Origin of the sequence: Flavobacterium sp. MAHUQ-57 (genome assembly GCF_051908335.1) — a bacterium.
Classification (GTDB): Bacteria; Bacteroidota; Bacteroidia; order Flavobacteriales; family Flavobacteriaceae; genus Flavobacterium.
The window spans coordinates 117,094-770,884 of record NZ_JBPZTE010000007.1 but is presented as its reverse complement, the minus strand read 5'-3'; the positions used below and the strand labels follow the sequence as shown (position 1 = coordinate 770,884).

The window sequence follows — 653,791 nt, the reverse complement described above, 5'->3', positions numbered from 1 at the left end:
TATTAGAGGATTTGACTTCTTAGCTATTGAAGTGCTCAGGTTAAAAAACTTTTAAGATTTCAGGAGGAGAAACTTACAAATGAAAACACAAGTGAACGTCAAGCACAATCAAAAAAAACCGCAGTACCACAGAACCTCAATGCCTTCAAATAATTAACTTAAAGAGCAACTTATAACTCATAATTTATAATTCATAACTCAAAAAAAACCGTATTTTTGAAAACTTGATATTTTAATAACGGCTATTGCCTTTTGTCCTAATAATTAGATAGATGTACTTAATTTTCGATACAGAAACCACCGGTTTACCCCGCAGTTGGTCGGCTCCTATTACCGATACCGATAACTGGCCTCGTTGTATTCAGATTGCTTGGCAACTCCACGACGAAATGGGAAATCTAATCGAACATCAGGATTATCTGGTCAAACCGGAAGGGTTCAATATCCCTTACGATGCCGAGCGTATTCACGGTATTTCAACCGAACTCGCTATGGAAAAAGGTATCGCCCTAGGTGAAGTACTCGAAAAATTCAATATCGCTTTATCCAAAGCCAAATATATCGTCGGCCAAAACGTAGGCTTCGATGTCAATATCATGGGGTGTGAATTCCATCGAATGAATGTAGGTTCCGATATGGTCAAAATGCCGGTATTGGATACTTGTACCGAAACGACTGCCGATTTATTAAAATTACCCGGTGGGCGTGGAGGTCGCTACAAATTGCCTACACTAACCGAATTGCACCAATTCCTTTTTGGACAACCCTTCGCAGAAGCGCACAACGCAACTGCCGACGTGGAGGCTACCACCCGATGTTTCTTGGAATTGATCAAACGTGAGGTCTTCACCAAAGAAGAACTGGACGTTAAGGAAGATTATTACGATAAGTTCCGTGAAAGTAATCCACAGGAAATTCAGCTTATCGGATTGAAACACATCAATCTGAAAGCCGCTTCCGATGAGATTAGAAAACGACTGAAACAGACTCAACAAGAAGTAGTCGATACACCGGTATCCCAAGAGAGTATAAAGGATTTGGAGCATGCGCGCTTTGCACATCTCCACAATCATACACAGTTTTCTGTCTTGCAATCCACTATCGCTATACCGAATCTAGTGGCAGCAACGGTCAAGAATAAAATGACGGCCGTAGCCATGACCGATACCGGAAATATGATGGGAGCATTCCACTTTGTAAGTGCGGTGCTCAATCATAACAAGGCAGCCAAAGCAAAGAATGATGAAGCAATAGCCAATGGAGAAGAACCTACTGAAGTGGAGGTAAAACCTATCGTGGGTTGCGAATTCAATATCTGTCTGAATCATAAAGACAAAACACAAAAAGACAACGGATACCAAGTGGTGTTCCTGGCTAAGAATAAAAAGGGTTACCACAACTTGGCTAAAATGTCTTCCATCGCTTATACCGAGGGTTTCTATTACGTACCAAGGATCGACCGTTCCGTTATCGAAAAGTACAAGGAAGATATCATCGTCTTGTCAGGAAATCTCTACGGAGAAATTCCATCTAAGATTTTAAATATAGGGGAAAACCAAGCGGAAGAAGCTTTGGTGTGGTGGAAGGAGCAGTTCGGTGCCGATTTCTATATCGAACTCATGCGCCATAACCAAGAAGACGAAAACAGGGTGAACCAAACCTTGATTAGTTTCGCAAGAAAGCATGATGTCAAACTGATTGCTACCAACAATACGTACTATGTGGCTAAGGAAGATGCCAACGCGCACGATATCTTGTTGTGTGTGAAGGATGGAGAGAAGCAAGCTACTCCAATCGGTCGTGGTCGTGGCTATCGCTATGGCTTACCCAATCAGGAGTACTATTTCAAGTCGGAAGCGGAAATGAAAAAGCTTTTCGCTGATTTACCCGAAGCGATTATCAATATTCAGGAAATTATCGATAAAACCGAAGCCTACTCGCTCTACCGCGATGTATTGCTTCCTAAATTCGGTATCCCGGAAGAATTCATGGTGCCTGAAGATGCTGAAGATGGAGGTGTACGAGGTGAGAATGCTTACTTACGTCACTTGACCATGAAAGGTGCCGAAAGAAGATACGGTGAAATCACACCCGAAATTCAGGAACGTCTAGACTTCGAGCTATTGACGATTTCGAATTCAGGGTATCCAGGGTACTTCTTGATTGTACAGGATTTCATTGCCGAAGCTCGTAATATGGATGTTTCGGTGGGTCCTGGTCGTGGATCGGCTGCAGGTTCTGCAGTAGCCTACTGTCTCGGAATTACGAATATCGACCCCATCAAGTACGATCTCCTTTTTGAGCGTTTCTTAAATCCTGACCGTGTATCCATGCCCGATATCGATATCGACTTCGATGACGAAGGACGTGGTCGTGTAATGGAGTATGTAATCAATAAATACGGAGCCAATCAGGTAGCGCAGATTATTACGTATGGTAAAATGGCTACCAAATCAGCTATCCGTGATACCGCTCGTGTATTGGACTTGCCATTATTCGAAGCGGATAGAATCGCTAAGCTAATTCCGGGAATGATGCCCTCCAAATGGAATCTGGCGCGTTTCCTTTCTGAAAAAGAAGAAGATGTCAAAAAAGCACTTCGATCAGATGAATTCGATAGGGTAAAGGAGTTAATCGCCATCGCAAATGAAGGGGAACTTTCAGGAGAAACCATTCAACAGGCCAAAGTGTTGGAAGGGTCTTTGCGTAATACCGGTATCCATGCCTGTGGGGTAATTATTACTCCTGATGATATTACCAATTTCGTTCCGGTAACGACCGCTAAAGACTCGGATTTGTATGTAACACAATTCGATAACTCGGTGGCAGAAAGCGCCGGATTACTTAAAATGGACTTCTTGGGTCTGAAGACCCTGACATTAATAAAAGATACGGTCAAATTGGTAAAGTACCGTCTCGGAATCGAATTGGATCCGGACACATTCCCTATTGATGATCAAAAAACCTATGAGTTGTTCCAGCGAGGTGAAACCGTAGGTATTTTCCAATACGAATCACCCGGAATGCAAAAATATATGAAGGAACTGAAGCCTACGGTCTTCGGTGACTTAATTGCCATGAATGCTCTCTATCGTCCTGGGCCATTGGAGTATATTCCTTCCTTTGTCCGCCGTAAAAATGGGGAAGAGGAGATTACTTACGATTTGGATGCTTGTGAAGAGTATTTATCAGAAACCTATGGAATTACAGTATACCAGGAGCAGGTAATGCTTTTGTCCCAAAAACTAGCGAATTTCTCGAAAGGAGATGCCGACGTACTTCGTAAAGCAATGGGTAAGAAGCAGAAGGATGTCCTGGATAAGATGAAGTCGAAGTTCATCGATCAAGCGGTGGCCAATGGTCATGATGAAAAGAAGTTGGATAAGATTTGGACCGACTGGGAAGCCTTCGCGAGTTATGCCTTCAATAAGTCGCACTCGACTTGTTACGCCTGGATTGCCTACCAAACAGCCTATTTGAAAGCGCATTATCCCGCCGAATATATGGCAGCGGTTCTTTCCAATAACATGAACGATATCAAACAAGTGTCGTTCTTTATGGAGGAATGTAAACGTATGGGACTGGAAGTATTAGGCCCGGATGTCAATGAATCGTTTTATAAGTTCACCGTAAATGAGAACTATGCAGTGCGCTTCGGAATGGGAGCAATCAAGGGAGTTGGTGAAGGAGCGGTAAATACTATCGTAGAATGCCGTAAAGATGGGAAATACAAATCCATTTTTGATCTAGCTAAGCGTATTGATCTTAGGGCAGCTAATAAAAAAGCGTTTGAAAACTTAGCCTTGGCAGGCGGCTTCGATGGGTTTACCAATACGCACCGCGCACAGTATTTCCACCACGATGGGGATAATATTACGTTCTTGGAAAAGGCCATTCGCTATGGGTCTAAATCTCAGGAGAATGAAAACTCTTCTCAGGTAAGTTTGTTTGGTGAAGCTTCTGACGTACAGATTCCGGAACCCACAGTGCCACCTTGTGAAGAATGGCATACCATGGAAAAACTGGCTCGTGAAAAAGAAGTAGTTGGGATTTACATCTCAGGACACCCTCTTGATGATTACCGCTTCGAAATGAAGTATTTCTGTAACGTGAAGTTGGATCAGCTGAAAAATCTAGAACCGTTTGTAACAAAAAACCTGACCTTTGGAGGTATTGTTAGTAATGTACAACACCGAACCGCTAAAAACGGAAAAGGTTGGGCCACATTCAATCTGGAAGGATATGATGAAAGTTTTGAATTCAGAATATTCGATGAAGAATACTTGAAATTTCGTCACTTTTTACTCCAAAATCAATTCGTTTTCTTCAAGATCAATGTCAAAGAAGGATGGGTGAATAGAGAAACAGGAAAAAAATCAGACCCAAGAATACAGTTTTTGGAAGCAAAAATGCTAGCCGATGTTTTACCTACCTATGCCAAGAAGATGATCATACAGTTCTCTATTCATGAGTTAAGGGAAACATTGGTGAAGGAGCTTCACGAATTGTTTATCATGAACCCTGGAGATCACCAAATTACTTTCGAAGTCATCGAATTGGAAAGAATTAAAAAAGAAATGCAATTGGTCTCTATGCCGGAAACTGTCGAAGCGAATGACGATGTCTCTACCGAAGACACCGAAGTAGAAATCGATATTCCGGAAGAAAAAGAAGAAATTGTAATTAAAAATATGCTCTCAATGCCCAGCCGTAAGATAAAAGTGAAGATTACTTCCGAGCTTTTACAGGCTTTAGAAAAAATGCAAATAAATTTTAAAATAAATTAGTTTTTTAATTATTAATGTTTATATGAGCGCATAATAAATTTGTGGAATGGCTTGATATTATTAATTTTGCGGGCTTACAAAAACAAAAACCCCAAATTAAGTAATCATGTTTAAAAAAGTAGTTTTTGCCATATTTATGGCTTCCACTGTTACTGCGGTAGCACAAACAACAGATACAACAGTGTCTGCAAATGACAAAAAAGGATTGTATTTCAAAGTAGGAGGTTCTTACTTTATGCAAACAGCCGCAACAGAATTCCCAATCGTTTCTGGACAATTACCAAACACAGATATTTATGCTGCTGATGGTACAACTTTAATTTCAAGAGAAACTAACCATGGATCTTTCGGAGAAGGTTTCCGTGCTAGTGCAACTACAGGATATCGTTTTACAGAGCGTTTAGGTGTTGAAATGGGAATTAATTATTTCCGCGGAAACAACAAAACAATGGTACACACTATCCATAGATTAGTAGCAGCAGGACCAACTTTTGTAGACGGTACAGCTGTAGGTAGAATTAAAGCATTGGATTTTTCTCCCGCTTTGGTTTTATTCTTAGGTGAATCAAGTGGTTTTGAATCGTACACAAAAGTAGGTGTAATCGTTCCAGTTTATGGTGATTTGACTATCGAAACTAATCGTACCTACACAAACAACTCTGGTGCTGTATTGACTAAGACTTATACAAAAGATGTTGTAAAACCAAATCCAACTGTTGGATTCATGTCGGCTATTGGTACATCGTACAAATTGACTAGCAAATTAGCTGCATTTGCTGAAGTAGAATACCGTAACTTCACAGTTAGTGGTAAATCAAAAGAAACTGAAGTGTACACAGAAAATGGTGTTGACAGATTAAACACTTCAACAACCTTCAGACCGGATGCTTCTTACTCTGCAAAGCATGTAAACTATGTTGAGAAATTAACATCTACGTCAAATAGTAAAGTAACAAATGCTTCTGGTTTTGATAGCAACAAAGCAACTGACGATATCAGTTCTTATGTTGGAATCAGTGGGTTAGGATTGACTTTAGGTTTAAAATACACTCTATAATTCGAAATTTAGAATAGTATAAAAGGAGCTCATTGAGCTCCTTTTTTATAATGTAATAGTGATGATTGTTCCAGATTCAGGATGCGTGGTTACTTTTAATTCTGCATGAATAGTTTTGGCCAAATCTCGGATAAGATGCAATCCCAAACCAGATGAAATTCCAGAAATGGTTGTTTCGTCATATAACGCTCTAAATTGATCTTTGCTGCTTCCCGGGCCATTGTCCTTTATGGTCAAGACAGTTTTGTTTTTCTCAGAATACGCACTCCATTCAATGATTGGATTTTCGGTTTTTTCTAACGCTTTTATTGCGTTTCCGGTGAGATTACGAAGGATAGTTTTTAAATAATTCTCATCCGTAAATAATTCGATCTTCTCCGGATTTTTATAAACAATAGTAATTGAGTCAAAATTAGAGAAGTGCTTTTCTGTATCTGAAAACAAAGAATCCACGCTTATTTTTTGAGGTTGAGGTTCGAAATTTTCCATCTGACTCTTACTCCATAATAATAAATCTTCCATAGATGATAACAGATTTTCGGCTCCTTCTGTGGTTTTTTGCTTTAGTCTCTTTTCACTTTCCTCATCCAATAGTTCCGGATGGTTTTCCTGTAAATACAAAAAATGGATTAAATTGGCTACCGGACCTCTCAAGTCGTGGTTGATTATGCTAAAAAAACGAGCCTTAGTTTTATTGGCTTGGTCCAATTCTGTATTTAAGATTTGTAATTTTTTATTGGTGTGTTTTCGGATTAAATTTTGACGGTACAATAAACCAGCAATGGTTAAGAGAAGAACAATGCCTAATCCTAAATAAATTTGATTTTTTCGTGTGGTTTGTATTTGCAGGTTTTTCACTTGGTTTTCGGCAGAAAGTAAATTTATTTTTTCCTGCTTGGTTCTGTTTTGAAATTGTGCTTCGGCATTCGCTATAGTTTGCTTTGCAGATTCATTCAGCATTCTTTCAGAAGTCTCTGCATAAATCTTGTGGTAAAGTAAAGCCTTTCTCCAGTCGCCAAATTGTGCATAACTTTCCGATAATAATTGGTTAATGATAATAAAAGAATTTTTGTCAAACTCATATGCGTGTGTGGATGCAAGTTGTAAAATCGCAATGGCTTTTTCATATTGTTTTTCCTTGAAAAGCAACTTACCTTGCGTGATTTGTGATTCCATTAGAATTTCAGCATCATTGGATTTTTTGGCAAAGAGAATGGCTTTTTTAGCAAATGGAACAGCTATTGTGTAATTGTTTTTGCTTATGAAATATTCTGCCATATATCGATTTGCCGAACTTACACTAATATGAAGGGAATCTTCTTTTGAAACAAGTTGGTAAATGGCGTTGTAATACTTAGTAATACTGTCTTGGTTCTGTTTTCCAGTATAACACTTAATATAATCATTATATAAAAATGCCAATGCATTTGGTGATCCTTTCATATAAGGTCTGGCATAGTTGGAATATTCTATACCCTTATCGTATTGTTTCATTTTGATATACGCCTGACCAATCTGTGAATATGAAATGCCAATGTTTACGGTGTTGCTGGCGTCTTCTTTTGGGAATTTCTTTCGGTATTCGATGGCTTTGAGTTTGTATCCGATAAAAGGCTCAATTTCGGACTTGTCAAGATAATACTCTCCTAAACTTCCATTAAGAATGCCTTGTGTATACACGCTTTTAGTGGTGTCTAATACGTTTTTGATGTATTCTATTAGCCGTTCTCTTTTTTGAAACTGTTTGGTAGAATAATACAAGTAATTCAAGCGCATAATTGCTAGGGTTTCCTCTTTAAGATGCTGATTTTTTTGAGCATAACGCCATGAAGCTTCAAAATACGGAATCGCTTTTTCGTACTGGTTATTATCATATTCATAACCGTAGGCCTTGTAAAAGTTAAAACGTGCAAGTAAGTAGGTATCATTGTTAGACAACTGAATCCCTTTATTAGCTATAGTAATAAGGTTCTTATAATTGTTGTCATTCTTGACTTTTTCGCATTCGGTAAGTAAACCTATAGCTATAGTGTTTCGGGATTGACCGAAAAATAGTAACGGATATAGGAGTAAAATCAAACCGATTTTTCTCATGCAATCAAACTTAAATTGTCTTTAAAACTCCTGCCTACTGGTATGGAAATATTATTGTTCAATTCAATTTCCTGAGTGCCAATCTTTTTAACATATTGTTTTTGTACGGCAAAACTTCGATGAATTCTAACAAACGACTGAAAATGATTTTCTTTCAATAAAGTTCCAATACTTGAAAGCACACAGTGTTTTTTTTGGCTGGTTACTACCAAAGTGTAATCTTTAAGAGCTTCTAAATACAATATGTCATGGAGCTTCACTTTGGTTTGCTCATGTCCTTCCTTTATATAAATGGTATCACCACCAATGCTGGATTCAAATAATTCAGCTTTTTGTTTGATTTCTAAAAATTCCTCAATTCTCGTAACAGTATTTTTAAAACGTTCGGTTTTTAATGGCTTAATAATAAAATCCAATGTTTCATAATCAAAACTTTCCAAAGCATGTTCCGGATGTGCCGTAATAAATACACAAACAGGAATCTGAGCAGCTTTTTGTCTGATTTCAAATCCGCTGGTTTCTGGCATGTCAATATCCAAGAACAAAACCTCAATTTTTTCTTTTTCGATTACTTTCAGTGCCTTTTCTGCATTGTCAAACGCCCCAATTAAATTGAATTGAGGAAATTTCTTGACGTTTGAAATGGTCATCAGTCTGTCAATCTCATCGTCATCAACAATGATGCAGTTTATTTGCTTCATAATGATAGTTCTTGCCTAAATATAAAAAAAACGAAGTTGCAAAATGTCGTTCGTCTATTTTTAATGTCGTTCGTATATCGGTGTTTTTTTTGATAGAAATACCGACGCAAATTTGGCTTAAAATTTTGTTAAAAACAATTGGTAAGTCTTTTAAACACTGATAATTATAAAATTTGTATTTCATCGACTTTATTTGCTTTTTATCGATTTTTCAGCATAAAAACAAACGAACAAACTATGAAAAGGATAAGATGGATAATGGTTATGGTTTTGCTTTTAACCAGTGGAATAATACCAAAATTATTTTCACAGGATCTGGAAACAATATCGGATGAAAAACCAGTAGAAATTTCTGGAACATTATCTGCTTTTGGTTCCTATTATAATGTTAATGGTATTGATCCGCGGCGTAAAGATTTTTCCTGGTATTTTACGGGAAACCCAATTTTGAAATTGTATGGGATTGAAATTCCATTTTCATTAACCGTTAGCGAGCAAGAACGTTCTTTTCGTCAGCCATTCAACCAATTTTGCATTAGTCCAAGTTACAAATGGGCCAAAATGCATCTAGGATATACGAATTTGACTTGGTCCCCTTTTTCCTGGGCAGGGCAGACAACTATGGGAGTAGGTGTCGAGCTTAACCCAGGAAAATTCCGTTTTGGAGCGTTGTATGGAAGACTCAATAGAGCCGTTGAAGAGGATTTGACTTCTCCTGAAGCAATTACACCTGCCTACAAAAGAATGGGGTATGCAATGAGAGTGGGCTATGGTACGGAAACCAGTCATGTGGATGTGATAGTGCTAAAAGGGAAAGACGATGAAAATTCACTAAATACAGTTCCAACACAAACCGAGGTTCTAGCGGGTGAAAATGTTGTAGCGGCGGTTTCTTCTAAAATGAAATTTACAGATCATTTATTTTGGGATATTGACGTCGCTTCGAGTGTATATACAAGAGATGTTAATGCGGCAAGTTTTACTATGGATGAAAATTCAGTGGTAGAGAAATTCAAATCACTGATGACTATAAATACCTCTTCTCAATGGTATAATGCTTATCAAACAGAAGTACGATATGAAGAAAAGACGTATAAAATTAAAGCGAAATACCGTCGTGTTGAGCCTGATTTCCAAAGCATGGGTGCCTATTATTTTCAAACAGATATTGAGAACATTACATTGGAACCTTCAGTTTATCTCTTGAAAAATAAATTAAAAATTGCAAGTAGTGTGGGTCAGCAGAGAGATAATTTAATGGATAAAAAATCGTATACCACAAAAAGGTTTATTGGTAATATAGGCGTAGACTGGACTATTTCACAAAAATTCGGGTTCAATGCCATGTATGCCAATTATTCCGGAGAACAAGGTAAAGGATTAAAAATCCCCAATCAAGCTACTCAACAATCGTATGTTTCCCAAAATATGGTGCTAATGCCGAGATTGACTTTCGTTAAAGAAAAACTGACACACTTTCATACTTTAATGCTAAACAAGCAATGGATGACAGATAGAAATCCGAATACGGCTTCATTAACAGAATATCAGGTGGATAATTTGAATTATAACAGCAATTTTATTTTTAACAAGTCTGGATTTATGATTGGAGTTAATTACTTGCTTTCCGTCTTTACTTCGGATTTGAATACCAATCGTTTGAATGGAGTGGGATTGAATTTTGCCAAACCTTTTTTGCAAAATAAAATGAATTTGAGCTTTACCGCGAATGGTTCGCAACAAAAATTAAACGGAGAGAACTTTGCAGATATCTTAAATGTAACGTTACAGAATACGTATAATTTTAACCAACACCACGGACTCACTTTAAGAGGGACATATCTTGAGAATAAAGCGAAAAGCGGAACCGGAGTTTCGTTCAATGAATACAATATAGATTTAGGGTATACCTATACATTTTAATACTTGGGGATTATGAGAAATACATTTAAATTTTTAAACTTCATTTTGTTGTTTCTGACGCATTTGGCTTGGTCACAAACACCAACTGTAAATGTTACGGTTCAGGTTCTGCCTCCGTATTCTACGTATTTACCAGATTACATAAACAGTTCGAACAAGGTAATGCTTACATTGATGTCTTACACTAATGCGAATGTGAAATTAAAAGCAACTATAACTGGTGATAATGGTATTACTGTGGCAACTTCGGATAGTTACAGGCCTTCAACACCATTGCAATTAACAGCTTATCAGTCAAAAATGCTGACTGGCTTGGATTTGCGGAATTACCTCGAATTCAATTCGGTGACTGTAAGTGGAATTAGTAAAAGTGAATTGTTTCGAGGGACAGGCATACCCGAAGGTAATTATACTTTGTGTATCCAAGTTTTAGATTACAATACCGGCGCTGCATTAAGTAGTCCGGAACCATTAGGCTGTAGTAATTCGTTTAATATTGAACAAATTACGCCACCGCAATTGATTACGCCTAGATGTGACGAACCAATTATAGCGGGTACTATCCAAAATGTTATTTTTTCGTGGCTACCCTCGGCAGGCGCACCAGCTGGAAGTCAGTACAAACTAAAAATAGTAGAATTAATTCCTGCTACTCGTAATCCGAATGAAGCCATGAATAGTGCAACGACTCCGGCTTTTTTTGAAACGACTACAAGTGCGTATTCATTTGTTTATGGGCCATCTCATCCACAAATGCGTAAAGGGAGAAAATATGCATGGCGTGTTACTTTATTGCCAGCTGGCGTAAGAGGAGGAACTCCATTGAATACGCAGAATAAAGGAAATAGCGAGGTGTGCAGTTTTGAGTACAAAGGGAATGAGGCAGTTGTAGTTGCGCAAAACCAAAATACCAACTTCGGATTAAAACCAGTGTATCCAATCAACCATCAAGCGGTGAGTAGTGGTCATGGTTTTGATTTTTCGTGGACGCCTTCAAAAAACCCAAATGTAAAATCGTACCAGGTGCAAACCACAGATCAGATCAATGATAAGAAAACCATCAAGGAATGGAGTGACGTGTCAGAAGATTTATTTGCCGATCAATACAATTATTATCCACTAGATGCGCAAATGAATCTTAGTGTAAAAATGGAAGGTAAATGGGCAGCTAAAAAAGGGAAAAATGCGTGGCGTGTTGTGGGCTTAGATGCAAATAAAAAAGTAATTGAAAAAAGTGTGATTGAAACCTTTGAAATTACGGATGCGCCTTTAGCAGATCGAATTAAATTAATCTCACCAATCAACGGTAAACAAATCTCCGGAGGCGAGAATATGACGTATGCTTGGACAGCATCCAAAAACAAAACCGTACAACATTATATTATACAATGGAAATACATCAAAAATAAAAATGAGGTTAGCGAGAAACTGTTCTCGAATACAGATTTTAATGGTTCAATCGGTCCTTTCAAAGAAACAAGTTTCAGTTTTAAAACACAGGTAGATCAGCAAAAGAATTTAATGGCTTGGCGTGTTTTAGGAATTATGAATGGAATGATGGTAGATAGTAGTCTTCCTGATTATGTAGAATTTGTTGAAGACAATTCAGAACTAGCAAATTTGAAAAGTTTGATGATGAATGGCTATGGTATTCAAATCACTAAAATAAATGATAAAAAGCAGGACTCGTTTGCCGGTCAAGGAAAAATACTGCTTTGGGAAGGTGGAAAAGAAGTTACCTGTTGGTTCAAAGATTTAAAGATTCGTCCGATTGCTTATTTCCCGAAATTGAAAACCTATCAATGGGCAGTAGTTGAAGGAACTATTGAAATGAACACGAAAGGAATGTTCCCCAATAATCGTATCGAATTAAGTACCAATAAAGACTGTGAAGGTGCTTTTCAATTGGCTTTGAATAGTATTAAAATGACGGCTAAGTTGGAAGGAGCAATGGATGCCGAAAATAAACTGTTTAAAGTAACTAACGATTCTGGAAAAACCGAAGGAAAAGTCTCTATGAAATGGTTTTCCAACTGGTTTATCTGGCAACAAGGATCATCAAGTACCAATGAACAGTATGAGTTTGAAACAAATGCCGACGGAACTTTAGCAATGAGCTTTGCCAATAAGTTTGATGGTACAGTGGTGCTAAAAAGCAAAAGCATGCAAAATCTTGAGAATTCAGGAATTGGTGTTGATTTTGATCCGGCGGACGGAATTAAAGTGAATGTTAAAAAGTTAGAAGCATCCACGCTATTAAGCGGAAAAGTTAAAGTGCCAAAAGCGTTTCCTACCAGTATGATTGATAACAATTTTGCAGTTTTGAATATTCCTTTTAAAGAACAGAAAAATTTGAACTTCCGTTACGAATTTGATACTCCGTTAAAGTGGAAAATCAACCAAGATGGTTCCGTTAATGCGAAAGTAACTGAAACATATGTTCATCTTTCCGATGATGGTCGTATCGAATCTAAATTTGAATCCTACAGTAACGGTTTGAACTTTGATAAGTTTGGTGTGGAAGTGAATCTGCCCAAAAAACAAGGAGCAACTAAACAATCGGTTTTGAACCTTTCATTTGATAAAGTACATAATAAAGGGAAAGGTTACACGACAAATACCAAACCTGGAGTTGAAACCAAAAACACAGTAGATATCGCCGGGTTTACGTCAAAATTGAATAAGTCTTCATTTATGATCAATAATAATAAATTAATCTATCTGAACGTAGAAGGAAAATTGTTTGCTCCGTTTGTTAATGACTGGGCTGGTTTGATGATTAATGTAGATGATAAAAAAATTCAGGAAATTAATTTAAGTTTTGATTACAATAAAAAATATTATCTGTCTAAAACGGATTCCGGGAGCTACGCCTATATAACCCTCTGGTCAGGAAGACTTGAAAGTGATGCTATTGTGGTTTCTCCTAATTTGACCATTAAAAACTCAGAAAATAAAGGTTTAGAAACCAATAATATGTCAATGTGTGATTTGTTTATCGATGCATCGGGTGCGGTTTCTTACAATAGTAATTTTGCCGATAATTCTGAATCGATGTGCGAAGGAACTAAAAAATGGGCAAACTACTATCGCTTTAGTTTTGGAATCGATAAAATGAAAATAAAACGAAATAGCGTTAAAACCGATGCTCAATTTTTGTTTTCTGGTGATTTGATTTTGGGTGAAAAAATAGGAACAACAAGTAAAAAAGAAATGGGTTTTGTATACCATGGAACACAAGTTTCACCACAAATGATTGATGTTACGGCCGAATACAATGCCAATCCAAATTATTCTAGTCCGGTTAGTCCGAGCTTTAATGGTGATACAGTGCCTAAAGGAATTTTGAAAGGCCCAAGCGCAGAGAATGATCATTATGTATCTACTTTGGAAAATACAATTGAAATTGCTGACGATGGAAAAGCAGTAAATGGCGGTTATGAAGACGGTGCGCAGAAATTTGGTGGTGGATTTAAAATCAAAACGAATGATCCAGTTTGGGGGAATTATTTTGAATTAGGGGGCTATTATGAAGCCAAACAACCAGATGCAAAACAGTTGGAAGCAAAGATGGTTTTAGGTAAAACATTGGCGAGTGAAGGAAAATATACGTATTGGTTCTTCGAATTCAAACAAAAAGGATTTGTTCAAATACCAATTGTCCCTGGTATTTTAGAAGCACATGGTTTTGGCGGTAAAACCTACTACCATATTCAACCTACATATAATAATATGGGCCAAATTACGAAGATGGTGCCTAATAAGCAGTATTCCTTAGGGATTGCCGCCGAAGCCGATGTCCGTACTGCCTATGATCAAGGGGCTACATTGCATGGTCATGTTCAAATTGTGACACAGTTTAAAGGATGGAGCATTGATGGAATCGATTATTTTGTAAAAGGGGATGCCATTGCTCAAAATAGTAATAATGCCGGATTGCTTCAGGCTCGATTGAATGGTAAACTGAATTGGATTGATAAATACCTAGATGGTAAAGGGCAAATTTGGGGAGGTATTAAAGATATAGTGTGTATTAATGAAGGAGCTGCAAATGAGGATGCTATTAGTTTTCATTTCGGAGCGGATGATTTTTATCTTAATGTAGGAAGTCAGGAAGCTCCAATTACTGCCGAAGTATTGTGTGGAAGTGGGTTTTCTACAGGTGTATGGTTGAATTTCGATACAAAACGGGTGGCTTTAGGATTCAATAACCATTATGATTCGGGTTGGAAAGGGTTGGATTTAGGTATCGCTTCAGCTCAAGGACGTTTAATTTCCGATTTGGGTGCATCTTTAAATGTAGCTTATTCTCCATTCCAAGCAACGGGTTCGGCTTGGTTTAGCGGTAGCGCCCACGGAAAAGGTTGTGTCGATTTTTGGGCATTTGATGGTTGTATTAGTGGAGGCTGTAGCGTTTCAGCGAATTTGACAGTCTCGATGCCTAATCCGGTAGTTTTTGACGGTAGTGTGGTTTGTGACGTTCACCGATGGATACCTAACTTTACGTTACACGCTAGATGGTCATCCAACGGAGGATTTAGCATTAGTCTATAATAGATTTTAATATTTAAGAAAATGAAAAAGAGATATATATTCAGCGTTGTATTTTTGTTGTCTTGCGTAATGAATGCGCAGGAATACAAATTGTTTGGTGCGCCCGAAAATAATGCAGTAAAGTTGAAATGGATGACCAAAAACCTGAAAGGGAATACGGGGTTTGATATTTTCAGAAGTGAATCTAATAGCACGTGGCAAAAACTGAACAATAACCCAATCGTGTCTTCGGTAATCATTACGGAAGCAGAATTGAAATCGTCTAAAAATCAGTTTCCCAACGATAAATCGTACGAGTTTTACATCAAATCGAAAAACTCTAAAGAAACGAATCCGAACAAAAAGGCTTATGAAGCTTACCAATTGTCTTTGGCTGCCATTTTTGACAGTCAGGTGGCCAAACATCTCGGTTTGTTTTTTGAGGATAATTCTGCAGTTGCTCAAAAAAAATACAATTACAAGATAGTTGAGAGTTCAACCGGTAAAGAAATCGCGGTTTTAAACGGATTGGTAGCAGGTGAAATCCCATCGGCACCTGAGAATTTCAAAGGTTTACAAGAGAAACAAAATGTAAAATTAACTTGGAAAAACAATGAGGATTTTATGGGTTGTAACGTATATCGGAACGGTGTTAAAATCAATTCGGAACCTGTAATGGCGAACTTGGAAAAATCAGGATATCAAATTGGTTATGTTGACGCCAACTTGAAAGAAGGAAGTTATACTTACGCAGTAAAAGGGATTACATTTTTGAATACCGAAAGTAAAGCTTCAGCTGAAATTAAAATCGAAGTGAAAGATGCTACACCACCTTCAGTAGTGAAAGGTTTTAAAGCGGAACGTAAAAATGATGAGGTGCTTTTAACTTGGTTGGCTTCTCCAGCAAAAGAGGTTATTGGTTATAATGTTTTAAAAAGTACCGACAAAGGGAAAACTTTTGCTAAAATCAATGCGTCATTAATTTCTGATGCCAAGTATATCGAAAAATTGGAAAAAGAAGCATTCGGAACTTTTTACTATAAAATTGAAGCGGTTGATCCATCGAATAATGCTAGCAGGTCGATGCCGGCAAGTGTTTTTGTACCGGATCATTCCGCACCAGAAACACCCAAGGAAGTAATGTCAAAATCAGATCCGGGTAAAATAACATTGTCTTGGCGTGCCAATGATGAAAAAGATTTAGCAGGTTATCGTATTTATCGCGGATTAAAAGATGATGATGAAAATGAAATGTTACTTCTGAATGTTACACCTCAAAGTGAAACAAATTTTGTGGATACATTCAATGAAAAAGCAGGAACTAAATTTATTTACAAGGTTACAGCAATCGACAAATCATTCAACGAAAGTCCACAAGCAGCTATTTGGGTGCAGTTACCTGATGTGGTCCCGCCTCAAGCACCTTTTTTAAGAGACGCAAATTTGGAAAACGGTCAAGTGATTTTAAAATGGGATGAGGTTCGTACGGATGCTATTTTAGGATACGATGTGTATCAGATACATGAAGGAAGAGAGACAAAATTAAACGATCAGCCAGTACGTGCAGTGTCATTTAGTAGTGAGTTAAAAGTAAAAGGTCAGCTGGAATATTATATTAAAGCGGTAGATTCTGCTAAATTGGCTTCAAAACCTTCTAATAAAATGGCCATTGCAACAGCTGAAAGACGTGCGGAAACAATTCGTCTGACAGCTTCACAAGAAATGACTTCTAAAAAGGTGCAATTGAAAGTAGACGGTATTGATCCGAAGGATGTTCAGGAAGCCAAATTGTTCAAGCGTTCTGGAGAATCCGGATTTGTGAGAGTTCCATTTGTAGTTTCGGAACGTGCCTTCACGGATGAAAAAACAGAGCAAGGTGTTATCTATGAATATTTTGTAGAAATCATTACGGTAGATGACATCCGTATTAAATCGGAAAAAATCAGCTTCAATAATTCATAATGTTTTAATTTATAGAACTATCAATAAAACTGATTTTCAATTGGCTTGGATTTAGAAATAAAATTCTATTTTTGTCCTACAATTAATAAAAAAAATAAGATGGCACAAGCAATAACAGATGCTACTTTTGATGAAGTAGTATTACAATCAAGTAAACCGGTATTAGTAGATTTTTGGGCAGCATGGTGTGGTCCTTGTCGTATGTTAGGTCCAATCATTGAAGAAATTTCTTCTGAGTATGATGGTAAAGCTGTGGTTGGTAAAGTAGATGTAGATGCAAACCAAGAATTTGCAGCTAAATATGGTGTAAGAAACATCCCTACGGTATTGATTTTTCAAAATGGTGAAGTAGTTGGTCGTCAAGTTGGGGTTGCTCAAAAAGACACTTACACGAAAGCTATTGATGCATTGTTATAATCTAACATTAAATGTAATATAAAAAAGCCTGACATAGTCAGGCTTTTTTATTATCCATGATAGACTCTCGATGCTATGATTTTTCCATCGCGAACTTCTAATACTTCGGCAACAAGCATGTCTTCTTCTCCTTCCACTTGGCGTACATATTCCATAAAAATTCGATCTGTATTGGCGGTCAAAGAAGTTACTTTATAGTTTAAACTTGGTAGTCTGTCAAAGGCATCTTGCCACCAAACTCGCATCGCTTCTTTTCCAATAATTAATCCTTGGGTTTCCGGTTGGCGTATTTTTAATTTCGGACTGAAATGCTGCGCTTCATCATCATAAAGTGCTAATAGTTTTTCAAGCTGTTTGGCGTTAAAAGCATCAAACCACTTATAGGCAATCGACTGTAAATTTTCTGAGTTCATTAATTTTAATTTGTTTTTCAAAGATAAGGAATGCTCCAAAAAATAATGATTTTATCTAATTTATAAGTTGATGGTCGGTATTTTTAGTGAAATAATTTGATATTAAATAAATTAGGATGCTAATTAAAATTTGAACAGTGAGAAAAATAATGTATCTGTGGTTTTTACTGCATTTGGTTGAGGCTTTTTCACAAGAATCTGTGAATGCTTCTGGAAGAGATATTTCAGGATCCAATGGTAATGTGAGTTATTCTGTCGGTCAGGTCACTTATTCTTCTTATACCGGTTCTGGTGCGGTTAATGAAGGAATACAACTTCCTTTTGAGATTATCACGTTGAATGTTAATGATGCTTCGGTAAATAAAGAAGTTGAGTTGTTTCCTAATCCGACAGCTTATGGTGTCAATCTTAGAATCAATTCGGTGTTAACTGAAGAATTGCAGTTTGTTCTTTATGATATGAATGGAAGAATGTTGAAAGAAGGTACGGTCGCTCAACGGGAGATTTATTTTCCAATGGAACATCTGTCAGCATCTATTTATTTTCTGAAAGTGAAAAACTCGAATAAAGAATTGAAAACGTTTAAAATTATTAAGAATCAATAAATTAATAGGTATGGGGAAATTTAAACTTTTACTTGTGCTTTTTTTGTTATTCCTGAATACAATAGCTAGTGCTCAGGTTCCTAAAAAAATTAGCTATCAGGCTGTTATCCGAAACAGTAGTAATGCCTTGGTAGTCAACAGTGCAGTAGTAATGCAAATCAGTATTCTTCAAACATCAATTGCTGGAACGGTTGTGTATTCAGAAACACATTCGCTGATGACCAATACGAATGGAGTGGTTTCCTTAGAGATTGGAAGCGGATCACCGGTACTAGGAAGTTTTTCGGCAATTAATTGGGCAAACGGACCTTATTTTGTTAAAACTGAAACCGACCCAACTGGCGGTACGAACTATACTATAACCGGAGCAAGTCAATTGTTGTCGGTGCCTTATGCGCAATTGGCCGAAAATGTTATTAATCCTAAATTTTCGGCTTCCGCATCGGATTATAGTACCACTTTCTTGTCTAGAACCGCTAGAAATTTATGGCAAGATGATCCGGATATTGCTGTTGTAGTACCTGAATCGGGTAAATATTTCTTGTCTTTTTATGGGAATGCGTCGAATTCGAATGAAACTATCAGTGGAGTTGAGCCTGGATATGACAGTAATTGTTCTGTTCGAGTGTATAATAGTACTTCAGCAACTGAATTGGCTAATGCAGTAGCGATTGAGATCTATTTTGACATGTATGGATCACCACCTACATTGACATCGGCTAGAAAGTTTAATTATTTGCGCCCTTCAAAATCGGTAATTGTAAATTTGACGTCAGGAGATGTGTTGAAACTTCAATACAATCAGTTGTCTATTGGTAGTCCTATGCCTACGGGACAATGGTTTATTGGTAATGGTGGAATTTCGATTATGAAAATTGGAAATTAATAAACGTTTTATTCCATTGATCTTTTCAATATATTTGAAGTATGAAGATCGATACGCAAATACAGAAGATTTCGAGTTTCCAACATTTGGAGTTGTTGGCTAACCAAATCGTTGAAGGGTTTATTTCGGGAATGCACAAATCTCCTTTTCACGGGTTTTCTGCCGAGTTTGCTGAGCATAAAATTTATAATACAGGTGAAAGTACAAAGCATATCGATTGGAAATTGTTTGCTAAAACCGATAGGCTGTACACCAAGCGTTTTGAGGAAGAAACAAATTTACGGTGTCATCTGATTATTGATAATTCCTCTTCAATGCACTATCCAAAATTAGGCGATAATCAATTTTTTTATGAAAATAAAATAGGGTTTTCAGTGCTGGCTTCTGCTGTTTTAATGAATTTGTTGAAGAAACAAAGAGATGCGGTTGGGTTAAGTATCTATTCCGACTCGTACGAATATTATGCGCAGGAAAAAGGGAGTGACCGCCATCATCGAATGCTTCTAAATCAATTGGAGCAAATTTTACAGTCTCCAAAAGAGCCAAAAAAAACAGATACAATTACGTATTTGCATCAGATTGCTGAAAAAATGCACAGACGCTCTATGATTATATTGTTCACAGATATGTTTCAGGGAGAAGATGATGAAAGGTTGTTTAAAGCATTGCAGCATCTAAAACATAACAAGCATAAAGTGGTTTTGTTTCATGTAATTGATAAAAAAACAGAGTTCGGTTTTAATTTTGACAATACACCACGCAAATTTATCGATCTTGAAACAGGTGAACAAGTGAATCTTTTTGCCGAAAATGTCAAAACAGAATATGAAAAGGTAGTTAAAAAGTATTTCGATCAAGTGGCTAATACCTGTGCAATGTATAAAATTAAGTATGTTCCGGTCTCAGTTGATGAGAAATTTGAAAAAATTTTAACGACTTATTTGGCTGAAAAACAAAAGTTTGGATAGTTGAATTAAAAATATTTTTATTTTTTTTTAAAAAATTCTTGCGAAAATGAAAAACGGTTGTATATTTGCAACCGCAATAAAGCACTGGTTTGGTAGTTCAGTTGGTTAGAATACATGCCTGTCACGCATGGGGTCGCGGGTTCGAGTCCCGTCCAGACCGCCAGTAAAGAGGAAGCTCCGTTAAAAACGGAGCTTTTTTGCCCTCTTAAGATATTTAAGATTAGTTGTGTTGTTTAGTTCCGAGTAAAATCGGAATGGTTTAGTAGTTAGACCAATGAAAAGCTTTCCATTTGATTGGAGGGCTTTTTTATTTTTATGTCGGTTCATGTTTTACGTTTATAGTATTTATTCTGTATCGAAAGATGTTTATTATAAGGGTTTTACCTCAGACTTAGAGGCTAGACTTATTAAACATAATCTAGGGGAGAGCAATTATACATCATCCACAAATGATTGGGAACTTGTTTATTCTATGACTTTTGAAACTAAAACAGAAGCTTTGAAAGAGGAAAAAAGATTGAAGAAACTTAACCGTTTATCAATTGATAGACTTGTAAAGAGATAAATCAATCGGAATGGTTTAGTAGTCTCGTCATCAGACGAGATGAAAAGCTTTCCATTTGATTGGAGGGCTTTTTTATTTTTATGTCAGTTCCTTGCTTAATTTGTGTTTTTTTTCTTGAATCCAAACGTATTTACTATGAGCGGTTTATGAAATTAATAGAAGAAAAACTGAAGTTCAAAGCATAAAAGACTTGCGAAAATGAAAAACGGTTGTATATTTGCAACCGCAATAAAGCACTGGTTTGGTAGTTCAGTTGGTTAGAATACATGCCTGTCACGCATGGGGTCGCGGGTTCGAGTCCCGTCCAGACCGCCAGTAAAAAAGAAGCTCCGTTTTACGGGGCTTTTTTATTGTATAAAATTCACCCAAAACGGGTGAGTCGAGTATGAGACAGTTTTTTTAGTTTTGAAACATAAACAATAAAAAACCAAAGCATATGAATTTATCAGATTTTAAAAATAGAACCAAAGATTCGCATCTTGCCGAGAAAGAATTGCAATCAGTTGTAGGAGGGGATACCGGAATAATTGCACTAATAGGGGCATCTACAGGTTGGAACTTGTTGGCTGCAAGTGTTAATCAACAAACGACCACAAATCCATTAGGTGCTGCAGCAATGTTAAGTGATAGTCAAGTATATTTTACTGTTACTGGTACTTCAAATGGGCTAGGTGTTCACGAGAGTGCTCACTTAGTGAGTATTAAAGACGGATCAAAACCATAAATAAAAAGCCCTTCAGGATGAAGGGCTTTTTATTTGAACAATAATTCTCTATAATCCCAAGCGACATAAATAAAGGTGCCAAGAAAGGCAATACAAACTACAAATTTGATAAATGTGGTTGCTAGAAATCCTATGAAAGAACCTGTGGCGGCTTTTAGTGCTTGACTTCGTTCTTGTTTGCCGTAGTAATATTCACCAACAAATGCGCCAACAAACGGACCTATGATGAATCCAAACGGGATTGGGGAAAGTATCCCTACAATGAGACCAATATTGGTACCCCAAACGCCATATTTGCTTCCTCCAAATTTCTTAGTTCCTTTTGCCGGAATCACATAGTCTAAAATGGTAATGACAACGGTAATGAAAAGTGTGATTCCGAGTATCCAATAATTATCCGGAATTATATCGGTCATGTAAAGAAGCAATAATCCAATCCAGCTTAAACCCGGCCCGGGCAATGCTGGTAAAAAGCTCCCGATTATACCTCCAATAACACAAACGAAACCGATAAGCAACAATATTGTATCCATATCACTATTTTTAGTACTTTTGACCCTAAATATAAACAATTATCAAAATACCTGATTCGTTATCTCCAATGAAAAAAATTAGCTTGCTTGTCATTTTGTTCTTTTTGGTTCTAAGCTGCCAGTATTTTGAAAAAAATGTTCCGAATAAGGAAGAATTACTGCAAAAGGAATTGAATAAAATCAATTGGGATGAAGTAGATGAATTCCCTTCAACAGTAGAATGTGATTCCATAACCGATAAATTGCAGCGCAAACAATGTTTTTTCGATTTTGTAGCTTCTCAGTTGCAACTGCAATTGAATAATGATACGATTAAATCTCTTTATCCGAAACAAGATACATTGAATGTTAAAGTAACGGTTATGCCAGATGCTCAGGTTCTGTTTCAATCTCATTTTGCAGTTGACAGTCTTTCGTTTGACAAAGTTAAAGCAGACAGTGTACTTCAGTCAAAATTGATCGATTTCCCAGTAATGGAACCTGCAATTAAAAGAGGTGTAAAAGTGAAATCCGAATTCATCGTTCCGGTTGTTTTTAAGTAAAACACGTTATTTTTTAAATGTCCTGCCTTTCCAGGAATAATTCCCAAAAAAAGAATAAATCACAACAGTTGTGCTAAAAAAGGGGTAAATCAAATTACTTAGTGCAAAATGACGAATTTGGGTCTTAAAAAAACAATTTGTTTTGACAAGCAGTAAGGCATCTACACTCAATTTAGCAACAACCATAAGCAGGAAGTAGGGATATTCTATAAGTCCTAAACACACTAAAATTAGGCTCAAAATCCAAAAAAGATTCATCATAAATACCGAAAGTCCTAATTGCTTGCTGTAGTTTCCAGAATAATTAGCTGTTTTACTGGCCCATCGTACTCTCTGATAAAATAATCCTCGCCATGAAGTTTCGGGCTGAGTTTGTATTTGTGTTGCTTCCGATTTTAAAAAATGTACGTCTTTGGCATCTTTTGCAATGGCTTTCTGTAATAAGAAGACATCGTCTCCACTGGCAATAGTATCGTTACCATCAAAACCGTTGAGTGCTTCAAAAAAGGATTTGTGATAGCAAAAATTGGCGCCATTACACATAAATGCTTGTTGATTGCCAAAACTGCCGATCGTAGTTCCTTGCAAACTCAATAAATCCAATTGTTGAAAGGAATCAAGGATAGAGTTGCTGGCTTTGAAATATACGCCCGATGCTATCATTTTGGGTTCGTAATTCTGAATAAAAGAATCAAAACTTTTCAGCCAATCTTCACCTACTTCGCAATCGGCATCGGTTGTAATAATCCAATTATGGTTTGCTTTTTGTATTGCCGTGTTGATAGCGTCCTTCTTTGGCGAAGGAGTGGTTCGAATGGTGTCTAATACCAAGATTTGCAAGGGAAGATTTGGAATTTGAAATTGATCTTCTGAGGCGTCATTCACCAAAATAACTTCAAATAAATCTTTAGGATAATTTAAATTGGAAAGTGAGTTCAAAAGTTGGGGTAGGTTTTCTGCTTCATTTCGGAAAGGAACTATAATCGAAAAGCGATGCAATGGAGATGTCGTTTTCGTAACAAATGATTTTACCTTAGCAAATCCATAGACGAGCCAGAGGATGTTCAGTACATACCAAAAAACTATAATGAGGATTCCGATTTCCATTGTGACTTAAAAGTAAAAACAAAATAACTGCCTACAATAACCGGTAAAACGGTGTTCAAAAACCACATCAGCGTACTGATGAATACAACAATCCACTCGTTTACGCCTAATTTTCCAAAGAAAAACACAGCGACACTTCCTTTTACTGCAAAATCTAAAAATTGAAAACTAGGTAATGAGGAAGCTAAGAAATAAACGCTTGTAATGGCAGCCATCAATATTGGATAAGGTAATTGTACTCCTAATAATACAAATAAAAAATAGTACTGGTGTGAAAAAATAAGATAACGGATAACACCTAGAATACTATTTTTTTGGTGAATGTTTTTTGGAATCTTATTGATTTTGTGAATGAGTTTTTCTAACGAATAGCCTCGAATTGTAATCTTTTTTAAGAAAAACAAAACAGCCAAGGTTAAAAGAAAAATTCCGGAAATAAGTAAAACAGCTTTCGGAGTGATGATAGTGTAATTGGCATTGAAATACAATAGTCCAAAAGTTCCGAATACTACGGTCAATACCATCTGTACACCATTACAGATTAGGTTTAGAAAAATGATTTTTTTGGTATTTTCTTTTTCAAAAAATAAGGCTTTACCAGCGTATTCTCCTATTCCGTTAGGCGTAAAAAGGGCTAAGGTTAAAGCACCTAAAACTTGTTTTGTAGATTCTCCTACTGATATTGGCCGAATCACACCTGCCAGATTTTGCCATTTCAGAATTTCAACATAGCGATTGAAAAAACTGAAGAGTAAAACAATAAATATGGAAGTGAATGATGCTTTCTCTGCTACTATTCCTTGGAATTGATTCCAAGTAAATTGCTCTTCTGATGCCAAACGGTCATATATGAAATAAAAAGCACCTCCGACAATCAAAAGTTTGAGGAGAAGTATAAGGAATTGCTTAGTTTTGTGGTTCATGGATATCATTAAAGCAAAGTAACGAAACTTTGTACTGTAAACCGTATATCACCAACTAAAATTGTCAAACGAACGTATTATATTAGGAATCGACCCGGGTACCACAATTATGGGATTCGGAATTATTCGTGTGGTAAATAAAAAGATGGAATTTATTCAGTTGAATGAATTACAGTTGAACAAAATGGACGATCATTATATGCGTCTCGCACGTATTTTTGAACGTACCATCGAATTAATTGATACCTACCATCCGGATGAGATTGCCATTGAAGCTCCTTTCTTTGGTAAAAATGTTCAGTCCATGTTAAAGTTGGGGCGTGCACAAGGTGTGGCGATGGCTGCCGGGTTATCACGTCAGATTCCAATAACCGAATACGAACCCAAGAAAATTAAGATGGCCATCACCGGAAACGGTAACGCCAGTAAAGAACAAGTCGCCAAAATGCTACAACAGTTGTTAGGGTTAAAGGAACTACCTAAAAATCTGGATTCAACGGATGGTTTGGCAGCAGCGGTATGTCATTTTTTCAATTCAGGAAGGGTAACCGTTGGGAAAAGTTATTCCGGTTGGGATGCTTTTGTGAAACAGAATGAAGAGAGGGTAAAAAAGTAGAGTGTAAACGCCTTAAGTCGAATAACTTGGGACGATGACTAAACATATAAAATGAGCGGTATTTATATACATATTCCTTTCTGTAAGCAGGCATGCCATTACTGTGATTTCCATTTTTCAACATCCATGAAGAAAAAGGAGGAAATGGTTTCGGCATTGGCCAAAGAAATCGACTTGCGTAAAGAGGAATTCAAAAACGAAGTTGTAGAAACCATTTATTTTGGTGGTGGAACACCTTCGATATTGCCAATTGAAGATATCAAGTTTTTAATTGATACAATCTATCTACATTACAGTGTTGCCGAAAATCCGGAAATTACTATCGAAGCCAATCCAGACGATTTATCGGAAGACCGAATCATTGAATTGTCCAAAAATCAGGTAAACAGATTGAGTATTGGTGTACAGTCGTTTTACGAGGAAGATTTACTGCTAATGAATCGCGCCCACAATGCTGTTGAGGCCAAAAAATGTCTGGAATTGGCAACTCAGTATTTTGATAACATTTCGGTGGATTTAATTTACGGAATTCCTGGACTTTCCAATGAAAAGTGGCTGCAAAATATTCAGACTTTATTGGATTTGAATATTCCCCATATTTCAAGTTATGCATTGACTGTTGAGCCCAAAACCGCTTTGGCTACGTTAATCAAAAAGGGTAAAATTCCCACGCCAGATGACGGGGTTGCTCATGAACAGTTTTTATTACTGGTCAACACACTCGAAAAAAACGGATTTGTACACTATGAATTGTCTAATTTTGGGAAGCCGGATTATTTTTCAAGAAATAACTCGGCCTATTGGTTAGGGAAAAAATATATCGGTATTGGCCCTTCTGCGCATAGTTATGATGGTCAAAACAGAAGTTGGAATAGTGCCAATAATTCATTGTATTTAAAGGCGATGGGCGAAAATAAATTGCCCAACGAAATCGAAACCTTAACCAAAGAAGATCGTTACAATGAATATGTAATGACGGGATTACGAACAATTTGGGGTGTTTCATTGGAACGAATTCAAAACGAGTTCGGGAACGACTATATGAATTACCTACTCCAAAATGCGCAACGTTTCCTGGAGGATGAAAAGCTAATCATGACTAACGGTATACTGAAAACAACAAACAAAGGAAAATTCTTTTGCGACGGAATTGCATCCGACCTTTTTTGGTTAAATTTGGAATAAATAATTTCAAAGTGATTGCAGAAATTCAACACCACAACCAGAACTTTACAATCGATTTATCCCAACCACTGGATATTTCAATAACATTAACCAATACCGATCAAAACCCAATAGCCTGGTATATTGAGAAACCGGTAATCGAACCAGTGCGTTTCGGAGATTGGGTTGGAAAAGTTTCCGAAGGTAGCTCTTCGACCAATTTCAATAACATTCTTTTCAATCCGCATGGTCATGGTACGCATACAGAATGTTTAGGACATATTACACGCGATTTTTACAGCGTTAATCAATGTCTGAAACAGTTCTTTTTTACAGCAGAAGTAATTTCGGTAACCCCAGAATCTCTAGAAGAAGATCAGATAATTACTAAAAATCAGATTGAAAAAGCCTTAAATGGAAAATCTCCCGAAGCGATTGTGATTCGGACTTTGCCCAACGAAAAAACAAAACTTTCAAAAAAATATTCGAATTCCAATCCGCCGTATCTTTCAGAAGAAGCTGCTGTTTTTATTCGGGAATGCGGAATCCAACACTTGTTAATTGATTTGCCTAGTGTGGATAGGGAACATGATGAAGGGAAACTATTGGCACATAAAGCATTTTGGAACATAAAGGATGTGAATAATCTGAATACTGATGCCAGAATGAATTGCACTATCACGGAAATGATTTTTGTGAAAGATGAAATCGCTGACGGAAGTTACATACTAAACCTGCAAATCGCTTCGTTTGAGAATGATGCCAGTCCGAGTAAACCAATTTTATATAAAATATGATCAGAGTCTCAACCGATAAAAATGAATTAAATGTTCCCTTCATTCAAAATTTTTTGAAAGATACCTATTGGGCAAAAAACAGAACAATAGAGATGCTACAGACTTCTATTGACAATTCATTGTGTTTTGGAATTTACCTTAATAATGATCAAATAGGATTTGCAAGAGTAATTACAGATTTGGTTTCATTTGCTTATCCTATGGATGTTTTTATTGTTGAAGAACACAGAGGGAAGGGATATTCTAAAATTCTTTTAAATGCTGTAATGACTGAGCCACAATTACAACAAATTAAAATATGGGGATTAGCAACCTTGGATGCTCATTTCTTGTACGAGAAATTTGGTTTTACTTCAGTTCAAAATCCTGAAAAATTAATGGAAAAAATAATAATTTAAAAGTAAGAAATGACAATAGATATTTACTACGAATATTGTTTATCCAAAAAAGGAGTAACCGAACATTTTCCATTTGATGAAGATACTCTAGTATTTAAAGTAGGCGGCAAAATGTTTGCCTTGTCTTCATTGAAAGAATGGGAAATTAACAATCCTTCAATCAATTTAAAATGTGATCCGGAAAGAGCATTGGAACTGCGTGGGCAATTTGATGATATTCAGCCGGGTTACCACATGAGTAAAGTACATTGGAATACGGTAAAAGTTAATGGTTCGGTTTCCGATGTTTTCTTAAAAGAACTGATTGATCATTCGTATGATTTAGTATTCAAAAGTTTAACAAAGAAGTTGCAGATAGAAGTTAGTAATAGTTAAATGAAAATATCCAAAGGAGAATGGCTGGAAATTGTTGAAAATGCGATCAGTTGGATAGTAGTATTTGCTATGATGGCTTATGGTTTGGGAAAATTTGTGCAGTTTGGAAATGCACATCAGATAGATAAACCAGTTTCACAATTAAATGGTGGGCAACTTATGTGGGCTTTTTACGCTTATTCCAAACCCTATGCTTTGATTATCGGTGGTATGGAAGTAATTGGAGGAATATTGCTTTTATTCAGGAAAACGAGAATTTTGGGTTGTTTTCTAATTACAACCATTCTATTCAATGTGATACTCCAGGATGTTTTCTACGGAGTTCCCCTAGGTGCATTGAGAGCGGCAGTTTTGTATCAAAGCTGTTTGTTGGTTATTTTGTGGCTCAATAAGGAAAGGGTGAAATCGATAATAAAGTCTTTTATGGTTGTAAAACCATCTATCAAACCAGTTAAGCACAAGCTCATTCTTTTGTTTTTGACTTTTGTACTTTTTATTATATTCAGAATTACAGAATATTATTTGACGGTTTATTAAAAACTTATAAATTAGGCATTACTTTTGATGCATTGCAAATACAAAAATTAACGAACAAATAGTTATGATTGATAATTTAAAGAAAATACTAAACGAAGACCAGGATCCAAAGGCCATCGAGAAAATCACGGCAAAATTGGAAAACCTATTAATGACTAACGAAGAAGTAGGCTATATCGCTGTACAAAAGAAACCAGCGATTACCGTTTTTCCGGATAGTATTGTGGTAACAAACAAACGTATCATCTTATGTAAACCTAAAAATTTAGGATTGTCAATGGAGTTCATTGACTTCAACTGGGATGAAGTGGCAGGAACTTTTGTAAAAGAAGGAATCCTTGGTTCTGATTTTTCATTTTCTACCAAAACGGAATTGACACACACTGTCGATTATTTGCCCAAAAACCAAGCACGTAAATTATATACCTACGCAAAAGAGCAATTGGATGCTTTGAAAAATCCGGTAGCTCCGGCTGCTGCCCCTGAAGTGGTAGTTCCTGTTGCGGAGACTGTAGTTGAAAGTGTTGTGGAAGAAGTGGAAGTAGAAGAAGTAACTTCTTTTGCCGAAATCATGCCGTCAACTCCTGCGGTTCAGGAAACGGTAACCGAAATGATTTCTACTTCAACTCCTGGTGAAAAGAAACTAAACGAAATGAGTAGCGATGAACTTTTCGCTAAACTTCAGAATTATAAAAAGTTATTGGATAACGGGTTGATTCTTCAAGGAGAATACGACCGTCTAAAAGCGGAAGTTTTGCAGTACTTATAAAAGAAGTATAAAAAATAAATTAAAAGGGATAAGTTCAACTTATCCCTTTTTTATTGCTTCTTATTTTTAAATTTTTCTAGTATTGGAATTTTGAGATTGGAATTTGTTAATTCACAAACTACATCACACTTTTTTGTTTCTCCAAATAACTATCCGATTGCATTCGGAGAATATCCGTGGCAGTCTTTTTCTTGTAATCATACAATCCCTGATCCGTTCGAATGTCCTCATAGATTTTGTTGTAAATCAATGCATCGGTATCTTTTTGTAACATTCGTTGGAAGTTGTTCTGTTCAATATGTGTTTTTAAAGCCGTCTCGTTGTCTTCGAGTTTGAAATCATATTCCCCTTTTGGAGAAAGCATTTTGGCTATAATAGGAGAGGTTTCTATGGCTAAAAATAACAACATGATGAAGAACGAAGGCAACCAAGGAAGTTTTCCTAAAGCATTGATTCTTGCCATCAATCCGTCAAAATTATCAATGATTGGTTTTGAGTCGGTCACTTTTTTGTCCAAATCAGCTTGTAAGGTTTTGGCTCTGGCCTCCTTATCGGCTATAGCTTTAGCCGAATTCGCTTTTAAAGAATCCAACTGACGTTGCGCTACATCATGGGCATCTCTTTTTTCTTTGTAAATCGGACCTTTACCCATTTTCTTTGTGCCCGCAGATCCTTCCGCTTCCGTAATATACGATTGGTACAAATCAGCTACTTCTTTCTCTTTGGCTTTGATTCCTGATTTGATACTGTCAATTTCGGCTTGGTTTTTAGTAACATCGCCTTTGAAATAATCGGTCACTTGCTTTTTATTGGCCATCGCCATCGCATTCCTCTCTTTCAATAAGACGGTATTGATTTCTTTTTCAAATATTTTGATTTCTAATGGTTTGGAAATTACAATGGCAATAATCATCGCCAAAATAATTCGGGGTGTAGCTTGGAGGAATTCCGCTTTTAAATTATCCCTCTTACGAATAGTGGATACAATAAAACGATCCAGATTGAAAATAAGCAATGCCCAAACAGTTCCAAACGCCAAAGCATAATAAACATTGTCGAATACCGTAAATAAGGCATAGGCACTGGCCAAAAAAGCCATAACGGCAGTAAAAAAAACAGTGGCGCCAATTCCAACGTACTTGGTTTGTTCCCCTTCACTGCAAGAGTCGAGTAACTCTCTATCTGCACCGGAGCACAGAATAAAAAAACGTTTTAACATGATTAATTTCGATTTGATTGATGATACAGCAAATTTAAAGCCAAAAAATGAATAATGAGCTAACTGGTTGATTTATTTTGACTTATAGATCTTCTTTTTTTGGGAATACAAAGCTAATCAATTATATTTTACTGGTAATCAGTATTTTAAGTTAAAATTATTGTAAATTTGTGTATATCTAATTAAGTTCTCAAAAAATCCACGTGCTTCAGATTTCAAAAACAAATTCCAGTTTTTTTTAATTTAAATTTTGAAATTATGAAAGCAATTCATTACAAGTTTTTGGGGTTCTTTTTGGTCTTTTTCGGTTTTGGCCTTTCTTCAATAGCGCAAGAATCAAAACCTCGCTATTTAACCGTTACGACATTGCACAGAAATACTTCGAATCCTGATTTGACCAAAGAAGATTGGTTGAAAGTGGAAAAGGAATATTTTGATAAAGTGGTCATGAAAAATCCATTGGTGCTCAAACACAATATCCTGACGCATTTTTTTACAGAAGATAATACTGAAATTCTTCTCGTTCAGCTCTACGAAAATTGGGAAGCTATTGGGAAAGCATGGGATAAAGAGAATGAGTTGATCAAAGCTGCCTGGCCGGATGAAAAGGCTAGAGATGCTTTTTTTGAAAAAAGAGGTGCGTTTTATGCCGATGGTCATTCGGATGAAATCTATACGGTATTGCCGTATCGTAAAGAATTGAGTAAACTACCCGACAAACAATTGGTGTATTATGTTCGGAAAACAGCCACAATTGAACCGAAAGACGGTACGCAAAAAGAATTTGACAGTTTATTTAAAGAAGTGCAAGATAATTTAGCAGCAAAAAATGATATCCTTAAAGCGTATTATACCTATGCGCATGCTTGGGGATCTAAAGGAAGTGAATTTGTAGAAGTATTTGTGTACGATAGTTTAGGTGATATCGAAAAAGGATGGAATAAAGATGACGAATTGGCCAAAGCCTATTGGAAAGACGAAGCAAAAATGAAGGAGTTTGATAAAAAATTGAACAAATATTTTTCTCCTATCCACGGTGATTATCTTTATCGCAATGAAGTAGGGCTTCAGAAATAAAAAGAAACCACAAAGTGAATGGATCGCTTTGTGGTTGAATTTTTTACTGGAAATCGATAACCATCTTTTTACCGGTGATTTCTTCAAGTGCCCAATCCGAAGAATTGATCGCACCTTCAATAAATCCGGTGTAGTCTGAATAGGCTTCGCCAATAATATGGATGTTTTTAACCTCCGAATTCTCTAAAGCAAAAGCTTTGAATTGCTGTTGTATTTCCCAAGATTTTACTCCGGGTCTCCAACAATGATTCCCCGCGCCGTAAGGTGCACATGACCAATCGCGAATACCATAGGATACAATCGATTTCTCAATGTCGGCTTTGATTTCGTTCAAACTCATGTTGGCATATTTCAACAAGGCTTCTTTGGTAAGCTGTAAACCTGTGGTTGACATCGCTTCATTGCCCTGAAGTGATCGGTAAACGTCTTTCGACATGAAGTTGGCAAACTGTTGTTTGATCTCGTCGTTGTTATTTACTTCGGCAAATTCATGTTGGTTACGATCCTCAATATAGTAATTCCAAAACTCGGTAGCGGGTTTGTCAGTATACAGCAAAATCATACCGTATCCATCTAAATCATTCGTTTTAGAACGTCGGAAATAATGAATTTCACGCGTAGGCATTCGATTGGCTCTAGCCTGTGGCGATTGATTGTATTCCCACCAAGGTTGATCAAGTATAAAGAATACTTTAGTCATTGCAAAACCGTTCACACTATCCAATTGTTCCCTTATTTTTTCCGGTAATGAATGTGTTAGTTTTTTTAACGGATACTGTGGCATCGCCAACAACAAATGATCAGCGGTAATTTTTAGTTTTTCACCGTTCTTGCTGTAGGTGGCTTCGACTTGATTGTTTGTGTTATTTTGGAAAGAAACCAGTCGGGCTCCGTTAATAAGGGTGACATTCGATTTTTCTTTCAACTTTAATAGGAGTTGTTTGGTAATCTCATCAGTCCCTTTTTTGATGGTAACCAAAATTTGTCCGTCTGTTTTAAAAGCACGCAACCACCAAATTACCCATTCAATGGCATTCAGGTTGTCCGGAATCATATGGTAAAATGTTCCGGTATCTCGAATTTTCATTAAAGCTTGATGCGATAGAATTCCGTCTTCACTCAAGGCGTTCCAAAATCCCATTTTCCACATGTATTTACCATTTAAGGTAGCCTCTTTGCGCATGGTTCTGAAATCGTCTTCTGTCAAGCTGTCAATCCAGTTCTGGCACCCGAAGTCAAGCGGATTGTTCGGGTTTTTCCCCATCATCAATAAAATTCCTTTTCGCAATAAATCCAAGGCATTCAGGTTCTGTTCCTGTAATGGTAAATCGTATTGCGGAAATTGCGACGGATTCGCCTGTGGACCATTGAAAGGAACAAGGTCAATCTTTAAATCATCGATCAATTTACCAAACTTAGGCTGCAATTTCGTTTCAAATCGCATCGGACCCCATTCGGTCACAAAGTTTTCCAATACAGTGGTTTCTATCCTTCCGCCCCAGTGGTTTTCCGAAGCTTCAAGTAGTACAACATTGTAGTCGTAACCACTAAGTTGGAGTGCGCTGTATAGTCCGGAAATTCCTCCTCCGGCAATACAAATTGTCTTTTTCATTTTGTTGTTTTGTTTGTTGGGCAAACTTAAAAAAAATGGAAGAAAGACACGAACTACTTTGGTTTTATTTTGAACAGCTGTAAATAAAGGCCGGTGGTAGATTTAAAAAGGTGAAATTGATGCTGACTTCCGAAAAATAGGATTCCAGTTTCTTCTTGGCATTCAAAGAATACTGAAATTGAATATATTTCCCATTTTCCGATAAAGCATTATCGGAATTGGTCAGAATGTTATGTACAACCGCATCCGGAATCATAGCAAACGGCAGCGACGAAATAATGTAGTCGGCCGAAGCAAAATGATGTTGCTCTAAATAGTCCTGAATTTTTTCGGCACTGTCATTAATTAAAATCAATCGGGGATCCTCTATTTTCTGCAATTCTTCAATGAAGGACGGGTTGATTTCAAAAGACAATAACTTCGCATCGGGTTTCATTCTTTCCAAAAGCTTGTGTGTGAATACACCTGTTCCGGGACCAAACTCCACAATACAGTCGGCTGAAGCAAAGTCAATCGGCTCCAGCATTTTTTTAGCTAAAAAAGAGGAACTAGGCGACAATGCGCCTATAGTTCCTGTAGATTTTAAAACTTCGGATATAAATTTTTTCTTGCTCACCGATGGTTATTTATTCATTTCGGCGAAATATTTGTAAAACAATGGAATGGTTTCAATTCCTTTCAGATAATTGAAAACTCCAAAATGCTCGTTAGGAGAGTGTATCGCATCACTATCTAACCCAAAGCCCATCATAATGGTTTTTGATTTTAATTCTTTTTCAAACAAAGCCACAATAGGAATACTTCCTCCAGAACGTACCGGAATCGGTTCAACACCAAATGTATCAGCATACGCTTTGGCAGCTGCCTGATAACCAATACTGTCAATTGGAGTTACATAACCTTGTCCACCGTGGTGTGGTGTTACTTTTACTGTAACGGCCTTCGGTGCAATGCTTTCAAAGTGTTTTTGGAACAATTCGGTAATTTCTTCCCAGTCTTGATTCGGAACCAATCGCATCGAAATTTTAGCAAACGCTTTGCTGGCAATTACCGTTTTGGCGCCTTCTCCGGTATATCCACCCCAAATTCCGTTCACATCCAATGTAGGTCGGATCGAATTTCTTTCGTTAGTAGTGTAACCAGCTTCGCCAAATTCTTCTGCAATGGCCAAAGCATTGTTGTAGGCTTCCTGGCTGAACGGGCGCTTAGCCATTTGTGCTCTTTCTTCAGCAGATAATTCTGCTACTTTATCATAAAATCCTGGAATGGTGATATGGTTGTTTTCATCATGCAATGAGGCAATCATTTTAGTCAATACGTTGATTGGATTCGCAACAGCACCACCATACAATCCAGAGTGTAAATCACGATTCGGACCGGTTACTTCTACTTCAACATAACTCAATCCTCTCAATCCTGTAGTAATCGAAGGTTGTTGGTTGGAAATCATTCCGGTATCGGAAATCAAAATCACGTCATTCGCTAACTTCGCTTGGTTTCTTTCTACGAACCAACCTAAACTTTTCGAGCCCACTTCTTCCTCGCCTTCAATCATGAATTTCACGTTGCAAGGCAAGCAGTTATTCTGGATCATATATTCAAAAGCCTTCACGTGCATGTACATCTGACCTTTGTCATCACAAGCACCGCGGGCAAAAATCGCTCCTTCAGGATGTAACTCGGTAGTTTTGATCACCGGTTCAAAAGGAGGTGACGTCCACAATTCCATAGGATCAGCAGGTTGCACGTCATAATGACCATACACCAATACCGTAGGAAGGGCTTTGTCAATTATTTTTTCTCCGTAAACAATAGGGTAACCAGGTGTTTCACATAATTCTACAAAATCGCATCCTGCATTTTCCAAACTGGCTTTTACAGCATTAGCGGTATCAATTACATCTTGTGCATAAGCGCTGTCGGCACTTACAGAAGGGATTTTCAATAAATCGATTAATTCATTCAAAAAACGTTCCTTGTTATTCTGAACGTATTGCTTTATGTTTTCCATTGTTGTTTAAAAATAGTAGAAGCCAAATATACGAATTGAAATTCCAATTCCTGAATTCCGAAATCCAAAATAACACATATTTAATTTTTTCTTTGATTTTTGATTTTAGAATTTGGAATTTAAAAATAATGTGTATATTTGCACCCACAAACGCCAGTACAGAGAGTGTTTCACAAAAATACTTGGTACTACAAACCCTGCGGGTGTGGCGAAATTGGTAGACGTGCCAGACTTAGGATCTGGTGCCGCAAGGCGTGTAGGTTCGAGTCCTATCACCCGCACAAAAAGCCCTTCAGCAATGAAGGGCTTTTTTTATGGTTTGACCGAGTGAATAATATATTGGTTTTCTTTTTTTTATTGATTGCGGTGTGCATTTGTTATGGATTGTTCTTTTCGTACTCTTTCTCTAATTTATTTTTCTTTATAAAAGCAGTAATGCCAAGAAAGGAAAAGAGTAATGAACCCAAAAAAACGAATAGTCTTTCGGCATAATTAGTTATCTCTTCTATTTCAAATGTATATCTGATATTGTTATTGACTATCTCAACTATTTTAGAATTGGCTTTTTTTTCAATGATTGCGTTTTTTGTAATTTTATCACTATTGTTCTCCTTGACTAAATTGATTCGGTAACTTAGATCATTTGTTAATTTAATTACCTTATAACTTTTGAAATAAGTTTGGGTAATTGGAAGTGAAACAGTATCAATAATTACCTGTCTTTTAATTTCGTCTGTAATGAATCTTTCGTTTTCTCTTTTTTCAGATTGGTAAGGATCAGAATTACAGACAATAATTTGGCCAATTGTCATAATGACCAAAATAATTGAGATATAGTAGACTAGGTATTTAAAATTGATCTTGCCGTTCTCTTTGGATCGTAAAAACTCAAACAAATCAGTATAGTATTTTTGAGGTTTGATATCGTACATTTTTTAAAGAATAACTGTTAACTTCAATAGGGCATATCTTGCTTAATTTCATGGATGTAATTTTGACATCCATTTTTTACTTAAGTTCAAAACTATCCATGATAGCTTCAATTTCTGCCTTTCTTTCGGCAAATACTTGGGTTTGTGACACACTTCGTAGGGTGTAAATAATGTTGCCCTGTACAAAAAAGTATTCATAAGTGGTAATGCCATCGGTTTCAGAGGTGGCCTCAGTAAAATTCCTCTGGTGTATCTTGGTTTTTCTTTTTTTTAATTTCTTGCCTCTTTCATTGAATTCAATCATGCCGTCAACTCCCATTCCAAATAGTGAACAATCGAATACGCTCAGTGATAGGATAGGGAAATTGAATTCTTTTTGCTCTCCAAAATTACTGATGACAAATACAATATGCCCTAATGATCCTTTTTTCTCTCCTTTTTTTAAGCTTAAATCAGAAGGATACATAATAAAACAGTCTTCATCTTCGTATCGGGTAAGTTGGGTTGCTTCCTGTGAATTGGCAGGAACTGATAAGCCAATTAGAAGAAGTAGAAACCGTATAATTTTCATTTTTTGATAATGTGCTTTGTTGTATTCCATTTAGGGTGGTGTTATAATAGCAAGTACTTCATTCTTTTCTGGTTTTTTAATTCCTTCGAGTTGATAGTGGTATATTCTTTTCTTTTGTCTTTCGATAGTGTTGTTTTCTGCTTGTTTTCGTTTTTCCAGCGTTGAAAAATGAAGGTAGGAATTCAAAACAGTTTCGTTGTCAAACGGATTTTCGAGATTCGGAAATTCAATAATTCTGTTGGTAACAATCCAAACGGCATTGCTTTTTTGGGATTGTAATAGGGTACCGGTAGCCAAACCTTCATTGGGATTTTCTAAAAAAACGACAATTCCAAAATGTGCAATGTGAAAGGATTCGCAAACTTTTACGGCTACTATTTTTTTCATGAAATACTACTAGTTTATCTAGCGATCAATTTTGTGTTAGTGTCTCAGATATCAAATATAGAAAAATTACGCCGTTCAATTTTCAACCTTACTATTATTGAATAGGGAGCTAGGGAGTCGACTTTTGGAGTAACTTTTTAAAAAGTAAGTCAATGCCAAAAGAAGTGAGAATTGTCAGTAAAAGTATTTCGTTATAATGAATAGCATTAGAATGATAGAGTAAAAAACCATTTTTATACATCGGATTGGTAACGGTTAGTCGGATATATTCGCTTTCCAAATAGCAAAAGAAACAATAGGTGGCCATCATGCTTATGCAATGCAGAAGGGCGAATTGAAGAAGTGTTACAGTGGATAGCTTTCTAAAAAACAGAAAAAAACCAATCGGAATCAACGTGGAAATGAAGGCCACGTCGGTCGGAAAGATCCAAAACTCTTTCCCGCCATAATAATCAATTTTAAATCGTGAAAAATACAGAATTGTTTTTCGGGTTAAGAAGCGATAATCGGGCTCTAATAGTACTCCAATTGTGAAAATGGATAGTGTCAATGCAATTAGAGCCAAGGAACGAATAGTTGTTTTCTTCATTTTTTTAATATAATTCGATAGTGCAAAGCTGTTTTTGGTAAGATGTCATTACTAGTACAGCTGTTATTGCTTTATGGTATTGATGTAGTTCAAATACACTCTTTTTATGGCATTAAAATCTTTGGTTTTTCCTTCTTCGAATAGGATATGTTTTAGTTCCTCTATTTTGATTTTATCAACATATTTATTTTGGATAATTGGTTTTCCTTTTTTGGTAAAAAGATGATCAATAAGATATAAGGTGCCTTTTTTATTCGGGGTAACATCAATTTCATGGAGTGCCGAGGAGCAAGGATTCCGGGTCTCTATCCAATTATTGTATTCGTTTGTTACTTCTCTTTTATTTAGTAAAAATCGAATGAATGGCAATTCCTGCACGTACAAACGATCTAGTCCTTTACTGTAATCTAAGGAGTCTTTTTTGAAAGTAGCTTTGTCCACTTTCCAGCATGTTGATGTAAATTGGTTATAAGGCTCCTGATTGACATAGTTTTTGGTGAGTAAAGCTAATAGCGCATTAAATTCTTTTTCATTCTCATTTTTGTACCTGCAGGATGTTAAAAATAGAAGGTATAATGAGAAGTAAAATGGGAATGCTTTTTTCATTAATGGAATAACTTATTTTAATTATTTTCTTTGCTATACGCTATATAAAGTAACGCGCTGCACAAAATCTGACTTTGTCGAATCTTTGATTTTCCGACTTTGAACTACATGCCAAAGTAAAAAGCTTATGGTCTCTTTTTATTAGCCATCCCGCTTTCACAAATGTCATACAATTCTTGTAGTCTTTTTTGATCATCAACCATCCCGTTTCCACATTCTTGCTCTACATGGTATTTTTTTGACTTATTCAGATAGAGTGTAGCCGATGCATAATTCTCTTCTTTTATGAATATTCGGGCCAGATTTAAACAGATAGCATTTCGTTCCGAAGTCTCCAGGCTTTTCGTATAAGGGAAAATAGGATCCGGGCTATCCAGAACTTTTAAAAAATAGGTTTTCGCGAATCCAAAATCATTATGTCGGAAATAAAATCGGGCAATGTTTAAATTGATGCTGTTTAAAAGTTTTGTCCGGGAAAAATCAGGAAACAATTCATCATAGATTGCATGAATGGTATCAACCAGTTTTTGATGCGCTTCTTCCGGATGATTGCTTTTTAATCCTTCTTCAAATGGAGTGTAGTCTAAATTGTCAACAACAACGAATGCATTATAGCCTTGTTCCTGTAGAGAAAGTGCTTCTAAATCCTGAGCACTCACTAATTGTGAAAAACAAAAAATAAATACAGTGAGAAATGGTAATTGCATAAGTTACTTTTTGGATAGTGCCGATTAATACTAACGGTTACAAATGTACTGAAGTTTGATAATGAAACATAGTTTTATCATATACTAAGGTTTGTTTAAGTAATCGCGCTGTTAACAATTCAACTATCGGATAATCCAACAGTCTTTTCCCTCCCGCACAACAAAGCATCCCGTTTCAGGTTGGCCCTTAATTGCTGTACCGTGCTGAGGGCCTCGAAGTCAAGTATCCTATAAGTTATACTTCATCAATATAAGTCCAGGGAATCCCAAATTACAATCTCAAAATCCCGACTTTGAATCACATACCAAAGCAAACTGACGAATAATTAGTGCTTATTCTATAGGATCACTTTTAATACTTTACCCCAAAAAATCAGGCGCATACGTTCGAACACCGTATTTCAGATCCATTGCTTTCAAAAAGGCTTTCCGTTCTTCCGTTAATTCCGGAATGGGTAAAACGGTACCGGGCGCAACAGGAGTGCCTATTTCCTCAAATAAATTTTCCAGACCAGCCGGAACAACAGTACAAAGTAATCGGGCATATGTTTCTGAAGTATTCTTAAAACAATGTACTCCGCCACCCAATGGAATATTCACAAAACCATTTTGACTCACAACCTGCATACCGGCTTCCGTTTTGAAAGTGACTTCTCCTTCCAGGATATAAAACATTTCCTGAATCGCCGGATGTTCATGAGGTGGTGGCCCTCCACCGGGAGGAACCCTCATTTCAATAACCGCATAGTTGCCATTGGTAGCCGCTCCTGATATAACAACTCGGTAGTTACCACCGGCAATGGCGAATAACGGACCTTCATTCTGATTGACAATACTAATAGTGGAATCCATAAAGTAATGCGTTAGTGGGTTACTGTAAATATACGATAGTTGATCTAATGCTCATCACCATAAAAGAAACCGAGCTCCTTAGCCAATTCCTTGATCTTTTTCTTTCCGGTTTTGGTAAAACCTACGGCATAATAGAAACCGCCGTTATCAAAGGTGATTTTTTTATGGTTCATAGCCGGAATGTCCTCTGATGGAATCAGATAATTGCAGCCGAAACAAATGTCAGCTTTGAAAACCACTTTTTTGCCATCATAAAAAACCACAGCCATGTGCGGATTAAAACAGGCTGCCGTTCCTTCTCCATACGTTTTCTTGTCGGTCAAAAAACCAATTACCTGGGCTACCTGCTTCTGATTCAGACTTTTTTGTTTCAATACAACCGGTGTAAAATGACCGTCTTGTGTCGTAATACTTCCAAATGGCTCTTCATTCCCTTCATAATCATACGCAATCACTTTGTTGTATTTCAAATTCTTGAAAGGAAGTGCTGTGGTACTGCATTTTGTAACTGAGGGAGCACTGTCAACATAGTCCGATAATTGTTTGGGTTGTAAATATTTTCTCCAGTCTCTTTTGTATTGAGCCAATTCGTTTTCTTGGGCGTGTAAGCTAAAACATGCCAGTAGGCTGAATGTCAAACAGCGTAAAACGGCTTTGGTATAAATTTTCATCTTTGTGTGTTATTTGAGGTAGGGGAATTTTGTTTCCAGCCATTTTTTTTGGACGGATATCAAATATAGGAAATTGCCACCAAAATATGATAGAGCGGATTTACTTCGTGTATTCGTTTCGCTCGGGTGTAACTCGATAGCGCGGATTTGTAATCCGTGCTTATTCAACTCCAGACGCATACCGTTTTTCTTTTCCATTTCCCGTTTGTATTCTTGTAAAGAATAGAGCGACCACCATTTATTGTGTTTACGTCAATCAGGAAGGTTTTCTTGTCTTTCGAAAATACTGGCAAACTAAAGGAATGATAATAGGTATCACCATAGTGTTGTAGGTAATTTTTTAAAAAGCTCTCTCTGGGATTTGTACTGTTTTTATCAATAAATGAGTCGATGGTTTTTCTGGACAATAGTCTTTTTGAGGGTATGGAGTCTTGATGTAATGTAAAATGCTCACGAGCTGAAATTTGCTCCTTGATGGCAGCAATATCTTCTGTGGTAAAGTACCGCTCAAGTTCAAAACCAGGATTTTCATATACAAAACTGGGAGTTTGTAAAACATCAATGATGTAATAATCCTCGGTTCCTTCGAGTTTTTCTGTAGCGCTCATATCTTCCAGTTGCATGTTGACTACCCGGTAAATATCCTGATCAGTCACTTCTTCAGTCACTCTTTTTTCGGTAGGGGTACAGCTCATCAAAAGCAAACAGCAGAAAATAGAGATAAGAAGTGGTTTCATGGTGATAGAATTAAGTAAAATACACAAAAAAGCATTTTTTATCGAGTTGGATTAGCCTTTTTCATTAATTAATTTTAGAAATTTTTTAAGTAATGGTAATGACCAAGAATTTAAATCAGACTCAATGCATTTTGATGATAGTTCATATTCCTTGCCATTCCGCGTAAAATTAACAATAATTAAGTTGGAATGGAAACAAACATATTCTTCTTCTTTAGGCTTTAATCGGAAAGCTTTGTCTAGTTCGTCAATTAATGAGTTGTATTCTTTGCCGCTGATTTTGAAACGGGTGTTTTCCTTTAATCGGGTTATTTTATCATTATCGTGGGGATCAACTCTTTCAACATTTTTGTAGACCAATGTAGAATCATTATCAACTTCAAATCGCACATCGATGCGGTCGGCCTTTATTCCTCCCGCTGTGAAGTAAAGAAACGTGACCTTTTTATTGTCAATTTGTGCAGTACTAAGGCAGCTAAAAAGAAGGATTAAATAAGATATGTTTTTCATGTGGTTACTTTTTTTGTTATTCGGGGTGGATTGTATAAATGATGATTGAACCGAATTACACCCAAACGCAGCGAAGTTAAGAAGTAGTTCTTAAATACAACTAATTTTATCTCCTAACAATCAACCCTGTCAGCGGTTTCAAACCCTGACTGGGTTAATCACCAACAGGATGTGTTCCAACAATCTCAAAACCCTAACTTTGAACCACAAATAATCAACAGTAACGTTTAATGGATTCCCGCCTGCGCGGGAAAGACAGTTTCCAAAAAACATTTTTAACATTTTTTGGAATTTTGAGCTTGGAATTTTGAGCTTGGAATTTGGAATTTGGAATTTGGAATTTTCTTCAGTTAAAGTAGTATCAAAGTAGTATCAAAGTAGTATCAAAGTAGTATCAAAGTAGTATCAAAGTAGTATCAAAGTAGTATCAAAGTAGTATCAAAGTAGTATCAAAGTAGTATTGGATCATTAGACAATTGGATTTTTAGACTTCTTAGATTTTGGAATTTGGTGCGAACCCTGTCAGCGGTTCCTAACCCTGACAGCAGTTAATAAGTAATCCTTCAATGGCTCAGTTTTATAACCTCTTTCAATCTTTCCGTCAAAACGTACTCATAACTCATAACTTATAATTCATAATTCCAAACAAAACCTTAAATTTGCATTCAAATTTTACAAAAATGTACAGAAGTCATAACTGTGGAGAATTAACCGCTTCACATATCAATACAGAAGTTACCCTTGCTGGTTGGGTACAAAAATCACGTGATAAAGGATTTATGGTGTGGGTCGATCTACGCGACCGTTACGGTATCACTCAATTGATTTTTGATGAAAACCGTACCGATAAAGCCGTTTTCGAATTGGCTAAAACACTTGGTCGTGAATTCGTAATCCAAGTGAAGGGAACCGTGATCGAACGAGAATCCAAAAACCCGAATATGCCTACCGGTGACATCGAAATATTGGTGTCTGAACTTGTAGTGCTCAATTCGGCAATCACACCACCATTCACTATCGAAGATGAAACCGACGGTGGGGAAGATATCCGTATGAAATACCGTTACTTGGATATCCGTAGAAATCCAGTAAAAAACAGTTTATTGTTCCGTCATAAAGTGGCTATGGAGGTGCGTAACTTCCTTTCAAATCAAGGCTTCTGTGAAGTGGAAACACCTTATTTGATCAAATCCACTCCGGAAGGAGCACGCGATTTCGTCGTGCCTTCTCGTATGAATCCGGGACAGTTTTATGCATTGCCACAATCGCCACAAACCTTCAAACAGTTATTGATGGTGGGAGGAATGGACAAATACTTCCAAATCGTGAAGTGTTTCCGTGATGAAGATTTGCGTGCCGACCGCCAGCCGGAATTCACTCAAATCGACTGTGAAATGGCTTTCGTAGAACAAGAAGATATTTTGAATGTTTTCGAAAGTTTAACACGTCACTTATTAAAAGAAATCAAAGGAATCGAAGTCGATAAATTCCCAAGAATGACGTACGATCATGCCATGAAAACCTATGGTAACGATAAACCGGATATCCGCTTTGGTATGGAGTTCGGTGAGTTGAACGCCGTAGCGCAACATAAAGATTTCGGTGTATTCAATTCAGCCGAATTGGTTGTGGGTATCGCTGTTCCAGGCGGTGCTGCATACACCCGTAAAGAAATAGATGCTTTAATTGACTGGGTAAAACGCCCTCAAGTGGGTGCATCCGGAATGGTGTACTGTAAATTGGAAGCAGATGGTAGTTTGAAATCGTCTGTCGATAAATTCTACGATCAAGAGGATCTAAAGAAATGGGCGGAAGTAACCGGAGCAAAACAAGGAGATATTATCTTCGTATTGTCAGGGCCTGCGCACAAAACCAGAACGCAATTAAGTGCGTTACGTATGGAAGTAGCTACGCGTTTAGGATTGAGAAAACCAGACGAATTCGCACCGCTATGGGTAGTCGATTTCCCATTGTTGGAGTTCGACGAAGAAAGCGGACGCTATCACGCAATGCACCACCCGTTCACTTCTCCTAAACCGGAAGATTTACATTTAATCACAACCGATCCAGGAAATATCAGAGCCAATGCCTACGATATGGTATTAAACGGTAACGAAATCGGTGGAGGTTCCATCCGTATCCACGATAAAGATTTACAAGCTAGAATGTTCGAATTGTTAGGGTTCTCTCAAGAAGAAGCCGAAAACCAATTCGGATTCCTAATGAATGCCTTCCAATTCGGAGCACCACCACACGGAGGTTTGGCATTCGGGTTAGACCGTTTGGTGGCTATCTTAGGTGGTCAGGAAACGATCCGCGACTTCATCGCATTCCCTAAAAACAACTCCGGACGCGACGTTATGATCGATGCGCCTTCGGTAATTGATAACAAACAATTAGATGAATTGGCTATCAAGCTAAACGTACAATAGATAGAGTGGGCTTCGGCCCACTTTTTTGTTTTACTGAGAGTTAAAAAAATTACAACAGTGCTTGAAAAAAAATAAAGAAAACTTTTTTGTCTCAATAAAAAGTATATCTTTGATTTATTATTAATTTATTTTTTTCAAAAAATGCGCACAGGCAAAGTTAAATTTTTCGTTGAGTCTAAAGGTTTTGGATTCATCACTGATGATGAAACAGGTTCAGACATCTTCGTTCACGTTACTGGTACAAACGGTAAAGAATTAAAAGAAGGTGACAAAGTTTCTTACACAGAAGAAGACGGTAGAAAAGGTAAAGTAGCTACTAACGTAGTAGTAGTTGGCTAAATATATATAGTATTTTTAGATTACCAGAATGAAGGTTACACCGCTCCCAAAAGGAGCGGTTTTTTATTTTATTCTGATTTGATTTTGGTTTTTAGGAGCTTTTCCTGCTGTACACTCTATCTTTTTTGCCATTTAGCAAAGCAAAAAAAGGATGCCGTTCCCATCAGGGCTAGGGCCTTCTCTTTTTAAAGAAGTCTTTCATCAATGCCGAACACTCGTTTTCCATGACTCCGGTCACCACCTCGGTCTTGGGATGCAATTTGCCTCCCATAGCACGGTAGCCTCTGTGATCATCGGCAGCACCATACACAATTTTGCTTATCTGACTCCAGTACAAAGCACCGGCACACATCTGACAAGGTTCTAGGGTAACATACAACGTACAGCCTTTCAGGTATTTTCCTCCCAAAAAGTTCGCCGATGCCGTTATCGCCTGCATCTCAGCATGGGCCGTCACATCATTCAGCACTTCGGTTAAATTATGACTGCGGGCAATTACTCGGTTATCTACCACAATTACCGCTCCCACAGGGATTTCTCCACGCTCAAATGCCGCTTCAGCCTCCTGCAAGGCTTTCTTCATGAAATACTCGTCCGTAAAAATGTTTTCCATAACAGCAAATGTACAATATTGGAACAATTATTGCTTACTTTTAAACCAATTGACCACACTATGAAAGACACCATCAAATTCTCCGTACCCAAACCCTGCCACGAAGACTGGAATGCAATGACTCCCGACCAGAAAGGACGCTTCTGCGCCGCCTGCTCCAAAACTGTTGTGGATTTTACCAGCCTGGATTATTCTCAGGTACAGGAATATTTATCGGAGAACAAAGGATCTAGAATTTGTGGTCGCTTCACGAATGAACAGTTAAGTCCCGAGTTTAAACTTACCGTGCCGCAATCGGTATTGTACCAAAAAAGAAGTTTTCACAAAGCTTTTTTACTGGCACTCTTTGTTACAATGGGTACTACGTTGTTCAGTTGTAAAAACTTCAATAATCAAACCTTAGGGGAGGTTTCTGTTATAGAGGACAGTATTTCTGTTCAAAAGGATACTGGTGAACAAGCCTATGAAGTTGGTGAAGTTGCTCCTGATTCATCTGTAAAAGGCAAGGTGCTTCCTGAGCCTCCCAAAGCTAAAATAGATGAAGTAAAGTTCGTTAAACCGGCTCCGGAAAATGGACATGGTTTCCGCAGTGGGGTAGTGGGTATAGTTGTCGCTGAGCCATTAACACCAGAAATTGACACCACTTCTGCCGGTACTTTAAAGCAGGATAATTAATTTAAAAGAACTAAATTTGCTTTCAATGAAAGGCAAATTATTACATTCCATAAATTCTCCCTCTGATTTAAAACAAGTAGAACAATCGCAACTGCCTGTATTAGCTCAGGAGCTACGTGACTTTATCATTGATGTGATTTCTCAAAAGGAAGGACATCTAGGTGCTAGTCTCGGTGTAATCGAACTGACTATAGCACTGCATTATGTGTTCAATACACCCATTGATCAACTGGTCTGGGATGTCGGGCACCAGGCGTATGGGCATAAGATTCTCACCGGTAGGAGGGATGTATTTCATACCAACAGGGATTTGGACGGTATTTCAGGCTTCCCTAAACGTTCAGAGAGTGAATATGATACTTTTGGAGTTGGGCATTCGTCTACATCCATTTCTGCAGTATTGGGAATGGCATTGGCTTCTAATTTGAAAGGGGAGAAAGAAAAACAACATATAGCCGTTATCGGTGATGCTTCTATCGCCTCAGGAATGGCTTTCGAAGCATTGAATCATGCCGGTGTAACCAATGCCAATATGCTGATTATTTTAAACGATAACGCTATCGGTATTGATCCTAGTGTTGGTGCTTTAAAAGAATACCTGACGTCCTTCAAGGAAGGAGAACTCCACGAAGAGAATAATATTTTCAAAGCGTTAAACTTTAATTATACCGGTCCAATTGACGGCCATGATTTAGAGGCTTTAATCGCAGAACTTAACCGACTGAAAACTATCAAAGGACCAAAGTTCCTACATATCATCACTACCAAAGGGAAAGGACTCCAACTGGCGGAAGAGAATCAGGTGAAATACCACGCTCCCGGTAAGTTTGACCCGGAAACCGGTAAGATATACCCTAAAGAAGAAGAAGGCCTGCCTCCTAAGTTTCAGGATGTCTTCGGACATACACTAGTAGAATTGGCAAAACAAAACGATAAGATTATTGGGGTTACTCCAGCAATGCCTTCTGGTTCTTCCATGAAGTTCATGATGGAAGCTTTTCCCGAAAGAGCCATAGATGTGGGTATCGCCGAACAACACGCCGTAACTCTGGCTGCCGGAATGGCAACACAGGGAATGACGGTGTTCTGTAATGTGTATTCTACTTTTTTACAGCGCGCCTACGATCAGGTAATTCATGATGTAGCACTGCAGAAGTTACCAGTAGTCTTCTGTCTCGACAGGGCAGGATTTGTTGGGGAAGATGGCGCTACACATCACGGATTGTTTGACTTGGCGTATTTGAGCTGCATCCCTAACATGATAATTTTCGCCCCACTGAATGAATTGGAATTGCGAAACATAATGTATACCGCCCAATTAGGATTGGAACTTCCTATAGCAATACGTTATCCTAGAGGGCGCGGCTTCCTTGAAAACTGGCAACTGTCTATGGAAGAAATTGCGATAGGAAAGGGATATTGTTTGAAAGAAGGAGATGAGGTGGCTGTTTTATCAACGGGTACTATCGGTAATAATGTAATCAACGCTTTAAATAATGTGGAGAACCCATCTCAATTTTCGCACTATCATTTTCCTTTTGTGAAACCGTTGGATATTGCATTGCTGCATACTATCGGTAAAAAATACAAATACATTGTAACTGTGGAAGAAGGAACGGTAAATGGTGGCTTCGGTTGCTTGGTGTCGTCCTTTTATTTGGAGAATAACTATGCCATCCCAATCAAGAAACTAGGTGCTCCCGATGAATTTATCGAACAAGGTACTGTGTCTCAATTGCATAAAATATCAGGTATTGATAGTCAAAGTTTGATGCACTATTTTAATAGTATAGTATAAAAAAACTCCGCCGATTGGCGGAGTTTTTTTATCTAGTAAGAATGAATTACTGAATTATAATTCTTTTAGTTCCTTCAAATCCATTTCCGGATAATTTCAAGATATAATTGCCTGTAGCCAAACTACCAAAGTTCAATCTCTGTTCCGTATTATCGATAAGAATGGAATTGGAATATACTTTTTTACCGTTAAGGTCAAATAACTCCAATAATGTTTTTCCGAAGTATTTACTTGAAGCGATAGTTACATTACCATCATTTATAGTTGGATATACTGTAAATGTGCTTCCTACAATTTCAACGTCATCTGTAGATAGTGAATTACCAGTAAAGGCTCCTGAAAACACTCCTCTTCCATAAGTCGCAGCAAATACCGTATTGTCATTACGTAATTGTAAATCCAATACTTTAACATCGCTCATTCCGTTGTAAGATTGGCTCCAAACTAAATTCTGAGTGGTATTCAATGCAGGATTAAATGTGTTGGTATACCATACACCTAAATCAGTTCCAATAATAATCTCTGAGGTATTTAAAGGGTTGTGTAAAATACATTTCACAGGAATGTTAGGAAGGTTACCTTCAATACTTGCCCATGTAACTCCTCTGTCCATAGAGTACCATACACTCGTAACACCGTAGTTGTGGAATGTAACGAATATCTGATTTTCATTCTGTCCAAACTCAACATCAGAAACACTTCCTACAAATCCAGGTCCACTAATGTTTGTCCATGTTGGTGTAGCTGTATCCGCATTAGTAATTAATAAAACTGTACTTCTATCTGTTCCAACTAATAGAGTGGTACTGTTTGTAGTATATTTTGAGACTCTTAGCGTTGTTGGCTGACTGGTAAGTAAAGCATTTGTCAATAGGGTTTGTGTAACTGATATGGTTTTAATATCGCTGTACTTCATGATTCGGAAAGTACCTCCAGTAGTGTAATCCGCATACAATAAGTCTAAATTGGAATCCAAAGCCATTGGGCAAATAAAGTCACCATTGCTAGAATCTTCATCATTGATAGTAAACGTAGTATCCGATAAATAATCATAAAGGTTGATACTTGAGTTGTAAACATAATTCGAAATTCTGTAAGGATCTGATGGATCCTGACTAAAGAAACTATACGCTCCGTCACCTCCTTGAATTCGAGTTGTTGACGATGGAGATGCATTGGTTACACCATTGAAATACTGAGTGCCGTTATCTTGGGCACCTGCTAAAAAATGGTCGTTGGCAAGTCCGTTTGTTGTTGGAGAAACACCAACGCTGTAAAATTGAGTAACGTTGTAGTTGGTAACTCTTGCAGGTATTACATTTGTATTAGCTGCTGAGGATAAACTGGATGCATAATATACACCGCCGTCATTACCAAAAATTGCTTGGTTATTGTTCGTTGGTCTAAAAACCATTACATGTTGATCAGCGTGTACGTTAGAACAATTTAAAGTAGATAAATTGTTGTTGTTAGACCATTTAGAAATTTGTGACCAGTTTGCACCACCATTAATAGATCGAAATAAATCAATACCGCCAATATAGACAATGTTGTCATTGGTTGGGTCACATTCAATTACTAAGTCATAACTAGCTTGTCCTCGTGTAAAGTCAGTCGGGGGAATATTAATATCCGCATCATCAGGTTGTGTTATTGCGGTAGGAGTTGTTGCAAAAGCATCAGTAGTTACTCCAATAGCCGGGGGATTTCCAGATGCTGTTGTTTGATAAAGAACGTAAAATTTATTCGCATTAGTAGAAGACGGTTCTATTTCCGTTCTTCTTGCGTTAGCAATGGTTGTTACTAGTGTCCAGCTCGTTCCATTCGTTGTTCTGTAAATTCTTCCACCACCATTTCCAAATGCATTTCGTGTACAGGCAAGCCATAAGTTGTTATTGATGTCTAATTCAAAATCATTTGGAGTAACATAGTAGGTTTTTCCTCCTGAAGTATTACTTTCTAATACTGTATCCGTAAAACGTGTCCAAGTAGCTCCTCCATTTGTGGTTTTGTAAATTCCTGCTTGCTCAACACCATTGTAATTTGTAGGATTCACTGCAGAGCTATAAACTGATGAACCTACTCCAATATACACTTCAGTTGTACCTCCATTGTTTCTTGCAATGATATCTGTAATGTAATTGATGCCAGCTACAAAAGATATTGTTGCTGAATAGTTAAAAGTACTTCCTGTGTAAGCCACTGGTACATTTACCCATGTTGTTCCACCATCAGTACTTTTGTAAACACCATTACCAACACAATCACCGCTTGTGTACAATTCTCCGGTTCCTAAATATAAAATATTAGAGTTGTTAGGGTCTGCAGTAATACATGAAACATTTAAATTTCCAGGTACGCCAGTCACTCTTGTCCATGCAGTAGCTGAAGTTATATCGTTATTTACCCAAAGTCCACCACTGGCAGCACCTGCAAATACTCTTCGTTTAGTAGCATCATTTGGATCAAAAAGTAAAGCTCTTGTTCTTCCTCCAACATTGGTAGGTCCTCTTTCGATCCAAGCGTTGTTAGAAGCGTCACCAGGTGTCCTCATAGCGACTCTTTCTTCTTTTAACCTAGATTGGGTTTCAAAGATATTTGCTGGTTCTGGTTTACCTGTCGATGGATCAATGGTTAATTCCCATTGACGTTCGTAAAATTTATTAGGTGGAATTGATGCTGCTTTGCGATCTTTTTTTGATAATTTTAAAGTCTCTTTAAATGGACTTTGTGCTAAAAATTTAGCATGTTTTTTTCGGAGCTTTTTAGCTTGACGATTACTTAATACTTTTCCTGCATTTTCATCCTTTTTGCTTTCGGTACTCTGTGAGTAAGATAGAGTGTAAAGGAAAAAAATGGGAAGTAAGAATAATAACTTGGTTCTCATTTTGGGTTTTAATTTGTATTGGCTGCAAAAGTAAACCGTATTAATGGATTACAAAAATTATAGTTTCATTTTATTTTTATAAAAAAGAACCCCGCAATTAATTGCGGGGTTCTTTTTTCTTTGTCTTGTATCTACTTATTCGATAATCAATTTTTTAGTACCAATGAATCCTTCTCCTGTTAATTTTAAAATATAATTTCCAGATCCTAAATTTCCGAAATTTATTTTTTGTTCAACAGTTCCAACATTGATTTTGTCTGTGTAAACCTTTTTACCTGTCAAATCAAATAATTCTAATTGGGTTTGACCAAAGTATTTGTTTGAAGTAAGGGTTACGCTTCCGTTGCTTATTGTTGGGTAAACATTGAATGATTTTCCGACCATTTCAAATTCGTCATTTGATAACGAAACAGCAGTTAATGGTCCTGAAAACACACCTCTTCCATAAGTTGCTGCATAAACATTATAAGCAGATGGTGATGTTGGTGAATTTGCTTGTAAGTCTAAGTCTGTAACTTTTACATTGCTCATTCCGTTGAATGATGACACCCATACCAATGATTGATTAGCTGTAGCAGTTGGGTTGAACTGTTTTGTATGCCAAACTCCTAGTTCAGTTCCGATCATAAGTTCTGCAGAATTTAACGGATTTTGTAAAATTGCTTTTACAGGTAAATCAGGTAAGTTTCCTTCGATATTGTACCAGTTAACACCAGCATTAGGTGTATACCAAATATTGTTTACACCATAGTTATGCATTGTTACGAAAATTTGACTGTCATTAGCGCCGAATTCGATATCAGAAATACTTCCCACAAAACCAGAACCTGTTATATCTGTCCAAGTACCAGCAGTAGTAGCGGCATTAACTACACGTAATAATTTTCCATTCATTACACCTACATAAAGCGTAGAAGGGGTAACTTTACCTACAGCTAGTGCGGTAGGATAAGATGTCAATAAGGCATTCGTTAAGTTAGTTCTACCAACTGATCCACTTTTGATATTGGTATATCTTCTAACTTGGTAAGTTGTTGTTGAGGCTCCACCAGTGTAATCTGAATACACAATGTCATTTGCTGAATCCAATGTCATCGCAGGATAAAACAATCCAAAATTTGAAGTTCCATCACTTAAAGTTCTTGAAGTGTTAGTCAATGTTCTGTAATTCATGTTATCATTATACACATAATTGGTGATGTAGTATTTGTCAGAATCTTGAGCAAATAATGGTTTTCCTCCATCTCCTCCTTGGATTTCATAACTTGAGTTTACACCTGCAGTTGCACCCACAGACGCACTTCTAGTTTGTGGGAAATAATTGGAACCATTATCCTGTGCTCCGGCTACAAAATAGTCTCCTGTTACACCAGTAACGCCATTCGGCATTACAGCCATTCCTACGAATTGAGTTGTATTGTAATTGTTATTACGAGCAGTGATATCAGTACTTGATGCAGCATCAGCAGTTGATAAACTTCCTGCATAATAAACACCACCATCATTACCGAATACTGCTATATTTGAATTTCCTGGTTTGAAAGTCATAGCATGTTGATCTGAATGTACATCTACAGTCCAATTCGATATAGTTGTCCATGCAGTTCCTCCATTATTTGATCTGTATAAATCAATACCACCAACGAAAATAATTTGATCATTTGTTGGGTCAGACTCTATCATTAAATTATAGAAAGCTTGTTGTCCAGTGAAGCCATAAGTAATTTCTCTTGTTTCATTTCCAGCTGGTAAAGCCGTAACAGTAGGTGCTGTTGCGAAAGCATCAGTTGTTCTTAGTAGTTGAACTTCAGTAGTTGGATTAGTCCCATCTGCTTGTTTTAATTGTGATAAAACATAAAGTTTGTTCGCGTTAGTTCCTGATGTTTCAATTTCTACTCTGGCTCCGCCACCATTTCCTACAACTGTATGTTTTAATTGAAATGAAGCACCATTGTCTGCAGAACAAAATACTTTGCCTCCGCCGTCATCAAAAGTAGAACTGTCAGTTGATGAAACCCATATTTTTCCATCTATAGCAATTTCGATGTCGTTAGGGCATGTTTTATTGTTGCTAGGGGATAACGGAAGAGTTAATAAAGACCAAGAAGTACCTCCATTTACTGATTTATACAAGCCATAAGTAGTTGGGCTAAATAAACTGTTGTTTCTAGCATCTGCATAAACACCGTCACCTAATGCAACATAAATTTCAGATGTACCACCGTTGTTTTTGATGGCAATGTCATTAATGTTTTGTACACCAGAGACAACATTTCCTGTAAAATCTCCCGGTTGAGTTGGTACAAAAGAACCAGTAAGACTAGTAAGATTTGCTACCAAAAGATCTCCGTCTTCTTTGGAAATCATCATGGTAGGAATTGTTGCGTCAAATAAATCGTCTTGAGCCATCCCTACAGGACCAGCTCCTGCAACATTGTTCATAATGATTACTCCTATAGCTCCGGCATCTTGAGCCATTGAAGCTTTGGATTCAAATGAACAAGTTCCTCTTCGAATTAAGGCAAATTTACCAGTTAAAGAACCAGCAGGTAATGCTGAACACGCGTCATCTGTAGGAGCGGCTCCATCATTTACCAATTGAATTTGCGCGTTAATAGTTGAATTGATTGGCGCACCAAAAGTAGTGGCAACTGTTGTTACATATCCTCTTATTACACCAGCGTTTGAAGGTGATGTGATTTGTAAATTATATACAGCACTTTGTGTAGTTGCTACAGTACCTCCACCAAAAACACGTGTCCAAGATGTTCCGGCATTAGTTGTTTTCCAAATACCATTACCGTTTACATCACCACCAACATAAGATTCACCTGTTCCTACATACCAAGTGCTGGAATTGTTAGGGTCAACCGCTATAGTTTGAACATTCAAATGTTCAGGTAATGTAGTAATTCTTGTCCAAGTTGATGCAGCACTACTAATATTGGTGTTTTTCCACAAACCACCACTAACTCCACCTGCTATAACTGTATTGAAAGTAGCGTCTGTTGGATCAAAAATAATGGCTCTGGTTCTTCCGCCCACATTGTTAGGTCCTCTTTCCACCCAGTTGTTGTCAGTTCCGTCACCTGGAATACGACCATTAGCCATTGCGTTTTGTCTTTCTTGTGCTAAATTTTCTCTAATTGTAGATAAATTTTCAGGTGTAGGTTTACCCAGTGAAGGGTTCATCGATAGCACCCATTCTTGTTCGTAATATTTGTTGGGTGGTAAACAAGCATCTTTTCTTTCCGATTTTGTCATTGCTAACGTTTTTTGGAAAGGGTTTTTTTTGATATGCAATGCATGTAGTTTGCGTAGCTTTTTAGTAGCTTTATCGACTTTTTGCTTTTTAGGCTTAGAAGAATTCACTTCTTCTGTTGTAGTGTTGCTGTTGCCGTCTGTTTTAGCAACCGATTGTGAATAACCGGATGTAAAAACCGCTAATGCACAGCTAAGTGACAAAAGTAGATTTCTTTTCATAATATAGTTGTTGAAAATTGGTATTGCGCGCTAATATATGGTTTTTTTAAAGTTAGTTTTCAATTTTTATGAAATTATCTTTTTTTTTGTTAAAAAACCTTTGTTAAAATCAAAAGTAGTAAAAATATTCTTACAATAGATTCATTGTTATTATAACTTTTTCTTAAAACAAAAAAGACCATTAAAAAATGGTCTTTCTATATTGCATACATTCCGTTATTGTTAAAATACAGATTGCTTTTTTATTTTTTGGCTCTACCTTTATAAGGCATTTGAAATTATTTTGTTAAATTTTAATGCATTGCCATCAGTGAGCATAGAAACAAAATGACAGATGTGAAGCAAACGTTCATACAGTGTTTCTTTTTCGATGTTTTGCTTCTCAGGAAGAATTTTCAAAAGTAAATAATCAAAATTAGTGGCTTTTCCTTCGTGTTTGTTGTTGTACGCCGTGATGAATTTATCCAACAGGTTGTTGATAATTTGATAACCGTTGATTTCTTTTTCAATGACTTCTCGGCTCTGATAAATGTTTTTAACACTCAACTTGATAATGTCATTCATTTGTGCATTGTACCTGCTTTTTTCAGTCAATGCGAAAGGAAATTTCCCTTGTAAGATCGCTTCCTCATTTTCGATAAACACTTTTACTGCATCATTGATTAGGCTTCCAATTGCTAATGCACGTAAATAACTAATGCGATCTTCTTTAGTAGTCAATGCATTGTATTTAGAGGAGTCGATTGAGTCTTTAACCAAGTTGATCAAATATTCCAGAGCAAAATCCTCGGAAACCAACCCTAAATTGATTCCGTCTTCAAAGTCAATTATGGTATAACAAATGTCATCGGCCGCTTCTACTAGATAGGCTAGTGGATGTCTTTCATAACCGATGTTATCATCCGATTTATTAGGAATCAAACCTAATTCATGGGCCACTTCTTTGAAAAAGCTTTTGTCTTGTTGGAAAAAGCCATACTTTTTATCAGCTATGTTTTGTGTGGGTTTTTTCGGAAGGCTTTCTTTTGGATACTTCATGAACGCTCCCAAAGTGGCGTAGGTTAGTCGCAATCCGCCTTCTACACCGGGACGTGAGCCGGTTACAACCGAAAACCCATTGGCATTGCCTTCAAAATCAATTAAATCTTGCCATTCTTTATCAGTTAACTGACTTTTATACTGTTGTCCTTTTCCAATAGAAAAATATTCGCCTATGGCTTTCTCTCCTGAATGACCAAACGGTGGATTTCCAATGTCGTGGGCTAGTGCGGCGGCAGCTACAATCGCTCCAAAATCATTCATGTGGTAACCATGTACTTCCTGTAGATAAGGGTATTTTTCTAATATTTTTTTACCAACAAGTCGTCCCAATGAGCGTCCTACTACCGATACTTCTAAACTATGGGTAAGTCGGGTATGAACGAAATCCGTTTTGGATAGTGGAATAACTTGTGTTTTATCTTGTAGGCTTCTAAAAGCGGCAGAGAAAATAATACGGTCATAATCGACTTCAAAACCCAAACGGGTGTCATCTTGTTCTTTACGTAATCGTTTACTGGTATCGCCTTGGCGTTTTAAAGATAAAAGTTGTTCCCAGTTCATCATTGGTTTTTAATTTTTTAGAATGCAGATTTTGTAATTGTTTTATGTTGGATTTTGGCTTTCTTTCTTCATGCAGATGCTGTTTTCCACACCAATATATTGTCCGTAATTCGGGATAAGATGATAGCCGGTTTTTTCATACAATACAATGGCACTTTCGAGTTTAGGGGAAGTTTCAAGAATGAAGTTAGGGTAGCCGGTTTCAGTTGCCCAGTTTTCCAACTCGCTTAAAATGAAACGGGCAATACCTTTGCCTCTGTGATCCGGATGCACAAACATGCGCTTGATTTCAGCTGTGGTGTCGTCAAATTTTTTGAAAGCACCACAACCCACCGCAGTTTCATTTTCATAAACAACTAAAACATGATCCATTTGAACATTGTTGTAGAAAGCAAAAAAATCTCTTTCTTCTCCATCAATATCAACAAGGTATTCATCAAAAAGTGCTGATAACTTTTTGAAATCAGGATTGTCTGAATTGGTGCGAAGTAAATCCATTAGTCTTTATCGTTTGCCAGAAAAAACACACGTGATTTTTTAGGATACAAATTGTAGCTTTTATCACTCGGATTTTCAATCACCGTTTTGATGTTGATGCGGTCACCCAATTTAAAATTCTTCTCAGTATATTGGTAATCCAATAAGTATTCACCACAGAAATAGTTCCCGTGTTCGTCCTTTTCGATGATTCCTGTATAGATTCCTTTTTTATCTTTTGACATTGTATGAGGTGTAATATAATAGTAATTCAAACTAGTTTCAACCTGCAAAGTTATGAAGACTAATCCTTATTTGTTGGTTGCTACGGTATTATTCCTGATTTTCAATATCAGAACCTATTTGGTCTATAGCGTAAAACGATTCCATTGCTTTTTCAAAATCTTCTTTCCTTACAACGTAAGTGTCTGTAATGCTATCGTGCCAACCTCTGGAGGGAGTTCCGAAAAAAGAGAAAGCTTCAAAAGGAATTATTCGGCAAAAAGCTCTTTTGAAGAAAGTGGCATTGTCTGGTATAGAACCGTCTTCAAAAACAACTATGGTTTTAGTGATGAATTTTGCAATACTTCTTTTGAATAGTATTCCGGTCAAGCCGTAATAAAAAATTAAGATGACTAAACCCACTACGTATTCCATTAGTTTGCCCATGTTTGCAAGAGGTTCTAGCAATTCGGGTTTGTCGATTAAGACGCAAAATATACCAAATACCGAGCCTATTATTATTGCAAGAATGATTCTGATAATGTAATCTAAAATAAAATTGGCTAAACGTTGTCCGTGACTAGCTAATAAATCATCGGTAACTTCAAATGTTCTGTTCATGGTTAAATTGAATTAGGGCGTTAAATATATAAAAAACAGCTATCCTAAGACAGCTGTTTCATAAATTTTAATAATGTAAATATTAAGATCCACACATTTCGCAATCTTCCGGACCAGCATTTTTAGCCAATTCGATCATTGCTCTGTATTCTTCAACACTCATAGAAGCCGGTTCTTCCACAACTTCAATGGTTACAGCTTGTGTTTCTTCTTTTACTTCTACAGGTTCTGCTTTTTTATCGTTATTCAATGTAAATTTAATCGCGTCAACCGCAGCTTTGGTTCGCAAATAGTACATTCCTGTTTTTAAACCCGATTGCCAAGCGTAGAAATGCATCGAAGTCAGTTTCGCATACGTAGCGCCTTCCATGAACAAGTTCAACGATTGTGATTGGTCAATGAAATAACCACGCTGACGTGACATATCGATGATGTCTTTCATCGACATTTCCCAAACGGTTTTGTATAGTTCTTTCAAATCTTGCGGAATGGCATCAATGTTTTGAACCGAACCATTATGACGCATGATTTGTTGTTTCAATTCTTCGTTCCACAATCCGCGTTTTACCAAGTCTTCTAATAAGTGCTTGTTTACTACGATAAACTCTCCTGAAAGTACACGACGAGTATAAATGTTGGAAGTGTACGGTTCAAATGCTTCGTTGTTTCCTAAGATTTGGGAAGTCGAAGCTGTTGGCATTGGTGCCATTAATAAGGAGTTACGTACTCCATGTTCCATTACTTCTTTACGTAAAGAAGCCCAATCCCATCTTCCTGATAAATCGGAATCCTGTAATCCCCAAAGGTTGTATTGGAATTCTCCTTGTGAAATTGGTGATCCAGCAAAAGTAGAGTACGGTCCTTCTTCCTTCGCCATTTCCATGGAAGCGGTTACCGCAGCAAAGTACATGGTTTCGAAGATTTCCTGGTTCAATTGTTTTGCTTCATCACTGGTAAAAGGCATTCTCAATAAAATGAAAGCATCAGCTAATCCTTGTACTCCCAATCCTACCGGACGGTGACGCATATTAGAGTTTTCAGCTTCTTTTACAGGATAGTAATTTCTGTCAATTACTTTATTTAAGTTTCTCGTTACACGTTTGGTAACCGAGAATAATAATTCATGGTTGAATTTTCCGTTTTCTACAAACATCGGTAACGAAATCGAAGCCAAGTTACAAACTGCAATTTCATCTGCAGAAGTATACTCCATAATTTCGGTACACAAGTTCGAAGAACGAATGGTTCCTAAGTTCTTTTGGTTGGATTTACGGTTAGCCGCATCCTTATACAACATATAAGGTGTACCGGTCTCAATTTGTGATTCTAAGATTTTCTCCCATAATTCACGTGCTTTGATGGTTTTTCTTCCTTTGCCTTGTGCTTCATAAGCAGTGTACATAGCTTCAAATTCATCTCCGTATACATCGTATAATCCCGGACATTCGTTTGGACACATTAATGTCCATTGGGCATCTTCCTGTACACGTTTCATGAATAAATCCGAAGTCCACATTGCATAAAACAAATCACGCGCACGCATTTCTTCTTTACCTGTATTCTTCTTAAGATCTAAGAAATCAAAGATGTCAGCATGCCATGTCTCAATGTAAACAGCAAAACTTCCTTTTCTTTTTCCTCCACCTTGATCTACGTAACGTGCGGTGTCATTGTAAACACGTAGCATCGGTACGATACCGTTTGAGGTTCCGTTTGTACCACGGATGTACGATCCCGTTGCACGTACGTTGTGGATAGATAAACCAATTCCTCCCGCTGATTGCGAGATTTTAGCCGTTTGTTTTAACGTATCATAAATTCCATCAATACTGTCGTCTTGCATTGCTAACAAGAAGCAAGAAGACATTTGTGGTTTTGGCGTTCCTGCGTTGAATAATGTTGGCGTAGCGTGTGTGAAGAATTTCTTCGACATTAAGTCGTACGTTTCAATCACTGCATCTAAATCATTAAGGTGAATACCTACAGAAACACGCATTAACATATGTTGAGGGCGTTCTACAATCTTACCATTGATTTTCAATAGGTACGAACGCTCTAAAGTTTTGAATCCAAAATAGTCGTAGTTGAAATCACGGTTGTAAATAATGTGTGAGTTTAAAAACTCCGCATTGTCCATGATTACCTTGTGTACTTCTTCTGATAAAAGAGGTGCCTCTTGATTGGTTCTAGGGTTTACATAATGGAACATTTCATTCATCGTTTCTGAGAACGATTTGTTGGTGTTCTTGTGTAAGTTAGAAATTGCAATACGAGCCGCTAATTGTGCATAATCTGGGTGAGATACCGTCATCGAAGCCGCTGTTTCTGCAGCTAAATTGTCTAATTCCGAAGTGGTTACTCCGTCGTACAATCCTTCAATAACACGCATGGCTACTTTTACAGCGTCCACCATGTCATTCAATCCATAGCATAATTTTTTAATTCTGTCTGTGATTTTGTCGAACATCACTGGCTCTTTATGGCCGTCTCTTTTTACTACGTACATAGTTTTAGTTTTGTGAAAGTAAACAATCCCTTCTTTACTTTCTGGTTATTTATTTGATTTAACGTAACGCAAGTCTCCCGACTTTTTAAACGCGCTTTTATTGTGTTCCGAATTTAGTTGGAGCTTTATCCTATCTCGTCCTGAAGACGAGACCTGTATCTTTTTAATCGCGCTGCGCTCTTTAAAAAGGATGCCGGCTCTATAAGGGCTAGGGCTTCAAGGTAACCCGGAAGGGTAATCGTTGAATGACTATTTTCTTGGCTGTGACTTAAAAATCGGCGTCGAAACTAATTTTGTTGGCATCGGTGTCATTGTTCATTACACCTGCCTTTTGGTATTCCGCTACACGTTTTTCAAAGAAATTCGTTTTCCCCTGTAGCGAAATCATATCCATGAAGTCGAATGGGTTAGAAGAGTTGTACTCTCTTTCGCATCCTAATTCTACTAATAATCTGTCGGCAACAAATTCTAAATATTGGGTCATTAAAGTCGCATTCATTCCAATCAAACTTACTGGTAAAGATTCAGTAATGAATTCGCGCTCAATGTTCAAAGCATCTACGATAATTTCTCTAATTCTTGCTTTTGGTACTTTATTTACCAAGTGATGGTTGTGTAAGTGCACCGCAAAATCACAATGTACTCCTTCATCACGAGAAATTAACTCGTTCGAGAAAGTCAATCCTGGCATTAAACCTCTTTTCTTCAACCAGTAAATCGAACAGAATGCTCCTGAAAAGAAAATTCCTTCTACTGCTGCAAAAGCGATCAAACGTTCTGCAAACGAATCCGATTCAATCCATTTTAATGCCCATTCTCCTTTTTTGCGGATAGCTGGGAAAATTTCCAATGCATTGAACAATTCCGCTTTTTCAGCTTCGTCTTTTACATAAGTGTCAATCAATAACGAATACGTTTCGCTATGAATGTTCTCCATCATGATCTGAAATCCATAAAAGAATTTTGCCTCAGCATATTGTACTTCGTTCACAAAGTTTTCCGCTAAATTCTCGTTCACAATACCATCTGAAGCAGCGAAAAAAGCTAAAATATGTTTGATGAAGTATTTCTCGTCATCCGATAATTTGTTGTTCCAATCGGATAAATCTTGATGTAAATCAATTTCTTCAGCAGTCCAAAAACTGGCCTCCATTTTCTTGTACCACTCCCAAATGTCGTGGTGTTTGATAGGAAAAATAACAAATCGATCTTTGTTTTCTTGTAAAATGGGTTCCATAGTAGCCATAGCTATTTGAAAATTAGTGATTTAAAAAAAATGATTTTGTGTCTTGATTGGGTCTACAAAGATTTGAATTTGAAACCAAAAATGAAAGACATAGTTATTCACAATTGCCTTGAGTTTTTAACAACCCAGCAAAATAAGGGCTTGACAGTTGATTAATTCTAATCAATTGAAAATCAAACAAATAAAAATTGAATTTTTAATGAACAGTTGTAAAATAAGGAGTTAAGAACGGCGGCTCACAACTTGAAAAAAAGTTTATTTTTTCAATTCTTCCGCTACTTTTTCAAGTTCTTCGTACCATTCTATTCCGAATCGTCTTACTAAAGCTTCTTTTACGAATTTGTAAACAGGAACTTCTAATTCTTTGCCTAAGGCACAAGCTGGTGAACAAATGTCCCAACGGTCATAATTTACCGCCTGAAAACTGCTGAATTCTTTAACTCGAATTGGATATAAATGACAAGAGACTGGTTTTTTCCAGTCAATTAATCCTTGATTGTAGGCTTGTTCTATACCACAAAGTGCCGTAGCGCCATCAAAAATGACATAGGCACAGTCCTTATCGTCAATAAGTGGTGTGCCTATTTCATTGTCTTTATCGGTTACCCAAGTGCCTTGCGCTTCTATAGCTGCAATGCCTTCTTTGCGTAAAAAAGGTTTTACTATCGGGTAGATCTTTTCTAAAATTGCAGTCTCTTCTTGTAGCAATGGTGCTCCAGAATCACCATCAACACAGCAGGCTCCTTTGCAGGCTGTAAGGTTGCAAACGAACTCTTTTTCTAAAATATCTTCTGATACGATGGTCTTGCCTAACTGAAACATGATGGTCTAATTTTGAGCGGCAAAAGTACAAAGATTAATTACATAACCTTACATGAATTGGTATTCTGATTTGTTAAATGTAAAGGACTCTTTGCTTAAGGCCGTGCATTGCATTTTCATACTTCTTTTTTTGTCTTTTAAATCGGTGTAATCCATAGACATTAACAGTGGTTTTTCACCGGGTTTGAAAATGTCATTGAATACATTAGGGATGCCTTGGGATTGTTGTGATTTGAACAACTCCGAAAAACTAACTTTGGCTTCGTTCGTATAATACATAATCATGTTGGTATTGGCACTTGTAGCTTGAACTCCTTTGCAGTTGTATCCTAAAATAACTTTGTTGGGTAATTTTTTATAGGTGTATTTTTCTGCCTTGGGTTTTGCGTTATTGTAATCTGCAATTTTGGAAACCATCGCTATTTTCTTTCCTTTTTTATTGAAGCCGGTAATGGTGGTTTTGGATTTGGTATCCATTATCATCAACATGTCGTTGCCGGACTGATTCATCTTTGCACCATAATACGTCGCATTGGGTTGTAGGTAATACTGAAAATCGATCGTTTTTCCGGATTGCGAAGTCATGTGCATATTGTACTTCCAGCTAAAGGTATACTTGTCGGGTAGGGTAGATGGATCTACTTTGTTTCGTCCCATTTTCATCGCATCCATCATCGCTTTTTTTTGTGCTTCGGTGGGTGCTTGCGCCGATAGGTTGTGACCAAAGGATAAGGTAATTAGTAAAACGATAAGCAATCTTGTTTTTTTCATAGTTTGTTTTTTGTTTTAATTGTTTAATGTTGACTTAATATGATTTGTAGTTGAGTTCTTGTTATCTCTTGCATAGCCTCCTTCGTCTATTGCAGAACGAATACTGCCTCTTGCATAGCCTTCTTCATCTATTGCAGAACGAATACTGCCTCTTGCATAGCCTCCTTCATCTATTGCAGAACGAATACTACCTCTTGCATAGCCTCCTTCATCTATTACAGAATGAATACTGCCTCTTGCATAGCCTCGTTCATCTATTGCAGAACGAATACTACCTCTTGCATAGCCTCGATCATCTATTGCAGAATGAATAGTAACTATTGTTGTGCCAATATTTTTTATTGTTGAAGCTTTATTTTAAATGTAAAATCTACTATTCACTGAATACTAAACACTAAGTACCAATACCAAGGACTAAGGACTAAATACTAAGTGCTAAGTGCTAAGTGCTAAGTGCTAAGTGCTTCTAAATAAGTAAAATTAAGAATAAAAATACTTTGTTTTGAAATCGAACCGATTTAAAATACCTTTGTAGGATAAAATTGATACAGTATGGCATTTGACTGGAAAGAAGTTTTTACGGTAGGTATGGTCTTATTCGCGGTAATTGATATTGTGGGAACCATTCCAATTATTGTGGATTTGCGCAATAAAATTGGTCACATTCATTCGGAAAGAGCGAGTTTGGTTTCAGGATTGATTATGATTGTTTTCCTTTTCGTGGGAGAAGAAATTTTAAAATTTATAGGTGTTGATGTCAAGTCATTCGCCGTTGCAGGATCTATTGTGCTCTTTTTTCTGGCTCTGGAAATGATTTTAGGAATAAGTATTTATAAGGACGAGGAGCCAAAAACAGCCAGTATTGTTCCGATAGCGTTCCCTTTAATTGCCGGTGCTGGTACCATGACTACATTGCTTTCTCTCCGTGCCGAATACCAGTCGATAAATATAGTGGTGGCAATCCTGATTAACATCATTATTGTGTATGCTGTGTTGAAACTTTCTGGCAAAATTGAACAAATGCTGGGTAAAACCGGATTAGGGGTTATCCGAAAAGTATTTGGAGTGATTTTGTTGGCAATAGCTGTTAAATTATTTGCGGCTAATGTTAAAGGATTGTTTGTTTAAAAAAGAATACCCTAAATTTGTCCCAATAATAAATACGTGATGAAAATTTTTACTTACATAATTTTAGCTTTTGCAGCAGTACTTATAGGTATCAATGTAATGAAGTTGGATTTTAATAACTTGTTTGAAGGAGATAGCTTGGTAGGACTAATCGGTATCCTTGCTATTTTGTGTGCAGTGGTTATTTTATTGATCTTCAGAGTGTCGAAAGCTATCGACGAAAAATTAAAAAAACAATCATAAATGTTGGATGTTCTTATTATTGGCGGTGGTGTTTCCAGTGTTTCCTGTGCTTTGATTTTAGGTTCGGCACACAAGAAACCTTTCGCTCAGGATAAGAAGATTGCCATTCTTACCCATCAAAAAGCATCTTCACTTCAAGATGCTATTTTTTTTAATGCCTACGGTATTCCTGCTGGAAAATTAGGTGCCGATATCTTGCTTGAAACTACGCAACATTTGCATGAAACTTATCCTCATATCCAACAGATTGAAGGGGAAAAAGTGCTGAAAGTGTCGCCAATTGCCGAAGGCTATGAAATAGTGACCAATCATCATTCGTATACTTCTAAAATTGTGGTAGTAGGTATTGGTTCTTCTAATTTATTTGCCATCGAAGGATTGATGGATTATGTAGAGCCTCACTCGAAATCATTACCCGAAAAACAACGTATCCAACTCAAAAATACGGATCATAAAGTAGCTGAAGGTCTGTATGTTTGTGGTACATTAGCTGGACATAGAAGTCAATTGGCTATTGCTTCCGGAAGCGGAGCTGCTGTCGCTACAGATATATTAGTGCTTTGGAATAACGGGATAGAAACCCACAGTCACGATAGTGTGCGAGTGAAATAAGCTTAGTTTTTTAACGCTGCTTTAATCATTGGGTCATCTTTTAAAACAACCTTGAAATATTCGTTTTCTCCCAATAACTGACGGCAAAATTCAGCAGTAAGGTATCGTTTGATGAATGCTTTGCTTTTCTCTAATTCGATATATCCATCCGTTTGGGTTACGAACTCTTTGAACTGATTGAAATAGATATCGGTTGCGTTGATTTTCTCTTTGATTTGATCCGAAGTAAGTTTCTCAAACGATTTTCGGTCTTTGTCGATGGCTTTGAATACAAAATTAGTCACCACGCCCGATTGCATTAACATTGGGATTACTTCATTGCCTTTTATGGCTTCTATGGGTACAAAAACATCAGGAACAATTCCACCACCGCCATAAACAATTCGTCCTTTAGGGGTTTTGAATTTTAAAGTATCGGCTATTTTGATACTGTCTTTGGCATACAATTCGCCATTGTGGTAACGATTCATGAAATCATTAAAATATTCATTGCTTCCGTGATCGTAAGGCTTTTGAATAGAACGTCCGGTAGGTGTGTAGTAGCGTGCAACGGTCAAACGTACACTTGAACCATCTTTAAATGGCATTTCGCGTTGTACTAAACCTTTTCCAAACGAACGACGGCCAACAATTAATCCTCTGTCGTTGTCTTGAATTGCACCGGCAATGATTTCGCTTGCTGATGCCGAGTTTTCATTGATTAAAATGATGATTTTTCCATTTTCGAATGTGCCTTCCGTTGTGGCAAATGTTTTGTCGATACGTCCTTTTTTGTTCTTAGTAAATACGATCAGCTTTTTTTCTTTTAAAAACTCATCAACAATCTCAACTGCTTCTTCAAGATAGCCTCCTCCATTATCTCTTAAATCCAATACCAAAGTGGTTCCCTTGCTATTAATGATTTGAGTCAAGCCTTTTTTGAATTCTTCAAATGTAGTCTCTGCAAAACGATTGATTTTGATGTAGCCTGTTGTTTTGTTTAGCATTATGGCAATGTCAACGCTTTTAACTGGTATAACATTACGGGTAATGGTAACATATAACTTTTTCTTTTCGGATTTCCGATAAATAGTGAGCATAACCTTGGAGTCAATTTCTCCTTTTAAGACATTGTACAATTTATCAGTATTGATTTTTTTGCCATAAAGTTGTTTCTTGTCGGCCATCAAAATACGATCTCCGGCTTTGATTCCTGCTTTGTAAGCAGGACCGTCTTTAATTGGATTAATAATGGTAACAGTGTCGTTTTCAATGAAAAAATTCACGCCAATACCTACAAAATCGCCACGCATGTTTTGTGCTTCGGCTTCGGCATCATTTTTAGCAATATAGACCGAATGGGGATCTAATTTTTCTAAAATCCCAGTTACGGTCTGATCTACTATTGAATCGGTGTTGACATTGTCAACATATTCCGAATCAATAAAATCAATGAGTTTATTGAGTTTTTGTTTGGTTTCGTTTTGAGTGATTTGTTGGGTGGAAACCGGTGCTTTGATAAAGATACCGCCTAGCAGAAATCCTACGGCAACTGCCGAAAAAACGAGTAAGGGTAAGTATACTTTATCTATTTTCATTATTCTAAATCTTCTATGTGTTGTACTTCAACGCCAGCTTTTAAAAGAAATTGTAATCCCGAGTCGTCTTTGTAACCTTCATAGTAGACTACTCGTTTTATTCCAGACTGGTGAATTAGTTTACTGCACTCTTTACATGGGGAAAGTGTGATATATAAGGTTGCATCTTTACACGATTGTGTCGAATTGGCAACTTTCAATATTGCATTGGCTTCTGCATGTAAAACATACCAATGGGTAAGGTTGTTTTCGTCTTCACAACAGTTTTCAAACCCGGAAGGTGTTCCATTATAACCATCGGAAATGATCATTCTATTATGCACAATAATCGCGCCGACTTGTTTTCTTTTGCAATAGGAAAGCTTGCTCCATTCTTTTGCCAAACGAAGATAGGCTTTGTCGTATTTGTTTAATTTTTTTTCTTTCATGTTATCGGTTCCAAATCGGACTGTGAATAATCATTGGTACAACCACTCCTAATATAAATGCCGACATCACTAGTGTCCAGTCTCTTTTGTTGAATCTGAAAACCGTTTGAACGATATAGGATAAAATCAATACAATGAAAACTACTATAATTTGAGCAGCTTCAATACCTAAGGCAAATTCCCCCAACGGTAAAAGTTTGTCTGTTGTATCGCCAGGTAAAATGGCTTTAAAATAATTAGAAAACCCAAGGCCGTGAATTATTCCAAAGAAAAGCGTAACAATTGCGATTAAACTGATGTTTTCGGTTTTGTTGTTTTTTCCGGCGGTAAATAGGTTGTATAGTGCAACAATTAAAATGGTTATGGGAATTACAAATTCCACAATGTTTTCGCGAATGTAAAGTATGTTGAATACAGAAAGTACTAATGCAACACTATGGCCAATGGTGAAAAGGCTGACCAATACAAATAATTTTTTCCATTCGTTGAACGAGTATGGAACCGTTAGTCCAATCAGGAATAAAACATGGTCATAAGCATTAATGTCTAGGACGTGTCTTAATCCCATTTCAAAATATAACCAAAACTCTTGCATATGTGATAGATTTTAGGAGAACCAAACTTACAAAAATTATTTGTTTCCATATTTTATTGATAGTGCTAAATTTTTGAAAACATTTTTTAAATGAGTACATTTGTAAGAAATTAATAAAAACAAACATATGTCAATCTCTGATTTATTTGATAGCGAATTTAAGGCAAGAAATAAAGGACATTTCTCGGCTATTGTACGTGTTGCCATTGCTGATGGTGATTTAAGCGAAGAGGAAAAGCTTTTTTTAGATAAATTAAAAAATCGTCTTGAAATTTCTGATGCAGAATATGAAGAAATTCTTGAAAATCCAACGAAATACCCTATTAACCCGCCATCTTTACACGTGCAACGTTTAGAGCGTTTGTATGATTTGTCAAGAATGGTATATGTAGATCATGTGTTAGGGCCAAAACAGAAAGAGATATTAACCAAATTCGCTTTGGCGCTTGGTTTTACTCCTGGAAACGTTGCTTATATTGTTGATAAAGCTTTTTCATTGCTGATGTTGAATGTTGATTTGGATACATTTGTATATGAAATGCAACATATGAATAAGTAATACTAGTGAAATTAAATATAAAAAGAGCCATGCAATTGCATGGCTCTTTTTATTAGTAGTATTGTAATGAATCAGATTTTAAAAGTAATTACAGGTTTGTGGGCATGATTGACCAAACTTTCGCTAACACTTCCGTTTAAGAAATGTGCCAAGCCTTTTCTTCCATGAGTGCACATGCCTACTAAATCGGCTTTGACTTGATTGGCAAAGTTCAAAACACCAGCTTCGATATTGGCATCATTATAAATATGAGTTTCGTAATTTTGAATATTGAATTCTTTGGCGAAATTATCAATTATAGATTGAGCGGTGTGTGTCGATTTGAAGTTGTTTGGAGTGTTGATATTTAGTAAGTGTAACTTTGCTCCAAAATCATTCGCTAATTCTACAACTCTTGCAAAAGGTTTTTTGATTTCATCGGAGAAATCAGAGGCAAAAACAAAGTTATCTACATTGAATGTGCCTTTGTCGTCTTTTATGATAAGTACAGGAATATCAGAATTCCGAACTACTTTTTCTGCATTAGATCCTACAAACATTTCTTTCATGCCGTTGGCTCCGTGAGAACCCATGATAATTAAATCAATATCGTAATTTTTGCCAATTTTCATTATGCCTTGATGGGCAACATCCAGTTGGACGATTTCCGAAACTCTAACATCTTCAAGATAGTCTTTGTCGAGGAGTTCTTCCATTTTTCTTAGGACAGCATTTTTGAAAAACATTACTTCAGGGATTTCTAGGCCATGTGTGATTGCGTCGTTTTCTTGGTGAGGCAATTCAAGCATGTGAACTAAAATGATTTCTCCATCGTTTTTTTTGGCAATTTGAGCGGCTACTTTCAGTGCGTACTCTGCATGTTCAGAAAAATCAGTAGGGACTAATATTCGTTTCATAATTTTGATGTTTAGAGATTAAAATTAATTTTCTTAGCCAAAGAGTACTTTAAAGGTAAGAAAAATTTTAACATAATACAATAATTTCATTATTATAAAAAAAGTAGTATATTTGCACCATTATTTAGTAGTTTTTTAAATAATGAGGCACGCAAAGCGTGCCTCTTTTTATACAATATGGGATTTAAAGAAAAAGTAAAGCAATTATTAGACGAAGGTTTGGCGGAATATCCAGATCTGTTTTTGATTGATTTAACCATTACCGATGCTAACAAAATTATTGTAACTTTAGATGGTGATAATGGGGTGCAGTTGCAAGACTGTATCAATATCAGTCGTGCTATTGAGCATAATTTGGATAGAGAAGAGCAGGATTTCGCATTGGAGGTGGCTTCAGCAGGAGTGTCGGCTTCTCTAAAGCAGGTTCGTCAATTCAGAAAGAACATTGGTAGAACTTTGACTGTAAAGACAAAAACGCAAACCATTGAAGCAAAATTGGTAGATGTATCGGATGAAGCGATTACGTTGGAATGGAGTTCGAGAGAACCTAAAAAAATAGGAAAAGGAAAAGAAACAGTGCTGCATAACGAGAAAATAGTGTATGATGATATCGTGGATGCAGTGGTTACTATAATATTTTAAATTAAAGAGTTGGCATGGAGAATTTAGCATTAATCGATTCGTTCTCAGAATTCAAAGATGATAAACTGATAGATCGTGTAACGCTTATGGCGATTTTGGAAGATGTGTTCCGTAACGCATTGAAGAAAAAATACGGTTCAGATGATAATTTTGATATCATTATCAATCCTGATAAAGGTGATATGGAGATATGGAGACGCAGAGTTATTGTTGCAGATGAGGATTTGGATTTTGAAAATGAAGAAATTTCTCTTTCAGAAGCGCGTAAAATAGAGCCGGATTTTGAAATCGGAGAGGAAGTTTCAGAGGAAGTAAAATTAATTGATTTAGGAAGAAGAGCTATTTTGGCGTTGCGTCAGAACTTGATTTCTAAAATCCATGAGCATGATAATACAAATCTTTACAAACAATTTAAAGATTTAATTGGTGATATTTATACGGCAGAAGTGCATCACGTACGTCCAAAAGCCGTAATTTTGGTAGATGATGAAGGAAACGAAATTGTATTGCCAAAAGAAAAGCAAATACCTTCTGACTTTTTCCGTAAAGGAGATAACGTTCGTGGGATTATTGAAAATGTAGAGCTTAAAGGAAACAAGCCTCAAATTATCATGTCTAGAACTTCAGAAAAATTCTTGGAGAAATTATTTGAACAAGAAATTCCAGAGGTTTTTGACGGGTTGATTACCATTAAAAAAGTGGTCCGCATACCAGGTGAGAAAGCGAAAGTAGCTGTTGATTCATATGATGATCGTATTGATCCGGTTGGTGCATGTGTGGGAATGAAAGGTTCTCGTATTCACGGTATCGTTCGTGAGTTAGGTAACGAAAATATTGATGTGATTAACTACACAAATAATTTACAGTTGTTTATCACAAGAGCATTAAGCCCTGCTAAAGTTTCTTCAATCAAAATTGACGAAGAAAAGAAATCTGCAGAGGTGTATTTGAAATTAGAAGAAGTATCCAAAGCAATTGGTCGTGGAGGTCATAATATCAAATTGGCTGGACAATTGACAGGGTACGAATTGGATGTAATCAGAGAAGGAAATGTGGCGGAAGATGATGATGTTGAATTGTCTGAGTTCTCTGATGAAATTGATGGCTGGATTATCGACGAATTTGCAAAAATCGGATTGGATACAGCAAAAAGCATTTTAAGTCAGGATGTGAATGATTTAGTTCGTCGTACAGATTTAGAAGAAGAAACCATTCTTGAGGTTATCAAGATTTTAAAAGAAGAATTTGAAGATTAACCACCTTAATCCAACAAATAAAAATAAATCATAAATAAAATTTATGTCTGAAGGAACAATTAGAATAAACAAAGTTTTAAGGGAATTTAATATTTCGTTAGAAAGAGCTGTCGATTTTTTAAAGGACAAGGGATTTACTATTGAATCCAATCCTAATACGAAAATCAACGACGAAATATACAATGTCCTGTCAAATCAATTTGCTGGAGACAAAGGCAACAAAGACGCATCCAAAGAGGTTGGTGAAGAAAAGCGTAAAGAAAAAGAAGCGCTTCGTTTAGAGCGTGAACACGAATTAGAAGAAAAACGCAAACAGGAAGAAGAACGCGCACGCCAGGAAGTTATTAAAGCGAAGGCAAGTGTTATTGCTCCAAAACAGGTAGGTAAAATTGATTTGAACCCTAAACCTGCTGAAGTGAAACCTGTAGAAGAAGCGCCAAAAGAAGAGGTGAAACCTGTAGTGGTGGAAACCCCTAAAGTGGAACCAGTAATAGTGAAAAAGGAAGAGCCGAAAATTAAAGTGGAGGCGAAACCTGAGCCTAAAGCGCCAGTAATTGAGAAAAAAGTAGAGAAACCAACTTCAAATCCTTCAGTTGAAGCGTCTCCTGCCGAAGAAACTCATGCTACACAGTATACTAAGCTTACAGGTGCCACTTTTACCGGACAAACTATCGATTTGTCACAATTCAACAAACCGAAAAAGAAACCGGAAGATAGAAATCAAAATAAACCAGGAGGCAATAATAATAATGCTGCTGGTGCAGATAAAAAGAAACGTAATCGTATACCTTCTAAACCGGGTCAACCGGGTCAAGGTGGCGGTCAACCGGGTCAAGGTGGTCAAAACAGACCTCAAGGACAAGGTGGTTTCAATAAGCCAGGAGGTAGCCGACCTTTCGGTAAAGGAAATAATCAACAGCGCCCAGCTATTGTAAAAGTAGAGCCTACCGAAGAAGAAGTAAAAAATCAAATCAAAGAAACTCTTGAGAGACTTCAAGGGAAAGGAAATAAATCAAAAGCAGCAAAATACCGTCGTGACAAACGTGATACTCACCGTCAACGTACTGAGGATGAATTGCAGGCGCAAGAAGAAGGAAGTAAAGTCCTAAATGTAACAGAATTTGTTACTGTTGGAGATTTTGCTACTATGATGGATGTGCCAATTACAAAGGTTATCGGTACTTGTATGTCATTAGGTATCATGGTAACCATGAATCAGCGTTTGGATGCGGAAATCTTGAAAATTGTCGCAGATGAATTTGGTTATGAAGTAAAAATTATCACTACTGATATTGAAGAAAATACCGAAGTTATTGAGGACAGACCGGAAGATTTAAAACCGCGTGCTCCAATTGTAACGGTAATGGGTCACGTTGACCATGGTAAAACATCATTATTGGATTATATTCGTAAAACGAATGTAATTGCTGGTGAGTCTGGTGGTATTACACAGCATATTGGTGCATACGGAGTTGAGTTGGATAACGGTCAGGAAATTGCTTTCCTAGATACGCCAGGTCACGAGGCGTTTACCGCGATGCGTGCACGTGGAGCTCAAGTTACAGATATCGCTATTATTGTGGTAGCAGCGGACGATGATATCATGCCGCAAACCAAAGAAGCAATTAGCCATGCGCAAGCGGCAGGTGTTCCTATCGTTTTTGCTATCAATAAAGTGGATAAACCAACGGCTAATCCAGAAAAAATTAAAGAAAAATTAGCTGCCATGAATTTCTTGGTGGAAGATTGGGGTGGTAAGTACCAATCGCATGATATTTCTGCAAAAACAGGATTAGGTGTTAAAGATTTATTGGAAAAAGTATTGTTAGAAGCTGAAGTTCTTGAACTTAAAGCAAATCCAAACAAGCCAGGTGTTGGTACGGTAGTTGAAGCTTTCTTGGATAAAGGACGTGGATATGTTTCTACTGTATTGGTTCAGGCAGGAACAGTTAGAGTTGGAGATTATATTTTAGCAGGTAAAAACCATGGTAAGATTAAGGCAATGCAAGATGAACGTGGTAAAAACGTTAAAGAAGCAGGTCCATCTACTCCAATTTCAATCTTAGGTTTAGATGGTGCGCCAACCGCAGGTGATAAATTCACGGTTTATGAAGATGAGCGTGAAGCAAAACAAATTGCTGCAAAACGTACGCAATTAATGCGTGAACAATCGGTTCGTGTTCAACGTCATATTACATTGGATGAAATTGGTCGTCGTATCGCATTAGGACAATTTAAAGAATTGAACATTATCCTTAAAGGTGACGTGGATGGTTCGGTTGAAGCATTATCCGATTCATTCTCTAAATTATCAACTGAAGAAATTCAAATCAATATTATTCATAAAGGAGTAGGTGCAATTACAGAATCAGACGTAATGTTAGCTTCTGCTTCAGATGCAATCATTATCGGATTTAACGTTCGTCCAGCTGGAAATGCAAAACAGCTTGCAGAAAAAGAAGAAATCGATATCCGTCACTATTCAATCATTTACGCGGCAATCGACGATTTACGTGATGCAATGGAAGGAATGCTTTCTCCTGAAATGAAAGAAGAAATTACGGGTACTGCAGAAATTAGAGAATTATTCAAAATTTCTAAAGTGGGTACTATTGCAGGATGTATGGTTACTGATGGTAAGATTCTACGTGCGAATAAAATCCGCTTGATCCGTGAAGGTGTGGTAATTTACACAGGTGAATTAATTGCATTAAAACGTTTCAAAGACGATGTGAAAGAAGTGTCTAAAGGATACGATTGTGGTATGCAGATTAAAGGCTACAACGATATTCAGGAATACGACATTATTGAAGGATTTACAGAAGTTGCTGTGAAGAAAAAATTGAAATAATAGTAGAATTGCTATATAAAAAAGCTCCGATTTTTTCGGAGTTTTTTTGTTTTTCGGAAATAGTTGTCAATAAATATTTTACAATTTAATTGATTAAGTGAGTTACCTTTGGTTCACTTTTTTTATAGATATGAAATACCTTATATTTTTACTATTGTTTGCATTTGGATTTTGTCAAAATGAAAAATCGACTTCAAGTGCCAATTACAAATTGCCTAATTATGACTCGATATCCAAACAGGCATTGCACTATTGTGTTAAAAATAAACTGCAGAAAAATTATTATTTATTGGTTGATCTGAATATTCATTCCGGTAAAAAGCGTTTTTTTATTTACGATTTTAATAAAAAAGCGATTATCAAATCATACATGGTGAGTCATGGTTGTGGAGATAATAAATGGAATAATACTTTTTCAAAAGATAATCCTAAAATCAGTAATGAATTTGATTCTCACTGTTCTTCTATAGGTAAATATATAATTGGTAAAAGAGGAACTAGTCAATGGGGTATTCGTGTTAAATATTTGTTGAAAGGAAAAGACAAAACGAATTCCAATGCTTTGGAAAGAGCGATTGTTTTGCATTCTTGGGAGGAAATTCCTAATGACGAAGTATATCCAGAAGGAACACCTGAGGGATGGGGTTGTCCAGCGGTTTCAAATGATGCAATGAAAGAAATTGATGCGAAATTGAAAAAGTCGGTAAAACCGGTTTTGTTATGGGTTATAAAAAGTTAAGGCTTCCAGATGGAAGCCTTTTTCTTTACTGTTTATTTTGCGTTAAATAATAGACGGGTATTCCTGCAAGCATAATCAATACGCCCCATCCGCAAGTATGGGTTCTATCAATTAATAACATTACACAGATGGCTGTAGCCACCAATATATATAGAGCAGGTAAAAAAGGATAAGCAAATGCTTTGTAAGGTCTTTCTACATCGGGCATTTTTCTGCGTAAGATGAAAATTCCGTAAATGGTAAGAATATAAAAAATGATTACAATTATCATTACGAAGTCTAATAAGTCACCGTATTTTCCAGTCAAACATAGAGCGGATGCCCAAATACATTGTATCCATAAACCCCATCCAGGTACGCTTGCTTTGTTTAAATTGGCTGCTTTTTTGAAGAATAAGCCATCTTTGGCCATAGTGTAATATACACGTGAACCAGCCATAATCAAACCGTTGTTGCAACCAAATGTTGAAATCATAATCATTACAGCTATGATGATTGTGCCCGTAGCCCCGAAAATATGTTCTGAGGCAACCACAGCAACTCTATCGGAAGGAGCAAAAGCAATTTCGTTCAGAGGCATAACGGCCAAATACATCACATTGGCTAAAACATAAATAACACTCACGATTAATGTTCCCAAGAAAAGGCTTAATCCTACATTGCGTTCCGGATTTTTAATTTCTCCCGAAATAAAAGTTACTCCATTCCAGGCATCACTCGAAAACAATGAGCCTACCATAGATGCTGCAATGGCAGATAATAATGTGAATCCTCCGATTTCAGTCCAAAGATTGGTGTCTTTACTAAAAGACTTTGCAGTCCATGCATTCGTCCAATTCGCATCCCAAATGTCACTTTTTGCAGCTAATACTAATCCGAAGATAATTAGTCCGAACAATGATGCAATTTTTGTAATAGTAAATATTTTTTGAATGATTTTTCCATTTTTAACCCCTCTACTGTTTATGTAGGTTAATAATATTATGGTAACTATGGAAACGAGTTGAGCGGCACTGAGTTTGAAGGATTCAGTGTCTATTAAGAAATTATTTTCACTAAACGATGGAATTAAATAGGCGGCAAATTTTGAAAAGGCAACGCCTACAGCTGCGATAGTTCCTGTTTGAATCACAGCAAAAAAACTCCATCCGTATAAGAAGGCAATTAATTTGTTATAGGCTTCTTTCAGATAGACGTATTGTCCACCAGCTTGTGGGAACATCGCACTCAATTCCCCGTAGCTTACTGCTGCAGTCATGGTAATCAATGCGGAAACAATCCAAATGAGTACCAACCATCCAGCACTTCCAATGTTTCTAATGATGTCTGCACTTACAATAAAGATACCCGAGCCAATCATTGATCCTACAACTAATAAAGTAGCATCCAATAAACCTAACTCGCGTTTAAAATGTTGTTTTTCGTCTTGCATAATTTTTGGGTTAGTTTGGATAAAGATATAAAAACTAATGTTTACAAGTGGTTTTTTTGTAACTTTAAGGATTAATCGATGTTGTCATGGAAACGAATAAAGAATACACAAACGGTGAAGTTACAATTGTTTGGAAGCCGCAGCTTTGTAGTCATTCTGCAAATTGTGCAAAGGGTCTAGCGAGTGTTTTTAGACCTAAAGAGAAGCCTTGGATTCATCCGCATGGTGCCACTTCCGAAGAAATAATGAATCAACTAGCAAAATGCCCTTCGGGAGCATTGTCTGGATACTATAACAACGAAAAAGAGGACAAGTAAATATGATTGAAAATGAATTGATTCTTAATCAAGAAAAAAAACGATTTGAATTAGAAGTTGAAGGTAAAGTTGCTTTTATTGAATTTATTCTGAGCAATGAAAATATTATTTTTTTAACGCATACTGAAGTGCCGAGAGAATTGGAAGGAAAGGGTGTCGGTTCTGCTATTGTTTCAAAGACGTTGGATTATATAAAGGAGAATGGCTATACTCTTGCCCCACTTTGTCCTTTTGTTGCTTCTTATATTAAACGCCATCCGGAACGAAAAGAGATTCTAGCTCATGGGTATAATGTGTAGTAAAACTCTTTACTAACAACTGTGACTGAATACTAAATTTCTATCTTTGTCAGATGAATGAAAATTTGAATCCGAATAAAGACCGTTTTACTCCTGAAGAAGTTGATATTGAAAAGGCATTGCGTCCTCTTTCTTTCGATGATTTTACAGGTCAGGATCAGGTACTGGAAAACTTAAAAATCTTTGTGCAGGCTGCTAATTTAAGAGGAGAAGCATTAGATCATACTTTGTTTCATGGCCCTCCCGGATTAGGAAAAACCACATTGGCGAATATTTTGGCGAATGAATTGGGGGTAAGTATCAAAATTACCTCTGGTCCTGTATTGGATAAACCGGGTGATTTAGCAGGATTGTTAACCAATCTTGATGAAAGGGATGTGTTGTTTATTGACGAAATTCATCGTTTAAGTCCAATCGTGGAAGAATATTTGTATTCGGCGATGGAGGATTTCAAAATCGATATCATGATTGAATCCGGACCTAATGCCCGAACAGTTCAAATCAACCTCAATCCGTTTACATTGGTTGGGGCAACAACACGTTCCGGATTATTGACTGCTCCCATGCGTGCCCGTTTCGGGATCCAATCAAGATTACAATATTATAATACCGAATTGTTGACTACCATTGTTCAACGAAGTTCTTCTATTTTAAGAATGCCAATTTCTATGGAAGCGGCTATTGAAATTGCTGGGCGCAGTCGAGGAACACCCAGAATTGCGAACGCATTGTTACGTCGTGTACGTGATTTTGCCCAGATCAAAGGGAACGGAAAAATTGATATTGAAATCGCCCGTTTTGCATTAAAGGCATTGCATGTTGATGCGCACGGATTGGATGAAATGGATAATAAAATCTTGACTACAATTATCGATAAGTTTAAAGGTGGGCCTGTTGGTTTGACTACTTTGGCAACCGCTGTTTCTGATAGTGGTGAAACTATAGAGGAGGTTTATGAGCCTTTTCTGATTCAGGAAGGTTTCATTATCCGAACGCCACGTGGTCGCGAAGTTACCGAGAAAGCATACAAGCATTTAGGAAGGGTAAGAGGTGCCAATCAAGGTGAATTATTTTAGGGCATTTCCCGCCTCCATGCTTCCGTTGGGTCGGGTCTTCCTCTTTATCTTTTTTCTCCCGATTGTTATCGGGTTTCAAAAAGGATGCCGCTTCAACCCCTAATGCAAATGAACACTAAAGAGAAATATTCGCATTTAATTAAAACCGAAGCCTTACGCCTCGGGTTTCTTTCTTGTGGTATATCCAAAGCAGGTTTTCTAGAGGAGGAAGCACCTCGTTTGGAAAATTGGCTGAACAAAAATAGACATGGCCAAATGTCGTATATGGAAAACCATTTCGATAAACGGCTTGATCCAAAATTGTTGGTTGACGATGCAAAAAGTGTTGTCTCCTTATTGTTGAGTTATTATCCTTCTGAAATACAAAATCTGGATTCCTATAAAATTTCAAAGTACGCTTACGGTCAGGATTATCATTTTGTAATCAAAGACAAACTCAAGGATTTACTGCGTTTTATTCAAACCGAAATCGGAGAGGTAAGTGGTAGGGTTTTTGTGGATTCGGCGCCGGTCTTAGATAAAGCTTGGGCGGCTAAATCAGGTTTGGGTTGGATAGGAAAAAATAGTAATCTTATTACAAAACAAGTTGGTTCTTTTTATTTTATCGCCGAATTGATTATAGATTTGGAATTGGAGTATGATCATGCGACGACCGATCATTGTGGCTCTTGCACAGCTTGCCTCGATGCCTGTCCTACGCAGGCTATTATTGCGCCGTATGTCGTTGATGGAAGTAAGTGTATTTCGTATTTCACAATTGAATTGAAGGATAATATTCCCAATGAAATGAAAGGTAAGTTCGACGATTGGATGTTTGGATGCGACGTCTGTCAGGATGTTTGTCCATGGAACCGGTTTTCACAACCACACAATGAGCCACTTTTTAATCCAAATCCAGAAATTTTATCTTTTTCCAAAAAGGATTGGCAGGAAATCACCGAAGAAACTTTTAGGGCGGTTTTCAAAAATTCGGCAGTAAAAAGAACAAAACTGGATGGTTTACAGAGAAATATAAGGTTTTTACAGATGGAGTGATTTTTAATAATGTTACATATCATTCCAAAAAATAACAAAAGAGTTTAAATGTGATATAAAGTTTGTTCTTAAAACTTTCCTACTTCGATTACATCTCATAACTTTGCAAGTTCCAATTATTCTAAATAAATATGGCAGACGATAAAAAACGCAGAGAAGCTTTACTATATCATGCAAAACCGCAACCCGGTAAAATAAAGGTAGTTCCTACTAAAAAATACGCCACACAGAGAGATTTGTCATTGGCGTATTCGCCAGGGGTGGCAGAACCGTGTATTGAAATCGCAAAAGATGTCAATAAAGTTTATAAATATACCGCTAAAGGAAATTTGGTGGCTGTAATTTCTAATGGTACTGCTGTTTTGGGATTGGGAGATATTGGTCCTGAGGCATCAAAACCAGTAATGGAAGGGAAAGCATTGTTGTTTAAAATTTTCTCGGATATTGATGTGTTTGACATTGAAGTGGATGCAACTGATATCGATAAATTTGTAGATACAGTTAAGGCGATTGCGCCAACTTTTGGAGGAATCAATTTAGAAGATATCAAGGCGCCTGAATCTTTCGAAATAGAGAAAAGACTGGTTGAAGAATTGGATATACCTGTAATGCATGATGACCAACATGGTACGGCAATCATTTCCTCGGCAGCATTATTAAATGCATTGGAATTAGCCGAAAAGAATGTCGATGAAATCAAGTTGGTAGTTTCTGGAGCTGGATCTGCTGCATTGGCGTGTGCCAACTTATATGTTTTGTTGGGGGTAAAACCGGAAAACGTCATGATGTTTGACGTAGATGGAATGTTGACCACAAGTAGATCTGATTTGTCAAATCTACAGAAAAGATATGCCAAAGAAGGAAATGCAAAAACTTTAGCAGAAGCACTCGTAGGTGCAGATATGTTTTTAGGACTTTCTGCGGGGAATATTTTAAAGCCGGAAATGTTATTGACAATGGCCAAAAACCCTATTGTTTTTGCTATGGCTAACCCGGTGCCAGAAATTGATTATAATTTAGCTGTGGCCACTCGTGATGATATCATCATGGCTACTGGCCGTTCCGATTATCCTAATCAGGTGAATAATGTTTTAGGATTTCCTTATATTTTCCGTGGTGCTTTGGATGTAAGAGCAACTAAAATTAACGAAGCAATGAAAATGGCTGCCGTGAAAGCTTTAGCTTCTCTTGCAAAACAATCAGTTCCGGAGCAAGTGAATATTGCTTATGGAGAAACCAAATTGAATTTCGGACGTGACTATATTATCCCTAAACCTTTTGATCCAAGATTAATTTCCGAAGTTGCCCCTGCAGTTGCAAAAGCAGCAATGGAAAGTGGTGTGGCATTAAACCCAATCACCGACTGGGAGCGATACAAAGATGAGTTGTTGGAACGTTTGGGTTCGGATAATAAAATGGTTCGTTTGTTAGCTAATCGTGCTAAAACAGCACCTAAGCGAGTGGTTTTTGCAGAAGCAGATCATTTGGATGTGCTAAAAGCAGCTCAGATTGTTCATGAAGAAGGTATTGGAATACCAGTCTTGTTGGGAAATCGAGAAATTATATTGGAATTAAAAGAAGAATTAGGTTTTGATGCCGAGGTTGAAATTTTAGACCCAAAAACCAAAGAAGAAGATGAACGTAGACTTCGTTTTGCGGAAACTTATTGGCAAGCACGTCGTCGTCGCGGAATTACACTTTTAGATGCACAGAAATGGATGCGTGAACGTAACTATTTTGCAGCTATGATGGTAAATGAAGGAGAAGCGGATGCTTTGGTAACAGGTTATTCACGCAGTTATCCTTCAGTGGTAAAACCAATGATGGAGTTGATTGGCAAGGCTCCTGGGGTAACCCGTATGGCTGCTGCTAATATGATGATGACACCACGTGGTCCCATGTTTCTTTCTGATACGGCAATCAATCCCAATCCATCTGCCGATGATCTAGCAAAAATTGCGTTGATGACCGCTAAGACAGCTAAATTGTTTGGTATTGAGCCGGTTATTGCTATGGTGTCTTTTTCCAATTTTGGATCTTCAAAAGACGAAAGTGCTGCCAAAGTTCGAGAAGCAGTTGCATATTTGCATAACTATTATCCTGATTTGATTGTTGATGGTGAGATTCAAACGGATTTTGCTTTGAACGCAGAAATGTTGAAAAGTAAATTCCCATTCTCTAAATTAGCTGGACATAAAGTAAATACCTTGGTTTTCCCTAACTTGGAATCAGCTAACATTACTTATAAAATGTTGAAAGAATTATACAAAGTAGATTCTATTGGTCCGATTATGTTGGGGATGGATAAGCCGGTGCATATTTTTCAATTGGGAGCGAGTGTAGAAGAAATGGTAAATATGGCGGCAGTGGCAGTTGTTGATGCTCAAGAAAAAGAAAAAAGACATAAAAACGCCAGAAAATAACCAGCAGATTCTTTATCGAGAAATCAAGTAGTTGAACTGAAAAATTGATGCTAATTAAAGAAAATTAGTATATTTGGAAGTTAACCAAACTAACTATGATTGCGCATATTCAAGGGAAATTAGTAGAGAAATCACCTACAGAAGTTGTAATTGACTGTAATGGAGTGGGTTACCTTGTTAATATTTCCTTACATACTTTCGGATTGTTGCCAAGTTCAGACTTTGTAAAGCTGTTTACCTGTCTTCTTGTGAAGGAAGATAGTCACACTCTGTATGGCTTTGTTGAAAAATCGGAAAGAGAAATTTTCAAATTGTTACTTTCTGTTTCTGGTATAGGTGCTAATACTGCCCGAACCATGCTCTCGTCATTGGAACCCAAGCAAATTATGAATGCAATCGCTTCGGGGGATGTTGCAACAATTCAATCGATTAAAGGAATTGGAGCCAAAACTGCACAAAGAGCCATTCTTGATTTAAAGGATAAAGTGTTAAAATTGTATGATATTCAGGAAGTTTCGTTACTTCCAAGCAATACAAATCGTGATGAAGCGTTATCTGCTTTGGAGGTTTTAGGTTTTGTTCGAAAAGCTTCCGAAAAAGTTGTAGATAAGATTATTGCAAACTCCCCAGATGCCAGCGTTGAAACTATAATAAAACAAGCCTTAAAAAATTTATAATCCTTGAAAAAGTATATTATTCACCCGGCCAAATTGTTTCATAAATTCAGTAGTTTTATACTGCTTTTCTTTGTTTCGTTTTCCGCTCTTGCTCAGGAAGAGCAGGATACCGTGAAAGGATATAATAAAGGAAAACTGGAAATGCCTAATCCCACAAGTATCCTAGAGGCTTATACTTATGATCCTACTACTGACCGTTATATTTATACCAAAACTTTTGAAGGTTTTAATATTGATTATCCTATTGTTTTAACCCCTGAAGAATACCAAAAATTAATTAGGAGAGAAGCCATCAGGGATTATTTTAAGAAGAAACAAGATGCAGTTGATGGTAAAAAGGAGGCGAGTAAAGATGCTAAGAAAGATTTGTTACCTAGATATTATGTAAATTCTAGTTTTTTTGAATCTATTTTTGGAGGAAACACTATAGATATCAAACCTACAGGTACTGTTGAAGTCGATCTAGGCGTTCGTTATTCAAAACAGGATAATCCTTCTTTTTCGCCAAGAAACCGAAGTACTTTTACATTCGATTTTGACCAACGTATCAGTTTAAGTATGCTGGGTCAAGTCGGGACAAAATTGAAAGTAAACACGAACTATGACACGGAGTCCACTTTTGCTTTTCAGAACTTAGTCAAGTTAGAATATACACCAACCGAAGATGATATTTTAAGAAAAATCGAAGTCGGTAATGTAAGTATGCCATTAAACAGTACATTGATTAGAGGTGCACAAAGTTTATTTGGTGTAAAAACTCAATTGCAATTTGGTAAAACTACTGTGACTGGGGTTTTTTCGGAACAAAAATCGCAAACTCGTACTGTTACTTCACAAGGCGGAGGATTGGTTCAAGAATTTGATTTGTTTGGTTTAGAATACGATTCAGATCGTCATTTTTTCCTTTCACAGTACTTCAGAAACCGATATGATGATGCACTTAAACAATATCCTATTATTGATTCCCGTGTTCAAATTACGAGAATAGAAGTTTGGATTACAAATAGACAAAACAGGATTACGACTAGTAATGATGGTAATAACATAAGAAATATTGTTGCACTTCAGGATTTAGGAGAGTCACAATTGAACGGAATTCCCGATTCTCAAGTTATTAGTACTGATACACAGTATTATCCTGATTTTTTTGTTAAACCATTTGACAGTCCTCCAAGCAATGAGAATAACTTAATGGACCCTGCAAAAATATCGCCTGAAGTAGTTACTTTTCCTAATACTTTACCTTCCGGAGAAAGTATATTAAATTTTAAAATTAGAGAGGTTTCAACAGCGAGTGGAGGTTTTAATGTTCCGACAAATACAAATCCTCCAAATCAAACTGTGTTCGCTGAGGGTGTTGACTATTCGAAATTAGAAAATGCTAGAAAATTAACGCCTAATGAATATACTTATCACCCTCAATTGGGTTATATTTCATTAAACCAGCGCTTAACTAACGATGAAGTATTGGCAGTTGCATACCAGTACACTATTGGGGGGGAAGATTATCAAGTTGGAGAGTTCGGTACCGATGGTATAGCTGCAACACAGGTTGATAATAATAACATACCATCGTCCAAAGCATTGATTTTGAAAATGCTAAAAGGAAATTTGACTAATGTGAATAAGCCAATTTGGAACTTAATGATGAAAAATGTTTATCAGATTCCTGGAGCTTACCAACTGGATCCTACTGATTTTAAATTTAACATCTTATATACAGATCCATCTCCATTAAATTACATTACACCAGTTGTTGGGTCAACTTTTCCGGCAGGTCCAACTGTTGAAAATGAAGTTGCAAATACTCCTTTGCTGAGAGTGTTTAATTTGGATAGATTGAATCCGACTAATGATCCTCAATTAAGAGGTGACGGTTTTTTTGATTTTATTCCTGGATTGACAGTTGATTCCCAAAATGCACGAATTATTTTTACTACCGTTGAGCCATTTGGTAAGCTGCTTTATGATAAACTATATGACCCCAGTTTTCCTTCAACGTATGGTGATGAAAATTCGTACAATCCGAATCAGAAAAAATATGTCTTTACAAGTTTGTATAAATCAACACAAGCAATTGCATTACAAGATAGTAATAAAAACAAGTTTCAGTTAAAAGGTAAATTTAAATCATCCGGAGGACAAGGAATTTCTCTTGGAGCGGCGAATGTACCGAGAGGTTCTGTAGTAGTTACGGCCGGAGGACGTGTCTTGCAGGAAGGTATTGATTACACTGTGAATTATCAGGCCGGTAGGGTTGAGATTCTTGATCCTTCACTACAGGCTTCAGGGATACCTATTAATGTTTCAGTTGAAAACAATGCAGTGTTCGGTCAGCAAACTAGAAGATTTGTTGGTTTGAATGTCGAACATAAATTCTCTGATAAGTTTCAAGTGGGCGCTACTGTTTTGAATTTATCGGAAAGGCCGTTTACTCAAAAAACGAATTACGGGCAGGAATCTGTGAACAATACTATTTTTGGTGCTAATGTAAATTTTTCAACTGAAGTGCCGTTTTTTACCAGATTGGTGAATAAATTACCTAATATTGATACCGATGTCCCTTCAAATTTTTCATTCCGTGGTGAAGTAGCGGTTTTGAAACCAAGCACGCCGAAAGCGGACCGTTTCGAAGGAGAATCTACGGTTTATGTAGATGATTTTGAAGGTTCTCAGTCAACAATTGATATGAAATCGCCTTTGGCGTGGTCTTTGTCGAGTGTGCCAACAGGATTTGGTGGGGAATATATTGAAGATGAATTAAGATACGGTTATAAACGTGCAAAATTTTCATGGTATACTATTGACCCCATATTTTATACAGCACAACGCCCCGCAGGGTTGAGTGATAATGATATTTCAAGATATGACACCAGAAGAATTTACAGCCGAGAATTATATCCTGTAACCGATATTGCAGCAGGTGAAACAACAGTGATCAACACGCTTGATTTGACCTATTATCCAACAGAGCGTGGGCCGTATAATTATGAGACATCTTCTATTAATAATACATTATCAAATCCTCAGGATAATTTCGGAGGGATAATGCGTCCAATCACTTCCACCAACTTTGAACAGTCAAATGTGGAGTATATTCAATTCTGGGTTCAGGATCCTTATTTTGAAATCGGTAGCGCCATTAGCAATACCAATACAGGGAAATTGACCTTCCATTTAGGCGAAATTTCGGAGGATGTGTTAAAAGATAGTAAAAAATTATATGAAAACGGATTGCCTGTTCCCGGTTCTAGTCAGGCAGTTTATGATACGAACTGGGGTAAAGTTCCCGCTTCTCAATCTTTGATATATGCATTTGATTCCGATGCTGCAAATAGAAATCGTCAAGACGTTGGTCTAAATGGTTTGAATGATTCAGAAGAAGCTTTGAAACATCCCGAATTCGCAAGTGATCCAGATCCGTCTCAAGATAATTATGAGTACTTTTTAAGTGCTTCTGGTTCAATTACTGATAGATACAAACGCTATAATGGAAATGAGGGCAACTCTCCTGTTGAAGTGACCGATACTAACCGTGGTTCGGTAACCACTCCAGATGTTGAAGATATCAACAGAGATAATACCATGAATACGATTGAGGCATACTATAAATTTACGGTTGATATCAAACCGGATATGAAAGTAGGTGATTTGTATGTTACTGATGTTAGGGAAGGAACTGAAACCATGGCAAATGGTACTACTGTTCCAACAAGATGGGTTCAGTTTAAAATACCGATTGATGTGAATGGTCCGAAAGAAGGTGGGATTTCTGATTTACGTTCCATTCGCTTCATGCGAATGTTGATGCATGGTTTTACAGATAAAGTTACCTTGCGTTTTGGTTCTTTAGACCTTGTAAGAGGTGAATTCAGAAAGTATTTATCATCATTACAGCCAGATGTCGACGATGCACCGGATAATGATTCAACGGGATTTGATGTAATTGGGGTAAATTTAGAAGAGAATACCGAAAGACATCCTATTCGCTATGTTACTCCGCCTGGTGTTCAGCGTGAACAAATGAATAATAATAATACCGTTATAAATCAAAATGAACAGTCTTTGTCTGTGCGTATTTACGATAAAGATAATCCGTTAATGGGAATAAAAGGATTAGAAGGAGGTGACTTAAGAGGCGCTTTTAAAAATGTGAACGTGGATATGCGTCAGTATAAAAAACTGAAAATGTTTATACATGCAGAGGCACTTTCTAGCGACGTTGTTAATAATGATGTTGCTGTTTTAAACCGATTGGCAGATAAGAAAATGTATGGTTTTTTACGTTTTGGTAATGACTTTACTAATAATTTCTACCAAGTGGAAATTCCGTTGAAAATAACCGAGTTCACAGCTTTACAAGTTGAAGGAGATAATCCGGTTGAAAACCCATCTTTAATTTGGCCAGAAGAAAATGAAATTGATCTGAAATTGAATTTACTTTCAAAAATTAAGGCAGCTAGTTTGAAAGCTAGTCCAACTGATCCAAACTTTGATGAAAACGGAATTTATTACATAGAGGAAGATGGATTACGTATCGGTATCAAAGGAAATCCTAATATTGGTTTGGTAAGAACAATGATGTTAGGTGTAAAGAACGGCAATCCAAATGAAGACCAATATATAAGAGGTGAGGTTTGGTTTAACGAGTTGCGTTTGGCTGATATGGATAGTGAAGGAGGTATGGCAGCTATTGCAAGTATGGATACTAATTTTGCCGATTTTATGACAGTTTCAGCAACAGGACGTATGAGTACAATAGGCTTTGGAGGAATTGAACAAAGTCCGAATGAAAGAAGTCGTGAAGATGCCCTAGTGTATGATATTGTTACTAATGTCAATCTAGGTAAATTATTGCCCAAAAAATGGGGAATTAATTTGCCTTTTAACTATGCGGTAGGTGAACAAATTATAACACCTGAATATGATCCTTTATACCAGGATTTGAAGTTGAAAGATGTTTTAAATGCGGCTGATACTGAGGCAGAAAAAGAAGCTATCAAGAAAAGATCTCAAGATTTTACTAAACGAAAAAGTATCAATTTTATAGGTGTTAAAAAGGAAAGAGGATCTGAACAAAAGCAACATTTCTACGATCCTGAAAACCTTACTTTGTCTTATTCTTTTAACGAAGTAGAGCATAGGGATTTTGAAATTGAGGGTATGTTGGATCAACAGGTTAGAACTTCTGTTGATTATGCATATACTTTTAAATCAAAACCTATAGAGCCTTTTAAGAATTCTAAATTCATGAAAAAAAGCAGTTATTGGAAAATGTTGAGCGATTTCAATTTTAATTATCTTCCTTCAAGTGTTAATTTTAGTTCATCTATTTTGCGTCAGTTTAATAAGCAAGAATTTAGAGATGTTGATGTCGTCGGAATTGGATTAGATCCTTTGTATAAACGTAATTTTCTTTTTAATTACAATTACGGATTTAATTACAGCCTTACGAAATCATTGCGCTTAAATTATACAGCAACTACAGGTAATATTGTGCGTAATTATTTAGACGAATTCAATCAGCAAGATCCAGATTTTACAATTTGGGACGACTATTGGAATATTGGTACACCAAATCAACATAATCAACAATTAACCGTTAATTATGAATTACCTATCAACAAACTTCCTTTTTTAGCGTTTGTAAAGTCGGATTATACCTATACTGGAGATTATTCTTGGACACGTGCTTCCATTCAAGCTCAGAATTTTAACGGCTTTAATCTTGGAAATACGATACAAAATGCCAGTTCGCATAAATTGAATTCAGCGTTCAATATGACTACTTTTTATAAATATATCGGATTGATAAAAAGAGCAGAAAAGGCTAAAAATCCAAAGCCGGTTCCGCCAGTCCCAGCACCAAAACCTGGAGAGAAAGTAGTAGCAAAACCTAAAGCTAAGGAAATTAAGCCTAATATTTGGATGGATGGTTTAATCGGTGTGGCGACAAGTATTAAAAATATTCAGATTAATTATACCGAAACGAACGGTACCCAGTTGCCTGGTTATTTACCATCTATTGGTTTTCTTGGATCTTCGAGACCTTCACTCGGATTTGTTTTCGGACTACAGGATGATGTACGCTACGAAGCGGCCAAAAGAGGGTGGTTGACGAATTATCCAGAATTCAATCAAAACTTTACACAAATCAATAATAAACAAATAACAGGAACGGCCAATTTAGAACCATTCCCGGATTTGAAAATTGATTTGACAGCCGATCGTACCATAGCAGAAAATTTCTCTGAACAATACGATGCAGTTGGAGGAGTATACAATGCACGTTCGCCATACAATTATGGTAACTTTTCTATTACAACGAATTTAATCAGTACATCTTTTTCACAAAGTGATGAGTTGTATTCTGAAGCTTTCCAGGAATTTAGAGATAACCGAATTAAAATTGCAAATCGTTTGGCAGAACAGCATTATGGAAATAATATCCCTAGATATGGAGATGTAAATAATCCAATTCCTTCATCAACAGATCCAAATTATGCTTTTTATTTGGCTAATGAAGGATATCCGATTGGATATGGGAAAAATAATCAAGCGGTTTTGCTTCCAGCTTTTATGGCTGCATATACTGGGGGAAGTGCCTCAGGGGTTTCTTTGGATGCTTTCAGAAATTTCCCGATACCAAACTGGACAGTGAAATACACAGGACTTATGCGTTATAAGTTCTTTAAAGATAAATTCAAACGCTTCTCAATTCAACATGGATACAAAGCTGCGTATACTTTGAATTCTTTCCGTTCCAATTTTGAATACGACAAAAATCCGACCGGACAGGATAATAATGGAGTGGGTAATTTCTACAATAAAACCATTATTGCTAATGTGAATTTAACTGAACAATTCAGTCCCTTAGTTCGTTTGGATTTTGAAATGAAAAATTCGGTTAAGATTTTGGCCGAGATGAAAAAAGACCGAACTCTATCTTTAAGTTTTGATAATAATTTGTTGACAGAAATGAGAGGAACAGAATACGTTATCGGTTTGGGGTATCGTATCAAGGATGTGAAAATTAAATCTAGTTTAGCAGATAATCCAACAGGTGTCGTTAAAAGTGATATTAATTTGAGAGCCGATTTGTCGTATAGAAATAATAAAACGATTGTACGTAATATCGATTATAATAACAATCAGTTAGGAGGAGGACAGAATTTAATCTCTGCAAAACTTACAGGAGATTATAATTTCAGTAAAAACCTGACAGCCTTGTTCTATTTTGATTATTCGTTCTCAAGAGCGGTAATTTCTACGTCATTCCCTTTAACTAATATACGTTCAGGGTTTACGTTACGATATAATTTTGGTAACTAATGAAAGATTAACAATAAAAATAAACTTGTGAAATAGTAGCAATTTTAATCTATTAATTTTACATTTGTTCGAAATTTAATACACTAAAAAAATGAACATACCAACTAACTTAAAGTACACAAAAGATCACGAATGGGTAAGCATTGAAGGCGATATTGCTACTGTCGGAATTACCGATTTTGCCCAAAAAGAATTAGGAGATATTGTTTATGTTGAAGTAGATACTTTGGATCAAACTTTAAGTAAAGACGAAGTTTTCGGAACAGTTGAAGCCGTTAAGACCGTTTCAGATTTGTTTTTGCCGTTATCTGGTGAAATAGTAGAATTCAATGACGAATTGGAATCGAATCCGGAAACTGTAAACACAGATCCGTACGGAGCAGCTTGGATGATTAAAGTGAAAATTTCTGATGCTTCAGAAATTGACTCATTACTTTCAAGTGATGATTATAAAGCGCTTATTGGCGCCTAGTCAAAAATCGTTTTGGATTGCCCTTTTTTGGACTCTTTTGATTTTTTATCTGAGTTTTAAAAGTCCTTCGGCAATTTCAAAAATTGATTTTTTCCTGGCTGATAAATTGGTTCATTTTAGCTTTTATTTTGGTTTTGTCTTTTTGTGGTATCATTATTTTTATTACAAAAACAAAACTAAGTTGATTGATAAAATAGTATTGGTTGTATTGGCAATTGCCATGGGAATTATCATAGAGTTCATGCAAGGTCATTTTACCACTACAAGACAAGCGGATGTTTTTGACGCGCTTGCAAATTCATTAGGAGCTTTTTTCGGTATTTTGACAGCCGGTATGCTTTTAAAAAAAATAGATACAGAATAAAATTCTTGAAAAAGGATCCTGCTTCGGCAGGATTTTTTTATTTTTATACTCAATAAATTCTTCAAAAAATGGATATCAAGCAATATTTGGATTCGACATATTTAAAAACGGCTGATCAGGCTAATCTGAGCGAAAGTGAAAATCGGGAAGTAGTTCGTAAAGCTATTCAAGAAGCTATAGATGAAGAGTTTAAATTGATTATGATTCGTCCTGATATGGTAAAAATGGCCAAAGAGATGATTCTTAATGCAAATTCTAAATTAGTCATTGGAACAGTTATAGATTTTCCAGAAGGGAAATCAACGTTGGAAGAAAAATTGAATGAAGCCCAAAGAGCCATTGATGATAAAGCCGATGAGTTGGATTATGTGATCAATTATGAGGCTTTTAAAAGAGGAGAAGTGCATCAAATAAAAGAGGAAATACTGTCTTGTACTCGGTTAGGATTGTTGAATCACAAGGTAGTTAAATTTATTATTGAGGTAGCAGCTTTAACCGATGATCAGATTATTCAATTGTCTTCTCTAATTAAAAATACAATTGTTGGGAATTTTTCCGAAAAGGACTATCATAACGTGTTTGTGAAATCGTCGACTGGTTTTTATAAAACAAAAGATGGGATGCCAAATGGGGCTACTATACCTACAATCACTTTGATGCTTGAAAACTCGCATCCGCTTCCGGTTAAAGCGGCTGGAGGCGTGCGTACGTTAGAAGAAGCATTGGAAATGATTAGTTTGGGTGTCAAAAGAATTGGAACATCATCAGCAAAAAACATTGCAGATGGCGATGTAGCTAACGAAAACTATTAATCGATGAAGTATTTCTTCTATTTGATACTTCTTGTATCGCAGTGTGGTCTTTCGCAAATCAATAATTCTGAAAAATTTCCTGTTTTTCCAGGCTGTCAAAACTCCTTGAATCAAGATCTTGAAAATTGTTTTTACAATCAAATCCAAGATTTTGTCTATACAAACTTTCAAATTCCTGAAGTTGTAAAGCAAAAAGAGTTTAAAGGTAAAGTGATCACGCTCTTTGAAGTGGATTCGACAGGTGTCTTTAAAGTACAATATGTAGATGCTATGTATGTGGAATTGGCCGATGAAACGAAAAGAGTTTTTTCATTGTTGCCTAAAATTGAACCTGCTACCTACAATGGAAAACCTACGTATGCGAAATACAGTATGCAGATTGCAATTCCGTTACAAAGCGCAGCGGATTTGGAGCAACAAAAAAGACAAAATTCGATATTGAATTCAACGGATGCTGGATTGAAAGGGGAAAATGCTGAATTCGAAAATGTTACAAAAGAGTATGTCGAATTTATCAATCCTCACTTAGCCAGTAATCTTAATGTCCCTTTTTCACATAGCTTTTATTCTCAGTTTGATGATGAGATGAATCAGGTGGGAACGAATAGTCATACAGGTTCTAAGCCTTTTACTTATGCGGAGGTTTCTAAGTATTATAATTTGAATGAAGCGTATAAAAAAATAGAATTGAGTAAATCAAGTTGGTTGGGAAGGAAATTATTCAATGAAAACTTAGTAGCAATTCAAGGTAAAGACTATTGGTTTACCATGAATCCTATCTTAGATTTACGCTTAGGGAAAGCGGATCCCAGTGCCGAAAGTTATACGTTTGTGAATACACGTGCTATACAGATTCAAGGAGGTTTGGGTAGTCAGTTTAATTTTACTGCTAGTGTTTTTGAAAGCCAAGGTGTTTTTGCGGATTATTACAATCGGTATGCAACTTCTATTAGACCGGCAGGAGGAAATCCAGCAATTATTCCGGGTATTGGTATTGCAAAAGGATTTAAGGATACTAATTTTGATTTTCCGTCAGCTGATGCTAATATCACTTATGCACCTAGTAAGTTTTTTAATCTTCAATTAGGGTATAGTCGGAATTTTATTGGAGATGGCTATCGCTCACTTTTACAAGGAGATGGAGCTAGTCCGTATCCTTTCTTTAAAATCAATACGACTTTTTGGAAAATTAAATACACCAACACGTATATGTGGTTGAAGGATGTTCGAGATGATGTTACTGTTGAGCGTACTTATGCGACAAAATTTATGGCAAACCACTATTTGAGTTGGAATGTCAGCAAGAAATGGAATTTAGGTTTCTTTGAGTCGGTAGTTTGGGCAAATACAAACGATAGAGGTTTTGATTTGAGCTTTGTGAATCCCGTTATTTTCTTTAGATCGGTTGAGTTTACTTCTTCTTCCAGAAGCGGTAATGCTGTTTTGGGTCTGACTTCTAAATTTAAGTGGAACAACTCGATTAATTTATATGGACAATTCCTGTTGGATGAATTCTCTTTGGGCGATATTAAAGCAGGAGAAAAAAGTTGGCGAAATAAATACGGTTACCAATTGGGAGCAAAATATTATAATGCATTTGGTGTGCCCAATCTTTTTCTTCAAGCCGAGTATAATAGGGTAAGGCCTTACACTTATGCGCATAGTAATCCTTTAACGAATTATGGGCATAATAACCAGAGTATGGGACACAATTGGGGTTCTAACTTTAATGAGTTGACAGGTATTGCGCGTTATACTAAAGGGAGATTGTTTGCTAACTTGCAGTTGAGTGTTGGTGTACGTGGTTTGGATTTTGATTCGGTTTCAGATGATTTGAATTATGGGTCAAATATTTACAAGGATTATGATGATGACAGGGCTTTTGAAAAAGGCGTGGAAGTAGGGCAAGGGAATAATACAAAGGTGTTTCTTGCGGATTTTCAGGCAGGTTATTTGGTTAATCCTCAAACCAATTTGAAGGTTTTTGGAAATGTATTATATAGAAGTTTATCGCCAGAGGTTGATACAGCATCAGTTTTTAAAGAAAATACAACATGGTTCAGTGTTGGATTGAGAGCTGATGTGTTCAACTGGTATTTTGATTATTAAAATAGATGAAAGTACTATTGATGTCATTGCTGATATTGTTTACTAATTACGATCAGCTTAAAAACGAGTTGAAACAATTTAAAGAAAGTAGCAAAAAGGAATATGTTGTAAGTGCAAACAAAGCAGAGGTGTTAAAAAAAACTGGAAAAAGGTTTACGAAAGATTTCACCGATAAAATACTGCCGGAATGGTACTCTACTCCATGGACATTTACGGGTCATACTGAAAAACCGAAAGTTGGAAGTGTTGCTTGTGGGTATTTTGTTTCGACAACGTTGAGAGATGCAGGGTTTAATCTAAATCGGTTCAAATTAGCACAGATGGCGCCTTATGATGAGGCGAAGACAATTGCTTGCGGTGATTCGGTTAAGGTGTTTGCGAATTTTAATAAGACCAAATTTATTGCAGAGATGCAAAATTATGAAGACGGGTTGTATTTTGTAGGCTTGGATTTTCATGTTGGATTTATACTAAAATCTTCAGACCAAATTTATTTTATTCATTCGAATTATATCGGTAAAGTTGGGGTAATGAAAGAAGCTGTTGCAGATTCTAAAGCGATTGAAAGTGAATCGTACTATATTTGTTCGATTTCTAACAATAAGAAATTGATGCGAAAATGGCTTTTGAGTGAAAAAATCAACTACTAATTAATTTTGAGTAAGCAGTTGAGTTGATTAATTGATCTTAGAATTTGCCTTCTTTGTTTGTTATTTTTAATTAATGGTGTCTAAATTTGATTTTTACCATCGCTTCTTCCTATCTTTGCACCGATTTTTAAACTAATTGCCTTGAGCACTTCACAACCGTCATTTACACTAAAATCTGTATTTGTTGATTTCAAAGAAATTACCAAAGCAGGTCTTGCCATTAGCGTGGTTTTTTCTTCAATTGCTGGGTACTTATTGGGTGTGGATGAATTTGGTTCTCATGAAATCAAGATTTTAATCATGTTGGCCTTAGGAGGTTATTGTATGGTTGGTGCTTCCAATGCTTATAATCAAATCATAGAACGTGATTTGGATAAGTTAATGGACAGAACCAAAAACAGGCCAATTCCTTCAGGTAGAATGTCAGTGAGAGCAGCATTTGTCATTGCAACATTGCTTACTTTGGCAGGAATCGTAATTCTTTATAATATCAACGAGAAATCAGCCATGTTTGGCGCGATTTCAATTTTTTTATACACAAGTGTATATACGCCTTTAAAAACTAAAACGCCATTGGCGGTTTTTGTTGGAGCATTTCCTGGAGCTATTCCATTTATGTTGGGGTGGGTTGCTGCTACTGGTGAATTCGGAATCGAAGCAGGTACTTTGTTTTTAATTCAGTTTTTTTGGCAATTCCCTCATTTTTGGGCCATAGGTTGGTTTTTGTTTGAAGACTATAAAAAAGGTGGTTTTTTTATGTTGCCTACCGGAAATAGGGATAAAGCAACTGCGATGCAAGTGATGTTGTATACATTGTGGTTGGTGGTGGCTTCAATCTTGCCATCATTTGGGTATACCGGACAGATATATTTAACAAAGGTTTCGACTGTAATTGTTTTGTTGCTCGGTATTTGGATGTTGTACTATGCTATGAGGTTGTATAAGTTTCAAAGTGATAAATCGGCTAAAAGTCTGATGTTAGTGAGTGTTTCATACATATCATTGCTTCAGTTAGTATATATATTGGATAAATTTTTGAGATAATATGGAAATGACCATTCAGGAGGAAAAGATAAGAAAAGAACGTTCGGCGAAATTATTATTGTACTTCGCAATTGTGAGTATGTTTATGATGTTTGCTGGACTTACAAGTGCTTATTTGGTGAGTGCTTCCCGTAAAGACTGGAATCATGAAATGCATTTACCACCAGCATTTACGATTAGTACCTTGTTGATTTTTGTAAGTAGTTTTACGATTCATTTTGCACTGCGCGCAATGAAATTTGACGACAGGAATAAAACAACGATGTTATTGTGGGTAACAATGGTGCTGGGTATAGCTTTTGTTTTCTTTCAATTTAAGGGTTTTGGCGAGTTGGTAGCGCAAGGGTTTTTCTTTACAGGAAGCGGTAGTTCTATTACGGCAACTTTTTTATATATTTTGACCGTTTTGCATCTAGCGCACCTATTTGCGGGATTAATTTCGCTTTTAATCATAATTTATAATCATTATAAACAAAAATATAATGCTTCGCAAACCCTTGGTATAGAGCTTGGTGCAATATTTTGGCATTTTCTCGATATTTTGTGGATATTATTGTTTTTGTTTTTATATTTCGTGTAAAAATAAAAAAACGTAAATTTGACAACTTTTTAATATTATTTCTATGGCAACGACAGTTACTACAAGTACTGAAGGTAAAGTTTGGGGCGGCGGAAACGAACCAATGGGAGTAAGCTACGGTAAAATGATGATGTGGTTTTTCATCGTATCGGATGCTTTAACTTTTTCGGGATTCCTTGCTGCTTACGGTTTTTCAAGATTTAAATTTATTGAAACTTGGCCTTTGGCCGATGAAGTTTTCACGCACTTCCCTTTTATGCATGGTGTTGCTGCACCTATGTATTATGTAGCGTTGATGACGTTTATTCTGATTTTCTCTTCTGTAACTATGGTATTAGCTGTGGATGCAGGACATCAAATGGATAAAAAGAAAGTTACGTTATACATGTTTCTGACTATTATCGGAGGTTTAATCTTCGTTGGTTCACAAGCATGGGAGTGGAAAAACTTTATTAAAGGTGAACATGGTGCAATTGAAACGCATGGTGGTTCATTGTTACAGTTTGTTAAAGAAGATAAAGCCCATCCTGGAAAATATGTTAGAGTAAGTTTGGGAGAATTTGCTTCTACTACAGCTGAAGAAAGAGTTCAACACAAACGTAGTAACGGATTATGGTTTACAGATGAAGCTTCTTTGACTTCGGTATCTGTTAATCAGGTTGTAGAAGGTTTCAAGGCAAATGAAGCTATTTTAGTGCGTTCAGAAAAAATTGACGCTAAGAATAAATCAAAAGTAGTTTTGTCAAGAGAAGAGTCTTTGGAATTAGTTGAAAACGCTAAATATGTTGTAGAGGGAGCTAACTTAAAACGTAATGAATACGGAAACAGATTGTTTGCAGATTTCTTCTTCTTCATTACAGGATTCCACGGTTTCCACGTATTTTCTGGTGTAGTAATTAATATTATCATTTTCTTAAATGTTTTATTGGGTACTTATGAGAGAAGAGGAAGCTATGAAATGGTTGAAAAAGTTGGTTTATACTGGCACTTTGTCGATTTAGTGTGGGTATTCGTATTTACATTCTTCTATTTAGTGTAATTTAAAAGTTTAAAGTATTATGGGACACGCACACGAATCAAACGTAGGTAGAATCTGGAAAGTTTTTGGAATTTTATCTGTTATCACAATAGTAGAGGTTGCTTTGGGTATCTACAAGCCACACAGTTTACACTTTACAAACTTCTTAGGAATGAATTTGTTGAACTGGATTTTCATCATTTTAACAATTGCGAAAGCATACGGAATTATGTGGGCTTTCATGCACCTTGAAGGTGAAGCAGCAACGCTTCGTTGGTCTATTGTTGGGCCGCTAGTATTTTTGATTATCTATTTGGTTTTCATTTTATTGGTTGAAGCAGACTATATTTATGAGATTTTTAAAAATTCAACGATTAAGTGGAATTTTTAACAACATATTAATTCAATTTAAATCCCGATTCGTCGGGATTTTTTTATTTTTGTACTCTCTAATACACTCTTTTCTGATGCAGAAAAAAATAATCTTACTTGTCCTTTTAGCTTTGCCCATTATAATCTATATGATTTTTGCCTCGGCAACGCACAATCAGCTTTTTTTACCTACGATTTCTAAAAATAATTTAGAATTACCACAATGGAAAAGTATTGATGGAAAACCAGTAGTGCTGAAAAATAAAATTACAGTATTAGGTTTTTTGGGAGACAATGTCAAAAAAAATCAAGGCAATGTCTTTAATCTAAACCAAAAAATTTATGATAAATATGTTGGATTTAAAGATTTTCAAGTAGTTTTTGTGGCTCAGGAAGGAACAGAGGCGCAAGTGGAAGAATTGCTTGATAAATTGGCTGCATTCACTGATAATATGTCGGGATACAAAATTGTTTTTGCTAAGCCAATTGAAATTCAAACGTTTTATGATTCTTTTGATTTGGTAAATAAATTAGATGGCAATTTGAGTACATCACAAGTGATTATTTTAGACAAAGACAAAAACCACAGAGGTAGAAAAGGAAAAAATAAAGCCGGAAAAGAGGAATACAGAGAAGGGTACAATACAACTTCTGCGGCCGATTTACATAATGAAATGACCGATGATGTAAAAATCTTATTAAGAGAATACCGATTGGCGCTAAAACGTAATAAATCCAAACAAGATTTTCGTCTTCACGAAAAAAAATAGACATGAAAAATAAATCATACATAGGAATGTCATTTGTGATTCTGGTTTTCGGAATCATTTTTATACCAAAAATTGTATCTCGTATTAAAAACAATGACGTGGTTAAAGGAGATCGATTGAACAGAGTTGAAGCCGATGGCTCTATTAAAAGTGATTTGTATACCATTGGTAAAGCGCCAAAATTCAATCTTACAAATCAGAAAGGGGAATCTGTAACCAACGATTTTTATAGCGGAAAAGTATATGTGGTCGAGTTTTTCTTTTCCACTTGTCCAACGATTTGTCCGATTATGAATAAAAACATGAAATTTGTGCAAGAAAGCTTTGCTTCTAATGCCAATTTCGGAATTGCCTCAATTACAATCAATCCTGAAACGGATACACCAGCAACCTTAAAAGCTCATGCGGAAACTATTGGAGCTAAAGGTATGAATTGGAATTTCTTGACAGGCGATCAAAAAGCTATTTATGAAATTGCTCAAAAAGGTTTCAATATGTATGTAGGACAAAACAAAAAAGTAGCTGGTGGTTTCGAACATTCCGGCCTATTTGCACTTGTTGATAAAGAAGGAAATATTCGCTGCCGTAAAGACGATTTTGGTAATCCGATCGTTTACTATGACGGGTTGAAAGAAGAAGGAGTTAAACAAATAAAACAAGATATCTCAAAATTATTAGCTGAATAATGGAAAATTCTACAGAAAAAAAATACAACGTTTGGATTACAATTTTATCAATTGCCATTCCATTGGTAGTGGCTATATTGTTTAAAGTGAAATTAAAGGATTTCGGTGTTGATGTGAAACCATTGTCTTTTTTGCCGCCTATTTATGCAACAATTAATGGAATTACGGCTGTTGTGTTGGTTTGGGCTGTAGTGGCTATAAAAAACGGCAATAGAAATTTACATGAGACTTTAATGAAGACTGCAATTGGTTTGTCAGTTGCTTTTCTTGGAATGTATGTGGCTTATCATATGACGGCAGAGGCGACAAAATATGGAGGAGAAGGAGTTATGAAAGCAATTTATTTCTTCATTTTAATTACCCATATTACATTGTCAATTGTGATTATCCCAATGGTGTTAGTAACTTACGTTCGTGCACTTGCAGAGCGTTTCGATAAACATAAAAAATTAGCTAAAATTACTTTTCCAATTTGGTTGTATGTGGCTGTTACTGGAGTTGTTGTGTATTTAATGATTTCGCCGTATTATGCTCACTAAAAGTAAAAATGTTTCTTTATGTATTGCTTTTTTGCTGATTTCTGTTGTGTCCAATGCGCAATGCGCCATGTGCAGAGCTTCATTGGAAAGTTCTGGCGATACAAGTCAAGGAGAAGCAGTAAATGACGGCATAGTCTATTTAATGGCCATTCCGTATATATTGGTCGCAATTATGGCGTACGTTATCTATAGAATGTACACCAAGAAAAAGGAAGAGTAATAAATTACATTCCGTTAATGTTTACTCTTACATTACCGGTAATGTTTAAAAAAGCAACGATTCCTGTATTGGTTAATTGGACTTTTTCGAATACGATATCATTCATTTTTCCATTCACAAAAACACCAGGCATAGGCGAATAATTATTCAAATATTTGTGAATATTCTTCTTGCCTTCCTCTAAATTGGGTTGAATGGAATATCGACAATTTTCCTTGAGTTTTAATAAAATCATGCTCTGAAAAAGCCAATTGGCTGATTTCATCAATCGGCTTTTTGTTTCTAAGGCATAATCCAAGTCGTCAAAAAACAACTCTTTAGTATCTGGATTGTACTGTGGGAATCCAGCCAAATAAATTCTTCCGTTTATGCTGCCAATCATATCCAGAGCAATAATCATCTTGCCTTTTTTGTGCCATATCTCCACATTCTGAATGGTTATTTTTCGTTTTCCAGAAGCAAATACTTTTCCTTTGAAATTTTCATTCATGATACGGGAAGCATCTTGATAGCTGGACACCGCAACAATATTAGCCACAACTTTATCGGGTAAATTTCCAATAGGTTTTAGTGTCATCTTGCTTTTGTCATAGGCAGGTTTGGGCTTTTGACCAATGAATGATTCCATCAAACACTTTAGTCCGACATTCATGTTTACAGCTTTTTTTTCCAATTTGGCTTCAGTAGCATATAATTCTTGTGGGGTAACTTTTAGCCAAGTTTTGTAGGTTGGACTCATTTCTACAGGTTCTGCCACCTTTTGCATCATTTCCAATATATTCGATTTGAAGTCCAATGTTTTTCCCATCGAATCGTCAATCATTCGCTCTATTTTGGATTTGAAAATGCGTATGGTCGGATTGATCAAATAGGTGATTTTCATATCTTTGCCGGCAATGGAAATGGTCGGACTTTCGTTCCAATGGATGTCTTGTAATTCGGTTTGAGTTGTCACTTTCCAATTGTTCATTTGGATATCACTTAAAAGTGTAACCGTTCCATTCAAATTGAATTCTCTTGTGTCAAATAAGTTTAACCCTAAAGCCGAAGTACCATATTTTACTTTGGCCCATATTTTAAGTGGTACGATGGTTTTTAGTTTGTGATTGTCTTCCGAAATCAAAATGGGTGCATTTTTCCAAATCTTTATTTCCGTATTGTCATCATCTAAGATTGTGTCATTATAAATTAAACCGTTAAGCGCATTGTTGGTTTGTTTTTCAATGTCTTTAATGGTAAGGTTTATAGGGAAACTGATATAAGAAGATGTAATGGGATATTTGATTGGAGGAGCTTCGTCGGGTTCCGGTTTCATCAGTTCAATTTTCTGTGTTGTTGAACAACTGTTGAATAATAATTCCATCATAATGAAGCTTATAGCGAATAAAAATCTTTTCATACTTTCTAGTTGGTCAACAAATGTATAATTATTTTAAAAAAATATCCGTGTGATTTGTAACAAAATGAATTTGTGATAGTCTTATGGTAAATAATTAAATTTGTAAGAGTTGTCGTTAAACTTTCAAAAATAAAATGATACAAAATCCAAAAATTATAATTGCCTTTACATTACTGTTAAGTTCTTTTGCAGGTCAAAGCCAATCCAAAAAATGGACATTAGATGAATGTGTGAATCATGCTGTAAAGAACAATATTTCTATTAAACAATCCGAATTAGATAAAAAATCTTCGGAGATTAGTAAAAAAGATGCCTATGGTAAGTTTTTACCAACAATTAATGGGCAAGCTTCGCATTCATGGAATATTGGATTGAATCAAAATATCACTACAGGTTTACTTGAAAATCAAACAACTCAGTTTACTTCTGCTGGAGTAAGTGTTGGTATAGATATTTACGGAGGATTGCAGAATCAAAATCAATTGAGAAAGGCAAATCTTTCAATCATTGCGTCACAATATCAATTGACTAAAATGCAAGAAGATATTTCATTGAACGTAGTAAATGCTTATTTGCAAATTCTTTTCAATAAGGAAAATTTAAAGGTACAGCAACAGCAATTACAGTACGATACCAAACAAATGGAACGTACAAAAGAGTTGGTTGACGCAGGTGTTATAGCCAAAGGGGATTTGTTAGATGTAAATGCTACTGTTGCTACAGATAATCAGCGATTAATTGCTGCAGAAAATGCCTTGTTGATTTCAAAATTGAGTTTGGCCCAATTACTTCAGCTTGAAGATTTCCGTGAGTTTGATATAGTAGATTCAGATATTGAAGCAGTATTGAGTAATGTATTGCTTGAAGATCCAAAGGCTATCTTGAATAAAGCAAAAGAAACTAGAACTGAATTGAAATTAGCACAAACCAATGTTTCTATTGCGGAAAAAGATGTGCGAATTGCCAAAGGAGCTTATGAGCCATCGTTGTCAGGTTTTTATAGCTTTACAACACGTGCGGCTTATTCTGATCAGGTAATTGGAACAACTTTGGATACTTCAAATCCAACTACTGTTATTGGTTTTGTTGAAGGAACTGGACAAAATGTAGTGACGAGTAATTTAAAGCCTGTTTTAGGTAAGCCAGATCCTGTTTTTGATCAATTTAGAGATAATAAAGGGCATAGTTTTGGTATTCAATTGAATGTTCCTATTTTAAATGGTTTTGCTGCACGTAATAATGTTTCGCGTACTAAACTTGCTTTAGAACGTTCCAAAATTGCACTAGAGCAATCGGAGTTGGATTTAGAAAGAACTGTATATACAGCGTATACAGATACTAAAGGGGCACAAAAGTCATATGAAGCTGCTGTGACCACTTTGGAAGCACGTGAAAATTCGATGACTTATGCGAAAGAACGATATGAAGTGGGATTGATGAATATTTTTGATTATAATCAGGCACAAACACTATATGTGAATGCAAAATCGGAAGTGTTGCGTACTAAGTACGATTACATATTCAGAACTAAAATTCTTGAATTCTATTTCGGAATTCCGATTATTAAAAACTAACAATCATGACTAAGAAAACGAAATATTTTTTATTTGGTGGAGTGGGACTTATTATTCTTGGTGCTGTAGCAATTGGGAAGACGGGTGCATTTGGCAAAAGTAAAGAAGGGAAAGTGGTAGAGATTGCTAAAGTAGCACAACGAAATGTAATTGAGACAGTTTCCGCTACTGGAAAAATCCAACCAGAAATTGAAGTTAAAATTTCGTCTGAGGTTTCAGGAGAAATTATTGCTTTACCAGTGAAAGAAGGGCAGATCGTAAAAAAAGGAGAGCTATTGGTTCGTGTGAACCCTGAATTGTATGTGTCGGGATTAAACAGGTCGGTTTCTGGTCTATCCAATACTAAAGCGGGTTTAAGCCAGGCTGATGCACAATTCAAAGAAGCAAAAGCAAGCTATGAACGTACTAAAAAGTTGTTTGAAAAAGGGATTGTTTCACGTTCAGAATGGGAAAAAGCAGTAGCGGCCTTTGAGGGAGCTCAAGCGGCTAAAGATGCGGCGTACTATAATGTGCAAAGTGCATCGGCAACCGTAAATGAATCGAAAGAAAATTTGGGGAAAACTTCTATTTATGCTCCGGTTGACGGAACTATCTCGAAATTGGATGTCGAATTGGGTGAGCGTGTTTTAGGAACACAGCAAATGGCAGGTACCGAAATGATGCGTGTAGCCAATTTGAACAATATGGAGGTAGAGGTAGATGTCAATGAGAATGATATTGTTAAGGTCGAGATTGGTGATGAAGCGAAAGTAGAAGTTGATGCCTATCTAAAAAAAGAATTCAAAGGAATCGTAACCAGTATTTCGAATTCAGCTAGTACTGCCTTATCTGCCGATCAGGTGACTAATTTTAAAGTGAAAGTTAGAATTGTTAAAGAATCGTACGCGTATTTAATGAAAGGGAAACCGGCTAATTTTTCTCCTTTCCGTCCCGGGATGACGGCTACTGTGGATATTATTACTACAACAAGAGAAAATGTTATTGCTGTGCCTATTAGTTCGGTAGTGATGCGAACAGATACCACTGCTAACCGTAAAACAGATAAGGATGAAAGTGCCAATGGAAATGAGGATGGAGAAGTGGTGGAAGAAGTAAAATCCAAAAATGAAAAGCGTTACGAATGTGTATTTGTTAAATCGGGCGACAAAGTCAATCTACGAATTGTAGAAACGGGTATTCAAGATGATACGTACATAGAAATTTTGTCAGGACTGAAGAAAGGGGAGACAATTGTTGTTGGTCCATATACAGTTGTCTCCAAGGAATTAAATCCTGGTGATAAAGTACGGGTGAAATCAAAAGCAGAACTTGAAGCCGAACGTGAAAAGGCTAAGAAAAATAAAGAAAGCTAAAAAATTAATTGATTAATTCTTGGAAAAGCTCGTTCCTAATATAGGTTCGAGCTTTTCTTTTTTAATTATATTTGTCGCTTTAAAAAGGAATAATGAGTTATATTTTATCAATAGAAACGGCTACAAAAAACTGCTCTGTTGGATTGTCATTAAACGGTGTTACTGTTTTGTGCAGGGAAATTTCGGAAAATGGCTATTCCCATGCTGAAAAATTGCATGTTTTTATTGCAGAAATTTTAAAAGAAACTCAAATCGGTTTTTCAGATTTGAAAGCTGTTGCAGTGAGTCAAGGCCCTGGGTCTTACACAGGGTTGCGCATTGGTGTTTCAACGGCAAAAGGACTATGCTATTCTTTGGGTATTCCATTGATAGCGATCGATACTTTGGAATCTTTAGCGAAACAGTTGCAATTGGAAAGCGGAGTCGTTGTACCAATGATTGACGCCCGAAGAATGGAATGTTATACTGCTATTTTCGATAAGAAGCACACGTTGAAAAGAGCAATTGAATCAGAAATTATCACAGAAAATACCTATTCTGATATTTCGGATGCAATTCATTTGATTGGTGATGGTGCTCCAAAATGCAAATCAGTTTTGACTGATGCTAAATTTGTTTTTCATGATGATATTGTTTATCCTTCTGCCAATGAAATGGGAAGTATAGCATTTGAAAAATACAAAAAAAACGACACTGTAGATGTCGCTTATTTTGAACCTTTTTATTTAAAGGATTTTATACTAAACCGATAATTTACAAGGTAAGGTATTGTCTGGATTTTTCTAAAATATCCGATTTAGCCTCAGCAGCATCGCTATTATTAGTCCATATCTTTACTATAAAATTAACCGATGTGTCTGTAAAGTGGGAAATATAAATTTCCGGCTTCGGATCTTTTAATACCAAAGGTTGGTTGATTACTAGATTAGACAGCTTATTTTTCAATTCACTAACATCAGCGGTATGATTAGAAATAATTTCGAAATCTGTTCTTTGCGTTGACAGTTGTGAAAAATTCTTTATTTTTCCGTTGGATAAAAGTCCGTTAGGGATATATACCGTTTGATTGTTTCCGGTGGTGATTTTTGTCGAAAAAATTTGGATTTCTTCTACCTTGCCTGTTTCTCCCTGTACTTCAATTTTGTCGCCTAATTTGAAAGGCTTGAATAAAATAATCAGAATCCCGCCTGCAAAATTAGCTAAGGAACCTTGTAAGGATAAACCAACAGCCAATCCAGCGGCTCCTAGTATCGCGACAAAAGATGAAGTTTCTACTCCTAGTTTTGACACTACTGCGATGAAAACAATAACACGTAAACTCCAAAATATTAAGTTGCCAAGGAAATTGGTTAAAGTAACTTCAATATTACGGCCTAACATGATTTTTTTGAATGCTTTAGTGATAATGCTGGTCACCCACAAACCGACAAATAAGATAATTAAAGCCGTAATGATTTTTGGAGAAATGTCAAATAATAATTTTCTGAGAGCTTCTAAATAGATATTCATTTTTCAAATTTTGATAATAGAAAAAGAGGTTAGAAAACCAACCTCTTTACTTGTATTTTACTTTTTTTATTTTGTTTCTTCCGAGGTTTCTTCGGTTGCGGTGTCTACTGTGTTTTCAACTTTTGCTTCTGTGTTATCCATAAAGCCTTCTGCTTTTTCTTTGGCAGTATCTACTGCTCCATGAGCCAGCTCTTCCACTTTATCGATTGCTATTTCCGCTTTTTCTTTTACAGTGTCTACAATGTTGTCAATAGTCTCTGCTGCCTGAGGAACAAATTCTTTTACTTTTTCTCCCGCTTTCTCAGCAAATTCTTCTACTTTGTCTACAAGTGGCGCTGCACTTTCTTTAGCTTTTGCGATGGCGTCATCGGCAAAGTTTTCCACTTTTTCCGAGATTTCTTCCACATTTACTTTAGAACCAAATAAATTCTTAAAAAAACTTCCAATTCCCATTTTTTACAAATTTTTGATTATTAATAAGTGTAATATTACGATTTTTTTCGAACAAAATGGGCTATGCGTTCCGATTTTGAAACGCATAACTTTTTTTGTGAATGATTTTATTCGATTTCGAAAGTTAATTTTAAATTGACACGGTATTCGGTTACTTTGCCATCAACAACAGAGGCACTTTGTTCCTGAACATACGCAGAACGTATGTGCTTTACCGATTTGGATGCTTTTTCTACCGCTTTAGCTGTGGCATCTTCCCAGCTGATGTTCGAGTTGGATAACACCTCGATGACTTTTAATACAGACATAATTTTTCAGTTTTAAAGTTATTTGACTACTAAAGTTAGGTATTTAAAACTGTAAAACCAAATGCTATCCGTTCAATGCCTCTACTTTAATTTCTTGATCTTGAAGCATTTCCTTTAGCATATTTTCGATTCCGTTTTTTAAAGTAAAAGTTGAAGAAGGACATCCGCTACAAGCACCTTGTAAGATTACCTTAACTTTTTTGTCGGATTCCGAAAAAGAGTCAAATAAGATATTACCGCCATCTGCAGCGACTGCTGGTTTGATGTATTCTTCAATAATATTGATGATTTTTTGTGAAGTCACATCTAAATTATCGAAGTCCTTAATTTGCTGTTTGTCTAGTTTCTCTGATGTCACTACTTTGGTTTCATCTACGGCAATATTGCCACTTTCGATGAATTCACGAATGAAAGTACGTACTTCATTGGTCACTTCTTGCCATTCGTTAACTGCATATTTGGTAACCGATACATAATTTTCATCAATGAAAACTTCTTTAACATATGGGAATTTAAATAATGCACGAGCTAGTGGAGAGGCTTCCGTTTCGTCGATGTTTTTGCACTCAACAATAGTTTTGGTTAATATTCTGCTTGAAACAAATTTCATTACCGATGGATTGGGTGTGCTTTCCGCATAAACAGTAACAGCTATTTTTTTGTTTTCCTCTTTAGCTTTTACTACTTCGCCACCTGCATTAACATAGTTTTCTAATTGTTCGGCAACTTCAAATTTCACATCATCCCATTCAACAATGCTGAACTTTTCGATAGCGATAAAATTCCCCGAAATATAAACCGTTTTTACAAATGGTAGGTAAAACAATTGTTGGGCAAGTACAGAGTCAGCGCATTCGTCAATGTTTTTGAATTCAAAACTTTGATTAGGGCAGATGAAGTACGAAAATTCGAATTTTAGAATACTCGGATTGTTAGTTTCTTTTATAGTGATAAGTTTCATCTTAATTTTTTTTGCAAAGGTACTAAACATAATTTTACTTCATAGATTGGAATTCTTTTTATCGTTTAATTAACTATTTTAAAGATCAAAAAAAAACGTTTGCATAATCATCATATAACAAAAAGTTATATCTTTGAGCGTTTTCAATAAAACGATTAGTATTAATTAATTTTTATCAGATTTGTCTTGAGTCTGAAAAAGTGTAAAAACATGATTTTAAAGAATATAAAACTACTTATCTTACTTTTAATTTGTCAATTTTCGTTCGCCCAAGAAGGTATTGCGGTCTATTCCGATTATCTGACTGATAACTATTATTTATTACATCCATCTATGGCCGGAGCTTCGAATTGTTCTAAAATTAGATTGACAGCAAGAAATCAGTGGTTTGGTAACGATGATGCACCCGCTTTGCAAACGTTAAGTTTTAATAGTAAATTAGGAGAAAGAGGTTCGGCAATTGGTGCTATTTTATTCAATGATAAAAATGGTTACCATTCACAAAAGGGTGCAAAGATTACCTATGCGCATCATTTGATGTTTTCAAGAAGTACAGTTGATTTGAATCAACTTTCGTTTGGTTTAAGTGCTGGCTTGGTACAAAATCAATTGGATGAATCAAGTTTTGACATGACTGATTTTGATCCTATTATTGCTGGAATTATCCAACGTTCTAGTTATTTTAATATTGATTTTGGAGCATCATATAACTATTTGGATATGTATGTTCATGCAACAGTTAAAAATGCATTGTTCAGAAGTAGAGATTTGTATTCGGATTATGAATCGGATAATTTGAGAAAATATATTCTTAGTGGAGGTTATGTATTTGGTAACCCGAGAAAATTATTATGGGAGCCTTCTGTGATGTTTCAATTAACAGAGAGAACCAAAGAAAAGTCGATTGATGCTAACCTAAAGGCTTATAAAACGGTTGATTTTGGAAGAATTTGGGCTGGATTGTCTTATAGAAGAAGTTTTGATGGAGCGCAATATTTGGATGGTAATCAATTGAAAGATCAAAAATTACAATATATTACGCCGCTAGTAGGAGTTAATTATAAGAAGTTTATGTTTGCCTATACTTATTCTAATGTTATGGGAGATATTAAATTTGAAACAGGTGGATTCCATCAAATCACTTTAGGTTTTGATTTTGGTTGTAAGAGAGAACGTTACGACTGTAACTGTCCAGCGATCAATTAACAATATAATGTCCCGATTAATCGGGACATGTTTTTTATATAGTATATGGTAATTAAAGAAGTAAACGGTAAGTATCCGCAAATACCTGAAGATTGTTATGTAGCTGAAAATGCCACTATAGTTGGTGACGTTTCATTAGGTGAGCAATGTAGTATTTGGTTTAATGCGGTGGTTCGCGGAGATGTTCATTTTATAAAAGTTGGCAATAAAGTCAATATACAAGATGGTGCGGTAATTCATTGTACTTACCAAAAGCATCCCACAATTATTGGGAATAATGTCTCTATTGGTCATAATGCTATTGTACACGGTTGTACCGTGCATGACAATGTTTTAATTGGAATGGGATCGATTGTTATGGATGGTTGTGTTATTGAAAGTAATTCAATTGTTGCAGCAGGAAGTGTAGTAACTCAAAATACAGTAGTTGAATCGGGAACTATTTATGCTGGTATTCCAGCCAAAAAAGTCAAGGATATCAATCAAAGTGATTTTGCTGGTGAAATTGAACGTATTTCCAATAATTACATTATGTACTCCAGTTGGTTTAAATAAGTTTAAAAATCCTTTTCAAATACGTTTTCGTCGAAGCCAAGTATAGTCTTCAATACTTGTGCATCACTATTTGTGTAAAACGTAGCATTTCCCTCTTGGATTCTAACTGTGTTAAGCATTTGATTTTGTTCTAAGATAGCTTTTGTTTGTCTAGCTACAGCCTGCCCGGAATCGATAATTTTTATATGCGGAGGAATTATTTTTTTGATCTCCGGAATAAGGTAAGGGTAGTGACTGCATCCTAGAACAAGATAGTCTATGTTTTCGGCAATCATAGGGCGCAAATAAATTTTGAGCAAATTTCTCATTTCCTCGGTTTCTATTTTACCACCTTCTATTAATTCGACTAAACCATATCCAACCTGTTCTAATATGCGGATATTGGTATAGCTTTCAACGCGTTTGTTGAATAAATCACTATTTAGAGTGCCCTTAGTTGCTAATATTCCGATGGTTTGTGTCTCGGATTGGTTTGCGGCAGGTTTAATGGCAGGTTCAATTCCAATAAAAGGGACGTCGTATTTTTCACGAAGTTCTTTTATGGCATTTGTAGTTGCAGTATTACAGGCAACAACAATCATTTTACAGTTTTGTTCTAATAAAAAATCAACGTTTTTAAAGCACAAAGAGACAATTTCTTCCTTCGACTTTTTACCATATGGAGCATTTTTGCTGTCAGCCAGATATACAGTATTTTCGTTTGGGAGTAATTGATGAATTTCTTTCCAGATGGATGTTCCACCAATACCGGAGTCAAATAAGCCAATAGGATTTGAGTTGTTCATAGAAACAAATGTAAAAAAAAACTGCGCTAAAAAGTAACGCAGTTTTTTAAAAATATTTTAGAGAATTAGAATTTTAATTCTTTTTTAACGTCTTCGTATAAGTTAGGACCATCAGCAACGATGAAAGCAGAAGCATCCAATACATATTGATAACCTTTAGCTTTAGCAACCTTTACAATAGCAGCTTTCACTTTGTCATAAATAGGTTTTTCAATTTCCATTCTTTTCTCATCGATTTGTTTTTGAGCATTGTCTCTGTATTGTTGGATACGTTGCCCCATATCTTGCATTTCTTTAGCACGAGTTTCGTTGATCTCTCTTGTGGTAGTTTCAGCTTCACTTTCGTACTTTGTCATTTTAGTTTTGTATTCAGTTACCATAGTTGAATATTCTGTATCGAAAGTTTTACTTAATTTTTCCAATTGTGCTTTCGCAGAAGTCATTTCCGGCATTTTAGATAAAAGCTCTTGAACGTCGATGTGAGCTGTTTTTACTTGAGCAGTCATAGTACTTGCTCCTAACATCATTACTGCTGCAATAAGTAAAGTTTTAATCTGTTTCATCTTTTTAGTATTTATTAGTGTAATATTAATTTTGGTTATTTTTCTTTTTCAATTCTTCCTCTTTTGCTTTGCGTGCTGCTTCTCTTTCTTCAAGGATTTTCTTTCTTTTCTCTTCTAATGCTTTTCTTCGTTCCTCCAAAACTTTTTTATTGTTTTCAATTGCTTTGAGGCGTTCAGCTTCTTTAGCTGTTTTTAGCGAATCCTGTACTGCTTTTTTGTCTTCAGCTTTGTTGAAATTTTCCGTTTGTTTGTCGGCGGTTTTTGTTTCGGCTGGTTTTACATCTGTTTTAGAAGAATCAATTGTTGTGCCAGAAATTTGTTTGTTGCGTTCTTCTATAAGTTTTTTTCTGTTCTCCTCGAATATTTTGCGCTTCTCTTCTGCTGTTTTTCGACGGTCTTCCAAAATTTTATCCCTCTTGGCTTTTTTCTCGTCTAGCAGTCGTTGTCTTTCTGCAAGTGCTGAATTATCGGAAACTTCATCTTGCTTTTCTTGTTTTTCTTCAAGTGCTTTTTGTTGTTTTTTAGATAATTCTTCTCTCTTTTCTGTGCGTGTAATAACTCGGACTACTTGGTCACTAATGTTGTGCTTTTTCGCAGAAAATAAAATTGTCATATCCGAAGACTTGTCGAAAATGAAATCGTATTGTTTTGCTTCGGCAATATCCTGAATGGTATTGAATACTTGATCTTGAACCGGTTTGATGATGGTTTCTTTCTGAATAGCTAAATCACCACGAGGACCAAATCTTTTCTGTTGATAGTCAATTAAGTCAGTTTCAAGGAATTTTATTTCCTCTTCTTTTTCCTCAATAAGTTCTTTGGTATAAAGTGCTCTTTCATTTTTTAAAGATTCCTTTAATTTTTGAATTGCATTTTTTCTTTCTTCAATGTCTTGCTTCCACTTTTGTGCTTTTTGTTCTAGTTGACTTGATGCTTCTTTATAATCCGGAACATTTTCCAGAATATAATCCATATCAATATATCCTATTTTAATTCCTGTTTTGGTTTGTCCGAAAACAAATCCAGAAACAGCAAAGAACATTAATAACAAAAATAGTTTTTTCATAGTTTGTGTTTTATGTTGATTGTTGTATCAAATATAACTAAAATTGCTGACCTATGATAAAGTGTGTTTCCCATCCGTTTTTAACACCGCCTGGATAAATAGAATCGAATCCATGAGCAAAATCTATTCCTAGTAATCCGAAAGCTGGCATGAATACTCTTAAACCAACACCTGCTGATCGTTTTAAATTAAACGGATTGTATCCTTTAAAATTGCTAAAGGCAGCACCACCTTCAACAAAAGATAGGGCATAAATAGATGCAGCCTGTTTTAGTGTTATAGGGTAACGTAATTCTAGGGAGAATTTATTGTATATCGTTGCGCCAATTTGTTCTCTATTTGCATCTGTAGGAGTTAATGAGTTGTTCGGATAACCTCTTAATTGAATGGTTTCACGGCCATCCATCGAATAATTGGCCATACCATCACCACCTAAATAGAAACGTTCAAATGGAACTAATCCTCTGTCTTGGTTGTAGGCTCCCATGAATCCGAACTCGGCTAAAGAACGCAAAGTAAGTTTTTCATAGACTTTATTATACCATTCTGCTTTAAATTTAACTTTATAGAATTCTAACCAGTTGAATTTTTTCTGGTCAACACGTGCTTGGTCAGTTGCAGCTTCTTGGTATGTAGCTACAGGGTTTCCGTTGGCGTCCAAATAGGTGTTGGCAGGAACGTTGACGTTATTAATAATAGTTTCTCTTCTAGTCTTAATTTTGTATTCTTCCATGTTCTCCAAGTTAGCGTAATCCACATTGTTGAATAGTGAATAAGGTGGGGTAAACTTGGCCGTGAAATTGAAATCAGAACCATATGTTGGGAAAATTGGATTTATCCCTTTGTTGTTGCGTGATAATCCGAATGTATAGGATATGTTTCTAGATATACCGTTTCCGAATTTGAACAAACCAACATTGTAATTGTTTAAGTCGTAGTGCTGGTAACTGATTGAATTCGATAGTACGAAGAAATCGTCAGGAGCCTTTAATCTTTTTGCTAAACCTAGGGATACCGAAAAGATGTTAAAGCTTTTCGAACGATCTACGTCGTTTGAAACGAAGTTGTTTGCATATTGTTTACTGTATGAAATTGATCCCGAAAACTGTACTGGTTTTTTTCCACCGAACCATGGCTCAGAGAAAGAAAAACTGTAGGTTTGGAAATAAGTACTTCCTTGTAAACGTAATGATAATTTCTGACCATCACCCATTGGTAAAGGTTTGTATGCGTGTTTTTTGAAAATATTTCCAATGGAGAAATTATTGAATGATAATCCAAGTGTTCCGATGAAACCACCTCCGCCGTAACCTCCTTGAAGCTCAATCTGACTAGCTCCTTTTTCAACTACATTGTACTTGATGTCTACGGTTCCCGCTCCCGGGTCAACATTTTCGAAATCAGGTTTGATGGCTTCAGGGTCAAAGAAACCTAACTGACCGATTTCGCGGATTGTTCGAATCAATTGATCTTTACTGTATACGTCTCCTGGTTTTGTTCTAATTTCTCTGTAGATAACTTTATCGTTGGTTTTGTCATTTCCAACAACACTAATTTTGTTGAAATGGGCTAATGGACCTTCTACAATTCTGATTTCCATATCAATGGTGTCATTGGCCGTTTTAACCTCTACAGGATTGATATTGGAAAATAAATAACCGTTGTTTTGGTATAAATTGGTTAAATCATCACCATCCGGTTTTGTTTTGTCAGCAATTTGTTTGTCTAGTAATACACCGTTGTAAACATCTCCTTTTTTAATGCCTAATTGGCGCGCCAATACATTATCGCTATAAACGGTATTTCCAACAAAATTTATATCTCCAAAGTAATATTTGTTACCTTCTTCTAAGTTTAAATTGATTGATATTTCGTTATTCTCTTTGTCGTAAATAACAGAATCCGATATAATACGTGCATCGCGATATCCTTTTTCTTTATATTTCTCTACAATTGAATTTAAGTCTTCTTTGTATTTATCACGAATGAATTTTGAGCCTTTGAAAAGTTTTAAAGGGTTTAGTGGACTTTTCTCCTTTGTGTTTTTCATGGCTTTAAGTACCTTTTTGTCAGTTAGTTGCTTATTTCCATTGATGTTAATCTCCTTGATTTTGACCTTGTCGCCTTTGTCAACATTAACTACCATGTTCACATGATTGATCGATGTAGTGTCATCTACAGTAGAAATGTTTACTTTGGTATTGTAAAAGCCTTCTTTTTTGTATTTGTTTTCGATATAGTATTTTGTAGTAGTAAGTAAGTTCTCGTTTACAATCTTTTCAGGAGTTAACGAATTGTCTTTGATTAAACCTTCGATAGCTCCTTTTTTTACACCAACAAATTTAACTTCTTTAAGTTTAGGTAATTCGTTTAAGTTCAATTCAAGTGAAATGCTGTCGCCTTCTATTTTGTCAACATAATAATTTACGTTGTTATAGAAACCTAATTTCCATAGTTTTTTGATCGAATTACTGATTTCCTCACCGGGAACAGTTAGCGATTGTCCTTTTTGTAAGCCTGCAAAAGTTACAATGGTTTGCTCATTGTAAGATACTTTTCCGGTTACAGTTACTTTTTTTAATATGTATGTTTTTCCTTGATCAAATGCTAATCTGTCCTGAGCTTTTACAGCTGTAGATGCGCTTAATAATAAAAAGAACAGCACTAATTTAATGCTGTTGGTAATACTTAAAAAGTTATTTAATTTGTTCACTTGTTTTTCCAAATCTACGTTCTCTTTTTTGATAGCTAATAATGGCTTCATATAAATGTTCATCTGTGAAATCTGGCCATAAAACATCCGTAAAATAAAACTCGGCATAAGCAATTTGCCAAAGTAAAAAATTACTGATGCGGTGTTCGCCACTGGTTCTTATCACTAAATCTACGTCAGGTAGATTGTGCGTGTAAAGATGATTATTTAATATGGATTCATCAATAGAATCAATTGAAATTATGTTATTTTTAACTTTATCTGATATTTTTTTAACAGCATTTAAGATTTCTTCTCTAGAGCCATAACTAAGGGCAAGAGTAAGAGTCATCCGGGTGTTATTTTTGGTTTTTTCAATCACTTCCTGAAGTTCTTTCTGAACTCCTTTTGGTAGGTTTTCGAGGTTGCCAATAGAATTTAATCGAATGTTGTTTTTTTCAAGAGTTGCTAGCTCTTTTTTTAAGGAAGAGATGAGAAGTTTCATCAAGGTGTCTACCTCAAGTTTTGGGCGATTCCAATTTTCGGTAGAAAAAGCATACAAAGTAAGGTTTTCAATGCCTAAACGAGCACAAGCTTCCACAGTAGTACGCACGCTTTTTGTTCCATTTTCATGGCCAAATGCGCGTAACATTCCTTTTTGTTTTGCCCAACGGCCATTACCGTCCATAATGATGGCTAAGTGGTTGGGTAAATTATCTGTGTTAATTTTGTTTAATAAGCTCATTTTTATTCTCTACAATAGCAGGGTTTTTCACCAAACGTATAGGTTAGTGTCAGCCCTGTGAATACATACCAATCTTTACTGTTTACGTTTCCGAATTTATAGCCTTCTAAACTACTTTTTTTAGGGAAACTCCCATCAATGTCATCTGTAAATGTATATCTTGCGCCGCTTTCCAATCCAAGGATTAAATTGCGTGAAATTTTCATTTTTACTCCGGCAACAATAGGTAAAGCAAAATCACCAGATCTTTCATCGGTTTGGTATTCATTACCTACCACATATAAATTATCATGTAAAAAATAATTTACACCTGAAGCAAGATATGGTGACATGAAGAAACCTGACTGATGTTGGTCGAAGTCAAAAAAATTGAACTCAAAACCAGCAGAAAATTCAGTAATTGAATTTTCAAATTGTAATCCTCTGTCTTTTCTTCCTTCCACATCGGAATCCAAATCATTACCGGAAATTTTAGAACGCATTGCCGAAAACCTCCAAGCAAACCTAGGACTTTTATTCCACTTGTATAAAATACCTATCGCTGGCTCGTTGGGATGGATGTAATTGGTCCTTCCAACATCGCCAATGAAATTGCTTCCTCCCGCGAATACACCTATTTCGTGTATCTGAGCCTGAGCAAATTGTACTGCTAACAAGAGCACTATGATGTGATAAATGTTCTTCATTTTTATAATAGCTTGCAAATATACTAATTATGACCACTTGACAAAGTGAAAACTTATAATCTAAGAGAATTGTTGGTAATTTTATTTTACTTAAAACGGAAAAGTCTTAAATGTAGTATTTGTCTATGGTTTAATTGCGCTTGTCTTCGCCGAAAAGTAATTTGTTGCGCAGTGTTTTTAGAAAGGTTTCTTCTGGGATTTCAACCAAATTGATTTTAAATGGCGTTTTTTTGATGGTTAGTACCGATTCGTTTCTAACTGATGCCATTCTTGAATCAAGTGATACCAAATAATTTTCTTCCCTTCCGGAAACTTTCAATTTTATGGTTGTATTGTCTGGAATTACGATTGGGCGTGCGTTTAAATTATGTGGCGCAATCGGGGTAAGAACTAAACTGTTGGCATTTGGAGTTAAAATTGGTCCTCCGCAACTCATCGAATATCCTGTAGATCCGGTTGGTGTGGAAATGATTAACCCGTCTGCCCAATACGAAGTGAGGTATTCTCCATTCAGATAGGTTTCAATGGTAATCATTGATGTGGTGTCTTTTCGACTTACCGTTACTTCGTTCATGGCGAAGTTTAAATCGGTTATACTGTCGACTTTAGGAGAACATTTCAAGCTCAATAAAGTTCGTTTTGAAATGGTATATTTTTTATCTAAGACGACTTGTAAAAAACGTTCTAAGTTTTCTTGTTGTACGGTTGCTAAAAAACCCAATCGACCAGCATTGATTCCTAAGATGGGAATTCCTGAATTTCTGACCATTGTTGCGGCGCGTAAAAAAGTTCCGTCGCCACCTACACTAATAAGCATGTCGTAACTCTTGTCTAGATCGGTGTGGGAGTGAAAAACCGGATGCGCTTCACGAATTGCCTTGTTGTCGGTTAACATTTTGAAGAAATTCTCTTCTATGACAAACTGCACTTGGTTGTTTTGTAGAAATGCCAATACGCGCTCAATTATAGGCGAAGTGGCATTTTGATAAAATTGACCGTAAATGGCGACTTTCATAATTATATATTAAGGTATCGGTCCAAATAATCAGAACGTTCTTTTAATGTTTTTAAGTAATCGTCTTCTTGGTGCTCGGAGATGATTTCATACTCATAGCGTCTGAATGTTTGAATGATTTCATTTAGTCCGCCTTCTCCAATTTTGATGGTGATTTGTACTTTTTCTTCGTCAATGTTTGAAATGAAGGAACCTAATATTTTTCCATTGTTGCCTTCAATGATTTGGGCGATTTGGCTAAAAGAATAATCGTTGATGCCTTTTTCGATGATAATTATTGCGCCAATTTCTTTAAGGAAAGGAGTTTCGTTAAATACACTGATGATGTCTTCTAATTCATAATAACCAATGTATTTGTTATGTTCGTCCAAAACGGGAATGACATTCGATTCGTTTTTGGCAAAATCATCCAAAACGTCCAATAGAACTGAATTTTTCCTTGTGAAAAAACCTTCAAAAGTATATTTATAGTCGCCTAGAGCCTTGCTAAAATCCAAACCGTCTGCATCTTCGCTTGAAATGTTGCCAACAAAAACGCCCTCCTCAGTTACAGGGAAATGTGAAAAATTAACATCAGTAAAAAAGTCTTGCACACGCGCAATGCTTTCCTTGATGTCAAAAGGTTCGAAATCGTGATTAATATAGTCTGAAAGTATATTCATGGTGTTGTAATAATCTTCTGCAAAATAATTAAAAAATAAGAGAATGACCTTGTATAAGTTCGTATTTTTGTCGAATCCTATAAAAATGACGTCAAAATGACACAGAACAATTGTAAATTAAGCGTAAATATTAATAAAATTGCTACGTTGAGGAATTCTCGTGGTGGCAATACTCCAAGTGTGACGGAAGCAGCAAAACGTATTCAGGGATTTGGAGCTCATGGTATTACGATTCACCCGAGACCAGACGAAAGGCATATTCGTTATCAAGATGCTCGTGACTTAAAAAATGTGGTATATACCGAGTATAATATCGAAGGAAATCCCCAACATAATTTTATTGATTTGGTTTTGGAATGCAAACCGACGCAAGTAACTTTAGTTCCAGATGCGATTGGAGCTTTAACGTCCAATGCAGGTTGGGATACCATTAAAAATCAAGCGTATTTGAAAGAGGTCATTGCCGAATTTCAACGCAATGGTATTCGAACTTCAATTTTTGTGGATCCAGTGTTGGAAATGGTTGAAGGTGCCAAAGCGACCGGAACCGATAGAATCGAATTGTATACCGAAGCATTCGCGCATCAATACGGTTTAGGAAATAAAGATGGTATTTTGCCTTATGTTGAAGCGGCTAAACTAGCCAATGAATTAGGATTGGGGATAAATGCAGGCCATGATTTAAGTTTGGATAACATTCAGTTTTTCAATCAGAATATTCCGGGTTTACTTGAAGTTTCCATTGGTCATGCGTTAATTTCCGAATCATTGTACTTGGGATTGGAAAATGTAGTGAATATGTATCTTCAAAAATTGAAATAAGATGTTGCTTAATTCAAATATAATTGGTGAAGGAAAGCCGTTGCTTATTATTCATGGTTTTCTCGGAATGTCGGACAATTGGAAGACTCTTGCTTCGCAATATGCAGAGCAAGGATTTCAAGTGCATGCTTTAGATTTACGAAATCACGGTAAAAGTTTCCATTCAAATGATTGGGGTTACGATTTTATGGTACAGGATGTGGTGGAATATTGTAAATTCTATCAATTGGAAAAAGTGGATGTGATTGGTCATTCAATGGGAGGAAAGGTTGTTATGTTGTTAGCAACAAATTATCCTGAATTGGTTGGTAAATTGATTGTGGCGGATATTGGACCGAAATTTTATGCGCCACATCATCAGACAATTTTAACGGCTTTGAATGCTGTTGATTTTTCTAAAAAACCCTCGCGTGCTGAAGCAGAAGAAATCGTATCAGATTATATTCATGATTTTGGAACAAGACAGTTTTTGCTGAAAAACTTGTATTGGGTTGAACCGGGACAACTTGATTTCAGATTCAATTTAAAAGTGTTTACCGAAAATACTTCGGTAATTGGTGATGCTTTGCCTTTTGAAAGTCATTTCGATAAAAAAACTTTATTTTTGCGAGGAGATAAATCGGATTATATTTTAGATTCGGATTTTGAAACGATTTACCATCATTTTCCTAACGCAGAGATTAAAACAGTATCCAATGCTGGGCATTGGCTTCATGCTGAAAATCCAAAGGAATTTTTTGAAAAAACGGTATACTTTTTGACAAACTAACCCAAAAATAAAATTATAATGAGCATATTGAAAAAATTATTGATCTCGACAATTGTAGTATTGCTGTTGTCTTATTTTTTAAAGCCTGGTGTGCAGGTGGATGGATTTGTTACAGCTTTAATTGTGGCTGTGGTCTTGGCGTTGTTAAACACTTTTGTGAAACCTATTTTGGTTTTCTTTACATTGCCGATTACCTTTTTTACCCTAGGTTTGTTCCTTTTGGTGATTAACACTATTATGGTATATGCTTGCGATTATCTTGTTGATGGATTTGAGGTAAACAGTTTCCTTACAGCCATGCTTTTTAGTATTCTTTTGTCTGTTTCGCAATGGATACTTTACAAGTTTATAAAAGACTAACAATTAGCGGGTTAAATTTCAGTTAAATAAAATTTGTTGGGTGGTATAAATTATGTAATTTTGCCACCCAAATTTAGTATGTAAAAAACGTATATAATGAATATTACAAAAACCAATATCGATGCGTTAAACGCAGTGGTAACTGTAGAAGTTGCAAAAAACGATTATGCTGACAATGTAGAGAAAGTTTTGCAAAACTACCGTAAAAGTGCTAACATTCCTGGCTTCAGAAAAGGAGCAGTGCCAATGTCATTAGTAAAAAAACAATATGGTAAAGCAGTTTTAGCTGAGGAAGTTAATAAAGTATTACAAGAAAACTTAAACAAATACTTAGTTGACGAAAAATTGGATATTTTAGGAAATCCTCTTCCTAAGTTTACATCTGATTTCAACTGGGATGCTGATGATTTCAAATTTGAATTCGAATTAGGTTTAGCACCTCAATTTGATGTAAAATTAGACGGAAAGAATAACTTAACGTATTTCAAAATCGTTGCTGATGATAAATTGTTGGATGAGCAAGTAGCTAGAATCCAAAAGCAATTCGGTAAAATGATTGCAAAGTCAGAAGTTGCTGAAGGTGACGATATCAGAGGAACTTTCATCAACGAAGAAAAAGGAATCAATGCTCCGGCTCAAATTACTTTGGATATTTTCAAAAGCAAAACAGCTGTTAAAGCTTTTATTGGTAAAAAAGCGGGTGATGTAGTAACTGTTGGAACCAAAGGTTTGTTTGATGATGATCACAAATTGATGGATTATATGGGAGTTGGTCACGATGATGTGCACGGTTTGGATATCAATGTTGATTTCAAAATCGAAGAAGTTACTACAAGTGAGCCTGCAGAATTAAACCAAGAATTATTTGATAAATTATTTGGTGCTGGAAATGTTTCTTCAGTAGAAGAAGTGAAAGCTAAAATTAAAGAAGATGCTGAAAAGCAATTTGCGCAACAAGCGGATCAAAAATTCTATAACGATGCTTCGGCTTTCTTATTGGAAAACCACCAAGTAGAATTGCCTGCTGAATTCTTGAAAAAATGGATTCAAGTTGCTGGAGAAAACCCACTTTCTGCTGAGCAAGCAGAAGAGGAATATGCTAAATCAGAGAATGGTTTGCGTTACCAATTAATTGAAGGTAAAATCATTGCAGAGAACAACTTGCAAATCACTTTTGATGAGTTAAAAGCATATGCTGGTGATATTATCAAAAAACAAATGGCGCAATTTGGTCAAATGAACCCAACTGACGAAGATGTAAACGGAATCGTTGCTCGTGTTTTATCCAACCAAGATGAAGTGCGTCGCTTGTCTGAACAAGTAATGAGCGAAAAAATGTTGAACTTATTCAAAGATAAAATCAACGCTAAAACAAAAGAAGTTTCTTACGATCAGTTTGTAAAAGAAATGTACGGAGAATAATCTTCAAAAAATCATTATATTTGAGCGTCAGATTGTATAATTTGACGCTTTTTTTATAGACAAAATGGCAGACCTTAAAAAGGGTATGAATTTTGACGGAATGAGCAATAGCAGAATAATAAAATATACAAACTCATAAATACTTTATAATGAACTACGGTAAAGAATTTAAAAAATTTGCGACTAAGCATCACGGAGTAAACAGTATGTACTATGACAAAATTGTAGGTAGTATGACTCCGTATATTATTGAAGAACGTCAATTGAATATTTCACAATTGGACGTGTTTTCGCGTTTGATGATGGATAGAATTATCTTCTTGGGAACAGGAGTAGATGATTATATGGCCAATATCATTCAAGCGCAGTTATTGTTTTTAGAAAGTGTTGATGCTTCTAAAGACATCCAGATTTATATCAACTCTCCAGGAGGAAGTGTATACGCAGGTTTAGGGATTTATGATACGATGCAGTACATTAAGCCTGATGTTGCTACTATTTGTACAGGTATGGCCGCTTCAATGGGAGCTGTTTTGTTGTGTGCTGGAGCCGAAGGGAAACGTTCTGCTTTACCGCATTCTAGAGTGATGATTCATCAGCCTTCAGGTGGTGCACAAGGTGTGGCAACAGACATGGAAATCAACTTGAAAGAGATGTTGAAATTAAAAGACGAATTGTACCAAATCATCGCAAAACATTCGAATCAGTCTTTTGATAAAGTTTACAAAGACAGTGAGCGTGATTATTGGATGATTGCGGATGAAGCGAAGGAGTACGGAATGATTGATGAAGTGTTAAGAAGATAAATTGGTCCAAAGAAAAGTGAAAGTGAAAATCTTTAAAACTTTGGATATTGACAAAAAGTAATGGCAAAAGAAATATTAGAATGCTCTTTCTGCGGAAGAAAGAAACCTGAAACAAATCTATTGATAGCCGGTATTAACTCGCACATTTGTGACCGTTGTATCGAGCAAGCACATGGTATTGTTCTCGAGGAAATGAAAACGAGTGGTATCGCAAGAAATAGCGCTGATTTAGTGTTGAAAAAACCAAAGGAAATCAGAGCCTTTTTGGATAAATACGTGATTGGTCAAGACCAAACCAAAAAAGTAATGTCGGTTGCGGTTTACAATCATTATAAAAGGTTAATGCAACAAGATCACGGTGATGATGTAGAAATCGAAAAAAGTAATATCATCATGGCAGGTCAAACAGGAACGGGGAAAACATTGGTAGCAAAGACTATTGCAAAGATGTTGGATGTTCCTTTGGCCATTGTGGACGCGACTGTTTTGACCGAGGCCGGATATGTTGGTGAAGATGTTGAGAGTATTTTGACACGTTTGCTACAAGCTGCCGATTATGACGTAGCAAAAGCTGAAAGAGGTATTGTATTCATTGATGAAATTGATAAAATTGCCCGTAAAAGCGATAATCCTTCAATTACCCGTGATGTATCAGGTGAAGGTGTGCAACAGGCACTTTTGAAACTATTAGAAGGAACCGTTGTAAATGTACCGCCAAAAGGAGGAAGAAAGCACCCGGATCAGAAATTCGTGGAAGTCAATACCCAGGATATTTTATTTATAGCCGGTGGTGCTTTTGATGGTATCGAAAGAATTATTTCAAAACGTTTGAACCGTCAAGCAATGGGGTATAGTGCTTCAAAAGAGACGGACAAAATTGATGAAACCAATTTGTTGCAATATGTTATTCCAAAAGATATTAAAGAATTTGGATTAATACCGGAAATTATCGGACGTTTACCAGTTTTAACGCATATGGATCCATTGGATAAAGCAACACTTCGTGCCATTTTAACTGAGCCCAAAAATGCATTAATCAAACAGTACAAAAAACTGTTTGCCATGGATGAAACTGAATTCTCGATTACAGATGAAGCTTTGGATTATATTGTAGATAAAGCTTTGGAATACAAATTGGGAGCGAGAGGATTGCGTTCGCTTTGTGAAGCGATTCTAACAGATGCCATGTATGAAATTCCAAGTTCTGACGAAAAAGAATTGCATATCGACAAAAATTATGTTGAAGAAGCATTGACCAAAAACTTGCTGAAACGATTAGAAATTGCGTCTTAATCGTATGCTAAAATAAAAAAAGCCTGAAGTATTACTTCAGGCTTTTTTTTGGATAACGTATAATAAATTTATTCAATAATCAGGAATTCAATTCGTCTGTCAGCATTGAATTCTTGCTCGGTACATTTGTCTTTGCAATTGGACAATGGTAATGATTCACCGTAGCCTTTCGATGTGATTCGGCTACTGTCAATTCCTTTCTTTATTAAATATTGTAATGCTGTTGTAGCTCTTTTTTCGGATAAAATCAAATTGTACTTTTCTGAACCACGCGTATCGGTATGTGCGTTGATAGTAATTTTCATCTCAGGGTTCGCAATAAGGACATCATAAATCTTATTTAAAGATAAAGTTGACTCCTTTTTAAGGGTACTTTGATTATAGTCAAAATAAACTTTTTCAACAATGATAGCGTTTTTGGTTACTTCTGCCTTTTTTTGATGTAGAGCAACATTGGCAAATGAATTTCCAGCAGAGGTAATAATTGGTAATTCAAAATTATTGTATCCTTCTTTCTTGGCTACAATGGAATATACTTCCAATGGTTCTACATTGAATTGGTAATTTCCTTGTTCGTCAGTTATCTGTTTTTCTATTTCCTTCCCGTTTTCGTCTATCAATACTAGTTCAGTGTTAGGCAAGGCAATTTTGGAAAGATTTTCATGCGCCACTCCTTGTAATGAAATAGGGGTTTTTTGCAAATCAAAGCGGTAAATATCATAAGAACCCAGGCCGCCGTTTCTATCAGAAGTAAAATACCCTTTTGTTTTGTTGGCTAAAATGAACGCTACTTCATCTGCCGAAGAATTAATGGTTTTGCCTAGATTTACGGGTGATGAAAATTCATTTTTTCTGATTTTGGCAACAAAAACATCTTGATTTCCATAGCCTTGATGTCCATTGGAAGAAAAAAACAACTCTTTGTTGCTTGCTGCCACATAGGGGAATTTTTCATCTTGAGCGGTATTGATGTTTCGGCCTAAATTAACAGGATTGATAGGGAATCCTTGTTCGTCGATATCGGCAACATAAATATCATAACCACCAAAACCTCCAGGCATGTTAGATGAAAAATATAATTTTTTACCATCAGGTGATACCGAAGGATTCTCTATAGAATAATTGTCACTGTTAAAAGCAACTGGACTTTCCTGGATCCAGGTACAACGACATTCTTCATCAAAAACTCTTTTGAATAATTTGTAATTCTTCGAATTCTCTTCGTTACTCTTGGTATAATATAAAGTTTTTTCATTTGGAGAAAAAGCCAGTCCGCCTTCATTTCCTTTAGAATCTAGTACAGATGCGAAAAAATAAGGATGAGATAAATTTCCGTTTTTGTCAATGTTCATACAATACAAAGTGTTGTATGGATTGTTGGTGTTTTCATCTCGTCCAGCTCCGATTGCTCCCGTTTTTCTAGAAGAATACATGATGTATTTGTTCATGAAAAAAGTAGAACCAATTTCAGATAGTTTAGAGTTGATGCCTGTTGGGGCAATGGTATATTTATCGTTTAATTCGATGATTTCATTTGAAACACTTGCATCGTTAGTTTCGTATGACACAAACGAATCTTGCGAAGTCATGGTAGTGGATATACCGACTAGTAAAAATGAAAAAATAATTTTTTTCATGAGAAAAATAGGATTTTTTGGAAAATTTGGTGCAAATGTATGATTTACAGTCGGTATGACTCTAATTTATAGATTATAAGGCAAAATAATCGATGAAATGCACTTTTAGGACTGTAGACTATTTAAAACGAGGTGTTGTTTGTCGGTAAATGTTGCTTTTTTCGCATGAAATCAAAGAAAAAGCTGTGTTTTATTAATCTTGAATGGAAAGCAATTGTTCCAAATAATCTCTCTGATTGGATAATCGGGGTATTTTATGTTGACCACCTAATTTGTCTTGATTTTTTAACCAATCGTAAAACAAATTGGTTCTGGCTATATTCACAACTAAAGGATTTAATGTCATGTTATTGTAACGTTTTGCTTCGTAATCAGAATTTACCGATTGAATATTCTGATCCAATAACTGTGTAAACTTAGAAATATCTTCTGGTTTTTTTCTGAATTCGATAATCCATTCATGCGCTCCTTTTTCTTTTCCATTCATGAAAATAGGGGCTACCGTATAATCAATTACTTCAGAATTGGTTTCCTGGCAGGTTTTTGCAATCGCTTGATCGGTGTTTTCAACCATAAGTTCTTCTCCGAAAACATTAATATGATGTTTGGTTCGACCAGTAACACGGATGCGATATGGTTTTAATGAAGTAAAGCGAACTGTGTCACCAATCATATAACGCCATAAACCGGAATTGGTTGTTATCACAATAGCATAATTTTTATTGAGTTCAACTTCAGCCAACCGAATAACTTTTTGGTTTGGTGAGCCAAAAGTATCCATAGGAATGAATTCGTAGAAGATGCCATAATCCAACATCAGTAATAAATCATTGGAGTTGTTTAAATCCTGAATCGCGAAAAATCCCTCGGAAGCATTGTAAATTTCGTAGTATTTGAATTCTGGCTTTGGTAGAATGTTTTTGTATTGCTCTCGATAGGGATCAAAACTTACACCTCCATGGAAATACACTTCCAAATTAGGCCAAACTTCAAATAAGTTGGTTTTTCTAGTTTCTTCCAAAACTTTATTCATTAATACCATCATCCATGAAGGAACACCAGCAAAACTAGTTACATTTTCTCCTTTGGTTTCATTTACGATAGCCAATAGTTTGGTTTCCCATTCACTCATTAACGAGGTTTTGTTACTCGGCGTACTACTGAATTCTGCCCAAAATGGCATGTTGTCAATCAGGATGGCAGACAAATCACCAAAAAAAGTATTGTTGTCTTCGTACAACTGCTTACTACCGCCCAATCGAAGGCTTTTTCCCGTAAATAATTGAGAGTCTTCATTGTTGTTGAGGTAAAGACACAATAAATCTTTTCCGGCCTTATAATGACAATCTTCCAATGCTTGGCTGCTTACCGGGATGAATTTGCTTTTTGCATTGGTTGTTCCGCTTGATTTTGCAAACCATTTGATGGGTTCATTCCAGAAAACATTTTGCTCGCCTCGGCGAGTTCGTTCTATATAAGGTTCTAAATCTTCATAGGTCGAAATAGGAATGCGTTCCTGAAACGCATGGTAGGTTTTAATCGAATTAAAATCGTATTGTTTTCCTAAAACCGTATTTTCTGATGACTTTATTAAATTCATCAGCAACTCTTCCTGAACTTCGTTTGGGTACTTTAAAAATAACTCAATCTGATGAATGCGTTGTTTTAAAACCCAGGAAGCAATTGAATTGATAATCGGTAGAGGCATTTTTTAATTTAGTATTTACGAATTTTAATTCAGTATTTTTAACTTTACCAAAAATAACATATTTTTTCAAGATTCCTAATCCTTAACCCTATTTCCAATTATGATTTACGAAGGTGTACTAACCAAAATGCAAACCGAATTTTCGAATCCGATTCAATATTATTTGGTGTTCGAGAACAGCTTTCTGAGCCTGAATCAGTTACTAGGAAAAGAGATGGAAATTGTTCACCAAGGTTATCAATGTTTAGAATGTGGAAAAAAGAAAAAGATCTTTCGACAAGGTTTTTGTTACGATTGTTTTATGGGTAGTGCCGCTGCCGGAGATTGGATTATGCGACCTGAATTGAGTACTGCACATTTGGATATCGAAGACAGAGATTTGGAATATGAAAAGAGAGTTCAATTACAACCTCATATTGTTTACTTGGCTTTATCCAGTGAAGTGAAAGTAGGGGTTACCAGAAAAACACAAGTGCCTACGCGTTGGATTGATCAAGGTGCAGTGCAAGCGATTCCGATTGTTGAAGTTCCCAATCGTTATTTGGCCGGAATTACGGAGGTAGCCTTGAAAAGTTTGTATGCCGATAAAACGAATTGGCAAAAAATGCTAAAAGGAGATATTCCAGAGGTTGATATTGTTAAAGAGCGCAAAGGATTGCAGTATGTGATTCCTAATGAAGTGAAAGAGTATTATGATGTGGATAAAAATGATTTATACGAGCTACATTACCCTGTACTTCAGTTTCCGAAAAAAGTAAGCAGTTTGAATTTGGAGAAGAGTTCTTCTTTTGTAGGAAAGCTTACTGGTGTCAAAGGACAATATCTTTTATTTGAAGACGGTACCGTTTTCAACGTCAGAACATTTGAAGGATATGTGGTAAAGATTTCATTATAAAAAAAGAGCTCCAATTTGGAGCTCTTTTTATTTTTATGGGGTAGTTTGTTGTGGTTTTTTCTTTTTACCGAAAATTCCATCGATTAACTGACCGGCCGTATTTTTAACCGCATCTTTTTTAGGATCAGTTGTTTTAGCGGTATCTGTTTTTTTCTTGCCACCTAATAAATCACCCAATGCATCTTTTCCTTTGTTTAGGTATTTTTCCTTTTGCAAATTAGCTACCTGCATGGCAAGATTTGCAGTGGCTTCTTTCATGTCGGTTGTAACTTTCGGGTTGTTGAAATTTCCTGTCATTTTTGCTGTGATAGGAACGTTTTGAATTTTTTCTGCTTCAGAAGGAGTTAATTTCGCTAATATTTTATTTGCATCATTTCCAAGATATTTGGCCGGTACATCAAATTTTAGATTGTAACTCATACTTTGATCAAAACCATGTGCACCACCAATTTCAGCAGTAATATCTTGATATTTTACTTTAAATGGTTTTACCACTACTTTGCCATTGTCAAAAGAAACGGCAGCTTTAATATCATTCAGATTGACTTTTTTCATGTCAATAAATTTCAATTGTGAACCTAAAGAAGTTAACATTTGAGAATTATTGGTGTTGAGAGTTGAGGAAAGTAATTGTCCTAGCAAATCTCCGGTTAACGAAGTTAGTACAGGTGTCATTTCAATGGCGTCAAGGTTTCCGTTTAATTTGATATTGGAGTTCAATCGACCGCTAACTGCTCCGGCAATTGGAGCGATGCTTCGCAACATGTCTAATTGTGTGAATGATTTTGAAATATCGACTTTGTCCAAATTTAGATTCATATTGAATTTTGGTGTATTTCCTTTAGTAGAAACTACACCGTTTAAGCCGATTTGTCCGTCAAAAATATTGGTTTTCAAGTTCTGAAGCGTAACGGCTTCATCGCGAATAATCATTTTACCCGAAACTGCTTTTAAAGTTAGGTTGTCGTATATTACTGTATTGGCATTGGCTGCAATTGTACAATCTAAGAAAGCAGGAATTTTGACCGCCTCTTTCGATTTTGAACTAGCCGATCCCTTGTCTTCTGCTGCTGGGGCTGATTTTCCTGAACTTGTTGCAGAAGCCGGCTCCATAAAATCAGCTACCAAAAACTGATTGGAATTCAAATTGAAATTCCCTTTCAATATTTGTTTTCTAAATAAAAATCCGTAGAAATTATCTAAAGTTCCATTCATTCGAATGTCAGAACCGCCAGTTCTAAGATCCAAACTATTCAATCGGATTTGATTGGTGTTAAAAGCAACAACCGCTTGTTTTATAACTACAGGTTTGGCCATTTCAGGGCCAGTGTAATTGAAACCTGTTAGTGAAATGTTACCAGAGTTTTGGATATTTTGGTATTGACTTTTTTCTACCGATTGCATGTCAAATTTTGTTTTGACATCGGCTTTTAAAATCCCTGATAATGGTTTGTCTAATTTTACTGGATACGCTTTGGTTACGTTGCCAAGATTAATTGTTCCTTTCATTGCAGCATCCACTAATGCATTAGTCATCGCATTTTTGATGCTTGCTTTAATGCTAAAAACATCTTGGTCGATTTTGAATGAAAGTTGATTCAAATTAACATAGGTGTCTGTAACAGCTCCTGTTTCATTAATTATTTTAGTGTCAATTACAATGTTTTGTACTGATTTTGGAAGATCAGGATATTGGAAGGAAGCATTGTTGGATGCGATACCAATATTGAATTTCGGAACCGTTGTATCGGTCAAGGTTCCTTTTACTTTTCCATCAACGGCAAAATTTCCGGTAGTTTTAACAGAGCTGATATTTCCGGAGTAAGCAGCAGGAATTAATCCTAAAAAGTTCTTGAAATCAGAAGTTGGCGTTTTGAAACTCAAATCGTATTCTTGTCCGTTTTCTAATAATTGAATGAAACCGGTGAATTCCAATGGTAATTCATTAATCTTAGCTTTATTGTCTTTGAAAGTGTATTTGCTTTTTTCCAAATCGATACCCAAAATGGCGTCTAACGATAAATTGACATTGTTCATGTAATTCATCTTGTCCATGTCGATGGATATTTTTGCAGTGGATTTAGTATCGAGGTCTAATTTCTGAGTTCCGAAGTTTCCTTTTCCACTGTGATTCAAACTATCAATAACCAATTTGATTCTAGATCGTTCATCATAATATTTAAAGCGAAAGTTTTCTACTTCATAATTCTGAATATTCATAGAAAAAGGTTTGCTTTCCTCTTTCGTTTCTTCTTTTTTGTCGTCTTTTATGGCAATGTCAAAATTTCCAACTCCATCTTTATTGAAAAGGATATTAGCCAATCCGTTTTCAACAGATATGGCTTTCAATGTCATCGGTTCCTTTTCGCCTTTGAATAATTCGGTAACCGACATTTGTAAATTTAATTCGTCAAAAGCAACTAGAGTATCCCCTTCAAAAGGCGCTTTATTGATTACTACCAATTTTTCGATTGAAACATTGGCATTTGGGAAATTTTTGAACAAGCTCAAACCTGCATCTTCAAAAGAAACCTTGGCATTCAAGTTTTCATTAATGGATTGCTGAATCTTTGCCTTAATCTGGTCTTTAAAAAATACGGGAATAGCGGCCAAAGCGGCAACAGTTACCAGTAAAAAAACACCAACACCAATAAATATTTTCTTTTTCATTGTTCAATTGATTTGGATTGAGTAAATAACATTTCTTACAAAAATACGCGATATATTGAAATCCTGATGTAAAGTTTTCATAAAAAAATCCGCTCTAAAGAGAACGGATTTTTTGGTGTTATTAGTATATTTTTATTGGATTTCTATTTCAAATGGGAGTGAAGCTTGAATCCCCTTTTTAGAGTTCAACGTTTTGATGCGCTGTATCATTTGGTAATTTTCTTCACCTAATTCTTCTTTCAGTAAAGCATCACGAGTTTTTAAGAAACTGAAAAATCCGCTTCCGCCAAATAACTCTTCAAAGTCTTTCTCAAATTCCGGGTATTCTACAGTGGCGTAATCTTCCATTTTGGCCAAACTTGCAGCATACGCAATAGCATCATCCATTCCGCCGATTTTATCTACTAAACCAAGTTTCAATGCATCTGAACCACTCCAAACGCGTCCTTGAGCAATGGCATCTACTTGAGCGTACGTCATTTTACGCCCAGCAGCAACACGACTTACGAATGTTTTGTACACTTGCTCAACACCTTCTTGTGTGAAGTTTCTGAAATCATTGTCCAGTGGTTCAAACGGAGTATAACCAGATGCGTTTTTATGTGTTTCAACTAATTCGGTATTAATACCATATTTGTTGCTGATTTGTGAAAAGTTTGGAAGCATTCCGAATACACCAATTGAGCCTGTAATTGTGCTATTTTCTGCAAAAATTCTATTCGCATTACAAGCAATGTAATATCCTCCCGATGCTGCTAAATTACCCATGGATACCACTACTGGTTTTACTTTTTTTGTAATTTCGATTTCTCTCCAGATTAAATCGGATGTTAAAGCACTTCCTCCCGGGCTGTCTATGCGTAATACAATTGCTTTCACATCTTCATCTTCACGTGCTTCTTTCAATGAACGACGCATGGAACCTTCTCCTACAACATTCAAATCACCTTCTCCTGAACCAATTTCTCCTTGCGCATAAATAATGGCAATTTTATCTTTCGTCGAAAATTCATTGTCTAAAGCAACATCTTTGGCGTAGTCTAAAATGTCAACTGTATTATAGTCTTCATCTGTCTCTACTTTTAAGCGCTTTTTGATGTCATTGTGGTACACATCTTCATACGCAACAAAGTCAACTAAATTATTGCTTTTAGCCATTTCTGGAGTTCTTGCCAATAAGTCGTTAGCAATTGTATTTAATTTTTCTGCTGGAATGTTTCTGGATTTAGAAATATCAGTTATCATGGAGTTCCAAATGGAAGTAAGGAAAGCCGTAATTTGTTCGCGGTTTTCAGGACTCATTTCGCTAGCTAAAAACGGTTCAACGGCACTTTTGTACTTACCGTGACGAATCACTTCCATTTTTAAACCGGTTTTATCTTGAAAATCTTTGAAATACATAATTTCTGTTGATAAACCTTTGAAGTCCATTTCTCCTACAGGATTTAAGTATACCTTATCTGCAACCGAGTTCAGGTAGTATTCTTTTTGTGATAGTACGTTACCGTAAGCCACAACGAATTTTCCTGATTTTTTAAATTTTTCCAACTCATCGCGTAATGTTTTTGTTTGAGCTATACCCAAATGAATTTCGTTATTCAAAATTGAAATCCCTTTGATTTTTTCGTCTTCAGAGGCTGCTTCAATACCGCGTAAAACATCGGTTAAACCATCTTTTGTTCCCTTGTCATTAAGAAAAGGCATATCCTTATAATTGAATTTTCCTCCATAATCATTAGTAACTTTGGCTAAATCGAGCTCGATTACCGAATTATCTTTGACTACAGTTCTTTCTTCTCCGCCAAATAAAGCACCCAAAATGATGATTCCGAAGAAAAATAGAAAACAAAAAACAAAAAGCCCTATTACAGTGGCTAATACATTACCTAAAAATTTCATGTTTCAAATATTTATACCTAATAAGTAGTCGAAACTTAATTTTTGTTACAAGAAAATAGTTATTAACAGTTACAGGAATATGCTGTTATACTACAATTCTTTTTAGTTATTTTGTGGCAGTTATGAGTTTGCAGCAAAAAGTAGTCCTTTCCTTAGGCAGTAATATAGGGAACAGAAGAGAAAATCTAGCACAATGCATCCAATTGATCCACCAGGAAATTGGAACTGTTTTGCGTGTTTCAAAATTATATGAAACACCATCATGGGGTTTTGAAAGTGATGCTTTTTATAATTGTGCATTGGTTTTACATTCTTCTTTTTCTCCTGAAAAAATTCTGCGAAAAATAACCAGTATAGAGAAAGAAATGGGTCGTTTTCGCAAGCAAAATAGCGGATATGAAGCTCGAATTATTGATATAGATATTGTTGCTGTTGAAAATTTGGTAGTGATAACTGATCACCTTCATGTGCCACATGCTCAAATGCAATACCGAAAGTTTGTATTGTTACCTGTAGCCGATTTGAAATTGGATTGGCAACATCCTGTTTTTGGGAAGTCAATTGAGGAGTTGTTATTGCAATGTAACGACGATAGTCAATGTGAAGTGGTGGGTGAATTAAATGCGCCTGCGATGGATTATAAAATTAATACCGTTAATTATATTGCTATTGAAGGAAATATTGGTGCTGGAAAAACGACATTGGCTACCAGAATTTCCGAAGACTTCAATGCTAAATTGGTTTTGGAGCGTTTTGCAGACAATCCTTTTCTGCCGAAATTTTATAAAGACCAAAATCGCTATGCTTTTCCTTTGGAAATGTCTTTTTTGGCCGATCGATACCAGCAATTGGCAGATGATTTGTCGCAATTTGATTTATTTGCCGATTTTGTAGTGGCCGATTATCATATTTTCAAATCGCTGATTTTTGCCAAAGTAACTCTACAGGAAGATGAATTCCGTTTGTATAAAACATTATTCGATATTATTTACAAAGAAATGCCTAAGCCGGACTTGTATGTCTATTTGTATCAAAATACAGAAAGGCTTTTGAAAAATATCAAAAAGCGAGGTCGTAGTTACGAACAAGAAATTCCGGCTGAATATTTGGATAAAATCAATCAAGGATATTTAGACTATATCAAAACGCAAACCGATTTGAATGTCTTGGTAATTGATGTTTCTGATTTCGATTTTGTCAAACGTCAAGAGGATTATGTGACTATTTTACAGGCAATACATAATAAATTAAATAGCTAGTTTTATTCGATTTGTATCGATTAGGATTGCTTTAATTTACAAAACAAATCCCAAATTACAATCCCGGTGGATACTGAAACATTTAAAGAATGTTTGGTTCCTAATTGCGGGATTTCAATTGCGCCATCACATAATTTAACGGCATCCTGATTTACTCCGAATACTTCATTTCCAAAAACCAATGCGTATTTTTTGTTACTTTTCACCGTAAAATTATCAAGAAAGATTGCGCCTTCAACTTGTTCAATGGCATATACTGAAACGTCTTGCGATTTAAGTTCTTCTATTACTTCCAGAACATTTTTTTTGTATTCCCAGGCAACGGTTTCGGTAGCCCCCAATGCCGTTTTGTTGATTTCTTTGTTGGGTGGGGTAGCTGTGATTCCGCATAAATAGACTTTTTCAATCAAAAAAGCATCGCCTGTTCTAAAAACGGATCCTATATTGTGTAAGCTTCTGATGTCGTCCAAAACTACTATGATGGGTGTTTTGTCTGCTTGCTTGAATTCTTCAACCGATTTTCGTTCTAATTCGCTGTTTTCAATTTTTCTCATGGTGCAAAATTACATAAAAACTAAAAAGTACCAGTATTCTTTATCGCTTTAAAAGGGATAAAATAGAGAGAGGGCTGGGCTCTGGAAAGAAGTTTGAAAAAGCGTTCTCCTGAAATGTAAATGCCATCTTGGTTTACCGCAATTCCTTCTATTTGTCCAATGGACAAAGTTGAGCCCAGTTTGTATTTTTTATAATCGTTGCTGAATAAAATGTCATTGTTTGGGCTATTGAAAATCAATAAGAAGCATCGACCTTTTTTGGTGTAACCAATCAAATATAACTTTTGATTGTAGTAAGCGGCATCTGTAACAAGGAATTGTGTTGGGAAACTTTCTGTTTTACTGATTATCTGCTTTTCCGAAGAATTTGGATCAATGATATAGTGTGAGGTAGCTTTGTTTTTCCACTCTTTAGTGAATAAATGAATTTTGTTATTCCTGTAAAACATTGCCTCTGCATCAAAATTATGCCGAATGTTTTTTGGGGTGAAATCGGTTTGTTCTTTATATTCAAAATCAATTTTTGAAACTAAGGAAAGATTGGAATCGTTTTCAATTTTGGTTTTATAAATAGTTAAATCTTTTCTAGTATTTGAATTATTGCCAAAGTCTCCTAGGTAGATATAACTACTGTCGGTGGTTATGGCTTCCCAATCGGTATTGATGAGATTAGTTTTAAGGGAATTGACTATTTTTCCGGATTTTGAATCAATGTGATAGACAGTTGCAGGATTGCCACCATCGTTGTGAGTAATAAACTTTTTACCAAAGAAGCTTATACCGGATGTTTCTCTTAAAGTATCGCTTAAATAATTGACGCGGTAATTGCGAAGAGAAATCCGTTCGGTTTTCTGTGCTGTGATAAAGCAAGAAGTGAAAAGCAAAAAAAAAGATATACAGATTTTCAAAGCGATTTTTTTTCAAAGGTCAAAAATAAAAAAGCTCCCAAATAGAGAGCTTTCGTATTGTAATGTTTTTCGTAATTAGCTTTTAGGAGTTTCTCCTGGTTTAGCATTAATGGTTCCTTTGATTGTAAGAACTTTAGAAGCTCCAGCAGTAGCATTAGAAGTAATTGTTACTGTTTTTGTGAAAGGACCAACTCTGTTCGTGTCATATTTCACCCCGATTACAGCTGATTTTCCAGGTAAAATAGGCTCTTTTGGAAAAGTTGGAACGGTACAACCGCAAGATCCTTGAGCGTTACTAATGATTAATGGTTGATTCCCGTTGTTTGTTAAAACAAATTCGCGTTTTCCGTCAGCTCCTTGTTCAATTGTTCCGTAGTCTATTGTTTCGTTTTCGAAAACCAATCCTACACCATCTACCTTAGGTAGTTTTGTTTTTTTTGCTTTCTTTTCAGTTTTTGCTTTTGCTTTTGCAGGTGCTTCCTGAGCGGTAGCTGTATAGGTTCCTAAAAAGGCAACTGCAGCAAACATTAGTATAATTTTTTTCATAACACTTTTTTTGTTGATGTAACAAATGTATAAATAATTTTAATTTACAATTCGGAAATCTCCTGAAAATTGTTGTTAAATATTTTAAGCAAATATTAGGCCAAAAATAAGTAAATTCGTCGCCTGTATTTTTAAATTATAATATTTTGTCAGCAAAAGAAAAAGCCCCGAAAGAGACGCCGTTAATGAAGCAATATAATGAAATAAAAGCAAAGTATCCGGATGCTTGTTTATTGTTTCGTGTTGGGGATTTTTACGAAACCTTTGGAGATGATGCTATCCGAGCTTCTAAAATTTTAGGTATCACTTTGACAAAACGCGGAGCCGGAAGCGATTCTGAAACGGCTTTGGCTGGATTTCCACATCATTCATTAAATACGTATTTGCCGAAATTAGTGAAGGCAGGTTTACGTGTAGCGATTTGTGATCAATTGGAAGATCCTAAAATGACGAAAACCATTGTAAAAAGAGGTGTAACGGAGTTGGTTACTCCTGGAGTTTCTATGAACGATGAGGTTTTAGTGTCTAAATCCAATAATTTCCTGGCTTCGGTTTATTTTGGAAAAAAACAGCTGGGTGTCGCTTTTTTGGATGTTTCAACAGGTGAATTCCTAACTTCGGAAGGAAATGAAGAGTATGTAGATAAGTTGCTACAAAACTTCGGGCCAAGTGAGATTTTGGTTCCTAAACAAAATAAAAACGATTTCAAAACAGCGTTTGGAGAGAATTTTCATGCTTTTTACTTAGAAGATTGGGTGTACAAAGAAGATTATGCTGTTGAAACACTAACCAATCATTTTCAAACGAATTCATTGAAAGGTTTTGGAATTGAGGAGTTAGCTCACGGAATCATAGCGTCGGGTGCAATTTTATATTATTTGTCGGAAACACAACATAAAAAAATACAACATATTACCTCAATCCACCGCATTGCGGAAGATGCTTATGTGTGGATGGATCGTTTTACTATTCGTAATTTGGAATTGTACCATAGTTATAATCCAAATGCAGTAACGCTTTTGGATGTAATTGATAAAACGTTGTCGCCAATGGGCGGAAGGTTGTTGAAGCGTTGGTTGGCACTTCCTTTAAAGGATAGTAATAAAATTAAAGGCCGTCACGAAGTGGTTGGTTATTTGAAAGAGCATCAGGATATTTTACAGCAAATACAATATCAGATTAAACAAATTTCCGATTTAGAACGACTTATTTCTAAAGTGGCTGCCGGAAGAATTTCACCTCGTGAAGTGATTTACCTGAAAGAATCTCTGGATGCAATTATTCCAGTGAAAGAATTGGCGTTGAAAAGTCCACAAGAAGCGGTTAAAGTTATTGGTGACAGTTTACATTCTTGTGATTTGTTGCGCGAAAAAATCCAAAACACCTTGAATCAGGAAGCGCCTGTGGCTATTAATAAAGGAAATGCCATAGCTTTTGGTGTGAATGCTGAATTAGACGAGTTGCGCAATATTTCCAATACGGGTAAAGGATTTTTGGACGCTATTGAAAAAAGAGAATCGGAAGCGACTGGAATACCTTCGCTGAAAATTTCGTTCAATAATGTATTCGGCTATTATATTGAAGTTCGTAACACGCACAAAGACAAAGTACCGTCAGAATGGATCCGTAAACAAACTTTAGTTAATGCTGAACGTTATATCACTGAAGAATTAAAGGAATACGAAACCAAGATTTTAGGTGCCGAAGAAAAAATACAGCAATTGGAAAACCAGCTGTTCGAACAATTGGTGAGTTGGATTGCGACTTACATAAAGCCCGTACAGCTGAATGCGAATTTGATTGCACAATTGGATTGTTTGGCGTCATTTGCACAGCAAGCAATCGATAATAATTATGTGCGACCTGAGATTAACGAATCTTTTGAGCTGGATATTAAAAACGGTCGTCATCCGGTAATCGAAAAGCAACTGCCAATTGGTGTTCCTTATATTGCCAATGATGTGTATTTGGATAGAGATTCACAACAAATCATTATGATTACCGGACCGAATATGTCGGGTAAATCGGCTATTCTACGTCAAACGGCTTTGATTGTGTTGTTGGCACAGATGGGAAGTTTTGTGCCTGCCGAATCGGTTACTATGGGTATGGTGGATAAAATATTTACCAGAGTAGGAGCCAGTGATAATATTTCAATGGGTGAATCTACCTTTATGGTGGAAATGAATGAAACAGCTTCAATTTTGAATAATATTTCGGATAGAAGCTTGGTGTTGTTGGATGAAATCGGACGAGGAACTAGTACGTATGATGGAGTGTCAATTGCTTGGTCAATTGCTGAGTTTTTACATGAAAATCCGGCTCAACCGAAAACATTGTTTGCAACGCATTACCATGAGCTGAACGAAATGACTGAAAGTTTGCCTCGAATTCAGAATTATAACGTATCTGTTAAAGAATTGAAGGATACCGTTCTTTTTATTCGTAAATTGGAAAAAGGAGGAAGCGCGCACAGTTTTGGTATTCACGTGGCTAAAATGGCTGGAATGCCACAAATTGTAATTCAAAAGGCAGGAAAGATTTTAAAGAAACTGGAAAAGAACCATTCTGCGGAAGCATTGAGTGGAATTCAATCGGATAAAGACGAAATGCAGTTGAGTATTTTTAATTTAGACGATCCGCTTTTGGAGGAAATCAAAGAGGAAATCTTAAATTTAGACATCAATACCCTGACTCCTGTTGAAGCTTTGATGAAATTGAATGAAATTAAGCGAATGATTTCAAAAAAATAATTTTTGTAAAATATTACTATTCAATAGCTTAAAAAATTGATGTAATTTTTTTTCAAAAAGTTCTTGCAGAAGTAAATTCTTGTTGTATATTTGCACTCGCAATACGGAACAAGTATGGCGAAGTTCTTAAAAAGACGCAATGCGAAAATAGCTCAGTTGGTAGAGCGCAACCTTGCCAAGGTTGAGGTCGCGGGTTCGAACCCCGTTTTTCGCTCTACTACCTAGAAAATATATTTGCTCGAGTGGTGGAATTGGTAGACACGCTGGACTTAAAATCCAGTGAACATTTCGTTCGTGCGGGTTCAAGTCCCGCCTTGAGTACAAAAGCTCCTTACATTAAGTTTGGAGCTTTTTTGTTTTTATACTCTTCCATAAATTATAAACAGTTTGGGTTTTCATTTTGTGAAAACATTCTTTTAGAAATTAAAAAAGACTTCAGGAATATGCTTAAATTGCCTCGCTTGTAAAATGATAGGGAAGTGGTTTTATCTGATTCATTTTCAATTATACTTATTAATCTACGCAAACTAAAAAAGTAAAATGGGGGTTTTTGTTATTACTAAACGAAGTAATAACGATTACAAGTTTGAATTCGTTTCTCGTAAAGGGAAGACGATTCTGACGAGTGATAGTTATGAATTGCGTTTCGAATGTGAGGAAGATGTGGAGTTGATCAAAACTTCTCTTCCTGAGGCTATTTTTATGCGATTTAAGACTTCTAGTGGAAAATTCTACTTTAGGCTAATTATCAATAAAAAAGAAATGGCTACAAGTCGTAAATATACTACGCAACTTTTGATGCAAAGAGGTATTGATGAAATTGTTCGTTCTGGATCTATGGCTGAGATGTTGGATTTTTCTACCAATGATTTTGTTTTTCCAGAAATTGAGGCTTTCGAAGAAAATGTATAAGTGGTCTATTGTTAATAGATAAAAAAAAGCTCCGCAATGCGGAGCTTTTTAAAAACACTAGATTGTATCTAATTATTTTTTTACTTCTTCAGTAGCAGTAGCAGCAGCTTCAGTAGCAGCAGAATCAGCAACAACAGCAGCAGAGTCAGCAACAACAGCAGCAGAATCAGCAACAACAGCCTCTTCCATTACTGGAGCTTCAGCTGGAGCTTCAGCAGCTTGATCTTTACAAGAAACGAATACAGCAGCAACGAATGCTAAGCTTAAAACAACTTTTTTCATCTTACTTAAATTATAAAAGGTTAATTATTAATTCGGGGCAAAGATATAAAATTTTTGATAGGAAAAACTTTTTTTGATTTTTTTTTTAAAAATTCCGCCCTTTACCCGTGCTGATTAATTTACAAATTGCGTGCCAAAAAATAATGCGGACTCCAAATTATGAAATCCGCATTAAAATATTGATATTGAGTTGATTATTTCTTTTTAGGAAGAATCAGTTTCATTTCTTCGACCAAATTTTTTGCGCCAGCAAATTTATCGACGATAAATAAAATATAGCGAGCATCTACCATGATGTTTCTGCAAATTTCAGGACTATAATAAATATCACTCATTGTGCCTTCCCAAACACGGTCAAAATTCAATCCGATAAGATTTCCGTTCGCATCCAAAGCAGGACTTCCGGAGTTTCCTCCTGTGGTGTGATTTGTAGCGATAAAAGCTACAGGCATTTTACCGTTTTTGTCAGCATATCTTCCGTAATCTTTTGCGTTGTATAAGTCGATTAGTTTCTTTGGAACATCAAATTCGTAATCGCCAGGGATGTATTTCTCTACAACACCATCCAAATAACTTACTGGTGTATATGTTACCGCGTCCGCCGGCTTGTAGCCTTTTACTTTTCCATAAGTCACACGCAATGTGCTATTGGCGTCTGGGAAAATACGAGCTGATTTTGGATTCAATTCTAAAATCGCTTTCATGTAAGTACGTTGCAAAGCGATATTTTTCAAGTTCATTTCATCAAATTTTGGAGCTACATTTTTATTGTAAGCTTCTGCAATCGATTTTACTAAAGCATATCCTTTGTCTTGATTCAATTTTTCAATTACCGATTTTGCATCTCCACTCAATAAATCTTTCAATCCGTTGTAAGACGTTAATTTTGAGTTTTTGAAAATATCGGTTGCTAATTCTGATGCGTTGATGTTTTGTAAAGTTGAAGGTAAAAATTGTTTTGGTGATTTTGTAGCATAAATGTTGATCAATTGTTCAAAAACTTTTTCATCTACATTGGCATTGAAATCTTTGTATAATCCTTCGAATGCAGCTATTGCATTGTTTTTTCTGTCATTAAATGCTTGTTCTCCTTTAGCATTATATACTTGTTCTAATTGAAACAAACGTGAACCGAAAGAAAGAATCTCAGTGTTGCGTAAAACGACTTCGGTATAGTAATCTCTCGCCAAAGCATATTCTCTGATATTGGCATAATTGGTTTTGAATTCGTTCAATACATTGCCGTATTCCGATTGTTTGCCTGCTTTTTCGATTTTAGTTTGTAAGTCGGCTTCAAATTTTTGCTTCACGTTTACTACGTTGGTTTTTTTCAAACCTTTAGTTTCTCCAATCCATTTTTTCCAATAATTCGCTACTGAAGCATATTTTGAAGCATATTGAATTTTGATAGCGTTGTCTTTACGCATAAACCCGTCCTGAACTTTTAAAGCCGCATCACGAACTTCAATTTTCGCTGGATTCAATTCATTCATGATTTGTTCAACGGCGAATGAAGGTAAGTATTCCTGAGTTCTTCCAGGATACCCCATAACCATGGTGAAATCATTTTCTTGAATACCTTTTAAAGAGATAGGGAAGAAGTGTTTCGGAGTATATGGTACGTTGTCTTTCGAATATTCTGCAGGGCGATTGTTTTTGTCAGCATAAATACGGAACAATGAAAAGTCGCCAGTGTGTCTAGGCCAAACCCAGTTGTCTGTGTCGGAACCGAATTTTCCAATAGAACTTGGCGGAGCACCTACTAAACGCACATCTCTAAAGGTTTCTGTAACAAATAATAGGTATTGATTACCGTCAAAAAAAGTTTTAATCATGTTGTCTTGCCATGATTCTTTTGGTAATGTTTTGTTTAATGTAGCGATGTTTTCCTGAATTTTCTTTTGCTTTTCGGCTTCTGTCGGAAGATTGCTAACGCCTTCCAATACTTTAGTAGTTACATCTTCAATGCGAACAATAAAGGTTACGAATAAATCTTTGTTGGGTAATTCTTCTTCCATTTTGTATGCCCAAAAACCGTTAGTCAAATAATCGTGTTCAACGGTTGAGTGGCTTTGGATGTTGTCGTATCCACAGTGGTGATTGGTAAGTATCAAACCTTTTGGGGAAATAACTTCGGCAGTACAGCCTCCATCAAAATGAGGAACAGCGTCTTTTAAGCTTGATTTATTTACCGAATAAATGTCTTCGGCAGTGATTTTCATTCCCAGGTTTTTCATTTCGGCTTCGTTCATTCCTTTCAATAATGAAGGAATCCACATTCCACCTTGTTGGGCAAAAACTGGCGCAACGAATAAAATAAAGAGTAGTCGTAAAAATTTCATAATGTCAATTTAATAGTGGTGCAATTTACAATTTTACAGTTGTTTGTGTTTTATTTTAAGTTTTTGTTAAGATATGGAATTCAGAATTTTATCGGTAGCTCCTTTGTTCATTTGGACAAAAGTGCTACAAATGTGTCCTTTTTCGTGACGTTCGTCAGGATTTTGTACTAATACATCCAAAGCGTAATTCATTTCTTTCTGATTGGTGATAGAAGTGCAGCCTTCTTGTTTTACCAAAGCTGTAGCCTCTGCGAAATGGCTGTAATTGGGGCCGATTACTATGGGGATGCCAAAAGTTGCCGGTTCTAGAATATTGTGTACTCCTGGATTACCGAAACCGCCTCCTACGTATGCAATGTCAGCATAACTGTAAATTTTGGTCAATAGTCCTATGGTGTCAACAATCAAAACATCGTAGTCAGAGAGTTTTTGGTCTTTCATTTCTGAAAATAGGATTGTTTTTTTGGCAATCTCCGATTTTAGATTGGCAATTTGCTCGGGTTTGATGTTGTGAGGAGCGATAATGAACTTAAGTCGGTGAGAAGTTCTATTGATATAATTGACTAATAGTTCTTCGTCTTTCGGCCAAGAGCTTCCAATAACAATGGTAGTCATTTTAAAATCATGGGATGGATTTTTGCAAAATTCTTCTACAAAATCCAATTGGTTGTTTTTGTTTAGAATTGCGGCTACACGATCAAAACGAGAATCGCCACTAATGGTTACATTGTTGAATCCAATACTTTGAAGTAGATTTTTAGAAGAATTGTTTTGTACAAAAAAATGAGTAAAGCTAAATAATGCTTTTCGGTAAAAACCACCGTACCATTTGAAAAAAGTTTGTTTTTTTCTGAAAATCCCAGAAATTAAATAGGTCGGAATTTTATCGTTTCGCAATACGTTGAGGTAATTCGGCCAATATTCGTATTTGATGAAAAATACTTTTTCAGGATGAACCAATGAAAGGAATTTTTTTGCATTGGATTGGGTGTCTAATGGTAAGTATACCGTGAGATCTGCAATCGGATTATTCTTTCGTACTTCATAGCCAGAAGGAGAAAAGAATGTGAGAATGATTTTGTGGTTGGGGTATTTTTCTTTGATGGCTTCCATTACCGGTAAACCCTGTTCGTATTCTCCTAAAGAAGCAGCGTGAAACCAAATTGTTTGGTCTTTTTTGTCGATTTTTGAGGATAATGTGGTAAAAACATTCTTTCGTCCATCAACGAATAGCTTGAGTTTTGGACTAAATTTGGCGATAATTTTTACTAAAAGTTCAGCGATATGAACAATAAGATTGTATATAAGAAACATACTTTTATTTTTGTGAGGCTAAAATACAGTTTATAGATTTATTTTCGTTGGCAACCGCCATTAAATTGTTATTTTTGTGTTCACAATTTTGCATTATGAAAAAATTACAAATGGTTGACTTGAAAAGTCAATATGATAAAATAAAAGAAGAAGTAAATGCTTCGATTCAGGAGGTTTTAGATACGACTACTTATATTAATGGTCCATTAGTGCATCAGTTTCAGGCCGATTTAGAAAAGTATTTGGGAGTAAAACATGTTATTCCTTGTGCTAATGGTACTGATGCTTTACAAATTGCCATGATGGGATTGGATTTGAAACCAGGCGATGAGGTGATAACTGCCGATTTTACCTTTGCTGCAACGGTAGAAGTTATTGCTTTGTTGCAATTGACTCCCGTTTTAGTAGATGTGGAAATGGATTCTATGAATATTTCTGTCGAAGCGCTTAAAAAGGCAATTACACCAAAAACCAAAGCAATTGTTCCAGTTCATTTATTTGGACGTGCAGCAAATATGGATGCGATTATGGAAATTGCCCGTGAACATAATTTATATGTTATTGAAGATAATGCCCAAGCGATTGGTGCAGATTATACTTCGAAAAATGGAACTAAAGTAAAAGTGGGAGCTATCGGCCATGTGGCAGCAACTTCGTTTTTTCCTTCTAAAAATTTAGGATGCTATGGTGATGGTGGTGCTATTTTTACCAATGATGATGATCTGGCTCATAAGCTAAGAGGAATTGTTAACCACGGGATGTATGTCCGCTATCATCATGATGTGGTTGGAGTGAATTCTCGTTTGGATAGTATTCAAGCTGGGGTTTTGAAAGCGAAATTGCCTCATTTGGATGCGTATAATACAGCGCGCAGGGAAGCGGCTAATAAATACAATACAGCGCTTGCTGTAAATCCGAATATTGTAGTGCCCCAATTTGATTTGAATGGAGACGATCATGTTTTTCATCAATATGTAATTCGTGTTACGAATGGAAAAAGAGATGGTCTCTTAGCGCATTTACAAGCTAAGGGAATTCCTTGTGCAATTTATTATCCAATTCCGTTGCATAGTCAGAAAGCGTATGCCGACTCTCGTTACAATGAAGCAGATTTTCCAGTAACCAATCAATTGGTGAATGAAGTAGCAGCTTTGCCAATGCATACTGAATTAGATGACGAACAAATCAAGTTTATCACAGATTCAATTTTAGAATTTGTTTAATATACAAGAAGAGAAAAGAAAGAAGAGAACGTCCGACAGGTAATTTTTCAAAATTCTTTTCTCTTTTTCTTTTCTCTTTTCTTCAAATGAAAATATTAGTAACAGGAGGTTTAGGTTTTATTGGTTCGCATACTGTTGTTGAATTGCAACAGGAAGGTTTTGAAGTTGTGATTATTGATAATCTATCCAATTCATCAGAAGAGGTGATTGGTGGTATTGAAAAAATAACGGGGATTAGACCATGGTTTGAAAATATAGATTTACGCGACAAAGCTTCGGTTCAGGATTTTTTTAGGAAATATTCAGATGTCGAAGGAGTAATTCATTTTGCAGCTAGTAAAGCGGTTGGTGAGAGTGTGGAGAATCCGTTATTGTATTATGAAAATAATATCAATTCATTAGTGTATTTGTTGCAGGAATTGCAGAAAAAAGAACATGCGAAATTTATTTTTAGTTCTTCTTGTACCGTATACGGACAAGCGGAAAAAATGCCAATAACTGAAGAGGCGCCTGTGCTATCAGCAATGTCGCCATATGGGAATACAAAGCAAATTGGAGAAGAAATTATTCAGGATGTTGCTAAAGTGTCTTCAATTACAGCTGTTTTATTGCGTTATTTTAATCCTATAGGTGCGCATTCTTCTTCTGAAATTGGAGAATTGCCTTTAGGTGTACCACAGAATTTAGTGCCTTTTATTACCCAAACTGCAATAGGTTTGCGACCAAAATTGTCGGTATTTGGAGATGATTATCCAACTCCGGATGGTACAGCAATTCGTGATTATATTCATGTAGTGGATTTGGCAAAATCGCATGTTGTAGCTTTGAAGCGATTAATAGCAAAGAAAAATCTCGAAAAAGTCGAGGTTTTTAATATCGGAACAGGTAAGGGCTCTTCTGTTTTGGAAGTGATACAGACTTTTGAAGAGGTTACGAATCAAAAACTACCTTATACGATTGTTGGTCGAAGAGAAGGAGATATTGCTGAAGCTTATGCGAATACAGATAAAGCAAGAGAGGTTTTGGGTTGGAAAGCAGAACTTTCTCTGAAAGACGCCTTGGAAAGTGCTTGGAACTGGGAGCAGAAAATTAGGAAGTAAGAAAACGATATAAACTAAAAAAACCGAGCTTGCTCGGTTTTTTTATTGTAAGATCAGTTAAAATTATTTTTTAACTTCTTCTTTAACTTCTTCAGTAGCTGGAGTAGCAGCAGAATCAGCAACAACAGCAGCAGAATCAGCAACAACAGCAGCAGAATCAGCAACTACAGCAGTAGAGTCAGCAGTTTCAACAGCTGGTTCAGTTGTAGCAGCGTCATTGTTTTTGCAAGATGTCATTAAAGCAGCTACGAAAGCTAAGCTTAAAATTGTGTTTTTCATTTTCTTGTGTTTTTAGAATTAATAATATTGAATTTCGGGCGCAAAAATATGAAAATATATTTCAAAAAAAAATTTTTTGGAGCTAAAAATAAAAAAACCGGGGAATGCCCGGTTTTTCTATTGTTCGTAGTGCTTTAAACTACTTCTTAACTTCTTCTTTTGCTTCTTTTGCAACTTCTTCTACTTTACCAGCAGCAGCTTCTGTTGCACCAGCAGCTTTAGAAACTGCAGAATCTACTACTTCTCCAGCGTTAGCTGCTGTAGAATCCACAGCGTCAGACACTTCTGTTGCAACTGCGTCAGCAGCTTGAGCAGCTTCTTCTTGAGTTTTTTCTTTGCAAGATGTCATTAAAGCAGCTACAAAAGCTAAGCTTAAAATTGTTTTTTTCATTTCTTTAAGATTTTAAGAATTAATAATGCGGTTATTTTATGCAAAATATAAAAAAAATAGTATTAATTCCAAAAAAATAATGAGAATTATGCAGAAATAGTTTCAATTTCTTTGTTGATCTTGTTTACTAAGCCAACCAAAACTTTTCCAGGCCCCACTTCGGTGAAGGATGTTGCGCCGTCAGCAATCATTTGTTGGACAGATTGGGTCCATTTTACAGGGGCTGTCAATTGAATGATTAAGTTTTTCTTTATTTCAGTTGCGTCGCTTACAGCACTCGCTGTTACATTTTGGTAGACCGGACAGCTTGGTGTATTAAAAGTAGTACCTTCAATTGCAGATGCCAATTCTTCTCTTGCTGGTTCCATCATTGGTGAATGGAAAGCGCCGCCTACAGGTAAAATTAATGCACGTTTTGCACCCGCTTCTTTCATTTTTTCGCAAGCTTCTTCCACGGCTTTTAATTCTCCCGAAATCACCAACTGCCCCGGGCAGTTATAATTGGCAGCAACTACAACTCCGTCTATAGAAGCACAGATATCTTCAACAATTTTATCGTCTAAATTCAAAACAGCAGCCATGGTTGAAGGTGTGATTTCACATGCTTTTTGCATAGCCAATGCACGTTGTGCAACCAATTTCAAGCCGTCTTCGAAAGATAACGTTCCATTGGCAACCAATGCGGAGAATTCTCCCAAAGAGTGACCAGCTACCATATCAGGTTTAATATCCAAAGTTTTTGCTAAAATTACCGAATGCAAAAAAACAGCCGGTTGAGTTACTTTGGTTTCTTTTAATTCTTCAGCAGTACCTTCAAACATAATGTCGGTAATACGGAAGCCTAATATTTCGTTCGCTTTTTCGAATAATTCTTTAGCAATAGCTGAATTTTCGTATAAATCTTTACCCATTCCAGTGAATTGAGCACCTTGACCAGGGAATACATATGCTTTCATTTCGAATCAATTTAGTTTAGTCCGACAAAAATACACAATTTTTACAGAATGGTTTTTCTGTTTTAATTTCCGCCGATTCGCTTTACCTGTTTTTTTGTTGCGACTTTAAAACAGGTAGTTTTACGGGCTTGCATTAAGGGGAATAGTTTGAAATTTGAGAGCAATAACAAACGAAACTATTATGCAAAAAAACGAAAACGAATTTGAAATTGTGGTAGTAGGGGGCGGCGCTATGGGGCTGGCTACCGCATATCATTTAAGTAAAAGAAAAGTGAAAACGCTGGTCTTAGAGCAGTTCACTTTTAAAAACCAATTGGGAAGTTCTGCAGGAGTATCCAGACAATTTAGAATTCCGTACCCTGAAACCTATATGGTGCAAATGGCCTTGGATTCAGAACCCTATTGGGACGAACTGCAATCGCATACTCAAAAAAAATTGAGAGATAAAGTGGGAACTTTGTGGTTTGGTGATCCAACAGTGCAATCGACCGAAGGAAACATTGCGGAAGCCGAAAAAGCCTTGCAGGAATTGGGAGTTCCTTATGAATCTCTAACAGCTACCGAAATTGAAGAGCGCTTCCATTTTAAAAATTTACCGGAAAATTATACCGGATTGTTTCAGAAAGATGGAGCGAGTATTGACTTTAAAGCAACGATTCAAACCTTGTATGATTTGTGTGTGAAAAGTGAATATGTGACGCTGGAAGAAGAAGCACCGGTAACCCATGTCGAAACGATAGGTGAGCTATTCAAAGTAACAACACCCAACGGAGTAAGTGTGGGTAAAAAAATGGTGCTTGTTCCTGGTCCCTATATGAACAGTGTAACAAATCTATTGGGTTTTGATGTGGCTGCCACTTATTGGAATATGTCTTCAGCGTATTTTAAAAAAACCGATCCGAATATTCAGTATCCCACTTGGTTTGTCTTCCAAAATGCTGACGGTCAAAACGGGAATCAGTTTTATGGTTTTCCTGAAGTCGATTGGGATCATCCGGGATTTATTCGCACGGCACCTGATTTTGTAATCAATCCTTTGGATGAGCCAAACGAGAGAACACTGATTCCTAACGAACAGGAATTGGCTTATACTTCTCAATGGGTTGAAAATCACATGACCGGAATGGATCCGAAACCCTATTATACCTCAACTTGTCTTGTTGCGTTAAGTACACTTCCGAATAAAGAATTGATTATCGATTTTGCACCGGATTATGTGCCAAATCATGAAAATATCGTGATTTATGCTACGGGTTGGGCCGCTAAATTTACTCCGTATTTAGGTAAAATATTAGCAGATTTGGCAATGTACGGTTCAACCGATTTCGATATCACCCCGTTCCAAATGGGACAAAATTATTTCAGAGAATTCAAACAAGAAACAAAAGTATATGAACAATAAAAACATACCATTGAACAACGGGATGGCTCCCGATTTGAAAATTGAAGTAGCTGTTATTGGGGCTGGAACATCGGGTTTGTATAGTGCTTACCGATTGACTACCGATAAAAAGTATTCCGGAAGTGAACTGCAAATTTTTGATTTGAATAAAAAAATTGCCGGTCGTTTGGAGTCGGTGATTATGCCGGGAATGAATTTTTGGGGAGAATTGGGCGGAATGCGCTACTTAACGTCTCAAGAAATTGTTACAACCTTAATTGAAGGCTATCCGTTGACGGAACCAGATTTAGATAAAAGAACAAAAGTCTTGGATTATCCAATGGATCCGATTCTGTTTCCTATGGGAAATCCTTCTGATTTGTTGATGTATCTCAGAAAAGAAAGAACCAAACAAGATGCTTGGAATGTTGCACAAAGTAATGGTGAAAAATTCATTACTCGTTATTATTTGAACGATGACGATTTGGGCTTTAGTTCGGATCAGTTGTTTAATAAAATCATTTACGATGTATTAATGGCCGATCCTTGGTTTGTACAGAATTATGGAACAAAAGTGAAGCAAACCTCTCAATATGATTACACTTTTATGTTGACGAGCTGGGATTGGGATCAGGTGAAACCAGTGTTGCGCTATTGTTTTGAAGGTTCTCCGTATGAAGGTAGAAAAGTCAATGATATCGGTTTCTGGAATTTAATTAAAGACCGGGTATCACAGGAAGGATATGATTTCTTAGCCAACGCAGGAGGTTATTACTCGAATACTATCAACTGGAATTCGGCGGAAGCGTTCCCGTATATGGTGGGTGATTTTTCGGCAAATCCAACTTATAAGACGATTAAGGAAGGATACGATAGTATTGCCTATGCTCTGGCAAATCAATATTTGGCCGAAGAGGGTGCGACAATCTGGACCGAAAACAAATTATTAACTTTCAACAAAGATCATGTAAATAGTGCTACGCATAAATACGAATTGGTTTTTCTGAATCTGCCAACCAATACGCAATGGAAAGTATATGCTAATACCATTATTTTGGGTATGCCGAGACAATCTTTGGAGTTGTTGGATCAAAATAATTTCTTTTTTGATAGTAATGAAAGAACAGTGCTCAATGAAAATATTCGTTCTGTGATTAAAGAGCCGGCATTTAAAATACTGATGGGATTTGAATACCCATGGTGGAAAGATTTGGGTATCGAATCCGGACATTCAATTACGGATTTGCCAATGCGTCAATGCTACTATTTTGGAACAGACGAGACCAATAATAACTCAATGCTACTTGGAAGTTACGGAGATATGTCGACCGAGACATTCTGGAAAGCATTATCAGATGATAAATTATTGTTTGAAGTAAAAGCAAACAAATCGGCTTCCTTATTAGAACTTCAGGAATTGAATGACGTTCAAGCCACTCAGATGATGGTCAACGAACTGATGAATCAATTGCGCGAATTGCATGGCGAAACGGTAAAAATTCCAGATCCGTATGTGACTTGGTTTAAAGATTGGACCGATGCTCCTTTTGGTGCGGGTTATCATGCTTGGAAAGCTGGTTTTGAAGTGAAAGAAGTAATGCCCTATATGCGCAAACCTTTAGCTTCCGAAACGATTCACATTGTTGGTGAAGCGTATTCTGATCAACAAGGTTGGGTGGAAGGAGCTTTTTGTGTAGCCGAGAAAATGCTCCAGGAATATTTTGGATTGTCAAGACCGTATTGGTTAGACAAGGATTATTATTTAGGATGGTAATACAAACAGAAACGGGGCAATTGCCCCGTTTTTTTATAATTTGATGTTTTTGTTTCGATTGTATTATTCCCGTAAAATTTTCTCCATTTTTCTTCCTTTGGCCAATTCATCCACCAATTTGTCGAGGTAGCGGACTTTCTTTAGAATCGGGTCTTCGATTTCTTCTACACGATAGCCACAAATCACACCGGTAATTTTGGTAATATTCGGATGCATTTTGGGTGCTTGCAAGAAAAAAGTTTCAAAATCACTTTTCTGATCAATTTGCTCCTGGAGGGTTTGTGCATTGTAGCCGGTAAGCCAAAAAATTACCGTATCTACTTCTTCCTTGGTGCGTCCTTTTTTTTCGGCTTTTTGGATGTATAAAGGATACACGCTTGAAAACAACATTCGGTATACTCTGGTGTGGTCCATGTTCTGTGCTAAGTTTAATTGGAGGCAATATACGGAAGAAATCCATTATTTTAAACGTTCCAAAACTCCTTTTCTCTTGACGATGTTTTTGTAATCCCATTGGATATTTCGGCTTTTTTCCAGCCAACGTTGTATGTCTTCAGTGTTAATCTGTTCGACATCTGTATACAATATAGAGGCATCTTTAAATTTTCCTGTCCCTGGTTTTAATCGTGCTTCATCAAAACTATCACCGCTCCAAAACATCAGTCGAATACCTGCTTTAAGTTTGCTATACCCTACAACGGGATTGTCGTCTAAAAACCATACGGGATGCGCATGCCAAATTCTGTTTTCGGCCTCAGGTAGTCCTTTGTTGATTTCCTTTGCTAGTGTTTCACAAATGAATTGTTCTTCAGGATCTAGTTGGTTGTTGTAGAGTTTTGTGTCTAAATTCATGATACTATTTTTGTAAGTATAAATTTACAAAAAACTTGTAATATGCAATGGTTGTAGGATTTAATTTTTTTCAATTTGCTATTTTTTAGCAACGAGTAGCTGTTCAATTCGACAAGTAAAGATAAGTAGTGAATGAGTTATTTTTCAAAAAAAGGAACTCTCTTAATAGGGAAAAATTAAAAAGGTAATGTAGGCAATTCACTTTTTGGAGTAAGATTTCATTAGTTCAGGTGAAGAAAAAATCACTAAAATTGGTGATTGTACAGGAGCACTTTTTGTAATACTTTGGTCGAATCAAAAGTGATTCAAAATGATCCAGGAGAAAAAGGAACTGTTCGCCGAAATTTTATACAAAGAGATCCAAAATATGGATGCTAATGCTGTGAAATCATTTAGTATAGAATTGATGGATAAAAACCAGGAATCCGAAGACTCCATGCTGTTCAATTCGTTACAAGAAGCGATTGAAATCATCTCCGAATTTGCCGGTAAAAACAAAAAAGCAGAAATCAAAGAAGATATTCTGACGTATATCTCGCTCGAAGAGTTGGAGAAAGAACCATCGTTCCGACTTAAGATTACAGTGGGTGAAGTTGAGGTGTGATTTTATCGCAAGTGGCAATTGTATTTCGTTTTTGAAAAAGCAAAAAAGTAGGCACAGATTGTTTTCATAATTTAATCTATGCCAAAGGAATGAAAGAAATCTATTGCGTCAGTAATTTGTAAAATTCGGAATTGGTTAGTATGCTAGTAGCAACCTTTTTTAAATCATCTTCTGATGAAATGACATCAAGACTCCAAGGCTCTAATTGTATTTTTCGATTCTGGAATTTGATATAATAATTAGTGTACTCGTATTTGCCACTGATTTCTTTTTCGGTGATGATGTTTTTAAAAGCATTTTCGAATTCAATTTTCAGATCCTCTTTTCTGTGTTTTTTTAACAAGGCTTCATAAGCGGTTTTTATTAGATAGGAATTATCTGCCAAACCATTTTCAAGAATATTGGGTAATAATACATCATAAGCTTTTTCATGGTCATTCAGTGCTAGGTAACAGTTTGAATACATGGTTGCCATATAGATGGCATCAGCAGCATATTCATTGCCGCAAAAATGCCTGTATGGGTATTTATTAGTTTGGTCAAGATAGCGTAATGCTTCGCTGTAATTTTTAGTATCTATTTCAATTTTAGCGAGCACTTTACATGCTCTGTTTTTGTAATTGGCATAAGGTTCTGCCATAATGCCTGAGCCAATTCCTCCTTTTTCCTGATCATTTGCTTGACTGTTCATTATTTTTAAGTAGGTTTCTTTGGCTTTATCTGTCATGTTAGCTTGAAGTTCGGCATATCCCTTGTTGTTCAGAGCTCTAAAGATAAGTTTCGATTTAGGGAATTTTTCAATCAATTCATTATAACCAGAAATTATTTTGTGCAAAATGTCTTCTTTGATTTCTTTAGCAAATTCCTTTTTTATTTTTTCTTCTTTTGTCAAGATGGTATCATCAACATTTTGTAAATCAATCAATTCGTAATCAACTAATTCCTGAAGGGCAAGTGTTCTTTCAAAAAGAATTAAGTCTTCATTGTTTTTTGTTTTCTGGCTAAAGGCAGATAATGAAAGTAAAATGCAAAGAGTTTTTATAAGTTTTTTCATAGTAAATAGTTTTGTTGTATTTAAGGGATGCAATGGCGATACTGCCATATAGATAATGATGCTAATAATGTAACAAAGGTTGGGAGTCGCGTTGTTTCGTTTAAAGTTTAAAAAATAATTTCAAAAAAGCAGCTTTCAAATAAAGTAAGAGAATTTTAAAATCCCAAAGGATTACACTACATCTACAAACACTAAAAAAGGGGCAATACATTAAGCATTGCCCCTTTTTTATAAAAAGAATTGTATTAGAAATTATATCTCACAGCAAAATTCCAAGTTCTTCCAAATCCGAAATAAGCATTGTTGGCTTTGGCTACACCTTTGTAACCACCAAACACTTGACCATAAGTTGAAGTTGTGTTTGGAATTTGTTGGTCATAACCAAAACTTGTGTTTGATTCCATTAAATACGTTCTGTCTAACACATTATCCATGTTGAAACAAAGATTAAGTTGGTGTCCGTTTTGTAAAGCCAAATCGTATTTTAAGAATGAGTCAACTACAAGGTAGTTAGGCAATTCAATAACCGAGTTGAAAAAGTACGTATACGTTACCGGGTCAAATTTCTCAATTGGAGCATTTGAATACAAACGATCGTTGAATCTTGCTTTTGTACCCAATTGGAATCCTTTAAATAAGAAAGTTGAGGCTCCTAAATTAATCATTGTTTGAGGCATACCTCCAATGTAATTATCTTTCACATATAAAATATCTTCTCTGTTGGAACCGTAATACGTGAATTTAGCATCGGATGTATATTTCCATTCACCATAGGATACTGCACCGAAAATACTAATGTTTTTAGTAGGCTTAACAGTGAATTCTGCTTCAACACCATAGTTCTTTTTGTTGATTCCAGTTGTTGCTCCAAAAAATCCAGAAGTATTATTAGCGTAAGGAACTGTTGAATCTTCGTGGAAAGCTAAATAACCATTTAATTTAAAGTTGATCTTAGATGTTGAAAATCCATAACCTGCTTCAGCGGATTTAAAATCTTCGTTTTTGTATGATTTATTAGGAATATCAGAGAAACTTGAGAAAATGTTCGTGTAAATTGGAGCTCTAGAAACGATACCACCATTTGCCCAAAGGTTGTGGTTTTCATTGATGTTGTAATTGATACCTAATTTCGCATTATAACCGTCAATATTAACAGATGCTGAATTATTCGTAGTATTCGTTAAAAGATTGTTCATTGTGCGGCTTAAAAACTGTCTGTTAAAACCACCTTGCGCTAAAATGTTTACTTTATTAAAGTTGGCTTCAACTTGCATATAGGCTCCCAAATAGTCAATCTTTGAAGTAAAGTCATAATTTACTTTTGATGCATTGTCCGTTTTGTTAAAGATCTTCCAGTTATTGTCTTGCGATGAAATGGTAGTGTTTACAATTTGGTTATACGCATTTATTGTAGTGGTTAGGTCATTGTAATTATTCGATACAGCATAACCATCAGCTCCAAATAAATTTTCTAAGGTTCTGTAGTTGTTATAGTCTGTTTTTCTATAGTCAAGACCTGTGTTTACTTTAAGTATTTTTCCAATTTTTTTATCTAAGTTGATAATAGCACCGTACGAATTGATTTCTTTATTGTTGGCAATTTGAGAAATACCTGTGTAAATTCTATCTTCCACAATTGAGTTTAAGTATTGTCCGTTTAATGCAGCTCTATAGATAGTAGGCGTGTTGCTGTATCTATCGTAAGGCAGTTGTCCTTGATTATAACCTGAGATATAATCAAAATCAATTTGTGCAGTATTGTTAAACTGACCAAATTCTGAAGTTAAATAGGGAGTGTCGTTGGTAAAAATGGTATTACCATTCATTCTTACATCCGATGATTTCCCTTTTGATCCATACACTTTTGCAGATAACTGATCATTTTCATTGAATTTATAATCCCACTGTAAAGTAGCAATTGGTTTGTGGCTGTTGTTGCTTTCAGCGGTATAAGGATTGTTTTGATAATATCCCCAATCTCTATTGTATTTTGTGTTAAGATTGGCGTCATTTTGATCAAAATATTGGTTCAATGCAATTGATGTATTTCTTTGGTTATGCCATTGTGGTGTTCCAAATAATTTGAATTGTAAATTATGTTTTTGATTTTCATAACCAAAAGCGATGAAGTATCCAGTGGCATTAAAATCGGTGTTTTTAATATAACCATCTCCAGAAATATTGGTAAGCATAAAATTAAGACCGAAGCCATTTTTTAATTTTCCTGTTCCATAAGAGGCACCAAATTTTTTGTATCCATTGTTACCTGTTGCGGTAAATAGACTTCCTCCTCTAGCGCTAAAAGCATCTTTTAGAATTAAGTTTACTGTTCCAGCAACTGAAGAGTTTACTAATTTAGAAGCTCCAAGTCCTTTTTGCAACTGAATTGAACTAATAGCATCATTGATAGCCATAAATCCACTCCAATCTACATTTCCATTTTCTAAATCATACAATGAGATACCATCAACCATTGGAGTTAGGTTGTTTTGTTCAAAACCTCTAACACGTAATTGAGAATCACCAAATCCACCACCCATTCTAGATACAAACGCTCCAGACATATCATTGGTTACTTCGATGAAATCCTTGTTTGAGCTTTGTGTTTGAATGTCAGAGTTTAAAAGTGTAGAAGAAGCAATAGGTGATTTTCTGTTTTCAACAACATCGACAATTGACGAAGTGTTTTCAATTTGTTTTTCAATATCGCTTTCTAAAAATATAGTTTGTAAATCTAACGTGTTGTTTACTACAGAAACTTCATTGATTTTAATGTAAGTCGTTTTGTAATTTAGAAAACTGATCTTAATTCTGTTTTCAGAAATTCTAGATTTTAAAATGAAATTTCCCGTAAAATCACTGTACGTAGAGTTGATTTCATTTTCTTCCGTCATGGGTACTATAGCTATTTTAACACCATAAATGTTTTGATGGGTGTTAGCGTCTTGTATTGTGCCGGTAATTTTTATATTATTTTGAGCATTTGAGGTAAAAAAGGCGAAAAATGATAAAATTAGGCTGAAAAGAAAGAGTTTTTTCTTCATTTGTATAAAATTTAATTTTGGGGCGCAAAACTAAGGATTGTTTGATGAGAGGAAAAATTACAATTCATTTTCAAGGCGTATTCCATTTGCTTTATCGTTTTTTTTAGTGGTAATAATTTTTGATATGCTAAAAAAAGTGATTTTTTATTATCTAATCGTTGCCTTAAGTGTTAAAGATTTTTTGTGTTCTGAATTCGCGTTTGAATTTTATTATTGTAAGAATTAGATTAAAAAACAGTCCTATTTTGTTATAAAAACAACAATTAAGCCTGATAAATGTTATTTTTTATCTCTAAAATGGGTGTTAGAAACCTAAACCATTTTGAAGACTTTTTTGAGATTTTATTGCAATTCAATAGTCAATTTAATCTCCTTTCATAAGATTGGTGAAAGTATCTCGCTAGTTGCTAAAAGTAGTGCGGTTTAGAAAACTTGTGATATTTTTTCAGTGAGAAAATATATTATCACAAAAAAATTATCACAAAGCTGTGATGAAAATTCTGTGATAAAATAAATTATCACAAAAAAATTATCACAAAAAAAAATAACCCTGTACAACTCGTTCGTACAGGGTTACTCATGAAAAAAACAAACTAAAACTAATTATTATTATGAAAATTATTGTTTGATCAACTGCAATTCGATATCCAGTTTTACTTCTTCACCTACTAACACACCACCGGCTTCTAGCGCAGAGTTCCAGTTCAATCCCCAGTCTTTACGGTTTACTTTGCCTGAAATGTTCAAACCTGCTTTGGTATTACCCCAAGGATCGGTCATTAATCCGCTGAATTCTGCCGGAAGCGTAACAAACTTTGTTACACCACGCATGGTCAAATCACCAGCAACTTCATACTCTCCACCGCTTACTTTAGATAGGGAAGAGGCTTTGAAGGTTAACTTCGGATGGTTTTCCGCATCGAAGAAATCGGCGCTTTTTAAATGATTGTCACGATCGGCGTTGCTTGTGTCAATAGAGTTGATATCGGCAGAGAATTCAATAGAAGCTGATGTAAAATCATCACCATCGGTTAAGATAGCTGCTTCATAATTTTCAAATTTTCCGGATACGTTGGTAAACATCATGTGTTTTACTTTAAATCCTATTGCTGAATGTGTTGGGTCTATTGCCCATTTTGTTGTTGTTGACATAATTTTATTTTTAAATTTTTTATTCTAATTTGATAAGACAAAGTTAAGTTGGTGTTGGCTGTCAGATACTTAATCTAGATTAAGAAATGACACTTACTTGATTTCCATTGGAACCTCCATCAATAAAACTTCTGCGGCCGAATTTGCTTTGATGCTAACGTTGTCTACATCCCAGATTCCGAAGCCGTCTCGGGTATTCAATGCATGTCCGTTTACGGTTACGTCACCGTTCAATACGAATACATATAAACCGTTTCCTTCTTTCTTGAATGTATAGTCGGTTTCAAAATTCGAGTCTAATTTTCCTAAATGAAACCATGCATCTTGATGGATCCATACACCGGCATCGTCGGCATTGGGTGATAGGATTTGTTGCAAGGTATTGTGACGGTCTTCTTGTTGAAGCGTAATCTGATCGTATCGAGGTTGTACCCCTCTTTTATTTGGGATAACCCAGATTTGCAAAAATTTCACTGCTTCATCCTGATTCTTATTGTATTCGCTATGCTGTACACCGGTTCCTGCACTCATCACCTGAATGTCTCCATTTCGGATTACGGTTTTGTTTCCCATACTGTCTTGGTGTTCTAAATCGCCTTCCAAAGGAATGCTGATGATTTCCATGTCCTGATGTGGATGTTTTCCAAATCCCATACCGCCTGAAACGGTATCGTCATTCAGCACGCGAAGAACTCCGAAGTTCATGCGCTCCGGATTGAAATAATTAGCAAAACTAAAGGTGTGAAAACTTTGTAACCAACCGTGATTGGCGTTTCCTCTTGTATTGGCTTTGTGTACTACGATGTTGTCCATGATTTTTGAGTTTGTGTTTTGAATATGATTGAATCCGATAGGGGTCACTTCGGATTCGGTAGCTTTTTTGGCTAAGGCCGCTCCTGTAAGAAGTGCTCCACTGCCTAAGGCTACTTTTCGGATAAAATCTTTTCGGTTCATAACTTGTTCATTTTGATAGGACAAAGTTAAGACAGGGGTATGGGTGAATCGCTTAATCTAGATTAAGAAATGTTTTTTTGGAGGTACGAAGGTTATGAAGAGCAAAGGGTATAAAATTTTTTGAGAACCTTAGTGGATTAGAGCCTTAGTGTCTATTTCTTCAGCATTCGTGCTTTCATTTTGCTGAAGAATTCTGGAGTGACACCCAAATACGAAGCAATTTGTTTTTGGGGTATGGAATGCAGTAATTCCGAATATTTTTTGGAGAATTTGTCGTAACGGGCTTCGGCAGTGAAGCTCATGTTGTCGATAAGACGTTGTTGGTTGGCTACCAATGAATTTTCAATAAGGATACGGAAGAAGCGTTCCATTTTAGGAATTTCCTTGTACATTTTGTCCTGATCTTCTTTGGAGATGGCCAGAACTTCTGCTTCTTCGTTAACTTCAATGTACAAATGACCGGGACGTTGGGATAGAAAACTGTACATGTCGGCAATCCACCAGCCGGTGCAGGCAAAACTCACCACATGCTCCACGCCGTTTTCGTCCATGTTGTAACTGCGCAGTATTCCTTTGGTTACAAAAAAAGAATGCGTACACACTTCACCTGCTTTAAGAAGAAGCGTTTTGGCTTTGTAATGGCGCTGTTCGGTAAAAGACAAAACACGTTCCTGCTCATCGGGTGTGAGTGCAACGTGTTTGGCGATATTTTCAAGGAGTAAATGCAAAAATTAGTGGTTAGTTTTTCTATTGGGAAAATAAGAAGCTTTTGTTCTAATAGTTTGCTCTAGTTAGAAGGTGTTGACCTTTGTCCATGAGAAAGCATTCTTTTTTGATTTCGAAAACGAGTTCATCAGGGCTTTTCAAATAACCATAGCCGATTGTCTTATCTATATTTTCGTAAGTGTCTTCAAAATTAATCCGGCAATCGGTTCCATTGTAAACCATTTCAAAACGGGTGTCGTTAATCAGTTTTATTGTATAACTACTTTGGCAAGGTCCGCCGAAAGAAGACAAATTGTTGCCTTCTATGTTTACAGTTCGGCCATCGTCATCTTCACTAGTTGTATTCCAATACCCCTGAAGACTTTCTGAACTAAAATTGACAGTAATATTTTCAACTGTATTAGTTGGGTTAATGCTGTCGTTTTTTGCAATTTTTTCGGTTGAATCCGATTTTATTTCTGGCTTTACAGTTTCGATTGACTCTTTGTCTGTTGTTTTCTGAATGGTTTTGTCTTCTTTTTCTTTGCCGCAAGAAAGTAGTAGTATGCTAGTGGCAAAAATTAAGATTGTTTTTCTCATAAAAGCAATTTATTTTTTCTTGTCATCAATCAATACAAAACTAGTGGCAACAAATTTATCGTTTTTAATTTCTCCACTTACTTTTGCTTTTCGAATGGCGTTGCATAAACCATTGTGGGCGTGTGCATCTCCGTAGTCGTCAATTTTCATGCCTTCAACATAGTAGGCTCTGCCATCAATTTTTACGGCAAGATCACAGCTTTTGCCATCCATTTCAAATTGGCATTCTCCACATGAAGCTTCTACAACACGATCTTTTAATTCTGTTTTTTCTTGCGCGTTGGCACTAACTCCAAATGCCAGTAACGCTGTAAGGATTAACTTTTTCATTAATTGGGGTTTTTGGGGATTCGATTTCACATCGCCTGTTCGGACCGCAACGTAAGCGGCGTGGACCACAGGAGAGTAATGTAAAGGTAATAAATAAGATGAAAACTAGTTTATTCATGTTATCGATTTGGTCTTACTAAAGTACGTTATTTTCGGAATTAAATACGATTTAATTAAAAAAACCGATGTTCTTGGGAAACATCGGTTTGTATATTAATGTAGGTGATCTTCTTCAATTTCGAATTCGGCATCTTTTTCCCAAATTTCCATTTCACAAGGTTTGCAGTTGAATTTTAATTTGTATTCCAATTCGCCTTGTTTTAATACTAGAGGTTCTTTGAGTTTTTGATCCATATTTTCACGGTGGTATTTTGGACAACGTTCTAATTCGTATTTGATGCAATACTTAGTTGTCATTACGCGTGATTTTCCTGGGTCCCATTGCAATTCGAAAGCCTTTTCGATTTCGGTAACGCCATGGCGTTCGTAAAATTTACGAGCGGTTTTATTCGCAACATTGTAGGTGAAATCCAACTTGGTTTCAGGATACGGATGCGAAGTTTTTTCTAATTGGTGTTCATGACGAACATAGTTTAGTAAACGAATTTCAGAAAGTTGCTCGTACACATTTCTACGCATTTCATTGATTTTTGAAATAGGAAGAAACCAGTTTTGCGAGAATTCAATGGTGATTTCGTCTGCCGTGTAGGGAGTAAAACCAGTTTTAGCCAAATTCACTTTAAAAGTATCTTCTAAAGATTGATTGTTTTTGGTTTGTTCTTTAGGATGAACTAATTGTACAGTGCTTACATTTCCATCCTCATCTGTAGCAATCAATTCAAAACCATTGTCGTTTTCTTTCAATAGTAACGAAGTACTTATTTTACGAACGGCACTATCTTCTCTTTCAACTAATCGGATGAAGGCAGCATCATTGTTACGGTAAATTTCAGTTCCGTTGGCAATTTCCTTTAAAACGTTAGGATATACAATGCCGTTTTCAACTTTATTAACGTAAATTCCCTCTGCTACATTTTCACTGTTGATGAAGCAAAGACCGTCACCATTGTTTAATAATTCCCCATTTTCAATATGGTATGAATTCCCTACGGTTTTTACTAATTTACCAATGTATTGTCCTTTGGACTTTGGGCTTTCCCATGATCCAATCGATTGATGTCTTTCGTTGACAAAATAGTCGGTATAACCACGGTTGAATGTGCGTGTCAATTCTGAGTCAAAAGTATAGGTGCAACTTCCTGAAGAAGATTTGATGTATTTGTCACTGTTTTCAGCCAAGAAAGCATCAAGTTTTTTACGCAAGAAAGAAACATTGTTTTTGACATAAACAACATCTTTTAAGCGACCTTCAATTTTGAAAGAGCAAATACCCGCTTCCACTAAATTTGGAATTTGGTCAGAAACATCAAAATCTTTGATAGAAAGCAAGTGACTGTTTTTTATTAAAGTATCTCCGTTTCCGTCAATCAAGTTGTAGGGCAAACGGCAGTTTTGGGCACAAGAGCCTCTGTTGGCTGAACGTTCTCCATTAGCAACACTCATATAACAGTTACCGCTGAAGGATACACATAATGCACCCGTAACGAAGAATTCTAATTCGACATCGGTTGCTTCGCTGATTTCTTTGATTTGATGTAAATTCAATTCACGAGCTAATACGACACGTTGGATTCCAGCATCGGCTAAGAATTTGATCTTTTTAGGGTCGCGATTGTTTGACTGTGTGCTGGCGTGAAGTGCAATGGGTGGTAAATCCAATTCCAAAAGTCCCATGTCTTGAATGATAAGTGCGTCGACACCAATTTCGTACAACTTCCAAATAAGCTGACGACACGTTTCTAGTTCGTTATCATAAATAATGGTATTGATAACAACAAAAACTTGCACATTGTATAAGTGAGCGTATTTTACTAACTCAGCTACATCTTCAATAGGATTGTTCGCGTTGGAACGTGCACCAAATTGCGGAGCACCTATATACACTGCATCGGCACCTGCGTTAATTGCCGCAATACCCGTAATTAAATCTTTTGCCGGAGCTAAAATTTCAATCTTCTTCTTCATTTCTTTAAAAACTTATTTTCGAAGGTTACCGAAAAAATGAGTGCAAATTTCCGAAAAAAAAATAAGGTTTTGAATTTTCAGTCCATTTTTTGATAAAAAGACTTTGGATTTAAGGAAATTACCTCTTTTTAATACATAATTTCAAAGCTATTATGGATTTACTTTTAGTAAAGATGCTGTCTTTTTTGCTTTTTCAACAATTTCGAGAATGGGTGTGTCCAAAGCATCATTAACCAATACGACACCCATTCTTCGGTAGGGTCTTGAGGTTGGTTTACCAAAAAGGCGAAAATCGGTTTTGGAAAGACTAGCCACTTTTTCGATGCCGTCGAAAGTTGGGTTGTCTGAATTTTCCGTTGCCAAGATAACAGCACTTGCACCAATTTTTTCCTGAATGATTTCGGGAATCGGAATGCTTAAAATGGCACGTAAATGCAATTCGAACTCGTTGAAATTTTGTGTTTTAGCTAAAGTTACCATTCCGGTGTCGTGTGGGCGAGGTGATAGTTCGGAGAAATAGACGCCTTCATCGGTTAAGAAGAATTCTACACCAAATAATCCGGCTCCACCTAAGGCTTCGGTTACTTTTCTGGCCATGTCCTGAGCTTCCTCAATGTCTTTGGTTGAAACGTGTGCAGGTTGCCAGCTCTCCTGGTAATCGCCGCGTTCCTGACGATGCCCAATTGGAGCGCAGAATAATGTTGGGTGATTGTTTTGTGTAACGGTTAATAAGGTAATCTCAGAATGGAAATTGACAAATGCTTCGACAATGACTTCCACTACGTCACCTCGTGAACCTTCCACGGCATAGTTCCATGCTTTCTCAATATCGGCTTCCGCTTTGATGGTCGATTGTCCTTTTCCCGAGGAAGACATCAATGGCTTTACCACACAAGGAATGCCTACTTCAGCAACGGCTTTCTGCAATTCTTCTGCTGAGGTAGCATAACGGTAATTGGCCGTGCGCAATCCCAACTCTTTGGCGGCTAAATCACGAATGGCTTTGCGGTTCATAGTGAAGTTGGCGGCTTTCGCTGATGGCACTACTGTAATACCCTGTTTCTCGTAATCGTAAAAACGCTCGGTACGGATGGCTTCGATTTCAGGAACGATAAAATCAGGTTGGTGTTTGGCTACGATACGGTCGAGTTCGGTACCATCAAGCATGTTGATGACTTCAAATCCGTGGGCTACCTGCATGGCTGGTGCATTTTCATAACTGTCGACAGCAATTACTTTTTGTCCGATGCGTTGTGCGGCTATAACGAATTCTTTTCCTAATTCTCCTGATCCTAATAGTAGTATTTTCTTTTGCATTGTTTATAAGTGGTTCGTTGTTTTTTTTGTTTATGGTTTGTTGTTGCGGCCGCGTGAGGGGTTGAAGTGGAAATCCTTTTTTATGGCTGAGCGGAGCAGCAGTATAAAAAAGATTGCAACGAAAAACCCGACCCTTGTGGTCACGCCCTAAAATTAAGAACAAAAAAAGCCCCAAGTTTCCTCGGGGCGTATCTAATTTAAGCTAAAGCTTCTTTGATTCTTCTGATGGCTTCGGTAAGTTGCGCTTCACTGGCAGCGTAGGACAAACGAAGGCAGTTAGGGTTTCCGAAAGCGTCGCCGGTTACTGTAGCAACATTGGCTTCTGCTAAAAGATACATTGAGAAATCTTCTGCATTGTTAATAGTGGTGCCTCTTAACGTTTTTCCGAAGAACGAAGAAACATCAGGGAATACATAGAACGCGCCTTCAGGAACATTCAATTTGATGCCTGGGATTTCTTTCATCAAGCCAACCACTAAGTCTCTTCTGTTTTTGAATGCAGAAACCATAGCGTTTAATACGCTTGGGTCAGCTTCAACAGCAGCAATGGTAGCGCGTTGTGCTATGGAGTTAGCACCGCTGGTTACTTGTCCTTGGATTTTAGTACAGGCTTTTGCAATAGCTTCCGGCGCTCCGATATAACCGATTCTCCAACCAGTCATAGCAAATGCTTTGGCTACTCCGTTTACTGTGATGGTTCTGTCGAACATTCCCGGTATACTTGCTATACTGCAGAATGTTCCTGAGAAGTTGATGTGTTCGTAGATTTCATCAGAAACGATGAAAATGTTTGGGTATTTTTCCAATACCTTAGCTATCGCTGTTAATTCTTCTTTGTTGTAAACCGAACCAGATGGATTACAAGGAGAACTGAACCACATCATTTTGGTCTTAGGTGTGATGGCAGCTTCCAATTGTTCGGGAGTAATTTTGAAGTCGCTTTCAACCGAAGTTGGCACTTCTACAGGAACTCCTCCTGATAATTTGATGATTTCGAAATAACTAACCCAGTAAGGTGCCGGAAGAATTACTTCATCACCGTCATTTAACATTACTTGAGCAATGTTGTATAGCGATTGTTTTGCGCCGGTTGAAACAACAATATTTGCCGGAGCGTATGTTAAATTATTATCGCGTTTGAATTTTTTACAAATCGCTTCTTTCAATTCCAAATAACCGTCAACCGGGGTATACGTGCTGTAGTTTTCATCGATGGCTTTTTTAGCCGCTTCTTTGATGAAGTCAGGAGTGTTGAAATCCGGTTCTCCTAAACTTAAGCTGATAATGTCGATTCCTTGGGCTTTTAATTCTCTTGCTTTAGCAGCCATTGCCAAAGTTTGAGAGGTAGATAGATTGTTAATTCTGTCTGATAAAAATGTGCTCATTAGTTGTGTTGATTCTAGTAATTTATTTTGATTAACTTATACATTTCAGCGTTATTGCCTTTAATTTCGTTTCCATCACTATCAAGTTGAAGTATGAAATTTTCACCAATTTTATATTGGTTAGGAATATCAGATATGTCTAAAATTATAACATTTGATTCAATCGTATAACTACCTTCTTGGGTGTTCACTTCATTGTTGTTTTTTCCAATGTATGTAGTTTGTAAACCGAAAGTATTGTCATTGTTTAAAGTAAGTAATGTGGCAATGCCATCACAATCAGTACAAGGAAGCATTCCTGAATAACTTGCTGATATTGATTTTGAATTCACTTTATCAGCCATATCAGCGATGATGTTGTAACGATCTTCAGCAGTTTGTGGTTTGTCTTCTTCTTTTTTGCAAGAAAAAAAACTAATACAGCCGATTAAAATAACTACTATTTTTCTCATTTTCAAAACTACCTTTTCAACCTATGCTAATTGTGGTTTTTGTCCTAGTTCTTTTAAATGGCGGAAATGAGAAATCACTGCCGCTGTCATGGTTTTGTACTCATGGTACGGTAAGTTACATTCTTTGGCTGTTTGTTTCACGATTTCAGCAATTTTACCATAATGGACATGACTGATGTTCGGGAAAATGTGGTGTTCAATTTGATGGTTCAATCCACCAGTGTACCAATTTACCAACCAGTTTTTAGGAGCAAAGTTTACCGTCGTGAACAATTGGTGGATGGCCCAAGTGTTTTCCAATTCATTTTCTTCATTCGGTTCAGGAGTAACGGTATCTTCAATTACGTGCGCCAATTGGAAAATGATACTTAAAATCAATCCAGCAGTATAGTGCATGATTACGAATCCAATTAAAACTTCCCACCAAACAATACCTAATACCATAGGTATCACTAACCAGATCGAAAAATAGATGACTTTGGTGATTACTAAAGTAGTCCATTGGATAGCGGGGCTTTTGAATTCACCATACGATAACTTACGTTTTAAATAACGTTTCATCTGCATGAAATCGGTTGTAATAGCCCAGTTGAAAGTCAATAAACCATATAGGAACACAGAATAATAGTGTTGGAATTTGTGGAAACGATGCCATTGCGCTGTTTTACTGAATCGCATGATTCTTCCTGCTTCTAAATCTTCATCATGTCCTGGGACATTGGTATAAGTGTGGTGTAAAACATTGTGTTGTACCTGCCAGTTGTAAACATTTCCGGCAAGAATATAAATACTTCCTCCCATTAATTTGTTCAACCATTGTTTCGAAGAATACGAACCATGATTTCCATCATGCATCACATTCATTCCTACTCCTGCCATACCAATTCCGATTACAATCGAAAGTAATGCATGTGCCCAAAAGGGTAAGTTCAATGTTAGAATTAAGAAATATGGAGTTAAGAATAACGCAAACATGATTACAGTTTTTAAATGTAATTTCCAGTTTCCGGTTCTTTGTAAGTTGTTCTCTTTGAAATAGTTATTTACTCGAGTGTTCAATGTTCTAAAGAACTTCATCGAGTCGGTTCTTGAAAAAGTTGGAATTGTTGTATTCATAATTTCTACAATAAGTGCCAAAGGTAGTATTTAATAAATTGAATTGATACTCATTAACACAAATTTTAACCTCCAAATTGTGTAATTTTGTGAAAAATTTCAACTATGGAAGAAATACTAAAGTATTTTCCTAATTTGTCAGAAGAGCAAATTGCACAGTTTACAAAACTGGAAGAATTATACAAAGACTGGAACGCTAAAATTAATGTGATTTCCAGAAAAGATATTGATGAACTGTATGTAAAACATGTTTTGCATTCGTTGGCGATTGCCAAAGTACAACCTTTTGAACCGGGAGCCTATGTGCTTGATGTAGGTACAGGAGGCGGATTTCCAGGGATTCCGTTGGCTATTTTGTTTCCCGAAACCCGTTTTTATCTAGTGGATGTGATTGCCAAAAAAATTAAAGTGGTTCAGGCGGTGGCTGAAGGAGTTGGTCTTAAGAATGTTAAAGCAGAACAAATGCGTGCCGGAAATGTGAAAGGTGATTTCGATTTTATCGTGAGTCGTGCCGTGACCAATATGCCGGATTTTGTTTCTTGGATTAAAGATAAAATCAAGAAGCAACAAAAGCATGAATTAAAAAACGGTATTCTTTACCTGAAAGGTGGTGATCTGACAGAAGAATTGAAAGATTTTCCAAAAGCTACTGAATATAATATTTCAGATTTCTTTGCCCCCGATTTTTTTGAAACCAAAAAGGTGGTGCATCTTCCTTTAAAATTTAAAGCCTAAAAAATAAGCTCCATTGTGGAGCTTATTTTTTTACTATTCTTTTGCTAATTGTGCCTTTTTCTGTGCTTAAAACAACAAGGTATATTCCACTGTTCAAGTTACTAATAGTGATGTTTTGATCTTCCTTTGTTTTTAGTACCTCTTTTCCATACATATCAAAAAGACGAATCGACTCAATGGATAATTGAAGTGGATTGCTGATTTTGAATTCAGATGAGGTTGGGTTAGGGTAGGTTACAATTGATTTGCTAAATTCATTCTCATCTCTACTCAATAGAACGGTTTGGAACTTTTCTATTGAAGTCGATGTCTGATTGATGGCAAGCAAAGGAACATTGATGTTGAGTAGCGCATATCGAAAAATCAAATAGCCATTGGACGAACTGTAATAGTTGTAATTGGTTAAAGTAGCCGTCCCAACATTGGTTAGAATCCCAGAGCTTAAGTTTAAATTTTGTACTGTTTTTAACCGCGTTACATTGCCTATGAAATCTCTGGCTCCTGCGTTTGTAACTTGTAACGTTCCATACGCATCGACGCTTGAATTGAATGTGCCTTGAAAGGTTCCGCTATTAGTGCCATAGACAAAAGTTCCCGAAACGGGATCGTTGTTGATGTATCCGTAGCTTAGGGGGAATGTTCCAATAAGGGCGTTGTCCGATATGTAATTCAATTCGAAATCTGGACCGTTAAAAGCAGTGAATGTAATTTGATTGCCACTATTTTTGGTGTAAAACCGATTGTTGCTGACTTCAGAATTAACGGTGCTTGTCACTAATAGTACGTTTGTAGTGCCAGGATAAGATGTTGATTCAGCAGAGGTAGGTATGGAGTAGCTGTCGATTGATTCGCCTACTTTTACCAGATCGGTAAAGTCCCACGTTTGATTCGGACCAGCGGTTTGATTGAGAACTGTGGCCGGATCAATAATGTCGAAGATAGAACCCGGAACGCTGTAGTAACTGTTAATTGGGCTCTGTGGCAGTGCTGTTATGGTGAAACCAATAAACAGTAGAGTAATTATTTGTTTCATAACTGTTTGTTTTAAATGGTTCAAATACTACCTTAAATTTAGTAAATTTTTGCCATAAAAAAGCCCCTTTCGGGGCTTGATTTATAACTTGATAATTGGTTTTATACTTCTATTGGTTTCATTTTCAATAACTAAAAAATACGAGCCGGCAGCTAACTGTGAGATGTCAATTTGAATATGGTTGGCATCTATATAATTGGGTTTGCTGTTCAGGATACTACTTCCTCTTGGGTCGACAATTTTTGTTTTGAGGATACCAAATGGGATGTTTGATGTAATATTGATTATGCCTTCAGAAGGATTCGGATAAACTTTGAATTCTTGAAGTTGATTCACGTCGTTACTTAATGATTGTTCCACAATAACCGTAATCGGAACTAGGGTTGGTGCCATTCGACCACAATCATTGGTAAATGTTACTTTGGCATTCCATGTACCTTCATCAATACTTCCATCTTGAATGTTCATGATTACCGGATTGGTACTGCCTCTGGAATAGCCACTTGGATCAAACCATTCTATGGAACCGTTATATAAATTGGATGGAATTCGTAATTCTAATTTCGAACCTTGTTGTACAGTAACATTTGACGCTGTTGTGAATGTAGCATTGTCATTAATGCTGTATTGTGTAGCTCCATTTAAATCAGGGTTCGCTGGATTCACAGTTAGTGTCACAGGTATCGCTTTTGAGGGATAATTTACCGGAGTTACCATGATGTTGTAAGTTCCAGGAGTTGCATTTGAAACGGTCATTGTGATTGTCCCGTTAGCAGAAATACTGTTGGGACTAAACGATACTGTACTACCCGCAGGTGTTCCTGTGGCAGTAAAAGTTACGGGAGTCGCAAGGCATCCATGAATATTGTTGAAATTGAATGAATAGGTTGCATTGGTTCCCTGACAGGTTCTAAGTGCTCCAGTTGTGTTCACTGCAAAATCGAAATCGGGCTTAACAATCTCACACCAGGCAAAATCAACATTGCCTTGCGTAATGGTAACATGGCCTTCATTAGTTGGAGGCATATACCAATTTTTGAATGGAGTTGTATTTGATGTTGTAGTGGTTACTCCATCCCATGGAATGTCTTTTGTTCCTAAATTTATATTGAAATAATAATTTGGTTGAGGGTTGTTGATATCACCTCCAACATTCAGTCCCATGGCGCTTACTGCAGGAATGAAACTAAATTTATCAGCTTTCATTGCATTAAGGAAGTTCATCAGTACGTCATTTCCGGGAGGTAAAGATGCAGCAAGTCCGCCCATATCAAATAAACCGCCAGGTGACGAATCGACGCCATTAGTGTTGGCACTTTGTTTTGCAGTTGCTATAAATGAATCTTGAGTTATCCAGAAAAAGACTTGGGCTTGAATATCTACATCGACAATAGTTTCCTGTACATTGGCATTAGGCATGTATTCGCAAAATGTAAGTGCTCTGGTATTGATGAATGCAAAAACGTCTCCGGTATCAATATTGGCAGGAGTAGTAGCGGTACCGATAAAATCGAAGCCAGGGTTGATGTCGTTGCCCAATTTGTCTTGGAATTTTGCGCGGTTACCACTTCCGTTGATCATTGAAATATTTCGTGTAGACTGTGGAAAACCTAAAGCGTTCATTCTGTTTTGGAAATTATCTCTAATATTCGGATAGCCGGTTGGAGTTAAAGGTAAACCTGCAGATGGAATAATGGGATCGTCACCTAAAGGAGATTGTGGTCCTGCTAACACATGTGCCTGAAAATGGTCTACCAGCATTTGTTTTGCAGCTGGTGAGCGTAACATACCGTCAATTAAAGGTTTTACACCGTCAGAATCGCCATATCCGTATGCGAAATAATTGAATAAATGTTGTAAGCCAATAGGTACATTAGCACCATAATGGGGTGAATCAAATGAGATCCATAAACGAGTTTGAGGATTAAGATTGTTTTGTTCCATGAAGCGTAAAGCATATCTGGAAATTAGCCCACCCATGCTCGGACCGATTACAATGTTTTGTTCGGTTCCTACTTTTTGCGCATTCAAAGTTTCCATAACCGTAACCAATGAAAGTGCATTTCGTTCAATGTAATCGGCTCCGCCATCAATAGTTTTTGCTGCCGAATTGATATAGGTTGGGAAATTGACTACTACGATATCATATCCTTCTTCGTTGCGGATACGGTCACCTAAATTTCGAGTAACTCCACCAGCGTCGGTGTACGTCAATAAATTGTAAACGGCTGTTGTATTTCTGGCATCCGATGGGTCAAATCCGTCCACCACATAAATTGGTTTGTCAAAAATCCCATCAGTACTTGTAAAAATCTCATATTCACACTTACCTGCCGATAGGTCGGTTTCTCCGTAAATAGCTAAATCAGGCGTTCTCGTAGCAGTAATTAATGTTGGTGCTCTGCGGAATAATCGCGCTACATCATCATTGGAATAAGAAACGGTTAAATAAGATTTGCGTAGTAATTTTGTTCCGTTGTCAAACGTGATTTCGAATTGGAGTTCTTTTTGTCCTTCTGAAGGATAAGTTACGGCTATACCTTTGTCTAATGCGACTGTTCTAAAGCCTTTCCCATCTCCGAAATCGGTGCTGATATTTGAGATTTTATTTTTGGTTGTATTGACAAAGTAATTGCTGTCGAAAAGGAAAATTGTGTTGACTCCTTTTTTTCGTACTGTAAGTGGACTGACAATCGTATTGGTGTGTTTGTCAAAAATGTATGCAGAAGAGTTTCTTTTTGCTTTATTGTTTTCAATGGTAAACCATCCTTTTTGGTAAGCTTCTTTACTTGGGACTTCGAATTCGGTATGGATGAGTCCAATTTTTAGAATTTTTCCCGAATTCTCTATTTTCATTTCTGATGCCATGGCATTGGCATTTTGGAACCTCTTTTGAGTGTCTGATTTGCCTAATTCTTCATAGGATTCGAATAGATTGTACATGTTATAGGTGTTCCCCTTTTGACCTAAAACTGTAAATGGTTTAACTTCAGTTAACAGTAAGGAAGTTTCCATTCCTTTTCTGTCAAAATTGTTGAAGTCGACTTTCTTTTTGTTTTGCGCATAAATGTGTGACGCGACAAACAAAAAGTAAACCCACAGGTACTTTTGTTTCATGATGTGTTTTTTGTTGGTTAGTTTGTTTTTGTAAGAAATTTATATGCATGCATAATAAATTCTCATTACAAATTACAAATAATTTCCAAATACACAAATTTTTAACAAAATTAGAGTCTAATTTACAATGTAAAGCTTATTGGTGAGTGTGCTTTTGGTTTTATTGCTCTTTAGAAGCGTATAGTAACTACTTTTTGGATCAGTTGAAATTTGAGGATGTTTAACAATAGCATTCTGATTTTTCAATCGAATTGAAGTTTTCTTTACGTATGATTATTTCACACTTTCAACTGTCCAATGAAAACTGTTTTTTAATGCATTGTAATTAGGTTTGATTTTAATGCACTTTATTGTTTTGTTTTCATTGTTGAGGTATAAATTGTTTTGTATCGTTTTATAATGGAAAGTTTCAGTAGAAAATGAATAATCAGTGAGTGTGATTTTCTTTTCTTTTTCGTTGACGGAATATTTAAAATCAATTAAAGAATCATTTTGCAATTGAAAAATGAGGTAGTCATCTTTATGGAAAAATAATTTTTTTATACTATTCGAATTTTGAATGACATAAACACCTTCGAACGGCTTCTTTTGATCTTTTACAGAGAACGAAGGATAAACGCATTCGAAAAAAAGTAGTAGTACTAAAAAGAAACCAAAGAACAATGATTTGGGTGTAAGGTTTATTCTATCTTTAAATATATTGGATATATCTTTTTTGAAAATTGGATACAAAAGATACAGGCATAGTAATGTGAGAAAAGCTGAAAATAATTTAACAGAGATGTCAAATGTGAGATTAACTGCAACAATATTGATTAATACACTCAAGGTTAGGTATAAACCCACTTTTTGAGTTCTTTTTGAGAGTAAAAGTAGTCCACTAAGTACTTCGATTAGGCCAAGAAATAATTGGTAGTTTGGGGTTGTTCCAATCACAGACCAATATAAAATGTCAGTATCTAAATTTCCCATCGGTGTGGCCAAAATATTAGGTTCCGGTGTATAAAACTGTTTCAGAAAAATTTTACTGAATCCATATTTTACTAGATGAAGCGAAAGGTAAAAAGTAAGGAGCCAGTCAAAATATTTGGATTGGAGTATTTTGGTAACTTGGTTTTTAAATGTAAAACCGATGAAAAGGCTTGAAAACAATAATGTAATAAATAGCGCATACATTAGTATGGAATCCGATTGAATTTCAGGAATTACATATTCGAAATAATGAGTGGCATTTACAGCTTTGTAAAGTAGTTTGCCTAAGGTATTTTGGATAAAAACATAATGAAAATAGAATGCCTCATAAGGAAAAGGAATGAATAGAATTCCTAATCCTAAAAAAAGCCCAATAACGGATTTTAAAAAGGAATTATTTGTCAATTTGATCAATAATTATTGCTCTTGAGGTAGTATTGTTTGACCAAAGTTGGTATTCACTGCCTAAAACTTTAACGGTTATGTAAATTGGGATACTGCCTTCGCTTTTGTTGTTTTTCTTTTCAGTATTGTCAAATACAAGATAGTTGCGTTTCCCTTTTTCAAGGGTAACTTTTAAAGGTGTTGACGCTGAATATTTTTTTTGGGTAGTGATAAGTTTTTGATTAAGATAAATTTTGAAATTGCTCTTTGGTATATTGGTTAAAATAATTTCTATGGTTTGTTCAGAAGTTTCTTTTTCAGTTTCATAAGAAACATTGATTGTTTTATCCGCTACATCTTTTGAAATCGATTTTTTTTCATCATTCGTCAATGTTTTTTTGGTGGGAATTCCAAAATTGGAGTTGGGTGAATTGAACAATTCCGATTGTAAACTTTTCACAAATTTCTTAGTGTTGCCACTATGACTTTTGAATGCAACCAACTTGGTTTGTGAGAAAGTTGTTGTACTTAAAAATAGACTTAAAAGAAGTATTAATTTGTTCATTGTAATTGACTAAGAAGTATAAATGTAAAAAAAATCCATCCTGTTTGGGATGGATTTTTTGTTAAAGTTTTTATTGTTTTAAAAACGGATATCTATAATCTACTGGAGTCACAAAAGTTTCTTTAATAGTTCTAGGAGAAACCCAACGTAATAAATTTTGTGCAGAACCTGCTTTATCGTTCGTTCCTGATGCTCTTGCACCACCAAAAGGTTGTTGACCTACAACAGCTCCCGTTGGTTTGTCATTGATATAGAAGTTTCCTGCACTGTTTTGTAAAGCTACAGTAGCTTCTTCAATAGCATAACGATCCTGGCTAAAAATTGCACCAGTTAAAGCGTATTCGGAAGTTGAATCTACTAATTGTAGTGTTTCACTGAATTTTTCATCTTCGTAAATATAAACAGTTAAAACTGGTCCGAAAAGCTCCGTTTCCATAGTAGTGTACTTTGGATTTGTCGTTAAGATCACTGTTGGTTGAATGAAATATCCTTTCGATTTGTCATAACCACCTCCGAAAATTACTTCAGCATCTGCATCATTTTTTGCTTGGTCGATATATTTTGCTAATTTATCAAATGAACCTTCGTGAATCACTGCAGTTACAAAGTTTGAAAAATCTTGAGGTGAACCTTGTTTGATTGTCGACAATTCTGCTGCCATTTCTTCTTTGATTGCTGGCCATAAGCTTTTTGGATAATAAGCTCTAGAGGCAGCTGAACATTTTTGTCCTTGGAATTCGAAAGCACCACGAATACTGTTGGCAACGACTTGTTTTACATTGGCTGATGGGTGAACCATAATGAAATCTTTTCCTCCGGTCTCACCTACAATTCTTGGGTAGGTTTTGTAGGTGTGAATATTTTCGCCAATTTTTTTCCAAATTTCTTTGAACACGAAAGTTGATCCAGTATAGTGGATTCCTGAGAAATCAGGTGATGCTAAAACTGTATCAGTAATCATGACAGGATCTCCGAAAACTACATTGATTACGCCGTCTGGGACACCTGCTTCTTTGAATACATCGATAATTACTTTAGCAGAGAAAACCTGGCTATCTGAAGGCTTCCAGATAACTACATTACCCATCATTGCGGCACTTGCAGGCAAGTTAGCAGCAATAGCGGTAAAGTTAAATGGAGTGATGGCATATACAAAACCTTCTAATGGACGGTATTCTACACGATTCCACATGTCTGAATTTGATGTAGGTTGGTCCTGATAAATTTGTGTCATGAATTCTACGTTGAAACGTAAGAAGTCAATCAATTCACATGCAGCATCAATTTCTGCCTGATGAATTGTTTTGGATTGCGCAATCATGGTTGCCGCGTTGATTTTTGCACGGTACGGACCAGCAATCAATTCAGCTGCTTTTAAGAAAATAGCAGCTCTTTGTTCCCAAGCCATGTTAGCCCATTTAGTACGGCTTTCCAACGCATTAGCAATTGCTTTTTCTACGTGTGTTTTTTCAGCTAAATGATAGGTTCCCACAATATGTTGGTGGTCGTGTGGTGCCGACATGGTTCTGGTATTTCCGGTGCGAATTTCTTCGCTGCCAATGTACAATGGAACATCAATAGGTGAGTTCCATAATGCAGCGTAAGCTTCGTGCACCGCATCTCTTTCAGGAGAATCCGGAGCATATGATTTTACAGGTTCGTTAACCGCTTTCGGTACGTTAAAAAATCCTTTTAGCATTTTTATGATTGTTAAATAGTTAGACTAATTGAAATTAAATCGTCACAAAAGTACAAAGGAAAAACAGATTAATTTATAAAGTAATCACAAATTAATTCAATGCAAAAGGAGCGCTAAGTTTAAAAGGAGGAATAATAACCTGAAACGATTTTGTAGAGGTAAAATTTATCATACTGAAATATCCTTGCATGGTTCCAAATGGTGCACAAAGTAAGCATCCGGAACTGTAAGTGTGTACTTCTCCGGGTTTTAATACCGGTTTTTTGCCTACCACTCCTTCGCCGTCAACGGTCTCCATATGATTAAGTGCATCGAATATTTCCCAATGACGGGCCATCAGTTGTACCGAATCTTTACTGTGATTCTCAATGGAAATATGATAACTGAAAGCAAAGTGCATCTTATGATTTTTGAAGTATGTGCCTTCAAAAGTCGTCATAACCGAAATTTTAATACCTTGTGTAATTTGCGTTACCATACCTAATTTCCTGAGGGATATACAAATTTAGAAATTTTATAAAAATAATTGTTTGCAATTCCTGTTAATTTTTTAGTTGGTAATGTTAATAGAAGAAGCTTCACCTTTTCCAATGACTCTGTCGTATCTTTCGCCATTGGCTCTATAGTAGATGAAGGCATTGTAAATGTTTTCTGTTTCGTAAAAATTACCATCAATTGCGTTTTTTTCGTCAATTGAATTGTTTTTGAATAGGGTGTAGCTGTAGTTGTTGAAACCTTGTTTGATTAAAATGGCTTTTTCGAAAATCCCTTTCTCTACATTATAATCCATTTTGTATTCGTTTGTCAAAGCATAATTATTGAACATTCCGGTTACATAAATGTTGGAATTGGCTTGGTATTCTGGAGCAAAAAGCGAAAAATACATCCAGGCATAGTCCGACTGTACATCGCTGTTTTCGGCAATAAGATTTCGGTTTAAAAAACCACCATTGATGTCAGGGAAGAAGGTGTAACCTTTGTTCTTTCTTGCGGAATCAGTATACAAATAAGCGCTGTACAAACCGCTGTTGGAATCTACTTTTTGAATAGTATTAGTGGGAACTCGTACTTCTTTGTTGTCGAAATTCAAATATTCGTTTCCTGCATAAAACTGAGTTTCGGTATTGTATCGGAATATCAGATCGTTTCCTATTGTATATTGAGGTTTAATATTGACAATCGTATTGTTCCATTTGCCGTTTTGGAATAAAATGATTTTTACATTTTGATTGGGCGATTGGAATAGGATATTTTGTGATTTTACTGTGAATTCCACATTGTGTTTTTCTTTAATATCAACAATGTTTCTCGAGCGTTTGATTTGCATTGGAACGTCTACTAATTCTTCGTAAATGATGAACTTTTTCGAAAACACCAATTCGCGATTATTGTTAAATATGGAAACGAGATAATTCCCGCTTCGGGTTAATTGAAAGAAATTATTGGGAAAATTCAAACGATAATGTGAGTACAGTTGCAAGGTGTTGAACGAATTTTCATAATCCTGAACGCGTTGATTATCTGTTCCGGTAAGGTATTCGGCTTTGGCTAATTCAGAAGGTGTCCAATTGTAATTGTGATGAGTTATTGTAAAGTAATAATCTTCCTCATTGCCATACAAATCATCAAAAGTCAGCTGGAAAGAATCGCCCAATCGGAAAAAGGGAAAAACATTACCAACTCCTTGATTGAAACTAATAGTTTTTATGTGAAAAGGCGGTTGGGTTTCTTCAACTGACTGCGCACGCAAATTGATGCTAAAAGCACCTATTAAATATAATACTATGGTAATTTTGCGAATCATATTTTAAAATCAGTGGAAGTAAAGATATGATTTTACAACGAATATTGTGCCAAGATATTATTTGAAACAAACCGGAATGATCTCACCTTGTGCTAAACAATACTTTTCTACCAATTCAGGGGAAAGTTTAGCCGTATAATCTATTTCAGATACTTTGAAACCAATACTTCTTAGCTTGTCAAAATAATCCAAACCATATACGCGAACATGATCGTATTGGCCGAAAATTTTAGCCCGTTCTTTAGGATCGATAATCGAATCGTCTGCGAATGTAGATGCTCTAGATAAATCCTGAGGAATCTGAAAAATACCCATGCCGCCCGGTTTTAAGACACGGTATAGTTCCTGCATAGCTTTGGTGTCATCAGGGATGTGCTCTAAAACATGATTGCAGAAAATAATATCATACGAATTCTCTTCAAAAGGCAAATTGCATATATCTGCTTTTACATCGGCTAAGGGTGAAAACAAATCGGTCGTCGTATAATCGATATTTTGTTGTTTTTTGAATCTTTTATAAAATTCCTGTTCCGGGGCAAAATGCAATACCTTTTTCTTTTCCTTTGAAGTAAAAAAATCGGTTTCATTCTGTAAATACAACCAAAGCAAACGATGTCTTTCCAATGAAAGAGTACTCGGTGATAATACATTATTGCGTTGGTTTCCGTATCCATAAGGTAAAAACATTCGAAAGCTTTTGCCGTCAATAGGATCTGTAAAGCGGTTTCCTTTTAAAAGAAAAGCTAAAATTGGACGAACCACAATACTTAAACGGATAAGTAATGGACGCGGGATGGTATTCAGTATGAATTTAAAAAGTTTCTTCATTAGAGTACGATGGGCTGTTTTCTAAATTCATCTTCTTCGTTGGAAGTGATTCCCAAAGCTTTATAGATATAAGCAAAAGTGGACAACAGTTCAGGTTTTCCATCAATAATTGCTACGTCATGTTCAAAGTGAGCTGAAGGCTTTCCGTCAGCCGTTGTTATTGTCCAGCCGTCTTTGTGTTGCTTGATGTTTTTTGTTCCTTGATTGATCATGGGTTCAATGGCAACTACTAAACCTTCTTGCATTAGTTTTCCACGACCTTTTTTACCGTAATTTGGCATTTCGGGTGCTTCGTGCATCGTACGTCCTAATCCGTGTCCTACTAATTCACGAACCACACCATAACCATGACTTTCGCAATATTTTTGAATGGCATATCCAACATCCTCAGTTCGATTGCCGGCTTTTAATTCACGAATACCAACGTATAATGATTCTTTAGTAGTTTTTAATAGCATTTTTGTAGCTGTTGCAACTTCACCTACTTCAAAAGTATAGGCATGATCTCCGTAAAATCCATTTTTTAACGCACCACAATCTACAGATATGATATCGCCGTCTTCTAATGGTTTTTCGTTTGGTATACCATGAACAACTTGAGAGTTAGGACTCATGCACAACGAATTCGGGAAGCCATACATACCTAAAAAAGCAGGAGTGGCACCGTGGTCACGAATAAACGTTTCGGCAAGTTTATCTAAATAGAGAGTACTTACTCCAGGTTTTATTTCTGAAGCTAACATTCCTAATGTTTTGGAAACAATCAAAGCACTTTCGCGCATTAATTCTATTTCTTCTCTTGTTTTTAAAATTATAGAACTCATAAATCTAAATAAGGCAGCAAAAGTACAAAATTCTGAGAATTAATAATTAAAATGTGAAGGATATGAGTAGTATCCTTTTTTGACTGGTTTTAGATCAGTTAAGTCGATACAAAATCATTTTTTTATTCTTGAAATGAAGAGTTTACTTTCTGGCTTATTCAGAATAATTAATTCTCTTCAATGGTAAACGTTAGAACTTTTGTCTTAGATAAGTTATAATCCTACATTTCCAATCGAATGAAACAGCCCAATAAGTGCATTATATAATCTATTTTCTGCTGCAATAGTGTTTATTTGAGCACTCACCAATGCGTTTTCACGTGTGTTGATTACAAACAAAGAGCTTTCGCCAATTTCAAACAAACGATCTTCGGCTTTTAGCATTTTGTCAAAATCATTAACGAGGCCATTGGCTAACTCTAATTGTTTTTTTAAAGATGTAATTTCTTTTACTTGAGCCTTCACTTTATTCTGCAGTTGTAAACTTTCAAACTGAATACTGTATTTTGAATCGTCAATTTTAAGTTGAGCAAGTTTCACACTTGCACGTTCCTTCCTTAAAAATAAAGGCATACTAAAATTAAGCCCGATTTTGTAATCTTCAAACCTGTAGTTGGAAAAATAATTGGGTTCTGATAAATAGTTATAACTAACATCTAATTTAGGCAATAAAGTATTGGCTTTTAGTTTTCGTTCGATTTCCAACATGTCAATTTTAGTGTTCCAGGCTTTGATCTTGGGGTGGTTTTCTACTTGAAAAGAATGTAAGCCATTTTGGGTTAATGTCGACTCAATAGTATTTTTAAGAGTATTGTCTGGGATTAGGCTTTCGTCTATTTCCAAAGGAATATTATCGATTGTCCATAAAAAATTAGACAATACCAATCGGGCTTTGATTAATTTCAAATTAGAATCTTCTAGGTTGAGTTTTCTGTTTTTCACAGTGATTCCGGCCTCAATACTATCTATAGCTGGTTTGTCACCTAGCTCGATGAGTTTTTTTACACCAACAAAACGAAGCTCGGCATTTTTTAAATAGTTCTCGTACAATTTTACTTCCTCATAATTTCGTTTCCATTCAAAATAGCGAAGTGAAGCTTCGTGAATGATTTCTAAAGCCTGTAAATCTCTTTCTGCTGTATTTAGAACTTGTGCTAATTTTGCTTTGCGGATATCAGCCATTCGTTGATTGATGAATAAACCTTGTCCTACTGGAATCGCAATTCCGACAGAAGTTAATCCATTTGCAGGAGTTAGGTTTTCTGGGTTGACATATATTCCTTCATTGTTGTCGAAGGCAGCTTTTAATTCTATACCATACCAAGTGGGAATTTTAAAACCGCCATTAAATAATGAATAATAGTCTTTATCCTTGAATTTTTTTTTGTCAAAATCAACTTCAATTTTAGGATCAAATGCACCTCTAGCTTGCATTAACTGAGCTTGTGCTTCCGATATATTTAAGTTGGCTTGTTTAACTAATGGATGGTATTTTTTTACATAGCCTAAAAATTCATTGTATGTAAGTTCTTTTGTCTGTGAAAAACCATTGACAACAACGAACATGAGAACAATAAGGTAATTACTTTTTCTTTTCATCTTTCTTGCTATTTTCACCTTTATAGAAATTAGGAGGGAATCCATTTAAAGTTCGCCATATTTCAAACCACATGGGTACATCGTTAAGTAGGGCTAAAGTTTGTGCTCCAGCACCAATGCTTAATAATTCTGGCCATTTTTTTTCTTTCGGATCGGGTGCTATTAATACACGGTATTTTCCATTGTCGCTAATAAAATTCTCTTTTGCAACAATCACTCCTCCAAAAGTTCCATAGGAAGCACCTGGCCATCCACTGAACACAATAGTAGGCCAACCATCAAACCAAACACGGATTTTTTCACCTTTATTGACTAGTGGAAAATCAATTGGATCAATGTAGGTTTCAACTGCAATTTCAAAATTAGCCGGCATAATAGTAACGACAGCTGTACCTTCTTTCATTGTTTCTCCGATTCCTGATCGAATGGCACGGTTTACAAAGCCATCTTGAGGAGCAGTGATATAATAAAGGCCATTACGGATTTGATAATTTTTGTATTGATTTTTTAATTTATTGACTTGCGCCTCTGTATCATATTGAGAACTAATGGCAGATTGTTTATCGCTACTCGCTTTGGCGCTTTTTTCAGAATATTCAGCGGTGATTCGGCTTAATTCCATTGTTGCGTTTAATACTTCGTTTTTACTAGCAATGTATTTGTTTTCGGAAGTGATGATTTTAGCTTCTGTATCTTGTAACTTCATTCTTTTTTCTTCCACATCGGAAACAGGTTTTAATCCTTCTTTGTTTAGTGTAACTGAACGGTTAAATTGTGTTCGCGCAATTTTTAACTGTGTTTTGGCTGCTTCAAATTCAATACTGTCGCTTTTTACTTTAAGATGTGCTTGGCGTAATTTATTTTGCGCCTGTTTTAATTTCAAATTCTTTTCGTTTTGAATTGCACTTATTTGACTATCAAGTGCTTTTGCTTTTTCTGCGTAGGATTGTACAGCTCCTTCTTTTGCTCTAACTTGATTGCCTGTGTTTTCTACTAAGTTTGGATCGAGATAATCTTCTTTTATTTCTGAAATGAATAAAATGGTATCCCCTTTTTTTACAAAATCTCCTTCTTGAACAAACCATTTTTCAATTCTTCCAGCTATAGCGGTTTGAACTTCTTGTGGTCTCTGATTTGGTTTTAGAGTAGTAACATAACCATTGCCTTTAATGTTTTGTGTCCAAGGTAAAAACATGAATAAAAGGGTTACTAAGGCTGTTCCGCCTAGAATTTTTTTTATGATTGTATATTGCCTGTTGTCAGCAAACACTTTTGTCGATTGGTATTTGGACATATCGACAAACTTTTCGATTCTGTTATTAGTGATGTTTAACATACTTTATTTTTTACACAGTTGTTGATTCGTCTAATGATATTGTTCTATTGCATTTTTCTTCCCAATAAGAATCTTTTGCAATGACAATTAAAGTCCATTGGTTATTCGGACTGGTCAGAAAATCGATGATTTCTTTCGCAGTTGTGTTGTCGGATTTATCGACTGGTTCTTCTAGAAATAATACTTTCGGTTTGTTGATAATGCAACGTGCTAGAATGATTTTTTGAATTACCGAAGAATTAATTTGTTTGCCTTGAGGAAAAAGATGAGTGTCCAAACCTTTTGGTAAACTTTTAATATTTTCTGTTAGCTTTACTTGTTCTAAAACTTGATGTACATCTTCAAGGCTGATATTTGGATTGTTATTGGTAATATTCTCAAAAATGGTACCGTCAAAAGGGGTTTCGTTTAAGGTAATCATTCCTATTTTTGATCGATAATCCTCAATCGAAAGTTGTTTTATATTGGTGTCGTTTATGAAAATTGTCCCGGAATCAGGTTCGAATAATCCTGATAATAAACGGAGTAATGTGGTTTTTCCGGAACCGTTTTCACCTTTTAATAGCACTTTTTCTCCGGCTTTTATTTTAATGTTCACATTGGATAGAGTAGGAAGATTACTTTCGGGATAGGTGTAGATAATCTCCTTCGCTTCTATTGTGATTTGATTGTGATCTGTAAATAAGTATTTTGATTTTTTGTTGTCTTCTTCTAATTCGAGATCGGCTACTTGTCCAATTTTTTCTAAAGATGTCAATACGTCATAAAATAATTCCAAACCGGAAAACAGTTTTTCTACCGCTCCAATTATAGATAATATAACGATCTCTGCGGCTACAAACTGACCTATATTCATTTGTTGATTAAGAACCAAAAAACCTCCGACAATTAATAGGCCTGCGGTTAGCAATACTTTAAAACCAATGAGTTGTATGAATTGCTTTTTTAAAACCTTAAAGTGTTTTTCTCTATAAGTAAGGTATTCATTAACAAGTTCATCATTTTTTGAAAGTGAATATTCAAATGCATTTTTATTTTTAAAACTTATGTGGTTTCTTGCGATTTCCTGAAGCCAATGTGCTACTTTGTATTTGTACTTGGACTCCTTTAGTGAAGTATTTAATCCGACGTCAAAATTTACTTTGTAAATAAAATACAAGAGAAAAAGAAGTGTAAGACCAAAAAATATAAAAAAGGAGTGGTAAAGTGAAAGTAAAATAATACCAAAGAATATCTGCAGCAATGCAGTTGAACTATCTAGTAATAATTTTGAAACTCCTTTTTGAATATTTAAAGTGTCAAAAAAGCGATTGGCTAATTCAGGTGGATATTGATTATAGTATTCTTTTTGTTTGATTTTTGGAAATCTGTAAGCTAATTCAAATGAGGAACGCACAAATATCTTTTGTTGGAGATTTTCTGAAATTCGAAACTGCATTACTTTTAATAAACCTACCAATGATACGCCTAATACAACGATGATTACAAGCATAATCCAAGAAGTACTAATCTTACCTGCTTGAATAAAATTAATGATGGATTGAATGCCAAGAGGTAGTGAAAGGCTTATAATTCCGGCAAAAATGGCATACCAAAAAATTTGATAAATATCTTTTTTGTCAATTTCAATTAATCGTTTGAATCGGGTTAATGGTCTCATGATAAAGTTTTTTTAACTAATTCGATGTAAAATTGAGTTACATTATCAGTTTCGTTAAAATTGGTAATCGTCTTAAAATGTTTTTTTATGTATTGTTGATGTAAGGCACCTTCAACTACCGAAGATGCTAAACTTTTCGGAAATTTGTAGTTTGGATTTACTTCGGTAATAAACTCAATGATTCGGTTGACTACTTGTTTGTATACCAAGAAGAATCCTTCTTTGTTTTCTTCGTCTACTTCCTTTGTTAGAAAAGTTTTGGTAAACTCTGAAATTATGATACGGTTTAAAACTTCTTCGTTGATATGAGGAGTTTCTAAATCGTCAGTGATGTTTTGTGTTACGATTTTAATGGCTTTTTCTAATTTCTCACTTGGATTTGTAATATTAGCAGTTGAAAATACCAAGTTGTAATCGATCCAAGTCCAATACCATGATGATAGATATAGCATTAGCTTGTGCTTGTTTTCAAAATAGCGATAAATTGAACTTTCATTGGATTGTATTTTTTCTCCTAATTTTTTAAAAGTAAAAAGTTCGAAGCCAATTTCGTCTATAAGAAGTATGCTGTTCTGAATTATTTTCTTGCCTAAATCTGACGTTTCAGGATCTTTTACGTATAATTTGTTGTTTACAGCAATTTTTATATTTGAAATTAGATTTTTCATATCTCGAGTTTATTTTTAACAAACATACAAACATTATTAATAGTATTACTATTAAAAAAGTAAGTTTAACTTTTGTTTAATAAAAAAGCCACTTTAAAAGTGGCTTGATGGTACGTTTTGAAAAGATTGAATGATTCCCTTTTTGACAGAAAGCATTTTTAATTATTTTAATTTTCGTAGGTATGTTTGTAAGGCTGTTCCGAAATGATTTTCAGCATATCGGCTTCTAATGTTTCAACTGGAGATTCAACGATACGGTGTACTTCTTTTCCGTTTTTGAAAAAAATGAAAGTGGGTACATTACTGATGCTAAAACCTTCTTCTAGTTTTTCCGGAGTACTCTTCTCACGATCCATTGTGATTAATTTTACTTTGGATAAATCAAAACCAATTTCATTTAGTATTTTGTAAAAATGAGGCACTTGAGTTTTACTATCACTACACCATGTACCCATGAAGATAGTGATCTCGTAATTCTGAGGTGCATTTTTTAGTAAAGTGATTGTTGCAGGATGGGCTTTGTAACCTTCTTCACCGGTTGTGAACCAAGAATTGTAGGGTTCTGTTTGTAAATCAGCTTTGGTTTTTACTCCTGTTAATACAGGTTCTGCTGATTTTTCATGATTTTCTGATACTGTTTTTTCTTCCATAACTATGGGGGCAGCTTTTTCAATAACCGTTTGATTTGTTTTGCAACTGATTACAGCAAAAGAAGCCAAAAGGATTGTTGTTATTTTTTTCATAATCATATTATAGTAGGGAATGTCCTGTCATGGCTTCTGGTTTTTGAATGCCCATTAAGTCTAAAACTGTCGGTGCAATATCACCCAACACTCCATTTTTGATAGATTTTATTGCAGGATCTACCAAAATTATGGGAACAGGGTTCGTGGTGTGGGCAGTATTTGGCGTTCCATCCGGATTGATCATAGTTTCGCAGTTGCCGTGGTCAGCTATAACAATAGTAGTGTAATCATTTTTCAAAGCAGTTTCGATAACTTCTTTTACGCAGATATCTACTGCTTCACAGGCTTTAATTGCAGCTTCCATTACGCCGGTATGTCCTACCATGTCGCCATTGGCAAAATTCAAACAAACGAAATCCACTTCGCCTTTTTGTAATTCAGGAAGCAGCGCGTCTTTTAATTCAAAGGCACTCATTTCCGGTTTTAAATCGTAAGTGGCTACTTTTGGCGATGGACAAAGAATACGACTTTCCCCTTTGAAAGGTTCTTCACGACCACCCGAAAAGAAAAAGGTAACATGTGGGTATTTTTCAGTTTCGGCGATGCGAATTTGTTTCTTGTTGTTTCTCTCTAAGACTTCACCTAATGTTTCGGTAATATTGTCTTTATCGTAAATGACATGTACGTTTTTGTAAGTGTCATCATAATTGGTCATGGTGACATAATACAAATTCAATTTGTGCATGTTTTGTTCGTGCAAATCATATTGAGAAAGTACTTCGGTTAATTCACGTCCACGATCAGTTCTAAAGTTGAAGAAAATAACTACATCGTCTTCTTTGATTGTTGCCAAAGGTTGGTTGTTGTCATCCACCATTACTATAGGTTCTATAAATTCATCAGTAATGTGATTATGGTAGCTTTCTAGTATGCTTAAAACTGCATTTTTCGAATGGTTTCCTACACCATTAACTACGACATCATAGGCTTTTTTAACACGTTCCCATCTTTTGTCTCGGTCCATAGCGAAATAACGACCTACGATTGAGGCAATTTTGGCTGAAGATTTTTTAGTATACTCATTTAAGTCTTCAATATGTTTCGCACCCGATTTCGGATCAACATCACGGCCATCGGTAAACGCGTGTATGAACACTTTTTGCAAACCGAAATCCTGAGCGGCATCTAATAATCCTTTCAGGTGATCAGTGTGGGAATGTACGCCACCATCTGATACCAAGCCTAAAAAATGAACTGGTTTGTTGTTTCCTTTAGCATAAGCAAATGCATCGCTTAGCACTTGTTCTTCATTCAATGTTTTGTGTTCTACAGCTAGATTGATTTTAGCTAAATCTTGATACACAATACGGCCAGCTCCCAAATTCATGTGGCCTACTTCGCTATTACCCATTTGACCTTCGGGAAGTCCTACATTTAGGCCGTCGGTCCGAAGTTGTGCATTGGGATATTTAGTGTAAAGACTGTTTATAAATGGGACATTAGCATTGTCTATAGCGGAAACTTTTGGATCTGGAGATTTTCCCCATCCATCCAATATCATCAAGATTACTTTTTTGTTCATTTTCAAATTCTAAAGAAATAGCTTCAAAATTAGAAAATTAAATCCAGTTTTTAACGCGGTTGAAATCTAAAAAGTAACGTAAACTTATTGAAAAAGTATGATTTAGTTTGTCTCCGAATAAATTTTGAAAATTTCGAGATACATTTTTATCTACTCGGCTCAGTCCGTCTTCGTAATTGTCAGAAGTGTTTCTGTACAAAACGTTGAGTTGACTTCCTGGAGCAATCCACCATGAATACGAACAGTCCAAGTTCCAAGAACTGAAATCTTGACTAGAGTCCTCGGGCAAATAAATAGTGTCAAGAGAACCGTCATTTTGAAGTGCTTTGAATCCCTTTCCGTTAACATAACTCCAATAGTAACGAGTGTTCACATTAATAGTCATTTTGTTGTTTAAGGCAAACTTGCTTCTCAAGTAGATTGTTGAAGTATTGATATTTCTTTTTTCAAAGATGATGTCACTACTTTCTAACTGATCATAATACCCAACCGTGTTGTTTTCTTTGCTGTAATCGTAGCCCAAAATGACCATAAGTTTATTACTGATGCGATATCTTGGACTGAAACTGAATCCATAACTGTTTCGATCAACCTCGGAAGTTGTACCTATCCACGGATTGAAATCAAAGGCAAATTTTCGATTGTAATTGGATGAGTAATATGTCCACGTTTCATAGTATTTAGGAAAAGTAACGTATCTGCCTTCGGATTGCGGAGCGTAAAAATCATTTACTTCAAAAGGTCTGATGAATAATCCGGCTCCGAAACCATCATTGTTTTTGAATGTAGAATTCAGGTTGAAATTAATATTTCCTGCCTGTAGTTTCCCAGTCTGATTTTCAAACTCACTATTAATGTTCATGTTGGCCGTGAGCGAGTTGAAGGTTTTAGTTGGTTTTAAGATACGGTAATGTAAATTTCCGTAAGTGCCAAGGTAATTGGTTTTAAAAGTGATGCCTAAGTCATTGTTGTCAAATTCCTTGGTGATATAATTAGTTGTTACGCTGAATCTTACTTTTCCGCTGGTTTCTGCAAAACTTAGCGAAGTATTGTATCCGTTTTTATTTTCTTCTTTCTGATATTCGTTAACAGTGCTGTATTTGAAATCTCCTGAAAGGTTGAATGTATTCTTTTTAGTGTTTAGATCAAATACCAAAGCCGATACGTTAGCGTCTCTGAATTCAGTGTTTCTGATTACACTCGTGTTGATGAAAGATACGGATGAATTTTTATTAAAGCGCTGATCAAGTGTGAGTATGTTATAGTTTGTTAATGGTTCGACAATCTGATGTCTTCTCACCCCAGTTATGGTGTCTTTAATTGTGGCTTCTGTTTTTTCGGTTACAGCATTAAGAAAACCAATTCCTAAACCTTTTTTGGTACGTCCAGAAATTTTCAAAGCATTTAGTAAATTGATTTTTTCGGGATAGTCTTCTATGATTTCATTTTCATCTAAAGTATTGCTCAGTTTTCCTTTTCTTAATGATGGGCGTCCTCCGATTCTTCGAGAGTAAAATAAATTACCTTTATTGAATAAGTCAGTTCCTTCTGTAAAAAAAGGCCTGTTTTCATTGAATTGTTGTTCAAAAGGACCGAGGTTTAGAATTTGGTTGTCGAATGCAGTCTGGCCAAAATCAGGTACTAAAATGGCATCCAATGTGAAGGCGTCGTTGATGCCGTATTTGATATCCATTCCACCTTTGAACTCAGTTTGTGTGCCATCGCTTTTGTTGCTACTAACGTAGGTAGATGCATAAGGGAAAAGAAATAATCGGGTAGGGGTTTTGATGTTTTCAATTCCCAAAAGTTCTCCAGATTGCTGTTCTAGAGAGCCTTTGTTGTTGTTTACATAATTCCAAGTGTATAGTTGGCGATATCTACGTAATTGCCTAAAAAACTGCATTCCCCAAGTTTGTTTTTGCTCTTTTGAGAAGCGAAGTGCAGAGTAAGGTAGTTTAATTTCGACAGTCCAGCCTTTTTCATGTACAATAACTTCACTTTCCCAAATAGCATCCCATGAAGCGTCTTCCCCAGTTGTAGAACTGGCATTGGCATCCCACTGAACGCCGGCTGCAGTTACTATAAAACGAAATTCTTGCTGACCGTCATTATATCCATTTACACTTAAACCAAAAAAATCAGTCGCTCCATCATCATCTCTTTGGGTAATTTCACGCATAATTTTTTCCGGTTCATTGTCGTTTAAAACAGCCCCGATGTAAATTGCTTCATCATCAAAAAGTATTTTTACTTCGGTTTTTTTAGATGGATCGATAGCTTTGCCGTTATCAGGTTCAAGCATAATAAAGTCTGTAGCAACTTCTGCAGATTGCCATTCCACTTCATCGAGTTTTCCATCGATGTTGACGTGCTGATTAACTCTTTTGGCAGTTAATTGTTTCTTTTCAGAGATGCCTGTTTTTGAGTCGGTTGCTTGCGAAAAAGCAAAAAGAGAATGAAAAATCGCAAGAACTATTAATTTTTTTTTGCTCATTATTTTTTTGATTGATGATGTCTCAAAATTAGCGAAAACCCCTTTATTTTAAAGTGTTTTATGATATGTTTAACTATTTGTTAAATAATAAAAATATCGACGAAGTGCATAAAAATATCGATAAAATGCAAAAAAAATTTGGATGGTATTTTTTTTTTGCTAATATTTGCCATGTACAAATAACAACACAATTAAAAGAATATCAATGATTTACAGATTTTTGCCCCTATTATTGTTATTTTTCATGTCTTTTGCCCCAAAGTCTACAAATAACACAGATCCGAAGCTATTGGCCAACACAAGTGCTGTAAGTTTAGCTGCGAAAATTGAGATGGTTTACAATTCGTTAGATGCAAATAATTTTGCTTTGCCTCAAATGGAATGTTTCAAACGTGCGATGACTGGTTTTTATTCTTTAAAACAGAGAGGTGTTGTTGAAAAAGATATCTTAACGGTAATCGATTTCAGCATGTCATCTACAAAGAAGAGAATGTGGGTTATTGATTTGGCTTCAAATAAAATCTTATTTAATACAGTGGTTTCTCACGGTATGAAGTCAGGTGTGGAATATGCTACCAGTTTTTCTAATGAAAACAATTCTAACAAAAGCAGTTTAGGATTTTATACAACCGGTGAAACGTATTTCGGAAAACACGGATTGTCTTTGAAATTAGATGGACAAGAAAGAGGTATCAATCACAATGCACGTGCTAGAGCGGTAGTTGTTCATGGTGCAGATTATGCAAATCCTGCAGTATTGAGAAATCAAGGTTATTTAGGAAGAAGCCAAGGTTGTCCTGCTATTCCTGAAGCTTTAAAAGAGCAAATCATCAATACAATCAAAGGGAAATCTTGTTTATTTATCTATCACCCTACTAGAAGTTACGACATCGCCAGTAAACTGGTTGCTTAATCTTAAATACAAATCTGGATCATAATTATAGATATCTTGTCTAAATTGTAATTCCGTTTTATCATACCAAGCTGTAAAGTATAAGAAATGGACCCCAAAGTTCTGATCTAACTTTACAGTTTTTGTTTTTTTGGTCTTAACGATTGTATCAATTTCACTTAAACTATAAATCGGTTTTTCGATTAATTTTTTATTTTTCTGTCTTTCTTTGTAGGTTTTGTTTTTTAATAAATACTCGACTAGTGGGAGTGGTTTTTCAATTCGAACACAACCAGAGCTTAGTGCGCGGTAATTGTATACAAAATAATCCCTATGGTTTGTGTCGTGCATATAAACCAAATGGTTGTTCGGGAAATTGATTTTTACAACACCTAAGGAATTGTTATAGCCAGGTTCTTGGACATATTTGTATTTTTTGGCATCGGCTGGTTTCCATTCGCTAACAGGAATTTCGGTTCCTTTGTGATTGAAAATCTTAATTCTGGTTTTAGAGAAATAACTCCTGCTTTTTGTTGCATCCGGAATCAAATCTTCTTTAATGATTGTTGGAGGAACAGTCCAAGTTGGATTAAATACAATGTTGTCTGCTCTTGATGAAAGTATGGGTGTTTTTCTTTTGGGTTGACCAACTACCACTTTGTGATTCGAAATAGTGTCGTTATTTTCTACTACATAAAGCAGAAAGTTAGGAATGTTAACGCCAAGGAAATTTGTTCCTAAATCCTCTGGAAACCATCGCCATCTCTCAAGATTGGCAATAAGCTGTTCTCTTCTGTTTTTTTTGCTGAAATTTAATGCTTTCAATGTTCCTGGACCTATCATCCCATCAGCCGCTAGGCCGTGACGACTTTGGAATTTTGTAACCGCTATTTTTAGTTCTTTATTGTAAAGATCTTCAGTTAAAGAATCTTTTGTGTTTAAATCGCCCCAATAACGAAGTCTTTCTTTTATTTTGGCAACGGTTTTGCTTTTGAGACCAAGTTTGAATTTCTCTTTAGTTTTAATCGAGTCGAAGTTTTCTTCAGGCATGGCATCAATTTTGGCCAATGCTTTTTTAAGATTCAAATAGATTGTGTGTTTTGGTTTATGGCTTTCGATTGTGCTGTCAATTTTGTTTTTTCGTAAAGCAATAGATAAGATGGTGTCTGGTTGAATCTCTTTTGGTTTGATTTCCCAGTCAGTATAAATTTCCAATGGATTTACTTTTCCGTTGGTCAGATGTGAGATGTATTTGATATAAGCGGCTGTTAATAATTCGAAGTACTTTTCTTTTGAGTCCGGATTGGAGTCAATCATTTCTTCGTGTTGTAATAATTCAGCATATTGATAATCTTCTGGAAGTAGTCCTTCTTTATCTGCATTTTTTATAGCTTCAATTAATTGCAGGCGATTTTCTTTAACGTCCCAGCCTTCTTGAATTTTTTTATTTTCTATAGCGTTTGAGATGTGTTCATCTGTGGTGATGATATGAGGTGTCGAGTTGTTGCCACAACCTATATATAAAAAAATACTAAATACTATAGTAGTAATGGTGTATTTCATAAAGTTAAATTTGTTTCCACATTATGTAATGTGTTCCTATTCCTACAACATCAAAAGCCGTACCGAAAATCTGATAATCTAATTTTTTGTAGAAATTTACAGCGCTTTCTCTTGCATTAAACCAAATTATTTTGACTTTATTGTTCTTGGCAAGTTTTTCTACTTCGGCCATAAGAAAATTGCCATATCCTTTTTGTTGTTCGCTATCTAAAATGGCCATGCCGCGAACTTGGTATTGTGTTTCACTTTCAAAATGATTGTTTTTTGCTTCAAAAACAGATACGACACCTACTAGTACACTGTCTTTGTAGAGTCCGAAATGGATTGTTGTGTGTAAATCGTCACCTTCAAAATGACAACTTTCGATAGGTTTTCCGGGTCTTAGCACGGGCTGACGTACAATGTAGGTTAATTCTGACGGTATTGTTTTTGTTTCAATCATAGTTTACAAATTTAAAATTAATTCTAAGACTTTAATTATGAAGTGCTTGTAATTGCTCGAGTATTTTAATGTGTTTGTCGGAAATATTTTTTTTAAAAAAAGTTTGCAGAAAAGAAAACTAATTCTTTATATTTGCAACCTCAAAAGCGGAAGTAGCTCAGTTGGTAGAGCTCCAGCCTTCCAAGCTGGTTGTCGCGAGTTCGAGCCTCGTCTTCCGCTCCAAAAACAAGAAAAGTTTTAAAAATTACACCCTGCGGAAGTAGCTCAGTTGGTAGAGCTCCAGCCTTCCAAGCTGGTTGTCGCGAGTTCGAGCCTCGTCTTCCGCTCTGCTAAACCTCAAGTTGAAACTTGGGGTTTTTTTATTTTAGGCCAATTGGTTTCGATTGAAAAAAAACCTTAGCGGTAATTGCTAAGGTTTTTCTTTTATAAAAAGTTTAAATTTTCTCCGGGAGCCATTTCGACTGCAAATTCTCCTGCTCTAAATAAGCGTGCGGTCAGTTCTCCTTTAAGTGTTACGTTACCGGCATAAGCTTCAAGCCAACTGCCCTCGCGCAATCCTAAAACAGGAATCTGACTTACTTTGTGGAATTCGTTTATTCGTGTTTCTCTTGTTTCTCCCATATGGGTTGAACCTTCAATTGGATCTAGATAATGAGGGTTGAGGTTGAAGTTAATCAATCCCAAGGTGTCAAAACTTTGAGGTAGGACTATAGGCATGTCATTTGTGGTATTCATCGTAAGTCCACCAATATTACTTCCGGCACTAGTTCCTAAATATGGGATTCCATTTTCAATCGTTTTCTTTAGTACAGTCATTAAGTTGTGATTGTACAATTGTGAAACAAGTAAAAAGGTGTTCCCACCTCCTGTGAAAATAGCTTCTGCATTTTGAATTGCTTCTGCCGGATGCTCAAACTCGTGCAGTCCTTTTACATTGATACCAATCTTTTGAAAGGTATCACTTACTTTTTGTGTATATTCTTCGTGACTGATTCCACCGGGTCTTGCATAGGGTATGAATAACAGCTGGTTAACGTTTTCAAAATGTTTTTCCAATGTTGGTAACAAATAATCCAAATAGGCTCCATTATAGAGTGTTGAAGTACTGGCAAGGATGACTTTTTTATTCATGCGGTTTGGTTTGATTTTGATGTTTCAAAGATATTTAGAATTAACAAATTTTTACCAAGTCCTTAATAATAAATTGGGAGGGCTCACGACTATTTTTACAACGTAATCTGACGAGTATGAGAATAGTTTTGCTTTTTTTGATGGTTAGTTCAATGGCTTTTTCGCAGCAATTGTTGAAAGGAAAGGTGGTTTTGGATGTTCCAACTATGAATAAGGTTTATATTGTGAATTATTCCAACAAAAAAGAAACCGTTGCCAATGAACAAGGTTATTTTAAGATCTTGGCTCAGCCAAAAGATACACTTATTGTGTCTGGAATCAATATTAAAGGCAGGCAAATTATTTTGAAGTCCAATGATTTTTCCGAGGATTTATTTTTTGTAAAATTGAAACAACTTCCTTACGTTTTGGATGAAGTTATTGTTCAAAACTATCCGCGTATAAATGCTGTAGATTTGGGTATAATTTCCAGTTCTACAAAAACGTATACACCTGCAGAGCGAAAACTTAAAGCGGCTAGTGGATTGGCATTGACTGGAAATACGGATGGTACAACCGGAGGGTCATTTGGTTTAGATCCTTTGTTTAATGTACTTTCTGGGCGAACAGCTATGCTGGAAAAAGAATTGGAGGTTGAAATTAAAGAAAAGCTACAGCGAAAATTGGAGCAGCTGTTTTCGGAAAAATTTTATACAGAAACATTGAAACTTCCCGAGGAATATATTAAAGGATTTGTGATTTATGTTCTAGATGATCAAAATTTAATGAGATTGTTACAAGCAAAAAAGAGTAAATTAGTCGAAAATTTGCTCAAAGAAAAAGTGATGCAATATTTACAAATAATCAATGCCAGTGAATAACTATACAATACTTTTTTTGTTTTTGGTTCAAAGTTTATTTTCGCAATCTGTTTTGAAAGGGAAAGTGATTTCTGAAGTTAATCCGGATGGGATAACAGTAGTTAACTTTATGACAAAGTCCACTGTAGTGACAGCAAATGGTGGTTTTTTCTCTATCGAAGCCTCTTCGGGTGATATTTTAATTGTAACATCAAAAAATATCGAGGGAATGCAAATTCGATTGGATGCGAATTCTTTCAAAAAGGAGATTTTGAATATTCTGGTGAAGGCCAAAGCGAATGAGTTGGACGAAATTCAAATCAAATCGATTTCAGCAAAATCTTTAGGCGTGGTATCTAAAAATGTTAAAGAATATACTCCTGCAGAACGAAAACTAAAAGCGGCAGGGAAATTGAAGTGGTATAGTCCATTGTTAATCCCTTTAGGCGGAATGAGTGTTGATGGATTGATCAATCAAGTAAGTGGAAGGACAAATCAGTTAAAAAAGGAGTTGGCTGTTGAGAGAAAAGAGTTGCTTTTGCTTAAATTGGACGAAATGTATGACGAACATTTCTATGGTGAAACGCTTCAAATTCCACAGGAGTATATCAAAGGATTTCAAATTTACGCATTGGATAATGTAAAAATGGTAGAGGCTGTAAAGGCAAAAAATAAAACTTTGGTAACATTTTTGATTGGAGATATTGCAAACGAATATAAAAAATTGATATCAAACGATAATAAATAGTCGGGTATGAAGAAGAAAGGGTTTAAAATAGGAGTAATCTGTATTTTGTTTGTCGTATTGTCTTCATTTGCAATGCATAAATTTTACGTGTCAATATATCAGATAAATTATGCTCAAGATAAAAAGATGCTTCAAATCACTTCTAGAATTTTTGTAGACGATTTGAATTCAATTTTGAAAATAAAATACAATCAAAAGACGAATTTGGGCGAGCCAAATGAATCGGAGAATGATATCGAGTTGATGAAAAAATATATTTCCCAAAATTTTATAATTAAAATAAACGGAAAGCCAAAAGCAGTTGCTTTGGTCAATAAAGAAATGGAAGGGAATGTGCTTATTTGCTATTACAGCATAAAAGATATTTCAAAAATTAAATCGTTGGAAATCTATAATGCTGTGCTGCATGATTATGTTGAAGATCAGCAAAATATCATCCAGACAACGCTCTATGGGAAGAAACAAAGTTTCCTTTTTACACCCGGAAATGCCAAAGGTTTGTTAAAACCATAGTCAAAAAGTAGTGTGGTTTGAAAAAATAATTATTTTTAGCTCCCAAATTGTATTTCGGTCATGAAGAATTTTAAATTTTTAGCAGTAATCCTATCCTTTTCAGGTTTGGTAACGGCTCAGGAACAAGGTCAGTCAAAGCCTAAGCAAGAAGGGCATACTGATACAAGTAAATTCCGTCAAATGTATGATTTGATGGCAACGCCAAACATGTATCGCACAGCTTCTGGGGCTCCTGGTTCTGAATATTATCAGCAAAGAGCTGATTATAAGATAGATATCGAGTTGGATGATAAAAATGCTCGTTTGTCTGGGGTCGAGACGATTACGTATACCAATAATGCCAAAGAGTCTTTGGATTATCTATGGGTGCAATTAGATCAAAACTTGTTTGCTAAAACATCAAAAACGCCATTGGTTCGCAGTGAACGTATTGAGCCGGCACTTAGCGCAGCTGCTTTCTCGAGAACTTATATGGAAGAGAAGTTCGATGGCGGATTTAAAATTGATTATGTTAAAGATGCATTAGGACAACCGGTTTCGTATGCGGTTAATGAAACCATGATGCGCATCAATTTGAAAACTCCTTTGGCGAAAGGTCAGAAGTTTGTGTTTTCAATCAAATGGTGGTACAATATTGGGAATTACATGGTTGATGGAGGGCGTTCAGGATATGAGCAGTTCAAGGATGGCAACCGTTTGTATATCTTAGCCCAGTTTTTTCCAAGAATGGCTGTCTACAACGATGTGGAAGGTTGGCAAAACATGCAATTCTGGGGACAAGGTGAATTCGCTTTGCCATTTGGAAACTACGAAGTAAATATTACTGTTCCAGCTGACCATATTATGGAAGCTACCGGGACTTTGCAAAATAGAGCAGAGGTAATTTCACCTGCTCAATACCAACGTTATTTATTGGCAGAAAAAACATTCGATAAGCCAGTAATTATTGCAACTCAGGCGGAAGCCGTTGAAAGAGAAAAAGCATGGTCTGATAAAAAGAAAACATGGAGATTCAAAGCGGAAAATGTACGTGATTTTGGAATTTCTACTTCAAGAAAATTCATTTGGGATGCTATGGCTGTGAAACTGGGTGAAAAAACGGTAATGGCTACTTCTGTTTATCCGAAAGAAGGTAATCCTCTGTGGGAACAATATTCAACACGAGCTGTTGCGCATACGTTAAAAAGTTATTCTAGTCGTACATTTGACTATCCTTACCCTAAAGCAGTTTCTGTAAATGCGCAGGATCAAGGGATGGAATATCCAATGATTTGTTGGAATTTCGGTCGTCCAGATGAAAATGGTGTGGTTTCTGACCGTGTGAAATACGGGATGTTGGGTGTGATTATCCATGAAGTAGGCCACAATTTCTTCCCAATGATTGTAAACTCTGATGAACGTCAATGGACTTGGATGGACGAAGGTCTGAATACCTTCTTGGAATATTTGGCTGAAATTGAATTCGATCCTAATTTCCCTATAGACAGAGGTCCGGCTAAATTGATTGTGCCTTATATGAGTGGTGATCAGAATTTTATTGAGCCGATTATGTCAAACTCAGAAGTAATCAAACAATTTGGAAACAATGCGTATGGTAAGCCTGCCACAGGATTGAATATTTTACGCGAAACTATTATGGGACGTGAATTGTTTGATCATGCATTCAAAACGTACGCTAATCGTTGGAAATTCAAACATCCAACTCCTGAAGATTTCTTTAGAACAATGGAAGATGCATCAGGTGTAGATTTGGATTGGTTCTGGAGAGGTTGGTTCTATACTACAGATTATAATGATATCGGGATTAAAGAAGTGAAGCAGTTCTATGTGTCGAATGACGCTCCTGCTAATTTTCAGGCACAACAAACTAACAGACGTAACCGATTTAGAAATTCGGGGCCGTTAGTGTATATGGTGGACAGTGCAAGCTCAGATATGAAGCCAGAAAATAAAAAGGAATTGGATGTAAAAGAAGTTAAAACATTAGATGATTACTTGGTGTCTAACTTTAGTGAAACGGAAAGAGCAAAATTGCAATCTCCAAAGTATTTTTATCAGGTGACTTTTGATAAGCCAGGAGGTTTAGTGATGCCTTTGATTGTTGAAATTACGTATGAAGATGGTACCAAAGAAAATCATAAGTTCCCAGTGCAAATTTGGTTGAAAAACGATAAAGAAGTATCTAGAATTTTTGCTACCAATAAAGTGATTAAAAAAATCATGGTAGATCCAAAAGAAGAAACAGCTGATATTGATGTGACTAACAATAGTTGGCCAAAAGAAGAAGTGAAATCAAAATTTGAATAAATTTCATCACAATGCATAACTTGTCATTAGGGAATAGGAAAGTTCTTAATGACAAGTTTTTTTATTATATTTTTACATTTAGGAGTTAAATTCTGTTTAACTTTGTAACACAAAACTTTGTAAGTCTAAAGAAATGTTTGGAATAGGAGGAGGCGAATTAATCTTAATTATATTCATCGCATTGATGTTGTTTGGATCTGAAAAGATTCCTGATATTGCACGTGCCTTAGGTAAAGGTATGGCACAACTTAAAAATGCCACTAACGAAATTAAATCGGAAATTCAACGCAGTGCTGATAACAATGAGTTGGCTTCGTTAACACGTGATTTTAATCGCGAAGTAGAACAGGTTAAAGGAGGATTTGATAAAATTGTTGATGAAGAAACGAAGAAGTTAACGGGTGATAATAATCCCCTTGATATTACTTCTGAAATCAATGAAGTAAAAGAGAATTTTGACGATTTGACCGGACCTATTAAACGCCAAATGTAATCTTGGAAAAAATCATTCATTTAGATAAAGAACTTCTTGTTTTTCTTAACGGATTAGGTTCAGAGCCCTTTGATGGTTTCTGGCTGTTAATTACCAAACAGTTGCATTGGTCACCTATATTTTTGTTGGTATTCTATTTTCTGCAAAAAAAAATCGGTTGGAAAAATTTCGGTATTGTGATTTTGGTACTAACACTCTTAATTGTCTTTACCGACCAGGTAACGAATTTGGTTAAAAATTCAGTACAAAGGCTACGTCCCTGTAATGATCTTGAGATCAATTCAATAATTAGAATTGTAAAAAGTAGTAGTACCTATAGTTATTTCTCTGGGCACGCGGCTAATTCGATGGCAAGCACCGTTTTCATGTTTGCATTGATGAGAAAATACTACCGTTACGCGTTTCTGTTGTTTTTATTTCCGTTAATTTTTGCTTACAGTAGAATTTATTTGGGGTTGCATTTTCCTGGCGATATTCTTTCGGGCTATCTTTTCGGAATATTTTCCGGTTATACTTTCTATCGTTTGTATTTGATTATTTTACAAAAATATTTTCCTGAATTATAATACACGGCTAACGGTTAACCCATCTCTAATAGGTAATAAAACCGTTTCAACTCTTGGGTCGGTTTTTAATAGTTCGTTGTATTCCAGTAAGATTTTGGTGCTTTTATCATTGGCTTTAATCTCGCCAAGAATTTTTCCGCTCCAAAGAACGTTGTCAGACAAAATCACGCCGCCTTTATTCATCATCGGAACAATCATCTCAAAATAATTGATGTAATTTTCTTTGTCGGCATCAATGAAAACCAAATCGAATTTTTTGTTCAAATCGGGAATGATATCCAAGGCATTGCCTAAGTGTTGGTGAATTTGATTTGACCATGCGGATTGATCGAAATACTTCTTTTGAAAATCGAATAGTTCTTCGTTGTTGTCTATAGTATCTAAAGTGCCGTGTTCAGGTAATCCTTCAGCTAAACACAAAGCAGCGTATCCGGTGTAAGTTCCAATTTCCAGAATCGTTGTTGGTCGTATTAATTTGGAAAGCATGCTCAAAACTCTTCCCTGAAAATGACCACTCAACATACGCGGTTGTAAAATTTTCTGATGGGTTTCTTTGTTCAAGCGGACTAATAATTCCGGTTCGTTTTCACTATGATTGGCTACATAGTTTTCTAATTCTTCAGAAATGAAATGCATAGGATATATATTACTACTGCGAAATTACGAATTCCGAATGGACTATATAAAAAAAGAGCAGAATCTTTGTAATTCTGCTCTCTCTATTTATTTAACCAAAGTATCAATTATTTTGTGAACTGGTAATATTGCTTTTGAATATTCAATTGTAGGTCCGGCAACCCACACCGTTTTGTAAGTTGCTTCTGTTGCAGCTTTGGTTACAGCATTATTGCCTATCATAAAACGGATCAATTTGGCCCATTTTTTTAATCGTTTGTTGGTGTTTAAAAAGCGTTCCAACCAGTTTAATTTGGTGCCGATTTTTTGTACATAAGGAGTATTAATAACTGTACATGGTGTGCCGGATATTTTTTCGGTCATAACAATGTCTTTGGCGCCATAATCAACACATGCTTGTTTGTATTCCTGTGAAACTTTGGCTTCTTCGGATGGAATGAATAAACTGCCAATAGAAACTCCTACAGCACCCGCATTCAGCATTTTATCTACGTCGGCTTTGCAACCAACACCTCCAGCTGAAATAACCGGTAAAGTAGTTTGTTCGTCCAATAATCGGATTAAATCCTCAGGTGCTATATTACCCCTGTGACCACCCGCCAGATTATTGACTGCGATAAGTGCATCGGCTTTCAAACTTTCTACTTTTTTAGCAAAACTTAAATCGGTTACATCACAAAATACTTTAACACCTGCTTTATGTGCTTCTTTGATGGTTTCTTCGGGACTTCCAAGAGAAGTAATTATGAAATCGACTTTCTCTTCGCACAATACGCGTAGCTGTTCTTTGTATTTGATGTTCGATTTGTTTACAATCAGATTAAAACCAAAACTACCACCCGCTGGTTTGGCGTCTTTTAATTCGGTTATTGCGGCTTTCAATTCGTCGAGTGTTCTATAGTTTAAAGCGGGAATACAACCTGCTACGCCAGCTTTCATGCCTTCGATTACCATGGCGGTATTGGATACCAAAAACATGGGAGCCATTATGATAGGATGCTTTATTTGTAATAATTCAGTTAATGTTGGTTTCATAGGGTAACTTTTTTCAAATATACTAAAAAAATAGTATGCGCGCATATAAATTTATTATTGCGGAAATACTTTTATCTTTGCAGCATGCAAACGGAGAAGAAAGATATTAGAGCGCTTACAAAAGAGCAATTACGTGAATTTTTTACATCGAACGGAGACAAGGCGTTTCGTGGAAATCAGGTGTACGAATGGTTATGGCAAAAACACGCCCATACTTTTGAAGATATGACCAATATTTCGAAAGAAACACGAGCTATGCTTGAGGCTAATTTTGTAATCAATCACATCAAAGTAGATACGATGCAACGCAGTAGTGACGGTACTGTGAAAAATGCAGTTCGTTTGCATGACGATTTAGTGGTAGAGTCTGTTTTGATTCCAACCGAAACCAGAACAACAGCCTGTGTTTCTAGTCAGGTGGGATGTAGCTTGGATTGTAATTTTTGTGCTACAGCTCGATTGAAACGAATGCGTAATCTGAATCCGGATGAAATTTATGATCAGGTGGCTGCTATTGATGCGGAAAGTCGTTTGTATTACAATCGTCCCCTTTCCAATATTGTTTTCATGGGAATGGGTGAGCCGTTGATGAATTATCCGAATGTGATGAAAGCCATAGATAAGATTACTTCACCCGAAGGATTAGGAATGTCGCCTAAGCGTATTACCGTATCGACTTCCGGAGTTTCGAAGATGATAAAAAAAATGGCTGATGACGAAGTGAAATTCAAACTGGCGGTTTCTTTGCATTCGGCAATTGAAGAAACCAGAAATCAGATTATGCCTTTCACCAAAAGTTTTCCTTTGCCAGAATTGAGAGAAGCTTTGGAGTATTGGTATAGAAAAACCAAAAGTAAAGTTACTTACGAATATGTGGTATGGAAAGGAATCAATGATGATAAAAAGTCAATTGATGCTTTAGTGAAATTTTGCAAATATGTACCTTGTAAAGTGAATTTGATTGAATACAACCCAATTGATGATGGTGAATTCCAACAAGCTGCACCAGAAGTAATCGATGCGTATATCAAAGCGCTAGAATCAAGTGGAATTGTCGCTAAAGTGCGTCGAAGCCGTGGAAAGGATATTGACGCAGCCTGCGGTCAGTTAGCGAATAAAGAAACATAAAAAAATCCCACCAATGTGGGATTTTTTATTTTTAAATAGTTTTGGTTTTATTAATTGCCAATAACAATTGTGTAGGCTACACCGTCTATGGTTAAAACGGCGGTATTGTCACATTCTCCAGCGCCATAATCTAAAGTAGCTGTGTGGTTATTTCTTGTAAATGTAATTACTCCTTCAACTAGTAGTGGTTTGTGTAATGCTGCACAACTCATTTTGATAATTAACGGATGCTGATTGCTGATCGTTGCCGTTTGAACACTTGTGTTAGGGAAAGTTGTAGTCCAACTTCCGGTTATTTTATACACATTGTTGGTCCAATCATTATCTCCATATCCTGAAACAAATTCTCTTACTCTTTGACCAACTCTTCTGAAAGTACGATTGTCAGGGAATGTAGCAGTCATGTCCATGTTCATGGTGATTACTGGAAGGCTAGGAGTGTTTGTTGTAGCGGCAGTCATTGTTCTTGTGAATGACTTGTTTCCATTAAATTTGATTTGATTGTGATAGAAGTTTACAAATTCGTAATTGATTGTGTGTGTTGTTGCATTCGGTTGGTAAATGAAAGTGATGATGATTTTTCCTTTTAGTACGTTTCCGTTCGCTAAAGTACATCCATCACCGAAATCGATTGTTTTTGTAACCGTTGTGCCAGGTGTAATCGCGGTTCCAAAAGCAGGAACTCTGGTAATGGTAGCGCAAGTTGAAAGGGCGGAACCTGGAGAGTCAATAGAACGTCCATCTGTGCTGTTGGCGTAGGTTTTTGCTTCTTGTTCTGCAACAATATCTGCAATATCATCATTAGCAAAATCAATTTTTGCATTAACAGCTACTTCATCGGCTGTGATCGGTGTGTTTTGATTTTCTGTGCTTTCTTCTTTTGTACAGCTAAAAAAAGCGAGAGACAAAAGAGTGGTCAAGATTAAAATTTTAGCTTTCATAATTTAAGAATTTTTTAAGATTTGAGAATAAGACAATTATAATGCCAAAAGGTTTAATCAAATATAAAAAAATAGTTGGATTTTGAAAGTTTTGAACTTAAATACTATCTTTGGCTTTCGATGGATATTACTTCGCAAATAAAAAAACCAATACTTGAAGAAATGGAACTTTTTGAAAAAAAGTTTCATAATTCGATGTCTTCCAAAGTAGCGCTTTTAAATAGAATCACTTACTATATAGTTAACCGGAAAGGAAAGCAAATGCGTCCAATGTTTGTTTTCTTGACAGCCAAGATGATTTCTGGTGGTGAAGTATTGGAAAGAACCTATCGTGGCGCGTTGGTTATCGAACTGATTCATACGGCAACCTTAGTACATGATGATGTGGTTGATGATAGTAACCGTCGTCGCGGATTTTTCTCCATCAATGCGCTTTGGAAAAATAAAATTGCAGTTTTGGTTGGTGATTATCTTTTATCCAAAGGTTTGCTGCTTTCTATTGACAACGGAGATTTTGATTTACTGCGTATTATTTCAGTAGCGGTTCGCGAAATGAGTGAAGGAGAATTGCTTCAGATTGAAAAGGCACGCCGTCTGGATATTACCGAAGAAGTGTATTATGAAATCATTCGTCAGAAAACAGCAACATTGATCGCCGCTTGTTGTTCATTAGCTGCCTGCTCTGTTAAACCAGACGATACAGAACTGACCGAACGCATGCGGAAATTCGGAGAACTTATTGGTATGGCTTTTCAAATCAAAGATGATTTATTCGATTATTCAGATGAAGCAATCGGTAAGCCTACAGGAATTGATATCAAAGAACAGAAAATGACGTTGCCTTTAATCCATGTTCTAAATAATTGTTCTGAAAAGGATAAGAAATGGTTGATCAATTCAATTAAAAACCATAATAAGGATAAAAAGCGTGTCAAAGAGGTTATCGCTTTCGTAAAAAACAACAACGGTTTGGCATATGCCGAACAAAAAATGATTCAATTTCAGAAAGAAGCACTACAATTGATTGAATCTTTTCCAAATTCTTCTTACAAAGAAGCCTTGATTTTAATGGTGAATTACGTGATTGAAAGAAAAAAATAAACTTTTTTTTCAACCCCATGCAACCATTTTGAATCGAGATTCGTCTATGCTAATAGAACCGCTAATTAATGCATGTTATTTTTTTCGGTTGCTAAAAGTAAACAAACTAAAAAACAATTTTGAAAGTAATTGATTTACATCAGGAAGAAAAACGAATAATCGATTTGGCTGTCGAAAATAATCGACAGGCTCAACATCAGATTTATTCCAAGTATTCGCCGAAAATGCTGAGTGTTTGCAGGCAGTATGTAAAAGATTTGCACGAAGCGGAAGATGTAATGATTACCGCATTTATGAAAGTCTTTACTAATCTGAAGCATTTTGAACACAAAGGAAGCTTTGAAGGTTGGATCCGAAGAATAATTATTAACGAATGCATTTCGTACATACGGGTTCAAAAACAAATGAAGTTCATTGATGATGAGTCGTATTTTGATGAGGTGGTCAACGATATCGAAAACCAACTTTCTCTGGATGAAATACAGTACTTGATTGATAGTTTGCCTGATGGCTATAAAATGGTTTTCAATTTGAATGTCATTGAAGGATATAAGCATCATGAAATTGCTCAAATGTTGGGAATTAATGAAGGAACTTCAAAATCACAATTGTCTCACGCTAGAAAAATGCTGACGGAACAAATCAACAAATTAAATAAGTACAGCAATGGAACCGAATAAATTAGAAAATCAAATTAGAGAAAAGCTGGAAGAAAGAGAAATCATGCCTTCAGCGCAATCTTGGGACAGATTGGATGCGATGCTTTCAGTTCAGGAAGAGAAAAAAGGCAGAAAAGGGTTGCCATGGTTGTCTTTAGCGGCTAGCTTTTTAGTGTTGTCAGGTTTGGGTTATTTTTTCGTGAATCCTACACAAAAAAATGAGATGGATTTGCAAGGCGAGCCTGTAGTGTTTGAAACATTTCAGAATGCATCGGATACAGAAACAAAAAAGGAGAATGTTCAGTCTAATAGCAGTTTGACTAACAAAACGGAGAAAAGTTATGTTGAAGTAGTTCAGGAAGTGAATTCTATCTCCCAAAAATCAAATATAGATAGACATTTAAATAAAAATAATCCCGAGAAAGTAGAACAGTCAATAGCAAGTTCTGAACCAACACCGAAAGAAGCCAAGAATTCAGTAGAGCAGGAAAAGCTACAAATTATTCAAAAACAAGAGGCGAATCCTGAATCTTTGTTGGCACAAGTAGAAAAACCAAATATTGACACCAAATCAAGAGTGAAAGTGAGTGCAAGAAGCCTGCTTTCACAAGTTGACGGGGAAATTGAATTGACTTTCCGTCAGAAAGTATTACGTACCATAAAAAAGAATTACGAAGAAACAAAAGAAGCCATCGCTAACAGAAATCTAGAAGAATCATCAAATCATTAATTATAAAAACGAACAGTCATTATGAAAAATTGTATTATCTATTTGGCAATCTTTGCCGTAACTACTATTGCCAAAACGTATGGGCAGGAAACATTTGAACAAAAGGCGAAAGCTATTGCTAATCGTATCGAGAAAATTACAAAAGATGAAAAAGCCTTTTTGAAAGATCAAGTAGAATTGGTTAATCGTGAATTTGAAAAGGGAACTATTACATGGGAGCAGGCCGATGAGAAAAAAATCAAATTAGCAGAAACTGTGGCAGCACGAATTGAGGAAAGAGTGGCTGTTGAAGAACAAATGTTGGCTGATTTAGTACAACAAAAAGTAGAAGGAAGAATCACTTCTTTGGATACGGTAAAAAGATCCGGGAAGACTTATGGAAAAGGAATTAAATTAGTGGTTGGCGGAAAAGATACAATCCAATATTTGCAAAAAAGAACTACGTCGCAACTGGTTTTCGCAACGGGAGTGAATAATTTGGTAACCGATGGAGCTGTTGCGCATTCCGATTTCAGGTATTGGGGTTCTCATTTTTATGAGTTGGGTTGGACGTACAACACCCGAATTTTTAAAAACAATAATTTATTGCATTTCAAATACGGTTTGTCTTTACAATATAACAATCTTCGTCCAACAGACAACAGGTATTTTGTTGAAAATGGAAATCAAACCAATCTGCAAGCGGCTTCAATTAATTTAAAAGATTCCAGATTACGTAATGTGAATTTAGTACTACCATTGTATTTGGAGTTTGATGCCTCTCCGAAAACTATGGATAAGGATAAGGCGGTTTATAAAATTCATCAAAGTTTCCGATTTGGTTTGGGTGGTTTTGTAGGAGCGAATTTGAAAACCAAACAAATTGTAAAATATGATGACGAGTTTGGAAATTCTGTAACTTCAAAGACCAAAGGTGATTTTAATGTGAACGATTTTGTTTATGGTTTGGGAGCCTATATCGGTCACAAGGGCACAAGTTTGTACGTAAAATACGACATGAATCCATTGTTCAATAAAAATTTAGTAGATCAGAATAATATTTCTTTAGGGGTTCGATTCGATATGAATTAATTTTATTTGTCAGTTATTTCGTAAGTGTTCTCAATATGAGAGCACTTATTTGTTTTTTAAAATAATTTATTGGCACAATATTTGGTTGGTTATCAAAGTGTAAAATTAACTTGTGCTATTTTGTGTATTCAAATTGGAATATTACATTTGTAGTTCGCTAAAAAAATAAATAACCTAAAAAAGGCCCTAAATGAGAACTAAATTATTACTTATTTTGTTGACTGCTTTTTCAGCGGTGAATGCGCAAAATGCGCGAGGTATCTATGGAGAACCTAACTGGTTTAACGGATGGACTAACTTCAAGCCCAAGCAAGCTGAATACAATCAGCCGTCTCAAATTTTAACGGGTGTCATTTCTCAAAATACAACTCTTAAGAAAACAACCTATTTAATCATGGGAACTGTTTATGTTGCAAATAATGTGACTTTAACAATTGAGCCAGGTGCCGTTTTAAGAGGAGATCATGATACAAATGGTACTCTAGTAATAACTAAAGGAGGAAGAATGGTTGCAGAAGGAACTGTTACAGATCCAATTGTTTTTACTTCAAGCAAAGGAACAGCTGACAGAAAACCAGGTGACTGGGGTGGTGTGATTCTATACGGTGATGCTCCATTGAATAGATTAGGAGGAGTTATTTCATCGATTTATGATCCTAATCCATTGTACAATGTTTTCGGAGGTAATAATGAAAATAATGATGCAGGTAGTTTAAAATACGTGCGTATCGAGTTTGCTGGAAAAAAACTGAATGAAAAAACCATGTTAAACGGTTTGACTCTAGGTGCAGTTGGTAAAAAGACTAAAATTGAATACGTTCAAATTAGCTATGCTAAAGATGATGCATTAGAAATCATTGGAGGTAGTATCGATATGAATAATATTATTTCTTTTAGAAATGCGGATGACGATTTCGACTACTCAATGGGAACACAAAGTATAGTGACTAATTCAGTTATTATCAGAAACCCATTCATCTCTGATAATACACGTTCAAGATGTTTCGAAATTGATTCTTACGATAAAGTAGAGAACTTTGATCCTTCAAAAAAGAAAACGATTGTAAAATTGCAAAACGTAACTATGGTCAATAATGAGGAAAATTCAATGGGCTTAGTGAAAGAAGCAATTTCATTAAAATCGGAATCGTTCTTAGAAATGGACAAATGTGTGGTAGTTGGATTTGAAAGTTTCTTGGCTTTAGATGATAAATACTTAGATCCTAAAGAATTCGTGAAAATTAAAATAACAAACTCATCAATTGATAGTTGTAATTCAATTGTTTCTAACGAAGCGTTGTTCAAAGCAGAAGTGCCTTCTAATTGGTTTTCGCAAACAGATAAAATGAACTTGATTTCAAACAGTGGAATTTTAAATTTATTTTATAGTAACAACGTAAATAAAAAGCCGGATTTTCGTTTGAAATAAAAAATACGGGTTTAAAAAATATAAAAGTGCTTCATGAGGAAGCACTTTTTCTTTTTATGATAAATCCTCTTTTTTTAGTTCGTATATTTGAACCCTATTTTGCATATACAATGATTTCCAAGAGTACCATAGATGCTGTGTTTGAAACCGCCCGTGTTGAGGAGGTTATTGGTGATTTCGTACAACTCAAAAGAGCGGGAAGTAATTTTAAAGGTTTGAGTCCTTTTTCCGATGAAAAGTCGCCATCGTTTATGGTTTCACCTGTAAAACAAATTTGGAAAGATTTCAGTTCTGGTAAAGGAGGGAATGCAGTTACTTTTGTAATGGAACACGAGCATTTTTCTTTTCCTGAAGCCATTCGGTACCTAGCCAAAAAATACAACATTGAAATTGAAGAAACGGTTCAAACTGCCGAAGATGTGGCGGAGGCCAATGAAAAGGAAAGTATGTATCTGGTTTCTGAATTCGCTCAGAAATATTTTCAAAATTCAATGCTGAGCTCCGATGAAGGTCAGGCTATTGGATTGTCCTATTTTAAAGAAAGAGGTTTTTCTTCAGAGACTATTAAGAAATTTGGATTAGGTTATTCTTCTGAAAATTGGGATGCTTTTACCAAAGAGGCATTAGGACAAGGGTATAAGTTGGAATACTTAGAAAAAGTAGGTTTGACTATTTTGAGAGAAGATGGTAGGCATTTTGATCGTTTCAAAGGACGAGTGATGTTTCCTATTCAAAGTATGTCTGGACGAGTTTTAGGATTTGGAGGTCGAATTTTGACCAACGATAAAAAAGCTGCAAAATACTTGAATTCTCCCGAAAGTGAGATTTATCATAAAAGCAAAGTGTTGTATGGTATTTACCATGCCAAACAAGCGATTGCAAAATTAGATAATTGTTATTTGTGTGAAGGATATACTGATGTGATTCAAATGCATCAGGCAGGTATTGAAAATGTTGTTTCTTCTTCCGGTACAGCTTTGACACCTGATCAGATTCGTTTGATAAACAGATTGACCAAAAATATCACGGTGCTTTTTGATGGTGATGCGGCGGGTTTAAGAGCTTCTATTCGAGGAATCGATTTGATTTTGGAAGAAGGAATGAATGTCAAAGTATGTACGTTTCCTGACGGCGATGACCCGGATAGTTTTGCCAAAAAAACGCCACACGATGAGTTGATGCGCTATTTGGATGAAAATGCAATGGATTTCATTCAGTTCAAGGCTTCTTTGTTAATGAAAGATGCGAAGAATGATCCCATTAAAAAAGCAGAGTTGATTCGTGATATGGTCATTAGTATTTCTAAAATTCCGGACCGAATTAAACGGGAAGTGTATATTCAGGAATGTGCCCGAATTATGGATATTTCCGAAGAAGTTCTTTTCAATACGTTGGCGCAATTGGTGCAAAAAGATATTTCCGAAGTCAATAAGAAATTCAAACAGGAACAAAAAGCTTTTGAAGTACATAAAACCGAAAATATTGCTGTTAATGCTAAAGTTGATGTGCAGTACATTTTGGAAAGAAAAATTATTGAGTTGTTGCTGCGATATGGTGGTGTTGAAGAGGAATTTAAGGATTCGTATTGGAAGGCAGATGAAGAAGGCGAGTTGAAAAGGGTTGAGGAAAAAACCAAATGTAAAGTATACCAAAGAATTTTTCTTAGTTTGCAAGATGATGAGGTAGAGTTTGTTAACCAAGATTTTAAAGAGATTTATGATAACCTCATGGATTTTTTTAATCAAAACGAGGAATTTAATCTCGAAAAGTATTTAATGGATTTGCCGCCACATATGGCTAGGGAAATTACAAGTATCATTATGGAAGATGAGAAGAATCCATTGAATAACTGGGAGGCGAAAGAAATCTATGTTAAAATGAAAGAGACGACTATCAGTCAAAATGTTACGGAAACGGTGTTGACTTTTAGAAGGTTTCTAATTGATAAGGTTATCAAGGAGATAATGTATAATTTGCCAAAGGAAAGTAATGCAGACAATTCTGAAGTTCTTTCCCTAATTACGGATTATAATAAGCTTTCGAAGGATATTGCTGAAATTTTAGGAAGAGTTGTGATTCCTTATGGTTTCTAGATTTTGAATTGCACTGTGTATCTTGAATGATTGCGTATTATGTTTACTGAGTGTCTAAAAAAAAAGCATCCATTTCCAAAGAAACGGATGCTGATAATGTTGAAAATCTTCCTATGGTGATGGACTACTCTATGCTTAGCGGAAACTTTTCCGACAAGTTGGGCAGTTTTGTGTCAAAAAAAGTTAAACAATCTCTAGTGTTTTTGCTTTGTTGACTAAATCCACCAAGTTAGTAACGTTAAGTTTAGCTAGCAATCTCAGTTTGTAAGTACTGATGGTTTTTTCATTTAAATGGAGTGCCTCGGCAACTTCTTTGTTTTTCTTACCATTCGACAAGTAGCGTAAGACTTCTACTTCTCTGGTAGATAATTTTCGGTACAAACGCTCTGATTTGGCTTGCTTTGAAATAAGCGCCATGTTGCGTTTAACGGCATCGCTAAAAATAATAGCGCCACGATTCACTTTAATAATGGTCGATGCCAAAATGTCAAGTTTCTCGGATTTTTGTAGAAAGGACGACACACCTGCCTTGATGGCGTTGGGTGCATAGACCTGTTCATTCAAATTGGAAAAAAGAACGATTTTAAGTTTTGGATGATCTTTTAGTAAAGCCTTAATCAAATTGATACTTGAAAGACCGTCTAATTCCAAATCCATAACTAGAACGTCAATTTCCTTTCTTTTAAGCATTTCTTCAACCATTTCGAAATTGTCTACAATTCCTACTAAAGTAATGTCAGAATGCTCCTTGAAATACGATTTAATGCCATAATGAACAACCGGATGGTTGTCGGCAAGTCCTATCTTCACCATACTCCTAAAATTTTTTTAATTGAACAAAAGCGGGTTGTAAAGATACGAAAATTTTTATAAAAAGCTGGAAATCAGGATTATTTTTACTTCAATTCTGTAGGAATTATACATACAGGAATTGGGGTCATTTTGTGCTGGTTGATAGTGTTCAAACGCTTGTAAATAGTGAAGACTTCGCGTTCTCTGCCTTCAAAATTTTCGGCAGTTTTGCCTTTTTCAAGTTGTTCCATAGCCCATTCTAACTCCGGATAACTCGCTCCTAATTGATCTTCATCGCTTCGATCGTCTCCAAATAATCCGTCGGTTGGTGCCGCATTCAAAATGGAATCCGGAACATTCAAGTATTTTGCCAAAGCTCTCACGTCGCTTTTTAATAAATCGGCAATCGGACTTAAGTCAACACCGCCATCACCATATTTAGTAAAAAAACCAACGCCAAAATCTTCTACTTTATTACCGGTTCCGGCTACTAAAAGTCCGTGAATGCCAGCTAAATAATATAAAGTAGTCATTCGTAAACGCGCTCTGGTATTGGCTAATGAAAGGTTTAATTTAGCTTCGTTGTTGCTGCCCGGTATTTCGGCTTTCATACTTTCAAATACAGGTGTTAAATCAACTCGGGTATCTGTTACGTTGGGAAAGCGTTCTTTTAATTGTGCAATATGTTCTTGGGCACGGTTTACATGGCTTTGGGCTTGATGTATGGGCATTTCAACGCATAATGTTTGTAAGCCTGTTTGAGCACAAAGTGTTGAGGTTAATGCGGAGTCAATCCCTCCTGAAATTCCGACTACAAAGCCATTTACTTTGGCGCTTTCGGCATACGATTTTAGCCAATTTACAATATGACTGTTTACTTTTTCAGAATTGATAGTGCTAATTTTTTGCATAGTGACTCTTTCTATTAAAAACCAATGTATATTTGCAAAAATAATAATTTTATGTTCATCTCGTTTGAGATACTAAACACTAATTTGATGAAGAAATTCCTGTATTTTTTATCGCTTTCTCTTCTTTTTGTTTCTTGTAAAAAGAATGAAATGGTTAAAGAAGAAGCTGAAGAAATCCCTTTGACTGTTGAAGTAGATCGTTATGATAAAGCTTTTTACGAATCCAAACCTCAAGATTTGCCAAAACTAAAAGCGCAATATCCTGATTTTTTTCCACAAGGGATAGATGAAAAATACCTTACGGAGAAAATGACGCACCCAATGTGGCGAGAGTTGTACAAAGAAGTGGAAAAGCGTTACGAAAATTTCGATGCGCAAAAAGTTGAAATTGAAAAGCTTTTCAAATACATTACATTTTATTACCCTAAAACTCAAGTTCCAAAAGTAATTACTGTAATTCAAGATATGGATCCGGATTATAAAGTAATTTATGCAGAAAAGAAAAATGTACTTATTATTTCTTTGGAGCTTTATCTTGGAAAAGGGCATAAGTTTTATGAATTCCCAGAGTATGAAAAGAAAACGTTTGAACCTAATCAGATGATGCCTGATATTGTGCAGAGTTTTTCATTGGGCAAAGTAAAACCGCCAACAGAACGTGATTTCTTGTCGCAAATTATTTATGCAGGTAAACAAATGTATCTGAAAGACGTGTTGCTTCCGGATGTGTCTGATGAGGATAAGATTTGTTATACGGCAGAAGAATTGAAATGGTGTGAAGATAACGATGTTGAGGTTTGGAAATACTTTGTAGAAGAGAACTTGTTGTACAGTACAAATCCAAAGTTGGTTCAGAATTTTATTGTTCCTGGACCATTTTCTAAATTCGGAAGAGATAATGACAGTGAGACGCCTTCTCGTATAGGTGTTTGGTTGGGGTGGCAAATTGTTCGTTCCTATATGGATAATAACGATGTGCCAATTCAGAAACTAATGATTATGGATGCTAAAGAAATATTTCAAAAATCTAAATATAAACCCGCTAAATAATGGCAATTACAAAAACTTCAGATATACAATTTAAAATTTCGCTTGACGAAAATCATGTTCCCGAAAAATTACACTGGACCGCAAAAGATGGTGGAGTGGAAAACGAAGAAGCTAAAGCTGTGATGTTGAATATTTGGGATAGCAATGCAAAAGAAACTATGCGTATCGATTTATGGACGAAAGATATGCCTGTAGATGAGATGAAGGTTTTCTTTCATCAGACATTAGTCGCTATGGCTGATACATTTGAACGCGCAACCGCCGATGAGAAAATGAGTGCTACTATGCGTGATTTCTGTGACTACTTTGCTGAAAAATTGGAATTAAAACAAGAATAAAAAAAAGGGTTCGTTTAGCGAACCCTTTTTTGTGTTTTATACAAAGTCATTGTTTTTGAAAATTTCCTGATTGACTGCGTCAATGTACTCTAGAACATTCTCTTTACCTATAACATCTAAAGAAGAAGTAACAAAGTATTGAGGCATTTCTTCCCAATTATTGGCTAATAAAGCTTTACGGTACGCCGCTACTTGCTGTTCTATTTTTCCTTTGGAAATTTTATCGGCCTTAGTAAATATTATACAGAAAGGAATCTCTATTTCGCCTAAGTAGGTGATAAATTCCAAATCTATTTTTTGTGCTTCATGGCGAATGTCAATCAACACAAAAGCACACACCAATTGTTCTCTTTTTTCAAAATAATCGGTGATGAATTTCTGAAAAACTTCTTTTGTTTTTTTGGATACTCGGGCATAACCATAACCCGGTAAATCTACTAAAAACCAATTGTTGTTGATTTTAAAGTGATTGATTAATTGTGTTTTTCCCGGTCTAGCCGATGTTTTTGCTAAGTTTTTGTGGTTGGTCAACATGTTGATTAAGGATGATTTTCCTACGTTTGACCTTCCGATAAATGCATACTCAGGTATTCGATCTTGTGGGCATTTGCTCACAATCGAATTACTGATAATAAACTCGGCAGTATTTATTTTCATTGTTGGTATTTTTCTTGTAATTTCCTAAAAAGGAGTATTAATGGATATGTTCGGCTTTGTTTTCAAGCCATTCTTCTAAAATTCTATTGAATTCGTCCGGATGTTCCATCATAGCTGCGTGACCACATTTGTCAATCCAGTATAAAGTTGAATTGGGTAATAATTTGTGGAATTCTTCCGCTACATCTGGTGGTGTAACCTTGTCTTGTTTGCCCCAAATAATGCCTGTTGGTACGTGCATTTTGGGCAAATCTTTGGCCATGTTATGACGGATAGCACTTTTGGCAATGGTTAAAGTTTTGATTAATTTAACTCTGTCATTAACTGTATTGTAAACATCATCGATGATTTCTTTCGTAGCAATTTCTGGATTGTAAAATACATCCTCGGCTTTTTTCTTGATGTACTCATAGTCACCTCGCTTCGGATAGCTGTCTCCCATGGCGCTTTCGTAAAGTCCTGAACTACCGGTTATTACTAATCCGCAAACTCTTTCGGGATACATTTTTGTAAAGTAAAGGGAGATGTGTCCTCCAAGTGAATTGCCTAATAGAATGGCTCTGTCTAATTTTTTATAATCCATGAAATTCTTCACATATACAGCAAAGGACTTCACATTCGTTTTTAAAATATTCTGAGTATACAATGGTAGGTGAGGAATGATAACTTTGTATCCTTTTTGAGGGAAATAATTGGCGACACCATCAAAATTGCTCAATCCGCCCATTAATCCATGCAGTATAATAATTGGAGTTCCTTCTCCAGCTTCGAAGTATTCGTATTTACCTTCTTTTATTAAATTCTCCACAATCTCTCTTCTGTTTGGTTTGTCTATTAACTCACAAATATAGAATATTTTACAAGAAGTAAGAGTGGGGAAAACATAGAATAGAGATCTTAAACGATTAATTGTTTCATTGTTAGTATTTTAAGGGTTTGTTTTTCGTTTTTATTTTTAACAAAATACTTGTAAATGTTAATAATCTGAAAACGGATTAAACATCCTCCCACTTTGAAAAGGTCAATAAAATCAATTTATTCCGTAAAATGATGGATTAAAAACGGTAAAACTTATTAACAAAGTGGTAATTTGTGGTAAAATGTGGTAAATTATTTTTTACATTTGTACATTATCATACAAAAAGTGTAACTCATTGAATACCATTATTGGAACATATGAATGTAAGGCTGATGCAAAGGGCAGGTTGATGTTACCTGTGGCTTTGAAGAATCAGTTGGCTTCTTCGTTGCAGGACGGTTTCGTATTAAAGCGATCTGTTTTTCAGCAATGTTTGGAGTTGTATCCTATGGCAGAATGGAATTTAATGATGCAAAAAATCAACAAACTTAATCGATTCAATAAAAAACACAATGATTTCATTCGACGATTTACAGTGGGTGTGCGTATGTTGGAAATTGATTCGACAGGAAGGTTGTTGATACCTAAAGATTTGGCATTGTTTGCTTCGATTACCAGTAATGTGGTGTTGTCATCGGCGGTTAATATTGTTGAGATTTGGGATAAGGATTTGTATGAAAAAGCTATTGATGATGCAGATGTAGATTTTGCAGATTTGGCAGAGGAAGTAATGGGTAACATAAACGATGAGTTAGATGGAATATCATAATCCGGTATTGTTAAAGGAAACGGTGGAAGGCTTGAATATTAAGCCTGATGGGGTTTATGTTGATGTGACATTTGGAGGAGGTGGTCACTCTAGAGAGATATTGTCTCAATTAGGACCGAATGGAAAATTGTTTGCCTTTGATCAAGATGAAGACGCTTGGGTAAATGAAATTCAAGACGAACGTTTTACGCTGATTAAAGAAAACTTCAGATTTATCAAAAGATTTCTTCGTTTCTACGGAATTAAAAAGGTAGACGGAATTTTAGGAGATCTTGGGGTTTCGTCACATCAGTTTGATGTTCCGGAACGAGGTTTTTCAACGCGATTCGATGCTGAACTGGACATGCGCATGAGTAAGAAAAATGAATTGAGTGCATACAGGGTGGTTAACGAATACGACGATAAAAATTTACGTCGTATTTTTTTAGAGTATGGTGAGCTTAAAAATGCAGCGGCGTTAGCGAGAACAATCGTTGAGGCTAGGGAAAAGGAGCGAATCGTAAATACGGAAGATCTGAAACAGGTGTTGGCTCGTTTTTTACCAGCGCACAAAGCGAATAAAATTTTGGCGCAAATCTATCAAGCTATTCGTATTGAAGTGAATCAGGAAATGGAAGTTTTGAAAGAATTCTTGGAACAAACATTAGAAGTTTTGGATACCGGTGGACGCTTGAGTGTGATTTCCTATCATTCATTGGAAGATCGATTGGTAAAACGCTTTGTTAAAAACGGAATGTTTGAAGGTGAACCTGAAAGGGATATGTTTGGTCGTTTTGAGGTTCCATTTAAAGCAATTGGGAAATTGATTGTGCCAACAGATGCTGAGATTAAAATCAATAACAGAGCAAGAAGTGCTAAACTGAGAATAGCTGAGAAATTATAATGAAAGGGAAGTTGTATAGCTTGTTGAAAGCCAAGTTCTTGGTGAACGAGGATGCGATCAAAAATTGGCAGTTTATTGTCTATTTGATTTTCTTGGCCATAATCATGATTGCGAATACACATAGTTATGAAAAGAAAATTTTCGAAATAGCGGAGTTGACCAATGAAGTAAAAGAATTACGATCAGAATTTGTAGATCGTCGTTCGGAGTTGATGAAGATTAAAATGGAATCGTCTGTAGCTGAAAAAATGGAAAAAAAAGAAATTTTCCCCTCTTCGGTTCCGCCCAAAAAAATAAAAGTTATAAAAGAAAAAACAGCTTGGGATAACCTATGGCAGTAGAAAACAGAAACATATTGAATCGTATTTATGTAGTGGCTTTAATCATTTTGATTATGGTGACAGCTGTTGGCGTTAAGCTAACGAACATTCAGTGGGTGGAAGGTGATTATTACCGTCAATTGGCAAAAGAACGCACGGTTAAAAACTTTGTAATTCCTGCAAATAGAGGGAATGTGTATTCTTCTGACGGAAGTTTACTTGCAACATCTATTCCGGAATATACGATTCGTTTTGATGCAGTGGCTCCGTCAAAAGAGACTTTTGATAAATATGTAAAGCCTTTGTCTGATTCATTAGGAAAGTTTTTAGGGAAGTCCAGTTCGGTGTATTTGAATGAATTCCGTAAAGCGAAAGCAAATAAAAATCGCTACTTTTTAGTTGCACGCGACTTGAGTTATACGCAGTATATGACGATTAAAGGTTTTCCATTATTCAATTTGGGAGCTTACAAAGGAGGGATGATAACCGAGCAAGAAACTGTGCGTGAGCATCCAATCGGTAAAATTGCGAAAAGGACTATCGGTTACGAGCGATATGATGAAAAAGGTAGGTTGCTTCCTGTGGGTATAGAAGGTGCTTTTAGTAAATACTTAAACGGTAAAGATGGTAAGATTTTAAAGCAAAAAATCGCAAAAGGCCAATGGAAACCCATTCACGATAATAATGAAGTGGAACCACGTGATGGATACGATATTGTTTCTACTATAGATGTTTACGTTCAGGATATTGCGCATCACGCTTTATTAAAACAATTGGAAGAGTATGAGGCGGATCATGGTTGTGTTGTTGTTATGGAAACCAAAACGGGTGCTGTAAAAGCAATTTCCAATTTGGGTAGAGGTAAAGATGGTACTTACTATGAAACTGTGAATTATGCTATCGGCGAATCACACGAACCCGGGTCAACGTTTAAGTTAGTGGATTTAATCGCACTTCTGGATGACGAAAAAATTGATACTAGTAAAGTGTATGATTCGAAAGGTGGAGATATAGTTTATAAAGGAAGACATGTTCGTGATTCTCATAAAGGTGGTTACGGAAAAATTTCATTAGCCCGTGGTTTCGAAGTTTCTTCGAATACAGTTTTGGTTCAAGCAGTTTATGAAAATTATAAAACCAACCCAAAACAGTTTGTTGACCGAATAAATAATTTGGGGCTTAACAAACCTCTTGGTTTACCATTTAAAGGAGAGGGTATTCCTCGAATACCACAACCCGGCGAGAATGGCTGGAGCGGAATCTCTCTTCCTTGGATGGCATTTGGTTACGGAGTATCTGTTACTCCGCTACAAACATTGACGTTGTACAATGCCGTTGCGAACAATGGCGAAATGGTAAAGCCGATGTTTGTTCAAGAGGTGAAAGAATGGAACAAAACCATCAAAAAGTTTGACAAGCAGGTGATTAATCCTAAAATATGTTCTGACCCAACATTGAAAAAAGTAAATGCTGTTTTGAAAAACGTAGTAAAACAAGGAACGGGTTCGAAATTGTATTCTAAAGATTTTTCAATGGCAGGTAAAACAGGGACGGTTCAGATGGCTTATCATAAAGGAGATACAGAAATGTATTATGCATCTTCGTTTGTTGGTTATTTTCCAGCAGATAATCCAAAATATTCTTGCATTGTAGTTGTTCATAAACCGAATACTTCGAAAAATAATTATTATGGTGCAGATGTAGCTGGCCCGGTTTTTAAACGTATCGCTCAAAAAGTGTTTACTGATGTGCCATCTACCAATAAAATAAAAGATTTAAAAAGAAAATTCAAAAATCAAGAGACTAGTTATCTAGCCTACAACGAAAAGGTAAATAAAAAACCATCCGTTGTGCCTAATTTGAAAGGTATGCCAGGTATGGATGCGGTAGCGCTGCTGGAAAACCTAAATATGAAAGTTAAGGTAATTGGCATCGGAAAAGTAAAGAAACAATCAATTCTTCCAGGTCAGCCTATTTTGAAAAATAACACAATAATTCTGGAGTTGTCATAATGCAAAACTTAAAAGACATAGTATACAAAGTTGGTATTGAATCTGTTCATGGTACAACAGATATTCAAGTGAGTGCCATTCATTTTGACTCGCGTAATGTGAGTAATAATGATGTGTTTGTAGCAATCAAAGGGACTATTTCCGATGGTCATCAATTTATTGATAAGGCGATTTCTCTTGGAGCTGCTGTTATTGTATGCGAAGATTTGCCAGCTAATTTATTGTCTCAAATAACTTATATTCAAGTCAAAGATACCAATGAGGCTCTAGCTTGTTTAGCGGCTAATTTTTATGACAATCCGTCACAAAAATTGCAATTAATAGGTATAACTGGAACCAATGGTAAGACAACTATTGCGTCGCTATTGTACCAAATGTTTAAAAAGGCAGGTTATAAAGTTGGTTTGCTTTCAACAGTGAAAATTCTAGTTGACGATACCGAATATAAAGCAACTCATACAACTCCCGATTCATTAACCATCAATCATTATATGAATGAAATGGTTGAAGAAGGTTGTGAGTATTGTTTCATGGAAGTGAGTTCTCATGGGATTCATCAAAAACGCACTGAAGGATTACACTTCAAGGGCGGAGTTTTTACCAATTTGTCTCACGACCATTTGGATTATCATCCAACATTCGCCGAATACCGTGATGTAAAAAAATCATTTTTTGATTCCTTGCCGAAATCTGCTTTTGCAATTACCAATATAGATGATAAAAACGGAAGCGTAATGCTTCAAAATACGCAGGCGAGAAAATTGACCTATGCTCTGAAAACTTATGCCGATTATAAGGCCGTTATTTTGGAAAATCAATTATCTGGCTTGCAATTAAAAGTGAATGAGCAAGAAGTTTGGACTCGTTTAATCGGAAATTTTAATGCCTATAATTTACTGGCGATTTATGCAGTTGCTGTGGAATTAGGGATTGAGAAAATTGAAGCTTTGCGATTGTTATCGGAATTGGAAAGTGTTTCAGGAAGATTTCAATACATCGTTTCAAATCAAAAAATTACAGCGGTGGTAGATTATGCACACACGCCTGATGCGTTGGAAAATGTATTGAATACAATAAATGATATCCGTACTAAAAATGAAAAATTAATCACAGTAGTGGGTTGTGGAGGCGACAGAGATAAAACAAAGCGACCAATAATGGCCAAAATTGCTGCCGAATTGAGCGATAATGTGATACTAACATCGGATAACCCACGAACTGAAGATCCACAAATGATTTTGAATGAAATGGAGGCTGGTATTTCGGCCGAAAATTTTAAAAAATATGTGTCGATTTTAGATAGAAAGCAAGCGATTAAAACGGCTTGTCAAATGGCGGAAAGCAAAGATATTATTGTAATTGCGGGCAAAGGACACGAAACCTATCAGGAAATAAATGGAGTACGTCATGATTTTGACGATATGAAAATTGTACAAGAAATATTAGAACAACTTAACAAATAACCACAAGGTATGTTATACTACTTATTTGAATATTTAGATAAATCTTTAGATGTTCCGGGAACGGGAGTTTTCCAGTATATCACGTTTAGATCGGCATTGGCTATTATTATGTCTTTGTTGTTGTCTACTATTTACGGTAAACGTGTTATTGGCTTTTTGCGCCGTCAACAAATTGGAGAAACAGTTCGTGAATTAGGTTTGGATGGACAAACTCAAAAAGCGGGAACGCCTACGATGGGAGGAATTATTATTATTTTCTCTACCTTGATTCCGGTATTTCTTTTGGCAAAACTGAACAATATCTATATCATTCTTTTAATCGTTTCCATGTTGTGGATGGGACTTATCGGGTTTCTTGACGATTATATTAAAGTATTCAAAAAAGATAAAGCAGGTTTAAAAGGTATATTTAAAGTAATAGGTCAAATCGGTCTTGGAATAATTGTAGGTGCTACTTTGTATTTCCATCCTGCAGTAACAGTTAGACAAGATGCTCAACCTACAAAGATTGTAGTGAATTCAGTTCAAAATACAATCAATCCGGTTTCTTTGGAAGAAAAATCGACCGCAACTACGATTCCTTTTTTTAAAAATAATGAATTCGACTACGCTGAATTATTAGCATGGACTGGTGATGGTTACGAAAATTGGGCATGGTTGGTGTTTATTCCAATTGTGATTTTTATTATCACTGCAGTTTCCAATGGTGCTAATTTAACGGATGGTATTGATGGATTGGCTGCGGGAACTTCAGCAATTTCTGTGGTCGCTTTAGGTGTATTTACTTTTGTTTCAGGAAATATCATTTTTTCGAATTATCTGAATATCATGTTTATCCCGAATTCTGGTGAAATGACTGTTTTTATAGCTGCTTTTGTTGGTGCATTAGTTGGCTTTTTATGGTACAACAGTTATCCGGCGGCTGTATTTATGGGGGATACCGGAAGTTTAACCATCGGTGGTGTAATCGCTGTGTTGGCAATTGCTGTTCGTAAAGAAATGTTGATCCCAGTAATTTGTGGAATCTTCTTGGCCGAAAATTTATCGGTGGTACTACAGGTTGCTTATTTCAAATATACCAAAAAGAAATACGGTGAAGGTCGACGTATATTCTTGATGTCACCGCTACATCATCACTATCAGAAAAAAGGTTATCACGAAAGTAAAATTGTAACCCGTTTTTGGATTGTTGGAATTTTATTGGCTATTGTGTCAATTGTAACCCTAAAATTAAGATAATATGCGATTAGTAGTTTTAGGTGGAGGAGAGAGTGGTGTAGGTACTGCTATCTTAGGAAAGAAAAAGGGATATGAAGTTTTTGTGTCTGATTTTGGACAGATAAAAAACAATTATAAAGAAGTGTTGTCACTTCATAAAATCAAATTTGAAGACGAAAAACATACAGAAGAGTTAATTCTTAATGCGGATGTGGTGATGAAAAGTCCAGGTATTCCGGACAAAGCACCAATAGTTAAAAAACTAATTGAGGCCAATATTCCAATTTTATCGGAGATAGAATTTACCAATCAGTTTTCAGATGCCGTAACAATTGGGATTACTGGAAGCAACGGAAAAACTACCACCACGATGTTAACCTATCATTTATTAAAACAAGCAGGTTTAAATGTTGGTTTGGCCGGAAATATTGGAAAGAGTTATGCATGGCAGGTCGCTGAAGGAAAATACGATACGTATGTTTTGGAGTTGAGTAGTTTTCAGTTGGATGGGATTGAAACGTATAAACCGCATATCGCCATCATTACAAATATAAGTCCGGATCATTTAGACCGATACGAATACAAATTCGAAAATTATATCGCTGCTAAATTCAGAATTACCATGAATCAAACGGAAGAGGATTATCTGATTTATGATGCAGACGACGAAGCAATAAAAAATTGGTTGGAAAACAATACCACCAAAGCAAAACTGGTTCCTTTTTCATTGACAAAACCTTTGGATTTTGGAGCTTTTTTAGAAGAAAATAATATTAATATCAATACCACAAAAGAAACTTTTGTTATGCCAACAAATCAATTATCATTAGAAGGGAAACACAATGTTAAAAACGCCATGGCAGCCGCTACAGTTGCACAACTATTGAAAATCAGAAAAGAAACGATTCGTGAGAGTCTATCTGATTTCCAAGGTGTGGAACATCGTCTGGAAAAAGTGCTTAAGATTCAAAATGTACAATACATAAACGATTCTAAAGCTACTAATGTGAATGCAACGTTTTTCGCTTTGGATAGCATGACTACCCCAACAGTTTGGATTGTTGGTGGTGTGGATAAAGGCAATGATTATACTGAGTTGATGCCGTTGGTAAATGAAAAAGTGAAGGCAATTGTGTGTTTGGGTATTGATAATAAAAAAATTATTGAAGCTTTCGCTGGCGTAGTAGATACTTTGGTAGAAGCATCAAGTATGGTTGAAGCCGTGAGACAAGCGTATAAAATTGCTGAAAAAGGTGATTCTGTATTGTTGTCGCCAGCATGTGCTAGTTTTGATTTGTTTGAAAACTACGAAGATCGTGGTCGCCAGTTCAAACAAGCAGTACAAAATTTATAATTGCAATAAAGTCATAAGCAGCTTTACTGCTTAAAAAGGAACTATGAAGACGTTAATACATAATTTGAAAGGAGATAAAGTGATTTGGGCAATGGTAGCACTGTTGGCTCTCATCTCTTTTATACCTGTGTATAGCGCAAGTAGTAATTTGGCTTATCAAAAACACGGAACAGGAAATACCTTAGTCTATTTGATTAAACATTTAATTCACTTGGCTGCGGGTATTTGGATTATGTTCCAAGTACAAAAAATTCCATACCATTACTTTAGGAGTATATCAAGAATATTGTTGCCAATTGCGTGGATATTGTTGGCTTATACCATGCTCAAAGGAACAATGATTGAAGGTGCGAATGCCAGTCGTTGGATTTCGGTTCCCTTTGTAGGTATTACATTCCAACCTTCAGCATTTGCAGGAATTGTGTTGTTTTTGTTTGTTGCTCGCTATTTATCTAAAACAGAAATAGAAGAAATGACTTTTCAAAAGTCATTTGTAGAACTTTGGATTCCGGTATTCATCACTTTAGCATTGATTTTACCAGCGAATTTTTCAACAACTGCCTTGATTTTTTCAATGGTGTTAATGTTGACATTTGTTGGAAGGTATCCAATCAAAAATAGTGCTGTAATTGTAGGGATGGGAATTTTAGCTTTTGCATTTTTTGTGCTTTTAGTTAAGGCTTTTCCAGATGCTTTTCCAAACCGTGTGGATACATGGATTAGCCGTATAGAAAATTTTACGTCAGACGTGCCTGATGAAGATGATTACCAAATCGAAAAAGCAAAAACAGCCATTGCATCCGGTGGAGTTTATGGTTTAGGTCCGGGTAAAAGCATTCAAAAAAACTTTTTGCCGCAATCTTCTTCCGATTTCATTTTTGCCATTATTGTGGAAGAGTTAGGACTTGCGGGTGCTTTTTTTATTATTCTGATCTATTTGATTTTGTTTATTCGATTTGTAATCGCTTCGTACAAAGCGCCAACAGTCTTCGGAAAGTTGGTGGTGGCAGGATTGGGCTTTCCAATTATTTTCCAAGCATTTATTAATATGGGAGTGGCAGTCGAATTATTGCCTACAACAGGACAAACATTGCCTTTGATCAGTAGTGGTGGTACTTCCATTTGGATGACGTGTGCTGCTTTGGGAATCATTTTGAATGTAACCAAAAAAGAAGAAGAAATTGCGCAAGAAACGTTAGATAAACAAAAGAGAGAGGAAGCTTTACAACGTATTATTGATAGGGAATTGGCAGATGAAGAAAAGCAAGAAGAAATTTTTGAAGAAGGTTATTCAATTGAAGATGTTGCTAATCCAATGAATGCGGTTTTAAATAAATAATGATGAAAGAAAATCCAAAATTTATAATAAGCGGTGGAGGAACAGGTGGGCATATCTATCCTGCAATCGCTATTGCTAACGAGTTAAAAGCTCGTTTCCCAAAAGCGGATATTCTTTTTGTGGGCGCGAGTGATAAAATGGAAATGCAAAAAGTGCCTCAAGCGGGATATTCAATCAAAGGATTGTGGATAGCCGGTATTCAACGAAAATTGACACTTCAAAATGCAATGTTTCCTTTGAAGTTGATGTCTAGCTTGGCTAAGTCTTTCGGTATTATTAAAAATTTTAAACCAGATGTGGTAATTGGGACTGGAGGTTTCGCCAGTGGAGCAGTATTAAAAGTGGCTTCGATGTTAGGAATACCTACGGTAATTCAGGAACAGAATTCTTATCCAGGAATAACCAATAAATTATTAAGTAAAAAAGCAAACAAAATTTGTGTTGCTTATGAAAATTTGGAACGATTTTTTCCAATAGAAAATATGAGACTTACTGGTAATCCAGTCCGTCAGGATTTGATTGCTGTTGAAGATAAAAGAGAGGAAGCATTGACTTATTTTAAGTTGGATGCGGGAAAAAAAACACTATTGATTTTAGGTGGGAGTTTAGGAGCGAGAAGAATTAATCAGTTGATTGCTAAAGAATTGGATTGGTTGTTGTCTCAAAATGTACAAATTATCTGGCAATGCGGGAAATTGTATTTGGAGGAATACCAACAATTTTCTCAAAAAGAAGGCGTTCAGGTACTTGCTTTTATAGATCGAATGGATCTGGTTTATGCTGCTGCGGATATTGTGATATCAAGGTCTGGCGCATCATCAGTTTCTGAATTAGCGATTGTAGGTAAGCCGGTTGTTTTTATTCCGTCACCTAATGTGGCAGAAGATCATCAAACTAAAAATGCTCAGGCTATTGTGGATAAACACGGGGCAATTCTGATGAAAGAGAATGAATTGGATACGCAATTCGAAACTGTTTTTGAAGCATTGTTGAAAGATAAAGGGAAACAGCAAAGTTTAAGTGAGAATATTAAAAAATTGGCTTTGCCTGATGCAACGAAGCAAATAGTTGATGAAATAGTAAAATTAGTGAAATAAGGAAATGAATTTAAATCAAATACATAACGTTTATTTTATCGGAATCGGAGGTATCGGAATGAGTGCCTTGGCCCGTTACTTTAAATTCATTGGAAAAAAAGTGACAGGATATGATAAAACGCCAACCATGCTTACGGAGGAATTGGTTGCTAGTGGAATAACGATTCATTTTGAAGATGATATTCAACAAATTCCTGCGGATTTCACAAAAGAAAATACTTTGGTAATTATTACCCCGGCTGTACCAAAATCGCATACGGAGTGGAATTACTTTTTGGATAATGACTACGTGGTAAAAAAACGTGCTGAAGTTTTGGGAATTATTACTAAAGATACCTACTGTTTTGCAGTGGCGGGTACGCATGGTAAAACAACGACTTCCAGTATTTTAGGTCATGTTTTATATGAAAGTGGTGCTGATGTAACAGCTTTTTTGGGTGGGATAGTCGAAAACTATAATTCCAATTTAATAGGTACCGGTAAAACAATTACTGTTGTGGAAGCGGATGAATTTGATAGATCTTTTTTACATTTGCACCCCAATTTAGCCTGCATCACTTCGATGGATGCAGATCATTTGGATATTTATGGCGATGATGCTTCTATCAAAGCTTCCTTTCAGGAATTTGCAGATAAAGTAACGGATAAAACTAACCTGTTTGTAATCAATGGCTTGCCTTTGGAGGGGGTTACTGTTGGTGTAAACGACGGGTCAAAGTTTGTAGCGCATAATGTTAGAATAGTCGACGGTTGGTATGTGTTTGATGTGACAACACCAACAGAAGAGATTAAAGATATAAAATTTGGATTACCAGGAAAGCATAACTTAACCAATGCGTTGCTGGCTTTGGCAATGGCTAGTACGTTCGGAACCCCAACCGACGCTATTGCTAAAGCGTTAGCAACATTTAAAGGAGTAAAACGTCGTTTTTCATTCCAAATCAGAAAACCGGATTTTGTGTATATCGATGATTATGCGCACCATCCCACTGAGATTAACGCGGTACATCAAGCAGTTCGTGAGTTGTATCCCGGTAAAAAAGTATTGGCTGTGTTTCAGCCGCATTTGTTCAGCAGAACTCGTGATTTTGCAGATGATTTTGCTACAAGTTTGTCACAGTTTGACGAAGTTTTGTTGATGGAAATTTACCCAGCGCGTGAGTTACCGATGGAAGGTGTAACTTCGCAATGGTTGTTAGATAAGATAGAAAATCCAAATAAAAAATTAGTTCAAAAAAATGAATTGATTGGATTGTTGCAAGCATCTGATGCGCCTGTTATTGTTACAATAGGAGCAGGTGATGTGGGAGAAATGGTTCCAGAAATTAAAAAAGCATTAGATGCGTAAAAATTGGGTGTTAAATATTCAGTTGATTGCCATTTTTGGATTGGTTATTTTTTTGTATTCATTTACTTCAAAAAGGAATGAACAACGAAAAATTTCCAAACCTCAGATTGAATTTTTAAATGCTGAGAGTCCGTTTGTAACCCACGAAATGGTTAATAACTTGTTGATAGAAAAATTTGGAGGTATATCTACGATTAAAAAAGAAGATATAGATTTGAAGAGTATTGAGCAAACCCTTAATAAACACAGCCTAATAGAAGATTCTGAGGTATATGTGAGTGTTGATGGTAAGCTAAAAACGGTCGTTAAGCAGAAGTCCCCAATCGCACGTGTTTTTAGTAACAATACCTCTTTTTATATTGATTATGAGGGAGGTAAGATGCCGCTTTCAAAAAATTTTAGTGCCAGAGTGCCGCTTGTTTATGGTAAAATTAACACTGCCAAAGACAAGAATTTCGTGTCTCTGTTACAGATGATTTATAACGATGATTTTTTGAAAAAAAATATCATCGGTATGCAGGTTTTGGAGGATGGAAGTGTGATCATGAAGAATAGAAATTATGGTTATGATATTGTTTTTGGACGAACCATTAACATGGAGAGAAAATTTAATAACTATAAAGCGTTTTTTCAAAAAGCTGTACAGGACACTTTAATTGATTCGTATAAGAGTATCAATTTGAAGTTTACAAAACAGGTGGTTTGTACAAAAGAATAAGGTATGGAAAGAGAGAGAATAGCAGTAGGACTTGATATAGGTACGACTAAAATCGTAGCTATGATTGGTAAAAAAAATGAGTACGGTAAACTTGAAATTTTAGGCGTTGGTAAGTCTAAAAGTTTGGGTGTTGCTCGTGGCGTGGTAAATAATATTACACAAACTATTCAATCAATTCAAGAAGCAATTGCTTTGGCAGAGGAGGATTCTGGTTTTAAAATCAAAGATGTGGTGGTGGGCATTGCTGGCCAGCACATTCGTAGTATACAGCATAGCGATTATATTTCAAGACCTAATGCGGAAGAAGTAATCAGTGAAAAGGATATTGATCTTTTGATTAATCAAGTGCAAAAACTGGCTATGTTGCCTGGTGAAGAAATTATTCATGTATTACCACAGGAGTTCAAAATCGATGGGCAATCTGAAATCAAAGAGCCAATCGGAATGTATGGTGGAAGATTAGAAGCTAGTTTTCATGTCGTAGTGGGTCAGGCTTCTTCAATACGCAATGTGGGGAGATGTATTAAAAGCGCAGGTCTGGATTTGTCAGGTTTGACATTGGAACCATTGGCTTCGGCAGACGCAGTATTAAGTCAGGAAGAAAAAGAAGCCGGTGTGGCTTTGATAGATATAGGTGGTGGAACAACGGATTTGGCCATTTTTAAAGACGGAATTATTCGCCACACAGCGGTGGTTCCTTTTGGGGGAAATGTAATCACGGAAGACATCAAGGAAGGTTGTTCGATTATCGAAAAACAAGCCGAATTGTTAAAAACAAAATTTGGTTCCGCTTGGCCAGGAGAAAATAAAGACAATGAAATTGTATCTATTCCTGGTTTGCGTGGTCGTGATCCTAAAGAGATTTCATTGAAAAATCTGTCTAAAATTATCCATGCGCGTGTTGTGGAAATAATAGAGCAGGTTTACACGGAAATCAAAGCGTATGGTCACGAAGATCCAAGAAAAAAACTAATTGCTGGAATTGTATTAACAGGTGGTGGGTCACAGTTGAAACACATCAAGCAATTGGTAGAATATATTACAGGTATGGATACTCGTATTGGTTATCCAAATGAGCATTTGGCAGGAAATTCTGGGGAAGAAATTTCAAGTCCTTTGTATGCAACAGCAGTCGGATTGGTTATGAACAGTGTTCGTAACAATACGGTGAGTGCGGTGCCACAAGAAAATTATGTACCTGAGCCGGTATTAGTTCAACAGCCGACAATTGAAGAAAAGCAGTTGTTGCAACAAGAGGCTGAAAAAGTTTTGGAAGAGGCAAAAATGGCGGATACCAAAACAACTGAAAAAACAATCAGAAAGTCGTTTTTCGACAAATACATAGACAAAATAAAAGATTTTTTAGACAACGCAGAGTAATCGGTATTGTCGCAAGTAACACAAAGTAAAAAAAACCAAATAGTATGGAAAGCAACTCAGAATTTGGAAGCATCGCTTTCGATTTGCCTAAAAATCAATCGAATGTGATAAAAGTAATTGGAGTAGGTGGTGGAGGTAGTAATGCTATCAATCACATGTTCAAGCAAGGTATCAAAGGAGTAGACTTTATTGTTTGTAATACTGATTCACAGGCATTGCAAAACAGTCCTGTACCTAATAAAATTCAGTTGGGGGTTAATTTAACTGAAGGTTTAGGTGCTGGAGCTAATCCTGATGTTGGACAACAATCTGCATTGGAAAGTATTGAGGATATCGAGAAAATGCTTGATGTGAATACTAAAATGGTTTTCATTACTGCTGGTATGGGTGGCGGAACCGGAACTGGAGCTGCACCTGTAATCGCTCAATTGGCTAAAGAAAGAGATATTCTTACTGTAGGAATCGTTACTATTCCTTTCCAGTTTGAAGGAAAAATTCGTTCTGAACAAGCTTTACTTGGTGTTGAAAAATTAAGAAGACAAGTTGATTCCTTGATTGTAATCAATAATAATAAATTAAGAGAAGTGTATGGAAATCTTGGCTTCAAAGCAGGATTCTCCAAAGCGGATGAAGTTTTAGCTACAGCTTCTCGTGGAATTGCGGAAGTAATTACGCATCACTATACTCAGAATATCGACTTGAAAGATGCTAAAACTGTTTTGGCTAATTCAGGTACTGCGATTATGGGTTCTGCTATGGCTGATGGTGAAAACCGTGCCAAAGAAGCCATTGTTTCTGCGTTGGATTCTCCGCTTTTGAATGATAATAAAATCACTGGTGCTAAAAACGTATTGTTGCTTATCGTTTCTGGAACCAACGAAATTACTATTGACGAAATTGGCGAAATCAATGATCACATTCAAACCGAAGCTGGATTCAATGCAAACATCATCATGGGTGTCGGTGAAGATGAAACTTTAGGTGATAAAATTGCAGTGACGATTATTGCAACTGGATTTTGTGTAGAACAACAAGCTGAAATCGTAAATACAGAGCCTAAAAAAATCATTCATTCGTTGGAAGATGAACAAAGGTTAGTGCACAATTTGACGCAGACTTTTGAGGCAAAAGGATTTGATTTTTCATCTCCAATTACACAAGCAGTTCCTGTAGCGCCGGTTGTAAACGAAACGCCTGCACCGGTTGTTGAAGAGAAAATTGTATTTTCATTAGAAGAAGAAATAACTACTCCAGATTTGGTGGAGCCTTATTTTACAATGGATTTGGTGCCAACTACTGAATTCATTAAAAATCTAGATGTAACATTCGAAATCGTTTCGCCGAATCAGGTGAACGAGAGTGAGTTCTATTTTACATCTCCGGAAGTAAAAGAAATTGAAGTGGTTGAACCTCAGTTCGTGGTTGCAGAACCAGAACAAATTGCGTTCACATTTGACCTTCCAATCGCGAAAGTGGAAGAGCCAAAAGTAAATACCGATCGATTGATTTTTGATCTAACGAATGAAATCAAAGATATTAAAGTGAACGATGCTGTTGAGTTTGTTCCTGTGACGGAAGTAACTCAAAATGGTGTAATTCGTCATTCTTTGGAAGAGTATATGGAAGTGGAAAGTCAGTTCGTTCAAGCTAAAAAAGAAGAGCCAGTTGTTGAAGTGACTCCAGCGGAATTGAATATTACGGTGAAGCAGGTAGAACCTCAAAATCCAGTAGCACAACCATCATTCATGAATGATGCATTCGCACCAACTGAAATGTCGATTGAAGAATCATTGAAATTAAGAGCAGAAGAACGTCGTCGTAAGATGAAGGAATTCAATTATAAATTCCATAATAACGCTGCTCGTGTTGATGAATTTGAAAAAGTACCGGCTTACAAGCGTATGGGAATAGATGTTACCAATAACAATCCTGCCGATAATAATCGTTCTAGATTGTCATTAGGATTAGACAGTAACGATGATGTACAATTGCGTTCTAATAATTCTTTTTTACATGACAATGTAGATTAACAGACATACATCAAATAGTGGTAACCCGAAATTTCTATCGATTTTTCGGGTTATTTTTTTAACTTCGCGTCGCATTCCTAAACATAGGAATTTTAGTAAAAATAAATAAGTATAACGGTGATTTTTTGGTTTGTTCAAATCCAATTACGTCATTTTAAAATTGAAATAGTATGAGTTTATCAGCACAAATCATGGACGAAATGAAAAACGCAATGAGAGCTAAAGATACTGTAGCTTTAGAGGCGTTAAGAGCAATTAAATCTGCTATTTTGTTAGCACAAACAGAAAGTGGAGCAAAGGAAGAATTGTCGACTGATGATGAAATTAAATTATTGCAACGTTTGGTAAAACAGCGCAAAGACAGCGCAGCTATTTATACGGAACAAAATCGTCCCGATTTGGCTGAGCCTGAAATTGCACAAGTTGCGGTAATTGAGAAATTTTTACCTGCGCAAATGTCAGAAGCGGAAGTTGAGGCTGCAGTTGCAAAGATTATTGCTGATGGTGGTTTTTCTGGAATGGCAGCAATGGGACAAGTTATGGGTGCTGCTTCAAAAGCATTGGCAGGTCAAACGGATGGTAAGACCATTTCGAATATCGTTAAAAAACTTTTAGCATAAATCGGATTATTAAACTGTTGGATTTTTAGATACTCCAAAAGATTAATAATCAAGTATGGCCCCATAGTTCAATTGGATAGAATATCAGATTCCGGTTCTGACGATTTGGGTTCGAATCCCGATGGGGTCACGAATGAATACAAAGAAGGGTAAAAAAACATCAAGCTCGCTTGAAATGTTTTTTTACCCTTCTTTGTATTCTCAAAGCGGAGCTTTGTGGGATCAGTGGAGCTGAATCCCTATGGTGAAGCGGAGCTTTGTGGGATCAGTGGAGCTGAATCCCTATGGTGAAGCGGAGCTTTGTGGGATCAGTGGAGCTGAATCCCTATGGCGAAGCGGAGCTTTGTGGGATAGGAAGAGCTGATGCCCGATTCTAAAATAAGATTGCGAAATTCTTTTTGCATTTAGAAGAGCTCTCATTGCAGTAACGAGAACTCTTTCAGTAGTAGCGATATATCTTCTTGCAGTTAGAAGAACTCTCATCGCAGTAACGAGAACTCTTTCTGCAGTAGCGATATATCTTCTCGCATTTAGAAGAACTCTCATCGCAGTAAAGAAAACTCTTTCTGCAGTAGCAATATATCTTCTCGCAGTGAGGATATCTCTTTCTGCAGTAAGGTGAAACCTCTTCGCAGTAGCAAAAAACCTTTCTACAGTAGCAATAACTCCATCTGTAGTGATAAAAACACTCTTCGCAGAAGCAATAACTCTCTTTTTCAATGGGTATATTTCTCTTTTACTAAAGGGTTATTTCTGTTAAGGATAGATTGTTCTAAATTAATGTTAAATAAAATTTAATCATTTAGAGAAGTAAATAATAACAAGTAGTTTTGTTAATAAATCCCAACATTGACATAAAATTACACACGTATTATGAAATTTAAACATATTGTATATTTACTGTTAGCAGTAGTTTTAGGCGGAATGATATTTTACAGAGTATCAGCTAATAACGCTAAGAATGAGGAAAATGGTAAAGGGAAAGGTAAAGAAGGCGATAAAAAACCTTCAAAAGTTTCCGGAATTGTGCTAAAGTCTCAAATTTTCTCCGATAATTTATCACTTTCCGGTTCAATTGAAGCCAATGAGCAGATTGAAGTGCGTAGTGAAGTTTCCGGTGTAGTGGAAAGTATCAATTTTCAAGAAGGAAGTTATGTTTCTAAAGGGCAACAATTATTTAAAATTAATGATTTGGAACTTCGGGCACAACTTTCGCAAGCCAGAACTAAGCAGACATTGGCCTCAGAAAACGAAAGAAGAGCAAAGTTGTTATTACAAAAAGAAGCAATCAGCCAAGAAGAGTATGATATTGCTAGTGCTGATTTCCGTTCGGCCCAAGCACAAACTCAATTAATTCAAGCGCAAATTGCGAAGACTTCGGTCAAAGCACCTTTTTCAGGAAAGATAGGATTGCGTTATATATCCAAAGGAACCTATGTTACCCCAACAACTGTTGTCGCTAATTTAGTCAATACCAGTCAGGTTAAAATCACTTTTTCTATTCCTGAAAAATATGCGACACAGATGAAGGTAAATACTTCGCTTTCGTTTACTACATCAGGTTCAAAAGATACATACACGGCTAAAATTTATGCTATCGAACCAGAGATTGAAGAAACCACCAGAACATTGAAAATGCGTGCAATAGCACAAAACCCAAATGGGAAGCTAATTCCTGGTACTTTTGCCAATGTTTCTTTGCCATTGGATAATATCAATGATGCCTTATTGGTGCCAACAGAAGCGCTTATTCCGGTACAAAACGGTAAGAAAGTGTTCGTGTCTGTTAACGGTAAAGCCAAAGAAATTATGGTTGAAACAGGAGCCAGAACCGATAAAGACGTTCTAGTCTTAACTGGTTTAAAACCCGGAGATACGGTTTTGACTACAGGTGTGATGACATTGAAAGACGATACTCCTGTAAAAGTTAACATAAAGTAAGATAGCTATGAGTTTATCCACTTTAAGTATCAAAAGACCCGTTTTAACGATTGTACTCAACTTGATGTTGATTCTTTTCGGTATCATTGGGTATACGTTTTTGGGAGTAAGAGAGTTCCCATCAATTGATCCGGCACAAATTTCAGTGCAAACGAATTATTCGGGTGCCAATGCTGATATCATCGAATCCCAGATTACCGAACCTTTAGAAAAAGCAGTCAATTCGATTGATGGAATTCGAAATATATCTTCATCGAGTAGTCAGGGAAGAAGTAATATTGCGATAGAATTCAATTTGGATAAGAATTTGGAAGAAGCCGCGAACGATGTTCGTGATAAAGTATCACAGGCAGTTCGCAGTTTGCCTCAAGATATTGATGCACCACCTGTAGTGTCCAAAGCAGATGCCGATTCGGAACCTATTATTACGATGACCGTTCAGAGTGATAATAAAAATGTATTGGAGTTAACCGATTATGCGGATAACGTACTTTCTCAGCGTTTGCAGACTATTCCGGGAGTGAGTAGTGTGCAAATTTGGGGAATGCGTAAATATGCCATGCGTTTATGGATTGATCCGAATAAATTGGCTTCGTACGGATGTACAGTAGCCGATGTACGTTCGGCATTGAACAAACAAAATGTAGAATTGCCTTCGGGAAAATTGACAGGTGCCAATACCGAATTGACGGTTAAAACTATTGGAAATATTTCAACCGAAGAAGGTTTCAATAATATCATCATTAAAGCGGAAGGAGATAAAATTGTCCGTTTTAGTGATATTGGTAAAGCGGCTTTAGAAGCTGAAAATTTAGAAACAAAATTGTCCGATTCGGGACAACCGATGATTGGTATGGCTATTATTCCGCAACCGGGAACCAATTATTTGGATATTGCAGAGAAGTTTTATGAGCAATACGATCAGTTGCAAAAAGATTTACCAAAAGATTTCAAACTGAATATTGCCATCGATAATACAGTATTCGTTAAAAAAGCGGTATTGGAGGTGGCTGAAACATTATTGCTTTCGGTTATCCTTGTAGTATTGATCATCTATTTGTTCTTTAGAGATTGGGCTATTGCATTCCGACCGTTAATTGACATTCCTGTTTCGTTGATTGCTACATTCTTCATTATGTATTTATGTGGATTCTCCGTAAACGTATTGACATTGTTAGCAATCGTTTTGGCGACAGGATTAGTAGTAGATGATGGAATTGTAGTTACCGAAAATATATTCAAAAAAGTAGAGGAAGGCATGTCGCCTATTGAAGCCGCTATCAAAGGTTCTAATGAGATTTTCTTCGCTGTAATTTCAATTTCAATCACCTTGGCAGCTGTTTTCTTACCGGTGATTTTCTTAGAAGGATTCGTGGGTAGATTGTTCCGCGAATTTGGTGTGGTAATTGGTGCGGCCGTATTGATTTCAGCATTTGTATCGTTAACGCTTACGCCAATGTTGAATGCTTACTTAATGAAAGGTGGCGAACAGAAAAAATCAAAATTCTATACTTTAACTGAGCCTATTTTTGAGAAAATGAATTCCGGTTATGCCGAAGCATTGACTGGCTTTATGAAAAAGAAATGGTTGAGTTTTCCTATTTTGATTCTTTGTTTCGGATTAATTTATCTGTTCTTTAATGTATTGCAAAAAGAAACCGCGCCATACGACGACCGAAGCTTCCTGAGCGCACGTGTAACGGCTCCAGAAGGTGCTTCGTATGATTATATGGATCGTTTCATGAACGATTTGACAGAATTGATCAATGATTCGATTCCGGAGAAAAAAGTGAGTTTGATTGTTACCTCACCAGGTTTTGGATCTTCTTCTGTGAATAGTGGTATGGCTAGAATTGCATTGGTACAACCAGATGAAAGGGAAAAAACCCAAAAAGATATCGCTGAAAAGCTTACCAAATGGACAAAACAATATGCTGAAGCGAAAGTTTCGGTCTCGGAATCGCCAACTATCGCGGTGAATAGAAGAGGAGGTTTGCCTGTACAATTTGTAATTCAAGCGCCTAATTTCAAAAAGTTAGAAGAAAAGATTCCACAATTTATGGATGAAGTTTCGAATGATCCAACTTTCTCGAATTCGGATGTGAATTTAAAATTCAATAAACCGGAAGTATATGTAACAATAGATAGGGAAAAAGCACAGAGTTTAGGGGTGTCGGTGATTGATGTGGCCCAAACCTTACAGCTTTCTTTAAGTGGTCAGCGTTTCGGATACTTCATGATGAATGGGAAACAGTATCAGGTTATGGGTCAGTTTGATAAAAAAGACCGAAATGCACCTATGGATTTGACTTCTATTTTTGTGAAAAATGATAAAGGACAATTGATACAGTTGGATAATTTGGTTCATGTTGATGAACAAAGTAGTCCGCCTCAATTGTACCATAACAACCGATACATGTCGGCAACGGTTTCCGCAGGTTTGGCTCCAGGTAAAAGTATCGGTGACGGTATTGAAGCCATGGAACGAATTAAAGAAAAAGTATTGGATGACACTTTTACTACCGATTTAAGTGGTGAATCGCGTGACTTCGTAGAAAGTAGCTCGAACACATCCTTTGCTTTCGGTTTGGCTTTATTGTTAATTTTCTTGATACTTGCTGCCCAATTTGAAAGTTTTATCGATCCATTTATAATTATTCTAACTGTACCAATGGCAGTTGCTGGAGCATTATTTTCATTGTGGTTGTTCGGTCAAACCTGGAATATCTTTAGTCAGATCGGAACCGTTATGTTGATTGGTTTAGTGACCAAGAATGGTATTTTAATTGTTGAATTTGCGAATCAGTTAAGAGAACAAGGTAAATCAAAATACGAAGCCATTATGGAAGCTTCAGAATCGCGTTTGCGTCCAATTTTAATGACCAGTTTAGCGATTGCCTTAGGAGCTTTACCTATTGCATTGTCACTAGGGGCGGCTTCTACCAGTAGAATAGGTATGGGTGTAGTTATTGTTGGAGGAACGTTGTTTTCTTTGGCATTGACATTGTTTGTAATTCCAGCTATTTATTTGATGTGGTCAAGAGAAAGAAAACACCGACCTGAATTTGATACTATTGAACAATATGAAAAGGCTTAATGTGATGCGTAAATTTTTATTTCAAATAGCAGTATTGGTTTTTGTGCCGAAAGTAATGGCACAGGAGATTTTGACTGTCGATCAAGCGGTTCAAATTGCTCTGAAAAACAATTATGATATTAAAATTGCTACCAACGAGCTCAATGTTGATAAAGAAAATAATGCTATTGGGAATGCGGGAATGCTTCCTGAACTCAACGCAAGCTTGACAAAAAATAATAGCATTCAAAATTCCAAACAAACACAATCCAATGGAGATGTGAGAGAATTGGATAATGCGAAAAACAATCGATTGGAGTATGGTGTGAATTTAGGATGGACTGTTTTTGATGGTCTCAAAATGTTTGCCCGTTACGATCAGTTAAAAGAGTTGGAAAAGCAAGGCGATGTTCAATTGAAATTAACGATACTGACCAAAGTGAGTGATGTGATGACAACGTACTATGATTTGGTACAACAACAGCAACTGATTAAAGCTTTGGATACTACGATTGTAATTTCGAAACAACGTTTGAAAACTGCTGAAAACCGTTTTTTAATCGGTAAAGCAGCTAAGTTGGAAGTGTTGAATGCTCAGGTCGATTTGAATACGGATTCTTCTACTTTACTGAAGCAGAAAGAATTGTATGAAATTACTAAAATTCGATTGAATGAAATTCTGGCAAGAGATTTAGCTACAAATTTTCAAGTGGTTGAAGAGGTTGTGGTAGATGATAAACTGCAATTGACAGAATTAAAAGCATTAACCGAAAAGCAAAACTTACAACTGCAGCTGGCTTTGATCAATAAACGTGTGGCAGAGTTGGAATTAAAACAAACCAAAGCCAATCGATACCCGACTGTACGATTGAATACGGGATATACATTTGTAGAAACCGAAAGTAGTTTAGGGTTTACAACAGCAACTTCGAGTCGAGGATTAAATTACGGACTTACAGCCACGATGCCCATTTTTAATGGTTTTTCTCAAAACAGAAATGAAAAAATTGCCAAGCTTCAAGTGGAAAATTCGAGCTTATTGGCAGAACAACAAAAACAAACGATAAATGCGCAACTGTCTTCGGCGTATCAAACGTATTTGACCAATGTGGAGTTGGCAAAACTGGAAGAAAGTAATGAAGCGATTGCGAAGAAAAATATGGAGATTACTTTGGATAAATTCAAAATTGGAACTGTTCCAACGATAGAATTCAGAAATGCACAAGAAAACTACATCAATGCAATTGCAAGAAACAGTAGTGCGAAATTTCAAGCGAAGATATCCGAGATTGTGCTGCAACAAATAGCAGGAAATATAAAGTTTTAAATGAAAAAAGCGCTGAAATTAAGCGCTTTTTTATTGTTTTATATCGAAGTGATTTTCTTTAAATCAGCGATGGTTTGTGTAGGGTTTTCTGCGTTGAAAACAAAACTTCCGGCTACCAAAACATCAGCGCCAGCATCTACTAATTGTTGTGCGTTTTTACTGGTTACACCGCCATCAATTTCAATTAAAGTGGATGCGTTGTTTCTAGTGATGATTTCTTTGAGTTGCTTTACTTTTTTATATGTGTTTTCAATAAATGATTGTCCACCAAATCCGGGGTTCACACTCATGATGCAAACCAAATCAATATCCTTAATTACATCTTCCAGTAAAGAAACATTAGTGTGAGGATTTAAAGCTACTCCTGCTTTCATACCTTCTGCTTTTATAGCTTGTAATGTTCTGTGTAAATGAGTGGATGCTTCGTAATGTACCGTTAATACATCTGCTCCTAATTTTTTAAAAGTGGAAATGTAACGATCAGGATCAACAATCATCAAATGCACATCAATGGTTTTTTTGGCATGTTTGCTGATAGCATCCAAAACCGGCATCCCGAAAGAAATATTGGGTACAAAAACACCATCCATAATATCAATGTGGAACCAATCGGCTTCACTGGCATTAATCATTTCGATGTCGCGTTGTAAATTGGCAAAATCCGCTGCAAGTACAGACGGAGCAATAAGTGTGTTCTTCATTTTTTAGAAAAGTATTGTTGTGTTGTGGGGCAAAGATAACTCGAAGTTTACGAGTTTTAAAATTTACTTGCACAATTGTGGTTCTGCTTTTGCTCTTTTTCTTTTGGGCTATTGATAAGTTTTCCATGCTGTATTACGGTACAGAATGAAATAAATTGAATTGAGAATTCTACCTAAATTGATTTTTGGGACGTTTGAAAGGATAATTCAATGTAGTTGTGTAATTGTCAGATTATCTGTTGATTGTGTTAAATTTTTTTATAAATTGTTTTTTTGCCTAACTTTGTTTTGTAAAAAATAACCTACTTATGAAAAAAATTTATGTAGGGGTGTTGGTCGTTCTGACTCTTCCGATGTTTGCCCAAATCGGAGTCGGAACAACAACACCCAACACTTCTTCTATTTTGGATGTAAGTTCTTCCAACCGTGGTTTTTTATTGCCAAGAGTAGCACTTACTTCGCTTACTGATGTAGTAACCGTTCCAAATCCAGCCAAAGGATTGTTGGTGTATAATAAAGGAACTGGCGGTTTAACCCAAGAAGGAATTTTTGTATGGAATGAACTTAGTTGGAAACCTTTTGTTTATGATTCGGTCAATGAATTCAATGGAGATGTTAGTGGTAATGTTGCTGTGAATAAGGTAGTTGGAATTCAAAGAAAACCAATCTTATTCTCTTACCCAACCATATCACAATTGCTACGTTATAATGGGACTGCATGGGTAAACTCAAATGATGTATCCAGTCAAAACTGGTTGATGAGGGGAAATAATACTACTCAGTCGAGTTGTTTTTTAGGAACTACAGATGATAGTAAAATGACTTTGTCGTCTTATAATCAACCCTTTTTTGAATTTGGTAGAAGACAGACTTTGGGTCTCACTCAAGGATATACTGATTATACTGATGATAGTCAGTTAGTAACACATTTACGAAGTGCAATCCAGTTTGAAGCAATAGGTTCGGTTGCGTACAAGCCAATTTTTTTCGTGAATAATGATGGTAATTTCAGGTTTAAAGGAAGTATGGCTGGTGATGATTATTTCGAAATAGGTGCGGCCGGCTCAATGTCAAATGATGGTTCGGTTGAATTTATTGTTGGAGATGAAGGGAATGAGCCCATCGTTTTTGAGAAGTTTAATAATGCGACGAGTGTTGAAATGTTAAGGCTACAAGGGACAGGTTCCAATACTGATGTTAGAATAGGGATGAATACTAATGCTGTTGTAGCGAATTCTGTTTTACAAGTGAATGGATCAATATCAAAAAGTATAGTCAGTACTTCAACAAATTTGACTCTAACAGATGCGCATTATACAGTTGTTCTTACTGGCGGTGCTACGACAGTCGGAATAACACTTCCGTTGGCTTCTTCAGCAACTGGTAGAGTATATATTATCAGAAATACCTCTGGTAGCACAAAGACAATAAGTAATTATACCAACGAATCTGGAACTTCTGTATCTGTACTTAATAATAATTCTGTTGTTTGGTTACAGTCGGATGGAACCAATTGGCTCTCAATGTAAAGTTTACCCCAAAAGAAAAACTACTTAACTTCAAATTTACTGCTTATGAAATTAAAAAATACTCTCTTTTTTGTTGGTTTCGTCCTATTTTCCAATGCATTTTTTGCTCAGGTTGGTATTGGGACAACGTCTCCACATCCTTCGTCGATTTTGCATTTGGAATCGGACTCAAAAGGGTTTTTGTTGCCAAGAATTGCGCTTACCTCAAGAGCAGATGTAACTACAATTGCTTCTCCAATAGCTGGTTTGTTAATCTACAATACAGGTTTGGGCGGATTGACACCTGAAGGGATTTATCAGTGGAAAAGTGGAGGCTGGAATTTGATTCTTGACTCTACGACCCCTCTAGGAGGTGATGTAATTGGAGGTATTGATGCGAGTGTTGTATCTAAACTTCAAAATCTTCCAGTTTCGTCTACACTACCAACTATTAATCAGGTTTTGCGTTATAATGGTTCGCAGTGGGAGCCTTCAGATGATGTTTCGGCTCAAAACTGGTTATTGGTAGGGAATTCAGGAACAAATCCTACAACCAATTTTTTAGGAACGATTGACAATGTAAAAATGCAATTGCGATCAAATAACCAAAATGTTTTGGAGTTTGGCTTACGAAATACACTCGGTTTATTAGATACAACTGCGGATTATAATAGTCCAAATCAAAAAGTAACCTACCTGAGAAGTGCATTACAATTCGAAGCTCCAGGAGCATCATTTTATAAACCTATGTTTTTTGTTGATACTAATGGCAATTTTCGACTAAAAGGGAGTGCAGCAGGTACTGATTTTTTTAGTTTGGGTGCGGCAGGAACATCAGGGAATGGTGCTTTAGAGTTTCAGGTGGGCGATGATGGAAATGAGCCTATTGTATTCAAAAAGTATAATTACACCACTGGCGCATATATAGAAATGATACGAATGCAAGGTACAGGTTTAGATAATACAGTAAGGGTAGGGGTTAATACTTCTGGTACGGTTGCGAATTCGACTTTGCAAGTGGTCGGTTCTCAATCAAATAGTATTACAATGTTCTCTACTGCAAATCCAACGTTAAATGATACTCATTACAGTGTTGTTCTTAGAAATGGAGTTTCTGGGACTTTAAGTTTACCGGCAGCTTCAACTTGTCTTGGAAGAATTTACTGTATACGCAATAACTCAGGAGGTGCTGTGACTACTTCTTCTTATAGGAATATAGCCAATACTGCGGTCACTTCAATTGCCAATTCTACAGTGATTCAATTACAATCCGATGGGACAAACTGGTTGCAAATACGTTAAATGAGTACTTAAAAACCTTGATGAATCAAGGTTTTTTTATTTGTAGTAAAAGCAAAAAAACTCCGGACCCAAGTCTGAAAGACGAAATGAGCAAAGCTAAACCCGAGGCGGAGCCGAACTGACTGGAGGATTGCTTGAAAAAGCAAAACTCCGGTAATCAGCCGGAGTTTCAATCATCAATCAAAAAACGAACAGTCATAGACTGTTGTTGTCGTAATAGGATTAACCTAAATAAGTTTTCAAGATTTTACTTCTTGATGTATGTTTTAATCTGCGGATTGCTTTTTCTTTAATCTGACGAACACGTTCGCGAGTCAAATCGAAAGTTTCACCGATTTCTTCTAAAGTCATTGGGTGTTGGTCACCTAAACCAAAGTACAAACGAACTACGTCAGCTTCACGAGGCGTCAATGTTTCCAAAGAACGCTCAATTTCGGTACGCAACGATTCGTGAATCAACTCTCTGTCTGGGTTTGGAGATTCACCTGAACGTAATACGTCATATAAGTTAGAATCTTCACCTTCAACTAATGGAGCATCCATGGATAAGTGACGTCCAGAATTTTTCATTGATTCCTTCACATCGTTCACAGTCATATCCAATTCTGCAGCAATTTCTTCGGCAGATGGTGCGCGCTCGTTAGATTGCTCTAACAAAGCATACATTTTATTGATTTTATTGATTGAACCAATTTTATTCAAAGGTAAACGTACGATACGTGATTGTTCTGCTAATGCTTGAAGGATAGATTGACGAATCCACCAAACTGCATAAGAGATGAATTTAAATCCGCGGGTTTCATCAAAACGTTGAGCCGCCTTAATTAGTCCAAGATTACCTTCATTAATCAAATCGGGAAGTGTCAATCCTTGGTTTTGATATTGCTTAGCTACCGATACCACGAAACGCAAGTTGGCTTTAGTCAGTTTTTCAAGCGCACGCTGATCACCAGCCTTGATGCGTTGTGCTAACTCTACCTCTTCATCAGCAGTAATAAGGTCAACTTTACCAATTTCTTGTAGGTATTTGTCTAAGGAAGCAGTTTCACGGTTAGTTACCTGCTTAGTGATTTTGAGCTGTCTCATCTAAAATTCTCCTTACTTTTTATAAGTTCTTATAGTTATACGTAGCGAGTTATAAAAAAGTTACAAAAAGTTTAAATTATTTTAATCTACCCAAAAAGGAGGTCTTATATTGGATGAAAAAGAGGTGCAATCACCGCACTGAATATTGACTAATTGCACTTCGGTTAAGCCATATCGATATACAGATTTAATCCGATCTCGAATAGACCCTAGTATAAAATCGCCGGAACAACTTGGATTGGTAGGGCAAAGTGCTCCAGGGGGGCAAAAACAATATAAAAACTTAAAATCATTTTCATTAAGTGTTGTTATTTGAGGGCAATAATATGGATAGTCAGGTTTTTGTTGGTTAGGAAATACGTCTTCATAATTGAAAAAAATTCGTTGTTTGGATACATGCACAACATCAAAAAAACCGATAACTTTTTCTGTCGGAGTCGTTGCGTTTTTAATGTTACCGCTAAAAAAACCAGGTTGGTTTTGCGATAATAAATTGCCATTGGATGCACTCATTTTTAGTGCTTCAAAATAGTTATTGGCAGCCAAACTTTCATTGTACATTGTTACTTCTATCGAATATCTATTGCCAATTTTATAGTCATTGTTTTTAATAAACTGAACTAAGTTAACCGATGAATTGCTACTATTTAAAGAAGTGTTGGATATGTTAATTTCATTCGATTTTTCAGTTGTATAACAAATTTTAGCTTCATAAGGCCATGGTTCCATGTAAAAATAACCGGGTGGATCACCAGGATTTGGAGGAGGCGGGTCGTAATAAACGGCTACACCTCTTTCGGCGATCCAATGAGGCGCTATGATTTTATGGGTTTCTTCGTATTCGAACCTGTAGTATTCGGTGTTTTCAGAAGTCTTGGTACTCTTAGCCATGATTTGTACACCCGTTTCTCCATTTTGGTTAGTGCCAACAATCGGTTTAAGTTCATTGATATCGGTTAATGAACTCATTTTTTCGGTAGTTGAAGTATAGGTCTTTCCATCTGCAGTAATAATATGCAATTGATAATTCACATTGGGTACGGCTGCAAATGCTTGTTGAGAAACATATTTATCTCCGCTTGCGGTAAAATTGTATTGGTTGCCATTACTGTCGGTAACATACACTACAGCTCCCACTTCGGTGTCAGGACCGTCTTCTTCTAATCGGTAGGTACGGGAAAGTTTGATTTCCTGAAGTTTGTACTCGTCTGTGATCGTAGCTTCAATAACTAACGCACTTTCAAAAGTTTCAGTCTGAAGTGCATAAGGTTCTGTACAGCTAACTATAAGCAATGAGAATAGTAAGAGGACTATGTGGAATGTTTTTTTTATATTCATTCGTAATGACAATTAATTTTTAATCTACCCAAAAAGAAGGTTTTACATTGGAAGAGAATAATGTACAATCACCACATTGTGAATTGACAAGGGTGATACCGTCTAGACCTGCACTAAAAACAGTTTTTTCTCTGAATTCTATAGATCTTAAAATAAATTCCCCATGACATTCAGAATTTACGCCAATTGAAGCGAAACACAAATTGAATTTAAAGTCTTTTTCATTGAAAAACGTGATTTCTGGGCAATAATAGGGGTAAGGGGGTTTCGGTTCATTAGGGAAAATATCTTCAAAATTAAAGAAGATTCTCTTGCTTGATACATGGGCAATGTCGAAGAAACCTATTACCTTTTCTTTTGGATTGTTACTGTTTTTTATATTGCCACTAAAAAATCCAGGTTGGTTTTGTGAAAGTAAACTGCCACTTGAAGATGTTTTCTTTAACGCATCATAAAAATTATTAGCTTCAAAACTTTCATTGTGCATAGTAACTTTTATAGAATAGCGGTTGGCTATTTTATAGTCGTCGATTTTTAAGAAACGAATTAAGTCGATTACGTTGTTTGTGGAGTTTAGCGATGTATTGCTAATCAATATTTCTTTTGAATTCTCATGAGAATAACAGGTTTTTGATTCATAAGGCCACGGTTCCAATAACAGATATCCAATGTTCTGACTGTTGGGTAGTGGAGGGTTATAATAAACGGCAACTCCTCTTTGAGTGATCCATTGAGGGGCAATTACTTTATTGGTTTCTTCATACGTGTATCTGTAATATTCAGTACTGTCAGTTGTTTTTGTTCCATTGAGGAGAATTTGGACCCCGTCTTCACCTACACTATTTAGTCCTCTTACTGCAACAATATCATCGATATCTGTAAGGGAACTCATTTTTTCAGTAGTTGAAGTATAGGTCTTTCCATCCGAAGTTACTATATGCAATTGATAATTCACATTGGGTACAGCTGCAAATGCTTGTTGAGAAACATATCTATCTCCGCTTCCGATAAAATTGTATTGGTTGCCATTACTGTCGGTAACATACACTACTGCTCCCACTTCGGTGTCAGGACCGTCTTCTTCTAATCGGTAAGTGCGCGATAGTTTTATCTCCTGATGTTTGTATTCATCAGTGATAGTTGCTTCAATTACTACCGCACTTTCAAAGGTTTCAGTTTGAAGACCATAAGGCTCTGTACAGCTAATTGTAAGTAGTAGTAATAGTGAGAGGACTATGTGGAATGGGTTTTTTATGTTCATTTGAAATGATGATTAATTTTAATCAACCCAGAAAGTAGGTCTTACATTAGAGGAGAATATTGTGCAGTCTCCGCATTGTGAATTGACCAGCATGATTTTATCTCTTCCGAATTTGTAAAGCGTTTTTATTCTCAAGTCGAGTGTGTTTAAAATAAATTCGCCTTGGCAATCGCTTGAAGTGCCAGGAAAACTAAAACACATGTTGAATGTATATTCGAGTTCATTAAATGCATTTATTGGAGGACAATCATAAGGGTATGGCGGTTTTGGATCGTTTGGAAAAATAGTTTCAAAATTGAAAAAAATACGTTGTGTGGAAATATGTGCCACATCAAAAAAACCGATTACCTTTTCGGTTGGATTAGCTTGGTTCTTAATATTGCCACTAAAAAATCCGGGTTGGTTTTGAGATAGCAAACTACCTGTCGAAGAAATCTTTTTTAATGCATCATAAAAGTTATAGGATTCCTGACTTTCATTATACATTGTTACTTTTATGGAATATCGATTGGCGATTTTATAATCATCAACTTTAATAAAACGGATTAGGTCAACGGTATTATTCGTACTGTTTAGAGCCGTATTGCTTATTAAGATTTCCTGAGATTTTGCTGTCGAGTAACAGGTTTTGGCTTCGTATGGCCAAGGTTCAACATGTACCTCTCCAATTATAGGGCTAAAAGCTGGTGGCGGATCGTAATAAAATGCTACACCTCTTTCTGGTATCCATTGAGGGGCAATTACTTTATGTGTTTCTTCATAATAATAACGATAATACTCATTGTTAGTCGTGGTTTTAGTACTGTTAACAAGAATTTGTACACCTCTTTCACCATTATTGTTCAAGCCTTCAGTAACTGTAACATCGTCAATGTTCGTTAATGAATTGATTTTTTCATTACTTGAAGTGTAGGTTTTACCATCAGCTGTAATAATATGCAATTGGTAATTCACATCGGGTACAGCTGCAAATGCTTGTTGCGAAACATATTTATCTCCGCTTCCGGTAAAATTGTATTGGTTGCCATTACTGTCGGTTACATAGACAACTGCTCCTACTTCGATGTCAGGACCATCTTCTTCTAATCTGTAAGTGCGCGATAGTTTTATCTCCTGATGTTTGTATTCATCGGTTAAGGTAGCTTCAACTACTATTGCACTTTCAAAGGTCTCTGTCTGAAGTCCATAAGGCTCCGTGCAACCATAAATTAGTAGTAGCAGGAGAGATAGGATTAGGTTGATTGTTTTTTTCATATTCACTATTATAATGAAGATTAATTTTAATCGATCCAGAAAGAAGGTCTTATATTAGATGAAAAGGAGGTGCAATCTCCGCATTGTATATTCGTTAAATGGATAAATTCGTTTCCGAAAATATAAACGGCTTTTTCTCTATTCTTCACGGTTGTCAATACATAAAATCCACCACAAATAGGGTTGTTCGGACAGTTAGGCTGTCCATAGCAAAAACAATATCTGTATTTGAATTCATGCTCATTGTCTAAAGTCATTTTTGGGCAATAATAAGGGTAATCGGGTTTTTCCTGATTGGGGTAATACTCTTCAAAATTAAAGAATATCCTTTTGCTGCTGACATGGGCAACGTCAAAAAAACCAATAACTTTCTCTATCGGATTCGTGGCGTTTTTAATATTGCCATTATAAAATCCCGGTTGATTTTGTGATAACAAACTTCCGCCAGCTGCTGTTTTTTTTAACGCATCATAATAATTGTATGCAGCAAGACTCTCATTGTATACTGTAACTTTAATGGTATACCTGTTGGCTATCTTGTAATCAGTGTCTTTTAAAAATCGAATAGGAAAATTATTGGAAGTGCTTGTATTCGTAGATGTTGTTCCGAGCAGAATTTCTTTCGAATCTTCTGTAGAGTAACAAATTTTTGCTTCATAGGGCCAAGGCTCCATAACAACATATTCTGTAGGATCCTCAGGAGGAGTTGGTAAGATTGGCAAAACGATTCCTCGTTGCGAAATCCAATGCGGTGAAATTACTTTATTTGTTTCTTCATAAACATAACGATAGTATTCTGTTGCGCCTGAAGATGGTGTGCTTCTAGCAAAAATTTGAAGACCATTTTCTTCATGACTATTTGTTCCTTTTACAACTTCCAAATCCTCAATGTTTGTTGTTGAATTTAATTTTTCTGCAGTTGAATTATAAATCTTACCATCAGAAGTAGCAATATGTAACTGGTAATTTATACCGGCACTAGCGGCAAATTCTTGTTGCGAAATATACTTGTCTCCATTTTCTGTAAAATCGTACCGATTGCCATTGCTGTCTGTTACATACACTACTGCGCCCACTTCAGATTCGGGACCATCTTCTTCTAATCGGTAAGTACGCGATAGTTTGATTTCCTGGAATTTATATTCGTCCGTGATTGTAGCTTCTATGACCAATGCACTTTCAAAAGTTTCTGTCTGAAGTGCGTAGGGCTCCGTACAGCCTAGTAGGAGTAGCGAAAGAAGAGAAACAAGCTGGTTAATTGTTTTTTTCATATTCATTTTTTAAACGAAGATTAATTTTTAATCAATCCAAAACGGAGGTTTTATATTGGATGAGAAAGAAGTGCAATCACCACATTGAATATTTCTTAGTGCAACAGAAGTCAAGTGTAGGCCAATTTGATAGTTAGGGCGGAAACTATAAACTGATTTAACTCGATGATATACAGTTGCTAGTACGTATTCTCCATCGCATCCTTGTCTTGGATTTTGAGGTGAACAAAATTCAACCGGATGAGAAAAATTTCCAGCATTTGGGTCTTCACTATCGGGACAATAGAAAGGATATTCCGGTTTCTTGTGACCTGGAAAAAGAGAGTCGAAATTGAAAAAAATCCTTTTCTTAGACATATGACAAACATCAAAGAAACCCACTACCTTCTCTGTAGGGTTCGAAATATTTCTTATATTTCCATTGTAAAAGCCATTTTGTGTTTGAGACAATAAACTTCCATTTGTTGAGGCCCTTCTCAAGGCGTCATAATAATTGTTGGCTGCTTGGCTTTGAGTATACATCGTGACTTCTATCGAGTATCTGTGAGCAATTTTATAATCACTAACTTTTAAAAATCGAACAAGATTTGAAGATGTAGCTGTATTGTTTAAGGAAGTATTACCAATAAGTATATCCTTTGAATTTTCAGTCGTATAACATACTTTGGCTTCATATGGCCATGGCTCCATATAGATGTAACCCAAATCAGGACTTGTAGTAGGTGGAGGATTATAATATACTGCCACACCTCTGTAAGGTATCCATCGAGGTGCAATTATTTTATTGGTTTCTTCATAGGTATATCTGTAATATTCATTGTCGCTTGTTGTTTTAGTGCTTTTTGCAACGATCTGTACCCCTTTGCCCTCTTCATTACTGTTTTCCACTTCCACAACCAGATCATCAATGCTAGAAAGTGATGCAATTGATTCTTGAGTCGAAGTGTAGGTCTTTCCATCTGCTGTAGTAACATGCAGTTGGTAAGTTACATTCGGAATGGCACTGAATTCTTCTTGTGAAACATACTTCCCATTAGATTCTGAAAACGCAAAGTGGTTCCCGTTACTGTCTGTAATAAATACAGTGGCTTGCGATACTGTTTCGGGTTCGTTATCTGCTAATTTTAAGCTTCTGGTTATTCTTACCTCTTGGTATTTGTATTCATCAGTCAACGTAGCTTCAATAACGATAACGTCTTCAAAATCTTCTGTCTGAAGGGCATAGGGCTCCGTACAGCTCCAAATTAAAATGAAACTGAATAAAAGTAGTAGATGTTGTCCTCTTTTTACCATCGTGTTGTTGTTTATTCTACTACAAATGAATCGGATTGTAGTATTTTATTTCCTTTAGAATCTATACCTTCCAAAACAATCTCAAATGTTCCTGAAATATCAGAAGTATAAAAATGAATTTCGTTTTCTTCTTGTTTTACATCGGGTTTCCAAAGCAATTGGTATCTATAATCTGGAATTCTGGTATAGTCATTTGTTGAATAATCAATACTGAAATAATTTTTATCTTGTATTGGTCTCAGTAATTCAGGTTCAATTAAATAAATGTTTTTGTTGGTATTCTCGTAATCATTGTTTTTGCTTTTAATAAAGATGACTCCATTAAAGATCTTGGTGCCATAATAGTAACCTCCTCTAATCAAGCTTATAGACTTTACATTGTCAACATTGTATTTGAATAATTCATTAACATCCTGAATATAGAATCCGTCGATTAACACAAGTGCCGGATGTGATAATTCGTATTCTTTAATGTTGTCAACGATGTGAATTTCATTTCTCTTTCCAACGGTTTTGTAAAACGCACCAAAAATAACCTCGGTTAATGTTTCTTTAAGTGTCTGAAAACGGGTGTAGTCGTCCAACTTGAATTCAAGGTCAAACTTAAGGTAATCAATTTTGGGTGTACTCATAACAGCCAAAGAATCTTTTTTAGAAGCGAGATAGGCGTTTTCAATTTGACTGGCAACGGATCTGTTTTCCAAAGCTTTTTTCATCGTTGGCGAAATGGTAACAGGATTAAAAGTAAGTTGAGAATAATCCAAGGCATCTTGATTTGCCATTTCGATTGTATACTCGTCATTCTCTTTGTCTAAAATCTGTAACTGTAGCTTGTCCGTTTTATAAGATGACTCAATTGTAAAGGCAAATTCACCTTGAGAGTTTGTTTTTACGATTTTGAAAAAGGAATTGTCACCTACTATAGATAAGGCGATATTAATATTTTTGATCTCTGCTCCAACTTCTTTTTTGGGCTTTATTTTTCCAGCGATAACTTCTCCTCTAAATTCAGGAATAAGAATAGTTCCGCTCTTTTTAGTGATTGTTTGTAGGCTTGTGTTTTGTGGTGTAAGGTTAGAAAGGCTATCTTTTTTGAACACTCTCAATGTATACGATCCTGCTTTGTCGATTAATGGGGTTTCCTTCAAACGAAGCATCAACTTTTCTCTTTTACCATAGGTTTTCTTTTCAAAGTTAAAAGCTGAATTTGCATCATTATTGGTCATGGGCTGACTTACCACTTCATTTTTTACGACAACGTTTTTAGGGTCTAGCGGTTGGTAAGGATTAATGATGGTGATGTCCAAAATGCTACTGTCAATGATGTTTTCATTCAACATCCAATTGGTGTAGGCAATCAATTTGTAAGTACCTGTCTTTAGTGTACCTGGAATAAAGTATTCGCCATTGCTTTTACTGTTGTTTAAAAATAATTTGTTTTTAAAAACAACTTGTTTCTCGTCATTAATAAGCTCAATGTAGGCTATTTTACTGAATTCAGAAATTGTGTTTTTAGTTGTATTCAAACAAGTAACAGCAAAATAGAGTTTCTCACCCGTCAAAAAGGTGTTGGAATTGGTGGTGATGTACACCTTTTCTTTTACTACTGTGTTGTTGCCATTTACTTCGTTACCTTGAGAAAAAGCGAACTGAAATAATGAAATGGCTATAAGGCTGAATGTTAATTTTAATCTATCCAAAATATAGGTTTTAAGTTTGACGAAAAAGAGGTGCAATCACCACATTGAATGTTACGTAGAGAAACCGAAGTTAATTTAATACCAATCTCATAGGACGGATCGAATTCATAAACGGTTTTAGATCGATTGGATACAGAACTTAAAACATAATCTCCATCACAATCACTACTAGGATCGTTTTGCCCACAAAATTTAACCTGAAAACTCATGTTTGCTGCATTTGGGTCATTGCTGTCTGGACAATAGTACGGATATTCCGGTCTCTTGTGACCTGGAAAAAGAGTGTCGAAATTGAAAAAAATCCTTTTCTTAGACATGTGAGAAACATCAAAGAAACCCACTACTTTCTCCTTTGGGTTCGACTGATTTCTAATGTTTCCATTGTAAAAGCCGTTTTGTGTCTGTGACAGTAAACTTCCCGATGAGGAGGCTCTTTTCATGGCATCATAATAGTTGTTGGCCGCCTGACTTTGGGTATACATCGTGACTTCTATCGAGTATCTGTGTGCAATTTTATAATCATCAACTTTGATAAACCGCACAAGATTGGCCGATATATCTGTGTTGTTTAATGAAGTATTGCCAATCAGAATATCCTTTGATTTTTCAGTCGCATAACAGATTTTGGCTTCATAAGGCCATGGTTCCATATAAATATAACCTAAATCTGGACTTGAAATGGGTGGTGGGCTATAATACTCAACTACACCTCGGTAAGGTATCCATTTTGGGGCAATTATTTTATTGGTTTCTTCATAGGTATATCTGTAATATTCATTGCCACTAGTTGTTTTGGTGCTTTTCGAAATGATTTGAACTCCTTTGCCTTCTTCATTGCTGTTTTGGACTTCTGCAACCAGATCATCAATATTGGAAAGTGATGCAATTGATTCTTGAGTCGAAGTGTAGGTCTTTCCATCTGCTGTAGTAACATGTAGTTGGTAAGTTACATTCGGAATGGCTCTGAATTCTTGTTGTGAAACATACTTCCCATTAGATTCTGTAAATGCAAAGTGGTTGCCGTTACTGTCTGTAATAAATACAGTGGCTTGCGATACTGTTTCGGGTTCGTCTTCTGCTAATTTTAAGCTTCTGGTTATTCTTACCTCTTGGTATTTGTATTCATCAGTCAACGTAGCTTCAATTACAATAATGTCTTCAAAATCTTCTGTTTGCAAGGCATAAGGCTCCGTACAACTTTGTAAAAAGAGTACGGTTAATAGTAAAAGTTTGTATAATCTTGCCATTGGTTTAGAATTTGAAATTGTACGTAATCGTTGGGATTGGAACACTGAAAATCGTAGTTTTATATCCTTTGACTTCGCCGTTTTTGGTTACGAAAAATACCGAATACGGGTTGTTTCTTCCTAATACATTGTATATTGAAAAGTTCCAGAAACTGTGCGCTAACTTTTTGATTTTATGATTTCCTTCAAAGTTGACTCCTATATCCAATCGGTAATAATCCGGGATTCTAAATTTATTACGATCACTGTAAAGTGTGTATTCAACGCCATTGTACTCGTATTTACCAACTGGATACGTTACAGGTCTACCTGTTTGGTATATGAAATTGGCAGAGAAACTGTAACGTTTGGTTAATCTATAATTCATAACAGCACTGAAATCATGCGGCTTGTCAAAATTGGCTGAAAAATACTCTCCGTTATTTACTTTTTCCTCTTCAAATTTACCATCTAATTTAATGAAAGATCTTGAATAAGTGTAACTTACCCATCCGTTAAGTCTTCCTTCGGTTTTCTTTAGTAATAATTCCGCTCCGTACGATTTACCTTCTCCCTGTAATAATTCTGTTTCCAAATCGTCATTTAAAATCAGATTAGCGCCTACTTTATAATCTAAAATATTTTTAGATTTTTTATAATAACCTTCCAAACTTACCTCTAAGTCTTCATAGTTAAGATTTTTGAAAATTCCAACCGATAGTTGTTCTCCACTTTGCGGTCGTACATTCAAATCGGATAATTTCCAAGTGTCTGTTGGTGACATTGTAGTGTTGGTTGACAATAAATGAATGTATTGATAGGTTTTGTCGTACCCAGCTTTAATTGATAAATCGTCGTTAATGGAATAGCGTAAAGCAACACGCGGTTCAAAGCCTTGGTAGGTTTTGAAAATCTCATTGTTGTTGTATTTCTCTTCACCCACTTGAGTGGCTTCACTTTTGGGTTGCCCTTCTTCATAAATCTTTTGGGTTGATGGACCCATAGCATTAAATACAGAATAGCGAATTCCAAAATCTAATAATAATTTATCCGAGAATTTATAACTGTCCGATATAAATAATGCACTTTCTAATCCTTTCTCTAAATCGATAGTTTTGGATTGTATGTTGGAATTGTCATTGTTTGGATTAATATATCCCGGATTGATGGTATACAGTTTGGTCGATAATCCATAGGTTAATTTGTTTTTTGGATTGATCACTGTGCTTGCTTTCAAAATCATCTGCGATTCGCCATTATCATAGCCAAATCGATACGAGTTCTCAGGTAAGCCATTGTAATCAATTTGAAACTTATATTTACTATTGGTGAAGGTGACTTCTGCATTGTTTTTGGAATTGAAATTGTGCTTCCATGTTAATGTGGCCAATCTGTTGCTGTACTTGAACAACGAATCGGCTGTAATGCTGAATTTATCATTACTGTAGTATAAAGTGGATTCTATCGTGTTGTTCTTGTTAATTTTATGGTTGTATTTGGCTACGAAATCATAAAAAGAAGCTTCGCTTTCTTTTAATTTCTCCTCTTTTAAACTTCTTAAAATCCATCCAGAATAGGTACCTCGTGCACCAACAAGTAAACTGGCTTTGTTTTTTACCACTGGGATAGAAAGCGCAACGTTACTGGTAACAGGTCCAATACCAGCTTCGCCTTGGAATTTTTCATTGTTACCATTCTTTGATGTAATATCGAAAACGGAAGACAATCGACCTCCAAATTCTGTCGGAATACTTCCTTTGTAAATGTCTACTTTTTTGGTTACATAAGGATTCAAAGCCGAAAAGAAACCAAAGAAATGTGAAGGGTTGTAAATGGTACCTTTGTCCAGTAAAAATAAATTCTGATCTTCTTTACCTCCTCGAACATTGAAACCCGAAGAACCTTCTCCAGCAGTTTTTACTCCAGGAATAGTCGTTGCTATTTTAAGTACGTCTCTTTCTCCAAAAACCAAAGGAACATTCTTGATACCTTCAGCCTCAATAGTAGTCACTCCCGTAACCGCGGTTCTTAATTTTTGTTTGCTTCTGCGTTTGATCACTACTTCGTTCAACTGATTTACTTTTTCAGTCAATGTCAGGTTGAGCTTTCCATTACTGTAAATCATTACCTTTTTAGCCGTAGGTTTGAAATTCCCGATGTCTGTTGTTATCGTGTAAATACCTGAAGGTAATTTAAGTTCGTAAAATCCTTCTTGATTCGTAGTTACTACTATTTCTGTATTCTTTACGCGTATGTTAACATCGCTAATAGGTTCGTTGTTTTTTTTGTTTCGTACAAAACCCGAAAATGTAAACAATGCATTTTGTGTACTGTTCTGACTTTCTTTTCCAATTAATGAAATAGATTCGTTATCTTCTTTGTTAGAATCGAACTCTTGAAAAAATACTGGTGATGCTGTTTTCTTTTGCTCTGCACTTGCATCCTTTAGAAAGAAATCTTTCGGTAATTTAGAGTATACTAGACTTTTGTGTGTTAAAATGATTTTGTTATTGTCTATGAAATAATTGATTTCAGTATCCTCGAAAAGTTTATCTAAAACACTAGTGAGTGTTTTGTTTTTAAATTCCCCAGATAGTAAGACAGAGTCATCCATCCACTTGTCTTGATAGTAAAACTTATAGGTTGTTATTCCTTCAATTTTTAAGAGAATTGCTTTTAAATTAATGTTAGAGTACTCGAAAGAAAGTGTGTTTTCTTGTTGTACAGCTGCATTGTTGTCTTGTGAGTAAGACAAGTTGAAAAATATAAATGATAGAAGTAAAACTATTTTATTCATGGAGCTACAATTTAATTTTTGAATGATTTATTAATGGTTAACATTAAATTCTCCATGAATTTTATGTTGTTTTCCTTTTCGAGTTTTCTGTAATTCGTATAATAGGTGTTGATTTCCGATTTGCACTGTGGGAATAAATTTTGAATACTTTTCTTGGATTTTACTTCGGTAATCGTGTTGTTGATTTTTATAAAGTAGCTGTTGTCTTGTATATAGGATGTAAGTAAGCTGTTTTCTTGAATTATTTCCTTATCTGTTTTTTTGTATTTTATATAAAAAGTAAAGGCATTCGAGCGAAGATTTTCTTCAACATATTCGAACGGCTTTTCTTTTTGTAGTTGTATAGGTACAAACTTTCTATTTTGTATAGTGAAATAGGCAATCTTCGATTTGTTGAGTACCACCAATACTTTCTCCGATTGATTTTCTGGATTCAATAATAGATCATCCTTGAAGATGTCGTACTTTATTTTGTTATTATAATAAACCTGGTTGTTGAATTTTATTTCTTCTGTATAGAGTATGTTTTCCTGAAAATAACGGTGTTCGTTATTATAGGTGTCCTCATTGTTAATATGTAATTTTCCGTTATTGATGAGTTCATTGCCTGAACTTAAATCTTGGTCAAGTACAATATACATTTCTTTTTCTCTGTTGTTTTGAGAAATAGCGGTAGTGGTTTTAAGGCTTAAAAAAACCAAAAAAGATAAAAATCCAATTTTAAGCATGATGGTTGAGTTTGTTGCAATTTTATGTAAAAATAACAGAATAAAAGAAATTTCTTACGTATGATTATGGTAAAACCGTAAAAAATCTTAAAATAATACAAATGAATGCTTTCAATTGTTTGGTTTTTAAGGATTTATGATTTTTATTTTTTTAACAAAAACGTTAAGAATTGTGATACATTTTATAAATTGTAGCAGGTATTTTGCAATATATTTCCAAAAAATAACCCCTAAAAGATTGCTCCTTTAGGGGTTTTCACGAATTAAATAATCTTAATTAACCTTGTGAATTATCTTTTTTGTCATCCTTTTTCTCTTCACGAGGAGGACGGGGTAATAATTGTTTTCTTGACACTTTCTCTTTACGTGTCTTAGGATCGATACCTAAATATTTAACTTGGAATACATCACCCATGTTGACTACGTCAGATGGTTTTTCTGTACGCTCCCAAGCTAACTCAGATACGTGTAGTAAAACCTCATTTCCAGGTGCTGCTGTATATTCAACAACGGCTCCGAAATCTAACATCTTAACTACTTTTACCTCATACGTTTCTCCAACCGCCGGTTTGAAGATGATCGAGTCAATTTTAGCTAATACTGCAGCGATTCCGTCTGGATCTGTACCTAAAATTTCTACTACACCTTGCTCGTCAACTTCGTTGATAACGATAGTCGTACCTGTAGCTTTCTGTAATTCTTGAATTACTTTTCCACCAGGACCAATTAAAGCACCAATGTAGTTTCCAGGAATAGTGCGTGTAATAATTTTTGGTGCATGTTTCTTAACATCTTCTCTCGGTGTAGCGATTGTTTCAGTCAATTTACCCAAAATGTGTAAACGTCCATCACGTGCCTGACCTAAAGCTTGCTCCATGATGTCATAACGTAAACCATCAATTTTGATGTCCATTTGACATGCAGTAATACCATCAGCGGTTCCGGTTACTTTAAAGTCCATATCTCCTAAGTGATCTTCATCTCCTAAAATGTCAGACAATACAGCAAATTTTTCACCATCTGTGATTAGTCCCATAGCAATACCAGAAACTGGTTTTACCATTTGAACTCCAGCATCCATTAAGGCCATTGTTCCAGCACATACTGTAGCCATTGAAGACGAACCATTCGATTCTAATACTTCAGATACAATACGGATAGTGTAAGGACAATCTGCAGGGATCATATTTTTTAACGCTCTTTGCGCTAAGTTTCCGTGTCCTACCTCACGACGTGAAGTTCCTCTTAATGGTTTTGCTTCACCAGTTGAGAAAGGAGGGAAGTTATAGTGCAAGTAGAATCTTTCTTCACCTTGTTCTGATGGAGAATCAATTACGTTCGCTTCTCTTGATGTTCCAAGGGTAACTGTCGCTAAAGCTTGAGTTTCTCCTCTAGTAAATAATGAAGATCCGTGTACCGATGGTAAATAATCAGTTTCACACCAAATTGGTCTGATCTCAGTTGTTTTTCTACCGTCTAAACGTAATCCTTTTTCTAGGATAACATTACGTACAGCTTCTTTGTTGGTTTTGTAAAAATACTTTCCTACTAAACCAGCTAAATCTGCATTTTCAGCATATTCTTCTTCTGTGAATAAAGCTTTAGCTTCTTCTTTAACCGCAGCGAATTTCTCACCACGCTCACTTTTTCCAGAAGCTTCTTGTGCAATAGCATAACATTTGTCATAGGCAGCAGCTTTCACTTTTGCATAAACTGCTTCGTCTTCCACTTCGCCTTCGTACTCTCTGTAAGCTGGTGATCCAACTGCAACTCTCAATCTTTCTTGAGCAGCAATTTGAACTTTAATAGCCTCGTGTGCAAATTTGATAGCTTCTACCATCTCAGCTTCTGAAATTTCTTTCATCTCACCTTCCACCATCGCAACCGAATCTTTAGATGCTCCAATCATCATATCGATGTCAGATAATGCTAATTCTTCTCTGCTTGGATTGATTACTAATTTTCCATCAATACGTGCAACACGTACTTCGGAAATTAAATTGTAAAATGGAATGTCTGAAACAGCTAAACACGCCGATGCAGCTAATCCAGCCAAAGCATCAGGCATTACATTGTCGTCATGTGACATTAATTGGATCATTACCTGCGTTTCTGCATGGTAATCATCCGGGAATAGCGGACGCAATACGCGGTCTACTAAACGCATAGTTAATACTTCGCTGTCACTTGGGCGTGCTTCTCTCTTGAAGAAACCGCCAGGAAAACGACCTGCCGCAGCAAATTTTTCACGATAATCTACTGTTAACGGTAAAAAATCCACACCAGGATTTGATGTTCTTGCAGATACAGCAGTTGCTAGTAACATGGCATCGCCCATACGAACAACTACTGATCCGTCAGCTTGTTTGGCTAATTTCCCAGTCTCGATCGTGATACTTCTTCCGTCACCTAAATCGATAACTTCTTGGAATGTTTTTGGAATCATAAAATGTAATTCTAAATTAAACAAAGGGTCTTAGTCGTGTTGTTGTGTGTTGTTGTGTAGTTGTCTGAAACCCAATGAAAAACCAAACTTTTCTTTGTATAAATATATAAAACAAAAAGAGGCGCGCGGGCACCTCTTTTCATCTTGATTATTTTCTGATGTTTAATTCTTTGATAATCGCACGGTATCTGTTGATCTCCGTATTCTTTAAGTAGTCAAGAAGACTTCTTCTTTTACCTACTAATTTCACTAACGAACGCTCAGTGTTGTAATCGTGACGATTTCTTTTTAAGTGCTCAGTTAAGTGGTTGATTCTGAATGTGAATAAAGCGATTTGCCCTTCAGCAGAACCAGTGTTCTCAGCTTTACCTCCGTGTTTAGCGAAAATTTCAGCCTTTGTTTCTTTTGATAAATACATGCTAATATTATTTAAATGATTATTATGTAGATTGGATAATTCCAATACGGGTGCAAAGGTAAAACTATTTTTGAATATCACAAGTTTTATTTTGAACTTGATGCTAAAGTTTTGATTTAGAGATGGAAGGTAATGTCGAGTGTAATGCTATTGCTTTTTGAATACGAAATAGAAAGGTCAAGGGTTGTTTCAAATAGTTGTAAGTGAGTGAGTAGGGTAAGTAACATTATTGTCTTCTATATATATAGCGTATATATAGCGTATATATAGCGTATATATAGCGTATATATAGCGTATATATGTCGTATATATGATATGTTAAAGTCTACTTAAAGACTGAGTTGTTTTTGCGTTTCGTTCTGTTTCAATTGTATAAAAATGTTATGGAAGTAGTAGGTGGCTAATGTAGTACTTGTTAATAAGTGCCATAAATGAAGTATTGAAGTATAGTGTAGTGTAGTGGTTGAGTTATGGATATGGTGCCTGTTAAAATATCGAAGTCAAGTTGTATTGGGTTATTGGATTGCTAAACCATTGGAAGACTTAGATTGTATGATTTCTCCGTTGTCGTAATGACAAAGCACGAAAATTAGTAAATCCATCAATCGGTTAATTGGTTAATCAAAAATAAGATTGGCTTCGATCAAGGGCTTTGTCTCAAAAGATAAGCTACCACTTTGTTCTCAATATCTTGTGCAGCAGTCGATGTAATTTGAAGATTTCTGATTGGTTTCAGTTCCGTTTCGGTATGTGCTTTTTGGTTGTACCAGTCTCCCAAACCGTCATTTTTTTGATTTCTCCATTCCGGAATACGGTTGGCTGGAATACTTTCTAATTCCATCTTGTCAAAAGTATTGTCGATGGTGACTTTAAAAAAGTTTGTGGAGTTTTGGTTGTTTCGTAACGGAACAATAAATTCGGACCAACTGTGATTGCCTCTGGTGATAACCTTGCCCTCGTAACCCATCGTGCTTAATAATGAAACAAAAGCCATTTCGCGTTCGCTACACCACCCGAAAGTATTGAAATTACTACATTCTGGAGTGTTGTATTTTGGTTTTTCACTTACTAAATCACTCAGGAATAAATAGGGCGTACGGTCGATATCTGCAAAGGATTTGTACTTTGAAAACTCCTTAGGAGGTGTCTTTTCAATTAATTTTCGGTTAGTTTCCAAATCAATTATCCCATACCTCGGATTTGGAGTGGTCCAATGCCAGAAATACGGGATATTTAATAGGTCGCCTCTAGAATAATTAGAGGCAGAATGGCTCGTGAAAAGCTTATGTAGTATATGGAATGTGTAAAATGTGGTAACGTTTACCGAATCTGCTTCTTTAATAGAGTGTTTCCTTGCAGCATCTTTAAAGGATGATGAATCAACCGCCTGAAAGTCGTTCCTGTGGTTTTGAATGAGTTCTTTGAAAAATAAAGGTACTGCTGTCCGATTGTATCCAAAGGTTTTGGGATGAAAATCGGTTTCGTTTTGACCAATCTGATTTTTGCAGAATACCAATAAAAGAATACAACCCAAAAAAGGCAGGAATGCTTTTTTCATTTAGTATAACTTCGCTACTTCACTGTTTACAAATTCCAAGAAACGCTCATCGGCTTCTGTGAAGGGATCAATCACATGGCTGTCAATGTCAATCTGTCCAATGTTTACTCCATCAACAAATAACGGAACAACAATCTCAGATTTAACCGTAAAACTGCAGGCAATATAATTGTCTTGTGCCGATACATCAGGTACCACAAAGTTGGCATTCGACTCGGCTACTTGTCCACAAATCCCTTTCCCAAAAGGAATCACAGTATGGTCGGTCTCTGCACCCACATAAGGCCCAAGGTGCAATGTCTTGGCTTCATGATTCGCAAAATAAAAACCTACCCAATTGTAATAGCTAATGTTGTCTTGTAATAATTGGCAAATTTGTAGTAGTTTTTCGTCTCTACTTGCTGATGAATTCGTTATTTCGGTAACCTTGGGTTGTAATTCGTCAAATGTCATTTTATTTCGTTTTTATGCAAAAGTAACGAACGCCAATTTTAATTTTTATATAAATTTGTTAAAAAATCATTTTGACTAACTATTTCCAACAGTACAAACCTTTCTTGTTATTTCTTGGCAAATTCTTTTTGTCATACTTGCTGTTGACTGTTGTGTATTGGTTGTATTTGGCATCTGTCGATGAGGTGAAAATGGATGGGGTAACCAAGTTGGTAGCTCGCCAAACCGAATGGGTGTTAAAAGGAATTGATGCTGAAGCTTCGGTTGTTGAAGATAAACCCCATAACTATGCTCAAATCATATACCAAGGGAAATATGTCGCCCGGATCGTCGAAGGTTGTAATGCCATTAGTGTCATTATTCTATTCGTGGCCTTCATAATCGCTTTTTCCGGTAGACTAAAACCTACCGTTTTGTTTTTACTAGGGGGGAGTCTTTTGGTGTACTTTCTCAATATTTTCAGAATCGTCCTCTTGACGGTATTGGTGTACCATTTTCCAGAACAGGAACATTTTCTGCATGGGGTTATTTTTCCATTGATTATCTATGGTGTGGTTTTTTTATTATGGCTTTTTTGGGTGAATAATTATTCTGCGTATGCTTCAGGGAAATCAAAATAGAAGATGGCAAATCGCCTTGAGTTTTTTCTTGGTCGGACTATTGGTAGCTGTTAGGGCTTTTGAAAATGTTTTGTTTTATGATCCTTTCATCGCTTATTTCAAATCGGAATACAACGCCTTGCCTTATCCCGATTACAAAGTTGGACAGCTTTTCCTGCACTGGGTTTTCAGATATGTACTCAATGCGGGTATTTCATTAGCCATTCTTTATGTGCTGTTTAAAGATACTTCCATAGTAAGATTTTCCTCGATTCTTTTTATGCTGTTCCTCGTATTACTTCTTGTTGGGATGTTTTTTCTATTGTTTTACGGAAGTGAAAACCATAAAATGACTTTGTTTTACGTGAGGCGCTTCCTTATTCAGCCTCTTTTTTTAGTAGTATTTATCCCTGCCTTCTTTTATCAGAAAAAAACTTCATAAATATTGCGTAACTTTATTGTAATTAGTTGGTTACAAAATGAAAGTGGTAAAGCATTCCGGAGAAGTTGTCGATTTTGAGAAAGTAAAACTCGAAAGGTCTTTGTTGAAAGCAGGTGTCGATCAACCTACCATTCAAAGTATATTGAAAAATCTAGCTACTCATCTCTACGATGGAATGACGACTCAACAAATTTACAAACTGGCTTTTGACAGATTGAAAGAGGAATCAAGTGCCAAAGCGGCCCGTTACAATTTGAGAGCTTCTTTGGAGCTTCTGGGACCTGCAGGTTTTTATTTTGAAAAGTATATCTCCCATCTTTTTAGAGCATTAGGGTATGACACTAGAATGAATCTGAATCTGCATGGGAAATGTATAGAGCATGAAGTTGATCTAGTAATCAAGAAAGACAACAAGCTAACGATGGTAGAATGTAAATTTCATGCCAACCGGGATATTGTTTCCGATGTCAAAGTGCCAATGTACACCCTTTCTCGGTTTAACGATCTCAAAGAGCGGTCGCATTCCATTTTTGAGCAAGAGGAACACATCAATGTCTGCTTAATCGCTACCAATAACCGGTTTTCTGAAGATGCCATTCAGTTTGCCGAATGCGCTGGACTCCAATTGTTGAGTTGGAGTTATCCTAGTGGGAATAATTTGCATGCTCTGATTGATAAGACGGGGCTGTATCCTATTACTTGCCTGACGACTATGTCACGTAACGAAAAGGAACAGTTACTTTCACTGGATGTGATAGTGGCCAACCAATTGAAAACAACAAGTGATGATTTAAATCACATCGGACTGAGTGCCAAACGAATTAAGAATATTCTACAAGAGGTTTCTGAATTATGTACATAAAAGTAGTGCTATGAAAATACAATTTTTTGGAGGTGTAGGAACCGTAACGGGTTCTAAAACACTAATCGAATCCAATGGGATACGGATTTTAGTCGACTGTGGCTTGTTTCAAGGAGTAAGAGAAATTCGTAATCTCAATTGGCAACCGCTTGAAGTATTGCCCTCATCCATCGATTATGTGCTACTCACACACGGTCATTTGGATCATTGTGGTTGGTTGCCCAGATTGATTCATCAGGGTTTTGAAGGTAAGATTTATTGTACCGGTCCCACAAAAGCGATTTCAAGAATTATTTTATTAGACTCAGCAAAAATCCAAGAAGAAGAAGCAGAAAAAGCCAATCAGGAACATTATTCCAAGCACAATCCTGCTGAACCGCTCTATACTGTTGAACAGGCAGAACGCGTTGTGCCTTTCTTTAGGGTTATTCCATTGGATAAAGAATTTGATCTCGATGCCGAAATTTCCGCTAGGTATTTTTATGCAGGACATATATTGGGCGCTTGCTCCATCGCATTGAAACTGGAAGGTAAAACCTTGGTTTTTTCTGGAGATGTTGGCAGAGATAACGATGATTTACTTTTTGCACCCGTCAAACCCCAAAAAGCCGATTATGTTTTTCTGGAAAGTACTTACGGCGATCGCCTGCATCCGGATAACAATCCAATGGAAGATTTGGAATTGTGTATTAACGAAACATTTGCCATGGGCGGAAATGTCATTATTCCAAGTTTTGCTGTTGAAAGAGCACAGACCATTATGTATCTTATTTGGAAATTAAAGCAACAGGGTAGAATACCCGAAATGCCCTATATTATTGATACGCCAATGGGAATAAAGGTGATTGACTTGTTTACGGAAAACAAAACATGGCACAAGTTGAAACTGGAGGATTGTGAAGCCATGTGTGATATGTTTCAAATGATTACCAATTATGAAGAAACCATCGAAACTATTTATGATGATCAACCCAAAGTGATTATTGCTGCCAGCGGAATGGTAACGGGTGGTAGAGTTTTAAGTTATTTGGAGCGGTATATCGTGGATAGTAAAAATACGGTTGTCATTGTGGGCTACCAAGCCGAAGGAACTCGAGGTCGTCAGTTGATTGAAGGAGCGAAAGAAATAAAAATATATGGTAATTACTACGCTGTCCGAGCTAGAATAACTGAAATTGAAGGGTTGTCGGCCCATTGCGATCAGGAAGATTTATTGCAATGGCTTTCTGAAATTGAACCCAAACCAGAAAAAATATTCTTGGTTCATGGTGAAACAAATGCATTACTAGCTCTAAAAACAAAAGTGGAAGAGAAGTACGATGTCTTTTGTGAAATACCTTATATCGGACAAGTTTTTGAAATCAATTGACAAGATTTTTTCATTCAAATTAAATCACTTTTACTTCATATAGGCTTGCGGTTGTTGTACAACTTCATGCTGTGGTTTGTAATGTTTCTCCCTACATTGTATGGTACGGTAAATGTCTATTCTTGTTCAGTGAATGGCATTTTCTTATCCAATATTTCCTTGAACGGTTATTCGTTTCGATTAGTTATTGCCCAATCATTAGTTTATGTTTTAATTATTTGTAACCACTTTTTATGTTGGTAATAGCATGTTGGCTCTTTCTTGTAATGTAAATTGCTTTTATACGTTTTTTTATTTTTATTATTGATAATTAATGAGTTGCGATTTTTCTTGTGTGCATTTTTTTATAAAATCATGTTTTTGTGATTTTCAAATGACAATTTAAAAAATGAATTTTGACTCACTGTTCTCACTTGTTCAGCTTCTGAAGAATTTTGAAAGAAAACAAAAAGACAGTAGTCAGAAATTCCATTGACTTAAAATGTTGGAAAAGTAATAAGTTAAAACTTTTTAATAATGAAATCAATCGAAAACTTCAAAAACAATGAATTAAGCAAAATTGCAAAGGCTATGGTTAAAGGTGCTGGTGAAACAAGAACTGCTTGCAGACCTATTTATGGAACGTTTTATGTACGTGTTTATACTTACAATGATGTCAATGGTGATGGAAAATTAGGTGCTGGTGATCAAATATTATCAGAGGAAGTTTCATTAACCTGTGTTGCTACTCAATTGGAATAAAAGATATTCAAAAACCAATTTGATCATCGCAGTAGAATGAATGTCAAAAACCCAATTGACTTAAAAATATTTGGGAATCCTAATTTTAATTGTAATACATATGAAAGCTATTGAAAATTTTAAATCACAAAGCTTAAAACAATCAGAAATGACTTGTGTAAGAGGCGGAGAAACTAGAAGGCATTATCAAGAATACCGCCCCGGAGACGGGTATGCTTATGTAACGGTTATTTATTACACCGATGTGGATGGAGACGGGACTTTAAGCTCGGGTGACAAGATTACAACTACCATGCAGTTTAGAAGACAAATCCAAATCAGTAATGAAGCTGTTTAATAATTAATGCAAGTAAGATGAAAAGGATAACTGATTTAAAAAATCACGGGTTAAACGATAAGGAGTTGACCTCAATTTGTGGTGGCGCAGTACGAAATGTACAAGTAACTACATCAAGATTTGGTAATACGATTACAGCCGTTTTTTATGACGATGCGAACGGTAATGGTAGGCTAGATAATAACGAAGCTGTTCTTGATATTCAACGATATGAAGTACATGCCAAATAGAGTTTGAACAAAAAAATAAAAAGGAGGTTGCTGAAAAGGCAACCTTTTTTGTGTAGTTTCTACTTGACTGTGGTAAGATGTTAGAAACCTTTAGCAGTTTTGGTAAAAAGTGATTAAGGATTATACGTTGCCAATACGGAGCAAATCAATTAACAAGATTTTATAATTGATTTTCTAAAAAATGCCTACTTTTGGTCCCAGTTAGCAACATGAAAATAAAAAAACACATAGTATTTCTATTGTCATTTCTGATATTGGTTTCCAATGTTGGAATGGCTTTCAGTGTGCATTATTGTGAAGGAAAGATTTCTGGCGTTTCTTTTAGTTATAAAACCGAAGAACTTTGTGTAGAACAGAAAGTTGAAGTTAATAAAGCATGTTGCGGACAAGAAAATAGCCATAAGGCATGTTGTAAAAACAGTAAAGTTGAAATCGAAAAAACAACTACTGAAAATGTTTTAGTCAAAACCTTTCATTTGGATTTGGCAACTTTTGTAGGTTTCGATTTCTGGAATTCTTCTCCCTATTTTTCTACTGATGAAGTCGTAGAGAAAAGTGAAAACCCTTCGTTTTACTGTGATACGAACGCTCCTCCTTTATACCAATTATACTCCCAGTACATTTTCTACGCGTGATTGATGTTTTTTAATCGGATTTGATTTTATAAACATTTAATTACTAATACAATGAAAAATATATTTATGTTTTTTGTTGTTTTTCTATCTCTACATGCTTCTGCACAAACGCAGGATACTTTACAGACTGTAAAGGTTGAAGCCAAAAGAGCGAAAACACAAAAATCATTACTAAAAGCAACAAATACTACTGTCTTATCCAGTAAAGAATTATTAAAAGCAGCTTGCTGTAACTTGGCAGAAAGTTTCGAAACCAATCCGTCTATTGATGTCAATTTCTCGGATGCTTTAACGGGAACGAAGCAAATTAAAATGCTGGGACTAACTAGTCCGTATTTATTGATAGCGGAAGAAAATATCCCATCAGTACGTGGTGCTTCACAAGCTTTCGGATTGTCTTTTACACCCGGAACATGGGTGGAAAGCATTCAGATTACCAAAGGTGCGGGTAGTGTTATTAATGGTTTTGAGAGTATTTCCGGTCAAATCAACACCGAATTGCTTAAGCCAGCTAAAGAAATCCCTTTCTTCTTGAATGCCTACGGTTCTACCGATTCGCGTTTCGAATTGAATACGCACCTTACACAAAAAATAGATAGTTTGTGGTCTACGAGTTTGTTGGTTCACGGCAATATGCGTGTGGCTAAAAACGATATGAATGATGATGGATTTCTTGATAATCCATTGGGAAATCAAATAAATGTTATGAATCGCTGGCAGTACGCTAATCCAGAAAAAGGATGGGTGAGCTTTTTAAATTTCAGATATATGAACGATGAAAAGCAAACTGGTCAGATAGATTTTGATCCGAATGTGCATAAATTGACTACAACCTATTGGGGTTCTGAAATCAATACCGAGCGTTTCGATTTTTCTTCTAAATTAGGCTATGTATGGAAGGATATGCCCTACCAAAGTATCGGATTTCAAAATGCCTATACTTCACATAGCCAACAATCGTATTTTGGTTTACGAACGTATGATATAAAGCAAAAAAGCTGGTATTCTAATCTGATTTTCAATTCGATTATCAATAATACCATGCATAAATTTGCAACTGGATTGAATTTTGCTTTTGATGACTATCAGGAGTTTGTAAACACTGATGATGTGAGCCGAAGAGACAACTCTTTAGGTGCGTTTTTTGAATATACATATGATGATGGGGATAAATTCAGTATGATTTTAGGCGGCCGAATGGACTATCATAATCGATTGGGAGTATTTGCAACACCAAGATTGCATACGCGTTACAATCCGTGGGAAGGTGCTGTTATTCGTTTTTCGGCAGGTAGAGGAAAGCGTTCGGCTAATATCTTTGCTGAAAATCAACAATTGTTCGGTAGCTCTAGAAGTTTTAATGTACTAGATAATGGAGGTAAAATTTACGGATTGGATCCCGAAATTGCCTGGAATTATGGATTTGGTTTCTTTCAGAAATTTGACTTGTTCGGAATGAAATCGGATGCTTCGGTGGATTTTTACCGTACCGACTTCCAAAATCAAGTGGTTGTAGATTTGTTTCAAGGAAGCGGTCAAGTAGATTTCTACAATCTGAAAGGCAAATCTTTCGCAAATAGTTTGCAGGTTGAATTCAATACTGAAATTATCAAACACTTGAATTTCCGTTCGGCGTATAAATACTATGATATCAAAACGGATTACAATTCGGGTAGTTTTCAGAGACCATTACAGGCAAAGCATCGTTTTTTTACTAATCTAGAGTTTGAAACGCATATCAAAGAAAAAGGGCAGCAATGGAGGTTTGATTATACGCTGAACTGGCTTGGAAAACAACAATTGCCAAATACAGAAGGTCAGTTGCCGTCAGTTTCTCCTTCTTTTATAGTGATGAATTCACAAATAACCCGTACTTTTTCATCCACTTTTGAAATGTATGTTGGTGCTGAGAATTTAGGAAATTATAAGCAAGGAAAAGCAATTGTAGGTGCAGATGCTCCTTTTGGAACAAATTTTGATACGTCTGTTATATATGCGCCGGTTTTTGGAAAAATGTTCTATGCCGGACTGCGTTTTAAAGTAAAATAATAAAAAAAGAAACATATGAAGAATCTAGTTTTGATGGTGATGCTTATGATTGGATTAACAACATTGGCTCAGGAAAAAAAGAATAAAAATGCCAAGTATAATGTTGAGGTCAATGGTAATTGTGAAATGTGTAAGAAACGTATCGAAAAAGCTGCATTTTCGGTTAGTGGCGTGAAAAGCGCAGTTTGGCATGCTGATGACACAACTTTGCATTTAATTCTGAATGAGGAAAAGTGCAATATGAAAGAGGTGGAAAAAGCCATTGCAAAAGCAGGTCACGATACCAAAAATGTAAAAGCCACAGATGCTGATTATGAAAAACTTCACGCCTGCTGTCAATACGAAAGAGTGAAATAATACAATGAAGCCTTGATCTTGAATCAAGGCTTTTTTCTTGATAAGAAAATGTTAAGTCTTTTGATATTTGATATTAAAGTGATATTTTCGCCTCATGAAATTTTTTACCAAAATAGTATTAGTGGTTTTTATACTGTTTCAGTTTTCTTCGATTGTCGTTTGTATAATCAATGAGAAAAATGATGCGGCTTTTACTTTTAATATTACGGAGGAAGAAGAACAACATAAAAACACCAAAGAAGTGAAAGCCGAAGTTGTGTTTGAAAAGAATGTTTTTCAAGATTTCATTTTTAAAGAGACTACTCAAAACAATTTTGAAGAATATTTATTGAAAGATTATTCTTCTGATTCACTATCATTCTTTCCTCCTCCCGAACAAGTTTAAACTAATAGTTCTTCGGAAAAGTTCCGGAGCAAAATATTGTTTTAAAAATTGTTAAGGGTTATGACAAAAAAAGTAAATATTTTTGGAAGCCTTAGTTCAGACATTCCTGCTGGATTAGTGGTTTTTTTAGTAGCGTTGCCTTTGTGTTTAGGTATCGCTTTGGCATCGGGTGCTCCGTTGTTTTCTGGGATTATTTCCGGAGTTGTAGGTGGAATTGTTGTTGGTTCATTGAGTAAATCACATATTTCCGTTTCAGGTCCCGCAGCGGGATTAACCGCAATTGTGTTGACAGCAATTACCTCATTAGGAAGTTTTGAAGCTTTCTTGTTGGCGGTCTTGATTGCTGGTATCTTTCAAATTGTTTTGGGTTTTATTAAAGCCGGCACAATTTCCAACTATTTTCCTAATAATGTAATTGAAGGGATGTTGGCAGGTATCGGTATCATTATTTTCTTGAAACAAATTCCACATGCAGTAGGGTATGATAAGGATTACGAAGGAGATTTTTCTTTTTTGCAGCCCGATGGTGAAAATACATTTTCAGAACTGTTTTCTGTAGTTGGGAACATTCATCCTGGAGCTGTAATTGTTGCTTTGGTGTCGTTATGTATCTTAATCGGATGGACAAAAGTTCCTTTTCTTCGCGATTTAAAATTAGTTCCGGCAGCTCTAGTTGCTGTTGTGGCTGGTGTTACGATTAATCAGATTTTTATCAGTTCGGGAAGTTCTTTAGCCATTTCCGGTGATCATTTGGTAAGTTTGCCTGTTCCAAAAACATTTGATGAATTCAAACAAAGTTTCCTTTTCCCTGATTTTTCGCATATTGGTAATAAAGAAGTGTGGATTGTTGCGATAACGATTGCTGTTGTGGCATCTATTGAAACGCTTTTGTGTATTGAGGCAGCAGACCGCATGGATGTGCATAAACGATATACCGATACCAATATCGAATTGAAAGCGCAAGGAGTTGGAAATATTATTAGCTCTCTTTTAGGAGGTTTACCGATGACTTCAGTAGTGGTTAGAACTTCTGCCAATGCCAATGCCGGTGCGCAAACAAAAATGGCGGCAATTACACATGGTATTTTGCTCCTTGTGAGTGCGGTTTCTATACCATTCCTTTTGAATAAAATTCCATTGGCTACATTAGCTGCTGTATTACTTTTAGTAGGTTATAAATTGGCTGTGCCTAATATCAAGCATTTTGCTAAATTTATGCCAACAAGTATCAATGTCTTAATCTTATCCCTAATTGGTTTGAAAGTAGCTTATGATAATACTGAGTTCACGTCGATTACTTGGGGTATTGTTGCTTTACTTTTAGTGTTACAAATAGGAAATATAGTAAATCGCTGGATGAATAATCCGGATTTCAAGAAAACAATTTTAAGAAATCAATATTTGTATTTTCCTTTTTTTGCCACAACCATTGCAGTTGTATTTACTGATTTGTTAAAAGGAGTTGCCTTGGGTTTAATCATCAGTGTGATTTTTATTCTGAAAGGGAATATGCAACGAGCGTATAATTTCAGAAAGCAAGAATATCAGGATGGAGATGTAATTCATATCGATTTGGCTCAAGAGGTTTCCTTTCTAAATAAAGCGGCAATCAAGGCTACTTTGTCTTCAATTCCTGAAAATTCAAAAGTTGTAATCAATGCTTCGGATACAGTATATATTGCACACGATGTGTTGGATTTGATTAAAGAATTCAAAAAAATTAGAGCAAAAGAAGAAAATATCAAGGTGAAACTGGTAGGTTTTAAGAAAGCCTATGAGTTAGAAAATACCGGAGAAGAAGAAAAACACATTTACGTAGAACACACAACAAAATAATAATTATGAGAACTTTAAATAAAGAATTACAATCACAAATAACACCAAAAAAAGCATTAGAATTATTAAAAGAAGGGAACAGCCGATTTGTTAATAATCTGAAATTGCACCGTGATTTATTGGAGCAAGTAAATGATACAAGCGAAGGACAGTGGCCTTTCGCGACGATTTTGAGCTGTATCGACAGCCGTACATCTGCAGAATTGATTTTTGACCAGGGATTAGGAGATGTTTTCTCTATTCGTATTGCAGGTAATGTTGTCAATACGGATATTCTAGGAAGTATGGAATTTGCGTGTAAAGTAGCTGGATCAAAACTGATTGTAGTTTTAGGTCATACAAAATGTGGTGCAGTAAAAGGGGCGTGTGATCATGTTGAAATGGGTAACTTGACAGAACTTTTATCAAAATTGCAACCAGCAGTTTACGAAGAGCAAACTACAAAAGAGGAAAGAACTTCAAAAAATGCAGAATTCGTTGAAAACGTTGCAGAGATCAATGTGAAAAGAATGGTAAAATCAGTTTTGCAACGTAGCCATATTTTAGCTGAAATGATTGAAAATGGAGAGATTGGAATTATCGGAGCGATGTATAACGTTGAAACCGGAGAAGTTCAATTCTATAATGATAGCGAATTCGTAAAAGCTTAATCAATATTGATTAACTTTCACCTTAGTAATGGAATAATTACTAATTTAATTTTGTTTAAAAACATAACATGAGCGATTTTTATAAAAGGATACTGGACAATAATAAAAAGTGGGTAGAAGAGAAGTTAGGGCAAGATCCTAACTTTTTCGAAGATTTGTCTAAAGGACAAAATCCTCCACTTCTATGGATAGGCTGCTCAGACAGTCGGGTTCCAGCGAACGAAATCACCGGGACGAAATCAGGTGAGGTTTTTGTTCACCGTAATATCGCTAACATGGTTATTCATAGCGATATGAATATGTTGAGTGTGTTGGACTATGCCGTAAACGTGTTAAAAGTAAAACATGTAATTGTATGTGGTCACTATGGTTGTGGTGGAGTAAAGGCAGCCATGGGAAACAGTTCGTATGGTATAATTGATAACTGGATCAGACATATTAAAGATATTTATCGATTGAATAAAGACAAGCTGGTGGTGATTGAAGATGAAGAAGAGCGTTTTAATAGATTTGTTGAACTCAATACAAAGGAACAAGTACTCAATTTGGCCAAAACATCTATCGTTCAAAATGCTTGGAAAAACGGTCAAGAATTGTTTTTGCACGGGTGGGTTTATGGACTAAATTCGGGTTATGTTACCGATTTGGATGTGAACTTTTCAAGTAATGAAGATTTACACGAATTGTATCAGTTAGATATTTAAGATTAATTTAATAACTAAAAATTTAGGCGATTGTGCTATTTGTAGTACCTTCGCCTTTTTTATAAATATTTATTTTTACCGAATGGAAGATTTCAATTGGTTGCAGTTACTAAATCCAGAATTCTATATTTTATTGGAATTTGGAGGAATTAAAATAGGTTTGCTTGTTGTATTGTTTATTGTTTTTGCTGAAACAGGATTGTTGGCAGGTTTCTTCCTTCCTGGAGATAGTTTGTTGTTTCTTGCAGGAATTTATAGTGAAACATTAATGCAGCAAATTTCATTAGGGAATGATTTTCTTAATGTTACTGTTTTTGCATCTTTGGTATCGCTAATGGGAATCTTAGGAAATATGACTGGTTATTGGTTTGGAGCCAAAAGCGGTAGCTACCTATACAATCAAAAAGATACTTTTTTCTTCAAAAAGAAATACCTATACCAAGCCAAAGACTTTTTTGAAAAATACGGAAACAGAGCGATTGTTTTTGCACGTTTCTTGCCTATCGTACGAACTTTTGCTCCGATAGTGGCTGGAATTGTTTCTATGGACAAAAAGAAATTTATGTATTACAATATTCTTGGTTCTTTTTTGTGGTCTTTTTCTATGATTTTTGCCGGTCATTATCTACACGCTTTCTTTTTGAATGCTTATGGAATCGATTTAAAACATTATATCGAATTTATTGTTATAGGAATTGTAGCCTTTACAACGCTTCCGGTTCTTTGGAAGCTTTTTAAGAAAAGAGTGCATATTGAGTAATTCATAAGAAATATTTTTTTAGTTTTGTTGCCTCAAAATAAAGATGTTGTATACCAGTAAATATAGAGCCTTGAATTGTTCGAAGAGATTATTCTCTTTGATGGCTGCATTGTTGTTGGTTTTCAACATGTCGGGAAAAGGTTTCATAGGTGATACCCAACCCGAAAAAGGTAAACCATTCTCTTTTGTTCATAAAGTTTCTGTAGGAACTAAGGTTTATCAAATCAATTCAATACCTGATGAAGTTCAGGAAGATTTATCCGAAATCGAATTAGACGATTTCGAGTTTTTGACCTTTGAAAACTTTTCAATACAAGGTCTAGCTCTTGATATGGAAGAAACGGAGCTCTCCGTAGTACATCAATTCCATAAAATCACCAAACTTCCATTGTATGCGCTGTTCTGCAAGTGGAAATTCCATCTTATTTAATGCATTCTTGGCTGTCAATCAGTCCTGAAAGTGCTTACTAAACTGAATTTATTTTGTAGTAAATTGTTTGCATGTTGGACAAAATGTAGTTTTTGCTGAATTACTGCATTATTGGTCTGGATGTTTGCTATTTTTTGCTTTTTCGAAAGTGATGGGTTCGTCTGAGAATACATCTTCAGTTGCTAAGCCTTATTTGTATCCGTTTTTCTACTACAGAAAATGGGCTACTTTTTTTACCTAAAATTATTTTAATCTATTTATTATTACCTAGTTATGGCAAGAAAGTTTTTATTGCTTGCTGGTTTGTTGACATTGTTGTTGAATGCAAGCTGCGAATCTAAAAAAGAAGAAAAAGAAGAGAAAACACACTTTTTAGTTACTACACCAGTAAAAAAAGATACTATTATTACAAAAGATTATGTGTGTCAGATACATGCTTCCAATCATATTGAATTGAGAGCACAAGAAAGAGGTTATTTACAAAAGATATTTGTTGATGAAGGGCAGTTTGTACGCAAAGGACAACTGTTATTCCAAATCATGCCGAATTTATATCAGGCAGAGGTGCAAAAGGCTCAAGCGGAAGCCAATTTTGTTAAAATTGAATACCAAAATACCAAAAAATTAGCGGACAAAAATGTTGTTTCTCCTAATGAATTAGCTATGGCTAAGGCAAAATTAGATAAGGCTAATGCTGAATTGGCTTTAATGAAAGTGCATTTGCAATTCACAGAAATAAGAGCGCCTTTTGATGGTATCGTGGATAAGTTTCACGTCCGATTGGGAAGTTTGCTGGAAGAAGGTGATCTTCTAACCAATTTATCGGATAACAGTAAAATGTGGGTGTATTTCAATGTCCCAGAATCTGAATATTTGGACTATAAATCGAAAGCGAGCTACGGTAAATCGAAAGTGAATTTAATCATGGCCAATAATGAGCCGTTTGCTTATCACGGAATTGTTGAGACTATTGAAGCTGATTTTAACAATGAAACCGGAAACATCGCTTTCAGAGCTACATTTCCCAATCCGAAGGGGTTGTTACGACATGGTGAAACCGGTAATATTCAAACCACCATTCCTCTAAAAAACGCCCTGTTGATTCCACAGAAAGCCACTTTTGAAGTATTGGAAAAGAAATACGTTTATGTGATTGATAAAAACAATGAAGTAAAATCGAGAGCAATTACCATTGCAGCCGAATTGCCACATATTTTTGCTATTAATAGTGGTTTGACTCTAGGAGATAAAATTCTTTTAGAAGGCTTACGCCAAGTGAAAGAAAACGAAAAAATAGAGTATAAAATAGAGAATGCGACTCATGTACTTTCTCATTTGGAATTGTATGCTGAATAATTTAAAAGAATAGAAAAAATGTTTAGCAAATTTATACAGAGACCCGTATTCGCGATTGTAATTTCAATCATGATACTTTTTGTGGGAACTTTGGCTATCAAACAAATGCCAATATCTCAATTCCCTCAAATTGCCCCAACAACAGTAAACATATTTATTGCCTATCCAGGAGCTAGTGCCGATGTATTGGTCAAATCTACCTTGATTACCCTAGAAAACTCAATTAATGGGGTAGAAGGGATGCGTTACATTGCTACAGATGCTACTAGCGCCGGAGAGGCTACTCTACGTATTATTTTTGAACCCGGAACCGATCCGAATCAGGCGGTTGTTCGTGTTAAAACCAGGGTAGACCAAGTGATGCCATTATTGCCTGAATTGGTGCAGCGTGAAGGCGTTGTAATTACGCCTATTCAACCAAGTATGTTGATGTACGTGAATCTTTACTCCAAAGATAAAGGAATGGATGAAAAATTCTTGTATAACTACGCAAGTGTAAAGATGATTCCGGAGATAAACCGTCTAAAAGGGGTGGCACGTTCACAAATATTAGGAAGTAGAACCTATGCGATGCGTGTTTGGTTGAACCCTGAACGTATGCGAGCTTATAATATTTCTGTTGATGAGGTAATGGAAGCTTTGGGCGAACAAAGTATTATCGGTCGTCCGGGACGAATCGGACAAAGCTCGGGTATCGCCGCACAATCTCTAGAATATGTTCTGACCTATAAAGGCCGTTATAGCGAACCTAAAGAATATGAAAATGTAATTATCCGAGCCAATTCAGATGGAGAAAGTATCCATTTGAAAGATATTGGTAAAGTAGAGCTGGGTAGTGAATTCTTTGATATTTACTCCAATTTGGATGGTCATCCTTCAGCTGCTATCGTATTAAAACAAAATTATGGAAGTAATGCTAGTGAAGTGATTGACGAAATCAAAGGTAAACTGGAAGAAATGAAAGCGTCGTTCCCTCCAGGAATGGATTACAAAATTAGCTATGATGTTTCTCAATTCTTAGATGCCTCAATAGACCAAGTTATCGATACTTTGCGAGATGCTTTTATTCTGGTGGCGCTAGTGGTGTTTGTCTTTTTAGGAGACTGGCGTTCCACATTGATTCCAATTTTGGCTGTTCCGGTTTCGCTTATTGGTGCTTTCTTTGTAATACAGTTTTTTGGTCTTTCCATCAACTTGGTAACGCTTTTTGCGCTAGTTCTCGCTATTGGAATTGTTGTCGATGATGCGATCGTCGTCGTTGAGGCAGTGCATGCCAAGTTTGAAGAATTTCCAAATATCACTCCATACCAAGCGGTTAAAAAAGTGTTAGGTGAAATTGCCGGTGCTGTTATTGCTATTACTGCGGTTATGGTTTCGGTTTTCTTACCAATATCGTTCATGTCTGGTCCAGTTGGAACTTTTTACCGTCAGTTCTCTATTACAATGGCAAGTTCCATAGTAATTTCAGCACTGATAGCACTTACCTTAACTCCGGTTTTGTGTGCCATGATGCTGAAAAATCATCACGGGCATCCTAAAAAACAGAATTTATTAACGAAATCTTTAGATCGTTTTAATCAAGCTTTTGATAAGCTTACTGGGAAATACGTGACTTTGTTAAAAGCTATTGTAAACAGAAGGGTACTTACTTTTGGTATCTTGGCGGTTTTCTGTGCCGGTATATTTGTTGAAAATCAAATTCTTCCTTCGGGATTTATACCAATCGAAGATCAAGGAACCATTTATGCAATCATTCAAACGCCCCCGGGTTCTACTTTGGAAACAACGAATCATGTTTCTCAGAAATTACAGAAAATCTGTGAAAAAGTGGACGGTGTAGAGTCAGTTTCGTCTTTAGCGGGCTATGAAATCATGACCGAAGGTCGTGGTTCGAATGCAGGTACATGTTTGATCAACTTAAAACCTTGGGACGAACGCAAGCATACGGTTAAAGAAATTATGGAAGAGTTGGAGGAGAAATCTCATGGACTGGGAGCTATTGTGGAATACTTCGAACCACCTGCAATTCCTGGATTCGGGGCATCTGGAGGTTTTTCAATGCGTTTGTTGGATAAAAATACCACTACCGATTATCAGGATTTCGATAAAGTGAATAAAAAATTCATGGAAGATCTAGGTAAGCGCAAGGAATTAACGGGATTGTTTACTTTCTTCGCCGCAAATTATCCGCAATACGAACTTGAAATTAATAATGAACTCGCAATGCAGAAAGGGGTTTCCATCGGGAAAGCCATGGAAAACTTGAATATTCTAATTGGTAGTACTTACGAACAAGGCTTTATTAAATACGGACGTTTCTTCAAGGTATATGTTCAATCCGATCCAAAATACCGAAGATTGCCAACGGATATTCTGAATCTTTATGTGAAAAATGATAAAGGGGAAATGGTGCCTTATTCTGCTTTTATGACACTTAAAAAAGGGCAGGGGCCAAATGAAATTACTCGCTACAATATGTATAATTCATCTGCTATTCAGGGATTGCCGGCTGAGGGTTATACTACTGCCGATGCGATTAAAGCTATTCGGGAAGTTGCAGAAGTTTCTTTGCCGAAAGGATACGATATAGCATGGGAAGGACTTTCCTATGATGAATCGAATAAAGGGAATGAGTCAATTTATATTTTCGGAATCGTTCTGTTGTTCGTGTATTTTGTTCTCGCAGCACAGTATGAAAGTTTTATTATCCCGTTATCCGTAATTTTTTCACTACCTGTGGGTGTTTTCGGTTCGTTCTTCTTGCTTCAAGCCATGGGACTGGAGAATAATATTTATGCCCAAATTGGACTCATTATGCTCGTCGGTTTGCTCGGTAAAAATGCTGTGCTTATTGTAGAGTTTGCTATACAGAAGCGGAATGAAGGGTTTTCTATTCTAGATGCGGCAATTGAAGGAGCTAAAGTTCGTTTTAGACCAATTTTGATGACATCGTTCGCTTTTATTGCTGGATTGATTCCGTTGATAATTGCTACAGGCGCAGGTGCTATTGGTAATAAAACCATTGGTGCAGCAGCTTTGGGCGGAATGCTTTTCGGAACAATTTTCGGTGTGGTCATTGTTCCAGGATTGTACTATATTTTTGGTTCTTTGGCCGATGGAAGAAAATTAATTAAAGATGAAGACGAAAGCTCTTTGTCGGATGAATTGGTTCATCTTATGGATGGTTTTAATACACATAATCAAACAACGGAAAAGAATGATGAAGTTAAATAAAAATCGCAGTTACAGATTTATTGTTGGAACCATTCTTTTTATAAGTATGGTAGGTTGTAAAACATTTTCAACTGTAGAACGAAAAGAAAATAAATCGGTTCCTGAAATGTTTGCCGGAACAACTAAAGACACAATGAATTCAGGCCGAATTTCTTGGAAAACGTTTTTCAAAGATCCTTATTTGCAAGCTTTAATAGATATAGCATTGAAAAACAATCAAGAGTTGAATATTACGATGCAGGAAATCGAAATCGCTAAAAATGAAATTAGAGCCCGAAAAGGAGAATACCTTCCAACTGTTGGATTAAGAGGCGGTGCTTCGGTAGACAAAGTAGCGCGTTTTACTAATATTGGTGCGATGGAAGCAACAACAGAAATTAAACCTGGTAAAGAAATGCCTGAGCCCTTGAAAGATTTTAATCTCGGAATATACACCAATTGGGAAATCGATATCTGGAAAAAATTACGCAATGGAAAAAAAGCGGCTGTCAACCGTTATCTTTCTTCTGTAGAAGGTAAAAATTTCATGGTGACCAATATGGTGGCTGAAATTGCCAATTCGTATTATGAATTATTGGCTTTGGATAACCAATTGCAAATTATTTATCAGAATATCGAAATTCAAAGCAATGTGTTGGAGATTGTTAAAATTCAAAAAGATGCAGCACGTGTTACTGAATTAGCTGTCCGAAAGTTTGAAGCTGAGGTATTAAAAACAAAAAGTCTGCAGTTTGAAGTGCAACAGAAAATCGTTGAAGCGGAAAACCGAATTAATTTCCTAATTGGCCGCTATCCACAGCACGTAGACAGAAGTTCGATGGTATTTACTGATATTATACCGGAAATGATTTATACTGGTATTCCTTCACAGTTGTTGGGTAACCGACCTGATATCAGACAGGCTGAATTTGAATTAGAAGCAAGCAAATTGGATGTGAAATCTGCTAAAGCGCGTTTTTATCCATCCTTAGGGATTTCAGCTGGAATTGGATATAAAGCTTTTGATCCTAATTATCTTTTCAAACCGGAATCGTTATTGTATTCTCTCGCAGGAGATTTAATGGCGCCTTTGATCAATAGGAATGCTATAAAAGCCAGTTATAATACTGCTAATGCGAAACAAATTCAAGCGGTTTATAAGTACGAACAAACTATTTTGAATGGGTATGTAGAAGTGGCGAATCAGGTTTCTAAAATTGACAATTTGAAGAAAAGCTATGATTTAAGATTCAAACAAGTGGAAGCATTGACGGCCTCGGTTGCAATCTCAAATGAGTTGTTCCGTTCTGCTAGGGCAGATTATATGGAAGTATTGTTAACTCAACGCGATGCATTGGAATCTAAATTTGATTTAGTGGAAACCAAGATGCAACAGTTGAATGCAATGGTTAGCATCTACAAAGCATTAGGTGGCGGTTGGAATTGATATAGTAGTTGGTTATTTACTTAGAAAGTTATTGTGCTTCGGCATAATAGCTTTCTTTTTCCAAAGTGAAAATGGTTTTGGGATGAGGTTTTTGTTGGTATGGTATTGATAAAAATTAGTAAAGGAAGTATATTTACAAACTTCTTGGAAATAGAATCAACTTTGGCATAATAAACGAGATTTAAATGTCATTGATTTGGATTGTCTGTGACTATCGAATGAATCCTTTTTTCAATTAATCAAATACCTTAATAGAATAAGAATATGCTAAAATTGAATCGCATCAAATCGATTTTCCTAATGGGAATACTAATTTTTGGATCAATCCAAAATAGTAATGGACAAATAAAAAATAGCAATACGAATATTTGGACGCATTATGTTGGGAAAAATAATTTAACCAAGAAATTGTCTTTCACTTTTGAAGGCACATTGCGTTTTGCAAATGGATTTGAAGAAAAGCAGCAATGGTTTGTAAGACCATCGGTAGATTATCAATTTAGCAAATGGTTTACCGCAAGTATTGGGTACAGTCATTATAATACATACTCCTATGGTGATCCGGCAATGAATAAAATCAGTATTCCTGAAGATCATGTATGGTTTCAGGGTACGGTTGTTCATAATTCAGGTGATTTTAAATTTACCCATCGTTTGCGTGATGAATTACGCTATGTAGGTGTGACTGTACAAGATCCTGTAACGGAAGAGTTTAGTGTTGATCGTTATGACTATCGTAACCGAATGCGTTATATGTTTTTGGTCAATTATCCAATAACAAAAGTAGATGGAAATACAAAGTTGTTTGCTATTTTAGGTGATGAGGTTTTTGTGAATCTAGGCTCGAATGCGGGGAAAACATTTTTGAATCAAAATAGAATTATTGGGGGATTTGGTTATTCAATCAATAAACAAAATCAGTTGCAATTGTCTTACATTCATCAGAATATATGGAATTACCCAAACACATTTCAGGAAAGTAATCCAACAGTAAGATTGTCCTACATTACTAATTTTGATTGGTATAAAAAACAAGAATAAAAATATCGTAAATTCAACTCTAAGTGAGTATTTTATTAAAAAGTTTAAAAAAGTAATGAAGTTAATAATTAAGTTGTCATTTGTATTTTTATTTGTACAATTTGCACAATCACAAAGTGTTATATCAGGTAATCTTAGAGATGGGAGTGACGGAAATTCATTGTCAGATGTATATGTTTTTATTCCGGAATTGAATAAAGCCGTCGTAACAGATGACTCTGGTAATTATTCGATTCAAGTCAAAGCAAAAGGAGAGTTTACACTCCAATTTTCTCTTTTAGGTTATCAATCTATACTTAAAGTAGTTCAGCTAAATACAGAAAATCTAACTTTGGATGTGCTTTTAAAACGAAATACTATCGAATTAAACCCAGTGGTAATTTCCAATTCTTTTTTGAATGAATTCAATCAAAATACGTATAAAGTGGATGTAGTTACCAAAGATGATATTCAAAAAGTTGGAGGTTTCTCTGTTATGGATGTTTTGAATAAGATTCCAGGAGTTGATGCGATTACAACTGGTACTCAGGTAACTCGCCCCGTAATTAGAGGTTTGTCAAGCAATCGTGTTTTGACTTTACTTAATGGTGTTCGTTTTGAAACCCAGCAATGGGATGACGAACATGGTATCGGCTTAAATGAGAATGGTATCGAAAGAATTGAAGTTATTAAAGGGCCTGAAAGTTTATTGTATGGGCCCGAAGCGATGGGAGGAATTGTTAATTTTATTAAAACCAAACCCGCACCTGTCGGTAGTACAAGAGGATCGGCGTTGACAGTTATGTCTACAAATAATTTAGGATGGAGAGCTTTAGCAAATGTAGATGGAGCAAAAGAGAAATACAATTGGGGTTTTAGTGCTTTAGGAAAATTGTTTTCGGATTATTTTATCGAGAATCAATCTTTTCGAGTACCAAATACCCGTTTATTGGAATACGGCGCTAAAGGATATATTGGTGTCGACCGTAAATGGGGTTCGACGAATTTGGAATATACATTCAACCAAGCTTTTTTTGGCATTTTGGATGGCAAAGACATAGTCTTTACTCCTGATGGCGATATTATCAATACCGATATAGAAAAGGAAAAATACCCATTTGAAATTGAAGCACCTTTTCATACGGTTGTAGATAATCGAGTAGTATCTACCTCTACTTTTTTAACTGGGAAATCAAAATTTGAAGTTTTATTGAGTTATCAAAACAATCATAGAACTGAAAATGAGGAATTATCGGGTGTGAAAAAAGGGTATAAATATGTAGATATGACACTGCAAAGTCTAACTTATAGCGCCAAATGGTTTGGTCCGAAATGGGGAAGATTCTCCTCTGTTTTTGGTATGCAAGGTATGCATCAGAATAATAAAAATGGTGCTAATGCCGCTACAGTTTTAATTCCGGATGCTGCCATCAATGACTTAGGTTTTTTCGCTCTTAGTAAATACGACTATGGTAAGTTGAATTTTACATTGGGTGCACGTTATGATTCGAGAAAATTAAATACGGATGAAACCAACGGGTTGAATTATTCTATTCCTGAACTATCAAAGTCATATGATAATGTTAGTACTTCTATTGGTGTGGCATATAACGTAGTATCAAATCTAACTTTAAGAACGAGTTTTGCTACGGGTTATCGTTCACCTAATTTGAATGAATTAACCTCTAACGGCTATAAATTGGAATCACGTCGATTCGAAGTGGGTAACCCGAATTTTGAAAAGGAACACAATAATCAATTTGATTTTAGTTCGGTCTATGATACGAAATCTATAACATTTGAAACTTCGTTTTTTGTCAACCGTGTGAATAATTTCATCTATATCGCTCCCACAGGGAATATGGTTCCAAACAATACTAATCCTTCTGAAAATGTGCCAGAATACAAATTTCATCAAGCCAATGCTGAGTTGCTAGGAGGTGAAGCTCGACTGGATATTCATCCTGCAAAATTGAAATGGTTCCGTATCGAAACAAAATACGCTGTACTAAACGGTAAGAATACGGATAATGATTCCTACTTACCAATGATGACACCCACGAAATTATCCAATACTGTATATTTCAATTTCAATGATTTTGGGAAATTTACAAAAAGTTATTTTAGTATTAATTTGGCATCTACTTTTGATCAAAATCAAGTTGATGCGAATGAGTTGAAAACAAAAGGGTATAATTTGATAAACCTAGGCTTATTTACAACACATAAAACAACAGATTTTACATTGACTGCTAATAATCTTTTGGATAAACAATATGTGAATCATATGTCTCGATTCAGACAATTTAATATTTCTGAACCTGGATTGAACATCGCTATAAGTGTTAAAAAGAAATTCTAAAGTCTTTATATAGAACAAAAACCCCGATTGTGAAATCGGGGTTTTTATTTTAAATTATATGTATGGGAAGATTTACATCATTCCCGGCATTCCGCCACCCATTGGCATTCCGCCTCCGGCATTCTCTTCTTTGATGTCGATTAAAGCACACTCTGTGGTTAAAATCATTCCAGAAACCGAAGCAGCGTTTTCTAAAGCCACACGTGTTACTTTCTTAGGGTCAATGATTCCAGCTTCCAACATGTCAACATACTCGTCTGTTTTTGCATTATAACCAAAGTTGTCTTTACCTTCAGTAACTTTAGCAACTACTACAGAGCCTTCCAAACCAGCATTTTCTACAATAGTTCTTAAAGGCGCTTCAATAGCACGAGCTACGATTTGAACTCCTGTTGCTTCATCAGCATTTTGTGTGTTAATGTTGGCTAAAGCTGTTTTTGCTCTTAATAAAGCAACACCACCACCAGCAACAATTCCTTCTTCTACCGCTGCGCGAGTCGCATGTAATGCGTCGTCCACACGGTCTTTTTTCTCCTTCATTTCCACTTCAGAAGCAGCGCCAACATATAATACGGCTACACCACCAGCTAATTTTGCTAAACGTTCTTGTAGTTTTTCACGGTCGTATTCTGAAGTTGTTGACTCCATTTGTGCTTTGATTTGGTTCACACGATTTTTAATCATTTCGTTATCACCAGCACCGTTTACAAGTGTAGTATTGTCTTTGTCAATAGAAACTTTTTCAGCAGTTCCAAGCATTTCTAACGTTGCATTTTCCAAGTTGTATCCGCTTTCTTCAGAAATTACAGTACCGCCGGTTAAAATAGCAATATCTTCTAGCATTGCTTTTCTTCTGTCTCCAAAACCTGGAGCTTTCACAGCTGCAATTTTCAATGCACCGCGTAATTTGTTTACCACCAATGTAGATAATGCTTCACCATCAACGTCTTCAGCGATAATTAATAAAGGTTTTGATGATTGTGCAACGGGTTCAAGAATAGGTAGTAATTCTTTTAATGAAGATACTTTTTTGTCGTATAATAGAATGTAAGGTCTTTCTAATTCAACCTCCATTTTTTCTGTATTCGTTACAAAGTAAGGAGATAAATAACCTCTGTCGAATTGCATTCCTTCTACTACATCAACATAGGTATCTGTACCTTTTGCTTCTTCAACTGTTATAACGCCTTCTTTTCCTACTTTACCAAAAGCAGTTGCAATTAAATCTCCGATAACATCATCGTTGTTTGCAGAAATCGAAGCTACTTGTTTGATTTTGTCTGTAGAAGAACCAACTTCTTTTGCTTGTTTTCCTAAATCGGTTACAATTGCTTCCACCGCTTTGTCTATGCCTCGTTTTAAATCCATTGGATTGGCTCCGGCAGCAACGTTTTTTAAACCTTCTTTTACGATAGCTTGTGCTAAAACAGTTGCAGTAGTTGTACCATCACCTGCCAAATCATTGGTTTTAGAAGCTACTTCTTTCACCATTTGTGCTCCCATGTTTTCAAGAGCATCTTTCAATTCCACTTCTTTTGCAACAGAAACACCGTCTTTGGTTACTGTGGGTGCTCCAAAAGATTTAGAGATGATCACGTTACGTCCTTTTGGACCTAAAGTTACTTTTACCGCATTGGCTAATGCGTCTACACCACGTTTTAAACCATCACGTGCTTCAATATCAAATTTTATATCTTTTGCCATTATTCTTGTTTTAATAATTAAAGTTTAAAAAGTTAAGAGTTCCAAATAATCAAGTTTAGATAATCGCAAGAATATCTTCTTCACGCATGATTAAATAATCTTTCCCTTCAAATTTCAGATCAGTTCCGGCATATTTTCCGTATAAAACAGTATCGCCAATTGCCACTGTCATTGGTTGGTCTTTTTTACCATTACCTACAGCAACCACTGTTCCTTTTTGAGGTTTTTCTTTTGCAGTATCCGGGATGATAATTCCAGAAGCTGTTTGCGTTTCAGCCGCAGCAGGTTCTACAATAACACGGTCTGAAAGTGGTCTAATATTTAATGCCATAATTATATGTATTTATGATTTATTATTTTCTATTTTTCGTTTTAGCCTCACTCAGTTGGCTATTGCCTTTAGACAGAAATTATGCCAAGGCTTAAAATCTGACAAATTTTCTAAATAAAAATGCCAGCACTGACAGGCTGGCATTTAAGTTTTCGTTATGTCGAAAATTATTTTTTTGCTTCTTCAGTAGCTGGAGTTTCGGTAGCAGCAGGTGTAGTTGCTTTACCATCTTGAGCTGGAGCGGCAGTCGGAGCAGTTGGAAGAGCAGCCGGAGCAGCCGATTCATCAATAATTTTAGAACCTGTCTCACTGTTAGAACCTGTGAAGCTTAAGCTTGATAATAAAATCAAAACGATTAAAGTTCCAGCTAAATACCAAGTACTTTTATCCAAGAAGTCAGTTGTTTTTTGAACTCCTCCCATTGTTTGAGAACTTCCGAAAGTTGAAGACAAGCCTCCTCCTTTAGGGTTTTGTACCATAACTACTACGATTAGTAAAAAACAAACTATAGTGATTAAAACTAAAAAAATTGAAAATGTACTCATTGTTACTTATTGTTATTTTGTTGTAAATCTTTTATTTCTAAAATTCGGTCTGCAAATAAACTACTTTTTTCTGGATATTTCAAAATTAATATTTCATATGCTTGTATTGCTTTGCTATATTTTTTTTGTTCCAGATAAACTTTTGCTAACGTCTCTGTCATTAAGTAAGATGTGTCCTCGTTTTTTTGGGTAAATACCGGGGGTGTAGCGTCTTCTTTCGGGGGTGAAATTTTAGGGTTGGTTTCGATGAATTTGTCGATCAATTCAAGTTTGGCTTCTAAACTTTTAACTTCAGGTTTAGTGTCTGTATTCTCTTCGTTTCTCTCAATGGGTTTTATCTTTGACAACTGTAACCATTCCTGAAAGGAATGTGTTTCGTTAGTATTGAAAGAAATGGGTTTTTCTACATCCGATTTTATTTCTATGATGTTGTCTTTTTGATCTTCTTGTTCTAAAGTTTCCTTACTAAGTGGTTCGGATACAGATTCTAAATCTTGGGTAGCTTCTTTGATGGAAGATAGGATCGATTTTTCTAGCGTATTTTCCACTATTGGTTCCTGAGGAACAACTGGTACAAATTCGATTTCTGAAATTTCTACCTTTTCAATACTATCACTAGTAGGTATCACCTTTTCGTTGGCTTCAAAGTTTGTTTTCTGAATCGTTTGAAAATGTTCCGAAGTTATGAAGTCAAATAACACAGTTCGGTCTGTTGTGTAAGCTGCGGTTGTTTTTAATGCTTGGTTGTATTTAAAACTGTCTTGGGCATACAAACCTTTCAGTACAATACTTCTTGCGCTTTGGAAATAGGGGAATTCTGCCAAAATTCTGTCCAATTCATTAATATGATTGTAGTTGATGGCTCCGGGATTGTTTAGTACATTGGTAAACTCTGAGATATTCATAAAATTACCATTTGGCTAAAGTGTCATTAAAAATGTCTTGTGTGATTCTTTCAAAAATCTCGTCCAATGCGGTACGGAGCTGTGTTCCTGTTAATTGTTGGTCGCCAGCATAATCGAAAAAGAAAGAGAATCTTTTTTCAAAGTTTTCTTCCGGTTTGTTTTTATTGCTAAAACGCACGTTTACAGAAATAGTCAGTCGGTTTTGTGCCGCAGTTAAATCAGCTGTTGCTGTCATTGGTGAAATTCGATAATCTACAATTTCACCTTCATAGACTAAGTCACCGTCGGTCGTCGTTAAATTTAAATTGGTCTGATTTTGTATTAAATCCTGCAGACGTAATGTGAAATCACGATCGATACCCGGTTCAACTAATTCCGATACATTCTGAAAGTAGTTGACTTGAAATGTTTTGGCATCAATTTTACTGGTTCCCGTAAAGTTGTAAACAGAACAACTGTTCAGCAGGAAGAAAAGCGATGCTACTACTATGTAATATGTTTTTTTCATTTTAGTTTTCCAAAGATATGAAATTGGAATTTTACAAATCGAATTGTTTAATTTTTCTATACAATGTTCTTTCAGAGATTCCTAATTCATCCGCAGCCGCTTTTCGCTTTCCTTTATTGCGTTCCAATGCTTTTTTGATGAGTTCAATTTCTTTTTGGTCCAAACGTAGAGAATCTTCTTCTTCCACGGTATCGGCAAAAATATAATTACCTTCTTCATCTTCATCGATGAATTCTTCTTGAATGGTGGCGCTGTCTGTAGGGATTACAGATATTCTTGGTTCTTCTTCGAAAAGAATTTCACTTTCGTTCTCTTTTGAAGTTCCATATACTTTCTGAATCAGACTCGGATTAATATCTTGTACTTTGGCTCCGTTTTTCATGAGTTCCAAAGTGAGTTTTTTTAGATCATTCAAATCACTTTTCATGTCAAAAAGTACCTTGTAAAGGATATCTCTTTCGGTTGAAAAATCACTTTCGGATTTTTTGTTGATGACAGAAGGTAAATTCGAACCTTCAGAAGGTAAATACGAAACAAGCGTTTGTAATGAAATGTCTCTGTTGGTTTCCAAAACCGAAATTTGTTCTGCAGCATTGCGAAGTTGACGGATATTTCCGTTCCATCGGTACTTTAGTAAATACTGTACTGCAGGTTCCTCTAATTTAATTGGAGGCATTTTGTATTTGTGAGCAAAGTCGGATGCGAATTTACGAAACAGTAAATGGATGTCTTCTTTACGATCGCGTAATGGCGGCAATCCTATTTCTACTGTGCTTAAACGATAATATAAATCCTCGCGGAATTTGCCTTTTTCAATGGCTTCAACCATATTTACATTGGTAGCAGCAACTATTCGAACATTGGTTTTTTGTACTTGGGAAGAACCGACTTTGATGAATTCGCCGTTTTCTAAAACACGCAACAAACGCACTTGAGTCGTTAAAGGCAATTCACCCACTTCATCTAAAAAAATGGTTCCTCCATCTGCTACTTCGAAATACCCTTCTCTAGTTGAAGTTGCGCCGGTAAATGATCCTTTTTCATGACCGAATAATTCACTGTCAATCGTTCCTTCCGGGATTGCACCGCAGTTCACGGCAATGTATTTTCCATGCTTGCGGTGTGAAAGGGAATGGATTATTTTTGGAATACTTTCTTTACCAACGCCACTTTCTCCGGTTACCAATACCGAAATATCCGTAGGAGCGACTTGAATGGCTTTTTCAATCGCACGGTTCAATTTTGGATCATTTCCGATAATCTCGAATCGTTGTTTTATGGCTTGGACGTTTTCCATTTGTTTTTAGTTGTTTAAAGTTTCGTTGCTTAAAGTGTAATCCTTAAACTAATTGGTTTGCATCGCACTATATCCAACTGCTTCTCCAATCAAAGTTGCAGTTGTGCAGTCGGAAATTTTTACCAATACGAAATCTCCTGGCTTGTAATTTTCTTTAGGAAAAACAGTCACTACATTTTCTGAATTTCTTCCTGACCAATGTTTATCGGATTTCTTCGACTCTTTTTCTATTAAGATTTCAACGGTTTGGTTCAAGAAACGTGCGGTACGTTTTGCGCTTAATTCTTGTTGCAAGTCAACCACTTCCTGTAAACGACGCATTTTGTCTGCTTCCGGAACATCGTCTTCCATTTTACGCGCGGCTAATGTACCTGGTCTTTCGGAATAAGCAAACATATAACCGAAGTCATACTCCACATATTCCATTAAACTTAAAGTGTCTTTGTGATCTTCTTCGGTTTCGGTAGGGAAACCGGTAATCATATCTTGTGAAATCGAACAACCCGGAATGATACGTTTGATTTTATCTACCAAAGCCATATATTCTTCACGAGTGTGTTGACGGTTCATTTCTTTTAATATTCTTGTGCTTCCAGATTGAACTGGTAAGTGAATGTAATTACAAATGTTGTCGTATTTAGCAATCACATGCAATACTTCTTCGTGCATATCCTGTGGATTCGAAGTGGAAAAACGGAAACGCATTTTAGGGAACTGTACGGCACACATTTCTAACAATTGTGCAAAGTCAACAGCAGTGGCTTTCTGCATTTCGCTGGCTTTTTCAAAATCTTTTTTCAATCCGCCACCATACCATAAATAACTATCCACGTTTTGTCCTAACAAACAAATTTCTTTGAAACCTCTGTCCCATAAATCTTTGATTTCTTCAATAATAGATTGTGGTTCACGGCTTCTTTCACGTCCGCGAGTAAATGGAACGACGCAAAACGTACACATATTGTCACAACCTCTAGTAATAGATACAAAGGCATTGATTCCGTTGGAATTCAAACGAACCGGTGAAATATCACCATAAGTTTCGTCTTTCGATAAAATCACATTGATTGCATCTCGACCTTCTTCTACTTCTTTTAAAAGATTAGGCAAATCTTTATAGGCGTCTGGCCCGACAACCATATCGACAATTTTTTCTTCTTCCAGAAACTGACTTTTCAAACGTTCGGCCATACATCCTAAAACGCCAACTTTCATTCCTGGATTGATACTGCGTTTTACTGCGTTGTATTTTTCCAAGCGTTTACGAACCGTTTGTTCTGCTTTGTCTCGTATAGAACAGGTATTCACCAATACAAGATCAGCTTCTTCTAATTTTTGAGTCGTATTATAACCTTGTTCGGTTAAAATAGAGGCTACGATTTCGCTATCCGAAAAATTCATAGCACAACCATAACTCTCTATAAAAAGTTTTTTAGTATTTCCTTCTTTTTCTTGTAAAACTAGGCTGGTACCTTGTTTCTTTTCATCAATTTCCTTTTCCATAAATTGCCTTTGCGTAAAAATGTGCGTGCAAAGATAGTACTAAAATTTGATTTTATGACAAGATGTCAGATGCTCGGTGTTAAATATTTTGTTAATCTTGCAAAAAAAATAATTTATGAACGAATTCTACGATTTAGAACAAAAAATTGCAACCAATCCTCGATTGGATTTTGGGAACGTATTTGGACAGTCTTTTGACTTATTCAAGATAGTGTGGGCTAAAGGTGCCTTATTTATGCTTTTTTATGGTATAGGATCTTTTGCACTTATGATGCTATTTCTTATGCCGGCCTCCCTTTTAGGCGCTTCTCTTGAAAATGGTAATTGGTTAGATTCTGGACTTGGTGTACCAGCCATTATTGCCTTTTTTGTTTTTATGATGTTGCTTTTTGTAGTGTTGATGACTTTGGTGACAGGTTTAATGGCAGGTTTTTATCTTGGTTGTAAACAAGCCGATGAAGGTCATGGTTTTTCTACCGAAAATTATTTTGTCTTTTTTAAAGGCAGGGCTATTAAGCGTACAGTGGGTATCGGTCTAGCTACATTTGGTGTCTCTTTGCTTTCTGCAATTTTGTGCTATTTTCCTTTGATTTATACTTCTGTACCTATAAGTTATTTTGTGGTTATTTATGCTTTTAACCCTCATCTTTCTACAGCAGATATTGTAAAATTGGCATTTAAAATTGGTACCAATAAATGGGGGATAACCTTGGCGTTAACTTTAGTGTTGATGTTATTGGCATATATTGGTGGAGTTGTTACGTGTGGTATTGGTTTCATTTTTACGTTTTCTATAATTCTAATTCCTAAATACTTTATATATAAAAGTGTCATCGGTTTCGAAACGGAAAACGTGTTGGATGAAATTGGACAGGATTCTGAATTTGATTCTTTATAATATATTAAGGTATAGAATTAAAATCCCTCAACTGTAATACGGTTGAGGGATTTTTTATTTACTTAATAAGCAGCTTCAATAGCGTGGGGGTGTTTGGCCGATCGCATTCTGCTTACAACTCGCCTTACGCTGTATTCTTCTTTTTTTATGCTGTCTTCAAAAACGAGTCTTCCGGCATTCACAATCTTCGAAATATAGCCATACAGTGCATTGTAGTGCGTCATGTTGGCTTCGGTCAGTTCTTTTCGTTGGTTCATGAAAACATTTTGATTGGCATTCTTTTCGGATAAACTAATTCGGTGTGCTTCAAGTGTTCCGGCAAAAGTGGGTACCATTCCTTCATCTACCAAGGCTTCTAAATTTTCCATCACAAACTGACGAAGACTTTCTATCTTGACTATGGCGCCTCCAATATTGTTGCGAGCCAAATCGTTTTTTAGTGTAATGATACTATCCGTGTTCAAATGCGCACTATCGGTATAACTCTTTAAAAAATTGAGCTCTTTGTTAAGTTCTGCAGCTTCTGCATATAAACTAAAGGTGGTGTCTTTTTGTTTTTCTGTCAAAACCAACCCGCTTTCCAATGTTTTGACTTCTTCTAGTTTGGCCGTGAATTCAGCCAGAAATGAAGCGTTTAGTTTTGGATACCGTGTCATAATAATTTCCTGATCCCTAACAAAGCTCTTGCGTACAAAGTCCCCCAAACTTGTGTACTCTTCTTTTCTGATTCTACTCATAATACTGTTTTGTTTTTATAGTGTGTTTTTTTCCAAATGTAAAGAGGAGATTAGTAAATAACAATAAAATTCTTACAAAAATTTAAGATAATTTAACTGGGTTTTATCCGGAAAAAGATAAGTGTTTAATAGTCAGTATTGTTGCTAGCTATGATTTTAGCATTACGAATCACTCTACAGTTGGTACTATGAACTATGCTACTGGTACTAATGATTATTGAGGTGGTACCGATGATTGTTTAGTTGGTACTGATTATTGTTGAAGTGGTACCGATGATTATTGAGGTGGTACTGAAGACTTTTTAGGTGGTACTAATGATTATTGAGGTGGTACCGATGATTGTTTAGGTGGTACAGAAGACTTTTTAGGTGGTACTAATGATTATTGAGGTGGTACCGATGATTGTTTAGGTGGTACAGAAGACTTTTTATGTGGTACCGAAGAATTTTTATGTGGTACTGATGATTGTTTATGTGGTACCGATGACTTTTTAGGTGGTACGAATGATTATTTATATGGTACAAAGACTTTTTTATTGTTCTAGAATAGTATGAACCAAGTACTGCCTGCTTTTTGAAAAGGGTCTAAGAACTAAGTGCTATGGACGAATTACGAATAGTCACTAATTCGCCGTTCATCGCTAAAAAATACTTTTAAAAAGGGCAAAAACACAATATTTAAAAAAAACCTATACTTTTGCCGAAGAAATAAAACTGCAAATGGCAAAGAATTTAGTGATTGTTGAGTCGCCTGCAAAGGCAAAAACTATTGAAAAGTTTCTTGGGAAAGAGTTCCAGGTTGAATCAAGTTACGGACACATCGCTGATTTACCTTCCAAGGAAATCGGTGTAGATGTTGATAATGACTTCAAACCGAAATACGAAGTTTCCCCGGATAAAAAAGCATTGGTTAAAAAACTCAAAGACTTGTCTAAAAATGCCGAAACGGTTTGGTTAGCATCCGATGAGGACCGCGAGGGAGAGGCTATTTCATGGCACTTGGCGGAAGAGTTGAAATTGGATCCTAAAAAGACCAAACGTATTGTTTTTCACGAAATTACTAAATCAGCTATTCAAAAAGCAATTGAAAACCCACGTGGTATCAATTACGATTTGGTTAATGCACAACAAGCGCGTCGTGTTTTAGATCGTTTAGTTGGGTATGAATTGTCGCCTGTACTTTGGAAGAAAGTCAAAGGTGGATTGTCTGCCGGTCGTGTGCAATCAGTTTCCGTACGTTTAATTGTGGAACGCGAACGTGAAATTCAAAATTTTAAAGCAGAAGCTTCGTATAGCGTTACTGCCGAGTTTACAAACGAAGCAGGAAAAAGTTTCAAAGCGAAATTGCCTAAAAACTTCGCAACGAAAAAAGAAGCGGAACAATTTTTACAACAAAATATAGGTTCTTTATATAAGGTAGCGGATTTAGAAACAAAGCCAACCAAAAAATCACCTGCTGCACCATTTACAACGTCTACATTGCAACAGGAAGCGGCTCGTAAATTGTATTTGCCGGTAGGTATTACGATGCAAATCGCGCAACGCTTGTATGAAGCGGGATTGATTACCTATATGAGAACGGATAGTGTGAATCTTTCACAAGAAGCTATGGCAGCAGCTCAAGCTGAAATCACAAGCTACTACGGTGCAGAATATAGCAAACCAAGAAATTTCAATACCAAATCTAAAGGAGCACAGGAAGCGCACGAAGCTATCCGTCCTACAGATATGTCGCGTCATGCTATTGATATCGACAGAGATCAGGCGCGTTTGTATGATTTGATTTGGAAAAGAACAGTGGCTTCGCAAATGAGTGATGCGCAGTTGGAACGTACGAATGTGAAAATCGAAGCGAATAATCATAAAGAAATATTCAGCGCTACCGGAGAAGTAATCAAATTTGAAGGTTTCCTTAAAGTGTATCTTGAAGGAAATGATGAAGATGAAGAACAAGAAGAAGGTATGTTGCCTGCATTAAAAGTCAATGAGGCGCTAAAAAATAATTACATTACGGCTACCGAGCGTTTCTCTCGCGCAGCTGCAAGATATACGGAAGCTTCTTTGGTGAAAAAACTGGAAGAGCTTGGAATCGGTCGTCCGTCAACTTATGCGCCAACGATTTCAACAATTATCAACAGAAATTATGTTGAAAAAGGAAATTTCGAAGGTCAAGAACGTCAATACAATCAGATTACCTTGAAGAATGCCGAAATCAATGCGCAGGTTTTAAAAGAAAACGTAGGCTCTGATAAAGGGAAATTGGTACCAACCGATATTGGAATCATTGTAAATGACTTCCTGGTTAAGAATTTTGAAACGATCTTGGATTACAATTTTACAGCTAAAGTTGAGCAGGATTTTGACGAAATCGCTGAAGGAAATATTGAATGGGCGAAAATGATGAAGGATTTCTACAATCATTTCCATCCAAATGTTCAAAATGTTGAAAAGAATGCGGAGAGAGAAAGTGGCGAGCGTATTCTAGGTGTCGATCCTAAATCTGGAAAACAAGTATCTGTTCGACTAGGTAAATTTGGTCCAATGGTGCAAATCGGTGAGGCTGATGATGAAAACAAACAATTTGCAAGTTTACGAGCAGAACAAAATATCAGTACAGTTACTTTAGAAGATGCTTTGAATTTGTTTTTATTGCCTAAAAATTTAGGTGTATATAAAGGGGAAGAAGTAGAAGTGAATAATGGGCGTTTCGGACCGTATGTCCGTTTCGGTAAAACTTTTATTTCATTGCCTAAAGGTGAAGAGCCATTAGACGTGACTTTGGAAAGAGCACAGGAATTGATTGATGAAAAGAATCAGGCTGATGCTCCTATCGGACAATACAAAAATATGGATGTCCAAAAAGGGGTGGGTCGTTTTGGTCCGTTTATCAAGTGGAATGGAATTTTTATTAACGTAAGTAAAAAATACAATTTCGATAATTTATCCGCATCTGATATTGCTGAGTTGATTGAAGACAAATTACAAAAAGATATCGATAAGGTAATACATAACTGGGAAGAAGAAGGAATTCGCGTGGAAAAAGCACGTTGGGGACGTTCGGTAATTCTGAAGGGGAAAATCAAAATCGAATTGAATAAAGATGTTGACGCTGCAGCATTAACTTTGGATAAAGTAAAGGAGATGATTGAAGCTAAGGCTCCGGCTAAGAAACCGGCAGCTAAAAAAACAGCAACTAAAAAAACGACTGCTAAAAAGAAATAAGAATGGTGTTTGATTTCTTTCAGCCTTTAAACTCTGAGTTTGTGGAGTTTGTCCAAGGTTTGTCATCACAAGCTTTGGGTTCAAAAGTAGTGTTTCATACCGAAACTGATTTTCCAATTATAGGATCGGCAAAAATTGCTATCATAGGTGTTTTGGATAATAGAGGTTTGGGACATGATAATGATACAGTTGATTTAATGCCTATTCGTAAGGAGTTGTATTCATTATTTCCGGGTAATTGGTCTGCTCAAATTGTTGATTTGGGAGATTTGCTTGCGGGTAATGAAATTGAGGATACGTATTATGTGTTAAAGAATGCGGTCGCGCATTTGATTAAAAATAATGTATTGCCAATTGTTATTGGTGGTTCGCAGGATTTGACGTATGCTATGTATCGTGCATATGATCAGCTAGAGCAAATGGTGAATTTGGTTTCGGTAGACAGTAAATTCGATTTTGCAAAGGAAAATGTGAGCAGATCTGAATCTTATTTAACCAAGTTAATTGTTGATGAGCCCAATAATTTGTTTAATTATAGTAATATAGGTTATCAAACCTATTTTAATTCGCAAGAAGAGATTGATTTGATTGAAAAACTTTACTTTGATGCCTATCGATTGGGTGAAGTTTGTAATAATCCAGCTATTGCTGAACCTGTTTTTCGTGATGCAGATCTGGTTTCGATAGATTTACTTTCGGTAAAGTCTTCAGATTCAGGAAATTTCACTAAATTTGCACCTAATGGTTTTAATGGTAAAGAAATTTGTGCACTATCCAGATATGCGGGCATAAGCGATAAAACAAGTTCTTTTGGAATTTTCAATCATTTTAATACCCAGGGAGAATCCGTTTTAATGGCTCAAATTATCTGGTATTTTATTGAAGGTTTTCATTACAGATCCAATGAATATCCTTTTGGTACCAAGGAAAATTACATCAAATACATAGTGACTCTTGATGAAGAAGTAGTCTTTTATAAGAGTAATAAAACAGAGAGATGGTGGATAGAAATTCCATTCATTGCAGGGCAGAACAATAAATTAAAAAAAGCTACGTTATTCCCCTGCACGCACAATGATTATTTGTCTGCTTGCAATGGTGATGTTCCCGAAAGATGGTGGAAAGCACAAAGGAAAAATTTAATATAAATCCTGTTTGTTAGGATAGAATAAAAAATTTTAAGGTTTTTTTAATAAAAAAATTGTTTTTTAGAAAATAAATAAATAGGTTTACGGCCTTAAAACTATATGAATACATACATAACCCCAATTTATATGAAGAAGTTCATTTTATTAGCAGTACTGGTTTCATTTTTATACAGCTGCGGATCAAAAGACAATGGTCAACTGGTAGGTGTTAAAGGTAAATCTTGGCACCCTGAGAAACCGTTCGGTATGACCTTGATTCCTGGAGGTGCTTTCATTATGGGTAAATCCGATGATGATTTAGCAAACGTACAGGATGCGCCTACAAAAACAGTAACGGTACGTTCATTTTACATGGATGAAACTGAAATTACTAACAGTGAGTACAGACAGTATGTGAACTGGGTAAGAGATTCAATTGTTAGAACAAGATTGGCAATTTCTGCTGATGAATTAGGTCAGAAAAACGACCCGGATTCAAAATCAAAAGGTGGTAGTATTGCTGATTATGCATTCTTGGATGCAGATACTACTAATATGAGTGTTTATGACAAGTATATGTATGACAATTATTACAGCATGGGAACGGCAGATGATCCTTATGCAGGTAGAAAATTGAATAAAAAAATTCCATTAAAGTGGAAAACAGGAGAATATCCTGATGCTTACTATACTGAAGTTATGGATTCTATGTATATCCCTGCTGAAGAAGCTTACAATGGTTTGAGAACTTTAAGAGTAGAGAATTTAAAATTCCGTTACTCTTGGATGGATATTCAAGCTGCTGCTAAAGCTAAAGTAGGAAAGAGAAAAGAATTTATCCGTCAAGAAGAAGTAATGGTTTATCCTGATACTACAGTTTGGATTAAAGACTTTGCTTATTCATACAACGAACCTATGCATAATGATTATTTTTGGCATCAAGCATACGGTGAGTATCCAGTAGTTGGGGTAAGCTGGAAGCAAGCTAAAGCGTTTTGTGCATGGAGAACTTTATATCACAATGCGGCGAGAAAAGACCGTCATCAAGAATTTGTAAATCAATATAGACTTCCAACCGAAGCAGAATGGGAATATGCTGCTCGTGGTGGATTAGAGTCAGGAACTTTCCCATGGGGTGGGCCTTATGCTAAAAACGATAGAGGTTGTTATTTAGCAAACTTTAAACCAGTGCGTGGAGATTATGCAGCAGATCAAGCGTTGTATACAGTTGAAGCTGATGCTTACGAACCAAATGATTATGGTTTGTATAATATGGCTGGTAACGTTGCTGAGTGGACAGATTCTTCATATGATCCTACTGCATATGAGTTTGTTTCAACAATGAATCCAAATGTATCTGATCAAAAAAATATGCGTAAAGTAACTCGTGGTGGTTCTTGGAAAGATGTGGCTTACTACCTACAAGTAAGTACTCGTGATTTCGAATACGCAGATTCAGCAAGAAGTTATATCGGTTTCCGTACAATCCAAGATTATATGGGTACAGACGTAACAGGAAATGCTTCTAAATAAGAAAAAAACCAAACACAAATATTTATATTAACTTAACTAAATTTATTATTATGGCGATTTTAAGCAAAAAAACAATGAACTTCGCTTACGGTATGGGAGCGGCAGTAGTAATTATTGGAGCATTATTCAAAATTACTCACTTCGAAATTGGTCCTCTAACAGGTACATTGATGTTATCAATCGGTCTTGTTACTGAAGCGTTAATCTTCGCATTATCTGCGTTCGAACCAGTAGAAAAAGATTTAGACTGGTCTTTGGTTTATCCAGAATTGGCAGGTGGTGAGCCTACAGCAAAAAAAGGAAAAAAAGAAGATGCAACTGAAGCTCAAGGTTTGTTATCTCAAAAATTAGATGCAATGCTTAAAGAAGCTAAAATTGATGGCGAATTAATGTCTAGCTTAGGAAATAGCATCAAAAATTTCGAAGGAGCTGCAAAAAGTATTTCTCCAACTGTTGATGCTATCGCTTCTCAAAAGAAATATGCTGAAGAAATGACTACTGCTGCTGCGTCTATGGAATCATTAAACAGCTTATATAAATTGCAATTGGATAGCGCTGCTCGTAATGCAGAAGCGAACAAAGAAATTGCTGAAAACGCTGCAAAATTAAAAGAACAAATGCAATCTATGACTTCTAACATTGCTACATTGAACAATGTTTACGGAGGTATGCTTTCTGCAATGAGTAATAGAGGTTAATTAGTTTTAACTAAATCATAATCGTATTTATTAACAAAACTAATTAAAAAGAAATGGCAGGAGGAAAATTAACCCCTAGACAGAAGATGATTAACCTAATGTATTTGGTTTTCATCGCGATGTTGGCAATGAACATGTCAAAAGAAGTTTTATCTGCTTTCGGATTAATGAACGAAAAATTCGAAGGTGCTAATGCGGCTTCTACAGAAAGTAACGCTGGCATGTTAGCTGCTTTGGATGCTAAAGCATCAGAGGCAAAAGGAGAATTTATTGGTGCTGCGGCAACTGCTCACAAAGTAGAAGCGGCTACAAAGAAATTCTATGACTTTGTTGGAACTTTAAAAGCTGAAGTTTTAACTGGAGTTGAAAAAGAAGAAAATGGAAAGTTACCTTATGAAGCAATGGATAAAGCTGATAACCTAGATAACAGCTGGTTCACTGGTGAAGGTTATTCAAAGAGAGGTAACGAAGTAGTTGCAGCAATTGAAGCTTATAAAGCAGATATTAAAGCGGCACTTGGTAACGAGAAAAAATACTCTGCTATCCTTAATGAGGTAAACAAAAAATTTGATTTATCTGATGTGGCTAATAAAGAAGGTTTAAAAGATAAATATTTAAACTATCACTTTAAAGGATTTCCTGCAATCGCTTCTTTGGCGAAGTTGACTGCTTGGCAGAATGATGCAAAAAAAGCAGAATCTGATGTAATTAGTGCGGCTTTAGGTAAAGCAGCAGTGCAAACTGCTTCTTACAGTAACTATCAAGCTATTGTAGTTTTAGAAAAGAATGCTTATTTCCAAGGTGAGAATGTAAAAGGTAAAGTAGTATTGGGTCGTTATGATGAGTCTACAGTTCCTACATCTTTCCAAGGTCCTGGTAAATTAGAAAATGGTCAGGCTGTTATTTCATTAACTGCTGGTAGCGTTGGTGAGCAAACAATCAATGGTCAATTCAGTTTCTTAGAAGATGGGAAAAACATTCCATTGAAATTCGAAGGGAAGTATGTAGTTGTTCCTCGTCCAAATTCAGCAACAATCTCTGCTGATAAAATGAATGTAGTTTACCGTGGTGTACCTAACCCTATGACTATCTCTTTCGCTGGTGTTGGTTCTGATAAAGTTAGAGCTACTGCTCCAGGAATGTCTCCTGCAGGTGGTGCTGGTAAATATGTTATCAAACCGGGACCTGGTGCTTCAGTGATGGTGAATGTTAGTGCTACATTACCTGACGGTAAAGTGGTTTCTGATAAAAAAGAATTTAGAATTAAAGGTTTACCTGCTCCAACTGGAAAAATCCGTGGTGAGGTTGCTGCTAAAGGTTCTAAATCAAACTTAGAAGTGTGTTCAATCTCTGCTGTAATGGAAGATTTCGATTTCCCAGTAACAGTTAACGTAACACAATTCAACGTTAAAGTACCCGGACAACCTACAATCGTTGTGTCTGGTAGCAAAATGGATGGAAGAGCTAAAGCGGCTATCCAAAAAGCACAAAGAGGTGATGTAGTTGTAATTTCTGAGATCAAAGCTAGCTTTTCAGGAATCGACCAAGTTGCTAAGAGAGTATCTTCTTGTACTTATGAAGTACAATAATAAAATGTAAATTTCGTTTAATTTATTTAAACGCCTCAAATAATAAAAATTATGAATTGGAGAAATTTATTATTAGTTGTTTTTCTTGCTGGTAGTGCAACAACTGTTGCGCAATCTAACTTGTTGAACGCAAAGACGCCGGCTGAAATCGGTTTAAAGTCTGCTGCGCAACAGTTAAAAGATAATGACAAACCTTTAGATTATGGTTATATTGATGACCGTGATATCTTAATGTCAAAGAAAGTTTGGGAAATCATTGACCTTGATGAAAGAATCAACTTCCCATTATATTACCCAATTGATACTGTAAGTATTGGTGCTGATCGTCGTTCTTTGTATGATATCTTAGTTAAAGGAATTAAATCTGGAAAAATTACTGAAGTGTATTCAGATAGTTATTTCAGAGAAAAGAAAACTTTAAAAGATATTAATGCTTCTTTGACTAAAATCGATACAACAGATGCTGGTAGAGAGGAAATGAATACTGATATTGATGCTTACCGCACAAGAACAGTAGAAGTGCCTATCTATGAAGGAAAAGGTAAGAAAAGAAAAAAAGTTGGTGTTGAAACTAAAACAATCCCAGCTTCTAAATTTATCTCTCCTGAGTATATCAATAAAACTGATTTAGCTTCGATTGACGTATCTGACTATAAAATTGTTGGATTATGGTATTTCGATAAAAGACAATCGGATTTACGTTACAGAATTTTAGGAATTTGTCCTGTTATTCCAGACGTTTATACAATGGGTAAAACAGAAGAAGAAAAAGATTATATCGAGTTATTCTGGGTATTTTATCCAGGTGCACGTGAAGTATTGCATGAGTGGAAAGCATTCAATGACAAAAACTCTTCAATGCCAATCTCTTATGATCATTTGTTAAACTCACGTCGTTTCAATGCGTTGACTTACAAAGAAGAAAACGTATATAATGATAGAGAGATTTCTGAATACATGAAAGATAACTCTTTGATGCAGTTAATTGAATCAGAAAGAGTTAAAGACAAGATTCGTAATTTTGAGCAAGATATGTGGAATTACTAATTGTTAATTTCTCCAATTACATAAAAAACTCTCACTTATTGTGAGAGTTTTTTATTTTTGTACCATGTTAGATTATATCATTGTTGGTTCGGGTATTGCCGGAATTTCTTTTGCAGAATTGTGTTTGCAACATCAAAAGTCTTTTCTCGTTTTTGATGATTATTCAACTTCCTCTTCAAAAATAGCAGGAGGATTGTATAATCCTGTTATCTTAAAACGATTCAGTCAGGTTTGGATGGCGAAGGAACAATTGGATTTCGGATTGCCATTTTATGCGAGAATAGCTGAACGGATTAACACTGAGTTTGATTATAAAATTCCTATTTATAGAAAGTTTGCTTCTGTTGAAGAGCAGAACAATTGGTTTCAGGCGGCTGATAAACCCTCTTTAGCTCCCTTTTTGTCAACTTCCATTGTGCATAAGCAGTACCAGTCGATTCGTTCTGAATTTGGCTTTGGAGAAGTCTTGTATACCGGTTATGTGGACACTTCGGTATTGTTGGACTTTTACATCAAGTACTTGTCTTCGGAAGGTGTGTTTCGAAATGAATCGTTTGATCATGATGCAATTGATTTTGTAGACAACCATATTCGATATAAAGGTGTTGAAGCAAAGCATGTTGTTTTTGCTGAAGGTTTCGGTATGCAAAATAATCCTTTCTTTTCTAATTTTCCACTCGATGGAACGAAAGGTGAGTTGCTTATTATAAAAGCGCCTGATTTGAATCTTGATGTGGTCTTAAAATCAAGTATTTTTATACTGCCCATAGGTAATGATTTATTTAAAGTTGGTGCCACTTATAATTGGGAAGATAAAACCAATACACCAACGGAGGAAGGTAAGCAAGAGTTAATCGAAAATTTAAAGGAACTTATTGACTGTGACTTTGAGGTTGTAGAGCATTTTGCGGGTGTACGCCCCACAGTGAAAGACCGTAGACCTTTAGTTGGTACTCATAAAGAACATTCGTGTTTGCATTTATTAAATGGACTTGGGACGCGAGGCGTTATGCTCGGGCCTTGGTTGGCGAAAGCTTTATTCGAAAATTGCGAAGAAGGGTTGCCTTTAGATCCTCAAATCGATATTCAGCGTTTTGATAAAAAGAAGAAAGCTTAGATTATTATTTTGTTGACTGTTGGGTTTTATCCTTTGTAATTCGTTTAGTAATAGTGTAAGGGAACTTTTCCAACCGATGCTGTTGGCTTTGCAATAAATGTTATTCCTTTTGCAATAGTTTATAGAGGCTTTGCAAGCTATTCTTTTGGCTTTGCAATAAGTGTTATTCCTTCTGCAATAGTTTGTAGAGGCTTTGCAAGCTATTCCGTTGGCTTTGCAATAAATGTTATTCCTTATGCAATAGATTGTTGAGGCTTTGCAAGCTATTCTGTTGGGTTTGCAATAAGTGTTATTCCTTCTGCAATAGTTTATAGAGGCTTTGCAATACTTGCTATTTACTTTTTCAATAGTTGAGGGTGCAATTTATTTGTTATCCTTCCAATTTTTATCGTAGCTAATAAAGAAATTAATCCAAATATTTCGAGAGATACGCATAATAAAAGGCATTAATAGTACTAAAGTAGCGGTTATACCAATAAACGCGGTTTTTAGGTTGGTTTTCAATAGAAAAAAGAAGATCACAAAAGCAGCTACACCTAGGGCGACACCCAATGCGTAACTAACATACATCGAGCCATAGAAGAAAGAAGGTTCGATTTTGTAGCGGGTGCCACAATGACCACAAACCTCATTCATTTTGATGGTGTATTCTGGATTGTACAGGTTTTTTCCTTTGTACATGCTTTCTTCCTGGCATTTAGGACAACTTCCTGTTAAAATACTATTTAGTTTGGATCCTTTTTTTAACATTTGCAAAAAATTTATCCAAAGGTACTCAAATTCTAAAACTACCTTTGTAATCCAAGTCACAAATTATGCTGAATATTCACAATTTATCGGTTTCCTTTGGCGGAACGTATCTGTTTGAAGAAGTAACTTTTCGTTTAGGATCTGGCGACAGAGTAGGTCTTGTTGGAAAAAATGGAGCTGGAAAATCGACAATGCTAAAAATATTGGCAGGCGATGTGAAACCGGATTCTGGAAGTATTGCTACCGAGAAAGAAGTTAAAATCGGATTTCTTCGTCAGGATATTGATTTTGTTAAAGGGCGAACAGTCTTGGAAGAAGCTTATCAGGCCTTTGAGGAAATCAAAAGAGCAGAATTGAAAATGGATGACATCAACCATCAATTGGCGACAAGAATCGATTATGAAAGTGAAGCCTATTCTGAGTTGATTGAACAATTGAGTGATGTACAGCATCATTATGAGATATTGGGTGGCTACAATTATGTGGGTGACACCGAAAAAATTCTTACCGGACTTGGATTTAAACGTGAAGATTTCAATAACCAAACCGATACTTTTTCGGGTGGATGGCGTATGCGTATCGAATTGGCTAAGCTATTGTTACAGTCTAACGATATCTTGCTTCTGGATGAGCCAACCAATCACTTGGATATTGAGAGTATCATTTGGTTGGAAAGTTTCTTAAAATCGTTTCCTGGCGTCGTGGTGATAGTTTCACACGACAAAATGTTTTTGGATAATGTAACGAATAGAACGATTGAAATCTCTTTGGGTAAAGCTTATGACTTCAATAAACCGTATTCACAGTATTTGGTTTTGCGTGAAGAAATACGTGAAAAGCAATTGGCTACCCAAAAGAATCAACAGAAAAAAATTGAAGAAACCGAAAAGTTAATTGAAAAATTCCGTGCGAAAGCTTCAAAAGCATCGATGGCGCAGTCCTTGATTAAAAAGTTGGACAAAGTAGAACGCATTGAAGTGGATGAGGACGATAATTCGGTGATGAGTATCACGTTTCCGGTTTCGGTTACTCCGGGAAGAGTAGTTGTAGAAGCGGAGCATGTGACCAAAGCCTATGATGAGAAAGTAATTCTGAAAGACATTTCACTTTTAGTGGAACGCGGTAGTAAAATTGCTTTCGTAGGTCAGAACGGACAAGGGAAATCTACTTTTATCAAAGCGATTGTCAATGAATTTCAATACGACGGAAGTATTAAGTTAGGACATAATGTACAGTTGGGTTATTTTGCCCAAAATCAAGCCGAATATTTAGACGGAGAGAAAACATTGCTCGATACTATGTTAGAAGCAGCAACCGATACGAATCGTTCGAAAGTACGTGATATGTTGGGAGCTTTCTTGTTTAGAGGTGATGATGTGGAGAAGAAAGTGAAAGTGTTATCCGGAGGAGAAAGAAATCGTTTGGCTTTGTGTAAACTATTGTTGCAACCGATTAACGTGTTGTTGATGGATGAGCCTACCAATCACTTGGATATTAAATCGAAAAATGTGTTGAAAGCGGCTTTGCAGAAGTTTGAAGGAACATTGCTTTTAGTGTCGCACGATCGTGACTTCTTGCAAGGTATGGCCAATACCGTGTATGAGTTCAAGGATCAGAAAATCAAAGAGTATTTGGGAGATATCAACTTCTTCTTGGAACAACGCAATGTGGATAATTTCCGCGAAGTGGAGAAGAAAGATGTTGTGGTTAAAGAAGAACCAAAACAAGTGAAGAATTTATCGTACGAAGAGCAAAAAGCACAAAAATCATTGCAAAACAGATTGTCTAAAATAGAAAGTCAGATTCAACAGTTGGAAAAAGACATTCAACACGATGATAAAGAGTTGGCATCCAATTATGATAAACATGTTGAAAATGCCAGTTTTTTTGCAGCGTATGAAAAGAAAAAGTTGGAGTTGGAAAAATTGTTGGAAGATTGGGAAGCAGTTCAGTTGGAAATTGATAACTTGTAGTTCTTAAATTTAAGCTATGAAAAGAAGCGATGCGATACGAAATACCCATTTGATTATCTCTTCTTTCGTAGTGTTTCCCATTTCATTGATTTATGGTTTTGCACCGGAAGTTTTCTTTAAGCTTACCGTAAATACAGTCGATGAACAAAACATCTTGAAAGCAATAATGGGAATTTATATTGCTTTTGCTATCCTTTGGGTAATGGGTATTAGTAAGCGAAAGTTTTGGAAAATCGCAACGGTTTCCAATTTTATATTCATGTTCGGATTGGCATTTGGCAGGATTGTAAGTATGCTTTTCGACGGAATTCCATCGGCACTGCTTCTGCTTGGGGTGTTTGGAGAGTTGATTTTAGGTTTTTATGGAGTGTATATTTATCAGTACCATCAAAACAAAGAAATTACTTAAACGGGTGTCTTTGTTGCCATTCAACGCTTGGTTCTAGCCTTTTGAATATTTTGTCAATATGTTTGTTGATGAGTTTGTTGGTGTGGAATATAAATCCGGACATCAGTACCGGTTTCGCTCCGATGGAACTTTTGATTTCCAATGCCGTTCTTCCGAAAATAATTTCTTTACATCTGTTTTCGATACCGAATTTAGTCATGTGGTACAACATGTTTAAGTATAGCATTTTTTCTTTTTGGACGTGTTCATCATAACCTAGAAAATAGGTTTCCAATGTTTCGCCGTTTAAGAGAATAGTGTGAAAACCCACTAATTTACCATCCAGGAAATGTCCGCACAAGCGTAATTGTTCCTGGAGTTGTTTTTTGAATGTTGAGAAATGATTCTTAGCTAAAAAGAAGGTATTGAATGGAGCGTTTTTGGCTACATAATGATAGAGCTCGTATATGCGATCTTCGTGTGCTACAATTTCATCATAGCTCAATTCACGGGTTTCTATGCCTTCGTATTTCTTATGCGAACGTTTGAATTGGTCTCTGTATTTTTTAGAGAAGGCCGCAACGTAATCGGCTTCTGTTTTCCATTCCGGATTCAATTCAAAAACCATATTGGGTTGTACGTTAAAGTCGTACATTTTTCCGAAACCGTATCTTTTCAATTCATCCGAACAATGTTCGTAGAAATCTTTGAACGAAACTATATGGATAGTGATTTTTTTCTTTTTGAAGTAGGAGATAATGTCTTCCGAGCATTGCAATAAAACTTCGCTGATGTGTTTGAACTCCATAGGTTTGTTGAATGCATAGCCATTTTGGCCAGTAATCATGTTGTTGCCTAGGAATAAAACATGGGAGGCGAAATTTTTGAATACAAAGTTACGTATGGCCGTTTTGATGCATTTGTCTCTTTCTCCAAAGGATTCTAATTTGTGTACATTAAGATATTGCGCTAGAGCAACACCGATGAGTTCTTTTTCCTCGAAAATACCGATGTAAAAGCACTGCATGTTAGTTGGTGCCGATTCTTCCAAAACCTTTAGATACGGAGTTTGTAAAAAGGCATTGCTTTCTGCTACTTGATCCCAAGAAGCAGGCAAATCCTTAATGGCGGTATAGATGGTAAAAGATATTGAATTCAAAATCAAAAAAATCGCTCCACAAATGTAGAGCGATGTTATTATAAATAAATGTTAAGAAAAATATTATTTCCAGCCACACACAATTGCACCGATAATGGTTAAAGAAACGATCCAGAAACCTGCGTTGATTAGGATGTATTTCCATGATTTTTGTTCAAAAAGTGCGTTAATTGCTGTAATGGGCAATGCTAAAAATAAGCCAGACATAAAACCATGTAATGCTCCGTGTTTGAAAGTTCGGAATTTATCGCCATAATCAGCTAGAAATGCTGCATATGAAGGTTTGGCAATCGATGGGTCGCCACCAATCATTCCTAATGCGCCCATTTGATGCACGGTAAGTGCAGGCATTATAAACGCTATTAACAAAGAGTAAAAAATGGTTAATCCGAAGATTTTCGCCATATTTCCTTGTTGTGCTTTTTCTTCGGTCATTCCAGTTTCTTTCATCCAGGCAGTTCCGAAAACTTTAGGGTTGTACCATAGGAATCCAACTAGTAAAGTGACTAATGAAGATACTAAAACGGCATAAATGTTGAAAGGCATAGTTTTTAGTTTTTTAAAGTTAGTTACTCAAATATAAGGAAATATTTAAATAAAAAAGGCTTTCATTTACTGAAAGCCTTTGGTTATTTTTTGTTGGAAAAGGTTATGCTTCAACCATTTCTCCCGATTTTCTATAGATGTAATTACCGTAAATATGACGTTTTGCAAAACGGTTAGGCGATTCTGCATTGATCATTTTTATGTAAACATTTTTAGGAACACCAATGTATTCGTATGATACTCCGTTTAAATAGGTAACATGTAAAGTCTGTTTTTCCAAGTAGAAATCCAAGATTGTTGAACCATTGATGGTTTCTTGGTATTCCGGTAGGTTTTTTTCAAGAGTTTCAGGAGCAATACTCACTAAGAAATGGTAAGCACTAATAATGGCTTTACTTTTTTCCTCAGCAGCATGTTTTCCTTCTTCGTCGTTTACAAACTTATCAGGATGAGTTTCTTTCATACTGTTTCTGTAAATCGTTTTCAGCTCTTTTAACGTAACATTTTTGTCAACCTCAAGTAATTTTCTGTACTCAACAACTCTTTTCATAAATTTAAAATAGTAATAAGCCTGATTTAGAGGATTATTTTTTCGCGGTGCAAAAGTATAGAAATCAATTAGATAATTGCGTACTATTTTGTTTTTATATGAAAAATAGTTGTTTTTTATATGGTGTTTACTTTTAACAGTCTACTTTTCTTTACCTTTTTTAGCGTTTTTCATTTTGTCTTTACTCATTTTTTCAGCCAAAGTCATTGCGGTAAATCCGTTTACAATTTTTCCGGATTTTGAAAGAGAATTAAATGGGCGGATGTCTTTCGCATCGCCTCCAACCACTACATCTTCCGAAATTGTTGTTCCACTATTGATAATGATACCTTTGATTTCTTTTGCAGACAAATTTGGATAGTACGAACGAATCATTGCTGCTACTCCTGCAACATTTGGCGATGCCATCGACGTACCTTGTAAATATTGGTATTCGCTGTTGGGTGTAGTGGCATATATTTTTACGCCTGGAGCATAAACATCAACATTTAGTTTTCCATAATTAGAAAAGTTGGCAACGATTTTTTTGCCGTTTTCAAAATTTAAAGCACCTACGGTGATTACATTATCAGCAAATTCCGTTTTCTTGTCATCAGAATCATTAGGGAAATTCGGTTCTATGTCGATATCTTTCGAATCGTTACCAGCAGCATGGATGATCAATACATCTTTGCTTTCGGCATATTTGATGGCGTCGTAAACCCATTGTTTATTAGGTGAGTAGTCTTTTCCAAAACTGGCGTTGATTACTTTAGCACCATTATCTACTGCATATTTAATTGCCAAAGCAACATCTTTATCGTATTCGTCTCCATGAGGTACTGCTCGAACTGACATGATTTCTACGTTATCCGCTACGCCATCACCGCCTAAGTTATTGTTGCGCGATTGTGCTATAATTCCAGCGACGTGAGTTCCGTGTATTGCGCCTTCTTTGGTAGGTCCGTACACAATATTGTTTCCGTAGGTTTTATCGTTAATGTCGTTCGGATTGTCGCCAACCAATTTACGTGCATCGTACTCCAGATTGTAATTGAAGTTTAATTGATTGTAAACTTGTGTTTTGAATTTATTTACGTTTGTCATGAATGCCGGTCCGGCTTTGCCAATTTTTGTAAGGACTTCGATACTTTTCTTTAATTCGGCATCTTCGGTTACTATTGCTTTTACTTCATCGATAGTAAAATCTTCCTTTTTAAGATAGGTACTTATGGCTTTATTGGCATCAAAAATGGCATCCACTTGTTTTTTATTGGCTAAAAGTGTTTCCATTTTTTTGTCGTATACCGTTTTTGCCTCTTTATAAGCTTGTGAGCCATCATCGCCTTTTTTTAGAAGACGTGTTAATTCAAGGTTTTCATTTTCAATGTTTCCTAAAAAATTCCAACCGTGAATATCATCTACGTATCCGTTTTTATCATCATCAATGCCGTTACCTGGAATTTCCTTTTTATTTGTCCAGATGACAGATTTTAGATCTTCGTGGTCAATATCAACACCAGAATCTACCACACCTACAATAATTTTATTCCCTTTTTTTCCATTCAGTAATTCGCTATATACGCGATCTACACTCATTCCGGGAATACTGTCTTTTTCCAAATCCAAATGGCTCCAACGTTTTAATTGGTTTTCAGTTAACTTTTGTTTTTTTGGAACATTTGGATTTGGTCCTTGAGCGAATACTGTTGTTGACAATGCTAAAGCAACATACAGACACATTAAATTTCTGTTCTTCATTTTTTCAAATTAGATTTTGTAATTGATCGATTGATTGAAACTTGATATATCAAATAAATATCTAAAGATAAGTATTTGCTTGTGTTGTATTGTTACTGTTTTAGAGTATTTTAGCAAAAAATTAACGTTTAATTTAGGTTAAGAACAGTTTTTGATAATTTTTTGTAAGACTATATCCATAGTGTTCAATTCGTCTTTAGAAATACCTTCAAGTGCTTCTTTTCTGTTTTCAAGAATGATACTTTGAACTTTCTCGATGATGTCTTTTCCTTCATTTGTTACGGATAGTATCGATTTTCTTCTGTCGTTTGCATCAACTTTACGGTTTAAATAATTTGATTTTACCATAAGTTCGATAATACGTGTTACTGAAGCATTGTCTTTAAAAACATTCTTTGCCAGTTCTTGTTGGGTTATTTTTGGGTTCTCCAATATAGATTTAATAATAAGCCATTGATCGGTGGTGATTTTGTATCCACTTTCACGAATTTTCTTCATGGCAAACATTCTGTAGGTTTTTATCGCCTTATCTATGTTGTAAAATATAATATCGTTAAGTTTTTCCATTGTAATTTTTCCTATTTTTCAAATGTATAAAACCTGAAAATAAGATGCTTAAAAAATAAAATTATTATTTTTTTAAAATTAGCTTGTATTTGTGAATAATGGTTGTATATTTGCACTCGAAACAACGCGGGATAGAGCAGTAGGCAGCTCGTCGGGCTCATAACCCGAAGGTCACAGGTTCGAGTCCTGTTCCCGCTACTAAAACCAAATAAACCGAAAACACCAAAACAGGAGTTTTCGGTTTTTTTATTCGACAATATATGACACACAAAGCAGGTTTTGTAAACATTATCGGAAATCCTAACGTTGGTAAATCGACATTGATGAATGCCTTAGTAGGGGAACGTCTTTCGATTATCACCTCAAAAGCACAAACGACACGTCACCGAATTTTGGGGATTGTGAATGGCGATGATTTTCAGGTTTTGTTTTCAGATACGCCCGGAATTATCAAGCCGGCTTATGAATTACAAAGTTCTATGATGGATTTTGTGAAATCGGCGTTTGAAGATGCGGATGTGTTGATTTATATGGTTGAAATTGGTGAGAAAGAATTGAAAGATGAAGCCTTCTTCAACAAAATCATTCATTCCAAAATTCCTGTTTTATTGTTGTTGAATAAGATTGATAAGTCAAATCAGGAGCAATTGGAAGAACAGGTTGCACTTTGGAAAGAAAAAGTTCCGAATGCGGAAATTTTCCCAATTTCGGCGTTAGAAAATTTTAATGTGCAGACCGTTTTTGATCGTATTTTAGAATTGTTACCAGAATCTCCTGCTTTTTATCCTAAAGATGCTTTGACAGATAAGCCGGAACGTTTCTTTGTGAATGAAACCATTCGTGAGAAAATCTTATTACATTATGAAAAAGAAATTCCGTATGCAGTGGAAATAGAAACGGAAGAGTTTATCGAGGATGAAGATATTATTCGAATCCGTGCCGTTATCATGGTAGAGCGTGAAACTCAAAAAGGAATTATCATCGGTCATAAAGGATCGGCAATTAAAAGAGTAGGAATTGAAGCGCGCCAGGATTTAGAGAAATTCTTCGGAAAACAAATTCATATTGAAATGTATGTGAAAGTGAATAAGGATTGGAGAAACAATGCGTACCAATTAAAACGATTCGGATACAATCAGAAATAAAACGTACTTTTGCAAAAAAAAATAACAGAAATTAAGGATGAACAATATCGTAGCCATTGTAGGAAGACCTAATGTTGGAAAGTCGACATTTTTTAATCGATTGATTCAACGTCGTGAAGCTATCGTAGATTCTGTTTCGGGGGTAACCCGTGACCGTAACTATGGTAAGAGCGAGTGGAATGGAAAAGAATTTTCAGTAATTGATACTGGTGGATATATTAAAGGTTCTGACGATATTTTCGAAGGAGAAATCCGTAAGCAGGTTGAATTGGCAATTGATGAGGCCGATGCAATCATCTTTGTAGTGGATGTAGAAGAAGGTGTTACTCCAATGGATGAAGAAGTGGCGAAGTTGCTTCGTAAAGTGACCAAACCGGTACTTCTTGCAGTGAACAAAGTAGATAACGGAAAGCGTGAACAAGATGCTATCGAATTTTATAATTTAGGATTAGGAGAATATTTTACAATTGCCGGTATGAGCGGAAGCGGTACTGGAGAATTGTTGGATAAATTAGTGGAAGTTTTGCCGGAAATGCCTGATGCAGTTGAAGAGGAAAATCCGTTGCCTCGCTTTTGTGTTGTAGGACGTCCAAATGCCGGAAAATCATCTTTCATTAATGCTTTGATTGGTGAAGATCGTTTTGTGGTAACCGATATTGCTGGTACAACTCGTGATGCTATTGATACGAAATACAATCGTTTCGGTTTTGAATTCAACTTAGTCGATACGGCGGGTATTCGTCGTAAAGCAAAGGTGAAGGAAGATTTAGAATTTTACTCGGTAATGCGTTCTGTTCGTGCTATTGAACATAGTGATGTGTGTATCTTAATGATTGATGCTACCCGCGGATTTGAAGGTCAGGATCAGAGTATTTTCTGGTTGGCTGAAAAAAACCGAAAAGGAATCGTAATCTTAGTGAACAAGTGGGACTTGGTAGAAAAAGATACTATGTCTACTAGAGATTATGAATTGAAAATCCGTAAAGAGATTGAGCCTTTTACAGATGTGCCAATTTTGTTTGTTTCGGCATTAACAAAACAACGTTTGCTTAAAGCATTAGAAACGGCAGTTAAAGTTTATGAAAATCGTAGTCAACGTATTTCAACTTCAAAATTCAATGAGCACATGTTAAATATCATCGAACATATGCCGCCACCAGCTTTGAAAGGAAAATACATCAAGATTAAGTATTGTATGCAGTTACCAACGCCGGTTCCGCAGTTTGTGTTCTTTGCTAATTTACCTCAGTATGTTAAAGATCCGTATAAGCGATTTATAGAAAATAAAATCCGTGAAAATTGGGATTTTGAAGGCGTTCCTATGGACGTTTACTTCAGACAGAAATAATAAAAAAAAGCAGCTGTATAGCTGCTTTTTCATTATAATGAAGACAAACTGATTTGTTTATCTGCAATGGACTTAATGCTTATTTTGTCTACTTCCATTTCTATTCTGGCGCCTCCGTTGTCATTCGCTTTTGCAACCATTAAAGGGTAAAACCACAATTGCATATTATTGTATTCGGGCGTGAAATAGATTTTTTTCTGTTGCCACTCATTGAATTTTTCATTCGCTTTCTGTGTCCAAACCACTTCGCTGAATTCAGTGAAGTTAGGTAACGTATAATCAAGATTGTTGAAGGTTGTGTTTGTTGCCGTTCTTAAGGTGATGGATGATTGTAAAACCTTTTTGTTGGGTTTGCTAATGTTGGATGCTGTTTTTACCCAAAATGTAATTTCATACGTTTTGTCTTTTTCAAAAAAATAATCCACGTTGATGCCACTTCCCAAATTGGAATGTGACCACATCCATTGCTTTGTTTCTTCTTTTTTGTTGGTTTCTTTTGGATCTGAATACGTTTGTGCACATACTAATTCCCCAATTAGTAAAAGCATTGTCGTTAATAGAATTTTTTTCATTGTATTTTAGTTTGTTTGTGTTTCTAATTGTCTGATGCAAAGATGGTTTACGTAAGAAAAATAGTATCGGGGAATTAAGCGCTTTTTATTAGGGTGTTTTTCCCTTTTTTGTTCTACTTGTTTTTGGTGATATGGTTCTAATTGTTTTATTTTTAAAGAAAAAATGAATACACTGAACGGTAAAATTGTATGGATAACAGGTGCGTCCTCAGGAATAGGGGAAGGCTTGGCTTATGGATTGTCTGCTAGAAACTGCAAGTTGATTTTATCAGCCCGGAATAGTGAAGCTTTGGAGAAAGTTAAATCTGTTTGTCATAGCAGTGTTGAAATTTTACCTTTTGATTTGGCCGATTTCGATAACGCTAAACTGCATGTTGAAAAAGCTATTGCTATTTTTGAGAAAATTGACGTGCTTATTTTGAATGGCGGTGTGAGTCAACGTTCTTTAATTGTTGAAACCGACTTTAGTGTAGATAAAAAATTGATCGAAATCGATTATCTAGGAAACGTAGCTTTAGCAAAAGCTATACTTCCTCATTTTTTAGAGAATAAGTATGGTCATTTTGCGGTAGTAACCAGTTTGATGGGGAAATTTGGTTCGCCTTACCGGTCAGGCTATTGCGGGGCGAAGCATGCTTTACACGGTTTTTTTGATGTGATGCGGATGGAACATCAGAAGGATGGAGTGAATGTGACCATGATTTGTCCGGGTTTCATTCAAACCAATGTGGCTAAAAATGCTTTAACGGCTGATGGTTCAAAACAAATTACGGATGATGAGGCAACAAAAAACGGAATGCCTGTTTATGTTTTTGTCAAAAAAATGATCCATGCTATTGAAAAAGGTAAATTCGAAGCGTATATAGGAGGAAAAGAAACACTTGGTGTACTAATGAAGCGATTCTTTCCGACCTTATTGCATTATTTTGTAATTCGAAGTAAGGTGCGATAGATTAAAAAAAATGCAGATTTTTCGGGAATGAATTATCTGCATTTTTGTTTTTATAAAGTTGATTTCTACCAGTCGCCACTAGCACCACCACCACCGAAGCTTCCTCCGCCACCGAAACCACCCCAGTCGCTTCCGCCTGATGATCCGCCCCAGCTGCTTCCTCCACTTCCGCGTCCAAGACTGCTTAAGATGATGATGTCTCCTAAATCCAAGCCGCCACCATGGCCGCCATTACGATTGCCTTTGTTTTTGGATACAATTATCAATACCAAAATAACGATGAAGATGAAAAAGAAGATGCCGGAAATATTTCCGCCTTTGCTTTTGGGCTCTCCTTTGTATTCACCCTTCATTACTTTGAAAATGGCCGTTGTTCCCTGATCTATTCCATTGTAATAATCCCCGTTTTTGAAATTGGGTTTGAATTCTTGTTCAATAATTCTTCGTGAAAGTGCATCGGTTAATAAATGTTCAATGCCATAACCGGTTTGAATGGTCATTTTTCGATCGTCTTTCGCAATTAAGATTACAATACCATTGTCTTTTCCTTTCTGACCAATTTGCCATTTTTGTCCCAAATCGGTTGCATAACGAGCCACATCTTCTCCTTGGGTTGTGGGAACCATCATCACTAATACTTCAGTAGAAGTACTATCAGAATAGATTTTTAGTTTTTGGTAGAGTTGACTTTTTTGTGATTCATCCAGAGTTCGTGTACTATCAATTATCGGTGGGATAAATGAAGGCTTTTCAGGAATTTTAAGTTGTGCCTGTGCTGCAATTCCAATAAACAGAACTGCAAATAAAAGAAGCTTTTTCATTATCCTCTTGAAATTTCGTTGGGTAATTCGTTAGTGTCTCCTTCTTCAAATGGGAAATATTTTTTCAAACGTTCGCCGGCACGGTTAATTCCTGCCACTAAGCCATCTTTGTATTTGCCATCTTTGAAATTGGAAATAATCAGGTCTTTTGTACAGTCCCAAAAATCATTTTCTACAGCTTCGTTTATACCTTTGTCTCCGATGACAGCCAATGATCTACTTTGCATGCAGATATAGATTAAAACGCCATTTCGCAACTCGGTATTGTCCATTTTTAACTGATGAAAAACCTCCTGAGCTCTTTCGAGAGGAGGTTTTTGGCTGTTTTCTTCTATGTGTACACGAATTTCCCCTGAAGTGTTTTTCTCGGCTAGAACAATAGTATTTACTATTTCCTGTTCTTCAGCTTTGGTTAAGAAATCTTCGGTTTTAGACATTGTACTGTTTATTTTTTGTTGTCAAAGTTGAATTCAATATCTGGTGCTTTTTCTGCGCCTTTTTCTGCCTCAAATCTTGCCATTTCACCAAATCCGAATAATTTAGCAAAAAGCACAGAAGGGAAAGTTTTGATTTTTTTGTCGTATATGTTTACTGAGTCATTGTAACGATCTCTTTCAACATTGATTCTGTTCTCGGTACCTTCTAATTGCGATTGGAGTTCTTTGAAGTTTTGAGTCGCTGTTAATTGAGGATATTGTTCAACAGTAACTAATAATTTAGATAAAGAACCTTTTAATCCGTCTTGTACTTGTTGGAATTGTGCTAATTGTTCTGGAGTTACATTGGTTGGATCTATAGTTACTGAGGTTGCTTTAGCTCGCGCCTCAATCACAGCAGTTAATGTTCCTTTTTCAAAATCGGCTGCACCTTGAACGGTTTTAACTAAGTTTCCAATTAAATCATTTCTTCTTTGGTATGCACTTTCTACTTTCGACCAAGCGGTTTTGGCATCTGCTTGAACACCTACTAATCCGTTATAAGATGAAACCGCCCAAAATAGTACTACTACTACGATACCTCCGATAATTAACCATTTTCTCATGATGTATTTAGTTTTTAAGTTTTTAATTTATGATTGTACGAAACAATTGCAAAAAAGTTACAACTCATTTTTAATATTGAGAAGTTGTGTCTTGATGGTTTCTAATTTGCGAATGATTTCAAATTTGTCCAATGTTTTCTTTTGCCCTTCTTTTAAATGTACTTTGGCACCTTCCAAAGTAAAGCCTCTTTCTTTAACTAGATGGTAAATTAATTGTAAGTTTTTAACGTCTTCCGGCGTAAACATACGATTGCCTTTGGCATTTTTTTTTGGTTTTAGTATGTCGAATTCTTTATCCCAAAAACGGATTAACGATTGATTTACGTTAAACGCTTTGGCAATTTCGCCCATACTGTAATATAATTTTTCAGGTAAATCGATGTGCATTAGTCGAAAGATTGATTTTCTTGTGTTGCCATTTTGGCAATGGCCGTATATTCAACGGCAGAAATGTCGCCGTAATAAAAATTGATGGGGTTTACTACTTTTCCACCTTTGTGAACTTCATAATGTAAATGTGGTGCCTGGCTTCGTCCTGTGCTTCCAACAAAACCAATAATATCGCCTCTTTTAACTCTTTTTCCAGGGCGACAATTGTAGCGACTTAAGTGGGCATAAACGGTTTCATATCCAAAACCATGACTTACCACAATATGATTCCCAAAACCAGAAGCGCCAGCATCGGCTCTACGAACCACACCATCGCCAGTTGCATAAACCGGTGTGCCAGTTGGTGAAGTGAAGTCCATTCCTTTGTGCATTTTACGTGCTTTGGTAAAAGGATCGCTTCGGTAGCCAAAACCAGATGCCATGTGTCTTAATTGCTCGTTTTTAACCGGTTGGATGGCTGGTATTGAAGATAAAAATTTTTGCTTGTTTTTAGCCAGTTTCAAGATGTCATCCAATGACTTGGACTGGGTAGCTAATTCTTCGGAAATAGTCTTAACCCTACTATTGGTGAAACTGATTATTTTTTCGTTATCGTAGTTGATTAATTGCTTGAATGTAGCTTTTGCATTGATGCTGTCTTTCACATTTTCATCAAAACCAGCAGAGTTAAAATATACCTTGTAGATATTGTTGTCTCTTTCCTGTATGGCAAGGATAACTTCGTCTAGTTCGTCTAATTTTTCATTTAAAAGAGCATAGTTAATTTTCATGTTTTTCAGCTGACGCGCATGAATTTTGTCTTTTGGAGTTTCAAAATAACTAGAGTTGGATGCAATGAAAAAAGATAAGAATCCGAACAACGCGGAAGCTAATAAAAACAAGGTGATAAAACCTATATTTCTGCCTTTTTTGGGTTTGATTTTTCGGTAGGCTAAATTTTCGGTATCGAAATAATATTTTACTTTCCCCATTCTTTAAAAATGTACTATTTTTGCACACATTATTACAAAGTAACGAAATATTAGTCAAAAAGATAAATTTTTTTGAAAACTGATATTTCCTTTTTTTTAATACAGAAGCAATCAATTTGTTAATTACACTATTCGTTTCTAAACGAGTAATCAGATTAAATATAACCGAATAAAGTTAAATAATGAAATCACAAGACATTCGTAGAAAGTATTTGCAATTCTTTGAAAACCGTGGTCACTTGATTGTGCCTTCGGCGCCAATTGTTTTAAAAGATGATCCGACCCTGATGTTTAATAATTCAGGTATGGCCCAATTCAAAGAATTCTTTTTAGGTAACGGAACTCCTAAAAGTCCGCGTATTGCCGATACTCAAAAATGTCTTCGTGTTTCAGGAAAACATAACGATTTAGAAGATGTAGGTTTTGATACCTATCATCATACAATGTTTGAAATGTTAGGAAACTGGTCATTTGGAGATTACTTCAAAAAGGAAGCGCTGGCTTGGGCTTGGGAATTTTTAACAGAAGAATTAAAAATCGATAAAGATCGTTTGTATGTTTCAGTTTTTGAAGGGAATCCTGCTGAGAATGTTCCGTTCGATCAGGAAGCGTTCGATATTTGGAAACAATATGTTTCTGAAGATAGAATCATACTGGGAAACAAAAAAGATAATTTCTGGGAAATGGGAGATCAAGGACCGTGTGGGCCATGTTCTGAAATTCATGTGGATATCCGTTCTGATGAAGAAAGAGCACAAGTCTCTGGTCGTGATTTAGTGAATGCTGATCATCCACAGGTAGTGGAAATCTGGAATAATGTATTCATGGAATTCAACCGTAAGGCTGATGGCTCATTGGAAAAATTACCGGCACAACACGTAGATACCGGAATGGGATTTGAACGTTTATGTATGGCAATGCAAGATGTGACTTCTAACTACGATACCGATGTGTTTACACCATTGATTGAAAAAGTGGAGCAAATTACCGGATTGAAGTATACCAGTAACGAAGTTAAAAATATTTCAGAAGAGCAAAATAAAATCAATATTGCTATTCGTGTAGTTGTAGATCACGTGCGTGCGGTAGCATTTGCTATTGCTGACGGTCAATTGCCTTCCAATACAGGAGCTGGATATGTAATCCGTCGTATTTTACGTCGTGCAATTCGCTACGGATTTACATTCTTAAATAAAAAAGAACCTTTTATTAATGAGTTGGTTGCGGTTTTAGCAGTACAGATGGGTGAGTTTTTTCCGGAAATCAAAGCACAGCAAAATTTGGTTACCAATGTGATTAAAGAAGAAGAAGCGTCGTTCCTAAGAACGTTAGATCAAGGCTTGCAATTATTGGAGAATGTTATTACAGAAACTCAAGGAAAAGAAGTTTCAGGAGCCAAAGCATTCGAATTGTATGATACTTTCGGTTTTCCTAAAGATTTAACAGCGTTAATTCTGAAAGAAAAAGGAATGACTTACAACGAAGCTGAATTTGACTCTGAATTAGAGAAACAAAAGGCACGTTCTCGCGCTGCTTCTGAAATGACAACAGACGATTGGACGGTTTTAATTGATGGGAATGTTGAAACTTTCGTTGGATATGATCAAGCTGAAAATGATGTGAAGATTACCCGTTTCCGTAAAATTGATTCTAAAAAAGACGGCGTTTTATACCAAATCGTTTTAGATAATACACCTTTCTACCCTGAAGGAGGAGGTCAAGTAGGAGATAAGGGAGTTTTGGTTTCTGCAAATGAAACGATTGAAATTATCGACACGAAAAAAGAAAATAACTTAATCTTGCATTTTGCAAAGCGTTTGCCTGAAAATGTGAATGCTAGTTTTACAGCTAAAGTAAATACGGATTTATTGAATGCAACTTCTAAAAACCACTCGGCTACGCATTTAATGCATTTGGCGTTGAGAACGATTTTAGGAACACACGTAGAACAAAAAGGTTCACTGGTAAATACTAATTATTTACGTTTCGATTTCTCTCATTTTTCTAAAGTTACTGATGAAGAATTACGTCAGGTTGAAGCTTTTGTAAATGAAAGAATTGCTCAACAAATTCCTTTAATTGAAAGAAGAAATATTCCAATTCAACAAGCTTTAGACGAAGGTGCAATGGCGTTGTTTGGTGAAAAATATGGTGATACAGTTCGAGCGATTAAATTTGGCGATAGTATGGAATTATGTGGAGGAATTCATGTGAAAAACACTGCGGATATATGGCAATTCAAAATTGTTTCTGAAGGTGCTGTTGCAGCTGGAATTCGAAGAATAGAAGCTATTACTGGTGATGCTGTAAAAGATTTTTATTCGAATCAAGAAAATTTAATTGCTGAGGTTAAAGAAATTTTGAAAAATCCACAAGATGTAATCAAGTCTGTTGTTTCATTGCAAGAGGATAATGCTAAGTTGAAGAAACAAGTAGAGCAATTGTTAAAAGAAAAAGCGAAAAACCTTAAAGGGGAATTGGCTTCTCAAATACAAAATGTAAACGGAGTTGATTTCTTAGCCGTACAAGTTGACCTAGATGCTAACGGTGCTAAAGATTTGGCGTATGAATTAGGTAATAACAAAAATAATTTATTTGCTGTTTTAGCTACGGTAACCGAAGATAAACCAATGTTAACGTGCTATGTTTCGAAAGAATTAGTAGATTCGAAAGGCTTGAACGCTGGTCAAGTAGTACGTGAATTGGGAAAATACATCCAAGGTGGTGGTGGTGGTCAGCCTTTCTTTGCTACGGCAGGAGGGAAGAACCCGGCAGGTGTGAAAGAAGCATTGGAAAAGGCAGTTGAGTTTGTGAAATAATTAAATTTATTTACAATTTCGATAAAGAATAAAAACCTCTAAGTAATTATAGCTTAGAGGTTTTTTCTTGTTTTTTACTTAGTACAGCAGTTGCTTCAATTTCAATCAACCAATCCCGGTTACCTAAAACAGTAACTCCGACTAGGGTGCTTGCCGGATAGTTTTTGTCACCTAAAAAGGAAGCTCGAACTTTTCTAAAAATGGGTAAGTCAATTTCAGGGTTAAAATTTACAATATAAGTAGTCATTTTAACCACGTCTTTAAAAGTAGCATTGCATTGATGTAATAGCTTTTCTAAGTTTTGAAATGTAGCTATACTTTGTGCTTCTAAATTTGTTCCCTCACCAATTTGCCCTGAAATATGAAGCGTTATTGTTTCATTGGTTTCGATGGAAACTACTTGAGAAAATCCAGCGTTGGGTTCAATATATTCTTTTTTAAACATCTTATTTTCGTTCTCCAATTTGTTGTCTCCACATGGCATAATACAAGCCTTTTTCATTCAATAACTCGTCATGTTTTCCTTGTTCGATTATTTTTCCTTGTTCGAGTACAAAAATCTTATCGGCATGCATGATAGTGGATAAACGATGAGCAATAAGGATCGTGATTCTACTTTGATCGGAAATACTTCGTATCGTCGTGTTGATTTCTTCTTCTGTTATTGAATCCAATGCTGAAGTAGCCTCATCAAAAATCAATAAATTCGGGTGACGTAATATTGCGCGGGCAATTGATAATCGTTGTTTTTCACCTCCTGACACTTTGATTCCGCCTTCGCCAATAGTTGTGTTCAAACCATTTTCAGCACGATTTAAAAGTTTTTGACAACTTGCCTTTTGCAATGCGTCTAATAATTCCTGATCGGTAGCATCGGGTTTTACGAATAACAAATTTTCCCGAATGGTTCCTGAAAATAATTGTGCATCTTGAGTAACAAATCCTAATTGCTTACGGAGCTCAAGAATATCAATGGATTTGGAATCTACACCATTATACAAAACCTGACCTTCTGCAGGAGGATAAAGTCCTACTAATAACTTTACCAAAGTGGTTTTTCCAGCTCCGGAAGGACCGACAAAGGCTATGGTTTCTCCTTGTTTAATATTGAAATTAATGTTTTCAACGGCCGATTGATTGGCTGATTTGTGTTTGAAACTCACATTGGAAAAAACCAATGATTGAATAGTTCCTATTGTTTCTGGTTGATCAGGACGAGGTTCAGAAGTTGCATTCAAAAGTTTTTCAAAGTTTTCCATCGAAACTTTCGTTTCATTTTTAGCGATAATGAAAGTACTTAATTCTTGAAGCGGATTGAATAAGAAAAAGGTGAAGAAGACCATAGTTAATAAGTCACCCACTTGAATTTTTCCATCGAATACAAAGTAGTATAAAGTAAAAACGACACAGGTTCGCATAAAATGAACTGTGGTTCCCTGGATAAAACTCAAACTTCGGATGAAACGAATTTTTTGTAATTCCAATTGTAGAATTTTTAAGGTATTCGAATTCAAACGTCCTTCTTCTTGTTGTGTAAGCCCCAAACTTTTTACGAGTTCTATATTACGTAAACTTTCTGTAGTGGATCCGGCTAAAGAGTTCGTTTGTTGAACTATTCTACGAGAAATTACCTTTATTTTTTTTCCTAGTAATGAACTAACAAAAGCAATAATTGGCGCTGTGAATAGAAAAATAAAAGCAATTCTATATTCGATATTAGAAATGTAAGCAAGTACAAATATGAAACTGATTGCTGTTTGAAAAACTAATAAAATTGATGAGGTAATCAATTTTTCTGAATCCGTTCGAACTTTCTGTAGCATACTGAGTGTTTTGCCGCTTTGTTGGTCTTCGAATTCCATGTAAGGCAAATCCAAAGATTTTTTGATACCATCGGTATACATTTCAGCGCCAGTGCGTTGTATCACAATATTGGTAAAGTAATCTTGAAAGTTTTTGGTAATTCTTGAAATCATTGCTGCTCCTAGTGATAGGCCAAGCCAAAAGCTAACGGCTTTAATGAAACCTATTTCGTTTCCTTTATATTTGGCAATGCCTACACCACAATCCTGCATCAGCTTACCAGTAATAATAGAATCTGAAAGACTAAAACAAGTATTGATGGCGGCCATCAGTAAAGCAAAAAATAATAAAGTTTTGTGTTTTTTGAGGTAACTGTAGAGTAATTTCATAGTGTTTTTGTATCCTCTGTGTTATTTGGACGAACAAAATTAAGGAATTAAAGAGTGAAGAAATCGTTAAAATTGCAAGAAAGTATACTATTGATAATGAGTGGTTTCTCTTTTAGCATCCAATAAATTTTAGTTTTTTGGCAAAGTCACTTGGAAAAGTTAAAATTAATAATAACTTTGTAATTCAAAGTACTTTTAATTTTAAAAATAAAAACAACTATGGAATATCTTAAGAAGAAGGGGGTTGACACAAGCATCGCCGTTACAATACTTAGCATTTTTATTTTAATAGTCTCATTGGTAGGTGTAAGGCAGGAAATTAGAGGTATGGAGATGTTGTGCTTTTTTGCCATGGTAATCGAAGTTACTTATGGCGTAACTTTTACTTTTAAGGTGATAAAGAATAAAGAAAGTTATAATCATATTGTTCCTTTTTTATTTTTAAACTGGTTTATAGGGTGCTTTTCAACGAATATTTTAATCTGTATTTTCGAAAATCTGCCAGTTTGGGTGTATGTTACCACGTTTGTTTTTTGTTTGACTAATTTCTTTATATATAGTGAGTACAGACATAAGATAATAACTCCTGTTACTTATTTTATAAACGGGATTTCCTTTTTGATGATTCTGTATTTTATGACCTATCTTATCCCATTTATGCCAATTTCATTTATTGGTATTCTGGGGTTAGGTTTAGGATTTTACGGATTGGTTCCTTTAATTGTAAGTGTTTGGCATGCACTGAAATTGATTGGAAAATTTAAAACGGAAAAGTATAATTTGATCTTGTTCGGTTCAGGTGTCATTATTGGAATGTTAGGTATTGTTGTGTTTGTTTCTTTATTGTATGTGGAATATGAAAAAATTAAAGGTCAATTGATTACAAAAACTTTTGATACGGATAATGATTTACCTAGTTATATAAAAGTTTCTCAAAATTTGACACCCAATTTTTTTAATGAGATACTGCTCAAAAAAGATATTGTGTATTTGCACTCAGAAGATTTTTTTGAATTCAGAGGTCTTGGTGGGATCAACCAACAGTACAATGAAAGGAAAACGCACAATCCAATTGTAAATGTTGCTTATATGTTCATGGAAGATCTATCGTTGAGTGGTGATGATAGGATTAACATTCTGAAATCCAATTTTGACAAACGTTTAGAAACCGAAGAACAATTGTGGAGTGGTGAAGATTTGGTAACTAAAAATATTAAGGAAGATGTCAAGCTCTTTGCCAATGAAAGATTAGCCTACACTGAAATAACAATGGATGTGGCTTGTACCAAAGATTCTTGGGGTGATAAAGAAGCAATTTATTCTTTCCAACTTCCTGAAGGTTCTGTTGCAACTTCGCTTTCTTTGTGGGTGAATGGAATAGAACGTAAAGGCGTTTTGACGACTAAAGAAAAAGCCAAAGCGGCTTATAAGCAAATTGTTGGAGTAGAAGCTAGAGATCCTTCATTAATGCAATGGAAAGAGGGAAATCGAGTTGTTGTACGTGTTTTTCCTATTCGTGAAAATCTGCCTAGAACGTTTAAATGTGGATTTACCACACCGTTAAAAGTAGATAATGGAAAGATGTATTATTCGAGTTTGAATATTAAAGGGCCCAATATTTCAAATGCAGCAACTTTATCGAGAATTCAGATAGTAGGGAATAGCGAATTTAAATCCAGCAAAGAATTCAAATTGAAAAACAATTTTTACATCAATGAATCCAAAGGATTAGATAATTGGGAAGTTGTTTTACCTTTAAACGATGCTGCTTTTAAAAGTGCTTTTGTTTGGGAGAATAAAGTGTACAATGTAAAAAAGATAGAAAAAGAAGTGGTTGCATTTGTGCCAAGTGAGATTGTTTTGGATTTGAATGCTACTTGGGAAAAGAATGAGTTGGAAACTATTCTGAATAATTCCAATCATAAGTATTATGTTTTTTTGAATAAGGAAAGAATGGCAATTGATAAAACTAATTTCAATTCTCTTTTTGAACAATTTCAGTCGCAACAGTATTCATTATTGCCTTTTTACAAACTCGAGAAAAATGCTTTGGTTGTAACAAAAAGCGGATCATTTTCGGCCAATTTTGAAGAGTTGGAAGGATCCGAATATCTTAAAAAAGTTAAAGCGAAAACAAAACAAAAGAATATAAAAGTTATCGGGATTTCTAAAGTTATGAATCCGTTTTGGCAAACAATTAAAGAACAAAAATATGTCGATTACTTACAAACGGATCTTAAGAAATGTGGTGATTTACTCTCAAAAAATCAATTTGAAGTTACCCGAAAAAATGAGAATTTGGTAAATCTGGAGATGGCCGATGTTGCTATCGAAGAAAATATGAACACAAATAATTATAAAAGCAATGGATCCAATCATATTTTTAGAATGTATGCTTTTGGAAAAGTTTTAGAGGAACAGGTTAAAATTCAAGAGGATTCTCTTGCTAACAATAAATACGTTGATTTGGCGAAGGAGGCAAATGTTGTAACTCCGATCTCTTCGTTAATCGTACTAGAAACAGATGAAGACTATGAAAACAACGGAATTGAGAAAAATGTAAATACTCTTGGAAATGCATCTGTAAATAACGATGGTGCGGTTCCTGAACCACATGAATGGGCTATGATCGTATTACTTGGATTAAGTTTGTTCTATTATTACAAACAAAAAAAGAACAAAGTTGCTTAATGCGATTCCTTCTGCAACATAAAAAAACACTTGTAATTCTAATCTTGACAACGTTACTGATTATGAATTATGAAGTGTTGTTTTTTGCTCTGGAAAATGATTTTCTCGGGGTTGCTCTTTCTATGGTTTTGTTTTTTGTTGGTGGACGAATTACCAATTTAAAAATGCATTATCCACTTTTGACACTCTTGGTTTTATTTGAATTTGTAAGCTATCAGCTTCATACCAAGTCGTTGCATTTGATTTCTTTGTGTATAATCATTTGTTTGATTTATTTTAGTTTTACGAAGAAATTCTCGTTCATTGCATTTATATGTCTCTTGCTGTTCTCATCGCTATTTAATAAGGTTTTTGAACATTTATCGGCTGAGATTAAACAGTTTTTGTGTCAAGGTGTTTATCTTGTTTTAAAAGGGTTTGTATCCATTGACAAGATTGAAGGCGTGAACTTTTATAGTAATGGTGCTAAGATAACTGTAGATACTGCATGTATGGGGTTATCTATGTTTAAGACCGGATTACTAGCTGCTGCAGTGTTGCTTACAATCGAAGAGAAAAAAAGCAACGGCTATTTTAGTAATACGCAAATTCTTTTCTTCAGTTTGATAGTAGTAATGTTAAACATCATCTCTAATTTTTTTAGAATTATTACCTTGATTTTATTGAATTGTACTCAAGAAAACGTTTTACATCATAGTGTCGGATTGGCTTGTTTTCTGCTGTATCAAATTGTTCCAATGCTTTTTTTAATACGATGGATAAAGCCTCATCAACATGGAAAAAATGAGGTGGTACAATCAATTAATCTGATTCCAGCTTTGGTAGCAAGCGTAATAGTTTTTGTTACGACAATCGAAATGAAAAAAGGACAGCAGTGGAATCTGTTGCATCAAATTGATCCGAAATACTCGGTAGAAAAGGGAGAGTGGGTTAATGAAGAAGTTTTCAAAATTGCCGATGCACATAAGCTCATTTATATTAAAACACCATCACATAAGCCATTAATCTGCTGGATAGGTGATGGATATCAAATATCGGAATCAAAAATTATTGATCGATATCATTCCAAAGTTTGGTTTAACAAGATGGAAAAAAACAATCGTCATTATAAATCGTATTGGTGGTATGAATGTGGCAATGAAAAGTATACTTCATTTATAGAAGTGATGTTGCAAAAACTAATTTATAATAAATCGATACGGTTGATTAATGAAGTGGAAGTAGAATAAAGGAAGATCTAATTTCGTATTTTTGATAAAATTATAAACTGTATGCAATTCCGGACGCAAATACCAATTTCGAATACCGATTTTCCAATCGATTACCAATCGGAGATACTATCCTTGGGATCTTGTTTTGCAGAGAACATAGGTGCGAAGTTTGAGTATTTCAAATTCAAATCAAAAGTAAATCCATTTGGCATTATTTTTAATTCGGTTTCTTTGGAAAAACTCATTCGAAGAAGTGTTCTGAAAACGTATTTTACAGATAAAGATGTTTTTTTTCATAACGAAGCCTGGCATTGTTTCGAAGTGCATTCGGAACTCTCCAATTTTGATAAGGAAGCGTTTCTGAATTATCTTAACCATATAGTAGATGAGACACATCAATACATTACTAAGTCAACGCATTTCATTTTAACATTAGGAACTGCTTGGGTTTACAGAAATATTGAGTCGCACGAGATAGTTGCCAATTGTCATAAAGTAATGCAAAAGCATTTTACAAAAGAATTACTATCTGTCGAGATTATAGAGGAAAGTCTGCATAATATTATGACCTTGATACAAAGTATCAATAAGGATGCAAAATTCATTTTTACGGTTTCTCCCGTTCGTCATAGTAAAGATGGTTTTGTTGAGAACAATGTGAGTAAATCACACTTGATAACAGCGGTTTATAAAGTAGTTTCAGTAACTTCTTCTTCAAATTACTTTCCGAGTTACGAAATCATGATGGATGAACTTCGGGATTATCGTTTTTATGCTGAAGATATGTTGCATCCCAATACAGTAGCCATCGATTATATTTGGAGCCGTTTTTTGGAACACAACATAGCTGGAAAAATTGTCCCCGTAATGCAACAAGTTTCCGAAATTCAAAAAGGATTCAATCATCGTCCTTTCAATCCGGATAGTGCAAGTCATCAGAAATTTTTACAGCATCTGAATCAAAAAATCAATACATTAGCTTTAGATTATCCTTTTATGACGTTTTAATAATTGTTTTTATGATGAATTTGTACAAGAAATTGTTTTATGGTTTGCTGATAATTGTATTGGGCTTTTTTACGTTCCAATTTTTCACATCCGATGACGATGGTAGCACGACCGAATACAATTCGAATTTGATTCAGGAACAAATAAAAAATGTCGGGAAATTAGTGGTAACGGAAGGTCATTATTCACAAGTATTGACATTTAGAGATCAAGATAAATACTTAGGCGGATTGTTGTCTTTTGATAAAAAAGCATTGGTTGTAGTCAATTCTGATGTGACGGTAGCGTATGATTTGCGTCAAATGCAGTATAAGATTAATGAAGCGGATAAAACCATTGTGATTTTGAGTATACCTAAAGAAGAAATTAAAATTAGTCCCAATATTCAGTATTATGATATTGAACAGAGTAAGTTTAATGAATTTACCGGTGACGACTTTAACAATATCAATAAAAAGGTTAGAAAAGATTTGGCGGCTAAAATTGAAAAATCAACTTTAAAAACCAATGCGCAAAACCGATTGATCAGTGAATTGTCCAAAATACTTTTAGTTACTCATTCCGTAGGATGGAAAGTAGAATATAAAGGAGAAGAAGTGACATCGGAAAAACAATTTAAATCGTAATAGAGTAAGTAAAGGCTTTCAACTGAAAGCCTTTTTTGATTACATTTTCCGACGTAATTCTTCCCAACCGCCACCATTGATGATTTCAATGCCATGAGGTTTTAATAATGATGTCGCTTGGCTGCTGCGCATTCCGCTTCTGCAACAAACTATGACTGGTTTGTTGAGGTTTTTAATCGCATTGATTTTATTCGTAATTTGATCTAATGGAATGTTTTTTGAATCTTGAATGTGACCGGAATTAAATTCGTTTACAGTCCGTACATCAATTATTACAGCTCCTTTAGCTATATAGCTCTTAATCGTTTTGGTTTTAGAACCAAAACCTAATAAATCTAAAATGCCCATACTTTTTTTGAGTTTAAAAGTAAGGGCATTCTATAAGTATAATGGTGACTAATGTTACATTAAGCAGAAACCTTATCAAAAATCAAATCCAATCCGCCAGAAATTAAATGCGCAACTTCTGGACGTTTTTGTTTTACGTTTTCAAGATGGTTGACCACTTTGTCAAGTAAGTCGTTATTTTGCTCTTTAAAGGCCAATTCAGCAATCTCTACAGAAAGTAACCAGTCATTGGAATGATTGGATGATACTGCTCCGAAAGCTTCTTTTAACGTAATCTCTGAAGTATTATTTTCACGAATTGCTCTAACGTTTTTGTATAAGTTTTCAAGTTCTTCTCTGGCTGCCGATTTTTTCTGTTTGATCGTTTTTGAAGAAGGAACGTGGCTAATCATGTCAAAACTGTTAACATCGGCTGGGCCTGAAAAAGCAGAGATGACTTCTTTACCAACCGCCATATCATAAATTCCCCAATCCGGACTAAATAAAAGCGTGTCACCTTGTGTAACCGTGCAATTTTTGAATTTAATCAATAAAATTTTTCCTTGAATATTTCGGGTTCCGGTAATTATCTCTCCAGAAACTTTAATGTCGCCTTCAAATTCCAACGTGATATGTTTTCCTTCGTAAATATCATAGGCTTTTAAATCACGAGGACTCATGTCTTCAATGGTTAGATTGATGCCTTTTAATTTGCCAATAGGAGAACCAAATCCTTCGGAATGGTATTCAGTTCCGTGACTAACTAATTCTTTTTCTCTGTAAGATAACGCAGTTTTTCCGGTTGTTTGAACATAAACGGGCTTGTTGTCATGTTCAATAACATTCGTAAATACACCCGAAATTTGTAAACCAGTACTTAATTCAATTGTTCCTAATGCTTTGGAATAGATTAGTTTTTGGATTCCAGATAAGCCTCCGGTACGTAAAGCCATAGTATTAGCATATTCTTCCAAAACTTGACTTAATTGTGCGAAATCTGGTGTTACATAGAGTTGAGGTTGTGGTTTGGTAATGTCAAAACTTTGATCCGCAGCCGAAATATCATATGGAATTTTCTTTACGTTATCGGTCATACACCAAGCGCTTTCTCCAATCGATGATAGTAAACCAGCACCATAAATTTTAGGATCTTCAATAGTACCAATTAAACCATATTCAACAGTCCACCAATGAAGGTTTCTGATCTTAGACATTTCGGACAATTCGCCCATATTGTTTTGCAGAAAATCAACATGTTCTTCTGCTTTTTTAATTTCCGCTTCGGGTGTATCTTCTGCTTCTTTTAGAATAGAAAGTAAACGAATAGCTTCATACATTTCATAATCACGAGCAGATGAAATGGCTTTGCATCCGATTTCTCCAAAGCGTCTTAAGTATTCTGCATATTCTGGATTGGCAATAATGGGTGCGTGTCCAGCGCCTTCGTGAATAATATCGGGTGCTGGTGTGTATTCAATATGTTCTAACTGACGAATATCACTTGCGATAACTAATACATTGTAGGCCTGGAATTCCATAAATGCACTTGGAGGAATAAAACCATCAACTGCTACAGCTGCCCAACCAATTTCTTGAAGAATTCGGTTCATACCATACATGTTGGGAATATTCTCGATGTCGATTCCGGTCTGACGCAATCCATCCAGATACGATTCATGAGCTACTTTTCCTAAATAATCCACGTTTTTGCGCATCACATAGCGCCACACGGCTTGATTTATAGGTGTGTAATCATTGTAATCCTGCGGTTTGATAAATTGCTTCAAATGTTTTGGAAGTCGGTCTATCAATGGGTTGCTTTCGTATGCTGTATTCATTGTTTTAATAGTTGCGGTAGGTTACAAAGTTAATAAATCTTAGGAGCTTATTCCTGCTGTCCGCTATATCTTTTTTTGAGAACAATTTCGCAGGCTTCAATTTTTCTCTAAAAAAGGATGCCGCTTCCATCAGGGCTAGTGAAATACTTGTTGGGAAGTTTTTGTGCGCTTGAAGACTTACCTAGGGATTTTGCTTGTTTTGGAGAAGTAGTGAATATCGATAAAATAGTGAAAAAAGCTGATTTTTCACTGTGTTTTTTAGGTTTTTTTAACAGAATTTTTTTTACGTTTTTTTTCTCAAAAATTGACAATTGAAAGTTGTTGATTTTTAAGGAGTAAGACTTTTTTTTTGAATCTAAAACCAATGCCTATTTTTATAAATTTAAGGTATAAAATCAAGATTCTAGTAGGGTTTGGATTTTTTGAGGATAGAATTAAAAGTAACTTAGCTCAGTCGAATATTTGCAAATAAACAGACAAGTAAACAAATTTTTTAAAAAAATTAAATTTTAAAATCATGAAAAAAAATGAATTAAAAAAGCCGTTTTTCGCGAGCTTTTTAGAAAACCAAATGTCAAAAGAAGAAGCTAATGCAGTTCAAGGTGGAGCAATCACTTCAATCTTAAAAGATACTGTTCAAACTATGAAATATCCATCAGACGGTGAAGAAGGACCTGGGGGAAGTACTAAGCCATCTGCAGATGTTTATGAAACTATGAAATATCCTTCTGACAGTGATGAGTCAGGAACTGAAATCTAATAAATAATTAGAAGAATGAGAGTGGCAACTTTGTTGTCGCTCTTATTTTTATCGCGTATGATTTTATGTATTAGTCATTCTGATGATTTTTATACGATTGATATTGTCGTAAAAAAATTGAAAGAATTAGGAAAAGAAGTTGTAAGACTTAATTCGGATAAGTTTTCTGAATATTTGTCCTTTGAATATAAGATTCATTCAGGGGAGTCAGTAATTGAAGTTACTTACGACGGTAAAAAATTTACGTCCAAAGACGTGGAAGCAGTTTGGTATCGAAAATTATGGGGAATACCAACTCCTGAAGAATTGGATGGGTCATTTCATGGGATTTATCGTCAGGAATACACTACCATGCGAAACTTGTTCTTTGAGTCCATTAGCCATGTGCCGTGGATGAATTGTATGGATATTGATCACAAAATAGGAGAAAATAAATTCAAACAATTGAACGAGGCCGAAAAAGCTGGCCTTGTAATACCTGAGAGTTTGTTTACGAATAATCAGGAAAAAGTGAAATCATTTTTTTATTCGGTCTGTAATAAACAAATGATAGCAAAACTTCACGGTGCTTTGTCGAGAAGCATGTCAGGAAATACACCAATGTTTCCAACTACTTTAATCGAGGAAGATGATTTGGAAAGTTTGGATACATTACACTATTGTCCAATGATTTTTCAAGAGGCAATTGATAAATCTTACGAATTGCGCATCGCTTATGTTGATGGAACCTTTTTTGCCGGGAAAATCAATGCGACGCAATCGGAAAATGGCAAAACAGATTGGAGAATTGCGAATGACCTTCAATCAACTTGGGAAGAATACAATCTGCCTGAAAAAATTTGTGTTTCTCTTTCGACTATGATGGAAAGTATGGGATTGCTTTTTGGAGTAATCGATATGATTCGAGACACAAAAGGAGATTATGTGTTTCTTGAAGTGAACCCGCAAGGGGAATGGGGGATGATTCAAAGAGATTTAGGCTACCCAATTGGGGAAACAATAGCTGAAAAGCTGGTGGCCAGAATCTGTTAATAAAGTTGAAATTCAGTTTATCAAATAAATAAATTATGGAAAAAGTATTAATAATTACTCACACTGGGGATAATCAAAGTGTAGAGGTAGTTGCACAAAAAATTAGAGAAAATAATGGTGTTCCCATTCGTTTTAATGTGGACGAGTATCCTTTGAAATATGGTTTGAGTACTTGTTATGAAGGAGGTGAATGGAAAATGTATTTGGATTATGAAGGAACACGAACTTCTATTCATGATTGTACAGCAATGTGGTACAGAAGAAGTCACAATTTAGGAAGCGGATTGAATGGTTTAGTAGAAGGCGAGTTTCTAAGCAGTATTCACGGTGAAGTACGTACAACTTTGAACGGTATGTTAGAAGGTATGAACTGTTTTCAGTTAGGAAAATACAGTATGTACAGAAGATTGGATAGCAAGGAAGAACAAATGAAAATTGCTTCCGGATTAGGCTTGAAAGTGCCTGAAACTTGCATTACTAATAGTCCAGATGAAGCAAAACGTTTTGTGAGAAGTCATACCAGTGTTATTGCCAAAATGCAAAGCTCTTTCGCTATTTATAAAGATGGTGTGGAAAATGTTGTTTTTACCAATGAAATAAAAGAAGATAATTTGGAGAGTATTGAATCGTTACAATACTGCCCAATGCAATTTCAGCAAAAATTAGAGAAAAAATTAGAATTGAGAATAACAATTGTTGGTGAAGAAGTTTACGCTTTTGCTATCGATTCTCAAAAATTGGATAATGCCAAATTGGATTGGAGAAGAGAAGGAGTTAAGCTTTTAAAGGACTGGGTTCCTTATGACTTACCTATTGACATCAAAGAGAAGTTATTGCAAATGATGGATGTTTATGGGATTAATTATGGTGCTGCCGATATTATCGTAACACCGGAAGACGAATATTTCTTCCTTGAAATTAATTCTGCTGGAGAATTCTATTGGTTGGATATGCTAATCGATGGTGAAATATCAACTCAAATTGCCAAGGTGCTTTTAGGTAAGGCCAACAGAAGATATAAGCCACTATTGCTAGAAGCAAAAGAATTGGTTTAAGGAGAAATAAAAAAGACTGCATTTGCAGTCTTTTTTATTTATTTAGATTGTGGAGGAAATTGCGTTAAGATTCGGGTGACAAATTCATTCGCTCTTTCGTCTTTTTTGTTGGTGTCATGAGTCAAATAACCTGTTCCCATTCCCTGCCATATCAATTCTTTGTTTTTTGCATCAATCAAATCGATATACAGTGTGCCTTCAGTAGAAGTTGAAACATAGGTTCTGCCTCCCCATAAATAAGGGTTCCATCCGTAACCCCATCCATAACCCCATCCTGTAGAAAAATTATTTACATCTACTTTTTCTCTTTCTTTAGTGAAAATATTCACCAATAAATCAGGAGTTTCGCTTTTTGTAAAACCTTTTGCCACCATTTGAGCGTCAATTGCCCTAAGAATCCTTTTTTTGTCCAAATCGGAAATCTCTGCTTTGTCAATTCCGCTCTTGTGAAACGCATAGGTTTTATACTGACCAAAATTAACGTTTTTGTCATAATCGGCATTAACTCTTACTGAACAGCAAGAAGATAGAATGAAAAACCCGATGAGCGACAGTAATTTGAATAGTTTCATTTTTTAATAATTTTAGTTTAAATAATTTGCACAAAATCTATACCGAAATTTATTAAAAAACTGAAATTCAATATTATAATAAATTTTCGTCTACTATATTAGGGATGGTTATTTTTAATAAAGGTTGCGTCTCCATTGCTCTTTTTATTGCAAAAATGGCGCCTTCATTACGAGCCCAGCTTCTTCTTGAGATACCATTGTTCACATCCCAAAACAGCATCGATTTCAAACGTCGGTCAGCATCAGCAGTACCGTCTAATAACATTCCGAAACCACCATTGATTACCTCTCCCCAGCCAACACCACCGCCATTATGGATAGAAACCCAAGTAGCACCACGGAAACTGTCTCCAATTACGTTGTGGATCGCCATATCGGCAGTAAAACGAGAGCCGTCATAAATATTTGAAGTCTCTCTGTAAGGCGAATCGGTTCCTGATACATCATGATGGTCGCGACCTAAAACTACTGGTCCAATTTCATTGTTTGCTATTGCATTGTTGAATGCTTCAGCTATTTTCATTCTTCCTTCTGCGTCAGCATATAAAATACGAGCCTGTGAACCAACTACCAATTTATTTTCCTGTGCACCCTTAATCCATTGGATGTTATCCGCCATTTGTTGTTGGATTTCCTCTGGTGAGTTTTTCATCATTTCTTCCAATACAGCACTAGCGATAGCATCGGTTTTAGCTAAATCTTCCGGTTTTCCCGAAGTACATACCCAACGGAATGGTCCGAAGCCATAATCGAAGCACATTGGTCCCATAATATCTTGTACATACGAAGGGTATTTGAATTCTCTTCCTAATGTTGGATTCTCTGCCATAACATCTGCTCCAGCTCTTGATGCCTCTAGTAAGAAGGCATTTCCATAATCGAAGAAATAAGTGCCTTTGGCGGTATGTTTGTTAATTGCAGCAGCATGACGTCGTAATGTTCTTTGGACTTCTTCTTTGAATTGCTCTGGATTGTTGGCCATCAATTCATTGGAGGCTTCAAAAGTAATATCAACTGGATAATAACCACCAGCCCATGGATTGTGTAAGGAAGTTTGATCCGATCCTAAATCAATGTGCAGGTTTTCTTGGTCGAATTTTTCCCAAACATCAACCACATTTCCTAAGTAGGCAATTGAAACTACTTCTTTGTTATCCAAAGCTTTTCTTACTCTACTAACCAAAAGATCAAGATCTTCAACGATCTCGTGAATCCAACCTTGCTCATGACGGATTTTGGTGATTTTGGGGTTTACTTCTGCACAAACGGTAACACAGCCTGCAATGGTTCCTGCTTTGGGCTGAGCACCGCTCATTCCGCCTAAACCTGAAGTTACAAACAATCCACCGGATGGACTTTTTTTGATTTTACGGAAACCGTTCAATACCGTGATAGTTGTACCATGTACAATTCCTTGCGGTCCGATGTACATATAACTTCCGGCAGTCATTTGTCCGTATTGGGTTACGCCTAAAGCATTGAATTTTTCCCAATCGTCCTGTTTGGAATAGTTAGGAATCATCATTCCGTTAGTGACCACCACACGTGGTGCGTCTTTGTGAGAAGGGAATAATCCCATTGGATGACCGGAATACATGACTAAGGTTTGCTCGTCAGTCATTTCAGCTAAGTATTTCATTGTTATGCGGTATTGTGCCCAGTTGCTGAAAACAGCTCCGTTTCCACCATAGGTAATCAATTCATGAGGATGTTGCGCTACAGCATAATCCAGATTGTTTTGAATCATTAACATAATGGCTTTTGCCTGTTCGCTTTTGCCTGGATAATCTGAGATTGGGCGTGCTTTCATTTCGTAATCCGGACGAAGTCGGTACATGTAAATACGACCGTATTTTTCCAATTCTTCTTTGAATTCAGGAATTAATTCTGCGTGGTGGTTTGCTTCAAAATAACGTAAAGCATTTTGAAGAGCTAATTTTACTTCTTCACGGTTAAGTATTTCTTTGCGTTTAGGTGCGTGATTTATAGCTGTTTCGTAGGGTTTTAGCTGTGGTAAAACAGAAGGGATTCCTTCGAGTATTTGTTCTTGAAAAGTCATGTTGTAATTTTTACTATTCTTTAGATTTATTATTTCGTCATTTCATAGTGGATTGACCGCTAGGGGTAACGAATATCTGACCTGTGATAGGACTTGTTGATTTTGACTCTGTATTTTTGTAAATGGTGGTCCATTTTATGATGTTGTTTCTTTTGCGTGAGGGATGGGAGCGAAGTACCGCGTACTGCGTACAGCCCGACCCGCAGGGTCACGCCCTATTTTTTAATTATGGTTCCAGTTCTTTTATCATAACCATATGGGCAATGTCGACATCCGCTTTTACAACAATACCCTCTTTTTAAATGGTATTTTTCGGTAAAGCATTTATATCCCTCCGGTGTATAATAAAAATCTTCACCTTCTTGTAAATTATTTGGATTCAAGGCATTGTTCATGTGCGCAAATTTATCAATTTTGTAGCATATGATTTTGATTGTTTTTAAATATTTGACTCCAAAAGGGTTTCGAGGGATTACTTTTTTTCCATTTGTGGTTATGGCAGATAAAAAGGATAAGGAAAATCCTGTATTTGTGAACCATGAAAGGATACACATTCGCCAGCAATTAGAGTTGTTAATCCTACCCTTTTTTTTATGGTATGGTATTGAATTTGTTTTTCGATGGATTCAGTACAAAGACCGTTATGAGGGATATTGTAATATTTCTTTTGAACGTGAAGCTTATGCAAACGAAAAAGACCTTGATTATTTAAAATCAAGGCCTTTTTGGGGGTTTAGTAGGTTTGTTTTTAGTAGACTACTTTCTTAGTTACCACTGTTCCGTCTTCCAATGCTACTTTTACTAAAATAACATTTGTTGTTGGTTTCAATTGACTGATAGTGATTTGTTTTTGTTTAATATTGTTTAATTCCAGTAATTTTTTTCCGATTACATCATAAACAGTAACAGAAGTGATATCAATGTTAGAAGATTCTACATTTAGATTCGACATTGCAAATATTTTAATGTCATTGATAAATGTATCATCACCGTTTGATATTTTTCCATCAATGTATTTTATCACAAAACGATTGTCAGTTCTACCTTGATTGGCGGTAAAGGTATATGGACTTTCTTTTAGATTGTGTGTTACATTCAGGTATTTGTCCTCTAATAAAACAACTTGTGATTTTTTAGTAAACAAGCCGTCTAAAGCACCAATTCCAATTTTGTATTCTCCCGATTGCGCAATATTAATTCCCAAAGTTACTTTGTCATTGCTGTCAAAAGGCAATGCTCTACCTTGAATTAGTTGCATTTCGTTGTCCACTATTGAGTAAAAGTTGAAGTTCAACTTTTCGCTACCTACTGCGTCATAGATGCGATCTTTTTCATTAGTAGCACCTTCGACATAGGCTAATAATGTACGACGATTTGTGTTGTCGGCAGTTTTAATAAGATCCAGCCAAATTCTATTATTTTCTGGTTCTATTTGAGTGTCATTGTTACTAGAATTTCTATAGAATTGTGCATTACTGTAAGTCGCACTTCTCATACTATTGTTAAACGTCAGGTTTTCTGTTGTAGCAGCTGATGAATGATTCATCAATACATAAAAACCTTGTCCAGATCCAATATATCCATTAAATGCACCGGGACCTGATGAAGCGCCTGAGGCATTGTAAGTAATGTAGTCAGAAGTTGTGTAATTATAGTTATAGTTTGCATAGAATGGATCCACAGAAGAAACCGGTAAAGTTCCGTGTGTCCATACATTGATGAATCCTGAAATGTTTGTGTTCGCATTCAAGAAATCAATAGCTCTAATCGAAGAAGGGTATGGATTACCGACTAAATTCCAGTTGTCATCATTTGCGGTAACCAATGTTGAAGTTGGACCGGTATAACTTAGTCCATTATAATTACTTCTCGATATTGGAATAGTGATAATACCATTGTTGGGAACACCTGTGAAAGTAGCCGTGAAGTTTGTTATAGCTGTTGTTGAATAGGCATTCGGTCCACGTACTATGTATCCTTTTCCGATAACCATGTTTTCAGTTGTAGCTGCCCAGTTACCAAAATTGCTCGCGTATCCAGTTGTAGTGGTTGGTAACCATTTGTAGATATATCCACCTGTTGTTCCTGGTGATACAGAAGTTACTGGGAAATTAGCTACAGGAGACGACCAATAGACATAATCTTGTCTTCTGATATTTGCATTCCTTATAGATTGGATATTTCCAGAATTGGCCACATTGTTAATTTGGATCAAATTGGCTCCATTATTCAAGATTAAATTTCCTGTTCCTTGAACTGTAACTGCATTAGTTACCGTGATGTTGTTATTGGTAGCAACTGTTAATTGTGAACCTGTTTGAATTGTTAATGAACATGCTTGAGCAGCTGCTCCTCCATTAATTACCGGCTTATTGGTTACATTCGCAATGGTTACAGGTTGCGTATTGTTTGGTACGCCTGATGGAGTCCAGTTGCCTGCAGTATTCCAATCTGTATTTACAGATCCGTTCCAAACTTTATTACCAGATACGGTTACTGTAGTTTGATCTGTAACTTTGACAGTAGATCCGTTACACATTGAATACGTTACCTCTGCAGTGTACGTTGTAGTTGTTGAAGGACATACATTGATTACATCTGTTGTTCCCACTACAGGGCCGGTAGTACCTGCTCCCTGATACCATTTAATTGAAGTGATGGCTGTTCCACTTGGAACAAATCGCCATGCTTCATTTGTAGTTGTCCAGTTTGTGTCTAAACCATTTCGGTTTGGTGCTGCGGTTCCAGTAGTTCCTGCAGCATTTTGAACACCAACAATGGCGTTTCCTGCATTCCATGAGCCACATACATTTTTTTCTTTGATGTAGACTTCAATGATGTTTGTGTTTTCGTAGAGTACCATCATACCTGTATACAACATCGAATTACAACTAGAAGAGAACATTGGAATGTCTTTCCAAGAAGCTACTAATGCTCTACATCCTGTTGATAATGTTACTAATTCCCAACCTACTGTTCCTCCTTTGCTTGGGTCGATATCTTGATATACACCGAAGATAGTATTTCTGAAAAGAGAAGTGTTCGGTAAGTTTGAAGCAAATTCCCATGCTGATGTGCCTCCTGCAGTATTGTTAGTAGTGTCAAAAGTTAATACGCCGTTTGAGCCAATTAAACATTGATTGTAATTGGTTCCGTAAAAGCAAAAGTTGAATGGCAAGTTAATTGTTGGTGACCAAACATCATCGGTGTTAACACTCACAGAATTGGCCAAACAACCAAATTGATAAGGTGGATTATACGGGATTGCTTGAGCGGTGTAGCTTGAGGTTTGTCCTAATTGTAAATACGTTGCTTCTAAATCGACACAGCCGGTAGTAGAGCAAGTAATTGCAGCTGGATCAGAACCATTTAAACCTAAACCACCTGATACCACAGATGGACATCCTAAAGTGGTTGTTCCAGTACCGGCTCCTGAGGCACATGGTGTTTTAAAAGAGATTGGACCAATCCAGTACCCTTGAGTAGCTCCGCAATTCGCTCTAACATAGACATAGTATGTGGTTTCTGCTGTCAATCCTGTTAAGCCAATTGTGGTAACTCCGGCTGCAGCTGTATTGGTAGAACTTGGAGCTCCGTTAGTTGTTGATACACTAATTTGATATCCACTAATTGGTGCTGGAGACGCAGCAGTCCAAGAGATTGTTGCTGTTGTTCCGGTAATTGCACTAGCTGTTATGTTGGAAGGATTTCCAGGACATGTAGCTATTGGCGTAACAACAGTCATTTTAAAATCTAGAGCTTCACTATAAGAAAGTCCAGTTGCACATGGGTCAACAGTATTGTTATTCCAGTAAGCTCTAATTCTCATGCGATAGTTTCCTGCTGCTTGTAAAGCTGGAATGTTAAACGTTCCCGCATGACCTGTTGCGATTGCACCTGAGGTATAAACGCTTTCGGAAGCATCTGCAAAATCACCATCGTTATTCCAATCTACCCAAATTCTGAAACCGTGAGAACCACCTACATAAGTTTCGGAAAAATCAATCGACCCTCCTGCAGTACCAGATACTGTTCTTGTGTTGAAGTAGTCACCATATCCACCAGTATTCATTGCTGTACTTGTGTAACTAATATTGTTAATTCCTCCTGTTGTTGTAAATCCAGAAATATAATCAGAGCCCGAAGTTGTAGTAGGGGTACAGTATGATAAACCGGTCAATGCACTGCCAGTTAATGGGCCAGCAGTCGGTGATTCCAGGTATAATGGACCACCAGTACATCCAGTGGTGTTGTACGCAAAAATAAAGAAATAATATGTCGTGTTGGAAGATAACCCTGAAACACTAAAAGAAGTGTTTGAATCGTTATCAGCAACAGTTCCTCCAGGAACAGCTCCTCCTATGGTATAAGAAGTGCCATTTGCTGGATTGGGTACAGTATTGGTTGTGTTGTATACAACAAGATAATTTGTTGGTGCAGAACTAGAGGCTGTAAAGCTTCCGTTGATGCTGCCACCCGAAGGTGTTAATGTTAATGCTGTAGGTTGAGTAGCGGGTGTTGTACATACTACCGGAGCTGTTGCACATATACCGAATGTTCCTTGATTGTCATTACCGTATTCCCAAACTCGTATATATATTGTTGAGCCAGGAGTTAGGCCAGTTCTCGTTATAGACGACATCATTCCATTAGTACTGCTATCGTCGTCACATTGTAACAAAGTTAATGAACCACATGAGCCTGTATACCATGCCATTCCTGAGTCTGTCATTCCGCCTTCTACAAGATCTACTGTCACTTGACCACCAGCAGGAACAGTAACACTAAACCATACGTCTCCACCAGAATAACTAGCGCAACCCGGCGCTGGAATGCCAGTTGAGTTTGTTGCACTAACTGTAGTATAAGAAGAATAAGAACACGTTGTGTTTACCGTTAAAGCAATTGCTGTTGAACATTCATCATTTGATGGTCCTGGTAATGCATAAGTGATTATAACTCTTCCATTTGCACCTGCTCCTCCTGATCTGTTTCCGCCTCCACGTTCACCGCCTCCGCCACCACCTCCGGGTGCGCCACCAGCTGTTCCATCGGCGTTAGTTTGACCAGCGCCACCTGTACCTGTAGTATTTCCGCCATCACCTCCATTACCTCCTGAAGCTCCGCCAGCGCCACCATTAGATCCACTCGTGTTAGTTGAACCTCCACTCGCCGTTCCTCCAGCACCACCAGTAGCCGAATTTAATAATCCAGCACCTCCTCCGTTGGCAGTTAAACTGGTAGTAGATGCTGCATGAGTTAATGTAGATTGGTTTCCTGAGTTTCCGTTGGCAACTGTTGTTGCAGTTGCTCCAGCTCCTACTGTATAAGAGATGGTTTGACCTGCAGCTACTGTAAATGTTTTTGTAGAGTATCCACCTCCACCTCCACCGGACCCTCCGGCGCCGTTACTGTTTGATCCTCCTCCTGAACCGCCAGATCCCCAAATCTGTACGGTTACTGAGGTAACTCCCGCAGGAACTACCCAAGATTCTGTGCCATTAGGCGTGTTGTCGGTAAAAGTTTGTGAGTGCCCTGTGGTGATTGCAAAAAATGCAAAGAGTAGCCACAAAAAAAGTGCTTTGCATAATGGATATGCAACAAACTTGTAGTTTTGCTTCATTTAATTTCGTTTTTAGGTTGTTTTTGTTGGAAATTCTATATAGAATTGTTAAAAACAAACATAAAAAAAATATTTACACACGCAATGGTTTTCCCGTATATTATGTTAAGAAAAACTTTTTTTTTAAAAAAAATGTTAAACTTTCCTTTATTTGTGGGGTGTTTCTAAAATGGTTTTTTTATCAAAAGTTATTAACATTCAGGTGTTTAAATTGAAAATAAGATTAACAGAAGTAGAGTTTTGGGTGTGTAAATAAAAAAAATCACAAAAAAACCTTCAAATACTTGAAGGTTTTTTTGATTAAAGTAAGTAATTCGATTTTAGTAAATTACTTTTTTCGTAATTACGTTTCCGTTTTCCAAGGTAACTTTAACTAAAAGTATATTTGTGGTCGGTTTTAATTGAGAGATGGTGATTTGCTTTTGTTGAATAGCATCAATCTCTAATAATTTTTTACCTACTACATCGTAAACGGTTACATTGTTAATAATGTGTTTGTACGAATCTATATTCAAAGTGTTTGTTGCAAATATTTTGATGTCATTTGCATATACATTATCATCGTCAGATAAAGTCTGATTGACAAATTTTAAAACAAATCGAGAATTGTCTCTTCCTTGATTTGCACTGAAAGTATATGGACTTGTTTTTAAATTATGAGTTACATTCAGTAATTTATCTTCTAGGAGAATGTCTTGAGCTTCATTATTGAATAAGCCATCCAAAGCTCCAATTGCTATTTTATATTCACCTGTTTGCGGAGCGTTGATTCCAATCTCAATTTTGTCATTATTATCAAATGGTAATGCTTTTCCTTGTATAAGTTGCATTTCATTGTTTAAAAGTGAGTAGATGTTGAAATTGAGTTTTTCACTTCCGATAGCGTCATACAAACGATCTTTCTCATTAGTAGCGCCTTCAATATATCCAACTAAAGTACGTCTGTTGCTATTGTCAGCTGTTTTGATAATGTCTAACCAAATTCTGTTGTGTTCTGGTTCAGGAGAATTGGCATTATTGTCAGCAGTTCTGTAAAATTGCGAATTGCTATAGGTTGCGCTTCTCATACTATTGTTGAAAGTAACAGTTTCGGTTGTGGCAGCTGAAGTATGATTCATCAATACAAAGAAACCTTGTCCAGATCCAATAAATCCATTAAATACTCCTGGCCCTGAAGAGGCGCCTGATGCATTGTAAGTGATGTAATCAGCAACAGTATAGTTGTATGTGTAATTAGCATAGAAAGGATCTACAGATGATACAGGTAATGTTCCATGTGTCCATAAATTAACAAATCCGGCAATATTTGTATTTGCATTTAAGAAATCAATCGCTCTGATTGATGATGGATATGGATTTCCAACCAAGTTCCAGTTATCATCATTAGCGGTTACCAAAGTTGTTGTTGGGCCTGGATAGCTGGCGCCATTGTATGTGCTTCTTGATATAGGTGTTGTTATTGTACCGTTATTTGGAACACCTGTAAAAGTTGCAGTATAATTAGCGGCAGCGGAAGTTGAGTAGGCATTAGGTCCTCTAACTATGTATCCTTTGCCGGTTACCATGTTTTCAGCTGTACCTGACCAATTTCCAAAATTACTTGTGTAGCTTGTACTGGTTGTGGGTAGCCATTTGTAAATATAACTACTACTAGTACCTGGAGAGATAGAACCTACAGGGAAATTCGCTACTGGAGCCGACCAATATACATAATCCTGTTGTCTTACATTAGCGCTTCTTTGTGCGTTTACGCTACCTACATTAGCAACATTGCTCGTTTGTACTAAGCTGGCATTGTTTCTAATGTTGAAAACTCCAGAAGCGTTAACAGTGACTTCATCAGTAACTGTTAAGTTATTCGATGACTGTAATTCTAAGTTACCAGTAGATTTGATGGTAAGGTTTTTTGCAAATGCATTGTAACCTGTACCTGTAATCTGTGTTGTATTTGGAATTACAACACAATTTGATGAAGTTGGTACTCCACTTGGTGCCCAGTTGCTCGCATCATTCCATAATTGTGAACTAGCTCCTGTCCAAGTTTTTGTATTATTCGTTACATTGATGTTTTTAACTGCAGTACAACCATTCGATAGAGTAGCGGTTGCAGTAAATGACCATGATGCACTGTTTAATTGGGTTGCGTTTGGTTTCACATAAATTGTTGACACACTTTGAGCAACATAAGGGATTGTGCATGATACGTCTGTATAGGCATCAACACCTCCGCTCCATGTAAAAGCTGTATTCAAAGGTTTTATACCTGTAAGTTTGATATTGTCAATTGCCCATCCATCATCAAATTGCGCAGTGTAAACAAAACGGAACTGTAAACTTGTATTTGCAGGAAGTGCATAAGCATTAAGGTTTACCGTTTGTGTCACGAAATTAGAAGGTGTTCCTAGATCTGAATTGTAAACTGCAGCAGTGGGAGTTACCGATGTAAATGCGCCACCATTGATTGAAACCTGTACTTCACCACTATCTGCTGAAAAATAAGAATAATATTGATCAAATGTTAGTGTTAAACTTGTGTATGTAGACGGATTGATAGTTGGTGATGTAATAATGGACACCATGTTTGAGCCGTTGTAATCGGACGAAGATAAAGCAAATTTATTACCAATTGTTGCAATCGATCCCGAATTTATTGCCGGTTTCCAAACAGAAGTCCCAGATGGTTGGTACGGACTTGTTTTTACCGACCATGGAGAATCTGCTCCAGTACTAGTGTTTGTTGGTATTGTTGCTGTAAAAGGTGCCATGCCACTTTCAAAATCCTGAACTAAAATATCTTCTTCGGTAGTATCCCCGGATGCTGTTATAGTAATAGGATTATTGTCTCCACATAATACAGGTGCTGAAGGTGTGATTGTGATGTTGGTAGTTGTTAATATGGTTGCTTTAACTGGAGTTCTGTAAAGTGATTCACAAGTTCCGTTATAGGCAGTTACATAGTAAGTTGTTGTTGCAGCTATTGAAGGTGTTGTCCAACTTCCTGTTGCTGTTGTAGCTAATAAACTTCCTCCTGTTTCTGCACTGTACCATCTGAATCCAGTTGCACCTGCAGATGTTGCAGCAAGAGTTACAGTATTAGGACTACCGCATGCCGAACCATTGGTAACATTAGTGATTTTTTGCAAACAATCCGCTACAATGTTAATAGTGTAATCCTCTGCTTCTCCCGACGGGTGAGATACGCAAGGGTCTATCGGAGTAACAGATCTTGTTCTAATTCTCATTCTGTAATTGCCTGGTGCTTGACCAGATGGAACTAGGAAGCCATACGTTGTTGGGCCGCTCAATGTTGTTGCTCCTGTAGTATATACTTCTTCAGCAGGATCAGCAAAAGTACCATCGTTATTCCAGTCTACGAAAGTTCTAATATGTTGACCACCCACTAAGTTAATGTTGATATTGATACCTCCTCCGGGTATTTGACTCGCAATTGTTATTCCTGAAAAATTGCCATATCCACCAACTGAATAACCAGTTGGAGTGTTGGATCCATTTACTAAGGTGCCTTCTGAGCTAACTCCTGCTATGTAAGCTGTGCCTGAAGTTGATGCAGGTGTACAGTAAGCAACACAAGGAGCACTAGTTGTTGTAAAGCTCCAGTTTACAGCTGTTCCGGTCGTTACACCGCATCCGTTTCTTGGAACTATTTTCCAGTAGTAGGTTGTGTTGGCTGCCAATACTGGACTAATAGTCCAAGTTGTTGCAGCTTGATTCGAACTTACTAATGCAGGTGTTGTTGTGGTTCCGAAATAAACATCATAACCAGTGGCACCTGTGGCAGCACCCCAGCTTAATTGTGTTATAGCACCTGAACCAGAATAACAAACAGCAGTTGCACCATCTGTTGGTGAAGTAGCTGTTGCTAAAGTGTTAATGGTTGGGTTAATTGTGATTGAGGTTGTAGAAGTACAAGTGCCAAGGGAATATACCACAGTTGCTGTTCCGGCACTAATACCAGTAACGATACCTCCTGCAGTAATTGAAGCACTTCCGGTTCCGTTCGTGATTGACCAAGTTCCTCCAGCTGTAGCATTCGTAAATGCCGGAGTAGTTGCTCCAGCACAAACACTGGCGCTTCCTCCACCAATTGCTGCCGGGGCAGGATTTACTGTGAATGAACTGGCGCTTGTTGCTGTTCCTCCAGCTGTTGTAACTTGCACTGTACCTGTTGTTCCAGATCCGATAACGGCAACTATTTGTGTTGCTGTATTGGAGGTAATTGATGAAACAGGTGTGCTGCCTATAGTAACGGCAGTTGCGTTTGATAAATTTGTACCGTTTATGGTTATATTTCCCCCTGCGCAGGCTGGTGATCCTACTAAACTTGTAATAGATGGTCTAGGAGTCCATGTGTACGTAAGTCCGTTAGTTGGTAGTTCGCCAGTGCCATCTCCAGTATTACATGTAGCAGCATTTGTACCTCCAGCAGTTGAAGCAGGCCAGTTATTGGTTGTTGTTCTGTTGTTAAAGTCAGCATTTGTGGCTCCTCTCAATCCCACTTGTGCGCTTAGATCTATTGCATATGCAGAAGAGCAGGCTCCGTAAACTACTTGTATAACATTTGTGGTTTCATGAAGTATTATTTGGAAATTAAAATCGCCATTCCTTGCGGATCCCAAAGAAAATCTTCTTGCATTTGTCCATTGTACGGTAAATGTTCTATTGGGCGCTGTTCCAGTAGTTACTGTTCTAACTCTTGTTCCGTTATGAAACAAGTCTCGGCCCAAAGCGCTTATTGCTCCTGCGTAACCTGTGTTTGAAGAAATGGGATTATAGTTATTGGTTGCGGGTAACGTGGCCCCGAAAGTAATATAGCCATTGGTGTTAACATTACAAGTAGTGTAATCGGTTCCGTTGAAATTAAAAGTAAAACCAATTGTTCCTGGATTGTTTTCATCGTCCCAGTTGTTGCCGCTATTGTTTGATAAGCCTCCAGGTGTGGTAAATGTTCCTGTTGTCTGACTGAAGCCGTAATTGGAGACTTGTCCAATTGTTATGCTGTTGTATAATAATGCAATAGCGAATAACATGAAGGTTTTAAAAGATAATTTACTATTCGAGTTAAATACTTGGAATTGTTTTTCTTTTTTGGCTACTTCTGAACTAGTGTTGGGGTAATTCCTTTTCATAAGCATTCTTAATTTTTTAATAAATCATTGATGTATGGTTAGATCTGCATCACTTCATGAGTTTACTGCTCATTTGCTAATCTGATTAGTTGTTAAGATGCTGTTCTAGAAGGGGTTTAAGGAAAAGTAGTTTTTTGTCATAAGCTTTTTTTAAGGTTATTTTTTATTTTTTTAACAATTTTTACGGAAAAACCGTAAAGGACAATTAATAGGTTTTTTTAGTTTTGTCTCATAATCATTAAGAGTTTAAGCGCCGAATGATTTAGAGAGGTTAAAACGAAATTTGTCTGACAAATCTCTATTTGTTATTTATTGTAATTGGCAAAATATTGAACAAAAGCGTAATGCCAATTATTTTAAATAATTAGTAATGATTTGCATTCATTGTATTAATTTTTTGTGATGAATAATTGTTGTTCTTCCGAATAATAATTTTTCAGCTTTAAATATGTGTATAGTAGGTTCATAAAAATCAAATGTTGATTTTTATGAAATCTGCTATTTTGTAAAGTTATATTTTTGTTGTAATAAAACAAACAATTTCAGTACAACTTCTGTTAAAAAAGATGTACTTAATCGTAATAGTGGGGTATTTCATCGAAAAAAAAAAATTTTTAGTAAGAAAAAAGCTGTAAAAAATAATTTATAGTTTGTTTTTTTGCTCATTTAATGCTGTTTTTTTGAGTTTAATTGATTTAAAATCAGAGTTTTTAGAGTCAATTTTTATGTTTTTACTTTTTTCTTATGAAATTTTTAAAACTTTGAATGTAGTATAGTAAGCATAATTTTTTAGTCAATGTTTTGGTTGAAAAAAAGAGAGCCTTGCACTGGTGCAAGGCTCTCTTTTTTTATGTGTGAATATTTAGTTCGGATTCACATCGTCATTGTTTTTGATTTCAGAATCAGTGTCTGCTTTTATCTGTTGTAATTTTTTGGATTCAGAAGCAGTAGGTTTGATGGCTTTTGGTGCTTCTGGAAAACGAAGTGATTGATAGATGGTTTTCTCACCGTTTGCTTCTGTTTCATCAGCTCTATTTCCAACAATGTGCCATGAAAAAGAAACGTTTGATTTTCCTCCGGCTAATTCTTTAACGGTAAAACCTTCTTTCGATTTGTTGGTTACATAAACACCGTTACAATCTCCTTCGAGTTGAATGAATACTTTTAGAGGATGCTTTTTATCAACATAGATATTTCTGGTAAATATTGGGTCAATTTTAATTGTAGCTTCACCATCAACGAGTTCTCCGGTGCCATAGTCTTCAAAAAGAACTTCAGGTGCTTCTGGAGCAAACATTATTTTTTTGGTGTCGTTGACTTTATCGCTAGCTACAATAGTTGAAACTGTTCCTGGGCCAATAATTTTAAAATTTGAGTTTCCGGTTATTGCTGCACCTAATCTTACACCAACATAGGCATAAGCACTTGCATTCCCTCCGTAAAAATAGCCACCGTACTTTAGGCTTCGTGTATTGGTGCCGTCAACATTGACATTGTTTCCATATCCGGCTAGGTAGGCTATCGGGTCATTTGCATCAGAATCTGTAGCAACTCCAGTATCGTTAGTTCTGAATTCGGCTGCTCTTCTGTTAGTGTCAGTTGTGCCTTCGGTTATACCGTAAAAAGCTATATTTGTAGCGTTACTGGCTACCCCTATGTTAGTGTTGCCTGTAGGGGCTACAAAGGAAGCATTTCCTGATGCGGCTCTAATTGCAATATTAGGAGATCCTAATGTTGGAACAGAAGGTGTTGAGCTTGTTATTGAAGTGGCGTAGTTAGCAGCTGTGTTTTCAAATCTACCAGTTGAAATAAGTGAAGTACTATTCGAACCGGTTCCCGTTGCGTATAATGCTGTGTCTGTGGTTGCGATTGGTGTGATTCCAACTCTAACTGTGGATAAAGAAGATTGACCTATTCCGATGTTTCCATTTGTTGTTATTCTCATGCGAGGTTGACCCACTGTAGAAATATGCAACGCAGTATTATCGGTTGTGCCAATGTAGTCAGTCCCGGGAGCCACAAAGCTTCCTGGTGATGTCGACGAATTTCCAGTTAAAGACCAGTCTAAACCTCCGGAAGATCCTGCGAAAGCATACCATCTTGTGCCGTTCCAAAAATAGAGCCCTGGAGAAACATTGTTAGGTGCTGTTCCGGCTGTTGCGGTGTTGTAAACTACTGTTCCTGCTGGTATAACTCCTGTTTGAGGGTTGATTACTGGGGATTGAGAATTGGAAGCTGTTAAGGCAACTCTAGGAAAAACAAATCCTCTATCGGAGGCATCAATATCTAGTAATCCTTTGGGTAATGATTGACCTATTCCAACATTGCCATTAGCGTCTATTCTTAATTTTTCAGTTGCATTTGTAGAAAAGGCTAAATTGTTTGCTGTAGGGCTCCATAAGCCAGTGTCGGAATCGGTACTAAACGAATAAAAAGGTAGGGCTGCGGTTCCTAACGACAAGGCATGAACTTGATTTGTTGCTGGTATTCTAAAATGAGCAGTTCCATTGGTTGTAAAATCAATTTGATCTGCTCCGGAACTAAAGATACCTGTGTTGGTGTCATTTTGCCAAGAATAGGTGGGAGTTGAGGCTGTACCTAATGAGTAGGATTGTAATTGGCCGCTATTGGCGTTTGAAATGTTCCAGCGATCGGTAGCCTGTGTTTTGATTCGTAAGTCCACTGCATCGGTAGTTCCGATGTAATTAGTTCCAGCAGTAGTTCCAGTATTTCCTGTGATTCTCCAATCGTCATTTGCTCCTGTAAGAATCCTCACCCAGTTGGTTCCGTTCCAATAATAAAATCCGGGTGTAACATCATTAATAGTAGCAGTGTTGTATACGATTTCTGATGTTGTTGGGGTTACAACAGTGGCTGTAGTTGTGTTTACCAATGCTATTCTCGGTACAAGTATTCCATCATCAGTACTGGTTATGTCTAATGCGGCATTTGGTGTAATGGTTCCTACTCCTACCTGACTAAACATGGTTGAGCAGGAAATTAAAAATGAAAAGAATAAGAATTTAGTCATAATTGTTGTTGATTTTATTTGACAAAAAAATGTAACTAATTAATATACCGTTAAAAATACAAAAAAAAACGTTGAAAAGTAAAAAGTTAGGAAATTATTTATAAAAAATAAATAAATGCTATTTTTTATTTGTAGGAATTTCAATTTAATGCTAAATTTGGTTTTAAATCGTTAAAAATTAGCGGTCTAAATTGGTTCTTCTGTAAGAATTATCTACATTTGAACTCAAGTATTAACTACTGTTTCTAAAAACGTATGCTATGAGAAAAATCTACTTAATGATGTCGGTTCTTTGTGGTTTTTTGGTAAATGCACAAATGTATCTAAGTCCAAATACTTACATGTATGTTAACGATCAGCATGTCTTTGTAAAAGGAGATGTTGAACTAAATGCTGCAAGTAGCTTCGTTTATTTGAGGAATGGTTCTCAGTTATTACAAGGAACAACTACAGCAGGTACAAATAGAGGTTTAGGAAAATTATCGGTTTTTCAAGAAGGTACCGTAAATAATTATCAATACAACTATTGGTGTTCTCCAGTTGGGAATGTGAATTCAAGTACATTGGTTAATAATCCTTTTGGGGTTCAGCAGTTAGGTGTGCCAACGACTGCAACGTCAACTAATGCTGCTACAGTTCTGCCGGCAGGAAGTTATGATGGTGTTTCGAGCGCTGGAAATTTGTCTATTTCACAAAGATGGATTAATGCTTTTAGAGCGTCTAATGCTTATTCTCAATGGGTTTACATAGGGTCTTCATATGGGATTAACCCTGGTGAAGGTTTTTCAATGAAGGGAACAAGTGGTAGTGATACTACAGTGCCACATACTGGGGCTGGTCAAAATAATCCAGGAAGTAAACAACGATACGATTTTAGAGGAAAACCAAATGATGGTACAATTACAAATGCGGTTCTTGCAGGTAATTTTACTTTAATCGGAAATCCCTATCCAAGTGCAATCGATTTGAATGCTTTTTTAAATGATCCGGCAAATTCAGCAGTGATTGATGGTAGAGCTTTGTTTTGGGAGCAAGTTCCAGTAAATAGTCACATGCTAAACCAATACCAAGGAGGGTATGGAATCTATACTGCCGGTACAGGATATACACCTGCAGATTTTTGGAGTTATAATGGGAATGGAACTTATAATACAGATACTGGTGCTAATGGAGCAGTTTATCAAAGACGATTTACGCCTGTAGGTCAAGGTTTCATGGTAAAAGGAACTGCGGCAGGAGTGGTATCAATGAAAAATGCGTACCGTGTTTTTGTCAAAGAAGCACCAGCGAATTTTTCTGAATTTGCCCGTCAAGGCAATAATGCAATAAATTCGGATCCAGTTTACAATACCGAAATGGAATATTTTCCTAACATACCGAATGTAGCTGGAAAAGATTATACAATTGAAAGAAAAGGATATGCACCTCAATTAAGAATAAATGCGATGTTTAATAGAGGTGGAGTAACGCCTACAACATTGGCATTTGATGATAAAGCAACGGATGGGTTTGATTATGGATTTGACGGTGCTTCTGCATCAATGTCCAATCCGGCACGTTTTTTCTACATCGCTGAAAACGATACAAAAGAGTTTACAGTTGGAGCATATAAATTTGCAGTCAATAAAAAAATCCCTGTTGGATTGGTTTGTAATGCAGAAACTAATTTTATGATTAAAGTGATGGATAATTTGTGGGGATTCGATCCAAAACAAGCGGTTTATATGCACGACAAAGAAACAGATGTGTATCATGACATACGTGAAGATTTCTTCTCAATAACACTGCCGGCAGGTTCATATAAAACAAGATTTGAAATTACGTTCCAAGATGGAAATAGTTTGGAAACAGATGATGAATTTTTTAATACTCTAACTGTATTCCAAAATAATTCTTCGGGAATGTTGACACTAAGAAATCCGAATGCAGTAACTATCAAAAAAGTGATTTTGTATGACGTGTCCGGAAAATTAATTTTTAGCAAAGAAAACTTAGGTAGTAATGCCAGTTACGAATTTACAACAACTGGATTAAGTGATGGTGTGTATATTGTCAAAGTGACTAATCTCGAAGGTAAGGAAGTTGCGAAAAAAGTGGCCATTTCAAAAAAATAACAGTCTAAAGCTGTAAAATGATAAGCTCCGTTTTGCGGGGCTTTTTTTATTGCACTACTTTTGCTGCAATGGGAATCATCAAAAATCAAATTGTTTATGAAAATGTAAATGGAATCTCTTTGACCATAAAGAGAGAAGATTTGATTCATCCCTTTGTTTCTGGGAATAAATTTAGAAAGCTATTTTATAATCTTCTTGAATTCAAACAAAAAGGATACGATTCTTTAGTGACTTTCGGTGGAGCATTCTCAAATCATATTGCAGCAACAGCTTATGCATGTAAAGAAGAAGGTATTAATTGCGTTGGGGTTATAAGAGGTGAAGAACTTCCTTCAAAAATAAATGAAAACCCTACTCTTAAATTTGCTCAAAAAAACGGAATGAAATTTGAGTTCATTACTAGAAGTTTGTACCAAGAAAAAGAGTCTGAAAATTTTAGGAACTACCTGCAATCAAAATACGGAAATTGTTACATTTTGCCGGAGGGTGGAACCAATTTATTGGCTGTGAAAGGTTGTGAGGAAATTATACAAGATATAGATTCTGAATATGATTTTATATGTTGCCCTGTCGGTACCGGTGGGACTATCTCTGGATTAATCAATTCGGCGTTGTCGCATCAAAAGGTTCTTGGATTTCCTGCGTTAAAAGGTGATTTTTTACAAAGTGAAATTCGTAAGTTTGCACAGAATAACAATTGGGAATTGATATTGGATTATCATTTCGGTGGGTATGGAAAGATTACGGAAGAGTTAATCGATTTTTTAAATCAATTCTACAAGGAAACTAAAATACCTCTAGATCCAGTTTATACTGGAAAAATGACTTTTGGTGTGATGGATTTGATTGAAAAAAAACATTTCCCTCTCAATTCAAAAGTACTAATGATTCATACTGGTGGCTTACAAGGAATAGAAGGTATGAATAGTTATTTGGAAAAAAAGAAAATGAAAAAGATACATTTCGATGAATAAGATTTTATACATAATTATTACTCTAGCTTTAGTAGCATGTGGCTCTTCAAAGTCGAAAGTCCAAACAGCGAAAAAGAAACCAATTGTTCATAAAACAGCACAAGTTAACCCCGCTAAAAAAGTCATCAAGCCTGAAGAAAAAATTGTAATTGATGAGACACAAAAAAAATCGGAAGAGTTAGTTGCAACATCTAAAGTTAAGGTTACTACTGAAATAGTTAATGCGTACATCAATCAATTTAAAGATGCGGCCAAAGATAATATGGTAAAACATGGTATTCCGGCTAGTATTACTCTAGCTCAGGGAATTTTAGAGTCGGGAGCGGGTACTGGTATGTTGTGTCAGATAGCCAATAATCATTTCGGAATTAAATGTCATAAGGAATGGACGGGTGAATATGTTCGCTATGACGATGATGAAGCTCAGGAATGTTTCCGTAAATACGATAATCCTCGTGATTCCTACCGTGATCATTGTTTGTTTTTAACCAGTCGTCCATGGTATGCACCTTTATTCAAATTACAGAAAAATGATTACAAGGGATGGTCATATGGATTAAAAAAGTCGGGTTATGCTACAGATCCTAAATATCCGAACAAATTGATCAGTTTGATTGAACGCTATCAGTTGCAAAAGTATGATGCCGAAGTGTTGGGGATTGAATTCAATGCAGAAGTTAAAGAAGTAGAAAAAATTGCGGAAAAGGCTGTGGAAAGAGCAGTGCCAACAGCATCAGGAGAAAATACACATACAGTTTCTCAAGGAGAAACACTGTACTCCATTTCTAGAAAATATAATGTATCTGTAGATACTTTGAAGGCTAAAAATAATTTAGCTGATAATGCCATTTCTATTGGTCAAATTCTTATAATTCGTTAATTTATGATTTATCAACGTAGCAGTCAGCTTTTTGCTGAAGCAGAAAAAGTAATACCCGGCGGAGTGAATTCACCGGTTAGGGCGTTTAAATATGTAGGAGGAACTCCAATTTTTGTAAAAAGTGCAAAAGGCGCTTATTTGTTCGACGAAGATGGCAACCGCCTTGTTGATTATATTAATTCTTGGGGACCAATGATTTTGGGTCATGCTCACGAACCAGTGGTAAATGCAGTTATTGAAAAAGCAAAATTGGGAACTTCTTTTGGTATGCCTACTGAAATAGAAACTGAAATCGCTCAATTGGCTGTAGCAATGGTGCCTAATATTGATAAGATCCGATTTGTAAACTCAGGTACAGAAGCATGCATGAGCGCAGTAAGATTGGCACGTGGTTTTACCGAAAGAGATAAAATTATCAAATTCGCAGGTTGTTACCATGGGCATTCGGATTCTTTCTTAATTCAAGCAGGAAGTGGTGCTATAACTTTTGGTTCTCCCAATAGTCCGGGAGTAACACAAGGTACAGCAAAAGATACTTTATTGGCAAATTATAACGATTTGCAGAATGTAAAGGAATTGCTTGAAGCGAATAAAAATGAAATTGCAGCTATAATTATCGAACCGGTTGCAGGAAATATGGGATGTGTGCCTCCAAAAAATGGGTTTTTAGAGGATTTGAGAAGGCTTTGTGATGAACATGGGACTTTGTTGATTTTCGATGAAGTAATGACTGGATTTCGCCTTGCAAAAGGTGGAGCGCAAGAATTGTTCAATGTAAAAGCAGATATTGTTTGTTTTGGTAAAGTGATAGGTGGTGGCTTGCCAGTAGGTGCCTTTGCGGCTCGCAATGAAATCATGAATTATTTAGCGCCTCTTGGACCAGTTTATCAAGCTGGTACTTTGTCTGGTAATCCTCTCGCTATGGCCGCTGGATTGGCAATGCTTCAGGAATTGAATAACGATAAGACTATTTTTTCAAGATTGGAGGAAAAAACGGCATACCTTGAAAAAGGAATTCGCAAGGTGCTTACTCAAAATAACATCGATTATACAATCAATAGAGTAGGCTCAATGATTTCAGTACATTTTGATAAGAATGAGGTATATGACTTTGCTACTGCTAAAAATGGCGATAATCAACGCTTCAAAGATTTCTTCCATGGTTTAGTGAAAGAAGGGGTTTATATTGCACCATCGGCTTATGAGACCTGGTTTATTACCGATGCGTTGACTTATGAAGATTTAGATTTTACAATCAATGCTATAGATAAGGTTTCGAAAAGTATATAAATAAAAAAACTCCGCTAAAAGCGGAGTTTTTTATTTTATTATTTAGTTGACAATCATGTTGTAAACACCCATTTGTCTCATTTTTGTAATCTGTTCCTCAGTAAATGAACCAATTAATTTTCCACTTACCATATCTGAAACTGCTTTTCTTTCACTTTCAGTAATTCCTTCTCTACTGAAACTAGTGTGCTTTTCAACTAGTAGATTGAACAGCCCTCTGAAAAGCTCATCATTTCCGCTTAAATCTACTACTTGTGTAATAGCTTGTAAATCTTTTTTGGCTTTAGCTCTTATTTCACCTTCAAGTTTAGAATTGTCAGTTTGAGCATTTGAACTAAGGGAAAAAGCGAAAAGGAATAAAAAGATAGATAATATTTTTTTCATTTTTAGTTGTTTTTTAACATGTTAGCTGGCCAAATCTAAATAAAAAAAGTGAAACATCAAAAATTATTCAGATTTAACCTCTTTTTTTGATTTGTGTCCTTTCATAGTTCTGTGCATTTTAGCGTGTCGTTTTTCCTGATTGGCTTCCCATTTCTCAAATTGTTTTTCGTTCAGTATTTTTTTCATCTTGGCTTTATGCGCAATTTGTTCGTCTAACATTTGATTTTTTATTGCAAACTTTTCATCGGCAGTTAATTCTTTAGGTGTTTCTTTTTGCTTTTTGAATTCTGCTTTTTTGGTTTCTCTTTTGGCTGCTTGTTCTGCAATAAGAGTTGCCATTTCTTTTTGTTGATTCGATGTTAAATCCAACTCCAACGTCATTCTCTTTAACTGTAATTGATTGCGTTGCTCTGCTGTTAAGGCTGATTTCTCCATTTTTGGTTCTTCGTTCTCCTGTGAAAATCCATTCAACGAAACGATTATAATCATTGCAAAGGTGGTTACAAACTTTTTCATGTCTTTTAAATTTTATGTTTGTCTTTAAGACTTGGAAAAGTTAGGAAGGTTTAATTGCTTGTGTTTTTTTTTAGGATTGCATTGTTTATAGAATTACTTTTGTAAGGTGAAAAATGCACTCTTACTAATTGGTTTATTGATGCTTTTGAAGCCTGTTTTCCCGTTTGTGGATTACGTGGTAAATTATGATTATATAACCAAAGTATTATGTGAGAATAAAGCAAAGCCGGAGTTGAAATGTAATGGTAAATGTCATTTAATGAAGGAATTGGCTAAAGCTTCTGAAGAAGAAAAACCAATTTCGAGCGACAAAAAAACTTATCATTTCGAAATGGAAATTTTATTCCTTCAACAACTTCCTGAATTTGAATACAACTATGTTGCACTCTTTGTAGAAAACCATATCAATTCTTCGTATTCCGATTTGTATTCTTATGTCAATACTACTGCTATATTTCATCCTCCAACGGTTTAATTTTTTGAGTATACTTTTTTAATCCTACATGATATGTAGGCTGGTTTTCCGTGGTTACTACTCACGGAATAAATACACATTTATTAGACTTTAACAATGAAAAAAATAGTTTTTGCCTTATTTGTAATAGGGCAAATGTCCTATGGACAAAACACTGAAAAGAACGACTCTTTACATATAAAATCACTGGAAGATGTTGTGATTACTGCAAATAGAGGTTCGTCTTCCAAAAAAGAGGTGCCGGTTGCTATTTCAAAAATTTCACAAAAGACAATTTTAGAAACCAAAGCTTCTGCGGTGTATGAAATCATCAATAAAACACCGGGGGTTTTAATGGTTAATCTTGGAAATGAACAACATGCGATGGCTATCCGGCAACCAATGAATACCAATGCCTATTACTTGTATCTTGAGGATGGTTTGCCTATCCGTCCGATGGGGGTTTTTAATCACAATGCATTATTGGAAATCAATCAGTTTAATCTGCAGAGTATCGAGGTGGTGAAAGGTCCGGTGTCGTCTCTTTATGGTTCTGAAGCAGTAGGTGGCGTGGTTAATTTGCTCTCTCTAAAACCGAATGTAAAACCGGAAGTAAAGATTGGCTTGCAAGGCGATCAGTTCGGTTACAGAAGGTTGCAGGCTGCTGGCGGCGCAACTGTAGGTAAAATTGGTTTTCATATTGCCGGATTATCAAGTCAGCAAAAAGATTCATGGATGACTTTCTCCGACTACAATAAAGAGAATATCAACGGTCGCGTCGATTACGCTATTAATGATAAAACACGGTGGTTTGGAACTGCTTTTTACGGTGAATATTATTCGGATATGAGTGGCACTGTCAATGAAACTGATTTTAATCAAAGAAGTTATAAGAGTACAACCGATTTTACCTATAGAAAGTCAAAAGCATTTCGTGGAAAAATGGTTCTTGAACACGATTGGTCAGCAAAAAACCGCTCATCATTAACGGTTTTTACACGAAACAATTCATTAGGACAAAACCCATCGTACGGAATCCGTTGGACGCAAGGTCAAACAACAGCAAAAGGGGAAATTAACTCGAATAATTTTAAAAGTTACGGAGCGGTTTTACAAAATAATCAATCCATATATTTTCTGGATGCTTCATTTGTTTGGGGCGGGTATTTGGATTATTCTCCAGTAGATTATAACGCGTATCAAATCGATTTGAAAGCCAATTTAAATCCAGACGGCCAAACGGTAAATACCTACGAAATTGTCGCCGAACGTCCCGATGTTAAATTGGCAGATTATGAAGCAAAAATCTTCAATTCAGCTGGTTTCTTCCAAGTAACAATGAAGCCGGTTAAAAAAGTGATCATTACTACTGGTCTTCGTTATGATGACATGAGTCTTAAGTATACGAATCGCATCGATAATACTATGGGAACTAAAAAGTACGATCAGTTCACTTTTAAATCGGGGATAAACTACAATCCAATAATTTGGGCTGGTTTCTATGGGAATTATTCACAAGGATTTTCACCTCCAGGTGTAACTTCAATTTTCAGAACGAAACCGGGAACGGGTGGTAATACAGGTACGGATGCTGAATTTTACTATAATCTGAAACCGGCTGAATTCAATAACTACGAGATAGGTGGATGGTTACAACTGATGAAAAAGAAAATAAGTATCGAATATTCTCTGTACTACATGGAAGGTAAAAATGAATTGCTGAACATCCGCCAGCCGGATAATTCTACCGATTATCAATCGGCTGGAAGAACTCGACACAAAGGAATTGAATTCGCTTTGAATTATTCGCCCAATCCACAATGGAAAATCAGAGCAGGAGGAACAACGGCACAACATACGTTTATTGATTTTAAAGTGTCCGATAAATCTTCTGATCCAGTGCAAAATTTGAATGGATTCGAGATGCCTTCGGCTCCAAAATGGAGCGGAAATTCGGAAGTAAGTTATTACCCGAACTGGTTGCCTGGCTTCCGAACTGCTATTGAGTGGCAAATGGTTTCGAGTTGGTTTCAAAATCAAGTTAATACAGTTAAATACGACGGCTATAATGTCTTCAATGCTCGTTTGGGTTACAAATGGAAAGAGTTGGAGTGGTATGTAAATGCTATTAATGTGACTGATAAATTGTATGCCTACAATGTGGCTAGGGGAAATGCAGCGAATGCGCAGCCAAGCTATACCGCAGCTGCACCGCGCACATTTGTTTTCGGAATGCAGTACCATCTTTCACTTTAATTTCGTGTTGTTATGGAGAAAAATTCAATAAAGAAAAGCTTCGGAAAAAAGCTGAAGAAAAGACTTAAACAAAAAGTCTATAAATGGCATAAAGTATTGGCTTTTATTACGATGGTGCCAATGTTGTTCTGGTGTTTATCTGGAATCATGCATCCGTTGATGGCGCATTTTTTCAAACCGACTATCGCTAATGAAGTGTTGGTGAAATCCAAAATTGATTCGGCAAAAATAGATGTCGGATTACAGGAAGCCTTGCTTCAAAACAAATTGGAAGAAATCAAGAATTTTAGGTTGGTTTCGTTTGATGACAACCAATATTATCAGATCAAAACGAAATCGGATAGCATTGTATATCTGAATACTTCGGATGGGAAAATGTTGGAAAATGGGGATGACAAATATGCTCTTTGGCTATCACGTTATTTCTTGGATGATGCCAAAAGTGGTATTGAGAAACAGGAAGTGATTACTCAATTCAATTCGGAATACAAATATGTCAACCGTTACCTTCCGGTGCATAAAATTTGTTTTGACAGAGACGATGAAATGCAGGTTTATGTAGAAACGACTACGGATAAATTGGCGACGTTCAACCCCAAGTCAAGACAATGGTTTATCTGGTTCTTCGATACGTTTCATAACTGGTCGTTTATTGATGCGATAAGTAATAACGGAGTTCGGATTGTTTTGATGTTACTGTTGCTGACAGTCATTGGTTTGTCTGCCATTTCAGGTATGGTGATTTATGGTTTGTTCTGGAAACAGTTCAAAAAGGTGAGGGTGGAAAACCAGCATTCCAAATGGCGGAAATACCACCGTCAAACAGGCTTGGCTTTGGCTTTGTTTACGGTGTTGTTTGCGTTTAGCGGAGGCTATCATGCCACTAAAAAATGGAACCCGATTGCTTTTGAAAAGATGATTTATGAACCGGTCTTTAAGGCGGCCGATTTAGACTCAAAGGAAATCAAACAATTAGTGTCGCTGCCGAATTTTGACAACGTAAGCCTGATTCGTTTTAATGAAGTACTTTATTATCGTTGTGAGTTGGTCAATGAGGAGGAAAAAACAGTGAAATATTTCAATGCAGTTACTGGAAAAGAAGAACCTTCGATCGATGTTGACTATGCTGCTTTTCTGGCGGATTATTTTAATACAAAAATCGCCAAAACAAAAGGAAGTTGCTGTAGTATGGCCGAATTTTCCGGTGTGGCTTTGAAAAAACAAAAGGTAAAGGAAATCGAACGCATAACCGATTTTAAAAACAAAGAATACGGATTTGTAAACAAACGCTTACCGGTCATAAAAGTGGCATATGATACTCCCGAAAATAAAACATTGTTTATCGAAACGGCTACATCTCGTTTAGCAGCTTATGTAACCAATAGCGATAGAGTGGAAGGTTACTCGTTCGCCATTTTTCATAAGTTCCTGTTCATGGAGTGGGCGGGTAAAGATATTCGCGACTTAACAATGGTATTAGCGGCTTTAGGTGTTGTCGTTGTTGGTGTTTTAGGATTGCTGTTGCTTTTCAAAAGAAAATAAAACAATCATGCTGTAAACAAAAAAGGAACTCAATTGAGTTCCTTTTTATAGTTCTATTAAATTCGCTTCAAAATAATCAGCGTTATAAGTTTCTTTGAAAAGTGCCTTCCTTGCTTGGTCTCCTGATTTAATAATCTTAGCTTTTGATTTAAAACATATCAATGCATGTAAATTTAGAGTTGTTAAATCGATTTTTGAGCCATAGAATTCAATTGTTGAAATTAGCTGTTTTGTAGCATCTTTTCTTTCTTTACTTCTATTCCTTGGTTTAACATCCTTAGATTCAATAAAAAAAAGATTATCTGCTTCAAATAAAGCCCAATCACATTTTTTAGAATTCTCGTTTTTCATCACACAGAATTCATTTTCAAGTAATATTATTTTTTTTGAGTTTTTATTTTCTATACAAAGATTCCAATAATCATCTTGTTCAACAAAATTTGTTTCATTGTCTTTAACATCTTCTAAATAATATACTTCTTCATTTAGAATTTTGTGGCAGTTGTCGTCAAAAGAATTTAAAAATTGCTCAGATGTCATATTGTATCCAATAATTTGTCAAATTCATCTGAAAAAGCGTCTGTGACACTATCAATCATGTTTTCTTTTATTAAGCCTAATTTATCATCCATAATTTTCTTTGCTTTTCCATTTTTTAACTCATAAGCAATGAAGTTTTTAGGATTCAACCAAGATTCTTTTTTTATTATTTTGCTTACTTCTTTTGGTTTTGCTATACCTTTTTCATGGGCTAATAATAAATTGTTTAATGAAGCAAGAACAAAAGGACTATGAGTAGTTATAATTAAATTCTTCCTATCAAATAGACAGTTTCCAACTAAATATTTAATTAATTCGTGTTGAGCTTTCGGGTATAAATTCAATTCAGGTTCTTCAACTACAAAATTAAAATTGTATTTGTCTTTTTGTGACTTAGCGTATTCAACCAAAAGTAAAATTGGAATGATGGACTGTAATCCAGATGCAGACTCTAATAAGTCAACTTTTTCTACTTCGTTATGATAGATATATGATGTTTTTCCTTCTCGCTTGTATTTGATTTTTTTGTCAATAATAGTTAGCGGAAGTTCTTTGATTGTGTGTAAAGCCTTTTCGTAATCTTGTCCACTTTCTAATAGATGTTTCGGAATTTGAACATTGTTGTTGATTAATCCTAGTGTGTTTTCAGCTATTAAATGTAAAAAAATCCTTTCTGTAGGAATGTACAATGAGTCAAATAAAAATACCCGAGGAAAAAGTGTTATCACGGTTTCGTAGAGTTCGATTAAATTGTCCACATTTTTTTCCTTATTTAAGAAATTTAATATTGTGTTTATATCGCTTTCTTCAATTGCAGGACGTTGTTTTGTTTTCCGTTGATTGACTATCTTTTGCAGTAAGTCGATCTTTTCTTGACTGTTAGAAAATAAATCAAAAAATATTTTTGGGTTATGACTTAGTGAATAATCTATATTCCAACATAGAGCATTTATAATTACTGGAAAAAGGATGTCTTTGTTTTTATCTCTGTCTTCTTTTGAAATAGTTTTTAAATGTGAAAGAATTTCTAAAGGAGTTCCCTTTTCAAATTGCCCATTTGTATATTCAAACTTAAAAGGGAAATTTATTGAAGAGCTTAAGTTGTCGTAGCTTATAAAAGTATCTTTTCTTAAGTAACTGAAAATATTATATTTTTTTAATTCGCCTTCAAAAGTTATTTTATGGTCTCTCCTGAAATTCTCATCCTCTAAAATGGAAAGTAACTTTGCTAATGTACTTTTACCCGAAGCTTGTGCTCCTATAAAAGTAACCATTTCCCTTACTTCGATAGCTATATCCTTTAGAGGTCCAAAATTTTTAACAATAAGTCTAGCTTTTTCCATTCTTCAAATGTAGGAAAATAAATATTATATAGGAAGCAGTGGTTTTAATTCAAAACCACTGTTTTATTCTCACCATCAATCACTACTTTAGTCAAACCATGTTTTGCTAATCCTTTCATGGCAGCATCCCATTTCTTACCGCTCAAAGCCGATTTTTCTTTCAACGTGCCTATAGGCTGATTGTTTTCTGATTTTAACAATTCGATGATCAATTTCTCTTCTTCCGTTAATTCCGGACCTTTTTTCTCCGGACGCATTTGCGGGAAGAACAATACTTCCTGAATCGATGCATTGTTGGTCAAGAACATGATCAAACGGTCCATACCAATTCCTAATCCGGATGTTGGTGGCATACCATATTCCAACGCTCTCAAGAAGTCTTCGTCGATAATACCGTTCGCTTCGTCATCACCTTTGGCAGCTAATGCCATCTGTGCTTCGAAACGCTCTCTTTGGTCAATTGGATCATTCAATTCAGAATACGCATTTGCAATCTCTTTACCACATACCATTAACTCGAAACGCTCAGTCAATTCAGGGTTGTCACGGTGTGATTTACACAATGGCGACATCTCTTTCGGATAATCGGTAATGAATGTCGGTTGGATGAAGTTACCTTCACATTTCTCACCAAAAATTTCATCAATCAATTTTCCTTTACCCATGGTTTCGTTCACATCGATACCCATGCCTTTAGCAGCTTCAAATAATTCAGCCTCGGTTTTTCCTGTAATGTCAAAACCGGTAAATTGTTTGATGGCATCGGTCATGGTAACACGTGCATATGGTGCTTTGAAATTCACTTTGTGCTCACCAAAAGTCGCTTCGGTAGTACCGTTAACTTGTTGTGCACAATATTCCAATAGGTTTTCAGTGAATTCCATCATCCAGTTGTAGTCTTTGTAAGCTACATAAATTTCCATTGCAGTAAATTCCGGATTGTGGGTTCTGTCCATTCCTTCGTTACGGAAGTTTTTCGAAAACTCATATACTCCGTCAAAACCACCCACGATTAATCTTTTCAGATACAATTCGTTGGCAATTCTCATGTATAAAGGAATGTCTAAACTGTTATGATGTGTGATGAACGGACGCGCCGCTGCACCACCTGGAATCGATTGCAATACAGGAGTTTCCACTTCCATATAACCGGCTTGGTTGAAGAACGTACGCATCGCAGTGAATAACTTGGTTCTCTTCATAAAAACGTCTTTCACCTGTGGGTTAACCACTAAATCCACGTAACGCATACGGTAACGCAATTCCGGATCCACAAAAGCATCAAATACTTTTCCTTCTTCGTCGGTTTTAGGCATCGGTAACGGGCGTAATGTTTTGCTCAAGAAAGCAAAATTAGTCACACGGATACATTGTGCGCCTACTTGCGTAGTGAACAATTCTCCTTCCACACCAATAAAGTCACCCAAGTCGGTCAATTTCTTGAATACTTGGTTGTATAAGGTTTTGTCTTCATCCGGACAAATCACGTCGCGGTTAAGATAAAGTTGAATTCTTCCTTCGCTGTCCTGCAATTCGGCAAAACAAGCTTTTCCCTGATCACGGTTACTCATCAAACGCCCAGCCACGATAACCTTCTTACCTTCCTCAAAGCTTTCCTTGATTTGCTTCGAAGTGTGGTTTACAGGATATAAATTAGCCGGATACGGATTGATGTTCAATTCACGTAACGCATTCAGTTTCTCTCTTCTAATGATTTCTTGTTCCGAAAGTTGCATAACATTATTTTTAAGCGTGCAAAGATAGGTATTAGTTATAAAGTTTCAAAGTCGAAAGTGATTAGTCCTTAGTCCGTAGATCTAAGTGGTCTAACAATCCAACAATCTAAGAAATCTAAGAAGTCTAAGAAGTCTAATCATGGCGTGACCACAAGGGTCGCGTGTTCCGCTCACTCGAGCGAAGCGAACAGGCGAAGCAATCTTTTATTCCGCTGCGCTACATAAAAGGATGCCGCTGCACCCGCTCACGCAAACAAAATTATCGTTTTTTGTGAAATTTAAAACTACAAAAAGACTTTTTGCTCCTGTCAAGAGAATTTTTGTTACTGACAAAAGATTTTTTGCTCCTGTCAAAAGACTTTTTATTCCTGTCAGAAGACTTTTTATTCCTGTCAAAAGATTTCTTCTTCCTGTCATGTGACTTTTCGTTCCTGTCAACTGACTTTTCGTTCCTGACAAAAGAATTTTTCTTCCTGTCAATAGAATTCTTACTCCTGACAAAATGAATCCAACAATCGAACAATCGAATAATCGAACCATCCAATGAAAACTTCTTCCTGCCAAGTGACTTTTAACTTCCGTTCTTGTGATTTTATTTTTGGAATTTTGTTTTTGGAATTTGGAATTTGGAATTTGGAATTTCGCTTTCGACTATCTTATTTGTATCTTTGGCAAAACTAAATTTGAAATGAAAAGATTATTTATAGTATTTGCTTTTGCCTTCAGTTTGGCGAGTTGTACATTTACAGAAGAAATAACCATCAACCCCGACGGAACTGGAAAGTATAATTTAGGTATGGATGGATCAGCATTGATGGCTATGATGCCTAAAGATTCTGCTGCAACTACTAAAAACATGGATTCAACATTTACGTTCAAAGAATTGTTCGATGCAAAAAAAGACAGCATTGCAAAGATGTCTCCAGAAAAACAAGCTAAAATTAAAAACCTGGAAAATTTCATTGTAAAAATGAAAATGAATTATGACACCAAAGAATTTTTGTTTTCATTGAATTCCAGTTTTAAATCGGTAGCCGATTTGCAAAACGTTTTGAACGATTTATCAGAAGTGCAAAACATGGCAAAAGGGAGCCAAGGTAATAGTCCGGTAGGAGCAATGGATACGTTTAGTGGAAATGGTGCCAATATCAAATACGCTTACGACGGAAAAAAATTCAGTCGAAAAGCAATGATTGATAAATCGCTTATGAAAAAAATCAACAAAGATTCTTTGGAGGCTTATAAAGCTATTTTTGAATCTTCTAAATATGTAATCAAATATCATTTTCCTAAACCGGTTAAAAAAGTGTCCAATAAAACGGCCTTGTTTTCTGAAGATAAAAAAACAATCACCATCGAGTATGCTTTTAATGAGTATATGAACGAACCGGAGAAATTAAACTTCGAAGTGGAATTTGTAAAATAACAACCATGAATAAAAAAGTCCAGCTTCAAGATCTCGGTAATAAAGACTATAAAGATACTTGGGATTATCAGGAAAAGGTTTTTGCCGATATTGTTGCTCAAAAAATAGAAAAAAGAAACAACCCGGATATTGAAACACCCAATCACTTTCTTTTTGTAGAACATCCGCATGTGTATACTCTGGGAAAAAGTGGAGACATGAGTAATTTGCTGTTGTCCGAAAAACAACTCGAAGAAAAAGGAGCTACATTTTATAAGATTAACAGAGGTGGTGATATTACGTATCATGGACCGGGTCAAATTGTGGGGTATCCTATTTTGGATTTGGAAAACTTCTTTACCGATATCCATAAATACTTACGTTTATTGGAAGAAGCTATCATATTAACTTTAGCGGATTATGGTCTGCAATCGGAACGAAGTGAAGGAGAGACCGGAGTGTGGCTTGGAGTGGGAACGCCATTTGCAAGAAAAATATGCGCGATGGGAGTGAGAGCTTCCCGTTGGGTAACCATGCATGGTTTTGCTTTGAATGTAAATGCTAACTTAGGTTACTTTGATAATATCATTCCTTGTGGTATAAAAGGGAAAGCGGTTACATCGCTCCATGTGGAATTGGGTAGAGAAGTGGATGAAGAAGAAGTAAAGAAAAAAATAGTACAGCATTTTGCTCATTTGTTTGAAGCAGAAATGGTATAAATCAAAAGAGACTCAAAGAGTCTCTTTTTTTATAATTCTAATTTCAGTTGTTCCGGTAATAAACGGAAAGACATTCTATGGTATTTTGTCGGACCGTATTTGGCAATTGCGGCTCTGTGGTCTTTGGTTGGATAGCCTTTGTTTTTGTTCCATCCGTACATTGGGAATTCTTCATGAATGCGATTCATATATTCGTCTCGGTACGTTTTGGCTAAAACCGATGCGGCTGCAATGCTTAGGTATTTACTGTCGCCTTTTACGATGGTGTTGTAAGGAATTCCGTTAACGGGTTTAAAACGGTTACCGTCCACAATAATATGTAATGGGGTGGGTGTTAGTTTTAAAATGCATTCTTGCATCGCTTTAATGGAGGCATTTAGGATATTGATCTCGTCAATAATTTTGGGCTCTAAATGGGTTACTGCAAAAGAAATCGCTTTTTCTTCAATTAAAGGCTTAAGATTTTCTCTGATTTTCTCCGATAATTGTTTGGAATCATTCAGTTTTGGTACTGAAAATCCCTCGGGGAGTAGAATTGCAGCTGCGGTTACTGGTCCGGCCAAACAACCACGTCCGGCTTCGTCTGTGCCACATTCTAATGCATTATTTGTAAAACTTTGGAGTAACATGAACTTAATTTTAGCAAAAATATACTTTTTAACGCAACCTTTTGAAAATATTGGTATCATAATACTAAAATCATTGTACAAATGATTGCGGTTCGGCAAATTTTTTAACTTAAATAAATAGTAATATTCCGAAGTATTATTTGGTAGTTTAAGAAATAATTAAGAAGTTTGCGGAATAACTAACTCAAATAAAAATAATATGAGATCAAAGTTCAAATGGATTTTTACGCTGTTATTGGCGTTTACAATGCAGTTTTCTTTTGCTCAAGAGAAAACTATTACGGGAGTGGTATCTGATGCTTCAGGTCCGATTCCGGGTGCTAACGTTGTTGTTCAGGGAACAAATCGTGGAGTACAAACCAATTTTGATGGAAGTTATTCTATCAAAGCGAAAGAGGGTGAAAAATTAGTTTACTCTTTTATGGGTATGAATGACGTTGTGAAGACAGTAGGTGCTTCTAGTGTTATTAATACAACATTGCAAGATGATACAACTCAATTGAAAGAGGTTGTAATTACAACTGCTGTGGGTATTAAGAGAAAGAAAGCGGCTATTACGTCTACTTACTCAACTGTTAACAATGATGAGTTGAAAGCAGCAAATAACCCAGACGCAGTTAGAGCTTTAGTTGGTAAAGTATCGGGTGTAACTATCAATGCTACAGCTAATGGTGTAGGTGGTGGTAACTCTATCCGTGTACGTTCAATGTTGTCTTTAACAGGTAATACTGAGGCTTTAGTGGTAATTGATAACGTTATTTCAACTGCTGATGTTTTAGCTTCATTGCCAGCTGATGCAATCCAAAACGTTACTGTATTAAAAGGAGCTCAAGGAGCTGCATTATACGGTTCGCAAGGTAAGCAAGGGGTTGTGGTTGTTACAACTAAAAAAGGTGCTCAAAATGATAAGTTTACTGTTGGTATCAACACTTCTGTTGATTTTGAAGAAATCAACTTCGTTCCTGAAAGACAGCAAAGATATGGTCAAGGATGGTACGGAGCTTGGGATCCACAAGAAAATGGTGGATGGGGTGAATTATTTGATGGTTCAATCAGACAAGTAGGTTTGCCTGATGCAAATGGAGATATAATTGAAGCTCCTTACAAGTCTCTTGGAAATGATGAGATTAAAAAATTCTATCAACAAGGTCAAATCTATCAAAACAACATCAACGTAAGTGCTGGTGGTGCTGATGGTTTCGTAAACTTGAACTTAGGTAACTTAAGAAGAGATTTCATCTTAGAAGGTGATAATTTAAATCGTAATACTGTTGTATTAAATGCTGGTAAAAAAGCTGGTAAATTAACATTAGGTGGTACATTTACTTTGACTAACCAAAAAGTAAACCAAGCTGACGTTAATGCTGCTACAAGCCGTGCGGATTATACTTTATTGACTAACTTATTACAGACAGCTTCAAACGTTCCTATCGAATTGTTTAAAAACAGAGGTATCTATGGTTGGAATGGTTACTACCAAAATCCATGGTTAGCTAAAAAAGTTAATAGATTAGAGAATGTTGATAACTTCGTAAATACAGGTATCAATGCTTCATATGAAATTAACAAAAACTGGTCAGTTTCTTATGCTGGTTCATACCAAATGAGAAATAACGTTCAAGAGACGCATGCAGATGATTTCGCTTCTCCTGATACTGCTGATGGTGGATTTGCGAGTGGTTCAAACTACTTCCAATCAACTTTGAACTCTAATTACTACTATGGTGACTTATTATTGAACTTCAACTATGACTTAACTGACAAAATTGGATTCAAAGGTAATTTAGGTCACAACATGCAGTATAACATGAATGAAAGAAGATCTCAGGGTGGTTTCAACTTAGCTATTCCTGGTTTCTACCATATCACAAGTGTACTTGATCCAGAAAACCCTTCAAGATTGGTTAACAGAAAAATCATTACTAAAACTGTTGCAGGTTTTGCTAACTTTGATTTTAACTATGAGGATTATTTATTCTTAAATGCTACTGCACGTTATGAAGGTAATAGTGTTGCTGCAAGAGGAAATCAATTTTACTTCTATCCATCTGTTGGAGCTTCATTTGTTCCTACAAAAGCATTTGATGGTTTAAAAGATAGTAAAATTAGTAACATTAAATTGTTTGCTAACTACACTAAAATCGGTTCGTTAGATCCAGTAGCTGCTTATGATGTATTATCATTAGCTGCGGTATCTACTAACTTCCCTTATCCTGCTACAGGAACTTCTTATAACAACTTAACTGCTATTGTAGATCCAGCTATCAAACCTGAGATTTATACAACTTTAGAAGCTGGTGTTAATTTAGGTTTCTTAAAAGATAGAATTACTTTAGATGTATCTGCTTACAAAACAAATACTACTGATTTGATTACTGATACTAGTGTTAGTTCAACAACAGGTTTAACTACTAAGAAAACTAACAATGGTGAATTAGAGGCTAAAGGTATTGAGGTTGATTTAGGATTTATGCCTTTCAACAGCGAGAAATTCAAATGGAACACAAGATTATCTTACACTGCGAATGATACTAAAGTAATTGATTCTGGTGATTCTGATAAAATTGTATTATTTGACGGTGGTAACTCTCCAGTAGATTTCGATATCTCTGCAGTTCAAGGTCAATCTTTCCCTTACATCACTGGTACTGATTGGATTAGAGATGATCAAGGAAGAGTAATCTTAAATTCAGAAGGTCGTCCAACTGTTGATGCTACTTTCAAAAACTTAGGTAGAGCTACTCCTAAATATATCTTAGGTTTAACTAATAGTTTTGATTACAAAGGAATTGGTTTATCATTCACTATGGATTACAGAACAGGTCACTACTTTATTTCTCAAACGAAATATAACTTAACTTGGAATGGTCACTTGGTTGATACAGCAGAATTCGACAGAAACGTTGGTTTCTTAATGCCGAACTCTTCAATTCCAGATCCATCTAGTCCTGGTAATTATATTGATAATACGGCAGTGTTAACTGGAGGTTTCTCTACTTCAACAGGTGTTGCTAACCGTACTCAAGATTACTTCGGTAAAGCTGCAGGTTTAGGTTCATTCAACATTACAGATGCAACTGCTTTCAAAATTAGAGAGATTGCATTAAGCTATACTTTACCTAACAAAATGATTGAAAAAACTGGTTTAACTTCTTTCAAAGTAAGTGTTAATGCTAGAAATCCTTTCATTTGGTTAGCTGATGACAACAAAGGATACGCAGATCCTGAGGCTACTAGCCAGGTTAATGCTAATACTTCTGTAGCTGCTAGAACAGCAAATGGTACTTTAACTAATACTTCAAGAAATGGTTTAGGATTTATTGGTGACGGTCAATATCCTTCAACTAGAACTGTTGGTTTCTCAATTAACGCGTCATTTTAATTTTTAAAATTAAATTTATGAAAAAAATACTTTTAACGGCTTTAACTGCATTTACGCTTTTCTCTTGTGAGGATTACTTGAGCGTAAATGAAGATCAGTCTAATAGACCAGACTTTAACTTAATTGCTCCTAACCAAATGTTAGCGGGTGCCTTGGTAGGATACGGAAATCACCAAAATGTTACTTTAAATGATTTTGGTAATAGAATGTCTTATTTCTGGGGATTAAATACTGGTTTTACAAGTACTGACCCTGCTTATGATTACAACTTTGATAGTAGTAGTTATAATGGATTGTTTAACAACTCTTATTTAGTTGCTGATAACTTTCAAGATATTATAGATAAACAATCTACATATCCTAACTTTGAATACCATGTAGGTATTGCTAAGATATTCAAGGTAATGTGTATGGATTATGTTACTGCTTTGTATGGTGACGTTCCTTACTCTCAAGCATTGAATGATAATATTTCTTATCCAGCTTACGATGATGATAAGGCTATTATTCCTGCTTTATTTGCAGAATTGGATGAAGCTCGTGCTTTATTGAATACTACAAATCCTAATGTACACGTTTTAGGTGATGAGGATGTTGTTTTCCATGGAGATATGGATCAATGGAATAGATTTTTAAATACTGTAGAGTTGAAATTAGCTTTGCGTTTGTCTAATACAACAGATGCTGCTTTAGTTACTTTGAGAAATACAAGATTTGCAGGTTTAAATGCTAATCCTAATTTCATCAATGCTGATGTAGCTTACAATCCTGGATTTAACATTGCAGTAGGTCAAAGAAACCCTGTGTTTGCACAATGGGGATTAGATGCTGCTTTAGGTGCTTGGACATCTCCAAATAGAGCTATGGCTGCTGGTGATTTTGCTGCTCGTTTAGTAAACGGAACTATGAATGATGCTAACATTACTACAGGTATTGTTGATCCTCGTAGAGGTAGAATGTTTACACTTAGCCCAGTTGTTGGTAATGTTCAAGGTAATTTCCCAACATCTGAAATCTCAAGATTTGGTTCTTTCTACTTTGGTAGAACTGGAGCTAATGCTGACGATGCTAACAATAATGCTGCTATTAGAGATGCATATATCATGCAAGTTGCTGAGGCAAGATTCCTAGAGGCTGAAGCTATTCAACGTGGTTTCTTAACTTCTGGAACTGCTCAAGCTAAATTCTATGAAGGTATCAATGCTTCTTTCGCTTTCTACAGCAGAAGTTGGGGATCTTTAGCGCTTGCTGCTTTAAATCCTGCTACTTACATTGCTAATACTGAAGCTAATAATGGTTTAGGATGGACTGGTTCTACTAACAAAATCAGTGCAATCATGACCCAAAAATACTTGGCTTTAGGTAACTGGCACGGTATTGAATTATATTTAGATCATTTAAGAACTGGATTCCCTGTATTACCTTTACCTGTTTCAGTTATTGGTAGAACTCACAGACCTTACAGATTAGTTTACCCTTCAAGAGAGTATTCTACAAACAGTTCTAATGTTCCTTCTGTAAGTTTAGATGAGTGTTTTTCTAACAATCCTAAAACACCTTACTTCTTACAAAACTAATTTTGTAATATATAGTTTGAAAACTCCCGCTAATGCGGGAGTTTTTTTATGCTTTTATTTTAAGTTCATTTGTGTATTTTTGCATTGATGAAGAAACTTCTTATACTTTTACTACTTTTCACTTCATTTTGTGTATTCGCACAAGATGGAGAACTACCGATTCAAAAGGATACTCTTAGAAAATCACTCAGAGGGAAAGTGAGTAACTTGCCCAAAGCCTCGCACAATATGTATAAAATCTATACTATTGAAAAAGATAGTGTTTATGTAGATACATCCCTTACTGTGGGTTCAGATTATAAATTCAATTATCTGAGGAAAGATAATTTTGGATTGTTGCCGTTTAATAATGATGGGCAAACATATAATACCCTTCATTTTGGATTGGATCGTTTTGATGTAAAACCAAAATTTGGATATAAAGCAAAGTATTTTAATTATTACGATTCTGAGGACATAAAGTATTATTCTGTTGCAACTCCATTAACTGAGCTTTATTTTAAAACTACACTCGAGCAAGGACAAAGTGTCGATGCCTTCATTACATTGAATACTTCTAGGAATCTTAATATGTCCATCGGTTATAAAGGTTTGCGTTCCCTAGGGAAATATGTCAACTCTTTAGCTAGTAATGGTAATTTTGTGTTTACAACCAGTTATCATACGAGGAACAATAGATACAATGCCAATATACATTTTGCTGGGCAGGATTTTCTGAATAATGAAAATGGAGGTTTGTTAAATAAAGCTGATTTCGAATCCGAAGACCCCGAATTTCAACAACGCTCTAGATTAGAAGTTAATTTTGAAGACGCCTCATCCGTTTTGAAAGCCAAACGCTATTTTGTTGATCATACTTTTAGAGTGAATAGAAAAGATACTACGAATACTATATTGTTTGATCATCAATTCAGCTATGAAACTAAGTTCGCAGAATTTAAAAAAACTACCACCACAGAAAAATTTGGCGACGCATATGTAGCTAATAACTATAGTGATTTTGTAAAGTCAAATGATATGTACAATAGAGTTGGAGCAACTTTTTCCAATTCTTTGGTAGGTAAATTCAATGTGTTTGTTGAAAATTACCAATACAATTATTTCTACGATCGATATACTCTTTCCGGGAATCAGGTTGTAATCCCTAATGCGATCCATAACCAACTGAATGCAATTGGAGGGAAATATTTTTACGAGAAAAATAAGATTAAAGGATACGGATTGTTTTCTAAGGCAATTTCAGAGCAAACTTTTTCGAAGTTGGAATTGTTTGCACGTTATCGTTTTAATGAAAAAAATTCATTTACTGCGCTATACCAAAACCTTAGTAAAGTGCCAAATTTGAATTTTACGTTATTACAAAGTGATTTTATTCATTACAATTGGTACAATAGCTTCAACAATGAGAAAATAAATAATTTCAAGTTCAATGCTACTACGCTATGGGGAATTGCTGAGGCCCAATTAACGACACTGAATGACTATCTGTATTTTAGTAATGATGATTTTACAGGAGAAAAAATATTGGTAACACCTAAGCAATACGGTAAAACAATTGGTTATTTGTCTGTGAAAGCTCAGAAAGAATTTAAATTTGGAAAGTTCGGTTTAGATAATACGGTTTTATTTCAGCAAGTGACTCAGGAAGATCCGATTTTGAATGTTCCTAAATTTGTTACTCGAAATACATTCTATTTCTCAGACCATGTGTTTAAAAAAGCGATGTTATTGCAAACAGGAATTACTTTTCAATATTTTACTGCCTATCATGCTAATTCCTACAATCCGTTATTGTCTGAATTTTATGTTCAAAACACTGAAAAAATTGGCACCTTTCCGTTAATGGATTTCTTTGTAAATGCGCGCGTACGTCAAACACGTATCTTCTTAAAAGCCGAGCATTTTAATTCAAGTTTTACGGGGAATAAATTTTATTCAGCTCCTAATTACCCTTATAAGGATTTCGTGATTCGTTTCGGATTGGTTTGGAACTTTTTCCAATAAGTTTTTTGAATAGTTATGGCGTGACCACAAGGGTCGGGCTGTTCTCTGTATCTTTAGTTGCGGATTTGCTTAGGCAAATCCGCAACTAAAGGATGCCGTTTCCATCCCTCACGCATTTTCAGGTTAATTTCAAAAATCGATTTCAATTTTCTACCTTTGTACCAACAAAAAACAATAAAAAATGCAATACGCAAAAAACATATTGGAAACTATTGGGAACACGCCATTAGTAAAATTAAATAAAGTAACCGCCGAAGTAGATGCGCTTGTGTTGGCAAAAGTGGAAACCTTCAATCCGGGAAATTCAGTTAAAGACCGTATGGCTGTAAAAATGATCGAAGATGCTGAAGCGGATGGTCGTTTGAAACCAGGAGGTACAATTATCGAAGGAACATCTGGAAATACAGGAATGGGATTGGCATTAGGTGCTATCGTAAAAGGCTATAAATTGATTTGTGTAATTTCAGATAAACAATCAAAGGAAAAATGTGATATACTACGTGCAGTTGGCGCTAAAGTTGTTGTGTGTCCTACCGATGTCGAGCCAACAGATCCTCGTTCGTACTATTCGGTTTCTAAGCGACTAGCGGAAGAAACGCCTAATTCTTGGTATGTGAATCAATACGATAACCCTAGTAACGCAATTGCGCATTATGAACAAACCGGACCAGAAATCTGGGAACAAACGGAAGGGAAAATAACGCACTTTGTTGTGGGAGTTGGAACAGGCGGTACTATTTCAGGTGTGGCTAAATATTTGAAAGAGAAAAATCCAAATATCAAAATATGGGGAATTGATACCTATGGTTCTGTTTTTAAAAAATACCACGAAACGGGAATTTTTGATGAAAACGAAATTTATACTTATATTACAGAAGGTATTGGAGAAGATATTTTACCTAAAAATGTTGACTTCTCATTAATTGATGGATTTACAAAGGTAACGGATAAAGATGCGGCAGTTTATACACGTAAAATCGCTTTGGAAGAAGGAATTTTTGTAGGTAACTCTGCTGGAGCTGCAGTAAAAGGATTGCTACAACTTAAAGAACATTTTACGAAAGACGATGTCGTAGTAGTTTTGTTTCACGATTCTGGAAGTCGTTATGTGGGTAAAATGTTTAATGATGATTGGATGCGTGAAAGAGGATTCTTGGAAGAAGATATTACTAAGGCGGAAGATTTAATCAAAGAACATATCGACAAACCATTAATTACTGTAAGAACAGAGGAATTGGTTTCACATGCTATCGAACGCATGCGTAAATATAAAATTTCTCAAATTCCGGTTATCGATGTGAACGGTTTTGTTGGTTCTGTTGATGAATCGGATTTATTCCAAAGTTTTATTGCAGATAAAAATACGGCCGATAAACCTATTCGTGAGGTGATGGGAGCGCCATTTCCAATAGTTAAGTTAGGTGCTCCGGTTGAAGAAGTGTCTAAGTTGATTAATAAAGACAATCAAGCAGTTTTGGTTGAATTGGGAAATAACAAATTCCATATCATTACCAAACATGATATTATTAATTCGATAAAGTAATGGTAGATACATAATCAGGAAAACCTTCAAGCAGTAAAATGTTTGGAGGTTTTTCTTTTTTGTGTTACATTTGAATTGATTATAAGCCTTTTAGTTTTTTATACGCCACATTATGAAAGAAGATTTTTTGCACTACGTATGGCAACACAAGAAGTTTGCCCTCTCCGGATTGAAAACTGCACAAGGAGATTTCCTTCAGATTTTAAACACTGGTTATTCACTTCAACAAGCTGGTCCCGATTTTTTCAACGCTCAAATTGTGATTGGAAATCAAAAATGGGCTGGAAATGTCGAAATTCATCTAAGTTCCTCCAACTGGTATTCACATCGGCATGAAAGTGATCTAAATTATGATAATGTGATTCTTCATGTTGTCTGGAATCATGATGCTGAAGTTTTTAGAAAAGACAATTCGGAAATTCCGGTTTTAGAGTTACGAAATTATGTTTCTTTGGAGCTGATGAATCAATACCAGCAATTAAGATCCAAAAAATCATGGATTAATTGTGAGAATAGTATTCGTACAATTCCGCAGTTTGTGATGTTGAATTGGGAAGAACGATTGTTTTTTGAACGTTTAGAACGTAAAATGCAGCCCATTACTGCTTTACTTCGAGGAAATCAAAACAATTGGGAAGCTACACTTTTTTGTTTGTTGGCTAAAAATTTCGGATTGAACGTAAATGGAGAGGCATTTATAGCAATTGCTAAAGCAATCCCTTTTTCGGTAATTCGCAAAGAAGCATTTGATGTTCAGTATTTAGAAGCGTTGTTTTTTGGACTTGTTGGTATATTACCTCAAAATTCACAAGATAATTATGTGAAAGAACTGAAGGATTTGTTTGATTATTTGACCATAAAATACCAGTTGGAAACAATAAATTTTCAACCGGTAACTTTCTTTAGGTTGCGACCCGATAATTTTCCCACTATTCGATTGGCACAATTGGCAATGCTATACCATCAACAACGAAATCTATTTGCAAAAGTGATTCAAGCGAAATCTCCAAATGATTTTTATGCCATTTTTGATGTTTCAGTTTCCGATTATTGGCTTGTGCATTATAATTTTGAAAAGAGATCCAAGCAAAAGGGAAAGGTGCTTTCAAAAGCATTTATTGATCTTTTAGTGATTAATGCAATTGTGCCTTTGCAGTTTGCTTATGGGAAAAGTATAGGAAAAGATGTTTTAGAAGATCCAATCAGTATCTTAGAACGAATAGAGCCGGAGGAAAATTCCATTATTTTAAAGTTTAGAGAATTTGGTCTTGAACCACGCAACGCTCTTGAATCGCAAGCATTGTTGCAGCTAAAGAATGAATATTGTGATACCAACAGGTGTTTGCAATGTGCTGTAGGTATTGAACTTTTAAAAAATTAAAAATTTGTGTAGTTTTACACATCACTAAACAAAAAAATTATGTCATTTGTTCTAAAATTAAAATACTACTTCGAAGAACAAGGTTTTCATATCGCTTCACGTTTAGCTGAAAAGTTAGGAATGAGAACGAATAGTGTTCGCCTTTTCTTTATTTATATATCTTTTGTAACTGCGGGTTTGTGGTTTGGAGTATATCTGACAATTGGATTTATTATTAAGCTGAAGGATTTAATCCGAGCCAAAAGAAGTTCTGTATTCGATTTGTAATCATGCCTTTTACCTATTATTTTAAATTTAACAGAGAGCAACGCATCGGTTTGTTTTTTCTGGTAGGATTGATTATTGTATTGTATTCGGTCCTGTATTTTGTTGATTTTTCACCGGAATCCAATATTTCAAAAGAAGAACAACAATGGGTTTCATTGCAATCAGAAACGGATTCCCTTAAGGCGCTTCCAAAGGACGACGGCTATAAAATTTATCCTTTTAATCCTAATTTTATAACTGACTTTAAAGGTTATAAATTGGGTATGAATGTTAACGAAATAGATCGATTACTGACTTTTCGTAAAGCAGGTAAATTCGTGAATTCTCCCGAAGAATTTCAGGCAGTGACTAAAGTGTCGGATTCGCTATTGGCTGTAATTGCTCCCTATTTTAAATTCCCTGAATGGGTTAAAAACAAGCGTAGTTATGTAGAAGGGTATTCGAAAACGAATTATAGTTCTTTTGAGAGAAAGGAAAGGAATAGTGTAGTCTTGGATATTAATCAAGCAACAAAAGAAGATTTGATGAAGATTTATGGGATTGGAGATGCTATATCGGATAGAATTCTGAAGCAAAAAGAAGTATTTGGAGGTTTTGTAGATATGAATCAAATGGACGATGTCTGGGGATTGTCTCCAGAGGTAATTGCCGAACTTCATAAGAATTTTAAAATTACGACAGTTCCTTCAGTTCCTAAAATTGACATCAATAATGAATCGGTTAAAAACCTTGCGAAATTCCCTTATTTCAGATATGCATTGGCGCGTGAAATAGTGACGTTCAGAAGTATGAACAATGGTATTCATTCTGTTGAGGATTTGATAAAAATTAAAGGCTTTCCAGTTGAAAAAGTCAAAATTATTGCGCTATATTTGGACTTCAAATAAAATAACACGACAATTTTAAAAATAACCAGTTTTTATCTATCATGAATTCAATATACTTTACAGAAGAACATCAATTATTTAGAGAGAGTTTACGCGATTTTTTACATAAAGAAGTAGTGCCACACATTGAGAAATGGGAAAAAACTGGTACTATAGAACGTTTCATTTGGAAGAAATTCGGTGAAATGGGCTTTTTTGGATTGCGCTATTCTGAAAAGTACGGAGGTTTAAACTTGGATTTGTTTTATACTGTTGTTTTTTTAGAAGAACTTCAAAAAATAAAATCCTCAGGTTTTGCTGCGGCAATGTGGGCACATGCTTATTTGGCAATGACGCATCTGAATGCAGAAGGTAGTGAGCAAATCAAACAAGATTATTTAGTGCCAAGTATCAATGGAGATAAAATAGGTGCATTGTGTATTACAGAACCTTTCGGAGGGAGTGATGTAGCAGGAATGCGAACCACAGCTGTGAAAAAAGGGGATAAATATGTAATCAACGGATCGAAAACATTTATTACAAATGGTGTTTATGCTGATTATTACGTAGTTGCAGCGAAAACAAGCCCAGAGCTTGGAAATAAAGGAATCAGTATGTTTTTGGTAGATACCAGTCTTTCTGGAATAACAGCAACCAAACTAGATAAATTAGGATGGAGAGCATCAGATACTGCTGAAATCTCATTTGATAATGTTGAAATTCCTGAAGAATATTTGATGGGAGAAGAAGGAAAAGGTTTTCCATACATTATGCAACATTTTGCTTTTGAGCGATTGATTATGGCAATTAATGCACATGCAAGAGCAGAATATGCTATTGACTATACAATCGATTATATGAATCAACGTGAAGCATTTGGAACAAAGATTAATAAGTTTCAAGCTTTACGACATACAATGGTTGAGCACGCTACCGATGTAGAACATTGTAAAGTATTTAATTATGCCGCTGTTGCTAGATTGGATAAAGGGGAATATGTGGTTAAAGAAGCTACTATGGCTAAATTGAAATCTACAAAAGTGGCTGATGAAACAATTTATAGTTGTCTTCAAATGCTTGGAGGTTATGGTTATATGGAAGAGTATCCGCTGGCTCGTCTTTTAAGAGATAGTCGTTTAGGTCCAATCGGAGGGGGTACTTCAGAGATTCTTAAAGAAATTTTGTCCAAAATGATTATTGACAATCAAACGTATAAACCTGCCGTTGAATAATTGCTTCATGACTGAAAATCGAAAAAAGTTTACAAAAGCCAGGAATTTCCCTGGCTTTTTTTATTCTTCAATAACCATACTTTCAGGATTAGCACCCAGTTCTATTAACAGAGTGGTAATGTTTTTTACAAAATCGGATGGGCCGCAAACGTAAAAATGTTGATTGAAATTGGTGATGTAATCTATAAGAAAATTGCGATCAATTCTTCTTTCTTTGAAGCCGACAATATTTTCTCGGGTATAGACTTTTAAATACTCATTCCTGAACATTTTTTTTAATTCTTCATCTGCAATGACATCTTTTGATGTCTTATTGGTGTAAATTAGTTTGTTGCCGAAAAGTTTATTTTGTTTGTAAAGAGCTCTAAATATGGCTAGGAAAGGGGTGATGCCTGTGCCTGCGGCTATAAAAGTCCCTTTGCCTTGGTATTGTAATGTGCCGAATGGTTCTTGGATGATTAACTCATGTCCAATGTTGGTTTTTTCTAATGTTTTGGTAACACCTTCATGATCTCTGTAAATTTTGACCATAAACTGGAGGTATTTGTCTTCTGCCAAGCTTGTAAAGGTAAATGGTCTGAATTCTTTTTCCCAATTGTCCAATTTGATGGCTACATCTGTGGCTTGTCCGGGAATATAGTTGTAGTTTTCTGGCTTTTCCACAATGAAACTCTTTACGTCGTGAGTAATGTAGAAGGTCTGTAAAACTTTTACGATATGATTGCTCATGGGGTTAGGAATTGATATTCATAAAGTTAAAGAATTTTATTGTGATTTACGGTATTGTTGTGCGTGCTTTGAAATATTTCGAAATATATATTTTGTAATCCAAAATAAAGTTATAAGTTTGCACCCGTAAATGAGAGGAGGTGTCTAGATTATGTTAATTATACCAATTAAAGACGGAGAAAATATCGACAGAGCGCTTAAGCGTTACAAACGTAAATTCGATAAAACTGGAGTTGTAAGACAGTTGAGAAGTCGTCAGGCTTTCACTAAACCTTCTGTTACAAGAAGAGCACAAATCCAAAAAGCTCAGTATATCCAAGGATTAAGAGATAGCTTAGAAAGTTAGTAGTTAATTTTCTGGTAATATAAATCGTTAGTTGTAGAAGTTTTGTACTTTTATGCTAACGATTTTTTTATGCATAATAATCTCCAAAAATTCCAGGATTACTTACTTAAAGAAAAGAACTATTCTGTTCATACCTCATTGGCTTATGGGAAGGATTTAGAATTTTTCCAGCAATTTCTTAAAGCAAATTTTGATGGAACACAGTTGGAAGAAGTTTCTTATTCACTTGTAAGAAGCTGGATAGTGTCAATGGTTGATGAAGGGATTTCTAACTCGTCAATTAATCGTAAGATGGCATCTCTTAAGTCATTTTACAAATTTTTGTTGAAGACCAAGCAGATAGAGAATAGTCCTTTGTCTAAGCATAAGGCTTTGAAAACACCAAAAAAAATACAGATTCCATTTTCGGAAGATGAATTGGATAAAGTTTTGACTCATGTGGTGTATAAAGAGGGTTTTGAAGGGATTCGAGATAAATTGATTATTGATATGTTTTATTCGACTGGGATTCGTCGTTCCGAATTGATTGGATTGCAGATGAAAAATATTGATTTAGCAGCAAATCAAATTAAGGTTTTAGGAAAACGACAAAAAGAACGTATTATTCCCTTGCTTCCGTTGATGATAACTCAGCTTAATTTGTATTTAAGTGAAAGAAAAGTTGTAAAAACGATACATGATGAGGATTATTTATTTTTATTATCGAATGGAAATAAATTGAATGAAACGTTTGTGTATCGATTAATAAATCATTACTTTAGTAATGTATCTGAGAAAGTAAAAAGGAGTCCTCATATGTTGCGACATACGTTTGCTACCCACATGCTTAATCATGGTGCCGATTTGAATTCGATTAAAGAATTGTTAGGGCATTCAAGTCTTGCGTCAACCCAAGTTTACACCCATTCAAGTTTAGCTGAACTTAAAAATGTTTACCAAAATGCGCATCCGCGAAACCTGAAATGATTCTTTATAATGTTTAACCAAAATTTTAATATTATGAAGGTAAATGTTCATGCAGTTAATTTCAACATTGATAAAAAATTAATCGATTTTATTGATGAGCGAGTGAATAAATTAGAAAAATTTTATGACAGAATTGTTTCGGCTGACGCTTTTTTGAAGGTTGAACAGACTAGTGAGAAAGAAAATAAAATTGTAGAGTTGAAAGTAATTGTACCAGGTGACGAGTTTATCGTGAAGAAGACCTGTAAAACTTTTGAAGAGGGGGTGGATTTGTCAATTGAAGCGCAAGAAAGATTGCTTGTTAAGCGAAAAGAAAAGTTGAGAGCACATGCCTAAATAAATTTTTCAGAAAAAAGTTTTGATTAATAAAAATAATACATACATTTGCAGTCCGTTAGAAATAGCGGACTTTTTTAATGAGTCGCCGGTGTAGCTCAGCTGGCTAGAGCAGCTGATTTGTAATCAGCAGGTCGTGGGTTCGAGTCCCTCCATCGGCTCAATTTTCTCACTTTTAATCGGTTACGATTAAAATGAGTTTTTGAAATATTGTTTTAAGGTTAGGGGAGATACTCAAGCGGCCAACGAGGACGGACTGTAAATCCGTTGGGAAACCTTCGCAGGTTCGAATCCTGCTCTCCCCACAAAGTTTTTGAGTGAAAATTTTATCAAGCTTGCTTGAATAAAATTTTGAAAAAAAAACTTTGAGTGCCGATTTATCGGTACAGGATCACAAAGTTTGCTTTGTAGTCCTTTAAAAAAGGAAGAGGGAATTCAGATTTCTGGATTCTAACTTCTGAACTCACAAAAGCCGGTGTAGCTCAGGGGTAGAGTGCTTCCTTGGTAAGGAAGAGGTCACGGGTTCAAATCCCGTCATTGGCTCAAATTAGTTTAAATTTTTGAACACTAATATATAACTAAGATTAAAAATTAAGTAAAATGGCAAAAGAAAGTTTTAATCGTTCGAAACCGCACTTAAATATCGGTACTATCGGACACGTAGATCACGGAAAAACTACTTTGACTGCTGCAATCACTAAAGTATTATCTGATGCAGGTTACTGTCAAGCAAAATCGTTTGATCAAATCGATAACGCTCCTGAGGAGAAAGAAAGAGGTATTACAATTAATACATCTCACGTAGAGTATGAAACAGCTAACCGTCACTACGCTCACGTTGACTGTCCAGGTCACGCGGATTACGTTAAGAACATGGTTACTGGTGCTGCTCAAATGGACGGTGCTATCTTAGTAGTTGCTGCTACAGATGGTCCAATGCCACAAACTCGTGAGCACATCCTTTTAGGACGTCAGGTAGGTATTCCTCGTATCGTTGTATTCATGAACAAAGTGGATATGGTTGACGATGCTGAGTTATTAGAATTAGTAGAGATGGAAATCAGAGATTTGTTATCTTTCTATGAATATGATGGAGATAATGGTCCTGTTGTTCAAGGTTCTGCTTTAGGAGGATTAAACAACGATCCAAACTGGGTACCAAAAATCATCGAATTAATGGAAGCTGTTGACAACTGGATTGAAGAGCCAGTTCGTGATAACGAAAAACCATTCTTGATGCCAGTTGAGGACGTATTTACAATTACAGGTCGTGGTACAGTTGCTACAGGTCGTATCGAAACAGGTGTTGCTAACACTGGAGATCCAGTTGAAATCATCGGTATGGGTGCTGACAAGTTAACTTCTACTATTACTGGGGTTGAAATGTTCCGTAAAATCTTAGATAGAGGTGAAGCTGGAGATAACGTAGGTTTATTATTGAGAGGTATTGATAAAGCTGATATCCGTCGTGGTATGGTTATTTGTAAACCAGGATCTGTTAAGCCACACGCTAAATTCAAAGCTGAGGTTTATATCTTGAAAAAAGAAGAAGGTGGTCGTCACACTCCATTCCATAACAACTACCGTCCGCAGTTCTACGTTCGTACAACTGACGTAACAGGTACAATTTCTTTACCTGCAGGTGTAGAGATGGTAATGCCAGGTGATAACTTAACTATTGATGTAACTTTATTGAACCCAATTGCATTAAACGTAGGTTTACGTTTCGCTATCCGTGAAGGTGGTAGAACAGTTGGTGCTGGTCAGGTTACTGAAATTGTAGAATAATTACAATTCACTAAATAAGAATTAGCGTCGTTGCACGACGGCGCTAATTTTATAACATACGGGCGTAGTTCAAGGGTAGAATAGCGGTCTCCAAAACCGTTGATGGGGGTTCGAATCCCTCCGCCCGTGCAAAAATAAAATAGGATGAATAAAGTTACTAATTACATATCAGAAGCTTTCGAAGAGTTAAAGTCAAATGTAACTTGGCCAACATGGGAAGAAGTGCAAAAACTTACAGTGGTAGTTGCAGTTTTTTCTGTGATTTTTGCTTTAGCTACATGGGGTGTGGATACAGTTTTCGCAAAAGCAATTGCTGGTTTTTTTAACTGGATAAAAGGATAATTTTTGTTATGGCAGAAGCTGGTGTTAAGAAATGGTATGTTGTAAGAGCTGTAAGCGGACAGGAAAACAAGGTTAAAGCTTATATTGAGCAGGAAATTAATCGTGTTGGAATGGCTGACTACATTTCTCAGGTATTGGTTCCAACTGAAAAGGTGGTTACTGTACGTGATGGAAAGAAAATCAGCAAGGATAAGGTTTATTTTCCTGGTTATGTAATGATAGAAGCTAATTTAACAGGTGAAATTCCTCACATCATCAAATCGATTACTGGTGTAATTGGTTTTCTAGGTGAAGTTAAGGGAGGGGATCCTGTGCCTTTGCGTTTGTCTGAAGTGAATCGTATGTTAGGTAAGGTAGATGAGTTGGCGACAACTGTTGATCATGGAGCTATACCTTATACATTAGGGGAAACTGTAAAAGTTACTGACGGTCCTTTCAATGGTTTCAATGGAACGGTTGAAAAAATCAATGAAGAAAAGCGTAAACTTGAAGTGATGGTGAAAATTTTTGGAAGAAAAACACCATTGGAGTTAAGTTTTATGCAAGTAGAAAAAGTATAAATTTTTGTTACATATAACTCACATCAATCGCTTCCAATTGATAGATGTGCTAAATTTTTAAACAATGGCTAAAGAAGTTAGTAAAGTAGTTAAACTACAAGTAAAGGGAGGTGCTGCGAACCCATCGCCACCGGTTGGACCTGCTTTGGGAGCTGCTGGGGTTAACATCATGGAGTTCTGTAAGCAGTTCAATGCTAGAACACAAGATAAACCTGGCAAAGTATTACCAGTACAAATTACTGTGTATAAAGACAAATCGTTTGATTTTGTTGTTAAAACTCCACCTGCTGCAATTCAATTATTAGAAGCTGCAAAATTAAAATCAGGTTCAGGAGAGCCTAATCGTAAAAAAGTTGCAAGTGTATCTTGGGACCAGATTAAGACTATCGCTGAAGATAAAATGCCTGATTTAAATGCGTTCACAATTGAAAAAGCAATGAGCATGATTGCTGGAACAGCTAGATCTATGGGTATAACTGTAACTGGAGAATCTCCTTTAAATTAAGAAGAAATGGCAAAATTGACGAAAAAGCAAAAAGTTGCTGCTTCAAAGATTGAAAAGAATAAATTGTATTCTTTAAAAGATGCTTCTGCATTAATCAAAGAAGTTGCTGCTGCAAAATTTGATGAATCAGTTGATATCGCTGTTAAATTAGGAGTAGATCCTCGTAAAGCGAATCAAATGGTTAGAGGTGTGGTTTCATTACCTCACGGAACTGGTAAAGACATGAGAGTATTAGCATTAGTAACGCCGGATAAAGAGGCTGAAGCTAAAGCTGCTGGTGCTGATCACGTTGGATTAGATGACTATTTACAAAAAATCAAAGACGGTTGGACAGATGTTGACGTTATCGTTACTATGCCTGCAGTTATGGGTAAATTAGGTCCATTAGGTCGTATTTTAGGACCACGTGGTTTAATGCCAAACCCTAAAACTGGTACTGTTACTATGGAAATTGGTAAAGCAGTAGAAGAGGTGAAATCTGGAAAAATCGACTTTAAAGTTGATAAAACTGGTATCGTTCACGCTGGAATTGGAAGAATATCTTTCGATGCTCAAAAAATCCAAGAGAACGCGCACGAAATTATTCAAACATTAATTAAATTAAAACCAACTGCTGCAAAAGGTACTTATATTAAGTCTATTCACTTATCAAGTACAATGAGTCCGGCTATCGCTTTAGATCCTAAAGCAGTATAATTGGTAGTTAAAAATTTTTGATATGACAAGAGAAGAAAAATCAATCGCTATTGGAGATTTAACTGCACAATTAGCTGGAGCAAATATCGTATACCTTGCGGATATTTCTGGTTTAAATGCAGATACTACTTCAAATTTAAGAAGAGCTTGCTTCAAAGCAGGAATCAAATTGGAAGTTGTTAAAAATACCTTGCTTGCTAAAGCAATGGAAGCTTCTGATAAAGAATTTGGTGAATTACCATCTACTTTAAAAGGGAACACTTCAATCATGATTGCTGATATAGCAAATGCTCCTGCAAAAATTATTAAAGAATTTCGTAAAAAAGGTGAAAAACCAGTTTTAAAAGGTGCTTTCATCAATGACGAAATCTACATTGGAGATAATCTATTAGAATCGTTAGCTTCACTTAAATCGAAAGAGGAAGTTATCGGAGAAATCATTGGATTACTTCAATCGCCTGCTAAACGTGTACTTTCTGCATTATTAAACAATGCTGAAACTAAAGGTGAAGCAGCAGAATAAATTGCGCACAAATAAATTATATAATTACAAATCATTTTAAAAGATAGAAAAAATGGCAGATTTGAAACAATTCGCAGAACAATTAGTTAACTTAACAGTTAAAGAAGTTAACGATTTAGCTACAATCTTAAAAGACGAGTATGGAATCGAGCCAGCTGCTGCTGCTGTAGTAGTTGCTGCAGGTGGAGGTGAAGCTGCTGCTGAAGAGCAAACAGAATTCACTGTAGTATTGAAAGATGCTGGTGCTTCTAAATTAGGAGTTGTTAAAGCGGTTAAAGAATTAACTGGTTTAGGTCTTAAAGAAGCTAAAGATTTAGTTGATGCTGCTCCAACAAACGTTAAAGAGGCAGTTTCTAAAGATGAGGCTGAAGGTCTTAAGAAAGCTTTAGAAGAGGCTGGAGCTGTTGTTGAGGTTAAATAATTTCACATAGTTTAGAATACAGGTTTAGGCCTTTGAGTACTTTACTCAAGGCCTAAACCATTTTTCGTTTAATAAAATTATCGTATTTTTTTTCTACCATAATTTTGGAATCGAAAGTTTTTAAATCAACACGAAGACAAAAATAAAGCTTTACTTCATTTTATTTTTTAGAGATGTGTTGGTTATAAAAAGAAGTATAATTGTCTTATTAATTAATTGTGTTTAACACAAAAATTACTTTTTTTTAATCAAAATTTTGTCCATGATGATATTAAATCAGACTGAAAGATTGAATTTTGCCTCGACAAAAAATATTCCTAGCTACCCGGATTTTCTGGATGTTCAGGTTAAGTCGTTTAAGGATTTCTTCCAATTGGAAACTAAATCTGACGAAAGAGGTAATGAAGGTTTATACAACACCTTCATGGAAAATTTCCCAATCACTGACACTCGTAATCAATTCGTTTTAGAATTTCTTGATTACTTTGTTGACCCACCTCGTTACACAATCGAAGAATGTATTGATAGAGGGCTAACGTATAGTGTGCCATTAAAAGCACGTTTGAAACTATACTGTACAGACCCAGAGCACGAAGATTTCGAAACAATTGTGCAAGATGTTTACTTAGGTACAATCCCATACATGACGCCTAGCGGTACTTTCGTAATCAACGGAGCTGAGCGTGTTGTAGTATCTCAGTTACACCGTTCACCAGGTGTGTTCTTTGGACAGTCATTCCACGCAAATGGAACTAAATTGTATTCTGCCCGTGTTATCCCTTTCAAAGGATCATGGATTGAATTCGCTACCGATATCAACAGTGTAATGTACGCTTATATCGATAGAAAGAAAAAATTACCTGTAACAACACTTTTCCGTGCAATTGGTTTTGAGCGTGATAAAGATATCTTAGAAATTTTCGACCTTGCTGAAGAAATCAAAGTTTCTAAATCAGGTTTAAAGAAATATGTTGGAAGAAAATTAGCAGCACGTGTTTTAAATACGTGGCATGAGGATTTCGTTGACGAGGATACTGGAGAAGTAGTATCTATCGAACGTAACGAAATTATCTTAGATCGTGATACGATCTTAGATAAAGATAACGTAGAAGAAATTGTTGAATCAAACGTAAAATCTATCTTATTACATAAAGAAGATTTGAATGCGGCTGATTATTCAATTATCCACAATACATTACAAAAAGACCCTACTAACTCTGAAAAAGAAGCAGTAGAACACATTTACCGTCAGCTACGTAATGCTGAACCGCCTGATGAAGAAACAGCTCGTGGAATTATCGACAAGTTATTCTTCTCAGACCAACGTTACAACCTTGGTGATGTAGGTCGTTATAGAATGAACAAAAAATTAGGTCTTGATATTCCTATGGATAAGCAGGTGCTTACTAAAGAGGATATCATTACTATCGTAAAATATTTGATCGAGTTAATTAACTCTAAAGCTGAAATCGATGATATTGACCACTTATCTAACCGTCGTGTTAGAACAGTTGGTGAACAATTGTCAGCTCAGTTTGGTGTTGGTTTAGCTCGTATGGCGCGTACTATTCGTGAGCGTATGAACGTTCGTGATAATGAGGTGTTTACACCAATTGATTTGATCAACGCGAAGACTTTGTCTTCTGTAATCAACTCTTTCTTTGGTACGAACCAGTTATCTCAATTCATGGATCAAACGAATCCATTAGCGGAGATTACGCACAAACGTCGTTTATCAGCACTTGGACCTGGAGGTTTATCTAGAGAGAGAGCAGGTTTCGAGGTTCGTGACGTTCACTATACGCACTATGGTCGTTTATGTCCGATTGAAACTCCTGAGGGACCAAACATTGGTTTGATTTCATCTCTTGGTGTATATGCTAAAGTTAACGGAATGGGATTCATCGAAACTCCTTACCGTAAAGTAACTAACGGTCAAGTAGATTTAGTTTCTGAACCTATTTACTTAAGCGCTGAAGAAGAAGAAGGAAAAATGATTGCTCAGGCAAACATTGAAATGGATGCTGATGGTAAAATTACTGCTGATAAAGTAATTGCTCGTGAAGAAGGTGACTTCCCGGTTGTTGATCCACATGTGGTTCACTATACTGACGTTGCACCGAATCAGATTGCGTCTATCTCGGCGTCATTGATTCCATTCTTAGAGCATGATGATGCGAACCGTGCGTTGATGGGATCAAACATGATGCGTCAGGCCGTACCATTGTTACGTCCTGAATCTCCAATTGTTGGTACCGGATTAGAACGTCAGGTTGCTTCAGATTCACGTGTATTGATCAATGCTGAAGGAAACGGAACCGTTGAATACGTGGATGCTAACATGATTACTATCAAGTATGAAAGAACAGATGCTGAAAGAGCGGTAAGCTTTGACACGGATGAGAAATCATACAACTTGATTAAATTCAGAAAAACCAACCAAAGTACATCTATCAACTTGAAACCTATCGTAAGAAAAGGTGATAAAGTAACTAAAGGACAAGTACTTTGTGAAGGTTATGCTACGCAAAATGGTGAATTAGCTCTTGGAAGAAACCTTCAAGTAGCGTTCATGCCTTGGAAAGGATACAACTTCGAGGATGCAATCGTAATTTCTGAAAAAGTAGTTCGTGACGATATCTTTACATCAATCCATATTGATGACTATTCGTTGGAAGTTCGTGATACTAAATTAGGTAACGAAGAATTAACGAATGATATTCCTAACGTTTCTGAAGAGGCTACTAAAGACTTGGATGAAAACGGTATGATTAGAATTGGAGCCGAGGTTAAACCTGGCGATATTCTAATCGGTAAAATTACACCTAAAGGAGAATCAGATCCAACTCCTGAAGAGAAGTTATTAAGAGCGATCTTCGGTGATAAAGCAGGTGATGTGAAAGATGCTTCATTGAAGGCTTCTCCTTCTTTACACGGTGTGGTTTTAGATAAAAAATTATTCTCAAGAGCTGTAAAAGACAAACGTAAGCGTTCGCAAGACAAAGACGAATTGGCTGCTCTTGAAATGGAATTCGAAACTAAATTTGTTGAATTAAAAGACAGATTAATCGATAAGTTATTCGTAATCGTTGACGGAAAAACTTCGCAAGGTGTAATGAACGATTTAGGGGAAGAAGTATTACCAAAAGGTAAGAAATACTCTAAAAAGATGTTACAGGCTGTAGAAGACTTCGCTCACTTGACTAAAGGTCAATGGGTAGCTGATGACGAAACTAATGCTATGGTTAATGATTTAATTCACAACTATAAAATTAAATTAAACGACCTTCAAGGGGCGTTACGTCGTGAGAAATTCACTATCACAGTGGGTGACGAGTTACCATCAGGTATCTTGAAATTGGCTAAAGTTTACATCGCTAAGAAACGTAAACTTAAAGTGGGTGATAAAATGGCGGGACGTCACGGTAACAAAGGTATCGTTGCTCGTATCGTTCGTCAAGAGGATATGCCATTCCTTGAGGATGGAACACCGGTAGATATCGTATTGAATCCACTAGGGGTACCTTCTCGTATGAACATCGGTCAGATTTATGAAACAGTACTTGGATGGGCAGGTAAAAAATTAGGTAGAAAGTATGCAACGCCAATTTTTGACGGTGCTTCTCTTGACCAAATTAATGCCTTAACTGACGAAGCTGGAGTTCCAAGATTCGGTCATACTTATCTTTATGATGGTGGTACTGGAGAGCGTTTCCACCAACCGGCTACTGTGGGTGTAATCTACATGTTGAAATTAGGACACATGGTGGATGATAAAATGCACGCACGTTCAATTGGTCCTTACTCGTTGATTACTCAACAACCATTAGGAGGTAAGGCACAATTCGGAGGTCAGCGTTTCGGAGAGATGGAGGTTTGGGCACTTGAAGCATACGGTGCTTCTAGTACACTACGTGAAATCTTAACCGTGAAGTCTGACGACGTAATTGGTAGAGCTAAAACTTACGAAGCAATCGTTAAGGGTGAAACAATGCCAGAACCAGGATTACCTGAATCATTCAATGTATTAATGCATGAATTGAAAGGTCTTGGTTTAGACATCAGATTAGAAGAATAAATAAATTTTCAGTAATCGGTTCCGATTTTTTCGGAACTGATTACTTATTAATTCGAGTTTTTAGGATTTAGCCCCGTAAACCGTTCCGATTTTTTATAAACATTTAGTTTATAATTAGCACTTCAAAAATGTTTTGAAGTTTAGAGAAGTAATCCGAGGTAGTGGAATAATGTTATGAGAACACCACTATAAATCAATTTTTAATTGCAAATAAATCAATAGTAGAAACTATGATGAATAGAAATAAAGATAAAAATACCATTAAGAGATTTGATAAAATTTCGATTGGTTTGGCATCTCCGGAATCTATCTTGGCTGAGTCAAGAGGTGAGGTTTTAAAACCGGAAACTATCAACTATAGAACGCACAAACCTGAACGTGATGGTCTTTTCTGTGAAAGAATTTTCGGTCCGGTAAAAGATTTCGAATGTGCTTGTGGTAAATACAAAAGAATCCGTTATAAAGGAATCGTTTGTGACCGTTGTGGGGTTGAAGTTACCGAGAAGAAAGTACGTCGTGATAGAGTAGGACACATCAATTTAGTTGTGCCTATCGCTCATATCTGGTACTTCCGTTCGTTACCAAACAAAATTGGTTACATCTTAGGTTTGCCGTCTAAGAAATTAGATATGATCATTTACTACGAGCGTTATGTAGTTATCCAAGCGGGTATTGCTAAAAACGCTGAAGGTGAATCATTACAAAAATTAGATTTCCTTACTGAAGAAGAATACTTGAACATTCAGGACTCTCTTCCAATGGAAAACCAATATTTAGATGACCATGATCCAAATAAATTCATCGCTAAAATGGGTGCTGAATGTATCATGGATTTATTAGCTCGTGTTGACTTGGATGCTTTGTCTTACCAATTACGCCACGCTGCTAACAATGAAACATCGAAACAAAGAAAAACTGAAGCATTAAAACGTCTTCAAGTTGTAGAATCTTTCCGTGAAGCGAATAACAACAGAGAGAATCTACCGGAGTGGATGATCTTGAAAGTGATCCCGGTTATTCCACCTGAATTACGTCCGCTAGTGCCTCTAGATGGTGGTCGTTTCGCAACTTCCGATTTGAATGATTTATACCGTCGTGTAATCATCCGTAACAATCGTTTAAAGCGATTAATGGAAATCAAAGCACCTGAAGTAATCTTACGTAACGAAAAACGTATGTTACAGGAAGCTGTGGATTCATTATTCGATAACACTAGAAAAGCTTCTGCTGTTAAAACAGAATCAAACAGACCATTAAAATCATTATCAGATTCATTAAAAGGTAAGCAAGGACGTTTCCGTCAAAACTTATTAGGTAAACGTGTAGATTACTCGGCTCGTTCGGTAATTGTCGTTGGACCAGAATTGAAAATGTATGAGTGTGGTTTACCAAAAGATATGGCTGCTGAATTGTACAAACCTTTCGTGATCCGTAAATTGATCGAAAGAGGTATTGTAAAAACAGTGAAGTCTGCTAAGAAAATCATCGATAAAAAAGAGCCTGTAGTTTGGGATATCCTTGAAAATGTAATCAAAGGTCACCCAGTATTACTAAACCGTGCTCCAACTCTTCACAGATTGGGTATCCAGGCTTTCCAACCTAAATTGATCGAAGGTAAAGCTATCCAGTTGCACCCGTTGACATGTACGGCTTTCAACGCCGATTTCGACGGTGACCAGATGGCGGTTCACTTACCATTAGGACCTGAAGCTATTTTAGAGGCGCAATTATTAATGTTGGCTTCTCACAATATCTTAAACCCTGCAAATGGTGCGCCTATCACGGTTCCTTCTCAGGACATGGTACTTGGTCTATACTATATGACCAAAGAGCGTTTAACAACTCCTGAACTTAAAATTTTAGGTGAAGGTTTAACTTTCTACTCTGCTGAAGAAGTACACATTGCTTTGAATGAAGGTAGATTGGAATTGAATGCTCGTGTGAAAATTAGAGCAAAAGACTTCAACGAAAATGGAGAATTAGTTTATAAAATTATCCAAACTACTGCAGGTAGAGTATTATTCAACGAAGTAGTACCTGAAGCAGCTGGTTATATCAATGAGGTATTAACTAAAAAATCACTTCGTGATATCATCGGAAAAATCCTTGCAGTAACTGATGTTCCTACAACGGCAGCTTTCCTTGACAACATGAAGGATATGGGATATAAGTTCGCATTCAAAGGAGGATTATCATTCTCTTTAGGGGATATTAAAATTCCAGATCAAAAACAATCATTAATTGCTGAGGCTAGAGAGCAAGTAGAGGTAATCTCTATGAACTATAACATGGGTCTTATCACTAATAATGAGCGTTACAATCAGGTTATTGATATCTGGACTTCTGCCAATGCGCAATTAACAGAATTAGCAATGAAAAATATCCGTGAGGACCAACAAGGTTTCAACTCGGTATATATGATGCTTGACTCTGGAGCGCGTGGATCGAAAGAACAGATTCGTCAGTTAACTGGTATGCGTGGTTTGATGGCGAAGCCGAAAAAATCAACTGCTGGTGGTGGTGAAATTATCGAAAACCCGATCTTATCCAACTTTAAGGAAGGTCTATCGATCTTAGAATACTTCATCTCTACGCACGGTGCTCGTAAAGGTCTTGCGGATACGGCGTTAAAAACGGCGGATGCGGGTTACTTAACTCGTCGTTTACATGACGTTGCTCAAGATGTTATCGTAAACCAAGTGGATTGTGGTACTTTAAGAGGTGTGGAAGTAACGGCTTTAAAGAAAAACGAAGAAATCGTTGAATCTTTAGGAGAAAGAATCTTAGGACGTGTTGCATTACAAGATGTAATCAATCCTTTAACTTCTGACGTAATTGTTGCTGCTGGTGAACACATCACTGAAGCAATTGTGAAAGAAATCGAGGAATCTCCACTTGAAAAAGTAGAAGTACGTTCTCCTTTAACTTGTGAGGCTGAAAAAGGTATTTGTGCTAGATGTTACGGACGTAACTTGGCTACAGGTAAGATGACTCAAAAAGGTGAAGCGGTTGGTGTTATTGCAGCACAATCAATTGGTGAGCCGGGTACTCAGTTAACACTTCGTACGTTCCACGTTGGAGGGGTTGCTGGAGGTCTTTCTGAAGAGTCTAGTATCATCGCTAAATTCCCAGGTCGTTTAGAAATCGAAGATTTGAAAACGGTTAAAGGTGAAGATAACGAAGGTAATGTAGTAGATATCGTAATTTCTCGTTCAACTGAATTGAAATTGGTTGATGAGAAAACAGGAATCTTATTAAGTACACACAATATCCCTTACGGTTCAAGTATCTTCGTTACTGATGCACAATCAGTAGCTAAAGGTGATGTAATCTGTAAATGGGACCCTTATAATGGTGTAATTATCTCAGAATTTACTGGAAAAATCGGTTACGAAGATTTAGAACAAGGACAATCGTTCATGGTTGAAATCGATGAGCAAACTGGTTTCCAAGAAAAAGTAATCTCTGAAGGTAGAAATAAAAAGTTAATCCCAACTTTACATATCTATGGTAAAGACGGTGAATTAATCAGAACATACAACTTACCGGTAGGTGCTCACCTTATGGTAGAAGATGGTGAGAAAATTAAAGCAGGTAAAATTTTAGTAAAAATCCCTCGTCGTTCTTCGAAAGCAGGCGATATCACCGGAGGTTTACCAAGAATTACCGAGTTGCTAGAGGCTCGTAATCCTTCTAACCCAGCTGTAGTTTCTGAAATCGACGGTGTTGTGTCTTTCGGTAAAATCAAAAGAGGTAACCGTGAAATCGTTATCGAATCTAAATTTGGTGAAATCAAGAAATACTTGGTGAAATTATCAAACCAAATCTTAGTACAAGAAAATGACTTCGTTAGAGCGGGTATGCCACTTTCTGATGGTGCTATCACTCCGGAAGATATCTTAAGAATTCAAGGTCCAGCTGCTGTTCAACAGTACTTGGTAAACGAAATTCAAGAGGTATACCGTTTACAAGGGGTAAAAATTAACGATAAACACTTCGAGGTGGTTATCCGTCAAATGATGCGTAAAGTTCAGGTTCAAGATCCTGGAGATACGTTATTCCTTGAAGAACAATTAATTCATACGAAAGATTTCATTTCTGAAAATGATAAATTATACGGAATGAAAGTCGTGGAAGATGCAGGTGACTCTGTGAACCTTAAACCAGGTCAGATTGTTACTGCACGCGAATTACGTGATGAAAACTCATTGCTAAAACGTGAAGATAAAAACTTAGTTTCTGCTCGTGATGTAATCACAGCTACTGCGACTCCAATACTTCAAGGTATTACAAGAGCATCGTTACAAACTAAATCATTCATCTCTGCGGCATCGTTCCAGGAAACTACTAAAGTATTGAACGAAGCTGCTGTTGCAGGTAAGGTAGATACATTAGAAGGTCTTAAAGAAAATGTAATTGTAGGTCACAGAATCCCAGCCGGTACAGGTATGAGAGACTACGATAACACAATTGTAGGTTCTAAAGAAGAGTATGATGAGTTAATGATTACTAAAGAAGAATATAATTATTAATAATTAATTTTTCTGACTATATTTATAAAGCCTAACAGTATCTTTACTGTTAGGTTTTTTTTAATGTTTAAATGTAGAAATAATGAACAATCCAATCAATCCGGAAGGACAAATCAATATCGAGTTAGATGAAGCTACAGCAGAAGGAATTTACTCGAATTTAGCGATTATCAACCACTCAAATACTGAGTTTGTCATAGATTACATCAATATCATGCCGGGTGTGCCAAAGGCAAAAGTAAAATCAAGAATTATCTTAACACCACAACACGCAAAACGCCTAGTAAAAGCCTTGGCTGAAAACATCAGCCGTTTTGAAAATGCACATGGCGAAATCAAAGAAGTGGAACAAGCTCCTATTCCGTTGAATTTCGGTCCTACCGGACAAGCATAGTAAATATGGTCAAAATAAAATATATTGTTCTAACTTGTTTTGTCATTGTAATTTTGACTGGATTTTTTCTTTTTAAAAGAATCCCTTTTGGTCCCGGAATTTATGATTTTACGAAGGAGGTTACAGGAGATTATGTTTTATATAGAACGTCGTCAAATAGTGTTTTTATAGCGCCTGAAGATGGATGGAACGATGAAATTCCCACGATTCCTGAGAAAGTAATAAGATTGAATGATTATAATGATTTTATTATTGCAGAGAGGCAGGAATTAAAACCAAGAAAATTGGATAGTAATGATAGTTACATGATTCCTGACGAATCAAAAATAAGTTATTGTATACTTGATACTGACAAGAAATATGTTCTTAAGAACTTAAACAAGAATCAATTTAAAAGGAAGTTGGATTCTCTTGGAATTCCAAATCAAATTGAATTAATTGATATTTATGAATATTAAAAAAGCGACCAATCGGTCGCTTTTTATTTGTTGTACTATTTTTATTGTTGACTGAATAGTAAAAGTTGTTAAGCTTCCAGTAACTCTTGTTAGGCCTCGTGTAAGCATTGTAAGGCCTTATGTATTTATTGTTAAGCCTTGTGTAAGCATTGTTAGGCTTTATGTATTTATTGTTAAGCCTTGTGTAAAGTTGGTTAAACTTTGTACACTGATTGTTAGAACTCTGGTAAAGATTGTTAATCCATGTGTACTTATTGTTAGGCCTTGTGCGCTTTACATTAAAGCTTGTTCACTTTACGTTGTGTCTTGTGTAAAGAGCGTTATGCTTTGTGTATTGGGCGTTATGCCTCGTGTAAAGAGTGTTGTACTTCATGTATCAGGTGTTGGTTCTTGTGTAAATGGTGTTGGGCTTTGTGTAAAGAGCGTTACGTCTTGTGTAAAAAGTGTTAGGCGTTGTGTGTTTGGTGTTGAAGCAGGTGTATTTAGTGTTAAGATGTAGGTACCGATAGTTAAATGCTAATTTCTAAAAAGAAAAAAGACAATGCATTGTAATAACAAAACATTGTCTCTTATTTAAAATGATATAGTAATGATTTATCAAATCGATTGTTTTACTGAAGGCTCTTGGGTAGTAAGTGAACTACTAACAACAAACAATAAACCATCAACAACAAACCTTTACTCAAACTCCGATGTAAAGAACAACTTCACACTCGGATATTTGCTCTGTGTCATCTGAATTGAGAAGTCTGAATCGGCTAAGAAAACCAATTGCCCGTACTTATCTTTCGCTAAAAACTTTTGTTTGATACGTTTGAATTCAGCAAACTCTTCATTTTTAGGATCCTCAGGTTTTACCCAACAGGCTTTAAATGCAGGGAAGTTCTCATACGTACATTTAGCACCATATTCATGTTCTAAACGGTACTGAATTACTTCATACTGTAAAGCTCCAACAGTTCCGATTACTTTTCGGTTGTTCATTTCCAATGTAAATAGCTGTGCTACTCCTTCATCCATCAACTGATCAACTCCTTTTTCCAATTGCTTGGCTTTTAACGGATCGGCATTATTGATATAACGGAAATGCTCCGGAGAGAAACTTGGAATTCCTTTGAAACTCATTTGTTCGCCTTCGGTTAATGTATCTCCAATCTTGAAGTTCCCAGTATCATGTAATCCTACAATATCTCCAGGGTAAGAGATGTCTACAATTTCTTTCTTTTCCGCAAAAAAGGCATTCGGACTCGAGAATTTTAAATTCTTTCCTTGTCTAACATGCAAATACGGTTTGTTTCTTTCAAAGGTTCCCGATACAATTTTTACGAAAGCCAAACGGTCTCTGTGTTTCGGATCCATATTCGCATGTATCTTAAACACAAATCCAGAAAATTTGTTTTCATCTGGTTTCACTTCGCGTGTGTCCGAATCTTTTGGACGAGGTGTTGGTGCAATGTCAACAAAACAATCCAATAATTCGCGAACGCCAAAATTGTTCAATGCTGAACCAAAGAATACGGGTTGTAATTGTCCAGCCAAATAGGCCTCTCTGTCAAATGGAGGGTATACTTCATTGATCAATTCTAACTCTTCACGTAATTTAGTAGCAGGTTTTTCACCAATGATTTTCTCTAATTCTGGACTGTTAACATCTTCAAACGCAATGGTTTCTTCAATGTTTTTTCGGCTGTCTCCCTCAAACAAGTTGATGTTCTTCTCCCAAATGTTGTAAATGCCTTGGAAATCATAACCCATTCCAATAGGAAAACTTAACGGAGTCACATGAAGACCTAATTTCTTTTCCACTTCATCCATCAAATCAAACGCGTCTTTACCTTCACGGTCTAATTTGTTGATGAAAACAATGATAGGAATATGACGCATACGACATACTTCCACCAATTTCTCCGTCTGTTCCTCAACCCCTTTGGCAACGTCTACTACAACAATTACACTGTCAACAGCTGTCAATGTTCTGAATGTATCTTCAGCAAAATCTTTGTGACCAGGAGTATCAAGAATGTTGATTTTCTTGTCCTTATAATTGAATGCTAATACGGAAGTCGCTACCGAGATACCTCTCTGGCGCTCAATTTCCATGAAATCGGAAGTGGCGCCTTTTTTAATTTTGTTGCTCTTTACCGCTCCGGCTTCCTGAATGGCACCTCCAAATAAAAGCAACTTTTCAGTCAAAGTGGTTTTACCTGCATCGGGGTGCGATATAATACCGAAAGTTCTTCGGCGTTGTATTTCTTTTATAAAACTCATAATATCATTCTAAAATCGATTGCAAAAGTACTATTTTTCGTTAATAATTTTTTGTTAATACACGTTATTATAGTTGGATAATATAACCGAATTGCTATTTTTGTTCGTTATTAAAAAAACCAACCCCAAAATAGCCTCATTAAATTAAGGAATATGAAGTTTAATACATTAATTTTAAGTTTATTCTTAGGTGTCAATACGCTCTCTTTTGCACAAGAAATAAAAAAAGAAGTATTGTTTACCATCGATGATAAACCTTATTATACTGACGAATTTTCAAGAGTTTACAACAAGAATATTGATCTGGTAAAAGATGAGTCGCAAAAAGATTTGGATCAATATTTGGAACTTTTTGTGGGGTATAAGTTGAAAATTAACAAAGCCAATAAATTAGGATTACAAAATGATCCGAAATATATCAACGAATTGAAATCGTACCGAAATCAATTGGCTAAAAATTATACTTCAGATTCTAAAGTTACCAAAGCATTACTTGATGAAGCCTATGCAAGAATGCAGAAAGAAATAAGAGCATCTCATATTTTGGTTATGGTTGATGAAAATGCTCTGCCAGCAGATTCATTGAAAGCCTATAATCAAATACTTGATATCAGAAAAAGAGCGTTATCTGGAGAAAAGTTTGAAGATTTAGCTATTAAATATTCCCAGGATCCTTCTGCTAAGGAAAACCAAGGAGATTTAGGGTATTTTTCTGCTTTCCGAATGGTATACCCTTTTGAGAGTGCTGCGTTTAAAACGCCTAAAGGCGAAATTTCAATGCCGGTGAGAACGAAATTTGGGTATCACCTAGTGAAAGTTTCGGATATTCGCGATAATAGGGGTGAAATTACCGTGGCGCATATCATGATTATGAAACCAAAACCAACAGGCAACGAAACTGTCGATGCTGAAAAAGCAAAAACAACAATTAACGATATTTATACGAAATTAAAGCAAGGTGAAAAATTTGAAAGCCTTGCAGCACAGTTTTCTGAAGATAAAAATTCTGGTCCTAGAGGTGGTGTTTTACCAAAATTTGGTTCTGGTCAGTTAAGTTCTGAAGAATTCGAAAATGTAGCTTTCGGTCTAAAAAACAATGGTGATTTTTCAGAGCCAATTGAAACGCAATTCGGATGGCATATTGTCAAATTAATTGAAAAGCATCCAATACAAAAGCTGGAAGAAATGCAGCGTGATTTGGAAAGCAAAATTCGTAGAGACGAACGTTCTCGTTTAATTGTCAATTCATTGAATGCAAAGTTGCGCAAAAAATATTCAGTTAAAAGAGACGATAAGCTATATAAGCAAGTGAAAGCTACAGTAAACGATGCGTATTACGAAGGGAAGTGGACTTTGCCTGCAAATAATAAGGATTTTGACAAAGAATTGGTAAAAATTCAAGACAAGCCTGTAAAAGCAAGTGTGTTTTTGTCTGAATTGGAAACGCAACAAAAGGCCAATCTTACGATCAAACCAATCGGAAATTTAGTGGATCATTGTTATCAAAAATTCATCGATGACCAATTGAATGTTTACTATAACGATAATCTTGAAAAAGAATTCCCTGAGTTTGATCATATCGTGGAAGAATATAGAGATGGTTTGCTGCTTTTCGATCTAATGGAAAAAGAAATCTGGAATAAAGCAAAACAAGATACTATTGGATTGAAAGATTTCTTCGTTAAAAATGGTGCTAAATATCAGTGGAAAAACAGGGTTGACGTTATTGTTGCTTCTTCAACAAAGGCTGATATCGCTAAAAAAGCACAAAAAATGTTACAGTCTGATGCAACAGTTGATGCGATAAAAGAAAAATTAAACACCAAAGAGGTTGTCAATATCATGACAAAACAGGAAACTGCCGAGGAAGGAAACGAGTATTTTCCTAAAAATGTACAATTCAAAACAGGAGTCTCTGATGTCTATAAAGACGGCGACTTTTACTTCGTAAATAAAGTAGTGAAAGTGATTCCCGGCGGACCAAAAACATTGGAAGAAACAAAAGGTAGGGTAATCAACGATTACCAACAGTTTTTAGAAGACAATTGGGTTTCCGAATTGCGAAAAGAATTTAAAATTACAATAAATCAAGAAGTTTTTCAAAGGTTAAAAATAGCCATGAAAAAATAATTAATGCCAATAAATAAAATAAGATGAAATTTTTAAACTTTAAATGTAATGTAATCGTCGCAACGTTGTTGATGGCTTTTGGGGTTTCTGCTCAAAAAACAAAGGTTGATGGAGTAGTAGGAGTTGTAGGAGATTATGTCATTTTGGATTCTGATATTGACAAAACCTACTTGGAATTAAAACAACAAGGTGTTGAAGTGGGAAACATAACGCGATGCGAAATGTTAGGGAAACTACTGGAAGATAAATTGTATGCACATCAGGCAATTCAAGATAGTATCGTTGTTACCGATGCGGAAGTCAATGAAAAATTGGATGAAAAGTATGGCTATATGGTTGAACAATTAGGATCCGAAGAAAAAGTAGTACAGTATTTCAAAAAATCAAGCGTTGAAGATTTGAAGGTAGAACTTTTTGATATCATCAAAATGGGGAAGCTTACTTCAGAAATGCAACGAAAAATTATCAATGAAATAACAATTACTCCTGAGGAAGTACGTGACTTTTATAAAAAAATTCCAAAAGAGGAATTGCCTGTTTTTGGAGCTGAAATGGAAGTCGCTCAAATTGTAGTAAAGCCAGTAATTTCAAAAGAGGCCGAGCAACAAGTAATTGATCAATTGAAAGGCTTTAAAAAAGATATTCTTGAAAATGGAGCTAGTTTTTTCAGTAAAGCTGTTTTATACACAGAAGATGAAGGATCAAGATCAACAGGCGGTTTGTATAAAATGAACCGAAAAACACAGTTTGTTAAAGAATTCAAAGATGTTGCATTTAGCTTGCAAGAAGGTGAAATTTCTGAGCCATTTAAAACTGAATTTGGATACCACATTATTTTTCTAGAAAAAGTTAGAGGACAGGAAATCGATGTAAGACATATTTTGATTAAGCCAAAAGTTTCAAATGAAGCAATGAAAGCGGCTAAAGAAAAAATTGATCTAATCAGAACAAGAATTTTAAACAAGGAAATTACTTTTGCCGAAGCAGCACGTAAACTATCTGATGAAAAAGAAACACGTAACGACGGTGGTGTTTTGACGAATCCTAGAACTCAAGATTCTCGTTTTGAATTGACAAAAATGGATCCGTCTTTGTATGGTATTGTTGCTAATTTAAAAGACGGAGAAGTTTCTTTGCCTATCGTTGATGAAGAACGCTCTGGTGGTAAATTTTACAAAATCATGACGGTAGCTAATCGTTTTGATGAGCATACTGCAGACTACTCGAAAGATTATGGTCGTCTTAAAGAATTGGCATTAAAAGAAAAACAAATCAAAGCCATTGCAAAATGGACAGAAGAGAAGATCAAGGAAACCTACATCAAAATCAATGGGGAATACCGCGATTGTGCTTTTACCAATAATTGGCTGAAAAAATAAATATTTTAGTATTTCAGAGAAAAGAGTTAGTTTTATGAATTCATAAACTAACTCTTTTTAATTTAAATATATTCCAAGATGTCTGACGTTGCTGCGATTCAAAACCTAGTTCAAAAACAAAAAGAGCTCAAAGAAGAAATTTCAAAAATTATTGTTGGCCAAGAAGAAGTTGTAAACCAAATTATACTTAGTATTTTCTCTGGAGGACATGCGTTATTAGTTGGTGTTCCCGGATTAGCGAAAACATTAATGGTTAATACGATTTCTCAAGCATTGGGATTGGATTTTAAACGCATTCAGTTTACACCCGATTTGATGCCTTCCGATATTTTAGGAAGCGAAATATTAGATGAAAACAGAACATTCAAATTCATCAAAGGTCCTATATTTTCCAATATTATTTTAGCGGATGAGATCAACCGTACGCCGCCAAAAACGCAAGCTGCATTACTTGAAGCTATGCAGGAAAAAGCGGTGACAATTGCCGGACATCATTATAAACTAGATTTGCCATTCTTTGTGTTGGCAACACAAAACCCTATCGAGCAGGAAGGAACCTATCCTTTGCCTGAGGCGCAATTGGATCGTTTTATGTTTGCTATAAAATTAGATTATCCTTCTTTCGCTGAGGAAGTTCAAGTAGTGAAAAGCACAACAGCCGATTTTTCTGCAACGATTAATCCGTTGTTCAAAGCGCAGGAAATTATTGATTTTCAGCATTTGATTCGTCGTATACCCGTTGCTGATAATGTAATTGAATATGCGGTGGCCTTGGTGTCTAAAACACGCCCTGATAATCCTTTAGCTACAGATTTTATTAAAAATTACTTGGATTGGGGTGCCGGACCACGTGCTTCGCAAAATTTAATATTAGCAGCTAAAACGCATGCAGCATTGAATGGAAAGTTTTCTCCGGATATAGAAGATGTGCAAGCTGTTGCCATAGGTATTCTTCGACACCGAATCATCAAAAATTATAAGGCAGACGCGGAAGGTATTTCGGAAGAAGCAATTATTAAAAAATTGTTTTAGAGTCAAACGAAATGTTTGGTTTAAACATTGATTTGTCCAAAAGAAATCCGGGACTGGATTTAGCCAGAACTGTGGCTATCACTTTGGTGGTTTTTGCGCATACTTTATGGATTAGTAATCATTATCCGCCGCTAGTGAGTTGGCTAATGCAGCTGAGTGGTACAATCGGTGTGGAGATTTTTTTTATTATCAGTGGTTTTCTGATTGGTAAAATCGTGATGCGGTTAATTCATGAGGATGATTTCTCAATACAATCGATCTTTTTGTTCCTGAAAAGAAGATGGTATCGTACCCTTCCCAACTATTATTTTGTGCTCTTCTTGAATCTGGTGCTTTGGTATGTGATTTACCAAAAAATTCCGGAAAAGCTGCTATTGTACTTTGTATACCTTCAGAATTTTACCAAAACCTCTCCCGATTTTTACCGTGTAGCGTGGAGTCTTTCTGTCGAACAGTTTTGCTATATCATTGGCCCATTTACACTATTTTTCTTAATTCGCCTTTTTCCAAATAAGAAGCGGTCACTCCTTTTCTTATGGATGAGTCTGTTTATTATAACTGTATTTTTCTTCGTGAGAATGTATTATCATTTCCATAATGATACGACGTCTATTTATGATTGGAATGAAAATTTACGTAAGGTTTCCATTTATCGTTTGGATGCTATTTACTACGGTTTTGTACTCTTTTATTTTTATAGCAAAAGAGAAATAACGAAAAAGTGGGATAGTATTTTGTTTGTAATCGGATTTATTGGCGTCTTTGTACTCCATATTTTTCTCTTTGCCATTGGAGTTAAAGTTGAAAATACTCCCTTCTTTTTTGATGTCTTGTATTTGCCTCTTAATTCAGTCGCTATCTGTTTGACGATTCCGTATTTGACGCGTCTCAAGATGAAACCAAGTTTTGGATTGAAATGGGTAACGTTAATCAGTTTGTTGGCGTATAGTATTTATTTACTGCACTATACAGTAATTCTGCATGCCATGAAAACTATTTATCCTTCCGATAATCTCAAAGGAACCGCTTTGTGGATATATACTTTGGTCTATTGGGGAATTGTAGTTTCTTTTTCCTATATTTTATACCGATTTTTCGAAAAACCTATGACGAATCTTAGGGAGAAAAATTAATATTCTGTCAATAATATTTCGGTTAATTTGAATTTTCGCAAAAAATCAATCACCAGACTATGCTTTTCGTAAATTATTACAACTGAATAACTTATTTGATTGAAAAATTTTCAACCGAAAATCCAATTTTGTAAATTTGTGCAACAAAAAATAAAACTTCTAAAATGAACATTTATAACGACTACATTAAAGAAATTGAAGAGCGTAAAGTTCAAGGGCTTCACCCAAAACCAATTGATGGAGCTGAACTAGTAAGCGAAATTATCACTCAAATTAAAGATACAAATAACCCAAATAGAGAAGATTCTCTTAAGTTTTTTATCTACAATACATTGCCAGGGACTACTCCGGCGGCAGGTGTGAAAGCTGCATTCTTAAAAGAAATTATTTTAGGCGAAGCAACTGTAGCTGAAATTACTCCAGCTTTTGCTTTCGAATTGTTATCGCATATGAAAGGTGGACCATCAATCATTGCATTGTTGGACTTGGCTTTAGGAAACGATGAAGCTATCGCTAAACAAGCGGCTGAGGTGTTAAAAACGCAAGTATACTTGTACGATGCCGATATGGATCGTTTGAAAGTAGCTTATGAAGCGGGTAACACTGTGGCAAAAGAAATCTTAGAAAGCTATGCTAAAGCGGAGTTTTTTACCAAACTGCCTGAAGTAACCGAAGAAATCAAAGTAGTAACTTTCATCGCTGGTGAAGGTGATATTTCAACTGACTTATTATCTCCGGGTAACCAAGCACACTCGCGTTCAGACCGTGAATTACACGGGAAGTGTATGATTACGCCTGAAGCTCAAGAAGAAATCAAAGCGTTACAAGCGCAACATCCTGACAAATCAGTAATGTTGATTGCTGAAAAAGGAACGATGGGTGTAGGTTCTTCTCGTATGTCAGGGGTTAATAACGTAGCGCTTTGGACAGGTAAACAAGCAAGTCCTTATGTGCCTTTCGTGAACATTGCTCCAATTGTGGGTGGAACAAATGGTATTTCGCCAATTTTCTTAACTACAGTTGACGTAACGGGTGGTATCGGAATCGACCTTAAAAACTGGGTAAAGAAAACGGATGCTAACGGTGAAGTAGTTCGCGATGAAAACGGTGAGCCGGTTTTAGAGCAAAAATACTCTGTTGCAACAGGTACTGTTTTAACAATCAATACAAAATCAAAAAAATTATACAATGGTGATCAAGAGTTAATCGATATCTCAAGATCATTCACGCCACAAAAAATGGAATTTATCAAAGCAGGTGGTTCTTACGCTATCGTTTTTGGTAAAAAATTACAAACATTTGCTGCTAAAACATTAGGAATCGATGCACCTCTTGTATACGCGCCATCAAAAGAGATTCACAACGAAGGACAAGGATTGACTGCAGTTGAGAAAATCTTCAACCGTAACGCTGTAGGTACAATTTCTAAAAAAGTATTACACGCTGGTTCTGACGTTCGTGTAACGGTAAACATCGTAGGTTCTCAAGATACTACAGGTTTAATGACGGCGCAGGAGTTAGAATCGATGGCAGCAACGACGATTTCTCCAATTGTGGACGGTGCGTACCAATCAGGATGTCACACGGCTTCGGTTTGGGATAAAAAAGCACAAACTAACATTCCGAAATTAATGAAATTCATGAACGATTTCGGATTGATTACAGCTCGTGACCCTAAAGGAGTGTATCACTCAATGACAGACGTTATCCACAAAGTATTGAACGATATTACGGTTGATGATAGAGCAATCATTATTGGTGGTGACTCACATACACGTATGTCTAAAGGTGTGGCTTTCGGTGCCGACTCAGGTACGGTGGCGTTAGCGTTAGCAACGGGTGAAGCTTCAATGCCAATTCCAGAATCGGTTAAAGTAACCTTCAAAGGGGAAATGAAATCATACATGGATTTCCGTGATGTAGTTCATGCTACGCAAGCACAAATGTTACACCAATTTGGTGGCGAAAATGTATTCCAAGGTAGAATCATCGAAGTTCACATTGGTACATTAACTGCGGATCAAGCGTTTACATTTACGGATTGGACGGCTGAAATGAAAGCAAAAGCGTCGATCTGTATTTCAGAAGATGAAACTTTAATCGAATCATTGGAAATTGCAAAAGGCAGAATCCAAATCATGATCGATAAAGGTATGGATAACGCAACTCAAGTATTACAAGGATTAATCGACAAAGCAAACCAACGTATTGCGGAAATCAGATCAGGCGAAGAGCCTGCGTTACGTCCGGATGCGAATGCAAAATACTATGCTGAGGTTGTAGTGGATCTAGATGTTATTGCTGAACCAATGATTGCCGATCCAGATGTAAACAATGCAGATGTTTCTAAACGTTATACACACGATACAATTCGTCCATTGTCTTTCTACGGAGGAACTAAAACCGTTGATTTAGGTTTCATCGGATCGTGTATGGTACACAAAGGCGATATGAAAATCTTGGCACAAATGCTTAAGAATATCGAGGCTCAAAATGGTAAAGTGGAATTCAAAGCACCTCTTGTGGTGGCTCCTCCAACGTATAACATCGTAGACGAGTTAAAAGCAGAAGGCGACTGGGAAGTATTACAAAAATACTCTGGTTTCGAATTCGATGACAACGCACCTAAAGCTGCAGCTCGTACTGAGTACGAAAACATGTTGTACTTAGAGCGTCCAGGTTGTAACTTGTGTATGGGTAACCAGGAAAAAGCAGCTAAAGGAGATACGGTTATGGCAACATCAACACGTTTGTTTCAAGGACGTGTAGTAGAAGACTCTGCTGAGAAAAAAGGAGAATCATTATTGTCTTCTACACCAGTTGTAGTATTATCAACAATCTTGGGTAGAACTCCTAATATCGAAGAATACACTGCAGCAGTGGAAGGAATCAACTTGACGAAGTTTGCGCCTTCACACAAATTATTAGTGAAATAATTTTAGTACATAAATAGCAAAACCCGAGTGAAAGCTCGGGTTTTTTGTAATATATAATAGAATAATGAACATGGTTTCCTTTTGTTTATTATTGATGTTTATAAAAATAGTTTACCATAAATTTTTATATTTAGGAATGCCAAAACAATACTAGATGGGATTATTTGATATATTTAAGAAAAAGAAGACCGATTTAACATTTCCCGAAAATGAGTTGGAAAAATGTTTATTGCAGGCAAGTTCAGATACAAGAGCTCAAAAGGCTTTTTATCAAAAGTTATTATGGAATCAATTATTTGTTTTGACGGCAGATAACCCCGGTCAAGTTCAAGAATCTAGTGGATCAGATGAAAATATAAAAGTACAGTTTGTGACTTTTGATGACGGGAAAATACCCGTATTTACTTCGACTAATAGGATTTTTGATAAAGGTATTATTAAAGATGAGGTGAGTTATTTAAGTTTGCAAGGTCAAGTTTTATTTGAGATTACAAAGGGAGTTACTTTTGTGTTAAACCCCTATTCTGAATACTGGAAAGAATTAATTCCAGAAGAAATTGAGAGTATCATGAATGGAACTATCTATGACGAGATAGATAAATTTGAACTTGAAAATAAAAAATACCAAGAGATAAATGAAATTTTTGAGAGAGCTAAAAAAAGACAAGAAGGACTAATCATACTTGATGGTTACAAAATAAAAAAATTGGAAGAATCTCATAAGCTGAGACTCGAAGAGTCAATAAATGATTTTCAAAAATGCATTGCAATTTTCCCTGAACATTGGCAAAGCATGTTTTTAATGGCGAAATCATTACAGCGTTTAGAAAGACATTCTGAGGCTTTTGAACAATTGGAAGCGGCTTTCAAAATCGAATTGGAAAATCATGCGATTCCATTGGAAGCTTCATTGGAAGCCATGCATCTTAAAGATACTGATGCAGCTTTATATTATTCGGGAGAAGCTTTAAAGAGAAGTTCAAATGATTATGCAGTAATGGGAAATCATGCAATGAATTTGCTACTTGCCTATAAGGATAACGAAGCGAAAGATATGATTGAAAAAGCCATTAAAATTCACCCCAATGATTCAGTAAATAAAAATATTAAATCAATTGTTGAAGATGTTATTTTAGGTAAACGTAAGAGACCAACTTTCGAAGATGCAATATAATTAAACCAATACTAACCCCGCTACACAAAGTCTCCTGACTTTGAGTCCTTCTCTGATACATTTGTCTCGTTCGTGAAACATTCATTTGATAAATAGGTTGTTCGGTTCCTCAAAGTCGAGAAATCGAAAATTTGATTTAGACAGACTTTGAGTAGCAAGTTGAGTACACCGCAGCAGTAGAAGGAATTAACTTGACGAAGTTTTCGCCTTCTCACAAGTTATAGGTAAAATAATAGTTCTGTACATAAATAAGAAAACCCGAGTGAAAGCTCGGGTTTTTTGTTGGATTACTATTTGTAAGGTTTAGCTATATTTACACTGATTTGATAGTGCTTGTAAAAGGGCTTTTTTTTAGATTAAGAGAATTTATACAGACGGATATAAACAATGAGAATTGCTGTTTTTTCAGACATACACGGTAAAATATTATTACCGTTTAAGTTAGTTGATTTGTTCCAGAAAGAAACTGGAAAAAAGATTGATTTAATTTTACAATGTGGCGATATTGGCGCTTATCCAGATATTGATAATTTGGACAAAGCTACAATTAAGCATGCGCAATATGATAGAGATGAGTTGGGGTTTTATGACGATTTTACAAAAGAAAATCAAAGCATCAAGTTGTTTTTAGATACCCTAAATGTTGATATGATTTGTGTACGAGGAAATCATGAAGATCATGTTTTTTTAGATACTTTGGAAAAGGAAAATTGTCAAAGTAATATATTTCCAATAGATGCTTATGGAAGAGTTTTTGTCTGTAAATCGGGTTTAAGACAAGAATTACAACTAGGGAATGAAGTGTTAACTTTTGTAGGGATTGGAAGAATTGGAGATAGAAAAGGAAGAAGCGAGAAGCGATTTATTCAAGATTATGAAAGAAAAGAAGTGAATAAATTACTCAAAACGAAAGAAACTTTCGATGTTTTAATTACGCACGATAAAGCAGGTGGTGGTCAAACTGATTATGGGATGACTGAAATTAGAGAAGTGTTGAACAATGTAATTTTTCATTATCATTTTTATGGACATACTGGAGAACCATTTACTCAGGAAATAGATTGTAATGGAATAACACAATCCATAAAAATAAAAGAATTGGAATTTAATCAAAGTGGGATTTTGGAAAATGGTGTTATGATAATTTTGACAAAGGAAGATGGAGTTTTGAGTGTTGAGGTGGTTGATCAGAAATTGACAAATAAATTGACAAAATACACATGGAAAACGCAATAAATATTTACGGATAAATCAGTCTTTGCCTAGAAAGCTATATTAAAAATGATATGGAAAGACTTTTTATGATAAAAAGTTTTTTTATATCAATTGAGAAAATTTACTTATGATGTTACTTTTCAAACTCCCATTTCTACCGAGTATTAAGAGCAGCTTTTTTATACATTTGCAAGCGTGAGTTTTTCATAGTTTCATAACGAGTCAAGTATTGTAGACTCAACTTTATTAAATTATTACATATGATAAAAAAAATTGTATTAGTACTGATTCTTGTCAATCAATTTTGTTTTTCTCAAGAAGAGCAAAATAATAAGCCTAAAATAAACGCAGTTGGAATGGGAATGGTGAGTGCTTTCCCAAATGCAGCAGAAATTACGATTAGTTTGGAACATTTAAAACCAACGTTGCGAGAAGCAGTGAATGAAAATCAAAAAACGGCTGATGAGGTTTTAAAGATAATTTCAAATTATGTAGTAGACAAACAAGACATTAAAACAAGTTTAATTTCTACAAATAAATCAACGAGATGGAATGAAAAACTTAATAAAGAAGTGTTTGTAGGTTTTGAGTCTTCTCAAAAAATTGTATTTACGCTTAAAGATTTGAATAAAATGCAAGATTTTACAGAAGATCTATTAAAAACCAAGTTCAATAAAATTCAGCGAATTTCTTATTTCAATACAGACTCTCAAGATTTGATTAAAAAGTCACAAGAGTTAGCCATTCAAGATGCTATAGAAACAACCAATAGAATTGCTAATGTGGCTAATGTGAAATTAGGTAAAATTTTATATATAGTATCAAATAATAGTCCAAATGATGACGCCTCAAATAGGATAAATTCATATCAATTCGAGACATTTGGAAAAGGGATGGGAGGTAGAGGTGTGTCTTCCAGCGGAGAATTAATTAAATATCCAGTTTCGGTTACTATTTACACTGAAATTTTAGAGTAATAGGATTTTGTAAAGGTAATAGATTGATTGAGTTTCTTTTGCTTCACAAAGACTGACTACGTCGAATTTTCGATTTACGGGCTTTGCGTAACATGAGGAACTGAATCTTCAATCCTTTTAATTCTCTCTCTCAACTTTTATCAGTTATAGAAAGCATGTGATAAAAAAAGTGTGATAAAATAAATTATCACAAAAAAAATATCACAAGTTTGTGATAAAAAAAACGTGATAAAATAAATTATCACAAAAAAAATATCACAAAAAAAATATCACAAAATTTTTTTGGTAAGAAAAATAAAAGGTCGTCCCCAGCTCTGCGAAGTCTTAAGATGGGTTTGTTCCGCAATCCCGATAGCTATCGAGACCTGACTTGGCATTTCTAATGCAACAATCATTTTGTTTGACGAATTAAAATGGATTATAAATCTATTCAACATAACACCAAAGCCCGAGCTAATAACTCGGGCTTTTTTTTATTACTGTTTTATTTTTTTGTAACTTGTAGGGTTATAAACAACTAGCAAAAAATAAAAACTTAGAATTATGGCTTTTGATATTGAAATGATTGAAAAAGTGTACGCTACTATGGCTTCTCGTGTGGATAAAGCACGTGAGCTGGTGGGGCGTCCACTCACGCTTTCTGAAAAGATTTTATATTCCCACCTTTGGGAAGGAATGCCTTCTCAAGCTTTCACAAGAGGTAAAGACTACGTCGATTTTGCTCCGGATCGTGTGGCATGTCAAGATGCTACGGCACAAATGGCATTGCTGCAGTTCATGCATGCGGGTAAGAAGACCGTGGCTGTGCCTACTACAGTGCATTGCGACCACTTAATTCAAGCGAAAAACGGTGCAGCCGAGGATTTGGCGTTTGCCAACAAACAATCCAAAGAAGTGTTCGATTTCTTGTCGTCGGTGTCCAATAAATACGGCATTGGTTTCTGGAAACCGGGTTCCGGAATTATCCACCAAATTGTATTGGAAAATTATGCTTTCCCTGGCGGAATGATGATTGGTACCGATTCGCACACGGTAAACGCTGGTGGATTGGGTATGCTGGCCATTGGTGTGGGTGGTGCCGATGCGGTAGATGTCATGTCAGGTATGTCGTGGGAGTTGAAATTTCCGAAACTGATTGGTGTGAAACTAACCGGTAAATTAAACGGTTGGACAGCGCCTAAAGACGTAATCTTAAAAGTAGCGGATATTCTGACTGTAAAAGGAGGAACAGGAGCAATCGTAGAATATTTCGGTGAAGGTGCCGAGTCGATGTCGTGTACCGGAAAAGGAACCATTTGTAATATGGGTGCCGAAATTGGTGCGACCACATCAACTTTCGGTTACGACGATTCCATGAGAAGATATTTAGCAGCAACCGGTCGTCAGGATGTGGTTAATGCAGCCGATAAAGTGGCTTCGTACTTAACTGCCGATGCTGAGGTATATGCCAATCCGGCACAGTATTTCGATCAATTAATTGAAATCAACTTATCCGAATTGGAACCGCACATCAACGGACCATTCACACCCGACCGCGGAACTCCGGTTTCTAAAATGAAAGCGGAAGCAGAAGCGAACGGTTGGCCCATCAAAGTGGAATGGGGATTAATCGGTTCGTGTACCAATTCTTCGTACGAAGATATGTCGAGAGCAGCTTCTATCGTGGAGCAAGCCGTAGCACATGGTATCACGCCAAAAGCAGAATTCGGTATCAATCCGGGTTCGGAGCAAATCCGTTATACCATCGAAAGAGACGGTATTATTGCGACCTTCGAAAAAATGGGAACCAAAGTGTTTACCAATGCCTGCGGACCGTGTATCGGGCAGTGGGATAGAGCAGGAGCCGACAAGCAAGAAAAAAATACGATTATTCACTCTTTCAACCGTAATTTCTCGAAAAGAGCCGACGGAAATCCCAATACTCACGCCTTTGTAACCTCACCGGAAATGGTGGCTGCCATTGCAATTTCGGGACGTTTGGATTTCAATCCGTTGACAGATACATTGTTGAGCGATAGTGGTCAGGAAGTAAAATTGAATCCACCAAAAGGCGATGAATTGCCAACCAAAGGTTTCGAAGTGGAAGATCCGGGTTTCCAACCGCCGGCTGCTGATGGTTCATCGGTAGAAGTATTGGTGTCGCCCACTTCAGATCGTTTACAGTTACTAGCGCCATTTGATGCTTGGGATGGTAAAAATATTACCGGAGCGAAGTTGTTGATTAAAGCCTTTGGTAAATGTACCACCGATCATATTTCGATGGCGGGACCGTGGTTGCGTTACCGTGGACATTTGGATAATATTTCTAATAATATGTTGATTGGTGCCGAAAATGCCTTCAATAACAAAGCGAATTCGGTAAAAAATCAATTGACAGGTGCTTATGATGAGGTGCCGAAAGTGCAAAGAGCGTATAAAGCGGCTGGTGTGCCTTCAATTGTAGTGGGTGATCATAACTATGGGGAAGGTTCATCTCGCGAGCATGCGGCCATGGAACCTCGTTTCTTAGGCGTGAAAGCGGTATTGGTGAAATCATTTGCCCGCATTCATGAAACCAACCTGAAAAAACAAGGAATGCTGGCGTTGACGTTTGCTAACGAAGCGGATTATGATAAAATCAAAGAAGACGATACGATTAATTTCTTAGATTTAACCGATTTTGCACCGGGAAAACCATTAACCTTGGAATTCGTTCACGCTGATGGTTCAAAAGATGTGATTCTAGCAAATCATACGTATAACGAAAGCCAGATTGGCTGGTTTGTGGCTGGTTCTGCACTGAACTTGATTGCGGCTGGTAAAGCATAAAACAAAAATTGAATTATAAAAAAAACTCCTGCTTATGGCGGGAGTTTTTTATTGTAAAGGAAATCGTTCCAAGATTTTCCATTCTTTTCCGATTTCTTGTTCTATGAGACAAATTTCATGGAAGGTTATGCTTTTAGGGAATTCCAAATTTTGGAGTTCTTCGAAAATTTCGTCAGTACAAGTTGCATTTCTAGGATGCATCAATGTGATGTGTGCTTCATGATTTCTAGGTTGCTCAATACTTCCAGCGAGAATTAGTTGTCTTAATTTTTGGAAGGATTCATCTGCGTGGAACGCGGGTAATAGAGCGCCTTTTCCTTCTTGAAATCGGATTATATCGTCGAAGTGAATCGTTATTTCTGCTAAGCTTTCCTTTTGAAGATTGTGGAGGATAGTTTCAATATCGGTTATTTCATCTTCGCGACATAACGTGACGTGAGCGGCAATAAGTTGGTGTTGTATCGGATTGAATTGCGACCGAACTAACTCAATTGTTCCTGAAAAAGCTTCAGGAACAAATAAAGTGAGTTGCTGTCTTTTATCAGTCATTATTTTTTGTATTGTTTAGGGTCAAAATCTACAGAAAATAAATCTTCAGTAAATGTTCCATTTTCCATTTTCTTTTGGCGTGCAAAATACAGTTTCTTTTCTTTTTGATGCACAAAAGGACAAAATTCGGCCAATTCGGAGTTAATCGGTTGACCTAAATTAACCGGCTCGCTCCATTTGCCTTTTTGGTTAAAACTAATGTAAAGGTCAATTTCTCCATTACCTTTTGGATTGGTTGAAAAATAAATAATATAATCTTCGTTAGGTGAAATATACGGATTCGATTCTCTTTCGTCCGTATTAATGGGGCTGCCTAAATTTACCGGTTTTTGGTATTCGCCTTTGACCAAACGGGAAACCCAAATATCAGAATTGCCTTTTTGGGTCTCATTGTCTTTCATAAAGTAGATGTTACCGCTTTTGGTCATCGATGCAAATGATTCGGAGGCGTCGGTATTGATGGTATTGCCTAAATGATAAGGCGCGCTCCAGCCGTTTTTTAGTTTTTTAACTGCCCAAATATCGAAACCTTTTCGGTCAGGATGGTTTTCTACACTTCTGGTAGATTGAAAAAGCACCGTTTTGCCATCCGGGCTAAAAACGGGATCGATGTCTTTCCAGCTTCCGTTCGGACTTGAGAAAGAGGCTACGGCCGGCTTCATCCATTTGCCATTTCTTTTATGAGACTCCATAATGATTAGCGTATCTCTTTTTCCTTTCGATTTTACCCAAAGGGCAGTTTGAGAATCTGGAGAAATGGTTAGACCAAATACACCTCCGTCTGAGATAATATAGGGTTCGAATTTTTGAGGTTCATTTTGTGCATTAGCATACATCGAGAAGAGAATACCAAACACAGTTAAAAGGTTTTTCATGGTTTGAAAGTTGTTTTTTATTGATGTTTTCAAATGTAGAGAGAATGATTTGGCGAACAGATTCAATTAACAGTTTGTTATAAGTATTTTGTGAAAAAATTGTGTTTTAGTTTGCTTCCACTTCTTGAATTCTGAAAGTAACCATTTTTTGAATCAGTTCTAGAGGTATTTCTTGGTCTAAAGGAAACTGGATAGAACCTTTTCCTGTTTTGTATTGTGACAGTTCTTTTTGAAACGCTTCGTTTCCGGATGGTAAGGCGTAAAAACCTATATGCTTTTTGAAGGCGGCATAATAAACCAAAACTTTTTTCGTCTTAAATGCCGGCATGTTGTAGCTGATGACTTCGGTAGCGTGAGGAGCAACTTCTTGGATAGTTTTCCGAATAGCATTGAGAATTTCACTGACTTCTGCAGGAAAGTCATTGATGTATTCTTGAACGGTTTGGTACTTTTTGTTTTCCATTGGTATTAAAAAAATAAATCCGCTCGAATTTTTCTGGCGGATTTACATTATCATTTTAATAGACTTCAGCTGTTTTAACGGTGCAGTTTTGGGCTACCCATTTAGCATCAAAATCTTTTATTTCTTTACGTTTTCCTTTATAGATGTAATATTCTTTGACTTCATTAGTTCCACCTACAGAAGGCATGTTATTCACGATTTTTTCATCTGGACAATCCTGGATAAGTCCATTGCTCGTTTTGGCCGAATTGCAACTCGCTAAAAGTGTAACTAAGAATAAGAAAATCAGTTTTTTCATAAATTTATTTAATTAGTTTTGGAGATTGTGCTTTGATGGTGCCTTCAAAAGAATTGACCATTATTAGTTTATTCAAGGCTGTGCTGAAATCCAAGTCGGACATTCCTTTGGTGTTGGATAGTAGTACTTTTGGTTGTTTTGCCATTTTACCAAACTGTAATAATTTACTCTTTTTCCAGTCTTTGGACCAACTAGTGACATACATATTGCCTAAATTATCGACTGCCAAACCATCAAAATTACTATAATTAGTGGCAAATTGTGAAATTACTTCACCATCATTAGTGTTAACGCTAAAAATGCTGCTGTTGTCAGTAGTATTGCAAACCAAAAGAACTTTAGCTGTTTTGTCATAGTACAATCCGTTTGGTGCTTTGATGGTATTTTGTTTTAAAAGTTTACTGAATTTTTTCTCTTTGGTTTCTATCTTGTAAATGTTGTTGTCGCCTTTGTCGGATACATATAAAATCCCTTTTTCATCGGCTGTAATGTCGTTCAATTGTTTTGCTTCGTCTATTGTGATCGAGAAAACTTGTTTTTTGGAGGTTAGGTCAAATCCTAATATTTGATCATCGGCAACAACATACAATGTGTTTTTATAAATGGTAACGCCTAGGCATTGAGCGTCGATATGAGCAAATACCGTTTGAGTTCCTTTGGCGTTTTGTTTGATGATATTCTTGCTTCTTACATTCGAAATATAGAATGAATTGGTGGGAAGGTGGAAAGTTGCGCTTTCAGGAAGTTCCAGTTTTTGTGCGTTTCCGTCAATTGAAATCATAAAAAAGGCGGAAAGAAAAAGGTAAAGGTGTTTCATTTTGATCGTTAATTAGTTTACTGCAATTAAATTACTAATTTTTCAATTAACAACATAGCGATGAACAAGTTATCAACTTTTTATTAAGAAATTACTTTGTTTGCCTATAGTTTTTCGACTTTCTTAAAATCTTAAAGAAATGCTAAAATAAAGTGAAGGTTTTTTCGTTTGGTTCTTTAACGCTATCTTGCGAAACCAAAAAAAAAAATTTATGGTGAGGTATTATTTATTGTTGCTGCTTTTATTCACGATGTCAGGATTTTCTCAAGAGAAAATTAAACATATCGTGGCTGGCGGAGAATCAGTGTATAGTATTGCCAAAAAATACGACGTGAAATTGGCGGATATCTACCAATTGAATCCAAAAGCAAAAGGGAGTGTTTTAGCCTTGAAATCGGTTTTGTGGATTCCTGCTAAAAATGCCACTACAGTTGAAACTGCCGTAGCTAAAACCGAAACGACTTCTAAAATAATTACTCACGAAGTACTGCCAAAAGAAACATTGTATGGAATTTCCAAAAAATACAAAGTGAGTATTGAAGCTATTAAAGAAAATAATAGTGCTATTGGAAATGAAGGGTTAGCGATAGGAATGAAACTGAAAATTCCAGTATCTGATGCAATTTTTGAAAGTCAGAATACTATCATCACTTCGCCAAAAGTTGAAGTTGTAGCCGAATCAAAACCATCAGTAGAGAAAATTGAAGAAACGAAGCCTAAGGTTGAAATACCAGTTGTTGCGGACGAGAATATAGCACACACTGTGCTTACCAAAGAAACCAAATATGGTATTTCAAAACGTTACGGAATTTCTATTGCCGATTTAGAACTGCGAAATCCTCATGTTAAAAACGGATTGCACGTTGGTGATGTTTTAATCATTAAAGGAGAGTTGAAGAAAGAAGTTGTCGAAGAAAATACAACTTCTCCTGTTGTGGTTATGGAGAATAATCAGGATGTGGCAACTACTGAAAATGTTCCTGTAGTTGTTTTGCCATTATCTGCGGATGCTAGTATGAAAGCTGATTTTTTAATTGCAAAAGCTTCAGAAAATATCGGAACACGTTACAGAAGTGGTGGTACTACATCTGCTGGATTCGACTGTTCAGGTTTGATGTTTGCAACATTCAAGAATATTGAAATGACTTTACCGCGTTCTTCTCGTGATATGGCGCAAAATGCAGGTGTACGTATCGATCGTGAACAGGCTCAAAAAGGAGACTTAATCTTCTTTGCTACCATGGGAAGCGGACGTGTTAGTCATGTTGGAATGGTAACGGAAGTGGTTGAGGATGATATTAAATTCATTCATTCATCGACTAGTTCGGGTGTTATTATCTCTTCAATAAAAGAACCCTACTATGCAAAAAGATTTGTACAAGTCAATCGTGTTTTACAATAATTAATACTAGATAAGATAAAAAAACCGTCCTGATTAAGGACGGTTTTTTTGTTTATTTATTAAACGGTTTCGTCTTCAATAGTAGCTGAAGGAGCATTTTCTTGTACCGATTTGATACCGTTGTCTCTCCCTGCTTCCGCTTCATACATCTGACTTGAACCAATAATCTGACCGTTGCCTGCTTTTAAATTAAAATGAAATTTTCCATTAGCCGCTGTTTTTTTATCAAAGTTGGATTCGTCCAGAGCGTTTTTTCTAACGGACTCAATGCCATTTTCACAGCCTGCTTTAGCAGAATAGCCTTCACTCGTAAGAATGACTTGACCATTTCCGGCTTTTAAATTAAACTGAAACTCACCGTTTGTTCTCTTAGAGATTACAAATTTTCCCATAAATGAATTGTTTTAAGTTTTTGATTTATTTTAAGAAAGATACTGTTTTTTAAAATACTATGAAAAAAAAATCCGCTTCAAAAATGAGAGCGGATTTTTTACTTGGGTGATATTCAATATCTATTAATAGTACGTATAACGTCTTACTTGTGCAATATATTTTGCCAAACGAATTACTTGGTGGCTGTATCCGTATTCATTATCATACCATACATACATTACTACATTCTTACCGTCAGCAGATACAATTGTTGCATTGCTATCGAAAATTGATGGTGCAGAAGTTCCAACGATATCAGAAGAAACTAACTCGTTGTTCAATGAATATTTGATCTGTTCTACCAATTTACCTTCTAAAGCGTATTTTTTCATGATGTTGTTCAAATCTTCTACAGAAGTCGTTTTATTCACTTCAAGATTTAATACTACCAATGAACCATTTGGAACAGGAACACGAATTGCATTTGAAGTTAATTTACCTGTTAAGCTAGGTAAAGCTTTAGCTACAGCACTTCCAGCTCCAGTTTCAGTAATAACCATGTTCAATGCAGCAGAACGACCACGACGGTATTTTTTGTGCATGTTGTCTACTAAATTCTGGTCATTTGTATACGCGTGAATTGTTTCGATGTGTCCTTTGTTTACGCCTAAAGTTTCTTCAATTGCAGCTAAAACCGGAGTGATAGCATTCGTTGTACAAGAAGCGGCAGAGTAAATTTTAACTTCTTCCGGATTGTAGTCCTCGTGGTTTACACCGTACACAATATTCGGAACTCCTTTACCTGGTGCAGTTAATAATACTTTTTCAACTCCTTTAGAAGTCAAGTGTCTGCTTAAGGCTTCTTCAGTTGTAAAAGCACCTGTGTTGTCAATTACCAATGCGTCGTTGATGCCGTATTGTGTATAATCGATTTCTTCAGGACCGTTTGCAGTAATGATGTGAACCGTTGTTCCGTTAATAATTAGAGCGTTGTTTTCAACATCCGCTTGAACTGAACCTTCAAAATCACCATGTACTGAGTCATAACGTAATAAAGAAGCTCTTTTTTCTAATAAAACAGCATCATTTTTATCTCTGGTTACAATTGCGCGAAGACGTAATTGTTGTCCTTTTCCAATTTTAGACATCATTTCTCGCGCTAATAAACGTCCGATACGACCAAAACCGTATAAAACGACATCTTTAGGTTTGATTTCGTGTGTGTTTTTGGCGTCTTTTAATTTGTCAATTACGAATGCAGTTGCATCATTGTATTTGTTGTCTTCAAGGTGGTATTCGTACGTTAATTTACCAATATCCAAACGTGAAGGAGGTAAGTCTAAATTGTTGATGGCTCTAAGGATTTCTACAGAATCAAATACATTGATCGGTTTTTGAACGAATTCACCAGCGTATTCATGTAAATTCATGATATCACTTACGCTTCTGTCGATCAATTGGTTTCTGAAAAGAACCATTTCGATCGATTTGTCATACCATAAATCGCTGACGATTTTTATAAACTCTACCGCTGCCTTTCTTCTGTCTGCTTGGAAAGCCAATTCTTTTTCGTAAACTGCTGTGTTGCTCATTTTTATGAAAATGTTTTTTGTTTTTTAATGCGGCAAAAGTAGCTATTTCAAACGTTTTCGTAAAATTTTTTAACGGATATTTTAGAAATAAAAAAACCTCGGCGTGAACCGAGGTTTAAAGAAATTAAGTACATAACCAATTTTATAATAACATGCGTACTTGTTCTCCGTTTTGAGTCAATATTTCAATTCTAAATTTATCTGCGCCTGATTTTGAATTCAATGTTTTTGAAGCTTGTTCCATCGAAGTGATTTTTACTCCGTCAATGCTTAAAATGATACTTCCAATTAATTCATTACGGTATTCCATGAATTTTTCATTGGTTACATCTTTGATTTTAACACCATTGTTCAAGCGGAAACGTTTTTTGTCGGCAGCATCAATGTCTTCAAGTTCAAAACCGTTGTATTCATAATTTACCAGTTCTTTTTTGGTTAATTTGATTGGTAAACTCATTTTGTCATCACCTCTTAAAATACCTACTTGTACTTGGTCATTCGGGCGTTTAGTGTTGATGTATGATGTTAAATCAGCAAAACCTTTAATTTTTTGGTTGTCCAATTGAACAATTACATCGCCTTTTTTCAATCCGCCTTTTTCAGCACCAGAGTTTTTGTATACTTTATTGATGTAAAACCCTTGCGTTTCTTTTACACCGAATTCTTTAGAAGCTGCATCGTTCAATTCGCCACCTTCAACGCCTAAAACACCTCTTTGCACATTGCCAAATTGCATCAAGTCTTCGACAATTTTACGGGTTATATTCGATGGAACGGCAAACGAATAGCCGGTATAGCTTCCGGTTGGTGAAGAAATCATAGTATTGATTCCAATAAGCTCTCCGCGTGTGTTAACTAATGCACCACCACTGTTTCCAGGATTTACAGCTGCATCGGTTTGAATAAACGACTGAATCCCGTTGTTGGATAAGTCTCTGGCTTTGGCTGAAACGATTCCTGCAGTTACCGTTGAAGTTAAATTGTAAGGATTTCCAACTGCTAGTACCCATTCGCCAACTTTAATATTGTCAGAATTTCCAAAAGTGGTATAAGGCAATTTTTCAGTAGCTTCTACTTTAATCAAAGCGATGTCCATTTTGCTGTCGGTTCCTACCAATTTGGCTTTGTAAGTTTTGTTGTTGTTTAAAGTAACTTCTAATTCTGTGGCGTCTTTTACCACGTGATTGTTGGTTACGATATAACCGTCTTCACTAATAATTACTCCAGAACCGGTTCCGATCTGCTTTTGTGGTGTTGTTCCGCCACCTTGATAACCATAAAAGAATTCCATCAATGGATTGTTGGGAACATTGTATACGGTTACGTTTTTAACGTGGACCACGGTATGAATGGCATTATCTGCCGCAGCTGTGAAATCAACTGCTTCGCCTCCAAGGCCTACATTTCTGGCATAGCTTTCTGAAGCAATAGCCAATCCTGATTTTGGAGCATCATTGTCAATAAATAATTTGTAAGCTCCTAAAGTAGTGGCTCCACTCAATAATGAAACCAGAAATAAACTTCCAAATCTTTTCATAATCTGTAATTGTTTGTTTAAAATTTTATAACGTAAAAATATAATTTTCTTATTTTATGTCAATAGGTTTAACGCTCGTTTAACACTCTTTAACGTATCATTAATATTTGTATTTTTGTATTTTTGAAGCTCAGCATTTTTGCTACTATTCATATTTGGTTTCCTGTTCTTTGCGCTACGTAGTAGCTTGATTCGATCAGGTCTCTTTCACTAGTTAATCGTTACAATGAACTATACATTTTATAAATACCAAGGAACAGGAAATGATTTCGTTATTTTGGATAATCGCCAAGAAACATTCCCAAAAAATGATACCCAATTGATCAAGTTCTTATGTGATAGACGTTTCGGTATTGGTGCAGATGGATTAATGCTTTTGGAAAACGACGAATCGTCCGATTTTAAAATGGTATACTATAATTCTGATGGTAACCAAAGTTCGATGTGTGGAAACGGTGGACGTTGTCTTGTTGCATTTGCTAAAAAAATAGGGGTTATTGAAAGTTCGACTACTTTTATTGCTGTGGACGGTTTGCATCATGCTACCATTGACGAGCATGATATTGTTTCATTACAAATGAAAGATGTTGATGAGGTGCAGCAACATGAGAATCATATTTTTTTAAATACGGGTTCGCCTCATCATGTACAATTGGTGGAAGATTTGCATATTTTCGATGTTAGAAACGAGGGTTCTAAAATTCGGTACGGTGAGTTGTATGGGCAAGCTGGTAGTAACGTGAACTTTGTAACGCAGACCGATGAAAATAAATTTGCGCTGAGAACCTACGAAAGAGGGGTTGAAGATGAGACACTTTCCTGTGGGACAGGAGCTACAGCAGTTGCTATAGCAATGAAGTCAATCGGTAAAACTGATAGTTCGGTAATTCAGCTTCGTGTGGAAGGTGGTGAATTGGAGGTTTCTTTTCATGAAAAAAACGGTTTCTTTACTCAGGTGTTTCTGAAAGGACCGGCTAAATTCGTGTTTTCAGGTACAATTTCGGTAGAATAGTTTATTTTTTACCGTTTAACAATCTAATACGTTCGTTTATTTCAATGATTACATTAAAAGGTGAAACTATTTATTTGAGAGCACTCGAACCGGAAGATTTGGAGTTTGTTTACAGGTTGGAGAATGATGAGACTATTTGGGAAGTGAGTAATACACAAACGCCCTACTCCCGGTTTTTGATTCGTCAGTATCTGGAAAATGCACATCAAGATATCTATGAGGCAAAACAATTGCGATTGGCTATTTGTAAAAATGAAAACGACGAAGCAATTGGTTTGATCGATCTCTTTGATTATGATCCGCAAAACAAAAGAGCAGGAGTGGGGATTATTGTGGCTAATCCTGAGGAACGCCATCAAGGTGTCGGTAATGAGTCGCTAAAGCTGTTGATTGCCTACGCATTTTCAAAATTGAATTTACATCAGTTATATGCAAATATTGCTTCTCATAATGAAGCCAGTTTGAAGCTTTTTGCTAATTTTGGATTCCAAAGAATAGGAATAAAAAAAGACTGGATTTACCATAACGGTAAATTTCATGATGAAGAACTATTCCAATTAATCAATACCAATTTTTAAATTTTACCATTTTGAATAAAAAGAAGATTTTAATCGTACTTACAGTCGTAGCAATCGCTGTTGCGGGTTATTTATATATGAACTTTTTCGCCTCTAATACTAAATTTGACAAAGAGGAGCAGTATGTTTTTGTACCTACAGGTTCAACTTATGAGGATGTTTTGAAAATTATTGATCCTTATGTTAAAGATGTGAATGGTTTTAAAATGGTGGCAAAACTAAGATCGTACGATCAAAATGTGTTTCCTGGTCGATTTTTATTTAAAAGAGGAACCGGAAGTTTAGGCTTGGTTTCAGCTTTACGTCATAATCAACCTTTGGATTTGGCTTTTAACAATCAGGAGAGTCTTGAAAAATTAGTATCAAGAGTGTCGTCACAAATCGAAGCGGACAGTTTGAGTTTGATGAGAGCAATTAAAGATCCGACTTTTATGGCTAATAACGGATTTAACGAAGAGACGGTTTTAGGGATGTTTATTCCAAATACATACCAATTCAAATGGAATACTTCAGCGGAAAAATTCAGAGATAAAATGCTGAATGAATACAATGATTTCTGGACAGATGAAAGAAAAGCTAAAGCGAAGGCATTAGGAATGACTCCGGTAGAAGTGATTACCTTGGCAGCGGTGGTTCATAAGGAAACCGTAAAAGCAGATGAACGCCCTAGAGTGGCGGGAGTTTATTTGAATCGTTTGAAGACAGAGATGCCATTACAGGCTGATCCTACAATTATATTTGCTATGCGACGTAAAGCAAATGATTTGGATTTAGTAATCAAACGTGTAAAGGGAGATATGCTTAGAGTAGATTCGCCTTATAATACATATATACATACGGGATTGCCTCCTGGGCCAATAGCTATGCCTGATATTTCGGCGGTTGATGCAGTTTTAAACCCTGAAAAGCACAATTATATTTATTTCTGTGCAAGTGTGCAGCGTTTTGGTTATCATGATTTTACGGCCTCTTATGAAGAGCATATGAAGAATGCTAGAAAGTATGCTGAATGGGTTAGTAAATTAGGAATTCAGTAGTTGTTGAAATTTTTACGATACATACTGTTTATATTAATCTCGATTCCGGTATTTCCACAATCCGGAATCGATTCTTTTTTAGCACCATCCGATTCGCTTAATATCGGTAGGAAGAAAGCGGTGCTGTATGCTGAAATTGGACTGGCAACAGGAGCTTTAGTAGGTTTAAGTCAGTTGTGGTATAAGGATTATCCGCAAAGTAAGTTTCATTTTATTAATGACAATTCGGAATGGTTGCAAATGGATAAAGTGGGACATTTTTATTCTGCTTATCATTTGAATCGTTTTGGTTGTGAAACTATGAACTGGGCTGGTTTGCCTAAAAACAAGCAGTTGGTTTATGGTTCTGTTCTGAGTCTGGGTTTTTTGACTACCGTTGAGGTTTTTGATGGGTTTTCGCAAAAATGGGGTGCATCATCAGGAGATATCATTGCGAATATTTCAGGAACCGGATTGTATGTTTCGCAAGAGTTACTATGGAAGGAACAAAGAATAATGCCAAAATTCTCGTTTCATACCACAAAATATGCTGAAGTCAGACCCGATGCTTTGGGAGAATCGTTTAACGAGCAACTCTTGAAAGATTACAATGGCCAAACCTATTGGTTATCGGTAAATTTGCATTCCTTTTTTAAAGGCTCAAAGTTGCCGAAATGGTTCAATATTGCTGTAGGATATGGAGGAAACGGAATGATTACCGGTGATGAATTCGTAAATTCGGGTTCAGATTTGCCTTACATAAAAAGAAATCGGGAATTTTACCTTAGTTTTGATGCGGATTTATCAAAAATCGAAACAAAATCACACTTTTTAAAAACTTTTTTCTCAGTTATTAACACAATCAAAATCCCCGCACCAACTGTAAAACTTGGCGCTAACGGAGTTGTTAACTTTGACTGTTTATATTTTTAGACGAAATTAACACGTTATTAAGTATTTAGGTGTTAACTTTGTCGCTGTAAATTTTCTGGCAATGATAGAAATTTCTGAAAAAACTTCAGTGTTCTTAGTTAGAAGAAAATTAATTATATGACAAAAAAACAAATATTCTATTTTGGATTATTTGCCTCAATCATCACATTAAGTTCTGGTTTTAGACCATTCCAATCTGAATTATTTCCTTGGTTTCATGTATTTGAAAAGGAAATTACCTACACAGTACCTACAGAAGTAGAAGTTGATCAAACATTTTTTGATATTCCTTTCACAGGAAAAACCTTTGTTGGTTTTCAACAAAGTTTAGCTGCCCGTGAATCCCAAGGGAAATATCATAAAGTAAATAGTTTTGGTTATCTTGGGAAATATCAATTTGGTTCTCAGACGCTTGAATCGTTGGGAATCGATGATGAAAAAACTTTTCTAAAAAGCAGAAAGCTTCAGGAAAAGGCCTTTATTGCGTATTTAGCACGAAATAAGTGGGAATTACGCAAGGAGATTGCAAAATATTCGGGACGAGTAATTGAAGGTATACCTATTACTGAGTCGGGCATTTTAGCAGCAGCGCACTTGGGTGGTCCAGGTTCTGTGAAACGATTTTTACGTTCAGGAGGACGTAAGAAATTTGTTGACGGTTTTGGAACTTCCGTTGCGGAATATTTAAAAGAATTCGCTGGTTATGATACCAGTTTTATTGAGGCGAATAAAAAAGCAAAAGCAAATAACTACGTATATTAGTAGTTTTTGTGAATGATGAAAATGCAAGGTCGGTTATGTAAATCGACCTTTTGTTTTTTCCAGTCTTTTACAGCCAAAGTTTTGATGTATTCTGTTGGAAGTGTTATGTCACAAGCAATACAAAGATTGGTATTGGGTTGTAGTGTAGTCAAAAGATCTTCCAATAATTTGTTATTTCTATAAGGGGTTTCAATAAATAACTGGGATTGATTTTTGTCGAAAGATAGTTTTTCGAAATTTTTCAATGCTGATTTTTTTTCTCCTTTATCTATTGGTAAATAACCATTGAAAGCAAAACTTTGACCATTCATTCCTGAAGCCATTACAGCTAATAGGATTGAACTTGGGCCAACCAATGGAACAACCTGAATTCCTTTTTCATGCGCTAATTTGACGATCACTGCTCCTGGATCAGCAACGCCAGGGCAACCTGCTTCACTCATTAAGCCAATGTTTTGTCCGCCTAAAAGAGGTTTGATGAATTCTTGATATTCATGTGTTTCTGTATGTTTGTTGAGTACAGAAATCTTTAAATCGGGTTGTTTTTTTTCAGGATGAACGCTTTTGATAAAACGACGCGCAGTCTTTTCGTTTTCAACAATATAGTGGTCAATAAAGTCAATACTTCTTTTGATGGTCTGTGGTAAAACATCTTCAGGGTTCATTTCGCCCAAAGTGGTTGGGATTAAATATAATTTGCCTAAAAATGTAATGGGTTTCATTGGTTAATCGCTTTTAATTTTAAACAAAGATAAAATAAACGAATCTAAATAATAGATATTACGATTCAGAATTCTCTTTTATGATAACAAACCTCAATTTTAATAGAAATTACATTTTTTATTTTTTAGTTTTGACCCTTCCAAAATCAATTTATATGAAGTTTTTATTCCTTTTTTGTTTTTCATTTTTTTCAATCACAGGTTTTTCTCAAAATATAAACTTAAGTGATGCTGAATATCAAAGACTGCATGATAAAGCTCGATTATTGATTAATTCGAATAAGGATAGTTCCTTTATCTATGCAAGCAAAATTGAAAAATCGGATAACAATTTGCATAAATCATTTGCCTATGGAATTAAGTCTTATCTATTTCAATTAAAAGGAGATAGTGTTACTTCAAAACAGTTATATAAGAAATCATTGATTTACTTGGATAAAGTTCCTAATAGCATTGAAAAAACAAAGCATCATTCCTATCTTTTGTCTTATGGGGGCTTAGCAGAATGGAAAAGAGGACATCTTAGTAAGGCTTTAGAATATTATCAGCAGGGTCAAAAATTGTCTAGAAAAGTGGATGATTTTATGCAAGTTGTTAAGTTTAATAATAATATAGCTATTGTTAATAAGGAAATTGGAAATCTTAAATTATCTATACAGGCTTCTAAGGAATCAGATAGAATAACAGATAAAATAGAATATTTGTATGATGTAGATAAATTTTATCAAGCCAAGAGTCAAATTAATTTGAATTTAGGGAATTGTTATAAAGACCTTTTTTTATTCAATCAAAATAGAAAGATTTATTTAGATTCGGCGATCTATTACTATAATAAAACCGTCATTTTTTCTGAGTATATTAAAGGAACTAAATTAAATGCTGAAATAAATATTGCGCTTGCTTATTTGTTAAAGAGAGATATAAATAAAGCTGAAAAAAATTACAAAAAATTATTAGTTGAAACAAAAGATTTAGGGTATGAAAACTGCTTGGTCAATTATGGATTAGGAAGGGTATATTACCAACAAAAGAAGTATGATGAAGCTTTATTGTGTTTTAAAAAAGTAGATTCTATTTATCAAAACACTAAAATGAACATAGTGGAATTTGTTCATTCCAATTATTTTCAGGCCAAAATTTATGCGGCAAATAAAGACTACGATAGTGCTTTGAAGTATTCGAAATTGTATTTGAGTAATTTCAAGGAGCATAGGTCAGAATTAAATGAAGAAACCCTTAAAGTAAACGCTCTGATAAGTACTGATAATTTAGAAAAAGAGATGGTGACTTTGAAAGAAGATCTTAGAAATGAAAGAATATTGAGATATATGTTGGTTTTTCTCACTATTGTAATTGTACTGTTTTTCTTTATAAAAAATTATATCAATAAAAATAAGGCCAATAAAAAAGTAAAATTATTGATTGAGGAGTTTAGAAAAAGAGAGATTGAAGATGTCGAAAAAGAGAATCATACACTAATTGATAATAATTCGGGTAGAAATGATTTGTCGAACAATTCTAGTATTCTAATACTAGATGAAACAAAAGAAAAAGAGATTGTTGAAAAATTAAAAATACTAGAAGAAAAATTAGAATACCTTAAAGAAGGTTATACACTTCAGTATGTGGCTAAAAAAATTAAAACAAACACCACTTATTTGTCTTATGTAATTAATAAAAATTTTGAAAAAACTTTTAGTGAGTATACAAACGAACTTAAAATAAATTATGTAATTAGTCAGATGATTGCAAATCCAATCTATCGTAAATATTCTACTCAAGCGATAGCTGAAAGTGTTGGTTTTAAGAACGCTTCCTCATTTACGAAATCTTTTAGCAAAAGAACAGGTGTTACGCCTGTTCAGTTTGCTAAAAATATAGATTCTTAGGCAATTTATGGAGTATTAATTTTTCCATCACCATCACCACTCCCTGAGCCACCATTATTTGGACCAGTCAAATAAATGTAATTTAAAGTGTTTGTTCTAGGATCATACACCCAGTCTTCACCTCCACCACCTGCGATAGACAGTAGTTGCTTTTTTACTAATTGATTTGCTTTAAAATCTTCTAAATTTAATTTATTGTTTTTCATAAAACTTTATTTGGTATTGATTTTAGGCAAATGTAAACTTTAATAAAATTGATTTGTTGTTTTTTTGATTTTTAAATGGAGTAAGAGAAAGTGTTTTTGTAATTAGTTTAAAATCAATGCGTTATATTTTTAAATCATTTCGATAATTTATAAAATGTCGTAGCTATAATTAATAAATTGTCCTAGTATGTGTTTTTTTTCTGTCTGAATTCTCCAAATCTTTGCCAAAATAACTCGAGAATTTTTCTAACCGAGAAAAAATGAAAAGATGCAAAGTTTAATTAAAAAGCTATTATTGATAAATAACTATTCTGATATTTTTCAGAATTTGAAGAATCTTTTTTATCACATCCAAATTATCCGAGTGTATATGCTATAACCGATTCGTTGCATCTCTTGTCAATTGAGAGCGCCGCAATTAGAATTTCAAAAGAGCAATTTGTTGAATTGCCGAATAATTTTTTAGCAGTCTATAAACATGATTTAGTTTTTGTGACTAAGAAAGATGATATAGTTGTTATTGAAAATGAATCCGGGAAAAAGCAAATAATAAGCAATAATGATTTTCTCTCAGGTTGGAATGAAGTCGTTCTTATAATAGAACCGAACAATGTTGTGGTTATTAAAAAAGAGCATAAATCTTTTAAAAGCAAAACATCTTTCTTGCCGGTAATTGCTTTGATTTCTGTTTCTTTTTTCTATAATGATTATCTTGTAATTGCTGCATTTTTACTAATTACATCAATGCTTGGATTGATTACAAGTGTATTTATTGTTCAAGAGAATGTAGGAATTAAAAACGATGTTGCATCAAAACTTTGCTCAATAAATGCAAATTTATCATGTGCTTCTGTTATTAAATCAAATGCGAATTGGATTAGTAGATGGGTTGACTTCTCGGATTTGCCCTTATTGTTTTTTAGCATAAGTACTATTTCAATACTAATTTCTCCCAATGATTCTTCAATGTTGGTAGGTATAATGAGCGTGTTGTCAATTCCGATAGTCCTATATTCTATTTGGTTGCAAAAAATAGTGCTAAAAAAATGGTGCGTTTTGTGCTTGATTGTTGGATTGATTGTAATCTTTCAAAGTGTGCTTTTTTGGTTCAGATTGCAATCATTTACAATACTACAAAGCTTAAATTATTTTGTTTTATTGTTTGTTTCCATTGTGATTACCACAATGTGGTTTATACTTAAGCCAATGTTGATATCCAAAATTAAAGCTGATAATGAAGTCAAAAGTCTAAAAAGATTCAAAAGAGAATACAAGCTTTTTCAATTTTTATCTGAAGAAATTACTTCTTTAGAAGGTTTTAATGAATTAAAAGGAATACACTTTGGAAATAGTTGTGCTGCTGCACAGCTTACGATTATAATCAGTCCAAGTTGTGGGCATTGTCATGATGTGTTTAAGGATGGTTTTGAATTGGTTAAAAAATTTCCAGAAAAATTTCATTTGAATATATTGTTCAACATCAATCCTGAAAATGATAATAATCCATATAAAACGGTTGTAGAAACCTTACTCGAAATCCAAAACTCTTTGCCTGAAAAAGCCGAAGAGGCTATTGTTGACTGGCATATTCATAAGATTGGGCTGAGTGAATGGATAAAAAAATGGAAAGTTGAACATAATGGTATGCAAGTAAACAATCAATTGTTTCAGCAGTATAAATGGTGTTCTAAAAATGAATTTAATTATACTCCTGTAAAAATTGTAAATGGCAAATTATTTCCAAAGGGATATGATATCAATGAACTTAAATTCTTTTTAAATGATTTCGCATCAGAAGTCAATGAATCACAAATTTTAGTTCAAGCTTAAAATAATAATACAATATTCTTGGCCGAGAATAGACAGAAATCTCAACTGTCTTTAAAAGATTGAGGTAATTTAAATTTTAAAACTATACAATCATGTTAAAAAACATTTTAAACTTAGAAGGAACAAAAAAATTAACAGCTAACGAGCAAAAGTCTTTAAATGGAGGTGTTGGAAACCCATCTAATTGTTATCATGCAGCTGTTAATGAAGCAGGTGTTGTGGTTTGTCAACCTGGGTATTCATTTAGAGTAGTTTTTGGAAAGGCATATTGCTGTCTTAATTAAATAAATACAACCGCTTGATTTATCAAGCGGTTTTTAACTGTTTTTGACGCAGAATAAGCAAGTCTTAAAAATCTATATTATATACAAATGAATGGCAAAGACTGTGGTCTCACATGTTTGAAAATTGTATCAAATACTTCGGTAGGACAAACAATAGTCAGTTGTTAAGTGATTTCAAAATCGAAATTTAAGTTTCATCTATTTTATTCTCTTTGTGCAATTAATTTTATTTATAAGGGAATAGCAATAGAACTTATAAGAAGTTGGATTTTCTTGTATTTGTCAATATGAATTGATGTTTTTCTGATTTCAGTTTTCTTTATCAAATTAATGAATATGCTCATATCTTTTTTTGATATGCGAATTACAGATGATTATCATGCACTGCATTGCTGATCATCGTAGAATTGAAAGAATTTTATATCAGTTTAAAGTATTTTTCGTTTAAGTTTCTCTGCGATACTGCTACAAGCTTGATCTAACATGTTGTAGACTTTGTCAAATCCATCTTGCAGGCCATAGTAAGGATCTGGGACATCTACTTTTTCGCCAGGAAAAATTTCTTCCAGAATGAGTTTTACTTTGGCTTTTTCGGCTTCATTTTGTGTTTGAGCAATCACGTCTTTGTAATTTTGATTGTCCATGACATAAATATAATCAAATTCCTGAAAATCGGTTTTAGAAAAATGACGGCCTCGTAAGTGTGAAATATCTAAATTGTTTTTCTTTGCTGTAGCAATCGATCTTTTGTCGGGAGCATGACCCACGTGCCAATCTCCAGTTCCGGCTGAATCAATTATGAAATCATCGGAAAGTTTAGCGCGTAAAATACCTTCGGCCAATGGAGAACGGCAAATATTCCCCAAACAAACCATTAATATTTTTGTGGTCATTACAGTGAAAGTTTTTTGTTGATGTCGTCAACAAATTTTTTGAATTGCTTATCAGTTGAAACCAAATTATCTACAGTTTTACAAGCGTGAAGTACGGTTGCGTGATCTCTGTCTCCAATTTGAGATCCGATATTAGCCAAAGAAGCCTTAGTGTATTTTTTTGCAAAAAACATAGCCAATTGACGTGCCTGTACAACGTGACGTTTTCTCGTTTGTGATTGTAAAGTCAATACATCCAATTGGAAATAATCGGAAACTACTTTTTGTATATAATCAATTGAAATTTCACGCTTCACATTTTTTACAAACTTCTCAACGATTTGTTTTGCTAAATCGATGGTTACTTCTTTTTTGTTGAAAGAAGATTGAGCAATTAATGAAATGATAGCGCCTTCCAATTCGCGTACATTGGTTTTAATGTTGCGAGCCACATATTCAATGATGTCTTCAGGCATTTCAACACCGTCACGGAATAAAATATTCTTTAAGATAGAAACTCTGGTTTCGTAATCAGGCTGGTGCAATTCAGCAGATAATCCCCATTTGAAACGAGATAATAAGCGTTGCTCGATATCTTGCATGTCAACTGGTGCTTTATCTGAAGTTAAAATCACCTGTTTTCCGTTTTGGTGTAAATGGTTGAAGATGTGAAAAAATACGTCTTGCGTACCCGATTTTCCAGATAGGAATTGTACATCGTCAATAATTAAAACATCAATTAACTGATAGAAATGAATAAAGTCATTTCTTGTATTTTTCTTAACCGAGTCAATATATTGTTGTGTGAATATTTCAGCAGATATATATAGAACAGTTTTTTCTGGATATTTGTCTTTGATTTCAACACCGATAGCATGTGCTAAGTGTGTTTTTCCTAATCCAACGCCTCCAAAAATCAATAACGGATTGAACGAAGTTCCACCTGGTTTATTGGCAACGGCCATACCGGCACTTCTGGCCAAACGGTTAGAGTCTCCTTCCAAAAAATTGTCAAAACTGTAATTCGCATTAAGTTGTGATTCAATTTTGATATTTCGGATTCCAGGAATGATAAACGGATTTTTTAACTCTGGATTTTTTTGCTGTACCGGAACATCAATTTCTTGCGTTTTTACCGGTTGACGTGTGGCACTCGGTAACTGTTCCGTAAATGGAAGTTTGTTCCCGTAGGTGTTTTCCATTTTGATTTTATACAGTAACTTCGCATTTTTTCCAAGTTCCTTTTGTAAGGCTACTTTTAATAACTTAACATAATGCTCCTCTAGCCATTCGTAAAAGAATTTACTTGGCACCTGAATATAAAGTGCATTGTCGGTAAGCTCTACAGACTTGATTGGTTCAAACCAAGTTTTGTATGCTTGCTCCTGTATGTTGTCCTTTATGAAAGAAAGACAATTTTCCCAGACCGATTCCGCAGTTTTATTCATTATATGCATTCTTATATTGTTAGTTTTAAAGGTTTTACTTGGACAAATTACAGGCCAAGAATTTGAGTAGATTGGGATAGCAAATATGGATTATAATTATTGTAAAAAAAAATTTTTTTCATATTGATTTTATGAAAAAATTGTTGTAAGAAATTTTATTGGGGTTACCAAATGGTTAAATATTTATTATAAGAAATTAATGAAAATTCACGAAATAAAAGTAAGGGTTCGGTATGCAGAAACCGATCAAATGGGGATGGTATATCATGGAAATTATGCGCAATATTTTGAGTTAGGTCGCGTGGAATGGCTTAGAAATCTGGGGGTTTCCTACAAATTGATGGAAGCGGCAGGTATAATGCTTCCGGTAGTGTCGCTGTCTATGAATTATAAAAAACCGGCACGCTATGATGACGAACTTACGGTGCGCACCATCTTCAAAAGTCAGACTTCAGTCAAGATAGAATTTGACTATGAAGTGTATAATGAAAAGTCAGAGTTATTAACAACGGGGAATTCGATTTTGGTATTTGTAGATATGAAAACCGGTCGTCCAATTTCTCCTCCGGAACATCTGAAAAAGTTATTGGCAACAATTTAAATATTCCTGTTTGATCTATTTAATTTTTTAGATGATTTTTCAGAAAATGAATAATGTTATAGTCGTAATCTGAATCAAATTTTCTTGCAAAGAGTTTGTTATTCGGTTGGGTTAGTAACAACTCATTGTCGTTGATAGAAAATGTGGGTGGTTTGATTGGAACATCTCTTCCCCAATCTACAAAAGTTAATGAATCCTGAATTTTAAGATCAATGCTGTTTTTTAAATGCATGATAACAGATTGGAAAAAAATTTCATCTGAGAGTAATGTATACTTATGGTATGCTAAGAATTCCGGATTTTGTTCGCAAAAAGTCAAAATGCTTCGTATTGTTTCTGTTTTTAAGCACCACCATTGACTTCCACCATAAGGTTTGATGTGTTCTGGTTTTTTTCTTCTTTGAAATAGTTTGAATATGAATTTTATTTTACCGTTCAATATAAGTTTGATTACAGATTTTAGATTTGAAATGCTGTAAAACTTTTTCTCATAAATGCTCGGGCATGTCACAAAATGGCCTCTTTTAGAACTTAAGTTGAATTTGTAATGATTAACTCTGTTGAGTCCTTTTTGATACCACTCGTTAGTGGGTATGGAATGGATATCTATAAAGTCGTAATCCTTATTTTCTTCCAGAAAATTATTTATGTGTTTGTTGCTTTTTATTGGAAAGTCTTGGCCGCTTATTAAGATGCAGTGTCCTTTTGCATTTTGTTTGATAATTTCTTTCAATACATATAAGGTAGCTTCAACCGTACTGTGGTCGCACCATATAACATCAAAAGGCTTTTGTATAAATATGATATTTTCAAGTTTTGGAAGTAAATCTGTAAAAGGAGTTATATCCGTTTTTTTATCAATATGAATGTAGAATGTTGATAATACATCATTAAGCTGTGTAATTAATTCCAGAAGCTGTTCAGGGTTTTTATGGGCTAGGATGAGGTAGTTCTTGTGCAACATATTTTTATTTAGATTATGGTTAAGAATCGATTTCCTCAATATCCACTTCAAATAAATTAGTAAAAATGTCGAACACAGTTTCGGCATTTTTTTTTCGGGTTGCAATTTCAATCTGACAATTTTCATTCATGTTTTGTGAAACGATATTCAGGTTTTTTTCTTTGATTACTCGCATCACTTTATTCATGTTTTTATAGTCGAATGTAATCTTGAAATGAACATCAATCGTTTTTTCAATTATTGATGAAGCTTCCAATGCCATTTTAGCACTTTCACGATAGGCAGAAATCAATCCACCAACACCTAATTTCACTCCGCCAAAATAACGCACCACTACGATTAATATATTAGTTACGTCAAAGGATTGAATTTGGCCATAAATAGGCATGCCGGCACTATTGTTGGGTTCGCCGTCATCATTGACGCGGTATTGTATTTTTGTGGTTCCCAGCTGATACGCATAGCACCAGTGTCTCGCTGAAAAATGTTCTTTTTTGAGTTGGTCAATATGGATTTTGACTTCTTCTTCGGTGGTAATAGGGAAAGCAAAGCCGAAAAACTTACTGTTTTTTTCTTTGTATAAGGTTTCTGGTGATGCTTCGGCTATGGTTTTGTAAGTATCCAATGAAGTGATTTTTCGGCTTCAAAAATACTTATTTTTTACTATTTATACTGGAATTTCTTTTCTGTTGAATAAATCAATGACATCTTCTTCTCCTACTTGTAAATTCCAAACATGCATACCTAATGAAGCGGCAATGTCAGTGTTCTCTTTTTTGTCATCAATGAATAGAGTACGTTTCATTGATAATTCATGTTTTTTTACAATGTAATTGAATGCCTCAGGTTCGGGTTTGCGCCATCCAATTTCAAAAGAGAAATAAATTCGTTCGAAACATTGGTAAAACTCACGGGCAAAAGTATGTCCCACTTTGTGTTCGAATTTGGCTACATGAATTTCGTCAGTATTACTCAAAAGAAATAAACGGTATTTATGAGATAGTTTTTGAAGAAATTCCAATCTTTCCAATGGAAAATCAAGTAAGACCGAATTCCACGCTGTTCTGATGTCATCAATCGAAGCGTTTGGAATCATCTTCTTCATTTCAATCATGAATTGCACTTCAGTGATTTTTCCTTTTTCAAATTGGATATTGAGGTTGTCTAATTCTTTGTTCCAAGCGGGAAGCCCTAATTTTTTTAAAGCTTCAAGTGAAGCGTTTTTATCCAAATTAATCAATACATCGCCAAAATCAAAAATAATAGTGTTAATCATAGTTTAGCATAAATTACAAGTTCGTCACTTCCTATTTTTTGTTCCGCTATTATTTTTCCAGTGATTTTAGGGGCTTTAATTCCACTTGAAAAATGCGTGTGTCCTTTAAAAACTCTTGCTTCATCCCACAATTGGGCATCGATAAAAGTTTGTAAAGTTTGGCTTCCTCCTTCGATGATGACCGATTGAATTTCTTTCTCGTACAAGTAATCACAAAGCTGTTTTGGAAGGTTTTGTGAGAAATCAATTTCATTTTCGGTGATCAAAAATGTTAAAGCCGAATTATCAAATATAGCACTTTCTTTTGAAATTCGGTTTTTTTTATCCAGAACTATACGAATTGGATGGTTTCCTTTCCAATCTCTTGCCGTCAAACTTGGGTTGTCATCGATAACGGTTTGTGTTCCTATGAGTATTCCTTGTTCTTCGGTTCGCCATTTATGTACCAGTTGTCTTGAATAGGGATTGGTTATCCAAACGGGTTTTTGTTCGTCTCTGGTTTGTGGAGCAATAAAGCTATCTGCTGTTTCGGCCCATTTTAAAATGAGATACGGGCGCTTTTTAGTATGGAAAGTAAAGAACCGTTTGTTTAGCTCGTTGCAGGCTTCTTCTAAAACACCTACAGTAACATTGATGCCAGCTTCTTTCAGTTTTCGAATCCCGTTCCCCGATACTTTTGAAAACGGATCAATCGTGCCAATCACTACGTTAGGGATTTTATGATGAATAATCAAATCAGAACAGGGTGGTGTTTTGCCAAAATGGCTACACGGTTCTAAACTGACATAGATTGTTGCTTCCTGCAATAAAGATTTGTCTTTTACAGATTGAATGGCATTCACTTCAGCATGAGGTTGTCCCGCTTTTTGGTGCCAACCTTCACCTATAATTTTTCCATTATGAACAATAACACTTCCTACCAGGGGATTAGGGTAGGTGGTTCCTAAACCTTTTTTGGCTAATTCAATGCAGCGTTGTATGTATTTTTCCTGTATCTTCACGTCACAAAAATAAGCTTTTAATTTTATGTTGATTCGAGAAATACAACGCGAAGATAATGTACAAGTCGCTCAGGTAATTCGTACTGTGCTTGAGGAATTCAATGTGCCAAAAGTCGGTACAGCCTATGCAGATCCGCAATTGGATGCTATGTACGAAGCCTATCAAGTACCTAATTCGGCTTACTTTGTGGTTGAGAAAGAAAACAGAATAATAGGAGTGGCCGGTATTGCTCCTTTAGCGAATGGATCGCCCGATGTTTGTGAACTGCAAAAAATGTATTTGCTTCCTGAAACTCGAGGTTTGGGAATTGGCGCGCAAATGATGGAAGTTTGTCTTGCAAAAGCGAAGAGTTTCGGATTTAAAAAATGTTATCTTGAAACCATGCCGTATATGGAAGCGGCTCAAAAATTATACAAAAAGTCAGGATTTGAGTATCTGGATGAACCTATGGGGTGTACAGGTCATACTTCTTGCCCGGTTTGGATGATCAAGGATTTGGCAATAGACAATCAATAACCATCAGATGCTACTAAAAGAATATAAAAACCAATTTGCGCAAGAACTTAGTGCTATATATGATGTTCAGGAAATAGATAGCTTCTTCTACATTCTCTTGGAAGCATTCCATCAGATGAAGCGTGTTGATTTGGCGTTGCAACCGGAAATAGAACTCGATCCAATGCAGCTTTTACAGTGGGAAACGGTTTTAGCACAACTGATAGAACAACGACCGATACAATATATATTAGGAGAAACCGAATTTTTCGGATTGCCTTTTTATGTCAATGAAAATACACTGATTCCCCGTCCGGAAACCGAAGAATTAGTCGATTGGATTATTAGTCAGTCGAAAGTTGAAAATCAACCCGAGGCAAAGCCGAACGGAGCGGAGCTAAAGAGTACAATTAAAATACTGGATATAGGAACAGGAAGCGGATGTATTGCGGTTTCTTTGGCTAAAAATTTACCCAATGCCGAAGTTTTTGCTCTAGATGTTTCTGAAAAAGCATTGGTTGTGGCCAAAAAGAATGCAGTTCGGAATGAAGTAAATGTTACTTTTCTCCATCAAAGTATTTTGGAAATAGAAGACTTAATGCAGCAATTCGATATCATTGTCTCGAATCCTCCGTATGTTCGCCATCTGGAAAAAGAGGAAATCAAGAAGAATGTTTTGGAGTATGAACCGCATTTGGCACTGTTCGTAGAAGATCATGATGCTTTACTGTTCTATCGAAAAATAACACAATTGGCGAAGAAAAACCTAACCCCAAACGGAAAGCTGTACTTCGAAATCAATCAGTATCTGGGAAAAGAGATGATCGCTTTATTAGAGGAATATCAATTTCAAAACATCGAGCTTAAAAAAGATATATACGGCAATGACCGCATGATTTACGGCAGTCATTCGTAATCTGTAATTACTTCGTAAGATGAACTACTAATTAAGTTATGAGAACTCCCAACTTAATTAGGTGAACTACTTACTAAGTAACGTGAACTCCAAACTTAATTAGGTGAACTACTAATTAAGTTATGAGAACTCCCAACTTAATTAGGTGAACTACTTACTAAGTAACGTGAACTCCAAACTTAATTAGGAGAACTACTAATTAAGTAATGAGAACTCCTAACTCGATTAGGTGAGCTAGTTATTAAGTAAGTAGAACTCCAAACTTAATTAGGTGAACTAATTTATAAGTTATGAGCTTGTGTTGTTAGCCAATATACAGACTATAGTAAATTACCGGAATTCGTCTTTGTTTGAATAATACTAAGTACTAAGGATAAGGTGCTAATTAGTAGTTCTTCTTCACTAATTACTAAGTTACTAATGACTATGGGCTAAACTAAAAAATTACTCGTAGCGCAGTGCTTCAATAGGATCTAATTTTGCTGCTTTCATCGCAGGATAGGAACCAGAAACAATAGCAACAATAAAACAGACAATGAAAGCGGAAGTTATAGCCAACCAAGGAATAGCAAATTGGAAGTTGATTGCTACTGCAATTCCATATCCGATTAAAATTCCTAAAATAACTCCTATCAGTCCACCCAATTGACCGATAACTAGTGTTTCCATAAAAAACTGCATGGCTATGGTACTGCGTTTGGCGCCTAATGCTTTTCGCGTTCCAATTTCACGAGTTCTTTCTGTTACGGATACTAACATGATGTTCATTAATGCAATAGAAGAACCAAAAATGGTAATCACACCGATAACCCAAGCAGATATTCCTAAATATTGTGTAATTCCTAATATTTTGTTGATGAGATCATCACTTCTTGATATGCCAAAGTTGTCTTCTTCAATTGGATTGAGTTTGCGGACTTTGCGCATGGTAATAGTGGCATTGTCAACGGCTTCATCCAAAAGTTCTTTTTTATCAATCATAACACTGGTCGAATAATTGATATTCGGAGCTGTAAATAAGGTTCGAGCTACTTGTATCGGAATTAAGACTCTTAAATCTTGGCTGTTACCAAAAGTTGATCCTTTTTCTTTTAAGATACCAATAACTTTAAATTTGGCGCCTCGAATTGATATGGTTTTGTCGATGGGATTGACACCGGCTAATAATTTTTTTTCAAAGTCTGAACCTAATACACATACATAATTATTGTTTTCAACATCGAAAGGATTGATATTTCTTCCTTTTACAACTTCCAATCCGGAATTGGGTATAAAATTATCATCAATGCCTAAAACGGAAACTTCGGGATCGGTCTTGTCGTTTTCGAATTTTACTTCAGCATTACTGGTAGCAGTAAACGATACTGATGTATGTGTAAATGGGAAATCATAGTTTTCTTTGAAAGCTTTTACTTCTGGATAGGAAATGATAGGATTGATTTTCTTTAGTTCGCCTCTGCCTTCGGTACGAGTAAGGTTATCGTATTGATTGATGGTAAACGTATTGGAACCCATAGATGCAAAATCCTTAGACAATGTGTTTTCTAAAGCGGAAACAACGGTCAAAATGCCAACTAATGCGGTAATTCCAATGGCAATGATCAATACCGTTAAAATAGTACGCAGTAATTGGGTTTTTATTGATCCCAATGCAATTTTTACGTTTTCTCTAAATAGTCCTACCATGAGCTATAAGTCACTAATTTGTATTTTTTGTTACAATTGGTTTCAAAATTTTAGTATTCATTTAAAATGTAAGATATTTGTAAGGTCAATTGTGATATCAATTCATGATTCATAACTAATAACTCATATTTCTAATGGCTCAAAAACCAAGTACTCCCAAAGGAACCCGTGATTTTTCTCCTGCCGAAGTGGCAAAACGTAATTATATTTTTAATACAATCCGTACTCATTTTGAAAGATTTGGATTTCAGCCAATTGAAACACCTACGTTTGAAAATTCAGAAACCTTGATGGGAAAATATGGGGAAGAAGGCGACCGTTTGATTTTTAAAATCTTGAATTCAGGAAATTTCTTCTATGATAGAAATACAATTGAATTGCCATCATCGATTGAGGAATTACAAAAAAATTCTGCCGAAACCATTACGTTGGAGCAAAGAATTGAGTTGAATAAATTTACGGCACGTATTTCCGAAAAGGCATTGCGTTACGATTTGACTGTTCCTTTTGCGCGTTATGTAGTACAACACAGAAATGACATTGAATTTCCGTTCAAACGCTACCAAATTCAGCCGGTTTGGAGAGCAGATAAACCCCAAAAAGGACGTTACCGTGAGTTTTACCAATGTGATGCCGATGTAGTTGGTTCAACTTCATTGTGGCAGGAAGTAGAATTGGTTCAATTATACGATGCTGTTTTTACCGATTTAGGTTTAAAAGGAGCAACCATTAAAATCAATAATCGTAAGATATTATCTGGAATTGCTGAAGTTATCGGAGCTTCTGATAAGTTGATCGATTTCACTGTGGCATTGGATAAACTGGACAAAATAGGCGAGGACGGGGTAAAGAAGGAAATGTTGGAGAAAGGTATTGCTGCGGAAGCGATTGAAAAAGTACAGCCTTTATTTAGTTTTGACGGAACAATCGAAGAAAAGATTCAAAAATTATCGTTACTGTTGGATGCTTCGGAAGAAGGGAAAAAAGGAGTGGCTGAATTGCAGTTTATTTGTGAAAATGTTACGGAAATAGGGCTTTTGTCTGCCAATTTAGATCTGGATGTCACTTTAGCTCGTGGATTAAACTACTATACCGGAGCCATTTTTGAAGTGTCTGCTCCTGAAGGTGTTGCAATGGGTTCAATAGGCGGCGGTGGTCGTTATGATGACTTGACAGGTATTTTCGGACTGAAAAATATGAGTGGAGTGGGAATTTCATTTGGTTTGGACCGAATTTATTTAGTGATCGAAGAATTGGGATTGTTTCCAGATACGGTAACATCAACATCTAAAGCGATTTTCTTGAACTTTGGAGATGCTGAAGCGAAATTTGCAATGCGAGCTATTTCAAAACTGCGTCAGAAAGGAATTAAAGTGGAATTGTATCCTGATGCGGCCAAAATCGGAAAGCAATTTCAACATGCAGAAAAAAGAGGAATTCCTTACACTGTAATAGTAGGTGCAGAGGAAGTAATGAAGAATGTATATAATCTAAAAAACTTAAGCACTGGAGCGCAACAAACAGTTGATTTCGATGAGCTGTTTTCGATATTGAAATAATAATAAAATCCCTCAAATGAGGGATTTTTTATTGGTTTCTCGGATGGAAAGTTTGCATAACCTGATTGAGATGTGTTCGGTCAACATGCATATAAATTTCCGTTGTAGTTATCGATTCATGGCCCAGCATGAGTTGGATTGATCTTAAATCCGCGCCATTTTCCAACAAATGGGTGGCAAACGAATGTCGGAAAGTATGTGGACTGATTGTTTTGTTGAGATTGATTTTTTTGGCCAAATCTTTGATAATGGTGAAAATCATCGCCCTAGTGAGTTGTTTCCCTCTTCGGTTTAAAAATAAAGTATCTCCAAATTCTTTCTGCACAGGAACTAACGGACGGATTTCATTTTTGTAAATCGTGATGTATTTTTGAGTCAATTGACTAATAGGAACAAAACGTTGTTTATTCCCTTTTCCGGTAATTTTGATAAAACCTTCATCAAAAAATAAGTCGGATATCTTTAAGTTTACTAATTCTGAAACACGCAAGCCACAACCATAAAGAGTTTCTAACATGGCGCGGTTTCGTTCTCCTTCGTTGGAAGATAAATCAATAGCGCTAATTAGATTGTCAATGTCGTTGATATTAAGTGTATCCGGTAACTTTCTGCCTAAACGTGGCGCTTCGATTAATTCCAGTGGGTTGTTTTCACGGTAATCTTCAAAAATCAAGTAATTGAAAAAACTCTTTAATCCTGAAATTAATCGAGCTTGACTTCGAGGATTGATACTTTTTGAAGCATCGTAGATGAATTCTTGTAGGATTTGTTCGTTGATTTGAATAGGCGAAACATTGATGTTATTAGTTGCCAGGTAGTGACAAAGTTTCTCAATGTCCAAAGCGTAGTTCGTTATCGAGTTCTGTGAAAGTCCTCTTTCAATCTTCAAGTACGATTGATAATTTTTAATATAGCTTTGCCAATTCATGTAGACAATTTAGGAAAAAATAAGCACAAAAAAATCCCGCTTTTTTTGAAGCGGGACTTTTGCTGTTTTTTATTAGAATTTGTATCCTACTGATAAAGAGAAAACATTGTTCTTAATGTCTGCACCGTCAGCATCAACAATGTTAGATAAACCTAAGTTGTATCTTAAACCAGCTGAAACATTTTCAGTAAAGTTGTAACCTAAACCAAGGTTAACACCGAAATCAGTAGATTTTAATTGATCTTTAATATCGATATCATCTCCAGAATCTGGTTTGATTTTACCTGACATTAAGAAACCAACTTGTGGTCCAGCTTCAATGCTGAATTGCTCAGTAGCATAGAATTTTGCCATAACAGGGATGTTAATGTAATCAACATTTACTTTAGCTCCATCAGCTTTACCACCTTGAGCAGAATATAATAATTCCGGTTGTAATGCGAATTTGTCAGACAATTTGATTTCAGCGAAACCACCAATGTGGAATCCTACTTTAGAATCAATTCCGTCAGCATCATCTCCTGACCAATCAGCTAAGTTTAAACCACCTTTAACACCAAATTTTGTTTCTTGTGCATTTGCAAAACCAAAAGCGAAAACTGCAGCAACAGTTAATACTAATTTTTTCATGATTTTATTTTTGAATTTGACTGCAAAATTATATAAATTTTGATTTCTTGGAAGCATTACCCTTTGTTTTTTTTATGTAATTTCTCACAGCCTGATTGTCAATGATTTATTTTTTATAATTTAAGGTTTACAGAAAGCGAAAACACGCTATTTTGGATTTTACTGCCGTCATCCGTATCGGCAATATTAGCTAAACCGGCATTGTATCGCAAATTAGTACCTATTTTATCCGATAATTGATATCCCAATCCGAAGTTTAATCCAAAATCGATTCCTTTAAAGAATTCTTTAACATCATCTGTTGAACTTCCGGTTTGTCCTGTTTCAATAATTGTGATATCTGTTTTAAGTTTAGCGCTGGTTAAGAACCCAATCTGAGGTCCGAATTCTATAGTGAATTTGTCAGAAGTATAGTATTTTCCCATTATAGGAATGTTGATGTAGCCTAAATTGAATTTTGCTTTGTAATTAACGTTATAGCCTTCTGCTATTGTAGTTCCTTTATTACTGGCTCCTTGAATGGAGTACAGAATTTCAGGTTGAATGGCAAATTTGTCTGTCATTTTGAATTCAGTGTAAAATCCGGCTTGTAAGCCTACTCTTGAATTTGATCCGTCGTTATCTCCTGTAAAATTGGCTAAGTTTATGCCTCCTTTTAATCCGAAAGTTGTTTTTTGGGAGTAGGTTGAATTGAATGACACTAAGCAGATGATTGTGATAAAAAATGATTTCATTTAGATTGTTTTTTAAATAAAAAACCTCCTGATTGAGGAGGTTTTAGTAATTCGATTGTCAATTAGAATTTGTATCCTACTGATAAAGAAAATACGTTGTTTTTTGCATCTGTACCATCTGCATCGATTACTTGAGATAGACCTAAGTTGTATCTTAAGTTGGCTGAAATATTTTCAGTAAAGTCGTATCCTAATCCAAGGTTTACACCAAAATCTGTTGATTTTAATTGGTCTTTCACATCTTGGTCTTCACCTGAATCCGGCTTTATTTTGGCAGACATTAAGAAACCTACTTGAGGACCAGCCTCGATACTAAATTTCTCAGCAGCATAAAATTTAGCCATTACCGGAATATTGATGTAATCAACATTCAATGTAGCCGCATCTGCTTTTCCACCTTGAGATGAGTACAATAATTCAGGTTGTACGGCAAACTTCTCGGATAATTTAAATTCAGCGAAACCACCAACATGGAAAGCTATTCTTGAATCGATACCGTCAGTGCTATCACCTGACCAGTCAGCTAAATTTAAACCTGCTTTGATTCCAAATTTTGTTTCTTGCGCATTTGCGAAACCAAAAGCAAATACAGCAGCTACACTAAGTAATAATTTTTTCATAGTATGTTTAGTTTTAAAATTTTCGTAAAAATAATTAAATACAATTGCTTTCCTTTTTCTATTAATGGTTTTTCGTTGATCTGTTAAAAATATCGACGAACTCATTAAAAGGTAAAAAAAAACCTCCCATAAAGGGAGGTTTTTTATAGTTGGATTAACTATTAGAATTTATATCCTACTGATAATGAGAAAACATTGTTTTTAACATCTACGTTATCTGCATCAACAACTTGAGATAAACCTAAGTTATATCTTAAACCAGCTGAAATGTTTTCAGTGAAGTTGTAACCTAGACCAAGGTTTAAACCGAAATCAGTCGATTTTAATTCGTCTTTAACATCAATACTGTCTCCAGAATCTGGTTTAACTTTACCTGACATTAAGAAACCAACTTGTGGTCCTGCTTCAATGCTGAATTGTTCTGTAGCATAGAATTTAGCCATTAAAGGAATGTTAAGGTAATCGAAGTTGTAAGTACCTCCATCAAGTTTACCACCTTGAGCAGAGTATACTAACTCTGGTTGGAAAGCGAATTTATCAGATAATTTGATTTCAGCGAAACCACCAACGTGAAAAGATATTTTAGAATCAATTCCGTCTGCGTCATCACCACCAAGGTCAGCCATGTTCAAACCAGCTTTAACCCCGAATTTTGTTTCTTGTGCATTTGCAAAACTGAATGCAAATACTGCAGCAGCAGTTAATAATAATTTTTTCATAGTCTATTTTGTATTAAAATTTGTACGGTGAAAATACTAAAATTTGCTACGTTGTTAAGTTGCAGATTTTAAAGTTATTAACAATTTTGATTAATATTGTTAATCATCGGATTTATTGGTCTTTGGTCGATAAAATAACTAAAATTGGTGATAAAAATTTAAAGAAAAATACACTATAATAATGAGTGTTTTGAAGTAAAAAAAAGAGTTATTAACCTTGTTTTTCAAGGCTTGACTGGTGTTGTATTTGCAAATAACACTAATTTGGCATTATTTTCGTTATAAATTAAGAAACTATAGTATATGAAGAAGCTAATTTTAAGTGGACTTTTTGTTGTTTTATTTTCAACTTTAGGTCATGCACAGTTGTTAAAAGTTGGAGTTAAGGCAGGACTTAATTATGCCAATTTTTCAGGATCAGATTTGCAAACCGATGCAATAACGAGCTACCATGCAGGATTGATGGCTCAGATTAAATTAGGAGAGAAGTTATCCCTCCAACCTGAAGTTATGTATTCCACGCAAGGTGCCTCGTATGATAATTTATCGGAAGAGGTAAAGGCAAAATTGGGGTATATTTCGATTCCGGTTTTGGCAAGAGTACACATGGGAAAAACTGTAAGTCTTGATTTAGGACCTCAATTTTCGTACTTATTGTCTAAAGATGTTGATTTCGATACAGATATCAATGAATTGGATTTTGCTGCTGTTGGTGGTTTGACCTTTAATCTGACTGAAAAGTTTTTTATTCAGGGAAGATATGTTTTAGGTTTGACAGAAATTTCTAAAAATGCCGATGTTAAAAACTCAGTTGGACAGTTGTCTGTTGGTTTTTCTTTCTAATTACTGAATATTACTGTAAAAAGCCATTTCGTTTTCGGAATGGTTTTTTTATTTTTACCAAAAATCAACCGCATGAAAATCCTAATCCTGAATGGATCTAATTTGAATATGCGGGGGAAGGTGAACCTGAAATTTACGGAAATCAGAATTTTGAACACTAATTCCATGGTTTACAGTCAAAATTCCCCAAAATACCGATGTTAAAAACTCAGTGGGACAGTTGTTATCGTTTTTTTTGTTTTAATTTTCTTACTTTTGCAAAAAAGTAAACATGTTAAAATAATGAGAAAATTAATTTTTGCCTTTTCGGCTATTTTATTCTTTAATTCGTGTGAAACTGATCAAACGTCTTATAATCAAAAAAGTAATGAATTAGATTCTTTATTTGATGTAAAGTCAAATTCCAAAAAAGAATTAGCTAAAGCATTTGCAATATTATTGAATGAAAACGAAAGTTTTAGAAATCTGATTAGATTAAAAGCGCTGGAACAATTCGATAATGATACTGAAATTTTATTATTACAGATTCTAGATTTGCCATTAGATAATGGTTTAACTGTCGAAGAAAATTTGCAGTCTATAGTTTCAAATGATGAGGTTGTCAGTGAAATTAAAAATTCATTTCCTGATTTAACAATTTTGGTTCCAACTTTGCCAAATAACTCATTCTCTGCTTCAAAATGGGATGTGACAAACCAAGTGCCTAAAGTTGCGGTTAGATTGTCGAATACTAATAATGTTCCTGTTTTTGGTGTTGATGAACAGTTTGTTTTAGAATCAAAGTATGTTCCTGATTTTCCAGTAATTGTTTTAAAAGGGAATGAAAGAGTTGTTTTTATAAAGAATTTTTCTAAATACAAATCTCTTAAAACCAGAGAGGTGAAAGTTAGTAGTGGGGTAAGTTTTAAATTTCTTGATGACTGTTTTGATAGAAAAAAAAATATAGTGGCTAGAACTGTAAATGGTCAATTTTTGGATTCAAAATTAAAGTCTGCATACACAATTTATAACAATATTGATGGTTGGCAAAGGGATTATATTTATTATGATATTACTCCTTCTTCTCCAAATGGAAATTTTAAATACGATTTCCAAGAGTCTATTAAAAGTTTTACTTTATATGGACCAACTGTTCCGATGTATAATAAAATTGCAGATCAAACTGGAGATCCAAGATATGTTGAAAGCTATTTTATAAGTAGTTCTCATTGGTCTGGGGGAAATTTTGAATTTAAAATTCGCACAATTGTGAACGCAAAAAATGGAGTTGGTCTAGAGATTATAAAATTTATGAATGTTATGCCAAATGATATTTTTGATCTGAAATATTCTAGTGTTTATCTTTTTGGGAAACCAACAAAGTATTTTAAGTTGGAATCTGTAGGTTTTAAGACATTAGATGTTAATATACCAATATTTAATTGGGAACTTGATGAGTACGCAACTAGTATAAAAATACAAGTAGAGGAGGTTGATTTAACGGAAACAACAGTAATTACAGATTCTAGAAATGTTAAGTTTGCTACTAATTTTAATATTGATGTTGCATTAGGTCAAAAAGTTAAAACTGGTCTTAAATTTGGAGCGTCTTTAGAGGAATCAATTTTGCATTCAACTCAAATAACAAAAACTGAAGGAAATGATATTTTAGGAGATGTGATTGTAAATTTTGCTGATAAAGTTATAACTGGTCAAAATGGTAATGATTATATTACTAGGGATTATAATTCTGGAAATTATGTTATAACAATTGAGCCAACAAGAGTTCAATAAAAAAAATAAAAATAAAAAAACCATTCCTTCAAGAATGGTTTTTTTATTTTTACCAAAAATCAACCGCATGAAAATCCTAATCCTTAACGGACCCAATTTGAATTTACTTGGGAAACGAGAACCTGAAATTTATGGTAATCTGAATTTTGAAAGTTATTTTGGTGATTTGCAATCAAAGTATTCCAATCTGCAATTGGAATACTATCAAAGTAATATTGAAGGAGAATTGATTAATAAACTTCAAGAAGTAGGTTTTAGTTATGACGGTATTGTTTTAAATGCGGGTGCTTATACTCATACTTCAATAGGGATAGGAGATTGTATCAAAGCAATTACTACTCCTGTAATTGAAGTTCATATTTCAAATACTTTTTCAAGAGAAACATTTCGTCATCAATCCTTTATTTCACCCAATGCAAAAGGGGTAATAATCGGCTTTGGTTTGCTTAGTTATGATTTGGCAATTCAATCTTTGGTTTAATTTTTGAAAAAAATATCGTAGCTCAGTCTGAATAATGTGCCTACGACAACAAACAAGAAAAACATTCGGATAAAAGCATTCCCTTTTTTGATTGCTAATTTGGCGCCCAGCCATCCACCTAATCCATTGCAGAAGGCCATCGGGATGGCAATAAGCCAGATAATTTTTCCTTTGGAGATGAATAATGTTAAAGAACCTAAATTGGAAGCGAGGTTCACTAATTTAGCATTGGCAGAAGCGTGTAAGAAATCAAAACCTAAAATAGAAATAAAGGCGAGCATAAGGAAACTTCCAGTGCCCGGTCCAATAAAACCATCGTAAAACCCGATTAAGATGCTTATCAAGATGCCTGAAACAACCGATTTTTGATAACTAATGTTCTTGGGCTTATGATTTCCAAAGTCTTTCTTTAAGAATGTATAAATAGCCACTCCTATTAAAACTGTAAATAATAAAGGTTTCATAAAGTCATTGTTTACAATAGTTAAGACGTAACTCCCTCCAAATGCAGCTATGCAGGAAAAGAAAGCCATGGTTAGCAGTAATTTCCAATTCATATCTACTTCTTTTAAATAGTGTATTGAGGCAATTCCTGTTCCGGTAAATCCAGGGATTTTGAGCGATCCCATTAGATTGGCAACCGGTTGATGCGGTAATAGGATTAAGGCTACAGGGGTTTGAATTAGACCGCCTCCACCTGCAATCGCGTCGATAAAGCCAGCTATAAATGAAGCAGAACAAAGTAAAACAATGATATAGGTTTCCATAGAAGTTTCGTTAAAAAAAAATTCCAAATCCCAGTAGTTTACTAATTGGAATTTGGAATTGATAATCAATGTATTTTTTACGGTTATGCTCTGACAATGTTAGCGCCTAAGGCACGTAAACGCTCGTCGATACGTTCATAACCACGGTCGATTTGTTCAATGTTTTGAATAGTGCTAGTTCCTTTTGCGGTCAAAGCAGCAATTAATAAAGAAATACCAGCTCTGATATCAGGTGAACTCATGGTTGTTGCTTTTAACTGAGATTGGAAATTATGTCCCATAACCACAGCTCTATGAGGGTCACATAACATAATCTTAGCTCCCATGTCAATTAATTTATCGACGAAAAATAAACGGCTTTCAAACATTTTTTGATGAATCAATACATCACCTTTTGCTTGAGTGGCTACTACTAAGACAATACTTAATAAATCCGGAGTGAATCCTGGCCATGGTGCATCGGCAACGGTAAGGATAGATCCGTCAATATCGGTTTTGATTTCATAGCCGTCTTTGTGAGCCGGAATATAAATATCATCTCCTTTCTTTTCTAAAGTAATCCCTAATTTTCTGAATACATTAGGAATTACACCCAGATTTTCCCACGATACATTTTTGATTGTGATTTCGCTTCGAGTCATTGCAGCTAAACCAATCCATGATCCGATTTCAATCATGTCGGGTAAAATTCTATGCTCACAACCGCCTAGTTTTTCAACCCCTTCGATAGTTAATAGGTTAGAGCCAACACCAGTAATTTTGGCTCCCATTGAATTTAGCATTTTGCATAATTGCTGAAGATACGGTTCGCAAGCAGCATTGTAAATCGTGGTGGTTCCTTCAGCAAGAACTGCAGCCATTACGATATTTGCTGTTCCTGTAACTGATGCTTCATCGAGTAACATGTAGCTACCTTGTAAACGACCATCAATTTCGACTCCGTAAAAATGATCTTCTCTTTCGTATCTGAATTTTGCACCTAGGTTGATAAAGCCTTCAAAATGAGTGTCCAAACGACGACGACCAATTTTGTCTCCACCTGGTTTTGGAATATAACCACAGCCGAAACGAGCTAAAAGTGGTCCTACAATCATGATGGAGCCTCTTAAGCTACCACCTTCTTTTTTGAAAGCTTCTGTTTTTAAATAATCGATATTTACTTCGTCTGCCTGAAAAGTATAATCTCCAGGGCCATTTTTTTGGATTTTAACCCCAAGATTTCCTAAAAGGACGATTAGTTTGTTTACATCAATGATGTCGGGAATATTTGTAATTCTGACTTTTTCTGAAGTCAATAAAACTGGGCATAATACTTGTAATGCCTCATTTTTTGCTCCTTGCGGTTGTACATTCCCTTTTAAGGGTTTTCCTCCTTCGATTTTAAAAGTACCCATATACTATTTTTTTAAAAGTTTTAGGCTTTACGTTGTAATTGCCTTTGCTTTTTGACTTATTTCTGATTGTTATTTTTATTGAATGGTTTTTTACCATTGTTTTTAGGAATGAATTTTGGTTTTCCTCCTGTGTTATTCTGTATTTTGTTCGACATGCGTTTGTTGGTACGCATTAAGTCATGTGTATTGGAAAGTTCTTCCGTGGTGCTCATTAGATTTAGCTTTCCATCTGAAAGTTCATAAAGGTGCTCAAATATAACAGCGTCTGTAACGGTGTCTTTATTCCAGCTTAAGTATGATTTTTTCATATGGTTTGCGATCACACGAACTAACGCTTGTTTCATTTCCCCATCCTCCCATTGATTGGCCTTTTCGATCATGTAAGTAATGTTGTTTCCGTAGAAACGATACTTCGGGAAATTTTGTGGATATTGTAAAGGGTCAGGCTTTAGCTGTAAGACTTCTTTTGATGGAATGGGATACGGAGAGTCTACGTCTAATTCAAAATTAGCCATGATAAATATCTGATCCCATAGCTTATGCTGAAAATCTGGAACATCACGCAAATGAGGATTCATGCTACCCATTACAGATATGATGTATTTAGCCAGTTTGTTTCGCTCTTCACGATCTTCAAGGGCAACAGCTTGATCTATTAGCTTTTGTAAATGACGGCCATATTCAGGAATGATAAGTGGTTTTCTTTCAGAATTGTATTCTAAAAATTCCACAACATCACTGGCGTTTTCTTTTGTATATTTTGTAACCATCTATAATGAGATTATACCTTCAATTGTCGAAACTTCCTGGTATTTTTTAATAATTTCGTCTGCATTTGGCATTACGACATCTACCGAAATACTGGTAAATTTGCCATTTTTTGATTGACGTGTATCTATAATAGCGCCCATCCTGTCAAAAGCTTTTTCCACAGTATCGATTTTTTCTTTATCTGTTGGAACTATAAATTTATATAAATATTTTGAAGGCCAAACTTTGTTAACACTATTTAATTCTTCTTTTAAACGAATATAAAATTCGGTAGTCTTTTTATCCATCTTCCGCATTAAAATAAACGCAAATATACGTTTTTTGAAATTAGAAAGGAAGAGAAGTAAAATTGAAATGCTAATATTTTAATTCAATTTTCAAAAACCAAATAGTTTATTTAAGTTTGCACCTTGAAATTCGGGTTTTGAAAAAAGAAGTAATTGTTATCACCGGAGGACCGGGAACTGGTAAATCAACCATTATCGATGCGTTAGTCGAAAAGGGATACTCATGTTATCCTGAAATTTCACGCGAAGTAACTTTAGAGGCCAAAAGACAAGGTGTTGATCAGCTTTTCTTGACAGAACCTCTTTTGTTTAGTCAAATGTTGCTCGATGGAAGAATAAAGCAATTCCAAAATGCTTTGCAAGAAGAAAGTAATCTTGTTTTTATCGATAGAGGCATTCCGGATATTTTGGCTTACATGCATTTTATTGGTGATGATTATCCTGATCATTTCGATCATACCTGTCATGAAAGTCGTTACACTAAAGTATTTGTCCTACCACCGTGGGAAGAAATTTACGAAAGTGATGAGGCGCGCTATGAAAATTTTGAGCAAGCTAAAATTATCTACGATCATTTAAAAGAAACCTATGCTAAATATGGATATGCTCTAATCGAAGTTCCTATTGGAACGGTTGATGATAGAGTACTTTATATTTTAGATCACTTAAAATAATGTTATAGTCATGGTTTGTGAGTTAAAAATGAAATTACTTAACTTGCTTCCGTAAACTATAAACTCTCAGAATGCAACAAGCATTACAAATTCTTGACAAATATTGGGGTTATGATGGATTCAGACCAGTTCAAGAAGATATTATTCAGTCTGTTTTAGATAAAAATGACACTTTCGGGTTGATGCCAACCGGAGGTGGTAAATCACTGTGTTTTCAGGTGCCTGGAATGGTTTTCAATGGAATATGTTTGGTTATTTCTCCTTTGGTTGCTTTGATGAAAGATCAAGTCGCCCAATTGCAAAACCGGAATATTAAGGCGATTGCATTAACTGGAAGTATAAAATCGGACGAGTTAATTCAGTTGTTGGATAATTGTCAATTTGGTAATTATAAGTTTTTGTATCTTTCTCCTGAACGTTTGGAACAGGAATGGGTTTTGGAGCGGATAAAAGGGCTTCCGATTTCTCTCATTGCCATTGATGAGGCGCACTGTGTTTCGCAATGGGGGCATGATTTCAGGCCTTCCTACTTAAAAATTAAAAATCTCAAAACACATTTCCCTAAAATACCTTTTATAGCCTTAACGGCTTCAGCTACTCCGCAGGTTCAAAAAGATATTATCGATTTATTGGCTTTAGAAAACCCTCAAACGTTTAAGCAATCTTTTGCACGAGAGAATTTAGGCTACCATGTTATAAAGGCGGAAGATAAGCTTTATAAAATGCAACAAATCCTTAGAAAAAATCCGCAATCTTCCATTGTATATGTCCGAAACAGAAAAGGTTGTCATGAATATGCTGAAAAACTGAATCAAATGGGTTTTAAAGCTACTTTTTACCATGGTGGGCTTCCTCAAAAAGAGAAAGAAGCGAATATGGGGAAATGGATGAAAAATGAAGCGCAGGTAATGGTGGCAACCAGTGCATTTGGAATGGGTATAGATAAGCCAGATGTAAAGACGGTACTCCATGTTAATTTGCCAGAGAATCTAGAGAGTTATTATCAAGAAGCTGGTAGGGCAGGGCGTAATGGGGAAAAGGCGTTTGGTGTTTTAATGTTTTCTCCTCAAGATACCGTTCGTGCCGAAAGTCAATTTATTTCGGTTTTGCCAGATGTTTCTTTTTTAAAGCAAGTTTATGTGAAGTTATGTAATTACTTTCAAATTGCTTATGGGGAAGGGATTAATGATGAATTTTCGTTTAGTCTGAATCAGTTTTGTGTCAAGTATCAAATGCCGGTCATTAAAGTTTTTAATGCATTACAATTTTTGGATCGTCAAGGGATTATTTCTTTATCCAATGAATATTCAGAAAAAGCACAAGTACAATTTCTAACAGAATCAAAAGAAGTTATTCGGTATATTAGTCTGAACCCAGAGGATGAACCTGTTTTAGGTACAATTTTACGAGCATATCCCGGAGTTTTTGATCTTCAAGTAAATATTAACACTTCTTTTGTCGCGAAAAAGGCGAATGTAACCGAAGCTAAAGTAGTAACTTTGCTCGAGAAGTTGGCTCAGTTACAAATCATTGATTATTTCGCAAATCAAAACGAATCCAAAATTGTTTTTTTGGAAGTTAGAGAAGACGAAAGAACCATAAATCGTGTAGCCAAATACCTTGAAAAACAGAACGAAGTAAAGAAATCACAATTGGCATCGGTTATTGATTACGTGCTTGATGAAAAATCATGTAAGAGTGTTTTTTTATTGAATTATTTTGGAGAAACAATAGCGAATGAATGCGGTGTTTGTTCGTATTGTGTTTCAAAGAATAAAGTCAAAGTCAATAAAGAAGATGTTTCGAATACTATTCGGAATATTTTGAGCGAAAAGCCAATGACTTCAAGAGAGATCGTAACTATGGTTCAAATAGAAGAAAAAGAAGTTTTAGCAGTATTGCAACAAATGTTGGAATACCAGATTGTTTCGATGAATTTAAAAAATCAGTTTACATTAAATAAATAATGGAAAAATTAAGAATTGTTTTTATGGGAACCCCAGAATTTGCTGTTGGGATTCTTGATGCTATTGTGAAAGAAGGAAAACATGAGGTGGTAGGAGTTATTACTGCAGCAGATAAACCGGCTGGTAGAGGGCAGAAAATTAAATATTCGGCGGTTAAAGAATACGCGTTAGAAAAAGGGTTACGTTTATTACAGCCCACCAATTTGAAAAACGAGGACTTTTTGGCAGAATTAGCCTCTTTAAATGCGAACCTGCAGGTGGTTGTAGCTTTTAGAATGTTGCCGAAAGCGGTATGGGCCATGCCTAAATTCGGAACTTTTAATTTGCATGCGTCATTGTTGCCAGAGTATCGAGGTGCTGCTCCAATTAATTGGGCAATTATTAATGGAGAAGTTAAAACTGGAGTGACAACTTTCTTTATTGATGATAAAATTGACACCGGGGCAATGATTTTAAATAAGGAAACTGCGATTGATCCAGCTGAAACAGCAGGTGAATTGCATGATCGATTAATAAATATTGGCTGTGAAGCAGTTTTAGAGACATTGGATAGGATTTCTGAAGGAGGTGTTGTTACGACCATTCAGCAGGATTCGCCAGATATAAAAACAGCGTATAAGTTGGATAGAGAAAATTGCAAAATTGATTTTTCAAAGTCTATAGATGCAGTTTATAATTTGATTAGAGGATTGTCTCCTTACCCAGCAGCTTATTGTAATTTTAACGATGGAAATGAGGATTGGAATGTTAAAATATATGATGTAAAGAAAGAGATTGAAGCGCATGAATATGAGGCTGGGAGAGTGATAACAACAAAGAAGGAAATGAAAATTGCTGTAAACGGAGGTTTTCTAGATGTGGTATCTATACAGTTTCCGGGTAAAAAGAGAATGAAAATTCATGAATTGCTAAACGGAATGACTTTTTCTGACAGCGCTAAGGCCTACTAATTCTTGAAAAAAATGAGAAAAATTTACGTTTTATCGATGAATAGCGAGGTTTTATCAACAAAAAATCGAAGTTATTAACAAAATTAGCAAAAATAACGCTAAGGTGTTGTGTAGTAAGGAAATCCTATTAAATTTGTAAGACTAACAATTAGTATTAACCAATCATTAATAACAATTATTATGAACAAATCAGATTTAATCGATGCTATGGCTGCACATGCAGGTATTACAAAAGCTGCTGCTAAACTAGCTTTAGAATCATTCTTAGACAATGTTGAAGGTACTTTGAAAAAAGGTGGTAGAGTATCTTTAGTAGGATTTGGATCTTGGTCAGTTTCTAAAAGAGCTGCAAGAGAAGGAAGAAACCCTCAAACAGGTAAGACTATCAAGATTGCTGCTAAAAATGTAGTAAAATTCAAAGCAGGTGCTGAATTAGAAGGAGCAGTAAATAAATAATACTTTCTGGATAAATTATAAAAGCCACGCATTGCGTGGCTTTTTTTATACTATTTAACGATTTTATTTGGAGCATCCGTAAAAATTTTGTTAAATTTAAGTCTAAAAATTAGTGTTATGATAGCTGTAAAACCAAAAAAAGGAAACTTGCTTGTAGCAGAACCTTCTATCACGGGAGACTTATCTTTTAACAGATCGGTGGTTTTGCTTGCAGACCACAATGAAGATGGTTCGGTTGGGTTTATACTTAACAAACCTTTGGGGTATACCTTACATGAATTGATTCCTGAAATTAGCGCTACATTTAAAATTTATAATGGAGGACCCATTGAGCAGGACAATCTCTATTTTATTCACAACGTTCCACAGTTGATTCCTGGTAGTATTGAAATTGCAGAAGGGATTTATTGGGGTGGTGATTTTGAGCTGACCAAGAACTTAATCAACGACGGAAAAGTGGGACGCAATAATATTCGATTCTTTTTAGGGTATTCGGGTTGGGATGCTGAGCAATTACAAAGTGAATTGGAATCCAATTCTTGGATTATTTCGGAAAACGAACTTCGCAATAAAATTATTGCAAAATCTCCAACCGATTTTTGGAAAGAAAAAATTAAAGAACAAGGTGGGGAATACCTAATTTGGGCAAACGCACCTGAAAATCCTATTTATAATTAGCCTAATCGTATTTTGGTGTTTAGTTTTTGAAGCAAACTTTCGGATAAAGTGGTGTTGAACTCTTTTTTGCGGTATTTTGTGATGGGCTGAATTCCTTTAATAACGTTGGTGATGAATAATTCGTCGGCCTTTTGTAGGTCGAAAGGAGATATGGCTTCTTCTTTCACTTCAATTCCTTCAACTGTTTTAGCAATGGCTAGAATTTGTCTGCGCATAATTCCGTTCAAACAGCCTTCGGAGATTGGTGGGGTACTTAAAACACTGTCCTTAAGCATGAAAATGTTTCCATTGAGTGCTTCTGTTGCATTTCGGTCATCGTTAAGTAAGATGCAATTATCCAATCCGTTTTCATCTGCAAAAATACTTCCAGTGATGTGGAGCGCCTTATTGGTGGTTTTTAAAGTGGAAAGGAGTTGTTTGGAGATGTAAAAATCCTTGTAGATGTCTACTTCATACGTTTTTTTTTCAAAAGTATATGTAGGATTTTCTAAATTGGAAACAGAAATAATATAATCTATTTCATTGGTTTTAGGAAGGTATAAGCCTCCGTCTTTTCTGAACACGGTGATTCGGGCTCTTGCTGAATTTTCCAAATGTTCATTTCTGGCCATGGAAAGTAGGCTTTCTTCAAATAATTCCAAAGTGAAATTCATAGGGATTTCCATTCTTAAAATACGCATAGAAGCCATTAATCTGAAGTAATGATCTTCTGAAAAAAGAATTTTATTGTCTAAAATTTTTACTGTTTCAAAAACGGCATCACCGAATAAAAAACCTCTGTTGGTTTGTAAAGAATGTGTTTGCATAAAAAAATCCCGACTCGTTTTTAGAACAAGGCGGGACAAATTTAAGTTTTAAAAATTGGAATTCCTAGATAGAACCGATTACATGTTTGAGGTCGGATACCTGATTTTCCCAAAGCATTTTTGCTTCTTCTAGATCGTCTCTTTCGGCGAAATCTACTACCATTAATGAAACATCCTTAGTGATATCGTCTTCTAATATTCGCAATTCAAAGTAATATTCAGTGTCTTTGTTGTCGTCATCAACCCATTTGAACTTTATCTTTTCTCCAGTTTTCTTTGAATATAAACGAGCTTTCTCTTGCGAATCATCCCATATAAAGGTGAAAAACTCCCCGCGAGAATTCACATTATCTGCAAACCATTCTTGAAGTCCTGATGGAGTTGAAATATATTGATATAAAAGTTGCGGCGAAGAGTGAATAGGAAATTCTAATTCATAACGTATTTTGCTATCCATGTATTGTTATTTTTTGGGAAATATATAGAATTAAGTTTTGAAAAAAAAATAAAAATGGAAATAAATATTTTTCTTAAAATAAATTTGGAACAAACGAATTTAGTGCTATATTTGCACCCGCATTGAGAGATGCACTACAAATGAATAATGGCGAGGTAGCTCAGTCGGTTAGAGCGCAGGATTCATAACCCTGAGGTCACGGGTTCAACTCCCGTCCTCGCTACTAGGTTGAAAAATCAGAAAAGACAGATTTTATGCGGTTTTAAAGCAATTTAAAACCGCTTTTTTTATGTCTAAACTTTCACTACTTTTACTAAAAGAACACGGAAACGAACACGATTTGAGTTTTAAAAAACAATATTCTGAACCTAAGATTTATACGGCAAATGATGATTTGTCAGTGAGATGGTATGTGTACTATTCTTTCAGAAATCCCATCGATGGAAAATTGACAAGACAAAAAAATGTTTATTTGGGCGTTAATCGATTTAAAACCTTAAAAGAAAGGACCAAAGCAATTGAAGGCCTTCGTAAGAAACTTTTACAACTTTTGGAAAATGGATTCAATCCCTACGAAGCTCAGGCAAGTATTGAAAAGCCCAAAAACTATACTGTTACAAGTGCAATTGAAAAATACAATGAATATTTATCGGGTGAGCATGAATACGTACATAGAAGAAAAATAGTATCTAAAGGCCATAGAGACGAAGCGATTCGTTTTTGTAGACTGTTTTCTGAGACTTTAGAAAAAACAGACGATATCAAGCAGATGAGGATTGAAAAGGTATCTCAAAACCATGTGGCCAATTTTTATTCCTGGGCAGAAACACATTATAGTCCATCTACATTCAATAAATGTATGAGTGGTTTGAAATCTTTTTTTGATTTCTTGATCAATGTAGAAGAGATTGAAATGAAAAATCCTTTTGAAACCTACGTATCAAAATCAGTTCAAAAGTCAGATAACGAGACATTGACTAAAAATGAATTTGATAGTATTCTAAAGGCGGTGGATAACTTCAATCCAATTTTACCTTGGGGTAAGAAAAATACACGAAATAGAAGTATGTATCAACCATATCTGAAAGATGGTTTTCGATTGTTTCTATTGACTGGAGGAAGAAGAGAGGAAGTGGTTGATCTAAAGTGGTCTGATATTTTAATTACTGAAAATGATGTACGATTTTTCAAAATTCAAAATTTGAAGGTTGTTCGATCAAATAACGCAAAAGGAAAAAGCAGTGCTTCACAATTCAAGCATATCCCTATTAATACAGATTTAATGGATTTATTGAATACAATGGGCTACAATGACAAAAAACATACATCGGATTATATTTTGTTTCCAGATAGAGATGTTAGCTCAGATACTATTAAAACTAATTTGTCGCGCTCGTTTACTCATTATCGAAAAGGAGCAGGCGTAAATAAAGAGGTTAGCTTGAAAAATCTGAGAAAAACTTATATAAGTTGGGTAAATCATGTAATGGGTAAAGATACAGGCAAATTAACATCACACTCAACAGTGCAAGTTTTGGAAAACCATTATATTGACCCAACAATATTGACAACTATCGAAGAAGCTGTTTTGAAAGTTAAAGTTTTTGGGTAGTTTTTTAAATTTTAATGTATTGATTTTTAATCACTTGAGAAATTTATTAAAAATATTTCACTTAATTTTATTAACTGTCAGTTATATTTAGTATATTTGCAGTATAAGTTCTTTGAAAAGTGTTTCTAAAGTAATAATTGAATAGAGATTTTTTTGTTTAACTACTAAGTTAAACACCCGTAAGGGTTTTGGCAGGAATCATCCTCTACCGCCTTATCACGTCAACGTTTATCCCCTAAAAGGATATCGCCGCCTTATCCGGTAAAGCTTATCCCCTAAAAGGGTATCGACCGCTTTAAGCCATAAGTGATGAATGATTAAAGGGAGAAAAGAGAAAATGATTTTAAGTCAGATTTATTTTGCTTTTTTGTAAAATCTTTTTTTGAAAAAATAAGCAGGAATTTTGAAGCGGTGTATAGAGAACATTGTTTACGTATTCAGTTATTGGCTATTGACAAAATTTAAGCAGGGATCAATATTGTCCCAATAACTTTTAAAAAAATTTTGCTTATGTCTAGATTAAAAAGACTTAGAAACATCAATGGTTTAATTGAAATTTTAAAAACCATTGCAATGAACCAGTGTTCTCTTTCGGAAACTGATGTAAATTTATTAAACGAAGCAATAGTTAAGTTGGATGGATTAAAAACGAAGAAGGGCTTGACAGATAAGCATTATCAGATTGAAATTACTGATATTGTCAAGTTAATTAATGAATTTTTAACCAGATAATTAAAAGCCATGAAATCAAGTTTGCATTTTGTCGATTCCGTCACCTCTTTAAATTTTTCCAGAATACAAAATTATGGACTTAGGTACTACAATAAGAAATATTAGAAAACAGAGAGGGCAAACTCAAAATGAGTTTGCTACTTCTTGTGATATTACTCAAACTTATCTTTCTCAAATTGAGAATAATTATAAAGAGCCTAATTTATCGACTTTAAAAAAAATTAGTGAGAAATTAGATGTTCCTTTACCAATATTGTTTTTCTTATCTTTAAATGGCGATGATGTAAAGCCGGAAAAAAGAAAGGCTTTCGAACTTATTAATCCTTCTGTTAAATCATTAGTTAATGAGTTCTTCAAAGTCAAATGAGTTATTACATTTTCCGTCAATTATAGGTTTTTCAGATTCAGATTTAAAAAAAATCATAGAGTCCATAGATGGATTGTATAACGAATGGGAGATTATTAAGCAAGATAAAAATACTGGATTACCAGCAACTTATAAAGATGGAACCATAAAAAAGAGATTTATTCGGCCTTCTAAGCCAAAACTTGAGGAACTACAAATAAGAATAAAATCAAGAGTTCTTGAAAAAATAGAGCTACCTAAAAATATTCATGGGGGGAGGAAGAAAAAAAGTAATATAACTAATGCAAAAGAGCATCAAGGTAAAAAGTATGTGCTTACAACAGATTTGAAAGAATTTTTTCCATCTGTCAAACCTGCGTTAATACATCAAGCTTTTTTAGATTTAAATTTTAATAAGCAATTTGCATATTATATTATGAGGTTTGTTACTTGGAAAGGGGAATTGCCTCAAGGAACTCCTACTAGTACACATATTGCTAATATTGTCTTTCTTAAAACCGATTATTTGTTAATAAAGCTTTGTGAAGAAAATGATATTACCTATACAAGATTTGTTGATGATTTGACATTTTCGTCGCAAAAAGATTTTCAACATTTAGTGGCTGAAATATTAAAGATTGTTACAGATAGTGGGTTTAAGCTTAGCTATAGAAAAACTTTTTATAAAGGAAAACAAACAATTACAGGTATCCAGGTGTTTAATAATAAAATTGATGCCTCAGAAAAAGTAATTGAGAAAGTTGAAGCTGAAAAATTACTTTCTGATGATAGCCCTAAACATTTGACTATGTATAGAAAACGAATATTGGAAACAAATCGTAAATCGAAATAGGTTAGAAAAATAGTAGTAATCAAAAAGCCTGCATATTGCAGGCTTTTTAATTTAGACAGCTTAAACCACCATGTATAATTACATTTCTAGTTGATTGGGCTAATGATTGCACTTCAATTATAATGAATGTTGCCGGCCCAGCATCAAAATCTAAAGTGTCCTGGAATAGTAAATCATTCCATCCTTTCACAAGATCAAATTGAGCAATTAATGCCGGACTACCATAATGAGTGAGAGTTCCTGAGTTAATTGTAACATATTTAAAAAATATCCGAATATTGTTATCTGTACAAAATAGCTTCCCGCTTATGATTTTCAACTTTTCATAAGTAGCTATGATTGTGTTTGAAAATACCGATTTTGAGGGTGTGTTTGGGGTTGGGTCAACTACATTAAGATGGTTTGTGATTTCATTCTCTATACCAATGTATCTTGAATTAATAGGGTCATTTACATTAGTTATTATCTTTTTACTGATTTGAGTAAGGCAATAATTTTGATTGGATTGCAATAAAGTACCTGTATTAGGATCAACTATAAGTTGTTTGTATAATTTATTGCTTCGTTGTCCTGATTGCAAATAGCCAACAGTTTCATAATTTAAAGGAACAAAAGGTGTTGTTGAACTATAATTGGAAGAAATCGACATTACATCCAAGAAGCTTTGAATATAATTGTTGAATGCTTTAGGGTTTTCAAATTTTACTTCCAGTTTCAATGAATTGATAGCTCTTTCTACTCGTTTAATGATTGGAATTGTAATTTGCTTCATTCCAGTAGTCGGATCCAATTTAACTGTAGCTTCTCCAATTCCCAATTCATTCAAAATGTCGCTTGATAGTACAGGACCGTTCTTGGTTTTGTAGTAATTGAGTTGATTAAGATTGATATTACTTTCAAATGAAAACTGTTTATTAAGGCTTCCATAGGACTCATTGGAAGTTAATTTTAATGTTGTGATTCCTGAAATATCTCCAAATGGTAATTGTAAATCAACTCGGTTGTTCCAACCAAATGGCATATCAAAATAGAAAGTGCGGATTACTTCTGTAGGGGAAATGATAGTGTTTTCTAAATTTTGTAATCCTGACTTAAATTCATAGTAATCACCAAAATAAAAGTACAGTTTAAAAGTGGCTAATTCAAGATACAAGTTCCCAATTACACCTTGCGGAGGAAAGTCATTCCGTGTGTAATAATATTCGATTTGTTCAAACCATCGGTATTCCTCAGTGTGTTTGTGCCAATATCCAATCTTCTTTTCAAGATTTGTAACGTAAAGAGTTTGTTCTTTACCAACTTCGGGAATTTGCCCTATATGATCAACAAAGATTATTTGTTGACCACTTAGGCTAAAAAAAAAATCTTTTTTTAATGCTTCTAAAACAGAATTGCGATTGTTTGCAAAAATGGGTGGAACACACAAAGAAACATCAATATCTTTATAATTAATAACGATTCCTTTTTCAGTTTCGTTGGCCAAGAAGCTTTTGATGATGATGCAATTTGAATTGTCCAAACTGGTTTGAACTATTTGAGTTGGAGAAAGTGAAGTAATTATCTCATTCGAAGCCGTTTTTCTAATAACTACGTTGCCGTTCTCTTCTTTTATAAAATGGATTTTTGGCATAATGATTTACAATTTTACTTTTCTTGTTTTGGTTGATTTCTTTACAAGTTTGCCCCCTTTTTTAGCAACATATCCTTTCTTTTGCGTTCCATCTTTTTTGCGACGACCGGTAACACCCACATTCATCGCGCAAAGTGTTGTTAAACCCTTACTTGCAGGTGCTTTTAAACTAGTTTTCTCTTTTTGTATTGTTGCTTGTTTTAACATAAAACGCCAAAAAGCTAACTCTTTCTTAGCTTGAATTTTCCAACCTTTTTCCTTCTCTAAAGATTGCCACAACTTTATTGATGATTGAGAAGTTTTAATTAACTCATTTCTTGAAATTGTAAGAGGTTTTCCGTCTGGGGTTTTAAAAGTTTCTTTTTTTAATTGACTCATTTATTTGTATTTGATTTGTTGGTTTTCATGGTTAATTGACTGAAAAAGAAAATTTGGACGATTTAGATTCTTGCGGCTGTTCAGGATTGTAATTCTTTCCGGATGCAATATTGTAGCGTATGGTTTCGATAGGAACTTTGGTATATCTGTTTTTATCGAAATAGGCGTAGTTTTCGGAGAACTTTGCCTCTTTAATCATTTTAATGATAATATCACCATCAAAAACAACTTCAGCTCCACCTTTGGTTCTTCCAGTAGTGGTTTGTTGGAAAATGATCACAAAAACTTTTCCATTGAATCTCTTTCTCAAATCTTCATCAAGACGGATGTTACCCACCATTCGTTGAAGTTTTTGCCAACTATCAATGAAAATGATTTCGTAAGGAGAAATCAGTTTGTACAATTCTTCCTGGCTTTCTAATTCACCAATGCTATCGATGTTTTGTTGTGCTGAATTGGATAGGTATTTTTTGACTTTATCCTTAGCCAAATCACTTGATGGATGCTCTTCACCTGAAATAAAAAGGCATTTGTTACCGGGTTCAGCAAATGAGTTCATGAACTTGTACAACGTCGTTGTTTTTCCTGCTCCTTGTTGGCCATCCATTGTTATGACTACGCTATGTATTGGTTTTCTTTCTACTGCTTGTAAAAATTTACCTTCTTCACCGGAAACTTTGAAATATTCCGATTTATGATTGTTGGAAGCTCCTATTTTTTGAACTTTTGGATTTGTAGAAATTGGTTGAAGAGCTTCTTTTGTTTTTTTGGTTGCTGGGGATTTCAATCCAGGATCAAAAAGGGAAAGTTGTTTTTGTTTTCTTTTTGCAATGATGGTTTTTGGTAATGCTTTGATAGTATTTTTTTTGTGTACTGAATTTTTCTTTTGTGAATCAGTTTTTTTTATCGAAAGAGTTTCTGATGCTTCAAAATCCTTTTCAGTGATATTTGTAAGCATAAAATCGACCGCTTTTTGTGCCAAAGCTGCAGCTTTAAAAATTCCTTTATTATCTTCTTTTAATTCGGCAATGATTCCCTGTCTCCAACCTTTAATATATGAGTTGGCATTTTTGTTTACATAATAAAGAAAACCACAAGTGGCCGAAAGAAAACAAGCTCCGATTTCGGCAACTAATTCCTCGAAAGCATATTTATTATCTCCGAATTTTGCGCCTTTTTCACGGTTTAATCGATTCGTTGAGCCGGTACTATGAACAAGCTCGTGAAACATAACTGCATAGAAGATTCGAATATCATTAAATGAAGTCTTTTTTGGCATTTGAACAAAGTCTCTTATTCGTTCATAAAATGGCTGTTTACCTCCGTATTTTATAGCCGGAGCTGGAGCAGGGTACCTTTCGATGATCTTATCAGCTATGTCAATTTTGTCATCATCTTTTGATGGTTTTGGTTTTAACTGATCGAGTTTAAAATCAATTCCGTCAATATCAAAACCATTAAAAACATTATATATTCTGATTATACCATATCCGTTCAAAGCAACAGCGGCAGGAATTTCTTCCGTTTTGAATTTTCCTGTAGTTTTTAAATAGTCAATGAACTTTTGGCGATCTGTAGTTTTGAAGTCTTTGTATCTGTATATGATGGTGTAGAAAATCGCATCGTGTGATTTTGCCCCTTTTTTTACCGTTCCTTTTAATTCCTTTACTTGGTTAAATGTCAAATAATAGGGGTTTTTCAATTTTCCAGTTCCCAATATATCACCCAATAAAAGTTGATTGATACCACGGTAAGGTTTTTTAGTTTTAAAATTGAAAGCAGTTAAAAAACTATCATCATCAAAAGTGTCATTGATACCGCTTTCCCAATTGTGATCATTTTCAAAATCTTTAATTATTTTCTTAGTGATCAAATCATAAATATCAGCCTGAGGGATTCCGTTTAATCCGGTTTCATTCTCAGGTTCATTGAGTTCATCAATATCCAGCATTTCCATTTCTACGCCATTCAAACCATAAGGTTCTACTAGACTAGCAATCTCAATCAAAAAACGATCATCAGGATAGGTTTCAAGTATTCTTATAATCCGTGTTGAAATATGAGTGTATTTTTCTTTGTCGGCTTTCTCTAAAAGCTTTTCCAAAGTTTTACGAGAAACTATGGTTCCATGAAGTGAATTAAATTTCTGATTGAGATTCATAATTAAATCTTGTGTTCTGTTCCTAAAATTGAAATGATTCCTTCAAACTTGAAGTTTGATAAATTAATGTTTTTGTAGTCGACTATGTTTTTAAGAAGTTGTGTTGCATCAACTGTAAATGGTACGTTAGGCAAAGTTGAAGTTCCGTTTCCTGGAATAGTTAACCGGCCTAAATTCGGTGTGCTTACCCCAAGAGGTTTTCCTTTTCCATCATATATGATAATTCGTTGAAGCTTAGCGATGAATCCATTCAAATCAAACGGCTCAGGTTGTGGATTAGTCAACTTGAAATCAACTTTGAACTCAAGTAAAGGAAATCCATTGTTCCATTTTAATTTTAAGCCTCGGAAGCCTACCGGAATGATTTGAATGTTTTCGAACTGCTTGGTCATTCTATCGACTTTGTTTTTTACATATAAAGCCGTTATTGAAGCTCCTGCTAAGGCAATGGCAGCGATCGTTTTCCAACCCATAAGATTAATGGTTTTAAGATTGTGTAGAGAAAGTAGAGAAGTAGGAGTAGTCCAAAAAAAGCAAGCACTTTCACTTCTTTTGGGATGTATTTTAAAGGTTTGGTTTCATTAGTAATTTGTTCTTTTCTGCTTAGTTTCCATTCTAATTCCTTTATCTTTTCATTCTGTGTGGCTGCAATGTTGGCATACATTACGATTTCATTTTTGAGTGTATCATAATAAGCTCCGAATGAGTTGTTACCTGAAATTTTCTTGGTATTCAACCGATTGAGTAATTCTTTAATTGCCGCCTGAGTTATACTATCACATTCTGGTTTTGAAGTTTTAATTTCACCAATGCTAATCTTTAAACTATCGATTATTGCTTGGTTTTTAATAATCTCGCTTCTTAGATTATGATTTGAAATTTCGGTATTAATTTGTTGGTTTTGTTTGGTTGCAACCGGTTGCGATCCTTTGCAACCGATTAACAACATACCAGCAGTTATGGCAATAAATGGAGTTAAAAACTTTTTATTGAAATAGGCTTTTACAGTTTCAAATGCCCAGGAAATTAAGTTGTCCATCTCGTCAAATATTTTGGAAGAAAGCGAGCCGAACCAAACGCATAGAATCATGGTAAAAAGATAAGGTAGATGTAACCACAGGTCGTTTGCTTTGTAGAAGGTAAATGCGATTAAAGAAGAAAGTAAAAGTTCGCTGATGAAACGTGAGAATCTCCATTTGTTCGGGTTTTCCGGCTCGCGGTAAATTTTGATAAAGTTGCCGAGGACAATTGTTACAATGAGTCCTGTAATGTCGTTTATGTCAATCTTATGATGCTCATACCAACTCATAAGTTTAGCGATTAGATTATACATTGAATTTTGATTTTTTGGTTAGTTGTGTTGGAATTTGATGAAATAGATTCCAGTTGCTAGAGTTATTAGTGAGCCAATTAGCAATGTTGATTTTAATGACTGGCTTGATTTTTTTTTTTCAAAACATCAATGGAAACTTTTGTTTCCTTGAAGTAATTTGTTTTAGAAATCCGGTCTTTCAATCCGTTTGAACCACCATTTATGATTTTGGTTAGTCCTGTGCTGTCGTTTCTGTCTGCATAAGTATTGAGCTTGTTTTTTGACCAAAACCAACATGCTATATCGATAGCTATATCCAATCTTGAGGCTAATTCCGGATTTGATACCACATCGATGCCGGAGTATTTTTTGTAGGCTTCATAATTGGCACGTCCGGTTAAATGGATCAGTCCACGCCCTCTAAATTTCCAACCGTCGCCACTATTCACCGAACCATTACCCATTCTATTTGCGTAAGCAATGTTGGCAATCATTATCTGATTGGCTTTTTGTTTTGTTGTTCTACCGTATTTATCAGCTAGTCCAGGATTGGAACTAAAAGCAGTAAATTTGACTTTAAGTGAAGCTGCACTGTAATTCAGGCTTTCTTCAAATCGTGTAAACCCATTGGTTTCGTGAGCGGTTTGGCCTAAGAAATGATAAATACGTATTGGTGTGTTTATACCGTTTCTTGCCATTGAAACCAAAAACGTTCCGGCATTTTTATACACAAAATCTATCATAGTGTTACTTTTCGAGGTTCTGTTGTTTTTGACTCATTGTCGGATAAAAGCATCATTGAAATTGCCAATTGCGCAAACAACAGAATAAGTTTAGTGTTTGTGTTCATTTAATAGGCTTTTACATTAGTACCGGTAACAAAATAAAGTTTACCCTCACGTTCAATAAGGTATTGGCCGTTATTTCTTGCTACTTTAAAAATTCCAACTTCTTCACCATAATTAAAAGTTGAGAATGTTCCTGATGCACCGGTGTTGGTGTAGGTACCATCTGCATTTTGTGCTGCTTTGAAAATGTTAAAGTCATCTTTTATAGCCATCAACTTTTGTCCTGGCTTTGGAATTTTTATTGTAGTTACCACTTTAGCGGCTTGTTTAATTGGTAAGCTCGTTTTGCCGTCAAATTGGTTCAATGTGATGGATTTTACACCTTTGGCTTTCAATAAGGCAGTTTCAGTTTTTGAACCGAAAATACCGTCAGCTTCTACACCTAATTTTCTTTGAAGCTCTTGTACTTCATTTCCACGAGAACCATTTTTTAATGGCAGTGATCTGTTAAGTGTATTTTGAGGTTTAGGTTTTGATATTGGTGGTGTAGCCACTTTTGGAATCGATGTCGTTTCTGAGGGTTCCTCAATAGGTAATTGGCTAACTTCCTGTTCGGCTTTTTTCTTTCTCCACCACAGAATTCCTAATAATCCGGCAGAGAGCAATCCTACGCCTATTAAGAGCTTATCTTCGTTGTCTAAATTTTGTAAGAAACCCATATTATAAGAAGTTTGGAAATTTTGTTCGTAATAGTTTGTATTGTTTGTCGGAAAGTTCGTTTTTCAACCAATACTTTAAATCTCTTTTGGGAAGTGTTGTTCCAATCACACCGTATTGATTACCGGTTAGACTGTTATAAGGTTTTAATCCAAAAGCTTTGATGACTGCAGCAAATTGATTTTGATTAACACCGGTTAAATTTTCAAAGATGTAGTCTTCATCCGTTCCGGTAGTTTTCATAGCTTCATAAAGCTTTTGCGCCACTAATTTTGGATCAAAGACTATTGTTAAATTGCTTTCAGGATTATCGTCTAAATACCTTCCATTTGGAGTAGTGTTTTTTTTATTGAGGAAAATTATTCCGGCAATTGTTCCGGCCAGAATGACACCTCCAATAATTTTTGTTCTTGTTTTCATTAAAAGGCGTTATTGGTTAAGAATTTTAGTTGTTTGATTTCAGATTCTGTGAAGTTGTCGAATAACCATTCTTCCAAATTCTGCTTTTTTAAATCCATACCTCTGCGTTCCCCAAAAGCATTGTAAACTCTTATATAACCGTTATAGTTCAGCCCTTTTAAGTTGGTTGCGACTTTATTGAAGTTGTCGCCTGGGCCGTACATTGCCCGATAAAGGTTTTCGGCTCGAATTGCTGCACCCTGGGTTGTAATATTAGAAGGCCTGTAATTTGAATCTTCTTTTTTTGTATCGAAACCATTAATAAACTTGTTGTAAATTAAATAGCCTCCTAGACAGAAAATGCCAACCTTTAAAACGGTAAAAGCTAGGTCGATTGCTTTTGAGCTTGCATGAGTGGCATTGGATAGCGCTTTTTGTCCTTCGGGTGTAGCCAATACCGCTGTAATTGCAGGATTACCAAGTTTACTCATTTGTTTTTGTTTTAGTTCGTGCGTTAAGCTGACAAGAATTTTGGGGATGTCAGCTTAGTCATACACGAAAGATTGTTTCACGCCGATGGCGTGAGCGCTCGGCGTATTAGGCTTTGCGCTCAAATTTTTATTTAACCAATGAAAGCCTTGATCATTCCAAAACTGTTTTTTAGTTTGTTTACCGCCTTTGGGTTTTGGGCCAGTTCAGCCAATTTTTCAACTGCATCAGTATCTAAACTTGCGATTGTTTTAATAGCTAGCATCTTGGCTTTTGCTTCAAATGGAGTTGCAGTTGTAATTGGGATTTGTATTTCAGTTTTTACTGCCATAAGTTGTGTTTTTTTAGAAGTTCAAGTAGTTCTGCTGAGAAGAGTTCGTTTTCGCCTAAATGTTGAGTAATTTTAGACAATACAGTGATTGTAATATCATCTTTGGTTTTGATAGTTTGGACAAAATCGTTTTTTACCTGGCTACCGAAATCAGTTGGAGCATTTAACCCCGATTGTTGATTTGGCATTAAGTAGGGCATAACCATTGGTAAAGCGCCCATTAAGCCTTGAATCGTGTTATTCGTTGATTCTTTTTTGTCTTTTTCCTTGTCGTAGTCATATTTATCAGACAAGATTTGTTCATGGTACTTTTTGTTTTCAGCCTCCAATCGTTTGTTGTCTGCTTTCAATTCGGTATTTTCGCCTCTTAATCTGTTGGCTTCACTTTGAGCGACATATAAACTCATAAGTTCAGGAACTCCCAAACCGAAATTTTCATTTTTTGAGGCTGTCATTGGCATTGCAGGATATACTGGATTTGGAACTGATTGCGATACGGTTTCCATTGAAGTGTCATTGTTCGGACTTAGTGAAACTGTGATAGGTTCTTCGAGTTTCTTCTTTCCTGATCCATTTTTGGAGTGTGAACTGATTACCATATTTCTATGGCCGTTCTGAAATAGATGTTCGAAGTAAGCCTCACCGGTACCAAATTGTTCCAGGATCTTTGCTCCAGGAAAATATTTCACAACATTGGTTGCAGCTTCGGTATCGAATATTGATAAAAGAAAGTTTTTATTATTGTTGATATTATGTAATACACTGTCTAATTTACTTCCCATTATTATCACATTTTAAAAGTTTTCGAATTCTCAAATAGATAAGGCAAACCGGACTTGAAGTAGGTATAAGTCCATCCTTAAATTCAATAGTCATAGAAATTGAAGGACAAACTGTACCATCAGCAGGAAGAATTGTTTCTACTCTGTTAACAAGTGGTACACCGTTGATAAAAACTTTCTGATTATTACTTTCTCCGGTAATGATTTGAACAGAAGTTACATTTTCAAGCTCAATGGTTTGATCGGTTGTAACAGGTATAGTTGTAAGTCCGGTTTGTAGCATATCTATTTATTTAAGCAAGTATGATCGTCCTTTTGTTCGTAGATCAATACAAATTGAATGTAAGTGTCGTTGATGGGAAGTGCGCTTCCTGTAGCGGTAGTAACTTCAAAGATGAAAGTTTGCCCTTGTGTTTCTTGTTTAATCGGTACATAGCTTTGATCAAATGATCCTCCTTGACGTGGTTTGAAAAAACGAATGTCAGTAGGTTTGTTAGGTGAACCACCTGCATCATTTTTAATGGCTGCGTTCAGGAATAAGTCGTTTTGTCCTGGTGTTTGGATAAAAACATTTACACCTAAAACAAAACCTTTGGGTAAAGCTTGTGTAACCGAACCAACATTGGAACCATTGGGTAATTTTACGGTGATGGTTTCGGTTCTATGAGTGTTCATGAGAATTGAAGTTTAAAATATCCTTCCTATTTAGGAAGGATATTTGTTTTAATACAATGGATGGTTTGGATTATTTGTCGCCCTTGATTTGGTGACAATTGAAAGAAACTTTGATGATAGTATTTGCAGGTGCAGCTACACTGGCAGGGAAGTGTAAATACATTTCCATTTCTTCATTAGCTACCAAAACTGGAGCGGTAGTGAATTCACGGTATTTAATTCCGTATGTACTGTCAGCTCTTTGATTCAAATCACTAGTTGAAATGTCGATAGGCACTGATTCACCTTGTTTTACTCTAAATTCAGTGTTTGATAATTCCGGTGGAAGAGTTGTGTTTCCTGAAAATTGTGCCGTTTCAGGAGTTGATCCGGCTGTGGCTTTTTCGATTTTGATTCCGTCGATTACTAAATGACGGCCAACATTTAATTTGTTCCCATCGAAATTACATACGCCGACTTTTTTCTTCGTATTAGAGTCCATAATTGGGAAAATACCACCGGCACCTGAAATATCAACTACAATGTATTTTACCGTGTCGGTTAATTTAGCACCTTCTTGTACTAGTCCTTTGTTCTTTAAGGTTGCAAAAGCTAAACCTCTTTTTGATTCTCTGCTCATCTGTTCTTTTTTTGATTAATGATTGATTGAATTTTAATGATTTATTTAGTTAATGTTTATAAAACTGCGAGTTCGTTTTCTACGCCATTTAGATAAGCTAATTCTTCAACTCCGTTTAAATAATTTTCTTCATCTTCTGGGAAACCCAATCCGATGACGTTTCCTGCTTCATCGATATACATTTCTGAAGCTCCGTTTAAATATGCCATTTGATCGGCATAGCCTAAACCATCTTCACAAGGACATCCCAAACCGGTTGCACCACGTAAGAACGCACTTGCTTTGTCTGTTTTAGCTTGTAAATTGGCAGCGGTTGATGTACCTTCAAAGATGGATTTACCTAAATCCAATCCTTTTACCACGGTTGCACCAATTAAAGCGGATTGTAAATCTGGGTTGCTGAATTTCATTGCGCCAAAAGCTGATGCGCCAGCTAAGCCACCATGAACTAATTTAGGATTGGCCGTTGTAGGAGCTAAGCCTCCAACGCCACGAGCTACAACTGCTCCTAATGCCATAAAGGCCATTGATCTTAAAATTTTTGTATTCATAACTTGTTTTAGTTTTTAGTTATTTTTTGGTTGCGAAATAAATTGCTCCTACAAGTGTAAGTCCACCGGCCACATAAAGAAGTGTATTGTCTTTTGGTTCTGTTGGTAACGGTGTTGTTTCAGGTGTTGAATAATCTACTTTTTCAATATTGGGTAATTCAGAGAATTGTTCTTGATAAATTGATGATCCCGATTGTTCTGCAACTGATTGCGCAACTGGTTGTTGTGTTGCCCCCATATAGTTGAAACTTGTTTGAGGTGCTTTTGGTTTTACCAGGGAGGATTGAAGTTTTTTTCCGGTATTGACCACATTTTTGATTTTCTTGACGGCTTTTGAATTGGCTATCTTAGATGCTTTTTTACCGATTTTGGAAGTTAACATTTTGTTGACCAATCCGCCACTAACCGGTATAAGTGAAGTTGCGATTGGTGCAGCTACTTTTACAACTTTACCGATATTTTTAATCGAGATGTCTTTTTTCGCTGACTTGATGTTTTTCTTGATGAACTTACCAATTTTAAGTCCATTGAGACCGGGATGTAAACCGCTCTCTTGTTCAATTGTCATCATAGTTTTTACTTGAGTAACTGTGATACAACTGCAATTGTCCCCAATCCAATAACAGCGTTTCTCACCATGTTAGTAGATTTCTTTTTTTTGGTTGCAACCGGTTTTTTTCGTTTGGTTGCAACTGGTTTTTTCTTTGATTTGGTTTTAGATGCTTTTTTAGCACCGTTTAAACCAACATGAGGAAGTTTGTCCATAAAAGTGTCATTTGTGGTTATAAATAATGGTTCTCGGTTTCCTTTTACCGTTCCGTCAATAGGGTAGTAACCGTCGTTGAGATTGGCGGTTTCCTGATTAATCGGAACAACAACGTAAACATGGGTGAATCGTGTAGGCTTAAAGTGCGGTTGTTTGATTTGCCTTATGAAATGTTTTATGCCTAATGAAGTAAGGATGCACGATGCGAAAATTGAATAGCTTTTACAATCTAAACCAGTTTTTCGGTTGCGTATGCTATTAGATGGTGATCTGAGTTGTTGAAGTGTGTAATCCTGTTTGTATTGAAGTGTATTGTACAAAAAGGAGTAAATCAGATTGACCGTTTCTTTTAGCGTTGCTCTTTTTAGGAGTTTAGCAACTTTATCCGTTTGATGGTAATGCAGTTCAACCCATTTTTTCATTTGATGAACAGTGTGGTGGGTGTTACCCAATCCAAGGTTTGTGGTTGTGTTTTTGGTTGCCGGGAATAAGTCATTAATTAAAGAACTTTCATTGGATAGCTTTCGATGAAGTAATGAATCGAAGTTGCTCATATAGTGTGGTTTTATCGTTTATGTTTCTTCATTGATTTTAGTTTAAGGTTACTACTGATTTTATTCAATTGTTTCGTATTGTTGATGCAAAGTTGCAACTCTAAATGAGGAAGACAATAAGTTTAGAAAGCTATAGGTAGTTTTATGAAACTTTACGTGTTTTTAATTATTTATTAACTGAATGTACATTGAAAAGGAGGGCTATTTAGGTGATTTTTAAATAGTTGTGCTTGGCTTTTTTTTAAAAAAAAAGTTTTAACAAATTTATTTTAACAAAATGTACGGTAAAACCATGTTTAAACCTTTTTTATATTACTACTTTTGCGACCATTTTCCCAAATTTTCTACTACAATCCAATTAAAATTATAAAACAGGAGTTAACAAAAACATTTCTGCCTGATTAAACATAAGTGAAATGATTTATATGCCAATGAAACTAAACGTAAACAAATTTTTTATCGCTATTTTCTCAATAATAGCAGTTACATTTTCTTCTTGTGATGAAGAAAATGATAAAACAATTTCTAAAGAAGAAATTACTTTTCAGAAAATATCTTTAAAAGAAATTAGAAATCAACAAAGTAAATCAAGGTCATTTTCTAAAGTTTTGCAAGCTGTTGAAGATTTTAAAAATGGAAATTCAAAATCGATAACTAATCGCGAAGCTGATCTTGATAATTACTATATTGATGAGAATGATGGTTCTTATATTGAGAGTAATGGAGTTCAAACTTACACCTTCCCAATTTATGATATAACATCGGATGATTTATATATTGAAAATTTGGTTATTACTGCAGGTTTAGATGGAAATTATCAATCTGCCATTGTAAAATATAACGTTACTAAAGAAGAATTAGAGTCCGGTGTGTTTGATGGACGCGTTAGACCGATCAGTATTCTAGGAAGAGAAATGGTTTATGAATGTAAAATTCTATTCTGTTATAATGATGGTCATGGTAGTGGTGGAGTTTCACATATTGCTGGAAATAATTGTACAAATCCTGCCTTTTTATTTTATGTGATCATACAGTATGGAGGGTCAGGATCAGGTAGCGGAACTGGTTCAGGAACAGGAACAGGAACTGGTTCAGGAACAGGAACTGGTTCAGGAACAGGAACAGGAACAGGTACCGGAACTGGAACTGGAACGGGTACAGGAACAGGAACAGGAACCACTGGAGGAGGTGGAGTGATAGTAACTAATCCAGTTGGGGGTACTTTAACAACTGAGCAAAAAAAGTTTTTTAATAATCTAACTTTTAGAGATGAATTTATTCAGTTTGATTATAATGCTACGTTACCTATACTGAACTATGTCAATACTTCAACGACTAATTACAACAGAGCTTTATACTATTTCAACTCAAAATTTGGTGGTTATATATGGCTAGCAGAGCAAAGTGTTGAAAACCAGATTGCGGTATTACATTATTTAGTTCAAAATAATTTTTCAGATGTTAGTACAAACTTTATTAAACAATTGATTAATGATAGTGTTTCTGACCCTAATATAAATATTGAAAGTTATGTCAAAGGGAAAATATGGGAACAGACAAAAATTACTTCTAATTTATTGAAACCATGTATGCAAACTATTTTAAATAATGTTAAGAATTTAAAAAAAGGAAGTGCAGCATTAGTTATTCAAAAATTTAGTGGGAATACACCGGGATTCAACTGGGAAATGAAAAATGGGGATCTACCAGCAGGGACATACGGTGTAACTAGTAATAAATATAATGCGGACACAGGTACGGTTACAACAACTTTTGATGCTGATAATTTTTCTTCTGCTTCTGAGTTGACAATTGTAAGGACAATATTACATGAATCTATCCATGCTTATATTATTGCGTCTTATTACAACTCGGCTAATCAGACACAATTGCAAGCTTTACTAGGACCAAATTTTATGACAGCAATGAGTAATCATAACCATGATTTTATTGCGAACAATTATTTGACACCTATTGCTGATGCTTTACAGGAATATGGGAACTCTCATGGTTATAATTTACCCAGACAGTTTTATGAAGAAATGGCTTGGGGTGGTTTGACTCATGATCAAAATACTTTAACGACAAATCCTGTATTTTTACAATTAGTTCCAAGTGCAATGCATAGAGACAGAATTTTAAATACCTTGTCAATCGAAATGAAAGGAAGGGATTTGAATGGAGATACAGTGCCACAAAAAGGAAAACCTTCTGGATGTTAATTTAATTATTTAAGTAAATGAAAATTTTAAATGTACTATTATTTTTAATTGCAATTAATGGATTTTCTCAGAGTATCCAAGGGAAATTTAATTGGTGTGAGCCGTCTAATACGATTTGTTCTGAGTATAGTTTCAAAGACAATAAATTCGAAATACTGACTATTGGTGATGTTGGAATACAATTAAAAGATAAAGGATATTACTTTGTTTCCAAAGACACTTTGATTTTAGCTTATGATAATCCAATTGATAAAAGATTGGAAGTTGTAAACAAAGAGAAAGTAGTGGATGTATTAGGAAATACAATTAAAAATACTAAGCTTGAAATTGAAATATTAAATAGTGATAAAACCGTTGCAGTTAAATCCTCGGTAGTTTTGTTTGATAAAGATGGAAAAGTAATCAAAGGATTTATGGTAAATGATCAAGGGAAGTTAGATTTGATTTTATCAGATGTACCGGAAATTGCTAAAATTTCTTTTGCTAATTTAAACGACGAAGTTGTCGTTGACTTTAGTGATTTTTTATACTATAAATCAAAGGTGAAAGTAATCCTTTCAACAAATAAATCAAGATATAGAGATAGAAAAGGAATTCATAAATATTTGATTAAAAAAGGAAAAAGTAAAGATGAATTGCGTCTTTTTGATATTCAAAACGATGTATTATTTATTTTCAAAAAAGTTTAGTAGGTAGAGAATTATAACAATAATTTATTAGCAAAAACCAGTTGAATTTTTCAACTGGTTTTTTTATTTACTTAACATTCTTCGAAAAACTCATGGCAAGCGTTTCAGGAATCAGGACACCTATTTCGACTTTATCGTTTAAGGCACCTTCAACTTGTATTGGGCTTGACTTTCGTAAAATTCCTTGATGGACTCCAATTGCTTTTTTTATAGTTGGATAATTCGTATGTGAAATTGTAAATTCAAAATGAACAAACGTTTTGTTTAAAATTCTGTATACAGCCATATTGATAAGATTTAGGATTTATTTTTTATTGAAAATTGTTGGTTCTTCCAACCATTCCGGTTTTTGTTCGTACCCAAACGGAAACCCGAAAGTGTTTAAAAACTCCAACCAAACCGGTCGTGGTACATCTCGAGAATTGACAGTCATTTTGGTTTGTACTTTAAAGTCATTGATTAAAGTGTTAAGGTTTCCTCGGATGGTTGTTGTGGAAAATTGCCGACCATACATTTCATAAATTTTACCTTTTTTAGGTTGAGGCGGTAGTTCTTTTAATGGAATTTGAGTTTTCATTAGTGTGGTATTTGAAGTTAGTTTTTAGTATTCATCATTTAGGCCAAAAATGACAACCAGTAGTGATGTTCCCCAACTGATTACGGCCATTGGGTTTTTAAAATAAATACAAAGGCCAATCGAAAAGGCACAAAGTAGGATCATTGTCATTCGGAGTAGTTTCAAGATTTTCATAGTTTATAGATTTAATAGTTGTTCATGTAATTGATTTATTGTTTTGGTTGCTGTGAACTTTTCAAAGTCTTGGATGTCGTCTGCATTTTGGCAGATGTCGACTAAAATGACCGCTTCTGTTATTGAAAAGCGGAGCGTAACCGGTTTTTGCTTTTTTGCATTTTCACTTTTGTTTCGAAGCTTCAAGAATATTGCTTTGGATTGGTCCAGTTTTAAGATGCTGTTGAAATAATTCAGTTCTTGTTTCGCAGTCTCATTGTTGCGCTGTGCGTACTTATGGTTAAGTGCCATCAGTGCAACTATTTCGCTTTGTGTTATTTTCTTCAACTGTATCATAACTTGACTTCTGCAACCAGTTTTCCGGCTTCGTAAAACTGTAATTTGTTTGTTATTAGCTTCAATGTGGGGTTTTCTACAAACCGCCTGACCATTCCTTCAATTATTGCTTTTGTGGGTTTGTGGTTCTGCTTAATAGGAGAGTACCACACTTTGTTTTCTTCGGTTCGGGTTGTCAAAATCACCATTTTGATTTTGGACAGTTTGGGATCGAAAATTGGCATCAGCAATTAAAATCATTAAGGTTATACTGTACATTGTTGTATTTCTGTTCCAGTTGTTGTTTCAGTTGCAACTGGTTGCGTTCATTCAACAACTTGTTAATGTGTATTGAAAGGTTTTCCTGGAATTCTTTCGGTAAATTGTTTTGGACATATTTTTTGAGCTGATCGTAATCTATCTTATTGTTCAAAAACTGGTTTACTTTGGTGTTGTATTTGTAACTCAATGCACGACGTTTTGCTTTCGCTTCGGCTTTTGCACGCACCTGACCTTGTTTTTCTATTTTTTTCAGATGGTTCTTGTATTTCTCTTTGGTGTATTCGAACCCCATTTCAAACGATTTGGTTCTCGTAAAATCAAAGTAATTGTTAGGGTAGAGGATTTGCATATTTGGATTCTGTAGGAACCATTTTCGGGCGAATTCCAATCTCCAACGTAGTTCTTGAATATCATCAAGGATATTTACTTTCTGCATCGGGTTTCCGTTAAATAATCTGAATTTAGATTTCAAATATTGGTTGAGAGCGAGTTTCCAAGAACCAGGATAAGCGTTTGTATTGTTTTTCCATAGTTTGTTGGACGATTTAAAGAAATCCTGAACGACAACTTGAACAAATTCCTCATTGGTGAGTGTTCCGTTGTACGCTTCGTGGTTCAAGTAGCGAATATCAATCGATTTATATTCGCTAAATTGGTTTTCAGCCAACTTCTCTGCAAGAACTTGCTCGTCTTCGAGAGTTCTCAATAAATTTTCTGAAAAATTTGCGCTGCCCGCCGCCCCCTCCGTTTTTTTTGCTTGATTGCGTACTGGTGTTCCTGTAGAAAAATAAGTAATCGTGAGGGCTTTGCCCGAACTCCCTTCTTTCAGAAAATCGGTTGTACCGTTTTCTTTCTTCTCTTTTTTATCTTTAATTGCTCTAGTACTTACATCATTATCAGGTAAAATTTTCCCTTCTTCGGGGTTAACTAATTGGTTTTCAAACTTCCTCATTTGGTTGTTTTGGAAATCCAACACCGTTAAAATTTCAGGGTTTACGTGGCATTCTATAGCCGATTTTGAGCCTTTAAAACATCGTCCGGTTAATACACCAGCCTCGAAAAGTCGGTCGCGGTGGTTACGTACCGTTTTAGAGCATAAATCAAGTGCCTGGACACCGTTGCGTTTCATTTGGGTAATGAACCAAGAATTGAGCTTCATGGGCGAAATAGGACGCTCTACAGCAACCAAAAGCTTCATGTACTCGCTGTTCTGATTGATCAATTGTGCATTGTACGCCGAGAGAATGGCCGAAAACAACAACTCGGTTGCATATTTAACCGGTTGTATTTTTACTTTCTCAAGTTGGATGTTGCGATCGTTGAAAAATTCCTCAACTTTTTGATTGTAGTCGCGAGAATTTAGGTGTGAATAATTCTTGTAAAACAGAGTGATAAAAGTGTTCTCCACTTCATTGCGCTCATGGGTTTTATTGATCGTACTGTTCCATAGTTCAATTGCAGCATTTTCCTCCGAAGTTTGGGTATTGTATTTTGCAATGTACTTGCGGTAATTGTCCATTGTGATGGCAAAAGCTTCATCTACAATACACGGATAAACAGCCGAAAGAATAGTGGGATTTTCTTTGATGAATTCTGCTTTTTTAGCATCGATGGCCGCCTGTTGCGGTTCGGAAGTGTAGGCATTGAGAAGCGTATTTGCGATATTGAAAACGCTTGTCGCGATGGTGTTGTTGTGGTTTTTCATTTTCGCGGGGTTAGGTTTATCAGGGAAAGTTTGGGAGCTTTCCCTTCTAAACAATTACATAGCTTTGCTATACTGGTTTCTTTCACCTCGATGAATGGTTGTAGAGTGTGGTGAGCAACGTTGCATCGATACTATCCAACCAAGAATCAACCGGGTTTTCTTTTTTCCTTTTTTTGGTTGCAACCGGTTTTCCTAAATCTTTATCAATGGCAGCACGCAACTCGCTCAATTCCTCATCGGAAAGGAACATCTTGGCGTTCTGATAAATTGATAATACTTTAGGGTTCATTGTGTAGTTATTTTCCGGTTACAATTTCATAATCGATTACTTCGATATCCTGAGCGCTTGTATTCTCCATTATTTTAATAGTTCTTTAAGTTCCTTTTTGCGTGCTTCTACAATGTTTTTGATTTCGCGCATCGCTTCAATGTTACTTGTTCGGCCATCAATGATGGATAGCACGATTTGACGGTTAAATGAATTACCGTTTGAGGTTTTCATGCCAATCTCGTTCAGCTTCACAGCAATGACTTTGGCAAATCGGCCTCCTAATACCTCTTTAATTTTTTGTTTATTCATATCTCAATCTGTTTGTGTTACTATTGGCATACGTTTTGCATTATTGTACTGTTATTAGGTAGCTCAATTTTGCAACTGGTTGCAACCATATTTTTAGTATATTGGCAAATATTTTCTTAATGTTTTTTTGAATCTTTTTGTATTGATTTCTAAAACAAATGTATTAAGCAAAATTCTAAATAACAAGCAAAATTCTAATTATTTTTAAAAATATTTCTATTTTGGATAATATAGCATTGAGAATCAAAGAGTTGATTGAATTTAAAAAAATGAATATTTCTTCTTTCGAGAAGAAAATTGGCGCAGGAAATAATTCAATTGGAACACTTATAAATAGAAATTCTAATGTTTCTGGTCAAATTTTAAGCAAAATTCTAAATACTTTTGAAGATGTTTCTTCAGACTGGTTATTAACTGGAAAAGGAGAAATGTTACGATCTTGCAACCAAAATCTGCAACCAGCTGCAACCAATGATCAGCTGAGTGGGGTAGATGTCGATAACAGAAAGATACTTCTCGATATCCAGGAGAAAGTTGATTTTATATATACTCATGCCCTTAAGGAGATGGCCAAGAAAGAGCTTGAAGGCTTAAAGAATGATATTAAAAAGACTAAGGAAGCGAAGAAGTAGATTATGGATAAAGAAGCCATTGAAATTTTAAAAAACATTAATAAATCATTAGCTGAAATTAATGTAAGAGAACAAACAAGAGAGATGTTTGCTGAAAGTGAAAAGGTTTTAGAAAAAACAGATAGAAGGGTAGAAGACTCAACTAATCAGATTCAGAATACATTTGATAGAATTCATGATAAAGTATTTAATTTTAATAACATTCTGATTGGAGCATTTTTGGTTTTAGGGACTTATCCTGGAAATGCACCAATTTTAAAATTATGGACGATAGTTTTTCCTATTTTTAATCTGATATACAAGATTGTCTTAGATGTAGAGCAAATGGGGATTCATAGATTTGCGGCTAATCAAAAAGAGTGGGAAAAAGGTGATATGGAAGAGTATGGAAAAAGAATAAATAGGCAAACATTACGTTCGTTATTCTCATTTTTCTTATCGTTTTGCTGCTTGATGTATTTGATTTATTGTGTTGTGTTTTGATTTTCTAATTGAATTAATATTACTATGAAAATTACAGTAAAACAGTTAATTGAATAGTTGTAGAATTTTGAACCAGAGTTGGAAGTGTTGTTCGGTGGAGGTGATAGATCATTGGAGTTTTATAGATTAAAAGATTGTGAAGGGTGTTTGCAAGTTGAATTTAATCAAACTGTTTATCGTGATGAAAATGGAAAAATTATTGTTTTAGATGTTTAATATAAGGTGTGTTAATTTTAAGATTGAGTTAAATTGTAATTGTTTCTAATTAAATTTTGATACATTTGTTCTATGGTATTTGCCTACGATATACATATTATTGAGGAATATTCTGAAGCGATTGTTAAGGAAACTAAATCTGAAACTAGTTACCCAACTGGTTTTTGGATGGTTGATACATTCGTTAAATTTTTTATTAAAAGAACTAATAAGAAAGTTATACGGAAATTGGATCAATTGAGAATGGCAGTGGATAGTTTTAGTTCTATTGTTGATAATATGTCTATAGATCAAGCCGAAAAGGCATTGAAGGAAGTAAAAGAATTTACTAAGAAAATTATTACTTCAAGTGAAGAATATAAAAAATTAAATTTTCCTGAAGATAGTCGATTGGAAGATGCTTTTAAAAATACTTTACATGTGATGTTTAGATATGAAAATTTACTCCATAAAAGAATTTACAAAGATTCTCCCATTATTAAAACCCCAGAAAATTTACGTAATGGAGTAATGAAAATGAATAGTAATAATATTGATCGTCTTTTGAAGTAATGTTTGAACGCGGAGATATTGTTAAGGTTTATTTTTCGTTGCCCTATCAAAAAAATCATGATTGGCATCCGGCAATTATCATTTCAAATGATAATGTTTATAACAGAGATGATATGTATGTCTGTGTAATGTTGACTCACTTTGATCAAAAAGATTTATTTACGTTTGAAATTGAAAATTATATGCTGGTAAATCCCAGTCAAAATAAATTTTCACAAGCTAGAGCTCATCTAATTACATATGTTGAAGAAAAGCATTTTGATAAATATGCCATTAATAAATTAAAGTCAATTTATGTGGATAAATTAGCTTTAAAAATTTATGATGATGTCCTCACTTAAGGATTTTTTTTAAAAACATTTGAAAATCGTCACTTTCCGACGATTTTTTTATTTTCTCATATTCACATAATAGATCATTGAAAAGCAATTTAGCATCATCAGGCGAAATCTCATTATCTGCCAGTTGCCTTCTTGTTTCCTGAATTGAAAAAATTAGTTTTTGGTATTTATTTTTTGGCATGGATGGCAATGTGTAGGTCAAGTAATGCTTCTAAGGCTGTGATTTGTTCTTCTTTGCTTCGTTCTTCTTTGAATATAAAATTGAATACAATCACACAGACTATAAAAAGCAATACCGAACCAATTGCGTAGAGGTGGACTAATCCTTTATCGCTGGTTAACGATGAAAATATAAAATAGATTTGCACCGAATACAGGTATACCGGTACAGTGAAGGAAATTTTGAATGGGTTAAGTGTAAAGCCTAAAATAAGGATAATCGGAGCTATCATTTGGGTAAATGTCCAAACTAATGTCTGACTATCATAAAAGCCGTAATTATTTGTAAAATGAAAAGTATAGATTTTGTCGGTGATTGTTAATACACCGGCAAGTATTACAATGATTGAGGCTATAATTCTTTTTAACATGGCTTCGTTTAACTGGTGCCAAAACTAATTTTTTTGTTAACATAAAAAGTAAGGAAAAACCTTACTTTTTGTTAAAACGATGGAAACAATTTATTGTTGTCCTGGTATGCGAATTTTTGGTTTTTCAACATCTTCTTCTGGTGCAACTTGTGTAACCATTGCAATTGGTGTTGTAAGTAGGGTTTCAGCACCACCTTTAATAGTTTCTAATTCTTCTCTAGTCATTTTTGTAAATTGGTTTTTCATGATGATGGTTTGTTTTAGTTTTTATTAAGGTCTTCCTGAACCGCGGTTTCCTTCTTGATCGTCATTTTGTGTTTGGTTTACTGTTTGAGTTCCGCCAGTAATTTTTTTCAACTGCTCGTTTGTCAGTTTTGTGAATGTTTCTTTCATCTTTCTAGTTTGCTTATGGTCTACCGGAACCTCTGTTTAAATCGTTCTCATTGTTAGCATCTTGTATTGGTGTGCCTCCGTAAATTTTTTGCAATTGCTCGTTTGTCAATTCGGTAAATTGGTTTTTCATTATTCTGAGTTTTTAGTTCTGTCAAATTTAAACAAACGCAAATATCCTTGTGCGTATTTTCTTTAAAATATTTTTTATAGTATTTAATTATCAAGTAAAAATACCTAACTAATTTCCGGTATTTTTATACGAATACGGTTTTTTCTTACAGTAATTTCGAGTTTTTTTGTAGATTGTGGGATTGTAAGTATTAGCTGAATATAAATCGATATAATTTAAAGTAACCTTTGTTTTATTATGGCTTATATTTATGAGTTAGCAGAAATTTAATTTAACATCGTAGAAAATAATGAGCTTTATTGAAAATTTAAAAAGATTTTTTGGATTTATTGAAATTCAAAGCTTAGAAAGTGTGTTTACGCCAACAAGTGCAGCAAAACTAAATTATGTTTCTCGTTCTAAAATAGAAAGTAAAGTATCAAGAGCAATAAAAATCCCAGGGAATCAAATTATATTATATGGCCATTCTGGTAGCGGTAAAACAACGTTGGTCAGAAATATATTAGAAAAAAATAATAGAAACTATATTGTGACAAGTTGTATTAATGGAACAACCGTAAATGAATTAATAATTAATGCGTTTGACAAGTTAAATTCATATTATACTTCAGAAAGTTCATATAAAATTTCGTCAAAAATTTCGTCATCCATGAAAACTTCTTATGGAAAAATAGAAGCAAGTCTTGCTGCTGAAACATCCGAAGAATTAACAAACAAATTAGTACGCGTTCTTCCTGTTCAACTAACCTTTGAAAGATTAGGTAGCTTTTTAGGTGCAGCAGAATGCGTATGGGTAATTGAAGATTTTCACAAAGTAGATGATGAAGAGAAGCAAAAATTAAGTGATATAATGAAGGCTTTTGTTGATATAGCTAATGATTTTGAAAAAGTGAAAATTATTGCTATCGGAGCAGTTTCAACTGCTCGTGAGGTAGTCAACTATAGTCCAAATATTGAATCTAGAATAGCTGAAATTCCAGTTCCTTTACTTTCCGAAAAAGAACTTAAAGAAATTATCACTAACGGTGCAAATATTTTAAATATAACCTTTGAAAAAAAATTAATTGACGAAACAATATTTTATTCTAATTCATTAGGCTCACTTTGCCATCAATTATGTTATTTACATTGCGAACAAATGGGTGTTGAAAATACTAGGAAGAGGAATCTTTTAATAAATAGCAAAGTATTGCATAATTCTATTGAAGGATATGTTTCACAAAAATCTGACACATTTCAGCAAAAATTAGATAAAGCTTTAAAGCAGAGAAAAGCAAAATTTGAAAACGTAAAATTAATTCTTAACGCCTTCATTGATTTAAAAAAAGAAGTCGTGACTTATAATGAAATTCTATCTAAAATTCAACAATGGGAACCCGATTATCCTCAAAGTAATTTAACTGTTTATTTAAAACCATTAACTACAAATGAAAATGATGAGATAATTAGATTCGACGAAAATTCGGGAAAATATTCGTTTTCTGATCCATTCTTTAAAGCCTTTTGTGCAATGGCTCTCGAAAAAATTGAAAGTTCAACCGATGATATAAAAGTCTCATACATCGATGTTAAATTACTTATGGAAAAGCTAGACAGAATAATTAGTGGAAATCAATAAACTTCTGCTAACAGTGGTTTTGAGCAAGTGGAGCTTTAGGGCAAAATTTAAGTTGGTTTTGTATATGGAAAATTAGTCTTAAACGAAAACAAATCTTACTTTAGGTCCCAAACCTTGCCAAGTCGTAGGGGCGTTGGTAGCAAGTGTAAGAAAATCGTTAAATCAAGAAAAAACTTGAGAAATAAAATTACATTAATTCATAAAACCTAAAAAGAAATATGAAACTTAAAGACGTAAAAATTTATAAATATAAATCGTTTGAAACTCCTCAAGAATTTGAACTGGAAAGTGATATTACTGTTCTTGTAGGAATGAATGAATCTGGAAAAACTTCTGCATTAGAATCCTTGGCTAAAACCCGTTACTTTCAAGATGATGAAGATTTTAAATTCAAACCTACTCATGATTATCCGAGAAAGGATAAAAAAAGAATGGAAAAAGCAAACGAAAATCCTCAAGCAATAACTTGTACATACGAAATTGACGATAATTTGCTTAAATCAATTGAAAAAGAACTAGGTGAAGGAGTATTAAAATCTAAAACATTTACTGTAACATCTTATTACGACAATTCTAAAAACATAGGCTTATCTGTTGATACAAAGAAATTTATTGAATTCAAAACTAAAGAATTAGGTATTGCGAGTAATGCACTCACAGATAAACTTCTAAAAGTAAAGTCCAAAGCAGAGCTAGAAGCTCTTGAAAAAGAATATATAGAAGATAATAAAACGAATGGTATAAAGTCATTGTTGCTTTATTTTGAAAACAAATACAAATGGATGCATGACCCAATTGGAGAATATGTTTATCGTATACTCCTGAATCCTAAAATGCCTAAGTTTTTGTATTATGACGAATACTATTCTTTACCTTCAAGGATAAGTATTGAAAAGTTAAATTCTGACTCATTAGACAGTAGTGAAAATGAATATAAAACTGCAAAAGCACTTTTTGAATTAGCAGATATTAATACAGAAGAAATTCTTGAATCAGAAAGCTTTGAAGACTATATTGCTGAACTTGAAGCTACAGAAGCAATAATTTCTGAAGAACTATTCAAATATTGGCAAACAAATAAAAACCTAAGTATTACTTTTCAAATTGATAAAGTTGCAAAAAAAGAAAACAGAACTATAAACACAAACCACGGACATCAGCAAGTTACAGATGTAAATATAGTAGAACACGTACTTGATATTCGTGTAAAAAACAAAGGAGTTTCATTACCTTTAAAGAACAGAAGTAAAGGATTTAATTGGTTTTTCTCTTTTTTAGTTTGGTTTAAAAAAATTCAAGAGGATCAAGATTCAAATTATATTTTATTACTAGATGAACCTGGATTAAATTTGCACGCTTCTGCACAAGCTGATTTATTACGTTTTTTAGAAGATTTATCAGAAAAATATCAGATTGTCTATTCGACACATTCACCATTTATGATTGTTTCAGACAAATTGCAACGTGTAAGAACTGTTTTGGAAACTGATAAGGGTTCAATTATTTCTAATAGTGTTCAAGAAAAAGACCCAAATACGCTATTCCCATTACAAGCAGCATTAGGATACAATATTGCACAAAACTTATTTATTTCTAAAAAGAATTTACTTGTTGAAGGTGTGTCTGATTTAATTTATTTACAAACTATGTCAGCCATTTTGGAAGGCGCAGGAAAAGAGGGTTTAAAACCCGAAATAACGATTGTTCCTACTGGAGGTCTTGAAAAAGTATCTACATTTATATCTCTATTAAGAGGGAACGACTTGCAAAATGTTAGTTTATTGGATAGCTACACTGACCCAAAAGGAAAAGCAAAATTGGACAATTTAATTGTACAAAAAATTATAAGTGAAAAAAACATCCTTTTCTTCCATGAATTTATCGAAAATCGAAAAAAAGCAGACATTGAGGATTTATTCACTACAAAAGAATATTTAGCATTATTTAATGAAGCTTTAAAAGAACATAAAGACATAAAAGAAACTGATTTAAACACTGACATTGAATCTATTTTGTTGCAAATAAATAAGCATTTAAAAATTGACCGTTTTAATCATTATCGTCCAGCTAATTTATTGGCGCAAAAAGGTATGGCATTGAAAGATTTTGACAAACAAACCATAGATAACTTTGAAAAGGTTTTTAAGAAAATTAACAAATTATTTGAAAATTAAAAACACCAGCCACTAACAACAGTTTGGTAAAATGAAGGGTTTAGTGCTAAAATCAAAGTTAGTTTTTCAAATTAGCTTTAGTGCTAAATTGAAGTAAATGCTTTTAAATCCGCCACTTCGCCAAGCTGCAAAACGGGACGTTGTATAATTTTTTTTAACGACTGTAGTATGAATAAAGAAAACCCAAAATATCCTGTAAAAATGATAAGTGAATCAACAGAATCTTTTGCAACCTTTTTACAAGAAATTAATAGATCAGAAATGCTTATTAGTTTTTTACAAGTTGGGAATAAGCTTATTTCAAAAAACAATGGCGAGGCAAAGGAATATTTAACAGGTATTTATGATCATGTATTTAATACTGAAATTGCCAAAAAAAGCTTGACAGACAATTTGGACAGTTATCTAGATGTGAACTTTTATGAAATTCATTTAAGTTCAATGGTCTATGTGAATACAATTGATAATTTTACTACTTATCTTAAGGATATCCTTGCAGAAGTTGTTCAAGCAGAACCTCAAATTTTAAAATCTAATGAATCTGAAAAGCTTGACTTTATTTTAGGACATGAATCAATGAAGGATCTTATTAATGCGATTGCCAATAAAAAAGTTGAGCAATTATTTTATAAAGGAATTGAAGACATCGAAAAATTCTTTACAGAACGTTTAAAAATTGAGATTTTTAAAACTAAAGAAGAAAAAGAGGGTATTAATCGGCTTATTAAACAGCGAAACTTAACAGTGCATAATAGGCGAAAAATATCGAATGAGTTTGCAAAGCATTTTCCTGATTTTAATGATGGAATTGGTCAACACATTAATTTTGATTTTAAGTATGTATCGACTATAAATATGTTTTTGTATAATTTTATTGGAAATATTGATGAGGAAATTTCTCAAAAGTTCAAACTCAAAAAAATAAGTCTCTTGACTTAAAATTGTCTGAATGCTTTAAGTTTTTGTAAATCAATTATTTATTTAAAATTGTGATGTACTATTAACTAAAAAATGTTTTTTTTCGGAACACGAAAACGAACACGATTTCACTATATTTGATACAAAATAACGTCTCTAAAGCCCAGTAAAATGGTTCTATTTTTTGAGTTTTACTATTCATAACCCTGAGGTCACGGGTTCAACTCCCGTCCTCGCTACGAAAAGGTAAACCCTAACTAATTAAATAGTTAGGGTTTTTTTATTGTCTAAATTTTGAAAATAAACAAAAGTTATGTTGTGATATTCCTTTATTTTTTTGATAATCAACTTTCAAATATGAAATTTCTGATTTTAAAATAAGTTTGTTTCGTTGGAGCTAGGAATATGTTGATGAAATAGGGTTCTTTTTCAGTGCTTGTCTTTTATATTTTCAATAAATTTATTAATATTGTGTAACAACATAATTAATTTTAGAAGTGAAGGAGGCGAGATTGAATGCAATTGATGAGGTTTATTTGAACAGGATAATTTCTAAACAGCCGTATATTTTCTTTCAATTTACAGTTGATGCCGATGATATGCTGCATTTTGATTATTTAAATGGACAGATAGAGGAATTTTGTGAAAGTAGTTTTTCTGAATTTGAAAAAGACCCATTTGAGGTCTTTAAACGCATTGTGCATCCTGAGGATAAGTCTAGATTGATTAAATCAGTTAATGAAAAGCGTATCTCTTTGGGTAGTTGGGAAATTGAATTTCGTATTATTCTGCCAAAAGCCGGGTTACGTTGGTGTAAAGTGATGGCTTCAACTGAAAAATTGGATAATGATAGTGTGATTTTCTTTGGTGTCAATTCGAATATAACAAATCAAAAGAAACAAGAAGAAGATCATAAGATTTCGGAACTCCGTAGTCAGTTTGCTAATTTGGCTTCAAGTATTGGTGTTTGGGATTGGGATATGGTAACCAACGAAGTATTTTATTCTGCTCAATCACTTAAGATTTTAGAAATCGATGATAATGATCACGATTTAATTGATAATCCGGAAAAATGGGATGAATTGGTTCATCCAGATGATAGAGCGGCTTATTTTGGAAATATTCAGGAGCATTTTGATGGAAAAATACCTTATTATGAAACCTATCACAGGGTTTTATGTAACGGTCGCTATAAATGGATTTTAGATCGCGGTAAGGTTATCCTTCGTGATGAAAATGGTAAGCCTTTACGAATCATTGGTACACATACCGATGTAACTGCTCAAAAAGATAAAGAACAAAAACTTCAGGAGACTTTTGATATGGTGAATAACCAAAAAGGGAAACTTTTGAATTTTGCCCACATTGTTTCGCATAATCTAAAAAATCATACAGGTAATTTTAGTACGCTATTGACCTTTCATAAGAATGGGTATTTGACGACCGAGGAAGTTATTAATAGTTTGCAAACCGTTTCGGATGAGTTGACTGGTACAATCGAGAATTTAGTGGAATTGGTCAATGTGCAAGTGTCTGCTAGTGTTGAAAAACAGGATTTGTGCATTAAGGAATATTTGGCTAAGGTTTTATTAATTTTGAATGAAGAAATTCAGAAGAAGAATGTGTTAATTGTCAATAATGTTCCAGATAATGTAATGGTGTCTTTTATTCCGGCTTATCTTGAAAGTATCATTTTGAATTTAGCAACAAATGCGATCAAGTATTATGATCCTGAAAAAAAAGAAACAAAACTCGAATTTTATTTAGAAACCCGGGAAGAATTTATTGAGTACAATGTGCTTTGTGTAAAGGATAATGGATTGGGGATTGATTTGGTTAAATATAAGGATGTTATTTTTGGATTGTACAAAACATTCCATAAACATAAAGATTCGACGGGAATCGGCTTGTATATAACTAAAAATCAGATAGAGGCTATGGGTGGAAAGATTGAAGTGGAGAGTGAAGTGGGAGTGGGTACTATTTTTAAAGTGTTTTTTAAAAAGTAATACTATGTTATAAAGTAAAAAAGACCATCAATTGATGGTCTTTTTTATTTCTCAAAAGAGAATATTATTTAGCAATGTTCACTGCTCTGGTTTCTCTGATTACTGTAATTTTTACTTGGCCAGGATAAGTCATTTCCGTTTGGATTTTATGTGAAATGTCGAAAGATAATTTAGCTGCCATTTCATCAGAAACTTTTTCGCTTTCTACGATAACACGTAATTCTCTACCTGCCTGAATTGCGTAAGCGCTTTTTACTCCGCCAAAACCATAAGCGATATCTTCTAAATCTTTCAAACGTTGAATGTAAGAATCCAATACTTGACGACGTGCTCCTGGACGTGCTCCTGAAATAGCATCACATACTTGAATAATAGGAGAAAGTAAAGATTTCATCTCGATTTCGTCGTGGTGCGCTCCAATAGCGTTGCAAACTTCTTCTTTTTCGCCGTATTTTTCAGCCCATTGCATACCTAATAATGCGTGTGGTAAATCACTTTCGGTATCAGGAACTTTACCTATATCGTGTAATAAACCAGCTCTTTTTGCTAACTTCACATTTAAGCCTAATTCCGCAGCCATTAGACCACAAAGTTTGGCTACTTCACGGGAGTGTTGTAATAAGTTTTGTCCGTAAGAAGAACGGTATTTCATACGTCCAACGATTTTAATCAATTCAGGGTGTAATCCGTGAATTCCAAGATCGATTACAGTACGTTTACCAACTTCAATAATTTCGTCTTCGATTTGCTTTTGCGTTTTAGCAACTACTTCTTCAATACGTGCCGGGTGAATACGTCCATCAGTTACTAATTTGTGTAATGCTAAACGAGCGACTTCACGGCGTACAGGGTCAAAACAAGAAAGGATAATGGCTTCCGGTGTATCATCAACAATGATTTCTACTCCGGTTGCAGCTTCAATAGCGCGGATGTTACGACCTTCGCGACCAATGATACGTCCTTTTACATCATCCGATTCGATGTTAAATACAGATACACAGTTTTCAACGGCTTCTTCTGTTCCAACTCTTTGAATTGTATTAATGATGATTTTCTTCGCTTCTTGTTGTGCTGTTAATTTGGCTTCTTCAATAGTTTCTTGGATATGAGCCATTGCACTTGTTTTAGCTTCGGCTTTTAAGCTTTCTACTAATTGTTCTTTGGCTTCTTCAGCAGATAAGCCAGAAATTGTTTCCAATTGCTCCACTTGTGAACGGTGCATTTTCTCTACTTCAGCAGCTTTTTTGTCTAAAGATTCGATTTTAGTTTGGTATTCAGCCGATTTTGATTCAAATTCGTCATTGACTTTTTTGGCCTTTGCCAATTCGTTAGAAACTTGTGATTCCTTATCGCGTATTCTTTTTTCTACTTCAGCTACTTTTCTGTCACGTGCAATAATAACTTGCTCGTGTTCAGCTTTTAGTTCAATGAATTTTTCTTTAGCTTGTAGAATTTTATCTTTTTTAATGTTCTCGGCTTCAAGATTTGCGTCTTTTAAGATGGAAGCAGCTTCCTTTTTTGCGTTTTTGATTAGATTGGAAACATTGCTTTTTTCAATGAATTTCGCTATCCCAAAACCACCTGCTATTCCTACAACAGCTGCAATGATTATCGTTAAAATGTCCATAAGTTTGTTTGTGTTTATATATAAAAAAAACCTACATTAGAAGAAATGTATAAACTCGTATGTACAAGTTTTGAGTTAACTCGATGTTCAAGCTTCCTACTGAAAGGCTTGCTATAGTACCGAAGATTTACTCATTTTAAAATGTTAGTGTTGAGTTTATCAAATAATTACTAATGTAGGTAGTATTGTTAGTATATGTAAAGAACGTTATTTTTCAAGATATTCAGTCAATAAATCATTCAAGTGCTCTAGTTTTAATTTGGTCGATTCTTCTATTGTTGATTTATCGATTTGTTTTTGTTCAACCTGAGCCGCAAATTGTAAAGCACACATCGCTAGAACGTCTTGTTTGTCGCGAACGGCATAATTTTGTTCAAACTGCTTGATCATTGCATCAATCTTTTTAGAAGCACTTCGCAATCCTTCTTCTTGACTTGGATCTACTGTTAAAGGGTAGATTCTGTCTGCAATTGATATTTTAATTTTTAGTTTCTCACTCATTATGCTTTCTAATCAGAAAGTTGGGCAATACAATAGTCTATTTCTCTTATTAATGAATTTATTTTCAGCTTTGTATCTCGTTTGTATTCGTCACTACCAAGTAATGAATTTGTGATTTTTATTGAGTCGAAATCCGCTTTCAATGTCTTGATTTCCTGACTTTGGCTATGTATTATTTTCTCTGACTGGCTCAGTTTTATCAGCAAACCTTCGTTAGTATGCTGCAGACTTTCCAGCTTTTTGATAAGTTTTTGAAACTTAACTTCAAGAGAATCAACCATTCCTCCTATGTCACTCATGGCAATAAAAAATTCATTACGTACTTTACAAAGTTAGTATTCCTATTTAATTATACCAATATGTTTCTTAAAAAAATTGATTTTTATCATTTTTATTTCATAATCGCTTAAATTTTAATAAGTTATCAATAAGTGTTGTGCGTAATTATTTATTAAACAATTTCGTTATATTAGCACAAATGTTTTTTATGAGATTTTTAGGTTTCTTTTTATTGTTTATAACTTCGGTTTTTAGCCAAGATAAGTACCCCAAAGACTATTTCGGTTCTCCTTTAGATATTTCTTTGAGTATTGCGGGTTCTTTCGGAGAATTAAGGCCCAATCATTTTCATACGGGCATCGATTTTAGAACGCAGAAAAAAGAAGGCTTTCCAGTATATGCTACCGCTGACGGTTTTATTTCGAGAATAAACATTTCCACTTATGGATATGGGAAATGCATTTACATCGATCACCCCAATGGTTATACCACTGTTTATGCTCACCTACAGTCATTATCGCCTGCCGTGCATAAGTTAGTCAATGAAGAGCAGTATATTCAAAAAAAATATACAGTTGAAATTAGACCCAATTCAGATGTTTTACCTGTAAAAAAAGGTGAGTTAATCGGCTATTCAGGGAATACCGGTGGTTCATCTGGTCCGCATTTGCATTTTGAAATTCGTGATACTAAAACCGAGTTTGCTATCAACCCGTTTTTTTTTGGATATGATGAAAAAGTTAAAGATACTAAAGCGCCTATAGTAAATGGACTTTTAGTATATCCCATTGGTAATGATTCTAGTGTAAATGGTTCTGAAAATCCTTTGAACGTAGCATTGACGCTACAAAAAGACGGAACCTATCTGGCCAATAGAGTGGAAGGTAAGGGAAAAATTGGTTTTGGATTGAATGCTCATGATATTTCCGATTTTAATTATGGAAAGAACGGGATTTTTAAAGCCGATGTTTTTTTGAATGGAATGCCTCATTATAGCTATGAGTTTGATTCTTTTTCTTTTGATGAAATGCATCATGTCAACTGTTTTATAGATTATCCGAGATACAAATTGACGCATCAACGTTTTCAAAAATTGTTCATAGGAAGTGTATATCCTACAAATATTGTCAAATTGATGCGGGAAGAAGGTATTGTTAATCTGGCTTTAAATTTTACTTTGAACTATAAAATTGTACTTCAGGATTTTCATGGTAATAAAACCATAATTAACGTTCCGATTTCCTATAAAAATACTCCCGTTACACAGCCTGTTAAGGAATATAAAACACCTTATTTTCTGAAAGCTCGAAATGATAATAGTTATGCGAAAGATGCTATTTCGGTCTTTTTTCCTGAAAATACGTTTTATGATGATTTTTATTTGAAGTTTGAAGTTGTGAATAATGAATTACTTTTGCACAGCGAATCCATTGCAGTCAATAATCCGTTTCAGATTACTTTTGATGTTTCCAAAATACCGGTAGCTGAACGTGAAAAAATGTTTATTGCGAATCTGGATGGCAATCAAACGGAATACAATTCGACGTTTAAAAAAGACGACATATTCACCATACGTACTAAAAAGCTAGGGAAATTCTTTTTAAAGAAAGATGATGTAATGCCAAAGATTTTCAATCCTAATTTTAAAGAAGGTGATACGCTTGATGTACAAAAACACCTGAGAATATCGATATCCGATGATATGTCAGGGATTAAAGAATATAACGCTTATCTCAACGGAAAATGGATTTTGATGGAATATGAAACAAAATCGAATCGTTTGACGCATCATTTTTCTGATGATAAGTTTGATAACGGACGAAATGATTTTAAAATAGAAGTGAAAGACAATATGGGGAATATTGCAGCATTTGAATCGCATTTTTATAAAACCAAATAATACATTTTGAAAACTAATTTTTTTATACTTTTTTTCTTTTTTTTTCTTTTTACGTTCGCTCAAACAGCCAGAGTTAAGGGGATTGTGTTTGATGAAAACAAAAAGCCGGTTGAAGGAGTAAACGTTTCCTTTCAAGATAAAAAAACAACAACGAACGAAAATGGTTTCTATGTTTTAACTGTTGAACCTAATGTAAAATCCAATTTAAAATTTTCTCATGTTTCGCTAAAACCAACAGTAGTTGCCTTGGAGTTGCGAAAAAATGAAGATTATGAATTCAATTTGGTGATGAAAAACACGGTTGAGGAAATCGGAGAAGTAGTCATAGATAATAACAGAAGAAAACGAGTGGAAGGTGTTACTACAATTTCACCGCAAGCAGTTCGTTTAATCCCTGGCGCCAACGCCGGTGTTGAAAATATTTTGAAATTATTGCCAGGAGTAAGTTCAAATAATGAATTGAGTACTCAATATGCTGTACGTGGAGGGAATTATGATGAAAACTTAGTATATGTAAACGAAATTGAAGTTTATCGTCCTTTTTTGATTCGCTCGGGTCAACAAGAAGGATTAAGCTTTGCCAATAAAGATTTGGTTAAAAATATTGATTTTTCTTCGGGTGGTTTTCAAGCAAGATTCGGTGATAAACTGTCTTCGGTTTTGGATATTACGTATCGACGTCCTTCAAAGTTTGGTGTAGCTTTAGAAGCTAGTTACTTGGGTGTGAATTTGGCGGTTGAAAATGCTTCGAAAGACCAGAAATGGACTCAGATTACTGGAATCCGCTATCGTGACAATAGTATGTTGGTGAAAAGTCAACAAACGGAAGTAGATTTTAGACCTCGTTTTGTCGATGTACAGTCGTATGTAACTTTTACGCCTAATACCAAGTGGCAGCATAGTTTTTTAGGTAATATTTCTCAAAATAAATACGATTATCGACCTTTAGTACGCCAAACTAATTTTGGAACAATCAATGAACCCATTGCTTTGTTGGTGTATTATGAAGGACAAGAAAAAGATAAGTATACCACTGTATTCGGTGCGTATAAAAGTGTTTTTGAACCCAATGAAAATTTTACATTGAAGCTTATTGGTTCTGCCTACCATACTCAGGAAAAAGAATACTTTGATATCATGGGGCAGTACCGATTGGGAGAAGTAAATGGTAATTTAGGTGATGAAAATTTCGGCGAAGTTGAATATACTCGAGGTATCGGCTCCCAGTTAACTCATGCTCGAAATGATTTGGATGCGTTGATTTTTAATGTTGAAGTGAAAGGAACACATAAAAAGAATCAAAATCAAATCGATTGGGGACTAAAATATACCAAAGAGAGCATCCGCGATCGTATTAGAGAATGGGAAGTGATTGATTCGGCTGGATTTTCATTGAATAATCCAATTTTAGACACTCCGGTTAATGATCAACCGTATAATCCTTATGTTGGACCATTGGCGCCTTATAGTAATGTTAGAGCAATTAATTTTGCTGATATCGATCGAATTTCTGGGTATGTACAATGGAATCGTCGTTCTTTTTGGAATGAGCATGAAATTTTCACCAATCTTGGGGTGAGAGCACACCAATGGCAGGTGAGTGGAGAGGATATCTCAGGTAAAAGCCAAGTGACTTTCAGTCCGAGAGCTCAATTTGCTATTAAGCCGGCATGGGAAAAGGATATGTTATTCCGTGTATCGGGTGGTTTTTATCATCAACCACCATTTTATCGTGAGTTAAGAGATGAAAACGGAGTGGTGCAACCTAATGTAAAAGCGCAACAGTCAATTCATGTGGTGTTGGGTAATGATTATAGCTTTAAAATGTGGGACAGACCTTTTAAATTGGTATCCGAAGTTTATTACAAATCATTAACGGATGTTAATCCTTATACTTTGGATAATGTCAGGATTCGCTATGAAGCCAAAAATAATGCAACAGCGTATGCGCAAGGGATAGATTTGCGATTGAATGGTGAATTTGTTCCAGGAACTGAATCGTGGTTGAGTTTCGGCTATTTGAAAACTGAGGAAAATATCGACAATAGAGGTTTTATAGCTAGGCCAACAGATCAGCGTTTGAAGTTTGGTATTCTTTTTCAAGACTATATTCCAAATATTCCAGCATGTAAAGTGTACTTGAATTTGGTATACAATACAGGTTTGCCTGGTGGTTCGCCTTCTTATGCTGATCCGTATGATTATCAGTTGCGATTACGTGATTATCGTCGTGCAGACATTGGTTTTTCTTATGTTTTTACAGATAGAGCCAGAGCGAAAGAAGAAGGAAGTTGGTTGCGCAAATTCAAAGATTTGTCGGTTGGTTTGGAAATATTCAACATGTTCAATAACCAAAATGCCATCACAAATACTTGGGTGAGAGACGTGTATACTAAATCACAGTATGGGGTGCCGAATTATCTTACTTCGCGTGTTTTCAGTTTCAAGCTGAATATGAAGTTGTAATCCAAAAAGTAGTATATTTGATACAAAATCAGTTATAATAATGAAAAAGCTGTTATATATTTTGCCTCTAGTATCTTTGTTGGCAAGCTGTAAGGAAGAAGAAAAGCCAAAAGTAATTTATGAAGATTCTAAAGTTCAAGTGGTTAAAAAGGATTCTTCTCAAATTAAAGTAGCTGATTTACCCATTCATATGCAAGGTACAAAATATTTGTTACATGCTATAGGTGATGTGCAAGTGGCTTATGAACGCGGAGGAACTTACGGATCAGCCAAAACCAACATGGGTAGCTATGCTTTGTCTAATTACAATAGTTTCGAACTTACGGGTTACTTTCAGAATATTAAATTCCAACACATTGATTCTACTGCGCTACGTCCGTTAACCAATAAAAATGTGCAAATCCAAACAGCGACTTTTTTAAATACTATTGCTGCTAAAACTAAAAAGCAAATTTTAGTATATTCTTTAGTGGATTCCGATACTAATCGTGATGGTAAAATTGATGCAAATGATATCAAATCATTGTATATAAGTGATTTTAGTGGATTGCATCTTCAAAAACTTTCAGGGGAGCTTCACGAATTGATTGACTGGAATTTGATTGAATCATTAAATCGTTTGTATTTTAGAACAATTGAAGATATCAACAAAAACGGTGCTTTTGATAAAAAGGATAAAGTGCATTATCATTTTGTCAATTTGGCTGCTGATGAATGGAAAGTAGAAGATTATTCGCCAATTGAAGAATAAATTAAAAACGGATACTAGTTATGAAAATTACAATTACCTGCTTTATATTAGTATTGATGAGTTTTACTTCTGTAGTAGCTCAAGAGAAATATTTTGCATCATCAAAAGAAGCTAAAGACTTTTCTGTGAAATGTTCCACTCTTTTTAAGGAAAACAAATTGAATGATTTCTTTAAAGAGTTGAGAGCATATTGGCCTCTGCCCGAAAATGAAATTGGAAGTTTAGAGGATAAAACGATTCAGTATATGAATTTATTAAAAGACCGATTTGGTGCTACAGAAGGTGTTGTTAAAATTAAAGAAGAGGTAATCAGCGATTTTGCTATCAAGGAAACATATATACTGCGTTTTGAAAATTCGGCTGTCCGTTTAATTTATGTTTACTATAAAAACAAAAAAGGATGGGTAATTAATATGTTCAAGTGGGACGATAGTTTTACGGAAGAGTTTAAATAAGAATATCGCTTTCTAAATCGGATTTTTCAATTTCAAATCCGAATCCTAATTTTTCAACCAATTCAATAACCAATTTTTTATACCAGTTCTCACTTTTAGGGTGAATGTAGATTTTATCAATTAGTTTATTGATGTCTACATTGATTTTCAATCCTTCGTTTATAGTAATCTGATGTGATGTTACATCGGTTATGATGCGTATCTCACGTTCGTATTGGAAACTTTTCCGTTTGAAAAGAAACGGGAAAAAATCATCTTCAAAAGGGATGTATTCTTTTTTATAGTCGATGTAATTGACTTCTCCAATATGTTGCACAAAAATTTCTTCGGGTAGTAATGCTTCTTTGAGACGTCCAATAGTGGATTGAATAGCTAAACCTTCGTTGTTTTTGGTGAAAATCTGCCACATGGCAAAACTTTCGTATTCGTTAGTGTGCCAACTACTGATGACTACTTTTTCACGATGGGATTTGTAGTAATCCAAAAAATCAGGTTTGTTTTCGGCTATTCGGCGTATTTCTTCAAAAGTGGGCTCGCTGAAAGTCCCCTCGTATTGGTCTTCAAATTTATCGGACCGCGACATAAACATCTTTCCTGAGAGTAAAATATCCAAGAATTTCGATAAATCAAGATATTTCCAAACAATAGTGTTCGGATCTTCAGGAAGATGTATTTGTGAATTTTCAATATACATTTGAAAATGAAGATACGAATTTTAATTCAAATCTGTTTTAAATCTTCACTACCAAAATGTAAACTATTCGAAAGACTGCATCATGACTAATTTAGAATAAGAGCCGTTTTTAGCCAATAATTCATCATGCGTACCTTGTTCTACAATTTCTCCTTTTTGCATCACAATGATATTGTCTGCTTTCTGGATGGTTGATAAACGGTGTGCAATCACGATGGATGTTCTGTTTTGCATCATGTTTTCCAATGCTACCTGTACAAATTTTTCACTTTCTGTATCCAATGCCGAAGTTGCTTCATCCAAAATCATTATCGGTGGGTTTTTTAATACCGCACGAGCTATAGATAAGCGTTGCTTTTGGCCACCTGAAAGTTTACTTCCAGAGTCACCAATATTCGTTTCAATGCCTTCAGGTAAGTCTTTTACAAATTCGTAGGCATTGGCTATTTTTAATGCTTCGATAATTTCTTCATCTGAGGCATTCGGTTTTCCAATCAATAAATTATTTTTAATCGAATCGTTAAATAAAATCGAATCTTGTGTTACCAATCCCATTAAACTTCTTAGCGAATGCATATCCATATCTTTGATGTCAATGCCATCAATGGTAATTTTTCCTTCTTGGACATCATAAAAGCGAGTCAGTAAATTGGCGATGGTACTTTTTCCAGAGCCGGATTGACCAACCAATGCCACGGTCTTTCCTTTAGGGATTTCGATCGAAAAGTTGGTTAATACATTTTCTTCCTGATAAGCGAAATTGATGTTTTCTAACTTAATGTTTCGCTCAAAGCTTTCTTTTACAATGGCATCAGGTTTGTTTTGTATGGTGTTTTCTTCTTCTAGAACACTGAAAACTCTTTCGGCTGCTGCTAAACCGCCTCTTACCTGATAAGAAGCTTTCGAAATGGCTTTGGCTGGAGTTAAAATGGTATAAGCCAATGCAATGTAAGCGATAAATGTTGTTGGTGCGAGCGATTTATCTACGATTACCAATTGGCCGCCGTACCATAATAAAATCGCTATGGTTACAATTCCTAAAAATTCACTTAAAGGAGAAGCTAGGTTGTTTTTATTTCCGATACTGTTTGATAATCGCAATAAACGTTGCAAAGAATCATTGAATTTTGTAATGAATTTTCCTTCTGCATTGAATCCTTTGACTACTTTTAAACCACTCAATGTCTCGTCCAGAATAGATATTTGTATTCCGTTTTGTTCCTGTGCTTTGGTTGATTTCGCTTTTAAATTTTTACCCACTCTTGAAATGATTATTCCAGAAATGGGAATGAATAAAAATACAAACAACGTTAGTTTCGCACTAATCAAAAACATAGTAATAATGGAGAATAATATGGTCAAAGGTTCCCTTACTACGAGTTCCAATACTTGGAAGAAGGAATTTTTAACTTCATTAACATCGCCCAGCATTCTGGACATAACATCTCCTTTTCTCTTTTCAGAATAATAAGAAACGGGTAAATGAATGATTACTTCATACAGTTTTTCCCTGATATCTTTCAAAACTCCGTTACGTAATCTTGTTACATGGTAAGAAGCAAAGTAATTGGTGATGTTTTTTAAGAAAGCTGTGGCAATTATAATAGAAATAACGAAAAGAATGGCGAACTCAAATCCATTACTTTCGGTTAGTTGAGTCACTTTGTAATTCAAGTAGTCTTCCGCAAACGATTTAATACCTGCTATACCATTAAAAGTTGGAGCGGAGGTAATTTTTTTGTTCAGACCAAAAATTACATTTAAGGTTGGAATCATTGAAACCATCAACAAAGTAGAAAAAAAGGCGTAAAAAATATTATAAACAATATTCAATACTATGTCTTTTTTATAGACTAAGGCAAAAGGGATTAATTTTTTGAGATTACTATCCATTAGTTCAATTGCATTTCAGCAATAATGTTTTTGATTTTGGTATCTAATTGTAGTTCTGCTGCAGGAACATCTGCAATGTTATCAATGGCGCAGTTCACACTGAAGTAGAATTTTATCTTAGGTTCTGTACCGCTTGGGCGAGCACAGATTTTACTTCCGTCTTCCAAATAATAAATTAACACGTTTGATTTTGGAACCATAATATCAAATTCTTCACCGTTCATGAAATCTTTTCCTTTGGATGATTGATAGTCTTCCACGCAAACTACGCGTTCTCCGTTGATTTCTTTTAAAGGGTTCTGACGTAAATCCACCATCATTTGCTTGATTTCGTTGGCGCCTTCAATCCCTTTTTTGGTAATAGAAATTAAATGTTCTTTATAGAACCCGAAGTCTACATACATTTGTAATAATTCTTGGTATAAAGTACTGTTTTTTTCTTTTGCTTGGGCAGCAATTTCACAAACTAATAAAATAGCAGCTACGGCATCCTTATCGCGTACGGCATCGCCAACCATGAATCCGAAACTTTCTTCACCACCGCCAATGTAGGTTTGGTTAGGAAAATCTTTGATAAATTTTGCAATCCATTTGAAACCGGTTAAACCTACTTTGCATTCTACTTCATAAGCAGATGCCAATTCCAACATCATTGGAGTTGAAACGATTGTAGAGCCAATGAATTCATTACCGGTCAATTTACCTTGTTTTTTCCATTGTTCCAATAGGAAAGCGGTCATAACTACCATCGTTTGGTTGCCATTCAAAAGCATCATTTTGCCTTCGCTATTGCGAACTGCTACACCTAAACGGTCTGAGTCGGGATCGGTTCCAACCACAATGTCAGCATTAATTTTGTCGGCCAATTCCATTGCCATTGCCAATGCTTCTGGTTCTTCCGGGTTAGGAGAGACAACAGTTGGGAAATTTCCGTTAGGTTCGGCTTGTTCAGCAACAATATTGACGTCGGTATAACCAGCTTTGGCTAAAACACCAGGTATTGCTTTTATAGAAGTTCCGTGTAGGGAAGTGTATACAATTTTTAAATTCTTTTTGGCTTCGGTTGAAGTGTTGAAACTTGCATTTTTGATTGTTGAATCTCTGAATGCTTCGTCAATAGCAGTGTCTATATATTCAATTAAAGTTTCATCAGCATTGAAATTGATGTCGCTGTATTCCAGACTTTCAATCTCGGCAATTACTTCTGCATCTTGTGGTGGAACAATCTGCCCACCATCTTGCCAATATACTTTGTATCCGTTGTATTCGGGTGGATTGTGAGATGCGGTTAATACAATTCCGGTATGGCAATTCAAATGACGTACTGTAAAAGATAGCTCTGGAGTTGGGCGCATTTCTGAGAAAAGATACACTTTAATTCCATTGGCTGAAAATACATCGGCCACTACTTTAGCTAACGTATCGCTATTGTGACGGCAGTCATAAGCAATAGCGACTTTGATTGATTCATTAGGGAAACTTCTTTTTAAATAATTGGCTAAGCCTTGAGTATTTTTTCCTAAAGTGTATTTGTTGATACGGTTAGTTCCTACGCCCATAACGCCACGCATTCCACCTGTACCGAATTCCAAATTTTTATAGAAACTCTCTTCCAATTCTTTTGGAGAAGAGGTCATCATTTCGATGATGTTTTTTTGTGTTTCTTCGTCAAATGTTGGGGTCAGCCAAACATTAACCTTATCTAAAATTGTCTTTTCGATATGCATTTCTTAAATTTTAGAATTAAAAAATAAATTTACAGATTAATTTCTTTCGAAATTTTATAACGTTCCTCATTGTTTTTTGTGCGAAGAATGATTTCGCCTAAAAAGCCAGCTAAGAAAAGTTGTGTTCCGATAATCATTGTTGTTAATGATATATAGAACCATGGGTTTTCAGTTACCAAGATGGTTTCTTGATGCGTAAAATATAATTTCCATAACTTCATTATGCCAATATAACCAGCTGCAATGAAGCCAATCATAAACATAATAGTGCCTAATAGACCAAATAAGTGCATGGGTCTTTTGCCGAATTTGGATAAAAACCAAATGGTAATTAAATCCAGGAATCCATTTATGAAACGGTTCATTCCGAATTTCGATTCGCCATACTTTCTCGCTTGGTGAATTACTACTTTTTCGCCAATTTTTTTGAAACCTGCATTTTTAGCCAATACAGGGATGTAACGATGCATTTCTCCCGATACTTCGATGTTTTTGACAACATTGTTTCGGTAAGCCTTTAAACCACAGTTGAAATCATTCAATTGTACACCGGAAGTTTTTCTAGCTGCCCAATTGAATAGTTTTGAAGGTAGATTTTTAGCAACAACACTATCGTATCGTTTTTTCTTCCAACCTGAAACTAAATCCAAACCATCTTTGGTAATCATATTGTATAATCCAGGGATTTCATCCGGACTGTCTTGTAAATCGGCATCCATTGTGATGATGACATCGCCTTGGGCTTTGACAAAGCCTGCGTGTAATGCTTGTGACTTTCCATAATTGCTTAAAAATCGAATACCTTTAAAACTTTCGTTTTCTTTGGATAAAGATTCAATAATGTCCCATGAATTGTCACTGCTTCCGTCATCTATGAAAATAACTTCATAACTGAAATTATTTGCAGTCATGACTTTGGTAATCCAAGTGCTTAATTCGGGTAACGATTCTTGTTCGTTAAGTAAAGGGATGATTACAGAAATATTCACTATAATTGATTTGATGTTTTTGATTTGAAAATAGCTGCCAAAATTAAATTAAAAATGGAACTAAATAAAATAGAAAATACCGCGCCTCTCAGTAAAATTGAAATTTCGAAGTTATCGGTTCCCATTATCATTTGCTTGTCTATTTTTCCTTTGTTGAATACCTGCTGAATTTCAACTTGTTTTAGGTTCATGAATTCATTCAGGTCAATTTTAAGTTCGGTTGCGATAAAATTATAAAATACATAATTAAAGCCGGTAGAAATGATGATGCCTATTGTAGTAGAGATCAATAAAGTAGTGAAAATATCTTTAAGACTAACCGTTTGGTTTCCTAGATCTTTTTTAGTTTTATTGGCTTGAATTATTCGGATGGTCCAATAAACAACATAAACAGAAGCACCCAAATAACCATTTTTATAAAGAGGTTGACCGCTTGCATATGTTATTATCGGTAAAAGAATAGCAAAGAGGCCAATGATGAAGCCGAATTGGACGCCATTCTTTTTAAGGATTTCATTCATTTTAATTTTATTTAGGCTACAAATATACTAATTAATAAAGTTATGGTAATTAGTGTAGGAAATCAAAAAATGTTACGCAATTATTTGATATTAAAAAAATAGTTGTAAATTTGCACCCTAAAATAAATAGTAGTACAACAAAAGTTGCCGTAAATCGATACCTTTTTTAAGTAAAAAGCATCAAGATCAAAAGCAACAAAACATAAAAAGATTTTATCATGAAAAAAGGAATCCACCCGGAAAATTACAGATTAGTAGCATTCAAAGACATGTCAAATGATGATGTTTTTATTACTAAATCTACAGTAGATACTAAAGAAACAATTGTTCACGAAGGAGTAGAATACCCAGTATTCAAAATGGAGATCTCTAGAACTTCTCACCCTTTTTACACTGGTAAATCTAAATTGGTTGATACAGCTGGTCGTATTGACAAATTCAAAAACAAATACGCAAAATTCCAAAAGTAATTTTAGAATTTTAATCTATATAAAGCCTTTCCATTCGGAAAGGCTTTTTTTATTTTTGGGTTGATGGTTTTAGTCGCAAACTTTGTAACTTAGCGTCTCATAAATTCAATAGTAAAACAAATGAACTACATATTATTCGACGGAACCGTTCGTAATGCATTGCTTCCGTTCACTTTCACGAGACCTGTTGCTGATATCCGTGTCGGAATTCTGACGATTCGCGAAAAATGGGAAAAACACTTGGGGTACACTACAACGACAATAACGGAAGAGTATTTGATGGAAAAATATCCTATGGTGGAAATGGAAGAGAATATTATGATTAATGCCTCTTTTTTGCCGAATGATATTTTAACCGAAATGATTAAAAGTCTAGAGGAAAATCAAGCTATCTTTTTTAAAGATGAAGTGGTTGCTTTTTACAGTAAGGACAATCAGGAAGTGGATTTCGATACTTTTGAAATTATTGAATTTACGGATGAATGTTTACGTATCGAGCACACTTGGGATATCTTTGCTAAGAATGATGCGGCTTTACGTGAAGATTTCGAATTGATAACCGAAGGAAGACATTCACAGCCAATTCCTAAATCGGTTAATGTATTGTCTCCAGAAAATATTTTTATTGAAGAAGGAGCAAAAATGGAATTTGTAACTTTAAATGCTTCTACCGGACCAATTTACATTGGTAAGAATGCCGAAATCATGGAAGGCTCTGTGATCCGAGGACCATTTGCACTATGTGATAACGGAAGAGTGAAGTTAGCGACTAAAGTGTATGGAGCTACTACAGTTGGACCGCATTCCGTAATCGGAGGAGAAGTGAATAATTCGGTGTTATTCGGTTATTCAAATAAAGGACATGACGGTTTTTTAGGGAACTCTGTTTTAGGTGAATGGTGTAATATTGGTGCCGATAGTAATAATTCCAATTTGAAGAATAATTACGAAGAAGTAAAACTTTGGAGCTATGAAACTGAAGGTTTTGCTAAAACGGGATTGCAGTTTTGCGGATTGATGATGGGTGATCATAGTAAATGTGGCATCAATACCATGTTTAATACCGGAACGGTTGTTGGTGTGAGTGCCAATATTTTCGGGAGCGGTTTTCCCCGCAATTTTGTGCCAAGTTTCTCGTGGGGTGGAGCTTCAGGTTTTACAACCTATATGACTAATAAAGCGTTTCAAACAGCAAAAATTGTAATGGCAAGAAGACAAGTGGAATTTACAGAGGAAGATGCTAAAATTTTAGAACACGTTTTTGAAGAAACTAAAAAATATAGAAAAGAGTAATAGTTATAAGTTAATCATATTGAAATTTTACTTTTTTTGCTGTGTTTCATAGTATAAAAGAATGGAAAAGGAAAAATAAATAGTTCAGGGTTGCCATAAATGTTGGTAAAGTATAACTGTTGGAAAGTAATTGATTTGTAATTTATTGAATATCAAGTTTATTTTTTTGAGAAATGTACGTACCTTTGCACCCTCAATTTTTTGACAACGATTTCATTGATTGAGTTATTTTATGGAAAACAAAAAGAAAGTAGCCTTCTATACTTTAGGCTGTAAATTGAATTTTTCTGAAACATCAACGATTGCCAGAAACTTTCAAAGTGAAGGTTTTGATCGTGTTGATTTCGAGGAGGTTGCAGACATCTACGTGATTAATACTTGTTCGGTTACAGAAAACGCCGACAAACAATTCAAGCAAATTGTAAAAAAAGCCATGAAGCTCAACGATAAAGCATTCGTTGCGGCAGTTGGTTGTTATGCGCAATTGAAACCGGAAGAATTGGCTTCGGTTGATGGCGTGGATCTTGTTTTAGGAGCTACCGAAAAATTTAAAATCACCGATTATATCAATGATCTTTCAAAAAATGACATGGGTGAAGTGCACTCCTGTGAAATTGAAGAGGCGGATTTTTACGTAGGTAGTTATTCCATTGGCGATAGAACGCGTGCTTTTTTGAAAGTGCAAGACGGTTGTGACTATAAATGTACTTATTGTACAATTCCTTTGGCACGTGGGATTTCTCGTAGTGATACTATGGAAAATGTGATGAGAAATGCCAAAGAAATTTCTGAAAAAGGAATTAAGGAAATCGTTTTGACGGGTGTAAATATTGGTGATTACGGTAAAGGTGAATTCGGAAATAAAAAACACGAACATACTTTCTTGGAATTGGTTCAGGCTTTAGATAAAGTAGAAGGTATTGAACGTTTGCGAATTTCATCTATTGAACCGAATTTGCTGAAAAACGAAACTATTGAATTCGTTTCTAAAAGCCGCACTTTTGTTCCGCATTTTCATATTCCATTGCAATCGGGGAGTAATACCATCCTAAAAAAAATGAAACGCCGCTATTTGCGTGAATTGTATTCGGACCGTGTTGCTAAAATTCGTGAAGTAATGCCGAATGCATGTATTGGTGTTGATGTGATTGTTGGTTTTCCTGGAGAAACAGATGAATTGTTTTTAGAAACCTACAATTTTCTGAATGAATTGGATATCTCATATCTGCATGTGTTTACGTATTCTGAACGTGATAATACCGAGGCAGCAGTAATGGATGGTGTGGTTCCTGCCAATGTTAGAGCTAAACGTAGTAAAATGTTGCGCGGTCTTTCAGTGAAAAAAAGACGTGCATTCTATGAAAGTCAAATCGGATCCAACAGAACGGTTTTGTTTGAAGGAGAAAATAAAGAAGGATATATTCATGGATTTACCGAAAATTATGTAAAAGTAAAAACACCATGGAATCCAGAATTGGTGAATACGCTTCATGATATTCACCTGACTAAAATCGATGAAGATGGAGCCGTGAGAATGGAGTTTGTGAATGTTTTAACCTAATTCTTTATTGTGATATATAGGAATCCAAATAGTAGTCTTTTGATTGGTATTTGGATTTTTTATTTTAAAGATTTAGTATTTGTAATGAAAACGAAGTTTGGTGATACGATAAATATTGTCGCCTAGTTTTTCAATAAATTCAAATTTATTTCTTCCAGGTTGAGTTAATGAAACGATGCTTTTTGCGTCTATTTCATAGTACATGCCGGCTCCTTCCATCATAAATCGGTCGCCAATATTTCGATAGGCTGAACGTACTAATTCGAATTCAAATAAATTCCAAGTAGTGAACTCGGCATTGAAATCACCAGAAGAACAACAAATCCCTTCGGTAAGTTCGGTTTTGCAACCGTAATATTTTTCTATTGCTTCGAAAAATTCTAGAATGTGGTGATTGTTTTCTTCAGAGCTCATGCCATAAAAATACAAATATTTTAGAAACAATACTTTGGATCCGTTTAAATTCGGATGCCAGGAGGTAGCATGCTTTTGTAAGCCGGATTCTTTCTGAAAAAGCTAGCTATTCTTGGAAAAATTGGAACAACTCTCCATTTCTTTTCTTCCGCAATGGTTAGAATTTGCCTTATAATTTCATCAAGATACGGTTCGTTATCAAAATGTTCTGGTGTGTTGATGCGGGTTAGGAATATTTTTCGTTCCTGAAGTGAATACTCAACAGTGATTACACCTTCTGTTGCGAGGATTTCAAATTGTCTTGAGAATGTATTGTCTTTAATTTCCATAGTGATGCGTTGAAGAAGGTTTTTTAAATGAATTATAAAAAAATGGTAATTTTAGGTTCTGACCACTTCTTTCCGAGGGGAAATAATTACTTTTATACAAATTTCGGTAAAATCTAGTTATAAGTTACTTTTTATGTCTAAAATTCATGTTTATTTCATGCCGGGTATGGCGGCAAGTTCATTGATTTTTGAAAAAATAAAATTGCCAGAAGATACTTTTGAAATGCATTTGTTAGAATGGTTTCTTCCTGAAAAAGGAGAGTCATTGAAAGATTATGCGGAAAGAATGGCCAAAGAAGTCAAGCATGAAGATGCTGTTTTAATCGGTGTTTCATTTGGTGGGATATTGGTTCAGGAAATGAAACAGTTCTTGCATCCTAAAAAAGTCATTATTATTTCGAGTGTTAAATCTAATAAGGAATTACCTCGCCGAATGAAAATCGCAAAAACAACCAAAGCCTACAAGCTTTTGCCTACAAGTTTAGCACAAAATGTGGAAGCTTTGGCGAAGTATGCTTTTGGTTCAGGAATTGTCAAACAACGTTTGGAATTGTACAAGATTTTGATGACCCGAAGGGAAAAAGAATATCTTGATTGGGCTATTGAACAAATTATCAATTGGGAACGAATTGAAATTGATCCGGATGTTATTCATATCCATGGTGATAATGATGAGGTTTTTCCGGCTAAGAACATTAAAGAATTTATTAATATTAAAGGTGGAACGCATATAATGATCATTATGCGATATCGTTGGCTAAACGCTAATTTGCCTGAGATTATTCTAAAATAAAAATTGGATCATGAAAAAGATAGTTTTGTTGTTTGTTGGTGTTATTGCATTCGGATTGTTTGTAAATGCCAAAATGAAAAGTAATTTTCCTGGGAAAATTGATTTTGCAGGAGAAGAAGCGCCTTTGCATATTCCAGATGTTAGGGAAAGAATGGATAGGGAATTGGTGGTAAATGAATACATGCATGGTTCAACAATATTGATTTTAAAACGCGCAAATAAAGTTTTTCCTATTATTGAGCCTATTTTGGCAAAATACAATGTTCCTGATGATTTTAAATATTTGGCAGTAATTGAAAGTTCACTTACCAATGCGGTTTCAAGTGCTGGAGCTAGAGGTGTTTGGCAATTTATGCCGCTGACAGCTAAGGAGAAAGGATTAGAAGTCTCTGAAACAGTGGATGAGCGTTATCATCTCGAAAAGGCTACAGAGGCAGCTTGTAAATATTTGGTGTCAGCCAAAGAACGATTTGGATCATGGACTTTAGCTGCTGCATCTTACAATGGTGGGTTGAATGGTTTGCAGAACCAGATTGATTTTCAAGGTGTGACAAATTATTATGATTTGCTTTTAAACGAAGAAACTTCGCGTTACGTTTTTAGAATTCTTGCGTTGAAAGAAATTATGAAGAATCCAGTAAAATATAATTTTGTCTTATCTCAAGAAGATTTGTATCAAAAAATACCAACCAAAAAAATACAAGTCGATAGTACAGTTAAGGATTTGGCGGTCTTTTCAAAATTGCAGGGAATTAATTATAAGATTTTGAAATATCATAATCCATGGTTGCGAGATAGAAAATTAGATAATCCTACTAAAAAGGTTTATGAAATTGAAATTCCTGAAGTAAAATAAAAATGAAAAAAATGACTTTAGAAATAGTGTTATTACTCGCGTTGATCGGTGTTATTGCTGGAATGTTAAGCGGTTTGGTTGGTGTGGGTGGAGGAATAGTTATGGTTCCTTTACTCATTTATTTAATGGGATTCAATCAACACCAAGCACAAGGAACAAGTTTAACGGTACTAGTAGTTCCGGTTACAGCAGCAGCTGTGTATAATTACTATAAAGAAGGTTATATCGATTGGAGATATGCCGGAATTATAGCTTTGTTTTTTCTTGTAGGAGGTTACTTTGGAAGTAAAATGGCAATCAGTATCGACCAAAAAATGCTAAAGAAAATTTTTGCAGTTGTACTTTTATTTGTTGCGGGTAAGATGCTTTTGTCTAAGAGTTAGTTTGTTGTTAGCTGCTCCTTAGTAATATCTTTGTCAATTAATAAGCTACCTAATCCTTCTCTGAAAACATTGTAATTCATAGTGTATGCTTTAACGTAGCTGCTTTTCTTGTCAGGTTGAGCGCCGCCTCGCTTAATATTAACCACTTTTAAGTTTTGATCTAAGAAATAAGAGGTAGGAAAGCCTAAGGTGTGTTTTAAGTGAGAAACAATTACTGCATCATTTTTGTAGCTTTCATGCGCATAACAAACTGTAATGTTGTGGTTGAATTTTCGTGAAATCTTTTTTACCTGATACTTTTTATCCCAAAATAAAATCACAAACTGAACGTCCTTGGCATATTTTTGGGCTAATTTGTTCAAAGCTGGTATTTCTCCTTTACTTGGAATACACCATGAAGCATAGGTTAAAATAAACAAAGGTTTCTTGAAAGAGCTAAGTTTTACTTTTCTTTTTTCGAAACTTTTTAAAGTGTAATCTTCAAATTGAGTACCCACTAAATGGTGCGATACTAATGAGTCGAAAAGTGTATGACCTTTTTGAATGTCATAGTTGTTGAAAGCGATGTCGCTCTGAATATTATATTTTTTCAAGTGCGCTCTTAAAGCTTCTGGAAAATTCAATTCTGCATCCTGACTAAAGGATGGTAGTGAAAAAAACAGGTATGATAATGCTAAGTAAAGTTTCTTCATGTTAAAATTACAATAAAACAAAACTAATCCATTGATTATAAACTTAATAATTTTCCCGACAAACATATAAATTAATCGTTTAATTACACTTTAAAACGCAAAAAACCGTACTTATTGTACGGTTTTTTTTATTTTTTTTATTAAAAATCAATTAAATTTTCTTCAATTGTTCTTTCATCATGGTGATTTGTTCCTTCAACATATTGTGTTTATCGAGCTTTTTAGCTTCGTTTAATAGTGTTGTCGCTTCTAATTTTCTTCGACGGCTCATTGCGATACCAGCTAAATTTAATTTTGCCAAAGCTAAATCCTGATCCATTGATAAACCTAAACTAATGGCTTTTTTAAAGAATTTTTCTGCTTGATTCAAATTCGTTTGAGAAACCATTAATCCATTTAAGTAATTATAATACCCTTGTTGTTTTTGAATTAATGCGGCTTCCGGGTTTTTGATTTTATCCAACCATTTTTTAGCACCTGCAAAATCCTGATTTCTAAGTTTTAGGAAGGCTAATAAAATAAATTCGTTTCTGAAATATAAAAATACAGGGATGATTGTTAATAATGTTACGAAAATTCCGTTTCCGATATTTCCTTCAGTAAATTGCCAAACCCCAACAATAAAAAGTAATCCAGCTATAATTAATTTGATGTTTTTATGAAACATAAAGATGTTTTTAATAATGAGCTGCAAATATAAAAAAGAAATTGCTATAAGCAACTGCTTTACTAAAAGCTAATAGAGGTAAAAAGGGAAGAGTGTAACTATGAATTGAAAGACAATTGCTAAACTTAAAAAGAATTGAAATTATTTTTTAAAACCACTTGCAAGAAAAAAAAATCGTTGTATATTTGCACTCGGTTTTACAAAAACCCAAAAGTTAGATATTTATACAAGATTTTAAAGATACAAAGTTATGAGTAAAAGAACGTTTCAACCATCGAAAAGAAAAAGAAGAAATAAGCACGGTTTTATGGACAGAATGGCTTCTGCGAATGGAAGAAAAGTCCTTGCTCGTCGTCGTGCTAAAGGAAGACACAAATTGACTGTTTCTTGCGAACCAAGACACAAAAAATAATGATTGAATTTCAATCAAATACTAAGGCGTTACTTTTATCAGTAACGCCTTTTTTTTAAAAAGTTCATACATTACTGATATTATTAGGAGCTATTTCCTGCTGTTCGCTGTATCTTTTTAAATTATGCAATTTAAAAAGGATGCCGCTTCCATCAGGGCTAATTACAACAAACAACAACACAATACAATGCCTAAAGACACTTCAATCAAATCGGTTTTAATTATCGGGTCTGGACCCATCATCATTGGTCAAGCCTGCGAATTTGACTATGCAGGATCACAATCAGCACGTTCTCTACGTGAGGAAGGAATCGAGGTTATTTTAATTAATTCGAATCCGGCAACCATTATGACCGACCCTTCCATGGCGGATCATGTTTACTTAAAACCCTTAACTACTAAATCAATTATCGAAATCTTAAAAGCGCATCCGCAAATCGATGCCGTTTTACCAACTATGGGTGGGCAAACTGCCTTGAATCTTTGTTTGGAAGCTGAGGAAAAAGGAATTTGGCAAGATTTCAATGTGAAATTGATTGGTGTGGATATCAATGCGATCAATATCACTGAAGATAGAGATCAGTTTAAAAAGTTACTTACTGAAATTAATATTCCATATGCGCCAGCTAAAACGGCTAATTCGTTTTTAAAAGGAAAAGAAATTGCACAAGAATTTGGTTTCCCTTTAGTAATCCGTCCTTCATTTACATTAGGCGGTACTGGAGCTGCTTTCGTTCATAAAAAAGAAGACTTCGACGAATTGTTAACTCGTGGTTTAGAGGCTTCTCCAATTCATGAAGTGTTGATTGATAAAGCGCTTTTAGGTTGGAAAGAATATGAATTGGAATTACTACGTGATAAAAATGATAATGTTGTAATTATTTGTACTATCGAGAATATGGATCCAATGGGAATTCATACCGGAGATAGTATCACAGTTGCACCAGCAATGACGTTGTCGGATACGACTTTCCAAAAAATGCGTGATATGGCGATTCATATGATGCGAAGTATCGGAAATTTTGCGGGAGGTTGTAATGTTCAGTTTGCTGTTTCTCCTGATGATAAAGAGGATATTGTGGCAATCGAAATTAATCCTCGCGTGTCGCGTTCATCTGCCTTAGCGTCAAAAGCAACTGGTTATCCAATTGCAAAAATTGCATCTAAATTGGCGCTTGGTTATAACTTGGATGAATTGCAAAACCAAATTACAAAATCAACTTCAGCTTTGTTTGAGCCAACTTTGGATTATGTAATCGTTAAGATACCACGCTGGAACTTTGATAAATTCGAAGGTTCGGATCGTACTTTAGGATTGCAAATGAAATCAGTAGGTGAAGTAATGGGTATTGGGCGTTCGTTCCAAGAAGCATTGCATAAAGCTACTCAATCTTTAGAAATCAAACGTAATGGTTTGGGTGCCGATGGTAAAGGCTATAAAAATTACGAACAAATTATAGAAAAATTGACTTTCGCTAGTTGGGATCGTGTTTTCGTAATTTATGATGCTATTGCGATGGGAATTCCGTTGTCTAGAATTCATGAAATTACAAAAATCGATATGTGGTTCCTGAAGCAGTATGAGGAATTGTATTTCATTGAAAAAGAGATTTCAAAATATACTATCGATACCCTTCCGAAAGACTTATTGCTTGAGGCAAAACAAAAAGGATACGGAGACAGACAGATAGCGCATATGTTGGGTTGTTTGGAAAGTCAAGTGCATACACTTCGCGATAATCAAGGAATTCAAAGGGTTTATAAACTGGTTGATACTTGTGCTGCCGAATTTAAAGCGCAAACTCCTTATTATTATTCAACTTTCGAAGCTGCAATTGAGAAAGCTGACGGTACAAAATATGTACATAACGAAAGTATTGTTACAGATAAGAAGAAAATTGTAGTTCTGGGTTCCGGTCCAAACCGAATTGGTCAAGGAATCGAGTTTGATTATTCTTGTGTACACGGCGTATTGGCTGCAAGAGAATGTGGTTATGAGACGATTATGATCAATTGTAACCCTGAAACGGTTTCGACTGATTTCGATACGGCTGATAAATTGTATTTCGAGCCTGTTTTCTGGGAACACATCTATGATATCATTCAGCATGAAAAGCCGGAAGGTGTTATTGTTCAGTTGGGTGGGCAAACCGCATTGAAATTGGCTGAAAAATTATCAAAATACGGCATCAAAATTATAGGAACGAGCTTTGATGCTTTAGATTTGGCTGAAGATAGAGGGCGTTTCTCTGAGTTGTTGACGGAATTGAATATTCCGTTCCCTAAATTCGGTGTGGCTGAAAATGCGGAACAAGCCGTTAAGTTGGCGGATGATTTGGATTTTCCGTTATTAGTTCGTCCGTCTTATGTATTGGGTGGTCAGGGAATGAAAATTGTAATCAATAAGCAAGAGTTAGAAGAGCATGTAATTGAAATTCTTAAACATATTCCGAATAATAAACTACTATTGGATCATTATTTGGATGGAGCGATTGAAGCAGAAGCTGATGCGATTTGTGATGGTGAAAATGTCTACATAATCGGAATCATGGAGCATATCGAACCTTGTGGTGTGCATTCGGGAGATAGTAATGCAACATTGCCTCCTTTTAACTTAGGTGAATTTGTAATGCAGCAAATTAAGGATCATACGCATAAAATTGCTTTGGCTTTAAAAACGGTAGGGTTAATCAATATTCAATTTGCTATAAAAGACGATACCGTTTATATTATTGAAGCGAATCCGAGAGCATCACGTACGGTGCCATTCATTGCAAAAGCTTATGGAGAGCCTTATGTGAATTATGCGACTAAAGTAATGTTGGGTGAAAATAAAGTAACCGATTTTACGTTTAATCCACAATTAAATGGATATGCAATTAAGCAACCGGTTTTCTCTTTCAGTAAATTTCCTAATGTAAATAAAGCGTTAGGTCCAGAAATGAAATCAACGGGAGAAAGTATCTTGTTTATTGATGATTTGAAAGATGATCAATTCTATGAATTGTATTCAAGAAGAAAAATGTATTTGACTAAATAATTTAGAAATAATATTGAATTGAAAAGAGCGCTTTAAGCGCTCTTTTTTGCTTTAAAAAACAATTGGAGATGTTCCAATTAGAATAGAGCCATTGGAAGTTGCTGTTCCTTCATGGGTTGATATAAGTTCGTCGTCTTGATATACTTCTACAGTCAGTGTTTGCCCTTGAATGCCACCGCTGCCTGATACCGCCATTACGGCTGAAGGTACTTGCTTTTCAAATAGGATAAGCATGCTCCAGGGAAGATCTGAAAATTCTTCAATACCTGTTCCTCCTGAATGGGTAGTGTAACTTGTGCTCATTGTTCCGGTATAATTTCCGTCAACTTGATATCTTATGGTTCTGGAGTCGTCATAGCCTCCGGAATCATCATTACTGCAAGAAGAAAGTGATATTGCAGTTAGGATGAATAAAAATAATTTTTTCATACGTACGTTTTTATTTGTTTGAATGATTTTGGATTGCAATTTATTAAAGAGTTGATATTGTGAAAAATTATGCGCTTGTTGTTTGTACTTTTTTGTAAGTTGTTTGTAGATTTCTTGTGGTCAGATGACATCCTAAGTTTAAACTTTTATTTAGTATAGTTTTCGTATTTTTACCAAGCAATAAAAAGGTATGATTGAAGAGAAAGTAATTTTAGTAAACGAAAATGACGAACCAATAGGGTTGATGCCTAAGTTGGAAGCGCATGAAAAGGCTTTGTTGCATAGAGCTTTTTCGGTTTTTATATTGAATGAAAAAAATGAGTTAATGTTGCAGCAAAGAGCGCATCATAAATACCATTCACCTTTATTATGGACCAATACATGCTGTAGCCATCAAAGAGAAGGGGAAAGTAATATAGAAGCCGGAACCCGACGTCTCTTTGAAGAGATGGGTTTTACTACAGAGTTGAAAGAATTGTTTCACTTTATATATAAAGCCCCTTTTGATAATGGTTTAACCGAACATGAATTAGATCATGTTATGATTGGTTACTATAATGATGAGCCTAAAATCAATAATGATGAGGTGGAAAGTTGGAAATGGATGGCAATTGATGATGTGAAAAACGACATGGAGCAAAATCCTGAAACTTATACGGTTTGGTTCAAAATTATTTTTGATGAATTTTATCATTTTCTTGAAGATCATAAGCTATGAGAGTAACTGTTAGTAGAAAAGCACATTTTAATGCAGCGCATCGTTTGTATCGAAAAGATTGGTCAGATGAGCAAAATCAGTCGGTTTTCGGGAAATGTAATAACCCCAATTTTCACGGACATAATTATGAATTGATTGTAAGTGTTACTGGGAATATTAATCCGGAAACGGGTTATGTAATTGATATTAAAGATTTGGCGGATATTATTTTTGAAGAAGTAGAGTCGAAATTTGACCACAAAAACCTAAATCTAGATGTTCCGGAATTTGAAAACTTAAATCCTACAGCAGAAAATATAGTTGTGGTTATTTGGAATAAGATTAGAAAAAGAATTGCTTCGGGAAATAACCTGGAAGTAACTTTGTACGAAACACCACGTAATTTTGTAACATATAAAGGAGAATAATGCATAAAGGTTTACAAGTAGAAGATAAATTGCCTTTGTTTGCTGGGAAAGACCAAAATGGCAACGAATTTAACATTGCATCGGTTTTGGGTGAAAAAGTGTTGGTAATTTATTTCTACCCCAAAGATGATACTCCAGGCTGTACCAAACAAGCTTGTTTTTTTCGAGATCAATACGAAGAGTTTAAAGATTTGGGCGCTGAGGTAATAGGTATTAGTGGCGATAGTATTTCGGCACATAAAAAGTTTGTGCACAAATATGATTTGCCTTTTATTCTTTTGTCAGACAATGATAAAACTATTCGGAAATTGTTTGGTGTACCCACTAATTTTTTAGGACTAATTCCTGGTAGGGTTACTTACATTGTGGATAAAAAGGGAATAGTTAAAATGGTTTATGATAGTATGAATGCTGAAAGTCATTTTCCAAAAGTGATCGAAGCAGTTAAAAGTTTGGTTTAATGCAAGTATATCCTCTGGTTTTTAAGCCTATATTAAAAGATCGAATTTGGGGAGGAACTAAATTAGCTTCCTATTTAAATAAAGAAATCCCTTCGCCAACTACAGGTGAAAGTTGGGAAATTTCTACTGTGCCAGGTGATGTAAGTGTAATTGCGAATGGGATTTATGCTGGAATGAATTTCAATGATTTAATTTCCCAATATACATCAGAGCTTTTAGGAACTAAAGTTTTTGAACGTTTTGGCTATGATTTTCCATTGCTTTTCAAATTTTTGGATGCCAAAGAAGATTTGTCTATTCAATTACATCCTAACGATGAGTTGGCTAAAAAACGTCATAATTCGTTTGGAAAAACAGAAATGTGGTATGTCATGCAGGCGGATGAGAATGCACGTTTGATAGTTGGTTTTAAGGAAAAATCTTCTCCGGAGGAATACCTAAAACATTTGAATGATAAAACATTGGTTTCAATCCTGGAGCAAATTCCTATAAAGCAAGGTGATGTTTTTTTTCTGGAAACAGGTACGATTCATGCTATCGGTGCAGGAATAGTTATTGCTGAAATACAGCAAACATCAGATATTACCTATCGAGTTTATGATTTCGATCGTAAAGATGCAAATGGTAATTTACGTGAATTACATGTCGATTTAGCTTTAGAGGCAATTAATTATAATAGGGTGGAAGCTAAAAAAGAATACAGTAATATAAATAACCAGAGTAACCTTGTAGTGGATTGTCCCTATTTTACCACAAATGTATTTCCGCTCAATGGTCAGGTTGTCAAAACGAATACATCTGATTCTTTCATAGTTTATATGTGTACGGAAGGAAATTTTGAAATATCTATCGGTAAAGAGGTGTATTCGTTTCAAAAAGGAGAGACTTTTTTGCTTCCAGCATTAGTGACTGATTATCAATTAATTGGTTCTGCAACTCTTTTGGAAATATTTATTTCATAGTAGGATATATCAAGATAAATAGTACCTTTGCAAAAATTTTAAATAGGAAACTATGGCAAGTGTAAAAAACTTAAAGAAAGACATCAACTATGTAATTGGTGATATCATTGAAGCAGTTTATTTGTATGAAATGACTACTACTGGTAGACCAACTGAAGCTACTAACGCTATTATCGAAGAAGCTATCGGAACATTTGATGGATTGATCAAAAAAGTGAACGAGAAAAAAGTAGACAACAGAAAATCTCACTTAAAGCAAGTAAATAAAGATTTAGAAAATGCTGCTAACCAATTAGTTGAAAAAATCAACTCATTATAGTAGAAAAAACAGATAAAATTTAGGGTGTAAGTTTTTGGAAGTTTAAAAAACTCCACTATATTTGCACCTGAAATGAGTCGCCGGTGTAGCTCAGCTGGCTAGAGCAGCTGATTTGTAATCAGCAGGTCGTGGGTTCGAGTCCCTCCATCGGCTCAAATTTTCTAAAATATTGTAAATACACTTTGCCGGTGTAGCTCAGCTGGCTAGAGCAGCTGATTTGTAATCAGCAGGTCGTGGGTTCGAGTCCCTCCATCGGCTCAAAAAGGTCTTCATTTGAAGACCTTTTTTGTTTTTATGAATTGTATGAATAGTGTTTATATAGTAAAAAAGGGTTTCAATTGAAACCCTTTTTTTATTTGTCATAACCTGATTCCAATTCTTTTATAGAATCAATGATTTTTTGAATTCGATCATTTTCTTTTTTCTTCTGTTTCTTTCCTAAATAGAAATAGGCGAAAAGCATCCAAGCGATATAAGTTGTCAAACAAATGGTTTTTAGTTGGAATGACATAGGATGCATTACTTCTATGAAATAGAATACAAAAGCGATGTTAAGTACTATAAAATAGGCAAGGGTGATTTTAGTACTTACTATTTGCTGAAAAGAAAAATACTCATCCAATTGTTTTAAAGTTGCAGATGGTTTTTGGGTCAAATCTATTCTTTTTAATGTTATCATTTGATACAAGCGAACTGCCGAGAAAGCAGCAATACACAATAACATTAAACCTAAACCGATATATGTCGTTGTCTTTTTAAAATCAATGCTCGAACCGATCCAAACTAAAGCTATCATGGTTATAGCTAGGATGGCTACTTGAAAAAGTAGTTTATTTGTGTAGAAGGTTCGTTCTTTTTTTATTTTTTTTATTATTTCGAAAACATCTGGAAGTTTTGTTTCTTCTTGTTGTTTCCATAAGTCTTTTAAATTATCAAAGTCTTTCATATTTTGAATAAATTGTGCTTAATTGTTGTTTGATACGATGAATTTTGACTCTTAAATTGCCCTCTGATATCGAGGTTACTGCTGCAATTTCTTCATACGGAACTTCTTCTAATAGTAAGGTGATTATTAGTCTGTCGGTTTCATTCAGTTCACTAATACATTTGTATAAAAGCTGAATTTGATTTTCTTTCTCGTTAGTGTCATCACTTATTTTTAAATTGGTTTTGTCAAAATCGACCTTTGTTTGCTTTTTGTTGGATCTGATATGAAGCAAGCATGTATTGACTGTTATTCTGTATATCCAAGTGCTAACTTGTGATTCGCCTCTGAACTTTTCCAGATTTTCCCAAACTTTGATGAATACTTCCTGAAGTAAATCATCGGCCTGCATGGTGTCTCCGGTATATCCAAGACACAAACGATGCACTTTTTTTGAATAATTGGAGTAAATGTCTTTGAATTGATTTTCTGTTGAACTCACAGTGTTGATTAGGATTTAGAATTTAAAAATAAGTCAATTTCATTATAAAACCATTCTGGTGTGTCATACATGATGAAATGTTTTGCATTGGCTACTTTTATTGTTTTATTTTTTAATTTGGCATATTGGATGCCATATTCTTTTTCGCTGGCTTCTTTGTTTCCCCAAAGACTAGTTAAGACAAGGATTGGTGCTTTAATTTTTTCAATTTCTTGTCTTAAATCTGTTGTTGACATTTCTACAATTGTACTGCCCAACGTAGTTCGGTCGCTTTTAAAACTCCACTCGGCAATTTGTTTGGCACGTACGCTATCATTTACCTGGTATAGCATTGCTTTAGTCATATTTTTAACATAATTCTCGGTCGGAAGTGCTTTGAAATTTTCAATAACGGCTGCTTTATTGAATTGCGGGTTGTTTTTTAGTAATTCAACTGTAGTTTCTGGTTTGCCAACTGCCGAAACAAATGGAAGTCCATCTACACAAATGCTTTTTCCAAATAAATCGGGTTCGACACTTTGTAACCATAACGTCATGAAAGCACCAAGACTGTGTCCTATTAACATTGGCTTTTGTAATTTTCTGTCTTTGGTATATTGAATGATTTCGTTGCGGACAGTTTTAAGGATTTCATCATTTTGTATGGGTTTAACACCGCCAAAACCAGCAATTGTTATTACATGTAGCTCATAGTTGTTTTTTAAATGATCTACCGTTTCGTTCCAAACCTCTCCATTGCACGAATAGCCTGGGATTAAAATTACGGGCTTTCCTTTACCATAGATTTTTACTTCAAAGGAAGTGTTTTGTGCTGTAATGATGTTTGTATACAGTAATGCAAATGCGAATAAAAGTAAGTTTTTCATAAATATTGTTTTTTAGTTTTTTCTTTTGGATACATCAAGAAGTGATTTGTTACAAAAAAAATTAAAAATATTTTTTAACTGATTTAAAATCAGTTGTTTACTCTTTTAATATGTAAGAATAATTGTGCAAAACAATAAAATTCATGCATTTCATCGATTTTATTTTGTAGTTTATCGATTTTGTTTGTAATGTTGTCCTGTCAATATGAAGTGGTAATCATTTGACAATCAAAAAGTAACACAATCTAAAAAAAAGAATTATGATCAGAAAAACTTTGTCCCAAGTCCTACTAGTAACTTTATTGTCAATCTCATTTGTTTCTTGTTCAAAGGAAGAAATAGCCTCAGATCAAAATAATAATAATACACCTACTAATGTAACATATACTTACTCTCAAGATGAATTGGAGTTAATGAATATCATAAATGATTATAGAGTAAGTATCGGTAAAAACAGACTTGAAAAAGTTGATTTTATCTCGGTTAAATCAGAAGAACACGATTTATATATGATTTCTAAAGGAGGAATCTCCCACGATTATTTTCAAGACAGATACGAAGCGTTGGTAAAAAACCTTGGAGCTGTTAACGTAAGTGAGAATTTAGCTTATAATTATTCAACTCCTCAAGGTGTGTTTAACGCTTGGTTGAATAGTGCTGGACACAAAGCAAATATTGAAGGCGATTTTTCACACTTTGGTATTGCAATCAGAACCAATTCGGAAGGAAAGAAATTTTATACTAACCTATTTATGAAGAAATAAGAATTTTGATTAGTTTATTAGTTTGTTTTTTTATTTGATTTTTAAAAATGCCTTAGCCCCCCAACTAAGGCATTTTTTATGTGTTGATTTCAAGGTCTTTAATGTAGTCTTCATTCTCATAAAAGAAACGCTCAAAAGCATCCATTTTTTCATAAAAGAAATCATAAATCGTATTCCAAGTAGCTTTATTGTTCAAGCTGATTCCTGTTAATTCGACCCAAATTCTACTGATGATTTTTCCGTTCTCCAAATAAAAATTTCTCTCAAAAATGGCATCTTCAATGAAGTCTTCGAGTATAATGGTTTTGAGAGATTCTACTTTTTCAAAATAAATTTTACGCTTTTCTTCGTCTTTTGGTTCAATATCCAACAAGACCTGTGCTTTTTTGTTGTCTACATAAAACTTGAAGGTAACATCTTTTATTTTAGTGTTGTATAATAGCCATTTACGAGGGTAGGCGTCGGCAAATTGGGTCCAAAATTCTTTTTTAATACGGAGGCTTTCTTCTTTACTGTACATAAGAAACAGACTTTTAAATTGTTCAATTCGTTTTTTTACATTAACTTTATAGTTGGGTCTGTTTAAAACAGATAAGATAACTATTGTTAAAACTTAGCTTAAAAAAAATGGAGTTTTCTGAATTTTTGAAATATGTGCCAAAAATAACAAAAGAAACGCTACCAGCCTCTGATGCGCACGCAAAAATGATACCTCCAGAAAGGATTGATTTTTTACGCAATCATTCTTTTGCCAATTTGGTGCCTAAAAGAGCAGCAGTTTTAATGCTTTTGTACCCAAAGAAAAACACTACACATCTAGCGCTAATTGTCAGAAATTCTTATCCGGGTATTCATGCTTCCCAAATCGCTTTTCCTGGTGGAAAAGTTGAAGTTTTTGATGCGGACCTCTCGCAAACTGCTTTGAGAGAAACTCATGAAGAAATTGGGATTCCATCCGATAGGATCAATTTAGTAAAAGCTTTTAGTGAAGTGTATATACCACCCAGTAATTATTTGGTTTCTCCATTCTTGGGGTTTTCAGAAAACGAACTATCTTTTACTCCTAATCCCGAAGAAGTTTCTGGAATTATCGAGTTGCCAATGTGTGAATTTCTTGATGATAGTTTGGTTGTAAATGTCAATATGTCAACTTCTTATGCTACGGACATAATGGTTCCTGCCTTTCAAATTAATGAGCATCTGGTTTGGGGCGCCACTGCAATGATGATGAGTGAATTGAAAGAAATTTTTAAAAAAGTGATATAATTTTTTTTTATAAATTCGCACCCTTAAAAAAACATACTATGGGATTGTTTAAAAGAAATCCTTTCGGACATATACTTTTCATTAAAAGATGGTTGATTTTAGTTTTCGGTACGCTAACACATCGAAGATATCGTGGGTTTAATTCCCTTCAAGTTGACGGATCTGAAATTATCAGAGCTTTGCCAGATAATAATGTTTTGTTTATCTCAAACCATCAAACCTATTTTGCTGATGTTGTTGCTATGTTTCACGTATTCAACGCAAGTTTGAAGGGACGAGAAGATAATATCAAAAATGTGGGTTATTTATGGAAACCGAAATTGAATATTTATTACGTAGCCGCTAAAGAAACTATGCGAGCGGGATTATTGCCTAGAATTCTAGCGTATGTTGGAGCAATTACCGTAGAGCGTACATGGCGTTCCGATGGGAAAGATTTGGCAAAACACGAGCAAAAAGAAGTGAATGTTAACGATACTGAAAATATTGGTATTGCTTTGGAAGACGGTTGGGTGATTACTTTTCCGCAAGGAACTACCAAGTCTTTTAAACCAGTACGTAAAGGAACGGCACATATCATTAAAAATCATAAACCCATAGTGGTTCCAATTGTAATTGATGGTTTCCGACGTTCTTTTGATAAGAAAGGATTGCGTCCTAAGAAAAAAGGTATTCTTCAATCATTTACAATAAAAGAACCTTTGCAAATTGATTACGAAAACGAATCAATCGAAGAAATTGTAGAAAAAATTGAGTATGCTATTGAACAACATCCTTCTTTTTTGAAAGTACTTTCGGTAGAAGAAATACAAGAGCAAGAAGAATTGGATCGCTTACGTCGATGGAATATAGATTAAATAAAAAAGCCTGCTTTTGCAGGCTTTTTTATTTAATAGTCTATTTTTTCTAATTCAGTGTAATTCTTTTTTAGTCGTTGAAGAAGGAATCCGTAAATCAAACGATAAAACAGCCAAAACAATCCGATAAAAACGGTTGTGACAATAATTAAGGCAAATGTAGCTCCAAGATAAAAACTTGTTGTGAGTTCTTTGTGCTGTTCCAATGACATGACATCTAGTGTTTGCTTCATTACAAAAGAATAGATGGTGATCAGAAATATAGCTCCGGCAGATAAATTGAAAATTATATAATTGCTAACAGTTTTGCGGGCACTGATAATGGTCTCCATTAATTTTTTCACACTATCCGTTGTAGAAACTTGTCGATAGGCCAAATAAAATTTATAGATAAAATAAACGGCAACAATCCATATTATGGCTGATCCAATTTGGTAAAACGTGTACACACCGGCTCCTTTTAATAACGCCAAGGTTTCGTCATGACTTTTGGTAAATTGCATACCAATGTTAATTATAATACCAAATAAAAATTCTATAATACTGATCAAAAATATCCATTTTATAGTCGAAGAAGAATTTTTATGCAGCATCGCATAAATTTTTTCTTCCGTGACTTTCGGAAAATTTTCTTTCTGATTCCAGACTTTTTTTAATAAATCCAATTCTTCCATTATCTGTCTTAATCGTTACGGATTAATAATTTGTTTTAATTTTGTTTTGATACGATTCATCTTCACACGAGCGTTAACTTCGCTAATTCCAAGGGTTTCTGCAATCTCTACATAGTCTTTGTCTTCCAAGTACATAAAAACTAACGCTTTCTCAATATCATTAAGCTGTTGAACCGCTTTGTATAACAATTTAATATGTTCTTCTTCTTCGTAATTGTACTCTTCCTGCAATACAAAATGCCTGCCTGTCTCAAATTCAATTGTGTTTACAGATTTGGTGTTCTTTCTGTATAAAGTGATTGCAGTATTAAGGGCAACTCGGTAAGCCCACGTAGAAAATTTACTTTCTCCTCTAAATTTTGGAAAAGCTTTCCATAATTGGATGGTGATTTCCTGAAATAAATCGTTATGCTCGTCTTCATTTTGAGTATATAGCCGACAAATCTTGTGAACAATGTTCTGATTTTCTTTTAGTTGCGATACAAACGACTGCTCTAGTGCATTACTCATATTCTATTAGTAGGTAACAGCTTTATTATGTTACAAAATAATCAAAATTTTTAGGAGCACAGAAATCTCTTTTTTAGGAAGTCTCGTCCTGCTTTCGCTTTTATCTGCCCATGCCTGATTGGTATTGTAAGGATATCGGCTCTATCAGAGCTATTTTAGAACATTCAATTTCGAAACAAACTTTGTATCTTTGGAATATTGAAATTCTGAATAATGAATATACCTCAGTCGGATAAAAAACGAATTGTGATCATCGGTGGTGGATTTGCAGGAATCGCCTTAGCTAAAAAGCTTAAAAACAAAAATGTTCAAGTGGTATTGTTGGACAAACACAATTACCATACTTTCCAGCCTTTATTGTATCAGGTGGCAACGGGAGGTTTGGAAGCGGGATCGATTGCATATCCGATCCGAAAAGTAATTCAGGGATGTCGTGATTTTTATTTCAGGCTAACTACGGTAAAAGAAATCGATACGGCAAACCAAAAAATTATTTCTGAAATAGGGGATTTGCATTACGATTATCTGGTTATTGCCACTGGGTCAAAAACGAATTATTTCGGAAATAAAGAAATCGAACGAAATTCGATGTCAATGAAAACCATTCCGCAATCATTGAATATCCGCAGTTTGATTCTTGAAAATTTTGAACAAGCTGTTCTAACTAAAGATACTGTTGATAGAAATGCTTTGATGAATTTTGTTTTGGTGGGTGGCGGACCGACAGGTGTTGAACTTGCCGGTGCCTTGGCTGAAATGAAGAAAGCCATATTGCAAAAAGATTATCCAGATTTGGACATTCAGAAAATGCAAATCAATTTGATTCAAAGTGGTGATCGCATTCTTAACACCATGAGTGAAGAATCTTCAAGCGCCTCAGAAGCTTTTCTAGAGAATTTAGGCGTTAAAATCTGGAAGAATGTTCGGGTGACGAATTATGACGGTAGAACGGTAACGACCAATTCCGATTTAAGTTTTGAAACCGCTACTGTAATTTGGACAGCCGGTGTACAAGGTGCTGCAGTACACGGATTAAGTTCTGATGCTTTGATTCAGAAAGTAGGACGTATTCGCGTGAACGAATTCAATCAGGTGAAAGGTTATGATAATATCTTTGCCATTGGAGATATTGCTTGCATGGAATCAGAATTATTTCCACAAGGTCATCCTATGATGGCACAACCTGCATTGCAAATGGGGAACTTACTAGGTGAGAATATCATCAAACATTTTCAAAATCAACCCATGAAACGCTTTGAGTATAATGATAAAGGCTCAATGGCAACTATTGGACGTAATAAAGCTGTGGTCGATTTGCCAAAATACCACTTCAACGGTGTTTTTGCGTGGTTTGTTTGGATGTTTGTGCATTTGTTTTCTTTAATTGGGTTCAAGAATAAAGCCGTGGTTTTCTTGAATTGGGTATACAATTATATTCGCTTTGACCGAGAAGGGCGCTTAATTATTCGACCTTATAAAAAGAAAAGTTTTACCACTTTTACTTCCGATGAAATCTAAATTTGTACGAACTAAAACCGTACAATCAATAGAATTTATGAACTAATGTAATTTTGGCTCATGCCTGTGTTTCTTATTGCTTTTATAAACTTATATAGGCTTATTTTTTCGTAACTTTAATAGACTTTTCTGCAAGGCTATGTATTTCCTTAAACATTACCCATCTGTTTAAAAAGGGAAGCCGAAAACACATAGAGTAGGCGTAAATTCAATTGGAGTGAATATGAAAAAATTAGTAAAGACAATACTGTTGACTTTTGTGTTTGTAGTATTTGTCAGTGTAGCAAATGCACAAGAACAAAAAGAACCGTGGCCAGGTGTAACCGCCAAAGTATTAACAGAGAGCGATAAATTGATTGTAACACAGGTAACCTTTGCACCTGGGGCTGTGGCCGATTGGCACTCGCATAAATTGCATGCGGTTTATGCAATAACCGATTTAAAAATGAAGGCAGAAGAAAAGGGGAAAGAACCGGTTACTGTCGAATTAAAAGCAGGGGATGCTGTTTCTTTACCAGCGGTTAAGCATAAAACAACGAATATCGGGGATGCTGCATTTACGGTGATAGTTACCGAAATGAAGAAATAAAAAACGAAGTTGGATTATAACGTTTTTTTATCGTAATAATTAACCAGTAAATCAACGAATTTACTGTAGCTTTCCATGCCGTCTTTTTGCTGGTTCATCTTTAGAAAATTATCATAGATGACTTCAAAAAAGTCGTCTATGATGGTTTTGTATTTTTTTCGGTGTTCTTCACTTTCCTTGAAGTTTTTTAAAATGCCCGGATGAAGGGTAGACAGTAATTCTTTGAAGGTTCGCTCATCTTTCATGCCAATATTCGATAAACAATAGCGTAAAGCATAAGTATAACCCGAATATTTAAAATATAAATCGTCGTTTTGTGTTGAAGATAAAAAACCAATAAAATTACATTCGCTTTCACTACCGTATCCTAATTGATGTGCCATTTCGTGGCAAGTTGTCGCAGGGATGTTATATGCGGGAATTTTATTATTTACTTGTGCTTCATTGGTAAAGGGATTCAAATAGCCTCCAAAACCCATGTAGGTTAATGGATAACTTAGGAGAGATTCTTTTTGGCTGGGTAGCCTATAATTGAAAAACGAATACTGTTTATTTAGTTTTTGATATCCATTGAGTGATTTTTCGAAAATTTCTCTTTGAGAAAATGGGACAATCACTTTTTTGGCCGTGTCTTGGGTGATTTGAAACTGGATTTCGTTGGTTTTAGCGATTAGTTTTTTGGTAAAATTCACCAGTTGTTCATGTGTATATTCCTTTTTTAGGCTCATTTTTTCTGAAAGTGGCAATCGGTAGTAATTCAAAGCCCATAAAAAATGGAAGAAAAAATACACTATTGATAGAAGGTTTAAAGCTGCTATTGACTTTTCTTTGAGTGTAGTTGTTTTCCAATTTTTCTTCAGCCAAAAAATAATCCATACAATCAGTATTGCATATAAAATATCTCCCACAGAAAAGGGAACCCAACCTAGAAGGATTCTCAAGAATCCAGAAATAGTAGGATATAAACCGTTACTGTAATTGCTTTCAACGAATTCAGGGAAATAGGAAAGGATTTTCAATAGGATGAATTGAACAACAAAGAATAGCGGTAAAAGGTGTTTTCGGCTCACAAAAAAACGGTTTAAAGGGTAAATATAAACATTATCAAGTATAGAAAAAGTGTTTAAACTTTGTAACTTTGACACTTTGTAACTTACATCCTAGCCAATTGGCTAATGGAGCATAATTAAACGAACTAAAAATGAGTCAGGAAATAAGAAATTTGGAGCCAAAAGCGCTTTGGAACAAGTTTGCCGATTTAAACGAAGTGCCACGTCCGTCAAAGAAAGAAGAACGTGTAATTGAATTCATGAAAAATTTCGGAAATAGTCTGGGTTTAGAGACTTTTGAGGACGAAATTAGAAATGTAATCATTCGTAAACCGGCAACCCCGGGTATGGAAAACAGAAAAACCATCGTAATGCAAGGACATTTGGATATGGTACACCAAAAAAATAATGATACAGTGTTTGATTTTGATAAACAAGGTATTGATATGTATGTAGATGGTGACTGGGTTCGTGCCAAAGGAACTACGCTTGGTGCCGATAACGGTTTAGGTGTTGCAGCTATTATGGCCATTTTAGAAAGTAAAGATATTCCACATCCAGCCATTGATGCGTTGTTTACCATTGATGAAGAAACAGGTATGACTGGTGCTTTGAATCTGAAAGGTGGAATTTTAAAAGGGGAAATTCTTTTGAATTTAGATACAGAAGAAGATGATGAAATTGATATAGGATGTGCAGGTGGAGTTGATGTAACTGCCGTACGCGGTTATAATGAAGAAGAAACCCCTGAAGGATCTGTAGGTTATACCATTACTGTAAAAGGGTTGAATGGAGGACACTCCGGAATGGATATTCATAAAGGATTGGGTAATGCCAATAAAATAATGAATCGTCTATTGTTCGACGGTTTTGAGAATTTTGGACTACAGATTGCCGAAATTTCCGGAGGTAGTTTGCGTAATGCAATTCCAAGAGAAAGTGTTGCAAAAGTAATTATTGCTGGAATGTACGATGAGGCGTTTGTGTTTGATATGCAAGAAGTAATCAATGATATTAAAGCAGAATTCAAAACGACAGAACCAAAACTGGAAATCCTGATTGAAAAATCAAAAGCAACTCCTGCCAAAGTGATGGATTTGGGAGTGCAGGAAGGTTTATTACGTGCAATATACGCTGCGCATAACGGTGTGTACCGAATGAGTGCTGATATGGAGGATTTAGTTGAAACTTCTAATAATATTGCAAGAGTAGTGGTTAAAGAAGGCGAAATATCAATCCAAAACTTGACACGTTCTTCTGTAGAATCTTCAAAATTTGATTTGGCCAATGCATTGCGTTCCGCTTATGAATTGTTTGGATGTGAAGTGACTTTTTCAGGTTCTTATCCTGGTTGGACTCCTAACGTACAATCGGAGATATTAGATACTTTAGTTACTATCTATGAAAAACAAAATAATGAAAAGCCTAAAGTAGTTGCATGTCACGCCGGATTGGAGTGTGGTATACTGGGTACCAATTACCCTGGAATGGATATGATTTCTTTTGGGCCTACTATCCATGGTGCGCACAGCCCTGATGAAAGAGCTTCGATTAAATCTTCTCAGAAATTCTGGAAGTTCTTGTTGGAAATCTTAGCCAATATTCCTTCAAAAAATTAAAAAGAAAACCCGTCTTAAGTAGGACGGGTTTTTTTTAACTTGAAATTTAAGATTTTTTGAGGAAAAACCTTACAAATTTTAATTATGTTTCACTTAGTTTTACTACCGTAATAATTAATTAAAAAACTAAAAAAAACATGATTAAAAATCTTTCAAATTTGTCTGGCGCAGAAGAACTGAGCAAGGCAGAACAAAAAGCTATTGTTGGAGCAGCACCTATCAGAAGATGTTGTGAGTGGGATTACAACGCAAATGGTGTACGTGTTTGTACACTATGGGTAAGCGGAACACAATATTGCCCATAAGTAATTTTTGAAATTGTCTTGTTTAGAGATGATTTATTTTTTTAGCGAAATAAAAAACCCCATTCGGTATACTGAATGGGGTTTTTATATGAGATGTATTTGTATTAAAATTATTCAATTTCTTTTGCAGGAGGTGTCTTTTTAATTTCCTTTAAATACTCAGTGAATTTTTTACCGTATTTTGATTTAGCAACCTCTGGAGTCATTGCTTTGTGTATTCTGTCCAGAAATTTAGGTTGCATGTCATAAATGTCGGTTAGAGCAATATAGGGTGCGATTTCTTTATCCGCATTGGTTAATGCAAAGTTACCGGCATATAAATAACGTTTCTTTAATAATGCTTCTTGTTTCTTTTGGTTTGCTTCTTCAGAATAGTTTTTATTGCCTTTCAATCCCATTAGCTGTTCTTTTAAAAGTACGAGCTGTTGATCATTGAACTTAGAAATGATATCCTTGTATTTGTCATACAACTCATGGTTTTTTGAACCGGTGATTTTAGCATCTGCCAAAAAGAAGTCCAAATCTGTATCGATATTTATTTTTCCTGGTTCAGCAAAGAAAAGTAAGTTGTTATCGATTGAATTGGTTACACCACGGTCTACGAAAAGATATAGCATTTCAGGAGATTCAAGATTGATGTGGCTTTTAAAGGCAGAACTACCATTTAGAATGATGGTGTCTAAAGCAATCAAAGTGGTGTCTTCAACTTTTTGGATATATAATTTTCCTTTTTTTAGTCCTTTAATATTTCCTGTGATTTCAAGGTTTCCTTCTGCTTTTTTCTCGCCGCAAGAAATCAATACAGTCAATGATAATACTGCAATAAATAATTTATACATAGCTTTTTGAAATTTGCCGCAAAATAATAAAAAAATCCTCAATTTAATGTTTAAACTGAGGATTTATATTTTTGATTTTAAAAGCTGTTATTGTTTAAATTAGCCTTTTAACCATGCTTCGCGTATAGTTTTTTTGGAATCGTCTGTAGATTTGTAACCTTCCACTTCTTCAAATGGTAATTTTACTTTTCCTTTTAATTCCTGTTCTTTTCCATCACGTTTGATTTTAACAGCGATAGCATCGTCTTCTTTCCAGCCTTGACTTTCCATAATCATATCGTAGATATTGTCAAGATTGTAGTTTTTACCATTAACGCTGGTTATTATATCTCCGGGTTTAATTCCTAATGCTGGATAGAACTCAGGTAGTTCAATTCCAGGAATAACAACGATTTCTTTTGTTTGTGGATTTACCGTAATAAAAGGTGCCTGTTGTTTGTAGAATGGATTTCCTGCTACTTTGGTTTTTGCAGCTGTTACACCCATTCTGCTGAAAAATTGATCGTAAGGAATTGGTGTTGGACCTTCGACATAGGTTTTGAAAAACTCACCTACTTTAGGATAGGTTAAAGCAACAATTTTATCGAATAACTCTTCGTCTTTAAAAGGTTTTTTGATTCCGTATTCGTTATTTAATTTTTGCATTAAATCCAAAATACCTCTTTGACCATTGCTTTCTTCACGAATAATCATATCAATACACATACCTATTAGTGCTCCTTTTTGGTATACATTAAGGTATTGGTCTTTGTAAGGTTGTTCTAATACGTTCGCACTCATTTGAGTAAACGGCATGGTGTCATTCATAGTTGAAGCCTGACGGATTTTGTCTGACATTCTTTCGAAGAATTCCTCTTCAGTGATTAACCCTTGGTTTACTTGAAACAAGTTGGCAAAATATTCAGTTACCCCTTCATACATCCATAAGTGTTTTGACATTTTTGGTGCATTGAAATCAAAATAGTGAATTTCGTTAGCATGAATACCCAGAGGTGTAACAATGTGGAAGAATTCGTGCGATACAATATCTTTTAATTGCTCGTCCATTTGATCGGCTTGCATTACTTCTGGCATTACAACAGTAGTTGAAGTAGTGTGTTCTAGTGCGCCAAATCCTTTTGCATCTTTTTTAGAAACGTCAGACAAATAAATTAGGACAGCATATTTTTTAGTGTTATTAATTGGGCCAAGGAATTTCTTTTGGGCTTTCATCATTTTCTCCATGTTTGGAGTGATGTCGGCTGCTTTGAATTTTCCGGTTGGAGAATATACACTGATAATAATGTCCATATCTTCTACTTTGAACGTAGTGTAATCAGGTTTTGTATACATGATTGGATGATCCACTAATTCAGCATATCGAGATGATTTGAATGTATCTGAAGTAGCACTTGCATCGGTATCTACCATCGCGGTTGCTCCGTATAAGGTTTCAGGATGAGCAATTGTTAAGGTATAAGGAACTTCTTTTTTGTCGGAGAAATAGCCCACAAATCCGTGCGTATTAATCATAAAACAGTTGGGATCGATGTTGGTTCCTGCAGGAGAGAATACATCTTTTCCTCCTAAACCACCTTGAACTTCTTGGTCGTAGGTGTCGTTAACCCAATAGGTTACTTTGCTTAGTTTTTTTGCACCTTTGATACGCCACGTATTATCATCAATTTTTGCTGCTTCTAAAGTTTTTCCTTTGGCATCGAAAGCTTTTAAATTTTCAATGTATTTTCCGTAATTGTCTGTAGAATAAGTTCCCGGAACAGTTTTTGGAATATTAAAGGTAATTACATCTTCGCTTACTTTGGTAGGCATTACAGTTACCATTAATTTGTCATCATTGATTTTATTTAAATCAATACTCACCTGAACTTCAGCGCCTGTTTTGTTTTTAGACTTGCTTTGTCCCGTCATACAGCTTATTGCAAATAAGGCAAAAGAGGCTGCGATAAGTGTTTTTTTCATTTTTTTCGTTGTTAACTGAGTATATGTAGTTATCCTTTCCTTTTTGTTACAAAAAAACTCCTGATTTTAGCAGGAGTTTAACATTTAATCAAATTTATTTTTCAAATAATATTTCCCATCCAAGTCGTCATCAAAATCATCAATATTCACTTGTTTAGGTTTCGGTTTGGAGGCCGTGACCTTCTTCTTCCAAAGTTCAAACTGATCTTTAGATAAGCGTTTGCGCATCAATTCGGTTACATCATTTTCTGTGATGCCGAATTCTTCTTTGATTACTTCAAAGGGTTTGCGTTCTTCCTGTGCCACACTGATTAGTCTTTCTAATGTTTCTCTGTCTAAATCAGCTATTTTACTTTTTCTCATTTATAAAATGTTAATTCAAATAAATCTGTGCAATACTTATACCAATATTACTAAAAATTGATTAAGAAAAAAAATTTTTATACATCTGGATTTCGATATTTTTGAAAGGGAATTACTAATAAATTCTTCAAATTATTGTTTTCTTCTGGTTTCATGTGAGTGTCTACACCATAGATTAATTCTTCTCGTGGCATCACCAAAAAAGTACCGAATAGTCGATCCCAAATTGAAAAGATATTGCCATAGTTGCTATCAGTATAAGGCAGTTGGTAATGGTGGTGAATTTTGTGCATATCCGGGGAAACAATTAGATAGCTTATCCATTTGTCTATATTTTTAGGCATCTTCATGTTGGCATGATTGAATTGCGACAAGAAAACAGAAAGTGATTGATATAAATAGAAAAGCCAAATGGGTGCACCAACTATTACTATGGCTAAAATAGTAAAGGTAAAACGAATCAAGCTTTCGCCTGGATGATGCCTGTTGGCGGAAGTGGTGTCTATCCAAGTATCTGTATGATGGATGAGATGGAAACGCCATAATAATTTTGTTTTGTGTTGAACAAGATGTGCGGTGTAGGCTCCAATTAAATCCATAAACAATAAACCGATAATGGCTTGTAACCAAAGATTGTCTAAGTGCAGCCAATAAATAATGCCAAATTGATTCTCGCTTACCAAAACGGAACTTTTGTATAACAAGAAAGCCAAAGAAAAGTTAATGAGTATAGTTGTTATGGTAAAGAAAAAATTGATTAAAGCATGCTGCCATTTGTGGTATTTGAATTTAAACAATGGAATGCCACTTTCAATCATCCAAAACAAGGTGATTCCTCCTATTAATATAGCACTTCGATGAGAAGAGGGAATGGTTTCAAAATAATTGATGATTTCGTTGATCATAATTTGGGTTGATTTTAACCAAATTTACTAAAAAAACTATTTGATAATTCGGAAGGTAAGATTTATTCTTGGGCCAATTTCCTTTTTGGTTTTCGGAATCTGATGTTTCCAGAAATGTTGTGTACTACCTTTCATAATGAGTAGGCTTCCGTGCTGTAATACAATTTGCTGTTTGATATCCTTTGTATTATGTTTAAGTTGGAAGGTTCTCTCTGTTCCAAAACTAACTGAGGCAATAATGGGGTTTCTGCCCAATTCTTTTTCATTGTCAGCATGCCAACCGTTACTGTCTTGTCCGTCACGATAATAATTGGCAAGTACTGTAGTGAAATTGACATCGGCTGTTTTTTCCACTTCTTCTTTGATGTACATCATAGTGGGAGTCCATTGATGTGGATTCATTACAATATTCGAATATCCATAAGGTTTTCCTTCATTACCATACAGACATGTAAGTCGGGGTTGTGGATGTGTTTTTCCAAATACAATAATGTCATCTTGCTGCCAGGGTGTTTCTTGTAATACTTTTTGAAACAAATCATTGGCAACCGATCTGTCTAAAAAATGAGGAAAATACTCTATTTCGGCATCGGGTAGGTTGAAAACTATTTTTTCATCGGGGAATAAACTCATAGTTCAAAAATAAAAAAAGCGATGGTAATCCATCGCTTGGCTTGTAATTATTTTGATTATTCAGCTATTGTTTCCATTGTTGATTTGTAGATAAAACCTGCAGCTATTGCACCGGCTATCGGTGCTACCCAAAACAGCCATAATTGTAGTAAAGGCTCTCCTCCAGCAAATAAAGCTTGAGATAAAGAGCGGGCTGGGTTTACCGATGTATTCGTAATTGGAATGCTCACTAAATGGATCAGTGTTAGTGCCAAACCTATGGCTAGTCCTGCAAATTTACCATTAGCAAAACGATCAGTCGCTCCTAAAATGATAAGTAGAAAGAAAAAGGTGAGTAGGAACTCTGTGAGGAAAGCGGATAGTAAAGGATAACCATCCGGTGAAAAAGCGCCATATCCATTGGATGCAAAGGCACCGGCTTTGGAATTGTCTATGGCAAAGCCTTCTTTACCGGATAAAATGAGGTACAAACAACCCGCTGCAGCGATTGCACCAACACACTGTGCGATGATGTACGGCAGCAAATCTTTACCGTCAAATCTTTTGCCGGCCCATAGTCCGAGAGAAACTGCCGGATTGAAATGGCCTCCAGAGATATGTCCTACGGCATAGGCCATGGTTACTACTGTAAGCCCGAATGCTAGTGATACTCCTGCATAGCCGATACCCACATTGGGTATACCTGCAGCAAATAAAGCACTTCCACATCCGCAAAAAACTAACCAAAAGGTTCCGAAAAATTCTGCTATAACATTTTTCATAGACGTATATTTAGTTGATTATTCAAGTGTATTGAAAAGCCCAATATATCAGTAAAAGTTGTAAGGGAAGGCGAAGCAGCCGCATCCATTTGGGTAAACCCAAACTCGCTTTGTCATTCTTATACATGTGAAGATTGGCAGGAAAGATAGCAATAAGTAAAGCAATTATACCCCAAGCAGCATATTGAGAAAGTAGCGGGATGCAAAGGCAAATCCCTAAAATAATTTCAGCCAAGCCGCTCATCCAATTGATTTGGTTGGGGTTGGAAAAGTAAGGAGGAATTATTTTGAGATACACTCTCGGGTTTCTAAAATGGTTAATTCCCGCAACGACATAGAGCAATGCCATTACATACAAATGCCAAGGTAAACTCATAAGTAAAGTTATTTCTTACGAATTTACCTAAAATAAATGGATATAGTGTTTTTTTTTACCTTTTTCTGAACTGGATATTCATAATGATAATCGCTAGGATAATCAGAACGATACCAATCCATTGTGAGAAGATAACCGTTTCATTTAAAATGATAAATGCCATCATTACCGAAACTGGTAATTCCAATGAAGAAACAATACTTCCCAATCCGATTCCTGTATACGGGAAACCTGCATTCATTAATATTGGAGGGATGATTGTTCCAAATAATGCCAAAACTATTCCCCACTTTGTGAAAATAGCCATATTGAAGGGTGTTACTTGTGTAGCGATTGAAAATCCGAAAACAATAACAGCACCACCTAATAACATATACAAACTACGTTGCGCAGATGAAATACCCAAAGCAATTCGATTAGCGGTAAACATAGTTGTAGTAAAAGATGCGGCTGCCAATAATCCCCACATGATTCCTCTCCAATCCAATTCGATGTTGCTATTGAATAAATTAGTAGCCAAAGCAGTTCCGATCAATACAATAGAAACTGAAGCAATTTTTTGCATGGAAGGGGCTTTTTTATCCAAGAACCATTCCAATAACACACCCATCCATACGGTTTGCATTAAGAGAACAATACCAATTGAAACGGGGATGTATTTCACAGCTAAATAATAGAAAACGCTGGTCATTCCCAGAGAAGTTCCTGCTAACATCAAGTGAGTGATGTTTTTAAGAGAAGCTTTGACTACGTCGTCTTTCTTTTTGAATTTCTGTAAACCGTTAATGAGTAACATTCCCAAAATTCCTAGGATGAACTGTGAAGAAGTGACTTCAGCAGTAGTAAAATTTTCCTTATACGCCAGCTTTACAAAAGTGGCTAACATTCCATAACTCGTTGCACCTAATCCTACAAGGAAAACTCCTTTCAACATACTGTTCTTTGTCATTTTTTCATTTTTAAAAAGCCGGCAAATATAATTCATAGTTATGAGTTATACGTTATTTCTACCGTTTTTTTTAAAATAGACCAGATAAAGGAGTGTTTGAAATGCCTATTTTTCGATAGTCAAATTGGAGCTTTTCTTGCAGTAAACTTGCGTAAACACTACGGAAGTCGGTTTCGAATTGTAAATCCCCTTGATCCAGTTGCAGGAGGTTGGGATTGTTGCCTATGACTTTACCTTTGGTATTACCTCCAATAATGAACATCGGGGCTGCTGTACCGTGATCGGTGCCATTTCCATTGTCTTTGACTCTTCTTCCGAATTCAGAGAAAACCACGATGGTAACTTTCTCTAGAACATTGGCTGTTTTTAGATCGGTATAGAATGAAAGCAGCGCATCGTTTAGCTCAGTGAGTTTGTTTTTGTGAATGGCCAATTGGTTATCGTGTGTATCAAAACCGCCCAGTGAAGTATAGTATACTTTAGAGTTGAGGTTTCCTTTGATCAGACGAGCGATCCATTCCAGGTTTTTAGACAAACCGGTTTTAGGGTAAGTAATGTCCTGTTTGGATTGTGCCAGTGCTTTTTGGATTTCTTCGGAACCTTCAGTAACCGAATTGGCAATCTTTCTTACGAAATCCAATTGCGGATTGTTGGATAGTTGTACCTGTTCCGGTTCTTCAGTTTTTGATTTGAAGCGGTTGGGATCTTTTACAGTAATAGCATTCGGTTCTTCGCCTTTGAGTGCTAAATTGTCTATCGAATCCAGATTGATACCTGCTGTTGGGGTATGTTCGTTGCATTGGAAGTCCAAGTAACGCCCTAACCAACCGTTATTTTCATAGTGATTGGATGCAGTGGCAGTTTGCCATATTTCTTGGCTTCGGAAATGCGAGCGATTGGGTTCGGGATACCCTACATTCTGAATAACGGATAGGTGCCCATTTTGCTGTATTTGAGCAAATCCTTTTAAAGCGGGATGCCATGCCATGCCTTTGTTTTTGCCGAGTACTTCGTCTTTGGATAATGCTATTTTAGGCCGATTGAAAAAATAGGCTTCATCTTCAATAGGAACGAAGGTATTGAGACCGTCGTTTCCGCCATTCAATTGAATAAAAACCAAGCATTGTTCACCTACGATCAAATTGGATTGTGTGCCATAGGCAAATAAGAAATCGGGAAGGAGTAAGGCGCCTCCGGTGAAGGTTCCTGTTAACGATAAAAAGCTTCTTCTGTTCATGATGGTTGGTTTTAGATTAACTGGAATTCGGGTGTTTTTACTATTGTATTGAATAAACGTATAACGGCTTGGTTTGCATTGGCTTCCTCAGGATTGAAGTCGTATTTCAATACAGCTTCAAAATCCTTTTGTGTATTTTCGTCGACTTGAAAAAGGAGTCGGTTAGTAAGGTTATGAATAATTTCCGTATTGGTTTTTCCTTTCCATTGCAGTTGTATCGCTATTTTTTGGATAGCGGCATTTTCTGAATTATTCTCTTTGAGTACTCTTCGGTTGATGGTCTTTCCGTTGCAGAATAAATCGGCTACATTGTTGCGTTGCAAGTAAATTTGTGAAGTAAGCCATGCCTTTCCACCTTCCCATCCTTTTACATTGGGCTGATTGAACAAATCCATTCCTTGTTCTTTGAGGAAGAAAGACAGCACCTGATTATTGGGCAAATTGATATTGAGTTCCGAAAGCAACTGAAGGCTGTATTCTAGTGGGTTTTTAATTTTGGTACCCGCATTGTTTTTGGCGTATTCTTCGGTGAATAGTTTTTGCAATAAGGGCTGTATTTCGAAGTTTACGCTTCGGAAATAGTCACCGTATTCTTTTACTAAGGTTTCAGAAGGTGTGTCATATAGGAACCATTGCAGTATTTTTCGGGTAAGGAAATACGGCGCGCTTTTCTGTTCGAAGATGATATCCACTAAATCGTCGGCTTTGAAATGACCTGTTTTGCCCAGATAGGTAATGGTTTCATTGTTTTCGAAAATAGGACGGTATACCGCATACTTTTCACCAATACCTAATCCAGCCAGTGCTTTAGCGCCATTCTGAATGTCTTTTTCGGAGTAATTACCAATGCCTAAAGTGAACAATTCCAGTAACTCCCTACTCAGGTTTTCGTTGATTTTACCGTTACGGTTGTCGACATTATCCAGATAACGCACCATGGAATTGGAACGAACAACGGCTTTGGTCAGTTCTTTAAAGTTACCGAACGCATTTTCACGAAGCAGTTGATTGTGTTGGAACACCCAGTGATTTACTTTCACCTTCTGGAAAGTAGCTACGAAATGATTGTGCCAAAAGCAGGTCATTTTCTCGCGTAACGGGAATTCTTCCTTTTGCATCTTATTGATCCACCAGGCTTTCATGGCTACCGAAGTTTTGATTTCCTGATTGAGCATTTTCTTTACCTCGTCAGGATTGTTCTCTTTGAGTTTTTGGCGGGTGTCTCGGAGTTCTTTGAGCGATTTCGGACTATTGTCGAGAAACTCCGGAATGGAAGCGTCAAAAGCAGTGGCAAAGGATTTGGCAAGAAAGGTTTCGAATCCGATGGTATCAATAGAGGCGGCCTGCTTGTTTGAGAAGCCTAAGCGTAAGGACCATAACGTTGATTTATTCATAGCGTGCGTTTCGAGATTAGACTGTGCAATCGGGAATAGGTTTAAAGTCGTGTTGTTAATTATTTTATGGCTTATGGATTGGTATTGCTTGTTGAGGGTCGGAAAGACATAAAAAAATCCGGAGCAATACCCCGGATTGTGTTTTATCGTCTTCTGACTCTGACTGCTTTTACATTACCTCTTCGTCCTTTGTGCACTACTGTTGTGCCTCTTTTGCCTTTTACTACCAAAGTAGAAGAATGTCTTCTAGGTCCGTAGGTTTTGTGTACGACCACTCTTCGGGTTGGGGTACGATGAATGTAGGTTTTGTGCACATGGCAACGCGATACAAACATTGTATGGCGAATAGGTCTCCAAGGTCTCCACCAGCGCGGATAGGCTGCCCAACGTACTGAGGAAACCCAAACACGGTAACCAGGCGCATAGATGAAACGTACTGCGGGCCATCCCCAAACATTTACCACTACACGTGAAGTAAGCACTTCGGGCATTGCAGGTCCTTTTTGGTTGTTGTCCATAGCGTCTTTTGTATCGAAAGGTTCAGCAATGGTGTTATCGGCATATAAATCTTCATCGCCAATGATTTGAAGCTGTGCTTCTTCTTTTCCTGTTTTTTCAATAGCTATGGTAGCGATATCTTGTTTGTCGTTATCTCCCAAAAGCACCGTTAGTACAATTACATGTTTGTCGTCTTCCATGATGTCTTCTACGGTGATGTAATCGATATCGCCATCGTTATTCAGGTCTAGATTGTTTACGTCGTTCTTTTCATTATTGATTGCTTCTTCAAACTGTTCCAAGGTATTGGCTTTTTTGAATAAGGACACCGCACCTTCCAGACTGAAGTTTTCTCCAGCAAATTCAGGTGCATCGTTGTCTTGACTGAGGGCAGCTGTTGTTCCGAAAACAACCAACATTGAGGCAAAATACTTTTTCATAGTTTTTATTTTTTGGTTTGACAATAAGACTCGATTGGGTTCAAAAGGTTTAATGGGTTGGTTTTATTTTTTAGCATTTTAATTGGTTAGAGAATTTCCAGATTAATCATTTTTGGTAAATTCTTCCAAATCGCTGAGGTGAACACGAAGTGCGTTAACCGAAATGCTGATTTCCCAAAAGGAAGTGGCCAATGAGATCAACAAGCTGAGCATGCTCATTCCGAACAAGTAGATGGCGATGTTTTGAAGATCGATAAACAAAAGTAACATGGCAAATACGGAGAGGAACAGGCAAAGTACTCCCATAAGCTGCATGAAACGAATTAAAGTAAGTCGTTTGTTGAGGTTTTGGATTTCCAGAAGAATGGATTTGTTGTGCACTTCCTGGTAGTTCTTTTTCAAGCTACGTATGATTTGGGCAATGGTTAGGAAACGGTTGGTATATGCCAGCAGAATTAAGGAAGTGGCGGAGAATAATAAAGCGGGCGTTTCTATGGATAGCGTCATTGTTGGGTTATTGTTTGTGGTTTATGCTTTAAAGTTACGAAGTTTTGTTTTTAGATGGTTACGGAAAAGAGAAGGAATGTCTTCTATTTTTGGATTTGTGGTAAGTGACGCGATATGTTGTGTTGATTAGAGTGAGGGTAATTGGGTAGAAATGGGTCTAGCGTGAGGGATTACTTAAAGTATAGTGTAGGTCAAGTTGAACTACTAGAGCACTCCATTAGTACACGTTATAAATACGACATATATACGACATATATACGACATATATACGACATATATACTACTTCTTCAAAAGAGGTTTTGGAGTTGTTGAAGTTGGTAGTAAATGGTTTGTTCCTGTTTTTTTTTGGCTGTTATTTGTTGCAGTTGGGATTGATTGTGTTACTTTGGCAATACAATTGGTTTTTAGAATATCAAAGGACTAATTGAAAAAATTAAATATTCTGATTTAAAGACTTCTATTGATAGAATAAACAAGGTAAAATGAAAAAAATAACTTTACTATTTATGTCTTTTTTTTTTATTGAATTCATGTAAAATTTATATAGATACTAAGAATGATATCAAATCGGATTCAATGGAATTTATTTATAAAGAAAAAGAGAACCAATTTCTTTACAAATCAAAAATTTATTCAAAAGCCGATAATGATATTAAATATCCCAATCATTTCAGTATTAATTTGCCAAAAAAAATAAAGAATTGGTATATACTTGGAAATGAGTTTTATTTCGAATATGATTCTAAACAAATGATTTATATTAATTCAGGCTATAAGAATGTTGGTAATGAAGTTGATTGGAGTTTAAATGATTTTCCTGAAAATAAGATTTATAAAACTTTTGGTGATTATTGGGAAGAAAGAAATTATAATGAAAGTAGTTTACACAATAGTTTAAAAGAAAGAATAAATAAATCTTATTCGGATGGGAAAGTTACGATAGTTCTCTATAATATTAAACAAGAAAACTATGTAGCATTTTTAGAAAAAATTAAAACTTTTAACTATTTATAAACCCAATAGCCCCGCTGCGTAAAGTCTCCCGACTTTGAGCAATAAAAAACAAAAAGCTATAACAGCAATGTTGTGGCTTTTTTATTTAAAAAAGTGATTTATTATATTTGAAAAAACGCAAAGTCGGGAAATCGAAGATTCGACGTAGTCAAACTTTGCGCAACTGGTTGACTTTGCACAGCCGGTTTGGTTGAATGTAAGGTAATCGAAGTGTTGACTTAGTCAGTGGCTAACCCTGTTTAAATTTTGTAGCTTATTTCCCAACCTATCCGCAATTATTTGCATCTTATAGATTAAAAAGACAGTTCGTTTACAATTTTACATAGTTGTTAATAAGGTAAAATATCATTAATATTAGTGATTGTTTTGTAAGTAATAATTAAACTAACTTTGCAAAAAAATAAGACTTTTCGTATTTATAACCAACTGTCCTAATTTTATTTAATCTCATTACTTATGTTTTATCATTACACTAGAGGAGCATTCCTTTTGTTTCTCATGACTTTCTGTGTGGTTTCTTCCTCTGCGCAGGACCAGCAGGTGGAGTATCAAAGTTCGCTAGGCGGTATTCGTCAGGAGTATTTGTTTGATGCGATACCGACATCAGATGACGGATTTTTAATTGCCGGAAGTACCACTTCCAATCGTACCGGGAATATGACCCAGGCCAATAAAGGCGACCTGGATTATTGGGTATGCAAAATGGATGCTCATAATAATTTACTATGGCAGAAAACCTATGGCGGTTCCGGTATGGATTTGCTGCAATCGGTGAAAGCAACTTCGGATGGCGGATATATTTTGGCTGGAATTTCTACTTCCGGGAAAAACGGCGATAAGTTGTATGCCTGTCAAGGATCGACGGATTACTGGATTGTTAAGATTGACAATGCAGGAGGCATCCAGTGGCAAAATACTATTGGTGGTAATGGTCAGGAAAAACTAAGCAGTATTGTTCAGACGGCCGATGGCGGTTATGCTATTGCCGGTTCATCGAGTTCTGCCAAAAGCAAGCCCGATGCCAATGGAGTTATTGCTTCGCATCTTAAAAAAGAAGACTCTAAAGGTGGATTGGATTTTTGGATGGTGAAATTGGAAGCCAATGGTCGTGTAAGTTGGCAAAAAACTCTTGGTGGCAGATTCCAAGACGAACTAAAGGTCATTCAGCCTTTAGCCAATAATGAGTATTTAATCGGCGGTTATTCCAATTCGCCGCAATCCGGAGATAAGACTAGCAATACTATTGGACTTGGTGATTACTGGATATTGAAAGTGGATGCCACAGGATCTATCATTTGGCAACAAACTTTAGGAGGAACAGGCGATGATGTATTGGTTAGTTTGATGCAAACGCAAGATGGAGGTTTTATCGTTGGTGGTAATTCGGGGCCAGAATCCCAAAGCAGCAACAACCGAAAAACACAAAACAGTAACAAAACAAAAAGCAATGCCAAAGGCACCGATTTATGGGTGATCAAATTGGATTCGGAAGGTGTTTCCGATTGGCAGGAAACCTTCAATTTTGGAACGAATGATGTGTTTTCTACCCTAACCGAAGATACTGATGGTACGCTACTGATTGGTGGTTTTGCACAAAGTGAACTCAAAAACAAAGGCACGGGACTTCGTATTAGTAAAGAAAAGGAAGGCATCAACGATTATATAGCCTTGAAGATTGACGGCAAAGGAAAAGAATTGTGGTCACAAACCATTGGAAGTCGTGGTGATGAAGTATTGAAGAAAGTAATTCCTACCAAGGACGGCGGCTATTTATTGGCCGGAACTTCGAATGGAGAGAAATCCAGAGATAAAAACAACAAGATAGGAGGAAACGACTACTGGATTGTGAAGTTGAAAAACACAGAGAAAAAGAAAATAGAAAAGATATTGGCAGCGTATCCGAATCCGGCAGTAAGCAGCACCAATGTGAGCATTAATTTTGAATACGAGCGAGGTACAGCTACGTTGTACGACATCAACGGAAGACAGTTACAGGTAAAACAATTGAATGGTGAGCAAGAAATTCCGTTTGCGTTGAACAATTTGCCACAAGGCGTTTATTTGATTAATGTAAGTACGAACAACGGTACCCAAGCCGTGAAAATTTTAAAGAAGTAAGATGAAGAATTTTAAGATAACTATAGTGCTACTATTGTGTAGTGTTGCTTTGTTTTCGCAATCAAAGCCCGGTTTGAATTCCCGAAATGGTAGCGAGGACAATAGTTTACTAAAATCCACACTCCCGGATGTTATCCCCCCGTCTCCTGATGCGTTTTCATTTACAGAGTATGGCAAAAACAGTGTCAATGAATATAAAGGGAAATTGAATAATAGTATTTCGCTTTATAATTATACTGCAGGACAATTGAATACTGCAGTTACTTTGGGCTATTCCGGAGCTGGTGTGAAAGTAGAAGATATGGCCACATGGGTAGGGATTAATTGGAATTTAAGTGCTGGAGGCGTTATAACACGTCAAATTAAAGATGGAGTAGACGAAGGAGTTACCAATCGACCTATCATCAATGAAGCACACATGAAAATCAATGCGGATAGTTTATGTGCTCCTGATTCGCAGTATTACTGGTCAATGGCTTACCATGGTACCGAATATAATACTGAAGTTGATATTTTCAATTATAATTTTGACGGATATTCGGGGTCATTTTATTTGGATGGAAATTTCAATCCGGTTTCCATTTTGAATGAGAATGAAGTAAAGATTGAAATTCTAGGAAACGGAGCCACCAATAAGTTGAAGTTTTTAAACGATCATACATTACTAATTACTACTCCCAATGGAGTTAAATATTATTTTGGAGGGATTGGTTATTTAGAAAATACAAGAGTTTTATCTGGAGGACCCTCTTTGGAAAGTGATGGAATAACCTCTTTTCATCTTTCTAGAGTTGAACATCCACTTAATGGCACTTTGTTGTTTGAGTATGATACTGTTTCCATGAGAACTCAGCGCTTAAGTAAAAGTTATAATATGACAGCTACACTTGGCGCCTATGGAGGATACACTCCTGGAGTTTTCAACGAGAGTATATTTTCAACAAGAATTAGTGACTTGAAACGTTTGAAGAAAATAAAAAGCCCAGACAATTCAATTGAGGTAGTTTTTAATCGTACCGATTACGATAATACTAATTTTACCAGTGTGCTTAATTCGATAGAAGTTAGACGAATTACTACCGCACCCAACTATGTGTTGTTGAAGAAAGTTGATTTTACCTATGGTGCGAAAGTTTCACCAACAGGTCCGGAGAATGATTTTCAGAACGCTTCTCGTTTTTTCTTAACCAAATTGGAGATAGATAAGGAGCTTGATACATTGGGGAACAAAAGTGAAGTTTATTCATTTGTGTATGATGACCCATATGGTTTACCTCACAGGATTAAAACGCCTAATAATCCTGAATTTGATAAGGCAAACAGCAGAGATTTTGCAGGTTATTTCAATAATAAAAATAACCGCTCCCTTATAGCTAATGATCCTCGATATAATTTTTCTTCAACGCAATGGTTTGGGGATCTTACACCTGATTTTACTTATGGTAAAAAGGGGAGTTTGACAAAAATTGTTTATCCCACCAAAGGATATTCTGAATTTGAATACGAGCCCGTTCCTGCCAAAATGCAAGTCAATAAGGTCTATTCATTTCATATTAATAGTTATTCGGGTAATGAATTTGCATATCCTCAACAGGTAGAAATTCCTGGTAATATAATAGGGTCTTTTGGAGAACCGATTTATGCTCAAATGCCAAATGTATATGAAGATCAAACACTTCGATTTAAAATATTAGTTGGGACGCCGCTAGATCATGAATCAAATTCGGTTCAAATGCAAGGTAAAGGGGCTGAATTTATCGTTAAAGATATTACGGATCCTCAAAACGTTATAACGACTGTATTCACACAATTGCATCTTACTAGCGAGACGGAAAGATTCTTATACCTTAAAAAAGGGCATCATTATAGTTTCCGTTTACAGTTTAAAGACAATTATACGAGTGGGAATTATAATATGCTTGAAGCCAATGTGAGTTTTTCTGTTTTTGAAGGGTTTACTCCAATTGACGGATTAGGAATTCGTTTGAAAAAAGAAACCAATTTTAATTATGATGGTACTAAGACACATTCTAAAAGATATTATTATGGAAGAATTAATGGTGACTATAATAAAGTTGAAGACTATCTTGATTTAAGTACTGTTTATCCAAAGACGACTTTTTCTTATACTATTGGTAATGAGCAACAGGCTTTGGTGTCGGCTAATTTTTCTTCGGAATTTTTAAATAAGTACAATTCTGCAATGGATGATACTGAAAACTATCCAGTTGTATCCATCAGTTTAGGAGGTGATAATTTTGAAAAAGGAGGCGTTGAAAAAACCTTTCTGCATACTAGAAATACAGATGTAATTAAGTTAGATATTGCTCATGATGGTTGTTGGGAAGATTTTATCGACGGAGAATGGCAAGTAGTTTGTTGGGAAAACAGAGAGTCTAACAATACTTTTATGGATTTTGTTATCGAGAAGTATCGTACTTATCAAAAAAATGAACAAACTCAGTTTAATGGAAAATTATTATGTGAGCGCTCTTATATTAAAAAGAACGGTGCTTTGTTCAAAATTAAAGAGCAAGAAACCCTTTATAAAATAGAAAAAGATTTCTCTAAAAAGATTACCAATTTTGTAGGAAACAAAATTATAAGTCAATACAATACAGGACTTAATTTTTGTTTTGCAATACCGGGTGATTATTCTAGTACCAAAACTATATTGAATGGTTTGTATGGTATGTATTTTGGTTATTATTATACTTATGTTTTCAATCAAAAGCTTGAAAAAACGATAACCACTGATTATATTGACCCAGTTCCAATGAGTAGTTATATTGCTTACAATTCTAATAAGCAAATGGATTTCACATTTGATAATCCGGATTTAATTTTGGAAGACCCGGAAGGTTACATACCACAGTCAGTAATAGAGAATAATTTCAAAAAAATGACCACCACTCAAACCTATGAGTACGGAGCATTACGAGGAATGCCTACTAAGGTAACGATGACCAATAGTAACGGAGAACTTCATATTAATGAAAACGTGTATGTGAATCAATACGGCACTTTAACCGAGTTAACTTCAAATCAGATTGCTGCTTATGCCGCTTTATTGGCACAAAATAATGTGGCTTCACCAATTGAAACCAAGGAACGTTTTAGTTTGGGATTAAAGAGCACGAAACGAACTACCTATCAGGATATTAACGGTAAGATTGTGCCGGAGAGAATTTATACTTCCAAAAGTACCCGCCCTCTCGAAGAGCGTGTCGTTTTTGAACAATACGACAGCAAGGGGAATCCGACCTTAATGTCGCTTACCGGTGGAGTGAAGATTAAATATTTGTACAACACCCAAAATCATGTCATTGCCAAGATAGAGAATTTTACAGGAACCCTAGATGCTAATACGAACAGTATTGGTGATATAGCAGCATTTAGAAACCAATTCCCAAATGCAATGGTGAGCGTTTTTGAGTACGATCCGATTACGAATTTGTTAGTTAGAATGTATGACCCGAACGGGAAGACCATGACTTATGAGTACGATGCATTACATCGTCTGAAGTTGATCAAAGACAATGATAACAATGTGATCAAAGAATTCGACCAAAACTTTAAAAACTAAGGCAAGATGAAGAAACTATTATACCTTTTGTTGGTTCCTGCTTTTGCATTAGCTCAAAGTACGAATCAGAATTATACGAAAGCTACGACCTACAAAGGTCCAGGAGGAACATTACCCCAAACGGTGGTAACCTATTTTGACGGATTGGGGCGCCCCATCCAGAAAATAGACCAGGGACAAAGTGGCACAGGAACCAATATTGTCACCCATATCGAATACGATGCTTATGGCAGACCGGTAAAAGACTATTTGCCTTTTGCCACAGGAGTATCGACATTGGATTATATGAGCGGTGCCTTGGGAATGCAAAATTCCTATTATACCAATCCTTCCAATGGAGAAACCACAACCGCACCGTTCAGTGAAAAACTATTGGAGGCTTCTCCATTAGACAGAGTGCAGAAACAAGCCGCTCCGGGTGAAGCCTGGAAAATGGGAAGCGGACATGAAATCAAATTCGAGTACGGTACCAATGATGCCGAGGGAGTCAATGCCGTAAAACTGTTTAAAGCGGATGCGAGTTGGAACAGTTCGTCGCTAGAATATACCAATGTAGTAACCCAAAACGGTAACTATAGTGCCAATACGTTGTATTTGACCATAACTAAAGACGAGAACTGGACCACAGGGAACAATCACACCACGCAGGAATTCAAGGATAAAACCGGTAAAGTGGTTTTGAAAAGAACGTTCAATGAGGGCAATGCTCACGAGACGTATTATGTGTACGACCAGTTCGGGAACTTGGCGTGTGTGATCCCACCATTGGCAGAAGGTGCTATCGATGTAGCCACTCTTAATGGCTTGTGCTATCAGTACCGCTACGATAATCGCAACCGATTAGTGGCTAAGAAACTACCGGGAAAACAATGGGAGTTTATTGTGTACGATCTACTGGATCGCCCGATAGCCACAGGACCGGCTTTATCGCCATGGGTATCAGGACAATATGGGGTGTTAATTACCGAGTACGATGTATTTGGGAGAGTGACTCAGACGGGATGGCGACCGATTGCTATTAGTCAGTACGCTCGAGGTACGCAACAAACTAATGTGAATGGAGGAAGTAATCCGTTTGTATTGGGGAGTAATGATGTTTTGACTAAAAATTACTACGATAATTATAGTTATGCCGGAGCTCCAACTCTTCCTTCTCAAGTGGAAGGACAAAATGTGGAAACTGCGGTGAAAGGAATGGCTACCGGAAGTTGGGTTCGCATTCTGACTAGTGCTACCGAGACATTGGGAGAATTATCCTATACGTTGTACGATACCAAAGGTCGCCCAGTTAGAACCCATACCGATAATTATTTAGGAGGCTATACCGAAGTGGATAGCAAACTGGATTTTATGGGGAAAACACAGCATACCATTACACGTCACAAACGTGCTAATGCCGATGCTGAAATCGTAACTACCGATACTTTTACCTATACACCACAAGATCGTTTGGCGTTGCATGTGCAACAAATCAACGGTGGTGATGTGCAGTTATTGGCCAGCAATACCTATGATGCTTTGGGGCAATTGACCAGTAAGAATGTTGGAGGTAGCGCCACTGGTTATACTGCACTACAAAAAGTGGATTATAAATACAACATTCGCGGTTGGTTGGAAGCTATCAATGATATTGATGGATTATTGAGTACCGATTTGGAAAATAAAGATGATTTATTTGCTTTCAAAATCAGTTACAATACACCGGAAGATACCAACAAGGCACTTTTCAATGGGAATATCTCAGAAACCTATTGGAGAACTTTGTATGATGATCAAAAGCGTAAATACGAATATACCTATGATCACTTGAACCGATTGTTGCAGGCGGATTATTCCCGACCGGACAATAAAAACATCAAGAATGCCTATAAAGAGGCGCTTACGTATGACAAAAACGGGAACATCAAAACGCTTGTCCGTAATTCCTTTGAAGACGAGAGTTATGAGTATGAAGTGGATAATTTGGTATATGGCTACGATTCTTATAATAAAAACCAGTTGGTTTTGGTGTCTGACAGTAGCGGATGGTCGGAAGGTTTTAACGAAGATAAAGATCCTAGTGGTTATAGTGACAATGATACTACTGATTATACTTACGATGCCAATGGGAACATGACACTTGATGTAAACAAAGGCATCACCAGTATTACCTATAACCATTTGAATTTACCCGTAAAAATTGTTTTTGATAGCGATACGAATTTCAGAATTGAGTATCTTTACGATGCTACGGGTAGAAAAGTTGCCAAGAAAGTGCATACGAAAGAAACGGTATATTTTCCTTGTCAAGGTGGTGGCGGCGGTGGAGAATCTTTCAGAGGTACAAGCACAGCCAGTGTAACGCAGCAGTGTAGTTCTACTAGTCAAGTATTGGAAGAAACCGATTATCTTGCAGGTGGCTTTCAGTACAAGTTTGGACAGTTGGAATTTTTCCCGCATGCGGAAGGTTTTGTAAAATGGGACGGCAGTTATGCGCAGTACTATTTTAATTATACCGATCATTTAGGAAACGTACGTGTTACTTATTATGATGATGGCAGAGGTACACCAGTACTTTGGGAAGAAAGTAACTATTATCCGTTTGGATTAAAACACAAAGGGTATAACGAACCGGAGCAGTACGAACGTTATTGGGGTAATGGTGTGGTTACCAACCAAAGTGTGAATTCGAATAAGTATAAGTTCATTGGTCAGGAGTGGCAAGACGAACTAGGGCTTAATGTTTACGATTTTGACAATAGAGTTTATGACCCAGCAGATGGTCGTTTTTGGCAAATGGACCCGTTAGCTGAACAAGGACGTAGATGGTCACCTTACAATTATTGTTTTGATAATCCTGTTTACTTCCAAGACCCTGATGGTATGTGGCCATGGCCAACTTGGAGTCAAGTAAAGAGTTTTGTGAATGATTATAGACAAGGAGCATGGGGTACGGCTAAAAATATTGCAGTAGGAGCTGTAACTAGTACTTATACAGGAGTTAGTAATGGAATTAATGCGACTAAACAAGTATATAATGCTTATCAACAAGGCGGAGCAAAAGGGGCAGCAAAAGAGTATGTTAATCAAGTTTACCAAACAAGTGGTGCTAAAAATCTTCTTGATACTGCTAAAAAAGCAGCGAGTGGGGACCCTAAAGCATTAGGGTCAGTTGGTACGGTTGCTGCAACTTTTATAGTTGCTCGTCAAGTTGGAAAAGGCAATGGAAGTGTTGCTAGTGCCGAAGCTGGTGAGGTTAGCTCAACAGCATCAAAAGCAAATACATTAAAAGCTAATAGAGCACAAGGCGCAGGCTTTGAGAAACAAGTACAGTCACAATTAGAAGGTGCAGGTAATCAAGTTGCACCACAAGTAACAATTGAAGCAGCAAATGGAACACGTGTACGTCCAGATTTTTTAACAGTTGATGCAGAAGGAACTATAGGTGTTACGGAAGCGAAATCATCAGCGACAGCTCCTTTAACACCAAATCAAAAAACAGGATTTCCATCAATTGAACAATTTGGTGGCACAGTAATTGGGAATAATGGAAATTCTATTGGTTTACCAGCAGGGACACAAATTCCACCTACACCAGTGAAAATTGTAAGACCATAATAATTAAAAATATATAAATATGACATATGATAGAATAGATTGGCATACTGGGAATAATTTTCCTAAAGGAATGCCAATTAAAAACGGGGGTACTCACATTGGCATGTTTCTTACGTGGATAATTGATAATAACCTCATTGGATTGATGCATATTGAAAACTCAAATGATTCAATTCAAAAAGTAAAAAATAGAGAAATGACTGGTGCTGAGTTTTTGATAAAGGAATGTGACAGTAAATTTTGGCCAGAAGACTTGAATGATGAAGGTAATAAGTTTGCTAGCTTTTATTATGCAAGTGAAAATGATTATGGTCAATATATAGATGACTATGCGGAAGTTTTCGATAAGTATGAAACGTTATTTCATGTAGGAGATAATTGGGATAACTACAGTAAAATTGAACCTGTAATTACTAAAATGTACAGAAACTGGAAAAGCAATCAATAAAAGTCTGAAATCCGTTTCCAACGGCATTCGGGATACAGGGATGGGCGCAACATAACGTGTCCATCCTTTTGTTTTTCCATCAAATCCAAACCAATCTAAACCGTTGTTAGACGAAGTTTTTAAATACTACTTTCGAATTCTTATTCCTTGTTCTTGTAATTTTAATAATGCTACAATTTTTGACATATTTTTCCCTTTAGAAGAACAAAAGTCTATCAAATCATATTCTATCGTACGTTGAATACTTTCAGCTTTGTCTGAAACAGATTTAATTTTATTAAATAACTCCTCTTTTATATTTCCTGCATTTAAATCTTCTTCGTTTCCACAGATAACTTTATGAACTAACCAATTTCTTTGCTGTAAAAAAGCGTTTAATTCATCTTGCAATGACGAATTATACAGTTTTTGTTTAATTGCAATTTTAATAGCTTGTCCTAAAGTGTAACTCTGGTTTTGTTTTAAAAATTCATCAGCTTTTTCTTTTGTTTCAGCGGGATTCATTTTAATAGTGATTGAATGACTCAAAGCTTGTTCAACCATTTGAGTTTTCAATAAAGCTTCTCCGAGGAAACAATACAAATTAATTTCATCTTGGTTTGCTGGTATTTTTGTCCTGTTTGCCTCCATAATATTTGTTGAATTTATTAACTAAAAGTAATTTAAAATTGCTGTTAACTTACTTGTATGAATAACAAAGCTAAATAAAAGTTTTCAAATCAAAATTCAGTATAAATACGTATTGTGTACCATTAATGAATTTATTTTCTTGTTACGGTTTTCCGTAATGAAATAATGGATTCATTGAAGTTCTTTGTTATTAAGAAACAATGCATATCACCAAATTTAGTTAGATACAATATCACCAAAATCTGGTATTGTTTGGTGTTTGTTTATTTTTATACATTGTTCGCAAATTTTAACAAAAAACATCACGCATACAAACAAACATTTTCATTAAAAATAATTCATTTTAGATTAACAAAACATGATAAATTATTCAACTTGGCCGAGAAAAAAGATTAATACCACTTCGTTGAGATTAGATTTAAATAATCCCAGATTATCAGAATCAACTAAAAAACTAAATCAAAATGAAATCATTGATTATTTGATTGAAAATGAAAAAGTTTATGAATTAGCTGTAAATATTGCAACTAAAGGTTATTTCTTGAATGAACAGCCGATAGTGGTTAAAGAAAATGATAAATATCATGTTCTAGAAGGAAATCGAAGAGTTTCCGCATCCAAAATCTTAATAAATCCTGATTTAATTAAAAGCTCAGCAAGAAAAAGCAATATTAAAAAACTACTAAAAACTTTTGATTTATCTATAATAGAAAAATTAGAGGTAATTGTTGCCCCTACGAGAGAAGATGCTGATGTTATGATTGTAAATCGTCACACAGGTGGTTCTGCTGTTGAAAAATGGGATAAAACTAAACAAGATAGATTTTTATATAACAGATTTGTAGCAGGAGAAACGGTTGACGAAATGGCAGCAAAATTTCCAATATCAAAAACTGAAATTAAAAATTCGCTCAAAAGATATAATGTATATAAAGAAATTTGTGGCTTAAATTTAGCTGAACACATTAAAAGAGATGTTTTGGATGAAACAACTTTTAGTATGACAAACGTTGAAAGAGTTTACCAATTCAAAGAGGGAATTTCTTTTATGGGTTTTGAGTTTGATGAAAATAAATTCACTTTAATTAAAAAGCTGCCAAAAGAAGAGTTTGAAAAAAGAATTTCAAAAATTGTAACTGATGTTATAACGGGAGAAATTAATTCTAGAAAGTTAAATGACGAAGCGGATAAGAAAAAATACTTCGATAAATTATGGAATTCGGGTAATTTTGATGCAACTATTATTCCCGACACAAAATATAATGAAGAAGACAAAAATGACGAGGAAGAGGCAGAACCTGAAGCTAAGCCCGAAGAGCCTGCAAAACCAACGAGAAATAGAATATCAACAACAAAATTAATGCCTTCAAATACGTATTTGGACACTGGGATACAAAGAATTGACGAGATTTTTTATGAATTGAAATCTCTAAATATTAAAAGTAATCCTAATGCGGTGTCCGTACTTTTTAGAAGTTATCTAGATATGTTGTCATATCAATTTTTGAAAAAAAATAATGGATTGGAAGCCATTAAGTTAGAGGCCATAGCAAAGTTGAAAACTGATAATGATAAAAAATTTAATAAGATTACTGATGGTTTAACAAAATTAAAAATTAATATTGCGGATATATCAGATGAAGATTTAAGAAAAGTGGTTGGGATTAATGATAGTATAGATAGGTCTAATTTAATACCATCGCTAAAGTATATGTTATCCCACATCTCTTCTTCACCTACATTGGTAACTGACGATAAATTGAAACAGGCCTTACAAGGATATATTAGAAATGATATTAAATTATTGGGACACAATGATTTCAATTTATTAGTTCATAATGAATATTATACGGCTGATTCGGAAGAGCTTAGAAAAGTATGGAGCCAGTTGTATCCATTGTTAGAGTATTTTGTTATACAGATGAAAAAATGAATTATAGCCCATTAAGATATCCAGGAGGCAAATCTTCTTTGTACGATTTTTTAAAAAGAACGATTCAGGCCAATAACATTATTGATGGTATATATGTTGAGCCTTTTGCTGGTGGAGCTGGCGCGGCTTTAAAATTACTCATGCTAGAAGATGTTTATCAGATTTATTTAAACGATAAAGATGAAATGGTTTATAAATTCTGGCATTCAATTCTAAATCATACAGAAGAGTTTATAGAGCTAATTTACAATTGCAAAATAAATATTGAAGAATGGAATTATAGGAGGCAAATTCTACAGGATTCAAATTTAAGAAACAATTTATCCGATTTAGAAATTGGTTTTACTACATTCTATTTGAATAGATGTAATCGTTCTGGTATTTTAAAAGCAGGTGTAATTGGAGGTAATAATCAAGAAGGAGATTGGAAAATTGATGCTAGATTTAATAAAGCCGACCTTATCTCTAAAATTGAAAAAATAGCCTATTACAAAGAAAGAATAAAGATTTACAATCAGGATGCAGTTGTTTTTCTTAAAAACATTGAGAAGAATATAGTTGATAAGCAGAACTTACTTGTTTACCTTGACCCTCCTTATGTAGAACAAGGCGAGGGATTATATAATGCTTTTTTTAGAGAGGATGACCATGTTAGGCTTTCTAAATTTCTTCAAAAAAAATTGTCATCTAATTGGCTTGTTTCATACGATGACCACCCATTGATTCATAAAATATATAAAGAGGTTAATAAAAATATTTTTGAATTTAATTATTTCGCAAATAGAACCAAGGTTGGAAGAGAGTTAGTTATTTGTAGTAAAAACTGCAAAATGACAAATAGTTATTTGCATTATTCTAAAACAAAAGTTTTACCTGATTTAACCAATGAGGTAATTGCAGTTTAAATTAATTTGTAAAATGGATTGAAATAAAAAATCCTAACCGTTAAAGTTAGGATTTTTATTTCAATTGTAACCACAACCATCGCACTATTCCAAATACTATAAGCAATAAACCGCCAATAATCTGAAATATCCCACCTACTAACATAAAGGAATCGGATATTGAAGTATTGTTATGACGAACGTTATACGAACGCTGTGCGGTATTCATTTTCTCTACAAACAAATCGTACCTCATCTGGGTACTCATACTATTGTCTAATGGCGGAAATTGGTTTCTCATATCATGCTGATTTATGATGTGAAGATACGAAAAACCCAAGAATTACACAAGTTCCCAGCGTTAATAGTAGCCGTTTGTTGCTCGATTATTCAGTGCATTGGTCATCAGCTTATGTATTTCCATGAATCCATTATCCAACGAATTTTTAATATCGTATTTTTTAAACTGACCCCACAAATAACGCTCGTCAACCTCATCAAAAGCCTGATATTTTCGTTTAAGGTTCTTAATATACCTTTCGGTTGTAATACCGTCATTTCTTTCCGCTTTTTCTTCGATTTTAGGCGTTGATTCAACCTCTACAACAATTGTTTTCATTGCTTTGTAATCGTTGTTCAAATCAACTGCATAATCTTTAAAAGCATTCCAATAACGTTTAACAGTTGATGTACTTTTGCCTAATAATTCGGCTACTTTGGTCTGTGTGATTTTCCCGTAGGTATCAAAATCCCAATTCTCTAAAGCTATGTAAATTGTTGCTTCGGTCAGTTGGGATTTCATTTGACCCAATACCGTATTAACTATTTTCATTTTGTCTTTAGCGGTTATTTGGATATTAGGATTGAATAGCAAGCGTCTTTCTTCATTGAAATACATTGTTAGCGTTCCTTCTTCACGCATTCTAACAATACTATCACAAATTGAATCGATTTCATTTTCTGATAGCGATGGTAGCATTCTTTTATTGATAGTACCCGCAATTGCTTTTAAGAATCCCTTACCAGCATAGGGGTTTAATAACCCATACTGTGACAACAGGTAGAACATTCTGGAATTACGATTACCCATATTAGTTATTCTAGGGATAAAAGGGCTACATATCATTACTTTCTCATCAAATACCCTGTATTCCATATCTTCATAGTCACCAGTAAAATAATCCCCAATATTATTAAATCGTATAGCATCCGTATTAAAACCTAAAAAGGTCTCATCCGTCCCTATACACCTCTCTCTCTTCTCTAATATAGGAGCGTTTGATACTTTTTTAATTTCAGTAAAATGAAATATGGTAGAATTTGGATTATGATAAAGATTTTCATCATAGCTTAATACGGTTTGCTGTGTTGCTTTTCGTGCGCCAGCATCAGAACCTATGCCAAGTATCTTCGATAATTGGTTATAAACATCTGAATAATTGGTAAGGGTAAGATTATCAACTTTTACCAGTATTCCATAACCTGTATTTGATAATGATTTCCAAGAGGCAAAAATGTAATCGCTTTGCGGAATGCAATCCGAACCATCAACGTCCAAATATATCAATCCTGTTGGTGAAGTAATATTTTGATTACTTACTGAACCGTTAAAATGGAAATTAAATCTAAATGTAGGTAGCAGTTTAGTTTTTATATTATCATACTGGGAATGACCTTTCCCGTATTCTCTTGCTGTTTTAATCAGCGGGAGATTGTCGTCTCCATTTTTTATTATCTGTAAGACCTCATCCAAAGAAAGGATTTGGTTTACCTGTGGTGCTTTTGCACACTCGAATTTTGAAACTTTGTACAATTCTCATAACGTATCAATTTCATGTTATCAGGGCAAACTGCCCATCTTTAATAATTATACGCATTTTGATTTTAATTGTCAAGTGAATTAGGAAAGTAAAAATATTCAGGGGCTAAAACGTTCTTTTTTGCATCAAAACAGTGCCTTAACCCTTGTAAACACTGCGCTTAACAGCAGTTAATAGTAATATGTTCACACCTCATCACTGGAAGACCTCAATAGTCCTCCCTGTATATCAACACCCCTCCACCCCCTGTAAACAAAGGGACTTCAAGAAGATTGTAAAAAAAGTCGATGCGATTACCCGACACTTCAAGAGCCTATAAAAATTGATGTCGTATAGAAAACTCGGATTGCTTCGAAAATTTTTTCCCAAATTTTGAGGTGATTTTTTAAGGGAGTGGGCTATTTATAGTAAAAGAAACCATGAAACTAAAAATTACCATTAGCCAGTTGCGTGAGGTACTAAAGACCCAGCCACCTAAATTTCCAGTTGAAATATTTATGAGTAAAGTAGACCAAGCGGAGCTACTTAAAATCGGTAATCTATTGAAAAAGAAGAATTAGCAGATTATACACCTAAGAATAGCGCTGAAATATCAACATTTAGCGCTTTGGTGATACGTGCCAGCTTATCAATACCCATTATTTGACTTCCTGCCATATACTTCCTAAAGTTTTCAATGTCTAGGTCGGCATCATGCGCCACATGACGCACTTTGAGGTTCTTTTCCTTAATGATAGCTTTGATGTTAGCACCAATGATTTTCACCGATTCAGGAATATCGTTTTTTCTTGCGCTCATATATATAGGTATTAATATATGACCAAGTTATATTTAGGGTGTTAGTAAAATACGCTTATATTTATCAGGTTATATATACCCGTTTTTATATATTTGTTCTGTAACTTTAAAATCAGGATAATGAAAAAACTATTAGCACTAACTTTTATTACGTTTCTACTATCGTGTAGCGGTGGCGATGATGCACCAACAGACAATCCAAACAACCCAGACCCGAACCCAACACCCACGACCTATACTTTAGGAGGTATCGGACCTGGAGGCGGTCGTATATTTTCACTAGATGCTACTGGTCAGCATGGTCTTGAAGTAACTGGCGTACTAGGGCTTGTAAAATGGGGTGAAGTACCACGAAATCCGCAAACTCAAATATATGTTCCAGTACCTCAACTTGGTGTAGCCATCGGAACAGGAAAAGATAATACAACCAAAATCATTAACCACATTGGAAATAACAACGGTGAGCCATATGCAGCTAAAATCTGTTACGACTTGGTACTGAATGGAAAAGACGATTGGTATCTGCCATCAAGGGAAGAACTATACTCGATGCTTTATTTTTTCAAGTATCAACACCCAATACCTGACTTTTTTAGCATAACTGAAAATACTTGGAGTTCGTCATGCGATATAAATGACCCAGACGACCCAAACCCATACAATTCAGCTCCACTATTAAATGTATGGAGTGTGGATTGGCATTCTGACAACAACTATTGGCGACAACATTTGTATTTAGAATCTCCAGCTATGGCAATAAATGTTAGAGCCATCCGCAATTTCTAATCGAATCAAAATATTACTAAACCTTAAATATTAAAAAATTATGAGTAACGGAAAACTATGGACTTTAATCGTTGTTGGTACATTAGGAGCAGGCTTCTTAATCGGCTTCATAAACGATAAATTAAAATCAAACAGCCCAGAAACCTCATCGGAATACTCCACGGAAAACACCTGCTACTACATTAGCGAACTGGAAGACGTTAAGACTTGTGCTATTGGTACATGGATTGCCAAACCAACTGGAGAGCTTTGGAAGAAAATCATTATCAAGGCAGATGGAAGTTATGAGCTTTATGAGGCTACCCCTCAAAGTGGTAGTTGGGGTGCTTCACCAGATAGAACAGGGAGCTACGATTTTAAAGAAGATAGATTTTCGGATACGGGTAAAAAATATGTAACCGTGAATTTGCACGATAGCGGTGTAAGTGATTACAGGATTGTTTTTGATGGAAGTAACCCAGCTCTTGAACTAAACGGAAATTACGATGTAATTCGAAAAGGCGATAAAAATCCGTGGAACTAAACCATTATCAAAATATTCAAAAATTAAACGAGGCATTGACCTCGTTTTTTTATGCGATAAAATAAATACAAATCTCTGTGAGCCCAGGATTTTAAAGGTTTTTCTAGGATATTAAATTCCAGGTCTTTACGTTTGCAAAGTGGTTTGTAATAAATCACAAACGCACGTTTAACAAATATTATAAAAGCCAAAATCATGAAAAAATACATTGCATATTATAGAGTGAGTAGAAAAGTTCAAGGAATTTCTGGTTTGGGATTATCAGCTCAAAGAAGCTCCGTTGAAAAATACGTAGCTGGTCAGGATGGCATTATATTAAAGGAGTACACCGAAATCGAAACAGGTACAAATAAGCGTGACCGCATCGAAATCCATAAGGCTATCCAACAGGCAAAAGACGAAGGAGCAATTCTGGTTATTGCCAAGTTAGACCGTTTAGCCCGTAACGTGAGCTTTGTAAGCTCGCTAATGGATGCAGGTATTGAATTCGTGGCGGTGGATATGCCTTCGGCTAACCATTTCACCATTCATATATTTAGTGCATTAGCTGAACAGGAAGCGAAGCTAATCAGTACCAGAACCAAACAAGCTCTGGCAGAACTAAAGAAAAAAGGCGTTAAACTTGGAAGTCCAAAGAACCTAACAAGCGATGCACGTAATAAAGGTGTACAGACCATAAAAGAAAACGCATTGAACAATGACCGTAACCGTCAGGCACAATCTATAATAGGTAACTGCAAAGAAAAAGGTATGACCTACCGACAAATAGCGGATTACCTCAACGGGCTGAATTTTAAAACCCGATATGGTAAAGAATTTCTACCATCAACCGTACATCAATTGTATAGCAGGTTATCAATGGTTGCCTAGCTAAATGTATATTTGAATGTCTAATAAAAAATTGAACAGAATGACTAAAAAGGAAAAACTGGAGTATTTCAAACTGGTTGAAGCAAAGCTTTATGAAAAGGTTAAAGATAGAACATTATGCGAACGTGATTTTGAAGATTTGAATATTAATGAAAAGGATGCCGAGTTATTCTTTGAAATATATTCAGATATATGGCATGATAGAGGTTATGATATTGAATTCCAATCAGAGTTTTGGCAAAATTTAGATTTCGAGGACAATGATTTTAAGTTAGAGTTTCCTGATGATAGATATTTCTATCAATTTGGAGTTACAAGGCTAAATATTGAAAAATTAAAAGAGGAATTAGAATCCAAAACCAGAATCATATACATCAATAAGATTACTGGAGATATTACGATACCACAAGTAGTTAATCCAGACGAAACTAATATTCAGAAATTTATAAAATTGGTTATTGAAGACCCTGTTGTTTTTTTAGAACAACTCAAAAAAGGAGAAATTGATAAAATCCTAGCTTATGATAAAAAGAATCCAACACAATGGGAAATACCAAAAACGCATCCTTTATCAGAGGCTTTAGAGATTTTAAAAGTGGATATTTTGATAGACATACTGGCAGAGGATAAGAATTGGATATTATACCAAAACGTGTTACATCTATCAAATGGAATGGAGTTTGAATTAAAAAATTTTAAATCATTTAATGATTTTAAGGAAGTAAAAGAACATGAAGTAGTATTATTTTCTGATGGTATTAAAGAGCATGATAAGAAAACTTTAGAAAATAGATTCTTTTTCAAAGTTGAAAATCCATCCAAAATGAGAGCTGAACTAATAAAAGGTAACATGAAAATTCTTGATGAAATAAAAAATATCACTTTTTCTTCAATTTTTTTTACCAACAATAATGAGGCTTAACATAAAAAGTCTCATTTACCGCAATTACCGATAGCGCATAGAATCCCCAGCCTATCTATCTTTGCAATGTAATCAATCGGAAATATGAAAACAAATTATAAGAAACATTTAAGTATATACGATATTGTCCAAATGGTACAATACATGGTAAGGGATAAAGAATATTCTTATGCGTTTCTTATACTCATAGGTTGTACGCTGGGCTATAAAATCGGAATCCAATTAAAAATGGATTGGGGCTGTTTTGTAGATGAAAACGGCAAAGCAAAAGACGTGATTACATTCGAGGATTCGGAAGCTCGAACCGTAACCAAGTTTCTAAAGAGTTTTATTGAGTACATATATATCAAACTGGATAAACCCGCATTGGACACCCCTGCGTTTATGAATCCCGCTAATGGTAAAGTCATGACTACCAACAGCCTTAACAGGGATTTGAGAAAGTTGCAGAAAAAATACCAGTCAGTTGTCGGGATGCCTTACCCACTTGAAACAGATTCGTTCAGAAGGGTGTTTGGTTTGACTGTTTTGGAAAAATGGAACTTTCAGCAATCCGCAATCGGGGCATTACGGAAACACTTCGGTCACAATTCCGATAAACGAACCAGAGAGTTTCTGATGATACCCGAAAAGATAACTATCAGTAAAGTAAAAGACCTGTACAGTAGTTATGACCCGTACTGGAAATTTGAAGACATCGCCTTCTAATCTCTAAACCCTAAATAACTGATTATCAATTTTAAAATTCGGTATAACAACCCGAACAGGAATTCCCTTGCCTAAAACCAACGAATTATTAATCCATTAAAAAAAACATTATGAGAACCAATTTAATAAATAGCCTAAATAAAATATGTTCAGAGTTTACAATCAAGTTAGAGGAACTTTCTCCAAACTATCCGATAGGAACTTGTTATCTGATGGGTCATTGTCTTGCAGAAGGATTTAAAAAAGCTGGATTTGAAGCCAAAGAAGTAACTGGGAGTGCCATTTTCAAAGATAAACACGATAAGAATATCATCTACGGCAAATCAATAACAAAAGGTCAGAATATAGGATATTATCATACTTGGTGTGTGGTTGAAATTGAAGGGGAATCAATAATTGTTGACCCTAGTATTAAGTACAATAAGGTAGCAATGAAAAGTTACAATGTGAAGATAAACAGCAAAATACCTGATTTTATCATCACCGATACTAAAAGCTCTTGGCTTCATACTTACGTTGAAGATTCCAAACTGAATCGATTTTCAAAAGATTGTCTGGCAACGGTACATCCAGAGATGGTAGAAGTATTAATCGATACAGTTGCAGAGCTTGCGATGCTCGTTTTTCACCAAAACAACCAATCAGCATAATGTCAAACCCTTAAAAATTGAAGCCTATGGAAACACTAGAAACATTATTCCAATCCTTTGAAACTGGAATCCGAAGCAGTAAAGCGACCAAACCGAAAGACTATCTTAAAAGCATTGGATTAGATTACACAGAAATGCGAATAGGCTTCAATTCAGGGCAATTCCACCACAGGGAGAGCCAAGAGGTCAAAGACCAATACGAAGCTCTGGGAGTGATTAAAAAGAGCCTTACTGCGGTAGCAAATAAAGAAGACCTAACAGCTTACACGGTGTTTGGGAGGTATGGGGTTATTTTCCCACTGATGAACAAGGAAAATGAGATAGTGAACTTCTTTGCGGTACGGTTTGAAAAGGCTGATAAACAAGAGGCATACCTCAACAAAAATGGGCTATTCCCGAAATACCCGCATCAGAAGACCAAAAGGCTCTTTATTACCCCAACGCTGATGGACTGTGCAAGCTTCATCCAATCCAAAGCACTTGACCAGCGGGAGGCAGTAATGGCATTGCACAACGGTAAATTTTTACCCCAGCACAGGGAAGCCATCGAATCATTAACAGAATTGGAAGAAATAATAATCATTAAACGCTAGAATCATGGAAAATATCAAAACACAAATACAGCAGTTCAGACCAGAATTACCCATCACAATGGTACAACTTCCAGACGGTCATAGTTTAAATGATATGTGGATGAACTACGGAACGGACGGGATTCTGGAAATGATTAACGATGCACCAAGAGAAAAGAAACAAACCAGCGGGCTAATGATTACAGGCGAAAGCAAAATACAGTTCGATGGTAAAGTAGCAACGTATTATATCGTAGGCAATCTGCCTATGGACATGGGAAACATGCGAATCAGTTTGCAGATAATCGCAAAGGATTCAACCAAAAAGCACCGATTAAAAATTGATTTGTTTGAGACTAGCAACGTAGAATATCACTGCAACGAGCTTAAAGATAAACACGGGTTTGATTATCATTTGTTGGAATCCGATTTGTTGGAGCTGACGGATTTATTGGAACAGTACAGGGACGATTTATTTAACACTGAAACAAACCCTATAAGCGAACAATATTCAGAAAAGGAGTTGACCTCCAGAGCAAGTGAGAAAGCGGTGGAATTCCTTTCTAAACCTCAACTATTCCAAAATATTGACAAGCTACTGGAGCAGACTGGAATCATTGGAGAGGAAAACAACAGGAAAGTTCTTTTTGCGGTGGCTTCATCCTATAAAATGCCCTATCCGCTTCATGCAATGGTGATGGCGAGTTCTGGGTGTGGTAAGAGCCATATCATCAATAAGATTGCCTCATGTATGCCACAGGAAGACCTTTTCGACACGACCAGTATTACCAGTAAATCGCTGTACTACTATACCGATAAGGAATTGAATAAAAAACTAACCGTCATCCAAGATTTTGATGGTTTGGACGAAGACGCAAGACTGGCATTTCGGGAAATCCAATCGTATAAGATGTTAAAGCGTTCCACAGTGGTAAAGGACAGGTACGGCAATAGCAAATCGGTTAAAAAGAATGTGAACGCCCATTTTGCAAGCCTTGTAGCAACGACAAAAACGGAAATCTATCAGGATAACGAAAGCAGAACCATCATGCTGGGAATCGATGAAAGTATTGAGCAAACCATGAGAATCATCCAAAGGCAGAACCAAACAAAGGCAGGTATCACCAACACCGAAAAGGAACACGAAGCCAAGCAATTATTACGCAACTGTATGAGGGTTTTAAAGAGTTATGAGGTTGTAAATCCTTATGCCGATAAAATCATGCTCCCGCTTGATGCCAAGATGCTCCGAAGATTAAACGAACAGTTTCAGGACTTTATTTGTCAGATTACCATTTTACAACAATATCAGCGCAAAACCGATGCACAAGGGAGGCTTATAGCTACGAAAGCCGATGTTAATCTGGCAGTTGAAATCTTTTTTGATGCCATCATTTTAAAAGTGGACGAGCTTAACGGAAGCGTTCGCCAGTTCTTTGATAGATTGAAAGAATACGTGAAGAAACAGCCAGCAGGTACAACCCATAAATTCACCCAAAGGGAAATCCGTCAGGAAATGAAGTTATCCAATACGCCAGCCTATAATTATATTAAGCAATTACAGGAAATGGAATACATCCAAGCGGTTGAAGGGAGTGTAAATCGTGGGTTCAAGTATGTGATTTCTCATTTCGACAATTTGGAAAAGGTCAAAGCCAAAATAAAAGAAGACCTCAGCAACCAGCTAAAGCAGTTGTAAAATGCCAAAAAGAATACGCCAGCCCAACAACCATAGGGTATATAACGCTGGCGTTCTACGATTCTGGAAAAGAGCATAAGGAAAGTTTTCAAATGATAAATCTTAAAACCCAATGAAACGATGAAAAAAACAATACAAACCCCAGCATTTCAGAACCTACTTAACGAGTTTGAGAGCTATGTGAAAGTTAAAAACTATAAGCAGGGAAAAGGCAGAATGTACCAGACTGCAATCTTTGAGTTTTTAATCTGGTTGGAAGAATCTGGAATCACCAAGATAAAAGCGGTAACAGGTAAAGAAACGGTGAGCTATCTGGAATATCTTTCAACCAGACCCAACCAACGCAGAAGTGGAACACTAGCCGACAAAACTATTAAGTTCCATTTATTTGCCATAGGGTTGTTTATGTTGAACCTATTGGAGAGCAAAGAAATTGAAACAGGATTTTACATTCCAAGCTATAACAGCAATACTGGAAGCTCTCGAAATGTTCTAACGGTGGATGAAATCAAAATCGTTTACCAACATTGTGAAAGCCATTTGGAAAGGGCTTTGTTATCCATCGCCTACGGCTGTGGTTTACGCAGGGCAGAGATTGAAGCTTTGGATGTTCGGGATATTGATTTTCATACCAGAATGCTAATCGTTAGGGATGGTAAAGGTGAAAAGAGACGTGAAGTGCCAATGAGCAACATGGTTGTGGATTACCTAAAGAAATACCTCATCGAAGAACATTATCCAAAGCGGGTGGGTAAAGTTCAAAATGACGATGCCTTTTTCATCTACGATAACGGCAAGCGAATGAGCGGGGAATATTTGGGTAAAACATTAAAGAAAATGATTGAACAGACAGGTAAATACGAGTTAATTCAACGAGATATAACACTTCATTGCCTCCGTCACAGTATTGCTCACCATTTGGCAAAGAATAACGCAGGATTTGACTTTATACGCAGGTTTTTAGGTCATTCGGAAATCAATACAACGTATATCTATGCCATTAAAAACAAAAAGAAAAAACCAGTAGTAACCTTTTAAACCAAAGCCTATGACAAAACAGACACTAGAGCAGTTTTTGCACCAAGATTATAGCAAACAAACCGTTAAAACTTATTTGTTTGCCATTGACCACTTTGTAAAGATGAACCCCAAAGCCAAGCGATACAAATACCAAAACATCGTGAGTTACATGGATGAAGTAAGCCAAGAGCAATCTAATCCCAGATATCGTGTTGTAATCCTTTCAGCCATTAAAAAATATTACGATTATTTGATAGCAAGCGGGTACAGAACCGACCACCCCTGCAAGCGGTTGAACATAAAGGTTAATAGCAACCATGCTATTCAGGTTCAGGATTTATTTAGTAGCGAGGAACTTCAATTACTGATGAACAGGGAAAACCGCTATTGGTTCTTACAGGATAGAAACAACGTTCTTATCAGTTTATTGATTTATCAAGGCTTAACCAGTGATGAGATTAAACGATTGGAGCTGAAAGACGTGGATTTGGATAATGGTACAATCCTTATCAAAGCATCGAAGAACCTCAACCGTAGAACTCTGGAACTGACCCAAAAACAAATGATACCAATTTCAAGGTATATCAACGAAACCAGAAAAAAAATGCTGATGGGTCAAACCGATAAACTCATTCTGAATAAATTGGGTAAGCCCATTTCGATTGGTGGTATTAACTCGATTTTCGACCAGTTCAAAGGGCTATTTCCTGATAGAGACCTCAACCCCAGAGCAATCCGAATGAGTGTTATTTGCAATTGGTTAAACGAAAAGAAATTACCTCTGGAGCAGGTACAGCAATTGTGCGGACATCGTTGGTCTGGAAGCACGGAAAAGTATATTAGGGTTAATAGTCAGGAGGAAGTGGAACTTATCAATAAGTTTTTTCCTATATGATAATTTAATATATTTGATTTTAATAAATTATGAATATTTAATTTAAAACAAACCCAAACTATGGTAGAGCGTCATATAAAGACAATTAGCGTAAAAGTTGAATCAACAAATGAAGGAATAGCTCAGGTTATTGCTGGGAATACCCTTATCACAATTGCAGAGATGTATAAAAAATATAATGATGCAATTGATATGTATAAAAAAGATGGCTATACAATATCTCATGAGAATCCAAAAGAATTTTCATTTCAAGCTCGAAAAGAATATTATGTTGAAACTGAAGATTGATTTTTGAGCTTTCGAATTAAATTAAATAGAAATCCACCCAATTCGGGTGGATTTTTTGTTATTGGTCATACCTATAAGCACTTAATCATTTCATTATTAGGATTTAATTTGAAATACCTATATTTTTGTCAGATTATACGTTCTTACATACACAGAATTGACCTTTTTGCTTCGTGCGTATAATGGTAAACTCGCAGGAACGTATAAGTATAAGTACAACGGTAAGGAATTGCAAGACGAGCTAGGGCTGAACTTCTACGATTATGGGGCAAGGAATTATGATGCGGCGATTGGGAGATGGATGAATATAGACCCTAAAGCAGAGAATTCTCGTAGATGGACACCTTATAACTATTGTTATAATAATCCTATGTATTTTGTTGACCCTGATGGTATGCAAGCAATATGGCAACCTGATAAAAAAGGTAATCTAGTAGCAGAAAAAGGAGATAATATTAATACGTTAGCTAAGTTTCTTGGAACATCCGTAAAAGATGTGAAAGAAAGATTTACTACCAGAACTAATTTTCAAATTAAAGAAGGTGATAAAGTCAAATTGAATAACAATGTAACAAGAGCAATTGAAAGGTCAAATGGTGGTACCGTTGAAGAGATTAGAGAAGGTAAAGCAAAACCTGATAGAAAAAATGACAATTATGTTTGTGACCAAGCGGCTCAAATGGCTAATGCAGGTGAAGAAATTACACCCAAGAACGCTGAAAAATATGACCAATTTCCTAATCCTATGGCATTTGATTCAACACCAGGCTATTCTGAGGTCAAAAATTTAGATGGAATCAAGATAGGTGAAGGAATTATTTCTATTGCTGGACAACATACAGTCTCTTATTACGGAACTAGTAAAGATGGTACAGTATATGCTTTTACCAAAGACGGAGATGAAGCCGCTCCTAAAGTTCTTCCATTAAATCAAATAATAAAAGGCTTTAATAATGACCAAAATAAAAATTTTACAACCAAAGACCTTAAATATTATAAGAAAGATGCAAATTAAAAAAGTTTTATTTTTAGGAGTATTATTATCTTTTATAGCTTGTGAGAGTAAAAAAGATATAAAAACTGTTGTTTATAAGAAAGGAAAAGTAACTAATAAATTTTACGGAACTTTTTTCTCAACAAAATACGGTGGGCTAAATTATTATATTTCTAATGAAGACGAAAGGAATAAGCTTTTTGAAATTCAGGATATTGATAGTATTGTCTTAACAATAAATAATAAAAATTATACCTGTAAATCTATTGTTAGTAAACCTTATTCAAGAGTTATAAATAAATCTGATTTTAGTTTTTCAATCAATGAAAAAGAACATAAACCAATTGTTGATGAAATAGATAATAAGAAGACGCTTTTGTTTTATTCAGCAAAAACGGATATGGAAGAAATGAAAGATAGTGGTATTATAAAGTTCGAAATGATTGATTAAAAGTTTAAAGTTAAAATAAATTATCCGTTTCCAACGGCATTAGGGATCCCGATAGCGCGGATTTGCAATCCGTGCCCACAAAGAGAATAAATAAAAACTACAACCCTAAAAAAGTTGTAGTTTTGTTTTTATATACACGCCATGTCAACAAAGTATAAAGCCATAACAACTGAAGATGCCTATTTTATAACCATAACAGTAGTGGGTTGGATAGATGTTTTTTACTAGACTCAATCAGAAAACTCTTCTTATAGAGGCATTACAGCATTGTCAACAGAAAAAAGGATTGGAAATATATGCTTATTGCATTATGTCGAGCCATATGCATTTACTTTGTAAAGCGACAAATGGATTTATACTTTCAGACGTGATGAGAGATTTAAAAAAATTCACTGCAAAGAAAATAATTCAAACTATTATTGATGAACCTGAAAGCAGACGTGAATGGATGTTAGATTATTTTAAAAAATCTTGTAAACATTTAAAACGAGAACAACAATATAAAGTTTGGCAGGATGGCTACCATGCTGAAATCGTTGAAACGAATTGGTTTATTAAACAAAAAATAAATTACATTCATAACAATCCAGTCAAAGATAAAATCGTAGTTCATCCAGAGGATTATTATTATAGTTCAGCAAGGAATTATGCGGGATTGGAAAATGATTTAGAGATTGTTTTGTTAGATTTGTTTTGAAGTGGATTGCGGGCACGGATTGCAAATCCGCGCTATCGGGATACAATTTGATGTTCGAGGAAATATTATTTATCAAGGATATAGATAAACCACTGCGTAAAGTCTCCCGACTTTGAGCTGTAAATAAACATAAAATCCGTTTCCAACGGCATTCAAGATACAGGGATGGGCGCAATAGGTGTCCATCCTTTTGTTTTTCATCTCGTATAAGGTCGAGACACGTCAAATCACAATTCTGTACAGAGCGATTGTATTCAATCAAAAAGAGTGTACAAAATGAACTGTACACTCTTTAAGAACCTAACAATTAGAAATATGAACCTCCAATCATTTCAGTCCATTAAAGATACAAAAAATAAAGTCAAGTTCTGTAATTAAATTGATTTTATTTTTGATAATCAATCTGTTACAATGTATTTTGTTAAGTATTCAATAGAATGGCCCAATGCATTTCAACCAAAAAAGAGCATACAATATAATTTGCACACTCTTTAAAGACCAAAATAATCAGAAAGTGATGAACCATCAATTATTCAGATTTTATAAAGATACGCTAAATAAAAGTAAATGCAGCTTAAATAATGGTTTTATTTCGATCTAATTGCTTGACAATTAATTCAATACTTTGTTTTTCTCAGGAAAAATACCTTTCAAAAAAGGGGTTTATCCTCGGTATTCCTTTTTAAAGTGCTCCTAATTTTACTCCATTCTAATAAACTGGAAGCGAATGCGCATGGAGGAAGCCGAAAAGCCAGAAAAGAGTAGGTGTTACAATAAAAATTACACAAACGAATAAACAAACTAGAAAGAGTTGGGTAATTTTTCTTAAAGAATTTATGTTTATGAAAAATCGAAGTAGGATTAAGATTACGGTTGTTGATTTCAACAAAAAGCCGGTGAGTACCGCTGCGGTTTCCATTTCGAACAATCGAGAAGTAATTGCATTGCGTTTTGACAAGCAGGTTGGAGCGTATGTAACTGGGGAAATCAAGTCAGACCGGTATGTTATTACTGTTGCTGAAAAAAACTATGAAACACAAACAAGAAGCGTTTTTGTGGGGCAAAACGCCATTGATGAATTGTTTATTTTAGGCAAAAAAGGAATGCCATTTTACTATAGAGGTAACGTAAAAGTGCCATTTGAGCCGATTACAGAGTATTTCGGAGTGGCTGTTCAGGCCGATGAAGATAGAATGGTTGACCGACAGTTGAATGCTATTGCTCAACGCTACCAATTGCAACCGATGAAAGCCCACCGCAATTTGCTTAAAAACGGATTGGGTATGTTTGCTTATCCTAAGGGAGCATCGGAAGAAGAAAGACAAAAACTACTGGTCACCATTCAAAGGCTCAAAGGTGTTTTGTCTACGGGACCAATTTTAAAACAAAATGAGAAGAACGTTACCCTTTTGACGGATGAAATCATCGTTCGTTTTAAAGGTAGCGTAGCTGAAAGAGAAGTGAGAATGATTGCCAAGCGATTGGGGTTAACGATACTTAGAACGATTCCTTATGCTGGAAATGCCTACCATTTTAAAGTCCGTTCCGATGGCAATAGCTATAAAAGTCTGGAGATATGCGATCAATTGGTAGTGATGGACTTGGTGCATTATGCCGAGCCGAATTTGTTCCATACGTATGAAGAAGATGCCATTATACCAACTAATTTCTTATTTCCGGAGCAGTGGGATCATCCGTTGATCAATACACCCGATGCATGGCAAGTACTAAGTGATAATTTAGGCGCTTCACAACGTTTCGGAAGTCCGGATGTGGTAGTTGCGGTGGTTGACAGTGGCGTAAACACCAATCACCCGCAATTCAACGGTACGGTATCCAATGGGCAACCTAAGATGATTAATTCGTTCAATTTTGTCAGTATGGTAGCCAATAACAATGCGTTGGGCGGAAGTCACGGTACTTGTTGTGCCAGTGCTTCGGTAGGTTTTACCAATACCACTTCCGTAATGGGAGGTGTTCCTGACGGGAATGTTGGTGTTGCCGGAAACTGTAGGTTGATGGGTATCCGAAGAGGTGGAACAGAAGCAGATTATTCGGATATGTACATTTGGGTTGGAGGATTTGATCCGAATAGTGCCAGAATGGGATTCCCTACGCAATTGGCTCGAGGAGCAGATATTATCACCAGCAGCTATGGAGCAGGTTTTACAGCGCCTATATCCGGTTTTATGCAAGATGCTTTCGATCATTTGACGACTTATGGAAGAGGAGGAAAAGGAATTATCTTGACTTTTTCAGTAGGGAATTATGGATCCAATATTAATTTCCATTTGGAACGACCTTGGGCGGCTTATGAGAAAACCTTTGCTTGTGGTGCTTCAACATTGGCTAATGATGGAACGACTGAAATCATTTCGGCTTATAGTGGTTCAGGTACCTTATTGGATTTTTGTGCACCTAGCCATGACGCGTATGTTGGCGGTTTGCCGTTGCACAATCCTTCACAAAATTATGGAGCCATTACCGCTACGGTGCTTAACGGGGTGAGTGATGATGATGGAAATGTTCCTCGTAATAGAGAAAGTCAAACGACACTTTCTGCGGCGGCTGTGGCAGGTGCCACTTCGATTACTGTGGCTTCTGCAGCTGGTTTTGTCAATGGACAAGCTATTTTTATTGGTAATCCGACTATGAATGTTTCTCCTTCCGAAGCCAAAAGAATTACAGGGATTGCAGGGAATACAATTTCCTTTACACCGGCTTTGTTTAACAATAAAGCCAATGGAACCGCAGTATTGTTTGGGAACAGAGATTACAAGAACGGATTTGGTGGTACTTCGTATGCTACACCGGTTTGTGCCGGGGTTGCCGCTTTGATGTTATCGGTTAACAACAAACTGACATGGATTGAAGTTCGTGAAATTATGCGTGAAACGGCTACTAAAATCGATCCGGGTAATACTAATGCCGTTGGAAGATGGAAAGATACCATGAATAGAATTTCAACCGATCCGGGATATACTGGACCCTTTTTCAGTGAGTTTTACGGTTACGGCAGAATCAACGCCGCTTTAGCTGTGAGCACTGCGCATACTTATCCATCGTCACGAGATATCTTCGTGAGAGACAATATGGCCGATACGGGAGCAGGTGCCGCTTCTTCTCCACATTGGCATGGAGTTGATATCTGGGTACGAAACGCCAATGACGGCATTGCTCCGGCCAGTTATGCTACCAATGCCAATACGGTGCATCAGTCGCCAATAGCTGGACAAAACAACTATTTGAACGTACGTTATAAAAACAGAGGCACCGTCGTTTCGTATCCGTTTTATATCAGAACCTATATTGTGCATTATGCGGGAGCAGAGTTTATCTATCCGGATAATTTCATTCCGACGGTACGCCCGAATGGTGTTATTCCGAATCCGCTTACGTTTGGAACTTATCTGATTGGTGAGCAATTGGTTAATCCGGTGGCGGCAGGTGCCGATGGATTTATTACTTTAGAATGGACAGCCGATTTGATCCCGCCTGAAACAGTTCTTGTTGATGGTATTGCGGTGAAATGGCATCCGTGTTTGTTGGTGGAAGTATCACCACATGATGGATTTACACCAACAGGTAATCATGTTTGGGACGACAATAATTTGGCCCAAAAGAATATATCGATTGTGTATTCCGATTCCGGTGCAGACAACGCCAGCTTTATCATGTTGGGGAATGCTGCGAGAAGTAGATCCAAAAGTATCACAGTTGAGGTATTTCCGACGCCTAAAGTCAAAACGCCTTATTTCATCTATTTCCCGGATCCGAAAATAAATGAATACTTCCAGGCTTATGCGAAGCAGCATATTCGTGGAGCACGCGTTGAAATGTACAAGCGAAGAACTGTGGTTTGGATTGATCCTACCGTGAAAACTGTTTTTGAGATGCCAACTACAGGATTGATGCCAATGATTGTTGGACTAGGCAGGCAAAAGAGATTCCAGGAAGAGTTTGATTTGAATGTAATTCAGTATACAGGCAAGAAAGTTTCAGGTTCTTGTGGCGTTTCCTTCAGAAATAGATAATTTCCTTAAAAGTAGTTACAATCAGAAACCCTGTGAACCTAGTTTACAGGGTTTTGTTGGTTGGTAAAGTTGGAGAATATACTTTGCCGATTTTTGAAAACTCGATAAATGGGGAAACAGTTGTTCTTAGGTATGTGTTATAAATAAATTTAATAGGTGTAAAAAATTATTAATTTGATTTATAATAAGCGTCGTCCTAAATTTGTCTCATCAAATCAGGATAACGATTTGAATTCTAAAAAGATACTCATTTAAAAAAAAGTAAGATTATGAAATTTACAAGAAAAGCGAATGCCAATTGGAAAGGTACAGGAATGGAAGGAAAAGGAACCATTAGTACACAAAGCACTACTTTAGACAATGCGCAATTGTCGTTTAAAACCCGTTTTGAACAAGGAGTGGGAACTAACCCGGAAGAATTGGTTGCCGCAGCACATTCAGGCTGTTTTACCATGCAATTGAGTTTCCTTTTAAGCGAAGCTGGATTTACACCTGAGGATTTGAATACAGAGGCAAAAGTTACTTTTGAAGACGGTACCATTACCTTAATTCATTTAGAACTTACTGGGAAAGTTCCCGGAATTTCAGCAGAAGATTTTCAGAAAACAGCCCAAAAGGCTAAAGAAATCTGTCCGATATCTAAACTGTTGAATACAGAAATTACTTTGGCAGCGACTTTAGTATAATCGATGCATAAGCAAAAGTAAGCAGTTACTTCAGGATAATACAAAGCCCGGCATTGATGTCGGGCTTTTGTATGTTATAAAAACCGACTAACTGCTTTGGTGAAATAAGGCGAACCATTCCATTTGATTTTGCGGTAGGCGAAATCCTTTTTTAGATTCTCAGGGAGACAATTCCAAATGGCTTCATTCATTTTTTCAAGTAGTAGTTTTTTAGAGAAGGAGTCCGAAACAACCAGGCTGATTTCCCTTACCGGTTTGGGTTCTTTGAAAGGTTTGAAGAGACCTGTATTTTTTTCATTGAGGATAGAGAGCTCGGGTAGGATAGCGAAGCCTAATTGTGCTCGGACTAAATTTTTCAGTGTTTCTATAGAACTGATATCGTACGTAAATTGTTCTTTTATTTTCCCGGGATCTTTTATACCACAGATATCCAGCAGTTGGGCATTGTAGCAAAATTCACTTTGGAGTAATAGCAATTCGGTTTTGTCATTGGGCTGTAGTTCATAAAAATCGCTACCTGCCAAAGGATGTTCTTCGTTGAGGTAAGCCACAAAAGGTTCCCGGAATATTGGGTGTTCAATAAGCGCAGCATGTCCGGTAGGAGTGGCCATGATGGCTACATCGAGCGTTCCGTTTTCCACTTCTTTTAGTAATTGACCTGTATTGGCCTCTTTGATGATGAAATGCACTTTTGGAGCGGCTTTTTTCATGGCTTTGATGAACAAGGGAATGAGATATGGCGATAAAGTTGAGATAATACCCAGTTTCAGTTCGCCTTCCAACATATTTTTCTCATTGATCACAAAATCACGAATTTCATCAGCTTCTCTAAGGATTTTCTTGGCACGGTTGATTATCTCCACCCCGAGAACTGTTGGTGTAAGTGGTACTTTATTTCTGTCAAAAATTTTAATGCCTATTTCCTCTTCCAGATTTTTGAGTTGGATGGTTAAGCCGGGTTGAGTCACCATACAGACTTCCGCTGCTCTTGCAAAATGTCTTTCTTCATCTAAGGCCACTATGTATTTCAACTGTTGGAGTGTCATGGTTATAAATTTTATTTTATAAAGGTAAGAAAAGAACAATTTTATTTATGAGAAAAAGTCGGAGTGAAGCAATGGTTTTATAAAAGGAATCTCCATTAAACTCAATTTAAAAAAACATAGTACGTTAATGTTTTCCGTTTCACAAAGAATAGAAACAACAACATAAAAAGGTGTAGTTTTGTTTTTTTAGGTTTGTTTTGATTTTGATTGTGTGCACGGATTACAAATCCGCGCTATCTGGGTTTGAAAAATGATCTAGAGATTGTTTTGTTAGATTTTTTTTGATGTTATTTGCGTGCACGGATTACAAATCCGCGCTATCGGGTTTTTATAAAAGGAATCTCCATTAAACTCAATTTAAAAAAACATCGTACGTTAATGTTTTCCGTTTCACAAAGAATAGAAACAACAACATAAAAGGTGTAGTTTTGTTTTTTTTATGTATGCAGGTTTGGAAAATGATCTAGAGATTGTTTTTTTAGATTTGTTTTGATTTTGATTGTGTGCACGGATTACAAATCCGCGCTATCGGGGTGTATTTAGTTTTGAGGAGAGTAATGAATTTGTAGAGTTTCAGAAGAATACGTTAGATTTATTACGAAATAGAGATGTAAAAGAAATTTACAATTGTTTTAAAAATGGTATGCATCTAAAGAATACGAAAATTGATTTGGAACCAATAGGTCATCCAAGAATTATTTATGAAGTTAGCGTTTTTGCAAATAAGAAGTTTAATTTTTATAAAATTGATGCTAGGGATTATTTAATAAAAGGGTAACGGAGTTCTCGATAGCACAGATTTACTTCGTCAGGTCTCTGCGCTTGAGTGTAAATTCTTGATATATATATGTTCTTGAAATAAAAAAAATATAAATGAGTAGTAAAGAAATTAAGAAACTATTTATTTACGGAAGTATTGCACTAGTTTTAGGAGTGATAATTTATTTGTTTGCATTTTATCTATCGGTTATTGATTCTAAAGATGTTAAGATTGATGGGTACGTTTATGATGAGATTACTAAACAACCTATCAATGGAGCGACTGTGATAATTAATAATGAGCGATATGAAAGTGATAACGGAGTTTCCAATTATGACGAATATCTTGGACACGATGTTATTAAATTGATTACTGATAAATCAGGCCATTATTCGACAGTTATAGGGAAGAGTGCTTTTCTTTGGATAGATTTAGAAAAAGAGGGGTATCAAAATTCAAGTATTGATGGTCAATATTCATCAAAAACAATGGAGTATAAGACTTTTATGAAGAAAAAGGAATCTTCAAACTGATAATGGATTTACTACGTCAGTTCGCTACCCTCAGGTGTAATCAATCCCCACAAAGAATAGAAACAACAGCCAAAAAAAGCTGTGGCAAATAAAAATAAAAAAAATAGTTTGCCACAGGTTTTACTGTGGCAAAAATTTTTTAATTTAAAAAGTTGCCACGATTTTCGTGGCAACTTTTTTTTTAAATATTTTTTTGCCACAATAGTAAGAGAATGAAAAGTAATGCAAAACGATACTGCCTACAATGTTTTTCGTGCTACATAATAGAGCTACAACCATAAAATGGTGGTTTTTTTTGAAAACTATTTAGGCCACAAGTAGGTAAAGCTGACAAGGGTGAAAACAAAAAACCTGCAAGTCTCCCTGCAGGTTTTTTTAAGATGTTTTGAATTGCTTATTTCAAAGTTTCGAAACTGCGTTTTACAAAAGAGGTCAGTTCTTCTCCTTTTAGTAAACCTTGGGATAATTTTGCCAAGTCCAAAGCTTGTTTTACCAAATCGGCTTTTGTTGCTTCATTTTCAGTGTTTAAAATCACTGAGGCCAAATCGGAATTCGTATTGACCACCAAATTGAACATGTCCGGGAAATTCCCCATGCCAAACATTCCGCCGCCGCCTGTAGCACTCATTTCTTTCATACGACGCATGAATTCGGGTTGTGTAATCATGAAAGGTGCCAAGTTACTATCCATGGCTTCCAATTGAACAGTATAGTTTTCCTTTGGAACCGTGTTTTCAATAATTCCTTTAAGGGTTTCCTTTTGTTCGTCTGAAAGTTTCGAGATTTGCGTGTCTTCTTTCTGGATTAGTTTGTCAATATGATCGGCATCGACACGAGCAAACGTTAAATTCTCGTTATCCGATTCCAACTTCTGAATCAAGTGCGATACAATTGGAGAATCCAACACGATGACTTGATAGCCTTTGTCTTTGGCGATGTCGATATAGCTGTGTTGTGCTTCTTTATCGGAAGCATACAATACAACCACTTTACCGTTTTTGTCGGTTTGATTGGCTGTAATCGCCTCTTTTAACTCTTCAAGAGTATAGTATTTGCCTTCCGTTGAAGGATACAGTGCAAAAGCGCCGGCTTTCTCGTAGAATTTCGGTTCTGAAAGCATTCCGTATTCCAGTACCAACTTAATGTCGTTCCATTTGGCTTCGAAATCCTCACGGTTTTCATTGAACAACGATTTTAGTTTGTCGGATACTTTTTTAGTAATGTAATTCGAGATTTTCTTCACATTACCGTCGGCTTGTAAATACGAACGGGAAACGTTCAACGGAATGTCCGGAGAATCCACCACACCTTTCAACATCATTAGGAATTCTGGTACAATTCCATCTACGTTGTCAGTAACAAATACCTGATTTTGGTACAATTGAATTTTGTCTTTTTGAATTTGGATATTATCGCCCAATTTCGGGAAGTACAAAATACCGGTCAGGTTGAACGGATAATCCACATTCAGGTGAATGTTGAATAGCGGTTCGTCAAACTGCATTGGATACAATTCGCGGTAGAAATTTTTGTAGTCTTCATCGGTCAACTCTGTTGGTTGTTTTGTCCAAGCTGGAGTAGGGTTGTTGATGATATTGTCTACATCGATAAATTCTGTTTTGTAATCGTCACCTGCGTCTTCGGGTTTTGGTAACGCTTCTTTTTTGGTACCGAATTTAATAGGCACCGGCATGAATTTGTTGTATTTGGTTAACAATTCACGGATTTTGAACTCTTCCAAGAATTCTAAAGAATCGTCTGCAATATGTAAAATGATTTCGGTTCCTCGTTCAGTTTTGGTATGAGGTTCCAAAGTGAATTCCGGACTACCATCGCAAGTCCAGTGAGCGGCAGGTTCGTCTTTGTGGGATTTGGTGATGATTTCCACTTTATTGGCTACCATGAAAGCGGAGTAAAATCCTAATCCGAAGTGACCAATGATACCTGAATCTTTGGCAGAATCCTTGTATTTCTCTAAGAATTCTTCGGCGCCAGAAAAGGCTACCTGGTTGATGTATTTTTCTACTTCTTCTGCGGTCATCCCCAAACCTTGGTCAATGATATGCAACTTTTTATTTTCCTTGTCGATTTTTACCTCGATGATTGGGTTGCCATATTCTACTTTAGCTTCACCAATGCTGGTCAGATGTTTTAGCTTTAGTGTGGCGTCGGTAGCATTGGAAACCAATTCGCGAAGGAAGATTTCATGGTCGCTGTATAAAAACTTTTTGATTAAGGGAAAGATGTTTTCTACTGAAACATTAATTTTTCCTGTTGTCATAGTATTTGAGATTTTATTAGTAAATTTATTATCCTTTTATCTGTCAAAAGAAATACCAAACCCATTCGTAATGACAAATTGACCGATTGCAATTCTATAATTAATAAGAAAAATTATATAAGCAGAATTGAATAGACAATTGTAACTTTGTACAGAATCAAATCAAATACATGCAAACATGAAGAAAGTAATTCTATTTTTAGGCATAACGCTATCATTATTCAGCTGTAAGGTAAAAGATGCTGCCACTTCCACTTCGGTAGACCGACGCGCTCAAGTTGCTATTAAAGGAAATTGGACGTTAACGGATGTTAGCTACCCTGGGGAAGAAGTGATTAAAGTAAATTCTTTTCAGATAGCGGATAGTCAGTGTTTTGAAGGGAGTCAATGGACTTTCGTTTCGAATAATGATTCCGGAAAAATGGCCATTGAAAAAGCGGGTTGTCCTCAGTTCAGTTCGAATATCAAATGGTTTGTGAATAAGGACCAGCAGTTTGTTTTAAAAATGTTGGATGCAGGTGATAAGGCCAGAAAAGTAAAAGAGGGATATATATTGTTGCTTAGAAGTCAAACCATGGAAACGTTTCAGTTGGTGGATAAAGTAAATATTGGTGGTAAAAACACCGAAATTGTATACCTATTCAGAAAAAATAAATAAGAAGATCATGAGAAAATCAATCGTATATATGTCAGTGTCACTATTTCTAACAGGAATGGTTTTGACAAGTTGTGAGTCTATAAAAAATGCCAATAATACCCAAAAAGGAGCGGCCATTGGCGCTGTTGGAGGTGCGGTTGTTGGTGGAATTTTGGGCAATAATATAGGTAAAGGTGGAAATGGTGCTTTGGGAGCTGTACTTGGTGGAGTTGTTGGTGGCGTTGTTGGTGGTGTAATCGGGAACAAAATGGACAGACAGGCTAGAAGTATCAGTGAATCCTTACCAGGTGCTAAAGTGGAAAGAGTTGGAGAAGGAATTAAACTGACATTGGGTGAGAACTCGGTGAATTTTGATTTCAATAAAGCAACACTAACGCCTAAAGCGAAAGCCAATTTGGATAAATTGGTGCCGGTTTTTAAAGAATATGCCGATACGGATATTAAAATTTATGGGTATACCGATAGTAAAGGAGCTGACGATTACAACTTGAAATTGTCGGAGCAAAGAGCGAATGCGGTGAAAGGGTATTTGGTAGCCAAAGGGGTAAAATCTTCGCGTTTCAATATTACTGGAATGGGTGAAAATGACCCAATTGCTTCTAATGAATCGGATGCCGGACGTGCAGAAAACCGCCGTGTGGAGTTTGCCATTACTGCCAATGAAAAAATGGTGGAAGATGCAAAGAAAGAAGCAGGGAAATAATTGAAAAAAAAATACAAATTTGTTGAAAAAAGCTGTTCGTTGGAACGGCTTTTTTATTGGCTTAGTTTGTAGCTTTGTAATCTAAATTTTGACTATGCTTCAAATTGATAATATATCCTTCGGTTATACCGAAAAAAGAATAATTCACAATATCAGCTTTTCGATTGAAAAGGGACAAAATATCGCACTTCTGGGGGAAAGTGGTTGCGGAAAGAGTACTTTGTTGAAATTGATCTATGGTTTGCATGATCTTGACGAAGGGAAAATTACTTGGAATGATAAGTTGGTCACCGGACCCAAGTACAATTTGGTACCCGGAATGGATTACATGAAATTTATGGCGCAGGATTTCGGTCTAATGCCGTATGAAACCGCTGGCGAAAGTGTGGGGAAATATTTATCCAATGCGTTTCGAGCGATTAAAAAATTGCGCATTGAGGAACTTTTGGATTTGGTAGAAATGACCGAGTTTACTAGAACTAAAGTAAATTTATTGAGTGGTGGTCAGCAACAACGTATTGCTTTGGCAAGGGTATTGGCGCTAGAGCCTGAAATTTTGCTGCTGGATGAACCGTTTAGCCACATCGACAACTTCCGAAAAAATGCTTTGCGCCGTAATCTGTTTGCTTATTTGAAAAGTCGCGGTATTACAGTAATTGTTGCTACACACGACAGTACTGATGCGCTTTCGTTTTCGGATGAAACCATGATCATGAAAGATGGACAATTGTTGGTGAAAGCGCCTTCGAAACAGATTTATGGCAATCCCGCATCGAAATATATTGCTTCACTTTTTGGTGAAGTAAATGAATTGATAATGAATAAAGATGGAAAGTCTGAAACTATTTTAGTTTATCCACACCAATTGAAAATCTGTGAAAACGGTCCGCTGAAAGTAACTGTAAAGCAGTGTTATTTCAAAGGGAATCATTATTTGATTAAGGCAGCTTTCAACGGTCGTCCGTTGTTTTTTCAACATGAAAAAGAATTGGAATTGCAATTGGATGTGACTTTGGAAGTAAAGCGGTAAGCTAAATTAATTGAGATTCCTACTGCTGATTATTCAATAGTACAATAAAAAAGCCTCATACAATGAGGCTTTTTTAATCTTATGAAATTAATTCTTCAAATATTTGTCTAAGAATTGCTCTTGTTCCCATAATAAATGGAAGATGTTTTCTTTGGCAGCATATCCATGGGATTCCTTCGGAAGGATTACCATTCTTACCGGAGCGCCCAAACCTTTTAAAGCTTGGAAGTAACGTTCTGTTTGTAAGGTGAAGGTACCCGGATTGTTGTCAGCCTCACCATGTACCAAAAGCATTGGTGTTTTCATTTTATCGGCAGTCATGAAAGGAGACATTCCGTTGTAAATTGCAGGAACTTCCCAATAATTGCGCTGTTCACTTTGGAAACCAAATGGAGTTAGTGTTCTGTTGTAAGCACCACTTCGGGCAATACCACACGCAAATAAATTAGAGTGTGTCAACAAGTTGGCTGTCATGAACGCCCCATAGGAATGCCCACCCACAGCAACTTTTTTGCGATTGATGTATCCTAAGTTGTCCAAGGCATCGATAGCGGCTTCTGCATTCGATACCAATTGCGGAATGAAAGTGTCGTTCGGTTCTGTTTTTCCTTCACCAATAATAGGGAATGAAGCATCATCCAATACTGCATAACCTTTGGTTACCCAGTAAACGAATGAACCATAGTAAGGGAATGTAAATTCGTTCGGGTTTTTATTGTTTTGTCCCGCAGAGTTTTTGTCTTTGAATTCTTCAGGATATGCCCAAATTAATAGGGGTAATTTTTCTTTTTTGGCAGTTCGGTCGTAACCTACCGGTAAATATAATGTTCCTGACAATTCTACACCGTCTTTGCGTTTGTATTTGATTACTTCTTTGTATACATTTTTGATACTTTCGAAAGGATTTTTAAAAGTCGTGATTGGAGTGATTTTATCCTTCGCTTTAATGTTTCGGAAATAGTAATTCGGGAAATCTGTTTTCGATTGAATTGATACTAAAACGTCTCCTTTTTTGAAATCTTCAATGGATAAAATTTCCTCCTTTTTGTCTTTATAAGTACTTTGGTACAAACGTTTTGATTTCAGCGTTTTTAGGTTGAATTCATCCACAAAAGGGAATTGACCGTCTTTGGTATATCCGTCGCCAATCAAAAAAGCATTGTCATTTTCGATGGCCAATACCTGACGACCGTATTGGTTTTTAATGGTTTCAAAATTCCCGGGATCCGAATAAATGTCCTGTTGGTTTCGGTCGCTTATAACAGTTGGCGTTGTTCCCGGTTGTGAAGGGTTGAATAAATAAGTTTTGATGTTTCGGGTATCGTACCAGTTATCATAAGCAATTGCAGTGGTGCTGTTACCCCAAATAATCCCGCTATAACGTTGTGGAGTTTTCAAAATCGAAACGGGTTTGTCTTTGAAAGGTGCTTTCCAGGTGAATAGTTCATCTCTGAAATCCACTTTGTTCGCTGGATCTCCTTCGTCTAGCGCTTCAACAAAGAATAAAGTTGAAGGTTCGTCATTTCTCCATGCAATTGAACGCTTTCCTTTTCTAACCGCCATAAAACCTTTAGGCATCACTTCTGCCAATGGTGCTTCATGGATTAATTGAACCGGGTTACCGTTCAAATCAAATACTTCTACAGTAATTGGGAAACGACCTAATGGAACAATGTAGGAAAACGGTTTTTTTAAAACGTTGGTTAGTAAATAATTTCCGTCGGGTGAAAATGATTCGTTCAAATACCAATTGGCTTTTTTGAATAATGAGGAAGAACCGTCCAAATTAACTTTATAATATTCCGAAGTGACTAAATTTTCAAAATTAGCTTCATCGGTTGGGTTTTTTAATAAATCTTGATATGTTCTGTTTTGGGATACTTTTCCATCTGCAGTTGAAACAATCGGACCTTTTGGTAATTCTTTTTTAGCATCGATTAGAGCCGGTCTGTTTTTGATCAGCTGTTTCACCAAAATGCTTTTCCCATCTCTGAACCAGTTGATTGGTGATCCGGTGTTGGCGTTCAAAGTAGCATCGGTTAGTTTTTTGGCTGTTGCCGTTGCAATATCCAGTAACCAAAGTTCTACTCCGGTTGCGGTGGTATTAGTAAAAGCTACTTTGGTTTCGTCCGGAGACCAATTCAAATAGGCAATTTTTGGATTTTGCGGAAGTCCGGTTACTTGTGTTTCTACTTTGTCTTTGATTTTTCGAACCTTGATGTTGTTGGTGTAGGTCAGCGTACTCGAGATATTGGTTACGGGATTAATACGTAATCCACCCAAGCGCATTTCGTCCTGATTCAAGTCGTCTAATGTTTTGTAAGTGTCACGATAGGTAAGCAACATATACTGTTTTTTGGTATCCATAGTAACCGAAGGCGCTCTTTCGAAATCAGCCAGTGTTAGTATGGGTGCGGAAGGTTTTTGGTAGGTCACATTTTCTTGTGCACTACCAACATGACTTGCAATTAGAAAGCAAGCGGAAAAAAGTAGTTTTCTCATAAATAGGTTCTTCTATGGTATAAAAATAGGTGGAGAAATTTTATTCGATAAGTTCGTTAACAAATTTTTATATAATTCCTGCCATCATTAGTATTCCAAAGACCAATAATGTTACACCAACTATAGTTTGGACTAGGGTAATGGTCGTTTTTTGTAATAGTTTGTTTCCGAAATATACGCCTATGAATGCCGAAAGTGATGCTAAACCTAACAAAGTGAAGTCAAGTTCAACCTCGTTGCGAATAATTTTAGGGATATAAATACTCAAACGAGAAACGTCCACGAGACAGGCAATTACAACTCCAGTGGCAACAAATGCCTCTTTTGATAAACCAGCACGGATTAAAAATGCACTTCGCAAGGCACCCTGATGGCCGGATAATCCTCCGAAAAACCCACTTAAAACACCACCAATCGGTAAATGTTTTTTATCGAATTCCAGATTTTTAAGTTGTGGAATCACATCGAATAGTGCGAATACAATCAACAGTAAGCCAATGATTAGTTTAATGGCTTTTATTTCAATTAGATGGGTATTAAAATAATAAGAATAAATAGGAGGAAGGTGGCTTAGCAAACTTAATAGATAAGCACCTAAAAAAGAAAAAAGAATTGCTGGAATTCCGAATTTCAGAACGGTAGTTTTATCGGCGCTTTTACCAAAAAGAACTAATTTGAAGGTGTTGTTCATAAAATGAACCAATGCAGTAAGTACTACAGCTATTTCAATCGGAAAAAACAATCCGAAAACAGGTAATAGAAGCGTTCCCAATCCGAAACCGGAGAAAAGTGTCAATCCGGCACCAAATAAAGCGACAAGACAAATGATGAGGTATTCCATATTCTTTTACTAATCTTTTTCAAATATAATAGTATTACAATTGTCAATTCGGAAATTTTGTGTATTTTGTATTGTTAATTTTTGCATTAAACGTAAATTTGCAGACTATTTTTAATTAATAAATAAAAAGATGTATCATTCAAAGATAACAGGATTAGGCTATTACGTTCCGGACAATGTAGTGACAAATGATGATTTGTCTAAAATAATGGATACGAATGACGAATGGATTCAGGAACGCACCGGTATTAAAAGAAGAAGACACGTAAATACAGCCGAAGACACCACTACTTCAATGGGTGTTAAAGCAGCTCAAATTGCCATCGATAGAGCAGGTATAGCAAAAGAAGATATTGATTTTGTCATTTTTGCCACGTTAAGTCCCGATTATTATTTTCCTGGGCCGGGTGTGTTAGTGCAAAGAGATTTGGGCTTAAAGACTGTTGGTGCATTGGATGTACGTAATCAATGTTCGGGTTTCGTGTATGCAATTTCTATTGCCGATCAATATATCAAAACGGGTATGTATAAAAATGTCTTGGTGATTGGTTCCGAAGTACATTCTAGAGGATTGGATTTCACTACCCGTGGTCGTGGAGTTTCGGTTATTTTCGGAGATGGAGCGGGAGCGGCAATTTTATCAAGAGAAGAAGATACTACCAAAGGTATTTTATCAACACATTTGCATTCCGAAGGACAACATGCTGAGGAATTGGCATTGATTGCTCCAGGAATGGGTAAACGTTGGGTATTGGATATTTTGAAAGATAACGATCCTAATGACGAAAGTTATTATCCTCATATGAACGGACAGTTTGTATTCAAGAATGCAGTGGTTCGTTTCAGTGAAGTGATTATGGAAGGTTTACAAGCGAATAATCTTCAGGTTTCGGATATCGATATGTTGATTCCGCATCAGGCGAATTTGAGAATCTCTCAATTCATCCAACAAAAATTCCAATTGACAGACGACCAAGTATACAACAATATCATGGAATATGGTAATACCACTGCGGCGTCTATTCCTATTGCTTTGACGGAAGCTTGGGAACAAGGAAAAATAAAAGAAGGAGATACAGTGGTATTGGCGGCTTTCGGATCAGGTTTTACTTGGGCGAGCGCCATTATTAAGTGGTAATTGATGAAAAAACCTTTCATTGCTTTAGCTTTTTTAGTGCTGGGTTGCGGAAAACCTTCATTCAGTACAAAATGGATGGATGAAAAAGCGCCGGAAACGTTTCAGGCGCGTTTTGAATCTTCCCAAGGTGATTTTGAAGTTGAATTTACTAGAGATTTGTCACCGAAAGCGGTCGATCGAATTTATCAGCAAATCAACCATAAATTTTATGATGGAATTGTTTTCTACCGAGTTGTTCCAAATTTTGTAGCGCAGTTTGGTCATATGGATTCGACCGCAACGGCAAACAATTGGGACCGCTATAAAGTAGAAGACGAACCAGTGAAAGGTAGTAATGTGAAAGGAACGATTAGTTATGCGCGTTCTGGGCCGAATTCAAGGGGTAATCATCTGTTTATCAATTTAAAAGATAATAAACGGTTGGATACGGTAGCCTTTAATAGAGTAAAAGGTTTTCCAACATTGGGTAAAGTAACCAAAGGAATGGAGGTTGTCGAAAAACTCTATTCGGGTTATGGGAATGAAACAATGAATGTTTACGATACTTTAGCAGTGAAACGAAAAGAATTTATGAAGAAGTTTCCAAAATTAGACTCGATTAAAAAAGCGTACATAGTGAAATAAAAAAAACCTCGATAATCGAGGTTTTTTTATGGGTTGTATTCAAGTTGGTTTTAGAATAGTCCTCCGCCACCGCCTTGTGTTTCGTTTTGATCACGTTGCTTGCGTTGTAATGCTCTGTTTTTTCCACCACCGAAGTTGTAGTTGATACCAGCATAGAATGTTTGACTTTCCCAGTAAAATGCTCCGTATTGTCTGTAAGGAATTTTTCCATCGAAGGCAAAACGCATATTTTCGAAAATATCGTTGTAACGTAACGTGATGGTTCCTTTTCCTTTAAGGATGTTGTAAGTGGCACCGATATCAGCTTTGTACATTGATTTTCTTTCACCTTGTAAGCTAATATCACGGCCTCTGAACATACCAAATAATTGGAAACGTAGGTTTTTACTTGCTGTGAATGTGTTGTTCATTCTAGCATTGAAAGTGGTAACATCAATTTCTTTTCTTTCGTATTCTTCCGTAATACCATTTTGCACGATACCTCTCACTATTTTGAAATACGAGTCGGCACTGATGTTTGCTCCCCACCATTTAGTGAATTTTAAATTGGCAGAAGCCTCAATACCATACGCATTGTTGTCTTTGAAATTATCCCAAGATAAAATTCTTCGGTTGATATTGTTCGGATCTATGTAGGTTACTCTAGAGATTTCATCATTGATTCTTCTGTAAAAAACGCCTGTAGTTACGGTTCCTAGTTTCATAGTACGCGTATAATTCAATTCGAATGAGTTAGTGAACTGAGGAACCAAAGCTGGATTACCTCTAGATTCAATAGTAGGAGTAGTCCATTCGCGAATTGGATTGATTTGTCCAATACTTGGTCTGTCTACTCTTCTTGAATAATTCAGATTGAATGAGTTTTTTTCGTTTGGAGTATAATTGATGAATGCCGAAGGATAAATAGTAAAGATATCGTCTTCTACTTTTCTTTGATCATTTTCGGTAGGTTCAGTTGAAACCGTTTCGAAATCGGCGTCCAAATTGTATATTTCAGCTCTAAATCCTAACTGTGCACTCCATTTGTCCCATTTTTTACTGTAATTGGTATATAAAGCATGAATATCTCTTTTGAATGAGAACTCGTTTTCTGCTAAATAACCAGGTGTACGAGTATTGTCGAAATCACTTGAAGTGTCTTGGAATCGTGATTCGTATCCAATTTCCAATTTCGTTTTTTCCGTTAACGGATTGGTATAATCGATATTGAATTGAGTATAATTGGTTTCCGTTTGAATATCGTTGGTGGTGAATGAAGTTTCCGCTGGATCTGTAAAGGTGTCTACATAATCTGTATTTTCTTCATTGGTGGTATTTGAAAAGTTGGCTTGAAACTCGATGTTCTCTCCTTTTTTATCGAAATCGTGTTTGAAAACTAAATCATAAGTTTGATTTTTATTTTCGTTTTCATTGATTGAAGTTTGAAAAGAATCGCGATTTGCTGGGTTAGTCAAATAATCAACTTCAGTTTCACTGTTACCATCTAAATGGGTTAAATTTTGATTGGTATAAGCGGATAGCGTATTTTTTTCGTCAATATAGTAATCGATTCCAATTTTAAACAAATGGGAATTGTTTTTATTACGGAATCTGAAATCTTGCTCGCTTTCTTTTGATGGGTTTTCTGAATTCACAAATCCGTGGTTAGCATTCAAACCGTGGTTGAAACCATAATTGGTGTACAAATTTACTTTACCCACTTTATAATTCAAGTTTAGAGCCGAGTTGGTTTTTGGTGTGATACCAAAAGTTACACCGGTATTAATGCTTCCATTAAAACCTGTATTCGCATTTTTATGTAAAATAATGTTGATGATACCACTCATTCCTTCCGGATTGTATTTGGCAGATGGATTGGTGATCAATTCCACTTGTTTGATTGAAGAAGATGGAATTTGTTGTAATAATTGACCTACTTCAATGTTAGAAGGTTTTCCATCAATCAATACTCTTACATTGCTGTTTCCGCGCAAAGAGATTTCTTTGGTTTGAGCATCCACACTTAATGTTGGAATGTTGTTCAGCATTTCGGAAGCTGTAGTTCCCGATGCCACTAAATCTTTACCTACGTTAACTACTTTACGGTCTATTTTCTGTTCGATGGTCGAACGTTCTTTTACAATAGAAACTTCGTTAAGTTGAGTTGCTTCTTCTTCTAATGCAATCGTTTTTAACGCAATCGATTTATCGCTTTCTGAAAGGGTAAATGATGCCGTGTATTTTTTGAAGCCAATATATTGTACTTCAACAGTAAGTTGCTTTAAAGGAAGATTCCCTACGGTGAAACTACCGTTGTCTTTTGTAATTCCTCCGGAAATAACTTTTCCTTCATCTCTTACCGAAATGGTTGCATAAGGAATAGGTTCGCCGGTTTTCTTTTCGATTACCTTACCGTTGATACTACCCGGAAGTAATGAGGTAGGTGCGGAAGTTTGTGCATGCAAATTAGTCAACTGCACTAATAAGCAAATGATTAAAATTTTAAATTTCATCGTTAAAATAAGTTTGATTACGATTGATGATTGATTTTTTGTGTTTTGGAAAGTAAAATCGGTGACAAATTTACAATCTAGTAGACACTGACGAACACGGTTTGTTACAGTTTTAAGAAATGTTTAACATGCTAAAAAAGAAAATCCCCTGAAGTAAAAACTCCAGAGGACAATCAACTAATTAACCAAACCCAATATTTTTAGAACATTCCGCCTCCTTTTGATTCGTTTTGTTCTCTTTGTTTGCGTTGTAACGCTTTATCTTTTCCACTTCCGAAATTGTAGCTGAAGTTCACGTTGACTGTTTGGTTTTCCCAACGGAACTGTCCATTGATTTTCGCCGGATCTTCACTGTTAAAACGTTCACGCATAATATCGAAAATATCATTGTAACGTACACTCACTGTTCCTTTTCCTTTTAAAACATTCAAACGTGCACCTAAATCGGTTTTCCACATGCTTTTATTTGAAAATTGTAAATGTCTTGCTCCGCCTCTGTACATGGTAAACCAGATCAATCGGAAATCTTTGGTTACTTTGAACGTGTGGTTCATTCTTGCGTTGAATAAAACAGCATTGATTTCTTTGTCTACTAAATCACCATTACGGTCTTCAATGATTCCTTTATTGTTTTTAAAATAACTGTCCACACCAAAGTTTACATTCCACCATTTGTCGAAATCTAAGTTTCCTGAAACTTCCACACCATATTCTGTGTTGTGATCGAAATTGGTAAAAGTTAAAAGACTTTTATTAGCATCGTAAGGATTTGTAGTTAAAACCTGTGATATATCATCTTTAATGTATCGGAAGAAAACTCCGGATGTGATCGAACCCATTTTTACTTTTCGGGTGTAATTTGCTTCAATTGAGTTGGTAAATTGTGGCTTCAATTCTGAATTACCAATTTGTTCTACGGTTGGTCCGCTCCATTGTCTAATTTCATTTACCTGTTGCATGTTGGGTCTGTCCACTCTTCTTGAATAATTGAAATTGAATGAATTGTTTTCAGAAGGGGTGTAGGTTACAAATGCCGATGGATATACTGTGAAAATATAATCTTTGAAATGATCATCAGCCTGACCTGCTTTTTTGAACGTACCATTCACGTCATAGCTTTCGAAGCGTAAACCCAATTGATAGTTCCATTTTCCAATTTGGCTACTGTAATTGGTGTACGCCGATTGAATATTTCTGTTGAATTCAAAATCGGAATCGAACGTGTTATTGTTTACGAATCTGTTTGTTGTTCCGTCAATTCTGCTTTCTAATCCTAATTCAATTTTTGAAGTTTCTGATAACGGACTTGTATAATCAACATTGGCTATAAAATTCGTACCGTCTTTAGTTACATCATTTGTTTTGGTTAAGTTGTTGTTCTCATCTCTGAACTCACTGTCTTCAGGACTTTTACTCAAATTGTAATTCAATTCAATATCTAAAGTTCTTTCTGGTTTTTCAAATTGATGTTTGTAGGCTAAATTGTAGGTCTGGTCTTTGTCTTTTGATCTTGCTGTTTGTATTTGAGTGACATCGCTAGACGCACCGGTAATGTAATCGATTCGGTTTCCAAAAACCATAGAAGGATTTGCAAATGACTGTATCGTATAAAAAGATAATGTGTTTTTGTCGTTGATATAAAAATCTACACCCGATTTTGTGAAATGATTTTTGTTGAATTCTCTGATGTCAAAATAGGCATCATAATTATCGATATTGTCATAATTTCTCCACTGAATTTTACCACTGTTGATGAATTTACCGTGGTTCAAAGCGTAATTGGTGTAAAAGTTAAATTTGTTTACTCTGTAATTCAAATCGATTGAACCATTGAATTTTGGGGCTTTACCAAAAGTAGTTCCAGTATTTAAGCTTCCGTTAAAACCTAATTTTGCGTTTTTATTCAATACAATATTAATGATACCGCTCATTCCTTCCGGATTGTATTTTGCTGAGGGATTGGTAATTAATTCAATTTGTTTGATTGACGTGGAAGGGATTTGTTGCAGAGCTTGGTAAGCAGTTAGGTTGGAAGGTTTTCCATTGATGAAGATTTTTACGTTTTCGTTTCCTCTTAAACTTACTGTGTTGTTTTGTTGATCGATAGATACCGAAGGTATATTGTTCATGATTTCTGCAGCCGTAGCTCCTGCCGAAACTAAGTCTTTACCAACGGTAATTACTTTTCGATCAAGTTTTTGTTCTACTGATGATTTTTCACGTACAACACTTACTTCGTTAAGCATTTTGGCTTCTTCTTCAAGTAAAATGTTCTTTAGATTTAGAGATTTGTTATCGTTATCTAAAGTTATCATGGTTTCGTATTTTTTATAACCCATAAAAACTACTTCAACAGATAATGATTTTAATGGTAAATTTCCGATTGAGAAACTTCCGTTGTCTTTGGTCATACTTCCGGTAATCACTTTACCGTCCTCTTTAATGGTTACAGAAGCATACGATAAGGGTTCATTGTTTTTTTTATCGATAACCTTTCCACTAATAGTTCCTTGAGCCAATGGGTTTGACGGAGGAGTGGAAGTTTGTGCTTGTAAACTGGCAATTTGTGCCAATAAACAAATGATGATTGCTTTTAATCTCATGATTTTAAATTTGATTGATGATGATTTATGGGACAAATGTATAAATAATTTAGAACTATGCAAAACAAAGTACCTTTTTTTTCACTTAACTTTTGTTTGCATAGTAGTATTGAAATTTAATATTTTGTTACAGTTTGCGTCAAAAAAAAATGGACTTGTTCTGAAACAAGCCCATTTTGTTGAGTTTTTTCTAAGATTATCGTTTTAAAGTAAAATGCGATTTGAACGTTTTGTTACTTCCTTTTTCTGTAAATTCTACAGTAAACCAATAATCAGTAGAGGGTAGCGGTTCTCCGTTGTAGGTTCCGTCCCATCCTGGAGAAGAAGGAGTAATTCGTTTTAAAAATTTGCCATAACGATCAAAAATACTGATAGCAGCATTCGGATTGGTCGAAATTAAATCAGGAATATTCCAGGTTTCATGATAACCATCTGCATTTGGTGTGAAAAATTTAGGATAATTAATGATTACCGCAGTTAAAGGCGCTGGAGAACAATGACCGTTTTTGTCTCTAACTGAAATAGTATGCTCACCAGCAGCTACATTATAGAAAATGTTACTGTCCTGATAAGGTCCGTTGTCTAATTGGTATTCATAATTTCCTGAACCGACACCTAAAACATTCACTTCGATAAAGGTTGGATTTTCAAAGGCATCACTGTATACAATTTCCAGATAAGGCGCATACATGGTAACTTTTGTAGTAATTGTTTTAGTACAGTTTGTCGTAGTATTGGTAACCGTTACGGAATAGTCACCTTCTAAGTTGGTGGAAACCGCACCCGAATTATTCCCAAATGGAGCTCCATTATGAGTCCAAACATAAGAATATCCTGAACTTAATCCAGTATTTAAAACAACACTATTTAAAATCGTTCCTGTTTCATAATCTTGACAGATGAAGTATTCCGTATCTAAAATTGGATTAGGAAGTGGATTGATGATTAAACTTACTTGCACAACGTCAAAACAGGCATTGGTTGAAGTTGTATTGTTAATGCGAACCCAAATGGTATCATTATAAGGCGTTTCATTCTCATAAGCTGAAGGATTGGCAATTGCATTCGTTCCTGTATTTGCATCACTTGCAGACGTATAATAACTGAAATTGAAATCTGTAGCTGGAGTTTGTGTACCTAGAACTTGATTTTGGACTTCAGTAATTAAATCATAACGATAAATTCCATCATTGATTCCAAAATCATCACATTTAGGTGTGATTGTTGCAGGGTTGGCAATTGGTTCTGCTACAATATTGACAATAAATTCACTTTGGTCTTGACACGTTGGTGAAAAAGGAGCATTTCCTCTAATATAGATGGTATTGGCTCCTGGAGTCGTGATTGTTGCATTAGAGACCAATACATTTCCAGTATTGTCGTAATAGTTTTCTCCTGCACCCAGACTAGCTGGGTTTAATTGATAACTGCTACAAGTATTTGGTACGTCTGGTAGTTCGGTGACATTATATAGATTAATCGGAATTTCTCTTTCTATAAAACAATTCGGATTAGTTCCTGTTTCGGCATATACAAAAATTGAAACAGGAGGTACATTATTATTATCATAAGTTGTAATTGGAACTACAACTCTTCCATTAGGATTGGTAATGGATTGGTTGTAATAAGTACCTACACTCAAAGTAGGTAATGTAAAACTGTCGCAAAAATTAAATGCTGTTGGTAATGAAGAATCCAAGACAGGAGTATCATTAATCGTAATAGTAAAAGTACTTTCATCTCTACAGCTGAAACGCACATTGGTTTCGGTATAAATGTAAAGCGGTGAAACCACATTTGCGGAAGTATAAACTGTTCCAGCGGGAATTATATTACCTGGATGTGGATTATTGGGATTCGGATCCATTGGTGCATCATAATAGAAATTGTTCGCGGGTAAAGCTGGTAAAGTATAGCTATCACAGTGTACTTGATTTTGAAACACAGTGGCTCGGAAGCTGTCAAAATCAATTTCGAATGAATTTTCACTGAAACAATTAGGATCGTTTGGATTTACGGCATAAATATAAATGGTTTTGATAAGGTTGGTCATGTCATCATTAGCATTTAAATCAGTGGCGTCAATCACAAAATCTGTGATTAGGTTTTGACCGTTGGGATCATCATAATAATTACCGTTAGCCAAAGGTGTCAAGGTATAACTATAACAGACTTCTTGACGTCCTCTGGAATCAATTATTGGTCTTTGATTGATCGTAATTGTCCAAGGCGTTTCATTGTAACACACCGGAGTCAATGCCATTGTTGATTCCTTGTATATCCATATCGTATTGGTTGAAGTTATCGCATCTCCTGGTAGCAATTCAATATTTCCGGTTGTTGCCGGCCCTCCTTGCTGTACAAAATACCTTCCTCCGTCTGGATTTGTTGGTAAAGTATAGGTTTCACATGCTGCTACGGGAATAGGTGCAGTTAGCGCTGGTTGATGGAATGTAATGTTGAAGAAATCATCGTTAGTACATGCTGCCCCGGGAACATAATGATAAATAGTAGTGTTTTGGTTAATATCAATTGGTGTGTTGATACTATTACCTCCTCCATTGGGTGCATCTCTGAATTCACCAACCGGAGGAGCGTTCAATTGATATGGACCCGAACAAATATCTACATTGGCTAAGTTTAAACTCCCAATATATACCGAGAAAGTTGAAATTGTTGAACGACAATTATTGTTTTCTGCAAAAGCATGAACTTCAGTAGTCGTAGTTATCGGGAATGTTAGAGGTGTATAAGTATCTGTTGCTGCGTCGTATGTATAATAGTTGGCCGTGCCTACGTTGGTAATAATGACTGGAAGTGAATTTACCGGATTACAATCAAAAATATTGGTAAATGTATTGCTAACGGTTGGTGTTTGGTAAATGGTAATGTCGAAGTCGCTTGCAATAGGTGAACAAGTTGGATCCGTAAAGGTAAAGTACACATAAAGTGTTGTAGTGCCTAAAGTTGAAATTATATCTCCAGGGAAAACCTCTGTATTTCCAGGAGTAGTTGGTCCACCTGGTTGTGTAAAATACTGCATCCCATTGTAGGCATAGGGTTGTATAATGTAACTGTCGCAGCTAATTACATCAATTGGTGTAATGTCTAATTGTTCGATAATAAATACATTAAAACTACGCTCTGAAGGACAACTTGGTGTGCCACCTGTTTCGTGGTAAATGTAGATGGTCGTGTCGGTTGTGATGACGGTTCCCGGTGCTAGTATTGATCCAGTTTGATTAGGGCCTGTATAATAGGTGCCCGGATTTGTGAGTGTGGGTAAAATGTATTGAGCGCAAACAAATTGGTCCTGTAAATTGTCTAAAATAGGTCTCGGTTTGACAATTAGATTGATACTTGTTGTGTTATAACAGGCGGTGTCAGTGTTGTTTTCAATTCGGATATAAACAACTGTATTTGATGATATTAAAGAGGAGTTAGTGTCAATTGGGTTTACGTTGTTGTCTGCATCCGCTTGTGATAGATGATAACTAACATTGTAAATACTTGAGGATTGCCCACTTAAAACAGTATTGGTTAATAGTGCTAAATCAAACTCTCCTGAACCTGAACCGGCTGTAGTTTCACAACGGGTTAAATCCCCGGGGTTATTGGCTATCGGAGATGGAGTTAAACGTAAAAAGAAAGTTTCTATGGTATAACAACCAGTGCTTGGATCAACAACTCTAATCCAGATTTGTTTGGGTAAACTTGCTGAAGCTACACTATGGCTTAATATTAATGGATTGGTATTTCCCTGTGCATCCGCCAAAGATTCATGATAGCTTAATTGGTATTGTCCTGACGGATTAACTATTGGTGAGTTGTAAGCTAATTCAAAAGTATAATTTGCCGAAGCATTGTTACATTTGTACAAATCGACTGGATCGGGTACTGTGATAGCAGGTTGGTAAGATATGACAATATCATTGGTAGCTACTTCACAATTAGTTGCTTGTATGTAATAGGTTAGTTGGTAGGTGCCGGATTGATTGACAGTCAAATCTGGACCAGTTTCGCCCGGAATAGGATTTCCATTGGCATCTTTCCAAACAAAATCAAAGAAATTGGGATCTAAACCTGAAGTTATAGTGTAACTTTCATTAACGCCATTATTATTGCATAATCCCACAATGTCGGGACCAAGTACATCTTGACTAAAATCAAAACTACTTCCGCCTAAAAATAAAGCCGAATCAAAACGCTCGTCAATACCATCCGCAATAACAATCTTAATGTGGTAAGTTTGACCAGGAATCAAATTGTTTTTAGTAGCATTCATCAAAACGGTTTGGCCGTTAAAGTTGGTTGGAGATGCTGCTGCAGCTGATCCTCCATTGAACTGACCAAAATACCCTACGTTTTCCGGAGTACATCCCGAATTGTAAAGATTATCTCGTATAGTTTGTACGGAAATAGGAATAGTAGTGCTTGGAATAATAGCAAGATTTTCGGTTACTCCACCTGAATCAGTGAGTAAAAATGCAAAGCCATCAGTTGATTGACATTGATAGGTTCCGTATTCTTCGGAAGCAAATAAAAATTGAAAATTAAAGTAGTTGGAGTACGATGTGAAATCAAATTCTAAAACTGTAGCGTTTCTAGAACTCATGTTGATGCCCGATGCCGCCAAAATTGTTTCTAAATTAGCGTCGCCTGGCCAAGCTGAACTTCCATCGCTTAAATCGGAAGTGTTGGGTCCGGGTGCATTAAGTACATTTCCCGTGGTTAAGAGTACACCATTAGTAAAAGGAAAGGCCGGGTTGGTATTTTCAAAATAGCCTATTCCGTTAGTGGAACCGAAATTAGTACCTGTTCGAGAACTTACATTGGTAATATTTACGCAAGGACTGTTGACTAATACACTGTTGACTAGACCGAAATCGTTGTAAGTAGTCGTGTTTACTGTTATTGATTGTGAGAAAATAAAAAAGCTGTTAATCAAAAACAGCGTTAGAAGTAGTTTTTTTTTCATAGATTTTGTCATGGGTCTGCAAAAATATTCTTTATCTCAGTTACACAAAAAAAATACCGACAAACTACTTGATATCCCGTAATTAAGTAGGTTTTTATTGCAAAACCTCAGGAATTGGACGATAATTGTATCTCTATAAATTTACTAAAAATTTCTTTTAAAATAGTATCTTTGCGCCTTTAAAAAATCATTAATTATGACACTTACACAAATTCTTACGCCAAAAATCCAGGAAGCTGTTCAGGCATTGTTTGCTATTTCACTTGATAAAGTAGAATATCAAGCAACTCGTAGGGAATTTGAAGGTGATATAACTATGGTGGTTTTTCCAATCCTAAAATTGGTTAAAGGAAACCCAGCCGAAATTGGAACTAAGATTGGAAACTATTTGGTTGAAAATGTTCAGGAAGTTGAGAAATTTAATGTGGTTCAGGGATTTTTGAACATCGTAATTTCGGATGCATACTATGTCAACTTCTTTAAAGATATTCAAAGTAATACATCTTTCGGATTTGTCAATCCTGTAGCTGGTGAAAAAGCTATTATGGTCGAATATTCATCACCTAATACCAATAAGCCATTGCATTTGGGGCATATCCGTAATAATTTATTGGGGTATTCTGTAGCCGAAATTATAAAAGCTTCGGGTAAAAAAGTATACAAAACTCAAATCATCAACGACCGTGGTATCCATATTTGTAAGTCAATGTTGGCTTGGCAGAAATTCGGAAACGGACAAACACCGGAATCAACTGGTTTAAAAGGTGATAAATTGGTCGGAAACTTTTATGTAGAGTTTGATAAAGCTTACAAAGCAGAAATCAAAACCTTAATGGAAGAAGGCAAAACCGAAGATGAAGCGAAAAAACTGGCGCCGTCTATTCTTGAGGCGCAGGAAATGTTGCGTAAATGGGAGGCAGGCGATGAAGCAACTGTGGCGCTTTGGAAAACAATGAACCAGTGGGTTTATGACGGTTTCGAACAAACCTATACAAATCTTGGGGTGAATTTTGATTCCTATTACTACGAAAGTAATACGTATTTGTTAGGTAAAGAAGTGGTGCAGTTCGGGTTAGAAAAAGGAATTTTCGAAAAAGATCCGGACGGTTCGGTTTGGATTGATTTGACAGAAGATGGCTTGGATCGAAAAATCGTTTTGCGTTCCGATGGTACTGCAGTTTATATGACGCAGGATATAGGAACAGCAATCCAACGTGTAAAGGATAATCCGGATGTTGGAGGAATGGTTTATACGGTGGGTAATGAACAAGATTATCACTTTAAAGTATTGTTTTTAATCCTAAAGAAATTAGGTTTCGATTGGGCGGCTGATTTGTTCCATTTGTCGTATGGAATGGTAGAATTGCCTTCAGGTAAAATGAAATCGCGTGAAGGAACAGTAGTAGATGCGGATGATTTAATGGCGGAAATGACAACTACTGCGCAATCAATTTCAGAAGAATTAGGAAAATTGGAAGGCTATTCCGATGCTGAAAAAGCAGCATTGTATAAAATTATCGGCTTAGGTGCATTGAAATATTATATGTTGAAAGTGGATCCGAAGAAAACGATGATGTTTGATCCTAAGGAATCGGTAGATTTTAATGGAAATACGGGTCCGTTCATTCAATATACGTATGCGCGTATTCAATCGATTTTGAGAAAAGCGGATTTTGATAGTACAGCTTCAGTAGCGGTGGCGGAACTTCACGAAAAGGAAAAAGAATTAGTGAAGCAAATTGCGCAATTCCCGGATGTAATTCAGAATGCGGCTCACAATCATAGCCCGGCATTAATCGCAAACTATACTTACGATTTGGTGAAAGAATACAATTCATTTTATCAATCGGTTTCAATTTTAGGAGAAGAAGATGCTAATAAGAAGGTATTTAGAGTCCAATTGTCTAAGAAAGTTGGAGAAACGATCAAAAATGCTTTTAGTCTCTTAGGAATTAATGTTCCAGAAAGAATGTAATACCGAATCCGCTTTTTTTAAGAAGCGGATTTTTTTTTATCTTGATTTTAATGTTGTAAATTTACTTAGTAATTTTAGTGTTTATTAATCTTAAAATCAGGCCTATATGAAAAAAATTGTTGTTAGAATTCTGATTTTTGCCTCTTTGTTCAATATCGCAGGTATGTGTAGTGATGATAATGATTCTAGCTACCCGTCGATGGATGCTACCGTCGTAATTAATACAGTGAAAGCAGGCACATGGAGAATCACTTTTTTTGAGGATTCAGGAACTAATGAGACTTCAAATTTTACAGGTTATAATTTTACTTTTGCAGATTCGGCGGTATTGACTGCTTCCAATGGAGCGAATACCTATACAGGAACATGGTCTGTAACAAATGATAGTAGTGGTGATGATAGTCCAACTGAAGATTTGGATTTTAATATGGCTTTTAGCGCTCCTTCCAATTTTGCAGAATTAACCGAAGATTGGAATATTTTAGAGAGAACCGATACTAAAATCCGATTGGTACACGTAAGTGGCGGTGATGGCGGAACGGACTATCTGACTTTTGAGAAAAATTAATTCTATATAAAAAGTAGAAAAAAAGTAACTCTAATGGGTTACTTTTTTTATTTGCATTATTCTTTGTTGTATCTTCGCAACACTTAATGGTAAAATCAATTCCGGAAGATTTTCTTCCAATGTGGAATCAGGTGAAAATCCTGAACTGTCGTGCAACTGTGTTTTTCCTAAAAAGGAAATGAGTCAGATACATAGAATTGATTTTGTTTAAGCATCACGAAAGTGCTCAAACAGGAATAAGTTTCATTTTAAAAGAATGAAACTATTGTTGTATTCACTTTCTTCACTTACAAACGAATATGACAGGAATCGCATGTTACACGAATTTGATGCCGGCTGGGCAAAATACCAAGAAGGTCTAAGAACTAGGTTTTTACCAATTGTTTCTTGGGGCCAATTTTCTTTTGCTTCCATCGAAACCAATGCTTTTGAATTGATTCAGAAAAATTGGAAGGTGAAGGAAAATTTATATCAAATTGTTACTGTTCTGCAACGCGAAGTCATTATTACCAATGCTGAATTTGAAATTGTATTTGCTTCTGAAGGCATTGTACAAATGAACGGCTATGAATCCAATGAACTTATTGGAAAATCACCTAGAATGTTTCAAGGAGAATTGACATCAGAGGAGGTGAAAGCAACAATCAAAAATGCAATGAAGCAACATAAACCGTTCAAAGAAGTACTTCTCAATTACAAAAAAGACGGTTCGACTTATTTCTGTGAAATTGAGGCTTTCCCAAAATTCAGTAGCAACGGAACATTTTTAAACTATATCGCTTTCGAAAGAATAGCATCCTAACGCAATGAAAACACAAGAAGAAAAAATAAACGATTCAATAACCCGAGTGTTTAAAGCGGTTTTCCCCAATACAACCAATCATTATGATACGCTTTTCGGTGGCACCGCCATGCAATTCATGGATGAAGTGGCTTTTATTACCGCAACTCGATACAGCCGACAAAAAATGGTAACGGTTAGTAGTGATCGCATCGATTTTAAAAGACCAATACCGCACGGTACCATAATCGAATTGATTGGAAAAGTAACTTATTTGGGAACCACAAGTTTAAAGGTTAGGGTCGATATTTTTATTGAAGAAATGTATAGTAACTCACGAGAAAAAGCCATTACGGGCGAATTTACGTTTGTGGCTATCGATGAAAATAAAAAGGCAGTTAAAGTACAATAAAGCGGGAGAAGTGGTATGATTAGGACCTTTAGTTGGCCTTGAGTCCTAGGTCAAGACGGGTAAGCAGTAGGAAATTATAAAGGTGTTTGAATGCCAGTATTTTTAGGGAACCTGCAGTTTATTCGTTTAGGAACTAATCATTACCGACTTCTTTTTGACTGGTACTGATGATTATTTAAGTGGTACCGATGACTTTTTAGGTGGTACCGAAGATTATTTAAGTGGTACTGATGACTTTTTAGATGGTACTGATGACTTTTTAAATGGTACCGAAGATTATTGAAGTGGTACTAAGAACTCAATATAGGGTGCCAAACACTCTTTTAATGGTACTAATCATAATTTACTCTCCACTAATCATTCATAACTCATAACTTATAATTCATAACCCGTAATTCATCATTAACAAGTCTTTGCAACTTTCAAACTTTACACTATCTTTGCGACTTCATAAAAAAGAAGAACTATGTTCAATAATTTATCCGAAAAACTAGATAAAGCGTTCCATATATTAAAAGGGCACGGTAAAATTACCGAAGTAAATGTTGCCGATACCCTTAAAGAAGTACGTCGTGCCTTGCTTGATGCCGATGTTAACTTTAAAATTGCGAAAGATTTTACCACTCGTGTAAAAGAAAAAGCAATGGGACAGGATGTATTAACTAACTTACAGCCAGGTCAGCTTTTAATCAAAATCGTTAAGGATGAACTAACCGAATTAATGGGTGGTGATGTTTCTGGTGTGAATTTATCAGGAAATCCAACTGTTATTTTGATGTCTGGTTTGCAAGGTTCTGGTAAAACGACCTTCTCTGGTAAGTTGGCTAACTTCTTAAAAGACAAAAAGAACAAAAAACCATTATTGGTTGCCTGTGATATCTATCGTCCTGCAGCGATTAATCAGTTGCATGTCGTGGGAGAACAAATTGGTGTAGAAGTATATTCTGAACCAGAAAATAAAAATGCAGTGGCTATCGCTGAAAATGCGATTAAACACGCAAAAGCAAACGGATTCAATGTTGTAATCGTCGATACTGCTGGTCGTTTAGCGGTGGATGAGGAAATGATGACCGAAATTGCAAACGTTCATAAAGCAATTCAACCTAACGAAACCCTATTCGTTGTGGATGCCATGACAGGTCAGGATGCAGTGAATACTGCTAAAGCCTTTAACGATAGATTGAATTTTGACGGAGTTATTCTTACGAAGTTAGATGGTGATACACGTGGTGGAGCTGCTATTTCGATCAAATCTGTTGTAAATAAACCAATCAAATTCATCGGTACAGGTGAAAAGATGGACGCGATTGATGTGTTCTACCCGGATCGTATGGCCGATCGTATCTTAGGTATGGGTGACGTAGTTTCCTTGGTGGAGCGTGCACAAGCACAATACGACGAAGAGGAAGCGCGCAAATTACAAAAGAAGATTGCTAAAAACGAATTCGGTTTTGACGACTTCTTAACGCAAATTCAACAAGTGAAGAAAATGGGTAACATGAAGGACTTGGTTGGAATGATACCGGGTGCCGGAAAAGCATTGAAAGATGTAGATATTCCAGATGATGCATTCAAACATGTGGAAGCTATTATTTTCTCAATGACACCTGCAGAAAGAAGCAAACCTTCAATTATCGATGTAAAACGTAAAACACGTATTGCAAAAGGATCAGGACGTAAAATCGAAGAAGTAAATCAGTTGATGAAACAATTCGACCAAATGAGCAAAATGATGAAAATGATGCAAGGTCCTGGCGGAAAGAATTTAATGAAAATGATGGGCGGAATGAAAGGAATGCCTGGAATGAGATAAGAATAGATAAGGTGCGTGGTTACGCGCCTTTTTTTATATATGAATTTAAAGTGTAAAGAACTGCAACACAACTTTAAACTTTAAAAAACTTTAAACTTTAAACAGTAAAAAAACAATGCAAATTTTAGACGGGAAGAAAGTTTCGGAAGACATTAAAAATGAAATCGCTGCTGAAGTTCAACGAATGAAAGACAACGGCGAAAAAGTACCTCATTTGGCTGCGATAATTGTAGGAAATGATGGTGCAAGTTTAACCTATGTGGGGAGTAAAGTAAAAGCTTGCGAGCGCGTTGGTTTTGAGTCGACTTTGATCAAAATGCCAAGCACGACTTCTGAAACCGAATTACTGAAAAAAATCAAAGAATTAAATGAAGATGACAATATAGACGGATTTATTGTTCAGCTTCCGTTACCTGATCAAATCGATACGCAAGAGGTTTTAATGGCTATCGATCCTAGTAAAGACGTGGACGGTTTCCATCCGGAAAACTTCGGTAAGATGGCGTTGGATATGAGTACGTTTATTCCTGCTACACCTTTCGGTATTCTTGAATTATTGGAAAGATATAATGTAGAAACCAAAGGAAAACATACTGTTGTAATCGGTCGTAGTCATATTGTAGGACGTCCGATGAGTATTTTGATGGGACGTAAAGGATTTCCTGGGAATTCTACGGTAACATTAACACACAGTCATACTAAAAACATCAACCAGATTACCTCACAGGCTGATATTATTATTACTGCATTAGGGGTGCCGAATTATTTGAAAGCGGAAATGGTGAAAGACGATGTGGTTGTGATTGATGTTGGTATTACCCGTGTGGCGGATGAAACCAATCCTAAAGGGTATATCATTACCGGTGATGTTGACTTTGAAAATGTATCAAAAAAAGCGTCTCATATTACCCCGGTTCCTGGTGGTGTTGGACCAATGACAATTGCGATGTTACTTAAAAATACGTTGTTGGCAAGAGAGCAAAAAAGATTAAAAAAATAACGAATGCAATTAATTGAAGCTACTAAAGAACAACTGGCAATTGTTCGTGATTTAGCCTATGCAATTTGGCCAGCTACTTATGGAGAAATTCTTTCCAAAGAGCAACTCGAATACATGCTAGATAATTTTTATGCTATTTCTTCCTTGGAAGAACAAATAAACAATGGCCATGTTTTCTTATTGATACAAGATGAAGGCGTAAATTTGGGCTTTGCAGCTTATGAAGTGAATTGTAAAGATTCGGGTAAAACCAAATTGCACAAAATTTATGTATTGCCTCAAACCCAAGGGAAAGGTCTTGGGAAATTGCTTCTATCTGAAGTAGAACACCGTGCCAAAGCGGCTCAAAATACGCATTTGTTTCTGAATGTTAATAAATACAATAATGCTCAGGAATTTTACAAAGCCAAAGGATTTATCATAGCATATGAGGAAGTTATTGATATTGGTCAAGGGTATGTGATGGATGATTACGTCATGGAAAAACCATTGAACTAGTCCATTTCTACCTAAATTTTAAAGGAATACAAAAAATATAAATCCATTTAGCGATAAATGGATTTTTCTTGTTAAATAAGGCATAATTTTTGATAGCTTTATCGTAGAAAACTTCACTTAATTACTTTCTTTTATGAAACGTATTTTTTTGGGGATAATCACTGCATTATCCCTTATCTCGTGCAACAACGACGCTAAGGTTGAACATGTTGAACGTGCTTTCTATTTTTGGAAAAGCAATAACTCCATCAGTACTGAGGAGGCTAAACATCTAAAAGATCAAGAAGTCAGGAAATTATACGTCAAATTATTTGAAGTTGATTATACAGAAACCAGAGGCAATTTTCCTTATGAGAAGAACAGACTTAGTCATTATACTTTCGATGATCTTGATTCAGTGACAGTTGTTCCTACTATTTTTATCAAGAACAGCATCTTTCAATACAATGATGAAAAATCGTTGGATCAGTTAGCAGACAACATTGTTTTCTTAATTGATAAATATAGTAAGAGTGAATACAATGAAAAGAATAACATATTTGATTATAAAGAGATTCAAATCGATTGTGATTGGACGAAAACAACCAAAGACAAGTACTTCTATTTACTAAAGAAAATCAAATCGCTTTCTGGAAAAGAACTTAGTTGTACGCTTCGATTGTATCCGTATAAGTATCCTGAAATTATGGGGGTTCCACCAGTTGATAAAGTAACACTGATGTGCTACAACTTGATCAAACCATTGACCAAGAAAACCAAGAATTCTATTTTGGATATTGATGAACTGAAAAAGTATCTTACCGAAAGAAAATCTTACCCAGTGCACATCGATGTCGCATTACCGGCTTTTTACTGGACACAATTGTATCAGAATAATCGTTTTGCAGGATTATTGGATTTAAACGCAAACGATATTCAATCATTTGCCAAAAGTACAGAACCCCTTTGGTATCAAGTCGAAAAAGACACCAGTTTTAACTATGGTGAAACCTATTTGAAAGTAGGAGATCAGGTAAAATGTGAAGAGGTGAAAGCATCTGAGATTAATGAAGCGATCACACTAATTAAAAAGTACGTTGACCTGGATGCTTCGACAACCATTAGCTTATTTGATTTGGATGAAAATACTTTTAAACACTACACTGATGAAGAAATTTCTGGTTTTTACAGCAGTTTTACTAAGTAGTTTTAGTAAAACATTCGCCTGTGGCTATTCTCCATATGGCGAAGATATCAGGTATTCGATGTTTTTACCTGAGTATTTTAATTACAATGATTTTAAAGCGTTCCATTATAATTGCTCTTTATTTGGATTTGATTACGAGTATGATCCTGCTTATGATTCCAATATTTATGATTGGTACTATTTTACAAATAAGAAAGTAACACTTGACGAAATTAGTGAATGCATGGGTTTGGCATTTTCAGATATTAACCCTAATTCTGAAAATGGATTTGTTCATTATTTGTATCAGAATAAAATGGATGGCGTAATCAATTATCTGAAAATGGCCAAGCTTTGCGAAGATATCAATTCGGTTGTTTATGAAGATGTTTGGGAAAGAGGTGCAAAACAAAGTAACGCACACGAACTCGCTTTCTTGAAAAAATTAAACCAAACCATAGTGAACGAGAAAAGCAATTATCTAAAACGCAAATATGCATTCCTTGCCATTAGAACGAGTTATTATACTGGGAACGCTGAATCGATCACTAAACTGTTTAATGACTATTTTAAAAACGGGAAAAAAGACTATTTGTATTATTGGAGTTTGTATTTCAATACTTTTAATGAAGGCGATAAAAGTGTTGATATTGCCAATATAATGGCGTATTCTCCAGAAAAAAAGTATGCCGTTTACTATTATTTCCACAATGATTTCAACTTGCAAAAAGCATTGGCTAAGGCAAAAACCAAACAGGAAATTGCCAATGTTTATGCGTATGCTTCCGTGCAGAAAATAAGTCCGAACTTAGAATCGTTAGTTAAAATTTACGAGAATAGTTATAAGTCTAGAATATTGGATTTTTTATTATTGCGTGAAATCAATAAAATTGAAGATTGGGTATTCACACCGTATTATACAAATTATCTGCCATCTATCACATTTGCAAATAGCTGGGAAAATGAAATGGATGCAGAATCTACCAATGCCTTAAGGAATCGTTCAGAAAAAGACCGATTGTATGCAAAACAAGTTTTAGATTTTGTGAATACAGTAGATTTGACCAAAGTGAAAGATCCGGTTGTATGGAAAGCAGCGCAAATTCAACTGCTTTTTACAACCAAAAACTATGGTGAATGCCTAAGCAGAATTGGTGAATTTGAAAAAAAACATTCCAAAACTAAAGTGTTTCCCTTAATCGAAAGACTTAAAGCATTGTGCATTACAGCAGACCAAAGTTTTGGAAATGCGATTATTAAGAATGAAATCAAACCGATACTTCTAAAGTATAAACATGACGAGCGCTTTTTATTTTCATTGGGAAGAGAATTGGAATTTAGAGGAAATATCGCTGATGGTGTGGCTTTGATTGCTTTAGGGAACAGTATGCCAAAGCATTATTTGGACTTTGAAGGATCATCGGGTGTGGAATGGCAAGGAAATCGAATCAAAGATTCAGGAAATCTAAAATATTTTTACAAGTATTTCGATTATTTGGACTTTGTATATAGTGCCAAAGAAATGCAAGTAGTAATCAATACACTCAATCAGAATAAAAAAGTTCGCGATCCTTTTGAAAAAGTAATCTATTCTCAATTGGTAAAGGATAAAAATCAATTAACGGATTTACTGGGTACCAAATATATTCGAGAAAACCGATTAATAGCTGCTGAATTAGCATTCCGTTCGATAGGAGAGAAATACTGGCAAGAGAATTACAATGCCTGGGAGCGAGATGTATATGGGGAAAGTTACAGCTTTGAAGAAAATCCGTTTTATGATTTTAAACATACGGAAAGTTTCATTCCACATCATGAAAAGTATTTGGTGACCAAACTTTCGGTAACACAGCATTTAATCAAGTATTTAAAGTTGGCGAATGATCCAAAAACAAAAGACAGGGATTATTATTATTTTCTAGTAGCAAATTGCTATGCAAATATGACACAATCCGGTCATTCTTGGATGATGCGACGTTTTGAAGCGAGTTCCTATTATGATGATGCCATTTTAGATTATTCTTATGCGGACGAAGCAGAGTACTATAAATGCAAATTGGCACAACAGTATTATCAATTGGCGTATGAAAATGCTAAAACGGATAAGTTTAAAGCGTTATGTGTTAGGATGATGGATTTTTATTCGCACGAAGGTAACGGCTTTGCTAAATTGCGTTCTAAATATCCAGAATTTTACAATGATCTTTCGAATTGTGAAAATTTGGAAGAATATTTTAAAGCAAGATAAAAAAAGCGACCATTTGGTCGCTTTTTTTATATATAACTAAACCGAAATAATAGTATGGCTATTTTCAATTCCAGAAAAAGGGCAGATTAATAACAATCTTTCTTCCAGTTTCAGCTTTAATTACAATACTCAATAAATACTGTAATTCTATAAGTTCAAACTGATCGAGTAGAATGATAAAGTTTTTTTGTGTGGTTGGAATTGGTATTTTACGCTTGTAAATCGAATTTTTATATTCTTCTTCCCAATATTCCGCATCTATGCATATTAAATAATTGTACAATGTGTCCAATTCAAGATGACTCAAGCTGAAGTTTAAGTTCTTGTAGGATAATTGATAACGATCTTCTTTTTTTATGTAGACCAACTGACCGTTTTCGGTTTCTTTTAATAATACATGGTTGCATTTCATGGTGTTTGCTATTTTTTGTTTCTTCTTCCGCGCCAAATTAAAAATCCTGTTACCGGTAGTGAAGCACAAACCAAACTTAAAACGAAGGCCAAAATTTTCCCCGGAAGTCCTAAAATAGCGCCTATATGAGTGTCGTAATTAGCTGCTATTGCTTTTTCTCCTAAATTTTTGTCTTTGTGATCATGTATGTGTAGTAATTCACCGGTATTTTCATCAAAAATGAGACTGTGATTAATATGATAGGAATAGGATAATTGTTTCACAAAAACGGAATAATTGGGATGTTCATGATCATCAATATGTTTGTGACCAAAATCCAATGAATAACCATAGGCATCTGGATAAAGTTCTTCCACTTTTTTACCGATTTTATCCAAAGTAGTTTCTGTTCGTAACTCAATTGGCGCTTTCGTTGTTATGTGTGAGAAGTCAGGAAAAGTAGTACTGCCTCCCGAAAATATAAAATAGATACCTGCTTGGATAAAGAAAAAGGAGTAAAATAAACCTGTGATAGCTACAATTAGAGCTAGGAAAGAAGCGTAAAAGCCAAGAATATTATGCATGTCATAATTTTTCCGTTTCCAGCTTTTTACATTCTTCCAGTTAAACCAAAAACGTTGTTTTCTCGCAGCTTTATTTTTTGGCCACCAAAGGATGATTCCAGAGATGAGCATGAAAATGAAAATCAAGGTTGGAATACCACAAATGTAGGCGCCCCATTCAGCTTTGAAAAGAAAGCTATAATGTATAGATTTTACGATGTTGAAAAAATCAAGTGTTTCATCATAAACCGCTAATATTTTACCATTATATGGATTTACATATACGGATTTGTAAATTACAAATTCGTCAAAGTAATTCCATGCTTTTGGATCGTGCTCATAATAGTAAAAAATGTAACTTACACTTTTATCTACCGGGACGTTTACCCAATGGATTGGGTATTTTTCTTTGGTAAACTCATTTACCTTTTTTTCCAAAACTCTTAAAGGTAAAACAGTTTTATTGGCTGTGTTTTTTTCGAAGTGGTGGATTGCATCACTTCTCAGATAATCGGTGATTTCCGCTTGAAAAGCATAAAGAGCACCGGTTAAGGAAATGATAAAAACAAAAAGCCCTACGGTTAAACCTAACCAAAGATGAAATTTTTTGATGTTTTTTTTGATGGAATTCTTTTTCATACAATATGGTAAAAAACTCCCCAAATACATGAGGAGTTATTCAACAAAAAATAAAACAAATAGACTTCTTTAGAACTTATAGGTTAAGCCGGCTGTAATGTTTCTCAAACGTTGAGGTGTTACCGTTGACCAACCTGAATAATATTTCTCATTTAAAATATTATTCAGTTTTAAAGCGATATTGAATTTGTTATGGTTATAAGACAAAGCACTGTTTAATACCGTGTAGCTTGGTAGTGTAAAGGTTCCTGTAACGGCTCTGTTTAATGTTTTATTTTCGCTAGCATGATTTCCTCCGAAACCAATTCCAAACCCTTTTAATTTACCTTGACTAAACGTATAGTTTGCCCAAAAGTTAACTAAAGTTTCCGGTCCAGCTTCTTCTGGTCTGTACCCTAAATATCCATTAGCAGGGAAATCTTTGGTTACTTCGCTGTGATTGTTTCCAAATCCGGCTAAAATATTTAAGCCTTTGATCGGATTGGCAGTAAGGCTAATTTCAACACCTCGACTTTTAACTTCTCCACCTTGAATAGAATTGTTCGGGTCATTAGGGTCAGTCATTACTTTGTCCTGCACGATAATATTGTAATAACTAGCTGTTAGAGTAAGTTTATCTTCGAAAAGATTAGTTTTAGTACCAATTTCGAATTGGTTGGCGTGTTCGGCGTCGAATGTTTTTTGATTTACACCTTGTCCTTGTGGTTCAACATTTTTGAAACCGTTCATGTAGTTTGCAAATAGAGCTACTTTGTTCTCAATAGGTTGGTATACAATCCCTAATTTGGGAGATAAAGCGGTTTGTCCGTTAAGTTCGGTTGTAGTGTAGTAATTGGTTTTTCCTTTGAAATGATCAATACGTAAGCTTGTCATCGCTGAAAGGGTTGGAAGAATGTTAATCACATTGGATGCATAGGCACTGTAGACTTCCGATTTTGAAGTAGTGTTTCCTTCAAATGAACCTACTAGTAAGTTATCGACACCTGCTTGTGTTAAATCTCCAGTATCATTGCCATTGTCCAAAGATACAGTACCGTTAGTAACCCATCCTGTACTTCCGTTCACTACATCTGATTGGTAATAATCGATACCGACTACCAGACGATTGCGTAATCCGCTGATTTTAAAATCACCAATAAAGTTTTGTTGGATATCCGTGCTAAGTGTTTCACCGTTTCTTTTTGAAATGAATCTGGCGAAATCATTGCCGTTGGATGAATCCCACAAATACGAATAGTATCCGTCTGTTTTACTGCTGCTTTTAGAAAGTACTGTTTGTGAAGTCCAAGCATCTGACAATTTGTAAATCATTTGTGCCTGCAAGCTGAAGGTAGGATTGTTGATGGCTAACTCATTTGAGGTAAATGATTTTTTGTAATTTTTTTCGAATAATTCCATCGAATTAAACGAAATAGGTGCATAACGACTCAAGAAAATCATCGGTGCGTTTGATGCTGTTCTGTTAGTGAATTCTGTATTGATTAAAAAAGAAAGTTTATCGTCAATTTTGTAACTTAAAACTGGAGCGATAAAAAAGGACTGATTGAATCCTGCATCCTGAAAACTGTTTTCTTTTTGATAGGCAGTATTGATTCGTAATAGTGCGTTTTTTTCAGTATCCAATGGAATGTTAATGTCAGAAGAGACTCTGTTTAAACCATAGGAACCTGAATTATAACTGATTTCCCCTCCGAATTTTTCTGTTGGCTTTTTGGTAACAATATTAATTAAACCGCCATAAGATATTACACTACTTCCGAAAAGTGTTCCGGATGGTCCTTTGATAACTTCTATGTTATCTACATTCGAAATGTCAATGCTTCCGTTGTTTTTAGCTGGTAATCCATTAATCATATTGGGTTGGACTGCAAATCCGCGCATACTGAAAAACTCTGCACCGTCACCACCTCGACCTGTGGATTCCCAAAGACGGGTAATACCAGTTGCGTTTTTGACCGCATCATTAAAGTTGGTTGACACTTGTTCTTTTAAAACTTCTGCTGTTACCGTATTGTAAACTTGTGGGTTTTCAATGTCAGTTAAAGGCATTTTTGAAACGGTAACACTTTGTGATCTTTTGTACTTGTTGTGGTTTCCGTTTACTGAGATTTCATTCAGTTTTTTGATAGAATCCTGCTGGGTTTGATTAACTTCTTGCGCTTGAAGGGACATTCCAAGCAATATAATTAAGGAAGTGATTAAGAATTTTTTCTCCATTTTATTTAGATTAAATTAAAATAACGATGCAAATATATAAGGAAAATTCATTCAACACAAAATTTATTTAGACTTAATCTAAATAATTTTTCAACAGTTTGTGAATCAATTTTTTAAAAAATTGGAAAAGAGAAACTTGAAATCAGAAACAAAAATTGTATTTTTGCACTCCAAAATAGAAGAATAGCAATATGTTAGACAGACTGCAATATGTAAAACAACGTTTTGATGAGATATCAGATTTGATTATCCAACCGGATATCATTGCTGATCAGAAGCGTTATGTACAATTGAATAAGGAATATAAAGATTTGAAGGCTTTGGTTGAAAAACGCGAAGAGTATATCAATCTTGATGGAAATATTAAAGAAGCGAAAGAAATCATTGCAGACGGTTCAGATGCTGAAATGGTGGAAATGGCTAAAATGCAATTGGACGAAGCACAAGATCGTTTGCCACAGTTGGAAGAGGAAATCAAATTTATGTTGATTCCTAAAGATCCAGAGGATGCTAAAAACGTGATGGTGGAAATTCGTGCAGGTACAGGTGGAGATGAAGCTTCTATCTTTGCTGGAGATTTATTCAGAATGTACACCAAATACTGTGAAAACAGAGGTTGGAGAACTTCTGTGGTCGATTTAAACGAAGGGACTTCGGGAGGATTCAAAGAAGTTATTTTTGAAGTTACAGGTGAAGATGTCTACGGTACTTTAAAATTTGAAGCAGGTGTACACCGCGTGCAACGTGTTCCACAAACTGAAACTCAAGGTCGTGTGCATACTTCTGCTGCAACCGTAATGGTTTTACCGGAAGCAGAAGAGTTTGATGTTCAAATTGACATGAATGATGTACGTATTGACTTTTTCTGTTCTTCAGGACCTGGTGGACAATCAGTAAATACTACAAAATCCGCTGTTCGTATGACGCACATTCCTACTGGTTTGGTAGCGCAATGTCAGGATGAAAAATCGCAACATAAAAATAAAGATAAAGCATTGACTGTTTTACGTTCCCGTTTGTACGAGAAAGAATTAGCAATCAAACAAGAAGAAGATGCTAAAAAACGTAATTCTCAGGTAAGTAGTGGTGACCGTTCTGCGAAGATCAGAACCTACAACTATCCTCAAGGACGTGTTACGGATCACAGAATCGGAATGGATATTTTTGATATGGGTGGCGTAATGAATGGAAATATTCAAAAATTCATTGATGAGCTACAATTAGTATCCAATACAGAAAAGTTAAAAGAAAGCGAAGTATTTTAATTATCAAAGCCCTGATTTATCAGGGCTTTTTTATTGATAGTATATACTAATTTTATTAAATTCACGTTACAATGGCTGAATAGAAAATAGTAATGCAAAATTTTTAAAAACAAAGACTCAAACTATGAAAAAGCTGTATGTTACATTATTGGTCTTGATTTGTTCTTTAACGCTCAATGCACAGTCTTATTTAGGATATTATCACGATAATTATGCAGGTGTACAAAGCGTGTTGTTTAACCCTGCTTCCATAGCCGATTCTAATTTTAGAGCGGATATCAATTTATTTTCAGCAAGCCTAACCGGTACTAATGATTATTATGGAGTTAATGTGTTTGATTTACTGAAAAGTGGTTATAACTTAGAAACTGAAGCGAAATTGTTTGAATCCAATTCGAATAATTTTATTTTGAATGCCGATATACTTGGTCCTTCATTTATGTTCAATATCAAACCAAAACACGCATTAGGTGTATTTACAAGAGCGAGATCGGTAATTAATATTTATGATATAAATGGTGAAGTTTTCAATCAGTATGCCGATGGTTTTAATGCTAGTCAGGATTTTAATTTAACAGCTGGGAATTTCAATATGACCGGAAACTCATGGGGCGAATTAGGAGTATCGTATGCAGGAGTTTTAATGAGTAAAGGGAAACATTTTTTAAAAGGAGGTCTTTCTTTAAAATATTTGCAAGGTATTGCTAATGTGTATACCAAAGGAACAAATGTCTCTGTAAATTACGATTACAATGCCGTTGTGCCGCTTTCAAGTACTATCGCAACTACGGGTACTTTGGTTTATGGTGGAAAAAGTGATTTTACAGACAGTTTTACGAATTTGGATTTTGATTCAAAATCCAATGGAATTGGGGGAGATTTAGGTTTTGTATACGAATACCGTCCTGAATTTAAAAACTTTACTGCCAATGATTATAAATTACGCTTTGGGTTGTCTGTTACTGATATCGGCTCAATAACCTATGAAGAAGATAGACAAAAAACCTATGATTTGAATCAAACGGTTACCGAAGCACAATACGAAAATGCCAATTCGTTCGGTGAATTTTTGGATGCCAATTATACAGTTTTAGAAAATAAAGCGTCCCGAAAAGTAGTGCTTCCAACGGCACTTCACGCTAATTTTGATTGGAACTTTTATCGCAAGTTCTATTTGAATGTCAATGGTGATATCAATATGACCAACAAAAACGCAATGAATTCATCAGCAATAGCGAATACTGTTGCCGTGACACCAAGATATGAAACAAAATTTTTTAGTTTTTATCTTCCCTTGAATTATATGGATTACAGAGGTTTTCAAGCTGGAGCCGGATTCCGAGTTGGACCTTTATTTATTGGTTCTGGATCGGTAATTACGAATTTGATTTCTGATGAATCCAAAGGTTTCGATATTCACGCTGGTTTGAAAATTCCAATTTATAAGGGTGCTGGTAGAATTGAAAAACCTAAAGATACACCCACTGTTCCTGCAAAAATAGTAGATAAGGATTCGGATAAAGACGGGTTAATGGATTCGGTTGATAAATGTCCTGCTGAAAAAGGGCCGAGAGAAAATAACGGTTGCCCTTGGGGAGATACAGACAATGATGGGGTCATGGATAATTTTGATAAATGCCCAACAGTTGCCGGTGAAAAAGACAATGAAGGATGTCCTTATAAAGATACAGATAGCGATGGTGTTTTCGATAAAGACGATCGTTGTCCAACAGTAAAAGGAACAGCGACTAATTTTGGCTGTCCTGAAATAGGCGAGGATGTTGTGAAGAAATTAAATGATTACGCCAAAACGATTTTATTCGATGTTAATAAAACAACATTCCAACAAAGAACTTATCCTGTCTTGCAAGCAATGGTTGTTATTTTGAAAGAATATCCTGGGGCGAAGTTTTCCATTGAAGGTCATACAGATAGTGATGGAGCAGCTCAAGCTAATTTGTCGCTTTCGGAAGGAAGAGCTGCAGCGGTTATGGGGTATTTAGTAGAAAAAGGGATTGATGCTTCAAGATTAACTTCTAAAGGTTTCGGAGAAACAAAACCAATTGCAACCAATAAAACAAAAACGGGTAAAGCTTTGAACAGAAGAGTTGAAGTAAAATTAGTTAGATAATAATTAAATGAATTCAAAAAAAATAAGCCTCGAACTCGAGGCTTATTTTTTTGATAAAAAGGTATTGGATATATATTGAATGCCTAGTCCGGCGAATTTCTTTAAGAAACTGTTGGAACCGTCTTTAATGAGTTTGTTCGATATAAAACCGATAGTGATTCCAAGTAATGAATTGAATAGTCCGGGTTTAATTTCGGTATTTGCTGTCAAGGCACTTACTGCACTCGTTAGTATACTACTCGGTTTGATATTATCTAAGGTAACCTCAAACTGATTTTTTAATTCATCATATTCTATCCGTTGTTTTATTTCGAGTATGGCAATTAAATTGCTTAATTTTTCGGTGGGAGATAAATCATTCATAATTCTCGGGATTTAGGTCAGGGTCAAGATTTACATTCTTCAATAACTTCAATATAATGTTATCATTTAGAGGTTTTTTAATCCATCGATTTTGGTTTACATAAATCAATAGCGCTACTATGAGATACAACCCAGAAACAATCAAAAAGCCCAAATAAGAAGATTGTAGTATTTCACCAATCCACAATCCTAATGCAATATTCAGAAACAAGGTGAACATGGCAACAATCAAGATTACTGTAAGTCCTGACGTTACTGAAGAGATAACATCGGCAGTTTTTTCTACCGTATTTAATTTCAATAAATCAATACTGGTTTTGGTAAACTTTTCAGTTTTACTAATCAGTAATTTCTTGTCTGTTGCCATTGTTTTCATCCTTGTAAATTTTTAAATGATTGTTTTATTGATGTCCTTGATGTTACTCAAGTTGGATTTTGCCTCATCAATTGCTTCTTCTGCGTGATTGGAAAATTTTGCCACTTGTTCCGAAGCTTTATTAGCCAGATTGTCTAATGAATTTTTCAGGTTGTTTTTGAAATCATTTCCTTTGGTGGCTATTTTTTTTCTGGTTTCACTTCCTTTATCCGGAGCTAATAATATTCCTAATGCGGCACCGGCAGCAGCAGCTCCCAGTAATCCTAAAACTAAATTGCTTGTTTTCATGATTTTTAAATTTATGATTGTACTTTTTTAAATTGCTTTTCCTTTAATAAGTCTTAGTAAAATAGCTATGACAGCTATGACTAATAAGAAATGTATCAAGTTTCCTGCGCTATACACAAAGAATCCTAAGGCCCATAGTATTACCAACACTACTGCGACCATGTATAATAAGTTTTGCATGACTGGAGTTTTTATTAAAATTTAAATGCGACGTATAAATTGGCATTGCTGTTTTTTGCATCTAAAGCATTGTAAGTTGCTCCACCAATTTGTTGTTCTTTACCTACGGTGGTTAAACCATAGTTGTATCGTAAACCAATACCGATATCGCTGAAATCGAAACCAATGCCTCCGGATAGTCCAAAATCGAATCGGTTAAAATCGTCTTCGTCTAGATCGGTAAATGTTGCTGAACCGTCTGATGAAACATTTTTAATTTTTGAATTCACTAGAAAGGCAAAGTAGGGTCCAAAATGCAAATTGAAATTATTGGAAAGATTGGCTTTAAGTAAAACCGGAACTTCTAAATAACTCAAAGTGAATTTTCGTGTACCACTGTCAAAAATATTATTGTAAGTGACTTCAGATCCTTTAGTGGTAAAGTTAAATTCTGGTTGTAATGCAATTCCACTGCTCAAAGGCATATTGGCATATAAACCAAGATTAAACCCAACCAACATGTTTTCATCATCTACGTCTTCAACATACATGTTTGAAAAGTTCACACCGCCTTTTAATCCCATACTTGGCTCTGTAGCCACTTGAGCCTTTGTATTAAAAGAAGAAAATAGGGTTATTAAAGTTAAAATTGCTACTGTTTTTTTTGCGTTCTTCATGGTATTTCTATTTAGTTAATTTTTCTCTTTTCTTGAACAAGAACGTAGCCATGAATTTTTGAAAAGTGTACAAATATCAACGATAATTCATGGCTATTGTGCCCCAATTTGTTCTTGTTAGTTTACTATATATGTTCAATAGTTTTGTGTCAACTACTTAGCAAAGATCTAACGAATAATAGTACAATGTGTTACAAGATTTTTTCAACCTGTTACATAATTTTAACTTTCAATATTCTAGAGATCGTTGTCATTGTTTACATTACAAAGATGGTAATGAGTACGAAAAGTTGTGTTATACAATTTTATGACTGTTTTATAGAATTGCCATGTAGGGTTATACATTCGTTGTAAAACCCTAATGTGAGTGGTAGTTTGATACTTTTATTGAGGTAAATAAATGGTAAATATGGCGCCAATATTTGGTTTTCCATCTGCGAAAATAAAGCCTTTATGATTTTCTACAATTTTTTTACAGATGGCAAGTCCAATTCCAGTCCCTGCATATTCTGATTTGCCATGCAATCGACTAAATAACGTAAATATTTTTTCGGCGTATTCTTGTTCAAAACCAATTCCATTGTCTTCGAATGTGATTTTATAGTATTTGTTTTTGGAGAAAATGTTTAAACGATTTTCTTCTTCTGCTATGACTGTGTTTACATTGATTCTAATCGATGGAGTACTGTTTTCCTTTCTGTATTTAAGAGAATTGTGAATCAAGTTAGTAAACAGTTGCTGCATTTGAAATGGTACTGCATTTAGGGTTGGTAATATATCAGTTGTTAACTCCGCCTTGGTTTCCTCAATGAATTGCATAAGTTCCAATTTTGAATTCTCCAATTGGGTATTCAAATCGGTTGTTTCAAATGTTTTTTCAGCTCGGGTAGTTCTTGAAAACTGTAATAAATCATCAATTAAAATGCGCATTCTTGCGGCCGAAGCCTTAATTCGGGTAAGATATTGTTGTCCGCTTTCGGAAATTGTGTCATAATCTTTATCTATCAGACGTGAAATAAAGGTTTCGATTTTACGAAGTGGTTCTTGTAAATCATGACTCGCAACATAATTGAAAGCTTGTAATTCTTTATTGTTGGCTTCCAAAATTCGGTTTCTTTCTTCCAATTCTTGACTTACATTAATTTCATCGGTGATATCAGAAGTTGTTCCAATTAAAATGCGTTCATTCGATTTGTTTTCAACTACTCTTCCTAAAGCTTTAAAATGGCGTAAAGCGCCATCTTTCCGAATAATGCGATACGAAAAAGGTGCTAAAACTTCTTCATGTATCATTTTTTCCGCTGTATCAGATACATATTGTAAGTCATCGGGATGAACATGTTTTAGAAAATCTTTTAGGTTGGCTTCGAAAGATTGTGGAGCATAGCCCAAAAGACGGTATTCGTTATCTGAAAAAGTATATTGTTGTGTTTCAAGATTCAAAAACCAAGTACCATAGTTACCAACAATTTCAGCCAAATTGGAAGATTCATTGGCAAGTACCAATTCGTCGTTGTTTCTTTTGATATTGGTCAAATCGGCATTCATCTTAAAATAAGCCAACGAAAGTAAACCTAAAATGAACAGCAAGAGAAGATAGATAATGATAGGGGTGAGATTTTGATTGTCTTGATAATTGGCTTTTCGAATATCCAATAAGCGTTCTTCAAGTTTGACCATTTTCTCTACTTGCATTTTAATGTCATAAATGGCTTTTTTTCCTGAAAGTAACTCATCTGCGATTGTACTTGTGTTGTCATTTCGAGATTCGACAATAGCAAATGCTTTGTCAACATTTTTGTATTTTATTTCAACCAGTTTTTCGAGTACTTCTGTGTTTCTTTTTTGTTCTGGATTTTCGGAGGTGAGCTTTTTTACTTTTTCAAGCGATTTTTGAACGTCTTTTTTATAGATTTTAATAGCAAATCGTACCGTTTGATCTTTAGTTAATAAATAATCTCTTTTGGCTACTTCAATATCTTTAAGGTCAGCATACAAATGCTCCAGTTCGATAGCAGTTCGATAGGTGTGATTTACCCAATTAGAAGCATTGCCCAAAGTGTGAATATGTTTTAGGCTTATACCTGCAATAAAAAAGATGATAGCTATAGAGATAACAAATACTATCTTTAAGAATAGTGGAGACCGATAAATCTTTATAAAATCCATGAGTTAAAGGCGTAATAAAAAGTTATCTTTATTGAGTCCCGAAGTATGGTATTGCCAATTGATAGTGACAACATCTGAAAGTACTTTTTTCAAAGTATTGAAGTCGGAAGGTTTTTTAATGTAAATATTAGCGCCACAAACAAACGTTTCTTCAATGTGTTCTTCCGAGGAAGAAGTAGAGTATATGGCTATAGCTATATTATCAAATTTTGGATTAGCCTTAATCTCGTGTAAGGCTTCCAAACCATTTTTTCGTGGCATATTCAAATCCAGAAATAGTATTTGAGGCAGAAGAACATCATCTTCATTGAGATAATTCATAAGTTCAACTCCATCATTGAAAGTCTGCACTTTGGTGCTGATTTTTATTTCCGAAAAAGCATCCGTAAAAAATAATCTGTCGTCTTCATCATCATCGGCAAGGATAATATGTATATATTCTTTTTGCATTGATTTCGTTATTTGGTGTTGGCTATTTCTCTACGTTTGGCAATAATTCTCTGAAACTGTGAAGGTGTAATTCCAGTCGTATTTTTAAATTGGGTGCTTAGGTGGGCTACGCTTGAATAATTCAGTTTGTAGGCTACTTCCGTTAGACTCATTTTATTGTTGACAATAAGTTGTTTGGCGTATTCAATTTTTTGTATAATAATGAAATTTTCAATTGAAGTATAGGTAACCTCGCTGAATAAATTCGATAAATAACCATAGCTGTGATTGAGTTTGTCAGCTAAATAGGCAGAAGCTTTTACCGAAGGAGCGTCTTCGCTGAAAACCATTTCAATGATTGTGTCCTTTATTTTTTGAACCAAAGCCGTTTTTTGGTTTTCAATGATTTCGATGCCATAGAAGTTTAAAACACTGGTAATTTCTTCCAATTTTTCATCGGGTACGTTTTCCAGAAATTCAACTTCCCCAAACCCTGTGATTAGGTATTTTATACCTAATTCGGAAAATTTTTCTTCGAGAATCTTCTTTGCCAAAACTGTAAAATCAAATTTGAGGAAAGCTTTCATAACTATTGATTTTGTTCGTTAATTGATTTCAATTGAATACTGTCTGATGCAACGTTGTGTCCTTTTTGTAATAATGTTTTGAATACTTTAAGCATAATGTCACTTCGTAATCGTGAGGCAGACGCACTCACATTTTCAGTTTTAAACCAAAATTGAGCGCGCACAATGATCGAATTGTTGTTTATTTCGTCAATAACTACTCTGGGTGATGGCGATTTTTCCACTTGCTGAAAACTTTTTAAAATGTCTTCAATAATGGTTAACGCTCTTTCGGTCGATTCATTATTGTCAATACTGATTGAAAATTCGGATCGTAATAGATTATCGTAAGTATGATTCACCAATAAATTTTTTACTAGCATCGCATTCGGAATAAAAACTTCTTTTCCGTCGGAAGTTTTAATTATCGTTTCGCGTAAAGACATTTCGGTGACTCTGCCTCTTACATTTTCAATCTCAATTAAATCACCTACCTTGAAAGGTCTTCGAAAAGCCATTAATATTCCGGCTAGAAAATTCTCGCCAATGTCTTTTAAGGCGAAACCGATAATGAAAGTGGTAATTCCTGCACCTGCTAAAATTTTATCGGCAATATCACCCCAGCCTAAAATACTGAGACAAATAATAATCAATACAATGGTTAGTACAAATGCAATCATATTGACTAAGAAATCACTCGCAAGTGAATCTTCCGATTTTTTGTCGATATAGTCAAATGCGATTTTCTTTAATTTCTTAATTCCGAAAAAACCCAGAATTAAAATGACGAGCGCAATAAGCAATAATGGAAATTTTTCCTCAAAGAAATTTTGTATTCCGTAAAGAGTTTGACTAATGTTTTTGTATTCCATACTTTAAGAATTATTGTGCTTCTTGTTCTTCGTTGTTTTCTTTTTCATTTCGAATTTCTTCCCAATGTTCCAAGCGTATTTTGGCTTTGCTTTTCAAGTGTAATTCGCTGGGTTCTCCAATGAGAAAACCATAGGCTTTTAAATTAGGCGAATGATCAAAAATAATTTTTAGAGAGGCCGTAATTGGTAAAGCCAATATCATGCCTGCGGTTCCCCAAAGCATTGAAAATAGTAATAAAGAGATGATAGAGATAAAAGCATTCACACTCACTTTCGAACCCGTTATTTTGGGAGTAATAAAATTGCCTTCCAAAAATTGAACAAATCCAAATACTCCAATTACGCCCAATGAATACCAGGCTGAATCTTTAGTAGCCAATGCGACTAATGCGGGTAATAATGAACCAATGATAATTCCGATATATGGGATTAGTAATAAGAGTGCTGCTAAAAAACCGAAAAACACAGCGTTTTCGATCCCCAAAAGAAGTAAACCTAAAGTATTTAATACACCAACTATAAACATTACCGTAAATAATCCTAACAAATAACTCTTTTGAACTTCGTAAATTTTATCCAAAATGATATTCAAAAACTTGTTGTTTTTTTCAGGAAATGCTTTGTGAATGAATTCTACAAAAAACTTTCGATACAATAGAAAAAAGAAAATATAAATCGGAATTAAAAATAAATCACTTAGAATACTGGTCGAAGAACTCAGAAAATCACCTATTTTGGAAAAATTGTTACGGATAATCGTCTCAAATTTCATTTCATTCTGTCCCATCAATTGGTTCTTGTTGAGATGAAAGTTGGATTCGAAATAGGAGAAAATTCCATTGTATAATTCGGTAAGTTTTGTGGTATATAAATCACTTTTACTTACGAAATTCGATATTTGACCTGTAATCAACCAAATCAAAGTTCCGATGATGATGCCTAACAATAGTAAAACAGTCAGTGCCGAAAGTACGCGGTTAAAGCGAAGTTTTTGTTCTAAAAAAAGGACAATCGGATACACCATTACGCTTAAAATAACAGATATAAGTAATGGAACCAAAAATGGTTTCATAACATATAAGATAAAAACAATGGCAATTAGAGAAACTAAATTGTAAGTTAATTGAGCGTTTGGATTGGTTGTAGATAATTTCATACGTAAATTTAAAAATTTAATTTAATTACGCTAGATTGAGTATTAAAATTTAATTATAAAGCCCTGAATTAGCAGGGCTTTAAAATGTGGTTTCGTGTTCAATTATTTGCCTAATGGAAAATTGTAGGTAACCCCAATTCCTAAACTTCCGGTATCATAGTTTTGTGAACCTATTTCACCCTTACTTCCTGTAAATAATTTGGTGTATTGTAATGAAATATTCCAATGCCAATTGTGCCATCCAATTTCAGGTTTGATATACAAACCGCCGTCAGGTCTGTCTACATTTGAATTGGAAGCTACTTTTTTCGGTCCGGTAATGAATCCGTAACCAATATCAGAACCAAAGAAGAATCCAGCTTCCTTCGGATAGACTCTTACCATAGCTGCCACTGGAACTACGCCAAAATCGTTATTGTCCAAACCGTCATTTTCTTTTCCAAAATAATGTTTGTATCCGGTTGCAAAACCCAAACCAAATCCTGGTGTTACTAGATTTTGGTAAGCAAAGTCGACTCCAGCACTCATTGAAGCGTTTGACGAAGGAAGGGCAAGTCCAACATTACCTCCCATTTTAAACATATTGGTCATATTTTCATCTTGAGCATGTACGAATCCAAAACTCAATATACTTAATCCTAAGGCTAATTTTTTAAATGTCGTTTTCATAATCTGATTTTTTAATGTTTATAATTTGTTGCGTTTACATGACAAATTTGCGACTACTCTCCCAGGTTTATGTTATAAGATTTTTTAGTATTGTTATATAATTTTGAGAATTGGTCCACAACTTCGTACTTTTGCGCCACAACTATAACAAATGACAACACGACAACTTTACGAACAGATTCTATCCAAAAAATCGTTTCTATGCATTGGCTTAGACGTTGATTTGAATAAAATTCCGCAACATCTTTTAGCTACCGAAGATCCTATTTTTGAATTCAATAAAGCCATTATTGATGCCACACATGATTTATGTGTGTCTTACAAACCGAATATTGCTTTTTATGAGGCATACGGATTGAAAGGCTGGCAATCACTGCAAAAAACAATGCAGTACATCAACGAACAATATCCAGAAGTATTTACTATTGCCGATGCCAAACGTGGTGATATTGGGAATACTTCTTCAATGTACGCAAAAGCTTTTTTTGAAGATCTTCAATTCGATTCAGTGACCGTAGCGCCTTATATGGGTAAAGATTCGGTTGAGCCTTTTTTGGCGTTCGAGCAAAAACATACCATAATGCTGGCATTGACATCAAACGAAGGTGCTTTCGATTTTCAAACACAAAATGTCGGTGGCAAAGAATTGTACAAAGTGGTGCTGGAAACTTCGAAACAATGGAATAATGCTCAGAATCTAATGTATGTTGTGGGAGCTACCAAAGCAGAATATTTTGCAGAAATCAGAAAAATTGTTCCAGATAGCTTTTTGTTAGTTCCCGGTGTGGGTGCGCAAGGAGGAAGTTTATCTGAAGTTTGTAAATATGGAATGAACCGACAAGTTGGCTTATTAATTAATTCGTCCAGAGCCATTATTTATGCTTCAAATGGTGAAGATTTTGCCAAAAAAGCCAGAGAGGAAGCGATACAGCTCCAACAAGAAATGGAGTATCTATTAAAAAATAATAAGTAGTGATTACAACAACTTTTACAGATCAAATCGGAAATCAACACACTTTTGAAACAACACCGAAACGCATTGTTTCTTTGGTGCCTTCTCAAACCGAATTATTATACGATTTAGGCTTAGAAGAACAAATTGTTGGAATTACTAAATTCTGCGTTCACCCGTTTCATTTCAAATCAACAAAAACCATTGTTGGCGGTACAAAGAAAGTGAATGTAGATAAAATTATAGCATTACAACCTGATATTATCATCTGTAATAAAGAAGAAAATACCATTGAAATTGTTGAAACGCTCCAAAAAATATGTCCTGTTTGGGTTACGGATATCTATACAATTGAAGATAATAATACCATGATTTCTGATTTTGGGCAGTTGTTCAATAAGCGAACGGAGTCTATGAAATGGATAGATAAAATTAACTATGCCCACAACGATTTTCTGAATTTTATTAAAGGTTTTGAAACTCAAAAAGTAGCGTATTTCATTTGGGCGAATCCGTATATGGTGGCTGGAGGAAATACGTTTATTACAACATTGCTCGAATTGAATAAGTTTGAAAACATTTATGCGAATAATGAAAAATACGAAGGCCGTTATCCGGAAGTTGTAGTTCAGAAAATGCGCATTCAGGGTGATCCGGATATTGTTTTTCTTTCTTCGGAACCTTTCCCATTCAAAGATGAACATGCTTTTGAACTTGGGCGCCATACGCATCATGCTAAAACGGTGTTTGTGGATGGAGAAATGTTTTCTTGGTATGGCAGTCGATTGTTTAAAGCTTTTGATTATTTTAAAAAACTTCGAAGTCGAATTGGAGAAATGCATCTGCATTCTCATTAAAAATTCTACATTTGCTAAAAACGAAACTGTGATCAATTATACCATTTATTTGAAGGAGTCAAGTAGTCAGCCTTGTGAAAGTGAAGGAGCAAAGCAATGGGTAACTTTCGTTCATGGAGCCGGAGGAAGTTCTTCGGTTTGGTTCAAGCAAATTAGAGAATTTCAAAAACACTTTAATGTGTTACTTCTTGACTTGCGAGGACATGGTGATTCTAAAAAAGCATCTTTTGCCAAAAAATACACTTTTAAATCGATTGCTCAGGATGTAATCGAAGTTATTGATTATCTCAAAATTGAATCTTCTCATTTTGTTGGAATTTCACTCGGAACGATAGTGATTCGCCAATTAGCGGAAATGCATCCGGAAAGAGTTAAAAGTATGATTATGGGCGGTGCAATTCTTAAAATGAATTTCCGTTCGCAGGTTTTAATGCGATTGGGAAATACTTTTAAGTATGTTTTACCCTATTTGGTTTTGTATCGTTTTTTTGCTTTTATTATCATGCCAAAAGCCAATCATAAGCAATCGAGATTGTTGTTTATAAATGAAGCCAAAAAGTTATACCAAAAAGAGTTTATCAAATGGTTTAAATTGACTGCTGAGATTAACCCAGTGTTAAGATGGTTTCGTTTGGTCGAGTTAAATATTCCTACACTTTATGTTATGGGAGAAGAAGATTATATGTTTTTGCCTTCCGTTAAAAAAGTAGTGGAAAGTCATTATAGAACGGCAAAATTATTTGTGATTGAAAATTGTGGACATGTGGTAAACGTAGAGCAATCCTCGGTTTTTAATACTCAGGTATTACTCTTCTTAAAGGATTTTAAATAAAAAAGCCGGTACCAAAATACCGACTTTTTTGTAAACTAACCAAACCAAACAAAATTCTATGAATTCTTATGTCAAAGGTCTGTTTTTTTTTTGAATTCTATTGTTAAGATATTGTTATTATCTTCCTGATTATGAAAAAATTAACAGTTACTTTTTGTCTTGTAAAGCAAAAACTTTTTTCAATAAATCGGAAGTTCTTGAGGACAAATTAGTTCGGATATTTTTCTCTTCTACGGCAACCATTTTGAATACACCTTCCATAGCTTTGTTCGTTGTATAATCGGTTAAATCAGGATTCACTTTTTTAACTAATGGAATACTGTTGTATTTGGTAATGATATTGGTCCAAACCTTATCAGCGCCAACTTTTGCAAACGAGTTTTTAATCACTGGATTGAATTTGGTATACAATGCAGTCGATGTTGAATTTTGTAAATAAGTAGTTGCCGAACGTTCGTCTCCTAAAAGTATGTTTTTAGCATCAGTAAAAGTCATGCCTTTGATAGCGTCAACAAAAATGGGAGTCGATTCTTTCACAGCATCTTCTGCAGCACGATTGATTACTTTTAATCCTTCATCAGCTAATTTTGACATTCCAATGTCACGAAGTCCTTTGTCTACTTTTTTCAGTTCTTCCGGGAGTAGAATTTTTACCATTTCATTTTTGTAGAATCCATCAATTGCTGTCAATTTGACTACTTGTTTATCAATTCCATTGTTTAAAGCTTCTTTCAACCCTGAAGCAATTTCAGCCTGTGATAAAATACCCGATTGAGGCAATTGATTGATGACTTGTTGCATTTCGGCACAGCCTGAAAATAGAGGTAGTGCAGCCAGAAGGATTACTATTTTTTTCATATTCTTATTTTTTATCTTGTAAAGCAAATACTTTTTTTAATAAATCAGATGTTCTTGAGTTTAAATTGGTTCGGATGTTTTTTTCTTCTACCGAAATCATTTTGAAAACACCATCTAATGCCTTATTGGTAACATAATCATTAATGTCAGGATTAACTTTAGTAACCAAAGGTAAATTATTGTATTTCTTTATGATGTTATTCCAAATTACATCAGCACCAACTTTGCCAATAGATTCTTTAACGACAGGATTGAATTTAACGTATAATGGATTGCGAGTAGATGTTTGTAAATAATTTGTAGCCGCATCTTCTTTTCCTAATAAAATACTTTTCGCATCATTAATAGTAATGTTTTTAACTGCATCCACAAAAATTGGAGTTGATTCTTTAACAGCATCTTCGGCAGCTCTATTCAAGGCTTTAATACCATCATCTGCTAATTTTGACATTCCCATTTTTCGCAAAGTTTTGTCTACTTTTTGAAGCTCCTCAGGTAGTAAAATTTTAACGGCTTGATTTTTGTAAAATCCATCGGTAGCTGTCAATTTGGTTACTTGTTCATTTATTCCTTTGTTTAAAGCTTCTTTTAAACCTCCAGCGATATCAAGACCACCGTCTTTTTGAGTTATGGTTGCAATTTTATCTTCTGCTTTTTTAAGAAGATCTTTCAGTTGCGCATTGCTTACAAATGGAATGAGCACAAAGAGTAGGACTAACTTTTTCATAAATTAAAATTGGTTTACCAAAGATAAGCAAAGTCCGTGCCTTTTTTAAAACCAGAAGAATCGAAGTGTGTTAAAATTAAAATCCGATAATCCCTTTTTTATAGTTCAACTGATCCTGTGTGGGATTTTCTACAGGCGAAATATACACTTCCTCCAAATATCCGTCAAGTTGTAGTCCCATAGCAAATAGGTACTCTGTAACGGGAATTCTTTTGATTCCTATTACATAATCATCAAAAAACCATTGCAAGTTTTTACCCGAAACTTTATTGGCGGCAGCAATTATATCTTTCAGCTCATAAGGGATGTTGGTTTTTCCAAACTGAGTATACATTTCCGTCATAAAATCATCAAGGCCTTTTTGATTGTTTGTCGCTTTTCTGATTTCAATGTCCAATCCCAAACCTACCAATGCGCCGCCTCCATAAACCAAATAACGGTTTTGGTTTTTATTAGCTCCGGATTCTTTGATACTTACGTTGTTTTGTAGTAAGTCTCTTATAATGTTGTATTTCGTGATTACATTTTCAAAACGTTTGTAAAAGGTTGGTTCGTCAATAAGCTGTGTGCGGGCGAGTAAAATATTAGTAAGATAATCGGTAAAACCTTCTTTGAACCATTCATCTTGTTCTTTTGGGATCAAAGTATGACCGTTCCATAAATGAATCGTTTCATGAGACATGATATGTCCCCAGTTGGTCCGGCTGTTTTTGTTGATTTTACCTTTAATGATTTGACTGAAACTATTTCTGAAAGCGCTTCCGTCTGTAATTATGCTACTTTCATTAACAACGATGAGGTATTTCTTTTTTGGTGATCCTCCAAAATATTTTGTGGTAGATTCAATAATCGGTTGCATTAATTGAATAAAATCATTTTCATTGTTTTTTATAGATTCTCCAAGAGCAAACAAAAGTTCAAAATCTCCTATTTTTATTTCTTTTTCGTAATGATTACCAACGAAAATACAATTGTTTAAAAGAAAACGTAAATCGTTATTTACGATAAAGTCATTTGTTTTGGATGTTTCAGTCCAAGGTGTAGAAGCCTTCCAGTTTTTAGGTAAATTAAAATGAACGGAAACATTTTTAACTTCTTCCAATGAAGGAATATCGGGTGCTATAAACAAGGAGTATCCCGTAAAAAATAATCCTTCCGGAGTTTTGTAAGCTACTTCGTCATAACCACCGCAATGATCCCAGTTTTCACTGTCATGATCGGTTATGATATCATATTCAAGTGCATAGTTCCCTGAAGTAGTCGATTGGATTTCCCAAGTTCCTTCACCAAGATAGTTGACATTCTGCTTTTGACCTTTATCGTTTCTGGCTGTCATGTTCTTTACGAATTTAGCTTCCCCTTCAGGATTCTTCTCTGAAGGATGGGTGAACATAAAGAAGCGGTTTTTGGCTTTAGTTAAATCTAAAGCTGTTTTGATGTGAATTACGTTTTTGTCGTTGTTGGTAAAATCCAAATCATAATTGACGGGTTTGTTTTGTGCAAAGGAATTAAAAGTAAATACGATTCCTGCTAGGAGGGAAAATTGATTTTTCATAAATGATTTATTTTGATTTGATGATGATCTCTTTTGTGAAAATGCAAATGAGATATTCACTCTGACGACAAAATTTGAGATAAGTTACAAAATTGTTCTTTTTTGTTCTTAATAATACAAATAATTAGGCTTTTAGTTTTTTAGAAATACGTAAATTGCACGCACAAATTTATTACCGCAAAAATGGAACAGGTACAACCTTATCAACCAAAAAATAAAGTTAGAATCGTCACTGCAGCTTCGCTATTCGACGGACACGATGCTGCAATTAACATCATGCGCCGTATCATACAAGCAACCGGTGTGGAAGTAATTCACCTTGGTCACGATAGAAGTGTAGAAGAAGTAGTGAATACTGCAATTCAAGAAGATGCCAATGCAATCGCAATGACTTCTTACCAAGGAGGTCATAATGAATATTTCAAATACATGTACGATTTGCTGAAGGAAAAGGGAGCAGGTCATATTAAAATCTTCGGTGGTGGTGGTGGAGTAATTCTTCCTTCCGAGATTTCAGAATTACATGAATACGGTATCGAAAGAATCTATTCACCGGATGATGGTCGTGAATTGGGACTTCAAGGAATGATTAATGACCTGGTGCAGCGTGCCGATTTCCCTGTTGGTGATAAATTAAACGGTGAAGCCAATCATCTGGAAGATAAAAATCCTACTGCGATAGCACGTGTGATTTCTTCCGCTGAAAACTTCCCGGAAGTCGCAAAACCTGCTTTAGAAAAAATATATAAAATCAACCAAGATAGTACAACTCCGGTTTTAGGTATTACGGGTACTGGGGGTGCGGGTAAATCATCTCTAGTGGATGAATTGGTACGTCGTTTTTTAATCGATTTCCCAGAAAAAACAATTGGTTTGATCTCTGTCGATCCTTCAAAACGTAAAACAGGAGGTGCTTTGCTAGGTGACCGTATTCGTATGAATGCGATTAACAATCCAAGAGTATATATGCGTTCGTTGGCTACACGTCAATCGAATTTAGCTTTATCGAAATATGTTCAGGAAGCAATTGAAGTATTGAAAGCAGCCAAATACGATTTGATTGTCTTAGAAACTTCAGGTATCGGACAGTCGGATACCGAAATTTTAGAACATTCAGATGTCTCGTTGTATGTAATGACTCCTGAATTCGGTGCTGCAACTCAATTGGAAAAAATTGATATGTTGGACTTTGCCGATTTAGTGGCATTGAATAAATTTGACAAACGCGGTGCTTTGGATGCTATTCGTGATGTGAAAAAACAATACCAACGCAACCATAATTTATGGGATGTAGATCCAGATAAAATGCCGGTGTTCGGAACGATTGCTTCGCAGTTCAACGATCCGGGAATGAATACGCTTTACAAATCCATTATGGATAAAATTGTAGAGAAAACAGGTATCGATTTGCATTCGAATTTCCAGATTACTCGCGAAATGAGTGAGAAAATTTTTGTAATTCCACCTCACAGAACGCGTTACTTGTCTGAAATAGCCGAAAACAACCGCAAATACGATGAAACAGCGCTTTCTCAAGTAGATGTAGCTCAAAAATTATACGGTATCTTCAAAACCATGGAAACGGTTTCTGGAAGAGTGCCAAAAATTGATAAATCAGGAGTGATCGAAGATTCGTTGAATCATTCTCCTGAAAAGAAAGAATTTTTGTCGTTGCTCTTGAAAGAATTCGATCGTGTAAAGATGAACTTAGATCCTTACAACTGGGAAATCATTTTAACGTGGGACGAAAAAGTAAACAAATACAAAAATCCGGTATACAGTTTTATGGTGCGTGATAAGGAAATCAAAATCCAAACGCATACGGAATCATTATCACATTCTCAAATACCGAAAGTGGCGTTACCGAAATACCAAGCTTGGGGAGATATTTTGAAATGGAACCTGCAAGAAAATGTACCCGGTGAATTCCCATTTACTTCGGGATTGTATCCGTTCAAGCGTGAAGGAGAAGATCCTACACGTATGTTCGCAGGTGAAGGTGGTCCAGAAAGAACCAACCGTCGTTTTCACTATGTTTCACTGGGGATGCCGGCAAAACGTTTGTCAACAGCATTTGACTCGGTAACTTTATACGGTAACGATCCAGATCACAGACCAGATATTTACGGAAAAATTGGAAATGCGGGAGTTTCGATCTGTTGTTTGGATGATGCTAAAAAATTATACTCCGGTTTCGATTTGAGTCATCCGGCTACTTCGGTTTCGATGACAATTAACGGACCTGCTCCAATGTTGCTTGGTTTCTTTATGAATGCCGCTATCGATCAAAACTGCGAAAAATACATCAAAGAAAATGATCTAGAAGCAGAAGTGGAAGCAAAAATTGATGCTATCTATAAAGCCAAAGGAACTGAAAGACCTCGATACAACGGTGAATTGCCACAAGGGAATGACGGTTTAGGGTTAATGCTTTTAGGAGTTACAGGTGATCAAGTTTTACCGGCCGACGTTTATGCTGATATCAAAGTGAAAACTTTGGCACAAGTTCGTGGAACGGTTCAGGCAGATATCTTAAAAGAAGATCAAGCACAAAACACTTGTATTTTCTCTACGGAGTTTGCATTGCGTTTAATGGGTGACGTTCAAGAGTATTTCATCCAGAAAAATGTACGTAACTTCTATTCGGTTTCGATTTCTGGATACCATATTGCCGAAGCGGGAGCCAACCCAATCACGCAGTTGGCATTTACATTGGCTAATGGATTTACGTATGTGGAATACTATTTAAGCCGAGGAATGAGCATCAATGATTTCGGACCTAACTTATCGTTCTTCTTTTCAAATGGTATCGATCCCGAATATGCTGTAATTGGTCGCGTGGCCCGTAAAATTTGGGCGAAAGCCATGAAAAATAAATACGGTGCTAATGAAAGAGCACAGATGTTGAAATACCACATTCAGACCTCAGGACGTTCATTACACGCTCAGGAAATTGATTTCAATGATATCCGTACAACATTACAAGCATTGTACGCGATTTATGATAACTGTAATTCATTGCATACGAATGCGTACGATGAGGCGATTACAACACCAACTGAAGAATCCGTTCGTCGAGCTATGGCCATTCAGTTGATTATCAATAAGGAATTAGGTTTGGCGAAAAATGAAAACCCAATTCAAGGTTCGTTTATTATTGAAGAATTGACAGATTTAGTAGAAGAAGCTGTATTGACCGAATTCGACCGTATCACCGAAAGAGGTGGCGTACTAGGTGCAATGGAAACTATGTACCAACGTTCTAAAATTCAGGAAGAATCCTTGTACTACGAAACATTGAAGCATACTGGTGAATTCCCAATTATTGGAGTAAACACTTTCTTAAGTTCGAAAGGTTCGCCTACAGTAATTCCGGCCGAGGTAATTAGAGCTACCGAAGAAGAGAAACAATTCCAAATTACAACTTTAGAAAATTTACATACGGCTCAAGCGGATAAAGTAAAAGAACAATTGGCAATCATTCAGGAAGCTGCTGTACAAAATCAGAATATTTTCGAAAAACTGATGGATGCGGCTAAGTATTGTTCATTAGGTCAAATCACGGCAGCGTTGTTTGAAGTGGGCGGACAGTACCGAAGAAATATGTGATTTTATTTATGTATGAAAACAATCACTTTTCGATTTGTCTTCTTTTTTGTTCTTTCCTTTTGTAATGCACAGGAGGCTAAATTTAAGAATAAGGATTTTGAAAAATATTTTTTTGATAATGGTCTCGGGTATGTAACATGTTACGATGCCAATGGGAATGCGATTGTTTTAGATTCGGATAAGGATAAAAAAGTACTTCAGAGCGAATTGGATGTTGTCGAAAAAATTAATTTTGATAATTATCCTTTAGCTGACTTTGATGATTTGTCATTTTTTACAAACGTTAAGAGCGTAAAGTTGAAATGGGATTCTTCCGTTGAAAATAATTCGGATCTATACCCTGTTTTTGATTTCAATGGTAATGTGAAACTGGAAGAATTAGTGGTCAATTCAGATCATATAGGAGGTGTTCATGTTGAAAAATGCCCCAATCTGAAGTCGCTGTATATCAATGGACAAAATTCCTCTGCTGATTTTGATTTTTCCGAAAATGAAAAATTACAAATTTTACATATTCAGTTGGAAGCCAATAAGCAAATGAGAAAGGTAAATCTGACTCGTAATGTTAATATTGAGTTGCTGGAGTTAATGGGTTTGAAATTAGAAGCAATTGATTTGTCGCAAAATGTTAATCTTGGAAAATTGTACCTTAATTATAATGATTTGCAGGAGTTGGACTTGTCCAAACAAATCAGGCTTTTTCATTTGGACTGTTCAAATAATAGATTAAAAGTTATTGATTTGTCACAATTGAAAGATTTGAGGTATCTGGATGCGCATGGAAATAACCTGATGAATATAATCCTGCCAATTAAGAATAGTGTCGAATATTTGCTCATTCATGGCAATTCTGAGTTGAAAACAATGGATTTTACCGGATTTAATCGACTTAAGGGGATTAATTGTGACCATCAAATGGTGAGTTTTGCATCTTCATTTAAAAAGGATCTGAAAATTGTTTCTAAATATGCTGAAGATGTTTTTTTTATAAAAAATGATATACCAAAATTAGATGAAGTTAAAAAAGAAGTTCTGAAAAAGGTTATTTTGGAAGTGTTAACATTAATTAAAAATGAACAATACGGAAAAATAAACAGTTATTATTTAACTCCCGCAGAAACGAAGCAAATCTTTAATAACTATCATCTCAGTCTAAAAGATAAGCTGCCTTTCAATGACTATAAAACAAGTTATGTTGCAGATACTGATAGGTTAAAAAGATACCGTAAAGCTTTTCAAACTTTTTTTTCAGAACCTGTTTGGAATCCTATGGTTATTGATCAGAATTTTAATGATGAATTGAATTGTTTGAGCAACGGATTGTTTATTAATGATCGGTATTTGAAGAAAGATTATCGGATTCTGAATGTCAATATTAAGGTGGCCAATAATGAAAATAAAGTAGAGTTTGACTCGTTGGACTTTATTGAAACGGATAATGGTTGGAAGTTGTTTACTGCTTTTAGTAAATATTGAGAAGTTTAAAATTACGATAGAATTATACTAAAAAAGCCTCACATCTGTGAGGCTTTTTTTATAGATTAACTTTTCTTCCTTTAGGATATTTGATTTGGTAGGACAAACGTTTTTTTGCAATCCCTTTTGAAGGAATGTTGGTTTTCCAGGAAAGTATTCCGGTGTCTTCCTTATAATCAGCATTGTCAACGCTTACTTTTTCTACTTTAATTTCTTTATTCTGACTTACCGGTATACGGTCGAATATTTTTACATCAACATCTATAGGTTTGTTATTGCGCAATGTAATTTCATAATTACGGTCAACGATTCGGGTAGTTCCTAATAAGGATTTATCTTTCAGATTATTGATTTGTTTTCGTTCTACTACCAAATTGTTGTCTATACCCATAGAAATTACCAATTCTTCCTCCGTTTGGTAAGGATTGATGTAGGTAGTGCCTGCATAACTACCTTCAGTATAAATGCTGGCATCTCCTGGTAGTAAGTCGTATTTGGTCCACTCTTTTATTTTGGCAGTCAGAAATACATTTTCACTTAAAAGCGGTGCCGAATAATATTCGAATTCTGCAGGGATATTAAAATTGTCAATTTCAATAACAGAAGGTGCTTCATCTGAAGGGATAGAATAATTCTTTTTAATTTTGAACAATACCGAATTAATAGCGATTTCTTTCTCGTCTCCTGTAGCGGTAGTGATTTCCTCCGGTTTTTCTTCTTCGTTATCACTAGAATCAGTCTCTGCTTTTTTTCTTTTGATACCCACGGAAGAAATAACCACTTCTTGTAATCGGGCACCGTCATCTTCTAAAATGACATTCATCGTATTGCTATAAATAGGTAAGGCGATTGTTTTCATCCCCATAAAGGAATAGGTAAGTTCTTTTCCTTTTTCGACATTGATTTTGTAGGTACCGTCAAATCCGGTTTGTGTGCCAATTTGTGTTCCGCTGATAATGACATTTGCTCCTGGAATTGGACCGCTATTGTCGGTAACTACGCCTGTAACTGTTTTTACATTGGGATTGTAATTGTATTTCTGGGTTCTAACTGTAGAAGATTGTCTGTTATCATAGTAATTGATGAAATTAAGATAATGGCTGTCAATTGTTGGTTTTTCGTTGTTAACGGTTGGGTTGGCAGTAGATAGCGTTAATTTAACGTCGTTCCAATTTTCGCCCGTGGTTTGATATACTTGTGCTTTATAAGCAAACTGTAAGGCATCTTTTGTGTTTTTAGCCTTGATTTCATAAGATGGATTCCAGCCAGCGTTCGATACGTTGTATTTAATAGTGAGGTTAAGTAAAACTGCTTCAACCGGGTTGTTGAATTTTAAAAGGATTTCTCCTTTTTGTTCTTTTTCTTCGCTGCTTATTTTGTTCATTTCCAAATGCATCGCAGTCAGCTCTTTCTTTATGTCTTCTATTTTTTTAGATATATCGAAAATTTCCATCTTAAGAACCGGAATTCTTTCTCTGTAATGCTTACTATGAATTACTAGTTTGTCAAGAGTTACTGATTGTTGGGAACTGCTTAAGGTTTTGTTTTGTGATAAAATGGTTTCTTCTTCTTGTAAACCTTTTATTTTACTGTCAAGAAAAGCAACTTCTCTTACTTTAGCATCGATTTCACTTTGTAGTTTGGTTATTTTCTCTGAAGTAACTTTTTTAGGGTAAAATAAGGTTTCATATCCAAACGAAAGTATGGAAACGTCTTTCAATCCACCAATCTGAATAGTGTTTTGGTTGATATAGGGGGATAAATCAGTAATGCGAACTTGCGAATTGCCTTTGGGAATAGTAACGGAAGATTCGGCGTAAATTTGTGCGCCTGAAGTGTAAACCGTTACCTCTTTGGTGGTTGCCTTAATCTTGATCTCGTTAGCAAATAAAGAGAGTGAGCAAAATAAAAATAAAAAATGTTTCATAGAGAAGAAATGAACTTTTGTGTTTTGAAAGTCGAAGATAGTATGAATTTCTGAATTGTAATAGATTTATTAAATTTTAAGAAAGGCTTTCAGGAATAAAAGGCTTTTTGTTTTTTTGTGCCATGAAAAAAATCCTAATCGTATTTGTTTTACTGTGTTTTAAATCGTTTGGACAACGTTTTGAAGGGCAGAATTTTTGTGAGGAAGTAAAGAGTAGCTCTTATTTTCCTTTGGATATAGAATCTAAAAAAATATTTTGGTACACTACTTTTTATGTTGAGACGAATAAAGGAAAGGTGGTCAAAGGAGGTAAAGAGTATTTTAGTTTTGAACAGAAATGGAATAACACTAATGTGGATGTACTTCTTTTGCGTGAAGAGAATGGTAAAGTAGTTCAATACGATGAAAAATCAAATACCGATTTTATCCGTTTTGACAATTCGTTCAAAGTTGGGCAGACTTGGAAGGCAGGAGAGGTTGAATATGAAATAATTGCATACGATGGTGAATTAAAAACTCCGTATTGTAATTATAAAGGGTTGATGGTTATGGAAGCAAAATATCCAAAGGTGACATATCGATTTTATTATTTGAAAGGTATGGGGTATGTAGGCGCCACCAGAGATGGGAAGTTGGTTTCTTGTGTTACTCCCGAATAATTTGAATTTCTAATTTTTACTATAAAAGGCCTGCGTGAGTAGGCCTTTTTAGTTAACTATTTTTTATCTTTTTTTTATGATAAACTCAATTGATTGATTTGTAATTTTAATAGTGACTTTCTGAAAACACTTTACCCATGTAATAACAATTAAAAACGAATGGTTATGGTAAGTAGTGTTTTTAAATCAAAATGGAAAGGAATTCTGTTACTTGTATTGGTGTTCCTAGTAGGTATTGGTTGTACAGATGATGCTTCTTCCGATAGCGGTCAAGAAGAATCAGTGTATTATGTGTGCGCAAGTTGTAAATCAGCACCGGAAGCTTTACCTGAACATGATAACTCCTATAAAGGGATCTATTCTGGAGTGGTGAATACAGATATTGTAACATTTAATATTGATAACAACAATGATGAGAGTTTTCGTCTGACAGTGTTACGTGGCGACTTGATTCGAGATTTTGTATTTCTCAATCAATGGTCGAATGGTAATAGATTCTATGCGGTTTTTAATGGTGGATTTGGCTATGGACATCACGATTTTCAACGATTTAATGTGCAATTCAGTGTCGATCTGAATGGTGATAATCCAGAGGTGATTTTTACGGATGAAGAGATGTTTAGAGTGGAATCCGGAAGAACCATTTTTAAAGAGAAATCAACAAGCTTGGTTGAAGTTTTTAATGGGGAGTTAAGTAAAAGAAAAAATTACTTGTCAACTGAAAGTAGAATTGGAGCGGATGATAATGTGACAGTGGTTAAAGTGGGGTCACAACGAATTGTGCTTTCAAGAAACGAAGGGTATTGGTATGGTTTTGTAACAATGTATGCTGGGGTAAACGACGAATTTAGTCTTTTTAATTCCGGAAGTATTGTTAATAATAAATTAGTGGATGTGAATGGAAAAGTCGTTGGTACTCTAATTTATGATTATTTCAGTGGAAAATCTGTCGATGAAAATCAAGAAACAATTAATATAACCGCAAAAAGGGTGATATAGTAACTACGTTAATAAAAAAAGACCATTCATCGAATGGTCTTTTTTTTGTATGTTTTATTCTTCTAAATCTTTTTCACTGCCCATTTTGAGGGAAATTAGAATGCCGGCTAGCAAAGCTATTGCTATAAATCCGAGAGATACCCATTCTGGGAATTTGTAATGATGAACCAATAACATTTTGATTCCTACAAAAGTCAATATCGCGATCAAACTGTATTCTAAATAACTGAATTTTTCTAACATATTGGCTAAGAAAAAATACATAGAACGTAATCCAAGAATGGCAAATATGTTGGAGCTGAATACTAAAAAAGGATCGGATGTAATGGCTAATATTGCCGGAACACTGTCAACGGCAAATAAAACATCCATGATTTCAATTACGATTAAGGCAACAAACAATGGAGTAGCAGCTCTTCCTTTTTTGGTTGGTATGAAAAACTTCTCACCATTCATTTCTGAAGTTAACGGCATAATTTTGCCTAACATTCTGTAAATAAAGGATTCTTTGGGTTCAAAATCGTCTTCTTCGCTATTGAAAAACATCTTGATGGCTGTAAATAAAAGGAATCCACCAAATAGATATGTCGTCCAACTGAATTTGTTGATAATCATTACGCCGAAATAAATCATCAAGCCTCGGAATACTATCGCTCCCAAAATCCCCCAAAATAAAACTCTGTGTTGGTATTTCTGTGGAATCTTAAATGAGGCAAAAATTACTGCAATCACAAATATATTGTCAATACTTAACGAGAGTTCAATCAAATACCCTGTAATGTATTTCATTGTGGCTTCAATCGGCTTTAAATGATTAGGGTTGTCTACAAATCCATTTTGATACAGCCAGAAAATAACTCCCGAAAATGCAAAGGAAAGTGAAACCCAGATGGCAGTCCACATACTGGCTTCTTTTGTGGAAATAATATGCGGGTTCTTATTAAAAACTCCTAAGTCTAAAGCAAGAAAAATAAATACGGCAATTAAAAAACAAATCCAGACAGTCATATCTTATATATTTTGAGGTTTACAAATATAAACTTTGATTTTGGAATATTAAATTTTATGTGGTTTTGTCTCTACGAATTAAATTTTTGACAACTTACCGTTAAATTTTAGGGGGTGTATATTGTATTAATTTAAAAAATGGATATATTTGCTTCAAATTTAAGGGGTATAACTCAAATTATTTAATTTTATGGCAACATTACGATTTCAATCTCTGCAAAAAGCTACAAGTAGAAAACCAGTAGCAGTAGAAGAATTAGACAGAAAGTCGGCAATTTTCGGCACAAACGTTTTTAACGATAAGGCCATGCGACAATTTTTAACTCCAGAAGCTTACAAAGCTGTACAAAGTGCTATCCAGCACGGAACTAAAATTGACCGCAAATTAGCAGACTATATTGCTATGGGAATGAAAGAGTGGGCTTTGTCTAAAGGAGTTACTCACTATACGCACTGGTTCCAACCTTTAACAGGAACTACGGCAGAAAAACACGATGCATTCTTCGAAACGTCTTTCGATGGTAGTGATCCAGTTGAAAAATTCGGTGGGGGACAATTGGTACAGCAAGAACCAGATGCTTCGTCTTTCCCGAATGGAGGTATCCGTAATACTTTCGAAGCACGTGGTTATACAGCTTGGGATCCAACTTCTCCTGCATTTATCTTCGGAACTACTTTATGTATTCCAACGGTTTTCGTTTCTTATACCGGAGAGGCTTTGGATAACAAAACACCTTTATTAAGAGCTTTACACGCTATCGATAATGCAGCGACTGATGTGGCTAAGTATTTCGATAAAAACGTTAAAAAAGTAACACCAACTTTGGGTTGGGAACAAGAATATTTCTTGGTAGATGCTGCTTTGGCTTCTTCAAGACCGGACATTTTAGCTACTGGTAGAACTTTACTAGGACATACTTCAGCGAAAGGACAACAATTGGAAGACCATTACTTTGGTTCAATCCCTACTCGCGTACTACAATACATGCGTGATTTGGAAAACGAATGTATGTTGTTGGGTATTCCAGTGAAAACACGCCATAATGAGGTAGCACCAAATCAATTTGAGTTGGCACCTATTTTTGAAGAAACAAACTTGGCGGTTGACCACAACTCTTTGTTGATGGATGTAATGCAAAAAGTAGCGGAACGTCATGATTTCAAAGTGTTATTCCACGAAAAACCGTTCAAAGGTGTAAACGGTTCGGGTAAACACAACAACTGGTCATTGGCTACAGATACTGGAGTGAACTTATTGTCTCCAAGTAAAACGCCAATGAGTAATTTACAGTTCTTGACTTTCTTTATCAATACGATTAAAGCGGTTCATGATTATGAAGAGTTACTAAGAGCTTCAATTGCTTCTGCAAGTAATGACCACCGTTTGGGGGCTAACGAAGCGCCTCCGGCAATTATCTCGGTATTCATCGGTCAACAATTGACTAAAGTATTGGAGGAATTAGAAGGAGTAACCAACGGTAAATTGTCTCCGGAAGAAAAAACAGATCTTAAATTAAACGTAGTAGGTAAAATTCCAGATGTATTATTGGATAATACCGACAGAAACAGAACGTCTCCATTTGCCTTCACAGGAAACAAATTCGAATTCCGTGCTGTGGGTTCTTCGGCAAACTGTGCTGTGTCTATGACTACCTTGAACTCTATCGTGGCAAAACAGTTGATGGATTTCAAAAAAGAAGTGGATGCGTTAATCGAGAAAAAAGATTTAAAGAAAGATGAAGCGATCTTCAATGTGTTGAGAGAGTACATCAAACAAACAAAAAATATCCTTTTCGAAGGTGATGGTTATAGCGATGCTTGGGAAAAAGAAGCAAAAAAACGTGGTTTAAGTAACCATAAAACAACACCAAAAGCATTAAAAGCTAAAGTTTCTAAAAAAGCAATGGAGTTATTCCACGAATTGGGTGTAATGAACCATGTTGAAGTAGAAGCGCGTTACGAAATCGAATTGGAAGAATACACGAAGAAAATTCAAATCGAAGGTCGTGTTCTTGGTGATATCGCTCGTAACCACGTTATTCCAACTGCAATCCGTTACCAAAATGTATTGATCGAAAACGTAAAAGGTTTGAAAGAAATCTTCGGTAAGGATTTTGAGAAAATCGCAAAAGAACAAATCGGTTTGATCAAAGAAATTTCAGAACATATCGAAGGAATCAATAAAAATGTGGACGATATGATCGAAGAACGCAAAAAGGCAAACAACCTTTCTTCTTCTGAGAAAATGGCAGAAGCATACTGCGATAAAGTAAAACCGTATTTCGATATCATCCGTGAACACTGTGATAAACTAGAATTGCTAGTGGATGATGAAATCTGGACATTAACAAAATACAGAGAATTATTGTTTACAAAATAATTTTTTTGAATTCAGTTATATTTCAAAGCCGTCAGAATCGCATTCTGACGGTTTTTTGTTTATATTCGTTTCATGAAGAAGTGGTTAATTCTAATGGTGTTACATCTGACGACGCTTGGCTCAAACGCTCAAGATCGCTTTTCAGTGTATTTCGATAGTAATAAACATACATTAAATGTAACGCAAACCGAAGCGTTGCTCAATTGGATGAATCAGAATAAGGAAAGTAAGATTCTTTCCATGTATGGCTTTACCGATGAAGATGGCTCAACGCAATATAACGATACGCTAGCTTCAAAAAGAGTGAATGCGGTTTTGAAAGTGATCAACGGTAAAATCAAAATTAGAGAGGATTTTCAAAAAATAAGTTTCGGCGAAAACTTTGCCCAATCCACTAAAAAAGAGGAAAATCGAAAGGTTATTATCTATTTTCTCCAAGCCAAAGACTTGCATAAAGAAGAGGAAATTCTCGGTCAAAAAGCAAAAGGATATACTACTAAAACAGTCACTTTCCCCGAAAAAGTCATTATTACCAACCCGAACGGCAGCCAATCGGAATTCAAACTGGATATTGATTTCATGAAAACGCTCTACCAGGCACCCAAAGGACAAAAACTGAAACTGAATAACCTGAATTTTGTGCTGAATACTTTCGCAGTGACCAACGACTCAAGAGGAAAACTTTACGAAATCCTTCTGGTAATGCAACAAAATCCCAACATGAAAATTGATATTCAAGGACATGTGTGTTGTGTGAAATCAGACAAACAGGACTTATCAACGCAAAGGGCTAAAGCGGTTTATAAGTTTTTGGAAATGAATGAAATCAACAAAGCACGAATGAGCTACCGTGGCTTCGGAAGTACTCAACCGCTACACGCTTTGCCCGAAAAATCAGAAGAAGAACGCGCTGCCAACCGCCGCGTCGAAATCGAAATCATCGAAAACTGACCTTTGCTAAGATCTTAGTTTTTTTGCTGAGTGAATAGTGCCGCTTGTACAGTCTCAGTTGCTGCTTGTGGAGCCAATAGTACCGCTTGTGGAGTCTCAGTTGCTGCTTGTGGAGCCAATAGTACCGCTTGTACAGCCTCATTTGTCTGTTGTGGAGTGAATAGTGCCGCTTGTGAAGCCTCAGTAGCCTGTTGTAGAAGGAATAGTATTTGTTGTGGAGCCACTAACAATAAACCATTAACAATAAACTATTAACAGTAAACCACAAACCACAAATAATTCATAACTCATAACTCATAATTCATAACTCATTACTATCTTTGCACCACAACAACTACAACAAAAATAATGAGTTCAGATACTTCTAAAAGGTATGCACTTCGTGGCGTTTCTGCTGCTAAGGAAGATGTGCACAATGCAATCAAAAACATCGATAAAGGTTTATTTCCAAAAGCTTTCTGTAAAATTGTCCCTGATTATTTAACCAATGATGCTGATTATTGTTTAATCATGCACGCCGATGGTGCGGGTACAAAATCGTCTTTGGCGTATATGTACTGGAAAGAAACCGGTGACTTATCCGTTTGGAAAGGGATTGCACAAGACGCTTTAATCATGAATATTGACGATTTATTATGCGTGGGTGCCGTTGATAATATCATGCTCTCTTCCACTATCGGAAGAAATAAAAACCTAATCCCAGGTGAAGTGCTTTCTGCCATCATCAATGGAACGGAAGAATTAATCGAAGAATTAAAGTCTTTCGGTGTTACCATCAATTCTACTGGTGGCGAAACAGCCGATGTCGGTGACTTGGTTCGTACCATCATCGTTGATTCTACTGTTACAGCAAGAATGAAACGTAAAGATGTAGTGGATAATGCAAACATCCAAGCGGGTGATGTAATTGTTGGATTGGCTTCTTATGGCCAAGCGAAATACGAGAAATCATACAACGGTGGCATGGGTAGCAACGGATTGACTTCTGCCCGTCATGATGTTTTTGCGAAATACTTGGCAGAAAAGTACCCGGAAAGTTATGATGCTTCGGTACCTAATGAGTTGGTGTATTCCGGAAACGTAAAGTTAACCGATGCTGTGGAGGGATCTCCTATCGATGCCGGTCAATTAGTGTTGTCGCCAACAAGAACGTATGCGCCTATCATCAAAAAGATTTTAGAACAATATACACCTCAAGATATTCACGGAATGGTGCATTGCAGTGGAGGTGCGCAAACCAAAGTATTGCATTTCGTAGACAACGTACATGTAATCAAAGATAATTTATTCCCTGTGCCGCCATTATTTAAACTGATCCAGGAACAATCCAAAACCGATTGGAAGGAAATGTACCAAGTGTTCAACTGTGGTCACCGCATGGAAGTGTATGTTCCTGCCGAAATTGCCAATGCTATTATCGCCATTTCCGAATCTTTCGGCGTGGATGCGCAAATTGTCGGTAGAGTGGAGGCATCAGCATCTAAAAAACTGACCATTACATCCGAATACGGTGTTTTTGAATATTAATACTCCGTTGTGTTGATACCTGATCAAGTTGCTCTTTCCTTTAGAAAGCATTTGGAAGCACTCATCTCATTAACTGATGAGGAGTTGGAATATATACTGTCTTTTTTTGAATACAAGGAACTGAAAAAATACCAGTTCCTGGTTCAAAAAGGAGGGAAGTCTGATTTCTCGTTCTGGATTTATGAAGGATTGACGAAATCGTTCTTCACCGATGCTTCGGGAAAAGAACATATCGTTCAGTTTGCCTTGGAAGATTGGTGGATAAGTGATTATGAAGCGTATTTCAATCAACAAAATGCGGCTCTCGATATCGATTGTATGGAAAACACAAAGATGCTTTGCCTGTCCTACAAAAACCGGGAAAAGTTATGCTCCGAAATGCATAAAATGGAACACTTTTTCCGCAAGAAAGCCAATAGTGGTTACATCGCTCTCCAAAAAAGATTGCTCAACAGCTATACCAATAACACTAAGGAACGCTACGAATTGTTATTGAAGCAATATCCAACGCTCTTTCAACGTGTCCCTAAAACATTTATCGCTTCTTATCTTGGGGTTTCCCGAGAGACTTTAAGTAGATTGCAGAATTCCTAATGTGACATACCTCACAATGAAGAAGTGATCTAACGCAGCTTGTACTGTTTTTTTAGTTCGGAATTTTGTATGAACTAAAAAAATAAAACAATGAATACAGTAAAAACTAACTTCTTCCTTTGCTTAATTTCTCTGGCTGCCTTCGCGCAGGAAATTCCTAAATCCAAATTAAAGATAGTTGCCGAAAGTCAGTTCCAATGGACTGGAATTGCCATCTCGAAAACGAATAGGGTATTTGTCAATTTCCCTCGATGGTCTAAAGAAAATCCAATGGCTGTTGCCGAAATAATCGATGGTAAATCCATTCCTTATCCGAATGTGAAATGGAATACATACGATAAGAAGGGTAGCAACCAATTCATTTGTGTGCAAAGTATGTGGATCGACAAACAAAATCAGCTTTGGGTATTGGATACCGGTTATGTCTTGGAAGAAGATAAAACAAATGCGGCCACGCTGTATGTTTTTGATCTTTTACAGAATAAATTAAAAACAAGCTATACCATTCCTGCCGAAAGTATAACTGCCAGAAGCTACCTGAATGATTTTCGGGTGGATGAAAAACATCATAAGGTATATTTCACGGATTCCAGATTGGGCGGATTGGTGATTTTTGATCTGATGACGCAGACTACAAAACGAATCTTGTCCAATCATTTTTCAACATTAGCCGAATTACCACAAATTGTAGTGGAAGGCTATGAAAGAAAAAGGGCCGTACACTCTGACGGAATCGAATTGGATAAAAATCAGAAGTATCTCTACTATTGCGCATTAACAGGTGAAAATGTGTATCGAATTCCTGTGAAGGCCATTCTGGATGAAAACAATAACGATATTGCTTTAGGTTTAAAAGTGGAGAAGTTTGCCAAAACAGGTCCAAACGACGGCATACTTTTCGATAAAAAAGGAACATTGTACTTGAGCAGTCTGGAAAAGAACGCTATTTCGATTGCCGACAAGAAAGGGAAATGTAAGATGCTAATTGCTGATGCGTTGATTCAATGGCCGGATTCGTTTGCTTTGAATAAAGAAGGAGATGTGTTCTTTACAACTTCTCAAATTCATCTTCCGAAAGATAAAAGAGGAACGTACAAAATAATGAAGCTGGCCTCCACTCTAAAATAAAGCGTTTTTGAGTAGTAATTTAAAAGCTTATGGTCAATGTTACTGCCGGCTGATTACCTGATGCTAAATCGGGAGTAAGATAGTGCTGGTTTCGGACAGCAAAGGTTGCTTCGGTAGCCTTTTTTTTGTTTTTATGAGCAGCTACAAAGAGTGGAATAGTGCTAAATACCATACCGCCTCCAATATACGAGAGTGTTAAGCCTGTATTGTTGTATGAACCGGAATTCATAAAGTTGTCGCTGAAATCTAAAGCAATGCCTCCCGCAATACCTCCAACACCCAAACCTAGTAAAACCCAAGCTGCAGTCGCATTGGTTCTTTTTTTCTGAAAATAGTATTCACTTGAGTGACCATTTTGAGTTTGACTGTACGAAACTGAGAGCATCAAAAATGCGATCAGGAAAAGGATTGTGTTTTTCATAACTGGAATATTAGGTTAAAAATTGACTTTAAAAAACTAACATTCAATGGGATATTAAAGTTACGAATTATTCTTGTAAGCAGTTCTCATTTGAATTAGTAATGGAAATAATCAGAAGAAATGTAAAAGAGCTCTAATTCAATAGGAATTTGCTACATTTGAATTCAGAAGTAAAGGGTGAAAACGCAACGGAATAACAATAACGAAGTAAGGATTAATTATGTACGAACTGCTTTTTTGGAAATATATCGATGAGGTTTACCTGAACCATCAGGAAGTGTATGAGGCCTTGATAGAAAAGGAATCGGTTGAAGGATTGGAAGAATTGCCTGTTCAGGTAATTTTGAACCGAATTACCAATGCTTTTGCGCAATGGGAAAAAGTGGACGAATTCAGTTTTAAAAATACCAAAGGAGTAGGAGCGTTCCACATTATCACTACTCCACAAAGTATTCAAATCAACTGTTATGGTACCGAAGGCAAAACCATGAATACATTGTGCGATATCATGACCGAATTCAAATGCCCGCTGTATGACCCACAAGTACCCGCTCGTTATGATGAATTTGAAGAATAATAGCATATGAAGATAAATCCAAAAACCGGAATAGATCAGTTAATTTTCGGGATGAAACAAAAAGACGTAAAAGCGTTATATGGCAATCCTGATCAACAATACGAAGACGAAGACAGCAACATCATTTACCTCTATAATGATAAAAAAATGCGCTTAACCTTTTATGAAGACGAAGATTTTCGCTTCGGTTATGTAATTACATCACATCCGGATGCCGAATTGTTTTCTGAAAAAATCATAGGAAAGCCTTGGCAGGAAATTGAAAAGCTATTGAACGATAAGAACATCAAATCATTGGAGAAGGAAAACTTCGATTCTGTGGATAATTATTTCAACGAAAGCAACTGGATGATCTTTCAAGTAGAATACAATGAAGTAATCCGTTTTGAATTAGGTGCCGTTTTTAATGAAAAAGCCGATGAGTTCGATTGGAAATTCAAAGGTTAAGAAATAAACTACAATAAAAAACCCCGGATATTCCGGGGTTTTATTTTTATTACTTAGTTGCTGCAGGAGCACTTTCTAATAGTTCCAATTCGAAAATTAAGTTAGCATTTGGAGGAATTACTCCGCCAGCTCCTTGTGCACCGTATCCTAAATTAGAAGGAATGAACAATAAAGCTTTGTCGCCTAAGTTCATTTTCTCTAAACCTTCCAAGAAACCTGGAATCAAACCATCTTTTCTTCCAGCTTGGAAAGGGAATGGTTGATACGCTTTAGCAGCTTGTCGGTTTAGATCTAGTTTGCCATTTTCTGCAGCTACGTTTTCATAACTGGTATCAAATAAAGTTCCATCTTCAAAATAACCCGCATAATGAACATATACTGTAGAACCATCAGCTGGTTTTTTACCTGAACCTTTGGTTATTATACTGTATACTAATCCTGATTCCGATTTTGTACCCGATGCTTTAGCTTGTGCAAAATAAGCTAGTTTGTCTGCTTTTGCTTTCGCTAGTTTTGCTTCGATTTCTTTCTGTTCAGCAGCTTGTTTTGCTACACTTTCTTTAAAGATTTTACCAGCATCAAATTTTTTCGCTTTAGATCCTTTACGGATGATCGTGATTTTTTTAATAACATCTTCTTGAGCGATAAGATTTACGATATCCTGACCTTTGATAACATGTCCGAAAACAGTATGCTTACCATCCAACCAAGGTGTTTCTTTGTGTGTAATGAAAAATTGTGAACCATTGGTACCAGGTCCAGCATTGGCCATAGATAAAATACCAGGACCGGTATGTTTTAAATCGGCAACAATTTCATCTTTGAATTTATATCCGGGACCGCCGCTTCCATTTCCGTCAGGATCTCCACCTTGAATCATGAAATTAGGAATCACACGGTGAAACTTTAATCCGTCGTAAAATGGTTTACCACTGAATTTTTCGTTTACCATTGGATTTTTCCCTTCAGCCAAAGAAACAAAGTTGGCTACAGTGATAGGCGTTTTCTCAAACTCCAATTGTACCATGATTTTTCCTTTGTTGGTTTCAATTTCTGCATACAACCCTTCAGGTAATTGGTCTCCTCCAGAATTACATGAGAATAATAAGGCAATTAAACTTAAAAATAGACTAGTCATTCGATTCATTTTAGTTAATAATTATAATAGTTATTCAATTGTTGTTTTAGGTTTGGCTACCGAATCCATTTTAATATCATTCAAAGTAACGGTATAAATCAAAGGTTGGTTGGTACCCACTTTCTTTTCATCGCCATGATAACCAAAAGCCATATGGGAAGGAAATAAGAAACGTACAGTTTCTCCTTTTTTCATCAATTTGATACCATGACGCAATCCCATAATGATATTTTGCTTATCTACCACATACTTTTGCGGTTTCAATTCTTCTTGTGTATAAATGATATTGCCTTTTAAATCTTTGATTTCATAATCAAAATAAGCAATTTCACCTTTTTCCGGCATATCTGTGGATACTTCGTTTTTAGTCAAATAGGTATACCAATAACCTTTAGTTGAAGCAATATAATCAACTGCCGTATCTTTTTTGATGATGGCCGCAATGATGCTCTCTTCGCCTTGGTTTAATTTCTTATTGCGTTCTATAGACTGTTTCATAAATTCTCCGCCAGTGTGCGAAATAGGTCTTCTGGCTTCTTGTTTCTGACTACAGCAAGTAACCAAATTCATGCCAAGCAATAAAGAGCCTACGATTTTTACCAACTTCATACTGTTACTTTTTTAATTTCTTTTACAATTGTTATAAAACGTGCAACGGTTTCTTCCATGCTCACTGTTGATTTTCCTCCTGCTGCATTGATATGTCCGCCTCCGTTAAAATAGTTTCGAGCAAATTGATTGACATCAAAATTCCCTTGCGAACGGAAGGATATCTTGATAATGCCTTCCGATTTATTTTCGATAAAGATAGCTGTAAAATTGATTCCAGCAATGCTTAAACCATAATTAACAAAACCTTCGGTATCACCTTTTTGATAATGATGTGCATCGAGTTCTGCTTGTGTCAGTGTAATGTAGGAAGTTTGAAACTCTGGAAGTAACTGCATGTTTTGTAACGCTTTACCCAAGAGTTGCATACGGTCGTAAGTACTGGTGTCAAATAAATTGTTGTGAATTTCTGCATTTCGGATGCCACGATCAATCAAATCTGCAGCTACTTGGTGCGTCGTACTTGAAGTACAGGAAAAACGGAAAGAACCGGTGTCTGTAACTAGTCCGGTATACAAACAAGTGCCTACAGTTTCATTGATTAGGTTTTGTAAACCCAGTTGATGGATGAAATGATACACCATCTCACAGGTAGAGCTCATTTTAGTATCCGAATACATATATTGAGCATAACTGTCCGGTAATTGATGATGGTCAATCATAACGAATGTTTTGTTCTCTAATTGTTCCAGGAAAGCGGCCATAAATTCGCCGGTACGGTGAAAAGCATTGAAATCCAATGTAAAGATTAATTCGGCTTCCTCCAACTTGGGTTCGCAGGCTTCGTGATTTTCTTCGAAACACAAAATATTTTCAGAGCCCGGTAACCAAGCCAGATAATCAGGGAATACATTCGGTGAAATTACAGTTACGTCATGTTGTAACTGTAGTAAGAAGTTATACAATCCCAGCGTAGAGCCCATTGAGTCTCCATCTTGATTTCGGTGGGGTATAATTGCTATTTTTTTGGGCGAAGACAATAACTGTTTAATCGCTTCAATCTCATGTGCGTTCATCATCTTGCGAAAATACAATTTTAGTTGCTAAGTTTCAAAATTGAAAAGCGGATTCCAAATGAATTGCTGATTACAACGGATCGGCAGTAACCTTGAAAGTCATATCGCTTTGCACATCAACTTTTTGCATTAAAGTTTCCTTGGTGGTAACTTGAACCCTTAGTTTATAACTATCCGCTTTGATGTATTTGTCCAATTTTGCCGAAGTACATGTCAAGTTAATGGTATTGGTAACCACATTAATATTGTCTAGATAGGCCAGTTCAATTTCATCGCTTCCGTCAGTGGAAATGTAAATATGTATGGCTTTTAAAAAGCTAAATGTTTTATCGGACGGATTCGTAATCGTCAATTTTAATTGCTTCAGTTTGACATCTTTTACCAGATTGGCGTTGGTATTGTTGTTGTTAAATTCAGCCGACGAATTAGTGGTAACATCTGGTGTGGGAACGTCAAAAGGGGAATTGAACGGCAAACCAGTATTGATTGAAAATGTAGTTTGGTCGTGCACTTCAAAAGTAAGTAAGCGATCAAGGACATCACACGATACAATTAGAAAAGAAAGCAATACGCTTAGATACAGTAGTTTAGTTTTCATGTTGAGATAAATTGGGTGCCTCAAAAATATAAAATTTTGCGAAAGTTGGAATAATAATTTTATGGTGTTTGATAATTCTTTAATGCTGTTTTCTTTTCTCCAGATTGTCATTCAAACGACGTAACTCTTTTAAAATGGAATCGTTTTTTTCTTTTCCGCTTATTTGTTGTAATGCGTTTTTGAGATGAACCGATAAAGAATCACTAAAAAAGGTTTCTTTTTCGGTTTCCAAAACTACTGTGCTTTTTCCATCGAGCATTTCACTTTTGGTTCCCAAGGTTACCGTAATGACTTTGTCGGACAATAGTCCTTGATTTTCAGCGGTAAACTTGGAGTCAACAGGGAGTTGTATCTCAGAGTTTAAAGTGGCATGAATAAGAACATGACCATATGAGTCCAATTGGAGGGTTTCAACTTCTCCAATTTCAATACCACTGACTTTCAATTTGGTTTCATTAGTAATGCCTTCCGCATTGTGGGTCGTCAAAATTAAGGTTTTGGATTGGGTACACGAAAAAAGGGTGAATCCCAAGATCATAAAAAATAGATTTTTCCTCATTGTTTTTTAGTTAAATAGCTACAGTAACCCATTTATTTTGTGTTCTTTTTTTTCCATTCGATGATTGTATCATTGGGTAAATCGTACTCGTATAGTTTTCGTTGTATACTGTCAATATAAACCCAACCGTCAGAAACAAAACGTTTGTTGGTATAGCCTTCATCATACACATCCTGTCCAATATTGAATAGCATATATCGAGTACCATCTTTGTCTATGGTTTGATCATACAGCCATTCTATAGAGTCGTTGTTTTTTAGCGCCATTCGAATTAATTTCTTCTCAGAATGCTTAATGTAATCGGCAATTAAAGTGTCATACCAATGCATTGTTGGTGCAGTAGCAGTAGGCTGTTTTTCCAAATCTGTTACTAAAGAATCCGCTAAAGGAATATTTGAATTTTCGGTTGCTTCTCGCTCGTTTGTAGATGGACGACACGATATAAGAATGCACAATTGTAGTACTGCTAAAGGTTTCAATAGAAGGCTTGGGTAGATTGTTCTCTTCATGATGAAATATAGATTGAGTCACTTTTGCTAATTTCGCAAGAGTGTTCCGTCTTGGGTTAAAATAATTTGTCCTTTTTTTTCTACTTCCAAGGTGATATCCGGACTATCTTCGGTGCCAATTATATTTCGGTATACATTGTACTTGTAGTCGCCACTTGTGAACACAATAACATGATTCCCACCGCTTCCTTGTATGTCCATTACACCATTGGTTAAAATAATATCGGGTTTTGAGGATTCTGCATTGCCTTTTTTCCAAGAAGCATAACGGTAGGTGTCATACGACAATTGATCTATCCGAATCAGATAATTTTTGGTGGTTATTTTGTATACTGGTGTTTCGAATTTTCGTAAGGAAGGATACAACTTGTTTTTGTCCGCCGCAATCAATTTTGTCCGCCACTTTTTTTCAAAGTCGCTTTGATAATTCACAGTTGTTATCCTACTTCCATCACTTTCAAACCAAACGGAACCGTTATTCAACATAATGCCTCGCCAACCCACTTCCGACCATTGGTCCATTTTGGATTGAGCAATCGTTTTGATTAAAGCAGCATCAAAAACCTCATGAAATCGTTTTTTGAATTCTTGCTTGTTTTTAATGCTTGGAATCGGATATTCTCTTCGCAACGGATAATTGACCATTCCCGCAATTTTATCAATGTTCTGTTGTTGAAATAGCTTTTTTATAGTAAGAATGTTGGCCTTCTGGTATTGGTCCAATTGTTCATCTTGTGCATGGCTCCACTGAAAAATTAGTAGCAGCAATACCAATAATCTGAATTTCATAGTTTGCATTGGTGTTAAAAGGTAAAGGTAACGAAATTAAGAAGCTGTAGTTTTTCCATAGTAAAAATTCAGATAATTCTTCTTCCAATAGTACTCAATAAAATCCCATTTTTTTTCAAATTCTGGGATATACTTGGTATAGGGAAGTGTCTGTACTAATTTGGGTTCACTGTCTTTCGTGTTGGTTATCTTGTAGACTTCGATAACCTGTGGTTCGGTTTTGGTGTCGAAATCACATCCTTTTCCATTGATATAACCATAATTGATTTGTTCGTTGCCTTCAATTTTACAGAGATAACTTTCCCAATCCATATCACTGCAGCCTACTGGGCTATAGGAATAATAAAAATCAGTTCCTTGTATCTTCTGAATAGCAAGATCGCAATTTTGTAGCAATTGATAGTTTTTGTCCTTTGGGTGAAAAAGAAAATTATCACACTGATTGGGTGTGTTACTGAAAAAAGACACTCGGATGTCTTTGTACCCATCCTCATTGATGTCTAGAAATTCAGCATCGAAATAATAGTCTTGGGGTTCAATTAGGGTATCGCCTTTTTGAGAAAGTAAACAATGAAAATGATTGTTGTCATTTAGAACACGTATGTACTTTTGCCCATTGAATGAAACGGTATCTTGATGTAGTTCTAGTGGTTCCTTTTGAACGGTTCTTCTACTGTCGATTGGTTTTTTGTCTGAGCTATCGGCCTCTTTTTTGGCATTGACCGAAGGTTGGCATGCAGAAGCTATACTGAGTACTATCGTAATTATGATGAAACGCATAGAGAATTCCGTTTTTCGTTGTAGGCAATGCATCTTTTTTATACTATTGATTGTTTAAGAAAGCAGCAAACATAATGCCCAAAATATCAATACAAACAAATGAATGAAGAAGGAGGTTTTGACGGGCTTTTTAAAAACAAAATACAGGACGCCGTTTACAATCAAAAGAAGTACATTCATGATTACTAAAAGGAACAAGGAAAAAACGTCAAGATTGGGTGCGCACGGACCCGATTTGAATTTTCCTGAACCATGAATAAGCGCAATTAACACTGCGGATAGTACGTAAAAAAGAAGGGTCTTATAACTGTTTTTGGTTTCTGGATTGGTCATACAATGAAAATGAAATCAATTGCTACTTGTTCGTTGGAAGTGTTGTTATTCAATTTTTTCGAAGCCAGCCTAAAATTCGAGCGTTTTCGATCTTCCATTTGCCATTGGTCTGTCCAAGTTGAAAATGTTCTCTGGATTTACTGAATGGCCCCGGGTTTTGCTGTATGATTTCGATTGTATCTTCTGTCACATCGGAAACAATTGCTACATGTCCGTAGCGATTAAGTAGTGTCCCTTCGAAAATAAGTAGATCACCCATTTTGGGCTGACTTTGGCTCGAATTGGTATACTGTGTTAAATTGCGTAGCTTATTGTGTTGTCCATCCAGTAGTGTCTCATCAAAAAAATCTTTCGCATGGCCATAACTGTCCGGCATTTTATGGTTGTAATGTTCGTAATAGTATCGCTTTACAAATTCAACACATTGGTATTTCAAACCTAGGTTATAACCATCTTTGGCAAGATTCCGCTCGGATACATGGTCAACTCCACCATTATAATAGACCACAATACCGTTCAGACTGTCTAGTTGTTGTCCAATGGAAAATTCGGGATTGCAATTGTATTTTTTAACGGCACTAATTCCCAAAAAGAGTAACGGAAAAAAGACTATAATTGGGTATTTCCAACGCTTGATGTTCAATTTGTTGTTGTTTTAGGTTCTAACTCAATAGTGAAATAAGGAAGCGTTAAATTGGCTTCCAATGCCATTATTTATTTGTTTAGTAAATACAATTCTTCTAAAAATTGAATTTTTTGAGCTTCTTCCCAACTGTTGGTATATACTAATAAGTTTAGGAAATTGGCCTTAACCGAACCAAATAAAAATACATTGTCGGCCTTTCCATCATTATACTTCCAAATAATATATTCCGATTTGGCATTCTCTTTTAGTTGAGTGACTGGATGACTTTTACCAATGTAATCTGTATCCCATTTATAAAACGCGGTCACACTTTTAAAATCAGAATCGTTTTTTTGATAAAACGGATAGGCTTTTTTAGGGTTTTGAGCGATGGCTATAATAACACCACTGTCATTTTTTAAATAGGTCTGACCCGAGTCGTTCATCGTATTCAATTGTTGCCATTTACCCGGAATTTTAACCTCTCCTGTATTGGTTTTTAAACTGGAAAAAGTACCTTCCTGACTGAAAATAAGGTTGGGAAGAACAAAAAGTACTGCAAGTACTAAGTTTCGAATAGACATAGATTTGTTTTTTTTAGTTGAAAGTGAGTGTCTTTAGGCTGCTTCTTGTTTTGAATTTGAAACCATCTGAACAGAGCAAATATAAGAATTAACTGAAAGTGCCAACGAATAATAGTTATTTGTAAACTATTCCAAATTCTTAGAATCGTTTGTAGGATCGATTTTGACCCATTTTTTGTCCGTCCAGGCATACTGTTCAGGATAAGGAACTATTCTTGCTTTAGGAAAATAATCGGAGGAATCCGGCGGATTCGTAATGAGCACTCGACTGTTCTTTTTAAATCGGTAACCCACAGCCGATGGCAATCCGTTATAAACCATTCCGGTTTTCATATCCACAATAGCACTACTTTGACAAGGAGAACCACAACCCCAAGAAACCAAACAATACTTCCCTGCGAAATTAACCCCCAGTTCATTTACACCATGCGTTATTGCAGTAATGTATCTTTTTTTGAATTCAGAAGAATCGAAGTTCAATTTTCTTGGCGGTTTAACAGCTTGTAGTTCTACTTCAAATGGTGTTGCATCCAATTGTGAATGAAATCGATATAGGGTATCTGTCGATTGCTCCGATTGAAGAATCAATAAGTTATTGTCTTTGTAGAGTGTGTCTTCAGGTACAATTATTGTCGTTTTTTTTGTAGCCGATTTCGGTACCGGGTTTTGCTCATCAATCGTGTTCGATGGCTTGTTGTTACAAGACGTCGCAAGAAAGGAAAGCAATAATAGCAATAAACCGACGGTAAAGTAAATTCTTTTCATTTTTACGAATGCATTTTGAGGTAATTTAATAGCTAATATCTTTAATTGTTGAGGTGCGCGCACAAATCGATTATTACTGTTCATCTTCCAATCTTTCAACGAATGAAATAAAAGGCTAACAGTTATTTCTAACGGTTGTGTTATTTCCAAGCTTAGCCGCGATTAATTCGATGATATCATTCGCTGCATTATGGTGTTGCTCTGTAATTTGCATAGAATTGGTCTTGTTTTTTATTTTAGTCATACATTTCCCCGTCCTGAACAAGATTGAATTGCTCTGGGAACAAAATACGATCTTTATTGGAACGGTTGATTTTCTCTATTAAGCCTTCAATCAAGTAGTGGGCTTTGAATGTCGTGTCATTCTCCAGTTCCAAAGTCATAAATGGTTTTCCAATGAGTTTTTCGTCTGTATCGTCAATTGCTTGTACAATATCAAAGTTGTATTTTGTGTCTATATTGTTGTCCCAATACACGATGAGCTTCTCATTTTGAAGCTGATAAGGGTACATAAGCCAACATTCTGGTGAATACGAAATGCTTAAAGTGTCTTTACTTTGAAAGTGAAGTGCAAGGGAAAAATTCTCCTTTTGTTTATCAACCCAAATAGAGTAGGTGCTGTCTTGAACTACTTCAGAAATACGGTTGAATGTCATTCTTTTTTGCAATGTATCAGTAGGTAGTGCACTCGAAGTACGCAGTACATCCTTTTGTTCTTTGCTATTTTGGTGGCAACTTGTGAAGCAAACCAGTAGCACAAAAAAGGGAAACGATGCTCTCATATTGTTTTTCTAAATTGATAGTTATGTACAGCCGGCAAGTAATTATTGTAGCTGAGGAAAATAGTGAATACTGCGGTAAGATTATTTTGCAATCCCACACCTGCAATACACATAGACTAAAGAAAACCGACTTTTTTGCATAAATGAGCTGCTTTGAAACAAAGTAAAGGAGTTACGGCTTTAGTTTAACCATTACACTTCCACTCAGATAATCATGAATGGTTCTCCTTTTTGTATTCCCGAAAACGGTGATAAAAGACAACCAACCCAGTGAAAATTTCAATACAAACCGAACAACTGCCTGAAAGAAATGAATCCTTTTGGAATGATCGGAGTTCCTTCTTACTCGAATTTCCATTTTGTCATTGCCAAAAGTGGCGCCCAATGTAGTAGCTATGGGTTCGTAGAGTAGTATAGCTGAAAATAATAGTACTCGTATGTAATTGTCAATGTTTTCAAATGAATCCAAAATTTCAGAACAAAAATACATGAACGCAATGACCAGTAAGGTGTCAATGGTTGTCGATTTTATTCTGTCGAGGATACTTGGGTATTCTTTTTCCATAATAGGGTTGGTAAAGTTTGGGTATAAGTTTTTGTAATGTGTCGCAAATTTACAATAGAATTGATTTGCTAATGGGATAAAATTTCCAGTAAGATAAAATTTTTATCAAATCGTTTTTAAACTTGTTGGGTTGTTCCAGAATAATCTCCCGAGTCTATTGCTAAGAAGACTCGAATGGAATACCCACATACTAGAAGTAAATAAGCAATCTTTTCCTCTTCTGTCATAGGGTGTAAAACATAAACGGAATGGTACAATACATCAGCAAAATAAACCAAGCCAAATAGGTTTTTTTGTTTCTCTTTCACTAATTGACCGTCAATGGTTAGCAATACCTTGTTGTCCTTGTCAGTTACCTCAAATCGTTGTTGTAAGGTAGCTCTTGTAAAGAAAAAAGTTTCATTGTCCATTTCAATTGTTGCACAGCGATGAAAAGGATTTTGCGTCACAATCGATACACGACCCATAGGAGAATTGCGTAAGGCTAACAAAATTCCTTTATTACTGTTGTGAATAGAAAATTCGTTGTCATTTAGTATCGCCTTCCCGGAAATGTAGTTTGAAAAAAAAGAATTTGATTTACAAGTCAACCTGTTGACTAAATTAGAAAAACGATCGTTTACCTCCACATTCCAACTGTTGTAGCCTACAGTTAACTCAAAGTCTTGATAAGTCATAACTTAGTAGTCTTGTACATTTTCTAAGGATTTATATATACCAGTTGCATTCTATGGAACAAATGGGGTGTGCTAAAGATAAAATTTCTTGCGAAAAATAAACTTGAATTTACTACAAAATTTACCATCTTGCTGAAAGCAGTTTACTCTACGTTTTTTATTTTATGTGATTAGTTATTCTTTCCAGTAACACTTCCAATTCCACTTCTTTGTCAACTTTTCCATTTCTTTCAAAGTCAAATATTTCCAATACCGAGGTTAGCGATTCCATTTTCCACGCATCTTTTTCTATGCATAATGTTTTCAAAAAGTTATCTATATTTTCAAATGTTAGTTTAGAATTTATTTGGAGTTTCAATTCTGAAACAAACTCACTTGGTTCGGTTAAATTTTCCGTTGGCCAATCTCTAATCGCTTCTAATAAATTTTCTGCAACAACTTTCATATTACTTTCAGTTGCAACATTTTCTATAGTGGTAATTAATTCTTCGGAAGTGATCATTTTCTCGTTTTAAGCTTTCGTGTTGTAAGTTACCGCTATCTTTCCGTAGTGGCTGCGTGAACGTTTATTTCTGGCTAAAATAAGATTTTCCTTCTGAAAAAACGAACGTGTGTTTATTGATTTGTAGCTATTGAGGTAAATCAAGATAGCGCGGATTTGTAATCCGTGCCAGTTCCGGCAAAGAATGTAAATTATAAAGATATAAAAAGTTCAGTAGTAAAACCCCGCAATTGCACAGTTACTGTTTTGAAGTTGCTTCTGTGACTAAAGATAGCGGACACGGATTGCAAATCCGAGCTATCGGGTATTAATACTGCGCCAAAAATTATGTACTCTTTCATGCTTACGTTGTTGTGAGGAAAGCTTGCATATAAAATCAGCCTGCGAAACTACCTCACAAACTCCATCAAATATACCAAAATACTCCCTTTAAAAAGAAAAGCATCTTGTTAATGGAATAGTTTGTAAAATACAACCTCCTTTACATAGCTGTAAAAGAGTTTTACTAGGATGCTTTTTTGAAGTTATTTTGAAAATAGAGGAGTTGCGCAACAGTTAACACTGTTAATGGCAGTTTATTTTTAATATTCGGTCGGAATAATCATTGTAATAACTGTCTGAAATATCATCACTTTTTTTAAGTTTATTTACATCTGTAAAATTGGCATGTACTTCATAACCAATACAACAAATTTCAAGTCCGTTGTTTTTGTCCGCAGTGTATTTTCCTGGCTTAAATTCGATTTTGTCTATCCAAAAAGAATTTGGAGAATGACCACCTTGACCACAAAATGCATCCAAAGTTATATCAATATCCATTTTTTTACCGAGATGAGTCCAAATTAGATGAAAATTTGAAACAGGAAATACTCTTGAAAGTGTAGCCGTAAAATAGTAAGAGGATTCAGAATATGAAGCTTCTAATCCTCTACCGTCCTTAACAAAGATTTCGATTTTGTCGTTGGTTAGACTATCGCATGTCATTACGATTCCTTTTTGGTTATAGAGTCGAAAATTGTATTTCGGTTTATAGGAATCTTGTGCAATTGTCTTATGAATAAAAAAAAATAGTAAAAAAAATGGAATCAATATATTTCGTTCATTTCTCATGTCTTCTGTTTTAATTACCGCTAACATCAGCCCGCAAAACTACCTCGCAAACCCTTTCCAAATATAACCAAAATACTTCCTTTATAAAGAAAAGCATCTTGTTAATGGAATAGTTTGTAAAATACAACCTCCTTTACATAGTTGTAAAAGAGTTTTACTAGGATGCTTTTTTGGAATTATTTTGAAAATAGAGGAGTTGCGCAACAGTTACCGTTGTTAGTCGTAGTTTTATTGAGGGAAATATCTTTTACAAAATATTTTTAATATGTATTCTATCTTTTCTTTAGGTTCAGTTATTTTCTGTAATGTACTATTATCAATTTCTATATTTAAATAGTGGTCAAAAAATAATTTTAAATCGAAATTAGGTGAAGCATTCAAAAAAAGCATTATTTGTGATGTTAAAATGTATTCTAATGCTGTTTTCGTGTCTTTTATTCTCAATTGAGTTGATTTTTGTTTTTGTATAAAATTTTCAAATCCTTGAAAGATGTTTCTCGTTTTTATTATTTCTTCATACAGGATGGAGTTATCATTTATAATCTCTAAAGGTGATAGTTCTCTTAATGCAGAAGTAAAAGATTTATAGGGGGCAGTATTTTTTAAAGATATTTTTTCCGCTACGTGCATTCCGTAACAAGTTGCCAAATTTAAATGTAAATTATTTTTGCTAATCTTATTGATTTCTACTAGGTAATTTTCTAAATCGGTCCATTTGAGAGTTTCTAAGTTTGAAAAATGTATTTCTTCATTTCCTCCGTGAGCTTCAATATGTAAAATTGTTTCATATTCATCGGATATATTTTCTTGAAGAATATTCAAAGCTTTCAAAAAATCTTTTCTTGATTCTACAAAATGATATTCAGATTTGATTTCATGATTGAAAAACGTAATATATCTAGTTATTATATCATCATAAAGTTCTTTACCTGTCAATTTTTCGCCAGCAGGTATGCTTTCTATTATAAATATTCTATTAATCATCTTTTGTAGTAAAATTTAAGCTAAAGTTTTACAGCTTGGTGAAGTGGCGGATTTTGAATTGTTTACTTTCAATTTAGACTGAACTTCATTTGAAAGCCTGATGTTCAAATTTGCGCTAAACCAGCCATTTTGCTAAACAACTGTTAGTTAGTGTGTTAATAATCTCTTGCGTAGTGGTTTTTAATGTATTCTCTATCTTTTGAATCACATAATTCTATTAATCCTTCAAGTAAATATTCGTATTCAGGATTATTATCAAAGTTTTTGCCTAACCAATAATTCTCAATCGCTGATTTATGTTTTGTTTTTTCATATTCTTCAATCCATTTAGAGTCAGCTTGGTGAAATCTATGCTTATATTTAATTTCTATTGGAGCAATAATAAAATTTGTTTTATCCCAAAACATATTTTTTAACATTGTTCTACTATCAAAGTTATCTAAAGCTAAAAATATGCAACACAAACGACTTGGAAGATTATTGTCAATTTCTCTTCTCACTCTTTCAAATTCTATTTCAAGCTCAGAAATTCTTGCAAATTTTTTAAGTTTTTCTTTAGAATAATATTGTGCATTCTCTATGCCAAGTCCTACTTTTAGTCCATTTCTTGACCAATTTGTTATTGTTAAATTAAGAAAACGTGGTGAAGAAAAGCCTATTTGAGTTGCGTCAAGTTCACTTAATAAATTGTCTAGGTTAATGGTATATATTGGATATTCAGTTTTGTAGGTTATATAATGAAACATTGCAGGTGAAGCCAAGTGATTACTCCGAATAAAATTTTCACAGACTAAAATGTAATCTAAATCTATATGATATATGAAGTTTTCGTTGGTCATAAATATAGTAGCTAACGTCCCGCCACTTGGCGAGGTTGGGGATTAAAGATGCGAGATTTTTCCATTGTGCACAAATTATACAAGTACAAAACCATTTTTAAACTTACCCAAATACCCAAATCTCGTGTAACAGCTTTTACCAGCAGATTTTATTCGTACATTAATTTTTCTAAGTATTCATCTTTTTTGTTTTTCCATTCTGCATCTTGATTGTCTTCGGGGATTTCAAACATCTTTAAAATTCTGTCGATTTCAATTTTTTTTCTTTTAAAATATTCAGTAGCGATTTCTATTTCGCTAAAGAATTCTGTGTGAAACATTAGTCCATAAATTCCAAGTGTAATAGCAAAAGGAATAGTTCCAGCATTGGCTTCAATCGTTATTCTTGCGCCTTTTATATTCTCTTGATCATTGAATATTTTACCACCTTCAGAACCTTTCTTTCCAATTGAATTTCCATTGTTATATTTGATCCAATTTTCGGTTAATTCGATTTCGACATTCAGAAATTTATCTGATGTTGATTTTCGGAATATTTTTTTAATGAATTCTTTCACTTTAGTTTTTCAAAAAGGCTACTAACATTCCCACGCTTGTCGTCAGTTGCGAACTTCGGAACTGATTATTTTCGGTTAAATTATAAATTTATTGCGAAACGTAAACTTGAATTTACCACAAAATTCGCACACGAGCGCAGCGACTGCCTAAGGAATCTTGCCAAACGACTGTTAGGCGACGTTTTTTTAATGTCTGTAAATGAAATTATCATTTTCGTCCACCAAATCATGAAATTGATGTTCACAATGTCTTACATAATCAACAACTTCTACCCATTTAGGGATTTTTCTTTTTGGGATTACACCAAAATAACCTTCTTTATTTTCAAGTAATACATAATCTTCATAAATTTCTTTTACTTGAATCTTTTGTCTAAAAGTTGTTGAATGAAAAACTAAATCTTCGCCAACTATAGGTTTTTCATTATTGCCAATAGATTTTATTTTATAAAGGCGAATGTTTTTATTTTCTCTATCTATTAAGATATTATCATTTTGTAATTTGTAATCAACCTTATTAAGATGCGAATAAATTATATTCTCATTTTCAAATGTTTTCTCAATCGAATTTTCAATTATTCGGTTTTGAACCTCCCAAAATAAATTAGAATTAATAGATTTTAGAACACCATTTTCTTGAATACCATTTTCAACGTTTTCCAACTCTACAATAATTCCAAAATTTGTGATACTATCTGAGTTTATAACTCTAAATTTTATTTCTGAATCCATGTTTTTTAAAATGATGCCTAACGTCCCGCCACTTGGCAAGGTTGGGGATTAAAGATGCGAGATTTTCGGTTAAAAACTGAACTCAAAGATACAAAACAAACTTTAAATTAAGCCAAGGAACCGCATAGCGCAAAACCTGTGTTAGCGGTAGTATTTATTTAAGATTAATTACTTTTGATAATTTTATTCTTTTTGATTTTATTTCCTCTTTGAATTGAAATATTTCGATTTGATTATTCTTAATATTTATTGAATCAATTATGTTGTCAAAATGTCCAACACCTCTTTTCCAATTTTCAGGAATCATTATTGTGTCATTTTTTTGGGAATCAATGTCAAATATTCTTAATTTTCTATTTCCGTTAGAATATTCTGTGCTACAAATACACAAATCTTTATTGTCGGTTGCATAATTGAAATAGCTAATATTTGGATAATATAAAACATCAAACCAAAATGGTTTGTCTTTTTCAATATTATAAATTATTGCGTATCTGCAATTTGTTCCACAACTATTAACTAATCCAAATGAATTATTTGTAGTCCATTCAATTTTGGCGTCAAATGGCGTTTGAAATTCAATCAATTCATCACCAATTAATAATGATTTATGTCTAATTTTATTTTTTCCCCATTCTGCATATATTTTCTTGTAATTGTCTTCAGAAGTTGAATATATTTTCAAAAACTTTTTGTCAGTTGTAATTGTATCTAACCAAACAGCAATTTCTTTCTCTTTTTTTTCGATATTGAGTTTAGTAACTGATGCGGATTTTCCAGATTGCTCATTTTTTATATTGCAACCTGTAAAAACAAGTAATATTGCTATTAAGATTCTGTTTTTCATAATATTACCGCTAACGTTTTCGGGCTTTGCGTTCGGGCGGGTTTCGGAGCGCAAAGTTTCATTTTATTACTAAAGTTCATTAGAAGCACAAAGCTCCAAGTTTGGACGTCAGCCCGCCTGACGCAAAACCCGTGTTAGCAGCAGTGTTCTTCATTCTGTTTGTGTATTGTCGGTCGTTTTATTTCGTAGTATGAATTTGTAGTACATGAAAATTATAATTGTCGAGATTACCCAATAATAAAGTGAAAAAGCAAGAAAGTAAACTAAAAACCAAACGAACCATATTCCAATATATTCAGCCCAATGGTCTGTCCAGTATTTTTCAATAAGTACCCAGTCATCAATTACAATCAAAATCCAATATACAAGAGTGAATAAGATTGCCAAGTATTTGAAAATCGTTCCTGCTTTTTTAAAACCTTGCCTCATTGGGTCCACTTATTATTCACTATACTTTTTGCTTGAATATTGATTTTGGCTGAGTAGTCAAACATTGCTGCTAACTCGTATATACCCGCTACTTTATAGCGCCTATACGTCTAATTTAGGGTGTATACCCGCTACAGAGTAGCGCTTTTCAAATATAGAGGAAATTTTTTAGGAATCGGCCAATACCCTTTATCTCTTAATGGTTTTTCACTATAGAAAGCTATGCCTCTCGAACCATCTTTATTAGAAAGACAAACTAACCTTCTTGAAGCAAAATGATACCTCGTGGTATTCTTATCGCAATTTCTACAATTACGCCCACAAACCACTACGTATTACTACTGGATTTTCACTCCCCCGATGGCTGAGGCTTGGTTACTGAGCCTGCCGAAGTATCATCGGTGGCTGAGGCACTCGAAGCCACAAACCCTCAGAGTTGTCCGTAATACCTTCATCGCAAGAGGCAAATCCAACAATCCAATAATCGAACAATCCAATAATCGAACAATCCAATAATCGAACAATCCAATAATCCAACAATCCAAATTTCAATTTTCCGCTCTGTTGCAAGGTTTTTTTATCCCTTTCTTTGAATAGTTGTTACTGTACGGTACATTATGGCTTCCACATTTTTTTTCTCGCAACTGCACTTTGCTTTCTTGCTCCTGCACTTTGCTTTCTTGCTCCTGCACTTTGCTTTCTTGCTCCTGCATTTTGCTTTCTCGCTCCTGCATTTTGTTTTCTCGCTCCTGCACTTTGCTTTCTTGCTCCTGCACTTTGCTTTTTCGCTTCCGCATTTTGCTTTCTTGCTTCCGCATTTTGCTTTTTCGCTTCCGCACTTTGCTTTTTTGCTTCCGCATTTTGCTTTTTCACTTCCGCACTTTGCTTTCTTGCTTCCGCACTTTGCTTTCTTGCTTCCGCATTTTGCTTTTTCGCTTCCGCACTTTGCTTTTTTGCTTCCGCATTTTGCTTTCTCGCTTCCGCACTCTACTTTTTAACTCCCATCACTCCCATACCGAAATCCCCAACCCGACCTTATAGCATACTCCGTTAAAAACAACGAAAGTACGCAGTGAGAGTGATCCGTGTAGTCGAGGAGGAACGACGAGCGGTTCGGGTCACGCAGCGCAGTACTGAGGTAGTTTTTAGGAGTAGACTATGCAGTCTTGACTTTTTGCTGTGTCTCGGCCTTAGACGAGATTTCTGCCTGTCTCGTCATCAGACGAGATGTCAAGGCAAAAGAAAAGAACATGAAAAATAATTTGTTTTTAGATTTTATTACGTCACCCCCTTCGGCCTCAGATTCGCAGGCGAGGTTCCAATCATTGAAGAATCCGTAAAAAGAAAAGCTGTTTGAGCC

General features: G+C 35.6%; 604 protein-coding genes, 16 tRNA genes and 1 pseudogene. 321 read left to right on the top strand and 300 right to left on the bottom strand.

The genetic code is table 11. The features are described 5' to 3' along the window. Positions 1–272: 272 nt before the first annotated feature. Together dnaE and ACS8MM_RS11535 are read left to right on the top strand one after the other, a co-directional pair. The gene (dnaE, locus tag ACS8MM_RS11540) at positions 273–4,787 is read left to right on the top strand and encodes a DNA polymerase III subunit alpha (protein WP_379716983.1); all 4,515 of its coding nucleotides are present in this window, start codon (positions 273–275) and stop codon (positions 4,785–4,787) included. A 106-nt stretch (positions 4,788–4,893) separates the two neighbouring features. Next, positions 4,894–5,844: a hypothetical protein gene (locus ACS8MM_RS11535; protein WP_379716980.1), complete on the top strand. Its 951-nt coding sequence runs from the start codon at positions 4,894–4,896 to the stop codon at positions 5,842–5,844. A 45-nt stretch (positions 5,845–5,889) separates the two neighbouring features. On the opposite strand, the gene ACS8MM_RS11530 is transcribed toward ACS8MM_RS11535, so the two are convergent. Continuing rightward, the gene (locus ACS8MM_RS11530) at positions 5,890–7,938 is read right to left on the bottom strand and encodes a tetratricopeptide repeat-containing sensor histidine kinase (RefSeq protein ID WP_379716977.1); all 2,049 of its coding nucleotides are present in this window, start codon (positions 7,936–7,938) and stop codon (positions 5,890–5,892) included. Next, positions 7,935–8,639, bottom strand: a complete 705-nt coding sequence (locus tag ACS8MM_RS11525; RefSeq protein WP_379716974.1) for a LytR/AlgR family response regulator transcription factor — start codon at positions 8,637–8,639, stop codon at positions 7,935–7,937. The genes ACS8MM_RS11530 and ACS8MM_RS11525 overlap by 4 nt, the downstream gene beginning before the upstream one ends. 237 nt (positions 8,640–8,876) lie before the next feature. Between ACS8MM_RS11525 and ACS8MM_RS11520 the strand changes: the two genes are divergently transcribed. The 4 genes from ACS8MM_RS11520 (at position 8,877) to trxA (ending at position 17,474) form a co-directional block, all read left to right on the top strand. Next, positions 8,877–10,562, top strand: a complete 1,686-nt coding sequence (locus ACS8MM_RS11520; protein WP_379716971.1) for a hypothetical protein — start codon at positions 8,877–8,879, stop codon at positions 10,560–10,562. A 12-nt stretch (positions 10,563–10,574) separates the two neighbouring features. Further along, positions 10,575–15,116 (top strand): hypothetical protein, encoded by a 4,542-nt coding sequence (locus tag ACS8MM_RS11515; RefSeq protein ID WP_379716968.1) that lies wholly within the window; start codon positions 10,575–10,577, stop codon positions 15,114–15,116. A 21-nt stretch (positions 15,117–15,137) separates the two neighbouring features. Further along, on the top strand, positions 15,138–17,057 hold the full coding sequence (locus ACS8MM_RS11510; protein WP_379716965.1) for a hypothetical protein: 1,920 nt from the start codon (positions 15,138–15,140) through the stop codon (positions 17,055–17,057). A gap of 99 nt (positions 17,058–17,156) precedes the next feature. Next, positions 17,157–17,474: a thioredoxin gene (gene trxA / locus ACS8MM_RS11505; protein WP_379716963.1), complete on the top strand. Its 318-nt coding sequence runs from the start codon at positions 17,157–17,159 to the stop codon at positions 17,472–17,474. A gap of 50 nt (positions 17,475–17,524) precedes the next feature. Here trxA and ACS8MM_RS11500 read toward each other — a convergent pair whose 3' ends face one another. Further along, positions 17,525–17,887 carry a nuclear transport factor 2 family protein gene (locus ACS8MM_RS11500; protein ID WP_379716960.1) on the bottom strand — a complete coding sequence of 121 codons (363 nt, stop codon included), beginning with the start codon at positions 17,885–17,887 and terminating at the stop codon, positions 17,525–17,527. 137 nt (positions 17,888–18,024) lie between these two features. On the opposite strand from ACS8MM_RS11500, the gene ACS8MM_RS11495 reads away from it, so the two are divergent. The 7 genes from ACS8MM_RS11495 (at position 18,025) to ACS8MM_RS11465 (ending at position 21,635) form a co-directional block, all read left to right on the top strand. Beyond that, a complete protein-coding gene (locus ACS8MM_RS11495; RefSeq protein WP_379716957.1) occupies positions 18,025–18,492 on the top strand; it encodes a T9SS type A sorting domain-containing protein in 468 nt (155 codons plus the stop codon). Between the two features lie 10 nt (positions 18,493–18,502). Continuing rightward, a complete protein-coding gene (locus tag ACS8MM_RS11490) occupies positions 18,503–19,378 on the top strand; it encodes a hypothetical protein (RefSeq protein WP_379716954.1) in 876 nt (291 codons plus the stop codon). A gap of 41 nt (positions 19,379–19,419) precedes the next feature. Then, positions 19,420–20,346, top strand: a complete 927-nt coding sequence (locus ACS8MM_RS11485) for a DUF58 domain-containing protein (RefSeq protein ID WP_379716951.1) — start codon at positions 19,420–19,422, stop codon at positions 20,344–20,346. Between the two features lie 86 nt (positions 20,347–20,432). Beyond that, a tRNA-Asp gene (locus ACS8MM_RS11480) sits at positions 20,433–20,509 on the top strand. 111 nt (positions 20,510–20,620) lie between these two features. After that, positions 20,621–20,911 (top strand): GIY-YIG nuclease family protein, encoded by a 291-nt coding sequence (locus tag ACS8MM_RS11475; RefSeq protein WP_379716947.1) that lies wholly within the window; start codon positions 20,621–20,623, stop codon positions 20,909–20,911. Between the two features lie 238 nt (positions 20,912–21,149). Continuing rightward, positions 21,150–21,226, top strand: a tRNA-Asp gene (locus ACS8MM_RS11470). A 121-nt stretch (positions 21,227–21,347) separates the two neighbouring features. Beyond that, positions 21,348–21,635, top strand: a complete 288-nt coding sequence (locus ACS8MM_RS11465; RefSeq protein ID WP_379716944.1) for a hypothetical protein — start codon at positions 21,348–21,350, stop codon at positions 21,633–21,635. 29 nt (positions 21,636–21,664) lie between these two features. Here the strand turns inward: ACS8MM_RS11465 and ACS8MM_RS11460 are convergent, their stop codons facing one another. Continuing rightward, a complete protein-coding gene (locus ACS8MM_RS11460) occupies positions 21,665–22,168 on the bottom strand; it encodes a DUF456 domain-containing protein (RefSeq protein WP_379716941.1) in 504 nt (167 codons plus the stop codon). Positions 22,169–22,236: 68 nt separating this feature from the next. Here ACS8MM_RS11460 and ACS8MM_RS11455 point away from each other — a divergent pair, with 68 nt between their 5' ends. After that, a complete protein-coding gene (locus tag ACS8MM_RS11455; protein ID WP_379716938.1) occupies positions 22,237–22,710 on the top strand; it encodes a hypothetical protein in 474 nt (157 codons plus the stop codon). Between the two features lie 6 nt (positions 22,711–22,716). Here the strand turns inward: ACS8MM_RS11455 and ACS8MM_RS11450 are convergent, their stop codons facing one another. Both ACS8MM_RS11450 and ACS8MM_RS11445 read right to left on the bottom strand, forming a co-directional pair. After that, a complete protein-coding gene (locus tag ACS8MM_RS11450) occupies positions 22,717–23,817 on the bottom strand; it encodes a glycosyltransferase family 2 protein (RefSeq protein ID WP_379716935.1) in 1,101 nt (366 codons plus the stop codon). Beyond that, complete coding sequence (locus ACS8MM_RS11445; RefSeq protein ID WP_379716931.1) at positions 23,793–24,749, bottom strand: hypothetical protein; 957 nt, start codon at positions 24,747–24,749, stop codon at positions 23,793–23,795. The genes ACS8MM_RS11450 and ACS8MM_RS11445 overlap by 25 nt, the downstream gene beginning before the upstream one ends. 52 nt (positions 24,750–24,801) lie before the next feature. Between ACS8MM_RS11445 and ruvC the strand changes: the two genes are divergently transcribed. The 7 genes from ruvC to ACS8MM_RS11410 all read left to right on the top strand — a co-directional run bounded on the left by ruvC (position 24,802) and on the right by ACS8MM_RS11410 (position 29,396). Then, positions 24,802–25,356, top strand: coding sequence for a crossover junction endodeoxyribonuclease RuvC (gene ruvC, locus ACS8MM_RS11440; RefSeq protein ID WP_379716928.1), 555 nt, complete (start codon positions 24,802–24,804; stop codon positions 25,354–25,356). Between the two features lie 51 nt (positions 25,357–25,407). Beyond that, entirely contained in the window at positions 25,408–26,541 is a 1,134-nt protein-coding gene (hemW, locus tag ACS8MM_RS11435; RefSeq protein ID WP_379716925.1) for a radical SAM family heme chaperone HemW, read from the top strand. 11 nt (positions 26,542–26,552) lie between these two features. Further along, a complete protein-coding gene (locus ACS8MM_RS11430; RefSeq protein WP_379716922.1) occupies positions 26,553–27,317 on the top strand; it encodes a cyclase family protein in 765 nt (254 codons plus the stop codon). Beyond that, on the top strand, positions 27,314–27,715 hold the full coding sequence (locus ACS8MM_RS11425; protein ID WP_379736005.1) for a GNAT family N-acetyltransferase: 402 nt from the start codon (positions 27,314–27,316) through the stop codon (positions 27,713–27,715). Before ACS8MM_RS11430 ends, ACS8MM_RS11425 begins: the two co-directional genes overlap by 4 nt. 9 nt (positions 27,716–27,724) lie before the next feature. Continuing rightward, on the top strand, positions 27,725–28,090 hold the full coding sequence (locus ACS8MM_RS11420; RefSeq protein WP_379716919.1) for an MmcQ/YjbR family DNA-binding protein: 366 nt from the start codon (positions 27,725–27,727) through the stop codon (positions 28,088–28,090). Then, the gene (locus ACS8MM_RS11415; RefSeq protein ID WP_379716916.1) at positions 28,091–28,627 is read left to right on the top strand and encodes a hypothetical protein; all 537 of its coding nucleotides are present in this window, start codon (positions 28,091–28,093) and stop codon (positions 28,625–28,627) included. It begins immediately after the preceding gene. Between the two features lie 64 nt (positions 28,628–28,691). Next, the gene (locus tag ACS8MM_RS11410) at positions 28,692–29,396 is read left to right on the top strand and encodes a PH domain-containing protein (protein ID WP_379716913.1); all 705 of its coding nucleotides are present in this window, start codon (positions 28,692–28,694) and stop codon (positions 29,394–29,396) included. A gap of 118 nt (positions 29,397–29,514) precedes the next feature. Here the strand turns inward: ACS8MM_RS11410 and ACS8MM_RS11405 are convergent, their stop codons facing one another. Beyond that, positions 29,515–30,615 (bottom strand): DUF4407 domain-containing protein, encoded by a 1,101-nt coding sequence (locus ACS8MM_RS11405; RefSeq protein WP_379716910.1) that lies wholly within the window; start codon positions 30,613–30,615, stop codon positions 29,515–29,517. A gap of 258 nt (positions 30,616–30,873) precedes the next feature. Between ACS8MM_RS11405 and ACS8MM_RS11400 the strand changes: the two genes are divergently transcribed. Further along, positions 30,874–31,692, top strand: coding sequence for a hypothetical protein (locus ACS8MM_RS11400; RefSeq protein ID WP_379716907.1), 819 nt, complete (start codon positions 30,874–30,876; stop codon positions 31,690–31,692). A 43-nt stretch (positions 31,693–31,735) separates the two neighbouring features. On the opposite strand, the gene ACS8MM_RS11395 is transcribed toward ACS8MM_RS11400, so the two are convergent. From ACS8MM_RS11395 to ACS8MM_RS11385, 3 genes are all read right to left on the bottom strand, one after another. After that, positions 31,736–33,304 carry a flavin monoamine oxidase family protein gene (locus ACS8MM_RS11395; RefSeq protein WP_379716904.1) on the bottom strand — a complete coding sequence of 523 codons (1,569 nt, stop codon included), beginning with the start codon at positions 33,302–33,304 and terminating at the stop codon, positions 31,736–31,738. Between the two features lie 64 nt (positions 33,305–33,368). Further along, positions 33,369–33,920, bottom strand: a complete 552-nt coding sequence (locus ACS8MM_RS11390) for a class I SAM-dependent methyltransferase (protein ID WP_379716901.1) — start codon at positions 33,918–33,920, stop codon at positions 33,369–33,371. 6 nt (positions 33,921–33,926) lie between these two features. Further along, positions 33,927–35,315, bottom strand: coding sequence for a dipeptidase (locus ACS8MM_RS11385; protein WP_379716898.1), 1,389 nt, complete (start codon positions 35,313–35,315; stop codon positions 33,927–33,929). 199 nt (positions 35,316–35,514) lie between these two features. On the opposite strand from ACS8MM_RS11385, the gene ACS8MM_RS11380 reads away from it, so the two are divergent. Beyond that, positions 35,515–35,596 (top strand) — tRNA-Leu (locus ACS8MM_RS11380). A 96-nt stretch (positions 35,597–35,692) separates the two neighbouring features. On the opposite strand, the gene ACS8MM_RS11375 is transcribed toward ACS8MM_RS11380, so the two are convergent. From ACS8MM_RS11375 to ACS8MM_RS11330, 10 genes are all read right to left on the bottom strand, one after another. Further along, entirely contained in the window at positions 35,693–36,247 is a 555-nt protein-coding gene (locus ACS8MM_RS11375; RefSeq protein ID WP_379716895.1) for a hypothetical protein, read from the bottom strand. 76 nt (positions 36,248–36,323) lie between these two features. Continuing rightward, the gene (locus ACS8MM_RS11370) at positions 36,324–36,818 is read right to left on the bottom strand and encodes a hypothetical protein (protein ID WP_379716892.1); all 495 of its coding nucleotides are present in this window, start codon (positions 36,816–36,818) and stop codon (positions 36,324–36,326) included. 30 nt (positions 36,819–36,848) lie between these two features. After that, positions 36,849–37,205: a hypothetical protein gene (locus tag ACS8MM_RS11365; protein WP_379716889.1), complete on the bottom strand. Its 357-nt coding sequence runs from the start codon at positions 37,203–37,205 to the stop codon at positions 36,849–36,851. A gap of 109 nt (positions 37,206–37,314) precedes the next feature. After that, complete coding sequence (locus tag ACS8MM_RS11360; RefSeq protein WP_379716887.1) at positions 37,315–37,794, bottom strand: hypothetical protein; 480 nt, start codon at positions 37,792–37,794, stop codon at positions 37,315–37,317. A 63-nt stretch (positions 37,795–37,857) separates the two neighbouring features. Further along, entirely contained in the window at positions 37,858–38,400 is a 543-nt protein-coding gene (locus ACS8MM_RS11355; RefSeq protein ID WP_379716884.1) for a hypothetical protein, read from the bottom strand. Positions 38,401–38,525: 125 nt separating this feature from the next. Then, entirely contained in the window at positions 38,526–39,107 is a 582-nt protein-coding gene (locus tag ACS8MM_RS11350) for a hypothetical protein (protein WP_379716881.1), read from the bottom strand. Between the two features lie 360 nt (positions 39,108–39,467). Beyond that, positions 39,468–39,959, bottom strand: coding sequence for a cupin domain-containing protein (locus ACS8MM_RS11345; protein WP_379716878.1), 492 nt, complete (start codon positions 39,957–39,959; stop codon positions 39,468–39,470). 44 nt (positions 39,960–40,003) lie between these two features. Beyond that, positions 40,004–40,630 (bottom strand): hypothetical protein, encoded by a 627-nt coding sequence (locus tag ACS8MM_RS11340; protein ID WP_379716875.1) that lies wholly within the window; start codon positions 40,628–40,630, stop codon positions 40,004–40,006. A gap of 164 nt (positions 40,631–40,794) precedes the next feature. Next, positions 40,795–41,367 carry a hypothetical protein gene (locus tag ACS8MM_RS11335; RefSeq protein ID WP_379716872.1) on the bottom strand — a complete coding sequence of 191 codons (573 nt, stop codon included), beginning with the start codon at positions 41,365–41,367 and terminating at the stop codon, positions 40,795–40,797. A 51-nt stretch (positions 41,368–41,418) separates the two neighbouring features. Further along, positions 41,419–41,877 (bottom strand): hypothetical protein, encoded by a 459-nt coding sequence (locus ACS8MM_RS11330; RefSeq protein WP_379716869.1) that lies wholly within the window; start codon positions 41,875–41,877, stop codon positions 41,419–41,421. A gap of 680 nt (positions 41,878–42,557) precedes the next feature. On the opposite strand from ACS8MM_RS11330, the gene aspS reads away from it, so the two are divergent. Then, positions 42,558–44,309 (top strand): aspartate--tRNA ligase, encoded by a 1,752-nt coding sequence (gene aspS / locus ACS8MM_RS11325; protein WP_379716866.1) that lies wholly within the window; start codon positions 42,558–42,560, stop codon positions 44,307–44,309. Between the two features lie 141 nt (positions 44,310–44,450). Then, entirely contained in the window at positions 44,451–44,648 is a 198-nt protein-coding gene (locus tag ACS8MM_RS11320) for a cold-shock protein (RefSeq protein WP_379716863.1), read from the top strand. A 169-nt stretch (positions 44,649–44,817) separates the two neighbouring features. Here the strand turns inward: ACS8MM_RS11320 and ACS8MM_RS11315 are convergent, their stop codons facing one another. Beyond that, positions 44,818–45,261 (bottom strand): nucleoside deaminase, encoded by a 444-nt coding sequence (locus tag ACS8MM_RS11315; protein ID WP_379716860.1) that lies wholly within the window; start codon positions 45,259–45,261, stop codon positions 44,818–44,820. 30 nt (positions 45,262–45,291) lie between these two features. Between ACS8MM_RS11315 and ACS8MM_RS11310 the strand changes: the two genes are divergently transcribed. Further along, on the top strand, positions 45,292–45,936 hold the full coding sequence (locus ACS8MM_RS11310) for a hypothetical protein (RefSeq protein WP_379716857.1): 645 nt from the start codon (positions 45,292–45,294) through the stop codon (positions 45,934–45,936). 25 nt (positions 45,937–45,961) lie between these two features. Continuing rightward, positions 45,962–47,734 carry a 1-deoxy-D-xylulose-5-phosphate synthase gene (locus tag ACS8MM_RS11305; RefSeq protein ID WP_379716854.1) on the top strand — a complete coding sequence of 591 codons (1,773 nt, stop codon included), beginning with the start codon at positions 45,962–45,964 and terminating at the stop codon, positions 47,732–47,734. A gap of 46 nt (positions 47,735–47,780) precedes the next feature. Here ACS8MM_RS11305 and ACS8MM_RS11300 read toward each other — a convergent pair whose 3' ends face one another. From ACS8MM_RS11300 to ACS8MM_RS11255, 10 genes are all read right to left on the bottom strand, one after another. After that, entirely contained in the window at positions 47,781–50,621 is a 2,841-nt protein-coding gene (locus tag ACS8MM_RS11300) for a T9SS type A sorting domain-containing protein (RefSeq protein ID WP_379716851.1), read from the bottom strand. Between the two features lie 135 nt (positions 50,622–50,756). Then, entirely contained in the window at positions 50,757–54,104 is a 3,348-nt protein-coding gene (locus tag ACS8MM_RS11295; protein ID WP_379716848.1) for a PA domain-containing protein, read from the bottom strand. 261 nt (positions 54,105–54,365) lie between these two features. Next, positions 54,366–55,706 (bottom strand): deoxyguanosinetriphosphate triphosphohydrolase, encoded by a 1,341-nt coding sequence (locus ACS8MM_RS11290; protein WP_379719001.1) that lies wholly within the window; start codon positions 55,704–55,706, stop codon positions 54,366–54,368. Between the two features lie 42 nt (positions 55,707–55,748). Then, the gene (locus tag ACS8MM_RS11285; RefSeq protein WP_379716845.1) at positions 55,749–56,204 is read right to left on the bottom strand and encodes a GNAT family N-acetyltransferase; all 456 of its coding nucleotides are present in this window, start codon (positions 56,202–56,204) and stop codon (positions 55,749–55,751) included. Next, positions 56,204–56,428, bottom strand: a complete 225-nt coding sequence (locus tag ACS8MM_RS11280) for a hypothetical protein (protein ID WP_379716842.1) — start codon at positions 56,426–56,428, stop codon at positions 56,204–56,206. The genes ACS8MM_RS11285 and ACS8MM_RS11280 overlap by 1 nt, the downstream gene beginning before the upstream one ends. A gap of 88 nt (positions 56,429–56,516) precedes the next feature. After that, a complete protein-coding gene (locus ACS8MM_RS11275; protein WP_379716839.1) occupies positions 56,517–57,026 on the bottom strand; it encodes an RDD family protein in 510 nt (169 codons plus the stop codon). A gap of 82 nt (positions 57,027–57,108) precedes the next feature. After that, positions 57,109–59,532, bottom strand: coding sequence for a ribonucleoside-diphosphate reductase subunit alpha (locus tag ACS8MM_RS11270; RefSeq protein WP_379716836.1), 2,424 nt, complete (start codon positions 59,530–59,532; stop codon positions 57,109–57,111). 268 nt (positions 59,533–59,800) lie between these two features. After that, entirely contained in the window at positions 59,801–60,778 is a 978-nt protein-coding gene (locus tag ACS8MM_RS11265; protein WP_379716833.1) for a ribonucleotide-diphosphate reductase subunit beta, read from the bottom strand. 255 nt (positions 60,779–61,033) lie between these two features. Beyond that, positions 61,034–61,600 (bottom strand): DUF3109 family protein, encoded by a 567-nt coding sequence (locus ACS8MM_RS11260; RefSeq protein ID WP_379716830.1) that lies wholly within the window; start codon positions 61,598–61,600, stop codon positions 61,034–61,036. Between the two features lie 48 nt (positions 61,601–61,648). Continuing rightward, entirely contained in the window at positions 61,649–62,371 is a 723-nt protein-coding gene (locus ACS8MM_RS11255) for a DUF4412 domain-containing protein (protein WP_379716827.1), read from the bottom strand. 552 nt (positions 62,372–62,923) lie between these two features. On the opposite strand from ACS8MM_RS11255, the gene ACS8MM_RS11250 reads away from it, so the two are divergent. From ACS8MM_RS11250 to ACS8MM_RS11240, 3 genes are read left to right on the top strand one after another with little or no spacing between them, the layout of a single operon-like run. Next, the gene (locus tag ACS8MM_RS11250; RefSeq protein WP_379716824.1) at positions 62,924–63,499 is read left to right on the top strand and encodes a MarC family protein; all 576 of its coding nucleotides are present in this window, start codon (positions 62,924–62,926) and stop codon (positions 63,497–63,499) included. Between the two features lie 39 nt (positions 63,500–63,538). Next, positions 63,539–63,742 carry a hypothetical protein gene (locus tag ACS8MM_RS11245; RefSeq protein ID WP_379716821.1) on the top strand — a complete coding sequence of 68 codons (204 nt, stop codon included), beginning with the start codon at positions 63,539–63,541 and terminating at the stop codon, positions 63,740–63,742. Then, the gene (locus ACS8MM_RS11240) at positions 63,743–64,354 is read left to right on the top strand and encodes an NAD(P)/FAD-dependent oxidoreductase (protein WP_379716818.1); all 612 of its coding nucleotides are present in this window, start codon (positions 63,743–63,745) and stop codon (positions 64,352–64,354) included. A 2-nt stretch (positions 64,355–64,356) separates the two neighbouring features. On the opposite strand, the gene ACS8MM_RS11235 is transcribed toward ACS8MM_RS11240, so the two are convergent. From ACS8MM_RS11235 to ACS8MM_RS11225, 3 genes are read right to left on the bottom strand one after another with little or no spacing between them, the layout of a single operon-like run. Further along, entirely contained in the window at positions 64,357–65,931 is a 1,575-nt protein-coding gene (locus ACS8MM_RS11235; protein ID WP_379716815.1) for a S41 family peptidase, read from the bottom strand. Further along, the gene (locus ACS8MM_RS11230; protein ID WP_379716812.1) at positions 65,931–66,359 is read right to left on the bottom strand and encodes a deoxycytidylate deaminase; all 429 of its coding nucleotides are present in this window, start codon (positions 66,357–66,359) and stop codon (positions 65,931–65,933) included. Before ACS8MM_RS11230 ends, ACS8MM_RS11235 begins: the two co-directional genes overlap by 1 nt. Before the next feature lies 1 nt (position 66,360). Next, positions 66,361–66,954, bottom strand: a complete 594-nt coding sequence (locus ACS8MM_RS11225; RefSeq protein WP_379716809.1) for a HupE/UreJ family protein — start codon at positions 66,952–66,954, stop codon at positions 66,361–66,363. 127 nt (positions 66,955–67,081) lie between these two features. Between ACS8MM_RS11225 and ACS8MM_RS11220 the strand changes: the two genes are divergently transcribed. Continuing rightward, entirely contained in the window at positions 67,082–67,513 is a 432-nt protein-coding gene (locus tag ACS8MM_RS11220; RefSeq protein WP_379716806.1) for a TerB family tellurite resistance protein, read from the top strand. A gap of 71 nt (positions 67,514–67,584) precedes the next feature. On the opposite strand, the gene ACS8MM_RS11215 is transcribed toward ACS8MM_RS11220, so the two are convergent. Further along, positions 67,585–68,409 (bottom strand): universal stress protein, encoded by an 825-nt coding sequence (locus tag ACS8MM_RS11215; RefSeq protein WP_379716803.1) that lies wholly within the window; start codon positions 68,407–68,409, stop codon positions 67,585–67,587. A 177-nt stretch (positions 68,410–68,586) separates the two neighbouring features. Here ACS8MM_RS11215 and rimP point away from each other — a divergent pair, with 177 nt between their 5' ends. The 4 genes from rimP to ACS8MM_RS11195 all read left to right on the top strand — a co-directional run bounded on the left by rimP (position 68,587) and on the right by ACS8MM_RS11195 (position 73,897). Beyond that, a complete protein-coding gene (gene rimP, locus ACS8MM_RS11210; RefSeq protein ID WP_379716800.1) occupies positions 68,587–69,051 on the top strand; it encodes a ribosome assembly cofactor RimP in 465 nt (154 codons plus the stop codon). Positions 69,052–69,065: 14 nt separating this feature from the next. Beyond that, positions 69,066–70,307: a transcription termination factor NusA gene (gene nusA / locus ACS8MM_RS11205; RefSeq protein ID WP_379716797.1), complete on the top strand. Its 1,242-nt coding sequence runs from the start codon at positions 69,066–69,068 to the stop codon at positions 70,305–70,307. A gap of 43 nt (positions 70,308–70,350) precedes the next feature. Further along, positions 70,351–73,158 (top strand): translation initiation factor IF-2, encoded by a 2,808-nt coding sequence (gene infB / locus ACS8MM_RS11200; RefSeq protein WP_379716794.1) that lies wholly within the window; start codon positions 70,351–70,353, stop codon positions 73,156–73,158. 130 nt (positions 73,159–73,288) lie between these two features. Beyond that, complete coding sequence (locus ACS8MM_RS11195; RefSeq protein WP_379716791.1) at positions 73,289–73,897, top strand: murein L,D-transpeptidase catalytic domain-containing protein; 609 nt, start codon at positions 73,289–73,291, stop codon at positions 73,895–73,897. Positions 73,898–73,922: 25 nt separating this feature from the next. Here the strand turns inward: ACS8MM_RS11195 and ACS8MM_RS11190 are convergent, their stop codons facing one another. Continuing rightward, on the bottom strand, positions 73,923–75,329 hold the full coding sequence (locus ACS8MM_RS11190; RefSeq protein WP_379716788.1) for an APC family permease: 1,407 nt from the start codon (positions 75,327–75,329) through the stop codon (positions 73,923–73,925). Between the two features lie 86 nt (positions 75,330–75,415). On the opposite strand from ACS8MM_RS11190, the gene ACS8MM_RS11185 reads away from it, so the two are divergent. From ACS8MM_RS11185 to ACS8MM_RS11090, 20 genes are all read left to right on the top strand, one after another. Continuing rightward, positions 75,416–75,646: a (4Fe-4S)-binding protein gene (locus ACS8MM_RS11185; protein ID WP_379716785.1), complete on the top strand. Its 231-nt coding sequence runs from the start codon at positions 75,416–75,418 to the stop codon at positions 75,644–75,646. A gap of 2 nt (positions 75,647–75,648) precedes the next feature. After that, positions 75,649–75,945 carry a GNAT family N-acetyltransferase gene (locus ACS8MM_RS11180; RefSeq protein ID WP_379716782.1) on the top strand — a complete coding sequence of 99 codons (297 nt, stop codon included), beginning with the start codon at positions 75,649–75,651 and terminating at the stop codon, positions 75,943–75,945. A gap of 53 nt (positions 75,946–75,998) precedes the next feature. Next, entirely contained in the window at positions 75,999–77,021 is a 1,023-nt protein-coding gene (gene ruvB, locus ACS8MM_RS11175) for a Holliday junction branch migration DNA helicase RuvB (RefSeq protein WP_379716778.1), read from the top strand. Positions 77,022–77,123: 102 nt separating this feature from the next. Continuing rightward, the gene (gene queG, locus ACS8MM_RS11170) at positions 77,124–78,056 is read left to right on the top strand and encodes a tRNA epoxyqueuosine(34) reductase QueG (RefSeq protein WP_379716775.1); all 933 of its coding nucleotides are present in this window, start codon (positions 77,124–77,126) and stop codon (positions 78,054–78,056) included. A 131-nt stretch (positions 78,057–78,187) separates the two neighbouring features. Further along, positions 78,188–80,479, top strand: coding sequence for an NADP-dependent malic enzyme (locus ACS8MM_RS11165; protein WP_379716772.1), 2,292 nt, complete (start codon positions 78,188–78,190; stop codon positions 80,477–80,479). 95 nt (positions 80,480–80,574) lie between these two features. Then, on the top strand, positions 80,575–81,156 hold the full coding sequence (ruvA, locus tag ACS8MM_RS11160; RefSeq protein ID WP_379716769.1) for a Holliday junction branch migration protein RuvA: 582 nt from the start codon (positions 80,575–80,577) through the stop codon (positions 81,154–81,156). 3 nt (positions 81,157–81,159) lie between these two features. Beyond that, a complete protein-coding gene (gene sprA / locus ACS8MM_RS11155) occupies positions 81,160–88,488 on the top strand; it encodes a cell surface protein SprA (RefSeq protein WP_379716766.1) in 7,329 nt (2,442 codons plus the stop codon). 91 nt (positions 88,489–88,579) lie between these two features. Then, complete coding sequence (gene gcvH / locus ACS8MM_RS11150; RefSeq protein WP_379716764.1) at positions 88,580–88,960, top strand: glycine cleavage system protein GcvH; 381 nt, start codon at positions 88,580–88,582, stop codon at positions 88,958–88,960. Beyond that, complete coding sequence (locus ACS8MM_RS11145) at positions 88,899–89,324, top strand: VanZ family protein (protein ID WP_379716762.1); 426 nt, start codon at positions 88,899–88,901, stop codon at positions 89,322–89,324. The genes gcvH and ACS8MM_RS11145 overlap by 62 nt, the downstream gene beginning before the upstream one ends. Positions 89,325–89,392: 68 nt before the next feature. Next, positions 89,393–90,136 (top strand): deoxyribose-phosphate aldolase, encoded by a 744-nt coding sequence (gene deoC / locus ACS8MM_RS11140; RefSeq protein WP_379716759.1) that lies wholly within the window; start codon positions 89,393–89,395, stop codon positions 90,134–90,136. A 3-nt stretch (positions 90,137–90,139) separates the two neighbouring features. Next, positions 90,140–92,245: a gliding motility protein RemB gene (locus tag ACS8MM_RS11135; protein WP_379716756.1), complete on the top strand. Its 2,106-nt coding sequence runs from the start codon at positions 90,140–90,142 to the stop codon at positions 92,243–92,245. Between the two features lie 5 nt (positions 92,246–92,250). Continuing rightward, positions 92,251–92,895, top strand: a complete 645-nt coding sequence (locus ACS8MM_RS11130) for a hypothetical protein (RefSeq protein ID WP_379716753.1) — start codon at positions 92,251–92,253, stop codon at positions 92,893–92,895. A gap of 141 nt (positions 92,896–93,036) precedes the next feature. Beyond that, positions 93,037–93,939, top strand: coding sequence for a heme o synthase (gene cyoE / locus ACS8MM_RS11125; RefSeq protein WP_379716750.1), 903 nt, complete (start codon positions 93,037–93,039; stop codon positions 93,937–93,939). 1 nt (position 93,940) lies between these two features. Then, positions 93,941–94,519 (top strand): cytochrome c oxidase subunit 3, encoded by a 579-nt coding sequence (locus ACS8MM_RS11120; protein WP_379716747.1) that lies wholly within the window; start codon positions 93,941–93,943, stop codon positions 94,517–94,519. Between the two features lie 43 nt (positions 94,520–94,562). Continuing rightward, positions 94,563–95,558, top strand: coding sequence for a cytochrome c oxidase subunit 3 (locus tag ACS8MM_RS11115; protein WP_379716745.1), 996 nt, complete (start codon positions 94,563–94,565; stop codon positions 95,556–95,558). Positions 95,559–95,577: 19 nt separating this feature from the next. Further along, positions 95,578–95,928: a cytochrome C oxidase subunit IV family protein gene (locus tag ACS8MM_RS11110; RefSeq protein WP_379716742.1), complete on the top strand. Its 351-nt coding sequence runs from the start codon at positions 95,578–95,580 to the stop codon at positions 95,926–95,928. Positions 95,929–96,004: 76 nt separating this feature from the next. Next, positions 96,005–96,679, top strand: a complete 675-nt coding sequence (locus tag ACS8MM_RS11105; protein ID WP_379716739.1) for a hypothetical protein — start codon at positions 96,005–96,007, stop codon at positions 96,677–96,679. A gap of 2 nt (positions 96,680–96,681) precedes the next feature. Beyond that, on the top strand, positions 96,682–97,365 hold the full coding sequence (locus ACS8MM_RS11100) for an SCO family protein (protein WP_379716736.1): 684 nt from the start codon (positions 96,682–96,684) through the stop codon (positions 97,363–97,365). Then, entirely contained in the window at positions 97,365–97,904 is a 540-nt protein-coding gene (locus ACS8MM_RS11095; RefSeq protein ID WP_379716733.1) for a DUF420 domain-containing protein, read from the top strand. The genes ACS8MM_RS11100 and ACS8MM_RS11095 overlap by 1 nt, the downstream gene beginning before the upstream one ends. Then, complete coding sequence (locus tag ACS8MM_RS11090) at positions 97,894–98,124, top strand: hypothetical protein (RefSeq protein WP_379716730.1); 231 nt, start codon at positions 97,894–97,896, stop codon at positions 98,122–98,124. Before ACS8MM_RS11095 ends, ACS8MM_RS11090 begins: the two co-directional genes overlap by 11 nt. A gap of 4 nt (positions 98,125–98,128) precedes the next feature. Here the strand turns inward: ACS8MM_RS11090 and ACS8MM_RS11085 are convergent, their stop codons facing one another. After that, positions 98,129–99,523, bottom strand: a complete 1,395-nt coding sequence (locus ACS8MM_RS11085; protein WP_379716727.1) for a DUF4403 family protein — start codon at positions 99,521–99,523, stop codon at positions 98,129–98,131. Positions 99,524–99,657: 134 nt separating this feature from the next. Here ACS8MM_RS11085 and ACS8MM_RS11080 point away from each other — a divergent pair, with 134 nt between their 5' ends. The 3 genes from ACS8MM_RS11080 to tsaB all read left to right on the top strand — a co-directional run bounded on the left by ACS8MM_RS11080 (position 99,658) and on the right by tsaB (position 103,201). Beyond that, positions 99,658–101,097, top strand: coding sequence for a TolC family protein (locus ACS8MM_RS11080; protein WP_379716724.1), 1,440 nt, complete (start codon positions 99,658–99,660; stop codon positions 101,095–101,097). Positions 101,098–101,102: 5 nt separating this feature from the next. Continuing rightward, positions 101,103–102,449: an efflux RND transporter periplasmic adaptor subunit gene (locus ACS8MM_RS11075; RefSeq protein WP_379716721.1), complete on the top strand. Its 1,347-nt coding sequence runs from the start codon at positions 101,103–101,105 to the stop codon at positions 102,447–102,449. A gap of 92 nt (positions 102,450–102,541) precedes the next feature. Then, positions 102,542–103,201 carry a tRNA (adenosine(37)-N6)-threonylcarbamoyltransferase complex dimerization subunit type 1 TsaB gene (gene tsaB, locus ACS8MM_RS11070; RefSeq protein WP_379716718.1) on the top strand — a complete coding sequence of 220 codons (660 nt, stop codon included), beginning with the start codon at positions 102,542–102,544 and terminating at the stop codon, positions 103,199–103,201. Position 103,202: 1 nt separating this feature from the next. On the opposite strand, the gene ACS8MM_RS11065 is transcribed toward tsaB, so the two are convergent. The 4 genes from ACS8MM_RS11065 to ACS8MM_RS11050 form a co-directional block, all read right to left on the bottom strand. Then, positions 103,203–103,958, bottom strand: a complete 756-nt coding sequence (locus tag ACS8MM_RS11065; RefSeq protein WP_379716715.1) for a mechanosensitive ion channel family protein — start codon at positions 103,956–103,958, stop codon at positions 103,203–103,205. A 66-nt stretch (positions 103,959–104,024) separates the two neighbouring features. Then, on the bottom strand, positions 104,025–104,411 hold the full coding sequence (locus ACS8MM_RS11060; RefSeq protein ID WP_379716712.1) for a hypothetical protein: 387 nt from the start codon (positions 104,409–104,411) through the stop codon (positions 104,025–104,027). 107 nt (positions 104,412–104,518) lie between these two features. Further along, positions 104,519–104,719, bottom strand: coding sequence for a dodecin family protein (locus tag ACS8MM_RS11055; protein WP_379716708.1), 201 nt, complete (start codon positions 104,717–104,719; stop codon positions 104,519–104,521). A gap of 64 nt (positions 104,720–104,783) precedes the next feature. Then, positions 104,784–105,680, bottom strand: a complete 897-nt coding sequence (locus ACS8MM_RS11050) for a NifU family protein (protein ID WP_379716705.1) — start codon at positions 105,678–105,680, stop codon at positions 104,784–104,786. Positions 105,681–105,890: 210 nt separating this feature from the next. Between ACS8MM_RS11050 and ACS8MM_RS11045 the strand changes: the two genes are divergently transcribed. Together ACS8MM_RS11045 and ACS8MM_RS11040 are read left to right on the top strand one after the other, a co-directional pair. Beyond that, positions 105,891–106,886 carry a PorP/SprF family type IX secretion system membrane protein gene (locus ACS8MM_RS11045; protein ID WP_379716702.1) on the top strand — a complete coding sequence of 332 codons (996 nt, stop codon included), beginning with the start codon at positions 105,891–105,893 and terminating at the stop codon, positions 106,884–106,886. A 45-nt stretch (positions 106,887–106,931) separates the two neighbouring features. Beyond that, positions 106,932–107,441: a gamma carbonic anhydrase family protein gene (locus tag ACS8MM_RS11040; protein ID WP_379716699.1), complete on the top strand. Its 510-nt coding sequence runs from the start codon at positions 106,932–106,934 to the stop codon at positions 107,439–107,441. A 2-nt stretch (positions 107,442–107,443) separates the two neighbouring features. Here ACS8MM_RS11040 and murI read toward each other — a convergent pair whose 3' ends face one another. The 8 genes from murI to ACS8MM_RS11000 form a co-directional block, all read right to left on the bottom strand. After that, positions 107,444–108,226, bottom strand: a complete 783-nt coding sequence (murI, locus tag ACS8MM_RS11035) for a glutamate racemase (protein WP_379716696.1) — start codon at positions 108,224–108,226, stop codon at positions 107,444–107,446. 65 nt (positions 108,227–108,291) lie between these two features. Next, complete coding sequence (locus tag ACS8MM_RS11030) at positions 108,292–108,789, bottom strand: OmpH family outer membrane protein (RefSeq protein ID WP_379716693.1); 498 nt, start codon at positions 108,787–108,789, stop codon at positions 108,292–108,294. Between the two features lie 25 nt (positions 108,790–108,814). Then, entirely contained in the window at positions 108,815–109,855 is a 1,041-nt protein-coding gene (locus ACS8MM_RS11025) for an OmpH family outer membrane protein (RefSeq protein ID WP_379716690.1), read from the bottom strand. Between the two features lie 37 nt (positions 109,856–109,892). Then, positions 109,893–112,619 carry an outer membrane protein assembly factor BamA gene (gene bamA, locus ACS8MM_RS11020; protein WP_379716687.1) on the bottom strand — a complete coding sequence of 909 codons (2,727 nt, stop codon included), beginning with the start codon at positions 112,617–112,619 and terminating at the stop codon, positions 109,893–109,895. Beyond that, positions 112,552–113,292, bottom strand: coding sequence for an isoprenyl transferase (locus ACS8MM_RS11015; protein WP_379716684.1), 741 nt, complete (start codon positions 113,290–113,292; stop codon positions 112,552–112,554). The genes bamA and ACS8MM_RS11015 overlap by 68 nt, the downstream gene beginning before the upstream one ends. Positions 113,293–113,294: 2 nt before the next feature. Continuing rightward, positions 113,295–113,978, bottom strand: a complete 684-nt coding sequence (locus ACS8MM_RS11010; RefSeq protein WP_379716681.1) for a DUF6089 family protein — start codon at positions 113,976–113,978, stop codon at positions 113,295–113,297. A gap of 130 nt (positions 113,979–114,108) precedes the next feature. Further along, the gene (locus ACS8MM_RS11005; RefSeq protein WP_379716678.1) at positions 114,109–114,993 is read right to left on the bottom strand and encodes an NAD kinase; all 885 of its coding nucleotides are present in this window, start codon (positions 114,991–114,993) and stop codon (positions 114,109–114,111) included. 2 nt (positions 114,994–114,995) lie between these two features. Next, the gene (locus ACS8MM_RS11000; protein WP_379716675.1) at positions 114,996–115,655 is read right to left on the bottom strand and encodes a CBS domain-containing protein; all 660 of its coding nucleotides are present in this window, start codon (positions 115,653–115,655) and stop codon (positions 114,996–114,998) included. Positions 115,656–115,751: 96 nt separating this feature from the next. Here ACS8MM_RS11000 and ACS8MM_RS10995 point away from each other — a divergent pair, with 96 nt between their 5' ends. From ACS8MM_RS10995 to clpX, 6 genes are all read left to right on the top strand, one after another. Further along, on the top strand, positions 115,752–116,477 hold the full coding sequence (locus ACS8MM_RS10995) for a pyridoxine 5'-phosphate synthase (RefSeq protein WP_379716672.1): 726 nt from the start codon (positions 115,752–115,754) through the stop codon (positions 116,475–116,477). Positions 116,478–116,481: 4 nt separating this feature from the next. Further along, on the top strand, positions 116,482–117,246 hold the full coding sequence (locus ACS8MM_RS10990; protein ID WP_379718998.1) for an alpha/beta fold hydrolase: 765 nt from the start codon (positions 116,482–116,484) through the stop codon (positions 117,244–117,246). A gap of 18 nt (positions 117,247–117,264) precedes the next feature. Continuing rightward, on the top strand, positions 117,265–117,606 hold the full coding sequence (locus ACS8MM_RS10985) for a phage holin family protein (RefSeq protein ID WP_379716669.1): 342 nt from the start codon (positions 117,265–117,267) through the stop codon (positions 117,604–117,606). A gap of 96 nt (positions 117,607–117,702) precedes the next feature. Further along, positions 117,703–119,028, top strand: coding sequence for a trigger factor (gene tig, locus ACS8MM_RS10980; protein WP_379716666.1), 1,326 nt, complete (start codon positions 117,703–117,705; stop codon positions 119,026–119,028). A gap of 149 nt (positions 119,029–119,177) precedes the next feature. Beyond that, positions 119,178–119,834 (top strand): ATP-dependent Clp endopeptidase proteolytic subunit ClpP, encoded by a 657-nt coding sequence (clpP, locus tag ACS8MM_RS10975; protein ID WP_379716664.1) that lies wholly within the window; start codon positions 119,178–119,180, stop codon positions 119,832–119,834. 60 nt (positions 119,835–119,894) lie between these two features. Continuing rightward, positions 119,895–121,127, top strand: coding sequence for an ATP-dependent Clp protease ATP-binding subunit ClpX (gene clpX, locus ACS8MM_RS10970; protein WP_379716662.1), 1,233 nt, complete (start codon positions 119,895–119,897; stop codon positions 121,125–121,127). A gap of 68 nt (positions 121,128–121,195) precedes the next feature. Here clpX and ACS8MM_RS10965 read toward each other — a convergent pair whose 3' ends face one another. Then, positions 121,196–122,764, bottom strand: coding sequence for an OmpA family protein (locus tag ACS8MM_RS10965; RefSeq protein ID WP_379716660.1), 1,569 nt, complete (start codon positions 122,762–122,764; stop codon positions 121,196–121,198). Between the two features lie 193 nt (positions 122,765–122,957). Further along, on the bottom strand, positions 122,958–124,472 hold the full coding sequence (locus ACS8MM_RS10960) for a GH3 auxin-responsive promoter family protein (protein ID WP_379716657.1): 1,515 nt from the start codon (positions 124,470–124,472) through the stop codon (positions 122,958–122,960). Between the two features lie 100 nt (positions 124,473–124,572). Here ACS8MM_RS10960 and ACS8MM_RS10955 point away from each other — a divergent pair, with 100 nt between their 5' ends. Then, complete coding sequence (locus tag ACS8MM_RS10955; protein WP_379716654.1) at positions 124,573–125,367, top strand: DUF2797 domain-containing protein; 795 nt, start codon at positions 124,573–124,575, stop codon at positions 125,365–125,367. Between the two features lie 33 nt (positions 125,368–125,400). Here the strand turns inward: ACS8MM_RS10955 and ACS8MM_RS10950 are convergent, their stop codons facing one another. Next, positions 125,401–128,037 (bottom strand): AsmA-like C-terminal region-containing protein, encoded by a 2,637-nt coding sequence (locus ACS8MM_RS10950; protein ID WP_379716651.1) that lies wholly within the window; start codon positions 128,035–128,037, stop codon positions 125,401–125,403. A 132-nt stretch (positions 128,038–128,169) separates the two neighbouring features. Then, complete coding sequence (gene sppA / locus ACS8MM_RS10945) at positions 128,170–129,936, bottom strand: signal peptide peptidase SppA (RefSeq protein ID WP_379716648.1); 1,767 nt, start codon at positions 129,934–129,936, stop codon at positions 128,170–128,172. Between the two features lie 122 nt (positions 129,937–130,058). Between sppA and folK the strand changes: the two genes are divergently transcribed. Continuing rightward, positions 130,059–131,195, top strand: coding sequence for a 2-amino-4-hydroxy-6-hydroxymethyldihydropteridine diphosphokinase (gene folK / locus ACS8MM_RS10940; RefSeq protein WP_379716645.1), 1,137 nt, complete (start codon positions 130,059–130,061; stop codon positions 131,193–131,195). A 20-nt stretch (positions 131,196–131,215) separates the two neighbouring features. Here the strand turns inward: folK and ACS8MM_RS10935 are convergent, their stop codons facing one another. The 3 genes from ACS8MM_RS10935 to ACS8MM_RS10925 all read right to left on the bottom strand — a co-directional run bounded on the left by ACS8MM_RS10935 (position 131,216) and on the right by ACS8MM_RS10925 (position 133,203). Continuing rightward, positions 131,216–131,749 (bottom strand): RNA methyltransferase, encoded by a 534-nt coding sequence (locus tag ACS8MM_RS10935; protein ID WP_379716642.1) that lies wholly within the window; start codon positions 131,747–131,749, stop codon positions 131,216–131,218. A 20-nt stretch (positions 131,750–131,769) separates the two neighbouring features. Next, complete coding sequence (locus ACS8MM_RS10930; protein ID WP_379716639.1) at positions 131,770–132,657, bottom strand: hypothetical protein; 888 nt, start codon at positions 132,655–132,657, stop codon at positions 131,770–131,772. A 75-nt stretch (positions 132,658–132,732) separates the two neighbouring features. Further along, positions 132,733–133,203 carry a DUF1573 domain-containing protein gene (locus tag ACS8MM_RS10925; RefSeq protein WP_379716636.1) on the bottom strand — a complete coding sequence of 157 codons (471 nt, stop codon included), beginning with the start codon at positions 133,201–133,203 and terminating at the stop codon, positions 132,733–132,735. A gap of 146 nt (positions 133,204–133,349) precedes the next feature. Between ACS8MM_RS10925 and mutS the strand changes: the two genes are divergently transcribed. The 4 genes from mutS to ACS8MM_RS10905 all read left to right on the top strand — a co-directional run bounded on the left by mutS (position 133,350) and on the right by ACS8MM_RS10905 (position 136,868). Next, entirely contained in the window at positions 133,350–135,956 is a 2,607-nt protein-coding gene (mutS, locus tag ACS8MM_RS10920; protein WP_379716633.1) for a DNA mismatch repair protein MutS, read from the top strand. Positions 135,957–136,097: 141 nt separating this feature from the next. Next, positions 136,098–136,170 (top strand) — tRNA-Gly (locus ACS8MM_RS10915). A 22-nt stretch (positions 136,171–136,192) separates the two neighbouring features. Next, positions 136,193–136,277 (top strand) — tRNA-Leu (locus ACS8MM_RS10910). Between the two features lie 219 nt (positions 136,278–136,496). Continuing rightward, positions 136,497–136,868: a DUF1508 domain-containing protein gene (locus tag ACS8MM_RS10905; protein WP_379716630.1), complete on the top strand. Its 372-nt coding sequence runs from the start codon at positions 136,497–136,499 to the stop codon at positions 136,866–136,868. A 72-nt stretch (positions 136,869–136,940) separates the two neighbouring features. Here the strand turns inward: ACS8MM_RS10905 and ACS8MM_RS10900 are convergent, their stop codons facing one another. The 3 genes from ACS8MM_RS10900 to ACS8MM_RS10890 all read right to left on the bottom strand — a co-directional run bounded on the left by ACS8MM_RS10900 (position 136,941) and on the right by ACS8MM_RS10890 (position 140,806). Continuing rightward, on the bottom strand, positions 136,941–137,150 hold the full coding sequence (locus ACS8MM_RS10900) for a hypothetical protein (protein WP_379716627.1): 210 nt from the start codon (positions 137,148–137,150) through the stop codon (positions 136,941–136,943). A gap of 194 nt (positions 137,151–137,344) precedes the next feature. Further along, the gene (locus tag ACS8MM_RS10895; protein WP_379716625.1) at positions 137,345–139,492 is read right to left on the bottom strand and encodes a S46 family peptidase; all 2,148 of its coding nucleotides are present in this window, start codon (positions 139,490–139,492) and stop codon (positions 137,345–137,347) included. A 66-nt stretch (positions 139,493–139,558) separates the two neighbouring features. Then, complete coding sequence (locus ACS8MM_RS10890) at positions 139,559–140,806, bottom strand: 3-deoxy-D-manno-octulosonic acid transferase (RefSeq protein ID WP_379716622.1); 1,248 nt, start codon at positions 140,804–140,806, stop codon at positions 139,559–139,561. Positions 140,807–140,901: 95 nt separating this feature from the next. On the opposite strand from ACS8MM_RS10890, the gene ACS8MM_RS10885 reads away from it, so the two are divergent. Together ACS8MM_RS10885 and galE are read left to right on the top strand one after the other, a co-directional pair. Further along, positions 140,902–142,029 (top strand): DegT/DnrJ/EryC1/StrS family aminotransferase, encoded by a 1,128-nt coding sequence (locus ACS8MM_RS10885; RefSeq protein WP_379716619.1) that lies wholly within the window; start codon positions 140,902–140,904, stop codon positions 142,027–142,029. A gap of 86 nt (positions 142,030–142,115) precedes the next feature. After that, positions 142,116–143,129: a UDP-glucose 4-epimerase GalE gene (gene galE, locus ACS8MM_RS10880; RefSeq protein WP_379716616.1), complete on the top strand. Its 1,014-nt coding sequence runs from the start codon at positions 142,116–142,118 to the stop codon at positions 143,127–143,129. 63 nt (positions 143,130–143,192) lie between these two features. Here galE and ACS8MM_RS10875 read toward each other — a convergent pair whose 3' ends face one another. The 3 genes from ACS8MM_RS10875 to fabD all read right to left on the bottom strand — a co-directional run bounded on the left by ACS8MM_RS10875 (position 143,193) and on the right by fabD (position 144,755). Next, the gene (locus tag ACS8MM_RS10875; RefSeq protein ID WP_379716613.1) at positions 143,193–143,408 is read right to left on the bottom strand and encodes a hypothetical protein; all 216 of its coding nucleotides are present in this window, start codon (positions 143,406–143,408) and stop codon (positions 143,193–143,195) included. Between the two features lie 139 nt (positions 143,409–143,547). Further along, positions 143,548–143,799 carry a hypothetical protein gene (locus tag ACS8MM_RS10870; protein ID WP_379716610.1) on the bottom strand — a complete coding sequence of 84 codons (252 nt, stop codon included), beginning with the start codon at positions 143,797–143,799 and terminating at the stop codon, positions 143,548–143,550. 86 nt (positions 143,800–143,885) lie between these two features. Then, a complete protein-coding gene (gene fabD, locus ACS8MM_RS10865) occupies positions 143,886–144,755 on the bottom strand; it encodes an ACP S-malonyltransferase (protein ID WP_379716607.1) in 870 nt (289 codons plus the stop codon). Positions 144,756–144,936: 181 nt separating this feature from the next. Between fabD and ACS8MM_RS10860 the strand changes: the two genes are divergently transcribed. Both ACS8MM_RS10860 and ACS8MM_RS10855 read left to right on the top strand, forming a co-directional pair. Then, complete coding sequence (locus ACS8MM_RS10860) at positions 144,937–146,157, top strand: FAD-dependent oxidoreductase (RefSeq protein ID WP_379716604.1); 1,221 nt, start codon at positions 144,937–144,939, stop codon at positions 146,155–146,157. Next, positions 146,147–147,910: a flavin monoamine oxidase family protein gene (locus tag ACS8MM_RS10855; RefSeq protein ID WP_379716601.1), complete on the top strand. Its 1,764-nt coding sequence runs from the start codon at positions 146,147–146,149 to the stop codon at positions 147,908–147,910. Before ACS8MM_RS10860 ends, ACS8MM_RS10855 begins: the two co-directional genes overlap by 11 nt. Positions 147,911–147,973: 63 nt before the next feature. Here ACS8MM_RS10855 and ACS8MM_RS10850 read toward each other — a convergent pair whose 3' ends face one another. Together ACS8MM_RS10850 and ACS8MM_RS10845 are read right to left on the bottom strand one after the other, a co-directional pair. Next, positions 147,974–148,324, bottom strand: coding sequence for a DUF2200 domain-containing protein (locus ACS8MM_RS10850; RefSeq protein ID WP_379716598.1), 351 nt, complete (start codon positions 148,322–148,324; stop codon positions 147,974–147,976). A 45-nt stretch (positions 148,325–148,369) separates the two neighbouring features. Beyond that, a complete protein-coding gene (locus ACS8MM_RS10845; protein WP_379716595.1) occupies positions 148,370–148,762 on the bottom strand; it encodes a DUF1801 domain-containing protein in 393 nt (130 codons plus the stop codon). Between the two features lie 310 nt (positions 148,763–149,072). Between ACS8MM_RS10845 and ACS8MM_RS10840 the strand changes: the two genes are divergently transcribed. Next, positions 149,073–149,366, top strand: a complete 294-nt coding sequence (locus tag ACS8MM_RS10840; protein ID WP_379716592.1) for a hypothetical protein — start codon at positions 149,073–149,075, stop codon at positions 149,364–149,366. A 100-nt stretch (positions 149,367–149,466) separates the two neighbouring features. Here ACS8MM_RS10840 and ACS8MM_RS10835 read toward each other — a convergent pair whose 3' ends face one another. The 12 genes from ACS8MM_RS10835 to ACS8MM_RS10780 form a co-directional block, all read right to left on the bottom strand. Continuing rightward, a complete protein-coding gene (locus ACS8MM_RS10835; RefSeq protein WP_379716589.1) occupies positions 149,467–150,420 on the bottom strand; it encodes a tetratricopeptide repeat protein in 954 nt (317 codons plus the stop codon). 245 nt (positions 150,421–150,665) lie between these two features. Then, positions 150,666–153,464 carry a TonB-dependent receptor gene (locus ACS8MM_RS10830; protein WP_379716586.1) on the bottom strand — a complete coding sequence of 933 codons (2,799 nt, stop codon included), beginning with the start codon at positions 153,462–153,464 and terminating at the stop codon, positions 150,666–150,668. A gap of 618 nt (positions 153,465–154,082) precedes the next feature. Next, the gene (locus tag ACS8MM_RS10825; protein WP_379716583.1) at positions 154,083–154,616 is read right to left on the bottom strand and encodes a YceI family protein; all 534 of its coding nucleotides are present in this window, start codon (positions 154,614–154,616) and stop codon (positions 154,083–154,085) included. A 93-nt stretch (positions 154,617–154,709) separates the two neighbouring features. Next, a complete protein-coding gene (locus ACS8MM_RS10820; RefSeq protein ID WP_379718995.1) occupies positions 154,710–155,429 on the bottom strand; it encodes a pirin family protein in 720 nt (239 codons plus the stop codon). Between the two features lie 293 nt (positions 155,430–155,722). Continuing rightward, positions 155,723–156,298, bottom strand: a complete 576-nt coding sequence (locus tag ACS8MM_RS10815; RefSeq protein ID WP_379716580.1) for a Crp/Fnr family transcriptional regulator — start codon at positions 156,296–156,298, stop codon at positions 155,723–155,725. 46 nt (positions 156,299–156,344) lie between these two features. Continuing rightward, on the bottom strand, positions 156,345–156,875 hold the full coding sequence (locus tag ACS8MM_RS10810) for a hypothetical protein (RefSeq protein ID WP_379716577.1): 531 nt from the start codon (positions 156,873–156,875) through the stop codon (positions 156,345–156,347). A gap of 9 nt (positions 156,876–156,884) precedes the next feature. After that, the gene (locus tag ACS8MM_RS10805) at positions 156,885–157,205 is read right to left on the bottom strand and encodes a DUF6370 family protein (protein WP_379716574.1); all 321 of its coding nucleotides are present in this window, start codon (positions 157,203–157,205) and stop codon (positions 156,885–156,887) included. A 213-nt stretch (positions 157,206–157,418) separates the two neighbouring features. After that, positions 157,419–159,290, bottom strand: coding sequence for a peptidase U32 family protein (locus ACS8MM_RS10800; protein WP_379716571.1), 1,872 nt, complete (start codon positions 159,288–159,290; stop codon positions 157,419–157,421). A gap of 150 nt (positions 159,291–159,440) precedes the next feature. Then, on the bottom strand, positions 159,441–160,607 hold the full coding sequence (gene purT, locus ACS8MM_RS10795; RefSeq protein WP_379716568.1) for a formate-dependent phosphoribosylglycinamide formyltransferase: 1,167 nt from the start codon (positions 160,605–160,607) through the stop codon (positions 159,441–159,443). 197 nt (positions 160,608–160,804) lie between these two features. Continuing rightward, positions 160,805–161,992: a pyridoxal phosphate-dependent aminotransferase gene (locus ACS8MM_RS10790; protein ID WP_379716565.1), complete on the bottom strand. Its 1,188-nt coding sequence runs from the start codon at positions 161,990–161,992 to the stop codon at positions 160,805–160,807. Between the two features lie 14 nt (positions 161,993–162,006). Further along, positions 162,007–162,444 carry a copper resistance protein NlpE gene (locus ACS8MM_RS10785; protein ID WP_379716562.1) on the bottom strand — a complete coding sequence of 146 codons (438 nt, stop codon included), beginning with the start codon at positions 162,442–162,444 and terminating at the stop codon, positions 162,007–162,009. 21 nt (positions 162,445–162,465) lie between these two features. Then, positions 162,466–163,560: a fatty acid desaturase family protein gene (locus ACS8MM_RS10780; protein ID WP_379716559.1), complete on the bottom strand. Its 1,095-nt coding sequence runs from the start codon at positions 163,558–163,560 to the stop codon at positions 162,466–162,468. 105 nt (positions 163,561–163,665) lie between these two features. On the opposite strand from ACS8MM_RS10780, the gene rsmG reads away from it, so the two are divergent. Next, complete coding sequence (rsmG, locus tag ACS8MM_RS10775) at positions 163,666–164,295, top strand: 16S rRNA (guanine(527)-N(7))-methyltransferase RsmG (protein WP_379716556.1); 630 nt, start codon at positions 163,666–163,668, stop codon at positions 164,293–164,295. Positions 164,296–164,317: 22 nt separating this feature from the next. On the opposite strand, the gene ACS8MM_RS10770 is transcribed toward rsmG, so the two are convergent. From ACS8MM_RS10770 to ACS8MM_RS10695, 16 genes are all read right to left on the bottom strand, one after another. After that, positions 164,318–165,328: a T9SS type A sorting domain-containing protein gene (locus tag ACS8MM_RS10770; protein WP_379716553.1), complete on the bottom strand. Its 1,011-nt coding sequence runs from the start codon at positions 165,326–165,328 to the stop codon at positions 164,318–164,320. An 81-nt stretch (positions 165,329–165,409) separates the two neighbouring features. Further along, a complete protein-coding gene (locus ACS8MM_RS10765) occupies positions 165,410–168,445 on the bottom strand; it encodes a T9SS type A sorting domain-containing protein (protein ID WP_379716550.1) in 3,036 nt (1,011 codons plus the stop codon). Positions 168,446–168,718: 273 nt separating this feature from the next. Further along, positions 168,719–169,822 (bottom strand): hypothetical protein, encoded by a 1,104-nt coding sequence (locus ACS8MM_RS10760; protein WP_379716547.1) that lies wholly within the window; start codon positions 169,820–169,822, stop codon positions 168,719–168,721. Continuing rightward, the gene (locus ACS8MM_RS10755; RefSeq protein ID WP_379716544.1) at positions 169,812–170,366 is read right to left on the bottom strand and encodes a hypothetical protein; all 555 of its coding nucleotides are present in this window, start codon (positions 170,364–170,366) and stop codon (positions 169,812–169,814) included. The genes ACS8MM_RS10760 and ACS8MM_RS10755 overlap by 11 nt, the downstream gene beginning before the upstream one ends. Before the next feature lie 70 nt (positions 170,367–170,436). Then, a complete protein-coding gene (gene pruA / locus ACS8MM_RS10750) occupies positions 170,437–172,065 on the bottom strand; it encodes an L-glutamate gamma-semialdehyde dehydrogenase (protein WP_379716541.1) in 1,629 nt (542 codons plus the stop codon). Positions 172,066–172,156: 91 nt separating this feature from the next. Beyond that, entirely contained in the window at positions 172,157–172,543 is a 387-nt protein-coding gene (apaG, locus tag ACS8MM_RS10745) for a Co2+/Mg2+ efflux protein ApaG (RefSeq protein WP_379716538.1), read from the bottom strand. 72 nt (positions 172,544–172,615) lie between these two features. Continuing rightward, entirely contained in the window at positions 172,616–173,869 is a 1,254-nt protein-coding gene (locus ACS8MM_RS10740) for a DUF5103 domain-containing protein (RefSeq protein WP_379716535.1), read from the bottom strand. A 57-nt stretch (positions 173,870–173,926) separates the two neighbouring features. Then, positions 173,927–174,697, bottom strand: coding sequence for a class I SAM-dependent methyltransferase (locus ACS8MM_RS10735; RefSeq protein WP_379716532.1), 771 nt, complete (start codon positions 174,695–174,697; stop codon positions 173,927–173,929). Further along, positions 174,697–175,521 (bottom strand): type I methionyl aminopeptidase, encoded by an 825-nt coding sequence (gene map / locus ACS8MM_RS10730; RefSeq protein WP_379716529.1) that lies wholly within the window; start codon positions 175,519–175,521, stop codon positions 174,697–174,699. The genes ACS8MM_RS10735 and map overlap by 1 nt, the downstream gene beginning before the upstream one ends. 213 nt (positions 175,522–175,734) lie before the next feature. Beyond that, positions 175,735–177,120 (bottom strand): TolC family protein, encoded by a 1,386-nt coding sequence (locus ACS8MM_RS10725; RefSeq protein ID WP_379716526.1) that lies wholly within the window; start codon positions 177,118–177,120, stop codon positions 175,735–175,737. Beyond that, the gene (locus tag ACS8MM_RS10720; RefSeq protein WP_379716523.1) at positions 177,104–178,456 is read right to left on the bottom strand and encodes an HlyD family secretion protein; all 1,353 of its coding nucleotides are present in this window, start codon (positions 178,454–178,456) and stop codon (positions 177,104–177,106) included. Before ACS8MM_RS10720 ends, ACS8MM_RS10725 begins: the two co-directional genes overlap by 17 nt. 10 nt (positions 178,457–178,466) lie before the next feature. Then, positions 178,467–180,116: a peptidase domain-containing ABC transporter gene (locus ACS8MM_RS10715; protein ID WP_379716520.1), complete on the bottom strand. Its 1,650-nt coding sequence runs from the start codon at positions 180,114–180,116 to the stop codon at positions 178,467–178,469. Then, positions 180,113–180,784, bottom strand: a complete 672-nt coding sequence (locus tag ACS8MM_RS10710; protein ID WP_379716517.1) for a TetR/AcrR family transcriptional regulator — start codon at positions 180,782–180,784, stop codon at positions 180,113–180,115. Before ACS8MM_RS10710 ends, ACS8MM_RS10715 begins: the two co-directional genes overlap by 4 nt. A 167-nt stretch (positions 180,785–180,951) precedes the next feature. Next, a complete protein-coding gene (locus ACS8MM_RS10705; protein ID WP_379716514.1) occupies positions 180,952–181,527 on the bottom strand; it encodes a thioredoxin family protein in 576 nt (191 codons plus the stop codon). 7 nt (positions 181,528–181,534) lie between these two features. Continuing rightward, a complete protein-coding gene (gene gpmI / locus ACS8MM_RS10700) occupies positions 181,535–183,052 on the bottom strand; it encodes a 2,3-bisphosphoglycerate-independent phosphoglycerate mutase (protein WP_379716511.1) in 1,518 nt (505 codons plus the stop codon). A gap of 37 nt (positions 183,053–183,089) precedes the next feature. Further along, on the bottom strand, positions 183,090–185,546 hold the full coding sequence (locus tag ACS8MM_RS10695) for a DUF5916 domain-containing protein (RefSeq protein WP_379716508.1): 2,457 nt from the start codon (positions 185,544–185,546) through the stop codon (positions 183,090–183,092). 205 nt (positions 185,547–185,751) lie between these two features. On the opposite strand from ACS8MM_RS10695, the gene ACS8MM_RS10690 reads away from it, so the two are divergent. Next, entirely contained in the window at positions 185,752–186,459 is a 708-nt protein-coding gene (locus tag ACS8MM_RS10690; RefSeq protein WP_379716505.1) for a murein L,D-transpeptidase catalytic domain family protein, read from the top strand. On the opposite strand, the gene ACS8MM_RS10685 is transcribed toward ACS8MM_RS10690, so the two are convergent. After that, positions 186,403–188,001 carry a L,D-transpeptidase family protein gene (locus ACS8MM_RS10685; RefSeq protein WP_379716502.1) on the bottom strand — a complete coding sequence of 533 codons (1,599 nt, stop codon included), beginning with the start codon at positions 187,999–188,001 and terminating at the stop codon, positions 186,403–186,405. The genes ACS8MM_RS10690 and ACS8MM_RS10685 overlap by 57 nt on opposite strands. Positions 188,002–188,005: 4 nt before the next feature. Then, on the bottom strand, positions 188,006–188,443 hold the full coding sequence (locus ACS8MM_RS10680) for a GNAT family N-acetyltransferase (protein ID WP_379716499.1): 438 nt from the start codon (positions 188,441–188,443) through the stop codon (positions 188,006–188,008). 146 nt (positions 188,444–188,589) lie between these two features. On the opposite strand from ACS8MM_RS10680, the gene ACS8MM_RS10675 reads away from it, so the two are divergent. Beyond that, a tRNA-Gly gene (locus ACS8MM_RS10675) sits at positions 188,590–188,665 on the top strand. A 31-nt stretch (positions 188,666–188,696) separates the two neighbouring features. Continuing rightward, positions 188,697–188,769 (top strand) — tRNA-Gly (locus ACS8MM_RS10670). A 97-nt stretch (positions 188,770–188,866) separates the two neighbouring features. On the opposite strand, the gene pepE is transcribed toward ACS8MM_RS10670, so the two are convergent. Further along, positions 188,867–189,574 (bottom strand): dipeptidase PepE, encoded by a 708-nt coding sequence (pepE, locus tag ACS8MM_RS10665; RefSeq protein WP_379716495.1) that lies wholly within the window; start codon positions 189,572–189,574, stop codon positions 188,867–188,869. Between the two features lie 116 nt (positions 189,575–189,690). Here pepE and ACS8MM_RS10660 point away from each other — a divergent pair, with 116 nt between their 5' ends. The 6 genes from ACS8MM_RS10660 (at position 189,691) to ACS8MM_RS10635 (ending at position 195,040) form a co-directional block, all read left to right on the top strand. Next, entirely contained in the window at positions 189,691–190,434 is a 744-nt protein-coding gene (locus tag ACS8MM_RS10660) for a hypothetical protein (protein WP_379716492.1), read from the top strand. Then, a complete protein-coding gene (locus tag ACS8MM_RS10655) occupies positions 190,427–191,161 on the top strand; it encodes a hypothetical protein (protein ID WP_379716489.1) in 735 nt (244 codons plus the stop codon). Before ACS8MM_RS10660 ends, ACS8MM_RS10655 begins: the two co-directional genes overlap by 8 nt. 6 nt (positions 191,162–191,167) lie before the next feature. Next, positions 191,168–191,674 (top strand): DUF6702 family protein, encoded by a 507-nt coding sequence (locus ACS8MM_RS10650; RefSeq protein ID WP_379716486.1) that lies wholly within the window; start codon positions 191,168–191,170, stop codon positions 191,672–191,674. 60 nt (positions 191,675–191,734) lie between these two features. After that, positions 191,735–193,981: a M1 family metallopeptidase gene (locus ACS8MM_RS10645; protein ID WP_379716483.1), complete on the top strand. Its 2,247-nt coding sequence runs from the start codon at positions 191,735–191,737 to the stop codon at positions 193,979–193,981. Between the two features lie 133 nt (positions 193,982–194,114). Beyond that, positions 194,115–194,474 carry a Sec-independent protein translocase subunit TatA/TatB gene (locus ACS8MM_RS10640; protein WP_379716479.1) on the top strand — a complete coding sequence of 120 codons (360 nt, stop codon included), beginning with the start codon at positions 194,115–194,117 and terminating at the stop codon, positions 194,472–194,474. Next, a complete protein-coding gene (locus tag ACS8MM_RS10635; RefSeq protein WP_379718992.1) occupies positions 194,474–195,040 on the top strand; it encodes a phosphatase PAP2 family protein in 567 nt (188 codons plus the stop codon). Before ACS8MM_RS10640 ends, ACS8MM_RS10635 begins: the two co-directional genes overlap by 1 nt. On the opposite strand, the gene ACS8MM_RS10630 is transcribed toward ACS8MM_RS10635, so the two are convergent. Together ACS8MM_RS10630 and ACS8MM_RS10625 are read right to left on the bottom strand one after the other, a co-directional pair. After that, positions 195,035–195,676 (bottom strand): O-methyltransferase, encoded by a 642-nt coding sequence (locus ACS8MM_RS10630; RefSeq protein ID WP_379716476.1) that lies wholly within the window; start codon positions 195,674–195,676, stop codon positions 195,035–195,037. The two genes, ACS8MM_RS10635 and ACS8MM_RS10630, sit on opposite strands and share 6 nt — an antisense overlap. Before the next feature lie 87 nt (positions 195,677–195,763). Further along, a complete protein-coding gene (locus tag ACS8MM_RS10625) occupies positions 195,764–196,711 on the bottom strand; it encodes an NAD(P)H-dependent flavin oxidoreductase (RefSeq protein WP_379716473.1) in 948 nt (315 codons plus the stop codon). Between the two features lie 84 nt (positions 196,712–196,795). On the opposite strand from ACS8MM_RS10625, the gene rlmN reads away from it, so the two are divergent. Then, the gene (gene rlmN / locus ACS8MM_RS10620; RefSeq protein WP_379716470.1) at positions 196,796–197,839 is read left to right on the top strand and encodes a 23S rRNA (adenine(2503)-C(2))-methyltransferase RlmN; all 1,044 of its coding nucleotides are present in this window, start codon (positions 196,796–196,798) and stop codon (positions 197,837–197,839) included. A gap of 50 nt (positions 197,840–197,889) precedes the next feature. Here the strand turns inward: rlmN and ACS8MM_RS10615 are convergent, their stop codons facing one another. Continuing rightward, positions 197,890–198,780, bottom strand: a complete 891-nt coding sequence (locus ACS8MM_RS10615) for a hypothetical protein (RefSeq protein WP_379716467.1) — start codon at positions 198,778–198,780, stop codon at positions 197,890–197,892. Positions 198,781–198,900: 120 nt separating this feature from the next. On the opposite strand from ACS8MM_RS10615, the gene ACS8MM_RS10610 reads away from it, so the two are divergent. The 6 genes from ACS8MM_RS10610 to dnaG all read left to right on the top strand — a co-directional run bounded on the left by ACS8MM_RS10610 (position 198,901) and on the right by dnaG (position 205,863). Next, positions 198,901–199,881, top strand: a complete 981-nt coding sequence (locus ACS8MM_RS10610) for a polyprenyl synthetase family protein (protein WP_379718989.1) — start codon at positions 198,901–198,903, stop codon at positions 199,879–199,881. A gap of 119 nt (positions 199,882–200,000) precedes the next feature. Continuing rightward, complete coding sequence (locus ACS8MM_RS10605; RefSeq protein ID WP_379716464.1) at positions 200,001–200,561, top strand: RNA polymerase sigma factor; 561 nt, start codon at positions 200,001–200,003, stop codon at positions 200,559–200,561. Then, the gene (locus ACS8MM_RS10600) at positions 200,548–201,270 is read left to right on the top strand and encodes a hypothetical protein (RefSeq protein WP_379716461.1); all 723 of its coding nucleotides are present in this window, start codon (positions 200,548–200,550) and stop codon (positions 201,268–201,270) included. Before ACS8MM_RS10605 ends, ACS8MM_RS10600 begins: the two co-directional genes overlap by 14 nt. A 21-nt stretch (positions 201,271–201,291) precedes the next feature. Next, positions 201,292–202,341, top strand: a complete 1,050-nt coding sequence (locus ACS8MM_RS10595; RefSeq protein ID WP_379716458.1) for a hypothetical protein — start codon at positions 201,292–201,294, stop codon at positions 202,339–202,341. 190 nt (positions 202,342–202,531) lie between these two features. Next, positions 202,532–203,770 (top strand): hypothetical protein, encoded by a 1,239-nt coding sequence (locus tag ACS8MM_RS10590; protein ID WP_379716455.1) that lies wholly within the window; start codon positions 202,532–202,534, stop codon positions 203,768–203,770. A 110-nt stretch (positions 203,771–203,880) separates the two neighbouring features. Further along, positions 203,881–205,863: a DNA primase gene (gene dnaG, locus ACS8MM_RS10585; protein ID WP_379716451.1), complete on the top strand. Its 1,983-nt coding sequence runs from the start codon at positions 203,881–203,883 to the stop codon at positions 205,861–205,863. Positions 205,864–206,046: 183 nt separating this feature from the next. Here dnaG and ACS8MM_RS10580 read toward each other — a convergent pair whose 3' ends face one another. Together ACS8MM_RS10580 and nadE are read right to left on the bottom strand one after the other, a co-directional pair. After that, positions 206,047–206,676: a LuxR C-terminal-related transcriptional regulator gene (locus ACS8MM_RS10580; protein ID WP_379716448.1), complete on the bottom strand. Its 630-nt coding sequence runs from the start codon at positions 206,674–206,676 to the stop codon at positions 206,047–206,049. A gap of 83 nt (positions 206,677–206,759) precedes the next feature. Beyond that, entirely contained in the window at positions 206,760–207,566 is an 807-nt protein-coding gene (gene nadE, locus ACS8MM_RS10575; RefSeq protein ID WP_379716445.1) for an NAD(+) synthase, read from the bottom strand. Between the two features lie 87 nt (positions 207,567–207,653). Between nadE and gldB the strand changes: the two genes are divergently transcribed. After that, positions 207,654–208,616 (top strand): gliding motility lipoprotein GldB, encoded by a 963-nt coding sequence (gene gldB / locus ACS8MM_RS10570; RefSeq protein ID WP_379716442.1) that lies wholly within the window; start codon positions 207,654–207,656, stop codon positions 208,614–208,616. Beyond that, entirely contained in the window at positions 208,616–208,954 is a 339-nt protein-coding gene (gene gldC, locus ACS8MM_RS10565) for a gliding motility protein GldC (RefSeq protein ID WP_379716439.1), read from the top strand. The genes gldB and gldC overlap by 1 nt, the downstream gene beginning before the upstream one ends. A gap of 36 nt (positions 208,955–208,990) precedes the next feature. Here the strand turns inward: gldC and yihA are convergent, their stop codons facing one another. Both yihA and ACS8MM_RS10555 read right to left on the bottom strand, forming a co-directional pair. Continuing rightward, a complete protein-coding gene (gene yihA / locus ACS8MM_RS10560) occupies positions 208,991–209,611 on the bottom strand; it encodes a ribosome biogenesis GTP-binding protein YihA/YsxC (RefSeq protein ID WP_379716436.1) in 621 nt (206 codons plus the stop codon). A gap of 37 nt (positions 209,612–209,648) precedes the next feature. Then, positions 209,649–210,419: an alpha/beta fold hydrolase gene (locus tag ACS8MM_RS10555; protein ID WP_379716433.1), complete on the bottom strand. Its 771-nt coding sequence runs from the start codon at positions 210,417–210,419 to the stop codon at positions 209,649–209,651. A 346-nt stretch (positions 210,420–210,765) separates the two neighbouring features. On the opposite strand from ACS8MM_RS10555, the gene ACS8MM_RS10550 reads away from it, so the two are divergent. The 15 genes from ACS8MM_RS10550 to ACS8MM_RS10480 all read left to right on the top strand — a co-directional run bounded on the left by ACS8MM_RS10550 (position 210,766) and on the right by ACS8MM_RS10480 (position 227,151). Next, positions 210,766–211,239 carry a division/cell wall cluster transcriptional repressor MraZ gene (locus ACS8MM_RS10550; RefSeq protein WP_379716430.1) on the top strand — a complete coding sequence of 158 codons (474 nt, stop codon included), beginning with the start codon at positions 210,766–210,768 and terminating at the stop codon, positions 211,237–211,239. After that, positions 211,226–212,122, top strand: a complete 897-nt coding sequence (gene rsmH / locus ACS8MM_RS10545) for a 16S rRNA (cytosine(1402)-N(4))-methyltransferase RsmH (protein WP_379716427.1) — start codon at positions 211,226–211,228, stop codon at positions 212,120–212,122. Before ACS8MM_RS10550 ends, rsmH begins: the two co-directional genes overlap by 14 nt. After that, positions 212,122–212,463: an FtsL-like putative cell division protein gene (locus tag ACS8MM_RS10540; protein ID WP_379716424.1), complete on the top strand. Its 342-nt coding sequence runs from the start codon at positions 212,122–212,124 to the stop codon at positions 212,461–212,463. Before rsmH ends, ACS8MM_RS10540 begins: the two co-directional genes overlap by 1 nt. Beyond that, on the top strand, positions 212,454–214,454 hold the full coding sequence (locus ACS8MM_RS10535; protein ID WP_379716420.1) for a penicillin-binding protein: 2,001 nt from the start codon (positions 212,454–212,456) through the stop codon (positions 214,452–214,454). The genes ACS8MM_RS10540 and ACS8MM_RS10535 overlap by 10 nt, the downstream gene beginning before the upstream one ends. Further along, on the top strand, positions 214,454–215,917 hold the full coding sequence (locus ACS8MM_RS10530) for a UDP-N-acetylmuramoyl-L-alanyl-D-glutamate--2,6-diaminopimelate ligase (protein ID WP_379716417.1): 1,464 nt from the start codon (positions 214,454–214,456) through the stop codon (positions 215,915–215,917). Before ACS8MM_RS10535 ends, ACS8MM_RS10530 begins: the two co-directional genes overlap by 1 nt. A gap of 9 nt (positions 215,918–215,926) precedes the next feature. Further along, positions 215,927–217,156 carry a phospho-N-acetylmuramoyl-pentapeptide-transferase gene (gene mraY / locus ACS8MM_RS10525; RefSeq protein ID WP_379716414.1) on the top strand — a complete coding sequence of 410 codons (1,230 nt, stop codon included), beginning with the start codon at positions 215,927–215,929 and terminating at the stop codon, positions 217,154–217,156. 1 nt (position 217,157) lies between these two features. Further along, the gene (gene murD, locus ACS8MM_RS10520; protein WP_379716411.1) at positions 217,158–218,489 is read left to right on the top strand and encodes a UDP-N-acetylmuramoyl-L-alanine--D-glutamate ligase; all 1,332 of its coding nucleotides are present in this window, start codon (positions 217,158–217,160) and stop codon (positions 218,487–218,489) included. Between the two features lie 43 nt (positions 218,490–218,532). Continuing rightward, positions 218,533–219,828 (top strand): FtsW/RodA/SpoVE family cell cycle protein, encoded by a 1,296-nt coding sequence (locus ACS8MM_RS10515; protein WP_379716408.1) that lies wholly within the window; start codon positions 218,533–218,535, stop codon positions 219,826–219,828. Between the two features lie 2 nt (positions 219,829–219,830). Further along, positions 219,831–220,925 carry an undecaprenyldiphospho-muramoylpentapeptide beta-N-acetylglucosaminyltransferase gene (gene murG, locus ACS8MM_RS10510; RefSeq protein WP_379718986.1) on the top strand — a complete coding sequence of 365 codons (1,095 nt, stop codon included), beginning with the start codon at positions 219,831–219,833 and terminating at the stop codon, positions 220,923–220,925. Between the two features lie 4 nt (positions 220,926–220,929). Further along, the gene (gene murC / locus ACS8MM_RS10505) at positions 220,930–222,273 is read left to right on the top strand and encodes a UDP-N-acetylmuramate--L-alanine ligase (RefSeq protein WP_379716405.1); all 1,344 of its coding nucleotides are present in this window, start codon (positions 220,930–220,932) and stop codon (positions 222,271–222,273) included. Then, positions 222,266–222,991, top strand: a complete 726-nt coding sequence (locus ACS8MM_RS10500) for a cell division protein FtsQ/DivIB (protein ID WP_379716402.1) — start codon at positions 222,266–222,268, stop codon at positions 222,989–222,991. Before murC ends, ACS8MM_RS10500 begins: the two co-directional genes overlap by 8 nt. A gap of 3 nt (positions 222,992–222,994) precedes the next feature. Then, a complete protein-coding gene (ftsA, locus tag ACS8MM_RS10495) occupies positions 222,995–224,371 on the top strand; it encodes a cell division protein FtsA (RefSeq protein ID WP_379716399.1) in 1,377 nt (458 codons plus the stop codon). Positions 224,372–224,415: 44 nt separating this feature from the next. Beyond that, the gene (ftsZ, locus tag ACS8MM_RS10490; protein ID WP_379716396.1) at positions 224,416–226,401 is read left to right on the top strand and encodes a cell division protein FtsZ; all 1,986 of its coding nucleotides are present in this window, start codon (positions 224,416–224,418) and stop codon (positions 226,399–226,401) included. A 170-nt stretch (positions 226,402–226,571) separates the two neighbouring features. Further along, the gene (locus tag ACS8MM_RS10485; protein ID WP_379716393.1) at positions 226,572–227,021 is read left to right on the top strand and encodes a GatB/YqeY domain-containing protein; all 450 of its coding nucleotides are present in this window, start codon (positions 226,572–226,574) and stop codon (positions 227,019–227,021) included. A gap of 57 nt (positions 227,022–227,078) precedes the next feature. Further along, a tRNA-Arg gene (locus tag ACS8MM_RS10480) sits at positions 227,079–227,151 on the top strand. 152 nt (positions 227,152–227,303) lie between these two features. On the opposite strand, the gene ACS8MM_RS10475 is transcribed toward ACS8MM_RS10480, so the two are convergent. Next, a complete protein-coding gene (locus tag ACS8MM_RS10475) occupies positions 227,304–227,741 on the bottom strand; it encodes a hypothetical protein (RefSeq protein ID WP_379716390.1) in 438 nt (145 codons plus the stop codon). A 153-nt stretch (positions 227,742–227,894) separates the two neighbouring features. Here ACS8MM_RS10475 and ACS8MM_RS10470 point away from each other — a divergent pair, with 153 nt between their 5' ends. Genes ACS8MM_RS10470 through ACS8MM_RS10460 form a run of 3 tightly spaced genes read left to right on the top strand, consistent with a single transcriptional unit; the run spans position 227,895 to position 233,365 of the window. Continuing rightward, positions 227,895–228,962 carry an efflux RND transporter periplasmic adaptor subunit gene (locus ACS8MM_RS10470; RefSeq protein ID WP_379716387.1) on the top strand — a complete coding sequence of 356 codons (1,068 nt, stop codon included), beginning with the start codon at positions 227,895–227,897 and terminating at the stop codon, positions 228,960–228,962. Positions 228,963–228,969: 7 nt separating this feature from the next. Beyond that, positions 228,970–232,059: an efflux RND transporter permease subunit gene (locus ACS8MM_RS10465; RefSeq protein WP_379716384.1), complete on the top strand. Its 3,090-nt coding sequence runs from the start codon at positions 228,970–228,972 to the stop codon at positions 232,057–232,059. Further along, positions 232,046–233,365 (top strand): TolC family protein, encoded by a 1,320-nt coding sequence (locus ACS8MM_RS10460; protein ID WP_379716381.1) that lies wholly within the window; start codon positions 232,046–232,048, stop codon positions 233,363–233,365. Before ACS8MM_RS10465 ends, ACS8MM_RS10460 begins: the two co-directional genes overlap by 14 nt. 38 nt (positions 233,366–233,403) lie before the next feature. Here the strand turns inward: ACS8MM_RS10460 and rpe are convergent, their stop codons facing one another. Next, a complete protein-coding gene (rpe, locus tag ACS8MM_RS10455) occupies positions 233,404–234,066 on the bottom strand; it encodes a ribulose-phosphate 3-epimerase (RefSeq protein ID WP_379716378.1) in 663 nt (220 codons plus the stop codon). A gap of 308 nt (positions 234,067–234,374) precedes the next feature. On the opposite strand from rpe, the gene ACS8MM_RS10450 reads away from it, so the two are divergent. Continuing rightward, positions 234,375–235,595, top strand: coding sequence for a hypothetical protein (locus ACS8MM_RS10450; RefSeq protein ID WP_379716375.1), 1,221 nt, complete (start codon positions 234,375–234,377; stop codon positions 235,593–235,595). A gap of 45 nt (positions 235,596–235,640) precedes the next feature. Further along, positions 235,641–236,876, top strand: a complete 1,236-nt coding sequence (locus ACS8MM_RS10445) for a hypothetical protein (protein WP_379716372.1) — start codon at positions 235,641–235,643, stop codon at positions 236,874–236,876. 222 nt (positions 236,877–237,098) lie between these two features. Here ACS8MM_RS10445 and ACS8MM_RS10440 read toward each other — a convergent pair whose 3' ends face one another. The 14 genes from ACS8MM_RS10440 to ACS8MM_RS10375 form a co-directional block, all read right to left on the bottom strand. Next, positions 237,099–237,962, bottom strand: coding sequence for a sigma-70 family RNA polymerase sigma factor (locus ACS8MM_RS10440; RefSeq protein WP_014164868.1), 864 nt, complete (start codon positions 237,960–237,962; stop codon positions 237,099–237,101). Positions 237,963–238,043: 81 nt separating this feature from the next. After that, positions 238,044–239,300 carry a DUF4249 domain-containing protein gene (locus tag ACS8MM_RS10435; RefSeq protein ID WP_379716367.1) on the bottom strand — a complete coding sequence of 419 codons (1,257 nt, stop codon included), beginning with the start codon at positions 239,298–239,300 and terminating at the stop codon, positions 238,044–238,046. Positions 239,301–239,319: 19 nt separating this feature from the next. After that, positions 239,320–240,561, bottom strand: coding sequence for a DUF4249 domain-containing protein (locus tag ACS8MM_RS10430; RefSeq protein WP_379716364.1), 1,242 nt, complete (start codon positions 240,559–240,561; stop codon positions 239,320–239,322). Positions 240,562–240,579: 18 nt separating this feature from the next. Further along, positions 240,580–241,815 (bottom strand): DUF4249 domain-containing protein, encoded by a 1,236-nt coding sequence (locus tag ACS8MM_RS10425; RefSeq protein WP_379716361.1) that lies wholly within the window; start codon positions 241,813–241,815, stop codon positions 240,580–240,582. Positions 241,816–241,841: 26 nt separating this feature from the next. Beyond that, the gene (locus ACS8MM_RS10420) at positions 241,842–243,086 is read right to left on the bottom strand and encodes a DUF4249 domain-containing protein (RefSeq protein ID WP_379716358.1); all 1,245 of its coding nucleotides are present in this window, start codon (positions 243,084–243,086) and stop codon (positions 241,842–241,844) included. Positions 243,087–243,113: 27 nt separating this feature from the next. Continuing rightward, positions 243,114–244,379, bottom strand: a complete 1,266-nt coding sequence (locus ACS8MM_RS10415; RefSeq protein WP_379716355.1) for a DUF4249 domain-containing protein — start codon at positions 244,377–244,379, stop codon at positions 243,114–243,116. Positions 244,380–244,390: 11 nt separating this feature from the next. Then, entirely contained in the window at positions 244,391–246,079 is a 1,689-nt protein-coding gene (locus ACS8MM_RS10410; RefSeq protein WP_379716352.1) for a hypothetical protein, read from the bottom strand. Then, positions 246,067–247,326 carry a DUF4249 domain-containing protein gene (locus tag ACS8MM_RS10405; protein ID WP_379716349.1) on the bottom strand — a complete coding sequence of 420 codons (1,260 nt, stop codon included), beginning with the start codon at positions 247,324–247,326 and terminating at the stop codon, positions 246,067–246,069. Before ACS8MM_RS10405 ends, ACS8MM_RS10410 begins: the two co-directional genes overlap by 13 nt. A gap of 4 nt (positions 247,327–247,330) precedes the next feature. Further along, positions 247,331–250,102 (bottom strand): TonB-dependent receptor, encoded by a 2,772-nt coding sequence (locus ACS8MM_RS10400; protein ID WP_379716346.1) that lies wholly within the window; start codon positions 250,100–250,102, stop codon positions 247,331–247,333. Between the two features lie 11 nt (positions 250,103–250,113). Then, complete coding sequence (locus tag ACS8MM_RS10395) at positions 250,114–250,830, bottom strand: hypothetical protein (RefSeq protein WP_379716343.1); 717 nt, start codon at positions 250,828–250,830, stop codon at positions 250,114–250,116. Positions 250,831–251,107: 277 nt separating this feature from the next. Further along, complete coding sequence (locus tag ACS8MM_RS10390; protein WP_379716340.1) at positions 251,108–253,276, bottom strand: polyribonucleotide nucleotidyltransferase; 2,169 nt, start codon at positions 253,274–253,276, stop codon at positions 251,108–251,110. A 148-nt stretch (positions 253,277–253,424) separates the two neighbouring features. Beyond that, on the bottom strand, positions 253,425–253,694 hold the full coding sequence (rpsO, locus tag ACS8MM_RS10385; protein ID WP_379716337.1) for a 30S ribosomal protein S15: 270 nt from the start codon (positions 253,692–253,694) through the stop codon (positions 253,425–253,427). A gap of 643 nt (positions 253,695–254,337) precedes the next feature. After that, positions 254,338–255,252, bottom strand: coding sequence for a hypothetical protein (locus tag ACS8MM_RS10380; protein ID WP_379716334.1), 915 nt, complete (start codon positions 255,250–255,252; stop codon positions 254,338–254,340). Continuing rightward, complete coding sequence (locus ACS8MM_RS10375) at positions 255,253–255,705, bottom strand: GAF domain-containing protein (protein ID WP_379716331.1); 453 nt, start codon at positions 255,703–255,705, stop codon at positions 255,253–255,255. A gap of 71 nt (positions 255,706–255,776) precedes the next feature. Between ACS8MM_RS10375 and xrtF the strand changes: the two genes are divergently transcribed. The 21 genes from xrtF (at position 255,777) to ACS8MM_RS10270 (ending at position 277,489) form a co-directional block, all read left to right on the top strand. Continuing rightward, complete coding sequence (gene xrtF, locus ACS8MM_RS10370; protein WP_379716328.1) at positions 255,777–256,325, top strand: exosortase family protein XrtF; 549 nt, start codon at positions 255,777–255,779, stop codon at positions 256,323–256,325. Continuing rightward, positions 256,303–256,746, top strand: a complete 444-nt coding sequence (locus ACS8MM_RS10365) for an exosortase F system-associated membrane protein (RefSeq protein ID WP_379716325.1) — start codon at positions 256,303–256,305, stop codon at positions 256,744–256,746. Before xrtF ends, ACS8MM_RS10365 begins: the two co-directional genes overlap by 23 nt. 37 nt (positions 256,747–256,783) lie before the next feature. Then, complete coding sequence (locus ACS8MM_RS10360; RefSeq protein WP_379716322.1) at positions 256,784–257,608, top strand: restriction endonuclease; 825 nt, start codon at positions 256,784–256,786, stop codon at positions 257,606–257,608. Positions 257,609–257,618: 10 nt separating this feature from the next. Next, positions 257,619–258,977, top strand: a complete 1,359-nt coding sequence (locus ACS8MM_RS10355) for an MBL fold metallo-hydrolase RNA specificity domain-containing protein (protein ID WP_379716319.1) — start codon at positions 257,619–257,621, stop codon at positions 258,975–258,977. 516 nt (positions 258,978–259,493) lie between these two features. Next, positions 259,494–259,718 (top strand): hypothetical protein, encoded by a 225-nt coding sequence (locus ACS8MM_RS10350; RefSeq protein WP_379716316.1) that lies wholly within the window; start codon positions 259,494–259,496, stop codon positions 259,716–259,718. A 100-nt stretch (positions 259,719–259,818) separates the two neighbouring features. After that, entirely contained in the window at positions 259,819–260,055 is a 237-nt protein-coding gene (locus ACS8MM_RS10345; protein WP_379716313.1) for a hypothetical protein, read from the top strand. A gap of 17 nt (positions 260,056–260,072) precedes the next feature. Beyond that, positions 260,073–260,285 (top strand): hypothetical protein, encoded by a 213-nt coding sequence (locus tag ACS8MM_RS10340; RefSeq protein WP_379716310.1) that lies wholly within the window; start codon positions 260,073–260,075, stop codon positions 260,283–260,285. Between the two features lie 209 nt (positions 260,286–260,494). After that, positions 260,495–260,920 (top strand): HYC_CC_PP family protein, encoded by a 426-nt coding sequence (locus ACS8MM_RS10335; protein ID WP_379716307.1) that lies wholly within the window; start codon positions 260,495–260,497, stop codon positions 260,918–260,920. Positions 260,921–260,971: 51 nt separating this feature from the next. Continuing rightward, positions 260,972–262,969, top strand: coding sequence for a TonB-dependent receptor plug domain-containing protein (locus ACS8MM_RS10330; RefSeq protein ID WP_379716304.1), 1,998 nt, complete (start codon positions 260,972–260,974; stop codon positions 262,967–262,969). 15 nt (positions 262,970–262,984) lie between these two features. After that, positions 262,985–263,326 carry a heavy-metal-associated domain-containing protein gene (locus ACS8MM_RS10325; protein WP_379716301.1) on the top strand — a complete coding sequence of 114 codons (342 nt, stop codon included), beginning with the start codon at positions 262,985–262,987 and terminating at the stop codon, positions 263,324–263,326. Positions 263,327–263,420: 94 nt separating this feature from the next. Further along, complete coding sequence (locus tag ACS8MM_RS10320) at positions 263,421–263,711, top strand: hypothetical protein (protein WP_379716298.1); 291 nt, start codon at positions 263,421–263,423, stop codon at positions 263,709–263,711. A gap of 60 nt (positions 263,712–263,771) precedes the next feature. After that, a complete protein-coding gene (locus tag ACS8MM_RS10315) occupies positions 263,772–265,547 on the top strand; it encodes a SulP family inorganic anion transporter (RefSeq protein WP_379716295.1) in 1,776 nt (591 codons plus the stop codon). Between the two features lie 5 nt (positions 265,548–265,552). Beyond that, positions 265,553–266,197, top strand: coding sequence for a carbonic anhydrase family protein (locus ACS8MM_RS10310; RefSeq protein ID WP_379716292.1), 645 nt, complete (start codon positions 265,553–265,555; stop codon positions 266,195–266,197). A gap of 68 nt (positions 266,198–266,265) precedes the next feature. Continuing rightward, complete coding sequence (gene can, locus ACS8MM_RS10305; RefSeq protein WP_379716289.1) at positions 266,266–266,901, top strand: carbonate dehydratase; 636 nt, start codon at positions 266,266–266,268, stop codon at positions 266,899–266,901. 82 nt (positions 266,902–266,983) lie between these two features. Continuing rightward, positions 266,984–267,661, top strand: coding sequence for a DedA family protein (locus ACS8MM_RS10300; RefSeq protein ID WP_379716286.1), 678 nt, complete (start codon positions 266,984–266,986; stop codon positions 267,659–267,661). Between the two features lie 43 nt (positions 267,662–267,704). Then, positions 267,705–268,091, top strand: coding sequence for a hypothetical protein (locus ACS8MM_RS10295; RefSeq protein ID WP_379716283.1), 387 nt, complete (start codon positions 267,705–267,707; stop codon positions 268,089–268,091). 273 nt (positions 268,092–268,364) lie between these two features. Continuing rightward, positions 268,365–269,447 carry an efflux RND transporter periplasmic adaptor subunit gene (locus ACS8MM_RS10290; RefSeq protein ID WP_379716279.1) on the top strand — a complete coding sequence of 361 codons (1,083 nt, stop codon included), beginning with the start codon at positions 268,365–268,367 and terminating at the stop codon, positions 269,445–269,447. 18 nt (positions 269,448–269,465) lie between these two features. After that, positions 269,466–272,681 carry an efflux RND transporter permease subunit gene (locus ACS8MM_RS10285; RefSeq protein ID WP_379716276.1) on the top strand — a complete coding sequence of 1,072 codons (3,216 nt, stop codon included), beginning with the start codon at positions 269,466–269,468 and terminating at the stop codon, positions 272,679–272,681. Next, a complete protein-coding gene (locus tag ACS8MM_RS10280) occupies positions 272,665–274,107 on the top strand; it encodes a TolC family protein (RefSeq protein ID WP_379716273.1) in 1,443 nt (480 codons plus the stop codon). Before ACS8MM_RS10285 ends, ACS8MM_RS10280 begins: the two co-directional genes overlap by 17 nt. Before the next feature lie 300 nt (positions 274,108–274,407). Next, positions 274,408–275,148: a DUF2490 domain-containing protein gene (locus ACS8MM_RS10275; protein WP_379716270.1), complete on the top strand. Its 741-nt coding sequence runs from the start codon at positions 274,408–274,410 to the stop codon at positions 275,146–275,148. A 55-nt stretch (positions 275,149–275,203) separates the two neighbouring features. Next, positions 275,204–277,489, top strand: coding sequence for a TonB-dependent receptor (locus ACS8MM_RS10270; RefSeq protein WP_379716267.1), 2,286 nt, complete (start codon positions 275,204–275,206; stop codon positions 277,487–277,489). 72 nt (positions 277,490–277,561) lie between these two features. Here ACS8MM_RS10270 and groL read toward each other — a convergent pair whose 3' ends face one another. The 7 genes from groL to miaB form a co-directional block, all read right to left on the bottom strand. Next, positions 277,562–279,193: a chaperonin GroEL gene (gene groL, locus ACS8MM_RS10265; RefSeq protein ID WP_379716264.1), complete on the bottom strand. Its 1,632-nt coding sequence runs from the start codon at positions 279,191–279,193 to the stop codon at positions 277,562–277,564. Between the two features lie 55 nt (positions 279,194–279,248). Then, positions 279,249–279,524, bottom strand: coding sequence for a co-chaperone GroES (locus ACS8MM_RS10260; protein ID WP_379716261.1), 276 nt, complete (start codon positions 279,522–279,524; stop codon positions 279,249–279,251). 167 nt (positions 279,525–279,691) lie between these two features. Next, entirely contained in the window at positions 279,692–280,069 is a 378-nt protein-coding gene (secG, locus tag ACS8MM_RS10255) for a preprotein translocase subunit SecG (protein ID WP_379716258.1), read from the bottom strand. Between the two features lie 2 nt (positions 280,070–280,071). Further along, on the bottom strand, positions 280,072–280,974 hold the full coding sequence (locus ACS8MM_RS10250) for a tetratricopeptide repeat protein (protein WP_379716255.1): 903 nt from the start codon (positions 280,972–280,974) through the stop codon (positions 280,072–280,074). Positions 280,975–280,978: 4 nt separating this feature from the next. Next, on the bottom strand, positions 280,979–281,482 hold the full coding sequence (locus tag ACS8MM_RS10245; RefSeq protein WP_379716252.1) for an LptE family protein: 504 nt from the start codon (positions 281,480–281,482) through the stop codon (positions 280,979–280,981). A 31-nt stretch (positions 281,483–281,513) separates the two neighbouring features. Next, positions 281,514–282,779: a sigma 54-interacting transcriptional regulator gene (locus ACS8MM_RS10240; RefSeq protein WP_379716249.1), complete on the bottom strand. Its 1,266-nt coding sequence runs from the start codon at positions 282,777–282,779 to the stop codon at positions 281,514–281,516. A gap of 48 nt (positions 282,780–282,827) precedes the next feature. Continuing rightward, positions 282,828–284,282, bottom strand: a complete 1,455-nt coding sequence (gene miaB / locus ACS8MM_RS10235) for a tRNA (N6-isopentenyl adenosine(37)-C2)-methylthiotransferase MiaB (protein WP_379716245.1) — start codon at positions 284,280–284,282, stop codon at positions 282,828–282,830. A 115-nt stretch (positions 284,283–284,397) separates the two neighbouring features. Between miaB and ACS8MM_RS10230 the strand changes: the two genes are divergently transcribed. Further along, the gene (locus tag ACS8MM_RS10230; RefSeq protein ID WP_379716242.1) at positions 284,398–285,180 is read left to right on the top strand and encodes a hypothetical protein; all 783 of its coding nucleotides are present in this window, start codon (positions 284,398–284,400) and stop codon (positions 285,178–285,180) included. Positions 285,181–285,242: 62 nt separating this feature from the next. On the opposite strand, the gene ACS8MM_RS10225 is transcribed toward ACS8MM_RS10230, so the two are convergent. Next, on the bottom strand, positions 285,243–285,917 hold the full coding sequence (locus ACS8MM_RS10225) for a hypothetical protein (RefSeq protein ID WP_379716239.1): 675 nt from the start codon (positions 285,915–285,917) through the stop codon (positions 285,243–285,245). Positions 285,918–286,637: 720 nt separating this feature from the next. Here ACS8MM_RS10225 and topA point away from each other — a divergent pair. The 7 genes from topA (at position 286,638) to ACS8MM_RS10190 (ending at position 296,250) form a co-directional block, all read left to right on the top strand. Then, positions 286,638–289,139, top strand: coding sequence for a type I DNA topoisomerase (gene topA, locus ACS8MM_RS10220; protein ID WP_379716236.1), 2,502 nt, complete (start codon positions 286,638–286,640; stop codon positions 289,137–289,139). A gap of 2 nt (positions 289,140–289,141) precedes the next feature. After that, positions 289,142–290,287 (top strand): formimidoylglutamase, encoded by a 1,146-nt coding sequence (locus ACS8MM_RS10215; RefSeq protein ID WP_379716233.1) that lies wholly within the window; start codon positions 289,142–289,144, stop codon positions 290,285–290,287. A gap of 126 nt (positions 290,288–290,413) precedes the next feature. Continuing rightward, entirely contained in the window at positions 290,414–291,799 is a 1,386-nt protein-coding gene (gldK, locus tag ACS8MM_RS10210; protein ID WP_379716230.1) for a gliding motility lipoprotein GldK, read from the top strand. 50 nt (positions 291,800–291,849) lie between these two features. Then, on the top strand, positions 291,850–292,497 hold the full coding sequence (gene gldL, locus ACS8MM_RS10205; protein WP_379716227.1) for a gliding motility protein GldL: 648 nt from the start codon (positions 291,850–291,852) through the stop codon (positions 292,495–292,497). Positions 292,498–292,550: 53 nt separating this feature from the next. Further along, positions 292,551–294,086: a gliding motility protein GldM gene (gene gldM / locus ACS8MM_RS10200; RefSeq protein WP_379716224.1), complete on the top strand. Its 1,536-nt coding sequence runs from the start codon at positions 292,551–292,553 to the stop codon at positions 294,084–294,086. A gap of 51 nt (positions 294,087–294,137) precedes the next feature. Continuing rightward, positions 294,138–295,133 (top strand): gliding motility protein GldN, encoded by a 996-nt coding sequence (gene gldN / locus ACS8MM_RS10195; protein WP_379716221.1) that lies wholly within the window; start codon positions 294,138–294,140, stop codon positions 295,131–295,133. Between the two features lie 64 nt (positions 295,134–295,197). Then, positions 295,198–296,250 (top strand): NAD(P)/FAD-dependent oxidoreductase, encoded by a 1,053-nt coding sequence (locus ACS8MM_RS10190; RefSeq protein WP_379716218.1) that lies wholly within the window; start codon positions 295,198–295,200, stop codon positions 296,248–296,250. Between the two features lie 363 nt (positions 296,251–296,613). On the opposite strand, the gene ACS8MM_RS10185 is transcribed toward ACS8MM_RS10190, so the two are convergent. Next, on the bottom strand, positions 296,614–297,000 hold the full coding sequence (locus ACS8MM_RS10185) for a DUF983 domain-containing protein (RefSeq protein ID WP_379716215.1): 387 nt from the start codon (positions 296,998–297,000) through the stop codon (positions 296,614–296,616). A gap of 65 nt (positions 297,001–297,065) precedes the next feature. On the opposite strand from ACS8MM_RS10185, the gene ACS8MM_RS10180 reads away from it, so the two are divergent. Further along, a complete protein-coding gene (locus tag ACS8MM_RS10180) occupies positions 297,066–298,973 on the top strand; it encodes an ABC-F family ATP-binding cassette domain-containing protein (protein WP_379716211.1) in 1,908 nt (635 codons plus the stop codon). Positions 298,974–298,989: 16 nt separating this feature from the next. Next, positions 298,990–299,382: a DUF4345 domain-containing protein gene (locus tag ACS8MM_RS10175; RefSeq protein ID WP_379716208.1), complete on the top strand. Its 393-nt coding sequence runs from the start codon at positions 298,990–298,992 to the stop codon at positions 299,380–299,382. Here ACS8MM_RS10175 and ACS8MM_RS10170 read toward each other — a convergent pair. The 5 genes from ACS8MM_RS10170 to ACS8MM_RS10150 form a co-directional block, all read right to left on the bottom strand. Then, entirely contained in the window at positions 299,375–300,520 is a 1,146-nt protein-coding gene (locus tag ACS8MM_RS10170) for a GNAT family N-acetyltransferase (RefSeq protein WP_379716205.1), read from the bottom strand. The two genes, ACS8MM_RS10175 and ACS8MM_RS10170, sit on opposite strands and share 8 nt — an antisense overlap. Positions 300,521–300,583: 63 nt before the next feature. Beyond that, a complete protein-coding gene (locus ACS8MM_RS10165; protein ID WP_379716202.1) occupies positions 300,584–301,066 on the bottom strand; it encodes a DUF1761 domain-containing protein in 483 nt (160 codons plus the stop codon). A 103-nt stretch (positions 301,067–301,169) separates the two neighbouring features. Next, on the bottom strand, positions 301,170–301,616 hold the full coding sequence (locus ACS8MM_RS10160; RefSeq protein WP_379716199.1) for a KTSC domain-containing protein: 447 nt from the start codon (positions 301,614–301,616) through the stop codon (positions 301,170–301,172). Positions 301,617–301,757: 141 nt separating this feature from the next. Beyond that, entirely contained in the window at positions 301,758–303,356 is a 1,599-nt protein-coding gene (locus ACS8MM_RS10155) for a S8 family peptidase (RefSeq protein WP_379716196.1), read from the bottom strand. Positions 303,357–303,494: 138 nt separating this feature from the next. Next, entirely contained in the window at positions 303,495–303,923 is a 429-nt protein-coding gene (locus ACS8MM_RS10150; RefSeq protein ID WP_379716193.1) for a MarR family winged helix-turn-helix transcriptional regulator, read from the bottom strand. A 125-nt stretch (positions 303,924–304,048) separates the two neighbouring features. Between ACS8MM_RS10150 and ACS8MM_RS10145 the strand changes: the two genes are divergently transcribed. From ACS8MM_RS10145 to der, 3 genes are all read left to right on the top strand, one after another. Further along, positions 304,049–304,121, top strand: a tRNA-Met gene (locus ACS8MM_RS10145). A gap of 62 nt (positions 304,122–304,183) precedes the next feature. Next, positions 304,184–305,068: a GTPase Era gene (gene era, locus ACS8MM_RS10140; RefSeq protein WP_379716190.1), complete on the top strand. Its 885-nt coding sequence runs from the start codon at positions 304,184–304,186 to the stop codon at positions 305,066–305,068. A gap of 37 nt (positions 305,069–305,105) precedes the next feature. After that, positions 305,106–306,416, top strand: a complete 1,311-nt coding sequence (gene der, locus ACS8MM_RS10135; RefSeq protein WP_379716187.1) for a ribosome biogenesis GTPase Der — start codon at positions 305,106–305,108, stop codon at positions 306,414–306,416. Between the two features lie 32 nt (positions 306,417–306,448). Here der and ACS8MM_RS10130 read toward each other — a convergent pair whose 3' ends face one another. After that, positions 306,449–306,988: a hypothetical protein gene (locus ACS8MM_RS10130; RefSeq protein WP_379716184.1), complete on the bottom strand. Its 540-nt coding sequence runs from the start codon at positions 306,986–306,988 to the stop codon at positions 306,449–306,451. Between the two features lie 163 nt (positions 306,989–307,151). On the opposite strand from ACS8MM_RS10130, the gene ACS8MM_RS10125 reads away from it, so the two are divergent. After that, a complete protein-coding gene (locus ACS8MM_RS10125) occupies positions 307,152–307,940 on the top strand; it encodes an SDR family NAD(P)-dependent oxidoreductase (protein ID WP_379716181.1) in 789 nt (262 codons plus the stop codon). A gap of 65 nt (positions 307,941–308,005) precedes the next feature. On the opposite strand, the gene ACS8MM_RS10120 is transcribed toward ACS8MM_RS10125, so the two are convergent. Genes ACS8MM_RS10120 through ACS8MM_RS10100 form a run of 5 tightly spaced genes read right to left on the bottom strand, consistent with a single transcriptional unit; the run spans position 308,006 to position 311,164 of the window. Next, a complete protein-coding gene (locus ACS8MM_RS10120) occupies positions 308,006–308,761 on the bottom strand; it encodes a TPM domain-containing protein (protein ID WP_379716178.1) in 756 nt (251 codons plus the stop codon). Continuing rightward, complete coding sequence (locus ACS8MM_RS10115) at positions 308,761–309,198, bottom strand: TPM domain-containing protein (RefSeq protein ID WP_379716175.1); 438 nt, start codon at positions 309,196–309,198, stop codon at positions 308,761–308,763. Before ACS8MM_RS10115 ends, ACS8MM_RS10120 begins: the two co-directional genes overlap by 1 nt. Before the next feature lie 8 nt (positions 309,199–309,206). Next, positions 309,207–309,803 carry a LemA family protein gene (locus ACS8MM_RS10110; protein ID WP_379716172.1) on the bottom strand — a complete coding sequence of 199 codons (597 nt, stop codon included), beginning with the start codon at positions 309,801–309,803 and terminating at the stop codon, positions 309,207–309,209. Positions 309,804–309,860: 57 nt separating this feature from the next. Then, complete coding sequence (locus ACS8MM_RS10105) at positions 309,861–310,190, bottom strand: MerR family transcriptional regulator (protein ID WP_379716169.1); 330 nt, start codon at positions 310,188–310,190, stop codon at positions 309,861–309,863. Then, entirely contained in the window at positions 310,190–311,164 is a 975-nt protein-coding gene (locus ACS8MM_RS10100; protein ID WP_379716166.1) for a M23 family metallopeptidase, read from the bottom strand. Before ACS8MM_RS10100 ends, ACS8MM_RS10105 begins: the two co-directional genes overlap by 1 nt. A gap of 182 nt (positions 311,165–311,346) precedes the next feature. Between ACS8MM_RS10100 and alaS the strand changes: the two genes are divergently transcribed. After that, positions 311,347–313,983: an alanine--tRNA ligase gene (alaS, locus tag ACS8MM_RS10095; RefSeq protein ID WP_379716163.1), complete on the top strand. Its 2,637-nt coding sequence runs from the start codon at positions 311,347–311,349 to the stop codon at positions 313,981–313,983. 46 nt (positions 313,984–314,029) lie between these two features. Here alaS and ACS8MM_RS10090 read toward each other — a convergent pair whose 3' ends face one another. Together ACS8MM_RS10090 and ACS8MM_RS10085 are read right to left on the bottom strand one after the other, a co-directional pair. Then, positions 314,030–314,428, bottom strand: coding sequence for a RidA family protein (locus tag ACS8MM_RS10090; protein ID WP_379716160.1), 399 nt, complete (start codon positions 314,426–314,428; stop codon positions 314,030–314,032). Between the two features lies 1 nt (position 314,429). Further along, positions 314,430–316,175, bottom strand: a complete 1,746-nt coding sequence (locus tag ACS8MM_RS10085; RefSeq protein ID WP_379716157.1) for an ABC transporter ATP-binding protein — start codon at positions 316,173–316,175, stop codon at positions 314,430–314,432. 219 nt (positions 316,176–316,394) lie between these two features. On the opposite strand from ACS8MM_RS10085, the gene ACS8MM_RS10080 reads away from it, so the two are divergent. Genes ACS8MM_RS10080 through ACS8MM_RS10065 form a run of 4 tightly spaced genes read left to right on the top strand, consistent with a single transcriptional unit; the run spans position 316,395 to position 321,711 of the window. Beyond that, positions 316,395–318,866, top strand: coding sequence for an XrtN system VIT domain-containing protein (locus ACS8MM_RS10080; protein ID WP_379716154.1), 2,472 nt, complete (start codon positions 316,395–316,397; stop codon positions 318,864–318,866). Then, positions 318,866–320,095, top strand: a complete 1,230-nt coding sequence (xrtN, locus tag ACS8MM_RS10075; protein WP_379716151.1) for an exosortase N — start codon at positions 318,866–318,868, stop codon at positions 320,093–320,095. Before ACS8MM_RS10080 ends, xrtN begins: the two co-directional genes overlap by 1 nt. A 42-nt stretch (positions 320,096–320,137) precedes the next feature. Further along, positions 320,138–321,085: a GSCFA domain-containing protein gene (locus ACS8MM_RS10070; protein WP_379716148.1), complete on the top strand. Its 948-nt coding sequence runs from the start codon at positions 320,138–320,140 to the stop codon at positions 321,083–321,085. A gap of 11 nt (positions 321,086–321,096) precedes the next feature. Beyond that, positions 321,097–321,711 carry a DUF4230 domain-containing protein gene (locus ACS8MM_RS10065; protein WP_379716145.1) on the top strand — a complete coding sequence of 205 codons (615 nt, stop codon included), beginning with the start codon at positions 321,097–321,099 and terminating at the stop codon, positions 321,709–321,711. Positions 321,712–321,750: 39 nt separating this feature from the next. On the opposite strand, the gene ACS8MM_RS10060 is transcribed toward ACS8MM_RS10065, so the two are convergent. Beyond that, positions 321,751–322,059 (bottom strand): rhodanese-like domain-containing protein, encoded by a 309-nt coding sequence (locus ACS8MM_RS10060; RefSeq protein ID WP_379716142.1) that lies wholly within the window; start codon positions 322,057–322,059, stop codon positions 321,751–321,753. A gap of 59 nt (positions 322,060–322,118) precedes the next feature. Beyond that, positions 322,119–323,876, bottom strand: coding sequence for an aromatic amino acid hydroxylase (locus tag ACS8MM_RS10055; RefSeq protein ID WP_379716139.1), 1,758 nt, complete (start codon positions 323,874–323,876; stop codon positions 322,119–322,121). Between the two features lie 517 nt (positions 323,877–324,393). Between ACS8MM_RS10055 and ACS8MM_RS10050 the strand changes: the two genes are divergently transcribed. The 3 genes from ACS8MM_RS10050 to ACS8MM_RS10040 are packed head-to-tail and all read left to right on the top strand — an operon-like array spanning position 324,394 to position 326,723. After that, complete coding sequence (locus tag ACS8MM_RS10050; RefSeq protein WP_379716136.1) at positions 324,394–324,636, top strand: microviridin/marinostatin family tricyclic proteinase inhibitor; 243 nt, start codon at positions 324,394–324,396, stop codon at positions 324,634–324,636. A 15-nt stretch (positions 324,637–324,651) separates the two neighbouring features. After that, on the top strand, positions 324,652–325,668 hold the full coding sequence (locus ACS8MM_RS10045; RefSeq protein ID WP_379716133.1) for an MvdC/MvdD family ATP grasp protein: 1,017 nt from the start codon (positions 324,652–324,654) through the stop codon (positions 325,666–325,668). Positions 325,669–325,703: 35 nt separating this feature from the next. Then, a complete protein-coding gene (locus ACS8MM_RS10040) occupies positions 325,704–326,723 on the top strand; it encodes an ATP-grasp domain-containing protein (protein WP_379716130.1) in 1,020 nt (339 codons plus the stop codon). A gap of 38 nt (positions 326,724–326,761) precedes the next feature. On the opposite strand, the gene ACS8MM_RS10035 is transcribed toward ACS8MM_RS10040, so the two are convergent. The 3 genes from ACS8MM_RS10035 to ACS8MM_RS10025 form a co-directional block, all read right to left on the bottom strand. Continuing rightward, complete coding sequence (locus ACS8MM_RS10035; protein ID WP_379716127.1) at positions 326,762–327,295, bottom strand: DUF4136 domain-containing protein; 534 nt, start codon at positions 327,293–327,295, stop codon at positions 326,762–326,764. 73 nt (positions 327,296–327,368) lie between these two features. Continuing rightward, on the bottom strand, positions 327,369–329,354 hold the full coding sequence (locus tag ACS8MM_RS10030) for a urocanate hydratase (RefSeq protein ID WP_379716124.1): 1,986 nt from the start codon (positions 329,352–329,354) through the stop codon (positions 327,369–327,371). Positions 329,355–329,569: 215 nt separating this feature from the next. Beyond that, complete coding sequence (locus ACS8MM_RS10025; protein ID WP_379716121.1) at positions 329,570–329,749, bottom strand: DUF5522 domain-containing protein; 180 nt, start codon at positions 329,747–329,749, stop codon at positions 329,570–329,572. Between the two features lie 28 nt (positions 329,750–329,777). Here ACS8MM_RS10025 and ACS8MM_RS10020 point away from each other — a divergent pair, with 28 nt between their 5' ends. Further along, entirely contained in the window at positions 329,778–330,122 is a 345-nt protein-coding gene (locus ACS8MM_RS10020) for a hypothetical protein (RefSeq protein ID WP_379716118.1), read from the top strand. Here the strand turns inward: ACS8MM_RS10020 and ACS8MM_RS10015 are convergent. The 3 genes from ACS8MM_RS10015 to ACS8MM_RS10005 form a co-directional block, all read right to left on the bottom strand. Then, positions 330,103–334,977 (bottom strand): fibronectin type III domain-containing protein, encoded by a 4,875-nt coding sequence (locus ACS8MM_RS10015; RefSeq protein ID WP_379716115.1) that lies wholly within the window; start codon positions 334,975–334,977, stop codon positions 330,103–330,105. The two genes, ACS8MM_RS10020 and ACS8MM_RS10015, sit on opposite strands and share 20 nt — an antisense overlap. Positions 334,978–335,297: 320 nt before the next feature. Then, a complete protein-coding gene (locus ACS8MM_RS10010) occupies positions 335,298–340,124 on the bottom strand; it encodes a GEVED domain-containing protein (protein WP_379716112.1) in 4,827 nt (1,608 codons plus the stop codon). Between the two features lie 862 nt (positions 340,125–340,986). Next, positions 340,987–343,155: a hypothetical protein gene (locus ACS8MM_RS10005; RefSeq protein ID WP_379716109.1), complete on the bottom strand. Its 2,169-nt coding sequence runs from the start codon at positions 343,153–343,155 to the stop codon at positions 340,987–340,989. 260 nt (positions 343,156–343,415) lie between these two features. On the opposite strand from ACS8MM_RS10005, the gene ACS8MM_RS10000 reads away from it, so the two are divergent. From ACS8MM_RS10000 to hemL, 4 genes are all read left to right on the top strand, one after another. After that, on the top strand, positions 343,416–345,269 hold the full coding sequence (locus ACS8MM_RS10000; protein WP_379716106.1) for a T9SS sorting signal type C domain-containing protein: 1,854 nt from the start codon (positions 343,416–343,418) through the stop codon (positions 345,267–345,269). A gap of 68 nt (positions 345,270–345,337) precedes the next feature. Then, positions 345,338–346,243, top strand: a complete 906-nt coding sequence (locus ACS8MM_RS09995; protein WP_379716103.1) for a 1-aminocyclopropane-1-carboxylate deaminase/D-cysteine desulfhydrase — start codon at positions 345,338–345,340, stop codon at positions 346,241–346,243. Further along, the gene (locus ACS8MM_RS09990) at positions 346,236–347,123 is read left to right on the top strand and encodes a glucosaminidase domain-containing protein (RefSeq protein WP_379716100.1); all 888 of its coding nucleotides are present in this window, start codon (positions 346,236–346,238) and stop codon (positions 347,121–347,123) included. The genes ACS8MM_RS09995 and ACS8MM_RS09990 overlap by 8 nt, the downstream gene beginning before the upstream one ends. Before the next feature lie 3 nt (positions 347,124–347,126). Next, positions 347,127–348,413 (top strand): glutamate-1-semialdehyde 2,1-aminomutase, encoded by a 1,287-nt coding sequence (gene hemL, locus ACS8MM_RS09985; protein ID WP_379716097.1) that lies wholly within the window; start codon positions 347,127–347,129, stop codon positions 348,411–348,413. 42 nt (positions 348,414–348,455) lie between these two features. Here the strand turns inward: hemL and ACS8MM_RS09980 are convergent, their stop codons facing one another. After that, the gene (locus ACS8MM_RS09980; RefSeq protein WP_379716094.1) at positions 348,456–348,797 is read right to left on the bottom strand and encodes a hypothetical protein; all 342 of its coding nucleotides are present in this window, start codon (positions 348,795–348,797) and stop codon (positions 348,456–348,458) included. Between the two features lie 63 nt (positions 348,798–348,860). Then, complete coding sequence (locus ACS8MM_RS09975) at positions 348,861–349,313, bottom strand: hypothetical protein (protein WP_379716091.1); 453 nt, start codon at positions 349,311–349,313, stop codon at positions 348,861–348,863. Positions 349,314–349,452: 139 nt separating this feature from the next. Between ACS8MM_RS09975 and ACS8MM_RS09970 the strand changes: the two genes are divergently transcribed. The 3 genes from ACS8MM_RS09970 to ACS8MM_RS09960 all read left to right on the top strand — a co-directional run bounded on the left by ACS8MM_RS09970 (position 349,453) and on the right by ACS8MM_RS09960 (position 353,565). Beyond that, on the top strand, positions 349,453–349,788 hold the full coding sequence (locus tag ACS8MM_RS09970; RefSeq protein ID WP_379716088.1) for a hypothetical protein: 336 nt from the start codon (positions 349,453–349,455) through the stop codon (positions 349,786–349,788). Positions 349,789–349,884: 96 nt separating this feature from the next. Next, positions 349,885–352,023: a TonB-dependent receptor gene (locus ACS8MM_RS09965; RefSeq protein WP_379716086.1), complete on the top strand. Its 2,139-nt coding sequence runs from the start codon at positions 349,885–349,887 to the stop codon at positions 352,021–352,023. 12 nt (positions 352,024–352,035) lie between these two features. Further along, a complete protein-coding gene (locus ACS8MM_RS09960; protein WP_379716083.1) occupies positions 352,036–353,565 on the top strand; it encodes a PepSY domain-containing protein in 1,530 nt (509 codons plus the stop codon). Positions 353,566–353,610: 45 nt separating this feature from the next. Here the strand turns inward: ACS8MM_RS09960 and ACS8MM_RS09955 are convergent, their stop codons facing one another. The 4 genes from ACS8MM_RS09955 to ACS8MM_RS09940 all read right to left on the bottom strand — a co-directional run bounded on the left by ACS8MM_RS09955 (position 353,611) and on the right by ACS8MM_RS09940 (position 357,748). Then, positions 353,611–354,105 (bottom strand): hypothetical protein, encoded by a 495-nt coding sequence (locus ACS8MM_RS09955; protein WP_379716080.1) that lies wholly within the window; start codon positions 354,103–354,105, stop codon positions 353,611–353,613. Next, complete coding sequence (locus tag ACS8MM_RS09950; protein WP_379716077.1) at positions 354,102–355,448, bottom strand: AAA family ATPase; 1,347 nt, start codon at positions 355,446–355,448, stop codon at positions 354,102–354,104. Before ACS8MM_RS09950 ends, ACS8MM_RS09955 begins: the two co-directional genes overlap by 4 nt. Positions 355,449–355,492: 44 nt before the next feature. Then, positions 355,493–357,184 (bottom strand): lysine--tRNA ligase, encoded by a 1,692-nt coding sequence (gene lysS, locus ACS8MM_RS09945; RefSeq protein ID WP_379716074.1) that lies wholly within the window; start codon positions 357,182–357,184, stop codon positions 355,493–355,495. Between the two features lie 204 nt (positions 357,185–357,388). Next, complete coding sequence (locus tag ACS8MM_RS09940) at positions 357,389–357,748, bottom strand: hypothetical protein (protein ID WP_379716071.1); 360 nt, start codon at positions 357,746–357,748, stop codon at positions 357,389–357,391. Positions 357,749–357,872: 124 nt separating this feature from the next. Here ACS8MM_RS09940 and ACS8MM_RS09935 point away from each other — a divergent pair, with 124 nt between their 5' ends. After that, positions 357,873–358,610, top strand: coding sequence for a hypothetical protein (locus ACS8MM_RS09935; RefSeq protein ID WP_379716068.1), 738 nt, complete (start codon positions 357,873–357,875; stop codon positions 358,608–358,610). A 5-nt stretch (positions 358,611–358,615) separates the two neighbouring features. Continuing rightward, positions 358,616–359,308, top strand: coding sequence for a lipoyl(octanoyl) transferase LipB (gene lipB / locus ACS8MM_RS09930; protein ID WP_379716065.1), 693 nt, complete (start codon positions 358,616–358,618; stop codon positions 359,306–359,308). Between the two features lie 29 nt (positions 359,309–359,337). On the opposite strand, the gene ACS8MM_RS09925 is transcribed toward lipB, so the two are convergent. After that, the gene (locus tag ACS8MM_RS09925) at positions 359,338–359,937 is read right to left on the bottom strand and encodes a ribonuclease HII (RefSeq protein ID WP_379716062.1); all 600 of its coding nucleotides are present in this window, start codon (positions 359,935–359,937) and stop codon (positions 359,338–359,340) included. A gap of 199 nt (positions 359,938–360,136) precedes the next feature. Between ACS8MM_RS09925 and ACS8MM_RS09920 the strand changes: the two genes are divergently transcribed. From ACS8MM_RS09920 to ACS8MM_RS09885, 8 genes are all read left to right on the top strand, one after another. Beyond that, on the top strand, positions 360,137–363,319 hold the full coding sequence (locus tag ACS8MM_RS09920; RefSeq protein WP_379716059.1) for a SusC/RagA family TonB-linked outer membrane protein: 3,183 nt from the start codon (positions 360,137–360,139) through the stop codon (positions 363,317–363,319). A 17-nt stretch (positions 363,320–363,336) separates the two neighbouring features. Further along, on the top strand, positions 363,337–364,896 hold the full coding sequence (locus tag ACS8MM_RS09915) for a SusD/RagB family nutrient-binding outer membrane lipoprotein (protein WP_379716056.1): 1,560 nt from the start codon (positions 363,337–363,339) through the stop codon (positions 364,894–364,896). Positions 364,897–364,983: 87 nt separating this feature from the next. After that, positions 364,984–366,900, top strand: a complete 1,917-nt coding sequence (locus tag ACS8MM_RS09910) for a putative porin (protein WP_379716053.1) — start codon at positions 364,984–364,986, stop codon at positions 366,898–366,900. A gap of 181 nt (positions 366,901–367,081) precedes the next feature. After that, positions 367,082–368,443 carry a pyridoxal-phosphate dependent enzyme gene (locus tag ACS8MM_RS09905; RefSeq protein ID WP_379716050.1) on the top strand — a complete coding sequence of 454 codons (1,362 nt, stop codon included), beginning with the start codon at positions 367,082–367,084 and terminating at the stop codon, positions 368,441–368,443. Positions 368,444–368,555: 112 nt separating this feature from the next. Then, positions 368,556–369,824 carry a DUF2851 family protein gene (locus ACS8MM_RS09900; RefSeq protein WP_379716047.1) on the top strand — a complete coding sequence of 423 codons (1,269 nt, stop codon included), beginning with the start codon at positions 368,556–368,558 and terminating at the stop codon, positions 369,822–369,824. 39 nt (positions 369,825–369,863) lie between these two features. Next, positions 369,864–370,091: a PspC domain-containing protein gene (locus ACS8MM_RS09895; RefSeq protein ID WP_379716044.1), complete on the top strand. Its 228-nt coding sequence runs from the start codon at positions 369,864–369,866 to the stop codon at positions 370,089–370,091. 2 nt (positions 370,092–370,093) lie between these two features. Continuing rightward, positions 370,094–370,978 carry a ComEA family DNA-binding protein gene (locus ACS8MM_RS09890; protein WP_379716041.1) on the top strand — a complete coding sequence of 295 codons (885 nt, stop codon included), beginning with the start codon at positions 370,094–370,096 and terminating at the stop codon, positions 370,976–370,978. 41 nt (positions 370,979–371,019) lie between these two features. After that, positions 371,020–372,189 carry an acyl-CoA dehydrogenase family protein gene (locus ACS8MM_RS09885; protein ID WP_379716038.1) on the top strand — a complete coding sequence of 390 codons (1,170 nt, stop codon included), beginning with the start codon at positions 371,020–371,022 and terminating at the stop codon, positions 372,187–372,189. A 60-nt stretch (positions 372,190–372,249) separates the two neighbouring features. Here ACS8MM_RS09885 and ACS8MM_RS09880 read toward each other — a convergent pair whose 3' ends face one another. Next, positions 372,250–372,918, bottom strand: coding sequence for an FAD-binding oxidoreductase (locus tag ACS8MM_RS09880; RefSeq protein ID WP_379716035.1), 669 nt, complete (start codon positions 372,916–372,918; stop codon positions 372,250–372,252). Between the two features lie 151 nt (positions 372,919–373,069). Here ACS8MM_RS09880 and rpsU point away from each other — a divergent pair, with 151 nt between their 5' ends. The 18 genes from rpsU to ACS8MM_RS09790 all read left to right on the top strand — a co-directional run bounded on the left by rpsU (position 373,070) and on the right by ACS8MM_RS09790 (position 388,863). Continuing rightward, positions 373,070–373,264 carry a 30S ribosomal protein S21 gene (rpsU, locus tag ACS8MM_RS09875; RefSeq protein WP_250601025.1) on the top strand — a complete coding sequence of 65 codons (195 nt, stop codon included), beginning with the start codon at positions 373,070–373,072 and terminating at the stop codon, positions 373,262–373,264. Positions 373,265–373,333: 69 nt separating this feature from the next. Beyond that, the gene (locus ACS8MM_RS09870; protein ID WP_379716031.1) at positions 373,334–374,230 is read left to right on the top strand and encodes a tyrosine-type recombinase/integrase; all 897 of its coding nucleotides are present in this window, start codon (positions 373,334–373,336) and stop codon (positions 374,228–374,230) included. A 33-nt stretch (positions 374,231–374,263) separates the two neighbouring features. Then, positions 374,264–374,566 carry a ribosome hibernation-promoting factor, HPF/YfiA family gene (gene hpf, locus ACS8MM_RS09865; protein WP_379716028.1) on the top strand — a complete coding sequence of 101 codons (303 nt, stop codon included), beginning with the start codon at positions 374,264–374,266 and terminating at the stop codon, positions 374,564–374,566. Between the two features lie 87 nt (positions 374,567–374,653). Further along, positions 374,654–374,727 (top strand) — tRNA-Thr (locus tag ACS8MM_RS09860). 63 nt (positions 374,728–374,790) lie between these two features. Next, positions 374,791–374,871 (top strand) — tRNA-Tyr (locus ACS8MM_RS09855). Between the two features lie 166 nt (positions 374,872–375,037). Further along, a tRNA-Thr gene (locus ACS8MM_RS09850) sits at positions 375,038–375,109 on the top strand. A 57-nt stretch (positions 375,110–375,166) separates the two neighbouring features. Next, positions 375,167–376,354, top strand: coding sequence for an elongation factor Tu (gene tuf / locus ACS8MM_RS09845; protein ID WP_264543454.1), 1,188 nt, complete (start codon positions 375,167–375,169; stop codon positions 376,352–376,354). 58 nt (positions 376,355–376,412) lie between these two features. After that, positions 376,413–376,483: transfer RNA gene (locus tag ACS8MM_RS09840), tRNA-Trp, on the top strand. Between the two features lie 15 nt (positions 376,484–376,498). Continuing rightward, the gene (secE, locus tag ACS8MM_RS09835; RefSeq protein WP_379716024.1) at positions 376,499–376,696 is read left to right on the top strand and encodes a preprotein translocase subunit SecE; all 198 of its coding nucleotides are present in this window, start codon (positions 376,499–376,501) and stop codon (positions 376,694–376,696) included. A gap of 8 nt (positions 376,697–376,704) precedes the next feature. After that, positions 376,705–377,256: a transcription termination/antitermination protein NusG gene (nusG, locus tag ACS8MM_RS09830; RefSeq protein WP_379716021.1), complete on the top strand. Its 552-nt coding sequence runs from the start codon at positions 376,705–376,707 to the stop codon at positions 377,254–377,256. A gap of 64 nt (positions 377,257–377,320) precedes the next feature. Further along, a complete protein-coding gene (rplK, locus tag ACS8MM_RS09825) occupies positions 377,321–377,761 on the top strand; it encodes a 50S ribosomal protein L11 (protein WP_379716018.1) in 441 nt (146 codons plus the stop codon). Between the two features lie 6 nt (positions 377,762–377,767). After that, positions 377,768–378,457 (top strand): 50S ribosomal protein L1, encoded by a 690-nt coding sequence (gene rplA / locus ACS8MM_RS09820; protein ID WP_379716015.1) that lies wholly within the window; start codon positions 377,768–377,770, stop codon positions 378,455–378,457. A 22-nt stretch (positions 378,458–378,479) separates the two neighbouring features. Continuing rightward, entirely contained in the window at positions 378,480–378,980 is a 501-nt protein-coding gene (gene rplJ / locus ACS8MM_RS09815; RefSeq protein WP_379716012.1) for a 50S ribosomal protein L10, read from the top strand. 52 nt (positions 378,981–379,032) lie between these two features. Then, on the top strand, positions 379,033–379,401 hold the full coding sequence (gene rplL / locus ACS8MM_RS09810) for a 50S ribosomal protein L7/L12 (RefSeq protein WP_379716009.1): 369 nt from the start codon (positions 379,033–379,035) through the stop codon (positions 379,399–379,401). A gap of 265 nt (positions 379,402–379,666) precedes the next feature. After that, entirely contained in the window at positions 379,667–383,479 is a 3,813-nt protein-coding gene (gene rpoB, locus ACS8MM_RS09805; protein WP_379718983.1) for a DNA-directed RNA polymerase subunit beta, read from the top strand. Between the two features lie 230 nt (positions 383,480–383,709). Beyond that, positions 383,710–388,011 (top strand): DNA-directed RNA polymerase subunit beta', encoded by a 4,302-nt coding sequence (gene rpoC, locus ACS8MM_RS09800; RefSeq protein ID WP_379716006.1) that lies wholly within the window; start codon positions 383,710–383,712, stop codon positions 388,009–388,011. A gap of 82 nt (positions 388,012–388,093) precedes the next feature. Then, positions 388,094–388,405, top strand: coding sequence for a DUF3467 domain-containing protein (locus tag ACS8MM_RS09795; RefSeq protein ID WP_379716003.1), 312 nt, complete (start codon positions 388,094–388,096; stop codon positions 388,403–388,405). A gap of 5 nt (positions 388,406–388,410) precedes the next feature. After that, complete coding sequence (locus ACS8MM_RS09790; RefSeq protein WP_379716000.1) at positions 388,411–388,863, top strand: DUF3997 domain-containing protein; 453 nt, start codon at positions 388,411–388,413, stop codon at positions 388,861–388,863. A 678-nt stretch (positions 388,864–389,541) separates the two neighbouring features. Here the strand turns inward: ACS8MM_RS09790 and ACS8MM_RS09785 are convergent. Next, positions 389,542–391,131 (bottom strand): peptide chain release factor 3, encoded by a 1,590-nt coding sequence (locus ACS8MM_RS09785; protein WP_379715997.1) that lies wholly within the window; start codon positions 391,129–391,131, stop codon positions 389,542–389,544. A 153-nt stretch (positions 391,132–391,284) separates the two neighbouring features. On the opposite strand from ACS8MM_RS09785, the gene ACS8MM_RS09780 reads away from it, so the two are divergent. The 9 genes from ACS8MM_RS09780 to ACS8MM_RS09740 all read left to right on the top strand — a co-directional run bounded on the left by ACS8MM_RS09780 (position 391,285) and on the right by ACS8MM_RS09740 (position 405,915). Then, positions 391,285–393,261 (top strand): peptidylprolyl isomerase, encoded by a 1,977-nt coding sequence (locus ACS8MM_RS09780; protein ID WP_379715994.1) that lies wholly within the window; start codon positions 391,285–391,287, stop codon positions 393,259–393,261. A gap of 23 nt (positions 393,262–393,284) precedes the next feature. Next, positions 393,285–394,640: a peptidylprolyl isomerase gene (locus tag ACS8MM_RS09775; RefSeq protein ID WP_379715991.1), complete on the top strand. Its 1,356-nt coding sequence runs from the start codon at positions 393,285–393,287 to the stop codon at positions 394,638–394,640. Positions 394,641–394,718: 78 nt separating this feature from the next. After that, complete coding sequence (locus tag ACS8MM_RS09770) at positions 394,719–395,672, top strand: AAA family ATPase (protein WP_379715988.1); 954 nt, start codon at positions 394,719–394,721, stop codon at positions 395,670–395,672. An 11-nt stretch (positions 395,673–395,683) separates the two neighbouring features. After that, the gene (locus tag ACS8MM_RS09765) at positions 395,684–396,805 is read left to right on the top strand and encodes an acyltransferase family protein (protein ID WP_379715985.1); all 1,122 of its coding nucleotides are present in this window, start codon (positions 395,684–395,686) and stop codon (positions 396,803–396,805) included. A gap of 164 nt (positions 396,806–396,969) precedes the next feature. Then, positions 396,970–399,741 carry a bifunctional aconitate hydratase 2/2-methylisocitrate dehydratase gene (locus ACS8MM_RS09760; RefSeq protein ID WP_379715982.1) on the top strand — a complete coding sequence of 924 codons (2,772 nt, stop codon included), beginning with the start codon at positions 396,970–396,972 and terminating at the stop codon, positions 399,739–399,741. 154 nt (positions 399,742–399,895) lie between these two features. Then, positions 399,896–400,915 carry an SseB family protein gene (locus ACS8MM_RS09755; protein WP_379715979.1) on the top strand — a complete coding sequence of 340 codons (1,020 nt, stop codon included), beginning with the start codon at positions 399,896–399,898 and terminating at the stop codon, positions 400,913–400,915. Between the two features lie 387 nt (positions 400,916–401,302). Continuing rightward, the gene (locus ACS8MM_RS09750; protein ID WP_379715976.1) at positions 401,303–402,151 is read left to right on the top strand and encodes a metallophosphoesterase family protein; all 849 of its coding nucleotides are present in this window, start codon (positions 401,303–401,305) and stop codon (positions 402,149–402,151) included. 239 nt (positions 402,152–402,390) lie between these two features. Further along, a complete protein-coding gene (locus ACS8MM_RS09745; protein ID WP_379715973.1) occupies positions 402,391–403,107 on the top strand; it encodes an SIMPL domain-containing protein in 717 nt (238 codons plus the stop codon). 543 nt (positions 403,108–403,650) lie between these two features. After that, positions 403,651–405,915, top strand: a complete 2,265-nt coding sequence (locus tag ACS8MM_RS09740; protein ID WP_379715970.1) for an aconitate hydratase — start codon at positions 403,651–403,653, stop codon at positions 405,913–405,915. 48 nt (positions 405,916–405,963) lie between these two features. Here ACS8MM_RS09740 and ACS8MM_RS09735 read toward each other — a convergent pair whose 3' ends face one another. From ACS8MM_RS09735 to ACS8MM_RS09715, 5 genes are all read right to left on the bottom strand, one after another. Beyond that, positions 405,964–406,464, bottom strand: coding sequence for a 2'-5' RNA ligase family protein (locus tag ACS8MM_RS09735; protein WP_379715967.1), 501 nt, complete (start codon positions 406,462–406,464; stop codon positions 405,964–405,966). After that, entirely contained in the window at positions 406,464–407,339 is an 876-nt protein-coding gene (locus ACS8MM_RS09730) for a TolB family protein (protein WP_379715964.1), read from the bottom strand. Before ACS8MM_RS09730 ends, ACS8MM_RS09735 begins: the two co-directional genes overlap by 1 nt. Positions 407,340–407,445: 106 nt before the next feature. Next, complete coding sequence (locus ACS8MM_RS09725; RefSeq protein WP_379715961.1) at positions 407,446–407,802, bottom strand: iron chaperone; 357 nt, start codon at positions 407,800–407,802, stop codon at positions 407,446–407,448. A gap of 55 nt (positions 407,803–407,857) precedes the next feature. Next, positions 407,858–408,100, bottom strand: coding sequence for a hypothetical protein (locus ACS8MM_RS09720; protein ID WP_379715959.1), 243 nt, complete (start codon positions 408,098–408,100; stop codon positions 407,858–407,860). Between the two features lie 4 nt (positions 408,101–408,104). Beyond that, the gene (locus ACS8MM_RS09715) at positions 408,105–408,917 is read right to left on the bottom strand and encodes an SMP-30/gluconolactonase/LRE family protein (protein ID WP_379715956.1); all 813 of its coding nucleotides are present in this window, start codon (positions 408,915–408,917) and stop codon (positions 408,105–408,107) included. 211 nt (positions 408,918–409,128) lie between these two features. Here ACS8MM_RS09715 and ACS8MM_RS09710 point away from each other — a divergent pair, with 211 nt between their 5' ends. After that, a complete protein-coding gene (locus tag ACS8MM_RS09710) occupies positions 409,129–410,319 on the top strand; it encodes an NlpC/P60 family protein (protein ID WP_379715953.1) in 1,191 nt (396 codons plus the stop codon). 59 nt (positions 410,320–410,378) lie between these two features. Here ACS8MM_RS09710 and ACS8MM_RS09705 read toward each other — a convergent pair whose 3' ends face one another. From ACS8MM_RS09705 to ACS8MM_RS09695, 3 genes are all read right to left on the bottom strand, one after another. Then, the gene (locus ACS8MM_RS09705) at positions 410,379–410,711 is read right to left on the bottom strand and encodes a YegP family protein (RefSeq protein ID WP_379715950.1); all 333 of its coding nucleotides are present in this window, start codon (positions 410,709–410,711) and stop codon (positions 410,379–410,381) included. 123 nt (positions 410,712–410,834) lie between these two features. Next, a complete protein-coding gene (locus ACS8MM_RS09700) occupies positions 410,835–412,283 on the bottom strand; it encodes a glyceraldehyde-3-phosphate dehydrogenase (protein ID WP_379715947.1) in 1,449 nt (482 codons plus the stop codon). 142 nt (positions 412,284–412,425) lie between these two features. Next, entirely contained in the window at positions 412,426–413,820 is a 1,395-nt protein-coding gene (locus tag ACS8MM_RS09695) for a Do family serine endopeptidase (RefSeq protein ID WP_379715944.1), read from the bottom strand. A 226-nt stretch (positions 413,821–414,046) separates the two neighbouring features. Here ACS8MM_RS09695 and dapF point away from each other — a divergent pair, with 226 nt between their 5' ends. The 5 genes from dapF to ACS8MM_RS09670 all read left to right on the top strand — a co-directional run bounded on the left by dapF (position 414,047) and on the right by ACS8MM_RS09670 (position 418,121). Then, positions 414,047–414,832 carry a diaminopimelate epimerase gene (gene dapF / locus ACS8MM_RS09690; protein ID WP_379715941.1) on the top strand — a complete coding sequence of 262 codons (786 nt, stop codon included), beginning with the start codon at positions 414,047–414,049 and terminating at the stop codon, positions 414,830–414,832. 44 nt (positions 414,833–414,876) lie between these two features. After that, positions 414,877–415,410 (top strand): GNAT family N-acetyltransferase, encoded by a 534-nt coding sequence (locus tag ACS8MM_RS09685; RefSeq protein WP_379715938.1) that lies wholly within the window; start codon positions 414,877–414,879, stop codon positions 415,408–415,410. An 11-nt stretch (positions 415,411–415,421) separates the two neighbouring features. Further along, entirely contained in the window at positions 415,422–416,447 is a 1,026-nt protein-coding gene (mltG, locus tag ACS8MM_RS09680; protein WP_379715935.1) for an endolytic transglycosylase MltG, read from the top strand. 3 nt (positions 416,448–416,450) lie between these two features. After that, the gene (locus tag ACS8MM_RS09675) at positions 416,451–417,359 is read left to right on the top strand and encodes a DUF2279 domain-containing protein (RefSeq protein ID WP_379715932.1); all 909 of its coding nucleotides are present in this window, start codon (positions 416,451–416,453) and stop codon (positions 417,357–417,359) included. 117 nt (positions 417,360–417,476) lie between these two features. Further along, on the top strand, positions 417,477–418,121 hold the full coding sequence (locus tag ACS8MM_RS09670) for a peptidoglycan-binding protein LysM (RefSeq protein WP_379715928.1): 645 nt from the start codon (positions 417,477–417,479) through the stop codon (positions 418,119–418,121). On the opposite strand, the gene ACS8MM_RS09665 is transcribed toward ACS8MM_RS09670, so the two are convergent. Continuing rightward, positions 418,118–418,843, bottom strand: a complete 726-nt coding sequence (locus tag ACS8MM_RS09665; RefSeq protein WP_379715925.1) for an SAM-dependent methyltransferase — start codon at positions 418,841–418,843, stop codon at positions 418,118–418,120. The genes ACS8MM_RS09670 and ACS8MM_RS09665 overlap by 4 nt on opposite strands. A gap of 155 nt (positions 418,844–418,998) precedes the next feature. Here ACS8MM_RS09665 and ACS8MM_RS09660 point away from each other — a divergent pair, with 155 nt between their 5' ends. Further along, positions 418,999–420,732, top strand: coding sequence for a helix-turn-helix domain-containing protein (locus ACS8MM_RS09660; protein ID WP_379715922.1), 1,734 nt, complete (start codon positions 418,999–419,001; stop codon positions 420,730–420,732). A 5-nt stretch (positions 420,733–420,737) separates the two neighbouring features. On the opposite strand, the gene ACS8MM_RS09655 is transcribed toward ACS8MM_RS09660, so the two are convergent. After that, positions 420,738–420,938, bottom strand: a complete 201-nt coding sequence (locus ACS8MM_RS09655; protein WP_379715919.1) for a hypothetical protein — start codon at positions 420,936–420,938, stop codon at positions 420,738–420,740. 492 nt (positions 420,939–421,430) lie between these two features. Between ACS8MM_RS09655 and ACS8MM_RS09650 the strand changes: the two genes are divergently transcribed. Both ACS8MM_RS09650 and ACS8MM_RS09645 read left to right on the top strand, forming a co-directional pair. Then, the gene (locus tag ACS8MM_RS09650; protein ID WP_379715916.1) at positions 421,431–422,768 is read left to right on the top strand and encodes a vitamin K epoxide reductase family protein; all 1,338 of its coding nucleotides are present in this window, start codon (positions 421,431–421,433) and stop codon (positions 422,766–422,768) included. 92 nt (positions 422,769–422,860) lie between these two features. Continuing rightward, positions 422,861–423,052: a hypothetical protein gene (locus ACS8MM_RS09645; RefSeq protein WP_379715913.1), complete on the top strand. Its 192-nt coding sequence runs from the start codon at positions 422,861–422,863 to the stop codon at positions 423,050–423,052. A gap of 428 nt (positions 423,053–423,480) precedes the next feature. Here the strand turns inward: ACS8MM_RS09645 and ACS8MM_RS09640 are convergent, their stop codons facing one another. Together ACS8MM_RS09640 and dnaA are read right to left on the bottom strand one after the other, a co-directional pair. Beyond that, on the bottom strand, positions 423,481–423,945 hold the full coding sequence (locus ACS8MM_RS09640; RefSeq protein WP_379715910.1) for a low molecular weight protein-tyrosine-phosphatase: 465 nt from the start codon (positions 423,943–423,945) through the stop codon (positions 423,481–423,483). After that, a complete protein-coding gene (gene dnaA, locus ACS8MM_RS09635; protein ID WP_379718980.1) occupies positions 423,945–425,372 on the bottom strand; it encodes a chromosomal replication initiator protein DnaA in 1,428 nt (475 codons plus the stop codon). Before dnaA ends, ACS8MM_RS09640 begins: the two co-directional genes overlap by 1 nt. 199 nt (positions 425,373–425,571) lie before the next feature. Here dnaA and ACS8MM_RS09630 point away from each other — a divergent pair, with 199 nt between their 5' ends. Beyond that, positions 425,572–425,973, top strand: coding sequence for an acyl-CoA thioesterase (locus ACS8MM_RS09630; RefSeq protein ID WP_379715907.1), 402 nt, complete (start codon positions 425,572–425,574; stop codon positions 425,971–425,973). A 19-nt stretch (positions 425,974–425,992) separates the two neighbouring features. Here ACS8MM_RS09630 and ACS8MM_RS09625 read toward each other — a convergent pair whose 3' ends face one another. The 4 genes from ACS8MM_RS09625 to ribD are packed head-to-tail and all read right to left on the bottom strand — an operon-like array spanning position 425,993 to position 429,214. Further along, complete coding sequence (locus ACS8MM_RS09625; protein ID WP_379715904.1) at positions 425,993–426,937, bottom strand: beta-1,6-N-acetylglucosaminyltransferase; 945 nt, start codon at positions 426,935–426,937, stop codon at positions 425,993–425,995. Positions 426,938–426,956: 19 nt separating this feature from the next. Continuing rightward, complete coding sequence (locus ACS8MM_RS09620; RefSeq protein ID WP_379718977.1) at positions 426,957–427,571, bottom strand: IMPACT family protein; 615 nt, start codon at positions 427,569–427,571, stop codon at positions 426,957–426,959. 33 nt (positions 427,572–427,604) lie between these two features. Then, complete coding sequence (locus tag ACS8MM_RS09615) at positions 427,605–428,213, bottom strand: HAD family hydrolase (RefSeq protein ID WP_379715901.1); 609 nt, start codon at positions 428,211–428,213, stop codon at positions 427,605–427,607. Further along, the gene (gene ribD / locus ACS8MM_RS09610) at positions 428,210–429,214 is read right to left on the bottom strand and encodes a bifunctional diaminohydroxyphosphoribosylaminopyrimidine deaminase/5-amino-6-(5-phosphoribosylamino)uracil reductase RibD (RefSeq protein WP_379715898.1); all 1,005 of its coding nucleotides are present in this window, start codon (positions 429,212–429,214) and stop codon (positions 428,210–428,212) included. Before ribD ends, ACS8MM_RS09615 begins: the two co-directional genes overlap by 4 nt. A 25-nt stretch (positions 429,215–429,239) precedes the next feature. On the opposite strand from ribD, the gene ACS8MM_RS09605 reads away from it, so the two are divergent. Then, the gene (locus ACS8MM_RS09605) at positions 429,240–429,731 is read left to right on the top strand and encodes a GNAT family N-acetyltransferase (protein ID WP_379715895.1); all 492 of its coding nucleotides are present in this window, start codon (positions 429,240–429,242) and stop codon (positions 429,729–429,731) included. Positions 429,732–429,738: 7 nt separating this feature from the next. Continuing rightward, complete coding sequence (prmC, locus tag ACS8MM_RS09600) at positions 429,739–430,626, top strand: peptide chain release factor N(5)-glutamine methyltransferase (protein ID WP_379715893.1); 888 nt, start codon at positions 429,739–429,741, stop codon at positions 430,624–430,626. Positions 430,627–431,070: 444 nt separating this feature from the next. Here prmC and ACS8MM_RS09595 read toward each other — a convergent pair whose 3' ends face one another. Then, entirely contained in the window at positions 431,071–432,312 is a 1,242-nt protein-coding gene (locus ACS8MM_RS09595; protein WP_379715891.1) for an ABC transporter permease, read from the bottom strand. Between the two features lie 134 nt (positions 432,313–432,446). On the opposite strand from ACS8MM_RS09595, the gene hisS reads away from it, so the two are divergent. Then, a complete protein-coding gene (gene hisS, locus ACS8MM_RS09590) occupies positions 432,447–433,871 on the top strand; it encodes a histidine--tRNA ligase (protein ID WP_379715888.1) in 1,425 nt (474 codons plus the stop codon). Between the two features lie 28 nt (positions 433,872–433,899). Here hisS and xerD read toward each other — a convergent pair whose 3' ends face one another. From xerD to ACS8MM_RS09565, 5 genes are all read right to left on the bottom strand, one after another. Continuing rightward, on the bottom strand, positions 433,900–434,799 hold the full coding sequence (gene xerD, locus ACS8MM_RS09585) for a site-specific tyrosine recombinase XerD (protein WP_379715885.1): 900 nt from the start codon (positions 434,797–434,799) through the stop codon (positions 433,900–433,902). 72 nt (positions 434,800–434,871) lie between these two features. Further along, entirely contained in the window at positions 434,872–435,429 is a 558-nt protein-coding gene (locus ACS8MM_RS09580) for a porin family protein (protein ID WP_379715882.1), read from the bottom strand. A 113-nt stretch (positions 435,430–435,542) separates the two neighbouring features. Beyond that, positions 435,543–436,163: a porin family protein gene (locus tag ACS8MM_RS09575; protein ID WP_379715879.1), complete on the bottom strand. Its 621-nt coding sequence runs from the start codon at positions 436,161–436,163 to the stop codon at positions 435,543–435,545. A 62-nt stretch (positions 436,164–436,225) separates the two neighbouring features. Further along, positions 436,226–436,783 carry a porin family protein gene (locus ACS8MM_RS09570; protein ID WP_379715875.1) on the bottom strand — a complete coding sequence of 186 codons (558 nt, stop codon included), beginning with the start codon at positions 436,781–436,783 and terminating at the stop codon, positions 436,226–436,228. Between the two features lie 161 nt (positions 436,784–436,944). Then, positions 436,945–437,502, bottom strand: a complete 558-nt coding sequence (locus ACS8MM_RS09565) for a porin family protein (protein WP_379715872.1) — start codon at positions 437,500–437,502, stop codon at positions 436,945–436,947. Positions 437,503–437,805: 303 nt separating this feature from the next. On the opposite strand from ACS8MM_RS09565, the gene ACS8MM_RS09560 reads away from it, so the two are divergent. The 3 genes from ACS8MM_RS09560 (at position 437,806) to ACS8MM_RS09550 (ending at position 440,599) form a co-directional block, all read left to right on the top strand. Further along, a complete protein-coding gene (locus ACS8MM_RS09560; protein WP_379715869.1) occupies positions 437,806–438,345 on the top strand; it encodes a porin family protein in 540 nt (179 codons plus the stop codon). A 282-nt stretch (positions 438,346–438,627) separates the two neighbouring features. Continuing rightward, on the top strand, positions 438,628–440,118 hold the full coding sequence (locus ACS8MM_RS09555; protein ID WP_379715866.1) for a hypothetical protein: 1,491 nt from the start codon (positions 438,628–438,630) through the stop codon (positions 440,116–440,118). Between the two features lie 67 nt (positions 440,119–440,185). Then, complete coding sequence (locus ACS8MM_RS09550; RefSeq protein WP_379715863.1) at positions 440,186–440,599, top strand: type II 3-dehydroquinate dehydratase; 414 nt, start codon at positions 440,186–440,188, stop codon at positions 440,597–440,599. Here the strand turns inward: ACS8MM_RS09550 and ACS8MM_RS09545 are convergent. The 4 genes from ACS8MM_RS09545 to ACS8MM_RS09530 all read right to left on the bottom strand — a co-directional run bounded on the left by ACS8MM_RS09545 (position 440,596) and on the right by ACS8MM_RS09530 (position 443,818). Further along, positions 440,596–441,366, bottom strand: coding sequence for a sulfite exporter TauE/SafE family protein (locus ACS8MM_RS09545; RefSeq protein WP_379715860.1), 771 nt, complete (start codon positions 441,364–441,366; stop codon positions 440,596–440,598). The two genes, ACS8MM_RS09550 and ACS8MM_RS09545, sit on opposite strands and share 4 nt — an antisense overlap. A gap of 83 nt (positions 441,367–441,449) precedes the next feature. Then, positions 441,450–442,760, bottom strand: a complete 1,311-nt coding sequence (murA, locus tag ACS8MM_RS09540) for a UDP-N-acetylglucosamine 1-carboxyvinyltransferase (RefSeq protein ID WP_379715857.1) — start codon at positions 442,758–442,760, stop codon at positions 441,450–441,452. Between the two features lie 56 nt (positions 442,761–442,816). After that, on the bottom strand, positions 442,817–443,530 hold the full coding sequence (locus ACS8MM_RS09535; protein ID WP_379715854.1) for a DUF4290 domain-containing protein: 714 nt from the start codon (positions 443,528–443,530) through the stop codon (positions 442,817–442,819). Beyond that, positions 443,531–443,818, bottom strand: coding sequence for a DUF493 family protein (locus ACS8MM_RS09530; protein ID WP_379715851.1), 288 nt, complete (start codon positions 443,816–443,818; stop codon positions 443,531–443,533). It lies immediately after the preceding gene. Between the two features lie 137 nt (positions 443,819–443,955). Between ACS8MM_RS09530 and ACS8MM_RS09525 the strand changes: the two genes are divergently transcribed. The 5 genes from ACS8MM_RS09525 to ACS8MM_RS09505 all read left to right on the top strand — a co-directional run bounded on the left by ACS8MM_RS09525 (position 443,956) and on the right by ACS8MM_RS09505 (position 448,543). Continuing rightward, positions 443,956–444,492 (top strand): AAA family ATPase, encoded by a 537-nt coding sequence (locus tag ACS8MM_RS09525; RefSeq protein WP_379715848.1) that lies wholly within the window; start codon positions 443,956–443,958, stop codon positions 444,490–444,492. A gap of 71 nt (positions 444,493–444,563) precedes the next feature. After that, the gene (locus ACS8MM_RS09520; RefSeq protein ID WP_379715845.1) at positions 444,564–446,459 is read left to right on the top strand and encodes a RecQ family ATP-dependent DNA helicase; all 1,896 of its coding nucleotides are present in this window, start codon (positions 444,564–444,566) and stop codon (positions 446,457–446,459) included. Then, a complete protein-coding gene (fmt, locus tag ACS8MM_RS09515) occupies positions 446,459–447,409 on the top strand; it encodes a methionyl-tRNA formyltransferase (RefSeq protein WP_379715842.1) in 951 nt (316 codons plus the stop codon). Before ACS8MM_RS09520 ends, fmt begins: the two co-directional genes overlap by 1 nt. 180 nt (positions 447,410–447,589) lie before the next feature. Further along, positions 447,590–447,865, top strand: coding sequence for an HU family DNA-binding protein (locus tag ACS8MM_RS09510; protein ID WP_250599076.1), 276 nt, complete (start codon positions 447,590–447,592; stop codon positions 447,863–447,865). A gap of 117 nt (positions 447,866–447,982) precedes the next feature. Next, the gene (locus ACS8MM_RS09505) at positions 447,983–448,543 is read left to right on the top strand and encodes a YqgE/AlgH family protein (RefSeq protein WP_379715839.1); all 561 of its coding nucleotides are present in this window, start codon (positions 447,983–447,985) and stop codon (positions 448,541–448,543) included. On the opposite strand, the gene ACS8MM_RS09500 is transcribed toward ACS8MM_RS09505, so the two are convergent. Both ACS8MM_RS09500 and ACS8MM_RS09495 read right to left on the bottom strand, forming a co-directional pair. Next, complete coding sequence (locus ACS8MM_RS09500; RefSeq protein WP_379715836.1) at positions 448,540–449,349, bottom strand: aminotransferase class IV; 810 nt, start codon at positions 449,347–449,349, stop codon at positions 448,540–448,542. The two genes, ACS8MM_RS09505 and ACS8MM_RS09500, sit on opposite strands and share 4 nt — an antisense overlap. A 64-nt stretch (positions 449,350–449,413) precedes the next feature. After that, a complete protein-coding gene (locus ACS8MM_RS09495; protein ID WP_379715833.1) occupies positions 449,414–449,806 on the bottom strand; it encodes an START-like domain-containing protein in 393 nt (130 codons plus the stop codon). Between the two features lie 149 nt (positions 449,807–449,955). Between ACS8MM_RS09495 and ACS8MM_RS09490 the strand changes: the two genes are divergently transcribed. From ACS8MM_RS09490 to ACS8MM_RS09470, 5 genes are all read left to right on the top strand, one after another. Beyond that, positions 449,956–450,029 (top strand) — tRNA-Met (locus ACS8MM_RS09490). Between the two features lie 66 nt (positions 450,030–450,095). After that, entirely contained in the window at positions 450,096–451,418 is a 1,323-nt protein-coding gene (locus ACS8MM_RS09485; RefSeq protein ID WP_379715830.1) for a tyrosine-type recombinase/integrase, read from the top strand. A gap of 510 nt (positions 451,419–451,928) precedes the next feature. Then, positions 451,929–452,150 (top strand): hypothetical protein, encoded by a 222-nt coding sequence (locus ACS8MM_RS09480; protein WP_379715827.1) that lies wholly within the window; start codon positions 451,929–451,931, stop codon positions 452,148–452,150. Positions 452,151–452,223: 73 nt separating this feature from the next. Next, positions 452,224–452,517, top strand: coding sequence for a helix-turn-helix domain-containing protein (locus tag ACS8MM_RS09475; protein WP_379715824.1), 294 nt, complete (start codon positions 452,224–452,226; stop codon positions 452,515–452,517). Then, on the top strand, positions 452,495–453,349 hold the full coding sequence (locus ACS8MM_RS09470; RefSeq protein ID WP_379715821.1) for a reverse transcriptase family protein: 855 nt from the start codon (positions 452,495–452,497) through the stop codon (positions 453,347–453,349). The genes ACS8MM_RS09475 and ACS8MM_RS09470 overlap by 23 nt, the downstream gene beginning before the upstream one ends. Positions 453,350–453,395: 46 nt before the next feature. Here ACS8MM_RS09470 and ACS8MM_RS09465 read toward each other — a convergent pair whose 3' ends face one another. The 17 genes from ACS8MM_RS09465 to ACS8MM_RS09385 form a co-directional block, all read right to left on the bottom strand. Next, complete coding sequence (locus ACS8MM_RS09465; RefSeq protein ID WP_379715818.1) at positions 453,396–454,979, bottom strand: hypothetical protein; 1,584 nt, start codon at positions 454,977–454,979, stop codon at positions 453,396–453,398. Positions 454,980–454,985: 6 nt separating this feature from the next. After that, positions 454,986–455,357, bottom strand: coding sequence for a hypothetical protein (locus ACS8MM_RS09460; RefSeq protein WP_379715815.1), 372 nt, complete (start codon positions 455,355–455,357; stop codon positions 454,986–454,988). A 31-nt stretch (positions 455,358–455,388) separates the two neighbouring features. After that, positions 455,389–457,518 (bottom strand): zincin-like metallopeptidase domain-containing protein, encoded by a 2,130-nt coding sequence (locus ACS8MM_RS09455; protein WP_379715812.1) that lies wholly within the window; start codon positions 457,516–457,518, stop codon positions 455,389–455,391. A gap of 2 nt (positions 457,519–457,520) precedes the next feature. Continuing rightward, positions 457,521–457,991 carry a hypothetical protein gene (locus ACS8MM_RS09450; RefSeq protein ID WP_379715809.1) on the bottom strand — a complete coding sequence of 157 codons (471 nt, stop codon included), beginning with the start codon at positions 457,989–457,991 and terminating at the stop codon, positions 457,521–457,523. Then, positions 457,958–458,851 carry a hypothetical protein gene (locus ACS8MM_RS09445; RefSeq protein ID WP_379715806.1) on the bottom strand — a complete coding sequence of 298 codons (894 nt, stop codon included), beginning with the start codon at positions 458,849–458,851 and terminating at the stop codon, positions 457,958–457,960. The genes ACS8MM_RS09450 and ACS8MM_RS09445 overlap by 34 nt, the downstream gene beginning before the upstream one ends. A gap of 92 nt (positions 458,852–458,943) precedes the next feature. Continuing rightward, positions 458,944–459,573: a glycoside hydrolase family 19 protein gene (locus ACS8MM_RS09440; protein ID WP_379715803.1), complete on the bottom strand. Its 630-nt coding sequence runs from the start codon at positions 459,571–459,573 to the stop codon at positions 458,944–458,946. A 107-nt stretch (positions 459,574–459,680) separates the two neighbouring features. Further along, a complete protein-coding gene (locus tag ACS8MM_RS09435; protein WP_379715800.1) occupies positions 459,681–460,337 on the bottom strand; it encodes a peptidoglycan-binding domain-containing protein in 657 nt (218 codons plus the stop codon). Position 460,338: 1 nt separating this feature from the next. Next, positions 460,339–460,755, bottom strand: a complete 417-nt coding sequence (locus tag ACS8MM_RS09430) for a hypothetical protein (protein ID WP_379715797.1) — start codon at positions 460,753–460,755, stop codon at positions 460,339–460,341. Continuing rightward, complete coding sequence (locus ACS8MM_RS09425; RefSeq protein WP_379715794.1) at positions 460,755–461,225, bottom strand: hypothetical protein; 471 nt, start codon at positions 461,223–461,225, stop codon at positions 460,755–460,757. The genes ACS8MM_RS09430 and ACS8MM_RS09425 overlap by 1 nt, the downstream gene beginning before the upstream one ends. Before the next feature lie 131 nt (positions 461,226–461,356). Next, positions 461,357–461,554 carry a hypothetical protein gene (locus ACS8MM_RS09420; RefSeq protein WP_379715790.1) on the bottom strand — a complete coding sequence of 66 codons (198 nt, stop codon included), beginning with the start codon at positions 461,552–461,554 and terminating at the stop codon, positions 461,357–461,359. Further along, positions 461,545–462,336, bottom strand: coding sequence for a hypothetical protein (locus tag ACS8MM_RS09415; protein ID WP_379715787.1), 792 nt, complete (start codon positions 462,334–462,336; stop codon positions 461,545–461,547). Before ACS8MM_RS09415 ends, ACS8MM_RS09420 begins: the two co-directional genes overlap by 10 nt. Beyond that, positions 462,326–462,619, bottom strand: a complete 294-nt coding sequence (locus ACS8MM_RS09410) for a hypothetical protein (RefSeq protein WP_379715785.1) — start codon at positions 462,617–462,619, stop codon at positions 462,326–462,328. Before ACS8MM_RS09410 ends, ACS8MM_RS09415 begins: the two co-directional genes overlap by 11 nt. A 2-nt stretch (positions 462,620–462,621) precedes the next feature. Continuing rightward, positions 462,622–463,011, bottom strand: a complete 390-nt coding sequence (locus ACS8MM_RS09405) for a hypothetical protein (protein ID WP_379715781.1) — start codon at positions 463,009–463,011, stop codon at positions 462,622–462,624. 70 nt (positions 463,012–463,081) lie between these two features. After that, positions 463,082–463,630, bottom strand: a complete 549-nt coding sequence (locus tag ACS8MM_RS09400) for a hypothetical protein (RefSeq protein ID WP_379715778.1) — start codon at positions 463,628–463,630, stop codon at positions 463,082–463,084. A 56-nt stretch (positions 463,631–463,686) separates the two neighbouring features. Then, positions 463,687–464,181 (bottom strand): hypothetical protein, encoded by a 495-nt coding sequence (locus ACS8MM_RS09395; protein ID WP_379715775.1) that lies wholly within the window; start codon positions 464,179–464,181, stop codon positions 463,687–463,689. 19 nt (positions 464,182–464,200) lie between these two features. Then, positions 464,201–464,752 (bottom strand): hypothetical protein, encoded by a 552-nt coding sequence (locus tag ACS8MM_RS09390; protein WP_379715772.1) that lies wholly within the window; start codon positions 464,750–464,752, stop codon positions 464,201–464,203. A 5-nt stretch (positions 464,753–464,757) separates the two neighbouring features. After that, complete coding sequence (locus ACS8MM_RS09385) at positions 464,758–465,501, bottom strand: transglutaminase-like domain-containing protein (protein WP_379715769.1); 744 nt, start codon at positions 465,499–465,501, stop codon at positions 464,758–464,760. A 416-nt stretch (positions 465,502–465,917) separates the two neighbouring features. Here ACS8MM_RS09385 and ACS8MM_RS09380 point away from each other — a divergent pair, with 416 nt between their 5' ends. Together ACS8MM_RS09380 and ACS8MM_RS09375 are read left to right on the top strand one after the other, a co-directional pair. Continuing rightward, the gene (locus tag ACS8MM_RS09380; protein WP_379715766.1) at positions 465,918–467,723 is read left to right on the top strand and encodes a hypothetical protein; all 1,806 of its coding nucleotides are present in this window, start codon (positions 465,918–465,920) and stop codon (positions 467,721–467,723) included. 17 nt (positions 467,724–467,740) lie between these two features. After that, positions 467,741–468,412, top strand: coding sequence for a hypothetical protein (locus tag ACS8MM_RS09375; protein ID WP_379715763.1), 672 nt, complete (start codon positions 467,741–467,743; stop codon positions 468,410–468,412). Positions 468,413–468,479: 67 nt separating this feature from the next. Here the strand turns inward: ACS8MM_RS09375 and ACS8MM_RS09370 are convergent, their stop codons facing one another. From ACS8MM_RS09370 to ACS8MM_RS09345, 6 genes are all read right to left on the bottom strand, one after another. Then, positions 468,480–468,698 (bottom strand): hypothetical protein, encoded by a 219-nt coding sequence (locus ACS8MM_RS09370; protein WP_379715760.1) that lies wholly within the window; start codon positions 468,696–468,698, stop codon positions 468,480–468,482. An 18-nt stretch (positions 468,699–468,716) separates the two neighbouring features. Continuing rightward, positions 468,717–468,989, bottom strand: a complete 273-nt coding sequence (locus ACS8MM_RS09365; protein WP_379715757.1) for a hypothetical protein — start codon at positions 468,987–468,989, stop codon at positions 468,717–468,719. Positions 468,990–469,166: 177 nt separating this feature from the next. Continuing rightward, positions 469,167–469,454 (bottom strand): hypothetical protein, encoded by a 288-nt coding sequence (locus ACS8MM_RS09360; protein WP_379715754.1) that lies wholly within the window; start codon positions 469,452–469,454, stop codon positions 469,167–469,169. Between the two features lie 268 nt (positions 469,455–469,722). Continuing rightward, positions 469,723–471,465: a hypothetical protein gene (locus tag ACS8MM_RS09355; protein WP_379715751.1), complete on the bottom strand. Its 1,743-nt coding sequence runs from the start codon at positions 471,463–471,465 to the stop codon at positions 469,723–469,725. A gap of 82 nt (positions 471,466–471,547) precedes the next feature. Then, positions 471,548–471,754 carry a hypothetical protein gene (locus tag ACS8MM_RS09350; RefSeq protein ID WP_379715748.1) on the bottom strand — a complete coding sequence of 69 codons (207 nt, stop codon included), beginning with the start codon at positions 471,752–471,754 and terminating at the stop codon, positions 471,548–471,550. 69 nt (positions 471,755–471,823) lie between these two features. Next, positions 471,824–472,045, bottom strand: coding sequence for a hypothetical protein (locus ACS8MM_RS09345; RefSeq protein ID WP_379715745.1), 222 nt, complete (start codon positions 472,043–472,045; stop codon positions 471,824–471,826). 221 nt (positions 472,046–472,266) lie between these two features. Here ACS8MM_RS09345 and ACS8MM_RS09340 point away from each other — a divergent pair, with 221 nt between their 5' ends. The 4 genes from ACS8MM_RS09340 (at position 472,267) to ACS8MM_RS09325 (ending at position 474,269) form a co-directional block, all read left to right on the top strand. Next, positions 472,267–472,677, top strand: a complete 411-nt coding sequence (locus ACS8MM_RS09340) for a hypothetical protein (RefSeq protein ID WP_379715743.1) — start codon at positions 472,267–472,269, stop codon at positions 472,675–472,677. Between the two features lie 3 nt (positions 472,678–472,680). Beyond that, on the top strand, positions 472,681–473,160 hold the full coding sequence (locus ACS8MM_RS09335; RefSeq protein ID WP_379715740.1) for a hypothetical protein: 480 nt from the start codon (positions 472,681–472,683) through the stop codon (positions 473,158–473,160). Positions 473,161–473,448: 288 nt separating this feature from the next. Next, positions 473,449–473,928 (top strand): hypothetical protein, encoded by a 480-nt coding sequence (locus ACS8MM_RS09330; RefSeq protein ID WP_379715737.1) that lies wholly within the window; start codon positions 473,449–473,451, stop codon positions 473,926–473,928. Further along, positions 473,928–474,269 (top strand): type II toxin-antitoxin system PemK/MazF family toxin, encoded by a 342-nt coding sequence (locus ACS8MM_RS09325; protein ID WP_379715734.1) that lies wholly within the window; start codon positions 473,928–473,930, stop codon positions 474,267–474,269. The genes ACS8MM_RS09330 and ACS8MM_RS09325 overlap by 1 nt, the downstream gene beginning before the upstream one ends. Positions 474,270–474,436: 167 nt before the next feature. Here ACS8MM_RS09325 and ACS8MM_RS09320 read toward each other — a convergent pair whose 3' ends face one another. The 4 genes from ACS8MM_RS09320 to ACS8MM_RS09305 form a co-directional block, all read right to left on the bottom strand. After that, a complete protein-coding gene (locus tag ACS8MM_RS09320) occupies positions 474,437–474,859 on the bottom strand; it encodes a hypothetical protein (RefSeq protein WP_379715731.1) in 423 nt (140 codons plus the stop codon). Between the two features lie 90 nt (positions 474,860–474,949). Beyond that, positions 474,950–475,105 (bottom strand): ComC/BlpC family leader-containing pheromone/bacteriocin, encoded by a 156-nt coding sequence (locus tag ACS8MM_RS09315; RefSeq protein WP_379715728.1) that lies wholly within the window; start codon positions 475,103–475,105, stop codon positions 474,950–474,952. 24 nt (positions 475,106–475,129) lie between these two features. Further along, positions 475,130–475,252, bottom strand: a complete 123-nt coding sequence (locus ACS8MM_RS09310; RefSeq protein WP_379715725.1) for a bacteriocin — start codon at positions 475,250–475,252, stop codon at positions 475,130–475,132. Between the two features lie 13 nt (positions 475,253–475,265). After that, on the bottom strand, positions 475,266–475,382 hold the full coding sequence (locus ACS8MM_RS09305; protein WP_379715722.1) for a ComC/BlpC family leader-containing pheromone/bacteriocin: 117 nt from the start codon (positions 475,380–475,382) through the stop codon (positions 475,266–475,268). Between the two features lie 289 nt (positions 475,383–475,671). Between ACS8MM_RS09305 and ACS8MM_RS09300 the strand changes: the two genes are divergently transcribed. The 4 genes from ACS8MM_RS09300 (at position 475,672) to ACS8MM_RS09285 (ending at position 482,101) form a co-directional block, all read left to right on the top strand. Then, entirely contained in the window at positions 475,672–477,000 is a 1,329-nt protein-coding gene (locus tag ACS8MM_RS09300) for an AAA family ATPase (RefSeq protein WP_379715719.1), read from the top strand. Positions 477,001–477,218: 218 nt separating this feature from the next. Then, positions 477,219–479,174 carry an ATP-dependent nuclease gene (locus ACS8MM_RS09295; protein WP_379715716.1) on the top strand — a complete coding sequence of 652 codons (1,956 nt, stop codon included), beginning with the start codon at positions 477,219–477,221 and terminating at the stop codon, positions 479,172–479,174. A gap of 168 nt (positions 479,175–479,342) precedes the next feature. Then, positions 479,343–480,113 carry a hypothetical protein gene (locus tag ACS8MM_RS09290; protein WP_379715713.1) on the top strand — a complete coding sequence of 257 codons (771 nt, stop codon included), beginning with the start codon at positions 479,343–479,345 and terminating at the stop codon, positions 480,111–480,113. A gap of 476 nt (positions 480,114–480,589) precedes the next feature. After that, positions 480,590–482,101 carry a sensor histidine kinase gene (locus tag ACS8MM_RS09285; RefSeq protein ID WP_379715710.1) on the top strand — a complete coding sequence of 504 codons (1,512 nt, stop codon included), beginning with the start codon at positions 480,590–480,592 and terminating at the stop codon, positions 482,099–482,101. Positions 482,102–482,165: 64 nt separating this feature from the next. Here ACS8MM_RS09285 and rny read toward each other — a convergent pair whose 3' ends face one another. The 3 genes from rny to ACS8MM_RS09270 form a co-directional block, all read right to left on the bottom strand. Then, a complete protein-coding gene (rny, locus tag ACS8MM_RS09280) occupies positions 482,166–483,728 on the bottom strand; it encodes a ribonuclease Y (protein WP_379715707.1) in 1,563 nt (520 codons plus the stop codon). A 207-nt stretch (positions 483,729–483,935) separates the two neighbouring features. After that, a complete protein-coding gene (locus ACS8MM_RS09275) occupies positions 483,936–484,229 on the bottom strand; it encodes a cell division protein ZapA (RefSeq protein ID WP_379715704.1) in 294 nt (97 codons plus the stop codon). An 8-nt stretch (positions 484,230–484,237) separates the two neighbouring features. After that, positions 484,238–484,528: a hypothetical protein gene (locus ACS8MM_RS09270; protein ID WP_379715701.1), complete on the bottom strand. Its 291-nt coding sequence runs from the start codon at positions 484,526–484,528 to the stop codon at positions 484,238–484,240. Positions 484,529–484,716: 188 nt separating this feature from the next. Between ACS8MM_RS09270 and ACS8MM_RS09265 the strand changes: the two genes are divergently transcribed. Genes ACS8MM_RS09265 through ACS8MM_RS09250 form a run of 4 tightly spaced genes read left to right on the top strand, consistent with a single transcriptional unit; the run spans position 484,717 to position 490,080 of the window. After that, a complete protein-coding gene (locus ACS8MM_RS09265) occupies positions 484,717–486,408 on the top strand; it encodes a M23 family metallopeptidase (RefSeq protein ID WP_379715698.1) in 1,692 nt (563 codons plus the stop codon). 6 nt (positions 486,409–486,414) lie between these two features. Beyond that, complete coding sequence (locus ACS8MM_RS09260; RefSeq protein ID WP_379715695.1) at positions 486,415–488,874, top strand: TonB-dependent receptor; 2,460 nt, start codon at positions 486,415–486,417, stop codon at positions 488,872–488,874. A 40-nt stretch (positions 488,875–488,914) separates the two neighbouring features. After that, the gene (locus ACS8MM_RS09255) at positions 488,915–489,625 is read left to right on the top strand and encodes a hypothetical protein (protein WP_379715692.1); all 711 of its coding nucleotides are present in this window, start codon (positions 488,915–488,917) and stop codon (positions 489,623–489,625) included. Between the two features lie 20 nt (positions 489,626–489,645). After that, the gene (locus ACS8MM_RS09250; RefSeq protein ID WP_379715689.1) at positions 489,646–490,080 is read left to right on the top strand and encodes a hypothetical protein; all 435 of its coding nucleotides are present in this window, start codon (positions 489,646–489,648) and stop codon (positions 490,078–490,080) included. On the opposite strand, the gene ACS8MM_RS09245 is transcribed toward ACS8MM_RS09250, so the two are convergent. From ACS8MM_RS09245 to ACS8MM_RS09225, 5 genes are all read right to left on the bottom strand, one after another. Next, positions 490,073–490,774 (bottom strand): hypothetical protein, encoded by a 702-nt coding sequence (locus ACS8MM_RS09245; protein ID WP_379715686.1) that lies wholly within the window; start codon positions 490,772–490,774, stop codon positions 490,073–490,075. The two genes, ACS8MM_RS09250 and ACS8MM_RS09245, sit on opposite strands and share 8 nt — an antisense overlap. 63 nt (positions 490,775–490,837) lie before the next feature. Beyond that, positions 490,838–492,667, bottom strand: coding sequence for an ABC transporter ATP-binding protein (locus ACS8MM_RS09240; RefSeq protein WP_379715683.1), 1,830 nt, complete (start codon positions 492,665–492,667; stop codon positions 490,838–490,840). Beyond that, complete coding sequence (locus ACS8MM_RS09235) at positions 492,667–494,394, bottom strand: phospho-sugar mutase (RefSeq protein ID WP_379715680.1); 1,728 nt, start codon at positions 494,392–494,394, stop codon at positions 492,667–492,669. The genes ACS8MM_RS09240 and ACS8MM_RS09235 overlap by 1 nt, the downstream gene beginning before the upstream one ends. A 29-nt stretch (positions 494,395–494,423) precedes the next feature. Next, positions 494,424–495,383: a glycosyltransferase family 2 protein gene (locus ACS8MM_RS09230; protein WP_379715677.1), complete on the bottom strand. Its 960-nt coding sequence runs from the start codon at positions 495,381–495,383 to the stop codon at positions 494,424–494,426. Next, positions 495,383–495,904, bottom strand: coding sequence for a DUF4199 family protein (locus tag ACS8MM_RS09225; protein WP_379715674.1), 522 nt, complete (start codon positions 495,902–495,904; stop codon positions 495,383–495,385). Before ACS8MM_RS09225 ends, ACS8MM_RS09230 begins: the two co-directional genes overlap by 1 nt. A 218-nt stretch (positions 495,905–496,122) precedes the next feature. Here ACS8MM_RS09225 and ACS8MM_RS09220 point away from each other — a divergent pair, with 218 nt between their 5' ends. The 3 genes from ACS8MM_RS09220 (at position 496,123) to mtaB (ending at position 499,228) form a co-directional block, all read left to right on the top strand. Then, positions 496,123–496,374 (top strand): type B 50S ribosomal protein L31, encoded by a 252-nt coding sequence (locus ACS8MM_RS09220; protein ID WP_379715671.1) that lies wholly within the window; start codon positions 496,123–496,125, stop codon positions 496,372–496,374. A gap of 120 nt (positions 496,375–496,494) precedes the next feature. Then, positions 496,495–497,667, top strand: a complete 1,173-nt coding sequence (locus ACS8MM_RS09215; RefSeq protein ID WP_379715668.1) for a GlmU family protein — start codon at positions 496,495–496,497, stop codon at positions 497,665–497,667. 232 nt (positions 497,668–497,899) lie between these two features. Beyond that, entirely contained in the window at positions 497,900–499,228 is a 1,329-nt protein-coding gene (gene mtaB, locus ACS8MM_RS09210) for a tRNA (N(6)-L-threonylcarbamoyladenosine(37)-C(2))-methylthiotransferase MtaB (protein WP_379715665.1), read from the top strand. A 72-nt stretch (positions 499,229–499,300) separates the two neighbouring features. Here the strand turns inward: mtaB and ACS8MM_RS09205 are convergent, their stop codons facing one another. Both ACS8MM_RS09205 and ACS8MM_RS09200 read right to left on the bottom strand, forming a co-directional pair. Further along, on the bottom strand, positions 499,301–499,642 hold the full coding sequence (locus ACS8MM_RS09205) for a hypothetical protein (RefSeq protein WP_379715662.1): 342 nt from the start codon (positions 499,640–499,642) through the stop codon (positions 499,301–499,303). A 44-nt stretch (positions 499,643–499,686) separates the two neighbouring features. Then, the gene (locus ACS8MM_RS09200) at positions 499,687–499,971 is read right to left on the bottom strand and encodes a GNAT family N-acetyltransferase (protein ID WP_379715659.1); all 285 of its coding nucleotides are present in this window, start codon (positions 499,969–499,971) and stop codon (positions 499,687–499,689) included. A 133-nt stretch (positions 499,972–500,104) separates the two neighbouring features. Here ACS8MM_RS09200 and ACS8MM_RS09195 point away from each other — a divergent pair, with 133 nt between their 5' ends. Genes ACS8MM_RS09195 through ACS8MM_RS09185 form a run of 3 tightly spaced genes read left to right on the top strand, consistent with a single transcriptional unit; the run spans position 500,105 to position 502,003 of the window. After that, entirely contained in the window at positions 500,105–500,764 is a 660-nt protein-coding gene (locus tag ACS8MM_RS09195; protein ID WP_379715656.1) for an alpha/beta hydrolase, read from the top strand. Between the two features lie 10 nt (positions 500,765–500,774). Beyond that, on the top strand, positions 500,775–501,620 hold the full coding sequence (locus ACS8MM_RS09190) for a lytic transglycosylase domain-containing protein (protein ID WP_379715653.1): 846 nt from the start codon (positions 500,775–500,777) through the stop codon (positions 501,618–501,620). An 11-nt stretch (positions 501,621–501,631) separates the two neighbouring features. Next, a complete protein-coding gene (locus ACS8MM_RS09185) occupies positions 501,632–502,003 on the top strand; it encodes a sulfite exporter TauE/SafE family protein (protein ID WP_379715650.1) in 372 nt (123 codons plus the stop codon). Here the strand turns inward: ACS8MM_RS09185 and ACS8MM_RS09180 are convergent. Continuing rightward, positions 502,000–502,695, bottom strand: coding sequence for a TlpA family protein disulfide reductase (locus ACS8MM_RS09180; RefSeq protein ID WP_379715647.1), 696 nt, complete (start codon positions 502,693–502,695; stop codon positions 502,000–502,002). The two genes, ACS8MM_RS09185 and ACS8MM_RS09180, sit on opposite strands and share 4 nt — an antisense overlap. Before the next feature lie 151 nt (positions 502,696–502,846). Continuing rightward, entirely contained in the window at positions 502,847–503,362 is a 516-nt protein-coding gene (locus tag ACS8MM_RS09175) for a DUF2892 domain-containing protein (protein ID WP_379715644.1), read from the bottom strand. 250 nt (positions 503,363–503,612) lie between these two features. Here ACS8MM_RS09175 and rpmH point away from each other — a divergent pair, with 250 nt between their 5' ends. Further along, entirely contained in the window at positions 503,613–503,774 is a 162-nt protein-coding gene (rpmH, locus tag ACS8MM_RS09170) for a 50S ribosomal protein L34 (RefSeq protein WP_007136275.1), read from the top strand. A 187-nt stretch (positions 503,775–503,961) separates the two neighbouring features. Next, a complete protein-coding gene (gene carB / locus ACS8MM_RS09165) occupies positions 503,962–506,814 on the top strand; it encodes a carbamoyl-phosphate synthase large subunit (RefSeq protein ID WP_379718974.1) in 2,853 nt (950 codons plus the stop codon). A gap of 51 nt (positions 506,815–506,865) precedes the next feature. On the opposite strand, the gene ACS8MM_RS09160 is transcribed toward carB, so the two are convergent. Continuing rightward, complete coding sequence (locus ACS8MM_RS09160) at positions 506,866–507,243, bottom strand: hypothetical protein (protein WP_379715634.1); 378 nt, start codon at positions 507,241–507,243, stop codon at positions 506,866–506,868. Between the two features lie 190 nt (positions 507,244–507,433). On the opposite strand from ACS8MM_RS09160, the gene idi reads away from it, so the two are divergent. From idi to ACS8MM_RS09125, 7 genes are all read left to right on the top strand, one after another. Further along, positions 507,434–507,961: an isopentenyl-diphosphate Delta-isomerase gene (idi, locus tag ACS8MM_RS09155; protein WP_379715631.1), complete on the top strand. Its 528-nt coding sequence runs from the start codon at positions 507,434–507,436 to the stop codon at positions 507,959–507,961. Beyond that, on the top strand, positions 507,958–508,368 hold the full coding sequence (locus ACS8MM_RS09150; protein ID WP_379715629.1) for a 6-pyruvoyl trahydropterin synthase family protein: 411 nt from the start codon (positions 507,958–507,960) through the stop codon (positions 508,366–508,368). Before idi ends, ACS8MM_RS09150 begins: the two co-directional genes overlap by 4 nt. After that, complete coding sequence (locus tag ACS8MM_RS09145; RefSeq protein ID WP_379715626.1) at positions 508,368–508,829, top strand: peroxiredoxin; 462 nt, start codon at positions 508,368–508,370, stop codon at positions 508,827–508,829. Before ACS8MM_RS09150 ends, ACS8MM_RS09145 begins: the two co-directional genes overlap by 1 nt. Next, positions 508,829–509,791 (top strand): type I phosphomannose isomerase catalytic subunit, encoded by a 963-nt coding sequence (locus ACS8MM_RS09140; RefSeq protein ID WP_379715623.1) that lies wholly within the window; start codon positions 508,829–508,831, stop codon positions 509,789–509,791. Before ACS8MM_RS09145 ends, ACS8MM_RS09140 begins: the two co-directional genes overlap by 1 nt. A 52-nt stretch (positions 509,792–509,843) precedes the next feature. Continuing rightward, a complete protein-coding gene (locus ACS8MM_RS09135) occupies positions 509,844–510,110 on the top strand; it encodes a hypothetical protein (protein WP_379715620.1) in 267 nt (88 codons plus the stop codon). A gap of 79 nt (positions 510,111–510,189) precedes the next feature. Continuing rightward, a tRNA-Thr gene (locus ACS8MM_RS09130) sits at positions 510,190–510,263 on the top strand. 31 nt (positions 510,264–510,294) lie between these two features. Further along, positions 510,295–510,368: transfer RNA gene (locus tag ACS8MM_RS09125), tRNA-Thr, on the top strand. 94 nt (positions 510,369–510,462) lie between these two features. Here the strand turns inward: ACS8MM_RS09125 and ACS8MM_RS09120 are convergent. The 3 genes from ACS8MM_RS09120 to ACS8MM_RS09110 are packed head-to-tail and all read right to left on the bottom strand — an operon-like array spanning position 510,463 to position 512,403. Beyond that, on the bottom strand, positions 510,463–511,056 hold the full coding sequence (locus ACS8MM_RS09120; protein WP_379715617.1) for a hypothetical protein: 594 nt from the start codon (positions 511,054–511,056) through the stop codon (positions 510,463–510,465). Continuing rightward, positions 511,043–511,537 (bottom strand): RNA polymerase sigma factor, encoded by a 495-nt coding sequence (locus ACS8MM_RS09115; protein WP_379715614.1) that lies wholly within the window; start codon positions 511,535–511,537, stop codon positions 511,043–511,045. The genes ACS8MM_RS09120 and ACS8MM_RS09115 overlap by 14 nt, the downstream gene beginning before the upstream one ends. A gap of 8 nt (positions 511,538–511,545) precedes the next feature. Then, a complete protein-coding gene (locus ACS8MM_RS09110; protein WP_379715611.1) occupies positions 511,546–512,403 on the bottom strand; it encodes an alpha/beta fold hydrolase in 858 nt (285 codons plus the stop codon). A 260-nt stretch (positions 512,404–512,663) separates the two neighbouring features. On the opposite strand from ACS8MM_RS09110, the gene ACS8MM_RS09105 reads away from it, so the two are divergent. Beyond that, entirely contained in the window at positions 512,664–513,167 is a 504-nt protein-coding gene (locus ACS8MM_RS09105; protein ID WP_379715608.1) for a CAP domain-containing protein, read from the top strand. A 76-nt stretch (positions 513,168–513,243) separates the two neighbouring features. On the opposite strand, the gene ACS8MM_RS09100 is transcribed toward ACS8MM_RS09105, so the two are convergent. After that, positions 513,244–513,687 (bottom strand): DUF4268 domain-containing protein, encoded by a 444-nt coding sequence (locus ACS8MM_RS09100; protein ID WP_379715605.1) that lies wholly within the window; start codon positions 513,685–513,687, stop codon positions 513,244–513,246. Between the two features lie 107 nt (positions 513,688–513,794). Between ACS8MM_RS09100 and ACS8MM_RS09095 the strand changes: the two genes are divergently transcribed. Then, positions 513,795–514,433 (top strand): NUDIX hydrolase, encoded by a 639-nt coding sequence (locus ACS8MM_RS09095; RefSeq protein WP_379715602.1) that lies wholly within the window; start codon positions 513,795–513,797, stop codon positions 514,431–514,433. A 38-nt stretch (positions 514,434–514,471) separates the two neighbouring features. Further along, complete coding sequence (locus ACS8MM_RS09090; protein WP_379715599.1) at positions 514,472–515,290, top strand: lysophospholipid acyltransferase family protein; 819 nt, start codon at positions 514,472–514,474, stop codon at positions 515,288–515,290. A 32-nt stretch (positions 515,291–515,322) separates the two neighbouring features. On the opposite strand, the gene ACS8MM_RS09085 is transcribed toward ACS8MM_RS09090, so the two are convergent. Beyond that, the gene (locus tag ACS8MM_RS09085; protein ID WP_379715596.1) at positions 515,323–515,964 is read right to left on the bottom strand and encodes a hypothetical protein; all 642 of its coding nucleotides are present in this window, start codon (positions 515,962–515,964) and stop codon (positions 515,323–515,325) included. A gap of 15 nt (positions 515,965–515,979) precedes the next feature. After that, a complete protein-coding gene (locus ACS8MM_RS09080; RefSeq protein ID WP_379715593.1) occupies positions 515,980–516,474 on the bottom strand; it encodes an RNA polymerase sigma factor in 495 nt (164 codons plus the stop codon). 213 nt (positions 516,475–516,687) lie between these two features. On the opposite strand from ACS8MM_RS09080, the gene ACS8MM_RS09075 reads away from it, so the two are divergent. Both ACS8MM_RS09075 and ACS8MM_RS09070 read left to right on the top strand, forming a co-directional pair. Further along, entirely contained in the window at positions 516,688–517,992 is a 1,305-nt protein-coding gene (locus ACS8MM_RS09075) for an NAD(P)/FAD-dependent oxidoreductase (protein WP_379715590.1), read from the top strand. Positions 517,993–518,215: 223 nt separating this feature from the next. Then, complete coding sequence (locus tag ACS8MM_RS09070; protein WP_379715587.1) at positions 518,216–518,581, top strand: cupin domain-containing protein; 366 nt, start codon at positions 518,216–518,218, stop codon at positions 518,579–518,581. Between the two features lie 14 nt (positions 518,582–518,595). Here ACS8MM_RS09070 and ACS8MM_RS09065 read toward each other — a convergent pair whose 3' ends face one another. Then, complete coding sequence (locus ACS8MM_RS09065; protein WP_379715584.1) at positions 518,596–519,651, bottom strand: DUF3810 domain-containing protein; 1,056 nt, start codon at positions 519,649–519,651, stop codon at positions 518,596–518,598. Between the two features lie 131 nt (positions 519,652–519,782). On the opposite strand from ACS8MM_RS09065, the gene ACS8MM_RS09060 reads away from it, so the two are divergent. Then, positions 519,783–521,249, top strand: coding sequence for an aminoacyl-histidine dipeptidase (locus tag ACS8MM_RS09060; RefSeq protein WP_379715581.1), 1,467 nt, complete (start codon positions 519,783–519,785; stop codon positions 521,247–521,249). Between the two features lie 158 nt (positions 521,250–521,407). Next, a complete protein-coding gene (locus ACS8MM_RS09055) occupies positions 521,408–521,554 on the top strand; it encodes a hypothetical protein (protein WP_379715578.1) in 147 nt (48 codons plus the stop codon). A gap of 110 nt (positions 521,555–521,664) precedes the next feature. On the opposite strand, the gene ACS8MM_RS09050 is transcribed toward ACS8MM_RS09055, so the two are convergent. The 12 genes from ACS8MM_RS09050 to ACS8MM_RS08995 all read right to left on the bottom strand — a co-directional run bounded on the left by ACS8MM_RS09050 (position 521,665) and on the right by ACS8MM_RS08995 (position 532,415). After that, the gene (locus tag ACS8MM_RS09050; protein ID WP_379715575.1) at positions 521,665–522,393 is read right to left on the bottom strand and encodes a DUF4369 domain-containing protein; all 729 of its coding nucleotides are present in this window, start codon (positions 522,391–522,393) and stop codon (positions 521,665–521,667) included. Between the two features lie 99 nt (positions 522,394–522,492). After that, on the bottom strand, positions 522,493–524,352 hold the full coding sequence (locus ACS8MM_RS09045; protein ID WP_379715572.1) for a M61 family metallopeptidase: 1,860 nt from the start codon (positions 524,350–524,352) through the stop codon (positions 522,493–522,495). An 84-nt stretch (positions 524,353–524,436) separates the two neighbouring features. Beyond that, positions 524,437–524,715, bottom strand: a complete 279-nt coding sequence (locus ACS8MM_RS09040) for a TIGR03643 family protein (RefSeq protein WP_379715569.1) — start codon at positions 524,713–524,715, stop codon at positions 524,437–524,439. Between the two features lie 77 nt (positions 524,716–524,792). Beyond that, positions 524,793–525,617, bottom strand: coding sequence for a sterol desaturase family protein (locus tag ACS8MM_RS09035; protein ID WP_379718971.1), 825 nt, complete (start codon positions 525,615–525,617; stop codon positions 524,793–524,795). 39 nt (positions 525,618–525,656) lie between these two features. After that, positions 525,657–526,253, bottom strand: coding sequence for an alpha-ketoglutarate-dependent dioxygenase AlkB family protein (locus ACS8MM_RS09030; protein ID WP_379715566.1), 597 nt, complete (start codon positions 526,251–526,253; stop codon positions 525,657–525,659). 56 nt (positions 526,254–526,309) lie between these two features. Next, positions 526,310–527,014 carry an aquaporin Z gene (gene aqpZ / locus ACS8MM_RS09025; protein WP_379715563.1) on the bottom strand — a complete coding sequence of 235 codons (705 nt, stop codon included), beginning with the start codon at positions 527,012–527,014 and terminating at the stop codon, positions 526,310–526,312. Positions 527,015–527,036: 22 nt separating this feature from the next. Next, complete coding sequence (locus ACS8MM_RS09020; protein ID WP_379715559.1) at positions 527,037–527,390, bottom strand: DoxX family protein; 354 nt, start codon at positions 527,388–527,390, stop codon at positions 527,037–527,039. A 55-nt stretch (positions 527,391–527,445) separates the two neighbouring features. Then, entirely contained in the window at positions 527,446–528,339 is an 894-nt protein-coding gene (locus ACS8MM_RS09015; protein ID WP_379715556.1) for an EamA family transporter, read from the bottom strand. Positions 528,340–528,409: 70 nt separating this feature from the next. Further along, a complete protein-coding gene (locus tag ACS8MM_RS09010) occupies positions 528,410–529,576 on the bottom strand; it encodes a DUF1501 domain-containing protein (protein WP_379715553.1) in 1,167 nt (388 codons plus the stop codon). Positions 529,577–529,587: 11 nt separating this feature from the next. Continuing rightward, a complete protein-coding gene (locus ACS8MM_RS09005; RefSeq protein WP_379715550.1) occupies positions 529,588–530,970 on the bottom strand; it encodes a DUF1800 domain-containing protein in 1,383 nt (460 codons plus the stop codon). A 143-nt stretch (positions 530,971–531,113) separates the two neighbouring features. Beyond that, positions 531,114–531,908, bottom strand: a complete 795-nt coding sequence (locus tag ACS8MM_RS09000) for a hypothetical protein (RefSeq protein ID WP_379715547.1) — start codon at positions 531,906–531,908, stop codon at positions 531,114–531,116. A gap of 102 nt (positions 531,909–532,010) precedes the next feature. Beyond that, a complete protein-coding gene (locus ACS8MM_RS08995) occupies positions 532,011–532,415 on the bottom strand; it encodes a DUF2721 domain-containing protein (protein WP_379715544.1) in 405 nt (134 codons plus the stop codon). Between the two features lie 577 nt (positions 532,416–532,992). Here ACS8MM_RS08995 and ACS8MM_RS08990 point away from each other — a divergent pair. The 5 genes from ACS8MM_RS08990 (at position 532,993) to ACS8MM_RS08970 (ending at position 543,179) form a co-directional block, all read left to right on the top strand. After that, positions 532,993–533,430 carry a hypothetical protein gene (locus tag ACS8MM_RS08990; RefSeq protein ID WP_379715541.1) on the top strand — a complete coding sequence of 146 codons (438 nt, stop codon included), beginning with the start codon at positions 532,993–532,995 and terminating at the stop codon, positions 533,428–533,430. Between the two features lie 456 nt (positions 533,431–533,886). Beyond that, positions 533,887–535,548, top strand: coding sequence for a T9SS type A sorting domain-containing protein (locus tag ACS8MM_RS08985; protein ID WP_379715538.1), 1,662 nt, complete (start codon positions 533,887–533,889; stop codon positions 535,546–535,548). Position 535,549: 1 nt separating this feature from the next. Continuing rightward, positions 535,550–539,134: a hypothetical protein gene (locus tag ACS8MM_RS08980; protein ID WP_379715535.1), complete on the top strand. Its 3,585-nt coding sequence runs from the start codon at positions 535,550–535,552 to the stop codon at positions 539,132–539,134. Between the two features lie 6 nt (positions 539,135–539,140). Next, positions 539,141–542,731 (top strand): DUF6443 domain-containing protein, encoded by a 3,591-nt coding sequence (locus tag ACS8MM_RS08975; protein ID WP_379715532.1) that lies wholly within the window; start codon positions 539,141–539,143, stop codon positions 542,729–542,731. Positions 542,732–542,750: 19 nt separating this feature from the next. Beyond that, positions 542,751–543,179, top strand: coding sequence for a DUF7832 domain-containing protein (locus tag ACS8MM_RS08970; RefSeq protein WP_379715529.1), 429 nt, complete (start codon positions 542,751–542,753; stop codon positions 543,177–543,179). Between the two features lie 126 nt (positions 543,180–543,305). Here the strand turns inward: ACS8MM_RS08970 and ACS8MM_RS08965 are convergent, their stop codons facing one another. Then, positions 543,306–543,809, bottom strand: a complete 504-nt coding sequence (locus ACS8MM_RS08965) for a hypothetical protein (protein WP_379715526.1) — start codon at positions 543,807–543,809, stop codon at positions 543,306–543,308. Between the two features lie 406 nt (positions 543,810–544,215). Between ACS8MM_RS08965 and ACS8MM_RS08960 the strand changes: the two genes are divergently transcribed. Continuing rightward, positions 544,216–545,742 carry a ParB N-terminal domain-containing protein gene (locus ACS8MM_RS08960; protein ID WP_379715523.1) on the top strand — a complete coding sequence of 509 codons (1,527 nt, stop codon included), beginning with the start codon at positions 544,216–544,218 and terminating at the stop codon, positions 545,740–545,742. Beyond that, complete coding sequence (locus ACS8MM_RS08955) at positions 545,688–546,647, top strand: DNA adenine methylase (protein ID WP_379715520.1); 960 nt, start codon at positions 545,688–545,690, stop codon at positions 546,645–546,647. Before ACS8MM_RS08960 ends, ACS8MM_RS08955 begins: the two co-directional genes overlap by 55 nt. Positions 546,648–546,702: 55 nt before the next feature. On the opposite strand, the gene ACS8MM_RS08950 is transcribed toward ACS8MM_RS08955, so the two are convergent. The 3 genes from ACS8MM_RS08950 to ACS8MM_RS08940 all read right to left on the bottom strand — a co-directional run bounded on the left by ACS8MM_RS08950 (position 546,703) and on the right by ACS8MM_RS08940 (position 549,244). Continuing rightward, complete coding sequence (locus tag ACS8MM_RS08950) at positions 546,703–546,927, bottom strand: hypothetical protein (protein WP_379715517.1); 225 nt, start codon at positions 546,925–546,927, stop codon at positions 546,703–546,705. A gap of 60 nt (positions 546,928–546,987) precedes the next feature. Continuing rightward, positions 546,988–548,439: a BT4734/BF3469 family protein gene (locus tag ACS8MM_RS08945; RefSeq protein ID WP_379715514.1), complete on the bottom strand. Its 1,452-nt coding sequence runs from the start codon at positions 548,437–548,439 to the stop codon at positions 546,988–546,990. Positions 548,440–549,010: 571 nt separating this feature from the next. Next, entirely contained in the window at positions 549,011–549,244 is a 234-nt protein-coding gene (locus ACS8MM_RS08940) for a helix-turn-helix domain-containing protein (protein WP_379715511.1), read from the bottom strand. Between the two features lie 120 nt (positions 549,245–549,364). Here ACS8MM_RS08940 and ACS8MM_RS08935 point away from each other — a divergent pair, with 120 nt between their 5' ends. From ACS8MM_RS08935 to ACS8MM_RS08860, 16 genes and pseudogenes are all read left to right on the top strand, one after another. After that, positions 549,365–550,030, top strand: a complete 666-nt coding sequence (locus ACS8MM_RS08935) for a hypothetical protein (RefSeq protein ID WP_379715508.1) — start codon at positions 549,365–549,367, stop codon at positions 550,028–550,030. 40 nt (positions 550,031–550,070) lie between these two features. Continuing rightward, the gene (locus ACS8MM_RS08930; RefSeq protein ID WP_379715505.1) at positions 550,071–550,553 is read left to right on the top strand and encodes a hypothetical protein; all 483 of its coding nucleotides are present in this window, start codon (positions 550,071–550,073) and stop codon (positions 550,551–550,553) included. Between the two features lie 195 nt (positions 550,554–550,748). Further along, positions 550,749–551,423 (top strand): recombinase family protein, encoded by a 675-nt coding sequence (locus ACS8MM_RS08925; protein WP_379715502.1) that lies wholly within the window; start codon positions 550,749–550,751, stop codon positions 551,421–551,423. 40 nt (positions 551,424–551,463) lie between these two features. Beyond that, positions 551,464–552,345, top strand: a complete 882-nt coding sequence (locus ACS8MM_RS08920; RefSeq protein WP_379715500.1) for a hypothetical protein — start codon at positions 551,464–551,466, stop codon at positions 552,343–552,345. 84 nt (positions 552,346–552,429) lie between these two features. Then, complete coding sequence (locus tag ACS8MM_RS08915; RefSeq protein ID WP_379715497.1) at positions 552,430–553,053, top strand: hypothetical protein; 624 nt, start codon at positions 552,430–552,432, stop codon at positions 553,051–553,053. 110 nt (positions 553,054–553,163) lie between these two features. Then, on the top strand, positions 553,164–553,703 hold the full coding sequence (locus ACS8MM_RS08910) for a hypothetical protein (protein WP_379715494.1): 540 nt from the start codon (positions 553,164–553,166) through the stop codon (positions 553,701–553,703). Positions 553,704–553,729: 26 nt separating this feature from the next. Next, the gene (locus ACS8MM_RS08905; protein ID WP_379715492.1) at positions 553,730–554,296 is read left to right on the top strand and encodes a hypothetical protein; all 567 of its coding nucleotides are present in this window, start codon (positions 553,730–553,732) and stop codon (positions 554,294–554,296) included. Positions 554,297–554,300: 4 nt separating this feature from the next. Further along, on the top strand, positions 554,301–555,974 hold the full coding sequence (locus ACS8MM_RS08900; protein WP_379715489.1) for a hypothetical protein: 1,674 nt from the start codon (positions 554,301–554,303) through the stop codon (positions 555,972–555,974). Positions 555,975–556,094: 120 nt separating this feature from the next. Further along, entirely contained in the window at positions 556,095–557,012 is a 918-nt protein-coding gene (locus ACS8MM_RS08895) for a tyrosine-type recombinase/integrase (protein ID WP_379715486.1), read from the top strand. A 10-nt stretch (positions 557,013–557,022) separates the two neighbouring features. Further along, positions 557,023–557,889, top strand: a complete 867-nt coding sequence (locus tag ACS8MM_RS08890; RefSeq protein ID WP_379715483.1) for a tyrosine-type recombinase/integrase — start codon at positions 557,023–557,025, stop codon at positions 557,887–557,889. 60 nt (positions 557,890–557,949) lie between these two features. Next, positions 557,950–558,177, top strand: coding sequence for a hypothetical protein (locus ACS8MM_RS08885; RefSeq protein WP_379715480.1), 228 nt, complete (start codon positions 557,950–557,952; stop codon positions 558,175–558,177). A gap of 157 nt (positions 558,178–558,334) precedes the next feature. Continuing rightward, the gene (locus tag ACS8MM_RS08880; RefSeq protein WP_379715477.1) at positions 558,335–559,192 is read left to right on the top strand and encodes an RHS repeat domain-containing protein; all 858 of its coding nucleotides are present in this window, start codon (positions 558,335–558,337) and stop codon (positions 559,190–559,192) included. Continuing rightward, positions 559,182–559,622: a hypothetical protein gene (locus ACS8MM_RS08875; RefSeq protein WP_379715474.1), complete on the top strand. Its 441-nt coding sequence runs from the start codon at positions 559,182–559,184 to the stop codon at positions 559,620–559,622. The genes ACS8MM_RS08880 and ACS8MM_RS08875 overlap by 11 nt, the downstream gene beginning before the upstream one ends. Before the next feature lie 141 nt (positions 559,623–559,763). Beyond that, positions 559,764–560,319, top strand: a pseudogene (locus ACS8MM_RS08870) (REP-associated tyrosine transposase). An 842-nt stretch (positions 560,320–561,161) separates the two neighbouring features. Beyond that, complete coding sequence (locus ACS8MM_RS08865) at positions 561,162–564,353, top strand: S8 family serine peptidase (protein ID WP_379715471.1); 3,192 nt, start codon at positions 561,162–561,164, stop codon at positions 564,351–564,353. A gap of 269 nt (positions 564,354–564,622) precedes the next feature. Further along, entirely contained in the window at positions 564,623–565,039 is a 417-nt protein-coding gene (locus tag ACS8MM_RS08860) for an OsmC family protein (protein ID WP_379715468.1), read from the top strand. A gap of 74 nt (positions 565,040–565,113) precedes the next feature. On the opposite strand, the gene ACS8MM_RS08855 is transcribed toward ACS8MM_RS08860, so the two are convergent. Further along, the gene (locus ACS8MM_RS08855) at positions 565,114–566,085 is read right to left on the bottom strand and encodes a hydrogen peroxide-inducible genes activator (protein WP_379715465.1); all 972 of its coding nucleotides are present in this window, start codon (positions 566,083–566,085) and stop codon (positions 565,114–565,116) included. 873 nt (positions 566,086–566,958) lie between these two features. Between ACS8MM_RS08855 and ACS8MM_RS08850 the strand changes: the two genes are divergently transcribed. Further along, positions 566,959–567,378 (top strand): hypothetical protein, encoded by a 420-nt coding sequence (locus tag ACS8MM_RS08850; protein ID WP_379715462.1) that lies wholly within the window; start codon positions 566,959–566,961, stop codon positions 567,376–567,378. Positions 567,379–567,772: 394 nt separating this feature from the next. On the opposite strand, the gene htpG is transcribed toward ACS8MM_RS08850, so the two are convergent. Continuing rightward, positions 567,773–569,659, bottom strand: coding sequence for a molecular chaperone HtpG (gene htpG / locus ACS8MM_RS08845; RefSeq protein ID WP_379715459.1), 1,887 nt, complete (start codon positions 569,657–569,659; stop codon positions 567,773–567,775). 178 nt (positions 569,660–569,837) lie between these two features. On the opposite strand from htpG, the gene ACS8MM_RS08840 reads away from it, so the two are divergent. The 3 genes from ACS8MM_RS08840 to ACS8MM_RS08830 all read left to right on the top strand — a co-directional run bounded on the left by ACS8MM_RS08840 (position 569,838) and on the right by ACS8MM_RS08830 (position 572,050). Beyond that, positions 569,838–570,317: a lipocalin family protein gene (locus ACS8MM_RS08840; protein ID WP_379715456.1), complete on the top strand. Its 480-nt coding sequence runs from the start codon at positions 569,838–569,840 to the stop codon at positions 570,315–570,317. Positions 570,318–570,324: 7 nt separating this feature from the next. Then, positions 570,325–571,020: an OmpA family protein gene (locus ACS8MM_RS08835; RefSeq protein ID WP_379715453.1), complete on the top strand. Its 696-nt coding sequence runs from the start codon at positions 570,325–570,327 to the stop codon at positions 571,018–571,020. 94 nt (positions 571,021–571,114) lie between these two features. Further along, positions 571,115–572,050 (top strand): ABC transporter ATP-binding protein, encoded by a 936-nt coding sequence (locus ACS8MM_RS08830; protein ID WP_379715450.1) that lies wholly within the window; start codon positions 571,115–571,117, stop codon positions 572,048–572,050. A gap of 87 nt (positions 572,051–572,137) precedes the next feature. Here the strand turns inward: ACS8MM_RS08830 and ACS8MM_RS08825 are convergent, their stop codons facing one another. Then, a complete protein-coding gene (locus tag ACS8MM_RS08825; RefSeq protein ID WP_379715448.1) occupies positions 572,138–574,552 on the bottom strand; it encodes a S9 family peptidase in 2,415 nt (804 codons plus the stop codon). Positions 574,553–574,619: 67 nt separating this feature from the next. Beyond that, positions 574,620–575,393 carry a TSUP family transporter gene (locus tag ACS8MM_RS08820; RefSeq protein ID WP_379715445.1) on the bottom strand — a complete coding sequence of 258 codons (774 nt, stop codon included), beginning with the start codon at positions 575,391–575,393 and terminating at the stop codon, positions 574,620–574,622. 130 nt (positions 575,394–575,523) lie between these two features. Between ACS8MM_RS08820 and ACS8MM_RS08815 the strand changes: the two genes are divergently transcribed. Together ACS8MM_RS08815 and ACS8MM_RS08810 are read left to right on the top strand one after the other, a co-directional pair. Beyond that, positions 575,524–576,531 carry a 3-oxoacyl-ACP synthase III family protein gene (locus ACS8MM_RS08815; protein WP_379715442.1) on the top strand — a complete coding sequence of 336 codons (1,008 nt, stop codon included), beginning with the start codon at positions 575,524–575,526 and terminating at the stop codon, positions 576,529–576,531. A gap of 3 nt (positions 576,532–576,534) precedes the next feature. Further along, positions 576,535–577,155 carry a peptidylprolyl isomerase gene (locus tag ACS8MM_RS08810; RefSeq protein ID WP_379715440.1) on the top strand — a complete coding sequence of 207 codons (621 nt, stop codon included), beginning with the start codon at positions 576,535–576,537 and terminating at the stop codon, positions 577,153–577,155. A 50-nt stretch (positions 577,156–577,205) separates the two neighbouring features. On the opposite strand, the gene ACS8MM_RS08805 is transcribed toward ACS8MM_RS08810, so the two are convergent. From ACS8MM_RS08805 to ACS8MM_RS08795, 3 genes are all read right to left on the bottom strand, one after another. Further along, positions 577,206–579,647, bottom strand: a complete 2,442-nt coding sequence (locus tag ACS8MM_RS08805) for a TonB-dependent receptor domain-containing protein (RefSeq protein WP_379715437.1) — start codon at positions 579,645–579,647, stop codon at positions 577,206–577,208. A 200-nt stretch (positions 579,648–579,847) separates the two neighbouring features. Then, a complete protein-coding gene (locus ACS8MM_RS08800) occupies positions 579,848–582,250 on the bottom strand; it encodes a TonB-dependent receptor domain-containing protein (RefSeq protein WP_379715434.1) in 2,403 nt (800 codons plus the stop codon). A 196-nt stretch (positions 582,251–582,446) separates the two neighbouring features. Then, positions 582,447–587,228 carry a T9SS type B sorting domain-containing protein gene (locus ACS8MM_RS08795; RefSeq protein ID WP_379715431.1) on the bottom strand — a complete coding sequence of 1,594 codons (4,782 nt, stop codon included), beginning with the start codon at positions 587,226–587,228 and terminating at the stop codon, positions 582,447–582,449. Positions 587,229–587,424: 196 nt separating this feature from the next. On the opposite strand from ACS8MM_RS08795, the gene argS reads away from it, so the two are divergent. The 10 genes from argS to ACS8MM_RS08745 all read left to right on the top strand — a co-directional run bounded on the left by argS (position 587,425) and on the right by ACS8MM_RS08745 (position 597,688). Continuing rightward, the gene (gene argS / locus ACS8MM_RS08790; protein WP_379715428.1) at positions 587,425–589,203 is read left to right on the top strand and encodes an arginine--tRNA ligase; all 1,779 of its coding nucleotides are present in this window, start codon (positions 587,425–587,427) and stop codon (positions 589,201–589,203) included. Positions 589,204–589,309: 106 nt separating this feature from the next. Further along, positions 589,310–589,771, top strand: coding sequence for a hypothetical protein (locus ACS8MM_RS08785; RefSeq protein ID WP_379715425.1), 462 nt, complete (start codon positions 589,310–589,312; stop codon positions 589,769–589,771). Between the two features lie 256 nt (positions 589,772–590,027). Continuing rightward, a complete protein-coding gene (locus ACS8MM_RS08780; protein ID WP_379715422.1) occupies positions 590,028–590,573 on the top strand; it encodes a PAS domain-containing protein in 546 nt (181 codons plus the stop codon). Between the two features lie 4 nt (positions 590,574–590,577). After that, on the top strand, positions 590,578–590,964 hold the full coding sequence (locus ACS8MM_RS08775; protein WP_379715419.1) for an acyl-CoA thioesterase: 387 nt from the start codon (positions 590,578–590,580) through the stop codon (positions 590,962–590,964). A 154-nt stretch (positions 590,965–591,118) separates the two neighbouring features. Then, entirely contained in the window at positions 591,119–591,247 is a 129-nt protein-coding gene (locus ACS8MM_RS08770) for a hypothetical protein (protein WP_379715416.1), read from the top strand. A gap of 183 nt (positions 591,248–591,430) precedes the next feature. After that, positions 591,431–592,777: a signal recognition particle protein gene (gene ffh / locus ACS8MM_RS08765; protein ID WP_379715413.1), complete on the top strand. Its 1,347-nt coding sequence runs from the start codon at positions 591,431–591,433 to the stop codon at positions 592,775–592,777. 115 nt (positions 592,778–592,892) lie between these two features. Further along, positions 592,893–593,777: a bifunctional 5,10-methylenetetrahydrofolate dehydrogenase/5,10-methenyltetrahydrofolate cyclohydrolase gene (locus tag ACS8MM_RS08760; RefSeq protein ID WP_379715410.1), complete on the top strand. Its 885-nt coding sequence runs from the start codon at positions 592,893–592,895 to the stop codon at positions 593,775–593,777. Positions 593,778–593,780: 3 nt separating this feature from the next. Further along, positions 593,781–594,275: a GNAT family N-acetyltransferase gene (locus ACS8MM_RS08755; protein ID WP_379715407.1), complete on the top strand. Its 495-nt coding sequence runs from the start codon at positions 593,781–593,783 to the stop codon at positions 594,273–594,275. Positions 594,276–594,408: 133 nt separating this feature from the next. Continuing rightward, a complete protein-coding gene (locus ACS8MM_RS08750; RefSeq protein WP_379715404.1) occupies positions 594,409–595,461 on the top strand; it encodes a hypothetical protein in 1,053 nt (350 codons plus the stop codon). Beyond that, positions 595,421–597,688, top strand: coding sequence for a hypothetical protein (locus ACS8MM_RS08745; RefSeq protein WP_379715401.1), 2,268 nt, complete (start codon positions 595,421–595,423; stop codon positions 597,686–597,688). The genes ACS8MM_RS08750 and ACS8MM_RS08745 overlap by 41 nt, the downstream gene beginning before the upstream one ends. A 64-nt stretch (positions 597,689–597,752) precedes the next feature. On the opposite strand, the gene ACS8MM_RS08740 is transcribed toward ACS8MM_RS08745, so the two are convergent. From ACS8MM_RS08740 to ACS8MM_RS08730, 3 genes are all read right to left on the bottom strand, one after another. Further along, the gene (locus ACS8MM_RS08740) at positions 597,753–598,100 is read right to left on the bottom strand and encodes a DUF6686 family protein (RefSeq protein WP_379715398.1); all 348 of its coding nucleotides are present in this window, start codon (positions 598,098–598,100) and stop codon (positions 597,753–597,755) included. 8 nt (positions 598,101–598,108) lie between these two features. Then, entirely contained in the window at positions 598,109–599,281 is a 1,173-nt protein-coding gene (locus tag ACS8MM_RS08735) for a PepSY-associated TM helix domain-containing protein (protein WP_379715395.1), read from the bottom strand. 69 nt (positions 599,282–599,350) lie between these two features. Next, on the bottom strand, positions 599,351–601,498 hold the full coding sequence (locus ACS8MM_RS08730; RefSeq protein ID WP_379715392.1) for a TonB-dependent siderophore receptor: 2,148 nt from the start codon (positions 601,496–601,498) through the stop codon (positions 599,351–599,353). Positions 601,499–601,689: 191 nt separating this feature from the next. Here ACS8MM_RS08730 and prfA point away from each other — a divergent pair, with 191 nt between their 5' ends. Beyond that, a complete protein-coding gene (prfA, locus tag ACS8MM_RS08725) occupies positions 601,690–602,763 on the top strand; it encodes a peptide chain release factor 1 (RefSeq protein ID WP_379715389.1) in 1,074 nt (357 codons plus the stop codon). 124 nt (positions 602,764–602,887) lie between these two features. Next, on the top strand, positions 602,888–604,894 hold the full coding sequence (locus tag ACS8MM_RS08720) for a DUF5723 family protein (RefSeq protein ID WP_379715386.1): 2,007 nt from the start codon (positions 602,888–602,890) through the stop codon (positions 604,892–604,894). Positions 604,895–604,936: 42 nt separating this feature from the next. On the opposite strand, the gene ACS8MM_RS08715 is transcribed toward ACS8MM_RS08720, so the two are convergent. The 11 genes from ACS8MM_RS08715 to ACS8MM_RS08665 form a co-directional block, all read right to left on the bottom strand. Next, complete coding sequence (locus tag ACS8MM_RS08715) at positions 604,937–605,257, bottom strand: hypothetical protein (protein WP_379715382.1); 321 nt, start codon at positions 605,255–605,257, stop codon at positions 604,937–604,939. Continuing rightward, a complete protein-coding gene (locus tag ACS8MM_RS08710) occupies positions 605,250–605,633 on the bottom strand; it encodes a phage holin family protein (RefSeq protein ID WP_379715379.1) in 384 nt (127 codons plus the stop codon). The genes ACS8MM_RS08715 and ACS8MM_RS08710 overlap by 8 nt, the downstream gene beginning before the upstream one ends. Positions 605,634–605,645: 12 nt before the next feature. After that, a complete protein-coding gene (locus ACS8MM_RS08705; RefSeq protein WP_379715376.1) occupies positions 605,646–605,921 on the bottom strand; it encodes a YtxH domain-containing protein in 276 nt (91 codons plus the stop codon). Between the two features lie 27 nt (positions 605,922–605,948). Beyond that, positions 605,949–606,083: a lmo0937 family membrane protein gene (locus ACS8MM_RS08700; RefSeq protein WP_379715373.1), complete on the bottom strand. Its 135-nt coding sequence runs from the start codon at positions 606,081–606,083 to the stop codon at positions 605,949–605,951. Between the two features lie 32 nt (positions 606,084–606,115). Continuing rightward, entirely contained in the window at positions 606,116–606,757 is a 642-nt protein-coding gene (locus ACS8MM_RS08695; protein WP_379715370.1) for a porin family protein, read from the bottom strand. Between the two features lie 384 nt (positions 606,758–607,141). Next, positions 607,142–608,926: an ATP-binding protein gene (locus ACS8MM_RS08690; protein ID WP_379715367.1), complete on the bottom strand. Its 1,785-nt coding sequence runs from the start codon at positions 608,924–608,926 to the stop codon at positions 607,142–607,144. 3 nt (positions 608,927–608,929) lie between these two features. Continuing rightward, positions 608,930–609,376 carry a response regulator gene (locus ACS8MM_RS08685; protein WP_379715364.1) on the bottom strand — a complete coding sequence of 149 codons (447 nt, stop codon included), beginning with the start codon at positions 609,374–609,376 and terminating at the stop codon, positions 608,930–608,932. A gap of 8 nt (positions 609,377–609,384) precedes the next feature. Then, on the bottom strand, positions 609,385–609,942 hold the full coding sequence (locus ACS8MM_RS08680) for a helix-turn-helix domain-containing protein (protein WP_379715361.1): 558 nt from the start codon (positions 609,940–609,942) through the stop codon (positions 609,385–609,387). A gap of 2 nt (positions 609,943–609,944) precedes the next feature. Then, positions 609,945–610,793: a mechanosensitive ion channel family protein gene (locus ACS8MM_RS08675; RefSeq protein WP_379715358.1), complete on the bottom strand. Its 849-nt coding sequence runs from the start codon at positions 610,791–610,793 to the stop codon at positions 609,945–609,947. Positions 610,794–610,803: 10 nt separating this feature from the next. Beyond that, positions 610,804–611,949 (bottom strand): AI-2E family transporter, encoded by a 1,146-nt coding sequence (locus tag ACS8MM_RS08670; RefSeq protein ID WP_379715355.1) that lies wholly within the window; start codon positions 611,947–611,949, stop codon positions 610,804–610,806. 102 nt (positions 611,950–612,051) lie between these two features. Next, positions 612,052–612,618, bottom strand: a complete 567-nt coding sequence (locus tag ACS8MM_RS08665) for a hypothetical protein (RefSeq protein ID WP_379715352.1) — start codon at positions 612,616–612,618, stop codon at positions 612,052–612,054. Between the two features lie 151 nt (positions 612,619–612,769). Here ACS8MM_RS08665 and pyrF point away from each other — a divergent pair, with 151 nt between their 5' ends. Genes pyrF through ACS8MM_RS08650 form a run of 3 tightly spaced genes read left to right on the top strand, consistent with a single transcriptional unit; the run spans position 612,770 to position 615,259 of the window. Beyond that, positions 612,770–613,591 (top strand): orotidine-5'-phosphate decarboxylase, encoded by an 822-nt coding sequence (gene pyrF / locus ACS8MM_RS08660; protein ID WP_379715349.1) that lies wholly within the window; start codon positions 612,770–612,772, stop codon positions 613,589–613,591. Next, positions 613,591–614,427: an ABC transporter substrate-binding protein gene (locus ACS8MM_RS08655; protein ID WP_379715346.1), complete on the top strand. Its 837-nt coding sequence runs from the start codon at positions 613,591–613,593 to the stop codon at positions 614,425–614,427. Before pyrF ends, ACS8MM_RS08655 begins: the two co-directional genes overlap by 1 nt. Positions 614,428–614,455: 28 nt before the next feature. Next, on the top strand, positions 614,456–615,259 hold the full coding sequence (locus ACS8MM_RS08650) for an alpha/beta fold hydrolase (protein ID WP_379718969.1): 804 nt from the start codon (positions 614,456–614,458) through the stop codon (positions 615,257–615,259). 147 nt (positions 615,260–615,406) lie between these two features. Here ACS8MM_RS08650 and ACS8MM_RS08645 read toward each other — a convergent pair whose 3' ends face one another. The 3 genes from ACS8MM_RS08645 to ACS8MM_RS08635 all read right to left on the bottom strand — a co-directional run bounded on the left by ACS8MM_RS08645 (position 615,407) and on the right by ACS8MM_RS08635 (position 618,399). Beyond that, entirely contained in the window at positions 615,407–616,117 is a 711-nt protein-coding gene (locus ACS8MM_RS08645; protein ID WP_379715343.1) for a DUF4197 domain-containing protein, read from the bottom strand. Positions 616,118–616,121: 4 nt separating this feature from the next. Continuing rightward, complete coding sequence (locus tag ACS8MM_RS08640; protein WP_379715340.1) at positions 616,122–616,844, bottom strand: DUF4197 domain-containing protein; 723 nt, start codon at positions 616,842–616,844, stop codon at positions 616,122–616,124. Positions 616,845–616,920: 76 nt separating this feature from the next. Beyond that, positions 616,921–618,399 (bottom strand): M61 family metallopeptidase, encoded by a 1,479-nt coding sequence (locus ACS8MM_RS08635; protein WP_379715337.1) that lies wholly within the window; start codon positions 618,397–618,399, stop codon positions 616,921–616,923. 183 nt (positions 618,400–618,582) lie between these two features. Between ACS8MM_RS08635 and ACS8MM_RS08630 the strand changes: the two genes are divergently transcribed. Together ACS8MM_RS08630 and ACS8MM_RS08625 are read left to right on the top strand one after the other, a co-directional pair. Continuing rightward, positions 618,583–622,008, top strand: coding sequence for a methylmalonyl-CoA mutase family protein (locus ACS8MM_RS08630; RefSeq protein WP_379715334.1), 3,426 nt, complete (start codon positions 618,583–618,585; stop codon positions 622,006–622,008). 12 nt (positions 622,009–622,020) lie between these two features. Further along, entirely contained in the window at positions 622,021–623,484 is a 1,464-nt protein-coding gene (locus tag ACS8MM_RS08625) for a hypothetical protein (RefSeq protein ID WP_379715331.1), read from the top strand. Between the two features lie 58 nt (positions 623,485–623,542). Here ACS8MM_RS08625 and ACS8MM_RS08620 read toward each other — a convergent pair whose 3' ends face one another. Next, positions 623,543–625,411, bottom strand: coding sequence for a DUF4139 domain-containing protein (locus tag ACS8MM_RS08620; protein WP_379715328.1), 1,869 nt, complete (start codon positions 625,409–625,411; stop codon positions 623,543–623,545). Positions 625,412–625,533: 122 nt separating this feature from the next. Between ACS8MM_RS08620 and ACS8MM_RS08615 the strand changes: the two genes are divergently transcribed. Both ACS8MM_RS08615 and ACS8MM_RS08610 read left to right on the top strand, forming a co-directional pair. Then, positions 625,534–626,070, top strand: a complete 537-nt coding sequence (locus ACS8MM_RS08615) for a hypothetical protein (RefSeq protein ID WP_379715325.1) — start codon at positions 625,534–625,536, stop codon at positions 626,068–626,070. A gap of 165 nt (positions 626,071–626,235) precedes the next feature. Next, positions 626,236–627,069, top strand: a complete 834-nt coding sequence (locus ACS8MM_RS08610; protein WP_379715322.1) for a hypothetical protein — start codon at positions 626,236–626,238, stop codon at positions 627,067–627,069. Between the two features lie 54 nt (positions 627,070–627,123). On the opposite strand, the gene ACS8MM_RS08605 is transcribed toward ACS8MM_RS08610, so the two are convergent. Next, positions 627,124–628,077: a TerC family protein gene (locus ACS8MM_RS08605; RefSeq protein ID WP_379715319.1), complete on the bottom strand. Its 954-nt coding sequence runs from the start codon at positions 628,075–628,077 to the stop codon at positions 627,124–627,126. A gap of 190 nt (positions 628,078–628,267) precedes the next feature. On the opposite strand from ACS8MM_RS08605, the gene ACS8MM_RS08600 reads away from it, so the two are divergent. Continuing rightward, a complete protein-coding gene (locus tag ACS8MM_RS08600; RefSeq protein WP_379715316.1) occupies positions 628,268–630,457 on the top strand; it encodes a glutamine synthetase III family protein in 2,190 nt (729 codons plus the stop codon). Positions 630,458–630,529: 72 nt separating this feature from the next. Next, positions 630,530–631,408 carry an OmpA family protein gene (locus ACS8MM_RS08595; RefSeq protein ID WP_379715313.1) on the top strand — a complete coding sequence of 293 codons (879 nt, stop codon included), beginning with the start codon at positions 630,530–630,532 and terminating at the stop codon, positions 631,406–631,408. Positions 631,409–631,422: 14 nt separating this feature from the next. On the opposite strand, the gene ACS8MM_RS08590 is transcribed toward ACS8MM_RS08595, so the two are convergent. Continuing rightward, the gene (locus ACS8MM_RS08590) at positions 631,423–631,632 is read right to left on the bottom strand and encodes a hypothetical protein (protein ID WP_379715310.1); all 210 of its coding nucleotides are present in this window, start codon (positions 631,630–631,632) and stop codon (positions 631,423–631,425) included. A 124-nt stretch (positions 631,633–631,756) separates the two neighbouring features. On the opposite strand from ACS8MM_RS08590, the gene ACS8MM_RS08585 reads away from it, so the two are divergent. The 3 genes from ACS8MM_RS08585 (at position 631,757) to ACS8MM_RS08575 (ending at position 634,657) form a co-directional block, all read left to right on the top strand. Continuing rightward, positions 631,757–632,935 carry an AIR synthase related protein gene (locus ACS8MM_RS08585; RefSeq protein ID WP_379715307.1) on the top strand — a complete coding sequence of 393 codons (1,179 nt, stop codon included), beginning with the start codon at positions 631,757–631,759 and terminating at the stop codon, positions 632,933–632,935. Positions 632,936–632,944: 9 nt separating this feature from the next. Then, positions 632,945–633,529, top strand: a complete 585-nt coding sequence (locus ACS8MM_RS08580; RefSeq protein WP_379715304.1) for a Crp/Fnr family transcriptional regulator — start codon at positions 632,945–632,947, stop codon at positions 633,527–633,529. Between the two features lie 90 nt (positions 633,530–633,619). After that, positions 633,620–634,657, top strand: coding sequence for an L-dopachrome tautomerase-related protein (locus tag ACS8MM_RS08575; RefSeq protein WP_379715301.1), 1,038 nt, complete (start codon positions 633,620–633,622; stop codon positions 634,655–634,657). Positions 634,658–634,676: 19 nt separating this feature from the next. Here the strand turns inward: ACS8MM_RS08575 and ACS8MM_RS08570 are convergent, their stop codons facing one another. Further along, a complete protein-coding gene (locus tag ACS8MM_RS08570; RefSeq protein ID WP_379715298.1) occupies positions 634,677–635,078 on the bottom strand; it encodes a hypothetical protein in 402 nt (133 codons plus the stop codon). Between the two features lie 220 nt (positions 635,079–635,298). Between ACS8MM_RS08570 and ACS8MM_RS08565 the strand changes: the two genes are divergently transcribed. Both ACS8MM_RS08565 and ACS8MM_RS08560 read left to right on the top strand, forming a co-directional pair. Next, positions 635,299–635,655: a hypothetical protein gene (locus ACS8MM_RS08565; protein WP_379715295.1), complete on the top strand. Its 357-nt coding sequence runs from the start codon at positions 635,299–635,301 to the stop codon at positions 635,653–635,655. Positions 635,656–635,661: 6 nt separating this feature from the next. Next, positions 635,662–636,102 carry a hypothetical protein gene (locus tag ACS8MM_RS08560; protein ID WP_379715293.1) on the top strand — a complete coding sequence of 147 codons (441 nt, stop codon included), beginning with the start codon at positions 635,662–635,664 and terminating at the stop codon, positions 636,100–636,102. Between the two features lie 49 nt (positions 636,103–636,151). On the opposite strand, the gene ACS8MM_RS08555 is transcribed toward ACS8MM_RS08560, so the two are convergent. From ACS8MM_RS08555 to ACS8MM_RS08440, 24 genes are all read right to left on the bottom strand, one after another. Continuing rightward, positions 636,152–637,249: a peptidylprolyl isomerase gene (locus ACS8MM_RS08555; protein WP_379715290.1), complete on the bottom strand. Its 1,098-nt coding sequence runs from the start codon at positions 637,247–637,249 to the stop codon at positions 636,152–636,154. A 21-nt stretch (positions 637,250–637,270) separates the two neighbouring features. Beyond that, on the bottom strand, positions 637,271–637,849 hold the full coding sequence (gene gldI / locus ACS8MM_RS08550) for a gliding motility-associated peptidyl-prolyl isomerase GldI (RefSeq protein WP_379715287.1): 579 nt from the start codon (positions 637,847–637,849) through the stop codon (positions 637,271–637,273). Then, on the bottom strand, positions 637,846–638,868 hold the full coding sequence (locus ACS8MM_RS08545) for a DHH family phosphoesterase (RefSeq protein WP_379715284.1): 1,023 nt from the start codon (positions 638,866–638,868) through the stop codon (positions 637,846–637,848). The genes gldI and ACS8MM_RS08545 overlap by 4 nt, the downstream gene beginning before the upstream one ends. A gap of 67 nt (positions 638,869–638,935) precedes the next feature. Continuing rightward, positions 638,936–639,463, bottom strand: coding sequence for a hypothetical protein (locus ACS8MM_RS08540; protein ID WP_379715281.1), 528 nt, complete (start codon positions 639,461–639,463; stop codon positions 638,936–638,938). A 79-nt stretch (positions 639,464–639,542) separates the two neighbouring features. Continuing rightward, positions 639,543–640,022 (bottom strand): MlaD family protein, encoded by a 480-nt coding sequence (locus ACS8MM_RS08535; protein ID WP_379715278.1) that lies wholly within the window; start codon positions 640,020–640,022, stop codon positions 639,543–639,545. A gap of 32 nt (positions 640,023–640,054) precedes the next feature. Next, positions 640,055–640,531 carry a hypothetical protein gene (locus ACS8MM_RS08530; RefSeq protein WP_379715275.1) on the bottom strand — a complete coding sequence of 159 codons (477 nt, stop codon included), beginning with the start codon at positions 640,529–640,531 and terminating at the stop codon, positions 640,055–640,057. A 27-nt stretch (positions 640,532–640,558) separates the two neighbouring features. After that, the gene (locus ACS8MM_RS08525; protein ID WP_379715272.1) at positions 640,559–641,320 is read right to left on the bottom strand and encodes a hypothetical protein; all 762 of its coding nucleotides are present in this window, start codon (positions 641,318–641,320) and stop codon (positions 640,559–640,561) included. A gap of 36 nt (positions 641,321–641,356) precedes the next feature. Beyond that, on the bottom strand, positions 641,357–642,100 hold the full coding sequence (locus ACS8MM_RS08520) for a hypothetical protein (protein ID WP_379715269.1): 744 nt from the start codon (positions 642,098–642,100) through the stop codon (positions 641,357–641,359). A gap of 382 nt (positions 642,101–642,482) precedes the next feature. Beyond that, on the bottom strand, positions 642,483–643,076 hold the full coding sequence (locus tag ACS8MM_RS08515) for a CHAP domain-containing protein (protein WP_379715266.1): 594 nt from the start codon (positions 643,074–643,076) through the stop codon (positions 642,483–642,485). 71 nt (positions 643,077–643,147) lie between these two features. Continuing rightward, the gene (locus ACS8MM_RS08510; RefSeq protein WP_379715263.1) at positions 643,148–643,642 is read right to left on the bottom strand and encodes a hypothetical protein; all 495 of its coding nucleotides are present in this window, start codon (positions 643,640–643,642) and stop codon (positions 643,148–643,150) included. A gap of 126 nt (positions 643,643–643,768) precedes the next feature. Next, positions 643,769–644,407 carry a hypothetical protein gene (locus ACS8MM_RS08505; protein WP_379715260.1) on the bottom strand — a complete coding sequence of 213 codons (639 nt, stop codon included), beginning with the start codon at positions 644,405–644,407 and terminating at the stop codon, positions 643,769–643,771. A 236-nt stretch (positions 644,408–644,643) separates the two neighbouring features. Next, on the bottom strand, positions 644,644–645,189 hold the full coding sequence (locus tag ACS8MM_RS08500; protein ID WP_379715258.1) for a hypothetical protein: 546 nt from the start codon (positions 645,187–645,189) through the stop codon (positions 644,644–644,646). A gap of 172 nt (positions 645,190–645,361) precedes the next feature. After that, positions 645,362–645,754, bottom strand: coding sequence for an RDD family protein (locus tag ACS8MM_RS08495; RefSeq protein WP_379715255.1), 393 nt, complete (start codon positions 645,752–645,754; stop codon positions 645,362–645,364). A gap of 116 nt (positions 645,755–645,870) precedes the next feature. Then, the gene (locus tag ACS8MM_RS08490; RefSeq protein ID WP_379715252.1) at positions 645,871–646,431 is read right to left on the bottom strand and encodes a hypothetical protein; all 561 of its coding nucleotides are present in this window, start codon (positions 646,429–646,431) and stop codon (positions 645,871–645,873) included. A 157-nt stretch (positions 646,432–646,588) separates the two neighbouring features. Then, on the bottom strand, positions 646,589–646,933 hold the full coding sequence (locus ACS8MM_RS08485) for a hypothetical protein (protein WP_379715249.1): 345 nt from the start codon (positions 646,931–646,933) through the stop codon (positions 646,589–646,591). Positions 646,934–647,497: 564 nt separating this feature from the next. Then, on the bottom strand, positions 647,498–647,917 hold the full coding sequence (locus ACS8MM_RS08480) for a hypothetical protein (RefSeq protein WP_379715246.1): 420 nt from the start codon (positions 647,915–647,917) through the stop codon (positions 647,498–647,500). Positions 647,918–648,271: 354 nt separating this feature from the next. Beyond that, positions 648,272–649,027, bottom strand: a complete 756-nt coding sequence (locus ACS8MM_RS08475; protein WP_379715244.1) for a hypothetical protein — start codon at positions 649,025–649,027, stop codon at positions 648,272–648,274. Positions 649,028–649,182: 155 nt separating this feature from the next. Beyond that, a complete protein-coding gene (locus tag ACS8MM_RS08470; RefSeq protein WP_379715242.1) occupies positions 649,183–649,866 on the bottom strand; it encodes a hypothetical protein in 684 nt (227 codons plus the stop codon). Positions 649,867–650,015: 149 nt separating this feature from the next. After that, complete coding sequence (locus tag ACS8MM_RS08465) at positions 650,016–650,423, bottom strand: hypothetical protein (protein ID WP_379715240.1); 408 nt, start codon at positions 650,421–650,423, stop codon at positions 650,016–650,018. Between the two features lie 186 nt (positions 650,424–650,609). After that, a complete protein-coding gene (locus ACS8MM_RS08460; RefSeq protein WP_379715238.1) occupies positions 650,610–651,155 on the bottom strand; it encodes a hypothetical protein in 546 nt (181 codons plus the stop codon). Between the two features lie 154 nt (positions 651,156–651,309). Next, positions 651,310–652,002, bottom strand: a complete 693-nt coding sequence (locus tag ACS8MM_RS08455) for a hypothetical protein (protein WP_379715236.1) — start codon at positions 652,000–652,002, stop codon at positions 651,310–651,312. An 804-nt stretch (positions 652,003–652,806) separates the two neighbouring features. Continuing rightward, positions 652,807–653,001 carry a hypothetical protein gene (locus ACS8MM_RS08450; protein ID WP_379715234.1) on the bottom strand — a complete coding sequence of 65 codons (195 nt, stop codon included), beginning with the start codon at positions 652,999–653,001 and terminating at the stop codon, positions 652,807–652,809. 45 nt (positions 653,002–653,046) lie between these two features. Continuing rightward, complete coding sequence (locus ACS8MM_RS08445) at positions 653,047–653,304, bottom strand: hypothetical protein (RefSeq protein WP_379715232.1); 258 nt, start codon at positions 653,302–653,304, stop codon at positions 653,047–653,049. A 283-nt stretch (positions 653,305–653,587) separates the two neighbouring features. Next, positions 653,588–653,791, bottom strand: a 204-nt coding sequence (locus ACS8MM_RS08440) for a hypothetical protein (protein ID WP_379715230.1), incomplete at its 5' end; no start/stop codon positions are given.

Bases quoted from the DNA above. Each gene is read 5' to 3' on its own strand.
- ACS8MM_RS10895 (WP_379716625.1), bottom strand. From the start codon at position 139,492: ATGAAATTTTTACGACTACTCTTTATTTTATTCGTTGCGCCAGTTTTT.
- ACS8MM_RS09670 (WP_379715928.1), top strand. From the start codon at position 417,477: ATGACAAAAAAACAAATATTCTATTTTGGATTATTTGCCTCAATCATC.
- ACS8MM_RS09880 (WP_379716035.1), bottom strand. From the start codon at position 372,918: ATGAGCAATCATATCGTAAAAGTTTTACAGACCTTCTACATTACTCAC.
- ACS8MM_RS11190 (WP_379716788.1), bottom strand. From the start codon at position 75,329: ATGCAAGACGAAAAACAACATTTTAAACGCGAGTTAGGTTTATTGGAT.
- ACS8MM_RS08565 (WP_379715295.1), top strand. From the start codon at position 635,299: ATGTACGAACTGCTTTTTTGGAAATATATCGATGAGGTTTACCTGAAC.
- prmC (WP_379715893.1), top strand. From the start codon at position 429,739: ATGCTACTAAAAGAATATAAAAACCAATTTGCGCAAGAACTTAGTGCT.
- ACS8MM_RS10445 (WP_379716372.1), top strand. From the start codon at position 235,641: ATGAAATTAAAAAATACTCTCTTTTTTGTTGGTTTCGTCCTATTTTCC.
- ACS8MM_RS09685 (WP_379715938.1), top strand. From the start codon at position 414,877: ATGATTACATTAAAAGGTGAAACTATTTATTTGAGAGCACTCGAACCG.
- ACS8MM_RS10315 (WP_379716295.1), top strand. From the start codon at position 263,772: ATGACAAAAAAAGTAAATATTTTTGGAAGCCTTAGTTCAGACATTCCT.
- nusA (WP_379716797.1), top strand. From the start codon at position 69,066: ATGGAGAATTTAGCATTAATCGATTCGTTCTCAGAATTCAAAGATGAT.
- ACS8MM_RS10725 (WP_379716526.1), bottom strand. From the start codon at position 177,120: ATGAAAAGAAAAAGTAATTACCTTATTGTTCTCATGTTCGTTGTTGTC.
- ACS8MM_RS08670 (WP_379715355.1), bottom strand. From the start codon at position 611,949: ATGAAATTATCTACAACCAATCCAAACGCTCAATTAACTTACAATTTA.
- ACS8MM_RS09535 (WP_379715854.1), bottom strand. From the start codon at position 443,530: ATGGTTACAAAATATACAAAAGAAAACGCCAGTGATGTTGTGGAATTT.
- ACS8MM_RS08925 (WP_379715502.1), top strand. From the start codon at position 550,749: ATGAAAAAATACATTGCATATTATAGAGTGAGTAGAAAAGTTCAAGGA.
- ACS8MM_RS08885 (WP_379715480.1), top strand. From the start codon at position 557,950: ATGGTAGAGCGTCATATAAAGACAATTAGCGTAAAAGTTGAATCAACA.
- ACS8MM_RS09020 (WP_379715559.1), bottom strand. From the start codon at position 527,390: ATGAGTTTACCTTGGCATTTGTATGTAATGGCATTGCTCTATGTCGTT.
- ACS8MM_RS08740 (WP_379715398.1), bottom strand. From the start codon at position 598,100: ATGAAATGCAACCATGTATTATTAAAAGAAACCGAAAACGGTCAGTTG.
- ACS8MM_RS11090 (WP_379716730.1), top strand. From the start codon at position 97,894: ATGCTCACTAAAAGTAAAAATGTTTCTTTATGTATTGCTTTTTTGCTG.
- ACS8MM_RS10250 (WP_379716255.1), bottom strand. From the start codon at position 280,974: ATGAATATCTCAGAGTTTACCAATGTACTAAACAATCCCGGAGCCATC.
- ACS8MM_RS11280 (WP_379716842.1), bottom strand. From the start codon at position 56,428: ATGTCAAAAGATAAAAAAGGAATCTATACAGGAATCATCGAAAAGGAC.
- ACS8MM_RS10130 (WP_379716184.1), bottom strand. From the start codon at position 306,988: ATGAAAAAAATTCTATTAACGACAATGCTTTTACTAATTGGGGAATTA.
- ftsZ (WP_379716396.1), top strand. From the start codon at position 224,416: ATGGAAAGCAACTCAGAATTTGGAAGCATCGCTTTCGATTTGCCTAAA.
- ACS8MM_RS09795 (WP_379716003.1), top strand. From the start codon at position 388,094: ATGAACAATCCAATCAATCCGGAAGGACAAATCAATATCGAGTTAGAT.
- ACS8MM_RS08895 (WP_379715486.1), top strand. From the start codon at position 556,095: ATGAAAAAAACAATACAAACCCCAGCATTTCAGAACCTACTTAACGAG.
- ACS8MM_RS09400 (WP_379715778.1), bottom strand. From the start codon at position 463,630: ATGAGCAGAGAATCAAAAAGAGGTTTAGCTTTTGCAACCTTAAAGAAC.
- ACS8MM_RS11515 (WP_379716968.1), top strand. From the start codon at position 10,575: ATGAGAAATACATTTAAATTTTTAAACTTCATTTTGTTGTTTCTGACG.
- ACS8MM_RS09395 (WP_379715775.1), bottom strand. From the start codon at position 464,181: ATGAATACAAAAATTTTAAGATCAATGGCCTTTATGGCATTAGGAGCA.
- ACS8MM_RS09965 (WP_379716086.1), top strand. From the start codon at position 349,885: ATGAAAAAAATAGTTTTTGCCTTATTTGTAATAGGGCAAATGTCCTAT.
- ACS8MM_RS08675 (WP_379715358.1), bottom strand. From the start codon at position 610,793: ATGGAATACAAAAACATTAGTCAAACTCTTTACGGAATACAAAATTTC.
- ACS8MM_RS10755 (WP_379716544.1), bottom strand. From the start codon at position 170,366: ATGAACAAATTAATACTTCTTTTAAGTCTATTTTTAAGTACAACAACT.
- ACS8MM_RS09370 (WP_379715760.1), bottom strand. From the start codon at position 468,698: ATGGCTGTATACAGAATTTTAAACAAAACGTTTGTTCATTTTGAATTT.
- ACS8MM_RS08855 (WP_379715465.1), bottom strand. From the start codon at position 566,085: ATGACACTCCAACAGTTGAAATACATAGTGGCCTTAGATGAAGAAAGA.
- ACS8MM_RS10690 (WP_379716505.1), top strand. From the start codon at position 185,752: ATGATTTACAGATTTTTGCCCCTATTATTGTTATTTTTCATGTCTTTT.
- ACS8MM_RS09175 (WP_379715644.1), bottom strand. From the start codon at position 503,362: ATGTTTCATAAAAACATCAAATTAATTATAGCTGGATTACTTTTTATT.
- ACS8MM_RS10685 (WP_379716502.1), bottom strand. From the start codon at position 188,001: ATGAAATACACCATTACTACTATAGTATTTAGTATTTTTTTATATATA.
- ACS8MM_RS08610 (WP_379715322.1), top strand. From the start codon at position 626,236: ATGGTAAGTAGTGTTTTTAAATCAAAATGGAAAGGAATTCTGTTACTT.
- ACS8MM_RS10625 (WP_379716473.1), bottom strand. From the start codon at position 196,711: ATGAAACCAACATTAACTGAATTATTACAAATAAAGCATCCTATCATA.
- ACS8MM_RS10280 (WP_379716273.1), top strand. From the start codon at position 272,665: ATGATGAAGTTAAATAAAAATCGCAGTTACAGATTTATTGTTGGAACC.
- ACS8MM_RS08475 (WP_379715244.1), bottom strand. From the start codon at position 649,027: ATGATTAATAGAATATTTATAATAGAAAGCATACCTGCTGGCGAAAAA.
- ACS8MM_RS08805 (WP_379715437.1), bottom strand. From the start codon at position 579,647: ATGAAATTTAAAATTTTAATCATTTGCTTATTAGTGCAGTTGACTAAT.
- ACS8MM_RS08555 (WP_379715290.1), bottom strand. From the start codon at position 637,249: ATGAATCGAATGACTAGTCTATTTTTAAGTTTAATTGCCTTATTATTC.
- ACS8MM_RS09315 (WP_379715728.1), bottom strand. From the start codon at position 475,105: ATGAAAAACCAATTTACAAAAATGACTAGAGAAGAATTAGAAACTATT.
- ACS8MM_RS09570 (WP_379715875.1), bottom strand. From the start codon at position 436,783: ATGAAAAAATTATTACTTAGTGTAGCTGCTGTATTTGCTTTTGGTTTC.
- ACS8MM_RS11230 (WP_379716812.1), bottom strand. From the start codon at position 66,359: ATGAAAGAAAAAAAATTAAACAAATACGACAAAGCCTATCTTCGTTTG.
- miaB (WP_379716245.1), bottom strand. From the start codon at position 284,282: ATGGAAAAGGAAATTGATGAAAAGAAACAAGGTACCAGCCTAGTTTTA.
- ACS8MM_RS09530 (WP_379715851.1), bottom strand. From the start codon at position 443,818: ATGGATAAAAAGACTACCGAATTTTATATTCGTTTAAAAGAAGAATTA.
- ACS8MM_RS10015 (WP_379716115.1), bottom strand. From the start codon at position 334,977: ATGAAGCAAAACTACAAGTTTGTTGCATATCCATTATGCAAAGCACTT.
- ACS8MM_RS08470 (WP_379715242.1), bottom strand. From the start codon at position 649,866: ATGACCAACGAAAACTTCATATATCATATAGATTTAGATTACATTTTA.
- idi (WP_379715631.1), top strand. From the start codon at position 507,434: ATGATTGAAGAGAAAGTAATTTTAGTAAACGAAAATGACGAACCAATA.
- ACS8MM_RS10060 (WP_379716142.1), bottom strand. From the start codon at position 322,059: ATGGGCATTTTAGATTTATTAGGTTTTGGTTCTAAAACCAAAACGATT.
- ACS8MM_RS11420 (WP_379716919.1), top strand. From the start codon at position 27,725: ATGACAATAGATATTTACTACGAATATTGTTTATCCAAAAAAGGAGTA.
- ACS8MM_RS10860 (WP_379716604.1), top strand. From the start codon at position 144,937: ATGCAAAAAAACGAAAACGAATTTGAAATTGTGGTAGTAGGGGGCGGC.
- rplL (WP_379716009.1), top strand. From the start codon at position 379,033: ATGGCAGATTTGAAACAATTCGCAGAACAATTAGTTAACTTAACAGTT.
- ACS8MM_RS10995 (WP_379716672.1), top strand. From the start codon at position 115,752: ATGACACAGAACAATTGTAAATTAAGCGTAAATATTAATAAAATTGCT.
- clpX (WP_379716662.1), top strand. From the start codon at position 119,895: ATGGCAAAAGAAATATTAGAATGCTCTTTCTGCGGAAGAAAGAAACCT.
- ACS8MM_RS09085 (WP_379715596.1), bottom strand. From the start codon at position 515,964: ATGGAAGAATTGGATTTATTAAAAAAAGTCTGGAATCAGAAAGAAAAT.
- ACS8MM_RS09410 (WP_379715785.1), bottom strand. From the start codon at position 462,619: ATGCTACAAACCGGACTTACAACTATACCTGTTACAACCGATCAAACC.
- ACS8MM_RS11330 (WP_379716869.1), bottom strand. From the start codon at position 41,877: ATGAAAAACATATCTTATTTAATCCTTCTTTTTAGCTGCCTTAGTACT.
- ACS8MM_RS08695 (WP_379715370.1), bottom strand. From the start codon at position 606,757: ATGAAGAACGCAAAAAAAACAGTAGCAATTTTAACTTTAATAACCCTA.
- ACS8MM_RS08860 (WP_379715468.1), top strand. From the start codon at position 564,623: ATGAAATTTACAAGAAAAGCGAATGCCAATTGGAAAGGTACAGGAATG.
- ACS8MM_RS09385 (WP_379715769.1), bottom strand. From the start codon at position 465,501: ATGAGCAACTTCGATTCATTACTTCATCGAAAGCTATCCAATGAAAGT.
- ACS8MM_RS10965 (WP_379716660.1), bottom strand. From the start codon at position 122,764: ATGAAAAAAATTATTTTTTCATTTTTACTAGTCGGTATATCCACTACC.
- ACS8MM_RS08920 (WP_379715500.1), top strand. From the start codon at position 551,464: ATGACTAAAAAGGAAAAACTGGAGTATTTCAAACTGGTTGAAGCAAAG.
- ACS8MM_RS10040 (WP_379716130.1), top strand. From the start codon at position 325,704: ATGGAAAAAGTATTAATAATTACTCACACTGGGGATAATCAAAGTGTA.
- ACS8MM_RS09520 (WP_379715845.1), top strand. From the start codon at position 444,564: ATGCAACAAGCATTACAAATTCTTGACAAATATTGGGGTTATGATGGA.
- ACS8MM_RS11120 (WP_379716747.1), top strand. From the start codon at position 93,941: ATGGAAATGACCATTCAGGAGGAAAAGATAAGAAAAGAACGTTCGGCG.
- gldC (WP_379716439.1), top strand. From the start codon at position 208,616: ATGGCAATTACAAAAACTTCAGATATACAATTTAAAATTTCGCTTGAC.
- argS (WP_379715428.1), top strand. From the start codon at position 587,425: ATGACACTTACACAAATTCTTACGCCAAAAATCCAGGAAGCTGTTCAG.
- ACS8MM_RS09885 (WP_379716038.1), top strand. From the start codon at position 371,020: ATGAATTCAATATACTTTACAGAAGAACATCAATTATTTAGAGAGAGT.
- ACS8MM_RS08825 (WP_379715448.1), bottom strand. From the start codon at position 574,552: ATGAGAAAACTACTTTTTTCCGCTTGCTTTCTAATTGCAAGTCATGTT.
- ACS8MM_RS08800 (WP_379715434.1), bottom strand. From the start codon at position 582,250: ATGAGATTAAAAGCAATCATCATTTGTTTATTGGCACAAATTGCCAGT.
- htpG (WP_379715459.1), bottom strand. From the start codon at position 569,659: ATGACAACAGGAAAAATTAATGTTTCAGTAGAAAACATCTTTCCCTTA.
- ACS8MM_RS11225 (WP_379716809.1), bottom strand. From the start codon at position 66,954: ATGCAAGAGTTTTGGTTATATTTTGAAATGGGATTAAGACACGTCCTA.
- ACS8MM_RS09755 (WP_379715979.1), top strand. From the start codon at position 399,896: ATGGGATTATTTGATATATTTAAGAAAAAGAAGACCGATTTAACATTT.
- ACS8MM_RS10180 (WP_379716211.1), top strand. From the start codon at position 297,066: ATGCTGAATATTCACAATTTATCGGTTTCCTTTGGCGGAACGTATCTG.
- trxA (WP_379716963.1), top strand. From the start codon at position 17,157: ATGGCACAAGCAATAACAGATGCTACTTTTGATGAAGTAGTATTACAA.
- ACS8MM_RS10485 (WP_379716393.1), top strand. From the start codon at position 226,572: ATGAGTTTATCAGCACAAATCATGGACGAAATGAAAAACGCAATGAGA.
- ACS8MM_RS10380 (WP_379716334.1), bottom strand. From the start codon at position 255,252: ATGAAAAAAGCATTCCTGCCTTTTTTGGGTTGTATTCTTTTATTGGTA.
- pruA (WP_379716541.1), bottom strand. From the start codon at position 172,065: ATGCTAAAAGGATTTTTTAACGTACCGAAAGCGGTTAACGAACCTGTA.
- ACS8MM_RS09050 (WP_379715575.1), bottom strand. From the start codon at position 522,393: ATGTATAAATTATTTATTGCAGTATTATCATTGACTGTATTGATTTCT.
- ACS8MM_RS09775 (WP_379715991.1), top strand. From the start codon at position 393,285: ATGAAATTTTTAAACTTTAAATGTAATGTAATCGTCGCAACGTTGTTG.
- ACS8MM_RS09180 (WP_379715647.1), bottom strand. From the start codon at position 502,695: ATGAAGAAACTTTACTTAGCATTATCATACCTGTTTTTTTCACTACCA.
- ACS8MM_RS10035 (WP_379716127.1), bottom strand. From the start codon at position 327,295: ATGAAACTATTCAAATTACTGTCGCTCATCGGGTTTTTCATTCTATCT.
- ACS8MM_RS10515 (WP_379716408.1), top strand. From the start codon at position 218,533: ATGAAGACGTTAATACATAATTTGAAAGGAGATAAAGTGATTTGGGCA.
- ACS8MM_RS08630 (WP_379715334.1), top strand. From the start codon at position 618,583: ATGGAACAGGTACAACCTTATCAACCAAAAAATAAAGTTAGAATCGTC.
- ACS8MM_RS09110 (WP_379715611.1), bottom strand. From the start codon at position 512,403: ATGAAAAACTTACTTTTATTCGCATTTGCATTACTGTATACAAACATC.
- ACS8MM_RS11350 (WP_379716881.1), bottom strand. From the start codon at position 39,107: ATGCAATTACCATTTCTCACTGTATTTATTTTTTGTTTTTCACAATTA.
- ACS8MM_RS09190 (WP_379715653.1), top strand. From the start codon at position 500,775: ATGAAAAAGATAGTTTTGTTGTTTGTTGGTGTTATTGCATTCGGATTG.
- ACS8MM_RS11130 (WP_379716753.1), top strand. From the start codon at position 92,251: ATGAAAGTACTATTGATGTCATTGCTGATATTGTTTACTAATTACGAT.
- ACS8MM_RS10885 (WP_379716619.1), top strand. From the start codon at position 140,902: ATGAAAAAATTACAAATGGTTGACTTGAAAAGTCAATATGATAAAATA.
- ACS8MM_RS09665 (WP_379715925.1), bottom strand. From the start codon at position 418,843: ATGAAACCCATTACATTTTTAGGCAAATTATATTTAATCCCAACCACT.
- ACS8MM_RS10105 (WP_379716169.1), bottom strand. From the start codon at position 310,190: ATGCACATCGATTTACCTGAAAAATTATATTACAGTATGGGCGAAATT.
- ACS8MM_RS08485 (WP_379715249.1), bottom strand. From the start codon at position 646,933: ATGATCACTTCCGAAGAATTAATTACCACTATAGAAAATGTTGCAACT.
- ACS8MM_RS08840 (WP_379715456.1), top strand. From the start codon at position 569,838: ATGAAGAAAGTAATTCTATTTTTAGGCATAACGCTATCATTATTCAGC.
- ACS8MM_RS08625 (WP_379715331.1), top strand. From the start codon at position 622,021: ATGAAAACAATCACTTTTCGATTTGTCTTCTTTTTTGTTCTTTCCTTT.
- ACS8MM_RS11295 (WP_379716848.1), bottom strand. From the start codon at position 54,104: ATGAAAAGAAATCTACTTTTGTCACTTAGCTGTGCATTAGCGGTTTTT.
- ACS8MM_RS11180 (WP_379716782.1), top strand. From the start codon at position 75,649: ATGATTGAAAATGAATTGATTCTTAATCAAGAAAAAAAACGATTTGAA.
- ACS8MM_RS10290 (WP_379716279.1), top strand. From the start codon at position 268,365: ATGGCAAGAAAGTTTTTATTGCTTGCTGGTTTGTTGACATTGTTGTTG.
- ACS8MM_RS10800 (WP_379716571.1), bottom strand. From the start codon at position 159,290: ATGAAGAAGAAGATTGAAATTTTAGCTCCGGCAAAAGATTTAATTACG.
- ACS8MM_RS09220 (WP_379715671.1), top strand. From the start codon at position 496,123: ATGAAAAAAGGAATCCACCCGGAAAATTACAGATTAGTAGCATTCAAA.
- ACS8MM_RS10050 (WP_379716136.1), top strand. From the start codon at position 324,394: ATGAAAAAAAATGAATTAAAAAAGCCGTTTTTCGCGAGCTTTTTAGAA.
- ACS8MM_RS11240 (WP_379716818.1), top strand. From the start codon at position 63,743: ATGTTGGATGTTCTTATTATTGGCGGTGGTGTTTCCAGTGTTTCCTGT.
- ACS8MM_RS10500 (WP_379716402.1), top strand. From the start codon at position 222,266: ATGCGTAAAAATTGGGTGTTAAATATTCAGTTGATTGCCATTTTTGGA.
- map (WP_379716529.1), bottom strand. From the start codon at position 175,521: ATGAGTTCTATAATTTTAAAAACAAGAGAAGAAATAGAATTAATGCGC.
- gldN (WP_379716221.1), top strand. From the start codon at position 294,138: ATGAATTGGAGAAATTTATTATTAGTTGTTTTTCTTGCTGGTAGTGCA.
- ACS8MM_RS08875 (WP_379715474.1), top strand. From the start codon at position 559,182: ATGCAAATTAAAAAAGTTTTATTTTTAGGAGTATTATTATCTTTTATA.
- ACS8MM_RS09290 (WP_379715713.1), top strand. From the start codon at position 479,343: ATGAATAAAGAAAACCCAAAATATCCTGTAAAAATGATAAGTGAATCA.
- ACS8MM_RS08830 (WP_379715450.1), top strand. From the start codon at position 571,115: ATGCTTCAAATTGATAATATATCCTTCGGTTATACCGAAAAAAGAATA.
- ACS8MM_RS09625 (WP_379715904.1), bottom strand. From the start codon at position 426,937: ATGTTGCACAAGAACTACCTCATCCTAGCCCATAAAAACCCTGAACAG.
- ACS8MM_RS11285 (WP_379716845.1), bottom strand. From the start codon at position 56,204: ATGGATTTACTTCGCACCAATTCAGACAATCCTGATTTCAAAAAGTTA.
- ACS8MM_RS08690 (WP_379715367.1), bottom strand. From the start codon at position 608,926: ATGGATTTTATAAAGATTTATCGGTCTCCACTATTCTTAAAGATAGTA.
- ACS8MM_RS10065 (WP_379716145.1), top strand. From the start codon at position 321,097: ATGATGAATTTGTACAAGAAATTGTTTTATGGTTTGCTGATAATTGTA.
- ACS8MM_RS10240 (WP_379716249.1), bottom strand. From the start codon at position 282,779: ATGGAAAACGTCCAAGCCATAAAACAACGATTCGAGATTATCGGAAAT.
- ACS8MM_RS09440 (WP_379715803.1), bottom strand. From the start codon at position 459,573: ATGATAGATTTTGTGTATAAAAATGCCGGAACGTTTTTGGTTTCAATG.
- ACS8MM_RS11100 (WP_379716736.1), top strand. From the start codon at position 96,682: ATGAAAAATAAATCATACATAGGAATGTCATTTGTGATTCTGGTTTTC.
- ACS8MM_RS11055 (WP_379716708.1), bottom strand. From the start codon at position 104,719: ATGTCTGTATTAAAAGTCATCGAGGTGTTATCCAACTCGAACATCAGC.
- ACS8MM_RS09330 (WP_379715737.1), top strand. From the start codon at position 473,449: ATGGTATTTGCCTACGATATACATATTATTGAGGAATATTCTGAAGCG.
- ACS8MM_RS10415 (WP_379716355.1), bottom strand. From the start codon at position 244,379: ATGGTAAAAAGAGGACAACATCTACTACTTTTATTCAGTTTCATTTTA.
- ACS8MM_RS09545 (WP_379715860.1), bottom strand. From the start codon at position 441,366: ATGGAAACCTATATCATTGTTTTACTTTGTTCTGCTTCATTTATAGCT.
- ACS8MM_RS10535 (WP_379716420.1), top strand. From the start codon at position 212,454: ATGGCAGTAGAAAACAGAAACATATTGAATCGTATTTATGTAGTGGCT.
- ACS8MM_RS10825 (WP_379716583.1), bottom strand. From the start codon at position 154,616: ATGTCAACAACAACAAAATGGGCAATAGACCCAACACATTCAGCAATA.
- ACS8MM_RS10790 (WP_379716565.1), bottom strand. From the start codon at position 161,992: ATGAGCACATTTTTATCAGACAGAATTAACAATCTATCTACCTCTCAA.
- ACS8MM_RS09255 (WP_379715692.1), top strand. From the start codon at position 488,915: ATGAAAAAGCTGTTATATATTTTGCCTCTAGTATCTTTGTTGGCAAGC.
- ACS8MM_RS10005 (WP_379716109.1), bottom strand. From the start codon at position 343,155: ATGACTAAATTCTTATTCTTTTCATTTTTAATTTCCTGCTCAACCATG.
- ACS8MM_RS09615 (WP_379715901.1), bottom strand. From the start codon at position 428,213: ATGATTAACACTATTATTTTTGATTTTGGCGATGTATTGATTAATTTG.
- fabD (WP_379716607.1), bottom strand. From the start codon at position 144,755: ATGAAAGCATATGTATTCCCTGGTCAAGGTGCTCAATTCACTGGAATG.
- ACS8MM_RS10115 (WP_379716175.1), bottom strand. From the start codon at position 309,198: ATGTCTAAAACCGAAGATTTCTTAACCAAAGCTGAAGAACAGGAAATA.
- ACS8MM_RS09720 (WP_379715959.1), bottom strand. From the start codon at position 408,100: ATGAAAAAACTGATTTTCTTATTCTTAGTTACACTTTTAGCGAGTTGC.
- ACS8MM_RS11425 (WP_379736005.1), top strand. From the start codon at position 27,314: ATGATCAGAGTCTCAACCGATAAAAATGAATTAAATGTTCCCTTCATT.
- ACS8MM_RS10295 (WP_379716283.1), top strand. From the start codon at position 267,705: ATGTTGTATACCAGTAAATATAGAGCCTTGAATTGTTCGAAGAGATTA.
- ACS8MM_RS09910 (WP_379716053.1), top strand. From the start codon at position 364,984: ATGAAGAAACTTCTTATACTTTTACTACTTTTCACTTCATTTTGTGTA.
- ACS8MM_RS08985 (WP_379715538.1), top strand. From the start codon at position 533,887: ATGTTTTATCATTACACTAGAGGAGCATTCCTTTTGTTTCTCATGACT.
- ACS8MM_RS09195 (WP_379715656.1), top strand. From the start codon at position 500,105: ATGTCTAAAATTCATGTTTATTTCATGCCGGGTATGGCGGCAAGTTCA.
- ACS8MM_RS11335 (WP_379716872.1), bottom strand. From the start codon at position 41,367: ATGAAACCACTTCTTATCTCTATTTTCTGCTGTTTGCTTTTGATGAGC.
- groL (WP_379716264.1), bottom strand. From the start codon at position 279,193: ATGGCAAAAGATATAAAATTTGATATTGAAGCACGTGATGGTTTAAAA.
- ACS8MM_RS08905 (WP_379715492.1), top strand. From the start codon at position 553,730: ATGGAAACACTAGAAACATTATTCCAATCCTTTGAAACTGGAATCCGA.
- ACS8MM_RS11500 (WP_379716960.1), bottom strand. From the start codon at position 17,887: ATGAACTCAGAAAATTTACAGTCGATTGCCTATAAGTGGTTTGATGCT.
- ACS8MM_RS08910 (WP_379715494.1), top strand. From the start codon at position 553,164: ATGAGAACCAATTTAATAAATAGCCTAAATAAAATATGTTCAGAGTTT.
- ACS8MM_RS11520 (WP_379716971.1), top strand. From the start codon at position 8,877: ATGAAAAGGATAAGATGGATAATGGTTATGGTTTTGCTTTTAACCAGT.
- ACS8MM_RS10000 (WP_379716106.1), top strand. From the start codon at position 343,416: ATGAGAAAAATCTACTTAATGATGTCGGTTCTTTGTGGTTTTTTGGTA.
- ACS8MM_RS10830 (WP_379716586.1), bottom strand. From the start codon at position 153,464: ATGAAGAAAAAACTCTTTCTTTTCAGCCTAATTTTATCATTTTTCGCC.
- ACS8MM_RS10870 (WP_379716610.1), bottom strand. From the start codon at position 143,799: ATGAAAAAAACAATTTTAAGCTTAGCTTTTGTAGCTGCTTTAATGACA.
- ACS8MM_RS10085 (WP_379716157.1), bottom strand. From the start codon at position 316,175: ATGAAATTACTCTACAGTTACCTCAAAAAACACAAAACTTTATTATTT.
- ACS8MM_RS10805 (WP_379716574.1), bottom strand. From the start codon at position 157,205: ATGAAAAAGTTAATCCTTACAGCGTTACTGGCATTTGGAGTTAGTGCC.
- ACS8MM_RS09245 (WP_379715686.1), bottom strand. From the start codon at position 490,774: ATGTATATTGAAAATTCACAAATACATCTTCCTGAAGATCCGAACACT.
- hpf (WP_379716028.1), top strand. From the start codon at position 374,264: ATGAAGGTAAATGTTCATGCAGTTAATTTCAACATTGATAAAAAATTA.
- ACS8MM_RS09080 (WP_379715593.1), bottom strand. From the start codon at position 516,474: ATGAGTAATGCACTAGAGCAGTCGTTTGTATCGCAACTAAAAGAAAAT.
- nadE (WP_379716445.1), bottom strand. From the start codon at position 207,566: ATGCAAAAAATTAGCACTATCAATTCTGAAAAAGTAAACAGTCATATT.
- ACS8MM_RS09900 (WP_379716047.1), top strand. From the start codon at position 368,556: ATGAAAGAAGATTTTTTGCACTACGTATGGCAACACAAGAAGTTTGCC.
- ACS8MM_RS10450 (WP_379716375.1), top strand. From the start codon at position 234,375: ATGAAAAAAATTTATGTAGGGGTGTTGGTCGTTCTGACTCTTCCGATG.
- ACS8MM_RS09640 (WP_379715910.1), bottom strand. From the start codon at position 423,945: ATGACCACAAAAATATTAATGGTTTGTTTGGGGAATATTTGCCGTTCT.
- rplA (WP_379716015.1), top strand. From the start codon at position 377,768: ATGGCAAAATTGACGAAAAAGCAAAAAGTTGCTGCTTCAAAGATTGAA.
- ACS8MM_RS11275 (WP_379716839.1), bottom strand. From the start codon at position 57,026: ATGAACAGAACATTTGAAGTTACCGATGATTTATTAGCTAGTCACGGA.
- ACS8MM_RS09420 (WP_379715790.1), bottom strand. From the start codon at position 461,554: ATGGCAGTAAAAACTGAAATACAAATCCCAATTACAACTGCAACTCCA.
- ACS8MM_RS09660 (WP_379715922.1), top strand. From the start codon at position 418,999: ATGAAGTTTTTATTCCTTTTTTGTTTTTCATTTTTTTCAATCACAGGT.
- can (WP_379716289.1), top strand. From the start codon at position 266,266: ATGAGCGATTTTTATAAAAGGATACTGGACAATAATAAAAAGTGGGTA.
- ACS8MM_RS09480 (WP_379715827.1), top strand. From the start codon at position 451,929: ATGTCTAGATTAAAAAGACTTAGAAACATCAATGGTTTAATTGAAATT.
- ACS8MM_RS09975 (WP_379716091.1), bottom strand. From the start codon at position 349,313: ATGAAAAAGTTTGTAACCACCTTTGCAATGATTATAATCGTTTCGTTG.
- ACS8MM_RS11005 (WP_379716678.1), bottom strand. From the start codon at position 114,993: ATGAAAGTCGCCATTTACGGTCAATTTTATCAAAATGCCACTTCGCCT.
- ACS8MM_RS09360 (WP_379715754.1), bottom strand. From the start codon at position 469,454: ATGGCACTTAACCATAAGTACGCACAGCGCAACAATGAGACTGCGAAA.
- rny (WP_379715707.1), bottom strand. From the start codon at position 483,728: ATGGACATTTTAACGATAATCATTGCAGCTGTTGTAGGAATAGCAGGT.
- ACS8MM_RS09695 (WP_379715944.1), bottom strand. From the start codon at position 413,820: ATGAAAAGATTTGGAAGTTTATTTCTGGTTTCATTATTGAGTGGAGCC.
- ACS8MM_RS10100 (WP_379716166.1), bottom strand. From the start codon at position 311,164: ATGGGGAAAGTAAAATATTATTTCGATACCGAAAATTTAGCCTACCGA.
- xrtN (WP_379716151.1), top strand. From the start codon at position 318,866: ATGCGATTCCTTCTGCAACATAAAAAAACACTTGTAATTCTAATCTTG.
- rsmG (WP_379716556.1), top strand. From the start codon at position 163,666: ATGGAAGAAATACTAAAGTATTTTCCTAATTTGTCAGAAGAGCAAATT.
- ACS8MM_RS11080 (WP_379716724.1), top strand. From the start codon at position 99,658: ATGATACAAAATCCAAAAATTATAATTGCCTTTACATTACTGTTAAGT.
- ACS8MM_RS08700 (WP_379715373.1), bottom strand. From the start codon at position 606,083: ATGGTCGCAGTAGTGTTGGTAATACTATGGGCCTTAGGATTCTTTGTG.
- ACS8MM_RS10530 (WP_379716417.1), top strand. From the start codon at position 214,454: ATGCAAAACTTAAAAGACATAGTATACAAAGTTGGTATTGAATCTGTT.
- ACS8MM_RS08500 (WP_379715258.1), bottom strand. From the start codon at position 645,189: ATGAGAGCATCGTTTCCCTTTTTTGTGCTACTGGTTTGCTTCACAAGT.
- ACS8MM_RS11535 (WP_379716980.1), top strand. From the start codon at position 4,894: ATGTTTAAAAAAGTAGTTTTTGCCATATTTATGGCTTCCACTGTTACT.
- ACS8MM_RS10030 (WP_379716124.1), bottom strand. From the start codon at position 329,354: ATGACTTTTCAAGAACAAATACTCGAAGGAATCCCTTCTGTTTTACCA.
- ACS8MM_RS08720 (WP_379715386.1), top strand. From the start codon at position 602,888: ATGAAAAAGCTGTATGTTACATTATTGGTCTTGATTTGTTCTTTAACG.
- ACS8MM_RS09140 (WP_379715623.1), top strand. From the start codon at position 508,829: ATGCAAGTATATCCTCTGGTTTTTAAGCCTATATTAAAAGATCGAATT.
- rpe (WP_379716378.1), bottom strand. From the start codon at position 234,066: ATGAAGAACACACTTATTGCTCCGTCTGTACTTGCAGCGGATTTTGCC.
- ACS8MM_RS08680 (WP_379715361.1), bottom strand. From the start codon at position 609,942: ATGAAAGCTTTCCTCAAATTTGATTTTACAGTTTTGGCAAAGAAGATT.
- ACS8MM_RS10650 (WP_379716486.1), top strand. From the start codon at position 191,168: ATGAAGAAGAAAGGGTTTAAAATAGGAGTAATCTGTATTTTGTTTGTC.
- ACS8MM_RS09365 (WP_379715757.1), bottom strand. From the start codon at position 468,989: ATGAAAACTCAAATTCCATTAAAAGAACTACCGCCTCAACCTAAAAAA.
- ACS8MM_RS10110 (WP_379716172.1), bottom strand. From the start codon at position 309,803: ATGAGAAAATGGTTAATTATCGGAGGTATCGTAGTAGTAGTACTATTT.
- ACS8MM_RS10470 (WP_379716387.1), top strand. From the start codon at position 227,895: ATGAAATTTAAACATATTGTATATTTACTGTTAGCAGTAGTTTTAGGC.
- ACS8MM_RS10275 (WP_379716270.1), top strand. From the start codon at position 274,408: ATGGGAATACTAATTTTTGGATCAATCCAAAATAGTAATGGACAAATA.
- ACS8MM_RS10460 (WP_379716381.1), top strand. From the start codon at position 232,046: ATGAAAAGGCTTAATGTGATGCGTAAATTTTTATTTCAAATAGCAGTA.
- ACS8MM_RS09595 (WP_379715891.1), bottom strand. From the start codon at position 432,312: ATGGTAGGACTATTTAGAGAAAACGTAAAAATTGCATTGGGATCAATA.
- ACS8MM_RS09705 (WP_379715950.1), bottom strand. From the start codon at position 410,711: ATGGGAAAATTTGTAATCTCTAAGAGAACAAACGGTGAGTTTCAGTTT.
- gldM (WP_379716224.1), top strand. From the start codon at position 292,551: ATGGCAGGAGGAAAATTAACCCCTAGACAGAAGATGATTAACCTAATG.
- ACS8MM_RS11290 (WP_379719001.1), bottom strand. From the start codon at position 55,706: ATGAACTGGGAACAACTTTTATCTTTAAAACGCCAAGGCGATACCAGT.
- ACS8MM_RS09905 (WP_379716050.1), top strand. From the start codon at position 367,082: ATGCAATACGCAAAAAACATATTGGAAACTATTGGGAACACGCCATTA.
- ACS8MM_RS10640 (WP_379716479.1), top strand. From the start codon at position 194,115: ATGTTTGGAATAGGAGGAGGCGAATTAATCTTAATTATATTCATCGCA.
- ACS8MM_RS11000 (WP_379716675.1), bottom strand. From the start codon at position 115,655: ATGAATATACTTTCAGACTATATTAATCACGATTTCGAACCTTTTGAC.
- ACS8MM_RS11465 (WP_379716944.1), top strand. From the start codon at position 21,348: ATGAATTTATCAGATTTTAAAAATAGAACCAAAGATTCGCATCTTGCC.
- ACS8MM_RS10580 (WP_379716448.1), bottom strand. From the start codon at position 206,676: ATGGTGAAGATAGGACTTGCCGACAACCATCCGGTTGTTCATTATGGC.
- ACS8MM_RS10840 (WP_379716592.1), top strand. From the start codon at position 149,073: ATGATCCAGGAGAAAAAGGAACTGTTCGCCGAAATTTTATACAAAGAG.
- hisS (WP_379715888.1), top strand. From the start codon at position 432,447: ATGGCTCAAAAACCAAGTACTCCCAAAGGAACCCGTGATTTTTCTCCT.
- gcvH (WP_379716764.1), top strand. From the start codon at position 88,580: ATGAACATACCAACTAACTTAAAGTACACAAAAGATCACGAATGGGTA.
- ACS8MM_RS09150 (WP_379715629.1), top strand. From the start codon at position 507,958: ATGAGAGTAACTGTTAGTAGAAAAGCACATTTTAATGCAGCGCATCGT.
- ACS8MM_RS09335 (WP_379715740.1), top strand. From the start codon at position 472,681: ATGGATAAAGAAGCCATTGAAATTTTAAAAAACATTAATAAATCATTA.
- ACS8MM_RS09580 (WP_379715882.1), bottom strand. From the start codon at position 435,429: ATGAAAAAATTAGTATTAACTGTTGCTGCAGTTTTCGCTTTTGGTTTT.
- lipB (WP_379716065.1), top strand. From the start codon at position 358,616: ATGAATAAAAAAGTCCAGCTTCAAGATCTCGGTAATAAAGACTATAAA.
- mtaB (WP_379715665.1), top strand. From the start codon at position 497,900: ATGGAAAACAAAAAGAAAGTAGCCTTCTATACTTTAGGCTGTAAATTG.
- ACS8MM_RS10595 (WP_379716458.1), top strand. From the start codon at position 201,292: ATGAAAAATTGTATTATCTATTTGGCAATCTTTGCCGTAACTACTATT.
- ACS8MM_RS08775 (WP_379715419.1), top strand. From the start codon at position 590,578: ATGAAAACACAAGAAGAAAAAATAAACGATTCAATAACCCGAGTGTTT.
- ACS8MM_RS10225 (WP_379716239.1), bottom strand. From the start codon at position 285,917: ATGAGTAGAATCAGAAAAGAAGAGTACACAAGTTTGGGGGACTTTGTA.
- ACS8MM_RS10680 (WP_379716499.1), bottom strand. From the start codon at position 188,443: ATGATTGAAACAAAAACAATACCGTCAGAATTAACCTACATTGTACGT.
- murG (WP_379718986.1), top strand. From the start codon at position 219,831: ATGAAAGAAAATCCAAAATTTATAATAAGCGGTGGAGGAACAGGTGGG.
- ACS8MM_RS08705 (WP_379715376.1), bottom strand. From the start codon at position 605,921: ATGAAAACAAGCAATTTAGTTTTAGGATTACTGGGAGCTGCTGCTGCC.
- ACS8MM_RS11525 (WP_379716974.1), bottom strand. From the start codon at position 8,639: ATGAAGCAAATAAACTGCATCATTGTTGATGACGATGAGATTGACAGA.
- dnaG (WP_379716451.1), top strand. From the start codon at position 203,881: ATGATTTCCAAGAGTACCATAGATGCTGTGTTTGAAACCGCCCGTGTT.
- ACS8MM_RS08635 (WP_379715337.1), bottom strand. From the start codon at position 618,399: ATGAAAAATCAATTTTCCCTCCTAGCAGGAATCGTATTTACTTTTAAT.
- ACS8MM_RS09295 (WP_379715716.1), top strand. From the start codon at position 477,219: ATGAAACTTAAAGACGTAAAAATTTATAAATATAAATCGTTTGAAACT.
- ACS8MM_RS08460 (WP_379715238.1), bottom strand. From the start codon at position 651,155: ATGGATTCAGAAATAAAATTTAGAGTTATAAACTCAGATAGTATCACA.
- ACS8MM_RS11355 (WP_379716884.1), bottom strand. From the start codon at position 38,400: ATGAAAAAAGCATTCCCATTTTACTTCTCATTATACCTTCTATTTTTA.
- ACS8MM_RS08730 (WP_379715392.1), bottom strand. From the start codon at position 601,498: ATGGAGAAAAAATTCTTAATCACTTCCTTAATTATATTGCTTGGAATG.
- ACS8MM_RS08575 (WP_379715301.1), top strand. From the start codon at position 633,620: ATGAATACAGTAAAAACTAACTTCTTCCTTTGCTTAATTTCTCTGGCT.
- ACS8MM_RS10985 (WP_379716669.1), top strand. From the start codon at position 117,265: ATGAGCATATTGAAAAAATTATTGATCTCGACAATTGTAGTATTGCTG.
- ACS8MM_RS09060 (WP_379715581.1), top strand. From the start codon at position 519,783: ATGAGTCAGGAAATAAGAAATTTGGAGCCAAAAGCGCTTTGGAACAAG.
- ACS8MM_RS08520 (WP_379715269.1), bottom strand. From the start codon at position 642,100: ATGCGTTTCATCATAATTACGATAGTACTCAGTATAGCTTCTGCATGC.
- prfA (WP_379715389.1), top strand. From the start codon at position 601,690: ATGTTAGACAGACTGCAATATGTAAAACAACGTTTTGATGAGATATCA.
- pepE (WP_379716495.1), bottom strand. From the start codon at position 189,574: ATGAATAAAAAAGTCATCCTTGCCAGTACTTCAACACTCTATAATGGA.
- ACS8MM_RS08455 (WP_379715236.1), bottom strand. From the start codon at position 652,002: ATGAAAAACAGAATCTTAATAGCAATATTACTTGTTTTTACAGGTTGC.
- rplJ (WP_379716012.1), top strand. From the start codon at position 378,480: ATGACAAGAGAAGAAAAATCAATCGCTATTGGAGATTTAACTGCACAA.
- ACS8MM_RS09070 (WP_379715587.1), top strand. From the start codon at position 518,216: ATGAAAAAATTAGTAAAGACAATACTGTTGACTTTTGTGTTTGTAGTA.
- queG (WP_379716775.1), top strand. From the start codon at position 77,124: ATGCAAATGAACACTAAAGAGAAATATTCGCATTTAATTAAAACCGAA.
- ACS8MM_RS10310 (WP_379716292.1), top strand. From the start codon at position 265,553: ATGAGAACTTTAAATAAAGAATTACAATCACAAATAACACCAAAAAAA.
- ACS8MM_RS09510 (WP_250599076.1), top strand. From the start codon at position 447,590: ATGAACAAATCAGATTTAATCGATGCTATGGCTGCACATGCAGGTATT.
- ACS8MM_RS09430 (WP_379715797.1), bottom strand. From the start codon at position 460,755: ATGAAAACAAGAACAAAAATTATTGGAGGTGTCATTCTGGCCGGAACA.
- yihA (WP_379716436.1), bottom strand. From the start codon at position 209,611: ATGAAAATAAATACTGCCGAGTTTATTATCAGTAATTCGATTGTGAGC.
- ACS8MM_RS11405 (WP_379716910.1), bottom strand. From the start codon at position 30,615: ATGTTAAAACGTTTTTTTATTCTGTGCTCCGGTGCAGATAGAGAGTTA.
- ACS8MM_RS10900 (WP_379716627.1), bottom strand. From the start codon at position 137,150: ATGAAAAAAGTTGTTTTAAGCTTAGCATTCGTTGCTGCTGTATTCGTT.
- ACS8MM_RS10355 (WP_379716319.1), top strand. From the start codon at position 257,619: ATGAAAATACAATTTTTTGGAGGTGTAGGAACCGTAACGGGTTCTAAA.
- ACS8MM_RS08900 (WP_379715489.1), top strand. From the start codon at position 554,301: ATGGAAAATATCAAAACACAAATACAGCAGTTCAGACCAGAATTACCC.
- ACS8MM_RS10465 (WP_379716384.1), top strand. From the start codon at position 228,970: ATGAGTTTATCCACTTTAAGTATCAAAAGACCCGTTTTAACGATTGTA.
- ACS8MM_RS09970 (WP_379716088.1), top strand. From the start codon at position 349,453: ATGCTTTTGAAGCCTGTTTTCCCGTTTGTGGATTACGTGGTAAATTAT.
- ACS8MM_RS09470 (WP_379715821.1), top strand. From the start codon at position 452,495: ATGAGTTCTTCAAAGTCAAATGAGTTATTACATTTTCCGTCAATTATA.
- dapF (WP_379715941.1), top strand. From the start codon at position 414,047: ATGAACTATACATTTTATAAATACCAAGGAACAGGAAATGATTTCGTT.
- ACS8MM_RS08745 (WP_379715401.1), top strand. From the start codon at position 595,421: ATGAAGAAATTTCTGGTTTTTACAGCAGTTTTACTAAGTAGTTTTAGT.
- ACS8MM_RS11415 (WP_379716916.1), top strand. From the start codon at position 28,091: ATGAAAATATCCAAAGGAGAATGGCTGGAAATTGTTGAAAATGCGATC.
- ACS8MM_RS10425 (WP_379716361.1), bottom strand. From the start codon at position 241,815: ATGAAAAAAACAATCAACCTAATCCTATCTCTCCTGCTACTACTAATT.
- alaS (WP_379716163.1), top strand. From the start codon at position 311,347: ATGAAATCACAAGACATTCGTAGAAAGTATTTGCAATTCTTTGAAAAC.
- ACS8MM_RS10245 (WP_379716252.1), bottom strand. From the start codon at position 281,482: ATGAAAAAAACATATTACATAGTAGTAGCATCGCTTTTCTTCCTGCTG.
- ACS8MM_RS09240 (WP_379715683.1), bottom strand. From the start codon at position 492,667: ATGGATAGTAATCTCAAAAAATTAATCCCTTTTGCCTTAGTCTATAAA.
- ACS8MM_RS10345 (WP_379716313.1), top strand. From the start codon at position 259,819: ATGAAAGCTATTGAAAATTTTAAATCACAAAGCTTAAAACAATCAGAA.
- ACS8MM_RS09950 (WP_379716077.1), bottom strand. From the start codon at position 355,448: ATGGAAAAAGCTAGACTTATTGTTAAAAATTTTGGACCTCTAAAGGAT.
- ACS8MM_RS08595 (WP_379715313.1), top strand. From the start codon at position 630,530: ATGAAGAAGTGGTTAATTCTAATGGTGTTACATCTGACGACGCTTGGC.
- pyrF (WP_379715349.1), top strand. From the start codon at position 612,770: ATGACAACACGACAACTTTACGAACAGATTCTATCCAAAAAATCGTTT.
- ACS8MM_RS09735 (WP_379715967.1), bottom strand. From the start codon at position 406,464: ATGACTGATAAAAGACAGCAACTCACTTTATTTGTTCCTGAAGCTTTT.
- lysS (WP_379716074.1), bottom strand. From the start codon at position 357,184: ATGCAACTTTCGGAACAAGAAATCATTAGAAGAGAGAAACTGAATGCG.
- ACS8MM_RS09605 (WP_379715895.1), top strand. From the start codon at position 429,240: ATGTTGATTCGAGAAATACAACGCGAAGATAATGTACAAGTCGCTCAG.
- ACS8MM_RS10400 (WP_379716346.1), bottom strand. From the start codon at position 250,102: ATGAATAAAATAGTTTTACTTCTATCATTTATATTTTTCAACTTGTCT.
- ACS8MM_RS08890 (WP_379715483.1), top strand. From the start codon at position 557,023: ATGACAAAACAGACACTAGAGCAGTTTTTGCACCAAGATTATAGCAAA.
- ACS8MM_RS08930 (WP_379715505.1), top strand. From the start codon at position 550,071: ATGAGTAACGGAAAACTATGGACTTTAATCGTTGTTGGTACATTAGGA.
- ACS8MM_RS08490 (WP_379715252.1), bottom strand. From the start codon at position 646,431: ATGACTTATCAAGACTTTGAGTTAACTGTAGGCTACAACAGTTGGAAT.
- ACS8MM_RS11270 (WP_379716836.1), bottom strand. From the start codon at position 59,532: ATGTACGTAGTAAAAAGAGACGGCCATAAAGAGCCAGTGATGTTCGAC.
- ACS8MM_RS09995 (WP_379716103.1), top strand. From the start codon at position 345,338: ATGGGAATCATCAAAAATCAAATTGTTTATGAAAATGTAAATGGAATC.
- ACS8MM_RS08970 (WP_379715529.1), top strand. From the start codon at position 542,751: ATGACATATGATAGAATAGATTGGCATACTGGGAATAATTTTCCTAAA.
- ACS8MM_RS08940 (WP_379715511.1), bottom strand. From the start codon at position 549,244: ATGAGCGCAAGAAAAAACGATATTCCTGAATCGGTGAAAATCATTGGT.
- ACS8MM_RS11105 (WP_379716739.1), top strand. From the start codon at position 96,005: ATGCAGAAAAAAATAATCTTACTTGTCCTTTTAGCTTTGCCCATTATA.
- ACS8MM_RS10600 (WP_379716461.1), top strand. From the start codon at position 200,548: ATGGAACCGAATAAATTAGAAAATCAAATTAGAGAAAAGCTGGAAGAA.
- ACS8MM_RS10230 (WP_379716242.1), top strand. From the start codon at position 284,398: ATGAACGAATTCTACGATTTAGAACAAAAAATTGCAACCAATCCTCGA.
- ACS8MM_RS11060 (WP_379716712.1), bottom strand. From the start codon at position 104,411: ATGGGAATTGGAAGTTTTTTTAAGAATTTATTTGGTTCTAAAGTAAAT.
- aqpZ (WP_379715563.1), bottom strand. From the start codon at position 527,014: ATGAAAAATGTTATAGCAGAATTTTTCGGAACCTTTTGGTTAGTTTTT.
- ACS8MM_RS08685 (WP_379715364.1), bottom strand. From the start codon at position 609,376: ATGCAAAAAGAATATATACATATTATCCTTGCCGATGATGATGAAGAC.
- ACS8MM_RS09090 (WP_379715599.1), top strand. From the start codon at position 514,472: ATGGGATTGTTTAAAAGAAATCCTTTCGGACATATACTTTTCATTAAA.
- ACS8MM_RS08640 (WP_379715340.1), bottom strand. From the start codon at position 616,844: ATGAAAAAGTTAGTCCTACTCTTTGTGCTCATTCCATTTGTAAGCAAT.
- ACS8MM_RS11115 (WP_379716745.1), top strand. From the start codon at position 94,563: ATGGCAACGACAGTTACTACAAGTACTGAAGGTAAAGTTTGGGGCGGC.
- ACS8MM_RS09560 (WP_379715869.1), top strand. From the start codon at position 437,806: ATGAAGAAGCTAATTTTAAGTGGACTTTTTGTTGTTTTATTTTCAACT.
- ACS8MM_RS10360 (WP_379716322.1), top strand. From the start codon at position 256,784: ATGAAAGTGGTAAAGCATTCCGGAGAAGTTGTCGATTTTGAGAAAGTA.
- ACS8MM_RS08605 (WP_379715319.1), bottom strand. From the start codon at position 628,077: ATGACTGTCTGGATTTGTTTTTTAATTGCCGTATTTATTTTTCTTGCT.
- ACS8MM_RS09915 (WP_379716056.1), top strand. From the start codon at position 363,337: ATGAAAAAAATACTTTTAACGGCTTTAACTGCATTTACGCTTTTCTCT.
- gldL (WP_379716227.1), top strand. From the start codon at position 291,850: ATGGCGATTTTAAGCAAAAAAACAATGAACTTCGCTTACGGTATGGGA.
- ACS8MM_RS11475 (WP_379716947.1), top strand. From the start codon at position 20,621: ATGAAAAGCTTTCCATTTGATTGGAGGGCTTTTTTATTTTTATGTCGG.
- ACS8MM_RS11410 (WP_379716913.1), top strand. From the start codon at position 28,692: ATGATTGATAATTTAAAGAAAATACTAAACGAAGACCAGGATCCAAAG.
- ACS8MM_RS08965 (WP_379715526.1), bottom strand. From the start codon at position 543,809: ATGGAGGCAAACAGGACAAAAATACCAGCAAACCAAGATGAAATTAAT.
- ACS8MM_RS10705 (WP_379716514.1), bottom strand. From the start codon at position 181,527: ATGAAAAAAATAACAACAATCCTTTTGGCTTCTTTTGCTGTAATCAGT.
- ACS8MM_RS10950 (WP_379716651.1), bottom strand. From the start codon at position 128,037: ATGAAAAAGAAAATATTTATTGGTGTTGGTGTTTTTTTACTGGTAACT.
- ACS8MM_RS10735 (WP_379716532.1), bottom strand. From the start codon at position 174,697: ATGAAGAAACTTTTTAAATTCATACTGAATACCATCCCGCGTCCATTA.
- ACS8MM_RS10215 (WP_379716233.1), top strand. From the start codon at position 289,142: ATGGTGTTTGATTTCTTTCAGCCTTTAAACTCTGAGTTTGTGGAGTTT.
- ACS8MM_RS10695 (WP_379716508.1), bottom strand. From the start codon at position 185,546: ATGAGCAAAAAAAAATTAATAGTTCTTGCGATTTTTCATTCTCTTTTT.
- ACS8MM_RS08735 (WP_379715395.1), bottom strand. From the start codon at position 599,281: ATGAAAAAGAATTCCATCAAAAAAAACATCAAAAAATTTCATCTTTGG.
- ACS8MM_RS10835 (WP_379716589.1), bottom strand. From the start codon at position 150,420: ATGAAAAAACTTATAAAAACTCTTTGCATTTTACTTTCATTATCTGCC.
- murC (WP_379716405.1), top strand. From the start codon at position 220,930: ATGAATTTAAATCAAATACATAACGTTTATTTTATCGGAATCGGAGGT.
- ACS8MM_RS11095 (WP_379716733.1), top strand. From the start codon at position 97,365: ATGGAAAATTCTACAGAAAAAAAATACAACGTTTGGATTACAATTTTA.
- ACS8MM_RS09320 (WP_379715731.1), bottom strand. From the start codon at position 474,859: ATGTTAAAAAGAATTATAGCCTCAATCATTGTAATACTTGCCGGTGTA.
- ACS8MM_RS10660 (WP_379716492.1), top strand. From the start codon at position 189,691: ATGAGAATAGTTTTGCTTTTTTTGATGGTTAGTTCAATGGCTTTTTCG.
- rpsO (WP_379716337.1), bottom strand. From the start codon at position 253,694: ATGTATTTATCAAAAGAAACAAAGGCTGAAATTTTCGCTAAACACGGA.
- ACS8MM_RS09045 (WP_379715572.1), bottom strand. From the start codon at position 524,352: ATGAAAAAAACACTTATCGCAGCCTCTTTTGCCTTATTTGCAATAAGC.
- ACS8MM_RS09460 (WP_379715815.1), bottom strand. From the start codon at position 455,357: ATGAGTCAATTAAAAAAAGAAACTTTTAAAACCCCAGACGGAAAACCT.
- ACS8MM_RS09145 (WP_379715626.1), top strand. From the start codon at position 508,368: ATGCATAAAGGTTTACAAGTAGAAGATAAATTGCCTTTGTTTGCTGGG.
- ACS8MM_RS11345 (WP_379716878.1), bottom strand. From the start codon at position 39,959: ATGGATTCCACTATTAGTATTGTCAATCAGAATGAAGGTCCGTTATTC.
- ACS8MM_RS09935 (WP_379716068.1), top strand. From the start codon at position 357,873: ATGAAAAGATTATTTATAGTATTTGCTTTTGCCTTCAGTTTGGCGAGT.
- ACS8MM_RS10420 (WP_379716358.1), bottom strand. From the start codon at position 243,086: ATGAAAAAAACAATTAACCAGCTTGTTTCTCTTCTTTCGCTACTCCTA.
- ACS8MM_RS11490 (WP_379716954.1), top strand. From the start codon at position 18,503: ATGGGGAAATTTAAACTTTTACTTGTGCTTTTTTTGTTATTCCTGAAT.
- ACS8MM_RS08835 (WP_379715453.1), top strand. From the start codon at position 570,325: ATGAGAAAATCAATCGTATATATGTCAGTGTCACTATTTCTAACAGGA.
- ACS8MM_RS09305 (WP_379715722.1), bottom strand. From the start codon at position 475,382: ATGAAAAACCAATTTACCGAATTGACAAACGAGCAATTGCAAAAAATT.
- ACS8MM_RS10905 (WP_379716630.1), top strand. From the start codon at position 136,497: ATGGGGGTTTTTGTTATTACTAAACGAAGTAATAACGATTACAAGTTT.
- ruvB (WP_379716778.1), top strand. From the start codon at position 75,999: ATGAATGAAAATTTGAATCCGAATAAAGACCGTTTTACTCCTGAAGAA.
- ACS8MM_RS10935 (WP_379716642.1), bottom strand. From the start codon at position 131,749: ATGAGAAAAATTGAAAACAGCGAATTAGAACGAAAATCGGTTGAAGAA.
- hemW (WP_379716925.1), top strand. From the start codon at position 25,408: ATGAGCGGTATTTATATACATATTCCTTTCTGTAAGCAGGCATGCCAT.
- ACS8MM_RS10710 (WP_379716517.1), bottom strand. From the start codon at position 180,784: ATGAAAAATCTAATTTCAAATATAAAAATTGCTGTAAACAACAAATTA.
- ACS8MM_RS10960 (WP_379716657.1), bottom strand. From the start codon at position 124,472: ATGCCTCTACCGATTATCAATTCAATTGCTTCCTGGGTTTTAAAACAA.
- ACS8MM_RS10010 (WP_379716112.1), bottom strand. From the start codon at position 340,124: ATGAAAAGGAATTACCCCAACACTAGTTCAGAAGTAGCCAAAAAAGAA.
- der (WP_379716187.1), top strand. From the start codon at position 305,106: ATGAACAATATCGTAGCCATTGTAGGAAGACCTAATGTTGGAAAGTCG.
- ACS8MM_RS09095 (WP_379715602.1), top strand. From the start codon at position 513,795: ATGGAGTTTTCTGAATTTTTGAAATATGTGCCAAAAATAACAAAAGAA.
- ACS8MM_RS11030 (WP_379716693.1), bottom strand. From the start codon at position 108,789: ATGAAACAGATTAAAACTTTACTTATTGCAGCAGTAATGATGTTAGGA.
- ACS8MM_RS11185 (WP_379716785.1), top strand. From the start codon at position 75,416: ATGGAAACGAATAAAGAATACACAAACGGTGAAGTTACAATTGTTTGG.
- ACS8MM_RS11165 (WP_379716772.1), top strand. From the start codon at position 78,188: ATGGCAGACGATAAAAAACGCAGAGAAGCTTTACTATATCATGCAAAA.
- ACS8MM_RS09010 (WP_379715553.1), bottom strand. From the start codon at position 529,576: ATGAACAGAAGAAGCTTTTTATCGTTAACAGGAACCTTCACCGGAGGC.
- ACS8MM_RS09565 (WP_379715872.1), bottom strand. From the start codon at position 437,502: ATGAAAAAATTATTATTAACTGCTGCTGCAGTATTTGCATTCAGTTTT.
- ACS8MM_RS09015 (WP_379715556.1), bottom strand. From the start codon at position 528,339: ATGACAAAGAACAGTATGTTGAAAGGAGTTTTCCTTGTAGGATTAGGT.
- ACS8MM_RS10080 (WP_379716154.1), top strand. From the start codon at position 316,395: ATGGAATATCTTAAGAAGAAGGGGGTTGACACAAGCATCGCCGTTACA.
- ACS8MM_RS09655 (WP_379715919.1), bottom strand. From the start codon at position 420,938: ATGAAAAACAATAAATTAAATTTAGAAGATTTTAAAGCAAATCAATTA.
- ACS8MM_RS09185 (WP_379715650.1), top strand. From the start codon at position 501,632: ATGACTTTAGAAATAGTGTTATTACTCGCGTTGATCGGTGTTATTGCT.
- ACS8MM_RS11385 (WP_379716898.1), bottom strand. From the start codon at position 35,315: ATGGAAAACATAAAGCAATACGTTCAGAATAACAAGGAACGTTTTTTG.
- rsmH (WP_379716427.1), top strand. From the start codon at position 211,226: ATGGAATATCATAATCCGGTATTGTTAAAGGAAACGGTGGAAGGCTTG.
- rimP (WP_379716800.1), top strand. From the start codon at position 68,587: ATGGGATTTAAAGAAAAAGTAAAGCAATTATTAGACGAAGGTTTGGCG.
- ACS8MM_RS09750 (WP_379715976.1), top strand. From the start codon at position 401,303: ATGAGAATTGCTGTTTTTTCAGACATACACGGTAAAATATTATTACCG.
- ACS8MM_RS10260 (WP_379716261.1), bottom strand. From the start codon at position 279,524: ATGGCATTAAATATTAGACCACTTTCAGACCGTGTTATTGTAGAACCT.
- ACS8MM_RS09405 (WP_379715781.1), bottom strand. From the start codon at position 463,011: ATGAACACTCATAGAACCGAAACCATCACCGTAAAATTACCCAATGGT.
- ACS8MM_RS10845 (WP_379716595.1), bottom strand. From the start codon at position 148,762: ATGAATTTAGACACAAAACTCTACAACAACCAACTAGATCCTGAAGAA.
- ACS8MM_RS09555 (WP_379715866.1), top strand. From the start codon at position 438,628: ATGAGAAAATTAATTTTTGCCTTTTCGGCTATTTTATTCTTTAATTCG.
- ACS8MM_RS11300 (WP_379716851.1), bottom strand. From the start codon at position 50,621: ATGAGAACCAAGTTATTATTCTTACTTCCCATTTTTTTCCTTTACACT.
- tuf (WP_264543454.1), top strand. From the start codon at position 375,167: ATGGCAAAAGAAAGTTTTAATCGTTCGAAACCGCACTTAAATATCGGT.
- ACS8MM_RS10855 (WP_379716601.1), top strand. From the start codon at position 146,147: ATGAACAATAAAAACATACCATTGAACAACGGGATGGCTCCCGATTTG.
- ACS8MM_RS09275 (WP_379715704.1), bottom strand. From the start codon at position 484,229: ATGAGTGAGAAACTAAAAATTAAAATATCAATTGCAGACAGAATCTAC.
- ACS8MM_RS09455 (WP_379715812.1), bottom strand. From the start codon at position 457,518: ATGAATCTCAATCAGAAATTTAATTCACTTCATGGAACCATAGTTTCT.
- ACS8MM_RS09390 (WP_379715772.1), bottom strand. From the start codon at position 464,752: ATGATGACAATTGAACAAGAGAGCGGTTTACATCCCGGTCTCAATGGA.
- ACS8MM_RS11510 (WP_379716965.1), top strand. From the start codon at position 15,138: ATGAAAAAGAGATATATATTCAGCGTTGTATTTTTGTTGTCTTGCGTA.
- ACS8MM_RS08795 (WP_379715431.1), bottom strand. From the start codon at position 587,228: ATGAAAAAAAAACTACTTCTAACGCTGTTTTTGATTAACAGCTTTTTT.
- rpoC (WP_379716006.1), top strand. From the start codon at position 383,710: ATGATGAATAGAAATAAAGATAAAAATACCATTAAGAGATTTGATAAA.
- ACS8MM_RS09105 (WP_379715608.1), top strand. From the start codon at position 512,664: ATGATCAGAAAAACTTTGTCCCAAGTCCTACTAGTAACTTTATTGTCA.
- nusG (WP_379716021.1), top strand. From the start codon at position 376,705: ATGGCAGAAGCTGGTGTTAAGAAATGGTATGTTGTAAGAGCTGTAAGC.
- ACS8MM_RS10440 (WP_014164868.1), bottom strand. From the start codon at position 237,962: ATGAGACAGCTCAAAATCACTAAGCAGGTAACTAACCGTGAAACTGCT.
- ACS8MM_RS10955 (WP_379716654.1), top strand. From the start codon at position 124,573: ATGATTTACGAAGGTGTACTAACCAAAATGCAAACCGAATTTTCGAAT.
- ACS8MM_RS08540 (WP_379715281.1), bottom strand. From the start codon at position 639,463: ATGAAAACTAAACTACTGTATCTAAGCGTATTGCTTTCTTTTCTAATT.
- ACS8MM_RS08980 (WP_379715535.1), top strand. From the start codon at position 535,550: ATGAAGAATTTTAAGATAACTATAGTGCTACTATTGTGTAGTGTTGCT.
- ACS8MM_RS10020 (WP_379716118.1), top strand. From the start codon at position 329,778: ATGATTTTGATTGTTTTTAAATATTTGACTCCAAAAGGGTTTCGAGGG.
- ACS8MM_RS09500 (WP_379715836.1), bottom strand. From the start codon at position 449,349: ATGCAAACACATTCTTTACAAACCAACAGAGGTTTTTTATTCGGTGAT.
- ACS8MM_RS10175 (WP_379716208.1), top strand. From the start codon at position 298,990: ATGAAAAGAAGCGATGCGATACGAAATACCCATTTGATTATCTCTTCT.
- ACS8MM_RS11250 (WP_379716824.1), top strand. From the start codon at position 62,924: ATGGCATTTGACTGGAAAGAAGTTTTTACGGTAGGTATGGTCTTATTC.
- ACS8MM_RS08525 (WP_379715272.1), bottom strand. From the start codon at position 641,320: ATGAAATTCAGATTATTGGTATTGCTGCTACTAATTTTTCAGTGGAGC.
- ACS8MM_RS09380 (WP_379715766.1), top strand. From the start codon at position 465,918: ATGATTTATATGCCAATGAAACTAAACGTAAACAAATTTTTTATCGCT.
- ACS8MM_RS09300 (WP_379715719.1), top strand. From the start codon at position 475,672: ATGAGCTTTATTGAAAATTTAAAAAGATTTTTTGGATTTATTGAAATT.
- ACS8MM_RS11485 (WP_379716951.1), top strand. From the start codon at position 19,420: ATGAAGATCGATACGCAAATACAGAAGATTTCGAGTTTCCAACATTTG.
- rpsU (WP_250601025.1), top strand. From the start codon at position 373,070: ATGTTAATTATACCAATTAAAGACGGAGAAAATATCGACAGAGCGCTT.
- ACS8MM_RS11455 (WP_379716938.1), top strand. From the start codon at position 22,237: ATGAAAAAAATTAGCTTGCTTGTCATTTTGTTCTTTTTGGTTCTAAGC.
- ACS8MM_RS09075 (WP_379715590.1), top strand. From the start codon at position 516,688: ATGAATATACCTCAGTCGGATAAAAAACGAATTGTGATCATCGGTGGT.
- ACS8MM_RS09980 (WP_379716094.1), bottom strand. From the start codon at position 348,797: ATGAAAAAAATATTATCTATCTTTTTATTCCTTTTCGCTTTTTCCCTT.
- ACS8MM_RS08815 (WP_379715442.1), top strand. From the start codon at position 575,524: ATGTATCATTCAAAGATAACAGGATTAGGCTATTACGTTCCGGACAAT.
- ACS8MM_RS08620 (WP_379715328.1), bottom strand. From the start codon at position 625,411: ATGAAACATTTTTTATTTTTATTTTGCTCACTCTCTTTATTTGCTAAC.
- ACS8MM_RS09630 (WP_379715907.1), top strand. From the start codon at position 425,572: ATGAAAATTCACGAAATAAAAGTAAGGGTTCGGTATGCAGAAACCGAT.
- ACS8MM_RS11530 (WP_379716977.1), bottom strand. From the start codon at position 7,938: ATGAGAAAAATCGGTTTGATTTTACTCCTATATCCGTTACTATTTTTC.
- ACS8MM_RS09895 (WP_379716044.1), top strand. From the start codon at position 369,864: ATGTCATTTGTTCTAAAATTAAAATACTACTTCGAAGAACAAGGTTTT.
- ACS8MM_RS08935 (WP_379715508.1), top strand. From the start codon at position 549,365: ATGAAAAAACTATTAGCACTAACTTTTATTACGTTTCTACTATCGTGT.
- ACS8MM_RS11040 (WP_379716699.1), top strand. From the start codon at position 106,932: ATGGTAATTAAAGAAGTAAACGGTAAGTATCCGCAAATACCTGAAGAT.
- ACS8MM_RS09645 (WP_379715913.1), top strand. From the start codon at position 422,861: ATGTTAAAAAACATTTTAAACTTAGAAGGAACAAAAAAATTAACAGCT.
- gldK (WP_379716230.1), top strand. From the start codon at position 290,414: ATGAAGAAGTTCATTTTATTAGCAGTACTGGTTTCATTTTTATACAGC.
- rpmH (WP_007136275.1), top strand. From the start codon at position 503,613: ATGAGTAAAAGAACGTTTCAACCATCGAAAAGAAAAAGAAGAAATAAG.
- ACS8MM_RS10340 (WP_379716310.1), top strand. From the start codon at position 260,073: ATGAAAAGGATAACTGATTTAAAAAATCACGGGTTAAACGATAAGGAG.
- ACS8MM_RS09730 (WP_379715964.1), bottom strand. From the start codon at position 407,339: ATGAAAAACCTTTTAACTGTGTTTGGTATTCTCTTCTCGATGTATGCT.
- ACS8MM_RS10390 (WP_379716340.1), bottom strand. From the start codon at position 253,276: ATGATTCCAAAAACATTCCAAGAAGTTATCGATTTAGGTGACGGAAGA.
- ACS8MM_RS09990 (WP_379716100.1), top strand. From the start codon at position 346,236: ATGAATAAGATTTTATACATAATTATTACTCTAGCTTTAGTAGCATGT.
- ACS8MM_RS09000 (WP_379715547.1), bottom strand. From the start codon at position 531,908: ATGAAAAAGTATTTTGCCTCAATGTTGGTTGTTTTCGGAACAACAGCT.
- ACS8MM_RS10090 (WP_379716160.1), bottom strand. From the start codon at position 314,428: ATGTTTAAAAAAGAATATATTGAACCCAACGCTGGATTTTCTCAAGTA.
- gpmI (WP_379716511.1), bottom strand. From the start codon at position 183,052: ATGAACAAAAAAGTAATCTTGATGATATTGGATGGATGGGGAAAATCT.
- ACS8MM_RS10645 (WP_379716483.1), top strand. From the start codon at position 191,735: ATGAAGAATTTTAAATTTTTAGCAGTAATCCTATCCTTTTCAGGTTTG.
- ACS8MM_RS11400 (WP_379716907.1), top strand. From the start codon at position 30,874: ATGAAAGCAATTCATTACAAGTTTTTGGGGTTCTTTTTGGTCTTTTTC.
- ACS8MM_RS11075 (WP_379716721.1), top strand. From the start codon at position 101,103: ATGACTAAGAAAACGAAATATTTTTTATTTGGTGGAGTGGGACTTATT.
- ACS8MM_RS09715 (WP_379715956.1), bottom strand. From the start codon at position 408,917: ATGAAACACCTTTACCTTTTTCTTTCCGCCTTTTTTATGATTTCAATT.
- ACS8MM_RS09235 (WP_379715680.1), bottom strand. From the start codon at position 494,394: ATGCATATCGAAAAGACAATTTTAGATAAGGTTAATGTTTGGCTGACC.
- ACS8MM_RS08955 (WP_379715520.1), top strand. From the start codon at position 545,688: ATGGAGCCAGTTGTATCCATTGTTAGAGTATTTTGTTATACAGATGAA.
- ACS8MM_RS08495 (WP_379715255.1), bottom strand. From the start codon at position 645,754: ATGGAAAAAGAATACCCAAGTATCCTCGACAGAATAAAATCGACAACC.
- ACS8MM_RS10300 (WP_379716286.1), top strand. From the start codon at position 266,984: ATGGAAGATTTCAATTGGTTGCAGTTACTAAATCCAGAATTCTATATT.
- ACS8MM_RS08915 (WP_379715497.1), top strand. From the start codon at position 552,430: ATGAAAACAAATTATAAGAAACATTTAAGTATATACGATATTGTCCAA.
- ACS8MM_RS11340 (WP_379716875.1), bottom strand. From the start codon at position 40,630: ATGAAAATTTATACCAAAGCCGTTTTACGCTGTTTGACATTCAGCCTA.
- ACS8MM_RS08785 (WP_379715425.1), top strand. From the start codon at position 589,310: ATGAAAAAAATTGTTGTTAGAATTCTGATTTTTGCCTCTTTGTTCAAT.
- ACS8MM_RS09005 (WP_379715550.1), bottom strand. From the start codon at position 530,970: ATGAATAAATCAACGTTATGGTCCTTACGCTTAGGCTTCTCAAACAAG.
- ACS8MM_RS09445 (WP_379715806.1), bottom strand. From the start codon at position 458,851: ATGTATAATCTAATCGCTAAACTTATGAGTTGGTATGAGCATCATAAG.
- ACS8MM_RS09120 (WP_379715617.1), bottom strand. From the start codon at position 511,056: ATGAAAGACTTTGATAATTTAAAAGACTTATGGAAACAACAAGAAGAA.
- gldB (WP_379716442.1), top strand. From the start codon at position 207,654: ATGAAGAAATTCCTGTATTTTTTATCGCTTTCTCTTCTTTTTGTTTCT.
- ACS8MM_RS09485 (WP_379715830.1), top strand. From the start codon at position 450,096: ATGTCTAAACTTTCACTACTTTTACTAAAAGAACACGGAAACGAACAC.
- ACS8MM_RS09780 (WP_379715994.1), top strand. From the start codon at position 391,285: ATGAAGTTTAATACATTAATTTTAAGTTTATTCTTAGGTGTCAATACG.
- ACS8MM_RS09265 (WP_379715698.1), top strand. From the start codon at position 484,717: ATGAGATTTTTAGGTTTCTTTTTATTGTTTATAACTTCGGTTTTTAGC.
- tsaB (WP_379716718.1), top strand. From the start codon at position 102,542: ATGAGTTATATTTTATCAATAGAAACGGCTACAAAAAACTGCTCTGTT.
- ACS8MM_RS10590 (WP_379716455.1), top strand. From the start codon at position 202,532: ATGAGAACTAAATTATTACTTATTTTGTTGACTGCTTTTTCAGCGGTG.
- ACS8MM_RS09575 (WP_379715879.1), bottom strand. From the start codon at position 436,163: ATGAAATCATTTTTTATCACAATCATCTGCTTAGTGTCATTCAATTCA.
- ACS8MM_RS09200 (WP_379715659.1), bottom strand. From the start codon at position 499,971: ATGGAAATTAAAGACAATACATTCTCAAGACAATTTGAAATCCTCGCA.
- ACS8MM_RS11255 (WP_379716827.1), bottom strand. From the start codon at position 62,371: ATGAAAAAAACAAGATTGCTTATCGTTTTACTAATTACCTTATCCTTT.
- ACS8MM_RS09920 (WP_379716059.1), top strand. From the start codon at position 360,137: ATGAGATCAAAGTTCAAATGGATTTTTACGCTGTTATTGGCGTTTACA.
- ACS8MM_RS11360 (WP_379716887.1), bottom strand. From the start codon at position 37,794: ATGAAGAAAACAACTATTCGTTCCTTGGCTCTAATTGCATTGACACTA.
- ACS8MM_RS09495 (WP_379715833.1), bottom strand. From the start codon at position 449,806: ATGGATAGCAAAATACGTTATGAATTAGAATTTCCTATTCACTCTTCG.
- ACS8MM_RS10150 (WP_379716193.1), bottom strand. From the start codon at position 303,923: ATGGAAAAACTTAACGATATTATATTTTACAACATAGATAAGGCGATA.
- ACS8MM_RS08560 (WP_379715293.1), top strand. From the start codon at position 635,662: ATGAAGATAAATCCAAAAACCGGAATAGATCAGTTAATTTTCGGGATG.
- ACS8MM_RS09225 (WP_379715674.1), bottom strand. From the start codon at position 495,904: ATGAATGAAATCCTTAAAAAGAATGGCGTCCAATTCGGCTTCATCATT.
- aspS (WP_379716866.1), top strand. From the start codon at position 42,558: ATGTACAGAAGTCATAACTGTGGAGAATTAACCGCTTCACATATCAAT.
- ACS8MM_RS10125 (WP_379716181.1), top strand. From the start codon at position 307,152: ATGAATACACTGAACGGTAAAATTGTATGGATAACAGGTGCGTCCTCA.
- era (WP_379716190.1), top strand. From the start codon at position 304,184: ATGACACACAAAGCAGGTTTTGTAAACATTATCGGAAATCCTAACGTT.
- ACS8MM_RS09345 (WP_379715745.1), bottom strand. From the start codon at position 472,045: ATGAATAAACAAAAAATTAAAGAGGTATTAGGAGGCCGATTTGCCAAA.
- ACS8MM_RS09925 (WP_379716062.1), bottom strand. From the start codon at position 359,937: ATGTTACTCCAAAGTTTTACAAATAATGCATTAGAATGTGGCACAGAC.
- ACS8MM_RS09790 (WP_379716000.1), top strand. From the start codon at position 388,411: ATGGTCAAAATAAAATATATTGTTCTAACTTGTTTTGTCATTGTAATT.
- ACS8MM_RS11245 (WP_379716821.1), top strand. From the start codon at position 63,539: ATGAAAATTTTTACTTACATAATTTTAGCTTTTGCAGCAGTACTTATA.
- ACS8MM_RS09030 (WP_379715566.1), bottom strand. From the start codon at position 526,253: ATGAGTTTATTCCCCGATGAAAAAATAGTTTTCAACCTACCCGATGCC.
- ACS8MM_RS10285 (WP_379716276.1), top strand. From the start codon at position 269,466: ATGTTTAGCAAATTTATACAGAGACCCGTATTCGCGATTGTAATTTCA.
- ACS8MM_RS10165 (WP_379716202.1), bottom strand. From the start codon at position 301,066: ATGCCTTTCAACATTTATGCCGTTTTAGTATCTTCATTAGTCACTTTA.
- ACS8MM_RS10335 (WP_379716307.1), top strand. From the start codon at position 260,495: ATGAAAATAAAAAAACACATAGTATTTCTATTGTCATTTCTGATATTG.
- ACS8MM_RS11050 (WP_379716705.1), bottom strand. From the start codon at position 105,680: ATGAAACTTATCACTATAAAAGAAACTAACAATCCGAGTATTCTAAAA.
- ACS8MM_RS10615 (WP_379716467.1), bottom strand. From the start codon at position 198,780: ATGAAAGCTAAAATTTTAATCTTGACCACTCTTTTGTCTCTCGCTTTT.
- ACS8MM_RS10850 (WP_379716598.1), bottom strand. From the start codon at position 148,324: ATGGACCACACCAGAGTATACCGAATGTTGTTTTCAAGCGTGTATCCT.
- ACS8MM_RS10055 (WP_379716139.1), bottom strand. From the start codon at position 323,876: ATGAATACAGCATACGAAAGCAACCCATTGATAGACCGACTTCCAAAA.
- ACS8MM_RS10715 (WP_379716520.1), bottom strand. From the start codon at position 180,116: ATGAGACCATTAACCCGATTCAAACGATTAATTGAAATTGACAAAAAA.
- fmt (WP_379715842.1), top strand. From the start codon at position 446,459: ATGGAAAAATTAAGAATTGTTTTTATGGGAACCCCAGAATTTGCTGTT.
- ACS8MM_RS09160 (WP_379715634.1), bottom strand. From the start codon at position 507,243: ATGAAAAAATTATTTTTATTCATCCTAACTGCAATATCACTTTCTTCT.
- ACS8MM_RS11015 (WP_379716684.1), bottom strand. From the start codon at position 113,292: ATGAGCTTATTAAACAAAATTAACACAGATAATTTACCCAACCACTTA.
- ACS8MM_RS10155 (WP_379716196.1), bottom strand. From the start codon at position 303,356: ATGAAGAACAGAAATTTAATGTGTCTGTATGTTGCTTTAGCATTGTCA.
- ACS8MM_RS09450 (WP_379715809.1), bottom strand. From the start codon at position 457,991: ATGGGTTGGAAAACGATCGCTGCCATTGCCTTAGCAGGAGCTTCAATA.
- ACS8MM_RS10875 (WP_379716613.1), bottom strand. From the start codon at position 143,408: ATGAAAAACACAATTTTAAGCTTAGCTTTCGTAGCTGCTTTAATGACA.
- ACS8MM_RS10405 (WP_379716349.1), bottom strand. From the start codon at position 247,326: ATGGCAAGATTATACAAACTTTTACTATTAACCGTACTCTTTTTACAA.
- ACS8MM_RS10350 (WP_379716316.1), top strand. From the start codon at position 259,494: ATGAAATCAATCGAAAACTTCAAAAACAATGAATTAAGCAAAATTGCA.
- ACS8MM_RS09745 (WP_379715973.1), top strand. From the start codon at position 402,391: ATGATAAAAAAAATTGTATTAGTACTGATTCTTGTCAATCAATTTTGT.
- ACS8MM_RS08510 (WP_379715263.1), bottom strand. From the start codon at position 643,642: ATGTCTATTCGAAACTTAGTACTTGCAGTACTTTTTGTTCTTCCCAAC.
- ACS8MM_RS10190 (WP_379716218.1), top strand. From the start codon at position 295,198: ATGTTAGATTATATCATTGTTGGTTCGGGTATTGCCGGAATTTCTTTT.
- ACS8MM_RS11370 (WP_379716892.1), bottom strand. From the start codon at position 36,818: ATGAAAATTATACGGTTTCTACTTCTTCTAATTGGCTTATCAGTTCCT.
- ACS8MM_RS10025 (WP_379716121.1), bottom strand. From the start codon at position 329,749: ATGAACAATGCCTTGAATCCAAATAATTTACAAGAAGGTGAAGATTTT.
- hemL (WP_379716097.1), top strand. From the start codon at position 347,127: ATGATTTATCAACGTAGCAGTCAGCTTTTTGCTGAAGCAGAAAAAGTA.
- ACS8MM_RS08810 (WP_379715440.1), top strand. From the start codon at position 576,535: ATGAAAAAACCTTTCATTGCTTTAGCTTTTTTAGTGCTGGGTTGCGGA.
- ACS8MM_RS09725 (WP_379715961.1), bottom strand. From the start codon at position 407,802: ATGGAAAACAAAAAGTACCAAACCGTTCAAGAATACATCAATGACTTT.
- ruvA (WP_379716769.1), top strand. From the start codon at position 80,575: ATGATTGCGCATATTCAAGGGAAATTAGTAGAGAAATCACCTACAGAA.
- infB (WP_379716794.1), top strand. From the start codon at position 70,351: ATGTCTGAAGGAACAATTAGAATAAACAAAGTTTTAAGGGAATTTAAT.
- topA (WP_379716236.1), top strand. From the start codon at position 286,638: ATGGCAAAGAATTTAGTGATTGTTGAGTCGCCTGCAAAGGCAAAAACT.
- ACS8MM_RS11135 (WP_379716756.1), top strand. From the start codon at position 90,140: ATGAAGTATTTCTTCTATTTGATACTTCTTGTATCGCAGTGTGGTCTT.
- ACS8MM_RS11215 (WP_379716803.1), bottom strand. From the start codon at position 68,409: ATGAAACGAATATTAGTCCCTACTGATTTTTCTGAACATGCAGAGTAC.
- ACS8MM_RS10270 (WP_379716267.1), top strand. From the start codon at position 275,204: ATGAAGTTAATAATTAAGTTGTCATTTGTATTTTTATTTGTACAATTT.
- xerD (WP_379715885.1), bottom strand. From the start codon at position 434,799: ATGAATTGGCAAAGCTATATTAAAAATTATCAATCGTACTTGAAGATT.
- ACS8MM_RS11010 (WP_379716681.1), bottom strand. From the start codon at position 113,978: ATGAAGAACATTTATCACATCATAGTGCTCTTGTTAGCAGTACAATTT.
- ACS8MM_RS08820 (WP_379715445.1), bottom strand. From the start codon at position 575,393: ATGGAATACCTCATCATTTGTCTTGTCGCTTTATTTGGTGCCGGATTG.
- ACS8MM_RS11365 (WP_379716889.1), bottom strand. From the start codon at position 37,205: ATGAAAAAAATAGTAGCCGTAAAAGTTTGCGAATCCTTTCACATTGCA.
- ACS8MM_RS08750 (WP_379715404.1), top strand. From the start codon at position 594,409: ATGAAACGTATTTTTTTGGGGATAATCACTGCATTATCCCTTATCTCG.
- purT (WP_379716568.1), bottom strand. From the start codon at position 160,607: ATGCAAAAGAAAATACTACTATTAGGATCAGGAGAATTAGGAAAAGAA.
- ACS8MM_RS10890 (WP_379716622.1), bottom strand. From the start codon at position 140,806: ATGTTTCTTATATACAATCTTATTGTTCATATCGCTGAACTTTTAGTA.
- ACS8MM_RS10785 (WP_379716562.1), bottom strand. From the start codon at position 162,444: ATGAGAAAAATAGTAGTTATTTTAATCGGCTGTATTAGTTTTTTTTCT.
- dnaA (WP_379718980.1), bottom strand. From the start codon at position 425,372: ATGAATAAAACTGCGGAATCGGTCTGGGAAAATTGTCTTTCTTTCATA.
- ACS8MM_RS09435 (WP_379715800.1), bottom strand. From the start codon at position 460,337: ATGGGTTTCTTACAAAATTTAGACAACGAAGATAAGCTCTTAATAGGC.
- ACS8MM_RS09100 (WP_379715605.1), bottom strand. From the start codon at position 513,687: ATGTACAGTAAAGAAGAAAGCCTCCGTATTAAAAAAGAATTTTGGACC.
- ACS8MM_RS10810 (WP_379716577.1), bottom strand. From the start codon at position 156,875: ATGAGAAAAACAATCTTAATTTTTGCCACTAGCATACTACTACTTTCT.
- ACS8MM_RS11445 (WP_379716931.1), bottom strand. From the start codon at position 24,749: ATGATATCCATGAACCACAAAACTAAGCAATTCCTTATACTTCTCCTC.
- rplK (WP_379716018.1), top strand. From the start codon at position 377,321: ATGGCTAAAGAAGTTAGTAAAGTAGTTAAACTACAAGTAAAGGGAGGT.
- ACS8MM_RS10375 (WP_379716331.1), bottom strand. From the start codon at position 255,705: ATGACATTTGACGAATTACAACCCAAGGTTACCGAAATAACGAATTCA.
- gldI (WP_379715287.1), bottom strand. From the start codon at position 637,849: ATGAAGTTGGTAAAAATCGTAGGCTCTTTATTGCTTGGCATGAATTTG.
- ACS8MM_RS11065 (WP_379716715.1), bottom strand. From the start codon at position 103,958: ATGAATATCTATTTAGAAGCTCTCAGAAAATTATTATTTGACATTTCT.
- ACS8MM_RS10365 (WP_379716325.1), top strand. From the start codon at position 256,303: ATGCTTCAGGGAAATCAAAATAGAAGATGGCAAATCGCCTTGAGTTTT.
- ACS8MM_RS09475 (WP_379715824.1), top strand. From the start codon at position 452,224: ATGGACTTAGGTACTACAATAAGAAATATTAGAAAACAGAGAGGGCAA.
- rlmN (WP_379716470.1), top strand. From the start codon at position 196,796: ATGCAAACGGAGAAGAAAGATATTAGAGCGCTTACAAAAGAGCAATTA.
- ACS8MM_RS10330 (WP_379716304.1), top strand. From the start codon at position 260,972: ATGAAAAATATATTTATGTTTTTTGTTGTTTTTCTATCTCTACATGCT.
- ACS8MM_RS09465 (WP_379715818.1), bottom strand. From the start codon at position 454,979: ATGCCAAAAATCCATTTTATAAAAGAAGAGAACGGCAACGTAGTTATT.
- ACS8MM_RS09550 (WP_379715863.1), top strand. From the start codon at position 440,186: ATGAAAATCCTAATCCTTAACGGACCCAATTTGAATTTACTTGGGAAA.
- rpoB (WP_379718983.1), top strand. From the start codon at position 379,667: ATGATATTAAATCAGACTGAAAGATTGAATTTTGCCTCGACAAAAAAT.
- ACS8MM_RS09135 (WP_379715620.1), top strand. From the start codon at position 509,844: ATGGCAAGTGTAAAAAACTTAAAGAAAGACATCAACTATGTAATTGGT.
- deoC (WP_379716759.1), top strand. From the start codon at position 89,393: ATGGATATCAAGCAATATTTGGATTCGACATATTTAAAAACGGCTGAT.
- ACS8MM_RS09505 (WP_379715839.1), top strand. From the start codon at position 447,983: ATGATAGCTGTAAAACCAAAAAAAGGAAACTTGCTTGTAGCAGAACCT.
- ACS8MM_RS09350 (WP_379715748.1), bottom strand. From the start codon at position 471,754: ATGAACCCTAAAGTATTATCAATTTATCAGAACGCCAAGATGTTCCTT.
- ACS8MM_RS08505 (WP_379715260.1), bottom strand. From the start codon at position 644,407: ATGAAAAGAATTTACTTTACCGTCGGTTTATTGCTATTATTGCTTTCC.
- ACS8MM_RS08545 (WP_379715284.1), bottom strand. From the start codon at position 638,868: ATGATGAACGCACATGAGATTGAAGCGATTAAACAGTTATTGTCTTCG.
- ACS8MM_RS09770 (WP_379715988.1), top strand. From the start codon at position 394,719: ATGTCTGACGTTGCTGCGATTCAAAACCTAGTTCAAAAACAAAAAGAG.
- ffh (WP_379715413.1), top strand. From the start codon at position 591,431: ATGTTCAATAATTTATCCGAAAAACTAGATAAAGCGTTCCATATATTA.
- tig (WP_379716666.1), top strand. From the start codon at position 117,703: ATGAATATTACAAAAACCAATATCGATGCGTTAAACGCAGTGGTAACT.
- ACS8MM_RS08615 (WP_379715325.1), top strand. From the start codon at position 625,534: ATGAAAAAAATCCTAATCGTATTTGTTTTACTGTGTTTTAAATCGTTT.
- ACS8MM_RS11305 (WP_379716854.1), top strand. From the start codon at position 45,962: ATGAAAGGCAAATTATTACATTCCATAAATTCTCCCTCTGATTTAAAA.
- ACS8MM_RS09215 (WP_379715668.1), top strand. From the start codon at position 496,495: ATGAACTACATATTATTCGACGGAACCGTTCGTAATGCATTGCTTCCG.
- ACS8MM_RS11220 (WP_379716806.1), top strand. From the start codon at position 67,082: ATGTCAATCTCTGATTTATTTGATAGCGAATTTAAGGCAAGAAATAAA.
- murI (WP_379716696.1), bottom strand. From the start codon at position 108,226: ATGAACAACTCAAATCCTATTGGCTTATTTGACTCCGGTATTGGTGGA.
- ACS8MM_RS10610 (WP_379718989.1), top strand. From the start codon at position 198,901: ATGGATATTACTTCGCAAATAAAAAAACCAATACTTGAAGAAATGGAA.
- ACS8MM_RS09205 (WP_379715662.1), bottom strand. From the start codon at position 499,642: ATGAGCTCTGAAGAAAACAATCACCACATTCTAGAATTTTTCGAAGCA.
- ACS8MM_RS08755 (WP_379715407.1), top strand. From the start codon at position 593,781: ATGCAATTAATTGAAGCTACTAAAGAACAACTGGCAATTGTTCGTGAT.
- ACS8MM_RS08585 (WP_379715307.1), top strand. From the start codon at position 631,757: ATGAGTTCAGATACTTCTAAAAGGTATGCACTTCGTGGCGTTTCTGCT.
- ACS8MM_RS09870 (WP_379716031.1), top strand. From the start codon at position 373,334: ATGCATAATAATCTCCAAAAATTCCAGGATTACTTACTTAAAGAAAAG.
- ACS8MM_RS10045 (WP_379716133.1), top strand. From the start codon at position 324,652: ATGAGAGTGGCAACTTTGTTGTCGCTCTTATTTTTATCGCGTATGATT.
- ACS8MM_RS10160 (WP_379716199.1), bottom strand. From the start codon at position 301,616: ATGAAAAGAGTTGTTGAGTACAGAAAATTACTTGAGGTTGACAAAAAT.
- ACS8MM_RS10765 (WP_379716550.1), bottom strand. From the start codon at position 168,445: ATGAAACAAAAGTACCTGTGGGTTTACTTTTTGTTTGTCGCGTCACAC.
- ACS8MM_RS09785 (WP_379715997.1), bottom strand. From the start codon at position 391,131: ATGAGTTTTATAAAAGAAATACAACGCCGAAGAACTTTCGGTATTATA.
- ACS8MM_RS08710 (WP_379715379.1), bottom strand. From the start codon at position 605,633: ATGAAAACAATGGCAACAGACAAGAAATTACTGATTAGTAAAACTGAA.
- ACS8MM_RS11025 (WP_379716690.1), bottom strand. From the start codon at position 109,855: ATGAAAAAACTATTTTTGTTATTAATGTTCTTTGCTGTTTCTGGATTT.
- ACS8MM_RS10540 (WP_379716424.1), top strand. From the start codon at position 212,122: ATGAAAGGGAAGTTGTATAGCTTGTTGAAAGCCAAGTTCTTGGTGAAC.
- ACS8MM_RS09270 (WP_379715701.1), bottom strand. From the start codon at position 484,528: ATGAGTGACATAGGAGGAATGGTTGATTCTCTTGAAGTTAAGTTTCAA.
- ACS8MM_RS10120 (WP_379716178.1), bottom strand. From the start codon at position 308,761: ATGAAAAAGCTTCTTTTATTTGCAGTTCTGTTTATTGGAATTGCAGCA.
- ACS8MM_RS09325 (WP_379715734.1), top strand. From the start codon at position 473,928: ATGTTTGAACGCGGAGATATTGTTAAGGTTTATTTTTCGTTGCCCTAT.
- ACS8MM_RS09425 (WP_379715794.1), bottom strand. From the start codon at position 461,225: ATGAGTAAACTTGGTAATCCTGCAATTACAGCGGTATTGGCTACACCC.
- ACS8MM_RS11235 (WP_379716815.1), bottom strand. From the start codon at position 65,931: ATGAAAATAGATAAAGTATACTTACCCTTACTCGTTTTTTCGGCAGTT.
- ACS8MM_RS09375 (WP_379715763.1), top strand. From the start codon at position 467,741: ATGAAAATTTTAAATGTACTATTATTTTTAATTGCAATTAATGGATTT.
- ACS8MM_RS08570 (WP_379715298.1), bottom strand. From the start codon at position 635,078: ATGAAAAACACAATCCTTTTCCTGATCGCATTTTTGATGCTCTCAGTT.
- carB (WP_379718974.1), top strand. From the start codon at position 503,962: ATGCCTAAAGACACTTCAATCAAATCGGTTTTAATTATCGGGTCTGGA.
- ACS8MM_RS09250 (WP_379715689.1), top strand. From the start codon at position 489,646: ATGAAAATTACAATTACCTGCTTTATATTAGTATTGATGAGTTTTACT.
- ACS8MM_RS08850 (WP_379715462.1), top strand. From the start codon at position 566,959: ATGAGTAGTAAAGAAATTAAGAAACTATTTATTTACGGAAGTATTGCA.
- ACS8MM_RS10780 (WP_379716559.1), bottom strand. From the start codon at position 163,560: ATGAATACAACAATTCCAACTTTTTCAAGAACCGACTCGATGAAGTTC.
- ACS8MM_RS09740 (WP_379715970.1), top strand. From the start codon at position 403,651: ATGGCTTTTGATATTGAAATGATTGAAAAAGTGTACGCTACTATGGCT.
- ACS8MM_RS11195 (WP_379716791.1), top strand. From the start codon at position 73,289: ATGAAATACCTTATATTTTTACTATTGTTTGCATTTGGATTTTGTCAA.
- dnaE (WP_379716983.1), top strand. From the start codon at position 273: ATGTACTTAATTTTCGATACAGAAACCACCGGTTTACCCCGCAGTTGG.
- ACS8MM_RS08975 (WP_379715532.1), top strand. From the start codon at position 539,141: ATGAAGAAACTATTATACCTTTTGTTGGTTCCTGCTTTTGCATTAGCT.
- ACS8MM_RS11260 (WP_379716830.1), bottom strand. From the start codon at position 61,600: ATGTTTCAGTTAGGCAAGACCATCGTATCAGAAGATATTTTAGAAAAA.
- mraY (WP_379716414.1), top strand. From the start codon at position 215,927: ATGTTATACTACTTATTTGAATATTTAGATAAATCTTTAGATGTTCCG.
- murD (WP_379716411.1), top strand. From the start codon at position 217,158: ATGCGATTAGTAGTTTTAGGTGGAGGAGAGAGTGGTGTAGGTACTGCT.
- ACS8MM_RS09355 (WP_379715751.1), bottom strand. From the start codon at position 471,465: ATGAAAAACCACAACAACACCATCGCGACAAGCGTTTTCAATATCGCA.
- ACS8MM_RS11265 (WP_379716833.1), bottom strand. From the start codon at position 60,778: ATGGCTACTATGGAACCCATTTTACAAGAAAACAAAGATCGATTTGTT.
- sppA (WP_379716648.1), bottom strand. From the start codon at position 129,936: ATGAAATTTTTAGGTAATGTATTAGCCACTGTAATAGGGCTTTTTGTT.
- ftsA (WP_379716399.1), top strand. From the start codon at position 222,995: ATGGAAAGAGAGAGAATAGCAGTAGGACTTGATATAGGTACGACTAAA.
- galE (WP_379716616.1), top strand. From the start codon at position 142,116: ATGAAAATATTAGTAACAGGAGGTTTAGGTTTTATTGGTTCGCATACT.
- ACS8MM_RS08600 (WP_379715316.1), top strand. From the start codon at position 628,268: ATGGCAACATTACGATTTCAATCTCTGCAAAAAGCTACAAGTAGAAAA.
- ACS8MM_RS09040 (WP_379715569.1), bottom strand. From the start codon at position 524,715: ATGAGAAAAAGTAAAATAGCTGATTTAGACAGAGAAACATTAGAAAGA.
- murA (WP_379715857.1), bottom strand. From the start codon at position 442,760: ATGGGTACTTTTAAAATCGAAGGAGGAAAACCCTTAAAAGGGAATGTA.
- ACS8MM_RS09955 (WP_379716080.1), bottom strand. From the start codon at position 354,105: ATGACATCTGAGCAATTTTTAAATTCTTTTGACGACAACTGCCACAAA.
- ACS8MM_RS10720 (WP_379716523.1), bottom strand. From the start codon at position 178,456: ATGTTAAACATCACTAATAACAGAATCGAAAAGTTTGTCGATATGTCC.
- ACS8MM_RS10325 (WP_379716301.1), top strand. From the start codon at position 262,985: ATGAAGAATCTAGTTTTGATGGTGATGCTTATGATTGGATTAACAACA.
- ACS8MM_RS10740 (WP_379716535.1), bottom strand. From the start codon at position 173,869: ATGATTCGCAAAATTACCATAGTATTATATTTAATAGGTGCTTTTAGC.
- ACS8MM_RS11375 (WP_379716895.1), bottom strand. From the start codon at position 36,247: ATGTACGATATCAAACCTCAAAAATACTATACTGATTTGTTTGAGTTT.
- ACS8MM_RS11395 (WP_379716904.1), bottom strand. From the start codon at position 33,304: ATGAAAAAGACAATTTGTATTGCCGGAGGAGGAATTTCCGGACTATAC.
- ACS8MM_RS08645 (WP_379715343.1), bottom strand. From the start codon at position 616,117: ATGAAAAAAATAGTAATCCTTCTGGCTGCACTACCTCTATTTTCAGGC.
- apaG (WP_379716538.1), bottom strand. From the start codon at position 172,543: ATGGTAACGCAAATTACACAAGGTATTAAAATTTCGGTTATGACGACT.
- secG (WP_379716258.1), bottom strand. From the start codon at position 280,069: ATGAGTACATTTTCAATTTTTTTAGTTTTAATCACTATAGTTTGTTTT.
- clpP (WP_379716664.1), top strand. From the start codon at position 119,178: ATGAACTACGGTAAAGAATTTAAAAAATTTGCGACTAAGCATCACGGA.
- ACS8MM_RS10070 (WP_379716148.1), top strand. From the start codon at position 320,138: ATGCAATTCCGGACGCAAATACCAATTTCGAATACCGATTTTCCAATC.
- ACS8MM_RS08480 (WP_379715246.1), bottom strand. From the start codon at position 647,917: ATGACATGCGATAGTCTAACCAACGACAAAATCGAAATCTTTGTTAAG.
- bamA (WP_379716687.1), bottom strand. From the start codon at position 112,619: ATGAAGCCATTATTAGCTATCAAAAAAGAGAACGTAGATTTGGAAAAA.
- ACS8MM_RS09960 (WP_379716083.1), top strand. From the start codon at position 352,036: ATGGAGAAAAATTCAATAAAGAAAAGCTTCGGAAAAAAGCTGAAGAAA.
- ACS8MM_RS09415 (WP_379715787.1), bottom strand. From the start codon at position 462,336: ATGGGAAGTAAATTAGACAGTGTATTACATAATATCAACAATAATAAA.
- ACS8MM_RS10630 (WP_379716476.1), bottom strand. From the start codon at position 195,676: ATGCATTTCATTTCTGAAGAATTAGAAAACTATGTAGCCAATCATAGT.
- ACS8MM_RS08665 (WP_379715352.1), bottom strand. From the start codon at position 612,618: ATGAAAACGACATTTAAAAAATTAGCCTTAGGATTAAGTATATTGAGT.
- folK (WP_379716645.1), top strand. From the start codon at position 130,059: ATGAGTTTGCAGCAAAAAGTAGTCCTTTCCTTAGGCAGTAATATAGGG.
- secE (WP_379716024.1), top strand. From the start codon at position 376,499: ATGAATAAAGTTACTAATTACATATCAGAAGCTTTCGAAGAGTTAAAG.
- ACS8MM_RS08865 (WP_379715471.1), top strand. From the start codon at position 561,162: ATGAAAAATCGAAGTAGGATTAAGATTACGGTTGTTGATTTCAACAAA.
- ACS8MM_RS08990 (WP_379715541.1), top strand. From the start codon at position 532,993: ATGGAATTTATTTATAAAGAAAAAGAGAACCAATTTCTTTACAAATCA.
- ACS8MM_RS08780 (WP_379715422.1), top strand. From the start codon at position 590,028: ATGAAACTATTGTTGTATTCACTTTCTTCACTTACAAACGAATATGAC.
- ACS8MM_RS09760 (WP_379715982.1), top strand. From the start codon at position 396,970: ATGAACATTTATAACGACTACATTAAAGAAATTGAAGAGCGTAAAGTT.
- ACS8MM_RS09310 (WP_379715725.1), bottom strand. From the start codon at position 475,252: ATGAAAGAAACATTCACAAAACTGACAAACGAGCAGTTGAAAAAAATT.
- ACS8MM_RS09890 (WP_379716041.1), top strand. From the start codon at position 370,094: ATGCCTTTTACCTATTATTTTAAATTTAACAGAGAGCAACGCATCGGT.
- ACS8MM_RS11450 (WP_379716935.1), bottom strand. From the start codon at position 23,817: ATGGAAATCGGAATCCTCATTATAGTTTTTTGGTATGTACTGAACATC.
- ACS8MM_RS08530 (WP_379715275.1), bottom strand. From the start codon at position 640,531: ATGAAGAGAACAATCTACCCAAGCCTTCTATTGAAACCTTTAGCAGTA.
- ACS8MM_RS08760 (WP_379715410.1), top strand. From the start codon at position 592,893: ATGCAAATTTTAGACGGGAAGAAAGTTTCGGAAGACATTAAAAATGAA.
- ACS8MM_RS11085 (WP_379716727.1), bottom strand. From the start codon at position 99,523: ATGAAAAGATTTTTATTCGCTATAAGCTTCATTATGATGGAATTATTA.
- ACS8MM_RS10320 (WP_379716298.1), top strand. From the start codon at position 263,421: ATGAAATTTTTTACCAAAATAGTATTAGTGGTTTTTATACTGTTTCAG.
- ACS8MM_RS11315 (WP_379716860.1), bottom strand. From the start codon at position 45,261: ATGGAAAACATTTTTACGGACGAGTATTTCATGAAGAAAGCCTTGCAG.
- ACS8MM_RS10185 (WP_379716215.1), bottom strand. From the start codon at position 297,000: ATGTTAAAAAAAGGATCCAAACTAAATAGTATTTTAACAGGAAGTTGT.
- ACS8MM_RS09710 (WP_379715953.1), top strand. From the start codon at position 409,129: ATGGTGAGGTATTATTTATTGTTGCTGCTTTTATTCACGATGTCAGGA.
- ACS8MM_RS11145 (WP_379716762.1), top strand. From the start codon at position 88,899: ATGCTTCAGAAATTGACTCATTACTTTCAAGTGATGATTATAAAGCGC.
- ACS8MM_RS11110 (WP_379716742.1), top strand. From the start codon at position 95,578: ATGGGACACGCACACGAATCAAACGTAGGTAGAATCTGGAAAGTTTTT.
- ACS8MM_RS08950 (WP_379715517.1), bottom strand. From the start codon at position 546,927: ATGAGAAACCAATTTCCGCCATTAGACAATAGTATGAGTACCCAGATG.
- ACS8MM_RS10435 (WP_379716367.1), bottom strand. From the start codon at position 239,300: ATGAATATAAAAAAAACATTCCACATAGTCCTCTTACTATTCTCATTG.
- ACS8MM_RS10925 (WP_379716636.1), bottom strand. From the start codon at position 133,203: ATGAAAAAAATTATACTAATGTTTGCTGCAGTTGCCTTTTTAGGAACC.
- ACS8MM_RS08535 (WP_379715278.1), bottom strand. From the start codon at position 640,022: ATGAGGAAAAATCTATTTTTTATGATCTTGGGATTCACCCTTTTTTCG.
- ACS8MM_RS10820 (WP_379718995.1), bottom strand. From the start codon at position 155,429: ATGGACAACATCGTAGTACACAAAGCCAATACAAGAGGAAACGCCAAT.
- ACS8MM_RS08995 (WP_379715544.1), bottom strand. From the start codon at position 532,415: ATGACGCTATCCATAGAAACGCCCGCTTTATTATTCTCCGCCACTTCC.
- ACS8MM_RS11045 (WP_379716702.1), top strand. From the start codon at position 105,891: ATGATTTTAAAGAATATAAAACTACTTATCTTACTTTTAATTTGTCAA.
- ACS8MM_RS11320 (WP_379716863.1), top strand. From the start codon at position 44,451: ATGCGCACAGGCAAAGTTAAATTTTTCGTTGAGTCTAAAGGTTTTGGA.
- ACS8MM_RS10395 (WP_379716343.1), bottom strand. From the start codon at position 250,830: ATGCTTAAAATTGGATTTTTATCTTTTTTGGTTTTTTTAAGCCTTAAA.
- ACS8MM_RS08715 (WP_379715382.1), bottom strand. From the start codon at position 605,257: ATGAATGATTTATCTCCCACCGAAAAATTAAGCAATTTAATTGCCATA.
- ACS8MM_RS09765 (WP_379715985.1), top strand. From the start codon at position 395,684: ATGTTTGGTTTAAACATTGATTTGTCCAAAAGAAATCCGGGACTGGAT.
- ACS8MM_RS11460 (WP_379716941.1), bottom strand. From the start codon at position 22,168: ATGGATACAATATTGTTGCTTATCGGTTTCGTTTGTGTTATTGGAGGT.
- ACS8MM_RS09700 (WP_379715947.1), bottom strand. From the start codon at position 412,283: ATGAGCAACACAGCAGTTTACGAAAAAGAATTGGCTTTCCAAGCAGAC.
- ACS8MM_RS10770 (WP_379716553.1), bottom strand. From the start codon at position 165,328: ATGAAACAAATAATTACTCTACTGTTTATTGGTTTCACCATAACAGCA.
- ACS8MM_RS10430 (WP_379716364.1), bottom strand. From the start codon at position 240,561: ATGAACATAAAAAACCCATTCCACATAGTCCTCTCACTATTACTACTA.